Origin of the sequence: Pseudomonas sp. A1230, from assembly GCF_044218825.1 — a bacterium.
GTDB lineage: Bacteria > Pseudomonadota > Gammaproteobacteria > Pseudomonadales > Pseudomonadaceae > Aquipseudomonas > Aquipseudomonas iridis.
Genome location: NZ_CP162582.1, coordinates 2,100,987 through 3,017,111, shown reverse-complemented (window position 1 = coordinate 3,017,111; position 916,125 = coordinate 2,100,987). Strand labels below are relative to the sequence as shown.

Below are 916,125 nucleotides of genomic sequence, written 5' to 3'. Positions count from 1 at the left end.
TGCTGCTCGACGAGCCAACCAACCACCTGGACATCGGTGCGATTGCCTGGCTTGAAGAAGCGCTGAAAGATTTCCAGGGCGCCGTGTTGTTCATCACGCACGACCGTTCCTTCTTGCAAAACCTCGCCACGCGCATCCTGGAACTGGATCGCGGCGGCCTGATCGACTGGAACGGCGACTACGCCAGCTTCCTCGTGCACAAAGAAGCCGAGCTCGCTGCCGAAGCCACTGCCAACGCGCTGTTCGACAAGCGTCTGGCCCAGGAAGAAGTGTGGATCCGTCAGGGCATCAAGGCCCGTCGCACCCGTAACGAAGGCCGCGTGCGCGCCCTGAAAGCACTGCGCGTTGAGCGCAGCGAGCGTCGTGAGCGTACCGGCAAGGCCAACATTCAGCTGGACACCGCCGACAAGTCCGGCAAACAGGTGATGGTGCTCGAGAACGTGAGCTTTGCTCATCCGGGCGGCCCGTTCCTGATCAAGGATTTCTCGATGGTTCTGCAGCGCGGCGACCGTATCGGTCTGCTTGGCGCCAACGGTACCGGCAAGACGACCCTGTTGAAGCTGATGCTCAACGGCTTGCAGCCAACCAGCGGTAAAGTGGAAGAGGGTACGCGGATCGACGTGGCGTACTTCGACCAGTTGCGCCATCAGCTGGATCTGGAAAAAACCGTAATCGACAACGTCGCCGAAGGTCGTGACTTTATCGATATCGACGGTCAGAGCCGTCACGTACTGAGCTACCTCGGTGACTTCCTGTTCAGCCCGCAGCGTGCTCGCACGCCGGTCAAGGCGCTGTCGGGTGGTGAGCGTGCGCGTCTGTTGCTGGCCAAGCTGTTCAGCAAGCCAGCGAACCTGCTGGTACTCGACGAACCGACCAACGACCTGGACGTGGAAACCCTCGAGCTGCTTGAAGAAGTGCTGCTGACGTTCAACGGCACTGTGCTGATGGTCAGCCACGACCGGGCATTCCTCGACAACGTGGTCACCAGCACCCTGGTCTTCGAAGGTGAAGGCAAGGTGCGTGAATACGTCGGCGGTTATCAGGACTGGATCCGTCAGGGCGGCTCGCCGCGTCTGTTGGGCGTGACCGAGAGCAAATCGGGCAAAGCTGACCTGAACTCGGCAGTGGTTACTGCTGAGCCGGCCGCTGCTGCGCCAGTTGCTGCTCCGGCTGCTAAGAAAAAGCTGAGCTACAAGCTGCAGCGCGAGCTGGAAGCGTTGCCGGGCGATATTGATGCCAAGGAGCAGCAGATCGCTGCCGTTGAGGCTGAGATGGCCGACAGCGGTTTCTATCAGCGTCCTGCGGCAGAGACTGCCAAGGTCATTGCCTCGCTTGAGCAATTGCAGGCGGAACTGGAAGCGTTGGTAGAGCGTTGGGCCGAGCTGGATGCCTGATTGCTTCAGCCATTAAAAAGCCCGGCCTCATTCGCGTGAGGCCGGGCTTTTTGCAGGAGCTGCCGAAGGCTGTGATCTTTTGATCTGCAAGACCGCAGCCTTCGGCCGCTCCTGCAGGATTTAGCGTTTGACCAGATGCACCGCCAGCACATCGCAAGGCGCGCCGTGCAGCACATCATTGGCTGTCGAGCCCAGCAATAGCGCCAGACCATGACGGCCATGGCTGCCGACCACGATCAGATCGCATTGCTGTTCCTTGGCGAAGTGATGGATTTCCTGGCGCGGCTGGCCGTAGGTCAAGTGGCAATTGGCGCCTTCAAGCTCGGTGTACTTGAGCTTAAGGCGCTCAAGGCGTTCCTTGGCCTGATCGAACTGCTGCTGTTGCAGTTGTGACAGGTCCATCGGTACGTCTCCGCCAAAAGCCATGGCCATCGGTTCGACGATATGCACCAGCGACAGCTTGGCGCCGTTGCTCACCGACAGCTCGCGGGCGCGGTGGATGACGGGGTCGCACTCTTCAGTCAGATCTACGGCGACCAGGATGTGGTGGTAGGGCATGAGGCGCTCCTCGTGAGGGTTCAATATTGGTAAGTATGGCTGGTTTCAAGCGCATTGGTTCCGAAGTGAAGCAATGGGCTCATCAGAAAACGGGAGTACAGATATGACGGTCTGGATAGTGGTGTCAATCCTGTTGGTGGTATTGAGCCCACTGGCATGGTTGCGCCCATCGCGCGCGCAGAGCGGTCGAATCGCTCTGCGCATGGAGGCGCGTCGTATTGGCCTGGCCATGCAACTGGCGCCTCAGGAGTGGCCGCACTGGCTGTCGCAAGAGCCGCCGGATCCGTGCGCGCAATACCATCGGCCGCGTCGCGGTAATCAGCCGGCATGCTGGACCTACTGGCAAAAATCGCCAGGCGTGTGGGTCAATCAGTGGCAGGAAGTCTGCGAAGATCGGGCGCTGCTCAATCATTTCGAAAAGTTGCCAGGCAACGTCTTCAAGATCGAAGCGGATAAGCAGATGATCGCCTTGTACTGGGGCGAGAAGGGCGAAGCCACGGTTTTGCTGGATATCGACGCCACTCTGAAAGCACTGGCGTGACTCGCGGATTTTTCGCACTGCAACGGTGCGAAACGTCCGGCAGACGAGCAATAAAAAGCCCGACATGATTCATCGGGCGGGTTGGCCAGGCAGGCCGGAAACTTTTTTACCACTGGCCCGGCTTCAAACGGGCAGCGCATTTACCTATCGTCCCGTGAGCGTAGACTTTTAAACAGGCCTCGCTGCGAATTAGGGCGACTTTTCTAACTATTGATCCTATGAATGGCTTCACATGCAGACGCGTGTTGTGGATCTGCGTGGTACGGAAATGACCGCAAAGTCGCATTCCAACCCGCATTTTGGGCGATTGACAATTGTTGGAAATTCCGTGAAGGTGACGTACCCAAATCAAACGGGCGTATGAATTGAGCGTTTGTCTTACAGACTGCTCCTACAGAATCCCGACTATCGCGTTGGCGGGTGTGCCGGGTGGATTGGTGTCAGCATCGACGAAAAAGCGTCCTGCCTAGCCATTCGCCTGCGTCCGACGTGTACTGTTCAGCTTCCATATCGTGGAGATCAGTTGATGATTTACGAAGGTAAAGCCATCACGGTTAAAGCTCTTGAAAGTGGCATCGTCGAATTGAAATTCGACCTCAAGGGTGAGTCCGTCAACAAGTTCAACCGTCTAACCCTGAACGAACTGCGTCAGGCCGTAGACACCATCAAGGCAGATGCTTCGATCAAGGGCGTGATCGTCAGCAGTGGCAAGGACGTGTTCATCGTCGGCGCCGACATCACCGAATTTGTCGAGAACTTCAAGCTGCCGGATGCGGAGCTCGTTGCTGGCAATCTCGAAGCCAACAAGATCTTCAGCGATTTCGAAGACCTCAACGTTCCGACTGTCGCCGCGATCAATGGCATCGCCCTGGGCGGCGGTCTGGAAATGTGCCTGGCGGCTGACTACCGAGTCATGTCCACCAATGCCAAGATCGGTCTGCCGGAAGTCAAACTGGGCATCTACCCAGGCTTCGGCGGCACCGTACGTCTGCCGCGCCTGATCGGTGCCGACAACGCCATCGAGTGGATTGCCTCCGGCAAGGAAAACCGTCCGGAAGACGCGCTGAAAGTTAGCGCAGTCGATGCCGTGGTTGCTCCAGAGAAACTGCAGGAAGCAGCCCTTGAGCTGATCAAACGCGCCATTTCCGGCGAGTTTGACTACAAGGCCAAGCGTCAGCCGAAGCTGGAAAAGCTCAAGCTGAACGCTATCGAACAAATGATGGCTTTCGAAACCGCCAAAGGTTTCGTCGCCGGTCAGGCTGGCCCGAACTATCCGGCGCCGGTTGAAGCGATCAAGACCATTCAGAAAGCTGCAAACTTCGGTCGCGACAAGGCGCTGGAAGTTGAAGCCGCCGGTTTCGTCAAACTGGCCAAGACCTCTGCCGCGCAGAGCTTGATCGGTTTGTTCCTGAACGATCAGGAACTGAAGAAAAAGGCCAAGGCCTACGACGAAATCGCCAAAGACGTGAAGCAGGCCGCTGTATTGGGCGCCGGCATCATGGGTGGCGGTATCGCTTATCAGTCGGCCTCCAAAGGCACGCCGATCCTGATGAAGGACATCAACGAGCACGGTATCGAGCAGGGTCTGGCCGAAGCCGCCAAGCTGCTGGTTGGCCGCGTTGATAAAGGTCGCATGACCCCTGCAAAAATGGCTGAAGTGCTCAACGGCATCCGTCCGACCCTGTCCTACGGTGATTTCGGTCACGTCGATCTGGTCGTTGAAGCTGTGGTCGAGAACCCGAAGGTCAAGCAAGCCGTATTGGCCGAAGTTGAAGACAAGGTCAAAGAGGACACCATCCTCGCGTCCAACACTTCGACCATTTCCATCAGCCTGTTGGCCAAGGCCCTCAAGCGTCCGGAAAACTTCGTCGGCATGCACTTCTTCAACCCGGTGCATATGATGCCGCTGGTGGAAGTGATCCGTGGCGAGAAGTCCAGCGAGCTGGCCGTTGCCACCACCGTTGCCTACGCCAAGAAAATGGGTAAGAACCCGATCGTCGTCAACGACTGCCCGGGCTTCCTGGTCAACCGCGTACTGTTCCCGTACTTCGGGGGTTTCGCCAAACTGGTCAGCGCCGGTGTGGACTTCGTCCGTATCGACAAGGTCATGGAAAAATTCGGCTGGCCGATGGGCCCGGCATACCTGATGGACGTGGTCGGCATCGACACCGGTCACCACGGTCGTGACGTCATGGCGGAAGGCTTCCCGGATCGCATGAAAGATGACCGTCGCTCGGCCATTGACGTGCTTTACGAAGCCAAGCGTCTGGGTCAGAAAAACGGCAAGGGCTTCTACGCCTACGAGACCGACAAGAAGGGCAAGCAGAAGAAAGTTGCCGATCCGTCGGTACTGGAAGTGCTCAAGCCGATCGTTTACGAGCAGCGCGAAGTCACTGACGAAGACATCATCAACTGGATGATGATCCCGCTCTGCCTGGAAACCGTGCGTTGCCTTGAAGACGGCATCGTTGAAACCGCCGCTGAAGCCGACATGGGTCTGGTCTACGGTATCGGTTTCCCTCCATTCCGTGGCGGTGCGCTGCGCTACATCGATTCGATCGGTGTTGCCGAGTTCGTTGCCCTGGCTGACCAGTACGCTGATTTGGGCGCGCTGTACCACCCGACCGCGAAACTGCGTGAAATGGCCAAAACCGGCCAACGGTTCTTCGGTTAAGCGTCCCAACTTTTGAGCGAGAGTGAAATTTTATGAGCTTGAATCCAAGAGACGTCGTGATTGTCGACTTCGGTCGTACTCCGATGGGCCGCTCCAAGGGCGGCATGCACCGCAACACCCGCGCCGAAGACATGTCGGCGCACCTGATCAGCAAATTGCTGGAACGCAACGTCAAGGTTGATCCGAACGAAGTCGAAGATGTGATCTGGGGCTGCGTCAACCAGACCCTGGAGCAGGGCTGGAACATCGCGCGCATGGCGTCGCTGATGACCCAGATCCCGCACACGGCTGCCGGTCAGACTGTCAGCCGCCTGTGTGGCTCGTCGATGAGCGCGCTGCACACGGCTGCGCAAGCGATCATGACCGGTAACGGTGACGTGTTCGTCGTTGGCGGCGTCGAGCATATGGGTCACGTGAGCATGATGCACGGTGTCGATCCGAACCCGCACATGTCGCTGTACGCGGCGAAAGCCTCGGGCATGATGGGCCTGACCGCTGAAATGCTCGGAAAAATGCACGGCATCACTCGCGAACAGCAGGACGCCTTTGGCGTGCGCTCCCACCAGCTCGCCCACAAGGCGACTCTGGAAGGCAAGTTCAAAGACGAAATCATCCCGATGCAGGGTTACGACGAGAACGGTTTCCTGAAACTGTTCGACTACGACGAAACCATTCGTCCGGAAACCACCCTGGAAAGTCTGGCGGCTCTCAAGCCGGCGTTCAATCCGAAGGGCGGCACCGTGACGGCCGGTACTTCGTCGCAGATCACTGATGGTGCCTCGTGCATGATCGTGATGTCGGCTCAGCGTGCGCAGGACCTGGGTATCCAGCCGATGGCGGTGATCCGTTCGATGGCAGTGGCGGGTGTGGATCCGGCAATCATGGGCTATGGTCCAGTTCCGGCAACACAAAAAGCCCTGAAGCGTGCGGGCCTTGGCATCAACGATATCGACTTCTTCGAGCTCAACGAAGCTTTCGCCGCACAGGCTCTGCCAGTGCTGAAAGATCTGAAAGTGCTCGACAAGATGAACGAGAAGGTTAACCTGCACGGCGGCGCGATCGCCCTGGGTCACCCGTTCGGTTGCTCCGGTGCTCGGATTTCCGGCACTTTGCTGAACGTGATGAAGCAGAATAGCGGCACCTTCGGGGTGGCCACTATGTGCATTGGTCTCGGCCAAGGCATCTCCACCGTCTTCGAACGCGTTTAAGCGTCTCGTCGATGGAAGCCGGGGCCAAGTGCCCCGGTTTTTGTTTTTGTGGATTTATTTTGTTTTTATTTTGAAAAAAATTGAGGGAGGGCCAAACCATGCCGATACAACCTGGGCTCTACCAGCATTACAAAGGTCCGCAGTACCGCGTTTTCAATGTCGCGCGGCATTCCGAGACGGAAGAAGAAGTGGTGTTTTACCAAGCCCTGTATGGCGATTACGGCTTTTGGGTGCGTCCCCTGAGCATGTTTCTGGAGTCCGTCGAGGTTGACGGCGAGCAGGTCCCACGCTTTGCTTTGGTGCAAGCCGAACCGAGCCTGTTTTCCAAGGCATAAGGGGAGTGCGCGCAATACCCTGCGCTTGACCTCACCTTGTATCAACTATATATAGCGGTGCCGCGTCAGGCGCCAACCGCCTTTCACTTCTAGAATTCAGGAATTTTCTGATCCATGGGCAAATCGCTGGTCATTGTGGAATCCCCGGCTAAGGCCAAGACCATCAACAAGTATCTGGGCAACCAATACGTGGTGAAGTCGAGTATCGGCCATATCCGAGACCTGCCCACCAGCGGTTCGGCTAGCGCCAGCAAAGAGCCAGCCGCCAAGCGCGGCAAGGCTGCCGCAGGCGAAGGTCCGGTGCTCACGCCGAAAGAGAAAGCGCGCAAGCAGCTGGTCTCGCGTATGGGTGTCGATCCCGATCATGGCTGGAAGGCCAAGTACGAGATCCTCCCGGGCAAAGAGAAGGTCATCGAAGAGCTGCGCAGGCTCGCCAAGGATGCTGACACCATCTATCTCGCAACCGACTTGGATCGCGAGGGGGAAGCCATTGCATGGCACCTGCGCGAAGCCATTGGTGGTGACGACAGCCGCTACAAGCGCGTGGTGTTCAACGAAATCACCAAGAAGGCGATCCAGGAAGCCTTCTCCAAGCCAGGCGAGCTGGACATCGATCGTGTCAACGCTCAGCAGGCGCGTCGTTTCCTCGACCGCGTTGTGGGCTACATGGTCTCGCCGCTGCTGTGGGCCAAGATCGCCCGCGGCCTGTCCGCCGGTCGTGTGCAATCGGTCGCCGTGAAACTGGTGGTTGAGCGTGAGCGTGAAATTCGCGCTTTCAACCCGGAAGAGTACTGGGAAGTGCATGCCGATCTCGGCAGCGCCAAAGGCTCGACCGTACGTTTCGAAGTAGCGCGTGAAAAGGGCGAAGCCTTCAAGCCGCTCAACGAAGCCCAGGCCATGGCCGCGCTGGAGAAACTCAAGTCCTCCAGCTACAGCATCGTCAAGCGCGAAGACAAACCGACCAGCAGCAAGCCTTCGGCGCCGTTCATCACGTCCACCCTGCAGCAGGCGGCGAGTAACCGTCTGGGCTTCGGCGTGAAGAAAACCATGATGATGGCCCAGCGTCTGTACGAAGCCGGCTACATCACTTATATGCGTACCGACTCGACCAACCTCTCGGCAGACGCCGTGACGATGGCGCGTGCTTACATCGAAGATGAGTTCGGCAAGAAGTATTTGCCGGAAACGCCGAACGTCTATAGCAGCAAGGAAGGCGCGCAAGAGGCTCACGAAGCCATTCGTCCCTCCGACGCCAACACCATTCCAAGCAAGCTGGCGGGTATGGAGCGCGATGCTGAGCGTCTCTATGAGCTGATCTGGCGTCAGTTCCTGGCTTGCCAGATGCTACCGGCGCAATACCTGTCGACGACTGTCAGCGTCGGTGCTGGTGATTTCGAGCTGCGCGCCAAGGGTCGTATCCTGAAGTTTGACGGTTACACCCGCGTAATGCCGCAGATTGCCAAACCTGGCGATGACGACGTTCTGCCCGATATGGCGCAGGGCGACGTGATGAAGCTGATCAAGCTTGATCCGACCCAGCACTTCACCAAGCCGCCGGCGCGTTATTCGGAAGCCAGCCTGGTTAAAGAAATGGAAAAACGCGGTATCGGTCGTCCTTCGACTTACGCTGCGATCATTTCGACTATCCAGGATCGCGGTTACGTGACCCTGCACAACCGTCGTTTCTATTCGGAAAAGATGGGTGACATCGTTACCGAACGTCTGTCGGAGAGCTTCTCGAACCTCATGGACTACGGCTTCACTGCCGGCATGGAAGAGAACCTCGATGACGTGGCTCAGGGCGAGCGCGACTGGAAGAACGTGCTGGACGAGTTCTACGGCGACTTCAAAAAGAAACTCGAAGTAGCCGAGAACCCGGAAAGCGGCATGCGTGCGAACCAGCCGGTCATGACCGACATTCCGTGCACCACTTGCGGCCGTCCGATGCAGATCCGTACCGCATCGACCGGCGTGTTCCTCGGTTGCTCGGGCTACAGCCTGCCGCCGAAAGAGCGCTGCAAGGCCACCGTCAACCTGGTGCCGGGCGACGAAATCGCTGCGGACGACGAAGGTGAGTCGGAGTCGCTGGTGTTGCGTGGCAAGCATCGCTGCCCGATCTGCAGCACTGCGATGGACGCTTACCTGCTCGACGAGAAGCGCAAGCTGCACATCTGCGGTAACAACCCGGATTGCGCCGGCTACGAAATCGAAGAGGGTAGTTATCGCATCAAGGGCTACGAAGGTCCGAGCCTGGAATGCGACAAGTGCGGCAGCGAGATGCAGCTCAAGACCGGCCGTTTCGGCAAGTTCTTTGGCTGCACCAATCCGACCTGCAAAAACACCCGCAAACTGCTGAAGAGCGGTGACGCGGCGCCGCCGAAGATGGATCCGGTGAAGATGCCTGAGCTGAAATGCGAAAAGGTCAACGACACCTACATCCTGCGCGATGGTGCGTCCGGCCTGTTCCTGGCGGCCAGTCAGTTCCCGAAAAACCGCGAGACCCGTGCTCCGCTGGTGATCGAGATTCTTCCGCACAAGGATGAAATCGACCCGAAGTATCACTTCCTGTGCGAAGCACCGCAGAAGGATCCTGATGGCCTGCCAGCGGTGATCCGCTACAGCCGCAAGACCAAGGAGCAATACGTGCAGACCGAAGTCGACGGCAAGCCAACTGGCTGGAAGGCGTACTTCGACGGTGGCAAGTGGACTGTTGAAGACAAGCGCTCGAAGGCCAAGGCTGAGTAAGCGTTAGTCTGATATTGAAAGGCCGCATGAGAACCCTCGGGTTTTCATGCGGCCTTTTTGTTTTGTGCTTGCGGTGTGATCCGTTGATCCACGACACTGTCCGGTCTGTGTGAAGCAATTATTTCGTTGTGGAGGCTGCCGTCATGGCCCACGAACTCTATACCCGCACCAATCAGAAAATCTATTTCGCCGGCCTGTCGCTGGAAGCCTTGGCTCGAGCTGAAGAAGGGCGGGCGATGAATTCTCTGGCGCTGATTCAGGCTGGACGTGAATCGGCGTTGTTCCACCTCTATGGCGCGTTATTGGGTCTGTGTCATGAAATTGCCGGGTTCTATCGCCTGCCTCAGGCGAGTGCACCACGGGCCGAGATGCTGTTGACACGTGAAGTGCTCGAGTCGATCGCGATTCCGGAACTGGCGGAAATGGTTGAACTGGCAACCAATCCGGAGACCTGGCTGGCAGAATTGCTGGCCGCGTATTCGGCATTGTTCCAGCCGCCTCGCGTGCCACACAAGCCCAAAGGCGATGTGACACAGCCGTTGATTCAGGCTGTTAATCTGGATGAAGAAGAGGCTCCGCAAGAGTTGAGCCGTGAAGAACTTGAGAGTTGGCGGCAGAACCTCAAGAGCCTGGCTATTCGTTTTCGCGAAGGTTTGAACGAATGCTGACGATGATTGACACGGTGGCAATCTGAAACATGCTGCTGGTCAAGATCACGAGCGAAGCCTGAATGATGTCTATATAATGCCTGCCTTTCGTGGAGAACAGACCTATATGCCAACGTCCTTTCTAGAAATTGTCGAGTTACCCGACGGCCGAATCGAACTGCGCAGGGCTGAGGACGAGGGTTCTCTGGTGACTCTGGATTTCTCCGAGGACGCCAAGACATTCCTGCAGGGCCAGCACGTGGAAATCGCAAAAGCGATGTTGAGCGTTGGCGTGCAGATGGCAGGCCGAATGATCGAAGGTGAGTTTGAAAAAGATGAGGGGTCTCGGGTTCTTCATTGATTCCCGACGGTTTTTTGGTTTTGTCACTACCGCTTCAGATCGGCTTCTCTATCCCTGGAGAAGCCCTGCGCTTGACACAGCGCTATAGCTTGTCAATCAACCCAATCGAATGTTCAAACTCTGAGCGTCGCCCGTGCGTGCAGCGCTGATCAACAGTTGCCGTGAACTTGTGTTCAGCGGGTTGAGCCAGGTGACGACTGTGTGGCTGCGGCCCAGACGCAACGCTTCGCAAGCGAGTTGTTGAGCACTTTGAGTGCCTCTCGGTTGCAACAGCAGGATGCGCTCTCGATTCAGGCCAGCATCGCGCAGCCATGTTTGGGTCAGGCTGGCAGGTGGCGCAATCAGCGTCAGCCAGCGTGCGTCCAGATCATCACTGAGCTCACGAAGGATCGGCGCCAGCAGATTCAGGCAGTTCCCGGCGGCACCACGCAGTGACAGCTCACTGAATACTTCGGGTTCAGTATTCCAGGGGCGCTCGACCACGTCTTTCAGGATCGGCGCCATCGGTTGCGCCATGAACGCTTCGAATAACGGCAGTTGTGTTTGCTGAGGTGTGTGTGGGAACTGCATAAAGCCTCCTTTAGCGGCGGATTACGCCGACACTCAAGCCTTCGATCACCAGTTCCTGATCTTTCAGGTCAACTTCGATAGGGGCGAACTCGGGGTTTTCGGCCATCAGCCAGACCTTGCTGCCTTCGCGCTTGAAGCGTTTTACGGTCACTTCATCGCCGATGCGGGCAACGACGACCTGGCCATTACGCGCTTCGCGGGTGGTGTGAACCGCCAGAAGGTCGCCGTCGAAAATACCGATGTCCTTCATGCTCATGCCGTGCACGCGCAGCAGATAGTCCGCACGTGGGTGGAAGAACGCTGGATTGATATTGCAGGACTCTTCGATGTGCTGCTGGGCAAGGATTGGCGCGCCGGCAGCCACCCGGCCGATGATTGGCAGGGTAGAGTCGTCGGCCTTGGCTTCGAAGCCAGGGATGCGAATGCCGCGAGAGGCGCCGGGCGTCATCTCGATGGCACCCTTGCGGGCTAGCGCCTTGAGGTGTTCTTCCGCCGCGTTGGGCGACTTGAACCCTAATTCCTGAGCGATTTCCGCGCGGGTTGGCGGATAGCCATTGTCTTCGAGGCAACGTTTGATAAAGGCCAGAATCTCGGCTTGGCGTGGCGTCAGCTTTAGCATATTGATCGCTCTGTTTTTTTATACAGTGACTGGGATTATATACAGTGAAGCGGTCTTGGCAATGCCCGTTTTTTTGCAAGCCGCCAGACGGTCAGTGGACGTGCTTATTAATGCGTCGTCCTTGTGTGGTTAAATAGCTGACTGACCATTCCCAAAACGAACCGACAGGCTTGACAAGACACAGGCTGAAACGTATGTTTCAAACAAGTGTTTGTCAGGCGGAGTAGCCATGGCCCAGTCGGAAACCGTTGAACGCATTCTTGATGCTGCAGAGCAGTTGTTCGCGGAGAAAGGTTTCGCTGAAACCTCATTGCGTTTGATCACCAGCAAGGCTTGCGTCAACCTGGCTGCGGTCAACTATCATTTCGGCTCCAAGAAAGCGCTGATTCAGGCGGTGTTCTCGCGCTTCCTCGGGCCTTTCTGCGCCAGTCTCGATAAAGAGCTGGAGCGCCGTCAGGCGAAACCTGAAAACAAGCCGACCCTCGAAGAGCTGCTGGAAATTCTCGTCGAACAAGCCCTCGTGGTTCAGCCTCGCAGCGGTAACGACCTGTCGATCTTCATGCGTCTGCTCGGCCTCGCGTTCAGCCAAAGCCAGGGTCACCTGCGCCGTTACCTGGAAGACATGTACGGCAAGGTGTTCCGTCGCTACATGCTGCTGGTCAACGAGGCGGCACCTAACATTCCCCCGATTGAATTGTTCTGGCGCGTGCACTTCATGCTCGGCGCCGCCGCGTTCAGCATGTCCGGCATCAAGGCGTTGCGCGCGATTGCCGAGACGGATTTCGGCGTCAATACCTCTATCGAGCAGGTCATGCGCCTGATGGTGCCGTTCCTCGCTGCGGGTATGCGCGCTGATACCGGCGTCACCGACGCTGCCATGGCCACTGCGCAATTGCGCCCGCGCAGCAAATCAACGCCGGTGGCCGCCAAGGTTTAACCGCGCACGGGTGGGCGCGGCAGCTTGTATCCGCTAAGCTAGCCGCCCATGCCGACTCTCGTTCTGAATCCGTTCTCCATCGATATCGCCGACCTGCCGGGCACTGCCCTCGGTGGCGATTTCATGCGGATCGGGTTTTTCGTTTTCAAGGAATCTCTATGACTGCTGGCCTGCAAGGCTCGTTGATGGTGGACGTCGCCGGTACCTGGCTGACGGCTGAAGATCGCCAATTGTTGCGTCAGCCAGAAGTGGGTGGCCTGATCATTTTTGCCCGCAATATCGAACATCCGCGCCAGGTGCGTGAGCTCAGCGCGGCGATCCGTGCGATTCGTCCGGACTTGCTGCTGGCGGTGGATCAGGAGGGTGGTCGCGTGCAGCGTTTGCGTCAAGGCTTCGTGCGCCTGCCGGCCATGCGCGCCATCGCAGACAATCCGAATGCCGAATACCTGGCTGAGCAATGTGGCTGGATCATGGCGACCGAAGTGCTGGCCGTCGGCCTCGACCTGAGCTTCGCCCCAGTGCTGGATCTCGATTACCAGCGCAGCGCCGTGGTTGGTACTCGTTCGTTTGAGGGTGATCCCGAGCGTGCCGCGTTGCTCGCTGGCGCCTTCATCCGGGGCATGAACAGCGCCGGAATGGCCGCCACGGGCAAGCATTTCCCCGGTCACGGCTGGGCCGAAGCCGACTCCCATGTTGCGATCCCCAACGACGAGCGCAGCCTTGACGAGATCCGCGCCAACGACCTCGTGCCTTTTGCCAAACTGAGCAAACAACTGGCCGCGGTCATGCCGGCACACGTCATCTATCCGCAAGTCGATTCGCAGCCCGCTGGCTTCTCTCGGCGCTGGTTGCAAGACATCCTGCGAGGCGAGTTGCAGTTCGACGGCGTGATTTTCAGCGACGATCTGTCGATGGCCGGCGCCCACGTGGTTGGCGACGCCGCCAGTCGCATCGAAGCCGCACTCTCTGCTGGGTGCGACATGGGCCTGGTCTGCAATGACCGCGCCGCTGCCGAATTGGCCCTGAGTGCCGCGCAACGCATGAAGGTCAAACCGTCTGCGCGTATCGCCCGTATGCGCGGTCAGGCGTTTGCCAGCACTGACTACCGCCAGGATCCACGCTGGCTGCAAGCCATCGGCGCACTCAAAGACGCCCAATTGATCGACTAAGGATTTTTCGTTATGACGGTTTACGCAATCATCGGTGGCACCGGCCTGACCCAGCTCGAGGGCTTGAGTATTCGCCAGTCGCTGGCAGTGGACACGCCATATGGTGCGCCTTCGGCCGACGTGCAGATTGGCGAATATGCCGGCAAGGAAGTGCTGTTCCTCGCGCGTCACGGGCACCCGCATCGCTTTCCACCGCACAAGGTCAACTACCGCGCCAACCTTTGGGCGCTGAAGCAGGCCGGTGCCGAGGCAATCATCGCGGTCAACGCCGTGGGTGGTATTCATCCTGCGATGGGTACGGGGCATTTCTGCGTGCCGCATCAAATCGTCGACTACACCAGCGGGCGCGAACACACCTACTTCGCCGATGACCTGGAACAGGTCACTCACATCGATTTCAGCTTTCCTTACAGCGAGCCGTTGCGTCAGCAATTGATTGCGGCTATGGCTGCCGAAGGTTGCGATTACAGCGATCAGGGTGTTTATGCCTGCACGCAGGGACCGCGTCTGGAAACCGTGGCCGAGATCGTGCGTCTGGAGCGTGATGGATGCGACATCGTCGGTATGACCGGTATGCCGGAAGCGGCGTTGGCACGTGAGCTGGATGTGGATTACGCGTGTCTGGCGCTGGTGGTGAACCCAGCGGCGGGCAAGACCACGCAAGTGATCACCATGGCCGAGATCGAGCAGGCGTTGCATGCCGGCATGGGCAAGGTGAAATCGACGTTGGCGCGGGTGCTCAAGGGCTGATCAGGCCTGTACCGAGTTGACTCCATCGCTGGCAAGCCAGCTCCCACAGGTTTTTGTATTGTTCACAAAATAGTGTTCAATCCCAAATCACTGTGGGAGCTGGCTTGCCAGCGATAGCTATCTAACAGACGACAAAGATCTCAACGTTTGTCGAGCTTGTCCGGCAACGGCGCAAACAACGCTTCGATATCGTCATTCTGCAGCTTCCAGTCCCCAGCCTTGCGCCCATCCAGCACGCCCGCTGCCAGATCAGACTTCTCTTTCTGCAAGTGCTGAATCTTCTCTTCCACCGTGCCTCGGGCAATCATCTTGTAGACGAACACCGGTTTCTCCTGGCCGATCCGATAGGCGCGGTCGGTCGCCTGATTTTCGGTCGCGGGGTTCCACCACGGATCGTAGTGAATCACTGTATCCGCTTCGGTCAGGTTCAGGCCAACGCCACCCGCCTTCAGGCTAATCAGAAAGATCTGACGATTGCCGCTCTGGAATTCCTTCACCGGTGTGCGCCGATCGCGGGTTTGACCGGTCAGAAGTGCATAGGAGATTTTACGTTTCTTCAGTTCGTCCTCGATCAGCGACAGCATCGAGGTGAATTGCGAAAACAGCAGAATCCGCCGACCTTCTTCGAACAGCTCTTCGAGCATTTCCATCAGGCTGTCGAGCTTGCCGGAAGTGCTGCCGCGGGCGGGCAGGGTGGCGCCATTGACCAGGCGCAAATCACAGCAGACCTGACGCAGCTTGAGCAATGCTTCAAGAATGATGATCTGGCTGCGCGCCACGCCTTTGCGGGTGATCTCGTCGCGGACTTTTTTGTCCATGGCCAGGCGCATGGTTTCGTACACGTCGCGCTGCGCCTCGTTGAGATCGACCCAGTGAATGATTTCAGTTTTGGGCGGCAGCTCGGTGGCAACCTGTTCCTTGGTGCGGCGCAACAGAAACGGTTTTATCCGACCATTGAGGTGCTGAAGTCTGACCTCGCTACCGCGTTTTTCGATCGGCACACGGTAGTCGGCGTTGAAGCTTTTGACGTCGCCAAGCCAGCCCGGCAGCAGGAAATGGAACAGCGACCAAAGCTCGCCCAAGTGATTTTCCAGCGGTGTACCGCTCAGGCACAGGCGTTGACGAGCATTCAGCTCGCGCGCCGCTTGCGCCGCTTTGCTGTTGGGGTTCTTGATGTACTGCGCCTCGTCCAGCACCAAGACATGCAAAGGCTGTTGCACCAGACGTTCGATGTCCTTGGGCAGCAACGCGTAGGTAGTGAGGATCAGGTCGAAGTCAGCCAGATTGTCGAAGTGCTTTTTGCGACTGGCGCCATAAAGCGCGAGCACTTTCAGTTGCGGCGTGAAATGCGCCGCCTCATCGAGCCAGTTCGGGATCAGGCTGGTAGGCATCACCACCATGCACGGACGATCCAGGCGTCCGGCGATTTTCTCGCTGAGAATATGCGCCAGCGTCTGTAGGGTTTTACCCAAACCCATGTCATCCGCGAGTATCCCGCCGACTTCCAGCTGGCGCAGCGACTGCATCCAGCTCAAGCCTTCGAGTTGGTACGGACGCAATGTTGCGTTCAGGCCTTCGGGGGCCTCGATGCTGAAATCACGAATGTCGCGCAGGCGTTGAGCAAACGTGCGGATCTGCTCGCCGCCCTCCCACAGCAGCGGCAGCCCCTCCAGCGAATTAAGGCGCGTGGCGTCAGCCTTGCTCAGGCGCAGGGTGGTTTCGCCAGGTTCCTGCAAATAAAACTCGCCGAGCGTGGCCAGCACCGGTTTCAACCGGCCGAGCGGCAACGCCACCTGCAACGGCCCATGCTCGAGGTTGCGCTGTGGAATGTTGACCAGAATCAGCTCGTCGTCACGGCGCCGCGCGAGGCGCTCCGGATTGAGGATTTCCGCGTGCGAGCGCATCAGGTTGAGCAGGATTGGCAGCAAACTGAGGCGCTCGCCATTGACGATGATCCCCAGCTCCAGATCAAACCAGTCGCGCTCCGGCGCCTGTTCAACCGTGGCGTACCAGTCATCCACCGCCGTCAGGTCGAAGCCGAACTCTTCGTCGATCTGCAATTCCCAGCCTTGGGTGCGCAGCTTTGGCAGTTCGTTGAGGGTGAAGGTCAGCCAGGCGCTGTCATTGACCATTTCATACAGTTCGCCAGCGCTTTCCGGCAAGGCTTTGCTCTGCCGGGTGGCGATACGAAAGCCGAGGATTCTTAACTGTTCGCGGTAGGACTGTTCCACTTCCGGCTGGCGTTTTATCCGCAACGTCTGGTTTTCCTGGCGGATCAGGATGTCGCTGTTTTTCTGCCCGCTGACGTATTCGTCCAGATAGCTGAACGACAACGCCGCGCGATGCTGAATGTAGCGCTGCATCTTGCCGTTACGCGGTTCAAATGCACTGAACTCGACGCTGGCCAGCCACAGGCGAGGCATTGGTTGAACGTTGTCGACCAGCACTTGCGGTGGTGCCTTCGGGCCACGATTTTCCAGCACGGCCTGGAGTTTTTCCAGCAGCTCGGCGTCTTTTGCGGCAGCGGGGTACTCGAGGGTTTCCTGGATTTTCAGCAGCACCGCTGCGCAATGCTTGCAGTTTGTGCGAACCGGGCAGGTGCACGTGGCGTCGACCAACAGCAAAGTGCCTTTGGCTGACTCGCGCAGGTGAATGGTCTGACGGTAGACGTTACCGCCAGAGCCTTCGCAACTGGCGGTAATGGTCGCATCGCCGACCTGGGCGATGCGTACCCGGTTTTCCAGGGCGTAGCGGCGACCACGCTCCAGGCTCTGTTCCTTGAATCGGCTGACCCAGGAGGGTGCCAACGGTTTACTCAGGGGCGGGGACATAAGGACTTCGATCAGTCCGGAACGACTTCAGGCGCTTCCCGTGGCGCAGGCGCGGTCAGGGAAGTGATCTTGATCAGCAGGGCCAGATGGCCGTTATCGAGATAATTGAGCTGGCCGTTTTTGGTGTGGCTGTCCTGTTTCAGGCGCTCACTGGCAGTGACCAGGCCATTGGCGTCGATCTGATTGACCCAGAAATCCGCAGCCACGTCGGTGAAGCGCCCGAGTTTCATCTCAAGCGTACCCTCGATCGGGAACTGACCGAATTGCTCGTTGCCTTCGCTGACCGCGACTTTTGCCGGCGTTTCACCGAGGGTTTGCTGCCAGGCCTTGTGCATCAACACGCTGTACTCGCCGCTGGCGGTGAGTTTGGTGACGACGTCATTCAGCGCCGGCGTACGTTTGCTTTCGTCGCCCAAACGCTGGGCGCCCGCGGCCCAGTCTTCCGGCGCGGCGCGGCTCACAATCGCCGGCACAGCGTTCTGGCGCAACAGAATCATTTCGACCTGATACAGGTCATCGGCAAACGCCGAAGGTGCTACCAAGGTGAGTAGCAAAGTCAGTGAGCGAAACAGGCGCATGCGGCGTCCTTCAAGCAGTTTTCGGGATGAGGCGCTCAAACAGCGCCTCTACAGTATTAAAGCGCTCTTCCGGGCGCTCCATCGGCACCTGGAACTTGAACATCGTGGCGCCTTCGAATTTGTAGCGTTTTGGCTGGCTCTGAATCAGTTTGATCAGGGTCATCGGGTCGACTGGAGTCTGCGCTTCAAACTCAATGCGTCCACCCTGCGGGCCACCGTCGACTTTCTTGATGCCCAGCTTTTCGGCCTGCAACTTCAACGCCGTGATGCGCACCAGATTCTTGGTCGGCTCCGGCAGCAGGCCGAAACGATCGATCATCTCGACTTGCAGATCCTTCAGACCTTCCTCGTCGGTGGCCGACGCGATGCGCTTATACAGGATCAGGCGGGCGTGGACGTCCGGCAAATAGTCTTCCGGAATCAGCGCCGGTACCCGCAGATTGACTTCCGGGCCACCGCCAAGCGGTTGATCGAGATTCGGTTGCTCGCCCTTGCGGATCGATTTCACCGCGCGCTCAAGCATTTCCATATACAGCGTGAAACCCACGGCTTGAATCTGGCCACTCTGGCCATCGCCGAGCAGTTCGCCGGCGCCACGGATTTCCAGGTCGTTGGTGGCCAGCACGAAACCGGCACCGAGGTCCTGGGTGTTGGCAATCGCCTCCAGACGCTTTTCTGCGTCTGAAGTGATCTGCTGGCGCGGCGGCGTCAGCAGATAAGCATAAGCCTGGTGGTGACTGCGACCGACGCGGCCACGCAGCTGGTGCAGTTGCGCCAGACCGAACTTGTCGGCGCGCTCGATGATGATGGTGTTGGCGCTCGGTACGTCGATACCGGTCTCGATGATGGTCGAGGCAATCAGCACGTTGAAACGCTTGTGATAGAAGTCGCTCATCACCTGTTCAAGTTCGCGCTCGCGCATCTGCCCGTGGCCGATGGCGATTCGTGCTTCCGGAACCAGTTCGGCCAGATCGGCGGCGCACTTCTCGATGGTTTTCACATCGTTGTGCAGGTAATAAACCTGACCGCCACGCAGCAGCTCGCGGAGCAGGGCCTCTTTGACCGTGCTCTTGTTCTGCTCCATGACGAAGGTGCGCACCGACAGGCGTCGCGCCGGCGGCGTGGCAATGATCGACAGGTCGCGCATGCCCGACACCGCCATGTTCAGCGTGCGCGGAATCGGTGTGGCCGTCAGGGTCAGAATGTCGACTTCGCTGCGCAAGGCCTTGAGCTGTTCTTTCTGACGCACACCAAAACGGTGCTCTTCGTCGATGATTACCAGCCCGAGGTTTTTGATTTTCACGTCGTCGGACAGCAATTTGTGCGTGCCGATGACGATGTCGATCTTGCCTTCCGCCAGATCGGCAATCGCCGCGTTCACTTCCTTGGCGGACTTGAAGCGGCTCATCACTTCCACGCTCACTGGCCAGTCGGCGAAGCGGTCGCGGAAGCTGTTGTAATGCTGCTGGGCGAGCAGGGTGGTCGGTACCAGAATCGCAACCTGGCGGCCGCCGTGTACAGCGATGAAAGCTGCGCGCATGGCCACTTCGGTCTTGCCGAAACCCACGTCGCCGCAGACCAGACGATCCATCGGTTTCGGCGCGAGCATGTCGGCGCGCACTGCTTCGATGGTGGTTTGCTGGTCGGGCGTTTCTTCGAACGGGAAACCGGCGCTGAATGTTGCGTAATCGGCTTTCGGATCGGCGAATGCATAACCTTCGCGAGCGGCGCGACGGGCATAGATGTCGAGCAATTCGGCGGCAACGTCGCGCACCTGTTCGGCCGCTTTGCGTTTGGCTTTCTGCCAGGTCTCGGAGCCGAGGCGGTGCAGCGGGGCCAGTGCATCGTCGCTGCCGGTGTAGCGGGCGATCAAGTGCAGGTTGGCCACCGGAACATAGAGCTTGGCGTTCTCGGCGTATTCGAGGGTGAGAAATTCTGCAGCCTGATCGTCGATTTCCAGAATCGTCAGGCCCAGGTAGCGGCCGACACCGTGATCGATGTGCACCACCGGCGCGCCTTCGCGCAGTTCGGTGAGGTTCTTGATCACCGCGTCGTGGTTGCCGTCGGCGCGCTTCTCGCGACGGCGACGCTGCATGACTCGCTGACCGAACAGCGGGCTTTCGGCGACCAATGCCAGCGCCGGGTCGTCGAGCAAAAGGCCTTCGTCGAGCGGCGCAATGGTGATCGCCAGGCGATCCTTGCTCGCGACGAAATCCGGCCAGCTGTCGACCGTTTTTGGTCGCAGTTTCAGGCGTTCGAGCAACTCCAGCAGGACTTCGCGACGGCCCGCCGATTCGGCCGTGAACAGCACGCGTCCGGGGAATTCATCGAGGAAACCTGCCAGTGCTGCCAGCGGTTGCGTGGCCTTGGCTTCGATCGCCAGATTCGGCAGTGCTTGCGCCGGGAAGCGCTCGCGACCTGCACCGACTTCCACGTCCTGTTGACTGGCGACCACGCGCGGCCAGCTCTTGAGCCTGGCAAAGCAATCTTCCACCGGCAGGAACAATTCCGCCGGTGGCAATAAAGGACGAGCAGGATCGACGCGGCGTTCTTCATAACGATTGCGTACGTCGTTCCAGAAATTCTCCGCCGCTTGCTCGATGCCCGGCAGCGAGAACACTTGCGTGTCCTGGGGCAGGTAATCGAACAGGGTCGAGGTTTCGTCAAAGAACAGCGGCAAGTAGTACTCGATGCCGGCCGGTGTGATACCGCTGCTCAAATCCTGAAAGATCGGGCAGCGCCGGAAATCGACATCAAAGCGTTCGCGGAAACGCGCCTTGAAGCGGGTGACCGCATCTTTCTGCAGCGGGAACTCACGGGCCGGCAGCAGCTTGACCGAATCGACCTTGTCGATGGAGCGCTGGTTTTCCGGATCGAAGGTGCGCAGGGTTTCGATTTCGTCGTCGAACAGGTCGATGCGATAGGGCAGCTTGCTGCCCATCGGGAACAAATCGATCAATGCGCCGCGCACGGTGAATTCGCCGTGCTCGTAGACGGTGTCTACATAGCGATAGCCGCTGGCTTCGAGTCGCGAGCGCATTTGCTCGACGTCGAGCTTCTGGCCGACATCCAGCACCAGGCTGCTGCCGAGCAGGAACTTGGTCGGCGCCAGACGATGCAGTGCTGTCGTGATCGGCACCACCAGCACGCCATGCGCCAGCTCCGGCAACCTATATAAGGCGGCAATGCGCTGGGAAATGATGTCCTGATGCGGCGAGAACAGGTCGTAGGGCAGGGTTTCCCAGTCGGGGAAATGCAGAACGGGCAAATCCGGGGCGAAGAAACTCAGCTCCTGTTCCAGCCGTTCGGCACTTTGGCTGTCGGCAGTCAGGAGCAGGGTGAAGCGCTTGGCAGCGCTGGCAGCCTCGGCAATCGCCAGGCTGAGGGCGGCACCGGGCAAATTGCCCCAATGCTGTTTACCTGCCGCAGCAGGGAGAAGCGGTAGACGCAGAACAGGCACGGAAGGTTGAGCTCCAGGCGTTGCGACAAAGTCGGTAATTGTAGCGGCGTCCGATGCTGCCTGTCAGTTGCAGACTGTGTCTATCTTCGATGTTTGGGTGAAATGTAGTGGTAACCATAAAAACCAGCACTTTTTTAGCGGTTATGTAGTGCCGAAACCGCGTGGTGTTTCGGAGGGTTACAGACATCGTCTAACAGTCGTCGAAAAATTGACTGTGCTGGAGGCCGCGTATTTACAGGGCTGGAGAAGGGCGTAATTTTTTTGAACGGAAATTTGTTAGCGTTTGCGCGACAAGCGCGCATTGCTACGAGAGGTTCTGAGCGGCATAATGTAGCCCCTTTTTTCTGCCCCTACATGTGGAAGGTTACCGTGACTCAGAAGCCCGACCAGTGTCTTGGTGAATGGATCGACCGTGAAGCACTCGCAGAAGCGATGATCCCGCTTATCGGTCAGCTCTACCGCAATAACAACGTGGTGAGCTCGATCTATGGCCGCAGCCTGATCAACCAGTCTGTCATCGCGATTCTCAAAGCTCACCGCTTTGCGCGCCACCGTTCTTCCGACGACAGCGAACTCTCCGTCCACGAAACATTCCCCCTGCTCAAAGCCATGAGCGAGCTCAAGCTCGGCGCGGCTTCGGTAGACCTGGGCAAGTTGGCGTTCAAATTCCGCAACGAAGGCAACGGCCGCAGCGCCGAGCAGTTCGTTCGTGAAGAAATGGCTGATGTGGTTGGCCAGCAAAACGCCTCGGCCCGCAAAGGCACTGACGTTGTGCTGTACGGCTTCGGTCGAATCGGCCGTCTGCTGGCGCGCATCCTGATCGAAAAAACCGGTGGTGGCGACGGTCTGCGTCTGCGTGCCATCGTCGTGCGTAAAGGCGCCGACAACGACCTGACCAAACGCGCCAGCCTGCTGCGTCGCGATTCGGTCCATGGTTCGTTCAACGGCACCATCACCATCGACGAAGAAAACAACACCATCACCGCCAACGGTAACCTGATCCAGGTGATCTACGCGAAGAACCCGACTGAAGTGGATTACACCCAGTACGGCATCAAAGACGCACTGCTGGTGGACAACACCGGTGTATGGCGTGACGCTGATGGCCTGGGTCAACACCTGGCGTGCCCGGGTATCGACCGCGTTGTTCTGACCGCGCCTGGCAAAGGCAAGCTGAAGAACATCGTTCACGGCATCAACCACGGTGAAATTACCGCTGACGACAAGATCGTGTCTGCCGCTTCCTGCACCACCAACGCCATTGTGCCGGTGCTCAAAGCTGTTAATGACAAGTTCGGCATCATCAACGGTCACGTCGAAACCGTTCACTCGTACACCAACGACCAGAACCTGATCGACAACTTCCACAAGGGCGATCGCCGTGGCCGTAGCGCCGCGCTGAACATGGTTATCACCGAGACCGGTGCTGCCACCGCTGCTGCCAAGGCCCTGCCTGAGCTGGCCGGCAAGCTGACCGGTAACGCGATCCGTGTTCCAACGCCGAACGTGTCGATGGCCATTCTCAACCTCAACCTTGAGAAAGCCGCCACCCGTGAAGAGATGAACGAGTACCTGCGCTACATGGCGCTGCACTCCGATCTGCATAAGCAAATCGACTTCGTCAACTCGCAGGAAGTGGTTTCGACCGACTTCGTTGGCTCGCGCCACGCCGGTGTGGTCGACGCTGAAGCGACCATCACTCAGGATAACCGCGTTGTTCTGTACGTCTGGTACGACAACGAGTTCGGTTACAGCTGCCAGGTGGTTCGCGTGATGGAAGACATGGCCGGTGTAAACCCGCCTGCGTTCCCGCGCTAAGCCTTGGCTGCACATGAAAACGCCCCGACTTAGGTCGGGGCGTTTTTTTATGCCTTGTAAATCTCTGTTGCCTGAACCGGCCGCATCGCTGGCAAGCCAGCTCCCACAGGTTTCTTGAGAGCTTGCACAATCGCTTTCACACCCGAAACTCTTGTGGGGGCTGGCCTGCCAGCGATGGCGTCCTGTCAGGCGCGACCAACCACAGCCGCTTGCGCAGTTCGCAGTTCATGCCTGTTGCCACGAAACAGCGCCAGCGTCGCAATCAACCCAAGCACAGCCGCGCCCGTGAGCCAGATCCCCGGCGCAGCCTTGTTACCCAGCACATGAATCAGATAAGTGCACGCTGCCGGTGTAAAACCACCAAATGTCGCCGTTGCCAGGCTGTAGGCCAACGAGAACCCGGTCGTACGAACTTCCACCGGCATGATCTCCGTGAGCGCCACCACCATCGCGCCGTTATAAGAGCCGTACAGGAACGACAGCCACAGCTCGACGATCAGCAGATGGCTGAAACTCGGGTTCGCCACCAGCCACGACAGTGCCGGATAAGCCGTCAGAATCGCCAGAATTGTCGCCGCCAGCAGTAGGGGTTTACGTCCGACCTTGTCGGACACCGCACCCATCACCGGCAACCAGAAGAAGTTCGACAGACCAATGCAGACCGTCACCAGCAAGGCGTCCAGGTCCGACAGATGCAGTTCGGATTTGCCGAAAGTCGGGGTGTAGGCGGTGATCAGGTAGAACGACACTGTGGTCATCACAACCAGCGCCATGCCGGCGATGACAATGCCAAAGTTCTGGCCGATCGAACGGACGATTTCGCGCAGGGTAGGGCGATGTTTACGCGCCTGGAATTCCGGGGTTTCTTCCAGCGAACGACGGATGACGAATATCACCGGTACGATCATGCAGCCAATCAGAAACGGCACGCGCCAGCCCCATTCGCCCATTTCCTCCGGGCTTAGCCAGTGATTGAGACCGACACCGAGCAGGCCGGCGAATACCACGGCCGCCTGTTGGCTGGCGGACTGCCAACTGACGAAGAAGCCCTTGCGGCCGGGGGTGGAGATTTCCGCCAGATACACAGACACGCCGCCCAGTTCCACGCCGGCCGAGAAGCCTTGCAGCAGGCGTCCGAACAGCACCAGCAACGGTGCTGCCACGCCAAGCGTTGCATAGCCGGGGACGCAGGCGATCAGCACGGTGCCGGCGGCCATCATTGCCAAGGTAATGATCAGGCCTTTGCGCCGGCCATGACGGTCGATGTAAGCGCCGAGGAAAATCGCCCCCAATGGACGCATCAGGAAGCCGGCGCCGAACGTGGCCAGCGACAGCATCAGGGATGCAAAGGCGCTGTCGGCGGGGAAGAAAGTTTTCGCGATGGCCGTGGCGTAGAAGCCGTAGACCATGAAGTCGAACATTTCGAGGAAATTGCCGCTGACAACGCGAAAAATCGCTTTGCCGTTGCCCGTGGTCGAGGACATTTGCAGATTCTCACTATTGAATTTGTATGAAGGCGTTGCATCCGTTTCGGAGCGAGCGCGCTCTGTAGTCCATAATGGCCGCCGCGGTTTTGCAGGGAGATGAAGATTTGTTAACTGGACGGTGCAGAGGGCTTGTGGTCCTGGCCGCTGTTTTGTCGGGCTGCGGCAACGGCGACAGCCTGGAAAACTTTGGCGGCGCGACCATGGGCAGCACGTATTCGATCAAGTACGTGCGTCATGCAGGTCAGGTGGATGCTGCGCGCGTGCGCAGCGAAGTGGAGGGCATCCTCGCCGAAATCGAGCGGCAAATGTCCACGTATCGCAGTGACTCTGATATCGAGCGCTTCAACGCATTGCCCGCCAATACTTGTCAGAGAATGCCCGCGCCTGTCCTCGAGTTGGTCCGCGTAGGCGAGCAGCTGTCAAAGCAAAGCGAAGGTTCCTACGACCTGACCGTGGAGCCGCTGCTGAATCTGTGGGGTTTCGGCCCGCAAGGTCGCGAAGAAAAGGTCCCGAGCGCCGCTGCGTTGGCGGAGGTGTTGCAGAGGGTCGGTCACAAGCATTTGCGCATTGATGGCGAGCAGTTGTGCAAGGACGCCGCCGTCGAAGTCGACTTCAACAGTATCGCCGCCGGTTACGCCGTTGACACGATTGCCGCCAGGCTCGACGCCATGGGCATCCACGATTACCTCGCCGAGGCCACTGGCGAGCTCAAGGCCAAGGGCAAAAAACCTGACGGTTCGCCATGGCGCATTGCGTTGGAAGCGCCTCGCGACGATCAGCAGGTCGCCGAGCGCATCATCAACGTCGACGGCTACGGCGTTTCCACCTCGGGTGACTACCGCAACTATTTCCTGCAGGACGGTCGGCGTTATTCCCACACCTTCGATGCCCGCAGTGGCGCGCCCGTCCTACACGATCTGGCGTCGGTCACGGTAATTCATCCTTCAGCACTGATGGCCGATGGACTATCGACGCTGTTGCTGATTCTCGGGCCTGAAAGGGCGTGGGCCTATGCCGAAAAACATGACATTGGTGCATTCTTTGTCATTCGTGCCGATACAGGTTTTGTCATACGCACCAGCAAGGCTTTCGATCGGCTCTCGGGCGCAAAGAATTGACTGGGAACAATACGAAAGCTGGCGTTGTAGTGCAGGCAAAAGTAGCCTACGACGCGACCAAGGGTTAATGTGCGCGGCGTTGACGCTTCTATAGACTGTGTCCGGGTTCTTTACTGACCCCCAATTGTTCCTTCACGCCGCCGTTCGGCGTGATTTAGCCGCCGGTGCTGCTGGCACCGCGGCCTGTTCTGAGGAGTACGCATGGCTGTCTACAACTACGACGTGGTGGTGCTGGGTTCCGGCCCGGCGGGAGAAGGCGCGGCAATGAACGCCGCCAAAGCAGGGCGCAAGGTCGCGATGGTCGACAGCCGTCGCCAGGTCGGCGGCAACTGCACCCACCTCGGCACCATCCCGTCCAAGGCACTGCGTCACTCGGTGCGGCAGATCATGCAGTTCAACACCAATCCTATGTTCCGGGCCATCGGCGAGCCGCGCTGGTTCTCCTTCCCGGACGTGTTGAAAAGCGCCGAGAAAGTCATTTCCAAACAAGTCGCCTCGCGCACTGGCTACTACGCCCGTAACCGTGTCGACGTGTTTTTCGGCACCGGCAGCTTTGCCGACGAGCAAACCATCGAAGTGGTCTGCGCCAATGGCGTGGTCGAAAAACTGGTAGCCAAGCACATCATCATCGCCACCGGTTCGCGCCCGTATCGCCCGGCGGACATCGATTTTCATCACCCGCGTATCTACGATAGCGACACCATCCTCAGCCTCGGCCACACCCCGCGCAAACTGATCGTTTACGGCGCCGGCGTGATCGGCTGCGAATACGCGTCGATCTTCAGTGGTCTGGGCGTGCTGGTAGAGCTGGTGGACAACCGCGGTCAGTTGCTGAGCTTCCTCGACTCGGAAATCTCCCAGGCGTTGAGCTACCACTTCAGCAACAACAACATCACCGTGCGCCACAACGAAGATTACGATCGCGTTGAAGGCGTCGACAACGGCGTGATCCTGCACCTGAAGTCCGGCAAGAAGATCAAGGCCGACGCCTTGCTCTGGTGCAACGGGCGTACCGGCAACACCGATCAGTTGGGTCTGGAAAACATCGGCGTCAAGGTCAACAGCCGTGGCCAGATCGAAGTCGACGAGGCTTATCGCACCTGCGTGCCGAACATCTACGGCGCGGGCGACGTGATCGGCTGGCCGAGCCTGGCCAGCGCTGCTCACGACCAAGGCCGTTCGGCCGCTGGCAGCATCGTGGATAACGCTAGCTGGCGCTTCGTCAATGACGTGCCGACCGGCATCTACACCATTCCGGAGATCAGCTCGATCGGCAAGAACGAGCAGGAACTGACCCAGGCCAAAGTGCCGTACGAAGTTGGCAAGGCGTTCTTCAAGAGCATGGCGCGGGCCCAGATTGCCGGCGAGCCGCAAGGCATGCTGAAGATCCTGTTCCACCGTGAAACCCTGGAAGTGCTGGGCGTTCACTGCTTCGGTTATCAGGCGTCGGAGATCGTTCACATCGGTCAGGCGATCATGAACCAGCCGGGCGAGCTGAACACGCTGAAGTACTTCGTCAACACCACGTTCAACTACCCGACCATGGCTGAAGCCTATCGGGTAGCGGCGTACGACGGCCTCAACCGGCTTTTTTGACGGGCTCCGGCCGGTGGCCTGAGCCGGCCGGGGAGACCGATTTCAGCAATTCTCGAGCGTGGCAGTGGCCAAACCGGGAAAGTCTGTAATCAGGCTGTCAACGCCGAAGTCGGCGAGTCTGCGCATCAGCGCAGGCTCGTTGACGGTCCACACCGACACATGCAGGCCCTGACGCTGCGCTTTTTGCAGGCGCTCAGGCGTACACAGCGTCCAGTTCAAAGCCAGAATCTCGCAGCCGTAGCTTTGCGCGACCTTCAACGGGTCGAGCCAGGCGTACTCGGCGACCAGACCGCGCGACACATCCGGCACCAGATCCAGTGCAGCCTTCAACACTTCCCGCGAGCTCGAGGTGATGGTCACCTTGTCGAGCAAGCCGTGGCGTTGCGCCATTTCTCGAATCGCCAACACGGTGGTGGCAGCGCGGGTGCGTGAAGCGCTTTTGACTTCAAGCTGCCAGTGCTCGAAATCGCACTTCTCGAACAACTCTTCCAGCGTCGGAATCGGGCACGGCTTGATCCAGCCAGGGCCGCCCTTACGCGCATCAAATGTCACCAGATCGGCGGCAGTCTGCTCGACGACCTTGCCGCGACGGTCGGTGGTGCGCTTGAGCGTCGGGTCGTGGATGACCATCAGCTCGCCGTCTTTTGACAGGTGCAGATCCAGTTCGCAGCGGCGCACGCCGTGCTTGAGACATTCCTGAAAACTGGTCAGGGTGTTTTCCGGTGCTTCGCCCTTGGCGCCGCGGTGGCCGTAGATGAGGGTCACGGTTCTTCCTTAATTTAAATGCCTGATTCGTTCTGTTCGCGGGCCAGACGCCGTTCCTGAGCCTGCTTCTGCAAGATATAGCGGGCAAGTAGCTGGCGCTGGGCATCGGTCAGGTGTTCGAACTCGGTCCCGACGTCATAACCCTCACCCTTGCGCTCGCAATGGGTGACACGGGCGCGCAGCAACAGGCCGAGCGCCTGGGGCATCAGCACCAGTTTGATCGACAGGTGTGCACCGGCTGCGATGGGCGTCGGGTGCTGGAAGTCGATCCCGCCCTCGGAGATGATCACCGGTTGCGGCTCGCCGATGTGGCCGAGCACGGTGAGGGCGACCACCTGGCTGAGCAGGTCGATGCGTTTGTTCTGGGATTTCAGGAACGCGGCGATGGCCCGATCGCGCTCGCTGATCTGGCGCAACAGGTGCTGCGACTCGAATTCGCTCAGGTGCAGCTCGCTGAGCAGGTTGAATAGAGGGGAAGCATCCTGCAACACTTCCTGGCCTGCGGCTTCGGGAGCGGACAGGGGCCGAATTTCCAGTGCGATCGTGTCCTCGATACGGTAGTATTCGCGGCGATCTTCTTCATCTAATGTCGACATGGCGAACCCATGGTAGCGGCGGTGGTCTGAGTGTAAAGCTGGTTATCGACCCCCGCCACAAGGACGTTCCTTTTCCCTCCGAACAAGCCCCGACATGTTCAGACCTCTCTTCGTATTTATCGGCACGCGTTATACCCGTGCAAAACGTCGCAATCATTTTGTGTCATTCATTTCCCTGACTTCGATGATCGGGCTCGCCCTTGGCGTGGTCGTGATGATCGTGGTGCTCTCGGTGATGAATGGCTTCGATCATGAGATGCGCACCCGCGTGCTGGGCATGGTGCCCCACGCGACCATTGAATCCACTGATCCGATCAACGATTGGCAAAGCCTGGCCACCAAGGTCAAGCAGAACCCGCAGGTGGCGGCCGTCGCGCCGTTCACCCAGATGCAGGGCCTGCTGACCAATAACGGCCAGGTCTCCAAGGTGTTGCTCAACGCCATCGACCCTGCGCTCGAGCGCAATGTGTCGATCATCGACAACTTCATGAAGCAGGGCAAACTCGACGACCTGACGCCGGGCAGCTTCGGCATCGTCATCGGCGACAAGGCCGCGACCAAGCTCGGCGTGGGGCTCGGTGACAAGGTCACCTTCGTCGCTCCGGAGGTCAGCGTGACCCCGGCCGGGATGTTCCCGCGCATGAAGCGCTTCACCGTGGTCGGCATTTTCCATGTCGGCGCCGGCGAGCTCGACGGTTATCTGGGCGTCACCAACCTGCAGGATCTGGCGAAAATGCATCGCTGGAAGCCTGATCAGGTGCAGGGCCTGCGTCTGAAGTTCGACGACCTGTTTCAGGCACCGCGTGCGGCATGGAACATAGCCCAGCAACTTGGCGATGACCGTTTCTACGCCCGTGACTGGACCCGCACCCACGGCAATCTGTATCAGGCGATCCGCATGGAAAAAGCCATGATCGGTCTGCTGTTGCTGCTGATCGTTGCGGTGGCGGCGTTCAACATCATTTCCACGCTGGTGATGGTGGTGAACGACAAGAAGGGCGACATCGCCATTCTGCGCACCCTCGGCGCTACACCGGGGACGATCATGCGCACGTTCATGGTGCAAGGCACGGTCATTGGTGTGGTCGGCACAGCCATTGGCGCGGTGCTCGGGATTCTCGCCGCGCTCAACGTCAGCGCTGCGATCTCGGCCCTCGAAGGGCTGCTCGGGCACAAGTTCCTTAATGCTGACGTGTATTTCATTGATTATCTTCCGTCGCAGGTGCAGAGCCAGGATGTGATCATGGTCTGCGCCGCTGCGTTGGTTTTGAGTTTCCTCGCCACCCTGTATCCCGCCTGGCGTGCCGCGCGCACCCAGCCGGCGGAGGCGTTACGTTATGAGTGAGTCGGGCATGAGTGAAAAAGCAATCTTGAGCTGCCGCAACCTGGGCAAATCCTACGAGGAAGGTCCGGAGTCGGTAGAAGTGCTCGCCGGTCTGCAACTGGAGTTGAACCCGGGCGAGCGTGTGGCGATTGTCGGCACCTCGGGCTCGGGCAAAAGTACTTTGCTCAACCTGCTGGGCGGCCTCGACACGCCGACCCAGGGCAGTGTCTGGCTCGATGGTGAAGAATTGTCGGCGCTGAGCGAGAAGAAGCGCGGTCTGCTGCGTAACCGTTCGCTGGGCTTCGTCTACCAGTTCCACCACTTGCTGCCGGAATTCACCGCGCTGGAAAACGTCTGCATGCCGCTGCTGATCGGCAAGACATCGATCCCGGAAGCGCGTCAGCGCGCCACCGCGCTGCTGGAGCGAGTGGGGCTGGGCCATCGCCTGGAACACAAACCCTCCGAGCTGTCCGGCGGTGAACGCCAGCGTGTAGCGATTGCCCGCGCACTGGTGAATAAGCCGGGGCTGGTAATGCTCGATGAGCCGACCGGCAACCTCGACTCCCACACCGCCCAGGGCATTCAGGATTTGATGCTGGAACTCAGCACCTCGATGCGCACGGCGTTCCTGGTGGTGACCCACGACATGAACCTGGCTCGCCAGATGGATCGCGTCCTGCACCTGCAAAACGGTTGCCTGACGCCCATCTGATGAGTTGAAACCCGGCGTCTGAAAAGGCGTCGGGTCTTTTATTTTTATACGGTGCCCCAGCGAATGTTCAGACCGTTATCGATCTTTATCGGCACGCGCTATACCCGCGCCAAGCGCCGCAATCGCTTTGTTTCGTTCATTTCGATGACCTCGATGATCGGCCTCGCCCTCGGCGTGCTGGCGATGATCGTGGTGTTGTCGGTGATGAACGGCTTCCAGCGCGAAATGAGCTCGCGCATCCTCGGCATGGTGCCGCACGCAACCATCGTTGGTGTCAAACCGATTGACGATTGGCAGCCGGTAGCCGCCGCGGCCATGAAAAATCCCGAAGTGACTGCCGCCGTGCCGTTCACCGAAATGGAAGGCATGCTCTCCTACAAGGGTTTGATGCAGCCGATCCAGATCAGCGGCGTCGATCCGGCGCAGGAAGGCAAGGTGTCGATCGTCGCCCAGCACATTGTGCAGGGCCGTCTCGACGCGCTGAAACCAGGTGAGTTCGGTGTGGTCATTGGTGAAATCACCGCTCGCCGTTTCCGCCTGAATGTCGGCGACAAGATCACCCTGATCGTGCCGGAAGTCAGCACCGCGCCAGGCGGGATTACCCCGCGAATGCAGCGGCTCAACGTGGTCGGCGTGTTCAAGGTGGGGGCCGAGCTGGACGGTTCGATGGGGCTGATTCACGTAGCCGATGCCGCGACCATGCAGCGCTGGGAGCCGAACCAGGTGCAGAGCGTGCGTCTGGCAGTCAAAGACTTGTACGCCGCGCCGAAAGTGTCTTCAGACATCGCCGCCGGTCTTGGCGCCGAGTTCAAGGCGGACGACTGGACCCACACTCAGGGCAGTCTGTTCAGTGCGATGAAGATGGAAAAAACCATGATCGGCCTGTTGCTGCTGATGATTGTCGCGGTGGCGGCGTTCAACATCATCGCCACATTGATCATGGTGGTGAACGACAAGGGCGCGGACATTGCGATCCTGCGCACCATCGGCGCCACGCCCCGGCAGATCATGGCGATCTTCATGGTGCAGGGCACGGTGATCGGCATTGTCGGCACGCTGATTGGTGGTGTGCTGGGCGTGATCGCGGCGCTGAATGTCAGTGAACTGGTCGGCTGGTTCGAGCGAGTGAGCGGGCAGCACATCTTCAGCTCCGATGTGTATTTCGTCAGCAATCTGCCGTCTGAGTTGCAGGGTGGTGATGTGTTGCTGATCTGCTCCGCCGGGTTTGTCTTGAGCTTCCTCGCGACGCTGTATCCGGCGTGGCGGGCGGCGAAGATCGAGCCGGCTCACGCCCTGAGATATTCGTAAGCACTGACGCGAAATACTGTAGGAGCTGCGGCACGCTGCGATCTTTTGATCTTGATCTTTAAGATCAAAAGATCGCAGCGTGCCGCAGCTCCTACAGTTTCAATCTTCTTTGGGCAACTCAATCACAAACCGCGTCCAGCCCCGATCCGATTCGCAATGAATCTGCCCACCATGGGCCCGAACGATCGATTGAGTAATCGCCAATCCCAATCCCGCATGTTCGCTGCTACCTTCCTGTCGCGCCGGATCGGCCCGATAGAAACGGTCAAACAATCGCGGTAACAGCTGCGCTGAAATCTCACCGCCGGTGTTCTCGACCGATACACGCACAGCATTCGGCAGATCCTGGATCGCCAAGCGGACCTCCCCCGAGGCGGGCGTAAATCGCAGCGCGTTATCCAGCAGATTCGACAACGCTCGGCGCAACATGCTGCGGTCACCTTCGATTCGCGCAGTGCCTTCACGGCTCAACGTCACTGCGGCGTCCTCAGCCAACGGCGCAAAAAACTCCAACAGCGCATCCGCCTCATCCGCCAACGTTAGTGGTTCACGCTTGGGTATCAGCAAACCGTGATCAGCCTTGGCCAGATACAACATGTCATTGACCAGTTGCGCCATCCATTGCAGTTCTTCAAGGTTGCTGTGCAGCGCTTCGCGGTAATCCTCGATCGGCCGCGGGCGGGTGAGGGTGACCTGGGTGTGGGTCAGCAGGTTCGACAGTGGCGTGCGCAGCTCATGGGCGATGTCGGCCGAAAATGCCGAGAGCCGCTGAAACGAGTCGTCGAGGCGTGCGAGCATGGCGTTGAAGCTGTGGGCCATTTCCGCAAGCTCTGGAGGCATTTGCGCTTCCGACAGTCGGGCATTGAGCGATTGCGCCGAAATCCCACGCGCCACCGCACTCATGCGCCGCAATGGGCGCAAGCCGCTGCGCGCGGCCCAGGCACCGAGCAACGCGGTAGCCAGCGCCGAAAGCCCGACGGTCAGCCAGATCAGATGCTGCATGCGTTGCAGAAAGTGCTGGTGATGGGTGATGTCCAGCAACAGCGTCAATTTTGGCGAGTCGGGTTTATCCGGGTAGAGCGGGGCATTCAGCACGCGGTACTCGGTGTCGTTATTGCTCACGGTCGACAGGCCGGATTGTTGCGGCAAGACATCTGGCACCTTGATCGAGCTGTCATACCAGCGTTGCCCGTCACCGCCAGTGATGCGTAACGACAGATCGGCTTGTCGGCTCAGTTCGTCCGCCAGCCGTGCCTCAGCCTCACTGGCCTGAACATCCTGCAAGGCGCGGCGCAGGCCGATCAGTTTGCCGTCGAGCAATTGCTGGTCGAGCTCAATGAAATGCGCCTCACTGGCACGGTTGAACAGCACCCCGGCGAACAGTGAAACCACAGCGGTGCAGGCAGCAAACAACAAGGCCAGGCGTGAACTCAACGACAACCGGCGCATCAGGCTGGGCGCTCTTCAAGCACATAACCCATGCCGCGCACGGTGTGGATCAGCTTGTTGGGGAATTCGTCGTCGACCTTCAGGCGCAGGCGCCGGATCGCCACTTCGATGACGTTGGTGTCGCTGTCGAAATTCATGTCCCAGACCTGCGAGGCGATCAGCGATTTGGGCAGCACTTCCCCCTGACGGCGCAGAAGCATTTCCAGCAGGGCGAATTCCTTGGCGGTCAGGTCGATGCGCTGGCCCTGGCGTTCGACTCGGCGACGGATCAGGTCCAGACGCAGGTCGGCCAATTGCAGACTGGTTTCCTGCGGTGTGGCACTGCCCCGACGCAACAGGCTACGCACCCTGGCCAGCAGTTCGGAGAAGGCGAACGGTTTGACCAGGTAATCGTCGGCGCCGAGCTCCAGCCCGTGAACCCTGTCCTCCACCGCGTCTTTTGCTGTCAGAAAAAGCACCGGCGTATCCAGGCCTGCATTACGGACTGTTTGCAGAATCTGCCAGCCATTGCGCCCGGGCAGCATCACGTCGAGGATCAGCAATGCGTAATCACCGCTCAAGGCCAGTTGCTGGCCGCTGTCGCCGTCGGCCACCAGCTCGGTGTTGAAGCCGGCCTCGGTCAGGCCCTGACGCAGGTATTGGCCGGTTTTCGCTTGGTCTTCGACGATCAACAGTTTCATGGGCGACTCGGGTTGATTCAATGTGATTCGGGGTGTAGCAACGAAAGCTTTATACCGCGAGAGCAGGCAGCAACCGTCAACCTGACAAAGTTGTAATCTGCCTGTCAGGTAGATGCCAGCGCCGGCCAGCTAGAGTTTCCCACAGGCTGAACCTTATCTTGTTGGAGTACGACCATGTTTTCGCGCAAATCCCTGATGTTGACCGCTTGTTTGTTGGTATTGAGCGCGTCAGTGTCGGCCGGAGCAGGGCACACCTACGAATTCGGTCAACCGGCCACGGCAAGCAAAGCCACGCGAAGTATTGAAGTGGTGATGGGTGATATGTCGTTCGAGCCAAAGGCTATCAAGGTCGAGGCCGGTGAGACCGTTCGCTTTGTGCTGGTGAATAAAGGCCAGTTACTGCATGAATTCAACCTCGGTGACGCGGCGATGCATGCCAGTCATCAGAAGGAAATGTTGCAGATGCAGCAGAGCGGCATGCTCACGCCTACCACCATGAAGGAAATGTCCCACGACATGGCGGGCATGGATCACGCTGCGATGGGCCATGGCATGAAGCATGACGATCCGAACAGTGTGTTGGTCGAACCGGGTAAAACCGCTGAGTTGACCTGGACCTTCAGCAAGGCTACGGGTCTGGAGTTTGCCTGCAACATCCCCGGCCATTATCAGGCCGGTATGGTCGGCAAACTGACTGTCAGTCAGTAAGCACTCAAAGGTGCGGGCAAAGACTGGTAGAATCCGCTGATTCTTCAGTCAGGTTTCCGCCATGCATCCCGCAGCCGAACACTCGCCGCTGGGCAAATCCAGCGAATACATCGCCACCTACACACCGTCCTTGCTGTTCCCCATTCCGCGCACCGCGAAATGGGCGGAGCTGGGCCTGACCGCCGAAACCCTGCCGTATAAAGGCGTGGATTTCTGGAACTGCTTCGAACTGTCGTGGCTACTGCCGTCGGGCAAACCGGTGGTGGCCATCGGCGAATTCAGCATTCCGGCGGATTCGCCGAATATCATCGAATCCAAGTCCTTCAAGCTGTATTTGAACTCGCTGAACCAGACGCCCTTTGCCGATAGCGCCACGCTGGAAGCGACGTTGGTCAAGGATCTGTCGGCAGCAGCCGGCAAACCGGTCGGCGTGCGGGTTCGCAGCCTGAAAGAAGTCGAAGCCGAAGGCGTTGTAGCGTTGCCGGGTGTGTGCATTGATGACCTGGAAATCAGCGTCAGCAACTATGAGCACCCGCGTCCGGAACTGCTGCGTTGCGATGATTCGCGCGTCGTCGAGGAGAGCGTGCACAGCCACCTGCTCAAGTCCAATTGCCCGGTGACCAGTCAGCCGGACTGGGGCAGTGTAGTGGTGGAATATCGCGGCGCGGCGCTGGATCACGCCAGTCTGCTGGAATACATCGTCAGCTTCCGTCAGCACTCGGACTTCCATGAGCAATGTGTGGAGCGGATTTTCCTGGATCTGCAGCGTTTGTTGAAACCAGAAAAACTGACGGTATTTGCACGTTACGTGCGTCGCGGTGGGCTGGATATCAACCCGTATCGCAGCACCGAAAGCGCACAACTGCCGAACCACCGGCTCGTGCGTCAATAAGTTCCCGGGATGTGGCACATCCAATGTGGGAGCGAGCCTGCTCGCGAATGCGGTGTGTCATTCAAGGATGATGTCGATTGACACGACGCCTTCGCGAGCAGGCTCGCTCTCTCAGGCGCTTTGTTTCAAGTCCGGAAATGAAAAAGCCCTGCCAGTGATGGCAGGGCTTTTTGCGTTTCGGAGGGAATTAGATCCCCATGCTGCCCAGTGTATTGATGATGTTGCGCAGGGTACCGGCAATGGCTGGGTGTTCGACCTCAAAACGTTCGACAGCCAGGTTCACGCCATCAGCGAGGCTGGCATCCTGGGTCTTGGTTTCGAGTTCAAGCTCCAGCTGAATCTGCTGCATCAGCGTACGCAGATCTTCCCGTTCGGCTTCAGTCAGCGGCGGATTCTGATCCAGCTGCTCGCGCAGGGTATCGAGCTGTTTTTGAAGTTCTTGAGCGGGCATGGTGTTTTCCTTTTTATCGAGAGGCACTGGCATTGACCGCAGCCACGCGCCAAAGGTCTATTGCTGACCTTTAGATTAATCCACTCTAGAGCACCCTGCATGATCCCGATCAGGGCTTTTCGCCTTTGAGGCGGCGCAGGCTGATGTCCGCCAGGCAGGTTTCCAGCTCGCCCAAATGATCAATCACCGAGTGCACGCCGAGGCCGAACAGCTGCATCGTCGCTTTGCCGCGCAACTGCTCCCGTTCCTTTTGGCTCAAGGCTTGCCATTCGCCCGGCGCCAGACCGCAGAGTGAACCGCAGGATGCCAGGCCGATTGTCCATAAGCCGGCATTGAGACCCGATTGCAGCAGTCGAGGCTCGCCGCTGACCAGTACGCAACCGTCCAGGCTGCCAACGTTCAAGTCCATCAGCGCTTGCCAGCAGGCGTTGGGAGCGGGCCAAGGATTGATTGTTGCCGAATGTTGCGCAGGCTTGATCCACGCCGGTAAGGCAGCCGATAGCGGTCCCGCAATGGCTGCGGGCAGGTCGTCGATCCACGCGCAAGGAATGTGCTGGCGCTGCAGGCTCTGCAGACTTTCGAGCGCGCCCGGTGTGGTCTCGGCATGTTCGGGCAGGGCGGCACTGTGTTGTCGGGCGCGGGCACCGAAATCCACCAGGCAACCACTGAGTCCGAACAGTATGGCGTTCAGGCCGGGCGCGGCGACGGGCAAGGTTTCGGCGTGTGACATGGCAACGTCCCTGAAATATCCATGAGGCTAGAACGTCTCGATGACAGTTGCATGACGGCGGTGTGAATGGAGGGCTCGAGAAACGTCCTGCAAGTCACTGCATTCCCGGACTGCTCAAAAGGACTTTTGCGCTTATACTAGCGGCCTTACCGCCCAGGTCGAGATGCCTGTGCCAGTACAATTCCAAGGAGTTTCTCTATGCGCTTGAGCCCTTCGCTCGCTCAGCTTTGTGTATATGCCGGCCTGGTGCTGGCGCCGTTCGCCACTCAAGCGGCAACGGAAGAAGACCCTTGGGAAAGCGTCAACCGTCCGATCTTCCAGTTCAACGACTTCGTCGACACCTACGCGCTTAAGCCTTTGGCGCAGGGCTATGAGTTCGTGACGCCGCAATTTGTCGAAGACGGCATCCACAACATGTTCCGCAACGTCGGTGACGTCACCAACCTGGCGAACAACATTCTGCAGGCCAAACCCGCTGCGGCTGGCGTCGACACCGCACGCCTGATCTTCAACACCACATTCGGCCTGCTCGGCTTCTTCGACGTCGGCACCCACATGGGCCTGACCCGCAGCGACGAAGACTTCGGTCAGACCCTCGGTTACTGGGGCGTGGGCAGCGGCCCGTACGTGATGCTGCCGCTGATGGGGCCGAGCACCCTGCGTGACGCGCCGTCCAAGTATGTCGACGGCTTCACCGGCATGTACCGCTACATCAACGATGTGCCCGTGCGTAACTCGATATTCGGCCTGAACATCGTCGACACCCGCGCCAGCCTGCTGTCCAGCGAGAAGCTGATCAGCGGCGACAAGTACACCTTCATTCGTAACGCCTACTTGCAAAACCGCGAGTTCAAGGTGAAGGACGGCCAGGTCGAAGACGATTTTTGATCTCGACCGGTGAAAAAAGAAGGCGACCCTCGGGTCGCCTTTTTTGTGTGCGCTTATTTCATCTTCAGGATGCTCAGGCCAAGCTTTTGGCTGTCGCCCTCCTGAGCCTTGACCCAAACCACTTCGGTCTCGGCTTCAAGACCGCTGAGTGCCGAGTGCTCGGAGTCAATGCTCACGTACAAACGATCACCCACCTTGAAGCTGCGCGGTGCTTCAACCTGCATGCCGCTGCTGGAGAGGTCGATGCACACGGCCGAGACCTGATCCCCTTCATGAATCAACACGACATCGGCATCGACACGCATGCGGATGAAATCGCGCTTTTCGCTGTAGTCCCGACCGGTTTGACTCATGGTTCTGACCTTCCATTGGGTTACGGTTTGAGCAGTTCTTATAACTCTCGGTGATTTGACAAGTAAAGTCGTCAAGCGACCATCGGCGCATGCTTGAAACGCCCAGCGGATGGGAGTACCGTCTGCGCCTTAGAAGGGCACCTCTGGTGCAACCGTGTACGCAGCTAACGCGCGAAAGCGGTGCAGCAGAGAGGCTAGAAAGCGAATCCAGTAGTCTGCGCAGGGCCGTTGCCCCGCCAACTACGCCAACCTAATTCTGGCGCCGTTTGCCCACATGCCAAAAACCAGTGCCACGCTGCTGATAATCGATGATGACGAAGTAGTGCGCGCGAGCCTCGCGGCCTATTTGGAAGACAGTGGTTTCAGCGTCCTGCAGGCCAGCAACGGCCAACAGGGTCTTCAGGTATTCGAGCAAGACAAGCCCGACTTGGTCATCTGCGATCTGCGCATGCCGCAGATGGGCGGTCTCGAACTCATCCGTCAGGTCACCGAGCTGTCACCGCAAACGCCGGTGATCGTGGTTTCGGGTGCCGGCGTGATGAATGACGCGGTCGAGGCGCTGCGCCTGGGCGCGGCGGATTACCTGATCAAGCCTCTCGAAGATCTGGCTGTGCTCGAGCACTCTGTGCGCCGGGCCCTGGATCGTGCGCGCCTGCTGCTGGAAAACCAGCGCTACCGCGAGAAGCTCGAAAAGGCCAACCGCGAGCTCGAAGCCAGCCTGAACCTGCTCCAGGAAGACCAGAACGCCGGTCGCCAGGTGCAGATGAACATGCTGCCGGAAAGCCCGTGGAGCATCGACGAGTTCAAGTTTGCCCACCAGATCATCCCGTCGTTGTACCTGTCGGGTGATTTTGTCGACTATTTCCGTGTCGACGAGCGCCGGGTTGCGTTTTATCTGGCGGACGTATCGGGTCATGGCGCCTCTTCAGCCTTCGTCACCGTGCTGCTGAAGTTCATGACCACGCGCTTGCTGTTCGAATCCAAGCGCAACGGCACTTTGCCTGAATTCAAGCCTTCGGAAGTCCTTGGTCATATCAACCGGGGGCTGATCAGTTGTAAGCTGGGTAAACACGTCACAATGGTCGGTGGAGTCATCGACGAGGAGACCGGTTTGTTGACCTATAGCATCGGCGGCCATCTGCCGTTGCCTGTGTTGTACACGCCTGACAGTGTTCGATATCTCGAAGGGCGCGGTCTGCCGGTGGGCCTCTTCAATGAAGCCACCTACGAAGATCACGTGCTTGAGCTGCCGCCGACGTTCAGCCTGACGCTGATGTCTGACGGCATTCTGGATCTATTGCCAGAACCTACGCTCAAAGAAAAAGAAGCCGCTTTGCCTCAACGGGTGAAGTCGGCGGGCGGCAGCCTGGATGGTCTGCGGCAAGTTTTTGGATTGGCCACGCTGGGGGAGATGCCGGATGATATCGCCCTGTTGGTGTTGAGCAGGAATCTTTAATGAGTACCGGTAGAATCCAGTTCGCCGAGCAGGATGGCACCTTCGTCCTGAAGTTCGTTGGTGAAGTTCGCCTGACCCTGTGTTCGGCGTTGGATGCGACTATTGAGAAAATCTTCACCGCGCTGAATTTCAACGCGATCGTGATTGATTTGACCGAAACCCGCAGCATCGACAGCACGACATTGGGCCTGTTGGCCAAACTGTCGATCCTGTCGCGGCAGAAGGTTGGTTTGCTGCCGACCGTGGTCACCACCCACGATGACATCACCCGTCTGCTGCAATCGATGGGCTTCGAGCAGGTGTTCAACATCGTCAATCATCCCGTGCCGTGCCCGGAGTGCCTCGATGACCTGCCGGATCAGGATCAGTCGGAAGAAGTGGTGCGGATCAAGGTGCTGGAAGCGCACAAGATCCTCATGGGCCTGAATGATTCCAATCGTGAAGCGTTTCACGATCTGGTGAATGCGCTCGAACGGCACTGATTACCTGAAGTGATGTTTGCCGGGCTGGCCTCTTCGCGAGCAGGCTCGCTCCCACAGGGTTACGGGGAGACCACAGCATTTCCATACACCCGCATATCCTGTGGGCGCGAGCTCGTTCGCGAAGGCGTCAGCTCAGACGCTACATTTCCAAGTATCTAGCCAATAAAAAAGGGCGAACCCATCAGGGTTCGCCCTTTTTGCATTTGCCGAACTAGATCACAGCTTGGCCTGCAGCAACGCCTCGAGCTTTTCCTGGTCACGGGCGAACTGACGAATGCCTTCAGCCAGTTTCTCGGTGGCCATCGCGTCTTCGTTGGACAACCAGCGGAACTGCGCTTCATTGAGGCTCAGGCGCGCTTCACCCGCGTGCCCTGGCGCCAGTTTGCGCTCCAGCTTGCCAGTGTCGGCCGCCAGTTTGTCGATCAGGTCCGGGCTGATGGTCAGGCGGTCGCAGCCGGCCAGTTGCTCGATCTGGTTGAGGTTGCGGAAGCTCGCACCCATGACCACGGTCTTGTAGTCATTGGCCTTGTAGTAGTTGTAGATGCGCGTTACGGACTGCACACCGGGATCGTCGGCGCCGGTGTAGTCGTTGCCGTTGGCCTTCTTGTACCAGTCGTAGATCCGGCCTACGAACGGCGAGATCAGGAACACACCGGCATCGGCGCAAGCTGCCGCTTGGGCGAAGGAGAACAGCAAGGTCAGGTTGGTCTGAATGCCTTCCTTCTCCAGTACTTCGGCGGCACGGATGCCTTCCCAGGTCGAAGCAATCTTGATCAGCACGCGGTCACGGCCAATGCCGGCCTTGTCGTAAAGCTCGATCAGGCGATGCGCGCGTTTCAGCACGGCGTCCTTGTCGAACGACAGGCGCGCGTCCACTTCGGTGGAGATACGGCCCGGGATTACTTTGAGGATTTCCTGACCCACCGCAACGCCGAAACGGTCGCTGGCCAGGCCAACATCGCCCTTGCAGTCGCTGACGCAAGCATTCAGCAGTTCGGCATAACCAGGAATAGCCGAAGCTTTAAGCAGCAGGGAAGGGTTGGTGGTGGCGTCGACCGGTTTGACTCGGGAGATCGCTTCGAGGTCGCCGGTGTCGGCCACAACGGTGGTGAATTGTTTAAGTTGTTCCAGCTTGGAAGTCATGGGTGTGCTCTGTCCTGTGGGTCTGACGACATTACCCGAGCGCTGACAGCCACTCAAGGGCGCGTGCGTGGATCGATGGCCCCTGAGGCAACAACCTGAAAACGATTGTTTGAAAGGCGGGGCGCGGTATCGATGAATACGACGTCAAAACCCCTGACAGGTTCAAAGCAACTGACCTGCGTACAGATCAGTCGCACTGGGGCTACTGCATGTTCAGCTGAGTGGCGGCGGCCATTTTCGCCGGTTTCGGTTGCCCGTCTGTGGTCAGCAGGCCGAAGTTCTTCTCGCGTTCGTTACTGCCCGATGCGCTGTTGCGCCATTCGTAGATCGATGTCAGCACAATGTTGAGCTTTTTCACATCGGCGATAAACGCGCTGACCTTGCTGGCCTGCCCGTCGATGCCGCCATTGGAGCTGAGCGCCGATACGCCCCATTCACTGATGACCCCGGGCAGATGAAAGTTTTGCTGGATAAACGACTGTGCGTTGCTGATTTGCGTGGCCGACATGCCGTACGGGTGATAGGAAATCGCGTCGAGGCATTTCGGGTACTCACTGACGATCCTGTTAAGCGCCACCGTTGACGCAGAGCCTGCGGTCGGTGCCCGGGCAAAACCGAAGCCGACCACTGGCGTGGTTTGCGCTGTGTCCTGCAACGACTTGCACACGGCGCTCATGAACGGCACGAACGTCGTAGCGAAATTGCGCGTTGGCCAGTAGGTTTCAAGGTCGGGCTCGTTCCAGATCTCGATCGCCACCAACTGTGAACTGTAGGTTTTCTCCAGGCCTGTCAGTGCGGTGGCGAACGATTCGCCAGCCTTTGTCAGTTCACCGACGTTGTCGGGTGTCGGGGTCAACGGCTTGATCGCGCGCACGGTCAGCAACACCGGCAGGCCAGCGGATTGCGCGGCTGCAAAGGCATCGCTGACCTGCTTCTGATAAGCCTTGGCGGTGAGACTGTCGCTCCATACGCCGAAGCGCACAAAACTGAAGCCTGAGGCTTTGATATGGGCAGCATCCTCGGCGGAGAAGTTCTGGATCTTGACCTGGATTCCGATGGTCTTGGCGGGGAGGTTGGGAAACAGTTCACTGGCATGAACTTGAGTTGCGGCACTGAGCGCCAACACCAGCGAGGCACTGAGGCGTTTGAGATGGGCTGATTGCATGTCTGCTCTCCAATGAGAATGACAACGGCGAATAGTTCTCTGGGCGTCTGTTGTTTGAAACTAACAATCGCGCGAAGTGCGCGAATGTTATTTTTTGTCGGAAATCATTCGCGTGAAAATCACAGTTATTTTTAGTCCGCTAATTCTGGTTGGGGAGCTTTTAAGCGCTGTGGTACTTAGTGTTCCGGTACTAACAGGGTGAATCTATTTTCTGAGTGCAGGAAGATCTAGTGGGTTCATTAAAGTTCGCTCTAGATGTTGGCAGTTTGATATTACACAGGAAAGTAAACCTTGTTCAAAAAGATCCTTGTCGTCTGCGTTGGCAATATATGCCGAAGTCCTACCGCAGAACTGTTGCTGCGTAACGCGCTGGCCCCCGGAGCAATCTCGGTGACCTCCGCCGGCCTCGCGGCACGTGTCGGAGAAGGCGTTGAAGCTTCGGCGCGGCAGGTTCTGGAAGACCACGGGCATAGCGCCGAAGGCTTCAGGGCGCGGCAACTGACCTCAGACATCGTCAATGAATCAGATCTAATTCTGGTCATGGAAAAACAACACGTTAACCAAGTATTGAATATTGCCTCCCATGCGCGGGGCAAAGTTTTTCTGCTCGGCAAATGGCAGAGCGAACGAGAGATACAAGATCCATACCGTCAAGGCAAGGCCGCTTTTATTCATGCCCATGCATTGATTGAAGATGCTGTCAGCGCATGGGCACAACGTCTTGTACGTTGATCAATATTCTTCAGATCAGTGAATGGTAAGAACAGACTTATGCAGTTACCGTCAGTAATCGCCAACCGTGACAACGATCAAGACAGTATTGATCTACTCGGCATATTCGGCAGTTTGATAGACCAGAAATGGTTGATCGGCGCACTCACCGGTGCCTTTATGGCTGCCGGCGTTGCCTATGCGGTGTTGGCCACGCCTGTGTACCTGGCGAACGCGCTGGTGCAGGTCGAACCGAAAAAGAACGACATGCTCGGTTTTTCCGACCTCAACAGCATGCTCGGTGGGCAATCGCCGTCGGTGACCGAAATTGGCATCATCAAGTCGCGCGCGGTGATCGGCAAAACCGTCGATGACCTGCGGTTGGATATCGATGTCACGCCTAATACCTTTCCGCTGATTGGCGGTTTTCTCGCTCGCCGTTATCGCGGCGAAACCGAGTTCAGCGTCGCGCCGCCAAAGTTCGGCATGAACAGCTATGCGTGGGGTGGCGAGCGTGTCGAGATCGCCCGGCTGGACCTGCCAAAAGAACTGCTGGGCAAAAAGCTCACGCTGATTGCCGGTGAACAACATCACTTCAAGCTGTTCGATGAAAACGACAACGTGCTGGTAGACGGTGTTGTCGGTGAAGCCTTCGCACAAGATGACGTAAAGGGGCTGATCGCCCAGCTGTCGGCCAATCCTGGCACGCAGTTCCAGGTGGTGCGCAATCCACGGATCGTGACCATCCAGAGCTATCAGGATGCGCTGGATATTTCCGAGCAGGGCAAAGAGTCGGGCATCATCCGCCTCGCGCTGGCCAGCGCCGACGCGCCTGAGGCGGTGAAGATCCTCAACAAGATCGCGGCGCTGTACGTCGAGCAGAATGTGCGCCGCACGTCTGCCGAAGCGGCGCAGAGCCTGGCTTTCCTGCAGAGCCAGCTACCGCAGGTCAAACGTGATCTGGCCAAGGCCAGTGATGCGCTCAACGCCTACCAGACCCACGGCAAGACCGTGAACATCTCCCTGGAAACCCAGTCGGTACTCGGTCAGTCCGTGGCGCTCGAAACGCGGATTTCCGAGCTGAAAATGCAGCAGGCGGAGATGGATCGCAAGTTCACCAAACAGCATCCGGCCTATCGCGCGTTGATGAGCCAGATCGGCGAATTGACGCAACAGCAGAGGTCGCTTGAAGGCAAGGTTCAGGATTTGCCGGCCACGCAACAGGAGCTGTTGAACCTGACCCGCGATGTTGAAGTGGCCTCGCAGATCTACACGCAATTGCTGAACAAATCCCAGGAACTGGACATCGTCCGTGCCGGCGCAGTCGGCAACGTGCGCTTGATCGACACGGCGGATGTCGACCTGACCAGCCCGGTCAAACCGAAAAAAGCCCTGATCGTGCTTATCGCAACCTTCCTCGGCGCCTTTGTCGGCGTCGCCCTGGTGTTGCTGCGCAAATCCCTCAGTCGTGGCCTGGAAGGGCCGGAGGCGATCGAGCAACTTGGCTTGCCGGTGTACGCGTCGATTCCTTATAGCGCGCTGCAACAGGAAGAGGACGGCAAAAAGGGTCGCGCCCGCGATGGCGTGGACAAACCGGCGTACCTGTTGGCGTTGCGCAACCCGACGGATCTGTCCATCGAGTCTATCCGCAGCCTGCGTACCTGCCTGCACTTCGCCGGACTGGACTCGACCAACAACCGCATCATGATTTCCGGGCCGAGTCCGCAGGTCGGCAAGACGTTCGTCTCTTCCAACCTTGCCGCCGTCATGGCGCAAAGCGGTCAGCGTGTGGTGCTGATCGACGCCGACATGCGCAAAGGGCATCTGCACAAAACCCTCAATGTACCGATCGCCAATGGTTTGTCGGATCTGCTGGTCAAGCGCTGCAGCCTCGAGCAGTCGATCAAAAAAATCGAAGGCGCCGACTTGCATTTCATCAGTCGCGGGCAGGTGCCGCCCAATCCTTCCGAGCTGTTGATGCACGCCAATTTCCGCGAGCTGCTGGCAGAGCTCAGCGAGCTGTACGACGTGGTGATCATCGATACGCCGCCGCTGCTGGCGGTGACCGATGCGGCCATTGTTGGCCGTGAGGCGGGCATCAGCCTGATCGTCACGCGCTTCGGGGTGAACCCGGCCAAGGAAATCGAATTGACCATTCGCCGCTTCGCCCAGAACGGCATCGAGTTGAAAGGAGCGGTGTTCAATGGCGTCGAGAAGCGCGCGGCCAGTTACTACGGCAACGGCGGCTACGGCTATTACAACTACGAATACGCCTCCGACAAATCCTGATTTGCCGCGATTTTTCTAAATTTGGAGTGGGTGGTTGTGAAAAAAATACTGCACGTGGCTGAGACGATAAAAGGTGGCGTTGCGACGGTCATTCGCACGATTTCGACGTCGCCCGAAGACGATGCTGCCAATTACGAGCTGGTTTATCTGGTCCCGCAGGATCAGGAAAAAGAGCTGCACGGCATTGCTGCGCAGCAGATCCGCACCTTCGCCCGAACCGGGCGCAACGTGCCGTCGCTGCTGCGTTTCGCCTGGCGCCTGGCGCAGGTGATGATCAAGGAAAAACCCGATGTGGTGCATCTGCACAGCACCTTTTCCGGGGTGATCGGCCGTTGCGTTTGCGTGCTGTTGCGACCTTGGCGCAAGCCGAAAATCGTCTACTGCCCGCATGCGTTTTCGTTTCTGATGGAAAGCTCGCCGATAAAGCAGAAAGTTTATGCGTGGATCGAGCGTGTCTTGCAGAAGGTCACCGACGTGATCATCTGCGTCAGCCAGTACGAACTCGATAAAGCCGCGAGTTTCGGCATCGAGCGCAAGCGCATGCGCCTGATCTACAACGGCATTCATCGCCGGGACGAGGCGGCAAAAATCGCCAACCCCGAGCCGATTCATCTGTTGTTTGTCGGCCGCCTCGACTACCAGAAAGGTTTTGACGTGTTGCTCAAGGCCTACGCCAAGGTGCAGCGCAACGATCTGAAACTGACGGTGGTCGGCAGTGCGGTCAACGAGGACGTGGTCGAGTGCCCGCCCATGGATGGCGTTGAATACCTGCCGTGGGTCACACCGAGTGAAGTGCACGCGCTGTATCAACAAGCCGATGCGTTGATCGTCCCGAGTCGCTGGGAAGGTTTTGCCATGGTGCCGCTGGAAGGCATGGCCATGGGGCTGCCGGTGATCGCCAGTGACTGCACGTCGCTGCCCGAGCTGGTCAGCGACGAGGTGTCCGGTTACGTCTTCCCGACCGGTGATCACCAGGCGCTGGCGGACGTGCTGGCGAAAATCCAGAAGCCGCGGTTGCTCGACCTCGGCAACGAGGGCCGCAGCATTGTCCGCGAGCGTTTCAGCGCCGCGTTGATGATCCGCCAGACCTACGACCTGTATCGCGCTCCCACTTATTAAGTAGAACTCAAGCTTATGAACGTAACGATTTTGCATGGCTACAGTGCGTCCAACTCCGGTGACGGTCTTCTTGTCGATCTGGCCATTGCCCTGGTGCAGCGCAACTTTGGTGACGACACCGCGATCAGCGTTGTGGCGTCCGATCCGCAATCCTTCAGCTACCTGCCGCACCCACGTTTTGACGCGCCGGTGATGGCGGCCAAAGGACTGGGGCGGGTCAAGCAAGCGGTGTTTCTCAATCAGTCCTACGCAGGGCTCGCCGATCTGTTGCGCAAGACTGACCTGATCGTCGGCGTCGGCGGCGGTTACATGCGCTCGAAAAGTGCGTTCGAGCACATCAAGTTGAAACTCGGCCACGCCAAGCAACTGGAAACCGCGATCCTCAGCAAAGTGCCGTCGGTGTACCTGCCGCAAAGCATCGGCCCGTTCCATGGCGAGAGCAGCAAAATCGTCGAGCATTACGCCAGCGCCGACGCGGTGTTTGTGCGCGACAATCGTTCGTCGGCGATCTTCGATGCCTGTGACAACGTCTATCGTGCGCCGGATCTGGCCGTGCAATCGTTGGCCAGCAAAATCCTGCAGCAACCCAAGTTCACCCGTTGCGCCGCGTCCCCGGCCACGGTGTGCGTCGTGCTGCGCAAGCCTCCTGAGTGGAGCAAGGAAAAGAAGGTCGCCTACGTCGCCAATCTGAAGCTGCTGCTGCAACGCCTGAAGAACAAAAGCAAAGTGGTCTGCGCCGTGCAAAGCGCTGTGCGTGGCAACGATGACGGCGCGTTCTATCGCGAACTGGGCATCAGCGAAGACTTGCTGTCGCTGAAGGCGACAATTGCCAAGTATCAGCCGGATCTGGTGATTTCCGTGCGCTTGCACGGCGCGATCGAATCGCTGCTCTCGGGCGTTCCGGCGTACCACATCAGCTACGAACGCAAAGGCTTCGGCGCCTATCAGGACATGGGTGTCGAGGACTGGGTGATCAACGGCGGCGATATCAATGTCGACACCATCATCAACACGGTTTACGCGCCGAACGCGCTGTCGAATTTCGGTAAACGCCTGACCGACACCTGCCGCGAGATCGAGGCAAAAACCGTGGCCATGGACGAGATCATCAAAGGGATCGTTCGATGATATTTCGGCTACTGCTTCGCGGCGGAGCCTTGGGCGCGAAGTTTTTGCTGGTGCTGGCGATCACTCATTACCTCGGTTACGAGGCATTGGGCTTTTACGGCGTGGTGGTCGCGGCATCGTTGATTGCCTCGAAGTTCTACAGCGTCGGCTTCAGTTCGGAAGTCAATCGGCTGATCAGTGTCGGCGGCAGTTCGCGCCGGGTCGTCGATAAGGTTTTGCTGCTGTATCTGGCGGTGGGGCTGGTGTTATCGGTGGTGACAGTGCTGATTTACTCACTGTTCCAGGCTGTCGAGGCGCCGATGGCGCTGATCCTCTGCGTGACCCTGGTGTTGCTCACCGAACACCTGTCGTTCGAAATCAACTCGTTCGTGTTTTCCGCGCAGAAAGCCACGGCGGGCGCGCTGCTGTTTTTCATCAAGACCGGCCTGTGGGCGTTGTTGGCGGTGGGCGGGATGATGCTCGGCTGGGTCTCGGGCATTACCAGTGTGTTGTGGTTGTGGCTTGTCGCCAACGTGCTGGTGATCATCGCCGGCTACCTGATCGTGGTGAACGTGCATCGGGGGCGAGAAGCCGGAACGCTGGCCACCGCGACTGTGTGGAAGGCCGGGTTGCCGTTCTACCTCGGCACCGGTCTGATCGCGTTGAGTCAGTACGCCGAGCGCTTTCTGATCATCGACCTCGAACCCTACGCCAGCCTCGGTAAATACGTGTACGCGTGGTCGGCGGCCAACACCTTGCAAGCGTTGTCCTACGCGGTGGTGGCGGTGGTCGGCATTCCGGTGTTGGCCAAACGTTTTCAGGCCGATCAGCAAGCGTTCACGGTCAGGCAATTGTTCGTCAACAAATGGGTCATGCGCTCACTGGCGGTGTCCGCTGTGGTAGCGGTGGCGATTTATCTGTTCTTCAACGTGGTGCTCGATTACGTCGCGACCAGCGTGCCGCGTCCGGACAATGCGATCCTCGCTGTGCTGATCTTCTCTTTCGCCTTGCGCGCGATTGGCGACATCGTCTGGGGCGGTTTGATTGCCTCGAAAAACAGTCGCGTGTCACTCGCCAGCGCGGCGATCTGCCTGTTGGTTTCGGTGCCGGTCAGCTACCTGCTGATCAAGCACTATTCGATCTATGGCGCGGCGTGGGGCAACGTCTTTGCGGTCATCGTGCAGCTTGGTGTAATTGCCGTGTTGACCCGTGTGACTGGCGTGAAGAAGGCCGCTGTGTCATGGGCCTGAAGCTGCCGTGCATCGAGTTTCGTGGCAAGAAACTCGATTCGTACGTGTCGTTCCTGATCCTCTTCACCGGCCTGTTTCTGTCGGTGGCCATGCCGCTGCTGGTCCCTCGCGCGCCCGGGCCGGATGCCATGACGTTATGGTCGTCCTATGCACGCGCCGACAACTGCAATTTCTGGAATCCGTTCTCGCCGGATCGCTCCTCCTACGAGTGTTCGGCGTTCCTGCTGCGGCCCACCGGGATCAACCTGACCAATGCCTGGGCCTACGGCATGTTCTGCAACTTCTTCCTCACGGCGATTCCGGTGGTGGTGTTTCGGCGCATGCCCCTGGCGATCTTCGGCACCCTGTGTCTGTGGGGCATCGTCCGCTCGTTTTTTCTGGAAAACCTGACCAAGGAAATCATCGTCTCGGTGGCGGTGCTGAGCATTTTGCTCAGCTCGTTGACGCGTAAATATCGCGGCGGGTTTTTCCTGTCGGCGGTGATCTACGGCGTATTGATCCGGCCTTACTGGATTCTGTTTTCGCTGTCCTGGGTCGGCGTCTGTGTGATGAAGAAGTATGTGTCGCGCATGACCTTTTTCCTGATGCTGTTCATGTTCTATCTGGCGGTTGCCATGGCGATTCAGTTGGCGCTCGGGTTTCCGGTGTCGTCGATTCGCGCGAGTAACAACGAATTGCGCACGGCGGGGGAGGAGGGCTCGAAATCGTTGATCGTGTCGTGGCTCAGCGGCAGTGACTTCGTCTCGCAAGCGCTGGACTCGATGATCATCTTCTTCCGGTTGTCGTTCCCCGTGGAGCTGATTCTGCTGTCCGGGCCGGGTCAGGCGATCTTCGTTGCCTTGATGATCATGACCGCGCTGCTGCTGTTCAAAGTCATCACCTCCACCGATTACAAGGGCACACCGATCCAGACCAAACCCAAGGAACTGATCGCGATTCCGCTGGCGTTTTTGCTGGTGCAGGGTTTGTTCGAACCGGACTTCGGCTCCTTCGCCCGGCACTTCTCGATGGTCGTGCCAGTGCTGTTTGTGGGCCTGGGATTGATGCTGCGCGCGAACAAACCGGTGCAGGTTGAATCAAGAATTCTGAATTGAGGCAGGTGCTTTATGTCGAGCAAAAAAAAGTCCCTGGAGATCGAAACCCTGCGCGGCCTGGCGTGCCTGCTGCTGGTGCTTTATCACGTCATCGGCCCGTTGGGCGGCGGCTTGAAGATCGACCTGGGCTCACCGTTTCGAGTGCTCGCCGACTCGATGGTGTACGTGCGCATGCCGCTGTTCACTTTCATTTCCGGCTACATCTACTCGATTTACAAAATCCGCGGGAATGACTTTTCCACGTTCTTCACCGGCAAGGTTCGGCGGCTGATCGTGCCGCTGTTTTGCGTGGGCGTGCCGTTCTCGGTGCTGCAAGCGGTCGGCCCTGGGGTGAACAAGGATGTCGGTGTGATCGACGCGTTGTTGTCGTTCTGGGTGCCGATCAACCACTTCTGGTTCTTGCAGGCGGTGTTCATCATTTTCATGTTCGTCGGCTTGCTGGAGTGGCGTGGTCTGCTGCGTTCGCCCACGCGCCTGTATCTGCTGTTTGCCTTTGCCGCAGCGATATTTCTGCTGCCACCGTTCACGTTCGACGCGTTCGGCATCAACGGCGCAATCTACCTGCTGCCGTTTTTCGTGGCGGGGATGATCGGCCAAGAGAACGTCGACGCGTTGAGGCAGCGGTTCAAGATGATCGGGCCGTTGGTGTTTGTGCTGATCTCGCTGACGCTGTTGTATGTCGCGGCGGTGGATCGCGAGCTGATTGTTGATCGCCGCAGTGTGATTGGTCTGACGGTGGGTTGTGTGTCCTGTTTCGCGCTGCTGTCGAGCGATATGCGCTCGAAGTGGCTGACCTGGCTGGGCGGTTATTCCTATGCGATTTTCCTCTTCCATGTTCTGTTTGCCGCCACTTCGCGGTTTGTCCTGGGACGTTTGGGCGTGAAGGATGAGAGCTTGCTGGTGTTCGGCGGCGTGGCGTGCGGGTTGCTTGGACCTGTGGTGTTGTCGATGGTTTTCAGTCGGTTCAACGTGACCTCGGTGCTGTTTCTGGGGGAGCGGGCGGCAAGCAAAAAACCACTTGTACCCATCACCCCGGTGGTGCCAACCCGATCATCCCTGTAAGTCACACCATTCCTGTGGGAGCTGGCTTGCCAGCGATGGCGGTGGATCAGGTAATGAATCTGTGCCTGACTCGGCCCCATCGCTGGCAAGCCAGCTCCCACAGGTTTATTGGTATGCACAGATTTAATGGATGACCACAAACCCTGTGTGAGCGAGCTTGCTCGCGAAGGGGCCGTCACTGAATGAAGGAATTTATGCATGTTGGCAGTTGATGACGCTCAGCCGGTTGCGGCCGCGGTGGTTGAGGTGGGGGATGCGCGCGAGCGCTTTGCCCAGTGGCGTGAAGGCAAGGCCGGCAAGGTGCTGGCCGTTTCGGTGATCGGCGACAGCTACAGCGCCGGGCAGGATTTCTATCTGAACAAACTGGTGCAGCGGGTGGCCGGGGAGGTGGGTTTCGCCGGGCCTGGCTACGTCGGTTTCAACCACGGCGCGGCGCTGGGCGGCACACACTTCAAATACACCCGTAGCAGTGAGAAGTATTTTGGCGGCGACTGGAAGGTCTCCGGGCTTGGCCAGGCCAGCCCCGATAGCCGAACGGTGACAGGGCGGCCCGGCGCATGGTTGCAGGTCGATGCCAGCCCGACACCGGCGATCAATACCGTCGTCACTCAAGCGAAACTACTTTATCTGGGCAACGGTGAGTCCAGTGAGATCCGCTATCGCTGGACGCCATCGCAAGACTGGAAACCCTTGAAGCTCGCCGGTTCCGGCGTACAAAAGGTGCCATTGCCTGACACGCCGACAACAGCGGATTGGGCGTTCCGGCTCGAAGTGGTGAACGGCGCGCCAACCCTGTTCGGCTTGTGGATGAGCAACGATCAGGGCGGCGTGCGGGTGTCCAAACTGGCGGCCTCCGGTGCGGCATCGGCTGACTTCTACCACAGCGATCCGAAGTGGCAGACGCAGTGGAAAGCGGCCGTGTCGAAGATTCCTGCCGACGTTTATCTGATCATGCTCGGTGGCAACGATCAGGGATTTGGCGTGAAGCCGCAGACGTATTTGCACAATGTGCAGGGGCTGGTGGCAATGATCCGCGAGATTCAGCCAGCGGCGAGCATCAACCTGATCATGCGTCAGGACACCACGCGCTCCAGTGCCTATCCGATGTCGGCTTATGCGCAGGTTTTGCAGCCTTGGGCTCAGTCCCAGCATCTGGGGTACGCCAATCTGCAATGCGCGTTCGGCAGCGACGTCAAACGCTACGCGGCGGCGATGATCGGCCCGGACAAGATTCATCCGGTGCCGGCCACGGGCGGCAAGGTGATTGCCGATTATTTCTATGGCTGGATCACTGGTGCCAAGGACGGTTGCGCCGCTTCCCCACTGTGATCGTTACCCTGTCCTGCGTGTGAAGGCATGAAAACGCATACCCCTGTAGGAGCTGCCGAAGGCTGCGATCTTTTGACTTTGTTTTCCAAGATCAAAAGATCGCAGCCTTCGGCAGCTCCTACAGAGATAACCGGGATTTACGATCCACAGGTCAACGTTGGGGCTTACGCTTTTTCGAAGGCGTCCAGTTGACTCAACAACTCCGCAAGCTTCTGCGGCATCAACCGCGTATCACAACGCGTCTCCACGTTGATGATGATCGCCGGGTCGTTGCAGCAGATGCGCACCCGGAAGCGCCAGTCGCTGAAAATCACTTTCAGGCCGTCGTGGTCATCGATTTCCAGCGCCTGCTCGCCATAGAGCTTTTTCAGGTGAGCGAGCAGGGGATAGGGATCGGCCAGCGGCCGGCGAATGTCGCCGGAGGACGGAAACATGCCGATGCGCTCCACCAGCAAAATGGTGCCCAGCCAGGACTCGTTGGCGCTGGGCAACGGCTGCTGACGCGACAACCAACCGACCACCCCGAGGTTGCCCACCTCACGTTCAATGTCTGCCGAATGTTGTGCAATGTTCATAGAGGCCTGCCTGAAATGAAGAGTGGGCGGTGGGTGCGTGGGCCGTCTCAGCGGCCCTTGAGGTAGACGTTTTCGTAGCAGAAGTTGGTCGCTTGCAGGTAACCCTCGGCGTCGCCGCAGTCGAAGCGCAGGCCTTTGAACTTGTAGGCCAGTACGCAACCGTTTTGCGCCTGTTTCATCAGGGCATCGGTGATCTGGATCTCGCCGCCCTTGCCCGGCTGGGTGTCGGCGATCAGGTCGAAAATGTCTGGCGTCAGGATGTAGCGACCGATGATCGCCAGGTTCGAAGGTGCGTCCTGCGGCGCCGGTTTTTCGACCATGTTGTTGACCCGATAAATGCCATCGGAAATCAGCTCGCCGGCAATCACGCCGTACTTGTGCGTCTGATCGGCCGGGACTTCCTGGATCGCTACGATCGAGCAGCGGAATTTCTTGTAGAGCTGGATCATCTGCGTGAGCACGCCATCACCTTCCAGGTTCAGGCACAGGTCATCGGCCAGGACCACGGCGAATGGCTCGTCGCCGATCAACGGACGACCGCTGAGAATCGCGTGGCCCAGGCCTTTCATTTCTACCTGGCGCGTGTAGGAGAAGGTGCAGGTGTCGATCAGCTCGCGGGTGCCGGCAAGGAACTTCTCTTTCTCGGTGCCGCGGATCTGGTGTTCAAGTTCGTAGCTGATATCGAAATGATCTTCCAGCGCACGCTTGCCCCGGCCGGTGACGATGGCCATGTGTTGCAAGCCAGCGTCTCGCGCTTCTTCAACGGCGTACTCGATCAACGGCTTGTTGACGATCGGCAGCATCTCTTTCGGCATGGCTTTGGTGGCTGGCAAGAAACGCGTGCCATATCCGGCAGCGGGAAACAAACATTTACGAATCATAAAAGTATCCTGGACAGTCATGGAACACAGCCAACGGGTGTGCGCACTAACGAAGGAGTGCAAGTTTCAATAGTTATTGAACGACTGCTTTAATACCTGAGTCAGGTTATTAATTGCAATTGAATGCGCCGGTAAATCACGACAATGTTATGAGATGTCGGATGGTGTGTTATTAGTTATTTTTAGTCGGTATCTGTTGATAGTGATGAGTGCACTTGCAGTGCTAATAAGTACCGGGCAATACAGTGTGACCTGCAAAAATATTTATTGCCAGTCATTGAACTAGTTTTGTTTTTGGTTGTTGTCGCCTGGTTTGTGTGGATTGCGACACATCTCCACAACAACAGGCTTGACACGCTACTTGTTAATTATCCAATCACGGACCGCGCTATGAAGATTCTGGTAACCGGTGGCGCCGGCTATATCGGCTCGCACACCACACTTGCGCTGCTTGAAGCAGGTTATGAAGTTGTCGTGCTGGATAATCTTTGCAACAGCAGCGATGCGGCACTGCATGCGGTGGAAGCCATCTGCGGCAAAAGTGCGCAGATGATTCGCGGTGATGTCTGCGATCGGGCGCTGCTTGATCGGATATTCAACGAGCATGCCATCGACGGTGTGCTGCATTTCGCCGGTCTCAAAGCGGTCGGCGAGAGTGTGCGCAAGCCGCTTGAGTATTACGAGACCAACGTCAGCGGCAGCATCACGTTGTGTCAGGCGATGGCGGCGGCTGGGGTATTTCGCCTGGTGTTCAGCTCATCGGCCACGGTCTACGGCGAGCCGGCGCAGATGCCGATCCGCGAAGACTTTCCGACCGGTACTCCGACCAATCCCTACGGGCAATCCAAGCTGATCGTCGAAAACGTCCTGCGTGATCTGTGCCAGTCCGAGCCGCGCTGGAGCATCGCCTTGCTGCGTTACTTCAACCCGATCGGCGCGCACCACAGCGGCCATATGGGTGAAGACCCGAACGGCATTCCCAACAACCTGCTGCCTTATATCAGCCAGGTCGCGGTGGGCAGCCTGCAAGAGTTGTCGATTTTTGGCGACGATTACCCCACGGTCGATGGCACCGGAGTGCGTGACTACATCCATGTGGTCGACCTGGCCGATGGGCATTTGAAAGCCTTGCAGTCGATTTCCGGACGCAGCGGCATTCATACCTGGAACCTCGGCACCGGCGATGGCTACAGCGTGCTGCAAGTGTTACGTGCTTTTGAGCAGGCCTGCGGACAACCCGTGCCTTATCGGGTGATGCCGCGACGTTCGGGGGATATCGCCGAGAGTTGGGCCGACGCGTCCAAAGCTGCGCAAGAGCTGGGCTGGAAAGCCAGGCGTAACTTGCAGGACATGGTCACCGACACGTGGCGCTGGCAATCGAACCATCCGAAGGGCTATCTCCGATAATGTCGTTTTGATGCCCAATGTTAGTTTCGGTCAGGTGTTAGATATCGTCGGGAAAATACGCTGGAAATGCCTTTTGCAAGTCCGTAGATATAAACCTGCCGTTCGACTTTTATCAGTTGCGTAAGACTGTGAAAGAACAACGGATCTTGTTCGCATTTTTCGCGGACTTGAACTCTACCACCTCTAGCACCGGCCGGTTTTTAACAGGTCGAATGTTAGAAAGGAGTTGATATGAAGAAAGTGATGGCAGTTGCCCTGTTGACGATGTTGAGCAACTGGGCTGCCGCAGCTGAAGCGCCGCTTACTGCGGTGACCAATGTGGGCGGTAGTGTAGCGGCTTCGCAAGCCCCTGCAGCCAGTACTGCAATGGTCGCCAGTGCAGTAGCGGCGTCCAACAGCGGTGGCAGTGCCAACGGCGGTACCACCGGTACGACGGGTACCACCGGTACAACCGGCACGCATAACTAACAGCGGTTTTTGTTAGTGCAGTACAGGGTCGCCCGACGCAAGTCGGGTGACTTCTTTTTTTAGATCCGCCCTTGAATAGCGTAGTGCCATTATGACTCGTAGTTTTTCTCTTTTAATGTTGGCAAGTCTCGCTTTACAAGGTTGCATGTTTTCCCCCGGCCAGTACCTGAGCACCAGCGACATCACCCGCCAGGGTGCCAGTGAGAGCAGTCGGGTCGAGCTGATTCCGATCACGCCCAAGCTGATCTCCACCACCCGCGCCACGCAAAAGCGCACGTCGCTGCCGCCGGAGTTATTGACGACCCCGGCCGAGTACCGCATCGGCAATAACGATGTCTTGTACATCACGGTCTGGGATCACCCCGAGCTGACAGCGCCGTCCGGTGCGCAGCAACAGATCGATGCCAACGGCCGTCTGGTGCGTTCCGATGGCACGCTGTATTACCCGTTTATCAAGGAAGTCCAGGCCACCGGCCGGACCATCCAGCAACTGCGCGCAGACATCGAACAACGGCTGTCGGCGTTCATCGCCGAGCCGCAGGTGGACGTCGCCGTGTTGCGTTTCGCCAGTCAGAAAGTGGTGGTCACCGGCGCGGTTACGAAGGCCGGCCCGCAGGCGATTTCGACCAATCCGCTGAGCGTGGTCGAAGCGCTGGGTTCGGCCGGCATCGATACCAGCAACGCGGACTTGTCCGGCCTGCTGCTGACGCGTAACGGGCGGGTGTATCCGCTTAATCTCGACTCGCTCAACCAACATGATTCCGAGTTGCAAGGCGTGTACCTCAAGGGCGGCGATCAGTTGTACCTGCCATACAACGACAACAAGCGAATTTACGTCATGGGTGAGGTCAACCAGCCACGCGCATTGAGCTTCAAGACGGCGACGATGAACCTCTCCGATGTGCTCGGTTCGGTCGGCGGCTTGAGCCAGACCACCTCCAACGGCAACGCGGTTTACGTCATTCGCGGTGTAGAGAACCTCGACGTCGAGCCGGCGAAAATCTACCAGTTGAATGCCCAGTCGCCGACCGCCATGGCGCTCGCCACGCATTTCGAAGTGCGTCCGCAGGATGTCGTTTATGTCGGCCCTGCGAACGTGACGCGCTGGAACCGCTTCATCAGCCAATTGGTGCCGTCGGCGTCGATTGTCGGATCCGGGGCTTCCGCTGCGAAGAACTGGAGCGAATTCAGTAACAACAGCAAATAAGGCCGCCGACTGTGAACACGTTGAAAGTGGGTGTCTGCCTGATGGCGGCCCTGTTGTTGTGCGGCTGTAACCCACTGATGAGCGCGTCGCTGAACAACCTCAAATCGGCGGTGATCGGCCCTGACGAAGTGGACGTGACGCCGGCCCAGGTGGCCGAGGTCAGCTATCCGCAACTCAAGTTGACCACGCCGTCCGGCTCCGGGGTGCTGGCGTTGGTGCGTGAGCGTGAAGACCTGCAGTTCTGGGTCGCCTCCGGCAAGCAAGTGCTGCTGCTGCGCGATGGCCTGGCCGTGCGCAGCATTGGTCTGGGCCTTGAGGGCGATCTCGACGGCATGCGTCTGGCGGATGACTCGCCGTTCAAATCAGGCCTGCATCAAGTCGCCGATGGCTTTACCACGCGGCGCTGGATCGACCTCTACAAGGGCCAGGAAGTGGGGGTGATCGTCAACAGTCGCTTCACCCGCCGCTCGACGGAAACCCTCGACATTCTTGACAAGGAATACACCGTGCTACGTGTCGATGAGCAGATTGACGCTCCGGCCATCGGCCTGAGTGCGACCAATCGTTATTGGGTTGATCCGCGTGACGGTTTCATCTTCAAGAGTGAGCAGCAACTGACCTCGCAACTGCGCGTCAGAATCGTGCAACTGACACCTGATCGCAGGCATCTGCCGTGAAGCGTCTTGGCTTTTTTTCAGCGTGTCTGATGGTGATTGCCGGTGTGAGCCAGGCCGCTGTCACGGTGACGGGCGATGTCGCCAATCCCGGGCCGGTCGAACTTCCGGCGGGCGGGCGCTTGCTCGATGTGATCAACGAAGCGGTGCCCAATGCCGAAGGTTATTGGTTGGCGGGGGTGTTGCTGCGCCAGTCATTGCTGGAGGAGCAGACGCGACTCAAGGCTGGCGTGCTGTTTGATCTGGATGTCTTGCAGCGCATGGCGTTGCTCTTTGACATGCCGAGCCGTGTGGCGCTGGCGCAACGGTTGACCGAGCAAGTCCGGCAGATGCCGGTGACTGGCCGGCAGATCGCCGATCTCGATCCGGTCGCGGTGGAAGTCGGCTTCGCGCGCAACATCCGTCTGGACGATGGCGATCGTCTGATCTACCCCAAGCGCATCGACGAAGTGGAAGTGCTCGGTGCTGTCGCCGAGCCTTGCCACTTGCCGTATCAACCGTTGCAGGAGGCTCGCGAATACCTGCAAGGGTGCTCGATCCTGAGCGATGCCGAGGCCGATTACCTGTGGTTGATCCAGCCCAACGGCGTTTCGCGGCGCGTCGGTATTGCGCATTGGAATCGCGAGAGCGGGCACATTCCCGTCGCCGGCAGCAAGATTCTGGTGCCGGTCAAAAATGATGATCTTGATCCGCCTCTTCCTGAACTGAATCAGCAGTTGGCCGAATTGATTGCCACGCAATTGGCTGAGGTGGTTCGTTGAATTTTCGTTTTGCAGCTGTTTTTTTATTGCCCGTTGGTCTGGCCCATGCCGAGCCGCGTATTACTCAAAGTGACTTCGGTGGCACGGGCCTGTTGCAGACGCCGACGGCGCGCATGGCCCCTGCCGGCGAGTTGAGCGTCAACGCCAACCGCACCGAGCCTTACAGCCGTTACAGCGTTTCGTTGCAGCCTCTGGATTGGCTCGAAGGCTCGTTTCGCTACACCGCGATCACCAACCGGGCGTACGGCTCCGAGGCCCTCAGCGGCAGCCAAAGCTATAAGGATAAGGCGGTCGACGCCAAAGTCCGGCTGTGGCAGGAAAGCCATTGGCTGCCCGATGTGGCACTGGGCTTCCGAGATATCGGCGGTACGGGTTTGTTCTCCAGTGAATATTTCGTCGCCAATAAGCGCTACGACAATTTCGATTTCAGCGCCGGCATTGCCTGGGGTTACCTGGGCAATCGCGGCGACATCGACAACCCGCTGGGCTATGTCAGTGATCGCTTCGATACCCGGCCCGCGCTCGAAGGCACCGGTGACGTCAACTCAGGTTCGTACTTTCGCGGTAAACCTTCGTTTTTCGGCGGCGTGAGTTATCAGACGCCATGGGATCGCCTGAGCCTGAAACTCGAATACGAAGGCAACGACTACAAGCACGAGCCGAAGGACAACGTGATCAAACAGGACTCGCCGATCAACTTCGGCGCGGTGTTCAAGGTCGCGGATTCGGTCGACATCAGTGCGGCGTGGGAGCGCGGCAACACGGCGATGTTCGGCGTGACATTTCACACCAATTTCGTCAGCCGCAAGGCGCCGGCCAAGACCTACGACCCAACCCCCGAACCGCTGCCGGCGAAGATGCCGACCACCTCGATGGAGCAGGTCGACTGGGCTAACGTCTCGCAGCGGTTGCAGCAAAATGCCGGGTACAAAGTCGAGCGCATCACTCAGCGCGATTCCGAGCTGATCGTGTATGGCGAGCAGCAGCGTTATTTTCATTCGTCCAAAGCGGTCGGTCGTGCGAGCCGGGTTCTCGACAACAGCGTCAACGACGACATCAACTGGTTCACCGTGGTCAACAAGCGTTACGACCTGCCGCTGGAAGAAACCAGCGTGCCGCGCGATACCTTTCGTGAAGTGATCAACAACGAGGAGCCGCTGCTGTCGTTGCACCGCACCACCGAAATCAATCCGGCGATGCCGCGCAACGAGAAAACTCTCTACAGCGAAGCGCCGCAGCACTTCAGTTATGGCGTGGGTCTGGGCTTCAAGCAAAACGTCGGCGGCCCTGACGGTTTGCTCTATCAGTTCAGTGCCGACGCGGACGCCGAGTACCGCTTCAACCGCAGCACGTGGTGGAGCGGTTTGCTCAGTGCCAACCTGATCAACAACTTCGACAAATTCACCTACGACGCACCCAGCGGGTTGCCGCGCGTGCGCACGGATTTGCGTCGGTACCTGACCGAGTCCGAAGTGACCATGCCGATGTTCCAGCTGAGCCACACCGAACAGTTGGATAAAGACTTGTACGGCATGGTGTACGGCGGTTATCTGGAGTCGATGTTTGCCGGGGTAGGGGGCGAAGTGCTGTTCCGCCCGACCGGCGAGCGCTGGTCGGTGGGCGCGGACCTCAACTACGTGCGCCAGCGTGAATTCGACCAAGGTTTCGGCCTGCGTGATTACTCGGTGGTGACCGGTCATGTCACCGGTTATACCGACTTGCCTTACGACATGCTGGCGGCTGTCAGCGTCGGCCGTTACCTGGCCGGCGACTGGGGCGGCACGATGGACATTTCCCGAGAGTTTTCCAACGGCGTGCGGGTCGGCGCCTGGGCAACGATAACCACGGCCAGTAGCGCCGAGTACGGTGAAGGTAGCTTCGACAAGGGTCTCTATCTGTCGATCCCGTTCGACGAAATGATGAGCATGTCGACCATGCGCCGGGCCAACCTGGTCTGGGCACCGCTGACCCGAGACGGCGGCGCGCGGCTTAATCGTGGTTATCAACTGCACTCGATGACCGATAGCCGCGATGACGATATGTTCTATCGCAACTTTGAGAAAATCACTGAGTAATGACTGGTCTTGCGAGGACTCAATTGTGTGGCTGGCCTGCCAGCCGACGATTTTTTGTCTGAATACACTGAGTCCAAATTTGTAGCCGCCAGCCTGCTGGCGATAGCCATATATCAGGCACAGTTGATATTGCCGATGTATCCGAATCCCTGTGGGAGCTGGCTTGCCAGCGATGATGGCGGCACATTCAGCACTGATGTTGACTGACCTACCGCAATCGCTGGCAAGCCATCCCCACAGGGTCATTCGCCGCAGCCCCAAACTCGGATCCACCAAAAATCCCCTGTAGGAGCTGCGGAACGCTGCGATCTTTTGATCCTGATCTTTACGATCAAAAGATCACAGCCTCGTTTTACTCGACAGCTCCTACAGGGTCAGATGTCGAAACCAAAGATCCGATTCATACCCATTCCCCCATGGGCTCTTAGTGAGCCCCGAGTCAGGGTCCATATCCGACTTCGGTCAACCCCAAATCCCGGGCACAAAAAAGGGGACTTTCGTCCCCCTGCGGTCATGCATTGCGTAACGCCAACCCTCAGTAGATATCCTTCGACAACAACGTAAACGGTGTCTTCACCAGGATCTTCAGGTCCAGCCACAGCGACCAGCTGTTGATGTACTGCAGGTCAATCTCGACACGTCGCTGCATCTTGTCGATGGTATCGGTCTCACCCCGGCAGCCGCTGATTTGGGCGAGGCCGGTAATGCCTGGCTTAATCCGATGACGCGCCATGTAAGCGAGGATTTTCCCCGAGTAGAAATTGTTGTGCGCGACGGCATGAGGGCGTGGGCCAACAAGCGCCATGTGCCCTTGCAGCACGTTGAACAATTGCGGCAGTTCATCCAGCGAAGTGCGGCGGATGAAGCGTCCGACCGGGGTGATGCGCGAATCGTTGCGGCTGGCCTGCTTGACCTCTTTGTCATCGTGCACGCGCATCGAGCGGAATTTCCAGACCTGAATCACCTTGCCATTCCAGCCGTGGCGATCCTGCTTGAAAAACACCGGGCCCGGCGAGTTGATCTTCACGGCCAAGGCAATGATCGCCAGCACCGGACTCAACAGGATGATCGCCAGCAGCGCGACGCTTTTCTCCATCAGGCTTTTGCTCAGTGCAGCGGTCGGACGGCTGGTCAGCGGGCTCTCGTTCAGGTAGATCGCCGGCAGGCCGTCCACGACTTTCACCGAATGATTGAGCAGCGTCAGGCTGTTCAAGTCCGGCACCCAGACCACATCCACGTTGGCGCCGAGCAAGTCGACATACATGGCTTCGATTTTCGCCGCTTCCGACAGCGGCAGAGTGATGTACAAACGGCGGATATCGTGGGCTTCGATCAACGCCAGCAGATCTTCCTGAGCGCCGACCACGCGAGGTGCATCCGAGGTAAGCGAAGGCACCTTGCCGTTGCTGATCAACCCCACCAGCGGCAGGTTTTCAATTTGGCTCAGCTTCTTCGCCAGCCCCAGCGCCAACTCACCGGTGCCGACGATCAAGGTCTTGTGCTCGCTTTTACGCGAACGCTGGTAGAACTTCGAAAACGCATGCAGCGGCGCGTACAACAGTGCCTGGCCAAGGAAGCCGTACACCGCCCAACTGAGGATGACCTGTCGGGAAAACAACTCATCGGCTTTGCACACAAACGCGATGAAAGCCAACGCCGCCATGGTCATGGACCAGCCCATGAACAGGCGTCCAAGCCCCGTCAGATAGTTATCCCGTTTACGATAAACGCCACTGAACGTGTAAGCCGGCACTGATGCAAGTACCGCCAGCGTTGCGCACATCCGGTAGTAGAACGCGACGGTTCCCGTGTGTTGCTCCGCCAATACAAACAGCAGGGCTACGATAAAGCCCTGTGCCAGCGCCCATTGTCCCCAGAAGGTAAGTCCCTTGAGGCCCGTGCTTCGATTGATACTAAGAGAAAGATCCATACGATATCCCCAAAAGACGTCCATTCAGGTTTCAACAGTTGAAAGCCGAGTTGTTAGTCAGATGTATTGTTTTTGTTCTGGTTAGTGTTCTGAGGTAACAACGTCGATATGCCGAACTGTCGTCAGTCAATAGACTAATTTATTGTCGGGAATGGTGTCTGACGAGTTCTAACAAGGTGGCACAATGCCAACTTTTTAATAATTAAATAGTTGGTTGTTAGAAAAGGTCGCAGAGGAGGGGGTGAATAGTTGTTGTTGTATTTGTTACTGTTAGAGGGTGGAGGCAGGGATTTCTATTCTAATCAGGGAGATGGAACCAAACAGAGTGCTCTTGTTGTTTTTGTAATCGCACTGTTATCTGTTTGTGTGTTCGCAGATATTGCCTGTGTTTACGCGACGATGTCCTGGATGAGGCAATAACCGCGATTTCTCACGGCACGGAACAGTCGCTCACCTTGGCTGGCACTTTTGAATTTGTCTTGCAGACGGCTCAGACACATTTCCAGTCCGCGATACTGCTCCGGCTCTCGGCCGATGCTCAGGATCAAGTCATCTCGACTGACCACACGGTCTTCGTGATGCAGCATTTTTCTCACCAGTGCCGTTTCCAGGCCGGTAAGACTGATCTCGACATCGTCTTTGATCAATGCGCCTTGATCATTATCCAGATGCCAGGTTTCGGTACACGGCGTAACGCCTTCATTACCAACAGGCAGTTTGCCGGATTCGCCGGTTATGGCCGGGGCGCTGCGAAAGGGATTGCTTGATTGTGCTGCCCGCCACTCGGATTCGAGTGTGGCCAATATACGCTGGGTGTCATGTTCAATCGTGCGGGCAACGTGCTTTCGGGTGCCGCTTGGGTAAGTGAACTCCATCAGCATGGGGGCGGAAGAGGGCGAAGTAGCACCTTCAATAAACATTTGTGCCTGAGACGTGCCCAGTGAATTGAAGCGCTCGCTCGACAGGATGTTCTCGAGTTCACGTTGCGACGCTGTGCTGTTGGTCACGACAACAAAATATTTTCTGGGGAGGGTTGTACTAGTTTCCATGTCTCTCTCCTTAACTGCGTACCAAAATTGGCTAAAAGGTGAATCGGCAGGCGAGCAATGACTTCCTTGGAAGTAATCCACAGGCAGGGTCTGGGCCCGAAAATGGCCCTCGATAAGTTCCACTCGTTCTGCTGCTATGTTGTTGAGTTTATTGTTATGTTATTGCGCTCATTTGATCGCTTTTTTATAGGTAGGCGTGAAATAAAACCATAGATATATCGTTGCATCAGACGATCCTTCGTGAGCATGCAAAAGGGATGGCTGCCCGAGACTCAGGCAGTCGATATCAGGCCCCGCATCAAACGATAGCCATAGCCGCGGATGCTCTGAATCGCGTTTGTACCATACACGTCCTTGATTTTTCCACGCAAGCGACTGATGGACTTCTCCAGCGCACGAGGATCGTAGAAATTGGGATTGAGCCCCATGATGTTGGCGATTTCATCATGGCTCAGAATGTGATTATTACTTTGCGCAAACGCTTCAAGGATTTTCATCTCGGCAAACGAGATATCCAGGCGTTTATTTGTGCTCAGCAGACAGATCCGAGTTGGATCAAGTGTCAGTTTGATGTCTCTTTGCCATTCTTCACTGCTGAAGAATTCTCCTAACGACTCGGCGCCATCTTCGGAAAGGGTGTTGATTTTGATACAGAAGTCGGCACCGGCAAGGTAGTACTTGATCTTGTTGAAAGCACCGCGGCCAGTGATAACTGCACAAATGAGTGGCTTAAAGTTGTCTTTGCGCAGGTTTTCGACCAGCGCAAGATTGTCTTCGAGTGCTTGTGGGCTGTCGATGACAATGAAGATTGCTCGATACAATGCAGAATCTTCATTCTGCATATAGGCATCAGTGTACGAGTTGGCTTCAAGCGCCACATCGGTTCGCACAAGCTTTGCGAGTAGCGCACTAAAATGCTCCGCCACGCCACGGGTTCGACCCAAAGTGAGTACACCTGGTTCGTCGATTGTCGGGCGCGGACTTCTAGTCGCCAAGTTCCCTGAGAGCATCATGCATTGACTCGAAATTAGGTGCTGACATCAGGATGTTAAAGCACAGGTTCTCATCTGTGACTGACAATTGGTAACATTTACGCCGTTTTTAGACGTAGCTCCCGAGTTTTCTAACAATAAATAAGATTTTCAAGCTTTTAGTTGATTTTCTCGGCTTCGTGAACTAGTGAGTATATGGTGGCAATATGAAATTGTGCCACTATTTTGAACTCATGACGACATCTTTGTTTATGTCCATTGGCCACTGTATAGCCAGCCTTCAATATGTGAGGCAGGTCACACTTTATTGGCGCAATGAAATTTTTCCTACTAAGTGCCTAAATAATTTCACATTAGTTCGTACGCGGACGTTTATTAACATGGCTTGAGTGTGTCTTTTGATAAGACGTAATCTCCTCGGCCAACAAGAGCAAAAGATCGCAGCCTTCGGCAGCGCCTACATTTGGAAAGCATTCACCTGTAGGCGCTGCCGAAGGCTGCGATCTTTTGATCTTTGTATTATTTAAGATACTCAATCCCTGAGTGTTATCGACCAGTCGCTCAGCAAGAGCGCTCTGACGGAGGATTAATGGATTTCTGGACCTTTTTCCAGGTGTTGATTTTGGGTGCAGTAGAAGGCCTCACCGAATTCTTGCCGATCTCCAGTACTGGCCACCAGATTATCGTTGCCGACTTGCTGGAGTTCGGCGGTGAACGCGCCATGGCGTTCAACATCATTATTCAACTGGGTGCCATTCTTGCCGTGGTCTGGGAATTCCGGCCGAAGATCATCGAAATCGTCAAAGGCTTGCCGACCGAGCGCAATGCGCAACGATTCACCCTCAACCTGTTGATCGCCTTTCTGCCGGCCGTGGTTCTGGGTGTTCTCTTCGCTGACGCCATTCATCACTACTTGTTTAACCCGATCACAGTCGCCGTCGCTTTGGTTGTCGGCGGTATCGTGATGTTGTGGGCCGAACAGCGCAGCCATGTGATTCGCGTCGAGCATGTCGATGACATGCGCTGGTCTGACGCGCTTAAGGTCGGTTTCGTACAGTGTCTGGCGATGATTCCCGGCACCTCGCGTTCCGGATCTACCATCATCGGCGGCCTGCTGTTCGGTCTGTCGCGCAAAGCCGCCACCGAGTTCTCGTTTTTCCTGGCCATGCCGACCATGGTCGGTGCCGCCGTGTACTCAGGCTACAAATACCGCGACCTGTTCCAGCAAAGCGACCTGCCGGTCTTCGCCTTGGGCTTCGTCACCGCATTCATCTTCGCCATGATCGCCGTGCGCGGCTTGCTCAAGTTCATCGCCAACCACAGCTATGCGGCGTTCGCCTGGTATCGGATCGCGTTTGGCTTGTTGATTCTGGCCACGTGGATGTTTGGCTGGGTGAACTGGACGGCGGCTGCGGCGGGCTGATTACTGGCTGCTGATCAGCGCGGCGACGGCGAGGTCGTTTAATTCGCTGTCGGGGGATTCCCGACGAAAACGCTGCAAGGCCGAGGTGAAATACGCGGCTTGCAGCATGCCGTCGCTGGCGAGGAAATAGCGCGCGTCTTCCTGCTCCTCGGCGGAGTAAACACGTTTGAAGTTTTCGGTCGTATTATTCGTCGCAGAAAAAGGTGTGAGAAACAGCACAAGGATGGAGAAACCGGAAAATTGCGTGGCCTGCCACGGCGTATCGGTGCTCCCCATGCAGAACCCGTCGCAATGTGCATAAACATTCGAGGTGAAGCTAAACAAGGCGAGCAGGCAGTAACGCTTCAAGCGAGAAAAAATAAACGCGGGCATAAACAAAAGACATCCTGTCAGTACAACAACAATCCGGGCAACGCTCATTCGTTGCCCGCACATACAACGCGTCGATCAACGACCCGCCAACAACTCCGCCGCCTGATCCAGCAACGCCAACGGATCCTTGGCCTTGTGAATATCCACCGACAACAGTTGCCGAAACTTGCGCGCCCCCGGAAACCCGGTGCCCAGGCCCAGCACATGCCGCGTGATGTGATGCATCGACCCACCGGCCAGCAAATGCTCGGCTATATAAGGTCGCAACTGCGCCAATGCTTCCGCACGGCTGATCACCGGCGCCGAACTGCCGAACAACTGCTGATCCACCTCCGCCAGCAGATATGGATTGTGATAAGCCTCACGCCCCAGCATCACACCGTCAAAAGTCTGCAAATGCTCATGGCAGGCCTCCATCGTCTTGATCCCGCCGTTCAGCACAATCTCCAACTCCGGAAAATCTGACTTCAGCTGCGCGGCAACGTTATAGCGCAATGGCGGAATGTCGCGATTCTCCTTCGGCGACAACCCCTCCAGAATCGCAATCCGCGCATGCACCGTAAAACTCGTACACCCGGCATCCCGCACCGTCCCGACGAAATCACACAGCTCCTCGTAACTGTCCCGTCCATTAATCCCGATCCGATGCTTCACCGTCACCGGAATCGACACCGCATCTCGCATCGCCTTCACACAATCCGCCACCAACTGCGGATGACCCATCAGGCACGCGCCGATCATGTTGTTCTGCACGCGATCGCTCGGGCAACCGACGTTGAGATTCACCTCGTCGTAACCGTGCTCCTGCGCCATGCGAGCGCAAGCGGCCAGATCGAGTGGCACGCTACCGCCCAACTGCAAGGCCAACGGGTGTTCGGCTTCGTTGTGACGGAGGAAACGTTCGTGATCTCCGTTTAGCAGCGCGCCGGTGGTGACCATCTCGGTGTAGAGCAGAGCGTTCTTCGACAGGAGGCGTAGGAAGAAACGGCAATGGCGGTCGGTCCAATCCATCATGGGTGCAACACTAAACCGCCGAGACAGCGTAGGCATTGGTTTTACTGGGCTAAGGCTATGATTCTGTACCATTTTACTCAACGTGTTTTCGGCGTGTTTTTGGGCGTTTTCAGGCGTTTTTCAGGTCTCGGTGGTACGATGTACCACTTCAAAACCGACGCGTACCACTTTTCGATATGGCAGCTATCAGGGCAAGAAAACTGGCGGATGGGTCTGTGAGCTACACCGCTCAGATCCGCATCAAGCGTGCTGGAGTGCAAGTCTACCAAGAGAGCCAGACCTTCGCCCGGAAACAGGCAGCGCAGGCGTGGGCGCGTAAGCGTGAATCGGAACTTGATGAGCCTGGTGCGATCGAGCGGGCGAGCCGCAAGGGCGCCACTGCTAAGGAGATGATTGATCAGTACCTGCGCGAAGTCGAAAAGGCGCGGCCGCTTGGTAAAACCAAAAAGGCCACGCTCACGGCTATCAGTGCCAGCTACTTCGGCAAGCTCAACGATACCGACATCAATACGCAGTGCCTGGTGGACTTCGCCCTGTGGCGGATGAGTAGCGAAGGGGGAGGCGTCCAGGCGCAGACCGCCGGCAATGATCTTGCGCATCTCGGCGCCGTGCTTTCCATCGCCAGGGACGCATGGGGTTATCAGGTCGATCCGCTGGCCATGGCCGGTGCCCGGCGAGTGCTGCGCAAACTTGGCTACAACCTCAAGAGCCGCGAGCGGGACCGGCGTCCGACACTGGATGAGTTGGGCAAAATCATGACGCACTATGAGGACATGCAGGCGCGGCGTCGAAGCGTCACCAACATGTTGAAGGTCGTCGGCTTCGCGTTGTTCTCAACTCGCCGTCTCGATGAAATCACCCGCATTCGCTGGGCGGACGTAGACGAGGCTGGCCAGCGAGTCCTGGTCCGGGACATGAAGAGCCCCGGGCAGAAGATCGGCAACGACGTCTGGTGTTACTTGCCAGATGAGGCGTGGCAGATACTCCAGACAATGCCAAAGGCCGGCGACGATATTTTCCCGTACAGCCCCGAGTCTATTTCCACTTCCTGGGCGAAGGCTTGCAAGTTTTTGGGTATCGCTGACCTGCACTTTCACGACCTTCGCCACGAGGGTGTCAGCCGCCTGTTTGAAATGGACTGGGACATCCCACGCGTAGCGAGTGTGTCGGGGCACAGGGACTGGAATTCGCTGCGACGCTACACCCACCTGCGCGGTAAAGGTGATCGGTATGTGCGGTGGGAATGGCACGAAAAGATATTGAGGGCACCCGTCCAACTGGGCGCCGCATCAATGAAGTGGCTCAATAGGCGGGTTTTAAGCCGTTGAGCTGGTTGTTTTCTTTTACCGCGGCGGCGCGCTGGAGATCGAGGTAAGCCGCCAGGTCGCCGATGTGAACGCCTTTGGCGGACTTCTGGCTCGGCTCAAGCCGGGTGATGGGGATCTTGATCTGACCATTCAACACCTTGCGTTGGAACATATCGGGCGTCAGGTGTGTGAAGTAGTCACGGCACACCCGATCAAGCGGGATAATCGCCTGGCCGTCGTACTGGGCCATCAGAATAAAAGCTGTGTTCATGATGCTCCCCTCACATCCGAAACGATTGATGAATGAACCTCGGCCGGGCTATTTCTTCCGCCGGCTTTGCGTCGGCTGTCTGTATCTCGCAGACAAATCTGTGTCGCTCTCGGTTGGTAGCGGTTAGGGCTTTGGTCAGGCCGGGAACAGCATCGAGGCATTGCTCGTAAGCCGTATCTCCAATCCATTGTTGAGTCGGAAACACTTGGCAATCCGTCCGAGACGCATCCGCGCACAGGTACAGCAGCAGGAAAACAGTCATAGCGCGGTGTCCTGTTGCGAAACAATCGGTTCTATTTGTTTTGGCATTTGCATGGTGCTTTTCCTTCGCGGGGCGATGGGGAGTTGCAGCTCCCCGTGGCTCGCTCTTTGAACCAGTCAGCGCGCGTAGCGCCGAGGTTTGTTGTTCTTTGCTTCAGCTCGCACCGCCATCAGCTCGGCCCATTCGCCAGCCTTGCGCTGTTGCCGGATCCGGCTACAGGCTTGATGCTTTCGAGTAGATCGAGCTTTACCGCAAATATCGCAGCGGCTTGGCAGGTCCAGCCGATGGCTCGCCATGAGCGGGCGCGTGCGTTTCGTTGTTGAGGCGTCCACGCTCAAACCTCCCCAAGTAATGCGCGGGTGAGAGCATTCCGCTGGCCTTGGTGCGTGAGCTTGTTCAGTGGGTGAGTAGAGCGCCGCCCGTTGCGGGATTTCACGATGGCAACACCGGCCGATATTTCAGCGATTTTTCCTTCCCGCACGCTGAAGCTGACACTGTGGCCGGTGCTGCGCCCGACGACATAACTCACGTCATCGCCGACCTTGAAGCTGTTCGTGATAGCCTCTGTGCCGCTGCCACTTGGGTTTTGTGCTTGCATGGTGCTTCTCCCTTGGGGTGGTCGGTGTCGAGGGATTGCAGTCCTCTCGACACCACTTTTTTCCGACATTAATTCGCTGGTCAGCCCGCTTGGCGTACCAGGTGAATCACCAAGCCTTTAAGCTGCTCGTTTCCAGCAGCCTCCTCCTGCCATTGCAAAACCTCCTCGATCTGTTTGCTCGAGCAGTCATCGACAAGCAGCGTTCGCTCACCGCGCTCTAACCTCACTTCCATGATTCCGAGCAGCCCTTGATGCGAATACGCATCCGCATGAATGATCCCGGCCTGTTTGCCTTCAGCCAGTTGCTGAGCCTCGATCAATCTCAGCTTTGTCGTCTTGCCCGTGCCGGCGTCGCCGGTGATGACTTGTATTTGCATGGTGCTTCTCCATTGGAACGTGCCCAGCGTTGCAGCGCTGGTTGCTGTTTACGCGCTCTGAAAAATCCAGCAGCGCACAGTGGTGGGTTTGTTGAACATCGCGTTGCCGGCGGCTTGTGAAGCGCGCACGGCGCTGTACACGGCCTTGTTGGATTCCAGCCATTTGTGGCTGCGGCTGTTGACCAGCAGCCCGCGCAATGTCTTGAGGTCGGCGAGGTTCTGCCGATGCTCGCTGGCCTTCTCGGCGAACTCGTTAAGGTTGATCGCGATGAGTTTCGGGTCGGTGCTGTGGTTGACCTGCGGGCCTTCGCCCAGGCTTTCGAGGTATTCGTAGACTTCCCAAAATTCGGCAACCAGCGGGTGGTCGGCACTGATCGCGGCTTGCCGCTCCAGCGCCATGACCATCAATGCCTGATGTGTTGTGGCGACGTGGTTGTCATCGAGCGGGCACACCAGGCGCAGGCAATCGACCAGGGCCATTAACTGGCTGTGGTTCTTGATGATCCGTTCCACGCGGATTTCTTTAAGCCGGCGCAGTTGCTGTTCATGAACCAGCACGCGTTCGGCGAACTTGGCCATCACCTGGGCTTCGGCGCGCACAGCCAGCAGCAGGAAGTGGCTCAACTGTTCAACCGGGATCAGGTTCAGGTTATCTGCCGCTGCACGGCTCTCGGTGGTGACTTCCGGGCGTGCAAAGTGCGATTTGATAATCCGGGTCAGGATCGCTTCGGACGCACTGACGTCGGCGTTCTGGCTGATCGCAATCGCGCCCCGAAACGGTGGTTCGTACGTCTCGTTGCCGCTGGTCTTCATGCCTTTGGTGCCGAGCGTGCCGCCGCCGTAGAAGTCCTTCAGTTCGTCCCAGTCGAAGCCCTTGGCGTGCGCCTTGTCCGGCTCGTTGCGGTCGCCTTCGATCAGTACGACCGGCATGTTGGAGACTTGGCCCATGGCACGCTGTCGGCCTGCGCGGGTCGATTTCGACGGGTCAAAACCTTCATGCTCACGGCCGAGCAGTTTCCACAGGAAGGTCAGCAGCGTGGTCTTGCCGGCACCGGCCTCGCCGGTGACCTCAAGGAACGGAAAGGATTTGTACTGCGCCCGGATCTGCTCGGCGAACAGTGAGCCAAACCAAAAGGCCAGGGCGACAATGCCTTTGGCGCCAAAGCACAGCCACAGCATCGGCAGCCAGTCAGTGCGGTACTGCTTGCTGTCGCGCTGAATGTGCATGGCGATCGACTTCTGCAGTGTCTTGAGCCGCAGCTTGCCGAACTCGAAAAAGTCCTCCTTGTTCACCACGCTGACAATGCCGCCGCGTACCGCGAGATCGCCAAACACGTAGCAGCCGTGTAGTTTGCTGTAGCCGATGAAGTCGATGGTCTCGACCGTTTTCAGGCCGAACAGCTGATCCTTCATGATCTTGTCGAGCTGCTGCCCGCTGCCGGTGAACACGGCGCCGGCGGCCATGCTGAGCAGGCGTTTCTTGAACTCGCTGGCGGCGGCGACCTGGCCACCGGTGAAGGTGTTCTTGACGCTGCCGCTGTCGTGCGGGAAATCGACGCGGAAGTAGTACCAGGATTCGTCGGTGACTTCGTTGCGCTGGAAGTACAGCGCCTGTGGGTAGCAGTTGGCGATTTCCACCACGCCACCACATTGGCGCAGGGCCTTTTCGCGACGCTGCTTTTCGTTCAGCAGCTGGTCTTCGTGGCGATCGGAGGATTCCAGCGCCTGCATGGCCTTGTTGAATTTCTCCAGGTCCATTTTGAACCAGTAGAGCCGGCTGTCGAAGCCAAAGTGAAACTCGTGGCGCTCACGCCATTCGTACATCAGCACGCCTTTCTCAGAGGCGCTTTCGGCGATCAGCAAGGAGCCGTGATAGCGAGCCGTGGCCAGATCCTTATCGATCTGCTCGGCACGCTCGCTCTCACCGTCAATGAATGCCCAGCGCTGATGCAGATCGTTCCAATCGACTTTGCGGCTGTCCGATTGCGGGATCTGCGCCGCTTCGCACTCGTAGCCCAGGGCGCGCGCCTGACGCACCCAACGCTTGGTGTATTTGTGCGCGCCGGGTTCGTTGTCCAGTGCCCAAATGAGCTTGGGCAATTTACCGCCACGCAGGCGTGCCAGCTCTTTCAGTGACTCTTCAGGGAAGAAGGCCGACGACATCGCCGACACCGCCGCAATGCCGTTATGCACCAGGGCGATGGCGTCGAAGATGCCCTCGACAATCCACAGCTCTTTGACGTCCAGTAGCTCGACACACGGCGGGCACCACCAAAAACCACGCGGGCTGTCACCGGGCTTGAACCGCGCCTTCATCTTGCCGAACCGTTGCGGCCGGTCGATCAGGCGTTCCCAGTAGCCACCTTTCTCCAACGCAAAGCGCACCGTCGCGCTGCCGGCATTCAGCTCGCCGGAGAAATACGTTTCCTGCGTAAACCAGCCTTGAATCAGATCGAGCCGAAAGCCCCGGGCAAATTCCAGATAGGCACGGGCGGTGGCGCTGGGGTGTTGCTCGCTGGCCGGGGCGCGCTTGCTCCAGTCTTCGAACAGGTCTTCGTAGATTTCTTTGACGTGCCAGGTCTGGCCACACTTGCCCCGGCCGCAACGGATCATCCATGGGTCATCGTGGAAGGCGTACAGCTCCTTTTTCTTGCACGCCGGGCATTCGCCCTGGCGCATGTATTTGCCGGCTTTGTGCTTGAGTCCGTAGTCGGATTCAAGGCGTTTCAGGATGTCGGCGCGCAGATCGTGCTTCATGTTCATCGGGGCTTACTTCACTTCGCCGAGACTGTGTTTAAGGGCGCCAATCAGGCGTTTTTGCGCGGCCATCACCGGGAAGGCCGACAGCAGCGAGCCGTGCCGTAAACCCTCGGGGATCATGCGAAAGCGATCGTCATACCAGTACTCGTTGAACTGCATCGAGTACTGGGCGCGCAGTGCCTGGAGCAAGGCTTCGGCCTGTGCGCGGGGCAGTTTTGCGGTGAGGGCGATGTCGATTTCCATAATCCACCTCGGATTTCAGGCAAAGCTCACCCAAACCCACGGGGAGCGGGGCAGGGCGGGGTGTTTAAAAAGGGGTTACAGAGGGTGGTGCTTGTACGCGCAATCGCGCTGGGCGAGCAGGGTCTGCGGCAGCAGCCTCGCCGGTACCGGGTAGCGCAGGTCGGCACGGGTGTCGATCAAGTGCACGACCGTGCAGCCGGGGCTGTTGCCCCAGTCCACACCGATCCACTTGCGCTGATTGATCACCTGCAATTCAGTCCAGGCGTTGTGCACCAGTCGCTCCGCCATGAAGACAGGCACCTCCAGCGACGTGGCCAAGTGGCGAACGCAGTTTTCATAGAGTAGGTCCGAGTCCACTAGGTACTGCGCTTCGTGCCGTTGCAGGTAAGCGAACGCGGCACGTTGCATGCTGCTGCGGTAGTCGTGGGTCAACTGATCGTGGTTCATTGCGCACACTCCATTTCCATTTGGTCGAGCAGGTCGGGTTGATCGTTGGCGGTTTTCATCGCGGCGCGGCGCAGGGCGATGTCGGCGATGGGCAAGCGCACTGATGGGTTGGCCATGCCGCTGGGACTCATTTCGTGAGTCATTTCGAACTCGGCACGTACCGACCAGCCGCAAGCCTCGTTGGTGCATTGCAGGTAGGCCACGCGCAGGAAAATGTGTGTGCCTTCGCTGGTGCGGATACGCATGCGGCCGAGGCAGTGCGGGCAAACCAGTTTGTATGTACTCACCCAGCGATCCCCCGACCGTGCAGTTGAATGGTGGCCAGCACTTCGGCGTAGCGGGCGGACATGTAGTGCACCAGAGCGTTGATGATTGCTTGGGCTTCGCAGGACTCAATGACACCGTCGTCGAGTGCTTTGGCAATGATCTGATCAACCATCCCGCGCTTGGCGGCGGCTTTGACTGAGCGGTTGTACAACTCGACGTTGTCCAGGTCCGCCGACGCGGTCAGCGGGACAAACATGCCGCCGTATTTGGCTGCGATGTAGTCCGGCAGGAAGGTTGTTCCTGCTACCTGTTCGAGGCGATGAATGTGGTCGTCACTCAGCGGTCGGCTGCCGGCGTTTTCATAGGCCTGGTTGTCGAACTTTTTGAGTGGCATTCCCAAGTCGGCAGCGGCGTAAATGCGACCTCCCTGGTAAGCACCGATCACTGCGCTGACTACGTCTTTCCTGTTGGCTAGAACTGGGCGTTTCATCTTCTGGTTTCCTCCCTGAGCCAACAGGCTTAGTTTTCAATCACGCGGTCTTTGATACCGAGAAGTACTGCGGCGCGATGGGCTTCTCCCCGCAGGCACTTCTTCTGGCCGTTCAACACCGCGTAAACGGTTGAGGGGTGCAGATCGTTCTGAAGGGCAAAGTCCTTTACGGACATGCCTTTGCGTTCCAGCCGCGTTCTAGCGGCCTGGCAGGCTTGCTCGGGTGCGTAGGTGGCGTGCATAGTTCAAATTCGTGTGATTTCGCGTAATGGTTTGATGATATTGGTTCAGTAAATTGAACCTGTCAACGCTAGAGGTTCAAAAAATATGACCATCGGTGAACGGCTGAAGGAAGAAAGGTCGCGTCTAGGCCTCAGCCAGACTGATTTAGGTGCTGCTGGCGGTGTCGGTAAAACCACCCAAATAAATTATGAGAAAGGTACCGGTACGCCGGATGCGAAGTACTTAGCTGCTGTCGAAGAGCTTGGTGTCGATGTGCTTTACGTGGTGACAGGCCGGCGCGTACCGGTCTCGGATCAGCTTATTGCGATTGATGAGCTGGAAATGGTGCTGAACGTGCGCGGTCTTCTGAGCGAAGACAAAGAGGCCGTGAAGCGATTGATGCTCGCGTTCAGTAATAAAAAATAGGGGCAATAAATGCTTAAAGGGATGTTGGCACTAATCGGAATATGCACGTTTGTAGCTTTGGCCGGCTGCGGGGCGGATAGCAAAACTGAAACGGTCAGCAGCAAGGACTTTGGTGATAACTGGCCGTTCACTGTTGAGAGCGCAGAGCTGTCGTGTGAGCCAAACCCACCCAAGGCATTGATGAGGACATCGGACGGTACTCTCTATGCGCTCAATGCCAGCGCGCTCAAAATCGCCAGCGAGCGAGGATGGTCTGATGCCAGGGATCTGGCCAAACCGAGTCGCTGGGTGCCGTCTGTGAAAATGGATCACGTCAGCATCTCGCAACGGGCAATAGATCTATGTCCGACGTCTTAAACTTTTTACAAGATTTCTTTTCGTAGGCTGGTGACACACCGAAACATGCTGAGAATCGCTCACTCCCCGGGTGCTTTGGTCGGCACCGATGCAGGTGCCGGGTACCTGAATGTGTTAAATGGAGTGATACATGTCGGTGAAGAGCGAACAGCATTGGAATCAGTCAGCGGTAATTGAACTGACGGACCTAAGCGAACGTGAACGGATGATAGTGCAGCTATTCAGGCGGCTCGACGAAGTGAGTAAAAATGACATACTCCTTTTTCTAGATGTCTTGTTGAAAAAGTAATTAAATTAGAACCCGGCTCTCGCCGGGTTTTTATTTGAGATGAAATTCTCGAAGTGCTAGTGTGGACATGAGCGCTTCTTCGCTGCCATAAAGTGAGTGAAGGTTTAAGTTGAATTGGTCAAGTTTTGAAAGTACTTTGTATTTTTCATTTTTTGGTAGTGTTATTTTGTATAGTTTTTTGGGGTAACGCTTTCTATATTCTTCGTGTGATTGCAGTTCGTAGTCCGGTCCTAGCAGGGTTTTTATTCTGTTAAAACATAAAGTGTACTGTGCCTGCTGTACTGAGTGTCTTCTGTGAGTATCCATGTAGGGGCCAATGGTAAAGATCTGAGTAGCTGGAGTAGGAAGGTAATCCTCCAGATTTCCGTTAAAAAGCTGTTGTACAAAAATTGCTACCTTATCTCCATTATTCTCATCTGCTCCTGAGTATGCAAAGAGAGCGGCGATATATGGAGATCTTGTCCAGTCGAGAAGGGGGGATGGAAAGCCGTGATGACGTAGGTATACAAGATATTCCAGTGATGGTATTCCAGCATTCAAGTACGGATTCGTATCGTCTTCTATCAACCTTCCGCTCTTGTCAACAATAGGGGGCCAGCTTTTCCCTGAGTAAAGTTCCACCTGATGCTTTATCCTAGCAGCGGCGCCAAGGTATTCATTCATGGTTGTAACTTTGGGGCACTCTCTTTCAAGTGTGGTTTGAAGAGGCCAGCTGTCATCCGCATGTCCACGAAATAGAAGTGGCGTAAAGTACGAATCAGTTTCCATGCTTGCTTGCTTCTGTTTTAGTTGAAGCTCTTCAATCCATGATTCGAAATGCTTAAAGCTTTCAAAATCCAGCTTTTCCATGTTTCTGACTCTTTGGTTTATATTTTTGCTAGCTGTCACTTTTTCTGAAGCATCGCTTCAATAATTCTAATATATTCTGGGGAGGTTGAATCGTCAGTTAGGCTGTTGCTGGAGGGTCTGAACAAGGTTGTATAAAATAGCATTCGGATTTCTGCGGCTTGTTCAGCTTTTGTGCTGTCCATTGCTATATATGTTTTAATCATGGTGGAGCGCTCTAGAGCTTCTATTTCTAGTGCGAGATTGGTCATCATTAGTTTGACAAGTATTCTAATAAGCCAAATTGCCGCTGTTGTGCATATGATCAAAAGAGCAATGCTGAATTTTTCTACGGGTAATGTAAGTGGTATTCCGTATATGTTGTAGGTTTCTCCGTTTTTATAAACGGAAAAGGTTAGGAATACTAATATGGAAACGAAAAATAGAGATGCTGTTATGACTCCTTTACGATAGGAGCGAGCTTTTGTTCTGTGTTTTTTCTCTCGCTCTTCCCAGTATTTAACTGGTTCGGCTGAAAGGATTGCATTGGTAGCAGCGGTTACGGTGTTGGATATTTCGGTGGTAGCGAGTTCCAGTTGTTCTTTGAGGTTGTCTTGAACATCTTTTTTTGTGGTCTCAGCAAAAATATTGAATGATTTTCTATTCTCGGTGAGTGATGATGTGTACGTTTCATGTTCTGACGTTATGGTGTTTTTAAGCTGTTCTTCGAGGTGCTTTAGTTCGGACTTGTACTTGTTTATGTATAGGGTTGATTGCTGTAGGATTAGTGACTGAAATAGGTATCGAGCAGTCTGAAATTGATTGTTTTTGGCGAACTCGATCATGTGTTCGGCATGTGGGTGTTCGTCATGGAATGGTAGTGGTTGTGTATCTTGAAATAGTTGGAGTGAGGTGATGTCGTTGGCGTTTACAAGCATTCCGTTGATTGTTCTAAGGTAGCTTTCTACTACGCTGCGCTCATTATTTAAAACTCCATTGCTTCGTAGTATATTTAAGATGTCATCCCAGAATATTTTTTCCTTCTGTAGCCAAAATTTTTGGCTTTTATCGTCCATCTCTTTCACATGATCAAACCGGTCTAAATGTTCTAGGCTGATGTTCTCAAATTGCATTTCCACTATGCTCGTCAGATTGGGGTGGCCTCATGATATCAAACAAAAGGGCTTCGAATCATCGCAAGCATTGTCAGCCTTTCTGTAACCGCTTCAACTCTCGCTCAACCGCCCGTTTTGCTGTTTTTTCGGTGGCGTATAACCAACGCAAACGTCGCGGCTTGCTCTGATCTCCAGCAGTCACCTTCTTCTCCTTCCCAATCTTCTCGTCGCGGTAGTATGCGATGATCCCTGTGAAATCCCCCTTGTTCTCTTCCACCTGGCCCTCAACGGTATCCTCCGGTAGCTTGCTCTCCAGCTCTAGGCTGACGGTGTAGCCATTGTCCGCACTTAGCGTGTGATGCACGTTCCCCCCATACCAGATGATTTCGTCAATCTCCGGTTTAACCCCTTCGAGCGTATAGGTCAGCTCTGGAATCAAGTCCGGTCGGCCCATGGCCAAGGTGTAGCTGAGTGTCGAGCTCCCTCGCTGTAGCCTGTTGAACTCGGCCCGCGCAGCGCGCAGGGCAGACTGGCGGTCGCTGTAGGTGTGGCGCAGATCCTTGAGGTTTTCGCCGCCACCGGCGATGGCTTCTTGTTTCTTGGCGCTGTTCACATCGTAGAAGTAAGCGCGCACGCCGTCGTAGCTATCACGGTCTGCTTGCAGATAGCGGTGCTGGTCGCCGTCGGCGCGGGTAAGCGTGATGTGGGGCAGCTCGGCGCCGCTGGCGGTCTTGCCTCCGCCGGCCGGAAGACACAGCAGGCAACCGGCTTTGACTGTGACCACGGCGTCGAACTCTTCGCCGACACGGCTGATCAGGTTGGCGTCGGACTCGTTGGCCTGGTCCAGTTGCAGGATAGGCAAACCGTCGAGCGCGCCGGCGATGGTGGCGGTCAGACCGTTGCCTAGGGCGATATCGCCCAACACGTCACCGAGCGTGGTGTTGCTCCAGCTGCGCTCGCGTTTGGTTTTCAGGCCTTTGCGCAGATCTGCGGATCGGGCGCGGATACTCAGCACGTCCGGAGCGCCGGAATGCTCGGTTTCATCAACGGTGTAAGTGCCCTTGTCGACCAGTCCGGTATCACTCCAGCCGAGCCACAACCGAACCACCGAGCCCTTGAGCGGGATCGCGAGCAGTCCGTCGTGGTCGCTGAGGGTGATGCTCAGTTGATCGGCCTCGATGCCGCGATTGTCGGTCAGGTCGAGGCTCATCAGGCGCGGGCTGATCAGTTGGGCGATGTCGTTGCCGTCCACGGTGATGCGAAACGCCGGTACCGGGTAGGCTGCTTCGCGCTTGTAGCGCTCGATGGTCTTGTCCAGAAAACCGGTGACGCGGGAGAGGGCTGCGTCGATCACAGCAGCGCCCTCATGATGCTGACGCCGGCGCTGGTACCGGCGCCGATCAGGTCGATACGGTCGTCATCGATGCGCTTGAGGCTGAGGGTGAATTCGATGCGGCGCGGCGTGCCGTCGCGGAAGAAAATCGTCTTGGTTTCGCTCAGGCTTTCGATGATCCACAGGCCGTAAATCCGACCGCTCCCTTCGACCATTGGCCACGCCTTGCCGGTGTTGGCCATCAAGCGCAAGGCGTCGAGGCTGAGGGCGCTGCCGGCGAGTTCCGGCAGGATGATGCCGGGCAGGGTGATGGAGTCATCACCACGGCCGACGAACTGGCGGGCCGGCGCGGCGCCGACGCGGTTGCTGCTGGCGTGGCGCCATTCGGTTTGGCGTTGCAGTTCTTGGTAGGCGGCGGTGGAGAGACTGAAAACGAACATGCCCAGGGCAAGCATCATGGCGGGTTACTCCAGGTCGGACAGTTTGCTGCGCTGGCGGGCGCTCTTTTCGCTGGAGACACGGGCCAGCTCGGCGCGCACGGCGCGGGCGATGGCGCGCTCATCCATGCCGGGCGTGGTGTGGATGTTGATTTCGTAGGTGTCGTGACTGTCGTAGGCTGCGGCCGGTGCCGGACTGATAGGCGCGCGGTTGTCGATCGACACTGAAGAGGATGCGGCGGCGCCGGTCGGCAACTGCGGCAGCCCGATGGCGCCGAGCGGGCCAGCCACGGCGCCGAGCGCCCGTTGCCCGGCCGACACGACTTGTTTGCCCATGTCAGTGATGGCGCCCAGCGGGCCATCCTGGCCACCTTGCAGACCTTGGGTCAGCCCGGCCATGGTGAAGCCGCCGAGTGCGGTGAACACGCGGGACGGGCTGTGGATGCCGAGCTTTTCCTTGAACATGTTGATGGCCGAATCAGCGATAGAGCTGACGGCGTTCGTGATTTGCCCCAACCCCGCGAGCAGTCCGTTGACCAGGCCGTTGACCAGCATGTTGCCGAACTCGGTAAAGCGGCTCGGCAGATCTACGCCGAGGTAGCTCAGTACGCCAGCGAAGGCCTGGTAGATCAGGCCGATGGGGCTGAAGTTGGCGAGCGTGTTGAGGATTCCGCCGATACCGCCACTGAAGCCGGCTTTGATCTCAGTCCAGGCGTTGCTGAAGTAGAGTTTCACCGCGTCCCAGTTGCTGTAGATCAGGTAAGCCGCACCGGCGAGCACGGCAACGACGGCACCGATGGCCAGCGCCACCGGGTTGGTGGCGAGGCCCCAAAGTGCAATGCTGACGGTTCGCAGGGCGGTTACCAGCGCGCCGCTGAGTGTGCTGGCCAGCGTGCGAAGGCCTTGGCCCAGCATGGGGAGTGCATTGCGGGCCAGACCGGTGATGGTGGGGGCGAGCTTTTGCATGATTCTCAGCGTGCCACCACCCTGCATGCCAAACATCGCCATGCCGTAACGAATCACGGCAAACGGGCCGAGCAGGCTGGCCATGCCGATGGCCAAACCACCGAACACGAACGACAGACCGGCAACCAGCGCCACGACTTTGACCAGGCCGCCGGCGAGTTTGGGGTTTTCCCGCGCCCAGGCGCCGACGTTGTTGGCGACTTCACCGAGAGTGTTGATCAGCTCTTTCAGCTCCGGCGCGACGGCGGCACCGAACTCGGCCATGGCGTTGGTGAAGCTGCCTTCGGCGGCTTCCATGACGTTGGTCAAGGTGCTGAGTTGCTCATTGACCCGTGTGCGCAGGTCGGCTTGATTCTGGAGCTTCTGCTGCACCTCTTTGTAACCCGCCAGCCCTTTGTTCATCATGGTGTTCAGGGTGGTCATGGTTTCCGAGTCATCACCGAATAGGTCCTTGATGGTCTCGGTACGGTCTTCGTCGTTCAGCCCCTTGAGCTTTTCGACCTGGGCGAACAGGTTCTCCAACCCGGCGAAGTTGCCTTCCTTGTTCGTGAAGCTGAATTGAATCTTCTGGCCCTTGAGCTGGCGGATCTTGTTGACGTCGTCGACCTTGTCCTTGTTCAAGCCCGCCTGAAAGATTTTGCGGAAGGCGTTACCAGCGGCGCCGCCTTCCATGCCGGCCTGATCCATCATGATTAGCAGCGGGGCCAGTTCGTTGGCGGCCTCGATCCCTGACTTCTTGATGGTGTCCATCACCGGGGCAATTTTGCTGAAGCCCTGCAGCATGTTGGTCGAATCGACACCGGAGTAGAACCCGCGCTGAATGGTGTCCATCAGAGCCATCATGTCCTTCTCGGACGTGCGCGTGGCGTCCTGCATCTTGGCCGCGAACTCGGCGGCTTCGGCCACCGGCATTTTCAATTGCACGCCCAGGTACGCGGCGGCTTCGCCGGTACCGCCGAGAATGCTTTGCGCGCTGAGGCCTTGGCGCCGCAGCATGGTCATCATTTCTTGAAAGTCGGCGGTGGTGCCGGGCAAGCGGTCGCCGAGTTTGGTGGCGAGGTCGGTGATTTTCTGGAAGTCCTCGGCCACTTTGCCGGTGTTGTCCATCATCGATACTTTCAGCTGCGTGGCTGAGTCTTCGTTCGGCGCGAATGCGCCAACGGCTTTGGCCAGCGGGCGGCTCGCCGCATAACCCACGCCCAGCCCGGCGGCACCGTTGACCGCCATGTCACTGGCAAGGCTTTGCGTCTTCGCCAGTTTGGCGCGCTCAGCGGCCATGCGTTTTTGCTGGGCATTCAGCGCGACCAGCCGTTTGCCCTGTTCGCTGATCGTGGCGTTAGTGGCGCCGATCTGCTCGCGCAACTGGCGTTCGTGGGTGCCGAGGTCTTTGGTGCTGATCCCTGCGCTGTACAGCTTCGAACGCAAGGTCTGCAACTGTTCGGACTGCTGCTGGTGCTGTTCTTTGAGCCGCTGAGCCTCATGCACGGCGGTGCGAAAATCCTTGGCGAGAGCCTTGGTCGGAACGCCCGTGGCGGCAAACTGCTGGCTGAGTGCGCGCACTTTGTCGCGGGCTGAGGTGAGGGCGGTTTCGGTCTGCTCAGCGGCGGCGCGCTGGGTGCGCCAGGCGCTGACGTCTTTCTGTTGGGCGTTGAGTTCCTTGAGCCGGTCGCGCGCGTCCTTGAGTGCGCGGGCAGCACCGATGCTGCCCTTGTCGATGGCTTTCAGGGGACCGCTCGCCCGGTCAATCGCGTTGAGCAGTACCTGAAGTTTTAAGTCATTCGCCATCGGTGGAACTCCGCACCCTGGCGCGCTCGCGCCAGTCCATCAGCTCTTGCAGGCCCAGCTGGTCCATGTCAGCCGGTGCCCAGTGAAAAACCACGGCCAGATCGGCCATGGCGTCCTCTACGCAACGAGGGAGGCGTCCGTCCTCACCGACTTCTGCAACAAAAAATGCGCGACCTTGTTACCGCAGGCGAGCAGGTCGGCCGGGTCCATGCCGGCGGCTTCGGTGGCGGTGATGCTCGGCGAGGTGATGCGTGGCAGCACCTTGAGCAGGGCGGCAACGTCGAGGTTCAGCAGGTCCACCAGGTGCACGCCGCGCAGTTCGCCGGAACAGGGTTTGCGCAGGGTGAGACTGGTCAGATAGGACTTGCCGCGAGTGATGGGCGTGTCGAGGGTAACAGTGTTGTCATCGGCTGCCGGCAGTGCTTCGTTATTGGTTTCTTCGGTATTCATGTGTTGCTCCAGGTAATGGTTTTAGGGAGTGGTTCAAAGGCCGATGGCGGATCGCTGTTTCTCCAGCATGTCCACGCCGTTGACCTTCTCGATGAAGTTGAGCAAGTCGACCTCGATGATTTCCTCGTTATCGACGATCAGCTTGTAGTAAGTGCAGGTGGTGGTGATGCTGTGCTCAGTGTCTTCACCAGGCTGCGCGTCGCCCATTTCGATGGTTTCGTGACGACCACGCAGCACGACTTCCACCGCACTGACTTCGCCGGTGTCGTCCTGTTGGAAAGAGCCGGCGAAACGCAGGGCGACGCCTGACGCATTGACCGCGCCAAACTGTTTGAGGGAAATCAGATCCAGTCCGCCGGTCTTCCATTCGAACTGGATGCCGTCGTCTGAAAAGCCAAGGTCAGCCTTTACCGGGCCATTCATGCCGCCGCCCCGGTAGGCTTCCATCTTGCGGCCGAGCGGGGGCAGGGTGACCGACTTGACCACACCCACGTAGTTGTTGGCGTCGTTGAAGAGATTCAGGTTTTTGAGCTTGCGTGGCATGGCCATGGCGGTGTTCTCCAGTACTTAGGCACGGGGTTGACTCCCCCTCGGGGGAGTCCCGGCTCAGCTGTTTACTTTGGCGGCGAAGTTGATGAGATAGCGGTCAGTGATGCGCTGTCGCAGGGTGAGGTCCTCCAGCGGTGGCACGGGGGTGTAGTCGTAGTCGATGTATAGCTTGCCGGCCTTGAGGGTGTCTTTGTCGTTGACATCTTCCGGGTACCAACAACTACCGCCGATCAGGTAACCGTTGGCGATCAACTCGCGGAACTTGGCGTTGTTGCTCTCGATGATGTCGCGCACCAGGGACGGGTTCATGGGTTTGTCGATGGCCCACATCTGCGCCTCAGCCATGGTGTCGGCGAGGATCTGCGCGGTGCGGGTGTAGTTCTCGAAAGCAAACAGCGGGTCGTCGCTGCAAGTACGACTGCCCCAGAAGCGGAAACCGCTCTCGTTGATCAGAGTGGTGACCTCGTTACCGTTGAGGTAGTTGGCATCGGTGGCCGGGTTTTGCAAATCCCAGAACACGTCAGCGCTGATGCCGGTGACACCGTTGACGGCGACGTTGGACAGGGTTTTGTGCCAGCCCACTTCCTGATCGATTTTGGCGCGCAATCCGAGGGCACGGGCGACGGCCGAGGCCTTCACGGTTTTGTCGGTCGTGGTGTCCCAATTCTGGAAGTCCGGCCAGATCACCATGACTTCGCGGGCGCCAAAGTTCTCGCGATAGGCGACGGCTTCTTCCTTGGTTTTGCAGTCCCAGGCACTGACGTAATTGAAGGCGCGCAGTTGTTGGCCGATGCTGACCAGTGCGGTGGCCACGGGTTGGCTGTCGAGGCCAGGCACACCGAGAATACGCGGCACCATGCCAACCTTGGCTTTTGCGGCGAGCAGGGCCTTCATGCCGGTGTACTTGCCGTCGGGAGTAGTGGTACCGATCAGGGCCGAGGTTGTTTCCGCTTCGGTGGCACCTTCCTTGACGCGAACCACGATGGTGTAGGGTTTGGTTTGGTCGGCAATGGCTTGCAGGCTGACCGCGAGGGTGCCCTTCACGCCTGCCTTGGCAATGGCGATTTGCACATTGGTCAGCAGTACCGGGGTGTCCAACGGAAAGAACGTCGCATCAGCATCGTCGGCCGTGCAGACCATGCCGATGACGGCGGTGGGGATGGTGCGAATGGGGCGGGTGCCGTCGTTGAGTTCGAGCACCCGCACGCCGTGAAGATAATCGGCCATGGATTTGCCTGCGCAGTAAATGAGATGACAGTGCACAGGCTGCCGCGCGCGCGCCGGATGGGCGAGCGCGCGGAGTTGTAGAGGGCGGTACTACAGGGATTAAGGTAATCGGGATGGCGTTACTGGATTACTTGGCTCAACCAGCTGGGTGCTTCCGGGCGATGGTCTGCCAAAGGAAACTCGCCAGATTCTGGCCAGTTGCGCAGCGCTCGGCGGTACACCTGAAGTTCTGCATATTGCTCAGTCGTTAGTGTGATGTCGGTACTTTCTTCCAGTTCGTCGCGGTGGCGGCTTACTACGCCGTCGGTCACGGTCAGTTGTACGTCCCGCCAAGCCCGCTCAGTATTTTCGAAAAATTCTGGCGGCGGTGCGGGTGGATCAACTAGCACCGGACAACCATCGAAGCCCCAATCAATCACCTTGCCCTTACCTTGGCCATCCATTAGCGCGGCATAAGCCTCAGCAGATATTTCCACGACGTCATCGGGCATTGAGTCGTGAATACTGCTATCGAAAAAAGTGCGTTCAGATTTTGAAGCAAACATAGATTCCCCTTACCAGCCGATAGCCAGCCATTCGAAAGAAAGCTGTTGTGCAGTACCGGCCTGTCCCGATGCCGCTAACGTCGTGTAGAACGTGGCACTTTGATTGGTGTATCCCCCAACGCTCGCCGTTGAGTTGTAAGCCGCCATATTTCTTGGAGTTGTAAACACCCGTAAGCATGCATTCGGAAATTTGATAGGGAACGTAACGGCCGCAGTACCTGCCGCATTCGCCGTCCCCATGCCCCACTGCATGACTATGCCGCTCGATGACTTCTTCCAGCCAAAATCCGACGTCAAGGCAGTGAACAGCGGCGAGTATTTCAGCGCCGCGTCACCACCTTCCATGATCCAGCCACTGCCATCGTTCAACCTCCTGAACACACCCATTGATGTTGCCGGCAATGAGAACGGACCGGCGACACTGTTGAGGCTGACGACAGACTGACCTGCTTTAGCCTGAACCGTCAGGGATACGGGCGTACTCACCAGCACGGTGATGACGGAACCAATCGGCACGGCCACAGCATCCGGCAAGGTCACCGTCGCGGTGGTCAATCCACCAATGGCCACCATCCGCCCGACATCAGCAGCGGTGAGAATTGTGTTGCCGGTGTAGCTGACCGCATCCGAATAACTGCCTTGGCAGCGTTGCACGAACTCAGTCGTGGCCAGCTTCTTGCTGCTGTCGAATTGCGGTGGAGTCGGGGCGGTTGGGTTATCTAAAAACTCCGGAGACTTGATCGGCGCGAAACCATAAGTGACGTTCTGGAATGCCAGCGGCGTGGTGCCCAGGACGATTTGCCCGTCTGTAATCAACTGCCAACGGGTGTCCGCCAACGTGTTGCCTTGCTCGACCGACACCAGCAACGCCGACGTCACCTCAGCGCTGGAATCGGCGTCTGCCGAACGCAGCCAGTTACCTGCGGCCGCAACCCAAATGCCGTTGTCTTTGGCGGCAATCTGATTTTTCACCAAGATCCGATCGCCGGCCAGTAATTGCACACCATCGATAGTCGGAAGTCCTGACAGCGCGATGTTTGCGGTGGTGGCGACCCGGACCGACTGCTTGTTATCCAGTTTGTAAAGCTCTTCCAGAATGCGTGTATCCACGTATTCCCGGGTTGCCAGCACCACCGATGGGTCAATCTTCAGCTGAATGTTCGACGTGCCGCTGGTGATGACGTGCATCCTCACCACCTGGTTGCGGCCAGAGCCTTGGGCGAGCAGGGGCTTATAGCTTGGCGCTACGTTGGCCACTGCCGAGAAAACCCCGTCCTTGTCCTCAAGTGCCAATTCACGAATCCACCATCCGCCAACGTCCGGGGGCAACACCAGCTCGGCGATGAGGATGTTGGCGTCGGTGGGTGATACGCGCAGTTGATTGAGCTGGGCGCGATATCGCTGATTGATCAACTTGGTTTGTGTGGGACTAGGAACCGGGTCGGTGCCGTTGGCATCACCGATCAGCATGTAACGCGGCTCCCACGGAATGCCGAGGGCGTCGCAGTTGGTTTTCTTGGCGGCGCCCAGCGTCGTCAGCATGCCGCCGAAAATAGAGTTCTGATCAACCATGGGGATACACGTCCAGTTCGTCGAGGGTGTAGAGGCTCACGCCGCTGTAACCCCGGACGGAGACGTCGATGTCCGGGTTGTTCCAGGGATACACGTCGATTTCATCGCCGTCGTAAACGGCGAAGCCAACGAAGGCGTCGAGTCGGGTTTCAAGAATGATGTCGAGGCCGGTGAGGTGACGGGTGAGGGGCTTGGCGTCGTCGATCAGCCAGACCAGTTCCTGATACATCGCTTCGGTGATGCCGGAGTCGAGGACGCCAATACGCAAGGCAAACGTACCGGACGTCCCGGGCGGAACGGTTTGCCACCACTCGGCGACTTCGATCAGATAGCCCAGCGGTTCCACCACTCGACGCAGTGAACCGATGGTGCCCTTGTGCGAGTGCACGTAATACGCGGCCCGGCAGGCGGCACGCTTGGCGGCTTCAGACCATTTGCTGTCCCATCGATCCACCGAAAACGCCCAGGCCAGATACGGCAGTAAGGACAGGGGGCACTGGTCAGGGTTGTAGAGCGTGCGCAACGGAATCGGCACGCGCTGGATTTCTGCCAAGGCCTGCGCGGCTTGGCGTTCCAGTGGTGTCGAGTTGCCGGGTAGCAATGGCTGGTAGGTCATCACTCAACCCCCAGTGTCAGTTCCACGCTCGTGCAATACGGCGCCTGGTATTTGGTTGCGACGATGTCTTCCCAGTCTTCCAGCACGACTTTGCGCACGCCCTCGACGTGCAGCGCGGCATGCACGATGGACTCGGAAATCTCCAATGCGAGGCGCCGACGCTGATGCACGAACTGGAGCAACTGGGCTTCGGCCGCTGCGAGTACTAATTCAGTTTCGGGGCCGTTGCTCAGCGGGTAGATCCTGGCCTTGATCTGGTAGTTGATGATTTCCGCGCCCTGGACCGTGAGACGATCCGCGACGGGGCGGCGGTCGTCGTCGCTGAGGTACGTTTTGACTTTGTCGAGCAGTGCCGGCGAGGCGGTGCCGTCTCCCAGCACCGATTGCACGGTGACCACGGCTTCAGCCGGCGCCGGGCTTTCGGCGGTGGCGTCAGCGACTTGTCCGTCAGCGGACCGGGCGTGAAAAATGTAGCTGTTGCGCGGGCCGGCGGTGCTGAGGCCTTCCCATGCCATTTGCGCTCGTTCGCGTAGGCTGTCGTCGCTTTCCATCAGCTTTGGGAGGGGCGGTACGGCTGTCGGGTTTGCAGCTTGAATGACCAAGCGCTTCACGTTGAAGTTGGCGGCGAGCTGTTCGAGGTCGGTGCCTTTGGCCAAGGCGAGCATATTGGCAACGGATGCTTCGTTGACCCGCTGACGCCAGACAGTTTCGCGGTAGGCGTTTTCCTCGAGTAATTTGGTCAGCGGCTCCGACTCCATGTTGAGCCGGGCGGCGATCTCGGGTTGTTCCTCGATCGGCCAGAGGCTGACGGCGTAGACCTTACGCTCGGCGAGGATCTGTTCGTAGTCGATCTGTTCGACGATCTGCGGCGCTGGCAGTTGGCCAAGGTCGATAGCGACGAAAGTATTCATACGCTGCCCCCCAGTTGCAGAGGCACGCTCAGGCTCAGCGGCTGATTGTTATCGACGATGGTGCCTTCGAACTCCAGCGACGCCTGGCCCTGAAGGTTTGCGCCGATGAACTGGATACGGCTGAGGCTGATGCGGGTTTCCCAGCGCATCAGGGCCATAACGGTGGCGGCGTAGACCTGCAACCGGGTGAAGTCGTTAAACGGCTGATCCACCAACTCGGGGAGCAGGCTGCCGTATTCGCGGCGCATGACGCGGGTGCCGATGCGCGTGGTCAGGATATCGGTGATGGACTGGGCGATGTGTTCGACCAGGCCGAGGGCGGCGCCGGTTTCTCGGTTCATTCCGGCTTCCCCGTTTTCGCGCTGCCGGGCATGACATTGCCGTGCAGGTGCTTCACCAGACTGATGCTGGCTGCGATGACATCTTCGGACACGGTGACCATGCCGGTGATGTTCTGGTTGCCGGTCTGGGTGTAGTCGCCTTCATGGGTGATCGGGCCGACGATGTGGATGCCGCCTGTGCTGACCAAGTTGGTAGTGCCGCCTTCGGCCAACGTCGCGTTGAGGTGGTGCGCAACGCTGTCGTACTCGATGACGGTGCCGTCGCGGTAGGTGCAGCGGTGCAGGCCTTCCCGGTCGCCGTTGGCCGGGATGTTGTCGCTGAACAGGCCGGTCAGGACGATGCCGTTGCTGAGTTGGCCGGATGGGCTGAAGAGGATGACCTGCTCGCCTTCGGTGGGCGGGTTCCATTCGCGGTCGGCGCCGGCGCGCGCGGCGATCCATGGGAGCCAGCCGGTGGTGAGCGATCCGGTTTTGACTTGCACACGTGGGGGCTTCATCTGGACGTCGGCGATGGTACCGAGACGGATGAGGTTTTCGATCAGGCGGGCGAGGGTGGCTAAGTCGTTCATGGCGCAGATAGTGAGGTCATGCGCGCGAAGGTGCAGCTACGGCTGGTTGTAAAACGGTGTCATACAGCTTGAAGTATAATGCTGTCTTGAGCTGCTTTAGCTGGAGGGTGCATGCGGTTATTCAAGTACTTTAGTGCCGATCGTCTAGGGGTTTTAGTTAATCGGATGATCCGATTTTCGCCACCTGCCGTATTTAATGACCCTTTCGAATTTCTTCCTAGTATTAAAACCATCGCAACTTCATCCGAGCTTCTGGAAAAGTTACGTGAAGCAGCTAGCAAGGATCATACGGAACTTTATGAGCAAACCGGATTGGCAAGAATTGGTTTTACAAAAGAATATTTCAATAGGTACATGAGTAGGTTTTTGCTGAGTGCTGAACCCTTTGCGATGCAAGTGGTTGGGGCAATGATTCCGCAAACGCAAAAAATGATTTTTGATTCTATGAATTCAAGGATTGGTGTGCTGTGCCTCTCTGAAAAAAATGATGACCTTCTCATGTGGGCGCACTATGCGGATTGCCATAAGGGATTTGTGATCGAATTTGACTCGGAGTGTGATTTCTTCAATAGGACACTCGGGCCGAAAGACAGTTTTCGTCATTTGCGAAAAGTCGATTACAGTCAGAAACGCCCAGCGGTGATGTTGACGCAGACTAACGATCAAGAAATTTTTTTAACCAAGAGTGACCATTGGGCATATGAAGCTGAGTGGCGGATGATGTTGCCGTTAGAGGATGCAGATAAAATTTTAGGGGACGGGGACGGCGCAGTTCACCTTTTTGAACTTCCGTTGGATGCGATAAAATCAGTTACTTTTGGCGCGAAGTTTTCCGAGGAAGTGGCGAAATATACGATGAGTGAGGTATCGAAGCTGGAGGGGTATGAAGCGCTTGAATTCTATAAAGCAAGAATCCACCCTACAGACTATGAACTGATCGTGGAGTCAGTTTTTCCGTAAGGTTATAGGTTGCTCGTTATACTCAGTAGCAGCCTATCTCGAATCAAATCAATATCAGCCTCTGTGAACCCAAGCAGCTCGCGTCGATCATAGTTAACATCCGGCGCACCTCTTGCTGGACGATCTTTCAACCCGAATTGATGCACCCGAGCAATTCGCGCTATCCGCCCGGTAAAGCCAACACTGATAGCGTTTCCATCGCCTTGCACTTTCAGAAAACTGACCATACGCAGCTTCTGAAACATCTTCACTTTCCGCTTCACTCGACCCTGTTTACCGCGCAGATTGCGTTGCTTGCGCGGCGCGTACTTGCTGCCGTCCGGATTCTGCTGGGCAATTATTCGTTGCTGCTGGCTGCGACGTAATGCCTGGCCAACGCTGCGGGCCAGCCTGTTGCGCGACGCCGGTTCAAGCTGCCCGAGCAATCCCGCCGCCCAGTCTTCCAGCGCTTCTAGTCGGTTGGTCATTTCGGCAGCACCCATTCGCTACCGGTACCCTGCGCGCCAGGTATCCAGTTTGGATCAAGAAAGTCAGCAGCCCGTTGCGGCTCGCCGGGATGTCTAACGGTGGTGTTGCCCTGGTCATCCTTGCCCACCACCACACGCTCGGTCAGCGGCAGCGTCAGGCTCATATCCACTTTGCTGTTGTCGAGAATGTCAGCCTCGAATTGGATGCCGTCAGCGGCCTTGCTCAGGTTCTCCAACAACTCGGACTGATGGACGCTCAACCAGCCGAGCAGTGGCAGCATGACGCTGTCGGGGTGGCCGGCGAAGTCTGTGAGGATCACCTGCAGGTCGAAGCTGTACTCGAACGACAGCGTCTGCGCGGCGGTACAGCGGATCTTGCCGTTGTCGATGAAGATCAAAAGCCGGTCGGGGTTGTGCTTGAGTTCGGCCACGGTGGCGAGCAGGTGCGCTTTCAGACTGTCGGGCTTGTTCATGGTCGGGCCTGCTGGTGTTGGTAAACCATGTCCACCTGGCTCGCACAGTCTGCCCACGCAGCCTCAACGCGATCTAGGTCGGTGAGCTGATCACCGTTACTGCGCGGGCTGGTCGCCGGCAGCGTGCACGGCACCACGGCCGGACACCCACTGACGATAAGCGTCGGCACCGGTGAGGGCGGGGCGTTCGCGCAGCCGGCGAGCAGTATCAGGCAAAAGCTGGGCAGCCCAATTGCGTAGGTCAGCGTTTTCACGTTTCAGAGCCTCAATGGTGAGTTCGCGCTTTGCCAGGCCTTGGCTGAGCTGATCCTGTTGCGCGCGCAGGGTGGTCTGGGCGTTGCGTTCCTGTTGCAGGGTGTCGCGCAACGCGTTGGCATTCGCGAGGTTGCGCTCGGCTTGTTCTTGAGCGCGGCTGGCGTCTTGCTCTGCCAGTCGGGTGCCCTTGTTCGACCCGCTGATGCGCAGCTCCTGGTTCCAGATCAGCAGCCCCAGCGCTGCAAGTAATGCAATGCCGAGCAAGGCCTGCCGCAGGATGCTCACGCCCGGTACCAGCCGAGCTGATTCATGTCGCCGATCTCCATGTGCTGGATAGGGCCACGAATGATGATGACTTTGCGCTGAGGGTTCTGGATGCGGAGCGCGTCGCGCAGTTGCACCATGTCCTGCTGATCGCTGTCCTCTGGCACTACCAGCAGATCACCGTCCTGGACATTCAGCCGCTGTACCGCGTCGAAGTCGATCATGCTGCCACCGCCTGCCCACAACCGCAGCCGTCGTGCCGTTCGTAGGCGCGCTGGAGTTTGATGTCGTACAGGTTTCGCTGGTAATCCGGTCCGTTGTAGAGCTTGGCGAACTCAGCCCATTTGCGTCCCTTCAGCGCCTTGTGCAGCACCGGGTCGGTTTCGATGAAACGGACGAACGCGTCGAACTGCTGCGACTCCCCTGCGCTCATGGCGGCGACGAAGTCCTGCACGCAGCTGTAGCCCAATCGCTGCCAGTGAAAGCCCATGATCTGGAACGCACCCCACGATGCGGATTCCAGTGCGGCGGTGTCGTCGATCAGGCGAGCAGTGGCCAAGCGCTGGTGTTCGGCGCTGCCGCCGGCATAGCCGCCGGATCTCGGATTGACGATGGCCGGGTTGGTTGCGGCCAACTGATCAGCGTGGCGTTTGAGCGCGGTTGGGTCGTCGCCTTCGTGGCGGACCTTCGTCAGTTGGCGATACATGATGTGTCGTTCGAATAGGATCACCGGTTTGCCGTTATCGAGAAAGCCACTGCCTTTCGATTCAACTTCATTGACCGCGTAGACGCTGGCCAGCGGCACGCCGAGGCGTTCGGCAGCGTTGACCAGGTCGGTGTTCTTCAGCAACTGCTGGCAGTCGGTGCCAGCAAGCGCGCCAAGTGTCTTGTTGCCGGCGACGCCATCGGCTACCAAACCGACCTTGAGTTGATAGGCACGCACTGCGTTCTCCGTGGCGTCGCCGTAATCACCATCGACGGTCAGTTTGGCGCCGTGTTGGTTGAGGCTCTTTTGCAGATTGCGTACCGCTTGCGAGCGGTCACCGTGGCGAAGTGTGGTCATAGCTGCTCTACCTTACGGTTGAAAATCTTCTTGGCGGCAGCGCGAGTGCCCTCGACGCCGAGCAGCCCGATGACGCCTCCGAAGAACGGCGCTGTCGAGGCTGGAATCCCCAGCAGTGACAACCCGTGACTGGCGGACAGAGCGAGTGCGCCGCAAAGGGGAGCCTCGATCACCATCCGGCGCACGGTGCCGCCGCCATAGATCACGCGAAGGCTCGCAATGATCACAGCCAGCAGGCCGGAGTAAATGGCGGGCCAGTTCTGTTCGAGCCAGGCGGCGAGCCAGGCCCAGGTGTCGGGACGGTCAGGCATGCGTTTCATTCCATGATCCAGAGTGGTTGGGTTCAAGGGCGCGGTGCGGGCGGTTCAGTCCCATAGGTTCACCATCTGCCGTTGCGGGGCGGCGGCTTGGGCTTCTGGCATTTGCACCAGGAGGCCTTGCGGCAAGGTCGGGCCATGGTCGGCAAGGCCGGGGTTGGCTTCGAGTACTGCTTCGGTGACACCGGCGGTGCGGCCGTAGTGACGCCAGCACAGGGCATCGACGGTGTCGTTTTGTTGGGCGCGGATGCTGACGGCCATCAGATCAACTCCACGGTGGTGCGGCCGAGGCCGAGGAAGTCGCGCACGGCCCAACGCTGGTCGCGGCGCAGTTCGTCGATGCTCGGTGTCAGCTCTTCGGCGTTCTGGTTGCCGCTGTTGGTGCTGTCGTAGGAGCGGTAGCGCTCGCAGATCTCCGCGCCGGTCGCGGCGTAGATCGCCCGTTGGTAGAGGTGAACGAGTTCAGATTTGTCCTCGATTTGCTCGGCCGGTACGTCCGCGAGAGTGGCGTAGCCGTCGGCCTGTTTGGCGCGGCGCCATGTGGCGAACTCGCGGTTCACGCTGATGGCGGCGGCGATGGTCGCGGTTTCCAGACGGATCGGCGTGACGCTGGAGTCGATGCGCAAAGTGCCGCGCACGTCCTCGAGGTCGATCGATGGCCAGAAGGGGTCGGTGTTGATGTGGCCGCTCGGGGCCGGGGCACCGGTGCCACCCGCTACGAATCCGCTCATGAGTCTGCGCTCTGTTGTAGGTCGCCGGTGGTCGGGGCTTCACGTTCAGGAGGAGCGGCCTGGCCGATCCGCCCCGAGCCGGCGGGGTGCGTGGGGACGCTCGGTTAGCTGCCAGCGGCAGCAAGTTTGTTGAGCAGGCGTTCGGCCCGCTCCAGATCCTTTTTGCCACCGCAGGCGTCGTGCAGGTCGATGGCTTTTTTCAGCAAGTCGATGCCGGCTTGCACTTGGCCAGGTTGGCCGGGCTTTTCGTCGGTGATGCCTTCGAGCGTTGCGCGGCCCATGGCGAGGAACAGCTTGGCGCGTGCCTGGTCGGGCATGTCTTCGGCGTCGGTCAGCTCAGCGGTCCGATGCAGGATGACCAGGTCGAACGGCTCGCCCACCTTCTGCGCCTTGAACGCGGCGGTCGCGACTTCTTCGGCGACCAGACAGCCCAGCGTGCGGGCGAAGCGGTCCGGCATGACCATCTTGTGTTGCAGGACGTACTGCGCGATGTCGAGGCCACCGATGAAGTCGCCGGCGTCGAAGCGCCAGACCATGATGGTGGTCAGCACTTCGTCTTGAGCGCCTTGGCCAGCGTCCAACACGCCTTGCACGTAGGGGATGTATTCGGGCAGCAGCTGACGCTTGAGTTCGGCCTTGCCTTGGTTCGATTGCACCTGTTTCAGGCGCAGACGGTCTTGCAGCAGCTGGTTGAGCTGATGTTCGTAGGCCGTGGCGCCGGCCATGGTTTGAGTAGGTTCAACGGCTGCCGCCTCCTTGGCGGCAGTGACGCGTTGAAAATGACGACGGCAAGGGTTGGTCATGGTCGTCACCCTCAAGCCAGAGTGATGTTTTCGGCCATGGCCGCGCAGCCAAGGTCTTCGATCACGTAGCTTTCGTTGACCGATTCGAAGTTCTCGATGCGGTCGCGTTTGGCGTTGTCGACGACGGTGCGGCGTCGGGTGCCTTCCTGCCAGTAGATCGACAGGTTATCGAGGCGAGTCACCAGTAGGCCGTTGGGCGGGAAGTGCGGCACGCGAACGGCCGGGAGATTGCCCAAACGCTTTTGGCTGGTGACGATGTCGGCAGCCAGCATTTCAGTCGGTGCCTGAGTCTTGTTGATGATCGGGAAGTATTTGTCGGCCAACAGTTGACGGCCGCAGATGACCACTAGATCGGTGTCTTCCTGATACCACGGGTCGATGAATTCGTTGACCATGCTGACAACCAGCGCGTCGATGTTTTCGAAGTCCTTTCCAGCTCCGATCTCGATCTTGCCGCTGCCAGCGGCTACCTCGGCCATGACGCGGGCTTCGTTTTCGGTGCGCATTTTTTGCAACCAACCGATGTTGACGTCCTGCAACAGCGGGTTGGTGGCCGGGTTCGACGTGGCGGCACGGCTGGTGCCGTTCCAGCCGATCATGATCCGGTTGAGTGCTTGGGCTTTGATGATCGCGTCGCGGATACGGGCCTGGAAGTCTTTGAACTTCGCCCACTGATCCAGCTTCTGGTAACGCAGGCCGGTGTCGAAGTTGGTTTGCGTGCAGGTGTACCCACGATTGTCCAGGCTGCTCGGGTCACGGGGTTCGCGATCCTTCACAGTGGTGTCGGTGGTGCTGGCAATAGTACCGTCGATACCGATGCCGATCTTCTCGCCGGACTGCTCGGACACGCCGTAGATGTTGATCGAGCTGAGGAACGAACTGGATTCCTGAATACGCGTTTCCAGCGTCTGGGCAACGCTCGGTGCGGCGGTGAATTTGGTGGTGACGTCGCTCACGCCGTGCAGCTGAGCAAGCTGCTGCAGGTAAGCGTTGAACAGAACTCGTGTGTCGTTACGCATGGTGATCGTCCTTCGTTTTTCGGGGCTTTGGTGGGGCTGACTGTCAGCAGTCGGTCACGACCGAGTTATCGCCGCCGGTAATCGGAGGGCGCGTCTTTTGGTTGTGGTCTTGGGTGGTGGAGAGCTTGGTCTTCAACTCGGTGAAGTCCTTGCTCAATTGATCCAGTCGGGTACTCAGGCCTGCGGAGAATTTCTTCTCGGCGGTCAGTTGGTCCGGTAGGTCCTTGACGTGTTCGGCGACGGCTTCGACGGCATCACTGATCTGGGAAAACTCGCTGTCGTCTTTGGTCTGTTTACCTTTGAGCAGGTTTTGCACCTTGCTGAAAAGCTGGGCGCCGATGCTCGGCTTTTCCTCGATCTCTTCGAATGTGAGTTCAGTTTCGACCGCCTCGGTGAACATCGAGGTCGCGGAGTAATGGCGATCCTTGAACGGATTGGCTTCGGGTTTTTGAGCGGAGAACGCGAGGACGTCGGTACCCAAGCTGGCAGGCGAGTCGGTCACCGCCAGACCGACGATGTACGCCTCACCCGTATCGGAGAAGCTGTCGTCAATTTCGATGGAGGTGTAAATCTTCTGCTTCGCCTTGTTCATGGCGATCAGTTCAGGCGTCGGCTCGACCTGGGCGAACAGCGCCAGTTTCTTCTGGCCGTTCATGTCCACTTCTTCGGTCTTCACTGCCAACACGTCGCCGTAGGCCTTGAACGGACTGTCGGGCAGCACGCTGCGGTAATGCTCCAGCCAAATGCGGGCGCCATAGGTGGACGGGTTGAAGTTCTTCGCCGCCTGTTCCAGCCAGCTGCGTTTGATGGTGCGCTTGTCTGAGGTAGCGCCCTCGACGGCGACGCGGAACCAGTTGCTGCGAAATTTCTTCATGCCGGGAATCCTCATTGCGTAGGGCGCCTGCTGTTGGCTGAGCAGTGCGTTGCGATGAGGGGCATGGTCGTGACGCGCGCGAGTTGCGGCAACGAGGCGGGACTGTAAGGCCGGGAGCTACAAGGGGCGGTGCTATTGAGCCGCGGTTGCGGGCGGCAGCATCGCGGCCATGACTACGACCGCACTGCTGCCCATCGATCCTCGCCGCCAATCCAAGTTCCTCTACTGGATGGGTTGGCGCATCTGCGAGATTGCCGAGGCTACGGGCGAAAAGGAAAAAACGCTACACAGCTGGAAGGCCCGCGACGAGTGGGACCGGGCCGACAACGTCGAGCGTATCGGCGGGGCACTGGAAGCGCGGTTGGTGCAGTTGATCCTCAAGGACAATAAGAGCGGCGGCGACTTCAAAGAGATCGACCTGCTGCACCGGCAGTTGGAGCGCCAAGCGCGGATCCAGCGCTTTCAGGGAGGCGGTACCGAAACCGACCTCAACCCGAACTTGGCAAAGCGCAACGCTGAGCCAAAGAAGAAGGCGGTCAAAAACGAGATTGATGAAGACCAGATCGAGCTGCTGCGCGAGGCCTTCATCGATGGCTGTTTCGACTATCAGAAAGACTGGTACCGGGCTGGCAATCAGCGCACCCGTGTCATCCTCAAAAGCCGGCAGATCGGCGCGACTTACTACTTCGCCCGTGAGGCGTTCATTGATGCGCTGGACACCGGCCGCAATCAGATTTTCCTGTCGGCCTCGAAGAACCAGGCCTATCTGTTCCGGGGCTACATTCAGGCGTTCTGCCGCGAGGTGATCGGTGTCGAACTGACTGGCGATCCCATCGTTCTGCCCAACGGCGCAGAGCTGTTTTTCCTCGGTACCAACGCCCGCACTGCCCAGGGCTATCACGGCAATTTCTACTTCGACGAGTTCTTCTGGACGTTCAAGTTTGAAGAGCTGAACAAGGTCGCCTCGGGCATGGCGATGCACAAGAAGTGGCGCAAGACCTATTTTTCCACGCCGTCGAGCATGGCCCATGAGGCCTACACATTCTGGACGGGCGAGCGCTTCAACAAAGGGAAGCCGGCCGCGCAGCACACAAAGGTGGAGGTGTCCCACGGCGCGCTCCAGCAGGGGCGGTTCTGTGAGGATCGTTTGTGGCGGCAGATCGTCACGATCCTCGACGCGGAGCGGGGCGGTTGCGACCTGTTCGACATTGAAGAACTGCGACGTGAGTACAGCCCCGAGGCGTTCGCCAACCTGCTGATGTGCGAGTTCGTTGACGACGGCGCGAGCATCTTTCCGCTGACCCTGTTGCAGTCGTGCATGGTGGACAGTTGGGTGGAATGGGCCGAGGACTACAAGCCCTTTGCCATGCGACCGTTCGGCGACCGGCAAGTGTGGATTGGCTACGACCCGGCTGAGACTGGCGACTGCTCCGGCATGGTCGTGGTCGCGCCGCCGCTGGTGCCGGGGGGCAAGTTCCGCATCCTCGAACGCCACCAGTTCCGAGGCATGGACTTCGCCGCGCAGGCCGCATTCATCAAGAGCGTCTGCGATCGCTACTGGGTGACCTACATCGGGATCGACGTGACAGGTCTGGGCAGCGGCGTGGCCCAGCTGGTGCGCCAGTTCTTCCCGGCAGTGACCACCTTCAGCTACTCGCCCGAAGTCAAAACCCGCCTGGTACTCAAGGCCTACGACGTGATCCACAAGGGCCGGCTCGAATTCGACGCCGGCTGGACCGACATGGCCCAGTCGCTGATGGCGATCCGCAAAACCGTCACCGCCGGCGGACGCCAGTACACCTACACCGCCGGCCGCAACGACAACACCGGCCACGCCGACCTGGCCTGGGCGCTCTTTCACGCATTGCACCACGAACCGCTTGAGGGGCAGACCACTGCCAACACCGGGCGCATGGAGATTTACTGATGACCGAACAAATGGCCAACCAGACGTTGCCCACTACCACATCCGCCGCCGGCACCAAGACGCAGGTGTTTTCCTTCGGCGAGCCGACGCCGGTGCTGGGGGGGCGGGAGGTTTTCGACTATTTGGAGTGCTGGTTCAATGGGCGGTGGTATGAACCGCCTCTGTCGCTGGATGGGCTGGCCCGGTCGGTGGGGGCGAGCGTGCATTTGCATTCGGGGTTGATGTTCAAGCGCAATCTGTTGAGCAAGACGTTTATTCCGCATCCGCTATTGTCGCGGGCCTCGTTTGAGCAGTTCGCGCTGGATTTTCTGTGCCTGGGCAATGGGTATTTTGAGGGGCGGCGTTCGCGGTTGGGCGGGGTTCGGAAGCTGGAGACACCATTGGCGAAGTACATGCGCGCTGGGCCGGATGGGCAGTTCTACCAGGTGCGGGGGTGGAAGGATGAGCATGCGTTTGAGCCGGATAGCATTTTTCATTTGCGTGAGGCGGATCTGCATCAGGAGATCTATGGGTTGCCGGAGTGGATCAGTGCGTTGCAGTCGGCGCTGTTGAACGAGTCGGCGACGTTGTTTCGGCGGAAGTATTACGAGAACGGAAGCCATGCCGGTTTCATCCTGTACATGACAGACGCGGCGCAGACCGAGGCGGATATTGATGCGTTGCGCAAGGCACTGAAGGAATCGAAGGGGCCAGGCAATTTCCGCAATTTGTTCGTCTACTCGCCGACAGGCAAGAAGGACGGGATCCAGCTGATCCCCGTTAGCGAGGTGGCGGCGAAGGATGAATTCAATTCGATCAAGAATCAGACGCGGGATGACGTGCTGGCGAGTCTGCGGATTCCGCCGCAGTTGATGGGGATTGTTCCGCAGAATGCTGGGGGGTTTGGGTCCATTAGAGAGGCAACTGAGGTGTGGATGGAAAATGAGTTGCTGCCAATACAGACCCGCATGATGGAGCTTAATATTTGGTTGGGAGATGATGTTATAAGTTTTAAATGATCCCCCATACATTGTGATTTTAAGGGCGCGAGTTATCTTTCGGCCTGCTTTTTATCCAAGCATGTGGCAGGGAATTGTAATAAATTCTCCACTCTTTCTATTTCACCTTCGATAGATGTAATTCTATCTTTATATTGTTTTACAATTTCTGTTGGGGCGCGTTGGATGAATGAAGGGTTGTCAGTTTTAGTGACTAATCTTGCCCGCCGGGCGATGAGTTCATCGCGCTCCATGTTGAGAGTATCAATCATTTCTTCGGGGAAAAGCTGTATTTCGACCAGTTTTAGCGCTTCGAAAATTGCACTGACTTCCGTGCTTGTTTTTGAATGAACAAAATTATAGTTGCTTTCGTCAAATGCATGGTGTACTTGGTTTTGGCCGGACCAGTTTATTAAGTCTCGTTTTAGTATGTTTATATAAGTGGAGTCCCACGATAAGTCCTTTTCGATTAGCTTGTAAGTGGCTTCCAAACTGATTGTGAGAAAGTTTCCTGGGATGTTGTTGCTCCTGTCGGAAAAGGAAGCTGTTACAGTTAGTTTGTTTTTTCGGCAGTATTGAGTTGCAAATGATTCAAACCAAATTCTACAGTAAATCAGCGCTTGCCGAACATCGTAAACGTGTAGAGCTTTTTGGATTTTGTCTCGAAATCCAGAATTGTACTCGAAGGAGATTAATCCTTTATTTGTGTGGTTTAATACTTGGCTTTGGAATGTGGTTTCATCAGAACCATTCGCGGCTTTGTTGCAGTAGCGCTCCCAGAAAAGCCTGTCGTGGGTGGTGATTATTTGCTGGATTTTCGAAAGATATACATCACTAAATAGTAAGCTGATGATGTTTGCTCTATGGTCAGAGTCAATTGCGTTTACTACGTCGTCAAATACTATTAGCTTGTATTTATGTTTCTCTGCGACTGCAAGCAGTAACGATAGTCCGAGTGATCGTAAGTGCCCCTCGCTTAATGAAAGTATTGCGTCAATATTTTGCTGTGATTTTGTATCTATCTTAATTCTATATCCTGATTTGTTGCGTTCAAAGTAAAGGTTGGATATCTCATCTTCGGTTGAATCATGTTGATTGATGGCGCAGTAATATTCAGTGGATTTTTTTTCAATTCCACCTATTTGAGATGTTTCAACGTTTAGTTTGTAATTTAACAGATCTTTGTGGAGTGTTGGATATGCATCGTTTATTTCCTTGATTAGGAGGTTGTAAATATTTTCCTTAAGTACCTCTTTTTTGGTGTGTGTGATTTTTAACGATAATGCTTTTAATGGTGCAGAGTAGCGCTTACTTTCCGCTATGTAATCATTTCGTTGTTTTTCGTGTTCTGCTACGGATCTTATTTTGTCGCGTAATTTGTCAATTGCTGTCTGTCTTGTAATGTATGACTGTCGAGACGCAATGCTGTTGTTGTAGATTTGTGTGCATTTTGTGATGTGCGAATCAATTTTATTTTTTGAGATGCTAAACCAAAATATAAAATTATAAATATATTTAATTAGGTTTGAAATGTCTTGGGTGTATGGTTTTTTTGGGAGGGTTGTCAAGTTTTCTGGTATCGTTAAAGTGTTGGTTGCGTCTTGTATTTTATTGTTATTATTTAAAGCTGTATCAATTAATGTTTCAATGGTCTGAAGGTTTTCTATTAGTTTGAGCGCATGAAGCTCGATAAGTTTTTTTATTCTAGGGATGTCTGCAAGTTTTTCTGACTCACTTACAGCTCTTTCGTATGGGTTTTCTTTAACGTCTGATAGTTCTGTTAGGCAGGCTGGGCAGTTGTTCGGAGACTGGTTGTTGTTGTAGATTGTCGTAAGTGTTTCGTAAAGAGTTTCAAAGCTTACTTCTGATGCCTTATCCAAAAGTAGACGTTGCGCGTTCTGCAATTTTTTTGTGTCGGATTCTATTTTTTTTGTGATGGTTTCTAATTTCCTCATTGTTGTAACTTCAGGCAGCTCATACTTTAAGGAGTTAGCTAGTGAGGCTTTTTTATATTCCAGTAATCGGTTGTTGAATTTTAACCGCAAGTCCACTCCGCTTGCAGAGTAGTAGTCTAAACTGAGGTTAGCTGCAATCAAACTTTCCTGAAGACTCAACCTCTGTCTCATAGAGGACGCATCATGTTTTTTGATAGTGTGCTCGCGAGACATTTGATCAAGGTCGTCACGGGACTTTGATAGCTGATATCTGTCTAAGTTAAAACTTGCTGGAAGAACAAAGCGTTCTACGAGTCTATCAATATCGTGGAGGCCGAAGAGGGCTGATAAAACATCGCTTTCTCCAAATTTTGTATCTTTTGAACCGAGAAGTGAAAATTCCTGAAGCCTGTTTCGATCTATGAAAATTGTTGACCATTCGGTATTTTTTGTGGCTGTGTTACCTTCCTCGTCGGTTAACTCGACATACGCTTTTAGATCGTGTCTCTTAATATAATCAGTTACAGATGATTTTCGTCGCTCGGCTTCTTTTATTGAGCCGGTTAAAGAGTATTCAATGGCCTCGCATACAGAGGTTTTGCCCCCACCGTTAGGTGCGTAAAAGATATTTTTTCGTGGACCAAAAAATAGAGTGGTTCCTTTGTCATCCCCATCGAGAGCGCCAAACCCTCGGAAATTTTTTGCGTTTAGGGTTTTTATTTTTTTTAGCTGGGAGTCTTTAATTTCTTCTGATATCACATTTGAATCTAGTATTTTTTTGTACTTTCGTAACCTGTTAGGTATGTTGATTCTTAGGAGATTGATTCCTTGGCTTAAGATCTCAGCCTTTACTCGGTCGCTTAGCTTTCCTGACTCATCCTGCGATCTATAAACAAGCCATAGAAGTAGTAAGTAGCCCTGCGATTTGTTGTTTGTATGTGCTTTGGCGAATTTGATTAAGTGATCTGTCATGAGCGTTCCTTGCGATGTAAAAAAGTCGCTTATTGCTCATCCTCCCTCTGTTCTAGCCTCTCCTCAACCTTTTTTACTCACTAGGTCCAGTCTTGCTAGGGACCAGGAGCGAATTTTTGCAGACACGGTTGGGTTTGGCGTGGACGCTCGTCTCAACTGTAATTCGGCGCGCGCCGTCGTCCCCCCACCTCGCCTGCGCGCTAAATGGGTCTTTTTTTCCGCAGTCCTGCACCTGGCCAAGCGCCCCCACAGCCGGGCGCTGTAGTAGTGGCGTCGAAGGTCAAAAAACCTGCGGATCCCTGCGAAGGGTTGGTGTCTGGCAGGGCGGACCTGGCGAAGCAGAAGGCAGGTAGACGAAACCTTTCGATGCGGGTTTTTCAGGAACACCATCGGAAAAAAGTAATGTGGTAATTCGAATATCGGAACACCGGCGAAAGCCCCGTATTCATTGGCTTTGCTGGCTTACTTCAAAAAGTAATTTTGAGTAATGAAAAAAGTAATGTGGTTGTAAGTGTTTGATTTATAAGGGATGCACAAAACCAAATATTACTTCCTTAAAAGGTAATTACCTTACTTCTACATTACTCAAAAATTACTTCATGCCGATCCTTTGCAGCCCAGTAAAATCAAGGCTCTCAGCAAGATTGACCGTTCGGCTTACCAAAATTACCTTTTTCCGATGCCTTTCCCGAAAAACGGCATCTCCTATAAGGCGTAGCAGCCGATGGCCGCTGGGCTTACTCACGCAGATGACAAAGGGACACTCTCGCGCAGGTCCTTTTGCCCGTGCGGAAACGCTTGTAGGAAGTGCTTGGGATTGGAGCGACTGGCGTGTGTGTCGGCGATGCGAGAGGAATGTCGCTGTCCCGCTAGGGGGAGAAAAAGAAATGGGGTGGTACGAAAATGGTACGCGCGTTTCTTGATGATGCTGGAGGCCGCGACTTTAGAGGCCTGTAGAATTAGCCGTGCCAATCCATCATCGGGGCGACGGTGGGGGAGTTTATCAGGAATGGGGTGGGCAGAGCCTTACGCACTTTGATCGATGTGGCCTTGCTTGGTGATGACACGCCGACGCTGGTCGGCTGAGCATAGCGATCTGCACCAGATCGCGCCTAAACCAATTCACTTTCGATAGTGAGCGGAGATCTCTCTCCAAATGTATTTGTATCGGAACTCAAGCCAACGGATTAACAGTTTGTCTTTCTGACGTCGAAAGCGACTACTTGCTCGGGCTTCCAACATTTGCGCGATGTCAGAATTTAATTGTTCTGGGTCAAACAAAGACCAGATGATTGGAATCACGCAGTCAAAATTCGTGTAGCAGACAGGTGCGACTTCCTCGTAGAGCATCCGTTTTATTTCTAGCGGGTCGTAATCTTCGGTCTGTCGGGCGATAGATTCGTAGTCCACCTCATTGTCGACGAACGCATCGGACAATGCCCAGTAGATGTCATATCGATCTTTTGCAGTCATTGTGCGATTGAAATTAGCGTTGATCGTTTTCATCGCGAAAACGTCCTCAACGACTTTGAATTCTGGTCGTACATGAGGGGCCGGGGTTTCAATGTGATACGCGCGGCTGGCTTTGCCATGTTTGACTCCCTGTCATCGAATTAACCGCTGCCGACTGTATCAGACTTGCTTTCGTCAGTGACGGGCGACAATGCGCTCGTCATTTTTCGTCAATTTAAACAGCAATGCTTGCGCTTGTTTAAATGAATCACGCTGGCACAACCCGAGCCCTACACCACCTTGCGCCACCCCCTACACGTAAGACAGAATCCGCCGGCTTGTACGTCTAGCACGCAGGTTCTATCGTCCCAATGTCACTGAAAACCAGTGATCGGGTTTGGTAGCCCGCTTCGTGTCTAGATGCATGCGTCACCTTGTTCAGTCGCTTTCCCAGGACTCGGATTTCATGGTGGTCATGCGTGGGGCCCATTCGTGGGCGCCGGGTTCTAGTGCGACCGGTCTACCAACCCGCGTATGGCCGCCACCCATCGTTTGGTAGCGTGGGTGATGGCTTCTTTTAGTAATCGCGCTAGAGGTTCCATCTATGTTCAAACCAACACCCAACCCACCAGAAACCGATCCCGCATCCCCCTACGAATCCCCCAATTCCAAAAAACTCCACGAAGCCGCCGAGCGCGCGCTCGATCACTATCTCCTTCCCGCCAGCCAGATCATGGCCAGCACCGACGAGCCCGAACGCATGTACCTCGCCAATCCGAAGTACGATATGGAATCCCTGTTGGCCAATGCCTGCGAAACTCTGGGTTCTGCCTCCGAGATGCTCAACAACTTTGCCGCGACGCTGGATAACTCGCGCCGCAAATCTGCGCTAGGCATTGCGCAGGTGGTTATGTTGGCCGAGTTGGCGGTGAATCAGGCGTTGGATAAGGTTGAAATCAAGCCGTAAACCCGTGTCCCTCTGTGGCATGCGGCACGCCGTTGCTGCAGAGGGGCGGGGTTCTGAATTGGCATTTTCGGCGTCTTTTTGCGCCAGTAGCGATGTGCCACAATTCGTGATGGCAATGCGTCATCATGCCGACCTAAAAGTTCACTTCCTGTACAAAAATAAAAAGTTGTACAAGTTTTCCTAAAGTTTATAGCATCCCTTCCAGATACTTTGCTGAATCGATAAATCTTGCGTGCAGACGCTCTGTTTGCGACGTGATGGTTTGTCTGCCGATGCTCGCGTCGGGTTTCTCTTTGACACATCAACAGCATCGCATTTTGCATTTCCGGGACAGCTGGAGCGTCCCGTATTACGCCTTGGATGACGACCCCCCGAATGTCTGGACGGTGACCGCGGTTGCCAAAGATCTATTTTTTGTGCCCGGCGTTTCGCGTCAGGGCGTTTGAGGCTGAATATGGCAGTAGCATCGAATTTCCTGGGTGACATCAAAGTTTCCCGCAAGCTGGGAACCGGTTTTGGCATTCTGTTGCTGGCTGTTTTGGCGGTTGCCTTCATTGGCTATAACAGCAACAGCGTGCTGGTTGATCGCTTGAGTACGACGCGTCTGATTGGAACGTTGAATGACGCTACGCAAGATATGCGTCTGTCCGAGAAACAGTACGAAGCCGCCGCTGACGCAGCTTTCGCCGACTCTTATCACGCGCAGCTGAATGTCTTGCAGGGCCTTGTGAGCAAGGCGCTGGAAACGTTGACGCGGGCTGAAAACCAGCAAGCCTTGAAGGCGTTGCAAGCCACGATTGTTACCTATGATCAGAAGGTAAAGCACCTGATCGATGCCGATAAGTCGACGACGGATGCCCTGAAACCGTTGGGTGCGCTGTCGGACAAGTACGCGCAGACCTTTGGCGACATGCTTGAAAGCACTACGAACGGTGCCTTGGCGTCCGCCGATGGCGAACGCGTTCGAGAGCTGCGCACGGTGGCCGATTTGCGCTACGGCATGACCACGTTTCGCCTGATGTTGCGTCGTTACATTGCGGTGCCCAACGACGTGAACAAAAAAGTGCTGATGGACACCATCGACACGTTCCTGAGCGATATCACCAAAGCGCGTTCCAGCCTGCCGGCGACCCTGTCGAGTCAACTGGAAGAAGCGCACGCGGGCATCCGTCGTTATCGCGAAGTATTGGTGGAAGTGGCCGGGCTGTTTGAGCAGAAGCAGAACATGCGTGAGCAGGTCGACCAGGAAAGCAAGGCGATGGACAAGATCATGACTGGCCTGATGGACACCCAGCAGCGCCTGGCGCGGGAAGATCAGCGCTCGGCCTTTGTTCAGATGGCGGTGTTGACCGTGTTGGCGCTGGTGATCGGACTGTTTGCTTCGGTGGTCATCTCGCGGCAGATCACTTCGCCGCTGGCGCTGACGGTTGATCTGGCTCGGCGTATTGCCAAAGGCGATCTGACGGTACAGGCCAAATCAAACCGCAAAGATGAGTTGGGCGATCTGCAAAATGCGATGCAGGACATGGCGCAGAACCTGAACACGCTGGTTCAAGGTATCGGCAATGGCGTCACGCATATTTCCACTTCTGCGGAAAAACTCTCGGCCATGAGCGAGCAGACCAGCGCGGGTGTGCGTCAGCAGAAAAGTGAAGTGGATCAAGTCGCCACGGCGATGCATGAAATGGCCTCGACCGTGCAGGAAGTTGCACGTAACACGACCGATGCGTCCGCTGCTGCGACTTTGGCCGATCAGCAGGCGCGTCACGGCAGCACGGTAGTGAAGCAGGCGACGGCGCAGATCAGTGAGCTCGCGGTGGCCATTGAAGAGTTGGGCGGTGCGATGAACGTGCTGTCTCAGGACAGTGAGCAGATCGGCAAAGTGATCGATGTGATCAAAGCCGTTGCGGAGCAGACCAATTTGCTCGCGTTGAACGCCGCTATCGAAGCGGCGCGAGCGGGGGAGCAGGGTCGTGGTTTCGCCGTGGTGGCAGACGAAGTGCGTTCGTTGGCCCAGCGGACACAGGACTCGACCAAGGAAATCGAAGCGCTGATCGTCACCCTGCAACAGGGCACGCAAGCGGCTTCTGCGCTGATGGCTTCCAGCCGCGAGCGCACTCTCGATACGGTGGAGTTGGCGCAGAAAGCCGAGTTGGCGATTACCGAGATCAATCAGTCCATCGGCACGATCCAGGAAATGAGCTTGCAGATCTCGGCCGCGGCCGAGCAGCAAAGTGCAGTGGCCGACGAGATCAATCGCAGCATCGTCAGCGTGCGTGATGTGGCCGACCAGTCGGCGGTTGCCAGCGAAGAGAGTGCGGCCGCAACGATTGAGCTGGCGTCGCTGGGACAGGACCTGCAGCGAATGACCGCGCATTTCCGCACCTGATTCGGTGAACGATGAGCCCACGGCACCTTCACAATATTCAGGCGCCGTTGGGCTGCAGTTATGGCTGGTCAGCACATAACCTGAGCAGCTGTTTATTTATCACCATGGAGGGTTACAACCCGTTATCAGAGGGTGTCATGACCGACTTTTCAAAATCATCCGCCTCGCCCGGAGGCTGCCAGGGCTGTAAAAACAAAGGCGCGCCGGATATGAATTTCGCCTTCGCGTTCCAGCCCATTGTGGATCTGCGCGATCAAACGACTTTTGCCCATGAAGCCTTGGTTCGCGGCGTGAATGGTGAGGGCGCCTTGTCGGTCCTGCAGCAGGTGGACGATCAAAACCGTTATCGATTCGATCAACTGTGTCGAGTTCGGGCGATTTCCACGGCGGCTCAGTTAGGGATGACCGAGTACCTGTCGATCAACTTTTTGCCGAATGCCGTTTACCGTCCGGAACTGTGCATTCGCAGCACACTTGAAGCAGCACGCGCTCACGGGTTTCCGCTGGATCGCTTGATCTTCGAAGCGGTTGAGGGCGAGTACGTTGAAAAGAACAGCCACCTGACGAATATCTTGCGTGAGTACCGCGAGTTTGGTTTCAAGACAGCGATCGATGACTTTGGCGCAGGCTATTCCGGTCTTAACCTGTTGGCAGATTTTCAGCCGGATTTGATCAAGCTGGATATGGCGCTGGTCCGCGATATTCACCTTGACCGTGTACGCCAGACCATTGTGCGTAACGTCGTGAACATGTGCAGAGAGTTGGGCGTGGAGGTGATCGCCGAGGGCATAGAAGATGCCCAGGAAAGAGACTTTCTCGCCGATTGCGGCATTTATCTGATGCAGGGTTATTGGTTCGCCAAACCTGCTTTCAAATCGCTGGCGCAGATACCCACGGGTGCGTGGCTGAAGAGATGACCTCTCTCAGCTCGCACTGAGCCGCTCGATTACGGGGGCCAGTGCCGGACGTTTGCTGAGCCATTCTTCCTTGGTAATCCCCAACAGCACGACGTCAATCCGAACCCCATCCTTCACCACGTTCTGCCGCCTCACACCTTCAATCTCAAACCCAAACTTCTGATGCATCTTCACCACTGCCGAATTCATCGCCAGCACTTCGCAATTCAGCTTCTCCAACCCCGCCACATCAAATGCGTAATCAAGCATCCAGAACTCGACCACGCTGCCCAAGCCTTTACCCTGCAACCCGACGTCCAGATAAAACGCCCAATCCGCCGTCTTGTGCAGTTGGTTAATCGCATTCAGCGAAACAACCCCGACCGCCTGATCATCCTTGATCACCACAAACACTTGCTGCCGTGGATTGCCCTGCAAAGAGGCGAGCCAGTTGGCATGTTCCTGTTCGGTGATTTCATGGGAGGTGTACATGAATTTGCGCACGTCTTCCTGGTTGCGCAGGGTGCGGACGTGGGCCTGGATGGCGGCGCTGGCGTCGGTGAGGGGGAGGAATTGCATGGGGATGTCCTTGTCTGGCGGGTGAGCGATTCTGAACCGGCGCTGTCGATCAGGGAAGTTGCATGTCGCCGCATGCGGTGCAGTATCGGCAGCAGTCTCAATCAGTACAGCTTCGGCATGTTGCACGACAACTGGCTGTGCGATTGATCGAGAGTCAGGCGTTGCGTCGGGCTTCCAGTACGCTAAACAGCAACATGCCCGCCAACATCGCCAGGACGAACACGATCACTTGCCAATGGCCTGTCAGCAGGATGGTCACTGCCGGTCCGGGGCAGATACCTGCAACTCCCCAGCCAACGCCGAACAGCAGACTGCCGCCAATCAATCGTCGGTCGAGTTCACGTTTGACGGGTAACTGCATGGGGTTTCCCAGCAGGGATCGGGATTGCCGACGGGCCCAGGTCAAGGGGCCGATGGCGACGGCAATTGCCCCCACCATGACCAATGCCAGAGAGGGATCCCAAGCACCGGCCAAATCCAGAAATGCCAGTACTTTTTCCGGGTTGGCCATGCCCGCCAGAAGCAGACCCAGGCCGAAGAGAAGGCCGACAATGAAAGCGTTCAGCTTGATCATGTTCATGCTCCCAGCAGATGGCGCAGGACAAACACCGTCATGAACCCACTGAACATGAAACAAGCAGTGGCAGCCATTGATCGCGGTGAAAGGCGCGATATGCCGCAAACCCCATGACCACTCGTGCAACCTGAACCGTATCGTGTGCCAATGCCGACCAGCAGCCCGGCGACGATCAGCCCCAACCAGCCACTTTGGAATTCGATGCGCGGCAACGTGGTGAACAATCCCCAAAGCACTGGCGCGACGAGCAGACCAAGGAGAAACAGTGCTTTCTCACTTGTTCCTTCACGGCTGCGTTGCAGCAGACTGCCGATCAGGCCGCTTATACCCGCGATTCGACCATTGCCGACAACCAACAGGCTGGCGGCCAGGCCAATCAGTGCGCCACCGGCAAGGGATGACCACGGAGTGAAGTTGAGCCAGTCGACATGCATGGGGCACCTCGGGTACTGAAAGTTTGAATTTTGGGCAGATGGAGAGGTGATTAATCCACTCTCTCCACTGTTAGTGCCAATCCCGCATGCTTACTGCGGAACCGCCAGCCACTCGCCAATGACCTTCTGATATTTGCCGGTTACTTTGCTCAAGTGCAACCACTGATCAACGTACAGCTTCCAGCTGATGTCATCACGCGGCAACAGGTAGGCCTTTTCCCCGTACTGCATGAACTGCTGCGGATTGACCGCGCACAACCCCGGTTTCAACTTCTGCTGATACAGCGCTTCCGAGGCGTCGGTGATCATCACGTCGGCCTTGTTGTCGAGCAGTTGCTGGAAGATCGTCACATTGTCGTGCAGGGCCAGTTGCGCTTTTGGCAGGAAGGCGTGGACGAAGGCTTCGTTGGTGCCGCCGGCAGGTTCAACCAGGCGCACGTTGGGCTGGTTGATCTGCTCGACAGTCTGGTACCTGGATTGATCGGCGCAGCGCACCAGCGGGATCTTGCCGTCGACATCGAGGGTGTTGCTGAAGAAGGCCTTTTTCTGCCGCTCCAGCGTCACCGAAATGCCGCCCATGCCGATGTCGCATTTGCCGGCCTGCATGTCTGGCATCAGGGTTTTCCAGGTGGTCTGCACCCATTCGACCTTGACCCCGAGGCTGTCGGCCAGCGAGCGCGCCATGCTGATGTCTATGCCCTCGAAATCACCGTCGGTGCGTCTGAAGGTGTAGGGCTTGTAGTCACCGGTGGTGCAGACGCGCAGTTGGCCTTGTTGCTGAACAATACTCAGTGTTAGAGGCTCCTGGGCGTTAGCGCTGCAGGTTAATGCGTACAGGCTCGTGATCAATACTTTCGCTGGCGTCATTTGGGATCAAGCGCTCTGCCTTTGTTGATATGACACTATAGGGAAATATCTGAGGGGCGGCATCCACAGGGCAAGATTACGAGCTCAGTATTTGGGTGATATCATTTTGATGGCGTTTTGGCGCGGTGTTCATTAGAATCTTTCGTTTAACAGTCTAGGAAGACATTCATGAAATTTAAGGTTGCTGCACTCGTTACGTTGTTCCTGCCCGCGTTCGCTATGGCGCAATCGGCTATTGGAGTAGTCGGGACATTAAAAGACGCACAAGATGCATATGATTTTGTGCAGAACGCTTACAACAAGCCAGTCGAACTTACAAAGCTTGCTTTCCAGGTACGGGATCTATTCAGTCAGGAAGCCGGTAATTACGCAGACCTTAATACGCCTGCAGTGCAGAATATGATTTTTAAATCAGGAACTTTGGACAAGAATTTTCTTGTTCTTTCCTCTGAGAGTTTGGAAGGCGGAAGTGATGACGGCGCATTCTCAATCACGTTAAAGAAAATCGACAAAAAAGCGTGCCAGACACTGGCCGCAAGCAATATTCTGGTTCAAGGTTTTGACCGTTTGGAATTGAATGGAAAGGTGGTCGCCAAGAATCACTCCGCTGTCAGCATTCCTGAATGCAATGGGCAGTTTTTCTTCCAAGATGGAAAAAATGTACTGAAAATGTATGCTAGTTAATAACTAAGAGACTTCGATTTTTTTACGAAGGGTAGTTGTTGAACGATTGGCATCGTCCGCTGAGCAATGTTTTTAGCATGGCGGACGATGTGTTGCTGCAGATGAAATATCAATGTGGGATTTTCTTATTTATTGCTGCTGGTGTATTAGTGAATTCCTCCTGAGAGTTTTTAATTGAATCACACGTATTAATGAAGTAATGCATTGCCTTTACCTTCACAGCCCCAATCCTTCCTGAACCACCGACAACAAATTGTTTTCCGTCAGCGCGATGGCATCCAGTTCCTGCCCGGTTTCAACGGTCTGCATCCACCAGTGGCTTTCGTGATGTTCATCGACGGTGCGCAGCAGATAGGTGTTTCTGTCCGGCAGAGTGATTTGCAGGCGCCCGGCGCCGTCTTCGGTAAATCGTGCGATGGGATCAAAGGTCAGGCTTTGGTTATTCGCTTCGATCACCAACTGATCGATAGCGTAATCGTGGGATTCGCCGTCCGGAGATGTTTCGCAGATGTGCGTAGGATTGCGCCGAATTTTCAGGCCGACTTCGGTCACCGGTTGCAGCCAGGTTTCGATGCGGTGGTACAGGGCATACACCTGCGCGGGCCAGCAATCGATCTCCAGTTCGGCGCAGGTGATGTCGTCCGCGTGGCTATGCCGGGTTTGCTTGAGCTTCGCGGCGAGTTCGTCTGCTTTACTCATTTCGGTTCCCTGTTTGTGGTGTCTGCTTATTAATCGTAGACCTTTCAACGGGGTACAACGTTGCCGTGCGTCATGCGCTTGCAACACAAGCGTGTCCAAATCTGCGCTGACCAGTCTGGTCAGGTTAGAAACCACGGACGCAGGCGTCCCAAGGAGCGGGTACATGAAAAAGCTGTTTACAATTTTGGCAGTGATTGCGCTGACGGCCGGTAGCATCGGCCTGAGTTCGGCGCGCCAATCGCAGTCGAGCAAGGCGCAAGCGGAGTCGGTGGCGGGGGTGTTCGATTATTACCTGCTGACGCTGTCCTGGTCGCCGACCTTCTGTTTGACACACAAGGACGACGTGCAGTGTTCCGGCAAGGGTTATGGCTTTGTCCTGCACGGCTTGTGGCCGCAATACGCCAAGGGCGGCTGGCCGCAATCCTGTCCGCCGCTGACCACACTGTCGGCCGCGGAAAGCAACAAAGGCATGACGTTGTTCCCGACCAAAAAACTCCTCGATCACGAATGGTCCAAGCACGGCACTTGCAGCGGCCTCGGTGCAATGGGGTACCTGGATGCGGCGGATAAAGCGGTTGGCACGGTGAAAATTCCCCAGGAGTTGCAACCGTTCAGTACGTCGTATTACTTCGAGGCGCAGGAAATTTCCGACTTGTTTCGCAAGGCCAATCCGGGGATTCCCGCTGATGGCATCGCGGTGATTTGCAGTGGCCCGGAGTTGTCGGAAGTGCGCGTGTGCATGGGCAAGGATCTGCAGTTTGGCGCGTGCGGCAAGGGTGTGAAGACTCAGTGCCGCGCGGGGGATATTCGGGTGCCTCCGGCGCGGTGATGTGATCGCCATTTGCTCATCAAATGCAGGCGCCAAAATGGGCGCCTGCAGACGTAGACGCTAATCACGCAAATGCATTGGGGCTGTTTACCGCCCATATAGCCGGGGCCAAATCGGCAAGTGACTTGCTGTTTGACTCAGTCATGAAGGAGTTTTCGTGATGTATAAGTTGTTCCTTTGTGTGGTTATAGCTATTTGCTCCGGGTGTGCAAAAGACCATTTACAGCCTCCAGCAAATTTGATTTTTGTATCTGTAGAAAGAGAACGATCTCTTTTATACGTCATCAGGTATCAGTCGGATGTTGATGTTCGGGATCTTTTTGGCCGAGGAGAAAGGCAGGGAATGATCTCAGGCACGCTTAGGTGTGCTTTGGCAGATGACCACGATTTTTCGGTTGGTAAAGCCATACGATTTTCTGCAATCGGTTTGATCAGGTCTGAAAAAAATCAAGCTAACGAGACAAAATTCTCGTATCTCACCCCTGCGTTTATCACTGAAACCTCTGACAACCGTAGCTCTGAAAGAGACTTGTCAGTAGCAGAAATGAACCAACTTCTTTCCAACAAACAACAAATCCCCTGCAAAGTCGTCGTCACCGCCTACGGCTATAAACCCTATTATTCAAACACCATGCATATTCCCGTCGCGGACTTGCTCCGGGAAATCAACAAACCTCGCTCATAAAACCGGGGGGCTGGCAAATCCCCCTGTACCCCTCGGCTCATTCGCCTGAGCAAAAATAATTCGACCCACGGCAGTCATCCAATCGCGCATTGCGCCGATACAACTGGGCGGGAGCGGGGCGTTTGCCCCTTGCACCCCGGTGGACTAAGCTCACAATTCATAAGGGTTTCGGGCTCGCGCCCCTGTCGTACCTGCCCAGGACATGCTTTTGCCAATCCCCATTCACGATCCACATCAGGCTCCCGGCACGCTAAAGCGTCTGCCGCTGCGCAAAGCGGCGGTGCTGTTTATCGTTGCGGTGAGTTTGTGCCTGTTTGGTTTGCTGTACCTGCAACTTGAGCAGTCGCGGCGCCAGGATCTGGCGGTTGCGCAAATGGCCTCGAGCAACCTGACTCGGGCGATGGCACAGCAGGCAGAGGATACGTTTCTGGCGGCGGACCTGGTGCTGACCAGTCTGGTCGACTGGGTTCAGGACGATGGTTACGGTACGGCGCTAAAACCGCGCTTGCAGAAAACGTTCTCCCGACGGGTGCAGCAGCTGGAGCAGTTGCACGGCATGTTTCTGTTCGACGACCAAGGGCACTGGGTCGTTACCTCATTCCCTGATCTGCCCCATGGCAACAGCGTGGCTGATCGCGAATATTTCAAGTTTCATCAGCAGAACGTCTCGGCGGTAGCGCATATCGGCCCGGCGATTCGCAGCCGCGAGAACGGCGAATGGATCATCCCGATCTCCAAACGCGTCAACGATCGTGCCGGCAACTTTCAGGGTGTGTTGCTGGCCGGGATCAAAATGTCGTATTTCGAGCAGTTCTTTAAAAGCTTCAGCCTCGATGAAAACGGGATCATGTTTATCGGCCTGACTGACGGCACTTTGCTCGCCCGCCGGCCGTACGATGAATCCCTGATTGGCACTTCACTGGCCAAAGGCGAAATTTATCAGTCGCTGTTGCCCAATGCCTCTGCCGGAACGGCGATGTTCAAATCGGTCGTCGATGGTGTCACCCGTTTGTACGGCTACCGGCAACTGTCGGCGTATCCGCTGGTGGTGTCGGCCGCGACTTCGCGAGACACGATTCTCAAGGGTTGGTATGAACGCGCGTTTCAGTCCAGCGTGATTGTGGCGTTGGTGATGCTGGGTATCGGTTTGTTCGGCTGGGTGTTTATCCATCAGGTGCGCGACGGCGAGCGGATCGAGAAAAACCTGCGCAAGGCGCAACGGGCGCTGGAGCAGATCGCCACTCACGACAGCCTCACCGGGCTGGCCAATCGGCGCCTGTTCGAGCGATCGCTGGAGATCGAGTTTGCCCGTGGTGCGCGGCAGGTCAGTCCGGTCAGCCTGATCATGCTCGATATCGATTTCTTCAAGCGTTACAACGATGCTTATGGGCATGTGGCGGGCGATCATTGCCTGACGCAGGTGGCCCAGGTGCTGAAGAACTGCTGCCAGCGCAAGTCCGATCTGGTCGTGCGTTACGGGGGCGAGGAGTTCGCGGTTTTATTGCCCGACACAGACATCAATGGCGCATTGGCGATTGCCGGGCAGATTCGCCGCAGCGTGATCGACAAACGCATCACCCACAGTGGTTCGCCCACTGGTTATCTGACGGTCAGTTTGGGCTGCTACTCGTTTGTCCCCAGCGGCAATGACAGCATTGAAGTGTTTATCAAGCGCGCGGATGCGGCGTTGTATCAGGCCAAAAATGCCGGGCGCAATCGGGCGGCGGTGCTGTCTACGGATGACGGCACCGGTGAGCTGATGCGCTACGACCGCTGACACAAAATAACTGTGGGAGCGAGCCTGCTCGCGAAAGCGCTGTGTCAGTAAAAATGATTTGGCTGACTCACCGCATTCGCGAGCAGGCTCGCTCCCACATTGGTTTTGCATTGATCCTGTGAAATTGGTTTACCACTGATGGCTCTTGTTCGTTCAGCCACCCGTGCCACCGCCCGCACCGCCGGTGCCGCCGCCTGCCGAACCGGTGCCACCACCAGCACCGGAGCCCGATCCGCTGGCGCCGCCGTTGGTGCCGGTGCCGTCGGCGCCGTTACCGCCCGATGGCGCGCCCGGCGTGTTGTCCGGTGGCATGGTCGAGCCGCTGGTGGAACCCGATTTGGTGCCCGTTGCATCGGCGCCGTCGTTGGCAGCGAAGCTGGCAGCCGATGCCGTGGCCAGCAGGCCAGCGAGCAGTAACGAGGTAAGTTTGCGCGTCATCATGGTACGTCTCCAAAGAGGGGATTTACCTGATATTGGTCTGAGGCCGCCAACGCTTGGTGCCGCCCGAGTGACGAGCGGTCGATGGAGTGGCCTACTGTTCTTCAGGAATATTGGCTATTTGCCGAGCGCTGCACCGGGGCTAACGTAGCCACACATTCACTTGCCCCGGAAAACCACCATGCAACCTCGTATCGATTTCTACACTGCTTCCCCGGACGCCCTGAAAGCGATGATCGCCCTGGAAACCGCCGTCTCAAAGCTGCCGCTGGAAAAAACCCTGATCGAACTGGTCAAGCTGCGCGCCTCGCAAATCAACGGCTGCGCTTTCTGTATCGACATGCACACCGCCGATGCAATCAAGGGGGGCGAAACTCCACGGCGCCTGTTCGCGGTGACCGCATGGCGTGAAGCGCCATTCTTCAGTGACCGTGAGCGCGCCGCGCTGCTGTGGACCGAATCGCTGACCCAACTGAGCCTGACCCACGCGCCGGACGAAGACTACGACGTCGTTGCCGCGCAGTTTTCGCCCAAGGAAATGGTCGACCTGAGCGTCGCGATCAGCACCATCAATAGCTGGAACCGCTTGGCGGTAGGCTTCCGCAAAACGCCTCAGGCCTGAGGCCACATCACAATTTGCGTGGAGGCGTGCGCCGGTCTTCAAATGTTTATTTGAGCCACTGGCCGGGTGTGCTGCCGGTCATGGCTTTGAAGAACGCGATGAACGCGCTGTCACTGGCGAAGCCCAGTTCGAAGCTGCAATAACTGAGGCTGCGTCCGGTGGCGAGCAACTCCATGGCGCGCATCAACCGCCATTGCTGGCGCCACTGCTGATAACTCATGCCGGTCTCGCGCTGGAAGATTCGGCCAATGGTGCGGCTGCTGGCGCCGATCTGGCGTTCCAGCACCTGCAGTTCCGGCGGCAATTGTTCCGGTGTTGCGAGCAGTGGCCGCAAACGCTTGTCTCGTGGCAACGGCAACAACATCGGTTGTTGTGCCGCTTCAACAATTTCGCTCAGGCACAAGCCAAGTAGATGGGCGAATTTGCCCTGTTGCCAATCAGTGTCGAAATCCGCCGTGGCCATGGGCTCCAGCACGGCGCGCAGCAGAGGGCTGACTTCGATAACGCAGACCTGTTGCGGCAGCTCGCGGCACAGTTCCGGGATCAGGTAAATAGAGCGGTAATCGACGCTTTGCTGCATCACCGCGCGATGGCTCACCCCCGCCGGAATCCACGCCGCACGCGACGGGGGCAGCAGACACAATTGTTGCGCGAGGGTGATGCGCGTGCAGCCCTGGCGGGTGTACAGCAGTTGCCCGTGCAGATGCTGATGTTGTCCGGAATCGTGATCACCCAGTATCGCTGCGATGCCGATCACCGGCGCCGAGTAATGGTTTGCATCAAAGAGAGTGTGGGCGTCGATCCAGGCCATGGGTTGTCCGATTTGCGCGATAAATTGGCAGGATTCGGATAATACGCCAGCCAGCAGTTCTTAAACTCCCCGACGGTTTACTCGAGGAGTCATAAATAATGAACAACAGAAATCTGTTACCGCTGGCGATAGCGTTGCTGATGTTTCCGCAGATTGCGCAGACCCTGTACAGCCCGGCGCTGGGGGATATCGGTCGGGTGTTTGAAGTCAGTCCTGAGGCGGCAGCGCAGACTTTGTCGGTTTACTTTCTCGCCTTTGCCGTGGGCGTGGTGGTGTGGGGGCGATTGTGTGATCGCATCGGCCGGCGTCCGGTCATGCTTGTGGGGTTGGCGATCTACGCGGTCGCCACGGTTATCGCGCTGCGGGTCAGCAGTTTCAACGGTCTGCTGCTGGCGCAGGGTTTGGCGGCATTCGGCGTGGCGGTGGGCTCAGTGGTCACGCAAACTTTGCTGCGTGACCGTTTCAAAGGCGCAGAACTGGCGCAGGTGTTTTCCCTGGTGGGCATCGCGTTGGCGGCCAGTCCGGCGATCGGTTTGTTCAGCGGTGCCAGTCTGGTCGAAGCATTCGGCTATCGCGGCGTGCTGATTGCGCTGGTTTTAATCGCTGCGACGCTGTGGCTCTGGAGTTGCTACGCCTTGCCGGAAACCCGCCCTCAGCAAACGCCCCACGTTTGTGTGTGGGAAACCCTCGCACGGATGTTGCGCGACTTGGGCATCTGGCGCTCGGCGTTATGGATTGCTGCGTTCAATGTGGCGCTGTTCAGTTATTACAGCCTTGGCCCGTTCATTTTTCAGCGTCTGAATCTGGACGCAACATGGTTCGGCTACAGCGGCGTGATCCTCGCGCTGGGCTCAGGTTTTGGCGCATGGGCCAACAGGCGTTTGTTGCAGGCAGGGTGTGCCGCGATGCAGTTGATCCGGCTCGCCGCCGTCACCGGTTTGCTCGGTGGCATTGGCGTCTGGTGGCTGCAGGACAGCGGCGCGTTTGTGCTGCCGATGTTGCTGATCGTGCTGGCGTTCGGCATGGCAATCCCCAATATTCTTGGCCTGGCGCTGGTCAATTACTCGGATCGTCTCGGCACTGCCGGAGCTTTGTTGGGACTGATTTATTACCTGCTGATCGGCGCGGGCATGATGCTCGCCGGGTGGTCTCAGGCCCTCGGGGAAACCCTGATAGCCTGCAGTGCCGTGGCGTTGCTGCTAACAATAAGAGCAACAAAAGCAATTGTTTAAGAAATGTAAGCGCTGTAGGAAGCGTCTTGCATTTGTGTAGGAGGGCTCCGACTATCACGATCATTGATGATGTGGCATTACGCCATTCAATGATCGCAAGGATGTTGCGTGCCGTATTCGATTCGCGCTGTTTTTCCTCGTTATGTCACGCGTTGGCCGCTGTGGTCGGTCGTTGTGTTGAGCGTGGTTGCGTCCTCGCTTGAAGCGGCCGAACCTGTCGCACCGGGCCAGGAAGTGCTGCGCCAGCAGCAACAGCAACAGCGCGATTTGCAACAGCTGCAACTTGAGCAAAGAAAACGTCAGTTGGAGCGCGGCGCGTTCGGCCCGGCGCCGGTCACTCCAGCGATTCCCCAAACCGTTACTCCCGATGAGCGCTGCTGGCCGTTAAGCGGCACGCGCATCGGCGGTGTCACGTTGATCGACAGCGACAAACTCAATGCCCGCATCAAGCCGCTGCTCGCGCCGTGCATGGGCGTCGGCCAGATCAATCATCTGCTGGCGACCATCACCGCGATTTACGTCGAGAAGGGCTACATCGCCAGCCGTCCCTACCTGGTGAGCGCACCGGCGGCGGGGCAGTCGCTGGATATCCGGATTGACGAAGGCTACATCGAGTCCATCGAACTGGCCGATCAAAACCTGCCGGTGTCCCTCGGTGGTGCGTTCCCGGGCATGCTCGGTGGGCCGTTGAACCTGCGCGATCTGGAGCAGGGGCTGGATCAGTTGAACCGCTTGCGCTCGGTTGACCTCACCGCCGACATCGCCCCCGGCAGTCAGCCCGGCGCCTCACGGATCATCCTGCGTTCGCGCACCACCGGGCACTCGCGCTGGGCCTTGAATGCAGGGATCGACAACCTCGGCAGCGCCAGCACCGGGCGCGACCGCGATACCCTCAGTCTGAGCCTCGACAGCCCGCTGGAACTCAACGACCTGTTGAGCCTCAGCGCCAGTGACACGTTGAATCAGGGCGACCGCTATAGCCGCAACGCCAGCCTGTATTACGCGATCCCCTACGGCTACTGGACCTACAGCGTGTTCGCCAGCCACGCCGAATACCGCGCGCCGTTCAAATTGCCGAGCACGACTTTTCACAGCACCGGCATCACTGACCAGGTCAGCCTGCGCGCCGACCGCGTGTTGTGGCGCGACCAGAGCCGCCAGCTCAGCGCCAATCTGCAACTGGCGCACAAGGACGTCGACAGTTATCTGCAACACGTCCGTCTGGGCATCCAGAGCCCGACCCTGACCGTGGCCGAAGCCGGGCTCAATCTGTTCTGGCTCGACCGCGCGGTGTGGAATCTCGACGTCAATTACGCACAAGGCCTGCGCTGGTTCGGTGCCGATGACGATTCCCGACAGGCGATCAACAACCTGCCGAAGGCACAGTTTCGCAAGTACCGCGCCGGCCTCAGTCAATGGCGCAATGGCCAGTTCGGCGCGCAAGTCTGGCAATGGCAGAGCCAACTCAATTTGCAGTACAGCCCTGATCCGCTGCCAGCCATCGAGCAACTGCTGGGTACCGACGATTCGGCGGTGCGCGGTTATCGCGTCAGCAGTGCCTCCGGTGCCAGCGGTGCGATCTGGCGCAACACCTTGCGCCTGCCGCTGCGCAGCGAATGGCCGGTGCAGATGACCCCGCGTGTCGGCCTCGACCACGGCTGGATCAAGGCCGATCACGGCGCTCAGGGTCAACGCCTGAGCGGCGCCAGTGTCGGCCTGAATCTGGGCTGGAAGAACCTGCAAGTGGACGTAGATTACCAACGCGCCCTCAACACCCCAAACGGACTGCAACACGAGCCCGAAACCTGGCTGATGCGGGTCGGGGTGCAGATATGACTGATACGAACAATGCAGTGAACAAACAGCCGTCGGATCTGAGCGCGACAGCCACGGCCAACACCAAAACGCGCGACGTGATGCCGTACTTACATGGAGACGTTCTTATGCCAGCACCTACCTTTGCATTTCATCTTTCCCCACGGGGCAAATTGCGTTGGGCGATCGCCAGTCTGTTCTTCGCCGTGCACCTGCCGAGCGCTTTGGCCGGTGGCGTAGTCGTCGCTCCCGGACCGGGCGGCACCGCGCAATTGCAGACTCAGGGCGGTGTGCCCATCGTCAATATCGTCGCGCCTAACGGCTCGGGCCTGTCGCACAATCAGTTCCTCGACTACAACGTCGACCGCCAGGGTCTGGTGCTGAACAACGCCTTGCAGGCCGGGCAATCGCAACTCGCCGGCCAACTGGCGGCCAACCCGCAACTGCAAGGGCAAGCGGCGAGCGTGATCCTCAACGAAGTGATCAGCCGCAACCCGTCGGCCATCAACGGCGCACAGGAAATCTTCGGTCGCTCCGCCGATTACGTGCTGGCCAACCCCAATGGCATTTCGGTGAATGGCGGCAGTTTCATCAACACGCCGAACGCCAATCTGGTGGTCGGTCGCCCGGAGTTGAACGACGGCAAACTGCAAGCCCTGAACACCCGTGACGCCAGCGGCCAGTTGCAGATTCAGAACGGCGGCCTGCGTAACGGCGAGGGCTCGATCAACCTGATTGCCCCGCGTATCGACAGCCAGGGCGCGCTCAATGCCCGCGACCAACTCAACCTCACCGTTGGCCGCAATCAGGTCGATTACGCCAGCGGCCAGGTGAAGACTGTGGACCCGGCAGGCAACACCGCCGATCAACGCATCGACGCCAGCCTGTTCGGGGCGATGCAAGCCGGACGCATCAACATCGTCAGCACCGCTGAAGGCGCTGGCGTGCGAGTTGGCGCGGTACAAGTGGCCGGGCGCGATGGCGTGCAGATTCGTTCTGCCGGCGACCTCAGTGTCAGCGGCGATGCAGTGACGAACAGTCTCGACGTGACGCGCGCGGGTATCCGCAGCAGCCAGGGCGATGTCGGTCTGCACAGCGGCAAGGACCTGACATTGGCCGCCACCGATGTCAGTGGTCGTGACGTTAGCGTCGATGCCAAGCGCAATCTGACCCTGAGTACCGTCGAAAGCCGCAAGCTCCAGGAAAAGCGCGAAAACTGGAGTAACAGCACCATCGGCATCACGTGGGAAACCTACGACCGTACCCAAACCGACAGCGAGTCGCGACAGCACGGCAGCCAGATTATCGCCAGTCGCGACGCGACATTGTCCTCCGGCAAAGACACTCGGTTGCAGGCTGCAAAAGTCGAAGCGGCGAAGAATCTCAGCGTGCAAAGTGGCGGTGATCTGCGTCTGACTGCCGCCACCGAAAGCCACACCCAGACCGATCAGGGCAATCACCGCAAACACTTGTGGAAAGCCAACTGGAACACCAGCAGCGAAGAGCAGCGCAGTGTCACCAGCCAGTTGAAGGCTGGCAATATCGCCCTGCAAACCGCAGCGCTGTTGCGTTCCGAAGGTGCCGAGTTGAACAGTGCGGGCGACCTGCAACTGGCCGGCAAACAGGTGGAAATCACCACGGCCACACGCACCGATCGCAGCAACGACAATCGCTATTCTGGCGATCTGGTTGGCGGTGGTTTCTTTGGCAAAACCGGTGATGCCGACAAGGGTCAGACCCAGCATCAGGGCAGCAAGGTCAATGCGGCGGGCAAACTGATCGTCAAGGCTGACGACGTACGCATCAGCGGCAGCCAGGTCCGTGGCGGCACCGACGCAAGCGTGATCAGCGACAAGGGTTCGCTGATCGTCGACGGCGTGCAAGACACCTCGCACAGCAACAATCATGACAAGGACAGCAAGTTCTTCGGCATCAGCAAGGACGAGTCGCGCCAGAACGCCAAGGACAGCACCACGGTGCGCAGCGAACTGGTGTCCGACAGCAACCTCAAGCTCAAAAGCGCCAAAGATATCGAAGTGGCCGGCTCGACCGTCAAGGCGGGCGGCGCGTTGACGGCGGATGCGGCGGGGGATGTGAACGTGCACTCCGCGCAGAACAGCCACGACAGCAGCGCCACGACTGAAACCCGTGGCTTCGATGCCTACGCCAAAGAGCAGACGCCAGAGCAATATCGCGCCGGGATTCATTACGAAGACAAGCAACAAACCGTGACCCGTAACGACGTGACCCAGCAAGGTTCCAGCCTCAGCGGCGGTAGCGTGCAAGTGAAGGCGGGCGGCGACGTGACCCTCAAGGGCGCGGACGTTAAATCCACCGCGGGCGACACGACGTTGAGCGGTAAAAACGTGTCGTTGCTGGCCGAGCAGGACAGTCACAAAACCTCCACCGACCAGTCCAGCACCGGCGGCGGTTTCTATTACACCGGCGGCCTCGATCGCGCCGGCAGTGGCATCGACTTCGCCCACAGCACCTCGCAGGACACCAGCAGCAAAACCACTGCGCAAACCACCAGCGTGCAGAGCAACGGTAGCCTGACGATCAACGCCGGCAAGCTCGCCACCGAAGGCGCGCAAGTGAAGGCTGGCAACGGTTTGAACATCGCGGCCAACGAAGTCGATAACCGCGCGGCCAGCAACACCGAAAGCAGCACCCATAACCAGAGCAACTGGTCGGCGGACATCGGCGCCAACGTCGAGTACAAAGACATCGCCCGGCCTATCGCTGGTGCGGTTAAAGATGTGCTGAACGCCAAGGTGCCGGACAAGGATGCACTGGCCAATCTCGGTCAGCCGAACGTCGGTATCGACGTCGCGGTCGGTCACGGCAGCGCCGAGAAAACCGAGCAAGGCAGCAACGCTGTGGTCAGTCGTTTTGACGGCGGCACTGTCGACGTGAACGTCGCCGGAACGCTGCACGACCAAGGCACGCAGTACAACGCCAGCGCCGGTAAAGTGAACATCAGCGCCGACAAACTGGTTGCCGATGCCGCGAGCAATACCCACGCCAGTACCGACAGCTCGGTGGATGCCAAAGTCGACGTGCGGGTCTACACCAAAACCGGCGAAGACGTGAATGTCGCCGGTAGCGGCGCGGGTGGCAGCAGGCAGTCGAGCAAGGACAGTTCCACGGCGGTGGTCGGCGCTTATGCCGGCAGCCAGGGTGTGAACATCAAGGTCGGTGGCGACGCGCAGTTCGAAGGCAGCCGTTTCGACGGCGGGCAGGGCGGCGTGAACATCAAGACCGACGGCGATCTTGCGCTCAATCAGGCCAACGATCGCCAGAACAGCAGTGATGCCAGTCTGCGCGGCAATGGCTCGCTGACGGTCGGCACCTTGCCGGGCAGCGATGGCACCAACGTCGATCTCGGCGCCGGGTTCCAGCTCGACCACACCGGCAAGCAGACCTCTGACACTCAGGCCCATGTCGCAAGCATCACCGGCAACGGCCCGGTGCAACTGAGCAGCGGCGGCAATCAGGTCCAGCAAGGCACCACAACCGACAGCGCTGGCGCCATCGATCTGCATGCTGATGGCAAGCTTGATCTGCAAGCAGCCACCGACACTCACACTGCCACCGGCAGCAATCTCGGCGGCGGCTTGAAGGGCGGCGGCAGCAAATCCAGCAGCGAGAAGAGCCGCGATCAGGGCGGCAATCTCAGTGGCAACTTCAACATCGGTCGGGTCAATGAGCACTCACAAACACTGACCGGTGGCCAACTCAACAGTCAGAGCGGGATCACCCTAAGCGGTGACGCTGTTCGTCTGCAAGGCACGCAAGTCAGTGCACCAAACGTCAACGTCGATGCACAGAAGGGCGGCTACGTTCAGGAGTCGGCACAGTCCACTGAAAGCCGTAATAACTGGAATGTCGCACTGAATGCCGGCGGCAACCTGAGCAGCAAGAAACCGACAGCCGCCGATGAGAAGGCCAGCAGCGATCACGGCTTCAATGCCGGGGCCAAGGTTGGCGTGGATTACCTGCAGAGCACCACGCAGCAGAACAGCCAGATCAAGGCTGACAGTGTGGTGTTGAACAGCGCAGGAGATGCAGAGTTGGCTGGCGCGCGAATCGATGCGAAGACTGTCAGCGGGAATGTCGCAGGTGATCTGGCAGTCGCCAGCCGTCAGGACTCGAAGACAAGCGCCAAGGTTGACGTGGATCTGGGCCTGACCGCCAAGAAGAACCCACCGAACGACAAGGAAAAACTCGCCGGCACTGACTACAAACCGACGCTGAAAGCGCAGGGCGAATACGCGCACAAGAACAGCGTCGCGCAGGCGTCCGGCATCAGCGCCAGTCAAGGTGTAAAGCTGAATGTAGGCGGCGCGACACAACTGACCGGCGCGCGCATTTCGGCGAGTGACGGCAAGGTTGATCTGGGTGGTTCGAAGGTCAGCAGCACCGACCTGAACAATCGCGATTACGGCATCAAGGCTGGCCTGGATCTGCCACAAAAAACCGAGGAAAACGCGCCGAAGGTGTCGTTTGAGAACGGTGATCTGAAAGTCGGCCCGGTCACCTTGAGCGGGCATCTCGATACCCAAACCCTGCAGGCCGGAATCGACGAAAAAGGCTGATCCCGATACTCCCGTGTAGGAGCTGCGCCAGGCTGTGACCTTTTGATCTTGCAAAACCAGGATCAAAAGATCGCAGCGTGCCGCAGCTCCTACAGGGGGGGATTTGCTTATGATCGGAATGATTTGCCGGTCTTAATAGTAACCATTACTATTCGCGCTCATTTCCTCAGCACAACACCCATACCCCCATGCGTCCCCGCAGACCCGGCTTTTTCGAGCATTACGAAGAGTTGATCGGCACCTGGACTCGTCGCCTGCGCAATCGCGCGCAGGCCGAGGATCTGGCGCACGACACCTTTGTGCGTGTGCTTGAATCCGATTCGGCAGAGGTGCAGCAACCCCGGGCGTATTTGCACCAGACCGCGCGCAATATTGCGGTCGATGGCTATCGGCGGGAGGATCGGCGCGGCGCCATGGAGTCAGAGGCGATCGATCACAGTGCGTCGTCATCCGGCGACCCGGAGCATTACATGCATGCGATCCAGTTGGCTGACTCCATCGAACGGGCGCTCGCGGAGCTGCCGGTCAATTGCCGGAAGATTTTTGTCTGGCAGAAGATCGAAGGCCTGACCCAGGCGGAAATCGCAGAACGCCTGGGGCTGTCCAAGAACATGGTCGAAAAGTATATGATCCGCACCCTGCGGCATCTGCGTGATCGACTGGACGGGCTGCAGTCGTGAATCTGCGTTGTGACGAAAAGATCGCAGCCTTCGGCAGCTCCTGCACGGGGCTGTGTGTAATTGAATCCCCGGCCAAACAGGACATTCCATGATGGATACTCGTGATTGCGCGTGCGGGCAAACGACGGTGCGCGATGACGCGGCTCGCTGGTTTGTGCGTTTGCAGGAGCCGGCCGTGAGTGCCGACGAGCAGCAGCGCTTTGACGCCTGGCTGAATCAACATCCGCAACACCGCGATGAATTCCAGTTGCTGCAAGGGCTGTGGACGGCGGCTGACCTGCTGCCGGCGCCACGCCTCAAAGCCCTCGCTGAAACCCGACCGGCGCGCCGCGAACGGCGTCCGCTGCTGCGTTATGCGGTGGCCGCCAGTGTGCTGGCGGTGGCGCTTGGACTGGGGCTGTTCAGCGGCCTTAATCACCCGGGCGGTTACAGCGCAGAATTCTCCACCGCGCTCGGTGAGCGCAAGCATGTGGCATTGCCGGACGGCTCGGTGATCGACCTCAACAGCCGCAGTCGCTTGCAGGTGCGTTATGAAACGGATCGCCGGCTCATCGAATTGAGTGAAGGCGAGGCGATGTTCAGCGTCGAGCACGACAGCTCGCGACCGTTTGTGGTCGAGGCGGGGAGCGGCAAGATTACGGTCACCGGAACGCGCTTCGATGTGCGCCGCGATGTGACGCAGACACGGGTGGCGGTGGAGCAGGGCACAGTGAAAGTGCAGGGACACGATGCGCCGGACAACGAATTTATCAACCTGACCGCCGGCCTCGGCACCCACGTCGATGCGCAAGGCAAAGTCGCGGCAGCCTACGCAGTCAACCCGGCGGAGCTGACGGCGTGGCGCGGCGGCAAACTGGTGTTCAACAACGCCCGCCTCAGTGAAGTAGCCGCTGAAGTGTCGCGTTATCGCGAGCAACCGCTGACCGTCGGCAACCCCGGCGTGGCCAATCTGCGCCTCACCAGTGTGTTCAAATCCGACAACACCGACGCCTTGCTCAAGGCCTTGCCGAACATTCTGCCGGTGGCCATTCGCACTCTCGCGGATGGCAGCCAGGAAATAATTTCAAAATAACATTCAGGTTTTTTTCGAGTTCATCGTCTTCCTGTTCAACTGCAACTGGTTTGCATTAACAGCCGCACACTCTTGCGATCCACAGGACTACGTTCGACGTGAAAACCATCACTGCCAACAACAAAAAATCTCCTTGGTTGCCGCTGGCCCTCGCGCTGGCGGTCAACGCCGCCGTGCCTTTGGCGTTCGCTGCTGAAGCTATTCATATTCGCGCGCAGCCGCTGGGTCAGGCCTTGAGTGAACTGGGCCAGCAAACCTCGCTGCAAGTGTTTTTCAGTCCGGACCTGGTCGCCGGCAAACAAGCCCCGGCAGTCGACGGTGATATCTCGCCAGAGCAGGCGCTGCGCCAATTGCTGCAAGGCAGCGGTCTGGATTATCAGATCAACGAAGGCTCGGTGACGCTGTCGCCCGCCGCGAGTTCTGCCGCCACCAACGGCCCGCTGGAACTGGGCGTGACCGATATTAAAGTGGTCGGCGACTGGCTCGGCGACGCGAATGCGGCCGTGGTGCAAAACCACCCCGGCGCGCGGACGGTGATTCGCCGCGAAGCGATGGTCGAGCAGGGCGCAATGAACGTCAGCGACGTGCTCAAACGCGTGCCCGGCGTACAGGTGCAGGACTCCAACGGCACCGGCGGCAGCGACATTGCTCTGAACGTTGGCGTGCGCGGTCTGACGTCGCGTCTGTCGCCACGCTCCACCGTGCTGATCGACGGCGTACCGGCAGCGTTCGCGCCGTACGGTCAGCCACAACTGTCGATGGCGCCGATCTCGTCGGGCAACCTCGACAGCATCGACGTGGTTCGTGGTGCCGGCTCCGTGCGTTATGGGCCGCAAAACGTCGGTGGCGTGATCAACTTCGTCACCCGCGCGATCCCGGAAAAAACCACTGGCGAGATCGGCACCACGCTGGAAACCACCCAGTATGGTGGCTGGAAGCACATCGACACGGCGTTCCTCGGCGGCACCGCCGACAACGGCATGGGCGTGGCGCTGTTGTACTCGGGCGTCAACGGCCACGGCTACCGCGAGCGCAACAACGGCAACGACATTGACGACGTGCTCCTCAAGACGCACTGGGCGCCGACCGATCAGGATGATTTCAGTCTCAGTTTACATTACTACGACGCCAGCGCCGACATGCCGGGCGGCCTTACGCAGAAGCAGTACGACGACAATCCGTATGAGTCGGTGCGCGACTACGACAGCTTTACGGGCCGACGCAAGGACGTGTCGTTCAAGTGGATTCGCCAGATCGACGAGCGCACTCAGGCTGAAGTGCTGACCTACTACACCGACAGTTTCCGTGGCAGCACCATCGCCGCACGCGACCAGAAAACCCTCAGTTCGTATCCGCGCTCTTACTACACATTGGGCATCGAGCCGCGTGTATCGCGCGTGTTCGACGTCGGCCCGACCACCCAGGAAGTCAGCGTCGGTTATCGCTATCTGAAAGAGGCGATGCACGAACAGTCGAGCCGACTGGCGCTGGTCAACAACCAGCCTGTCGCCACGCCGACTTCCGACGGCCACGTGTTCCAGGATCGTACCGGCGGCACCGAGGCCAACTCGGTTTACATCGACAACAAAATCGACGTCGGCAACTGGACCATCACGCCGGGCATTCGCTTCGAGCACATCAGCACGGATTGGCACGATCGCGCGGTGCTCGACACGGCCGGCAGACCGGTGCCAGAGAAAAACCGCAGCATCGAAAGCAATGAACCGCTGCCAGCGTTGAGCGTGATGTATCACTTGTCAGACGCGTGGAAGCTGTTTGCCAACTACGAAACCTCGTTCGGCAGCCTGCAATATTTCCAGCTGGGGCAGGGCGGCTCGGGCGATAACACCGCCAACGGTCTGCAACCGGAAAAGGCCAAGACCTACGAGATCGGCACGCGTTACAACGATGACGTGTGGGGCGGGGAAGTGACGCTGTTCTACATCGACTTCGACGACGAACTGCAATACATCAGCAATGACGTGGGCTGGACCAACCTCGGTGCGACCAAGCATCAGGGCATTGAAGCCTCGATGCACTACGATATGGCGGCGCTGGATCCGCGCCTTGAGGGTCTGACGGCCAACGCTGGATTGACTTACACCCGTGCGACCTATGAAGGCGAGATTCCAGGCTTCAAGGGCCGTGACCTGCCGTTCTACTCACGTCAGGTGGCGACCGTTGGTTTGCGCTATGACGTCAATCGCTGGACCTACAACATCGACGGTTTCGCCCAGTCGAAACAGCGTTCGCCGGGCACTGGTGTGAACGCCGATGGTAGTTTTAACGGTAACTACATCACTGACGGCACGGCGGATGGGCAGTACGGTGATATTCCGGGTTATGTGACCTGGAACGTGCGCGGCGGTTATGACTTCGGGCCGCAGGTGTCGAACCTGAAGCTGGGCGCCGGGGTGAAGAATGTCTTCGACAAGCAGTATTTCACCCGCTCCAGTGATAACAATTCGGGGATGTATGTGGGGGCGCCTCGTACGTTCTTTGTGCAGGCCAGCGTGGGGTTTTGATTGATTGGTTGATTGGGTGAATATCCGTTGCTGCGGTGATGGCTACTTAGGGTTCCGCCCTTACGGCGGGTCACTTTTTCCAGACGCCGAAAAAGTAACCAAAAAGGCTTTGCCCTGACGTTCGGCCCTCGCTGTGGCTCGGGTTCCTTCGCTCCGGGATTGATCCGGGCGCATCGTCTCCGGTTTGCTTCGCTGCACCTCCTCTCGATGTGTTTGGCTGCGCCAAACGGTCGCTGCGCTCCCACCCCCGGATCAATCCCTCCGCTCAGCCTGCCGACGGGCCTGAAGATCAAAAGCTGCAGCCGAGCTAACGCTCATTGTGTTGAGTGGGGCGGACTTCGCCGTATTGGGTGTTCGCAAATCAAAATTGTGGGAGCTGGCTTGCCAGCGATAGTGGCCTGCCAGCCGACCAGGCTCTGGCGGGTGTACTCGATCCCATTGTGGGAGCGAGCTTGCTCGCGACGGCGGTCTGACAGCTGACCAATCTCAGGCAGATGTAATCAACTCACCTGTAGGAGCTGCCGAAGGCTGCGATCTTTTGATCTGCTTGGCTTTGGCTTTGGCTTGGGTTTTTGATCTTCTGCCCCATCGGCAGGCCGAGCGAAGGTGTTCATCCGGGGGGTAGGCGCGTAGCGCCGTGCGGCGAAGCCGCATTCATCGAGAGCAGGTGCAGCGAAGCAAACCGGAGGCGATGCCCCCGGATGGACACCGTAGCGAGGGAACACTGAGCCTCAGCGAAGTGCCGTACGCCGGGGCAATGCCTTTTGGTTCCTTTTTGGCGTTTGAAAAAGGGACTCGCTGTAAGAGCGAAACCGCCAGCGGCAGCACCCGCACCAACGGATATGCCTCCAAACCCCAAACCCAACCCCCAAAAAACCAAATCAAAAGACCGCAGCCTTCAGCAACTCCCACACAGTTCGCGATCTGGCAGCTGCACTCGGTTCAGACTTTCAACACCTTCCCGCCAATCGCCACCGCCACCAACAACACCGCCATCAGCCCAAACGCAAAACTCAAGCTGCTGGCATGCGCGACGAAACCGATCACCGCCGGCCCCGCCAGAATCCCCGCATAACCCAGCGTAGTGATCGCCGGCACGGCAATGCTTTCCGGCATCACCGTCTGCTTGCCCACCGCCGTGTACAGCACCGGCACGATGTTCGAACAACCGGCACCGACCACCGCATAACCGACCAGAGCGAGTTGCCAGCTTGGCGCGAACGTCGCCAGGAACAAGCCTGCCGCCGCCAACAGGCCACCAAACAGAATGATCCGCGTCGCCCCGACACTGCGCACAATCCGGTCGCCCATCAAGCGGCCGGCGGTCATGGTCAGGGCAAATGCCGCGTAACCCAAACCCGCATAGGCCGTGTCGATCCCGCGTTCCTGAGCGAGGAACACCGCGCTCCAGTCCAGCGCCGCGCCTTCGGTGAGGAATACGATGAAGCACATCCCGCCGATAAACAGCACGATGCCGTGCGGCACCGCGAAGGCCGGACCCGAGCTTTCGCTGCCATACGGCAGCATGTGCGGGACGCATTTGAACAGCGCGCCGATCAGCACCGCGACCACCACCAGCATCGCACCCAGCGGCGACATACCAAGGCCGAGCAGGGCGCTGACGCCCGCCGCGCCGACAATCCCGCCGAGGCTGAACAAGCCGTGAAAACCCGACATCATGTTTTTGCCGCTGGCGCGCTCGACGATCACCGCTTGCAGGTTCACCGTCGAATCCACTGTACCCAGCCCGGCGCCGAACATGAACAGCGTGGCAATCAACGCCGGAACCGACGACACCGTCGCCAGCAACGGCAACGCCGCGCAGATCAGTAACGTGCCGCCAGTTGCCACGCGTCGGCAACCGAACCGCGTGGCGAGAATCCCCGCCAATGGCATCGCCAGAATCGAACCGACGCCGAGGCACAACAACAGCAATCCCAAGGTGCCCTCATTGAGCCCGGCGCGGGCCTTGGCGTACGGCACCAGTGGCGCCCACGCGGCAATACCGAGGCCGGCGATGAAAAAAGCGATGCGGGTGGACATCTGTTGCATGCGTCCGGGGACGAACGTGTCTTGGGGGGTGAGGCTGGTCATATCGATCCTTGGCAAAAATACATCGCGTCCTCGAGGGACAGTGATTGAGCGTCGAGGTTCGATCACAGGACTTGGTGGAACGCAGGAGGATATCGTTGCACAGTCCAACCCGTGGGAGCGAGCCCGCTCGCGAAAGCGGTGTGTCGGTGGATATGTTTTTCGATTGAGCAACGCATTCGCGAGCAGGCTCGCTCCCACAGGGGATTGCGTTTTACAGTGCCATTTTCGAAACGATGAAGGGCATGTGATGACGCAGTTCTACGATGCTCGGGGCAACATCTATGGGGTGGTTTCTCCGGCGACGTTGCGTGAAGCGGGGATTGATTTGCCAGCGAATGCAACCGAATGTGCGTCATCGCGCAAGGCATGGAGTAAAGCGGCCATCGCGCTGTGCTGCGACTGGCCGGAAGGTCAGCGCCCGCCGAACAGCAAATCTCACCGCAGCGATGGCCTGCTGATTGGCCCTTTCCAGAACTCGCCGCCGTTTGACGTGCTGATCGTCAACACCGACGGCACCCTCGCCGAGCGCAGTGGCAACGGCCTGACGATATTTTCTCAAGCGTTGACCGAACAGGGATTGATGCCGGAGCAGGGGGCGCGATTAAGCGTCCACCACGACAAGGGTGATGCGCTGCAAACTTCGGTGAATCCGGCCGAAGTCGAAAGTGTGAAAGGTTTCTGGCTGGATCTCGGCCAACCCGAATTCGGCGCGGATGCGGTCGGAGCGCAGAACATAGAAAGCGGCGAGTTCAATGGGCGTGCCGTGAGCCATGTGCGGCTCTTGGCGCAACTCGATCCGACTTGGAGCCGCAGCCAGTTTGTACGCGTCGGCAATCCGCATTGTGTGACGTTACTGACAGAGGTTGGCGCATTGCCGAGTAACGAGCAAATGCGCGAATCACCGCTGAGTGAAGGCTTGACCCGGATTGCTTACGCGATGCCGACGGGTGAAGGTGATCCTTGCCCGGCGGGCGTCAATCTGCAGTGGGCCGTGCGCGAGTCCGAGCAGCGAATTGTCGCGCGGGTGTTCGAACGCGGCGAAGGGCCGACCGCTTCCTCCGGTACCAGCGCCAGTGCGGTGGCGTGCGCGGCGTGGCGAGTCGGTTGGGTCGACGCGGGCGAGGTGCACGTCGTGATGCCCGGCGGCACCGCTCCGATTTTGCTTGAAGAAGAGCACGGTGAATTGATCGGGGTCAGATTGTTCGGTACGGCGCAGTTGATGGGTTGAATTTGAAATCGCCATCGCTGGCAAGCCAGACTCCCACAGGTTTTGTGCTGAGCACTGCGTCTGTGTACACAGCAGTCCTAGGCCAGACACACACACACACTGTGCTCACCGAAAACCCTGTGGGAGCTGGCTTGCCAGCGATGGGGCCCTCAGCCTCAGCTCAAACTGCTGCTGAACTCCACCACCGGCATCTGCCGCTTCATCAACACCTTGCCGCCGCGAATCGAATACAGCGGCAAGCCCTGGCTGCGAATGACCTCGTAATCGCTGTCCGCCGAGAGGATCAGCAGGTTTGCCGGTCGCCCCTGTTCCAGGCCATAGCGCTCGCCCAGATTCATCGCTTTGGCGCTGTTATCGGTGACCAGATCCAGCGCACTTTGCAGGTTGCGGTAACCGAGCATGTGGCAGATGTGCAGGCCGGCTTCAAGCACGCGCAGAATGTTGCCGTTGCCCAGCGGATACCACGGGTCGACGATCGAATCCTGGCCGAAACACACGTTCATTCCGGCTTCGAGCAGCTCATTCACGCGGGTCACGCCACGGCGTTTCGGGAAGTTGTCGAAGCGCCCTTGCAGGTGAATGCTCTCGGTCGGGCACGAGACGAAACTGATCCCGGAATGGCCGAGCAGGCGGAACAGTTTTGCGCAGTAGGCGTTGTCGTAGGAGCCCATCGCCGTGGTGTGGCTGGCGGTGACGAGGGCGCCCATGTCGCGGCTGCGTGCTTCTTCGGCAAGCACTTCGAGGAAGCGTGAGTGCGGGTCGTCGGTCTCGTCGCAATGCACGTCGACCAGGCATCCGGTGCGTTCGGCCAGGTCCATCAGAAACTTCACCGAACTCACACCCTGATCGCGGGTGTACTCGAAATGCGGGATCCCGCCGACCACGTCGGCGCCCATGCGGATGGCTTCTTCCATCAACTCGCGACCGTTGCGGAACGACTCGATGCCTTCCTGCGGAAAGGCGACGATTTGCAGGTCGATCAGGTGTCGACTTTCCTCGCGCACTTCGAGCATGGCTTTGAGTGCGGTGAGTTGCGGGTCGGTGACGTCGACGTGGGTGCGCACATGCTGGATGCCGTGAGCCGCCAAGGTCTGAATGGTTTTCTTGGCGCGGGTCTTGGTGTCTTCTTCGGTGATGGTGACCTTGCGCTCGCCCCAGCATTCGATGCCTTCGAACAGCGTGCCGCTCATGTTCCAGCGCGGCTCGCCGGCAGTGAGGGTCGCGTCGAGGTGAATGTGTGGCTCGACGAAGGGCGGCACCACCAGATTGCCGCCGGCGTCGAGGTCGTCGGGGCCCAGGGTCGGGGCTTCGGTCTGGCGGGCGATGCTGCGGATCAGCCCGTCTTCAAGGTGCAATTCGTGCAAACCTTCCTGGTTGCGCAGTCGGGCGTTGATGATGTGCATCAGGCAAATCCTTCTTATAAGTCTTGAAGTGGCGCGCTGGCGCTGCGGGCGCCGAGTATGGCGGTGAAGATGACATACGTTAGCGCGGCAGCAGCGATCCCTACCAGCGGCGCGACCCACGGCGAGCTGAACGCCGCGACGGTGCCGATCCCGTAGGCCCCGAGGCCCGGCCAGTTGAAGGCCGGCAGCCGTGCGTCGGCCAGACGCGGATAGCGCCCGCGCCAGCGGTAGAAGAAGTCGGCCATGATCACGCCGCCAATCGGTGGGATCACCGTGCCAAGCAGAATCAGATAAGGCACCAGCATGTCGTACATGCCCAGCAGGGCGAGCAGGGTGCCGATCACCGCACCCGCCAACGTCACGGTCTTGCGCCGCCCGGTGCGCAGCAGGTTGCAACCGGCGACGGCGAAGTTGTAGATGGTGTTGTCCTGAGTGCTCCAGATGTTCAGCAACAGCATCGCCATTGCGGCCATGGCGAAACCTTGCAACAGCAACACTTCGACCACGTCCGGTTGCTGATAGACGATGGCGCCGTAGGCGCCGATCAGCACCATCAGGCCGTTGCCGATGAAGAACCCGATCAGGCTCGCCAATACCGCAACTTTTGCCGAACGCGAAAAGCGCGTCCAGTTGGTCGCCTGAGTCGCGCCACTGACGAATGTGCCGAACACCAGGGTGATGGCGGTCGACCAGTCCAGCGAACCACTGGGCACAACGCTCAGCAGTCCCTCGAAACCGCCGACTTTCACCGTTGCGGCCCACATCGACAGCATCAGCAGCAACATCATTGCCGGCACCGCGATGTACGACAGAATCTCCAGCCCGCGATAACCGACATACGCCGTGGCGCAGAACATCAGGCCGAACAACACCATCAACACGAGAACCGTGGCCTCATCGAGGTTGAAATACTTGCCGATCACCACCGCCGCCGTCGCCGTGCCCCAGGCATACCAGCCGATCTGGGTGAAACCGAGGATCAGGTCGCTGAGCTTGCTGCCGACTTCGCCAAAGCAGAAACGCCCCATCAGTACCGAATTGAGACCGCTCTTGAAGGCGATATAACCCAAGCCCGCTGCGTACACCCCGAGCAGCAGATTGCCGACGATGATCACCGCCATCAATTCGGCAAAACCGAACGCCACGCCGAGCTTGCCGCCGGCAAACATGGTCGCGGTAAAGAAGGTAAAACCCAGCAACACCATCGCCGTGGAGGCCAGGCCTTTGCGCGCATGCAGGGGGACTTCGCTGAGGGGGTAATCGTTGCCGGAATCGTTTTGCGTCATGGGGCGGTCCTTGCTGAAAGGGAAGACGCGGGGAGGGTTGCAGTGCTCGTGCCAAACCGGGCGCTGTGGCTATGTATAGACGAGACGGTGCTTTTCGGCGCGAAAGCGGTGCACCTGAACACAACCGGGCCCCATGTGAGGGCCAGCAGTCCAGCGCTCGCACAGTCTTGTGCTGACCCCATCCCGGAGCTGCCGCAGGCTGCGATCTTTTGATCCTGTTTTTGCGGATCAAGAGCAAAAGATCGCAGCCTGCGGCAGCTCCTACAGAGGATGTTTGTGATCGTTTTGTGGGGTCAGAGGAAGCGCAGGAGCGCGGCGACAATGGCTTCAGGGGCGTCTTCCTGGACGAGGTGGCCGGCGTTGGGGATTGGGTGGAATTGTGATCCCGGGATCATGTTGTGTAACGCTCGACCCCGTTCGATGGGAATCCACTGATCTTCTTCACCCCAGAGAATCTGTACCGGGCAGCGGATGTTCGGGTACTGATTTTCAGCGTCACGGGTATAGCGCTCATCCATCTGCGCAATCTGCCGATAGAACGCCGCTTGGCCCGGATCGCCGAGCCAGGGCTGCACGTAGGGCGCCAATTCATCATCAGGAATCTCGCGGTGAATCGCTCCGCGAATATAGGTCGGCACGATGGCGCGCTGAATGTAATCGGGCAATCCGCTGAAGGCTGCTTCGTACAGACGCACATGCTGCACAAACGGCGAACCCCAAGGCGTCAGCGCCACCGGATCGATCAGCGTCAGGCTGCGGTAGTCCTTGCCATCGAGCAGATGCGTGCGCAACGCGGTGGCGCCGCCGAAGTCATGGGCGACCACGTCGGGACGTTGGATATTCCAGTGATCAAGCAATTGCGCGAGGAGTTGGTTTTGTATGCCGAGGGACACATCCGCATCAGGTTGCTCGGAACGCCCGTAGCCGAGCAGGTCGAAATAATGCACCCGGTGCGTCGCGAAAAAATGCGGCGCAATGCGGTGCCACACGTAGGAAGAGAAGGGCGTGCCATGCACAAACACCAGCGGCGGGCCGTCGCCGCGCACGGCATGACGTACCTGTCGGCCATGGAAATCAAAGACCTGATCGAGCAGCCAGTCCGTCATGGGCCTGTCCTCTTGGCGGGTTTGAGCCAAGAAGCATAGGCGTAAAAAAACAGCCATGGCGGCTGTTCATTTTTCTGCGAGCAGACACTGAACCCTGTGGGAGCGGGCTTGCCCGCGATAGCGCTGGGTCAGTCACATTGATGTTGCGTGTGCCGACGTCATCGCTGGCAAGCCAGCTCCCACAGGATAAGCGGTGTTGTTCAGTACGAGTTACTCACCGCGATAAATGCAACCGCTGGTGCAAGTTTCATGAATGCGGATCGCGCTGAGCTCCGGCAGCAGTGGCTTCATTTCATTCCAGATGAATTTTGCCAATACTTCGCTGGTCGGGTTTTCCAGACCGGGAATATCATTCAGATAGTTGTGATCCAGACGCTCGTACAAAGGCTTGAAGATCGCCTTGATCTCGGAGAAGTCGCGGATCCAGCCGGTGTGCGGATCGAGGTCACCGCTGAGGTGAATTGCCACTTTGAACGAGTGACCGTGCAAACGCCCGCACTTGTGGCCGTCCGGGACGTGCGGCAGGCGGTGGGCGGATTCGAATGTAAATTCCTTGAAGATTTCCACAGTGTTTTCAGCTCTGTTCAGATGGCGTTCGCCGCAGCGATTCGGGCAGGCGGCGAGTTTACCAGCTTGTGTTTGGCCGTGCTGACTAAAGGGTCAGCAAGCGCTCGGCGAGGCGACCATTGGCAGCCAGTTCGAGAAACTCGTCGCCCAGTCGGCGGCTCTCGTCCATCGCCGCGTGCCAGTATTTCTGTCGGCTCGGTGCATCGCCCATGAAGCGCTTGAAGTCGTTGCGGTCGGGCAGTTTGCCGTAGGGCAGGCGCGCCAGGTATTCCTTCGAAGGCGCGAGCAACAGCACGTCCTGCAAGCGCTGCACCGAAGCACGGCGCCACGGCAACGTCTTGTCGAACCAGCCCGGAATCACCCGGTCGGTGAAGTGCGGATAGAGCACGATACCGTCGCCGCTGTAGGGCAGGTCGAGGTGATAGTCGAGCAGGCCACCGTCGCGAAACGTCCCGGCACCGGCGCCCGGCAAATCACGCACGCCTTCCATGACCATCGGGATCGAACCCGACGCCAGCAGCGCCTGACGCAGATTGCCGGCATTTAGCGCGACGAAGCGTGACGGAAAGTCATTCAACGCATTGACCGGCGGCGCCAGGCGCGGATCGTGGATGATCAACCGTTCGAAGTGCCGCGACAGCCGTGCGCGGCCTCGCAAGTTATCAGCAATCACGGAGCCCAGCGCCAGACCGAGACGACCACGATGATCATCGGCCAGACGCCCCTGGCTCTTCACCACCATGATGTTCAAGCGGTAGTCGGCGTTGGTGAGGATGCTCGCATCGCGGCCGTCGAGCAGGTCGTTGAGCATGCGCTGCGAGCTCTGGCTGATCTCGGCCATGGTCACGCCTTTATTGAAATTCTGCTCGGCGTAGAGCTGGCCGAGGCGACGGATGCCTTCGGCGGCGTCCGGCAGGCAGGCGCTGGCGAAGCGCCAGGAACCGACCGATGCCCCGATCAGCGAACGCTCGCGCGGCGCACTTGGCAGCCACTCACCGAACAACGCCAGATCCAGCCCCTGAATCCCCAGCGCCTTCGGCCCACCGGCCGCGCCGGGCAGGGTGCCGACGTCGGCAGCGTTCAGGCCTTGCGCACGAATACGCGCCATGGCCCGTGGGCCAGCCTTGAGGGTGAGGGCGGGAAACTTGATGTGGATGGCAGTCATACCGGTCTCGATCGTTAGCAAGCTTGGAATTATAAGCACATGTTGCCAATCCCTGTAGGAGCTGCCGCAGGGGGAATGGGTTCTGCGGGCACAATGATGGCCATTCAGTTTCAGTTAAGTTCATCCCGTTAAGGTGCCCTCCGTAGGCAACACATAAAAAATACGGAGATACCCATGAAAACCCTGACTGCCCTGTCCCTCGTCTCGATCATCGGCCTGACCGCCAGCCTCGCCCATGCCCGCGATTTGGGACCTGATGAGGCCCTGCGGCTGCGCGACGCTGGTACTATCGTCTCCTTCGAGAAGCTCAATGCCACGGCACTGGCCAAACACCCGGGTTCGACCATCACCGAAACCGAGCTGGAAGAGGAGTACGGCAAGTACATCTACCAGGTCGAACTGCGTGATCCTCAAGGGCTGAACTGGGATCTGGAATTAGACGCGGTCAGTGGGCAGGTTCTCAAGGATCATCAGGATACGTAATGAAGGTTAATGTTCGCGCCACCAGCCTTGGTGCGTTGGCGCTTGTGATGTTCTGCTCGTCGGCGATGGCTCGCGACCTCGATCAGGACGAGGCACTGAAGCTGCGTCAGCGCGGGGTGATCCTGCCGCTGGAGCAAGTGTTGCAGCAGGCCATGGATCGTTATCCCGGGGCAAAACTGCTGGAAGTCGAGCTGGAAGAAAAACACGACGTCTACATTTATGAAGTCGAGTTGCTGACGGCCGAGGGGGTGGCGCGCGAGCTGCACCTGAAGGCCGATACCGGTGAACTCGTGAAAGACAAGGAAGATTGATCGATGCGCTTGCTTCTGGTGGAAGACCACGTACCGCTGGCTGACGAGTTGATCGCCGGCCTGCAACGCCAAGGCTACGCGGTGGATTGGCTGGCGGACGGACGCGATGCGGTGTATCAGGGCAGCAGCGAGCCCTATGACCTGATCATCCTCGACCTCGGCCTGCCCGGTGTGCCGGGGCTTGAGGTGCTGGCGCAGTGGCGCGCGGGCGGGTTGGCGATCCCGGTGTTGATCCTCACGGCGCGCGACTCCTGGGCTGAACGCATCGAGGGCCTCAAGGCCGGCGCTGACGATTACCTGACCAAACCGTTCCACCCGGAAGAGCTGCACCTGCGGGTGCAGTCGCTGTTGCGTCGTTCCAAGGGGCAGGCCAATCAAACCACGCTCAAGGCTGCCGGCCTGCATCTGGACGAGGGCCGTCAGTGCGTGACGCGCGATGGTGCCGATATCCAGCTGACCGCCGCAGAATTCCGTCTGCTGCGCTATTTCATGCTGCACCCGGAGCAGATCCTTTCCAAAAGCCACCTCGCCGAACACCTCTACGACGGCGAGACCGAGCGTGACTCCAACGTCCTCGAAGTCCACGTCAATCACCTGCGCCGCAAACTTGGCAAAAGCGTCATCGAAACCCGTCGCGGTCAGGGTTACCTGTTCGGCGGGCAAGCTTCATGAGGTCGATCCAGCGCCGCTTGAGCCTGGGTTTGATCAGCGTGATGGTGGTGGTGGGGCTGGTGTTGGCACAAACCAGTCTGTGGTTGTTCGAAATGGGCTTGCAGCGCTACCTCGAAGCTGGATTGCGCAACGACAGCGAAAGCCTTTTGGTGGCGCTGGTGCGCGGCCCGCAGGGTTTGCAGCTGGATGAGCGCCACCTGTCGCCAGCCTATCAGCGGCCGTTTTCCGGACATTATTTCCGCATTGATTTTGCCGACAGCCACTGGCGCTCGCGCTCACTGTGGGATCAGGATCTGCCGCTGCTCGAGCATCCGGGGCTGCACAGTAATCTGCAATTGGGCCCGGACGGCCAGAAACTGCTGGTGCTGCGTTCGGACTATCGCCGGTTGGGCCAGTCGATCTCCATCAGCGTCGCGCAGGATTACACGCCGGTGAGCGACAGCTTCGAGCGCATGCGCCAGATCGGCCTCGGTCTCGGTCTGGCCGGTTTGCTGCTGATTCTGTTGTTGCAACGCCTCACCGTGCGTCGCGCGCTGCGGCCGTTGGAAAAGGCGCGTGAGCAAATCGCTCAGTTGCAGCAGGGCCAGCGCTCGCAACTGGACGATCAGGTGCCGGTGGAGCTGGAGCCACTGGTGGCGCAGATCAACCATTTGCTCGCGCACACCGAAGACAGCCTCAAGCGTTCGCGCAATGCGCTGGGCAATCTCGGCCACGCGCTGAAAACGCCGCTGGCGGTGTTGCTGAGCCTGGCGTCGAGCGAAAAACTCGACAGCCATCCCGAGTTGCGCAAGATCCTCAAGGAACAACTGGAACAGGTGCAGCAACGGCTCAATCGTGAACTCAATCGCGCGCGACTGTCCGGTGATGCGTTGCCCGGGGCGCTGTTTGATTGCGATGCCGAACTGCCGGGATTGCTGGCGACGCTGAACATGATCCACGGCGAGCATCTGGCGCTCAGTTACGTTGCGCCCAAAGGACTGCAACTGCCGTGGGACCGTGAGGACTTGCTGGAGCTGCTCGGCAACCTGCTGGATAACGCCTGCAAGTGGGCGGATGCCGAGGTGCGTTTGAGCGTGGTCGAGAGCGCTGACGAGTTTGCCTTGAGCGTCGAGGATGATGGCCCGGGGATTCCTGCCGAACAACGCGCTCAGGTGTTCAGTCGCGGGACACGGCTTGATGAGCAGACTGACGGGCATGGCCTGGGGCTGGGGATTGTGCGAGATATCGTCGATACGTGGGGCGGGACGTTGGTGTTGGGCGAGAGTGAGTGGGGCGGGTTGAAGGTAGAGATTCAGCTGCCTCGTCGATAACCTGAACCCTTGCACAAACCCTGTAGGAGCAGCCTTCGGCAGCTCCTACAGGGGGAGTGCGTTTCTGGGTGAACCGCTGTAGCTCGAACAAGCAAGCCGCAACAGGTTCTTCGAATCAGACGCGAAACTGATCCATCAAACTCTGCTGCTGATTCGCCAGGCTGTTCAGCGACTGGCTCACCCGCGCCGATTCGTTCGCTTGCCCGGACAGCGATTCAGTCACATCGCGAATCGTCGCCACGTTGTTGTTGATCTCTTCCGCCACCGCGCTCTGCTCTTCAGCGGCACTGGCAATCTGCAGGTTCATGTCGCTGATCACCGTCACCGCATCACCAATCTGACGCAGCGCCGTCACCGCTTGGCCCACCTGCTCGACACTGCCCTGCGCCTGACGATGGCTGTTGCTCATCGAGCCGACCACATCCTGCGTGCCGCTCTGCAACTGTTCGATGACCTGACGGGTTTCCTCCACCGACTCCTGCGTGCGGCGGGCGAGGTTGCGGACTTCGTCGGCGACGACGGCAAAACCGCGTCCGGCTTCACCGGCACGAGCCGCTTCGATCGCGGCGTTGAGGGCCAGCAGGTTGGTTTGTTCGGCAATGGCGCGGATGGTTTCCAGCACCGCGCCGATTTTCTCACTGTTAGCGGCGAGGCCTTCGACTTGCACCATTGCCGCGCTCATGTCGGCGGCGAGGGTGTCGATGCTGGCGGTGGTGCGGTCGATCACGGTCAGGCCCTGACGCGTGGCACGATCAGCATCCTTGGCCGCTTCGGCCGCCTGAGCGGCACTGCGAGCCACGTCCTGCGCGGTGGCGCTCATTTCGTGGGACGCGGTCGCGACCTGATCGACCTGACGGTATTGCTGTTCCATGCCGGCGCTGGTCTGCGTAGCGATGGCCGAGGACTGGTCGGCGGTGTTGCGCGCGTCCTGCACCGAGCGTTTCACTTCGGCGATGATCGGCTGCAACTTGTCGAGGAACTTGTTGAACCAACCGGCCAGTTGACCGAGTTCATCCTGCTTGTCATACGCCAGACGGCGGGTCAGATCGCCTTCGCCGCTGGCGATGTCTTCGAGCATGTGCGCCACGCCAAGGATCGGTCGGGTCACGCTGCGCGCCATCAGCCAGACCAGCACCAGGCCAATCAACGCCGCCAGAACGCCGAGGCCCAACTCGATCAACGTGCCGGTGTTGTTGCTCGCATCGAGGTGCTGCTTGAGCGCTTCGGCGCGTTCCACCAGCACTTTTTCAGGGACATCCAGCAACACTGCCCACGACGGTCCGCCGGGAATCGGCTGGAACGGCGACAGCACTTTCAACTGGCCGTTGCTGTGCAGGCTGCTGACACTGGTATTTGAAGCAAGTTGGCGCAGCAGTTCGGCGCCGCTGGTTTTATCCACGGCGTCAAGACGCTGGCTGAGTTTGCCGGCATCCGGGCTGTAGCCGGCGAGCAGGCCGACCGGGCTGATGATGCTCACGGCGGTCTGGCCGTCGTAGAGTTTTTTGCTGGCGCTCTGGCTGATCGCTTGCAGGCTGTTGAGGTTGATGTCGACCGACAGCGAAGCGATGACTTTGCCGTTCACCATCAGCGGGAAAACGATGCTGGTCATCAGCACGTTCTGGCCGTCGATCACATAGAAGTACGGTTCGATCACACAGGGTTTGAGCGTGGCGCGCGGGCAGGTAAACCAGGCGTTGGCAGCCTGACCGCTGGGGCCGGTGCTGGTGTCGGCCATGTCGCTTTCCGGCAGGGCCATCGAGGTGATTTTGCCCGGTGTCGGCTGCGACCAGTACAGGGCGAAACGGCCCTTGTCGTTACTGCCCAGCTCGGCTTGGCCGGCAAACAGTTCATCCTTGCCGTCCAGCGCGTTGGCTTCGAACACCAGCGACAGACCGAGCAAATCCGGGTTGGCTTGCAGCGCGGACTTGACCTGACGGGTCATGTCTTCGCGCAGGTCGAAGGCATCAAGGAAGCGCTTTTCGGCCTGCTCGCGCAGGAACAGCACCTGACGCGAGAAACCATGGCCGTATTGATAGGCGTCCATGAACTGCTGGCGAATGCCCGCCGCTTGCACTTCGCCCTGGGATTCGATGCGCGCCTGGGCCGATTCGGTGAGCATCTCCATGCTGGAGGCTTTCACCATTTCGGAGCTGTGCTCCATGCGATACAGCGAAAGACCCACCAACAGGGTCACGATACCGGCCAGGCAAAGCCCGGCGAGCAGGGTGATTTTCCATTGGATGGAAAGTTGTCTCAGCGACATGGACACGTCCTTATTCGATAAATATCTTAGACTTTGCACTGTAGCGGCCTGACAGCAGCTTTCTTGAGCTTCCAGCCGCAAGCTGCAAGCGAAAAAACGCAAAAGCTTGCCGCTTGTTACTTGCAGCCTGTCGCGGCTTCATTCACAGTGCGCGCCCTTCTAATAAGACCCTCTTTGCAATCCGCCGGTTAACCTTTGGCGGGCTCATCCTGTCTGGCGGTCGGTTTTCCACCGCAGTGTTTTTTGAGGTAGTGAAATGAATGCAGTCATAGCGGCGGTTGGCATCATGCTGATTCTCAGCCTGTCCCGGGTGCACGTGGTGATCGCTTTGATCGTCGGCGCGCTGGTCGGCGGCCTGACCGGTGGTCTGGGCATCGATGCCACGCTAAAGGCGTTCAACAGCGGCTTGGGCGGCGGGGCGACGGTGGCGTTGTCCTACGCATTGCTCGGCGCTTTCGCCGTGGCGATTGCCAAGTCGGGCCTGGCCCATGCGCTGGCCGACAAGGCGCTGGCGATGGTCGACCGCCAGCACAGTACCGGTGGCGGCAACGTCAAATGGCTGCTGATCGGCCTGTTGTGGGTGGTGGCGATTGCCTCGCAGAACATCCTGCCGATCCACATTGCGTTCATTCCGTTGCTGGTGCCGCCGCTTCTTTATGTATTGACCAAGCTGCAACTCGACCGCCGCTTGATCGCCTGCGTCATGACGTTCGGTCTGATCACGCCGTACATGTTCCTGCCGGTGGGTTTCGGCAATATCTTTCTCAATGAAATCCTGCTGGCCAACGTTGCACGCAGCGGTGTCGACATCAGTGGCATTAACGTCACCCATGCCATGGGCATTCCGGCGTTGGGCATGGTGTTCGGTCTGGCGATGGCCTTCATCAGTTACCGCAAGCGGCGCGTGTACGATCTGGCGAAGATCGAGCAGGTCGAGCAAGCGGCGGTGCAGTACAACCCACTGAGCCTGATGATCGCCGGCGTGGCGATTGCCGCAGCGTTCATCGTGCAGTTGCTGCTCGACTCTATGATTATCGGCGCGCTAGTGGGCTTCCTGATCTTCTCGGTATCGGGCATCGTCAAATGGCGCGACACCGATGATCTGTTCACCGAAGGCATGAAGATGATGGCGATGATCGGCTTCATCATGATCGCCGCCTCGGGGTTCGCCGAAGTGATGAAGGCCACCGGGCAGATACAGACACTGGTCGAGTCGTCGGCTTCGTTGATCAATCACAGCAAGGGCGTGGGCGTGCTGTTGATGCTGCTGGTCGGGTTGCTGGTGACCATGGGCATCGGATCGTCGTTTTCCACGGTGCCGATTCTGGCGGCGATTTTCGTCCCGCTGTGCGTGCAACTGGGCTTCAGCCCGCTGGCCATCGTCTGCATTGTCGGCACTGCCGGTGCGCTGGGCGATGCCGGTTCGCCTGCCTCGGACTCGACCCTGGGCCCGACCTCCGGTCTGAACATCGACGGCCAGCATCACCATATCTGGGACACCGTGGTGCCGACGTTCCTGCACTACAACCTGCCTTTGCTGGCGTTCGGCTGGGTGGCCGCGATGGTGTTGTAACCGCTGAACCCTGTGGGAGCGGGCTTGCCCGCGATGGCTTCGACACATTCAACAATTATGTGGCAGACACACCGCTATCGCGGGCAAGCCCGCTCCCACAGGGTGATGAGGTGTCTGCTGACTCAACTTTTGCTATGGCGTGCCGTTAAAGCCTTTAACCACGCCAATAAAACCAAAAGAGTGAGTACCCCAATGCGTCTGAGCCTCAAGGCTAAAGTCCTCTCCCTTGCCGTCCTCCCGGTATTGCTCTTTGCGCTGGTCATCAGCCTGACCACGCTGTTCATTCTTCAGAAGCAGGCGCGCGAAGAGGTCGAACAGACGCGCGAGCGCCTGCTCGGCGACGCCAAAGCCACTCTGCAAAGTTACGTCGCCGTGGCCATGACCACGATCAAACCGTTGTACGACGCTGCCGCCCCCGGCGATGAAGCGGCGCGCGCGCAGGCGATCAAACTGCTGTCGGGGATTCGCTACGGCAAGGACGGCTACTTCTTCGGTTACGACTCCGAGACCGTGCGCCTGTTCAAAGCCAACGATCCCGAAGGCGTGGGCAAAAGCTTCAAGGACAACCGCGACCCGAACGGCGTTTACGTCAACCTCGGTCTGGTGAAAGTGGCGAAGGACGGCACGCATTACCTGCAATACAGCTCGCCGCTGCCGGGCAACGCAAAGGTGCTGGTACCGAAACTCGGCTACACCGAATACCTGGCGAAGTGGGACATGGCGGTCGGTACCTCGGTTAACCTCGACGGCATTGAAGCGCAAGTGGCGCTGGTCGAAACGCAGGTGCAGGAACGCATGCAAGGCGTGGTGCTGAGCATCGTCGGCGTGGCGGTGGTGGTGCTGCTGGTGATTGCCGCGGTGGGAATGCTGCTGGCCAATACCATTTTGCGTCCGCTGACCCAGATGAAAGCCAACCTTGACGATATCGCCGCGGGCGAGGGCGACCTGACCCGCCGCCTGAACATCACCAGCCAGGACGAACTGGGTGAACTGGCCGGCTCGTTCAATCGCTTCGTCGACAAGATTCACGGCCTGGTGCGGCAGATCACCGAGATGACCACACAACTGACCGGGCTGGTGACGCAGGTGTCGGATCAGGCCCAGCGTTCGGATCAGGCGATGGAGCGTCAACGCCACGAGACCGATCAGGTCGCCACGGCGATCAACGAAATGTCCGCCGCCGCCCAGGAAGTCGCCAAGAGCGCACAGAACGCCGCCGTCGCCGCCCAGCAAACCGATGAAGAAGGCCAGAGCGCCAAACGCGTGGTGGCGGGCAGCATCAAACAGATTCATGCGCTGGTCGATGACATCCGCAGCAGCGGCGTGTCGCTCGATAGCCTGCAACAGGACGTCAGTTCGATTGTCGGTGTGCTTGGGGTGATCCGTTCGATTGCCGAGCAAACCAACCTGCTGGCACTGAACGCGGCAATTGAAGCGGCGCGGGCCGGTGAGGCCGGGCGTGGCTTTGCAGTGGTGGCGGATGAGGTGCGTGCGCTGGCCAGTCGTACGCAGATCAGCACTCAGGAAATTCAGGCGATGATCGATCGCTTGCAGGCCGGCACGCAAGCGGCGGTCGAAGCGATGCGCCGCTCCAGCGAGGCGGGTGACGGTACATCGGCGCAGGCCAATCAGGCTGGGGCTTCGCTGGACGCGATGGCAGAATTGATCGCGACCATCAACTCGATGAACGCACAAATTGCCAGCGCTGCCGAGGAGCAGACGGCGGTGGCCGAAGAGATCAACCGCAGCGTGCATCAGATTGCAGTGGCGGTAGATAGCGTGGCGGATGAAACGCAACTGGGGGCGCAGACGTCGCGCAGTCTGGCGGATCTTGGCCAGCGGTTGGGCAAACTGGTTGGGCAGTTCCGAATCTAGGAGCCGTACGCAAACCCCTGTAGGAGCTGCCGCAGGCTGCGATATTTTGATCTTCTGAAAAGCAAAATCAAAAGATCGCAGCCTGCGGCAGCTCCTACAGGGATGGTGCAGTCCTCAAGGTCTGTCCCAATAAGGCACTTCGCCAAAACACTCGACAAAGAAATCAATCACCGTCCGTACCTTCACCGACAACCGCCGGCTCCCCGGCCACAGCACCGCGATCTGCTGCGGTTCCAGACTGTTCGACACCTGATACTCCCCAAGCACCGGCACCAGCGTGCCTTCGCGCACCGCTTCACCAATCAGCCATGACGGAAACATCACCAACCCCAGCCCTTGTTCGGCCGCCTGGGTGAGGGTGTCGGCGTGGTTGCCGGTGATCGGACCCCTCACCGAATAGGGCGTCCAGTCGCCTTGATCCTGACGGAAAAACCAACGCTGCTGGCCAGTCGCACCTTTGTAGGCCAGACACTGATGGTGCGCAAGATCGTCGGGATGTTGCGGCGTGCCGTGACGTTTCAGGTAGGCCGGGCTGGCAGCGACCTGAAAGCGGTGCGGCGCAATTATCCGCGCCTGCATGCTCGAATCGTGCAGCGGGCCGATGCGAAACAACAGGTCTGCCCCTTCCTGCAACGGGTCGACGTAATGGTCGGTTTGCTGGATGTCCAGTTGCAGCTTGGGATAACGCGCGCACAACTGACCGAGCCACGGCGTCAGATGCCGTTGACCAAACACCACCGGGGCGTTGATCCGCACAAGGCCGGTGGGTTCGCTTTGCTGTTCTTGCAAGGCTTGTTCGGCTTCTTCCAGTTGCACCAGCACCAGCCGCGCGTGGTGGCCGAGCATGCGTCCGGCTTCGGTCGGCATCACCGCGCGCGTATGGCGATAGAGCAATTGCTGGTTCAGCGCTTGCTCCATCAACTGGATTTGCCGGGAGATGGAGGAGGGCGCCACGCCCTCGCGGCGGGCGACTTCGGAGAAGCTGCCGTGGTCGAGCACTGCGACAAACAGTCTGAGTGCCTTGAAACCGAGTTCATTGAGCCCGTGCATGAATCGTCCTGCTGTGCGAGTTACGCAAAAGTGTTGTCCGGATGCTCCCATTTATCGCACAGCGAAGCCAGCCGATAATCCGCGCCATCGTTTACTTGCACAGGTTTTGTTATGCAGACGTTGGATGAGGTGAGTGTTAGCGCGCCAGTGGCCAAGCCGTTGTTGCGATTGTTGTTGCTGCCGCTGGTGATTCTGGCGGGCATGGGTTTGTCAGTGGAGGCGGGCTTGCTCGGGCCGTTGGGGGTGCAGGTCGGGCATCTGTGGGCGACCTTGAGCATCTTTGGCGTCGGCTCGGCGATTCTGTTTTTGCTGTTGTTGTTCGCTGGCCCGCAAAAGGGCCCTGCGCTCACCGATCTGCCACGCTGGCAGTTGATCGGTGGGTTCCTGGGGCCGATGTATGTGGTGGTCTTGACGTTGGCGACGCCGCATATCGGTATTGCGATGACGATGATCGCAATTCTGTCCGGACAGGTCGGCAAAAGTGTCTTGATCGATCATTTTGGTTGGTTCGGGGCGACGCGCAAGAAGGTTAACGCTGAGCGCTGGCTGGCGTTGGGGTTGATTGTGGTGGCATTGGTTTTGATTGCGCGGGGGTGAGTGATGAGTCTGATTATTTTGTTGGTAGTGGTGGTATTGGCCGGCGCGGTGTTGAGTGTGCAGGCGGCGATCAACGGGCGTTTGGGTGAAACCGTTGGTGTATTGCGCAGCAGTTTGCTGACGTTTGTGGTGGGCGCGGTGGTGACCGGGTTGTTGATTCTGTTTTTTGAGCCGGCGCAGGCGGTGAGTCTGCTGGATGTGCCCAAGTGGCAGTTGATGGGGGCGCTGTTTGGGGTGGTTTATATGATGGTGATGGTGGGCGCGGTGCCTGTAGTGGGGACGGCTGTGGCGACGGTAGCTGTCATTGTCGGACAGCTTGGGATGGGGATGTTGATTGATAATTTTGGCTGGTTGGGAAATCCGGCGATTGAGCTTTCCTCCAGTCGGGTTTTAGCGATGGTTTGTTTGGGGTTGGCTTTGGTTTTTATGTATCGCAGTAGTGTTCGTGGGGTTGATTGATTTACTGACTGAGTACATATCCGTTGCTGCGGCAACGGTTTCCTGGGGGGGGCGCCCTTCATCGAGCGCTGCCCGCCCAGCGCTCTCCCGAGGGTGAAAGGGCCGACTTTTGTGCTTTTTCAAACGTGGGTTTGACCCGGTATTTCACATCGGCGTAACCCTTCAGCTCACCTCGGTCAGTCCCCTCTCCCTCGGGGCGGTCCGACGTTTCGGGAGGGCTACAGTGAGGGCTTTTGATCTATTGCCCCCTTCTGCAGCTCCTACACTGTTGTTTACGGCTCGCATTCGAGCCTCAGACAACCACAACCCAAGGAGTCTGTCCCATGCCTGATAGAAAATGCGATTGCCCCGGATGTAAATGCACCATCAAAGACGGCGAGCATGCGTACGCTGTGCACGGTAAGCACTATTGCTGTGAGGCCTGCGCTCACCACCACAAGGGTGGCGAGGAATGTTCCAGCAAGGGCTGCCAGTGCGCGCATCCCAAGTAAACGTACCCACAGAAAAGTGGAGCCTAATCAGGCTCCACTTCCAGTTTCAGGCTGTCGTCATCCAGCCGCTCTATATGCCGCACCGTGCCTTGCAAGCGTCGGCCTTCGACCGTGACCACGACGGTTTTCGCCTGATCAAGATCTTCAGGTAACGGCGCCGGCACCCTCAGCGCGAAGCGAAACGGATCATCCTCGACGGCTTCAAGCCCTACCGCACAATCAACACATTTGGTGATACGCCCGAACAAGGTGTCCAGGCCGTAATCCAGATGTGCCGGGCTCATGAGGTGGGTCATTGTGCATTCCCCCGAATGATGTCGATCACTGTGCGCAGCTTAGCTGGTCGGTCGCCAGACAACGTTTTCCACGCCGAATTTTTCCGCCATCGGTTTACTGGTCTTCTGCACCTTTTCCCGGCCGAAACGCGGGATCCGACCTACGCCTGCGTCGCAACTCGCCCAATGCCAAGCTTCGGCGTTGTCCATCTTGTCCGAGCGGATAATGAAGGACTTGGGCGTGCCGTGAAGGGTGTAGTCGATGACATAAAGTTTTGCGTTGTTCATAAAGCCCGTATTCCTCCCTGTGGTAATAGAAGGATCGCGGCGCACCGGGAAAATTCACTCGGATTGTCCGACGGTATCTACCCTGATCTGATGGGCGCTACCGATGACTGCGATCCAGTGATCATTTACAGGTCAGAACTGATACCCGATCCCCGCGTAATACCCCCAACCATTCGAACGCGCGCGGAAATTACCGTCGCCGAAATTCAGCTCGCTGCCATCCTCCCAGTTGCCGCCGTTATGGAAATAACGCCCGACCAGGGTGAAGCGCAAATGGGTGAACGCGTAGAGCAACACGTTGGTCGCCACCGTCGCGTTGGCGGTGCGTGCCGGGTTGTCCTTGTGGATGTCGGAGCCGAAATCGAAGTTGGTGAAGCCGATGTAGGTGAGCGAGGCACCGTTGCTGAATTTGTCGATGGGGATGATGTACTTGAGCTGTGCACGGTAACCGTCCCAGGAATACTCGTTGCTCGCACCGTAGTTTTCCCACTGGTAGCGCCCGTACAGGTTGGCTGACAGATTGACCCGCGAATGGGTGTCGATGTCGGTGCCGAAACCGCTGTAGAGGGTGTTGGCGCGGTTTTCTTTGCGGCTGCCGTGGTCGTAGATCCAGTCGAAGGCCACATACCATTCCTTGAACGGGCCGATAGCCAGGCTGCGGCCGGCGAGGTAGTCGATGGAGATCCGCGGTTCGTGCTCCATGAACACGGGCGAACCGTGGTCCCATACGCCTTTGTCGTGGCTGTTGCCGATGTTGAAGATTTTCGGCACGTCGATGTAGCCGTATAGCTCGAACGGGCCCTTGCGCCCGAAGTATTCATATTCCAGGTAGATGTCGTCAGCCGGTTGCGGGCCGAAGCTGATGTCTTTGCTGCCGATCAGGGTCAGGTCCTGGTTGTACCAGTCCGACAGGTACGCGCCTTTTTTCGGCGGGCTGGCTTCGGGGCTGAGGGTTTCGCCCTGGGCGGACTCGGGCAGGGCCGGTTGTGCAAATGCGCTTTGGCTGAGAACTCCGGTAACGCCAGTCAGTAGCAAGGAAACAGCAAACGTGCGCGCGAGGGGGGCGCGAAGAAGGGAAGCGACGTGCATGCAAAGTCCTTTTTTTGCGGATCAAGGCCCGGAATCTGCGGGCCTGGCGGATGTGTGGCGAAAATGCCGTGATTGACGGCTCGCAAACGTTTGCATAAGCCGTACCAGTTTTCTTCCAGCGGCCCTGCAGGAGCTGAAGCACGCTGCGATCCTTTGATCTTGGTGCTTAAAAGCAACATCAAAAGATCGCAGCGAGCCGCATCCCCTAGAGAGGGATGTGTTACAGCAAATCCCCTGTATTCACAGGCTCAAACCCCCGGTTTAGAGCGCCTAGTATTAAAGTATTAACACCATTTAATCCGCACCCATCTCCACGGCTCTACTAGCTTTGTCAGCATTCAACGGTTTTGTGATGACCGTCGCAGTCTTGATTGGCGTGCGAAACAGGCACGACTTTGCACGCCTCAAGGAAGAATTGGCCACGACAAGGAGTAGCCTGTGCAAGTAAGGTCCGGTGTCGCCCTCGTTTCGCGTTTTTCCCCTCTTTCCCTTGCTGTGCACTTGAGCGTCGCCGGACTGTTGTTCGGTGCGGTGAGCACTCCGGCGCTGGCCACTTGCTCCACCGCCGGTTCCACAGTGACCTGTACCGGCGTGCCGAGCCTGCCGCTGTTTCTTAACAACTTCAGCAGCGCTACCAACGGCCTTACGGTCAACGTCAACAGCGGGGCGCAGATGAACGCGACCCTCGGCGGCCACGTGATGGACCTGACCGGGGTGAACATCAGCCTGAACAACTCTGGCACCCTCGACCCGGCACTGTTGGGGCTGGTGTCGGTGCTGAGCGGCGGCGCCTTCATCGGCACTGGCGCCACCAGCACGGTCAGCGTGCTCAACAATGCCAGCGGGATCATTCGCGGCACCGGCATGCTCCTTGGCCTCAACCTGACCAGCATCGATGGCTTGGGTATCGCGGTGAACAACGCGGCGGCCGGTACCACTACCATCACCAACAACGGCACCATCACCTCGACCGGGCTTTCGGTGGGTGGCATCACCCTGGCCGATACCCCGGTAGTCGGCGTCTACGGCGGCTCGCAAGTCAACATGACCAACAGCAGCACCGGTGTCATCAACGGCCGGATCGCCTTCGAGACATCGGCTGCGGGCAATACATTTACCAACGCCGGCGCAATTACCGGCGGCGTGTCGATGGGCGCAAGCAGCACCAACACGTTCACGGCGATTACCGGTTCTACGGTGCAGGTCGGTGACGGTGTTCAGGTCAGCGTCGGTCTCGGTGGCCTGATCGGCATCAACCTGACCTTCGCCCCGACCGGTACAGTCGATGGCGGCGCGGGTGGCACCAACAGCCTGATCCTGCAAAACCCGATCGGCGTCGGCGGCGGTACGACCGGGACTGGAACGGCGTTCAGCGCGACCTACGTCAACTTCAACAACCTGACTATCAACAGCGGCACCTGGACCTTGCAGGGGCCGTTGGTCAGCGGCGCGACCACGCTCAACGGCGGTGTCGCCCAGTTCAACAACAACGCCACATTTGGCAGCGGTGTCCTCACCTCCAACGGCGGGATCCTGCAGGCGAGCAACGTCGGGTTGAACGTCAGCAATCTGATCTCCCTCGGTGCCGGTGGCGTGACGGTGCAAGGCACCAACGCCACCACCCTCAGCGGGGTGATTTCCGGCAGCGGCGGCCTGACCAAAGTCGGTTCCGGGCAACTGAGCCTCAGCGCCGCCAACACGTACTTGGGCAACACCACACTCAACGGCGGCACCGTGCAGTTGGGCAACAACCTGGCGCTGAGCACTGGCACCCTCAACGTCACCGGCGCGACAACCCTGAGTGCCCCCGGCACGATCAGCCTGAACAACGCCATCAGCCTCGGCGGCACATTGACGGCCGGCGGCACCGGCGCACTGACTCTCGGCGGCTTGATCACCGGCAGCAGCGGCCTGAGCAAAACCGGCACCGGCAGCCTGACCCTCAGCGGCGCCAACAGCGGTTACACCGGCACCACCACCCTCAGCGCCGGCAGTTTGCTGGTGACCAACAACAATTCGCTGGGCAGCGGCGCACTGAACACGGCTGCCGGTACCAGCCTCGACAGCACCGCCAACGTCTCGCTGGCCAACAACATCGCCATGACTGGCGTGCTGAACGTGCTCGGCAGCAATGCCTTGACCCTGGACGGCATTTTGTCCGGCACCGGCGCCATCACCAAAAGCGGCAGCGCCAGCCTGACGCTGACCGGCAACAACACCAACGCCGGCAACACCGCGCTCAACGCCGGCAGCCTGTTTGTCGGCAGCAACACCGCGCTCGGCACTGGCGCATTGAACGCGGCGGCCAACACCACGCTGGACGCGACCACGGCCGTGACGCTCGCCAATGCTGTAGCGCTGGCGGGAGGGCTGACCATCGGTGGCACGCAGGCATTGGGTCTGAGTGGCGTCGTCAGCGGCGCCGGCAACCTGATCAAGAACGGCACGGCGGACCTTACCCTCAGCGGCAACAACACCTTCGCCGGCGGTACCGCGCTCAATGCCGGCACGCTGATTGTCGGCTCCAACACCGCGCTGGGTACGGGTGCCTTGACGACTGCGGCAGGCACCGCGCTTGATGCCAGCACCACGGTCGCATTAAACAACGCCGTTTCCCTGGGTGGCGATCTGGAATTCAGTGGCAGCGCTGACCTGACCCTCGGCGGTGTAGTCAGCGGCAGTGGCGGTCTGACCAAACGCGGGTTCACCAATCTGGTGCTCAACGGCGCCAACACCTATACCGGCGGTACCACGCTGGCGGCGGGCACCCTCACCGTTGGTAATGCTGCTGCATTGGGCACTGGCGCCTTGTCGGTCACCGATACGGCAACACTGGACAGCAACACCGCCGTCAACCTGACCAACAACGTCAACCTCAACAGCAGTGCCCTGACCCTCGGCGGCAGCAGTGGCCTGACCCTCTCCGGTGTGATCAACGGCGCCGGTCAGTTGCTCAAGAATGGCGCGGCCAACCTGACCCTCAGTGGCGCCAACACGTTCACTGGCGGTACGACGCTGAACGCCGGCAGTCTGACTGTCGGCAATGGCGCAGCACTCGGCACCGGCGCACTGACCGTGGCCGGGGCGGGCACCCTTAACAGCAGCTCGGCGGTGACGTTGAGCAACGCGATCACCCTCAACGCCAACCTCACCGCTGGCGGCGCCAACGCGCTGACCCTTGGCGGCTTGATCAGCGGCGGTAATGGCCTGATCAAGACCGGCGCCTCAAGCCTGACCCTCAACGGCAATAACACCTATACCGGCACCACCGCGCTGAACGCCGGATCGCTGATCGTCGGCTCCAACACGGCGCTCGGCACTGGTGCGCTGAACGCATCGAACGGCACCACGCTTGATGCCGGCACCGCAGCAACCCTGGCCAACAACGTCAACCTCGGCGGCACGTTGACTCTGGGCGGAACCAATGCGCTGACCCTCGGCGGCGTGGTCGCCGGTATCGGAGGGCTGGTCAAGAACGGCGCCGCCGACCTGACCCTCAACGGCGCCAACACCTATTTTGGCAACACCGCCCTGAACACCGGCAAACTGATCCTCGGCAGTAACACCGCGCTGGGCTCCGGCACATTGAACGCGGCGGCAGGCACTACGCTCGACGCCAATACCGCCGTGAGCCTGAACAACGCGGTGGCATTGGCCGGTGCCTTGAACATCGGCGGCACGGCGGATCTGACCCTGACCGGTCTGGTCAGCGGCGCTGGCAGTCTGGTGAAAGACGGCGCGGCCAATCTGATTCTCAACGCGGCCAATAATTTCCTCGGTGGCACGACCCTGAACGCCGGCACGCTGACCGTTGGCAACAGTTCGGCATTGGGCTCCGGCGCACTGACCGTCGCTGGCGCGGCAACACTGGACAGCAACTCGCCGCTGGTCAGCCTCAGCAACGGCGTCGCGCTCAACGCTGCGCTGACCGTGGGGGGGACGCAAAACCTTACCCTCGGCGGCATCGCTAGCGGCACCGGCCAATTGATCAAGAACGGCGCGGCCAACCTGACCCTCAACGGCAACAACACCTTCAGCGGCGGTACGACTCTGAACGGCGGCACCCTGACCCTGGGCAATGCCAACGGCTTGGGCAGCGGCGCGTTGATTGTTGGCGGCGCGGCGACCCTGGATAACAGCGCATCCTTCGGGATCGGCAATGCGATCACGTTGAACGCCGGTCTGACCGTCGCGGGCAACAACGACCTGAGCCTCAACGGCGTTATCGACGGCGCCGGCAGCCTGACCAAAAATGGCCTGTCAGACCTGACCCTGGCCGGCAACAACACGTTCACCGGGGCGCTGAACATCGTCTCCGGCAGCGTCACCACGTTGAACAGCAATGCGCTGGGCAACACCGCAGGCGTGAATATCAGCGCTGGCGCCGGTTTGAATCTGGGCAGCGACGCCAGCCTCGGCGGGCTGACCGGCAGCGGCGACGTGCAGCTCACCGGCAGCAACACGCTGACCGTCGGCAGTGGCAACGTCACCAGCACGTTCGACGGTGGCCTCAGCGGCAGCGGCGGCCTGATCAAAGTCGGCACCGGCACCTTGAACCTCACCGGGATCAACGGCATCACCGGCGACACCGCGATCAACAGCGGCATCGTGAATCTCAGCGGTTCACTGGCCAGCGCGCAGATCAACGTCAATACCGGCGGCACCCTGAGCGGTACCGGTTCGGCGCTCGGGACCGTCAACGTCAACAGCGGCGGCCATCTGGCGCTGTCCTCGGGCAATCAACTGTCCGCCGGTGCCCTGACCCTCGCGGCCGGCAGCAATGTTGATGTGGCACTGGGGACACCGTCGACCGCGTCGTTGATGAATGTCGGCGGCAACCTCACCCTCGACGGTAATCTCAACGTCACTGACGCCGGCGGTTTCGGGGTCGGTGTGTATCGCTTGTTCAACTACACCGGTGCGTTGACCAATCTCGGTCTCGACGTTGCCGGCGTACCGGTCGGCTACGGCCTCGGCGACTTGATCGTGCAAACCGGTGTGGCCAACCAGATCAACATTCAAGTGTCGGCACCGAACGTGAACATCCGTTATTGGGATGGCAGCCAGAACATTGCCAACGGCGTCGTCGACGGCGGCACCGGTACCTGGAATGCGGTCGGCACCAACTGGACCGATGCCAACGGTCTGGTCAATCAACCGTGGGCGGGCGACTTCGCGGTATTCCAGGGCACGGCGGGTACGGTGACGGTCAACGGCACGCAGGCGTTCACCGGCATGCAGTTCCTCACCGATGGCTACAACGTAGTGAATGGCACGGCGGGGCAACTGACTGCTGTCAACGGCACCGGGGGGACCACCGCGTTGCGCGTTGATCCGGGTGTGACCGCGACCATCGGCGTCAATATCGATGGCAGCGGCATCCTCAACAAACTCGATGCCGGCACCCTGGTGCTCAACGGTGCCAACACTTACAGCGGCGGCACGCAACTGGACGGCGGCAAGATCATTGTTGGCAGCAACACCGCGCTGGGCAGCGGCACACTGACCGCCAACGCCGGCACGCAACTGGACAGCAATGCTGCGGTGACTCTCGGCAACGCAGCGACCCTTAATGGCAACCTCACCGTAGTCGGCAGCAATGCGCTGACGCTCAACGGCGTGATCGGCGGCACTGGCGGCCTGATCAAAACCGGTGCGGCCAACCTGACGCTCGGCGGCAACAATGCCTTCCTCGGGCCGGTGGCGCTGAATGCCGGCGGACTGATTCTGGCGTCGAACTCGGCGCTGGGCTCCGGCACCCTGAACGCGGCGGGCGGCACCACGCTCGATGCCGCCACCGGGGTTTCGGTGAATAACGCGGTCAATCTGGCGGGTAACCTCGGCATTGGCGGCACGGCAGATCTGACGCTTGCCGGCACGATCAATGGTGCGGGCAGCCTGAGCAAAACCGGCGCTGCCAACCTGACCCTGAGCGGCAACAACAACTTCCTTGGCGGCATCAACCTGGGCGCCGGTACCCTGACTGCCGGCAGCAACTCGGCGCTGGGTCTGGGCAACCTCACCGTGGCCGGCGCTTCGGCGCTGGACAGCACCAGTGCGCTGAGCCTGGGCAACAACATCGTGCTCAACGCCAACCTGAGCAACACCGGCAACAACAACCTGACGCTCGCCGGTGTAGTCAGCGGCGCGGGCGGACTGATCAAGGACGGCGCGTCGAACCTGACCCTCAACGGCGTCAATACCTTCACCGGCGGCACTACCTTAAATGCCGGCACCTTGACTCTTGGCACCGCTGCAGCATTGGGCTCCGGCGCACTGAACGTGGCTGGCGCGTCGACCCTCGACAACAGCTCGCCGCTGGTGCTGGCGAACGACGTCAACGTCAATGCGAATCTGGCCTTGGCCGGTAACAACAACCTGACCCTGGGTGGCGTGGTTGCCGGGGCCGGAACCTTGAGTAAAAACGGCCTGGCAGACCTGACGTTGAGCGGCAACAACACGTTCAGCGGGACCTTCGATGTGCTGTCCGGCAGCCTCACCGCCCTGAGCGGTGCAGCGCTGGGCAATGATGCGACGGTCAATCTCGGTGCTGGCGCAGCCCTCAACCTCGGCGCATCGGGCAGTCTCGCCAGCCTGACTGGTAGCGGCACCGCGTTGATCGGCACCGGCAACACGCTGAGCCTGGGCGGCAATAACGTCAGCAGCACATTCGCCGGCATCCTCAGCGGTGACGGCGGGCTGACCAAACTCGGCACTGGTAGCCTGACCCTGAGCGGCATCAGCGACCTCACGGGCGACACCAACGTCAACGCGGGCACCTTGCAGGTCAACGGTTCGCTGGCCAGCGCCAATGTGTTGGTCAACAACGGCGGCACACTCGGCGGCAGCGGCACGTTGACCAGTGCGGTGACCGTGGCCGATGGCGGACATATGGCGGGTGTCACCGGCAGCACCTTGTCGGTGGATTCCCTGGTGTTTGGCGGCAACTCCAGCTTCGACGTCGGCCTCGGTACGCCGGTGTCGGGTGGCGGTAACGCGCTGGTCAACGTCGGCGGCAACCTGACCCTCGATGGCACACTCAATGTCAGCGACATCGGCGGTTTTGGCAGCGGCGTGTATCGCCTGATCAACTACACCGGTGGCCTGACCGACAACGGCATGCTCATCGGCAGCGTGCCGGGCAGCGTCTCAGTGGGCGATCTGCAACTGCAGACCGCGCAGGCCAATCAGCTCAACCTGCTGGTCACCGCGCCAACCGCCACCGTGCAGTTCTGGGACGGTAGCCAACTGGTCGCCAACGGCACGGTCGACGGTGGCAACGGTACCTGGGGCACCGGGACCACGAACTGGACCGACGTCAACGACACCACCCATCAAGGCTGGACCAGCAACTTCGCGGTGTTCCAGGGTGCGGCGGGCACAGTTACGGTCAACGGCGCGCAAACCATCACCGGCATGCAGTTCGTCACCGATGGCTACAGCCTGCAGAACGGCACGGCGGGATCGCTCAATCTGGTCAACGGTTCGCTGGGCAACGCCTCGGTGCGCGTCGATCCGAATGCCACGGCAACCGTCGGTGTAGCGCTCAACGGCGCAGGTACTCTCGGCAAATATGACACCGGCACCCTGGTGCTCAACGCTGCCAATGGCTACACCGGCGGCACCGCGCTCAATGGCGGTACGATTGTCGTCGGCAACAATGCGGCGCTCGGCACTGGTGTGTTAACTGCAGCGAACGGCACTGCGCTTGGCAGCAACACCGCTGTCAGCCTCGGCAATGATGTGGTGCTCAACGGAGGATTGAGCGTCGCCGGCTCCAACGCCTTGACCCTCGGTGGCGTCGTCAGCGGCAGCGGCAGTTTGATCAAAAACGGTGCTTCGAGCCTGACTCTCAATGGCAGCAATACTTACTCCGGTGGCACCCAACTGAGTGGCGGCACGCTGGTTCTGGGCAACAACAGCGCAATCAGCAGCGGTGCATTGAGTGTGCTCGGCAACGGCACGCTGGACAGCACCTCGGCGCTGCAACTGGCCAACGCCATCAACCTGGGCGCCGAGCTGACACTGGCCGGCAACCAGAACACTACGCTGATCGGCGCTGTTACCGGCACCGGCAGTCTGGTGAAAAACGGCAGCGGCGACCTGCTGCTCAGCGGCGCCAACACCTACAGCGGTGGCACCGCGCTGAACGGCGGTAGCACTCGAGGCGACACCAGCAGCCTGCAAGGTGCAATCGCCAACAACGCGGCGCTGACCTTCGAGCAAAACGCCGACGGCAGCTACACCGGCAACCTCTCCGGTACCGGCTCGCTGAACAAAACCGGCAGTGGTCGGTTGCTGCTGACCGGCAACAACAGCTTCACCGGCAACACTTCTGTGCAGGCCGGCACCTTGACCGTCAACGGTGTGCTCAACAGTGCCAACGTCAACGTCGCCAGCGGTGCGCAGATTGGCGGTGGCGGTCAATTGGGCGGTTCGCTGCAACTGGCCGACGGCGCGACCCTGGCCGGTGGCGGCACGGCGACACCGCTGTCGGTCGGTGCGTTGGCGTTGTCTTCGGGGACTGATCTGGACTTCAGCCTCGGGTCTGCCGCCAGCTCGACCACGGTGGTCAATGTCGCCGGCAACCTGACCCTCGATGGTACGCTGAACATCAGCAACGCCGGTGGCTTCGGCACTGGCGTCTATCAACTGTTCAGCTACGGCGGCAGCCTGACCGACAACGGTCTGGTCTACGGCAGCCTGCCGGTTGCGCAGGCCAACCTGACCCTGCAAACCGCCATTGCCAATCAGATCAATCTGCTGGTGCAAGGCTCGCCGGGTGAAGTGCAGTTCTGGAACGGCGGCACCACCAATCCTGATGGCAGCATCGGTGGCGGCAGTGGTGTGTGGGGGCCGGGGACCAACTGGACTGATCCAAGCGGCACTCAGGCGTTGGCCTCCAACGGGCAGTTCGCTGTGTTTGGTGGTCAGGCCGGTACTGTCACCGTGTTGGGTAATCGGAACTTCACTGGTTTGCAGTTCCTCAGCAATGGCTACAGCCTGGCGCCTGGCGCTGGCGGTACGCTGACTCCGGTCAACGGCGCAGACGGCAGTCTCGCACCGGTGCGGGTGAATGCTGGCGGCAGCGCGGAAATCTCCACACCGCTGGTGGGCACGGGCGGCATCGAGAAGCTCGATTCCGGGACTCTGGTGTTGAGCGGCGCCAACACTTACAGCGGTGGTACGACTGTCAGCGGCGGTACGTTGGTGGGTAACACCACCAGTTTGCAAGGCAACATCCTCAACAACGCTTCGCTGTTGTTCGTGCAGAACTTCAACGGGCAATTTAGCGGGTCGTTGCGCGGGCTCGGCGCCATGCTCAAACGCGGCACGGGCACCTTGTTGTTGACCGGTGATAATCCGTTCAGCGGCACTGTGGCGGTCGATCAAGGCGTGCTGCAAGTCGGCAGCCGCGCTGCTCAGGCCTCGTTGGGAGGGCAGGTCACTGTCGCCAGCGGCGCTGCGCTCAGCGGTAACGGCAGCGTCGGTTCGGTGGTCAACAATGGTCTGGTGCAATCCGGGGCCGAGGCGGGCACGTTGAGTGTCGCCGGCAACCTGACCAATGCTTCCAGCGGTGTGCTGGCGCTGACAGTCAGCTCGCCGACCGCTACACCGCTGGCGGTCGGCGGTACGGCTGCGCTGGGTGGCGGTCTGCAAGTCAACTCGCTTGCGCCATTCACTGGCAACACCACGTATTCGCTGATCACGGCGGGCGGCGGTGTCACTGGTACCTTCAGCGCAGCGGATCTGCCGCAATACGCGTTCCTCGACTCGGCGCTGGCGTACGACGCCAACGCGGTAAACCTGGTGGTGAGCCGCAACGACAACTCGTTCGCCGACGTCGCCGCCACGGGCAACCAGCGCAACAGCGCTTCGGCGTTGTCGCGCAATGGTGCGGCCGGCGCGGCGTTGCAGGACCAAATCGTCAACCTCAGTGCGGCGGGTGCACGCAATGCCTTCGACAGCCTGTCCGGGGAGATTCATGCGAGTACCGCCAGTGCGATCCTCGAGGATTCGCGTTACGTGCGCGAAGCCGTCAACGATCGCATGCGCCAGCCTTCGTGCAGTGCGCCGGATGATCCACGCCGTGCCTTGGCGCCAAGCGACAACCAGTTGAGCAGCAACGGTTGCCACGGCGAGATGGTCGGCTGGGCGCGCGCACTTGGCGCCTGGGGTGAGTCGGATGGCGACAGCAACAGCGCCAAACTCGACCGCAACCTCAGCGGCTTCATGCTCGGCACTGACAAGCAACTCGATGATCAGTGGCGCCTGGGCATGGCCGCCGGTTACACCCGCAGCGACCTCGATGCGCATGATCGTCGCTCGGATGCCACGGTCGAAAGCTACCACCTGGCGGCATACCTCAACTCGCAGTTCGATGCTTTGGCGGTGCGCCTCGGCGCGGCTTACAGCTGGCACGACATCGAGACCAAGCGTGATGTCAGCGTCGGCACCTACAACGATCGTCTGGAGGCCAATTACGACGCTCGTAGCGCTCAGGTGTTCGGTGAAGTCGGTTACACAATGCAAGCTGCCGGCATTGCTCTGGAGCCGTTCGCCGGTCTGGCCTACGTCAACTACGACACCGACAAGGCCAAGGAAAAAGGCGGCGTGGGGCGCTTGAAGGCCGATGCCGAGCAGGACATCACCTTCTCCACCCTCGGCCTGCGCGCCGGCAAAGTCATCACCCTGGCCAACGGCGGGCAATTCACTCCGCGCGCGGCAGTGGGCTGGCGGCATGCCTTCGGTGACACCAAACCTGATGCCGACCTGACCTTCATCGACGGCGGCGCCTCGTTCAGCACCCAAGGCGTACCAATTGCCAAGGACAGCGCGATAGTCGAAGCGGGCGTGGACTTCCAGATCAGCCCGACCGGCAAACTGGGTATCGGCTACTCGGGGCAACTGTCGGATGACAACAACGATCATGCGATGACGATCAGCTTCAGCCTTGGCTTCTGATTTAGGGTCGAAGCACTTTTAACCGCCCGAAAGGGCGGTTTTTTTTGCAGGGGCAAAAGATCGCAGCCTGCGGCAGCTCTTACACGGGAATTCGCGTTTTCCTGTAGGCGCTGCCGCAGGCTGCGATCTTTCGTTCTTTACTGTTGCGGGTCGATATTGTCCAAGGCCCGGTTCACTGCAAGTTCACCGAGCATGACGATCTGGGCAATGCCCAGCACGATGCTGCGGTTAGGGCCATTCAGCACGGCGGCAAACTCGGTCAGCATCACTTTGGCAGACGCCAATGTTTCACAGGTATTGGCGAGGAGAGATTCGGTGTCGATGTCGGGGGCGACCATGAACATGGTGCTGGGGGGATCCGGAGTAACTTTGACCATTGTGAAATCACCTTTCAGATCGATGGACTTACCCCATCTGCCGCCAAGCAGAGTGGGTGGCAGGTTGCACAAGGTTGGCGGACCGAGAAAGGTGAATCGGCATCCCCGAAGGAATCCATGTGCAACCTGCCATAAAGTGAGTCCGGCACTCATAAGCGCCTGAAACTTTCATGACAGAACCTTGCAACACCTTTCCGGGCCGCCAAGCCCGACCGCTGTATTTCAGCGACCGAGAAACAATAGGGACAGCGCGCAAGGCACACAAGCCGGCCGATTCTGGCGTTGTTGTAGGCAAAGACGCAACCCGCCGTAGCCCAAACATGTAACCAGTGAAATCGGTGTAGGAACTGTCGAGCAGTGGCGGATGATTTTTCATCAGGACACGTTCTGCGCTTTACAATGAAGTGCTCATTGACTGCTCAATAGCCTTCGCGAGCAGGCTCGCTCCCACAGTGGGTCTGAGCGATCTGAGGTGGGAACGAGCTTGCTCGCGAAGGCGCCCTGACAGTCAGCAGAAAAATTGTCAGCCGCGCTCTGCTAGAATCCGCCCCATTCCCTGCCAGAGACTCTTTCCCATGAGCGAGCCGATTCGCCTCACCCAATACAGTCACGGTGCCGGTTGCGGCTGCAAGATTTCCCCGCAGGTGCTGGAGGTGATTCTGGCCGGCAGCGGCGCGCAGAACCTTGACCCGAAACTGTGGGTCGGCAACGCCTCGCGCGATGACGCGGCGGTCTATGAGATTGATGCCGAGCGCGGTGTCGTTTCGACCACGGACTTCTTCATGCCGATCGTCGATGATCCGTTCGACTTCGGCCGTATCGCCGCGACCAACGCGATCAGCGATATCTATGCGATGGGCGGTGATCCGTTGATGGCGATTGCGATCCTCGGCTGGCCGGTGAATGTGCTGGCGCCGGAAGTGGCACGGGAAGTGATCCGTGGCGGCCGTGCGGTGTGCGACGCTGCAGGCATTCCGTTGGCGGGCGGCCATTCGATTGATGCGCCAGAGCCGATTTTCGGCCTCGCGGTGACCGGTCTGGTGGAAAAACGCCACATGAAGCGCAACGACACCGCCACCGCCGGTTGCCTGCTGTACCTGACCAAACCGCTGGGCATCGGCATCCTCACCACGGCCGAAAAGAAAGGCAAGTTGCGTCCTGCCGACGTCGGTGTCGCTCGCGACTGGATGTGCACGCTGAACAAACCCGGCAGCCGCTTCGGCAAACTCGCTGGCGTTACGGCGATGACCGACGTCACCGGTTTCGGCCTGCTCGGGCATCTGGTGGAAATGGCAGACGGCAGCCAGCTCACGGCGCGCATCGCCTACGACCGAGTGCCGCGTCTGGACAGCGTCGAGTATTACCTCGAACAGGGCTGTGTGCCCGGCGGTACGTTGCGCAACTTCGACAGTTATTCGAGCAAGGTTGGCCGCGTGCAGGAGCTGCACAAACGTGTGCTCTGCGACCCGCAAACCAGCGGCGGTCTGTTGATCGCGGTTACGCCTGAAGGCAATGACGAGTTCCTCGCCGTCGCCGCCGAACTGGGCTTGAACCTGGCGCCAATTGGCGAACTGGTCGAGCGACAGACGAACGCAGTCGAGGTGGTTTGATGCTCCGCGACTGCACCGATTACCGCGATATTTTCCTCAACGATCGTCCGCTGTTGGACGCTCGCGCGCCGGTCGAGTTTCACAAAGGCGCGTTCCCTGGTGTGATCAATCTGCCGCTGATGAATGACATCGAGCGGCAGAAAATCGGCACCTGCTACAAGCAGCACGGCCAGCAGGCCGCCATCGAGTTGGGCCATCAAATGGTGTCCGGTGCGGTGAAGGCCGAGCGTATTCAGACCTGGGCAGATTTCGCCCGGGCCCATCCCGACGGTTACCTCTATTGCTTCCGCGGCGGGTTGCGTTCGCAGATCACCCAACAATGGCTGCGTGACGAAGCCGGCATTGACTATCCGCGCGTAGGCGGCGGTTACAAGGCGATGCGCAGCTTCCTTATCGACACCACTGAACAAGCCATCGCGCAGTGTGATTTCGTCTTGCTGGGCGGCATGACTGGCACCGGCAAGACTGAAGTGCTGGTGCAATTGCGTAATGGCCTGGATCTGGAAGGGCACGCCAATCACCGCGGCTCCAGTTTCGGTAAACGCGCCACCGCGCAGCCGTCGAACATCGATTTCGAGAACCGCTTGGCCATCGACATCCTCAAGAAGCGTGATGCCGGTATCGAGCAGTTTGTGCTGGAGGACGAGAGTCGGGTGGTCGGCAGTTGCGCCTTGCCGCTGGCGATGTATCAGGGCATGCAGCAGTACCCGATGGTCTGGCTGGAAGACAGTTTCGAGGATCGCGTGGAGCGGATTCTGCGTGATTACGTGGTCGATCTGTCTGCCGAGTTTGCATCGGTGCATGGCGAGGAAGGTTTTGCGCTGTTCGCAGAGCGGCTGCTGGAGAGCCTGAACAACGTGCAGAAACGCCTGGGTGGCGAGCGCCATCGGCGGCTATTCGATTTGATGGAAGCGGCGCTGTCAGAGCAGGCCCGCAGTGGTGCGGTGGATCTGCATCGCGGCTGGATCGAGGGGTTGCTGCGTGAGTATTACGATCCGATGTATGTGTTTCAGCGCGAGAAGAAGGGCGGGCGTATCGAGTTTGCCGGGGAGCGTGAGGCGGTTATCGAGTATCTGCGCGAGCGGGTGAATCAGAATGTCTGATGGCGTGTTTGCCGGCCTCATCGCTGGCAAGCCAGCTCCCACAGTGTCGTGGGTGCACCGCAAATATGCGCATCACTCCAAACCTGCGGGAGTCCGGCTCGCCAGCGATGAGGCCACCACTGACAGTAGAAGACTCAAGTCAGGCAAGTGTCCCTGCCATCATCCAGCCTTTCACAGCATTCGTTGTGCATTCAAAACCTGTGGGAGCTGGTTCGCCAGCGATGAGGCCATCACTGACAGTAGAAGACTCAAGTCAGGCAAGTGTCCCAGCCATCATCCAGCCTTCCACAGCCTTCGTTGTGCATTCAAAACCTGTGGGAGCTGGCTTGCCAGCGATGAGGCCCGAATAGACACCCGAAGACTTAAGTCGGGCAGGTGGCCTTGCCGTTATCCAGCCCTTGCTTGTAGCTGTGGCTCTGCAAACTGGCCTTGCCGTTGTGCCACGTCAGGGTCAGCACGTACAGCGAATCGAAGTCGCTGCCCGCCCAGTCCTCGGTGATGGACTGTTTTTCGCCGACGGCATTCCCGGCCACCTTGTTGATCAGTTCCGGCAAATAGCCGTGGGACCACGCGGTGTAGATGGTGGAGTTGTGATACTTGTCCTCCAGCAGTTCGCGCGCCAGATCGCTGGTGTCATTGGCCGAAAATTCGATGTTCACTGGCAGGCCGAGCTTGATGGCGGCGGGGCTGATGGTCATCAGCGGGCGAATATAGCTATAGGAATTGTCCAACTCGCCTTCCTCGACATTGCGCGTCGGATTGGCGGCGAACACGTAGTCGGCAGCGCCGAATTTCTCCGGCAGCAACGTCGACAGGTCAATGGCTCGGTTCAAGCCCTGGCAATTGAGCTGGCCGAGGCCACCTTCAGGCTTTTCGGCGTGGCGCAGGAACACCAGGGTCTGGGTGCCGTCCACCGGTTGTGCACGGCTTTCGCTGGATTCAAGCGACAGAAACAACGCGCTGACCGCCAACAGGGAGGGCAGGGCAACGTAGGCGCGATGTTTGAAGCGTTTGGCGAAACTCATCAAATTCGACATGAAATAAAAAGGTCTTCAGCGTGTTCGGTTAAGGCTGACAAACCTTTACACCGCAGGCTCCCAGCACCGGGTGTTTTCCATGTCATGAAGCGCTTCCTCTGCAACAAGGGCATAGCTCAGAGTCCTCTGAGGCCCTTTGGTTCGATTCGCAAGCGTGCGCGGCACTCTAATGGCAAGCACTCACGGCATTGGCAGAGAATAATCACTGAATGTTACGGTTCCTGTAGGCGTTGCCGAAGGCTGCGATCTTTTGATCCTGGTGAAACGCTCAAGATCAAAAGATCGCAGCCTGCGGCAGCTCCTACATTATGATCGGGCTTTAATTTGTGACTGGATGCTTCCCATGACCGATCTGTCCGCGTTCCCGATCACCCAGAAATGGCCGGCGCAGTACCCTGACTGGATTCAGCTCTATTCCTTGCCGACACCCAACGGCGTCAAGGTGTCGATCATGCTTGAAGAGATCGGCCTGCCTTACGAGCCGCACCGCGTGGGTTTCGATACCAATGATCAGTTGTCCCCGGAGTTCCTCTCGCTGAACCCGAACAACAAGATCCCGGCGATTCTTGATCCTCACGGCCCCGAAGATCAGCCGCTGCCGTTGTTCGAGTCTGGCGCGATCCTGATTTACCTCGCCGACAAGAGCGGCCAGTTGCTCGCGCAGGAGGGCACCTTGCGCTATGAAACCCTGCAGTGGCTGATGTTCCAGATGGGCGGCATCGGCCCGATGTTTGGCCAGCTCGGTTTTTTCAACAAATTCGCCGGCAAGGATTACGAGGACAAGCGCCCGCGTGATCGTTACGTCGAAGAGAGCAAACGTCTGCTCAAGGTGCTCGACGGTCGGCTGGAAGGTCGCGACTGGATCATGGGCGAGCGTTACACCATTGCCGATATCGCGACGTTTCCGTGGGTGCGTAATTTGATCGGGTTTTATGAGGCCGGTGACTTGGTGGGCATCAGCAACTTCCCGAATGTCACCCGGGTGCTGGAGCGTTTTCTGGCACGGCCTGCGGTAATCCGTGGTTTAACGATCCCTTCCTGATTGACACACAACCCTGTGGGAGCTGGCTTGCCAGCGATAGCGGTGGAAATGGCAACATTCATGTCGACCCTGCCGCCGTCATCGCTGGCAAGCCAGCTCCCACAGGGTTTCAGGGTGTGCCTGAAAGATTATTACGCACTCAGTAATGCTGTCTTGATTGATCCAGGTTTGTACGCCAACGCCTGCAAGGCATAAGCTTCGCCCCCTACGACTTTCGTCTCATCTTCCGTTTTCAGGAAAGCCCCATGTCCAGTCAGTTCCCCGAAGCACGTCCCCGCCGTCTGCGCCGCAATGCGAGCCTGCGCAGTCTGTTCCAGGAAACCGAGTTCAGCCTGAATGATCTGGTGCTGCCGATTTTCGTCGAGGAAGAGATCGATGACTTCGTGCCGATCAAGAGCATGCCCGGTGTGATGCGTATTCCCGAGCGCAAACTGGCCAGCGAAATCGAGCGCTATGCACGCGCCGGCATCAAGTCGGTAATGACCTTTGGCGTGTCCCATCATCTGGACAGCAACGGCAGCGACACCTGGCGCGAAGAGGGCCTGGTGTCGCGCATGTCGCGCATCGCCAAGGACGCCGTGCCGGAAATGATCGTGATGTCCGACACCTGTTTCTGCGAATACACCGATCACGGCCACTGCGGCGTGATGCACAACCATGAAGTCGACAACGATCAGACGCTGATCAACCTCGGCAAGCAGGCCGTTGCCGCTGCCCATGCCGGTGCTGATGTGATTGCGCCGTCGGCGGCGATGGACGGTCAGGTGCGGGCGATTCGCCAGGCACTGGACGCGGCCGGGTTCACCCAGATTCCGATCATGGCCTATTCGACCAAATTCGCCTCGGCGCTGTACGGCCCGTTCCGCGAGGCCGGCGGCAGCGCGTTGAAAGGCGACCGCAAAAGCTATCAGATGAACCCGATGAACCGCCGCGAGGCTCTGCGCGAATCGTTGCTCGACGAGCAGGAAGGCGCCGATGCGCTGATGGTCAAACCAGCCGGTGCGTACCTGGACATCATCCGCGACATCCGCGAGGCCTCGAACCTGCCGCTGGCGGCGTATCAGGTCAGCGGCGAGTACGCGATGATCAAGTTTGGCGCGCAGGCCGGAGCGATTGATGAGGATCGCGTGGTGCGCGAGAGCCTGGGCGCGATCAAGCGTGCGGGGGCGGATCTGATCTTCACGTATTTCGCGATGGATCTGGCGCTGGCCGGGATCTAAGCCACACGGCAACAAAAGGTGGGAGCTGGCTTGCCAGCGATAGTGGTGGTTCAGTCGAGACTGGTTTTGGCTGTGCTGACCTAATCGCTGGCAAGCCAGCTCCCACAGGTTTCTGTGGTGTTCGTGCGTCTCAGGAACAAGCAAAAAATGGCCGGATTCCTTGGTCGCGGAAGTAGCGTTCGATCACTTTCGGATCGGCGCTGCTATCGGCAATCGCCACGCAGGTGTCCGGGCGCAGCAGGTAAAAGCCGTTGCGCGCCAATCCTGCCGTTTCAAACGCCTGTCGCCAGTCGAACACGTGCAGCGGCAAATGATGTTCAAGGCACCAGGCGAGCATTTCGTCGCTGGTGTCGCCATACACATGCACCTGCCAGCACGGCTGGCGCAGTGGTTCGTAATTATCTCCCTCACCGTCATGTGCCCACGGCAAGCGATCGCCACCGTGGACGTGGCCAGCCGTGCCTTGACTCAGCGGCATGCCACGATAGTTGAGGGTGACTTGTGAGACCGTGCGAAAAAGGAATTCGCGACTCGCCTCGAACGACGCCATCCTGGGAATCAGAAACGGTGCCAACCGCGTGCGCAACAGATCGGCCATGCGCCCCTCGGCCGTGACGAAACTGAACACTTTGTCGGTGGTGGAGACCAGTCGCCGGGCGAAGGCGATGCGTTCAATTTCGTAACTGTCGAGCAGTTTCGCCTCGGCACCGCCACTGAGGACTGCAGCGAGTTTCCACGCCAGATTGATCGCATCGCCGATTCCGGTGTTCATGCCCTGACCGCCCGCCGGGCTGTGCACATGGGCCGCGTCGCCGAGCAGAAACGCCCGCCCGCCGCGAAAATGCTCGGCCACGCGGTGGTGCACGCGGTAGGTGGAAAACCAGTGGACGTCCTCGATGTGCACTTTCAGGTGTTCGATGGCGCGGCTGCTGACATCAGAAAACTCCAGCGTTTCGGCACGCTCCGCACGCTCGTCACGCACGGTGCCGATCAATCGCGCGCGGCCTTTGCCGGCCAGTGGAAACACCGCGAGAAAGTCGGCTTCGTCCAGATCCAGATGCAACTCGCCGTTGAGCGCCGGGCCGCTGGCCTGGACATCCGCCACATAGAAAATCTGCTGATAAGTGCCACCGGGAAAACCGGCGTCGAGGTTTTTGCGCACCACCGACCGCGCCCCGTCTGCACCTGCCAGATAGCAGGCCTGGCAGATTTCCTGCTCGCCATCGGGCAGGCGCAAATGGGCGGTGACGCCGTCGCTGGTTTCCTCGAAATTTTCCAGCGTGGTTTCGCGCTCGACGCGCACGCCATAGTCTTCGAGACGCTCGATCAACAGCTGTTCATGTTGGTCCTGCGGGAATATTTCGACGAACGAGTAGGGCGTCAGGCCTTCGCCGATACGGTTTAGCGGCAACTGCGCGACCGGTTTGCCATTGACCCAGAAGTTTGCCGCCGCCACCTGATGACCGTTGCGCACGATGGTCTCGGCCAGGTCCAGTTGTCGATACAGCTCCAGTGTTCGCGCCTGCACCGCCAGCGCCCGGGAAGTGGTGCCGGGTGCGGCAGTCTTGTCGATGATGCGCACCTGCACGCCGAATTTGCTCAGCCACAGGGCCAGCACCAGCCCGGTGGGGCCGGCGCCGATGATCAGGACGTCGCTGCGGTTCATGGGGGTGTGCTCCTTTTGCTGTGGAGCAAGTATGGATCAGAAGGAGAGGGTGGCCAGGCCCGGCCGTCTTTGCGAACAGGCTCGCTCCCACTTTGGAATGCAGTCCCCCGTGGGAGCGAGCCTGCTCGCGAAGTGGCCTTATCAAGCGCCACAAACCCCAAAAAGGCCCCGCAACCGTGAAGCTGCGAGGCCTTTCTCGTGCCGTGGCGTTACTTAGAAGTCGATAGTGCCCGACAACTTCGCCACGCGCGGCTCACCTTGCGTCAGATAACCACCCTGCGCCGATTCCCAGTACTTCTTGTTGGCCAGGTTCTCTACACCCAGACGCACCGTCACGTCTTTCTCCGACACCTTGAAGGCATAACGCGCACCCGCGTCAAAGCGGTTCCAGGTCGGCAGGCTGAGGTTGTTGGCCGCGTCGGCGTATTGCCCGCCGGTGCGCAGCATCCGCGCGTTCAGCGCTACGCCTTGCAGGCCGGGAACGTCCCAATCAGCGCCGGCGTTGAACTGGAAGGTCGGCACGCCAATGGCACGGTTGCCGTCATTGGCGCCGTTGAGGGTGTTTTTCAGTTCGGTGTCCATCAGGGTCAGGCCGCTGATCAGGCGCAGGCCTTGGATCGGCTCGCCAAACACGTTCATTTCTACGCCTTTGTTGACCTGCTCGCCTTCACGCACGTAGGTGCACGTGGTGGCGCTGTCGATTTCACAGTAGCCGTCGCTCGGCTGCTCGATGCGGTACACACCCAGGCTCGCGCCGTAAGTGCCCATGTCGACTTTCACCCCGGCCTCGGTCTGCTTGGAGCGGGCGGGTGCATAGACTTCGTTGCCGTTGGTCACGCGAAAGCCACCGGAGCTGGTCGGCGAAGTCGGGCCTTGAGCGAGGCCTTCGATGTGGTTGGCGTAGAACGAAACGTACTCCCACGGCTTGAATACGATGCCGTACACCGGCGTGGTGATCGACTCGTCGTAGCTCGAAGAGCGCGGGCCGCTACCGTAGCTGGCGTAACCGTAACCTTGCACGACCAATTGCTGACGACGCAGGCCGGCGGTGATCAGCAGTCGATCATCGAAGAAACCGAGGGTGTCGGAGATCGCGAGGCTGCGGTTGAAGGTTTTGCCGACGATGCCCGGGTCATTCAGATCGCCACCGGAAAAGTTGCCGACCGGCGATGGGGTCTGTACCGGGTGATAGATGTTGTTGGCGTATTGGGTCAGGTCAAAATCATAGGCGCTGCGCTGTTCGGCCCAGATGCCGGTCAGGCCGAAATTGAGCTTGTGGCTGACCGGGCCGGTGTTGAATTTACCGTTAAGACCGGCCATCACACTGGTGTTGTCTTCATCGTGGGGAATGAACGAGCCAGTGGTGAATGATGCACCGTTGTTGCCGACCAGCGTGGTCGAGTTATAGCGCCCGACTTCACGGGTGTGCTTGGCGCCGCCAGCGGCGTAGGCGGTCCAGTTGTCGTTCAGGTCGTACTCGGCGCGGAGCATGCCGAAGGTGTCTTCGATGTCGGTGTAGCCCCATTTCGGCGCATAGTTGGTGTCGGCTGATGGCGCATCCGGAATGTGCGTGGCGGTGCCGAGGTTGACCGAGTTGCGGCCACCGTTGACGCGCTCTTTCTGATAGGCGAAGTCGCCGGAAATTCGTAGCGCATCGCCGCGATAGTCGAGGCCGATGGCAAACAGTTTCGAACGCTGGTTCTCGTGATCAATGCCGGTATCGCCCTCGCGCTGGGACAGGTTGATCCGTGCGCCAAAGCGGTTGTCTTCACCGAAACGCTGGCCGATGTCGAAGTGATGACCGATGCGGCCTTCGCTGTTGATGTCGGTGGTGTAGCGGCGCAGCGGCACGTCGCCGGCGCGTTTTGGCTGCAGGTTGACGCCGCCGCCGATGCCGGAGCCGGTCGGGGTCACGCCGTTGATAAAGGCGTTGGGGCCTTTGAACACTTCCACGCGCTCCAGGGCGTCGGTGGAAATGATCTGCCGCGGCAACACGCCATACAGGCCGTTATAGGAAATGTCGTCGCCGTTGAGCGGCAGGCCACGGATCATGAACACCTGCGACTGGTTGGAAAACCCCGAAGCCTGACGCACTGACGAATCGTTGAGCAGCACGTCGGCGACGTTTTCGGCTTGCTGATCCTGAATCAGTTGTTCGGTGTAGGACGCGGCGCTGAACGGCACGTCCATCATGTCCTGATTGCCCAACACGCCGAGCTGGCCTCCGCGTGCGACCTGACCACCGGAATATACCGGGGGCAGGGCGTTTGGTGTGGGCGCTTGAGCGTTGATATTGACGTTATCGAGCACCAGCGCTTTGTTGTCTTCTTCAGCAGCGTGGGCGGTAACGGTCAGGGAGCAGAGCAGGGCAAGAAGCGTCGGACGAAAAGGAACGCGGAGTCGGGCAGGAGCGGACATGTTTCATACCTGGAGGCGCACGGCCGTTGAGAAAGTGGGGCGGCGCGGGAACTCCTTGCGCAAATGCGACTCCAGGCGCGAATGATAGGTTTTCTCAGTAACGTTTTGCAATCAGTTTGTCATCACGCCTTTCTGACTTCCTTCGGCAACTCCCACGGGGGGAAGTGTTCAGATTGGGCTATTGAACGTATGGTGAACCCGCCTCAACGGACTGGATGAAGCAACATGCACACCCCTCGATTACTGATCACCCTCGCGGCAATGCTGGTGCTGGCCGGTTGCGCCAGCCAGCGCAATGGCGAGCCCGCCCCGCGTCCTGCGGCCGAAGTGAAGGCTGAGATCGTGCGCCTGATGCCGGCGAAAATCGCTGACCGCCAGGGCTGGGCGACTGATATTTACGTGGCATTCGCTGCACAGGACATCAGCCCGACCACGCAGAACCTGTGTTCGGTGCTGGCCGTTACCGAGCAGGAATCAACCTTTCAAGCCGATCCCACAGTGCCGGGCCTGGGCAAGATCGCCCGCGATGAAATCGACCGTCGTGCCGGCAAAGTCCACATCCCTAGCTTGCTGGTCAGCGGCGCTTTGCAGGTCCGCTCCTCCAATGGCAAAACCTACAGCGAACGCTTGCAGGCGGCGCGCAGTGAAAAGGAATTGAGTGCCATTTTTGACGAGTTCATCGGCATGGTGCCGATGGGCCGCACGCTGTTCGGCGGCTTCAACCCGGTGCACACCGGCGGGCCGATGCAGGTCAGCATCGAATTTGCCGAGCAGCACGCCAAGGACTATCCGTACCCCGTCGACGGCACGATCCGCCGCGAAGTGTTCAGCCGTCGCGGCGGTATGTATTTCGGCATCGCGCATTTGCTCGGCTACCCCGTGAGCTACCGCGAGCCGCTCTATCGCTTCGCCGACTTCAATGCCGGTTGGTACGCCAGCCGCAATGCGGCGTTTCAGAATGCGGTCAGCCGCGCATCGGGTATCCCGCTGGCACTGGATGGCGACCTGATCCGCTACGACTCGATCATGCCCGGCGGCACGGAACTGGCGGTGCGTACCCTTGGCAAGTCATTGGGCATGCGCAATCCGACCATTCGCGATCAACTGGAGAAGGGCCAAACCCTGGAATTCGAAGAGACCAAGCTGTACCGAGAGGTTTTTGCACTGGCCGAAAAGGCCGAAGGCAAATCACTGCCACGGGCGGTGCTGCCGGGGATCGTCCTGCAGAGCCCGAAAATCACCCGCAAACTGACCACCGCGTGGTTCGCCAAACGTGTGGACGAGCGCTACAAACGCTGCATGGCCAAGGCCGGGTAACTTTCCCAGACATATAAAAACCAGACATAAAAAACCCGGCTACGGGAGCCGGGTTTCTCTGGGTTGTCGCGATTAACGCCATTCATTCAAGCGTTACGAAGTTCGTTCAGACGATCTGCACCACCTTCAGCGACACGGTTGCCATTCAGGCGATCCGAACCATCAGCGGCAATGGTGTTGCCTTTGACACGATCAGCACCGTCAGCAGCGATGGTGTTGCCTTTGACACGATCAGCACCGTCAGCGGCAATGGTGTTGCCTTTGACACGATCAGCACCGTCAGCAGCAATGGTGTTGCCTTTGACGCGATCGGCGCCGTCAGCGGCAATGGTGTTGCCTTTGACACGATCAGCACCGTCAGCGGCGATGGTGTTGCCTTTGACACGATCAGCACCGTCAGCAGCGATGGTGTTGCCTTTGACACGATCAGCACCGTCAGCAGCGATGGTGTTGCCTTTGACGCGATCGGCACCGTCAGCGGCGATGGTGCTTTGGTGCACACGATCTGCGCCATCAGCAGCGATCATCGTGTGAGCCGGGGTAGCGGCAAAAGCGTTAACTGCGAAAACCGAGAAAGCGATGCTGAGAAGAGTTTGGCGTTTCATGATGGTGTGCTCCGGGGTGTTATTGGGTTGGTATGGAGCAGATGTTACGCCGGAGATTTTTTAAGAGAACTTCATTGCCGTGATGGTGAACATCGACGGCAATGATGATTGATTCAGAGGACTTTGACTGCCCGGCCAATCGCCTGAATCGGCCCGGTCGGCTTGCCGATTGGCGAACCGTTCGCCCCTTCAAGCGTCAACTCGAACAGCTGATTCGCTTCCAGCGGCGGCAACTTGTCCAGAGGCACCGAGAGCGCCTGCCCCGGTTTGACCAACCCCAGCGATACCGGGCCTTGCCAGCCGTCAGCCTTGGTCCAGAACTCCAGCGCCTTGTCCGCGGGCACTTCCATCACTCCCAAGGGAATCAGCTGGATTTCCCGCGAATTGCTCGCCTGGATCACCCAGCCCGGAGCCTTGTCCTGCGGCGCGACCAGCACAACCAGATAACTCGGTTTCGGTGTGGTCTGGGTCAGCAGCATCGCGCCCAACACCAATGTGGCGGCGAGGCCGGCAGCGCTCAAACCGCGCCACAGCGGCAGCAGGTTCCACCATGAGGTTGAAGGTGTTGGCTGCGTGAGTCGATCAATGCTGCGATTGATCCGCGGCCACAGCAGCGCTGACGGTTGTTGCGGCGAGGCGAAATCCGTCAGTTCCAGCAAGCGCCGTTCCCAGGCATCCACCGCGGCACGCAGATCAGGCTCATGTGGCAGACGTTTCTGCACCTCGATTCGCTGTTCGGCAGAGAGCGTGCCGAGCACGTATTCTCCCGCCAGTTCATCGCGTTCCTGCGCCGATTCAGTGGTCATCCCATGCACTCCCGCAAGGCGTTGAGGCTGCGTTTGATCCAGGCCTTGACCGTGCCGAGCGGCGTGCCGAGGCGCGTGGAAATTTGCGCGTGGGTATAGCCGTCGACGTAGGCGTGGAGGATGCAGCGCCGGCGCTGTGGGTCGAGTTGTTCCAGGCAGCGATGGATGCGCGCCGAATGATCCTGCGCGTTGAAGGTCTCGTAGAGCACTTCGTGGTCTTCGTCGAATGGCGTTTCCCGACGGTGATCACGCAGTTGATTCAACGCCAGATGCCGTGTCACGCTGTACATCCAGCCACGCGCTGAACCCCGTGAAGCGTCAAACCCCGCAGCACCGTTCCAGATCTTGATAAATGCGTCATGGACAATGTCCTCCGCCAGCGCCGCGTCGCGCACCAGCCGTTTGGCCACACCGAGCAGGCGCGGGCCTTCCTGCACGTACAAATCGCGCAGGGCAGAACGCTCGCCGCGGGCACAGGCAGCGATACGGGCTTCATAATCGAATTCGGTTTCAGGCAAGGTCATGTGGTGCAATCTAGCTGACATTTAACTTCTGCACACAGAACCTTGTGGGAGCGGGCTTGCCCGCGATGGCGTCGTGTCAGCCAATTTCTACTTCACTGATCCACCGCTATCGCGGGCACGCCCGCTTCCACAGGTTTTGTGTCAGGCCTGTAATGTCAGTTCGCTGCCCAGAAAATGTAATCCGCCTGATACTTCACCACTTCCTGCTTGCCCTTGTTATCCGTCGTGCAGGCACTGCCTGGCGCCACGCCACCCTTGAGCGCGACGCGCTGGATGTAGCTGACGCCCGTCATTGCGCCTTTGCCTTCGGCAGGGTTGGCCTTGACCAGTTGATAGGGCAGGTTGCCCGGAGTCGACGGCGCCACGGCCAATTGCGTACCGGTGACTTTCGAACCGTCCTTGGCCTGCCAGGTGGCTGGCGGACCGAAATAGGTGCCGACCTGCTTGCCGCTGCGATCATTGAGCACCGCTTTCGGGCCGACGAAGGTCCACTCGGTCTGTCCGGCAGCGTTGGGCTTGTCGCGGCATTCGTAAGTGATCTCGCCCACCCCGGTGGTTTCCAACGTGATCTTGTGGCCTTCCGGAACTTTGATGGCGTCCGGATAGTTGCTTTGGGCGAAGGTCGTCGAGGTGACGGCGAGCAAACCGGTGAAGCAGATCAGCTGTGTGGTGTTCATCAGTGTCTTTCTCCAAAAAGGGTAAACCGCTGACAGCCGAGGAGGGCTGTTACAGGGACTACCCGTGACGGAGGGGTTTGGATGCAGTGACTGAAAAATATTTTTTAATCACCGCCAGCGCTTTCTTGCGAGGTTTGATTTGCAGGTACGAGTGCATGGGAAAATCGGGCCAAATCGGATACAACAGCTATAAATAGTGCTACATCAGAGGCCTGTCGGGGATTGAGGAGGGGATATGTATCAGCTTTACGGACATCGCAACTCAGGCGCAGCCGCCATCGAAGCGGCGCTGGAGTTGTGTCAGATCGCTTTTCGCTTCATTGATATCGAAGCCAGTACCGAAGCCGCCGAGGATCTGGCGAAGCTCAATCCCCTGAAGCAGATCCCGACCCTGCAATTGCCCGATGGCAGCGTGCTCACCGAGAGCGCGGCGATTCTGATTCATCTGGGCCTGACATTTCCCAAATCGGGTTTGCTGCCGGCCAAGGCGGACGAACGCGATCAGGCCATTCGCGGTCTGGTCTACATCGTCAGCAACTGCTACGCGGCCATCGGCGTCGTCGACTACCCCGAGCGCTGGCTGGTGATGCCCGACGAAGCGTCGCAACAGAACCTGATCGCCGGCGCTCGCCAGCGATTGCACTGGAGCTGGGAAGTGTTTGCCGACCAGTTTTCCGCCGAGCTGTACCTGGACGACGAAACACCGGGTGCCCTGGACGTGCTGGCCGCGGTGGTGACGCGCTGGGCGGGCAGCCGCGAGCATCTGCGTCAGACCCGGCCGGGGTTTTATGCGTGGTTGCAGCGCATTGATCGACATCCGGTGCTGGCGCCGGTGTTTGCACGGCATTGGCCCGTGTGAACACACGGTAAATCCAGTAGTAGGAGTGAGCAGGCTCACTCCTACAGGGGATCGTGGTGTTTCGGGAGATCACTCCCCGCGAATGTACTGCTCCAGTTGCTTGATCAGCTCGGCTTGTTCGGCAATCGCTTCCTTGACCAGGTCACCAATCGACAACAAGCCAATCAACTTGCCGTTCTCCACCACGGGCAAGTGGCGCAGGCGCTTGTCCGACATGATGCTCAGGCAGGTGTCGACGGTCTGGTGGGTATCAACGGTAATGACGTTCGCCACCATGATGTCGCGAACCGGCGTGCCCACCGATGAGCGGCCATGCAGCACCAGTTTGCGCGCGTAATCGCGCTCGCTGATGATGCCGACCACGTTGTCGTCTTCCACCACCAGCAGGGCACCGACGTTTTTCTCGGCCATCTTCATCAGCGCTTCAAGCACCATGTGATCTGGCTTGATCTGGTGCACTTCCTGGTTTTTCTGATCTTTGAGCTTGAGCAGTTGGGCGACGGTCTTCATGGCGGTTACTCAGGTGTTGTCGTTGTTATCCAAGCATCGTAGACGCTGGCGCGCAGGGCAAGGTGGCAAAGCGGCAGATAGCACGCAAAAAACGTCATTTGGCCGTTTTTTTCCAAACGTGGCCGCTTCATTGCGTGTGCACGTCTTGATACAGAAGGGCGCGATGGCGTTTCTGCGTCTTGGATAGACTCGGGCATCTGAATTTCATGGATGAAAATTTCGATGCCTGGCTTGAATTTGAGCAACAAAAATATCGTGCCATCGCTGCCGGATTCTCTGGCTGGCAATGCCACGTTCAGCTTCATTGCCGGGAATGTTCCAGACTGGCTATTGAACAGCACCGCACTGCACAGGGACGCGTTAAAGCAGGCCACAGTGCCAGACCAGCCTTGGTTTCACTTTGCTTCGTCAAAGCAACGCGACCAGATGAAAAGCGCCCTTGCAGCGAGTTGGACTGCCCGGCAGGCAGTGGACAAGGTCTTCGCGCGGCTGACCGAAGTCGAAGCGGTTGCCCATGGGTTACTGACCGCTGCGCTGAAAGACCGTTATGACATCACCGTAGACGTCAGCTCGACGTGTCTAAGGCTTTACCGTTCGACCGGGATGACGGGGGGCTTCGAGGTGCGCACCCTGACCCTGCTCGAGTGCTGTCTGCACAATTTCGAATTGAAAGAGACTCGACCAGAATATTACGACCAGGCGAGCGACTTTATTACCCGGCCTTCGGCCTCCGGAGAATTCGACGTTGTGCCGATCAAGGCCAGAATGTCCGTCGCGGCTTTCACCGCGTTGTGCCGGGAGCTGGACGCAGGTGCTGCTTATCAGAAATATCTCGAAGACTTTTTCGATCCGGCTAATCCCGTTGCCAGCGCCGTCCTGAAAATAAAGGTCGAGGCTAACGAGAAGAGCACCCTGCGCCTGTGCAATGGGCTGGCATTGCTCAAAGGCGATATTGATCACGACGCTCATCGCCTGGTAGAGAGGTGGGCTGCGGGAGATCGACGGTTATTCTGGAACGGGCGGGCAGTCCACTGCCATGCATTGACGATGATGGGCGTCGAGTTGCCAGGGATTGTGCTGGTCTGCGCCGATCTTGAGCACAGTTCAACGACTGTTCCGGTCATTGCCTATGTCCCCCACGATCCCGAGCATCCGCTGAAGCAGTATGCGTCTTCGACCCAGTTCGTCGCCGAGCTGACACGACAGCTGCGCTCATCTGAATACCAGCGATTCTTCAGCCGGTTCGTGCCGCATCAGCACCGAGGCCAGTTCTTTTTTCAGCTCAACAATCGGCTATCAAAACTGCAATGGCATGCACCGGTTCCTTTTCAGCAACTGCCGGCCTGGCGCCCAGCGCCTGTTCTGAAACCTGCTCTGCAGATCGGGTATGCGCGAATCAAGGGTGAGTTCTGGTTTCACCAGTTTCAGCAGAAGTTGAACACCTTGTTCGCCGACGCTCGAACGCGGGCAGTCCCCACTGGCGATGAGGACGCCAAAACACGCTGGGCTCGCTGGGACAGCTTCCTCAACGTCGCGCTGACCGTGCTGGAGGTGGGGGCATTTGTCGCCGCGCCGTTTGTACCTGGTCTGGGTGAATTGATGCTTGCGTATACCGCCTACCAGTTACTGGATGAAACGTTCGAAGGGATTGTCGAGTGGGCTCAAGGACTGCGTACTGAGGCGTTCGAACATGTGCTCGGCGTGGTGGAAAGCCTGATTCAGCTCGGTGCGTTCCTGGTGGGTGGTCAACTGGTGGGGGCGGTGGTCTCGCCCAAGGCGTCGCCCTTGATCGGCCGCATGAAAATTGTCGATATGGCGGATGGTCGCTCGCGGTTATGGGATTCGGATCTGCGGCGCTATTCACAGTCGGTGGACTTGAGTGAATCGGCCCGGCCTGACGCCATGGGCATTTATCGTCAGGCCGATCGGCAGGTGTTACCGCTGGAGGGCGAAACGTTTGTTATTCGCCCGGAGCCCGGATCGGATGACTACCGCATCCAGCATCCGCAGCGCAGCGATGCCTATGCCCCCCGACTCAGCCATAACGGTGCTGGCGCCTGGGTGCATGAAGCCGAACAACCTCAGGCCTGGCAGGGGAGTCAGTTGATGCGGCGTCTCGGTCATCAGGTCGACGGTTTTTCCGAACAGTCGCTGGAACAGATCCGCATCGTCAGCGGCGTGGATGAGTCGACATTGCGCAAACTGCACGTTGAACGTGAACAGCCGCCCGCGATGCTGGCGGCGACGATCAAGCGTTTTACTGCCGATCAGTCCATTGAAACGTTCATTGCACAGCTTGGCAGTGACGACTTGCAGATCCATGGCAAGGCCGATGTGCGGATGCAACTGCAGTTGCTGACGGGGCACAAACAATGGCCTGAAAAGCTCTCGCTGCGATGGCTCGATGAGCAAGGCAACGTGCTGTGGCAATCGTCATCACTGGCAGGTAAAACGCCGATCAATTTGCAGCTCGACCACGGCATCGTCGCAGACCTGTCCGCCACGCTATTGTCCCTGTTGAGCGAGCAGGACATCAAAGTGTTGCTGGAAGAAGAGTTTGGTCGTGGCGTCATCGCTGCGAACGTGCGTGCTGCGAGGCTGCGCGCCTTGATCGTCGAGGCGGCAAGGGCGCAAAGAACAGCGTTGGTGGATAGCCACGTCAAATGGCAGGAGGTGCCGACTGCCGTGCCTTCTGCCGAAAGCGTGTTGCTGCGCAACGAGTTTCCCCAGCTGCCGAACGAGCTTGTGAGCAATGTACTGACGGATGTCTTGCCAGCAGAAAAGCAGTTGGCCAGCGAGCAGGGACAATTGTCCTTGCGCTTGAAGCAGGCTGCCCGTGAAGCGATGCGTGAATGGCGCACGACCCGGGCCTGGGAGGGGCTGTACCTGCCGGCCAATGCCAATCTCGACAGCTACCGATTGGCATTGCACAGTCTGGAAAAGTTACCGGGCTGGTCGCCGCAGCTATTGATCGAAATTCGCAACCAATCGTTCGACGGACTGCTGATCGACAGCGTCGGACCGACCTCGGCACCCGTTCGCAAAGTACTGTTGCGCACGGTGCAGAACCAGTTCCAGCCCTACGACGCGCAGGGCAATAGCCTGCAAGGCGCGGGTGATTTTTATGACGCGGTGTTGCAGGCATTGCCGGATGCCGAACGCGACAGTCTGGGGCTTGGCATCGGTGAAGGTCAGCGCCTGCGCAGCAACCTTCAGCAATCGTCCATAACCCGTGCAGAGCTGCGCGATCTGCTCGACGACTCACCGCTTCGAATCGCCGTCGAAAAACCCCAAAATCCAGGCTACACGTTGATCACTGAACGGCTATTGGGCACGGGCGGTGAGTCGAGTCCGGAGGATCGGTTCAAAAGCCTCTATCCGCGGGCCACCACGGCTAACTTCAATGAGTTTGTGCGAGCATCCGGAACACCTGCCGACGCTTTACGGCTCATCCGGGAGCGGGAATTGGCGTTCAAACATCTGCAGAAAACCCTTGATGACTGGGTGGCAATCGAGCGCGGCGAGTTGCTGCCGATGGATCAGCGTTTTCACAAACGGCGTTTCGCCAAGGCTCTCAGCCAATGCTGGCAGGCCGCTGAAACGGCGGGAGAGGGCGGCTACACGCTGGATCTGGATTTTCACTGGACCAGTGATTTTCTTGAGTACCTGCCGACGCTTGACGTTGAGTTTGCGCACGTCAGCGAGCTGCAATTTCGTCATGCGCAGTTACGCATTGATATCAGCCAGTTCCTCGGCTACTTCCCCAAATTGAAGGTCCTGAACCTGAGCGAAAACTCCCTCACCGCGTTGCCTCGTCGGGTAGGCCATCTGCACGCTTTGGAAACACTGGATCTGGGCAACAATCAACTGACGCTGACGGCCGGAGATATCACTGAACTCAGCCGTCTGACCCGCTTGCAGACATTGAGGCTGGGCGCGAATCCGATGCTGGCGCGGGCACCGGATGTCAGTGCGATGGCAGACCTGCAAATCCTCGATCTGCATGACACCGGGATTACCGAATGGCCGTCAGGCCTGTTCACGGCACCGCGTTCAAGGGCGTTTGATCTGGATCTGCAAGGCAATCCAATCGAACAGGTTCCTCAGGTAGTACCCGGTTCGGAGCAGGCGCGATTGATAGCGCGCACCCGTTTGAGTCGTGAACGTCTGTCCGATCAGGGCCGCGAACAATTTCATGCCTATATGCGCTCAGTGGGCTACGACCCCGCTCGTAGCTACCCGCCGAAAGGCGAGCAGACCAGTGCGCATTGGCTGGAGGGCGTCACGGGCGAGCCGCGTCAGCGCAAGCAAACAGTGTGGGATGAGTTGGAGCACGAACCTGATTCCCAGGGTTTTTTTGAAGTGCTGGAGAAAGTCGCGGAGTCAGCAGACTACATCGCCGAGGAGGCGCGTCCGGCGCTGACCGAGCGGGTGTGGCGAATGCTGGATGCCGCGACACAGAACACGCAACTGCGTGAAGAGTTGTTCCGCATGGCCAGTAATCCTGACTCTTGCGCGGACGCCGGGGCACAGATTTTCAATGAGATGGGGATCAAGGTTCTGATCCATGAAGCCTGGCTGGCTGGCAGCCCCGAGCAGGTCGAGTTCAATCTGGTGCAATTGGCGAAGGGCAGGTCTCGCCTGGACATGGTTAACGACGTTGCCCGCGCCAACATCCAGACCCGCCTGGAGGCTGGTGAAGCTTTTATTGCACTTGATGAGGACGGTGAATTCACGGGCAGCATTGATGAAGTGGAAGTCTATCTGGCATTTCAGACCGGTCTGGCTGATCGGCTCGAGTTGCCGTGGCAGTCACGGGGAATGTTGTTTCGCAGCATCGCTGAAGTCAGTGAGACGCAGATCGACGAGGCTTATCAAACGGTGTTGTCGCTTGAGGCGGGGGATGGATTGGTCAACCGAATGATCGAACAGCGGTTCTGGCGGAAGTATTTGAAGGGCAAGCACGCAACGGTATTTGCTCAGAATGCGACGGTGTACAACTTGAGGGGCGAAAGTTTGCTCGGTCGACATTTGGCAGGCAATCTTTCGGGTCAAGACTATAAGCGTGAACTCGTCAATCTGTCTGAAGAGCGCAATCAACTACTGAAGACGCTCACGCTGCGGGCTCTCAATATTCCAAATAAATGATTTGCGGTAAGGATATTTCGCCTGGGTGCAGCCACCTGTCATCGCATAAAAGACTACGTTGACAGGTGGGGCGTCGCTTTCTCGAAAGCAGGTTGAGGTGCTAATTAGGGTATTCGTTAACTGCTTTTTTCCAATTCTCTGGCGTTAAGGATGTTTTCCCTGATGGAACGTTTATGCCTGGCTTATCTTTGTAATTTTCGACCAGTATGTTTGCGCAATTGAAACATGCGGGGAAAGCAACGGCCCCTGTCTGACCCTGTAGTTTCTGAGTAATGATTGTCAGTTTGTCCAGATTGGATTCAAGATCGGGGGTTAATAGCGCGACGGTGTTGAATACCCTGACCTCCGCATGAAACGCTGGGAGCCCCGCATGTTGGGGAATATAACCATCGGTGGCAGTGAGCAAATTCGTTGTGAATGTTTTTGTCAGTTTATGCAGCGCAGAACCCTCATATTGAACTCCGCTCATGGATATAGGTGTGTCACTGCCAGCTCTGTAAATCTTGACCGGGTACTTTGTATCCTCGTAGGCAGTTGTATAGGATTTGGACAGGTCATCCATGAACTTGTCTGCATCGATTTTCAGCACTCCAAGGTGAGCGGGATGGTCCCCCAGATCAGCATTGCGCTGTTTATAAATTTTCACCGATGTGAATTCTTCGATCCCTTCTGGGGGAAGAGAAATATTGTGCATATCGGTAATCAACAGATCGTTCTCGGGGGACCCGTCCGAGTATTCCCCACCTGCATGGGCAGCCAACCTGGTTAGTTCTCTCCTGGTGTACTTTGCGTCTGGATACATTGCTAAATGCTGATCTTCCACCTGTTTATAGACTTCTGGTTTGCCTTTTCTTGGTGGTAAAGGATTTTTACTTGATGCTGATAACATGGACATGGTTCGATTAGCGATTTTGTCGTTCAGATCGCCATTCAACCCGAGCACATCAACAAAACTCGTCGGGTTATTCCCCACCATCGCATACAGATTCCACCCATCCACCGCCCCCGCCGGATCGGCGCTTATCCAGCGCTGCAACCACGGTGCGTAATAGCGTCGCCCGTAATAATAAAGTCCGCTGTCATCCAGTTCCTTAGCCGAATAACGAACCGTCTTGTAGCTGACTTCCAGCTCCGAATTGGCGGTCAGTGAGGCCGTCCCCCCGAACGGGTAATAGTGTTCATGACTGATCAGGCGTGCGTTCTGGTCGAGTTCGATCAGGCTGGAGCTCTGGCTGTCTTCAAGGCAATAACGCAGTTGATCGTTGACGATTTCGCCGGGGCGGCCACTGAGCCAATGCAGGCAGCGGACGTTGCCGATCACGCTCGGCAACGTGATGACGTGCAACTCTTCACCCGTTTCGCGAGTGCGGATTTCGATGCCCGGCAGGTAACGTACCTGATGAAAGTGCGTCCTGTTTGAGCCCTGAGTCTCTTGGTGTTTGAAGACTCGGGCGCCACCGCTGTAGCGATAGGTTTCCTTGTCGGGCAGCGCGGATTCGCGTTCGATCAACGTGACCGATGCCAGTTCATCCAGGACATTCCATTGCAAACCCTGGCCGGGTTGCAAGGCTTGCAGGTTGCCATGAGCGTCGAACTGCGTCGAGAAGTCGGGCGGTGAGTCACCTTCTTTCCAGCGCACGCCACGATTGCTGTTCGGGTCAATGAACATGCGCTGGGTGTAGCCACCGATTGCTCGTGCGTGAACCAGTTTGACCAGGTTATCACCGGTGTCGTATTCGTAGGTCTGGGTGTAATTGAGGCGGTTTTTGGGATCGCTCGGTAATGGACGGCCAGGCATGCCGGTCGGGGGGAGGGCGTCATGTCCGGTGGCGCGGATCAGGCGATAGAGCGAGTCATAGCTAAAGTCGCGCTGGCCGTCGATCAGCTGGTTGGCAAAGAACACTGGGTCAACAGTGCGATCCAGAAGACTGATGACATTGCCGACCTTGTCGTATTTGTATTCGAGATTTTGCCGCAACGCCTCGCCGGGCAGACCTGCCTTGATGCCATTCAAGCGACCGTTGGCGCCATCGTATTCCCAATTGCACACCACGCCGTTGCCCAGGGTTTGTTCGATTTTCTCGCCTTCGGCGTTGTATCGGGCGTGTTTGAGGATGTCTTTTACAGCATCGTCGCCGCTGATCTTGAGGGTCACCTGCTGGAGTTGTCCGCCGACGTCATAGCGTGAGCATTGCTGATGGCCGCTTGCATCCGTCTGGCTCAGTGCTGCGCCGTTGGCCCCGTAGCGCCAACGCGTGGTGTAGACACCGGCATCACGCAGCGTGCGGGTTTCCTCCAGAGGCAGGGCATTGAGGCTGAACGAGCTGTAATCCAGAGAGCCTGAGGCATCGACTTTGTGTAGCAATTGGCCGCGCAGGTTTTTCTCGGCATCTGCATCGGCGGCGCCATAGCGCATGGTCTCCATCTCAGGCCCGTCGTTCACTTTGATGCCCTGCAAGCGCAAACGATTGTCGTAGCGGTTGCTCCACCGATTCCCTCGGGCATCCCAACGCCGGACAACTTCCCCAGCCAAACCATGCAAACTCAGGCTCCAGCCAGAATCGACGCTGTTGAGCAGCAGCGATTGGCCTGCGATGTCGTGAATGGTCGTCAAATTGGCTTTTGGCGCTGTTGCGAACAGTCGTGGATCCCAATGCTCTATCGCCCTGCCTGCGGCGTCGTGACGTTGCCGGGTGATCAACGACTGTGCGGCCGCCCCTGGCACCTTTCGCAAATAGGCGATCTGACGAACAGGAAGACCCCGGCCGTCGTTCACGCTGACTGACGGGGTCCGGCGATGAACGGAGAGATCCATTTCTCATTTCCTTCGACGCAAGGCATCGCATGGAGGCAAAGGCCAATCTAGCAACTCTGGCACGGTGTGTAACCTGTCAACTCTGACAGGTGTCGCACCGTTGCCAGCCATGCTTTGCGCGCCACCCAATGGTCGAATGCCGCGTAGAATGCCCCTCTGTTTCAATTTCTGAGGTCGCAGTGGTGGATTTACAGCAGGGCTTCGTCCTGACCCGGCATTGGCGCGATACCCCCGCCGGCACCGAAGTCGAGTTCTGGCTGGCGACCGACGCCGGGCCGCGCCGTGTGCGTTTGCCGCATCAGCCGTCGGTGGCGTTTATACCTGCCGAGCAGCGTGAAGCGGCCGAACGTCTGCTGCACGACGAAAAAAACGTCGAACTGCGACCTTTGGCCCTGCTGGATTTCGAACATCGTCCGGTGCTGGGCCTGTATTGCCAGCAACACGGCCAGTTGATGCGCCTGGAAACCGCGCTCACCCGCGCCGGCGTCGATGTCTTCGAGGCTGATGTCCGCCCGCCCGAGCGTTACCTGATGGAGCGTTTCATCACCGCCCCGGTGTTGTTCAGTGGCACACCCGATGCCAACGGCATATTGCTCAACGCCCAACTGAAGCCCGACCCCAACTACCGGCCGAAGCTGCGTCTGGTCTCGCTGGACATTGAAACCACCGAAAACGGCGAGTTGTACTCCATCGCGCTGGAAGGCTGCGGCGAGCGTCAGGTCTATATGCTCGGCACGGCGAATGGCGATGACAGCATCGTCGACTTCGACCTTGAATATTGCGATTCACGCACGGTCATCCTGAAGAAGCTCAACGACTGGTTCGCGCTGCACGACCCTGACGCAATCATCGGCTGGAACGTTGTGCAGTTCGATCTGCGCATCCTCCACGAACACGCGCGACGCCTCGGCGTGCCGCTGAAAATCGGTCGTGGCGGTGAGGAGATGCAGTGGCGAGAACACGGCAGCCGCAATCATTACTTCGCCTCGGCGGCGGGGCGGTTGATCATCGACGGCATCGAATCCCTGCGTTCGGCGACGTGGAGCTTTCCCTCGTTCAGCCTGGAAAACGTCGCCCAGACCCTGCTCGGTGAAGGCAAGGCCATCGACAATCCGTACCAGCGCATGGACGAGATCAACCGCATGTTCGCCGAGGACAAACCGGCGCTGGCCAAGTACAACCTCAAGGACTGTGAGCTGGTCACGCGGATCTTTGCCAAGACTGAACTGCTGACATTTTTGCTTGAGCGCGCCAGCGTCACCGGCCTGCCGGCGGATCGCAGCGGTGGTTCGGTGGCGGCGTTCACGCACCTGTATATGCCGCTGATGCACCGCCAAGGGTTTGTCGCGCCGAACCTCGGGACCAATCCGCCGCAGGCCAGCCCCGGCGGGTTTGTCATGGATTCGCAACCGGGCCTCTACGAATCGGTGCTGGTGCTCGACTACAAGAGCCTTTATCCGTCGATCATCCGCACTTTCCTGATTGATCCGGTAGGGCTGATCGAAGGCTTGCAGCACCCGGACGACGTTGATTCAGTCGCGGGTTTTCGGGGCGCACGGTTTTCGCGCACCCGGCATTGCCTGCCGTCGATTGTGTCGCGGGTCGCCGAGGGGCGCGAGACCGCCAAACGCGAGCACAACGCGCCGCTGTCGCAAGCCTTGAAAATCATCATGAATGCCTTCTACGGCGTGCTCGGCTCCAGCGGTTGCCGCTTCTTCGATACGCGGCTGGCCTCATCGATCACGCTGCGCGGACACGAAATCATGCTGCGCACACGCAAGCTGATCGAAGAGCAGGGGCATGCGGTGATCTACGGCGACACCGATTCGACCTTTGTCTGGCTGCGTCGCGCCCATGGTCAGGAGGAGGCGGCGACGATCGGCCATACGCTGGTCAAGCACGTCAACGACTGGTGGCGCGAGCATGTGCGCGAAGAGTACGGGCTGGAAAGTGCGCTCGAATTGCAGTTTGAAATTCACTACAAACGCTTCCTGATGCCGACCATTCGCGGCGCAGAGGAGGGCAGCAAGAAGCGCTATGCCGGTCTGGTAACGCGCGCTGATGGCACAGATGAGATGGTCTATAAAGGCCTGGAAACCGTGCGCACCGATTGGTCGCTCCTGGCCCGGCAGTTCCAGCAGGAACTGTATGAGCGAATCTTCCAGCGCAAGCCGTATCAGGATTACGTGCGTGATTACGTGCGCAAAACCCTCGCCGGGGAATTCGATGATCGGCTGGTCTACCGCAAGCGTCTGCGTCGCACCCTCGATGATTACGAGCGCAACGTGCCGCCCCATGTGCGCGCCGCGCGGCTGGCCGACGAATACAACTCGCAGCACGGCCGTCCACGGCAATACCAGAATGGCGGCTGGATCAGCTACGTCATCACCCTGGCCGGGCCGGAACCGCTGGAAGTGCGACGTTCAACCATCGATTACGACCACTACATCACCCGGCAGCTGCAACCGGTGGCGGACGCGATCCTGCCCTTCGTCGACGATGATTTCTCAACACTGATCGGGGGGCAGTTGGGCCTCTTTTGAGTCCAGCAGTTGCAGCGTCCATTCGTCGGGGATGCCGTGGAAGTAGCGCTCGAGGGCCTGATTGAACAGGCTTTCGCCAGCGGTAAACTGGCTGAACAGTGTCATCGAGGAGTGAAATTTCAAGTCATCGGGATGCCCGAAAATCTCTGCAATCGAACGCTGCTCGATATTCAGCACGAGCTGCGTGCAGGTGCGCAGTCGTGCGCCGAGCAATGGGTGATCGAGGTAGGCCTGGGTTTCTGCGGCTGACCCGATGGCAAAGCGTCGGGACATTTCACTGCCGCCAAGCCCTGCGAACTGCGGGAAGACAAACCACATCCAGTGGCTGCGTTTGCGACCCGCTTCGAGTTCACGCAGGACCCGGTCAAATACCGGGTCCTGCGCCTGGACGAATCGTTGCAGGTCAAACGGGTCGTGATGATCAGTGCTTCTCATACGGAACCTCGGCCAGTCGTCAGCTCAGACCATGGCCAACCGCTGCTTGCGTTGTGGCGCTTGAAACACCTGGTCCAGCGCCGCCAGATCCCCGGCCTCCAGTTGCAGCTGCGCTGCTTGTGCATTGAGTTGCACGTGTTCCGGCCGCACAGCCTTGGGAATCGCAATGACGCCATCCTGACGCAGAATCCACGCCAGCGACACCTGCGCCGGAGTGACGCCGTGACGAGCGGCAATCTGTTTCAGCACCGGGTTGGCCAGCATCGCGCCGCCCTGACCGATCGGACAGTAAGCCATCAGCGGCAGGCGCTGTTGCTGGCACCACGGCAGCAGGTCGAATTCGACGCCACGCTCTTCAAGGTTGTAGAGCACCTGATTGGTCGCGCAGGCAGGAGACGCCAATTCTTCGAGGTCATCGACGTCGAAATTCGACACACCCCAGCGACCAATCTTGCCCTCTTCGCGCAGGCGTTCGAAAGCCTCGACGGTTTCATCCAGCGGGTACTGGCCGCGCCAATGCAGCAGATAGAGGTCGATGTAATCGGTATCCAGCCGACGCAGACTGCGTTCGCAAGCTTGCGGTATGCCTTTGCGGCTGGCGTTGTGCGGGTAGACCTTGCTGACCAGAAACACCTGATCACGCAGGCCGGCGATAGCTTCGCCGACAACACTTTCGGCGCCGCCCTCGGCGTACATTTCGGCGCTGTCGATCAGGGTCATGCCCAGTTCGATGCCGCTGCGCAAGGCGGCAACTTCGCGCTTGTGGGCCGAACGATCTTCGCCCATACGCCAGGTGCCCTGGCCAATCACCGGAACCTGCACGCCAGCCAATTCGAGGGTACGCATTCAAACCTCCTGCCTGAAAGGGTCGATACCTTAGTGGGCAGCAGGATAGCGCAGGGGTTCCATGCGCTTCATAAAGCAACAGATCGCAGCCTGCGGCCGCTCCTACAGGTGGGGTTGGATTCACCGCCATTCAAACGGTGTATCCAAACAACTGGAGCTGCCGCAGGCTGCGATCTGTTGATCTTCAGCTTCTACTTCGCAGAAAACTTCAACACCACGCTATGCGCGTAAGCCTGGCCCGGATCCAGCCGTGTGCTGGGGAAGTTCGGCTGATTCGGTGAGTCAGGATAGTGCTGGGTCTCGAGGGTAAACGCGCCCCAGTGCGGGTAGACCTTGCCACCCTTGCCCTTGACCGTGCCATCGAGGAAGTTGCTGGTGTAGAACTGCACGCCCGGTTCGCTGGTGAACAGCTGTAGATGCCGGCCGGACTGCGGGTCACTGACTTCGACGGCCAGTTTGCTCGCATCACCTTTGGTATCCAGCGCCCAGTTGAAATCGAAGCCACCCTGTTTCGGTTCGGCAAACTTCAGTTGCGGATGATCCGCCTTGATGTGCGTGCCGATGGCGGTCGGTTTGCTGAAGTCCATCGGTGTGCCGGCCACTGGCGCCAGCTCTCCGGTGGGGATCAGTTTGCCGGTGACCGGCGTGTAATGGCTGGCATGCAAGGTCGCGACTTGCTTGAGGATGTCGCCATTACCGGCGCCGGCGAGGTTGAAGTAGCTGTGATTGGTCAGGTTCAGCACCGTCGGTTTATCGGTGCTGGCCTTGTAGTCGATGCGCAATTCGTTGTTGTCGGTGAGGCGATAAGTCACCTCGGTGGTGAGGTTGCCGGGGAAACCCATTTCACCGTCCACCGACAGATAGGTCAGGGTTACGCCGACTGAATCCTTGTCTTTGGTTTCCTGAGCTTTCCAGACCTTTTTATCGAAGCCCTGAGTACCGCCATGCAAGGCGTTGGACTTGTCATTCTGCGGCACTTGATAGCGTTTGCCGTCGAGTTCGAAAGCACCTTCTGCCAGACGATTGCCGAAGCGGCCAATGGTCGCGCCGAAGTACGCGGTGCCTTTCTGGTAGCCCTGCACATCGTCGAAGCCGAGCACGACGTCGTCGAACTTGCCGTTCTTGTCCGCCACTTGCAGCGATTGCAGGGTTGCGCCGTACGTGATGACCGTGGCTTGCATGCCATGGCTGTTGCGCAGGATGTATTGCTCGACGGGCGTGCCGTCATTGGTTTTGCCGAAGGCCTTGTGTTCGGCGCTCAGGCCGGCGGCGTTGGCAGAGAGGGTGGCGATCATCAGGGACAGTCCAAGGCCGGAGAGCAGGTGACGGGATTGAATCATGGTTGACCTTCCTTTTTGTTGTTGTTGTTTTCAGTAACCCCCCTGTAGGAGCTGCCGAAGGCTGCGATCTTTTGATCTTAAAAAAACAAGGTTAAAAGATCGCAGCCTGCGGCAGCTCCTACAGAGGCTGGGCAATAGTCATGCTATTTGGTATTCAGGTGAGAATTTATAGCGGATTAAACGTTTGTTGCAAAAATAAAGTCGGACTAAATGGATCGCTGTATCACGCCGAAGGTCGGGAAATACCGCCAGCACTGCACTTTTGCGCAATCAGCGGCTCTATCCATGGCCAGGATGCGGTGACTCCCGCCGCACAGGAATGTGCCTGTTCGAGAATTCATGCCGAGAGTGTTTAAGCTGATCAGCCGATTTGTCCGTCGCCCGTGCCTGTTGCTGGTGTGTTTGTCGTCGCTGTTGTTCAGCGGTTGTAGCCATCAGGACGGTAACGGTTTCATCAACCAGATCCGGGAAGGGCAGCCGCAGGAATTTCTGCAGACCAGCGTCGACCGGATGGCCACGCTGGCGATGCGTGACAACCTTGGCAGTCTTTATCGGTTGATGGGCAAGCTGTACCTGCGCAACCCGGACGAGTTGCGCAAGTCGGGTTTCCTCAACATTCACGCCGCCGTCAAACAGGTGCGACTGGCCATCGAGCAGCAACAACCATTGCCGGTGCTCGGCGGCAAAAAGGACCTCGCGGCGCTCAGCTATGCGATGAGCCCGGAGTTTCGTGGTGACCGCGTCGGCGCGTTCATTTATGCCATCGGCAGCATGCTGGTGACGGCCCATGGCAATCGAACCCAGTTCTACATGACGGACGCGATCAACCCGACGTTCGTGCATAACGCGGCGCGCAACATCGAAAAAGCCACGTGGATTCTGTCGCAGCGTCAGAACAAGGAAGGCCAGCCGCTGTTGTTTTCCAATGAGATCTCGGAGGAGGGCAGCAACCTGAGTTTTGCCGTGGAGTTCGGCAAAATCGTTGCGCGCCTGGATCTGCTGACGCAAATGCTTGATGAGCGCTACCGGCGGATCGGGCTCAATTACGCGCAGAGTTTGCTGTTCCTCAACTTCCTCCCGGTTCAATAAATCTGTGGATACGCTGCTGGCGCAATAAAGGAGCTGCCGCAGGCTGCGATCTTTTGATCTTGATCTTGAAAAACCAAAGTCAAAAGATCGCAGCCTTCGGTAGCTCCTACAGGGGGGGGATAGTGGTGTCAGCGGGATTGGGTTGATTGGTGGCTGGATAACTTGTATACAATCACTCGCTAATTTTGATCCAAATGGAGCTGCATCCGTCATGACCGACCCCGCAAGCGCCGATTTCAGCCGTGTCGACCGCGCGACCCGCGCCGACAAACTGCCCTATGCCGCGTTGCTGGCCTTCGCCATGACCGGGTTCATCGCCATCCTCACTGAAACCCTGCCGGCCGGATTGCTGCCGCAAATCAGTGCCGGGCTGAACGTCAGCGAAGTGCTCGCCGGGCAACTGGTGACGCTGTATGCGCTGGGTTCGATTGTTGCCGCGATTCCGCTGACCGTGGCCACCCGTGGCTGGCCACGGCGCCGGGTGCTGTTGATGACGGTTGGCGGGTTTGTGCTGTTCAACACCATCACCACGTTTTCCAGTCATTACGGCCTGACGCTGGCCTCGCGCTTTCTCGCCGGGATGGCGGCTGGGCTGTCGTGGGGAATCATGGCCGGTTACGCCCGCGGGATCGTGCCGGTGCATCAGCAGGGGCGAGCGCTGGCGATTGCCATGCTCGGCACACCGGTGGCGCTTTCCCTGGGAACACCGGCGGGGACGTGGCTGGGCCATCTGATCGGTTGGCGCGCCTCGTTCGGAATAATGTCGGCACTGGCGCTGGTGCTGGCGGCGTGGATTGTTGTGGCGGTGCCGGATCGCCCGGGGCAGGCCAGTGCCGAGCGTCTGCCGTTGATGCAGTCCCTGCACCTGCCGGGTGTGCGCCCGGTGTTGTTGGTGGTGCTGGCGTGGATGCTCGGGCACAACATTCTCTACACCTACATTTCACCGTTTTTGATGCAGGCCGGACTCGCCGGACGTGTCGATCTGGTGCTGCTGGTGTTTGGCGTGTGTTCGCTGGTGGGAATCTGGATCATCGGCATGCTGGTGGATCGCTGGTTGCGCTGGCTGACCCTGATCAGCCTCACGGTGTTTGCCGTGACAGCGCTGGTGCTGGCCCTGGCGAATCCGTCGCCATGGGTGATCTACGGCTGCATGGCGGTGTGGGGGTTGTCCTTCGGTGGTTCGGCGACGTTGTTGCTGACGGCAGCGGCGGATTCTGCCGGTGATCATGTCGATGTGGTGCAGGCAATGCTGACGACTTCCTGGAACGTGGCAATCGCCGGAGGCGGGCTGTTCGGTGGGTTGCTGCTGGATCGAGCGGGGGCGATGTCGTTTCCGTGGGCGCTGCTGATTCTGTCCCTGATCGCGCTGGCCACAGTGTGGATCAACAGCACACACAGCTTCAAACCGGGACGACGCCAACACTGATCTCCCCTGTAGGCGCTGCCGAAGGCTGCGATCTTTTGATCTTTCTTGTTGCGTTCGTCGTGGAGCACCTGAACGCCGGATTGGGATTGGGATTGGGATTGGGATTGGGATCGGGGGTATATCCGTTGCTGCGGGTGTTGCCGCTGGCGGTTTCGCTCTTACAGCGAGTCCCTTTTTCAAACGCCAAAAAGGAACCAAAAGGCTTTGCCCCGGCGTACGGCACTTCGCTGAGGCTCAGTGTTCCCTCGCTACGGTGTCCATCCGGGGGCATCGTCTACGGTTTGCTGCGCTGCACCTCCTCTCGATGAATGCGGCTTCGCCGCACGGCGCTGCGCGCCTGCCCCCCGGATGAACACCTACGCTCGGCCTGCCGAATGGGCAGAAGATCAAAAGCCAGATCAAGAGCCAAGGCCAGATCAAGAGCCCCTCACCCTAGCCCTCTCCCGGAGGGAGAGGGAACTGATCGAGGTGTTTGGCAGAGCTACGCCGACCTGAGATACCGAGTCGAACTCAGATTCTGAAAGCCTCACAAATCGGCTCCCTCTCCTCGGGGAGAGGGCTGGGGTGAGGGGTGAATCCAACATCGAACAAAAGCCGACCGCATCGCTCTTCCACCACTCAACACAATGAGCGTTAGCTCGAGTGCAACTCTTGATCTCAGAGCCCGTCGGCAGGCTGAGTGGAGGGATTCATCCGGGGAGGACATCGAAAGGAGGTGCAGCGAAGCAAACCGGAATCGATGCCCCGGATGGATCCCGGAGCGAAGGAACCCCGAGCCCCAGCGAGCGGGCCGAACGTCAGGGCAAAGCCTTTTGGGTTACTTTTTCGGCGTCTGGAAAAAGTGACCCGCCGTAAGGGCGGAACCCTACTCAGCCATCACCCAAAAAATGGATATACCCCAAACCCTCGGGCCTGAAAGTGGGATTGGGCATAACGATAGACCGCATCGATATATGTGGTTATAAGAAAAATCGCTATGCTGCGGACCAGATTTTTCTCGTCGTTTTTCTGGACGTCTTAATGGAATTGGCAAATTTCGGCCTGGTGATTGCCGGGCTGGTGGTGGGTTTTATTGTCGGCATGACCGGTGTCGGCGGTGGTTCGTTGATGACGCCGATCCTGCTGTGGTTCGGCATCAACCCGGCAACGGCGGTCGGCACCGACCTGCTGTACGCGGCCATTACCAAATCCAGTGGCGTCATCGTTCACAAGAAGAACAAGAATATCGATTGGGCCATCACCGGTTGGTTGACCCTCGGCAGCGTGCCGGCGGTGGTCATGACCTTGTGGTTTCTCAGCACGCTGCACACCGCGCCGGACGCGATGAACGCCATCATCAAACAAGCCTTGGGCTTTGTGTTGTTTGCCACGGCGTTGGCGATCTTCTTCAAGAAACGCTTGCTGGAATTCGCCCACAAACGCGCTGGCGGCAACTACAACCCGAGCGGTTCGCGGCTGAACGTGATGACGGTGATCACCGGCCTGATCCTTGGCACCATGGTCGCTCTGACCTCGATCGGCGCCGGCGCCCTCGGCACCGTGGCCTTGTTCATCCTCTATCCGCTGCTGCCGACCCGCCGCCTGGTCGGCACTGAAATCGCTCACGCCGTACCGCTGACCCTCGTCGCCGGCCTCGGCCATGCGAGCATGGGCAACATGGACTGGAGCGTGCTGGGCTTTTTGCTGATCGGTTCGTTGCCAGGCATCTGGCTTGGCAGCCACCTGACCGGCCGCATCTCCGACGAAGTGCTACGACCCTGCCTGGCGACGATGCTGGTATTGATCGGCTATAAACTGGCGTTTTGATCGACAACCATGAGCGAAACCACTGTGCACTGCGATGGCCGTATCGCCATCACTGTCGAACCTCGCGAGATGCGCATGAGCCATTGGCTGTATGCGCCGCTGGTGGTTGATCAGCAGCGTCAGCAGGTTTTGCTGGATCTGAGCGACAGCGTATGGGATTTGATCGGCACAGCGCAGGAGACGGTCAGTGGCATCGACTTGCTGCTGCGCAAATACCCTGGCGATCGCTCGTCGGTGACGGTGAGCATTGATCTGGACGGAGGGGTAATCAGAGTCGGCGAGCGCCTGATCGAATCCGCACATCTACTGGCGGCACTCGATTCGGCGCTGGACTGACGTCGCGCTAGATCCCCTCGCCACAGATATCTTCTTATGTTGGTTGCCGCGTGGTGTATTTCATGACGGTCACCGGTAAATTTTCGTAAACCATCTCCTCGACCACCTCCCAACCCAGCCGCGCATACAGCGACTGCGCTGCGTCGGTGTACAGGTAAAGTTCCGGCACATCCAACGCCTCAGCCTCTTCAACAATGCGCTTGACCAGTTGCGAAGCAATCCCGCGGCCACGTTCTTCAGCCTTCACATAAACCCCGGCCAGCCAAGGCGTGAGTTCGGGGCGGACCTTCATGTCGCTGTCGATCAACAGTGCGCCGCCCAGCAACCGGCCGTCTTCAATCGCAACCACGACACTGGGGATCGCACCTTTGCCGCACGCCGCACGCATGCGTTCGGTGCGGGCAGCAAGGGTGTCGTCGGGACGAAAGCTACCCCACTCCTTGAAGTTGAGTTCAGCCAGTTCTTCGATCAATTCAGGGTGATCGCACAGGTAATCAATGTGCACGGGGTGACCTCCATTTCGTGAGCAGAACAGCCACCCTAATGCGCTCTTGAACGGTAATCAAATTGGCGTGGCAATCGCGTTTGTGCAGTTGCGCAATGTCGGGCCTGACCTAAGCTTCTGGCAGGGCGACAGATATTTGCCGGATATGCCGGAACAATCGCCGCGATGCGCAATCATTAGAGCGTGGATATCAAAAGGAGATGCGCATGCTCATCAGGTCACTGACCCTGACACTCTTGCTGGCAGTTGCCGGCCCCCTGTTCGCCGCTGACAACGATTCGCCGATTGCCGCAGACATGGGCCGCGCCCGACCACTGATCGTGATCGCGCAAAGCACCGCCGACCCCGTGTGGCTGAACCTGAAAAAGTCGCTGGACGACCCGGCCAACAAAAAGGGCGTCGCCGATCGCAATATCAAGGTTTACACCATCCTCAGTATGTCGGGTCAGCTCGACGGCAAGGACATGGGCCAGCAAGACACCATGGCCCTGCTGCGCTCACTGAAGCTGGGCGCCGGGGCTTATCCGAAAGTGTTCCTGGTGGGCAAGGACGGCGAGACCAAACTCTCCGCCTCGGGGGATGACGCGAAGGCCATCGACCTGAAGAAAATCTTCGACACCATCGACGCCATGCCCATGGCCGAGAAAGAAGCGGCCGCCGCCGCAGCAGCCCAGGCCCCGGCCGCTGCCGAACCTGAACCGGCCAAAGGTGCGAAAGGCGCCAAGCCGAGCAAACCCGCCAAACCGACCAAGCCGCCAGAAATGCCGAATGATTGATGGCGGGATCTGAATCAAAAAAATGGGCGACCTCTATAGGTCGCCCATTTTTATTGCCTGCAAGAAGGGCGCTGCCGAAGGCTGCGATCTCTTGATCTTTAGTTGGTCAGCGCACTGAAAATCTCATGCGCAATCTTCACCCGTTCCGCATTCGGGTAGTTCTTGTTGGCCAGAATCACGATGCCAATATCCTTCGATGGCACGAACGCCACGTACGCGCCGAAACCGCCGGTTGCGCCGGTTTTGTTGTAAAGCACATTGGCCGGCTCAGGCTGTGGCGGGGTCAGCCATTTGACCTTGTGCGGCTCCATTGCCATCGGCGTCGAGTTGCCGGCCTGCAGCTTCTCCAGGCTGATCGGGTAGTGATAACGCTCCCAGCCCAGACCCTGCGTCATATCGCCGACGGTGTAGTGACCGGTGTGGGTCGCGGCGATGGCTTTTTGTAGCGGCTGTTCAAGGTTCGCAGGCTTGAGGTTGGCCTCGACGTAGCGCAGCAGATCCGCCGCACTGGTCTTGATGCCATAGGCTTCGGCATCCAGTGCGCCGGGGCTGACACGAACCGGTTTGTCGTTCTTGTCGTAACCCTGCGCGTAGAGCTTCGCTTCGGAGGCGGGCACTTCAATGAAGGTGTGCTTGAGGCCCAGCTTCGGCAGCAAGGTTTCAGTCATGGCCTGAGCAAAGGGTTGATCAAGGCTTTTTGCCGTCAGATAGCCGAACAGCCCGAGGCTGGGGTTCGAATACAGGCGATGGCTGCCCGGCGAATAGGCCGGTTTCCACTGCCGGTAATAGCCGAGCATCTTGTCCGTTGAGTCCGCATCAGCAGGAAACTGCAGCGGCAAACCGCCCGCGCTGTAGGTGCCTAGTTGCAGCACGCTGATGTTGTCGAAGGCGCTGCCTTTTAGCTCCGGCCACAGCGTGCTGGCCTTGGTCGACAGGTCCAGTTTGCCCGTGGCCTGCGCATAACCGCCCAATGTCGCGGTGAAGGTTTTGCTCACCGAGCCGACTTCGAACAGGGTGTTTTCGCTGACCTTCTGCCCGGTGTCCTTGGCGGCAACGCCGTAGTTAAAGTAATGCGGCTGGCCGTTGATGGTCAGTGCAACGGCCAGGCCGGCAATGTTCTGTTGCTGCATCACCGGTGTGACGGCGGCTTTGACCAGAGCTTGCAGTTGCTCATCGGTTTGCGGGGCGCCGAGGCAGGTTGCAGCGCCGAATAGTAGTCCGAACGCGCTACAGGAAAAGGCTTTGGTCAGGTTGATGGATGACATAAGTGAACCACTCTCCATGAGTGTTGATGGTGGTATCGCGCTACACTGCGGACGATTTTTGTAATGGGCGGCTGATCAGCGCCGACAATTTAGGCAGTCCGACGTGAATCGACAAACGACGAAATCTTGGATTAGCCATTAGAAAAATTAGGGGCTGGGCATGATTCGACCGCAATTGCCGCTCAATGCACTGCGCGCTTTCGAAGCATCGGCGCGTCACTTGAGTTTCACTCGAGCTGCCGTGGAGCTGTGCGTGACTCAGGCTGCCGTCAGTCATCAGGTCAAAAGCCTCGAAGCGCAGCTCAACGTAACACTGTTCAAACGCCTGCCCCGCGGGCTGATGCTGACCAGTGAAGGCGAAACGTTGCTGCCGGTGTTAAGCACCTCGTTTGATCACATCGCGCAGATCCTCGAACGCCTTGCCGGTGGACAGTATCGCGAGATGTTGACCGTCGGGGCGGTCGGCACTTTCGCCGTGGGTTGGCTGTTGCCAAGGCTTGCGGACTTCCGGGCGAAACATCCGCTCATAGATTTACGGCTGTCGACGCACAACAATCGCGTGGATGTTGCCGCCGAAGGGCTGGATTATGCGATCCGCTTTGGCGCTGGCGCCTGGCACGGTATCGAGGCGATGCGCTTGCTCGATGCGCCACTATCAGTGCTGTGCGTGCCGGAGATCGCCCGGCAATTGCACACGCCTGGGGATTTGTTGCAGCAGACGTTGCTGCGTTCCTATCGCACTGATGAATGGCCAGCGTGGTTTCAGGCGGCGGGTCTGGCGACACAGGCCGCGCCGCCGCAAAGCATCATGTTCGACTCGTCGCTGGCGATGATGGAGGCGGCGTTGCAGGGCAGTGGCGTGGCGTTGGCCCCGCCGCTGATGTTTGCCCGGCAACTGGCGGCGGATGCGATCCGCCAGCCGTTCGCGATCGAGATCACGACCGGGAGTTACTGGCTGACGCGATTGCAGTCGCGGCCGGAGACGGCTGCGATGAATGCGTTTAAAAACTGGTTGCTACAAATCGCTGTCTAGCACACGACCCTGTGGGAGCTGGCTTGCCAGCGATAGCGTTGGGTCAGCACCTTGAATGTTGCCCGTGTTGACGTCATCGCTGGCAAGCCAGCTCCCACAGGTTTATGTGTCGGACTGGCCATTACATACCTCCTGCAAATTGAGAGTGCAGGGGATCCGTGATGTTAGTGAAGCGTTAGCGCACCAGACACGGCCGCTTGTTATCAAACTTCCAGCCCGGAATCAGAAACTGCATCGCCACGCTGTCATCCCGTGCGCCAAGGCCCATGCCTTTGTACAGTTCGTGAGCCTTGGCCACTTGATCCATATCCACTTCCACGCCCAGTCCCGACGTCTTCGGCACCTGCACGCAACCGTCGACGATTTGCAACGGCGCCTTGGTCAGGCGCTGGCCGTCCTGCCAGATCCAGTGGGTGTCGATGGCGGTGATTTCACCCGGTGCCGCCGCCGCAACGTGGGTGAACATGGCCAGCGAAATATCGAAATGGTTGTTGGAGTGCGAGCCCCAGGTCAGTCCCCACTCATGGCACATTTGCGCCACGCGCACGGAACCCTGCATGGTCCAGAAGTGCGGGTCGGCCAGCGGGATATCCACCGATTGCAGCTGGATCGCATGCCCCATTTCACGCCAGTCGGTGGCGATCATGTTGGTGGCGGTTTTCAGGCCGGTGGCGCGGCGAAACTCTGCCATCACTTCGCGGCCGGAATACCCGTTTTCCGCACCGCACGGATCTTCCGCATACGCCAGAACCTGATGCTGGTCGCGGCACAAGCGGATCGCTTCCTTGAGTGACCAGGCGCCGTTCGGATCGAGGGTGATGCGCGCCTGCGGAAAGCGTTCGGCCAGCGCCGTGACCGCTTCGATTTCCGCGTCGCCACTGAGCACGCCGCCCTTGAGCTTGAAATCCTTGAAGCCGTATTTCGCGTGGGCCGCTTCGGCGAGGCGCACCACGGCTTCGGCGGTCATGGCCTTCTCGTGACGCACGCGGAACCAGTCGTTTTCGGCGTCCGGTTCGCTGCGGTAGGCGAGGTCGGTTTCGTGCTGATCGCCGACGTAAAACAGGTAGCCAAGCATCTTCACTTCATCGCGTTGCTGGCCTTCACCGAGCAGCGCCGCGACTGGCACGTCGAGGTGCTGACCGAGCAAGTCGAGCAGTGCGGCTTCGAGGCCGGTGACCGCGTGAATAGTGATGCGCAGGTCGAAGGTTTGCAGGCCGCGGCCGCCGGCATCGCGGTCGGCAAAGGTCTGACGGACTTGATTGAGCATCTTTTGATACGTGCCGATCGGGCTGCCGATGACCAGGCTGCGTGCGTCTTCCAGCGTCTGGCGAATGCGCTCGCCACCGGGTACTTCACCGACACCGGTATGGCCGGCGTTGTCTTTGAGAATGACGATATTGCGGGTGAAAAATGGCCCGTGGGCGCCGCTCAGATTAAGAAGCATGCCGTCGTGGCCGGCCACCGGAATGACCTGCATGTCAGTGATGATCGGGGCTTTGGCGGTGTCGTGTGCGTTCATTGTTTTTATCCTTTCGTATCTTTCAGAATCAGGCGTGTTTCGGCGCAGTTTCAGCTATAGCAATATCCGCAGCCGGCTTAGGCTTGGTGCGGGCGAAGAAGACGATGATCGCGGCAATGATCGAGGTAGCGGCCAAGCCGTAGAGGCCACCCTGAATCGAGCCGGTGTGTTCTTCGAGCAGTCCGAAAGTGGTCGGCGCAACGAAACCGCCAAGGTTGCCCACCGAGTTGATCAGCGCGATCACGGCGGCGGCAATTCGCGCATCCAGATACGCCTGCGGTATCGGCCAGAACAGCGACGAAGCCGACTTGAAACCCAGCGCCGCAAAGCAGATCGCGACAAAGGCGAAGATCGGCCCACCCGTGGTGGACATGAACATTCCCGCTGCAGCGATCAACAGCGCAGCGGCGACCCATGCCTGCTGGTGTTTCCATTTGGTGGAGAGGGAGGCGAAGGTATACATGCCGACAATCGACAGCAGCCACGGAATCGAGTTGAACAAGCCGACCTGCACATCGCTGAGTTCGCCCATCTTCTTGATGATGCTCGGCAGCCAGAAGGTCGCGGCGTAGATCGTCAACTGAATGAAGAAGTAGATCAGGCAGAACAGGATGATCTGCCGGTCCTTGAGCAGTTTGCCCATCGATGGCCGGATCGGTGTGGCAGCTTCGCGGGCCTTCTGTTCGTCGTCGATGGCCGTGACGAGCGCGTCCTGTTCGGCGCGGCTCAGCCATTTTGCATCGTGAGGTTTGGCGTCGAGCCAGAACCAGACGAACACGCACAGGCACACCGAAAACATCCCTTCAATGAAGTACATCCATTGCCAGCCGTGCATGCCCAGCCCGTTGATTTGCAGGAGCAGGCCGGACAGCGGGCCGGAGATCAGGGAGGCAATGGCCGAGCCACTGAGGAAGATCGCAATGGCTTTACCGCGTTCCGCGCCGGGCAACCAGCGGGTGAAGTAGTAGATCACCCCGGGAAAGAACCCGGCCTCGGCGACACCGAGCAGGAAACGCAGAATGTAGAAGTGGGTTTCGTTCTGGATGAACGCCATGCAGGTAGCGACCACGCCCCAGGTGAACATGATTCGGGTCAGCCAGATGCGTGCGCCGACCTTCTGCAACAGCATGTTGGAGGGGACTTCGAACAGCGCATAACCGATGAAGAACAGACCGGCGCCAAAGCCGTAAGCGGCGGCGCCGATGCCCAGGTCATGTTCCATGTGGGTACGGACGAAACCGATGTTCACCCGGTCAATGTAATTGACGATGAACATGATCACGAAGAGCGGCAAGACGTGGCGTTTCACTTTCGAGATGGCGGACGCCAGCGTTGAATCAACGCCCTCGTTCATCCCGGAGACGGAGGTTTTCACTAGGTTTTCTCCCACTGATTATTTTTATGCGGGGTAGGGCTGGGTGCTGCGTTGTTGATAGACATCATACAACTAGGTTTTTTTGTCCTACAAGTGGCAAGGACCGACTAAATTCTTTGGAGAGGCAGATTTTTTATGCTTTTTTTGGTGTTAAGTCCGTATTTACTGGTTTTATCTTGTGTTGGGCGGTCGTGTCATTTGAGCGGCTCCGCATTTTATTTCAGCGGGACGCTTAATTCATGAACGAGTTTTTTCGCGGAAAATGAGTGTTGTCATACAAGTTGTTCGAGCCCGGAGGGGTAAAGTCGACCTTGTCAGCCATCCCCGCAGTGCTACGATCCGCAAGCACCGTTCACCGGAACCGACCATGCAAGAAGACCTCGACGCCCCCGCGCGCAAACGTGCGCACAACCTGGCCCATGACCTGGTGGAGAAGCTCACCCAGAGCATCCTGCTCGGGCAAATGTCCCCCGGCGACAAATTGCCGTCGGAGAATTCCATCGTTCAGGAATACGGGGTCAGCCGCACAGTGGTGCGCGAGGCGATTTCCAAATTGCAGGCGTCGGGGCTGGTCGAGACCCGGCATGGCATCGGCACGTTCGTGATCGAGCGGGCGCCGGAGCAGGGGTTGCGGCTGAACGTCGACACCGCGCTCGGGGTGCGCAGCATTCTTGAATTGCGCATGGGGCTGGAGACGCAAGCCGTGGCGCTGGCGGCGCAGCGCCGCAGCGAGCAGCAAGTGCTGCAGATGCGCCAGGCGCTGGATGACTATCAACGTCTGTTGGCCAACAACGACAGCTGCGTCGAGGCCGATCGGCGTTTTCATCTGTTGATCGCCGAGGCCACCGGCAATGTGTGCTTCAGCGAGATCATGCAGCACTTGGGCAACGCGATGATTCCGCGGGCGCGGGTCAATGCAGTCGAGCGTGGGGCGGCGGATTTGAGCAAGCTGGGGCAACTGGCCAATCTGGAGCATGAGGCGATTTTGAATGCAATCAAGCGCCAGGATCCGGATGCAGCGCGGGCAGCCATGTGGCTGCATCTGACCAACAGTCGCGACCGGTTCCTGGCACAGGATTGAGCGCCGTTGGTCTGTTCGATGGCACGCCGTTCCCGGGGCCGCTTCCAAACTGTACGGCCCGGGTTTTCCGGACCTCTTTGGTGAGGTGCGTCATGGCTAACGACTTGCTGTTTCAGGGGGGAGTGCTTCCCACCGACCCGACCCTCCCGGTGCCCGGCACCGATGAGCCGTCACTGGGCGATCACGATGCACCGCCAGGGATGACCCCGGGGCGCGATCCGTTGAGTGACGCCGATCGGCCGGAGGACTGGAAGGACCCACCGGCGGATGAAGAAATGCCGCCGGCGGATGAACCGACGCCGTTGTCGGATGATCGGCGCTGATGGGCAGCTGGCTCTGATTGATGTGATGGCTCCCACAGGTTATGCGGGTGTGCAGCAGAACCTTTGTACAACCCCGAACCCTGTGGGAGCTGGCTTGCCAGCGATGGCGGCATCCGTCTCACTCGATATCAATGATTAGCGCACGCAGTCCGCCCCAGCCAAAACCGCCGCTCCAGATTCAATGCCAGCACACTGACCAATACCACCGCCGAGCCCGCCAGCATCAACAGGGTCGGCCGCTCGCCCAGCCCCACCGACGCAATCCCCATCGCCGTCGGCGGAATCAGGTACAGGGTCATGGTCGCCCGACTCAAATCCACATGCCTGAGCACAAACCCCCACGCCAGATAGGCCAGGGCACTTGGAAACACACCCAGCGCCAACACTGCCCATTGCACCCGCAGCGGCGCTTTCATCACCGCGTCGCTCAACCCGGGCAGGTAAATCAGCAACAGCAATGTCCCCGACCACACCGCGTAGCACGTCAGACTCAAACCGTCATAGCGCCGGGCGTGATGCTTTTGCAGGGCGAAATAAATGCTCCAGGAAACCGCCGCCAGCAAGATCAGCGCGCCATGCGCGTCGATCTCGCGCACACCACGATCACCGCTGACCACAATCGCCACGCCGACCAAACCCAGCAACACACAGCCCCAACGCCAGACACTGATCTGATCCTTGAACACAAAACGCGCCAGTAAAGTGCTGAACAGTGGACTCGATTGCGCCAGCACGCTCGACGCCCCGGCGCTGACGCTTTGCTGGCCGATGTTCAGCGCGACGTGATGCAGGCTGACCGCGAAGAAACCCAGTGCGAACAGCAGTGGTACGTCCCTCAAGCGAGGGAGTTGCAGACCTTTGAACGCGGCGATGAACGCCATGAACACCGACGCCAACAGAAACCGCAGCAACGCCAGATGCCCGGGATCGTAGGCTTGCAGGCCGATGTGGATGCCGGTTGGCGAATACGCCCAGCAGCCGACGACAAACGCCATGGCCAGTAACATTTTCAGCGAAGCAGGGGACGGCATGATCGAGCACCAGTAGGCATGATGCGCCGAGTATCCGGGCGGGCAATCATTCGCCACAACTGACTTATACTGCGCTGAATGTTCACTCAGAGTGATGAGTATGGAGCTGGCACAAATCCGTATGTTCAAGACCGTGGCCGAGGAAGGCAGCATCGCCCGGGCGGCGGAAAAACTGTTCTGCGTGCCGTCGAACATCACCGCGCGGATCAAGGCGCTGGAGGCGGAGTTGGGCGTTGCACTGTTTCTGCGTGAGGGACGTGGGCTGCGGATCAGTCCGGCAGGGCAGACGTTTCTTGCCTATGCGCACAAAATTCTGGCGCTGACCGCGGAGGCCAAACGCGCAGTTGATCCCTCGGCCGAGCCATCCGGGCCGCTGCGCATCGGCGCCATCGAATCGTCGGCCACCGGGCGTTTGCCACGGCTGCTTGCGAAGTTTCACAAGCGTTATCCGCAGGTCGCACTGGAACTCACCACCGGCACCTGGGGCCAGTTGCTCGACGACACGCTGAACCATCGCCTCGACGGCGCGATTGTCGCGGTGGACGTTGAGCGCTCGCAGCTCAAGCGCACACCGATGTATCGCGAAGAGTTGCTGCTGATTGCCTCGACGTCGTTCGGGCCGGTGCGCGGCATCGATGATCTGCAGGACAAAACCGTGTTCATGTGGCCGCAAGGCTGTCCGTATCGGGCGGCGCTGGAGCACTGGTTGTTGCGTCAGGGGCAGGCGTTGCCGATTGTCAGTCTGGCCAGTTACGGGGCAATTGTCGGGTGCGTCAGTGCGGGGGCGGGCGTGGCGTTGGTGCCCAAAGGGGTGTTCGAGCAATACGCCAAAGGCGCGGGGTGTGTGGGCTATGAGTTCGCCGAACTGACGGCCATCGACAATCTGTTTTACTGGCATGAAAACGCCGGGGTGCACCCGGCGCGCGAGGCGTTTGTGGCGATGTTGCGCGAAGAATTCACCTGACCCAGCCGCCCTTTATGCTCCGAACACATCACCCCTGCAGGAGTTGCCGAAGACTGCGATCTTTTGATTTTGCTTTTTTTAAATCCAAGTCAAAAGATCGCAGCCTTCGGCAGCTCCTACACGGGTTCGTGTGGATGATGGAGCTGGTTAGTTTGGCTTGAGGTCGCGCATCAACAACCCGAAGCGCAAATCCACCCCGTCCGGAATCGGCACATACACCGTATGCCCATCCCCCGGCGCCACTTCAATAGCTTCGCCCTTGAGGTTGCGCAGTTCCTGCAGATCAAAATGAAAGTTGCCCCCAGGCGTCATCAATTCCAGATGATCGCCCAGCGCAAAACGGTTCTTCACCTTGACCTCGGCCAATCCGTCACGCCGCTCGCCGGTCAACTCCCCGACAAACTGCTGTCGCTCCGACACCGAGCTGCCATGCAGATAATTCTGGTACTCGTCATGCACATGGCGACGCAGGAAACCCTCGGTGTAGCCGCGCTGGGCCAGTGATTCCAGATCGTTCATCAGGCTGCGATCGAACTCGCGCCCGGCCACCGCATCATCAATTGCCCGGCGATACACCTGCGTGGTGCGCGCGCAGTAAAAGTGCGATTTGGTCCGGCCCTCGATTTTCAGTGAATGCACGCCCATGCGGGTCAGGCGCTCGACATGCTGGACCGCGCGCAGATCCTTGGCGTTCATGATGTAGGTGCCGTGCTCGTCCTCGAAGGCGGGCATCAATTCGTCAGGGCGATTGGCTTCCTGCAGCAGAAACACCTGATCGGTCGGCGCGCCAAGACCCAGGGTTGGCTCGGGCTGAAAGGTCTGGACGATCTCGCCCAGCTGATTCTCCGTGGCCTCCTGCGCCGAGTATTTCCAGCGGCAGGCGTTGGTGCAGGTGCCCTGATTGGCGTCACGTTTGTTCATGTAACCCGAGAGCAGGCAACGTCCGGAATAGGCCATGCACAGGGCACCGTGAACGAACACCTCCAGCTCCATGCCCGGCACTTGCTCGCGGATTTCGGCGATTTCTTCCAGCGACAGTTCGCGGGACAGGATAATCCGGCTCAGGCCCTGTTGCTGCCAGAACTCGACGCTCGCCCAGTTCACCGTGTTGGCCTGCACCGAAAGGTGGATCGGCATCTGCGGGAAATGCCGGCGCACCAGCATGATCAGCCCCGGATCGGACATGATCAGCGCGTCCGGCGCCATCTCGATGACTGGTGCCAGGTCCTTGAGAAAGGTCTTGAGCTTGGCATTGTGCGGCGCGATGTTGACCACCACGTAGAAGCGCTTGCCCTGCGCCTGCGCTTCACGAATACCCAGTGCCAGATTGGCGTGATCGAATTCATTGTTGCGCACCCGCAGGCTGTAGCGCGGCTGGCCGGCGTAAACCGCATCGGCACCGTAGGCAAAGGCGTAACGCATGTTTTTCAGGGTGCCGGCGGGGGCGAGCAATTCGGGGGCGGCGAGAGTGAGGGTGGGAGTCATGGCGGCAGCGCTCGCAAAAGCGCGGCAGGGTAGTGCGGTTGTCTGCGGGGTTTATTGATCTGGATCTATGCTCCTTGAATAAAGATGGCACTCGCGCGGTTGGCGGCTGACTAAGTTGGGCTGGCGTGCATGGCGCCTGACTGACATGGACTGGACATGAACCAAAAAAGTATTCAATTCAAATCGCTGACGGTGTTGCTGTTACTGGTGACGGTGGCCTTCATCTGGATTCTGTTGCCGTTCTATGGCGCGGTGTTCTGGGCGGTGATCCTCGGCATTCTGTTTGCGCCGATGCAGCGCCGGTTGCAGGCCCGATTCGGCTGGCAGCGCAACCTGACGTCGCTGTGTACGTTGAGCGTCTGCCTGGTGATTGCGATTTTGCCCGTGATCATCATCAGCGTGTTGCTGGTCCAGGAAGGGGCGATGGTCTACAAGAACATCGAGAGTGGCGAGCTGGATGTCGCGGCTTATCTGGCGCAGTTCAAGCAGAGTCTGCCGCCGTACTTCCAGCATTTGCTGGACCGTTTCGGCATGGGCGAGCTGAATGGCTTGCGCGACAAAATCGTCAAGTCGGCGATGCAGGGCAGCCAGGTGCTGGCCACTCAGGCATTCAGTTTTGGCCAGGGTACATTTGAGTTTGTGGTGAGTTTCTTCATCATGCTCTATCTGCTGTTCTTCTTTCTGCGAGACGGCCCGGAACTGGCGCGCAAGATACGCACCGCCGTACCGCTGGAAGAGAGTCACAAGCGACGCCTGCAGCTGAAGTTCAACCGCGTGGTGCGGGCAACGGTGAAGGGCAACCTGGTGGTCGCGGTCACGCAAGGTGCGCTGGGCGGCGCGATTTTCTGGTTTCTCGACATCCCCAGCGCGCTGCTGTGGGCGGTATTGATGGCGTTTCTGTCGCTGTTGCCCGCTGTCGGAGCCGGGATCGTCTGGGCACCGGTGGCGGTCTATTTCCTGCTCAGCAACATGATCTGGCAGGGTGTCGTGCTCGGCTTGTTCGGCATTTTCGTGATCGGGCTGGTCGATAACGTGCTGCGCCCGATTCTGGTCGGCAAGGACACACGCATGCCCGACTACCTGATCCTGATCTCGACCCTGGGCGGTCTGGCGGTATTCGGCTTGAACGGGTTCGTGATCGGGCCTTTGATTGCCGCGCTGTTCATGTCCAGCTGGGCGCTGTTTATCGAGACCAAGCCCAAGGTGCAGTTGCCTTAAACCTGGAACCGCGCGCCGGCGACCTGTTGCGACAGTGCCTGCGCTGCCGGCAAGGACGTGAGCGGGCCGCTGATCGGCTCGCCGTCACGCACCAGATACCAACAGGCGAGCAACCCCAGCTCTCTGAGTGAGGCGGGAACGGCGCTGCCAATAACGGACATGATTTGAACCTGAGCCATGACAAGGACCTCCATCAATCGATGGCGCTACCTTAGGGACTCGGCGTTCTCAGGGACAATCAACGCTTTCGATAGTGGTCATTGATAACAGTGAGGGCTGTTTCAATCGACCACTTGATCAAGCATGTGCATCACTTCACGCTCATTGAGCAGCCCTTTGTGCACGAGGTTCTCGGCCAGCAGCGAAAGAAACTTGGCGCAGCGGTGGCCTTCCAGGTGCTTGAGCTCGGTCAGCGCGCTGTACACCTTGCTGGAGGTGCACAAGCCGACGATGCGGTGCGGATTTTGTGTTGGCATGGAGTCGTCCTTGTTGTTATCAACCTGTTGTTTACGGACGGATTCAGCTTGCGGTTCCGTCATGACAAATAAATGACCGTTCGATGTTTCCCCAGCGGTCAAATCCATCATGCCGACTTTAGCTGTTGAAACTGTCCTCACAGCGACCTTGGCGAGATTTTTTCAGACGCTGGCCGACAGACGGTCACAAAAAAGCCCCGCTATCAAGGCGGGGCTTTGTGTTTCGGTTACCAGCGTGGGCCACCGTAGTAACCGTGTGGCCGACCGTAATAACCGCGAGGCGGGCCGTAATAGACGGGTGCCTGTTGGATATATACCGGTTGCTGCACATACACCGGTGCCGGTTGGTAATAAACCGGTGGGGGCGGCTGTTGCACGTAAACCGGTTGTGGCTGAACGTAAACCGGTTGTTGCTGGACATACACCGGTCGATCCTGATTGATCAGCGCCGAGCCGATGATGGCCGAGCCGACGATCGCGCCAAACACCGCAGGGCCTTGCCAGCCATGGTCACCACCGGCTTCTGCCTGTCCTGTGACAGCGAGTGCGCCAATCAACATTGCCATGATGGAGAGTTTACGAATCATGATAATTCCTCGGTTCTTCGACCCGGCGGCAGGGCCTGCACCAGGCCCGCAGTCGTCGCGGGGATACTTCTAAGACAGCGTTTTTTTGAAATTCAGCACAGCCGCCAGGTAAATTTTGTGTAAGGTCTGTACCGTTTTCTTTACCGGACGCTCAACGCTAACGTCATCGCGTACAGACACGCCGATATGATCGAACAGAACCCGATGGGCTGGCTAATCCCGCCCATCCGAAAGTGCGTTTGAAGGAGAAGTTTCATGCAGATGAACCCGAACAAAGACACCCAGCTGTGCATGTCCCTGTCCGGCCGCCCGGGTAATTTCGGTCTGCGTTTTCATAACCATTTGTATGAGCAGTTGGGCCTGAATTTCTACTACAAGGCCTTCGCCAGTAAGGATCTGACCGGCGCAGTCAGTGGGATTCGCGCGCTGGGCATCCGTGGTTGCGGAGTGTCGATGCCGTTCAAGGAGGCCAGTATTGCGCTGGTCGATGAGCTGGACGCGTCGGCGGCGGCGATTCAGTCGATCAATACCATCGTCAACACCCATGGCCATCTCAAGGCTTACAACACTGACTACATTGCCATCGCACAACTGCTGGAAACCCACGCGGTGCCCAAGGAATCGACCTTCGCTCTGCGCGGCAGCGGTGGCATGGCCAAGGCTGTGGCCAGTGCCCTGCGTGATGGTGGCTACAAAAACGGCTTGATCGTCGCCCGTAACGAGCGCGCCGGGCGTGCACTCGCAGACTCGCTGGGTTATCGCTGGCTGGCAGCATTGGGCGATGAGCGCCCGCAGATGCTGATCAACGTCACTCCGGTCGGTATGGACGGTGGCCCGGAAGCAGGGCAACTGGCGTTTGAGCCTGAGGTGATCAACGCGGCGCAGACTGTGTTTGATGTGGTGGCGATTCCTTCGGAAACGCCGCTGATCGTGCGCGGACGGGCTGAAGGCAAGCGAGTGATCACCGGGCTGGAGGTGATTGCGATCCAGGCGCTGGAGCAGTTTGTGCTTTATACCGGGGTGCGGCCGACCGAAGAGCAGTTTCAGGCAGCGGTGGAGTTTGCGCGTAGCTGAAAGTCATGCGGTGAATGAGCTGGCCCCATCGCTGGCCGGCTCCCAAATTGAGTCTTGGTGGTGCACAGGATTGGTGGTCACAGGAGATGCCTGTGGGAGCTGGCTTGCCAGCGATGAGGTCACGGCGGTGTTTCGGGTTGCCTATACTGCTTCGCCAGCAAGCCCAGACTTGCCCACCCACAAAAACCGAGGTCAGCATGCCCCCGCGTATTCTCAATCTGCATCAGGTCAAACTCGAACCGCTGCCCGAAGCCCTTTCCCCCGAAGGCGAAACCGCCGCACGTTACCAGCAACGCTCAGCGCGGATTGGCCAGCAACTCGGTGCACAGAAGCTCGGGTATCGCCTGTATGCACTGCCGCCGGGTATGCGCGGCAGCCCGTTTCACAGCCATCGGGTCAATGAGGAAATGTTCTACGTGGTGGCCGGGAAGGGCGAGGTCCGTCTTGGCGCCGAGCGATTCCCGATCCGGGAAGGTGATGTCATTGCCTGTCCGCCGGGCGGCCCGGAGATGGCGCATCAGATCATCAATACCAGCGCGGGCGAACTGCGCTATCTGGCAGTCAGCACTCAGCAGCAGCCGGATATTTGCGAATACCCGGATTCGAATAAATATGCGGTGATGGACAATTTCACGGTCGATGCCGAAGGCAATGCGTCAGGCTTTGTCGCTGTGGCGCGACAGGCGGATGGGGTGGATTACTGGGATGGCGAATAACACGCACGTCTTAAGGTCGGATATTTTCTGTGGGAGCTAGCCTGCTGGCTCCCACACTGATTTCAGGTGTTTATTCCAGCCGCGCCAGACGTTCTTCCAGCGCCGCAATCCGCGCCTCAAGTTCTTCGATACGCTCCACCGAAACACCGCTACCCGCGCCGCGCTCCTGAGGATTGTGCCGCGCCGCCAGAATGACCTCGATATCCGCCGGATCACCCAGCGCATGGGTGTAACGATCTTCGCGCTGCCCGGCCTGACGTGGAATCAACACCGCCAGCCCGCGAGCAATCAGGCGCTCAAGCTGATGCGACACCTGCTCGGCATCTTCGAAATCATGCATGCGCCCGCTGCGGGTCAGCAGTTCGTTTACGGTTTGCGGGCCGCGCAGAAACAGCAGCCCCGTCAGGATCACCTGCGCCGGCACCAGCTCCAGCGCCTTGTCGACCTTGTGCTCCCAGCGGTCGGCACGACTGCCCATGACAAGCTTGGCAAAACCGCGACCTTCCAGAGCGCGCAGGCTCTGGCCAACCTGGCCCTGGGTCAGGTTCATCACCGGTTCACGGCTGGTTTTCTGATTGCAGGCGGTGACCAGTGCGTTGAGGGTCAACGGGTAGGTTTCCGGGCTGGTGGCCTGTTTCTCGATCAACGAACCGAGGATACGGATTTCCGTGGCGTTAAGCCGTGGCTCGTCAAAGGTGGATTCTGGTTCGGTGGTCATCGCGCGTTCCCTCAGCAGTCGAAGGCGCCTAGCGTAATCCTTGCCAAACAAAAGGCAAGCCGTGTGGTCATCAAGCATGGCTATAATCGCCCCCATGTTCCACCCAGCCACTACACGAGACTGCCATGACCATTTCCCTGTACGCCGCATCCGTCCCGGTTTTTCAACAAATGCTCAACGCCCTGAGCGATGTCCTGAAAAAGGCTGAAGCCCACGCCACCGAGAAAAACATCGACCCGAACGCCTTCCTGCAAGCGCGCCTGTACCCGGACATGTTCCCGCTGACCCGTCAGGTGCAGATTGCCGTGGACTTCGCCAAAGGTGTTTCCGCGCGTCTGGCTGAAGTCGAACTGCCGAAGTACGACGACAGCGAAACCACCTTCGCCGAACTGCAAGCCCTGATCGCCAAGGTCCTGGCCTTCATCGGCGAGATCAAGCCAGAGCAGATCGATGGCAAGGAAGGCATCGAAATCGTTACCCGTCCAGGCACGCCGAAAGAGAAGCGCTTCAGTGGCCAGTCCTACCTGCTGACCTACGGTCTGCCGCAGTTCTTCTTCCACGTCACCACCACCTACGCCTTGCTGCGTCACAACGGTGTTGAAGTGGGTAAACGCGATTACATGGGCGCGTTCTAAATCGCCAAGAGCCCCTCACCCTAACCCTCCCGAAACGTCGGACCGCCCGGGGGGAGAGGGTTGGGGTGAGGGGGACCGCGATTTCAGCCACAAAAAAGCCCGCCAAGGTTCACACCTTGGCGGGCTTTTTATTGCAGCGAAAATTACGCGGTGCGTTGGGCTTTCTCTTCCTCACCCAGGCACGCCGCTGCGGTAAACAGCACGTCGGTGGAGGAGTTCAACGCGGTTTCGGCGGAATCCTGCAGCACGCCAATAATGAAACCTACCGCAACCACCTGCATGGCGATCTCGCTTGGAATGCCAAACAGGCTGCACGCCAGCGGGATCAGCAACAGCGAGCCACCGGCCACACCCGAAGCGCCGCAGGCGCAGATCGCGGCGACGACACTCAGCAGGATCGCCGTCGGAATATCCACGGCAATGCCCAGCGTGTGCACTGCGGCCAGGGTCAGCACGGTAATGGTGATTGCCGCGCCGGCCATGTTGATCGTCGCGCCCAGCGGGATCGATACCGAGTACGTGTCTTCGTGCAGGCCCAGACGCTTGCTCAATTCCAGGTTGACCGGAATGTTCGCCGCCGAACTGCGGGTGAAGAATGCAGTGATGCCGCTTTCGCGCAGGCACTTGAGGGTCAGCGGATACGGGTTACGACGCAGCTTCCAGAACACGATCAGCGGATTCATCACCAGCGCCACGAACAGCATGCAGCCCAGCAGCACCGCCAGCAGGTGCGCATACCCCATCAGCGCGCCGAAACCGGACGTGGCCAGCGTCGAAGCGACCAGGCCGAAGATCCCCAGTGGAGCGAAGCGAATCACCACGCGCACGATTACCGTGACACCGTTGGACAAATCACCCAGCACTTCGCGGGTAGTGTCGCCGGCATGACGAATCGCGATGCCCATGCCGATCGCCCAGGCCAGAATGCCGATGAAGTTGGCGTTCATCAGCGCACTCACCGGGTTATCCACCACGCTGAGCAGCAGGCTTTGCAGCACTTCACCGATACCGCCCGGCGCGGATACCGCAACGTTCTCGGTGGCCAGTACCAGATTCGACGGGAACAACATGCTCGCGACCACAGCCACCGCTGCTGCGGAGAAGGTGCCCAGCAGGTAAAGGAACAGAATCGGACGGATGTGAGTTTCCTGGCCGTGCTTGTGGTTGGCGATCGACGCCATGACCAGCACGAACACCAGAATCGGCGCCACGGCTTTCAATGCCGAAACGAACACCTTGCCGATAAACGCCGTCGATTTCGCCGCTTCCGGCGCGAACATCGCCAAGACGATACCGGCAATCAGGCCGATCACGATCTGCGTGACCAGGCTCAGGTTTTTCAAGCGTTGCAATAGAGAAGGGGATGAAGCGGTCATGACGGCATCTCTGTTTTTTTATTGGGTACAAGGTTGCGTGAGGCGGTGGCAAAACCAGGGCAGACCACCACCACGCAGCGAAAGTGTTGACGCAATTTCAACGTCCTTAAACAGGCCGCTGAACGGGTGTACGTTTTTCAGGGCGCGGACTTTATCACAGCGTAGGCCTTATCCTTCAGGCATGTGACGATCTGCCACCCGATCTGTCAGCAAGATAGACAGGTTTGTGCAAGTCAGTCCGGACATACTCTGTTAAGATCGCGCATCCTCATTTTCAAGTTCTGCCAGCGGGCCTTCCGGTCATCGCTGGTGTCGTCGTTTCGTTGGAGTTTCCCATGCTGTTTCCCATCCTTCTGTTGTCCGCCGCCGGTTTCACGGTGCTGACCACGGAATTCGTTATCGTCGGCCTGCTACCGGCGATAGCCCGAGACCTTGAGGTCACCATCCCGCAGGCCGGTCTGCTGGTGACTCTATTCGCTTTTACCGTGGCGATGTTCGGCCCATTCTTGACCGCGTATTTCGCTCGCTTCGAGCGGCGCAAGCTGTTTATCAGCATCCTGATCATGTTCGGTCTGGCCAATACCGTGGCCGCACTGGCGCCCAATATCTGGGTGATGGCGATTGCCCGGTTGATCCCGGCGCTGGGGCTGCCGGTGTTCTGGGCGCTGGCCAGTGAAACGGCGGTGGACATCGTCGGCCCGGACTTTGCCGGTCGAGCCATCGCCAAAATCGGCTTCGGCATTGTCTGCGCCACGGTGTTCGGCATTCCGGTCGGCACCTTGATATCCGACGCGTTCGGCTGGCGCAGCGCGTTTGGCATTCTGGCGGTGATCGCCTTTGCCAAGGCATTGCTGCTGTTTGTGTATCTGCCGAAAACCGATTTGCACCAGCATCAGGTCAGCTTCAGCTCGCAGTTCAAGATCTTGCGCAGCCCGCTGATGATCGGCCACGTCGTGTTGTCGATTCTGGTGTTCAGCGGCATGTTCACCGTTTACACCTATCTGGCCGACATCCTTGAGCGCCTCGCCGGTTTCAACGGCACAGTGGTTGGCTGGTGCCTGATGGGCTTCGGCGCGGTCGGCTTGATCGGCAACTCGTTGGGTGGTCGTGCAGTGGACCGCCATCCGCTGGGAGCGTCGGTGTTGTTCTGTGCGTTCATGATTGCCGGCATGGTGTCGCTGGTGCCGAACATTCATTCGCCGCTGGGTTTGACGGTTGCGATGGGGATCTGGGGCGTGACTCAGGCGGCGTTGTTCCTGGTCAGCCATGTGCGTCTGATGAAAGCCGCGCCTGAAGCGCCGGCCTTCGCCGCATCGCTGAACATCGCCGGGGCCAACCTGGGGATCGGTCTGGGCGCGATGGTCGGCGGCCGGGTCATCGACAGCGCAGGTCTGGGCTTCCTCGGGTTTGCCGCCGCAGGGTTCATTCTGCTGTCGGTGTTCCTCGCCATGGTGCTGATGACGCTCAAGCCGCGCGACGTCTGCGCCGAGGCTTCATAACGCGGTAAACAGCTCGCGTCGGGCACCTTCGGTAATCGCAACGATGCCGGGGTGCTTGACCTTGCGCTCCACGGATATGGCATAGAACGACTCGGTCACCGCGTCGGTCTGGCCGATCAGCTGAACGCCGTACTGGCGCTTCACTTCCTCGGCAATCACGCTGGGGCCGATAAAAATCCCGCTGCCCGATTGGCCGAAGGCCTGCATCAAGGCACTGTCATCGAACTCGCCGACGATTTGCGGCTGGATCTGCTGCTCGGCAAACCAGCGCTGCAACCGACTGCGCACCACGGTTTCCGGTCCGGGAATCAACAGCGGTGCGCCGTGCAGACTGCGCGGAAAATCCTGACCGAAGCGCGCAGCCAGTTCGGCGGTCGCGAAGAAACTGATCCCGCACTCACCGAGTTTCTGGCTGTAGCCCTTGATGTCGAGGTGTGATGGCATCGGGCTGTCGGAAATCACCAGATCCAGGCGCTGGATCGCCAGATCCGCCAGCAAGCGTTCGAGTTTGTCTTCGCGGCAGGTGATGCGCAGTGGTTCGTTCAGCTCCATGGTTGGCGCGATCAGGCGATAGACGATGGATTTCGGCACCACGTCTGCAACACCAACGCGGAACAGGATCTGCTGTTCGTTGGGCTGGGCGCGCAGCATCAGTTCCAGTTCGCCGCCCAGTTGAAACATCTGCTCGGCGTAGGGCAGGGCCTGACGCCCGGCCTCGGTGAGCTCCAACTGCCGACCAACCCGTCTGAACAATTCAATACCGTAAGTTTGCTCGAGCAGGGAAATCTGCCCGCTGATAGTCTGTGGCGTCAGGTTCAACTGCTCGCAGGCACGCACGATGCTGCCGGTTTTGGCGACCACCCAGAAATAATGCAGTTGTCGGTAATTGAGCATTAGCGGCTCCGTCAGTTCGTAAAAACCGAAGTATAGCCGCTAAAAATACGAATTTTCCTGAAGTGTTTCGCTCCCTAGAATGCCCAGCCATCGAGGGTCGGTCTGTGACCCTGACTGTTTATTCCAAGGAAGCCTCATGAAATACACATTCCCTGTGTTGATGTTTACGTCTTTACTGGTTCTGACCGGTTGCGATCAGGCCGAGAAAAGCGCTCAGCAGTTGATGGGCAAAGCGGCCGAAAGCGCCAAGCAAGCCATCGATGACACCCACAAGGCTGCCGAGCAAGCAATCAGCGATGCCACTGGCGGGCTGATCGAGAAAAAAGAACCATCGGAAAAAGACTCGGAAACTTCCGAATCTTCCTCCAAGACCATCTAAATCGTCTTACACAGAGTCAGGACTGACCCATGGAATATCTGTTAGAACTCGCCGCCAGCCCCACCGCCTGGGTTGCCTTGGCCACACTGGTCGTGATGGAGATCGTGCTCGGCATCGATAACCTGATCTTCATTTCGATCCTGACCAACAAGTTGCCTGAGCAGCATCGCCAGAAGGCGCGGCGCATTGGTATCGGCATGGCGTTGATTCTGCGTCTGGCGCTGTTGAGCACCATCGCGTTCATCGTGCAGTTGACCGAGCCGGTGATTGACATCCTCGGCCAGTCTTTCTCCTGGAAGGACATGATCCTGATTGCCGGTGGTCTGTTCCTGGTCTGGAAAGCCACTACCGAAATCCATCACAGCATGGACCCGGCACCGGAAGACCCGAAGTCGGCCACCTCGACGGTCACGCTGGGCTTTGCTGCGGCTATCGGCCAGATCCTGGTGCTCGACATGGTGTTCTCGATCGACAGCATCATCACTGCGGTCGGCATGACCGAACACTTGCCGATCATGATCATCGCGGTCGTGGCCTCGGTACTGGTGATGTTGTTGGCTGCTGATCCGCTGGCCAAGTTCATCAACGACAACCCGACGGTGGTGATGCTGGCCCTGGGCTTCCTGATCATGATCGGCATGACGCTGATCGCCGAAGGCTTCGGCGCCCACGTACCGAAAGGTTATGTGTATGCCGCCATGGCGTTCTCGGCCGGGATTGAAGTGCTGAACATGCTGTCGCGTCGTGCCAAGCAGAAGAAGCTGGCCGCGCAGGCGTAATAGCTGAAAGACAAAAGGCCGCTTGAACTCCTGGAGTTCAGGCGGTTTTTTTTCGACTGAAGATTTGTGGTGTCTATTCGAACCCGCCCGTCATCGCGCCGCCCGCCCAGACCTCTCGCGAGGGAGAGGGCCAGGGTGAGGGGCTTTCAGCATTTTTTAATGCGCTGTGGCGTGACGTACGCGATGCTTGTCAACCTTATCTACCGGCGTGCTCTGAACCGGATGATGATGGCGCCGCGCAATCCGCAGCACTCCCCAAAGCATGGCGGTGGCCACAGCCAGCCAGCCGGCAATCAACATTACGATGGTCATGGTCAGGCTCATCAGTGCCTCCTCTTTGCCCTGCATCGGGCGCCCACTTTTCAGTTCGCTCTGTCTCAGTGACAGTCTAGTCACTGGGGTGTTTCAAGCTATTGACCAAAGGTCGGTGATGACCAATCAGTTTGCTCTATGCAATCGATGTGTCTGCGGTTTAAGGCTATACCGCAGCCTTGCGGCGTCCTATGATCCTTGACCTTGCCGGAACACGACGACCGGCGTCTGAACAGAGAGTGACAAAGGTGCAGGTATTTTCTCGAATTCGTGCGGCGCTGGTGGTGGCCGGATGCGCAGCCGTGATGGTTGGGTGTGCGAGCACTGTCGCGCCGCAGGTCAAGCGACTGCCGGAACGGGTCGAGCTGAGCGGCACGTTCTATCGGGGCGAAGCCAATCAAAGCGGCCCGCAGGTGTTGGCCAGTCTGTTGTCGCAGCAAGGCATCGTGATCACGCCGGGCTTGCTGGAAAAACCGCTGCACCTGCCGGGTGCCGAGGACAAGCTGCAACAGAACATCCAGAACGTGGCCCGAGAATACGGCATGGTTGTGTATCCGCTGGACAAGAGCTTGCCGGCCTTGTTGACCCAGGTTGCGGCAGGGTTCCCGGTGATGGTGCGGTTCAGCGAAGGTTCGGCATTCTGGGCTGAGCCGCGCTACGCGATTCTTTCCGGTTACGACCGCAATAAACAGAAAGTGCTGCTGCGCGCGGGCATGAACCGTCGCGAGCTGATGAGCTTCAGCGCTTTTGAATCGGCCTTCGAAAAGTCTGGCGGCTGGGCCATCCTGATCCAGAAACCTGCGCAGATTCCTGCGGACGTGGATCGTCAGCGCTGGCTCAAGGCTGCCGACGAGTTGTCCCAGGCAGGTCAGGAATCGGAAGCGGCGCAAGCGCGTAAAGCACTGGCCGCGCACTGAGTCTCCGTTCGTCATCTGCCGGGCACGACTGCGCTCGGCAGGCCTCTGAAGATGACAACCCGTTGTTCACGGGTGAACAAGGAGGCGACATGACAGATTCTCGATCCCCGCAAGGCCCGCATTCTTCCGAGCATTCTTCAGGCGATGACCTGGGGTTTGATCCGGATTCGCCGGATGTCGCCGATCCACAAGTTGATCCTGTAGGTCCCGCCAAGGCACCGCTGGATGTGGAACCCGGTGAAGAAGAAAAGAAACCGGCCAAACCCTACGATCCTTTAGCCAATCTGAAACCTTGATGTGAGGTGCGTATGAGTACCGATTCAAGCTTCGATGACCAAAAGCCCGACAGCGTGCCAACGACGCCTGAGGAAGGCGTTGATCCAGTGCTCGATCCGGACAGCCCGATGCGCGACCCAATGGCCCGGCCCTTGGTAGCCCCTGGGCTTACGCTGGATGTCAGCAAGGGAGATGGCATTCCTGACGATGACAAGATGCCATTGCCTAACGACTGAGGCGTGTAGATGAAAAAAAGCCCCGAAGATTCGGGGCTTTTTGTTTGGCTACCTTTTACTTGGAGGCTTCAACCACGCCACTTTGGCGGCTCTTGAGGTTTTTATCGGCCTTGTACTGTTGCGCCACCGCTGGAACGTTGGCGCTCTTGCCCGTCTCAACCCAGCTGCGGATACGGCTGGCATCGGCAAAATGTGTGTATTTGCCGAATGCGTCAAGAATCACCAGCGCTACCTGGCGATTGCCCATGCTCGTCACCAGCACCAGGCAATGCCCGGCCTGATTGGTGAAGCCGGTCTTGGTAATCTTGATGTTCCAGTTGTCCTTGCTCACCAAATGGTTGGTGTTACGAAAACCCAGGGTGTAGTTGGGTTTACGGAACGCTACGGTTTTTTCCTTGGTGGTGCTCAACTGAACAAGCAACGGTTGCTTTTGCGCCGCTATCAGCAATTTGCTCAAGTCACGCGCGGTGGATACGTTGCGCGGCGACAGGCCGGTCGGCTCGACAAAGTGAGTGCTGGTCATGCCCAGTGCTTTTGCCTTGGCATTCATCGCCGCGATAAACGCTGCGTAGCCACCCGGGTAGTGATGCGCCAGGCTTGCAGCTGCGCGGTTTTCCGAAGACATCAGGGCAATCAGCAGCATCTCGCGGCGCGGCAGTTCACTCTTCAGTTTGACTCGGGAGAACACGCCTCTCATTTCCGGCGTGCTGCTGATATCGACATTGATCCATTCGTCCATGTTCTGTCGGGCTTCAACCACTACCAGTCCAGTCATCAGCTTGCTGACGGAAGCGATCGGAACGATCACGTCAGGATTGCTGGAGTAGATGACTTTGTTGGTCTGCATATCCATGAGCAGGGCGCTGCCGGAAGCGATCTTCAGTGTCGAAGCGTCACGTGGGGCGGCGGTGGTTTCCGCAGCGTTGATCGTTGGCGTGATGAATGCGCCTGTAAATGCAAAAAACAGGCTCAGAATCGAATGACGAATTTTCACGCGGGCGAACTCATAAAAGTTGGATATTCCGTTAGTTTGTAACGGGTTATTTCTTAAAAGCGTCGCATTCTAGAAGTATGACTGAACATCTGTCGATGGTTGTTTGAATGACCTGAAAATCTCGTGAAAAGACCTGTAAAAAGAGGGGTTTCCGGCGAACGGTTAGTTTTTTTTTCACGCATGAAAAACCCCGCACGAGGCGGGGTTCCAATGCTGCGAAAAAACCGACTTAAGCGTGCAGGGTTTCTGCCGCGTAGAGGGTGTTTTCCAGCAGGCAGGCGCGAGTCATCGGGCCAACGCCGCCCGGCACTGGAGTGATCCAGCCAGCGCGGGGCAGGGCGGTTTCGTAGACAACGTCACCGACCAGTTTGCCGTCTTCCTGACGGTTGATGCCGACGTCGATCACGATCGCGCCTTCCTTGATCCACTCGCCCTTGACCAGGCCCGGCTTGCCGGCGGCCACGACCACCAGATCGGCACGGCCGACGTGGCCGGCCAGATCCTTGGTGAAGCGGTGTGTCACGGTCACGGTGCAACCGGCCAGCAGCAGTTCCATCGCCATCGGACGACCCACAATGTTGGAGGCGCCGACAACCACCGCATCCATGCCATAAAGATCAGCACCGGTGCTTTCCAGCAGGGTGATGATGCCTTTTGGCGTGCATGGGCGCAGCAGTGGGATGCGCTGGGCCAGACGGCCGACGTTATAAGGATGGAAACCGTCTACGTCTTTGTCCGGGCGGATGCGCTCCAGTAATTTGGAGGCGTCCAGATGCTCGGGCAGCGGTAGCTGCAACAGAATGCCGTCGATGGCCGGATCGTCGTTAAGACGGTCGACCAGATCGGTCAGCGCTTGCTGAGTGGTGTCAGAGGGCAGGTCGTAGGCTTGCGAGAGGAAGCCGACCTCTTCACAGTCTTTACGCTTGTGCGAGACATAAACCTGAGAGGCAGGATCGCTGCCGACCAGGATCACCGCGAGGCCGGGAGTGCGCAGGCCTTGCTGGCGACGCTCGGCAACTCGTTTGGCGATCTGCTGGCGCAGGCTGGCGGCGATCGATTTGCCGTCGATTAGTTGTGCAGTCATTGCGCGTGATTAACCATCGAGAGGGGAAAAAAAGAGAACGCATTCTCGCATGTCGGGCGGTGAGGGCAAAGGCGCTTGGTCAGCAAATTCCCCTAACTCCTTTAATTAAATGAATTTTTTTCAAAAAGGATTTGACGACCTTTGGAGCGCTCTATACTATTCGTCGCACTTGTCGGGCACAGCCTAGCACTGGTTAAGAAAGTAAAGCGGAATCAACGTTCCGCGGCACTGGAAAGCACTTAGTTTGTAGTCCTTTAAGAGTACAGATTAATAAGGCGCCCGTAGCTCAGCTGGATAGAGCATCCGCCTTCTAAGCGGATGGTCGCAGGTTCGAGTCCTGCCGGGTGCGCCATTAGGCAGCTTTGGCACAAGTAGCGCGATATGGTGGGCGTAGCTCAGTTGGTAGAGCACGGGATTGTGACTCCCGTTGTCGTGGGTTCGATCCCCATCGTCCACCCCATATTTCGAAAAGCGCCAGATTTAACGGTCTGGCGTTTTTGTTTTAAAAGCTTCATCCGCGGATGTGGTGGAATTGGTAGACACACTGGATTTAGGTTCCAGCGCCGCGAGGCGTAAGAGTTCGAGTCTCTTCATCCGCACCAATTAAAGCTTCATTTATGCCTTTGGGCTGGTGAGGTTCAACAAAGAAGTTGTTTGGCTTTTTTGTTACGCAATATGGTGGGCGTAGCTCAGTTGGTAGAGCACGGGATTGTGACTCCCGTTGTCGTGGGTTCGATCCCCATCGTCCACCCCATATTTCGAAAGGCGCCAGATTTAACAGTCTGGCGCCTTTTTTGTTTTAGCGATTTGAAAAGTCGGCGATTGCCGCTTTCGAGTCGCAAGAGCAGGGCGCTTCGTCGAATTTATGTTGCTCGATGATGCTGTGCTGCTCGTCGAGCTTGCTTGCAAGGTCGGCCGTCAGGGAATGATTGGTCGCCGCTTCTATATATAGAAGAGGTCGGCGCAGAGCCCTGGCGTGATTGGTTGTATTCGCCTCGGGGGCGCGACGCATCCGTGCATCGGCTCCTATAAATTGCCTGCTGTTTTTTTACCCGTTTTCAGTAGGGTGACTTCTTGAGTTTGACCCACTAGAATGCATGCCCTTGATTCTGGGGTCGGAAACGGCCGGCTAACGTCTGTGCAACGAGGAATATCCATGCAAGTTTCTGTTGAAAATACTACTGCTCTTGAGCGCCGCATGAGCGTCACCGTGCCGGCTGAGCGTATTGAGAGCCAGGTCAACAAGCGTCTGCAGCAGACTGCCCAAAAGGCCAAGATTGCTGGCTTCCGTCCAGGCAAAGTGCCAATGAGCGAAATCAAGCGCCGTTTCGGTGCTGATGCTCGTCAGGAAGCTGTTGGTGATGTCATCCAGTCCTCCTTCTACGAAGCTGTGGTCGAGCAGAAGCTGAACCCGGCTGGTTCGCCTGCAATCGAGCCAAAGTCGCTCGAAGCTGGCAAGGATCTGGAATACGTTGCCGTATTCGAAGTGTTCCCTGAGTTCACCGTTGCTGGTTTCGAAGGTATCACCGTTGAGCGCCTGAGCGCTGACGTGGCTGACGCTGACCTGGACAAAATGCTCGACATCCTGCGCAAGCAGAACACCCGTTTTGAAGTGGCCGATCGCGCTGCCCAGAACGAAGACCAGCTGAACATCGATTTCGTTGGCAAGGTCGACGGCGAAGTGTTCGCTGGCGGCTCCGCCAAGGGCACTCAGCTTGTGCTGGGTTCCGGCCGCATGATCCCGGGCTTCGAAGATGGCCTGGTTGGCGCTAAGGCGGGCGAAGAGCGCGTTCTGAACCTGACCTTCCCAGAGGACTATCAGAACCTGGACCTGGCTGGCAAAACCGCCGAGTTCACCGTGACTGTAAACACCGTTTCCGAGCCAAAGCTGCCTGAGCTGAACGAAGAGTTCTTCGCTCAATTCGGCATCAAGGAAAGCGGTATCGACGGTTTCCGCACTGAAGTTCGCAAGAACATGGAGCGTGAACTGCGTCAGGCGATCAAATCCAAGGTCAAGAATCAGGTAATGGACGGTCTGCTGGCCACCAACCCGATTGAAGTGCCAAAGGCTCTGCTGTCCAACGAAGTCGACCGTCTGCGCGTGCAGGCTGTTCAGCAGTTCGGTGGCAACATCAAACCTGACCAACTGCCGGCCGAGCTGTTCGAAGAGCAAGCCAAGCGCCGCGTCGTGCTGGGCCTGATCGTGGCTGAAGTGGTCAAGCAGTTCGACCTCAAGCCTGACGAAGCCCGCGTACGCGAAATGATTCAGGAAATGGCTTCTGCTTACCAGGAACCTGAGCAGGTTGTGTCCTGGTACTACAAGAACGACCAGCAACTGAACGAAGTTCGTTCGGTTGTGCTGGAAGAGCAAGTTGTGGATACTGTTCTGCAGAAAGCTAGGGTGACCGACAAATCGGTCTCTTACGAAGAAGCGGTCAAGCCGGTAGAAGCTCCAACAGCCGACTGATTGTTTTTGCGTTAAGAAGTGCTCACATAAGCCAGCTCTCGAGCTGGCTTATGCGTATTCAAGACATAACTATTTGGGAGTGACTGCAGAGCATGTTCCGTAATTCGTATATTCAGCAGAACTCTGATATCCAGGCCGCAGGCGGCCTGGTTCCGATGGTTGTCGAGCAATCTGCTCGTGGCGAACGCGCCTATGACATCTACTCGCGCCTGCTCAAGGAGCGAGTGATCTTTCTGGTTGGTCCGGTAGAGGACTACATGGCCAACCTGATTTGCGCGCAACTGCTGTTCCTTGAAGCGGAAAACCCGGACAAGGACATCCATCTCTATATCAACTCCCCGGGCGGTTCGGTGACAGCGGGCATGTCGATCTACGACACCATGCAGTTCATCAAACCCAACGTATCGACCACTTGCATCGGCCAGGCCTGCAGCATGGGCGCATTCCTGCTGACCGCAGGTGCTCCAGGCAAGCGTTTCTGCCTGCCGAACTCGCGTGTGATGATTCACCAGCCACTGGGCGGTTTCCAGGGCCAGGCATCGGATATCGAAATCCATGCCAAGGAAATCCTCTTCATCCGCGAACGTCTGAACACGTTGATGGCCAAGCACAGCGGTCACACTCTGGAAGAAATCGAGCGCGATACCAACCGCGATAACTTCATGAGTGCAGAAGCTGCGAAGGCATATGGCTTGATCGACGAAGTGATCAACCAGCGCCCAGCGTAAAAATAAGCAGCTCAAAATAGGCTTGGTCGGCTGGTCTGATCAGCGGCGGGCTTGAAAAAGCCCGCAATAGCCTTCATCTTGTGTTGCAAGCCTATCGGATTTGGATCGAACGAATGACTGACACCCGCAACGGCGAGGACAACGGCAAGCTGCTCTATTGCTCCTTCTGTGGCAAAAGCCAGCATGAAGTGCGCAAATTGATTGCCGGCCCCTCGGTCTTTATCTGCGACGAGTGCGTCGACCTGTGCAATGACATCATCCGCGAGGAGGTGCAGGAAGCCCAGGCCGAAAGCAGCGCGCATAAATTGCCTTCGCCTAAAGAAATCAGCGGCATCCTTGACCAGTACGTCATTGGTCAGGAGCGTGCAAAAAAGGTTCTGGCCGTAGCGGTGTACAACCACTACAAGCGCCTTAACCAGCGTGACAAAAAGGCTGACGACGTCGAACTCGGCAAGAGCAACATCCTGCTGATCGGCCCGACAGGCTCCGGTAAAACCCTGCTGGCCGAAACACTGGCCCGCTTGCTGAACGTTCCGTTCACGATCGCCGACGCCACCACCCTCACCGAGGCCGGTTACGTGGGTGAAGATGTCGAGAACATCATTCAGAAACTGCTGCAGAAGTGCGATTACGACGTAGAGAAAGCCCAGATGGGTATTGTCTATATCGACGAAATCGACAAGATTTCCCGCAAGTCCGACAACCCGTCGATCACCCGGGACGTTTCCGGTGAAGGCGTGCAGCAGGCCTTGCTCAAGTTGATCGAAGGCACGGTCGCTTCCGTACCGCCGCAAGGTGGCCGCAAGCATCCGCAGCAGGAATTCCTGCAGGTCGACACCCGTAATATCCTGTTCATCTGCGGTGGCGCTTTCTCGGGTCTCGAGAAGGTCATCCAGAACCGTTCCACCAAGGGTGGCATCGGTTTCAACGCAGAAGTGCGCAGCAAGGAAGAAGGCAAGAAAGTCGGTGAATCCCTGCGTGAAGTCGAGCCTGACGATCTGGTCAAGTTCGGTCTGATCCCGGAGTTCGTCGGTCGTCTGCCGGTCCTCGCGACGCTGGACGAACTGGATGAGGCTGCGCTGATGCAGATCCTCACCGAGCCGAAAAATGCTCTGACCAAACAGTATGCCAAGCTGTTCGAGATGGAAGGCGTCGATCTGGAATTCCGTGCCGATGCACTGAAATCAGTCGCTAAACGTGCCCTGGAACGTAAAACCGGTGCTCGTGGCCTGCGTTCGATTCTCGAAGGTGTGCTGCTCGACACGATGTATGAAATCCCCTCGCAGTCTGAGGTGAGCAAAGTCGTGATCGATGAAAGTGTGATCGAAGGCAAGTCCAAGCCACTGTATATCTACGAAAACAGTGAGCCGACTGCCAAGGCAGCGCCGGACGCATAAGCGTCCACTCTGCCGGAATAAAGAAGGGGCCTTCGGGCCTCTTTTTTTTATGTCGTTTTTTACATCCGCTTTGCGCTTGTTTTTTTTCAAGACAGCCCCCATCTTGGTTTCAAGCTTAATTCCATCTGATTACGGCCATATGGCCGCCGTAGAGGCGAAATCATGAAGACAACCATCGAATTGCCTCTCTTGCCATTGCGTGATGTCGTGGTTTATCCGCACATGGTTATCCCGCTGTTCGTGGGGCGCGAGAAATCCATCGAAGCCCTCGAAGCTGCGATGACGGGCGACAAGCAGATTCTGTTGCTGGCCCAGAGAAACCCGGCTGATGATGATCCCGGTGAAGACGCTCTCTATCGCGTAGGTACCATCGCTACCGTTCTGCAGCTGCTCAAGCTGCCTGACGGCACCGTCAAGGTGCTGGTCGAGGGTGAGCAGCGCGGTACCGTTGAACGCTTCAGTGAGGTCGACGGGCACTGCCGTGCCGAAGTCTCGCTGATCGAAGAAGTCGAGGCTGTCGAGCGCGAATCCGAAGTGTTCGTGCGCACGCTGCTTTCGCAGTTCGAACAATATGTACAGCTGGGCAAAAAAGTCCCGGCTGAAGTCCTGTCTTCGCTCAACAGCATCGATGAGCCGGGCCGCCTGGTCGACACCATGGCTGCCCACATGGCGCTGAAGATCGAGCAGAAGCAGGAAATTCTCGAAATTATCGATTTGTCGGCACGGGTCGAGCACGTCCTGGCATTGCTGGACGCCGAGATCGATCTGCTGCAAGTCGAAAAACGCATTCGTGGTCGCGTCAAAAAGCAGATGGAGCGCAGTCAGCGCGAGTACTACCTGAATGAGCAGATGAAGGCCATTCAGAAAGAACTGGGTGACAGCGATGAAGGCCACAACGAAATCGAAGACCTGAAAAAGCGTATCGACGCTGCGGGTCTGCCGAAGGACGCCTTGACCAAAGCCACTGCCGAGCTGAACAAGCTCAAGCAAATGTCGCCGATGTCCGCCGAGGCCACCGTGGTGCGCTCGTACATCGACTGGCTGGTGCAGGTGCCGTGGAAGGCGCAGAGCAAGGTGCGTCTGGACCTGGCTCGCGCAGAAGACATTCTCGATGCCGATCACTACGGCCTCGAAGAGGTCAAGGAGCGTATCCTTGAATACCTCGCCGTGCAAAAACGCGTGAAAAAAATCCGTGGCCCGGTGTTGTGCCTGGTTGGTCCTCCTGGTGTGGGTAAAACCTCGTTGGCAGAGTCGATTGCTCATGCCACCAACCGCAAATTCGTGCGCATGGCCTTGGGTGGCGTGCGTGATGAAGCGGAAATTCGCGGTCACCGCCGGACTTACATCGGTTCGATGCCGGGAAGATTGATTCAAAAAATGACAAAGGTGGGCGTCCGTAACCCGCTGTTCCTGCTCGATGAAATCGACAAAATGGGCAGCGACATGCGTGGCGATCCGGCATCTGCTTTGCTGGAAGTGCTCGATCCGGAGCAGAACCACAACTTCAACGACCACTATCTGGAAGTCGATTACGACCTTTCGGATGTGATGTTCCTGTGCACCTCGAACTCGATGAACATCCCGCCGGCGCTGCTCGACCGGATGGAAGTCATCCGTCTGCCGGGCTACACCGAAGACGAGAAGATCAACATCGCGGTCAAATACCTGTCGCCTAAGCAGATCACCGCCAACGGTCTGAAGAAAGGCGAACTGGAATTCGACGCCGAAGCAATCCGCGACATTATTCGTTACTACACCCGTGAAGCCGGTGTTCGTGGCCTCGAACGTCAGATCGCCAAGGTCTGCCGCAAGGCGGTGAAAGAGCATGCGATGGAAAAACGCTTCTCGGTGAAAGTGACAGCTGAGCTGCTGGAGCACTTCCTCGGTGTGCGCAAATTCCGCTATGGCCTGGCCGAGCAGCAGGATCAGATCGGTCAGGTCACCGGCCTTGCCTGGACGCAGGTTGGCGGCGAACTGTTGACTATCGAAGCCGCTGTCGTACCGGGCAAAGGTCAGTTGATCAAGACGGGCTCGCTGGGCGATGTAATGGTCGAATCGATCACTGCTGCCCTGACCGTTGTGCGCAGCCGTGCCAAGAGCCTGGGCATTCCTCTGGACTTCCACGAGAAGCGCGACACGCACATTCACATGCCGGAAGGGGCGACCCCGAAGGATGGTCCTAGCGCCGGTGTAGGCATGTGCACGGCATTGGTGTCTGCGCTGACCGGTATTCCGGTGCGCGCTGATGTCGCCATGACGGGCGAAATCACACTGCGTGGTCAGGTACTGGCAATCGGCGGTCTGAAGGAAAAACTGCTGGCGGCACACCGCGGCGGAATCAAGATTGTGATTATTCCGGAAGAGAACGTGCGCGATTTGAAGGAGATTCCTGACAATATCAAGCAGGATCTGCAGATTAAACCGGTTAAATGGATTGACGAGGTCCTGCAAATTGCGCTGCAATACGCGCCGGAGCCCTTGCCGGATGTGGCTCCGGAGATAGTTGCCAAGGATGAAAAACGTGAGTCTGACTCTAAGGAAAGAATTAGCACGCATTAATCGTTTTTGACTGGGTGGCTTCCTTGACAGCTTTTTAGAGCCCTTGTTATAAAGCGGCTCTTAAGTGTTTGTAGGCCATCCAGCACTCGTTTTTGCTTTCACCAAAAAACTTAGAATCATCTCAAAATAGATATAAGGGGACTTAGAGTGAACAAGTCGGAACTGATTGATGCTATCGCTGCATCCGCTGATATCCCGAAAGCTGCTGCTGGCCGTGCGCTGGACGCTGTAATCGAATCCGTCACTGGCGCTCTCAAGGCTGGCGACTCCGTAGTTCTGGTTGGTTTCGGTACTTTCTCCGTAACTGATCGTCCAGCTCGCGTTGGTCGTAACCCACAGACCGGCAAGACGCTGCAAATCGCTGCTGCTAAAAAACCAGGTTTCAAAGCCGGTAAAGCACTGAAAGAAGCGGTTAACTAAGTTTTCAGGTTTTTACCCATCCGGGTCGGGGTTATGCCTGACTTGGCAGCGGAGCGGTAGAGCAGGTCGCTGAAACAGCTGCCTGTAACGCCGGGATCGAGGGTTCGAGCCCTGTCCGCTCCGCCAGTTACGAGAAGGCGCATCCTCGGATGCGCCTTTCTTCTATCCGGATTTTACCCACGCTCCACGGTTGCCTAAATATTGAAATTCAACCGTTTCTGGGGGACGCATGCTGCAGAATATCAGGGACAATTCACAAGGCTGGATTGCCAAGACTATTATCGGGATCATCGTTGTATTGATGGCGTTCACGGGTGTCGAGGCCATTTTCCAGGCTACGACCAACAGCCAGAATGCGGCCACGGTCAACGGTGAAGACATCAGCCAGAATGAGCTCAGCCAGGCCGTTGATATGCAACGCCGTCAACTGATGCAACAGCTGGGCAAGGATTTCGACGCTTCGTTGCTCGATGAAAAAATGCTCCGCGAATCAGCCCTCAAGGGTTTGATTGATCGCAAGCTGCTGCTGCAAGGTGCGGACGAAGCGAAATTTGCTTTCTCCGAAGGTGCCCTTGATCAGGTGATTCTGCTGACGCCTGAATTTCAGGTTGACGGCAAGTTCAGCTCCGAGCGTTTCGACCAGGTGATCCGTCAACTGGGTTACAGCCGTATGCAGTTCCGCCAGATGCTGGCTCAGGAAATGCTGATCGGCCAACTGCGCGCCGGCGTTGCAGGCAGCGGCTTTGTGACCGACGCCGAAGTACTGGCTTTCGCCCGTCTGGAAAAACAGACCCGTGACTTCGCGACCCTGAACGTCAAGGCCGATCCGGCTGCAGTCAAAGTAACCGACGATGAGGTCAAGGCTTACTACGACGAACACGCCAAGGAGTTCATGACTCCGGATCAAGTCGTCATCGATTACCTGGAGCTGAAGAAGGCCTCGTTCTTCGACCAGGTTACTGTCAAGGATGAAGACCTGCAGGCGGCGTATCAGAAAGAGATTGCCAACCTGTCGGAGCAGCGTCGCGCGGCTCACATCCTGATCGAAGTGAACGACAAGACCACCGAAGCTCAAGCCAAAGCGAAGATCGAAGAAGTCCAGGCGCGTCTGGCCAAAGGCGAGAAATTCGAAGCGCTGGCCAAGGAGTTCTCGCAGGATCCGGGTTCGGCCAACAATGGCGGTGACCTCGGTTACGCAGGTCCTGGTGTCTACGACCCAGCCTTCGAAAAATCGCTGTACTCGCTGGCCAAAGATCAGGTTTCCGAGCCGGTTCGCACCGATTTCGGTTTCCACCTGATCAAGCTGCTGGGTGTTGAAGCACCTGAAGTGCCGTCCCTGGCCAGCCTGAAAGACAAGCTGACCCGCGATTTGAAAGCGGCGCAGGTCGAGCAGCGTTTCGTCGAGGCGACCAAGCAACTGGAAGACTCCGCGTTTGAAGCGTCTGACCTCGCTCAGCCAGCAGCAGATTTGAAGCTGACCGTTCACACTTCCAAGCCATTCGGCCGTGAAGGTGGCGAAGGGGTTACGGCCAACCGTGCCGTAGTCACTGCTGCATTCAGCACCGAAGTGCTCGATGAGAGTGCCAATAGCACCGCCATTGAGCTGGATCCGGACACTGTGATCGTGCTGCGTGCCAAGGAGCACTTGAAGCCTGCTCAACTGCCTCTGGAAAGCGTGAGTGCGGCCATCCGCACTCAGTTGACCAAAGAGCATGCCAGCGCTGCAGCCAAGACCAAGGCCGAGAAGCTGATTGCTGATCTGCGTGATGGCAAGGCTCCTCTGGACAAAGCAGTTGACGGTCAGGACTGGAAAACCACCGGAGCGGCCACACGTGGTCAGGAAGGTGTTGAACCGGCGGTGCTGCAAGCACTGTTCCGCATGCCGAAACCGGCTGCCAAGGACAAGCCGACGTTCACCAGTGTGACGTTGCCGGATGGCAGTTTGGTGATCGTTCGCCTCAATGGCGTGAACGAAGCGGCTGCTCCGACGGATGAAGAGAAGGTTCAGTACCGTCGCTTCCTTGCGTCGCGTGAAGGTCAGCAGGACTTTGCGGCGTATCGCAAGCAGTTGGAAAGCAAGGCTGACATCAAGAAGTTCTGATGGTGGTTTGAGCTGTAGTACAAGAAGCCCCGGCCTGTGTGCCGGGGCTTTTTTCTGGGTGTTGCTTTTTCGCCTCGGCGGTCTGTTGGCCGACCACGCTCTTGGGGGGAGTGGGGCGCACATTAAAACAGTGGGAGCCAGCCTGACCGCCGACCAATATCGTCGGAGTGCACGCAGTCTGTGTGGGACCTGGCTTGCCAGCGATGGCAGGTCGATAGGCGACGCATTGGTTGCTGATGCTCTCTTCTGTAACTAACCATTCGGTTTGGGGTGTTGTTGTCGTCGCTTTTAGCCGAGAACTGATTCTGGATTTTGCTGGATTTCCTTCATTGAGTTATCAGCGCGACCTTTTTCCGCAATCTGGGGTCGATAGGCTTGTAACCGTTTCAAGACACTAATCCTTACGCCGCGAGGGCGCGTTCTGTTGCACAATACGCCCCGGACTGTTTTCCCTCAGGATGTTTAATGTTGATTTCCACTTCCCTGCGTGTTGTCGGGTTGGCGCTGTTGTTGGCCGGTGTTGCCGGTTGTGCGAAAGACAAGCCGATGTATGAGCACGAGAGCTTCGATGACTCCGGTACGTTTTCGCGTAATTACCCCGTGACCGACGTTGTCAGTTGCGAAGCGGCGCGTCGTGCGTTGCTGAGTCAGGGCTACATCATTACCAGCAGCGACTCGAAACTGATCAGTGGCCACAAGAGTTTTCAGCAAACCGGCGATACGCACATGGAGATCAGCTTCAATGTGGTCTGTGCCGACGACGGCAGTGCTGGGCACCACGCGACGATGTTCGCCAATGCCTTGCAGGATCGTTATGCGCTGAAGAAGACCAACAACTCGGCCAGCCTCGGTGTCGGCGTGTTGGGCTCGGTATCGATGCCGATCGGCTCGTCGGACGATTCGATGGTCAAGGTCGCCAGCGAGACGGTGACGGCGCAGAAGTTCTATGAGCGCTTCTTCACCTTGGTCGAACAATTTCTGCCGGCAGAAACCAAGAAAGCTGCACATATCGAGGAAAAGCCGAAGACGGATCTGGGCGTGCCTGAGGCAAAAGTGGCCCCCGCGAGCCTGACGCCGGCCGCAGAGCCCGCTCCAGCGCCTGTTACAGCGCCTTTACCAGCATCGGAGCCAGCCGTGACCGCGCCTGCGCCCGCTGAACCGGCACCGGTCAGTTCCGAGCCGGTAGCGCCTCCTGCGGAGTCGACCCCGATTGCTCCGGCACCCAGTGCAGAGCCTGCGCCGGCTACCGAAACCATCACGCCACCGGCCAATCCCACGGACATTCCGCCGCCGTCCGAGCCGATTCCGGCAATGCCAGCCTCCGGCCAATAATCCCACGACTCGACTCGTCCCCTGTAGGAGCTGCCGAAGGCTGCGATCTTTTGATCTTGAAATCATCAAGGATCGAGCCTTCGGCAGCTCCACAGAGGAATATCTCGTTACATTCCCCTGACAAAAATCCCGCGATAAATTCCTGACCGCCTGCTACGTTTTATTCATGAAGGCCAAGCTTCACTTTTCCTTCACACGGGCACGTTATGCTCGAGGCACTGGGCATTAGCTCAGGCCCATTCAACAGAGCGGCAGGGGGATTACGCGATGGATGACTATCAGGAAGAACTGCTCGAATACCAGGCCTACGAACTGGATTCGCCAGAGCCGGCGGAAGACGCTACCGAGCTTTAAGGTGTCAGGCTGTTTTACGATGACTGCGGCGGAATTCGCCCGGCGTCTGGCCGCTCCAGCGTTTGAACGCTCGCTGGAATGCTTCGGCTGAAGCAAAGCCGAGCAGGTAAGCGATTTCGCCGAACGCCAGTTCCGTATCGCGGATGTAGGTCATCGCCAGATCACGGCGAGTGTCGTTGAGGATCGCGCGAAATTGCGTGCCTTCCTCAGTCAGTTTGCGTCGCAAGGTCCATGTCGGCAGCTTCAGGCGTGCCGCCACTTCTTCCAGGTCGGGTTCTCGGCCACCATTCAATAACGGCCCAAGCAGTTGCGTGATGCGTTCGCGCAGGCTGCGAGTACGGGTCAGTTGCTCCAGCTCTCTTTCACACAGCTGCAGCAGATGCCGCCAAGTGCTCGGGCAGTGCTCGGGGTTGCGCAGGGCGAGGCTGGCCAGGTTCAGGCGCAACTGGTTGCGCTCGGCGCCGAACTGGATCGGGCAATCACCCAGGGCAGCGTAAGCGTCGCGATAATCGGGCGCATCGAATTCGATTTCAACGCGTTCAGCCCGCAGCGGTTCGCGGCTGACACTGGACAGTTGATGCAGCCAGCCGGCGATGATCGAATCCACCACGAAACGGTTATAGGCGTTGTACGGGCTGATCGAATAGAAACGCAGCCATGCGCCAGTGGCGTCCTCGTGAAAGCTCGACTGGCCGCGGTAATTGGAACCGTACAACGGTTCGAAGCGGATCAGGCAGCGAGCGGCCTCACGTACGGTAGGCGCCTGTGATGCGGTGACACCGGCCAGTCCCGCCTGGCTCAAGCGACTGAGCTGGCCCATGCGCAGGCCGAGGGCCGGATCCCCGGTCAATTGAATCGCGCCATGCCCCAATCGCATGTAACGCGGAATCGACAGTCGTGCCCCGGCCTCGGCCAATCTTGCCGCATCCAGTGCGTATTGCTCGAGCAGCGGCTGTGGGTCGGCGCCGTGACTGCGAACCGCATCGGCGAGGCTATGAACGAAACCCACCGACAGATCCCCAAGGCGCATCGGCAGCGGCTTCATCGCTTACAACCAGATATTCAGCATACGTGCGCCACGGGCTTCACCGTCGGCGAACTGCTGGCCGTTGCTGTTGAGGAAGCTTTGGCCTGCGCCTGATTTATCCCAGAACTGCCCACGCAGAAACACACTTATACCGGCCACTGCATGGCTGCTGGGCGGTTGCGCGGTCAAGGTCAGGCGATGCCAGGCCTGGCCTTCGCTGACTTCGCCGGGCTTGAGACTGACGGAACTTGGTGTACTCGAACTCTTGTAGCCACGCCATGGCTGATTCCATGCACCCTGACCGAAGACCTGCGCCGGCACGGCAATTAATTGCGCGCCTTGTTCGTCGAGTTTGCGGTAGTTGTCCGGATACCAGCTGTCGCTGCCGATGAGTACGCCAAGACGCCCGGCCGGGGTATCGACAACGTTGATCGTCTTTTCATTGGCCTGAATGACATCACGCTGGCTGAACACCGGGTGCAGTTGCCGCTGCGGCTGGCCGAGCGGTGCACCGTCGCGACCGAAGACCACGCTGCTGTTGTACAGCGCACCGCTGCCAGGTTTGAGCTGACCGTCACGGATGCTCGGCTCGGGCAGAACGATTGAGCCGGCCACCAGCGTCACGTGAAATTCCTTGGCCAGGCCGCCGAACAGCGCCTGGTAGTCCTTGGCCATGGTGCGCGATTTCATGCGCAGGTGAGCATCGTCGAGACGGTCTTTGCCCTTGGCGCTCAGCCAGGCACGGGCGAATAACAATGGGTTGCTCGCCGCCAGCCAATTCATCGCCTCGGCGAGGGTGGGGGCTTGATAGAGCTCGTCTTTTTCGCCGCTGATCATTAACCAGGTGCCGACATGTTCCGGCAACACCACCACGGTCTTGTCATTCAACAAGCCTTGATCCTGCGCTTGCTGCAAGTACGCCGCGAGTTTTCGACGCAGGCGCGCGGGGCTTTGGTAGTCGGTGGGGAACAGTTCCGGCTGGATGCCCAGCAGATTACCTCGGTCGGCGGGCGTGCCCTGATCGACCGCCAGTTTGATGCGCAGGTCCGACAGGTAATGCCCCGCAGGCCGGTCTGCCGCCCACATGGCGTAGGTGGTGAGGACGGCAACGAGGGCCATGGAAAAAAACAGGTACAAAAGTTTGCGCATGAAAACCAACAACGACCGGGTACAGGGTATGGCGACTAGGGTAGGGCCCAAGGTCTGGCTTGCCAAGGGGCGCTGCGCATTTAGATCATTAACTTGTCAGTTACGGTCATTGAGTGACAGCGATGCGACTTTTAGTCTGTCGAACATGACTGACGGGGGACGCAGAGCTCCCGCAATTTTTCCGTGATCGCTCGTTGTGGAGTTACCGATGACCGCCGCTCATTACCCGCACCTGTTGGCCCCGCTGGACCTGGGATTCACCACGCTGCGCAACCGCACCCTGATGGGCTCGATGCACACCGGTCTTGAAGAAAAGCCGGGTGGCTTCGAGCGCATGGCAGCGTACTTCGCTGAACGTGCCCGTGGCGGCGTCGGCCTGATGGTGACTGGCGGGATCGGCCCGAACGACGAGGGCGGTGTGTATTCCGGTGCAGCCAAATTGACCACCGAGGAGGAAGCGCTCAAGCACCGTATCGTCACCCGCGCGGTGCACGAGGCGGGCGGCAAGATCTGCATGCAGATCCTCCATGCCGGCCGTTATGCCTACAGCCCGAAACAAGTCGCGCCGAGTGCGATTCAGGCGCCGATCAACCCGTTCAAGCCAAAAGAGCTCGACGAGGAGGGCATCGAGAAGCAGATCAGGGATTTCGTCACCTGTTCGGTGCTGGCGCAAACCGCCGAGTACGACGGCGTGGAAATCATGGGTTCGGAAGGTTATTTCATTAACCAGTTCCTCGCCGCGCACACCAACCATCGCACCGACCGTTGGGGCGGTAGCTACGAAAACCGTATGCGTCTGCCAGTGGAAATCGTGCGCCGCGTCCGTGAGGCGGTCGGCCCCAATTTCATCATCATCTTCCGTCTGTCGATGCTTGATCTGGTCGAAGGTGGCAGCACCTGGGACGAGATCGTCATCCTCGCCAAAGCCATCGAGCAGGCCGGGGCGACCATCATCAACACCGGCATCGGCTGGCACGAAGCGCGTATTCCGACCATCGCCACCAAGGTGCCGCGTGCGGCATTCAGCAAGGTCACGGCCAAGCTGCGTGGCTCGGTGAGCATTCCGCTGATCACCACCAACCGCATCAACACGCCGGAAATCGCCGAGCAGATACTCGCCGAAGGCGATGCCGACATGGTCTCGATGGCGCGGCCGTTTCTTGCCGATCCGGACTTCGTCAACAAGGCTGCCGAAGGTCGCGCTGACGAGATCAACACCTGCATCGGCTGCAACCAGGCCTGCCTCGACCACACCTTCGGCGGCAAGCTCACCAGTTGTCTGGTCAACCCGCGTGCCTGCCATGAAACCGAGCTTAACTATCTGCCGGTGCAGCAAATCAGGAAAATCGCCGTGGTTGGCGCCGGCCCTGCCGGGTTGTCCGCCGCGACCGTGGCTGCCGAGCGTGGCCATCAGGTGACGTTGTTCGATTCTGCCAGCGAAATTGGTGGCCAGTTCAACATCGCCAAACGCGTGCCGGGCAAAGAAGAGTTTTTCGAAACCCTGCGCTACTTCAACCGCAAGCTGCAAACGACTAACGTCGAGGTGTGCCTGAACACCCGCGTCGACGTAGCGAAACTGGTTGACGGCGGTTACGACGAAATCATCCTCGCCACGGGTATTGCACCGCGCACTCCGGCGATTCCGGGCGTGGAAAATGCCAAGGTGCTGAGCTATCTCGACGTGATCCTCGAGCGCAAACCGGTTGGCAAACGCGTGGCGGTAATTGGTGCGGGCGGCATCGGTTTCGACGTCTCGGAATTCCTCGTTCACGAAGGCATTGCCACCAGTCAGGATCGCGCCGCGTTCTGGAAGGAGTGGGGCATCGACGCCAAACTCGAAGCCCGTGGTGGCGTGGCCGGGATCAAACCTGCGCCGCACGCGCCGGCTCGCGAAGTGTTCCTTTTGCAGCGCAAGAAAACCAAGGTCGGCGACGGTCTGGGCAAAACCACTGGCTGGATTCACCGTACCGGGCTGAAGAACAAGCAGGTGCAGATGCTCAACAGTGTTGAATACCTGAGCATCGACGACGAAGGCCTGCACATCCGCATCGGCGAAACCGGCGAGCCACAGTTGCTGGCGGTGGACAACATCGTGATCTGCGCGGGGCAGGACCCTTTGCGTGAACTGCACGATGGCCTGGTAGCGGCCGGGCAAAACGTGCACCTGATCGGCGGTGCTGATGTGGCGGCGGAGCTGGATGCCAAGCGTGCGATCAATCAAGGGTCGCGTCTGGCTGCAGAGCTCTGATCAACCGCTATCGGTAACGGACCAACCCCTGTAGGAGCTGCCGCAGGCTGCGATCTTTTGACTTTGTTTTTCAAGAACAAGATCAAAAGATCGCAGCCTGCGGCAGCTCCTACAAGGGTTTTTTTGGCTGGTAGACTGTGATCTTTTTCAGGTCATGCGGTGCTTATGTTTTTGCCTGCGCAAGCTCCTCTTGAACTCGTGCAACTCGACTGGCTCACCGCCGCCAATGTTGAAGTCGCCATCCTGCGCCTCGATCAAATCGACCCACTGATCAGCGGTAACAAGTGGTTCAAGCTCGTTGAACATCTGAAAGCCGCCGATCGCAACGGTGCCAAAGGCATCATCAGTCTCGGCGGCGCGCACTCCAATCATTTGCACGCGCTGGCGGCGGCGGGTAAACGGCTAGGGTTCAAAACGGCGGGGCTGCTGCGCGGTCATCCACAACAAACGCCAACTGTCGCCGATCTGCAGGCGTACGGCATGCACCTGCATTGGCTGGGTTATGGCGGTTATCGGGCGCGACATGATCCGGGGTTCTGGGAGCCGTGGCAGGCGCGTTATCCAACTCTGCATGCGGTGCCAGAGGGCGGTGGCGGATTAGCCGGGGCGCTGGGTTGTGCCGCGATCAAGGCGCAGGCCGATGCGCAATTGAGCCATTTGGGTTGGAACGATTATCACGGTTGGTGGCTGGCCTGCGGCACCGGGACGACGTTGGCCGGGCTGGCACTCGCCGAGGCGGGGGCGCATCCGGTTTACGGCGCGTTGGCGGTGCCTGAGGATCACGGCGTGGCGGCGCAAGTCGAGTCGATCCTGCAGGAGTCCGGCCGGCGCAAGGCTGACTATGAGCTGATCGATGCCAGTCGCGGCGGTTTTGCCAAGGTTGATTCGGCGTTGCTGGCGTTCATTGCACAGACCGAGCTGGACAGCGGCGTACCGTTGGAACCGCTGTACACCGGCAAGGCGTTGCTGGCGCTCAAGCAGCAGGTCGAGGCGGGTAAATTCGCCAGCGGCACACGCTTGGTCTTCGTGCATACAGGTGGATTGCAGGGACGGCGGGGGTTCTCCCACAACCTTCTTGTAAGTTGAGCTTTTGTGGGCAGGGGATCTATCGATGGCCAAAGAGCGCCGCTGCTGTGTCTCGGCCGGGACCACCCCCGCCTAGGCTCAACCCGATGGCGCGTTTTTGCGCTGAGTGGTCTGAGTTTTGTTCAATGTACTGGTGCGATCTGGATGTGTTCTATGGCGATGCGTGAAGTGGCTGAATTTAATGGCTGTTCATTGTTTTTGTAGTTTGGATTTGAAGGTTGAGTGTTGGTGTTACGGCTTGTTGTTTATATTCTGTATTTGACTTCGGATTGCCTGGTTATGTCGTGCTGTTTATTGTGTGGGCAAGTCCTCGGGTAAAAGTAATTGCTTGGGGTGTTAATGTTGTTTGATTTTTCAAGTGGATTATTTATGTTCTCTGATAAAAATAAAAACGCTCATGTTATTAAAAAGGCCATGGCCAAACGACCTGTCTCCAAACCGAAACCAGTGGGCAAGCCAGTGCCGGTCAAACCTGTAGTGCCGGTCAAGCCTCTCATCAAGCCTGTTAAACCACTCAAACCAATCGTCAAGCCGGTCAAGCCGATTGGGCCAGTCAAGCCCGTTAAGCCCGGCTCGCTCACCAAACCTGTAATTACCGGCGGCACTGTCGGGCCTGTTGTAACGAAAAGGCCACCCATGCCTTGGCCGACCATCAACTTCAATATTGATCCGGTTGCTCTGGCGACACTTATTATCAGTTTGGGCGGAATCCTCAATACTGATGGCTCTGCGTCCCTTCCCGATGGCAGTCTGGTTGATACGAGTAAGAACCTACTCGAGGGGCCCGATGGCGTTATCCATCACCAGGACGGCCGTGTCGAGTTTCCTGATGGCCGCATTATCTGGCCGGATAATACGATCGAACATCCGGATGGCCGCATTGTTTGGGAAGATGGAACAGAACAACTTCCTGATGGCAGTATCAAGTATCCGGACGGCCTGACCTACGATGCGCAAGGTAACCTTGTCTCGTAATAAGTTGTGGGTTGGCCATGTTGTAAAGTTTCGTGATGCTCTGCGTCTCGATCAGTAAAACAGAAACACCGCCGACTGGCTCTCAAGTCGGCGGTGTTTTTTTATTGCAAGTTAGCAGGATTGCGGCATTTCACCGTTGGCCAGACGTTTGTTGATGTCGGCAATCACTTCCGGCAGATCGCTAATAGTGTCGATCATGTAATGCGGACGCGAGCTTTCGAACAGCGCATGGATACGCGCGCGTTCGCTGGCCAGTTCATCGCTGCCCAAGGCACGGAAGCCCTCGTAATCCAGGCCCAGCGCGTTGCCCGAGCAGATCAGCGCCACGGTCCACATTCCGGCGCGGCGACCCTCGAGGATGCCCGGGACGGTGTCGTCGATCTTCACGCAGGCGCCGACGTCGTCGATGCCCAGCGCAATGACGTTGGCCAACGCCTGTGCTGGCCAAGGGCGGCCGTTCGGCACTTCGTCGGTGGCGACCACATGGTCGGCGATGTAGCCGTTGGTGGCGGCCAGTTCGACGACTTTATCCATCACCTGTTTCGGGTAGCCGGAGCAGGAGCCGATCTTGATGCCTTGCTGGCGCAGGTTGGCGATGGTGTCCAGGGCACCGGGAATCAGCGCCGAGTGTTCAGCGATTTTCTCGATTTGTAGCGGCATGAAGCGCTCGTAAATGGCGGTCACGTCATCGTCGGTCGGCGTGCGGCCGAACGCTTTGCGGTAACGTTCGGCCACCTGCGGCTGATCGCACAGGGTGCGGATGTGATCCCACTTGCCCATGCCCATCGGGCCGCGGGCCTCTTCAATGGAAACCTGAACGTCGAATTCGGCGAAGGCTTCGACAAAGATCTGCGTCGGGGCGAAGGAACCGAAATCGACCACGGTGCCGGCCCAGTCGAGGATGGCGGCTTGCAGCTTGGTTGGGTTGGTGTAGTTCATGATGTTGAAAATCCTGTGTTGGCAATGCAATTCAAATGTGGGAGCGAGCCCGCTCGCGAAGGCGTCAGATCAGTCGATATCAAGGTTGAATGTTCAACCGCATTCGCGAGCAGGCTCGCTCCTATAGGTATTAGGGGGGGTTAGATTTCTAACACTTCCATCTCGCGCAATACTTCGCCCACCGCCGCCACGGCCTGGCGCATTTGGTCCGGGCTGACATGACCGATGCAGCCGACGCGGAAGGTTTCGACCTGAGTCAGTTTGCCGGGATAGAGGATGTAGCCCTTGGCCTTGACCCGTTCGTAGAAATCCTTGAACTGATAACGCGGGTCATTGGGCGCGTGGAACGTTGCGATGATCGGCGCCTGAATCGCTGCTGGCAGAAAGCTGCGCAAACCGAGTTTGCCCATCTCTTCCATCAGCGCCTGGCAGTTGGCGGCGTAGCGCGCATGCCGCGCCGGCAGGCCACCTTCTTCGTTGTATTGCAGCAGGGCTTCGTGCAGCGCCGCGACCACGTGGGTCGGTGGGGTGAAGCGCCATTGCCCGGTCTTCATCATGTAGGCGTGCTGGTCGAACAGGTCCATCGCCAGTGAGTGCGAATTGCCGGCGGCTGCGGCCAACGACTCTTTGCGTGCGAAGACAAAACCCATCCCCGGCACGCCTTCCAGGCACTTGCCTGACGCGGCGATCAGCGCATCGAATGGCACTTGCTGCGCATCCACCGGCAGCGCGCCGAAGGAGCTCATGGCGTCGATGATCAGGCGCTTGCCGTGTTGCTCGACGACGTGAGCGATTTCCGCCAGCGGATTAAGAATGCCGGTGCTGGTTTCGCAGTGGATCAGCGCGACGTGAGTGATAGTGCTGTCGGCGCGCAACAGACGGTCGACGTCGGCGGCGGTGGTCGGTTCGTCTTCAGCGGTTTCGAAAGTGCTGAACGAGCGGCCCAGCACTTCGCAGATTTTCGCCAGTCGCTTGCCGTAGGCGCCGTTTATCAGCACCAGTATTTTGCCGTCGCGTGGCACCAGCGTGCCGATCGCTGCCTCGACCGCGAAAGTGCCGCTGCCTTGCAATGGCACGCAGTGGTGGGTCGCGGCGCCGTTGAGAATCGCCAGTAATTGCTCGCAGAGGCTGGCGGTCAGTTGATTGAAGCGGTCATCCCATGACCCCCAGTCGACCATCATCGCCTGGCGGGTGCGGGCCGAAGTGGTCAACGGGCCGGGAGTGAGCAGGATGGGTTCGGCGGTACTCATTCGTGTGTCCTCGGATAGCGCTGTGGGATGAAGCTACGGGGCCTAAGTTGCAATTTGCCGTTGCATCAATCAAATTGTTTGTTGTTATGCCAGCCATCAACGAGAGTTATTCATGAACCTGTTTCAGCTGCGCGCCTTCGATGCCGTGGCGCGCGAGGGCAGCTTTACCCGCGCCGCCGCACGGTTGTTCATCAGCCAGCCGGCAGTGACCGGGCACATCAAGGCACTGGAGGAGCATTACCAGATCACGTTGTTGCGACGCACCGCGCGACGGGTCGAGTTGACTGAGGAAGGCACCAAACTGGCGGCGATCACTCGCGCAATGTTCGGTTTGGCGGAAGAAGCGCAAACCATGCTGGAGGCCAACCGCCAGTTGTTGACCGGGCGGCTGGAAGTGGCGGCGGACGGCCCGCACATGGTCATGCCGATGCTGGCCAGTCTGCGTGCGCGCTATCCGGGGATCACGGTGAATCTGCGTTTGGGCAATGCCCAGGAAACGCTGGCGGCGTTATTGTCGGAACACGCCGACGTCGCGGTGCTGACCGAAGTCGAGCCGCGCAAGGGACTGCATCTGCAAGCGTTGAGCGAATCGCGGATTTGCGCACTGGTGCCGGCGGGGCATCCGTGGGCAGCGCGCGCCACAGAGGTGAAACTCAAGGAACTGGATCAGGTGATCATGGTGCTGCGTGAGCCGAGTTCGATTACCCGGCGCACATTTGATCTGGCCTGCACGCAGGCGTCGATTCATCCGCGCGTGTTGCTGGAGCTGGACAGTCGCGAGGCGGTGACCGAGGCGGTCGCGGCCCAGCTGGGCGTTGGCGTGGTGTCATCGGTGGAAGTCAGCCACGACCCACGGGTGGTGGCGATTCCGATTGTCGGGGAGGGCTTGGTCAATCGGCACATGATCGGTTGCATGGAGCGGCGGCGGGAGTTGCGCTTGATTCAGGCGTTTTTTGGATTGGCGCCAGCCTGATAAACCTTGGCGCCCTCATCGCTGGCAAGCCAGCTCCCACAGGTTTCTCTGGTGTACGCACAATTTGTTAAAGGCTGAAACCCTGTGGGAGCTGGCTTGCCAGCGATTGGGTCAGCGCCGTTCACACAAGGCTTTCGCGAACCATATCCAGAAACGTCGCCACCACCCGCCGCGAACTCTGTTCGCGCAAGCACACCAAAGTTTCGGTCAAGCGTCGGGTGCAGTCGGTGATCGGCAACGCGCAAACCCTTGAGTCGGCGCCAAACTCGGCCGCTGAAACCACGCCCACACCAATCCCCACCACCACCGCCTCGCGCGCCGCTTCCCGGCCTTCGACCTGAATCGCCGGACGAATGCGAAACCCCGCCCGAGCCATTTCCTCCTCAAGCGTTTGCCGGGTCACCGAACCGTGTTCGCGCAATACCAGCGGCGTGTCATCCAGGTCCGCCAGGCAGATCGACTCGCGCTCGGCCCACGGGTGATTGCGCGAAACAAACGCCACCATCGGATCGTTGCGCAGCGGTACGCACAACAAGCGTTCATCGCTGACATCACGCCCCAGCAACGCCAGATCGGCCTGATAGTTAAACAGGCGAAACAATGATTCATCGGTGTTACCGGTCTCGATTTTCACGTTGATGCCAGGGAAACGCTCGCAGAACCGCGCGATCTGCGGCAGCACATGCACCGGCGCATCCACCGCCAGAATCAGGCTGCCAGTCTGCAACGCCTGGGATTCCTGCAATAACTCCTGTGCTTCCGCTTCAATCACAAACAGGCGCTGAGTGATCGCGAGCAAGCGTTCGCCCAGATCGGTCAGGCGTACCGAACGTTTGTTGCGATGAAACAGCAAAACCCCAAAGCGTTCTTCGAGTTTGCGCACCTGGTCGGAAATCGCCGGTTGCGTGAGAAAAAGACGCTGAGCGGCTTTGGTGAAGCTTCCATGCACGGCCACGGCGTGGAACGCTTTGAGTTGGGCGTGGGAAATTGACATGGTCGCTCCAGTTAAAAGCTGAGCTTATGTGTGAAATACGATAAATCGATTTTATTTATTAAACAGTAATTGCTTTGATCGGCTCACGCCACCGCCGACTGCTCGATCGAACAGCGGCGCTGGCCATGAGCCTGTGCGTGCAACAGCAGGACTCATCTGACCGGTATCGCCATAGGGATGGGGTGATATCGCAGTGCTCAACAATAAAAAACACAGGCGTTTACTTAACGATTCTGCCGGCACACTCACACCCTGAGGTCAGAACCACAATGAACAAGCACATCGGCACCATTGCGCGTTGGCGCATGCAGATTTTTGCTATCACATGGCTCGCGTACGCCGCTTTCTATTTCACTCGCAAAGCATTCTCGGTGGCCAAACTGGGCATCGGCGAAGATCCAGATTTCATGCTCGACAAAATGACCATGGCCAACCTCGATGCCATCTATCTGGCGGCATACGCCATCGGGCAATTCACCTGGGGCATGCTTGCTGACCGCTTCGGCCCAAGGGTTGTTGTGTTCGGAGGCTTGCTGATTTCTGCGGCGGCGGCACTGGTGATGGGCAGTTTCGCCACGCTGCCGATCTTCGCCACCTGTATGTTGATTCAAGGGTTGGCGCAGTCCACGGGATGGTCGGGGTTGTGTAAAAACCTCGGCAGTTTCTTCCCGGCCAAGCAGCGCGGGCGAGTGCTCGGCTTGTGGAGTTCTTGCTACGCATTTGGTGGGCTGGTGGCGTCGCCGTTCGCCGGTTGGTGGGCTTACACGCTCGTCGGCAGCTGGCACGCCGCGTTTTTCTCCAGCGCGGCAGTGGTGGCGGTGGTGGCGGTGTTGTTCTTTATCTTCCAGCGCGACAAACCGGAAGATGTCGGCCTGCCGGCGGTGGAACCGGAGCCTGTGTTAAGCGCCGAAGAGACCGAAGCCAACAGCAAGCTCAGCGTTTGGGAGCCGTTGAAGGAAATCCTGCGTAATCGCACGGTGCTGGTGCTGGGCCTGGCGTATTTCATGTTGAAACCGGCGCGTTACGCGATCCTGCTGTGGGGCCCGGTGATCGTGTTTGAACAGATGCCCAGCGTCGGCAAGGTGGGTGCGGCGATCATCCCCACTTCGTTCGAGCTGGCCGGGCTGCTTGGGCCGATCATGATCGGTCTGGCGTCGGACAAATTGTTCGGCGCTCGGCGCATGCCAGCCTGTGTGATCAGTCTGCTGGCGCTGACGGTGACGCTGGCGCTGTTCATGGCTGCCTTGCAGAGCGGCAGTGTTTTGCTGGTTGTGGCATTGCTGTTTGTCATGGGCCTGACCCTGTACGGACCCGACTCGATGATCAGCGGTGCGGCCGCCATCGATTTCGGCAAAGCCAAGGCCGGGGCCACCGCCGCCGGATTCGTCAACGGCTGCGGCTCGGTCGGCGCCGTGCTTGGCGGCTTGCTGCCGGGCTACTTCGACACGGTGACGGTGTTCATCGTCTTCGCCGGTTGCGCACTGTTCTCGGCGCTGGTGTTGATTCCGCACTGGAACAGCCGTCCGGTCGGTTTCATGGAGCCGCGCGCGTCCATCCCCAACTGCCCCTTGACGATCAAACCTCTGCGTAACTGAAACCCCTTTGCCTCGCGGCCTGCTGCGGTGTTCGCGGCAGGCTGTGTCGTGGCCAACTGACTGGAGAAAACCCATGAGACCGTTTTGGCTGGAGCAGGCCCTGCAGGCCGACACCTCCGAAACCTGCCCGCCGCTGCAGGGCGAAGTGCGCACCGACGTGTGCATCGTCGGCGGTGGTTACACCGGGTTGTGGACGGCGATCATGCTCAAGCAACAAAACCCCGAACTCGATGTGCTGCTGATCGAAGCCGACATCTGCGGCGCCGGCGCCAGTGGGCGTAACGGCGGGTGTGCGCTGTCGTGGTCGGCCAAATATTTTACGCTTGAGCGCTTGTTCGGCGTTGAGGAAGCGGTGCGTCTGGTCAAGGAATCCGAACGCAGCATTCATGCGATCGGCGAGTTCTGCGAGCAGTACGGCGTCGATGCCGACTACCGGCTCGATGGCACGCTTTATACCGCGACCAACCGTGCGCAGGTCGGTTCGACTGATGCGGTAATCGCTGCGCTTGAGCGCAACGGGATCAACTCGTTCACTCAACGTCCGGTGGCTGATGTGCAGCGCATGGCCGGTTCCAGCAAGCATCTGGAAGGCTGGTTTTCGCCGGCAGCAGCCAGTGTGCAACCCGGCAAACTGGTGCGCGGGTTGCGCCGTGTAGCACTGGAGTTGGGCGTGAAGATTCATGAAAACACGGCAATGACCGGTTTGGAGGAGGGCCGACCAGCCCGCATTCGCACGGCCAACGGCAATGTGCAGGCAGACCGCGTGGTGTTGGCGATGAACGCGTGGATGGCCCGCGCCTTCCCGCAATTCGAACGCAGTGTGGCGATTGTTTCCAGCGACATGCTGATCACCGAACCGCGTCCGGATCTGTTGCAGGAAATCGGCTTGACCAGTGGGGTCACCGTGCTCGATTCACGAATTTTCGTGCACTACTACCACAACACCCCGGATGGCCGGATCATGCTCGGCAAGGGCGGTAACACCTTCGCTTTTGGCGGGCGGATGTTGCCGGTGTTCGATCAGCCATCGCCTTACGCGGACCTGCTCAAAACGAGCCTTGGCGATTTTTTCCCGGCGTTTGCCGATGTCAAAGTCGACGCGACCTGGAACGGCCCGTCAGATCGCTCGGTCACCGGTTTGCCGTTCTTCGGTCAGATGAGCAGCAGTGGCAATGTGTTTTACGGTTTCGGCTATTCCGGCAGCGGCGTCGGCCCGTGTCACATGGGCGGGCAGATTCTGGCGTCACTGGTGCAGGGGCTGGACAATCCGTGGACGCGCTCGCCGTTGGTCAACGGGCCGATGGGTTATTTCCCGCCGGAGCCAATCCGCTACCTGGGATCGTTGATGGTGCGTAACGCCATCCGCCGCAAGGAGCGCGCCGAAGACCATGGCCACCGGCCCCGGCATCTGGACGTGCGCCTGGCTAAATTTGCCGCGGCGGCAGGCAAGGCTGACAAGGGCTGACAACCGCATGACCGCAAAACACCCCTATCTTGTAGGCGCTGCCTTCGCCAGCTCCTACAGAGTTTCAGGTCACAGGTGGGTACCGTTGAGCAGCCAGTCGAGCAACAGACTGCTGTTAGTCGCGGACGGTGTTTCGCGGGGTGTGGGATTGCGTGTGTTGCCCAGGCACAGGATCGGCCGGTCCGGATCGCTGTCGAGAAAACTCACCCACACTTCACTGCCCACGCTGGGCAATTCATCTGGCGCAATTCGACCGTTGGCCCGGGTCATGGCGATGGGTAGCCAGATGGCTTCGGTGTCGGTGTCGGCGACGGGGGGCGATTGCGGTTGCGATGGCCACAACCTGACGGCGATCCGCCCTTGCGCATCAAGCCGCGCAGGTTGTCCCGGAGTTCCCAGCACTTGCGCCAGGTGATAGCCCGCAATGCTCGGGCGCGGTTGCTGAAGTGGCGGGCGATAGTCGGTTGACCACGGTTGGGCAGTGAAATCGTTGTAGTAACGGTGCACCGTCGCCGCCGGGTCCAGAATCGATGGATGTTGCCCGTGATGGCGCAGGCGGGTGATGCGCCATTGTTCGTTGAATTGGCTGATCGGATGTTCCGTCACCTGCAACAAGTGCCCGCTGAACAAACCGATGCAGTCACTGCGGCCATTGATTGACCGGTGTTGGCAACGTTGTCGTTCCAGATGGCGACGACTGCGTTGTTCACTGTGTCGTTGCTGCGGCGAAGGCATCGGCAGTGACGGTTTTGACGGGGGCTGATTGGCCGCATCCCCGTCGGCAGTCTGTAGCCCTCGATTGCGCACGGCATGCAGCGTCGGGATGGGCGCGGCGTGGTGGTGCTGGTACAACGAGCTGACACAGGGCGAGGACGCTTGTTCATCCTCCATGAACGGCACCAGTGACGGTTCTTGCGGCAGACTCAGGCTGTCATCGGCGAACACGACAACGTGCCCGTCGGTGCTGTGCTCGAAGTGATAGTGGATGCCTTCTTCTTCGCAAAGCCTGTGTAGCAGCGCCAGATCGCTTTCCTCGAACTGCACGCAAAATGGACGCATCGGATACTGACCCACGGTCATTTCAATTCGGTAGCTGTCGGCCGGCAGGGCGTTTTCAGCGAGCAACCGTTCAAGAATCTGCGGCACGCTCAGTTGCACGAACACCCGCCGTTTGCTCGGCTGCGCCATCCGTTGCAGCGCCGGGACCACGATCAGTCGATAACCGATGCGGTGCGCTCCGCGATGTTCGCAACTGGCACTGTCGATCATGCCGTGAATGCCGTGATGGTCGTCCAGACGCAGAAATATCGGCTGCTGCACCAGCGTGCCCGGCGTCACGGCGGGGGCGAGGCCGATCAGTTCGATGTCGAAGCGGTAGGGTTGGTTGAGCGCTTCCTCGCCATTGAAACGCACCACCGGCAGGCATAATCCACTGTCGGTCAGGGTGAGGGTAAACGGACTTTCCTTGTCATTGAGCATTCGCACAGGCTCTGTCAGGCGATACGGGCCTCAGAGGGTACGAAACCGCAGCGCTGAATGGTCATGTCAAAGGTGGTTTTCAGAATCGCCCTACAAGGTCCGGCGAAGATGTCGATTCAACATTGGATTTTTTTGGTCGATTGCCGACTTTAGGCCGTATAAACTTGGCGCCACGCGTCGGCCAATAGATGTCTCGGCGCCACAGATCAAGAGAGTGAGTAATGGGCGCACAGTGGAAGGTTAAACACAAAGAAGCGGCATCCAATGCCAAGGGCAAGATCTTCGGCAAACTGGTGAAAGAAATCACCATTGCTGCGCGTAACGGTGCCGATACCGCGACCAACGCGCACCTGCGTCTGGTAGTCGAACAGGCCAAGAAAGCCTCGATGCCGAAAGAAACCCTCGACCGCGCAATCAAGAAAGGCGCGGGCCTGCTGGGCGAAACCGTGCAATACCACCGCGTGACCTACGAAGGTTTCGCCCCGCACCAGGTGCCGTTGATCGTCGAGTGCGTCACCGACAACATCAACCGCACCGTGGCGGAAATCCGCGTGGCGTTCCGCAAGGGCCAATTGGGCGCTTCCGGCTCGGTTGCCTGGGACTTCAACCACGTCGGCATGATCGAAGCCTCGGCAGACACTCCGGACGCCGATCCGGAAATGGCGGCGATCGAAGCCGGTGCCCAGGATTTTGAGCCGGGTGAAGAGGGCGCGACCCTGTTTATCACCGATCCGACCGACCTCGACGCGGTGCAGAAAGCCCTGCCGGAACAAGGCTTCACCGTGCTGTCGGCCAAGCTCGGCTACCAGCCGAAAAACCCGGTCAGCGGCTTGAGCGATGAGCAGATGGCTGAGGTTGAAGCGTTCCTCGAAGGCCTCGACAACCATGATGACGTGCAGGATATGTTTGTGGGTCTGGCTGGCTGATTTGTTTACTCAGTAGAGCCGCCACACAGGCAAGCCCGCTCCCACAGGTATGGCGTCGTGCACACACTATGTGATCGCCATAAACCCTGTGGGAGCTAGCCTGCCAGCGATTGACCGTACAGCGGTCACAGCTGTTGCAATACCTCAATCACCTCACTGAACCCCGGCCGCCCCAGCACATCGGCCTGAGAGCAACGCCGCGCCAGCTCTTCAAGCACCTCACGTCGCTCATTACTCAGTCCCGAGTCGATCCGCACCAGCAATTCTCCCAGCAAGACCCCGAACGCCCGTACTTCGATGCGTTGCAGGGCCCGCGTTTCCATGCTGTCGGTGGTGGAATGAAACGACGCTGCGCCGAAATCCCCCAGTAAACAGTCACCCTGATCGTTCAACAGAATGTTGTGTCCGTAGAGATCACCATGGGTGATGCCTTGTTGGTGCAGATGCTCCGCCGCCGATGCAATGCCCATGGCAATGCGCAGTGCAACCTGTGCGCTGAAGCGGCGATCGTCGGCATAGACATCCCGTGAGCAGGACGCCAGGCTCGGCAGTCCTGCCAGGTTGGCAAAGCTTGGATCGATCAGTTGCATGACCAAACCTTGCTGGCCGTCGGGAAGGCCGTGGATACGACCTTCAATTCGAATCAGATTCGGGTGCAACCCGGCCGTGATGCAGGCGTTCATTTCATGCAGTGGTGAGCCATCGCTGGTCATTTCGCCTTTGTACAGCTTCACCGCAACCGGCGTCACCGCACCATCGGCACGTTGCCAGGTCGCACGGGAAATGACCCCGGAGGCGCCTTCGCCCAGTTGTTGCTCCAGACGCAGCGCCGACCAGTCGATCTGCGGCGTGGCTTCAAGCGCCGCGGCGTCGGCTTCGGTTTCCAGCGGATTGCCGGCGTAGGCCAGCCACGTCAGGCTCGGCAACGTCAGCAGCCAGTGTGGCAACTCGGTCAACTGGTTGGCGGCGATGCGCAGCAGTTCCAGTCGGTGGCAATTACTCAGCGACGACGGCAGCGATTGCAGGCGATTGCCGGCCAGCATGAGTTTTTGCAGGTGCGCACGTTCACCCAGTTCGCTTGGCAAGGTGTCGATGCAGTTGTCCGTCAGGATCAGCCAGCGCAGCAGCGGTGGCAGGGCGGCGCCAGGGACGTCGGCGATGCGGTTGGCCTTGAAGCCAATCATCGTCAGCGCCGTGCATTGGCCAAGGCAGGCGGGCAGCGCGGTGAACTGGTTGTCGGAGCAGAACAGCACGCGCAATCGAGTCAGACGATGCAGGTCATCCGGCAGGCAACTCAAGGCGTTGCCGCTCAGATTGAGGATTTCCAGGGTGTCGGCCAGATCGAAGATTTCTGCCGGGAACTCGGTCAGGCCGCAGGACAGGTCCAGCCGCGTGATGCCCGACAATTCGCCGGCGCGCAATTGAGCAAGGGTATGCATGAAGGAATTCGCAAATAGAGGGGTCGCTGGGAATGGGCGACATGATAGCGGCAAAGCTGTGGTTTGAAATTTTATCGGATCTTGACGCGGCTTTAACTGTGGGAGTCCCACAGGGAATTGATGCCGGTCAGCCCGTGCTGTGTTCTTCCTGCAACTGCCCCAGCCGGCTGCGGGTGCGGGCCAGATCGATAACCTGACCTGCCAGGCTTTCGCTCAGTGGCAACCGACCGAGCAACGTCAGGTGTTTGTCCTGGTCGTAGAGCACGTCGATCAAATTGATGAACCGCTGCTGTGCGGCGATCGAGCATCCGCCCAGCTCCGGCAGCCCGTCGATGATCCAGTGGTCGAAGCGTCGGCACAATTGCAGATAGTCCATGACCGCCGTCGGCTGTTCACACAGATCAGCGAAGGTGAAGCCGACGCGTCGATCCTCGCAAAAACGTGCGCGAATCGGCCGGGTGCCAACGGTTAACGAAATGGCTGGTGCATCTCCCGTCGGCAGGTTCAGCGCCTCACGCTGAGCGGGCGTGGCTGGCCACACGTAGCGTCCCTGAGTGAAAACCTGATGCGCATGGTTGCGCATCTGACTGCGGTAGTCGTGAGGGCCACCGACCTCCATGACCTGCATGCGCGAGTTGATCAGCTCGATCACCGGTTTGAATCGCGCATGGTAAAGCGGATTGGGCAGCAGGCCTTCGGGCGGATAGTTAGAGGTCACCAACAGCAGAATCCGCCGCTGGAACAGTGCTTTGAACAGGCGGGTGATAAGCATTGCGTCGCCAATGTCATGCACATGAAACTCGTCGAAACACAGTACCCGACAGTCCAGCAGTAGTTCATCCAGCGTTATGGCCAACGCATCGTCCTGTTCGCGATGGCTGAACATGCCTTGATGCAACTGCGCGAAAAACTCATGGAAATGCAGGCGGCGTTTCTGCGTGATCGGCAGCGCCTGAAAGAAGCCATCCAGCAGCCAACTCTTGCCGCGCCCCACGCTGCCGTGCAGATACAGGCTCGGTGGGGTTGGCGCTGTTGCGTCGAACAACAGACTGGCCTGCTGCGCCATGCAGTCGATCACTCGCAGCTGGCTGTGGCTGAGGGTGTAACCCTGGCCGTTGGCCTTGTGGCGGAAGTAATCGCGGATCAACTGGGCGCTGGCGTCATGGCCTGCTTTGGCAGGCGTGCCTTTACCGAACAAACGGCGCAGCACCGGCCAGCGCTGGGTCAGTCGCGATCGTTTCGGCGGATGGGCGGGCACTTTGGTTTACTCCGTGTTCAGCGAGCCGGCGCCCAGGAGCGCCGCGGCGTAGTTTAACCGGGCGCGCCGCTGGCCTGCTACCGTGCGCGTCGATGGCATTTTGCACGGCGGCGTTGGTGAGGTTCGCTACACGGCTGGCAACGTGGAGCTGCCGCAGTGCGCGCGGATCGAAAGTCTGGCCGAAGTGCCACGGGTCAGTCGCTATTCGGATTTGCTGGACGTCATGGTCACGTGGTGCTGGATGTGGGCTTTTGAACCGACCACTCCTGCGTTGGCTTTCAGAATTGCAGCGATTGCTTGAGCAGTGGCGCGGCCGGCGTATCAACCGGGCTGACCATCGCATAGTTGTAACCACCGCCTGACCAGTAGTCAGCCTGCAAATCCCCATCACTGCGACTGCCCCTCGGCAAGAAAGTGTTTTTCGGCCCAGGCGGTCGCACATAAAAACTGACCTTGTGCCCACTCGCAGCTTCATACATCACCATCGCCGCCGGCCCTTCATCGGTACTCAGCAAGCGCCCGCTGACGGGCTCAAACCCCGCCGCCGTCAAATCTGGCAAGCGACTGACCTGAGTGAAATAACGATCAAGCCAGCGCTGCATGTCGCCAGCACCATCGACCTTGTAATCCGCGGGCAGCATGCCTTGCTGGGCAATCAACCGATAGGCCTGCAGGGCGTCGGTCATGGGTAACGCGGAGGCTCGCACGAGGGTCATTTCCCGTGCCTGCCAACCGCTGAAACCACCGACGCTCACCGCGATCAGTAGCACCGCCGCGCTGGCCAGATGGCGGCGCGACTGACGCTGGCGGCGCAGACGAATCATCGCCGGATCAAGCGCCGGATTGGCCGGTTGCTGCAATGCACCGCTCATTGCCGCACGCAGTTGCTGGGCGTCCTGTTGCCAGCCACGAACCTGCGCGGCTTCGTCTGGATGGCTGGCCAGCCAGGTTTCCAGCACGCGCCGGTCGGTGTCGCTGAGTTGGTGGTCGACGTAGGCGTGCAGGTCACGCTCGCTGGGAGGCATGCTGATCATTTGAGTATCCGCAAAGAAGGACTGATGATTTCGCCGTCGCTGAGTTGGCGCAAAGCCTGGCGGGCGCGGGACAGGCGCGACATCACGGTGCCGATCGGGGTGTCGAGAATCTCGGCGACCTCTTTATAGGAAAGGCCTTCAACCGAGACCATCAGCAGCAGCGCGCGCTGTTCGCTGGGCAGTCGGTCGAACGCTTGCAGGGTCGATTGGGCGATCACGGTGCGCTCGGTCGACGGTTCGGCATCGTCGCGACCGGTGAAAAACTCGAGCATCCGCGCGTGACGGCGCGAGCGGCGATGGGCATCGAGAAACTGCCGGTAGAGGATCGAAAACAGCCAGGCCCGCAGATCACCGTCAGCGCGCTTGCCGCCCCAACTCGACAGGGCCCGCTCAAGGCACGCCTGCACCAGATCGTCGGCGCTGCTGCTATTGCGCGTCAACGAAACGGCAAAGCGCCGTAGCCTGGGGATCAGTTCACGCAGTTGTTCGTCTAGCTCGTTCATGGCGAGGGGCTGCTCTTTGCCGAAAGGCGATGTTGATAAGAAAGACGTCCCTCAAGGATGGTTATTCCATCCGCCGATTTGAAAATTTTTTCTCCCTTCTTCGTAGGATAGTTCGCTGCGATTTGTAAGCCGTGTAATGGATTCAACTTTCCCTGCTCAACCCATTCGTCAATCACGTTGGCTATCGGCGCAACCCAAGGATGCGGAGCCGAACGTGAAAAAAGAAATCGTTGAAAAAAGGAAAGGGAAATCTCATGCAAGCATTTGCGATGAATAACCGGTCGACATCGAACGCGGAGCCGAATCCGTTCGTTGAGTCCAACCCATGGCAACGCTTCGGCTGCGGTCCGAGCGTCCAGCCTGACGCTACGTTGATCCATCGCGCAATCGAACTGCAAGCAGCTGGCCGGCCTGAAGCAATCGCGGCCGAATATCAGGGCCAGTCCATCACTTACGGCGAGTTGAACCGCCAGGCCAATCGACTCGCCACGACGTTGCTCAAGCAAGGTGTGGGCCCGGGCGATCATGTGGCGCTGTTTGTCGAGCGTTCGATCCCGATGCTGGTGGGCATGCTGGCCGTGCTGAAAACCGGGGCGGCCTATATTCCTCAACACGTCGGCATCACCCCCGCTGCGCAGCTGAGTCATATCATGGCGGTCGCTCAGGTTCGGGTCGTACTGACACTGTCCGAACTGGCGCGGGCGATTCCTCTGACCACGGATCAACAGTGCATCCACCTGGATGAATTCATTCAGGTGCCGAGTGTCGCCAGCGACGACTTGAACAGGTGTGGCACGACGTCATCGCCGGACTCACTGTGCTTTGTCCTGTTCACCTCGGGTACAACCGGACTGCCCAATGGCGTTCGCGTGACGCAGCGTAATGTGTGCAATATTTTGCTGACCGAGCCCGGCAATCTTGGTATGCAGCCGGGCCTGAAGGTCGGCCAGATCCTGAACATCGCTTTTGATATGGCGGCCTGGGAAGTGCTGGGTTGTCTGGCCAACGGAGCAACGCTGTTGATCCGCGGCAAAGACATCGCGCAAACCGCCGAGCGTTGTGACGTGCTGATTGCGACACCGTCGATTCTCGCTACGCTCGATCCTGCCCGTTGCAGTCAGGTAAAAGTGGTTGCTCTGGCTGGCGAGCCCTGCCCACAACCGCTGGCGGATCGTTGGGCGGCGTTTTGCACTTTTTATAATGCCTGTGGGCCGACCGAGACCACCATCGTCAATACCATGCAGCACTATCGCGGCGCGGGTGCGTTGACGATCGGCAAGCCAACGCCCAACAACACGGTTTATGTACTCGACGACGCCGGCCAGCTTTGCGCTCCGGGCGAGCAGGGAGAAATGTGGGCGGGCGGTGACTGCGTGACCGCCGGTTATCTGGGAAATCCGCAACTGACCAACGAACGCTATCGGCCCGATCCGTTTCTGGGGCAGGGACGTTTGATGTTCCGTACCCGGGATCTGGGACGCTGGACGGCGGACGGTGAGCTGGAACACCTGGGGCGTGTCGATGATCAGGTCAAGGTCAGGGGGTTTCGGGTGGAACTTGACTCGGTGTCAGCGGCACTGGAGTCTGCGCCGGACTGTGAGCGCGCGGTCACCCTCAAGCTCGACAGTCGCCATCTGGTGGCCTTCGTCTATCCCGCCATCACAGACGTTGAAGTCGCGCGAAAACGTTGCGAAGAGCGCCTGGCTTATTATTGCGTGCCATCGTTGATTCTCGCTGTGGATCATATTCCGCTGACATCCCGAGGCAAGGTCGACAAGCGCTTGTTGCTCCAGTGGGCTGTGGCACATCAGGTAAAACACGCTCGCGACGAGCAGCAGGTGCAGGCATGAACGGCACCGATTCGACGATCGTGTTACCGGCCCGGCGCGCATTGTGGCGACGTTTGGGAACGCTGCCGATGTTCTCGCATTACAACCGTCTGGTGTTGCTGGTGTTCGCCGGCAACATTGCAGCCCTGGTTTACGGTTTGAACATCGGGCGGTGGTGGTCGACTTCAGGCGTTGCTTTGCAAACCCTGTCCGGGTTGGTCGTCGCGAACTTGTCGATGGCGATACTGATTCGGCAGCAGTACGTCATCAATGGCTTGTTCTGGCTGGCGACCCGGGCGCCGACGTCCTGGCCGCTGGCGATTCGCCGGTCGTTGGCCAAGGTCTACCATTTCGGTGGTCTGCACAGCGGTGGCGCGATGGCAGCCATTGTTTGGTTTGCGCTGTTGTTCGGCTCGATGGTCTGGCTGAAATTTGAAGGCCCGGGCGGCGTTTCGTTGACCCTGATCGGGCTGAGCGGTGGTTTGCTCGTGCTGCTTTTACTGGTGGCGATCATGGCGCTGCCGATCATTCGCGCGCGTTTTCATAATGCTTTCGAGCGCACCCACCGCTTCGCCGGTTGGGCCGCGCTCGCGATGTTCTGGGCGATGACACTGGTGTTTGTCAGGGAGCAACATCCCACGGCTGCGCTGACGGATGTCCTCTTGCGATCTGCCTCTTTCTGGATGCTGTTGCTCGTGACATTCAGCATTACTTTGCCGTGGCTGCGGTTGCGCCAAGTCCCTGTCAGTGTGGTGCCGCTTTCCTCCCACGCGGTGATAGTCCGGTTCGATCACCACACACCGTTTGCCGGTTCAGCCACTGCGATCAGTCGCAACCCACTGTGGGAATGGCATTCGTTCGCCAATATTCCTGCGCCGGGGGAGGAAGGTTTCCGACTGATCATTTCCCGGGCGGGCGACTGGACGGGCGATTTCATCGAGCAGGCGCCGACCCACGTCTGGGTCAAAGGCATTACGACCGCAGGGGTGGCGCACATTGATACGTTGTTCAAAGCAGTGGTGTATATCGCCACCGGCAGCGGGGTTGGCCCGGTGCTGCCGCACTTGTTGGCCAAACAGATACCCATCCGCCTGATCTGGTCGACCCGAAGTCCCAGAGCCACTTATGGCGACGCATTGGTGGACGAAATTCTCGCGGCGCAGCCCGATGCACTGATCTGGGACACCGATGTGTCAGGCAAACCGGACCTGGTGAAGCTGGCGTATTGCGCGGTGCAGTCGTTCGGCGCGGAGGCAGTGATTTGCATATCCAATCAGACATTGACGGAACGCGTGGTCGAGGAAATGGAATCCAGGGGTATTCCTGCTTACGGCGCTATTTGGGATTCCTGACACCGCGTCGATATTTTTCTTAGTGTTACTTAATCCAAGGAAGGCAATGAACATGAACATATCGATCGAAAAACTGGGACGCGTTGTGCTGATCCGGCTCAATCGCCCACGAGCCCGCAATGCCCTGAGCCAGCAAATGATGGGTGAATTGCTCGATTCCCTGAGAGGTCTGGACAATGATCCGGGTGTCGGTTGTTTCGTTATTACCGGTACGAATGAGTACTTTGCTGCCGGCGCTGATATCAAGGAAATGTACGCAAAGACCTGTCTGGAAATGATTGAGCAGGACTACTTCGCCGGTTGGGATGCCTTCGCCGGGTTCAAGACTCCGAAAGTGGCTGCAGTGGCGGGGTATGCCTATGGCGGCGGCTGTGAGTTGGCCATGATGTGCGATGTGCTCATCGCCGCCGAGTCAGCGCAATTTGCGTTGCCTGAGATCACGCTCGGCGTCATGCCGGGCATGGGCGGAACCCAGCGTCTGACACGCGCTATCGGTCGGGCAAAAGCCATGGACATGATCCTGACCGGACGCTCGATCAGTGCTCGGGAGGCCGAGCAGGCGGGGTTGGTGTCGCGCGTGACAGCCGCCGATGACTTGCTTGAACAGGCGCTGGCGGTTGCGCAGCAGATTGCCGGGTTTCCACGAACGGCGACATTGGCCGCGCGTGAAGCGGTGGATCGCGCTCAGGAAGTCGGGCTGCGCGAAGGCATCCTGTTCGAGCGTCGAGTGTTTCACGGCTTGTTCGCCACACAGGGGCAAAAAGAAGGCATGCAGGCATTTTTGGAGAAGCGCACGCCACGTTTTGAGCAGATTTAACCTGCTCAACGCATCAGTAAACGCAGTGACCTGAAAGAAACTACAGTTCAAAGGGAATAATCCTACGAGGCGTGCGTCTCATAGCACCTTTCCCTATGGCCGATGGCCCTGGAGTCTTTCATGGTTGATCGCAGCTCACCCAACGCGGCACCACCCGGCGGGCCGCAGCGCCCGCCATTAAGTGCCGCGAGCCTGGTATTGCGTCTTGGCGCCATTGCTGTGGTAGTCGCCGCCGTGGCCGGGGCTTTTGCCTACGTTAATGGCACCTTTGACCCACAACGTCTGACGCCCAAAGCGCTGGTCGATGTGTTGGAGAAGAACAACGGCGTGCATCCCGGGTTTCGCCGTAATCACGCCAAAGGCGTGTGCGTGATCGGGCATTTTGAGAGCAGTGGCGAGGCGCGAGTGTTCTCCACCGCGCAGGTGTTCAATGATCCGCGCACGCCAGTGGTCGGGCGTTTCGCGCTGCCGGCGGGCAATCCTTATGCACCGGACAGCAGCGTGCCGATCCGCAGCCTGGCGCTGCGATTCACTCAGGCCAATGGTCAGCAATGGCGCACCGGGATGAACAGCATGCCGGTGTTTCCGGTTGGCACGCCTGAGGCGTTCTATCAGTTGCAACAGGCACAGTCGCCGGATCCGGCCACCGGCAAACCGGATCCGACCAAGGTGCCAGCCTTTTTTGCAGCGCACCCGGAAGCCGTGCCGTTTCTGACGTGGGTGAAGACCGCCAAGCCGTCTGCCAGTTACGCCACTGAAACGTATAACAGCGTCAACGCGTTCTATCTGGTGGACGCCAGTGGCAAAAAACAGGCCGTGCGCTGGAGCATGAAACCCTTGGCGCAGGACGCTGCGGGTGCCACTGCGCCTGAGGGGGGCGATTTTCTGGAGAAAGACCTGGTGCAACGATTGGCCTCCGCACCGTTGCGTTTTCAGTTGAACATTACCTTGGCCAATGCCGATGACCCGGTGAACGACGCCAGCAAAGCCTGGCCAGAGGGGCGCAGGGTTCTGAACGCCGGCACTTTGGTGCTGGAGCGAACCCAACCGCAACTGAGCGGCGAGTGCCGCGACATCAACTACGATCCGCTGGTGCTGCCGGCCGGGATTCAAGGTTCCGACGATCCGTTGCTTGCGGCTCGCTCCGCCGGTTACGCCGATTCCTACCTGCGACGCACCAGCGAAGTCAGCCAGTTGCCCGCCGCCAAACAGGAGGCTCGTCCATGAGCGCTCAACCGACTCATTTCGCGCTGCTGGCGCGGCTGCTGCATTGGCTGATGGCGCTGATGATCATCGCCATGCTGTTTATTGGCGCCGGCATGGTCACTTCGGTTTCCGAGCGGCATGAATGGCTGATCCATCTGCACAAGCCATTGGGTATTGCGATTCTGGCGCTGGTGATCGTGCGTCTTCTGGTGCGGTTTTCCACTCGGCAACCGCCGCTGCCCGCCGATTTGCCGAACTGGCAAGTGATGGCGGCCAAGGCTTCGCATGTATTGCTGTATGCGCTGATGCTGGTGTTGCCGTTGCTCGGGTGGGCGATGATCAGTGCGTCGGGCGAACCGGTGATGCTCAGCAGCTCGCTGCTGTTACCGTCAATTGTGCCGGCCGATGCGCAGTTGTTTGCGTTGCTGCGCAAGGCCCATGGGTATCTGGCATATCTGTTGTTCCTGACAGTGCTGCTGCACCTGGCGGCGGCGCTGTTCCATGGCTGGGTGCGCCGCGACGAGGTGCTCGACAGCATGTTGCGCGGGCGTGATCGCCGTTAGCCTGCCTGAGTGGCGCATTGTGAAGATGCGCCACTTCTCAGCGTCAGGTACCAGTACGCCAACGCCAGGGCATTGATGCCCGCGCCCAGCCAGCACACGCCGATCCATCCGGCCCACGCATACATGGCGGTAGAGCCGATCGAACCCAGCGCGCTGCCGATCGAATAGAACAACATGTAACCGGCGGTGAGGCGGCTTTGTGCTTCCGGGCGCACGCTATAGATCATGCTTTGGCTGGTGACGTGCACGGCTTGCAAGCCCAGATCGAGGGTGATTACGCCAAGTAGCAACGCCCACAGCGAAGATTGGGTGAGGGCGATCGGCAGCCACGAGCCGAGCATCAACAACAGCGATAACCCACTGACCCACTGGCCGAGACCTCGATCAGCCAAATGCCCGGCGCGGGCGGCGGCCAGCGCGCCTGCGGCACCGGCAAGTCCGAACAAGCCAATTTCGCTGTGGGAAAGTGACAGCGGCGGGGCGGCTAGCGGTAGGACCATCGGCGTCCACAGCACCATGGCGCTGGCGAAAGTCAGCAGGGCGAGCATTGCGCGCTGACGCAGAACGGGTTCTTCCCTGAACAAACCAAAAACCGAGATGATCAATGCACGATAGGTTGTCGTCGGCTGTGGACGTTCTTTTTTTGGCAGCACGTGAAACAGCAGTAAAGCGATCAACAACGTCAGCCCCGCCGACAGCAGATAAATTGCCCGCCATCCAGCCAGATCGGCCATGGCGCCTGCGACCGTGCGCGCCAGCAAGATGCCGACCACGATGCCGCTGGTGACCACGCCAACCACGCGCCCGCGTTGTGCCGGGATCGCCAGCGTCGCTGCATAAGCCACTAATACTTGCGTTACCACGGCGAGCAGACCGGTCAAGGTCATGCCGATCAATAGCCACAGGCTGCTGGGTGCCAGCGCGATCATCAGCAACGCCGCGGCCGATAGCAGCGTCTGTGCGACGATCAATCGTCGTCGGTTGAGCAAATCGCCAAGTGGCACGAGCAATACCAGGCCGACGCCGTAACCGACCTGAGTCAGGGTAATCACGATGCCAATGGTTGCCGGCGACATGGCAAACGCTTCGGCCATCGCGTCGAGCAGCGGTTGCGCGTAATACACATTGCCCACGGCCAGACCACAGGCAACGGCAAAGAGCAGTATCACGCTGTTGTTGAGTGAATGAGGTTTCATACCCGGCTTCCTTTTAGGTTTCAAATTAAAACCAGAATCACGATATGTAATCTGGTTTCGTTTTGCAACCTGATCGAGCAAGGCTGTGCATTGCACAAAACAAAAGATCGCAGGCAAGCTGCGATCTTTTGCGGATTACCGAGAGCGGGGGATCAACGCAGTGTGTCGACCATGTCGGCAATGGTGGTCAGCACATCTTTGCCCAATTGCTTGGAGCGTTTGCCCGACCAGCCGGTGTGTTGATCTGGATGGTCGTCGTGATCCTTGAACGGCATTTCCAGCGTCAGCGACAGGCAATCGTACTTCTGACCGACGCTGTTGCACGCCAGGGTCATGTTGGCCTGGCCCGGTTCGTCGCGGGTGTAGCCGTACTTGGTCTGGAAGTCTTTGGTGGTGTGTTTCAAGTGATTGCGGAAATGTTCTTCGAGCTTCTCGATCCGTGGTGTGTAGCCCGGATTGCCTTCACAACCGGCGGTAAACACGTGCGGGATGGTTTCATCGCCATGGGCGTCGAGAAACAGATCGACACCGTATTTTTCCATCTGCTGCTGCACGAAAAGCACTTCAGGGCTGACGTCCTGAGTGGCGTTCTGCCAGGCGCGGTTCAAGTCCTGGCCCATGGCATTGGTGCGCAGGTGACCATGGAACGCGCCGTCCGGGTTCATGTTCGGCACCAGGTAAAGATCGGCGCTGGCGAGCAATTTGTTCATGACCGGATCATCGTGTCTTTCCAGGCGCTCGATCACGCCTTCCATGAACCATTCGGCCATGTGTTCACCCGGGTGTTGCTGGGCGATGATCCAGATTTTGCGCTGGCCTTCGGCGCCTGTGCCTTTGCGCAGCAATTGGATATCGCGGCCTTCGACGCTCTTGCCGGTGGCCAGCAGTTCGGTGCCGGCTTTGGTCAGGGCCTGCTCGATCAGCCAGTCGTGACGGCCACGGCTGTAAGGTTCGAAGTAGGCGAACCAGGCGTGGGTCTGGGTGGCTTCAAGGGAGAAACGCAGGCAGTCGCCTTCGAAGATCGTCGGCACACGGAACCAGTTGACGTGATCATAGGAGGCCACTGCCTGATAGCCTGGCCAGCCTTTGCTGTAAGTCGATTGGCTGGCGTTGTTCAGGCGAAACCAGTGCTCCTGGCCGACATGCAAACCGCTGGCCTTGAAGTGAAACCACTGGAAATGCGCGCTGCGGGTGTCCGGGCGGATGGCCAGAACCGGGTTGAGCGGATTACTGATATCGATGACTTGGATATTGCCGCTGTCGAAATTGGCGCTGATGTCGAACGAAGATTTGGCCACGGTCATAATCGGTTCCTGAATATGATTTTTATGGCCGTTACTTTACACACAAGATGGACGTGAAACCGAGTGCAATTGTGGTGTGGAGGCGGGGGCGTCCTCCATGACGCGGATGCAGCTTAGAGTGTATGCGATTGATTCTCAAGTGCTATCTGTTGTTAGTTTTACCCAATGCAGCCGGGCTTGCCTTGCCAATCGATATTCTTTTGATATTATCCGCGCCATCGAATTTGCAGCATCTAAAGACTTCATTAGCCTGAAGCTATAAGCCCAAAAAATGGGCAAAAAAAGACCCGGCAAAAAGCCGGGTCAAAAACCGTGATTAGCCTGATGAGGAGATAGTCCAGAAGACCGACCTAAGGTCTCTGGTCCATCGACTGATCTCGCGACCAGCTGCATGCAATAATAATCATTATCATTTGCAAGTCAAATGTTTTCATCTGCACGATTGGAAAATTCTTTCCTCTCGCGCCTTCAGGTTTCCTCGCCATCAAGCGAGTGGTCGACCATCGCCCGCGCCATATCCACCATATGCACCACCGAAAATGCCAGGTCACGGCTCGCGCCCTGCAGGTTTTCTGCTGCCTTGAACGCGGTGGCTGCTGCGCATCGCAGTAGATCCGAGGCGTGCACCAGCGCTTCCTCGCCGCTGAGATGGCGCCTCACATCGAAGAAGCGCTCATCGACTTCGGGCTCTGACACAGCCGGTTTCAAGTAATAGTCCAGTGCTCGTTGTGCCGCGGCGTTGCCTTGTGGCGAGGTGAACGTGGTGTCCATTTGCAGATCGGGCAAGTCTTTGCTGCTGATATTCATGATGACGGCCACTCCTTGTTCGATTGAAAATCCGTGCTTTCAGAATAGTACGAAGTGTAGTTGTGACTAAAAATTAAATACTACAATTTGTGTTTTGTTGTGCGGAAGGCCTCCGCGTAAGGTGCTGCACATGGATAAATGGATTGAGTTGGTCAAGGCCAAGATGAGTGAACTCAAAATCACTCAAACAGTGCTCGGAGAGCGCGTCGGTATGTCCCAGGGAGGGATCGGTCATTGGCTGAACAAACGTAGGGAACCGGGCATCACTGAAATGAATCGCGTGCTGCATGCGCTGGGCATGGAATATCTGGAAGTGGTGGTACTGATCCGCGAGCAGCAGGAGACGCCGGAGGATGAGATGCCGCTGGCGCAGAAGTACAACCCGTACTTCCGTTACCCTGTCAGTGACTGGCGAGCGCCGTGCGAGGTGCGCGAAAGCGGACAGCCAGCCTATGCGCCCGCGCCCGATAAACAACGCTTCGAATTGACGGATTACCACGCCCGAGGTGCTGCGTTCTGGCTGACGGTGACGGGGGATTCGATGACCGCGCCCAGTGGCATAAGCATTGCTGAAGGCATGCTGATTCTGGTGGATCCAGAGGTGGAGGCGGTGCCCGGCAAGCTGGTGATCGCGCAGTGGCCGGGAAGCGACGAAGCGATTTTTCGAAAACTCGACGAAGAGGGCGGCCAGCGCTACCTGGTGCCGCTCAATCCGACCTGGCCGAAAGCCCTGTTTACCGATGAGTGTCGAATTATCGGCGTAGTGGTTCAGGCAACGGCGCGTTTTTAGTCAGATCGATCCTCGCCAGGCGTAGGATCGATCTTCATTTCACACAGCTTCCAGCTCAACCAAAGCGCTGCCTTCGCCAACCATTTCGCCTTCCTGGCAATACAGCGCCTTGATCACGCCGGCGTGTGGTGCGCGGATGCTGTGTTCCATTTTCATGGCTTCCAGCACCACCAGTTGCGCCCCGGCCTCAACCGATTGACCCGCTTCAACCAGAACCCGCACGATGCTGCCGTTCATTGGCGCAGTCAGTCCGCCTTGATGACTGTGGCTGGCTTCGACAGCGCTGATCGGGTCGTACGACTCGATACGCCGCAACTCACCTTCCCATTGCAGATACAGCGAATCGCCCTGACGGATAGCGCGCAAGTCACGACGCACCCCATCGTGCTCGACAATCAGTGCTTCACCCAACAGTCTGGCGGTGCTACCTGCACCCAACGTCAACGCGCGATCCTGGCCCTCGCAACTCAAGTGCAGGGTGATTTCCGGCGGCAGACCCGCGCGCAAACCGCTATTGCGAGCCCATGGCGAACTCGGGTCATCAGCCCGCGCAATGCTCGGCAGGCTTTGCGCAAACGCCTGCGCCGCCACATTCCAGAACGCATCACTCAGCTCGCCCGGAGCCGGCAACAGTTGCTCCTGATAACGCGGAATAAAACCGGTATCCAGTTCCGCCGCCGCGAACGCGGGGTGAGCGATGATCCGCCGGAGAAAATTGATATTGGTTTTCAAGCCGCCAATCGCGAACTCATCGAGCATGCTCAGCAGCCTCAGACGCGCCTGCTCACGATCTTCGCCCCAGGCAATCAGCTTGCCGAGCATCGGGTCGTAGAACGGCGAAATCTCGTCACCTTCTGCGACGCCGCTATCCACCCGGCGTCCCGGGCTATCGGCTGATTCGCGATACAGGGCCAGACGTCCGGCGGCGGGCAGGAAGTCATTCGACGGATCTTCGGCATATAACCGAACTTCAATGGCATGGCCATTGAGCGGCACTTGCTCCTGAGTGATCGGCAACGCTTCACCACGCGCAACGCGGATCTGCCACGCCACCAGATCCAGACCGGTAATGGCCTCGGTCACGGGATGCTCAACCTGCAGTCGTGTGTTCATCTCCATAAAGAAGAATTCGCCGCGAGCATCGAGCAGGAATTCCACGGTGCCCGCGCCAACGTAGCCGATCGCCTGCGCCGAACGTACAGCCGCTTCACCCATCGCGCGGCGCAGCTGCGCGGTCAGCCCCGGTGCCGGCGCCTCTTCGACAACTTTCTGATGGCGGCGCTGAATCGAGCAATCACGCTCATTGAGATAAAGGCAGTTGCCGTGCTGGTCGGCAAACACCTGAATTTCCACATGGCGTGGCTTGAGCAGGTATTTCTCCACCAGCATTCGCGAGTCGCCGAACGATGACTGTGCTTCACGTTGAGCGGAGGCGAGGGCTTCGGCCAGTTGGCTGACGTCCTCGACGACTTTCATGCCTTTGCCGCCACCACCGGCAGTGGCTTTGAGCAGCACCGGATAACCGATGCGTTCACAGGCGTCGCGGAAGGTGTCGAGGTCTTGCGCTTCGCCGTGATAACCCGGCACCAGCGGCACGCCAGCTGTTTCCATCAGCGCTTTGGCGGCGGATTTGCTGCCCATGGCGTCGATGGCCGAGGCGGGCGGGCCGAGGAAGATCAGACCCGCGGCTTCGATGGCGCGAGCGAATCCGGCGTTCTCGGAAAGAAAGCCATAACCCGGATGAATCGCCTGTGCGCCGCTGGCCTTGGCCGCTGCGATCAGTTTGTCGATTTGCAGATAACTGTCGGCCGCTTTGCTGCCGCCCAGATCAACGCGGATATCTGCTTCACGGCTGTGTCGCGCATCACGGTCTGTAGCGCTGTGCACCGCGACGGTGGTCAGGCCCAGGGCCTTGGCGGTGCGCATGACCCGGCAAGCGATTTCGCCACGATTGGCCACCAGCAGGGTGGTGAGAACAGGTGCGCTCATCAACGCGGCTCCTTGGTGGTGGTTGCGGCTTGCCAGCTCGGCGGACGTTTTTGCAAAAAGGCGCGCAAGCCTTCCTGACCTTCAGGGCTGACGCGGATGCGGGCGATGGCGTTTTCGGTATAGCGGCGCAGGGCAGGTGTCAGCGCGCCATTGCCGACCTCACGCAACAGATCCTTGCTGGCGCGCATAGCGGCCGGGCTGTTGAGCAGCAGATTGTCGATCCATTGCTCGACCTGTGGCTCAAGCTCTGCGCTGGGATAGCTCTCGGACAACAAGCCGATTTCCCGCGCACGCTGGCCACCAAAACGCTCGGCGGTCAGGGCATAGCGACGTGCGGCGCGCTCGCCGATGGCCTGCACCACAAACGGACTTATCACTGCTGGCGCCAGGCCAATACGCACTTCCGACAGGCAGAACTGCGCATCATCGGCACCAATCGCCATGTCGCAGCAACTGATCAGACCCAACGCGCCGCCGAATGCTGCGCCTTGCACCACGGCCAGGGTGGGAATCTTCAGTTTGGCCAGGTTGTACATCAACTCCGCCAATTCCCGAGCGTCGTCGAGGTTGGTGTGATAATCGAGTTCGGCCGATTGCTGCATCCAGGCCAGATCGGCGCCGGCGCTGAAATGCTTGCCGCGCCCGCGCACCAGCAGGAAACGCAGGCTGGCGTCGCTGGCAACCTTGTCGAGGGCGAGGATCAGTTCGCGGATCATTTCGGCGTTGAAGGCGTTGTTCTTCTCTGCACGGTTGAGCCACAGAGTCGCAAAACCGCGTGGGTCGCTGTGCAGTTCGAGGGTGTTGAAATCGCTCATATTCATCCGTCTCCACGGTTCTTGTGGGCGCGAGCCTGCTCGCGAAAGCGGTTTATCAATCGACATCTCTGATTACTGAAAGACCGTATTCGCGAGCAGGTTCGCTCCCACAAAAAGCATCACATCCGGAACACGCCGAAGCGGCTCGGTTCGATAGGCGCGTTCAACGACGCGGACAAGGCCAGGGCCAATACATCGCGGGTCTGCGCCGGGTCGATGACACCGTCGTCCCACAGCCGTGCGCTTGAATAATAGGGGTGACCCTGTTCTTCGTACTGGTCGAGAATCGGTTGCTTGATCTCGGCTTCCTGCTCCGCACTGAACGCCTGGCCGCTGCGTTCAGCCTGTTCGCGTTTGACCTGTACCAGCACGCCAGCCGCTTGTTCGGCGCCCATCACGCCAATGCGCGCGTTCGGCCACATCCACAGGAAACGCGGATCGTAGGCGCGACCGCACATGCCATAGTTACCGGCGCCAAAGCTGCCGCCGATGATCACGGTAAATTTCGGCACCTTGGCGCACGCCACGGCGGTCACCAGTTTTGCACCGTGCTTGGCGATGCCGCCGGCCTCGTATTTCTGGCCGACCATGAAGCCGGTGATGTTTTGCAGAAACAGCAGTGGAATGCCGCGTTGGCAGGCCAGTTCGATGAAGTGCGCGCCTTTCTGCGCGGCTTCGGCGAAGAGGATGCCGTTGTTGGCGAGGATGGCGATCGGGTAGCCGTGCAGATGGGCGAAACCGCAGACCAGCGTAGTGCCGAACAGTGCTTTAAATTCGTCGAACACCGAGCCATCGACCAGCCGCGCGATCACTTCACGGACATCGAACGGCTGCTTGGCGTCGGCCGAGACCACACCGTACAACTCTTCGCTGCTGTACAGCGGAGCGATCGGTGTGCGCTGCTGCACTTCGCCGAACTTGCGCCAGTTGAGATTGGCGACGCTGCGGCGGGCGAGGGCCAGGGCGTGCTCGTCGCTTTCGGCGTAATGGTCGGCCACCCCGGAAATCTTGCAGTGCACATCGGCTCCGCCCAGATCCTCGGCGCTGACCACTTCCCCGGTCGCGGCTTTCACCAGCGGCGGGCCGGCAAGGAAAATCGTTGCCTGGTTGCGCACCATGATCGCTTCGTCGGCCATCGCCGGCACGTAAGCGCCACCGGCGGTGCACGAGCCCATGACCACAGCGATCTGTGGAATGCCCATCGCGCTCATGTTGGCTTGATTGAAGAAGATCCGCCCGAAGTGTTCGCGGTCCGGGAACACTTCGTCCTGACGCGGCAGATTGGCACCGCCCGAATCCACCAGATAAATGCACGGCAAGCGGTTTTGCTGGGCGATGGTCTGCGCGCGCAGGTGTTTTTTTACGGTCAATGGATAGTACGAACCACCTTTCACCGTCGCATCGTTGGCGACGATCATGCATTCGACGCCTTCAACCCGGCCGATACCGGCGATCACGCCTGCGGCCGGAACGTCTTCGCCATAGACACCGTGGGCGGCCAACTGGCTGATTTCCAGAAACGGCGAGCCCGGATCGAGCAGACGGTTGATGCGTTCACGCGGCAGCAGTTTGCCCCGCGAGGTGTGGCGTTCCTGTGCTTTCGCGCCGCCACCTTGCGCGACCTGGGCGAGCAGGGTGTGCAGGGCGTCGACCTGTTTGAGCATCGCGGCGCTGTTGGCGGCGAATTCCGCTGAACGAGGATTGAGCTGAGTGTGCAGAATCATGGGCTACTCCGTAGCAGCTTCAAGTTTCAAGCAACGAGCTGCAAGTTGAGGCGAGAGCGCATGTCTCTTGCCGCTTGACGCTCGCAGCTTGCCGCTGACGAAATTCATTTCGTTTCGTTGAACAGTTCGCGACCGATCAGCATGCGACGAATCTCACTGGTGCCGGCGCCGATTTCGTACAGCTTGGCGTCGCGCAGCAGACGACCGGCGGGGAATTCGTTGATGTAACCGTTACCGCCGAGAATCTGGATCGCGTCGAGGGCCATCTGTGTGGCACGTTCGGCGGTGTAAAGGATTACGCCGGCAGCGTCCTTGCGTGTCGTTTCACCGCGCTCGCAGGCCTGGGCCACCGCGTAAAGGTAGGCGCGGCTGGCGTTGAGTTGGGTGTACATGTCGGCCACTTTGCCCTGGATCAGCTGGAATTCGCCGATGCTCTGGCCAAACTGCTTGCGGTCATGGATGTACGGGACGATCAGATCCATGCACGACTGCATGATCCCGGTCGGGCCGCCCGACAGCACGACGCGTTCGTAATCGAGGCCGCTCATCAGCACTTTCACGCCGCCGTTGAGCACGCCGAGGATGTTCTCTTCCGGCACTTCGACGTCATCGAAGAACAGCTCGCAGGTGTTGGAACCGCGCATGCCGAGCTTGTCGAACTTGTTGCTGCGGCTGAAGCCTTTCCAGTCGCGCTCGACGATGAATGCAGTGATGCCGTGCGCGCCTTTTTCCAGATCGGTCTTGGCGTAGATCACGTAGGTGCTGGCGTCGGGGCCGTTGGTGATCCAGGTTTTGCTGCCGTTGAGGACGTAGCGGTCGCCACGCTTGTCGGCGCGCAGTTTCATTGAAACCACGTCAGAACCGGCGTTCGGTTCGCTCATTGCCAGCGCGCCGACGTGCTCGCCGCTGATCAGCTTCGGCAGGTATTTGGTTTTCTGTTCGTGGTTGCCGTTACGGTTGATCTGGTTGACGCAGAGATTGGAGTGCGCGCCGTAGGACAACGCCACCGAGGCCGAGCCGCGACTTATTTCTTCCATCGCCACTACGTGCGCCAGATACCCCAGGCCTGCGCCGCCGTACTCTTCCGGCACGGTTATACCGAGCAGGCCCATGTCACCGAATTTGCCCCACATGTCGGCAGGGAACAGGTTGTCGCTGTCGATTTGCGCCGCGCGTGGGGCGATCTCTTTAGCGACGAAGGACTGAACCTGATCGCGCAGCATGTCGATGGTTTCACCGAGGGCGAAATTCAGGGATGGGTAGCTCATGGGTCACCTTTTGGCTTTTTTGTAGGGTGGGGAGGGCGGCGGTTCAGCTCTCACCTTGACGTTAACGTAAGCCTGCGATGAGTGACTGTCAATCACACTTTACGTTAACGTCAACTTAGGCGAGAGTAAGGGCCGTTCAAGATTGAAAACGGACTGTCCCATGTAGGAGCGAGCTTGCTCGCGAAGGCGCCAGACCAGTCGACACGGATGTCGAATCAGATGGCCGCTTCGCGGGCAAGCTCGCTCCCACAGGGATTTAATCCGGCAAACCCGCTAATAAAGACAATAGGGGTCGTCATGGATCAACCCAGTGCAAATCCGCAGCGCAGTTACACCCGAGGTTCCCAGGACAAAGCCTTGCTGGCGATGACCATCGGGCAGATGTTCGACCAGACCGTCGCGCAATACCCGGACGGCGAGGCGTTGGTGGTGCGCCATCAGCAGCTGCGCTACTCCTGGCGACAGCTCGCTGACGCAGTGGATCTGCATGCCAGGGCTTTGCTGGCGTTGGGGTTGCAGGCGGGCGATCGACTCGGTATCTGGGCCCCGAATTGCGCGCAGTGGTGCATCACCCAATTCGCCACTGCGAAAATCGGGGTGATCCTGGTTAACATCAACCCGGCCTACCGCACCTCCGAACTCGAATATGTCCTCAAGCAGTCGGGCTGCAACTGGCTGGTCTGTGCCGGAGCATTCAAGACCTCCAACTATCACGGCATGTTGCAGGGACTGGTGCCGGAACTGGCGGAGCAATCCATCGGCCAATTGCGCAGCGAGCGTCTGCCGGACCTGCGTGGCGTGATCAGCCTCGACGCACAACCGCCGTCGGGTTTCCTGCCGTGGTCGCAACTGGCCGATATGGCCGCCAGCATCGCCCCGCAACAACTGCATGAACGCAGCGACAGCCTGCACTTCGATCAACCGGTGAACATCCAGTACACCTCCGGCACCACCGGTTTCCCCAAGGGCGCGACCCTCAGTCACTACAACATTCTCAACAACGGTTACATGGTCGGCGAAAGTATCGGCCTGACGCCGCTTGATCGACTGGTTATCCCGGTGCCTTTGTATCACTGCTTCGGCATGGTCATGGGCAACCTCGGTTGCATTACCCACGGCAGCACGATGATTTATCCCAACGATGCCTTCGATCCGTTGTTGACCCTGCAAACCGTCGCCGAGGAAAAGGCCACCGGCCTGTACGGTGTGCCAACCATGTTCATCGCCATGCTCGACCAGCCACAACGCGGCGAATTCGATCTGTCGAGCCTGCGCACCGGCATCATGGCCGGCGCCACTTGCCCGATCGAAGTCATGCGCCGGGTCATCAGCGAGATGCATATGAGCGAAGTGCAGATCGCCTACGGCATGACCGAAACCAGCCCCGTTTCGCTACAGACCGGTCCAGCGGATGAGCTGGAACTGCGTGTAACCACTGTCGGCCGCACCCAACCGCAACTTGAAAGCAAGATCATCGACGAGGCCGGCAACCTGGTGCCGCGGGGCACCATCGGTGAACTCTGCACCCGTGGTTACAGTGTGATGCTCGGCTACTGGAGCAATCCGCATGCCACCGCCGAAGCCATCGATGAGGCCGGCTGGATGCACACCGGCGATCTGGCGAGCATGAATGACGATGGCTACGTGAACATCGCCGGACGTAACAAGGACATGATCATTCGCGGTGGCGAGAATGTTTATCCGCGTGAACTGGAGGAGTTCTTCTTTACCCATCCGGCTGTGGCGGACGTGCAGGTGATCGGCATTCCGTGTTCGCGTTACGGTGAGGAAATTGTCGCCTGGATCAAATTCCATCCAGGCCACAACGCTTCAGAACTGGAGCTGCAAACCTGGTGCAAAGAGCGCATCGCGCACTTCAAGACACCACGGCATTTCAAGTTTGTCGAAGAGTTTCCGATGACGGTGACTGGCAAGATCCAGAAGTTCAGGATGCGGGAAATCAGTATCGAGGAGCTGAAAACAATTGAGCCCTAACCACAATCACTGTGGGAGCTGGCTTGCCAGCGATGGCGTCAGGTCAGCCAGCATCAACGTTGAATGATCTACCGCAATCGCTGGCAAGCCAGCTCCCACAGGGATTGGGGGGTATTCGGGAATCACAGAAAGCATAAAGGGGAGCCGAGGCTCCCCTTTAATTTTGTCGTCGCGTGCTCTTTTTTTATTATTGAGGGTCGGTCTATTGTTGTTTTTGGCAACCGTGGCCCTTTACCGCTGTTTTTGGCGACCCCCATCCGGGGTCAAGAGCAAACGTATTTTTTTGAGCGCTGATCTGCTTTCTCGTTAAACGATCCAACCGATTCGGGAGCTACCTGAAGGTAGTTTTATTATTCTCTGCCCGGTTGCGGGTCACTCCTGAGAGCACCCTGAAAAACACACCTTCTCCAAAAAAATCTGTTAGCTGCGTCTCTGCCGTGTTGTTTTTGTTATGTCAGAGTCGTTACGTCTTATTTTTATTGGTTTGCCGCTTTTTATTCTTGTTATGCCATAGAGATAGCAGGACGCGTGCCAACTTTAAAAAGTCCTTATAAATCAATGGTTTGATATTTTCGCGGATTTTATCGACCGGTCAAAGCCAGACAATTTGTTTCCGTGTTACTCGCTCGTGCCCACTTTGCGGACGCAGCGGTAACACCCTTGGCCTCACTGTGCGTTACGGGCCTTGGCCACGCGCGAGCCGCTCGGGCGACCGAGCACCGCGCTGATTTGCTGACCCGCGGCAATCAAGGCGTCCAGGTCAATTCCGGTGTCGATCCCCAGGCCGTTGAGCAGGTAAACAACGTCTTCGGTGGCGACGTTACCGCTCGCACCTTTGGCGTACGGGCAACCGCCGAGGCCGGCGATAGAGCTGTCGAACACCGCGATGCCTTCGAGCAGACTGGCGTAGATGTTGGCCATGGCCTGGCCATAGGTGTCGTGAAAGTGCCCGGCGAGTTTTTCTCTTGGCACCTGCGCCGAAACCACTTCAAACAGGCGACGAGTCGCGCCTGCGGTGCCGGTGCCGATGGTGTCGCCGAGCGACACTTCATAACAGCCCATCGCGTACAACTCGCGCGCAACCATTGCCACTTGCTCCGGCGCGACGGTGCCCTCGTAAGGACAGCCGAGCACACAGGAAACGTAACCGCGCACGGTAACGCCGTGCTGTTTCGCCGCGTCCATGATCGGCGCAAACCGTGCCAGGCTTTCACTGATCGAACAGTTGATGTTGCGCTGCGAGAACGCTTCGGATGCCGCGGCGAACACCGCGACCTCCTTGACCCCGGCCGCGACAGCATCTTCGAAACCACGCAGGTTCGGCGCCAGTGCACCGTAGGTCACGCCGGGCTTACGTTGGATCTGCGCGAACACCTCGGCGGACCCGGCCATCTGCGGCACCCATTTCGGTGAGACGAAACTGCCGACTTCTATATAGCCAAGACCTGCGGCGCTCAGGGCGTCGACCAGTTGCACCTTGTCAGCCACGCTGATCGGTTGGGCTTCGTTCTGCAGGCCATCGCGCGGGCCGACTTCGATCAGGCGTACTTGGGAGGGGAGGGACATGGCGTTGACCTGCTTGAATTTTGATTCGTTGAGAGTCCTGTGGGGGGCGGGCTTGCCCGCGATGAAGTCGGCTCAGTCAACATGAATGCTGGATGCTCCGGCCTAATCGCGGGCAAGCCCGCTTCCACAGGGGAAAAAGTTGACCTTTAAATGGCTTGCTGGCTCTTGAGCGTCTGCTCCAGCGCCTGCACGCAGCGTTCTTCGGCGGTATCGAGTTCCAGCTTCATCTGCTCGATGTCGAGCAATTGCTGCTCCAGTTGTTCCCGACGCTCGCTGATTTTCGCCAGCATGCTGTTGAGTTGTTTGGTGTTACCGCTGGACGGGTCGTAGAGTTCGATCAGTTCGCGGCATTCGGCCAGCGAGAAACCGATGCGCTTGCCCCGCAGTATCAGCTTCAGGCTGACCTTGTCGCGGGGCGAATAGATGCGTTCCTGGCCGCGACGCTCAGGGCTGAGCAGGCCTTGCTCTTCATAAAAGCGAATTGCCCGGGTGGTGATGTCCAGCTCGCGGGCAAGGTCGGAAATGCTATAGGTCTGGCTGCTCATGAAAGCGCTCGATAAAAGGTCTTGGCGCTAAGCTAATGGCAGGTTGACGTTTACGTCAAGCGGGATGATTTTTGGTGTATTTGATGGCCCCTTCGCGAGCAGGCTCACTCCCACATTCGACCGCATTAATTCAGTCAGAGAGCAATCCCCTGTGGGAGCGAGCCTGCTCGCGAAGAACGATAACGCGGTGTAATTCTTACACCTTATCCAGCTTCTTCTCATGCGCCGTCACCTGCTGGCACAACTCGATCATCTGCTCGCGCATCCAGCGATTCGCCGGGTCCTGATCGGTGCTCTCATGCCAATACAGATGCGTCTCCACTGGCGGCACATCGTTGACCGGCAGATTAAACGCATGCAGTTCATGGCGACGGGCGAAACGCTCCGGCACGGTCATGACCATGTCGGTCTGCTGCATCACCTGGGACGCCATCAAATAATGCTGCGAGCGCAATGCGATCTTGCGCTGAATGCCCATCTTTCCAAGTGCCAGGTCCACATAGCCGAGGCCGCTGCGACGGCTGGAAATATGGATGTGCGTCAACGACAGATAGTCATCGAGGGAGAATTTTTCCTTGCCCGCCATCGGATGGCCCTTACGCATCGCGCAAACGTAGCGGTCTTCCATCAGCTTGACGTGACGCACCTGCGGGTCGGTGTTGAGCGGCGCATCCACGGCAAAATCCAGACGTCCGGCCGCCAGTTCCTTGGTGGTCTCGCGACGTTTGGACAGGAAGCTTTCAATGATTACCGTCGGCGCCAAACGGCGCAAGCGCTGGAACAGCGGCGGCAGAATCACTGCCTCGGTGAGGTCGGTCATGCTGATGCGGTAGGTCTTGACCGCTTGCGCCGGGTTGAAAATGCGACTTTCCTGAACCGATACGCGCAATAGCGACAGCGCGTTGCGCACCGGGCCGATGATGTTCTGGGCCATTGGCGTCGGCACCATGCCCTGAGCCGTGCGTACGAAGAGCGGGTCGTTAAACGTTTCGCGCAACCGCGCCAGCGCGTTGGACACCGCAGGCTGCGTGATGCCGACAATCTGCCCGGCACGGGTCAGGTTGGCTTCGGTGTAGATCGCGTCGAAGACGATGAAAAGGTTGAGGTCGACCTTGCTCAGATTCATAACGCGGCTTCTCTTGTTTTAAGGGCAAGTGTTTTAGGGGCTGACAATCAGCCGATCATATATCGGTGATGAATGTTAATACACGCCGAGAATAGGCTAGGTAAATTATCAACGCTGTTCTAGCATCGATTGCATGACTTAAACAACCTCTGCCCAAGAAGGTAATTGCTCATGGATTTCGCTTATTCGCCCAAGGTGCAAGAACTGCGTGAGCGCGTGACCGCGTTCATGGACACTTACGTTTACCCGGCCGAAGCCGTGTTCGAACGCCAGGTTGCCGAAGGCGATCGCTGGCAGCCGACGGCGATCATGGAGGAGCTCAAAGCCAAGGCCAAGGCACAGGGGTTGTGGAATCTGTTTCTGCCGGAATCGGAGCTTGGCGCCGGTCTGACCAACCTCGAATACGCACCCCTGGCAGAAATCATGGGGCGCTCGTTGCTCGGGCCAGAGCCGTTCAACTGCTCGGCTCCGGACACCGGCAACATGGAAGTGCTGGTGCGTTACGCCAACGAAGAACAGAAACAGCGCTGGCTTGAACCGCTGCTGCGCGGCGAGATCCGCTCGGCGTTTGCCATGACCGAACCGGACGTCGCTTCGTCCGACGCCACCAACATGGCCGCCCGCGCCGTGCGTGATGGCGACGAGTGGGTGATCAATGGCAAGAAGTGGTGGACTTCCGGCGCCTGCGATCCACGCTGCAAAATCCTCATCTTCATGGGCCTGAGCAATCCTGATGCGCCGCGCCACGCGCAGCACTCGATGATCCTCGTGCCGGTTGACACCCCCGGCGTGAAAATCGTCCGTCCGCTGCCGGTATTCGGTTATGACGACGCGCCGCATGGTCACGCTGAAGTGCTGTTCGACAACGTACGCGTGCCGTACGAAAACGTCCTGCTGGGTGAAGGACGCGGCTTCGAAATCGCTCAGGGTCGCCTTGGCCCGGGCCGAATTCACCACTGCATGCGATCGGTCGGCATGGCTGAACGTGCCTTGGAATTGATGTGCAAACGCTCGGTGAGCCGCACGGCATTCGGCAAGCCCCTGGCGCGTCTGGGCGGTAACGTCGACAAGATCGCCGACTCGCGGATGGAAATCGACATGGCGCGCCTGCTGACGTTGAAAGCGGCCTACATGATGGACACTGTCGGTAACAAAGTGGCGAAGAGCGAGATCGCACAGATCAAGGTTGTCGCGCCGAACGTGGCACTTCGCGTGATTGATCGGGCGATCCAGATGCATGGCGGGGCAGGGGTGTCTAACGATTTCCCGCTGGCCTACATGTACGCCATGCAGCGCACCCTGCGCCTGGCTGACGGCCCGGACGAAGTGCACCGCGCGGCGATCGGCAAGTTCGAGATCGGCAAATATGTGCCGAAGGAAATGCTCCGTAGCGAGCGCTGATTCGACACCGTGTCATCGTTCATCGCTGGCAAGCCAGCTCCCACAGAGACCTCCAGTGAGCACAAATTTTGTGAACACCCGAGAAACCTGTGGGAGCTGGCTTGCCAGCGATGGCATCAGCAGGTTCACCCAATCACATCAGGTTCAGTAGAGCCAAACCTCAACCCGCCGATTCTTGATCCGACCTTCATCCGCGCTATTGGCTGCCACCGGCATCTGCGCGCCAAACCCGCGTACCTCGCGCAGCACCACGCCGTTTTTCACCAGCTCACGCCGCACGGCCATCGCCCGCAATTTGGACAACAAGTCCGCCCGCGCCGGGTCGTCCTTGATGTCGCCAAACCCCACCAGCGTTACCGCACGATCGGTTTTGTCGTGGCGCTTTATATAGTCGAATACCCGAGCCAGATCCTGCCGAGCCTTGTTGTCGAGGCTGGCACTGCCTTCCTCGAAACGGAAATTGACTGTCAGACGTTGGGCGTGACGGCTGAGGGATTGATACCCCTCAGGCATCAGCGCATTCGGTGCAACCGTCATCGCATGCACGGTCTGACTGATGAAGCCGTTGGCCGCGACTATTGCTTGGCCCTGACGACTTTGCGCGAACGCCACCAATGCCTTGGCCCAGGGGTTTTGACTGTCGGGCGGCAGATAGAAGAACAATCGTCGCGACAGCGGATAGTCTTCGGTGGCGATCAAGCTGTTGAGTGGCAGCATCGATTGCGACGCGCCATCGGCTATCGCCACCGCTTTGGCCTGCCGCACGTACGGCAAACCGATGAAGCCGATACCCTGTGGATCGCTGCTGACGGCGTCGGATAACTGCTCGCTGGATTCAAACCGTTTCGCCGCGTTGCTCAGACTTTTCCCACGACGACTCAAGACCAATTCCTTAAACGTGTCGTACGTCCCGGACTGATCATCCCGCGCATATAAATGAATGGCGCCACCACGCCCGCCGAGGTCTTCCCAGGTTTTTAGCTCGCCATTGAAGATCCGCGCCAGTTGTTCGGTATCCAGTTGCTGCAATGGATTATCGGGGTGGAGGATGATCGCCAGGCCATCAATGGCAATGACTTGCTCGGCGCTGGGGCTTTTCAGATCGCCGAGTGATTGCAGTGTCTGTAACTCACCATCCTTGATCTCGCGGGAAGACGCGGCCAGATCGGCGCTGGCGTTTTTCAATGCGACGAATCCGGTACTCGAACCGTGGGCCGCAACTTCCACGACAACGCGTTGACCTTGCGCGGTCTGGCCAACGATCCGCAGTTCATTGGCGGTGTCCGCGGTTTCGCGGTGAATCTTCAGCAGACCTTGCTCTCGCAGCAATCCTTCAACCAGTGCCGGGCCGAGTTCGGCGCCAATGGTGTTGGACCCCTGGATGCGCAGTGCCGGGCCGTTTTGCGCGATGGGCAGGGCAGCGGCGGAGACCTTCAGCCATGCGCCCAACAGAAAAACCAGTACAACACGCAGGGTCATGCCGGCACCAATTGAAGCCAAGGGGATTGCCGGGGAGATTAAGTCAGGCGCATGACCAAAACATGACAGCGATTCAGTATGGAAGCGAGCCTGCTCGCGAAAGCGGTGTATCAGAAACATTTTCGCAACTGACACACCGCTTTCGCGAGCAGGCTCGCTCCCACAGGGGGATTTCAGGTGATTTGAGGATCAGCTCAGTTCAAGCCAGATTGGCGCATGGTCCGAAGGCTTTTCCATGCCGCGCAATTCATAGTCGACACCCGCCGCTTTTACCCGGGGCAGCAAACCGTGGGATGCCAGGATCACGTCGATGCGCAACCCGCGTTTCGGTTCATCTTCAAAGCCACGGCTGCGGTAGTCGAACCAGCTGAACATGTCGGTCACATCCGGGTTCAGGTGGCGGAAGCTGTCGGTCAGGCCCCAGTTTTTCAGGCGGGCCATCCACTCGCGTTCTTCCGGCAGGAAGCTGCATTTGCCGGTTTTCAGCCAGCGCTTCATGTTGTCCGGGCCGATGCCGATGTCGCAGTCTTCCGGGGAAATGTTCACATCGCCCATCACCACCACTGGCTGTTCGTTGCTGAACCGGCTTTCCAGCAGGGTTTGCAGATCGCTGTAAAAACGCTGCTTGGCGGGGAATTTGGTTGGATGGTCGCGGCTCTCACCCTGTGGGAAATAACCGTTCATGATCGTCACCGGCACGCCATTGTCGTCAGCGAAAGTGCCCCAGATGAAGCGGCGCTGGGCGTCTTCTTCGTCAGTCGCGAAACCTTTGTGGATAGCAATCGGCTCCTGACGCGAGAGTATTGCCACGCCGTAATGGCCTTTCTGGCCGTGGAAATATACGTGGTAGCCAAGGGCACGTACTTCTTCCAGCGGAAACTGGTCGTCGTGGACCTTGGTTTCCTGCAGGCCGATTACGTCCGGCTGGTGTTTTTCGATCAGCGCTGCCAGCTGATGCGGACGGGCGCGCAGTCCGTTGATGTTGAAGGAAACAATCTTCATGGTCGGCAGTCCTGGCAAAAGGGCGATGCTAGCTGACATGTGGGATGGGGGCCAGTGTTGGGGTAGGCAGATTCGGTTTGGTCTGTGGGGTTTGCGCTGTCTGCAATGGCGCCATCGCTGGCAAGCCAGCTCCCACAGGGATCTCCAGCGAACACAAATTCTGTGAACACCCGAGAAACCTGTGGGAGCTGGCTTGCCAGCGATGGCGTCCGTTCAGTCGATGAAGATCCCGCTTTGGTCTATACCTGTGGGGGAACTGCGCCACCCGCAAAAGGTTCGTACCAACAAGAGCCCCGCCATTCAAGCGGTGCCAGGGGAGAATCACTGACATGCCTGAAACCCAGACCGCCATCGCCGACATTCATATGCTCGACCGCGGTTATTCCCGCGAAGCCAGATCCCTGCTCTATCAGGCCTATCGCCACGAGCCGACCTTCGGTTATCTGTTCGAAGCCGAACGCCCCGGATACGAACAGCGGGTGCGCGCGACGGTGCGCGAACTGGTCAAGCAGCACTTTCTTCAGGACTTGCCCGCCATTGGCTTGCTGGTCAACGACCGCCTGATCGGCATTGCTCTGATCGCGCCGCCGCAGCGCCGTTTGGGCATCACCGAAAGTTGGGCCTGGCGTCTGCGCATGGTGCTCAGCACCGGTTTTCGCTGTACCCGGCGCTATCTGGAATATCACGATGCCGTCGCCGCGTGCGTGCCGAGTGATTCGGTACACATGTTGCCGCTGCTCGGCATTCATCCACAGTTCCAGGGCAAGCACTTCGGTGAGCAACTGCTGACGGCCGTACACAACTGGTGCGCGGTGGACGAAACGTCGCAAGGTGTGGTCCTCGACACCGGCAATCCGCGATATCTGGAATTTTACAAACGACAGGGTTACGAGGAGATCGGCGAAGTTGCCGTCGGCCCAGTGCGCGAGCATGTGTTTTTCCATGCCAATCCGCAGGTGTTACAAACTGCGACCGCATAATCATCGAACTTTTCGAGACAAGTCAGGTTCTATCAGGCTCTCAAGCTCGTGATAGCATCCGCGCCTATGAATTTTCCAGGAAGATTTACCAGTGGCGTGCTCATGCTGTTATCCAGCTGCGCGGCGCTGGCGCAAAGTGAATTGGATGTGCGGATCAAACCGTCCAACGATGAACTCAAGGCCAATATAGAAGGCTATATCGGCAGCCTCGGTGACCGCGACGAAGAAGCCTTGCTGCGCTTCAGTCGTGGCGCCGAAGAGCAGGCGCGCAAGGCGGCCCAGGCGTTGGGCTACTACCAGCCGCAGATCGACAGCGACGTGAAGGGCGGTGACAAGCCGCGCCTGGTGCTGAACATCGATCCCGGCGAGCCGATTCGCCTGCGCAACGTCACCATCCGTGTCGACGGCCCGGCTGCCTCCTTTAAATCCTTTCGCGTACCGAAAGCCGACGTGCTCAAGCCCGGCGCGGTGCTCAACCATGGTCGCTACGAAGACGCCAAGCGACTGATCCAGAATCAGGCCTCGCGCTTCGGTTATTTCAGTGGCCATTTCACCAGTCAAAAACTCTTGGTCGACCCGCGCGCAGGCGTCGCCGATGTCGAACTTATTTATGAAAGCGGCCCGCGTTATGCGCTGGGCAAAGTCAGTTTCGAAGGCGATACGCCGTTCGACGAAGATCTGCTGCAACGCATGGTGCCATTCAAACCGGGCGAGCCTTACGACTCCGAACTGATCGCCGAACTCAACCGCGATCTGCAATCGAGTGGCTATTTCGAAGGCGTGCGCGTCGACGCCGCGCCGACTGCCGCAAAAAATGACGTGATCCCGGTGGACGTCAAACTCGACACGCGCAAGCCGCGCACCATGGGCCTGGGTCTCGGCTATTCGACCGACGTCGGCCCACGGATCAAAGCCAACTGGACGCGCCACTGGGTCAATCCGCAGGGCGACAGCTATGGCTGGGAAGCCGAACTCTCGGCGCCGCGGCAGAACGTCGGGCTGTTCTACGACATCCCGCTCGACCCGCCGCTGACCGACAAATTGCGTTGGGCCGGCGGTTATCAATTCGAAGACATCGAAGGTTCCGACACGCTCAGCAAACTGCTGACCTTCGGCCCGGAATGGCACAGCAAGTTGCCCAGCGGCTGGCAACGGGTGATCTCGCTGAAATGGCAGCGCGAGGAATACGAGCTTGGCGACGACTCGGGCCTGAGTACCTTGCTGATGCCCGGCATCAGTTACTCGTACCTGAAAAGTGACAACCGCATCGACCCGCACAACGGCTATCGCCTGACCTTTGAGAGCAAAGTTGCAAAGGAAGGCGTCGGCTCCGACACCAACCTTTTATATGGCACCGCGCTGGTCAAGGGCTTGACCACGGTGTTCGACAAACACCGTCTGCTCGGTCGTGTGCAGGTCGGCGGCAGCGCCACCAACGGTTACAAATCGGTCCCGCCGTCGCTGCGCTTCTTTGCCGGTGGCGATCAGAGCGTGCGCGGTTACGACTACCAGAGCCTGTCCCCGGAAAACTCCGATGGCGATCGCATCGGTGGCCGCTACATGGTTGCCGGCAGTGTTGAATATCAATACTCCGTCGCCGAGAAATGGCGGATCGCGACCTTCGTCGATCAGGGCAACTCTTTCAACAAACTCGAACTGCCGAACCTCAAGACCGGGGTCGGTATCGGTGTGCGCTGGGTCTCGCCGGTGGGGCCGATACGCCTCGACCTGGCCCATGCGCTGGACGACGATGGCGGCATCCGGCTGCACTTTTCCATGGGGCCTGAGCTGTGAAGCGTGGTTTGAAAATTACCGCACTGACGTTGTTGGCGTTGGTGTTCTTGATCGTATTGAGTGTGGCCGTCGTACTCGGAACCAACTCCGGTAGCCGCTGGGCGCTGGGTTTGGTGCCGGGCTTGAGCACGGAGAATTTCCAGGGTCGCCTCGGCGGGCAATGGAGCGCCGATCATCTTGTCTGGCAGCAAGACAGCAGCCGGGTCGAACTGGACCAGGCAATCTTCGCCTGGTCGCCGCTGTGCCTGACGCGTATGACGTTGTGCATCGATCAACTCAAGGCTGATCGGGTTGTTTTGCAATTCCCGCCGAGTGAAGAAACCACCGAAAGCGGCCCGATCAAATTGCCGGATCTGCAATTGCCGCTGGGTCTCGAACTGGGTGATGTGCAGGTCGGCAGTTTGCTGTTCAACGGCAGCGAACAACTCAAAGGCCTGCAACTGGCGGCCCACTGGACCGCTAAAGGCTTGCAGATCGACAGCGTTAAATTGCAACGCGATGAGTTGAGCCTGAATCTGTCCGGATTGCTTCAGCCCACCGGTAACTGGCCGCTGAACATTGCAGGGGATTTGACCCTGCCGTCTCCGGGCACCGATCCCTGGACGCTGGCGTTGAAAATCGACGGCGATCTGTTGAAGACCCTGAACCTGCACGCCGACAGTCGTGGCTACCTGGACGGTCAGTTGAGCGGCGAACTGCAACCGCTGGCGGAAAACCTGCCGGCCAAGGTGCGTATCACTTCTGAGGCGTTCAAACCGAGCGCTGATTTGCCGGATACCCTGCAACTCAATCAACTGGTATTGACCGGCGAGGGCGACCTGAAGAACGGTTACCAGTTGCTTGGCAACGCCACGCTGCCGGCCGATAAAGGCCCGGTGGCGTTGTTGCTCAAAGGCAAGGTCGACGCCAGCGGCGCGCAAATCGCCGGCCTCGATCTGACCGCCAACGACCAGCAGAACCTCAAACTGACCGGCAGCGTCGACTGGAGCAAAGGCATCACGGCTCAAGCCAACATCAATTGGCAGGACTTCCCGTGGCATCGGCTCTATAACGAAATCGACGAGCCGCAAGTCGCCTTGCGTACCTTCAATGGCGAAGTGTCTTACACCGACGGTCAGTACATCGGTAATTTCGCCGCTGCGCTGGATGGCCCGGCGGGCGCATTCAGCCTGAGCAGTCCGTTCAGCGGCAGCCTTGAACAGATCGCTTTGCCGCAATTGAAAATGGAGGCCGGGCAGGGCAAGGCCGAAGGGCACGTTAACGTGCAGTTTGCTGACGGCATTGCCTGGGACGCGGCGCTGGATCTGTCGGCGCTCAACCCGGCGTATTGGGTTGCAGAACTGCCGGGCACCCTGGCGGGGCCGTTGAAAAGCCAAGGCGAAATGAAGAACGAGCGCTTGAGCCTGACTGCCGATCTCGACCTCAAAGGCAAACTGCGCGGCCAACCGGCGATCCTCCAGGCCAAGGCCGACGGCGCTGGCGAACTATGGAATCTGAATGCCCTGCAAATCCGCCTCGGCGACAACAGCATCAGCGGCAAGGGCAGCCTGCAACAGAAACTCACCGGGCAGATCGACATCAAGTTGTCGCGTCTGGCCCAGCTGTGGCCAGAACTGCGTGGGCAGATCAACGGTCAGGTCAACGTCGCCGGCACATTGAAAGCACCGCAAGGCAAGCTCGGTCTGCAAGGTTCGCAACTGGCCTTTCAGGATAATCGCCTGCAATGCCTCAATCTCGACGCCACCCTCGACAGCGCACAGCGAGCGAAGATCGATCTGAAAGGCAGCGGCATTCAGGCCGGCGAAACGAATTTGGGCACCCTGACCGCCAGCGCCCAAGGCGACATCAAGAGCCAGAAACTCAATCTCGACCTGCTTGGGCCGAAACTGAAACTGGCCCTTGGCCTGGACGGCAATCTGGACAAGGGCAACTGGCGCGGGCGCCTGGCCAGCGGCGATATTCAGGCCGGCGGCCAGGATTGGAAACTGCAAAACCCGGCCAGGCTCGAGCGCCTGGCGGACGGCAAAATCAATTTCGGCGCCCATTGCTGGGTGTCCGGCAGCGCCAGCTTCTGCGGTGAAGATCAACGGCTGATGCCCGAGCCAAAACTGCGATACCACCTCAAGCAATTCCCGATTGAAAGCCTCGCGCAGTGGTTGCCGAAAGACTTCGCCTGGCAAGGCAAGCTCAATGCCGATCTGCAACTGGACCTGCCGGCCAGCGGCCCCAATGGCGTGGTCAGCATGGACGCCAGCGGCGGCACCTTGCGTATGCGTGAGAAGGATCAGTGGCTCGACTTTCCGTACCAGACACTGAAACTCACCAGTAAATTGACCCCGAAACGCATCGACACGGACCTCAACTTCGTCGGCGGCAAACTTGGTGAACTGATGGTGCAGGCGCAGCTCAATCCGCTGCCGAAAAACAAACCGCTGAGCGGCTCGTTCCGCCTGACCGGGCTGGACCTGTCCGTGGCGCGTCCGTTTGTGCCAATGATCGAGAAACTCACCGGGCGCCTCAACGGCAGCGGCACGATCTCCGGTGGTCTGCTCGCACCTCTGGTCAACGGCACCGTGCAACTCAGCGATGGCGAAGTGTCCGGCGCCGAGTTGCCGATGGAAGTGCAGGATCTGCAAGTCAAAGCGATGATTGCCGGTGAGTCGGTGCGTCTGGACGGTGGCTGGAAAAGCGGCAAGAGCGGGCAGGGCAGCCTGAACGGCAACATCACCTGGGGCCAGGCGCTGGTAGTGGATTTGGCGCTCAAAGGCACACAATTGCCGGTCAGCGTCGAACCCTACGCCAAGCTCGAAGTGGCGCCGGACCTGAAGATTTCCATGGCCGGCGATGAGCTGAAAATTGCCGGCAAAGTGCTGGTGCCCAAAGGCGAAATCACCGTGCGTGAATTACCGCCATCGACGGTGAAGGTCTCCGATGACACGATCATCGTCGGCGCGCAGACCGAACAGGGCAAACCACCCATAGCGATGAAAATGGACATCGACGTGGTGGTTGGGCAAGACAGGTTGAGCTTCGCCGGTTTTGGCCTGACCGCCAATCTGCAAGGTCAGGTTCACATCGGTGACAACATGGACACTCGCGGCGAACTCTGGCTCAACGACGGGCGTTACCGCGCCTACGGTCAGCGCCTGACGGTGCGGCGTGCGCGTCTGCTGTTCGCCGGTCCCATCGATCAGCCGTATCTGGATATCGAAGCGATTCGCCAGACTGACGACGTGATCGCCGGTATTCGCCTGAGCGGCAGCGCGGAACAACCGACCACGCAGATCTTCTCGGAGCCGGCGATGAGCCAGGAACAGGCGTTGTCCTATCTGGTGCTCGGCCGCCCGTTGAGCACCAGCGGTGAAGACAACAACATGCTCGCGCAAGCGGCGTTGGGCCTGGGTTTGATGGGCAGTTCCGGAGTGACCAGCGGTCTGGCCAAGGATCTCGGCATTCAAGACTTCCAGCTCGATACCCAAGGCAGTGGCGACGCCACCAGTGTGGTGGCCAGCGGCAATATCTCCGAGAAGCTCAGCCTGCGTTATGGCGTCGGCGTATTTGAACCGGCCAGCACCATCGCCCTGCGGTACAAGCTGAGCAAGAAGGTTTACGTCGAAGTCGCCAGTGGCGTGGCCAGTTCGCTGGATATCTTCTACAAGCGCGATTTCTAGGTCGCACTTCCTACTTAAATCGAGTCGCTGCCATCGCTGGCAAGCCAGCTCCCACAAGTCTCTCTGGCACACCTGAATGGTGTGCCCGGCAAGGACCCTGTGGGAGCTGGCTTGCCAGCGATGGCGTCCGAGTGCGCAACGCAAAACCCCCGCCCATTTGTCAGCTAATTACCTAGCCTGCTAACGATTTCGTTGACATTCGCTGCCTAGGCAGTAACATCTCGACATACATTCACTGCCTAGGCAGTTATTAGGTGAGCAAATGAAGCATTTCACCCCGGACGAATTCAAACACTGCCATCTCGGCCTGTTGCTTGGCCGTGCTGCGCTGCTCAAGGACCGGATCATCGACACCCACATGGAACCCCACGGCATTACTGCCGCGCAGTTCAAGGTGTTGATCATCATGGCCCAGTACGGCGTCGATACGCCGGCCGAGCTGTGCCGGCACTTGTCGCTCGACAGCGGTTCGATGACGCGCATGCTCGATCGTCTGGAGCAGAAAGGCTTTCTGGTTCGCCAACGCAGCGAAGGCGATCGCCGTCAGGTGCAACTGAAACTGACCGAACAAGGCCAGCAACTGGCCGATCGCCTGCCGCACATCGGCGCCGACGCAATGAATGAACTAGCCGGCGCCGTCACTCCGGACGAGTTGAAAACCCTGGAATACATCCTCAAGAAAATTCTGCTGGCAGCCGGTGACCCGATCACTATCCAGCGGTTAGGTGAACACAATGAGCGGTAAAACCTTGCGCAGCAGCCTCACTTTGGTGCTGTCGGCGATGATTCTCGCCGGTTGCGCCAACTACAGCGGCCTCGACACTCAAGGTCAGAGCCTCGATGCGAAAAGCCTCAAAGTCGGTCAGTCGCTCAATGGCGTCACGCTGTCGCCGGCGGCCTGGCCGAAAAGCGATTGGTGGACCAGCCTCGGCGATCCGCAACTCGACGGCTTGATCCGCGAAGCCCTGCACGACAGCCCCGACATGCAGATCGCTGAAGCCCGCGCCCATCAGGCCAGCGCCGCCGCGTATGCCGCCGATGCCGAACGTTATCCCACGCTGGACGCCAGCGCCGGCATCAGCCGCTCGCGCCTGGCCAAGGATCAGGACCCGCGGGGGCAGGGCGATGCCTACGCCACCGTGCGTAACGTCAGCGCCGGTTTCAATTACAACTTCGACCTGTGGGGCGGCCAACGTGATGCGTGGGAAGCTGCACTCGGTGAGGCCCGTGCCGCCGAAGTCGACCGTCAGGCTGCGCAGTTGACCCTCGCCGCCGACGTGGCCCGGGCCTACAGCGATCTGGGGCAGGCGCACATCGTTTATGACCTGGCTAACGAAGACCTCAAACGCACCAAGCAGATGCTCGAACTGAGCCAGCGCCGCTTGAGTGCCGGCATCGACAGCCAGTACCAGTTCCAGCAGACCCAAAGCCTTGAGGCCAGCTCCGAAGCCAGTCTGATCGATGCCGAAAAACGTCTGAACAGCGCGAAAATCGCTTTGGCGGTGCTACTCGGCAAAGGCCCGGATCGCGGCAACGAAATCGCCCGACCGAAAATCCTGCAGGCCAGCGCTGTGGCCCTACCGTCGGTGTTGCCGGCGGAGCTGCTCGGTCGTCGCCCGGATCTGGTCGCGGCCCGCTGGCGCGTGGAAGCCGCGAGCAAAGACATCGACTCGGCGAAAACCCGGTTTTATCCCAACCTGAACCTCACGGCCTCGGCCGGTGCGGAATCGTTGTTGGGTGATGCGATGTTCGGTTCGGCCAGTCGCTTCTTCAACATAGCCCCGACCATTTCGGTGCCGGTCTTCGACGGTGGACGCCTGCGCGCCAACCTCGATGCGCGCGACGCCGATTACGATCTGGCGGTGGCGCAGTACAACAAAAGTCTGGTGAAAGCACTCGGCGATGTCAGCGACACGATCAACCAGTTGCGTGACATCGGCCGGCAGATCGGTGCGCAGCAACACGCCACCGCCATTGCGCAGGACTCTTACAACACTGTCGTCCAGCGTTACGGTTCCGGCATCGGCAACTACCTGGACGTGCTCAGCATCGAGCAGCAATTGCTCCAGGCCCAACGTCAGTTGGCCAACCTCAATGCCGAGCAGATCGACCTGTCGATTCAACTGATGCAAGCGCTGGGCGGCGGCTTCCAGGGGCAAACCCTGACCGCAGCCAACGCCCGCCCAGCCACGCCGCACAACTAATTCAAGGTATTTGTCATGGCCACTGCCGAAAACACTCAAGCTCAAGACAACACCCCGGACACCGGCAACCCGCGCAAACGTAAAGTGATGCTGCTGACGCTGGCCGTCGTGGTGATCCTCGCCATCGCCGGCGTCTGGGCGTATCACGAATTCATCGGGCGCTGGAGTGAAAGCACCGACGACGCCTACGTCAACGGCAACGTCGTTGAAATCACCCCGCTGGTGACCGGCACTGTGGTCAGCATTGGTGCTGACGATGGCGATCTGGTTCACGAAGGTCAGGTGTTGATCAACTTCGACCCCAACGACGCTGAAGTCGGCCTGCAAAGTGCTCAGGCGAAACTGGCGCGCACTGTGCGTCAGGTGCGCGGCTTGTACAGCAACGTCGATGGCATGAAAGCCCAGGTCAACGCCCAGCAAGCTGAAGTGCAGAAAGCCCAGGACAACTACAACCGCCGCAAGAGTCTTGCTTCGGGCGGGGCGATTTCCCAGGAAGAACTGTCCCACGCTCGCGATGACCTGACCTCGGCACAAAACGCCCTGGCCAACGCTAAACAGCAACTGAAAACCACCAGCGCACTGGTCGACGACACCGTGGTTTCGTCGCATCCGGACGTGATGTCGGCCGCCGCCGATCTGCGTCAGGCCTATCTGACCAATGCCCGCAGCACCTTGATTGCACCGGTCACCGGTTACGTCGCCAAACGCACCGTGCAGCTCGGTCAGCGTGTGCAACCGGGCACGGCGTTGATGGCGGTGATCCCGCTGGATCAGCTGTGGATCGATGCCAACTTCAAGGAAACCCAGTTGCGTGACATGCGCATCGGCCAGCCAGTGGACATCGAATCCGACATCTACGGCAGCGACGTGAAATACAGCGGCACCATCGACAGCCTTGGCGCCGGCACTGGCAGCGCGTTTGCGCTGTTGCCTGCGCAGAACGCCACCGGTAACTGGATCAAGATCGTCCAGCGTGTACCGGTACGTATTCACATCAACGCTGAAGAACTGGCCAAGCATCCGCTACGTGTCGGTCTGTCGACCAACGTCGAGGTCAATCTGCACGACCAGAGCGGCCCGGTACTGGCCCAGCAGCCGCCGCAAAAGGCCTCGTTCAGCACCAATGTCTACGACCGCCAACTGGCCGAAGCTGACGCGATGATTGCGCGGCTGATCCACGACAACAGCGCCGCGGCCAGCAAAACCGCGCAACGCTGAATCTTTCCCCTGTGGGAGCGAGCCTGCTCGCGAATGCTGACTGACATTCAACTTGGAAGTTGTCTGACGCACCGCTTTCGCGAGCAGGCTCGCTCCCACAAAGGGCACGGCGTCAACCTGGTTTCAAAGGATTCACGATGAGCAATAACGCCTCTTTTACGCCGCCCAGCCTGTTGCTCAGCACCATCGGCCTGTCGCTGGCGACGTTCATGCAAGTGCTCGACACCACCATCGCCAACGTGGCGCTGCCGACGATTTCCGGCAACCTCGGCGTGAGTTCGGAGCAGGGCACCTGGGTGATCACCTCGTTCGCCGTCAGCAACGCGATTGCACTGCCGCTGACCGGTTGGCTCAGTCGCCGGTTCGGCGAGGTGAAGCTGTTTCTCTGGGCGACCATTCTGTTTGTACTGGCGTCGTTCCTTTGCGGTATCTCGACGTCGATGCCGGAACTGATCGGTTTTCGTGTGCTGCAAGGTCTGGTCGCCGGGCCGCTGTACCCGATGACACAAACATTGTTGATCGCTGTTTATCCCCCCGCTAAACGGGGGATGGCGCTCGCGTTACTGGCGATGGTCACGGTGGTCGCGCCGATTGCCGGGCCGATCCTCGGTGGCTGGATCACCGACAGTTATAGCTGGCCGTGGATCTTCTTCATCAACGTGCCGATCGGCATCTTCGCGGTGATGGTGGTGCGTTCGCAACTGGCCAAGCGTCCGGTGGTGACCAGTCGCCAGCCGATGGATTACGTCGGGCTGATCTCGCTGATCATCGGTGTCGGCGCGTTGCAGGTCATCCTCGACAAGGGCAATGACCTGGACTGGTTCGAGTCGAACTTCATCATCATCGGCGCGGCGATTTCGGTGGTTGCGCTAGCGGTGTTCGTGATCTGGGAAATGACCGATCAGCACCCGGTGGTCAATCTGCGCCTGTTCGCCCATCGCAACTTCCGCATCGGCACGATTGTGCTGGTGTTGGGTTACGCCGGGTTCTTCGGTATCAACCTGATCCTGCCGCAATGGCTGCAAACCCAGATGGGCTACACCGCGACCTGGGCCGGGTTGGCTGTGGCACCGATCGGCATTCTGCCGGTGCTGCTTTCGCCCTTTGTCGGCAAGTACGCGAACAAGTTCGACCTGCGCCTGCTGGCCGGGCTGGCGTTTCTGGCGATTGGCCTGAGCTGCTTCATGCGCGCCGGGTTTACCAACGAGGTGGACTTCCAGCACATTGCGCTGGTGCAACTGTTCATGGGCATTGGCGTGGCGCTCTTCTTCATGCCGACGTTGAGTATCTTGATGTCGGACCTGCCGCCAAGCCAGATCGCTGACGGCGCAGGCCTTGCGACGTTCCTGCGCACCTTGGGCGGCAGCTTCGCGGCGTCGCTGACCACATGGATCTGGATTCGCCGCGCGGATCAGCATCATGCGTACATGAGCGAAAGTATCAGCACATATGAGCCTACAACGCGTGAGATGCTGAACTCATTGGGCGGCGCCAGTCAGCCGGCTTTTGCGCATATGGATCAGATTCTGACCAGTCAGGCGTACATGCTCTCCACCGTGGATTACTTCACGCTGTTGGGTTGGGGCTTTATGGGGTTGATATTGATTGTGTGGCTGGCGAAGCCGCCGTTTGCGGCGAAGGCGGGGCCGGCTGCTTCCGGCCACTGATTTTGTGGTGATCGCTAAAAGATCGCAGCCTTCGGCAGCTCCTACATTGGAATGCGTTCCCCTGTAGGAGCTGCCGAAGGCTGCGATCTTTTGATCTGGCTTTAGATTGCGGGGGCGGGCAGGGCAGGAGGCGGGGCAAAGTCGAACGGTGCCAATGCATACCCGTTCTCGTCCACCTGCAACGCCCAGCCCTGACGATCCCAATCACCCAACACAATCCGCTTCGCCGCCTGCTCACCAAGTTGCAGCTTGTGGATCGCCGGACGATGGGTGTGGCCGTGAATCAGGGTCTTTACGCCAAATGCCTGCATGATCCGCGGAATCTCCTCGGGCGTGACATCGACGATGTCATTGGCCTTCATCTGCGTCTGCGCCCGGCTCTCGCTGCGCAGTTTGCGCGCCAGTTTATGGCGGGTGCGCAGTGGCAGATGCCGCAGGACAAACAGGGTGACCGGATTGCGCAGATAACGACGCAGCTTCATATAGCCGACGTCGCGGGTGCAGAGGCTGTCGCCGTGCATCAACAGCACTGGCTCGCCGTAAAACTGCACGACACTCGGGTCCTTCAATAATGTGCAGCCGGCCTGTTTGCAAAAGGCCTTGCCGAGCATGAAGTCGCGATTGCCGTGCATCAGAAATATCGCCGTGCCGCTGTCACTTAATTCGCGCAGGGCCTGGCAGATGGAACGCTGGAAAGGTGTCATGGCGTCGTCGCCAATCCACGCTTCGAAGAAGTCGCCCAGAATGTACAACGCACTCGCCGAGCGGGCGCGTCCGGCGAGCAAATCCAGAAACGCCCGGGTTATGTCCGGGCGCTCCTCTTCCAGATGCAAGTCTGAAATCAGCAATATCACGCTTCGATGATCTCGGCTTTCTCGATGATCACGTCGTCTGCTGGTACGTCCTGGTGACCTGCCTTGGACGTGGTGGAAACGCCTTCGATCTTGTCGACAACGTCGAAGCCCGCAACCACTTTACCGAATACCGCGTAACCCCAACCCTGAGCGGTCTTGGCGGTGTGGTTGAGGAAGCCGTTGTCGGTAGCGTTGATGAAGAACTGTGCCGATGCCGAATGCGGGTCCATGGTGCGAGCCATGGCCAGGGTGTACTTCTCGTTCTTCAGACCGTTGTCAGCTTCGTTCTGAATGCTTGGGCTCTTGTCTTTCTTTTCCTTCATGCCAGGCTCGAAACCGCCGCCCTGGATCATGAAACCTTTGATCACACGGTGGAACACGACGTTCTCGTAGTGACCTTTTTTAACGTATTCGATGAAGTTGGCCGCGGTGATCGGGGCTTTTTCTTCGTTCAGCTCGATGACGATGTCACCGAAGTTAGTGGTCAGTTTTACTTGAGTCATGATCGCTACTCTTTATAAGGAATTCGTGGGTATGGGCCATTTGCACCCTTTACCGGTTCAGCCCTTGAAGGCCGAGGTGCGCAGTTTAGCGTGACAGGCGTGAATTTCGAGGCAGTTTTTCATTTCCGTGCGATTAAATGCACGCCTTTATAGGGCCTGCTCTGTCAGCCCCTTGACAGCATCGGCTATGATAGCGGCTTTGTTTTGTCTGGCCCCTCTTCTGCGGCCGCGCACATGTAAGTCAAGGATCCTATGAGCAAGCCCACTGTCGACCCTACCTCGAATGCCAAGTCCGGCCCCGCCGTGCCGGTCAACTTCCTGCGGCCGATCATCCAGGCAGACCTGGACTCGGGCAAGCACACCAAGATCATCACCCGTTTCCCGCCTGAGCCCAACGGCTACCTGCACATCGGCCACGCCAAGTCGATCTGCGTGAACTTCGGCCTGGCCCAGGAGTTCGGCGGCGTCACGCACCTGCGTTTCGACGACACCAACCCGGCCAAGGAAGATCAGGAATACATCGACGCGATCGAAAGCGACGTCAAATGGCTGGGCTTTGAATGGTCCGGCGAAGTGCGCTACGCCTCGCAGTATTTCGACCAGTTGCACGACTGGGCCGTCGAGCTGATCAAGGCCGGCAAGGCCTACGTCGACGACCTGACGCCCGAGCAAGCCAAGGAATACCGCGGCAGCCTGACCGAGCCGGGCAAGAACAGCCCGTTCCGTGACCGTTCGGTTGAAGAGAACCTCGACTGGTTCGCCCGCATGCGCGCCGGTGAGTTCCCGGACGGCGCCCGAGTGCTGCGTGCCAAGATCGACATGGCCTCGCCGAACATGAACCTGCGCGACCCGATCATGTACCGCATCCGCCACGCCCATCACCATCAGACCGGTGACAAGTGGTGCATCTACCCGAACTACGACTTCACCCACGGTCAGTCGGACGCCATCGAAGGCATCACCCACTCGATCTGCACCCTGGAATTCGAAAGCCATCGTCCGCTGTACGAGTGGTTCCTCGATGCGCTGCCAGTGCCGGCGCACCCGCGTCAGTACGAGTTCAGCCGCCTGAACCTCAACTACACCATCACCAGCAAGCGCAAGCTCAAGCAACTGGTCGATGAAAAGCACGTCAATGGCTGGGACGATCCGCGCATGTCCACGCTGTCGGGCTTCCGTCGTCGTGGCTACACACCGAAATCGATCCGCAACTTCTGCGAAATGATCGGCACCAACCGTTCCGACGGCGTGGTCGACTTCGGCATGCTCGAATTCAGCATCCGTGACGACCTCGACCACAGCGCCCCGCGTGCCATGTGCGTGCTGCGTCCGCTGAAAGTCGTGATCACCAACTACCCGGAAGGCCAGGTCGAGAACCTCGAACTGCCGCGCCATCCGAAAGAAGACATGGGCGTGCGCGCTCTGCCGTTCGCCCGGGAAATCTACATCGACCGTGAAGATTTCATGGAAGAGCCGCCGAAGGGCTACAAGCGTCTGGAATCGGGTGGCGAAGTGCGTCTGCGCGGCAGCTATGTGATCCGCGCCGACGAAGCAATCAAGGACGCCGACGGCAACATCGTCGAGCTGCGTTGCTCCTACGACCCCGAAACCCTGGGCAAGAACCCGGAAGGCCGCAAGGTCAAAGGCGTGATCCACTGGGTGCCGGCCGCCGCCAGCATCGAGTGCGAAGTGCGTCTGTACGATCGTCTGTTCCGTTCGGCCAACCCGGAGAAGGCCGAAGACAGCGCCAGTTTCCTCGACAACATCAACCCTGATTCGCTGCAAGTGCTGACCGGTTGTCGTGCTGAGCCATCGCTTGGCAATGCACAGCCGGAAGACCGTTTCCAGTTCGAGCGCGAAGGCTACTTCGTTGCCGATATCAAGGACTCGAAACCAGGTCAGCCGGTATTCAACCGTACCGTGACCCTGCGTGATTCGTGGGGCCAGTGATTTAGCGTCAAGGAAACCAACGTGCTTACGATTTACAACACGCTCACCAAGAGCAAAGAAGTCTTCAAGCCGCTCGATGGCAACAAGGTGCGCATGTACGTCTGCGGGATGACCGTGTACGACTACTGCCACCTGGGCCACGGTCGCAGCATGGTCGCGTTCGACCTGGTGACCCGCTGGTTGCGGTTCAGCGGTTACGACCTGACTTACGTGCGCAATATCACCGACATTGACGACAAGATCATCAATCGTGCCAACGAGAATGGCGAGTCGTTCGAAGCGTTGACCGAGCGCATGATCGCCGCGATGCATGAAGACGAAGCGCGCCTGAACATCAAGAAGCCGGACATGGAACCGCGCGCCACGGATCACATTCCGGGCATGCACGCCATGATCCAGACCCTGATCGACAAGGGCTATGCCTACGCCCCGGGCAATGGCGACGTGTACTACCGCGTCGGCAAGTTCATGGGCTACGGCAAGCTGTCGCGCAAGAAGATCGAAGACCTGCGCATCGGTGCGCGGATCGAAGTTGACGAAGCGAAGGAAGATCCGCTGGACTTCGTGCTGTGGAAAGGCGTCAAGCCGGGCGAGCCGAGCTGGGCATCGCCGTGGGGCGACGGGCGTCCGGGCTGGCACATCGAATGCTCGGTGATGTCGACGTGCTGCCTCGGTGAGACTTTCGATATTCATGGCGGCGGCAGCGACCTCGAGTTCCCACATCACGAAAACGAAATCGCCCAGAGCGAAGCGGCCACCGGCAAGACCTACGCCAACGCGTGGATGCATTGCGGCATGATTCGCATCAATGGCGAGAAGATGTCCAAGTCCTTGAACAACTTCTTCACCATTCGCGACGTGCTGGAAAAGTACCACCCGGAAGTCGTGCGTTACCTGCTGGTATCGAGCCACTACCGCAGCGCGATCAACTATTCGGAAGACAACCTCAAGGACGCCAAAAGCGCACTCGAGCGTTTCTACCACGCGTTGAAAGGCCTGCCGAACGTGGCGCCTGCCGGCGGCGAAGCGTTTGTTGAACGTTTCACCACGGTGATGAACGACGACTTCGGCACGCCGGAAGCCTGCGCGGTGCTGTTCGAGATGGTGCGTGAGATCAACCGTCTGCGCGAGAGCGATCTTGACGCAGCGGCCGGTCTGGCTGCCCGTTTGAAAGAACTGGCCAGCGTGCTGGGTGTGTTGCAACTCGAAGCCGACGACTTCCTGCAGGCTGGCGCCGAAGGGCGCGTTGACGCGGCTGAAGTCGACGCGCTGATTGCTGCGCGTCTGGCGGCACGGGCGGGTAAGGATTGGGCTGAGTCAGACCGTATTCGTGACCAGCTCACCGCGATGGGTGTGGTGTTGGAAGACGGTAAGGGTGGGACTACCTGGCGTCTGGCTGACTGATTGCCATACCTGTTGCAAACAAAACCCGCCTTGTGCGGGTTTTTGTTTTTTAGAATCAAAAGATCGCAGCCCTCGGCAGCTCCTGCATCGAGCGCGATCCTGTAGGAGCTGCCGAAGGCTGCGATCTTTTGATCTGTGCCTCCAACCCTCGACCTGTCACGAAGAAGAGCCCCTCACCCAACCCTCTCCCGGAGGGAGAGGGGACTGATTGGGGGATGTTTAAAAGATGCGCCGACTTGAACGTGCTGCTTTGAATCCATAATCGACTGGTTTTTTCAGGTCGATGTAAAACGTCAGACACCTCGGTCGGCTCCCTCTCCCTCCGGGAGAGGGCTGGGGTGAGGGGGTTGCTTTTGCTCTACGCGTAGGTCTTGATGTCTGACTCCGCCAACATGGGCGGCAGCGCGTTCCGCAGGATGCAGCTCAGCGACGAATAAATGGAGGAACCATGGCCAATCACTATCGCGAACTGTTCACGACACCCGGCGCCACCGGGTTAGTGCTCGCGAGTTCTATTGCCCGACTGCCACAAGCAATGATCGGCATCGGCATCATCACCATGCTGGTCCAGCAAACCGGTGTCTACTGGCTGGCCGGCGCCGTCGCCGGGACGTTCACCCTGGCCAATGCGCTGCTCGGCCCGGTCATTTCGAGATTCGTTGATCAGCGTGGCCAGAGTCGAGTGCTGCCCATCGTCACGGCATTCAGTGTGGTCATGCTGCTGGCGCTGATCTTCGCCGTCTACATGAGGGCTCCTGCCGCCTTGTTTTTTGTTCTGGCGGCACTGGCGGGGACGATGCCCAGCATGCCGTCCATGATCAGGGCACGCTGGACGCAGTTGTTCCGCGGCAAGCCGCAGTTGCACACGGCGTTCTCACTGGACACGGTCCTGACCGAACTCGCGTATATCATCGGCCCGCCACTGGCGATCGGTTTGAGCGTGACCTTCTTCGCCGAAGCCGGGCCACTGGTTGCGGTCGGGCTGCTGGCCATCGGGGTGACGGCGTTTCTCATGCAGCGTCAGACCGAACCGAAAGTGGTCGTCGGCAACCGCAGCAACACCGGTTCCACTTTGCTGATTCCCGGCGTTCGCACCATTGTCCTTGCGTTGTTGGCGATGGGGGCCATTGGCGGAGCCATCGATGTCGCCGTCGTGGCTTTTGCCAATGATCAAGGCTGGCCCGCGTCTGCCACCTTCATCCTCGCCGCCTATGCGTTGGGCTCGCTGGTGGCGGGTCTGACGTTCGGTGCATTGCGGCTAACCTTGCCGATAGAAAAACAGTTCTTTATCGGCATATTGGTCACGGCAATCACGGGCGTATTGCCGGTTTTCGCAACAGATGTTTATGTCCTGTCAGCGATGCTGTTTATCGCGGGCATATCGTTTGCGCCCACCATGGTCGTGGTCATGAAATTGGGGACGATCATCATCCCTGCGTCCAGGATGACAGAAGGGCTGACGTGGATGACCACTGGCATCAGCATTGGCGTAGCGCTTGGGGGCATGCTCGCGGGGCCGGTGATTGATGCTTATGGCGCGCGTGCGGGGTTCGGGGTGGCGATTGGTGCGGGGGTGATGATGATGGTGGTTGTGTTGATTGGGTTGCGTACGTTGGCTGCTGCTTCAACGACAAATATTGAGTCGGCGTATTCGTAATGCGCACTGCTTTTATAGAGCTTTCAAAGTCAAAAGATCGCAGCCTTCGGCAGCTCCTACAGTGGCATTGCGTACACCGTGTAGGAGCTGCCGCAGGCTGCGATCTTTTGATCTTCGCTGTTAACCACCCAACTGCCGCAACCGCTTATAAAGCGTATTGCGACTAACCCCCAGCCGCCGCGCCAGATGCGAAATATTCCCCCCGGCTGCCTTCAACTCCCGATTCAACGCTTCAACATCATTCAAATCCAACCCCAACGGCTGCGCGCTCTCAACCGGCTCCATCTCCAGATCGACAAAAAAATCATCCGGCAAATGTTCCGCCCGTACCGGTTGCTCTTCAGCCATGGCCAGCGCCACTTGCATCACGCTACTGACCTGGCGCAGATTCCCCGGCCACGGATGCTTGTCGAACAATTCCAGCACCTCTGGGCTCAAACCCGCCCACTGCGTCGGCTCTCGATGTTGCTCCCAAAGCCGTTTAAATAGCGCTTGTTTATCACTGCGCTCGCGCAGCGGCGGCAGTTCCAGCGTCAGGCCACCAATCCGGTAATACAAGTCCTCGCGAAACCGTCCCAGTTGCACCTGCTCGCGCAACGAGCGGTTAGTTGCCGAGATAATCCGCAGATCCACCGGGAACAACTCACTGCTGCCCACCGGTTGCACGCAGCGCTCCTGCAACACCCGCAACAACCGCGCCTGAGTGGGCAGCGGCATGTCGCCGATTTCATCGAGGAACAACGTGCCTTTGTCAGCCTTGCGGATCAGGCCGATGCTGCCTTTCTGGTTGGCGCCCGTGAACGCGCCTTTCTCGTAGCCAAACAGCTCGGATTCGACCAGTTCGGCGGGGATCGCTGCGCAGTTGACGGCGATAAACGCTTGTTTGCTGCGCGTGCTGGCCTGATGCAGGGCTTTGACGAACACCTCTTTGCCGACGCCGGTTTCGCCGTGGATCAGCAAGGGGATGTCTTTTTCCAACAGCCGCTCTGCTTGCCGCACGGCTTTTTCCACGCGGCTGTCGCCGAAGTGCAGGGTGTTGAGGCTGATCGCCGTTGAAACGACGGGTTTAGCTTCTGCAGTGAAAACCCGTGCCTGAACCGGTGCCTGTTTCGGCCGCTTCAACAAGCACTGAAAACGGTTGCGCCCCGAGGTCTGCAACGCGAACGGCAAACCGTCTGGCTGATTGATCAACTCCAGCAACGACACCTTGAACAGGCTTTCGACGCCCACCCGCGACAAACGCACGCCGAGCAGATTGTCCGCCCGGCGATTGGCCGACAACACCTGGCCGCTCTCATCAAAGATCAACAACCCGGCCCACTGACTGTCGAGGTTGTTCAACCCGGTGTTGAAGGTCAGTTGAAAGTGCTGACCGTGGAACAGGTTGAGGATCAGCCGGTTCTCCACGGTCTGGCTCATCATCTTGACCATGCCCAGTGTGTGGGAGGGCGGCAGATAGCTGTCGCTGGAGACGTCGAGCACCGCAATCACCTTGCGCTCGGCGTCGAAAATCGGCGCAGCGGAACCGGTCATGAAGCGGTTGGCTTTAAGAAAATGTTCGTCGTGTTCGATATGCACGGCCTGCTCACAGGCCAGCGCCGTGCCGATGGCATTGGTGCCGCTGCAGCGCTCCATCCAGCTCGCCCCGGCCTGAAAACCCCGCGCCAGATTCGGCTCGATAAAGCGCTGCGTACCCCACGAGGTCAGCACCTGGCCCTGGTTATCGGCGAGCATGATCAGGCAATTGGAATTGCTGAGGATGTTCTCGTAATAGGGCAGCACTTCCTGGTGGGTGGTCTGCACCAACGAATGTTGACTGTCGAGTAGCCGCGCAATGCTGGCGGCGGGCAGTTGATCGAAAGCCGGGGTGCTCTGGTGGTCAAGACCGAACGCGCGACAGCGTTGCCAGGAACTCTGGACGATCGCGTCGTGGGACAACGGCGGGGCAGGTGCGGCCATGGCGGTCAGCCTCTGATGCAGCGATTTTTATTATTGTTATGAATCCAAATCCTGAGGACTACAGGCATCCCTTGTGGGAGCGAGCCTGCTCGCGAAAGCGCCGGGTCAGTCAATAAATTCGTTGAATGACACACCGCCTTCGCGAGTAGGCTCGCTCCCACAGGGATCTATATCGTATTCAGGATCGGGCAAAAAGCATCCATAGAGTGTTGTTCACTATTGTTCATTGTCAATCGTCCAACTGTTCAAATGTGTTCACCATTGAAGGCCGCTTCTCGACGTTTTCGGCGATTTTCACGACAAATCAACAGCTTGCCATTTTTGGCACGAAAGTCGCTCCAGTGCACAGGTCGCTTGACTCCAAAAATAAAAAAGGCCGAGCCATGTCACTCACCCTGGAGCACGTCAGCCGCACCGTCGAGGGCCAGATCTGGATCGATGATGCCTGCCTGAAATTCGAACCCGGTTCGTTCAACGTATTGCTCGGCCGCACTCTGTCCGGCAAAACCAGCCTGATGCGCCTGATGGCCGGCCTCGACAAGCCAGACAGCGGCCGCGTGCTGATGAACGGCGTCGACGTCACGCAACGCCCGGTGCGCTTGCGCAACGTGTCGATGGTCTATCAGCAGTTCATCAATTACCCGACCATGACCGTGTTCGAGAACATCGCCTCGCCACTGCGCCAGGCCGGTATCTCGAAAGAGATCATCCACAGCCGGGTGCAGGAAACCGCGCGAATGTTGCGCATCGAGAAGTTCTTGCAGCGTTATCCGCTGGAGCTCTCGGGCGGTCAGCAACAACGCACTGCCATGGCGCGGGCGCTGGTCAAGGATGCCGAACTGATTCTGTTCGATGAGCCGCTGGTCAATCTCGACTACAAACTGCGCGAGGAACTGCGTCAGGAAATGCGCGAGCTGTTCAAGTTGCGCCACACCATCGCCATCTATGCCACCACCGAACCCAACGAAGCCCTGGCGCTGGGCGGCACCACGACGATTCTTCACGAAGGCCGGGTGATTCAGAGCGGGCCGTCGACCGAGGTGTACCACCAGCCGCAAACGGTACTCGCCGCCGAATTGTTCTCCGAGCCACCGATCAACCTGATGCCCGGGCGGATTGCCGGCAACGAAGTCAGCTTCGCCAATTTCGTGCACTTCCCGTTGAACGTCGATCTGCGTCCGGTGGGCGAGGGCGAGTTCCGCTTTGGCGTGCGCCCCAGCCATATCTCGCTGGTGCCGAGCAACGATGACGACCTTGAGTTGGCGGTCACCGTCGAAGTCGCCGAGATCAGTGGTTCGGAAACCTTTCTGCACGTGCGCAACGAACATTTCCTGCTGGTGCTGCACTTGCCGGGTGTTCACGAATACGACGTCGATGCGCCGATCCGCATCTATATCCCGACCCATAAACTGTTTGTTTTCGATGCGCAGGGCCGTCTGGTGCAAGCACCGGGCCGGCGTGTCGCGAGGGTTGCCTGATGGCCGAAATCCGCTTGCAACACCTCGCCCACAGCTACAGCAAAACCCCGAGCGGCGCGGAGGATTATGCGATCCGCGAGATGGATCACGTCTGGGAACAGGGCGGTGCCTATGCGCTGCTCGGGCCGTCGGGTTGCGGTAAATCGACGTTGCTCAACATCATTTCCGGTCTGCTCAGTCCCTCGCAAGGACATGTGCTGTTTGACGGCAAAGCGGTCAACGACCTCACGCCGGAGAAGCGCAACATTGCTCAGGTTTTCCAGTTTCCGGTGGTCTACGACACCATGACCGTGTTCGACAACCTCGCGTTCCCCCTGCGCAATCAGGGCATGGCCGAGGCGAAAGTGCACAGCAAGGTGCAGGAAATCGCCGAAGTGCTCGACCTGCAAAACCTGCTGAACAAGAAGGCGCGCAACCTTACTGCTGACGAAAAACAGAAAGTCTCCATGGGCCGTGGTCTGGTGCGCGATGACGTCTCGGCGATCCTCTTCGATGAGCCGCTGACGGTGATCGACCCGCACCTGAAATGGAAGCTGCGGCGCAAGCTCAAGCAGATTCACGAGCAGTTCAACATCACCATGGTCTACGTCACCCACGATCAACTGGAGGCCTCGACCTTCGCCGACAAGATCGCGGTGATGTACGGCGGCCAGATCGTCCAGTTCGGCACGCCGCGGGAATTGTTCGAGCGGCCCAGCCACACCTTCGTCGGCTACTTCATCGGCAGCCCGGGGATGAACCTGATCGAAGTGCAACCGCAGCCCGGCGGCGTCGGTTTCGCCTCGACGCACCTGCCGTTGTCCGACGGCTTGCAGCGCCATATCGAACACGGTCAATGGAAAAATCTGAAGGTCGGCATCCGTCCCGAGTTCATTCATGTGTGGGACGAGCCGTTTGATGACGCGATGCAGGCCAGGGTCGTACACGTCGAAGACCTCGGCACCTACAAGATCATGACCCTCGACCTCGACGGCGCACCGTTGAAAGTTCGTCTGGCCGAAGACAAGCCGGTGCCGCAGGGCACGGCTTACATCAGTTTTCCGGCGCAGTGGCTGATGGTCTATGCCGACGAATTCCTCCTCGAAGCCAGCGAAAACAGCGAGGTGCAGCCATGAACAAGGTGCAGAACAACAAGGCCTGGTGGCTGGTGTTGCCGGTGTTTCTGCTGGTGGCGTTCAGTGCGGTGATCCCGATGATGACCGTGGTCAACTATTCGGTGCAGGACATCTTCGACCAGTCCAGCCGCTACTTTGTCGGCGCAGACTGGTACAAGCAGGTGCTGCTCGACCCGCGCCTGCATGACTCGCTACTGCGCCAGTTCATCTACTCGGCCTGCGTGCTGTTGATCGAAATTCCGCTGGGCATCGCTGTCGCCCTGACCATGCCGACCAAGGGCCGCTGGTCGTCGGTGGTGCTGATCATTCTGGCGATTCCGCTGCTGATCCCGTGGAACGTGGTCGGCACCATTTGGCAGATTTTCGGTCGTGCCGACATCGGTTTGCTCGGTTCCAGCCTCAACGCCATGGGCATCAGCTACAACTACGCGGCCAACACCATGGACGCCTGGGTGACCGTGCTGGTGATGGATGTCTGGCACTGGACCTCATTGGTGGCGCTGCTGTGTTTCTCCGGATTACGGGCGATTCCAGACGTTTACTACCAGGCCGCGCGCATCGACCGCGCTTCGGGATGGGCGGTGTTCCGGCACATTCAGTTGCCCAAGCTGAAGAGCGTGCTGTTGATCGCAGTGATGCTGCGTTTCATGGACAGTTTCATGATCTACACCGAGCCGTTCGTGCTCACTGGCGGCGGGCCGGGTAACGCTACGACCTTCCTGAGTCAGACGTTGACGCAGATGGCTGTAGGCCAATTCGACCTGGGTCCGGCAGCGGCTTTCTCGCTGGTGTACTTCCTGATCATCCTGTTGGTGTCCTGGCTGTTCTATACCGCCATGACGCACTCCGACGCCAACCGCTGAGGCCCGGCCATGAGCAAGAGAAAGCTGATTCCGCTGCTGATCTACATCCTGTTCCTGCTGGTGCCGATCTACTGGCTGCTGAACATGTCCTTCAAGAGCAACACCGAAATCCTCGGTGGCCTGACGCTTTTCCCACAGGACTTCACGCTGGCGAACTACAAAGTGATCTTCACCGATCCGAGCTGGTACACCGGTTATCTCAATTCGTTGTACTACGTCAGCCTGAACACTGTGATTTCCCTGAGCGTGGCGTTGCCCGCCGCGTACGCGTTTTCACGCTATCGGTTTCTCGGCGACAAGCACCTGTTTTTCTGGCTTCTGACCAACCGCATGGCGCCGCCGGCGGTGTTCCTGTTGCCGTTCTTTCAGCTCTATTCGTCGATTGGTCTGTTCGACACGCACATCGCTGTGGCGCTGGCGCATTGCTTGTTCAACGTACCGTTGGCGGTGTGGATTCTCGAAGGATTCATGTCCGGCGTGCCGAAAGAAATCGACGAAACCGCCTACATTGATGGCTACAGTTTCCCGAAATTCTTCGTGAAGATTTTCATCCCGCTGATCGGCTCCGGCATCGGCGTCACGGCGTTTTTCTGCTTCATGTTTTCCTGGGTCGAACTGCTGCTCGCGCGCACGTTGACCTCGGTAAACGCCAAGCCGATTGCGGCGGTGATGACCCGTACCGTTTCGGCTTCGGGTATCGATTGGGGCGTGCTGGCGGCGGCGGGGGTGTTGACCATTCTGCCCGGCATGCTGGTGATCTGGTTTGTTCGCAACCACGTGGCCAAGGGCTTTGCCCTCGGTCGAGTTTGAGGAGCTGATGATGGAATGGATGAGTTGGACCACCCCCACAGCGACATTCTTCATCGTCATCGGCCTGATTCTGGTGGGCATGACCACTTGGGAATTGCGTTCGCCGAGCATTCTGCGGCGAGGGTTTCTGCCGATTGCCACCACCCGTGGCGATCGCTTGTTTATCGGTCTTCTCGGCAGCGCCTACCTGCATTTGCTGGTAATCGGCGCCACCGACTGGAGCATCTGGGTCGCGTCCGCGTTGTCCCTGGTGTGGCTGTTGGCTGTGATGCGTTGGGGCTAGTCGAATTGATCGGCAATCGTGCTCCGAAATCCTAAACAGGAGGTCTCTATGTTCGACAAAAACAATAAGCTGCGACATAGCATTTCATTGGCAGCCATGCTGGCACTCAGCGGTTTGAGCGCATCTGCCTGGGCCGATGCCTACGAAGATGCTGCGAAAAAGTGGATCGGCAGCGAATTCAAACCGTCGACCCTGACGGCCGAACAGCAGCTTGAAGAATTGAAGTGGTTCATCAAGGCGGCCGAGCCGTTTCGTGGCATGAACATCAAGGTCGTTTCCGAGACCCTGACCACCCACGAATATGAGTCGAAAGTGCTGGCCAAGGCCTTCACTGAAATCACCGGGATCAAGCTCACCCACGACCTGCTGCAAGAAGGCGACGTGGTGGAAAAGATGCAGACGGTGATGCAGTCCGACAAGAATATCTATGACGGCTGGGTCAACGACTCGGACCTGATCGGTACGCACTTTCGCTACGGCAAGACCGAATCGATCACCGACCTGATGGCCAACGAAGGCAAGAATTTCACCTCGCCGACCCTCGACCTCAAGGACTTCATCGGCATCTCGTTCACCACCGCGCCGGATGGCAAGATCTATCAACTGCCCGACCAGCAATTCGCCAACCTGTACTGGTTCCGCGCCGACTGGTTCGAGCGTGCCGACCTGAAAGCCAAGTTCAAGGAAAAGTACGGCTACGAGCTGGGTGTGCCAGTGAACTGGTCCGCCTATGAAGACATCGCCAAATTCTTCAGCGAAGACGTCAAGGAAATCGACGGCAAGCGCGTTTACGGGCACATGGACTACGGCAAGAAAGACCCGTCCCTGGGCTGGCGCTTCACCGATGCCTGGTTCTCCATGGCCGGTGGCGGCGACAAGGGCCTGCCCAACGGTTTGCCGGTGGACGAGTGGGGGATTCGCGTCGAGGATTGCCATCCGGTCGGCTCCAGCGTGACCCGTGGTGGCGACACCAACGGCCCGGCGGCGGTGTTTGCCACCACCAAATACGTCGACTGGCTCAAGGCCTACGCGCCACCGGAAGCCGCGGGCATGACCTTCTCCGAGTCCGGCCCGGTGCCATCGCAGGGCAACATCGCCCAGCAGATCTTCTGGTACACCGCGTTCACCGCCGACATGACCAAACCCGGCCTGCCGGTGGTCAACGCCGACGGCACGCCGAAGTGGCGCATGGCGCCTTCGCCTAAAGGCCCGTATTGGGAAGAGGGCATGAAGCTCGGCTATCAGGATGTGGGGTCGTGGACGTTCATGAAATCCACGCCTGAGAAACAGAAACTCGCGGCGTGGTTGTACGCGCAGTTCGTGACCTCGAAAACTGTTTCGCTGAAGAAAACCATTGTCGGTCTGACACCGATTCGCGAGTCGGACATCAACTCGCAGGCCATGACCGATCTGGCGCCGAAACTCGGTGGTCTGGTCGAGTTCTATCGCAGCCCGGCCCGCGTGCAATGGTCGCCGACCGGCACCAACGTGCCCGACTATCCACGTCTGGCACAACTGTGGTGGAGCCACATCGCCGAAGCGGCGAGCGGCGAGAAGACTCCGCAGCAGGCGCTTGATGGCTTGGCCAAGGATCAGGACGCGATCATGACGCGTCTGGAACGCTCCAAGGCCCAGGCCACCTGCGCACCGAAAATGAACCCGGAACGCGACGCGCAATACTGGTTCGACCAGCCGGGCGCACCGAAACCGAAACTGGCCAACGAGAAGCCGAAGGGCGAGACCGTGAGCTACAACGAACTGCTCAAATCGTGGGCGGATGCGCGCAAGTAAAAGCTGAAATGTGAAAAGCGAACGGCACCGAAAGGTGCCGTTTTTTTTCCTGCCTGACCCACAGCTTTCGCGAGCAGGCTCGCTCCCACAGGTTTCAGTGGTGTTTCCCTGTCTTTTTTGTGCCCGAACTAAACCAGAACAGCCAGATCTGTGTACCGGGCAACCAATGGGTCAGCAGTGAGGAGTTTCATCGGTTCGGTCATTGCGGTTGCAACGATAAGGCGGTCGAACGGATCACGATGATGGTGCTCAAGATCTTTCACGGCGATTGCGTGTTCAAACGTTACCGGTAGTTCTATAAAGCCACTCTCGATGCAGTACTGCCGAATTTCCTCGAGATCAACGTTCAGCTTTCCGAGTCCGACCTTGAGTGCCATTTCCCAGAAGGTGGCAGCACTGATGTAGATATCGGCAGCGTTTTCAATCAGCTTTCTGGCTTTGCCGGAGAGTCTGGCGTCATCACTGAGCGTCCAGAGCAGAATGTGCGTGTCCAGCAGAATCCTCATGACTGCGTGCCTTCGAAATAATCGAGCATGTCGTCAGGTAATGGGGCGTCGAAATCTTCGGGTAGCACCAGTTTTCCTTTCATTGCCCCTATACGTTGGCCATTGGATTTTCCCATAGGGACGAGGCGTGCCAGCGCACGACCATGTTTGGCAATCGTGATGACCTGTCCCGCTGCCGCGTCATCGACGAGTTTGGATAGATTGTTTTTGGCTTCCGCCAGCGGAACGATGATCATTATTTCTCCCCCGTATTCTGGACAAATATAGCCAGAATATTCCAGGGCCGCAAAATCGCGCCAATGTTCCGCGCAGACAAGTGAGAGGGCAGCACGACCATAGGTGTAGGGCATTTGCCTGGTTTTGCTCTGCCGGCTGGCAGCCATGGTGTCGGCGCCCTCAACCAACTCCCAAAAAGTATCTCGTTTCATGATCCTTACTCGCTCCGATATTCCCTCCCGAAGGCATCCACGATAGAGCTATTCACTGTTACTGGCTGTAGGACGAAACGGAGGTTGCGGCGAGAGCTTTCAGCGTTTGTGGGAGGATGGGTGCCTATACGGATGACTCAGCAGTCGGGAAACCGAGGCGGAACACGGTCATCGCTCCCGGCAAACTCCTCACATCGGCCACGCCCTGATGCAGGCTCATGATCGAGCGCACGATTGCCAGTCCCAACCCTGTGCTGCCTTGTGAGCGTGAGCGGCTGCTGTCGACGCGGTAGAAGCGATCAAATAGATGGGGCAAATGCTGCGCCTCGATCCCCGCGCCTGGATTGCTGACCAGCAGTGAGGTCTGTGTCGCGCCTTGTTCAATCAGCAACGTCACGGTTTTGCCGGACGGACAATGGCGCAGTGCGTTGGACAGCAGATTCGAGATCGCTCGCTGAATCATCAACCGATCCCCCATCACCGCTGCGCTGCCGAGCACATTCAGATGAATCTGCTTGTCCTGTGCCGACAGCGAAAACATCTCCGCCACCTTCAGCGCTTCCTCCTCCAGCGCCACCGACTCAAAAGGTGCCAGTGCCGACGGATGACTGACCTGCGCCAAAAACAGCATGTCCGAGACAATTCGTGCCACGCGCTCCAGCTCTTCAGTGCACGACACCAGCACATCCTTGTACTCATCCACGCTGCGCTCGCGCGAAAGCGTCACCTGCGCTTTGCCCATCAGGTTATTGATCGGCGTGCGCAGCTCATGGGCCAGATCATCGGAGAATTGCGACAACTGCTGCACCCCGGCATCCAGCCGATGCAGCATGAAGTTGATGCCCTGCGCCAGTTCGCTCAACTCCTGGGGCATGTTCACGACTGACAGCCGATGATCCAGATCCTGGGTCGAGACCATCGCGGCCACTTTACGAAACTCGCGCATCGGCGCCAGCCCACGCTGTACCGCGCCCCAGGCACTCAGGCCGATGAACACCAGCAATAACGGCAAGGCAATCAGCGTGGAACGCAGATAGGCGCTGAGCAACGCCTGATCATGGGCGTTGTCCATCGACAGCAACACCGGCACGCTGCTGCCATCCTTGAGGCGGATCAACTTGGAGGCAGTGAGAAACTTTGCGTCTTGCGCGTCGGTACTGTCGCTGTAGCTCAACTGATCGGTGGTCGCCCGAACCGCTTTCAATTCGACCCGCGGATCGGCCAGACCCGAGCCGGATTTGAGCCGTGGCGAACGCAGGTTTGAGCGGTCGTAAATGGTCAGTGTGAGGTTGTCGTGCCCCATCACCTGATCGAGCAGGATGTGCGGTTTTCCGCTGATTTCGCCAACATCGGCGTACAGCGACAGGCTGTGCTCAACCTGCGCCATTTTCTTTACCAGGCTGTCTCTGGCCAGTGCATTCAGTTCATGGGTCAGGGCGAAATACGCCAGGATCGCCAGAAACACCACCAACAGCGCGCCGAGAATACTCACCGTCAAACCCAGGCGCATCGACAGGCTGGCTGGCTTCATTCCCGTGCCTCCAGCACGTAGCCGACACCGCGCAGGGTGTGGATCAACTTGTGCTCGAACGGATCATCGATCTTCGCCCGCAAGCGCCGGATCGACACTTCGACCACATTGGTGTCGCAGTCGAAATTCATGTCCCACACCAGTGAAATGATCTGCGTGCGGGTCAGCACTTCGCCGGACTGGCGCATCAGCAGATGCAGGAGGGCGAATTCCTTGGTGGTCAGGTCGATGCGTTGCTCGCCGCGAAACGCGCGATGACGCCCGGGGTCGAGCTCCAGATCAGAGACTTTCAGCACCTGCGGCACCGGGATGTTTTCGCTGCGGCGCATCAGTGTGCGCACCCGCGCCAGCAACTCGGGGAATTCGAATGGCTTGACCAGATAGTCGTCGGCGCCCAGATCGAGCCCGCGAATCTTGTCTGCCAGACGCCCGCGCGCGGTGAGCATCATCACCCGCGTGGAATGAGTGCGGCGCAGTTGTTCCAGCACGCCCCAGCCGTCCAGTTCCGGCAGATTGACGTCGAGAATGATCAAGTCATAAACCTGTTGTTGCGCCAGATGCAGTCCATCGGCGCCAGTGCTTGCGTGGTCGACGATATAACCACTTTCGGTCAAACCCTGATGCAAGTATTCGGCAGCTTTAAGCTCGTCCTCGATCACAAGGATTCGCATGATCTATCACCACTTTTATTTAATGGATATTTAATTAAGGGTGGCCGGGAAAGTTGTTGTTTTTGTAAGGGCTTCCGGACGGGTTTTATTAGCGACTAAAAATATTCCTACAGAGATTTCTCTGCGTGCAGACGTGCAAGGTAAAGGCTGTAGTAGCTACAGAGTCAACGAAAAACGTTTCGGTGAGGCCTTGAATAGAGCCACTGCGGCAGCCTGCCGCAGGGCGATAGGGCACCTTCATGAGAACTCGTTTCAGGCAAGTGCTGTTCGGCAGATAACTTCGGTGTATTTGTTTCCGTGTATTACATAATTGAATGTCGCACTTCGCATGCTAGTGCAAAACAACTTCCCGCAACCGTGGATAACGGATTTGTAATATTCCAGTCACCTTGTCGATAAGTTCAAAACCCTACCGTGGCGGCATCAAAGATTCTTGATTAAAGGAAGTCTTCCATTGCCCGGTTTAACAGAACTGATGGCGCGATCACGCCTGAAAAAAATAGCCGGCGGCATGCTGTTGCTGGCCACTGCAAACCTTGCGGTCGCATCGACCCTGACCCTGGAGCAGGCCCTGCAAACCGCGTTCGCCGGCAACCCCGATCTGGCCGCTGCCCAATGGGAAATCGGCATCGCCGAGGGTGACCGCAAACAGGCTGGCCTGATCCCCAACCCCGAAGTCTCGTGGGAGGCCGAGGACACCCGCCGCGAGTCCCGCACCACCACGGTGATGCTCAGCCAGCCGATTGAACTGGGCGGCAAACGCGGCGCGCGCATCGATGTTGCCAGCCGTGCGCAGGACGCTGCCGGCATTGAACTTGAGCGCAAGCGCAATGCCTTGCGCGCCGATGTGATTCAGGCGTTCAACAGCACCCAGACTGCGCAGCAACGCTTGCAGTTGTCGCGACAGTCGCTGCAACTGGCCGAGCACGGTTTGCGCGTGGCGCAGGGCCGCATCGAGGCGGGCAAATCCTCGCCGGTCGAGGGCACGCGGGCGCAGGTGCAGCTCTCCGAAGTGCGCCTGGAACTGAGCCGCGCCGAACGCGATCAGGCCAACGCCTACCAACAACTGGCACAGGTCATGGGCGCACCGTTGCCGACCTCGATCAACGTACAAGCTGCTACGCAAAACCTCGCCACGGTGCCGCCACCCAGCCGTTTATTGGAGCGTCTGAACGAAACCGCCGAGCTGCGCCTGGCCAACCTGCAGATCGATCAGCGTGAGGCTGCGTTGGGGCTGGAAAAGTCCCAGCGCATTCCCGATCTCACCGTCAGCCTCGGCAGCCAGTACAGCGAAACCGAGCGCGAGCGGGTCAACGTGGTCGGGCTGTCGATGCCGATTCCGCTGTTCAATCGCAATCAGGGCAACGTCCTGGCAGCGGCGCGCCGAACCGATCAGGCGCGGGATCTGCGTAACGCCACCGAGCTGCGTTTGCGCACGGAGATCCAGACCAGCCTTGAGCAATGGCAGACCGCCAATGGCGAAGTCCAGGCCTTCAACCAGACCATCCTGCCCGCCGCGCAAAGTGCGGTGGACAGCGCCACACGCGGCTTTGAAATGGGCAAGTTCGGCTTCCTCGACGTGCTCGACGCCCAGCGCACCTTGATCAGCGCTCGCAGCCAATACATCCAGGCCGTCAGCGAAGCGACAGATGCGCGCGTGCGCATCGAACGGATCTTCGGCGACCTCGCTGTCAGCCCTTGAATTTCACTTTTCAAATCACTGCGCGAAGGCACGGCGCAGAGGAGTTTCCATGGATAAAAAACTGATGGTGGTCGCGGTGGCGACCTTGGCTTTGGGCATCGGCATCGGCTCGATGTGGCCCGGCAATGCTTCTATCGACGCGCATGCCGATGAAGCGGCGGAACATGCCGATCACGCTGAAGAAGGCGCCGCCGCCGCCGCCGACGGCGACCACGGCGAAGAAGGGCACATTGAATTGAGCGCCGAACAGATCACCGCTGCGGGCATTCAACTGGCCGAAGCACGGGCGCAAACCATCAGCCTGGGGTTACCGTTCCCCGGCGAAGTGCGATTCGACGAAGACCGCACCGCCCACGTCGTACCACGCGTGCCCGGCGTGGTCGAGTCGGTGTCGGTCAACCTCGGCCAGTCGGTGAAGAAAGGGCAATTGCTGGCGGTAATCTCCAGTCAGCAGATCTCCGATCAGCGCAGCGAGCAGGCGGCGGCGCAACGCCGTTTGGCCTTGGCGCGCACGACTTATGAGCGCGAAAAGAAGCTGTGGCAGGACAGGATTTCTGCCGAGCAGGATTTTCTCCAGGCGCGGCAAGCCATGGAAGAAGCCGAAATCGCAGTGAACAACGCCCGGCAAAAAATCAGCGTGCTCAGCGGCAGCGTGGTCGCCACCGGCGGCAATCGCTATGAACTGCGTGCGCCGTTCGACGGTGTCGTGGTGGAAAAACACCTGACGCCGGGGGAGGTGGTTGATGAAACCACAGCGGCTTTCACGCTCTCGGATTTGTCGCGAGTGTGGGTGACGTTCGGCGTTTCGCCCAAGGACCTGACCAAGGTGCAAGTGGGCAAAGCCGTGACCGTCAGCGCGCCGGAATTGAATGCGCAAGTCACCGGCAGCGTGGCCTATGTCGGCAGTCTGCTTGGCGAACAAACCCGCACGGCGACTGTGCGCGTCACCCTGGAAAACCCGCAAGGTTCGTGGCGTCCGGGGCTGTTCGTCACCGCACTGGTGGCCACTGACAGCCGTCAGGCGCAAGTCGCGGTGCCGGAAACCGCGATCCAGACCGTCGAGGACAAACCCACGGTGTTCGTGCGCACCGACGACGGCTTCAAGGCGCAAGCGGTGGAGCTGGGCAGTCGCGCGGCGGGGCAGGTGGAAATCACCCAAGGCCTGGAGGCCGGCGTGCAAGTCGCCAGCGCCGGCAGCTTCGTCCTCAAATCGGAACTGGGCAAGGCTTCGGCCGAGCACAGTCATTAATTCTGGAAGGTCCCCATGTTCGAACGCCTGATCCAGTTTGCCATCGAGCAGCGCATCATCGTGCTGCTCGCCGTTCTGCTCATGGCCGGCCTCGGCATCGCCAGTTATCAAAAACTGCCGATCGACGCCGTGCCCGATATCACCAATGTTCAGGTGCAGATCAACACCGGCGCCGCCGGATTCTCGCCGCTGGAAACCGAGCAGCGCATCACCTTCCCGATTGAAACCGCCATGGCCGGTTTGCCGGCATTGGAGCAGACCCGTTCGCTGTCACGTTCGGGGCTGTCACAGGTCACCGTCATCTTCAAGGACGGCACCGACCTGTTCTTCGCCCGGCAATTGGTCAACGAGCGTTTGCAGATCGCCAAGGAGCAATTGCCCGAAGGCGCGGAGGCCGTCATGGGGCCGATTTCCACCGGTCTCGGCGAGATTTTCCTGTGGACGGTCGAAGCGCGGGAGGGCGCGTTGAAGGACGACGGCACGCCTTACACACCGACCGATCTGCGGGTGATTCAGGACTGGATCATCAAGCCGCAATTGCGCAACGTGCCGGGTGTGGCCGAGATCAACACCATCGGCGGTTTTGCCAAGGAATACCAGATCGCCCCGGACCCGAAACGCCTCGCCGCGTACAAGCTGACCCTCACCGATCTGGTCACGGCGCTGGAGCGTAACAACGCCAACGTCGGCGCCGGTTATATCGAGCGCAGCGGCGAGCAGTTGCTGATTCGCGCGCCGGGGCAAGTGGCGAGCACCGAGGACATCGCCAACATCGTCATGGCCAATGTCGACGGCACACCGATCCGCATCAAAAACGTCGCCACCGTGGAAATCGGCCGCGAACTGCGCAGCGGCGCGGCCACCGAAAACGGCCGTGAAGTGGTGCTCGGCACGGTGTTCATGCTCATCGGCGAGAACAGCCGCACCGTCTCACAAGCGGTCGCCGGCAAGCTTGAGCAGATCAACAAATCGTTGCCCAACGGCGTGATCGCCGTGCCGGTGTACGACCGCACGCACCTGGTCGACAAGGCCATCGCCACGGTGAAAAAGAACCTCATCGAAGGCGCGATTCTGGTGATCGCGATCCTGTTTCTGTTCCTCGGCAACATTCGCGCGGCGTTGATCACGGCGATGGTGATTCCGCTGTCGATGCTGTTCACCTTCACCGGCATGTTCAGCAACAAGGTCAGCGCCAACCTGATGAGCCTCGGCGCGCTCGACTTCGGCATCATCGTCGACGGCGCGGTGGTGATCGTCGAAAACACCCTGCGCCGACTCGCTCATGCGCAGCAGCACCATGGGCGATTGTTGACGCGTGCCGAGCGTTTCAAGGAAGTGTTTGCGGCGGCCAAAGAGGCGCGGCGACCGCTGATTTTCGGCCAGTTGATCATCATGGTCGTGTACCTGCCGATCTTCGCCCTGAGCGGCGTTGAAGGGAAAATGTTCCACCCGATGGCGTTCACCGTGGTCATCGCTTTGCTCGGCGCGATGCTGTTGTCGGTGACTTTTGTGCCGGCGGCGATTGCGCTGTTCGTGACTGGCAAGGTCAAGGAAGAAGAGGGCGCGGTGATGCGCGGCGCGCGTCGCGTGTATGCGCCGGCATTGGCTTGGGTGATGAGTCATCGTGCCGTTGCGGTGGGCGCGGCGGTGGGCGTCATTGTGCTCAGCGGCGTGCTGACCAGCCGCATGGGCAGCGAGTTTGTGCCGAGCCTCAGTGAGGGCGATTTCGCCCTGCAAGCCTTGCGCGTGCCGGGCACCAGCCTGACGCAATCCGTCGATATGCAGCAGCGACTGGAGACGCTGATTCTGGCCAGGGTGCCGGAAGTCGAGCGCGTATTTGCCCGCACCGGCACTGCGGAAATCGCCTCCGACCCGATGCCACCGAACATCTCCGACAGCTACGTGATGCTCAAGCCCAAAGAGCAATGGCCGGATCCGGGCAAGTCCCGCGAAACTCTGATGGCCGAACTGCAAGCGGTGGCCGCCACATTGCCGGGCAGCAACTACGAGCTGTCGCAGCCGATTCAGTTGCGCTTTAACGAACTGATTTCCGGCGTGCGCAGTGACGTGGCGGTGAAGGTGTTTGGCGATGACATGGACGTGCTCAACGCCACGGCGGCGAAGATTGCGGCGGCGATGCAGAAGGTCAGCGGCGCCTCCGAAGTCAAAGTCGAGCAAACCACCGGGTTGCCGGTGCTGACCATCAACATCGATCGCGACAAGGCCGCGCGTTACGGGCTCAACGTCGGTGATGTGCAGGACACCATTGCTGTGGCGGTGGGTGGGCGTCAGGCCGGCACGTTGTATGAAGGGGATCGGCGTTTCGACATGGTCGTGCGTTTGTCCGATGCCATGCGCAAGGACATCGACGGCTTGTCGGCGCTGCTGATTCCGGTGCCGGCGGTGAATGGCGCGGCGAATCAGATCGGTTTTATCGCCCTGCAAGACGTCGCCAGCCTCGACCTGGTGCTGGGGCCGAATCAGGTCAGCCGTGAAAACGGCAAGCGGCTGGTGATCGTCAGCGCCAACGTGCGTGGGCGCGATATCGGTTCATTCGTTGCCGAGGCAGGCGAAGTGATCGAGCGTGACGTGCAGGTGCCAGCCGGTTACTGGACCAGTTGGGGCGGGCAGTTCGAACAACTGCAATCAGCGGCCAAACGCTTGCAGATCGTGGTGCCGGTGGCGTTGCTGCTGGTGTTCGGGTTGTTGTTCATGATGTTCAACAATCTGAAGGATGGCTTGCTGGTGTTTACCGGGATTCCGTTTGCGTTGACCGGAGGCGTCATGGCGCTGTGGTTGCGCGATATTCCGCTGTCGATTTCGGCGGGCGTCGGGTTTATTGCGTTGTCCGGAGTGGCGGTGTTGAACGGCTTGGTGATGATTGCGTTCATTCGCAATCTGCGGGAGGAGGGGCGGTCGCTCACTGAGGCGATCAACATCGGTGCGCTGACGCGATTGCGGCCAGTGTTGATGACGGCACTGGTGGCGTCGCTGGGCTTCATTCCGATGGCGCTGGCGACCGGCACGGGGGCTGAGGTGCAGCGGCCATTGGCGACAGTGGTGATCGGCGGGATCCTGTCTTCGACGATTCTCACGTTGCTGATCTTGCCGGCGCTGTACCAACTCGCCCATCGCCGGGATGAGGAGGCTGTTCCAACTAAATAGGTAATCCCCCTGTGGGAGCGAGCCTGCTCGCGAAGGCGATCTGTCAGTCAACAATGATGTGACTGAACCACCGCTTTCGCGAGCAGGCTCGCTCCCACAGGATTTCCGTGCGCTGATCCGGGAGATAACGGATATGTAATTTCCCCGCCACCGTCCCGATAGGTTCGGATTGTTACCTTGAACCCGTCAGCTACTTAAACGAGGAATCAAAATGAAATTTGCCCAAATCAGTGCCTTCACCGCAGCCCTGGCGCTGTCTTCCCTGGCCATGGCCGAAGGTGGCGGCGACCGCACTTTCAAAAAAATGATGACCGCCAACGACCGCTCCGTAGAGCTGTACGTTGCCCGCGAACAGGCCCGCGATCCGGTCGTCGTCAATGACAAGAAAGACGACAAGACTCAAGACCTGTAAACGCAGCCGTGCTGGAACAAGCCTGTCATCGCGCATCGATGCCGGGCTTTTTTATGGAGGTTATAAACATGAAGTTGATCAAGTGGATGGTGTTCACCGGGGTGATGGCGATGTCCTTGAATGTGCTGGCCGAGGGCGGTGGTGACCGCACGTTTGAGCGCGCATTCAGTGCCAACGCCAAAGCCATGGAGCAATACGCCGCCAACCAGGGCAAAGCGCCGCCAGTGGTGAAGGAATACGAGTACGGGATGAAGCTGGATGTGGTCAAAGTCGTAAGTGTCGTCAAGCCGCCGGCGACTTGCGCCGTCGTCCCCACTGCCATGACTTACGAAGACTCTAAAGGCCAACTCAACACCGTCAAATACACCGTGGCCGGCGAATGCCGCCAGCGCGGCTGATCTGCCCCAATCAAAACGCGACCGCTCCGTAATGATAAAAACGCGGTCCCCTGTAGGAGCTGCCGCAGGCTGCGATCTTTTGATCTTGGTCTTTAAAATCAAAATCAAAAGATCGCAGCCTGCGGCAGCTCCTACAGGGGGGGATTCGATATGACGATGTGTATTTCGATTCTGGATGTTTAAAGGTTGTGTGGGAAATGCAGAACCTTCCCACAATGTTTTCAGGTTGTCCGTCGGACGTCGGCTCTCTAGGCTGTGAACGTCGCTGCCCAATCAGCGATCGGGATTGGAACCCCGGACCACCCGAAAGCGCAAAATTGGCTTTCATAACGTATGCTTGCGCACCTTGATGGTGTGCACTCCGTTATGGCGGCTGTGCGCGGGAGACTTCGAGTCTGTCGGGTTTTGTCTGGTGGCCCGGGTTCCAACCTGCGTACAGCTGCCACCCTTCGATTGGAACCGAATGGGCCAGCTCCATTGCCACACCGGAGTTTCATCATGAAAAAGCCAACACCCAATCCGCCCGAAACAACCGTCCCTGCGGACGCCAATACAACGTCCCCCTACGTTTGCGAAGACACCCGAAAACTCCACGAAGCCGCCGACCGCGCCCTCGACTTCTACCTCAAACCCACGGCCGCCATCATGGCCACGCCCTACGTCCAGAACCAGATGTTCCAGGTCAATCCGAAGGCCGACACCGAATCCCTGCTGGCCAACGCCAGCGAATCCCTGGGCTCGGCCAGCGTCATGCTCGGCGACTTCGCGGCGCTGCTGCAAGGCACGCATCGCAAGACCCTGCTCGGTATCGCACAAGTGGTGATGCTTGGCGAACTCGCGGTGAACAGGGCGCTGGATAACGTTGAGCCCACCGCATAATCGTGTGGGAGCGAGCCTGCTCGCGAAAGCGGTGAGTCAACCGACGATGGCGTTGGCTGTGCCGACGTCTTCGCGAGCAGGCTCGCTCCCACAGGTTTTGGCGTTGCGTTGAAGTCCGGACATAAAAAAGGCGCCCCAAAGGACGCCAAAAAATTCACCTCTTTCCAAAGGAGCAAGGAGCTTCTAAAGGTGAATGTGCATTGCTCGTGAACTCAGAGAATCGCCAACGGATATTCGACAATCACCCGCACTTCATCCAGGTCCGACTCGAACGCGGTGGCGCGAGTGGTGGCCTGGCGCAAGCGCAGCGATATGTCCTTCAACGAACCGCTCTGCACCACGTATTTGACTTCGATATCCCGCTCCCAGCGCTTCTGATCGGTCAGCGGATTACCCTCTGCATCGCGGCGCATGTACACGGCGTTGGCGTTGGAATAGTCGGCGTCGGTGCCGCGCGCGTAGCGGGTCATGAACGACAAGCCCGGTACGCCGTAAGTGCTCATGTCGAGGTCGTAGCGCACCATCCATGAACGTTCCTTGGGCGAGTTGAAGTCGCTGTACTGGATGGAGTTGTCGAGGAAGATCGAATCGGACTGGCGCAGGTAATCGAAATCGTCGTTGCCGTTGTTGCGCTGGTGGGAGAGGGCGACGGAATGCGCGCCGAGTTTCACCCCGACACGGCCGCTCCAGATGTCGTTGTCGAACTCGCCGAGCAGTTGTTTGCCCTCGTCGACAGCCTTGTAGTAATTCAAACCACCAAACAGCGACAAGTCATCCGATAGCGGATACGTCCACGCGGTGCCGGCGTAGTACTGATTCCAGGCATCCTTGAGGCGACTGGAGTACAGGCTGAAACTGAGGTTTTTGTTCAGCACGTAATCGCCGCCGCCATAAGCGATCCACGGCGAATTGACCGGGCCGGCATAGAAGGTTGCGAAGTTCTCGCGCATGTCGCTGGACACCGGTTGGCTCATCGCGTGCAGTCGACCACCCTGAACCGACAGACCTTCAATACTGGTGTTGGTCGCCGTCACGCCGCGAAAGCTTTCTGGCAGCAAACGAGAGTCTCCTGCCGCTACTACCGGGTTGGCCGGGAACACATCACCAACCCTGACCACCGTATCGAATGCCCGCACTTTCGCGGCGCCCCCGACCTTGGTGTATTCGTCCCGCGCCTCGCCGTCACTGTTGACCGGCAGTACATCAAACGAACTGCGGCCACCGTTGCGCCCGTCACCGGTGTCGAGTTTCAAACCGATCATCGCAAACGCATCAACACCGACCCCGACGGTGCCTTGGGTAAAGCCGGACTCGAACTTGCTGATCACCGCGTGCGACCAGGCCTCGGAATAACCGTTGCCGGTCGGGCTGGGCTGGCCGTTGCGGTGCTCACGATTGAAATAGAAATTACGGTTGAGCACCGTCAGGCTGCTGCCTTCGATAAAGCCCTCGGCTTTTTCTTCTGCAAACACCATGGACGGCCCGGAGCCAACCACCACCGCTAAAGCGGCCATCGACATTTTTGTATTGTTAACCATCAAACACTCCTTGGGTTCGGCAGAACGGGAACGTGCTTCGGCGTGGATTTTATTGTTCGACGGGCAAAGGCCCGCCGGCATGGTCGCCGGGTAACATCGTTACAAGCTGCGGATAACGCCGAGGTGATGGCGCAATTACAATTTCGTCATGTGGGCGTACCTGGAGTTTGTGAATTCCACACAAACCTGTGGGAGCGCGCCTGTTCGCGGTAGCGGAGTGTCAGGCACTGAGGATGGTGGAAGTGCCGAGGCCTTCGCGAGCAGGCTCGCTCCCATCAAGAGACTTCGCGATTGACGTATCGGAACAATTCACAGCACTATCGCCCCATGAACACCCAATATCGAATGACCATGATGTGCTCCTGCATGACCGCTTCCGGCGGGCCATAAGGTCATACGTGTTTGTCATTTGACGTGTACCCGAAGCCCCGCCAGAAATGGACGGGGCTTTTTTTTTCCTGTCAGCACATGGCTCATGGAGAGAGAAATGTTAGAAATCAGAAAAGCTGGCGCGAATGACGCCCAAACCGCATTCGACATACGACGCTTGGCGATCAGGCATCAATGCATCGGTGCTTACACCGAGCAGCAAATGCATCACTGGACCCAGGGCTCGGCTGAGGACGGTTACGACACGCTCATGGAAAAGCATTTCTATCTGGGCTGGGTTGAGGGCGAGCCAGTGGCAACTGGAATGCTTGATGTGGAGCACCGTGAAATCGGTGCAATCTTCATTCATCCGGATTTCATGCAACGGGGATTGGGCAAACACGTTTTGCACTTTCTCGAAGATCTGGCGAGGGTGCTGGGGCTGACAGAGGTCTGTCTGGACGCGACGTTGAACGCTGCCGATTTTTACCGGCGCTGCGGTTACATCGGGGAGGGGAGTGCGATTTACCAATCGTCTTCGGGTCTGCAACTGGCGTGCGTGCCAATGGTGAAGAAACTGTGATGCGATTGTGGCGAGGGAGCTTGCTCCCGCTGGACTGCGCAGCAGGGCCCGCTTCCGAGTCCAAGGCGCTGGCCAAGATCTTCACTGAAATCACCGGGATCAAGCTCAGCGATATTGGCTGACCTGACACCATCGCGAGCAGGCTCACTCCACTTCTTTTCAAAGGCGCAAGGAGCTTCTACAAGTAAATTCGTATCAACCGCGCTGGTTGACCGGGGACACGGCGCCCCAGCCTTGGTTTAGTTAATGCGCGTGAGGGTGATTGGGAATTGCAATTTCGTCATCTGGGCGGCTTTGCCAGATCGGTTCGGTTCAAGGTTGCAAGGGGGACTACGGTTGGGGGAAAAGCGTCTGACGCGCATTCACGTTTCAACGACTCGCGTACGGTTTTCAATATAGGCCATTCGAAAGCGTTGTGCCCGGCGCGCAGCAGGCGGCTTTGCACGGGCTGGCGCTGCCGTAACCAACGCAGGCTGGACATGCCGAATGTGTCTTTGACGCCCTGGATTATCAGGGTGTCGGAATTGAGCGAAACGTCTTCGCTATCGGCACTGAAGAAGTAGCGATTGACGTGGTAATGCAATTCCAGGCGGATGGCGAGAATGGCTTCTTCATCGGCAAACCTGCCGAGAGCGTCCATTGGCATTGTCTGCCCGTTGAGTCGTAACGAAGCCTGCAACCAGTTGATGGCGGCCTGGTGCTGTTGCTCATGACAGCCATCATTCAATATTTGGTGGATGTCGCGCGTGGTACCGCCACCGGCATGGCGCAAGGCTGCGTTGATTGCTTCTTCATAGGCGTAAGTGTTCGCTGCAAACGGAACGAACACAGACACCAATGTGGTTTTCAGCAAAGTGGCGGGGTACCGTTGCTGGTATTGAATGGCCAGCCAGGTGCCCCAGGAGACACCCAGCAGACTGATGCGCTGCAAACCAAGGTGCAGGCGCAAGGCGTTGATGTCTTCGACGTTCAGGGTCGTGTTGTTGTCTCGCGTCTGCCCGTAAGGGCGCGATCGACCACATCCGCGCTGGTCAATCAAAATCACGTCGAAGCAACGCAGGTCGAAGAATTCCAGATGATGACGGCTGCAGCGCCCACCCGGGCCCCCGTGCAAGAAGAACACGGGCTCACCACCGCGTGTTCCGTGGCGCTCCCAGTACAGTTGGTGGCCGTCAGCGGTGAGAAGGTATCCGTTGAGGCGGGTCATGCGGTGGGAAGCGTCAGGCGGTAGAACTGGAACAACTCTTGCCGCCCGCTACGCGCCGCCACACTGGAAATAATCGCCAGACCAAAGGTGTGAGCCAGCCAGCGCATGGCAAGCAACACCGGGGTATGACCAAACACGAGGATTGTGCCGCCGGGGTTCACGCAGCGCACCAGGCTATCAAACGCGCCGTGTGCTTCGCGGCGGGTCATGACTTCGGCATTGAGGAAACGAACAATCAGCACGTCGCAGCGAATAGAGGCGTCGACGCAGGCTGTCGCCTCCATCACGCGAAACTGCGCAGTGGACGTAGCGTGACGTTGTTGCGCATATTCAATCATCGAGACCGAACGGTCTGTGCCCAGATAGCGGCCGTCGGTGAGTTCGGCAGCCAGATGGGCGATGAAGTCACCCGTCGAGCAGGCCGGGTCGTAAATCAGGTCGTCCGGTTTGAGCAATGGCCGCAGTACGCTCACGCAGTGTTCGCGAAAGTGGAACTCGTCGGCGTTCAGTTGCGCAGCCAGCGATGGGTTACCTTGCCAGTAATCGGAGGGGCAAACAGCCTCGTCACCGCGTTCATCGATGACCGCGTAGGGAAAATGAATCTCGCTATCTGGACAGTTCAGCGCGGCGTCAAAGGCTTCAGTTCTTTCTTTCAACGTTGAGGTTTGAAAGTAGATCGACACGCCGTCGTTGCCCCATTGCGACTGCCTGTGGGGGCCGAGCAGCATGGTGGGGTTCAACAGGCTGCTCAGGCCCCAGCGATTGCAAGGGTCTCGCTGCAAGACTTTGCGGCCGACCCAGTCCTGGTCGCGGACTCGCAGAATAAATACCTGATGCAGGCCGTTGCGAGTCGATTCGACGAAACAACTGATCGGGCCTGCGCTTGTGATGTGGTCGGACAGGTTTTCTGCCAGTTCCAGTTCCAGTTCACGTTCCTTTGAGCAGACAATGGCTGGGTTATTCATGGGCTCACTCCGTGATGCTGTTTGCCCAGCCTTCGACCTCGTGAGTGGGGAATCACCACGTTGCCGCTGGACACGACAAAAAACCGTTCCAGCCCGGGTATCACCACATTGACCAGGCTGGTGCCAAGGCTGGTTTGATGCACCGTGGATACGCCGAGGCGGCGCCCGTGTCGTTGAAGGTTCGTGGTCAACTGTTCAATCTGCAGTGGCAACGGTCTTTGCGCGCTGGCCTGGGGCAGGGTCACCGTGGACTGAGCGCAGCGATGCAGCAGATCCTCAGGATTGAATAGCAGGCAGCGCAATAGTCGGGGGAAGGGACTTAAGTGACGCTTCGCGTTTAGCAAATGCTGCGTGTATTCAGGCCCCTCTGCGACGTGATGCAACTGCGCCAGTTCCGTCAGCGCGCGCCAGGCACCATGGCGTGGGTCCAGGGAGCAACCTGAACCGAAAACATGAATCCGGTCACCGGATGCGGCGCAAAACGCCAGGAAAGTGTGCGCAGCGAATTCGGTACTGATATCCACCAGCACGACCTCCGCGCCGATTTCCCTTTCGACATCCGTCCACAGTTGGCCCAGGGTATCGCCATTGCCGGGGCGGGCGATCCGGCGCAGTGGCGGTTGATTCCGATAATAAAAATGATCCAGCAAAAACAACGAAACTGCGTCCCGTTCGATGCATTCATTGATGGCATGCAGCAGGGCCTCGTCGTAACTGGCGCCGATGGCGGTGCCGCTATTGCTCGAGTATCGGCGCAAGGCGCGGCAGTCCGCGGTCTGCTGATCAAAAAACTGCTGTGTGTTGGGCGACGTCAGCGCGAGCGGGTAATAAAAAGGGTCGTGTCCTTGAGGACAGGTGTAGCGTCGGCAGGCGATTCGGCGGTTCTGCTGGCTGGAAAGGAGTCGCACCGGGTCTTGGTTGAAGATCGCGTTGTCTGCGAAGTAGTCCACGGGAATAGCGTGGGCATTCTGCACCGAGAGCGAGTCTGTCCAATAGTGTTCAAGCGTTTCGTAGAGCGCACCGATGGCTGCCTGAACTGCATAACCTTTGCCGGCGCCGCGCGCGACAGGCAGACCATTGCTGTCAGTAAAGGTCGCCTGTACCGCAACAACGTCCTGACCCAAGGTGAGCGTAGCGGGCGTCATTCCCAGCCGACTCAATTCAGTTTGAATGCGCTGGCAGGCCTGGTCCGCTGTCAGTTCTCGCTCGATCATCCAGTTACTGTCCATGATTTCCATCCTCCAAAAGAACGGGGGCTTTCACCCCCGTCCGTTCACTCACTGCGCATCGAGTTCGGCCAGCTCTTCCTCACTCAGTTGCAGTGCTTCGATGTGCTCCGGATCGCGAGCTTGCTCCTCGTCCAGTTCAACGATTTTGTTGGCGTTCCAGCTGCTCATGTAGCCCATGGATCAATTCCTTTTTTTTGTGGATGAAGGTGCTTTTGATTGCACGGATCGAATCTATTAGGCGGGCTGTGAACGGTCAAAAATGTCCGGAAGTTTCAGTTCCGGGAGTGATGGGAGGTTGAAATACGTACACATCATCTTGTGATTGAACCGCGGGACGTCAGGAGCCAGCCGCTTTTGTCCGGGGGAGTTCTTGTGATGTGTCTGAGGGATGTGGTGTGCTTGCCAGGGTTTCTTGCGCGGAGGGTGTGGGATATTTCAGCGAGTCTTGTGAGAGACACAAATCTGGCAATCATCTCCTGGGAATTTTCCATCGCATGAGATGAGTTTTCCCTGCGTTGATTGAATGCGTTCCTACAACCACAGCAAGGGCAGGTATCCGGCGGAGAGGGGACAGGCGGGCGCTGCACATATATCCAAAAAAAACGGCACCCGAAGGTGCCGTTTTCATTTGTAGCTTAAATCCAACCGGGCAATCAGCCCGCCAGACCCGCCTGCTGAACCAGAGTCAGCAACGGCTGCGGGTAAACGCCGAGGAAGAACGCAACCAGGGCGATGGCCAGCAGCATGACGCCGCCCGCCTTTTGTTCCCAGTGCAACTCGGCATCGTGGCGACGCAGGTTTGGCTCGATCAGGTACAGGGTGACCATCACGCGCAGGTAGTAGAAGACGCCGATGGCGCTGCCCAGTACCAACGAACCGACCAGCCACCATTGGTGCGACTCGACACCGGTAGCGATGATGTAGAACTTGCCAATGAAGCCTGCGGTCAGCGGGATACCGGCCAGGGACAGCATCATCACGGTCAGTACGGCGGTCAGGTACGGACGGCGCCAGAACAGGCCGCGGTATTCGTACAGGGCATCCGCGTCACGGCCGTTGTACGGCGAGGACATCAGGGTGATCACGCCGAAGGCACCGAGGCTGGTGATCACGTAGGTGACCAGGTAGACGCCGATGGCTTCCACCGCCAGACCCTTGCTCGCCACCAGTGCAATCAGCAGGTAGCCGAAGTGCGCGATGGACGAGTAACCGAGCAGACGCTTGAGGTTGCTCTGGGTCAGGGCCAGCAGGTTACCGAACAGGATCGAGGCGACAGCAATTACGCTCAGCACGTCGCTCAGTACGCCACTGCTGGCAGCAGGGGAGATCTGGAACAGACGCACCATCACCGCGAACACGGCGACTTTGGAAGCGGTCGCGAGGAACGCGGCGACCGGTGCCGGAGCACCTTCGTACACGTCCGGCGTCCACAGGTGGAACGGTACCAGCGACAACTTGAACGCCAGACCGATCAGCATCATGCCCAGGCCCAGTTGTGCCAGCGGGCTAGGCAGGCCAGTGGCAGCCAGTGCCTGACCAATACCGGTGAAGCTCAGCGAGCCGGCGTCTGCGTAGAGCAGCGCCATACCGAACAGCAGGAACGCGGAACCGGCGGCCGACAGCACCATGTATTTGATGCCGGCTTCCAGTGAACGCTTGTTGAAGAAGGCGTAAGCCACCAGACCGTAGACCGGCACCGACAGCAGTTCCAGACCGATGAACAACCCGGCCAGGTGCTGCGCGCTGACCAGAACCAGACCACCGGCGGCGGCCATCAGGATCAGCAGGTACAGTTCTTCACGGTTGCCCGGGTAACCCGAACCGCCGTCGCCCAGATAGGCGTGGGCGAGGGTGACGCAGGCGAGGGTGGCGACCAGGATCAGCGCCATGTACAGGCATGCGAACGCATCGATCTGCAGCAATGGGGTGACGGCCAGAGGCGCGACTTTCAAGGCAGGCAGGATCGATAGCAAGGCCAGGTTCAGACCCGCCACCGAAATCAGGAAGGTCTGCGAGTGGTTGCGGCGCCAGGCGATTGCCAGCATCACCACGATAATGGTGAGGCTGGTGATCAACAGTGGCGCAAGCGCAATAAAGTGTTGAATCGTGAATTCCATAGCGCTCTTACCGGGCCGAAGCGAGTTGAGTGAAGGCGGTGCCGAGCCACTGCTGTACGCCATGCATCGTGGCGGCAGAAGTGTCGAGGAACGGTTGCGGGTAGACGCCGAGGTAAATCAGCAGCACCGCAAGGCCTAGCACCATGATCAGTTCGCGAGCGTCCATACCGTGCAAGACCGCATCCGATTTGGACGGGCCGAAGTACGCACGGTGGATCATGATCAGCGAGTAGACCGAACCGAACACCAGACCGGACGTGGCAATCGCAGTGATCCAGGGCCAGCTTGCAAAAGAACCGATCAGGATCAGGAACTCGCCGACAAAGTTACCCGTGCCCGGCAAGCCCAGCGACGCGGCTGCAAAGAACAGGCTGATCGCCGGCAGGTAAGCAATACGCGACCACAGACCGCCCATCTCACGCATGTCACGAGTGTGCAGACGCTCGTACAACTGACCGCTGAGGATAAAGAGTGCGGCTGCCGATACACCGTGCGCCAGCATCTGGATCACTGCACCTTGCAGGGCCAGTTGGCTGCCGGAGTAAATGCCGATCAACACGAAGCCCATGTGGGAAACGGAAGAGAAGGCGATCAGACGCTTGATGTCGGTTTGCGCGAACGCCAGGAACGCACCGTAGAAGATCCCGATCAGACCGAGGGTCATGGCGATCGGCGCGAACTCGGCCGAAGCATTCGGGAACAGCGGCAGGGCGAAACGCAGCAGGCCGTAAGCAGCGGTTTTCAGCAGGATACCGGCGAGGTCGACGGAACCTGCGGTCGGTGCCTGGGCGTGCGCATCAGGCAACCAGGAGTGGAACGGTACAACCGGCAGCTTGACCGCGAAGGCGATGAAGAAGCCGAGCATCAGGATGTACTCGGTGGTCATCGACATCTTGGTTTTCAACAGGTCGGCGTAGTTGAAGGTAATCACGCCAGTGTTGTTGAAGTTGACCAGTACCAGACCGAGGATCGCCACCAGCATGATCAGGCCGGAAGCCTGAGTGAAGATGAAGAACTTGGTTGCTGCGTAGATCCGGGTTTTCTTGCCGTCCGAAGAACTGTGACCCCAGAGCGCGATGAGGAAGTACATCGGCACCAGCATCATTTCCCAGAAGAAGAAGAACATGAACAGGTCGAGGGCGAGGAACACCCCGACAACACCGCCCAGGATCCACATCAGGTTCAGGTGGAAGAAGCCAACGTGACGTTGAATCTCTTTCCACGAGCAGAGTACCGAGAGGATACCCAGCAGACCGGTCAGCAGGATCATCAACAGCGACAGGCCGTCGAGGGCCAGGTGCACGCTGATGCCGAAACGCGCGATCCAGATGTGCTTGAACTCAAGCGCCCAGGTCGGATCGGCGCCAGGCGCCGGGGCAAATGAATAGTTGCCGGTTGCCCACAGCCAGAGGCCGATCGCGAGCAACAGGGACATGGTGATCAGCGCAATCCAGCGGGGCAGGGTAGCGCCGAAGCGCTCACCCATCCAGCACAGCAGGCCGCCGATGAAGGGGATCAGGATTAGCCAAGGCAGAATCATGACGGGCTCGTTTCCTTTCGCAAATTCGCAAGGTTCATATCAGACCGCTACCAGCACGATGGCGCCGATTACCAGCACGGCACCAGCAGCCATCGAAGCAGCGTACCAACGCAGTTGACCGGTCTCGGTGCGGCTCAGGGCAGTGTGACCACCCTTGGCCATACGCGGGATCAGACCGATGGTCTGGTCGAGCGGGTCTTTGCGCAGGATGTGGCTGATCGCAAGGTACGGCTTGACGAACAGTTTGTCGTAGATCCAGTCAAAGCCCCAGGCAGCGAACCACCAGGCCGACAGGAAACGCCCGACGCCGCTGTTGGCAATCGCCGTCACGAAGCGACGCTTGCCGAGGAAAAGCAGGGCCGCCAGCAGGATACCGGCCAGAGCGATGGCGCCCGAGGCGATTTCCAGACTGTGCTTGGCTTCGCCACCGGCATGGCCAACGCTTTGCGGCAGTACGCCATGCAGCGGCGGCACGATCATGGCGCCGACGAACGTCGACAGCACGATCAGCACCGACAATGGCAGCCAGTGAGCGATGCCGTGACCGGCGTGGGCTTCAGTCTTGGCTTCACCGTGGAACGCGATGAAGATCAGGCGGAAGGTGTACAGCGAAGTCATGAACGCGCCGACCAGACCTGCGTAAAGCAGACCTTGGTTGCCGCTGGCGAACGCTTCCCAGAGGATTTCGTCCTTGGAGTAGAAGCCCGCGGTCACCAGTGGCAGGGCAGACAGAGCCGCGCCGCCGACGATGAAGCTGGCGTAGGCCAGTGGCAGTTTCTTCCACAGGCCGCCCATCTTGAAGATGTTCTGCTCGTGGTGGCAGGCAACGATCACCGCACCGGAGGCAAGGAACAGCAGCGCCTTGAAGAAGGCGTGGGTCATCAGGTGGAAGATCGCGCCATCCCAGGCACCCACACCCAGCGCCAGGAACATGTAGCCGATCTGGCTCATGGTCGAGTAGGCGAGGATACGTTTGATGTCGGTTTGAACCAGAGCGGCGAAACCGGCGAGTACCAGCGTCACACCACCAACGATGCCGACCAGGTGCAGGATGTCCGGCGCCAGGGTGAACAGACCGTGGGTACGCGCAATCAGGTAAACACCAGCGGTAACCATGGTTGCGGCGTGGATCAGTGCCGAAACCGGGGTCGGGCCGGCCATCGCGTCCGCGAGCCAGGTTTGCAATGGCAGTTGTGCCGATTTACCGACAGCGCCGCCCAGCAGCATCAGGGTCGCCAGGGTGATCCAGAAGTCGCCGACCTGGAATTTCTGCGGTGCCAGCACCAGCAGTTCCTGGATGTTCAGCGTGCCCACTTGCTGGAACAGGATGAACAGGCCGATGGCCATGAACACGTCGCCGATCCGGGTCACGATGAAGGCCTTGAGTGCGGCGTTACCGTTGTTGCGGTTGCTGTAGTAGAAACCGATCAACAGGTACGAGCACAGGCCCACGCCTTCCCAGCCGAAGTACAGGAACAACAGGTTATCGCCCAGGACCAGGAACAGCATGCTGGCGATAAACAGGTTGGTGTACGAGAAGAAGCGCGAGTAACCCGCTTCACCGCGCATGTACCAGGAGGCGAACAGGTGGATCAGGAAACCCACGCCCACCACCACGCCGAGCATGGTGATCGACAGGCCGTCGATGTAGAGGGCGAAGTCAGGCTTGAAGCCTTCCACTGCCATCCACTGCCACAGCACCAGGGTGTAGTGACCGCCTTCGGGAGGCGCGACGTTGAATTGCCAGATGACGTAGGCGGTGACAATCGCCGACAAGCCAATGGAACCCACGCCGATCAGCGCCGAGAGGTTTTCCGACCAGCGTCCACGAGAGAACGACAGCAGCAGGAACCCGATCAGGGGGAATACGAAAGTCAGAAAGATTAGGTTCATCCGCGCATCTCACTGGCAGCGTCGATATCGAGCGTGTGGAAGCGGCGATACAGTTGCAGCAGGATCGCCAGGCCAATACTGGCCTCGGCAGCTGCAAGGCTGATCACCAGGATGAACATGATCTGTCCATCCGGCTGGCCCCAACGGGCGCCTGCAACGATGAAGGCCAGTGCAGAGGCGTTCATCATCACTTCCAGACTCATCAACACGAACAAAATGTTGCGACGAACCATCAGGCCGACGAGGCCGAGGCAGAACAGGATGCCGGCAACCGCCAGACCATGCTCAAGAGGGATAGCAGGCATAAGTTACTCCGTCGCCTCGTTGCGGCCCAAATGGAACGCCGTGACGGCTGCGGCAAGCAGCAGCATCGAGGCGAGTTCGACCACCAGCAGATACGGGCCGAACAGGCTGATGCCCACGGCTTTTGCATCGACGGTGGTGTGGCCGATGGCCTGGCCGCTCTGGTGAGCGAACAGCACATACAGCAATTCGGCCAGCAGCAGGCCGGCGAGAATCACCGGCCCGGCCCAGATGCCGGGCTTGAGCCAGACGCGTTCCTGCTGAACCGCGGCGGGGCCGAGGTTGAGCATCATCACCACGAACACGAACAGCACCATGATGGCGCCAGCGTAGGCGATCACTTCCAGCACACCGGCGAACGGTGCGCCGAGAGCGAAGAAGGTCATGGCCACGGCGATCAACGAGATGATCAGGTAGAGCAGGGCGTGCACAGGGTTGGTGTTGGTGACCACACGTAGCGTGGCCACGACAGCGATACCCGATGCGAAATAGAAAGCGAATTCCATCGTTCTTCCTTAAGGCAGCAAGCTCTTCACGTTGATCGGTTCGGCTTCGTTCTGTGCGGAGCCTTTCGGCTTGCCAGCGATTGCCATACCTGCAACACGATAGAAGTTGTAATCAGGGTTTTTGCCGGGGCCGGAGATCAGCAGATCTTCTTTCTCGTACACCAGGTCCTGACGTTTGAACTCGGCCATCTCGAAATCCGGAGTCAACTGGATTGCGGTGGTCGGACAGGCTTCCTCGCAGAGGCCGCAGAAAATGCAGCGCGAGAAGTTGATACGGAAGAAGTCCGGGTACCAGCGACCGTCTTCGGTTTCAGCTTTCTGCAGCGAGATGCAACCCACCGGGCACGCCACGGCGCACAGGTTGCAGGCTACGCAGCGTTCTTCGCCATCGGGGTCGCGGGTCAGGACGATGCGACCACGGTAGCGTGGTGGCAGGTAGACCGCTTCTTCCGGGTATTGCAGGGTGTCGCGCTTGCGAAAGCCATGGCCGAAGACCATGACCAGGCTGCGCAACTGGGTACCGGTACCCTTAACGATGTCGCCAATATATTTGAACATGGGTCAAATCCTCACTGAACCGCAACCGCGGGCGTGTTCAACAACACAACCGCAGCGGTCACCAGCAAATTGATCAGGGTCAGTGGCAGGCAGAACTTCCAGCTGAAGTCCATCACCTGGTCATAACGCGGACGCGGGATAGAGGCGCGCAGCAGGATGAACAGCATGATGAAGAACGCGGTCTTCAGGGCGAACCACAGGAACGACAGTTGCGGCAGGATGCCGAACGGACCGTGCCAGCCACCGAAGAACAGGGTGACCAGCAGCGCCGAGATCAAGATGATGCCGATGTATTCGCCAACGAAGAACATGCCCCATTTCATGCCGGCGTATTCAATGTGGTAACCGTCAGCCAGTTCCTGTTCCGCTTCCGGCTGGTCGAACGGGTGACGGTGAGTCACGGCGACGCCAGCGATGAAGAAGGTACAGAAGCCGAAGAACTGCGGAATGATGAACCACAGGTTCTGCGCCTGGTACTCGACGATGTCGCGCATGTTGAACGAACCGACCTGCACCACGATGCCCATCAGGGCCAGGCCCATGAACACTTCGTAGGACACGGTCTGCGCCGAGGCACGCAAGGCACCCAGCAGGGCGAACTTGTTGTTACTCGACCAGCCGGCGAACAGCACCGCGTAGACCGACAGACCGGCCATGGCGAAGAAGAACAGCAGGCCGATGTTCAGGTCCGCGACACCCCAGGTCGGGGTGATCGGGATGATCGCGAACGCAATCAGCAAGGCCGACATGGCCACAACCGGTGCCAGGGTGAAAATCACCTTGTCGGCAAACGGTGGCGTCCAGTCTTCCTTGAAGAACATCTTCAGCATGTCGGCGGCGATCTGGAACATACCAAACGGACCAACGCGGTTCGGACCGTAACGGTCCTGCCACCAGCCCAGCAGGCGACGTTCGACAAAGCTGAGCAACGCGCCTGCGACCACAACGGCCAGCAGAATCACGATGGCTTTGACGACCGTCAGGATCACATCGATCACTTCAGGGGTGAACCAGGTCATTGCGCTGCCTCCTGCAGACCGTCGACGGATACGCCGGCGAATGCCGGTGGAATGCCGGCGATGCCCGCAGGCAATGCCACCAGACCTGCGCCCAGTTCTTCATTGATGCGCAGCGGCAGACGCAGGGTCTGACCGGCCACGTTCAGGCTCAGCAGCGCACCTTCGTTGACGCCCAGGCGATCCGCTTCGGACTTGGCCAGTGCAACGTAAGCCGCTGGAATACGTTCCTGAACCGGAGCGGCTTTCGAAGAGGTTTCTTCGCTGCCGAACAGGTGGAAGAACGGCACGGCTTGCCAGGTACCCGGCATCGGGTTGAACGCACGCGGCGCGGCAGCGAACCAGTTCAGCGAATCGCCAGTGCTTTCGATCAGGCGGGTGCCCGGATCGCCAGCGCGCAGGTGACCACCGACTTCGTCCTGGAACTTGTTCCAGGCTTGCGGCGAGTTCCAGCCCGGCGACCAGGCAAACGGCACTTGCTGACGCGGTTCGGCAGAGCCCGAGTAACCTTCCATGGAGAAGGCGAACGCGGTGTCTTTGTCTTGCGGGGTGCGAGGTTCGTGAACGCTGATGTCGGCGCGCATCGCGGTGCGACCGGAATAACGCAGCGGCTCACGCGCCAGTTTCAGACCTTTGATACGGAACGCCGCGGACGGTGCAGCGTCGACAATACGCGCCAGTTGCGCGGTGCTCGAAGCAACGGCAGCGGTCACGTGGTCGAGTTGCGTCCAGTCGATTGGCTGATTCAGCAGGGTGGCGCGCAGGGCGTGCAGCCAGCGCCAGCCTTCGTGCACCAGAATGCTCGCGTCCAGGTATTGCGGATCGAAAACCTGGAAGAAACGCTGGGCGCGACCTTCCTGGCTGACCAGCGTACCGTCGCCTTCAGCAAAGCTCGCGGCTGGCAGAACCAGATGCGCGCGATCACTGGTAGCGGTTTTCTGATGGTCAGCGACGATCACCACTTTCGCGGCGTTCAGGGCTGCATCGACCTTGTCTTTGGCGGTGCGGGTGTAGAGATCGTTTTCCAGCACGACGATAGCGTCGGCCTTGCCATCAATCACTGCTTGCAGCGCAGCATCAACCGATTCGCCACCGAGCATCGCCAAGCCGAGGCTGTTGGCTTCCGGCACGATCAGGCTGATGGAACCGTTCTTCTCACGCAGCTTCAGAGCCTTCGCGATATTGGCAGCAGCCTCGATCAGCGCTTTGGAACCCAGCGAAGTACCGGCGATGATCAGCGGACGCTTGGCGGCGAGCAGGGCATCAGCGATGCGCTTGGCCAGTTCCAGTGCTTCAGCGTCCAGGCCTTCAACAGCCGGTGCGCTGGCATCCAGTGCGTGAGCCACAGCAAAACCGATGCGCGCCAGATCGTCCGGAGCTGCGTGAACGCATTCTTCGGCGATGTCGTCGAGCTTGGTTTCAGCCAGGCTGGCAATGAACAGCGGGTTCAGCGCGTGCTGACCGATGTTCTTCACCGCGGCATCGAGCCATGGTTGTACGCGCATGGCGTCGGCCATTTCTTCGGCTTTGCCCTTGACCGACTGACGCAGCGACAACGCCATACGGGCGGCGGTCTGGGTCAGGTCTTCACCGAGCACGAAGATGGCGTCGTGATCTTCGATGTCACGCATGTTCGGTACTGGCAGCGGGCTGTCATTCAGCACTTGCAGGACCAGACGGATGCGCTCCAGTTCGGACGCTTCGATACCCGAGTAGAAGTGTTCGGCGCCTACCAGTTCACGCAACGCGTAGTTGCTTTCGAGGCTGGCACGCGGCGAACCGATACCGACGATGTTGCGACCGCGCAGCAGATCGGCGGCTTTATCCAGCGCAGCGTCGAGGCTCAGCTTGGTGCCGTCGGCCAGCAGCGGCTGACGTGGACGGTCGGTGCGGTTGACGTAGCCATAACCGAAACGGCCACGGTCGCACAGGAAGTATTGGTTCACCGAACCGTTGAAACGGTTTTCGATGCGACGCAGTTCGCCGTAACGCTCGCCCGGAGAGATGTTGCAACCGCTCGAGCAGCCATGGCAGATGCTCGGCGAGAACTGCATGTCCCACTTGCGGTTGTAGCGCTCGGAGTGAGTCTTGTCGGTGAACACCCCGGTCGGGCAGACCTCGGTGAGGTTGCCGGAGAACTCGCTTTCGAGGGTGCCGTCTTCGACGCGACCGAAGTACACGTTGTCGTGGGCGCCGAACACACCGAGGTCGGTGCCGCCAGCGTAGTCTTTATAGAAACGCACGCAGCGGTAGCAAGCGATGCAGCGGTTCATTTCGTGGGAAATGAACGGGCCCAGTTGCTGATTCTGGTGAGTACGTTTGGTGAAGCGATAACGGCGCTCGTTGTGGCCGGTCATCACTGTCATGTCTTGCAGGTGGCAGTGACCGCCTTCCTCACAGACTGGGCAGTCGTGCGGGTGGTTGGTCATCAGCCATTCGACAACACTGGCGCGGAATGCCTTGGACTCATCATCGTCGATGGAGATCCAGGTGTTGTCGGTGGCGGGCGTCATGCAGGACATGACGATGCGACCACGGGTGTCGTTCTCGTCGGTGTACTGCTTGACCGCGCACTGGCGGCAGGCCCCGACGCTACCTAGCGCGGGGTGCCAGCAGAAATATGGAATGTCGAGGCCCAGCGACAGACATGCCTGTAACAGGTTGTCTGCCCCGTCGACTTCGAGCGCTTTGCCGTCTACGTGGATAGTGGCCATGGTTCAAAGGTCTTCGTTGGCCCGGTGTCAGCGGGCGTGGCTAATGGAATCTTGTTATCCGTCCGAATCCAGTCAGCCCCGAAAGGCGTCATCGGACGAAAGGCGAAGGGCACGGACCCTTCGCCTTTTAAGCGTTTACGCGCCGATTACGATCGGCCTTGCCAGAGGCGGGACGGCGCTTGCAGGCGCGATACCGGCTTCGAACTCTGGACGGAAGTATTTGATGGCACTGCCCAACGGCTCCACGGCACCCGGTGCGTGAGCACAGAAGGTTTTGCCCGGGCCGAGGAAACCGACCAGACCCAGCAGGGTCTCGATGTCGCCTGGCTGACCCTTGCCCTGTTCGATGGCCATCAAGAGCTTGACGCTCCATGGCAAACCATCGCGGCACGGGGTGCAGAAACCGCAGGATTCGCGGGCGAAGAACTGCTCCATGTTGCGCAGCAGCGAGACCATGTTGACGCTGTCATCCACCGCCATGGCCAGACCGGTACCCATACGGGTGCCTACTTTGGCAATGCCGCCGGCGTACATTTGTGCGTCGAGGTGTTCTGGCAGGAGGAAACCGGTACCGGCCCCGCCTGGCTGCCAGGCCTTGAGTTTGAAACCGTCGCGCATGCCGCCGGCGTAGTCTTCGAACAACTCGCGACCGGTGACGCCGAATGGCAATTCCCACAGCCCCGGATTCTTGACCTTGCCGGAGAAGCCCATGAGCTTGGTGCCCATGTCTTCAGAGCCTTCGCGGGCCAACGATTTGTACCAGTCAACGCCGTCGGCAATGATCGCCGGCACGTTGCACAGGGTTTCCACGTTGTTCACGCAAGTCGGCTTGCCCCACACGCCGACGGCGGCAGGGAAGGGCGGCTTGGAGCGCGGGTTGGCGCGGCGGCCTTCGAGGGAGTTGATCAGTGCGGTTTCTTCACCACAGATGTAACGCCCGGCGCCAGTGTGGACGAACAGCTCGAAATCGAAGCCTGAGCCCAGAATGTTCTTGCCCAGCAGGCCAGCAGCCTTGGCTTCTTCCACGGCACGGTTGAGGTGCTTGGCGGCGGTGGTGTACTCGCCACGCAGGAAGATATAGCCACGGTAGGTTTTCAGCGCGCGCGCGCTGATCAGCATGCCTTCGATCAGCAGATGGGGCAGTTGCTCCATCAGCATGCGGTCTTTCCAGGTGTTCGGCTCCATTTCATCCGCGTTGCACAGCAGGTAGCGGATGTTGATGGATTCGTCCTTGGGCATCAGGCCCCACTTGACGCCCGTGGGGAAGCCTGCACCGCCGCGACCTTTGAGGCCTGCGTCTTTCACGGTCTGGACGATGTCGTCCTGGCTCATGTCGGCGAAGGCTTTGCGCGCTGCGGCGTAACCGTTCTTGGCCTGGTACTCGTCGAGCCACACGGCCTCGCCGTCGTCACGCAGACGCCAGGTCAGGGGGTGAGTTTCGGCCGACCGCTGAATGCGGTTGGCAGGACCGAAAGATGTCAGGGTCATACGTAGCCCTCGAGCAGTTTGGCGACGCCGGCAGGCTGCACATCACCAAAGGTGTCGTCGTCGATCATCAGCGCCGGTGCCTTGTCGCAGTTGCCGAGGCAGCAGACAGGCAGCAGGGTGAAACGACCGTCGGTGGTGGTCTGACCCAGGCCGATGCCCAGATTGTTCTGGATTTCGCTGACCACCGACTCGTGGCCGCCGATGTAGCAGACCATGCTGTCGCAGACGCGAATGATGTGACGGCCGACTGGCTGACGGAAGATCTGGCTATAGAACGTCGCCACACCTTCAACGTCGCTGGCCGGGATGCCGAGCATCTCGCCGATGGCATACAGGGCGCCATCCGGCACCCAGCCACGTTCTTTCTGAACGATCTTCAGGGCTTCGATCGACGCCGCGCGCGGGTCTTCGTAGTGATGCAGCTCGTGCTCGATGGCCGAGCGCTCGGTTTCACTCAAGGTGAAACGGTCTGTCTGGATAAGCGTGCTGTTCATGCTTAGCGGTCCACGTCGGCCATAACGAAGTCGATACTACCCAGGTACGCAATCAAGTCCGCGACCATGCTGCCTTTGATCACCGAAGGGATCTGTTGCAGATGCGGGAAGCTTGGAGTGCGGATCCGGGTACGGTAGCTCATGGTGCCGCCGTCGCTCGTCAGGTAATAACTGTTGATGCCCTTGGTCGCTTCGATCATCTGGAAGGATTCGTTAGCCGGCATGACCGGGCCCCACGAAACTTGCAGGAAGTGCGTGATCAAGGTTTCGATGTGCTGCAGCGTGCGCTCTTTGGGCGGCGGCGTGGTCAGCGGGTGATCCGCCTTGTACGGGCCTTCCGGCATGTTGCGCATGCACTGGTCGATGATCTTGATGCTCTGGCGCATTTCTTCAACGCGCACCATGCAGCGGTCGTAGGCATCGCCGTTGGCGGCCAGCGGCACTTCGAACTCGAAGTTCTCGTAGCCCGAGTACGGACGCGCTTTACGCAGGTCGAAATCGCAACCGGTCGAACGCAGGCCGGCACCGGTGACGCCCCATTCCAGGGCCTCTTTGGTGTTGTAGGCGGCAACGCCGATGGTACGACCCTTGAGGATGCTGTTCTGCAGGGCAGCCTTGGTGTATTCGTCGAGGCGTTTTGGCAGCCATTCAACGAAGTCTTTCACCAGTTTTTCCCAACCGCGCGGCAGGTCGTGGGCAACGCCACCGATGCGGTACCAGGCCGGGTGCAGACGGAAACCGGTAATGGCTTCGATCACCGTGTACGCCTTCTGGCGGTCGGTGAAGGTGAAGAACACCGGCGTCATTGCGCCAACGTCCTGGATGTAAGTACCCAGGAACAGCAGGTGGCTGGTGATCCGGAAGAACTCGGCCATCATGATGCGGATGACGTCGACCTTCTCGGGCACCTTGATGCCGGCCAGCTTCTCGACCGAGAGCACGTACGGCAGGTTGTTCATCACGCCGCCGAGGTAGTCGATACGGTCGGTATACGGGATGAAGCTGTGCCAGGACTGACGCTCGGCCATCTTCTCGGCGCCACGGTGGTGGTAGCCGATGTCCGGAACGCAGTCGACGATTTCTTCACCGTCCAGTTGCAGAATGATACGGAAGGCACCGTGAGCCGAAGGGTGGTTCGGGCCAAGGTTGAGGAACATGTAGTCCTCGTTCACGCCGGAACGCTTCATGCCCCAGTCTTCAGGACGGAAGCGCGCGGCTTCTTCCTCAAGCTGTTGCTTGGCGAGGTTGAGGCTGTACGGATCGAATTCGGTGGCGCGCGCCGGGAAGTCCTTGCGCAGCGGGTGACCTTCCCAGGTCGGCGGCATCATGATGCGCGACAGGTGCGGGTGGCCTTTAAAGTCGATGCCGTACATGTCCCAGACTTCACGCTCGTACCAGTTGGCGTTCGGCCATATGCTGGTGACGGTCGGCAAGCTCAGGTCGCTCTCGGACAAGGCGACCTTGATCATCACGTCACTATTACGCTCAAGCGACATGAGGTGATAGAACACGGTGAACTCGGCGTCCGATGGCAGCCCTTGACGCTTGGTGCGCAGACGCTCGTCCACGCCGTGCAGGTCATAGAGCATGACGTACGGCTTGGGCAGGTTGCGCAGGAAAGTCAGGACTTCGACGAGTCTGGCACGCGCCACCCACAGCACCGGCATGCCGGTGCGGGTTGGCTGGGCGGTGAACGCCTCTGGGCCAAAACGGTTGTTCAATTCAACGACCACATCCTGGTCGTCTGCCTTATAAGGCGGGATGTACAGAGCGCTGCCTGTAGTCATGGTTATTTTTTCGCTTTCGGTCAACGTAAAGAATGAAGCCAGCTTCTCGTTTCTTGTTAAGAACAGATCTGGATCAGACTTCGTCAGGGCTGCGCAGGTTGGTCACTGCGATTCGCTGTTCGCGGCGCTGTTCCTTCTGCGAAGGCATGTCGGCGCGATAAACGCCTTGATCACCAACGACCCAGGAAAGCGGGCGACGCTCCTTGCCAATCGATTCCTGCAACAGCATCAAGCCTTGCAGAAATGCTTCTGGACGGGGCGGGCAGCCAGGTACGTAGACGTCCACCGGCAGGAACTTGTCCACCCCTTGAACCACAGAGTAGATGTCGTACATGCCGCCGGAGTTGGCGCACGAACCCATGGAGATAACCCATTTCGGTTCGAGCATTTGCTCATAGAGACGCTGAATGATCGGCGCCATCTTGATGAAGCAGGTACCGGCGATAACCATGAAGTCGGCCTGACGCGGCGATGCCCGGATAACTTCGGCGCCAAAGCGCGCGATGTCGTGGGGTGCCGTGAAGGCGGTGGTCATTTCCACGTAGCAGCACGACAGGCCGAAGTTGTACGGCCACAGGGAGTTTTTACGTCCCCAGTTGACCGCGCCACTCAGCACGTCTTCGAGCTTGCCCATGAAAATGTTTTTGTGAACTTGATCCTCTAACGGATCGGAAACGGTTTCCCGTTCGCCGATCGGGTACTGATCGTTAGGAGCATCGGGGTCGATCCTGGTGAGATTGTATTGCATTGCCAAAGCCTCATTGTTTCAGCTTCGCCTGCCGCTTGCGACGAGCTTCCGGAGCCCAGTCAAGGGCGCCCACTCGGAACAGGTAGACAAGACCTGCCAACAGAATTGCTATGAAAACGAGAGCTTCGACGAATCCGGTCCAGCCGCTTTCGCGGACGGACACAGACCATGCAAAGAGAAAGAGGGCTTCGATATCGAAGATCACGAAGAGCATCGCGACCAGATAGAATTTGGCTGAGAGCCGCAAGCGGGCGCCACCGGTAGGTAGCATGCCCGACTCGAACGGCTCGTTTTTGCTGCGGCCCCAGGCTTTTGACCCGAGGAGGCTGGAGACACCAAGCATGAAGGCACACAGGCCGACGACACCCAAAAGGAAAATGGCAAAGCCCCAGTTGTGGGCCATGAGTCCTGTCGCTTCGGGCATGCTGGTAATCCTTAACAGAGAGCAAAGGTCTCTGAGCTTGATAAAGAAATAGGCAGTGACGATATGTCGCAGCAATCAATCGCGCTGATTTTATGGCTAAACACCCAGCAAGTAAAATTCCTATAGCGAAATTATTTATTGGAATAAGGACATAGCGCACCTCGAATGCCCTGAGGCCCATGCGTTGCGGGCATTAGCCGGGTTTCAATGAATAATGTTTTGTCGTGGATGTAACGAACATAGTTGTGACTGAATGATAATTAATATCGTTTGGGGTGGTTTTGTAACTATTTAGCGGCGCAGTCGTTGGGAAGTTGTCTTATATACCCATTACTGCAAGTAGCGGCGGCGTCCGTTTTAGCTGATTTTCCTGGCGCGAATGCCGATCTGGATCAATGTTTTGTCTTGCAGGCTGAAGACGACACCTGTGGGAGCGAGCAGGCTCGCTCCCACAAGAGGTCTGTGGCGTTTGAGGAACCGCAGGCGAAAAAAAACGCCCCGAACCAGTCGGGGCGTCAGATGTGCAGCGCTGCGGTTAGCTTTTAATCGTTGCGCAACGGCCGTTTACTCAGTGAAGTCGATCAGTGGAACTGTTCTTCTTCGGTCGAACCGGTCAGCGCGGTTACCGAAGACGTGCCACCTTGAATCACGGTGGTCATGTCGTCGAAGTAGCCGGTGCCCACTTCCTGCTGGTGCGCCACGAAGGTGTAACCCTTGGAGGCGTCAGCGAATTCCTGCTCTTGCAGCTTCACGTAGGCAGTCATGTCGTTGCGGGCGTAGTCGTGCGCCAGGTTGAACATGCTGTGCCACATGTTGTGAATGCCGGCCAGGGTGATGAACTGGTGCTTGTAGCCCATGGCGGACAGTTCGCGCTGGAACTTGGCGATGGTCGCGTCGTCCAGGTTTTTCTTCCAGTTGAAGGAAGGCGAGCAGTTGTACGACAGCAGTTGGTCCGGGTATTCCTTTTTGATCGCTTCAGCAAAGCGACGGGCTTCGTCCAGATCCGGCTTGGCGGTTTCGCACCAGATCAGGTCGGCGTACGGTGCGTAAGCCAGGCCACGGGCGATTGCCTGGTCCAGACCGGCACGAACCTTGTAGAAACCTTCCTGAGTACGCTCGCCAGTCACGAACGGCTGGTCGTACGGGTCGCAATCGGAAGTCAGCAGGTCAGCAGCGTTCGCATCGGTACGCGCCAGAATGATGGTCGGTGTACCGGCAACGTCAGCAGCCAGACGTGCAGCGGTCAGCTTCTGTACGGCTTCCTGAGTAGGAACCAGTACTTTGCCGCCCATGTGGCCGCATTTTTTCACGGAAGCCAGTTGGTCTTCGAAGTGAACGCCGGCGGCGCCTGCTTCGATCATGCTCTTCATCAGCTCGTAAGCGTTCAGCACGCCGCCGAAACCGGCTTCGGCGTCAGCCACGATCGGAGCGAAGTAGTCGATGTAGCCTTCGTCGCCCGGGCCTTTGCCGGCTTTCCACTGGATCTGGTCAGCACGACGGAACGAGTTGTTGATGCGCTTGACCACGGTTGGAACCGAGTCCACCGGGTACAGCGACTGGTCCGGGTACATCGATTCTGCGGAGTTGTTGTCCGCAGCGACTTGCCAGCCGGACAGGTAAATGGCCTGGATACCGGCCTTGACCTGCTGAACAGCCTGGCCGCCGGTCAGGGCGCCCATGCAGTTGACGAAATCTTTGTCTGGACGGAAGGACGGCTTGGCACCCTGGGTGACCAGGTTCCACAGCTTCTCGGCGCCGAGTTTTGCAAAAGTGTGCTCAGGTTGAACCGAGCCACGCAGGCGGACGACGTCAGCAGCGGAGTAAGCGCGGGTCACGCCTTTCCAGCGCGGGTTTTCAGCCCAGTCTTTTTCGAGGGCTGCAATTTGCTGTTCGCGTGTCAGTGCCATGGAGATAAACCTCGTCGCGTCTTTTATGAAAAGTTGTTCTGCGGTGGAAAATTCCTGCGCTCGCTGACCAGAAGCTTAGGCGGTCAAGTCGGATTCGGCGGGGTAGGCGACGGGATGAACGATGGGCTCGAGGGGAAGTGAGCAGGTAAGGGCGGACTGCGGGCGCATTCGGGCGTCGTGGGCCTTTGTACGAACTACAGCGTGAAGCCGGGTTACCTAATTACGCTTCCGTCCCTCGGGACAACTTCGTTCCAGTCGGCAACCTCGTCAAACACACCTTGTGGGCGGTACAGACACGAAGCGGTTCGCGGGGTAGATGCGAACATCGCTTCGAAGACCCTTGCCAGGGCCTCTGATTAGCGGGAGCGAGGCCATCATGCCTTCGCTTTTTTGCCTCGTCAAACGTTTTGTAGTGCTTTTTTTCAAGCACTACATCTTTCGTCTAATACGACTAATCAGTCAGTTTTCGGTGGTTTAGTCCAAGGCTTCGACTTTTACCTTCAAGGTCATGTCATCCCGGCCTTGAGTCGAGTAGCTGCGGGCCAGGCCCTGTTTGTCGGCCTGAGTCTGGCGATTCACGCCGGCCAGAGTGATCCACTCGCCGAGACGTCCGCTGACGGTTGTGTCGGTACTTTGCACGTTCACTACATCGGGACGTTCCTGGCTCATGCGGTCGCGATTGGTCGTGATTGCCAGGTGAACGATGTCGCCGGTGACGCTGGCGGTGACGTAGAAACCCTGGGTGACGTTGCGGTACTCGGTCTGGCTGCTGTAATCGCCGTAGGAGTTGCTCTGGCTGCTGGTGATCGGCACGCTCTGGCCGACCTGGATCAGCGCCGGCATGCCGTCGGTGGCCTGGACTTGCTGGACGCCGCCGTCACGGCTGGAGGTGCTGCGGCTGATGATGCGGGTCTGCGCACCATTGACCGAATAACCTTCATCGCCACGGCCGTTGTTTTCATTGGTGTCGACGGTGATCAGCAGGCGTTTTGGCGCCGTGTCGAGCTGAGTGATCAGCGCCTTTAGTTCCTCGATCTTGTCCTGCTCGGCTTTGACGATCAACTGGTTGCCATAGGCGTTGACCTGGCCGTCCTTGCCGATGAAGTCTTGCGCCATCGGCAGCATGTCGGCGCTGGTGCGGTACTTGAGGGGGACGACTTCTGTGGCTGCCATCACCGAAAAACTGCAGCCGAGCAGCAGGGTGGTGAGCAGGGTGCGTAGGGACATGTCCGTTATCTCCGCTTTCGAAAGGCTTGATATTGCCAGTTTGTCGGCCTGGGGTGGGGCAAGTTGAATCGTAGACAGCAAAACGCCCCGGCATCGTGGGATGTCGGGGCGTTTTACAGTGTGCTTCAGGGCCTCTTCGCGAGCTAATGCTCGCTCCCACAGTGGTTTTCTGTTTGACACAAATCTGTGTCCACTGAGGTTCCCTGTGGGAGCGAGCCTGCTCGCGAAGGCCACGCCTCGGTTTTAAGCCGAATGGCGAACCATATCGACGTGTGGAATCCCTGCTTCCAGGAACTCTTCACTGACCAGGCTGAAACCCAGGCGCTCATAAAACGCCGTAGCCTGCACCTGAGCGCTGAGCATCTGCTGCTTCAGACCGCGCGCTTCAGCTTCAGCGATGACCGCTTGCATCAGCGCATCACCGACCTTCATGCCGCGCCAGTCTTTGAGCACCGACACCCGGCCGATGTGCCCGTCGGGCAGCAGGCGCGCAGTGCCGATCGGAAAGTCGCCTTCAAAAGCCAGAAAATGCACCGCGCTTGCGTCATCCGCGTCCCATTCCAGCTCAGGTGGCACCGATTGCTCAGCGATAAATACCGTCTCACGAATGCGGCGGATCTCGGCGATGTCCTTTTGCCAATCTGCGACACGTACGCGAATCTTATTCATCGGCGAACCCCAGGCTCCCTTGCTTGACCAGCTCGCACAACAGGCCACGACCGTCTTCGTCGTTCAGCCACTCGCCAAGGTTGTCGACATGCAAGGCATCGGCGGCGCAGATCAGTTTCAGCAGCTCACGCAGTTTGCCCGGCAGGTAACGGCTCTGGCCGCTGGCGAACAGCAGCAGATCGTCATCTACTTCCGACCACGCCAAACGTGCGCTTGGGTTGCGGATCAGCACGGCGCCATCCTGCAGGGCGCTGAGGAAGTCTTCTTCTTCGACTTCTTCCGGGCCGACGACCAGTTCCGGGTAGCGCGGCTCGGTCATGTACTGGCCGAACCAGGTCAGCAACAGGCGCTCGTCGCTCATGTGCTCGGCGAGCAGGCTCTTCAGGCGATCCAGTGCGTCGTGTTGAATCTGATGCGGATCGACCGCTGGCTGCGCGTCGGCATCGGTATAGCGCTCTTCGTCAGTCAGGAACTGGCTGAGGAAATCGGTGAAGTGGGTCAGCACTTCGGACGCGCTTGGTGCGCGGAAGCCGACCGAGTAGGTCATGCAGCTATCCACGGCGACGCCGCAGTGGGCCAGGCGCGGCGGCAGGTAAAGCATGTCGCCCGGTTCCAGAACCCACTCTTCAGTCTGTTCGAATTCAGCGAGGATGCGCAGGTCCGCGTGTTGCAGCAGCGGGCTCTCGGAATCGCACATCTGGCCGATTTTCCAGTTGCGCTTGCCGTGGCCTTGCAGCAGGAACACGTCGTAGTTGTCGAAGTGCGGACCAACGCTGCCACCTGGTGCGGCGTAACTGATCATCACGTCGTCGACGCGCCAGCTCGGCAGAAAGCGGAAGCTTTCCAGCAACTCGTTGACTTCCGGCACGAACTGGTCGACTGCCTGAACGAGCAGGGTCCACTCTTTTTCCGGCAATTTGCTGAATTCGTCTTCAGCGAACGGACCGCGACGCAGCTCCCATGGGCGCTCGCCGTGCTCGATCACCAGGCGCGATTCAACTTCTTCTTCCAGGGCCAGGCCGGCCAGTTCGTCGGCGTCGATCGGGCTTTCGAAGTCAGGAATCGCCTGACGGATCAGCAGTGGCTTTTTCTGCCAGTAGTCGCGCAGGAATTCGCGCGCCGTGAGGCCGCCCAGAAGTTGAAGAGGAATATCGGAATTCATATGTAACCTATTGAAAAAAAGCACTTTTCAGACGGGAATAAAAACGCCCGGCGCGGCCGGGCGTCTCAAACGGGTCAAGCGGTCAATCAGATGCGTTTGGCTTGCGCTACAGCGTTACCGATGTAGTTGGCCGGGGTCAGCAGTTTCAGCTCGGCTTTCGCTTCGGCTGGCATGTCCAGACCGTCGATGAAAGTCTGCAACGCTTCAGGGCTGATGCCCTTGCCGCGGGTCAATTCTTTCAGCTTCTCGTACGGGTTTTCGATGTTGTAGCGACGCATCACGGTCTGGATTGGCTCAGCCAGAACTTCCCAGCAAGCGTCCAGATCAGCGGCGATCTTCTGCGCATTCAGCTCAAGCTTGCTGATGCCTTTGAGGCTGGCTTCGTACGCGATCACGCTGTGGGCGAAGCCGACACCGAGGTTACGCAGTACGGTGGAGTCGGTCAGGTCGCGCTGCCAGCGGGAGATCGGCAGTTTGCTCGCCAGGTGCTGGAACAGCGCGTTGGCGATGCCCAGGTTGCCTTCGGAGTTTTCGAAGTCGATCGGGTTGACCTTGTGCGGCATGGTCGACGAACCGATTTCGCCAGCGATGGTGCGCTGCTTGAAATAACCCAGGGAGATGTAGCCCCAGATGTCACGGTCGAAGTCGATCAGAATAGTGTTGAAGCGCGCAATGGCGTCGAACAGCTCGGCGATGTAGTCGTGCGGTTCGATCTGCGTGGTGTACGGGTTGAAACCCAGACCCAGCTCGTCTTCGATGAAGGCGCGGGCGTTGGCTTCCCAGTCGATCTGCGGGTAAGCCGACAGGTGAGCGTTGTAGTTGCCGACAGCGCCGTTGATCTTGCCCAGCAGCGGAACGGCAGCGACTTGAGCGATTTGACGCTCGAGGCGGTAAACCACGTTCGCCAGCTCTTTACCCAGAGTGGTCGGGGAGGCTGGTTGGCCGTGGGTGCGCGACAGCATCGGCACGTCGGCGAAACGGATTGCCAGCTCGCGGATGGCGTCGCAGGTCTGACGCATCAGCGGCAGCATTACATCGTCACGGCCTTCGCGCAGCATCAGGGCGTGGGACAGGTTGTTGATGTCCTCGCTGGTGCAGGCAAAGTGGATGAATTCGCTGACGGCGGCCAACTCAGGCAGTTTGGCGGCTTGCTCTTTGAGCAGGTATTCGATCGCCTTGACGTCGTGGTTGGTGGTGCGCTCGATCTCTTTGACGCGCTCGGCGTGCTCCAGCGAGAAGTTTTCAGCCAGTTCATTGAGAACGGCGTTGGCCTCGGCGGAGAAGGCTGGCACTTCAGGAATACCGGCGTGGGCGGCCAGGCGCTGGAGCCAGCGCACTTCAACCAGAACACGGGCACGGATCAGACCGTACTCGCTGAAAATCGGGCGCAGGGCCTGGGTTTTGCCGGCGTAGCGGCCGTCAACAGGGGAAACCGCAGTGAGCGAAGAAAGCTGCATGGGGTGTTCTCGGACAGTCGGGCAACGAAATGGGGCGCGTATCATACATGAAAAAATCCGCCGGTCCGTTGCCAACTGACCGGCGTATTACGCGTTACAGACTTCAAAGCGTTTGTTGCGGGCGATTTACTCGCTGCGCATCAGCGGATACAGCTCTTTGAGCAGCTTGCGTCGGCTGATCACCAGCTGCCAGCGATGGCCGCCGAGCTGACGCCACAGGCGCGCCGAGCGAATCCCGGCGAGCAGCAGGGCACGAATCTTCGAGGCATTGCTTGGCTGTTGCAGGTTGCGCATGTCGCCGTGCACCTGAATGCGTTGGCGCAGCGTGCTCAGGGTGTCCTGATACAGCGCGCCGCATGCGGCAATGACGTTTTCGTGCGCCGGGCCGAAATGTTCGACCTGGGACTGGATCTGCGGCAGACGCTTGCCGATCGCATCGAGCATGTCGTCGCGCTTGGCCAGTTGCCGCTCGAGACCGAGCATCGACAGGGCATAGCGCAACGGTTCGCGCTGCAACGTGCTCGGATCGCGTTCAAGGGCGCCGATCAGTGCGCGATAGCCTTCGCGCAGATTGAGGTCGTCGCCGCCGTATACGTCCAGGGTGTCTTTCGGGTCGCGTACCAACAGACTGCCGAGCATGCAGGTCAGGCCGGCTTCGCTGGTCTGCCCGCTTTTGGCGATCCGGTCGACCAGCACGGCCGCGAGAAATACACCGCCCAGCGCCGTCAGTTGCTCCTGAGTCGGGCTCATGCCTGACCACTCCATGGCTCGGCGACTTCGATCACGCCGCCGCCGAGGCAGATTTCACCGTCATAGAACACCACGGATTGGCCCGGTGTTACCGCGCGTTGCGGCTCATCGAACACGGCGCGGTAGCCGGTTGCAGTCTGCTCCAGCGTGCAGGCCTGATCGCTCTGGCGATAACGCACTTTGGCAGTCAGGCGACGAGGCTGGCTCAGGTCGACCGGGTTGACCCAGTAGATTTCCGAGGCGAGCAGGGCGCTGGAGAACAACCACGGATGGTTGTTGCCCTGGCCGACGATCAGTTCGTTGTTGTCCAGATCTTTGCGCAGCACGTACCACGGCTCATCGCCGGCATCTTTCAGACCGCCGATGCCCAGGCCCTGACGCTGACCGATGGTGTGGTACATCAAGCCGTGGTGACGGCCGATGACTTCGCCTTCGGTAGTCTTGATCTCGCCCGGCTGTGCCGGCAGGTACTGCTTGAGGAAGTCGCTGAAGCGCCGTTCGCCGATGAAGCAGATCCCGGTGGAATCCTTCTTCTTGGCGGTCGCCAGTTCGTACTTCTCGGCAATTGCGCGGACTTCAGGTTTTTCCAGTTCGCCGACCGGGAACAGGGTCTTGGCGATCTGTTCGCCGCCGACGGCGTGCAGGAAGTAGCTTTGATCCTTGTTGGCATCGAGGCCTTTGAGCAGCTCGGTGCGGCCATCAATGTCGCGGCGGCGCACGTAGTGGCCGGTGGCGATCAGGTCGGCACCGAGCATCATGGCGTAGTCGAGGAACGCCTTGAACTTGATCTCGCGGTTGCACAGGATGTCCGGGTTCGGCGTGCGCCCGGCCTTGTATTCGGCCAGGAAGTGCTCGAACACGTTGTCCCAGTACTCGGCAGCGAAGTTGGCGGTGTGCAGCTTGATGCCGATCTTGTCGCAGACAGCCTGGGCATCCGCCAGGTCGTCCATGGCGGTGCAGTATTCCGTTCCGTCGTCTTCTTCCCAGTTCTTCATGAACAGGCCTTCCACCGCGTAACCCTGCTCGATCAGCAGGAGAGCGGAAACGGAAGAGTCCACGCCGCCGGACATGCCGACAATGACGCGCTTCTTGGATGTGTCAGAAGGGGCTGGATCACGCATAGGGATTCAATGAGTGTCTTTAAAAAGGACGCGATTCTATCAGGCTCGCGGCCTCAAGGCTAAAGAGAAGGGCGGATCAATTCGAGGCCGAAGTGATGGCCGGCCAGATAATCATCGATGCAACGGATGATCAGCTCGCTGCGCCAATGCTCGCGCTGCTCGATTAATTCGTCGCGGGTCAGCCACTTGGCGCCGACAATGCCGTCGTCGAGCTGATAATCCGGGTGATGTTTCAGTGCTTTGGCGACGAAGCAGATGCGTTGGTAGGTCACGCCGTTGCTGGGTGCGGTGTACAGATAAATGCCGACCACGCCGGTGGGTTCGACGTCCCAGCCGGTTTCTTCGAGGGTTTCACGAATGGCGGCATCGATCAGGGTTTCGTCAGGGTCGAGATGACCGGCGGGCTGGTTGAGCACGTTGCGGCCGGCCTTGTGCTCTTCAACCATCAGAAAGCGACCGTTGTCCTCGACGATGGTGGCGACGGTGATGTGGGGGAGCCATTCCATAAATCTTCCTCAATCTAGTGGTTGAAACCCAGTCCCTGAGGGAGCTGGCTTGCTGGCGATAGCGGTGGGTCAGTCACCCTTCATGTTGGATGATAAGCCGTCACCGCTGGCAAGCCAGCTCCCACAGGGTTTTATGGTGATCATATAACCCGGAAACACAAACCCCGGCACAAGGCCGGGGTTTGTTTACAGCGCTACAACCTTAAACCAGCGCAGCAATCGCCGCGTTGAGGGTTGCGCTTGGGCGCATGGCCTTGCTGATCAGCTCGGCATTGGCGTGGTAGTAACCGCCGATGTCGACTGGCTTGCCCTGAACGGCGTTGAGCTCGGCAACGATGGTTGCTTCGTTCTCGGTCAGAGTCTTGGCCAGAGTCGCGAACTGCGCTTGCAGTGCAGCGTCTTCGGTCTGGGCTGCCAGAGCCTGAGCCCAGTACATCGCCAGATAGAAGTGGCTGCCGCGGTTGTCGATGTTGCCGACTTTGCGCGATGGCGACTTGTTGTTGTCGAGGAACTGGCCAGTGGCCTGATCCAGGGTCTTGGACAGCACCAGTGCTTTCGGGTTGTTGTAGTTCACACCCAGATGCTCAAGCGAGGCTGCCAGGGCAAGGAACTCACCCAGCGAATCCCAGCGCAGGAAGTTTTCTTCAACCAGTTGCTGCACGTGCTTTGGAGCCGAGCCGCCGGCGCCGGTTTCGAACAGGCCACCGCCGTTCATCAGCGGCACGATCGACAGCATCTTGGCGCTGGTGCCCAGTTCCATGATCGGGAACAAGTCGGTCAGGTAGTCGCGCAGTACGTTGCCGGTCACCGAAATGGTGTCCTTGCCTTCGCGGGTGCGCTGCAGGGTGTACTTCATGGCATCAACCGGCGCCATGATCTGGATGTCCAGACCTGCGGTGTCGTGATCCTTCAGGTAAGCCTGAACTTTCTCGATCACTACGCCATCGTGAGCGCGCATTGGGTCCAGCCAGAAAATAGCCGGAGTGCTGCTGGCGCGAGCACGGTTGACGGCCAGTTTGACCCAGTCCTGGATCGGCGCGTCTTTGGTCTGGCACATGCGGAAGATGTCGCCGGCTTCAACAGCCTGTTCCATCAGCAGGGTGCCTTTGCTGTCGGTCACGCGAACCACGCCGTCAGCCTTGATCTGGAAGGTCTTGTCGTGGGAGCCGTATTCTTCGGCTTTTTTAGCCATCAGGCCAACGTTTGGCACGCTGCCCATGGTGGTCGGATCGAAAGCACCATTGGCTTTGCAATCTTCGATCACGGCCTGGTAGATGGTCGCGTAGCAGCGATCCGGGATCACAGCCTTGGTGTCGTGCAACTGACCGTCAGTGCCCCACATCTTGCCGGAGTCACGGATCATCGCTGGCATCGAGGCGTCGACGATAACGTCGCTCGGCACGTGCAGGTTGGTGATGCCTTTGTCGGAGTTGACCATCGCCAGCGACGGACGAGCAGCGTAGACCGCCGCCATGTCGGCTTCGATCTGCGCTTGTTGCTCGGCCGGCAGGGCTTTGATGCGAGCGTACAGATCACCGATGCCGTTGTTCAGGTTGAAGCCGATCTGGGCCAGCACGTCAGCGTGCTTGGTCAGTGCGTCTTTATAGAACTCGGCAACGATCTGGCCGAACATGATCGGGTCAGAGACCTTCATCATGGTCGCTTTCAGGTGAACCGACAGCAGCACGCCTTGAGCCTTGGCGCTTTCGATTTCAGCAGCGATGAACGCACGCAGGGCGTTTTTGCTCATCACGGCGCAGTCGAGAATCTCGCCAGCCTGAACGGTGGTTTTTTCTTTCAGGACGGTAGCGGTACCGTCTTTGGCGATCAGCTCGATTTTCACAGCGTCAGCGGCGTCGATCAGGGCAGCTTTTTCGCTGCCGTAGAAATCGCCGGTGCTCATGTGAGCGACGTGGGATTTGGAGTCTTTGGCCCAGGCGCCCATTTTGTGCGGGTGCTTGCGCGCATAGTTCTTGACCGACAGCGGTGCACGACGATCGGAGTTGCCTTCGCGCAGAACCGGGTTCACGGCGCTGCCCTTGATCTTGTCGTAACGCGCCTTGGCGTCTTTGTCGGCGTCGCTGGTCACGGTTTCCGGGTAGTCCGGCAGGTTGTAACCCTGAGCTTGCAGCTCTTTGATCGCGGCTTGCAGCTGTGGAACCGAAGCACTGATGTTCGGCAGCTTGATGATGTTGGCTTCAGGCGTAACGGCCAGGTCGCCCAGTTCGGCGAGGTGGTCGGCTACGGCTTTGTCACCCAGTTGCTCGGGGAAGCTGGCCAGGATGCGCGCTGCAAGAGAGATATCGCGGGTTTCCACGGCGATATCGGCCGAGGCAGTGTAAGCCTCGATGATCGGCAGCAGGGAATAGGTGGCGAGGGCTGGGGCTTCGTCGGTGAAGGTATAGATGATCTTCGAGCGGGTGGGCATATTCGGATTAACTCTCTCTTCTTTGCTAAAGCGTGCGCAGAAACTCGAGGGGCGCCGGGTAAGCGCGTTCGTTCAAAGTCATCCATGAACCGAATGTCGAGATTCTTCGCGGTGATGTTGGGTGCATCAGTAGAGCGTCAAGCAGTCGGGCCGCGGTAACAACCCGACCAATCAGGCGGAAAGTCTCGTTCTAGAGAGGCCAGCCGTCGTGACCCTTTGGTCAGCGGGCGGCATTATACATAGGTAGCTGGCAATCTGCCGATGGTTCATATGCAACGATTCTCGTCCATTGGTCTAAAGGTCGCAGGGCAGGGTGGGGCGTAGAGTCGTCGCGAATGCTTGAGTTTGGCGCTTTTCCCTTTGCTTTCAGGCTTGTACGAAACCAGATGTGCCTGTGCCGCGAACAGAGGGTTTGCGTGTTGATTTAACTGGGTTACGCTCGAACCAAGCCAGATGTTCAATCCAAACAATGGAGTTCAGCATGGGTTACAAGAAGATTCAGGTTCCAGCCGTCGGCGACAAAATCTCCGTCAATGCAGACCATTCTCTCAATGTTCCTGATAACCCGATCATCCCCTTCATCGAAGGTGACGGCATTGGTGTAGACATCAGTCCGGTGATGATCAAGGTTGTCGATGCTGCAGTTCAAAAGGCATACGGCGGCAAGCGCAAGATTTCCTGGATGGAAGTCTACGCCGGGGAAAAAGCCACTCAGGTTTACGATCAGGACACCTGGCTGCCTCAGGAAACTCTGGACGCAGTCAAGGATTACGTGGTTTCCATCAAGGGTCCGCTGACCACCCCGGTCGGTGGCGGCATCCGCTCGCTGAACGTGGCCCTGCGTCAGCAACTCGACCTCTACGTCTGCCTGCGCCCGGTGCGCTGGTTCGAAGGCGTGCCAAGCCCGGTGAAAAAGCCTGGCGACGTCGACATGACGATTTTCCGCGAGAACTCCGAAGACATCTACGCCGGTATCGAGTGGAAGGCCGGTTCGCCGGAAGCGACCAAGGTCATCAAATTCCTTAAAGAAGAAATGGGCGTCACCAAGATCCGTTTCGACGAAAACTGCGGCATCGGCGTCAAGCCGGTTTCCCTGGAGGGTACCAAGCGTCTGGCGCGCAAGGCTTTGCAATACGTGGTCGACAACGACCGCGATTCGCTGACCATCGTGCACAAAGGCAACATCATGAAGTTCACCGAAGGTGCCTTCAAAGAGTGGGCCTATGAGGTGGCGGCTGAAGAGTTCGGTGCGACGCTGCTCGACGGCGGCCCGTGGATGCAGTTCAAAAACCCGAAAACCGGCAAAAACGTTGTGGTCAAAGACGCCATCGCCGACGCCATGCTCCAGCAGATCCTGCTGCGCCCGGCCGAATACGATGTGATCGCGACCCTGAACCTCAACGGTGATTACCTCTCCGACGCCCTCGCGGCGGAAGTGGGCGGTATCGGTATTGCGCCGGGCGCCAACCTGTCCGACACCGTGGCGATGTTCGAAGCCACCCACGGTACAGCACCGAAGTATGCCGGCAAGGATCAGGTCAACCCGGGTTCGTTGATTCTTTCGGCAGAAATGATGCTGCGGCACATGGGCTGGACCGAGGCGGCGGATCTGATCATCAAGGGCACCAACGGCGCCATCAGCGCCAAGACTGTGACCTATGACTTCGAGCGTCTGATGGACGGCGCCAAGCTGGTTTCGTCTTCGGGCTTCGGTGATGCGCTGATCTCGCACATGTAACAGCAACACCCTGCAACAAAAACCGCCCCGCTCGAGATGATCGAGCCGGGCGGTTTTTTTATGGCTGAAGGTGTTAGTGCGTCAACTGGTAACCTTTTGTTCTCTGTCGACGACGGGGGTCGTTTCTTTTTTGGCGTCAACGGCTTCAATCTTCAAGGCATGCAAGCCTTTCGGGCCCTGCACGATGTCGAATTTCACCACCTGCCCTGCCTTGAGGGTTTTGTAACCCTCCATCTCGATAGCGGAATAATGCGCAAAGAAATCAATTTCTTCGCCATCGTCATCGCGACCTTCGCGGGAGTCAGTATTAATGAAGCCGAACCCCTTGACATTGTTGAACCATTTCACCTTGCCGACAGCCATGCTCAAATCCCTCTGCAACAGACTCCATCGCTGGAGTATCATCCAAGTCATCCGCAATCTAATTCGTTAAAAGAATTGACTCCGCGGATCTTTTTTACCCACTGTGGGCTCTATTGGTTGTAACACCGTTTTCCCGATAGTCAAGGTGACCGGGCAGTCGGAGTTGAAAACGTGGACAACCGCCCCCACCACTGTATTTGCACAACTGACGAACCTTTCTTTCCATGCATGCAATCAGCCAGATTCGACTAACATTCAATCAGGATCGCCCGACTCTCCAAAAGGATCACCCGGAGGAGCGCGACGACGATTCGGCGGGCGTTGCTGTTCAGGAGGCAAAGCCTGCGTTACAGGCGCCGCCGATGTACAAGGTGGTTTTGTTCAATGATGACTACACACCGATGGATTTCGTCGTCGAAGTGCTCGAGGTGTTTTTTAACCTGAATCGCGAGCTGGCGACCAAGGTCATGCTGGCCGTCCATACAGAAGGGCGGGCAGTATGTGGAGTGTTTACCCGCGACATCGCCGAGACAAAGGCCATGCAGGTCAACCAGTACGCCAGGGAAAGCCAGCATCCGCTACTCTGTGAAATCGAGAAGGACGGTTAATCGCCGACCACTTGGGTATGAGGTGAAGCTATGTTAAACCGCGAGCTCGAAGTCACCCTCAATCTTGCCTTCAAGGAGGCTCGTTCGAAACGTCATGAATTCATGACCGTCGAACACCTGCTGCTGGCCCTATTGGACAATGAGGCTGCCGCCACCGTTTTGCGTGCCTGCGGCGCGAACCTCGACAAACTCAAGCACGATCTGCAGGAGTTCATCGACTCCACCACGCCATTGATCCCCGTCCATGACGAGGATCGCGAAACCCAGCCAACCCTGGGCTTTCAGCGTGTGCTGCAACGTGCTGTTTTCCACGTGCAGAGCTCGGGCAAACGCGAAGTGACTGGCGCCAACGTGCTGGTTGCAATCTTCAGTGAGCAAGAGAGTCAGGCAGTGTTTCTGCTGAAACAGCAGAGCGTTGCGCGCATCGATGTCGTCAATTACATCGCGCACGGCATTTCCAAAGTGCCGGGGCATGGCGATCACTCTGAAGGTGAACAAGATATGCAGGACGACGAGGGCGGTGAGTCTTCTTCTTCAGGCAATCCTCTGGATGCTTATGCCAGCAACCTCAACGAACTGGCGCGTCAGGGTCGTATCGACCCGTTGGTCGGACGCGAACTGGAAGTCGAGCGCGTCGCACAGATTCTCGCGCGTCGGCGCAAGAACAATCCGCTGCTGGTAGGCGAGGCTGGCGTCGGTAAAACCGCGATTGCCGAAGGCCTGGCCAAGCGTATTGTCGATAACCAGGTGCCAGACCTGTTGGCTGGCAGCGTTGTTTATTCCCTTGATCTCGGTGCTCTGCTCGCGGGCACCAAGTATCGCGGTGATTTCGAGAAGCGCTTCAAGGCGCTGCTCAATGAGCTGAAGAAACGTCCGCAAGCCATTCTGTTCATCGACGAAATCCACACTATTATTGGTGCCGGTGCGGCGTCGGGTGGCGTGATGGATGCCTCGAACCTGCTCAAGCCTTTGCTATCGTCTGGCGACATTCGTTGCATCGGTTCGACTACGTTCCAGGAATTTCGCGGTATCTTCGAGAAGGATCGTGCGCTCGCACGACGCTTCCAGAAGGTCGATGTCGTCGAGCCGTCGGTGGAAGACACCATCGGCATCCTGCGCGGCCTGAAAGGGCGTTTCGAAGCGCATCACAACATCGAGTACAGCGATGAGGCGTTGCGCGCCGCTGCCGAACTGGCTTCGCGCTACATCAACGACCGGCACATGCCGGACAAAGCCATCGACGTCATTGACGAAGCCGGCGCTTACCAGCGCCTGCAGCCGGTCGAGAAGCGCGCCAAGCGTATCGAAGTGCCGCACGTCGAAGACATCGTGGCGAAGATTGCGCGGATTCCGCCGAAGCACGTCACTAGTTCCGACAAGGAACTGCTGCGTAACCTCGAGCGCGATTTGAAGCTGACGGTATTTGGTCAGGATGCGGCGATCGATTCGCTGTCGACTGCGATCAAACTCTCCCGTGCAGGCCTCAAGTCGCCAGACAAGCCAGTCGGTTCGTTCCTGTTCGCAGGGCCAACCGGTGTTGGTAAAACCGAGGCCGCACGGCAATTGGCCAAGGCGCTGGGTATTGAACTGGTTCGCTTCGACATGTCCGAGTATATGGAGCGTCACACCGTATCGCGTTTGATCGGTGCACCTCCAGGCTATGTCGGCTTTGATCAGGGCGGTCTGTTGACCGAAGCGATTACCAAGCAGCCGCATTGCGTATTGCTGCTCGATGAAATCGAGAAGGCGCACCCGGAAGTCTTCAACCTGCTGCTGCAGGTGATGGATCACGGCACGCTGACCGATAACAACGGGCGCAAGGCGGATTTCCGCAACGTGATCGTGATCATGACCACCAACGCCGGTGCCGAAACGGCCGCGCGTGCTTCGATTGGTTTCACTCATCAGGATCACTCGTCTGATGCGATGGAAGTGATCAAGAAGAGCTTCACGCCGGAATTCCGTAACCGTCTGGACACCATTATCCAGTTTGGTCGCCTCAGTCATGAGGTCATCAAGAGTGTGGTGGACAAGTTCCTTACCGAGCTTCAGGCGCAGCTGGAAGACAAGCGGGTGCTGTTGGAAGTTACCGACGCGGCGCGCAGTTGGCTGGCGGCCGGTGGTTACGACTCGGCAATGGGCGCACGTCCGATGGCGCGTCTGATCCAGGACAAGATCAAGCGTCCGCTTGCGGAGGAGATTCTGTTTGGCGAGTTGGCCGAGCATGGTGGCGTGGTTCACATCGACGTCAAGGATGGGGAGATGACCTTTGACTTCGAAACCACGGCGGAGATGGCCTGACGGCCTGTTGTAAGCGAAAGGCGCCTTCGGGCGCCTTTTTGTTGTCAGGCGTTTTTGGGTGTATATCCGTTGCTGCTGTGATGGCTTATTACGGTTTCGCCCTTACGGCGACTCACTTTTTTTCAAGCGCCAAAAAAAGTAAGCAAAAAACGCTTGCTCCTACGTGCGGCCCGCTCGCTGGGGCTCTGGGTCCCTTCGCTCCGGGATCGATCCGGGCGCAGCGTCTCCGGTTTGCTGCGCTGCACCTCCTCTCGCTGTGTTTGGCTTCGCCAAACGGTCGCTGCGCTCCCACCCCCGGATCAATCCCGGAACGAAGCCTGCCGACGTCGCCTGTGGATCAAGATCAAGAGCTGCAGCCGAGCTAACGCTCATCCTGTTGAGTGGTGAGGAGCACAGGGTGGTCTGCTTTGAATTTGTGGTGGATTTACCCCTCATCGGAACCCCGCCCGCCCAGCCCTCTCCCGAGGGAGAGGGGGCCGATTTGTGTGCTTTTCAAAGCCTGAGTTCGACTCGGTATCGCACGTCGGCGTAGTTCGCCCAGGCACCCCCGGTCATTCCCCTCTCCCTCCGGGAGAGGGCTAGGGAGGGGCTCTTGATCTTGCTTCGGCTTTTGATCTTTTGCCCCATCGGCAGGCCGAGCGAAGGTGTTCATCCGGGGGTTAGGCGCGCAGCGCCGTGCGGCGTAGCCGCATACATCGAGAGGAGGTGCAGCGCAGCAAACCGTAGTCGATGCCCCCGGATGGACGCCGTAGCGAGGGAACGCTGAGCCTCAGCGAAGTGCCGTACGCCGGGGCAAAGCCTTTTGGTTCCTTTTTGGCGTTTGAAAAAGGGACTCGCTGTAAGAGCGAAACCGCCAGCGGCAACACCCACAGCAACGGATATACACCTAAAATCCAAAACCCCAAAGAACCCAAATCCCAAACCCCAGACACAAAAACGCCCGGCATAAAGCCGGGCGTCTTGTATTGACTTGATTAACGAGCGCGGTAAGTGATGCGCCCTTTGCTCAAGTCATAGGGCGTCAGCTCGACGCGCACTTTGTCACCGGTAAGAATACGAATGTAGTTCTTGCGCATCTTGCCGGAAATATGCGCGGTTACGACGTGCCCATTTTCCAACTCCACACGAAACATGGTGTTGGGCAGGGTGTCGACGACAGTGCCTTCCATTTCGAAGCTGTCTTCTTTCGACATGCAGTAAAGCCCTCGGTATCCAATGAATGGCCCGGTGCAACTGCGCCAGGCAAAAGCGGCGTGCATTGTGCCCGAAAAATGGTGTTTACGCCAAGGGGTTTACGGCTTGTCGTTAGTTCAGGATCACCCAGCGCTGATTAATCAGCAGTTCGATGGGGCGATATTGGGTCTTGTAGTTCATCTTTTTGCAATTCTTGATCCAGTAACCAAGGTAGACCGCTTCAAGTCCGCGGCGCTGACTCTCGGCGATTTGCCACAGAATCGCGAAACGTCCAAGGCTGCGCCGTTCTTCGGCCGGTTCGTAAAAGGTGTAGACCGCCGACAAGCCGTTCGGCAGCAAATCGGTCACGGCTACCGCCAGCAACCGTCCGTCGAGTCGGAACTCGTAAAAGCGTGAGAAGGGCAGATCGCGCACCAGAAAAGTCGAGAATTGATCACGGCTTGGCGGGTACATGTCGCCGTCGGCGTGGCGCTGTTCGATGTAGCGCTGGTACAGCTCGAAGTATTCTTCACTGAACCCCGGTTTCGCCGGCTGTACCTGCAAGTCGGCGTTGCGCTTGAAAATCCGCTTCTGCTGACGATTGGGGGTGAACTGCGCCACCGGAATGCGCGCAGGCACACACGCATTGCAATTCTGGCAATGGGGGCGGTACAGATGATCGCCGCTGCGACGAAAGCCCATTTCCGACAGATCTGCGTAGACGTGCACATCCATGGGCTGGCTAGGGTCGAGAAACAGGGTTGTGGCCTGTTCCTCGGGCAGATAGCTGCAAGAGTGGGGCTGAGTGGCATAGAACTTCAAACGCGCCAACTCGGTCATGATCAACCCTCGGGATAAGCTGGTGAATTAAGTGTAAGCCACGCGCGCAAAAGTCGCTCAGCAAACCCAGGTGGCGTGATTGGGCTGATCCAGATGCCTTGCCAGATAGCCTGCGAATTCGTGGCGGGGAATCGCCCGGGCGCCGAGGCTGTGCAGGTGGTCGGTGGGCATCTGGCAGTCGATCAGCACGAATCCTGATGCTTGCAGGTGCCGGACCAGCGTGGCAAAGCCGTACTTGGAAGCATTGTCGGCGCGGCTGAACATCGATTCGCCAAAAAACAGCTGCCCCATCGCCAGTCCGTAAAGGCCACCGACCAGTTCTCCCTGATCCCACACTTCCACCGAATGAGCGAAGCCGCGCCGGTGCAGTTCGACGTAGGCGTCTTGCATGGCCTCAGTGATCCAGGTGCCGTCGGCGTAATCCCTTGGCGCGGCGCAGGCACGGATCACGGCTTCGAAGTCCTGATCGAAAGTCACCTCATAGCGCTCCTTGCGCAGCAATTTGCCCAGACTGCGCGAAACATGCAGTTCGTCGGGAAACAGCACGGTGCGAGGGTCAGGCGACCACCAGAGAATCGGCTGACCTTCGGAAAACCACGGAAAGCAGCCATGGCGATACGCCTGAATCAGGCGGTCGGCGGAGAGGTCGCCGCCGGCGGCGAGCAATCCGTTGGGTTCGCGCATGGCCTTTTCCAGCGGTGGAAAAGTCAGGGAATTACGTTGTAACCAAGTCAGCATGGCATCCAGGCTTGCAGAAGGGGAGGGCGGTGCGGGCTACTCGGCCCGCGATAAATTGTGCCGCGAAATGCAGCGAATGTCGTGCCGATCCTGCTCGACGTTCGCGGTGTTGCAACTTGGCGCGCTGGATGCGGTCGTAAGCGAGCACTGCGCGCCGGCCCGCGACATGTCTGCATTGGGCCTTGCAGGCAGTCTGCGACCGTTCGCAGGGGGCAGGTGTCAATGTTTCGCTACGTTCATCAAATACACCTCATAAGCCTTTGTCACAAAAGACAATGCATGCTCAAATTGGATCGCGGGTTTTGCGCGCTTGGCTATGCTCAATGCTGCGGGTCTGAACCATGGCATCGGACGTACAAACCCGTACAATGCCGGGCTGTTACAAAATATTTGCCGGTTAGCGTGTTTATAGCTGTGTATGTAAAAGCTGCCGCTCAGTGTTAAAAGTAGTCCCAGTTGTGCCCGTCAACTTTTTTACCTGCCTGGATTGGGCAGTTTTTTATCGTCATTCAATAGATGGACGCGCCTCGGGCGCAGGAAAAGTAGCGTTTTGAAGAAATCCACCGAAGCACCAAAAACAGTCGTTCCGCTCTGGCGCCAACAGTTGCACTACCGGCTCAAGGAAGGTGCATTGATCGCCATCGGCGCGCTGTGCCTGTTCCTGATGATGGCTTTGCTGACCTACGGCAAGGACGATCCGGGCTGGAGCCACAACAGCAAGATCGACGACGTGCAGAACTTCGGCGGCCCGGCGGGCTCCTACAGCGCCGACATCCTGTTCATGGTGCTCGGTTACTTCGCCTACATCTTCCCGTTGCTGCTGGCGATCAAGGCCTATCAGATCTTCCGTCAGCGCCACGAGCCATGGCAGTGGAGCGGCTGGCTGTTCTCCTGGCGCCTGATCGGCCTGGTATTTCTTATTCTTTCCGGTGCGGCGCTGGCGCATATCCATTTTCACGCTGCAACCGGTCTGCCGGCCGGTGCCGGTGGTGCGCTGGGCGAGAGCCTCGGCGACCTGGCGAAAAACGCATTCAATATTCAGGGCAGCACGTTGCTGTTCATCGCGCTGTTTCTGTTCGGTCTGACGGTGTTCACTGACCTGTCGTGGTTCAAGGTGATGGACATCACCGGCAAGATCACCCTGGACCTGTTCGAACTTTTCCAGGGCGCGCTAAACCGCTGGTGGTCAGCCCGCACCGAGCGCAAGCAACTGGTTGCGCAACTGCGTGAAGTCGATGACCGCGTACATGATGTGGTCGCACCGACCGTCACCGACAAACGTGAACAGGCCAAGGTCAAGGAACGCCTGATAGAGCGTGAGCAGGCGTTGAGCAAGCACATGTCCGATCGCGAAAAACAGGTGCCACCGGTCATCGCCCCGGCGCCGACCAAAGCGCCCGAGCCGAGCAAGCGCGTGCAGAAAGAGAAACAGGCACCGTTGTTTGTCGACAGCGCAGTGGAAGGCACCTTGCCGCCAATCTCGATCCTCGATCCTGCGGAAAAGAAACAACTCAATTACTCCCCGGAGTCGCTGGCTGCGGTCGGCCACTTGCTGGAGATCAAGCTCAAGGAATTCGGCGTCGAAGTCACCGTAGACTCGATCCATCCGGGTCCGGTGATCACCCGGTACGAAATCCAGCCGGCTGCGGGCGTCAAGGTCAGCCGTATCTCCAACCTGGCAAAAGACCTGGCGCGCTCCCTGGCAGTGACCAGTGTGCGGGTGGTCGAGGTCATTCCGGGCAAGACTACCGTCGGTATCGAGATTCCCAACGAAGACCGGCAGATCGTGCGCTTCTCCGAAGTGTTGTCGACGCCCGAGTACGACAACTTCAAATCGCCGGTCACGCTGGCGCTGGGTCACGACATTGGTGGCAAACCGGTCATCACTGACCTGGCGAAGATGCCGCACTTGCTGGTGGCCGGTACGACCGGTTCCGGTAAGTCCGTGGGTGTGAACGCGATGATCCTGTCGATCCTGTTCAAGTCCGGCCCGGAAGACGCCAAGCTGATCATGATCGACCCGAAGATGCTCGAGCTGTCGATCTACGAAGGCATTCCGCACCTGCTGTGCCCGGTAGTGACCGACATGAAGGACGCCGCCAACGCCCTGCGCTGGAGCGTCGCCGAGATGGAGCGTCGCTACAAGCTGATGGCGAAGATGGGGGTGCGAAACCTGTCCGGCTTCAACGCCAAGGTCAAGGAAGCCCAGGACGCTGGCGAGCCACTGAGCGATCCGCTGTACAAGCGCGAAAGCATTCACGACGAAGCACCGTTGCTGCAGAAGCTGCCGACCATCGTCGTGGTTGTCGACGAATTCGCCGACATGATGATGATCGTCGGCAAGAAGGTTGAAGAGCTGATCGCCCGTATCGCCCAGAAGGCGCGTGCGGCGGGTATTCACTTGATTCTCGCAACACAGCGGCCGTCGGTGGACGTGATCACCGGTCTGATCAAGGCCAACATTCCGACCCGTATGGCGTTCCAGGTGTCGAGCAAGATCGACTCCCGGACCATCATCGATCAGGGCGGTGCCGAACAACTGCTCGGTCACGGTGACATGCTCTACATGCCACCGGGTACCAGTCTGCCGATCCGGGTTCACGGTGCGTTCGTGTCCGACGAAGAAGTCCATCGTGTGGTCGAGGCGTGGAAACTGCGCGGCGCCCCGGAATACAACGACGACATCCTCAACGGTGTCGAAGAGGCGGGCAGCGGCTTTGAAGGCAGCAGCGGTGGTGGCGACGGCGACGATCCTGAAGCAGACGCACTGTATGACGAAGCCGTACAGTTCGTGCTGGAAAGCCGTCGCGCATCGATCTCCGCTGTACAGCGCAAGCTGAAAATCGGCTACAACCGCGCGGCACGGATGATCGAAGCCATGGAAATGGCCGGCGTCGTCACATCAATGAACACCAACGGTTCGCGTGAAGTCCTGGCGCCTGGCCCGGTACGCGACTGATTGCAAAAGCAAGAGGCGGGACAATGATGTGCCGCCGCTCTCCCAACGAGTATTCAAGAGGACTCCCATGCGTCTTATCCGCATGCTGCTGCCAGTACTGGCTCTGACAACACTCACGGCCCACGCCGATGACAAGGACGTGGCGCGTCTGACCCAATTGCTGGAAACATCCAAGACCCTGAGCGCAAACTTCTCGCAGCTGACCCTTGATGGCGGCGGCACGCAGTTGCAGGAAACCACTGGCAACATGACCTTGCAGCGTCCGGGCCTGTTCTACTGGCACACCAATGCGCCGGCCGAGCAGACCATGGTTTCTGACGGCAAGAAAGTCACCCTGTGGGACCCGGATCTTGAGCAGGCGACCATCAAGAAACTCGATGAGCGTCTGACCCAGACCCCGGCGCTGCTACTGTCTGGTGACGTGTCGAAGATCAGCCAGAGCTTCGACATCAGCGCGAAAGAGGCGGGCGGCGTGATCGACTTCACCCTCAAGCCGAAAACCAAGGACACGCTGTTCGACAACCTGCGCCTGTCGTTCCGCAACGGTCTGCTCAACGACATGCAACTGATCGACAGCGTTGGTCAGCGCACCAACATCCTGTTCACCGGGGTGAAGGCCAACGAGCCGGTACCAGCGTCGAAGTTCAAGTTCGATATCCCGAAGGGCGCTGACGTTATCCAGGAATAAACGCTCCCACGGGAGTTGCTGTTCACGCTGAGGTTTCATAGGTAGTGATGGATCTGTTTCGCAGTGCACCGATTGCCCAGCCACTGGCCGCGCGTTTGCGTGCGACCAATCTGGATGAGTACGTCGGTCAGGAGCACTTGCTGGCTCGCGGCAAGCCTCTGCGTGAGGCGCTGGAGCAGGGAGCTCTGCATTCGATGATTTTCTGGGGCCCGCCGGGCGTGGGTAAAACCACGCTGGCGCGTTTGCTCGCGGAAGTCTCGGATGCACACTTCGAAACGGTGTCGGCGGTGCTCGCCGGGGTCAAGGAGATCCGTCAAGCCGTTGAAATCGCCAAGCAGCAGGCCGGCCAGTACGGCAAGCGCACGATTCTGTTCGTCGATGAAGTGCACCGCTTCAACAAGTCCCAGCAGGACGCGTTCCTGCCGTACGTTGAAGACGGCACGCTGATCTTCATCGGCGCCACCACTGAAAACCCTTCGTTTGAACTGAACAACGCGCTGTTGTCGCGGGCCCGCGTTTACGTCCTGAAAAGTCTCGACGAAGCGGCGCTGCGCAAGCTCGTGCATCGCGCGCTGACTGAAGAACGCGGCTTGGGCAAACGTAACCTGACGTTGAACGACGAAGGCTTCCAGATGTTGTTGTCCGCCGCCGATGGCGATGGCCGACGCTTGCTCAACCTTCTGGAAAACGCCTCCGACCTTGCCGAAGACGACAGCGAGATCGGTACCGAGTTGCTGCAAAGCCTGCTCGGCGACACCCGTCGGCGTTTCGACAAGGGGGGCGAGGCGTTCTACGACCAGATTTCCGCGCTGCACAAATCGGTGCGCGGCTCCAATCCCGACGGTGCGCTGTACTGGTTCGCGCGGATGATCGACGGCGGTTGCGATCCGCTGTACCTGGCCCGGCGCGTGGTGCGTATGGCCAGCGAAGACATCGGTAACGCCGACCCACGCGCTCTCAGCCTGTGTCTGGCTGCATGGGAAGTGCAGGAGCGCCTCGGCAGCCCGGAAGGCGAGTTGGCGGTGGCCCAGGCCATCACGTATCTGGCTTGTGCGCCAAAAAGCAACGCGGTGTACATGGGCTTCAAGACCGCGTTGCGTGCTGCCGCCGAAAACGGCTCGCTTGAGGTGCCGCTGCACCTGCGCAACGCGCCGACCAAACTGATGAAGCAACTGGGCTACGGTGACGAATACCGTTATGCCCACGACGAGCCGGACGCTTACGCTGCGGGCGAAGACTATTTTCCGGAAGAGCTTGAGCCGATCCCGTTTTATCAGCCGGTGCCCCGAGGCCTTGAGTTGAAGATCGGCGAAAAGCTCAATCACCTCGCGCAACTCGATCGTTTAAGCCCAAGACAGCGGAGAAAATAGTGATTCCATTGATTATTGCGGTGTCCGCTGGCGGGGTCGCCGGCACGTTGTTGCGCTTCGCTACCGGCAATTGGGTCACCGCCAATTGGCCGCGGCACTTCTATACCGCGACGCTGGCCGTTAATATCGTGGGCTGTCTGCTGATTGGCGTGTTGTACGGCCTGTTTTTGATACGCCCGGAAGTGCCGATCGAGGTACGCGCCGGGTTGATGGTTGGCTTCCTCGGGGGGCTGACGACTTTTTCATCCTTTTCACTGGATACGGTGCGCCTGCTGGAAAGCGGGCAAGTACCGCTGGCCCTGGGCTATGCGGCACTCAGCGTATTCGGCGGGCTGCTCGCAACGTGGGCTGGCCTGTCTTTGACCAAACTTTGATAACGAGAAACCGACATGCTCGATTCCAAACTGTTACGTAGCAACCTTCAGGACGTAGCGGACCGCCTGGCTTCCCGTGGCTATGCCCTGGATACCGCGCGCATCGAAGCGCTGGAAGAACAGCGCAAGACCGTCCAGACCCGCACCGAAGCACTGCAGGCTGAGCGTAACGCGCGTTCCAAATCCATCGGTCAGGCCAAGCAGCGCGGCGAAGACATCGCGCCGTTGATGGCGGACGTCGAGCGCATGGCAGGCGAATTGAGCGCCGGTAAAGTGGAACTGGACGCGATCCAGACCGAACTGGACTCGATCCTGCTCGGCATCCCGAACCTGCCGCACGAATCCGTTCCAGTCGGCAAAGACGAAGACGACAACGTTGAAGTGCGCCGCTGGGGCACGCCGACGGCGTTTGATTTTGAAGTCAAAGACCACGTAGCCCTGGGCGAGAAGTTCGGCTGGCTGGATTTCGAAACCGCCGCCAAGCTGTCCGGCGCACGTTTCGCCCTGTTGCGTGGCCCGATCGCCCGTCTGCACCGCGCACTGGCGCAGTTCATGATCAACCTGCACGTCAACGAGCACGGCTATGAAGAGGCCTACACGCCTTATCTGGTCCAGGCTCCGGCGCTGCAAGGCACTGGTCAACTGCCGAAGTTCGAAGAAGATCTGTTCAAGATCGCCCGCGAAGGCGAAGCCGATCTGTACCTGATCCCGACCGCCGAAGTGTCGCTGACCAACATCGTTGCTGGCGAAATCGTCGATTCGAAACTGCTGCCGATCAAGTTCGTTGCGCACACGCCGTGCTTCCGTAGCGAAGCCGGCGCGTCGGGTCGTGATACCCGCGGCATGATCCGTCAGCACCAGTTCGACAAGGTTGAAATGGTCCAGATCGTTGAGCCGTCCACGTCGATGGATGCGCTGGAAAGCCTGACTGCCAACGCCGAGAAAGTGCTGCAGTTGCTGGGTCTGCCTTACCGCACCCTGGCGCTGTGCACTGGCGACATGGGCTTCAGCGCGGTCAAGACTTACGATCTCGAAGTGTGGATTCCGAGCCAGGACAAGTACCGCGAAATTTCGTCGTGCTCCAACTGCGGCGACTTCCAGGCCCGCCGCATGCAGGCGCGTTTCCGTAACCCGGAAACCGGCAAGCCTGAGCTGGTACACACCCTGAACGGCTCCGGCCTGGCGGTTGGTCGTACTCTCGTTGCCGTGCTGGAAAACTACCAGCAAGCCGACGGTTCGATCCGCGTGCCGGACGTACTGAAGCCGTACATGGGTGGCCTTGAGGTCATCGGTTAAATGAAATATCTGCCGCTGTTTCACAACCTGCGCGGCAGTCGTGTGTTGGTCGTCGGTGGGGGGGAAATTGCCTTGCGCAAATCCCGCCTGCTGGCCGACGCCGGTGCGCTGCTGCGGGTGGTCGCACCTGAAATCGAAACGCAACTGCGTGAACTGGTCGTTGCCAGCGGCGGCGAGTGCCTGTTGCGCGGTTACGCCGAGGCGGATCTGGATGGCTGCGTGCTGATCATCGCCGCCACCGACGACGAAACGCTGAACGCACAGGTCTCCACCGATGCTCATCGGCGTTGCGTGCCGGTCAACGTGGTCGATGCGCCTGCCTTGTGCAGCGTGATCTTCCCGGCCATCGTTGATCGTTCGCCGCTGATCGTCGCGATCTCCAGCGGCGGCGATGCGCCTGTGCTGGCCCGTTTGATCCGCGCCAAGATCGAAACCTGGATTCCGTCCACCTACGGCCAATTGGCCGGTCTGGCGGCGCGTTTCCGCAATCAGGTGAAAAACCTGTTTCCGGATGTGCAGCAGCGTCGCGGGTTCTGGGAAGACGTCTTTCAAGGCCCGATTGCCGATCGGCAACTGGCCGGCCAAGGCACTGAAGCCGAACGTCTGCTGCAAGCCAAGATCGACGGCGAAGCGACCATCACTACCGGTGAGGTGTATCTGGTGGGCGCAGGGCCGGGTGATCCGGATTTGCTGACCTTCAAGGCTTTGCGCCTGATGCAGCAAGCCGATGTGGTGCTGTACGACCGTTTGGTCGCCCCCGCGATTCTTGATCTGTGCCGTCGCGACGCCGAGCGGGTATATGTCGGCAAGCGTCGCGCCGATCATGCTGTGCCGCAAGATCAGATCAATCAGCAACTGGTCGATCTGGCCAAGGCCGGCAAGCGTGTGGTGCGGTTGAAGGGCGGTGATCCGTTTATCTTCGGCCGAGGTGGCGAAGAGATCGAAGAGCTGGCGGCCCATGGCATTCCATTTCAGGTGGTGCCGGGGATTACCGCGGCCAGCGGTTGTGCGGCGTATGCCGGGATTCCGCTGACTCACCGCGATCACGCGCAGTCGGTGCGATTTGTCACCGGCCATTTGAAGGACGGTTCCACCGATCTGCCTTGGGTCGACCTTGTCGCGCCAGCGCAGACGCTCGTGTTCTACATGGGCCTGGTGGGGTTGCCGGTGATCTGCGAGCAACTGATCAAGCATGGTCGCTCGGCGGATACCCCGGCGGCGTTGATTCAGCAGGGCACCACGGTCAATCAGCGGGTCTTTACTGGCACGCTGGCCGATTTGCCGCGTTTGGTGGCGGAGCATGAAGTGCATGCGCCGACATTGGTGATCGTCGGCGAAGTGGTGCAGCTGCGCGAGAAACTGGCGTGGTTTGAGGGGGCTCAGGCGCAGGTCTGAACACCGAGTCGCCCCAATCGCTGGCAAGCCAGCTCCCACAGGTCTTGTGTTGAAGCTGCATTCTCCAGCATCACCCCTGACCTCAGGTTTTGGAGTGATGCTCAGTCTCCTGCATCACGAAAATCCCTGTGGGAGCTGGCTTGCCAGCGATGGGGCCCTCCAAGCCTCTACAAATGTCAGCCCCGGCGCCAAACCTCTTTCCCACCCAACCGCGCCCGGTCATGGGCCACAGTGAAATCCTGCTCCGGCCCCTTCGGCACAACCCCTGTCGGGTTAATCGTCTTGTGGCTGCCGTAGTAGTGATTCTTGATGTGCTGAAAATCCACCGTCTCGGCGATCCCCGGCCATTGATACAGCTCACGCAGCCAGTTCGACAGATTCGGGTAATCGGCGATCCGTCGCAGGTTGCACTTGAAGTGGCCGTGATACACCGCATCGAAGCGGATCATCGTGGTAAACAGACGAACATCAGCTTCAGTCAGGTATTCACCCGACAGATAACGATTGGCATCCAGTACCTGTTCCAGGTGATCCAGTTCGGCAAACACCTCATCGAACGCCTCTTCATAAGCCTGTTGCGAGGTGGCGAACCCGGCGCGATACACGCCGTTGTTGACTGCCGGATAAATCCGCTCGTTCAAGGCATCGATCTCGCTACGCAGCGGGGCCGGGTAGAAGTCCAGATCATTGCCGGTCAGATCATCGAACGCGCTGTTGAACATGCGGATGATCTCTGCCGATTCATTGCTGACGATGCGTTTGAGTTTTTTGTCCCACAGTACCGGCACGGTGACGCGCCCGGTGTAGTCCGGCGTATCGGCGGTGTAGCGTTGGTGCATGAAGTCGAAGTGATCGAGCTTGTCGCCGGTCGAGCCGAGCGCGGTGTCGAAGGTCCAGCCGTTTTCCAGCATCAGCCAACTGACCACGGAAACGTCGATCAGGTTTTCTAGGCCTTTGAGTTTGCGCAGGATCAGCGTGCGATGTGCCCACGGACAGGCGAGCGAAACGTAGAGATGATAGCGCCCGGCCTCGGCCGCAAAGCCGCCTTCACCGCTCGGGCCTGGCTGGCCGTCAGCAGTGACCCAGTTGCGCCGTTGCGCTTGTTCGCGCTGGAACGCGCCGTCCTTGCTGCTTTCGTACCACTTGTCCTGCCAGCGGCCATCAACGAGTAAACCCATGATCAAGACTCCGTAAACCAATAAACGTTGGAGTCGAGTCTATTCCGATGAGTTCGAACAAAAAGCGCAAAGATCGGGCGCGAATGATCGGTTAAATCGATTTGTCCCGCGCCGCCCAGAATTGCTCGGCCGTTTCGAATGCCTGCTCACGGGGCTGGCCGAGACCGCGTAACGCCAACGCCATGGTCGAAATCAGGGCCATTTGCGGATAGCTGTCCACCACATCGCCGCGCCATACGGCTTTCAGGTGCTCAACGTCCAGCGAGGCCGGTTTGACGTGGCGTTGCGCCGACAATTGCGGCCATTCCTCGTCCCAGCTCTCGCCACCCGTGGTGCCGTAGAGATGGCTGTCGGCATCCGGGTTGATTTCTATCTCACCGCCATCACCCTTGACCACAATCGCCGTGTCGCCGAGCAGGCCGCTGGCGTCGCGGTGCACGGCTTGATAACCGGGGTGGAAGATACTTTGCAGACCGCAGCGCGCGCCCAGAGGATTGAGAATCCGCGCCAGCGAGTGGATCGGCGAGCGCAGGCCCAGGGTATTACGCAAATCGATCATCTTCTGCAATTGCGGCGCCCAGTCCACCAGCGGCATGAACGCCAGACCGCCGTTGTCCAGCGCCGTACCGACTTGCTGCCAGTTGCGGCACAACGCAATACCCAGTTCGCCCAGCAGTTGCTCGCTGTACAGACGCCCGGCAGTGTGCGCGCCACCACCATGCATGAAGATGCGCACGCCGTTCTGCGCCAGGCACTTGGCCGCCAGCAGATACCACGGCAGATGCCGCTTCTTGCCCGCGTAGGTTGGCCAGTCCAGATCGACATTCAAGGCTGGTGCCTGCAGACGCTCACGCAGCGCTTCGGTAAAACCGGCCATTTCCTCGGCGCTTTCTTCCTTGTGCCGCAGCAACATCAGAAAAGCGCCGAGTTGGGTGTCTTCGACCTTGTCGTCGAGCACCATGCCCATTGCTTCCCGGGCCTCGACGCGAGTCAGGTCGCGAGCGCCGCGCTTGCCCTTGCCAAGGATTCGCACGAACTGGGCGAATGGATGCTCGGCGGGCGTTTCGAGGGTCAGCGCTGGATAATCGGTCATAGGCAATTCGTCGGTTTGGGCAGGCCCGCCAGTTTTGCGGCGAGTTTGGCAGGGGTGCCTTTGAACAGTCGGTTCAGGTGCAGGCTGTTGCCTTTGTCCACGCCGAGCTTCAGCGCGGTGTACTTGATCAGCGGCCGCGTGGCCGGGGACAGCTGGAATTCTTCATAGAAGCTGCGCAGCAGCTCGAGGACTTCCCAGTGTTCGGGGGTCAACTCGATGTCTTCGGCGGCGGCGAGGGCACTGGCGACGTCGTGTGACCAGTCGCTGAGGTCAACGAGGAAGCCGTCCTTGTCCAGTTCGATGGCGCGGGCGCCGACGGTCATGGAATTCATAGCCAACTGTTGACCTTGTCGTGGTGGATCGACAGCTCGACGAAGGCCGGATAATCGATGGCTTTGGCCCAGTCCGGGGCTTCGATGGCGCGAGCCTCCATATCTTCGGCCAGAACGAATAATTTGATTTGGCGGCTTTGCAGTTCGGTAAACGGCGCGGTACCCGGTTGCAACGCATAGACCGCATCACCGGACAACAGCAAAGCGTCGGCACTGCCGATGACACGCAGGCAACTCGTCAGACGATCATCGCCGAACGGAGAATGAGACAACACATGCAAAGTCGACATCAGAGGGTGATCACTTGGTCGTAACGGTCAATAAGGGCGGTGATTTGCTCGGCGGCGAGCGGTGCTGCTTCGTCCAGCGAGAATTCGCCAAGGCCGCGAGCGCTGGCACTGTCGGCGCAATAGAACAGTTCTTCGACGCCAAACATCGGCAACGCTTGCAGGTTGGCACTCAGGTCTTTCTGTTGCACAGCCCTGGCGTTTTGCCCCGCGGCCAGTTGCAGCACGCCGTCATCGAGAAACAACAGGCCGATCGGCAGATCGAAAGCGCCGCCGGCCAGCACGATGTCCAGCGCTTCGCGGGCAGCAGGGCCGGACCACGGCGACTGGCGGCTGATGATCAACAAGGATTTGGCCATCTCACGCACCTCCGAAGCAGATCAAGCGGTCGGCGTCTTGCACCGCGTCATGCAACTGACCGAGGCCGGACAATTCCCAAGGTGTGCTGACGGATACGGCATCTCGCTGATAGCGTTGGGCCTCTTCGGCATTCAGCACCCCGCGGCGCAAGGCTGCGGCGATGCACACCACGCCATCGAGTTGTCGCTCGCTGATGAATGCACGCCATTGTTTGGGCAGGTCGAGTTCGTCCTGCGGCGTGACCACCGCGTCGGAGGCGTTGTAGACGCCGTCCTGGTAGAAAAACAGCCGGACAATCTCATGCCCGCCGGCCAATGCAGCCTGCGCAAACAGCAGGGCTCGGCGCGAGGAGGGCGCATGGGCGGCGGAAAACAGCGCAATGGCGAACTTCATGACGGACTCGATCAGCAAAACTGCGGGCATGATAAAGCTTTATCGGGGTATCCGCGAAATCCAGGTTATGCATATAACCCTGTGGGAGCGAGCTTGCTCGCGAAAGCGTCTTGTCGGGCGCCGAGATGTTGAATGTGAAGGACCCTTCGCGAGCAAGCTCGCTCCCACAGGGATAGGTGTCAGGCATCAGTCAACGGGGCATGTAGCCTAATTGCCAGCGTCGGGGAATTGTCAGGGATAGCAACCCCACCACTGCCGCCAGCAAACCGCTGACGAACATCGCCCTGAGTCCCAAATGGTGTTCCAGTACCGCCCCAAGAATCGCGCCGATAAACATCCCGCTCCACGGCACCAACTGCACCCGCCAACCACCACGGCGTTCGCCGAGCATCCAGCGACCCAGTCCTCGTCCGAATCGCGACAGCGCGCCGGTCACGTAGGTCAGCCCGACTGGAAGGCCGTTCACTTCCTCGACCGCGGCGTTAAGCATGCCCATCGCGACGATTGCCGCCAGCAGCGCCGGCAGTTGTGCATCAATTGGTAACGCTGCCGCCATGCAGAGCAGGGTGGCGATGCACAGCAGCAAGGGTAGCGTGCGCCGCCCGCCAAGCCGTGCAACCACCACGCCCAGGGCATTACCGATGACAAACGTGGCTACCAGGATGACCAGGCGTAACGTCAGCCCCATGTCGCCATCACTGATCGCCACGGCCAGGCGTGTGGTATTGCCGCTCATGAACGAGACGAAATCGCCGCTGGCCATAAAGCCGATTGCATCCGTCATCCCGGCCAGCACCGACAGGCTGGCGACCAGCGCGAGACCCACACGACCGCGCCATTTCTGCTTGTGCAGATGGCCGGGACTGGCACGGTGGGTCGAGGTTGAGGGCAGCATCGGTGCGGATATCCTTGAGCAATGATTACGGTTCTATGCCATACAGATCGCAGTATTCCAGCCACTCCATCCCGGCCATTTCCGCGACTTCGCGATGCACTTCCAGACGTTGCGCCTGATACTCTTCAGGCGTTTCGGCCGTCAGTTGCAAGGTCAGTTCCCAGGCAAACAAGCCTCGACTTTCCGCCTCGGCCTCAAACGCCTCATGCAGGCGTTCCTCGCGATACTGCGCCTGGGTTTCACCTTTGGCCCGGGCCAGCAATGGATTGAGATGGTCGAGGGTTTCGCGCAAGTCGGGGTGCGCGTCGAGAAACAGTTTCAGAGCATGTTCATGTCGCTGGTCGGTAGGCGCCATGTGTTTTCCTTGTGAGGCTGATGACCTTAGGTTGCCGCAGCTGCCCGCGCGTGTCGCGCTATAAATGCAGTAAAGCAGAACGATTCCTGCTGCTGCGGTGATACAGTCCGCTTTTTTGTGAATGAGCGAATGCAATGCGAATTCTGATGGTGGCGTTGGCCGCGACGGTGCTGGCCGGTTGCGCGGGTTCGGTGATGGACAATGCCCGCACCCAAACCCCAAACAAGGTTCTGACCTCGAACAAACCCGAAAAAATCGTGGCCCAGTGCGTGCAATTCGCCTGGCAGGACGAAGCCGTGTTCGGCGTCGATGCCGGGGCTTATCTGCAGCCGGGCAAGAAGGGCGGTTCGACGGTGTACACGCGTTCGGCGGAGTCGTTTGTCGATGTGAGTACGGATGCCTCCGGTACGGTGTTGAATTACTTCGCGCAGAAGGATGATTTTGTCGCCAAGCGACGGTTGGCGGCGTTGGCGACTTGTCTTTAAGGTCAGTCAGTTGCCCTATGCGGTGACATCAATGGCTCCATCGCGGGCAGGCCCGCTCCCACAGGCTTTATGAGCGACACATTCACTGTGGCAGCGAGCTTGCCCGCGATGGGGCCAGTCGACTCAACCCATCAAGCGCTTCTGGAAATAATGCCGTCTATGCCCCGGCGGATAGTCAACGATCTCCCCGAACTGGCTGAACCCAAGTTTCTTGTAGAACTCTGGCGCCTGAAAACTGAAAGTGTCCAGCCAGATGCCCAGGCAGTTCTTTTCCTTCGCCATCGATTCGGCCATGGTCATCAGCTCCGAGCCGACTCCCTGCCCCCGACCCTGCTCCGGGACTGACAGCAATTCAATGTACATCCACTGAAAAATCACCCGACCATACAATCCGCCGAGAATCGCGTCGTGCTCATCGCGCACCATCAGGGCGAAGGGCTCCGATTTCGAGCCACCTGTCTGGGCGTCGTTGTAGGCGATCAAGGGCTGGAGAATGGCCTGACGTTGCTCCTCCGTAGGGTTTTGCGACAACTCGATGCGCAAGTTCATGCAGGACTTCCTTGTGGTGTGAGCCCCCAGCCTATCCTGCGCGAGGGGTGTCTTCCAAGTCCCTGTTCAACCCCGTGGAACCGTCGCTCCCGCGTTGCGGTCTAGCTTTGACAGCGTCATTTCAGAACGCGGTTGATGAGGACCCCCCATGAATATTTTCGAAGCCCTTCGTGAAAGCCATGATCGCCAGCGCAGCTACGCCGAAAACCTGATCAAAACCAGTGGCGATACCCCTGAAAGAGCAGAGGCCTACAAGCAGCTCAAGGCCGAGTTGCAAGCCCACGAAACTGCCGAGGAACGCCACTTCTATATCCCGCTGATGGCGTTCGACAACGGTGTTGACCTTAGCCGGCACGCCATCGCCGAACACCATGAAATGGACGAAATGATGGAAGAGCTGGACGAGACCGAGATGTCCAGCCCGGCATGGCTGGCGACCGCTAAAAAGCTGTCGGACAAGGTCCATCACCACCTCAAGGAAGAGGAGCAGAAGTTCTTCCAGATGGCCGGCAAGTTACTCAGCGAAAAGCAGAAAGAACAGTTGGCCGGGGAATACGAAAAGGAGTTCAACGCTCAGTTAGGCTGAGTTGAGCATGGCGACTTTTGCAGCGTCGGCGTGTAGTCCTTTTGCCATAAGCGAGGTGGGCTTTTTCTTAGGGTGCTGTATATCCATACAGTATTTACTGGTGTTTTGAGCGCGGCTGACGATGAGTGCGACAAAACCGCCGATGGACAAAAAAATCACCTCCGTTAGCTTGAAGGCCTCTCCTCGGGAAGGAGAGTTCTTTAATCAACGGAGTGAAAAACATGAATCAAGCAAACCCTGAAACCCCACTGCGACATGGTCGTGTCACCTCCCCAGCAAGCCGTGGCTCGGTCGTGATTGATCTAGGGCTGCTGGGCGACTGGCAGGTCAATGAAATGGAAGGCGGCAAGAACTTTCCGGCGCTGGTTGCCGGACCGTTTCCGCCACCCTACGAAACCGACACCGCCAGTGTCGCCCCGCCCGCAGACGGCTACATTCTCAGCGGCGGCAAGACTGATGCGCGCGATTGCGTGAACTTCACCCAGGAGGAAATGAGCAAGAAACTCAATCGTCCATTCACGTGGCCGCTGCTCAATGTCACCCCGGGTCAGATCCTCGAGATCAAATGGGCATACACCGCGCCGCACACCACTCGTGGCTATCGCTGGCTGATCACCAAGGACGGCTGGGACCCGAAGCAACGCATCACCCGCGCGCAACTCGAAGCACAACCGTTCTTTGAGGACTTCTACACTCAGGTGCCTTACTACAGTCATTCGGCAGAGCTCAAAGCCAAGGTCAACCACACGGTGAAACTGCCGGCGAGCAAGAAAGGCCATCACGTCATCGTACTGATGTGGATCGTTGCCAACACCGGTAACGCCTTCTATCAGGCGTTCGACGTCGACTTCAAATAACGGCGCAGTGTCGTCAAATTCACAGGTTCTGAAGGATTAGAACATGTCAGATATCGATTTCTCATTGATGCAAAACGCAGCGAGTGATGCGGCTTCGCTGATGCCGGGCATTGCCGGCAAAAAAATCCTCATGGGCTTTTGGCACAACTGGCCAGCGGGCCTGAGCGACGGTTATCGGCAAGGCCGGTTTGCCAGCATCGCTCTGGAGGATGTACCCAGGGAATACAACGTGGTCGCGGTGGCCTTCATGAAGGGCAGCGGTATTCCGACCTTCAAGCCGTTCAACGTCTCCGATGCCGAGTTCCGCCGTCAGGTCGGCGTGCTTAACAGTGAGGGGCGGGCGGTGCTGATTTCTCTCGGTGGCGCCGATGCACACATCGAACTGCATAGCGGTCAGGAGCAACCGCTGGCCAATGAAATTATCCGCTTGGTGGAAACTTATGGCTTTGACGGGCTGGACATCGATCTTGAACAGAGCGCGATTGATTTCGCCGCCAACAAGACCGTCCTGCCGGCCGCGCTCAAACTGGTCAAGGATCACTACGCAGGCCAGGGCAAGCATTTCATCATCAGCATGGCCCCGGAGTTTCCGTACCTGACCACCAACGGCAAGTACGTCGGCTATTTGCAGGCACTGGAAGGCTACTACGACTTCATCGCACCGCAGTTTTACAACCAGGGCGGCGACGGGGTCTGGGTGCCGGAGGCCAATAACGGTGCCGGCGCGTGGATCGCGCAGAACAACGATGTGCTGAAAGAGGACTTCCTCTATTACCTGACTGAAAGTCTGGTGACGGGCACTCGAGGTTTTACCAGGATTGCCGCGGATAAATTCGTCATCGGTCTACCGGCCAACGTCGATGCCGCCGCCACCGGTTATGTCATCGACAAGACTGTGGTGGGCAATGTGCTCAAGCGGCTGGCAATCAAGGGGCATCCTATCAAGGGATTGATGACCTGGTCGGTGAACTGGGACAACGGCACCAATAAGGATCGCGTGCCGTATGACTGGGAGTTCAGTCAGCGTTACGGGCCGTTGATTCACGGCGCCCGATTGACCGGGCAGGAGATCGAAGAGACGGTTGCGTATTCCGCTCTTTAGCTGCAAATAAACAAGCCCGGTAGCGCTGCCGGGCTTTTTTTGTTGGCGCGATTATTCGACCATGGCAGCCTTACGATGGAAAAAGGATCAGACGTCATGACCGACACAGCCGAGCGGGTCAACATTGTCGACACTCAGGTGTTGTCCCACGATTGGTATCTGCTGAAGAAAATCACCTTCGACTACCAACGCAATAATGGTGAGTGGCAGCGTCAGACGCGCGAGGTGTATGACCGCGGTAATGGCGCTGCCATTTTGCTGTTCAACCGACAGAAGCGCTCTGTGGTGCTGACCCGGCAGTTCCGCTTGCCGGTGTTCGTCAACGGCCATGACGGTCTGCTGATCGAAGTGGCGGCAGGCTTGCTGGAGGGGGCCGCCCCGGAACAGCGGATTCGCGATGAGGCCGAGGAAGAAACCGGCTATCGCGTACATGACGTGAAGAAGGTATTCGAGGCCTACATGAGCCCCGGTTCGGTGACCGAGAAACTGCACTTCTTTATTGCCGAGTACGACTCGGCTTTAAAGGTCAGTGACGGTGGCGGTCTGGAAGAAGAAACCGAAGAGCTGGAAGTGCTGGAGTGGTCATTCGATGAAGCGCTGGCAGCCTTCCATCGGGGTGAGATCTGCGATGCCAAGACCATCATGCTGCTGCAATACGCGGCGATGAATAACCTGTTCAACCTGTAAAGCAACGGCCGCAGCCTTCGGTGTTCCCTTTAGGAGCTGCCGCAGGCTGCGATCTTTTGATCTTTCTGCGCGTACTAAAATAAATCTCCCGTTTGACCCGCTCCCGACCAATCACCACCCTCGAGCCTCAACAACCGCTCCTTCGCCTCAAGCCCCCCGGCAAACCCGGTCAATTTCCCGGACGCGCCAATCACTCGGTGACACGGCGCAACAATCGAAATCGGGTTACGCCCATTCGCTGCGCCCACTGCCCGTACGGCGGTGGGTTTGCCGATCTGTTGGGCAATCTGGCTATAGGTGCGGGTCTCTCCGAACGGAATGGTCAGCAACGCCGCCCAGACCTGTTTCTGAAAATCCGTGCCGACAAAATCCAGCTCCAGCTCGAAGCAATTGCGTGTCCCGGCAAAATACTCTTCCAGTTGCCGAGCGGTTTTCAGCAGGACCGGATTGTCCGGTGCTTCAGTCATCGGTCCAAGACGCACGCGGTTCGGTCGGTCGTTTTCCCAGAGGATGGCCGCCAGTCGCGAGCCTTTCGCGACCAGCTTCAGCTCGCCAACCAGCGAGGGCAGGGTGATGAAGGTAAACGACATGCGAGCAAACTCCGATTCGGTGCGGCGACGGCGCCCAGCATACTGGTTGAACAGGGAGGCGCAAAACGCAAACCCGACCATACTGCTTCTTGCTCTTGACGCGTTCCCCTCTGTTTTGCACAGACCCTGAAAACAAAAAAGAGATCGACTCATGAAGTACGAACCTTTGGCCAAATCGCTGATAGCGACCACGCTGGCACTCAGCTGTCTCATGGCTCACGCCGCCTCGGTGGCACCGGTTGCCGCGGAAAACGGCATGGTGGTCACCGCGCAACATCTGGCCACGCATGTCGGTGTCGACGTGTTGAAAAGCGGTGGTAACGCCGTGGATGCGGCGGTCGCGGTAGGTTATGCGCTGGCGGTGGTCTATCCCGCTGCGGGCAACCTCGGTGGCGGCGGTTTCATGACCATTCAGTTGGCAGACGGACGCAAAACCTTCCTCGACTTCCGCGAAAAAGCGCCGCTGGCGGCGACCGCCGATATGTACCTCGACAAGGAAGGCAACGTCATCCCTGAACTGAGTACACGCGGCCATTTGGCCGTCGGCGTGCCGGGCACTGTGTCTGGTATGGAGCTGGCGCTGAGCAAGTACGGTACCAAGCAGCGCAAGGAAATGATTGCCCCCGCAATCAAACTGGCTGAAGACGGTTTTGAGCTGGAGCAAGGCGACGTCGAGTTGCTGGAGTACGCCACCGACGTGTTCAAGAAGGACATGCGCGATTCCGGCTCGATCTTCCTCAGCAACGGCGAGCCGATGCAGGTCGGCCAGAAACTGGTGCAGAAAGACCTCGGCAAAACCCTGCGAACCATTTCCGAAAAGGGCGCTGACGGTTTCTATAAAGGCTGGGTGGCCGACGCCATCGTGACCTCCAGCCAAGCGAACAAGGGCATCATCACCCAGGCCGACCTCGACAAATACAAGACCCGCGAACTGGCCCCGGTGGAGTGCGATTACCGTGGCTATCACGTGGTCTCGGCGCCGCCGCCAAGCTCTGGTGGCGTGGTGATCTGCCAGATCATGAATATTCTCGAAGGTTATCCGATGAAGGACCTGGGCTTCCATTCGGCCCAGGGGATGCACTATCAGATCGAAGCGATGCGTCACGCGTATGTTGATCGCAACAGCTATCTGGGCGATCCGGATTTCGTCAAGAACCCGATCGAGCACCTGCTGGACAAGAACTACGCAACCAAACTGCGTGACGCCATCCAGCCGCAAAAGGCCGGTGTCTCCGCCGAACTGAAACCCGGCACAGCACCCCATGAGGGCAGCAACACCACTCACTATTCGATCGTCGACAAGTGGGGCAACGCGGTCTCGGTCACCTACACGCTCAACGACTGGTTCGGTGCCGGTGTGATGGCGAGCAAGACTGGCGTGATCCTCAATGACGAGATGGACGACTTCACCTCGAAAGTCGGCGTGCCGAACATGTACGGCCTGGTGCAGGGCGAAGCCAATGCCATCGCTCCGGGCAAGGCGCCGCTGTCATCGATGAGTCCGACCATCGTCACCAAGGATGGCAAAGTGGTCATGGTGGTCGGGACGCCGGGCGGCAGCCGCATCATCACCGCGACTTTGCTGACCATGCTCAACGTCATCGACTACGGCATGGGCTTGCAGGAGGCGGTCGATGCGCCGCGTTTCCATCAGCAATGGATGCCGGCAGAAACCAACCTCGAAGACTTCGCCGCCAGCCCCGACACGAAGAAGATTCTCGAGAGCTGGGGCCACAAGTTCGCCGGGCCGCAGGACGCCAACCATATCGCCGCGATTCTGGTTGGCGCACCGTCGCTGGGCGGTAAACCGGTCGGCAAAAACCGCTTCTACGGCGCCAATGATCCACGGCGCAATACAGGGTTGTCATTGGGTTACTGAGAGGCGTAAAAAGGGGGCGGACTCACGTCCGTCCCTGTCTCAAGGACTGATCAAGGAAGGCTCATCATGACCACCGCATTACTGATCATCGACGTCCAGCGCGCTCTGTGCTCGGGCGAATACCAATGCCACGACATCCACCGCGTGATCGACACCATCAACAACCTCAGCAACCGCGCGCGCAAGGCTGGGGTGCCGGTTGTGTTGATTCAGCATGAAGAAAAGGACAGTCCACTGGCCCACGGTGCCGAAGGCTGGCAATTGGCGGAAGGGCTTGAGACGGCCCCGAAAGATCTGCGCGTTCGCAAAACCACCAGGGATTCGTTTTACCAGACCGATCTGCGCAAACTGCTGCCGAGCGAAGATTTCGAGCGTTTGGTGATCTGCGGTCTGCAAACCGATTACTGCGTCAATGCCACCGTGCGCCAGGCCCATCAATTGGGTTACGACGTGGTGCTGGCGGCCGACGCCCATTCCACCGTCGACAACGGCAACATGAGCGCCGAAGACATTATTGGCGAGCACAACAAGGATCTGGCGCACCTGACCGGCTCGGTGGCGCGGATCGATGTAAAACCCGCCGCACAAATCCATTTCCAGCCGTAATCAATGTGGGAGCTGGCTTGCCAGCGATGACAGAGTGTCAGCAAATAAATCAGTGTGCTGACACCGCTCAGCCCTTCAGTTGGGACGCGACCTGGCCCCAGCTTCACGCCCATCAACGGCGTGCTGGAGATCTCGCAAGTCGGGGCCGGTGTCTATTGCAGGCCTGGAATGAACGCATGAAAAACCCCCATGATTGCCCCGTGGATTTTATGCCCTGACCCCAACGGCCTGAGCGGCAGCATCCAGCCTCTTCGATTTGCGGCACTGCTGAGCGGAATATTTTTCACGAATTGCCCATTTCAGTCTTTCCTCCGACGAGCACTCTCTCTAGAATCCGCCCGGCTTCCGTGATGGAGGCGCATTGCCATCATCTGGCACTGTTCACAAAGGGACGGACATCATGCAATTCGGGAAAATTCTGGCGCTGGGCCTGGTGCTTACGCTGGGCGGTTGTGCCAGTTTCACCAAAGACGAAGTGGCGCCGGTGACAATGCCGTCGATGGCCAACTACGCCAACAAGCCAAACGTTTATGTCGATTTCGACTTCTACATGGGCGAGCCAAAAAGCGCTTCTGCCGTAGAAGTGCCGCAGGGGCGCGATCAACTCAAGCCGCAACTGCAGAAAATCCTCACTGATTCAGGCTTGTTTGGCCGTGTCACCCTGGACGAATTCCAGAAGCAGCCGGGCGACTACAATCTGCGCCTGAAGGTCTACAACCATCCGCCTAATGCAGGCTCGATGGTGCTGGCGTTCATCAGCGGTTTCAGCATGATGGTGATCCCGGCTTACGGCACCGATCAGTACACCATGAGCCTGGAGGCCGTGGATGGACAAGGTCAGGCACTGACGACCGCGAGCAATCACGATGCGGTCGGCACCTGGATTGGCATCTGGTTTATCCCGCTGATGGGCAACACGACGAATAAGGCGGTGACCGATACGTTCACTCGTCAGGTCAACGCGCTGCTCAAACAAGTGGTCGAGAGCAACAGCCTGAAGTACTCGGCACTTGAAACCCGCATCCCGCGGGCCTGAAGCCAAAAAAAGAGCCGCAATTGCGGCTCTTTTTTTAACGGTTACTTCAGCGCCTGGATGAACTGCGGATCGCTGTACAGTTCCTTCAGCAAGTCACGCAACATTGGGTTGTAAGCATTAACCGCGTTCGGGATCGCAATGAAACCGAAGAAGCTGCTGGCCCACTGGCTGCTGACAGTCTTGGTCGCGTCGTACACCACGTCGTTGCCGTTGAGCAGGGTGAAGCGCGCAGCAAGATCACCATCGCCAGTACCCATGCCGGCGGTCATCTGGTTTTTCACCACCAGCACTTTCAACTGACGCTGGGCCTGCGGGTCGAGCAGGCCGGCCTTGCGCAGTTCTTCGGTGATCGCGTCCTGGATGTGCGCCGGGATGCTGCCGGACGGCGAGCGGATCGGGTTGGCGCGAACCATCAGCGAGCCTTCACCGGTTTCGGCAGTGACTTGAGGGTTGCTGATCGCGTGCAACGGCGGGGTTTGCTTGAGCTTCTGGACGTTTTCATAGCTCGGCTCGTAACGCAGCATGGTCATGCCACAGCCTTGCAGTAACAGCGCCAACATCGGGATCAACAACAGCGACTTCTTCACGGCAGTTCCTTGCGTGGAAATATGAGGGCGCGAATTATGGGCAGAGTGCCATCATTGAGCAACCGGTTCGTGAGAGCGGCTGAAACACTGTTCGTGGCTTCGTATCAGCCTCGCGCCATAAGCAATTTCTCGATCTGCGCCAATTCCCAGGTACTGAGCAGACTCACCGGATCGGTGCCGAAGCGCTGCCAGCTATCGAGCGCACCTTCATCGCCATCGCAGTTGCGGGCGTATTCACAGTGATGCAACCGTTCGCCTTCAAAATCCAGCACAAGGCGCCAGCCGTCGATATCCACCGTGACCAGTCCGGCCTCGGTGCGTGCCTCGCAGCTGAACGTCAGTACGCCCAGCGCGGCCTCGCGCAGTCGCTGGCAAACCTCACGGGCGCTCAGAAATGCAGACATGTTTGGACTCGATGCGTACAGGAGCGCGCCAGCATAAGGCGTGAGTTGCAATGTGTCAGCGTATTGCTGGATCGATGTCGGACAATTCCGTAACATCCGCAACCCTCTTTATTCGCTGCACTCTTTTCAGCAACTCCGCGGCCGTGCACGGCGGCCGCTCAGTCAGGTATGCCATGAAACCGATACGTCTGCGCGCCGATGTCCTGGCCGGACTCACCACCTCGTTTGCCCTGTTGCCCGAATGTATTGCGTTCGCGCTGGTGGCCCACCTCAATCCGCTGATGGGCCTTTATGGCGCTTTCATCATTTGTACGCTGACGGCATTGTTCGGCGGTCGCCCGGGGATGGTCTCCGGTGCGGCGGGGTCGATGGCGGTGGTGATTGTGGCGCTGGTGGTGCAGCACGGCGTGCAATATCTACTGGCGACCGTGTTGCTGGGCGGGTTGATCATGATGGTGTTCGGGCTGCTACGCCTGGGCAAACTGGTGCGCATGGTGCCGCATCCGGTGATGCTCGGCTTCGTCAACGGCCTGGCGATCATCATTGCGATGGCGCAACTGGAGCATTTCAAAAACGGTGAAGACTGGCTCAGCGGTACGCCGCTGTACCTGATGACCGGGCTGGTGGCGCTGACCATGGCCATCGTCTACATCCTGCCGCGCCTGACCCGCGCAGTGCCGCCGGCGCTGGTGGCGATTCTCGGCGTGGGCCTGCTGGTTTATCTGTTCGGCCTGCCGACCCGCACTCTCGGCGACATGGCGCACATTGCCGGTGGCTTGCCGACCTTCGCCTTGCCGGACATTCCGTGGAATATGCAAACCCTGGGCATCATCGCGCCGTACGCGATCCTGATGGCGCTGGTCGGTTTGCTGGAAACCCTGCTGACGCTGAACCTTACCGACGAAATCACCGAAACCCGTGGCTACCCGGATCGCGAGTGCGTGGCGCTCGGCGCGGCGAACATGGTCTCGGGCGCGTTTGGCGGCATGGGTGGTTGCGCGATGATTGGCCAGACCGTGATCAACCTCAGTTCCGGTGGTCGCGGGCGTTTGTCGGGCATCGTCGCGGGCGTGTTGATTCTGCTGTTTATCCTGTTTCTGTCGCCCCTGATCGAGCGTATTCCGCTGGCGGCACTGGTCGGCGTGATGTTTGTGGTGTCGCAGCAGACCTTTGCCTGGGCGTCGTTACGGGTGGTGAACAAAGTGCCGCTCAACGATGTGTTGGTGATCATCGCCGTGACCACTATCACCGTGTTCACCGATCTGGCCACGGCCGTGCTGTGCGGCATCATCATCGCTGCGCTGAATTTTGCCTGGCAGCAGGCTCGTGAGTTGTATGCCGATGAGCATCTGGAAGCTGACGGCAGCAAACTTTATCGACTGCACGGCACACTGTTCTTCGCCTCGACCACGCCGTTCCTCAACCGCTTTGATCCGGCCAATGACCCGGCGCGGGTTACGCTCGATTGTCAGCATTTGAGTTTTGTCGATTACTCGGCCATCGCCGCGCTGAAAACCCTGCGCGAGCGTTACGCCAAGGCGGGTAAGCATTTGCAGGTGTTTCATTTGTCGGAGCGCTGCAAGAAATTGCTCAAGCGCGCTGGTGTTGATCACGATTGAGGGGGCATATCCGTTGCTGCTGTGATGGCTTGTTGCGGTTCCGCCCTTACGGCGGGTCACTTTGGCAAACGCCGGAGTGCCGGCCCAGCCCAAAGTAACCAAAGGTCTTTGCCCTGACGTCCGGCCCGACGGGCCTTCGAGATCAAGAGCTGCACTCGAGCTAACGCTCATTGTGTTGAGTGGTGAAGAGCGACTCGGGTCGGTGTGTTGCTTTGATTTGCTTTTCTTTGGGAATGATCGACTCAAACTCGCGGCCCAGCCGCGATACCTTGTGGGAGCTGGCTTGCCAGCGATGAGGCCGGCACAGTCAATATTGATGTTGACTGACCCACCGCCATCGCTGGCAAGCCAGCTCCCACAGGGTTTTGTGTGTGGCCAGGTTTAGATCGCCGGGAAATCGATATCGGTCAGCGCCACGTTGTTCAGGTAGTTGGTCAGCGTTTGCACGGCGACCAGTGCGATCACTTCAATGATTTTCACGTCGTCGATACCGGCAGCGCGGGCGGCGGCGATTTGTTCGTCGCTCAAGTGGCCGCGGCTTTGCGTGAGTTGCTGGGCGAGGGCTGCGTAGGCGTTGAGTTCGCCTTCACGTGCCGCGACGATGTCCTGCGCCGACAGTCCGGCCTTGCCGGCAAACAGGGTGTGCGCCGCCAGGCAATAATCGCAACCGTTGACCTGTGACGTGGCGAGGTAGACGGCTTCTTTCTCCTTGGCGCTCAATGAGGTTTTACCGAGGATGGCCGAGGCTTGTACGTAGGTCTCAAGCGCTACGGGCGCCTTGGCCAGGGTGGTGAAAAGATTGGGCAGGAAGCCGATTTTCTTTTTCACGCCTTCCAGTACCGGGCGGGTGGTGTCGGTGGCGGATTCGAGGCTGATGGCGTTGATGCGGCTCATGGTGATTCTCCGAAGATCCTGTGCGAAGTGCACCGGCGATGGAGGTGATGTTAATCAGCGCTATTGGTGCTTTGGCGTCAAATCGTCGAGGATATGCGGCAGATCGTCCAGATATTCGCTCGGGAGTTGCCCATGGATCGCCTTTCCACGTTGCTCAGCCATTTCGCTGTGCATGCCGGTACGTTTCACAGCGGCGACTTTTGCGGCGTCAGTGTTCATGAGGGTGAGCCGAGTGGGCACGTGCATCTGTTGCAGGCGGGTGAATTGCTGCTCAAGCCTGGCAATGAACGCGAGATCCGCCTCGATCAGCCGTCGCTGATTTTCTTCCCTCGACCCTTCGCCCATCGCATGATTGCCGACGCGTCCATGGAGACCAGACTGGTCTGCGCAACGCTGACGTTTGACGGCGGTTCGGGTAATGCATTGGCGGCGGCGCTGCCGGATTATCTGGTGCTCGAACTCACCGATATTCCAGAGTTGAGCAGCACCCTGGAGTGGCTGTTCAAGGAAGCCTTCGAAGGTCATTGCGGACGTGTGGCGGTGATGGATCGGTTGTTCGAGTTGTTGGTGATCCTGCTGTTGCGCCACCTCATCAGTAATCGTGATCAAGCCCCCGGAATGATGGCCGGCCTGGCCGATCCGCGCCTGTCCCGCGCCTTGAACCTGATGCATGAACAGCCCGAAAAGCCCTGGAGCGTGGCCGATCTGGCGACGGCTGCCAACCTGTCTCGCGCTGGATTTGCCGAGCAGTTTCACCGTGTTGTCGGGCAGACACCGGGCGATTACCTGCTGAGCTGGCGGGTCAGTCTGGCGCAGAAACGTCTGCGCGAAGGCCGGCCGATTGCGTTGATCGCCGAAGAGGTCGGCTACGAAAGTCCTTCGGCGCTGGCCCGCGCTTTTCGCCGCAAGACGGGGCTCAGTCCTCGGGAGTGGAAGGCTGGGATTTGAGGGTTATTTGGCGAACTTCTTCGCCCCGGCGACACACAAAATAACTCCCAATGTCACCGCAAGCATGCCGATGCTGACCTGTTCATGCAGCAACGTCGCCGCCAGCGCCAGCCCGAAAAACGGTTGCAGCAGCTGCAACTGCCCAACCGCCGCGATGCCGCCCTGCGCCAGTCCGCGATACCAGAACACGAATCCGATCAACATGCTGAACAGCGACACATAGGCCAGACACAGCCACGCCGACAGGCTGATGTTGCTGAACGAGGCGGGCGCCAGCCACAGACTCAGCAACGCCATCGGCGGCAGGGACAAAACCAGCGCCCAGCAGATCACCTGCCAGCCGCCGAGGGTGCGCGACAGCTTGGCGCCTTCAGCGTAACCGAGGCCGCAGACCAGAATCGCTGCGAGCATCAACAAATCACCCGTGGGCGAAGCAGTCAGTCCCTGGGACAGCGCGAATCCAACCACCAGAGCGCTGCCCAGAATCGAGAAGACCCAAAACACCGGTCGCGGACGCTCACCACCGCGCAGCACGCCGAAAATCGCCGTGGCCAGTGGCAGCAATCCTACGAAAACAATCGAATGCGCTGACGTCACGTGCTGCAACGCCAACGCGGTCAGCAGCGGAAAACCCAGCACCACGCCCATCGCGACAATGAACAGCGAGAGCCACTGACTGCGCGCCGGACGCCGCTCGCGAAATAGCCACAACAATCCCAACGCCAATACCCCGGCGATGGCCGCACGCACCACGGTAAGAAACACCGGGTCGAACTCCAGCACCGCCAGGCGCGTGGCCGGCAGCGAGCCGCTGAAGATCACCACGCCGATAAAACCGTTGATCCAGCCGCTGGTTTTTTCCAGTGCCGGGTTACCCAGGTTCGAAGTCCGTTCCATACGAGGTCGCGCTCAAAGGTGGGGTTGCGTGGGTTTAATCCTAGGGGCGAGAATCAGGACAATCAAAAAATTGTCATGGATACATCCTCACATGCCACGCTCCCGCTACAAGACCCTCGTTGATACCTATGCGGCAGACATCCGCTCGGGCCGTCTCGCGCCGGGCACGCGACTGCCGACCCACCGGCAACTGGCCGTGAGCGAAGGGTTGGCGCTGGTCACGGCCTCGCGGGTGTACGCCGAGCTGGAGGCGATGGGCCTGGTCAGTGGCGAAACCGGCCGCGGCACCTTTGTGCGGGAAACCTCGTTGTCGGCGGGGCAGGGCATTGATCAAAAGGATGTCGCGGTCGGCATGATCGACCTCAATTTCAACTACCCGTCATTGCCCGGTCAGGCTGAGCTGTTACGCACGGCGTTACGCCAATTGGCACTGTCCGGTGACCTCGAAGCGCTGCTGCGTTATCAACCACACGCCGGCCGCCAGCACGAGCGCGCCTCGGTTGCGCGGCATCTGCTGAGTCGCGGGGTGAGCGTTGAGGCCGGGCAAGTGCTGATCGTCAACGGCGCCCAGCAAGGGCTGGCGGTGACGCTGATGGCACTGCTCAAACCGGGCGATGTGATTGCGGCAGATGCGCTGACCTATTCCGGGTTCAAGGTGCTGGCCGAAGCGCTGCATCTGGAAGTGGTGGCGATTCCGATCGGTGACCACGGGCCGGATCTGGCGGCGCTGGATAAACTCTGTCGCAGCCGCTCGGTGCGCGCCGTGTACAGCATGCCGACCCTGCACAATCCGCTGGGCTGGGTGATGCCGACTGAGCAACGCGAGCAGCTGATATCGATTGCCCGTCAGCATGATCTGACGATCATTGAAGACGCGGCCTACGCCTTTCTGGTGGAAAACCCACCGCCAGCGCTGGTCGACATGGCGCCCGAGCGCACGGTTTATGTGTCGGGACTTTCCAAGAATATCGCCACCGGTTTGCGCGTCGGTTTCATCGCTGCGCCGGAGGCCAAGGTGCCGGCGCTGGAGCGAATCATCCGCGCCACCACCTGGAACACTCCCGGCGTGATGACCGCCATTGCTTGCGCCTGGCTCGACGACGGCACTGTCACCTCGCTTGAAGAACAAAAGCGCAGCGACGCCAAGGCTCGTCAGGCACTGGCCGCCGAGTTGCTCAAAGGGTTGCCCTATTTCGCACATCCATCCTCGTATTTCTTGTGGTTGCCGCTGCCGGAAGATGTGCGCGCCGATCGGATTGTCATGGAGTTGATGCACGAACAGATTTCGGTCACCAGCGCCGAGCCGTTTTCGGTGGCGACTCATACACCGCATGCGATTCGGTTGGCATTGGGTTCAGTGGATATGAGCGTGTTGCGCCAAGCGTTGATCACCGTCAGAAACGTCATCGGCGCTTATCTGTAGAACCGTTGGCAAGGGAACAAGCTCCCTGGCCACAAAATGTTAGCCTTGGCGCATTCGCATCAAATCGCTTTGGATCGCCTGATGAAAAACACCGCTTCACTGTCCCTCGCCCTGATACTCACCGCTGGCCTGCTCGGCACAACCGCCCACGCAGCAGGCGATCCCGAGGCCGGCGCAAAAATCTTCCCGCGCCTGTGCGGCGGCTGCCATCAAGTCGGCGAATCCGCCCGCTCGGGTTTCGGTCCGGAACTCAACGGCATCATCGGCCGCCCGGCCGGGACGTCGGCGAACTATGTGTATTCCGATGCGATGAAAAACTCAGGCGTGACCTGGGACCACGAAACGCTTAAGGCTTACCTGAAAGATCCGAAAGGCGTGGTGCCGGGTACGCGGATGATTTTCTGGGGGCTGAGTGATGAGGAGAAGCTTGAGAATTTGCTGGCGTACCTGCAAACATTTCCGCGATAACGCCAGCTTCTAAAGTGGTATCGAGGCAGTGGCCTGCCAGGCGAATCATTGCATGATCAATTGTTCGCCTGAGCAATACGCCATAGATCCCGAGACATTGCGCAAGGCATTTACCCATGTGTCTGACGGGGTCATGAACAAACTGGTCGATGATCTGAAACAGTCGCCAGCGCCGACTTTCAAGGGTTGCCTGGGCTGCTGAAGGCTTGTCGCAATGTGCATCAACGCCTACATGGATTCAGTCGTCAGGTATTGTGTCAGCAAGGGCAGCAGTTGTTCGCAAGCGCCCTCAATCTTCAAATCCAGCAAATCATCCGCCCGTGTCTTGCCCATATTGATCGCAATCAACGGCTTGCCGCGATCTGCGATCACCCGGCACAGGCGAAACGCTGAATAGGCCATTAACGAAGACCCCACCACCAGCATTCCCGCCGCCGTCTGCGCTGCATCCATGGCCCGAGCGGCGGTAGGTTGCGCGACGTTTTCGCCGAAAAAAACCACGTCCGGCTTCATCCGCTCGCCCGCGCAAAACGGGCAGTGTGGCACCTGAAAGCGTGCTTCGAATGCCGGGTCAAGCAGGGTGTCACCGTCTGGCGCCTGCACTGCATCGACGCCGGCCAGATACGGATTCTGCCGTTCCATCAGTTGCTGAATCGAATCGCGATCGCTGCGCTGGCCACAATCCAGACACAGCACGCGGTGCAGGCTGCCGTGCAGTTCGATCACGTCATGACTGCCGGCCTGATCGTGCAAAGTGTCGACGTTCTGTGTGATCAAGCCGCTGATCCTGCCATGCCGCTGCAAACTGGCCAGCGCCTCATGCGCTGCATTCGGTTGCGCTTGACGCACCCGAGGCCAGCCCAACATCGCCCGCGACCAGTAGCGGCGGCGTGACTCGGGGGCGGCGAGGAACTCCTGATACATCATCGGTTGCCGGCCACGTCGCACGCCGTCGCTGTCGCGGTAGTCGGGGATGCCCGAGGGGGTGCTGATGCCGGCGCCGGTGAGCACCAGGAAGTCACCGTCGATCATCGCCTGTTGCAGCGTGTCGAGGTGTTCGCGGATCGGGCTGTCGAGCATGGCTGGCATTCCATTAGCGATGAGTGCCATGCAGGTTAGCACTGACCTCCGTGGAGAGGGAGAGAGCTCCCTCGCCACAGATTCGCGGTTATTTGCGAGCCTCCAGAATCAGGTTGAACGGCGTCTGCGTCGCTCGCCGGAACTGCTTGAATCCGGCCTCGGTAAACACTTTGCGCAGGCGCTTTTCACCGGCCTGCGCACCGAGGCCCAGGCCGACTTCCTGGGACAGCGAGTTCGGCGTGCAAATGAACGTCGATGCTGCGTAGAAAAGCCGTCCCACCGGGTTGATGTTGTCGTCCAGCGCATCGTTGGCGAAGGGCTCGACCAGCAACACCGTGCCGTCGTCCTTGAGCGAGTCGTAGGCATGACGCGCGGCGCCCACCGGGTCGCCCATGTCGTGCAGGCAATCGAAATAGCAGATCAGGTCATAGTCATTGCCGGGGTAGTTTTTCGCTGAGCCCTGGAGGAAAGTCGCCCGACTGCTGACCCCGCCTTCTTCCGCGCGCTGGTTAGCGACGGTGATCGACGGTGCGTGAAAGTCGTAGCCGACGAAACGCGAGTTGGGATACGCCTGGGCCATCAACACGGTCGAGGCGCCGTGGCCGCAGCCGATGTCGGCGACTTTCGCGCCTTTCTCGAGTTTGGCCACGACGCCTTCCAGCGCCGGCAACCATTCGGCGATCAGGTGGCCTTTATAGCCAGGGCGGAAAAACCGTTCGGTACCGCTGAACATGCACGGATGGTGATCGCCCCAGGGCAGGGCGCCGTTGCCGCGCATGGCTTTGACCAGTTTGTCCTTGTCGTGGAAAAACGACGCTACCACCCCCAGACCGCCGGCGACGTAAACCGGCGAGTCCTCGACGGCCAGCGCCATGGCCTGTTCTTCTGGCAGGCGAAACTGCCCGTCGCGGTGCTCCATGTAGCCGGAGGCGGCGTGAGCGCTGAGCCATTCGCGCACCAGGCGCGGGTTACAGGTGGTTTTTGCTGCGAGGGCTTCGGGGCTGATCGGCTGACTGTCGGCCATCGCCCGGTACAGCCCGAGTTCTTCGCCGACGATGACATTGGCCAGCATTGCCGCGCCGCCCATGTCGTTGACCAGTTTGCCCATGAATTCGTTGAGTCGAGCCTCGTCCATCATGTGTGCTCCTGAAACAGGATCACCGTCCGGCGCCGTTGAGCGTCGAGGCATGCGCCACCGGGCGGTGGTCATGGAAACAGGCAGGGCACGGCAAAAGTCCTGCGGCCCCCTCGACTGGGTCATGAATGAGTCTAGCCCGGATTCTTTGATCGACGCGGAGCAAATGTGGGAGCGAGCCTGCTCGCGAAGGCATTGTGTCAGCCGCTGCATTCATTAACGGACACACCGCTATCGCAAGCAGGCTCACGCTTACAGGAAAGCTGTATGGATTGAGGAGCGGTGATCACCGCTAATCCTTGTGGGAGCTGGCTTGCCAGCGATGAGGTCGGCACAGTCGATCATGATGTTGGCTGTGCTGACGCCATCGCTGGCAAGTCAGCTCCCACAGGTTTTTTCAGTGAGTTCAAAGGGTGTGTATCGCTGTGTATCGCTGTCGCGGAGGGATACATGGGGTGGCAAATATCGGGTGGGTTGAACACAGCGTCGATACAGCCAACGGTTGAACTGCGTGGGTCAACCACCGAGGTGAGCCACCATGCAAACCCCTCATGTATCAAGGCAACCCAGCGTAGGGCTGGGCCTGCGCCGTGGGCTGTTGAAAGATCTGCAAGCCGCCCCCGCCGGCGATTTCGACTTTCTGGAAGTCGCCCCGGAAAACTGGATCGGCGTCGGCGGTGCCCACGGCGCGGCGTTACGCGAACTGGCCGAGCGTTATCCGTTGTCCTGTCACGGTTTGTCGTTGTCGCTCGGCGGCCCGGCGCCGCTCGACTGCGGTTTTCTGCAGGAAGTGCGGGGTTTTCTCGATCATCACCGCGTTGAACATTACAGCGAACATCTGAGTTACTGCAGCGACGACGGCCATCTCTACGATCTGTTGCCCTTGCCGTTCACTGAGGAAGCGGTGCACCACGTCGCCGCGCGTATCCGCCAATCCCAGGACATTCTCGGTCGCCGCCTTGCCGTGGAAAACGTCTCCTACTATGCCGCCCCGCGTCAGGACATGGACGAAGTGACCTTCACCAACGCGGTATTGCGCGAGGCTGATTGCGACTTGCTGCTGGACGTCAACAATGTCTACGTCAATGCCATCAACCACGGTTTTGATCCGCGGGATTTTCTGGCCCGGATCGAGCCGGGCAGGGTGGTCGGGATGCACGTGGCCGGGCATTTCGATGAGTCCGACAGTCTCAAGATCGACACCCATGGCGCCTCGGTGAAACCGCAGGTGTGGTCGTTGCTGGCCGAAGCCTACGCACGGTTCGGCGCGCAGCCGACGCTGCTGGAGCGTGATTTCAATTTCCCGGCATTTGCCGAACTGGTCGCCGAGCTACAGACCATTCGCCGTCTGCAAGGCGAAGGAGTTCAGCGTGGATAACCTTGAACAGCAACAACGGGCGCTGACGCGTTATCTGCGTGATCCCGACAGCCACGTACCTCCTGCTGAAATGGATACTGCGCGGGTCAATGTGTACCGCGATCTGCTGTTCAACAATCTTTCGCAATTGTTGAGTGGCACCTTTCCTGTACTGATCCGGATCGTCGGCGATCAACGCTGGCAAATGCTGATTCGCGGTTTTTTGCGCGATTACCGTGCGCAAACGCCGAAGTTTTCCGAGATTGCCGAGACGTTCCTCGACTATCTCGCCACGCAGCCTGCGGTGTTGAGCGAGGGGGCGTGGCCCGCGTTTTTGCTGGAGCTGGCGCATTACGAATGGGTAGAGATGGTCTTGCAGCAATCCGACGCCGATCCCTTGCCTGCTACGGATAAAGGCTTGTTGCTGGAGCGGCCATTGCGGATCTCGGCGCTGGCCTGGCCTTTGGCTTACACGTGGCCGGTGCAGCGCCTTGGCCCGGATTATCAGCCTTCAACCGCCCCGGCGCATCCGACGCTGTTACTGGTACGGCGGGAGGCGGATTTCAGCGTGAAGTTTTCGCAGTTGAGCCCGTTGGCCTGGCGGTTGCTGCAGCGGATCGGCGAGTTGCCGTCATTGACCGGACGGGAGCAGTTACAGGGCTTGGCACAGGAGGCTGGGCAATTCGCAGACGAGTCGTTCATGGCCAGTGGATTGGCGTTGTTGCAGCAAATGCACGAAGACCGGGTAATCGGTATTACTTGAATCACCGCAAAACCCCCTGTAGGAGCTGTCGAGTGAAACGAGGCTGCGATCTTTTGATTTTGATCTTTAAAAACCACATCAAAAGATCGCAGCGTGCCGCAGTTCCTACAGGGGATTTGTGGTGGGCAGGTTTAGAGTGGCAGCTTCAGTTCAGCACACAACCCGCCGCCCTCGCGGTTGCTTAAGGTCAACGAGCCGCCGAGGGCTATTGCCAATTGCTGGGCGATGGCAAGACCCAGACCCGTGCCGCCAGTGCTGCGATTGCGCGAGTTTTCCACGCGGTAGAACGGCTCCATCACTTGCGCCAGATCGGCTTCGGCGATGCCCGGGCCGCGATCCATGACGGTGATCGACAGCTTTCCCTTGTTCGCTGCGACCCACACCTCGGCACCACCAGCGAATTTCAAGGCATTGTCGGTCAAGTTCACCAGCACCCGGCGCAACGCGTGCGGACGGGTCTCGACGACTACATCACTTTTTCCGATCAGTTGTACTTTTTTGCCCATGTCCTGATAGTCGAACACCAGGCTCTCGAGGAACGAATCCATGTCGGTGCGCCGACTTTCTTCGGTCGAGCCATGGATGCTGCGGGCGTAGGCCACACCTTCGCGCACCAGGTGTTCCATTTCGCCGAGGTCGTTGCACAGTTTTTCCTTCTCTGCTGAATCGTCCATGAACTCGGCCCGCAGTTTCATCCGCGTGATCGGGGTTTGCAGGTCATGGGAGATCGCGGCCAGCAGTTGCATGCGTTCCTTGAGATAGGTGGCAATCCGCGCCTGCATCGTGTTGAAGGCACGGGCGGCGTAGACCACTTCGTTCGGACCTTTCTCGTCCAGTTGAATCGGGTGCGCGTTGGGATCAAGGGTTTCCACGGCGTTGGCCAGCCGCGTCAAGGGCCGGATGGCGATGCGCACGGCCAGCCAGGTGCAGGCGATCATCAGCGCCAGTTGCCCGAGCAGCACCACTGGCAGCCACGGCGACAGTGGCGTCATCGCGGGGCGCACGTCGATGGTCACCGGGCTGCCGTCGCTCAGGCGCAGGTGGCCTTGAAAATGCTTTTTCGGGCCGGGAATATCGGTGAAGGTCAGGGGGTATTTATCGCCCAGGACCTCAGTGATTGAGGTGACCGCAATGGGCACGTCAGCGGACTTGATCGGCGTACCGCCGTCGCCTTCGCTCAGCAGATAGCCGTAATTGTTGCGCGCCAGGCGCTCGAGCCAGGCCGGACGCTCCTCGGCCGGCAGGCGATCAAGAATCGCAATTGAGGTCGAGACGTCGGTTTGCAGATTGCCGAGCATGGTGCTTTTTGCACTCTGATAACGCTCGTAATACTGCGCACCGAACGACAGCGCCTGGGCGAGAATCAACCCGACCAGAAAAATCAGCGACAAGCGCGAGGCCAGTGTGCGCGGCCAGTGCAGGTTAAGTGTCATGCCGGGGCACCGAGTAACTCGACCGGCAGTGAGAACACGTAACCTTCGCTGCGCACGGTCTTGATGTAGGCCGGCTCACGGGCGTCATCGAGCAGGCGCTGGCGCAAACGGCTGACCAGCAAATCGATGGAACGGTCGAACAGATCCGCGTCGCGGCCTTGGGTCAGGTTGAGCAATTGATCGCGGCTGAGTACCCGTTGCGGATGATCGAGAAACACCCGCAGCAAACGATATTCGGCGCCACTGAGCGCCACCATGGTGCCGTCCTTGTCCAGCAGGTGTCGGGCCGAGGTGTCCAGTTGCCAGCGACCGAACGCCAGCAAACGACCGGCTTCGGTGACCACCAGATTCGGCGGCAGCATTCGCGTGCGGCGCAGTACGGCGTTGATCCGCGCCAGCAGTTCGCGGGCGGCGAAGGGTTTGGTCAGGTAGTCGTCCGCGCCCATTTCCAGACCGATGATGCGGTCGGTTTCGTCATTGCGTGCGGTGAGCATCAACACCGGCGTCGCCTTGTGCTTGCCTACGCGCAATTCGCGGCACAGCTGCAGGCCATCGTCGCCGGGCATCATGATGTCGAGCACGATCAGGTCAACCGTGTTGGTTTCGAGAAAGCTGCGCATCTGCCGGCCATCGGCGACGACGGTGGTGCGCAGACCGTTCTTTTTCAGGTAATTGCCGACCAGCTCGCGGATCTCGCGGTCGTCGTCGACGATGAGAATGTGATCGACATGTTCCATGGGGCCCGGCCTCTGGCAAAGGGGAATGTCACGCAGTCTATCGAGCCTTCGGGTGCTCGCCTGCCTGCCTTTGTATTGCAGTGTATCTGGCGTTACAAGCGATACACGCAGACGTAAAAAAGCGATTTGTTCAGGGTTTTGTATCGCTGTGTATCCCCGGGCGGCGCAGATACACAGCGAGGGTTAGCCGCCATTTCCCGACACATGCGCGATACCTCGTGAGCCTCAAATAGGCTCCATCGAGGCACTCCATGACGCCTCGGCTCAAACCCTTTGCAGCCATGAGGAACACGCCATGAAAAACTCGTCCGTTATCGCCGCCTGCCTGTTTGCCGCCCTGAACATCTGCACCCTGTCGGCCCGCGCCGAAGCCGAAGTCACCGCGCAAACTTACAACTACGGCACCCACCTGGATATCCAGAAAGTCATTTCGCTGACCCAGGACAACTCGGTGACCTGCGGGATTGTCGATGCGCGCATGACTTATCTGGATTCGGCCGGCAAAACCCGCGTACTCGATTACAGCAAATTCGCTGACGGTTGCAACGACGGCAACTGAGTATCACTTGTTTACAGGCAGAACCTTATGAACGACGTCTCTCGGTTCCCTCCCGCCAATCCAAGGTGATTTTATGTACTTGATCGCGTTTCTCGGCGGCCTGTTGACCGTCCTCAGTCCCTGCATCTTGCCGGTGGTGCCGTTCCTGTTTGCCAACGCCGACCGTAAACGCTCCTCGATCCTGCTGACCCTCGGCGGCATGACCCTGACCTTCGCCCTGATCTCAAGCCTGGCCGTGGTCAGCAGTGAGTGGGTGATTCAGGCCAGCAACACCGGCCGCCACATCGCCTTGATCGTCATGGCGGTGTTTGCGCTGTCGCTGATCTCGGCGCGCGTGGGTGACTGGCTGGCGCGACCGTTTGTGTTGCTCGGCAACCATCTCGACCCGGACGCCAGCAAGAAGGCCGGGCCCATGGGGTCGGTGATGATCGGCGTGGCCACCGGGTTGCTCTGGGCACCCTGCGCCGGGCCGATCCTCGGCGTGATCCTCACGGGCGCCATGCTGCAAGGCGCCAACGCCCAGACCAGCCTGTTGCTGCTGGCCTACGGCGCGGGAAGTGCGCTGTCGCTGGGGGCGTTGATTTTCGCCGGCCGTGGCGTGGTCAATCGCTTGAAACCTTCGATTCCGTTCACCGGGTGGTTTCGTCGCGGCGCCGGTGTTGCAGTGCTTGCCGGCGTGGCAGTGATTTCCACCGGCGCCGATAAAACCTTGCTGGCGGGCACGTCGTCCGAAGGCGTCACCAGCGTCGAGAGAAACGTGCTGGAGAACGTGCCGAAAGTGGTCGACTTCCTCGTCAGCAAAGTCAGCGCAGATTCGAGGATGGACGAGAGTAAAGGCGCCATGCCGTCGCTGTCCGGTGCCGTGCAATGGCTCAATTCACCGCAACTGAGCGCCGAATCCCTGCGTGGCAAAGTCGTGCTGGTGGATTTCTGGACCTACGACTGCATCAACTGCCAGCGCACCCTGCCGTACGTCAAAGACTGGGCGAAGAAGTACGAGAAGGATGGCCTGGTGGTGATTGGCGTACACACCCCGGAATACGGCTACGAGCGGATCATCGACAATGTTCGGGACCAGGTGCAGAAACTCGGCATCACCTACCCGGTGGCCATAGACAACAACTATGCGATCTGGCGCGCCTTCGACAATCAGTACTGGCCGGCGCACTACCTGATCGACGCCAAGGGGCAGATGCGTTACAGCCACTTCGGTGAAGGTCGCTACGAAGCGCAGGAGCAAATGATCAAGCAGTTGCTGGAAGAGGCCAAGGCCCCGGCTGCCTGATCAAACAACTCAATGGCTCAGAGGTCACGCACCATGAGCCATTGTTCGTTGTCCCAGGCGCGAAAGCGTTCCAGTACTGCCCAGCCGCGTTTGGCGTAGTAGTCCTGTTTGTTCTGCGTGTGCAGATACAGGCGGGGGAGGCCGCGGTTTTTTGCTTCCCGACAAACCCCGTCGATCAACTGCTGTGCCAGACCTTGCCCGCGAACCTCTGGGTCGACGAACACGCAGGCCAGCCACGGGCCGAGATCCTGCCGATGTTCGAGATCATCGCGGGCCAGCGCCGCACCACCGACCAAGCGGTCGCCGTCCAGTGCGATCAGGCAGGACCAGTCGCCATTGCTTTGGCCCTCGGCAAATTCACGTTGCCATTGAGCCAAAGGTTGATGGGCGTATTCGTATTCAAATTGCTGGTGGATCCATGCGGCATAGGTGTCGCTGTGCTGCATGTGGCTGGCGAGCCATTCGAATTGCACGGGCATGACTGAAGTCCGTTCAGAGGGCGAGCGGGCATCAGAAACCAATCGCCGGATTCTGGCAATGCCGTGAGTGTTGCGCCCGCTTGACAAATGTTCACCACTTATCGGCAAAGCGGCGGTTTTATGGGGTTGCCGGACGATCGGCGGAGACGCCAAACAGGCTCGGCGCGATAGTGGGCAAGCCGCCTAACAGCAAACGGAGCTCGAATTCATGAGTACCCCGATTGATCTCACTGCCCTGAAGGAACGCCAGAAAGTCGCCTGGGCCAGTGGCGACTACGCCGTGATCGGCACCACACTGCAAATTGTCGGCGAAAACCTCGCCGAAGCCTGCGATCTGCGCTGCGATGAAGAGGTGCTTGATGTGGCTGCCGGCAACGGCAATGCGACCTTGGCAGCGGCGCGGCGCGGTTGTCTGGTGACCTCGACCGATTACGTTGCGATGCTGCTGGAGCGCGGCCAGGATCGCGCCCGCGCCGAACATCTGGAAGTGACTTTTCAAGTCGCCGACGCGGAAGCCTTGCCGTTCGCCGATGGCAGTTTTGCCGCGGTGCTGTCGACGTTCGGGGTGATGTTTGCCCCCGATCAGGACAAGGCCGCTGCCGAATTGGCGCGGGTCTGCCGGCGTGGTGGGCGGATCGGTCTGGCCAACTGGACGCCGGAAGGATTTGTCGGGCAGATGTTCAAGACCCTCGGCCGGTATCTGCCACCGCCGGCCGGCGCACAGCCGCCGTCGAACTGGGGTACGGAGGCGTGGCTGCACAAACATTTCGATGATCACGATTTTGTCGTGCAGGTCGCGCGGCGCGAATTCAATTTCCGCTATCGTTCGGCAGCGCATTTCATCGACATCTTTCGGCACTGGTACGGCCCGGTGCACAAGGCTTTCGCCGCGCTGCCACCGGAAAGCGGTCAGGCACTGGAAAGTGATCTGGCGGATTTGCTCAACCGGTCGAACCGCGCGGGGGAGGACTCGCTGGTGGTGCCGAGTGAGTATCTGGAGGTGGTGATCAACAAGCGCTGAGTTAAACCTGATCCTTCAGCTCGGCGCAGATCCTTGTGGGAGCTGGCTTGCCAGCGATAGCGGTCAACCGGTAAACAACTCTGTTGACTGACACTGCGCCATCGCTGGCAAGCCAGCTCCCACAGGGTTTCGTATTGGGATTGTCGGAGTTTATTTCACCTGCGACCGATCAAACCATTCCAGCGCCGTACGCCAGATGCAGATCCCCAGAAAGTAAGCCGACATCAGCAACCACAAACCCATCACCAATGGGTTGATCACCGGATGGTTGAGCACCAGCGACAGACTGCACAGCAGCCAGATCGCCGTCACGGCAATGTTGATCGGCATGAACCGACGCACACGGAACGGATGCAGGAACTTCATCCGTGTCACGGTCAGCAGCGCCAGGCCGATGACGGTCAGAAAGGTGATCCATGGCCCAGGGCCGATGATGTAGAGGCACAGTGCGACCACGTTCCACGCAGCAGGGAAGCCGACGAAGTAGTTGTCCTTGCTCTTCATGTTGACGTTGCAGAAACAGAACAGTGACGACACCAGAATCAGCGACACCGTCAGCAACAGCGTGTAATCCGGCAGCGGAATGTAGCGATAGATGAACAGTGCCGGGATAAACACGTAAGTCAGGTAATCGATCACCAGATCAAGGACCGAGCCGTCGAAACTCGGCAGCACCGACTGCACATTGACCTTGCGCGCCAGTGCGCCGTCAAGGCCATCGACGATCAGCGCCACCCCCAGCCACATCAGGCAGTGGGTGGGTTGGTTTTCCAGCAGGGCGAGGGTGGCCAGAAATGCAGTGACCACGCCGGTCGCGGTAAAACCATGGGCGCCCCAGGCTTTGAGCCTGGCTATGTGGACGGTGGATATCACGGGGGCGTTCTCCAGAAATTAATGCCAGCCGGGTATTACCCTTGGACAGCAAGGGCGCCGGCAAACCGGTTCGGGTTGCAGCTATCGACCGGTCGGGCCGGGATAAGGTTCACCCACCCTGAATCTTAGCTGGCCATCGAAAAAACAGGCGAGCGAAATACATTAGCAGTTTCGGCATCGGCCAAACGGTGCTGGCGCAACGCCCGCAGCGGTCTATCGTTGCCAGACGCAATAAATTTCAATGCTTGAGGATGACGTCATGAACACCAGCGATTTGCTTGAACAACTGCTGCGGGGCCAGGGCTCGGCGGGTCAGCAAAGTGGTGCGGCGGCCGGTGGCGGTTTGGGCGGCCTCGGTGGATTGCTGGGTGGCTTGCTCGGTGGCGCGGATTCTACAGGCACACGTGGTGGCGCTGCGGCTGGCGGGCTTGGCGGACTTGGCGGTTTGGGTGGCTTGCTCGGCGGGCTACTCGGCGGCGGCGGTGGGTTGGGCGGCGCACTGGGTGGCGGCACGCAAACTCGTTCCGGCGGCACTAATTATGCGGCGCTGGCATCACTGGGGATGATGGCCTATCAGGCGTATCAAGCCTGGCAACGCAACCAGGCCAGCACGGCGGCGCAGCAAACGCCGCAGACGGCCAATCTGCTCGCCGGCCCGGAAATCGAAGAGCACAGCCACGCGGTGTTGCGCGCCTTGATCGCAGCGGCCAAGGCGGACGGGCGCATCGACGAAACGGAAAAACATCTTATAAGCAGCGAAATCGGCAAACACACCGATGACCCGCAACTACAGCAATGGCTGGACGCCGAAGTCGCCAAACCACTCAATGCCGCCGAAGTCGCACAAGCCGCAAACGACGACCCGGCTGTGGCCGCCGAAATGTACCTGGCCAGCATCATGCTGGTGGACGACCAGCAAGATGCCGAACGCACTTATCTGGACGAGTTGGCGGCGGCGCTGGGGATTGATCCTGAGTTGCAGGTGCATCTGGAGCAACAGGCCAACGGCACAGCCTGAAATCAGAGGTTAAACACCGTCCGTCAGGGCTTTTTTGAGGTCGATTGAATTTTTGGCACGCGCAGCCCCTCTGCTGCTGTAGAGGCGCGAAACAGCGCCGTACCAATCGACCGAGAATATTGCCATGACTGTCCTGACACGTTTTCAATCTGTGCCGGCCCAAGCACAAGCGATCACTCCCGCCGGCAACCTGCGTGGCATTTACGAAACGCTATTGCGCGAGGAGAACTCGCAAGGCCTCGCGCAAACGTTCTTGAACGAACAGCTGCAACGCGCCGCCGCGTTGCCCGAGGAACTTCCGCACGATCCATCGACCTGGCACGACTGGGTCGCCGAGCACTGCGCCGATGTTGCCCGCCAATACGCCGATTACCTGCAACAACGCAAGGCAGGTGGGCCGCGGCAATTCTTTACCAGCAAGGCTCATGCGCTGTACTTTCTGCAAGCAGTTGCACCTACCAAACTGGTCGATGGTGCGTGGCTGTATGGCTTGTTGCAGCATTGGCGCGATCCACGCTTTGGCGGCTTGCTGTGCACCTATCTGGAAGAACTGGGGGAGGGTAATCCGGCGCAAAACCATGTGGTGATCTACCGCAAACTGCTGGCCGAGCACGACCTCGATCATGCCAGTTCCCTGGAAGACGGCCGCTATCTGCAAGGCGCGCTGCAACTCGCGCTCGGTGCCTGCGGCGATGATTTCCTGCCTGAGGTGATCGGCTACAACCTCGGCTATGAACAACTGCCGCTGCATTTGCTGATCAGCAGTTACGAACTCAGCGAGTTGGGCATTGATCCGTACTACTTCACCCTCCACGTGACCATCGACAACGCCAGCACCGGCCATGCGCAAAAAGCCGTGCAGGCCGTTCTGGATCTGTTGCCACTTGAGGCTGATCGCGCCGACTTTATGCGTCGGGTTTCGCTGGGTTATCGGCTCAATGATCTTGGGCAGGGCAGCCGCGCAATCATCGAAGGGTTCGACCTTGAGCGCGAATTGCTGTCGATGCTGGAGCGCAAGTGCCCATTCGCTCAGCACATGCACTCGGACTATTGCCGCTTTGAAGGGAAAACCGTCAACCAGTGGCTGGCCGAACCCGAGCATCTGCCCGGCTTCCTGCAAGCCTTGCAGAACAAAGGCTGGATCAAACGCCACGAAGACCCGCAGGCCAGCCGCTTCTGGCAGTTGATCGACGGCGATGGCGCGGCCATGTTCGGTGTGTTCAGCGCCTACGAAAAACAACTGGTGCGTGACTGGATTGCCGGCGACTGGAAACCCGCGAACAAACCCACCCCGTTACGTCGGCACGCCCCCGCCAACTCACCGATCGAGGTGCCTGAACAGGACCCCGATGTGCAGCAGCTCAACGACATGCTGCAAGGGCAGGATGGCCACGCCCAAATGGCGACGCTCATCCCATGGCTCGCGCCGGCCCGGCATGCACACCCGGCCGGTTTGCTCGCCACTCGCCGCTTCATCGAACTCAAATCCCGTTTGCCTTAAGGAAATCGTCAATGACTCAGGAAGATCAACTGTCCACCCATGACCTCGCGCTGCTGCAATTGGGCCGGCGCTTGCAAGCCGACGGCTACCGCTTCACCACACCGACGCCGCTGACCCACCAGCGGGTCAACCAGCGCGATGAAGGTCAATTCGCCGACTCTTTGCGCGATGTCTTTGGCTGGTCACGGCCCTTTGAACCGGGCTTGTTGTCCGCCGACGAACAGCAGCAACTGCTGGAAGCTCAGGTCATCGACAAGTACGAAGGGCACCTGAAGAGTCGGGTGCGCTGGTCGAGTCTGGACGATATGTTGTTTGTGCATTCGGCGTTTCCCACGGATGCCGCCGACTCGGTGTTTTTCGGCCCGGACACCTACCGTTTCGCGCAGTTGATTCACGCACATTTGCAGCAGAACTTCGCGCCGATCCACCGCGCAGTCGACATCGGATGTGGCGCCGGCGTCGGCGCGATCCTGATCGCCCGTGCCCGCCGCGAAGCGCAAGTGCTGGCGCTGGATATCAACCCCGCTGCACTGCGCCTGACTACGGTCAACGCGGCGCTGGCGGAAGTGGCCAACGTCGAAGCGTGTAACAGCGACATTCTGCAAGGCGTCGACGGCGATTTCGATTTGATCGTTGCCAACCCGCCGTACATGGCTGATCCGGCCGCACGCGCCTATCGGCATGGCGGCGGCACACTGGGCGCCGGGCTGTCGTTGCGTATCGTCGAGCAGGCACTCAATCGGCTGACACCGGGCGGTTCCCTGGTGCTGTACACCGGCGTGGCGATGGTCGATGGTCGCGACCCGTTTCTCGATACCGTGCTGCCACGACTCGATGAATCGCGCTTTGGCTGGACGTACCGCGAGCTCGACCCGGATGTGTTCGGAGAAGAACTGATGAACCCCGGTTATCAGCGAGTCGACCGGATTGCCGTGGTCGCCCTGACCGTGACCCGTATTGGCTGAAACAAGGCAGGTGCGCCATGAGCAGGAACCTCGATGACTACAACAGCATGCGCGATTTCTCGGCAACCTCTGAACCGGCGGCAGTAAAGCGTTCGGGCAAGAAAACGGCCGGCGATCACGCCTTGCAGTTCTGCATCCAGAAGCACGACGCCTCGCACCTGCATTACGATTTTCGCCTCGAACTCGATGGCGCGCTGAAGAGCTGGGCGGTGCCGAAGGGGCCGTCGCTCGACCCCAAGGTCAAACGCCTGGCAGTGCATGTCGAAGACCATCCGCTGGATTATGCGACGTTCGAAGGCAGTATTCCTGAAGGGCATTACGGCGCCGGGGATGTGATTGTCTGGGATCGCGGCGTATGGATTCCGCTGGAAGATCCGCAAAAGGCCTACGCCAAGGGCAAGCTCAAATTTGAACTGCAAGGCGAGAAATTGGCCGGCGTCTGGAATCTGGTGCGCACGCACATGCCGGGCAAAAAGGAAAACTGGTTTCTGATCAAACATCAGGACAGCGCCGCCCGCCCGCAGGACGACTATGACGTGCTGGTGGCGGAGCCGGACAGCGTGCTCAGCGAGCGAACGTTGGTCGACAAACCGAAGCTTGCGGCCAAGCAGGTCAAACCGCTGGAGAAGGCAGCCCCCAAAACCCGCAAAAAGGCTTCGGGTACGTTGACCGGCGCACACAAAGCGAAGATCCCCGTGCAGCTCAAACCGGAGTTGGCGACCTTGGTCGACAGCGCACCGGCAGGCGAGTGGAGTTACGAGATCAAGTTTGACGGCTACCGGATCATGGCGCGGATCGATCATGATCAGGTGCAGTTGTTCACGCGCAACGGTCATGACTGGACGCACAAGTTACCGAAACAGGCCGAAGCCCTTGCCGCGCTGGGACTGGAGTCGGCCTGGCTCGACGGTGAAATGGTGGTTGCCAACGAGCAGGGGGTGCCGGATTTTCAGGCGCTGCAAAATGCCTTCGATTCCGGCAGCAGCACCGACATTGTGTATTACCTGTTCGACTTGCCCTATCTCAACGGCGTCGACCTGCGTGAAGTCGCGGTGGAGGAGCGTCGCGCGGCACTGTCCACGGTTCTCGGCGCCCATGAGCAGCCCTTGTTGCGGTTCTCTGAAGCCTTTGATGAGACCCCGGATGCGCTGCTCAACAGCGCGTGTCAGATGCAAATGGAAGGCCTGATCGGCAAGCGCCTCGGCTCGCCCTACGTGTCGCGGCGCAGTGGAGACTGGATCAAGCTCAAGTGCAAACATCGCCAGGAATTCGTCATCGTCGGCTACACCGACCCAAAAGGTGCGCGCAGTGCGTTTGGCGCATTGTTGCTGGGGCTGCATGACCGCGACAGTGGTGAGTTGCGCTATGCCGGCAAGGTCGGCACCGGTTTCAATGAAACGACGCTGAAAAGCATCCTCGCTCAACTCAAACCGTTGCAGGTCAAGACCGCTGCAGTGGTCAATCCACCCAGCGGTTTCGAGGCCAAAGGCGTGCACTGGCTTAAGCCGAAGTTGCTGGCAGAAGTCGCGTTTGCGCAAATGACCAAGGATGGCTCGGTGCGCCACGCAGTGTTTCATGGTTTGCGCGATGACAAACCGGCGAAGGACATCACTGAGGAGCGAGCCAAGCCCGTGAAGAAGCCAGACAGCAAAACCACTGCGAAGAAACCTGCGAAAAAAGCCGTTGCGAGTAAACCTGCACCGGCCGAAACCGCACCCTCACAGCTCGGTCTGGCCAATGGAAAAGTGCGCATTACCCACCCCGATCGAGTGATCGACGCCGTCAGTGGCACCACCAAAATGCAGTTGGCCGAGTATTACGCCAGCGTCGCCGAATGGATTCTGCCGCAACTCAAGGATCGCCCGGTTGCCTTGGTGCGCGCGCCGGATGGCATCGCCGGCGAACTGTTCTTCCAGAAAAACGCCGAGCACTTGGCTATACCCGGCCTCACCACGCTGGACAAGGAGGTTACCGGTCAACCGGTGATGCTGATCAACAATGCCGAAGCGTTGATTGGCGCGGTGCAGATGAGCACTGTCGAACTGCACACCTGGAACGCCACCACGGTTGACCTGGAAAAGCCCGATCGCTTCGTTCTCGACCTTGACCCGGACCCGGCGCTGCCGTGGAAAAGCATGGTCGAAGCCACTGCGTTGACCCTCACGGTGCTGGATGAGCTGGGGCTCAAGGCGTTCCTCAAGACCAGCGGCGGCAAGGGCATTCACCTGGTGGTGCCGCTGACGCGCAAACTGGGTTGGGACGAGGTCAAGGATTTCAGCCACGCGATCGTCAGTCATATGGCCAAGCTGTTGCCGGATCGTTTTTCCGCGGTGTCCGGGCCGAAAAATCGCGTCGGGAAGATCTTCATTGATTACCTGCGAAATGGCCTCGGGGCCACGACCATATGCACTTATGCGGCGCGTACTCGCGAAGGTCTGCCGGTTTCGGTGCCGCTGTTTCGGGAGGAAGTGGCCGAGATCAAGGGCGGTAATCAGTGGAACATCCGCAACGTCCATGAGCGGCTGGCCGAGGTCGGCGACGAGCCTTGGGCGGACATGAAGAAAACCCGTCAGAGCATCACTGCCGAGATGCGTAAACGGGTGGGTATGAAGAAGTGATCAGGTACCGCGCAGCAAGTCGTGAGCGTTGAGCAGTTCGAAGGCGATCTGCGGGTTATTGCTGAGCCCCCGGCGAATGGCTGCCGGTATCGACTTGCGCGTCTTGCGGCACAGCCCCGGAATTTTCTCGATCTGAATGTCGATGCCCAGCATGGTGCGGACTTCGTGAAAGCCTGGCGATATGTCGACACGAATCCCCAACTGCTCATACATGCGGTTTTGCAGATGCCGGAGATCGGCGAGGTCCTTGAGCGTTTCCAGTCGTGCGAGCAAGACTTTTTCTTGCTCGCGGGTCAACAGCAGGATGCGCAAATCCGCATCTGACATTTCCACCAACAGGTCGCGCCCGCAATCGCAGGCGCCGGGTGGGCAGGGTGAGCGCATTGGCGCAGGAGTCGTCATGGCCTCCATCATAGAGGCCGTCGGACAATTTTGCCTATGCGCCTTCAGCTGCCGTCCATCGGCGGCTTCGTCCGTGACAGCTACTGATTCAACCCTTCGTAATGCACCAGAATCGCGTTGGCCAGGTCTTCATCGCTGGCATTGATGCCGGGATTGTCCTGACGAACCTGTTGCAGCACCGATTCAAGATAAACCCCACGAATGGCCCCGCCACTGGCGACAAATGCAGACAGGTCGTCACGAGCCGGAATCACCATTTTGTGATCCTTGAAGGTCGAATACAGCGACGCGGAGACACCTGCAGAGGTCGCGACATCTTTGGCATCAACTCTGGCCAGAGCAGTACCCACGGGCAGGCATAAGAGTAAAGAAGAAACGAGCACTAACTTGCGCATGACGGTATTCCTCCACAAGCGCGAAGCAAAAGGGAAGTACTACATAGGTGAGAGGGGCGCGAGGGGCGGGAGTTCCCTAAGGCGGCGCGGGTGACGCGGTCGCGAGTCACCCGGCCTGATGAAGGGTGGTCAGATGACGCCGCACGCCATGCGATCGCCGCCACCACCCAGAGGTTTGGGCATGTCGGCATGGTTATCGCCGCCGGCGTGAACCATCAGCGCGTGGCCTTTGATCTCGGAGATTTTCTTCAGGCGCGGCGCCAGCACCGGATAATTGGCGATACCGTCAGCGGTCACGTAAACCGCCGGCAGGTCGCCCAGATGACCGTCTGCATAGGGCCCGAGGTGTTTGCCGGTTTTCTGTGGATCGAAGTGGCCACCAGCAGCCAGTGCAGCACCTTTGACGCCGTCCTTCATGCCGGCCTCGCAGCTGCCGTTTTCATGCACATGAAAGCCATGAACGCCGGCCGGCAAGGATTTCAGATCCGGTGTGAACAGCAGGCCATAAGGCGTCTCACTGATCGTCACCGCACCGATTGCCTGGGGGGCACCGTCAGCGCTAACCAGATTGATGGTGACTTTTTCAGTTGCCGCCTGAGCGGAACCGATGGCCAAGGTGCCGAGCAAACCCAACCAGATTGCGCGTTTCATAAGCGTTTCCTTTTGCTGCACGATTTTCAGAAGACCGAATCAATGACCTTTGCCCATTAACGGGCGATGAACGCTGGATTCGGCTACGTTGCAAAATGAGACTCGTCGCACATTCCGAAAGTTTTGCCGGGGTTGCGTCTTCACGCAGACAACTGCTGACACGTTCTGGCGTAGCAGAACGGCGCAAACAGGCTTAACTGAAGGGCTAACGGGCTTTTTCAGCGTACCCAGAGAGGATTTCACCGTGTCGATCAAACTGCGTTTAGTGTTGCTGATTGTTACCAGTCTACTGACGGCATTGATCGTCAGCCTGGTCAGCTACGTCGGCAACCTTCGGATGGCTACGGCCGTCAGCGACAACGCGGTCAGCATGAGCGCGCTGCGCAACCACATGGAAGCCGACATGATGCACGACGCCCTGCGTGCCGATGTCTACTCGGCGATGTTGGTGGGCCTGGGCAAAAGCACCAGCACGGCGGCCGAGGTACGCGCTTCGATCGATGAACACGCGGGGCATTTTCGCGAAGTGCTTGACGAGAACATCAAGCTGCCGATCAACCCGGCATTACGCACGGCGCTGGAGCAGATCAAGCCCAGCCTCGACACGTATATCGACGCCGGTGAGCGCATTGTCGGGCTGGCGCTGGACAATCCAGAGGCGGCGCAACAGCAACTCGGCAGTTTCAACAACGTGTTCGGTCAGCTCGAAGAGCAAATGGCTGCGCTGAGTGAATTGATTGAAACCAATACGGCGCAAACCAGCCAAGGCACTGAAGCGGCGATTCGCAATGCCAATATCGCACTCGGCGTTGTGTTGGTCGCCAGTTTGCTATTGCTGCTGGCGCAGGGCCGCTCGGTGATCCTGAGCATCATGGGGCCGTTGAAGGCCGCTAGCCGTATCGCCGAAAGCATTGCTCACGGCAACCTCAGCGAGCCGATCGTCGAGCCTTCAGGCAAGGACGAGGCCAGCGTCTTGATTCGCACGTTGGCAACCATGCAGCGGGATTTGCGGAACATGATCGATGTGGTGCGGCGCAATGCCCAAGGCGTCAGCGGCATGAGCCAACAACTGAGCCACGGCTGTCATCAGGTTGCCGACAGCAGCCAGCAGCAAAGCGCCGCTGCCGGGACCATGGCCGCGGCCGCCAGCCAGATGACCGCGAGTATCGAGGACATTACCCGCCACGCCGAACGCGCTTTGGGCATGGCCAATCAGGCGCAGTCCCTGGCGAAGAATGGTGGCCAGGTGATCCACCAGGTGGTGAGCGACATGGACGATATCGCTCGTTCGGCGCAACAGTCGGCGCAGGTGATTCGCACGCTGGATCAGGAGTCCGAAGGTATTTTCAACATCATCCAGGTGATCAAGGGCATTGCCGACCAGACCAACCTGCTGGCGCTCAATGCCGCCATCGAAGCGGCCCGGGCGGGCGAGCAGGGCAGGGGCTTTGCGGTGGTGGCTGATGAAGTGCGCAGTCTGGCCGCGCGAACCAGTGCATCGACCCAGGAAATCGCCGCCATGGTTGCACGCATCCAGCACAGCACGCGCGAGGCCGTCAGCAGCATGGAGGCGGGCGTGGCGCAGGTCGACAAGGGCATGGCGGTGACAGCTGACGTCGAGCGGGCGATTCGCGAAATCCTTGAGGCGACGTTGAGCACCACGCAACTGGTCAACGACATCACCCGCACGATCGGAGAGCAGAGCCTGGCCAGTAACGAAATCGCCCATCAGGTGGAAATGATTGCGGGGATGTCCGAGGGCAATAGCCGAGTGATTGGTCAAACGGCGAATACCACGGATGAGTTGTCGAGCCTCGCGGGGCAGTTGGCGCAGTCGGTGGATCGGTTTCGGTTGTGAGAGGGTTGACCGTGGATTTGTGGAGCCTGGTCGGCCGTCATCGCGGTCAGGCTCACTCCCACAGTTCTGATCCGCGCCAGACATCCTGTCCGCATCCAGCACCAATCCCTGTGGGAGCTGGCTTGCCAGCGATAGCGGTGGACCAGTCGACATCGATGCTGATTGTGCCGGCAGGGTCATGTTCGGCGCCCGGCTGCCGATAAGTCCCTGAGCGGAAAAAGACTCTCAGGTCGGGAACAGACGCGCGGGTTTGCCATGACGTGATATTCTGCGCGCCAACTTGGTTTGACCTCATTCAGTTTGCTTGCCTTACGGGCGGGCTGACGGAATCCCTGTCGCTCAAGTAGCTGAGCCAATAATGATAAGAAGTCAGTTCAGAAGGGACATTAACTGAGGTCGATGCGGCATGTCGGCCTTGTGTGCCCACCCGTCAAAATTGAAGTGTGCCGCAATCCCAGACGCCAGCCTGAGCGTCATCAAAGCGGATCGCATGCAGATAACAGAGGCGGGCGGAAGGCGTTTTATCATAGGTGCAACAGATGTTTAAGAAAGTGAACACGGCCTTGCTAGGGCTGGCTTTGTCGATGGGGCTGACTTCCGTTCATGCGGCAGAGGCCAAGAAAGTCGACGTACTGCTGATCGGCGGCGGCATCATGAGCACCACCCTGGGTGTGTGGATCAATGAGCTGGAACCGACCTGGTCGATGGAAATGGTCGAGCGCCTTGATGGCGTCGCCCTGGAAAGCTCCAACGGCTGGAACAACGCCGGTACCGGTCACTCGGCCCTGGCCGAGCTGAACTACACCCCGGAAGACGACAAAGGCAACGTCACGATCCCGAAAGCCGTCGAGATCAACGAAGCGTTCCAGGTTTCCCGTCAGTTCTGGGCCTGGCAGGTTCAGCAAGGCGTTCTGAAGAACCCTCGCTCATTCATCAACACCACTCCGCACATGAGCTTTGTGTGGGGCGATGACAACATCAAGTTCCTGAAAAAGCGTTACGAAGCCCTGCAAGCGAGCCCGCTGTTCGCCGGCATGCAGTACTCCGAAGACCCGGCTGTGATCAAGAAGTGGGTCCCGCTGATGATGGAAGGGCGTGACCCGAACCAGAAAATCGCGGCCACCTGGAGCCCGCTGGGTACCGACATGAACTTCGGCGAAATCACCCGCCAGTTCGCCGGTTACCTGCAGACCAAGCCTAATTTCGACTTGAAACTGTCCAGCGAAGTGCAGGACATCACCAAGAACGAAGACGGCACCTGGCGCGTCAGCTACAAAAACCTGAAAGACGGCACCAAAACCGAAACCGACGCCAAGTTCGTGTTCATCGGCGCGGGCGGCGGTGCACTGCACCTGCTGCAGAAGTCGGGCATTCCAGAAGCCAAGGAATATGCTGGCTTCCCGGTTGGCGGCTCGTTCCTGGTGACCGAAAACGCGACCATCGCCCAGCAGCACCTGGCCAAGGCCTACGGTAAAGCCTCGGTTGGCGCACCGCCGATGTCCGTTCCGCACCTGGACACCCGTGTCCTGGACGGCAAGCGCGTCATTCTGTTTGGCCCATTCGCGACCTTCAGCACCAAGTTCCTGAAGGAAGGCTCGTATCTGGACCTGCTGACCAGCACCACCACCCACAACATCTGGCCTATGACCAAGGTCGGCATCAAGGAATACCCGCTGGTCGAGTACCTTGCCGGTCAACTGATGCTGTCGGATGAAGACCGTCTGGACGCGCTGAAGGAATACTTCCCGAACGCCAAAGCCGAAGACTGGCGCCTGTGGCAGGCCGGCCAACGCGTGCAAATCATCAAACGTGATGAAGCGGCTGGCGGCGTGCTGAAACTGGGCACCGAAATCGTTGCTTCGCAAGACGGCTCCATCGCCGGCCTGCTGGGCGCATCGCCAGGCGCGTCGACCGCTGCACCGATCATGCTGAGCGTGCTGCAGAAAGTCTTCAAAGACAAAGTCGCGACCCCAGAGTGGCAATCCAAGCTGCACCAGATCGTTCCAAGCTACGGCACTCAGCTGAACAGCGATCCAGCCAAAGTGGCTGCAGAGTGGGCTTACACCGCTAAAATCCTCGAGCTGCCGACGCCTCCAGTGATCGGTCAGGTTGCTGCTCCCGCGGCGCCTGCAGCTGAAAAAGCTGAAGCACCAAAGGAAAACGCTGCACGTGACATGGCTCTGTAACTAGACCCCTGACACACAAAGCCCACTGAACCGGCGACGGTCAGTGGGCTTTTTTGTGCCTGCAGGCAATTGTGGTTGGTATCAGGCTTTGGCGGCAGCCAAGTAGGAACCGAGGCGTCGGCCCATTTCTTCGCCCAGCGCTTGCAGGCCGCTAAGTGGTCGCACCATCACCTCAAACTCGACAATCTTGCCGCGCTCATCGAAGCGAATCATGTCGATACCTTTGAGTTCCTTCGCGCCCACCTTGGCACTGAACTCCAGAATCACATTCAAACCGTCAGCCGTCGCCAGTTCGCGGTGATATTCAAAATCCTCGAATACCTCAAACACCGTGTTGAGAATCATCGCCACGACCTGCGCGCCAGGGTAAGGCGTGTGCGCCATCGGCGAGCGGAATACGGCGTTGGCATCAAGTAGCGCGGGCAGGGCGCTCAGGTCGCCGGTACGGATCATCTCGTGCCAGCGGTTCAGGGATTCGGCGGCACCGGGTTGCAGGTTCAGATCAGTCATTTGCACCTCTGGATTTTTGTTGTTCTTCGACTCTAGAACAAAGGGCCGGCAGGGCAAGTTTAATGTCGCTGCCTGATATCGCTCTATGACATTCCCTGTAGGAGCTCTCGAGCGAAGCGAGGCAGCGATCTTTTGACCCTGTTTTCAAGATCAAAAGATCGCAGCGTGCCGCAGCTCCTACAGATCAGATCTCATCTGATACGCTTTTTTCGTTTCAATCTGCCTCTGTATTCGGTTCAGATGCAGGATCAAACTGCCCCCGCAGTGCGGTCACTCGCGACAGTCCTTCATCCCGAAGCGTCCAGTGCACCGCAAGCTCAGCATTAAGGAGAGCAACATGAACAAGATGGCGTATTTTCTGGGTGGGTTTTTGATTCTTACCGTTCTGATTGGCATGCTTGCGACGATTTCTCCTGTCTGAAGTGATGTGCTTCATATGACGGCCACAGGTGTGCCGCGCGAATCGTGTTTAAATGCCGCGCCTCACACCTGTAAATGGATTTACCCCCCATGGCCGAACCGCGTATCCGCGCCCTCGCACTCTGCGTTTTTCAGCACAACGGCAGAATTCTGGTTAACGAGTTTCGTGACCCAGTCAGTCAGCAAACCTGCTTTCGGCCCATCGGCGGCGGGATCGATTTCGGCGAGACCAGCGCCGAAGCGATCGTGCGCGAAGTGCAGGAAGAGTTGGGCCAGTCGATAACGGACCTGCGCCTGCTCGGCACGCTTGAAAGCCTGTTCATCTATAACGGCAAACCGGGACACGAGATCGTTCAGGTCTACGACGCGTCGTTTACCGACCCAAGCGTGTACACGCATGCGCAGATCAAAGGTCACGAAAGTGACGGCGCGCCCTTTACCGTGCGCTGGCATGACAGCTCAAGCTTCAGCGAGCAGGCGCCATTGGTGCCGAAGGGGTTGGGCGATTTGCTGAAAAACGCCGGTTTGCTGGATTGACCTAAGCCCTCAGCGCTGGCGACGTTCGGTGCCTTCAGGGTTGCCAGTGTCGAGCAATCTTCTTTCCACCAATACGTTCTCCAGCGCCTGACGCTCGACGGGCTTCATTTGGTGTTCGCGCTTTTTCAGCTCCAGCAGGATGGGACTGGACCAGGTGCGATAGGTCTGTTCGATGTTGCGGCGGGACATCATCAGTCTCTCCTTGATTAAGAGCCCGGTATTACTGGCAGGGGCTCTGTCCGATGAGGTAACAACCCTAGACGACAAACCCGTATCGTGCGAATGCGTACACCGTGCAGGAGCTGCCGGAGGCTGCGATCTTTTGATCTTGATGTTGAAAAACAAGATCAAAAGATCGCAGCCTCCGGCAGCTCATACAGGGTATTTCGATCAGTCGTCAACCATCATCATCGCCTGCACCCCCTCCCATGCCTCGGCGCGCATGCGTTCAATATCCAGCCCCGGAATCACGCCGTTATCGACGACGATCCGCCCTCCCACCAGGCTGTATTTCACCGTAATCGGTTCACCCGCCACCACCGGTGCGACGGCGCTGTCGTGGAAGCCGTAGAAGCGTGGGTGGTCGAGGCCGTAGACCACCAGATCCGCCGCTTGGCCGACTTCCAGCGTACCGACGGCGCCAAGGCCCAGCACCTGCGCGCCACCCGCCGTACCCCAGTGGATGACATCTTCTACAGTCGTCGCCGAGGCGCCTTGTTCGGCGCGGTGGATCAGCCATGCGGTGTTGGCTTCGCCGACCATGCTCCCGGATTCGTTCGAGGCGACGCCGTCGACGCCAAGGGAGACCGGCACGCCCGCCTCGTACATCTGCGGCACCGGGGCGACGCCACTGCCCAGTCGTGCATTGCTCACCGGGCAGTGGGAAATGCCGGTGCCGGTTTGCGCGAGCATGCGGATTTCGCCGGGTTGCAGGTGCACGGCGTGGGCGAACCAGACGTCAGGGCCGAGCCATTCGTGTTCGGCGACGAACTCCACGGGCAGGCAGTTGTATTTTTCCCGGCAGAAGTTCACGTAATTCTGCGTCTCCGACAGGTGCGTGTGCAGGCGCAGACCGAGACCGCGCGCGGTGTGGGCCAGTTCGCGCAGCAGGGTGGGCGGCAGCGAGAAGGTCGGCGTGGTGAGCGCAACTACGACGCGGCGCAATGCGTCTGGCGTGTCCTGGTGATACAGCGACTTCAACCGCTCGATGTCGCCGACCATCTGGTCGAGGCTTTCCGGTTGCAACGCGGTTTTCGAGAAACCCGGATGGGCGCTGGCCGACTTCAGCGCTCGACACCGCTGAGTGTGGGGTAAACGGCCATGGATCTGCGTCTGCTGCGGTATTTCATGGCCCTGGCCGATGAACTGCATTTCGGCCGTGCCGCCGAGCGGCTGCACATCTGTCAGCCGCCGTTGAGCCAACAGATTCGTCTGCTGGAAGAGGAACTCGGCACGCCGCTGTTCGAGCGCAGTCATCATCGCGTCGAGCTGACCGCAGCGGGGCAGATGCTCAAGGAGCAGGCGCCGCTGGTATTCGAACAGCTTGAGCGCGCCCTGGACCTGACCCAGCAAACCGGTCGCGGGCAGCTCGGTGAGCTGGAAATCGGCATGATCAGTTCGGTGATGGTCGGCGTGCTGCCCAAAGCGCTGCATCTGTTTCGCGAGCGCTATCCGCAGGTCACCTGGCGTTTGCATGAAATGACCCCGGCGGCGCAGGTCAAGGCATTGAAGGAGAAACGCATCGACGCCTGCGTGTTCCGCGTGGGCTATGACGACCCGCAATTGCGCAATGAATTGCTGATTTACGAGCCGATCCATGTGGTGATGCCAGCGGATCATCCGTTGGCGGGTCGCGACGTGTTGGCCCCGGCGGATCTGGCGCTGGAGCCGTTTGTGGCGCTGGAGTTGAAGCAGTCACGGTTTGCCAATTTCCTCTATCAGTGCTGCATTCAGGCCGGCTTCACGCCGCAGATCCGCCAGCAGGTGATCGAGGTGCAGACCCTGCTCAGCCTGGTACGTGCGGGTTTTGGCGTGGCGCTGTTGCCAGCGTCCATCGAACAGCTGGCGCCGGCGGGCCTGGTGTTCCGCAACCTGACCCCGGCGTTGCCGGAGGTGCCGCTGTACGTCACGTATCGCGCGGACGATGCTTCGCCGGTGCTCAAGCTGTTTCTCGATACCCTGCGTGAATTGCGCGAAAACCCCTAAACTCCTACAGGGGTGTCTGTCGTGCGAATACGGAGGATGTGCGTAGCGCAACGTCGCGGCGCACGATCTCGGTGCCGCGCGGTCGTAACCTTCACATGGGCGTATCACTTGTGGAGATCCAATGAGCCAGGAAGTCCTGACCCGCGAAACCAATCGTCGTCAGTTGCAGCAGATCATCGCCGGGCTGTCCGACGGTGTGATTTTGCTTGAGCTCGATCAGAGCATCCTCTGGGCCAACGAAGCGGCGCTGGCCATGCACGGCGTCAGCCGGATCGGCGAGTTGGGCGCGAATGCCGACGAGTACGCCAAGCGCTTCAGCCTGCGCTATCGCAACAATCATATGGTGCCGCCCGAAAACTATCCGATCAGCCGCGTTGCGCGTTGCGAAGTCTTCAGTGACGTATTGATCGAGGTGTTCACGGTAGATGATCCGGAGCGCGTCTGGGTTCATAGCGTGCGCAGCATGGTGCTGACCGACCGCGAAGGGCAGCCAGAGTCGCTGGTGCTGATCATGAGCGACGTCACCGATTGGGCCAACGCAGAGCTGCGTTTCGAAAAAACCTTCAACGCCAACCCGGCGCCGGCGGTGATCTGCCGTCTCAGCGACTTGCGTTACATCAAGGTCAATCCGGGGTTTCTGGAGATGACTGGCTATACCCGCGACCAAGTGATCGGCACTTCGGCCTATGAAATAGACATTTTCGAGCAGGCCGAGAAAAGAGATCTGGCCATCCAGCGCCTGCGCGACGTGGCGACCATTCCGCAGATGCAGGCCGAGTTGCGCCTGCCCGATGGCAGCAGCAAGCAAGTGATTGTCGCCGGGCAACCCCTGTTGCTCAACGATGAGCAATGCATGCTGTTTTCCTTCGTTGACGTGGAACTGCGCCGCCGGGCTGAGGTGGCGCTGCGCCAGAGCGAGGAACGCTTCGCCACGGCTTTTCGACTGACCCCGGTGCCGATTCTGATTTGCACGGCCGACGATCAGCAGATCATGGACGTCAATCAGGCTTTCCTCGATTCCCTGGCCTATACCAGCGATGACGTGTTGGGCAAAACCGTGACGCAACTGGACTTCATCGACGACGATGGCGCCCGGAACCGCCTGCTGACGGCGTTGGCAAAAAGCGGTCGGGTTGACCGGGTGGATTTGCGCGTGCGCAAAAGGGATGCCGATCTGCTGGAATGCGCGGTGTCTGCCGATACCGTCAACATTCACGACGTGCCTTGCTACTTGCTGGTGCTGATGGACATCACCGAGCGCAAACGTACCGAGCTTGAACTGGTGTCTGCGATTGAGGAGGTGATGAAAGACGCCTCCTGGTTCAGTCGTACGCTGATCGAAAAACTGGCGAATGTGAAGAAGATCAATTCACCGCAACTGCCGAGCGTGTCGTTCACCGATCTGACGGCACGGGAACGTGATGTGCTTGGCCTGATCTGCGAAGGCCTGGCGGACAAGGAGATTGCGGCGCGCTTGAAACTGGCGCCGAACACTGTGCGCAATCATGTGGCGACGGTGTATTCCAAGCTCGATGTGCATAGCCGCAGCGAGGCGATTGTGTGGGCGCGGGAGCGCGGGCTGTTTTCCGGTGAGTGGCGCACCAAGGGGCAACGTTAGGTGCAAATGCACTAGTGGGCAGGGTGCAAATTGATGTGTTGGGGCGAGGACTCTTTTTTTAGTCTGTTGGAGTGCGGTACAAGCCTTTTCGGCTTGGGATCGCGTCCCTTCGATACAGATTAAGGAACGGCCTCAATGATCAATCTTGCGCAGTTGCGCGCCCAGCTTGAGCACAGTTTTGCGCCGCTGGCGTGTGAGTGTTCGGTGGATGGCGATCATTCGCTGACGGTAAAGCTTTATCACCCGGTGTCGGGGCAGGTCGATCTGGTGATCAGTGGCTTGAAGCTCAATGCCTTGCGTACGCCTGAGTCGGTGGCGGCTTTGATCGATGAATTGCGGTATGAGTTGGAGAGTAATTCTTTGCGCTCTTCTCGGGATACTGATTTGGCCTAGGCATTTGCTTGGGTGTGGAGCTGGCTTGCCAGCGATGGCGGCCTGACGGCCGGCCTGTGTCTGGCTGGGCGCATGCAATTCAAAACTGTGGCAGTCAGCTTGCCAACCGAGCCATTTCTTTCAGGTGTATGCCGACCGTGTGGGAGCTGGCTTGCCAGCGATGGCGGCCTGACTGGCGACCGGAGATTTAAGTCTTGCGCTCTCGAATCCCAACGCAAAATCGACAGCCAATGGCCCCGCACACCTGCGGTTTACTGGCGCTCGCTAAGGTCTCGTCTATAAAGAATGAGTGGTCAGGTTTTCCGTGGGCGTTTTGCTCGCGGAAGTTTGTCTCCCCTTTATCGCGGGTCGTCCTATGAACAGTCTTGGGAAACGCGTGTGTTTGCCGTCGTCACTGGCTTTTTGCGTGGCGTTGTTGGCCGGTTGTGCCAGTCCGCCGCCGCCTCCACCTGTAGCGCCACCTCCACCGCCGGAACGTACTTGTCAGGTCATCGAGACCACTGAGGTGGCGGGGGATGCTTATGTCGACGAGCAGGTGACTCGACATATCACTACTACCCGTTGCGTCACTCAATAACACCGGCGGGGCGCAAGTCTCGGGTTGTGCCGGCAATTGCCCAAAGTGCTTGATGAATGAAATACATACCTTGTGGGAGTGAGCCTGCTCGCGAAAGCGGTATCTCAGTTAACCAATAGGTTGACTGACACGGCCTCTTCGCGAGCAGGCTCGCTCCCACAGGGTCAGCTGTTTGCCTCGAGTATCAGGATAGGAAACCACCATCGACGTTCAGCGAAACCCCTGTGGTGTAGCTCGACGCATCGCTCGCCAGATACAACACCGCCCCCGCCATTTCACTCGGATCCGCCACGCGCTTGAGCGGGATCTGCGTCAATGCTTGCTTGAGAATCGCATCGTTTTTCACCAGTGCCGAGGCGAATTTGGTGTCGGTCAGACCCGGCAGCAGGGCGTTGCAGCGGATGCCGAATTGCGCGCATTCCTTGGCGAAGACCTTGGTCATGTTGATCACCGCCGCTTTGGTCACCGAATAGATGCCCTGGAACACGCCCGGCGAAATACCGTTGATCGACGCGACGTTGATGATGCTGCCACCGCCGTTTTCGCGCATCAGCTTGCCCGCTTCCACAGACATGAAGAAGTAGCCGCGAATGTTCACATCGACGGTCTTCTGGAAAGCGCCGAGGTCAGTGTCCAATACGTTGCAGAACTGCGGGTTGGTCGCGGCGTTGTTGACCAGAATATCCAGGCGGCCGAACTGTTCCTTGATCCCGGCGAACACCTGGCTGATCTGCTCCATTTCCCCGATGTGGCAGGCAACCGCAGTGGCTTTGCCGCCAGCGGCGATGATCGCGTCGGCGACATGTTGGCAGCCGTCGAGTTTGCGGCTCGAGACAATTACGTGGGCGCCTTGCTGGGCCAGCAGTTTGGCGATGGCTTCACCAATGCCACGGCTGGCGCCGGAGACGAAAGCGATCTTGCCGTCGAGGTCGAACAACTGAGTCTTGGACATGGGATTCCCTTGTGAAAATTCTTGTTGGAGGGCCTGGATCAGAGGCTTGATTTCTGGATGACCTGCAAGCTCATCTGCTCCAGCAGTTTGTTCATGTGAATGAACTGCGCGAAGCGTTTGTCCTGGGTCTGGCCATGGTAGAAGCGGTAGTAAATCTGCTGCACGATGCCGGCCAGGCGGAACAGGCCGTAGGTGTAGTAGAAGTCGAAGTTGTCGATCTGAATGCCCGAACGCTCGGCGTAGTAGTCGACGAATTCGCGGCGGGTCAGCATGCCCGGTGCGTGGCTCGGCTGGCGGCGCATCAGTTGCACTGGCGCCGGGTCGCCGGCTTCGATCCAGTAGGCGAGGGTGTTGCCCAGATCCATCAGCGGATCGCCCAGGGTGGTCAGTTCCCAGTCGAGTACACCGATGATCTGCATCGGGTTATGCGGGTCGAGGATGACGTTGTCGAAGCGATAGTCGTTATGGACGATGCTTGAGGTCGGGTGATCGGCTGGCATCTTCTCGTTGAGCCAGGCTTTGACCGCTTCCCAGTGAGGCGCGTCCGGGGTCAGGGCTTTTTCGTAGCGTTCGCTCCAGCCTTTGATCTGGCGGGCCACGTAGCCTTCGGGTTTGCCCAGATCGCCCAGGCCGCAAGCGTTGTAGTCGACCTGGTGCAGTTCGACGAAGCGGTCGATAAAGCCCTTGCACAGCGCTTCGGTTTTCGCCGAATCGAGGCCCAGCTCCGGCGGCAGTTCCGAGCGCAGGATAATTCCGTTGACCCGCTCCATCACGTAGAACTCTGCGCCGATCACCGATTCATCGGTGCAGTGCACATAGGCTTTGGGGCAATACGGGAAGCCGTCGCGCAACTGATTGAGAATGCGGAATTCGCGGCCCATGTCGTGGGCGGATTTGGCCTTGTGGCCGAACGGCGGCCGGCGCAGGACGAACTCCTGCTGCGGGTATTCCAGGAGATAAGTCAGGTTCGACGCACCACCGGGAAACTGGCTGATCGCCGGGGAGCCGCTCAGGCCCGGAATGTGTGCCTTGAGGTACGGATCAATCAGGCTGGCATCGAGTTCTTCGCCAGAGCGGATACGGGTGGACTGGTCAGTAAGCGCCATGCTTATCCCTTCTGCTTATTTTGGAGGCCAGACATCATTGGCTAATCTAATGGCGCGCCGGGACGGCCACAAGCGCGCTGCGGTCTTATAGGTTAGCGTGTTGCCCGATAATCACCTGTGGGAATGTGCAGGGCGGGGTGGGTAAATGGCGGCGCGTGATCCTCTAGTGCACGCGTTGATTGCTGATTTTCGGCGGCAACTGAATCGGCGTCAGCACCGGTTGCCCGGAGAAGAATGCCACAAGGTTTTTCCCCACCAGCTCCACGGTGCCTTGGGTGGCTTCCGGTGACAGACCGGCGACGTGCGGGGTTAGTAGCACGTTGCTCAGGGCTTTCAACGCATCCGGTACTTGCGGTTCATGGTCGAACACATCCAGCGCGGCGCCGGCAATGCGCCGTTGTTCAAGGGCGGTGATCAGATCCGCCGTGGCGATCACACTGGCCCGGGCGATATTGACGATAAAACCTTTAGGGCCCAGCGCGTCGAGCACGGGACGGGTTACCAGATGCTGCGTGCCGATACCGCCCGGCGTGGCGACGATGAGGAAATCGGACGCCCGCGCCAGTTCGTTCGGGGTTGAGCAAAACGCATAAGGCACCTCGCTGCGCACCTGACGGCTGTGATAGCTGATCTGCATGTCGAACCCAAGGCTGGCACGTTTGGCAATCGCCAGCCCCACCGCACCGAGGCCAAGAATGCCCAGCCGTTTGCCAGACAGGGATGGACGCATGATCTTCGGCCATTCACCCCGACGCAGAGCGGCATCGCAGCGCGGAATATCGCGCACCAACGCCAGCAGCATCGCCATCGCATGATCAGCCACCGACGACGCGTTGACCCCGGCGCCGTTGGTCACGGTAATCCCGCGATCACTGGCGGCTTGCAGGTCGACCTGTTCGTAACCGGCACCGATCACCGTGATGATTTTCAACGCCGGCAGCGCGGCAATTTCATCGGCTGTCAGACCTAACGGACCACGGGTCAGCACTGCATCGATCCGCGTGCCGTGGGTGGCAATGGCTTGCGCACGTTCGGCCGGCGTGGGAGCGAGGATCAGGTGAAAGCCCTGGTGCTCGAGAATCGGCAGGTAGTCATTGATGGTTTCAACCAGTACCAGAACGGTGGCGGGCATTGCGCGGCTCCTTTGAACAATGGCGGTTCAGTCGCGAAGTCGTAGCAGAGTGCTGATTCCTGAGCGGATTGGCAATGACTGAGCGCTGCCCTGTTTCAGCCAGTGTAGGAGCTGAAACGGGGAGCGCGCGGGCACTTCGTCAGAAGGCCGGTGCGGGGCAATAACTCAGCGAAAAGCGGGATCGGGGTTTTGTCTGATGTCGAGGCGAACGAGGGGCGTGGGCAGGCCCATGGGGCAGGGGACTCATTCACGCTAGACCCTGTGGGCTGGATTGAAAGGATCCGGTGTTTGGAGCGACGCGTTCGCGACCAGGCTTTGGCTGAGCCGGCGGCCAATCAATTGCTCGATAACTGGGTGCCGCCGCGGTTTCCACTGCGACTCTGTATGAGCCAGCCTACCCAACTCGCGGATTTTGCCTACGAAATCGCCGGATTCATCTGCTATCTGGGAAGGGATAAACAGGAAATCATAGGGCACAAAGTAGCTCGGGCAGTCAGTGCCAATAGCCAAGGACGGCGCATGCTTCAGGACGATCGCGAAAATCTGGAACTTGAAAAGCTTCAAAATGAAACGCGGAAACTGGTTGTTGAGAGGCTCAAAATCATGGCGGAGGAAGGCAAGTTAAAGCGAGAAAAATTCTGGTACCCAGTCGCGGTAGGAACCGGGGTTTTAACCGCTTTTGCTGCTGTATTAAGTCTTTTGGTGAAGTTTTAAGTTAACCCGCAAAGGAGAATAATCATGACCCTGGAAGAACGCGTTGCCAGAATTGAACGTCTGTATCGAGAGGACGCCGAGCTTGCCGAAAAGGTGCCAGACCTGTCCCCGGCGGAAATTCGCTCAGAGTTGTTCAGGTTCAGCATGGGGGCACTATTTGCATTGGTGATGCTGACCCTCGGCACGATAGTTCTCCGTTGGCTCTGAAGCGACTCGGTGAACGACTTCGGCGCGAAAGTATATTCAAAAACGACACTGCACATACCCAGCGCCGACAGCTAATTTCCCAAAAACGACACCCCTCTCATCTGCTCCGCACAACCATTCCTCAGCTAAGTCTTTGCTTCTGCTCATTTATCACGGAGAATCGCGCCCCTGTTTCGGCCGGAGCATGTCTGTCGGTTTTTTCCGACGCGTCCTGACCGAGTGGCAAGTGACCGGAATGCGGAGATCCGACCGGATGAATGATCAGGCCAAAAGCGTTGATCAACGCTTTGATGCAGCAGCACCCGCTGAACTTTCGAGCTGGAATCGCCAGGACACCACCTGGATGTTGGGACTGTTCGGGACGGCCATCGGCGCCGGCACCCTGTACTTGCCGATCAACGCAGGGATCGGTGGCTTCTGGCCGCTGGTGATCCTCTCGCTGTTGGCCTTCCCCATGACGTTCTACGCACACCGCGGTCTGACCCGGTTTGTGCTGTCCGGTCGCGAAGGCGCCGACATCACTGACGTGGTCGAAGAGCATTTCGGCATCAAGGCCGGCGCGCTGATCACACTGCTGTATTTCCTTGCCATCTTCCCGATCCTGCTGATCTACAGCGTCGGCCTGACCAACACGGTCGCCAGTTTCCTCGAACATCAACTGCACATCACGCCGCCGCCGCGCGCGCTGCTGTCGTTCGTGCTGATCCTTGGTTTGCTGGCTGTGGTGCGTTGTGGCGAACAGGCGATCGTCAAGGCAATGAGCTTGCTGGTCTATCCGTTCATCGTGGCGCTGCTGTTCCTCGCGGTGTACCTGATTCCGCACTGGAACGGCGGCATCCTCACCACCGTGTCGCAAGTCCCCGCGCCGTCGGAGCTGCTGCACACGCTGTGGCTGGCGATTCCGGTGATCGTGTTTTCGTTCAACCACTCGCCGATCATCTCGGCGTTCGCGGTCGATCAAAAGCGCCGTTACGGCACCCACGCCGATGAGCGCAGCTCGCAAATTCTCTGCCGTGCGCACCTGCTGATGGTGGTGATGGTGCTGTTCTTCGTGTTCAGCTGCGTGCTGACACTGTCGCCAGCTCAACTGGCTGAAGCGAAGGACCAGAACCTGTCGATCCTGTCGTACCTGGCCAACCACTTCAGCAACCCGACCATTGAGTTCGTGGCACCGCTGATTGCGTTCGTGGCGATTTCCAAGTCGTTCCTCGGTCACTACATCGGTGCCAGTGAAGGCCTGAAAGGTCTGATCATCAAGAGCGGCAAGCGTCCCGGCGCCAAGGCGCTGGATCGCATCGTGGCGGCTTTCATGCTGGTGGTGTGCTGGATCGTGGCGACGTTGAATCCGAGCATCCTCGGCATGATCGAGACCATCGGTGGCCCGGTCATCGCGGCGATCCTGTTCCTGATGCCGATGTATGCAATCCGCAAAGTGCCGGCGATGGCACGCTTTCGTGGTCAAGCGTCCAACGTGTTTGTCACCGTGGTAGGTCTTGTGGCAATTTCGGCGGTGGTTTACAAACTGACGATGTAAAGCAAGATCAACAGAAAAGCCGCTGCACACGATGTGTGTAGCGGCTTTTTTTCGTCTGGAAAGACGATGGTACCTGACACACCGCTATCGCTGGCAAGCCAGCTCCCACAGGGATTTCAGTGTTTGCACGATGGTGGGTGTCACGCAAAACATTGTAGGAGTGAGCCTGCTCGCGATAGCGGTGGCTCATTCAAAAATGATGGTGGCTGACACGCCGTCATCGCTGGCAAGCCAGCTCCCACAGGGATTGCGGGTGTTTGCGCATGGGTGGGCATCACACAGAACACTGTGGGAGCTGGCTTGCCAGCGATGAGGCCGGAGCATGCGGCAACTCTTCTGCAGGCATAAAAAAACGCCGCTCATCTCGCGATGGGCGGCGTTTTTTCATGGCGTTGTAACGTTAGGCTTGAACGACCGGGATGTTGGCGTTCGCAGCAGCTTCACGGAACTCGGCGATCTGGTCGAAGGACAGGTAACGGTAGATATCGGCCGCCATGCTGTCGATCTTGCCAGCGTATTCCATGTACTCCTCGACGGTCGGCAGGCGACCCAGGATCGAAGCAACCGACGCCAGCTCGGCCGAGGCCAGGTAGACGTTAGCGCCGTCGCCCAGACGGTTCGGGAAGTTACGGGTCGACGTGGAGACCACGGTGCTGTTCGGCTCAACGCGTGCCTGGTTACCCATGCACAGCGAGCAGCCTGGCATTTCCATGCGCGCGCCAGCCTTGCCGTAGATGCCGTAGTAGCCTTCCTCGGTCAGTTGGTGAGCGTCCATCTTGGTCGGCGGCGACAGCCACAGACGGGTTGGCAGCTGACCCTTGACCTGATCCAGCAGTTTACCGGCAGCGCGGAAGTGACCAATGTTGGTCATGCACGAACCGATGAACACTTCGTCGATCTTCTCGCCAGCAACGCTGGACAGCAGACGGGCGTCGTCCGGATCGTTTGGTGCGCAGAGCACAGGCTCGCTGATGTCGGCCAGGTCGATTTCGATGATTTCGGCGTATTCGGCGTCAGCATCGGCTTCCATCAGCTCAGGGTTGGCAACCCAGGCTTCCATCGCTTGTGCGCGACGTTCCAGAGTACGTGCATCGCCGTAGCCTTCGCCGATCATCCAGCGCAGCAGGGTGATGTTGGAGTTCAGGTACTCGGTGATCGACTCTTTCGACAGCTTGATGGTGCAACCGGCAGCCGAACGTTCGGCCGAGGCGTCGGACAGCTCGAAAGCCTGTTCCAGCGTCAGACCTTCCAGGCCTTCGATTTCCAGGATGCGGCCGGAGAAGGCGTTTTTCTTGCCTTTCTTCTCGACAGTCAGCAGACCGTTCTGGATAGCGAAGTAAGGAATGGCATGAACCAGGTCACGCAGGGTGATGCCAGGTTTCATTTTGCCTTTGAAGCGCACCAGGATCGATTCAGGCATGTCCAGCGGCATGACGCCGGTGGCAGCGGCGAACGCGACCAGACCGGAACCGGCCGGGAACGAGATGCCCATCGGGAAACGGGTGTGCGAGTCACCACCGGTACCCACGGTGTCCGGCAGCAGCATGCGGTTCAGCCACGAGTGGATGATGCCGTCGCCCGGACGCAGGGAAACGCCGCCGCGGGTCATGATGAAGTCAGGCAGGGTGTGGTGGGTGGTTACGTCGATCGGCTTTGGATAAGCGGCGGTGTGGCAGAAAGACTGCATCACCAGATCAGCGGAGAAGCCCAGGCACGCCAGGTCTTTCAGTTCGTCACGGGTCATTGGACCGGTGGTGTCCTGAGAACCTACGGTGGTCATCTTCGGTTCGCAGTAGGTGCCAGGACGAACGCCTTTGCCTTCTGCCAGACCGCAAGCCTTGCCGACCATTTTCTGCGCCAGGGTGAAACCCTTGGTGCTTTCAATTGGAGCATCCGGCTTCTTGAACAGATCGAACGGTGGCAGACCCAGTTCGGCGCGAGCCTTCTCGGTCAGGCCGCGGCCGATGATCAGCGGGATACGGCCGCCAGCGCGAACTTCGTCCAACAGCACCGGAGTCTTCATTTCGAAGGTGGTCAGGACTTCGTCGGTACCGTGTTTGCAGACTTTGCCAGCATGCGGGTACAGGTCGATCACGTCGCCCATGTGCATGTTGGAAACGTCGAATTCGATTGGCAGTGCGCCGGCATCTTCCATGGTGTTGTAGAAGATCGGAGCGATTTTGCTGCCGAAGCAGAAACCGCCAGCGCGCTTGTTCGGCACGTAAGGAACGTCGTCGCCGAAGAACCACAGTACCGAGTTGGTTGCCGATTTACGCGACGAACCGGTACCGACCACGTCACCGACGTAGGCGATCGGGAAGCCTTGACCGCGCATTTCTTCGATCTGCTTCATCGGGCCGATGGCGCCCTGCTGATCAGGAACGATGCCGTCGCGAGCCATTTTCAGCATGGCCAGGGCGTGCAGCGGGATGTCTGGACGCGACCAGGCATCTGGAGCCGGGGACAGGTCGTCGGTGTTGGTTTCGCCGGTTACCTTGAACACGCGCAGGCTGATCTTGTCGGCCAGGGTCGGGCGGTTCTTGAACCACTCGCCGTCAGCCCAGGATTGCAGCACGGCTTTGGCGTGAACGTTGCCGTTCTTGGCTTTTTCGGCCACGTCGTGGAACGCGTCGAACATCAGCAGGGTGTGCTTGAGTTGTGCGGCAGCGACTGGCGCCAGCTCGGCGTCGTCCAGCAGGTCAACCAGGGTCACGATGTTGTAGCCGCCCTGCATGGTGCCGAGCAGTTCTACAGCGCGCTTCTTGTCCAGCAGAGGGGAGGAGACTTCGCCCTTGGCCAGAGCAGACAGGAAGCCGGCCTTTACATAGGCAGCTTCGTCCACACCTGGTGGAATGCGATTGGTGATCAGGTCAACGAGAAAAGCTTCTTCGCCAGCCGGAGGATTCTTCAACAGCTCGACCAGGCCGGCTGTTTGTTCGGCGTTAAGCGGCTGGGGAACGATACCCAGTGCTGCGCGCTCTTCGATATGTTTGCGGTAGGCTTCAAGCACAGTTATTACCCTCATCAGTGGTCCCAAATGGGTGTCCGGGACGCTCGTCGCGAAATGCTCGTACTCATGCGCTGCGTGGCGTTGTGGGCCACTTAGCCAGAATTACCGACCATTCCTTACAGAAGCTGCTTTCAAAGTTTTACGCCTGCAGAGGGGGAGCTGATGAGGGTTGGCGTTGGGCTTTTCCCCGCTGGAAAAACCCGTCGCCAACACCGCTCTGAAGGAACGACTGTGCTCGTGACGCTTTGAAAACAGCTTCTAACGGACATTTGCGCCTTAAAAGGCTGGCTGATTCTACGGCAAAAAAAATTTAAAGGTAAGTCGGGCTCTATTGGACTTTGGTGGCGTTGTGCGCGGCCGGGCCAAATACCGGGCCGGTGCTTGCCCCTGACGTTTGAGGGGTGATCAATGCCTGACAAAGGGCTAACATGCCGACCTGTTCCGCGTTTCAGTGCCTTTGCCTACCTTATATGCCCAATCAGACCATCAAGACCCCCTGCGTCGGCCTCTGCTCCACTGTTTACGGTGATCTGGTGTGCCGTGGCTGCAAGCGTTTCCATCACGAAGTGATCAATTGGAATGGTTACGGCGAGGAGGAAAAGCGTGCGGTGTGGCTGCGTCTGGAGCAGTTGCTGTCACAAGTGATGGCGAGCAAGGTCGAGATTTTCGACCCGGCGCGGCTGCGTCAGCAGCTCGAGCAGCGCAAGATCCGCTTCGTGCCGCATCAGTCGGAATATTGCTGGGCGTATCAACTGATTGCTCGTGGCGCGCGGGTGATCATTAATCTGGAAGCCTACGGCATGGTGTTGCTTCCGGAGTTTCGCGACTGGGGGCTGCCGGAGTTGCGCGATGCCATTGATCGGGAATTCTTCCTGCTTTCGGAAGCGCACTATGAGCGCTACATCGCCCCGGGATTTCTCAAAGACGCCTTTGGCGCCTGAAAGTCAAAAGATCGCAGCCTTCGGCCGCTCCTACAGGTAGAACGCATTCCCTTGTAGGAGCTGCCGAAGGCTGCGATCTTTTGATCTTTATTGTTTTACCGCCAACTCCACCAGATGATCCTCAACCTCTTGCGGCTTGAGCACCAGCACATCACTCTCCAGCGTATCCAGCACCACCTCGGCCGTATTACCGATCAATGCCCCTGATAGCCCGGTCCGTGCCACGGTGCCAATCACCGTGACCGCCGCTTGCAGCTTGTGGGCCATAAACGGAATCAACACATCCGCCGGACCTTCCTCGATATGCAAGTGCGCGTCATCAATGTCGAACTCGGCTTGAAATGCCCGGCATTGCTCGCGATATCGCGCTGCGATGGTTTCGCTGAGCTGCAACGTCGGGTCGGCCGCCGACAGCATCGGTGACGGGTGGGCGCTGATCACGTGCAGATGCGCCTTGGCCAGGCTGGCAATGTCATAGCCGTGATCGATGATCGTCGTGTGCAGATGCCGATGCTCCCCATCGGTATTTCCTACATCGATCGCTGCCAGAATCACCTTGTCCTTCCATGAAGTTGAGGTTTTCACCAGCAGCACCGGTGTAGGGCAGTGACGCAGCAGTTTCCAGTCGGCGGGTGTCAGCAGCGCTTTTTTCAACGAGCTGTCGGGGAAATGCTGTTTGATCACCAGCCCGCAACCTTCGGCTTGCTGCACATCGATGATGGTTTCGTGCAGGCTCTCGTTCCATGCCTGTTCGGTGGTCACGCTGTAACCGTCCGCCAGCAGCGCGGTTTTGAGCACGCTGAGCATGCCGGCGTGATCATGCTTCCTGTCGCACACCAGCAGGTGCAAATGGGCCTGGGTCACGCCAGCGATCAGTTTGGCGCGCTTGAGCGCCAGGCTTTCCGAATGTTCGGGTTCGATGACCACCAGAATGCTGCGAATGGCTTGCATGAGCGGAGTCTCCAACAAAGAAAAGGCACGGCGTTGCACAACTATAGTTGCTGCTTGAACACCTGCGACTTGATGCATATCAACGCCAGCCGCTGGTGGTCTGTCCGCAGGCCGGTATAATCGGCGCCCTTCGCTCGAACACCTTTTGCCGTGAGCCCCATGATCCTTCCCGAAATCCACGAATTCCTTGGCTGCCGCACCCCTGACGCCTGGGTCCAGGCCGCACTGGCCGATCAGGAAACCCTGCTGATTGACCACAAGAACTGCGAGTTCAAGGCTGCCAGCACCGCGCTTAGCCTGATAGCCAAGTACCATTCCCACGTCGACCTCATCAACATGATGTCGCGTCTGGCCCGGGAAGAACTGGTGCACCACGAACAAGTCATGCGCCTGATGAAACGCCGCAAGATCGAACTGCGCCAGCTCCACGCCGGCCGCTACGCTTCGAGCCTGCGCAAAGTGGTGCGCAGCCACGAGCCGGTGAAGCTGGTGGATACCCTGGTGGTCGGCGCGTTTATCGAAGCGCGCAGTTGCGAGCGTTTCGAAGCACTGGTGCCGCATTTGGACGAAGAACTCGGCAAGTTCTACTTTGGTCTGTTGAAAAGCGAGGCACGGCATTTTCAGGGTTATCTGAAACTGGCTTATCAATATGGTGAGGCGAAGGATGTTGCGCAGGTGGTCGAAAGAGTTCGCGCCGCCGAGCAGGAGTTGATCGAATCGCCGGATACGGAATTCCGCTTCCACAGCGGCGTGCCTGCCGCTGTGTGAACCCGTCTATGTAGGAGCTGCCGAAGGCTGCGATCTTTTGATCTTGCTTCCAAAATCAAAATCAAAAGATCGCAGCCTGCGGCAGCTCTTACAGGGAAACTGTTAAAAACTCTTAAGAGTATGAAACATCACCGAAAACCGGCCCCCGCGGCCGGTTTTTGCTGCCCGCGATAAACGTCTTGCCCCTGAATGCCGCCATAATGCCGCCCACTTCACAGACGGTTGGCAGATGGTCGTTATGGATAACCTGGGTTTTGGCAAAGTCCTGCTGGTGGAAGACGATGAGCGCCTCGCCACGCTGATCGCCCACTTCCTCGAACAACATGGCTACGAGGTGCGCACGGTGCATCGCGGTGATCTGGCCGTGGCGGCTTTTCTGGAGTTCAGACCCAAAGTCGTGGTGCTCGACCTGATGCTGCCGGGGCAGAGCGGCCTGCATGTGTGCCGGGAAATACGCAGTGTGTCGGACACGCCGATTGTCATCCTGACGGCCAAGGAAGACGACCTCGATCATATTCTCGGCCTGGAGTCCGGTGCTGATGACTACGTGATCAAACCGATCAAGCCGCCGGTGCTGCTGGCCCGATTGCGCGCCTTGCAGCGCCGGCAGGTACCGGACAGCAGTGTGGTGCATTTCCTCGAATTCGGTCAGTTGAGCATCGATCGCAGTTGCCGCGAAGTGCGATTGGCAGGCGAGATCATCGAACTGACCACCATGGAGTTCGAGCTGCTGTGGCTGCTGGCCAGTGCCGCCGGCAATACGCTGTCACGCGATGACATCCTCAATCGCATGCGCGGTATTGCCTTTGATGGGCTTAACCGCAGCGTCGACGTGTACATCAGCAAGCTGCGCAACAAGCTCAAGGACAACCCCCGCGAACCGGTGTGCATCAAGACCGTGTGGGGCAAAGGTTATCTGTTCAATCCGTTTGCGTGGGAGTTGTAGATGCTGCGGTTATTCCTCGGGCTGTTTCTGGTGATGACGGTCGGTCTGGTGCTGGCGTTGCAGACTGTCGAACACACTTTCAACGCGTTGCTCGACAACCAGATGCAGGCCTACAACCGCGAGGCGGTGCGCGGTCAGGCGTGGTCATTGGTGGACCATTTGCGCGGACGCCAGGGCGCCGATCGTGAGCAGCAACTGGAGAGCTTGCGGCCACATTACGGCCTGTCACTGAAACTGGTCGAGGCCGATCAACTGGCCCTGACGCCAGAGGAAAAAGCCCAGTTGGCGCAGAATGTGTTGGTGATCCGCGACAACTACACCCAGTTCATCAGCAACATTGACGGCGGTTCGCAGGTGCTCAGCATCAAACTCCCGCCAGAACCGAGCCTGATGCCGTTCTACATCGCCGCGGCTTACGGGATGCTGGCGGTGTTGATCGGCATCGTCCTGTTTTTCTGGGTGCGCCCGCACTGGCGTGACCTGGAGAAACTGCGTCTGGCGGCAGAGCGTTTTGGCGACAACGATCTGTCGGCACGCATTCAGTTGTCCAAACGCTCGAACATCCGCGATCTGGCCGAGCACTTCAACTTGATGGCGGCGCGCATCGAAGGCCTGATCGCCAATCAGCGTGAACTGACCAACGCCGTCTCCCACGAGCTGCGCACGCCGATTGCACGGCTGTCGTTCGAACTCGACCAGCTCAAGCAGTTGCCGGACGCCAGTCAGAACCGCGAACTGATTGCCGACATGTACGCCGACCTTGGCGAGTTGGAGGAAATGGTTTCGGAACTGCTCACCTACGCCAGCCTTGAGCGGGGTGCGACGGTGATCAAGCGCGAGAACATCCAGGCGGCCAATTGGCTCGATAGTGTCGTCGGCAGCGTGGCGCTGGAGGCGGAAGCAGCGGGGGTGCAGTTGTTGATCGGTGAGTGCCGGCTCGACACGGTGCGCATCGAACCGCGCTTCATGGCGCGGGCAGTGATCAACCTGCTGCGCAATGCCATTCGCTATGCCGAGCAGCGCGTCGAAGTGACGCTGGTGCGCACCGGGGACTGTTACGAAGTGCGGGTCAACGACGACGGGCCCGGCGTGCCGGTGCATGGCCGGGAGAAGATTTTCGAACCGTTCTCGCGGCTAGATGCCAGCCGCGATCGGCGTACCGGTGGTTTTGGATTGGGGCTGGCGCTGGTGCGGCGGGTGTCGCAGTCCCATGGCGGACAGGTTGAAGTCGGCGATTCGCCGTGGGGCGGAGCGTCGTTTCGGATGACGTGGGCGCATCTGGATTAATGCTGTTGGCTGTAACGGCCTTATCGCTGGCAAGCCAGCTCCCACAGGGTTTGTAGGTGTATCGGGATGGCTTGGGTGCCTGTGCTGACCCCGTCGCGAGCGGGCTCACTCCTACAGTTGAAACGCGGTCCCCTGTGGGAGCTGGCTTGCCAGCGATGAGGCCGGGATCTGCAACATTGATGTCGACTGGTTCACCGCTATTGCTGGCAAGCCAGCTCCAACAGGGGATAAAGGCGACTTCCGGAAATATTTATTGGGTCAGCCCGAGGCGTTCATGCCAGTGGGCGATGGACTCTTGAGGGTAACGCTCGAATTGAATCTTGCGGCAGATCGAGCAATAGCAGCGTTGATAAGGGTAGGGGAGGGCACTGGTGAGGCTGAATGAAACCTCGCCGCAATGGCAGGAGCCTTCGAGGTGCATGGGTGCTCTCCGATAGCAGGGTTGAGCGCTTGAGCCTGGATCATTCTGCCGGGGGCCTGCCGGTGTGATTCGACGCGTGCCCGCAGCGTCTAGCCCCTGTGTCCCCGCAATCCCATGGGGCGAGACTTCGGAACCCGGCATGCAAGCGCTGTTGAACGAGATCCTTGACGCTGTCCGGCCGCTGATCGGGCAGGGCAAGGTGGCTGACTATATTCCCGCCCTCGGCACCGTGCCTGCCGATCAATTGGGCATCGCCGTGTACGGCAATGATGGCGAGATGTATTGCGCTGGCGACGCCGAAACGCCGTTTTCGGTGCAGAGTATTTCCAAGGTGTTCAGCCTGGTGCAGGCCATCGATCATTCTGGCGAAGCGATCTGGGAACGCCTTGGCCATGAGCCGTCCGGTCAGCCGTTCAACTCGCTGGTGCAGCTGGAATTCGAGCGCGGGCGCCCACGCAACCCGTTCATCAACGCTGGAGCGCTGGTGATTTGCGATATCAACCAGTCGCGTTTCGCCGCACCGACCCTGTCGATGCGTGACTTCGTCCGGCGTCTGTCGGGCAACCCGCAGATCATGATCGACGGCAAAGTCGCCGACTCCGAATATCAGCATCGCGCGCGCAATGCGGCGATGGCTTACCTGATGCAGTCCTTCGGCAATTTCCACAACGACGTCGAAGCGGTGCTGCGCAGTTACTTCAGCCACTGCGCGCTGCGTATGAACTGCATCGATCTGGCCCGGGCGTTCTGCTTTCTGGCCAATGACGGTTATTGCAAACACAGCGGTGAACAGATTCTGACTCGGCGTCAGACTCAGCAGGTCAACTCGATCATGGCCACCAGTGGTCTGTACGACGAGGCGGGCAACTTCGCCTATCGCGTCGGTCTGCCGGGGAAAAGCGGCGTCGGCGGCGGGATCGTCGCGGTAGTGCCGGGGCAATTCACGGTGTGCGTGTGGTCGCCTGAGCTGAATGCCGCGGGCAATTCGCTGGCGGGGATGGCGGCGCTGGAGATGCTCAGTTCGCGGATTGGCTGGTCGGTGTTTTAACCCTATGGCACGAACGCTGAAAAACCTGTGGGAGCTGGCTTGCCAGCGATGGCGGCGGATCAGGCAACATCAATTTTGAATGTGCCGGCCTCATTGCTCGCAAGCCAACTCCCACAGGGTTAGTCATGTTTGCAGAAGGTGTATTTCAGCGAAGAATCCTATACATTTTCCGACCGCCCTCTGCATGGTGAATCCGCTTCATGTCTCTTGCGCTCGAACGTTTAGTCGCTGGCACGCCGATCCCTTTCGCTGGTAACCGCGTCACTGTGGTCAGCCCCGAACTGGCTGCGCGTTTTCAGCCCGGTGACCACCTTTTGGTGGAGCAGGTGAGTGGCGAGTTATTGCTGATTCCGGTGGTGGATCAACAAGCGGCTTCTGTTGCGATCGAGCGCGCGGCTGCGGCGTTTAGCGCATTGTCGGCGGTGTCGGACGAGGCGATCAGCCAATTCTTCGATCTGTTCGCGCAACGTCTGGAAACCGCCGAATGCTGGGCGCAGATCGAAGCCGCCAACCTCACCGATATCGAGCGTGCCAAGGCTCGCGGGCGCTCCACTACACGGCTGCTCGCCGATGAGCGCATGCGCCGCGACATGATTGCCGGTCTGCAGGCCTGGCGTGATGCGCCGCCGACGCGCGGCAAAGTCATCAGCAGCGTCGAGCACGACGGCTGGAAGGTCGAGCAAGTGGTTTCGCCGCTGGGCATTGTCGCGTTTGTCTTCGAAGGTCGCCCGAATGTATTTGCCGATGCTGCCGGGGTTCTGCGCACCGGCAACACTGCGGTGCTGCGCATTGGCAGTGATGCGTTGGGCACGGCGCAAGCCATCGTCACTCACGCTTTGAATCCGGCGCTGACGGCGGCGGGTCTTCCGGCCGGGGCTGTGTCGTTGGTGGAGAGCGTCAATCACGCAGCCGGTTGGGCGATGTTTGCCGATCGGCGCCTGTCGCTGGCGGTGGCTCGCGGATCGGGACGTGCGGTCAGTCAGTTGGGCAGTATTGCGCAGCAGGCGGGCACTGCGGTCAGCCTGCATGGCACCGGCGGTGCGTGGTTGATTGCCGATCGAGACGCTGACGCTCAGCGCTTCGCGGCAGTGGTGCGCAACTCGCTGGATCGCAAGGTCTGCAACACCCTGAATGTCTGCCTGATTCAGCGCGAACGTGCTGCTGAACTAGTGCCGCTGTTCCTTGATGCGTTGCAACAGGCCGGCAACGCACGCGGGCAGGGCTGCAAGTTGCACATCGTCGAAGGCAGTGAAAACTGCCTGCCGACCGAATGGCAGAGCGCGACGGTGCAGGTTTATCGCGCCGAGGGTTATCAGACTGAAGCGCTGGCCGAACCACTGGCGGAATCTGCGTTGGGTCGCGAGTGGGAATGGGAGGAAACGCCGGAAGTCAGCCTGATGATCGTTGAAGATCTGGATCAGGCGATTGCGCTGTTCAACCGTTATAGCCCGCAATTCACCGTGTCGCTGATCAGTGAAAGTGCCCAGGTTCAGGAGCGTTTTTACAACGCAGTCAACGCACCGTTCGTGGGCAACGGCATCACCCGTTGGGTCGATGGTCAATACGCCCTGAACAAGCCGGAACTGGGGCTTTCGAACTGGGAGAGCGGGCGGTTGTTTGCGCGCAGTGCGATCCTTTCGGGGGATGGCGTATTTACTGTTCGCAGTCGCATGACTCAAACGGATCTCACCGTAAAACGCTGAACGACATACCTTGTGTAGGAGCTGCCGCAGGCTGCGATCTTTAAAGGCCAGATCAAACGATCGCAGCCTTCTGCAGCTCCTACAGGCGTCTATTCAGGCAGCGGCTTTTGCTTGAACTGCGCAAACTGCCGGTTGCTCGGCCAGCGGTACAAAGGTGCGGCGGTCCGAGGACAACGCATCAATCGAGCCGGTCTCGATGTCGTACACCCAGCCATGCAAATTCAGCAGGCCTTTCTCCTGCGCCAGGCGCACACTCGGATGGGTCTGGATATTCGCCAGTTGCGCGATCACGTTTTCGCGCACCATCGAACTCAATTTCGCCGCGTCACTGGCATGCGGCCGCGCCTCATTCACCACTTTCGCCGACTCGGCATGCTGCAGCCAACCGCTGACGGCGGGCAGGTGATCCATGCATTTGCACTGGGCAATCGCCGTCATCGCACCGCAGTCAGAATGGCCGCAGATCACAATGTCGGTGACGCCGAGCACCGCCACGGCGTATTCCACCGTCGCCGAAACCCCACCCGGATGCGGGCTGTAGGACGGCACGATATTGCCGGCATTGCGGATCACAAACAGTTCGCCGGGTTCTTGCTGGGTCAGCAGTTCCGGCACGACACGGCTGTCGGAACAGGTGATGAATAATGTGCCGGGCTGTTGGGTGGTCGCCAGGTGTTTGAACAGTTCGGTGCGTTGCGGGAAGGCTTCGTTCTGGAACTTCAGGAAACCGTCGATCAGGGCTTTCATGTGCATGTCCTCTTCAATGGAGATCGGTGGGCCCGCACGCGAGGTGCGGGCCGGGGCGCATCAGAACGGGCGCAGGGGCAGGAACTTGCCGTCGAGGGTGACCACGGCGCGGGAACCGCCTTCCGGGTCTTCGACTTTCTTGATATCCAGTTTGAAGTTGATCGCGCTGATGATGCCGTCGCCGAATTGCTCATGAACCAGGGCTTTGAGGGTGGTGCCGTAGATCTGGATCATCTCGTGGAAACGGTAGATGGTCGGATCGGTCGGCACACCGCTGAGGCTGCCGCGCAACGGGATGATCTGCATCGCCGATACATCGGCTGCATCCAGCTCAAGTTTGTCGCCGACGACTTGGGCAGCGTTTTCCGGCAGTGGGTGCTGGCCGAGCAGGGCGGCGGTGACGAACGCCAGGCTCAGGCCGGTGCCGTCGGTGAGATCCTGCCACGACAGATCTTTGCGTGCCTTGGCGTCGAGAATGCGGGTGGTCAGGGCCAGGCTGGTGTCGTTGTAGGCGTGGGACTGTTGCATGGTGTCACTCCTTTCAGGGGTTGGCTTGCTGTGTGGGATTGATCTTCTGCCGATTGGCCCATAGCGTCCAAGATCCATATACAATGCTTTGCATAAGTCCTGCCTATAGATGGTCTGCCCGATGCTGTTAAGACATTTGCGTTATCTGCTCGCCGTTGCCGATCACGGCGGCTTCACCCGCGCTGCTGAAGCGCTGCATGTCTCGCAGCCGACGCTGTCGCAACAGATTCGCCAGCTCGAGGAAACCCTGGGGGTGAACCTGTTTGATCGCACCTCACGATCGGTCAAGCCGACCGATGCCGGCGAGGCCTATATCGAATGCGCGCGGCGGGTGCTGGTGGAGTTGGAGGCGGGCAAGCGGGCGCTGCATGACGTGAAGGATCTGTCGCGTGGCACCTTGCGTCTGGCCATGACGCCGACGTTCATGGCGTATCTGGTCGGGCCGCTGGTGCGCGACTACATGGCGCGATTTCCGGGGATTCATCTGGAAATTTTCGAGTTGTCGATGGATGACATTGAGGCGGGTCTGGCGGATGACTCGCTGGATATCGCCATTGCCTTCACCCCGGTGCGCAATGCGGATATTGAGTGTATTCCGGCGTTCACCGAAGCTTTGGGAATCATGGTCGGGCGCGAGCACCCGTTGTACGACAGCACGTTGAGGCTGACACCGGATGACATCGCACAGCTGGATTTTGCCTTGCTGGCGCCGGACTACATCACGCGCTTATCGGTGGATGAGTATTTCCGTCAGCACGGCATCGCGCCCAAGGTGCGTATTGAAGTGAATTCGGTCAGTACGCTGCTGGAGGTGGTGCGCCATTCGCCGATTGCGACGATGTTGCCGGAGGCGATTGCGACTGAGGATCGCGCTTTGCGCAGGCTGCGGGTAGAAAGCGAAGCGCCGCAGCGGGGGGCGGCGTTGTTGCGTCGCAGGAATAATTATCACAGTGCGGCGGCGGTGGCGTTTGTGGAACTGGTGTTGAGCATGGGAAGCCCCTCCCCCTAAACCTCTCCCGGAGGGAGAGGGGACTGACCGAGGTGTTGGTGGCTAATGCAGCGATCTGAAATATTGAAGTTTGTATATCGCAAGCACGCTCGAGATCGGCACCCTCTCCCTTCGGGAGAGGGCTGGGGAGAGGGGATAGATTTAACTAACACCACAAAGCTTACGCCATACACAAAAAAGGGCCTGCTCCATCGCTGGAAGCAGGCCCTCTTGTTATTTAAGTTGTAAATCAGCAGAACCGATCAATCACCCGAACTTCATTCTTGTTCTGCATCGAGTCCCACGCTTGTTTCAGCGTCTGCAGAACATTACCGATGAAGTCCTTGTCGGCCGCGGCTTTTTTGCCGACATAACCTTGGCCGCGGCGGTACATCTTCAGGCGGGCCAGCAGGTTCTGATTGTTGCGGTCGAACTCTTCTTCGCCAGCGTGTGGCGCCAGGCAGTCGATATGCACTTGGCCCGATTTGCTGATCCACAGAATATGGCTGTCGAGGCTGTCTTTTTGCGCAGCGAACATACGAGCCAGTTCTTCGATAGTAGGTTGATTGTTCAGATTCATGATTTTGCCCCTTGACCAGTTTGGTGATCTTTCTAAGTTGATTCGCTAATACAGGTAGCCCATCGGTTAGTTGATCCCTGGCACCGAAACCAGGACGTCAGCGGTCGCCCGTTTGAAATACGGGGTCGTGCATCTGTTGCATGTAGTCGTGTTGAATAACTGCTACGCGATAGCGTCACAACGAGGAGAAGCAGCGAAAACCGGGAGGCCCTTGTCGACGTTTTCAGGGTCGACCACAAGCGTCTTGAGAATTTTCGCCAGCGCTTCTCGTCCTTGTACTGGACGTTCAGGCCAGGTCAGCTTCTTCAATCTGCCTTGTGGGCAGCGTGTATCCGGAAAAAACAACTCGGCGGTCAGACGAGTTTGCTCAAGCGTGTTACCCGTGTTCCCGATCGGGGAACGTCTTCATCATGCAAAAGCAAAACGACGCCGTCAACGGTTTTGTAGTGATTATTTTTGAGCACTACATATTGTCGGACAAAGCTGTTTTGGAATGAGAACGGATCCGTTCAGGCAACGGAAACGGGGCTGCGCAGGGTGTAGAAGGTGCACGGGTAACCGTCTACATCGCGGTGGCTCAAGGTGAATTCGACGCCGTCCAATTCCGGCATCAGCCTGGCCCAGAAGCGTTGTGCAGGCAGGTTGGCGTCGATATGGAAAATCTGCCACCGACCGGGGATTTGGCTCAAGAGGGCAGAGACGACAAACTGCGCGACGCCTTGGCCACGCATGCGCCGGGTGACGAAGAAGTAGCCGATATTGAATTCGGCGCCGTCGATGTGGGTTTCTTCATCCACCGTGATGAAGCCGGCGAGTTCGCCATCGACGCGGATCAGAAAGGGTCGGGTGGCCGGATGGCGCCAGTAAGCGTCTTTTGGCTGGAGGGCGAAGAAGCCATGCCCGGCGAGCTTCAGCGGTAGCCATTCGCTGAAGTCGTACATGTAGAACTGCATCAGGTTTTCGATGATTTGCAGTTCGTCACGCTGGGCGGGGTGGAGTTCGATGTCAGGCATGCTTTGGGTTCCTGAGGGTGATGAACCTTTCAGGAACAGTAGCGCGTTTTACTTTTTGGCTGCCGGTTTCGCCGTGCGTTTGGTTGTGCCGGTTGATTTGCTTCGCGTCGATTTGCGGTTGTTCTTCCACGGCGTAGCAGCCTTGCCGGCAGGCGGTGGGCCGCTGATGGTCAGGCTCAGGCCGGAACAGCGAGTCACCTGCTTGCTCATCCACGCCGCTTGCTTGGTGACGAATTCTTCCAGACTCATCTCACCGCTCTGCACCATGTCCAGCGCCTGCTCCCAGATCGCCGTGGTGCCGGGGTCGGCAATCGCTCGGGGTACGGCGTCGATCAGACTGAACGCCGCCGGTGTTGCCGCAAGTGCCTTGCCGTTTTTCACCAGATAACCGCGATCGAGCAAACCCTGAATGATCGATGCACGGGTGGCTTCGGTGCCGATGCCGGTCGTGTCCTTGAGCTTTTGTTTGAGCAGCGGATCTTCCACCAGTTTGGCAACGTTTTTCATCGCCTTGATCAGATCGCCTTCGGTGTAGGGCTTGGGTGGCTGCGTCCACAAATCCTTGAGCTTCACATCAGCAACGGCGCAATCGATACCCTGGCCAAGCGTCGGCAAGGTCTGCGGTGCCGGCGCTTCACGGCCCTTGGTCGGTGCCAGTGCCTCGGGCAGTGCGCGCTTCCAGCCCGGTTCGATGATCTGTTTGCCGACGGCACGCAACGCTTCACCGGCGCAATCGAAATCAGCCTGGGTGCGGTCGTATTCATGGTTGGGTAGAAACTGCGCCAGGTACCGCGCGCGGATGAGTGTGTAAACCGCGCGGTGCTTGCCCGTCAGGCGTTCAAGGTTCTTCGCCGCAGCGGTCGGGATGATGCCGTGGTGCGCGGTGACTTTGCTGTCGTTCCACGCCCGGGAGCGACGTTGCGGCTCTAGAAAGCCTTGCAGCGCTTCGAGACTCGGGTCGGCCTGACGCAGTGCCGCGAGAATCCCCGGTGCCTCACCGTGCTGGCTCAGCGGCAGAAAACCGCAATCGCTGCGCGGATAAGTGACGACTTTGTAGGTTTCGTAGAGTGCTTGGGCGATGTCGAGGGTTTCCTGCGCACCGAGGCCGAGTTTTTTCGAGCAGACTTCCTGCAACGTACCGAGGTCGAAAGGCAGGGGCGCCACTTCACGCATGCGCTCGGTGCGTAGCTTGACGACCCGAGCAGTGGCGGCGCTGGCGATCGCGGCGGCTGCTTGTTGCGCGAGTGCCTGATTCAAACAACGATCCTGATCGTCACAGACGTCCGACGGCGCGCGCCATTGCGCGGTGAACGGCGTGCCGTTGTGCAGCAGTTGCACGTCGATCGCCCAAAACGGCACCGGCACGAAGTCGGCGATGCTGCGATCGCGATCCACCACCAGGCGCAATGTCGGTGTCTGTACTCGACCGACCGGCAACACACCTTGATAGCCCGACTGCCGACCGAGCAGGGTGAACAGGCGGCTCATGTTCATGCCGATCAGCCAATCCGCCCGGGAGCGACCCAGTGCCGAGTGATACAGGCTGAACGTCTCGGCACCTGGCTTCAACGCGGCCAAGGCCTTGCGAATCGACGCCTCGTCCAGTGCCGACAGCCACAAGCGGCGGATCGGCCCGCGATAGCGGCAATGCTCGACCAGTTCCCGGGCAATCATCTCGCCCTCACGGTCGGCATCGGTGGCGATGATCAGTTCGCTGGCCTCGCCGAGCAGGCGTTTGACGGCTTTGTACTGACTGGCGGTTCGCGGCTTGACGGTCATTTTCCATTTGTCCGGAATGATCGGCAGATCCGCCAGTACCCAGCGCTTGTAGCGTGCGTCGTAGGCGTCTGGCGGAGCGGTTTCCAGCAAATGGCCGATGCACCAGGTCACCGTGACGTCTGTTCCCAGCCAGCAGCCGTCGCCCCGGCGCTTGGCACCGAGTACGGCCGCAATGTCTTTGGCCTGGGAAGGTTTTTCACAGAGGTACAGCCGCATAACTACCACGTCGATCAATGTCCGAAGAGGTGCACAGAATGGCCGCACTTACGCCCAGGGGCAACTTTTATCTGTATGGATATACAGATAAAAAGGATTGCCGGAAATGACGGGCATTCCGGGGACGGGGCAAGCACTATCGAAAAATCGATTAGCGCCCTGTCTGTGCCTGTGTCAGGTTTTTTGGCGATTCAACCACGCGAGTGACAGGACGATCTCGCCAGAAGATCGCCGCGGTCTGTCGGAAACTGACTACTCTGAAACAAGGAAGTCCATCCATGGCTCAAGCCAAATCCAAAACCAGCAGCGCCTACGACCAAATCGACACCTTCAGTCATCTGTACGACCGTGGCGTCGGGCTGATCAATGGCAAACCCTCGTTCACTGCTGATCAAGCTGCTGACGAAATCCTGCGCAAAGGCATGTCGTGGGGCGATAAAAACGCTGACGGCAAGATCGACCTCAGCTACACCTTTCTGACCGAAAAACCTGCGAACTACAATCCGAAGCTTGGCAATTTCGGCGAATTCAGTGCCCAGCAGAAAGCTCAGGCCGTGCTGGCCATGCAGTCCTGGGCCGACGTCGCCAATGTCACGTTCACCGAAGGCAAGGGCGGCGAGGGCCACATGACGTTCGGCAATTATGACGTCAGCACCGGTGGTGCCGCGTTCGCTTACCTGCCGAGTGGCGGCAGCTATGACGGCCAATCGTGGTATCTGATCAACAATCAGTACCAGGTCAACAAGACGCCGGATAACGGCAACTATGGTCGCCAGACCTTGACCCACGAAATCGGTCACACCCTCGGCCTGTCGCACCCCGGCGGCTACAACGCCGGTAATGGCAACCCGACCTACGGCGACGCTAAATACGCCGAAGACACCCGCGGCTACAGCCTGATGAGCTACTGGAGTGAAACCAACACCGAGCAGGACTTCAGCAAGGATGGCAGCGGTGCCTACGCTTCTGCGCCGTTAATGGACGACATTGTTGCCGTGCAGAAACTGTATGGCGCCAACTATGAGACCCGCGCCGATAACACCACGTACGGTTTCTACTCCAACACCGGGCGTGATTTTTACAGCGCGACATCGGCGTCGTCGAAGCTGGTGTTTTCGGTGTGGGACGGTGGCGGCGACGACACGCTGAACTTCTCCGGTTTCACCCAGAACCAGAAAATCAATCTCAATGAGGGCTCGTTCTCCGATGTCGGAGGATTGGTGGGCAACGTTTCGATCGCTTACGGCGTGACGGTGGAAAACGCCGTCGGCGGTTCGGGCAATGACCTGTTGATCGGCAACGCAAAGGCGAACTCTCTGTTTGGCGGTGCCGGCGACGACATCCTATACGGTGGCGGTGGTGGCGATACGCTGTTAGGCGGAGAGGGTGCAGACACTTTCGTGTTCGGGGCTGCCAGTGATTCGACCAATAACCAGCCGGACTGGATCATGGATTTCAAAAGCGGCCTGGACAAGATCGACCTCTCGGGGATCGCCGAGTTTGCAAGTGGCGCCGCCACGTTGAATTTTGTCAGCAGTTTCACCGGCCATGCGGGCGATGCAATCCTGACTTACCAAGCGCAGCACGGTCAGACCGGACTTCTGGTTGACTTGACCGGGCAGGGGCAGGTCGATTTTGCTGTGGGCATGGTGGGGCAGGCGGTGATGACGGATATTGTTGCTTGATCTGAAATAAAACGGGCCAGTCCCGAACTTGTGGCGAGGGCGCTTGCTCCCGCTCGGCGGCGAAGCCGTCGCAAACTCAGAAATCGCGTTATACCTGACACACTGCGATTACTGATTTTGGGGCCGCTACGCTGCCCAGCGTGAGTGAGCTCCCTCGCCACAGTTCATTTGTCCTTGGAGAAACCTATGAAAAGCTCCGGCCCCAGCCCCGTCATCTCCCTCGAACAACTTACAGGTTGCCTGCTGGTGAAGTTCCACGGCATCCAGGTCGCCGCGTCCTCCCACGTGCTGGTACTGAACGAAGCCAACTATCCGCCCGTGTACTACGTTCCCCGCGAAGACATCGACGAAAAGTACTTCGCCCGCACCGACCACACCAGTTACTGCCCGTACAAGGGTGACGCCAATTACTTCAGCCTGCAGGTGCCGGGGCATGAGGGGGCGAATGCGGTGTGGACTTACGAGAATCCAAAAGTCTCGGTGGCGCCGATCCGCGACTATGTGGCGTTTTATCCGGATCAGGTGAAGTTTGAGGTGATCAAGGCTGATGCCTGAAAAGAGGGTGGCGAGAGAGCAAGCGCTCTCGCCACCGATGGTGCTGGCGTTAACTTCAGTTCTTGTCCAGATCGATATTCTTCGTCTCCCGCAAAAAGATCAGCCCCACCACCAGGCTCACCCCGGTAATCAACACCGGGTACCACAGGCCATAAAAAATATCCCCGGTGTACACCACCAGCGCGAACGATACCGTTGGCAGAAATCCGCCAAACCAGCCGTTGCCAATGTGGTACGGCAGCGACATCGAGGTGTAGCGGATGCGGGTCGGGAACAGTTCGACCATCAGCGCCGCGAGCGGGCCGTAGCACATGGCGGAGATGATGATCAGCGCTACGATCAGGGCGACGATCATCGGTTTGTTGGTCTGCTGCACATCGGCTTGTTGCGGGTAGCCGGCGAGGGTGATTGCGCCGCGCAAGGCAGATTCATCGAAGCCGTCGATTCTCACGTCGCCAACACTGACCTGTACGGCGCTGCCGGCCGGTGCGGCGGCGCTGGAGTAGGGCAGGCCTTGTTTGACCAGGAAGGTTTTGACTTTGTCGCACGGGCTGTCAAATTTCGCCTTGCCCACCGGGTCGAACTGGAAGGTGCATGTTGCAGGGTCGGCCAGCACCGTAATCGGCGCCTGACGGCTGGCCTGATCGATCGCCGGGTTGGCGTAATGCGCGAGGGATTTGAAAATCGGGAAGTACAGCACCGTCGCCAGCAGCAGGCCGAGCATCAGTACCGGCTTGCGTCCGACCTTGTCCGACAGCCAGCCAAAGAAAATGAAGAACGGCGCGCCGATCACCACGCTGATAATCAGCAGGGTGTTGGCCAGCGCCGGATCCATTTTCAGAAACTGGGTGAGGAAGAACAGCACATAGAACTGCGCCGCGTAGAAGGTCACCGCTTGCCCGGCGTTGATGCTGAACAGCGCGATCAGCACGACTTTGAGGTTTTCCCATTTGCCGAAGGATTCGCGGATCGGCGCCTTCGAGGTTTTGCCTTCCTCTTTCATCTTCAGATAGGCCGGCGACTCGTGCAGGCTCAGGCGAATCCAGGTGGAAATGGCCAGCAGCACAATCGACAGCAGGAACGGAATCCGCCAGCCCCACACTTCAAACTGATCGCCAGTGAAATAACGGCAACCGAGCACCACTAGCAGCGACAGCAGCAGGCCGAGGGTCGCGGTGGACTGAATCCAGCTGGTATGGAATCCGCGTTTGCCCATCGGCGCGTGTTCGGCCACGTAGGTTGCGGCGCCGCCGTACTCGCCACCGAGTGCCAGGCCCTGAAGCATGCGCAGCACCACCAGAATGATCGGCGCGGCGATGCCGATGCTGGCGTAGGTCGGCAACAGCCCGACACAGAACGTCGCCACGCCCATCAAAATGATGGTCGCGAGGAAGGTGTATTTACGCCCGATCATGTCCCCCAATCGACCGAACACCAGTGCCCCGAACGGCCGCACGATGAATCCGGCGGCAAACGCCATCAGCGCAAAGATGAACGCCGTGGTGTCGTTGACTCCGGCGAAAAACTGCTTGCTGATCACCGCCGCGAGGGCGCCATAGAGGAAAAAGTCATACCACTCGAACACCGTTCCCAGTGATGAAGCGAAGATGACTTTGCGTGTATCCGGGCTGGTTTGCGCGCTGTAGGCGGCGTCCAGCGGCTGAGCGTGTTCTGACATATCGGTATCCCTCACAGTGATTGTTTTTGTTGTTCCACTGGTGTTGCCTGTCCGGGTGATGCTTGATGCCTTGAATTAACGCGGCTCCCTGTAGGAGCTGCCGAAGGCTGCGATCTTTTGAACTTGCTTTTGACCTTGAAAAAATAAAGTCAAAAGATCGCAGCCTGCGGCAGCTCCTACAGGGTTTGGGCCAGTTCCGAAGTTGGTGTGTAGATCCTGGTCGGTGGGTTGAGGATCAGCTGCGCGGCCTTCTCGGCAATCATCAGCGTAGGCGAGCAGGTGTTGCCCGAGATGATCCTCGGCATGATCGAGGCGTCGGCAATGCGCAAACCGGGCACGCCGTGGACGCGCAACTGCGCATCGACCACCGCCTCGCCGTCATTGCCCATGCGGCAGGTGCCGACCGGATGGAAAATCGTCGTGCCGATCCGCGCCGCCGCTTCGTGCAGTTGCTCTTCGCTTTGCAGGCTGTCGCCCGGCAAATACTCGACCGGTTTGAACGCTTGCAGGGCACGGGCGCTGACGATACGTCGGGTCAGGCGGATGGCGTCGGCGGCCACGCGCAGGTCTTCGGGGTGGCTCAGATAATTGGGTTGAATCAGCGGCGCCTCTTGCGGATTCGCCGAGCGAATGTCGATGCGGCCACGGCTCTGCGGACGCAAATCGCACACCGACGCGGTGAAGGCCGGGAAGCTGTGCAACGGCTCGCCAAAGCGCTCCAGCGACAGCGGCTGCACGTGGTATTCAAGATTTGCCGACGTCTGCTCCGGCCCCGAGCGGGCAAATGCGCCCAACTGACTCGGCGCCATCGACAACGGCCCGCTGCGGTCGTACAGATAACGCAGGCCCATGCCCATCTTGCCCCACACACTGCCGGCGATCTGGTTGAGGGTGCGGGCGTTTTCCAGTTTGTAGATCAGGCGCAGTTGCAGGTGATCCTGCAGATTGCCGCCAACCCCCGGCAACTCATGAATCACGCCAATGCCGAGGCGTTTCAGTAATGGTCGCGGGCCAATCCCGGAGCGCTGCAGAATGCTCGGCGAGCCGACCGAACCGGCGCACAACACGATCTCCTTGCGCGCCTTGAAGCGTTTCACCTGACCTTCATGACGCGCACTGACAGAAGAGGCGCGACCGTCCTTGAGCAAAACACGATCAACCTCAACCCCGGTCAGCACCGTCAGATTCGCCCGGTCACGTATCGGTTTGAGAAAGGCTTTGGCCGCGTTCCAGCGCACGCCGGCCTTCTGATTGACCTGAAAGTAGCCGCAACCCTCGTTTTCGCCCTGATTGAAGTCCTCAACAGAGGCAATCCCACTTTGTTCAGCGGCGCTGCGAAAGGCATCCAGAATCGGCCACGACAAGCGCTGTTGTTCGACCCGCCATTCGCCCTTGGCACCGTGAAATTCAGCGCTGCCGGCAAAGTGGTTTTCGCTCTGCTTGAACAGCGGCAGCACGTCGTTCCAGGCCCAGCCCGGATTGCCTTCCGCCGCCCAGCCGTCGTAGTCGTTGGCCTGGCCGCGCATGTAGATCATGCCGTTGATGGAAGAACAGCCGCCAAGCACTTTTCCGCGCGGATAGCTCAGGCTGCGACCTTGCAGACCGGGTTGCACTTCAGTCTTGAAGCACCAATCGGTGCGCGGGTTGCCGATGCAGAACAGGTAGCCAACGGGGATGTGAATCCAGGCATAGTTGTCGCGTCCGCCGGCTTCGAGCAGCAACACGCGCTGCTGTGGATCAGCAGACAGCCGATTGGCCAGCAAACACCCGGCGGGACCTGCGCCGACCACGATGTAATCGTATTCATCGAGGGAAGTCTGCATTCCCTGACCTCGCTTTTTGTTTTTATTGTCGGACACTCTAGTTGTTAGCTTTCGTTAAAAGAATGTTAGTTTTTGCGCAGCTGCTGTGCGTTTTCGAACAGCCTTGATGACCCTCGCTGACAAGGACACGCCATGTTCGACTGGAACGACCTGCGGTTTTTTCTCGAACTGCAACGCAGCGGACGCTTGCTCACCGCGGCCCGCCGTCTGAACACCACCCACGCTACGGTCGCCCGTCACATCGAGGCCATCGAAAAAAGCCTTGGCACTGCGCTGTTCGTTCAGCACGCCCAAGGCTATGAAATGACCCCGGCCGGGGAGGCGCTGCTAAAGCACGCCGAAGCCATGGAAAACGTCGCGTTGCTGGCCCAGGAAGAAATCACCCAGTCCACTGCGCCACTGGGCAAGATTCGCGTCGGTGTCACCGAAGGTCTCGGCGTCAAGTTCCTCGCCAGTCGCATGATCGGTCTGTTCGAGCGTTACCCGGGCCTGGAAGTGGAGCTGGTCGCGGTGCCGCGCTTCGTCAGCATCCTCAATCGCGAGGCGGAAATCAGCATTCATCTGGAGCGCCCGGCGGCGGACATGCTGGTCACCCGCAAACTCACCGACTACCGCCTCGCGCTTTATGCCAGCCAAAGCTATCTCGACAACGCGCCGCCATTGCACAGCCGCGAAGACCTCGGGCGGCATGCGTGGATTGGCTATGTGGATGATTTGCTGTTCAGTCAGGAGCTGATGTTCCTCAACAGCTTCTGCCGCAGCCCTCGCGTGGTTTTCCATAGCACCAGCGTCATCGCTCAGCAGGAAGCGGCGCGTTCGGGGTTGGGCATCGCCGTGTTGCCGTGCTACATGGCGGCCCCCGACCCGGACCTGGTGCCATTGCTGCCGGATGAGAGCATCGAGCGCAGTTACTGGATCAGCACGCGAAGGGAATTGCACAAGTCGGTGCGGTTGCGGGTGGTTTGGGATTATGTGGTGGGGTTGTGTGAGGCGGAGCAGGGGTTGTTGCTCGGATAGTTTTGCCAGCATCAAACCCTGTGGGAGCGGGCTTGCCCGCGATGGCGGACTGACATTCGACATCGGCTTTGCCTGACTCACCGCTATCGCTGGCAAGCCAGCTCCCACAGGGGGCATCGGTGTTTGTGGGTCAGGTGGGATCATTCCAGGGTTGATTAATATATGGATATCCGTATATTCGAATTTCCATATGTACGAAGCCTATCCCATGATCACGCCCACCGATGTCTTCAAAAGCCTGGCTGACGAGACCCGCGTCCGCGCCACCCTGTTGATTGCTGATCAGGGTGAGTTGTGTGTTTGCGAGCTGATGTGCGCCCTCGACGACAGTCAGCCAAAGATCAGCCGTCACCTGGCGCAACTGCGTAGCAACGGTCTTCTGCTCGATCGCCGTCAGGGGCAATGGGTTTATTACCGCCTCAATCCGGACCTGCCGGATTGGGTGCACGAGATCCTGCAAGTGACGTGCAAAGCCAATGCCGATTGGCTCAAGGACAACGCCTCGCGTTTGCATAAGATGGATGGACGTCCTGTCCGCGAAGCGGCGTGCTGCTAAATCATTAATATCTGCTGGAGCGACCCATGCGAATCCTGTTCATGTGCACGGCCAATAGCTGTCGCAGCATCCTCAGTGAAGCGATGTTCAACCAACTGGCGCCCTCGGGATTCGAGGCGCTGAGTTCCGGAAGTTTCCCCAAAGGCCAGGTCTTGCCGCGCAGTCTCTTGACTTTGCAGCAGGCCGGCATTGCCACCGATGGCTTGTACAGCAAGGGTAACGACGCCTTCGAAAGCAACCCGCCGGACATCGTCATCACCGTCTGCGACAAGGCTGCCGGTGAAACCTGCCCGGTGTACTTCGGCCCGGCACTGAAGGCCCATTGGGGGCTGGAAGATCCGTCCGAAGTAACGGGCGACGAAGCGGCGATCGACGCTGCTTTCCGCGCCACGTTGGCGCGCATCGAGCAACGCTGCAAAGCCTTCCTCGAACTGCCCTTCAACCGCCTCAGCCGCGACGAACTCAAACTCGAACTCGACCGAGTCGGTACGCTTTAAGGAGGCATGACAATGTCAGACCACTTGCCCAATCTTGATCCAACTCTGTTCGAAGGCTTGCCAGCCTCCGCCTCGGGCGAGCACAAACCACGCATCCTGTTGCTCTACGGATCGACCCGTGAGCGCTCGTTCAGTCGCTTGCTGGTAGAGGAGGCCGCGCGCCTGCTCGAGCACTTTGGCGCCGAGACGCGCATCTTCAATCCGTCCGGTTTGCCACTGCCCGACGACGTCCCGGTCGACCATCCGAAAGTGCAGGAATTGCGTGAACTGGTGTTGTGGTCGGAAGGCCAGGTCTGGTGCTCGCCGGAACGCCATGGCGCGATGTCGGCGGTGTTCAAGGCGCAGATCGACTGGGTTCCGCTGGAGCTTGGCGCGGTTCGCCCGACTCAGGGCAAAACCCTGGCAGTGATGCAGGTTTGCGGCGGCTCGCAGTCGTTCAACGTGGTCAATCAACTGCGCGTGCTGGGTCGCTGGATGCGCATGTTCACCATCCCCAACCAATCTTCGGTGCCGAAGGCCTGGATGGAGTTCGACGAAGCGGGGCGGATGAAACCGTCGCCGTATTACGACCGGGTCGTCGATGTGATGGAGGAACTGGTGAAGTTCACCGTGTTGCTGCGCGACCGCCAGGACTTTCTGGTTGATCGCTATTCGGAGCGCAAGGAAAGCGCCGAGCAACTGATGGCGCGGGTCAATCAGCGCTCGATTTGACCGCGAACCTGGCCCGCCCGGTATTTGCCGGGCGGGTTTTTTCATGTCCGTCGGGCGGTGAAACTAAAACATCTGGCCAGGGGTCACTCAATCTGCGGAGGTCAATTCAACCCGAACGACCTCGACCCTCGAAGACGCTGCCGTGGCCACACACCTGGATCGCCGAAACAACCTGTCGTTGGACAGCCTGAATTTCTTCCTTGCCGACGTACGCGACGGCCTCGGTCCCTATCTGGCGATTTACCTGCTGGCGGTTCACCACTGGGACCCGGCCAGCATCGGCCTGGTAATGACCATCGCCGGGATCGCCGCGCTGATCACCCAGACACCGGCGGGCGCCCTGGTCGACAACACACGCTACAAGCGGGCATTGATCGCGATTGCCGCGCTGCTGGTCACCGGCAGTTGCCTGCTGCTGCCGTTCGTTGCGTCATTCAGTCTGGTGACCTTGACTCAAGCCCTCAGCGCCGTCGCTGCGTCGATCTTCGCGCCGGCCATCTCGGCGATCACCTTAGGCATTACCGGGCCACGCGCCTTCACCCGACGCACCGGCCGCAACGAAACGTTCAACCACGCGGGCAACGCCTGCGCCGCCTTGTTGGCCGGATTGTTTGCCTACCTGTTCGGCCCGGTGGCGGTGTTTTACCTGATGGCGGTGATGGCGTTGGCCAGCATTATCGCGGTCGCCTTTGTCTCGCCGGCGGCCATTGACCATGACCTGGCACGGGGCCTGGATCCCGGCGGTGCCGGGCATGGCGCGCAGCCCTCGGGGTTCTCGGTGTTGCTCAAGAACAGACCGCTGCTGATGTTCGCCGTGTGCTGCGCGTTGTTCCACCTGGCGAACGCGGCCATGCTGCCGCTGGTGAGTCAGAAACTGGCACAGGCCAATCTGCAGATGGCCACGCCGCTGACCTCGGCGTGCATCGTCGCCGCGCAACTGGTGATGGTGCCGGTCGCCTTGCTGGTCGGGGCCAAGGCCGATGTCTGGGGGCGCAAGCCGTTGCTGCTTGCCGGGTTCCTGATTCTGCCGTTGCGCGGCGTACTTTACGTGCTGTCCAACGACCCTTGGTGGCTGGTTTCAGTGCAATTGCTCGATGGCATCGGCGCCGGGGTTTTTGGCGCGCTGTTTCCGGTGGTGGTGAAAGACCTGACCCTCGGCACCGGCCACTTCAATATCAGCCTGGGTGCGTTGTCGACGGTCTTCGGCCTGGGCGCAGCCTTGAGCAATGGTCTGGCCGGATTCGTGGTGCAGGCCGCCGGCTACAGCGCTGCATTCCTGACCCTGGCGGCTGTGGCTGCAGCGGCGCTGATGCTGTTGTGGCTGACTGTGCCGGAAACGTTGCCGCGCTCGACTGTGCAGGATGATCTGCAGGAAATGCCCCCGCCGCTAATCGTGCCGTGAACCTGGCAACCGGGTCATTGGCCGTCAGGAATCGACAGCGTCGCGTGTAACCCACCTTCTTGCCGATTGACCAGGGTAATGCGTCCGCCCAAGCGGGTAGCAATGGTGTTGACGATGGTCAGCCCCAATCCCGCGCCCTGTGCATTGCCCCGGCTGTAGAAGCGTTCGAACAGCCGGGCGCGATCCGCCTCATCGATTCCCGGCCCCTGATCGTCGACGCTCAAATGACAGAAGCCGTCGGCTCGGGTCAGCGTCACGGTGATGATGCCGTGCTCCGGGGAGAAGTTGGCGGCGTTGGTGATCAGGTTGTTCAACGCGATGTCGAGGGCGGCGGCGCTGGCCATGACGTGGAACGGTTCGGCGCTGTCCTCGAAGGTCAGTTCCAGCTGTTTGCTTAACAGCCACGGCGTCAGTTGCACCAGGCTGTTGCGCACGGTTTCGCTGAGGTCGATGCGTTGCAGCGGCGGCGGGTCGGATTTCGGTTCGAGGCGTGCCATGGTCAGCAACTGGTTGACCAGACGGCTGGTGCGGTCGACGCCGGAGATCAGAAATTCCAGGGATTCGCGGCGCTCCTGCTCGGTGCCGGCCTCCAGCAGGTTTTGCGCATGCACGCGCAGCACCGCCAGCGGAGTGCGCATTTCGTGGGCGGCGTCAGCGATGAAACGGCGTTCGCGGCCGAGCACTTCCTGAATCTGCGCGAGCATGCGGTTGAGGGCTGCTTGCATCGGCTCCAGTTCGCTGGGTAGCGGCGTGAGTTGCAGTGGCTCCAGCGAACCACTGTGGCGGGCGCGCAGGGTGGCGGCCATGTTCGCCAGTGGCTTGAGTCCCCAGCCGATAGCGAGCCAGATCATCGCCGCCAGAATCAGGCTGCCGAGCATGTTCGGCCACAGCGTATGCCGCACGATGCGGTCGACCAGATCGGCGCGCACATCATCGCGCTCGCCAACCCAGATGCGCAGGCCGTTCTGCTTGTCTTCCAGCATGAACGCCCGCCATTGCCTGCCTCTCAAATCCACCACGTCGCTGAAGCCCGGTCGGGTCGGCGGTGCGGTGAAGGAGGGTGCGCTGGCGGTGTGTACCAGCACTTCACCTTTGGGGTTCCATACCTGAAAGGCGATCTTGCTTTCGTAAGGATGGCCATCGACCCGTGGCTTGGCTTCGCCCAGGGCCTGATTGAACGCTTGATACAACTGCGCGTGTTCGGTACTCGCCATCGGCATGCGCATCACGCCTTGCAACAGACGCGCGTTCTGCGCCAGTTGAGCATCGTAGACTTCAGCGATTTCGTGGTTGCTGTCATGCACATTGAACGTGCTGAGCACTGCCAGGCCGGCCAGCAGCAGGCCGATGATCAGCGTCAGCGTGCGGCGCCGGATTGAAGTCATCGACGCTCCTCCACCAGATAACCCACGCCACGGATGGTGCGGATCAGGTCGGTGGAGAACTTTTTGCGCAGGTGATGGATGTGCACTTCCAGAGTGTTGCTTTCGGCTTCCTCGTTCCAGCCGTAGAGCAACTGAATCAGTTGATCGCGGGTCATCACCCGACCTGGCGGCGAGAGCAATTCGTGCAGCAACTGATATTCCTTGGGGGTAAGCGCCACAGGTTGGCCCTGATAACTGACCTGCTGGGTACCGGGGTTGAGGCTGATGCCGGCGTGTTCGATCAGTGCCTGAGCGCGCCCGGCACTGCGCCGCAACAGAGCGCGCAATCGCGCCTTGAGTTCAGCCAGATCGAACGGTTTGACCAGATAATCGTCGGCCCCGGCATCGAGCCCGGCGATGCGGTCTTCGGTGGCATCGCGGGCCGTAAGAATCAGTACCGGCAGATTCGAACCGCTGTCTCGCAAACGGCGCAGCACTTCGAGGCCGTCCATGCGCGGCAGACCGAGATCGAGTACCGCCAGGTCGAAGGTTTCACTGAGCAGTGCATGCAACGCACTGCTGCCGTCCTTGAGCCAGTCGACGGTGTAACCCTCACGCCCCAGCGCCTGATGAATGCCTTCACCGAGCGCGACGTCATCCTCAATCAGTAATAAACGCACGCGCACTCCTTTCAGTCGAGTTTCTTGTTGACGTCCACCAGCAGGGCGGCGATCTCTTTGCGGCGCCCGGCGTCAGCGCTTTCGCGGCCTGGGCGCGGTGCGGCTTGCAGGGCTTTTTGCAGCGCTGCCTTGGCTTCAGCGTAGCGTTTTTCACGGTAGAGGTGATCACCCCAGAAGTACAGGCTGTCGATGCCGTTGGGGTTCAGTTGCAACGCCTGCTTGAGCAATTGCTCGGCCTTGTCGCTGTCACCAAAACCGATCGGCCAGCCCGGCACCCGGTCGTACAGCGCGGCGAGGCTGGTGTAGGCCGAGCCATTCAAGGCTTTGGGATCCAGGGTCAGGGATTTCTCCAGGTCAGCCTTGGCGTCCTTGGCTTTGCCCAAGGCGCCGAGCCCACCTTCGGCGCCGGCCCAACTGCTGGTGACGATGCCCTTCCAGATCCACGCTTCGGCCACGGCGGGGCGTTGCGTGGTAAAGGCAGTGGCCTCGGTTGAGAGCTGTTCGAAGGCGGCGGCGCGCTGTTTTTCCGCGACTTCATATTGGATGTGCGCCCAGCTCTGCTGGATCCCGGCAAGGCGTTGTTGATCGGCGGCGTCCAGCGCCCAGACGGATTGGCTGAGGGCACCGAGCAGCAGGCAGGCGAAGACTTTTTTCATGGTTTGAGGGTCTCGTTGTCGGTTTTTTCGCTGAAGCGTCGGATCAGCGGCAACTGCTTGCGCAGGCCACGATCCACCAGATGCGGCAGTAAATTGTTCAGGCGTACGAAGAACCGCTCCGGCCACCCCAGATACAAATCGCGGCGATCGCCGGCGATTGCGTGGATCACCGCCGACGCCACGGTTTGCGGGTCATCGACGTTGGCCTTGAGCGCATCGTTCAAGGCTTGCGCGGCCGAGCTGTTCATCGACGTGCGGGTGGCGCGCGGCGCGACGTAAAGAACGCTGACCCGCGTATCAGCCAGCTCCCGGCGCAGCGCTTCGGAGAAACCGCGCAAGGCAAACTTGCTCGCGCAGTAACTGGCATAACCGGCATAACCGATCGAGCCATAGGTGGAGCCAACATTGACCACCATGGCGCTGTCCGCCTGCTTGAGCAGCGGTAACAGCAGTTTCGTCAGGCAGATCGGCGCACTGACATTCACCGCCAGCATGGTGTTGATGTCGCTGTCGTCCAGCTGTTCGAGCATGGCGAAGTGGTTGACCCCGGCCGCGTTGATCAGCAGGTTGATACCGCCGATGCCCTCGGCGGCGGCCAGCACTTTGCGCCGGTCGCTGAGGAAGGTCAGGTCGGCGCCGACCCAATACAGATTTTGCGGATACCGCTCAAGCAACGGCAGCAGCGCTTCCTGATGCCGGGCCACGGCCAGTACCCGCGCACCGGCAGCGCACAAGGCACCTGCGATGGCCATGCCGATACCGCCACTGGCGCCGGTCAGGACAACACGCGCTTCATGCAGCTGCATGTTGAGCCTGCACTTCACGCGGCAAGCCACGGAACATATCGGTGTACAGGCGATACACGACTTTCGAGGCGTGGATCACGGCGGCCTGGTCTTGCGGGTCCTCGAGCTGGTTCATCAAGCGGCGATAGGTCTGCATGTGCTCGATGTCCAGCGAACCGTGGGAACTGAGGTAGCTGAACGCCGTTTCCGGCAACGCCAGCCGCTCGCGAATGCTGCCCGCCGCGTGGGTGGCCAGGGCAATGCTGGTGCCTTCAAGCACATTGACCATGCCGAACAACCCCACCGGATTGCCCCGGGCGATCAGGTCGTACAGAAAACTGACCATCAACTCGATCGACAACGACGGCTGACCATCGCGCACCGCATCACGGTCACCGCCACACGCGGCAATATCGTTGAGCACCCACTGTTCGTGGCCGTATTCTTCTTCGATGTACTCGCACACGGCTTTGCGCAGCCACTCAAGGCGTGTCGGCAAACGCGCGCCGCAAGCCATCATTAACGGCACCGTGTGGCGCACGTGGTAATAGGCCTGGGCGAGAAATTCCCGATAGCTCTCAAGGCTGACCTTGCCTTGCAGCGCATCAACGATGATCGGCAGGTTGAACAGCTCGTGGCGTTCCCGTTGTGTGGCTTCTTGCAGGGTGTCGAAAAAACTCATGATTCGGATGCCTCGCAGATAACGGATTCGGTTAATTGGGTGTGGTAATGCGCGACGATGGCTTCGCGGCGCGGGCGGCCATTGGCGGTGAGCAGGCCATTGGCGGCGGTGAAGGGGTGCGGTAGACGTGTCCAGCGATGTACCTGGGCGTAATCGGGCAAGGCTTCGTTGGCTTCGGCGACGGCCGCAGCCAGGTCAGCGTCGCTGCAATCGGCGCGATGCGGCCAGAGCAGGGCGTGGTTGTGCGGCATCGCTTCGCCGTAGACGAAGGCCTGGGCGATGTGGCGGCGCTGGGTCAGCTCCGACTCGACCCATTCCGGGTTGACGTTGCGCCCGAAACTGGTAACGAACTGATGCTTCTTGCGCCCCTTGAGAAAGAGGAAACCTTCCGGGTCGAACTCACCCAGGTCGCCGCTCGCCCACCATTCTTCGGCGTACGGCGCATCCCCCAGGTAACCCAGCAGCGGCGAACCCTTGATCAGCACTTCGCCGTCCTCGGCCAACCGCACTTCGACATGCGGCAGGGGCCTGCCGACGCTGCCTGGGCGCCGGGCACCGGGGCGATTGAGGCACACCACCGACGCACATTCGGACAAGCCATAACCTTCATAAACCGGCAGGCCGACACGTTGTGCCCGGTGCAGCAGATCCTCGGAAACCCGCGCGCCGCCGACGGCGGCAAAACGCAGTTTTTGTGGATCGAAGGCTTTTTGCTCGGCGGCGCTGACCAGCATCAGCAACAGCTGCGGCACCAGAATCAGGCTCTCCGGTGCACGGCTGGCCAGATAGCCCAGCAGGCGCGGCACATCGACGCCGCTGGCGCCCTGAATGCCGAGGGTCTTCTGACTCGGCAGACTCAACATCGCACCGGCATACAGCGCCGCATAACAACCGAGGTTTTCCAGCAGAATCGCCAGCGGTAACAGCGCCAGATGATGCGCCGGACCGGTCGGCTCGCTCGCCTGATCCAGCTCGCGTACAACCCGCAGTAAGCTGTCGGCGCTCAGGCATACCCCTTTGGGCGTGCCGGTGGTACCGGAAGTGAAGGTCAGTTTGGCGGTGCCGGCGGGCATGCGGCTCGGTCCACTGAATGTGCGGCACCAGAACTCGCCGTTCTTCACGTAACCGGCGCCGAGCAACTCGGCTTCCAGTTCTGGTTCGGCAATCACCCGTTCAGCCTGACTCAGCTCCAGACAATGGGCGCGTTGCGCCGGGCTGAAAAACGGCGGCAGCGTCACACACGTCAGGCCTTCGAACAGCACTGCCAAATCCCAAAGCATCGCGTCGACGCCGTTATCCAGCACCAGTGCGACCACTTGCACGTGTTCATCGCGCAAACGCTCCTGGCGATACAGCACCTCGGCGTAGAGGGTCGTGTAATCGATTTTCAGCGTATCGCCCCACAGCGCGACCGCGTTGTCATTGCGCCCGGCATGGCTGCGCAGGGTTTCCTGAAAGCGTTGCAGCTCAAGCGACATGGAAAGCTCCTTCAATCGAAGTCGGCAGTCCCAGCCGGTTGAACAGTCCGATATTGCGCAAATGGATAAACCCGGCGCGGATATTGCCGACGTGAACCCAGGGTTTGCTCTCGTAATAACTGCCCCAATATTGACGCTCGTCACCCAGTCGCTCCGGGTCTGCGGCGCATAATGTCACTGGCTTCAGGCCGAGACGATGGAAGCTGTTGACCAACCCGATGTTGCCGGTGAACGTCACCCATTCCAGACCGCCCATGGCCAGTAAGTAAGTGATGGCGATGATGCTCAGACGCGCACTGCCAGTGTCGCTGGCGGCAAGGTTGCCGACTTCGACGATGCCTTTGCGCGTCACCGGGCGATCCGCCGCCGCGCTGATCAGCGGCTCGATCGGTTCATCCAGGTAGCGCTCAAGAAACAGCGGCTCCAAATGGGCACGGCGGACACCGGCCACCGCGCACAGCTCACCTGCGACGTTGTGCATGCCGAACAGCTCGGGCATGAAATGGCGGATGTCAGCGCCGTGCGCTTTGCGAAAGCGCTGCTGAATAAACGTCTCGAATGCCGACCGTTGCCCGTCATCCGGCAAGGCATTGGTCAGCGTCATCTGCGGCGTATCGGCTTGGCCGAAGTGCAGGGGCAGGGGGATGTTCCAGTCGAAATCGGGCATGGGCAGAACGCCTCCCTCAATAGGTTTGAGAGGAGTATCCAAGCCATTTCTTAACGAAGTCTGAAGGTAAAAAAAGGTTAACCTGTGAGCCGATCTTCAGACTGTCTTAAGACTGGCCGGGCAGGCTCACACCGTCGGTTCGCCCGGCCCAAGGAACGTGACCGTCGAGCGCATCGACCGTCACTCACGACAATCACGAGGCGCTACTTATGACCCGCGACAACGCCGTAAACCGTTATGGAAAACTTTCAATCACGATGCACTGGCTGATGCTGGCGCTTTTCGTCGGCGTCTACGCGTGCGTCGAAATCAAGGGCTACATGCCCAAGGGCAGCGAAGCGCGCGGCCTGCTGATGGGCTTTCACGGCCTGTTCGGCGCCAGCATCTTCGCCCTGGTATGGATCCGCCTGCTCGGTCGCCTGACCCCGCGCCCACCAATCACCCCCAAACCCCCAGCGTGGCAAACCGGCATCTCGCACCTGATGCACCTGGCCCTCTACGGCCTGATGATCGCCACCCCGATCCTCGCTTGGCTGATGCTCGCCGCCGGCGACAAACCGTTCCCGTACTTCGGCTTCCACGTACCGGCCCCGGTCGCCATCGACCCGGACTTCGCCAAACGCCTGAAGTACTGGCACGAACTGATCGGCAGCACCGGCTACTGGCTGATCGGCCTGCATGCGTTGGCGGGGTTGTTTCACCATTACTGGGTGCGCGACAACACGCTGGTGCGGATGCTGCCAGGGCGCACAGGTTCACGCTGATCATCTTCCACCCCAATCCCTGTGGGAGCGAGCCTGCTCGCGAAAGCGGTGTATCAGCCACTGATGATGTTGGCTGACACGACGCCTTCGCGAGCAGGCTCGCTCCCACAGTGTTTTGCAGTGTCCGGTAGCGCGGGGCAGTTGCCGGATCCGCACTTCGCGTCCACGCTTAGGCTTTGCCGACAAGGAGCGTCCGCCGACCCTCCGTCGCGAGCCCAACGGAGCGTGCAGCATGAGCGAAGACAGCAAGGTAAAAGGCCCGGCGTCCTACTTCCCCTCCATCGAAAAGAAGTACGGCCAACCCATCGACTACTGGCTGAACCTGCTCGCCAGCATCACCGACAAAAAACACATGGAACTGGTGGCGTGGCTCAAGGAAGAACACGGCATGGGCCACGGGCATGCCAATGCGTTGGTTGCGCATCATCTGGCCAGCGGCAAAAAGTGAGGGCAGGGCAGTGATGAACTTTACCCATCGGCCGGTTCAGGCCACCGACGTCAAAACGATTTGCGGCTTTCCCCAAGGCGAGCAAGAACTGTTTTTCATGTTCCCGAAAGCGCACTTCCCGCTGACGGAAGAACAACTGCACACCGCCATCAGCCAGCGCTTCGACTCCACGGTTTTCGAAGATGATGGTGTAGTTGTCGGCTTCGCCAATTTCTACCGCGCCGAACACAACGGCATCTGCTGCATCGGCAACGTCATCGTCGCGCCCAGTGCACGCGGCCAAGGCGTGGCCGGCTTCATCGTCACGACCATGACCGCACTGGCGTTCGAAAAGTATCAAGCCGACGAGGTGCAGATTTCCTGCTTCAACCAAAACACCGCCGGCCTGCTGCTCTACCCGAAACTCGGCTTCGTCCCGTTCGGCATCGAAGAACGCCCGGCGCCAAATGGTGGACGATCAGCCCTGATCCAAATGACCCGCCACCGAACCTGAACAGCCCGCAAACCTGTGGGAGCTGGCTTGCCAGCGATGACGCCAGCCCAATCACCACCTGAATCCCAGACCAGCCACAAATCCTGTGGGAGCGAGCCTGCTCGCGAAGACGCCAGCCCAATCACCAAATATCTAAAACCAGCCTAAACCCCTGTGGGAGCTGGCTTGCCAGCGATGACGCCATCCCAATCACCACCTGAATCCCAAACCAACCACAAATCCTGTGGGAGCGAGCCTGCTCGCGAAGATACCAGCCCAATCACCAAAAATCCAAAACCAGCCGAAACCCCTGTGGGAGCTGGCTTGCCAGCGATGACGCCATCCCAATCACCACCTGAATCCCAAACCAACCACAAATCCTGTGGGAGCGAGCCTGCTCGCGAAGACACCAGCCCAATCACCAAAAATCCAAAACCAGCCGAAACCCCTGTGGGAGCTGGCTTGCCAGCGATGGCGCCGGCCCAGTCACCACCTGAATCCCAGACCAAAATAAACAGACAATCCCGATGCTGTTTAAACGAAGCCTCCAGTAACGACCCAAGCCCTACAACGTCTTGCGCCATCGCCTACGACTACGCCAGAATCCGCCGGCTTGTGCGTCTAGGTCGCGGGTTTTATCGTTTGTCGGTCACTGAAAAACAGTGATCGGGTTTGGTAGCCCGCCATAACTAGTCGCATCGTGCACCGTTCGCAGACCCCGTCGGGTCTCTGCTCAATGGTGGCCATGCGCAGGACACCTTCGGGTGTGCCGGGTCCTAGTTACCGGTCTACCAACCCGCGTACGGCCGCCACCCTTCGTTTGGTAGCGAAGGTGAAGGCTCCTTTTATTAACTAGGAGTTTCACCATGTTCAAACCAACACCCAACCCGCCAGAAACCGACCCCACATCCCCCTACGAATCCCCCGATTCCAGGAAATTTCACGAAGCCGCCGAACGCGCCCTCGACCACTACCTCAAGCCTGCCGACCAAATCATGGCCAGCACCAACGAGCCTGACCGCATGTACTTCGCCAACCCGAAGTACGACACCGAATCCCTGCTAGCCAACGCCAGCGAAACCCTCGGTTCGGCCAGCGAAATGCTCAACAACTTCGCCGCCATGCTGGACATCTCCCACCGCAAAACTGCGCTGGGAATCGCGCAGGTCGTAATGCTCGGCGAACTGGCCGTAAACCAAGCGCTGGACAACGTCGTAATCACGAAATAGCCCTCCGCCAAGACGAGGGGAAACCCTCGTCATATCACACTGTCTCAACCGCGCTGGCACACGGCCACGCCTTGCGCCCCCAGGCCTCGGCTGTCACCCTTCGGGCCGTTCTCAAGGATCAGAGCAAGGAATCAAGGATTGAGCGGCTACGTCCCCAACCCCCCGAAAAACTATCGCTACGAAGAAGCCAAATCCGTCGATATCCACGCCCAGCGTTGGGCTGAATACGAAAAACACGGGAAAGAACCCGCACCCGAGCCTGAGAAAATCGGCATCGCGCTGCGGATTGGTGTGTTCTTTGATGGCACTGGAAATAATGCGAACAACACGGCAGCTGGGTTGCTGTGTGGTGCGCAGCATCCGATTGCGCCTGAGGATATTCCTGCTAGTTGCATGCCGTACATGAGTGATCCGGACAGCAGTTACGGTAACGACATTAGCAATGTGAAAAGACTGAGCGACTTATATGACGCTACACCAGAGGCGGTAGGCGAGGGCTCGCAAAAGAGCACCTCGCGCGTCGTCTATGTCGAGGGTATCGGCACACGATCCGGAGAAGAGGATAGTACGTTCGGAGCGGGCACTGGGCGCGGAGAAACGGGTGTTGCTGGAAGAGTCGAATCCTCTTTTCCAATCATTCAACAAGCTATCAGTCGGGTGTTAATCGATAACCCTGGAAGTGAAATTACGTCCCTGACCTTCGATACTTTCGGATTCAGTCGTGGCGCGGCGGCGGCTCGCCATTTTGCCAACGAGATAGTCCGCACCAGTCGCGGACCACTTGGCACCGTTCTGCGCAACTTGCCGAGAGCCTTCAGTTCCAAATTCAACGACCAATATAAAAGCGACATCAATATGGGCTTTATCGGCTTGTTCGATACTGTCCCATCGATTGCCGGCTGGTCTAATTTTGGGAACATCAAGAGCTCCGTGGCGACGGGCGTCAAGCTTTACCTCGACCGGCGATTTTTTTCAGACGTAGTTCAATTGTCCGCCCGTGATGAGTGTCGAGCCAACTTCGCACTCAGTCGCGTCAAAGCCGATCATCTGGAAATAACCCTTCCGGGCGTGCACTCTGACATCGGAGGCGGATACCTCGAAGAGGCGCAAGAATGTGTTCTGGTCACTCCCATGCAAACACTGACCGTGGCTCTGAATACTGATGTCACTACCACCTCGATCTACCGCGATGCTGTTAGCGCCAAGAGCCAATGGTTGGCCAAAGGCTGGCCTGCGGACATGCTCGAAGTTGTGACCCCAGACGCGCATCCGATGCCAAATAGCCCGCAAGACAGGCTCAGCCCAAGTCAAAAGCGCGTGTACGCCGCACTTCAACTCAAACGCCCGGTGAGCGGCCTGTTGACCAGGGTGTATTTGCGCGTGATGCACCGTTTGGCGAAAGAAAAGGGTGCTCGTCTCAACGACATACCAGACACTCCGGATCTGGCAATACCCTCAGAGCTTCAAGCCTTATGCGATAAATTCCTGGCCGGTGACTACACCGTCACAGAGCAAGAAGACCAACTTCTGAAACTGAAGTACATTCACACGTCCGCCAACTGGAACCATCCCCTCGGTCGAAGAGATGGCAGCGGCATCAGGGCTGTTTACATCAACGCCCCGACGGAAGACTCGATCCGCGTGCAACACCCACACGTTGCTGACTGGAAGCTTTGGTAATGAAAGTTCTTTTAACACTGCTGTGCTTATTGATCATGGGCGGCTGCCAAGCTGCTGCAACCCTTTCAGCCAAAACCGATCCCAAATCCGAATCGTGGGAACTCGCGTTTACCGAGCCCTATTACATGAAGGTGTGGGTTGAGGACAGTGCCGTTGAAGACATAAACGGCAAACTGTTCAAGCGCACAGGAGGAGGTACGGCCGCCGGCGGGGAACCAGAAAACGGTAAAGAATCCGCGCGAGGTTGGCACGCTGTAGGAGCTGCAGCAAAAGCAGTGATTGGCGCTGATCTACCCAAACGCATTTACGTGCGCTGGCAATCCATTGTCGAGCCACAGACCTATCAGGTTTGGGTGGATGTGCCCGAAGAAGCGAGACAACTGATGGCGGCTTCCGTTAATCAGCGATGCCCTGAGACTCCAGATGAACAGGCCAGCTATAGCGCGTCTATTTACTTGGGCCTGGCTCCCGGAGGCGTCGTGCAAATATTTGTTCGAGATTCCTGCCACCGTCCGGTCAAAGTGGGCAAAGCCAAAGCCGAGATCGAACCGTTAGGCCCTAGTCAGGGCAAGAACCAAGGGCGTTACGCATACCCGGTCAGTGAAAAGTCCAAGCGCTATATCGAGAAGTACGGCATTCCTTACGGAAGTTGGTAAGCGGTGGACCAATAAAGCTACGCACATTGTTCTTGGCCGGATGCCAATCTTCAGACCCGCTATCAGGCAAAACCGATCCCGAATCCGAGTCGTGGTAGCTCGAGTCTACCGAGCCCGTATACATGAGGGCGTGGGGGAGGACAGCGCCGTCAATGATCCAGGGCGATCAGTTTATGAGCGTGCACACTCTCTGGCCTCGATGCGGCCGCTCGAAAGCCGCCTGAGAATATCAAGTCAGAGTTTGGATCACGTGTTTCTGCTTTGATCGTGAGCCAACACATACCCTTTCGCTGTCAACTTGGCAGTCAGGAACCGTAATGCTCGACGAAAGACCGGATGGCAGTCGGCATAAGGTAAATTATCGAATGGAGCCCAAAAAAAGCTGAAGCTATGGCCATGGTCATCGAGCGTGAGATGGTTCCACTGCTGCGGCAAATATTCCTGCGTGAAACACAGTTGGAATGACCATATCTGGTCGAGATGCTCTGCATCCCAGCAGCCCATATCGCTGACCAGCGAGGCAGCCCCTATGCCCGATTCTTCGCTCAATTCACGTAGCGCGGTCTGAGCTGGAGTTTCACCTGACTCAATTGTCCCTTTTACCAGTTGGACACCTGCTGTTGGATGGCGGAACAGAAGAATATGGGTGCCAGGAAAACTGGAGAGGATCACGGGACAGGCCTTGTTCGGTGACATGGCGATTTCCTTATCGGCAACGATGCTCACATTTTTCGGCCTCATCCTCTGCGTGGGTGGGCCAGATATTCTGATGTTGGCTAATGGCGATGGCTGCCACCCAGGACAGGAGACTGATCTATTTTCAAGATCCGTTTTTTAAGAAGTATGAAAATAAATCCGTCCCTGAAAACATCTGCTCAAGTCTGGCTGATATCCAGCAATCGAGGCATGGCAATCGCCAGATAATCCTTCGTATCGAGCACCATCGACGCATCCAGCTGCCCCGCGTTGAAAGCTATTTCAGCGTAGCGTGTGGTCAAGGCCGGATCGACGATCAATTGAATCCGCTCATCGAAAACAAAGGGAGGGATGGCGCCGATCCTGCACCCGGTCAGTTCCATGGCGGTTTCGGCCTTTACCAGCTCGGCTTTTTTCCCGCCCAGGGCCGCTCCGACTTTCTTCATGTCCAGCTTCTGGTCGCCCGGCAGGATCACCAGTGCATAGGGGCCGGCCTGACCCTTGAGTGAGCAAAGCATGGCCTTCGCGCCTTGGCCGGGCTCGGTGCCACGGATTTCGGCGACGCGCGCCGACTGGCCCTCGGCATCGTGCATCAACACCCGGTAGGAGGCTGAGCGGGCATCGAGTAGTGCCACGAGGCGATCGAACATGGGGTGCATGTAGTTTTCCTCTGGTTTACAGGAACAGGTCGTAGGACAGTTTGCTGATCAGAATCACCAGCAACACCAAAAAGAGAGCCCGGACAAAGGGCACGCCTTTATGAACCGCCAGCCAGGTGCCGGTGAGCGCACCCAGGATGTTGAATGCCGCCATGGGGATTGCGATCAGATAGAGCACGTTACCCGTCGGAATGAAGAACATCAGTGCCGCTATGTTGGTCGCGATGTTCACTAGCTTGGCCGATGCCGAAGCATGAAGAAAGTCGAAGGCGAAGCAGCGGATAAACAGGAAGATCAGGAAGCTGCCAGTGCCGGGACCGAACAGACCATCGTAGAAACCGATAGCACCGCCGATGACGATCGCCAGCAGTTTTTCCTTGGTACCGATGTGCATGGGTTTGTGCAGGGCGCCGAAGTCTTTTTTCCAGAAGGTGTAGATCGCCATCAGTACGATCAACACCAGCACCGCCGGCCGGATCATCGACTGGGGTACGAACGACACCGTGGCGGCTCCGAAGAAGGCCATGACAAAAGCCGCACAGGCGGCGGGGATCACAAGACCCCAGTCGATTACCACCTTGCGCACGAAGGACCGGGCCGCGAATGCGGTGCCGCAGGCGGCCGCGACCTTATTGGTACCCAGCAGCGCCGCCGGTTGAGCGGTGGGCAGCACGTTGAACAGCGCGGGAATCTGGATCAGTCCGCCGCCGCCCACCGCCGCATCGATCAGGCCGGCGGCGAAGGCGAACACGCAAAGGATGACAATATCGACCATGAATCAGGCTCTGACTATATAGGGTTGATGAGGGGCCAGCGGGATCACGCGTGCCGGATCATTGACCCCGAAGACGCGCAACATCCAGCGATCACGGCCGTCGTAGCGGGGTGTAAACCCATCCCGGGCATGCAGGGTTTGCTGGTTCTTGAAGATCAGCATGTCGCCTGGTTGCAGCAATATGTGGTGCACGACATCGGCATGATTGGCGGCGGCGCCGAACAGTTGGAGGGCGAACTGCGCATTGGCGCAGGTCGTTTCGACACTTGCTTTGTTGTAGCGGCAATACAGGCCATCGGTTGCGCTTCTGTACAGCAAGGGGACGTTTTCCAGCACATTCCCCTGTTTGCCGAAGGAGGCCGGTCGGCGAACGGTGAATTTCGGTCGTGATAACTCTTCTTCGACCCAGGTCGGCAGAATGGCCAGCACCTCGTCAATGGCGATGATGCGCGTCGGCACGTCGAGCTCGCAGCGCAGGCCGGTCAGGGACAGGTACTCCGGACAGGCCGACAACTGCGAGACGGGTTCGCAGGTCAAAGGCAGGTGAGGGTTGTCGACATGCATGTCCAGATCCGCGCGCGAGCCATAGGAGCTCTTTTCGGTTTCTCGCTTGTGCTTGGGCGATACGTGACGGAACACGGTGTCGCTGCTCTCACCCTCGTACGCCAGCGGACGGGTTTGCAGCGTTTGCAGCACGGACAAAATAGCTCCGGCCAGAGTCGACAAGTTCTCGATACCTGGCTCCAGGTCATAGGGCGTGGCGGGCAGTTGCGGGTCCAGCGGCAGCCCCCTGACGATCATCGCCACTTCACGGGACTTTGGAAAATTGCGTAGCTGCTGAATTTTCTTGATGCACAGGACACTTTCCAGCAACTGCCCCAGTACCGGCATGTGGCGGATACCCGAGGCGCTATCGGTCACGTCCAGCGATGCCAGACCGGCCTGAAGTGTGCGTTGTTCTTCGAGCGACAGATGAATTTGCGGTATCTCCCGTCGGATCGACGTCACTGATTTTTTTTCCAGCCATTCATGAATGACTTCATCAACACAAGCTGCGGCTTTCCCGATTTCTTTATCCAGCTTCGACACGTCCTTGCGCTCCTGTTTGCCCAATCCTTGTGGGTTGAGCGGGAAGGTTAACGGAAGGGACTTTTTTGTGTTGCAATGCCGCGTTGTGAAAAATGCAATGAGGTGGAGAGTGGCGTTGAATATGTTGGGGGACCTTGAAGCCTTCGCGACCGTGGCTCGCAAGCGCAGCTTCGTCGCCGCGGCACGGACTCTGGGGCGCTCTCCCAGCGCACTGACCCGCGCCGTTCAAGCCCTGGAGGAAAGTGTCGGGCTCAAGTTGTTCAATCGCTCGTCCAATGCCGTGAGCTTGACCGAAGCGGGTGAATGCTTATTGCCCCACGCGTACAAAATGCTCGATCTGCAACGTGAGGTGGATGAAGACCTGGCCGGTCTCGGCGGCCTGGCCTCCGGCTGGATCCGTTTTTCCGCCCCCGAGTTTCTCGGAAACGGGGTATTGCCCCGGTTGATCGCGCAATACTGCGAGCGTTATCCAGACGTAAACATCGATGTGATTTTCACCGATGAGATCATCGATCCGGCCAAGAGCAAACTGGACTTCTCGATTCGCGGCGCGTTTCCACAATCCAGCGAATTGATCGGCTTTGCGCTCTGGAGTTACTCACGTTATCTGTATGCCAGCCCCAACTACCTGGAGCGCAACGGCATGCCCGACTCCATCGAAGCACTGGAGTCGCATTCGCTGATCCTGCATACGGCGCCACGGATTCTCAAGGAGTGGAATTTCCGCAGTGAGGAGCAGGCCATCAGCTTTCGGGTTCACCCCAAATTTCGTTTCAGCTCCGGCCTGGCGGTATTCCAGGCAGCCCTGGCGGGCGTCGGAATCGCCCGCTTGGCGGATTGGATGGCGGAGCCCGAAGTGGAAGCGGGGCGCCTGTGCCGGGTTTGTCCGGAGTACAAACTCACCTCCAGCAGCGGCGAGAGCCCACAGATGCACGCGGTTTACCCGGCCGGAAATTTGCCACTGCGGGTGAAGGCATTGATGGAGATGATCCGTGGCTTGGGTGAAAGCCTCGAATGTAAACGCGGGTGAGCACTGATATGAGGTTAGGGGGCGTTTAGCTCTGTCCGCTCACTGTGTAGTTGATCAGGCGCTAATACGCTGAAACCGACCCTCGGCTACCGCAGATGAGCATCGACAGGATGCTACGCCGAGGTTTGGTATTAGAACCTCATTGGCGCGCTGGGGGCTATCGACGCCAGCAATGGGTGAAACGCAGGGAAATGCCGCCCCCGTGTCGGCGGAGCGCAATTCCCCAAACACCAATCCCCCCTGTGGGAGCGAGCCTGCTCGCGATGGCGTAGTGTCAGCCAACATCAATGGAAGCGCTGACCTCATCGTGAGCACACTGGATTTTTGATGTTTACCGCACGGCATCGTGAGTGCTTGGCCGATTGTTGCGTGTCACGAATGGCTGTAATCGGCCAAAAGAGGACAGCGAATTTTCTAAAACAATCGAGCGGGTCTAAGGGAGGAGAGGTATTTCATATCAGCGCAGCATGTTGTAAACAAGTTTGGATGGATTAGTCGAAGTTCCATTGGAAAACTTTGGAAGCTGCGCACCTTCGTAACATCTAAATTCGTCAATAAAGTGTTCGAGAAGTATTGAGAATGATCGAACTTCAGGGGTGAGGTTTGTCTCACTTATCTTTAGTTGGTCAGAGAAGTGAAGTATATGTTCCCCGGTTTTTGGGTGCTTCGGACAATTCAGTTCTCCGTACCAATTGCGAAGGGTAGTCGTGAGTATGCCCTTATGGATTTTTCCATGCTTATAAAAACATTTCTCAATGATCTCCGAGTGCAGGCCCGCTAGCTGGCTGCAAGCGCGAATCAGCTGAATTAGCTTTTCATCTGGCTTTATAGTGTCATCTGAGTTATATAAAAAGTCATTGGTTGGCATGTAGTAAGAATAATATTCTCGCATATACTTTAGCATATAAAAAACATCATCAATGTCGGGTGAGATGATGTGTGGCTTTTGATCGCAAAAGTTCGATTTGAATACCTTTATGATTTTGCTATGCGTGATTTTTGATAGAGATTCAATCGACTCGCTTGGCAGTAAAACCACGCAAGACATTAGCGCATGGAATAGCGAGTAGTAGCTCAGAAAATAAAATGATGCCCATGATCCTGATTCCTTTGAAATCAGGGATTCTTCGTAGAAACAAGCGGATGTAAATACTTCTTTAAGAGATTTGTGTATCCTGAAATCCCATTTGTACACGTCATTGTTATCGCCAGCTTTGAAGGTGTCTATGTAGATCCTGCTCCATCGATCAGTGTATTTTTTTTGCTCCTTATGTTCGTGAACCCTATCTACTAGGCTGCTAAGGTTTGCAAATTGATCATCCAGAAAAGCATACTTGCTCAAATTGAACTCCATTTAAATTGCGTCGATAAAGAGCTTTCGTTTAACTATTTTTGGTAGATGAATTTCAGTCATTATCAAAGAGCATTCATTCAGTTGATATAGTCGTAAAAATTTCCAAGGTGTTGTGATAAAAATACTTGGGAGGTACCCTCGATACCTATGACTGCCCTGTAATGACTGACTGATGCACCCATATCCATTTTCAGATAACACCTATATTTTCTATATCCGGTGTTGGAAATAACCGGTAAATTTCGCCATAAAAGTACTTTGTCTAGGGGTAGGCAGTTCTGCAGGTGGGTTGAATAACCCCTCGAGAGACATGGTGCTGCTCCAAACAATCAAATAGATATCTGCATGTAGCGCTGATCGCTTCGTATCGTATTAACAGGTCGGGGGATCGCCTGGCTGAGCCAACACCTAATGCGCTGGTCCGTCCATGGGCTATGCCATTTCTGTGCAAGACCAATTCATCTATATATGGTTTGTATGAAGGATTGGGCACAATTGCTTGAGTTATCCCAAAGCATGCGAACAAAGCTTCTAGTTTTTCTGCCCAAATATTTTGAAGGTAAAGCCCAAAAATATCGGCATTGATTTTATTTGGAGTAGTCGAAGATTGCGCACCCAAAAACTCCATTCTTTTTGTCCAGCGCTTATCCTCTCCGACATTTCTTAAAGCTGAAAAATTAGGCTCCAAAGCAACGCTAAAAAAGCATGGATTTAAATGCTCTGGTGGAACTTTTAATGCTTCAACCGCTTGAAGGAAGCGCTGAGTTCCAGCGTTCACGGCATATTCTAGTGCTGCATATAAGTGCACCCAAAATAGACCGCGCAATATTTTCGCTTCTGCAGGGTCAGGTTGAGGCGGAGAAGCTTCAAGTTGGCGGATTAATTCGACCAGTTGAAAAACTTCTGTAAGTCGTGCCGTAGTTTCTGCTCTGACTGCAGTAAGCATTTTATTGATTAATCCATTAATTTACTAAAGCATCACGAACATATTCGATTCGACCTACTACTGATTTTTTAGTGTTCGTCGCACCGGTAGTAAATACGCGCAAGTCTTGATCATCCAAGAGTTCTTGGAGTTTGCCCTCGGCAATAGGCTTCCCTGTTTTTATTGCCAGTGCTGTACCAACGGCAATGCCCTCAAATAAGTTGACGGGTGTGACACCTCGATTACCTCTAACCACGCCTTTGGGAAGATTTTTGTTAAGAAGGGCAAAGGTCTGTTTGAATATTCTTTCAAGGCTAGGAGTGATTTTCCTCAAAGCACAGTGCTGCATATAATTATTTAAAAAGTCTTTCACGCTGTGGTCGAATTGCTTGTATTGGTCAAAGAAAGCGAGAAATCGGAGAGCGTGCTCTTCCGCGGTTCCGTTTTTAGAATCTCCTGATTTAAGGTTTATCATTGCCATAAAATTTTTATCAAGCGCAAGTCTTTTGATGTCCTCGTTAAAAGGACCTCGAAACACGCAATTTCGTATTTCTTGGTTTGTTAAAGATATGCCGCCGGTATTCAGTCGCTCGAATAAATCAAAGCGTACATTCTGATCGCTCTTGTCATTTAGAACTGTTACACGCATTGGCCTGGTTGAAAACATGAGCTGTACTGATTTTGGCAGGTCATTGTAAACAGTGTTATTCAGCGCAGAGAGTTTCTCCAGTTCTTCAATCTTTAATGCCGATGAGCGGTTTATTTTCTTTAACAGCTTTGAGCTTCCAAGGAAATGTGCGAGCGTGCCTAGCCGTTGAACTCCGTCAACAATTTCCCAAGTTGAGTCGCTGTTCGTCGCCATGAACAAACTTGGAACGGGAATGCCCAGTAGGACAGACTCAATGAGCTGAGACTCTCTACTTTCATCCCAAATAAATTGTCTCTGGTATTCGGGTGGTACATCAATTTCGCCTGATTCGAACATGTCGAGTAGTTGACGGACACTCAAATCGTAGCTATCAAAGGAAACTAGACGTCTTTCTCCGTCGAGTTGCTGTTGAAGCGTTTGGGTTGCAGGTAACATTTTTTTTTGAGCCATACATCCTCCTTGTGTTTGGAGCATACCATTAGCCATAGCTTTCGGTCGCCTAACGGTGTGCCCGGAGCCTATTCTCATTTCGTACTAGCAATTCAGGCATTTTAGATTGCTATGGCTGCCCTTAGGGCGAAGCTCTCTAGATTCGAAACCAGTCAGTATAGGCCGTGTGCGTTGCGTGTGTCGCGCACTTACCTGCTGGATTTTAGCGAGCAGACCTCCTATTTCTGTAAATGCATCAGACGATAGCTCTATGTTCGATTTTGACCGAGAGCTGCCCTCAGTTCGAGTGTCCGTTTTTGGCCGGTGGCGGTCGCTTGCCAACGTCCGCTACTGGCCGGTTAGCGACGGTCTGACTTCGACCGTCGCTATGCATGGTCAAACCTCAGTCTGTTCCGCCATCTCCAGGGCGTCATCGACCTCAATCCCCAGGTATCGAACAGTGCTCTCCAGCTTCGTATGGCCGAGCAGCAACTGAACCGCCCGCAGGTTCTTCGTCCTGCGATATATCAGTGATGCCTTCGTACGTCTCATTGTGTGTGTGCCATACATGGCTGGATCAAGGCCCACGGCTTTCACCCAGCCTTTGACGATACGAGCGTATTGACGAGTAGATAGATGGTCTGAAGTATGCAGCCGGCTAGGAAAAAGGTAGTCCTCGCTGCGTAGCCGGGCCCGATGTATCCAGGCCCCGAGAGCAGATCGTGTTTGCTCAGTGATCTCAAACTGCACAGGCCGCTGCGTTTTCTGCTGCATCACCATGGCTCGTAATGATAAGTGCTCGCCATGAGCAACATCGCGCACGCGGAGCTTGGTTAAGTCGCAGGCTCAAAGCTTGCTGTCGATGGTCAGACCGAAGAGAGCCAGATCTCGGGTTCTTTCCGCAATTTGAAGCCTTACTCGGATGGCCCAGATATCTCTCAGCCGGAGTGGGGTTTTCTGCCCGACCAGGTTTCCTTTGTTCCAGGGCTGACGTCTGCAGGTAGCAATGATGTTCATGACAAGTCCTCCACGTGTGGAAGGACAAGGATGGCTAATCGGAGCAACGGTCGCTAACCGACCCACAGCTGCCCTTCGTGGAAACTACCTAACGAATCGAAGTTGTCATTGATTTGGCAGTTAAGCAAGCTCCACTATTGAGCTGGTATAATTAATTCTACCTCGAACCACATATCGCGACTCAACCGTAAGTTTTGCCCCGGTATTGAATATGGCATTAGTAACTATAAATAGGCGTGGCGGTGCTGATCCCATGAACAATCTTGCGACAACAGACTCGCCACTCTCAAACAATTGTTTTTCAATTTCGGCATTGAAAACCAAGCGCTCGAAAATATTGCTATGCCTTTGATACGCGGCGGCGGTGGCTTTCAGCTCAACTTTTTTCGGGGCGTGGCCTCTTTCGTCTAACCATAAGTCAAACCCCTTATCTCCTACCCCTTTTCCCCGGAACTCATAATTGGGGTGCCTAAATTCGGTCAGCAAGTAAAGTTTTGCTCTATCTTCAATTGCACGAGTCATCTTTGCTCTCCTTCTCTTGATCACCTTCTTCGCAGGATGGCGGTTGTTTTGTGTTTATCACAGCCTCTCCAAAATAACAAATCTTGGACTGCTCAAGTTTTCGAGATTCCCAAGGCGCAGTGCTGCATATGCTTGGATTGTCGCGCCGATACTCCGAATCACATGATGTGAAGAAAGGGCACCGCATCCTGACTGGCTGTTTTATCTTGTCATTCTCAACTTTAAAAAATTCAAGAACATAACTAAAGGCGGCTTGAGCTACTCTTCGGCCATAGGTAATATCTGCGTCAAGTTTATGAGGTAGAGATATATCAAACATAAGGTCTCGCATGAATTTATCATCTGGGCCCTCCCGCTCCTGAATAAGGAACCCAACACCATGTTTGTCCATCGCAGCATTTATGGCAGCCCCACCCAATCTGGAAAATTCGTTTACCAAATCAATTTCAAAAAACGGATTATCTATCCGGTAAAGGTAGTTTTTCTTCATTAGATTCGCAGCATGCTTGACGGCTCGCGCAAATGGGGAATCTAAAGGCAGCATGTTTTCTATCATGTCAATTTGATCATTCATGACATGCGTATTTGTCTTGAAATGATCGGATGCTTTTTTTGTTATTTCGATATCTGGATCTTTTTGCTCGCACTTATTTCTTTCCGACCAATCTAGTAGCCCTGCAAGGTAAGAAGGAGGGTCGGGAAGCTGAAGTGAAAATATTGCACAACGCAATATTGTTTCTCTTTCAAGGGTTGGCGATATAAGTGTTGCCAGACCATTAATCAATAGGTATGGATCAATAGGAGCAGATAGGGGCAGCTCTTTCAAATTTCTCAGAAATCTCGACTCTAGCGCAAATGCAATATATTCGACAATTTCATGACAGCCGATTTTTATCTTGAAAACTTTGTCATCAACCTTGCTCACAACATCACAAAGCAGCTTTGTGGACGGATAGTTCTCGTCTCCCTCAATATATGCCGTGTCCTTTTTGCAGGAAATAAAATCCAGATCATCCAAACGAAGGCTTGCTTCTATTTTATTATTCTGTGCTGCCCTAGAATCTAAACGATGTTTATATTGCTTTCGGATGTCGGCAAAATCCTGAATCGGCAAGTGGTCATCTCCGATGCATAAGCCATTATGGTCAATGATGGCCCGAACATTTGACCACAGTATCACGGCGTGTGAGTATGCAGTTACTCCATGAATTGTTGAATTATTGTGTAGATAATGAAGCCACTCGTGGATAAAAAAACCAGTTTGATGTGGAGTTTGAAAGCCTTGAGGTTCTTCCGGATCCGCAAAAGCGGGAAATACAGACTTTAGTCTGATGCATTGGTAATCTGGTGAGTACGTTGCTGCCACCTGAGTAGCCATTCGGTATGCCTCCATTCATTTTATCGCTCTTGGCTTCTGCTTGAGCCAAAGCCGTGAGGTCAAAGATATCAGCTTCATTATGTGAGCGGCTGCCTTTGGCCGATTGCTGCCTGTCATGACTGACCGAAATCGAGTCCTCACGGCAGACAGCCCGGCCACTGGTCTCAAGTGTCATCTTGTTGAGCAGCCCAGTGCTTCATCTCTTCTGCAATGAAGTGATTCACCAGGTCGCTGTACATTTTCTCGATTGCATCCGGATTTAGGCGCTCCGCCTCTGCCCACTCGCGTCGAGTTAATAGCATGGCCTTGAACCGCTCTGGTGCACGAACTGAAGTCGCCGAGGTCTTGAACTTCGAGGCCGCGAGTACGTAGTGAAAGCGCTTGCCCAACAGCTGAATGACAGCCTGATCAAGGGCATCGATCTCGCGCCGGATTTCCTCCATGCCTGCACACGCTTCTGGCTGCAAATGATTGATGACTTCCATGTAGGGGGACTCCGTTTATTGAAAAAATCTTGGGACTTCATCGTCCTGTTCGGACAGTTAGCAGTCCTTCATGAATAGCTGCCCAATATGGGCTAAAACTGGCCCACCCTTGATCTCTCACCTGTTCAACCATCTCCAGCCCCACTAAATCTATTTACGGCGTCATCCCGCAATGATGTTAAACGCGGTATCTGCCAAAACTTCCCCATTAACCATCACTTTCACCCCATGCCCCCCAGCAAAATGCTTGCGCGTCGTAAAATCCTTAATCACCTGGCGCCGTCCAACCACCACACTCCCAAACCCCGGCAACACCACCGTCTTCAACTTGAAAACCTTCCCCGAAACCCCGCCATTCGCCTTCACATAGTCAATCGCGTAATCAATCACCAACCGTTGTTCTTCCGCCACCGTCGACTTCACCACGAATGACAGCGTAATCGCTTCTCCCAGCCTCACCACTGCCGGCTCAATCTTCACATCCAGCAACTCGACCTCAGGTTTCCCCCCGGCCCCAATCACCGTCAACGCCCGCAAATCCCCCTGTTTGATCAAACTGCGCAACGCATGCTTTGCAATCCACGCCGTGTGTTTGTTTTCCAGTGACCAGCCTTCAATCGTGTCGAGCACCCACTCGGGATGCACCTTCGTTACGTCATTCAAGTGGTTCGCCACGGACTTGCGCACGTACAGACTCTCATCCGCTTTCAACCGATCCAGTATTCCGGCCGCCAACTGCGGATCAGCCTGCACCGCTTCCAGCCGGAACGACCACGGCAGGCGAGGGCGGCTGCCTTCGCTGGCGAGTCGGCGGATGTGGTGGTTTTCGTCTTGGGTCCAGTCGTGCATCCGTTCCAGCGAACGTTCCAGGTCGCTGCGCAGGAAGTGGCGGATGGCGAATTCGGAGGAGCCGAAGGTGGTGAAGTACTTCAGGGCTTCCATGGAGGTATCGAACGCATGGCCGCCGTAGCTGGCGACGTAGTTCGGCAGGCACATGCTGACGAATCCACTGTTCAGTCGTGGTGCGAGTTCGCGCAGCACATCCAGGGAATCCTCGTAGTTCAGCGGCAGCACCGCATGCAGGCTTTCACTCACCCGCGCCATCCGCTGCATCACCGACAACTCAACCAGCCCATCATTGGCATGCTTCAAAAACGCCTTGGCCTTAAACGCCGGGTACACAGCGCTCATTTCTGTAGCGATGTGTTGCAAGCGCTCAGTGTTAAAGATCTCTTTCAGTGCCGGTGCAGCGGTTTCAGGTGCGCTCATGATCAGGACATCGGCGTGCTGACGAACGCTTCAAGCGTTTCAGCGTAGGCAGTGTATTGGGCGATACGCGGATAGCGCGCGACATCGATCTGGTCGGGGACGACGAGGTCGGTGAAGCTCCAGGCGACTGCGAGGCTGATGCCGGCCTGGGTGAGCGTGCCGTCGGTGGGTAAGCCGGTTTTTTCGAGTTCGTGTTCGAGGGCGCTGAAGGCGGCGGCGAGTTGGCCTTCGACGCGTTCGATCCACGGTTGGTACTGGATGTCGGCCGGGCGCAGGTTGCGTTCGTAGTAGAGCTGCACGGCTTTTTCGCAGGCGGCGAGGCTGAGGCCGATCAGGCGCAGGGCATGGGCGCGCTGGTTCAAGTCTTTCGGCAGCAGGCTTTTGCCGGAGGCGGTTTCGAGGTAGTCGAGGATGAGGGTCGAGTCCATGAGGACGACGCCGTCGTCGAGGATCAGGGTGGGCGCCTTGACCACCGGGTTGATCTGCTGGAATTGCTCGAAGTGGCGGAACACCGAGACTGACTCGTGTTCGAGGTCGATCCCTAAGCGTTTGGCGGAGATCGCCACGCGGCGCACGTAAGGGGAGTCCAGCATGCCGATCAGTTTCATGACGCGTTCCTTCAAGCCAAACCGGTGGGGTAGGCATAACCTAGCCGAGGTTGAAGCAATTGTCAGTCGTCGAATCCGGCTTGTTCGTGGATCTCATCGACATTCAATTCCAGTCGATAGGCCACAGCCACAAACAATGCCTGGCACAAACACAACGTCGCACTCAACGAACGAAAAGCCAGCGCACTTCCTTCATTGACCAACAACACGCTGTTGGCGCGTTTGGCCAGTGGCGAGAGGAGGCTGTCGGTGAGGATCAGGGTGCTGGCCTGTTGTTCGCGGGCGTGGCGCAGGCAGTGTTGGGTTTCCCTGGCGTAGGGGGTGAAGCTGATGGCGATGACCAGGTCGCCTTCGCGGATGCTGCGCATTTGTTCGCGATAGCTGCCGCCGAGGCCGGAGACGAGGTGGATGCGTTTCTGAGTGTGTTGCAAGTTGTAAACGAGATAGTCGGCGACGGCGAAGGAGCGTCGCACGCCGACGACATAGATGTTGTCGGCGTTGACGATCAGGTCGACGGCTTTTTCGAAAGCCGTGTCGTCGAGTTCGCGCCCCAGACGTTCGATGCCGGAAAGGGTGGCGTCGATGCACTCGCGGGCGAGGTCGCCGTCGCTGGCTTTCTGCGACTGGTTGGCGATCATGTTGCGGATGCGTTGCTGGTAGTTCTGCACCGGCGAGGCTTTGTGGGTGTAGGCGGTGCGGAACAGGGCCTGCATTTCGCTGAAGCCGCTGAAGCCGAAACGCTGGGAAAAGCGCACGATGGCGGACGGATGGACTTCGCATTCGCGGGCGATGTCGCTGATGCGGTCGACCATGATCCGGTCACTCTGCTGGCTCATGTAGCTGGCAATGCGTTTAAGCTGGCGCGGCAGGGTTTCGTATTCTTCGGTGATCAGTTGCAGCAGACGCTCGGCAGTGATCGGGGGGCTGGCGAGGGTAGGCTCGTCGGTGGCCGGCAGATCGGGGCGGGGCATAAGTCATCCTTCTGGCTGATCGATATCGCTGTGGCGAGGTGTGGCTGATGTTAGTGGTGGTTTACCGGGTCTGCCTGGCTGAAACGATGCACTGGCAGGCGAAAAAATTGCGATCAAATGGCGCTTGGTTAGCCGTTTGTCTTCTATATACAGCCGCTCGACTGAATTTCTTGCTATAAACGCACTCCGATAACCGCAATGAAGCCTGTGTCAGAGCCATTTCCGGGCCTTGTCGGACAAATTCCCAGTATTTAGAGTTGCTGATGCCTGAAACGGGCCTTAGACTGCCGCCCCTCGTAAATTGAGTGCCGGGTGGCATTTGCAATAAACGATGCCTTTTCGTCGACCGGACACGGTTCGCCGGAACGCTCCCTATTTCGCCTTAATGCACGTTTTTTTATAGAGATATCAATGACAAAGGACAAGTTGCTGGCCATGCCGGCAGATGACTACATGAATGCTGAGCAACACGCTTTCTTCGCAGAGCTGTTGCAGAACATGAAAGTCGAAACCCACGAGCGCATTGAGCAAAACCGTATCGCCATCGAGAGCCTGGATACCCCGGCTGATCCGGCGGACGCGGCTTCGGTTGAAGAAGAGCGCACCTGGCTGGTCAACGCGATCGATCGCGACCAGCGCATGCTGCCGCAACTGGAACAAGCCCTTGAGCGCATCAAGGAAGACAGTTTTGGCTGGTGCGACGACAGCGGCGAGGCCATTGGCCTGAAGCGCCTGCTGATCAGCCCGACCACCAAGTACTGCATCGAAGCTCAAGAGCGTCACGAGCAGATCGATAAGCACCAGCGTCAGGCCTGATTCCTGAGGCGACCCGCCGATTGCGGGTCGTTCTGAAAAGATCGCAGCCTTCGGCAGCTCCTTTTAGAGCGGCTGAAGTCTGCGATCTTGTTTTTTTTCGTCTGCGATATTCCGGGCCGTTCCATTGACCTGCTGCAAGACATCACGACTAACGGACCATAGATAATGGCGTTGTAGTGGCGTTTAATGCAGTCACAATAATGAGAACAAGCGTGGGGTGTTGATATGACGAGAGATGGATCTCTGGTTGAGGCTTTGCCTGCACCAGTGCTTTTGCCGAAAAACCGCTGGATCGCACCGACCCTGCAAAGCATCGCCCTGATGCTGTTGTTGGCCGGCATGACGCTGGGTGAATGGTCGCTTTACATTGGCATGCCCTTGGCGGTGCTGATTGTCTGGCTGCCGCGCCTGCGCACCCGAGCCGTCCCCGATGCACCGCCTGCCGACACCGGCAGCGCCATGTCCGAACTGACCCGCGACCTTTCCTACACCACCAGCCATAACGCGTTGTCGGCGGCCGGCGTGGCGTTTTCGGTCAAGGAGCTGGCGAGCAAGCTCGAATCGCAACTCGATGCCGCAGCACGGATTGTCAGCAACGCCGAAGTGATGATCGCCACCGAGCACGCGACTTCACAGCTCAGCCGCGATGCATTTGCAGCCGCCAGCGAGGCACATCACAGCAGTGCGGCGGGGCGCACCGAACTGGTCGATTCGATTTCGCGCATGCGTCAGCTCAGCCAGCGCGCCAATGCCAGTCGTGAATTGATCGAAGCCTTGAGCCTGCGCAGCGATGACATTCAACGTGTGACGTTGGTGATCCAGTCGATTGCCAGCCAGACCAATCTTTTGGCGTTGAACGCGGCGATTGAAGCGGCGCGGGCTGGCGAGCATGGCCGCGGGTTTGCGGTGGTGGCTGATGAGGTGCGTGGGTTGGCGGCGCGGACGGCGTCGGCGACTGGCGAAGTGGGCGAGATGGTCGCCGATATTCAGCAACGCACCGCGCAAGTGGTGGAGCAGATCCGCGAGCTGTCCAGTGACTTGCACACTGGCGTCGAACAGGTCGAGCACACCGGCCAGCACCTGGAGAACATTGCTCGGCTGGCGGCCGGTGTGGAAAGTCAGGTCGGCGAAATCGCCCGTGGTGCCGAGACCAATCGTGAGCAACTCGACAGTCTGTTCAAGGCCATCGAGCAGATGCGCAGCGATCTGGCGATCAGCGATCAACAGACCCGGCGCCTCGCCGATGCGGCGGTGCAGATGGAGGGGCAGGCAGAAACCATCAGCGAACGTCTCGCCGAAGTTGGTCTGGATGACTATCACCAGCGCATCTATGATCTGGCGCGCGAAGGGGCGAGTCAGATTGCGGCGCGTTTCGAAGCAGACGTCGAGCAAGGGCGGATCAGTCTCGAAGATCTGTTTGATCGCCAGTATCAGGCGATCGTGAATACTCAACCGACCAAGTATCAAACCCGATTCGACCGTTATACCGATCAGGTTCTGCCGGCGATTCAGGAACCGTTGTTGCCGCGCCACGAGGGTCTGGTGTTCGCCATTGCCTGCACGCAGCAGGGGTATGTGCCGACGCACAATCAGGTGTTCAGCCAGGCACTGACTGGCGATGCGCAGGTCGATGCGGTCAACAACCGGACTAAGCGCAAGTTCGCCGACCGCACCGGGATTCGCTGTGGCAGCCATCAGCAACCGGTGTTGTTGCAGACCTACACCCGTGACACCGGCGAGTTGATGCACGACCTGTCGGTGCCGATCACGATAAAGGGCCGACACTGGGGCGGCTTGCGGTTGGGCTATAAACCGGAAAGTCCGCGCTGATCGATTGTTACGCTAGATGCAATGAATATGTGCACGCGCGTTGCTGTTTGCGCTGCGGCGAAGTCATTAACATGCCTGCTTAGTTAGGTAGCTAATGAATTTCGGAGGTCCGCATGCAGTGCAGGGTTGATGTTGCCGTGATGATCGGCAGTGGCGTGCCCGCCGGTTTACGCGCAATGGGGCAAAGCGTTTGCTGGGTCGTTTTGCTCAACGGTGAGCGACGTGGCACCGCGTTTGCCAGTCGCGATGAGGCCGAGGAGTGCAGGGCTGCGTGGCTCGCGCAGTTGAAGGCGGAGGTTGGCGACAGCCTGCACTGATCGGGTCACTTGCCGTCGTGCAGGCGTACGTTCAGTTCATCGAAGACAATTGCCCTGTCGTCGTCTTTGCCGATCCACTCTTCAAGTGTCTGTTTTTGAGCTTCCGTCCAGAAATGCGCATCAACCAGTTTGGTGTTGGCGTCCAGCGGATGCTTTTCGATGAAATCATCGATTTGCGTGTCCTCTGAAGGTAGACCCAACTGATCGAACAGGGTTTTCAGGTTGTATGTTTCCAGATCCATCGTGTGCTCCTTTTGCGCGCGCCGGGATGGCGTAGTCGACACTCTCTCTATCTGAGGCAGCCACTGGCCAGGAGTTCGATTTGTAATTCGAGTGAGCGGGCGAGCGCGCAAGCCTCGTTATGATCCTCGCGGAAACCTCTTACACGGCCGGTCGACTTTTCTTTAATGTGAAAGAAAGCGTTACCTGCAGGTACCACCTGAAAGCGTGGCGTCTGGTCGTTGGTTACGGATTCCGGCAGATCTTCCATACCGGTGATATGCAGGATCACAGGCGATTTGAGTCGGGCGTCAGCGGGCATGGCGAAATGAGTCAGAGTGCACATATGAAGTCCTTTTCATCAGTTGGCCGATATTTACAGGCCGTTGTGGGTAGTCTTAATGAGCATCGCTGCTCTAGAATCGCCAGTACCTGTTGACGACAGCGCTTATCTAAAGCAATTTTTCGCAAGCGATATGTCGGAAAAGAGCTTTTCTTCGTGAGAATTTTCCCTAAAGTTCGTAGTCAACTTTCTCTCATGGCGAGTGAGGATTTTTCCTTCAGGCTTTGGCGACGTTGGAGTGAGTTTCGCGAGTGACAATCCAGTAGTCTTACGAACCTCGCGTTGAACGAGCGCTCTGCTCAGTTCAGGTTTTTATTTGAGTCAATTGGCAGTGCCATCGGCCTGGCCGTTTTTTGCCGTGCGCGTTTCCCGTGTGCGGTTTTTCAGATGTGGGGATGTTTCTTTGGCAGTCAGTAATCTCGATATGCATGCTTTGTTCGTGCTGGGTGATTTGCGTGCAAAGCTGGTCAAGCAGTTCCAATCGCGTTTTGTTTACATCACCGAGCAAAGCGCGGAAGGCATTTACGTTGCCGAGATCGACACGCAAAGTGCGTTGGTAGTCGATGACAAACCTGGGCTGAAGCTCAAGGTCGGCGACCACTTCAGTGCATCGGTCTTGCCCAGCCGTGAAGGTGGCAAGATGGATATCCGTTTTCGTGAAATAAAACTCACGGTTTATGGGCTTGGCGATTACGCCTTCGTTGATAGCGCTGATGGCCATGCGATCCTGTTCAAGGAAGGTCACAGCGTGGTGACCGTGTTCGCCGCCAATGAGCAATTGCAGGAAGGCCTGACCAAGACCCTGAAAGCCGTCACTGGCAAAGCCGCGAAGTGGCGCAAGGGCGAACTGGTGACCTTCAAGGCCAGCGAGTGATCGGTGGTTTGAGTCGCGCCGATTTTCATTCTCAGAACATCGACAAGGCGCGTGATGAGGCCGGGCGATTGTTTGCCATGAAGGCCGAGTTGCAAGGCGCGTGGCTGGGATGGGTGGCCTCGCAGATCTACGCGTTGCGTCCAGCGGAATACGCCAGCATGGTCAGACGCGAGCTTCAAAGCTTGCAGGAAAAGTCTGAAAGCTAACCTCGTCTGGGGCCATGCCCTGAAAAAGCAGGAACCTCGTCTACAGTCAGTTGACTGAGTATTCAGAGGCTTGCGGTCTTCTGTAAGGCCATCCTGTCATTGCTGTGAACAGCACGAGGTGTAATGCATGAACGGATTTCGACGGTTATTGGCCGCCAGCGTGGCGACATTCGGCCTGCTGGCGTCAGCGCAATCGACGATGGCAGCACAGGCGCCGATCCATTTCGCCGACCTGAATTGGGAAAGCGGCAGCCTGATCACCGATGTCTTGCGGATCATCGTCGAGAAGGGCTACGGGTTGCCAACCGACACCTTGCCCGGCACCACCATTACCCTGGAAACCGCGCTGGCCAACAATGACATTCAGGTCATTGGCGAGGAGTGGGCCGGGCGCAGTCCGGTGTGGGTCAAGGCCGAGGCTGAAGGCAAGGTGGTGAGCCTGGGCGATACGGTCAAGGGCGCCACCGAAGGCTGGTGGGTGCCGGAATACGTGATCAAGGGTGACCCGGCCAAGGGCATCAAGCCGCTGGCGCCGGACTTGCGCAGTGTCAGTGATCTGAAGAAATACAAGGACGTGTTCAAGGACCCTGAAAACCCGAGCAAGGGGCGTTTCCTCAACAGTCCGATTGGCTGGACTTCAGAAGTGGTCAACAAGCAGAAACTCACGGCTTACGGGTTGCAGGACGACTTCACCAATTTCCGCAGTGGCTCGGGTGCCGCGCTCGACGCCGAGATCAGTTCTTCTATTCGTCGCGGTAAACCGGTGCTGTTTTATTACTGGTCGCCGACGCCGTTGCTGGGCAAGTTCAAACTGGTGCAGCTGGAAGAGCCGCAGTTTGATGCCGAGGCATGGAAAACGCTGACTGACGCCGATAATCCCAACCCGAAACCCACCCGCTCGCTGGCGTCGAAACTGTCGATTGGCGTGTCTACACCATTCCAGAAACAGTATCCGCAGATTGCCGAGTTCTTCAGCAAAGTCGATTTCCCGATTGCTGAGCTGAACAAGGCGTTGGCCGACATGAGCGAGAAGCACACCGCACCGCGTCAGGCGGCTGAAGCATTCATGAAGGCGCATCCGGATGTGTGGCAGGCGTGGTTGCCGAAGGATGTGGGGGATAAGGTTTCGGCCAGCCTGCAATAAATCCTGATGCAGATGCTGATGCTGTAGGAGCTGCCGCAGGCTGCGATCTTTTGATCTGGCCTTTGAAAGGACAAAGTCAAAAGATCGCAGCCTGCGGCAGCTCCTACAGTGAGTAGCGTTTTCGGTTAGAACCTGGTCTGCACCGCCAATTCAAAGGTGCGTGGTGTACCCAGGTAATACGCCGGCGATACATGCGCAAACTCGGCATACACCTCATTCGTCAAATTACGCACCCGACCGGTCACGGTGGTGTGCGAATCGACCTTGTAACTGAGGAAGCTCCCAAACAGCGTGTACGACGGCACGGCGAGGGTGTTGGCGCTGTCGGCAAATACCGATGCGACGTATCGCGCATCGACGCCACCTTGCCATTGCGGCGAAAAATCATAAGTCAGCCAGAGATTGCCAACCCGGTCCGGGACATTGGTGGGCGTGTTGCCCTTGCGCGAAACCACGGCGCCCGTGGCGTTTTTTTCGGTGAAATCATCGTACTGCGCGTCAACCCAGGCGAAATTGCCCTCGGCCAGCAGTCTGTCGGTAATGCGCAAGGAGCTGGCAATCTCGATCCCTTTTGACGTCTGCTGGCCCACTGCAATGCTGCGGGTCGGGTCCAGTGGATCGGTGACGGCGAAGTCCTTTCGCTCAATGGTGTAAGCCGCCACAGTCGCCGAGCCTCGCCCGTTCAGGTAGTCGAATTTGCTGCCGATTTCCCATTGCTTGCCGGTCGATACGTCGAAGTCCTGTGTGCCATTGGGTTGCTCGGCCGCGGTGCTGTATTGCACGTAGACGTTGGCCGAAGGGATGAACTGGTAAGTCAGGCCTGCACGCCCCGTGACAGGCTCCCAACTGCGCTTGAGGTGTCTTGGATTGGCGGCGGTCACTGCGCGGTGGTTGGTCACGTCGAGGTCGATGTCGTCATAACGCAGGCCGGTGAGCAGCGACAGTTTGTCGGTCAACGCCAGACGGTTTTCCACGAACAGCGCTTTGGTGGTGACCTCGTTGGTCTTGTCACTGATCAGTGCGGGGTTGGTGCCGGGAATGTCGTAGAAATATCCGGGACGATAGTGGCTCGGGTTTACCGCGCTCGCGTCTTTTATGCTGAGCGGCGAGTTGGTGGTTTGGTTGACCTTGTATTCGAAACCGCCGGACCACGTCGTATCAAGTCCCAACAAAGTGTTGTCGTGGCGCAGTTCGAACTGGTTGCCGTTCTGTTCGCCTTGGTGCCGCACCTGGTACGCCGTCGAACGATTCACTGCCGAGTTGTCGGCGTTGTATTTGTAGGTCTCGAGATTGCGGTAATCGCGTTGGCTGTCGAGGTGGTACAGCGTGTTGCGCAGGGTGGTGCTGTCGTTGATCCGGTAGTCGATGATCGACCGCACCCAGATTGTCCGCTGTTCGTAGCGGCCGTCCTCGACGTTGTAGTTGTTGAAGCGGTTGTGTTTATCAATCTTCAATTCGCCGGCCTTGGGGTTGAGTACCGGCGTGCCCCAGTACGGGCTGTCTTCGTGTTCGTCCTGATACTCCAGGGCCAGGGTATGCGACAGGTTTGGTGTGAAATCGCTGAGTATCGAAAACGCCACGCTCCAGGCATCGCGCTCCTGTCGATCGATGTAGCCATTGCTGGTGTTGTGGCTGACGTCCAGGCGCGCGTAGTGCTGCACCTCACTGCCTGGATCGGTCAGCGCATGGTTGAGGCCGAACGCGGTTTCGGTGTTGTCGTAGGTGCCGTAACTGACCCTGCCTTCAACGGCCTGTTCATCGCGGGTCGCCAGTTTGGTCACGTAGTTCAACGAACCACCGACTGAACCTGCGCCATTGATCAGCGACGACGGACCGCCCACCAACTCCACTCGGTCATAGATCCACGCATCGACAGGACGGGCGAGGCCTCCGGAAACGTTGATGCCGTTGAACATCTGCGTGATCTGGCTGCTGGTGAAGCCGCGATAGGAGATGAATCCGCCGAAGCCTGGCGGTGCGCTGGCATTGACGCCGGGCAGGGTGTTGGCGGCGTCCTGGAAGTTCAGTGCGCCGTGGCGCTCGATGTCGTTGCGATTGGCGATGGCCACCGAAGCGGGTGTGTCGCGGACGCTCAAGCCGAGTCGCGAAGCCATGCCGCTGGACTGGTCGAGGCTCAGGCCCGGTTCGCTGCCGGATTCGCCATCAATGTTGATCGGCGCCAGTTCCATGGTGGATTGCGCCCAGACGTTAACGGACAGGCAGCCGCACAGGCTCGCCAGCAAAGTGAGTTGTTTCATCATTGAATCCTGAATGCATGTCTAGGAGTCAGCGCACAGGCAAACGCCGCGCGTTGGCGCAGTGGGCCGACAAATCAAAAAGGCAGGAACACTCAGGCGAGCGGTGGGGCGCGTGGGTTGGCCGAGGGCCAGGTGAAGCGTGCGGGGAGGTCGGCACTGGCGATGGGCGCCAGGGGTGGGCTGTGTTGTTCCGGGAGGATCGCCAGGGTCAGGCTGGAGTTGAACGCCGGACCCATGCCGCCGCCGACAGAACACAGCGGACAGCCGAAGGCTTTGGACAGCGTCGGCAGTTGTTCTTCGCTGGGATTGGAGGCCAGCGGCGCTTGAGTCGCCGGGTCGACTGTACAGAACTGGCCGCCGATGCCGTTGAGCTGCATGCCGACCATTTGCCCGTGACCGATGCTGCAAGCGAACACGTTGAACAGGACGCAGCAATAGAGCATCCAGGCCAGCAGTGATCGGTCGGAACGGGAGAATTTCATGGGGCGGCACTTTACCTTACCGCTGATCGGTCGTGCACTTGAAAAAAATGCGACTAGGATGATTTGTTCAAATCCCTTTCAAGGATTTCAACCATGACCTTTGTGTTGGCTCAATGGCTGGTGACAGTGTTTGCGGTGATCAGCCTGGTGCATGTGTATTGGGCGTTGGGTGGGCAATGGGCGGCGGTGGCGGCAGTTCCGCAGGTTCCGGTGGAAGGTTTGGTGGCCACGCTACGACCGGCGTTCAAGCCATCGGGATGGCTAACGTTGTTGGTGGCGGCTGTGTTATTGGCGATTGCCGCGCTGGTGTGTCTGCGGGTCGGGTGGGGCGTGGCGCCGGTACATCACAAGGCGTTGCAGTGGGTGATCAGTGTAATTGCGCTGCTGATGTTTGCCCGGGCGATTGGTGATTCGCATCTGGTGGGGTTTTTCAAGGAGGTGAAGGGCTCACGTTTTGCGCGGCTGGATACGTGGGTTTATTCGCCGTTGTGTGCGGTGTTGGGGGCGGGGTTGTTGGCGGTGGCTTGGGTTTGAGGCTGAGCAGATTTATGTGATGACCGGGCCTGCCCGCGAAGAGGCCAGTCCCGGCACCACAAAGTCTGAATTCAGCTACCGCTTTCACTGGAGCGACTACTCACTTCCGCCGGCACATCATCTCCGGCCATGCGTTTGCGGAACAACGCCGCCCGCGCCAGTAGCAACGTGGTCACCGGGACCGTGATTGCCAGTAAAATCGGAATCAACCAGGCATGCAGCACCGGCCCGGACTTCAGCGCTGAAAAGCAAATGATCGAGGCCAGCGCCACACACCACGCTCCCAGCGTCGACGCCAGTGCCGGCGGGTGCATGCGCTGGAAGTAGTCCTTCATCCGCAGCAATCCGATTGCGCCGATCAAGGCAAACACGCCGCTGAGCACCAGCAGGATCGCCACAGGAATCTCAACCCAAAGAGACAGTTCCGCGTTCATTCGATGACCTCGCCACGCAGCAGGAATTTCGCCAGGGCAAACGAACCGACGAAGCCGAACAGCGCGATCAGCAGCGCCGCCTCAAAGTAAGTGTCACTGGAATAGCGAATGCCCAGAGTCAGCATCATCAGCATTGCAACGATGTACAGATAGTCCAGCGCCAGTACCCGATCCTGCGCCGATGGCCCTTTGAACAGACGCAACAGCGTCAGCAGCATGGCCAGACAGAATAGAAACAGCGTCAGCAGAATCGCATTCGAGAGTAATGGGCTCATTCGAAAATCTCCATCAGCGGCCGCTCGTAAGTGCTCTTGAAGTGCTCGATGAATTGCGCTTCGTCATCCAGATCCCATACGTGTACCAGCAGAATGCTGCGATCCAGCGCCAGTTCTGACCACACCGTACCGGGCACTACCGTGCAGATCATCGACAATGTCGCCAGACCATGGGCGTCTCGCAGGTCCAGCGGCACTTTGATGAAGCTCGAGCGCGGCGGGCGACGACCTGCATTCAGTACACCCCAAGCGACGATCAAGTTGGACATCACCACATCACGACCAACCAGAAGGAGCAGCCGCACGATTGTCCATGGACGGCGGATACGCACTTGCTTGGGACGCAATTTGCGCATCATCAACGGCGCAGCGAAACCAAGTATTGCGCCGAGCAGCAGGTTGCCGGGGCTGATTGACAGGTTCAGCGTCAGCCACAAGATACACAGCGCCAATGAAAGCAAAGGTGCTGGAAATACACGCTTCATGGCTGCACCTCCAACAGGGCGGCCTTGCTTTCCGGGCTCGGTACGGCGCGAGTGCCGAGCACGGCATTGACGTATTGCTGGGGATTATTCAATGCGTCAGCAGCGGCCTGGGTGTAACGCATCAGCGGCTCGGCCTTGAAGGTCAGGACGATGCTCAGCCCCAGCAGCAGGAAAATCGGCGCGCATTCGAGTTTGCGCAGCAGCGGTGACGGGCGCTCTTCTGGCGTCCAGAAGCGCTGGATGCCGAGACGCGAGAACGCCATCAACGCTGCCAGGCCAGACAGGATCAACAGCGCCAGCAGCGCCCATGCCGCGTTGGAAATCGGCGCGGCGGTGCCCAATCCCAGCGGATTGAGTAACGCGCTGATCAGGTTGAGTTTGCCGATGAAACCGGACAGCGGCGGCATGCCGATGATGAGCAGGGCGCAGGCGATAAAGCTCAAGCCGAGAAACGCCATGGTCCATGGGATGACCTGGCCGACCACGGCTTTCTGCTCGTCGTCGAGGTTGATGCCTTTGGGCGGTTGCAGGGATTCCTGTGGTCGCGGCAGCAATTCGCTTTCGTCTTCCAGTGGGATTTCGTTGGCTGAGCGCGAACGCTCGATCAACTCGGCCAGCAGGAACAGCGCACTCAACGCCAGCGTCGAACTGACCAGATAGAACAACGCCGCACCGATCAGGTTCGGCTGCGCAAAGCCGACGGCCGACAGCAGGATCCCCGCTGACACCAGAATGCTCAGGCTGGCCATGCGCTCAAGGCGTTGCGCGGCAAGAATCGCCAGCGCTGCGCAGGCCATGGTCACCATGCCGCCGTAGATCAGCCAGTCACCACCGAAGAACGCCGAGGCTCCGGCTTGGGCGGAGAACAGCAGCGTCCACAGGCGCAGCAGGGTGTACACGCCGACCTTGGTCATGATCGCGAACATCGCCGCTACCGGTGCGCTGGCCGAAGAGTAGGCCGGCACCAGCCAGAAGTTCAGCGGCCACATGCCGGCCTTGGCCAGGAACGCTACCGCGAGAATGCCTGCGCCGGCGTGCAGCAGACCTTGGTCGGCTTCCGGAACCAGCGGAATTTTCACCGCCAGATCGGCCATGTTCAGGGTGCCAGTGACGCCGTAGATCAACGCCGCGCCGATCAGAAACAGCGACGAGGCGAGCAGGTTGATCGAAATGTAATGCAGCCCGGACGAAACCCGTGCCCGGCCCGAGCCATGGAGCAAGAGGCCATAAGAGGCGGCCAGCAGCACTTCAAAGAACACGAACAGGTTGAACAGGTCAGCGGTCAGGAACGCGCCATACAAACCCATCAACTGGATCTGGAACAACGCGTGGAAGCTCGATCCCGCGCCGTCCCAACGTGCCATCGCAAACAGTAGGGCGCTGACGCCAATGACCCCGGTGAGCACCAGCATCAGCGCCGAGAGGCGATCAACCACCAGCACGATGCCGAACGGCGCCTGCCAGTTGCCCGGCAGGTATACGCCGATTGAGCCGGGCACGCCGGTGGTTTGCGTCCATTGCAGCAGCATCACTGAAATGAACAGGCCGAGGAGGCTGGAGAACAGGTTGATTTTCGCCTTCAGCGGGCGGTGCCGCTCGCCGAGCATCAGCATGATCGCGGCAGTCAGCAGCGGCAGCAGAATCGGTGCGGCGATCAGGTGAGTCATCGCCATCATTCTTTAGGCTCCCGGCCGTCGACGTGGTCGGTGCCGGTCAGGCCGCGCGAGGCGAGCAGAACGACGAGGAACAATGCGGTCATGGCGAAGCTGATGACGATTGCGGTCAATACCAGCGCCTGCGGCAGCGGATCGGTGTAGTGCAGCAAGTCCTGGGTCACGCCGTCCTTGATCACCGGCTCCTTGCCGATGAACAGGCTGCCCATGCTGAAGATGAACAGGTTGACCGCGTAGGACAGCAGGCACAGGCCCATGACCACTTGGAACGTACGTGGGCGCAGGATCAGCCAGACGCCGGAGGCGGCGAGAATGCCAATGGCGATTGCGATGACTTCTTCCATCAGACGGCTCCTTTGCTGGCAACGGCCTTGGGCAGGGACGCGTTCTTGTGACCACGTACCGATTGGTGGGCGAGAGCGGTGAGGATCAATAGCGTCGAGCCGACCACCACGCCGTACACGCCAATGTCAAAGAACAGCGCGCTGGCGATATGGATGTCACCCAGCAGCGGCAGGGTGAAATGCCAGGTGTGGGTGGTGAGGAACGGATATCCGGCCACCATCGCACCAAGCCCGGTGGCGGTGGCGAAGAGCAGCCCCGTGCCCATCCAGCGCAGTGGCCGCAGGCTCATTTGTGCCTCGACCCACTGCGTACCGGCGACCATGTATTGCAGGATGAACGCCACCGACATCACCAGCCCGGCGACAAATCCGCCGCCCGGCTGATTGTGTCCGCGCATGAACAGGTAGAACGACACCACCAGCGCAATCGGCAATAGCAGACGCACCAGCACCGCCGGCACCATCATGAAACCGAGCGCGGTGTCGCTGGCCGAACGCGGGTTGACCAGGTCGGTGACCACGTCCGGTGCCAGCAAGCGCTGCTGGGCCGGCAGTTGCAGGCTTTCTTTCGGAGGACGGAAGCGGCGCAGCAGGGCGAACACCGTCAATGCAACAGCGACCAGCACGGTAATTTCACCCAGGGTGTCGAAACCTCGGAAGTCCACCAGCATCACGTTAACCACATTGCTGCCGCCGCCCTCAGGCAGGGCGCGACTGAGGTAGAACGAGGAAATGTCATTCGGCGTCTGCCGCGTGAGCATTGCGTAGGACAGCAGCGCCATGCCGGCGCCGACCGCAATCGACAGCATCAAGTCGCGAAGACGGCGAATGCGTGCCTTGCGCAGCGTGCTCGGCAGTGGCGAAACCTCTTCGATCCGTCGTGGCAACCAGCGCAGCCCCAGCAGGATCAGCACGGTGGTCACCACTTCGACGGCCAATTGCGTCAGCGCCAGATCCGGAGCGGAGAACCAGACGAAGGTCACGCAGGTCATCAAGCCGCAGACGCTGACCATGGTCAGGGCAGCGAGACGGTGATACTTGGCCTGCCACGCGGCGCCGAGGGCGCAAGCAATCGCCAGCAGCCACAGGGTCACGAAAACGATCGAGCCCGGAATCTTCGGCCGGTCACCCCAGCTCAGGCTGCTGTGCAGCATCGGAATCAGGCCCGCGAGCACAGCCGCCAAGACCATCAGGAACAATTGCATTTGCAGGCGTCTGGTGCCGAGTCGGCGTTCAACGCGCCGGGCCATGCGCATCATCACCACAAGGCTGCGCTCGAACAGGCGCTTGCCGTTGAAGCGTCCCACCAGTGGCGGGTATTTGAAGCGGCCGTGTCTGAACTGATTACGCAGTAACAGGTAAAGCGCGATGCCACCGGACATCGCGATCAGGCTCATGATCATCGGTGCGTTCAGGCCGTGCCAGATTGCCAGGCTGTACTCCGGCAAGGTGCCGCCCACTACGGGCTGCGCGGCGGCGGCGAGCAGCGGGCCAACCACTTGTGCCGGGAAGATCCCCACGATCAGGCAGGTAAACACCAGCAACTCGACCGGTGCACGCATCCAGCGCGGCGGCTCGTGCGGGGTGTGGGGCAGGTCGGTTGCCGGTGGGCCGAAGAACACATCGACGGTGAAACGCAGGGAATAGGCGACGCTGAATGTACCGGCAATGGTTGCGACAATCGGCAGCGCGGCTTCGACCCACGCCGTGGCATTGATGAACACGGTTTCGGCGAAGAACATCTCTTTCGACAGGAAGCCGTTGAGAAGTGGCACGCCGGCCATCGAGGCGCTGGCAACCATCGCCAGCGTTGCGGTAAACGGAATCAGCTTGATCAGACCGCTGAGCTTGCGGATGTCGCGGGTGCCGCTCTCGTGGTCGATGATGCCCGCGGCCATGAACAGCGAGGCCTTGAACGTGGCGTGGTTGAGGATATGGAATACCGCGGCAACGGCGGCCAGCGGACTGTTCAGGCCCAGCAGCAACGTGATCAGGCCCAGGTGGCTGATGGTTGAGTAGGCGAGCAAGCCTTTGAGGTCGTTCTGGAACATTGCGCAATACGCGCCGAGCAACAGCGTACACGCGCCAGCGCCGCTGACGATGTAGAACCATTCTTCACTGCCGGACAGCGATGGCCATAGGCGTGCGAGCAGGAAAACCCCGGCCTTGACCATGGTCGCCGAGTGCAGATACGCCGAGACTGGCGTGGGCGCCGCCATAGCGTGGGGCAGCCAGAAGTGGAAGGGAAACTGGGCACTTTTGCTTAAGGCGCCGATGAGAATGAGGGGTAGCAGGATTGGGTAGAGGGCATGTGCGCGAATCAGATCGCCGGCGGCCAGGACCTTGTCAAGGTCATAGCTGCCGACGACATGGCCGAGGATCATGACCCCCGCCAGCAGGCATAGTCCGCCGGCGCCTGTGACCATCAGCGCCATGTAGGCGCCACGACGGGCATCGGAGCGGTGGTGCCAGTATCCGATCAGCAGGAAAGAGAAGAGGCTGGTCAGTTCCCAGAAAAACACGATCTGGATGAGGTTGCCGGAGATCACCAGGCCAAGCATGGCGCCCATGAACGCCAGGAAAAATGCGAAGAATCGCGGCACCGGATCGTCCGGTGACATGTAGTAGCGGGCATATAAAGAGACGAGTGAGCCGATCCCGAGTACCAGTATCGAGAACAGCCAGGCGAAACCGTCCATGCGCAGAACGAAGTTCAGCCCGAGACTGGGTAACCACATGAATTCTTCGCGAATGACGCCGCCATTGGCGATCTGCGGGTACAACAAAGCCACCTGGACGACGCCGATCAGAGCGACCAGACCTGCCAACAGGGATTCGGTGTTACGCGCATTGTGTGGCAGCACCGCTGCCAGACAGCTGCCAATGAATGGCAGAAGCAGTAGAACTATCAGGGACATAGGCTTCTAATCTGCGGAAGTTTGTGAAGCATCATACGTGCCAGCTCCCCGATCACCAAACGCCAGGATGTCTCAGAATCCTACAAAGTAGTCTGGATATTTGTGTTTGGCCTTGTTTCATGGGCGAAAAAAGATCGCAGCCTGCGGCAGCTCCTACAGGAAAACGCATTCCAATGTAGGGGCTGGCGAAGGCTGCGATCTTTTGATCTTCAAGATCCTCAGCGCTCAGTCTCGCGGTCAAAATCCTCCAGCACTTCCTCCGAATGCTTACCCTTGGTCTTCAACTCACTGACGATCACCGCCGCCACAATCAACCCGGCGCCCAACAGAGCAATCGCCGGCAAGCGCTCGCCAGCAAGCCGCCCTACAATCCCTGCCCATACCGGCTCACCGGCGTAGATCAGCGTCGCTCGGGTCGGCGAAACACTCTTCTGCGCCCAGTTCATCGCGACCTGAATAGCCGCACTTGCCGCGCCCAGGCCCAAAGCCGTTGCGAGCAGCAGCCAGGAAAAATCCGGAAGCGCTTCGCCAGTCGGCACCACCATCAAAAATGACAACACTGAGGTCGTTGCCAGTTGCACCACGGTCACCCGGCGTACATCCACCTGGCCGGCGTAGGTGCTGATCAAAATGATTTCAGCAGCAATGGCTACGGCGCTTATCAGTGTGGCGATTTCACCGGGGCTGAAATTCAGCGAGGCTCCGGACGGCCCCGATAACAGCATCAATCCGGTAAACGCCAGCATGATGCCAATGCTCGGCATCAAACCCGGTCGCCGCCCCAGCACCAGCCATTGCAGCAACGGCACGAACGGGACGTACAACGCAGTAATGAACGCCGACTGACTGCTTGGAATTGTCTGCAACCCGACCGTCTGCAGGCCGTAACCGAGCATGATTGCTACGCCAATGAAGGCGCCGGCCTTGAGTTCGAACAAGGTCAGCTCACGCAGGTGCCGCCACGAAAAAAGCGCGACGATGGCCGCTGCGGCGGCAAAGCGCAGGCCGACGAAGAACATCGGGCCGCTGACGGTCATCGCATGCTGCACCAGCAAAAAGGTGCCGCCCCAGATCATGGTGATCACCACCAGCACGCACTCGGCCTTGCTGAAGCGGGAGAAACGAGAGGAGGTGTCGGAGCGATTCACTGACGTCATGTCCTTGCGCACGAGAGAAAGAGCGACGCACAATGCGCCAAATGTTGCGCAGTATACTGCCCAACCCCACCGAGTGAGCAATATAGTGCACAAAGATTCCAGCCAACGCGCCTCCGTCCTGCAACACGTCAGCCAGAACGTCCGGCGCTTGCGGCACGCTGCCGACATGAGCCAGACCGCGCTGGCGGAAAAGTCCGGAGTGAGTCGGAGGATGCTGGTGGCGATCGAGGCGGGCGAAAAGAACGTCAGCCTGACCACCCTCGATCGCGTCGCCGAAGCACTCGATGTTGCCTTCAGCGATTTGATCCAGGCCCCTGACGCGCGCGATCCGAGCCGCATCAACGAAGTGGCGTGGGCCGGGAGCATCCCCGGCAGCAAAGCCGTGTTGCTGTCCAAAGCCACCGCAACCCGCGAAGTCGAGCAATGGGAATGGTGCCTGCAACCGGGCGAGGTCTATCCGTCGCAACCGGACGCCGATGGCTGGAGTGAACAGATTTATGTATTTGAGGGTTGCCTGACGTTGATGCTTGGCGATCATGCGCAGCAGATCGGCACGGGGGAGTTCTTCATGTTTGCCAGTAATCAGCCGCATGCCTATCGCAATGACGGGCCGGTGGCGGCGCGGTTTGTGCGTAATGTGGTGATTTGAATGAACCAGCACGCAGACATTCTGATCATCGGCGGTGGCCTCAGCGGCACGATGCTGGCGGTGCAGTTGTTGCGTCGGCCAGGCCAGCGCCGGATTCTGGTCATTGAGCCGCGCGCGGAACTCGGCCGTGGTGAGGCCTATAGTGCGGTGGAGTTGGGCCACACGCTCAATGGCAACGCGGCGCGGATGAGCGTCGATCCGGATAACCCGGATGACCTGACGCAATGGCTGGCCGAGCACATCGCTTCGGGCGGCTGGCCCGAGTCTGCCGAGCAACAGGTGCCGGTCAGTGAACTGTTCCCGCCGCGCGGACTGTTCGGTGTTTACGTGCAGCAGCGTTTAGCCGAAGCACGAGAGGACGGCGCGCAGCAGGGTTCGACCGTCGAGCACATCCGCGCAGAGGCCGTCGATCTGCAAATCGATACGGATTCATTGCAGCTCACCCTGGACAATGGCCAACAATTGCACGGCGCGTACGCAGTACTCGCCACCGGCATGTTCCCGGCCGCGCGCACACCGCAGACGCAATCCAGTGGTCTCAACGCCGCCGCTCTGGACCCGTGGAATGTAGCGGCCATGCGTCAGCTCGATGCGCAATCGAGCGTGCTGATCATCGGTTCCGGCCTGACCATGGTCGATGCCGTGGTATCGCTGGAGCAGGCTGGGCATCGTGGGCCGATCGAGGTGTTTTCCCGTCATGGCTTGCTGCCCCATGTTCGTCGACAACCGCCGGGCTGGGTAGATTTTCTTGCTGAAGACCACGGCATTCGTTCCCCCCGACAGTTACTGCGCGAGTTGCGACGGCATTGCCGCGACGCCATCGCACAAGGCATCGATTGGCAAGCGCCACTGGACACGGTGCGTGCACACATCGGCCGACTTTGGAGCCAGGCGACTGACGTGCAGCGTCGACAATTCGTACGTCATGTGCGGCCTTGGTGGGAAAGCCATCACCATCGTTCGCCACCGTTGAGTGCGCAGTTGGTCGAGCGTCTGCATAGCGAAGGGCGGTTGCGCATTCACGCAGCTTCGTTCAAAGGGCTTGAGCCTTGCGCGGAGGGTGGTGTGAGTATTCGCATCCGTCCGCGGGGTGAAGCGCAAACCTGCGTGGTACATGGCGCAGCGCTGATCAACTCCAGCGGTATCGAATATGACTGGCGTCGTGTGGCGCGACCGTTGCCACAGCAATTGTTGGCGCGGGGTCTGGTGCAGCCTGGGCCTTTGGCGTTAGGGATTACGGCAGCGCCTGACGGAGCTGTTGTGGACGAACACGGGCAAGCAGCGAGTCGCTTGTTCGCAATGGGCCCGCCGTTGCGCGGGATGTGGTGGGAGAGTACGGCGGTGACGGATGTGGCGTTGCAGGCGAAGGCGTTGGCGGCGCGGTTGACGGATTGAGAGAGGCTGCGGGGTTGAGGGTGAACGTTCGGCCGTCATCGCTGGCAAGCCAGCTCCCACAGGGTTTTGCGTTGAGCACAAGATCTTTGCCTGACACAAATTCCTGTAGGAGCTGCGGCACGCTGCGATCTTTTGATTTTGACCTTTAAAAACAAGATCAAAAGATCGCAGCGTGCCGCAGCTCCTACAAGGGTGTCTTGTGGCCGAACCTTACGCCACCACTCGATAGCACGGCACATACGCCGCGCCGCCCGGCAGTTTCATCCGGTGCTGGGCGACGAAGGCTTTGAGCAGTGCGTCGAGCGGTTGCATGATCGCGGCGTCACCACGGATCTGGTACGGGCCGTGTTCCTCGATCAGACGAATGCCCTTGTCCTTGACGTTACCGGCCACGATCCCTGAGAACGCCCGGCGCAGGTTGGCCGCGAGTTCATGCGGTGGCTGGTCGCGGTGCAGTTTCAGGTTGGCCATGTTTTCGTGGGTCGGATCGAACGGACGCTGGAAGCCCTCGTCAATCTTCAGCAGCCAGTTGAAGTGGAACGCGTCGTTACGCTCGCGGCGGAACTGCTTCACGGCTTTAAGGCCCTGGGTCATCTGGCGCGCGACTTCAGTCGGGTCGTCGATGATGATTTCGTAGTGCTGCTTGGCCGCTTCACCGAGGGTCGCGATGACGAACGCGTCGAGCTGCTCCAGATACGGTGCAGCATGTTTCGGCCCGGTCAGGATGACCGGGAACGGCAGGCCCTCGTTGTCCGGATGCATGAGGATGCCCAGCAGGTAGAGGAACTCTTCCGCCGTACCGGCACCGCCCGGGAAGATGATGATGCCGTGGCCGACACGCACGAACGCTTCCAGACGTTTCTCGATGTCCGGCAGGATCACCAGCTCATTGACGATCGGGTTTGGCGCTTCGGCAGCGATGATGCCCGGCTCGGTCAGACCGAGGTAGCGACCGCCGTGAATACGCTGTTTGGCGTGGGCGATGGTCGCGCCTTTCATCGGGCCCTTCATCACGCCGGGGCCGCAGCCGGTGCAGATGTCGAGGCTGCGCAGGCCCAGTTCGTGGCCGACTTTCTTGGTGTATTTGTATTCTTCGGTGTTGATCGAGTGACCGCCCCAGCACACGACGATTTTCGGCTCGACACCCGGGCGCAGGGTGCGGGCGTTGCGCAGCAGGTGAAAGACGTAGTCGCTGATGCCTTGCGAGGTGCTGAGATCGATGCGTTGGCTGTCGAGTTCGTTTTCGGTGTAGACGATGTCTCGCAGGGCGCTGAACAGCATTTCCCGGGTGCTGGCGATCATTTCGCCGTCGACGAAGGCATCGGCCGGAGCGTTCAGCAGCTCAAGGCGCACACCGCGATCCTGCTGGTGAATGCGGATTTCGAAGTCCTTGTAGGCTTCAAGAATGGTCTTGGCGTTATCGACATGAGCGCCGGTGTTGAGGATGGCCAGGGCGCACTGGCGGAACAGGGTGTAGGTGCTGCCGGATCCGGCTTCGCTCAGTTGCTGCACTTCACGTTGAGAAAGGGTTTCCAGGCTGCCTTTGGGGCTGACCGAAGCATTGATTACGTGTCGTTGGGTCATGCAATGATCCTTAAAACGATGTCATCCCAGAACCAGGCGAATGGCATCCGAATAGTGTGTATCCATGAATGAAGATGGCACGATCTGCGCTATACCGCCATGTCCCCGTTGGACGATGAAAAGATGAAAAGGGGCCCCAGCATAGCTAAATCCATCGCAGAGGCGATAATGCGCGGGCCCGTTTTTCTGTTGTGCCTCTTTTTCTTGCTCAAGGAAGTCATTAGTGATGTTCGAGATTCAGCCGATGGACGCCGCCACTTTTCGCCAGCAGACCCGCCGCAGCACGCTGATCATCGCCGTGCTGTTCCTGGTGCTGGCGATGTTGTTTTCAACGGTGGCGGTGCAACTGTTCGGAGAACCGGGCGGCGATAACCTGCGGTTTAATGTCGGCGGGGTTTTTCTGGCATTTCTGCTGACGGCGGCATTGCTGCGCGGGCGCTTCTGGAATCAGAGCTGGATGGCGCCGGCGGTTTATAGCTGGCGGCTCAAGCGCAATTTGATGAGCGTCACCAATGTGATGCATCAGGTGACGGCGGCAGTGGAAAAGAACGACCCGATCGCGATGAAAGTGTTGCGCTTCTATCATCAGGGGCTGACGCAGATGCATGAACTGGATGGTAACTCCAGCGATCATGCGCAGTTGCATCGTGAAGTCGAACAGCACAAAGAGCGGATGCAAGCGCTGGGTCTCGATGTCGACCAGCCACGCCTTGATCCGGCGTGGCTGGAGGCCTTGAAGCCTGCGTCGCGTTAAATCGAAATACGGCTGGCTCGGCGCAGTTTCCACGAGCGGATCAATCGCCCGTAAACCAGCAGGTTGATCATCAGCACCACGCTGCCTAGCACCAGTTGAATCTGCGGTGTAAGCCCGGCCGGGTAGATGATCGGCCAGATGTAATGTTCGATGAAACCGCCGGCGTACTCGGTTTGCCCGGCGGCGTGGCGCATCAGGTTTTCCCAATAGGTCAGGGGGCAAGTCAGGTGGAACACCTCGACCGCGAAGCCCCACGCGGCGGCCGGCAAGTGCAGCCACATCAGTCGCGGCCACATGAGCACCAGCAGTCCGCCGAACAGCACGAATAGAATGAACAGCAAATGAAACAGCACCAGCCCGTCGGCTGCGATTCGGTACAGCATGTCGTCTCCCTGACGCATTTGTGATGGGTGCCATGTTACGCCAGCCGCGGCTCACGGGCGGTGCGATTTAGCGCATTTGTTAGCCGGACATGGTGTTTGCTGTCAGCGTCGAGTGGTTACAAGTTGCGCGATGAAAACTGTTCTACGCTTTATCGACGATGAATGACTTCTGAAAGCGAGGCGGATATGGCAACTGAGAAAACGCATCTGGATGATGAGGATGAGCCATCAGAAGAAGAGGTCGAGCAACAGAAGAGGAGAGAGGAGCAGACCTGGAAGCATGACGACAGCCGAGAGCTGTCGGATCGCGATCAGGAACGCCCGCTAAAACCTTGAATGATGAATTGCCAAAGCCCCGAATCAACGGGGCTTTGGCGTTTCAAAGGTCTTCCAGCTGCGAGAAATCGGGGTGTGCCGCCCGGTAACCCAGTGTTCGGTCGATCCAGGCATTGAGCTCGTTGACCATCACCGGCGCCTGGCCGGGATACTCATCCAGAGTGATGCGCAGGATACGTTCGATGTCAGGGACTGAACTCAGGTTTCGGGTCTTGATGTAATGGCCGATAAAACAGTCGAGTTGAAGGCGTTCTGTCGTGGACAGATGAATACACTCCAGGCCTCCGACCTGTTTGATTGCAAAATCGTCGCGCAACTTATTTCTCTGCAAGGCTTGTAGACGTTATGGGGGAATTCTGGCTTGTTGACTTTGCAGTCAACTGGTATACCAATTGGAAATGCGGCGCGCATGCTATCCGTAGCGAATGTAAATGTATGTATGACGATTGAAATGTCAGACAGGCGGTTAGTTCGCTCAAACGACTGTTTTATATACGCTTGTCTCAAGATTGAAACACTGTTTGTAAACGCTACGCGTCACCCTGGAGCTGCCGAAGGCTGCGATCTTTGCTTGTGGTTTTCAAGATCAAAAGATCGCAGCCTTCGGCAACTCCTACATAAGAGAACGTGTAGCGCTGGCAGATTTTCAGGCCACTTCAGCGATCAACTCGGGGCCTTGATTGCGTGAGTTGCCGACGGCTTTGGCGACCTTGTGCCACTCAAACGCCGTTGCGTCTTCACCCTCGAACAACAGCATCTGCTCGGCTCGTTCCACCGGGGTCGCCGGGTCGAGCCATTCGCGCGCCAGTTCGGCGTTGAGCACCACCGGTCGACGGTCGTGGATATCGAGCATGCCGCCCATGCTGTCGGCAGTGATGATGACGAAGCCATCGTCGTCACGAGCATCGGCACCCGGTGTCGGAAATTGCCCAATGGCGGCGCAGAAAACTGGCTCATGATCCACCCGACGAATCAGCCATGGTTGTCGGGTTTTGTCCTCGGCATCGACCCATTCGAACCAGTTATCGACTGGCACGATCAAGCGGTGACGCCAGATTGCGCGGAAAAACGGCCCGTGCGCGACTTTCTCCACCCGCGCATTGATCGGTGCGGCGCGGTCCTTTGCCCAGTGCGGACTCCAGCCCCAGCGCAGATTGTCCGCATACACACGTTGTTCGTGTTGATGCAGGACCGCCAGCGCGGTGGTCGGCGCTGCGTTGTATCGAGCCAGCGGCGCTTCGCCGACATGATTGATCAGCGCATCGGGAATGCTCAGCACTGCGACGAAATCGTGAATGCCCCGGTATTGCGAGAGTCTTCCGCACATCGGCTGAATCTCCTGTAGGAAATATCAGCTTAGTTGGCTCTTTGCTTCACTCCTTGGCGAGGTGACCGATGAACGTGTCGCCTCGTTTCAGCAGCCACTGGTGCACAGAGCGAGCGCTGGAACCAAACCCTGTGTACCTTATCCAACCTCGGCCCGCGAAGCCGAGCGCAGGGCTGGATCAGGGCGAGGGAGTTTTGCCAATCGGTACATGAACGCAGTGGTCGGACTGAAGGCAAAACATGACATCCGGATTCAAACTTTTTTGTGCAGCGGTCATCGCCCTGGTGCTGGCCGGCTGCATTGCCGCGCCCATTGAACTGACCGCGCAAACCGAATCCCGGCTGAAGGCTCAAGCGCCGGTGCGTTTTCTGCTGACGTTCGATGACGGCCCCAGCGCCTCGAGTTTCTGGAATCCATCAGCGAAGGTGCTCGACAGCCTGAAAGACAACCCGGTGCAGGCGGGCATCAAAGCGGTATTTTTCGTCCAGACGCGTGCCCCCCGGGCTGGCAACAGCGAAATCGGTCGCGACATCATGCGGCGCGAGTTCGAAGAGGGGCATGTCCTCGGTTTTCATACGGCGACCCATTGGCACACCAACCATCGCTCGCTCACCCCGCAGGAACTCAACGAATCGCTGGGCAACGGCTCCGCTGACATTGCCGCCCTCACCGGAGCGCCACCGAAGTTGCTGCGCCCGCCATTCTGGAATTACGACAAACGCACGTTCGCCGCCTATCAACAGCATGGCTTGCAGGTGTTGCTTACGGATCTGAGTGCCAATGACGGCAAGATCTGGGGCTTCAACGCCAGCCCGCGCCGACGGGCGAACATGTTGCAGCAGCTATCGCAAGTGCGTGAGCGCATCGCCCTGGGAGAGTTTCCGACAGTGGACGGTGTGATTCCTGTGGTGGTGACCTTTCATGATCTCAACCGCTATACCGCGCGGCATATGCGCGAATACCTGCAAATCCTGCTCGATAGCGCCGCGACCACCGGCGTGAGATTGGCGCAAAAGCCTTTTTATGACGATCACGCTGAACTGGAGAAGGCTGCGCTGGCGCGTACGGTTCGGCAAAGTTCCGAATCGGTGCAGTTGCCGGGCATGTGGAACTGGATCTGGGATCACGATTCTCACTGACGGGACGCATGAAAAGTGTGATCGGGTTGACGTTTTTCGGGGGGCGGGGCAGTCATTGCCCATCTATGCTCTACGGATCGATCGATTCAACGCCTGCGAGGCGCCCCGCCATGCTTGCCATTGCCGACATCTGTCGCATTGTCGAATCCGGCTTTCCCAAGTTTAAATGCGAGTGCATTTCAACGCCTCAGGGGCTGCTTCAAATCAAAGTCTATGAGCCCGGCAGCGGACGTGTCGAGTTGCTGCTCAACGGCGTTTCCCCGGAACATCTCGTCACGATCCGCGACATTTCCAACTTTATTGGCGAATTGCGTACAGAAATGAGTGCCGGCCGCAGGGCCTTCGCCGGTTGATGTTTATAAACGCCGTTGAAATGCCCGGACGATGCGAAGCGTTGCTTCGCTGGTATCCAGATTCTGTACCGCGCCTAACGGAAACCAGATGCAATCAGTGATTTCGTTCTGCGGGCGCAACTCTTCTATGTTTAGCACCGAAGCCTCATAGACATGATGTCGGGTTCCGCCGTATTGCAGTTCCATCAGGTAGAGCACTTCATCGGCATTCAGCCCGGTTTCTTCCTGCAATTCGCGCACGGCAGCGTCCGCCCGGGTTTCTCCAGGTTCGACTTTGCCGCCCGGCAAACTCCAGCGGCAGCGGGGCTTGCGCACCAGGAGGATATGTCGATTCTGTTCGCAGATGACGGTTGCACGTACTTTCATCGGTTGCCTGTTACCGCTGTCACAAAAAAGAAATAAAACTGCAATATTCGAGCCGGACCTTTGGTTAAAGGTTCCTTTGACGTTGGAGCGTCGAGTATTGAGAGAAGTGCCAAATGCTGAAACAGGCTTGCGCGGTACGAGCGGATACTGAAAACCCTAAACGCGTGTTCAGGGTTACGAGGCGAGATAAAGGGTTTTACAAAAGCAGCCCCGGCTAACGCCAGGGCTTTAGTTTGCAGCGGTAATAAGTGTGTGTCAGTGGACTTTGGTGCGACTGATTGCCCGTGCCTTCACTTCCCTGGCGTACAATTGCAGCCGCTCTTCATCGCTTTGCAAGACCTCACAGGATCTCAGTACTGACTGCGCGTCAGCCTCGTTACCAGATTTGCGCAGCTGCTCGGCGATGCGTTTCAGATCGACTGCCGACCAGCGCAGATCCGACGCGACGCTTTGCAAGTCGCGTTGCAGTTCGTGTTCGTATTCGTTGAGACGCATGATCACCTCCGGAACATTCTCGGTAAAAAAGAGTAGTCGCATTTTTCACCCGTCGTGGGTGGTTTTTCTGTGATACCGCTGAATGGGGGTGTAAAAAATTGTCCAATCTCCACAGCGGGCGCGATGCCACGATGGATGTGTTGTCTGTTAGGCGGTACATTCACTTTTTTTGCAAAAGGAAACATCATGCGGATATGGATCGGGAGTCTGGCGTTGGTCATGTTGGCAGGGTGCTCGTTGCCGACATCGTTGGTGCCGGGTGAGCCCAATGTCAGAAAGACCACTAGCAAGGCGCCCAAAGACTATGCCGCGTGCGTATTGCCGTTGTGGCAGAAGGATGTTGCGAAAACCTCGCAGACATCGATCTCCAACGGTTACCGCATCACCGCGCCGAGCATCATCACGGCTGACGAGATTCTCGAAATCGTCAAATACAAGGACGGCAGCAGCGTTTCCTTGTACCAAGGCCCGCCGTGGGCCAAGTCCGGGTCGCTACGCCAGTCTGTGCGTGATTGCCTGTAGCAATTGTCGGGTGCAAAAAAGCAGAAACCGGATTCCGGTTTCTGCTTTTTTTTGGCTGTCGATACCAGCGCAGGGCGATCAGTCTGAAATGTCGGTTGTCGCTATGGCGTACTGACTGGCGCAGGAATACTGGCGGTCAGAAGTAATACCCGATGTTCACATACATCTGGTTTTCCCACTGATCCAGGCCCCCAGCACCCAAACTCTGGGTGTAGCTGCTGCCACCGATATACGGATCGTTCTTGCCGATCAGCCATTCAGCCGCCACCCACAATTTACTCACCGAAAACGAGCTGCCGAGGATCATCCGTTCCGACGTCCTGAAGCCGCTGGCGGATTTGTCGAAGGCACTGTAGTTGGCGTAGAGCTTGATGCCGCTGACTTGATCGAACAGGTATTTGCCGCTCACGTCATAACTCAGGTCTGCCACGTACAGATTGCCGCGACTGGCGACGTTGAAAGTGCCGTCGTAACCACCAAGGGTTACCAGTTCATCAGTGCCCGGATTGCGCGGTGACATCTGCTGCCGCGCGGCCTGCAACTGCACGCCCCATGGACCGTTCTTGCCCAGGTAATGCACGGCAACGGCATTGCGACGGCCGTCGTTGTCGGTGTCCCTGTTCTGAAGGCTCGACGTCAGGCCGGAGACGCCGACCTCGGACTTCCACGGGCCGAGGTCCAGCGCCTTGGCCACGCGCAGCACGATGGTGTTGCGCTCCTGGTTGTCGCTGCCGTCAGCCACATAGTCGTCGGCCTCGGATACAACGCTTGAGTAGCTCACTCCGTTGCTGGTGCCTTTGCCTTGCCACGCGGGGCGCACGTAGTACCCGGCCTGAATGTTCCATGCGCCGGTTTGCTGGATGTACTTGGCGCCGACCTGTTGCACATCTTCCAGGCCGATAACGTTGCCCAGCGTCTCGTAGAACGTGCTGCCGAAGTATGGCTGCAAACCGAACGGTACGGTGTTCAGGCCCACTTGCACCTGCTGGTCGGGGTTGAATTTGTAGCCCACCCACGCGAACTTGGCGAATTGGATGTCGCCATAGTTTTTCGTGTACTGGTACGGGTAGGAGCGGCCATAGAAACGGTACTGAGCCTCACCGATCCAGCTGTCCGAATTGTATTTTGCGCTGAGGAATACCGTGTCGAGGCCGAACTTCTGAATGTCGCGATCCGGGTCGACATCCCAGCGCGCGCGGATGGCACCGCCCAGATCAAGATTGTCGGTGACCTGCACCGCCATTGCCGGGGCGGCAAAGCTGCAGAACAGAGCGATGGAAGTCGTGCGCAGGCGAAACGAAGAGGGGATGGGCATGGAGCGGCTCTCGATTGTTTTTATTAGAGATGCCGCGCAGTTTTGCCATGTGCCGATTGTTGAACAAACGATAAAAACGCTGGAGAAACCTGCGTCGAATGCAAGTTACTCGAAAAATCCTGTAGGACAGTCCCACACACTCATGGGATGCTCTGCGCCTTGTCAGCGGTTTTCGAGTGCTTTGATATGAAACGCAAAATGCCTGGCCTGAACGCGCTCAAGGCGTTCGAAGTCGCCGGCAGCACCGGCAGCTTCACCCGCGCCGCCGAGTTGCTCAATGTCACGCAAAGTGCGGTCAGCCGCCAGGTGCGGCAACTGGAGGAACAGCTTGGCGAAAGCCTGCTCGAGCGCCGCCATCATCATTTGGAGCTGACGGGGGCTGGCAAGATTCTGTTGCGGGCGCTGCATCAGTCGTTCGACAAGATCGAGCTGACGGTGCGCAGCATCCAACAGAAAACCCATTCCAATCGCTTGCACATCAACGCGCCGCCGACCTTCACCAGTCGCTGGTTGATGCCGCGGCTGGGGCGTCTGCGCGAGCGGCACCCCGAACTGGAATTGAGCATTACGACGCGCTTGCAGGACAGCCTCGCGGAAACGAGTACCCTCGATTGCGCCATCCGTTTTGGTGATGGGGAGTGGGATGGTCTCGACAGTTCGCTGTTGATCCAGGAGCGGCACATCGCGGTGTGCGCGCCGTCGCTGTATGCCCGCGAGAGTGGCGAGCAGGGCGTCGACCTCAATCGCCTTACGTTACTGCATGTGTTGGCCAAGGAAGATCAGCGCTACCTGACCTGGAAACACTGGCTCGATGCGGCACGGATCACTGGTGTGGATACCCAGGGCGGTTATGAGTTCGACCTGCTGGACCTGGCGATTCAGGCCGCGACCGATGGGCTGGGAATCACCATTGCCGACTGGCACATGGTCGCGACGGAGCTGGCCAGCGGGCAGCTGACCCAAGTGCTGAATGTGCATGTCGAAGGGCATCAATCCTATTGGCTGGTGACCCGGCCGGAGCAGACGGAAATGCCGCAGTTGCAGGTGTTCAGTCAGTGGCTGCAAGAAGAAATCTGGCTGGCGCAACGTCAGTTGGAGCCTTCGACGGCTGCTTCCTGACACACCCCAAATCCCCTTGTGGGAGCGAGCCTGCTCGCGAAAGCGTTGGATCAGCCGCCATCATCTGTGAATGACCCACCTCTTCGCGAGCAGGCTCGCTCCCACAGGTGTTTGCGGTGGAGCCAGGAGTAACCTGCATTTTTTGCATGTTTAAACGCCCGATAAATCGTTTGTTCAACCCGCCATCGATGACAAGACTGGCGGCATTGATAAAAACAAACGATGGGCGATGCACATGCGAATCGAGCGAAATTTTGTTAACGGCCAATTCATCGAGCCTGCCAGCGCAGCGCTGATTGCGGTCTACAATCCGGCCACCGAAGCGTTGCTGGGCCATGTGTCGGGCGCCACTGCCGAGGAGGCCACTGCCGCGGTCGACGCTGCGACCATCGCGCAAAAGCTTTGGGGCAAACTCACCAGCATCGAGCGCGCCGAACACCTGCGAGCCTTGGCCGCAGCCCTTGAGGATCGTGCTGAAGCCATTGGCGCCGCACTGGCCGCCGAGTCCGGCAAAAGCGTTAGCGACGCCAGTAATGAAGCGCGCTATGCGGCGCAGATCACTCGTTATCATTCTGAATGGGCACGCCGTATCGAAGGCGAAATCATTCCCAGCGACAGCCCTGATGAAAACCTGTTTTTGCATCGCGAACCGATCGGCGTTGTCGCCTGCCTGATTCCGTTCAACTACCCGGTCTACACCCTGTTGCGCAAAATCGCCCCGGCGCTGATTACCGGCAACACCGTGGTGGTGCGTCCGAGCAACAACACACCGACCTCGGCGTTCGAAATTGCCAAAGCGGTGCAGCAGTCGGGCATGCCGGCAGGTGTCATCAATATTCTGACCATGGACCACGCCACGGCGGCGGCGGTCTGCACGCATAAATCGGTAGGCCTGATTACCCTGACCGGCAGCGTCAACGCCGGGCGCATCGTCCTCGATTACTGCAAGGCCAATATCGCCAAGCCGTCGCTGGAACTGGGCGGCAAGACTCCGGCGATCATCGAGGCGGATGCCGATCTGGAAGCGGCTGCGACGGCGGTCATTGCCTCGAAGACCACGCACTGCGGGCAACTGTGCACTGCGGTCGAGCGTGTCTATGTGCAGGAAAGTATCTACGACCGGTTCCTCGACTTGCTCAAAAGCAAAATCGCCGAGGTCAAATTCGGCGACCGCGCCACCGACGCCAGCCTGATGGGCCCGCTGGCCAACGCCAGCTCACAGAAAAACATTCACGCGATGGTCGAACGTGCCGTGGCCGACGGGGCGACCCTGGAGTGCGGCGGTGTCCTGCCGCAAGGTCGGGGGCATTTTTATCCGCCAACGCTGCTCAGCGGCTGCCGTCAGGACATGGAAATCGTCCAGGAGGAAATCTTCGGCCCGGTGCTGCCGGTGCTCAAGTACCGCGACATCGACGAGGCGCTGGCAATGGCCAACGACCACCAGTTCGGCCTGGCGTCGGTGCTCTACACCGAGAATTACCGCACCGCGCAGAAAGTCGCCAACGCCATCGAGGCTGGCGAGTTGTACGTCAATCGCACCCCGGCCGACCCATATCAGGGCTACCACGCCGGCTGGAAACGCTCCGGCCTGGGCGGTGATGACGGCAAGCACGGCATGCTCGAATTTACCCAGACCCGACTTGTGGTCATGAAGTACTGATCCACCGCGACACGCCTCACGCTTCATCTATAAAAACAATTATCAGGGGCGCCCGGAGCACGGGTCGCCCGAGGTCACTTCAATGTCCAAGCATGCATCCTCTGCTGCCGCTGTTCAGGGTTCCAACGCGGCTGTGAAAAGCCAAAGTGACAAGGGAAGTCGCTACGTCCAATTGATGTTGCTGGTGCTGGCCGCCGGCGCGATCTATCCGATTCTGTACCTGCGCCAGGTCTATCAAACGACCATGCTCGAGGTGTTCCAGATCAGCCACAGTGAACTGGGCTATCTGTACTCGATCCTCGGCACGATTTTTCTGCTCTGCTACTTGCCGAGCGGTTGGCTGGCCGACCGCATTGCGCCGCGTTTCCTGATTTTCTTCTCGCTGGTGGCCACGGGCGTTTTGGGCCTCTGGTACTCGACCGCGCCGTCGATGACCGAGTTGATGATCATCTTCGGTTGCTGGGGACTGACCACCGGTTTGACCTTCTGGGCCTCGGTGCTCAAGCGCGTGAAAATGATCGCGCATCACACCGAACAGGGGCGTTTCTTCGGCATCCTCGACGGTGGTCGTGGCCTGATTGAAGCCTTGTTGGCGACCGTTGCTCTGGGGCTGTTTGCCTTTGCCACCGAAACCCGTGGCGAGTCCACCGCCGAAGGCTTCCGGCACGTGGTCTATCTCTACGCCTTTACCTGTATCGCCATCGGCTGTGTGCTGGTGCTGATCAAGGATCCGAAGTCGATGCAGGACACGCCGGCGGTGGAGAAGGGCAAATTCAATCTGCTCACCGACCTGGCGACACTGGTGAAGATTCCCGAGCTATGGCTGGTCACCGCGATTGTGTTCTGCGGTTATCACATCTTCTGGGCCACCTACAGCTTCTCCGATTACCTTCAGGGCAGCGGCATGACGGCCGTCATGGCCGGCACCATCACCACGATCAAACTGTGGATGCGCCCGGTTGGCGGCATCGGTGGCGGCTGGCTGGGGGACAGGTTCTCGAATATTTCGGTGCTGATCGTTGCGCTGTTACTGGCGAGTCTGGCGATTGTCGGCCTGATCGTGTTCCCGTCGCTCAACAGCATCGGCCTGCTGATCAGCACGGTGATTTTCATCGGCCTGATGACCTATGCGATTCGCGGGCTGTACTGGGCGATCCTCGATACCTGCAACATTCCGCTGCGCATCACCGGCCTGGCCATCGGCATTGTTTCGGTGGTCGGTTACCTGCCGGACGCCTTCATTCCGCTGATCAACGGCTACCTCACCGAGCAGTATCCCGGTGCCCTCGGTTACAAGCTCTACTTCGGCTACATCGCCTTCGTCGGCTTCCTCGGCACCCTGGCTGCCGTGACCCTGCGCGCCCGAATCAATCGCCAATCCTTGAACAAGACAGGTGCCTGAGATGAAAATCGTCGCCCTTGAAACCCATATCGTTGCTGTACCGCCACCGCACGTCGGCGGTATGTACTGGCTGTTCGTCAAGCTCAAGACCGACTGCGGCATTGAAGGTGTTGGCGAGATCTACGCCGCGACCTTCGGCCCCAAAGCCATGTTGCCAATCATCGAGGACGTGTTCGAACGCTACCTGCTCGATCAGGACCCGCACCACATCGAGCGCTTCTTTCGTCAGGCCTATTCCAGTGGTTTCACCCAGCGTCCGGACCTGACCATGATGGGCGTGGTCAGCGGTCTGGAGATGGCGTGCTGGGACATCATCGGCAAAGCGGCGAACAAGCCGGTTTACGAGTTGCTCGGCGGCAAGGTTAACGAGCGCCTACGTTCCTACACCTATCTGTATCCGGTCAACAGCCGTGGCGAGTACGACTACGACGACCCGGACCTGGCCGCCGAGTGCGCCATCGACAACATGAACAAAGGCTTCACGGCGGTGAAATTCGACCCGGCCGGGCCTTACACCGCGTACTCCGGGCACCAGATCTCGCTGGAAGTGCTGGAACGCTGCGAAACCTTCTGCCGCAAGATCCGCGAGGCGGTGGGCAACAAATGCGACCTGCTGTTCGGCACCCATGGGCAGATGGTGCCGTCCTCGGCGATACGTCTGGCCAAGCGCCTGGAAAAATACGATCCGCTGTGGTTCGAAGAGCCGGTGCCGCCCGGGCAGGAAGAGGCCATGGCCCAGGTTGCGGCCAAGACCAGTATCCCGATTGCTACAGGCGAACGCCTGACCACCAAGTACGAATTCTTCAAACTGTTGCAGGCCGGCGGTGCATCGATTCTGCAGATGAACGTCGCGCGTTGCGGCGGCCTGCTCGAAGCCAAGAAGATCGCCAGCATGGCCGAGGCCTATTACGCGCAAATTGCCCCGCATCTGTACAACGGGCCGATTGGTGCGGCGGCGAGTTTCCAGTTGGCGACGTGTACACCGAATTTTCTCATTCAGGAAAGCATCGGCACTTGGGGCGGTTTCCATGCCGAGGTGTTGACCAAGCCGTTGCAGTGGGAGGACGGCTACATCATTCCGTCCACCGAGCCGGGCCTGGGCGTCGAGCTGAACATGGACGTGGTGCGCAAGCATTCACCGTACACCGGCGAGCGCTTGCACCTGCAAATGGCCCCGACGCCTGTGGACGTCAAAGACATATCGCCGGCCAGAGGCTGACATCGCTTCTGATTGCCACGCCAACCCCAACAGGTTCGGCGAATTTTGGACAACGACTTACGCGGTAACCGTGCATGACATACGACTACATCATCGCTGGCGCAGGCGCCGCAGGCTGCGTGCTCGCCAACCGGCTCTCGGCCTCGGGCAAACACAGCGTGCTGCTGCTGGAGGCGGGTGGCAAGGACAGCTCTCTGTGGTTCAAGATCCCGGTCGGCTTCGCCAAAATGTATTACAACCCGACCTTCAACTGGATGTATTACAGCCAGCCACAGAAGCAATTGGGCAATCGCGAAATCTACGCGCCACGCGGCAAGGTGCAGGGTGGCTCGGGCTCGATCAACGCGATGATTTACGTGCGCGGGCAGGCCCATGATTTTGACGATTGGGCTGCCAATGGTAACGACGGCTGGGGCTTCAAGGACGTGCTGCCGTACTTCCGCAAACTGGAAAACCATCCGCTGGGCGACAGCGAATACCACGGCAGCAGCGGCCCGATCAGCATCACGCCGATGAAGGGCCAGACTCATCCGATTTGCGACGTGTTTCTGGAGGGCTGCGCCGAGCTCGGCTATCCGCGCAGCGATGATTTCAATGGCGCGAATTTCGAGGGTGCGGGCCTCTACGACGTCAACACTAAAAATGGCCAGCGCTGCTCCAGCAGCTTTGCGCATCTGCATCCGGCGCTGAAACGCCCGAACCTGACGGTTGAGCATTACGCGCTGGTGGACCGAGTCCTGTTCGACGAAACGAAGCGACGTGCGACGGGCATTTCGATTACCCAGCATGGCGTGGCGCGAACCTTCACCGCACGCAAGGAAGTCATCCTCAGCGCAGGTGCTGTCGATACGCCGAAAATCCTCCAGTTGTCCGGTGTTGCCGATCGCGATCTGCTGGCCAGGCATCAGATTCCTCTGGTCAAACACCTGCCGGCGGTGGGCCGGAATCTGCAGGATCACCTGTGCGCCAGTTATTACTACAAGGCCAATATCCCGACGCTCAACGATGAACTGAGCTCGCTGTTCGGCCAGTTCAAACTCGGCGTGAAATACCTGCTGACGCGCAAGGGGGCGCTGGCCATGAGCGTTAATCAGGCGGGCGGTTTTTTCCGTGGCGAGGCGCATCAGCAGCACCCCAATCTGCAACTGTACTTCAACCCGTTGTCGTATCAGATTCCAAAAAACAACAAGGCCAGTCTCAAGCCGGAGCCTTACTCAGGCTTCCTGTTGTGCTTCAACCCGTGCCGGCCGACCAGCCGCGGGAACATCGAGATCGCCTCGAAAAATCCGCGCGACGCAGCGCTGATCGATCCCAACTACCTGAGCACGCAAAAGGACATCGACGAGGTGATTCAGGGCAGTCGCCTGATGCGCAAAATCATGAACGCCCCGGCGCTCAAGAGCATCACAGTTGACGAAGTGTTGCCAGGGCCGGCAGTGGAGACAGACGAGCAGATGTTGCAATACTTCCGCGACAACTGCGGCTCGATCTACCACTTGTGCGGTTCTTGCGCGATGGGCGCGGACGAACAGACTTCGGTGGTCGACAAGCGTCTGAAGGTGCATGGTTTTGAGGGCTTGCGGATTGTCGATGCATCGATCTTTCCGAACGTGACGTCGGGCAATACCCATGCGGCGGTGCTGATGGTGGCGGAGAAGGGTGCGGATCTGATTTTGCAGGATGCGTAGGTTTCAGGTTTGGCGAAATTTGCTGTGACAGTTGCTCAGGAGGGAGTTTTCAGCGTGCGCTAGGCTTTGGAGTGCCGGCCGGTAATCGGGCCGGCATGTCGTTCAAGGAGCCACGGATCATGGATGATCTGGTCAAAGAAGTTATTCCTCTGTTGCAGTACCTGATTCCAGGATTTCTATCGACCTGGATTTTCTATTCCCTCACAGCGTTCAGGCGGCCAGATACGTTTGGTCAGATTGTACAAGCGTTGATTTTTACTTTTGTAATTCATGGAGCGGTTACAGGAATTGGTGTGGCCTGTTTGTGGGTGGGCGCGAAGGGGTTTTCTGTAGGAAAGTGGAATGGAGAGGCTGAGGCCGTGTGGGCATTCTTTTCTTCGCTGCTGCTTGGGCTGATGGCTTGTCGTTTGGCCACCAATGACAGATTGCATGGATGGTTGCGCAACAGAAACGTAACGAAACAATCTTCTTACCCCAGTGAATGGTTCAGCGCATTTGTTCAGTATGACCGCTTCATCACTCTGCATTTGATCGACGAAAGGCGCGTACTTGGCTGGCCGGTTGAGTGGCCACCGGAGTCAGCCAATGGGCAGTTTGTGATGCAGGACCCGCATTGGCTCGACGAGGATGGCAAGTCGGTGCCTTCTGGAGCCGAATATTTACTGATAGATTCGGCGAAAGTTAAATGGGTTGAGTTCAACCCCACATTAGAGGGTTCATCATGACCGCCAGAGCACCGCAACCCATGCCAAAGGAGTACGAACGCCTTTTCAGGGGGGCAGATGGAAAACGGCTAGCGGAACCATTGATCAAAGGGCCGAGCGCGCCACCACCGCTGAAGCGCCAGCCATCCTTGGAAGCGTGATGACTGCCCGGCTGTCATCGCGAGCCTTCAAAGCGTCTCCACCAACCAGTCCCGAAACGCCTTCAACGACGGCAGCGCTTCATTGCGCGGCGGATACACCAGGTAATAGCTGCGTCGACTGGTAATCGGTTCGCCCAGTTGCAGCAACTCCCCATTCAGCAGTTCATCCTCGACCAGAATCCGCGGCACCAAACCCACGCCAATATTCGCCCGCACCGCCTGAATCAGATGCGCAGTCATTTCGAAGCTCGGGCCGATGCGCATGCTGCGATGCGGCAAGTCGTGCTGGCTGAACCATTCTGTCCACGCTTGAGCATTGCTGCTGACGTTGAGTAGCAATTGCCCGGCGATGTGTTGCCCGGCGTCGTTGCGTTCGTCTTCGGACAGTTGCGTACTGGCGATGACCACCAGTTCCTCGGTGTGCAAGGGCAGGGCGGTCAGCCCCGGCCACTCGCCACCACCCACACAGATCGCGGCGTCGATTTCACTGGTATCAAAATCGATGGCTTCGATGCGTGAGTGCAAATGCACGGTCATGCCCGGGTGGGCGGTGTAGAAGTCCTTGAGTCGCGGCAACAACCATTTCGAGCCGAAGGTCGGCAGCGTTGCCAGCCGCAGGCTATGGATGCCCGAACCGAATGCCATGGCCTGCAAAGTGGCGCTGCGGATCTGCCCGAGTGCCTCGGCGAGTTCGCGTTGATACATGCGCCCGACGTCGGTCAGGACTACTTGCCTGCCTTCGCGGCTGAACAGGCGCATGCCGAGCATTTTCTCGAGGATTTGCACCTGACGGCTGACCGCACTTTGCGTCAGCGACAGTTCATGGGCGGCGCGGGTGTAGCTTTCGTGGCGCGCGGCAGCCTCGAAGGCCAGCAGTAATGACATGGAAGGCGTGAGCGTGCGCGGATTCATTCGTAAAAGTCATCAATAGCGGGTCGAATTTACGGTTGTCCCAGCGTTCGTCAGCAATGAATATGGGCAACATGAGATGGCGGAGCCTGACGCAATCATTCGTTGCGTACAACTGTTCACCGCCACACGGCCCGATTTTTACCGAGATGTCCTGACCGATGATTGCCCAGCTGTCGCCCGCAACCGCGCAAACCTCCAATTACCAGCAGTTCCTCAATGCGCTGAAGGCCAGCGGTTTTCGTGGTGAAATCAGCGCTGACTACGCCAGTCGCGTGGTGCTGGCCACTGACAACTCGATCTATCAGCGACTGCCGCAAGCTGCGGTGTTTCCCATGGATGCTGAGGACGTGGCCAAGGTCGCACGGCTGATTGCCGACCCGACCTACCAACACGTGGTCATCACCCCGCGCGGCGGTGGCACCGGCACCAATGGCCAGTCGTTGACCGACGGTATCGTCGTCGACTTGTCGCGGCACATGAACCGTATTCTGGAGATCAACGTCGAGCAGCGTTGGGTGCGCGTGCAGGCCGGGGTGGTCAAGGATCAGCTCAACGCCGCGCTGAAATCAGCCGGGCTGTTTTTCGCCCCGGAGCTCTCCACCTCCAACCGCGCCACCGTCGGCGGCATGATCAACACCGACGCCAGCGGCCAAGGCAGTTGCACCTATGGCAAGACCCGCGATCACGTGCTGGAGCTGGATATGATCCTGCGCGGCGGCGATCGTCTGCACGGTCAGCCGCTTGCGGAGAGCGAACTTCATGCGCAGTGCGCCCGCGAAGATCGGATCGGCGAAGTCTATCGTTGTGCGCGGCAGATCATCGATGAGCAGGGTGCGCTGATCAAGGCGCGCTTTCCCGATCTCAACCGTTGCCTGACCGGTTACGACCTGGCGCACCTGCGCGAGGCGGACAATCGCTTCAACCTCAACAGCGTGCTGTGTGGCGCCGAAGGTTCGCTCGGCTTTGTGGTTGAGGCGAAGTTGAACGTTCTGCCCATCCCCAAGCATACGATGCTGGTGAACATTCGCTACGCCGGGTTCATGGACGCGCTCCGTGATGCCCGGGCGCTGATGGCGCTTAAGCCGCTGTCGATTGAAACCGTCGACTCGAAAGTGCTGTTGCTGGCGATGCAGGACATTGTCTGGCACGGCGTTGCCGAGTATTTCCCACAAAGCCCCGAACGGCCGACGCTGGGGATCAACCTGGTGGAATTTTGCGGTGACGATGCCGAAGATCTGCAGCGCCGTGTCGAAGCGTTCGTTGAGCACTTGAGCAAAGACCTTACCGTTGAGCGTCTGGGCCATACGCTGGCGGTAGGTCACGCGGCGGTGAACAAGGTTTACGGCATGCGCAAACGCGCCGTGGGCTTGCTCGGCAACGTTGCCGGTGAAGCGCGGCCGCAGCCGTTTGTCGAAGACACGGCCGTGCCACCGCAGCATCTTGCCGAGTACATCGCCGAGTTGCGCGATCTGCTCGACAGCCACGGTTTGCAGTACGGCATGTTCGGTCATGTCGATGCCGGGGTGCTGCACGTGCGGCCGATTCTCGACATGAAAGATCCGCAACAAGCGGCGCTGGTGCGGCCGGTATCCGATGGCGTCGCCGCATTGACTCAACGCTACGGCGGCCTGCTGTGGGGCGAGCACGGCAAGGGCCTGCGCTCGGAATATGCGCCCGCGTTTTTCGGTGAGCTGTACCCGGCGCTGCAAGCGCTGAAGGCCGCGTTTGACCCGTTCAACCAATTCAACCCGGGCAAAATCGCGACGGCGGCCAGCACTGGCGCAGCACTGCTGAAGATTGATGAAGTGACCTTGCGTGGCGAACTGGATCGACAGATCGACGAGAAAGTCTGGCAGGACTACGGTGCAGCGATGCACTGCAATGGTAACGGCGCTTGCTACAACTTCGATCCTGATGACGCGATGTGCCCGTCGTGGAAGGCCACTCGTGAGCGCGCGCAGTCGCCCAAGGGCCGGGCGTCGTTGATCCGCGAATGGCTGCGATTGCAGGGTGAGGCGGGGGTTGATGTGCTGTCTGAGGCTATTCGTCGACCCGCGTTTTTCAGCACTTTTTGGCAGCGCTGGCGCAACAGCCGCGCGCAAACGCCGGACTTCTCCCACGAGGTCTACGACGCCATGGCCGGTTGTCTGGCGTGCAAATCCTGCGCGGGCCAATGCCCGGTGAAGGTCAACGTGCCGGAGTTTCGTTCACGATTCCTCGAGCTGTATCACAGCCGCTACCTGCGTCCGGCGCGGGATTATCTGATCGCGTCGCTTGAATACAGCATCCCCTACATGGCGCGGATTCCGGCGCTGTACAACGGTTTGATGGGCGCGTCGGTGGTTCGACAACTGCTGGAACGCCTGGGCGGCATGGTTGATGTACCGTTGCTCAGCCGTTTCGATTTTCACGCAGCGATGCGCCGTTGGCAGGTGCAGCCGGCGACGGTGCCGACCTTGTCTGCGCTGACCCAGGCGCAACGCGAGCGCAGCGTGGTGCTGGTGCAGGATGCGTTTACCCGCTACTTCGAAGCGCCGCTGTTGGCGGATCTGGTCGAGCTGATTTCGAGACTTGGCTATCAGGTCTATCTGGCGCCGTTCAGTGCCAACGGCAAGCCGCTGCATGTGCAGGGTTTTCTGTCGGCGTTCAACCGCGCGGCTCTACGCAATGCGCGGCAGTTGCGCGAACTGGCGGATGTCGGCGTGCCGCTGGTGGGGCTGGACCCGGCCATGACCCTGGTTTATCGCCAGGAGTATCAGAAAGTCCCCGGTATGCAGGCATGTCCGGAGGTCGCGCTGCTGCAGGAGTGGCTGCTCGACGTGATACCGGAACAGGCACTAGAAGGCACCGCAGAGACCTTCCGTTTACTGGCGCATTGCACGGAAAAAACCAATGCACCGGCCGCGACCCGGCAGTGGGAGCAAGTGTTCGAGCGCGTGGGATTGAAACTGACCACGCAGGCCACCGGCTGCTGCGGCATGTCCGGCACCTATGGCCACGAAGCGCGCAACCGCGACACTTCGGCAGTGATCTACGAACAGTCGTGGGCGCGCCAGATCGACGCGCCAGCGCAGAAAGGCGAGGCGCTGGCCACCGGATATTCGTGCCGCAGCCAGGTCAAGCGCCAGTCGGATCGGGCAGTGCGCCATCCCTTGCAGGTGCTGCTTGAGAGGGTGCGTCGCTGAGCGTTTCGTCGTCCGGCGCGTTGTCCCAGATCAGTCGCGGGTCGAAGCTCATTGCCGAGAGCATGGTGAGCACCACCACCATGCCGAAAAACAGGATGCCCGAACGCGGTTCGATATCGCCCAGCGTCTGGAATTTCACCAGCGCCGCGACGAGGGCAACCACCAGTACGTCGAGCATCGACCAATAGCCGATCAACTCGACGAATCGAAACAGCTTCGAGCGCTCCCGCCGCGCCCAGCCACTGTCGCGCTGCACACTGATCAGCAGCAGCGTCAGGGCTCCGAACTTGACGCCCGGCACGGCAATACTGGCGATGAAGATGATCAGCGCGATATCCCACGCGCCGTGCTGCCAGAACTCCAGCACGCCGCTCATGATCGTGCTGTCGGCGCCGCTGCCCAGCATCGTGGTGTTCATCACCGGCAGCAAATTGGCCGGCACGTAAAATACCAGGGCGGCAAGCAGATAGGCCCAGGTGCGGGTGAGCGAATTGGTCTTGCGCCGATGCAGCGGGGCGTCGCAGCGCGGGCACTCATGCGGTTCGTCGGTCATGTCGCAGGCCAGGCCGCAACTGTGGCACAGGCACAGGTTCAGCTCGCTGGCGGTCGCTGGTCGCTTCATAAGATGTCCCAGAGTTCACGGATGTCGCGGCCGGCAATACGGATCATCATCAGGCTCAGCACGGCCAGGGCGAACAGGCCGATACCGGGCAGCACATCAAGCATCCCGGCCAGTTTGAACACGGCGACCATCGCCCCCAGTAAACACACTTCCAGCATGCTCCACGGGCGCAACGTTTCCAGCCAGCGCATACAGACCTTGAAGCCTGGCGCGCGTCGGGAGGAGAGGGCGAAACTCAGCACCCAGATCAGCAACACCAACTGAAATGCCGGGGCAATAATGATCGAGATTGCGGCCACCATCGCCATGAACGTGATCGGACCCTGGCTCAGGGCGACCACTGAATCCCACAGCGTCGCACTGTTTTTCAAGCCTTTGAGGCTGATGCTCATCACCGGATAGAAATTGGCGAACAGCCACAGCACCGCCGCCGTGAACGACAGGGCCAGACGCTGCTCAACGGTCAGTCCGTTGAAGCGTTCGAGCACCCCGCCGCAGCGTACGCACAGGGTTTTCTGGTGTTTGCCGAGCACGGCTTTTTCATACACACAATCGCAGTGCTCGCAGATGATCAGGCGTTCGGGGGCGATCATGAAAAGCGCTCGATTCGGGCCCCAAAAGCAGGGGGACCTGATCACTATAGAAGGCCCACGGCAATGGGCAACTTGCAGGGCATCGAGCGGCAGCATTTTCTGCTAATGATCAGCGGCGATCCAGCCACACAGTCTGCGCATTGCAGAACTCGCGAACGCCGAAGTGCGACAGCTCACGGCCAAACCCACTCTTCTTCACGCCACCGAAGGTCACGCGCGGGTCGCTGGCGGAATAACCGTTGATGAATACGCCGCCGGTTTCCAGCTCGCTGGTCAGTTGCTGTGCCAGTTGCACATTGGCGGTGTAGATCGTCGCGGTCAGACCGAATTCGCTGTCGTTGGCCAACGCGACGGCATGCGCGCAATCGCGGGCGGTGATGATTGAGGCAACCGGGCCGAACAGTTCCTGTTTGAACGAGGTCATGCGGTCGGTAACGTCAGCCAGCACGGTCGGTTCGTAGTAGTTGCCAGCCCCAGCGGTTTTGCCGCCGCCGAGCAACAGGGTCGCTCCTTCTTCGAGGGTGTCGCGCACTTGCTGATCCAGTTCATCACGCAGATCAAAACGCGCCATCGGCCCGATGTAAGTGTCGGCAGACAGCGGATCGCCCACCTTCAGCTTGCGCGTTGCCTCAACGAATTTGCGGGTGAACGCTTCAACGACGCCTTCTTCGATGATCAGTCGCTTGGCCGCCGCGCAGACCTGACCGGAGTTCTGGTAGCGACCGATCACCGCGGCCTGAACGGCTTCGTCGAGATTGGCGTCATTGAGCACGATAAACGGATCAGATCCGCCCAACTCCAGCACGCATTTCTTCAGCGCGGCACCTGCCTGAGCGCCGATGGCCATGCCAGCGCGGACGCTGCCGGTCAGCGTAACGGCAGCAATGCGCGGGTCGGCGATGGCGCTGGAGACGCCTTCCGGAGTGACGTTGATCACTTCAAACACGCCGGGGGCAAAACCTGCGCGGGTAAACGCATCGCGCAGCGAATAAGCGCTGCCCATCACGTTAGGCGCATGCTTGAGGACGTAGGTATTGCCGGCGATAAGCGCTGGAACGGCACCGCGCAGCACTTGCCAGATCGGGAAGTTCCACGGCATCACGGCGAGAATCGGGCCGAGCGGACGGTATTCGATGCGCGCCTTGCCGCCTTCAACCTGAGTCGGTTCAGCATCGAGCATGGCCGGGCCATGTTCGGCGTACCACTCGCAGAGCTTGGCGCATTTTTCGATTTCACCGCGGGCCTGGGCAATGGGCTTGCCCATCTCCAGGGTGATCATGGTGGCCATGGCCTCAGCGGTTTCACGCAGCGCGCCGGCGAGAGCGGTCAGAGCGCGAGAGCGGTCTTGCAACGGCTTGCGTTTCCACTTGCCGAAGCCGAAGGCTGCGCGGGTCAGCGCGGCATCGAGGGCTTCTGCGGATTCAAACGCGTAGTGGCCGATCTGCTCGCCAGTGGCAGGGTTGATCGAAATGGCGTGGGTCTGGCTGGAAATCTGGCTCATGGCTTTCGTCCTGCGTATTCATGGGATGGGCCTAGAGTAGGGTGGCGTTTGTGTTCTGGAAACTGAATAATAAAGATCGTTTCTTTCACGATTAGAGAATGACTATGGATCTGGTGCAGCTGGAAATCTTCAAAGCCGTGGCCGAACAAGGCAGCATCAGCGCCGCCGCCGCGCAGATCCATCGCGTGCCGTCGAACCTGACCACGCGAATCAAACAGCTTGAGCAGGATTTGGGCGTCGATCTGTTTATTCGTGAAAAAAGCCGTTTGCGCCTGTCACCGGCCGGTTGGAGCTTTCTTGAATACGCACGGCGCATTCTCGATCTGGTGCAAGAGGCCCGGGCCACGGTTGCCGGTGAAGAACCCCAGGGCGCATTTCCTCTGGGTTCGCTGGAAAGTACCGCCGCGGTGCGCATCCCTGAACTGCTGGCGGCGTATAACCAGTTGCACCCGAAAGTCGATCTGGACCTGTCTACCGGTCCGTCCGGGACAATGATCGACGGCGTGCTATCCGGGCGTCTGGCCGCTGCATTTGTCGACGGCCCGGTGTTGCATCCGGCGCTGGAGGGCGTGCCGGCGTTTGAAGAGGAAATGGTCATCATCGCACCGCTTAACCACCCGCCAGTTCAGCGTGCGGCGGATGTGAACGGCGAGAGCATCTATGCGTTTCGCTCCAACTGCTCCTACCGTCACCACTTCGAAAAATGGTTCAGCACCGACGCCGCCGTGCCCGGCAAGATCTTCGAAATGGAGTCCTATCACGGCATGCTCGCTTGCGTCAGCGCCGGCGCAGGCCTGGCGCTGATGCCACGCAAAATGCTGCAAAGCATGCCCGGCAGCGCGACGGTGAGTGTCTGGCCGCTGGCAGCAGATTTCCGCTACCTGACCACTTGGCTGGTGTGGCGGCGGGGCACGGTGTCGCGCAGTTTGAGCATGTTCGTGCGCTTGCTTGAGGAGCGCGGTGTGGTGCGTGCAGAAGAGTAATTGACACGGTGTGTGATTGTGATTTTTGGCACAGGGTGTCGGCGATGGCCACGAAAGTTTCCACGCATACGACCCGTGTCAAACGCCGGATCGGCTCACTGCGCTGCACCGTGTGGGTTGAGGCTGGCGATCAGTCCGTCGGTGCTGGCGATGACATGGGCGAAGGTCGGGCCGTTGAGTTCGTGAGCGGCGTGCATCATTTCCGCTTTGAGCGCGGCGGTGGCATCGCGCACCAAAGTGACGTGATAGCCAAGTTCAGCAGCATAGCGGGCGGTGGCTTCGATGCAGGTGTTGGCCAGCAGACCGGCGATGATCACGTGGGTGATGCCTTTCTGTTTCAGGCGAAAATCCAGATCGGTGTTGGCGAAACCACTGGAGCCCCAATGTTCTTGAACCACGATGTCGCCGTCCTGCGGCGCGAAGTCCGGATGCCATTCACCGCCCCATTCGCCACGGGCAAAATGGTGCATGTGCATGATCTTGCATTGGGTCGGGGTGGGGTGATCCCAGTTTTCGTAATCGCCTTTTTCCCAGCGATGATGGGGGACGATGACTACCGGAATCTGCAGGCCGCGCACGGCGCGGTCGAGTTTGCGCAGGTTGTCGAGTAAACCGTTCTGGTCGGCCATCGGTTTGATCAGTGGGAAGACCTTGCCGCCCTCCGAGAGAAAATCGTTATACGGATCGACCAGCAAGTAAGCGGTTCTGTCCAGTGGATAGCGAGGTGGCAACATGGCTGTTTGCTCCGGCAAAGAGTTTGAACAGTGCGCAGGGCTCGTCCCGGCGCCATGTTAGTATGATAATCATAGTAATCAAGAAAGAGGCAAGCGCTGATGGCAATAAATGATAGTCCGTCTGCTGACACGCTGTGCCCGGTGGCGCGGGCGGAGGCAATCGTAGGTGACCGCTGGACCGTACTGGTTTTGCGCGAGTTGTTTATGGGCAGCCATCGCTATGACGAGATCCTGGCGCAAACCGCTGGCACCCCGCAGATGGTCGCCGCCCGCCTGAAAAACCTCGAGGCGCACGGACTAGTCGAGCGTCGTTTGTACAACGAGCGGCCGAAACGCTACGAGTACCACCTCACCGCGAAAGGCGAGGCGTTTTATCCGGTGGTGATTGCGTTGCGGGCGTGGGGAGAAACCTGGTGCAAGGCACCGGAAGAGGGAGTGGCAGTGAACATGACCCACAAAACCTGTCATCACGACGCAGGTTTGGGTCCGCTATGCGACCACTGCGGCGAACCTTTGCGGCGCGCAGACCTGATCAGCCAGCCGCGAGAAGCCTACGCCGCCGAACGGCAGGCGCGGCGTGAGGCGTTCAAGGCGAAATAGCCTTGATCACGGCGTGCCGTTGCGGCCGTAAAGCAGATAACCGGGACGTTGGCTCAAGCGCTCGTAGTAGGCATTGACCGCGGGCAGGTGCGGATGAGCGAGCGGCGTCTCGAACCAGCGATTGACTGACAAGCCAATCGGGATATCGGCCAGGGAAAACTGCTCGCCGCTGACATAGGCGCCGGTTTTTTCCAGCTGCCGGTCGAGTATTTCCATGTTGCGCGACCACGCCCGGCATCCAGCAGCCAATGCCTCCGGGTCTTGGTAGTCCGGTGATTTGCGCACCAGCGACATGAGCGGATACGACCACGAGCGGTTCAGCTCCGATGGCTGCCAGTCCAGCCACTGATCGATCCGCGCCCGCTCGCGCGCATCAGCCGGGTAAAGGTGCGAGCCGTCATACCGCGCCACCAGATAACGAATGATCGAATTGGATTCCCACAGTGTGAAATCACCATCCTGAATCACCGGAACCATGGCGCAGGGGTTGAGCGCCAGGAACTCCAAGGAGTCGGTGGATTTGAAGCCCGAGCCCCAATCTTCACGCTCGAACGGGACCTGCAGTTCGGCGCACGTCCACAGCACTTTGCGCACATTGATTGATGAAGCCTTGCCCAGAATTCGCAGCATCGGGTTTCCCTCCTTGGTGGTCGTCGGTCGTGACAAATACCATAGTGCAATGCACAAGGCCCACATGACGTGATGCTGTTTCACTTGAGAATGACGCTTGAATTGTGGCGAGGGAGTCTGCTCCCTCGCCACAGGTTAGTGTCAGGTTTGATTGACCAGGGTTATCGGCTGAGAAACGCCAACAAATCCTCATTCAGCGCCTGCGCATGCGTCACCGCAAAACCATGTGGTGCACCGGCATAAACCTTGAGTTCAGCCCCTTTGATCTGCGCGGCAGCCTGTTTGCCGGTGGTTTCGAACGGCACGATCTGGTCGCCGTCGCCATGAATCACCAACGTCGGCACATCGATCTTCGCCATGTCCGGACGGAAGTCGGTTTCCGAGAAGGCAGTCACGCAGTCCACGGTGCCTTTGAGCGACGCCAGCAGCGCGACGTTCAGGGTTTGCGTCAGCACGCCATCGGAGACGGTCTGGCCCTGATTGGTGCCATAGAACGGCGCGGCAAAGTCCGCAATGAACTGCGCGCGATCTTTCAGCAGACCGGCCTTGATGCCATCGAACACCGACGTATCTACGCCCTGCGGGAAGTCGTCTTTCTTGCCAAACAGCGGCGTCACTGCGCCCAGTAAAACCAACCCGGCAACGCGCTCGCTGCCGTGCCGGGCGATGTAGCGACTGACATCGCCGCCGCCCATGGAGAAACCTACCAGCGTCACTTCACGCAGGTCCAGATGATTGATCAGTTGCGCGATGTCATCGGCAAAGGTGTCGTAGTCGTAACCGGTCCACGGTTGATCGGAACGGCCGAAACCCCGACGGTCGAAAGCGATGGTGCGATAGCCACGACTGCTCAGGTATTCCATCTGGTATTCCCACATGTCGGCATCCAGCGGCCAGCCGTGGCTGAACAGCACGGGCTTACCGCTGCCCCAGTCCTTGTAATAGATTTCGGTGCCATCTTGCGTGGTGAGCGTGCTCATGGAAACTCCTTGCGTCAGGGTTCTTCGAAGGGCGTGCATGGATTGCCGAAAAGGCAGCCTTCACTATCCCCGCAATCGCAACCGGTCACTTGTATGCAGGTGCTGGGTTGGATCTCGGCATCAGGGTTGTATGATGCAACCCTGAGCCACAAGGCCGATCACTGGTTTGAGGGAGTACGTTGACGTGAAGCGCAAAAGCCTGCAGGGCAATGCCTGCCCGGTTGCCCGGACACTGGACCTGATCGGTGACTGGTGGTCGTTGCTGATCATCCGCGATGCGCTGGAGGGCATACGCCGGTTCAGCGATTTTCAAAAGAACCTGGATATCGCCAAAAACATGCTTAGCGCCCGCCTCAAGGCGCTGGTGGAGCAGGGCATCCTGCAAACAGTGCCGGCAGCCGATGGCGGCGCCTATAAGGAATATGTGCTGACCGAACGCGGCAAGGCCCTGCAGACCGTGATTGTCGCGCTGTCGCAATGGGGCGGCGAGTTTATGTACGAGCCGGGTGAGGCGGGATCAGTGATGGTCGATGCGAAGAATCGGCAGCCGATCCGCAAGATTGAACTGAAGGCAGCGGACGGTCGCGTGTTGGCGGCGAATGAGGTGGCGACCCGATTCGGCGTCGAGCACTGAAAAATCGTTTTTAACAGCGTCCTCGACGGAAACGAAGGGGAGCGTTCATCCTGATGAATGCTCCCCCGTTTTCAGTTATGGAGTGCGCAACGGCTTTCAGCGAAACGCCGGCACCACATGCTTGATAAACAACGCCAACGACTTCTTCTTCTCCTCATGCGGCAAGCTGTTATCACACCAAAAACTAAACTCATCCACCCCCAGTTCCTGGTAGTACTTGATCCGCGGAATGATCTCTTCCGGCGTCCCGATCATCGCCGTCTTGTGCAAACTCTCGAGTTCAAACTCCGGACGCCCTGCGAACTTCTCCTCCGGACTCGGCGCGAGAAAGCCGTTCACCGGCGTTTCTTTGTTGCCAAACCACGCATCAAACGTGCGGTAGAACCGCGAAATCGCTTTCGCCCCGACTTTCCAGCCTTCCGGGTCATCTGCGGTGTGCACGTGGGTATGGCGCAGGACCATCAATTGCGGGCGCGGTACATTTGGGTTGTTGTCCAGTGCGGTCTGGAATTTATTCTTCAGGTCGAGGACTTCTTCATCGCCCTTCATCAAAGGCGTGACCATCACGTTGCAGCCGTTGGCGACGGCGAAGTTGTGTGAGTCCGGGTCGCGGGCGGCGATCCACATCGGTGGATTGGGCTTCTGGATGGGTTTCGGCACGCTGGTGGAGGTGGGGAATTTCCAGATGTCGCCGTCGTGGGCGTAGTCGCCTTGCCAGAGGGCGCGAACCACCGGGACCATTTCTCTAAGGGCCTGGCCGCCGCTTGATGCGGGCATGCCGCCGGCCATGCGATCGAATTCAACCTGATAAGCGCCACGGGCGAGGCCGACTTCCATGCGGCCGTTGCTGATGACGTCGAGCAACGCGCATTCACCGGCGACCCGCAGCGGGTGCCAGAACGGCGCGATGATGGTGCCGGCGCCGAGGTGGATGTTGGTGGTTTTGGCTGCGAGGTAGGCCAGCAGCGGCATCGGGCTCGGCGAGATGGTGTATTCCATGGCGTGGTGTTCGCCGATCCACACGGTGCTGAAACCGCCGGCCTCGGCCATCAGGGTCAGTTCGGTGAGGTCTTCGAACAGTTGGCGGTGGCTGACGCTTTCGTCCCAGCGTTCCATGTGTACGAACAGGGAAAATTTCATGACGCTTCCTCGGATTTTTTGTTGTTGTGGCCGCAAAACTGCAGGAGCGAGTCTGCTCGCGTTGGCGTCGTGTCAGTCGCCATCTGCTTGCCTGTAACACCGCTTTCGCGAGCAGGCTCGCTCCCACATTTGATCTGCATGAGTCTGGAGGTTTTGATCAGGCCAGGACGGGCAGGGCGCCCATTTTGCCGTGGCAATACACCAGCGGTCCGGCGCACTGTTCGGGCACGATCAGGTTCTTCACCGCACCGACCATGATCGCGTGGTCGCCACCTTCGTATTCGCGCCACAACTCGCACTCGATCACCGCTGTCGCGTTGGCCAGAATCGGATTGCCCAGCTCGCTCAATGTCCACTCGATGCCCTGTGCCTTGTCCTTGCCTTTACGGGCGAAGGCGTAGGCCTCGCTTTGCTGACCGCCAGACAAAACGTGGATCGCAAAACGTTTGTTCTTGATCAGCACCGGGTAGGAGTCGGAGCTGTAGTTGGGGCAGAACAGCACCAGAGCCGGATCGATCGACAGCGAACTGAAGGCGCTGGCGGTCAGACCGACGATCTGACCGTCGTCGTCCAGGGTAGTGATGACGGTTACGCCGGACGGGAACGAGCCCATGACTTGTTTGTAGATGGCGGCATCGATCATTGGGCAGTCCTCGGTTGTTGTGACACGATTATTATGTATTTGTTGGTCTGATGGTATACCAGTATTTGTTCTTTGCAAGGGCTTTTAAGCGGAGCCGATAAGCGTGGCTTTTGCGTCGAAAAGCCGATGTCCAACGGGGTTTGAATAGTCGCGAAGTGGGTGAATCGAGTACGAACAATGCCCAGCCATTCACCGGCTACTTTTGTTTGCGCATAACAGTGGTCATTCAAATTGGCCATATCGATCCCCTTTTGGCCCATCGCCCACTGTGATCCATCTACGCGGTCAGCAAGAATCAAAGCCACAACGAAACGCCAGACCTTTTTACCCTTGGCTATCTTTAGCCACTGCCGTGTACAGAACATAAAAACCATCGAACTCACGTCGCTTTTTGGGAAAACAACCATGGTCACGATGAAACGTATTCTGGGTGCCACCGTTTGTGGACTGACGCTGCTGGCCAGCGCGGTCCAGGCCGAGCAGCGCGAACTGCGGGTGTATAACTGGGCGGATTACATCCTGCCGGCGGTGCCCAAGGATTTCGCAGCGCAAAGCGGCATCAAAGTGACCTGGGACACCTTCGACACTAACGAATCCCTGGAAGCCAAACTGCTGACCGGTAACTCCGGTTACGACCTCGTGGTGCCGTCGAACCAGTTTCTCGAGACCCAGATCAAGGCCGGTGTGTTTCAGAAACTCGACAAGTCGAAGTTGCCCAACTGGAAGCACCAGGATCCGGAGTTGTTGAAGCTGCTGGGCAAGAACGATCCCGGCAACCAGTACGGCGTTCCCTACATGGTCGGTACTGTGCTGATCGGCTTCAACCCGGCCAAGGTCAAGGCGGCGCTGGGCGAGAATGCGCCGGTGGACAGCTGGGATCTGGTGTTCAAGCCCGAGAACATGGAAAAGCTGAAATCCTGCGGTGTGGCGATGCTTGATTCGCCGACGGAAATTCTGCCGCTGGCCTTGCATTATCTGGGCCTCGACCCGAACAGCCAAAACCCCGCCGACTACGAAAAAGCCAAAGAGCTCATGCTCAAGGTTCGCCCCTACGTAACCTACTTCAACTCCGCCAAATACATGACCGACATCGCCAACGGCGACATCTGCGTAGCCATCGGTTACTCCGGCAGCTTCTATCAGTTCGGCAATCGCGCGAAAGAGTCGGGCAATGGTGTCGTGGTCGACTGGCGCTTGCCGAAGGAAGGCGCGCCGATCTGGTTCGATACGTTCGCGATTCCGAAGAGCGCGAAGAACGTCGCCGAGGCTCATGAGTTTCTCAACAACCTGCTTGACCCGAAGGTCATCGCGCCGATCAGTGATTTCCTCGGTTACCCGAATGCGAACAAGGATTCGATGGTGTTGATCAACAAGGAAATCACTGGCAACCCGAACCTGACGCCGACCCCCGAGGCGCTGAAAACCCTTTACGTCGTTCAGCCGTTACCGCAAAAAGTCGAGCGTGTACGCACCCGGGTCTGGACCAGCATCAAATCCGGTAATTGACAGCACACAATCCTGTGGAAGCGAGCCTGCTCGCGAATGCGGTGGATCAGCCAACATAATCGTTGAATGACACGACGCCTTCGCGAGCAGGCTCGCTCCCACGGGGTTTCAGGGGGACTGGTTTTCCGGCGCTTTGCCCTTCGTCGTGATCAGGCTCAGCAGCACCGACCCGAAAATCACCCCACCCACCACCGCCAACGACCATTCCACCGGCATGTGGAACCACGGCATCAATGTCATCTTGCCGCCGATAAACACCAGCACGATCGCCAAACCGTACTTGAGCAGGTGGAAGCGGTCGGCCATGTCCGCCAGCAGAAAGTACAGCGCCCGCAGGCCCATGATCGCGAAGATGTTCGAGGTGAAGACGATGAACGGGTCAGTGGTGACGGCGAAGATCGCCGGGATGCTGTCGACCGCGAACATCAAGTCGCTGGCCTCGATCAGCACCAGCACCAGAAACATCGGCGTGGCCCAGCGCACACCGTTTTGCAGGACAAAAAACCGTTCGCCATGAAAGCCGCTGGTTATGCGCATATGCCCGCGCACCCAGCGCAATAAAGGGTTTTTCTCCAGATCCGGTTGCTGATCGGCAAAGATCAGCATCTTGATACCGGTGATTATCAGGAACACCCCGAACACGTACAGCAGCCACTCGAACTGCGACACCAGCCACACCCCGGCAAAAATCATCACCGCGCGCATCACGATCGCCCCGAGTACGCCGTACAGCAGCACCCGACGCTGCAACTCCGGCGGCACGGCGAAGTAGGTGAAGATCATCACGAAGATAAACATGTTGTCGATCGACAGCGACTGCTCGATCAGATAACCGGTGAGGAATTCCAGGGTTTTCTGTCGGGCGATTTCGCCGCCGAATTCGCCGTTCAGATACCACCACAGCAGCCCGGCGAAGCTCAGCGCCAGCAAGCACCAGGCAATGACCCATGCCGAGGCTTCCCGCACTGAAACCCGATGCGCCTTGCGCCCGCCGAACACAAAAAGGTCCAGTGCTAACATCGCAAGTACGAAGACGATGAAGGCGCCCCACATCCACGGTTCGCCGATATTGATGTTCGTTTCTGGCATGTCACGCTCCCTTTTTCTGGTTGTATCAGGGTCAGACGAGGCCATGCTAGCGACGTGTTTGGGTGAAAGAAAAATCGTTTATTTCTGGCTTAGAGTTCGGTTTTATCGAAGTGTTGACCCCGTGGATGATCGCGAATCAGCGAAAAAACTCCCCCGGCGTCTCCCCAAACTGCTGGCGGAACGCTGCAATAAACGCTGACGTCGAGTCGTAGCCGCAGGCCAGCGCGACGTCGGTGACGCGTTCGCCTTTTTCCAGTGGCGTCAGCGCTCCGAGCAAGCGCAAGCGTTGGCGCCAGGCGCGGAAGGTCAGGCCGGTGTCGCGCAGGAACAGGCGCGTGAGGGTTTTTTCGGTGACACCGAACTTCTCGCTCCAATGGCTCAGCGTGGTCTGCTGTTCGGGATGTTGCTCCAGGCTCTGGTAGATCTGCCGTAAACGCGCGTCTTGCGGTAGCGGCAACATCAGGTCGATCTGTGGCGCTTCGGCGAGTTGATCAAGGATCACCTGGGCCAGCCGTCCGTGTGGGCCGGACTGATCGTATTCCACGGGAACCTGGCTGAATGCGCGGATCAGTTCACGCAGCAAGTCGCTGACACCGAGCACATGACAGTGCTCAACAGCCCAACCGGCAACGCTGCAATCGATATACAGACTGCGCATTTCGGTGTGTGGCGAACTGAATACCCGATGCGGCACGCCGGCCGGAATCCATACAGCGCGCTCAGGCGGCGCAACGAAGCGTCCGGCACTGGTCTGGACCTCAAGCACCCCTTGAATGGCGTACGACAATTGCACCCATGGATGGCTGTGGCGGCGGGTCAGTGCGCGATTGGGCAGGGATTCAGTGCGTCCGTACAGCGGACGCGGAAGGCTGGGCAGCCCGGGAATGCTGCGCCGAATACTTTTGATATGTCCTTTAGGCGGCATCTGCAGGCTCTTCGGCGTTAGTCGGTAATTGCCGCTCACGTTAGAGTCGTCGGCACGCACTGGCAACCCCCGGATGAACACACCATGACGCGCCCAAGATTCCTGCCCGACAACTTCACCCTGACGCTGGTCGGCGTCGTGCTACTGGCGAGTTTTCTACCTGCCAGCGGTCAGGTCGCGGTCGGTTTCGGCTGGCTGACCAACATCGCCATCGCGCTGCTGTTTTTCCTCCACGGCGCCAAACTCTCCCGTGAATCGATCATCGCCGGTGCGGGTCACTGGCGCCTGCATTTGTTGGTGTTCGGTCTGACCTTCGTGCTGTTCCCGCTGCTGGGGTTTGCCTTGAAACCGCTGCTGTCGCCGCTGATCGGCGACACGTTGTACATGGGCATGCTTTACCTGTGCGCGTTACCCGCAACGGTGCAATCGGCGATTGCCTTCACTTCGCTGGCGCGAGGCAACATTCCTGCGGCGATTTGCAGTGCGGCGGCATCCAGCCTGTTCGGGATTTTCCTCACGCCGTTGCTGGTGACGCTGCTGCTGGACGTCCATGGTGACGGCGGTTCGACCCTCGATGCGATCCTGAAAATCAGCATGCAGTTGCTACTGCCATTCATCGTGGGTCAGATTGCCCGTCGCTGGATCGGCGCGTGGGTAGGGCGCAACAAGAACTGGCTGAAGTTTGTCGATCAGGGTTCGATTCTGCTGGTGGTTTACGGCGCGTTCAGCGAGGCAGTCAACGAAGGCATCTGGCATCAGATCCCGCTGATCGAGTTGCTCGGGCTGGTAGTGGTCTGCTGTATTTTGCTGGCACTGGTGCTAGTGGCGGCGACCTTGCTGGGCAAGGCCTTTGGTTTCAATCAGGAAGACCGCATCACCATTCTGTTCTGCGGCTCTAAAAAGAGCCTGGCCACCGGCGTGCCGATGGCTCAGGTGTTGTTTGCCGGCAGCACCATTGGCGTGCTCATCCTGCCGCTGATGCTGTTCCATCAGATTCAATTGATGGTTTGCGCGGTGTTGGCGCAGCGCTATGCGAAACGGCCGGAGTCGGTGCCGGAGTTGATGGCGCAGGTCGATCCATAACCCCACACCGTCACCTGTAGGAGCTACCGAAGGCTGCGATCTTTTGATGTTGGTTTTTAAAGACAAGCTCAAAAAATCGCAGCGTGGCGGCAGCGCCTACAGAGTTCCTGCATATTTCACCGCAGCGGCCGCCCGTGAGGGCACGTTGAGCGTGCGTAGTAAAGAAGACACATGAATGCGCACCGTGAACGGAGAAATATCCAGTTCGCGAGCGATTTCCTTGTTGGTCTTGCCCTGGGCGATCAAGCGCAGGACGTCTTGCTGAGGGGGTGTGAGCGGGGTGCCGGTCTCCAGCGGCAACAGCCCTGACGGCGCAAACTTCACCAGCACCTCGCCTTCACGAATCGCCAGAATCGCCTGACCGATATCGGCCGGCGCAATGTTCTTGCCGATAAAGCCGTCAATGCCGACGGCCATGACGTCACGGATCAACGCTTCATCATCGACCATCGACACCACAATCAGCGTGCTGCGCGGCAAGCGCTGGCGTAGTTCGGCGAGCTGGCTGACGCCGGTCAGTCCGGGAAAGCGCAGATCCAGTATCAGTGTGTCCGGCTCTTCACCCAGTGCCAGCAGCGCCCGCACCGCGTCCAGATCGCCGGCTTCGTCGATGACGGCTTCGGGCAGCAATCGCTGAACCGTGCGCAGCATCGCCTCACGAAACAGCGGATGATCGTCGGCTATGATAATTCGGCATGTCATGGCATGTCCCTCCCTGGGTCAGGCATTGCTCAAGGCTTGCACCTTAGCACCGGGCGCGATCGTTGCCTGTAGGCTGCTTCCGAATCTGACGATTGCTGCACAAGGACGTTTACCATGAAGTTCGAGAAAAATACCGAACTCGACCAGGCCAATCTGCGCATCATCATTGCCAGTATTGCCGTGGTTTACATGCTCGTATTGGGTTTTTTGCCGGGCGAGCGCTTCGATACGTATCTACCGGTGATCACCTACATCATCGTGTTTCTGCTGGCTTCTATCGGGTTACGCCAGGCAATTGTGCGCTGGCCGGGGCATTACCCGGCACGGCGGATTTTCGCCATGGTCCACGATTACACCGGCACCTGCTTTGGTCTGGTGGTGGGAGGCGAGGCGGCGTTGCCGCTGTATGCGGTCATCATTTGGGTCAACCTCGGCAACGGCATGCGTTATGGCTCGCGCTATCTGGCGATTGCCACGGCCCTGGCGTTGCTGGCGCTGCTGTGTGTCTATCGCCTGACCCCGGTGTGGCAGGCGCAACCGTTCATGGTGTTGATGCTGATGATCACCAGCACGGTGATCCCGTTTTACGCCCATCTGTTGCTGGAGCGCACGCGCAAGGCGTCGGAAGAAGCGGTCGCGGCCAATCTGGAGAAGTCGCGGTTTCTCGCGCAGGCCAGTCATGACTTGCGTCAGCCGATTCACTCCATTGGACTGTTTACCGCGTGTCTGCGCGAGTCGCGGCTGGGTGACGAGGAGCGTCGGCTGGTGGACAACATCGACCGTTCGCTGCTCAACGTGTCGCAGCTGTTTCGGTCCATTCTCGACCTGTACACCCTTGATAACGGACGGGTGTTGCCGAAGCTGCAAACCATCAACTTGCACGAATGGCTGACTGAACTGATTCACCAGAACGCCGAAGCTGCGCGCTGGGCTGGCGTCGACCTGCGCTTGCGCCCCTGTAAATACTGGGTGCGCACCGATCCGGTACTCCTGGCGACCATGGTGCAGAACGTGCTTTCCAATTGCTTCAAATATGGCGCGCATCGGCCGGTCCTGATCGGCGTGCGTCGGCGCGGGGCAGGGCTGGCCATCGTGATTTATGACCGCGGCAATGGTATCGCCGAGGAGCATTTGCCAAAGGTGTTCGAGGAGTTCTATCGGGTGCGGCAAGTGCGCGACAAGGATGTCGAGGGTGTGGGGTTGGGCCTGTCGATCGTCAAGCGACTGGGGCAATTGATCGGTGTGAGTGTTGCTTTGCGTTCGCGGCTTGGGCGGGGCACGGCGGTGACCTTGTACGGATTGCCGATCGCCGCGCCGCCGCCATCAACGGTCAATCGTGATGAGGTGCGCCAGGTCGGTTTGCTGACCGGGTTGAAGGTGTGTCTGGTTGAGGATGATCGCAACGTGCTGCTGGCGACGTCAGCATTGCTGGAGCGCTGGGGCTGTGTGGTTCAGGCCGAGTTGGCGGCAGCGGATCTGGTCACCGACTGCGACATCATCGTCGCCGACTATGACCTCGGCACCCATGCCACCGGCATCGAATGTATCGATGAAGTGCGCCGGCAGCGCGGCTGGGCGGTGCCGGCGATGATCATCACCGGGCATGACATCGAAAAAATACAGGCGGCCTTGCACGACCGCCAAATTGCCATCCTGTCCAAACCCGTGCGCCCGGCCGAGCTGCGCGCGACCTTGCGCACCCTGCGCGACCGCCAGCCGGAACTCGCTGAAAATGTGCCGTAAATGATCATCGCGGCCGCACCACAAATCCCTGTGGCAGCTAGCCTGCTGCAATTTGCAAAGGCAATCCTTTACCGGACGGAGAAATTATTGCAGCGGAATCGGTGAAGCGCCTTTGGGCAGGCACGACAGCGGCGGCTTCATGATGCCCATGCCTGCCACGGCGACGATGACGCCGCTGGGCAATTCACAGTTGTATTCCCCGGCCGGGGTGTAGGCGGTGTAGTAGGTGAGGGTGCTGTCGTTGCGGATGTTGTCGATTTTCGATACCGGTTTACCGATCACCGTTTGCGCGCGTTCTTTCATGCTGGCTTCGGTGGGTTTGATGGTCTGGCAGCCGGCAACGCCGAGCAGCACAGCACTGATCAGAGAGATCTTGCAGAGGTTGGCATGCAGTTTCATGGTGTTTCTTCCTTGGTGTTGTTCTGATTTCCACGCGCAATGATCCTGCACACCGCCAAGTGGCAGTGTTGAGAAGCATCGGGGGGTGCGAGGAATATAGCGCCGGGTGGCGGAGCGGTCGATTAGCACAAATGTGCTAGTGCGCAGCGTGGATATACAGGGGTTAGGCGTTTCCCTTCCTGCACGTTCTGCGCAAAGCTCAGATTAGTCTAAAAATCCTGCGCCGCCTCCGTAAGCCTTTGCTAGTCTCAAAGATGTAGGTGAAGACGCAGACTGATGCGCAAACGGATAGCAAGGGGACGTGGGGCGCGTTCCGAAGGGTGCACGGTTAGAAAGATCTCCGCGCTGAGATCCAGCCCTTATGCCGTGTGAAGCAGCCGAGGCACTACCTTTTTCAATTTGGCCCGGTACTGTGAGAAGCCTGATAAACCTTGTAAGCCAGAGACCAGCACTGGCCGCCTACTCGAACACCAAAGCCCGCCTCGTGCGGGCTTTGTCGTTCTTGCAGCGCTAGATTTTCGTCAGGGCATACGCCAGATCGGCGCGCAGGTCTTCGACGTCTTCGACGCCCACCGACAAGCGTACCAAGCCATCGCCAATTCCCAGTTTCGCGCGGGTTTCGGGTGGAATGGTGGCGTGCGTCATGATCGCCGGGTGCTCGATCAGGCTTTCAACGCCGCCCAGACTTTCCGCCAGGGCGAAGATTTTCACGTTCTCCAGAAAGCGCCGTGCGCCGGCCAGATCACTGTTCAGGTCCACGGAAATCATCCCGCCGAAACCGCGCATCTGCCGCTTGGCCAATTCATGCTGCGGGTGCGATTCAAGGCCGGGGTAGTAGACGCGTTTGACCTGCGGTTGCTGTTCCAGCCACTGCGCCAGATCCTGCGCGTTGCTGCAATGACGCTCCATGCGCAGCGCCAGGGTTTTCACGCCTCGCAAGGTAAGAAACGCATCGAACGGCCCGGATATCGCACCGACCGCGTTTTGCAAAAAGCCCAGACGCTCTGCCAGTTCGGCGTTCTGCCCGACCACGGCGATTCCGCCGATCACGTCGGAGTGACCGTTCAGGTATTTGGTGGTCGAGTGCAGCACGATGTCGAAACCCAGCTCCAGCGGGCGCTGGATGTAGGGGCTGGCAAAGGTGTTGTCGGCCACGCTGATGATCCCGCGTGCGCGGCAGATGCGGGCGATGGCGGCCAGGTCCGACAGGCTCAGCAGCGGATTGGTCGGTGTCTCGACCATGACCATGCGCGTGTCGTCCTGTAACGACGCTTCGAATGCCGACAGATCGGTCAGGTCGACGTAGCTGAAGCGGTGCCCGGCGCTGCGTTGGCGCACCTTGTCGAACAAGCGAAAGGTGCCGCCGTACAAGTCGTTGCCGGAAATCACGTGAGAGCCCGCGTCAATCAACTCGAGAACGGTGGAAATCGTCGCCAGACCGGAGGCGAACGCAAACCCGCGGGTGCCCCCCTCCAGATCCGCCACGCAGCGCTCGAGGGCAAAACGCGTCGGGTTGTGCGAGCGCCCGTAGTCGAAACCCTTGTGCACGCCGGGGCTGTCTTGCAGGTAAGTGGAGTTGGCGTAAATCGGCGGCATCAACGCGCCGGTGGTCGGATCAGGCTCTTGCCCGGCATGGATTACCCGGGTCGCGAAACCTTGGGAATTGTTGTCCTGCTGACTCATGCGAGGGATCTCCGTAATTGGTTGAGCATGTCGACGCGGGTGATCAAGCCATGGAAGCCCGATGCGTCGGCGATGATGGCGACGAGGCCACGGCTGAGCACCGATTCCAGCTCGGCGAGGGGGGCGTCGGGCGCGAGGGTTTGCAGTTTGTCGGTCATCACGCTGGAGACCGATTGGCTGAAGCGTGCGGCGTCCTCGTGCACCCCCAGCAAAATGTCCGATTCGTCGATCACGCCGACCAGTTGTTTGCCTTCAACCAGCACGGGCAACTGCGAGACATCCGCCAGGCGCATGCGCTGGAAGGCAGTTAGCAGCGTGTCATCGGGGCCGACGCTGATGACACGGCCGTCTTCAAAACGTCGGGCGATCAAGTCCCGCAGGTCGCCATAGCCTTTGCGCTGCAACAGGCCCTGATCGGTCATCCACTGATCGTTGTAGACCTTCGACAAATAGCGCGTGCCGGTGTCGCAGACGAAACTCACCACGCGTTTGGGCTCGGTCTGTTCGCGGCAATAACGCAACGCGGCAGCGAGCAGGGTGCCGGTCGATGACCCACCGAGAATGCCCTCGGCACGCAGCAACTGACGGGCATGGTCGAAGCTTTCTTCGTCGCTGATCGAATAGGCGTGGCGTACGCTGGAGAGGTCGGTGATCGACGGAATAAAGTCCTCGCCAATGCCTTCAACCGCCCATGAACCGGGGGTTGGCAGCGAGCCGTCGCGGCTGTATTGCGCCATCACCGAGCCAACCGGGTCGGCCAGAACCATTTCCAGATCCGGTTGCACCCGTTTGAAAAAACGGGTCAGCCCGGTCAGGGTGCCGGCCGAGCCGACGCCGACCACAATTGCATCCAGATCATGTTCGGTTTGCGCCCAGATTTCCGGCGCGGTGCTGCATTCATGGGCCAATGGGTTGGCCGGGTTGTTGAACTGATCGGCAAAAAATGCGCCGGGAATGTCTTTCGCCAACCGCGCGGCGACGTCCTGGTAATACTCGGGATGACCCTTGCCGACGTCGGAGCGGGTGATGTGCACCTCGGCGCCCATGGCCTTCAAGTGCAGGACTTTTTCCGTGGACATTTTGTCCGGGACCACCAGCACCACGCGATAACCTTTGGCGCGCCCGACCAGTGCCAGGCCCAGGCCAGTGTTGCCGGCAGTCGCCTCGACGATGGTGCCACCGGGGGTGAGGCGACCGTCACGTTCGGCGGCGTCAATCATCGCCAGACCGATTCGGTCCTTGATCGAGCCGCCAGGGTTTTGTGATTCGAGTTTGAGAAAGAGTGTGCACGGGCCGGTATCGAAGCGGGTCACTTGCACCAGCGGCGTATTTCCTATCAGCCCGAGTACGGCAGGGCGGGATTCCTTTGACATTCTTCACCTCTTGTTGGTGATTGATCGCGTTCCATTCGCGGGGAAAAGCTCGCCTGCAACATAGGCCGTGAAGGGATCTCCCGCAACCATTCGGTGGGCTGAAAAGCTCAACGATTTTGATCTAACTATAGAACTGAATTTGCCAAGAGGCCGGGCGTTATGAGGGAGGAGGGTTATGCGGATTTGAACGCTGGGCAGAAAAAACTGTAGGCGTGAGGGGATACAAAAAGGCCCCGACACCACCGTTGATCCCTGTGGGAGGTGGCTTGCCAGCGATGGCGGTGGGTCAGTTTGCTTCAGTGCCTCATGTGCGCAACTCATCGCTGGCAAGCCAGCTCCCACAGGGATCAGCGGTGTTCACACATTTTCAACCCATGCAGATCCTGCTGAGGGAATGCAGGCAAATTGTGGCAAGGTCAGTGCTTGCTCATCAATCCGTGCAGCACACCCAGGCGCAATCCTGGTTCAGATGGCACCATCTGTGAGATGCCGAACGCCTTGAACGCGGCGAGCATCAGCACCAGGCCGCCGGGCAGGATGCTTTGACGGTGTGGTTGCAGGCCCTGGAGCCTGAGCTGCCGGACGTTCGTCACCTCCAGCAGAAGCAGCGACAGGCGCAACAGCCCCGCGTAGGTGATGCCGTCCTCGCCGAAGTCGTTCAAACGGTTGGCCTTGAGCACTTTGGCGAGCATCCGTGCGGTGCCCGAGGAGCCGATGGTCTGCTGCCAACCCTGAGCACGATAGCGTCGAGCGACTGTTTCAAACTGGAGGATGGCGACGCGTTCGGCTTCTTGCAGCGCACCGGGGGAGATCTCGCCGCCGCGAAAGAATCGCGCACTCAATGTCCCGCTGCCGATGGCAATGCTTTCGGTGAGCAGCGGTTGTGAACCCTGGCCGAGGATCAATTCGGTAGAACCGCCACCGATATCAACCACCAGGCGCATGTCTTCGACGCCCGGTAACGCGTGGGCCACGCCTGCGTACACCAATCGCGCTTCTTCATGCCCTGAGATGACGTCGATGCGAAAGCCCAGATGCCGCTCCGCACTGGCCAGAAACAGCTGCGCGTTATCGGCCTCACGCACGGCACTGGTTGCCACTGCCCGCACGCGGCCCGGCTCGAATCCGCGCAGTTTCTTGCCGAACCGCGCCAATGCCTGCCAGCCTCGATCAAGGGCGAGGGTGTCAAGCGCACCACCGTCGAGCCCCTCGGCCAGACGCACCGGTTCGCGCAAGGTTTTCACTTCCTGAATCATCAGGCCTTTGCGACTGCGGACCGACTGGCCGATCATCAAGCGAAACGCATTCGAACCCAGGTCGATGGCGGCAAACAGCGAGGCGTCGTCTTTCATGGCAGTCCTTGCAAAGCATCCGTCGCGAGGCTCAAGACGGTTTGCGAGGATTCTGCCGTTATCTTGATGACATCCTGATGACGGGTCAGGGGCCGTTCAGTGAATTGTTGTTTGTCATGACACTGTCATTATTCGATACCCATACTGAGCTCAACACATCGCGTGTTCTTAAAGTTTTTGCTGCCATTTCTGGCAGCTTTTTTTTGCCCGAAATTCAACAGATACAACCCTGTAGGGGCTGCCTTGTGCAGCTCCTACGGGGGATTGGCTTAGCAGCCTTGAGGGGTTTCGCCTCGGGCCAGCCGCGCGTTGATGTCGTCGATCACCTCGGGTAACTCTGCAATGGTGTCGATCAGGTAATGCGGGCGCGAAGGGGCAAACATCGTGCTGATGCGCGCGCGCTCCTCGGCGAGTTTGTCCGACGGCAACGCCTTGTATTGCTCGTAGGTCAGGCCCAGCGCGTTACCGGAACAGGTCAGCGCCACCGTCCACATCCCCGCACTGCGACCCTCGAGAATTCCCGGCCAGGTGTCGTCAACCTTCACGCACGCAGCCACGTCATTGATGCCCAGCGCTATCACGTTAGCCAGTGCCTGTGCCGGATAAGGGCGACCATTGGGCACTTCATCGGTAGCGACGACGTGGTCAGCGACATAACCGTTTTTCCGTGCCAGCTCGATGACCCTGGCCATGACCACCGCCGGATAACCTGAGCACGAGCCGATCTTCAAACCCTTGTCACGCAACGCCGCAATGGCTTCAAGCGCGCCGGGGATCAACGCAGAGTGGAGGGCGATTTTCTCGATCTGCAGCGGCATGAAACGCTCGTAGATCGCCGTCACGTCGTCATCGCTCGGCAAGCGACCAAACGCGGCGCGGTAGCGTTCGCCAATCTGATCAAGGTTGCACAAAGTGCGGATATGGTCCCATTTGCCCATGCCCATCGGGCCACGAGCCTCTTCCAGCGACACGGCGACACCGAACTCGGCGAAGGCTTCGACGAAAATCTGCGTCGGCGCGAACGAGCCGAAATCAACAACGGTGCCGGCCCAGTCGAGAATCGCGGCTTGCACGTAAGTAGGTTGCTTGTACTGCATGATCAATCTCCGTTTTCAGGTGAGCGTGTGCCGTCCCTCGATATGGAGGTAGGCCGGTTGGAATAAGTGTTGAATCAGAGCATCGGTGAATTCGAGTCGAACAGCTCCGCGATCACCGGTCGGTTCCTGCGGATGCCGAGGCAGCACAAGTGGTATTCGATGAAGAACGGATGGTCGACAAAGGTGATCGGCTTGGTGCCCGGGGTCTGCGCATACTCGACGGCGGACACCAGGCCGATGCCGATGCCTTTGGCGATCGCATGGACGATCGCCTCGCGGCTGTTCAACTGCATTACGCAATCGAGTCTGACGTTAAGCCGCGTGCAGCTTTCTTCCACCAGTTGCCGGGTGCGTGAACTCTGCTCGCGCAGCACCCATTTCTCATGGCTGATCTGGCTGACGTGAACCTGCTCCTGGCTGGCCCAGGGATGGTCATCACGCACCACGGCAATGATCGGATAGCGGTGATACAACCGCGTGTGGAAGCGCTGATCGAATTCCGACAGCGCCAGAATCGCCACATCGATATCAAAATTGAACAGTCGCGCCAGGGTTTCCTTTTCCGAGGAGAACGAGGTCTCCAGTTCGATATCAGGGTGGCGCTGCATCAGTTCGTAAGTCAGGTTCATCGCGATCGGCGGCGACACGGCGCCGAGGCGCAGCATGCCGGATTTGCGTTGCTTGAAGCTTTGCAGCAGTTGCACCGCCTCATCCTCCTGACCAAATAGGCCCTGGGTAATTGCGTACAGCTTGTGCCCGGCCGCGCTCATCTCGATGTAGCGCCCGCGACGATGGAACAGTTCCACCGAGAAGGTTTTCTCCAGCGCGTTGACCTGCTCGCTGACGGTCGGCTGACCGATGCACAGAAACTCGGCGGCGAGGGTGAAACTGCCGGTCTTGGCCACGGCATGAAATGAACGCAACCACTTGTGGTACTGGTACATGCAGGCCCCGTCAGCGTCGGATGAACATTGCCACCGCCGCGCTGCAAAGGCAGGCGCTGGTGACCACGATGAAGATAAGAGACGTATTTGCCGTGGAGTCAAGCAAACGGCCGATCAGCGGTTCGGCCAGTCCGGCGAACAGATAGGACGAGAAGTTCATCACCCCGGTCGCCGTGCCCGCACGCTTGGCGCCGACCAGGTCAGGACACAGTGCCCAGAAACTCGACGCCGGGCCATAGACGAAGAAGCCGCAAAGGAACAACGCCACCAGACCGACCAGACTGTGCGGCGGCAGGCTCCACATCCACAGACTGGTCGCAGCGCCGAGGACCATATAAAGCATGATCGCCAGATAGCGCCTGGAGCCGAACAGCTTGTCCGACACCCAGCCGTTGCTCAGGGCGCCGACCGCCATGCCGACGGGGAGGGCGACGGTGATCCACTTCGGATCGACCATGCTGTCGCCGCTTTTCCAGTTGGCGCCGAGGAAGTGCACCGGCACCCAGACGATCAATCCGTAGCGCGCGGCGTTCTGGAAACCCAATGCCAGCGCGGCGATAAGCAAGCGTGGATTCTTCAGTACTGCCTTGTAGCGCTGCGCCGAGGACTCGACCTCGCCGTGGGCGGCTTCCTGATGTTTGTCGTCGGTGTTGGCGACCCCGGTATCAGTCAGCGGCTCGAAGCCAAGATCCTGAGGCCGTTCGCGAGCGACCAGATAGAAAATGATCCCGCCGGCCAGCATCAACAACACCGGCAAACGGAAGATCCAGCGCCATTCCAGTTGCAACACTTCCAGAATGACGATGGAGGTGACGTACGACAGAATCGACGCGCAACCCGCGGCGAAGGTGTAGAAGCCATAAACCTTGCCGCGCTCGCCGGCCGCCCACCAATTGGAAAGCAGACGGCTTCCCGGCGCCCAGCCGAGCGCCTGAAAGTAACCGTTAACGCCCCACGGCAGGATCAGGCTGGTGAGTCCACCGGCAAAACTGGTCACCCAATTCGCCCCGCACGACAGCACTGCGCCGAGGGTCATGATGCGCCGACCACCGAATTTGTCGGCGAGGTTGCCGTTGATTGCCTGGCCGATGGCATAGGCCCAGAGCATCGCGGCGGATGCCCAGCCGAGGGTTTCCTTGGTCAAGCCGAATTCGGCCTGGATACCCGGGATAGCGAAACCGAAGGTTTGTCGACCGGTGTAGAAGAACAGGTAACAGAACATCGCCGCCAGCAACATGCGCCATTGGGCGACCCGGAACGAGGCAGAACGTACGGCGAGACCAGGCAGGGTTTGGGCACGATTCATGATCTTTTCCTTATTGTTGTGGGTTCCCGCCGAATGTCGGCAGCGGGTGCACTCTTTTGTGGTGCGACAGGAAATCACCGCAGCTTTTGGCTGCTGGCTGTGCTTGGGTTATTTAGGGGGCGCGACGCGTCAGGCGGCCTGTGAACCGATGAAGTTCTTGCCGCGCGCGCCCTGCATCGCGAGATGGATGATGTCTTCGGCGTCCTTGGCCGAGACGCCATAATCGGCGAACTCGGTCTTCACGCCGAGGCTGTGCAGGAACTCGCGCAACTGCTGTTGGGCTTTGGCCAGGTCTTCGCCGAAGATGCGTTGCAAGGTGCGGTCGCGGGTAGCGTCATGGCCCCAGGCCAAACCCAGCACCAGCGGCAGAGTGAAGGAGCAGGCGATGCCGTGGGGCAGGCCGTGGCGCAGGGTCATTTCGTAGGAGATCGAATGCGCCAGCGCGGTTTTGGTGTTGGAAAATGCCAGGCCAGCCTTGAGTGCCGCCAGCGCCATGCGCGTGCGCAGCTCCTGGCTGGACAAGTCCTTATGCAGGCGCGGCAGGCATTCGAGAATGTCTTCAATGGCCGAGATTGCGAAGGTGTCGGACACCGGGTTGGCGTTGACATTCCAGATTGATTCCAGCGCATGCGACAGTGCGTCGAGCCCGGTGGAAACGGTGACGCCGGCCGGCACGGTGAGCATCAGTTGCGGGTCGATGATTGCCACGCGCGGCCAGGTGCATTCCAGGTGCAACGAATATTTTTTCTGGCTGGCGCTGTCCCAAATCGTCGCCCATGGCGTGACTTCACTGCCGGTACCGGCTGTGGTTGGTGCGGCGATCAACTGTTTGCAGCGTGGCGGGGTGAATGGTTTGCCGGTCGCCAGCAGCGCCAGTAATTCATCAAAACGTCCCGAGGCGGTACCGACAATCAACGCCTTGGCCGTGTCGATCGCACTGCCGCCGCCAACCGCCAGCACTACGTCGCACGTGTCTGCACGCTGCCAAAAATCTTCGTAAGTGCTGCGCAGGTGCGCGACATCCGGGTTGGGCTGCACGTCTTCAAAGACATAGACCAGACGATCACCGAGCAACTCTTGCAGACGATCGACCAGTCCCAGTCCACGCGCTTCGGGGAAGGTGACGAGGGCGACGGTCTGTTGTTCGGTGAGGGCGTCAAGTTCTTGCAGGCTGCCCCAGCCGAAACGGGTATCAACTGGGTTCTGGAAGCGGGCAGTCATGGTGAATCCTTCTTGTTGTTGTCGGTAGTGGCGCCATACTCAGCGCCCGTCGGCAACGGCTCAAATCGATAATTCGCAGGTTTGAATCGGCTGAGGCGATAACAGCGTCCGCAACCGTTCATGGTTGCCAGGCTCTAGTGATTAGAACCGCCCTGGATTGCGGCGCGCAGCCGACTGGATACCGCATCGGCGACGATCACCATGAAGGTGATGACGATGATGCAGGTGGCGGTTTCCTGATATTTGAACAGCTTGAGGCTGCTCACCAGTTCGAATCCGAGGCCGCCGGCGCCGACCATGCCGAGCACCGTGGCCGAGCGCAGGTTGACTTCGAAACGGTAGAGAATCACCGCGATCCATGCGGTAATGACTTGCGGCAAGACGCCAAACACGATCACTTGCAAGGGTCGGGCGCCGGTTGCCTGCAACGCTTCAATCGGGCCTTGATCGATCTCTTCGATGCTCTCGGCAAAGAACTTGCCGAGCATGCCCACACCGTGCAACGCCAGCGCCAGCACACCCGGGAACGGGCCAAGGCCAACTGCCGAGACGAAGATCAGGGCGAGGATCAACTCGTTGATGCTGCGGGTAAAATTGAGTGCCTGGCGGGTGGCGTGAAACACCAGCCGATTACGGCTCAGGTTGCGCGCTGCGAGAAACGACAGCGGAATCGCCAGCAGCACACCGAGCAACGTGCCCCAGATGGCGATCTGCAGGGTTTCCACAGCGGGTGCCAACAAGCGCGGCAGGATACTCAGGTCTGGCGGGAAGGTTCGCGAGAGGAAGTCGCCTATCTGCGGCAGTCCCGCAGCCAGTTCGCCCAGGCTGAGTTGGGCGCCTTGGGCGCTCCAGTTCAGCGTCCACAGCACGATCAGGACGACGGCGCCGACGGTCAGCCAACTGCGTGTACTGCGGGGCCGGTCGCCCACCCACTGATAGTTGTTCGATTGCATGTTCAGGCCCTCGATGCGGCGCAGTAGGTCAGGTTCGGGGTCGCAGTGTCTGCGGACAATTGCGTGGATGGCTGCGGATAGATCCGCGCCAGATCGGCATCGGTCATGCTCGAAGCCTTGCCATCGAACACCAGATTGCCGTGAGCGAGGCCGACCACGCGGTCGCCGAATTCGCGGGCATATTCGATCTGATGCAGATTGCACAGCACGGTGATGCCCAGCTCGCGAGTGGCATCGCGCAGGTACTGCAGCACCAGTCGCGCAGTTTTCGGGTCGAGGCTGGCAATCGGTTCATCGGCCAGGATCACTTGCGGTCGTTGCGCCAGGGCACGAGCAATCCCCACTCGTTGCTTCTGCCCGCCGGACAGCGAATCGGTGCGCTCGCCAGCCTTGTGCGCCAGTTCGACGCGCTCCAGGCATTGCATGGCCAACGCCACGTCGTCACGCCGAAACAGCTGAAAAATCGAGGCGAGGGTACCGACCGATCCGAGGCGACCGGTCAGCACGTTCTTCAAGACACTCAGGCGCGGCACGACATTGTGGTGCTGGAAAATCATTGCCACTTCTCGGCGCAAAACGCTGGTGTCGGGGCAGCCGAGGGCGTCGATACCGGCCACGCTCAGCGTCCCGCTATCGGCCTGCGCCAAGCGGTTGATGCATCGCAGCAAGGTCGATTTCCCAGCACCGGACTGGCCGAGTACCACGACGAATTCACCAGCAGCGACCTCAAGATCAATTCCGCGCAAAACCGGGTTGCTGCCGTAGTGTTTGGTCAGTTGGCGGATGCTGATCATTTCATGCTCCGCAAATCGAGATCGAGCACCTTGGCGGTGTCGCGCACCACGTCGTAAGCCGCGTCAGTGGTGGGCTGAAAGCCATTAAGTACGCCCTGATCACCCCACGGTACGTCTTTGATCGATGCCAATGCGTCGGCGATTTTCTTCTTCAATTGCGGATCGAGCGCCTTACGCCAGACCATCGGCGATTCCGGGATCGGCTTGGAACTCCAGACCACTTCGAAGTCATCCTGCTTCACCACACCCTTGGCCACAGCGCTGGCAAAGATGCGGTCGGCGACGGCGGCGGCATCCACCTTTTTGTTCTCGACGGCGAGGATGCTGGCATCGTGGGAGCCGGAGAAAATTACCCGCTTGAACAAGGTGTCCGGGACAAAACCGGCTTGCTCAAGTCCGGCCTTGGGGAACAGATGCCCAGAGGCGGAGCTTGGATCTACGAAAGCGAAGGTATGGCCTTGCAGATCAGCCAGCGAGTGAATGCCGCTGTCCTTGCGCGCCAGAATCACGCTTTTGTAAGCGCTCTGACCGGTCTTCTTGGTGACCGCCACGGAGAACGCTTCGACATCCGCCACCGAGGTCGCCAGCACATACGAGAACGGGCCGAGATAGGCAACGTCGAGTTTGCCCGAGCGCAGCGCTTCGATGATGCCGTTGTAGTCGGTGGCTACGAACGGCACCACCGGCATGCCGATTTTGCTTTGCAGATCGTCGAGCACTTGTTTGCTCGCCTCGATCATCGCCTGGGAATCTTCAGACGGGATCAGGCCAATGGTCAGTTTGTCCTTGGCCCAGACCTGGCTGGCGCTCAGGGCGAGTACGGTAAGGCTGACGACACGCAGAAACTGGTTAATTGTTTTCATGGCATTCCACGGTGTGGTTGGGAGTTGCCACAGGCTAGGTCTGTCACGTGACAGTCATTCAATCAATTCAATATGGGAAACAGCAGCTAACTATTGATGGAGTCTATGGATGTCGAGCGCCAAACTGCGGGCTTTTCTGGCCGTCGCCCGTCACGGCAGTTTTAGTGCCGGGGCGCGGGCTTGCGGGCTGACTCAGCCGACCTTGACCACTCAGGTGCAAAGCCTGGAGCGTCAGCACAATGTCGAGCTTTTTCATCGACGCGGACGGCGGATCGAGCTGTCGGATGTCGGCCGGCAATTGCTGCCGATTACCCAACGCATCGCCTTGCTGGAACTGGAGGCGCACAACCTGATGCGCGACTCGGGGCGGCTCGACAGCGGCCAGCTCAAGCTGGGGGCAGTAGGGCCGTTTCATGTGATCGAGATGGTCGACACCTACCTGCAACAGCACCCGAACATCGACGTGTCGATCCGCGTGGGCAACTCGGCGCAGGTGTTATCCGATCTGGAAAACTACGTGACCGACATCGCGGTGTTGGCCGGGCGTCAGGATGACCCGGGGTTGTGTGCGGTGCACTACGCGCGGCACGCGATCATTCTGTTCGCGCACCACGAACATCCGTTGGCCAACCGTGGCAGCGTGCGCCTGGAGGAGCTCGAAGGTCAGCGCTTGCTGCAACGCGAACCGGGCTCGACCACCCGTTTGGTGCTGGAGCAGGCATTGCACGCGGCGCAGGTCAAACCGCGTATCGCCATGGAAATCGGCAGCCGTGAAGCACTGCGTGAAGCGGTGGTACGCGGGCTGGGCCTGGGGGTGGTGTCGGAGGCGGAGTTCATTGCCGACCCGAACATCCGTGTGATTCGCATCGAAGGCGCGACGCTCTACACCGAGACCTATCTGTATTGCCTGGCCGAGCGGCGTTCGAGTCGGCTGATCTCTTCGTTTTTCGACGCGGCGCTGGCTTGATTTGCAATTCTTGCTGATGCTTAGCTAATATACGAACCATATACACTTCGTATCGGATTTCGCTATGGGCATCGTAAAGATTTCAGAGGACATGCACGAGAACCTGCGCATTTCCAGCAACGCACTCAGCCGCTCGATCAACGCGCAAGCCGAGCACTGGATGCGCATCGGCATGCTCGCCGAACTGCATCCCAACCTCGATCACAGCGCGATCTGCCGTTTGCTGATTCGTGCTGAACAAAACGGCGGGCTGGACCTGCAACAACTGACTCAGGAAGACGTCACGGCATGAGAAACCAGATCAAGATCAACACCCCGACCGACATCGCTCAATCGCGCGCCGCCGGCAAACTCGCCGCGCAAGTGCTGGCGATGCTGGTGCCGCACGTCAAGGCAGGCGTCACCACCGATGAACTGGACCGGTTGTGCAACGACTACATCGTCAATGTGCAAAAAGCCATTCCCGCCAATGTCGGCTATCACGGTTTCCCGAAAACCGTGTGCGCCTCGGTCAACGATGTGGTGTGCCACGGGATCCCGTCGGGCACGCCGCTCAAGGATGGCGACATCGTCAACCTCGACATCGCCGTGATCAAGGATGGCTGGTTTGGCGATACCAGCCGCATGTATGTGGTCGGGGAGGCGACGCCTGAGGCGCAGCACCTGATCAAAACGACGTACGACGCCATGTGCGCAGGCATTCGCGTTGTAAAACCGGGCGCGACTTTGGGCGATATCGGCCATGCGATCCAGAGCCTGGCGGAGAAAGAAGGCTTCAGTGTGGTGCGTGAGTATTGCGGCCACGGCATTGGCAAGGTTTATCACGATGAGCCGCAGATCCTGCATTACGGCTTCCCGAATCAGGGCATGAAGCTCAAGGCCGGGATGATTTTTACGGTTGAGCCGATGCTCAATGCCGGTAAACGACATGTGAAGAACATGCCCGATGGCTGGACCGTGCTGACCAAGGATGGCTCGTTGTCGGCGCAGTGGGAGCATATGGTGGCGGTGACGGAGACTGGGTTTGAAGTGCTGACGGCGTGGCCGGATCAGATTGAAGGTTTTACCCCGATCATCTGAGCACCGCAAAATCACTGTGGGAGCGAGCCTGCTCGCGAAGAGGCCGTATCAGTCAACATCAACATTGAATGACACACCGCATTCGCGAGCAGGCTCGCTCCCACATTCGCAATACATTCTCGTAGGAGCTGTCGAGTGAAACGAGGCTGCGATCTTTTGATCTTGTTTTTTCACAGCAAGATCAAAAGATCGCAGCCTGCGGCAGCTCCTACAGGGGGGGCTCAGTGGGCCCCGGCGGCTTTGTTGAGGTCGCCTTCGGTCCACTCGGTGTAGACGCAGGCGTCGGCGGTGGCCCAACGCACCCGCACCGCATCGCCGGCCTTGAGCGGCATACCCGCCGCCGACAACGCCTTCACCGTCATCGATGTGCCACCCGAAGTGACCACGCTGCAAGTCTGGCTCTCGCCCAGGAACAGCACTTCCACCACCTTCGCTGAAACTTCATTCCATCCCGCCGCCAACGGTTCATCGCTCGCCTGCTGCACGCTCAGCGCCAGCGCCTTTTCCGGGCGCACCATCAGCAACACATCCTGATCGGTGTGCAAACCGGCCGTCAGCCGAATCGACAACGATTGCCCCTCAAAACTAGCCGCCGCATTGCCCTGCGCCTTGAGCTTGAGGAAGTTGGAGTTGCCAAGAAACGACGCGACAAACGCATTCGGCGGATTCTGGTAGAGGTCATACCCGCTGCCCAAACCGACAATCTTGCCGTGACTGAAAATCGCGATGCGCTGCGACAAACGCATCGCCTCTTCCTGATCGTGGGTCACGTAGACGATGGTGATGCCCAGACGCCGATGCAACTGGCGCAGTTCATCCTGCAAGTCTTCACGCAGTTTTTTGTCCAGCGCACCCAGCGGTTCGTCCATCAGCAGAATGCGCGGCTCGTAAACCAGTGCACGAGCAATCGCGACCCTTTGCTGCTGGCCACCGGACAGTTGCGAAGGGCGGCGATGGGCGAACTGTTCGAGTTGCACCAGTTTCAACATCGCATCGACACGCCGTTCGCGTTCGGCAGTCGCGAGTTTGCGAATCGCCAACGGGAACGCAATGTTGTCGCGCACCGACAGATGCGGGAACAGCGAATAACGCTGGAACACCATGCCGATGTCGCGCTTGTGCGGCGGCACGTTGACCAGCGACTGACCGTTGACGAGGATCTCGCCGCTGCTCGGCGTTTCGAAGCCCGCGAGCATCGACAGCGTGGTGCTTTTGCCAGAGCCGCTGGAGCCGAGGAAGGTGAGGAATTCACCGTCCTTGATGTCCAGCGAGATGTTGTCCACGGCAGCAAAGTCGCCGTAGTGCTTGTTCAGGTTGCGCAGGCTGACCAGGGGTTTGTCGTTCTGCTGGGATGCGTCTTTGATCACGGCACTCATGTCGTACTCCTGGGCGCTCAGGCGCTGATTTGATTGCGCCGGCGCAGGGCGGCGGCGATCACCATGACCAATACCGACAGGCCGATCAGCAGCGTCGAAGCGACGGCGATCACCGGTGTCAGGTCTTGACGCAGGGTGGTCCACATTTTTACGGGAAGGGTTTGCAGCGTCGGGCTGGCCATCATCACGCTGAGCACCACTTCGTCCCACGAAACCAGGAAGGCGAAGAGGGCGCCGGCGACCATGCCCGGACGAATCGCCGGGAACGTCACCTTGAACACCGCTTGCAGGCGCGAGGCCCCGCAGATCACCGCTGCTTCTTCAATCGACTGATCGAACAGCTTCAACGAGTTGATGATCGAGATGATGGTGAACGGCAGCGCGACGATCACATGGCTGACGACGAAGGCGAACATCGTCCCGGTGTAACCGAGCTTGAGAAACAGCGCGTACACCGCCACCGCGATAATCACCAACGGTACGATCATCGGCAGGGTGAACAGGCCATAGAGCATCTCGCGGCCGGGGAAGCGCCCGCGCACCAAGGCAAACGCCGTTGGCAAACCTAGGGCCACGGCGCAGATCGTCGTCAGTACCGCGACCTTGAGGCTGGCCGCTGCGGCGTTCATCCAGTCGGGGTTGGAAAAGAACTGGTCGTACCATTTCAGCGTCCAGCCCGGTGGCGGGAACACCAGCCACTGCGATGAACCGAACGACAGCAGCACGATAAAGACGATCGGCAACAGCAGAAACAATCCGATCAGCCCGGTGGTGGCGTAGAGGCCGAAACGCATGCGCCGGCTCATTGCGTTGGGAGTCAGGAGCATGTCGGCTTACCTCGCGTTACTGGCGCCAACCGGGGATTCCGGCTGAAGCTTCAGGTAGAAGTAGAACAGCACCAGCGTGATCGCGATCAGCAACGCGGCGCCGGCACTGGCCAGGCCCCAATTGAGGAACGATTGCACCTGCTGAATGATGAACTCCGGCAGCATCATGTTTTGCGCCCCGCCGAGCAGCGCCGGGGTGACGTAGTAACCGAGCGACATCACAAACACCATCAAGCCGCCGGACGCCAGACCTGGCCGGCACAGGGGCAGGAATACCCGGAAGAAGTTGGTCCAGGGACTGGCGCCGCAGATCGAGCCGGCCTGCAGGATCATCGGATCAATGGCCTGCATGGTCGCCTGCAACGGCAGCACGATGAACGGGATCATGATGTAGCTCATGCCGATCACTACGCCGGTGAGGTTATGCACCATTTCCAGCGGCTGATCGATGATGCCCATCGCCATCAAGGCTTTGTTGATTACCCCCGAAGCTTGCAGCAGCACCAGCCATGAGTAGGTGCGAGCGAGGAGGCTGGTCCACATCGAGAGCAGCACGATGTTGAGAATCCAGCGCCCCCAGCCGCGCGGCACCAACGTGATCGCCCAGGCCAGAGGGAAGCCCAGCAGCAGACTGAACACCGTTACCAGCCCGGCCACCGAAAAGGTGTTGAGCAGCACGCGGGCGTACGCCGAGTTGGCGAACAGTTGTTCATAGTTGCCCAGGCCAGGCACAGGTTCCAGAACGCCGCGCAACAGCAGGCCAATCAGCGGCGCAAGAAAGAACAGGCCGAGGAACAGCAGCGCCGGGAGGAGGTTGCCGGCACCGCGCCAGCGTTGTTTGAGGGACTCGGCTTGCGGCATCGCAATCGCCTTTTTGCCTTCGGCCGAGCCGGCAGCGCGGGCGGCGCTCCCGGTGGCAGTGGAGGGACGGGACGCAGTGGCCGCCATTTTCATTTGACCAGCCATTCGTTCCACCGTGTCGCGATGGCCGGACCGTTCTTGGCCCAGTACGCGAAATCAAGAGTGATCTGATCCTTAGCGTAGGCAGTCGGCAGGTTGGGGGCCAGCGTCGAATCCAGACGCTCCACACTGTCGAGGTTGACCGGGGCGTAGGCAGTCAGGTTGGAGAAGTCGGCCTGGCCCTTGGCGCTGCTGGCGTTGGCCAGAAACTTCATCGCCGCGTCCTTGTTTTTCGAGCCTTTGGGAATGACCAGAATGTCGGCCATGACCAGGTTTTGTTTCCAGCTCACGCCAACCGGGGCGCCGTCCTCTTGTAGAGCATGAACGCGGCCGTTCCAGAACTGGCCCATGCTCGCTTCACCGGACGCCAGCAGTTGCTGCGACTGCGCGCCGCCGCCCCACCAGACGATGTTTTTCTTGATGGTGTCGAGTTTTTTGAAGGCGCGATCCAGATCCAGCGGATAGAGCTTGTCGGCAGCTACGCCATCGGCCAGCAGCGCCAGTTCGAGTACGCCGGGGCTTGGCCATTTGTACAGGGCGCGTTTGCCGGGGTAGGTCTTGGTGTCGAACAGGGCGCTCCAGTCCTGCGGCTTGTTGGCGCCGAGTTTGCTCTCGTTGTAGCCGAGAACGAAGGAGAAGAAGAACGAGCCCACGCCGTGATCGCTGACGAAACGCGGGTCGATTTTGTCGCGCTGGATAACGTTGAAATCGAGGGGTTCGAGCAGGCCTTCAGCTGCGGCGCGCAGGGCGAAATCGGCTTCAACATCGACCACGTCCCATTGCACGTTGCCGCTTTCAACCATGGCTTTGAGTTTGCCGTAGTCGGTCGGGCCATCCTGTACGACGGTGATGCCGCTGGCTTTGCTGAACGGATCAGCCCAGGCCTGTTTTTGCGCATCCTGGGTGCTTCCGCCCCAACTGACAAAATTCACGCTCTCGGCGGCCATCGCGGCCTGGCCGGTAACGCTGAGCAGTCCCGCAAAAAAGATCGCGGTTGCAGCTTTGTTCAACACCATTTTCACGCCCTCATTGTTGTGTTTTTGAGCGGGCTTGCGTTGTTGCCCGCCTGTCGGGAGCAGTAGATGGACGTCCGTGGAAGTGTCCGGTCTATGGAATATCATATTATGGTATTCCAAGTTTTGTGCAAGCACTTTGCCTGACCGGTTATCTGGCGAACCTGCTTTTTGTGGCTTGAAATGCGAAACACTGTGGGAGCGAGCCTGCTCGCGAAAGCGGTGGATCAGCCAACATCTCCAGCGACTGAACCCCTGCTTTCGCGAGCAGGCTCGCTCCCACATTGGGTTTGTAGTGGTTTCAGGTTATTCGGTGAAGGGGATGCTCTCTACCACTTCGAGGTCATAGCCGGTCAGGCCGGCGTATTTCAGTGGCGGGCCGAGATGCCGCAGTTTGCCAACCCCAAGGTTCTGCAAAATCTGCGCTCCGGTTCCCACTTCAGAATAGATCCGCGATTGCGAGCGGCTGAACTGTCGTGGCGGTTGAGTGAGTTGTGGAACCCGCTCCAGCAACGCCTGCGAAGACTCATGATTGGCCAGCACCACCACAACACCATGCCCTTCTGCCGCGACCCGTTGCAGCGCCGTCCACAGCGTCCAGTTGCTTGGCCCGCTGTAGTCGGCGCCGACCAGATCGCGAAGCGGATCGATCACATGCACGCGCACCAGCGTCGGTTCTTCCCGGCGCAAATCCCCCATGACCATCGCCATGTGCACGCCGCCCTCGATGCGGTCCTCAAACGTGATCAGGCGGAACGTGCCATGCACTGTCGGCAAATCGCGTTCACCAATGCGTTCGATGGTGTGCTCGGTGCTCAAACGATGGTGGATCAGGTCGGCAATGGTGCCGATCTTGATCCCGTGCTGGCGCGCAAACACTTCCAGATCCGGGCGACGTGCCATGGTGCCGTCGTCGTTCATCACTTCGACAATGACCGAGGCCGGAGTAAAACCGGCCAGTCTGGCCAGATCGCACCCCGCCTCTGTATGGCCTGCACGGGTCAGCACGCCACCTTCCTTGGCGCGCAGTGGAAAGATGTGGCCGGGCTGCACCAGGTCTTCGGCGCGGGCGTCCTTGGCTACGGCAGCGGCAACCGTGCAGGCGCGGTCAGCGGCGGAAATACCGGTGGTCACGCCAACCGCCGCTTCAATCGACACGGTAAACGCGGTGCTGAACACGCTGCCATTGCTCGGCACCATTTGTTCAAGCCCTAGCCGCTGGCAATGTTCGTCGGTCAACGTCAGGCAGATCAGACCGCGTGCTTCACGGGCCATGAAGCTGATCGCCTCGGGCGTGCAACAGTCGGCGGCCAGCAACAGGTCGCCTTCGTTTTCCCGATCTTCGTCATCGACCAGCAAGACCATTTTGCCGAGGCGATAATCTGCGATGATTTCTTCGATGCTGTTGAAGGCCATGCTGGACTCTCAGTGTTTGTTGGAAATATTATTGGTATACCATAATACATAATCGAAACAGAGGTCACTATGAAGGCGTACTGGATTGCTCACGTAGACATTGCCGATCCCGACCACTACAGCCAATACACCCAGCGCGCGCCGAAGGCATTCGCCGATTTTGGCGGGCGGTTTCTGGCCAGAGGTGGTCGCAGCGAGGCGATGGAAGGACGCAAGGCACCGCAGCGCAGCGTGGTGATCGAGTTCGATAGCTTTGAGAAGGCTGTGGCGTGCTACCACTCGGCGGCGTACCAAGAGGCGAAAAGTTACCGCGAGGAATGGGCGAGGGCGGAAATCATCATTGTCGAAGGCGTTGGCCCAATCTAAATCACACCACACAACTATGTAGGAGCTGCCGAAGGCTGCGATCTTTTGATGTTGTTTTTCAAAAAAAGATCAAAAGATCGCAGCCTTCGGCAGCTCCTACAGGGACTACGTTGTCTGGGGATTAGCGGATGAAATGGATCTTGCCGCTGTCGTCATTGCCCACATAGATCCCGTAAACCCCGGCCTGGCGTTCCTCGATATAGCGTTCGAGGATCTGCCGGATCGCCGGGTAATAGATCTGCTCCCACGGGATGTCCTCGGGGGCGAAGAATTTACATTCGAGGGTTTCCGGCCCGAACTGGCCGGTGATCTCCAGCGCGATGGCGCGGAAAATGATGTACACCTCGCTGATCTTCGGCACGCTGAAAATCGAGTAGGGCGAGAGGATTTCCGCGCGCACGCCGCTTTCTTCCCAGACTTCACGCAGCGCGGCCTGCTCGGTGGTTTCGCCGCTTTCCATGAAGCCTGCGGGCAGCGTCCAGGTGCCCGGGCGCGGGGGAATTGCGCGTTGGCACAAGAGGTACTTGCCGTCCTGCTCAATGATGCAGCCGGCAATGATCTTCGGATTGACGTAGTGGATGAAGCCGCAACCGCGGCACATCAGGCGCTCGTGCGTATCGCCCGGCGGTACCTGCTGACCGAGATCAGGTCCACCGCACTTTGGGCAAAAGCTCGGGCTGAACATGTCAGTGACCTATACGGGGTTCTTTGAGCGGGATGGGCAGGGTGATCGGTGGCGTGCCTTTGACAGCGATGCCGGTTTCTTCCTGCTTGCGCTTGAGGTAGTCGAGCGCAACGGCAGCGGCAGCGCGAACGTGGTCCACGCAAGCCTGATGCGCCAGCAGCGGATCGCCGCTCTTGATCGCCTCGACCATTTTTTCCATTTCCTGGTTACTCGCGCCGCGACGGTTTTCCTGAGACACCGAGGTCGCGCGCAGGTAGCTGATGCGTGCCTGCAACTGACGCAATTGTGTGGCCGCGACGTGGTTGCCTGAACCTTCCAGCAGCACATCGTAGAAACCTTGTACCGAGTCGATCACTTGCTGCAATTCGCCGTCCTTGAGCGCCTTGCGGTTCTCATCGAGGGCTTTCTCCAGCGCTTTGATGTCCTTGGCTTTGGCGCGCAGGGTGAACAGCTGCGCGATCAGGCCTTCCAGCACGCAACGCAGTTCGTAGATATCGACGGCATCGGCGAGGGTGATGATGGCGACGCGTGGGCCCTTGGCATCGGCGAACTCCACCAGGCCTTCGGATTCGAGGTGACGCAAGGCTTCGCGTACCGACGTGCGGCTCACGCCCAGACGATCGCACAGATCGCGTTCGACCAGGCGGTCGCCCGGCAGAAGCTGGAAGTTCATGATGGCGCTTCGCAGTTTATCCAGCACGATTTCGCGCAGGGTAACGGGGTTGCGATTGACCTTGAAGCTGTCGTCGAGTGGCAGGCGTTTCATGGGGTCCGCTCTTTACTATGGCTGTCCATGCCAGACGGGCATCAAAACAGCCGAGGGGTTAACTGGAGGCCTCGGCGTCGGCGTCGGCAAAGGCTTCGCGGGCCAGCCGGAAACTGTCCACGGCCGCCGGGACGCCGCAATAAATGCCGACTTGAAGCAGAATTTCGCGTATTTGCTCACGACTCAGGCCGTTACGCAAGGCGCCACGCACATGCAGCTTGAGTTCGTGCGGGCGGTTGAGCGCCGAGATCATCGCCAGGTTGATCATGCTGCGTTCCTTGAGCGACAAACCCTCGCGACCCCAGACATGGCCCCAGCAGTATTCGGTGACCATTTCCTGCAACGGGCGGGTGAAGTCGTCGGCGTTCTCTATTGAGCGTTGCACATAGGCTTCGCCCAATACCTGAGTGCGGATCTTCAGGCCTTTTTCGTATTTCTCATTGTTCATGATGTTCGCCTCAACTCGATCCCTGTGGGAGCTGGCTTGCCAGCGATAGCGGTAGATCACTCAACATTGATATCGAATGTGATGCCGTCATCGCTGGCAAGCCAGCTCCCACAGGGTTTATGTGAATCGGTCAGGTCAGGGCAGGCAACGCGCCCAGCTTGCCCTTGTGATAAATCATCGGCGTCACCGGTTGTGCCGGCAGAATCAGATTCTTCACCGCGCCAACGATGATCGCGTGATCGCCACCATCGTATTCGCGCCACAACTCGCACTCGATGATCGCCGTAGCATTGGCCAGAATCGGGTTGCCCAGTTCGCTCAAATGCCACTCGATGTCTTTGGCCTTGTCCTTGCCTTTACCGGCAAAGGCGTAGGCCTCGGCAGTCTGCTCGGCTGAGAGCAAGTGAATGGCGAAGCGCTTGCTGTCGCGCAAGATCGGGTAGGTGTCGGAGGCGTAGTTGGGGCAGAACAGCACCAATGCCGGATCAATCGACAGGGCGCTGAAGGCGCTCGCGGTGATGCCGACGATGCCGCCATCCGGGTCGAGGGCGGTGACCACCGTGACGCCGGACGGAAACGAGCTCATCACGTCTTTATATATGCCGGGTTCGATCATGTCGCAGGTCTCCTAGCGCATCACAAACGGATCAGGCATTGGCGCCTGAGAAAGGTTGATCCACACCGTTTTCAGTTCGGTGTAGGCCAGCACCGAATCGATGCCGCTTTCGCGTCCATAGCCACTGTTCTTGAAGCCGCCGATCGGTGCCATCGCCGACACCGCGCGGTAGGTGTTGACCCAGATGATCCCCGATCGCACATCCCGGGCCAGACGATGGGCACGGCCCAGGTCACGGGTCCAGATGCCGGCGGCGAGACCGAACTGTGAGTCGTTGGCAATCGCCAGCGCTTGGGCTTCATCTTTAAAGCGAATAACTGATGCGACAGGGCCGAAGACTTCTTCCTGCATGATCTTCATCGAATTGCTGTCGCACTCGAACAGTGTCGGCTCATAGAACCAGCCGTCACCGAGCCCCGTCGGGCGCTTGCCACCGGTACGCAAAATCGCACCTTCGGCGATGGCATCGGCAACCAGACCTTCAACCACCGCGAGCTGCTGCGCGGTGGCCATCGGGCCCATTTCACTGCTGTCTTCCTGCGGATTGCCAATGCGAATGCGCTGGGCGCGCTCCACCAGTCGACTGACGAACTCGTCGTAGATTTCGTCCTGCACCAACAGTCGCGAGCCGGACACACAACTCTGACCGGATGCCGCGTAAATCCCGGCAATCGCCCCGTTGATCGCGCTGTCGAGGTCGGCGTCGGCGAAGATGATGTTCGGCGATTTGCCGCCCAGTTCCAGCGACAGCTTGGCGAAGTTCTCGGCACTGCTGCGCACCACATGTCGTGCCGTGGCCGCGCCGCCGGTGAAGGCGATCTTGCGGATCAGCGGATGACGGGTGAGGGCGGCGCCGGTGCTCGGGCCGTAACCGGTGACGACGTTGACCACGCCCGGCGGGATCCCGGCTTCGAGGGCCAGGCGCGCCAACTCAAGGATGGTCGCCGAAGCATGTTCGGACGGCTTGATCACAATCGTGTTGCCGGCGGCGAGGGCCGGGGCGAGTTTGATCGCAGTCAGATAAAGCGGGCTGTTCCAGGGAATGATCGCGGCGACCACACCCATGGCTTCGTGAACCGTGTAGGCGAACAGATCCGGCTTATCCAGCGGCAAGGTGCCGCCTTCGAGCTTGTCGGCAAGCCCTGCGGTGTAATGGAAAAATTCTGGCAGATAGCTGACCTGACCACGGGTTTCGCGGATCAGTTTGCCGTTGTCGCGGCTTTCCAGTTGCGCCAGGTGCTCCTTGTTCTCAGCGATCAAGTCACCGAGACGACGCAGCAATTTGCCGCGCGCCGTGGCGGTCAGGCCACGCCATGCCGGGCTGTCGAAAGCGGTTTGCGCCGATTGCACGGCGCGCTCGACATCCGCTTCATCGGCGTCGGGCAGCTCGGCCCAGGCTTGGGCCGTGGCCGGGTTGAGGCTTTCGAAAGTCTTGCCGGAGAGGGCATCGACCCATTCTCCGCCGATGCACATCTGGAAGCGTGCGAGCGTCATGCAACGATCCCCTTTATTTGATTTTGTCGGGAGTGCGCGAATTCGAGAAATTCCAGCAATGTCTGGTTGACCAGACGCGGCGACTCTACGGGCATCATATGCCGTTGCTCGGGCAGCACGGCAACCTTGGCACCGGGGATGCGCAGGGCCAGTTGTTCGGCCATCTCCGGGGTCGAGCCCGGATCGAGCTCACCGGTGGCAATCAGCGTCGGCGCCTGAATGCTGCCCAGGTCGTCGGCGCGATACATGTCTTGCGTGGCGAACAGCTCGTAAGTGGTCAGGTAACCCTGCGGATCGTTGTTGGCCAGGGTTTGCCGCAACGCGGCGATCTGCGCCGGATTCGCTGCCTGATATTCACGGCTGAACCAACGTGAAAGCGCCGCTTCGGCATTCGCGTCGGGCCCGTGTTCAGCGGCTTGCGCAGTGCGGGCGATGACGCCGGCGCGCTGCTCTTCGCTGCGGTTGAACACGCTGTTGAGCACCACCAGGCTTTGCAGGCGCTGTGGGTAATGCAGGGCAAATGCCCGCGCCACCAGTCCGCCCATGGAAAAACCGATCACCGCCGCCTCAGGCAAGTTCAGGTGATCGAGCAGCTCCAGCAACTGGTCGGCGTAACCGAGCAGGTTGGTGCCGCTGGCCGGTCGCGGACTCGCGCCATGGCCGAGCATGTCGTAGGCGATCACCTGATATTGGCTGGCGAGGCCGACAATCTGGCCGCCCCACATTTCTTTGTTCAGGCCCACGCCGTGGATCAAAACCACGGGCTGGCCTTGGCCGGTCGCCAGGTAACTGGTGCCAGCCGGGGTGAGTTCAGCTGTGAGCCGAATCATGGAGCGCTCCTGCTTGCCTTTTTTATTGTGATTACTGGGCTTTTTCGGCGGCCAGTTCTTCCAGATCGATGTAACGGTTACCGATGCGCGGGTGCAGACGACCACCGTCGGCGCAACCCAGCACAACGACGATTTCATCGGCACGCGGCGCGTCTTCGATCTGCATTTCCAGGGTGATGTAGTGCGAACGCAGGCCTTCGTCGTCCTTGTGCATCATCGGGATCTGAATCGAGGTACCCGGGCCGCCGCGCTTGTTGGTGAAGCTCAGATAGCTCTTGGCCTTGACCGCCTCGCGGTAGTGGTTGCCGAAGCGCAGGGTGTGGATCACGGCGGAAGCGTGTTCGATCTCGCCATCAGCGCCGACCACAGCGGCTTTGCCGTAGGCCTCGATTTTTTCTGCGCCGCCAATGATCCCGACCAGACGCTCGACCATCAAAGCGCCGAGATCCGAGCAGTTGGCGCGTATCTGCGGCTTGAGGTCTTCCACAAAGCCGTTGCCCACCCAAGGGTTTTTCATCACCACGGCGAGGCCAACCATGGTCACTGGCTTGTCGGTGGCTTTGCCGCCTTCGATGAAGGTTTCTTCGACATAGCTGACGATCTTGCGAATTTCGAAACTCATGAGCTGCTCCGGTGGGGGATTGAGAGTGTCTTCCCGTCTGATGGTATACCATAATATCTGTCGTGCAAGTCCTCCTTGCGAGTTTTGAATCATCTATCCGGCGAATGGAGGTGCATTCAGCCGCCACCCCACATCCCCAATTCGCCTCAGGCCCTGTGGGGGCGAGCCTGCTCGCGAAAGCGGTGGGTCAGCCAATAAAGAGGGTGCCTGTCACCCCGCATTCGCGAGCAGGCTCGCTCCCACAATGGAAATCACTGGCAGCAGAAGCCTGTGTGCGGTTAACAAAAGATAACGTGGCGCCGATTGTCAGACGTTTCCAAAGCCCGATAGGATGAGCCAGCTTCCGAAGGGGCTCTGGATTGCGGGTTTCAGGACTATGCTTCTGACCAGCGATCGCTCGAACACCCTTGCGGCGCCCTTTAAGGCCAAATGGCCTAACAATAATAAATAGGGGAAGGTCTATGAGTCGTTGCCGCCCGCCGGCGTTACGCAACACCGCGTTGCTGGCCACAGCACTCTCGATGCTGGGCTTTGCCATATTGTCGGCACCTGTGATTGCCGCCCAGGCTCCAGCCGATGTGGTTTATGCCACCGAATCAGCCAAAGCCGCGAAAAGCCTCATTCTTGACGTCGTTCACGCTGGCGCCCGTTTGGTCGCCGTCGGGGATCGCGGGCACATTCTGTATTCCGATGACCAGGGCAAGACCTGGACGCAGGCCAAGGTGCCGAGCCGGCAGTTGCTGACGGCCGTGTATTTTGTCGACGACAAGCACGGCTGGGCGGTCGGCCATGACGCGCAGATTCTCGCCAGCGAGGACGGCGGCCTGACCTGGACCAAACAATTCGAAGACCTCAAACGCGAATCGCCGCTGCTCGACGTCTGGTTCAAGGACGCCAACAGCGGCTTTGCCGTGGGCGCTTACGGCGCGCTGCTGGAAACCACCGATGGCGGCAAAAACTGGGAAGACGTCAGTGACCGCCTCGACAACGAAGACCAGTTCCACCTCAACGCCATCGCTGCAGTGAAAGACGCCGGGCTGTTTATCGTCGGCGAGTCGGGCAGCATGTTCCGCTCCGCCGACGAGGGCCAGACCTGGGAAAAACTCGAAGGCCCATACGAAGGCTCGCTCTTCGGCGTGATCGGCACTGCTCAACCGCAGACGCTGCTGGCTTACGGCTTACGCGGCAACCTCTACCGCTCGAGCGATTTCGGCAGCAACTGGGAACAGATCGAGCTCAAAGCCGCGCGCGGAACACTGGAATTCGGCCTTTCCGGCGCTGCCTTGCTCGACGACGGCTCCATCGTCATCGTCGGCAACGGCGGTTCGGTGATCAGCAGCAGCGACAACGGCGAAACCTTCAGCGTGTTCAACCGCCCGGATCGCATATCCCTGTCGTCGGTCACCGCCGCCGGCAATGGCAACCTGATTCTGACCGGGCAGGGTGGCGTCCACACCACGCTGCCGAACGGCGCCGAGATCAATAATAAGAAGGCGGGGCTATGACTTCCTTGAACACACAAAACCAGGAAAAGGCGACGGTCCTCGAACGCCTGATTTTCAACAACCGCCCGGCTGTGATCCTGATCTGCCTGGTGGTGAGCATTTTCCTGTTCTGGCAGGCCACGTTGATCCGGCCGTCCACCAGTTTCGAAAAAATGATCCCGCTGCAGCATCCGTTCATCGAGAAGATGATGGAGCATCGCAACGATCTGGCGAACCTGGGCAACACCGTGCGGATTTCGGTGGAAGCCACCGATGGCGACATCTTCTCCAAGGAGTACATGGAGACTCTGCGCCAGATCAACGATGAGGTGTTCTACATCTCGGGCGTTGACCGCTCCGGGCTGAAGTCGCTGTGGAGCCCGAGCGTGCGCTGGACCGAAGTGACCGAGGAGGGTTTCGCCGGCGGTGAGGTGATTCCGCAGAGCTACAACGGCTCGCAGGACAGCCTCGATCTGCTGCGCAACAACGTGCTCAAGTCCGGTCAGGTCGGCCGTCTGGTGGCCAACGACTTCAAGTCGAGCATCGTCGACATCCCGCTGCTGGAGTCCTACCCGGACCCGCAGGATCAGGGCAAGTTGCTGGCGCTGGATTACCGCAAGTTCTCCCATGAGCTCGAAGACAAGATCCGCAACAAGTTCGAAGCACAGAACCCGAACATCAAAATCCACATCGTCGGTTTCGCCAAGAAGGTCGGCGACCTGATTGACGGTCTGGTCATGGTGGTGCTGTTCTTCGGCATCGCCTTCGTGATCACCCTGATTCTGCTGCTGTGGTTCACCAACTGCGTGCGCAGCACCATCGCCGTATTGAGCACGACGCTGGTGGCGGTGGTCTGGCAACTCGGCTTGATGCACTTCTTCGGCTTCGGACTCGATCCGTATTCGATGCTGGTGCCGTTCCTGATTTTCGCCATCGGCATCTCTCATGGCGTGCAGAAGATCAACGGTATCGCTCTGCAATCCAGTGAGGCGGACAACGCACTTACGGCTGCACGACGCACGTTCCGGCAACTGTTCCTGCCGGGGATGATCGCGATTCTCGCGGATGCGGTGGGCTTCATCACGCTGCTGATCATCGACATCGGTGTTATCCGTGAACTGGCCATCGGTGCGTCCATCGGTGTGGCGGTGATCGTGTTTACCAACCTGATCCTGTTGCCGGTCGCCATCTCCTATGTCGGCATCAGCAAACGTGCCATCGCCAAGAGCAAAAAGGACGCGAACCGCGAACATCCGTTCTGGCGCCTGCTGTCGAACTTTGCCAGCCCGAAAGTTGCACCGATCTCCGTAGCCCTGGCGCTGGTCGCCTTCGGTGGTGGCCTCTGGTACAGCCAGAACCTGAAAATCGGCGACCTCGACCAAGGCGCGCCGGAGTTGCGTCCTGATTCGCGCTACAACAAGGACAACAACTTCATCATCAGCAACTATTCGACCAGTTCCGACGTGCTGGTGGTGATGGTCAAGACCAAGGCTGAAGGCTGCTCACGCATTGAAGCCATGGCGCCGATCGATGAGCTGATGTGGAAGATGCAGAACACCGAGGGCGTGCAGTCGGCGATCTCGTTGGTGACTGTGTCCAAGCAGATGATCAAAGGCATGAACGAGGGCAACCTGAAATGGGAAACCCTGTCGCGCAACCCGGACGTGCTGAACAACTCGATTGCCCGTGCTGATGGTTTGTACAACAACAGTTGCTCGCTGGCGCCGGTGCTGGTGTTCCTCAACGACCACAAGGCGGAAACCCTTGATCGTGCGGTACATGCGGTGCAGGAATTCGCCAAGGACAACAACAAGGACGGCCTGGAATTCATCCTTGCTGCGGGTAACGCCGGCATCGAAGCGGCCACCAACGAAGTGATCAAACAGGCCGAGTTGACCATCCTGATCCTGGTGTACATCTGTGTGGCGGTGATGTGCATGATCACCTTCCGTTCATGGGCGGCAACGTTGTGCATCGTGCTGCCGCTGGTGCTGACTTCGGTACTCGGCAACGCGCTGATGGCGTTCATGGGCATCGGTGTGAAAGTGGCGACGTTGCCGGTGGTGGCGCTGGGCGTGGGTATCGGCGTCGACTACGGGATCTACATCTACAGCCGTCTGGAAAGTTTCCTGCGTGCCGGTCTGCCGTTGCAGGAAGCCTATTACCAGACCCTGAAATCCACCGGTAAAGCGGTGCTGTTCACCGGTCTGTGTCTGGCCATTGGCGTGTGCACCTGGATCTTCTCGGCGATCAAGTTCCAGGCCGACATGGGCCTGATGCTGACCTTCATGCTGCTGTGGAACATGTTCGGTGCGCTGTGGCTGCTGCCGGCACTGGCGAAGTTCCTGATCAAGCCAGAGAAACTGGCAGGGCAGAAGGGCAACTCGCTGTTCGCGCATTGATCTGAAGGGCTGAAATGAAAAAGCCGCAACCTTAGGGTTGCGGCTTTTTTTGTGGATCAGGATCAAGAGCCCCTCACTAGCCCTCTCCCGGAGGGAGAGGGGACTGACCGAGGGGTGCGTCTTGATACATCGACCTGAGTTACCGAGTCGATTATGGATTCAAAGCAAATCGTTCAAGTCGGCGTAAATCTCAAATATCCCCCCAATCGGTCCCCTCTACCTCTGGGAGAGGGCTAGGGTGAGGGCAAGCGATCTAAAGCCTTAAGAAAGCTCAGCCCCCAACACAACACTCAACGCACTGCGCGCATCATCCAGCTGCACCAACGTTGCATGCCGAGCACCCAGCGCATCGCGATTTTCAATGGCCGTCAAAATCGCCTTGTGCCGCGGCAACGCGAATTCATGCAGGTTCGGCCGCTGATTCGAATGCTTCAGCGCCTCGGCAATCGCCACCGACAACATGTTGCACAGGTTCGCCAACAAATCATTGTGCGTCGCATCGGCAATCCGGCTGTGAAAGTCCAGGTCCGGTTGCAGCAGTGCTTCCGGCGTCGGCGCCGCTTCCATGCGTTGGTAGGCTTCGCCGATGGCGGCAATGTCGGCATCGGTCGCATGCTGGGCGGCGAGGGCGGCGGCGGCAGGTTCGATGATGCTGCGCACGCTGGTCAGCACGTTGAAAAACTCGTTCTGCGGGCTGCTTTGCATCAGCCAGTGCAGCACGTCCGGGTCGAGCATGTGCCATTCGCGGCGCGCCTTGACCACCGTGCCGACGCGCGGCTTCGAATACACCAGACCCTTGGCCACCAACACCCGCGTGGCTTCGCGCAACACCGGCCGGCTGACCGCGTACTCCTCGCACAACAAGGCTTCGGCGGGCAGTTTGTCATCGGGCAAAAAGCGTCCGGAGACGATCTGCTTGCCCAATTCCTGGACAATGCGCGAGTGCATGCTTTTGCGGTCGGAAGGTTTACGGTAATCCATGGGGGGCGGCGCGATCCTGAGCGATGGAGATGCCGCGCATCATAGCAGGCACGGCACAATCTTGAGGCAGACACAGAAACCAAATGTGGGAGCGAGCCTGCTCGCGAAGGCGGCATATCAGTCAAATAGATGTCGACTGACACTCCCTCTTCGCGAGCAGGCTGGCTCCCACAGGGACTGCGGTGTTAGTGAGAGTGGCGGGGTACTTCCGCCCCACGGCAGCCCACCAGGAAGTCAAAGTCACAGCCCTGATCCGCCTGCAACACATGGTCGATGTACAGCTGACGATAACCGCCCACCAACAATTGTTGCGGTGGTTGCAGATCGGCCATGCGCGCCGCCAGTTCGGCATCCGGAATGTCCAGGTGCAAACGGCCAGTGGCGCAATCGAGCTCGATCCAGTCGCCTTCCTTCACCGTGGCCAACGGCCCACCAGCTGCCGCTTCCGGCGCCACGTGCAAAACAACCGTGCCGTACGCCGTGCCGCTCATCCGCGCATCGGAAATACGCACCATGTCGGTCACGCCTTGTGCCAACAGCTTGGCCGGTAGGCCCATGTTGCCGACTTCGGCCATGCCCGGATAACCCTTCGGCCCGCAGTTCTTCATCACCAGAATCGAGTTGGCATCAACATCCAGTTGCGGATCATTGATTCGTGCTTTGTACATGTCGAAGTTCTCGAACACCACTGCACGTCCACGATGCTGCATCAGTTCGGCGCTGGCGGCGGACGGCTTGAGCACCGCGCCCAGTGGCGCGAGATTACCGCGCAGCACGCAGATACCGCCGTCAGCACGAATCGGGTTGTCGAGCGTGCGGATCACTTCGTCTTCGCCATAGATCGGCGCGTCCTTGGTGTTCTCGCCGATGGACTTGCCGTTGACGGTCAGGGCATTCGGATGCGGAATCAGGTTGGCTTCACCCAGGCGACGCAGCACGGCTGGCAAGCCACCGGCGTAGTAAAACTCTTCCATCAGGAAACGCCCGGACGGTTGCAGATCGACGATGGTCGGCATGCCGCGGCCGATGCGCGTCCAGTCGTCCAGATCCAGCTCGACGCCAATGCGCCCGGCGATGGCTTTCAAGTGAATCACAGCGTTGGTCGAACCACCGATGGCAGCGTTGACGCGAATCGCGTTTTCGAAGGCTTCCTTGGTCAGGATCTTCGACAGTTTCAAATCCTCGCGAACCATCTCCACCACCCGCATGCCGGACATGTGCGCCAGCACATAACGCCGCGCATCCACCGCTGGAATTGCCGCGTTGTGCGGCAGCGAAGTGCCCAGTGCTTCGGCCATGCACGCCATGGTCGACGCCGTGCCCATGGTGTTGCAGGTGCCCGCTGAGCGCGACATTCCGCCCTCGGCCGCGAGGAAGTCGTCAATGGTGATGGTACCGGCCTTGACCTGTTCGCTGAGCTGCCAGACCACAGTGCCGGAGCCAATGTCCTTGCCCTTGTGCTTGCCGTTGAGCATCGGCCCGCCAGTGACGACGATGGCCGGCACGTCGCAACTCGCTGCGCCCATGAGCAGCGCCGGAGTGGTTTTGTCGCAACCGGTCAGCAGCACCACACCGTCAATCGGGTTACCGCGGATCGCTTCCTCAACGTCCATGCTCGCCAGGTTGCGGGTGAGCATGGCGGTCGGGCGCAGGTTGGATTCGCCGTTGGAGAACACCGGGAATTCCACCGGGAAGCCACCGGCCTCGATCACCCCGCGTTTGACGTGCTCCGCGATCTGGCGGAAATGCGCGTTGCACGGGGTCAGTTCCGACCAGGTGTTGCAGATGCCGATGATCGGCTTGCCATGAAACTGGTGGTCGGCGATGCCCTGATTCTTCATCCAGCTGCGGTACATGAAGCCGTTCTTGTCGGCCGTGCCAAACCATTGGGCGGAGCGCAGGGTGGGTTTCTTATCAGACATGATCGATTCTCTTATTGTATGACTATAGTGTTCCAGTGATGGCCTAATATAAGCTCAAATTCGGCGGTTTGGAAGTGTTGTTGGGTAATTAGTAATACTATATAGTCGTTTTCGACGGAGGGATGGCCCTGGCGGTTTTCCGCGAGAGGCGTCCCCCGAGGTTCTATAAAAACAACAATCGGAGACCGATCTCATGAGCCAGGAATTGCGCCTGATACGGCGCATCACACTGAAACTGATTCCCTTCCTGATCCTGCTGTACCTGATCGCCTATGTGGATCGCTCCGCCGTCGGCTTCGCCAAGCTGCACATGGGCGCCGACATCGGCATCGGCGATGCGGCCTATGGCCTCGGTGCCGGGCTGTTCTTCATTGGTTATTTCCTTTTTGAAATTCCCAGCAACCTGATGCTCGAACGCTTCGGCGCGCGGCGTTGGTTCGCGCGGATCATGATCACCTGGGGCGCGATCACCATCGGCATGGCTTTCGTCCAGGGCCCGCACAGCTTCTATGTCATGCGCTTTTTGCTCGGCGCGGCAGAGGCAGGGTTCTTCCCCGGGGTTCTCTACTACATCACCCAATGGTTCCCGGTGCGCCATCGCGGCAAGATCCTCGGGCTGTTCATTCTTTCGCAACCGATCGCCATGATGATCACCGGTCCCGTGTCCGGCGGTTTACTGGGCATGGACGGCATTCTCGGCCTGCACGGCTGGCAGTGGCTGTTCATCGTCATCGGCACCCCGGCGATCCTGTTGACCTGGCCGGTGCTGCGCTGGTTGCCTGACGGTCCGCAACAGGTGAAGTGGATGGATCAGGACGAGAAAGACTGGCTGACCGGTGAGCTGAAAAAGGATCTGCAAGCGTATGGCCAGACCCGTCACGGCAATCCTTTAAATGCGCTAAAAGACAAACGCGTGTTGCTGCTGGCGCTGTTCTATCTGCCGGTGACCCTGAGCATCTACGGCCTCGGTTTGTGGCTGCCGACGTTGATCAAACAGTTCGGTGGCAGTGATCTGGTGACCGGATTCGTATCGTCGGTGCCGTACATCTTCGGGATCATCGGCCTGCTTATCATCCCGCGCAGTTCCGATCGCATGAACGATCGCTACGGGCATTTGGCGGTGTTGTATGTGCTGGGCGCGATTGGCTTGTTCCTCAGTGCCTGGCTCTCGTTGCCGGTGGCGCAACTGGCGGCGCTGTGTCTGGTGGCGTTTGCACTGTTTTCCTGCACGGCGGTGTTCTGGACCTTGCCGGGGCGGTTCTTTGCTGGCGCAAGTGCGGCGGCGGGGATCGCGCTGATCAACTCGGTGGGCAACCTCGGCGGCTACATCGGGCCATTCGTGATCGGGGCGCTGAAGGAACACACGGGCAATCTGGCTTCGGGGTTGTACTTCCTGTCGGGGGTGATGGTGTTTGGTTTGATTTTGACTGGCGTGGTGTATCGCGTGCTGGAGCGTAAGCACGTGTTGCCGCCTGACCAGTTTGCCGCGAGTGCCCGCGGTGCCACACGCACCTGACACGCCCCTGTGGGAGCTGGCAAGCCAGCTCCCACAGGGATCTGCGGTGTTTTTGAAGGAATAGGAGAAAAACATGCATCTGGTTCAATTCGAATTGAGTAACGGCGAGCGCCGCGTCGGCGTGGTCGAAGGCGCTGTGGTGCGCGAAGTGCAGGCCGCCCGCAACGTGCGTGATCTGGCCCTGGCCGCCATCGAAGCCGGCGGCACTCTGGAGCAGCAAGTCAAAACCCTCGGCCTAGGCAGCAGCCACGACTATGCGCAATTGCTCAAAGACCTGCGCATTCTGCCGCCACTCGATCACCCGGACCCGGCGCACATGCTGGTCAGCGGCACCGGTCTGACGCATCTGGGCAGCGCCTCGGCCCGCGACAAGATGCACCAGCAGGCCGGTGACGAAACCGCGATGACCGACACCATGAAAATCTTCAAATGGGGCGTCGAGGGCGGTAAGCCGGCGGCGGGGCAGGCCGGTGTTCAGCCGGAATGGTTCTACAAGGGCGACGGCAGCATCGTCGTGCGTCCCGGCGAAGCCTTCCCGTTGCCGCCGTTTGCCGAAGACGCTGGTGAAGAGCCGGAAATGGCCGGCCTTTACATCATCGGCCACGACGGCAAGCCGTATCGCCTAGGGTTCGCCGTCGGTAACGAGTTCTCCGATCACGTCATGGAGCGCAAGAACTACCTGTACCTGGCCCACTCGAAATTGCGCAGTTGCAGTTATGGTCCGGAACTTCGCGTCGGTGAGCTACCCCAACACCTTGCGGGCACCAGCCGCATCCTGCGTGACGGTGAAGTGCTGTGGCAGAACGAGTTCCTCAGTGGCGAGGCCAACATGTGCCACAGCCTGGCGAACCTCGAATACCACCACTTCAAGTACACCCAGTTCCTGCGCCCGGGCGACGTGCATATTCACTTTTTCGGCACCGCGACCTTGTCGTTCGCCGATGGCATTCGCACCCAACCGGGCGACGTTTTCGAAATCAGCCAGGCCGAATTCGGCGCACCGCTGATCAATGGCATCGCCCCGGTTCAGGCCGTTTTCGAACCGGACAGCATCGGCACCCTTTAAGGAGATCCCATGACTCAGATTCTCGGTCACAACTACATCGGCGGTCAGCGTAGCGCTGCCGGCAACGTCAAACTGCAAAGCGTTGACGCGACGACGGGCGAACAACTGCCTCACGATTTCATCCAGGCCACGGCCGAAGAAGTTGACGCCGCCGCCAAAGCCGCCGCTGCCGCCTACCCGGCCTATCGCAGCCTCAGCGCTGAGCGTCGTGCGCAGTTTCTCGACGCGATTGCCGATGAACTGGATGCGCTCGGTGATGATTTCGTCGCCGTGGTCTGCCGCGAAACCGCGTTGCCGGCTGGGCGCATTCAGGGCGAACGCGGTCGCACCAGCGGCCAGATGCGTTTGTTCGCCAAAGTGCTGCGCCGTGGCGATTTCTATGGCGCGCGGATCGACCTGCCGTTGCCGGATCGCCAGCCTTTGCCGCGCCCGGATCTGCGTCAGTACCGCATCGGCCTCGGTCCAGTCGCTGTGTTCGGCGCGAGCAATTTTCCGCTGGCGTTTTCGACTGCCGGTGGCGACACCGCATCGGCACTTGCTGCCGGTTGCCCGGTGGTGTTCAAGGCGCACAGCGGTCACATGGCCACGGCCGAGCTGGTGGCTGATGCACTGATTCGAGCGGCGGAAAAAACCGAGATGCCAGCGGGTGTTTTCAACATGATCTATGGCGGTGGCGTCGGCGAGTGGCTGGTCAAGCATCCGGCGATTCAGGCTGTCGGTTTCACCGGTTCGCTCAAGGGCGGACGTGCGTTGTGCGACATGGCTGCGGCACGCCCGCAACCCATCCCGGTGTTTGCCGAGATGTCGAGCATCAACCCGGTCATCGTCTTGCCGCAGGCGCTGGCCGCTCGCTCGGAAAGCGTCGCTCGCGACCTCACCGCGTCGGTCGTGCAGGGCTGCGGTCAGTTCTGCACCAATCCGGGTTTGGTCATCGGTATTCGCTCGCCTGAGTTCAGCGCATTCGTGCAGCAGGTTGCAGGCTTGATCGGCGACCAAACGGCGCAAACCATGCTCAATGCCGGCACCCTTGGCAGTTACGGCAACGGCTTGCAGAAGCTGCTCGCGCACCAGGGCATCGAACATCTGGCCGGCAATCCGCAGCAGGGTAATCAAGCGCAGCCGCAGCTGTTCAAAGCGGATGTCAGCCTGTTGATCAACGGCGATGAAGTGCTGCAGGAAGAAGTCTTTGGCCCAACCACGGTGATTGTCGAGGTGGCCGATCAGGCGCAACTCAGTGCCGCATTAAACGGTTTGCACGGGCAGCTCACGGCGACGATCATCGGCGAGCCGGCGGACTTCCAAGCGTTCGCGGAGTTGACGCCGCTGCTGGAACAGAAGGTCGGGCGCATCCTGCTCAACGGCTATCCCACCGGTGTCGAGGTGTGTGATTCGATGGTCCATGGCGGCCCGTACCCTGCGACGTCCGATGCTCGTGGCACTTCGGTCGGCACACTGGCCATTGATCGGTTCCTGCGTCCGGTGTGTTTCCAGAACTACCCCGACAGCTTGCTGCCGGAACCGCTGAAAAACGCCAACCCGTTGCGTATCCAGCGCCTGGTGGATGGCAAGCCTTCGCGCGAAGCGTTGTAAGGCAACACGCATAACCTGTGGGGGCTGGCTTGCCAGCGATGACTGCGGCACATCCAACATTGATGTGTCAGACAGATTGCTATCGCTGGCAAGCCAGCTCCCACAGGGATCTGCATCGACAATAAGCTATCATTCGCTCTTTCCCCCCTAGAAAGACTGTTCACCATGACTGCCCAAACCCTTCTCAACGCCCTCGAACACTGCGGTATGGTCGAAATCGACGGCCTGCACGCTTTCGAATTCGCCCTCGATGAAGACGACAATCTGCACATCGAATGCATTGATGGCCGAGCGGCCAAGCATTGGGAATTCACGCCGGCGCAGGTCGCTGCAGCCACCTTCGATGATTCTCTGCAGAGCTGGTTGATCGTCGGTTATTTCAATGAGACCAAAGCTATCGGCGAACACCGCCTGGTCTGCCACGGCGACGTCGTCAGCAGCAGCGACGACGAGGATGAAACTGATGAAAATGCGTAAATTCTGGCCGTTGCTGATGGCCGGCAGCGTCGGTGCGATGGGCCTTTCCAGTGCATCCGCTGAAAGCTTCCAGCTGCTGGTCGGCTCTTACACTGCCGGCGCCAGCCAAGGCATCTATCGGATGAGCTTCGATAGCGCCACCGGTCAGATCGAAGCCAAACCACTGCAAGTGGTGAAAAGCGAAAACCCGTCGTGGCTCACTCTGTCCAAAGACCAGAAACGCTTGTTCGTGGTCAACGAAAACGGTCCAGGCCAGACCGATCCGGTCGGTCGCGTCAGCAGTTATGCGATTGATCCGAAAACCCATGCGCTTAGCCTGATCAATCAAGTCCAAAGCCTGGGCAACGAGCCGACCCATTCAAGCCTCAGCCATGACGCCAGCCATTTGTTCGTCAGCAACTATTCGGTGATGGAAGATCCGGGCGGCACCCTGGCGGTGTTGCCGGTAGGCGCAGACGGAAAACTCAAACCGGTGGTGCAGATGAGCGCGCACCCGGCGAGCCGGGTCAATCCCGAGCGTCAGGCGTCGAACCATGTGCACTCGACGGTCTCTTCGCCGGACGGCCGTTACGTGTTCTCCAATGATCTGGGCGCGGACAAGGTCTTCATCTACCAGTTCGACCCGAAGGCCAACCCGGAGCTGCCACTGACACCGGCGAAAACCGCTGCCGTGCCTATGCCAGCGGGCAGTGGTCCGCGTCATCTGCTGTTCAGTGCTGATGGCAAACACGCCTGGCTGACCATGGAAATGAGCGCTCAAGTCGCCGTATTCGATTACAACGATGGCGTGCTGACCCAGACGCAATTGGTTGATCTTGCGGCTGGCCAGCCGACCTCGGATAAGGCAGCCGCTGCTTTGCATGCCAGCGCTGACGGTAAATTCCTCTACGTCAGCAACCGTGGCACTGCCAATCAGTTGGTCGTGTTCAGCATTGATCCGGCCACCGGCCAGCTCAAGGAACTGCAAAAACGTTCGGTGGACGGTGATCACCCGCGCGAATTCAGTCTCGACCCGAGTGGCAAATTCCTGCTGATTGCCAACCAGAAGAGCAATGAGATCGTCGTCGTTGAACGCGATGGCAAGACCGGCCTGCTCGGTAAAACCGTGCAGAAACTGCCGATGGATGCGCCCAGCGATCTCAAGTTTGTAGTGCGACAATAAGCCACAGGCCCCGATTCACGGGGCCTGTCTCTATGTATTAATCGCGCTGATAACTGCTACTGTTACAAAGCATTTCAAGCGATCAACCCTCGAGCGTTAAGTTGGCTCCACAGCCCAACCGGGCAAGCAAGCCAACCGAACACGAGGGTTACCGCCATGAACTTCAATCTCTTCTCCGTCATCGCCGCTTCCGCCATCTCCGCCACCGTGGTTTTGCCAGCCAGTGCCAACGTCGAGATCAACGGCAAAAAATCCCACGCCCAGAGCTACACCCAGAAATATCTGCAACAGAGCGCCAACTTCTACGCCGCGCTGGATCACAAAGCCCAACATTGAGCACACAGACACAACTCCCCTGTAGGAGCTGCCGAAGGCTGCGATCTTTTGATCCTCAACGTCAAAAGATCGCAGCCTTCGGCAGCTCCTACACGTTTGTGGGTGCGAAAAATCCTCGTGTAATAGGTTTTATTCAACACCGAAATAGACTGGCTTAATGATCAACGAAGCTGATGTTCACTATGGGAAACCCTGAGTGGTTGCCACAGCTTTTTTGATCGATTCTGTGGGCATCGAAACATGCCCACGGGAGAACACCATGGCCAGCACAATCATCTCTTCTGCCAAATTCGGCGCCTACCTGGCCATCGGCCTTTACCTGGCGCTGGTGCTGATCGTCAGCATCTCATCGCAGATGGAACACAGTTTCGACGCACCGATTCAGGTCGCAAGTCCCGGTATTCAGTTCGAACACCGCTCGCAAAGCGTGATGGTCGACCCGGCGGAACTCGCAGGAGTCGGCGGCGCATGAAAGGCTACAGGCTTTGGGTTATCGCCAGTCTCACATTGATGACTAACGGCGCATCGTTGCTGGGTATTGGTCAAGGCTCGGTGGGAGCGCTGGCGCGGGCCATCGAGGCCAATCACAACATCGCCCACGACATTGAGCGGGCGAATACGCTGGGGCTGCTGGCCGGCAATCCGCCGAGCAAGGCCGCAGCGAACTTCCTCGGGCCGTTCGAAGTGGATTGCTCGGCCCTCGGCATGTGCCAGGTTTTGGCCTGACCCCGTGGTTATTTCTTCATGATCGAGGTAAAGAGCTCGGATTCGAGGAATCGCTGAAGCCACGCCTGCAAACGAACGTATGGCGTCTGCGCGAACCACTCGCGATCGACATGAGCGAACTGGCGTACGAACGGCATTAACGCCACATCCGCCAGGCTCGGATGATCCGTCAGCAAGTAATCGCGCCCTTCAAGCAACTCTTCGAGCCTGCGCAAAAACATCTCACCCTCGGCCCGATAAACTTCCATCGGCTGCTCGGGATAGCGCTCGGCATATTTGTAGCGATTCAAATGGACCTTGAACACCTGATCATTGGCTTCGATCAACTCGGCAACCCGAGCATCACCGCTGAGCAACCAATCCTGCGGATCATTCTGTGCCAGCGCCCAGCGCATGATTTCCAGGCTTTCGTCGATCACCTGACCGTCCGCATCCAGCACCGGCACCGTGCCTTTTGGCGAGATCGCGAGCATCTCGGCGGGTTTGGCCTTGAGGCTGACCTCGACAATCTCCACCGGTACGCCGCAATAACGCAGGGCCATTCGCGCGCGCATGGCGTAGGGGCAGCGGCGGAATGAATACAGCGTATTCATTTCACCTCCAGCGTGCTCAGTCCGTTGCCCTGGCGCAGCACTTGAATCTGCACCGGGATCCGCTCGTGCATCTCCTGCACGTGGGAAATCACCGCGACCTTGCGGCCCTGCGCCTGCAAGCCGTCGAGGGCATCCATCGCCAGTTGCAGGGATTCCGGATCAAGACTGCCAAAGCCTTCGTCGATAAACAGCGATTCGATTTTCAGCGTACTCGACGCCATTGATGCCAGGCCCAGCGCAAGGGCCAGCGATACCAGGAACGTCTCGCCGCCGGACAACGAATGCACCGAGCGCAATTCGTCGCCCATCTCCGTATCCATCACCAGAAGGCCGAGCATGCTGCCGCCGCGTTTCAGGCGATAGCGTTTGACCAGTTGGCGCAACTGCACGTTGGCGTGGTGCACGAGCAAATCGAGGTTGTAGGCCTGGGCGATCTTGCGGAAAGTGTCGCCCGTCGCCGAACCGATCAGCGCACTCAGACGTGCCCAGCGCTGGTACTCGGCGTAGGCGTCGGCGATTTGCTGCGCCAGTGCCTGATTGGCGTTCTGCCGGCGCTGGTCTTCAGCCTGTTCGGCGCGCAATTCGGCGCATTGCTGCTCGCTGACGTTGAACTGGTTCTGCAGGTCAACGAGGGCGCTGGCGAGTTGTTCGGCATCGAGATTGCCGTTGTGCTGCGCCTGATGATCGAGCAAACGCTGATCGCGTTCCTGCAACAGCACTTTGGCCTGTTCGATGGCTTTTTCGTTGCGCTGCAAGTGTTGGCGCAATTCAGCCAGTTGCGTGTCATCGACCCGCAGTAGATCTTCGAGACCGCCATCGTCCAGCTCGGGATGGCGGGCGCGCCAGTCGGCAATCTTGCCGGCGAGATCCTTGTCTTCACTTTCCAGCGCTTGCAAACGTTCACGCTGGGCCTTGAGTTCAGCGGCGATCTGCACGAGTTGCGTGCTGATATTTTGCAGTTCTTGAGCCGTGCCGGTTTCGGCGTTGCGCGCCTGTTCAACGGCGTGTTCGAGTTGCTGCTGCCAGTGGTCGGCGCTGCTGTGCTCACCGAGCAGTTGCGTGAGTTTTTGCTGGCAAGCCTGTTGTTGCTCGGCCAGCGCATTGAATTGCTGTTCGGCGGCTTGCGATTGCTGCTCGCGGGTCTGCTGGCGATCCTGTTCTTTCTCCAGCGTTTGCTGACGTTGTTGCTGCTCGGCCAGTTCTTCCTTCTGCTGCTCGACTTGCGCCAGGCGCTCGGCAATCTGCTGGTCGAGCTGCATGAACGTCGCAGCCGGTTCCAGGCGCAAGGCTTCGAGAGTGTCCGCCGGCAGCAGGCTGCCAAACGCGGTGAGTTCTTCATCAAGGCGCTGGCGATCGCTGCTCAACTCGCGCTGCTGGTTACTCAAGTGCTGCGCCGCTTGCTGATGCGCAGTTTCGGCCTGACGCAGTTGCTGGATCAGGCGCGCGGCGTCCTGTTGCAGGGTGAGCAGGGCGCCTTGGCGTTGTTCGTCCTGAGCGATGCTCTGATTCAATTGCTCGTTTTGGCGGGTGAGCCAGGCGTCGCGTTTCTCGGCGTCCTGATTATGCAACTGCGCGGACAGCGGATGAGCGTCGAGGCTCGGCGCCAGCGCCTGTTGCTGAGCGGCCAATTGTTCCTGTTGTTGCAGCAGCTCTTTTTGCTGAGCAATGACACCACCGACTTCGGCGCGCAGTTCAACCAGCTTTTCCTTGAGCTGATCGACCACTTGCTGGGCGTTGGCCTGTTCGCTTTCATCGTGGCGACCAAGGCTTTGCAGCAGCGCTTCGGGCTGATGATACGGGTGCTCGTTGCTGCCGCAGACCGGGCAGGGCTGATCGTCCTGCAACTGCGCGCGCAGCTCTTCGACACTGGCACTGCGGGCCAGACGCTGACGCTCCAGCAGTTCGCGGGTGACGTTGAGGGTTTGTTCGGCGACGGTCAGTTCAGTCTTGGTTTTTACGCCGTCCTGGGTCAGCCGCTCACGTTCCTGCTGGGCGCTGAGCTGGCGTTGTTGCAGCTCGCCGCTGCGCTTGTGCAGCTCCTGTTGGCTGGCCCACAGGCGCGACAGGTCTTCGAAGGCGCGCAGTTGCTTGCGATTGTCCTGCAACAGATTGCCGAGAATGCCGATCTGCTCGGCGACGGCATCGGGTTCGGCGCCGGCCTCCTTGAACAGCACTTCAAGTTGCTGCTTTTGTGCGGCAAATGCTTCAGCGTTGCGCGTGGCGCTCTCTTCGAGCGAGGCCAGTTCGGCCTGACCTTTGTTCAAGCGGTTGCCGATCAGCATCAGTTGTTGCAGGCGATCGCGGTAGGCATTCCACGCATCGCTCAATGGCGCCAGATGCGCGCTTTTCTCAAGCCCGGCGGCGATGTGTTGCAGGCGTTCAGTGACCTGGCCCTGCTTTTCCAACAAGGCTTGTATGTCACTCTGGCCTTGTGTGCAGGCGTGCTGTGCACGCTGTTTGGCATCGGCGCTGCTGGCTGCGTCCTTGGCGAGGCGAGCGAGGGTGCTTTGTTCTTCAAAGGCCTGACGCAACAGCGGGGCATTCTCGCTTTGACGCTGTTGTGCCTCGCTCAGGGTGACTTTCGCCGCCGCCAGATTTTGCTCCAGCAGCGTCTGCTGGTTGCTCAGTTCTGCATGTTGCTGGGTGTGCGCGGCAATCTGTGCAGCCAGCGGTGTCAGCAGCGCATCCAGTTCGGTTTTTCGCGCGAACTGGTGACGTTGCGGGCCGAGCTGCTCCAGGCGCGTCAGTTTCACGCGCTCGCCGGCCAGACTTTCCCATTGTTGTTGCGCGCTGTGCAGTTGCTCGGTGGCGGCCTGCTGCGATTCCTGCAACAGGCGCAACTCCTTGAGCCAGCCGTGCTGCTGTTCAAGCTGCTTGAGCTGCGTCTGCTGCAACTTCAGTTGTTGTTGCGCGGCATTTAAACGCTCATCCAGTTCCGCCCGGGCTTCGGGCGCAAGCGGGGTGACGCCGGTGGCCTGATCCTGCAACAGCTTGTGCGCTTCGCGGGCCTCCTTGGTCTTGTCGAAGGCGCGGCGCCCGAGCTGGGTGTACAGCGCGGTGTCGGTGAGTTTTTCCAGCAGTTCGCTGCGATCGTTGTCGTCAGCCTTGAGGAAGGCACTGAACTCACTCTGGGCCAGCAGCACGGCGCGGGTGAACTGTTCGAAATTCAGGCCCAGCGCGGCTTCCAGTTGAGTCTTGTATTCGCCTTTCTGGCTGGCGAGCAGTTGATCCTGATCGATGTCGCGCAGGCTCTGGCGGCTGGCCTGTAACTTGCCGCCAGCCTTTTCCCTTGCACGATTGGCTTCCCAGCGCGCACGGTAGCGACGGCCATCAATACCGACAAAATCCACCTCGGCGTAGCCTTCACCGGTGCCGCGACGCAGCAACGTGCGCGGGTCGCCGGTGGCGATTTCGCCGTCGGCATCCGGGACTTTGGCGTCACGGCCGGTATTGTTCAAACGCGGCACGGCGCCGAACAGCGCCAGGCACAAGGCGTCGAGCAGGGTACTTTTACCGGCGCCGGTCGGGCCGGTGATCGCAAACAGACCGGCGCTGGCCAGCGGCTCAGCGGTGAAGTCGATTTCAAACGGCCCAGCGAGCGAGGCCAGGTTCTTCAAACGAATGGCGAGAATTTTCATGGCTGCTCGCCCTCCATTTGCACGTCTTGCAACAGTTCGGCGAAGTCCTTGAGCGTTTGCTCATCGACCTCGTTGCCATAGTTGTCGAGCCACGCGCGGCTGAACAATTCCTGGGGTGTGAGTTGGTCAAGTTCGATCAACGCGGTGCCGTCCTCCACGCCATCGGCACCCCGGTTGCCGGCGTATTCGGCGGCGATGCGCACCAGACGCACGGCTTTGCCTTGCAGGGCGGTTTCTACCTGATGACGCAGATCCGGTTGCGGCTCGTCGAGGCGCACGCGCACCTCCAGCCATGGTTGGCGCTGGGTTTCGGCCAGCAGATCGACGTTCGGCAAGTCCGCCAGTTGCACGAGGATTTCCGCCAACGGCGCCGGGCCGATGCGCTGCAAGTTGACAGCGCGGGGGATCAGTTTCGGTTCGACGCTGACCAGTGTTTCGCCATCCAGCGTGATCTCGAGAATCTGGTGCTGATAACCGATCTCCGAGAACGACAACGGGATCGGCGAGCCGCTGTAGCGAATGCGCTCTTCACCGTTGACCTTCTGCGGTTTGTGCAAGTGACCGAGCGCGACGTAGCTGATGCTCGGACCAAACAGGCTGGCGGGCAGGGCTTCGGCGTTACCGATGATCAGGCTGCGCTCCGAGTCCTCAGAAACCGAACCACCGGCCATGTGCGCATGGCTGATAGCGATCAGCGCCTGGCCCGGCTTGCGCTTGGCATTCGCCGCTTCGATCAGCCATTCATGCACCTGACCAATGCCACGCAAATAGTTGTCACCCAGATGCGCGCCGGTCACCTCCGCCGGGCGCAGGAACGGCAGCGCCAGGCACCACGCGGCGACTTCGCCGGTTTTATCCGGCAACGGCAGCAGCAGGCGTTCGGCATCCAGTTGCCCATCATCCAGCCACAACACCCGGCCCAGTGCGTGTGTGCGCAAACGGCGCATCAACGGCGCAGGCAGTTCGATTCGTGATCCGGAATCGTGGTTGCCGGCGATCATCACGATGGTCAGCAACGGTTGCTGCTCGTGGGCGCTGACGATGAAATCGTAGAGGCGTTCCTGGGCTTTGACCGGTGGATTGACCGTGTCAAAGATGTCACCGGCAATCAACAGCACATCCGGCTGCGCCAGTTTCAACTGGCGCAGCAGCCATTCGAGGAAGCACGCATGCTCGAAATCGCGCTCCTGGCCGTGCAGGTTTTGCCCAAGGTGCCAGTCGGAGGTGTGAAACAGACGCAAGGTGGACTCCGCAACAATTAAAGAGGTGATGGCCGCGGGGAAATGAGGGGCGGCGAAAGAGGGGAGAGTTTACAGATTATTGCGGTGTGAAGGCTGGTTGTGGCATCGAGCGCTTACTGATGGAGAGCTGGATTTTACCTTGACCATTCGTCCGCGACAGACAGCGGACGCATCTATTAATTGACGCCAAAATAGTGGCCATCTAACATCGCGCCATCAATTTGATATCAAAGCGCTGGCAATCGAGCTTTACCCTTGTTTGCTCTCATGGGCGCCAAGGTCCGGGCCTGTTGGATCAACTGCGCTTGTCGTCAATCCCGTATTCCTGCCTGCTGGAATGAGATTTTAAACATGGACGTCCGCCACTTCGCCTTGCTCGCTCGTCAGCCTGCTGCTGCCGTGAAACCCCGTGAATCGTTTCTGGGCATGCCCAAGCGCGGTTTGGCGTTTCTGCTGGCGAACGTCATGTTCTGGCAACCGATGTGGGCTCAGGCCGACGGCATCGTGGTGGCGAACCCGAACACCTCGCTGGACCGGGCGGGCAACGGCGTGCCGATCATCAACATCGCCACACCGCAAGTGTTTTACACGATTGACGGTAAAACCAAGTCTGTAGTGTTCGAAAACGAAGCCCGAAAAATACCGGAGATAATCGAGTGATCACAGAAGATCTAGAAATCGTCAAAAAAATTTTTCACATGGTCGAAGGGGGTATTGTTCACGGGTACGACGCCTTTCGATACGAAATAGAGGTAAGTCAGGGGTTTATGGAAGCCGAATTGCCGTTGAAAAAAACGGTGTTGAGGTAACTGATGCCGAAATCGATTTTGATATCTCCGACGTGTATTTTTTGGCAAAAGAATTAAAGGCTAATGCCGTGCAGCGCGGTGAACCATGGAAATCGTTTGTCATGTCCTACCGAGAGGGTGGGGAAGTGAAGATGAAGTTCAGCTATTGATTATGGAGTTATTGGCGCATCACTTAATGTCTGGAGCAACGGACGGCTACCGCCCTCCGTTTCCATAACAAGCACGATTGGTAGCGTTATGAAAGAACAGCTGGATATTCTAAACACGTTGGCTTCGCTGATTTACGAGCAAGCCCCGGGTTCTTGTGACGAGATAGTCTATAAAGCCAAAACTGATCCCGATGAAGGCTGGGTTGAATCAAGCTTTTTCTACCATAAAGATGGTGAGCGGCATTCCGTTTTTTTGACTGACGCTTGTGAATCAGAAGCGTCGGAGCTGGTATCGAAATTAAATGAAGTCATGTTTGCGTATACGGGAGGCAGATGGCGATCTTTTGTTTTGAAGTTCGACAGCAACCTCAAGGTTTCTACAGATTTTAACTATTGAAAATGTAGCGGGCACCCTCGAGGCGCCCCGTTTCATTGTAGAGCGGAGAACGAAATCAAGCCTACTTCGGATAAAGCGGCGGCAACCCACTATCACCCACCGGATCCTGCACCCGTTCCGCCGCAGGAATAGTACGAATCGCCCGCCACAAATCCTCACCCTGCCAGTGCTGCCCAGTCTCGCTGTACAGCGCACCGTTGAGTCCATCTAGCGCATCCGACAGCGGCACAAACCGCGCCGCCATGTCCGCCAGCGTCTCCGGTTGCTGACGGGCCCAAGCATCCAGTGCCTGGCGGGTTGCGTGGGGGTCGTTTGCCTGGCTCGCACGCTTGATGTCGTCCATCAATGTACGCGGGCTCGGGCCGGTTTGGGCGGCGCGATGCACTGCCGGTTGCCAGCGCGCACGCCACCAAAGACCGAAGCCGAGCAGGGTGGTGCAGGCCAGGATCAGCGTGCTGAGTTTCCACCACCACAACACATCATTGTCGACCGCGCTCGGTTGCAGGCCGCCGGTCGGGGTGTCGACTTGCAGGCTCGGGTTGTTGGCCACTTGCAGGGTGCGCGCCGGCAGGCTTGTGTGTTCCAGGTGATCCTCGAAGGTGTTCCACCACACCACGTCCACCGTTGGCAGGTCGATTAAACCGCTGCGGCTCGGGACCAGCGCTTCGCGTTCTTCACGGCTACCGATCAGGCCACGGTCGCTGCTCTGGTTGCTCAGCACCGGTTGATCCGGGTAGCGCCGCAGGCCGTTGACTTCGGTGGCAGGCATGGCGGGCAATTGAGAGCTGGCCAGGCCTTCGACCTTCAGGGTCAGGCTGCGTGTCAGCGAGTCGCCGACCTGAGTGTGTTCTGGCTCAGGGTTCCAGCTTTCGCTCAGGCTCAAGCTGCGGGCCGGTAGCCATGGCGCATCGATCGGGTAGGTCAGCGGCTTGGGTTTGACCGTGAGGGGGATTTGCGCGGAGCTGACTCGCATCAGTTTGCCGGGTTTCGGCCCTTGTGCGGTCGAGTCCTGGGCGGGCTGAGTCTCGACCAGCGTTGCACTAAACGTCTGCGGCGCAATGGTCAACAAGCCGCTGTGCTGCGGGTAGATCGCATAGCGCATTTCGATCACGCCATGGCGCACGCCGTTGATGTCTTTCTCGTAGGTGCGCGTGTCACCCAGTTGCTCGACGCGCGCGTCGGCGATTTGCAGCGGGGTCAGGCTGCTGTCGTCGTACAGCGACACCGAATGGTAGATGCGCAGGGTCAGGATCGCCTGGGCCTGCACGTAGACGCTGGACTGATCGAGACTGGCCTCGATGAACACCGGATCAAGGCTGTTCTTGTCCTCGCGAACATCGCTTTCGACCACTTGCACGGTGATCGGCTGGCTCTGGACATCGCCCACTTGCAGCGGCGGAATCAGCACGCTGCCGTTTTCCTTTGGCAACAGGGTGATGATCCAGCGCGTGGTGGCGCGGTTGTCGCCGTTGAGGGTGTTCAACTGGTTGACCTGCCGCGTGCCGCGTACTTCGAACAGCGGTTCCAGCGGTGTCAGGTCGGGTTTGCCGAACTGGGTGACGTCGTTGGTTTCGAGGGTGAGTTCGACCGTCTCGCCGGAATTCAGGCGACTGCGATCCACGCTGGCGATCAACTCGGCCGCGTGCGCGGTGGCCGTGCAGATCAGCAGGGGCAGCAAGAGAACGGTGAAGCGGGTCATCGAATGTTCTCCTGATCCTGATGTTGTTGCTGTTCGTACCAGAATTTGCGTCGCAGCAATTCGCCGGGGTCATCCGGGATCTTGCCCAGCCATTGTTCCAGTGCCTGACGTTGCTCGCCTTCGAGGTTGTCTTCGCTGGGACGCAGCGTCGGCACGGTGTTCGTTTCTTCTTCCTCGTCACTGCCGGGCAATTCGTCAGGGCCTGGCAGCGGCGGGGCGGTCGGTGGTGGTTCGCTGGCCGACTCGGCGGGCTGAGCCTCGCTGCGAGTTTCACTTTGCACCGCAGGTGGCGGCGCGGTCGCTGGCGGCGGTTCATCGCCGGGCAGGTTTTGCTCCGTCGGTTTGGGCTCCGGTTCAGCGGGCGGTGGTGTTTTTTGCAGCTTCAGCAGATTTTCCACCAGCGCCTTGTTGGTCTGCGCCGGACGCAAGTCCGGTTGCAACTCCAGGGCCTGTTCATAGGCATCGATGGCGGCGTCCAGCTCACCGCTTTTCGCCAGCGCGTTGCCTCGATTGTAGTGGGCGCGGGCATCGCTGCCTTCGGCGAAACGCTGGGCGGCGCCACTGTAGTCGCCGGCCTCGTACAACGCCACCCCTTGCCACTGATGATCGGCAAAATGTTGCGCCGCTTCGGCGGGGCGTTTCTGCTTGAGCAAGTGCAGTCCGCGCTGGTCGGGGCGCAGCCACAGGTCTTCGAAGTCAAAAGCGTAGCTGGGCTGCGGCAGGCAGAACAGCAGCGGCAGACAGAACAACCAGCCGCGACGCCCGGCACACGCCGCCAGCAATAACAGCGGCAACAGCAACCAGTAACCCTGATCAGCCCAGGTGTCGAGGCGCACGGTCTGGCCGTCGTCGCGCAAACTGCGCGGGCCATTGAGCAAACCGAGGGCGCCCAGATCGCCTTCGTCCAGCCGTGCGACGTGATAGTCGCCGCCGACGCTGTTGAGGAAAGCGCTGAGGCCCGGACTGTCGAGTTGCGGCACGCGGATCGCGCCTTGTTCGTCCTTGAGGAAACTGCCGTCCTCTTGGGCAATCGGTGCGCCTTCAGCGGTGCCGACGCCGAGCATCAACAGTTGCGCCGACTCACCGCTCAGGGCACGGCGAATGCCTTGGCGCTCTTCTTCATTCAGGGATGAGCCGATCAACAGAATCCGGCCTTGGCCGAGCGCGCCTTGTTTGAGCAATGCCAGCGCTTTGCTCACCGCAAGGTCAGCGCGATGACCGCTTTGCGGCATCAGCGAAGGCTTGAGGGCGTCGAGCAGGTTGCGACTGGTGGCCAAATCATCCGACAGCGGCACCAGCGTGTGGGCACTGCCGGCGTAGACGACGATGGCGGTCTGCGCATCGCTGCGTGCCTGCAACAGATCGAAGAGTTTGCGTCGCGCCTGTTCCAGTCGCGTCGGCGGCGAATCGGTGGCGAGCATTTCCGGGGTCAGTTCCAGCACCACCACCAATGGATCGGCAGGTTTCTGACTGGTCTGTTCGACGCGCTCCCAACTCGGCCCGAGCAGCGCCAGAATCGTCAGCAGCCATGCCACGCCCAGGGCGACCCACGGCAGTTTGCTGTCGCGACCACTACCGCCGCTGAGCAGGGTGGCGTGGAATGCCGGCGGCAAAATCATCTGCCAGCGACCAGCGCGTTTTTGCCGATGCCAGAGTTGCCAGATCAGCCAGCCCAACAGCGGCAGCAACAGCAACCACCACGGACGGAACCAGTGCGGCCAGAGGGCGATCATCGGCGCCTCCGCAAACGCAGGCGCTTGAGCCGTTCGCGCCAGTCAGGCAGGGGGCTTTGCAGATACAGTTCCTTGTTGAACAGGCGTTGCAGCGGGTTGTCCGGCCACAATTCACGCGCGACTAACAGCAGGCTCAGCCACAAGGTCAATGCCAGAGGCCAGTGATACAAGGCTTGCGCCGGTCGTGCCTGGGTCGGTTGCTGGGTCACCGGCTCGAGTTGGTCGAGGGTGTCCTTGATTGCTTGCAGTTCTTTGCCGTCGTGGGCGCGGAAATACTGGCCGCCGGTGACTTCAGCGATGGCTTTGAGCGCCGGCTCATCAAGGTCCAGGCTCGGATTGACCCCGAGCAACGCGGTGGATCCGCTGTCTTCCGGATTGGCGCCGATGCCGATCGGGTAGATCTTCACGCCTTCGCTGGCCGCCAGTCTCGCCGCGGTCAGCGGGTCGATTTCGCCGCCATTGTTGGCGCCGTCCGTGACCAGAATCAGCACGCGACTTTGCGCCGGACGCAGGCGCAGGCGTTTCAAGGCCAGACCGATGGCGTCGCCGATGGCGGTGTTCTTGCCAGCGATGCCGATCCGCGCTTCGTCGAGCCAGACACGCACGGTGTGGCGATCGAAGGTCAGCGGTGCTTGCAGATAGGCCTGGCTGCCGAACAGGATCAGGCCAACGCGATCGCCGTCGCGGCTTTCGAGGAAGTCACCCAGCAAGTGTTGCACCAGAGTCAGGCGGCTGACGTCCTCGTCCTGCCATTGCATGTCGGGGAAGTCCATTGATCCGGACACGTCCACCGCGACCAGCAGATCACGACCGCTGGCAGCAATCGGGAGTGGTTCGCCAAGCCATTGCGGGCGTGCAGCGGCGCTCAACAGCAGCAGCCACAGCAAAATGAACGGTGCCTGTTGGCGCCACGCCGGCAGATTGGCCCGAGCACGACGACGCGCAAGGCCTTCAAGGTCGGAGAGGAAACTGACTTTCAACGCCGGCTCGCCGCTGTCGGCCACCGGCAGCACAAGGCGCATCAGCCACGGCAGCGGCAACAGGACGAAGATCCACGGCCAGGCGAATTCAAACATGCTTGCGAATCCAGGTGTCGACCGCTTGGGTCAGGCCGGCGATGGCTTTGTCGTCGAGTTTGCATTCCGGTTTGTAGGCGCCTTCAACCAGCACCATCCAGCGCGTCAGCCCGGCGGCCGGGCAACGGTTGTCGAGAAAGGCCAGCCATTTGCGGCCATTGAGCGTGTGGCTCTGGCTATAAGGGTAATGGTTGCGACACAGGCGTTTGAGCAGGCCGTTGAGCTGTTGCAGCCAGGCCCCGGCCGGGGCGCCGTCGTAGGGTTTGGGCATTTGTGCCAGTTCGGCGAGGGCGGCGATGCGCACCGGGTCGAGCGGCTGTTCGGCGCGCACGACCGGACGTTTTTTCATCGGGATGAAACGGCGCAGACGCCACACGGCAAAACCGAGCAACGGCAACAACAAAAGCAGCAACCACCAGCCCGGCGCCGGCGGCCAGAAGGCAATCGGGGGCGGGGAGATCAGCGGTTGCAGTTGTTCGAGGCCGTTCATCGACCTTTCCCCGGTCGCTGCGGATTGAGGAACTCGCGCATCTGCTCGACCATCTCGCTTTGGGTGCTCAGCGGCATCAGCAACACCCGCAGCTTTTGCGCGAGCAATTCCCAACGGGCGATACGTGCTTCGGCCTGGGCGCGATAGGTCTGGCGCAAGTCAAAATTGAGCGTGTCGAGTTCCAGTTGCGCGCCTCTTTCAGCGAATCGCAAAAGGCCGGCGGCGGGCAGGGCGTGATCAAGCGGATCGGACAGCGGCAGCATCAGCAAGTCGCAATGCCGAGAAAGCAGGCTCAGTTGCTGCTCTGCGCTATCAGACAATGCGCGCTCATCGCAAATCACGATCACCAGACTGCCCGGACGCAGCACTTCACGGGCGCGGCGCAAGGCCACGCCGAGCGTGTCGCGATCCGGTTCGCGCTCGGTGTGCAGCGACTGGTTGACCTTCACCAGACGGTTGAGCAGTTGCAGCAGGCTCTGTTTGCTGCGCCGTGGCTTGATTTCGTAGTGCTCGTTGTCGCCGAACACCAGGCCGCCGACCCGGTCGTTATGGCCCAGCGCGGCCCAGCCGATCAACGCCGCCACTTGCGCCGCCAGCACCGACTTGAACATCAGCCCCGAGCCGAAAAACAGCCGCGTGCTTTGCTCGACCATGATGAAGATCGGCCGTTCGCGTTCTTCATGGAACAGCTTGGTGTGCGGCTCCTGGGTGCGAGCTGTAACGCGCCAGTCGATGGTGCGCACGTCGTCGCCGGCCTGATAAACCCGCACTTGATCGAAGTCGACGCCACGCCCGCGGAATTTCGAGTGATGCAAGCCGATCAGCGGGCTGCGCTGGCTCGGCGTGGAAAACAGCTGCACTTCGCGCACACGGTGGCGCATCTCGATCAGCTCGGCGAGGCTGACGCGGATGCCCGGTTCGGACGGCAGAGGGGCGTTCATGGGGGTCAAGCGACGGCTACGACGTCGAGAATCCGCTGCACCACCCGATCCTGATCGATGCCGGCGGCTTCGGCTTCAAACGACAGAATGATGCGGTGACGCAGCACGTCGAACAGTACGGCTTGAATGTCTTCGGGGCTGACGAAATCGCGTCCGGCCAGCCAAGCGTGGGCCCGGGCGCAGCGGTCGAGGGCGATCGAACCCCGCGGGCTGGCGCCATAGGCGATCCATTCGGCCATTTCCGGGTCGAACTTGGCCGGGGTGCGCGTGGCCATGACCAGTTGCACGAGGTATTCCTCCACGGCGTCAGCCATGTACAGGCCAAGGATTTCCTTGCGGGCGGCGAAGATCGCCTGCTGGCTGACCCGGCGCTCGGGTTTGGTCTCGCCGTTCAGCGCTTCGCCACGGACTTGCTGGAGGATGCGCCGTTCGACGGCGGCATCGGGGAAACCGATTTTGACGTGCATCAGGAAGCGGTCGAGTTGCGCTTCCGGCAACGGATAGGTGCCTTCCTGCTCGATCGGGTTCTGCGTCGCCATCACCAGAAACAGCGGCGATAGCTCATAGGTGCTGCGCCCGACGCTGACCTGGCGCTCGGCCATCGCTTCAAGCAGCGCCGATTGCACCTTGGCCGGGGCCCGGTTGATTTCGTCCGCCAGCACCAGATTGTGGAAGATCGGCCCCTGCTGAAACACGAAACTGCCGGTTTCCGGGCGATAGATCTCGGTGCCAGTGATGTCGGCAGGCAGCAGGTCGGGGGTGAACTGGATGCGATGGAACTGGGCTTCGATGCCCTCGGCGAGTTCTTTGATCGCTTTGGTCTTGGCCAGACCCGGAGCGCCCTCGACCAGCATGTGGCCGTCAGCGAGCAGGGCGATGAGCAAACGCTCGATGAGTTTTTCCTGGCCGAGAATCTGCGTTGAAAGAAAGGTTCGCAGCGCCAGCAGCGCTTCACGATGTTCCATCGGTGACTGTTCCTGGAAAGGGGTGGCCACAGGCGCAAGGATAACGCCGGGGCTGGGGGCGTTACTTTAATCCATCGCGGGGGGTGGCGACTAACGGCATTTCGCGCAAAGTGCGGGAAATGATCGTGGGAATTGTTGGATTTTTGTAGTACCGGGGAAGGGCGGTGTTGTTTAGGGTCTCTTCGCGAGCAGGCTCGCTCCCACATTTGAGCGGCGTAAATCCGTCAATGTGGGAGCGAGCCTGCTCGCGAAGGGGCCAGTTCAGACAACATCAAATCTGGTTAATAAAGGTCCCGGTGCCATCAAGGATGTTTTTCAGGGTTTCCACAACCTCATCCATATCCACCATGTCCGGGTTGAAGCTGATCTCCAGCACATCATCCCCGTTCAACGCATCGGCATCCGCCGCCGCAATCTCGATCTTCAGCAGGGTCGAGGTCAGGGTGACTTTGACGCCATCGAGCGTCGAAGGCTCGCCATCCAGCGTAATCTCCAGCTCATCCTCGTCCGGATAGCGGCTCATCAGGAACATGTCGCCCTTGTCGCTGTGGCAGCAGAGCATGGCCATGTTGTCTTCTTCGTCGTCGCACGGGTTGACGATGAGTAGGGCGGTGGTCATTTGCATGGGGGGATTCCTGCCTCAAAGGGCGTGTTGGTCGCAATTGGGCGCGATTCTGCCAGCCCTCGGGAATTTCTGCATGTGAGAGTGTCAGAGGATGTGTCGTGAACGCGACATGGGTCAATGGTCATTTCTGGCACGGATGTACCGTAAAACCGGGCATTCAGACCGACGTTCTGCACCATGAATGCTAGTGTTTAACCCAGCCGGAGCCTTGGTTTACGTGCCAATGACCGAATATGTCGCAGCACCGCAAGCAGACACATTGTCGCACCCATTAAGCTGCGCAACGGATGAGCACCCGTAAAGGCATTGCCGGCAGCCCCGGACAGTCGCTTTTGCAGATGCTCATTCATGGAAGGTGAATGTGACCTGAGTGTCCCGTCCAGCTTCACCCACCTGTTCCCCTGTTTCCTCTGCCCGAGAATCAGGAACAGGGCGACACAAGCCCCGAAAGGGGTGTTGCACGCGACGCTTTCCATCAATAACAAGCTTAAGCGGAGTACCACAGATGGCGTTCTTCACCGCAGCCAGCAAAGCCGACTTCCAGCACCAACTGCAAGCGGCACTGGCGCAGCACATCAGTGAACAGGCACTGCCACAAGTGGCGCTGTTCGCTGAACAATTCTTCGGCATCATTTCCCTGGACGAGCTGACCCAGCGTCGCCTCTCCGACCTCGCTGGCTGTACTCTCTCTGCGTGGCGCCTGCTTGAGCGCTTCGATCACGCGCAACCGCAAGTGCGCGTCTACAACCCCGATTACGAGCGTCATGGCTGGCAGTCGACCCACACTGCGGTCGAAGTTCTGCACCATGACCTGCCATTTCTGGTCGACTCGGTCCGTACCGAGCTGAACCGCCGCGGCTACAGCATCCACACCCTGCAAACCACCGTGCTCAGCGTGCGTCGTGGCAACAAGGGCGAGTTGCTGGAAATCCTGCCAAAAGGCAGCACCGGCGAAGGCGTACTGCACGAATCGCTGATGTACCTGGAAATCGATCGCTGCGCCAACGCGGCCGAATTGAATGTGCTGAGCAAAGAGCTGGAGCAGGTTCTCGGTGAAGTCCGCGTTGCGGTCGCCGATTTTGAACCGATGAAAGCCAAGGTGCAGGAACTCCTCACCAAGCTCGACACCAGCGCATTCGTCGTCGATGCCGACGAGAAGAACGAAATCAAGAGCTTTCTGGAATGGCTGGTGGGTAACCACTTCACCTTCCTGGGCTACGAAGAGTTCGTGGTCACCAATCAGGCCGACGGCGGCCACATCGAGTACGACCAGAACTCCTTCCTCGGCCTGACCAAGCTGCTGCGCACCGGCCTGACCTACGATGACCTGCGCATCGAAGACTACGCCGTGAGCTACCTGCGCGAACCGACCCTGCTGTCGTTCGCCAAAGCTGCGCACCCAAGCCGTGTGCACCGTCCGGCCTACCCGGACTACGTGTCGATCCGTGAAATCGACGCCGACGGCAAAGTCATCAAAGAACACCGTTTCATGGGCCTTTACACCTCTTCGGTGTATGGCGAGAGCGTGCGGGTCATCCCGTTCATCCGCCGCAAGGTCGAAGAAATCGAACACCGCTCCGGCTTCCAGTCCAAGGCTCACCTGGGCAAGGAACTGGCGCAGGTGCTCGAAGTGCTGCCGCGTGATGATCTGTTCCAGACACCGGTCGACGAACTGTTCACTACCGTGATGTCGATCGTGCAGATCCAGGAACGCAACAAGATCCGCGTGTTCCTGCGCAAAGACCCGTATGGTCGTTTCTGCTACTGCCTGGCCTACGTGCCGCGTGACATCTATTCCACCGAAGTTCGCCAGAAGATCCAGCAAGTACTGATGGAACGTCTGAAGGCGTCCGACTGCGAATTCTGGACGTTCTTCTCCGAGTCGGTTCTGGCGCGCGTGCAGTTGATCCTGCGTGTCGATCCGAAAAACCGTCTCGACATCGACACGGTGCTGCTGGAAAAAGAAGTGGTTCAGGCCTGCCGCAGCTGGCAGGACGACTACGCCGCACTGACCGTCGAAAGCTTCGGCGAAGCCCACGGCACCAACGTGCTGGCTGACTTCCCGAAAGGTTTTCCGGCCGGCTACCGCGAGCGTTTCGCTGCGCATTCGGCCGTGGTCGACATGCAGCACCTGCTGAGCCTGAACGAAAAAAATCCGCTGGTGATGAGTTTCTATCAGCCGCTGGGTCAGGTTTCCGGCCAGCGCGAGCTGCATTGCAAGCTGTATCACGCCGACACGCCGCTGGCACTGTCCGACGTGCTGCCGATTCTGGAAAACCTTGGCCTGCGCGTTCTGGGTGAGTTCCCGTATCGCCTGCGTCACACCAATGGCCGCGAGTTCTGGATTCACGATTTCGCGTTCACGGCCGCTGAAGGCCTGGACCTCGACATCCAGCAACTCAACGACACCCTGCAGGACGCCTTCGTCCACATCGTGCGTGGCGAAGCCGAGAACGATGCGTTCAACCGTCTGGTACTGACCGCCGGCCTGCCGTGGCGCGACGTGGCGCTGCTGCGTGCCTACGCCCGTTACCTGAAGCAGATTCGTCTGGGCTTCGATCTGGGTTACATCGCCAGCACCCTGAACAACCACACCGACATCGCTCGCGAACTGACCCGGTTGTTCAAGACCCGCTTCTATCTGGCGCGCAAGCTCAGCGAAGACGACCTGGAAGACAAGCAACAGCGTCTGGAACAAGCGATTCTGACGGCACTGGACGACGTTCAGGTGCTCAACGAAGACCGCATCCTGCGTCGTTACCTCGACCTGATCAAAGCCACGCTGCGTACCAACTTCTACCAGACTGATGCCAACGGCCAGAACAAGTCGTACTTCAGCTTCAAGTTCAACCCGCACGCAATTCCAGAGCTGCCGAAGCCAGTACCGAAGTTCGAAATATTCGTTTACTCGCCACGCGTTGAAGGCGTGCACCTGCGCTTCGGCAACGTTGCTCGCGGTGGTCTGCGCTGGTCCGACCGTGAAGAAGACTTCCGCACTGAAGTCCTCGGCCTGGTAAAAGCCCAGCAAGTGAAGAACTCGGTCATCGTACCGGTGGGTGCGAAGGGCGGTTTCCTGCCGCGTCGTCTGCCACTGGGCGGCAGCCGTGACGAGATCGCGGCCGAAGGCATCGCCTGCTACCGCATCTTCATTTCCGGTCTGTTGGACATCACCGACAACCTGAAAGACGGCACGCTGGTTCCGCCATTGAACGTGGTTCGCCACGACGATGACGACCCGTACCTGGTCGTCGCAGCGGACAAGGGCACTGCAACCTTCTCCGACATCGCCAACGGCATCGCCATCGACTACGGCTTCTGGCTGGGTGACGCGTTTGCCTCCGGTGGTTCGGCCGGTTACGACCACAAGAAAATGGGCATCACCGCTAAAGGCGCGTGGGTTGGCGTACAGCGCCACTTCCGCGAGCGCGGCATCAATGTTCAGGAAGACAGCATCACTGTGGTTGGCGTCGGCGACATGGCCGGTGACGTGTTCGGTAACGGTCTGTTGATGTCGGACAAGCTGCAACTGGTTGCTGCGTTTAACCACCTGCACATCTTCATCGACCCGAATCCGAATCCGGCGACCAGCTTCGTCGAGCGTCAGCGCATGTTCGACCTGCCGCGTTCGGCCTGGACCGATTACGACACCAGCATCATGTCCGAAGGTGGCGGTATCTTCTCGCGTAGCGCGAAGAGCATCGCTATTTCCCCGCAGATGCAGGAACGCTTCGACATCAAGGCTGACAAGCTGACCCCGACCGAGCTGCTGAACGCCTTGCTCAAGGCGCCGGTGGACCTGCTGTGGAACGGCGGCATCGGTACTTACGTCAAGGCCAGCACCGAAAGCCACGCCGATGTCGGCGACAAGGCCAACGATGCGCTGCGCGTGAATGGCAACGAACTGCGCTGCAAAGTCGTGGGCGAGGGCGGTAACCTCGGCATGACCCAGCTGGGTCGTGTGGAATTCGGCCTCAATGGCGGCGGCTCCAACACCGACTTCATCGACAACGCCGGTGGTGTGGACTGCTCCGACCACGAAGTGAACATCAAGATCCTGCTGAACGAAGTGGTTCAGGCCGGTGACATGACCGACAAGCAACGCAACCAGTTGCTGGCGAGCATGACCGACGAAGTCGGCAATCTGGTGCTGGGCAACAACTACAAACAGACTCAGGCCTTGTCCCTGGCAGCGCGTCGTGCGTATGAGCGCATCGCTGAGTACAAGCGTCTGATGGGCGATCTGGAAGGTCGTGGCAAGCTGGACCGTGCCATCGAGTTCCTGCCGACCGAAGAGCAACTGGCTGAGCGTATCGCTGAAGGCCACGGCCTGACGCGTCCTGAGCTGTCGGTGCTGATCTCCTACAGCAAGATCGACCTCAAGGAGCAGTTGCTGGGCTCCCAGGTGCCGGACGATGATTACCTGACCCGCGACATGGAAACGGCGTTCCCGCCGACCCTGGTCAGCAAGTTCTCCGAAGCCATGCGTCGTCACCGCCTGAAGCGCGAGATCGTCAGCACCCAGATCGCCAACGATCTGGTCAACCACATGGGCATCACCTTCGTTCAACGACTCAAAGAGTCGACCGGCATGAGCCCGGCGAACGTGGCCGGTGCTTATGTGATCGTGCGCGACATCTTCCACCTCCCGCACTGGTTCCGTCAGATCGAAGCGCTGGACTATCAGGTTTCCGCTGACGTACAGCTGGAGCTGATGGACGAGCTGATGCGTCTGGGTCGCCGTGCCACTCGCTGGTTCCTGCGTGCCCGTCGTAACGAGCAGAACGCTGCCCGTGACGTCGCGCATTTCGGTCCGCACCTCAAAGAGCTGGGTCTGAAACTCGACGAACTGCTGAGCGGCGAAATCCGTGAAAACTGGCAGGCGCGTTATCAGGCTTACGTCGCAGCCGGTGTACCGGAGTTGCTGGCGCGTATGGTTGCGGGCACCTCGCACCTGTACACCCTGCTGCCGATCATCGAAGCGTCCGACGTGACTGGCCAGAACCCTGCCGAAGTGGCGAAAGCCTACTTCGCCGTGGGCAGTGCGCTGGATATCACCTGGTACCTGCAACAGATCAGTGCTCTGCCGGTTGAAAACAACTGGCAGGCGCTGGCCCGTGAAGCGTTCCGTGATGATGTGGACTGGCAGCAACGTGCGATCACCATCTCTGTCCTGCAACAGGGCGACGGCACTCAGGACGTGGAAACACGTCTGGCGCTGTGGATGGCGCAGCACGAAAGCATGATCTCGCGCTGGCGCGCCATGCTGGTGGAAATCCGTGCCGCGAGCGGCACTGACTACGCCATGTATGCAGTCGCCAACCGTGAACTGCTGGATCTGGCGTTGAGCGGCCAGGCAGTCGTTCCTGCACCGACAACGACCCCGGCCAACGCCGAGCTCGAGCCGGCTGTCTGATCGGCAACTGAATGAAAAAGCCCCGCATCGTGAGATGCGGGGCTTTTTTGTTTATGCGGACTCAACAAGTGCAGCCGCGGAAATCTCTCGGATACAGTCGATGCTATTACGCGTCGACTGCTCCTTCATTCGAAAAACCCGAACTTTAATTCGAATCCAGTCTCAGGAATTGTTGCGCCGAGCGCGAGAATCCGTAGTTCGCCAGGTCATCAAAACCGCGTTCGACGATTTCAATGTTGAGTTTGACCAGAGTCCCCTGTTGCCCGCTAAAAGTGTAGACCTTATCGTCGAGCACTTGCCTTTTAATGAAATCGCCCTGATTCAATTTCAAATAAACGCTGGCATTGTTTGTTGTAATGTCATCCAGGGTGACGACATTCAAATTGGCATCGAACAGTGCGAAAGAACCTGTGGTGTTCGATTCCGTGAAGGCTCCGAGAGGATGGCCGATTTTGACACCGGCACCGAGATACAACGCATGGTTTGTGCCGCTGCGGAATTGTATCTTGTACGTGTAATCGTCGTGGCCAATAAAGTAAGCGTAGTCCGGGCCATCCCACCTCGCTGGAGAGTAGCTGGCCAGGGCGTCACCGGATTTTTCGGGGCCGTGGGATGTAGTGATGTGGCTCTTGCGGAACTCGTAGTTTTTGCCGAAAGGATGTTTGTCGAAGAATACGATGTCAGCATCATCGAATTTGATTTTTGCCAGAAAAGATCGGCTATTGGAAATACCCATGGGTTCGTCCTTGTTTGGTTGGGTTTAAGTTCTGTATTGCATCGACAGTATGCAATTCATTGAGTTTTTTAAAAGCCTGGAACGGTTACTTGTTATTGCGCGAGTGAAGATTACGTTAACGGCTTGGCATAACTTGTAAAGAAGTTACCTGGTGTAATCGGCTTGCGAATTCTTTTGTGATGTTGCGCGCGTTAAAAAGCATCGCCTCTGCTTATCATCCAGGCAGAGGCGTTGCCTGTTAACGGTGGCGTTAGTTGTTTTGCAGCATTGATACGGTATTTACAGCGGGTTTCAACACGTTGTTTAGCGATTGGTCGAATTTTTTCAGAGCGCTTGTTTGCACATCCTGCTGCTGATTAATATCCGCAACAATTTCTTCCGAACGTTTGAAGTCCGCCCAGAGTGGTGTCAGTTCTCTTGCCGCGGAGCCCTTTGCCGTTGCGATATAGCTTAACTGGGCGTCATAAAAATCGGCGCTGACGTCGGCCTTGATGTCGGAACTGCGTGACGTGATCAATTGACTATGGGTATCGACGATGGCTACCACATCAGGCTTGGCCGCACGCAGGCTCTGCATGTCCGGATACACCGTCACCGACCCGAACTGACGCTGCAGGGATGCGTTGACCCAGTCAACCGCCATGTCCGGTTTCGAACTGGCGACGTAGGCGTCATGGATCGATTGCACCAGCAGGCTTTGGCCGAACCCGGTGCCGGCGTTGGCCTGATAGCCGCGCAGGTATTCGCGGTTGGTCTGGGTGCTTGGGCTGTAGACCACGCCGAGCGAAACGCCGGGGCCACTTTTTACCAGGGTGGCGCTGCTGCGGCCGGTTGGGTGAGGAAGCAGAGTGTCCAGTGATGAAACCGCTCTGGGGGCGGTGGGAATCGAACAGGCTGACAGGGCTAAAACCGATATCGCTAATACACTGGTGAGCGCAAGTTTCATGGTGTTTCTCCCGTGAAACAACATCAGTCGGAAAGTTTTCAATGTCGTTCATGGCGACAGTTGATCCAGACTAAACCCACCGGGCTGACCCTTTGCCGGGTTAAAACGCCTTGAATAGTTTCATTTGCTGTAACCCGTTGCGGGTAATTACTGCGGGAAATAAAAAGGCGCCGATTGTCGATTTGCGCCTTTTTATTTATGGCTGACTAAACAGCCATCAGTTTTTCAGCGGGATCAACACCTGTTCATCCGGGGCCAGCACCATGAACACCAGCAACTTCGCCGGTTTGCTTTGGCTGGCATTTTTCGACAGCAGATGTTCGGAGCCGGCCGGTTCGTACCAGAACTGACCCTTCTTGTAAGTGACTGCTTCTTCGCCCTTGACCTGGGAAATCACTTCGCCCTCCAGCACATAGGCCATGGCAGTGCCCTCGTGTTTGTGGGCGATGGACGACTGGCCCGGTTTGTAATCGACTTCGATCATCATGGCTTTTTTGCCGGGGACATTTTTTAGCATCTGGTCTTGCAGGACGGTGATTTTCTCGGATGGGTCATGAGCGAAAGCGGCAGAAGCGCAAAGGCTCAGGGCGAGGGCAGCGGTGAACAGGGGCAGGGCTTTCATGGCGGGTTACCTGTGATGATTGGGGGGTGCAATCACAGTAGTCCGCGCAAAGGGGCATGCAAACGGCCAATATTCGGGAAGATCGGGTGACCAATCTGTGGATTTTCAGCGCTTCCAGATAAGCCATCGCTGGCAAGCCAGGCTCCCACAGGTTTTTGTGTCGTTCATATGATTAATGAACGGCACGAAACCCTGTGGGAGCTGGCTTGCCAGCGATGGCGTCAGATCAGACGATGGGGAAACTATTGAAATCCACACTGTTGGCCAATCGACTGTCGATCAGGTCGATAAACCCCTGCGCCTCGGGCCGGTTGAAATGCGCCTGCATTGCCGCCTCCGACTGCCATCGCGCACTGACCGTCCAGCGGTGGTTGTCTTCGGGGCAGCGGTCGACCAGATAGGAATCGCAGCCCGGCGTTTCGCGCAGGGTGTCGACGATTTTCTGCAGTTGCCTGCCCAGCTCATCCGAGCGGCCGGCGGCAGCCTGCAGTTGCACCGTGTTGATCACTTCGTTGGACATTACTCACACTCCTGAATCAGGCCGGACGAATCCTGCTCATTGAGGGATAACGCCTGTGCAGAATAGGCCTGCCCCTGTCGATCACCAATAACCAATCGGCGGTTAATCGCCGAGACCAATCATTCAGGCAACTTGTTGCAGAATGTCGCGCAGGCGATCCAGGGCGATATCGATGTCGAGGGTCTCGATGGCGCCGAAGCCGAAATACAAACCGCTGCGCACGGGCTGCTGGTAATAGAAACCGTCAATGGAATACAGCCCGACCTCGACTTTTTTCGCCAGTTCGATCACCAGCGGCAGGTCGATCGGCACCTTGCACAACGCCGCCATATGGAACCCGGCACTGGGCGGCACGGCCTCGAGCCACGGCGACAGATCGCTGGCCATGCGCGCCAGAATCCGTTCGCGCCGCTGGGCGTAAATGGTGTGGCAGCGGCGGATGTGTTTGAGCAGGCAGCCCTCGGCGATGAACTTGGCCAGCGCCCATTGCGGCAGGGTCGAGGCGTGCAGATCGGTAAGTTGCTTGGCGCGGATCACCGCTTCGAGGATCGATGGCGGCAGGATCGCGTAACCCAGGCGCAGCTCCGGCAGCAGGGTCTTGGAGAAGGTGCCGACGTAGGCAACGATGCCGCGCTGGTCGAGGCTATGCAGTGAATCGGTCGGACGCCCTTCATAGCGAAATTCGCTGTCGTAGTCGTCCTCGATGATGATCGCCCCCAGTTCATGCGCGCGAGCCAGCAAGGCTTCGCGGCGCGCCGGGCTCATTGGCATGCTCAGCGGAAACTGATGCGACGGCGTGACATAAATCAGCCGCGTGCCATCAGGGATGTGTTCGACCTGTATCCCCTCGGCATCTACGGGAATACCGACCACCTCGGCGCCATGGGTGCCGAACAACAGGCGTGCCGGCGGATAACCGGGATCTTCCATCGCCACCAGGCTGCCGGGGCTGATCAACACGCGAGTGATCAGGTCCAGCGCCTGTTGCGCGCCGTTGCACACCACGATGTCTTCGTCCTGACAGTTGACCCCGCGAGAAAACGCGATGTGCCGGGCAATCGCATTGCGCAGCGCCGGCAGGCCTTCGGGCACGCTGTAGAAACCTTTGGACGCGGCCATCTGGCGCATCGCGTGGGAGACGCAGCGGCGCCAGTCGTCATGGGGGAACTGGCCCTTGCTGGTGGCGCCACCGATGAAGTCGTAGCGCAGCGAACCTTGCAGCGTCGGATGGCGCAGGAACACCGGCAAGTTGCGCCAACTCTCGATCACCTCTGCACCGGCCAGCTCGGTGTGGCTTTGCTTGTGCTGGACTTGCGCCGGGCGCGCATTGACGTAGGTGCCTTTGCCGATCACGCCGGTGAGGAAGTTTTCGTACGTCAGCTGCGCGTACGTGTCGGAAATGGTCTTGCGCGAAATACCCAGTTGTTCGGCCAGCAGACGGCTGGGCGGTAGCTGCGTGCCGGCGGCAAGGCGTCCGGATTCGATGGCCTCGCGCAGTTGCTGATACAACTGACCGGCAAGATCCTTGCGGCCGTTGATCACGACGTGAAGTTCCATACCGACGAGGCTCCGGGGGCTATTTGGTGTGCCGGGCAGATTACCGCTGTTGCGTGGTCGGCAATAGTTGCGCACCACAAAAACCCGAAATTGGTCACTTAACCCTGTGGGAGCGAGCCTGCTCGCGAATGCGGTGTGTCATACAACAATGGGCTGACTGATCTGACGCTTTCGCGAGCAGGCTCGCTCCCACTGGGGATCTGTGTAGAGGCAGAGGGTAGTGGTGTAGCCAATTTTCGTGGAATTGGGGCTGTAACGCCGCTGTGGCAGCGCATACCTTGAGGCAACTATTGCGCTTACCGAGATCACCCCATGTCCCCGCGCCTGGATTACTACAACGCTTCGCCCAAGGCCATGAAAGCCATGATTACCATGGAGGCACTGACCGGTAACTTGAGCATCGAGCAGCCGTTGCTGCAACTTATCCGGATCCGCGCATCGCAGCTCAACGGCTGCGCGTTCTGTACCGACATGCATTCGGTCGATGCGCGGCGGGCGGGGGAGAGTGATCGGCGGTTGTATGCGATTGCGGTCTGGCGCGACAGCGACTTCTTCAACCCCCGCGAACGCGCGGCGCTGGCGTGGGCCGAGGCGGTGACGCTGCTCTCGGAAAGCCATGTGCCGGACGACGTCTATCAACTGGCACGCGAGCAATTCAACGAAGGCGAACTGGTCGACCTGACGGTGGCCGTGACCACCATCAACAGCTGGAATCGGCTGGCGGTGAGCTTTCGTCAAACCCCCAGCGATTAGCACCATCCGGAGCATGAGCACAATCAATGTAGGAGCTGCCGAAGGCTGCGATCTTTTGATCTTGTTTTTAAAGGCAAAGTCAAAAGATCGCAGCCTTCGGCAGCTCCTACATTGGTGTCATTGGTGTCATTGGTGTCATCGGTTCATCAATGTCACTGAGGGGGGCGCTGCGGTTTCACCGACGTTCCAAACGTATTGCCCATCCGCGTGCTGGTCGCCGCCGGTGTTGCCAGGCCAACCTGATTCGGCGGCCGTTTGTTCACTGGCACATTCAGCGCTTCTTGATTCTTCTGCGCCGCCACAGCGCCTTCCGGGTTGTTGCCCATCTGCTGACTCAGGCAATCGTAATTCGGTGCCTTGTAGCCACCGACGGTCACATCCACGCAACCCAGCCGCTGCTCGGCGTGGGCACTGCCGAACAGGCTCAGCAACAGTCCGCCGAAGGTGATTTTCCACAATGATTTCATGCAGGCCTCCTGGCCGACCCGAAGGGGCCGCGCTATGGAATGAGTCTAGTGCACGCCGCGCGCAATTCCCGTGATGGTTTTTTTGCACCGCCCGTCACACCAGATTCATAAACAGCCCTCAGGATGACGATTTTCAGGGATACGTCGGCCGTGCAGCGAGGCAGTTCCAGGGACGGTCTTCAGCGTTCAACGACACTTGTGCGCCAGATCACGCTGGGGCTGCTGCTTGGCTTGCTGGCAGGCAATGCGACAGCTGCGCCCGTGCCGGCGGACCTGCGCATGACGCTGCATATTCCCGCGCAGGATCTGGCCGCGGCGCTGGATCAGTACAGCCGCGCCACGGGGGTTGCGGTGCTGGTCGACAGCCAATTGAGTCGCGGCAGACGTTCCTTGGCGGTTGATGGCGAATACACCGCCGCTGACGCTTTGCGCCGTTTACTCGGTGGCAGTGGCTTGATGGCGCGCTATGCCCGTGACGATGCATTCACCTTGCAAGTGGCGCAGGTCGAGGATGTGCCGGCGACGCTGGAAAAACCGACCCCCGCCAGCATCGCGGTCAACCGCAGTTACGCCACGGCAGTGCAAACCGCCATCGAGCGCAACCTGTGTCGTTCACCGCTGACCCGCCCGGGCAATTACCGCGCGGTGTTGCAGGTGTGGGTGGGGCGCGACGGCGTGGTGCAACACAACCGGTTGCTCACCTCGACCGGAGATGCACGGCGCGATACCGCGCTGGTGGAAAGCTTTCGCAATCTCAGGATCGACCGGCCGACGCCCAGTGCCTTGCGTCAGCCGGTCACGTTGCTGTTGTTACCGGAGTCGTCAGGAAAACGCATGGAATGCACTAAATGGGAAGGAGTTTCCGGGGGATGAAAGACACCGGACAAGGTTCGATGGTCCAACTGTTCCTGACGTCCTACGAGGAGTTTCGGGTGCGCCTGCGCAGGCGTCTCGGTTCGGAGGATCTGGCCAACGACGTGCTGCACGAAACCTACCTGCGGGTCGACCGCATGGAGACGCCGCCGAACCTGCTGCGGCCGAACGCCTACCTCTATCGCATGGCCCTGAACATCGCCGCAGACCGGCGTCAGGCCGACGCGCGGCTGCTCACCGGCGAAGAAGTCGAGGAGCTGCTGCAAATCGGCGACGAAGCGCTGGACCCTGCGCGGGTGGTGGGCGGGCAGAAGGAAATCCAGTCGCTGCTCAGTGCGTTGTACGAACTGCCGGCACGGCGGCGGAAGATCTTCATCGCGGCGCGTCTGGAAGAGGCGCCGCACCTGGAAATCTCCCAGCGCTTCGGCATTTCCACGCGCATGGTCGAGAAGGAAATCAAGGCCGCGTTGGGCTTCTGCGCAGCGAAACTGGAAAGAAAAGTGTTTCAGCGGTTCGGTCGCGGGGCCGGAAAACCGTCTTCTGAATAGTGCCCGATCAATTCGTTGAGAATCTGCGCGTTTGAACATCTTTCGACTGACACCTGCCGAGCCATCGGCGGCCGACAATCTGCACAGCGAAGCCCGCGACTGGCTGGTCCTGCTGACCTCCGGCCGCGCCACCGTGGCCGATGCCCGTGCACTGCGCGAATGGTGCGCGCAGAGCGCCGAGCATGCCCGCGCCTTTGAGGACGCCAAAGCGCTGTGGCATTTGTTGCAACCGGCGGCGCAAGGTTTGCAGGCACCACGTGGGTTTGGGCGACGCGCCTTTCTCGGCGGCGCCATTGCTGCGTCGGCGGCATTTTTGCTGGTACGCGGGACCATCCCCGGTGGCTTCGAAGGGCTCGGTGCCGACTACATCACCGAAGTCGGCCAGCAGCGCCGCGTCGAACCGGCGCAGGGTGTGAGCCTGGAGCTGAACACCCAGACGCGGATCAATCAGCGTGCAGTGTCTGACGGTGTGCAGGGTTTTGAGCTGGTCAGCGGCGAAGTCGAGGTGCAGACCGCACGTCTGCCCTTGGCGATGCAGGCTGGAGGAGGGTGGTTGCGCGCCAGTCAGGCACGTTTCAACCTGCGCAACACTGATCAGCAAGTTTGCGTGACCTGCCTTGATGGCGCGGTGGAAGTCGACGTGGAAGGCCGAAGCCTGCGCCTCGAACCGGGGCAGCAAGTGACTTATGACGCGCGGCGGGTTGGCAGTGTGCAGAGCGTTGATACGGCGGCTGTGATGAATTGGCGGCAGCAGGTGTTGGTGTTCAACGGTGCGACGCTGAGCGAGATGATTGATGAGATTAATCGGTATCGGCCGGGGATGTTGCTACTGCTCAACCGCGAGCTTGGCCAACGCCGGGTTCAGGCGCGGTTCAGTCTTGATCAACTCGCTGGCGTCGCGATGCTGATTCGCGATGCTTATGGCGTTAAATGCACCGAGCTGCCGGGCGGTGTTGTTGTTTTGAGCTAGTGGGGTTGATTGGGTACATATCCGTTGCTGCGGTAACGGCGGCCCAGGGTTCCGCCCTTACGGCGGGTCACTTTTTCCAGACGCCCGGAATGCCGGCCCAGAAAAAAGTAACCAAAAAGGCTTGCTCCAACGTCCGGCCCGCTCGCTAAAGCTCGGGGTTCCTTCGCTCCGGAATCCATCCACTCAGCCTCCCGACGTCGTCCGTGAATCAAGATCAACAGCGGCAGCCGAGCTTGCGCTCATCCTGTTGAGTGGTGAGGAGCGGAGGCGGTGTGCGCTGCTCTTGCTTTTGCTTTTCTGTGGGAGCTGGCTTGCCAGCGATGGCGGCCTCACAGCCAACCAATTTCAAACAGGCCACACCCAATCCTGATGTAGGAGCTGCCGAAGGCTGCGATCTTTTGATTCTGGTTTTTATTTGGGCTTTGGGAGTACATATCCGTTGCTGCGGTAACGGCTGCTTAGGGTTCCGCCCTTACGGCGGGTCACTTTTTCCAGACGCCCGGAATGCCGGCCCAGAAAAAAGTAACCAAAAAAGCTTGCTCCAACGTCCGGCCCGCTCGCTAAAGCTCGGGGTTCCTTCGCTCCGGAATCCATCCGGGGCATCGATTCCGGTTTGCTTCGCTGCACCTCCTTTCGATGTCCTCCCCGGATGAATCCCTCCACTCAGCCTCCCGACGTCGCCCGTGAATCAAGATCAAGAGCGGCAGCCGAGCTTGCGCTCATCCTGTTGAGTGGTGAGGAGCGAAGCGGGTCGGTGTGTTGCTTGCTTTTCTCTGGGAGCGAGCCTGCTCGCGAAGACGGCCTGCCAGCCAACCCATCTTCAGCACATGCACCCAATCCCTGTGGGAGTTGGCTTGCCAACGATAGCGGCCTCACAGCCAACCAATCCCCAACTGGCCTCACCCAACCCCACTGTGGGAGCGAGCCTGCTCGCGAAGACGGCCTGCAAGCCACCAGTTTTTTGGCAGGTGCACCCGATCCCAATGTAGGAGCTGCCGAAGGCTGCGATCTTTTGATCTTGCTTCTGAAAAACAAAATCAAAAGATTGCAGCCTTCGGCAGCTCCAGGGATCTCCGGCGGTAACGGGGATAATCTGCAGAGCAGGCGCGTGTCAGTCCAACGGCCCAATCACCTGCCGATATTTCTCCACCCCCTGCGGCGTCTGCCGAGTCAACCGAATCTCCAACCCCGCCGGATCCTCCCGCCGATTACCACTCAACTGCCGCCAACCCTTATCCACCTCCCAAACCCGCACCTGCGCATCGCTAACGTCGTTCAACACCGCAACCCCATTCCCAGGCGCCGGCAACGGATACCGACTCCGCGCCTCAGCCACCGCCCGATACAACGTGCCGCCCTTAACCCACCAGCGAATCCGCTGCAAAGCCCCCGGCTGATCAGCCGCCGTACGAATGATGTCGAGCCGAAACCCCGTACTGTCACTGCTACGCACGGTGAGGGCAGGGGGCGCGCTTGGCGGCTCATCATCCACGCCGACCTTCTTCGGCTCGGTCAACTCAATCCCCGCGCGCATCTCCACATCCCGCTGCAACTGATTCAGCGCCCGCAACAGGCTGTCACTCTGCTCACTGCTGGCCTGCAAATGACTGTCCGCCCGCGTCACACTGTCCAGCCCCCGCCAGGCAATCAGACTCACCACCGCCATCAGCAAAATCGCGACCATCACCTCAATCAGGGTAAAACCTTGTTGGTTTCTCATTGCACACTGATCCGGCCGGCGCCGTCGCGCAGCACGCTGAGGCGATTGAAACCGTCGGACAAAGTCAGTTGCAGCGGCGGATTGATCCACTCGGCGTTGAGCACGACTTTCTGTCTGGGCTCCACGCGCACTTCCAGTTTCGGGCTCTGCCACTGCCGTGGGCGCAATTGCGGGTCCTGCGCGAAATGATCAAACCCCTTGCCACTGTCACTGCGCCGACTAAACCGAAACCCCTTGGCATCACTCACCCACACAATCGGCCGACCATCCGCGCGGGCCTCGGCCTGTGCCACTTGCAGCAACTGCGCCACACGCTCGGCATCCTTGCGCAGCAACTGCAACGGATCGGGCTTGATACTCAGGCTGATCGCCGCACTGGCGATACCGATGATCACCAGCACCACCATCAACTCGATCAGCGTAAAACCCTGTTGCTTGACCACGTTCATCGATTGCGCGCTCCTTTGCGTCGGAAGTCATCGTGCACGGCCAACATGTAAGGCGTGTGAAATAAAACGGAGAGAATTGCCGCGTAGGCTGGCAGCAGGGATAAAAAGGAGATTCAACCCATGACCTTCACCGCACGCTTTTCCCCGCCCCAAATGGTCCAGGCACTCGCGCTGCTCGCCGCGCTGGTCGGCGTGGCGATATGGTCGTCGCTGCTGCTGACCTCCGCCGAATCCCACACCCCGGCAGCGGCCCCGCAATTGCTGGCGGCGCGCAGTGATAGCCCGGCGTTGCAGTGGTTTTCCAGTCAAACCGCGCCGGTGGATATCAAGGTGAGCGGGGTGATGGCGGGGAGTCGGGGGGCGGTGGCGATACTGAGTTTGAATGATGGGCCGCCGCGTAGTTTTTTGCAGGGGGAAAAGGTTGGGCCTGGGGTGAAGTTGGTGGCGGTGGAAGGGGATGGAGTGGTGATTGAGCAGGGTGGGGAGAGGGTAAGGTTGGGGGTGGAGAGGTTGGTGGAGGGGGTGGAGATGCCGAGGTTGGTGAGGCCTTGAATTGAAGAGGAAGTCTTCATTTTTTTGCGTCTCAGTCGGGTCGTGCCTGCTGGGGTGTCGGTTCTGGTGCTTTCGCACAAAAAGAGAGCGGAAAAGGAATTTTGTAGTTCAGCCCAATTAATGAGATTACGCCCATCTCAAACTATCCGGAACCGCTGAAACCTATATATGTGTTGGTAGGTTCCTCTTGAAGACGATGCCGCCAAGGAGCGGCTCCTCTTAAAATCTCAGCAATCTATTACCCTTTTTGCGTCACTGAAAAAGTGACTGAAACTCTGTCGTGCGAGCTTTTGGCTCGATAGCAGCGTAAGCCAATGCACGGCAGATAGTCATATAATTGGCGCCATATTTTAATTTAGACATTTTTTTGACTTGTCCTCTTGAAAGGCCATTTGCCATCCCCATATATATTTTGTGGTGATGCAGTGCTAACTTTTATAAGGATAAAAAGATGACAGCTCCTCAAATGATTGACCGCTTCAAGGGGGCGGATGGTCGCGCCCTGCTGGTAGAAGTGCTTCAGGAACAACGATTAATTTTGGGTAAAGAGGATCTAGCCGCCCGTCTCGCGGAGGTCGGTGAATTGGTCGAGCTTCAAAGCGGTTGTCAGTTCATCACGCAAGGTGATAGCGATACAGAGGTCTACTTCATCCTTACTGGCTCAGTGGAGGTGAGAGTTCATGATCGTGCGATTGCGGTACGTGGGCCGCAGGATCATGTGGGGGAGATGTCCGCACTAGTTCCTACAGCGACACGTTCGGCAACGGTAATCGCTACTGAACCCACACTAGTATTGAAAGTGGCAGCTACTGATTTCAAAAGTGTTGCAGATAATCACCCTTCGGTGTGGCGCCATGTGACCAAACAGCTCGTTGAACGGCTGACTCAGCGTAACCAACATGTGCGCCCCTCTCATGAAGCAGCTCTTGTATTCATCATTTGCTCGACTGAAGCCCTTCCGGTAGCGCGCGAGATTGAAAACCACTTTGCCCACGACAAGTTCTTCGTGAAGATCTGGACAGAGGGTACGTTCAGGGCCTCTCAGTATGCTCTCGAGAGTCTTGAGGATCAGCTTGATGAAAGCGATTTCGCAATCGCGATCGTCACACCTGATGACCTGGTTGTAAGCCGCGACGAGAATCAGTTTGCACCGCGTGACAATGTCATTTTCGAGCTGGGCATGTTCGTAGGCAGGCTCGGTCGCAGTCGTTCCTTCCTTGTCGAGCCTAGGGGCGATGAGGTCCGACTTCCATCGGATCTCAAAGGTATCACCACTATTGGCTACTCAACACGAAAGGTACAGGATCTGAGTTCTCGCCTTGGCCCGGCTTGCAATCAGATGCGTGAAATTTTCAATGAGCTGGGCCCGAAGTGATTTCCAAGGACCTTACTTACACCGCTTGCATTGAGGGGCGCCCGATGCGTCCCCGTTCGGGAGAGGATTATGAGCAAAAACTGGAATCATGATCGGGCGCTTCAGCACATCAACAAGAAGCTGAACGACGTAGAGAGTGTCACCATCAAGAACTACACCCGCGACATGTCGTTGGAGTCTATCCCAACGAACGTTGCATATCGGGTTGATGGTGTTCACCTTTATGCAGATATCCAAAATTTAACTGACATGCTGAACATTACGGCAGTTGAAGGTACAGACTGCCATAAGCGCACGCTGCGTTTCCTAGATCAGCACTACCGTGCGGTGAAACGTATATTGGACCGTGTTGATGGTCGGCGTGTGGACTTTCACAGTCAGCGGCTGCACGCACTATTCACAAAACCCTATAACAGTGAGGCGAGTGCCGAGCAAAAGCGGGTGCAGCGTGCGGTGGCCACCGCACAACTTATCGTCGATGTATTAGCTGAGACTGGGGACGATGACCAGCAAATTCCGGCAGCGAAGGTGCGCATTGGTATCGATAGCGGCTTGGCTCTGGCTGTCAATAACGGCCGTAATGGTTACCGTGAGCCATTGTTCTTGGGGGATCCAGCGAATCATGCGGCTAAGCTAGCGAGTAACAATTCCACTCGCGGTATCTATCTCACCAATGCTGCTCGAATAGCTATCGACCTTGATGAGAAGGATTTCCCCGAAAAGTCGCCCCTCACCAAAGAGGAAGTGAAAGTTTGCCAAGACGCGGCGAAGCTCGATGTGACTGCGGAGGAAATCATCGAAGAGTGGCGTGAAGATCTGAGTAACAATCCCATCGGTAACTTTCAGTTCTCTCGCCAGACACCGCCGCTTAGTGACATGGATATCTTAGCCCTGACGCCAGGCAACTCTAAGCGTCAGGAGATGATTAGCTTGTACGCTGATATCGACGGCTTCACGTCTTACGTCGCCGATAATATCGACGAAAATGCTGAAGATGTGGTTCGAACGCTGCATGTGCTTCGTGCGGAAATGGAGCGGGTAGTCACCTCTGATTTCAAAGGGCGTCGAGTGCGATTCATTGGCGACTGTATCCAAGCCCTCACCTGCGATGGGACGGCGCAAAATACTGACGAAGAAAAGTCGGTTTCGGATGCGACTCGCCTCGCAGGCGCACTGCGCAGCAGCTTCAATCTTTCCATTGAAAGGCTGAAGGAATCGGATTACGAAACAGGCAGTCTCGGCTTGGCAATTGGTTTTGATTTGGGTCCTATTGCTGTGACTCGCCTGGGCCGCAAGGGTGATCGTGTTCGTTGTGCGATCGGACGAAAAGTTGTGGAATCTGAGAGCCGCCAGTGCGCCTGTAAGGGGGATGAAAGTGCCATCGGCCAAGCCGCATATGACGCGGCTTCTGCGGCGGTGCAGAAGTTGTTCGGTTCTCGAAAAAAGGTAGCCAATCTCAATTATGTGGAGGCTACTGAGGCTTTGGCTGACGACGGAGATGATTCGGCGAAGCAGGCACGCGCTGCTGCATATACTGGAACTCCATCAATCATCAAGTCAGATGAGCGAGTGGTCGAACCATATATGGCCCTTGTTATTGGCGAAAGGGAATCGCGTTGAGTGAGGCTTTAATCTTACTGACACAAATCGCTCCCGATTTCGGGGGCATTTGTGTTCAGTCTCGGGATCAAGTAGGCGACTTGAGCCTGCCTATTCAACTTGTTGATGGGAGGACAATTCCTTACAGCTTAGAACTCCGGGATTATGATGGCGTAGTTTCTGTCCGCGAGAAAATTGCCGAACATCTACCAGCATTTTGTCCCGAGCGGCACATCAATTCTGACGGTACCTTCTGCCTAAGCTATTCACCGGTCCAATCATTGAAGATTGAGGACGTGGATACCGCTCGCGTATGGATGGAGACCGTCTACAAGTTTCTGAAGCTTCAGGAGCGTGCTAGGTTGCAGCGCAAATGGCCTAACGACAAGGCATGGGCACATGGTGGCGCAGCTCGCCATCAGTTACGAGCTCAGGCTGCGGCCAGCGTACTGGGGGATAAAATTGTAAGCGCGCTTTCATCTCATCAGCTTTCGGTCAAACGACGTCATTCAAATGGCCGTGCGGTCTTGGAGTTGATCTATCAGGGGGCTTGTTTATACCGTGTGTGGGAGGCAACAAAAAAGGTCGCCAATCAGAGAAGGCGGTGCTTTTGCAGCAGTTCTGGCAAGCAACGTCTCAAGTCGCTTCGAAAATGTGCTAATCACGGTGCGCAAGCAGCCGAGTTGGTGTTTGCGTTACAAGATTGGGAGCGAGAAGAAAAACACTACTGGGAAATCATGCTTGGAAAGGATTGCTGTCAGACTTGCGATGCCTGTCCGCTTGCTAAGACTGGTTAAAAAATCAAACGGGGGCTTTTATAAAATCTGAATAATACATCTGCATTCTTTGAATACTGTCCCGGAGTAGGAATGGAGTTATTTAAAGATCATCAGATCTATTGCCCAATCGTTTCTACCTCCGATGCCGTGAGAATGAAAAAGCTTTTTATCGCAGTGATCCTCGCTGTTGTCTCGCAACCTCGGCCATTTTCTTTCGTCTGTTGAGGCGGGGACGGATATGTCGTGGGGTCCGAGCCGGAATGAGGTCCAGATAAACGCCAACGTTTAAAAAGACATCTCCAGTCACTCTCTCAGGCTACATATCCTTGCGCCTTTGCCTACAGCTACGCCAGAATCCGCCGGCTTGTGCGCCTTGGGGGCGGGTTCTATTGTGGTTCGGTCGCTGACGAATCAGCGATCGGGTTTCGCAGCCCGGATCAATCAAGGCGCACAGCGCTCCGAAACGTTGCCACTTTTGGCAACGGTGCTTTATGGCGGCTGTGCGCGGGATACCTTAGGGTATGCCGGGTTCCTTGATTCCCGGTCTGCGAACCTGCGTACAGCTGCCACCTCTCTTCGTTTCGCAGCGAAATGTGGCGGCTCCAACAATCAAGGAGCTTCACCATGATCAAACCAACACCCAACCCCCCCGAAACCGATCCGGTTTCCCCCTACGAATCCCTCGACTCAAAAAAACTCCACGAAGCCGCCGACCGCGCCCTCGACCATTACCTCTGCCCACCCGGTTCCACGCCGCCTCCACGTAAAACCCGTGGAATGTATGCCGTCACCGCAGACAACAAAAACGAAGAACTGCTGATTGATGCCAGTGAAACACTCGCTTCGGCGCAAACCATCGCGCAGAACGTCGCCAGTCTGTTGCCGGCGTCGCAGCGTCGGGCGTTGTTGGGGATTGCGCAGTTGATCATGCTCGGGGAGTTGGCGGTGAATCGGGCGCTGGATAATTTGCAGTTGCCGGAGTGATGGGGGTGTCGGGATCACCCGGTGATTGATTGGGTGTTCATTCTGGCGCTTTCGCGAGCAGGCTCGCTCCCACCTTTGGGCGTGTTTCAAGGTGGGAGTGCGCTGGCTCTTCAGCCGCGATGAATACCGAGACGATGTACGCGTTTCTGTACCTGCGAGCGGCGGGCTTTCTTTGCGTCAGTCGACTGCCAGGTTGTCCCGAGCCCACTGTTCCGCCGTAGTGACCTGAATCGACTGCTGTTCGTTGAACGTCCCCGCTTTAGGCCACGACACGCCTCTGCCTTGGGCAAATACGGCGCGGTATTTTTTGATGTGGTGAGTGGGGTCTTTTTCCAGTTCCTGCATCAGGTACGGCACCGTCCAGACGTTACGCGTGAACGGACGTCCCAGCACACGTTCAAGCAGGCTCGCCACCTGCCCATACGTCACCGTGTCGCCAGACAGGTACACGATCTCATTGCGAAAGCGCGGTTCGAAGAAAACGATTTCTGCTGTCAGCTTGCCGATGTCCTCCGGTGTCGTGAGCGTCACGCTGGTTTCGAGGCTGCCCAAGGCGTTGACGGTGTCGTTCTCAAAATCGACGACTTCAAATACCGGCTCGAACAGAAAACTGGTGAACATGCCGGTCGAGATGATCACCCATTCGGTTTTGTCCTGGGCGCGGAGCAACTCGCGCACGTCGAGTTGCGCATCGAACAAATCCTGCGGGCTGCCCCGGCCAATCACTTCGAAATCGACGCCAAACTGCCAGGGGAAGTAGCGCTTCACGCCGGACCTGAGCGCGGCTGTCGCCAGTTTCATCGGCGTTTCCCGACCTGCGACCATGCCTGCGCAGCCTATGACGGTGTCGAATGCTGCGAACACTTCGGCCAGTTGATCGATGGAATCGTTAACCAGGTCTGCGGCGACCAGCTGAATGCCCAGGCTGCGCAGTTCATCGATTTCGCGCTTTTTCTCAGGGATTTGCGTGTTGATGGTCGAATCCCTGAGCAGGACGCTGATGGTGCTGCCGGGCGAGTGCTTTGCTACCCGCGCAAGATTGCGCAAAACCGGCAGGCCGAGTTCGCCGGCGCCAAGTACGAGAATGGATTGTGGGGAAGGGTGGGTCGATTCGGTCATGGTGTCTCCTGAATCCGTCGTCTGTATGATTTGGTGATGCTGGCACGATTGGGCAGCGCTCAGAAGAAGGCACACGCGTGATACCAGGGGGACAAATGACCGATGAAGAAACCCTTAGCCAGGCAGAAGCGATCTGCCAGACGCTAAGACGAGACGATGATGGCGTGCGGCGCGAAGTCCTGGCTCACGCCGGTAGCCGCTGGTCACTGGGGATTCTGCATGCTCTCGGTGTGTACGGCACGATGCGTCATGCCGAGATCAAACGGCAGATGACGGGCGTGACTCAGCGCATGTTGACCAAAACGCTCCGTGCGCTGGAACGCGATGGTCTGCTGATACGGCGGGAGTTGGATCAAGTGCCGCCCCATGTCGAGTACGAGTTGACGCCTTTGGGTATGGAGCTATTGGTCCGTATGTCGCCCATTTGGACGTGGGTGGTGGAGCACGTCGAGGATTTTCGCGAGGCGCGTCGTGCGTTTGATAACCAGAGTGGGAAAAAGCCTTCGTGGCAGGTTCCGGTGGTGGGGCTGGGCGATTCAGAAGGGATCGATTGAATAGTTGGTTCGGTTTGGACCATCGCGCAGGACTTCGCGAGTAGGGTGTCGGTGTTGCGGTGTCGGGCGTTGTTGGGGATTGCGCAGTTGATCATGCTCGGGGAGCTGGCGGTGAATCGGGCGTTGGATAATTTGCAATTGCCGGGGGGATGCGCGTATCGGTATCACCTGGTGATTGATTGGGTGTCCGTCCTGGCGCCTTCGCGGGCAAGCCCGCTCCCACAGGGTTTTGGGTTGGTCAGGGATGTTGTGTCTGGCTGTGAAATCTTTGGGAGCTGGGCTGGCAGTGATGGTGATGGCATATGTGCTGCTTCTGCTGCCTGAGATATCTGTGTAGGAGCTGCCGAAGGCTGCGATCTTTTGATTTTGATCCTGAAAAACAAGATCAAAAGATCGCAGCCTGCGGCAGTTCCTACAGGGGGTGGGCGAGTAGGGTTTCGAGTTTTGCCAGTGGTGGCGCGTCCTGGTTGCGGTCGAATACTTGAATCCCGACCTTGAGCAACCGCCCATTCTGCGCCGCACCAATCACCTGCTCACACCGCAGCAACAGCCGCCCCTGATCACATTCAACAGCCTTCATCCCAACCGGTAACCGACCTTCCAGCCGCAACTCAGCCATCCGACTCTGCCCCGCAATCAGCGCAATCGATCGATCCCGCAACACCCCATTGCTCTGCGTCATCAACCCCGCCACGCGCACAGCCGCCGACATCGCCACGGCAATAATCGCCAGCGCCACCAGCACTTCAATCAGGGTAAATCCGCTTTCTCGGGAAGGCGCACGCATGGAGGGCTCAAAGCGAAAACACAGCCCTCGACGCTAACCCCCGTCCTTGACGGCTTGACGACGAAAACTCCCGAGGATTTTCAACATCCCTGACATATCTTCTTGCAACACTGCGCGTCGAATCGAATCAAGCCAAGGAATGTCGAGATGGATATCGCACAGTTCAAACCGCTTAAGCAGTCGCCGCGTATGCCCCGTGGCCAGCAGGGTTTCACCCTGATCGAGATCATGGTGGTTGTGGTGATTCTCGGGATTCTCGCGGCGATGGTGGTGCCTAAAGTGCTTGATCGTCCGGATCAGGCGCGGGCGACGGCGGCGAAGCAGGATATTGGCGGTTTGATGCAGGCCTTGAAGTTGTATCGCCTCGATCACGGCACTTACCCGAGCATGAATCAGGGTTTGAAAGTGCTGGTGGAGCGTCCTGCGGATGCGAAGAACAGTAACTGGCGTTCGTACCTTGAGCGCTTGCCCAACGATCCGTGGGGCCGTCCGTATCAGTACCTCAATCCCGGCGCCAACGGTGAAATCGACATCTTCTCGCTTGGTGCCGACGGGCAGCCTGACGGCGACGGCGTGAATGCCGACATTGGTTCCTGGCAGCTGTAAGGCCGGCCATGAACAGACATTCGCCGGATCTGGCGAAGCAACAAGGCATGGCGATTATCAGTGCGTTGCTGATTGCTGCCGTGGTGGCGGTGATTGCTGCCGGCATGTTGACCCGCCAAAGCGTTGCGACCCGTGCGCTGGAGGCCGATCAGCATCGCGTGCAGGGGCGCTGGGTGGTGCAGGGTGGTTTGGAGATCAGCCGCCAGTTGTTGTGGGACGCTCGCCAGCGCGATCCGTTGACCCGGCTCGATCAGCCGTGGGCGCAACGGCTTGTCGCGCAGGGTTTTGAGGGGCGGCTGGAGGACGAGCAGGGCAAGTTCAACCTGCGCAATCTGGTGGCCAACGAGCGTGTTGATGAGGCGCAGATTCAGGCGTTTGAGCGCTTGTGCGAATTGATCGGGATCAGCGCCGGTTTGAGTCAGCGCATCAGTCAGCGCGTGATCGCGTCCTACCCGCAACTGTTGAATCCGCAGATCGCCAACAACACGAACAACTTCGACAGTGGTCGCGCCACATCACCCAACGCTTCGCGAAAGCCTGAGAATCCGAAACTGCCGATGCTGCGCAACCTCGAAGACTTGCGCAGCGTCGAGGGAGTTAACGACGCCGTCATCAGCAAGCTTGCACCATACGTTACGGTGATTCCCGCGACGACCTGGATCAACGGCAACACCGCCACCGCGCCGGTGTTGGCCGCGTATGTGCCGGGCTTGTCGCTGGAGCGGGCGCAGGCGTTGATCAATGAGCGAGACGCCGGGCGCTGGTTCATCAACCGGGGCGATTTCGTCAACCGTTTGCGCATGCCGAGTCTGGAACTCACCAGCGTCAAGGTCGGCATCACCAGCGACTGGTTTCGACTGCGCGGTGAAGCGCGTCGCGAGCAGCGGCGGGTCAGTCTGGATGCGTTGCTGCATCGCAGCCAGGATCGTCTGCCGCAGGTGATTTGGTCGCGGGTGGGTGCATGAATCAGCTGAGAATTGCCCTGCCGCCCTTGGCGGATCTTGACCTCGACAGTGAATTGAACTGCGCCTGGCTGGATCGTCAGGGCCTGGTCAGCCGCGAAGAGCGCCATAGCCTGAAGCAGTTGAGTCAGATGCCGAAACAGCCACCACTGATGGGTTTTCTGCACCCGGCGGACAGCCTGTTGGCGAGTATCGATTTACCGCCGTTGCCGGCCAACAAGACCGCCGCAGCGGTGCAATGTGCGGCGCAAGCCTTGATGCTCGGCGCCAGCAGCGAGATGCACATTGCCCACAGTCCGCGTGACGCAGCGGGGCGGGTGCAGATCGCGTGGGTGCCGCGGCAGTCCTTGCAGCGACTCGGCCAGATGCTCAAGCAAACCGGTTTGAACCTGCGCGGCCTGTACCCGGCGGCCTACAGCTTACCGGTGCTGCCGGGCACGGTCGCTTGCGTGCAGGACGGTCACTTGCTGCTGCGCGAAAGTCTGCAGACGGCGCAGGTACAACCGCTGTTCGATGAAGGCGTCGACCACACGTTGTGGCAACCGGGCGCGCAGTTGCACTGGATCGGCGACGCCGCGCCGCCCGGTGCTGACTTGCCGATGGCCGAGGCGCAGCGCTGGACCGGGCCGTTGCCAGGCTGGGGTCTGCACGGTGCGCTGCAACAACAAGGCACTGAACATCGCGGCTGGGGCCGGGCGATCGGGTTTTCGGCGTTGGCCGTGGCGGTGTGGGTGGTTGGGCTCAACCTCTATGCGGCGCGCGAAGCCAGTCAGGGGCAGCAGCTCAAAAGCCAAATGAATCAGCGCGTGAAGCAGGCGTTTCCCGAGTTGCCGGTGATCCTCAATCCGCTGCAACAGGCCCGCCAGCAATTGGCGGCGCGGCACAAAGGCGCAGCGGACGATCCCTCGCAAAATTTCAATCGACTGGTGCTGCAGGCCGCGACGGGCATCCCGTTCATGGCTGGCAGCGTCGAGCGTCTGACGTTTGTCGACGGGACGCTGCAACTCGGTCTGATCGCAGACGCGCGTCGAACCGGCAACGACAAGGACTGGCAAACCACACTGGCGCAGGCCGGCATCAGCGTGACTGCCGATGACGACGGCTGGACATTGCGCCCGGCCAGCGAAGCGACCACTGACGAAAGCGCAGACAACAGCAGCGAGGCAGAAGATGAATAAGGCATCGCTGGCGATTTACCGCGCACGCTGGCAGCGCTTCAACAGTCAGTTGCAGGCACGTTGGCAGCCGTTGGCGTTGCGCGAAAAACGCATGGTCGGCGGTATGGCAATTGCGGTGATCGGTCTGCTGGTCTGGGTCGCGCTGATCCAGCCACCGCTGAAGAAAATCACTTATTGGCAAAGCGAAACGCCGAAGTTGCGCGCTCAGACGCAAGCGCTGGAGCTGGTGCTGCGCGACGTCAGCGTGCGCCCGGACGGTCAAAGTCTCGGCCAGTCGCTGGAGCAATCCCTGCAAGCGAGCGGTCTGGCCGGACATTATCAATTACAGGTGGCGGATGCCGGTTCATGGCAGTTGACCTTCGACGTCGCGCCGGCCGACGCGGTGCTCGACTGGCTGCTGAGCCATCCGGCACAACTTTCTCTGCAAGTGGTCGAGGCCCGTTTGCAACGCGCAGACGCGGCCACGACTGAAGTCACTGCCGGCACTTTGTCAGGCACCGTTCGCATGGATCAGGCGCTTGGCGCTAAGGAAGCTTCATGATGGGGTCAGGATCCAAACCGACGCGCATGGCGTTGCCGCTGCTGCTGATGGCATTGAGCGCGTGCAGCAACACGTCCACGCTGAAAGATCAGCCACCGTTGCTGGTCGACAGCGAACTCGGCCGGCCGCTGGCCAACACTCAGCGCAGTGGCGATGCGGTGCTCGACCGCGAACGCATGCAGGCGCAAGCCAGGCCTGCGCCGAAGCAGTTGCATAACATTACCGAGCGCAGCCGTGGCGGCGGTGCTGCACGCGGCACTGCGTTGCCGAGCAATCCACTGGGCGATCAACCGGTGACGCTGAATTTCGTCGAGGCGGATATTCAAGCGGTGGTGCGCGCATTGTCGCGTTCGACTGGGCAGCAATTTCTGGTCGATCCGCGGGTCAAGGGCAACTTGACGCTGGTCTCGGAAGGTCAGGTGCCGGCGCGTCAGGCGTACGACATGTTGCTGTCGGCGTTGCGCATGCAGGGCTTTGCCGTGGTCGATGTGGGCGGTGTTGCGCAAGTGGTTCCGGAGGCCGATGCGAAGCTGCTTGGCGGGCCGATCTACAGCGCCGACAAACCCGTGGGCAACGGCATGCTCACCCGCACCTTTCGCCTGCAATACGAGAACGCGGTGAACCTGATTCCGGTGCTGCGCCCGATTGTGTCGCCGAACAATCCGATCAACGCTTACCCCGGCAACAACACCATCGTCGTCACCGATTACGCCGAGAACCTGACCCGTGTCGCACAGTTGATCGCCGGCATCGATACGCCGAGCGCCATCGACACCGATGTGGTGCAGATCGAGAACGGCATCGCCGCCGACATCGCGCCGATGGTTGCGGACCTGCTCGACGCGCCGGGCAATGACCCAACGCAGAAAATCGCGGTGATTGGCGATCCGCGTTCCAACACCATCATCATCCGCGCCGGCAGCCCGGAGCGCACCGAGCTGGCGCGTAACCTGATCTACAAACTCGACAACGCGCAGAGCAATCCGAGCAACCTGCACGTGGTGTATCTGCGCAACGCCCAAGCGGCAAAACTGGCCCAGGCACTGCGCGGTTTGCTCACCGGAGAAAGCGACAGCGGCACCAGCGACAGTGCGCGTTCGGTGCTCAGTGCCATGGGCAGCAATAGCGGCAGTTCCGGCGGGCAAAACGGCCAGAGCAGCACGCAAACCAGCGGCACCACGTCGACCACTTCAACGGGCAGCACTGGCGGCAGTTACGCGCAGGGCAGTGGCGGTACCAGTGGCAATGGCGGTGCGCAGGTCAGCGAGCAGAACGTCGCTTTCAGCGCTGGCGGCGTGACGATCCAGGCGGATGCGACTACCAACACCTTGCTGATTTCCGCGCCGGAGCCGTTGTATCGCAGCCTGCGTGAAGTCATCGACCTGCTCGACCAGCGCCGTGCGCAAGTGGTGATCGAAAGCCTGATCGTCGAAGTCGGCGAGGACGACGCCAGCGAATTCGGCGTGCAATGGCAGACCGGCGATCTGGGCGGTAAAGGCGTGATTGGCGGGGCGAACCTGGGCGGCTCGGGGATCAACCTCAGCGGCAAGACCAGTCTCGACGTGCTTCCGCAAGGTTTGAACCTCGGCTACGTCAACGGCACCGTGGACATCCCCGGCATCGGCAAGATTCTTGATCTGAAAGTGTTGGCCCGCGCCTTGAAGAGCAAGGGCGGCACCAACGTGCTATCGACGCCGAATCTACTGACCCTGGACAACGAAGCCGCGAGCATCTTTGTCGGCCAGACCATTCCGTTTGTCAGCGGCAGTTACGTTACCGGGGGCGGGGGTACCAGCAACAACCCGTTCCAGACCGTAACCCGTGAAGAGGTGGGGCTGAAGCTCAACGTGCGCCCGCAAATTTCCGAGGGCGGCACGGTCAAGCTCGACATTTATCAGGAAGTCAGCAGCATCGACGAACGCGCCTCCAACAGCCCGACATCGACGGGCATCGTCACCAACAAGCGTGCAATCGACACCAGTATTTTGCTCGACGACGGCCAGATCATGGTGCTTGGCGGCTTGCTGCAGGACGGCTACAGCCAGAGCAATGAAGCCGTGCCTTGGCTGTCGACCATCCCCGGACTCGGCGCGTTGTTTCGCAACGAGCGCCGGGCGATCACCAAGACCAACCTGATGGTGTTCCTGCGCCCGTACATCATCCGCGACAGCGAAGCGGGGCGCAGCATCACCCTCAATCGTTACGATTTCATGCGCCGCGCGCAGGGCGGTTTGCAGCCGGAGCGCAGTTGGGCAATGCCGGACATGCAGGCGCCGCAATTGCCCGCAACTGCGCAAGGCGTGCCGGCCCCAGGTCCGAGGGCAACCATTAAAGCGGTGCCCCTGCAATGAAAACACTATCCCCTGTAGGAGCTGCCGAAGGCTGCGATCTTTTGATCCTGCTCTTTGGCAGCATTGAAAAAATCAAGATCAAAAGATCGCAGCCTGCGGCAGCTCCTACAGGGGATCGTATTGCCACGGGGGAGATCATTCGCGTTGGGGAGGGTGGGCGATGAGTGCTTTGCCCTACGCCTGGGCCAAGGCTCAGCGCATTTTGTTGCGCGACGGGGTGCTGACGGTGTGTCCATCGACGCCGGGCTGGTCGATCAGTGAAGCGCGGCGGCAGTTTGGCGCGACCACGATACAGCGCGTGCGCGATGACGAACTCGATGGCTTGCTCGCCGCTGCCTACGCCGATACCGGCAGCGCGGCGGCGGTGGTGGGTGCCGCAGAGAACGAGGTCGATCTCGATCGCCTCATGCAGGACATGCCGGAAATCACTGATCTGCTCGACACCCAGGACGGCGCGCCGGTGATCCGCATGATCAACGCCTTGCTCACACAAGCGGCGCGCGATGAGGCCAGCGACATTCACATCGAGCCGTTCGAAACCCATTCGGTGGTGCGCTATCGCGTCGACGGCACCCTGCGCGACGTGGTCTCGCCGCGCAAGGCGTTGCACGGTGCGCTGGTGTCGCGGATCAAGATCATGGCTCAGCTCGACATCGCCGAAAAACGTCTGCCGCAGGACGGCCGCATCGCTTTGCGCGTTGCGGGACGGCCGATCGATATTCGGGTTTCCACGGTGCCCACCGGCCACGGCGAGCGGGTGGTGATGCGTCTGCTCGACAAGCAGGCCGGGCGTCTGCACCTCGAAACCCTTGGCATGGACGCGCAGGTATTGGCCAGGCTCGATCACCTGATCCGTCAGCCCCACGGCATCGTGCTGGTCACCGGGCCTACCGGCAGCGGCAAAACCACCAGTCTTTATGCGGCGCTGGCGCGGCTGGATGCGAGCACCAGCAACATCCTCACTGTGGAGGACCCGGTGGAATACGATCTGCCGGGCATCAGCCAGATTCAGGTCAATGCCAAGATCGACATGACCTTTGCCCTGGCACTGCGGGCGATTTTGCGGCAAGACCCGGACATCATCATGATTGGCGAAATCCGTGATCTGGAAACCGCACAAATCGCCGTGCAGGCGTCGCTCACCGGTCACCTGGTGCTGGCGACATTGCACACCAACGACGCGGTGTCGGCGGTAAACCGCTTGATCGACATGGGCGTCGAGCCATTTCTGCTGGCGTCTTCAATGCTCGGGGTTTTGGCGCAGCGACTGGTACGACGGCTGTGCAATCAATGCAAGGAAGAAGACCCTACCGCGCCCGGCACTTGGCGCCCGGTCGGTTGCGCGAACTGCAATCAGACCGGTTACAGCGGCCGCACCGGCATCCACGAGTTGTTCTGTATCGACGACGACATCCGCACGCTGATTCACCAAGGGGCAGGGGAGCAGGCCTTGCGTGCGGCGGCCAACAAGGCCGGCATGTTCAGCCTGCGTGAGGACGGTGAACGCTGGATTCGCAGCGGCGCCACCGCGCCTGAAGAAATCTTGCGCGTGACACGGGACGCCTGATGAATCGTTATCGTTTTGAAGCCGCCGATGCCACTGGCAAGATCGAATCGGGGCACCTGGAGGCCGACAGCCAGACTGCCGCGTTCAGCGCATTACGCGCGCGCGGTTTGACTGCGTTGGCAGTGCACAAGGAGAGCAATGTCGCCCAGCATGGCGGCGGTGGATTGTTCAGTGCACGGCTGTCGGATAACGACCTGGCGTGGGCCACGCGGCAACTGTCGAGCCTGCTCGGCGCCAGCCTGCCGCTGGAGGCCGCGTTGAGTGCCACGGTCGAGCAGGCCGAGAAAAAACACATCGCCCACACGCTGAGCGCGGTGCGTGCCGATGTGCGCAGCGGCATGCGTCTGGCCGAATCGTTGGCGTCGCGGCCGCGGGACTTTCCCGAGATCTACCGCGCATTGATCGCGGCGGGCGAGGAGTCCGGGGATCTGGCGCAAGTGATGGAGCGGCTCGCCGATTACATCGAGGAGCGCAACAACCTGCGCGGCAAGATACTCACCGCGTTTATCTACCCCGGCGTGGTCGGGTTGGTGTCGATCGGCATTGTGATTTTCCTGCTCAGTTACGTGGTGCCGCAGGTGGTGAGCGCGTTTTCCCAGGCGCGGCAGGATCTGCCGGGCCTGACGCTGGCGATGCTGACGGCCAGTGATTTCATTCGTGCGTGGGGCTGGTTGTGTGCGGCAGTCATGGCCGGGGCGTTCTGGAGTTGGCGTTTGTATTTGCGCAACCCGGCGGCGCGTTTGAGTTGGCATCATCGGGTGCTGAAGTTGCCGTTGATTGGCCGTTTTATTCTGGGCCTGAATACCGCGCGTTTTGCCTCGACCCTGGCGATTCTCGGCGGCGCGGGCGTGCCGTTATTAAGAGCCTTGGAAGCGGCGCGCCAGACCTTGTCCAACGACCGTTTGAGCCTGAGCGTCAGCGACGCCACGGCCAAGGTGCGCGAGGGCGTCAACCTCGCCGCGGCGCTGCGGGTCGAAAATGTGTTCCCGCCGGTGCTGATTCATTTGATCGCCAGCGGCGAGAAAACCGGCTCGCTGCCACCGATGCTGGAGCGCGCGGCGCAAACCCTGTCCCGAGATATTGAACGCCGGGCGATGGGCATGACGGCGTTGCTTGAGCCGCTGATGATTGTGGTGATGGGTGGGGTGGTGTTGGTGATCGTGATGGCGGTGTTGCTGCCGATCATCGAGATCAATCAGTTGGTTCAGTAGTGGTGTATCTGATGTTTTGATGGTGTCTGGGTTGGCCCCATCGCTGGCAAGCCAGCTCCCACAGGGATTTGTGTTGTTAATGCAATCTGCCCCACAACACTCAAACCTGTGGGAGCGAGCCTGCTCGCGAAAGGGCCAATCCAGCCGACAAATTTCTCAAATAACGTTCACCGGTCTGCCTACCACCCGAGCCCCAACCCCGCCATCCTCGGGTTCTCCTTTCTGTCATCTGCAACGGCCCTTCAACGGCTCCAGCCCGATTGCGCGAAACACTTGATCCAGACACACCTTCGACTTGCGCAAACACCCGAGAAACCTTGACGAAAATCACCGCGCAGCTCCCGAGGTTTTTTCCTTTATCTGTCACCGGAAACTGCGAATTTCTCAGTGCGACTTAACCACGGGCCAGGCTTGCAAAGGTCAGCGGTGAGTCTTTCCAGTGTCATGCAAGCAATCTGAAACCCTGTGTTCACAACCCCCGTTGAAAAGGAGATTCTTCATGTTCAAGCGCACTCTGATCGCAGCCTCACTGACTGTCGCCGCTCTGGCATCCGCCCAGGCCATGGCCGCTAACGTAACCGGTGGTGGCGCGACTCTGCCTGCCGCTCTGTACAAAGGTTCTGCCAATAGCATCCTGCCAGCCAATTTCAGCTACCTGGGCACTGGCAGCGGCACTGGCAAAACCGCTTTCCTGAGCAACAACTCGGCACTGTTCAACACCACCGGTTCGGTACACTTCGCCGGTAGCGACTCGGTGCTCAGCGCTTCGGAAATCAGCACCTACAACGGCGCCTTCGGCGCTTCCTACGGCCCGCTGATCCAACTGCCTTCGGTGGCCACTTCGGTTGCCATCCCTTACAAGAAATCCGGCCAGACCGCTCTGAACCTGACCAGCGCTCAGCTGTGCGACGTGTTCTCGGGCACTAAAACCACGTGGGGCCAATTGCTGGGTTCTGCTGACGCCACGCCGATCCGCGTCGTGTATCGCACCACTTCCAGCGGCACTTCGGAAATCCTCACGCGTCACTTGAATGCGGTTTGCCCAACCAAATTTACCGTCACCACCACATTCGCCAACACCCTGAAGCCAGCCGGTACCCCGCTGCCATTGTCTTTCGTGGGCGTGGCCAACACGGCTGACGTCGCCATTGCCGTGAACGCTGTTGACGGCTCCATCGGTTATGTCGGCCCGGACGGCGTGAATGCCGGCAGCAACGCCGTGGTTTCCCGCGTCAACGGTGTGCAACCGACGCCTGCCAACGTGACTGCCGCGTTGTCTTCGGTTGCTCTGCCACTCGCGCCATCCAACCCTGCCCAGTGGGCTCCGGTGGTCGCCAACCCAGTCAGCGGTTATCCAATCGCTGCCTACACCAACCTTGTCTTCGGCCAGTGCTACAAGGATGCAACCGTGGCCGCTGATATCAAGACCTTCCTGACCAAACACTACAGCGTGCCGGGTAACGCCGTAGCGACCGTGGCTCACGGCTTCAGCGTGGTTCCGACCAACTGGAAAAACGCTGTGACCGCCAACTTCATCACCAACACCGCCGGCAACAACCTGGACATCAACAACGCCAGCATCTGCAACGGTATTGGTCGTCCGCTGTAAGACTTCGCATCTAGTCCGCTGTACGAATGGCAGTCCCTTTTGGGGCTGCCATTTTTTTTGCCGTTTCCAGCGCAGTTACTCCCCCAACATGAAGTTTGTGTGACATCCGTTCGGTCGCGCCTCTCGCCAACCGCCTATGTCCTAACAGCAGGTTGTTGCCGACCCGCGGCTACCAAAAAGGATCTCGTAGTGATGCTCGCTCGCCCATCCCGTCGACGTACCCATGTCCAGACTCTCAAGCGTGATGCCGACCCGGCACTGTGGCTGCTCAAGCCGCTGGCGCAGGCCGTGGCGTTGTGTCTGGTGGCGGGCAGTGCGCACGCGCAAACTGCGTTCAGCTCAGGCTGGTTCGCCGCCAAGGGCGCTGCGCAGCAAGCCGGCGCTGCTAGGCCGAGCACTGGCGGCCTGCCGGGCATGACGCCGCCATTGGCGCAGCAACAGAAAGCCAATCAGCAGTTGCAGCGCTCGATTCAGACGTTGAACAACACCGTGGCAGCCATTGCTGCGCAACAGGCCGCTCAGGCAGCCGGGCGTGCGACGGCGTTGGGCTCGGTGCAGTTTGTGCCGGACGGTCTGGGCGAGGGCGGTTTGAAGGTCGATAACAGCCTTGCGCAGGGTTGGCAGAACGCCAAAGGCCCGCAGCAGACCCAGGCCGACGGCAAGACCAACGTGCGCATCGAGCAGACCGCCGACAAGGCGATCCTCAATTGGGAAACCTTCAACGTCGGCCGCAACACCACGGTCGAATTCGCCCAGCAATCCAACTGGGCAGTGCTCAACCGGGTCAATGATCCGAGTGCACGGGCCAGCCAGATTCAGGGCCAGATCAAGGGCGACGGCACGGTGATGCTGATCAACCGCAACGGCATCGTCTTCAGCGGCACCAGCCAGGTCAATGTGCGCAACCTGGTGGCGGCCGCGGCGAACATCACCGATATCCAGTTTCGTGACCGTGGCCTGTACTTCGACAGCAGCGGCAGCCAGCCGACCTTCACCGATGCGGCCGGCAAGGTGCTGGTCGAGCGCGGCGCGTCGATTGCAACCCACAAACCGGCGACGTCCACCGACGCCGGTGGCTATGCCTTGCTGCTCGGCAACGAGGTGCAGAACGACGGCAGCATCAACACCGCCAAGGGCCAGACCGTACTGGGCGCCGGTGACAGGTTCTATATCCGCAAAGGTTCGGGCACCGAAGGCAACAGCTTCTCCACGACCTTTGGCAACGAAGTCACTCCGGGCTTCAAGGCCGGCAGCAGTGCCGGCAAGGTCGGCAACAGTGGTTTGATTCAGGCGGCCACGGGCGACATCACCCTGACGGGCCATGAGGTGCAGCAAAACGGTGTGCTGCTGACCAGCACGTCGGTGGCGACGCGCGGCACCATTCACTTGCTCAACCCGGCGACCGACACCGCCGGCAGCGTAACGTTGGGCCAGGGCAGCGCCACGGCGATCATGCTCGACAGCAGTGATTTGACGGCGCTCGACAGTCAGCACAAAGCCGCGCTGACCGGCGTCAACGCCAACAATAAAGTGCGCGGCGACCAGTCGCGTGTCGAGATCCAGAGTGGCGGCAGTGTCGAATTCCAGAATGGCTCGATCACCCTCGCCACCGGCGGCCAGGTGGCTGTGACGGCGGGGCGACGCAGCCTGGTGCGCGACGGCGCGATGATCGATGTATCGGGTGCCATCGGCGTAAAAGTCGCGATGGAATCCAACAACATCAAGATCAACGTGCAAGGTAACGAACAGCGTGATGCGTCGGTCAATCGCGAGAAAGGCGCGCTCAACAGCAATGATGTGTGGGTTGATGTGCGTGAGCTGGTGTATGTGCCGGCGGGCACTAACGGCTACGCGACGGATCGCTGGTACACCGCCGGTGGCTTGCTTGAAGTCGGAGGTTATCTCGGCACGCAGGGCCACCGCGTCGGTGAATGGATGGCCCAGGGCGGCATGGTCAGTTTCGCCGGCAACGATGTGGTCACCGAGAACGGTTCGCTGATCAACCTGTCCGGCGGCACGCTGGATGTGCAGAGCGGCGAGATTCGTCAAAGCTGGCTGCGTGGCGCCGATGGCCGCCTGCATGAAGTTTCGCAAGCGCCCGGCGACATGCTCTACGACGGTTTTTACAAGGGGTATGAAGACAGCAGCGAGCGCTGGGGACAGACCGATTATTACTACACCCCGCTGATCGCCCCGAGCACGCGTGTCGAGTCGGGCTACACCGTGGGCCGCGATGCCGGGCAACTGGTGATTGCGACCGGCAACGCAGTGCTCAACGGGCAGATGCTTGGCGAGGCTTATCAGGGTGAACGCCAGACCCAGACCCCACGCGCTGCGCTGGACGGCTATGAACAGAGCCAGACGGCCGTGGCCAAGCGCGGGCAACTGATCGTCGGCAGTTATGATCCGGCCTATGTCGCCTCGGCGGGCAGCTTGCTTTACGGCCTCAACCCGACGTTCGACCAGGTACAGATTGGCGGCGAGAAGCCTGTCGATGGCAATGATCAAAACCTGCTCGCGGCAGTGTCCGAAGTGCGCAAGGGCAAGCTGTTTCTCGACGCCGGGCAGCTCAACGGGTTCACGTTGGGAGCGCTCAAAGTCGCGGCCAGGGATGTGATCGACGTTAACGATGCAATCAAGGTCGATGCCGGTGGCGACATCACCCTGTACGGGCCGGATGTGCAGGTCAATGCTGACCTGACGGCCCGTGGCGGCCGTGTTCATTTGGGCAACGTGCTCAATCAGTTGCAGCTCAATCAGGTCACCGACACGCGAATTCCTGCGTTAACAGGACACGCCACCCGCATCACGGTGGCTGAAGGCGTGCGACTGGATACCCGTGGTCTGTGGAGCAATCTGGGCACCAACCCGGATGACGGCAACGCGCTTGCTCATTTGAGCGGAGGCCTGATCTCGATCCGCAGCAGTGGCGATGTCGACGTCCAGGTCGGCAGTCTGCTGGATGTTTCTTCTGGTGCGGCGCTGTTGGCGAACGGCAAGATCCGCGGGGGCAAGGGCGGCAGCGTGACGCTGGAGTCCAGCGCCATGACCGCGGCAGGCAACTCGCAGCTCATCCTCGACGGCGATGTGCGCGGTTACGGTGTCACGGGCGGCGGCACGCTGTCGGTACAGGCCAACAAGGTCCTGATCGGCCAAACCGATGAGGTACTGGCCGAGCACACTGTGCAACTGGCACCGAGCCTGTTCAGCAGGGGTTTTTCGGCGTACAGCATGATTGGCCTTAACGGGCTGGAGGTGGCCGACAACAGCGTGCTCGATGTCACGATGCCGGTTTATCGTCTCGCTGCATCGGCGTCGGGGCAGGCCAGCGGCGTCGATCCGCAGGCGGCGCTGGAGGTGTGGACGCCGACGCTGTTTCAGGAAAACCCGACCAAGGCTGTGTTGACTCAACGTGGCGGCGCCAGCCTGTCGTTGCAGGCCGGGTCGACTGAGGCCGGTCTGCTCGATCCGCTCAACACCGCGCTGACACTGGGCACGGGATCTCGCATCAGTGTCGATCCGGGGCAGCGCATCGGCCTGCGCGGGCCGGGGCAAATCACGCTCAATGGTGAACTGAATGCCTGGGGCGGCACTATCGATGTTCGTCAGCAACAGTTCGGTTTGACTGACCCCGCTGTGAATCCTCTGGAAGCTGCCAATCAGGCGCACAACCGTTCCATCTGGATCGGCGAGCGTGCCGTGCTCGATGTTGCCGGTCGCGCGACGACGGCGGTGGATGCACTAGGCCGTGTCTACGGCCAGGTCGGCAAGGGCGGCAGCATCGTCATCGGCGGTGAACTCGACGCGAAGAAAGCCACTGCCACCTCCGCCGATGCTTATGTGATTGTGCGCAACGGCGCGCGTCTCGATGCGTCCGGTGCTCACGCCGTACTGGACATCGCCGGGCAGGGGCCGACCACGGTTGCCACGGATGGCGGGAAGATTTCCCTGAGCGCCTACAACGGCCTGTTTATTGACGGTGATCTGCGGGCGGCGGCAGGCGGTGCCGGGGCTGCCGGTGGTCGATTGGACATCGCCCTGGAAACGCCGATTTACAATCCCAACCTGGCCAGCAATGACGTGCGCCTGCCAAGAGAACTGATCATTGGCCAGGAGCAAGGCGAGTCTCTGTTGCCGGCGGATCTTGAGCCGGGTAAGGCGGATCAGCAGTTGGTCTACGGCCGCGCACGGCTGAGTGCCGATGCGTTGACGGCCGGCGGTTTCGACCATCTCGGCCTGTTGAGCAATGGCCTGATTTCTTTTGACGGCGATGTCGACCTGCATCTGAATCAGAGTTTGAGCCTGTACGCCGGTGCCGTGTCGCTGGCCAACGATTCGAAAGACACTGCACGAATCAATCTGTCTGCGCCTTACCTGCGTCTGCTCGGCACGGGCCGCTATTACGACTCCAATGGCGTGATTCGCCCAAGGGTCATGAACGCGCCAACGCCGGACCTGTCAGCGGCGCAGTTCAGCGCCACGTCGAGTCTGCTGGACATTGGCAACAGTCTGTCGTTCGGCACCCTCGGGTCGATTGTGCAACGCAACGCACCGGCGCTGCAGGTCGGTCGCCGTGGCTTCGCTCAGGTCTCTCTGGCCAGTTCGGGGGACATGCGTTTTCTGGCGTCCAGCACCGGCACACTCACCGAACTCTGGGCGCCGGGCGACCTGAACCTCAGTTCGGCGCAGATCTACCCGGTGACCGGGGCGAGAGCCAGGGTTCGCGCCGGTTTCCAGCAGGAAACGGCACCCTCCGACGGTACGTTGCGCATTCTCGGTAACGGCGCGGTGCCCTCGGCGTTGCCGTACTCAGTGTTCGGCGAATTGACGCTGGCCGCCAGCCACATCGAGCAGGGCGGGGTGCTGCGGGCACCGCTCGGTTTGATCCAGTTGGGCGAGAACAGCAAGTCGGTGCTGACCCGAGAGGTTCAGCTATTGCCGGGCAGTCTCACGTCGGTCAGCGCCGCCGGGCTGGTCATGCCTTACGGCGGCACGACGGATGGCATCGACTATCGCTATAACGGCAGCGCTGTAGCGCTCAAAGGCATTGTTGGCGCTTCGACGGGCGTGACCTTGCTGTCGCAGCACATCGACGTGGCGCAAGGTGCAGTGATCGATCTCTCGGGCGGTGGCGACTTGCGTGGCGCCGGCTTCGTCTCCGGCCGTGGCGGTTCTACCGATGCGCGCTACAACCCGTTGGTGCGCAATGCCAGTGACGGCTCTTTCAGCCTGCCGGGTCTGGCCAGCAATCCGGTTTACGCCATCGTGCCGGGCAATCAGAGTGTGTATGCGCCGGTGCTTGCCGAGGCGGGCGCGGTCGATCCGCGCATCGGCCAGCAAATCACTGTCGGTGCCGGTGTGCCGGGTCTGGCGGCTGGCACCTACACGTTGCTGCCATCGACCTTCGCCTTGTTGCCCGGTGCATTTCGGGTCGAGGTCAACGGTCAGGCCACGGCGGCGGGGACGAGCCCTGCCTTGCAGATGCGCAACGGTTCATGGACCAGCAGCGGGCAGATGTCGATCGCCAATACCGGTGTGCGCGACAGCCTTTCCAGCGCGCTGATTCTGACCTCGGCCGACGTCTTGCGGCGTTACTCGCAATACAACGAAACCGGCTACAGCCAGTTCATCAAAAGCGATGCCGCGCGCCTGGGGGTATCGCGCGCGCTGGCACCGATGGATGGGAAGTTGCTGGAGCTGCGTTTCAATAGCGGCGGGGAGCGTGACATTGCCCTGGATTTCAACGGGCAGGTGCTGTTCAAACCGATCGAGGGCGGTGTGGCGGGTACAGCCGTTGTGCGCGCAGTTGACGGCGACATCGAGGTGCTGGGGGCGGGTCGTTCGCGCACGCAGGATTTCAGCGGCATTGCGCTTTACGCCGACAGCCTCAATCGAATGAATGGCGGACGGCTGGCCATTGGCGCCATGCCGACGGTGAATTACGGCTCCGGGGGCAATATTGTCACCTTCGCCGACAACATCAGTTCAAACAACATCATCCTGCGTGAAGGCGCCGTGCTTTCTGCGCCGGAGGTGGTACTGCGCACCCGCAGACCCGACGGCGGCATCACCCTTGAGGCGGGTGCGGGTATCAATACGCTGGGACGCGGCGACGCCCCGTTCGACTCGGCCGACGGATTTGTTTACGACCCCGGCAAGGCCAGTCTGCTGTTAGTGTCCAACGGCCAAACCAGCGTGCTGGCGCCGGCGAAGTCAGTCGGTCTTGATGGCGCGGGCAGCATCCGTATCGGCACCTGTTCGCTGGAACCGTGCACTAACCCGGCGACCCTCTACTCCAACGGCAGCATTACCGCAGCCACCGACAATCAGTTTGAACTGAGCGATGCGGTGCGTTTCGGCACAAAGCACCTGACCCTGGCGGTTGGCGCGATCAATGTGGGCAATGCCCAGGTGTTGACCGACGCAGAGGGCCGCGTGCCGGTCGGCCTCACGCTGAGCCAGAGCGTGCTCGACCGCCTGTTGCAGGGCGATACACAATTCGGCGCGCCGGCGCTGGAATCCTTGAACCTGACGGCCCGTGACTCGTTCAACTTCTTCGGCAATGTTTCGCTCGATACGCTGGACCCGCAAACCGGGCGCAGCAAACTGCAGAACCTGATTCTGACCACTCCGGCGATCTACGGTCAGGGTGACGCTCAGGATGTGGCGACTATCCGCACCGCCAACCTGATCTGGAACGGCGCCACACAGGCACCCGGCGCAGTGGTCAGCGACGGCGCCGGGACCGGTCGCGGCACGCTGGACATTCAGGCGCAGCGCATCGAATTGGGTTACGGCCCCAATCCGCAACCCAACGGCCTGGATCAAAACGATCGTCTGGCCTTGGGGTTCGCCAACGTCAATCTGACGGCCAGCGAGCGCATTACGGCCAATCACAAAGGCAGCCTCGCGGTGTACCAGGAGCAGGGCGCTTATGACCCGGTCAAGGGTTACGCCTACAGTGGCGGCAACCTGAATTTGCGCACGCCGTTGCTGACGGGTGAAGCGGCCTCGGTCAACACGATGAAGGCCGGTAACCGTCTGATCCTGTCTGGCGCTGGCGGTTCTGCAACGGCTGATGCACTGGGTGGGGAACTGAATCTTGAGGCGCGCGATGTCGTGCTTGATGGTCGTATCGCGCTGGCCAGCGGCAAACTGGTGGTCAAGTCTGACGATGATTTGACCCTGACCGGCAATGCGCAGCTGGATCTCGCGGGGCGCACCTTGCCGTTCAATGACGTGAAAAAGTACAGCTGGGGCGGTGACGTTTCGCTCTACAGCCACAACGGCAATATCCGTCAGGCGGCCGGCTCGCGAATCGACCTGTCGGCGCAGAACAATCAGGCCGGCAACCTCAGTGCTGTGGCGCTGGCGGCGGATGCGGGCGTGGTCGATCTGCAAGGCGAGATCCTCGGCGCCAGCAGCGGTTATTACGATGCCGGTGGCACGCGGGTGCCGTACAAGGCCGGCGGCGTGGATATTCGTGCGCAACGGTTGGGTGGGAACTTGAATGAACAGTTCGCCGCACTTAACCAACGTTTGAACGCCGGGCAAGTGTTTGGCAGCCGTAGCTTGCAGCTCAAACAGGGCGATCTGCTGATCGGTGACGGGCTCAAGGCCGGCGAAGTCAACGTGTCGGTGGACAATGGCAGCCTCACCGTTGGCGGGCTGGTCGATGCCAGCGGCGAGCGGGTCGGCAGTATTCGCCTGTCTGGCAAAAACGGTCTGACGATCAGTGGCAATGCCGTGCTCGATGCCCATGGTCGGGTGTTGCGGGTCGACAGTTACGGCAAGATCATCGACGCGCCGAACCGTGCCATGGTCGAGCTCAATTCCGGTGAAGGCGCGCTCGTGCTGACCTCCGGTGCACGGATCGATTTGCGTCACGGCACCGCTGCCGTTAACGGCCCATTGCCTGGGCAAAACGACGGGATGCTGCGCGGAACCCTGGAGTTGAACGCACCACGGCTGGGCGTCGACGATATCGCCATCGATGCCAGCGGTCCGCTGACCGTCCAAGGCGCACGCTCCATCGGTCTCAACGGCATGCGCCGCTACACTGACGCCCGAGATGGCGTCGATCCTGCCGCCAGTGGCCGACCCTATCAGGTGCTCGATCAGGCGATGTTCGATCGCATCGATGGTGATAGCAGCGCATTCATCGACGCGGCGCTGGTCAACAACGACCTGTTGCAACGCAAACTCGCAGGTCTCAATAACGCGACTTACGCCGATTCGTTCCATCTGCGCCCTGGCGTTGAGATCGCCAGTAAAACCGCAGACGGCGACTTGGTGGTGGAGGGCGATATCGACCTGTCCCGCTACCGTTATGCCAGCCTCAACCCGCATACGCAGAAGACCACGGTCTATGGTTCAGGCGAGTCTGGCAATCTGGTGATTCGTGCCGGTGGCAACCTGGATATCTACGGCAGCATCAACGACGGTTTCGCACCGCCTGCGGAAACTGTCGACGATGCCGGCTGGAAACTGTTGCCGGGTGTGCAGCCGTTTGGCGGCGATCTGATCGTGCCGGGTGCCGGCGTGAACCTGGCCGAGGGCACGCTGTTCCCGGCGGGCACCACGCTTAATTATGACTTGCCGATTCAAGCAACCACGTTGGCCAGCGGCACGTTGTTGCCAACCGAAGGCGTGCTGGTCAACGACTACGCGGTGAGCGCTGGCACCGTGTTGTCCGGCGCCATTCATGACGCCTCGGGCAACCTGATGTACGCCGCCGGCACGTTGCTCAAGGACAGCGTGACGTTGCCGGCAGGCAGTCGCCTGGGGGCTGGCATCCGGTTGAACAGTGCTACCGTTGTGCAAGCGATGCTCTGGCCCAAAGACGTACCGCTGCCACGTGCGATAAGCGCGGACAATAAAGTGGTGGGGGTGAAGTTGAGCGGTACGCTGGCGTTGCTGCGCGGCGCGCTGATCCCGTCCATGACCGACGTTGTACTGGCCGATGGCACGCAATTCATTGAACTGCGCGGTTACACCAGCACCACGCAACAGGGCAGCAACTGGGCGGTCGCGAGCATGCTGGCGCCGGGCAGTTCTTCATGGTCGATGCGCGTGGCGGCCGGTGCTGACCTTGACGCGGCCGACAGCCGTGCGCTGAAGCCGCTGACCGCAGACGGTAATCTGCGCCTGGCCGATACCCATTACGGCTTGAAAGTGGTCGAGAAGCAGCTCGACACCACATGGGCCGACGGCAATCCGCTGGGCTACCCGGCGGGTGAGGTGGTGAAAGAGGAAGATCTGTTTTATTGCGATGCGATTCCTGGCGCCTGTGTCGCTCCGTCGAAATTCCTGTGGGCGGAGGGCAACATCATGGGCATGGAGCCAGGCACGCCGATCATCGATGATGACCTGTTCTGGTGTGACATCGACCCCGGTTCCTGTGTGGCCAACAAGGGCGGCATCTCCGTCACCACGCACTCGCAAATGTTCAGTGTGTTGCGTACCGGTACCGGCGATCTGGACGTGTTGGCGGCCGGTAATCTGAGCATGAATTCGCCTTTCGGCGTGTACACCGCCGGCACTCAGTCCAGCGATATTGATCCGCGATACAACCAGCCGCGTGGACGTCTGACGGACGATGGCTCGGTGCTGGGCAGCAAGGGAATGGACTACGAAAAATGGGTCAATGGCGGTACCGACAACCTGTATCAGGCCTGGTATCCGACGTTGGGGGGCAACCTGACAATCAATGCCGGCGGCTCGGTGTCGGGTGATGCAGTCGGGCGACGGGGGATAAACCCTGATGCGGACTATCGAGAACAGGTGTCCAGTGTGTCGGTGGGCAACTGGCTCTGGCGCCAGGGCACGGGCAACACCGATGTGCCGACGGCGTGGTGGATCAACTTCGGCAGTTATGCCACCCAGCCTTTGCCTGATGCGGGTGCAGATACCGCCCCTTACCTGGTGGGCTTTACCGGTTTCGGCGCGCTGGGCGGTGGCAACGTCAGCCTGCGCGCCGGTGGCGATGCCGGCATGCTCAATCCGTTGGGCGACAGCAAGAGTAATCCGCGCAGCCAGGGCCTGATCGTGGCGGTGGGCAGCACCGGCCGGGTAGGCAGCGACGGCAGCTTGCAACTCACCGGTGGCGGCGACATGGACATCCGCGTCGCAGGTGCGCTCAATCCGTCATTGCTGGCACGCGCCGGGGAAAGCGGCGTTGCAGCGCCGCGTCACGACTTGCAAGGCGCATTGATCAACCTGCGCGGTGCTGCGCAATTTTCGGGCGGGGCGTTAGGGGCAATCAATTTGCAGTATGGCGCGGCGGCCGAATTCCAGGACCCTCGCGAAACCCGTGCCTTCGATCCGTTTACGTCGACGCTGGGCAGTGCCTCCGGAGGTCTGGTGTTGATTCCCGGCGACTCGGGCATGCGCTTGAGCACCCGCGGCGATCTGGTGTTGGGCGGCGCGGCCGATCCAGGCCGGGTAGGGTTGCAGAACTCCACGGCGTTTACCGGTGCGGATGGCGTTTTTCACGCCGGAGGCGGCTTGACAGGCTTCTCCTTGTGGAGCGATCACACCGCCATTGATCTGTTCTCGGCGGGCGGCAACTTGACGCCAAGCACCCAGTTGAACGAGACCTACTCGCAGGGTCCCGTGCCGGGCCTCAATTCCTCGCCAACGGACGGGCGATTCGTCTATCCATCTGTGTTGCGCGCAGTCGCCGCTCAGGGTTCGATCTATGCCGGTCTGTCGGCGGCATACAAAGACCGCGGCGATGCGGCAGCACCGGCTTATTCGCTGTTGCTGGCGCCTTCAAACGGCGGACAACTGGAAATGCTCGCCGGCGATTCGATCTATGCCGGCGGTTACGCGATCAACCAGTCCGGCGCCAGTCTGTCGAGCATCGCCACACCGTTCGCGCCCGCGTTCACCGGCTATGCGCAATACAGCGCGAGCAGACCGGTGATGAGCAATTACAGCAACGATGGCGTGGCCCCGTCTCTGAACTCGCGTTATCCATTGTTCGCTTTTGGTGCTGACACGTATTCCGGGTCAAACAACGTTCAGGCACCGGCACGCTTTTATGCGCTGACCGGTGATCTGGTCGGCGTTCGCAGCGGCGAAACCTTGTATTTCACCAACTCAATGCGCACCTGGTATGAAGGCGCAGCGCCGGTCTGGATGCTGGCGGGGCGCGATATCGTCGCCTCCGGTGCCAACCTCGGACAGCCGACCACGGCACCGTCGGAAATGGGCTGGAATAACGAACAGATCAGTTCTTCAGGCAATCTGCTGATCCACAATGCCCCTCGGGATGTGTCCCGGGTTTCGGCTGGCCGCGACATCCTTTACAGCAGCTTCGACATCGCCGGCCCGGGCCTTCTCGACATCAATGCCGGGCGTAACATTCTGCTGGAGGATCGCGCCAGTATCACCAGTCTCGGGCCACTGGTGGCCGGGGACAATCGACCCGGCGCCAGTGTCGTGTTGCAGGCAGGAGCGGGCGCGCAGGGGCCGGATTATTCGCGGTTCATTGCCCATTACCTGAGCGCGCAGAACCTCGCCAATCCGGATGCGTCGTTGAGTGCGCAACCGGGCAAAGTGGTCAAAACCTACCTCGACGAATTGCAGAGCTGGCTGACCCTCGGTTATGGCTTCAGCGGCAGCGCAGATCAGGCGCAAGCCTTCTTCGCCGCGTTGCCGAGCACGGAGCAGGCGATCTTCGCACGGCAGGTTTACTTCGCCGAACTGCGTGCCGGCGGCCTGGAATATAACGACGTCGATGGCCCGCGCACTGGCAGCTATTTGCGCGGTCGCAATGCCATTGCAGCGCTGTTCCCGACCACCGATGTGGCCGGTAACCCAATCCGTTATGACGGCGACATCACGATGTACGGAGGCGCGGGGGTCAAGACCCTGTTCGGCGGCGACATCCAGATGCTCACGCCGGGCGGCGGTCAGGTGTTCGGCATCGAAGGCGCGGCGCCGCCGTCCACAGCGGGGATCATCACCCAGGGCTCGGGCAACATTCAGCTCTATTCGCAGGGCAGCATTTTGCTCGGCCAGAGCCGGATCATGACCACGTTCGGCGGCTCGATCCTCGGCTGGTCGGCAGAGGGCGATATCAACGCCGGTCGCGGCTCGAAAACCACCGTGGTTTACACACCGCCCAAACGGGTTTACGACACCTGGGGCAACGTCACCTTGTCGCCATCGGTGCCGAGCACCGGCGCCGGTATTGCCACGCTCAACCCGATTGCCGAAGTGGCGCCGGGCGACATCGATCTGATCGCGCCGCTGGGCACCATTGATGCGGGCGAGGCGGGGATCCGCGTGTCGGGCAACGTCAACATCGCCGCATTGACGGTGGTCAACGCGGCGAACATTTCGGTGCAGGGCAAAGCGACCGGCGTGCCGGTGATTTCGGCGGTCAACACCGGGGCGATCACCTCAGCCAGCTCCGCCGCCTCATCCGCGACGCAAGCGGCTGAAGATGTCGCGCGCCAGCAACAGGCGGCAGCGCGGCAGAACCAGGCGTCGGTGTTTACCGTGCAAGTGTTGAGCTTCGGCAGCGAACAACTCACCCCATCCCGCGATGGCGCCAGCCGTGCAGCGGCGCCGGGCTACAACCCGAACAGTCCGGTGCAAGTGCTGGGCGCCGGGGCGCTGGATGAACAGGCGAAACAGCAGTTGACCGAGGAGGAGCGTGGGCAACTGACGCTGTAAAAGACTCTCGTGTAGTACGTTTGGGCGGCCGTTTGGCCGCCCTTTTTTTTCAGCCAGTTAACGTAAAGCCTGCGGGACGGTGGTGGTTGTCAGAACGCGTAGGGAATACTGATTTTGGCCCAGAGCATCTCGCCCTCGGGGCGGTTCTCGACATCAAATTCCTTGGCCCAGCGGATCTCCGCGCTGGCGTATTTGAGGAAGGTGAAGTGCAGCGCCGGGCCGATCGCAAACACCTCGCCGCGCACCCCGTCGTCCACGTCTTGCCCGGCGAATTGCACGGTGCGGCCAAACTGTTTGTCGTCGGTGGTCTGTTTGAGGTAGTAGCCGTTGAGGCCGAACACCAGGTCATTGGTGAGCTTGTAGCTGGCCGAGTAGTCGAAGTGGAAAATCTGCCCGGATTTGTAGTCGGTGTCCTTGTTCTTCTCGTTGAAGCTGTAGGTGGTCTTCATCGAGACTTCGCTGCGCTCGGTCGGCAACCACGTGAAGGAGAACAGCGGCTTGTAGGTGTAGAAATTGTTGCTGGTGTTGGCCAGCCGATCGACGCTGTATTCGCCGGTGGGTACGGTGATTTCCAGTGCGGCGCCGAGGGTCAGGTCCTTGCCCATGTCCCACAGGATGATCGGCGCGATGGTGGTGTCGCCCATGCCTTCGCGGGTGTCGCTCAAGCCGAACACTGACACTTCCTGCTTCAGCCACGGTTGCGCGATGTACCCGGCCAGGCGTCCGCCAAAGATCCGCACCGGACTCAAGTAATCGATGCGCGGAATCACCGCCGTCGACTCGATTTCGACATTCGGCACCTTGCCGCCCAGCGAGCTGATATTGAGCTTCCTGGCCTTGTAATGGTTGTAGTAGACGTTGAACGCGACCATGTTTTCCGGAAGGCTGTCGACCTCCATCGGCAGCATGAAGAAGCCGTCGGTGCCGGTACCGATGTTATCGACGCCGGCCTCGGTGGCCAGGGCCGGAAGGGTCGCGGTGCAGCCCAGCAAAATCAGGGCCAGACGCAGGGGCAATGCCGCGTGGTTGGGGTGCATATCCGTCCTCATTATTATTGTTTTGGAGCGCAACGCGGGCACGCAGGTCGCCCGGCACGATAGAAATAAGCGCTCTGGGCCCGACGGGGCAGGGTATTGGCGGACAGTTAGGGGGACTTCTGCGGACACTCGACAAACCCTGTGCTAACTTCCTTCGACATAACCGGTAACAAAAATAACAATCAAGCGTGATCCGGAATGTCAGCCCACATGAACGTAAAAGTCCAAGACCCGACCTTTGAACTGGCGCTGGTGTCGCCATTTCTCCTGCAAACCCTCGCCGAAGTCGCGCAGAACAAAGGCGTCGATCCCGAAAGCCTGTGCCGTGGCCTGGGTTTTACCCTTGAAGATCTGCAGGACCCGGCGCAGCGGATTTCCTATCGTCAGGCCGTGGCGATGATCCAGCGCGCGCTCAAAGCCCTGCCAAACCAAGGGTTGGGCCTGTGGGTCGGCGCGCAGAACGTACTTGGCACGCTGGGGCTGCTCGGGCACGTGCTTTCACTGAGTAAAACCTTGCGCGATGCGTTTGCCGTGGGGATTCGCCATCAACACACCTCGGGCGGGATCGTGGTTTCCAGCGTCGATGTGGTCGGTGATCAGGTGCATCTCGATGCCGAATGTCGTCTGCCGTTCGCTGATGTGCAGGTGTTCGCGGTCGAGGAGTTTTTCGCCAGTTTGCTGGTGTACGGCCGCGCGTTGGCGGGTGCCGACTTCAAGCCGATCGCTGTGGAATTCGTGCATGCGGCGCCGGATTACCTGAATGAATATCAGCGTCTGCTTGGGCCGCAAGTGCGCTTTGGTTGCTTGCACAATCGCATGTTGATTGATGTGCAATGGCTGGACGTCAACCTGCCCAATCATCATTCACTGGCGTTGCGTCAGGCAGTCGCGTTGCTGGAACTGGAAGCGGCGCAGGTGCACCAGAAAATCGACCTGATTCAAGCCGTGGAGCGTGCGATCGCCCGCGACCTGAGCCGGGGCAGTCATATCGAAAAGATAGCCGGCGACCTGAACATGAGCAGCCGCACTTTACGGCGGCGGCTGACCGAGCATGCGCTGACCTTTGAAGCGTTGCTGGAACAAGTCCGGCAGGCGCGGACGATGAGTCTGCTGGCAAATCCGGACATGCCGATCGAGCGGATCACCGAAGAGGTCGGCTACAGCGATGTGCGCAGCTTTCGCCGGGCGTTCAAGCGCTGGACGGGGCTGAGCCCGAGTGCGTGGCGCGTCGAGACCAGCATGACGCTTTAGAAGATCAAAAGATCGTCCTATCGCGGCCCGAGCCTTCGGCAGCTCCTACAGGGGTTCGTGTAGGAGCTGCCGAAGGCTGCGATCTTTTGATCTTGCTTCAACCACACAAACTGTCTGGCTACAGGTAAACTCCGCGCACTTTTTCAAGGAGTTCACATGAGTCACTACCAGCCGGGCATTCTCGCCACCCCCGTTCCATTGCAAGCACGTCATTTGTTTTTCGCCTTGGCGTCGGTTGAAGCCTTGCCGCAGGCGATCGACAACCTGCTGAGCCTGGTGGACGGCAAGTCTGCGGTGGTCGGTTTCGGTGAATCCCTGGCCAAGGCCCTCAACGTGGAAATCGCCGGTCTGCGCAGTTTCCCGGCCATGAGTGGCGTGGGCGTGAACAACCCGTCCACCCAGCATGCGCTGTGGGTCTGGTTGCACGGCGTCGACCGTGGCGACCTGCTCAATCGCTGCAGCGCCATTGAAGCTGCACTGGCTCCGGCCTTGCGTCTGGTAGAGATGCAGGAAGCCTTCCGCCACAAGGACGGTCACGACCTGACCGGCTACGAAGACGGCACTGAAAACCCTCATGACGAAGCCGCTATTGCTGCCGCGTTGCAGAGCGAAGGCGCTGAAGGCCTGGTCGGTGGCAGCTTCGCCGCGATTCAGCAGTGGCAGCACGACCTCAAGGGTTTCCACAAACTGTCCGCCGGCGACAAAGACAACATCATGGGCCGTCGCCTGAGCGATAACGAAGAGATCGACGACGCGCCGGTCTCCGCTCACGTCAAACGCACCGCGCAGGAAAGCTTTGCGCCTGAAGCGTTCGTCGTGCGTCGCTCGATGCCGTGGATTGAAGGTGACCGCGCGGGGCTGATGTTCCTCGCGTTCGGTTTCTCGCTGGATGCCTTCGAAGCCCAGTTGCGGCGCATGAGCGGTCTGGAAGACGGCATTGCCGATGGCCTGTACCGCATCAGCCGGCCGATCACCGGCGGCTATTACTGGTGCCCGCCGCTCAAGGACGGTCATCTTGATCTGCGCGCCTTGCGCATCGGCTGATTCTGCATAAGGACTAAAGATGAACGTGGTGCGCTGGGGCATGATCGGTTGCGGCAGTGTCGCGGAACGCAAGAGCGGGCCAGCCTTTTACAAGGCGCCAGGGTCCGCACTGGTGGCGGTGATGGGCCGACGCCTTGAAGCCGTCAGTGATTACACCGCGCGCCACGGTATCGCTCGGGTTTACACCGACGTCGATGCACTCATCAACGATCCCGAGGTGGACGCGGTGTACATCGCCACGCCGCCCGACAGCCACCGCGATTACAGTCTGAGAGTCGCCGCCGCCGGCAAACATTGCTGCGTGGAAAAACCCATGTCACTCAACGCCGGCCAAAGCCGCGAGATGCAGCAGGCGTTTGCTGACGCCGGTTTGCACCTGTTCGTTTCGTATTATCGTCGCTCGTTGCCGCGCTTTGCGCAGGTGCGGCAATGGCTGGAACAGGGACGGATCGGCGAAGTGCGGCATTTGAGCTGGACGCTGACCAAGGCACCGTCGCCGGCAGATGTGGATGGCCGCGACAACTGGCGCACCGACCCGGCGGTAGCGGGCGGCGGTTACTTCGCGGATTTGGCCAGCCACGGTTTCGACCTGTTCCAGTATTTGCTCGGCGACATCGTCGAGGTCGCCGGTTTCACCGCGCGGCAGGCCGGGTTGTACGCGGCGGAAGATGCGGTCAGCGCCAGTTGGCGCTTTGCCTCTGGGGCGCTGGGCATGGGCTGCTGGAGTTTTGTTGCCGATCGGCGCGAGGATCGGGTCGAGATCATCGGCAGCCTCGGCCGGATCAGCTTTTCAGTGTTTGATGAGCATCCGGTCGAGCTGCATGCCGATGAGCAGATCAGCCTGGACATTGCCCATCACGAACACATTCAGTGGCATCACGTGCTGGGCATGAATGCGCATATTCGTGGTGAATCGGAGCATCCGGCGATGGCCGAACAAGCGCTGAAGACCGATTGGGTCATGGACCAGATCCTCAAGCGCTAAGGGCAAAAGATCGCAGCCTTGAACCCGAATCTAAGGTTATGCCCATTCGGTATTTCTCAACCTTGTCATAACGTCTCTAAGATCACGTCATAACTCGTTATAACAAGTGATCCCGTGATGACCGATAACGTTCTCTCTCTATCAAGTGTCCCGCTGCACACCCAACTGCGCGACGTCTTGCGCGCCCGCATCCTCGATGGCGAATACCCGCAAGACAGCCAGATGCCCTCCGAAAGCGAACTCGGTGCGCTGTTCAAAGTCAGCCGCATCACCGTGCGCCAGGCGCTGGGTGATCTGCAAAAGGAAGGGCTGATCTTCAAGATCCACGGCAAAGGCACTTTCGTCGCCAAGCCGAAAACCTTCCAGAACGTCAGCAGCCTGCAAGGCCTCGCCGAGTCCATGACCGGTCGTGGCTACGAGGTGATCAACCGCCTGCGCAGCTTCAAATTCATCCCGGCGGACAAGCGTGTCGCCGAGCGTTTGCAGGTCGCCGAGGGCGAAACCGTGGCGCAGATCAAACGCGTACGACTGATTAATCGAGAGCCGATCTCGCTGGAAATCACCTACCTGCCCAAAGCGATCGGCGAACGGCTGGAGAAGGCTGATCTGGTCACCCGCGACATCTTCCTGATTCTCGAAAACGACTGCGGCATCGCCCTCGGTCATGCGGATCTGGCCATCGACGCCGTGCTGGCTGACAGCGATTTAACCCAGGCACTCAACGTCGAGGCCGGCTCGCCGATCATGCGCATCGAGCGCCTGACCCACGACGCGCAGGGCCAGCCGCTGGACTTCGAACACCTTTACTACCGTGGCGATGCGTTCCAGTACCGCCTGCGGATCGACCGGCAAAAAGGGGAGCAGGCATGACACGCAACACGCTTGAGCAGGAATACGACATCGTCGTGATCGGCGGTGGCACGGCCGGGCCGATGGCGGCGATCAAGGCCAAAGAGAAAAACCGCGACTTGCGCGTGTTGCTGGTCGACAAGGCCAACGTCAAACGCAGCGGCGCAATCAGCATGGGCATGGATGGCCTGAACAACGCGATCATTCCCGGCCACTCCACCCCTGAGCAATACACCAAGGAAATCACCATCGCCAATGACGGCATCGTCAATCAGGCAGCGGTGTACGCCTACGCGAAGCACAGCTTCGCAACCATCGAACAGCTTGACCGCTGGGGCGTGAAGTTCGAGAAGGACGAAACCGGTGATTACGCGGTGAAAAAAGTCCACCACATGGGCGCCTATGTGTTGCCGATGCCGGAAGGGCACGACATCAAAAAGGTTCTGTATCGCCAGTTGAAGCGCGCGCGAGTAAGCATCACCAATCGGCTGGTCTGCACGCGGTTGCTGACCGACGAGGAGGGCGCGGTGAACGGCGTGATGGGCTTCGATTGCCGCACCGCCGACTTCCATGTGATCAAGGCCAAGGCTGTAATCCTTGCCTGTGGTGCCGCCGGACGCCTCGGTCTGCCGTCCTCTGGCTACCTGATGGGCACCTACGAAAACCCGACCAATGCGGGCGACGGTTACGCGATGGCGTATCACGCCGGGGCTGAACTGGCGAATCTGGAATGCTTCCAGATCAACCCGCTGATCAAGGATTACAACGGCCCGGCTTGCGCCTACGTGACTGGCCCGTTGGGCGGCTACACCGCGAACAACAAGGGCGAACGCTTCATCGAATGTGACTACTGGAGCGGACAGATGATGTGGGAGTTCCACCAGGAACTGGAGAGCGGCAACGGCCCGGTGTTTCTCAAACTCGATCACCTGGCCGAAGAAACCATCCAGAACATCGAAGAGATTTTGCACAGCAACGAACGCCCGAGTCGCGGCCAGTTCCACGCCAACCGTGGCACCGACTACCGCACGCAAATGGTCGAGATGCACATCTCCGAGATCGGTTTCTGCAGCGGCCATTCGGCGTCTGGCGTGTGGGTCAACGAGCGTGCCGAAACCTCGGTGAAAGGCTTGTACTGCGCCGGTGACATGGCCGCCGTGCCGCACAACTACATGCTTGGCGCGTTTACCTACGGCTGGTTCGCCGGACACAACGCGGCGGATTTTGTCGCCGGGCGCCAGTTTTCGGCGTTGGATACCGCGCAGATCGAGAAAGAAAAAGCACGGGTCTACGCCCCGCTGGATCGCGAGCACGGTCTGCCGCCGGCCCAGGTCGAATACAAGCTGAGGCGCTTCGTCAACGACTACCTGCAACCGCCGAAAGTGACCAAAAAAATGCAGATCGGCTTGCAGCGCTTCAGCGACATCGAGCGTGATCTCGATCAGATGAAGGCCAACAACGCCCATGAGCTGATGCGCGCGATGGAAACCAGCGTGATCCGTGACTGCGCCGAAATGGCTGCCCGCGCCTCGTTGTTCCGCGCCGAAAGTCGCTGGGGTCTGTACCACTACCGGGTCGATCACCCGCAACGTAACGACAGCGAGTGGTTCTGCCATTGCCACCTGAAGAAGGGCGATGACGGTCAGATGACCAGTTTCAAGAAAGCCGTAGAGCCCTACATCATCCCGCTCGATGCCGAGGAAATACAGGCTTACGACCGCTTGCGGGTTGGCGCCTTCGCCGCGTGATGCATCACTAAAAGAGAGCCCGAACCATGGCCTATCAAGCTCAGGAAATCTTCTTCCGCTCCAACGCGCCCGTCACAGTGGACGAGGACAAATGTATCGCCGACAAGGGCTGCACCGTGTGTGTCGATGTCTGTCCGATGGACTTGCTGGCGATCAACCCCGCCACGCAGAAGGCTTACATGGCGTTCGATGAATGCTGGTATTGCATGCCGTGTGAAAAGGATTGCCCGACGGGAGCCGTGAAGGTCGATATCCCTTATTTACTGCGTTGACTGACAGGGCCTCATCGCTGGCAAGCCAGCTCCCACAGGTTTCTCTGGTGTTGCGAAATCTGTGTCCCATTGCAAATCCCTGTGGGAGCTGGCTTGCCAGCGATGAGGTCGGCCCAGTCAACCAAAGCCATCCGGAAAACCCGGACGCTGGATTCAAAAACACCCCTCGTTTCCCACCGCGCCCTGATCGTGGCGGAGACGAACATCCTATAAATGATTCGAGGGGAAACACTTATGTTACGTGCAGTAATCGCCGGTCTGGTACTGGCTTCGTTCACCCTGTCCGCCTCGGCCGAGACCATCCGCATCGCCATCGGCACCCAGGACACCACCATCAACTGCGCCGCCGGTGGGTTGTTGATCCGTGAACTCGGTTTGCTCGAAAAATACCTGCCCCACGACGGCGTATACAAAAACGCCAGCTACGACGTTCAGTGGAAAAACTTCACCAGCGGCGCGCCGCTGACCAACGAGATGGTCGCCGGCAAACTCGACTTCGGCGCCATGGCCGATTTCCCCGGCGCGTTCAACGGTGTGGCGTTTGAAACGGCCGGCAAACACAGCCTGTTCATCAGCGTGCTGTCGGGCAGCATCAAGGGCAGCGGCAACGGTATCGTCGTGCCGAGCGCGTCCGGCGTGCAGTCGCTGAGCGAACTCAAGGGCAAGACCATTTCGGTACCGTTCGCTTCGACGGCCCACGGCATGTTGTTGCGTGCGGTGGCGGAGCAGGGCTGGGATCCGCTCAAGGACGTCAACATCATCGCCCAGCCGCCGGAAGTCGCCGGCTCCGCGTTGCAGGCCGGCAAGATCGACGCCCACGCCGATTTCGTGCCGTTTGCCGAGTTGTTCCCGAGTCGTGGTTTCGCTCGCAAGATCTACGACGGCGCCCAGGCCAATGCGCCGACCTTCCACGGTGCGCTGGTGGATCAGGCCTACGCGAAAAAACACCCGGAGATCGTCGTCGCCTACCTGCGCGCGAGCATCGAGGCCAATCAACTGCTGGCCGCCGAACCGGAGAAGTACAGCGAACTGATCGCCAAAGTCACCGGCGTTGATGCCGAGGTCAATTACCTGTTCCACGGCCCGCTCGGCGTGCAGACCCGCGACCTGAGCTGGAAGCCTGAGTACCGTCAGGCGGTGGGTACGGCCATTGATACCTTGAAGCTCCTGAAGAAGGCCGATCGTGGTCTCGATTTGGACACCTTCATCGACGATCAATACATCCGTGCGGCGTTCAAGGCTTCCCATCTTGATTACGCCGCGCAGTTGGCCAACTACGCGCAGACGCCGCTCAAGCATGTGGATGCGGTCAGCGGCAAGGCCATCACTGACTTCAGCCATGTCGCCGAAATCTGGGTGCGTGGCGAAGACAAGGTGCGCCAGTACGCCTCCGCCGAATCGGCCTTCACCGCTTTGGCCGGTTTGAAGCAGGACGGCAAAACCATTCGTGCGGTGTATGCGCAGGCGAGCGACAGCGGGATCAAGTTGCTGGCCGATCAGGCGTGGTTTGCCAGTGATGCCAAGGGCCGTTTGAGCGCATTTCTGCTCAAGGGGCAGGCGCAGCAATTTGCAGCGGCGCAGGGCGGCAAGGTTTTCGATTTCACCGACGCCACGACCCAGGTTGTAGCCACCCGTTAACAGCAGATCAAGAGCCCCTCGCCCTAGCCCTCTCCCGAAGGGAGAGGGGACTGATCGAGGTGTTTGGGCAAGGTACGCCGACCTGAAATACCGAGCCGAACTCAGGTTTTGAAAAGCATGAAGCTCGTCTCTATGCCGAGCCGAATTCAGGTTTTGAAAAGCATGAAGATCGGCTCCCTTTCCCCCTCGCCCCCCTGGGGGAGAGGGTTGGGGTGAGGGGGTAAATCTCAGCCATCACACAGATCCAGAACTGGAAACCTGCTCCGTGAAATCATTCAAGAACCGCTGGGCCGTCAGATCCGCATCATTGCTGCTGTGCCTCCTATTCTGGCAACTCGCCGCGAGCCATCACTGGAACCTCGGCCTGGTCACTTTCGCCAACGTCCCCACGCCATTGGCCGTGATTGAAGCCGCGCTGGGCCTGGGCGACTCCGGCAAGCTGCTGCAACACCTGACTGCCAGCCTCGGCCGCGTGTTTGCCGGCTACCTCGCCGCGCTGGTGGTCGGCATTGCCCTGGGCCTGGCCATCGGCCGCTCGACATGGGCCGAAGACTTGCTGTTGCCTCCACTGGAAGTGCTGCGCCCGATCCCGGCCGTGGCGTGGATTCCGTTGGCGATCCTGATGTTCCCGTCGTCCGAGTTGTCGATGGTCTTCATCACCTTCACCGGGGCACTGTTCCCGATCCTGCTCAACACCGTGCACGGCGTTGAAGGCGTCGATCCACGCTTGATCGCCTCAGCGAAAAGCCTTGGGGCAGGGCGCCGGGCGATCCTGCTCGAAGTCATCCTGCCGGGCGCCGCACCGAGCATCATCACCGGCCTTGCGATCGGCATGGGCACTTCATGGTTCTGCCTGGTGACGGCGGAAATGATCTCCGGCCAGTTCGGCATCGGTTACTACACCTGGGAGTCCTACACCATTCAGAACTACGCCGACATCGTCGTCGGCATGTTGCTGATCGGTGTGTTGGGCATGGGCAGCAGTCTGTTGATCAAACGTCTGGGCGGCTTGTTCACGCCTTGGCATCGACCGCGAGGAAAAGCCTGATGAGCGTGATGCAAACCCCCGAAGGGCGGATCGATATTCGCCAGTTGTCGATCGTCCTCGGCGAAGGTCGTGAAGCATTCGAGGCGGTGCAGGGCCTCGATTGCCAGATCGAAACCGGCCAGTTCGTGTGCATTCTCGGCCCGTCCGGTTGCGGTAAGTCGACCCTGCTTGGCGCCTTGGCCGGGCACTTGAAGGCGCACGCCGGCAGCCTGAAAGTCGATGGCGGCGCGGTGTCCGGCCCTTCGCCGCAGCGTGGAATGGTGTTCCAGCATCACACACTGTTCCCGTGGCGAACGGTGCGCGACAACGTCGCCTTCGGCCTGAAGATGCGTGGCATCGGCAAGGCTGAGCGGTATCGCGCCGCGGACGATATTCTCCACCTGGTCGGCCTCGATGGCTTCGCGGAGCGCTGGCCCGATCAACTCTCCGGCGGCATGCAGCAACGGGTGGAAATCGCCCGGGTACTGGTCAATCGCCCGCGGCTGTTGCTGATGGACGAGCCGTTTGGCGCGCTCGATGCGCTGACCCGATTGAACATGCAAGCGCTGCTGCTGGACATCTGGACACGGATTCGTACCACCGTGGTGTTCGTCACCCATGACATCGATGAGGCGCTATTTCTCGCCGATCGCTTGCTGGTCATGAGCGCGCGGCCGGGACGAATCATCGAAGATCTTCGCCTCGACTTCGCTCGACCACGTACCAGCGATCTGGTCACCAGCGCTGAATTCTCCCGACTCAAGCGCCACTGTCTCGACCTGCTGCACCATGACGACGACCGACCGCTGCCGCGCCTCAATCCGCTCGGCCTGCCTCCCGAAAACCCTCTGCCGCGATTTGCCCTATGACCTCTATTTTTGCTGTGACCGATAACCCTGAAATCCTTGCCCTGCAACCACGCCTGACCGCTGAAGACGCTGGCGTGCGGCGCATTGCGCTGATTGAACTGGCGGATCTTGAAGAACCGGATGGTTTGCTCTGGCTGGTCGAGCGACTTTCCGACGATCCCGCCGAAGAGGTGCGTGCTGAGGCGGCGCGTCTGCTGGAAGCCTGGGAGGACGAACCGGTGGTTGAAGCCTTGTGTCAGGCGCTGACCGATCCATCGCCCGCCGTGCAATCTGCCGCAGCGCAAAGTCTGAGTTTGCTCAAGACCGAAGCGGCCGGGCGGGTGATTCTGCCATGGACCGATCATGCTGAAGTCAGCGTACGCAATGCCGCGTTTCGGGCCCTGCGCGAACTGCGCTTTGCCGATGCTGCGCCCGCTGCCATCGCGGCGCTGAATGATGCCGATGCCAACGTGCGCCGCGAGGCCGTGGGCGTGCTCGGCTGGCTCAAGCAACTCGACGCGCTACCGGCATTGGCCCGATTGGCCAGCGCTGACCCGGACACTGAAGTGCGCCGCGCTGCCACCGGTGCGCTCGGCCTGGCGTCCAGCGCTGAAGTCCTGCCAGCGCTGCGCCAGGCCTTGCAGGACAACGCCTGGCAAGTGCGTGAAGAAGCCGCAACCACCTTGGGCAAAGTCGGCCACACCGACGCCGGCCCGGCATTGATCGAAGCCTTGAGCGACGACTATTGGCAAGTGCGTTTGCGCGCCACCCGCAGCCTCGGCCGCTTGCGTTTTGGCCCAGCGCTGGACGCCTTGATCGACACGCTCGGGCATCGCATCAGCAACCTGCGCAAGGAAGCCGCATTGGCCTTGGGTGAGTTGAATGATCGTGGCGCAGTGGCTGCGTTGCAGGCGGCGCAGGATGACGGCGATCCGGAAGTGCGCAAAGCGGTGCGGATTGCCTTGAGTCAGCTGCATTGAATCCGCTGGCGATCGGCAACTCGCAGGGCGAGCAAACCCTGCGCCTGAGTTGGCCGGACGGTCGTGAATCGGTGCTCGATCACGCCGAACTGCGCCGCCAGTGCCCATGCTCGCAATGCCGTGCGTTTCGCCTGCGTGGTTCGACACCATGGGTGGACGAGCGAGTCCGCATCATCGAACTCAACCCGCAGGGTTACGGCGTGCAATTGGTGTTCAGCGATGGCCATCAACGCGGCATCTACCCGTGGACCTACCTGGCACAACTCACCCCTTGAGCCCGATACTGCATGGGCTTACATGGCAAAAACTCACCCCCTGCAAAGGGATTGTCGTGTCAGAAAGATTTGCTCACGCTGGCAACCACGGTCGCCGTGCACACATCCTTGAAGCCCCAGTTGCTCAGGCACTGGGTTTGCGACAGATCGGTATCGATATAGCTCAGCCCCAGCAGCACCCCGGCCAGATTATGGGTGAGCTTGACCTCCCACTCGCGGTACGACTCTTCGCCATCACCGGAGGCCGAGTACAAGTGAGGGTCCTTGAAATCCATGTTGCCGTAACGCAACTTCAGCCCTGAGTCGAACGGCAATTGGGTTTCATAACTGACATAGCTGTAAAGCGAACTCTGCTGGCTGTCGAGCCCCGGCGCATCGCTTGAGTAATACGCCGCGAGCTTCACCCCGTAAGCGCCAATAATCCCGTAAACCTCACTCTGGTTGAACTGACTTTCCTTGGGGTAGGCGTACTTGATGTAACCCAGATCTAGGCTGACATCCTCGGTGGCCTGCCACAGCCAGCCGCCGTAGTAATCGACTTCCTGACGGGTTTTCAGGCCACCACCGTAATCGACGTTGGAACTCCAGGCCCCGAGGTACAGGCCGCTGCTGTGAGCGAGGGTCAGCCCGGCCTGTAGCGCCGGTTCGTTCTGGGTTTGCGAGATGCCGCGGGTGCGGTAATCAGTGGCCAGAGTCAGATCGACCAGCACGGCAAAATTGTCGTTCAAGGGGATCGCGTGGCTGCTCAAGGGCAGCGAGCTCAAGGAAACGAGGGCGAACAAAGGCAAGGCTTTCATGTGAAGTCCCGATGTTGTGATTGTTTTGGGGGCAGGAGGTAAACCTGTAGGAGCTGCCGCAGGCTGCGATCTTTTGATGTTGATTGTAAAAAACAAGATCAAAAGATCGCAGCCTGCGGCAGCTCCTACAGGGGGATCAATGTTGTTATTTTGCGGCGGTGTAGACCTCACGTCCGCCGAACCAGGTTTGCAGCACTTGAGTGTCGTGCAGGGCCTTGTCGTCGACGCTGAACACATCGCGATCCAGCACGATGAAGTCAGCCTGTTTGCCCGGCGTCAGCGAGCCGATCTGCTTGTCCAGACCGAGAGTGCGCGCCGCGTTGGCGGTGTAGGCGTAGAACATGGTTTCGCGGTCCAGACGCTCATCGGCGTTGAGCACACCCAGCGGACCGGTGCGGGTGATGGCCTGGGCCATGGCGTTGAACGGGCTTGGCGATGACACCGGCCAGTCGCTGGCGCCGGCAATCGTCGCGCCCTGTTTGAGCAGCGAATGCGCCGGGTACTGATAGCGGAAGGCGAGGGCGCTGACGTAGGGCTTGATCATCTCGGTGGTGTAGTCGTCGGCGCTGGCCCACAACAGTTGCATCGAGGCGATCACGTTGAGCGGTTTGAAACGTGCAAACTCTTGCGGATTGACCATTTGCAGGTGAGTGATCGAGTGTGTCACGCCGCTCTGCCGGTCCTTGCGCGCCTGGGCGATGCCATTCAGCGATTCGCGCACCGCGCGGTCACCGATGGCGTGGATATGCACCAGCCAGCCTCGCTGGTCGATGGCACTGACCAGTTCACCAAAGTGCTGCGGGTCGATCAGCAGTTCACCCTGTTTGTGCGAGTTGCTGTAGGGGTCGATCATTGCCGCACTTTGCGCCGGGAATTCGATTACGCCGTCAGCGAAAATCTTCACGCCGGGCAGGGTGAGGTTGGGGATGCCCTGAAATTGCTGGCGTACTTTGTCGAGGGTGTCGAGATCGGCGGGCACGCTTTTCGAGTTGGCTACCAGCAGCGCAGCGACGTGGACGCTCATCTCGCCGCTCTCCGACAGCGCCTTGTAGGCCGGCAGCACACCGACGGTTTTCTCGGTGGGTTTGAGGGCGAATACCGGCTCGCCCGGCGCAGCGTTGGCGGCGGGGTCCATCCACGCCGTGATGCCAAGGCTGTTGTTGTAGCGCACCGCGGATTTCGCCGCGTTGAGCATGGCGGCGGGACTCGGCACCGGCATTTTCGAGGCCACCCGATCCCAACCGGCGTCGACGACAAAGCCGTTCGGCTCGCCGTTTGCCAGTTTGCCAATCGTGTCTTTTTCCGCGTCCGGCAAGTTTTTCAGCAGCGCGGCGTCGATGCCCGCGCGTTTGAGCATGACGTTGTTCGCCCACGCGGTGTGGTGGTCGCTACCGATGAATACCACTGGCACGCTGGCCCATTCGCCTTGATTGAAGGTTTTGCCCAAGGCCTCGGCCTGCGCCCAATACACCGAACTCATGCCAGCGATGCTCAGCACATCGCCGTGCCGGGCCTTGCCGTCGTCACGCCAGGCGCGCAGGTTTTTTTCCAGCTCATCGAGGGCGACGACTTCGTCTTCCATGTTCGCCGAGACCATTTCCAGGCCGCCGAAAATCGCGTGGGAGTGGCTGTCGATCAGGCCGGGCATCAACGCTTTACCTTGCAGGTCGATGACTTTGGTGCCGGGTTCGATCAACATTTTGATCTGTGCGTCGCTGCCGACCTTCAATACTTTGCCGTTCTCCACGGCCAGCGCCTGCACCTTGGGTTGGGCGCGATCGGCGGTGAAAATCTTGCCATTGACCAGCACCAGATCGGCAGCGGCCATGGCTTCCATCGAGGCAAAACTTACGGCAACCACTAACAGATTCGGGATGAATCTTTTCATTGAAGATTTCCTTGTTATTGCGTCTGATGGCCAGATTAGTGGCTGAAGCCGGCCGACAGAACGCCTTACTCACGAAAAACGTTTTTGCCTGAATGGAAAAAGCATGGACAAGTTGGGTGCATTGAAAATGTTTGTGGTCACTGCGCAACTCGGCAGTTTCAGTCGCGCCGCCGAACAGTTGGGCAAAACCCCGTCGGCGCTGACTAAAGCGGTCAATCATCTGGAGGCCGAACTCGGCGCGCGGCTGTTCGAACGCAGCACTCGGCGGATTCTGTTGACCGAGATCGGCCGGGTTTATCTGGAAACTGCACGGCTGGTGTTGCAGCGACTGGACGAGGCCAGCGAGGAAATCGAGCAGTTGCAGCACGGCTTGCGCGGCAGCCTGAAAATCACCGCGCCACTGGCGTACGGGCGGGCGTTTCTCGATCAGGTGTGTGACGGCTTTTTGCAGCAATACCCGCAGATCAGCCTGCAAGTGGATTTGTGCGACGAGTTCGTCAATCTGCTCGAAAGCGGTTATGACCTGGCGTTGCGCGAAGGCCATGACGACTTGCCGGGACTGATCGCCCGCGTCGTCGGCAGCAATCGTCTGGCCCTGTGCGGCAGCCCTGAATACTTGGCGCGCAAGGGCTTGGCAGTCAGTCCGCAAACCCTCGATCAGCACGAGTGGCTGCTTTATAAGCATCCGTTGCTCAGCCGCGAATTCTGGTGGGCCGAGCGCGACGGCCAGCGCCTGAGCCTGGCACAACCCACAACCCCTCGATTGCGCAGTGACAATTACGACTTGTTGCTGGCCAGTGCCCTGGCCGGGCGTGGTTTGCTGCACACGCCGCTGTGGAGCGCCGCGCCCTACATTGCAGACGGCCGACTGGTGCGGGTCATGGCTGATTATGAAATAGACCCCGACAGCTTTGGCCCGCACATTCTTGCGGTGTACCCGAGCCATCGCCGCGCCACGGCGAAAGTGGTGGCGTTCATCGATTACATCGCCGCTTTCCTCGCTGTACGCGGCTTGAGCTCACTGCACTCATTTGATGGTTGAACGCGGCTTTGGCTGACTGCACTTATTTTGATGGTTGAAGGCGTCCCCTGGAGGCGCTGCCGAAGGCTGCGATCTTTGGATCTGGTTTTTTAAAGGCGAGATCAAAAGATCGCAGCCTTCGGCAGCTCCTACATAGTTTTGCGTATCGGCAGGCCGTCGGCTTAGGCCGACTGGCGGTGCTTGTCAGGAAAATCCCACAGGAGTACAAATGTACTCCATGACGAATCTGACTCCCCGCCGTACCGCCATTCTGACTTTTATCCGCGAACGCATCGCCGAACACGGTCAGCCCCCAAGCCTCGCTGAAATCAGCGAGGCTTTTGGTTTTGCCTCGCGCAGCGTGGCGCGCAAGCATGTGCTGGCGCTCACCGAAGCCGGGTTTATCGAGGTCAACCCGCATCAGGCGCGGGGCATTCGCTTGCTCGGGCAACCGGCGCGACCGGAGTTGCTCGATATTCCCGTGCTCGGCCGGGTGGCCGCCGGTGCGCCGATTGGTGCCGATGCCGATCTCCATAGCCGTTTGCTGCTCGACCCGGCGCTGTTCTCCCGTACGCCCGACTACATGCTGCGGGTGCAGGGCGATTCGATGATCGAGGACGGCATTCTTGACGGCGATCTGGTCGGCGTGCGGCGCAATCCCGAGGCGCTCAACGGCCAGATCGTCGTGGCGCGGCTCGACGGTGAAGTCACCATCAAACGCTTTGAGCGCACGGGCGACGAGGTTCGCCTGCTGCCGCGCAACCCGGCCTACCAGCCGATTGTGGTGCGTGATGATCAGGATCTGGCTATTGAGGGAGTGTTCTGCGGTCTGGTGAGGCAAGGCTGATGGGCGCCGTCGTTGCGTTGGATACGCTGTTCAATGGCGGCCAGGTCTGGAAGGGCCGGCCTGCGCCACCGGCCGCGAGCCCGCAACCGACCGGGCATGCCGCACTGGACGCAGCGTTGCCCAGTGGCGGCTGGCCGGAAGCGGCGCTGAGTGAAATTCTCCTGGCCGGCCCCGGGGTCGGCGAACTGCAACTGGTCTGGCCGACGCTGGCGCGGCTGTCGGCGGCGGGCGAGCGCATCGTGCTGGTGGCGCCGCCGTTCGTGCCCTACCCGCAAGCGTGGGAAAACGCCGGGGTCGATCTGCGACAGTTGTCGGTGATTCAGGCCAGTGAGCGCGATGCCTTGTGGGCGGCGGAACAATGCCTGCGCTCCGGCAGTTGCGGCGCGGTGCTGTGCTGGCCGCACAAGGCTGATGACCGCGCGTTAAGGCGTTTGCAGGTGGCGGCGGAAACCGGCCAGACCCTGGCCTTTGCCTGGCGCTCGCTGAGCGAGGCGATCAACCCGTCACCGGCGGCGTTGCGCATTGCCATTGATGCCAAACCTGCCCAGTTGCGCGTGCTCAAATGCCGTGGCGGCCTGGCTCGCGCTACGCCCATTGCCTTTGCCGTAGGTCACTGAGGTCGTCATGCGCTGGGTGTGTATTCTGTTCCCGCAATTGGCCCTCGACGCCGTGCTGCGTCAGCGCCCCGACCCCGATGAACCGTTGGTGCTGCTCAGCGGCCCGGCCCAGCGCCGGGTGTTGCAAGCCGTAAATGGCGCGGCGCGCAAACTTGGCTTGCGCCCCGGCCAGTCCATGACCGCTGCGCAAGCCTTGAGCAAAGGCTTTGCCACCGCCGATTACGACGTCGCCGAGGTCGAGCATTGGCAGCAGTTTCTCGCCGCATGGGCCTATCGTTTCAGCTCACAGGTCAGCGTGCATTATCCGCGTACCGTGGTGTTCGAGATCGAATCGAGCCTGGGCCTGTTCGGTTCCTGGGCGCAGTTCGAAGTGCGGTTGCGCAAAGAGCTGACCGAGCTGGGTTTTCGTCATCGCATCGTCGCCGCGCCCAACCCGGTGGCGGCACGAGTACTGGCCAATGCTTATGACGGTTTGGTGGTGCCGGACGGTGAAGCCTTGCAGCATCACCTGGGGCAATTGCCCATCGACCGCGTCGGCCTGGAGCCACACGTGGCCACGGCATTGTCGCGCATGGGGCTGCGCAGTCTCAGTCAGGTGCAGAGCCTGCCGCGTCAGGCCTTGGCGCGGCGCTTCGAGGCGCAGATGCTCAAGCATCTCGACACCCTGTTTGGCGCACGTCCGCTGGCGCTGGCGTTTTATCTGCCACCGGATCGTTTCGATGTGCGCATCGAACTCAATTTCGACGTGCAGTCCCATCAGGCGCTGCTGTTTCCACTGCGCCGCCTGACCGGCGATCTATCGGCGTTCCTGTGTGGGCGCGACAGCGGCGTGCAGCGTTTCGATCTGCATCTGGAACATGCCGGGTTGCCGGATACGCTGATCAAGGTCGGCCTGCTCAGCGCCGAGCGCGACCCGGCGATGCTCTTCGAACTGGCCCGTGGCCGACTGGAACAAGTGCAGGTCGAGGCCCCGGTGCGCGGCTTCCGGCTGCGCGCCGAAGATCTGCCGAGTTTCGTGCCGCAGTTTCAGGAATTGTTCGACGACCGTCCGCAGCAGACCTTGCCTTGGGAGCAATTACGCGAACGCCTGCGCGCAAGGCTGGGCGACGACGCGGTGCAAGGCCTGCGTTTTCAGGCCGACCATCGTCCGGAGTGCGCGTGGCAAAACGCCGTCGACAAACAGCGCTGCGCCGGTTTGCCGAGTGTCCAGCGTCCGGGCTGGTTGCTGGGCGAACCGCAGAGCGTACCGGAGGGTGCGGCACGGATCCTCATGGGGCCTGAGCGCATCGAATCCGGCTGGTGGGACGGTGACGATGTGCGCCGCGATTACTACCTGATCCAGAACCGCGCCGGGCAGCAGGGCTGGGCCTATCGGGCGGTGGGCGAGGGCGGCCCGTTGTGGCTGCAGGGCTGGTTCGCATGAACGATGGCTACGCCGAATTGCACTGCCTGTCGAACTTCAGTTTCCAGCGCGGTGCTTCCAGTGCGCTGGAGCTGTTCCAGCGGGCGAAAAAGCACGGCTATCAGGCGCTGGCGATCACCGATGAATGCACGCTGGCCGGGATCGTGCGTGCCTGGCAAGCGGCGAAATCCGTTGAACTGCCGTTGATTATCGGCAGCGAAATTCGCATCGAAAACGGCCCGAAACTGGTGCTGTTGGTGGAGAACCTTGCCGGTTATCAGGCACTGTGCGGCCTGATAACCCGCGCCCGGCGGCGTACGCAAAAAGGCCAGTATCAGGTGCTGCGCGAGGACTTCAGCGAGCCGTTGCCGGGGTTGCTGACGCTTTGGGTGCCGGACAGCGTCGATGACGTGGAAGAGGGGCGTTGGCTCCGGCAAACCTTCGGCGAACGGCTGTGGCTGGCGGTGCAATTGCATCGCGGGCAGGACGATCAGCGGCGATTGGCGGCGTTGTTGAGCCTGGCCGCTGAGTTGGGGATTGCCGCGGTGGCCAGTGGCGATGTGCACATGCACGCCCGTGGCCGGCGTGCCTTGCAGGACACCATGACGGCAATTCGGCACCACGTGCCCGTGGCCGAAGCCGGATTGCGCCTGCACCCCAATGGCGAACGGCATCTGCGCAGCGTCGAGGTGCAGCGGGAACTGTATCCGCCGGCGTTGCTGGATGAGTCAGTCGCGCTGGCTCGGCGTTGTACATTCGAGCTGAGTCAGTTGCGTTATCAATATCCCAAAGAGCTGGTACCGGACGGACACACCGGCAGTTCCTGGTTACGGCACCTTACTAAAGCGGGCATCGCCTGGCGCTGGAAACAAGGCGCGCCCTTCAAGGTGCTGCGGCAGATCAACAAGGAATTAAAGCTGATCGCCGAACTCGGTTACGAAAGCTACTTCCTCACGGTGCATGATGTGGTGAACTTCGCCCGCGAACAGCACATCCTCTGTCAGGGCCGCGGTTCGGCGGCCAACTCGGCGGTGTGTTTTGCCTTGGGCATTACCGAGATCGATCCGGATCGCACCACGCTGTTGTTCGAACGCTTCATGTCGAAAGAGCGCAACGAGCCGCCGGACATCGACGTCGATTTCGAACACGAACGTCGCGAAGAAGTCCTGCAATATGTGTTTCGTCGTTATGGTCGCAACCGTGCGGCGTTGACGGCGGTGGTCAGCACTTATCACGCGGCCGGCGCGGTGCGCGATGTGGCCAAGGCCCTGGGCCTGCCGCCCGATCAAATCAACGCGCTGGCCGATTGCTGCGGCCATTGGAGCGATGAAACGCCGCCGCTTGCGCGCTTGCTCGAAGGCGGCTTCGACCCCGACAGCCCGGTGCTGCGCCGGGTGCTGAGCCTGACCGGGCAACTGATCGGTTTTCCCCGGCACCTGTCGCAACATCCCGGCGGTTTCGTGATTTCCGAACAGCCGCTCGACAGTCTGGTGCCGGTGGAGAATGCGGCGATGGCTGACCGCACGATCATCCAGTGGGACAAGGACGATCTCGACGCGGTCGGGCTGCTCAAGGTGGATATTCTTGCGCTGGGCATGCTCAGTGCGATCCGCCGCTGTTTCGATCTGCTGCGCCGTCATCGCCATCAAGACCTGACACTGGCGACGATTCCTGCCGAAGACAAACCGACCTACGAGATGATCAGCCGTGCCGACACCATCGGCGTGTTCCAGATCGAGTCCCGTGCGCAGATGTCGATGTTGCCGCGCCTGAAACCGGCGAAGTTTTACGATCTGGTGATCGAGGTGGCCATCGTCCGGCCGGGGCCGATTCAGGGCGGTATGGTCCATCCGTACCTGCGCCGCAGAAACAAGGAAGAGGCGGAAACCTATCCTTCGCCGGAACTGGAAGTGGTGCTTAAACGCACCCTCGGCGTGCCGCTGTTTCAGGAACAGGTGATGCAGATCGCCATCGTCGCCGCCGACTACAGCCCCGGCGAGGCCGATCAGTTGCGCCGCTCCATGGCTGCCTGGAAACGCCACGGCGGGCTGGAGCCGCATAAGGAACGACTCGCTGCCGGCATGAAGAAAAACGGCTACACACCGGAGTTCGCCGCGCAGATTTTCGAGCAGATCAAAGGCTTCGGCAGTTACGGTTTTCCCGAATCCCACGCCGCCAGCTTCGCCTTGCTGACGTATGCCAGTTGCTGGCTCAAGTGCCATGAACCTGCGGCATTCGCCTGTGCGCTGATCAACAGCTGGCCGATGGGGTTCTACAGTCCTGACCAGATTCTGCAGGACGCGCGCCGGCATCAGTTGCAGATCCGTGCGGTGGATGTGCGCGCCAGTGACTGGGATTGCAGCCTGGAACCGATCAGCGGCGCGCAACCGGCGATCCGCATGGGCCTGCGGATGATCAAGGGTTTTCGTGAGGACGACGCCCGGCGTATTGAGGCGGCGCGGGCACGCGGAGCATTTGCCGATGTCGCCGATCTGGGGGAGCGCGCCGGGCTCGACAGTCGGGCGCAGGCGTTGCTGGCAGATTCCGGGGCGTTACGCGGTCTGGCCGGACATCGGCATCGGGCGCGCTGGGAAGTGGCCGGGGTGCAGAAACAGCTTGGGTTGTTTGCCGGGTTGTCGAGTCAGGAAGAGCCTGACGTGGTGCTGCCCAAACCCAGTGTTGGCGAGGACCTGCACGCGGATTACACAACGGTCGGCACCACGCTGGGGCCGCATCCGCTGGCGCTGCTGCGCAATGAGTTGAAGGCGCGGCGCTGCCGCAGTTCGCAAGAGTTGCTCGATATCGAGCACGGACGCCCGGTCAGCATTGCCGGATTGGTCACGGGCCGGCAACGTCCGGGCACTGCCAGCGGCGTGACGTTTGTCACGCTCGAAGACGAGTTCGGCAACGTCAACGTGGTGGTCTGGCGCGACCTCGCCGAGCGTCAGCGCCAGGTGCTGGTCGGCTCGCAACTGCTCAGGGTCGATGGCCGCTGGGAACGCGAAGGCGAAGTGCGCCACCTGATCGCCGGACGCCTGAGTGATCTGAGCCCGCTGCTCAACGGCATCCGCGTGCAGAGCCGCGATTTTCACTGATCCGCTTTATATCTGCCGACACGAATCATTCGGGTGCGCGAGGACGAACCAGTCACGGTCATTTTGAGCCGATTAATTGGCGTCAAAAAAATCTGTCGCGAATGATGGCACTTTGTCATAATGCCGCCCCTTTTCCGCTCCCCACCGCTTTGCCGTGCCGGGACACACCGTTTTTCAAGAAGGAATACACAGTGAGAATGATCTCCCGGATGTTGGTCTCAGGCGTTGCAATTGCGGTACTCGGCACGCTGGCTACCTCGCTCACCGGTTGCGCTACCGAAAGCTCCCGCGCGTTGCCGGTGGCCAAGGTTGAAAGTGCTTCTCAAGTCTGGACCGGCGTTCGCGTGCCGATGGCGGTGGGCAAGTTCGACAACCGTTCCAGCTATATGCGCGGGATCTTTTCCGACGGCGTTGACCGTCTCGGCGGTCAGGCCAAGACCATCCTGATCACGCACTTGCAGCAGACCAACCGTTTCTCCGTGCTGGATCGCGACAACATGGGCGAAATCCAGCAGGAAGCGGCGATCAAGGGCCAGGCCCAGCGTCTGAAAGGCGCCGATTACGTGGTCACCGGTGACGTCACCGAGTTCGGCCGTAAAGAGACTGGCGATCACCAATTGTTCGGCATTCTCGGCCGTGGCAAGACCCAGGTCGCTTACGCCAAGGTCAACCTGAATATCGTCAACATCAGCACTTCGGAAGTGGTGTATTCGACCCAGGGCGCAGGCGAGTACGCCTTGTCCAACCGCGAAATCATCGGCTTCGGCGGTACCGCTGCCTACGACTCCACCCTCAACGGCAAAGTCCTGGATCTGGCCATGCGCGAGGCGATCAATCGTCTGGTCGATGGCATGAACGCCGGTGCCTGGAAACCGGGCAACTGATCGACGCCCATTGCAAGGAGCAACAACACATGAATTTGACTCTGTCGCGGTCGCTGCTGGCCTTGACCCTGGCCGCCAGCACCTTGCTGGCCGGTTGTGCCGGCCCGAAAACCCTTTACCAGTGGGAAGGCTACGAACCGCAGGTCTACGAATACTTCAAAGGCGAAGAGCCGAAAGAAGCCCAGGCCGAAGCGCTTGAGCGTGACCTGCAAAAAATTCGCTCCACCGGTAAGGCCGTACCACCGGGTTACCACGCGCACCTGGGCCTGCTCTATCTGAGCATGGGCAAGGATGATCAGATGGTGCAGCAGTTCCGCACCGAAAAGACGCTGTTTCCCGAGTCCGGCACGTACATGGATTTTCTGCTTAAAAACGCCAAGACCGGAGACGCCAAATGATTCCGCGTGCAGTGAAACTGCTGGTCGGCGTGCTGGCGCTGAGCGTGCTCGGTGGCTGCGTCAAGCCCAAGACCGTGGACTATTCGGCGTACAAGCAGGCACGGCCCAAGACCATTCTGGTATTGCCGCCGCTGAACACTTCGCCTGACGTCAAAGCATCTTACAGCCTGCTGTCGCAGGTAACGTTTCCACTGGCTGAGGCCGGTTACTACGTGTTGCCGATCACACTGGTTGACGAGACCTTTCGCCAGAATGGTTTGACCACGCCGGATGATATTCACCAGGCTCCGGCGAACAAGCTGCAGGAAATCTTCGGCGCCGATGCGGCGTTGTATATCACCGTGACCGAATACGGCACGCGTTACATGGTGATCAGCAGCGAAACCGCAGTTACTGCAACGGCGAAACTGGTTGACCTGAAAAGCGGCACCACGCTGTGGACCGGCTCGGCCCGTGCCTCGAGCGAAGAGGGCGGTAACAACGGTGGCGGCGGCCTGATCGGCATGCTGATCACGGCGGCGGTGAAGCAGATCATCAACAGTTCCACCGATGCCGGTTTCCCGATTGCCGGCGTGGCGAGTAACCGCCTGCTGTCGGCCGGACATCCGGCAGGTCTGTTGTACGGTCCGCGTTCGCCGAAGTACGGCACGGACTAAAAACGCAGATCAAAAGATCGCAGCCTTCGGCAGCTCCTACATTCGGAATGTATTTCCCTGTAGGAGCTGCCGAAGGCTGCGATCTTTTGTTTTCAGGGTTGGCTCAGCACTCCCAGTGCCTCCGTCCGCGCTTGCTACGAGCGCATCAGCGGCAACGCTACCTCGCCCCATCGACTTGCAATCAAGACCCTGCATCTTCCGGCCGAAGGCGATATTCTGCGCGACAGTTCATGCGCCACTGCTGCGTTGCCAGCACTGAAGGAGCTTTCGAATGACCGAGAAAAAACCGGAAACCACGGTCGACCGCGTCTACCAAGGGGTTTACGAGGCGATCAGCAAGCGATCGCTGCGTCCGGGGATGAAACTGGGCGAAGCCTCGCTGGCGGAGTTATTTAATGTCAGCCGCACGTCGGTTCGCGCCGCGCTCAAGCAGTTGGAGGCCGACGGACTGGTGACGACCGAGCCCAATAAAGGTGCGTCGGTGTCGTTGCCGAGCAATGAAGAGATCCGTTCGCTGTTCGAAACCCGGCGCTTGATCGAGATCGGCATCGTCACTGAACTGTGCCGCCGCAAGGACACTGCGGCGATGCAAGAGCTGCGTGAACACCTGCTGCTGGAAGATGAGGCTCACGCGGCCGGGGACCATCAGCGGCTGATTTACCTGCTCGGTGAATTCCACATCAAACTCGCGCGCAGTCTCAATAACCCGGTGCTGCTCGACTGGTTCCAGAAGCTGATTTCCCGTGCCTCGCTGTATGCCGCTGCACTGGACGACGACAGCCATGAAGTCTGCCGCGACGACGAACACCTGCGCCTGATCGAGTACATCGAGGCCGGTAATCAGAGTGCTGCCATCGAGTTGACCTGCACGCACCTCAACGGTATCGAGAAGGCGATTCTCGACGTCGCCGCGAAGATGAAAACTGGCTACCATCCGCTCAAACACCTGATCGGCGTTTAATCCTGAGCCGGCCTTGAAATCGGCTATACCTCTAATGAAACCAATGAGTCAGACGATGCTCGAAACAGACGTGCGATCGCAGAGATCTGGTTTCGCGATCATTCGGGCAAACACACAGGACACCGAGTCACTCGATGCAGTTTTTATCCGATAGCCACGGTTGTGAAGGCTGGAAAGGCGAAATGGCCGCACGCATCTGCGCGTTCGACTGGAGCCATACCGAGTTGGGCCCGCTCGATCGTTGGCCCGCCAGTCTGTGCTGCGCCGTGCAGATGATGCTCGCCTCGCCGTTGCCGATGGTCATGCTGTGGGGCCGCGCCGGTTACATGATCTATAACGACGCCTACTCGGAGTTTGCCGGTGGCCGCCATCCTTACTTGCTTGGCGTGCCGGTGGAGTTGGGTTGGCCGGAAGTTGCCGAGTTCAATCGGCATGTGGTCGACACTTGCCTGGCGGGTGGCACTTTGTCGTTTCGCAACAAAGAGCTGGTGTTGTTGCGCGACGGGGTTCCGGAAGACGTCTGGATGGATCTTTATTACAGCCCTGTGGCTAATGACGAAGGTCGCCCGTCCGGGGTCATGGCAATGGTGGTGGAAACCACCGAACTCGTGCGCTCCGAACAATTGCGTCAAGCCGCGGAAGAAGCCTTCCGCGCCGACAACGAACGTGTGCGCCTGGCGCTCAACGCCGGGGCTTTGCTCGGCTCGTTTGTCTGGGATGTGAAGCACAATGTGTTGTCGGCGGATGAGCGTTTTGCCCGCACGTTTTCTTACCCACCGGACCATGATCTGAGCAATCTGGCACAACACTTTGTGCAATCGCGAATTCACCCCGATGACCGTGCCTGGGTTCAGGAAAATATCGACCATTGTGTAAAGACCGGCGCGCCGTACAACGTCGAATACCGCGTACTGCGCAGCGATGGCAGTTACCTTTGGGTGCTGGCCAGCGGCGGTTGCGAATTCGACGAACGCGGTGAAGCACTGCGTTTCCCCGGGGTGTTGATCGACATTCATGAGCGCAAGAGCGCCGAAGAGTCCCTGCTCAAGTTCACCCGTAACCTCGAACAGCGCGTGGCCGATGAAGTCGAAGCGCGGCTCACTGCCGAAGAACAACTGCGCCAATCGCAAAAGCTCGAGTCCATTGGCGGACTTACCGGTGGCGTGGCCCATGACTTCAATAACCTGTTGCAGGTAATTGCCGGCAACCTGCACCTGCTGGCGCGGCATGAGCCGGATAACGCCAACGTGCAGCGGCGCGTCAGCGCTTCGCTGGCGGCGGTCGAGCGCGGGGCCAAGCTGTCTTCGCAACTGCTCGCGTTTGCCCGGCGTCAACCGCTGTCGCCGGCCGTGTGCAATCCGCAGCAGATCTTCGAAGGCGTCGGCGAGTTGCTGCAACGGGCGCTGGGCGAAACCATTCACATCGATGTGCAATTGCCGCAAGAACCGTGGCACATCAACGTCGACCGCAATCAACTTGAAAACGCCATTCTCAACCTGGCGATCAACGCTCGCGATGCCATGAAAGGCGAGGGCACGATTGTGCTGAGCGCCTTCAATACGTTTCTGGACAGCACGTTTTGCGCCGGCAAAGGCATCGTCCCCGGCGAATTCGTGCGGGTGACGGTCTGCGATTCCGGCGTCGGCATTCCCGCGCAGATACTGGAGCAGGTGTTCGAACCGTTCTTCACCACCAAGGCCGATGGCCAGGGCACCGGGCTCGGCTTGAGCATGGTGTTCGGTTTCGTCAAACAGAGCGGCGGGCATGTCGAGATCGACAGCAAGCTGGGCGAAGGTACGCGGGTCGAGCTGTACTTTCCGCGCAGTTTGCGGCCGATTCGCGAAGAGTGCTCCACCGCTGATGAAGTGTTGGGCGGGGGCAACGAGACCATTCTGGTGGTCGAGGACAACGACGCGGTGCGGGCCTCGGCAGTGGAATTGCTGCGCGATGAGGGCTATCAGGTACTGATTGCCGGCAACGGCGATGCCGCGATGCAGATGCTGCTGGAAGGCGTTGAAGTGGATCTGATTTTCACCGACGTGGTCATGCCTGGACTGATCAAGAGTTCCGACCTGTTCGCCTGGGCCAAGGTGCAGAAGCCTCCGGTGGCGGTGCTGTTCACCTCCGGGCATACCCGCGACATCATCTCGCGCAATCACCAGTTGAGCCCCGACACACATTTGCTCGGCAAGCCATATGGCCCGGAATCGTTGTTGCAGATGATTCGTTCGGTGCTAAGCGGCTGAGCTTGAAAACTTCCCACCAAGGCAGGCTGATGACTTCAAAACGCACCTCCAAAGCACCCGCCGGCATGGTTCGCGTGCGCGGCGCCCGTGAGCACAACTTGAAAAACGTTGACATCGACATCCCCCGCGATGCGTTGGTGGTGTTCACCGGCGTGTCCGGGTCGGGCAAGTCGTCCCTGGCGTTTTCCACTTTGTATGCCGAAGCCCAGCGCCGCTACTTCGAATCGGTCGCGCCATACGCGCGGCGGCTGATCGATCAGGTCGGAGTGCCGGATGTCGACTCCATCGAAGGCCTGCCTCCCGCCGTGGCCCTGCAACAGCAGCGGGGCACGCCGAGCACGCGCTCCTCGGTGGGCAGTGTCACTACGTTGTCGAGCCTGATCCGCATGCTCTATTCCCGCGCCGGCAGTTACCCGCCGGGGCAGGCGATGCTGTACGCCGAAGACTTTTCGCCGAACACGCCGCAGGGCGCCTGCCCTGATTGTCATGGTCTGGGGCGGGTCTATGAAGTCACCGAAGCGTTGATGGTGCCGGACCCGAACCTGACCATTCGCGAGCGTGCCGTGGCGTCCTGGCCGCTGGCATGGCAGGGACAGAACCTGCGTGACATCCTCGTGACGATGGGCATCGACGTCGACATCCCATGGCGAAAGTTACCGAAAAAGCAGCGCGACTGGATTCTCTTCACCGAAGAAACCCCGACCGTGCCGGTGTACGCCGGGCTGACCCCGGAAGAGACCCGTGTCGCCCTCAAGCGCAAGATGGAGCCGAGTTATCAAGGCACCTTCACCGGCGCCCGCCGCTACATCCTGCACACCTTCACCCACTCGCAAAGTGCGCTGATGAAAAAGCGCGTGGCGCGGTTCATGCTCGGCAGCCCTTGCCCGTTGTGCGATGGCAAACGGCTGAAGCGCGAGGCGTTGGCGGTGACATTTGCCGGGTACGACATCGGTGAGTTGTCACAGATGCCGCTGCTGCAAGTCGCTGAAGTTCTAAAACCGGTGGCGGCTGCCAGTTACCTCGAACATGCCGAGGAAACCGGCGAAACCCTCAGTCACGCGCAAACCCGCGACGCCCGTCAACAACGCGTCGCAAAGGGGGCCAGTGGTCACGCCAGCGCGCCAGATGTGCGCCACACACCGAACCTGTCACTGGAAAAACGCCTGGCGGCGCAGCGCATTGCCGAGGATCTGCTGGAACGGGTCACCACGTTGACCGAACTGGGTCTGGGCTATCTGGCTCTGGAACGTAGCACGCCGACTTTGTCGTCCGGTGAGCTGCAGCGCCTGCGATTGGCGACGCAATTGGGCTCGCAGTTGTTTGGCGTGATTTACGTGCTCGACGAACCCTCCGCCGGTTTGCACCCGGCCGACGGAGAGGCGTTGTTCGAAGCCTTGCAGCGCTTGAAGGCCGATGGCAACACGCTGTTTGTGGTTGAGCATGATCTGGAAACCATGCGCCGCGCTGACTGGTTGATCGACGTCGGGCCGGCGGCGGGTGAGAAGGGCGGTGAGGTGTTGTACAGCGGCCCACCTGAGGGGCTGGCCGACATCGAACAATCGCAGACCCGCGCTTATCTGTTCGCCGAAATGCCACGCCAGACGCGTGCCGCGCGCAAGCCGACGGCGTGGCTGAAGCTGGAAGGCATCACCCGCAATAACCTCAACAACCTCAGTGCCGAGTTTCCCTTGGGCTGTTTCACTTCGGTGACCGGTGTGTCCGGTTCCGGCAAGTCGAGTCTGGTCAGTCAGGCGTTGCTGGAACTGGTCGGTGCACAACTGGGACGGCCGAGCGTTGAGGCTGAGGCTGAAGAGCTGAGCCTTGAAGACGACGCGCCGCAAGTCAGCAGCGGCCAGATCACGGCCGGGCTGGAGTCGATCAAGCGCCTGGTGCAGGTCGATCAGAAACCCATCGGTCGTACGCCGCGCTCCAATCTGGCGACCTATACCGGGCTGTTCGACAACGTGCGCAAGCTGTTCGCCGCCACTCCCCAGGCGCGGGCGGCGGGCTATGACGCCGGGCAGTTTTCCTTCAACGTTGCCAAGGGTCGTTGCGCAACGTGCGAGGGTGAGGGGTTTGTCAGTGTCGAGTTGCTGTTCATGCCCAGCGTGTATGCGCCGTGCCCGACGTGTCATGGCGCGCGGTACAACCCGCAGACGCTGGCGGTTTTGTGGGAGGGTTTGAGCATCGCGCAGGTGCTGCAATTGACGGTCGATGAGGCGGTGGAAGTTTTTGTCGGGCAGCCGGGGATTCGCCGTTCGCTGGAGGTGTTGCGCGATATCGGCCTTGGTTATCTACGACTTGGTCAACCGGCCACGGAGCTGTCGGGCGGTGAGGCGCAGCGGATCAAACTGGCCACCGAGTTGCAGCGCAATCAGCGCGGCGCGACGTTGTATGTGCTGGATGAACCGACCACCGGCCTGCATCCGCGGGATGTCGACCGACTGTTGGAACAACTGGATTCGCTAGTGACAGCCGGGCACACGGTCATCGTGGTCGAGCATGAAATGCGCGTGGTTGCGCAGAGCGACTGGGTGATCGACATCGGCCCGGGAGCGGGAGATGAGGGCGGCAAAATTGTCGTGGCGGGCACGCCGCAGAAAGTGGCTGCCAGCAAAAAAAGCCGGACTGCGCCATTCCTCGCCCGCGCCCTGAGCCGATAATGGCGTCGATCCGTCTGGCCTAATCGCTGGCAAGCCAGCTCCCACAGGTTTTTGTGGTCGTGCTCGGGTTTTGAGTTCCCTTCATTCCATGTGGGAGCTGGCTTGCCAGCGATAGCGGTGGAGCAGGCAACATTGATGTTGAGCGAGCAGGCCTAATCGCTGGCAAGCCAGCTCCCACAGGTTTTTGGGATGTGCTCGGGTTTTGAGTTCCCTTCACTCCATTGTGGGAGCTGGCTTGCCAGCGATAGCGGTGGAGCAGGCAGCATTGATGTTGAGCGAGTGGCCTAATCGCTGGCAAGCCAGCTCCCACAGGTTATTGGGTTGTGCTGGGGTTTTGAGTTCCCTTCACTCCATTGTGGGAGCTGGCTTGCCAGCGATAGCGGTGGAGCAGGCCGCATTGATGTTGAGCGAGCAGGCCTGATCGCTGGCAAGCCAGCTCCCACAGGTTATTGGGTTGTGCTCGGGTTTCGAGTTCCCTTGACTCCATTGTGGGAGCTGACTTGCCAGCGATAGCGGTGGAGCAGGCAGCATTGATGTTGAGCGAGCAGGCCTAATCGCTGGCAAGCCAGCTCCCACAGGTTATTGGGTTGTGCTCGGGTTTTGAGTTCCCTTCACTCCATTGCGGGAGCTGGCCTGCCAGCGATAGCGGTGGAGCAGACAGCATTGATGTTGAGCGTGCGGGCCTAATCGCTGGCAAGCCAGCTCCCACAGGTTATTGAGTTGTGCTCGGTTTTTGAGTTCCCTTCAATCCATGTGGGAGCTGGCTTGCCAGCGATAGCGGTGGAACAGGCAGCATTGATGTTGAGCGAGCGGGCCTGATCGCTGGCAGGCCCGCTCCCACAGGTTATTGGGTTGTGCTCGGGTTTCGAGTTCCCTTCAATTCGTGTGGGAGCTGGCTTGCCAGCGATAGCGGTGGAACAGGCAGCATTGATGTTGAGCGAGTGGCCTAATCGCTGGCAAGCCAGCTCCCACAGGTTTTTGGGATGTGCTCCGGTTTCGAGTTCCCTTCAATTCGTGTGGGAGCTGGCTTGCTAGCGATAGCGGTGGTTCAGGCGCCGTCGAGTGTGCGGCGAACCTTGTCCAGCAATTCGCTGATCTGAAACGGTTTGACCAGCATGTCCATCCCTTCGCCGAGAAACACCTGACGGTTGAGCGCGGTTTCGGCGTAGCCGGTCATGAACAGAATCGGTAATTCTTCGCGCCAGCCTCGCGCAACATCTGCCAGTTTTCGCCCGCTCATGCGCGGCAAGCCGACGTCGCTCAGCAACAGGTTGATCGATGGATCGTTCTGCAAGCGGTCCAGCGCCGTCTCGATGTCGCCGGCCTGAGTGCAGCGGTAACCGGCATCTTCCAGCACTTCGGTGACGAACATCCGCACCGCAGCCATGTCTTCGACGATCAGCACATGCTCGCCAGTACCCCGCGCATTGACTACCTCTGGTGAAGCTTCAACGCCGACCGGATGGCTGGTGGCCGGTAACATGATGGTCACTTCCGTGCCCCGTCGGGCGACACTGCGAATGTGCGCATCACCACCCGATTGCCGGGCAAAACCATAAATCGTCGACAAGCCCAGCCCGGTGCCCTGGCCCAAGGGTTTGGTGGTGAAGAATGGGTCGAAAACCTTGTCGATCACGTTGTGCTCGATACCGGTGCCGTCATCGCGCACCGACAACGCCACATAGGCGCCATCGGCCAGATTCGGATCACCGTGGGAATACGCCGCGTAGGTGTTGACCCAGATGTTGCCGCCATGGGGCAGCGCATCTCGGGCGTTGATCACCAGGTTGAGCATCGCGCTTTCCAGCTGGCTCGGATCGACCAACGCAATTGCCGGTTTGTTGGTCAGCTCAAGCTTGAGCGCAATCCGCTCACCGATGGTGCGCACCAGCAGTTCTTCCAGCGACCGCATGTGCTCGTTGATATCTACGGGCCGGGTGTCCAGCGGTTGCTGACGGGCGAACGCCAGCAAACGATGGGTGAGCGAGGCTGCGCTCATCGCGGAATTCAGCGCCGCTTCGGCATACAACTTGACCTTTTCCGGACGATTGTCGTCGATGCGTTTCTGGATCAGCTCAAGACTGGTGATGATGCCGGTCAGCAGGTTGTTGAAGTCGTGGGCAATGCCGCCGGTGAGCTTGCCCAGGGCATCCATTTTCTGCACTTGGAGCAACTGCGATTCGGCGCGTTCCAGTTGTGAGGTCGTGTCATCCAGGCGTGCCAGATGCGTGCGTTCGCGATGGCGGTGTTCGGTGACGTCTTCTACAAATACCAGGCTCAGCTCGGGCGTGCGGTACGGCGAAATCTGCCATTCGGTCTCGCGAATCTCGCCTTGTACGCGCATGTTCAGCGTGCCTTTCCAGCGTTCGCCATCGATCAGGCGCAGGCGCAGTTCATTGAGAATCGCGTTTTGGTCGTCGGCGAAGCATTCGCTCAGGGCCTGCGGGTCGCGGTTATCCAGAATCAGCTGGGTAAACGCGTGGTTGCACTCATGCACCTTGAGGTTGGCGTCCAGCACCGCAATGGGCGCGGACACATTGACGAAAATCTCGCGGAACCGCGCCTCGCTTTCGCGCAATGCATTTTCTGTGTCGCGCACCCGCAGCAGGGTGCGCAGGGTGGCGAGCAGCACGTCCGGGTCGACCGGGTGAATCAGGTAGGCATCGGCACCGGCATTGAGGCCGGTGATGATGTCGCCGGTCTGGATCGATGCCGCCGAGACGTGGATCACCGGCAGCAGTGCGGTACGGGCATCGGCACGCAGGATGCGCACAATATCGAAGCCGCTCATGTCCGGCAGGTTGACGTCGAGTATCAGGGCGTCGAACGCTTCGCTTTCGATCAACGCCAGACCGTCAGTGCCAGTGCCGGCCTCGAGGACTTCATAGTCGTGGCGTTCAAGACGTTTGCGCAAGGCATAGCGGGTGGCAACGTTGTCATCGACGATCAACAGGCGGATGTCACGTTTCATCGACGTTCTCCAAAGCGATCGCCAACGGAATAGTCACGTAGAAGGTCGAGCCGACGCCCGGTGCGCTGTCCATTCCGACCTCTCCACCCAACAGGGTCGCGAAGCGTTTACACAAGGAAAGTCCCAGGCCGGTGCCGCGCAAGCGTTTCTGCAGCGGCGAGTCGACCTGGGAAAAGTCCTCGAACAATGCACCATGCAGCTCCGCCGCGATACCAATACCTGTGTCGCTGACGGCAAAACGTACTTTGTCCGTGCCTTCAAGTCGCGCCGAAACCCGCACTTCGCCACGCGTGGTGAACTTCAGCGAGTTGGAAATGAAGTTGCGCAGGATTTGCGCGAGTTTCTTGTCGTCGGTGTACAGGCGCGGCAGGCCTTTGGGTTCCTCGAAGATCAGGTCCACTGCCGACGCATCGACGATGGGCCGAAACATCCCGCGCAGGGCGGAAAACAGATCGAACATGTCGAACCACGCCGGGGAAATGGTGATGCGTCCGGCCTCGATTTTCGCCAGATCGAGCAAGTCGTCCACCATGTCGCTAAGCTCGCGGGCGGCAGTGCTGACGAAGGCGACCTGTTTGTGTTGCTCGGGGCTCAGCGGCCCGTCCAGCTCGTCGGCGAGCAGGCTGTTGATGCTCAGGATCGAACCCAGCGGGGTGCGGAACTCATGGCTCATGTACGACAGGAAACGGCTTTTGAGGTCCGAAGCCTGGCGCAATTCCTCTGCCTGAATGTCGAGCTCGGCGTACAGCGCCAGCACGCCCTGATTGGTTTCATCGAGCTCTGCGCGCAAGGCTTCAGTTTCGCTCTGCAACTGGGCGATCAGCGCAGCCTGTTCGGCATTGCTCGCAAGGGGCGACTCAGCCATGGGCGGCCTCCAGAGCAACGACCAGTACCGTTACATCATCCCGACCGCGGCAGAAGTCGCGATGCAAAATGGCGGCTATCACGGCAGGATGGCGGTGCACCAGGCCGGGGTAGTCTTGAAGATTCCAACGGGACTGCAAACCGTCGCTGTACATGATCAAAAGATGTCCGTTCACATGAGCATAGTCAAAGGGCTGGGCTTTCCGGTACTGGACGCCAACGATGCCAGGGTGCGAAGCCAGTCCGCGGGATTTGTCGGCAGCAATCAGACTGGCGCCGATATTGCCCACCCCGGTGAAACGGAGGCTGGCGCTATCGGCATGAAACTGCGCAAACGCCACCGCGCCGCCACGGGTGCCGATCATGTCCCGGTGCAGGTCTTCCATCAGCATCGTCGGTGTGCTGAAAGGCGCACGGGCGAACGCTCCCTCGCCGGCGCGGCCGGCAATTTCGGCGTCTTCACCATGGCCGAGGCCGTCAACGATCAGCGCGCTGATATCTGCGCCGTGATACGCCAGATGCCAGACATCGCCGCAGGCCGGGTCGTCATGCAGCGAGTGCTGACTAACGCCGTAAAGCTGGTCAGGCTGACGGGTGTTGCGCGGGTACAAACGCGCGAGCAACACGGCTCCGCGGTGGTCGGCATACACGTCAAACACATCGGCCTGGCGTGACACCGCGCCAAGGCCGATGCCTTGGGTGCCGCCGGTAGAAAACCCGTCAGTGAGGCATGCCTCCAGATCAAAACCCTTGGCACGATCCACCGCCAGCAGTTCGATCCCCGCATCGCCCTGACGTGGCAGCACTCGCAAGTGCAGCTCGCCACGGCCGGCATGTTTGAGCAGATTGCTCGCCAGTTCGGTGACCACCAGTGCCACGCGTCCGGCATCGCTTTCACTGAAACCGTGCTGTTCGGCAAGCCGTTGAGCCGTGCGCCTTGCATAGCCGATCTGGCTGCTGTCTTCGATCAGTAAGACTTGGGTCAGTGACCCGTTAATGTTCATGTCCATCGCGTAATCGTTATGCGGGTGCCCTTGCCGGGCTCCGTGTCCAGTTCGAACTCCTGGACCAGCCGTTTCGCACCGGTCAGACCCAGGCCCATGCCGCTGCCGGACGTCCAGCCGTCGGTCATTGCCAGTTTGATGTCGGCAATGCCCGGCCCCTCGTCGCGAAAGGTCAGGCGCAGACCGACCTTGTGATCCTCATCGAGGATCTGCCAGTCCATGTCGCCGCCGCCCCCGTAAACCATGGTGTTGCGCGCCAGTTCGCTGACAGCCGTGACCATTTTGGTCAGGTCGATCAGGCGCATGCCGCACTCGGTGGCCAGTTTGCGTGCGGTCTGGCGGGCCAGCACCACATCCTGCTCAATGTGAATGGGTTGAGTACCGCTACTGCGCACGGTCATTGCTGACTTACTCGTTCCCGCAGCACTTTCATCCCACGCTCGACATTGAGCGCCGTGCTGACACCGGGCAGAGTCAGGCCGAGTTCGACCAAGGTAATTGCCACCGCCGGCTGCATACCAACCAGCATGGTTTCGGCGTCCATGATTTTCGACAGGCCGGAGATCGTGCTGATCATCCGGCCGATGAACGAGTCGACCATGTCCAGCGCCGAGATGTCGATCAACACGCCACGCGCCGAGGTTCTGCTGATGCGTTCGGACAGATCGTCCTGCAGGGTCAAGGCGAGTTGGTCATGCATGTCGACCTGAATGGTCACCAGCAGGAACTCGCCCATCTGAAGAATCGGAATTCTTTCCATGACGTCAGACCGCTTTGCTGAGGGTGATGCCCAGGCGTGTCAGGGCCAGTTTCAAAGCATCGGCAAGATTGGCCTTGGTGACCACGCCTTGCAGGTCAAGCCCCAGGTGCACGATGGTCTGCGCGATCTGCGGACGCACGCCACTGATGATGCAATCTGCGCCCATCAGGCGGATCGCGGTAACGGTTTTCAGCAGGTGCTGGGCGACCAGGGTATCGACGGTAGGCACACCAGTAATGTCGATGATGGCGATTTCCGAACCGGTATCGACGATGCGTTGCAGCAACGATTCCATCACGACCTGTGTGCGCTGCGAATCGAGGGTGCCGATCATTGGCAACGCCAGCACGCCGTCCCAAAGCTTGACCACGGGTGTGGAGAGTTCCAGCAGTTCTTCCTGCTGACGCTTGATCACCGCTTCGCGGGATTTCTGGAAGGTCCGAATGGTGTGCAGGCCAAAGGCGTCGAGCAATTCGGAAACTTCCCAGAGCTGCTCGGCGAGCAGCGCCGGTTGTTCTTTGTAGTGCGCTTGCAGCAGCCTGAATAGCGGGCCTTTCAAGGCGAAGATGAAACTCGCGGTTTGTTGCGAGTCCTGGCCGAGCAGGGCGCGGCTATGGGAAAGCTTTTCAAGGAACAGGCGGGTCGTTTCCCAACCTTGCGCATTGACGTTGGTGCCGTTGTCACTCTCAAGGCCCGTGACCACCAGTTGCAGGAATTCGCTGGTTTGCTGCTGCAGGTCGTGTTCTTTCAGATTGCGCGTGGCGCCGCTCGCTTCCAGGCCGTTGATCCATTCGCCCAGCAGTTGTGCCTGCTTGTTTTTCATCGCATCGAGTGTGCTGTTCTGCAGTGCTGCCATGTGCCTGTTGCTCCGTAACGAATGAGGGGCCGATTTCATCAAATTGATCGGCGCGAAATCAGTGACCGTAGCCGTTTCAAATAGTTGTGCAGTCTTGCGAGGATATTTTTGATTTGCCTCAAGAAAGGCCCGAGTAACTCTAGTCGGCATGGCTACAAGGCGCGAAGTTTTGAACGTTGGCGTGCAGGCGGCTTCGAATCTGCAAGGCCCGACTGGTTTCAGTCGCGCTGGCGATGACTAAAGAGGTGCTTATGAACAAGCAATCGACACAGCAGAACAATCAATCCGGGGAACCGATCGATCGCAATGACCCGGCGATTGACCCGCAAGTGCCGGGGCAATCGGCGCCGACGCAGCCTGCGCAGCAACAGGGCGATACAGACCAGGCGCAAAGTGCTGATCCGGCAGTGGATCAGAAGAACCAGAACACCGATAACGACAACGAGTTCAGCCCCGGTTTCGAACCTGAGCCGGATCGGGCGAAGCCGGGTGAGGAGACCGACGCGGATATTGATACTGACGGGGGTTAATCAAGGCTGAAACGAGGAGGCCGCATCCATTGGATGCGGCCTCTTTATTTGCCTGCCCGATACTTACTTGCTCGGATATTTGGCTTGCAGCTCTTTCGCCGCCGACAGATGTTTTTCCAGCCCTGGCAGCATTTTCTGGGCGAAGGCTTTCAGCTCGGTCGCGCCTTTGACCTTGTCATCCGTGACGGTATTGGCTTGCTTCTTGAACAACTCGATGGTGTCTTCGTGGGCCTTGACCTGATTATTGGCGTAGGCCGCATCGAAGGATTCATCGCGCATTTCGAGGATTTTCTCTTTGGCCTGTTTGACCAGCGTGGTGGTGTCCGGCACCTCGATATCGTGAGCCTTGGCAATCGTCGCCAGTTCGTCATTGGCCTTGCCGTGATCGGTGATCATCATTTCGGCAAACTGCTTGATGTCGGCCGATTGGCTTTTTTCCAGCGCCAGGCGACTGGTTTCGATCTCGGCGATGCCACCGGCAGCGGCATTGTCGACGAAGTCATTGTCGGTAGCGGCAAATGCGCTGCCCATGCTCGCACTCAGGGCAACGGCGAGAGCCAGGTGACGCAGGTTGAATCCGTCCATTTGGTGTATCTCCACGCAGGTTTTTGTGAGCGTTAAAGAGTGGAGAGGCGAGGGCGATCAAAGGTTTTATCGCATTTGCGACAGGGCGACGAACGGCCACCGCTGGTCTGACAGGGAGTCGACAGAACGCCCCGACCGAGGCCATTCTGATGGCTGGCCAGCGCAATCGGTCGCGTTGGTCACCGATCAACTCACGGAGGTGTTCCATGCCGGTTCCCCATGACCTGTTTCAGGACTTGAGCTGCACGAAGGAAGAGATCCAGCAAAAACGCACCCAGGATCCGCGACTGGATTCATTGATCAACAAGTATTCTCAGGCTGATGCCGACGTGGTCAAGGCAGAGACAGCCACCTCGGACGCCCCCAGCGACGACGCATTGAAAAAACTCAAAGAGAAGCGTCTGAAGGTCAAGGACGAGATCGTCAGCCACTTGCAGGCGCCGTCCTGATCTTCTGGTTGTCCGCCGACCTACGGTTGCAAATGGACGGGAACGACAACCCCTGCCGGCACCTCGAATGTACAGAGTCCGAATTCATCGACTTCTTGCGAGGTGCCTCATGAGCGATCCCAAATTCCCGAGTGAAGAGCAGGGCGCATTCGACCCGGTGCCGACGCATCCCGAGCCGAACAGCCCGGCGCATACCACGGCCAATCCAGATGAGCCTGTCGAGGATCTTCCTGAAGACGAAGACCCCGACAAGTTCGACAAGTCTTCCAACTGACAGACCGCTATCGCTGGCAAGCCAGCTCCCACAGGTATTGGGTCGTGCACATACTCTGTGAACCCCTGTGGGAGCTGGCCTGCCAGCGATGGTGTCAGTCAACTCACCACAAAACCGACAGACTCACTTCAGCGCATCAGCCAACGGCATCCGCGCCATATGCATCGCCTTCAACGACCCGAAATACAACCAGTCCCCATACTCCCTCACCGTGGTGATCGGCGAATAATTGCCGTCGCTCGCATCCTGCAGATTGGTAATCACCTTGCCCTGCAAATCCAGCCCCAATACAAAACCGCGCTTCTCCACGGGTTTGGGCAACACGCTCAACGCCCGCACAATCATCTTGCGCACGAATGGATGCCCGGCCGTGCCATCGAGCAAGGCATTACGCGGTGCGTACAACGCAACCCAGAAACGGTCGTGGCCATTGAATGACAGGTTGTCCGGCAGCCCCGGCAAGTTGTCGATAAACAGGTCATGGGTGCCCGCCTGGGGGCCTTTCAGCCAGAAGCGACTGATGCGGTAGGCGCCGGTTTCATTGACCAGCACATAGGCATCATCCGGGCCGAGGGTCACGCCGTTGGCGAACTGCAGTTTATCGAGCAGGATGCTGGTCTTGCCGGTCTGGAAGTCATAGCGCAGCAAACGTCCGTCACCGCCGTGCTCAATGATCGCCTCGCCGTCATGACCGTAGCCCCATCGGCTGGAGGCATCGCTGAAGTAGGCATAGTGCCCGGACTTGTCGATCGCCACATCATCGGTGAAACCGAAGGGCACGCCATTGGCCTCTTTGGTCAAGGCCGTCACCTGGCCCTGTGCATCGAGAGACAGCAATCCCTTGACCCCGTCGGCGATCACCAGCAGCCCGTTGGGATGCCGCGCAAGCCCCAGCGGCCGGCCACCGGTGTCGGCCAGCACTTTGCGTTCCTTGCCATCAAGACTGCTGCGGATCAGCCGACCGTCATGCAGACCGGTGATCAGGAATTCCCCTTCCAGCAGCAGCGCTTCCGGCCCTTCGATGTCACTGGGGCCGACCTGCACCGCACCTTTGAGGCGCTGGTTATCGGCGTAGATCCCTTCGCTCAACGAGGGCGCCGCCTGCGGTGTCCAGGCGACCGGCTCGACCTTGGTGGGCATCAGCAGCAGAAACGCGATGACGACGACAATCAGCAACAATAGAAACTGCCCCCACCTCATGCGCTGGCCCTCGCTGAAGCCAGATACTGCGTAGCCATGTCACGCAGCGCGAGCATGGATGCGGCGGACTCACGGTCGATCCGGCGCTTGAGCAGCAATCGATTGGCGATACGCATGCCCAAGCCGTCGAAACGATAATCCAGCGTGCGCACAAACCGCGTGCCGTCACCTTCGGCGTAGCACTCGTAAGTCAACGCCAGCGACAACCCGTGATCACCCTGGGCCCGCGCGCACCAGCGTCGCCCGGGCAGGTATTCGGTGACTGCCCAGCTCAGGTGACCTGCGCGGCCGCCGGCATGAATGTCTTCTTCAAAGCATGCGCCGGCATGCAGCGGGCCGGATGGGCCGTCGATCTTCAGCGATGACGGATGCCACTCGGGCCAGCGGCCGACACTGGCCGCGTAGGCGAGTACGGCAATCGGGTCGCCAGCGATATCGATCTGGTGCTGCATGCGGGTCATGGGCATTCTTGAATAGCTCAAAGGGTCGGCTTGCGGCTCCCAGTAAAGGGTGCCGAACAGGTAGTCCATCAGCGGTAGAACAATGTTGAAATTACGCTCTTGCATGCGCTCGCGACGGTGATGCAGCTCATGCAAATGGCGCATCTGACGGATCCACGGCAGGCGCGTCAGCGGGTTGTGCGGCGGCAAGTGTTCGGCGGCATGAAACACCTCGTAGGTCAGATAACCCAGCACCATGCTGCCAGCGAACAGCCCGGCGACGTTGGCGTTGAACTGCGCGAACAGCCACCACAGCGGCAGGGTAATCACCAGCGTATGGATCACGATCAGCCACGCCGGAAACAGAATCACCCGCCAGTCGCGAGCGCTGTCGTAGGTCATGTGGCCGGGCGTGAAGAAGCTGTGATGGTCGCCCGCATGCCGGGCGTAGAACATTTTGGCAAAGGTTTTTTTGTGGTGGCCAAGATGGCGATGGACCATGTACACGCCAAAGTTGAAAAACAGCAGGGTCAGCGGCACGCTCAGCCATTCCAGCCAGCTCGCCTGGTGCACGCTGCTCCAGAACGCGCCGATGGCCAGCACCCCGAACAGCAGCACGAAGGCGCCGTGCAGCCACGGGTTGTAGCACGGATGAATGGCCGCACGATAGCGGCTGCGGAATGCCTCGGTGGTCTGCCTCACTGCGTTCACCTGCGGGTATTTTGTTGTACCCGGCAGATTAGCCGATCCGGCCATCGATGCAGGCCGGACCTTGAGGCCACATGCGCCATGATCCGGTGTAAAGCGCACACTCGGGCTTCTCGATCAGCTCAGCGGGTTCCAGCGTTGTGACCAATCGTCATCGGTGCGGATCACTTCACGCAGCAGATTGAAGGCTTGCTGCAATGTCGCCGAGTCGCGATCACGCGAATACACCAGATAGGTTGGATAGCCGAATTCCGGGGCTTTGGTCACCGTTTCCAGTGCGCCGCTTTCAAGATAGGTGCGCACCACACGGGTACGGAAGTAGCCGCTGCCGCCGTTTTCCAGGATGTATTGCAGGGCGAGTGGGCCCAGGTTGAAACTCAGCGCGGCTTTGGCTTTTTCCGGCAGGGCGGCGTCGTGCTGGCGGCGGAAGTCCGGGCCCCAGTCGATATAAACGTAGGGATCCGGGCGATCAGGCGCGCGCACCAGAATCAGTTTTTCTTCCAGCACCTGCTCGACCTGCAACCCCGGCCAATATTCCGGTTGATAGACCAGCGCCGCGTCGAGCACGCCGAGTTCGAGTTGGCGCAGCAGGTTTTCACCGTCGCGGATTTCCATGCGCAGGGCATGCCCGGGGATTTTCTCGCGCAACTCGGCGGCCCAACTGAGCATCAGCGGGTTGCACAGGCTGACTTCGCCGCCGATGTGCAGCACGTTGTGATAACCCTCAGGCAGCGGCAGGTCGCGTCGCGCCGCCTCCCAGGTCTGCACCAGTTGATTGGCATAGACCACGAAGGCCTCGCCATTGGCTGTCAATTTCGCCCCGGCGCGATTGCGCACGAACAGCGTACTGCCCAACTGGCTTTCGAGTTTCTGCACCCGGGCGGTGATCGCCGTTTGGGTGACGAACAGCTTCTGCGCCGCCGCCGCGAGACTGCCGTGACGGACGATTTCCAGAAAGGTGCGAGCGAGGTCGATGTCCATGGGCGGGCCGGTGTTTGAGGTGCGGGCATTGTAAATGCAAAGAGCCCGTCACCCTAACCCTCCCGAAACGTCGGACAGCCCCGAGGGAGAGGGGACCGACCGAGGTGTCTTTCGTCATGCATCGACCTGACCCGCCGTGTCGACTATGGATTCAGCGCGAAACTTTCAGGTCTGTCGACTCTGGATTCAGAACAAGTCTTTCAAGTCGGTGTACATCTCCAATATTCCCGAATCGGTTCCCTCTCCATTGGGAGAGGGCCAGGGTGAGGGGAAAAACAGTTGCCACAGAATCAACCCGCCAACTCAATCCCACCAGCCGCGCCGACGATTGCGGGGGTGGTTTGTTCGCACACCGCCAGGTTTCTTTGCTCCAGAACGCAAAAATCCCGCCACAGGGGCGGGATTTTTTTGTCACTGAACAGCGGTATTACGAAGGGAACAGCTCGGACAGTTTCATCGCCAGCATCATGTCGCCTTCAGCGCGCAGTTTGCCGCCCATGAACGCCTGCATGCCGTCGGTCGAACCGTCAACGATGCCTTGCAGGGTTTCACCGTCCATGACCAGAGTGACCTGGGCGTCCGGGTTCTCGCCTTCTTGCAGCTCGCAGGTGCTGTCTTTGACGATCAGCGAGAAGTTCTTGGTGTCGTCGATGCGGAAACCGAAGACCAGGTCCAGGCCGGCAGCAGCGGCTGGGTTGAACTTGGCTTTCATTGCTTGTACGGCATCAGCTACGGAGGTCATGGTTCGATCCTTTCTTGGGTAATAGGAGCTGGGTGATTACAGCAAGGGTCACAGTAATCCGGACTCAGCGGAAAGTGATGAGTTCCGGGGCCTTCAACAGTTGCAGATGGGCATGACTGTTGAAGGAAGCCAGGGCCACCTCGCGGCCGCGAAACTTCAGCTGGTTGAGCGAGGTGTTGACGATTTGCCAATTCAGTTCAAAAGCCTGTTTGGCAGGCATTTGTGTAATGAGGTGGAGCAGGGCGGTGATCGTGCCGCCAGAGGTGAACACCGCGATTTTCTGGTTTTGTTCGGCCTGTTCAATAATTCGGTGCAGCCCGGCCTGAACCCGTTCAACGAAACCCAGCCAGCTCTCCAGCCCCGGTGTGTCATAGGTGCCGGCCAGCCAGCGCTCGATGATCAGGGCAAAAATGCGCTGGAACTCGCCACGGTTTTGCGCAGCGTTGCGCAAGATGTCGAGGGCTTCAGGCTCGTCTGGCAACATCGCCGGGAGCAGGGCGCGGATTACCGCGTCAGCATCAAATTCGTTAAACGCGGAATCGGTTTCCAGCGTCGGCACCGACAGGCCTTTGGCAGTGAATTGCTCCAGCGCACTGGTGGCCGTGTGTTGTTGGCGGCGCAGATCACCTGCCAGGCAGCGATCGAAGCGGATCCCCAGTTCAGCGAGGTGCTGACCGAGGATTTCTGCCTGACGCACACCGGTCGGCGACAGGACGTCATAGTCGTCTGCACCAAAGGAGGCCTGGCCATGTCGAATCAAATAGATGCTGCCCACGTCCGCGTCGTCCCGGTACGTTGAAGGTTTGGCGAGATTATGAGGATGCCGGGGAGCTGTCAATGAAAAAACATACGCTTGTTTGAAATGCCCGTTACAGGCGTGTTGCCAGAGGTTTCACGACTGGCCGACGAGCCGGCGCATGGGTATGCTGGGGCCATTACGCGTGGAAATCACATCCACGCTTCGTTTTGAGGAGTCTCTGTGGAGTTTTTCACCGAATACGCCAGTTTCCTGGCCAAGACCGTCACCCTGGTAATCGCCATTCTGGTTGTGCTCGCCAGTTTTGCCGCGTTGCGCAGCAAGGGCCGGCGTAAGTCGGCGGGGCAGTTGCAGGTCAGCAAGCTCAATGATTTCTATAAAGGCCTGCGTGAGCGCCTGGAGCAGACCCTGCTCGACAAGGATCAGCTCAAGGCCTTGCGCAAGGGCGAGGCCAAGTCCGAAAAGAGCGAGAAGAAGCAGAAGAAAAAACCCGAGGCCAAACCACGGGTGTTCGTGCTGGATTTCGACGGCGACATCAAAGCCTCGGCCACCGAGAGCCTGCGTCATGAAATCACTGCGCTGCTGACCCTCGCTACGCCGAAAGACGAAGTTGTCCTGCGTCTGGAAAGCGGCGGCGGCATGGTCCACAGCTACGGTCTGGCGTCTTCGCAACTGGCGCGTATCCGCGAAGCCGGCGTGCCCTTGACCGTGTGCATCGACAAAGTCGCGGCCAGCGGCGGCTACATGATGGCGTGCATCGGCGAGAAGATCATCAGTGCGCCGTTCGCCATTCTCGGCTCGATCGGTGTGGTTGCGCAGTTGCCCAACGTCAACCGCCTGCTGAAGAAGCACGACATCGACTTCGAAGTGCTGACAGCCGGTGAGTACAAACGCACCCTGACCGTGTTTGGTGAGAACACCGAGAAAGGCCGCGAGAAGTTTCAGGAAGACCTGGACATCACCCATCAACTGTTCAAGAACTTCGTTGCCCGCTACCGTCCGCAACTGGCCATCGATGACGTGGCGACCGGCGAAGTCTGGCTTGGCGTCGCGGCACTGGACAAGCAACTGGTCGACGAACTCAAGACCAGCGATGAATACCTTTCGCAGAAGGCCAGGCAGGCTGAGGTTTACCACCTGCATTACGCCGAACGCAAAAGTCTGCAGGAACGCATCGGCATGGCAGCCAGCGGTTCGGTAGATCGCGTGCTGCTGAGCTGGTGGAGCCGTCTGACCCAACAGCGCTTCTGGTAAGTCAGTCAGGCATAAAAAAACGCCGGTCAATGACCGGCGTTTTTTTGTCCGCAGCTTTTGTGGCGAAGACTCAACGGCGACGGAACAGCGGCAGCGGTTCGTCAGTGGCGGCCTGATAGGTCACCGAGAAATCCTTGAGACCTTCCAGCGCTTCGTGCGGATCTTTATCTGCACGCACGGCAAAGGCGTCGAAACCGCAGCGGCGCATGTAAAACAGCTGATCGCGCAGCACATCGCCAATCGCTCGCAGCTCGCCTTTGAAGCCATAGCGATCACGCAACAGGCGCGCGTTGGAGTAGTTGCGCCCGTCAGTGAATGCCGGGAAGTTCAGCGCGATCACCTGGAACTTATCAACGTCCTCACCGATTTCCTCTGCTTCCTCGTCTGCGTCGAGCCACACGCCCAGACCGCCGTCGCGAGCCATGAGCATGCGGCTGTGTTCACGCCACAGTTGCAGCGGAACGATCAGATCGTCGCAGTTGCTGATCTCGTCGATGTTGAAATCCTTGGGCAGCAAGTGCCAGGTTTCGTCGACGACTTCGTTGTTCTTAATGATTCGCTGCATAGACGCGTTCCTTGAAGAGGTCGATGCCAATACGCTGATAGGTGTCGATGAAGCGCTCGTCTTCGGTACGTTGTTCCACGTACACGTCAATCAGCTTCGAGATCACGTCAGGCATGACTTCCTGTGCGAAGGACGGGCCGAGAATCTTGCCCAGGCTCGCATCACGGCTGGCGCTGCCGCCGAGGGAGACCTGATAGAACTCCTGACCTTTCTTGTCCACCCCCAGGATACCGATGTGGCCGACGTGGTGGTGACCGCAAGCGTTCATGCAACCGGAGATGTTCAGGTCCAGTTCACCGATGTCGAACAGATAGTCCAGGTCATCGAAACGGCGCTGGATCGATTCGGCAATCGGGATTGACTTGGCGTTGGCCAGCGAGCAGAAATCACCGCCAGGGCAGCAGATGATGTCGGTCAGCAGGCCGATGTTCGGCGTGGCGAAACCACCTTCACGCAATTCGCCCCACAGGGCGAACAGTTGGCTTTGCTCGACATCGGCCAGAATGATGTTTTGCTCGTGGGAGGTGCGCAGTTGACCGAAGCTGTAGCGGTCGGCCAGATCGGCGACGGCGTCAAGCTGCTTGTCGGTGATGTCGCCCGGCGCTACGCCAGTCGGTTTCAGCGACAGGGTCACGGCCACATAACCCGGCTTCTTGTGCGCCAGGGTATTGCGGGTGCGCCAGCGGGCGAAGCCTGGGTGTTCTTTGTCCAGATCGGCCAATTGCGCGGTCTGGTTTTCCAGCGCTTTGTAGTCCGGATCGACGAAGTGCCTGGCGACGCGCTGCAGTTCGGCTTCGGTCAACGTGGTCTGGCCACCGCGCAGGTGTTCCATTTCCGCATCGACTTTCTGCGCGAACACTTCTGGGGTGAGCGCCTTGACGAGGATCTTGATCCGCGCCTTGTACTTGTTGTCGCGACGACCATAGCGGTTGTAGACCCGCAGGATGGCGTCGAGGTAGCTCAACAGATCCTGCCACGGCAGGAACTCGTTGATGAACGCGCCCACCACTGGCGTACGACCGAGGCCACCGCCAACCAGGACGCGGAAACCGAGTTCGCCAGCTTCGTTGTGCACCGGCTCAAGACCGATGTCGTGTACTTCGATGGCCGCACGGTCAGCGGTCGAACCGTTGACGGCGATCTTGAATTTGCGCGGCAGGTAGGCGAATTCCGGATGGAAGGTCGTCCACTGACGAACGATCTCGCACCATGGGCGCGGGTCGATCAGTTCGTCGGCAGCGACACCGGCGAACTGGTCGGTGGTGACGTTGCGCAGGCAGTTGCCGCTGGTCTGGATCGCGTGCATCTGCACGGTAGCCAGTTCGGCGAGGATGTCCGGGATGTCTTCCACCGCCGGCCAGTTGAACTGGACGTTCTGCCGGGTACTGATGTGGGCGTAGCCCTTGTCGTAGTCACGGGCAATCTTGGCCATCATGCGCATCTGACGCGAAGTCAGTTGGCCGTAAGGCACCGCCACGCGCAGCATCGGCGCGAAGCGCTGAATGTAGAGGCCATTTTGCAGGCGTAGCGGGCGGAATTCTTCTTCGCTCAGCTCACCTGCCAGATAGCGTCGGGTCTGATCACGGAACTGCTTGACGCGGTCCTCGATGATCCGCTGATCGTACTCGTCGTATACGTACATATAAGTCCTGTTCTCAGGCTTTGGGCTACTCGGAAAACGCTGCGTTTTCGCTTGCTGGAGTCCGATGTTGCCTCTGCAATTCTGCGCGCACGGCCGCGCGCTCCCTAAGGGAGCCGGGGCAATATACCCGTTTGCAGTTATGCGCAAAAGTGATGTTTGAGTATATGTAAAGAACCAAATCGCCTAACGATAACAGTTATTAACTAATCCACATTTGTCGTGCGGACAATCATCGTCTTAACTGTGGTCGAGTCTTTCTGCAATCACCGATAAAACCGATAAGAGGCGATGCAATGAGCAACCCGACCAAGGCAAGAAAAAACGATAGCAGCGTAGATGCGTGGGCCATTTTGTTCCTGATCATTCTCGTCGTAGGAACAGCGGTGTTCTGGGTCAGCCACCAGTAAACGACCCGTCCGGGCCCGCTTCCGACGATTGTCGGACAAAAAGCGGGATCAGGCGTCAATAGCCGGGGTTTCAATGGCTATAATGCGCGGCCATTTTTCCTCGGGCCCGGATGCTTCATGTTCAAGTTTCTCTACATCAGCCTTGCCCTGTTCGGCGCATTTTTCGCGAATGCTGTGCGAGCCGAGTCCGTGCTGTTTCTGAATCCCGGTTACACCGACGAAACGTTCTGGGTCAGTTACTCGCAATTCATGCAGGCAGCCGCCCGGGATCTGGGCGTCGATCTGCAAATCCTCTATTCCCAGCGTCAACCTGAATTGACTCTCGCTCAGGCACGTCTTGCATTGCTGGGCCCCAATCGTCCTGATTACCTGATGTTCGTCAACGAGCAATACGTGGCACCGCAGATCCTGCGCCTGGCGCAGAACAGTGGCGTGAAGCTGTTCATGGTCAATGCGGCGCTGACCCCTGATCAGCAGGCGCTGGTGGGCAAACGCAGCGACCGGATCGGCAGTCTGGTGCCCAACGATGAGGAGGGCGGCTACCTGATGATGAAGGAGTTGATACGGTTGCACCCGCCCGTGAGCAAGGGTGAGCAGATTGAAGTGCTGGCTTTCTCCGGTCTGAAAATCACTCCGTCGGCGCAATTGCGTGAGAAGGGCATGCAGCGCGCACTGGCCGAGCATCCGCGAGTGCGTTTGCGTCAACTTGTCTACAGCGGCTGGACGGAGCAGCGCGCCTATGAACAGGCCAAACAGTTGTTCGCCCGGTATCCGCAGGTGTCACTGGTGTGGTCGGCCAACGATGAAATGGCATTCGGAGCGATGCGTGCCTACGCCGAGAGCGGCAAGGTTGCGGGCAAAGATGCGTTGTTCAGTGCAGTCAACACGTCTCGCACTGCATTGCAGGCGGTGGTTGACGGGCGCCTGAGCGCGTTGGTCGGCGGGCACTTTACCCTTGGCGGCTGGGCGCTGGTCGAATTGCATGACTATGAGCAAGGCGTTGATCTGGAGCAGTACGGCGGCCGCGACCGCCAGTTGCCATTATTGCAACTGATCAACAAAACCCAGGCTCGGCAATTACTCGCCATGGGCGACTCGCCGGGCTACAACGTGAATTTTCGCAAGCTCTCGGCCAAGGGACGGCCGATTTCCTACCGCTATCCGTTTACGCTGCAGACCCTGATGCGCTGAAGCCCGTCAAACCCCGGCGAAATGCAGCACCAGTTTGACGATGGCAAACAGCGTCAAAGCAAATACCGCCGTGAACAGAATGCCCAGCAGCACGAAATGGCTGGGCTTGCCATGTGTGAAGTCCCTTGCCCGGTTTTTGCCACTCTGCACCCCGAACGCCGCCGCCATCACGCTGTGCAGCATCTGCCAGAAGCTCGGCGGTTTGTTGTCGACTGGATCGTCCATAAATCCCTCGTCTGCCGTGTGTGTCAGACAAGCATAGCCAACCCACTGAAGAACACCGCAAAACCCCTGAAGAGGTCAGTTCAATCACAATCCCTGTGGGAGCTGGCAAGCCCGCTCCCACACGGTAATGCGCTGAAACTGGATCAGTTGTCGTAACCCAGATTCGGCGCCAGCCAGCGTTCGGTCACGCTGAGCTCCTGAGCTTTACGCGAGGTGTAGCTCTGCACCTGATCCTTGTCGATCTTGCCGACAGCAAAGTACTGCGCCTGCGGGTGAGCGAAGTACCAGCCGCTGACCGCCGCAGCCGGGAACATGGCGTAGTGTTCGGTGAGAAAAACACCGCTGCGACCGGCACGCATTTCTTCTGCTTCAGGATCGAGCAACGCAAACAACGCGGCTTTCTCGGTGTGATCCGGGCAGGCCGGGTAGCCCGGAGCAGGACGGATGCCCGAATATTGCTCTTTGATCAGTGCGTCGTTGTCGAGCACTTCGTCCTTGGCATAACCCCAGTGTTCTTTACGCACCTGCTGGTGCAACCATTCTGCGCAAGCCTCGGCCAAACGGTCGGCGAGGGCCTTGACCATGATCGAGTTGTAATCGTCGCCAGCATCCTGATAAGCCTTGGCCACTTCTTCGGCACCGATGCCGGCAGTGGTGATGAAGCCACCGACGTAGTCAGTGACTTCGCTGTCTTTCGGCGCGACGAAGTCGGCCAGCGAGAAGTTCGGCTTGCCGTCGGTCTTGATGATCTGCTGGCGCAAGTGGTGCAGCCTGGCCAGTGGTTTGCCGTCATCGCCGTACAGTTCGATGTCGTCGTCATGCACCTGATTGGCCGGCCAGAAGCCGAATACCGCGCGGGCGCTGATCAGTTTCTCGTCGATCAGCTTGGCGAGCATCTCCTGCGCGTCCTTGTAAAGCGCAGTGGCGGCTTCACCGACCACTTCGTCTTCGAGGATGCGCGGGAATTTGCCGGCCAGGTCCCAGGAGATGAAGAACGGCGTCCAGTCGATGTACTCGGCCAGCACCTTGAGGTCGATGTTGTCCAGAACGCGGGCACCGGTAAAGGTCGGTTTGACGGGGGCGTAGGTGCTCCAGTCAAATTGCGGCTTCTTGGCGATGGCGGCGGCATAGCTCAAACGCTCGGTACGGGCGCTGCGGTTGGCCGTGCGCTCACGCACTTCAACGTATTCGGCGCGGGTTCTTTCGACGAAACCGGCCTTCAGTTCTTTGGACAGCAACTGCGTCGCCACGCCGACGGCGCGGGAGGCGTCGGTCACGTAGACCACCGCGTCGTTGCTGTATTTGGGCTCGATCTTCACCGCCGTGTGGGCTTTGGAGGTGGTTGCGCCACCAATCATCAACGGCAAGTGGAAGTCCTGACGCTGCATCTCACGTGCCACGTGGACCATTTCATCCAGCGACGGCGTAATCAGGCCGGACAGGCCGATGATGTCGCACTTCTGTTCTTTGGCGACCTGGAGGATCTTCTCCGCCGGCACCATCACGCCGAGGTCGACGATGTCATAACCGTTGCAACCGAGCACCACGCCGACGATGTTCTTGCCGATGTCGTGCACATCGCCTTTGACCGTGGCCATGAGGATCTTGCCCTTGGCTTCCGGTTTGTCGCCTTTTTCCAGTTCGATGAACGGGATCAGGTGGGCCACGGCCTGTTTCATCACGCGGGCGGATTTCACCACCTGCGGCAGGAACATTTTGCCGGCACCGAACAGGTCGCCAACGATGTTCATGCCGGACATCAGTGGGCCTTCGATCACCTCGATCGGGCGGGCGAACGACAGGCGCGACTCTTCGGTGTCTTCAACAATGTGCGTGGTGATGCCTTTGACCAGCGCGTGTTCCAGACGCTTGTTGACCGGCCAGCCGCGCCATTCTTCGGTCTCGGCTTCCTTGACGCTGCCGTCGCCCTTGTACTTGTCGGCGATCGCGAGGAGGGCGTCGGTGCCGTTCGGCGTGCGGTTGAGCACCACGTCTTCGACAGCATCGCGCAGCTCGACAGGGATCTGGTCGTAAATTTCCAGCTGACCGGCGTTGACGATGCCCATGGTCAGGCCGTTGCGGATCGCGTACAGCAGGAATACCGAGTGAATCGCCTCACGCACCGGGTTGTTGCCACGGAACGAGAACGACACGTTGGACACGCCGCCGGAGGTCAGCGCATATGGCAGTTCGTCGCGGATGTAGGCGCAGGCATTGATGAAGTCGACAGCGTAGTTGTTGTGTTCTTCGATGCCGGTGGCCACGGCGAAGATGTTCGGGTCGAAGATGATGTCTTCCGGCGGGAAGCCGACTTCGTTGACCAAGATGTCGTAGGAGCGTTTGCAGATTTCTTTTTTGCGCGCTTCGGTGTCGGCCTGACCGGCTTCATCAAACGCCATAACCACTACCGCCGCGCCGTAGCGCTTGCACAGTTTGGCGTGGTGGATGAACTGCTCGACGCCTTCTTTCATGCTGATCGAGTTGACGATGCCCTTGCCTTGAATGCACTTCAGGCCGGCTTCGATCACTTCCCATTTCGAGGAGTCGATCATGATCGGTACGCGGGAGATGTCCGGTTCACCGGCGATCAGATTGAGGAAGGTGACCATCGCCTTCTTCGAATCGAGCATCCCTTCGTCCATGTTGATGTCGATCACCTGGGCGCCGGCTTCGACCTGTTGCAGGGCGACTTCGAGCGCTTCGGTGTAGTTGTCTTCACGAATCAGACGGGCGAACTTGGCCGAGCCGGTGATGTTGGTACGCTCGCCAACGTTGACGAACAGCGAGCTGCGATCAATGGTGAACGGCTCAAGACCAGACAGGCGGCAAGCCTTGGGGATGTCCGGAATCTGGCGCGGTGCGTAACCGGCCACGGCTTTGGCGATGGCTTCAATGTGGCCGGGCGTGGTGCCGCAGCAGCCGCCGACGATGTTAAGGAAGCCGCTCTGGGCGAACTCTTCGATGACTTTGGCGGTTTCGATCGGCAGTTCGTCGTACTCGCCGAACTCGTTCGGCAGGCCGGCGTTCGGGTGCGCGGAAACGTGGGTGCTGGCCTTGTTCGACAGCTCTTCCAGGTACGGACGCAATTCACTGGCGCCGAGTGCGCAGTTCAGGCCGACCGAAATCGGCTTGGCGTGGGCCACGGAGTTCCAGAACGCTTCGGTGGTCTGGCCCGACAAGGTGCGGCCGGACGCATCGGTGATGGTGCCGGAGATCATGATCGGCAGTTCGATGTGCAGCTCTTCGAACACGCCTTGCACGGCGAAGATCGCCGCTTTGGCGTTGAGGGTGTCGAAGATGGTTTCGATCAGGATCAGGTCGGCGCCGCCCTCGATCAGGCCTTTGGTGGCTTCGGTGTAGTTCTCCACCAGCTCATCGAAGGTGACGTTGCGGTAGCCGGGGTTGTTGACGTCAGGCGAGAGCGAGCAGGTGCGACTCGTAGGACCGAGCACGCCGGCGACGAAGCGTGGCTTGTCGGGGTTTTCTGCGGTCTTGGCATCGGCAACCTTGCGCGCCAGGCGTGCGCCTTCTACGTTTAGCTCGTAGGCCAGCTCTTCCATGCCGTAGTCGGCCATGGAAATGCGTGTGGCGTTGAAGGTGTTGGTTTCCAGAATGTCGGCGCCAGCATCCAGATAGGCTTTTTCGATGCCGCCGATCACGTCAGGACGGGTGAGTACCAAGAGGTCGTTGTTGCCCTTGACGTCACTCGGCCAGTCCGCGAAGCGTTTGCCGCGATAATCCTGTTCTTCGAGCTTGTAGCTCTGGATCATCGTGCCCATGCCGCCGTCGAGTATCAGGATGCGCTCTTTGAGAGCTTGCTTGAGAGCTTGAAGGCGGACGCTGCGATCGGACATTTGGACTACTCGGAAAGACCATTACGAAGGAGCGGGATCATAACAAACCTGTGCGGTTTTGGAGCATGTGCAGGTTTTGCATGAATATCGCTCATGTTGGTACGAGCGTCAGAACTGTAGAATCGCAGCGTTTTTCTTCAGGATCAGGATTCCGGGCATGTCATACCGCGTCATCAGCATTTTCTTGCTGTTCATAAGCTGGGGCGCCGCTGCGCAAGATCCTTCGATCTCATCCTCGATTTCATACAGCCGCGACATTCAGCCGATCTTCACCGAGAAGTGCGTGGCCTGCCATGCGTGCTACGACTCTGCCTGCCAGCTCAATCTGGGCAGTGGCGAGGGCGCCGGGCGTGGCGCGAGCAAGATGCCGGTCTACGACGGCGAGCGCAGTCAGGCGGCGCCGACCACGCGATTGTTCTACGACGCTTTCGGCCAACGCGCCTGGCAGCAGAAAGGCTTTTACTCGGTGCTCGACGCCCAGGGCAGTCAGGCTGCGCTGATGGCGCGCATGCTGGAGCTGGGGCACAAGACCCCGCTTGAGCCCAACGCCAAACTGCCGGAAAACATAGTCCTGGGTCTCAACCGCCCGAACATGTGCGCGATGCCCGCGGAATTTGACGGCTATGCAGGCGCTCACCCGAAAGAAGGCATGCCGCTGGCCGTCACTGGCCTGACCGATCAGCAATACCAGACCTTGCAGCGCTGGCTGGCCTCCGGTGCGCCAATCGACGAACAAGGCCTGGCGCCGAGTGCCCAGGAAGCGATGCAGATTGCGCAGTGGGAGAATCTGCTCAACCAGCCCGGTGCACGGGAAAGTCTGGTCGGGCGCTGGTTGTTCGAGCACTTGTATCTGGCACACATCTACTTCCAGGGCGGCGAGCCAGGACACTTTTTTCAGTGGGTACGCTCACGTACGCCGCCCGGTCAGCCGATCGACCTGATCACCACTCGCCGTCCCAATGACGATCCGGGCACACGGGTGTATTACCGCTTGTGGCCGATACAGGGTGTGATCGTACACAAGACCCACATCACCTATCCGCTGAGCGCGGCGAAGATGGCGCGGGTAAAAAGCCTGTTCTATAGCGGCGACTGGCAGGTCAACGCGCTGCCGGGTTACGGTCCGCAGAGCCGGGCCAATCCGTTTGTCACGTTCGAGGCGATTCCGGCGCAGGCGCGCTATCAGTTCATGCTCGACAACGCTGAATACTTCGTCCGCACGTTTATTCGCGGCCCGGTGTGTCGGGGGCAGATCGCGACGGACGTGATTCGCGACAACTTCTGGGCACTGTTCCAGGCGCCGGAACATGACCTGTACATCACCGATCCCAACTATCGCGGTCAGGCCACGCCGTTGCTGGCCATGCCCGGGCAGAACGACGATGTCGGCAGCGTGTTGAGCCTGTGGCGCAACTACCGCGACAAGCGTAATGAATACGAGGCCTTGCGCCGTGACAGTTACGCCGACTTGCCGGCGCCGAGCTGGTCGACCCTGTGGGCGGGCAACGACAACGCGTTGCTGAGCATCTTCCGCCACTTCGACAGTGCCTCGGTGACCAAAGGCCTGATTGGTGAAGTCCCGCAAACGATGTGGCTGTTCGACTACCCGCTGCTGGAGCGCACCTATTACCAGTTGGCGGTCAACTTCGATGTCTTCGGCAATGTCTCGCATCAGGCGCAAACCCGCCTGTATTTCGACCTGATCCGCAACGGTGCCGAGCAAAACTTCCTGCGTCTGATGCCGGCCGATTCCCGTGAGGACTACCTCAACGATTGGTACCAGAGCGGTGGCCAGTTCAAGATGTGGCTCGATTACGAAGCCATCGACGACGACAAGCCGACCGCGCTGAAACTCGATGAGAAGGACCCGAAACACGACTTCGCCATGCAGTTGCTCGCGCGCTACGGCGATCTCAATGCGCGGCCAGACCCGATCAATCGTTGCGCCGGCGCTTATTGCTCGCGGCCGAATATCGATCCGGCATTGCAAAATGCCGAGCAGGCGCTGAGCCGTCTGACTTCACGCCCGGCGGCCGGTTTGAAGGTCATCGATCAATTGCCGGAAGCGACCATGCTGCGTGTCGAAACGGCCAGCGGTAAACGCGAGGCTTACAGCCTGTTGCGCAACCGCGCGCACAGTAACGTGGCGTTTCTGCTGGGTGAGTCCCTGCGCTATCAGCCGGGGCTGGATACGCTGACCATCTATCCGGGTGTACTCAGCAGTTATCCGAACTTCATCTTCAACATTCCCGCTGATCAGGTGCCGGCATTCGTCGATGCGATGGAGAATGCCAAGGATGCCAACCGTTTCGAAAAAATCGTCGAACGCTGGGGTATTCGTCGCAGTCACCCGCAATTCTGGTTCTATTTCCACGATTTGAGTCAGTACATCCACGAAACCGAACCGGTGGAAGAGGGCGTACTGGACATGAACCGCTACGAGAATCTTTGATCATTTGAGCAATGCCTGCTGTCCGAGTTTTCAAGCAGCATCGCAAAACCCCCTGTGGAACTGAGCCTGCTCGCGATTGCCCCGGCCCCAGTATTTCTGGTGCCTGACCTTTCGTTATCGCGAGCTAGTCCACTCCACAAGGGTTTTGCGGTGGTTTGAGGGGGTGGACAGGAGTGATCGATGTTGATTTCAGTGCAGGCCTTGCGGGCGCTTGCCGCGTGGACGGTGGTCTGCCATCACTTCATGCAGATTTTTTTCGGCTTCCAGGCGCGCGGGCCGATTGGCCAGTTGTTCATCGACAAGGGCGCGGTGGGGGTCGACATCTTCTTTGTCATCAGCGGTCTGGTAATTTTCCTGTCCACCGAAGACAAGGATCTGCGACCCGGAAAATTCCTCCTGTATCGGCTGTTTCGCATCGTCCCGGCGGACTGGCTGTATACGCTGTTGATGGCGCTGCTGGTGGTGTTCGCCCATCCGGTGTTGCCCGATCAGACGCTGGAATGGCGTCATCTACTGTCATCGTCACTGTTTATCCCGACGCAAAACCCTGGTGGTTACGGCATCTACCCGACGCTAAATGTCGGCTGGACACTCAATTACGAAATGCTGTTCTACGTGCTGTTTGCCTGCGCGCTGGTGTTCCGCTGGCAGGTGCGCCTGCTGGTGGTCGCGACGCTGTTGTTTGCCGTTTGCCAGGCGTTCGGCTTGCTCAACGAGTTTTACCGGGCAGACATCGTCTATGAATTTTTGCTGGGGATCGGCATCGGCGTGCTCTACCGCCGAGGGCTGATCGGGGCGGGGTTATGGCTGCCGCTGTTGGGCATCGTTGGTGCATTAGCAGCGATTTATCATCTGGCTCCGGGACCGAGACTACTGAACTGGGGCGTGCCGAGCGCGGTGCTGGTCATGGCGTGCATCGCGCTGGAGCGCTATGTCGAGCGTAGCAAAGTGCTCAAACTTCTCGGGGATTGTTCATATTCGGTGTATTTGATGCACGTGCTGGTGCTGTCTGCAGGTGGATTTATCGCTCAACGATATGCCATCAACCCGTATCTGATGTTTATCGTATGTGTGCTGGCAATTGGTGCGGGCTCGTGGCTGAGCTACGAATGGGTGGAAAAACGCAGCTATCGTTGGCTCAAGGCGCAAATAGATGACCGTTCCGTCGAGAATCATTCCCGACAAAAATACTAGGACTTTGTCCGGCGCAACGATTGGCGTAAACTCCGCCACAAGCCTGCGAGGAGTTTCCATGACCGCTATTACCATTACTGACGCCGCCCACGATTACCTGGCCGATCTGCTTTCCAAGCAGAACACCCCGGGCATCGGCATCCGCGTCTTCATCACCCAGCCTGGCACCCAATACGCCGAAACCTGCATTGCCTACTGCAAGCCGGGCGAAGAAAAACCTGAAGATACCGCGCTGGGGCTGAAAAGCTTCACCGCTTATATCGATTCGTTCAGCGAAGCGTTTCTCGATGACGCCGTTGTCGATTACGCCACCGACCGCATGGGCGGCCAACTGACCATCAAGGCGCCAAACGCCAAAGTACCGATGGTCAACGCCGAAAGCCCGGTCAACGAGCGCATCAACTATTACCTGCAAACCGAAATCAACCCGGGGCTGGCCAGCCACGGCGGTCAGGTCAGCCTGATTGATGTGGTTGAAGACGGCATCGCTGTTTTGCAGTTCGGTGGTGGTTGCCAAGGCTGCGGCCAGGCAGACGTGACCCTGAAGGAAGGCATCGAGCGCACCTTGCTTGAGCGTATTCCGGAGCTCAAAGGCGTTCGCGACGTGACTGACCATACGCAGAAAGAAAACGCCTACTACTAAGTCAGGCGTTCACTGCGAGCATAAAAAAACGGCACCCGTGAGTGCCGTTTTTTTTGTATGAAATTCCAGGACGCCTTCGCGAGCAGGCTCGCTCCCACATTGGAGCCATGTCGTTCACCAACCCTGTGAGAGCGAGCCTGCTCGCGAAGGGGCCGTCATGGGCGATACAGATGCGCATGCCCGGCGCGATACAGCGATGACTCGCTGAACACCTCACTCCCCAGCACCCGCCCTACCAGAATCAACGCTGTGCGGCGAAAGCCTTTGGCGGCAACCTTCTCGGCGATATCCGCCAGCGTCCCCACCACCCAGTCCTGATCCGGCCAGGTCGCTCGGTGAATCACCGCGATCGGGCAGTCGGCGCCGTAATGCGGCAGCAGTTCAGTCAGGATCTTTTCCAGATGATTGACCCCCAGATGAATCGCCATCGTCGCGCCATGCTGCGCCAGACTGCCCAACTCTTCGCCGGCGGGCATTGCCGTCTTGTCGGCATAGCGGGTCAGGATCACGCTTTGCGACACGTCAGGCAGCGTGAGTTCTGCGCCCAGCAACGCCGCGCATGCCGCGGTCGCTGTCACTCCGGGGATGATTTCAAACGGGATATTCAGTTCACGCAGATAGCGGATCTGCTCGCCAATCGCGCCATAGAGACTCGGATCTCCGGAGTGCACCCGCGCCACATCCTGACCTTGGGCATGGGCGGTTTTGATCAGATCGATGATCTGCTCCAGATGCAATTCAGCGCTATTGACCAGTGTCTGTGCCTGATGACCGTCGAGCACCGCCGCCGGTACCAGCGAGCCTGCGTAGATGATCACGGGGCAATTGCGAATAAGCCGCTGGCCTTTGACGGTGATCAATTCCGGGTCGCCTGGGCCGGCGCCGATGAAGTAAACGGTCATCGTTGAATCCTTGGGAAATAGGCGCGGCAACGCTTCAGATGAAGATTGCTCATGATTGATGGCGGGGATTATCGGGAATTTACGCGGCGCCGGCCAATGCCAGCGTTGCCTGTGCGTATTTTTGTCGGGAAATCAGTAGCTTTGCCGGTGCCTGAATCAGCTGTTCGGCGAGCGCCAGTGCGGCGCTTTCCGCTACGCCATAACAACCGGTGCGTTCGAAGGCAATCTGCGAATGGTGGCTGAGTTGCGGTTCATAACTGGCCAATTCCTCACTGCTGAAGTACAGCAGCGGCAGGGCCAGTTGATTCGCGAGTTCCTGCAGGCCGGGTTCATCGCGCTTCAAGTCGATGCTGGCCAAGGCTTTCACTGCATGCAGTTCGATGTGATTGGCTTGCAAGGCTTGATCGAGTAACGCGCGCAGCGTGCTCGCAGGGCAGCCGCGCTGGCAGCCCAGACCGACCACGAAAGTCGGCGCTGCGCTGTCAGTCGTCATGCGTGGTATTGACCGTCGTTCTTGCGGCGGAACAACCAGGCGCTGATCAGGCCCAAGGCCAGCCAAAACGCTACGTTGGTCAATTGCGAGGCGATTTTGAACTGCGCTTCCAGTGCTTCTGGAGCGAGCATCGAATGCACTTCCGGTTGCGGTGCGCCGATCACGTGCGGTACAGCGAGGATGGCCACACCGAGGATTTTCATCAGCCAATGACGGCTGAACGCAATCAACGCCAAACCGGCAGCGGTTGAAGCGGCGGTGCTGATCCACCACAACTGCCGCGAAGCCAGATCCGCCGCGGCAGTGCCCGGCAGTTCAGGCGGCAAGCCCAGGGTCGGTGCGAGGACGAACGTCGCGTAACCGGCCAGACCCCACAGCAGACCTTGCGAAGTTTTGGTCGGCGCGCGCAGGGTGTAGAGGCCGGCCAGCATCAGGGCAAAACCCACGGCCACCACCAGATTGCCACCCGTGGTCGAGACCACCCGCTGCCAGCCGTCTTCCGGCTCCCAGGCTTCGGCATCATGGGTGTGCGCGGCAGTGCCGGCGGCGTGTTCGTGAACGGCGGCAACAGGTTCGGATTTTTCATAGGTTTCGGCTTGAAGAATCAGCGGCGACACCCAGAAACTTTGCAGCAGCGTAAGCAGCAAGGCGGCCAGCAGACCGGTGAAACCAGCGGTTTGAGCAATTCGCTTGATCATGTCGGCAGGTCTCAGTGGCACGGGAACGCGGCGCTGTGGCGGGTATCGTGAGCCGCGTTGTGCACGGCTTCGATGTGCGAGAAACCCGCGAAATAGACGAGGCCTGCACCCAGGATCGACGCGAAAATGGCGGCGGTCAGGCGCTGGCTCAGGGTGGCGGTGCTGGAGATTTTGTCCGTGTTGCTGCCGGTGCTGGTGATGATTGACATGGCGCTTCCCTCTGGAATGTCAGCAGGTGAATAGAGCGCATGAAAACCCCTGCGGCGCGGGCACGCAGAGGTTCAAACAGCGCCCGCCCACCGCGGGTTTGTTATGTTCAGCGACGCAGGTGCGCGCTGTGTGTTGCGGGCCGGTCTCCGGGCTCACGAGGGGTTGGCGTCAGGCCGACCTGCAAGCGTCACCTTCCCATGCCGCAATGGCACAGTGGATCTGACGCTTCGCTCGCTTACCGTTGCGGGGGCAGCACCGGACTGACATGGCTCTGAGTAAAGCACATGATTCACCGGTTTCCCGTTTCACCCTGTGAAGGGCACCCGTAACAAGTTGTGTAGGAGAGCATGGTGTGGGGTTTTTAGTCAATTTGCTTTGGGGGCTTATCCGTTGCTGCGGGTGTGGCTTCTTATGGTTCCGCCCTTACGGCGGGTCACTTTTTCCAGACGCCCGGAATGCCGGCCCAGAAAAAAGTAACCAAAAAGGCTTGCTCCAACGTCCGGCCCGCTCGCTAAAGCTCGGGGTTCCTTCGCTCCGGAATCCATCCGGGGCATCGATTCCGGTTTGCTTCGCTGCACCTCCTTTCGATGTCCTCCCCGGATGAATCCCTCCACTCAGCCTCCCGACGTCGCCCGCGGATCAAGATCAAAAGCTGCACTCGAGCTAACGCTCATTGTGTTGAGTGGGGGAAGAGCGTGCGGTTGGCTTTGGATTTGTGGTGGATTTGCCCCTCATCGGAACGCCGCCCGCCCAGCCCTCTCCCGAGGGCGAGGGAGCCGATTTGTGTGCTTTTCAAAGCCTGAGTTCGACTAGGTATCGCACGTCGGCGTAGTTCGCCCAAGCACCCCGGTCAGTCCCCTCTCCCTCCGGGAGAGGGTTAGGGTGAGGGGCTTTTGATCTGGTTTGGCTTTTGATCTAGCTTTTGATGTTGCTCTTGCTCTTAGCCCCCTTCGGCAGGCCGAGCGAAGGTGTTCATCCGGGGGTTAGGCGCGCAGCGCCGTGCGGCGAAGCCGCATTCATCGAGAGGAGGTGCAGCGTAGCAAACCGTAGGCGATGCCCCCGGATGGACGCCGTAGCGAGGGAACACTGAGCCTCAGCGAAGTGCCGTACGCCGGGGGCAAAGCCTTTTGGTTCCTTTTTGGCGTTTGAAAAAGGGACTCGCTGTAAGAGCGAAACCGCCAGCGGCAGCACCCACAGCAACGGATATGCCCCGTATCCAAACATTGACCCACCACTGCACCATGCGTAGCCTTGCGCCTTCGAGGTTCTTCGGCATTGCCGAAGCTAAGAAGGGAACGCGGTCAATGCCGCGGCTGCCCCCGCAACTGTGAACGGTGATATTCGCTGCCACGCCACTGCAAGCTCAAACCACAGAGCCCGCGGGAAGGCGCAGCGAATGCCAGGCCCAGCGCCTGAACAACGTCAGCCAGGAGACCTGCCTCGTCACAGATTCTCAATTCAACCGGGCGGGGTGATCCGGTGGCGAACTCTCCAGGCACGCACGCGCGGTGCCGGTTCTCGTCCCGTATGCCCGCCACTTTGCCAAAGGGCATACCGATGAAAACACTGGCCAAACTCCCTGTCACCATCGTCACCGGCTTCCTCGGCTCGGGCAAAACCACGCTGCTGCGGCACATGCTCGACAACGCGCAGGGCCGCCGTATTGCGGTGATCGTCAACGAGTTTGGCGAGTTGGGCATCGACGGTGAAATCCTCAAGCAATGCACCATCGGTTGCACCGAAGAAGAAGCCACCGGCCGCGTCTATGAACTGGCCAACGGCTGCCTGTGCTGCACCGTTCAGGAAGAGTTCTTTCCGGTAATGCGCGAGCTGGTTGCCCGTCGCGGTGACCTCGACCATATCCTCATCGAAACCTCTGGCCTGGCCCTGCCAAAACCGTTGGTGCAAGCCTTCCAGTGGCCGGAAATCCGCAGCGCCTGCACGGTTGATGCGGTGATCACCGTGGTCGACAGCCCGGCCGTGGCCGCTGGCACCTTCGCCGCGTTCCCGGATCAAGTCGATGCCCAGCGCAAACTCGACCCGAACCTGGATCACGAATCGCCGCTGCACGAATTGTTCGCCGACCAACTGGCCAGCGCCGACCTCGTCATCCTCAACAAATCCGATTTGATCAGCCCTGAAGACCTGGCGCGCGTACGCCTGGAAGTCGCTGAAGAGCTGCCGCCAGCGGTGAAGATCATCGAAGCCAGCAGTGGTCGCGTGCCGCTGGACGTACTGATCGGCCTCGGCGCCGGTTCCGAAGAACACATCGACAGCCGTCACAGCCATCACGATCATCACCACGACGGTGATGACGACCACGATGACCACGATCACGACGCCTTCGATTCGATCTCCATCGAACTGCCGCAAGCCGACGAAAGCCTGTTGCTCGACGCGCTGACGCAACTGGTGGTCAAGCACGGCATCCTGCGTGTGAAGGGCTTTGCGGCGATCCCGAACAAGCCGATGCGCTTGCTGATTCAAGGCGTGGGCACGCGTTTCGACAAGCATTTCGACCGTCAGTGGGGCGACGATGAAGCGCGCGTCACGCGTCTGGTGTTGATCGGTCAGGAACTCGACGCCGCGCAACTCGAAGCGCAACTGCGCGCTGCGCTCAGCGTTTAACCCATGCACCTGCTCAGGACCCAGCCCGGCGGTTTCGTCTCGGATGACAACATCGCCGACCTGGGGCAAACCCCCGCCGAGTTGGTGATCCTGTGCAGCGGCGATTCCAGCCTGGCGCTGCTCGCCGAAGCTGCGCAGCAATTGCCCGAGGATTATCCGAGCCTGCGCCTGGCCAATCCCATGCAGGTGCAGAATCACGCTTCGGTCGACCTCTATGTCGATGAGGTGCTGCGTCACGCCAAAGTCATTCTGATCTCGCTGCACGGCGGTATCGCCTATTGGCGTTACGGCGTCGAGCGTTTGATCGAGTTGTCAGAGCGCGGCGTGCACGTGATTCTGGTGCCGGGTGATGATCGTCCCGATCCGGAGCTCAGTGACCTGAGCACCGTCAACGCCGAGGATCGTGACCGGCTCTGGCAGTTTCTGCGACAGGGCGGCATGGGCAACGCAGTGGATTTCTTTCATTGCCTGGCCAGCCGTTGGCTCGCCCGCGATTACCCGTGGGGCGAACCACAATCCCTGCCACGCACGGCGATTTATCATCCACAAAAAATCAGCGCCGCACTGAGTGACTGGCAGGCCGATTGGCGGCCCGATCAACCGGTCGCGGCGGTGCTGTTTTACCGCTCGCACTTGCAGGCGGCGAACACCGCGTTCATCGATGTTTTCTGCCAGCGCTTGCAAGCGGCAGGGCTGAACCCTTTGCCGATTGCGGTGGCGAGTCTGAAAGAACCCGGCTGTCTGTCGGTGGTCGAGGACTGGCTGGATGAAGTCGAGGCGGGGGTGATTCTCAACACCACCGGTTTTGCTCAGTCCAGTCCCGAGGCGCCGCACTTGCGGCCGTTTCGCCGCAACATCCCGGTGATTCAGGCGATCTGCGCTCAGGACAACGAACCCGGTTGGCGCGAGAGCGAGCAGGGCCTCGGCCCTCGGGACCTGGCGATGCACATCGCCTTGCCGGAACTCGACGGACGCATCATCAGCCGCCCGATCAGCTTCAAGGATCTGGCCTGGCGCAGCGAGCGCAGTCAGTCCGACGTGGTCTGCTATCGGGCGCAACCCGAGCGCATGGATTTTGTCGCAGAACTGGCACGACGCTGGATCGCGTTGGCGCGGGTGCCGAATGCCGAGAAACGCATTGCGCTGATTCTCGCCAACTACCCGACTCGCGACGGGCGCATCGGCAACGGCGTCGGCCTCGACACACCGGCGGCAGCGCTGAATATCTTGCGGGCGTTGCAGGCCGAGGGTTATCCGGTAGCGGCCGAGTTGCCGGACAGTGGCACCGCGCTGATCCAGCAATTGCTCGGTGGCGTCAGCAATGATCTCGACACCATCGATTTACGCCCGTGCCAGCAAAGTCTGGCGATGGACGATTACCTGACGATGTTCAACGCACTGCCCGAGGCCAATCGCGCGGCAGTGATCGAGCGCTGGGGCCCGCCACAAAACGATCCGATGTGCCGCGACGGGCGCTTGATGATCGCCGGGTTGCGCTTTGGCCTGACGTTCGTCGGCATCCAACCGGCGCGCGGTTATCAGGTCGATCCGAGCGCGGTGTACCACGACCCGGATCTGGTGCCGCCGCACGGTTATCTGGCGTTTTATTTCTGGCTGCGCAACACCTATGGCGCCCACGGCGTGATCCACGTTGGCAAACACGGCAACCTTGAATGGCTGCCGGGCAAGGGCGTCGGCCTCTCGGAACACTGTTGGCCGGATGCGCTGCTTGGGCCGTTGCCGAATATCTATCCGTTTATAGTCAACGATCCGGGCGAGGGCGCCCAGGCCAAACGGCGCACGCAAGCGGTGATCATCGATCACCTGATGCCGCCGCTGACCCGCGCCGAAACCTATGGCCCGCTGCGTAATCTGGAACTGTTGGCCGACGAATATTACGAAGCGCAGCTGCTCGATCCACGCCGCGCCCGCGAATTGCAGCGCGATATTTTGCAACTGGTGCGCGATACGCAGATCGACCGCGAACTGCAACTGGATGCCGCGATGGACAGCGATGCCGATGCCGCGATCTGGCTGCCGCGTCTGGACACGTATCTGTGTGATCTGAAGGAATCGCAGATCCGCGATGGCTTGCACATTTTTGGCGAATCACCCTCCGGGCGTTTGCGTATCGATACCTTGTTGGCGTTGCTGCGCATTCCGCGCGGCGATGGCAAAGGGGCGCAGTCGAGCCTGTTGCGGGCGCTGGCCAAGGCGTTTGAACTGGGTTTTGATCCGCTGGATTGTGCGCTGGCTGAGCCGTGGGTTGGTCCGCGTCCCATCGAACTGCAAACCGTGACCGATGAAGTCTGGCGCACCGCCGGCGACACCCGCGAACGCCTCGAACTGTTCGCCGCCGAACTGATCTCTGAAACCCTGCACCGTACCTGTTGGAGCGAGCCTGCTCGCTTAGGAGCCGTGTCAGGTGTCATGAAATTAACTGACCCAACGCTCTCGCGAACCGGCTCGCTGCCACAGGGGCCGGGGTGGTCTGATGTGCATCTGATCATTCAGGGCCTGCGCGAAGTCGTCGCCCCGCGCCTCGACGCCTGCGGTCCGGCAGAAATGCGCGGCCTGCTCGATGCCCTCAGCGGCCGTTTCGTCCCGGCTGGTCCGAGCGGTGCGCCGAGTCGCGGCCGTCTCGACGTACTGCCTACAGGGCGCAACTTTTACTCGGTGGACGTGCGCAACCTGCCGACCACCACCGCGTGGCGCATCGGGTTCCAGTCGGCCACGCTGATTCTTGAGCGACACTTGCAGGACCACGGCGACCATCTGCGCCAACTTGGCCTGTCGGTATGGGGCACGGCGACGATGCGCACTGGCGGTGATGACATTGCCCAGGCCATGGCGCTGATGGGCGTGCGCCCGGTGTGGGCCACGGGCAGCCAGCGAGTCGACGATTTCGAGATTCTGCCGCTGAGCCTACTGGACCGACCGCGGGTCGATGTGACGCTGCGGGTCTCCGGATTCTTCCGCGATGCGTTTGCCAACCTGATCCGTTTGTTCGACGCCGCCGTGCAAGCGGTGGCAGCGCTGGACGAACCCGACGATCTGAACCCTCTGGCCGCCAAAGTGCGTGCCGAACGCGAGGCCTTGCTGCAAACGGGTCTGGATGAAGAGGCCGCACGACGCCAGGCCGGTTGGCGAATCTTTGGTGCCAAACCCGGTGCTTATGGCGCCGGTGTGCAAGGCGCCATCGACGGTCGTCTATGGCAGACCCGCGAGGATCTGGCCGAGGTTTACTTGAACTGGGGCGCTTACGCCTATGGCGGTGCCGATGAAGGCACCGCTGCCCGGGAACAATTCGTCCAGCGCCTGAGTCAGGTGCAAGCGGTGCTGCAGAATCAGGACAACCGCGAGCACGACTTGCTTGATTCCAACGACTATTACCAGTTCCAGGGCGGCATGCTCGCAGCCGTGGAAACCCTGCGCGGTGAAGCCGCGGCCAGTTATCACGGCGATCATAGCCAGCCGGACTTGCCGAAGATCCGCACTTTGAAAGAAGAGTTGAATCGGGTCATCCGCTCGCGTGCGGCCAATCCGAAATGGATCGACGGGGTCAAACGTCACGGCTACAAAGGTGCGTTTGAACTGGCGGCAACGGTCGACAACCTGTTTGCATTCGATGCCACCACGCAGTTGATCGATGATCATCAATACGCATTGCTGGCTGACGCTTATCTGCTTGATCCGGCCACTCGCGATTTTGTCCGCGAGCATAATCCACATGCACTGCGGGACATGACCGAACGCATGCTGGAAGCGCAGCAACGCGGGATGTGGCAGGATCCGGGGGCGTATAAAGAGGCGCTGGAGAGTTTGTTGCTGGATATAGAAGAGGATGTTTAGCGCGATCAAAAGCAACCCTCACCCCAGCCCTCCCGAAACGTCGGACCGCCCGGAGGGAGAGGTGCATTCACCTGACACCCCACAAACCTCAAGAACACCAACGACCACGAAAGAGAAACCCCAAAGATGACCGACACCCCCCATTTCCCACTCTCCGCCGTGGTCGGCGCCGATGACCTCAAACTCGCCCTGTGCCTCACCGCCATCGACCCGAAAATCGGTGGCGTGCTGATCGAAGGCCCACGCGGCATGGCAAAGTCGACCCTGGCCCGGGGCTTGGCGGACCTGCTCGCCAGCGGTCAGTTCGTCACTTTGCCGCTGGGAGCCACCGAAGAACGTCTGGTCGGCACCCTCGATCTCGACGCCGCCCTCAGCGAGGGTCGCGCGCAGTTTTCCCCCGGCGTGCTGGCCAAGGCTGACGGCGGCGTGCTCTACGTCGATGAAGTCAATCTGCTGCCCGATCACTTGGTGGATCTGCTGCTCGACGTCGCGGCCAGCGGTACCAACGTGGTCGAGCGTGATGGCATCTCCCATCGCCACTCGGCGAAATTCGTCCTGATCGGCACGATGAACCCGGAAGAGGGCGAGTTGCGCCCACAGTTGCTCGATCGCTTTGGCCTGAACGTCGCGCTCAGTGGCCACACAGCGCCGGCCGAGCGCGGGCAGATCATTCGTCGACGCCTCGACTTCGACAGCGACCCGCAAGCGTTCTGCACGCAGTGGGAAACCGCCCAACAAGGTTTGCGCGAGCGCTGTGAAAACGCTCGTAGCGCGTTGGCCGGCATTCCTCTGGATGATGCTGCACTGGCGCAAATCACCGAGCGCTGTTTTGCCGCCGGTGTCGATGGCTTGCGCGCCGATCTGGTGTGGCTGCGTGCGGCGCGTGCGCACGCGGCATGGCGCGCAGCTGAGGCGATTGGCGAAGAGGACATCGACGCAGTGGCCGAATTTGCCTTGCGTCATCGTCGTCGTGAACAGCCATCCTCAAGCCCTCAACAACCGGCGCAATCCCCGGAAAACGCTGCAACCAACCCGAGCGAAGGGCAGGGCCAGTGGGGCGACATGCCGGCCTCGGCACTTGCCACGGGCAGCCGCCGCGAAATCCCGAGCTGGCCAAAAAAGCCCTAGGCATTCGCCCCCGATCCGACGTGGGGGCGAATGCCAGACCTCGTGCCGGTCGGCTCGACAACGGACGCCAGGGCAAACGTCACGCGGCTCGCAGTGGTTCAGTGAACTGGCCGGGAACGCTGCTCAAGGGGCGTCCGCAACGTCGTGAAGACCTGCTGTTCCAACTGCGCACGCGCACGCCCCATGAGTTGTGGCTGGTGATCGTCGATGCCTCGGCGTCGACGCGCCGTCATCAGGCATTGAGCGATGCCAAAGGCCTGCTCGCGCAGCTGTTCGATGACGCCTATCGACAACGTGCGCGGTTGGCATTGCTGACCGCCAGTGGTGCAACACCGAAGTGGCAGGTGCAGGGTTTGAAAGCATCCCGCGATTTGCGCACCTGGCTTGATGGCTTGGGTGCGGGCGGCGGCACGCCGTTAGTCGCGGCATTATCGCAGGCGCAGCAATGGCTGACGGTCCGGCGCAAGCGCTTTCCGGCCGAGCAACAGCGTTTGCTGGTGGTCACGGATGGACGTTTGAAAGCGTGGACAGGTTTGCCGGCGCTGGAATGCCCGGGGCTGTTGATCGACATCGAGCGTGGGCCCATCCGGTTGGGGCGGGCGAAAGATCTGGCCGGGGCGCTGGATGCGGATTACCGGCATATTGATGATCTTATTCCGGCCTGAAGTCCTCTTCGCCAGCAGGTCGCTCCGAATTCACGGATTCAAACCTGTAGGAGCTGCCGCAGGCTGCGATCTTTTGATCTTGTTTTTAAAAATCAAAAGATCGTCCGATCGCGGCCCGAGCCTGCGGCAGCCCCTACAGGGGGATTTGGGCGCTGTTACAGATTTTGAAATGATTTCGAGCTGTAGGAAAAGTCACTTCAGGCTGTACGCTTCAAGGCCTTTTTTCATTCAGGATTTACATGAACACCCGCTCGGAGCCTCCCAGTCTTCAGATACGAAGAACGTTCCCCTCGCGCCATGGCGCGGTCTTGACGCACTCGCAACATCCGGTTTTCCGATACACGACTATCGTTGATAACGCGGCCCCAGAGCCTTCGCGTTGCGCTTTGCCGTGCCCGGCAGCCTGAATTTACTGAATAGAGATCGAGACGTTTTATGGAATGGTTAGCGGATCCCACGGCCTGGTTAGGCTTGTTGACATTGATCGTGCTGGAACTGGTGCTGGGTATCGACAACCTGGTGTTCATCGCAATTCTTGCGGACAAACTGCCGCCGCACCAGCGTGACCGTGCGCGGATCATCGGTCTGTCGCTGGCACTGATCATGCGCCTGGGCCTGTTGGCGAGTATTTCCTGGCTGGTCACCCTCACGCAGCCGCTGTTCGAGGTGTTCGACAAGAGCTTCTCCGGTCGAGACCTGATCATGCTGTTTGGCGGTGTGTTCCTGTTGTTCAAAGCCACCATGGAGTTGCACGAACGGCTCGAAGGTCATGTCGGCGAGCGCACGAGCAACACGGCGTACGCACTGTTCTGGCCGATCGTTGCGCAGATCGTCGTGCTCGACGCCGTGTTCTCCCTCGACGCGGTGATTACTGCAGTGGGCATGGTCGATGAGCTGGCGGTGATGATGATCGCAGTGATCATCTCCATTGGCCTGATGATCGTTGCGAGCAAGCCGCTGACGCGCTTCGTCAACGCGCACCCGACGGTAATCATGCTGTGTCTGGGCTTCTTGATGATGATCGGTTTTGCCCTGACCGCTGAAGGCTTGGGCTTCCACATCCCGAAAGGCTACTTGTACGCGGCCATCGGTTTCTCGATCCTGATCGAAGTGTTCAACCAGATTGCCCGCGCTCGACGCAAACGCTCGATGCAGGGCCTGCGCCCGATTCGTGAGCGCACCGCCCACGCAGTCATGCGTCTGCTGGGCGGTCGCACACTGGCGGCGGAGGAAGTCGGCGAGGAGATTTCCGATTTGCTGGACAACGGTGATGCGCCAAGCGCCGAGCTGTTCGACCGTCGCGAGCGAGTGATGATCAGCGGTGTGCTGCAACTGGCCGAGCGACCGATCCGCCAACTGATGACCGTGCGGGCCGACGTCGACAGTATCGACCTGGCAGACGATGCCGAGGCGATTCGTACCAAGTTGATGCACTCGTCCTACTCGCGCCTGCCGCTCATCCGTGATGGCGCCGTGGATGAACCGCTGGGCTTCGTGCACAAGAAGGAATTGCTCAAGGAATACCTGGCGGGTACCGAGCCGAATCTGGAACACCTGGCGCGCAAGACGATCAATCTGCTCGACAGCTATTCGATCCTCAACGCACTGGAACAGATGCGCGCGGCATCGACCCACATTGCATTCGTGGTCAATGAGTTCGGCGATTTTGTCGGCGTGCTGACCATGACCGACATTCTCGAATCGATTGCCGGTGAGTTGCCCGATGCCAGCGAAATCGAAGGCCCGGACGTGGTCGAGGAGCAGGGCGGGTTCGTTGTCAGCGGCGCATTGAACCTGACGCGTGTGCGTCAGCGCACCGGGTTCGGCGCCGAACCCACCGAGGATTATCAGACCATGGCCGGGCTGGTAATGAGTTTGCTTGATCGGTTGCCGATGAAGGGCGATCGCCTGGAATATGCCGGGTGGCAGATGACGGTCAAAGCGGTCGAGGAGCGGCGGGTGACGCGGGTGTTGTTGGTGCGTGAAACTGCGTAAATCTGACTGTCTGCGCTGACTCTATCGCCAGCAGGCTCCCACAGGTCCCCTGAACGACGCAAAACCCTGTAGGAGCTCCGGCACACTGCAATCTTTTGATCTGTTTTTTTAAAACCAGCGTCAAAAGATTGCAGCGTGCCGCAGCTCCTACATGGGTACCGCGCAGCCTCGAAGTGACCGCCCACGGGGAATGGTACAAAGCTGTCGCAGGGACTGACGCAACCACACAACGTCATGTCGCTGCTTGCGCGGCACCGCCGGTGCCTTGGTCTTGCCGATGTGCCGGGCAAAGTCCGCTGCCAGCGTTTCCTCTGTACCAATCCCCTTGAGCGTCTTGACCAGCCTGCCGTGCTTGTAGAACAGCACGGTCGGCGTGCCCGTAACCAGCGGATGGCGCGGCGATTCACGGGTGTTCAGCATGTAGATATTCGCCCGCAGCCGATACGGCGCGGCAATCTTGCGAAACACCGGCCCGGCCGATTCACAGGCGGGGCAGTGCTCGCTGGCGAAATACAGGATCACCGGGCGCCAGGTTTTCAGGGCTTTGCGGTAGACCGGAGCCAGATCTGAACTCGGGATGACGGCGTTCATTGAAATCTCCTTTTCCAACGACCTCGAAGGTTTATGACGTTAAAGGAGGTCGAAAGGACCGTCTACTGTCAGAAATTACAGGTGTATCTCTCCCTCCCAAGTGTTTTCCCACGGATAGGCAAGACCAACCCGACGCGAAACGCAGAAATGCGGAATGTTGCGACGTGATACCTTTTTTACTCAGCAGAAAATATGCGGGGGGCAAATCGATAGGCATCGAACATGCATTGGAGTGCTATTTTAAACACCACTAAAAGCACTCCAAGGAGCACTTCATGACACATATCGTTCTTTCTAACGTTGTAGCGAGTATTTCCGAATTGAAAAGAAATCCCATGGGTACCGTGGCCGCTGGCGGTGGCCAATCCGTCGCGATTCTCAACCGAAATGAGCCGGCGTTCTACTGCGTCCCCGCCAAGGAGTACGAGGCGCTGATGAATCGTCTGGAGGATCTGGAGTTGATCGCACTGTGCAAGGAGCGAGAAAACGACCCAACCATCAAGGTTTCGATTGATGACCTATGAGCTGGAGTTTTCCGAGAAGGCCTGGAAAGAATGGACAAGACTTGAAGCTGGACTCAAAGAACAATTCAAAAAAAAGCTGAAGGATCGACTGATTAATCCGCATGTTCCCGCAGACCGGCTCAGAGGGCTGGGGGCGGCTTACAAAATCAAACTCAGAAGCGCTGGCTATCGAATGGTTTACCGCGTCAAAGATGAAGTTTTGATCGTGACTGTTATTGCGATTGGCAAAAGAGAGCGGGGTGACGTTTACGAAAACGCGGCCAAACGCTAAACACCCTCTCGAAATATATCCAAGCCTTTCGACAATGCATGTTCTTCGCCCGCCGACGCACCAAACGGGAACCCACTACCCGCACCTTGTGGCCTACGGTAGCGCGCCAAAGCGCAACCTTGCGTAACGCCCCCTTTTTGCACTTTGTGCATGTGCTTGATTCCAAAAACATTTAAACCCAGTGCAGATTCTTCCCAAGTCCTGTGGCACACTTTCTGCTGTCTATTCCGTAGTAACAAACAGTCTTCCGGTATAGCGGAATAAACATCATCTTGGAGTGCTTGCCATGCATCGCCGACCTTCTTTGTTCAAAGCATGTATTTTTGTTCTCGCGGCTTCGTCCTCTGCCATGGGCCTGGCCCAGGCCGCCGATGGCAAGCTCGACAGTGTCCTGGCCCGTGGGAAATTGATTGTGGGCACCGGCAGCACCAATGCGCCGTGGCATTTCCAGGGGGCGGACGGCAAGTTGCAGGGCTTTGATATCGACATCGCCCGGATTGTGGCCAAGGGTTTGTTCAACGACCCGAGCAAGGTCGAGTTCGTTGTGCAGTCGTCCGATGCGCGAATTCCCAACCTGCTGACTGACAAGGTCGACATGAGCTGTCAGTTCATCACTGTCACTGCCAGCCGTGCCCAGCAAGTGGCGTTCACCCTGCCGTATTACCGCGAAGGCGTCGGCCTGCTGCTGCCGAACAACAGCAAGTACAAGGAAATCGAAGACCTGCAGGCCGGCGGGGACGGCGTCACCGTTGCCGTTCTGCAAAACGTCTACGCCGAAGAGTTGGTGCACCAGGCACTGCCCAAAGCCAAGGTTGATCAGTACGACAGCGTCGATCTGATGTATCAGGCAGTCAACTCCGGTCGCGCCGATGCCGCCGCCACCGACCAGTCTTCGGTCAAATACCTGATGGTGCAGAACCCTGGCCGTTATCGCAGCCCGACCTATGCGTGGAGCCCACAGACCTACGCCTGCGCGGTCAAACGCGGCGATCAGGACTGGCTGAACTTCGTCAACACCGCGCTGCATGAAGCCATGACCGGCGTTGAATTCCCGACTTACGCCGCTTCATTCAAGCAATGGTTCGGCGTTGACCTGCCATCGCCCGCGATCGGTTTCCCAGTCGAATTCAAATGATCCCGTGAGAGCGGGGCGATTCAAATCGCCCCGCTCAAGGTACTGCTGACCATGAACTATCAGTTGAACTTTGCCGCCGTGTGGCGCGATTTCGACACCTTGCTGGCGGGGCTCGGTCTGGGCTTGCAGTTGGCACTGGTGTCGATCGCCATCGGCTGCGTGATCGGCCTGCTGATGGCGTTTGCCTTGCTGTCGAAGCATCGCGCCTTGCGGGTGCTGGCATCGGTGTACGTCACGGTGGTCCGTAACACGCCGATTCTGGTGTTGATTCTGTTGATCTACTTTGCGTTGCCAAGTCTTGGGATTCGGCTGGACAAGATTCCCTCGTTCATCATCACGCTGTCGTTGTATGCCGGCGCCTACCTGACCGAAGTGTTCCGGGGCGGTTTGCTGAGCATCCCCAAGGGGCAGCGCGAAGCCGGGTTGGCGATCGGCCTCGGCGAATGGCAGGTCAAGGCTTACGTCACCGTGCCGGTGATGCTGCGTAACGTGCTGCCGGCGCTGTCGAACAACTTTATTTCGCTGTTCAAGGACACCTCGCTGGCCGCCGCGATAGCGGTGCCGGAGCTGACTTATTACGCGCGCAAGATCAACGTCGAAAGCTACCGGGTGATCGAAACCTGGCTGGTGACCACGGCGTTGTATGTCGCGGCCTGTTACCTAATCGCCATGCTGCTGCGTTATCTCGAGCAGCGTCTGGCGATCCGCCGATAGGAGGCTGTGATGTACGAATCCCCCAGTTGGTTGAATGAATTGTGGATTGCCCGCGAAACCTTGTGGCAGGGCTTTCTGACCAGCGTGCAGGTGTCGGCGCTGGCGATATTGTTCGGCACGTTGCTCGGCGTCGTCACCGGCCTGGTGCTGACTTACGGCAGATTCTGGATGCGTGCGCCGTTCCGGTTTTACGTCGACATCATTCGCGGTACGCCGGTGTTTGTGCTGGTGCTGGCCTGCTTCTATATGGCGCCAGCGGCCGGCTGGCAGATCAGCGCGTTTCAGGCCGGTGCGTTAGGGTTGACGCTGTTCTGCGGCTCGCACGTTGCGGAAATCGTGCGCGGTGCATTGCAAGCGTTGCCGCGCGGGCAGATGGAGGCGGGCAAGGCGATTGGCCTGACGTTTTACCAGTCGCTCGGTTACGTGCTGCTGCCACAAGCGCTGCGGCAGATCCTGCCGACGTGGGTCAACTCGTCCACCGAAATCGTCAAGGCCTCGACCTTGCTCTCGGTCATCGGCGTGGCCGAATTGCTCCTCAGCACCCAACAGATCATCGCCCGGACCTTCATGACGCTGGAGTTCTATCTGTTCGCCGGTTTTCTGTTCTTCGTCATCAACTACGGCATCGAATTACTCGGCCGGCACATTGAAAAGCGGGTGGCCTTGCCATGACTGAAGCTCAACTTTCCAACGCTGCAAACGGCCAGCCGTTGCTGGATATTCGCGGTCTGCACAAGCAATACGGCGCAGTCGAAGTGCTCAAGGGTGTCGACCTCAGCATGCAACGAGGCAACGTCGTGACGCTGATCGGTTCCAGCGGTTCGGGCAAAACCACCTTGCTGCGCTGCGTGAACATGCTCGAAGAGTTTCAGGGCGGGCAGATCCTACTCGACGGTGAGTCCATCGGTTACGACGAGATCAATGGCAAGCGCGTGCGGCATGGCGAGAAAGTCATCGCTCGTCATCGGGCGATGACGGGTATGGCATTCCAGCAATTCAACCTGTTCCCGCATTTGACTGCGTTGCAGAACGTCACCCTGGGCCTGCTCAAGGTGAAGAAAATGCACAAGGACGAAGCCGTGGTGCTGGCCGAGAAATGGCTGGAGCGGGTCGGCCTGCTGGAGCGCCGCAATCACTTTCCCGGCCAGTTGTCTGGCGGCCAGCAACAGCGCGTGGCGATTGCCCGGGCGATTGCGATGAACCCGAGCCTGATGCTGTTCGACGAAGTCACTTCAGCCCTCGACCCCGAGTTGGTTGGCGAAGTGCTCAGCGTGATCAAGGGGCTGGCCGAAGACGGCATGACCATGCTGCTGGTGACCCACGAGATGCGCTTCGCTTTCGAGGTCTCGGACAAAATCGTATTCATGAATCAGGGGCGGATCGAAGAGCAGGGGCCTCCCAAGGAACTGTTCGAACGCCCGCAATCGCCGCGTCTGGCTGAGTTCCTCAAAAACACGCGGTTTTAATTTTTATCAGGAGAAATACCCATGAGCATTACTCGTTACGGCACCGGCAGCACCGCCGCAGGCGGCCAGCCTCGTCCATTCGCGCGCGCCGTTGAAGCTGATGGCTGGCTGCACGTTTCCGGTCAGGTGCCAGCGGTGGATGGCGAGATCATTGTTGGCGGCATCGTCGAGCAGACCCACCAGACCATGAAGAACCTGATCGCGATCCTCGAAGAGGCCGGGTATGGCCTGGAAGACGTGGTGCGTGCCGGGGTGTGGCTGGATGATCCCCGGGATTTCAGCAGTTTCAACAAGGTATTTGGCGAGTACTTCAAACCGGAACATGCGCCGGCGCGGGCCTGTGTGCAGGCGAGCATGATGGTTGATTGCAAGGTCGAGATCGACTGCATCGCGTACAAGAAGAAGGTTTGAGTGAAGGCTGCCCCTCACCCTGGCCCTCTCCCGGGGGAGAGGGGACTGATTTGTGTCGATGCAGGATTTGTTGTCAGGCGAAGGCATCTGCATCGATATGGTCAGGCTCCCTCTACCTCCGGGAGAGGGCGGGGGGGGAGGGCTGCGATCCGACTGACACAACAACGCGGGCCAGTTACCATCCCGGCAACTTTTATGGGAACCCAATGACATGACCGAAGACACCATCAAGCGCCGGGCACGCGGTCTGGACCGGGCGTTCGATATTCTCGATTTCCTCAAGGAGATCGGCCAACCGCTGCGTCCGAACGACATCGCCAACGGTATCGGCAGCCCGAAATCCACGGTCTACGAACTCGTCGCGTCCCTGCTGGAGCGACGGATTCTGGAACCGGTGGGCAAGGACGGTCACGTCTATCTGGGCCGGCAGTTGTACTTTCTCGGGCAGGCGCATTTGCGTCATTTCGACCTCAGTCGCGAGGCCGATCATGCCTTGCAGGAGATCGTCAGCCAGACCCGCGAAACCGCCCAGATGTGCCTGCTCAACGGGCGCAAATACACGGTGGCGTTGATGAAGGAGGGCGAGCGGCATTTCCGTATCTCTTCCGATATCGGCGAAAACGCGCCGATCCCCTGGACCGCGTCCGGGCGTCTGTTGCTCGCGCATCTGAGTGACCAGCAAATCATCGACCTGATCGACGAAGGCGACTACATCCTGCCCGACGGCGAGCGGTTGCCGCTGGAGCGCTTTCTGGCGGAAATTCGTCAGGCCGGCATCGATGGGTTCTTCTCCTTCGACAGCGTCGCCGACACCTTCACCCACTGCTTCGCGGCACCGGTCAAAGACCCTGCCGGCGTAGCCATTTGCACCTTGTGCATCGTCGCCCCGCGGGCCGACGCCAAGACCCATTACAACGACTATCGCCGGGTATTGATCGAGAGCGCCAACAGCCTCGCCCGGCGCATCAACGAATAACCGCGGCTGCCTGCGGCCGCGAATGAATCCGAGGAGTTTGACCATGACGACTGCCATCAATACTGCTGTGGAAAAGGGCGACGCTGCCATCGGCGCGCATCTGGTGCGAGACGTCAGCCTGCCGGCGCTGGTGCTGCACCGCGAAGCGCTGGAGCACAACATTCGCTGGATGCAGGCATTCGTCAGCGACAGCGGCGCCGAACTCGCGCCCCACGGCAAAACCAGCATGACCCCGGCCCTGTTCAAGCGTCAGCTCGACGCCGGTGCGTGGGGCATCACTCTTGCCAGCGCCACTCAGACCCGCGCGGCCTACGCCAACGGTGTGCGTCGTGTGCTGATGGCCAACCAATTGGTCGGCACGCCGAACATGGCGCTGATCGCCGATCTGCTGGCGGATCCGTCGTTCGACTTCTATTGCATGGTTGATCACCCAGACAACGTTGCCGATCTCGGCGCTTACTTCGCCTCGCGCGGTGTGAAGCTCAACGTGATGATCGAGTACGGCGTGGTCGGTGGTCGATGCGGTTGCCGCAGCGAACAGGAAGTCATTGAGCTGGCCAAGGCAATCAGCGCGCAACCGGCGCTGGCGCTGACCGGCATCGAAGGATATGAGGGCGTGATCCACGGTGATCACGCGGTCAGCGGCATCCGCGAATTTGCCGCGTCGTTGGTGCGCCTGGCCGTGCAGTTGCAGGACAGCGGTGGGTTCGCCATCGCCAAACCGATCATCACGGCGTCGGGCTCGGCTTGGTACGACCTGATTGCCGAATCGTTCGAGGCGCAGAACGCTGCTGGCCGCTTCCTCAGCGTGTTGCGCCCCGGTAGTTATGTGGCGCACGACCATGGCATCTACAAAGAGGCGCAGTGCTGCGTGCTCGATCGTCGCAGTGATCTGCACGAAGGTCTGCGTCCGGCACTGGAAGTGTGGGCGCACGTGCAGTCGCTGCCGGAGCCGGGTTTTGCGGTGATTGCACTGGGCAAGCGTGACGTGGCGTACGACGCCGGGCTGCCGGTGCCTCTGCTGCGTTACCCGGCCGGTGTGGTGCCGGCGGTGGGCAAGGACGTTGGCGCGTGCAAGGTCACGGCAGTGATGGATCAGCATGCATTCATGACGGTGGCGCCGGGAGTTGAGCTGCGCGTTGGTGACATCATTTCCTTTGGTACATCCCACCCCTGCCTGACCTTTGACAAATGGCGCGTGGGCTTGCTGGTGGATGAGCAGTTGTCGGTGATCGAAACCATGGAGACGTGTTTCTAGGGCTTCAGACCGAGGCGCTGCCATTCGCGAGCAGGCTCGCTCCCACAAGGATCGCATTCCAACTGTGGGAGCGAGCCTGCTCGCGAAAGTGTTTGTCCAGACACCATCGATCATCCAGAGACACCACAAAAAATGACCACTCTCAGCCCCTTGGGCCCCAACACCCCACGCATCGCTCTGATCGGCGAATGCATGATCGAACTTCAGCAGCGCGCCGACGGCAGCCTGCAGCAAAGCTTCGGCGGCGATACCCTCAACACCGCCGTCTACCTGTCGCGCGCCATGGGCGATAAAGCGCAAGTCGATTACGTTACCGCGCTGGGCGATGACAGCTTCAGCGACGCCATGTGTCAGAGTTGGTCGAGCGAAGGCATCGGCCTCGATCTCGTACAGCGCTTGCCCGGACGCTTGCCGGGTCTGTATTGCATCCAGACCGACGCCAACGGCGAGCGACGCTTTCTCTACTGGCGCAACGAGGCGGCCGTCCGCGATTGCTTTACCACTGCCGCAGCCGAGCCGATTCTGGCGGCGTTGCCGGATTACGACGTGCTGTATTTCAGCGGCATCACCCTGGCCGTGCTCGGTGCGCAGGGCAGGGAAAGATTGATCCAGACCCTGATCGATGCTCGCCAGCGTGATGCGCGGATCGTCTTCGACAACAACTACCGGCCACGTTTATGGGCGTCAGTGGCAGAGGCGCGTGCGGCTTATCGCAGCGTGTTGCCGCACATCGATCTGGCGTTGCTGACCGTGGATGACGAGCAGGCGCTGTTTGGCTTCAGTGACTGCGATGCGGTGTTCGAAGCTTACGCGCAGATTGGCACGCCGGAAGTGGTGCTCAAGCGCGGCGCTGAGGCGTGCCTGATTCGGTGTGACGGTGAGGCGTTTGCAGTGCCGGCACAGAAAGTCGAGAAAGTCGTGGACACCACGGCGGCGGGGGATTCGTTCAGTGCGGCTTATCTGGCGAGTCGTTTGCTGGGTGGAAGTCCAGAGGATGCGGCCGAGGCCGGCCATCGATTGGCGAGCCAGGTGATTCAGGTGCCGGGGGCATTGATTCCGAGGTAAAAGGTGGATGGCCGCTTGCTGCGCAATCGGTTCGCGGGCAAGCCCGCTCCCACAGGGATCACCGCTGTGCATACGATCCATGTCACCCAGCAGGTCCCTGTGGGAGCTGGCTTGCCAGCGATGAGGCCCGAAAGCCGACCACTCAATCCCGGTAAAACACCTGCACCAGGTGATAGCCGAATTTGCTCTTGATCGGCCCATGCACCGTGCGCAGCGGCTTCTTGAAGATCACCGCATCAATCGCACCGACCATCTGCCCTGGCCGAACTTCACCCAGATCGCCGCCGCGCTTGCCGGACGGGCACGTCGAGTATTTCTTCGCCAATACATCAAACGCTTCACCCTTGGCGATGCGTTGTTTGAGCTGTTCGGCCTCTTCGGCGGTTTTCACCAGAATGTGGCGGGCTTGGGCTTTCATCGTGCGGTACCTGATAACGGGGTGACGGCGGGGCGCGGATTATGCCTCAACTCAAGGCGTCTCGCTGATCATCGTGCGGATCTTGCTGGCCAGCAGCTCAATCGAAAACGGCTTGGCCACCATGTCCATGCCGTCCTCAAGAAAGCCCTGACGTTCGGCAGCCTTCTGCGCATACCCGGTCATGAACAGCACCTTGAGCTTCGGATGATGCTGGCGTGCGATTTCCGCCAGTTGCCGCCCGTTCATGCCCGGCAGCCCGACGTCGGTGATCAGCAGATCGACGCGCACATTCGACTCCAGCAAAGGCAGGGCGGTCCTGGCGTCCTCGGCCTCGTAGCCGTTGTAGCCCAGCTCCCTGAGCAGATCGAGCACCAGCATGCGCACCGCCGGGTCGTCTTCGACCACCATCACGGTTTCACCGGCGGCGATCGGCGCAGGTTGCTCAACGAGTTCAGCCTGCGGGCTTTCCGGCTCGCTGCCATGCAAGCGCGGCAAGTACAGACGCACGCAAGTACCCTGGTCCGGCAGGCTGTCGAGGCTGACATGGCCGCCCGACTGCTGCGCAAAACCATAGATCATCGACAATCCCAGACCGGTGCCCTGGCCGATGGGCTTGGTGGTGAAAAACGGATCGAATGCCTTGGAAAGTACCGAAGGCGTCATGCCGCTGCCGTTGTCGCTGACCGCCAGCATCAGGTAATCGCCGGCCTTGACCGGTTCCAGCGTGGTGATGTCATTGCCATCGAGATAAACGTTGGCCGTTTCGATCAGCAATTCACCGCCATCGGGCATGGCGTCGCGGGCGTTGATTACCAGGTTGAGCAGGGCGTTTTCCAGTTGGCTGACGTCGGTGCTGACAGGCCAGAGGTTTTCTGCGAGGCGTAACGTGAGCGCGATCGGATCGCCCTTGGTGCGACGGATCAGATCTTCCAGCGAATGGATCAGCGCGTTGACGTCGAGGGTTTTGCGATCCAGTGACTGGCGCCGCGAAAACGCCAGGAGGCGGTGCGTCAGCGCAGCGGCACGGTTGGCGGACGACACGGCGGCTTCGGTAAAACGCCCGATTTCGTCGGCCCGACCATTGGCAATATAGCGTTGCATCAGGTCGAGGCTGCCGATAATCCCGGTGAGCATGTTGTTGAAATCATGGGCGATGCCGCCGGTGAGCTGACCGACCGCTTCCATCTTCTGTGCATGGCGCAACGCATCTTCGGCGCGCTCGCGTTCGAACATCTCGTTCTGCAAGCGCTCATTGGCCTGGGCCAATTGTTCGGTGCGGGCGCTGACGCGTTCTTCAAGTGTCTCGTTGAGATTGCGCAGCGCCTCTTCGGTTTTCTTGCGCTCGGACTCGTCGATCACAAAGATGTAGAAGCCGTTGACCGCGCCATCCGCTCCGTGGCGGGGCAAGTAGTTCATCAGCGCATGCCGGGTGCTGCCGTCGCGATGGGGCGTGTACAGGCTGAACGAGCAGGGCCGTCCGGCCAGCGCCTCGCCGATGTACGGCGAACGCAGGAAATAGGCCTCTTCTCCGATCACCTCGCGAATGGTGCGGCCATACAGCTCTTGCGGCGTCAGACCGTACCAGTCGAGATACGCCGCGTTATTCAGGCGAAAGCGTTCTTCGTGGTCGACGTAGCTGATCAGGATCGGCATGGCGTTGATGACCAGTTGTAATTCGTTCTGACTCTGGCGCAACGCATGTTCGTTCTGTTTTCGCTCGGTCAGATCCAGGGCTGCACCGAGAAAACGCACCGGCCGGCCATGGTGATCCTTGTAGCAGCGGCCGCGAGCGAATACCCAGCGCTGCTCGCCGCCGGGCAACAGCAAGCGGTATTCCTCGGCGTATTCCGTGCCGTGGGTGATGCAATGTTTGATGCTGCGGGCCAGCAGCGCACGGTCTTCGGGGTGAACGCCATTCAGATAATCGCTGATGGGCAATTGCCCGGCGCGGGCCGGATCAATGCCGTGCAACTGGGCAAAGTGCGCGTCGGCAATAAAGCGATCTTCACCGATGTCCCAGTCCCAGGTGCCGACCGCATCGGTGGCGGCGAGCGCCAGTTGCAGTCGCTCTTCGGTGTTGCGCTGAACCCTGAGGCTTTCATCAGAACGCTGCTGCAACTCCAGAGCGATGCGCCGCCGTTCGTTGGTTTCAATTGCGGTGACGAGGATCCCGGCTACCTGTGCGTTTTCATCACGGATCGGGCTATACGTCAGATCAAGCCAGAACTCTGAATCCTTGCCATCGTGTTGCAGGGTGAAGCGCTGTTCACTGTAGGTGCGTACCTGACCTTGTAGGACGGCGCTGTAAATCGGGTCGGTAAAGTCTCGAAGTTCGGGCCATATCTGGTGCGCCGGCTGTCCGAAAGCGTGCGGGTGCTTGCTCCCGGCGAGCAGGGCAAAGCCGTTGTTGTAGATCTGCGTCAACTCCGGCCCCCACATCAGCAACATCGGCATCGGCGAGTGAATCACGATGTCCACGGCGGTGCGCAGGCTCTGCGGCCAGGTGCCTGCAGCGCCCAGAGGGCTGCGGCTCCAATCGGTACGGGCTATCAGTGCCTGGGCGTCGTTGCTGGTTGGTACAGCGTTCATCGTTGCATCCTGAGCGTCAGTCGGTAGGGCGGCGTCTACTATCCTAATCTGGTAGACGCGCATTGGCTCGCGGCGTCACGGCGCGGGTCCTCTCTATTCATTGCAAGCTTCGCAGGTGCTTTTAGCCATGGAAATCGATGCACTGCTCAAACAACTGGCGAGTCGTCATGGTTCGGACCTGTTCCTCTCCACGGGCGCACCGCCCAGTGCACGTTTTGAAGGCGTGCTTACCCCGTTGAGCGAGCAATCATTCAAACCTGGCGAGGTGGCAACGGTAGCCACCTCCCTCATGGACGCCGAGCAGCGCAGGGAGTTCGACCGGGATCTGGAAATGAACCTGGCAATCTCGCGCCCCGGCATCGGTCGCTTCCGGGTCAACATCTTTAAACAGCGCAACGATGTATCCATTGTGATCCGCAACGTCAAACTCGATATTCCGCGTTTCGAGGATCTCAAACTGCCGCCAGTATTGCTCGAAACCGTGATGCTCAAGCAGGGGCTGGTACTGTTTGTCGGCGCCACCGATTCGGGAAAATCAACCTCGCTGGCAGCGCTCATCGATCACCGCAACCGCCACAGCAGCGGACATATCGTCACCATCGAAGACCCGATCGAGTACATCCATCGCCATCAGCGGTCGATCATCAACCAGCGTGAAGTCGGGGTCGACACTCGAAGTTTTCACTCCGCGCTTAAAAATACCCTGCGCCAGGCGCCGGACGTGGTGCTGATCGGTGAAATTCGTGACCGTGAAACCATGGAGCACGCGTTGTCATTTGCCGAGACAGGGCATCTGGTTTTGTCGACGTTGCACGCTAATAACGCCAATCAGGCGTTGGATCGAATTATCAATATGTTCGCTGAAGAGCGCCGGCCGCAGTTGCTACAGGCGCTTGGTAACAACTTGAAAGCATGTATTTCGCAGCGTCTTGTGCGCACGGTTGATGGAAACCGCAGAGCTGCCGTAGAGGTGTTGCTGGGTACGCCGACCGTAGCCGATCTGGTCCGACGTTGTGAGTTCGGGGAGCTCAAAGCCATGATGGAAAAATCCGCGGCTATGGGCATGCAGACATTTGACTCAGCCCTGTTTGCGTTGGTGTCGACGGGTGTAATTACTGAGGAAGAGGCGTTAAGGAATGCCGATTCGGTCAACAATCTGAAGTTGCGCTTGAAATTGATCGGAGAGAGCAAAATTGATCGAAACTCAACGGCGGGAGAGTGGGGTTTAATGGATTGATATGCTGATCAGTAGGCTCGATATTGATTGTTGGTAATATCGCTTAATATCTTCGAAGTGGACCCGTCCAGTCTGGAAGTTGAGTATTGTCAAGTTTGACGATAAACAATTAACTTGATGGGATTCCATAATGGATTTTAAGAAAAAAAATAAGATTTTTCAGTCATCAACTAAAGCTCTGGCTGAATTGAATGGCAAGTTGGCTGCGGATGCTGCTGAGTATCTTCAGGTAATTGATGAGCTGGAGTTGGCGCTGGAAGAGAGTAAAGAAGATCAGGTTATCAAATGGTACGCTCGCGAAGTAGCGTTGCAGGCGGGATCCTCAATGTATGAAATTTATAATCCCGGCAGACTTTTGCTTAACGACTTTCTGCAAACGAATCTTGTCATTGGTATGATTAATCGGGTGGGGGCGCGTGAGCATGATGGTCTTGTTCGGGTCGGGCCTGATGAGAAAATCGAAGTCTATGGTCCGGATGGTTGGATTGACCTGCGTGCGCGCACCATCCTTGGTTGGTATGAGGAGTATACGAGGCCTTTGAAGTTGATTGCGGATATATCCCGCGCAGCAGGAGGGTATGTATGGCCGGACCTGGATATGACCCTGGACCAGTGGTTTCGCTTTCATGAGATTGATCCGCCGAAAAATAACGCAGAAGTCAGGAACTTGATTGCCTTGTTGAAGTTTGATCCGGTCGTTGATAATCCCGTCAACTATTGGGAGCACTTTCAGGAGGGTGGGCAGGGGTTGTTGAAACTCACGCAGGACGAATTTTCAGAGATCAGGCGGGCGACGACAAAAATCACTTTAGGTAGGAAACTTCTCACAATATTGCACAGCATTAGCGGGCGGCCACGTATAACGCATAAGAACGCCGCTCAGCAAATAAAAAACCTGGTTACACACGCTGGCTCGCTAGTGATCGCCAGAAGATATCTCGAAGAGCTTGAATGGTTTGGCGCAAATGCACAGGAAGAGGTATCTGAGAGCGTGCTGGCCCAGCTATTGATAACGGCTATATTGCTCGACCTTCATACATCGATTGACCAGAGTATCCGACGCGGACGTGTTGCCGAGTTTGATTTATATGCAGCGACAAACGTTGAACGACATGCCTCGTCAGTACTTCATGACCTGTCGAGCTTTTTGCAGACCAAACAATGGGTAGACGCTGCTCTGGCGCCGCTTGCGGCGCATATGTTACTGACTCGCATTGCACCAGAGTTTCTCGTATCTGGAGTACCGTCGTCAGTTACACTTGGCTCGATTGCGTGGATCAATTTCAGTCGTGGCGTGACGCTGGTTAACGCGGTTAAAACCGGCGCCGCTCAAGTGATGACCTATACCCAGATCATGGCTTACGCTGACTTGTATCCGGTAAGTGACGCGCAGAGACATCTACGGGATCTGACCATGATCGACCCGATTGTCGATTGGGCGCTGCTTAATCAAGTAGTGACGCGTGCAGAGCTTGATGAGGCGGAGGAAGCTACTACAAAACGAGCAATTGCGGCATTCGAGCAGCATGCCGAGAAGTTTAGCCAAATAGCCCAAGCCTTCTCGACAGTGCTACCTGACAGGGCGAAAATTGCCCGTGCGGCATTGAGTGTCGCGGCGCCGGGCTGCGACACTCTGGACGAAAAAGCACTTTCCGAACAAGGCGGCCAGCAGATCATGTCCATGGTTGATTTGCATCAGTCTGGCGATCTGGTTACCGGCAAGTGGGACCGGCGCACCGTCCGCTTGATCACGAACGGGGTGCCGCGACCGGCCATCAATTACAACCCTTCGGGCGTTAGTCTTTATAAGCATTACCCACAATTACTCGCGCTCAAATCCTGTGATGAGGAGATGGATCGTCAGTTGGCGGTGTATCGCAGTGATTTGGATGAGGCCATGTTGACGACCGTAAAAATGGCGTTGGCGCTGATGCCCGATACTGATCTGCACGCGTTCATGAATGCAAAGATCCACTTTCTCACCGTGCGTGGATCCGCGATCTATACGGTCACCAAGCGCATCGGCGGGCCATTGGACAAGGATTTTCAAAACGAAACACTGCAAAGCCGAGACGCTGCAACCGGTCGTTTTGGCGTTGTGATGTTTGCGACTTACAACAATGCCGTCATCTGTTATGAGCTGTTCACCTCGCGCGGAGAGTTTCGAAAAAATGACGCATTGGGTGAGTTGATTGTTCGCCAGCGAACACTGCAGCAGCGCTCAAGGATGAGTCGCCCGGCTGACCTGACATCTCAACTGCCTTTTACCTCCCTTCAGTTATTGCCGCTCAATGTGAAGTGTTACACCCATGGTGTTGCGCCAGACGCTTCGATCAGCAGTAGCATGGCCTTTATCGATAACTTTGGTGCGCTGCCCGAGCCGCAAACAACTGCGAACCCCAAGATGGGATTTTATCAGCGTATCAACGATCCCGACGTTGCACGTATCGCGGAGTTTATTGTTGCTCATCGACCGTTCCTGAATGCTCGGGAACTCAGAGAGCTAGTTCGTGTACCCACGCCTTTGGAACTCTCCCGAGAAGAGGGCGAACGGCTGATTACTTATTTCATCAACCTGGTGGTGCCGTTCAAGAAATGTATCGAGGACATTACATCCGGTGAACACGACAAAGTGGTAGATGGGATCTATGGTTGCTTGATGGACGGCATCGGGCTGGTGGGAACGGTCGCGGGAGCCAGTTCCAAAGTGTTGAGTATTTCAGCGAAGGCCATTTCTACAACGGCAAAAGCTGCGCGTTTTACCAAGTTGGCGTTTACCTCGGCGATTTCGCTATTCAACCCACTGGACGGCGTGCCGTCTGGCATACAGTTAGGTGGAAAACTGGTACACAAGGGTTTTTTGCGTTTCAACAAAAACTCGCATGCTCTTATCGCGAAGGCGAACAAACAGCTGCGCTCACTCAGGCCGCGACAACACCCACATGTTTTGTTTGACAATAATGGTAGCGCACAATTCGCGCTCGGCACCTGGCGCCCCCGCAGCGTAGCGAGCGATGCCGTGGCGATCCTGGCCGTGCGCCGGAACAATAAATGGTACGCCTTGAATCGTCGCGGCGACGTCTGGGGCAAACCTCTGGACGGTTTCAGGCAGAACGCGCCATTGCCATTGCCTTACCCGACAAAGACCTTGCCGGAGAGCTATTCGCGAAGCTTCATCGACAAAAGTCTGCCGCGCGCGCGAGCGAAGATCGATAATGCCCTTGAAGCCATAAGCCGTCATGACTTCAAACGCGATTGCAGTCGAGTGATGAAAATATTATTCGGCGACTCGTCATCGGTAGCCATAGATCGTTTGATTATCTACCTGCGCTTGATCCGTTTCGATTTTGCCGGGTTTTCGCTAAGCAATATTGTGCTTGACGCCATCAAGGAGAATGAAACTATCGCAGCATTCGATGTTAACGCTTATAAACGCTGGAAAAATGAAGGCGCAACCGATGGGGCTGATCAGGCTTTTGTTGAAATATATACAAAAAACCTCAACAAACATTTCATCAGCCTGGGCTTTAATCATGACGTCGTAGCCGATGATCTGATTCACGAGTTATTCCATGCGAGCGCGCAGACGGACGATGTGGGCTACGCGACTGACGCGCAGGCAGAAAAGACCGAAGGACAGCAACTGAATGTGGCAACACTGCTCAATATTGCATCGGGCTGTCTGCCGGTGTCAGAAGGCAGCACGGTTTGTCATGCGCCATCCAAAGCCTTTGAAAATGCAGATTCGCTGGCGATGGCCACTTCACTTCTGAGCCAGCTTTGCACAGACAAAGTGACGTTCGACCGCAATATGGCGGACATCACCAGTGCTCTTGAAGCCAGTGGCGCAAACGCCATTACCGAGCCGGTTATTATCACTCTGAACAAGCCGGCGTGATTATGTAGGCCGCGATCTGACTTCCCTACCTGGCCGAATCAATCCGCCAGTTCAGGCCGATCCCGAAACTGGTCCAGCGCTTCGGGATTGGCCAATGCATCGGTGTTTTTCACCGGCTGGCCGTGCACTACGTTCCTGACGGCCAGTTCCACCACCTTGCCACTGATCGTGCGTGGAATGTCCGTGACGGCAACAATCTTCGCCGGCACATGCCGCGGTGTAGTGCTGGCGCGGATCACCTGGCGAATCTGCGCTTGCAGGCTATCATCGAGTACCGCGCCGTCCTGCAACCGCACAAACAACACCACCCGCACATCGTCCTGCCATTGCTGCCCGATAGCCACGCTATCGAGCACTTGCGAGACTTTTTCCACCTGTCGATAAATCTCCGCTGTACCGATGCGCACGCCGCCGGGATTGAGCACGGCGTCGGAGCGGCCGTGAATCATCATTGCGCCGTGGGGCAACTCTTCGGCGTAATCGCCTTGCGCCCAGACTCCGGGGAACAGGCTGAAATAGGATTTGCGCAGCTTTTCGCCATCCGGGTCATTCCACAGGCCGATCGGCATCGCCGGGAAGTGCCAGGTGCACACCAACTCGCCTTTTTCACCGATCACCGGCTGACCCGCTTCGTTCCACACTTCAACCGCCATGCCCAGACTCTTGCCCATGATCTCGCCGCGCCGCACGGGGGATAGCGGATTGCCGTTAACGAAGCAGGAAACGATATCGGTGCCACCGGACATCGAGGCCAGGCAGACGTCCGGTTTGAAGTCGCGGTAGACGAAATCGTAGCTCTGCGGCGACAAGGCTGAGCCGGTGCAGAGCAGGGTTTTCAGGGCGCTCAGATCATGGCTTTCGCGGGGCTTGAGGCCGCTGCTTTCCAGGGTTGCGAGGAATTTTGGGCTGGTGCCGAATACGCTGACGCGCTCATCTTCCAGCAGATCCAGCAAACGCTCGGGACCTGGGTGAAAGGGCGAGCCGTCATACAGCACCACGACGCTGCCGACCGCGAGGGCCGACACCAGCCAGTTCCACATCATCCAGCCACACGTTGTGTAGTAGAACAAGCGGTCGCCGGTACCGAGGTCGACGTGTAATCCATGTTCCTTCACGTGTTGCAGCAGCACGCCGCCGGTGCTGTGCACGATGCATTTCGGCACGCCGGTGGTGCCGCTGGAATACAGCACGTACAGCGGATGGGCGAACGGCACCGGGACGAAGAACGGATCGCCGCCCGGCGTGTAGAAATTATCCCAGAGCATGACATCGGCGTGCGTTCGATAATCTTCCACGCGAGCCTGCGAGCGCGCGTAAGGCACGATGATCAGCTGTTGCAGCGACGGCAGTTGCGCAAGGATTTCATTGAGCTTGGTCGTCTGGTCGATCTCTTTGCCCGCATAGCGATAGCCGGCGCAGGTGATCAGCATTTTCGGCTCGATCTGGCCGAAGCGGTCGATCACGCCATGGGTGCCGAAGTCCGGTGATGAGCATGACCAGATCGCGCCGAGGCTGGTGGTCGCGAGCATCGCCACCAGGGTCTGCCAGGTGTTTGGCATGCACGCCGCGACCCGGTCGCCGAGACCAACGCCAGCCGCTTGCAGGCTGGCCTGAAACCCCGCGACCTGGCGGGCCAGCTCGGTCCAGGTCAATTGCTCGCGCTGACCATTTTCCGCCACGCTCACGACCGCCACCGCATCATCGCGCCGGCGCAACAGGTGCTCGGCAAAATTCAGCGTTGCTCCGGGAAACCACTCGGCGCTGGGCATTTTCGCGCCTTCGCGCAGCACGGCGTCGGGCTGGGTATGGAAGCTGATGTCGAAGAAATCAACGATGGCCTGCCAGAACACTTCGCGCTGACCGATGCTCCACTGATGCAGGGCAGGGTAGTCGCCAAGGTTCAGCGAATGGCGCTGATTGATGGAGCGTCGGAACGCGTCCATGCGCGATTGTGCGATGCGGCTGGCGTCGGGTTGCCAGAGGATGTCGGACATTGGTTTGCCTCTTTTTTTGTTGTTCATGCACATCACCTGTGGGAGCGAACCTGCTCGCGAAAGCATTCTGTCAGTGAATGCATACGGGACTGACACACCGCCTTCGCGAGCAGGCTCGCTCCCACAAGGAGAATGGCTGCGCGAAAACTTACTGCGCCAACCACCCACCATCAATATTCCACGCCGCGCCACGGACCTGGCTGCCAGCCTCGCTGCACAGAAACAACACCAGTTCACCCAGATGCTGCGGGGTGACGAATTCCAGTGACGGCTGTTTCTCTGCCAGCAAATCATGTTGCGCCTGCTGCGGGTCGATGCCCTTGGCGGCGCGATCATCGATCTGCTTCTGCACCAGTGGCGTCAACACCCAACCCGGACAGATAGCGTTGCAGGTGACGTTACTGGTCGCCGTTTCCAGACCGACCACTTTGGTCAGTCCGATCACGCCATGTTTGGCCGCGACATAAGCCGCTTTGCCCGTCGAGCCTACCTGGCCGTGGACGGAAGCAATGTTGATGATTCGCCCCCAGCCCTTGGCGCGCATGCCCGGCAAGCTCAGGCGAGTGCTGTGGAACACCGAAGATAGATTGATGGCGATGATCGAATCCCAGCGCTCGATCGGAAATTCTTCCACCGACGCGACGTGCTGGATACCGGCGTTATTGACCAGAATGTCGACGCCGCCGAACTCGTGCTCGGCGTACGCGATCATCTCGGCGATCTGCGCCGGGTCGCTGACGTCGGCCGGATGATGGCCGACCTTGCCGCCGTACTGCGCCACTTCGGCAATCACTTTGGCGGCATCGCCAAAACCATTGAGAATCACATTGGCCCCAGCCTTGGCCAGTGCAAGGGCAATGCCCAGGCCGATGCCGCTGGTGGAGCCGGTAACCAGTGCGGTTTTGCCCGTAAGAGTCGTCATCAATACCTCACACAATGCCAGTGGCGTAGAAAGTGCCGATCACCACGAAAACCGCCAGGGTCTTGATCAGCGTAATACAGAAAATGTCTTTATAGGCTTCGCGGTGGGTCAGACCGGTAACCGCCAGCAGCGTGATCACCGCGCCGTTATGCGGCAGGGTGTCCATGCCGCCGCTGGCCATCGCGGCCACGCGGTGCAGCACTTCCAGCGGAATGTTCGCCGCGTTCGCCGCGCTGATGAATTGCTCCGACATCGCCGCCAAGGCAATGCTCATGCCGCCCGACGCCGAACCGGTGATACCGGCGAGCAAGGTCACGGTGATCGCTTCGTTAACCAGCGGATTGGGGATTTGCTTGAGCCAGTCGGCCAGCACCAGAAACCCCGGCAGCGAGGCGATCACCGCGCCAAAACCGTATTCGGAGGCGGTGTTCATGGCGGCCAGCAACGCGCCGCTGACCGCGCTCTTACTGCCCTCGGCCAGTTTGCTGCGAATCGCTTTAAAGCCGAACACCAGCACCATGAGGATGCCAATCAGCAACGCTGCTTGTACCGCCCAGATCGCCGTCAGTTTGGCGATTTCAGTGGTGACCGGCGTGGCCATGCCCGGCAGCGCGAGGCTGTGGGTCTTGCCGTACCACTGCGGAATCCACTGGGTGAACAGCAGGTTCATGATGCCCACTGCCAGCAGAGGCGACAGCGCAAGCCACGGGTTCGGCAGCTTCAGGTCTTCGGCCGTTTCCGGTTCGTTGCGCAGCTCGGTGCCATAACCTTCACCGGCGCGCTGAGCCTTGTTGCGCTGACGCTGGAGGAACAGCATGCCGGCGCAGAACACGAAAATCGTGCCGATCACACCCAGCCACGGCGCTGCCCACGCGGTGGTATTGAAGAAGGTGCTGGGAATAATGTTCTGGATCTGCGGCGTGCCGGGCAGGGCATCCATGGTGAACGAAAACGCGCCGAGGGCGATGGTCGCCGGGATCAGACGCTTGGGGATATTGCTCTGGCGAAACATCTCCGCGGCAAACGGATAAACCGCAAACACCACGACGAACAGCGAAACGCCACCGTAGGTGAGCACGGCGCAAACCAGCACGATGACCAGCATGGCCTGCTTGGTGCCCAGCAGGCGAATCGCCGCAGCGACGATAGAGCGCGAGAATCCGGACAGCTCAATCAACTTGCCGAACACGGCGCCGAGCAGGAACACGGGAAAGTACAGTTTGATGAAACCGACCATTTTTTCCATGAACACCCCGGTGAAGGCAGGGGCGACGGCGGAAGGGTCGGTCAACAGCACCGCGCCGAGGGCGGCAATCGGGGCAAAAAGGATAACGCTGTAGCCACGGTAGGCCGCGAGCATCAACAGCGCGAGGGCTGCCAAGGCAATGATCACACTCATGGTGTGTCTCTCCAGAATTGTTATTTTTGTGGTTGAAACAGGTGTGGGAGAGGCTTTAGCGAGTTTTGTGCCCTATATCTAACTTGTTGAAATATATGGAAATTATTTTGAGTCGTGGGCATTAAATGAATGCTTTGTCTCTATTTTGAGATGTTTTTTGAATCAGCCGACGTCATCGCTGGCAAGCCAGCTCCCACAGGACTGCGATAAACCTGTGGGAGCTGGCTTGCCAGCAATACTTTTGTCCTTGTCTTTATTTCGAGATAAATATCTCTCTATTGAGACTCGGCGATCCCCAACGCCACCATCTTCTTGTACAACGTCGACCGCCCAAGCCCCAGCCGAGCCGCTGTCTCCGGCACCTTGCCCCCACATTGCACAAGCGCAGACTGGATCAATTGCCGGTCAAACCGTTCGCGAGCCTGGGCGAAAGTTTCCACGGCCAACGGTTCAACAATCGGCGCGCAAGTCCGCTCCACTGGCGTAAACGTGCCGATGGCCGCACGAATGTCGACCTCTGAAAGCATCAAGTCATCGCTGAGCAGCGCCGCCCGTTCCAGCACGTTGCGCAGCTCGCGAATGTTGCCCGGCCAGGCATGCTGCGCGAGCAACGCCAATGCTTCGCGGTGCAGTTCGTGCTGGCTGCGCAGCTCTTCGAGAATGGCTTCGCTGAGCGCGGGCAGGTCATCGAGCCTGTCCCGTAACGGCGGCACATTGATGGGCAATACGTTGAGTCGGTAATACAAGTCAGCGCGGAACTCACCGCGTTTGATTGCCGCTTGCAAGTCTGTCGATGTCGCGGCGATCACCCGCACATCGCTCTGTATCACTTCATTGGAGCCCACCGGCTCGAACTCTTTCTCTTGCAGCACGCGCAGCAGTTTGCTCTGCAGTGGCAACGGCATGTCGCCAATTTCATCGAGGAACAACGTGCCACCCTGAGCAATCTGCAGTTTGCCGGTGCGGCCCTTGCGGTCAGCTCCGGTGAAGGCGCCTGGTGCCGTACCGAAAAACTCCGCTTCGAGCAGCGCCTCGGGGATCGCCGCACTGTTGATGCTGACAAACGCCTTGTGCGCCCGTGGCGAAGCACTGTGGATTGCCTGGGCCAACAGCTCTTTGCCGGTGCCCGTTTCGCCGAGCAACAGAACCGGCGAGTCGGCACTGGCGCTGCGGCGAGCGCGACGTTTGACTTCGAGGCTGGCGGCGCTGGTGCCGATGAAGTGCGCAAAGTTGTACTTGGTCTGCCGCGCACGCAGCAATGAGCGGGTCGAGGCCAGTTCCTCCTGCATGCTCAGGTAGCGCTTGAGCATCGGCGACAGGGTGCGCAACTCATCAAACAGGGCGAAACCGATTGCGCCGATCACCGTGCCGGCATCGTCGTGAATCGGCAGGCGCATCACCACCAACGGCTCTTTCGGCGTGTCCTGCATGTCCAGCAGAATCGGCCGCCCGCTGCGCACCACTTCACGCAACAGGCTGCCGGGGATCACGCTTTCGCAAGGCTTGCCGATCGCACCTGCAGCGGACTCCAGGCCGAAACGTCGGGCGTAGCGTTCGTTCATCCAGACGATGTTGGCGTCGCGATCGACAATCACCGTGCCTTCGCTCGATTGCTCGATGATCTCGAACAGTGAGCGGATCGCCAGGGTGCGAACCCGTTGGTAGTCCTTGAGGCTTTCAGTGGTGTTCATGAAGGCTGATCCTGAATGTGTGTTGCGAGTGCTGGCCTCATCGCTGGCAATCCAGCTCCCACAGTTTCATTGGTGGACACAACATTTGTGAACGACCGAAAGCCCTGTGGGAACTGGCTTGCCAGCGATGGGCGCGACGCGGTTCAAGCTGGAAACCGATTATGCCTAGCCCGGATGCGCCGCCGCCAACAGCTCTTTGGTATACGGGTGCTGCGGCGAATCGAACACCTCATGACTCGCGCCACGTTCGACGACTTTACCGTCCTTGATCACGATCATGTCGTGGGCCAGAGCGCGGACGACGGCCAGGTCATGGCTGATAAACAGATAAGTCAGACCATGTTTTTCCTGCAGGTCACGGAGCAGGGCGACCACTTGTTTCTGCACCGTGCGATCCAGTGCCGAGGTCGGTTCGTCGAGCAGAATCAGCGCGGGTTTCAGCACCAGTGCCCGCGCGATGGCGATACGTTGCCGCTGGCCACCGGAAAACTCGTGGGGATAGCGATGACGGCTGTCCGGGTCGAGTCCGACTTCCTTGAGTACGCGGATCACTTGTGCATCGCATTCGTCGGCGGTGGATTCGCAATGCACTTCCAGGCCTTCGCTGATGATCTGCGCTACCGACATCCGAGGGCTGAGGCTGCCGAACGGATCCTGAAACACCACCTGCATCTGCCGGCGCCACGGTCGCAGTTGTTTCTGATTAAGGCCATCGAGCGCTGTGCCTTGAAAACGAATGCTGCCTTGCGAATCGAGCAAACGCAGAATTGCCTGACCCAGCGTCGACTTGCCCGAACCGGATTCGCCAACAATGCCCAAGGTCTTGCCGCGCTGAATGTTCAGGCTGATGCCGTCTACTGCGCGCAGGTACTGTTTGCGCTGAAACAGCCCGCCACCGACGACGAATTCCACTTGCAGATCATCGACCTCCAGGACGTTTTCGCGCTCATCCCGGGGCAATGCTTCGCCATCTGGCTCGGCGTTGAGCAGCACGCAGCTGTAAGGATGCTTCGGCTCGGTGAACAGCGTTTCGCAGGGCGCCTGCTCGACTATCTCGCCGGCCTTCATCACGCAGACGCGCTGGGCGATGCTGCGCACCAGATTGAGGTCGTGGCTGATCAGCAGCAGCGACATGCCCAACCGCTGTTGCAGGGATTTGAGCAGCAGCAGGATCTTGCGCTGCACGGTGACATCAAGGGCAGTGGTTGGCTCATCGGCGATCAGCAACTCTGGTTCGCAGGCCAGCGCCATGGCAATCATCACCCGTTGACGTTGGCCGCCGGACAACTGATGCGGATAGGCCTTGAGCCGCTCTTTGGGTTTCTGGATGCCCACCAGTTCGAGCAGCTCGAGGATGCGTTTTTGCGCCTCTTTGCCACCGAGGCCACGGTGCAGCAACAGCGTCTCGCCGATCTGCTTTTCGATGGTGTGCAGCGGATTGAGCGAGGTCATTGGCTCCTGAAAGATCATCGCGATGCGATTGCCACGCAGTTCACGCAGGACCTTCGGATCGGCGCCGACCAGTTCCTGCCCGCGATAGCGAATGCTGCCGCTGGTGTGCGCGTCGCTTTCGGGGAGCAATTGCAGGATCGAATGCGCTGTGACCGATTTGCCCGAGCCGGACTCGCCGACCAGTGCCAGGCACTCACCGGGGCGAATATCCAGGCACAAGTCGCGCACCACGGTCTGACCATGGAAGGCGACGTTTAGATTACGGATTTCAATCAGGTTGTCAGTCATGGTCACGCTTCAGGATCGAGGGTCGAACGCGTCACGTAACGCTTCGCCGATGAACACTAATAAGGAAAGGATCAGCGCCAGCGTGAAAAACGCCGTCAGTCCGAGCCACGGTGCCTGCAAGTTCTGCTTGCCCTGGCCAATCAACTCGCCCAGCGAGGCACTGCCGGCCGGCATGCCGAAACCCAGGAAGTCCAGCGCGGTGAGGGTGGAAATCGCTCCGGTCAGAATGAACGGCAGGTAGCTCAACGTCGCATTCATGGCGTTGGGCAGGATGTGCCGGACAATCACTTTGCGGTCAGTCAAACCCAGGGCGCGCGCGGCTTTGACGTATTCCAGATTGCGTCCGCGCAGGAACTCGGCACGCACCACGTCGACCAATGCCAGCCATGAAAACAGCGCCATGATCCCCAGCAGCCACCAGAAATTCGGTTCGACGAAACCGGAGAGGATGATCAGCAGATACAGCACCGGCAACCCGGACCATACCTCAAGCAAACGTTGCCCGAGCAGATCGACCCAGCCGCCGTAATAGCCTTGTAGCGCGCCCGCCGCGATGCCGATCAGCGCGCTGACAAACGTCAGCATCAGCGCAAACAGAATCGAAACCCGCGCGCCGAAGATCACCCGCGCCAACACATCCCGCGACTGGTCATCGGTGCCGAGCCAGTTGACTGCCGTGGGTGGGCTGGGCGCCGGTTTGTTGAGGTCGTAATTGGGTGTGTCGTCACTGAACGGGATGGGCGGAAACAGCAGCCAGCCACCGTCCTTGCGGATCAGGTTCTGCACGTATTCGCTGCGGTAATCGGCCTGGAAGGGTAACTGCCCGCCGAACTCCTGTTCGGTGTGCCGTTTGAATACCGGGAAGTACCACTGGCCCTGGTAGCTGACCATCAACGGTTTGTCATTGGCGATCAGTTCACCGCCTAACGTCACGACGAACAGTGCGATAAACAACCACAACGACCACCAGCCCCGGCGATTTTTCTTGAAACGCTCGAAGCGGCGACGCCCCAGTGGCGAGAGCTTGAACATCAGGCGTTCCTCGCGGCGAAGTCGATGCGCGGATCGACGAGGGTGTAACACAGATCGCCAATCAGTTTTATCAGCAAACCGAACAGGGTGAAGATGAACAGCGAGCCGAACACGACCGGATAGTCTCGGGAAACCGCCGCTTCGTAGCTCATGCGGCCGAGGCCGTCGAGGGAGAAGATCACTTCGATCAGCAGGGAGCCGGCGAAGAACACACTGATAAAGGCTTGAGGAATGCCCGACACCACCAGCAACATCGCGTTGCGGAACACGTGGCCATACAGCACTCGACGCTCACTCAGGCCTTTGGCACGCGCCGTGACCACGTATTGGCGGGTGATTTCGTTGAGGAACGAGTTCTTGGTAAGAATCGTCAATGTCGCGAATCCACCGATCACCAGCGCAGTGACCGGCAACACCAGATGCCAGAAGTAGTCGGCGATCTTGCCAATGGTCGACAACGATTCGAAGTTGTCCGAGACCAGACCTCGCACCGGAAACCAGTTCAGCGAGGTGCCGCCGGCAAACACCACGATCAGGAACATCGCGAACAGGAACGCCGGCATCGCGTAGCCAATAATGATTGCCGTGCTGCTCCAGATATCGAAATGGCTGCCATGATGCACGGCCTTGCGGATGCCCAGTGGAATCGACACCAGATAAGTGATCAGCGTGGCCCACAGCCCGAGCGAGATGGTCACCGGCATTTTTTCCAGGATCAGGTCAGTGACCGTCGCGCCACGAAAGAAGCTTTTACCGAAGTCCAGTTGCGCGTAGTTCTTGAGCATCAGCCACAGGCGTTCATGGGCCGGTTTGTCGAAACCGTACTGTTTTTCGATGTCCTTGATCAGTTGCGGGTCGAGACCACGGCTGGCGCGTGATGTACCGCTCATGGTCTCGCCCGAACCACCGCCGACATTCGTCCCGCCAATGCCCTGCAAGTGCGCGATCGCCTGCTCGACCGGGCCGCCCGGCGCGGCTTGAATGATGACGAAATTGACCAGCAGAATGATCACCAGTGTCGGAATGATCAGCAGCAGACGCCGCAGTATGTAACCCCACATCAGCGAGGTCCTCCGGGTCTGCCGCGCGTGATTTTCTCGGCGGTCATCTGTTGATTGGTCAGCGGCGTACGGCTGATTTCCCACCAGCTCTCGATGGCTTCGTCATTGCTCGCCTGAACCGACGGAATGCCGAAACGGTTCCACCAGACTGTCGAACTGCCCGGCGGGTAGTAGTTGGGAATCCAGTAGTAATTCCATTGCAGCACGCTGTCCAGTGCATGGGCGTAGTGCAGCATGTCGGGTTTGGTCGAGGCGCGGATCAGGCCGTTGATCAACGTGTCCACTGCCGGGTTTTTCAACACCATGTAATTGTTGGCGCCAGGGTCGTTGGCGGCCGACGAGCCGAAATAGTTGAGCAGTTCGCCACCCGGCGACGTAGTGACCGGATAGCCAGTGACGATCATGTCGTAGTCGCGGCTCATCAAGCGGTTGACGTACTGCGAGGCGTCGATGCGGCGGATGTTAAGGTCGATGCCGATCTGTTTCAGCGTGCGCTTGTAGGGCAGTAACAGGCGATCGATGCCGTTCTGGCTGACCAGAAAGGTAAAACTCAGCGGCTCGCCTTCGGCATTCACCAGTTGATCGCCGTCAGGCTTCCAGCCGGCCTGCTCAAGCAAAGCGAGGGCTTGCAATTGCTTGTCGCGGATCAGGCCGCTGCCATCGGTTTTCGGCGCCTCGAAGACTTTTGTGAAAACCTCGTCGGGAATCTGTCCACGCAAGGGTTCAAGGATTTTCAGCTCTTGTGCATCGGGTAACTCCCGCGCCGCCAGATCTGAGTTGGAAAAGTAGCTTTGCTGGCGGATGTACAGGTTGCGCATCATCTGCCGGTTGCTCCACTCGAAATCCCACAACATGGCCAGTGCCTGACGCACGCGTCGATCCTGGAACGTCGGTTTCTGCAGGTTGAACACAAATCCCTGGGCCGATTGCGGCGCCTCGGTGGCCAGATGGGCTTTTTGCAGACGCCCGTCGCTCAGGGCAGGGCTGTCATAACCAATCGAGTAGCCAGTGGCTGAAAACTCGCGGTTGTAGTCATAGGCGCCACCGCGCAGCACCTGGCGTGCGACGTCGGTGTCGCCGAAATACTCGATGCTGAAATGGTCAAAGTTGTACAAGCCGCGGCTGACCGGCAGATCCTTGCCCCACCAATCGGGATTGCGCTCGAACGTGATACTCCGTCCCGAGTCAACCTTGCCGACCCGATAAGGGCCGCTGCCCAGTGGCGGTTCATAACCACCACCGCCGGCAAAATCGCGACGCTTCCACCAATGTTCGGGAAACACCGGCAGGGTCGCGATATCCAGTGGCAAGGTACGGTTTTCATCGCTTTTGAAATCGAAGCGCACGGTCAGCGGTGCTTCGACTTCAACGCCTTTGACGTCGGCGAACTGCGTGCGATAGCGCAAGCTGCCTTGGGTCATCAACAAATCGTAGGTGTAACGCACGTCTTCGGCGGTGATCGGCTTGCCGTCGGCGAAGCGGGCCTTGGGGTTGATGAAAAATCGTAGCGACAGGCCGTCGTCCGAGCGCTCCATTTTTTGCGCGACCAGGCCGTAGACGGTGTAGGGCTCGTCCATCGAACGCTGTGCCAGCGGTGAGTACAGCATGCCGTCGATCTGGCTGACGCCTATGCCTTTGTCTATATAAGGAAGGATATGGTCGAAGTGACCGATTTCGAGCGCCGAGCGGCGCATCGTTCCGCCCTTTGGGGCCTGCGGGTTGGCGTAGTCGAAGTGACTGAAGCCTGCGGGGTACTTGGCGGGTTCGCCATACACGGTCAACGCATGTTGCGGTGCAGCGTTCACACCAGCGGCGCCCGACAGCAGGGCGAGGGCGGTAAGCATCAATGTTGGGAAAACCAGTCGCATTGTCAGCCTTGGAACCGGGTAATCGATAAGCGCAAGTTGTACGCGAGAGGCGCGTCAGTCGCCAGCCGTATGTGTAACTGAAACACAACGGCCCACCAAAAGGCGGGCCGTTGTATAGCAATCAGACGAAGGATCAGTCCTGACGGCTGGTGACTTCCAGCAGGTGATAACCGAACTGGGTTTTCACCGGGCCTTGCACGACGTTGATCGGCGCGCTGAAGACCACGGTATCGAATTCCTTGACCATCTGGCCAGGACCGAACGAACCCAGATCACCGCCCTGACGGCTGGATGGGCAGGTGGAATTGGCCTTCGCGACTTCGGCGAAATCAGCGCCGCCTTCGATCTGGGCCTTGAGTTCGTTGCACTTGTCTTCGCTGGCAACAAGGATGTGGCGGGCAGTGGCTTTAGCCATGGGGAAACTCTCCAATCTATTTCAGTAAAGTGTGGAGCCTACCGGAATCAGTGGCCGAATTCTCGGCAAAGTTCCGTGGGATTGTCGACTATCTGATCACAGATTCGCTGCTTTCAGGCGCGCGGCATGTTCTACGTAGAGACTAATCGGGTCGGGCTGACTGGGTAACGCGGTGGCAGGACGGCGCAAGGTGCTCAGGTGGTCCAGCGGATAGTCAGACCGGATCACTTGCCCCAAGTGGGAACTGAAGCGTCCTACGAAACCGTCATTCTGTTGTCCCTCTGTCATGAAGTATTGCGACAGCGCCCGATGAACGCCTTGAATCGGATCGAGACTGGGCAGACCGTTTGCAGGCAGCACTCCGCTCCAGGAGTAATAGTGCACGCCATTGACTTTCCCGGGGCCGTCGCCGCCCCAAGTACTGGGCAAGCCCTGTGAAAATTTGTCGTTGAAAGCGCCAACCCCCTCGGTGGTCAGCGCATTGAGCGCCGCCAGCGCATTCTGCGGCAGGTTGACGCTACCGCTGAGCAATGAAAGGAAGTCGCCAAACAGCGTTGCAATGTTGTGCGCGACCAGTTCCGGCAATTGCCCTGGAACCAAAGCTTTGCGCAGAAAGTCAGCCAGTTCCGAACCGTGGTTTGGACCACTGACCGACGTCACCGAAGCGACGGCGTGCGGAGCAAGCGCCGCCGCGTATCTTGCAGTCAGTGCGCCCTGACTGTGGCCGATGAGGTTGACTTTGCTGGCACCTGTGCCTCGCAGGACACGATCAATCTGCGCCAGCAACTGCTCGCCCCTCATTTCATTATTGTGGGTAGCGGAGAGGTGGGGAACAAAGACCCTGTTTTCAGCGGTTTTCAGCGCCTCCTTGACGTCATGAAACAGCTCGAAATGGCCAATACGCTCGAATCCGAACAGGCCGTGTACCAGAAGGATGGGATAACGAGTTACAGCATTCCGTTGCATGTTCTTACCTTTCTTCGCAGAAGTTCATTGGGGAATCTGTGGGCCACTCTAAAACACACAACTCGTTGAAGAGGTACGAAGAGGCTTCAATTGACCGGTGAATCTGGACTAGTAGTCGTGGGAGTTTTCGGCAGCAGTTGAAGCCTAAATCGGAAGCTCTGGCCGTCTCCCGCAGGAAGCAGCTCGATTTTGTGTAAGTTGCCTACCGGTCCCATAGCTTTTGCGCCATGGATGCGGCGAATTCGGCTGATAGCGAGAGCGCCTGCAAACGCGTTCAATGTTGACTGTCGACGCCGTCAATGAAGACAGCGTTTTGTCCAAGGAATGGAATTGCGAATGAACACGCATGAGATCGAGTTTTGCTACCGGATGCGCCACCCAGCCAGCGCCAGCAAGACAGTTGAATTGTTGCCAGCAGTAACGCTCGATGCGCTGGAGGGCACCGTCCTCGACCCCTCGCAAAGCAAGGTCGTCGTCCGTATCGCCCCGTATTCGGGCATGGCCAGTGGTGATCAACTGCTGTTGAGCTGGGACGGCCTGGATATCGAGGGTTATGCCTATCAGCATGAGATGGTGCGCTTCGTCAGCGACGCTCAGGTTGGCAAAGACGTCATTTTCGTTATCAAGGGCATGCACGTCGCGGCTTTGGATGGCGGCTCGCTGGAGGTCCGCTGGACACTCTTCAGCGCAGCATTGTCCGAGCCCGCATTGTCTGCGCGCCTGCAATTGTCCGTGGGGGATACGCGGGCGCAATTGCTTGCACCGCATGTCGAGGGTGCAAGTGGCGGGACGCTGGACCCGGCGCGTGTCGCTGAAGGCGTACTCATCACGCTTCAGCCATACGCTCGCATGGCTGCAGGTGACCAGGTTTTGTTGTTGTGGTCTGGCGACGCATCCCCGCTGTCGTTCAGCGATCGATTGAAGGTCGAAACCTTCGCAGTCTCCGATGTCCTGTCATTTTGGGTCGCGCCTGAATACATCGCGGCGCATCTTGGTGGCGAGGTCTCGGTGCGCTACCGAATCGAGCAGGCGGGTGGGGTGGTGCGCGAATCCGAGCCCGCGCGAATACTCATCACGCCGTTGCTGCTCGGTGAGCTGGATGCGCCTGATGTACTGGAAGCTGAGGACGGTGTGCTACTGACGGAGGATTCGATCGATGGCGTCACTGTGGTGATCGGCAATGCCCAAACGCAAGAAGGTGAGCTGGTCTACCTCAAGTGCGACGGTGCATATTTCAATCATCGGGATGACCGTGAAATCACCCGGGAAACCGCAGGCAAACCGCTGATTTTCATCGTTCCACAGCGTTTCTGGCGTGAGCATCTTGGGTCGACTGTTTCTGTTGCCTACACCGTCGAGCGTCTGGACGACGTCAGTCAGGCGTCTGCGGTAACGCTGGTGCGGGTCGAGGCGTAGTTGCGACTCGCTTCGCCCTCCGGTTTTTTTTAAAAACCGGAGGGCAGGTCTAGATATCAGCCTCTGGCTTGCGTGCCAAGGCGCTGAGCCGCATCGAGCAGCAGTTGCTCGGTTGCGCTGAAACCCAGGCAGCCATCGGTGATCGAGACACCGTATTGCAGCGATGCGCTCAGTGGCTGACAGCCTTCGAACAGATGCGACTCCAGCATCATGCCAATCAACGAGCGATCGCCCTGCAAGCGCTGTTCAAGCACTTCGTTGAACACGCCTGGTTGGCGCAATGGATCCTTGCCACTGTTGGCGTGACTGCAGTCGACCATAATCCGGCTCGGGATCTTCAGGCGGATCAGTTCGGCGTGAATCCGTGCCACGCTCTCGCGATCATGATTCGGCCCCTGATGGCCTCCGCGCAACACCAGATGGGTGTCAACGTTGCCGGGTGTCTGAATGATGGCCGGGTGTCCCTGACTGTCGACGCCGAAATGCCGATGGGGATGGGCTGCCGAACGCATGGCGTCGACGGCAACGGTCGCACCACCGTCGGTGCCGTTCTTGAAGCCCACCGGCATGCTCAAGCCGCTGGCCATTTCGCGATGGATTTGCGATTCAGTGGTGCGTGCACCGATGGCAACCCAGCTCAGCAGATCGTCGAAGTAGCCGGCGGCCATCGGTTGCAACAGTTCGGTCGCCACCGGCAAACCAAGTCGGATCATTTCCAGCATCAGCTCGCGCGACAGTGCCAGGCCACCGGCCATGTCGTCACTGCCATCCAGATGCGGGTCGTAGGCCAGACCTTTCCAGCCGACAGTGGTGCGCGGTTTTTCGACGTAGGCACGCATCACCAGAAGCATTTCGTCGCTGACTTGTTCAGCCAGTCGAGCGAGCTTGCCTGCGTATTCAAGGGCGGACTGAGGGTCGTGGATTGAGCAGGGTCCGACAATTACCAGCAGGCGCTGGTCTTCGCCGTTGAGGATCGCGCGAACCGCCTGGCGGTGGGCGGCGACCTGGCGGCTCAAGGCATGGCTCAATGGCAATTGCTGCTTGAGTTGCAACGAGCTCGGCAGACGCAGGGTCAGGGCTTCGTTGGCGCAAGTATGGGTGGACAATGGCAATGCAGAAATGGACGAGTTCATATTCGGTCTTCCTGGGCAGGCGGCGGGTGCTTCCCGCTCGCTCGGCCCTACTGGGGTGTTCGACAATTGGCCGTATTGGCTACGTGTTCGGGTTTGCCACCTGTAGGTGACCGATCGGAGGCGGCAGGCTGTCCCGAGCGGAGGCTGGTAAATCGCCAGGCGCTAAAGCTGTCGTAACGGTAATAAGTGGCGTAGTTCATTTGATGAATCCTCAAAGTGTCTGGTGTGTGGCTGAAAAGTTTGTGGCCTGAAAAAACAAAACCCCCGGTCGGGAAGCCGACCGGGGGTTGAGAAATCTCTGGTAGGCGACCCGTTTACTTGGGCGCCGTGTGGGTATCAGGCGCGCCAGTGGCTAAACCAATACCCAAAATAAAAGCTGACCGGAGCGCAAACGTCATTCGCCCGGGCAGCCGCAACCGAGCGCAGGGCGCTGGCGGTGTGAAGCTGTGAGAGGGCGTTGAACATGGTCTGTCTCCAATGAATGCGCCGAGCTTACTAGAGGCCAATACACCTCAGCAATCAGAAAATGCTATCGAGCCGCCAATGAAACACCTATTGCTTGAGTGCAGCATGCGTTGTGACACACTCCACTTTTACCCGTAGATGGCAGGGGCGGGTGAGTCCGCTGATGGAGGCAAAATGAGATTTCGTATGTGTCGGGCGAAACCTGAAGACTTGGTTTTTGCCCGCGATCTCACCTGTCAGAACATGCTGCATTACTACATTCATCATGAGCTGTTGTGGCAGGACGAGGCGTTCGACGTGGCATGGTCGGGGCGTGAAAACTGGTTGATAGTGCTTGATGATGTGCCGGCAGGTTTTTTCAGTCTGAGTCGGGATGCGCGGGCGCTGTATATTCGTGAACTGCAAATGGCTGAAGCCTTTCAGGGGCAGGGCGCAGGATCCTGGGCAATCGACCAGATTATCGGCATGGCCCGGCATGAAAGGCGCCCGGCGTTACGCCTGACGGTGTTCGAAAATAATCCGGCAAAAAAATTGTATGAGAGAAAAGGACTACACGTACAAGGCGAGGACGAGTGTTTCCTGCGAATGCAGCTCGATATCAGTACACCTGTGCTCTGAAACCCACGGCCGGCAAGCCCTGAATGATCGTTTGAAACTTTTTAAATGACGCTTGCCGCTAGGTCTGCCGGGCACTTTTTGCTAAGGTGTCCCGCATCCCAATATGACCATATCGCGAGGTGTCTGCTTGATTAGGGTGCTGGTGGTCGATGACCATGATCTCGTTCGTACGGGCATTACACGGATGCTGGCCGATATTGATGGCTTGCAGGTGGTTGGCCAGGCCGAGTCCGGGGAAGAATCCCTGATCAAGGCCCGAGAGTTGAAACCCGATGTGGTTCTGATGGACGTCAAGATGCCCGGCATCGGCGGACTGGAGGCCACGCGCAAACTGCTGCGCAGTCATCCGGACATCAAGGTGGTCGCGGTTACGGTGTGTGAAGAGGATCCTTTTCCTACACGGTTGCTGCAGGCTGGTGCTGCGGGATATCTCACCAAGGGCGCCGGGCTGCCGGAAATGGTACAGGCCATTCGCCTGGTCTTCGCCGGGCAGCGCTATATCAGCCCGCAGATTGCCCAGCAATTGGCGATCAAGTCCTTCCAGCCGTCCAATGACTCACCTTTCGATGCCTTGTCCGAGCGCGAAATCCAGATCGCATTGATGATTGTCGGCTGTCAGAAGGTTCAGATCATTTCCGACAAGTTGTGCCTCTCACCGAAAACCGTGAACACCTATCGCTACCGTATTTTCGAGAAGCTTTCGATCAGCAGCGACGTCGAGCTGACACTTTTGGCGGTTCGTCACGGAATGGTTGATGCCAGCCTCTGACATGACTGAAACATTCGATTCCAGTGCCTTTCTGTCGACTGTCAGCGGGCGCCCCGGTGTGTACCGGATGTTCGACAGCGATGCGCGCCTGTTGTATGTAGGCAAGGCCAAGAACCTCAAGAAGCGACTGGCCAGCTACTTTCGCAAAACCGGCCTGGCGCCGAAGACGGCTGCACTGGTTGGACGCATTGCTCAGGTCGAAACGACCATCACCGCCAATGAAACCGAGGCGCTGCTACTAGAGCAGACGCTGATCAAGGAATGGCGGCCGCCGTACAACATTCTGTTGCGCGACGACAAATCCTATCCATATGTATTCTTGTCCGACGGCCAATTCCCGCGTTTGAGCATTCATCGTGGGGCAAAGAAAGCCAAGGGCAAATATTTCGGGCCCTATCCAAGTGCTGGCGCCATCCGTGAAAGTCTGAGCCTGCTGCAGAAGACGTTCTTCGTCCGCCAGTGTGAAGACAGTTACTACAAGAACCGGACCCGCCCGTGCCTGCAATACCAGATCAAGCGTTGCAAGGCGCCTTGCGTCGGGCTGGTCGAGCCTGATGTTTATGCTGACGACGTCCGTCATTCGGTGATGTTCCTCGAAGGGCGCAGTCATGCGCTGACCAACGAGCTGTCCAGCGCGATGGAAGAGGCGGCGATCAACCTCGAATTCGAGCGCGCCGCCGAGTTGCGCGATCAGATCGCTCTGCTGCGCCGTGTGCAGGATCAACAAAGCATGGAGGGTGGCACGGGCGATATCGATGTCATCGCAGCCTTCGTCAACCCGGGCGGCGCCTGCGTGCATTTGATCAGCGTCCGTGGCGGACGCGTGCTGGGCAGCAAGAACTTCTTCCCGCAGGTCGGGATTGATGAAGACGTTTCTGAAGTCATGGCGGCGTTTCTCGGTCATTACTTCATCAGCAGCCCGGAGCGCGACCTGCCCAGCGAGCTCATCGTCAATGTGATGCACGAAGACTTTCCGACGGTGATCGAGGCGATCCATGAATTGCGCGGTCGTGAACTGGCCATTAGTCATCGGGTACGAGGCACGCGCGCGCGTTGGCAGCAATTGGCTGTGACTAACGCCGAGCAGGCTTTGGGTGCGCGTCTGGCCAATCGTCAGCACACTGCGGCGCGATTTGAAGCCTTGGCCGAAGTGCTGAACCTGGATGAGCCACCGCAACGTCTGGAGTGTTACGACATCAGTCATTCAAGTGGGGAGGCGACGGTCGCATCCTGTGTTGTCTTTGGCCCGGAAGGCGCGATCAAATCGGATTACCGCCGTTACAACATTGAAGGTGTCACGGCTGGCGATGATTACGCCGCCATGCACCAGGCCCTGACGCGACGTTTCAGCAAGCTCAAGGACGGCGAGGGCAAGTTGCCGGACATTCTGCTGGTCGACGGTGGCAAGGGGCAGCTATCGATGGCCCGCGACGTGCTCAATGAATTGGCCGTGCCGGATTTGATCCTGCTCGGTGTCGCCAAGGGGGCAACGCGCAAGGCGGGTTTCGAAACGTTGTATCTGAATGATGCGGCGCATGAATTCACCTTGCGCGGTGACTCGCCGGCACTGCACCTGATTCAGCAGATTCGCGATGAAGCGCACCGTTTTGCAATTACAGGGCACCGAGCACGTCGCGGCAAAACTCGCCGTACGTCAACGCTGGAAGGCGTTGCCGGAGTAGGGCCGACTCGACGTCGCGACTTGTTGAAACATTTTGGTGGATTGCAAGAGCTGACTCGTGCAAGCATCGAAGAGATAGCGAAAGCCCCGGGGATCAGTAAAAAGCTCGCAGAGTCGATTTATGCGAACCTGCATAGCGAGTAGAATGCCCCTTCACCTCGTAGCCAGTTGTGCCGATGAATATCCCTAATCTGATTACCGTTCTACGCGTCCTGCTCATCCCGATCTTCATTTTGCTGTTCTATCTGCCATATCAGTGGAGCTACATGGCCTCTGCCTCGGTGTTTGCCTTTGCGGCAGCAACGGACTGGCTGGATGGTTATCTGGCGCGCCGCCTGGAGCAAAGCACTCCGTTCGGAGCGTTTCTTGATCCGGTCGCTGACAAACTCATGGTCGCCGTTGCGCTGGTGCTGCTGGTTCAAGAGCACGGCAACCTCTGGCTCACGCTGCCAGCGGCGGTGATTATCGGTCGCGAGATCGTTGTTTCGGCGCTGCGTGAATGGATGGCTGAACTCGGTGCGCGTGCGCACGTGGCTGTATCGAATCTCGGCAAATGGAAAACCGCAGCGCAAATGCTCGCGCTGGTGATTCTGTTGGCTCACCCGAAGGATTTCAATTTCTGGGTTATCTTGGGTTACACCTTGCTGCTGGTGTCGGCAGGCCTGACTTTGTGGTCGATGGTTCAATACCTGCGCGCCGCCTGGCCACATCTGAAGACCGATGTAGAAAAGAAATAAAACTTTTTTGAATCAAGGGGTTGACGGAGCTTCTTAATTCTATAGAATGCGCATCACCAAGCGGGAATAGCTCAGTTGGTAGAGCACGACCTTGCCAAGGTCGGGGTCGCGAGTTCGAGTCTCGTTTCCCGCTCCAATTTGTACGTGTTTGTTGTTGTGCTACTGACAGCAGATGCTTTGAGGCCGAGTAGCAAAATGGTTATGCAGTGGATTGCAAATCCACCTACGCCGGTTCGATTCCGACCTCGGCCTCCACTATAAACAAGCTCCGTAGATCCATGATTTACGGAGCTTTTTTATTTGCAGTGCGTTGCAAGATTTAGTCTTTAAAACGTTCATTGCAAACTTGCTTCACCGGGAAGTGATGTATATATTTCCCGCTCGGCTGCTGAAGCCTGCATGCTGTCAGGATTGAGAGCATGCCGCTGGAAACAGCAACACAGCGCTACCGCCCGAATGGCGAAACTGGTAGACGCATGGGACTTAAAATCCCCCGCTCGTAAGGGCGTGCCGGTTCGATTCCGGCTTCGGGCACCATGAATATCAAGGGCTTGCATGACATACCTCATGCAAGCCCTTAATTCTTTTTTCCGCAATCAAAAAATCTTTTCCGCAATTCGTGACCGTTAGTCACCTCGTAGGGGTGACCTTCATGCCCTTTCGCATACGGATGTACTGTTCTGTCATCCCTACGGTGGTGTGCCCAAGTTGGTCCCGAGCTTCTCTGATGCTCCCTGTTGACTCCTCTTTATCCGTGGCCGCTTTTGCTCGTAGGTCGCGCATCTGAAATTCTGCTTTTGGAATCCCGGCTGCTTCCCTGGCGTCATCGAACCTTTTTCTGAGCATGCTGGTCGTCATCGGCTGCCCAGAGTCGATTACTACCAGGCGTGTTGATCTGATTTTCTGTCCGGCCTTTCGCGCCATGATTCGATCGATTACGACTTTGAGCTCACCAATGATCTCGATCCTTCGTTTAGCCCCAGTCTTGCCTTGCTGAACGGAGAGCTTCCCGTCTTTTATGTCTCGCTCATCCATCTTCAATGTGTCTGCGACCCTCTGACCTGTTAAATAGAACAGGTCCAAAGCGTCTCTCAATGGCTGATCGGCATGCTGGTAGGCTCTGGCAAGTACGTCGTCTTCGACATATATGTCGCGACCGGTTTCTTTATTGCCTTTCACGCCTGAGCAAGGATTTGCCAAGGATGTATAACCATTCTCGCGAGCAAAGTTCCAGATGGAGCTGAGTAACGCTTTCTCCCGATTCGCACGAATAGGTGCTGCCTTACCGCAATGACGAAGGTACTGGCTAACATGTTTCGGTTCGATTGCTTCTAGAGGAGCGGGCGGGTCGTTGAAGAACAGGAGAAGGTTTTTCAGTTCGCGCGCGTTGTCCTTTTGGGTGGCGTGGGCTTTGAGCAAGAGCGGCCAGCGGCCTTGGGCGTACAAGAAACCTGAGGGTTGGGGCAGGGCGCCGGCCCTGGAACAACCTGAGTTCGAGGAGCCGTGCTTCGATGATTAAGGCAATCGATATGGCCCTCAAGCAATGGGCGCAGGAGCTGCACAGCGATGAGGTGGCCGCCGGTTACTCGGGCGGCAACATGGTCGCCATGATGATGGAGAGCGGTGGTCAGCTTGTGCGCGGAAGGCGCGGGAGCAGGGTGCCGCTGGAAGCCTCGCTGGACATCGAGCGCATCGTCAAGAAACGCCTCGATCCTGAGCTGATGACAGTGGTGCAGGTGCATTACTTCCAGCCTGATGCGCCCTTGACTGCGCGTCTGGCTGAGAGTGGCTGTACACGCAACCTCTACTACCAGCGCCTGCATGACGCCCACATCGTGGTCGAGCACTTCCTCCTGGGGGAAGCGGCTTGATCGTGGGCATTACTCTGGCTCACGCCGTCCCACTGGCCTGCCTCCGTCCCACTGCTTTTTGCGGTGGTGGGACGGGCGCAGGCCCCGTCGTTGTTGGGCTGTCCCACCGTCCCACCTTCTCCATGCCACCCGCCCGTGTATGCGTAGCGGGCATCAATGCGCGTGTTCACGCGCACGCGTGTTTTTAAATATTCTCTCTATACACGAGAAAAGAGAGATAAAAGTAGGACGGTGGGGCAAAGCCCCAATCTGCGGGGCTTTCAGACGTCCCACCTTGTTTTAGAGAGGTGGGACGCATGGGACGCCAGAAAAGCAAAAGACAGCCGGGATAGATATTCACCGACATTCGCCAGCCGTTCACCGGGCGTAAGCCACACATTCACCGGATGGCATTAAAACGGGTTGCTGCCACCAGAATCGACCTGTAAAAAGGGGCCATCTTCGATGGGTGCGACCGCAAAGCGCGGCAGGCCATCCACCACCTGACCCGGCCATTGCGCCGGGTCTTTTTGTTTAAGGGGCAGGGCAATGACGAACGAGCAACAGGCACTGGCAGAGATGCCGATCTGGTTGGTGATTGCCCTGTCTCTGGTTGGCGGCGTGTCCGGAGAGATGTGGCGCGCCGACAAGGACGGGGCGAGAGGCTGGGCATTGTTGCGCCGCCTCGCACTTCGGTCCGGTGCCTGCATCGTGTGCGGCGTGTCAGCGATGATGTTGTTGTTCGGCGCGGGCCTGTCGATTTGGACGGCGGGCGCCCTGGGTTGCCTGACCGCAATGGCCGGCGCGGATGTAGCCATCGGCTTGTACGAGCGCTGGGTCGCCAAGCGGCTGGACCTGAGCGAGGCCGAGCCGAAGGCATGATCTGGGCAGGCCGGGTGGGGCGCCGATTTTTACGGGTCCTCCCCGAGGGCCGCCCCCTACACGGGTTATCGAACTCGCGGATTCTCTCTAGCTGAAACCTTCGCAGAGATGTCCGTCTTTCCAAATGAAAGACGGCCTCAGCACTGATAACGATCACGGATGTGTTGGTTGTAGTAGGCGCCTTTGGAGGCAGCGGCTATCAATCCGTTGTAAATGTCCAAGGGGACATTGCAGAAGTCGTAGGAGTGGCCCTGTTCAAAAAGGATCCTCATTCGTCTCGTTGCTGGATCGTAGCCAACGGCGGTCATCGCACTGGAACGCACGGCAATCATTTCCATAGCATGTCTCCAATCAGCACATAGTTAAAAAATACTAGTCGAGCGAGACGGAAATGCCGTCCGGTCGTGGAAAAGGCGCCGGGGACCCTGAGGACTTTCGAAGGACACGGGGTCGGAAAAGCGCGTGCACATCGCGAGCACTACTTGGCGCGGATGGCTGAGATGGAGTTTCGCAAGGCTCATGGGGAACTGGTGGAAATCAGCTTTGTGCAGAAAGCCGCTTTTGAAACGGCGCGATCGCTTAATCATTCACTGATGAGCCTGTCGTCGCAATTGGCGCCACAACTCGCCGCCCTGTCGGACCCGTGGGAAGTGGAGAGGCAATTGACCGCTGCGCTACGTCAACGGCTAAACGAAGCGGCTCAAGTATCCAGTGACGACTTCGGATTTTAATATCTGCTTTTTAGACTTTATTCGGCTGACAGTTAGATGGCGTGCCGAGTGCTTTCGGCCAGAAGCAGCCTGCCACAAGCGAAATGTTTCGGCCCCGGAGCGGTCATTTGCTTTTGCCTATCCAACGTTTTGTATAACCTCGGGAAATTCGTTTCGTACCCCGCATTGCAATATCCAGGTTCCCGATATGCAGACTGACCAGAACAGACTACTCGCCCTCGCATTGCTAGAGATCAAGACTTTACTTGTTGATTATCTGGGTAGCGTTGTAGACGCTCCGACGAATGTCCGCGTGGCGGCGCATATTGCCTATGCACTTCATAACGAGGCGGAGGCTGTTTACACCAATGCTGACTTTGCGCTCGATGGCGCATCCCAAAAAATCGCTGCCATCGATCAAATTTTAGGTGTCACTGACGGCGCCGCGCTATTGGGCAGATTTGATATCGAAACCTAAATCATTCCAGATAATGCTAAGCCAAGATGACTGCTATTGGCCGGTTTCAGCCTGTCGCGACAGATCAAAATCGAACCAAAAGCGGACATTTTTAAGGTGACTTTTGATTCCTCATCGTCTTTCTCATTGCTGCCCTTCAATCAGGATTCATATCCGTTGTAGCGCTCAAATTGGAAGCTCCTAGGAAGTAAAACATTCCACCTGCAACAATGAAGAGCGCAAGCATGTAGAAGATGTAGTGGGGAGGCTGAGTCGCCAATACGATTCCGCAAAGCACCGGCCCCAGCGCCGCGCCGAGGTTGGACAGGTTTTGTGCTCCGTAATACATGCCGCGCAGGTTGTCCGGAGCGATTTTGTCGATGAACATGTACTCGGCGGGGAATACGATGATCTCGCCGACCGTAAAAATGGCTATCGAAATGACCCAGAGCAGGATAGAGGTCGACAGGGCAAAACCCGCCAACCCCATCATGAACATACTCAGTCCCGCGACCAGCCACAGATTCAGATGCCTGCGAGAGATCTTCCTGCCTATGGAGTATTGCAAACTGATCACCATCAGCGCATTGGTCGCCACAACGGTACTGATGATCTGGTAGGTGGATTCTGGTGTAGTAGTGACCACCAGATACTGGGAGAGATAAGCGGTGAACTGGCCAAAAACCACCGCACTAAGCAGCCCACCAAGGGTGAAGCACACCAACCGATAATCCTGGAGTAACAGTTTTCCCACGGCCAGAAACGGTACTGGTCTCTGAGCTGAATCGGTGGCGTTCAGGTCTCTATTGCCCCAAACGAAATAGATGAAAAAGAATCCTGCTCCAAGCCCGGCTGATAACAGGAATGGCAAGCTGAGATCCAGTTTGGCCATGCCAGCGCCAAGAAACGGGCCGACGGCATACCCGATGTTGGTCAGCGTATATTTGATCGAGAAAACTTCGCTGCGATCAGTGACGGGAAGCAGGCTGCCAAATCCTGATTTAATCGCGATATCAATGACCGCATAAGCCAGGTTGATCAGTACCAGGCAGCTGCAGAACAGCCAAAGTTCGCGAGCCAGAAACGTCCCTAGAAATCCCAGCGTGAACACGCCACTAAAGGCCAGGATCAGCCGGTAACTGGACATCTTGTCGACCAGAAAACCACCGTAAAGACTCAATAACGACCCAATGATCAGTGTGCTGCCTATAACCAGGCCGATATCGGCGACGCTTAAGCTGAAACTGCCGGAAAGGTAAATGACCAGATAGGGCAGGGTAATTGCTCGCGCCAAGGTCAATATCAGGGACGCCGACAGCAGCAAATTTATTGTTGTCGGATAGTTTTTTAGCGTGGTCAGCATCCTTGCCTCATCGTTCAGCAGGTTGTTTTGATAGTGTTTGTCAGTCGCAAAGTGTTGATTGATGCGCGAATCAAGCTTACTGGGGAATTTTGTTCTGATTTATGATGTTTTTTATCATATCGACAGAACTCAATTCATGAATGCGGGGCGTACATGTTTTCCTCCGAACGTTTAAAGGGCATTGATGTATTTGTCTGCGTTGCCGACTCCGGCAGCTTTAAAGGCGCTGCCGAGCGGATGAGTCTGACGGCTTCGGCAATCAGCAAAGGAATAGCTCGATTGGAGAGCAGGCTTGGGACTCGGTTGTTCCACCGAACAACTCGAAGCTTGTCACTGACGGATGCGGGGATTGCGTTCTATCGCACATGCACAGGCGTGCTGGCTGAGCTCGAAGAGGCTGAGCTATCCCTACTTGCCGAAAACACTGAACCTCGCGGCAGGATTCGCATTGACCTTCCAGGTGCATTCGGCCGCCTGCAGGCACTTCCGATTATCCTGCGATTCGCGCAGGCGCATGCGCTGTTGCTCCCGCATATTTCGTTTTCCGACCGTGTCATCGACCCTATCGAGGAAGATGTCGATATCGTCGTGCGCATTGGTGGTTCGGACGTTTGGCCCGCCACATTGGGGCACCGCTATCTGGGCAGTGAGTGGCATATCTTCTGTGCGTCTCCCGCATATTTGAGTAAGCACGGCACACCCTTGACGGATCGCGACCTGGAACATCATCAGTGCATCGCTTACGGCTGGGCGGATGGGACGGTTAGCCCTTGGAGTTTTTCAGGACAGCATCCGGGTGAAATTGAACGCAGGGCGATAGCCGCAAAATTCGTTGTGGGAGATGGCGAAGGTCTGGCGATCGCGGTATCGGCGGGATGCGGGATCGCGCAGTTACCGTCATGGTTGATCGAACGTCAGCTTGAAGAGGGGACATTGGTTGAAGTGCTTCCCCAGTTGGCAACCGAAGGCCAGGCGATCAATCTGATTTGGCTAAAGAGCCGTCAGGCGCTTCCCAAGGTCAGTGCATTATTGGAGGCGCTTGCCGCTGGTTTGGTACCGTCTGCTAGCAAAATTCAATGACCGCTTATGGCTGTGGATTCAACCGGTGGACGCAACAGATTGGCTAAATCGTTCAGCAGCATTGACGAGTTGCACGCCGGGTTGATCTCCGAGGACAAAGTGCGTGCCGTACAGCAAGATTGCCTGCGCACCAGCACGCTGATGGTCGGCGATGGCATCAACGACGCCTCCGCGTTGGCGGCGGCCAGTGTCGGCGTGGCCATGGGGGGCGGCGGCGCCACTGCTTCCGCACAAGCCGCGGGTATTGTGCTGCTGGTGGATCGTCTGGTCGAATTAGGTTAGTGAGGCGGTCAGGCCGATGTCGCGGTAGCGGCTCAGAACGACAACTTCGGCCCCAGATATTCATTGGCGCTGGCGATGTCGTCATCCCCCAGCGCGCCGACATCTGCCGCTAGGCGCAGCTTCGCCATCAGATAGCGCAGCTTCGCTTCAAACAGGTTACGGCGGGCGTTGTAGATCTGTTCCTGGGCGTTGAGGATGTCAACATTGGTGCTGGTACCGGCGAGGAAGCCTTTTTTCGATGACTCCAGTGATCTCTCGCTGGATTTGACCGCTTTTTCCAACGCATGAACGCGGGCTTCGCCGCTCTGCACACCGCGAAATTCTCGGGTGGTGCTGGAGATGATTTCTTCGCGAGTGGCATTCAGGTCCTCTTCGGCCTGATCCCGGGTGGCGACACTTTGACGGGCGCGCGCACTGACATAGCCGCCGCTGTACAACGGAATGTTAAGTTCCACCCCGGCGGAGCTGTAGCGGTTGCGCTGGTTTTGAGTGGACAGGGTTTCGCTGTCGGCAGCGGTGTAGCCCAGCACTAGATCCAGGGTCGGCCAGTGACCGGCCTTGGCCTTGGCCACTTCTTCGCCGGCGGTGCTGACGCTCAAGCGGCGGGCACGGATCGACGGGCTGTCGGTACCCGCGCGAATAATCCATTCCTGCAGATTGTCCGGTTGCAGCGACGGCGTGGGGAAGGTGTCTTGCAGGGTGGCGATTTCATCGGGTGTCTGGCCGAGGTATTCCTGCAACAGGCGTCGGGCCACGGTCATGCTGTCCTCGGACTCGATCAGCTCGGCCTGAGCGAGGTCACGGCGGGCCACGGCTTCATCGACGTCTGTGATGGTGCCGTCGCCCAGGTCTTTGCGTCGTTGAGTCGAGGCCACTTGTTCATTGAACGACTTGAGTTTGACCGTCGCCAGCGCCACGGTTTCATGGGCGAGCAGTACGTCGAAGTAACGTCCAGCGAGCTTCAGCGCCGCGTCCTGCGCCTTGCCGTCGAACACCGCCACACCGTACTCCGCCTGGTATTCACCCTGACGATACTCGGCCATTTTCTGCTTGTTGAAGAGCGGTTGGCGCAACTGCAGGGTAGCGCCTCGCGAGTTGTAGTTCAGGTCGTTGGTATGGCTGTTGCCGAAAACGTCCGGCTGCCTTTGCGTGCCATTGATGCGGTTGTCGAAGGCGGTGATGCCGATTTTCGGCAGCAGCCCGGATTGACCAATAGCGCGGTTTTCCAGTGCTGCATCTCTTTCGTGCTCGACAGACAGGTAGGTCGGGCCCTGGAACTGCATCAAGTTCCACGACTCGCGCAGGTCCAGCGCCGCCACCGACTGAGCCAGGCAAAGCAATGTGGCGAATCCCACCAGACGACGGCCATGGCTCATGTCACTGCTCCTTGAACGCGCTGTCGACGCGATCCAGTAGTGGCTTCAACAGGTAGCTGAGCATGTTGCGTTCACCGGTCTTGATGGTGACCGACGCGGGCATTCCCGCACGTATATGGTTGCTGCCCAGCATGACCATGCCGGCTGGCGCCACTTCGATCTGCGCGAGGTAATAGGGCTGTTTGTTGTCGTCGCTGACGAGGCGGTCGGCGGAAATGGTCAGCACCTGGCCTGGAATGTTCGGTGTTTGCACATGATTGAACGCGGGAAACGAGATGGTCACCGGCAGGCCAGGCGCCATGCGGTCAATGGCTTGCACCGGAATCATCGCGTCGATCTGCAACGGTTCGTGGGCTGGCACGATGTCCATGATCTTGAACCCGGGAGCAATCACTCCGCCAATAGTCGACACGTTCAGGCCCTGGACCATGCCGTCGATGGGCGAGCGGATCACTGTGTGCCGAACCTGGTAATCCAGGGCCTGCAAACGGTCGGTGAGGGCGCTGTTTTCTTTCTGCACATCGGCCAGCAGCGACTGCACTTCCTTGCGGTAGTCGAACTCGCGCTGAAGGATGCGCAGCTTGATATCGGCAACCTGGCCCCGCGCTCGGGCAATGTTGTTGAGGTTGTCGGCCTGCGAGGCGTTCAAATCCGAACCGGTGCGTTCCAGTTCCAGCATGCGGTTGCGGGGTACATAGCCTTCGGCGGCGAGTTGGCGGACCCCGACCAGTTCCTGATTGAGAAACCCTATCTGCGCGGAACGGGCGTTGTAGATGTGCTGCAAACCCTTGATCTGCGCTTGGGCGGAGTTTAGCGATTCGCGCAGGATGCCGAGTTCGCCCTCAAGGCTGGTGCGGCGCGTGGCGAATAGATGACGTTGTAGGTTGATGGCGTCGTCAAGGTGGTCGTTGCTGGCGTAGCGCTGCATCATGGCGGGGTCGAAGAACACGTCGGCGGCACCATCGCGTTCGGCCTCCAGCCGGTTTTCCATTGTTTTGGTAGCGATGTACTGCGCGTTTACTACCCCTTGCTCCGAGCGTGCCTGGGTGGCGTCCAGCCGCACCAGTTCCTGATCCTTGCTGACGCTGTCACCTTCGCGGACCAGAATCGCTTCGACACTGCCGCCCGTTAGGTGCTGAATGGTTTTGCGGTTGCTGGTGACCTTGACCGTTGCGGTGGCGACAATCCCGGCGTCTAGCGGGGCTAGCCATGACCAGAGCAGAAATCCGCCAAAGCCGAGGATCACCAGCATCACGCCCCAGCGCGCCGGACTATGGTCATCGACATCGATATTGGCCGCCGCGCGCACCACATCCTGGCCACGTGGATCGAGACTCAAGGCGCTCATTTATTCTCTCCCGCGAACGGCTGACAGGGTCGGAGCGCCCACCGTCGGCAGCACGCTGGTCTGGCGCAACGCCGCGAACACTTCGTCCCGGGGGCCGAACAATTGCGTGCTGCCTTCACGCAGCATCAGGACTTTATCGACGGTGCCGAGGATGCTCGGGCGGTGGCTGATCAGCACTGTGGTGCAGCCCCGGGATTTGAGGTCTTCGAGCACTTCGATCAGGGCTTTTTCCCCGGCGTCGTCGAGGTTGGCGTTCGGCTCATCTAGCACGATGATTGACGGCTCGCCGTACAAAGCACGGGCCAGGCCGATGCGCTGGCGTTGGCCACCGGACAGCGGGTTACCGTCCACATCTAGGGCCGTGTCATAACCGTGGGCAAAGCGCAAAATCATGTCGTGCACACCGGCCCGTTTGGCCGCCACGATCACCGCGTCACTGTCGACCTCACCGAAGCGGGCAATGTTGTCGGCGATGGTGCCTTCGAACAATTCCACGTCCTGGGGCAAGTAACCGACCCAGGGGCCGAGCTCTTCCTTGTTCCACAGGTAGACGTCCACACCGTCGAGCCGCACTTTGCCGCTTTGCGCCGGCCAGATGCCCACCAGTAGCCGTGCGAGGGTTGATTTGCCCGACGCGGACGGGCCGATGATGCCCAGGGATTCACCCGGTGACAGGTTGAAGTGCGGCCCGCGAAGGATCGATTGGCTCATGCCCGGCGCCCCGGCGTGCAGGTGTTCAACCGAGAGCATGCCCAAGGGCCGTTGCAGCTTCATCGCATCGGCACGGGGCGGAAAATCTTGTAGCAGTTGCTTGAGCCGTGACCAGGCGCGGCGGCTGGTCAGCAGTTGTTTCCAGGCACCGATCAGTTGTTCGACGGGGGCCAGGGCGCGGCCGCTGAGGATCGAGCTGGCGATCATCATGCCGGGGGTGATCGAGCCTTCGATCGCCAGCAGGGCACCGGTGCCGAGGATCAGCGATTGCAGGGTGATCCGCACGAAACGCGCGAGGCCGCTGATGTAGGCAGCCCGGTCGGAAGCCAGGGTTTGCATTTCGAGAATCCGCAGGTGGCTGCTGAACCAGCGTTGAGTGATTGCGGGCAGCATGCCCATTGCCTCGATGACTTCGGCGTTGCGCAGATTGTTGTTGGCGAAAGTGCCCGAGATTTGTGACGCCAGATTCGCTTCATTCAACGGCTTTTTGGTGGCGATTTCGGTGAGCCAGGTCAGGGACACCAGAATCAGCGAACCGCACAGGGTGACGATTCCGAGCAAGGGGTGGATCAGGTAGGCGACGAATAGGTAAATGGGCGTCCACGGCGCATCGAAGAACGCAAACAGGCCGTTGCCGGTAAGAAACTGGCGTACTTGCGCGAGGTCTTGCAGGGCTTGCGCCGGGTTGCCGCCAGCACGCTGCAGGTTGCGCTCGAAAGCGGCGGTAAAGACGCGCCGGTTCAGGGCCATGTCCAGTCGGTTGCCGACCCGGATCATTACGCGAGTGCGCACCACTTCCAGCATCGCCAGCAAGGTGTACAGACCGATCATCAGCAGGGTGAGCATCAGCAGAGTGGTGAGGTTGCTGCTGACCAACGCCCGGTCATACACCTGCAGCATATAAATGGCCGGCGCCAGCATCAGCACGTTGATCACGCCACTGAATCCCGCCAGCGAATAGAACGTATGACGCAGCCGAAAAAGCAACTCGGTAAACTCGGATCGCTGCTGGTTTTTCTTGTTCATCGGAAGGGTCCAATGCCGTGGTTTTATGTACCTCAGCGTAGGAGAACGACTGTTGGTCGGATGAGGTCTCGATCCAGTTTTTACGCGTCAATATTTTATTGACGCTTTTGACAGTGTTTAAAAACAATGGGTTGGGTGCTGTACTTTCAAGCGCTTGTGATGAAGTTGGCTTGTTGGCGATCAAATTTCGTGCGACTTAAGTCTAATTATCGTCCTCGAATCCGGCGGCGCTTGTGACCAGTGCCCTGCATCCGGCCGGGTTAGCTGCTATTAATCAATGGTGTTCGAGTAATTGACCCTTTCAGGAGCGCGTTATGAACCCTTTCATCCGGATTGGCATTGTCGACGACCACCCTATGTTGCGTGAAGGCGTGGCCAATACGCTGAGGAAAAGGACGGACTTACAAGTCGTGGAGCAGGGGGGCAGCGCGGATGAAGCCCGGGACATCGCTCTGCGATTGAGTCCGGACGTGATGCTGATGGACGTAAATATGCCGGGCGATGTATTTGCTGCCGTGCGGTACATTTCCACTCAACTGTCGGACGTGAAGGTGCTGATGCTGACAGTTTCCGAATCCGAAGATGATGCCTATTCAGCGCTCGAAGCGGGGGCACGTGGCTATGTGTTGAAAGGGATCAGTGGACCGGATCTGGTGCTGGCAATTCGCTCTATCTCTAGGGGCGAAACGTACATCACCCCTGAATTTGCCAAAAAGCTGCTGAGCAACTTCAGAAAGCATGAAGCCGAAGTCCGCAAGATCGACCTCACCCATCGGGAGGAACAGATCATTCGTGAAGTCTCAATGGGCTTGACCAATAAGGAGGTGGCTTCAAAACTCTTGATCAGCGAAAAAACCGTCAAGTACTACATGACTTGCGTGATGCAAAAGCTCAATGCCCGCAACCGTGTCGAGGCTGTCACCGCCCTGCGCCGCTATTGGGAGCGCGAGGCGATGGATCGCCTGCACATCGGGACAGTAAATACTCATATAGATGTATAGGGTGGCCCCTGACTAAAGCTTGAACTGTGCATTCACCGAAGTGCCTGCAGCGGATGAGTCGATGCTGAACAGTCCGCCCAGAGATTCAACGCGATAGCGCAAACCGGCGAGCCCCAGCCGGGTCCTGCCCGCTGTGTCGACCACTATGGCGTCAGCCGCCATGCCCGGTCCATTGTCCTTGACGCTGATGTGTAGCAGCCCGTCTCTGTAATCCGCGCTGATGGCCTGGCCGTGGCCGTGGGCATGGCGGTAGGCGTTGTTGAGGGTTTCCTGCACAAACCGGTAGAGACACAGTTTGAGTGGCAGTGAAGCCTCCTCGGGCAGCGTCCCCAGCGATAATTTGACCTTGGTGCCGGTGCGTTGCTCGTGTCGTTGAGCCACCAGTTGCAACTCCTCCTGCAGGCTAAGGTCGTTGATCTCCGGAAGCGCCAGACCCCGCGATAATTCCCGTACCTCACGCAATGCATCGTTGGCTGCGCCTCGGATGGTTTCCAAGGATTCCTGATCGACTACCGTGCAGTTCTCGGCCAGGTCATCGAGCCGGATCAGTATCAAGGTCAACAGCTGTGCCGGCCCATCATGCAGGTCTGCACCGATGCGGCGCAGGGTCAGTTCGTTGACCCGCGAGAACTCCTCAGTCGCCGTGGTCATCTTGCGCTGGAGCACGGCATTACTGATGCGCAACCTTGTTTGCTCCAGTAGCCGTAACCTCAAGGCCACTTGCTGGCGCTGGATGATCGTGTCACCGCGCCTCACAAGGAAGAACAGCAGCGTCAGCATCGCCAGTGTCGCGGCGCCCACGACCATCCACACCTGCTGGCGGATGCGCCTGATCTCTTGTTCCAGGCTGTCGGCCTTTTCATAGAACTCGCCCACCGCAATGATTTTTCCGGTATTGAACTCGCGCAGCGGTGCATAAATTTCATAGAGCGGCACATTCATACTGCGCTCGAACTTGTTTTCTTCCTGTTTAAGGTCTTCAAGGTCGGTCACAACGTTTCCGTTAAGGGCATCGGCAATCTCTTCCATCGGGAACTTGTGATTAGTAATGGATTTATCTGTGCTGTAAACCACCGTGCCGTCGGGTTGCCAGATCTTGATCGAGACGATGTGCCGTTTCAGTGAGTGGGTCTCCATCAAGCGGTCCAGGGATTTGACGCTTTCGGCCGAGAGGATATTTTCGCGACTCATCTCCTGCACATAGGGCTCCAGAAACGCTTCCATGTAGTGGGCGCCGGCCTCTGCGGCGCTTTGTACGGCGGCCCGTTCTATTCGCTCACTGACCAATTCTCCGACGAAAAACATCGTCAGCCCCAGGATCAGTGCGGCGGCAATCACGAACTGCGTAGAGCGACTTAGCTTGCGAGCCTGAACCATCAGTCGGCTGCGCATCGTATTCCGGCGACGATCAGGTCCAGGTGTTGGCCCGTCCGGGATCTCACTCGGTTCAGCGACAAACGTCTCGGTTTGCGAGTGGGCTTTTGAGTTATTTGCCATCGCTTCAATTTCCTGACCATTGCTCGACGTTGATTGGAAAACCTACGCCTCATCGGATATACGCAGCGTGTCATGTTCAAGCTGCCTGAACGAACAGGCTCACTATAGATGGACAATCAGTGCAGCACGCGACGGCTTGTTGTATGGCTCGGAACGGACTGCCAAACCGGGGGGATTCGTACTTCAGTGGTCGACCAAGGTCTGGTTTGCACCTGCGACTTAGGTCTCGTTTTTTGATTGGACCTTCGCATCTATCGCTGTTTGTTCACCTCCCTAATGCTTTAGATGACGAATTAACGATTTGGAATCTAGCTGACAGGCTGCCCGAAAGGTTGGGATCAAGGCCAGGTCAGTCATGACGGATCTGAAGTTTGAAACCCAATTTGACAGGTGAAATATCATGGCCACGCGCTATATTTTGAAACCTTTTCGATTCAATCTTTCTGATCTGGACTTCATGCGGGATCAGATTGTCTTTCGTCCGCTCTACGATGCGGATGGCAACGCGATTATCGATTGGAGCGGGTCGAGTGCGATATACGATGCGCAACACCGGTTAATCTACGATCCAGGCAGCACGACCCTGAGCCAGGCCCAGATTGACAGTAACCTTGCGATGTATGGGCACTCCTACGCGTCGGTCACGGCCTCTCAAGGCCTGCGCGATCCGTCGGGGCTGAACAACAACTTGTACCTGGTTAATGCCACTTGGGGATCAGCCGATCAACCCTTCCTGCAACGCATGGCGGTGTCGTTCGATCATTACGTCAAGCCCATGGCGGGACTTGGCAGCGACCCCAACGCGTTCTACGCCAATACGTTTACAACCAGCCCCGACCCTGCGGCGGCGGACTACATCAAGCGAGGCGACAACCTCGCGACGCCGATCAACGAGGCGTCTCCCGCTCACGACGTTGTGGATTACACGCCGCGCATGATTAGCCGGTTAGTCACCACCGCAGACGTTACCTTCCAGACGGAGCCCGGTAGTACTCACCTCGTCAAGGACGTCAACGGCTTCACCCAGGTGACTGACTACGGCATGCTGGAAGCCCTCGGCCAGCAAGACGCCCAACGTGGTTATGACTTGCAGTTCGATGCCAGCGGCAATCCGGTCTGGCAGCTGGATGGCAATGGGAGTCCGGTTATTGACCCGCTGACCGGCGCCAACGTGCAAGCGCATTCGTCGGTGCAAAATGATGAGTACTTCATCGGCGCACAGAACCCTGGTGTGTCACCGGTCAATGGCTGGTTTGTCCTGTTCGGCCAGTTTTTCGATCACGGCCTCGATTTCATCGGCAAGGGCGCGGACGGCACCAAGATCACGATCAACTTGTCTCCGGACGATCCGCTCTATGGCGTGATCAACCCCACCACCGGCCAGCCTGCCACCAAGATAGTGATTTCCCGCGCTGATGTGAGCGGCTTCACCGCCGACGGAACGCCGCAATGGAACAACCACACATCGCCCTATATTGATCAGAGCCAGACCTATGGCTCCGACCAGGAAGTCACCGACCTGTTGCGAGCGTGGGTTTCCACCGATGGCGGTGTCACTTACCACGCCGGCGCCCAGATGCTGGACGGCAACACTTCAGTCGCCTGGAAGAATGCGTTTGGCGAAACGACTCACGCCACACTGCCTACGCTGAACGAACTGCGTGCGCACCTGATGCTCACCCAACGTGCTGACCTGACTTGGGAAGACGTACTCGATCTGCGCAATCGCGACGCGGCTGGCAACGTGGAAACCGGGGCCGAGGCCGGTAACTCTGGCCAGGCGCTGATTCTTGATATGAACCCGCGCTTTGACGAGGCGCACTTCAAGAACCCGTTGAACCCTGAGGCTGCGACTGATTTCCAGGCCAATATTGCGACCCTCCAGGCTGCGGCGCTGGCGTTGGGCTTCGGTTACGAGTTCGCCTATGTCGACGGTGCTGGCCCCAATGATGGTTACCTGGAACTGAAACTGCCGGCCGGCGCCATGGGCCCGGGATCACCGCCGGTGACGCTGACGGGAGCCAGCGCGTTGGCACTGTGGGTGAACTTCAGCGACTTCAGTATCAAGACATCGATGCAGGCGGGCCCGACTGTAATCGCACTCACCCCAGAAGTGCACGCCGCCGTCGGCGAGCTGCTGATGGCGGCGGTGGGGGATCACTATATTGCCGGTGACGGCCGAGTGAACGAGAACATCGGTCTGACCGCGGTACACCATGTGTGGCACGAAGAGCACAACTTTCAGGTGCGCAACATTCAGGAAGCCGTTGCGGTCGAGGACTTGCGTCAGGAGCGGCTCGATCAGGCGGGTACTTACAACCATGACCTGCTGCATGAGTGGCAGGTGTCGGTGGTCATCCAGGCGACAGATGTCGTGGCGGCCGGCGTCAGCGTGGTCGGCAATCACTACGAAGACGCGCAAGGCAATTACGTTTACTCCGGTGGTGCCATCGCCTGGGACGATAACAAACTGTTCAATGCAGCTAAAATCACGGTCGAGATGGAGTATCAGCATACGGCGGTGGACCAGTTTGCCCGAACCATCACACCCAACATCGCCGAATTCGTGGGCTACAACAGCGGCGAACAAGCCGATGTGAGCCTGGACTTCTCGCAAGTGGCTTATCGCTTTGGCCACAGCACCCTGCGCGAGTCGATCGACTTGATCGACCCGTCGGGAGGCATCACCAGCAGTGTGATGCGCGTTGCACTCGAACGAGCTTTCCTCACGCCTGAGTTGTTTGCGCAAAAGGGCGCGGCGGCTATCGCCCTGGGCATGACCCACCAACAGGCCAACGAGGTTGACGAATTCGTCACGCCAGCGCTGAACCAGGGCCTGCTCGGTCAGCCGCTGGACCTGGCCGCGATCAACATCGCCCGTGGCCGCGACGTTGGCATCCCCACACTCAATGAGTTCCGCGCCGCCATTGGCCTGAGTGAGTACAGCAGTTGGGCCGACTTTGGCGCCAACATGATCCACCCGGACAACCTGGTGAATTTCATTGCGGCTTATTCGTTCGACGGCAACGTCGCACGCGCCGCCGCGGTGATCGGTCTGGAGAACGGCACGATCTCCGAAGGCAGCATCGAAGCCCAAGGGTATACGTATAACCAGGCACTGGATTTCCTCAACAACACTTTCAACAGCCCCGCTGACGCGGGCAGCTATGGCGTCGATGGCTTTCAACACATCGACACCTGGTTGGGCGGCCTGGCGGAGGTGCACGTCACCGGGGGCATTCTGGGTGAAACCTTCGACACGGTGTTTGTCGACCAGATCAGCCGACTGATGAACGGCGACCGCTTTTACTACCTCTATCGCCTGGACCAGTTGCAGATGGGCGAGGGCATCGTCAATGAACAGTTCAAGGACATCGTCGAGCGCAACACCGGCGCCGAGCACCTCAATGGCAGCGTTTTTGCCTATGCCGACAAGTACTACGATTTGGCGCAGAACGAGGTCGCCAATTCCAAGACCGAGCACAAGTACGCCGATGCGATCAAGGCTTACGAGGATGCTCATCCCCTCTACGCCGCCGATGGCATCACGGTGATTGGTCATCAGTCGCTGGGCGTTTATTCAACTCGGGGCAATGCCACCACCAACAACGGCGACATCGTGACCGTCAATGGCGTGCAGTACATCCGTGACTTCCGTGTCGAAGACAGCGCCGCGACCTCTGGCACCACGGCGATCAACGGAGGGGGAAATCTCGACGGCACGCTGAACAGCGGTGCCGAGGCCCACGAGGTGATAGTGGCCAGCGACAGTAACGACCTGATTTACGCCTGGGGCGGTGACGATACGGTCTATGGCGAAGGCGGCAACGACATAATCTACGGGGGCAACGGTATCGACCGCCTGTACGGCGGAGATGGCAACGACCGCATCTACGGCGGCGATGGCGGCGATCTGCTGGATGGCGGCGCCGGTGACGACTACGTGAGCGGCGAACAATCCGCCACGGCAGCGGCAGGCATCGACCAGATCATTGGCGGCGAAGGCAACGACATCCTGCACAGCGGTGTGGGCATCGACAAGCTGTCGGGCGAATCGGGTGACGACTTCCTGTTCGGCGAAGGCGATACCGATGCCTTCACCCACGGTGGCGATGGCAACGACATCCTTGACGGCGGTGCCGGTGGTGATCTGCTGTGGGGGGACGGCGGTGACGACCTGATCATCGCCGGCGACGACCAGGATATTTCGGGCGGCCTCGATGGCGACGATATCTTGCGCCCGGGGGCCTTCTCCCAAGCCATGGGCGGTGGGCCGGACGAAGTACTGGGTGGCGACGGCAAGACCGACCTGGGCAACGATGGCAAGGGCATTGGATTCGACTTGATCGACTTCAGCGACCATGCCAAGGCCCCCCAAGGTCTCACGATCGATTTCTCGACCCAACAAAACCCGGCGGTGGCCATCGACTTGACCACTCCGTTCCCTGCGTGGGTCGGCATTGAAGGGGTCATTGCCAGCCAGAACAACGACACCATCCTGGGTGATGCGAGCGGCAACTGGCTGATCGGCGGCAGCGGCAATGACAAGCTGGTTGGCGGCATTGGCAACGACGTGATCGTCGGTGACGGCATCCGTCTGGACAGCCTGATCGGCACCTACGCCGGTGGTTACGACAATTATCAGGACGGCGCCAATTACCGTGCTGCCGGATTTATCGGCACCAACGGCCTGCTGGATGCGGTGGGGCCTGGCTACGACAAGCACTTCACCGAGATGCTGAAGTCGGCCACTTTCGAGAATCTGGAGTTAGGCGGTAGCCAAGTCACCCGTTTGTGGCGCAATGGGGTTGCGAGTACCAATCCTGCCGATCTCGCCGATAGCGTCACGGTCGGTGACGGTGGCACGGCAGGCGTGTCGGACATGGCAATGTTTACGGGCAACCGGTCGGAATACACGATTCAGAGGATCAACTTTCTGACCCAGCATCAGGGGCTCATCACCGCCTTCAAGATCACCGACAGCGTGGCGGGCCGCGATGGCAGCGACATTGTGGTTGGTGTGGAGAAACTGGGCTTCGCCGACCGCACGGTCAACCTGAGCATCACCAATCATCTGCCGACCGGTAATGTGGTGCTGTCGGGCTATGCCACTTCGCCGACCACGCCAAGTCGTCCGGTGCCGGCCCAATACCGGCTGACCGCGAACACCTCGGCCATCCAGGACGCCGACGGCTTGCCTGGGCCAAGCGGGTTCTCCTATCAGTGGCAAGCGCTGGTGGGAGCGACCTGGTTGAGTATCACCGGGGCGAATGCGTCAACCTTTGCGCCCACCTCGGCGCAGTTCGGCCAGCAACTGCGGGTGATCACCACGTACACCGATGACAGCGGCTCGGTGGAACAGCTGACGTCGGCCCCGTCGGAGACAGTCGGGCGCTTGATCGAGGGCACCAACTTCTTCAACAACACGCTCAATGGCACCAACTTTCAGGACATCCTGATGGGCTACTCGGGCAATGACATCCTCAACGGTGGCTTGGGCTCCGACGTGCTGGACGGCGGCACGGGCAGCGACACAATGCGCGGCAATACCGGCAACGATGTCTATATGGTCGATGCCAATGGTGATGTGGTTCAGGAGAATCTGAACGAGGGCACCGATACGGTCATGTCGTCGGTCAGCTACACCCTGGGCGCCAACGTTGAAAACCTGACCTTGCTGGGGACGAACAATATCAACGGCACCGGTAACGCGCTGGACAACGTTATCAATGGCAACAGCGGCAACAACCAGCTCACTGGCTTGACGGGTAATGACACGGTGTTCGGGGACGCGGGCAACGATACGCTTCTGGCCTCCTTGAACGATGGCAACGACCACTATGACGGTGGTGCGGATGTCGACACCTATGATTTGTCGGCCACATCGGCGGCAGCCACGGTGGACTTGCAGGCCGGCACGTCAACCAGCACCCAGACCGGAAACGACTCACTGACTGGCATCGAAAACGTCACCGGCGGATCGGGCAACGATCACATCCAGGGCGATGGCGTCAGCAACCTGTTGCAAGGCCAGGGCGGCAATGACTGGATGGACGGTGGCAGCGGTGACGACACCCTGGTGGGTGGACAAGGCCTAGACAGCTTGTTCGGTGGCCTAGGCAATGACACCTTCCAGGCATCGGTCAATGATGGCAATGACAGCTACGACGGCGGTGGCGACACCGATACCTATGACTTGTCAGGCACATCGGCCAACGCCACGGTCAACCTGTCCACCAACTCGGCCAGCAGCTCGCAAACCGGTAGTGACACCTTGATCAGCGTCGAAAATGTCATCGGCAGCAGCGGCACTAACACCCTGACCGGTGACAACGCCAATAACGCACTGACCGGGCAGGGCGGTATCGACACCTTGAGTGGCGGCGGTGGTGCCGACACGCTGGCGGGTAATGGCAACCGCGATACGTTGACCGGCGGTGCAGGGGCGGACATGTTTGTGTTCAGCTCGATCAATGACTCGGGAACGTCGGCCGCAAGCCGTGACGTGATTACGGACTTCTCGCACGGAACCGACCATATCGATCTCACCCTGATCGATGCCCGGACCTCCGGCGCAGGTTCCGCCGGTAATCAGGACTTCACCTTCCTCGGCGAGTGGAACGGCGCCGGCAACGAGTTCAACAACCAGGCGCAATTGAAGTACCACTTCGTCAACGTCGGCGGGGTCGATCACACGTATGTGGAGGGCAATGTAAACAACGGTAATGGCGCCGATTTCCAAATTGACCTGGTCGGGCATGTGGCCCTCACGGCGAGCGATTTCGTCGGCGTGGTATAGGTTGGCAGCGTAAAAAGGGCGCCCCCTTTCATTAAGGGGCGCCCTGTGTTTTTTTGCAGAAACGGACGCGCGCTAGACCACAGCGCCAAACAAGTGCCCCACCAGTGCCGTAACCGCCATGGCCAACGCGCCCCAAAAGGTCACCCGCCAGGCGCCGGTGATGATCTTGGCGCCGCCGGCCCTGGCGGCGATGGCACCCAGTGTCCCGAGAAACACCAATGACATGCCCGATATCCAGGGCACCACGCTGTGCTCCGGCGCGACAAACGTCACCGCCAGGGGCAGGGCGGCACCCACCACAAAGCTGGCGGCGGAGGCCAGGGCCGCCTGCAAGGGTTTGGCGGTAAGGGTGGCGCTGATACCCAGTTCGTCCCGGGCGTGCGAACCCAACGCATCATGGGCCATCAATTGATCGGCCACCTGATGCGCCAGTTCGGATGATACGCCACGGTGCATGTAGATGTTGGCGAGCTCGATGTGTTCGGCTTTCGGGTCACTGGCCAGCTCGGCCCGTTCGCGGGACAAGTCGGCGCGCTCGGTATCGGCCTGGGAGTGCACGGAGATGTACTCGCCTGCGGCCATGGACATGGCGCCGGCCATCAGCCCCGCCATGCCCGTGACCAGCAACGTAGCGTGGCTGGCGTTGGCGGCGGCGACGCCAATCAGCAGGCTGGCGGTGGAGACAATTCCGTCGTTGGCCCCAAGGACGGCGGCGCGCAGCCAGCCGATACGATCACTGCGGTGGGATTCGGTGTGCCTGTGCATGAATTTCATGGTTGTGTGCGACTCACTGTCATTAGGCGGTTCACATCGGACGGGTTTCAATCTGCGCCTGCAACTGGCCGCCGACAATGGATATTTCCTTGAATTGTTGGCCGTCGCGCAGCACGAAAAGCGCGTCCATCCCGCGTTCCTGTGCCAGAAGTGGCCCTTCGGTTTCACCCAGCACCATCAGCGCCGTGGCCCAGGCATCGGCGAGCATGCACGAAGCAGCCACCACGGTGACGGCGGCGAGCCGGTTGCACAGCGGCGCGCCGGTGGCCGGGTTCATGGTATGAGCATAGGCTTGACCGGCCACGTCGACCCACTGTCGGTAGTCCCCGGAGGTCGCGATCGCGGCATCGCCAAGTTCCATGACGCCCATGACTGCACGCACACCGCGGTCAGGCTTTTCCACCGCTACGGTCCAGCACTGGCCATCGGGTTTGACGCCCCGGGCGCGCATCTCGCCATCGATGCCGACCAGGTAGCGGGTGATGCCAAAACCTTCCAGGCAACGGGCCAACTCATCGACGCCAAACCCCTTGGCGATGCCATTCAAATCAAGGTGCAGCGGCGCGCGTTTGCGCACCTGATAGCGTAACGGGTCGACCACCAACGCGGCGCTAGCTGACAGCCGGATGCGCGGCGGCATCGTCGCGAGCGCCTGTTCTCTAACGGTCGGTTCTTCGGGGCCGAACCCCCAGGCATTCACCAGATCACCGACGGCAATCTCGAAGGCGCCGCCGGATTGCTGACTGACACGCAGTGCCGCTGACAGCACCGTTGCCAGTTCCTGGGGCACCAAAATCCATTGCTGCTCGGGGGCGGCATTGAGGCGGTTGAGGTCCGAGTCGGGTTTCCAGGCGGACATTTGCTGGTCCACCCGGTCCACCGCGCACGCCAAGTGACGACCCACTTCGTCGGTATCGATTCCGGTCCCGGCATAGAACAGGGCGGTGTAGCGGCTGCCCATGGTTTCGCCGTTCAGGCTGTAGCGCTGCAACTCAGTAGACGTCTTCACGGTAGCGTCCTTGTGCCTTGAGGGTCAGCACCGTCAGGTTGAGAGGTGCCAACACCTCATCGAGGGCGTGCATCACGCCTTTGGCCATTTCGCGACTGCCACACACCAGCACCTGGGCGCCTTTTTCAATCAGTCGACGCAGGGCCTGGGCATCTCCGATCAGCCGGTCTTGCACATAGCAGCGGTCTTGAACCTGAGAAAAGGCGGCGCGCAATGCCGTCAGGCGCCGGTCGGCCAGGTACTGCTTGAGTTGCGGCTCGTAGAGGAAGTCCGAGGCCGGGTTGCGCCCGCCCCAATACAAGTGCATCGGGTGGTGGGCCGTGTTGTTGCGGATAAAACCGGCTAATGGACCGATGCCGGTACCGGCACCGATCAAGATCACCGGGTGCGTGCCCGACGCCGGGCGAAAGTGCGGGTTAGGCTGGATAAACGCTTCGATCGATGCTCCGACGTCCAGGCCATGAAGAAATTCCGAGCACACGCCGCCGTTGTGTTTGCGCACGCAGATTTCTAGCACGCCGTCCTGCGAACCGCTGGCCAGCGAGTAGAAACGAGGGATTGGATTGCCCGGAGGCACAATCCCGACCAGGTCACCGGCCAGGAAGTCCGGCAGCGCATCGGGTGCCTTGAAGCGCAATACGTGGGTCGGTGCGTTCACCTGTTCGCCATAGACGATGCGCTCTGTCAGCAGCAATGGATGGGTCTGTGGCCGCTGCGGGGTATGGACCAGTGTCAGGTCATGCTTTAGCACGTCGCCCAGCGCGTGGCCCCAACGTGCAAATTCCTGAGAGGATTGGCGGTTGACGGTTTCCAGCCCCAATAACGGCGAGCCACCGGCCTGCAACATCGCGTCCTGCACTTGATAGGCGAACTGACAGAACTGCGCAAATTGGCGGTCACCAAAGCCCAGCACGGCAAAGGGCAGGCCGGGCTTGAGGCCGGTTTTGGCCAGCCGCGACATAAACTGCGAAGCCGAGGCTGGCGCGTCGCCGTCACCATGGGTCGCGGTGAGGATGATCACGCGTTGGGCGCTGCGGTAATCGTTGGCGTATTGATTCATCGCCGCGCTATGCACTCGGTGTCCGGCCAGGTGCAAGGCGTCATGCAAGGTCTTGGCAAAGTCCCAGGTGCTGTTGTTTTCACTGCCCACCAGAATCACGCTGTCGGCAGAGTGGGCAGGGCTGTTGTGGAGGATGTTCGGGCTCGCCTTGCGCCGGCGCCACCACAACAGGAGGCCGGTGACGCTCATCAACGGCACACAGAGGGCGCAGAGCCCAAGCGGCAGGCCCAGCCACCATAGGCCTTCACCGGTGTGCAGCTGATAGATCAATTCGTAGAGGTTGTGCATCGAGTCGTGGGCCTGGTAGGACAACAAGGCGCCGCTGGCCTGATCCACGTAGCCGTCGCCCTGGGCGGTGCGCAGGGAAAACACGTCCTTCGGGTTGCCGGGACTGGGGTAGACCAGCTCGCGCAGGTCATTCAGGTCGGTGGCCTGCAAGGCTTGCAGGCTCGCCACTGGCAAGGCCGGCCCGACACTGACGTGAACGGGGAAGTCGGGTTCATTCTGACTGCCGTCGGCGATAAATCCGAAGGTGGTGGCAGACATATACAGCCCGCTCAAGGCCGACAGCAGCAGCCCGAGTAAGGCCATTCGCCCGACTTCAGAATGCAAGCGCTGGTTGAACGTGCCGCGCAGTGGCCGCAGCAGGTTGCGCCAGCCACCCAGGCGTCGGGCCAGCAACAGCGCGCCGGACACTGACAGCATCAGCATGAACAACGCGCCGACACCCGACACCCCATGGCCCGGTGTGCCAAGGAGCATCGAGCGGTGCAGCTCTTTCACCCAACGCGTGAACGCGGAGGGCGCATAAGGCGCGAGGCCTTCGCCAGTCAGTGGGTCGACCGTTTCAGCCCCGGCCTGACCGTTCTGGTTGTAGTAGACGATGACCGTCCCGGACGCTGTGCGCTGGATCTGCTCCACGCCCGGAAAGTGATTGGCCACACGCCCGGCCAATTGGCCGACGTTGAGTTGCCCGGCCGCGGTGGGGGTGCTGTGCAAACGTTCCAGGGCCGGGTCGACCGACAGGATCGCGCCGCTGATGGCCAACAGCATGACCAACAGGGCGGCGATCAGGCCGGACAGGGAATGGGACTGGCGAAGCATGTTCAGCCTCCAGAAAGGGCAGGTGCTACAAATCGTAAGTAAAGGACTCGACATAGGTGCTGCCGGTCGCCGGCTGGCCTGCGCCCTTGGACGTCAGGGGCACGCTGACATCGGCGCGGGCGTCACGTTTGTCCTCGACGGCACTGTCGATGCGGATCTGATACCCGGCATCGATCAGGGTGTCTGCCAGTTCGACGCTGACTTTGAGCATGCGCCCACTGCCGACACTGGCGCCGCTGACGCCGTCAAACTCGCTCGGGTTCATCCCGCTGCCACGGGCCCAGTCGCCCAGGTGCTTGTAGTACTTGGCCTTCTTGCCGGCCACCCACAGGGTTTTCTGGTATTGGCCGTTGGCGTCGGTCACGTAGATCGCCAGGTAGGCATCATTGCCGCTGTAGTCCTTGAGCTGGGTGGTCAGGGTTACTTCCCGGGCCTGGGCCAACCCCGGCAGGGCAATGGCGCCGGCGAGACAGGTGGCTGCGATGATCTTTTTCATGAGGGTGTCCTTTTGATCGTTAGGTCGAGAGCCTGGACCTGCTTGCTGACAGCAACCTGAATCGCAGGAAAAACTCATCGACGGGTGAGGCGTCATTCGGTGAGCGGGCTGCCGAGATAATCCCTGGCATCGCCGTCGTCGCGGAAATGGATCTCGAGCGTGCGCAGGCGCAGCGAGGCCGGTGAGTAGCTGGCTTCGATGGCGTTGCCCTTGCGGTCCAACCCCTTGAGTTCGTAACAACCGTCGTCGACCTTGATGCGTTGCACGCTCCAGCCGTATTGCCGCTCGACCTGCTGTCGCAAAGTCTCGCGGGGTTGCCAGTCGCTCACCGGGTCGCTGCAGTCGTCGTCGGCCATGACGAAACCGCTAAGCAGCAGGCTCAACAGCGCGGCATGGGCAATAAAACCTGATTTCATGATCTGTCTCCTGCCGAGGTCGGCGTCTGTGGCATACCCTAAGGTGCATTCCTGACAACCAGCTGAATCTTCAGATTCACGTCAGGTAAGGCGATTAAGGTGCGGCACGACAACCACTACAGGAGGTCTCAGATGCGGGTTTTATTGGTCGAGGACTCCCCAGGGCTGGGGGAAGCGGTGCGCGAACAGATCGCCGATGACGGTCACGCCGTCGATTGGGTGCAGCGCCTGGACCATGCGCGCAACAGCGTGCGCACCACGCCTTACGACCTGATCCTGCTGGACTTGATGTTGCCGGACGGTCGCGGGCTGGATTTCTTGCGTCAGCAGCGCTCTGCGGGGGACGTGACCCCGGTGATTATCCTGACGGCCCAGGATCAGATTTCCGATCGCATCGCCGGCCTCAATGCCGGGGCCGACGATTACCTGGTCAAGCCGTTCGACCTGTTTGAACTCTCGGCCCGTGTGGCGGCGGTGGCCCGACGTTACAGCGGCAACCCCAATCCGCAGATCAGACTCGGTGATTTGCAGGTCGACATGAGCGCCCGCACTGTGCAGCGTGCCGGCACCACCGTGGACCTGACGGCTCGCGAATGGGCGCTGTTCGAAGCGTTCGTGCAGCGCCCCAGCGCGTTGTTGTCCAAGTCGCAGCTCGAAGAGCGGCTGTATGCCTTCGGTGCCGAAATCGAGAGCAATACCATCGAGGTGTACATCAGCCGTCTGCGTAAAAAACTGGGGCGCGATCTGATTGAAACCGTGCGCGGTATGGGCTACCGGTTGGCGGCCGCATGAAGTCTTCTTCGAGCCTGCAAAAACGCCTCGGCCTAGGGCTGACCCTAGGTATGACCTTACTGTGGCTGGGCGCGACCGTCGGCGCCTGGCTGGTGGTGCAACATGAATTGAACGAGGCGTTCGACAGTGCGCTGGAAGAGACCGCGCAACGGATCTTGCCGCTGGCCGTGCTGGAAATCAGCAACCGGGAGGAACCCCGTGAAGCGCAGCACGTTGCGACGTTGAAAATGCACAAGGAATACCTGACGTACCTGGTGCGCGATGCCAGCGGCAAGATCCTGATGCAGTCCCACGACGCCAACCCGAAGATCTTCAGTAAGCAGCCGACCGAGGGATTTTCCACCTCTGAAAAGTACCGCTTGTATGGCGCCAGTGCGTTACGCGAGAAGCTGTTCATTGAGATCGCCGAGCCGCTGGGTCATCGCCGTGAAGCCGCGCGGGAGGCTTTGTTTGCCTTGTTGTTGCCGCTGTTGGCGCTGATTCCCGTCAGTCTGTTGGGCACCTGGTTGTTCGTGCGGATCAGCCTGCGCAGTGTGTTGGCGTATCGTCGGGCGGTCGAGGCGCGTGGGGTGGGGGATCTGTCGCCGATCAAGGTGGCTCGCCTGCCGGCAGAAATCGATCCATTGGCCGAGGCAGTCAACCACTTGCTGGAGCGCTTACGCAAGGCCCTGGAAGCGGAGCGCAGCTTTACCGCCAACAGCGCCCATGAACTGCGCACGCCACTGGCCGCGACCCTGGCGCAGATCCAGCGGTTACACCACGAGGTGCCCGAAGGCCCGTTGCGGTTACGCGCGGCTAAAATCGAAAACTCGTTGCGCGAACTGGCGCGGCTCTCGGAAAAACTCATGCAATTGGCCAAGGCCGAGGGGGGCGGGCTGCTGTCCGAAACGCCCCAGGACCTTATTCCGTTGCTAGCCCATGTGGTCGATGAGTGGAACCAGAGTAGCGGGCACCGGATCGAGTTGCATCTGCCAACCCGGACGAGCCTGTACTCGACGATTGACCCGGACGCCTTCGCCATCCTATTGCGCAACCTGATCGAGAACGCTCTCAAATATGGCGCCGCGGATCAACCGGTCGAAGTCAGCCTCAGTGACCAGGCGCTGCTGCGGGTGGTCAATGGTGGCCCGCCGGTACCCGATGCGGTGTTGCAGCAGCTAACCGAGCGCTTTGTGCGGGGGCACAGCGAAACCAGCGGTTCAGGGTTGGGATTGGCGATTGCACAAACCATAGCGCAGGGCGTCAATGGGAAAATGCGGCTGATATCGCCGGCGACTGGGCGAACGCAAGGATTCGAAGTCTGCGTCTGGTTTGCGCTTGCCTCAACTGCCGACGATTGAGGGTGGTGCCGGACAGTAGCTATCCGTTGTGTGATATGCCGCAGGTGTGAGCCGAACCAAATCCACATTTGCTGACGTGCCGATAAATTTCAGATTTAACGTAGGTGCGCACATTTCAATTTTGGCGAAGCGTTTTTGCACACTCTGGGCCGAAAGCTGTCCGTTGAAGACATCCACATCCCCAGGTGTGTCGAGGTCGAACTTCAATGAGTCATGAGCCGCAGTGTTCCGCTTTGATTGCCTGCAATGTTCCTCAGAACGGCCGCTAACGGGCAAAAGCGGTCGTTCACGGGAGGCAGCTATCGACCCACAGCAGTAATCTGAACCGCATTGATCTAAAGCAATGCCTCCTGCCCATCCTAAAATCGTGATGGCAGTTCATTTCCGGCCTGGGCATCCGAAAAGACCTCATCTGGATCTGCCTGACACCAATATCTGAAAAGTAGGCGAGGCTCGATATTTCCGAAATATTGATCCACGATGCTCTCGGGGCGCACGACCCATCTAGGTTCTGGCCATTGCTGGGCTAAAACACCTAATGGTTTGCCAGATGAATAAACAACCCAAGTGGCCTTGCCTCCACTGATACGAGGTAGGTAGTCCATATCTTGTATCACTTCGATCAAGGTACGCAGTGTTGCTGATTGATCGAGTGTGACCGATATTGCATGACTTTCCAGATCATCTCCCGCATGAACGCTATCTCGATCAATGGCAACTACCAACATGACTGCTCCTTTTAGTGGTGTGCTTTCACCAGATCGATCAGCGTAGAGACATCAGCGGCTAACTGTCGAGTGCGCTTCTAGCCGAAACCTGCCGTACCAGGCTACCGTATTCGGCCAGTAGCAGACACTCAGAAAGCGTCCTGAACGATCAGGTTCTCATGTAATGAAATCATCCAGCTGTCGTACCATCCGCACATCAACAAAACGGAGGTTGATATGGGAGATGGTCAGGGCAAACGAGTCGTTGTCATTGGTGCAGGCATCGTTGGCGCGTCATTGGCGTATCACTTGGCAGGTAAAGGCGCGAATGTCACTTTGGTAGAAGCTGAAGATATAGCTTCGGGAGTGACTGGCAGCTCATTCGCTTGGCTCAATGCCTCACACCCCGAACCCGACCCAATCGCGCAACTGCGCGGTTCTGCCATCAAGGAGTACCGCCGACTCGAAACCCAGCTGCCAGGTCTGGAGATAAGATGGACAGGCGCCTTGTCTTACAGCGTGATGGCGATTGAAGCGCTGCCAACCTCAGGTCACCAAGCTTCGGCAAACCTGGTGTCTCGATCGCAGATTCTCGACTTGGAACCAAATCTCAAGAACCCTCCCCAGTCTGCTCTTTATGCGGCTGAAGAAGGAGCGCTGGACGCAGTAGCAGCTACGCATGCGTTGATCGCAGGTGCCCAGGCGCATGGGGCGAAGATTCTCACTCGGACGCGAGTGCTCGGTTTTGTAAGCCAGAGTGCAAGGATGACTGGAGTCGAAACTACAATAGGCATCCTCGATGCCGATATTGTCGTACTGGCAGCCGGGACAGGCATCACGAAGCTGGCAGACATGCTTGGAGTGTCCCTGCCAATAGAGGCATCTCCCGCCATTTTCATCCGTTACAAGTCACAACCCAACCTCGTGCACACCCTCATCTCCAGCCCTGAAATGGAAGTGAGGCAAAGTTCGGATGGTGCGTTGCTGGCAGCAGAGGATTACCTGGACGACGCCGTGGAAAATCAGCCGGCAGCGATAGCGCTTCGAACTGCCAAGACGATCCAGAACGAACTCCATGGTGTTATTTCTATAGATCCGGAGCGGGCTTGTGTCGGACTCAGGCCCATGCCTGCCGATGGCATCCCCATCATTGGTTATCTACCCAAAGTGGGTGGCGTCTACGTTTGTGCAATGCATCCTGGAATTACTTTGGCGGCGACCGTGGGACGTCTGGCCAGCGAGGAGATCATCGATGACAAGGTGTCCAGTGTCCTTTGCGCATGCCGGCCCGATCGATTTTTGCAAGCGGAGGGAATTCTCTTGTGAGGCAGAAATCGGCCAATGAGCAAACGCTCGTAAACGACTCCTATCGGCCATTAGCAGCCAGTCACCACCGCCAGAGAACAATAAAAAGCGGCACATAAATAGCTTGGGCTGATCCTTCCTAGCTACTAAAAAACACCCGACGAGTAGGCCCTTCATACCTATTCACCGATTGCATGGCAATGTGATATACCTCGAAGTAGGAAATCAAGAACAAGGGGGAGCTATGACTGCAGCAAAGTTGCGAATTGATCTTTCGATGGGCCTGATAGAGGTGGAAGGCTCCGAGGCTTTTATTCTAGAGTTGTATGGAGATTTCAAGGATCGGATCTCTCAACCCGCTCTCGGCGTTACTCAACCTCCTCAGCCTTTGCTGCCGCCAACACAAGCGGTCGACTCTGGGGCCGTGGAAATACCACACGTGCCAGCTGCTAAGGCCAGTTCAGCGCTAAAGCCAGTAGCCGCCGCTGCTTCTCGCAAGCCAAAACGCTCAAAGAAAGAAGAGCCTAAGCTGCTTACGGATCTAGATCTAAATCAGGGTACTCTAGGCAGGCTGAAGGACTTTCATGCCAAATATGTCCTAAAAACAAATATGGAACACAACCTAGTGTTTGCTTATTTCCTGAAAGATGGCATGGGCTTGGAAGAAATTGGTGAAGATCATCTCTTTACCTGCTACCGCACAGTGGGCATCAAGATTCCCAGGGCTCTACGCCAAAGTGTACTGGATACCGCCCAAACAAAAGGCTGGATAGACACAGATGCCACGGGACTGATCCGGCTTACTACCGTTGGCCGAAATCATATAGAACATGATCTCGCGAAGGTTACCGATGCCGTATGAGTAGGCTTGAGACCTTTGCACTCAGCATTCCAGACTTAGCCACCCGCTCGGCAGCTGAGTTGATAGACTTCTTTGTCTATTACTTAACTGTAATGGAAAATTCCCCTGCGGCGCGGGCGACCGAAGTCACAAGGTGTTTCAGCGAATTGCGAATTGCTCCTTACAGTAATGTAAGCGCCTACCTAAATAATAACTCAAATGCGAAGAAAGGAAAGAAGTTCATCAAGAGCGCAGCAGGGTACGTTCTGAATAGGAATTCCCAGCTGGACATACAAAAAAGTATCCATACTGGTCCAGCTCGAATAGAAACGAGTTTGCTGTTGCGCAAATTGCTGCCTAATATTAAAAGTTTTCAAGAGCAGAGTTTTTTACAGGAGGCCATTGATTGCTACGAGATTGGTGCGCGCCGCTCGGCAATAGTTATGACGTGGCTTCTAACGATTGATCATCTATGCAAGTACGTATTTGAAAAAAAGCTTTCTGAATTTAACTCCGTTCTTGCTTCCAATAATGACAAAAGAGTAAGGGTCGCTGCAATTAGAGCGGAAGATGATTTTTCGGAAATTCCTGAAGGCAAGCTTATTGAGTTTCTGAGGCAGGCCGGAATAATTTCTAATGATGTTCGTAAAATCTTGGAGACGAAGCTCGGAATACGGAATAGTGCAGCACACCCCGCTGCGATAACTATATCAGAAGTTAAGTCTACGGAGTTCATCATCGATCTTGTTGAAAATATCATAACCAAGTACCCCAGGAACTGATTCGAAAGCCTCGCGCGCGATATTAATCGTGCAGCGACCGATAGATAAATTCAATTCTCATATGTACGGAGACGGATGTTAAGGAATGTCCGGCCACCAACTGACGGGGTCACGTACGTTTCTGAGAGAATTGAATAAACAGCAGGAATACCAAATGGCGACTGAGAGCGAAGTTCGCATCGGCGGTACGTATCTCGGGGGTACTGCCAAGCGTGTTGGAGACCACCAGGCAATGCTGTTCAACGCATCCGATCTGGTCGCGGTTGGTGGTATTGCAGATGACTCATTTTTTCGCGCCTACCAAATCACTGTTCGAGAACTACGCCGCAGGCTAGAAGCATTGGGGTACTCACTCACTCACGTTCGTGAGCAGATTGTCAGCACCCTACAAAAAGGATATGAGGAGTTAAGTGATGACGACATACCCCAGTGCAAGTTGTTTCTTGACTATGGCTGTAAAGTTACAGTCGAGCAGCTTGTTGAGCTGGTCAGCCAATGGAGAAGCGAAGACAATAAAAGTTATAACTACATGGCACAGTTCGACCTGAACAACTATTCAAGCACCCTGCTGGACTTCATACAGGGTTGTAGTTCCGAGTTTTTGCTGCCCTCTCAAAATATTTGGATTCATGGATACCAATTCGAACGACTGCTCTGCGAAATTTACTCAGATGAGGACGTGTTTCAAATAGACTTCACTAGACTTGTCAAAGCTGGATACTACAAGCCCGACGACCAACCCATAACCAATGAATTTGACAGATTGATGTCACAATTCAACCCTCTCTCGTACAGGCTTATGGAGAAAATCAAAGATGAAGAGTCTGAAACGCTTGAGTTCAAGACCTTGGTGTCAAGTAATCCCACAAAATCAATCGGCCAACAACTTCCAAAGTACCTTATTGGCTTTTTGAATGGAAAAGGTGGGCGAATTCTCTTCGGTGTTAGTGATGCAGGCATAGTCGAAGGCGTCACGTTAAGTCGGGAGGGACGAGACCAATTACAGAGAAATATTGGTGCCGCAGTATCGTCTATCACCCCTAACTTCCCACAAGCTGCGGTTGAAATAATCCTTCGACCATTGATCAGTGTTGGAGCGGAGATTGAAGATAAGTTTGTTATAGATATCAGAGTGCCAAGCGGCAGGCCTAATGAAATGTATTTTACCCACAGTGGTGACACTTGGGTTCGTCACGGGACATCAACGTTCGCCCTGAAGGGCCATCAATTATTTGTTCATATTTGCACTCGTTATAGTTCTGCTGACGATCTATTAAGAGTAATAAGCCAACGAGCACAAACTGCTATTGAAGAAGTTCGAAGATTAGAGAAGAACGGTGAGCGCTCCGAGGTGGAACTCGCTAAGAAGCAAGGCGAATTAATGGCCTTGCGGGAAAGCGTGTCGTCTGCGTGGCAGCTTCTCAAAGAAACCGACCTAATTTGCCCAATGTGCGAGTCACCGCTCGCGATCAGACATTCTTTCACGGAAAGTATGTCTATTGGCGGTAAGGATATTGATGCAGACCTAGAGTATATACAGTACGAATGCGGGTATGCCACCCGAGATGACCGTGATGAACCAGTATCGCTGTGCTCTAGACGATCCTAGGCGCCAACCAAATGACCAGAAGTACGCCAAGGTGCTGCCAGCAGCCCTCGGTCAATGTCCGCTTTTTGGCCGGAAGCAGACGTCAGTGAGCAGATGCTTCCAGCCAGATGCAGTCATTTATTTTTGGTGTCTTTGCTAGTTACCTTAAGCAGCTTAAGATTAGATAGGTGGATATCTAGGTCGTCTAGATCAATTTGTTTTAAGCAGAGTAGAAGAAGTGAAAGGTAGAAATACCCAAATAAGAAATTCCATGTTGCAGCGGTAACGGTGTCAGCGTTGGAGAATATACTGTTCACACGCGATGCTACGTTCCCATGGATATTGTTGTTTCTTGAGGCATACAGCAAGCTAAACACTAAAAACTCTATCCTCTGAATCTCAGATGCAAATGAAATTTCCTGAGGTAGCGGATTTCCATTTGTATCGAATTGATCTAGCGTTGGATTGTTTACTAAAATCCTTTGGAGCTCTTTCCTCATTGCTCGGGTTATTTTTCGAGAAGTTTCTGCATTTGCTTCGCTGATACCATAATTTACGCTAGTTTTATCTACAGCTTCCTTAATGGAGCAAATTTTTGAGTAGTTTCGTCCGTAATTCCAATATAGATGATTGTGAATTACTTTAAATCTATTTGCGAATGTTTGATACGAAGACGAGATATGGATTTCTCTTATTTTAGTTTGGTTCTGGTTGTCGTTATGCCTCGTAACAGCCATGCCCTTCAAAATGTATGAGGCCAAAAAGTTAAGGGTTTTATCCGGCAAGCGCTTTGCGAACTCAATGACAATTTCATTTATCGTCTTGTTTTCATAATCGTCGGGGATTGCCGCTTTGTTTTCAATATTTGATTGAAGGATATTAGAAATCAAGTCCAATGACTTTTCAATCGCCTTGGTGTCGCCAAGTCTTTTGCTAGTTGTGTTGTGTATAAGGAATAAATCGTTATAGCTGTTATTGATGGCTGTCCAAAGGTATGTAAATGCCATGTCGGGGCGACGAGGAAGACATGAGTACGAGTCAATAAGTGCAGTGACGGCAATGTACGGAATCTTTTTTGGGTTTGCAGCCCAAGACGCTGGATTAAGAAACTTAAAACCTTCAAACCATCGGAGCATTTCGTTTTCTGGCGCTGGTAGTATCTTTTCATGTCCTTTGGAAGTGTAACTAGTTACAAGCCTGTACAGATCCGTTAGGCGTTGGTCTTGCTGACTCATAATGCTCCCTGCTAATCGAGAATGAATTTTTGACGAAATCTACCATGCCGTCTTATCGTTCGCATCTAGCTAGCTGTAATCGTAATGCGATCATGGTAGCTAGAGATCGTGACGGTGCTTAGTGAATCGACCACAGGATCGTAGACTCCTTCGAGTAGCCGCTTTTGGCCGATAGCGGCCTTAATGACCTGTTCATTGAATTCCGCCCTATGTTCAATCGGCCCCCACACCTGGCCCTGGTATGGGAGCCTTTTTTTGTGGCCGTGGAAGCCGGTCCGCCCAGGGCTGGTCTACCATTCCTTGGCTGTCTGGCTACTGACGTGCATCTGAGTTGTCTTAAAATGCGTGATCCTACAGCCCGATTTCTTTCCGCAATTTATTTTCAGGTGCTGGTTTTGCTGTCTTGGAACGGAGGGGAAATTTCGGTGATGCGGAAAAATGCTGGCCGTAAGCTTCTGAATTAGAAGTAAAAAGTTATGGACTTAAAATCCCCCGCTGGTAAGGGCGTGCCGGTTCGATTCCGGCTTCGGGCACCATCTTAAATCAAGGGTTTGCGGGCGAAAGCTGATGCAAGCCCTTGTTTGTTTCTGGTCCGCTATTTTGATGTCGGTCCGCAATTCACTTGGTGGGAGTAACTTTCTTGCCCATGCGATTGCGTATGTATTGCTCAGTCATCACAGCGGTCGTATGCCCAAGCTGATCTCTCGCCTGCATGATGTCACCGCTGGACTCGGCTTTGTCTGTGCCTGCCTTGGCGCGCAAATCCCGCATCTGAAATTCAGATTTTTCCACCCCGGCCGCCTGCCTGGCCAAGTCAAACCTCCTACGCAACATCGCCACCGTCATTGGTGTGCCTTCCTCTGTAACGATCAGCCGCGTCGAGCGGACCTTGTGTTCTGACTTTCGGGACATGATTCGATCAATCAAAACCTTCAGCTCGCCTGTTATCTCGATCCGACGCTTTGCCTTAGTCTTTCCCTGCAACACCCAAATCTGCCCGTCGCGCACGTCGCGTTCATCCATCAACCGGGTATCGGTCACTCGTTGACCGGTCAAATAGGCGAGGTCCATCGCGTCTTGTAGCCCCGCGTCCGCCTTGTCGTGTACGCGCTAGAACAGCGCATCTTCGACATATGTGTCCCGGCCGGTTTCTTTGTTGCCCTTGATGCCCGCGCATGGGTTGGCAACCGATGTGTAGCCCTTATCCCGGGCGTAATTCCAGATCGCGCTGAGCAGAGCCTTCTCGCGATTTGCCCGCACCGGCGCGGCCTTGCGCCAAGTGAGGTACTGGCGAACGTGCAATGGCTCGATCGTTTCCAGCGGTGCGGGTGGATCGTCAAAGAAAGCGATCAGGTTTTTCAGCTCACGCTTGTTGTCAGCCTGAGTGGCTGTGCCTTTGGTTGGGACGATGTCGACCATGTATTTTTCGGCGACGTAGCGGAATGTGATGACCTTTGCGACCAGATCGGTTGCGGTGCGATCACGCTCAAGCTTCGCGTATTCCATGATCGCCAAGCCGTAATCGCTGTCCAGCGGAATTTCTTTGCGGTCCTTGCCGCCCGTGTCGTAGTAGTAAAACACCCGGTCACTGGCTTTTTTTCGTTCTCTCAGCCTGGCGATCGATCCGGGTTTGCTTGGTCGTCCTCCCATGTCAGCTGGCCTTACGTGAATTACATACGGGATTTTCAGATTCAAACGTGCTGACGGCGGTGACGGCCATCGTGGTGACACTTGGCCAGCCGTTCATTTTCTCGTAGCTATATCGGCAGCAAACCAAATGAGGGACTGAACATGAGAGATGGCGATTACCCGGAAGAAGCTCTTCGACCGTTCAGGGCCGTCGCAAGCAAGTACCTTGCAGGTATATGGATTGCGCTCTCAGGAACTGTAATCATTTCAATTCTTTCCTTGGAGCCTTCATTCATTCCGGAGGGGCAGGAAGCTTCTTTGTGGTTCCAGCGAAGCGGGTCGATAAAGACTATCGGCGCACTGTTTATTGGCATATTTGCGGAAAACCTCAGGTCCAGGCTGCGCGGACAGTTCATGGGGGACATCTATGTGATGCGTGTTTTTAGTGAGGTCAAGGTTCACTTCGTCATTGCGACCTTTGGATCCTTTGCACTCACGATTATTGGAACGCTTATCTGGGGTTACGGAGACCTCATCTATTCTTGGTACTTCCGAAACTAATCACCGCAGAAGCAGGAAATTGTTTCCTCATGGTCTGCGAACATGTCGAACTGCGTATCTGAATAGTCGAGCATTTGCTGGTAGCTGGTCCGGTCACTGCGGAATCGGGCGCCGTCGCCGGTGAACTTGCCGCCGGACACAACTGAGCTTTCCGTGCGTGCGCACCATTCGGCCTTTGGCCGGTCACTGGCGATGATTGAATAGACCTGCTTGGCACCCTTCAGGAAACAAAGGTCGCAGTTGCCTTCCAGTGTCCTACCGTTGATCGTCGGCAGCATCAGGTCGAACGGTTGGCCTGCCCAGAAGTCCGTCACGTCCTGCACGCCGACACCGGCGTCAGCCAGCGGCATCAACATCGTGACCCACTTGCTTTCGCTGGTGCTTTTGCGGTGCCGGATCTTCACGACTCGGCGTGGATGCCGTTCATCTTGTCCACCGTAACCTCCTCGGTAGATAGGCCCAAGCTGCGCAGGTACTTGTGAATGATGCGGATCTTCAGGTCGATGGTGCAGAACCGGGTGACTGGATTGGGCAGGTACTTGCGTTTGCGAATCAGGGCTTCGAACGGTTCGCCCTGGCGGCTGGCGGTGGCGTAATCCACCACCGCAACGCCCTGGTCATCGTCGCGAAACTCCAGCCAAACAATTGGCACCACCCAGCGCTCTGCGCATTCCCGGACAAATTCCAATGTGGCCTGGTGTATCCGATGACGATTGAGTGGCCTGCCTCGCCGGAAGCCAAGCCAAACACCCATCCAGATTAACCGGCATTGTAATTCCAATAACCAACGGTGTATTGGGCGTCCGGCTTAGAGTACCCAATACAGCTTTTTTGATTATTTGAGGAGTAAGAGTTTCTTGATGGAATCAGTCAGGCTAAGGCCTTGGTATATATAAAATGTGTTTGTTGTTGGTCCATTCATCGGCAATAACTTGTTTTCATCGTGATCATAACGTCGTGCAACATATCCCAATGATTTCATGATTGTGGATACGTTGTGCCAATCTGAGTTTTCTACCATTATTATTGGCTTCGATCGCTCGATGGTTCTTTTTAATCCGCGAAGAACCATCGACTCGGCGCCTTCGACGTCAACCTTAATTAGGTCGGGAGATAATTTTAATTCATCACCAACCCTCAAGTCGCATTTGACCTTCTCCAGCCTTGTAAGCCCGCCGCGCTCCAAGAACTTTTGCTTGACCCAAGGAAGTTCGTAGTATGAATCTGTTATAGAAGCCTCTTCTATGAAGGCCTCTCCGTTTGAATATGGTATGTTTAAATAAAAGCTGCCCCCTTTATCGGCTAGGCCGTAGGGGTTTATTTCTATGTTTCCGGGTACTTCGCTCGCTAGGCTATTTAGTTCGCCTATAAGTATCGGGTTTGCTTCATACGAGTGAATGGTTGCTTCTGGAAAAAGTATTCGGAAGGATATGATGCTTTGGCCAAGATTTGCACCTATATCGAGTATTGTGTTGATGCGTCTTGAGCCTAGCGTGAAACCATAAAAATCAGTGTCATGAACTTCTTTGGTTTTCCATCGTTGCATCACTGCTTCTGATAAGTGCTTTAGTTCCATGAGCGACTCAATCCTATTTTTATTTAACAGAACAAACCTCGGAGCGCCACTGTACGTCTAATCCTTTCTGGAGAAAAGAATGTCTATCACATCGCAGCAGCTGCTGCAGATCCTCCCGAACGCCGGCCAACGAGCCGGCGTTTTTGCACCTGTCCTGAATACGGCGATGCAGCGGTACCAAATCGTTGGCAACAAACTCACCACCGCGTTCATTGCTCAGATTGGTCATGAGTCGGGCCAGCTTCGTTACGTCCGCGAGATTTGGGGGCCAACCGCCGTCCAGCATGGGTATGAGGGGCGCGAAGACTTGGGTAACACCGTGGCCGGCGATGGCAGGAGGTATTGCGGGCGCGGCCTAATCCAGATCACCCATCCCGAACTGCTCGAGTTTCCTCAGCACGCCGCGGTGGCGGTGGCATGGTTCTGGAAACAGAACGGATTAAACGACTTGGTAGATCGGGATCAGTTCAACATCATCACTCGACGTATCAACGGTGGGTTGAACGGGTTGGCTGATCGGTTAGAACTTTGGGATCGGGCCCGTGAGGTGTTGGCGTGACCGTGCCGTGACGGTTGATTGGCGTGCTGGGGCTGGTGGTCGGCAGCTTCGGTAGCGGCTGTCGACTAGCGAGCAAACTCGCTTCAGGAAAATTACTGATGCCCAACGTGACCAAGATCGCCTGCGCGATCGCCTTGCCACTGCTGATGTCCGGCTGTCTGTCCTCCTTGACGCAACCGACGCTGCCAAAGGCAGCGGTTTGCCAGCCACCTCCGGCGCCGGCGGCGTGGATCATGCAGGCGTACGAGTCCAGCTTGACCCAGCGCATGCTCAACGAATTATCGCCATCACCGATGAAGGCGACCGTGGACTGATAGCTTTGCAGGCGTGCCGAGCGTATGTAAGGGGTGAGCGTCTCGAACTGGTTCTCGTACATTCTCAGCTGGTGACGGCAGGTTTCGCGAGGCCCGGCGTTGTCCGATTCATAATGGCGTGGTGAGCGAAAACGGAAGGCGCAGTTCTTCGACAGGCCCTGTATCCCGGCCGCACATTTCGTCGTGCACGCATTGCTGCACCAGCACGCAAGGAAATGCAGGGACGGTCTGCAGCAAGTCACGCAGGTGGGTGATCGAACGCAGGTGCATCGGCTTGGTCGCATCATCAAGCAAGGTGAACTGGCCGTGGTCCAGGCGGATCCGCGCCAGATAAAAACCACCTTCGAGTGACAGCAGTTCCAGCTCGCGTATTTCGCTGTTGGCCGCATGTTCAGTGAGGGTCTTCAGGTTCATGCTTCACTCCTTGCCTACCAGGGCAGGCGTTCTCCATCGTAAGCAAAGAAATGGCCGCTATCGGCCGGCGTCAACTGGTCTATCAAGGTCAGTAATTGGGCCGCGGCAACGTCTGCCGGCCGGGCACTGGAGGCTCCGCGGAAAGGTTGCGACAACCCCGAGACAACCGTGCCTGGGTGCAGACTGAGCAAGCGGCTCTGCGGGCGAGTGCGTGCCAGTTCGATGGCGGCGGTCTTGATCAGCATGTTCAGTGCAGCCTTGGAGGCACGATAGGCGTACCAGCCGCCCAAACGGTTGTCGCCAATGCTCCCGACCTTTGCCGAAAGCATCGCCATCGCTCCCATAGGATCGAGCAGCGGCAGAAAGTGGCGCAGCACCATTGCCGGCCCCAGCGCGTTCACTTGAAACACGGTCTGAAGCGCCTCCGGCTCGATTGCACTGAGGCTTTTTTCCGGCTTGATCCCGTCGCGATGGAGTAGGCCGGCCGCGTGTACGATCAGTTGATACGGTGCTTCGGTTGCCAGCTCGGTGGCGGCGCTGGCAATCGTTTCGGGTCGTTCAAGGTCCAGCTCGGGAACGGTATGGCGCCCCAGCGCGCGAACCCCGGCACAGCGCGGATCCTGTTCGAGCTGTTCGCAAAAAGCCGTGCCGAGGGTTCCACCGGCGCCGATCACCAGCGCGCGATAACCGTCGCCGAGCGAGTCCATGGTCAATACGCGATTCATTGGCTCGCACCGGCGCCCTGGCGACGGAAGAATAGCGTCACCTGGCCGACCTCTACCCCGAACTTGGACATAGTGGTGCGGTTGATCAACGTGTCCTCGTCCATCAGGTACATCCAGTCGTCCATGCTCATTTCGTAGGTCGAGTCGTCGACCGGCAGGTTCAGGCGATAACGCCAGTGCAACGTGTTTCCAGCGATTTGGCCCTTGGCGACACCCACCACATCATCTGCGCGACCGCTCCAGCGCCCCTGGCCCTCGGGCGTGAGGGTCCAGACGCGGCGCTGGCGTGTGCCGTCGCTGTATTGGAAGCGCTCGTCGAGAATCAGGTTGTTGCCCTCGCGGCGGCTGACGATGTCGACCTCGAAGCGCTTGACAACCTCACCGCTGCGCTTCTGAAACATCCCCCAGGCTTTGACGGGCTGGCTGAAAAAATGCTCCAGATTCAATGCCGGTTGCTGATCCGCATAACGGGCGACATCCACACTGCTGCAACTCCCGACGCTGAGGGCCATTGCCAGTATCAGTAGAAATCGGGTCATTGCCTTACTCCCTGAAGTACAAAGGTGATGAGTGTGAAGTTTCGAACTATGGGCTTGTACAGTGGGCAGGCCCTGTATAGGTTTATCGCCGTCCGATCAGCTGTAGAAACTCCTGCCGCGTCGTCGAACTATCACGGAAGGCGCCCAGCATTACGGAGGAAGTCATGACCGAATTCTGCTTCTCTACGCCGCGCATCATCATGCACATGTGCCTGGCTTCAATGACCACCGCCACACCGGCGGCATCGGTGATCTGCTGGATGGCTTCAGCAATCTGCCGAGTGAGGTTTTCCTGGATCTGCAGGCGACGCGCGAACATATCAACCACTCGCGCGACCTTTGATAGCCCCAGCACCCTGCCGGTGGGGATGTAGGCCACATGCGCCTTACCGATAAAGGGCAGCATGTGGTGCTCACACAAGGAATAAAGCTCAATGTCGCTGACGATCACCATTTCATCGCTCTGCGACTCGAACAAGGCACCGTTGGTGACGTCCTCCAGGCTCAACGTGTAGCCATTGCACAGATACTGCATCGCTTTGGCGGCACGCTTGGGCGTGTCTAACAGCCCCTCGCGCTCGGGGTTTTCACCGACGCCGACGAGAATTTCACGGTAATGGCTGGCTAGTAGTGGGTTCATTGAAGTTTCTCGCGGCGTTGGTATGCGTGAGGGCCAATCCGTAGCTAAAGAGTTGTACGCGGCCAAGTGCTTTGTATAGGTTTTATTCAAGATAGGCTGAAAAAAATCATCTGACAATGAATCGGCAATCTTTTTATGCAGATGCGAAACCCTCACATCGCAGATGTGTGAGGTTGCTCGGATAGCTTCTCGGAAGCCAATGCCACGACGTGCACTTACAACCTGGTATGGGAAACACTTACATGGCAGCGCCGCCAACCATCGCGGTATCGGCGGCGAACCTGAGTCCAGTGTTAATTTCCAGAAGGGTTGGTCAGACGATAGCAACGCGTTTGACGAACGCGTGGATGATGCATCTCTTTGATTCTTCTCCCCGTCGAATGAGCGGCGATGGATCTACGCAGAAGAGACACGAAAAAAGGGCCGAGAGAATCGGCCCTTTTTATGCTGTCCTAAACAAAGGCTTGTCCGCTAAAGCCGCGGGGCAAGCGCTGAAGTCCGGCCATCGTCGTCAGCCGTTCAATCCATTCGGCGCGCCAGTTGGTTGGGCCGTGTGGGGTTTTTGCTCTTCGCGCGGTGCGGCGGGCCGCATTGCGCTGGTCTTTTCTTGCTTGTTTGAAGGCATCGGTATTGCGGCAACTGCGGCACTTCACGCGATTGAGTTCTTTGCTCGCGCTCAGTTGTTCACCTTTGTGACCACAGGCCAGATGCCCGTCGACGTTGAAATGGATGACCATGAAATGTCTCCTTCGTGACGTGTACAAATTTTGACCATTTGAATACAACGACGTTCGGGGAGCTTTTCGACAGGAAAAAAAACACCCGCATGCGGGCGGGTGAGAGGGGTGTTTCTAAAGGAGTAACTCTACTGTAGGCCAGCAGATGTGATGGTTGTGTGAAAAGACCCACGCCAATTCAAAATCCAGATAAAAAGCGCCCAGGCAGGATTTCGGTGACACTTTTGCCACCGCTGGTGAGGCTCAGATGATTACCGCGCAAACCCACGGTCATCTGAATCGAGGCAGTGGCCGATCAATAGGCTTGAGCGCCGACAGTGAGTTGCGAATCAGCGGAGCATCTTTTTCGATGTCATTCAGGCGATCGCGGATGCGCAGGGCTGTCGGGTGCCCGCCCTGGTGATCGACCCAGTCGGCTATCTCTTTGCAAGCGGCCGCGAGCCGGGCCTGCCGGGCGTCGAGCAGGGTGAGGAGGGTGGTGATGGACTCTTTTTCGGACATGAAACACCTCCGTACGTTGAAACCGCTGAACAGCAGCAAAAAGCCCGCGAGTTGCGAGCTTTCTGCCGATGGGGCGCTGCTCCTTCAGCTGGTTTCAGTATAGGCCCGCTGCTGATCGGCATCAGCTTGATAACTGTCGGGCCGGTGTGGTTGAACTGGCTGCGTTGAGGCGCTTGCATTCGTCTCGAGCGTCCTCTTCCACGTCGTAGCCATCGCCAATGAAACCGCCAGTGCGGCTATCGCAGATGCGAAACCAGCTTTTGGCTTCTGCAGGATCATGCTGGCTATCAGTGGCGCGTCGCCCGTGAATGATGATCTTGTTGCAACGCTTCACGATGAAAATGTCTTCCATGGCGTCACCGCAGTTGATTCGTGTCACATCAACTATAGAAGTCTTCAGCAATTGTGCAAAAAACAGCCAGGTCAGCTCGTCGGTTGCAGACGCCATCCTTCGGCGTGCCACTGCAGTTCATGGGTTGGGTTTAACGCCCGTAGAAACGCCTGATCGTGGGAAACCGCCACAATCGCACCAGGAAAGGTCTGCAAGGCTTGCTCGAAAGCTTCTACCGAAGTCAGATCAAGGTGATTGGTCGGTTCATCAAGCAGCAGTAGTTGGGCGGGTGTCTGACGCCATAACGCCAGAGCAAGCGCGGCTTTCAGGCGTTCACCGCCACTGAGTGAAGCGCAGGGCAGGGTGACGCGCTGCGCGTTGAGTTGCAGGTGTGCCAGGTAACTGCGCAACGTGCCTTCGCTCAGCGGTGTTTGTTGCTCCTTCAGCTGTTCAACGATAGACATACGATCATCCAGCGACGTCAGTTGCTGATCGAGGAAAGCCAATGGCACATGGGTGCTGCAAGCGCCGGACAGTGGCTTCAGTTCACCGCTTAGCAGGTTCAACAACGTCGATTTGCCACAGCCATTCGGACCACTGACCGCAATACGCATCGGCCCGTGGATGCCGAGGTTCAGCCGCGACGATGGTGCATCAGCCGCTAGCCAAGGCAAACGAGCGTCGATCAACGTGCAGATCCGACGTGTACTCGGTACAAGGCTGCCCGGCAGATTGATCAAGACACCCTCGTCAGGCAGGACCTTCGCGAAGGCGTCACGTACCCCGGTATCCAGATCGGTTTTGCGTGACTGCTGGCCGAGGCGCACGTTGCCCATGATTTCCCGCGCAGCCGCTTTCATCGCCGCCCGTTTGAAGCCCGCCACGTTGGCGGTCTGTGCGTTGCGCCGACTGCTGGCAGCGTGGCGCTGGATTGTGTCGTGCTCGCGTTGCAGTCGCGCACGCTGGCGCTGGCGTTCGACTCGGGCCTGATCAAGCTGTGCCTGCGCCGCGGCTTGATGGATCTGCCGCTGTTCAGTGAATTCTGAATAACGCCCCCTGAAGACAGTCGCCCCCAATGGCGTGAGTTCGACAATTCGACGCATCTGTTCCAGTAACTGGCGGTCGTGACTGACGACAATCAGGCCACCGCGCCATGCTTCCAATGCGTTCATCAGCCATTGCCGACCCGCGTTGTCGAGGTGGTTGGTCGGCTCATCCAGCACAAGTAATTGATCGGGATTCAGCAGCGCGCCGATCAGGGCGATTCTGGCTTGTTGGCCACCGCTGAGCGTTTGAGTGAGGTCGCTGGCAACGATGTCGGGCAGTCCGGCTTCATCCAGTCGCTGACGCAAGCGCTCCGATAAATCCCAACGTTCGCCGATGAGGTCGAAATCCTCGCTACTGGCGCAGCCCATCGCCAGCCGCTCGAGCGCCGCGAGCCCCGGCGCCGTGCCTGTTGCTTCGGCCACTGTCTGCCCGCAAGTTGCGACAAAGTTTTGCGCGACGTAGCTCACCGAAACCGGACGCACCACACTGCCGGTGACAGGCTGCAATTGTCCTGCTATCAGCCGCGCGAGCACGCTTTTGCCGATGCCATTGCGACCCACGATAGCAGTCGGCAGATGATCGAATTTGAGAGTGAGGTCGTTGAAAATCGTCTCGCCATTGGCGAATTGAAAGCCCATTTGATTCAGGGAGACGAGTGCAGGCGTACGCGAGACGTGAGTCATCGGCACCTCCAGAAAATGTCGTGAAAACTGACAAGCGCTAATAAGCGGCAAGTCGCGATTACATTTTTAGAAGGCCGGATTGTTCACGTTTGCGATCATCCTGAGGACGGAAAGGTGGCTAGCCTAAAGGAGGGTGCGCAGTCGATCAAGGGGCGACGGTCATCTCGCTCATGCGTTCGAGAAACATCGCCAGCGCCACTTCCTCGGTGCGCAGCCCTTTGCGTACGCGTGGGCGCGGCAATTCGGCAAGCGCGCCTAGCATGAAATTTTCCACCACGGCCGGGTGGATGTAGCACTTGCGGCACACTGCAGGCGTGTTCCCCAGCTGTTTGGCGACGCCTTTGACCATGTCCACCACATGCCGTTTAGCTTCGGTTTCTGATTCATGTTTAAGCTCGCGCAACACAGATAAGGCCAAGGCGCTGCCGGCCCAGGTGCGGTAGTCCTTGGCGGTGAAGTCTGCGCCGGTCAGGGTTTTCAGGTAGTTGTTGACGTCGGAAGAGCTGACGGTATGCCGTTCGCCGTGTTCATCCAGATACTGAAACAGGTTCTGCCCGGGGATTTCCAGGCAGCGTTTGATGACCCGCGCCAGGCGTCGATCCTTCACGGTGATCTGGTGCTCGATGCCGCTCTTGCCCCGAAACTGGAACAGGATCGCACTGCCGTTGACCTCGACATGTCGGCTGCGCAGGGTGGTCAGACCGTAGGAGCGATTATCCCGCGCGTATTGTGTATTGCCGACTCGAATCAGCGTTGCGTCAAGCAAGGTGATCACCGTGGCCATGACCTTGTCGCGACTGAAGCCCGGTGCAGCCAACAGTGCTTCCAGTTGTTTGCGTAACTTCGGCAATGCCTGGCCGAACTCGCGCAGCCGCGAATACTTGTCGGCATCACGCACCTCACGCCAGCGCGCGTGATATCGGTATTGCTTGCGGCCACGGGCGTCGCGGCCGGTGGCTTGAAGATGACCGCTCGGGTCGGGGCAGATCCACACGTCGGTGTAGGCCGGTGGCACGGCAAGGGCGTTGATGCGTTTGATCTCATCCGCATCGGTAATGCGTTGCCCCGACGGTTCGAAATAACTGAACTTGCCGCGCAGTTTTTTGCGGGTGATGCCGGGCTGTGTGTCATCGACGTAATGCAGGTCGGATGGCAGTGCATCGATCAGCTCGGTGTCGGGCATGGCGGCTTCCTTTGGTGGCGCAGTGGTCGTTAAAGCCATTGACCGCACGCCGAAGCCGTCGTGCCGAATGATTTACGCGAGCACCGCGACTGCCTTTATTTGCGCCCACAACTGCAGGCCAGGACGCACGCCCAATTGATCGCGGGAGAACCTTGTAATGCGCGCCAGCAAAGGCGTGCCGCCCGCGTCTAGACGAATCAGCACATGCGCGGCATTGTCCGCGGCCTGCTCACTGATGACGGTGACCGGAAGGCGATTGAGAATGCTGCTGGATTCGCTGTTTTGCAGGGTCAGGCTGATGTCGCGCGCATGTACCTTGCAACGCAAGGTCTGGCCCACCGCCATTGGCGCATGCGTTACGCGGATGCTCATTTCGGTGGCCGGCAATTGCAGGCTCAGCAGCTGATAATCCGCGTCGTAGGCACAGACCTGGCCTTCGATGATCACGCCGGCGTCATCGCCCATGGCCATCGGCAAGTCCAGACGCGCGAGGGTTTCACCAATCGGCCCGCTGGCCAGGGCCTTGCCGTCGCTGAGCAGCACCAGATGATCGGCCAGGCGCGCGACTTCGTCCTGCGCATGGCTGACGTACAGCAGTGGAATATCCAGCTCATCATGCAAGCGCTGCAGGTAGGGCAGGATTTCGTTTTTGCGCTGGCTGTCGAGTGCTGCCAGCGGCTCGTCCATCAGCAGCAGTTTTGGGCTGGTCAGCAGCGCACGGGCGATGCCGACACGCTGACGCTCGCCACCCGAGAGATGCTGCGGATGACGCTCAAGCAAATGCCCGATGCCAAGCAATTCAGTGGCGTGCGTCATGTCGACCCGGCGCTGCGACTTGGCAATACGTTTGAGACCGAACTCAAGGTTGGCCAACACTGACAGATGCGCAAACAGGCTAGCCTCTTGAAACACATAACCCAGCGCGCGTTTGTGCGGCGGGACGAAAACACCGTTGTCGCTGTCCTGCCACACCTCGTCGTTGACCCGAATAAAGCCTTGCTCTGCGCGTTCAAGCCCGGCGATACAGCGCAGGCACGTGGTTTTTCCCGACCCGGAGTGGCCGAACAGCGCGCTGACGCCGCGGCCCGGCAAGTGCAGATCGACATCCAGGCTGAAGCCTGAAAAGGCCATTTTCAAACGTGCATCAATCATCGATCAGCTCCAGCCCGCGCGGGTCTTGCGGCTTGAGTACAGCGCGAGCAACACCACAAACGAAAACACCAGCATCGCGCCTGCCAGCCAGTGGGCCTGTGCGTATTCCATCGCCTCAACGTGATCGTAGATTTGCACCGAGACCACGCGGGTTTTGTCGGGGATATTGCCGCCAATCATCAGCACGACGCCGAACTCACCGACGGTATGGGCAAACCCGAGGATGGCCGCCGTGATGAAACCCGGGCGGGCCAGCGGCAGGATCACGCTGAAAAAGGTGTCCCACGGATTGGCGCGCAACGTTGCGGCCACTTCCAGCGGGCGGGTACCGATTGCCGAAAACGCGTTTTGCAACGGTTGCACCACGAACGGCATGGAATAGATTACGGAGCCAATCACCAGCCCGGTGAAACTGAACGTCAGAGTGCCCAGGCCCAGCCATTGGGTGAACTGGCCGAGAAAACCGTGTGGCCCCATCATCAGCAACAGATAGAAACCGATGACGGTCGGCGGCAGCACGAGGGGCAGGGCGACGATCGCCCCGACCGGGCCGCGCAACCATGAGCGGGTGCGCGACAACCACAGGGCAATCGGCGTGCCGATAACCAACAGGATCGCGGTGGTCAGGGACGCCAGTTTCAGGGTCAGCCAGATCGCCGCAAAATCGGCACTCGTCAGCGACATTTAGAGTTGGTAGCCGTAAGACTTGATCACCGCAGCGGCTTTCGGGCCCTTGAGGTATTCAACCAGTGCCTTGGCGGCGGCGTTGTCCTTGCCTTTGCTGAGGATCACCGCGTCCTGTTTGATCGGATCATGCAGGCTGGCCGGTACGATCCACGCCGAACCGCTGGTGACTTTGCCTTCCTTATAGATCTGCGACAGCGCGACGAAGCCGAGTTCGGCGTTGCCAGTCGAAACGAACTGGTAGGCCTGGGTGATGTTCTGGCCTTCGACAATCTTGGTTTTGGTCGCTTCGGTCAGTTTCAGTTTTTCCAGCACTTGCGTGGCTGCCAGGCCGTATGGTGCGGTTTTCGGATTGGCGATGGACAGGTGCTGGTATTCGTTTTTCTTCAGCACCTCACCTTTGGTATCGACATAACCGTCCTTCGCCGACCACAGCGCCAGGGTGCCAACGGCGTAAGTGAAGCGCGAGCCCTTGACGGTATCGCCTTCTCTTTCCAGTTTTTCCGGTGTGGTGTCGTCCGCCGAGAGGAACACTTCGAACGGCGCGCCATTCTTGATCTGCGTGTAGAACTGGCCGGTGGCGCCATAGGCTGCGACCAGTTTGTGCCCGGTGTCTTTTTCGAAATCGGCAGCGATGGCCTGGATCGGTGCCGTGAAATTCGCAGCAACAGCAACCTGCACTTCATCAGCCTGAGCAGCACCGGTGGCAAAAACTGCAAGCAGTGAAGTGAGACAGACAGGGGCAAAACGTGAGGCGCGAATGGTCATGTAGCAGCTCCGTTGAGGGCGGTGCACAGGGCAGCTTTACTCGAGGTGGGCTGCGCCGTTGCGAAGGGGGAAATCGCTATGTAGCGAAATATATAGCGATCCCCACTTCGTGGCGAGAGGATTTATCCTGACGGGCCGCTTGACCTGAAACGCACACCGCGCGCGGTATCAACGCGCATTCAGCTTCGCCAATGCACCCTCGGCCAATTGGCGAGTCAGTTCAGCACTGCTGAGGTCTTGGCCCAGCGTGAATGCCTGGCCTGCCCACAGGTTGGCGAACTGCGCGTCATCTTTTGCACGTAGAGGCATCAGGGCGCCACCGGCCAACGGGAATGCCGGCGCTTTGGCCGACATTGGCCCCATTTCACGCATCACACGATTAAGAATGCCCCGTGCCGGGCGTCCGGTGAAAATGTTGGTGATCGCGGTTTCGCTCTCTTTGGCGGTGCGCAGTGCCTTGTGATGAGAGGCGCTTACTTTCGCTTCCGGGGTGAACAGGTACGCGGTGCCAACCTGAGCCGCTGACGCGCCGAGCATGAAAGCTGCCGCGACGCCTCGCGCATCGGCGATTGCACCGGCGGCAATCACCGGCACTGTCACCGCATCGACTATCTGCGGCACCAGTGCGAACGTGCCGACTTGACTGCTCAAGTCCTCGCTGAGAAACATCCCGCGATGACCCCCGGCCTCGTAGCCCATGGCGATGATCGCGTCACAGCCATTGTGTTCCAGCCAGATCGCTTCATCGACGGTGGTTGCCGAAGAGAGGATTTTTGCGCCGGTGGCCTTTACTCGATCGAGCAGGGATTTCTCTGGCAAACCGAAGTGAAAACTCACCACCTCCGGCCGGAATTCTTCCAGCACTTCGCACGCTGCCGTGTCGAACGGCGCCCGGTTGGATACCGGTGTTGGCGCCTCGAAGTCGACACCCAGTTCGCGGTAGTACGGTTCCAGCAGGTTCTTCCAATCGCGTGCGCGTTGCTCATCAGCGGCGGGTGGCTGGTGGCAGAAAAAATTCACATTGAAGGGCTTGTCGGTCTGTTCGCGAATCGTTTTCAGCTCTTCTCGCAACTGCTCGATGCTCAGCATCGCCGCCGGCATCGAACCCAGGCCGCCAGCGTTGCACACGGCGATCACCATCGATGAATTTGTCGCACCGGCCATCGGGCCCTGAATGATCGGCGATTGAATGCCGAGCAGGTCGAGAATGCGTGTATCTGGCCATTGGCTCATGGAAGCGGACTCCGAACGATGAAACGGGGCAGGGACGGCAAAGCCGGTTTTACCAGCAAAACCAGACTCCGGGCCACTTTGAAATTGTGAACATCACCTGACGCAGGTTCTCAGCGTCGATGAAATACGCCATCTCCATCACCGCCGCCATGAAAATACCCGGGCGATTCGTGGATTGGCTGAAAGTCGAGTGTGGCAACGTGTTGCGATGTGATATTTGAAAGCCATGACCACCTGAAATCCATCCATGAGAGGCCATCATGTTCAACGGTATTTTGATCAATAAAGACGACAGCGGTTATCGCGCCAACCTTCAACAGATCAACGAAGACCAGTTGCCCGAGGGCAACGTGACCGTGGCCGTCGCCTACAGCACGTTGAATTTCAAGGATGGCCTGGCGATTACCGGCAGCAGTCCGGTAGTGCGCAAGTTTCCCTTGGTTCCGGGGATCGATCTGGCAGGCACCGTCGAGGTCAGCTCACATCCCGACTATAAAGTGGGCGATCAGGTGCTGCTCAATGGCTGGGGCGTGGGCGAAAGCCATTGGGGCGGCCTGGCGCAAAAGGCCCGGCTGAATGGCGACTGGCTGATTCCGTTGCCAAACGCTTTTACCGCTGCTCAGGCGATGGCGATCGGCACGGCGGGTTACACCGCAATGTTGTGCATTTTGGCGCTTGAGCGTAATGGCGTGACGCCTGCGCAGGGCGAGGTGCTTGTGACGGGGGCCAATGGCGGTGTGGGCAGTTTTGCCATCGCGCTGCTGAGCAGGCTCGGCTATAAGGTCGTGGCGTCCACGGGCCGGGTGTCCGAGCATGACTATCTCAAGCAATTGGGCGCGACTGAAATCATCGACCGCGCGACCTTGTCCGAGCCGGGCAAGCCGCTGGCCAAGGAACGTTGGGCAGCGGTAATCGATTCGGTCGGCAGCCACACGCTGGCGAATGCCTGCGCCAGTACGCGTGCAGAGGGCACCGTCGCCGCGTGCGGTCTGGCCCAGGGTATGGATTTCCCTGCCTCGGTGGCGCCGTTTATTTTGCGCGGCGTCACTCTGGCCGGGATCAACAGCGTGACTCAGCCAAAAGCGCGCCGCGTGGAGGCATGGGGTCGACTGGCGAAGGATCTGGACTTCGCCTTACTGCCATTGATCAGCCATGAAATCGCCCTCGGCGACGTTATTGATGCCGCGCCGAAACTGCTTGCAGGACAGCTTCGCGGGCGCGTTGTGGTGGACGTCAATCGCTGAAGTGGTACGCAGCTTCAGGGTTGCGTTTCACGCTCCAGCAGTTGCCGTTTACGTTCGACACCCCAGCGATAACCGGAAAGATTGCCATCGCTGCGCACCACGCGATGGCAGGGAATCGCGACGGCCAATCGATTGGCACCGCATGCCTGAGCCACGGCGCGCATGGATGTCGGCGCGCCGATTCGTTGGGCAACGTCGGCGTAGCTGGCGGTGCTGCCAACCGGGATTTCCCGCAGCGCCTGCCAAACGCGTTCCTGAAATGCCGTGCCGCGCACGTCCAGCGGTAGATCGAGGCCGATGGCCGGGGTTTCGATAAAGCCGACGACTTTGGCGATCAACTGTTCAAACCCTGCATCGGCGCCAATAAGATTGGCTTTGCGAAACTGGTCCTGCAGATCACACACCAGTTGGTGAGGATCGACGCCCAACAAAATCGCGCAAACCCCGCGCTCGCTTTGTGCCACCAGAATCGCGCCGAGCGAGCATTGTCCGACGGCAAAACGAATGTCGTTGTTTTGCCCGGCGGCGCGGTAGTCACCGGGTTTCATCCCCAGCAAGTGATCGGCGCTTTCATAGAAACGACTGTTGGAATTGAAACCTGCGTCATACAACGCATCGGTCACTGAGCCGCCGTCTGCCAGGCGCTCACGCACGCGGCGCGAGCGGTGGGCGCTGGCGTAACCCTTGGGCGTCAGTCCGGTCGCGGCTTTAAACACACGGTGAAAATGAAACGGGCTCAGACCGGCCGTTTCGGCGAGTTCATTGAGCGCGGGCAAAGTGTCGGCGGACTCGATCTGCCTGCATGCCAGCGCCACGGTGGCAGCATGTTGCGCGAGCACATCGCTCTGATCCTTGCTGGCCCTTTTGCTCGGGCGGTAGCCGGCGGCTTCGGCCTCAAGCGCCGTATCAAAAAACTCCACATTCTGCGGTTTCGGCAAGCGCGCAAGACTGCTCGGGCGACAGTAGATGCCTGTGGTCTTCACCGCATAGACAAACGTCCCGTCCGCCCGAGCATCCCGCGCAACAACAGCGGCCCAGCGTGGATCGTCTTCAATGTTGGGCGTGTTCGAAAGCGTTTTCATGATGGCTAATCCGTTGACCTGTTTGATTCAGGTTAACCAGCGTTGGTGAACACAACACTCCGGGCCTTGCGGTCAAATTTTCAAGGTTCATCCGGCAACACGAAAAGTCAGATTGATGCGTTGTTCGCCAAGTTGCGGGTGTCGCCCCTGCTTGATTGGTAAAACGCCATGGAAACGCAAACGATCGACACCACCCCAAACCACCATGTCGCCATGCAACAGAGGGATCCGCTGGCTCTTGTCACCACGAGCGAAACCGCCAAACAAAAACATTGCCGGCAAGCCCAGCGACAGCGAAACGATTGGTGCAGCGTAGGCATTTTCGTCTTTGTCCTGATGCAAGGACATCTTGGCGCCGGGGATATAGCGGTTGATCAAGCAGGAATCTGCCTTGAAGTCAGAAAAACCGGCCTCCTGCGCCGCAGTCTCTGCCAGATCGGCAAACACCGGCGGCAGCTCGGGCCAGGGCAATCCGCTGAGTGGATCGACCCTTGAGTAACGATAGCCGATGCGGTCAGTAATCCAGCCCAGTTGCCCGCAACTGCTGGTGCCCACCGACATGCTGAAGCCGCCCGGCGTGACCATGTGGCGGAGTGGGGCGGCGACCAGGACGGCGTCCAGCGCCGGTAGCAATCGATCGGTCAGCGGCAGGGCGAATCCGCGCAGTACCCAAGATTGTTCACCGATCTGTTCCGCGCGGGGCTGCTGTGCGGGTTGGTGATCAGCGAACAGGTCGAAAGTGTGCGGCTGCATAGCGATCACCAAAACCTTGGGGCAGTCATTCTGTTGGTCCGTTACAGCGCTTTGCTGACGGCGATATCGCTGATCACATCTTCAGTCTGCCCGTGGATTGCGTCGAGAGCAGCCTTTGCTTCTTCCGCGGTGCCGTTTTCCAGTTGCGCGAACTCGAAACGGCGCTCGCCGTTGAGCTTGTACTTGATGACGTATTTAGTCGTTTGGGCCACGGTCATGAATACCTGTCTGTGTGGGCGGGGCGGCTCAGCTGAGTTTGGAGCTGGAGCGGCGGATGATCTTGATCGAGTGCGTCAGCGTCGGTTTGCGTGTAACGCTGATTGCCCGGGTGGTGACGGTGTCGATGGTAATGTTCCAGAATCCGGTGCTCGGCGCGGTGATGCGGGCCGGGAACGTGTCGAAAGCGCCGCCGTGGTAAGAGTGACGACCGCCATTTTTGAAGCTGCGGAAGTTGGCGTCGCTCATCAAACGGATGTTGCAGGTTTGCGAGCACTGGATGACGACGATGTCGTCTTCGTTGAGGTGTTCGCGCTGGTGAATGAATTTCATGGGCGCCTCCAGAAGGGCTTTTTCTACAAAATCAAAACGATAGCTTGTAATTGGGCGCAGTTTATCAGCCTGCACAGGTTATTATCTGGCCGTCGGGCGTTGGTTTGACAATTTTGAACAGATATTCGCGATTGGATGCGGGTTAAATGCAGAAGGCCCCGGAGAAAAACGGCATTTGTGCTGTCGGACGGTCTTTAACGGAGGTTTTGTATGAAGTGGGGTGTGGTGTGTCTGCCGTTGGTTTTGGCTATGGGTGGTTGTGCGAACGTTTCCGAAATCAATGAAACGCTACCGACCGTAAGCGTAATCTCTGGCAAGAAGCCTCATGAGTATGCGCAATGCCTGACCGAAAAACTGGCGAACAGCCGCGGCGCGCTGCAGGTACAGCCGCAAAAGGAGGGGGTTCGCGTGATTGTTCCGGGCAAACTGTCTTCTGGTCCCGCCGCCGTGTTTGATATCGAAAACCGCTCCGGCGGTAGCAGCATCAAGCTGCATGAGCGCATGTCCAACGTGCCGGTGCGCCCGCGTGATGTGCGTAACGCTGCCAACGCCTGTATTTCCGGCTGATAGACTATTGGTCATCAGCATCAATGCCGTCACAGTCATGCTGTGACGGCATTTTCATTTCTGGAGTTGCAATGAAGCGAGAGCAAGTGCGGGAACGCCATGCAGAGGGTTTGATCTCTGCCACACATGTCATTCAGAACCCGGCAAATTCCGGAGAATGGATCGTGTTTTTCAAGAAGAGCGCCGGGCGCAGCTATTTCCTGGTGGACGAAAACGACGAAGTCGAGTCTTTCAATCGGCTCGACGACCTGATCGAAGTCGTACGCGGACTCGGGATCAAGTTCGCGGAAATTCACATGTAGCGTCTATTTGCAGACGACTACCACGCTGCGGTTTTTGTAGTTACCGACATCGACGCCCAGTGTCTTTTCGCTTTCCTTCGGCGCCGGTGTGCCGTCAGTGCCGACGATACGGTAGCCCGTCCCTGCGCATGAGGCGTCAGCCTTTTCATAGCAGGTGGCCCAGGAATTGGCTTCGCCGGAGCAGTCGATGGTCAGCCCCTGTTCGCCGTTGTTCAGGGTGGTCGGTTGGGACGTGGCGCAGCCGCTCAATACCAGTACCGCGATCAGTGGCAAAAATCTGTTCATGTTCATAGTTGTGTCGTCTTCAGCGGTGGGGGACTAGACGCTCTGACAGCGCCGGTATGAAAAGGTTATAGCGATTGGCCACTTGTTTTCGACGGTCGTGTGTCAGGCACAAAAAAGCCCTGCTCGACGGCAGGGCTTGCGGCGCTTGGCAGCAGATCAGTCCTGATCTTTGCCGCGGCGCTTTGCCGATGCAGGGGTGTCAGTGAATACCGACGCAACATCAGTCGCCATCTGCTCGCTGTCGAAAGGCCCGGCAACGTGTTCGCCATTGGTAGTGGTGAGAGTCCACTTTCCGTCTTTCTTGTCGATCACATACCCGTTGATGATTTTTACGGCGGCCATCTAATCTGTCTCGTTCGCTGGTTCAAAGTCGCCATGATACCGGCAAAATGTTCACAACGGGGGCGATGAGCGTATGGTAATCCTGCTCGTCGGTCACTTTGCGCTACGCTGGGTGATGGTCTGCAGATGTCGATGGAACTATCGGCGAGAATATTTCTCTATTTTGGCATCGGTCAGCCAGTGCGGGGCATTGTAAGGTGCACGCCGCCTGATTAGACTGCGCCGAAACTCGTACACACAGCCTTTTCAAGGACTTATATGATCAAGAAATGCTTGTTCCCAGCAGCCGGTTACGGTACTCGCTTCCTGCCAGCGACTAAAGCCATGCCTAAAGAAATGCTGCCGGTGGTAAACAAGCCACTGATCCAGTACGGCGTTGAAGAAGCTCTGGACGCTGGCCTGACTGAAATCTCGATCGTTACCGGTCGTGGCAAGCGTGCACTGGAAGACCACTTCGACATCAGCTACGAGTTGGAAAACCAGATCAAAGGCACCGACAAGGAAAAATACCTGGTCGGCATCCGCAAACTGCTGGACGAGTGCTCGTTCTCCTACACTCGCCAGACCGAAATGAAAGGCCTGGGCCACGCCATCCTGACCGGGCGCCCACTGATCGGTGACGAGCCGTTCGCCGTGGTGCTGGCGGATGACTTGTGCGTCAACCTCGAAGGCGACGGCGTACTGACCCAGATGGTCAAGCTGTACAAGCAGTTCCGCTGCTCGATCGTGGCCATTCAGGAAGTTGATCCGCAAGAAACTCACAAATACGGCGTGATTGCCGGTGAGATGATTCGCGACGACATCTACCGCGTTCACAGCATGGTCGAGAAGCCAAAGCCGGAAGATGCGCCGTCGAACCTGGCCATCATCGGTCGCTACATTCTGACTCCGGACATTTTCGACCTGCTTGAGCAGACCGAGCCAGGCAAGGGCGGCGAAATCCAGATCACCGACGCCCTGATGAAGCAAGCCCAGAACGGCTGCGTAATGGCCTACAAGTTCAAAGGCACGCGTTTCGACTGCGGTGGCGCTGAAGGCTACATCGACGCGACCAACTTCTGCTTCGAAAACTTCTACAAGACTGGCAAGGCTTACTAAGAGCGCTTGATCCATCTGTAAGAGAAAGCCACCTTCGGGTGGCTTTTTCATTATCAGCCCTTATATGGATGGCAGTGCTTGCCCAATGGGTGTCTACAGGTATGCTGATCGCCTGCCGAGGAGATAGAAATGGCCTACGATTTTGACCTTTATGTAATTGGTGCTGGTTCCGGTGGAGTTCGCGCTGCGCGGTTTGCGGCCGGTTTTGGTGCGAAAGTGGCGGTGGCTGAGAGCCGTTATCTGGGCGGGACCTGCGTCAACGTGGGTTGCGTGCCGAAGAAGCTGCTGGTTTACGGCGCGCATTTCGCCGAAGAATTCGAGCAGGCGTCCGGTTTCGGCTGGAGTCTGGGTGAGGCGAATTTTGATTGGGCGACGCTGATCGCCAACAAGGATCGCGAGATCAATCGCCTCAATGGCATTTATCGCAATCTGCTGGTGAACAGCGGTGTGACCCTGCACGAAGCTCACGCGAAGATCGTTGGTCCGCATGAAGTCGAAGTCAATGGTGAGCGCTTCACTGCAAAAAATATCCTTATCGCTACGGGTGGCTGGCCGCAGATTCCAGAGGTTCCGGGGCGTGAGCACGCGATCGGTTCCAATGAGGCTTTCTTCCTCAAAGAACTGCCCAAGCGCGTATTGGTCGTGGGTGGTGGTTACATCGCGGTCGAGTTTGCCGGGATCTTCCACGGCCTCGGCGCCAACACCACATTGCTGTACCGCGGCGATCTGTTCCTGCGCGGCTTTGATGGTTCGGTACGCAAGCACCTGCAAGAAGAGCTGACCAAGCGCGGCATGGATCTGCAATTCAATGCCGACATCGCGCGCATCGACAAGCAGGCGGACGGCAGTTTGAAAGCCACGCTCAAGGATGGCCGAGTGCTGGAGGCCGATTGCATTTTCTACGCGACCGGTCGCCGTCCGATGCTGGACAACCTGGGGCTGGAAAACACTGATGTTCAGCTCACCGATAAAGGTTTCATCAAGGTCGATGAGCAATACCAGACCACTGAGCCGTCGATTCTGGCGCTGGGTGACGTCATTGGTCGCGTGCAGCTGACGCCTGTGGCATTGGCCGAGGGCATGGCGGTGGCGCGGCGTCTGTTCAAGCCGGAGCAATACCGTCCGGTGGATTACAAGATGATCGCGACGGCTGTGTTCAGCCTGCCGAACATCGGTACTGTCGGTTTGACCGAAGAAGAGGCGCGTGAAGCGGGTCACGATGTGGTGATCTTCGAAAGCCGCTTCCGGCCGATGAAGCTGACCCTGACTGAATGTCAGGAGAAAACGCTGATGAAGCTGGTCGTCGACGGCAAGACTGACAAGGTTCTTGGTTGTCACATGGTCGGTCCCGACGCGGGCGAAATCGTCCAGGGCCTGGCGATTGCGCTGAAGGCTGGCGCGACCAAGCGTGACTTCGACGACACGATCGGGGTGCACCCGACGGCCGCCGAAGAGTTTGTCACCATGCGTACACCGGTCGGCGCTTAAGCGTCTTTCGGTTTGGCCGAGTCTGGCGCTGCCGCAACGGTAGCTGCCAGGCGAAGGCTGTCTTCCAGGCTCGCTTGAGCCTTGGTCAATTCCTTTTCCAGTGACTGATTGAGTAGCGTCTGCTCCTCGACGCTCTGTTTGAGTGTCTGGCTTTCCAGTGTTGCTACGCGCAGACGTTCCTGGAGGAGGGTGCGCTCACTGTCAACGCGGGTGGCTTGCTCCAGCAATTGATCCTGGCGCTGGTTGCTTTGCTTGAGCTGGTCTTGCATCAGGCTGAGTTCGCGTTGAGTGCCGCGGTTCTCGGTGAGCAAGCGCTCGTTGTCGCGATGCAGTTGGGTAATTTCATCCTGGCGCACCATCGCGCTTTGCTGCGCCTGACGCAGCTCTGCCTGAATTTGCTGCACCTGGCCTTCGTGGCGGCTCTGTTCCTGCTCGCGCTGCTCCTTGGTGGCGTTGCGGTAGTGCTCCAGCGCATCGCGGGCGTGCAGGTGCTTTTCTTCCAGTGAGCGGATCTGCTCGTCCTTGTCCTGCAAGCGCAATTCAAAGTCGGCCAATGCCTGATTCAGACCGGCATTGCGGGTTTGCTCGGTTTGCAGCATCGAGCGGGTGTTGCTTAGCGCCTCGGATTCACGCTCCAGTGCGGCGCCTTGAATGTCGTGCTGGTGCTCCAGTTGTTCCAGTGCCTGGCGCACCTGCTTGAGCTCTGATTCGAGCGCGTCGCGCTGTTCCTCAAACTGCTCGCGAGCCTGCTCGATGGGCTCTTGGGCCTGCTCCTTCAAGCGCTGGGCGAGACGCGAAACCAGCGCTGTCAGCTCGTCGTCGATGGGTTCGGCTGAAGCTTCGATCGGCTGAGCGCCGTCATCCAGCTCTTTGAGATAGCGATGGATCGTGGTTTTCGAACCGGTATTGCCCATTTCAATGCGTACTGCATCGATGCTTGGGTGTTCGCCGCGGGCCAGGATTGCTGTGCGCGCAATCTGGACCAGCGCTTTGGTAATGCCGCCACGGGCCATGTGAACTCCTACGATTACGTACTGTGGTACATGCCACTAAAGTGCGCAGTGTACCACGATGATAATAAAGTTAAATCTTTGACATTTAAGAGGCGGGATATACTGGTATTACCCAGTGTCAGGCGGCAAAATGCGTTTCGGACACCCTTGAATCAGTACGCCAGCGAGAAAACAGCCCATGAGCGATCTGGATCGCTACCTGCAAGCCGCCACCCGTGACAACACCCGCCGCAGCTATCGCGCCGCCATCGAGCATTTCGAAATAACGTGGGGTGGGTTTCTGCCGGCCACAGCCGACAGCGTTGCGCGGTATCTGGTCGAGCATGCGGGTGTGCTGGCGATCAATACATTGAAGCTGCGGCTGTCGGCACTGGCGCAGTGGCACAACAGCCAGGGTTTTGCCGACCCGACGAAAGCGCCCGTGGTGCGCAAAGTGTTCAAAGGCATTCGGGCGCTGCACCCGGCGCAGGAAAAACAAGCCGAGCCTTTGCAGCTGCAGGATTTGGAGAGAGTCATCGATTGGCTGGAACAGGAAGCTCAAACTGCGAAGGCGCAGCAGGATCGTCCGTCATTGCTCAAGGCTTATCGCGATCGCGCGCTGATTCTGCTGGGCTTCTGGCGTGGCTTTCGCAGCGATGAGTTGTGCCGCCTGCAGATCGAGCATGTGCAGGCGCATGCCGGCAATGGCATCACCTTGTATCTGCCGCGCAGCAAAGGCGATCGGGAAAACCTCGGCCAGACGTATCAGACTCCGGCACTGCTCAAGCTATGCCCGGTGCAGGCGTACATCGACTGGATCAACGAAGCGGCACTGGTGCGCGGCCCGGTTTTCCGTAGCATCGATCGCTGGGGCAATCTGAGCGAAGAGGGCTTGCACGCCAACAGCATCATCCCGTTATTGCGCCAGGCGCTGGAACGCGCCGGGATTGCCGCCGAACGATACACCAGTCACTCGTTACGCCGCGGCTTTGCAACCTGGGCCCATCAAAGTGGTTGGGACCTGAAATCGTTGATGAATTACGTTGGCTGGAAGGATATGAAGTCAGCCATGCGCTATGTTGAAGCCAGCCCATTCCAGGGGATGGCTCGGATTACGGATAAACCGGTTTCGCCCTAGATATCGTTTTCTTCTATTAATACAGTCTGCTAATAGCGAAAACAAATCAGCAGCATCAGGTTTGCCAATGAGCCATCCGTCGAGTGAGTGGGTAGGATTCACCCCATCAACTTCATAACCACTGACGGAGAGTCATCAATGCCTATCATCAACAGCCAAGTAAAACCGTTCAAAGCTACCGCGTTCAAAAACGGCGACTTCGTTCAAGTCTCGGACGCTGACCTGAAAGGCAAGTGGTCGGTCGTATTTTTCTACCCAGCCGACTTCACCTTCGTTTGCCCAACCGAGCTGGAAGACCTGGCTGACAACTACGCTGCTTTCCAGAAGCTGGGCGTAGAGATCTACAGCGTTTCCACCGACACCCACTTTGCTCACGCTGCCTGGCACAACACTTCGCCAGCCATCGGCAAAATCCAGTACACCATGATCGGCGACCCGACTCAGGTTATCTCCCGCAACTTCGACGTGCTGATTGAAGAAGCTGGCCTGGCTGACCGTGGCACCTTCGTGATCAACCCTGAAGGCCAGATCAAAATCGTTGAACTGAACGATGGCGGCGTTGGCCGTGACGCTTCCGAGCTGCTGCGCAAGATCAAGGCTGCTCAGTACGTTGCTGCTCACCCAGGCGAAGTTTGCCCAGCCAAGTGGAAAGAAGGCGAGGCCACTTTGGCTCCGTCCCTGGACCTGGTCGGCAAGATCTAAGTCTGTGACACGCAACTCAGGGCGGAACTCCGCACCTACTTAAGTTAGCTGCACCGCCCAATAAAACGCCCGGGCGAGATTCGCTCGGGCGTTTTTTTATGTCTGAAACAAACCAAAGGAAATCGCCCGTATGTTGGACGCCAATCTTAAAGCCCAGTTGAAATCGTACCTGGAACGGGTCACCCAGCCGATCGAGATCGTTGCTTCCCTCGACGACGGTGCGAAATCCCGTGAAATGCTGGACCTGCTGAAAGACGTTGCCAGTCTTTCGAGCCAAATTACTTTGATCGACAGCGGTGACGATGCTCGCAAACCATCGTTTTCGATCAACCGGCCGGGCGCCGATATCAGTCTGCGTTTCGCCGGCATCCCGATGGGCCACGAATTCACCTCGCTGGTGCTGGCCCTGCTGCAAGTCGGCGGCCACCCATCGAAAGCCAGTGTCGAAGTCATCGAGCAGATTCGCTCGCTCAAAGGCGAGTTCAGTTTTGAGACGTATTTCTCACTGTCCTGCCAGAACTGCCCGGACGTCGTTCAGGCGCTGAACCTGATGGCGGTGCTGAACCCGAACATCCGCCACGTCGCCATCGACGGCGCGCTGTTCCAGGACGAAGTCAACGATCGCAAGATCATGGCCGTGCCGAGCATTTACTTGAATGGCGAAAACTTCGGCCAGGGCCGCATGGGTCTGGAAGAGATCCTCGCCAAACTCGACACCGGCGCCATCGAGCGTCAGGCTGAGAAAATCAGCGCCAAGGAAGCCTTTGACGTGCTGGTGGTCGGCGGTGGGCCGGCCGGTGCTTCGGCGGCCATTTATGCCGCACGTAAAGGCATCCGCACTGGTGTTGCGGCTGAGCGTTTCGGCGGTCAGGTGCTGGACACCATGGCCATCGAGAACTTCATTTCCGTGCAGGAAACCGAAGGGCCGAAACTGGCCACGGCGCTGGAGGAACACGTCAAGCAGTACGACGTCGACATCATGAACCTGCAACGCGCCGACAAGCTGATCCCGGGTAAAAATGGCGAGCTGCATGAAATCCGTTTCGCCAGTGGCGCGACCCTCAAAGCCAAGAGCGTGATTCTGGCAACCGGTGCGCGGTGGCGTGAAATGAACGTGCCGGGCGAGCAGGACTATCGAAACAAAGGCGTGGCGTACTGCCCGCACTGTGATGGCCCGCTGTTCAAAGGCAAGCGAGTCGCGGTGATTGGCGGTGGTAACTCTGGCGTTGAAGCGGCCATCGACCTGGCCGGTATCGTGGCGCACGTGACGCTGCTGGAGTTCGATGTGCAGTTGCGGGCCGACGCCGTGTTGCAACGCAAGCTGCACAGCCTGCCGAACGTTACCGTGATCACCAGTGCGCAAACCACTGAAGTCACCGGCGACGGCCAGAAGGTCAACGGCCTGCGCTACAAGGATCGCAATACTGACGAACTGCGCACTATCGAGCTGGAAGGGATTTTTGTGCAGATCGGTCTGCTGCCCAATACTGACTGGCTCAAAGGCACCATCGAGCTGTCGCCGCGTGGCGAGATCATTGTCGATAACCGTGGCGAGACGTCGATCCCGGGCATCTTCGCTGCCGGTGACGTGACCACTGTGCCGTACAAGCAGATCGTGATTGCAGTGGGCGAGGGCGCGAAGGCTTCGCTGAGCGCGTTCGATCACTTGATCCGAACTTCGGCTCCGGCGTAAACGCCAGGCCTGAAAAGACAAAACCCCATGAGTGATCATGGGGTTTTTTATTGTGCTTGAAAATGCAGCCCCTCACCCCAGCCCTCTCCCGAGGGAGAGGGTTAGGGTTAGGGTGAGGGTGAGGGGCTTTTCGCCTTTCACATCGGCGCAGGCTGAATGATCTCGACCCAGTAACCATCCGGATCCTTGATAAACGCCAGGCTTTTCATGCGGCCATCGGTCAGGCGCTTCTGGAAGTCACAGCCCAGCGCTTCAAAACGCTCACACGCTGCCACGATGTCCGGCACCGAGATGCAGATGTGGCCGAAACCACGCGGGTCGGTGTTGCCATTGTGATAGGCAAAATCAGCATCGTTTTCGGTGCCGTGATTGTGGGTCAGTTCCAGAATGCCCGGGATCGACTTCATCCATTCGGTGCGAGCAGCGGCGTCGGCCGGGATCTGCGCTTTGTCGACCAGCGCCAGGAAATACAGGCTGAATTCCGCTTCCGGAAAGTCGCGCTTCTCAACCAGCGAGAAACCCAGCACGCGGGTGTAGAAATCCAGGGACTTGGTGATGTCCTTGACGCGCAGCATGGTGTGGTTGAAAACGAAATTGTGGGTTGCGCTGTCTGGCGTGGCGGTAACGCCGGGGAAAGTGTTCAGTTCGTGCAGGCTCATGGGCCCTCCAATAACTATGGGCGAGTGATTGGCGCAATGATACGCATGCCTGCCGGCATCGCCAAATGAAAGGGCAGGCTTGCCGTGCGCGCGGCCGGGGCTCAGACTTTGCGGCTCAATCTTCGAGTGCGTCCGGTAATGATCCGACTGTTTAAAACCCCGTTAGTTTTCTTTGGCTTTTTTCTGTGCACCGCTACTGTGTTTGCCGAAGAACCGAGCATCACCTGGCCCGCAGGCTGGCAGGTGGAGGCGCTTGCCGACACCGCGCCGCAGGTTTCTCGCCAGCGGGGGGTCAAGAACGATGCCGATGGCAATCAGGTAATGGTGATGGAGTTGACCATGACTCAGGTTGAAACGGGTCATCAAGTCAATTTACTGGGTGTTTTGCTGGAAATGCGCAAGTCGATACAAAAGGACTTTTTCAAGGGGGGCTATCAAAGTGTCTGCAACAAGGTGCATCCGACGACGCTCGGTTCTTTGTCTGCGTTGGAGACGACTTGCACGGTGACCGAAAACGGTCGGCATGTGTTATCGCAAACGCTGGTAGCGGCGGTCGCGGCGGATAAGGCTTATGTTCTTTCCTATGCCGGTCAGGCCGAGGCTTATAAGGCGAGCGCAGAAGAGATAGTCGCGGTGAGAAACAGCCTGAAACTTTAACCCACTGTACTCATCTCGCCGGGTTAGATACCCGAAGGGATTAAGCACAAAGTTTAACGTTGGTGCCGCTCGCAACATGATGCAGCAGAATGTTTAGGTTTTTGGCTCGGTAGCGTTACACAAAAATCGCAACTTGCTCGATGAAATTCATTTCATTTGTTAGATATTGTCAATAAAAAAAGCCCTGCATCATGCAGGGCTTTGGTGGGAGCCGGATTAACCGCGCAACCAGGAATCAACGGTGCCTGCACCATACTCTTCCTTCCAGGCTTTCAGGCCACGGTGGTTGCCGCCCTTGGTCTCGATCAGTTCGCCGGTGTGCGGATTCTGATAAACCTTGACCACGCGAGCGCGGCGGGTTTTAGGCGCTGCAGAGCTTTGCAGTGCGGATTTTGTCGGATTCGGATCGAGAATGGCGATGATGTCTTTAAGGCCCTTGCCGTAGCTTTTCATCAGCCCCTGGAGCTTTTCTTCGAATTCGATTTCTTTCTTGAGCCCGGCATCGTTCTTCAGCGATTCCAACTGCTTGAGCTGTTCCTGAAGGGCCTTTTCAGCTGCACGAAATTCAGCGAGTCTGGACAATATCTTTACTCCAATAGTGTATTTGGCTGATACCAACCGCAAACAAAGCTTAAAACTGGAGCCTTGTAGCGACTCGGTGATAAGTGGCTCGCCTGCCAGTCTTTGCACAGGCAAGAAAAATTGTAGTTGTTAATGCGTCAGGAGTAAATCCTGATGTTGTCCTCATGTAACCGCAGTGGTTTTTTGTATCATTTTCGTGCGCCTTGTCGGCGTATCTCGCTTAAGTCCATTTAGTTAATGGTGACTTAATGCACTAATGAAGTCTGCCGCCGGCATGGGTTTGCCGTACAGATAGCCTTGCAGGAAGTTAACGTTATGCGCGGTCAGATAATCCGCTTGTGCGTGTGTTTCGACACCTTCGGCAACAATGCCCAGATCAAGCTTGGCCGAGAGTTCGATGATGGTGTCCAGAATGTGCCGCGAAAGCGCGTCAACGCCGATCATGGCCACAAAACTCTGGTCGATCTTGAGGAAATCCACGTTGAATCTTCGCAAGTAACCGAGGCTTGAGTGCCCGGTGCCAAAGTCGTCGATGGCGATCTTCACGCCCAGTCCATGCAATTGCTCAAACAGCTGCTGCGTGATCTCGGTGGGCTCGATCAGCTCGCGCTCGGTCAACTCCAGCACCAGACTGACGCTGTCGGGCGCGAAGGATGCGAGAAACTCACGGCAATCTTTGACCAGTGCCAGATCCCGGCAATGACTCGCGGTAATGTTGATACCGATGTGAAACGGCGCGGCAAAGGTCGATGACCGGGGCCCAAGTAACGCCGCTGTTTGTCGCATCAAGGCGCGGGTCATCGGCACGATCAGCCCTGAGTGCTCGGCGAACGGGATAAACAAGTCCGGGCGCACAAGGCCTTCCTTGGGGTGATTCCAGCGCATCAACACTTCAGCGCCTGACCATTTCTTGCTGTCGCCGTGCACCACGGGCTGGAAGTACGGAACGAACTCGCCGGCTTCCAGGGCACGAAGCATTTCGTGGCTCGGCGAAGTCGAGCGCTTCTGCACGACGTGGCCGATGGCGCCCGACACCACACCAAAGAACATCAGCAGGCTGAACAATGGTGGGTACTGTTCGGCCATGTAGCGCCAGGTTTCACCCTTTGGAAAACCGGCCGAGACGCTGAACGCATACCGCGAAGAGTCCAGCATGGTGTGCGCCACCGGCAGCGCGGGCAGCACGCCCTGGCGAACCTGGCCATTGGCTGACATCCAGTTATCACCCACCTGCAATAACAGCAGTGTGTGCCGGCCGATCAGTCGCAGCATGTTGCTCAGGTGATAGCCATCCAGTGTCGTCAATGCACCACCGCGACCATCGCTGAGCCGGTACACCAGCAGCGCGGTGTTGGGTGTGACCGGATTGCCGTTCATCAACCACAACTTGCCCTGAACATAGTCGCCTGCTTTAACGGCTTCCTTGAAGTCGCCGAACAACGAACTGCAATAAAGATTGTTGTCCCACACCAGATTGGTCGAGCGCACAAAAGGGCGGCGGGTTACCTGCTCGCGCAGGGCCAGTTTGGCGTTTTCACACGGTTGACCGGCCAGCGGCAGTAAATCCCGGGCCGCCTGGGCTGTGCTGTCAAGCATCAACTCGAACTGAAGCAACGCCTCTTCGGCCGTCTTCTTTGAACTCTGCGCAAGGGTGCGCTCGGCCTGCATGTACAGAATCACGCCACCCAGCAAGACTGGCAGCAGCGCGCAGAGCAGGGTGATAGCGATGCGCACGCTATGTTTACGGCGAGGTCTGACGGTCAACGGCATGGGCGCATCCTGTCGCGAATAAGTGAGGCGCCCGACATCAGACCCGGCACCGGTGCACCGCTGAAAAACACTTCAGCCAGTGGGCAGGATAGATGGCAGATGACACTTGCGCCGCTCATTGCGGGTTAAGTCGTGATGCCAGCTCGATAAAGGCCAGCGCCGCCGGTGATGCCTGACGCTGGTCGAGGACGGCGAGACCGACCTGGCGTTTAACTGCCGGCGACAGCGGTATTTTTACGTAACCGGGATGTGGCGAGTCCGGCAGCGAACCTTCGGCAATCACCGTGATCGCGTCGCCGCGGCTGACCGTCTCGAGCGTACTGAGTAATTGCGAGCAACGATAACGAATGTTCGGTTGCAGGCGTGCGGCGTTGAACAATCGCGACACCAGTTCCGACGACCCTGCCTCGGTCAAAATGAACGGATCAGCGCAAAGCGCTTTCAGGCTCAGCTCGGATCGTGTTGCCAAGGGATGCGCCGCGGGGAGCAGGGCGACCATCTGATCTTCGATCAAGGCAAACGTGTCGAAACGTTCTTCGGGCAGCACCACAAAACCGATGTCGATCCGCCGCTCTTCCAGCCACTGAACGACTTGCCGATCCGGTCCCTCATCAACATGCACTTCGATGCCCGGGTGGGCCTGGCGATAGTGCTGCAGAATATTGGGCAACAACTTGATCGATGAGGTTGGGCCGAATGATCCAATGCGCAGCGTGCCGCGTTTCATGCCGCGGGCATCGGCGGCTTCCTGGCGCATCGTATTGGCCAGGCCGAGCATGGCGCGGGCGCGCAGCAGCAATTGCTCGCCGATATCGCTGAGTTCCACTTGCGACTGATGCCGGCGCAGCAGTTCGACGCCAAGTTCCTGCTCCAGCAACTTCATTGCGTGAGACACCGCCGACTGTGAAATCCCTAACTGATGGGCGGCGAGAGTGAAACCGCGCAGTTCGGCCACCTGGGAGAAAATCTCCAGTTGAGTGAGGGTCATGAGTGTTTGCTCATTTTACGATGATCGGGAATGAGGCGAATGATACGTCATCTTTCCTTTCTCCCGTTTGGAGTGTCATGCGAAACGTTGAGCAAACCCACACAACCCACTGCGCAATGCGGGTCTATCTGACATTGGCGGCAGTCACCATGATATGGGGTGGAACATTTGTTGCCGGGCGTTTTCTGGCCGGTAGCCTCAGCCCGATGTTCGCGTCCAGCCTGCGATTTTTGCTGGCCAGCGTCGCGTTACTGGGTTTTTTATGGCTGGCGCGGATCCCGTTGGCGCGACCTTCGGTGCGGGAGTGGCTGCAACTGGCAGTGCTGGGGTGCTTCGGCATCTTCTTCTACAACCTGTGCTTCTTTTATGGTTTGCAGTACATCAATGCTTCGCGAGCCTCGTTGATTGTCGCGTTGAATCCCGCGGTGATCGGCCTCGCTTCCTGGCTGCTGTTCAAGGAGCGCCTTGGGAGCATGAAAGTCGCTGGCATCGTAATCTGCATTGTCGGCGCCGGGCTGGTGATCGTCAGTCGTAATCCGCAATTGCTGGCTGCGACGCCGGACGCGTGGATCGGCGATTTGCTGATTCTGGGGTGCGTGCTCGGCTGGGGTGTTTATTCGCTGTTTTCCCGTCGCCTCAACCAGACGATCGGCCCAGTGCAGACGGTGACTTATTCGATCCTCATCGGCACGGCAATGCTCTGGACGCTGGCAGCGGTGCGCGGGGAATTGAGTTGGGCTGGGCTGATTGAACTCGGCACACCACAGTGGCTGAGCCTGTTCTACCTTGGTGTCCTCGGCTCGGCACTGGCCTATATCGGTTACTACGATGGCATCCGCAAAATAGGTGCAACCCGCTCCGGCGTGTTCATTGCCCTGAATCCATTGACTGCAGTGATTCTCGGTGCCTTGTTGCTCGGCGAACAACTGACGCTGGCCATGGGGCTGGGGGGCGTACTGATCCTGGCGGGCATTTACCTGTGCAACAAACCCCTTGCACCGGCGCCAGAAAAGCGGATTTTATAGAGAGGGCAGACAACCCTATTTACGCTGTGTAGAATCGGGTTACGCATACAATAATAATTCGTCTTCTGGCAGCAGAAGCCTCGCCCGCAAGAGCCTTGGGTCGACAATGAAGATATTCGGGTTTCAACTGATCTACGGTGACTTTCTCGCCCGCAGTGTGCGTGGCATCTCCTGTGCGCCACCCAGCTACCTCAGCATGACTGACAAATAACCCTGGTTAATTGATAAGAAATGATGAGGCGTCACCATGGCAGATTTATACGAAAACCCAATGGGCCTGATGGGCTTTGAGTTCATCGAGCTTGCATCGCCGGTCCCTGGCACTCTGGAGCCGATCTTCGAGATCATGGGCTTCACCAAAGTCGCCACCCACCGTTCCAAGAATGTGCACCTGTATCGTCAGGGCGCGATAAACCTGATCCTCAACAACGAACCGAACAGCGTGGCTTCCTACTTCGCGGCCGAGCACGGCCCGTCGGTGTGCGGCATGGCGTTCCGCGTCAAGGATTCGCAGCAGGCCTACAAGCGCGCGCTGGAAATCGGCGCCCAGCCGATCCACATCGAAACCGGGCCGATGGAGCTGAACCTGCCGGCGATCAAAGGCATTGGCGGCGCGCCGCTGTACCTGATCGACCGTTTCGGCGAAGGCAGCTCGATCTATGACATCGACTTCGTGTTTATCGAAGGTGTTGATCGCAATCCGGTCGGTGCCGGCCTGAAGATCATCGACCATCTGACTCACAACGTGTATCGCGGTCGCATGGCTTATTGGGCGAACTTCTACGAGAAGCTGTTCAACTTCCGCGAAATCCGCTACTTCGATATCAAGGGCGAATACACCGGCCTGACCTCCAAAGCGATGACCGCGCCGGACGGCATGATCCGCATCCCGCTGAACGAAGAGTCGTCCAAGGGCGCCGGGCAGATCGAAGAGTTCCTGATGCAGTTCAATGGCGAGGGCATCCAGCACGTCGCGTTCCTCTCCGATGACCTGATCAAGACCTGGGATCACCTGAAAAAGATCGGCATGCGCTTCATGACCGCGCCACCGGAAACCTATTACGAAATGCTCGAAGGGCGTCTGCCGAACCACGGCGAGCCGGTTGATCAACTGCAGTCGCGTGGCATTCTGCTCGACGGCTCATCGGAGCAGGGCGACAAGCGTCTGCTGCTGCAGATCTTTTCGGAAACCCTGATGGGCCCGGTGTTCTTCGAATTCATCCAGCGTAAAGGCGATGATGGTTTCGGTGAGGGCAATTTCAAGGCACTGTTCGAATCGATCGAGCGTGACCAGGTTCGCCGCGGTGTACTGGCGACCGAGTAAGCGATAAAAAAGCCTGGCTTCGGCCAGGCTTTTTCAGGTCAAAAGATCGCAGCCTTCGGCAGCTCCTACAGGGGATTTACCTTCCAAATGTAGGAGCTGCCGAAGGCTGCGATCTTTTGCTTTTCAAGGTCTGCGCTGTCGCATCAGATGTTTAAACCCTTCAAACACCAGCACCACAACCGCCAGCCAGATCGGAATGTAGGTCAGCCATTCGCCTGACTTGATGCTTTCGCCCAGGATCAGCGCGACACCCAGCAGTAACACCGGCTCAACATAACTCAACAACCCAAACAGACTGAACGGCAACAACCTGCTGGCAATGATGTAAACCACCAGCGCCGAAGCACTGATCAAGCCGAGCAGTGGAATCAGCCACATCAACCCCGGATATTGATTGAACACGTCCAGGCCTTGCTCACCACTCTGCACAAACCAGTAAGCGACCGGCAGCATCAGGGTCATGTCGACCCACAGCCCGCCGAGGTGGTCGGTTTTCAGGTATTTGCGCAGCACGAAGTACAGCGGATAGCCGACCACCACCACCAGCGTCGCCCAGGAAAATCCGCCGACCTGATACAACTCGTTCAACACGCCCAGGCTTGCAAAGAACACCGCGACCTTTTGCAGGTACGACAGGCTCTCGCCGTAGGCAATCCGCCCGGTCAGTACCATGGCCAGCGGCAGCAGGAAGTAGCCCAGCGACACGTCGAGGCTGTAACCGTTGAGCGGTGCCCACATGAACAGCCACAACTGCACGCCGAGCAGCGCTGACGAGACGACCAGCCCCCCGATGAGTTTTGGCTTGCCCGCCATCAGGCGAATCAACTCCAGCACCCGCCGCCATTCGCTGGAGACCAGCATGAACACCGTCATGCACGGCACCGTCAGGAGCATCCGCCAGCCGAAAATCTCCACGCCGCTCAACGGGGTGAGCAACGAAGTGAAGTAATACATGACGGCAAACAGCACCGAGGCTGTAACCGATAAAGCGATACCTTTAGACAAACTGTCCTCGCGGGTGGGTGATCAAACGGGGCGCGAAGGATACGTGGTTTTTGTGCTGAATATTGCTCGAGTGCTCGATATTCCACACATCCGTCATGACGCCGGGTCGAATCCATTGTAGGAGCTGTCGCAGGCTGCGATCTTTTTGATCCTGTTTTACCAAAGCAGAATCAAATGATCGCAGCCTGCACTCGCTCTTGCAGATGGCTTACCGAGTAGCCTTCAACGGGTTACTGAAGCGCTTGAGGTACATTTGACCGAGCTTGTAAGAGGCATAGTCAGTCACGTGGCCAATGTCACGATAGACCGGAAAACCGTCGATGACCGTCGCGCAAGTCCCGTCTTGGCATTGAACACCTTTCGGATCAATAACAATCAGACTCGGGTACTCATCCTGCAGTTCGCTGAACAGTGTCGCCAATACCGGGTCTTCGCCACCCGACCATGGTGAGGTGGCGCACAGACTGCTCTGCTCGGTGCTTCCCATCCAGCCCCGCAACTTGACTCGTTTTAACAGGCATTCGTTGATACCCGCCGGCATGGGCATCGTGTTCATCAGGAAGATGGGCGTGGCGCCCGACTTGACGATGATGTCCAGGGCTTCGCGGATCGCCACGCCCAGACGTTGTTGTGATAGCTCAGTGCTGCGAGGATCATCCTGTTTCGTGACGATGTCAGCATTCAGGTAGGCCTCCCAGAATTGGCCAACGATCACGTACTCAAAATGGCTTTTGCTGATCAGGTCGTAATATTGCTGAGCGGCGGTATGGCACTTTTGATACAGCCCTCCCTTGTATTTTTTCTCGTCGTAGAGGTAGACCTTGGGCAGTGCCAGGCACGCCGGGTAACCCTGTGAGAGTGCTGACAGGTTGGCGTCTTTAGCCAGCGTTTCAACAAATCCCCAGTAATGGTTCGAAAACGAATCACCCAGCAGAAATACCTGCGGGTCTGCCTGGGCGGCACCCATGATGCAGCCGAGGTCGGTGCCATCACTGACACCCAGGCATTTTTCCCGCTGGGCGGGGACATAGGCCTTCAGACCACTGAAGACCTGACTCGAATCTTCGCCAAAACGCTCGGGCCATCCATCGTGCTTCTTGCCGGCAGTGTGCAGCAACGAAAGTCCGATCGCGGGCACCAGCATCAGCAGTATCAGGGTTTTGGCAAAGCCAGCCCTTGGCTTGCGAAATTTGTTTTCGATGAGCACGAACGAAAGCCAGGCAATCACAAACGTGGCGACGAAATAGATGACCGTCACCATCGGCGTAAGCGTGATGCCGACATAGGCCACGAACGCCAGGATCGGCCAGTGCCAGAGATACAACGAGTAGGAGAGAGTGCCGATAAACACCAGCGGTTTGAAGGCCAGTATTCTGGAAGTGATGCTCGCATCGCCAATGCCCCGAAAGAGCAAGGCTGCGGTCGCGATGCAAACCGCTATGGCATGGTAGCCCGGGAACCCCGCGAGGATATCTTCCCGCGTCGCGCAGTAGAGAATCGTCGCCAGTGAAAGCGCACAGACCAACGATGCACTCAATCGATTGAGCCTGAATTTGTCCGTGCTGAAAATCACGGCACAGGAGCCGATCATCAATTCGAAAATTCGAGCGCTAAAGAGGTAGTAGTTTTTATCCGCCAGTGTGTGAGACCAGTACAAGGCCAGCGCCATGGCCGCCACAGTTAAACCGAGGACGGTCACCATGAAGGCTTTTTTCGCCACATAGCGGTTGAGCAGCCAAATGCCCAAGGGCAAGACCAGATACCACTGCCATTCGATGGCCAGAGACCAGGTGTGCAGCAGGGGCAAGGTCGCTGCATCGGGTGTCGCATAGCCGGTTGTCGCGTTGGAAAAATACTGGTTCGAGAGGAGTAACGAGGTGTACTTGCCGCTTTTCAGAAAATCGACATAGTCATCGGGCAAGTAAAGCAAAGTGGTGATGATCAGTGTGGCGATCAGCAACGCAATGATGGCCGGCTGTAGTCGCCAGATACGGCGGGTGTAGAACCCCGAGAAGCTGAACGTCCCATTGTCCAGCGACTTCATGATGATCGAGGTCGTCAGATACCCCGAGATCACGAAGAAGATATCTACGCCGATATAGCCCGACGGAAACAACGTCAATCCGCCGTGAAAGATCAACACCAGCAGAACGGCAATCGCCCGCAGCCCGTCGATGTCTGCTCGGTATTCAATAGTGGGTTTGCGATGCGGGGTAGCAGAGACCTGCGCCGAGGGTGACGGGGCTTCTGCGGTCTTATCATTGGCGCCGAGTGCTTTATGCCATGTCGCGCGCAGAGGCTTCCATGCAAACTCAAAAGGGCGATTGAGCATTTACTTATCCTGAAACAGTCTCGAACGATCTGATTTGTTTTTGTGATTGCGCTCAATTCATTGGGAAAAGGCGCGATGCGCAGGGTATCAGAAATGTTACAGAGATTTTTTCAATCGCCTGGGTTCAGCTCAGATCTTGTAATCAAACGACCCACCGCCGTCGCGCCTGCCTGTTGAGAGCGCCAAGGCGGGGAGGAAAACGTCAAACCGAATGGGGTTTACGCCCTGACACAAAATGACTGACATCGTTGAACCCTGGTGTCGATGCATGCCCAGGCACCACCAGCGAATCGATAAACGCTTCATCTTCAGCCGTGATGCTGATTGTCTGCGCCTTGGTGTACGCATCCCACTGCGCTTCCGTGCGCGGCCCGACAATCGCCGATGTCACTGCACTGTTGTTCAACACCCAGGCGATCGCAAATTCAACCATGCCCACCCCTCGGCCTTCGGTGTACTGCTGAATCTGCTGGGCAATGCGCAACGACTCGACCCGCCATTCGGTTTCCAGAATGCGCTTGTCCTGACGCCCGGCGCGGCTGTTGGCGTCGGGTGTCACATCCGGCGCGTACTTACCGCTTAGCACGCCACGGGCCAGCGGACTGTAAGGCACCACGCCGAGGCCATAGGTCTGCGCCGCGGTAATTTGTTCGGTTTCGGCCTGACGGTTGACGATGTTGTACAGCGGCTGGCTGATCACTGGCCGATCAACGCCGAGTTTATCGGCGATGCGAATCACCTCGGCAATCCGCCAGCCGCGATAGTTCGACAAACCCCAGTAACGAATCTTGCCCTGACGAATCAGATCGCCAATCGCCGCCACCGAGACCTCCAGCGGCGTGTTGTGGTCTTCGCGGTGCAGGTAATAGATGTCGAGGTAATCGGTGCCGAGCCGTGTCAGGCTGGCATCAATGCCGTTGAATATGTGTTTGCGGCTCAGGCCGCTACGGTTCGGCACACCGTCCACCGGGCCAAAACCGACCTTGGTCGCCAGCACCCATTCATGGCGATTACCGGCAATCGCTTCACCGACGATCTCTTCGGAGCGGCCGTTGGTATACACGTCGGCGGTGTCGATGAAGTTGATGCCCTGATCCCACGCCTTGTCGATGATGCGCAGCGATTCCTCAGTGCTGGTCTGCTCACCGAACATCATCGTGCCGAGGGTGAGGGTGGAAACCTGCAGTCCTGAGTGACCCAGTGTGCGATAGCTCATGCCGAAATCCTTTTGTCGGTGGGAAACTCTAATCAAATATCAGATGCGCTGCGTGAGACAAAGCAAAAAATCGCAGCAGCGACAGCGCCTGCACGGTGTACATCTATCCCGTGTTGGCGCTGCCGCAGACTGCGATCTTTTGATACGGCTTGAATCAGGCGCGCAATGTCCGCGTCATGCGCAACGCCAACACACTTCCGGCAACAATCACACCTGCCAGTAGATACAACGCCGCATCCGTCGAGCCGGTGCTGTCCTTGACCCAACCCACCAGGTACGGGCTGAGGAATCCGGCCATCTGTCCCATCGAGTTGATCAACGCCAACCCTCCGGCAGCAGCGCCAGCACTCAACATGGCAGTTGGCACCGGCCAGAACATCGGCAGGCCCGTCAACGCCCCCATGGTCGCGATGGTCAGACCCAGGATAGCGATGGCCGGATTGCCGGCGAAATTCACCGCAATCACCAGACCGATCGCACCCATCAACATAGGCACCACCAGATGCCAGCGGCGTTCTTTGCGCAGGTCCGCAGAACGCCCGACCACCAGCATGAACACGGCCGCCAGCAGATACGGAATCGCACTCAACCAGCCGATCACCAGGTTATCGCTGAAACCGAGGTTCTTGATGATCGACGGCAGCCAGAAGTTGATCGCGTACACGCCGCTCTGGATGCAGAAATAGATCAGGCCGAACGCCCAGATCGCCGGATTCCTGAACACCGCCAACAGCGAATCGGTGGTGGTTTTCGGTTTGTTCGCCAGGTCTTCGGCTTGATCCGCTTCCAGTACCGCACGCTCATGTGCGGTCAGCCATTTGGCCTTGGCAAAACTGTCGCTCAGCAGGAAGTAAGCCAGCAAGCCCAGCACCACGGTCGGAATGCCTTGCAGCAAAAACATCCACTGCCAGCCGGCCAAACCGCCCTGGCCCGCCGCGAAGTGATTGAGAATCCAGCCCGAAAACGGGCTGCCGAGCAGACCGGACACCGGGATCGCCGACATGAATAGCGCCATGATCCGGCCACGGCGGAAGGTCGGGAACCACTGCGAGAGATACAGCACAACGCCCGGGAAGAACCCGGCCTCGGCCGCACCGGTAAACAGGCGCAGGGTATAGAACTCGGTTGGTGTGGTGACGAACAACAGGCAGGTCGACAGCGTGCCCCACGTGATCATCATCACCGCAATCCAGCGTCGCGGACCGAATTTGGTCAAGGCCAGATTGCTCGGTACGCCGCACAGCACGTAGCCGATAAAGAAGATGCCGGCACCGAGGCCGTACACGGTTTCGCTGAATTTCAACGCGTCGAGCATCTGCAGTTTGGCAAATCCAACGTTAACCCGGTCGAGGTAGTTGAACAGGTAGCAGATAAAAATGAAGGGGATCAAGCGCAGGGTAATGCGTTTGTAAACGGCGTTTTTATCGTCGTCGATGGTCTGGGTAGCTGCGGCGCTCTGCGACATAGCGGCTCTCTCTTTATTATGATTTTTTGCGATGCAAAGGGTAACGTTGATCGCCCTGAGAGTCTCGGCCACCTTTGGCTGGATTGTCTTTGTGCCTGAGCACAGGGTTTGCCACCAGACCCTGTGCGGGTGACCAACCGTCCGCGCCTGTTTAGAAGGATTGCAGCCGTTATGTTCGAACTCGATCACGACCTCGCGCAGGACATCGTCGACCGGGCCATGGCCATTTTGCCGTACAACGTCAACGTCATGGACAGCCAGGGCTTGATCCTCGGCAGCGGCGAGCCGGAGCGCATCAACACCCGCCACGAAGGTGCGCAACTGGTGTTGGCCAACGGTCGCGTGGTGGAGATAGACGCGCCGACAGCCCTGCATCTGAAGGGTGTGCAGCCGGGGATCAATCTGCCGCTGTGGCTCGATCAGCGCTTGATTGGCGTGCTGGGCATTACCGGCGAACCAGAGCATCTGCGCACTTACGCCGAACTGGTGCGCATGACCGCCGAAATGCTGGTGGGCCAACGCAATCAGCAGGCCGAACAGCAATGGCGGCGCCAGCGCTGCGATGATCTGCTGGCATTGCTGCTGAGCGAAGCGGGGGATTCACCGCGTCTGGTCGACGAGGCGCAGCAACTCGGGCTCAAGCCGCAATTGACGCGCGTGCCGTATCTTTTCGAGTTGGGTCTTGAGCACGGGCCGGGGCAAACGGTCGAAGCGCTGAGTGCCTGGCTGACCTCGCGATACCCGGACAGTTGGTGCGTGAGCTCGGCCAAGTCGTCGCTGCTGTGGTGTCGGCCGGCCAGTCAAAACATCGAGCACGATCGTTTGCTGGAAAAACTCGACGGCCTGGGCTGGAAAATCCTGCGCATTGCGGTGGGCGGGCAGGCGGACGGGCTGGTCGGGTTGCGCCGTTGTTATCGCCGGGTCGGCGATCTGCTGGCCTACGGCCGCGAGGTGTTGCCCCATTCGCGCTTGTTGACCCTCAATCGCTATCGCCTACCGGTCATGCTCTGGCGCCATCGCAACGACGATGCGCTGGATGAACTGCTCAAACCACTGCGCAAGGTGATCGCCAAGGACGGCAACGGCCAATTGCTGGCGACGCTGCGCAGTTGGTGTGATCACGATGGCCAGAGTCAGGCCTGTGCCGATGCGCTGGGTATTCATCGCAACAGCTTGCGCTATCGGATGGAGCGGATTGCCGAGATCAGCGGGGTGGATCCGCTAAGGCTGGAGGGGATGCTGGCGTTGTATCTGGGTGTGCAGTTGTTGCCGCAGATTGAACCGGGTTGATTGCTGCTCTCACTGACGCCATCGCTGGCAAGCCAGCTCCCACAGGTTTTAGGGGTGTTCACAATATCTGTAGTCACCGAAGCCCCTGTGGGAGCTGGCTTGCCAGCGATGGCGCCGGAACATCCAGCATTAACACCAAGACCTTTTGTAGAAATGAACAATAAACGCCTGCGCCACTTGTGCAGCAGACAGGCGTCAATGCGCATGCCGACTGGCAGCATGAGGGGCATTGGAACTGGAGAATTCACATGAAGATCGTCATCGCCCCCGATTCGTTCAAGGACAGCCTGAGTGCCCAAGGCGTTGCCGAGGCCATTGCGCTGGGCCTGGCGCAAGTCTGGCCGTACGCCACGCTGGTCAAATGCCCGATGGCTGACGGTGGCGAAGGCACGGTCGAGTCGATTCTGGCGGCGTGCGAAGGCGAGTTGCGCCGCACTACTGTGCGCGGCCCGTTGGGCACGGCGGTTGATGCCGCGTGGGGCTGGTTGCCGCACAACCACACGGCAATCATTGAAATGGCCGAGGCCAGCGGTTTGCAATTGGTGCCGCCGGGCAAGCGTGATGCATGTATCAGCAGCACGTTCGGCACCGGCGAACTGATTCGCGCCGCACTCGATGCCGGTGCGCAACGGGTGATCCTGGCGATTGGCGGCAGCGCCACCAACGATGGCGGGGCAGGGGCGATGCAGGCGTTGGGTGTGAAGTTGCTCGACGCCCAAGGCCAAATGCTGGTGCCGGGCGGATTGGCGTTGGCGCAATTGGCGCGTGTAGATTTGACTGAACTTGATCCTCGTCTGGCGCAGGTGCGGTTTGATATCGCAGCGGACGTCAACAATCCACTGTGCGGCCCGCACGGTGCCTCGGCGATCTTCGGCCCGCAGAAAGGGGCATCGCCAGCGCAGGTGCAACAACTGGATCAGGCCCTCGGTCATTTCGCGCAATTGTGCGCCGAGGTGCTGGGCAAGGACGTGCGCGATGAACCGGGCAGTGGCGCGGCGGGGGGCTTGGGTTTTGCCGCCAAAGCGTTCCTTGGCGCGCAGTTTCAGGCCGGTGTGGAGGTGGTGGCCGAACTGGTCGGGCTGGCTGAAGCCGTCAAGGGCGCGGACCTGGTGATTACCGGCGAGGGGCGTTTCGATGCACAGACGCTTCGCGGCAAAACCCCGTTCGGCGTGGCGCGGATTGCCAGGCACTATGCAGTGCCGGTGATCGTAATCGCCGGAACCCTGGGTGACGGTTATCAAGAACTTTATGGACACGGCATCGATGCCGCTTTCGCCGTGACCAGTGGTCCGATGACGCTCGAACAGGCCTGCGCCGAAGCACCACGACTGCTGCGCGAACGGGCTACCGACATCGCCCGTGTGTGGCAACTGGCCGCAAAACCCTGAGACATTCGCACTGCAAGAGCTGCCGAAGGCTGCGATCTTTTGATCTTGAGGTTAGAAACCAAGAGCAAAAGATCGCAGCCTTCGGCAGCTCCTACATAATGCGCCGTCGACATGGGCGGTCGGGTGTTTCACTGCCGTTACACCCTGAAAAATATTTCATCTCTACCCACATCCTTCCTCAAGCCTGGCCGATACAGCCAACAGGCGCGCACAACAAATCCCAAAACAGTGACGCCGCACTGAAGCCCGTCCCGCGGGCAGGTGATCACGGCATGGATGCTCGTAGTTTCTATCCTCCGAGAGTCCAACTATGTCTTTGCGTAACCTCAATATCGCGCCCCGTGCCTTCCTCGGTTTTGCCTTCATCGCCTTGCTGGTGATTGTGCTCGGCGTGTTCGCCGTCAATCGCATGTCGATCATTCGCCAGGCGTCAATCGACATGGACTCAACGCAGTTGCCCAGCGTGACGCAACTCAGCGTGGTGACGGAAAACGTGCTGCGCCTGCGGATTCTGTCGTTCCGCGTGCTGGTCAATCGCGAGCCCACCGGTTTGCAGGAGGCGCAGACTCGCATCAATGTGTTGGTGGACAAGGTGCGCAATGCTCAAGCCAGCTATGCCGCGCTGCCCGCAGGCACAGAAGAACGCGCGCTTTACCAGACATTCGTCACGACGCTGGACAACTACCTGCAAGCGCAGAGCCAGATGATGGAGCTGTCGCGTCAGGACAAACTCGACGAAATGCGCACCTTGATCAACACGCGCATCAAGGACGGCACCGACCAGATGGGCGAGCAGCTCAACAAGCTGATCGCAATGAATGCTGCCGGCGCCAAAGCCGCTTCGATCCAGGCGGGTAAGTATTACGACAGCGCCATCACCGGCATCATCATTGTCTCCGTCGTTGCTGCGCTGGCGACCGTGCTGCTGGCCTGGCTGCTGACCCGCAGCATTGTCACCCCACTGAACCGCGCCGTCGAAGCCGCGCGAACCATTGCTGGCGGCAACTTGAGCAAACGCATCGAAGTCGATGGCAAGGACGAACCGGCTCGGCTGCTCGAAGCCCTCGCAGCGATGCAAACCAACCTGCGCAAAACCATCGAACAGATCGCCGGGTCCGCGACGCAACTGGGTGCCGCTGCCGAAGAACTCAGCGCCGTGACCGAAGAAGCCTCACGTGGCCTGCAACAGCAGAACAATGAAATCGAACAAGCGGCCACCGCCGTCAACGAGATGACCGCCGCTGTCGAGGAAGTCGCGCGCAATGCCGTGTCGACCTCCGAAGCGTCGAACCAGTCGACTCACGCCGCCCGCGAAGGTCGCGATCAAGTGGTGAAAACTGTCGACGCGATCCAGACCATGACCCACGACGTGCAAAACACCTCGCACATGATCGAAGGCCTCGCCGCACAGGGTCGCGACATTGGCAAGGTGCTCGACGTGATCCGCGCCATCGCCGAACAGACCAACCTGCTGGCGCTCAACGCCGCCATCGAAGCAGCGCGTGCCGGTGAAGCCGGACGCGGTTTTGCGGTAGTGGCGGACGAAGTGCGCGCGCTGGCTCATCGCACCGCGCAGTCGACGCAAGAGATCGAAAAAATGGTAGCCGGCATCCAGAACGGCACCGGCGAAGCGGTTTCGTCGATGCAACAAAGCAACCAGCGCACCCAGTCCACTCTGGAAATGGCTCGCGCCGCCGGCGTTGCGCTGGAGCAGATCACCCAGTCGATCCACCAGATCAACGAACGCAACCTGGTCATCGCCAGCGCTTCGGAAGAACAGGCGCAGGTGTCGCGCGAAGTTGACCGCAATCTGGTCAACATCCGCGACCTGGCCACGCAATCGGCCGCCGGCGCCAACCAGACCAGCGCCGCGACTCACGAACTGTCGCGCCTGGCAGTGGATTTGAACGCCATGGTGGCGCGTTTTGTGATTTGAGATAGGGTGAAGGCTGGACACTGCGCAATCAGGAGACGTGCATGCGCTATTCAGCCTTGACCCAACGAATCGCCGGCGAGGGCGCAGCGGCCTGGCAGATTCACGACCGAGCGCTGGAGTTGCGCGCCGAAGGTGTCGACATTCTGCTGCTGAGTGTGGGGGATCCGGATTTCGATACGCCGCTGCCGATCATCCACGGCGCGATCGACAGTCTGCTGGCGGGCGACACGCATTATTCCGATGTGCGTGGCCGCCTGGCGCTGCGCAAGCTGATTGCCGAACGTCATCGGCGAAGCAGTGGCCAAGTGGTCGATGCCGACCATGTGATCGTCATGCCCGGGGCGCAATGCGCCGTGTATTCGGTGGCGCAATGCCTGCTTGATCCGGGTGACGAGGTGATCATTGCCGAACCGATGTACGTCACCTATGAAGCTGTTTTCGGTGCGTGCGGCGCGACGGTCGTGCCGGTGCCGGTTCGCCCGGAGAACGGCTTCCGCGTCGATCCCGCCGATGTCGCGGCGCGCATCACGGCGAAAACCCGCGCCATGCTGCTCAACAGTCCCAACAACCCATCCGGTGCGAGCCTGTCGTTACTGATCTGGCAGGAATTGGCCGCGCTGTGCGTGCGTCATGACTTGTGGCTGATCAGCGACGAGGTCTATAGCGAACTTCTCTACGAAGGCCAGCACATCAGTCCGGCGAGTCTGCCGGGCATGGCCGAACGCACGGCGACAATCAACAGTCTGTCGAAATCCCATGCCATGACCGGTTGGCGCGTCGGCTGGTCGATCGGGCCGAAATCGTTGGCTGGGCATCTGGTCAATCTGTCGTTGAGCATGCTTTTTGGTCTGCCGGATTTCGTGCAGAAAGCCGCGCAAGTCGCGCTGGAGACCGACCTGCCGGAAGTGACGCAGATGCGTGAGGAATATCGCCTGCGCCGCGACCTGGTCTGCGAGCGCTTGCACGGTTGCCCGGGGCTGCATCCGGTCCGCCCTGATGGCGGCATGTTCGTGATGGTCGATGTGCGCCAGACCGGACTCGGCGCGCAGGCATTTGCCGAGCGGTTGCTGGAAGGGTATGGCGTCTCGGTGCTGGCCGGTGAGGCATTCGGGCCCAGTGCCGCGGGGCATATTCGCATCGGGCTGGTGGTGGATCGGGTGCGGCTGGCGGATGCCTGTTCGCGGATTTCGCTGTGTGCGGCGCAGCTGTTACAGGCGCGCAGTGCCTGAACGTTTTGCATCAGATGTACTGGCCTCATCGCTGGCAAGCCAGCTCCCACAGCGGTTAGTGTCGCTCACAAATGTGATGAACACCGAATAACCTGTGGGATCTGGATTGCCAGCTCCCACAGTGGTTAGTGTCGTTCACAAATGTGATGAACACCGAATAACCTGTGGGATCTGGATTGCCAGCTCCCACAGTGGTTAGTGTCGTTCACAAATGTGATGAACACTGCATAACCTGTGGGAGCTGGCTTGCCAGCGATGGGGTCCATTCAGGCACTGAAAATCTCAGCCCTGCCAAGCCACTGGATTCACCAGATTCAAAGGCTTTTCACCACCCAAAGCCGCCAACAAATTCTCCACCGCACACCGCGCCATTGCCTCGCGTGTCTCGTGCGTCGCCGAGCCCATATGCGGGGTTGCCACCACGTTATCCAGTTGCATCAACGGCGAATCCTGATTCAACGGTTCACGCTCGAACACGTCCAGACCTGCCGCACGAATCCGTTGATGGCGCAGTGCATCAACCATCGCTGCTTCGTCAACAACCTTGCCTCGCGAGATGTTGATGAAGATGCTTTCCGGACGCATCAACGCAAATTGCCCGGCGCCGATCAACCCCTCGGTCTGCGCCGTCAGCGGCAAGGTCAGGCAGATGAAATCGGCCTGCTTGAGCAAGTCTTCCAGGCTGCGGTACTGCGCATCAAAACGCGCCTCGACAGCCGGTTTACGCGACTGGCTGTGATAAATCACCGGCATGCCAAAACCGAAATGACCACGCTGCGCCAGCGCCTCGCCAATGCGGCCCATGCCGATGATCCCCAGGGTCTTGCCATGCACATCGGTGCCAAAATGCGCCGGGCCGAGGTTGCGCTGCCACTGACCGCTGCGCACCATGTTCGCCAGCTCGACCACGCGTCGGGCGGCGGCAAGGATCAGGGCGAAACCGGTGTCAGCGGTGGTTTCGGTCAGCACGTCCGGGGTGTTGGTCAGCAGAATCTTGCGGCGGGTCAGGTAATCGATGTCGTAGTTGTCGACGCCCACCGACACACTGGCAATGGCCTCCAGCTGTGGCGCCAGATCGAGCAATGTGGCGTCGAGTTTCAGGCTGGCGCCCAGCAAGCCATGGGCGCGGGGCAGGGCATCACGCAGTTGCATGAGGCCGTCGGCATCGAGGCTTTCGATCAGCGTCACATCAAACTGATCTTGCAGTCGCGCCATGAGCGCGGGTGAAAGTTTCTTGTACAGGACGACCTGTTTTTTCATGGCAAAGATCTCTTCAGGAGTGAGCCGGCACGGCAGGCGTGGCGACGGCTTTGGCCACGACGCGATCACTGGCGCCGGGCTTGAGGAAAATCGTCAGCACCACCGACAGCAGCAATGCACCGCTCATCAGCAGATACGAAGAACCGGGCGAACCGGTCGAGCTGTTCAGGTAACCCACCAGGTACGACCCGCCGAACGAACCGAGCGCGCCCATGCTGTTGATCAGCGCCATCGCGCCACCGGCGACGTTGGCCGGAAGAATCTCGGGCACGATCGCGAAGAACGGCCCGTAAGGCGCGTACATGCAGGCGCCAGCGATCACCAGCAGCGTGTACGACCACCAGAAATGTTCCGCACCGAGCGCGTAGGAACCGTAGAACGCAATGGAAGCAATCAACAGCGGCGGCCAGACGAAGCGTTTGCGTTTTTGCAGTTTGTCCGAGCCCCACGACACCACCAGCATGCCGATCACGGCCGCCAGATACGGCAGCGACGACAGCCAGCCGGCCTCGATCATGTCCATTTGCGCGCCAGCCTTGAGGATCGACGGCAGCCACAGCACAAAGCCGTAGACGCCGATGCTCCAGCAGAAAAACTGCAAGGCCAGAATGATCACCTTCGGTGAACGGAACGCCTCGGCGTAGTTCTTCACCGCTTTGATGCCGACCTGTTCGGCGGCCAAGGCGCTTTCCAGATCGTGTTTTTCCTGGTCGCTGAGCCACTTGGCCTGGGCCGGACGATCATCGGCCAGTTTCCACCAGATAAACGCCCAGAGCACCGCCGGCAGACCTTCAATGATGAACATCCAGCGCCAGCTGAAATGCTGCACCAGATAACCCGACACCACCGACATCCACAGCATGGTCACCGGGTTGCCGAGGATCAGAAAGGTGTTGGCCCGCGAGCGTTCGGCGCGGGTGAACCAGTGGCACAGATAAACCAGCATCGCCGGCATCACCGCCGCTTCGACCACGCCGAGCATGAAGCGGATGACGATCAGCCAATAGGCGTTGCTGACCACGCCGGTCAACGTCGCGAGCCCGCCCCAAAGGATCAGACTGACGAAAATCAGTTTCTTAACGCTGTGTTTTTGCGCGTAGATCGCGCCGGGTACCTGGAAGAAAAAGTAGCCCAGGAAAAACAGTGCACCGAGCAATGAGGACAGGCCCGGTGTGATCATCAAGTCTTCGGCCATGCCGGACGCCGCAGCGAAACCGTAGTTGGCGCGGTCGAGATACGCCAGGCTGTAAGTGATGAACACGATGGGCATGATGTACCACCAGCGGCGGGCGGCGAGGGTTGCAGTTTTCATGGGTGTTACTCCTGAGCTTGTTGTTTTTGTCGCAGCAGGTTTGGTTAATCGGTTGACTGTCAGGTCCTCATCGCTGGCAAGCCAGCTCCCACAATGGTTTGTGGTGTTTCAAAAACAGTGGCAACACCACAGGACCCTGTGGGAGCTGGCTTGCCAGCGATGGGGTCCATGAATTCAACAGTGAGTTCAGCCCGGGTCGGCAACCCCTCCATATCCCCGCGACTCTGTACCGCCCGACTGCCAATCCAGTTCGCGCGCCGCACGGCCTCGGCAAAACTCTGGTGCTCCAGCAGGGCGCTGATCATGCCCACCGCAAACCCGTCACCCGCGCCAACCGTATCGACGACATGGGTCACCGGCACCCCGGCAACAAAGCCCTGATCCAGTTGCGTGCGGTAATAGGCACCCTGCGGCCCGAGCTTGATCGCCACCGCTTCGGCGCCCTGATCGAGATAAAACGCAGCGATATCTGCCGGGTCTTCAAACCCGGTGAGCAAACGCCCTTCGCTCAAACCCGGCAGCACCCAATGGGCAAGGGCGGCGAGGCGGTTGATCTCGCCGATCATCTCGCGCTCGCTGGCCCAAAGACTCGGGCGCAGGTTGGGGTCGAAAGACACGCTGCGCCCGGCATTGCGCATGCGCGTCATCAGCTCGAATGACATTTCCCGCGCCGTACCGGACAGCGCGGGAGGAATACCGGTGGCGTGCAGATGCCGAGCGTTCAGCAGTTCGGGCGTGATCGATTGCGGCGACAGATGACTGGCCGCCGAGCCACGACGGAAGTACTCGACTTGCGGGTCGCTGCCATCGTCGCAACGGGACTTGAACTGAAACCCGGTTGGATGCGTTTTGCAGACTTCAACCTGGCTGCAATCCAGACCCTCGCGCGCCAAGGTGTCGACGACAAAACGGCCGAGCGAATCATTGCCCACCCGACTCAGCCACGCGACGTTGAAACCCAGCCGCGAGAGGCCAATCGCCACGTTGCTGTCGGCGCCGGCAATGCGCTTGTGGAAGTGCTCGACCTTTGCCAGGTCCCCGCTTTGCTCGGCCACCAGCATCGCCATGGTTTCGCCGAACGACAGAATATCGATCTCAGACATGAGCTGGCTCCAGGCGGGATTGGCCGAGGCGGGCGAGGGTGGCGACGTGTTCGGTGGTCAACTCCACCAGGTCATCGCCCTGCAACGGATATTCGGCGGCGCGCATAACGCCTTGGTCCATGTGCCGCAGCAGTTGCTCCCACAGATGCAGGTCGCTGACGGCGGGCGGCACTGCTACCAACTTGCCGTCGGCGCGCCGGGCCAAGGCTTTGCAATGCACATAGCCGACGTGCCGACCGAGCAGGCGAGCGGCGTTGGCAGCGGATTGGTCCTGCCACTGCCAATTGCCGATATCGAAGGTCATCTTGATCGGCAAGTTGTGCTGCTCAACAGCATTAAAGAAGCGTTGGAACGCCTCGATCCGCCCGCCGTGCAGCGTCTGGTCGTTTTCCACCAGCAGGTGCACCCGGCTGTTGCCGAGCAGTTGCTGCAAAACCGTCAGATCACAATTGTCGGTGAAGTAGCCGAGGGAGACTTTCAGCCATTTCGAACCGAACGCCTCGGCGTGTTGCAGGGCCGTGATCAGTTCAGGATTGGGGCGCGCCTGGCCGGCCAGCCACAACTCGGTCGGCGAGGAATAGATGCTTTGCAGGCCCAGTGCCTGAGCGGCTGCGCTCAACTGTGCGGGGTTCTCGCGAGTCAGCAACTCTTCGCGCCACTCGATACGATCGGCCCCGGCAGCGGCCAGCACGTCGATAAAAAAGTCCTGCCCGCGTTGGCGCACTAGCTCGGCGCCGTAGCTGGACAGGCTGATGGAAACGGCAGGTTTATTCATTGTTGTTGACCTCTGAAACCGGTTTCATTTTTGTTCAAAAAAATATCAGTCAGTGCTGTGTTGCTTTCGAGCGCCTCATCGCTGGCAAGCCAGGACCCACAGGTTTAGTGAGCGACACGGACATAGTGGGAGCTGGCTTGCCAGCGATGAGGCCCGATCAATCACTGCAAAACCCCCAGGGTGGAACCTCGTACGACCAACACCGGCGCAAAATCCACCACCCGCGCCGCCTCATCATCCCCACGCAAACGCTTGAGCAAACACTCGAATGCTCGCGCACCAATCGCTTCCGTTGGCTGCGCAAGCGCAGTAATTCCGCTGCCCACCAGCGGATACCAATCCAGATCATCCAGGGCAATCAAGCCGATATCCTCGAACAGCCGCGAACCGATCTTGCGCAACGCATGAGTGGCGGCCAGCGCCGCCACGCCATTGGCACAAAACAGCGCTTTCGGGCCGAGATCAGGTTTGTGTAAAAAGGTTTGAAGATGCGTCGCGAGATCGTCGCCGGTTTCCACCACCGCCCCATTCAATGCAGAGCGCTGCTTTAGCTGCGTCTGAAAACTGCTGACTCGTTCGATCCGCGAACTGGTGCCGTCATAGGGTTCAGTCACCAACAACACGTCGCTATAACCACGTTGTTCCAGGTGGGCCAGGGCCATTTCCACTGCCTGCGGGTTGTTCAGCCCGATCATGTCGCTGTCGAGACCGTCGACCTTGCGATCCACCAGCACCAGCGGCATCTCGCGGCGCAACTCGTGCAACTCGTTACGGTGATGGCCGAGGGTGTTCACGATCAGCCCTTCGATGTTGTACGAGCGCAATAGCGCCAGATGCTGGCGCTCCTGCTCGTCATCGCGGTCGGTGTTGCACACCACCAGGCTGTAGCCGTGCGCACGGCAGGCAGTTTCCACCCCGTGCATCACGGCAATTGAATAAGGGTTGCCGATATCTGCCACCAGCATGCCGATCAGGCGTGTGCGCCCGCGCTTGAGGCCACGGGCCATCTGGTTTGGGCGATAGCCGAGTTCATCGATAGCCTGTTCGATGCGCAAAGCGATTGCATCGGAAAGCAGGGCGCGGTCGTCGCCAATGAAACGCGAGACGCTGGCCTTGGATACGCCTGCGCGCTCGGCGACATCAAGCATGGTGACGCGGCTGCGCTGGGCGGCGGAGAAGTCGTTCATTAGCGAACCTGTTTATTGTTGGAATAGCGCTGAAACCGGTTTCAGGGAATCCGATATTACGTAATGCCGTCAAGCGATTTTCTTAAAAGTTTCGAGGCTTTTCCGATAGGCGGTCGTTTCACCTGTCAGATCTGACAGTAGTCAACTCGCTCGGCAGATCGTTTAATCCAACTGCGGATATTGCTCAATTCCAAGATATAAAAGAGGAAGACTTTATGTCGAACCAAGGGCCTCTGGACTTCAAGCCACCGAGCGTGAATGGAGTGGAAGATCCAGATTTAGATCCAGATGGTTACATCCCTCTTGATTTGTTGCTGGCAGGCATTGAAGTCGTTGTTCCCCTCTGGCCGAGTCATGCGACAGGCCCCGATGATCGGGATTTATTGACTGTATATTTTGACCAGCCTGGGCAACCGCTCATCAAGATCGAGAATATTTACAAAGCCGCGGATATAAAACCCCAGTTTGTTATTCCTATCAATGCCAGCCATTTACAAGTCAACGGGCAAGGCAAACTTTGGTATGAATTACTGGATACCGCCGACCATCGTAGCAAATCAGAACCGCGCACTCTTACAATTGATCACGCCCCTGTTCCGATGACCCTGACACCGCCAGGCTTTCTTTACCTGAATTTAAATGGATATTTAAATTGCTTTACCCAACCACCGATCTGGGATGGCATTTTTGTCACTGTCCCACCCTTGACGGGGTTCAATCCTGGAGATCGCCTTGAATTGCAGTGGAGAGGCTATTCCAGTTTAAATGGAAGTGGTGTGGAATATGTGCGCGCGCGAAAGAAGATTGTAAATCCAGCCTTGAGTGATGAAGATATCAGGCAAGGCTTTAAGGTAATTGTCGCGCCATACGATGTTCATATAAAGCCAATGGCTAAAAATTCATCTGCTGTTGTTCGGTATCGAATATTGCGAGGCCGACGACTCGTTGGAGTTTCAAAAATTGGGGTCGCGAAAATTGACAGAAAATTACCCGGACATGATCTTCTATGCGGGCCGTAGAAGAGCGTGGTGTAACAGTTGAGTTGTATCAATAGCTAAATGTTTTTTAGTGGGTTCACCAAAACTGCAAACACATGGAGAGAATCATGAACGCTATAGTTGAACGGGCCAGACTATCCAGAATGGCTGTACTCAAAGCCAGATCTACCTTGGAAAACAACATTGCCATGGATCCGAGACCTGCTACATTTCCGGCGCAGACGATTCCTTCTGATCTGCGCATTCCAAAAGCGGCGCTTGCTGCAGACTTGGATTATCTCGTTCCAAGGCCGTCGCTTGAAGATGATGACGATGCTTTTCAGCCGCAGATCCGTAGGAAAGGCACTACCGTGTGGTTAGATATCCTTACTGGTCAGTTCGAATTTCTGGGACCTGTAGCTGATCGAGACTGGAGTGTGCCGTTCAAGATTCCACAGCGTTTTCTGATAGAGGAACGAACTCCAGAAACACCTACAGAATGGGAGTTTCGTTATATATATTATGCCGCCGGCACCAATGATGTTGCGTCTGCCATATCGACCTTCGCTGTTGATCTTACGAAACCTGGCGAAGTAAAAACCCCGCCGTCGGATCGTACACCTGCCGCAGCCTCATGGCCTGCGGATCTTGGGCCGACTGTTCCCATCAATGACGAGTACCTCGAAGGTAAAACCGGCATCATCGTCAAACCGGCGATTCCTGCAAACTTTGAACCGACTGACGTGTACAAGTTTTATTTCGGGCCTGCGCCCGATCCTGGCCGTGACATCCCGGTTTTTGACGGGGTGTTGTCGGCCAATCAGGACGCGGAAATTCCAAAAAGCGTCTTTGTGAATGCTGGAGAGGGTCTCAATCGACTGATTTATACCTCCTCGGATGTCGTGGGTAATATCGGGCGCCGATCGAACTTCAGTCAGCGTGAGGTTCAGCATGCCATGGACCCGGATCCTGCTACAGTCAAGCCTCCAGTCGTAACGCTGGCCAATGGTGTAGATGGCGATAACCTGATCGATCTGAAAGACACCCAGGTGGACAGCCAGGGCGTGGAGTTTAAAGTCACGGTGCCTACACCCAATGCTGGAAGCGACACAATTGTCGGCTTTTGGGGGGGGCAGCAGGTGGGTGCTGAGCAACGAGTTGGTAGTGACGCGGAGTTAACGTTTTATGCTCCTTACGACATTGTAAAACAGATATATGGCGATACTGACGGGATCGTCATGACCAACGTCAGCTACACAATGTTTCGAGGCACCAGAGATCTGGCTAAATCAGACGTTGATATTGACGTTGATATTTCATTCATTGGCCCGGATCCCATTACGATAGGGCTCGATCCGCCAACATTGACGACATCAGCGGGCAATAACGACGAAATCAGAGAAGGCGATTACGGAGATGACGCAATCACTGCACATATCCTGCTGTTCTCCGCTCCACCCACAGAAGAGGGGTGGTTGATCGACCTGTTTTATGATGATGTCAAGATCGGCGAATCTATCGCTCTGACGATTGGGCAGGAGGGCAACAGGATTGATCGAGTTATCCCTTGGAAAACTATTGCTGATCAAAACAGTGGAACTAAAGTTCTTCGTTATACCTTGAGCTCTCCCAACACGCACAATCCAACGGACTCTCGGCCGAAAGTTATTCCAGTGGATCCGTTCCCGATTGAAATGGCGGCTCCGGAAATATTGGGCCTTGCGGGGCCGGCAAGACGGATCGGATGCTCCACATTGAATTTCCCTACAGCCACTGTACCGAATGATGGTACAGAAAGGAGAAACCTGCGTGTACGGGTGATACCAAACACATACACAGTGGATGGTGAGACCATTACACTGAAGTTTCAGGGGATGACTATAGAAGATGTTCCTGTGCCTATTCCTGGTACTGACGCTGAAGCCACGTTTCCCATTGTCGGAACATTCCCTGCGGAGGGCGTCGTGATTGAAATCGGCGATTATATGGAGGACTTCAAACCCACGCACCTGGCAAACGGCAGGGTGACTTATTCAATTTCGCGTGGAGGTGCAGGTAATAATCCGACACCCGATTCCCTGCCTGCGATACGCGCGCTGGATCTGGATGATAGTGAGGGACGGTTCTGTGAAGATTTTTTTTCTCCTACACCATAAGTAAGTTATCGGGGGGGCAGTGCGGCCAGGAAGCCGTTCGCTGCCCCTCCTTAATTAATCCCGCTCCTGAATAAATTCTGAATAACTCTCGTCGGCCTTGAACGACCATTCGCGCTCTAAATAAAGAAAAGTCCTACAGAAAAGAGTGAGTCTTCTCTATAGCCTTGCGATCCTCAAAGGCTGGCTAAAACGCCTTCATTCCAAGTCAGAAGCAGGTATTCACTATGTGGGGTAAGTCGTTACCGGGCGGGAATCGCTCGCGGTGCTGCGTCATTTTAAGTCCTTCATTGTTGGCACTTTTTAGCGCTTTTGCCAGCGCTGCGCCGGTCGTGGAACGCGAGGAAACCGTCAACGGCGGCACTCCGCAAACATGGGATCTTGCGCAAGATGCGAAACTGACTGTCAATGGCGCACAAACGCTCGCCATCACCGCTGACAGTTCAGCGCTGATCGTCAATCCAGGTAGCTCGACGCAGCAGATATCAGCGCGCAATGGGTCAACTGTCAATTTGAGTGGCACAACTGTCACAGGTGTTGGTGGCTTGGCGGCGGTTTTTTTGAGCAACAGCAACGCCACCATCGACAACAGCACTATTACGGGTAATCGGGTAGGACTACAGGTCGTTCGCGATGCGAATACGCAGATCGGTTCTCAGGTCACCGTCACCGGCGGAACCACGATCAGTGGTGGAACAGGGGGCGCGCTGGTCAGCGCCTACAGCGTCCTGAACCTCATCGATTCCAGTCTTCTCGGAACCGGCGCCAACAGTTATGGACTTCGCTTGAGCAGTGGCCAAGCGATTGGGCGAAACAGCACGATTGTTGGTGGCCGTGAAGGTGTGGTCATCGGCTTTGACCCCAATGAAGTACAGCCAGCGGTGTTGAGCCTCGAAAACACTACGGTACAAGGTAGAACCGGCGCGGCGATCCTGGTGGATTTTGCCAACCGTGCGGACTCGACAGCCTCCATAACATTGACCAACTCTAGTTTACTGGCTGGCAATGGCACGTTGCTGGATGTCAAAGGAGGTGCGAATACATCGCTGGTGGTCAACGGCAGTACGCTGACGGGCGATATCGTTACGGAGCAGGGCAGCACCACAAAATTGATTTTGCAAGAAAACTCAACGCTGACAGGGCAGCTGCATAATGTTGCCAGCGCCACGATCAACGACAGTGCCAAATGGGTGCTTACAGGTAACAGCAACATCGATCAGCTTTCCTTGAACAACGGAGGTTCGGTGGTTTTTGGGGCCAGCGATGCCTTCTATCAACTAAACGTAAACTCACTGTCCGGCGATGGTCGCTTCGTAATGGGCACCGACTTTAGTACGGGTCAGACGGATCTGCTGAATGTCACCGGAGTCGCCCATGGGACCCATGAACTGTTGATCGCCAGTAGTGGCGTTGACCCTGCCAGCGGGCAACCTATTCGCGTTGTGCAAACGGCAGGGGGGGATGCACAGTTTTTCATCGAACGCGACGTCGACCTGGGCGCCTTTTCCTATGCCTTGGCTAAAAGCGGTAACGATTGGATACTCGATCCCAGTACGCGTACGGTCAGTCCTGGGGCGCGCTCCGTGCTGGCGCTGTTCAATACGGCTTCGACTGTTTGGCTGGGTGAACTGACTTCTCTGCGCACCCGGATGGGTGAACTGCGATTCAATGGCGGACAGTCTGGCGCATGGGCACGTACATATACCAATAAATACAACGTCAGCGATGGTTCAGGTGTTGGCTATCAACAGCGTCAGCACGGCTTTACGTTGGGAGCGGATGCTCCGTTGCCCTTGGGTGATGGTCAATGGGTGATCGGCGTAATGGCGGGTCAAAGTCAGTCTGACCTTGACCTCGGTGCCGGCACATCGGGTAGCGTTGATAGTTACTATCTGGGTAGCTATCTAACCTGGCTGGATGCGCAGACAGGCTACTACGCTGATTTTTTAGTGAAGGCCAACCATTTCCGTAATGACGCCAAGGTGGGGTTGAGCGATGGTTCTCGAGCCAAAGGTGATTATGATAATTCCGGGGTTGGCGGTTCGGTAGAGTTCGGCAAACACATCACTTTGGCTGATGGGAATTTTTTGGAGCCCTACACCCAATGGTCTGCTGTGGTCATCGAGGGCAAGGATTATTCTCTGAGCAACGATCTTCGAGCTGACGGGGATCGTACTCGCTCGTTTATCGGCAAGATAGGCGTTACCGCGGGACGGAACATTGAGTTGGGGCAAGGCCGGGTGGTGCAACCCTACATGCGTGTCGCATGGGCTCACGAGTTTGCGAAAAATAATGAAGTACAGGTTAATAACAACGTTTTCAATAATGATCTTTCAGGTTCTCGCGCAGAGGTGGGGGCGGGTGTCGCAATGGTTGTCGCGAAAAATTTCAGTGTTCATGCTGATTTTGAATACAGCAACGGGCAAAATATAGAACAGCCGTTTGGTGCCAATATCGGTTTGCGCTATACGTGGTAATAAAACAGTTATAAGAAAAGGAAGCGAAAGCTTCCTTTTCTTGTTTTGTTGATTATTTATGCAACGAGGCGAGGCTTGCTCGAAACCGAAATAGCTCCCTTCGCGTTAAACCTGATTTGAAGAGTGATTTCTTTTTGCTTGTCATCGTCCCGATTCTCAAGGATGACGTTTTCCAGGTTTCCGAAAAGAACTCGAGCAGGGGCTTCGTATACAAGAATCGCTGTTCCGGAGCGTTGAGTATAAATAACGGGGTTCTCAGGATCGCTGTTGTCGGCGAATGTGATGCGAACCTCATGCGAATCAGGTGCCAGAGAGTAAGTGCTGCTTGGTAATCCTTTAGTGAACGAAAGTGTAAGCTCCTTCGTTGCGAACGTCGGCGCAGGGCCGCGTTCACGAGCAAACATGACGTGTGCAGTCCCATGCGGCGGTGGGAAAACCTGTTCCGAAAGCTCCACAAGTCTGGCGTTAAAGGGCTCTGTACCATTTATAGTTCCTTCACAATTACCCGTACCGACTTCATTTCTTCGCTTTGTAATTTTGCTGGTCATTATTGCGGTCTCCATGTCATGACGAGATATCCCGCTATTAAACGAAACTTCCGGGATGAGGCTATAAAACCGTTTATATTCGTTGCTTGTAAACTGTAAAGCTTGACAGTTTACAATTGGGGGAAAGTGTGATTTTTGCTGTTTCGGGGCCAGTTGTTTATTGTTCGATTTTCTGATGGCGTTAATCCTATGATTTTATTGAGGATTACAGCCTTCAGCCAAACAGTCCCGCCGCAATATTGATCGAAAACCCAAGAATCGCCGTGTTGAACACGAAACCGATCAACGACTGTGCGAGGACGATTTTGCGAATGTCCCGCGTCGCCACGCCGACGTCGGCGGTTTGCACCGCCACGCCGATGGTGAAAGAGAAGTAGAGGAAGTCCCAGTAGTTGGGCGTGGTCAGCCCTTCGGCGAAACGCAGTGCGGGTTCCTTGCCGTCCCAGGTGTAAAACAGGCGTGCATAGTGCACAGAGAAAATCACCCCGATCAGCAGCCACGAACCAATCACCGTCAGGGCGGTGAAGCCGTAGTGCATCAGTTTGTGAGTGGTGTCCAGATCTTTGCTGCCGGCCAGTTCGAAGGTAATGGTGGCGAGGCTTGCCAGCGCGGCGATGCACACCACGAACAACACCAGGCCGGCATTTTCATCTTCGACTTCAGCGATGCGCCTCACGTCCGGGGCCTTGGAGCGCGCGGTCAGCCAGAGCATCAGGATCAGGTAAGTCCATACGCCGGCGTTCCAGCCGTAGAGGATTTTGCTGACGATGGAGTCGACGGGGGAAATCAGGCCCACGGCGAGGCCGAGCAGGGCAGCTGCGGAAAGGCGAGGGTGGGTGCGGGCGAGCAAGCGCATGGGGACTCACTTTGGTGGTCGATCCCTGCACCATAGCGCACGCCATGTGGCTTTTGTAGGAGCTGCCGAAGGCTGCGATCTTTTGATCTTGTGTTTTAAGAAAAAAATCAAAAGATCGCGGCCTTCGGCAGCTCCTACATGTTTACACGTGGGGTTTGGTGAATCGTTTTACGAGCTTCATGACGACGACGAAGAATACCGGAACGAAGATCACTGCCAACGTTGCGGTGATCATCCCGCCGATAACCCCTGTACCGATCGCTTGCTGGCTCGCCGAACTGGCGCCGGTGGCAATCGCCAGCGGGACCACGCCGAGGATGAAGGCCAGCGACGTCATCACGATCGGACGCAGGCGCAGGCGGGCGGCTTGCAACGTTGCATCGATCAGGTCGTGACCTTCGTCGTACAGGCTCTTGGCAAACTCGATGATCAGGATCGCATTCTTCGCCGACAGACCGATGATGGTGATCAACCCGACCTTGAAGAACACGTCGTTGGGCATTCCGCGCAGCGTCACTGCCAGCACCGCACCGAGTACCCCCAACGGCACCACCAGCAACACCGAGGTCGGAATCGACCAGCTCTCATACAGCGCCGCCAGACACAGGAACACGATCAGCAGCGACAGGCCGAGCAGAATCGGTGCCTGACTGCCGGACAAGCGCTCTTGCAACGACAGGCCGGTCCATTCTTGCCCCAGACCCTTCGGCCCCTGTGCGACAAGACGTTCAATCTCGGCCATGGCCTCGCCGGTGCTGTGACCGGGTGACGGTTCGCCGGAAATCGCAATCGCCGGATAACCGTTATAGCGGGTCAGTTGCGCCGGCCCTTGAATCCAGTTGGCCTGGACGAATGCCGACAGTGGAACCATTTTTCCGGCATTGTTGCGCACGTGCATTTTCAGCAGATCATCGACCTGACTGCGTTGATCGCCTTCAGCCTGCACCACCACGCGCTGCATACGTCCCTGATTGGGGAAATCATTGATATAGGCCGAGCCCACGGCAGTAGACAGCACGTTGCCGATGTCGGCGAACGACACCCCCAAGGCATTGGCTTGCTTGCGATCCACTTCGAGTTGCACTTGCGGCGCCTCGGCCAGTGCGCTTTCACGCACATTCATCAGGACCGGACTTTCCTCCGCGGCTGCCAGCAGTTCCCTGCGTGCTTGCATTAACGTTGCATGACCGAGGCCACCGCGATCCTGCAAACGGAACTCGAAACCGCTGGACGTGCCGAGACCGTCCACGGGCGGCGGCAGAACCGAGAACGCCATGGCGTCTTTGATCTGGCTCAGGGCGATGTTGGCGCGGTCGGCAATCGAGCTGGCCGAATCTTCGCTGTCGCGCTGCGACCAATCCTTGAGTGTCGAGAACGCCAGTGCCGCGTTCTGTCCGCTGCCGGAGAAGCTGAAACCGAGAATCACCACGCTGTCGCTGATACCGGGCTCACCGGCGTTATGCGCTTCAAGCTGTTCGGCCACTTGCACCGTGCGGTTCTTGGTTGCGCCGGGCGGCAGCTGGATATCGGTGATGGTGTAACCCTGATCCTCGACCGGCAGGAACGAGGAGGGCAGACGCATGAAGCAAATCCCCAGGCCCACCAGCAACACGCCATAAATCAGCAGGTATCGCCCGGTGCGTTTCAGCGCATAACCGACCCAGCCCTGATAACGCACGGTCAGTTGCTCGAAACGGCGGTTGAACCAACCGAAGAATCCGGACTTCTCGTGATGCTCGCCCTTGGCGATTGGCTTGAGCAGTGTCGCGCACAGCGCTGGCGTCAGCGTCAGGGCGAGGAATGCGGAGAAAAGAATGGACGTCGCCATCGACAGCGAAAACTGCTGATAGATCACCCCGACCGAACCCTGCATGAACGCCATCGGGATGAATACCGCCACCAGCACCAGAGTGATGCCGATGATGGCGCCGGTGATCTGCGTCATCGCTTTGCGCGTGGCCTCCTTGGGCGACAGGCCCTCGGTGGCCATGATCCGCTCGACGTTTTCCACCACGACAATGGCGTCGTCCACCAGAATGCCAATGGCCAATACCATACCGAACATGGTCAGCACGTTGATCGAGAAACCCAACGCCAGCATGGTTGCAAACGTGCCCATCAGCGCCACCGGCACCACCAGCGTCGGAATCAGCGTGTAGCGCACGTTCTGCAGAAACAGGAACATCACCGCAAACACCAGCAGCATCGCCTCGCCGAGGGTGTAGATCACTTTGGTGATCGAGACTTTGACGAAGGGCGAAGTGTCGTACGGGATCTTGTATTCCACGCCGGCCGGGAAGTAGCGCGCCAGTTCATCCATCTTCGCGCGCACCAGCGTTGCGGTGCTCAGCGCGTTGGCTCCCGGCGACAATTGCACGCCGACAGCGGTGGACGGCTTGCCGTTGAGGCGTGTGCCGAACTGATAGTCCTGACTGCCGATCTCGACCCGCGCCACATCACCGATACGCACAGTGGACCCGTCCGGGTTGGCCTTGAGCACGATGTCGGCGAACTCTTGCGGCGTCGACAACTGGCCTTTGACCAAAATTGTTGCAGTGATTTCCTGCGTTGACGGGCCGGGCAAGTCACCGATGCTGCCCGCCGAAACCTGGGCGTTCTGCGCCACAATGGCGGCGTTGACGTCAGCCGGGGTCAGGTTGAAACCGATGAGTTTCTGCGGGTCGATCCAGATACGCATGGCACGCTCGGCACCGTACAACTGAGCCTTGCCGACGCCGTCCAGACGCTTGATTTCGTTCATCACGTTGCGTGCCAGATAATCACTGAGCGCAACGTCATCGAGCTTGCCGTCATTGGACGTCAAGCTGATCAGCAAGAGGAAACCCGAGGAGACTTTCTCCACCTGCAAACCCTGCTGGTTCACGGCTTGCGGCAAGCGCGACTCGACCACTTTCAGACGGTTTTGCACGTCGACCTGCGCCAGTTCCGGGTTGGTGCCCGGCTGGAAAGTCGCTTTGATCGTGGCGCTGCCCAAACTGCTCTGCGATTCGAAATAAAGCAGGTGATCCGCGCCGTTAAGCTCTTCCTCGATCAGGCTGACCACGCTTTCATCGACGGTTTGCGCCGAGGCGCCGGGGTACACGGCATAGATTTCGATCTGAGGCGGCGCGACGTCGGGGTATTGCGCCACCGGCAATTGCGGGATGGCCAGCGCACCGGCCAACAGGATGAACAAGGCGACCACCCAGGCAAATACGGGGCGATCAATAAAGAACTGCGGCATATAAAAGCGTCCTGCTTACTGACCAGAGGTCTGGGCAAGTGGAAGAGGGGTGTCGTCAATCTGCACCTTGTCACCGGGGCGGGCGTGTTGCAGGCCTTCAATAACGATGCGGTCGCCGGGCTTGAGTCCACCGGTGACGATCCAGCGATTGTTTTGCACGGCGCCCAGTTGCACCGTTTGCTCGGCTACACGCATTTGCTCATCGACGGTCAACACTTGCGCGATGCCTGCGCTGTCACGTTGCACGGCGCGTTGCGGCACGGTGATGCCGTTCTGGATAGTCGCCTGTTGCAGGCGCACGCGAATGAAGCTTCCGGGCAGCAGGTCGAGATCGGGATTGGGGAACTCGCTGCGCAAAATGATCTGGCCGGTGCCCGGGTCGACGGTGATGTCGCTGAACAGTAGTTTGCCCGGCAACGGATACAGGCTGCCGTCATCCTGAATCAGGGTCGCTTTGACCTGATCCTGACCGACTTCCTGCAATTGTCCGGAGCGGAACGCCCGGCGCAGTTCGTTGAGCTCGCGGGTCGACTGGGTGAGGTCGGCGTAGATCGGATTGAGTTGCTGAATCAGCGCCAGTGGCGTGGTTTCGTTCTGCCCGACCAGCGCGCCTTCGGTGACCAGCGCGCGACCGATACGACCGGAAATCGGCGCGATGACAGTGGCGTAACCCAGGTTCAATCTGGCCCGCTCCACCGCAGCCTTGTTGCCGGCGACGTCAGCGGCCGTTTGCCGGGTATTGGCGCGGGCGTTGTCATAATCCTGAGCGCTGATGGCTTTGTCGTCGATCAACTGGGCGTAGCGTTGCTCTTGCAGCTTCGCCTGAAACGCATTGGCCTCGGCCTTGCGCAACGCCGCTTCGGCGCTGTCCAGGTCAGCCTTGAACGGCGCCGGGTCGATGCGGAACAGCACATCGCCTTTCTTCACGTCGCTGCCTTCGCGAAAGTTACGTTGCAGTACGACGCCGGGCACACGGGCACGGACTTCGGCAATCCGCGGTGCAGCGATCCGGCCGCTGAGTTCGCTGCTGATCGACAGTGGGCGCGCTTCGATGGTTTCGATGCGCACGGTTGCTGGCGGTGCCTGGTCTTCGGCCTTCGAAGAAGAGTCACAGGCGCTCAGCGTCAGCGCCACAGCGATCAGGCCGAGCCCGGCCAGCAGTTTGTTCGACATTTACCACCCCCAATATTGATGCCCGCATCCTACGGGCAGTTGGCGAGAGTAGCGGTGAAGCTTTGTAGTCGCTGTGTGAAATTGTGTAAGGGTTTTACTCAGGGACGGGTGAGGGCGTATATCCTTAAGCCATTGAAATTTATTGCGACATTTAAAGCATTCGCGAGCAGGCTCGCTCCCACACTTGGAATGCATTCACTTGTGGGAGCAAGCCTGCTTGCGAATACGGTTGCTCGGTCGCCACAGCACTTTCTGGATCACCCATGCCCAATATCCTCCTGGTCGAAGACGACACCGCCCTCGCCGAACTGATTTCCAGCTACCTGGAACGCAACGGTTATTCCGTCAGCGTCATTGGTCGGGGCGACCATGTGCGTGAACGGGCGCGGGTCAATCCGCCGGATCTGGTTATCCTCGATCTGATGCTGCCGGGGCTCGACGGGCTGCAAGTCTGCCGTCTGCTGCGCGCCGATTCAGCGACGCTGCCGATCCTGATGCTCACCGCCCGTGATGACAGCCACGACCAAGTACTCGGCCTGGAAATGGGCGCCGACGACTACGTCACCAAACCCTGCGAGCCGCGGGTGTTGCTGGCGCGGGTGCGGACCCTGTTACGGCGCAGCAGTCTCGGAGAGCCGTTGACGGCCAACGACCGCATCATCATGGGCAATCTGTGTATCGACTTGTCCGAACGCACCGTGACCTGGCGCGATCAGCCGGTGGAACTGTCCAGCGGTGAATACAACTTGCTGGTGGTGCTGGCCCGACACGCCGGCGAAGTGCTCAGCCGCGACCAGATTCTGCAACGCCTGCGCGGCATAGAGTTCAACGGCACCGACCGCTCGGTGGATGTGGCGATTTCCAAGTTGCGGCGCAAGTTCGATGACCACGCCGGTGAGGCGCGCAAGATCAAGACAGTGTGGGGCAAGGGTTATCTGTTCAGCCGTTCCGAGTGGGAATGCTGATCTGATGTTCCGCATCCTGTTCCGTCTGTATCTGGTGACGATTGTGTCGTACAGCGCCGCCATCTATCTGGTGCCAGACCTGGTGGTCATGGCCTTTCGGGATCGCTTCGTCACCTACAACCTGGATTATTCCCGTGGTCTGCAATCGCTGATCGCCAAGCAGTTCCGAGCGGTGCCGCAAGATCAATGGCCTGCGCTGGCGGCGTCGATGGACAAGGACTTCCAGCCGTTGAATATCGTACTGGCGCCTATCGATGACGCTGAATTTACCGACATTGAGCGTGAACGGCTGCGGCGCGGCGAGAACGTGGTGCGCATCGGTGACTGGGGCTGGCGCACCCTCGCGGTAGCGCCGCTAAACGACAGCATGGCGGTGCAAATGATCGTGCCGCCGGATCCGATGGACGTCGATCTGCTGTACTGGAGCATCAACGTATTGATCGGCGCGACGCTCCTTGCCTGCCTGTTGATATGGTTGCGCCCGCACTGGCGCGATCTGGAGCGTCTCAAAAGCACCGCCGAACGCTTCGGTAAAGGCCATTTGAGCGAACGCACGAAAATCGCTCCAAGCTCCAACATCGGCGGCCTGGCGGTAGTGTTCGACACCATGGCCGGCGATATCGAAAAACTGCTTAATCAGCAGCGCGACCTCCTCAATGCGGTTTCCCACGAATTGCGTACGCCGTTGACGCGCCTGGATTTCGGCCTGGCACTGGCACTGTCCGACGACCTGCCGGCGGCAAGCCGCGAACGCTTGCAGGGATTGGTGGCACACATTCGTGAGCTGGATGAGTTGGTGCTGGAATTGTTGTCCTACAGCCGCTTGCAAAATCCGGCGCACTCACCGGAACAGGTCGAAGTGTCGCTCGATGAGTTCATCGACAGCATCCTGGGCAGCGTCGACGAAGAGCTGGAGTCGCCGGAAATCGTCATCGACGTGCTGTTGCACGGCCAGCTCGAACGTTTTTCGCTCGACCCGCGGTTGACCGCCCGAGCGATTCAGAACCTGGTGCGCAACGCCATGCGCTACTGCGAGAAACGCATTCAGATTGGCGTACAGGTTAACGCTGAGGGTTGCGAGATCTGGGTGGATGACGACGGCATCGGTATTCCTGACGATGAGCGAGAGCGGATTTTCGAGCCGTTTTATCGACTGGATCGCAGCCGGGATCGGGCCACGGGCGGGTTTGGGTTGGGATTGGCAATCAGCCGCAGGGCCCTGGAAGCTCAAGGCGGGACCTTGACGGTCGAGTCTTCGCCTTTGGGTGGGGCGCGATTCCGTTTGTGGTTGCCGACAGCTGCCTGAAACTCAAGTCCCTGTAGGAGCTGTCGAGTAAAACGAGGCTGCGATCTTTTGATCTTGTTTTTTAAGGATCAAGATCAAAAGATCGCAGCGTGCCGCAGCTCCTACAGGGGGCGCGTTGTTCAGGTCAGCTCGGTCGATTGAATCAGTCCAACGCCAGCACCCTGCATCCGGTCCATCGCGGCCGCCAGCGATCCATTCATGTCGATCGCCCGGCAAGCATCCAGCACTACAAACGCGTTGAACCCCGCCGCCCGAGCGTCCAGCGCCGAGTACATTACGCAGAAATCCAGCGCCAGACCGACCATGTAAACCGTGTCTATGCCGCGCTCTTTCAGATAGCCGGACAGTCCCGTGGTCGTGCGACGGTCTGCCTCCAGAAACGCCGAATAACTATCAATGTCAGGATTGCAGCCCTTGCGAATGATCAATTGGGCGTGCGGCAGGTCGAGTTCCGGGTGGAGTTCGGCGCCGGGTGTGGCTTGCACACAATGCTCGGGCCACAGGGTCTGCTCGCCGTAAGGCAACTCGATGACATCATAAGGCTGGTGGCCGGGGTGACTGGAAGCGAACGACGCATGGCCGGCTGGATGCCAGTCCTGGGCAATAACGACCTTTTTGAACTGGCGCGCGAGGCGGTTGATCAACGGCACAATATGATCGCCTTCAGGCACCGGCAATTGGCCGCCGGGAATGAAGTCGTTCTGAACGTCGATCACCAGTAAAGCAGCACGAGACGAAATGGGCATCGGTGAATCATCCTCGGAAAATCACTCGCTCAGCATAGAGCAGTCTGGGTCATGCACTTATGCGGCTTTTCAACAATTTTGCCTTGTCTGCCAGTGCCGCCGGGGCGTCATGGCCGATCAGCATCCAGGCATGCTCGCGCTCGGTCCAATACACCACATTCATACCATGCCGACTTTCATGCTCCAGCGGCCGGCTGCCGCTGTTCGAGCGGGTGACGCACAGCGCTAATGGCCGGTGCCTGGCATCCAGATAAACGATCTGCGCAATCGGCACACCGTCATATTCAAGCATCTGTGCGCGTTTGAATTCGGCGCCCGGCAGTTTCAACACGGCAGGCGAAAGACTCAGGCCCATTCGCGCATCGACCGTGCGCAACTGCGCGCGTTGTGTGGCTTCGTCGGCAGGCAAGTGGTCGAGCGTCTGCGGTCCATACAGCGCCATATAGTCGCCGACCAAGCCTCGCCACTCATGCGTTTGTTGCACCTGCCAGCCGAGAAACAAGCGGTCGGCGAGTACGCCACCGGCTATCAATGTTGCGGCGGCAGCACCGACAAACCAGCGCCGACTCAGTCCCGGGTTTTCTGGCGAAGGGATGGCATCCAGTCGTGCTTGCAGGCGATCGAGCGGTGCCTGTTGCGCCAGTTCATCGTAAGCGGCCCTGTACGGCAGGCTGCTGCGATTCAGCCACTGCACGCGCAGGTTCAGCAGCGGATCATCGGCGATGGCCGCGTCGAGTTGGCGGCGATAATCCTCGGCGACTTCGCCGTCCAGATACGCCACCAGTTGCTCATCCGAAGGTGCATTCATCAGCGATCCCCTTCGGTGGTTTTCGAGACCGCTTGCAGCGGCGGATACTCGGCGAGTTTGAGGCGGGCGGTGGCAAGACGACTCATCACCGTAGCGATCGGTACTTGCAGGATCTCGGCGACGTCGCGATACGACAGGCCCTCGACATAGGCCAGATACACCGTTTCGCGCTGGGTTTCGGGCAGCGCATCGACGCGGCGGATCACCTGCGCCGCCATGACGTGTGTTTGCGCCACGTATTCGCCGTCGAGCGTCATATGTCCATCAGTGTGTCCACCACCCTGACGCACACGACGGGCGCGTACTTCATTGAGCCAGGTCGAATGCAGAATGCTCAGCAACCAGAGATCCATGCGCGTCCCCGCGACGTATTGCGCAGCACGCTCCAGTGCACGCACACACGTTGTCTGCACGAGATCCTCGGCCACATGCCGATTGCGCGACAGCAGCAGACCGTAGCGCCACAGTCGTGCGAGGTGCTGTGCCAGTTCTGCTCTGAATGCCTGATCGCTGATGATGGACTCCGTTTATGGGTGTTCAGGTGCTTGATGAATCGATGTCAGTACGTTGGCACTCGGCAAAACGCCGCTGGTGAGCAGAACGCATTTCTGGGTCTTGCTGTCCCAGACCTGGCCTTTTGGACACTCGGGTTTCTGCACGGGATTCTTTTCATCGCCACTGGCCATGACCATTGGGCTGGACAGGGCGGCGGCCAGTAGCCACGGGGCGGCGAACATAACGGATCGGATAGTCATGGGCAAGGCTCCACGAAGGGACATGTCTGTGTTTGAAAAGCACAGAGCGAAATTTTCTTCATTGCATAGACAGTGACTGTTCAGGGCGCAGGTAAATTCAAGGAATATGGCGTCTGGCAAAATCCACGGTGGGAACGAGCCTGCTCGCGAAGGCTCATTCAGCAGCAACAAGTCATCCGGATCAGCTCGGTTGACGTGTATTGATCATGTTCTTCCGATCCCTCACACCACGAACCACCAGATACAACAATGGCCCGATCGACACAAAAACCGCCGTCAGCAACAAATAAGGCACCACCGACCAAACCGTCTGCCCACGCGAGCGGGCATCCCTGACCATCCAGACCCCGGCCAGCGTCGCCAGCAAATACAGATCAATCACCACTTGCGCGGTATCTGGCCGCGACATCAGGCTGATGCCGAAATCGATCAACGACTGCTCGGCCTGGAGCATCACCGAAACGGTGTAGCCGGTAAATGCGAGCAAAGCCGTGAGGGGCAGGGTGATAGACATCATGCGTTCATTCCTTGAAGTGATGAGGAGAATCGCCAGCCTATCGTTTGTGCCAGAAATTGGCCATTGACTTGCCATTAGCGCTCGGGCTAATTTTCAGCTCATGACTTCCACTGTGTTGTGTTGCCAGCCAAGCATTATTACCGCCATTCCTTATTTGGCGGGCTAGCTCACGACTGCAGCACCCAACCCGCCCTAGAGGCGGGTTTTCATTTTCTGTCTCCCGGGTTTTAACCACGAACACCGACCCCTGCAGGAGCTGCGGCACGCTGCGAACTTTTGACTTTGGTTTATAGAATCAAAGACAAGACCAAAAAATCGCAGCCTTCGGCAGCACCTACAGGACGGGGTTAGTCAGGAGACGATGATGAACGACCAGCAAGCCCTGCTTGAGCACTATGTAAAAAAGATCCTTGCCGCGCCGGTGTATGACATTGCTGTGCGCACGCCATTGCAGGCCGCGCCGGCATTGTCCGAAGCGCTCGGCAATCACATCCTGCTCAAGCGCGAAGACCTGCAACCCACGTTCTCCTTCAAGATCCGCGGTGCCTACAACAAGTTGGTGCAATTGAGCGACGAGCAGAAGGCACGTGGCGTGATCACCGCGTCGGCCGGCAATCACGCGCAAGGCGTGGCACTGGCAGCGCGTGAACTGGGCATCGCGGCGACCATCGTCATGCCGTCGACCACGCCTGAACTCAAAGTACTGGGTGTGCGAAGTCGCGGTGCCGAAGCACTGCTGCACGGCGAGAGCTTCCCCTTTGCCCTGGCACATGCGTTGAAAATGTCCGAGCAGTCAGGCCGCATCTTCGTTTCACCCTTCGATGACCCGGACGTCATCGCCGGACAAGGCACGGTTGCGATGGAAATCCTTCGTCAGCATCAAGGCGCACTGGACGCAATCTTCATCCCGGTGGGCGGTGGCGGTTTGATCGCCGGCATCGCGGCTTACGTCAAATACCTTCGCCCGGAAGTGCGCATCATCGGCGTCGAATCAGAGCATTCGGCGTGCCTGAAAGCTGCGCTGCACGCGGGGCAACGGGTAGTTTTACCCAGCGTAGGCACCTTCGCCGACGGCGTGGCCGTGGCGCAGATCGGAGAGTACGGGTTTGAAGTGTGTCGCTTTTGCGTAAATGAAGTCATCACCGTCAGCAATGACGAACTCTGCGCGGCGATCAAGAATATCTACGACGATACCCGCTCGATCACCGAGCCTTCCGGCGCGTTGGCGGTGGCGGGGATCAAGCAATACGTGAGGCGAAGTGGTGTGCGGGATCAGACCTTCGTGGCGATCGACTCAGGCGCCAACATCAATTTCGACAGCCTGCGCCACGTCGCCGAGCGCGCCGCTGCATGCGGCTTGCCGGCGTAATGGTGGTCAGGACAGCAGTGGGCGCAGGAAGCTGCGCTCGTAACTGATAATGAATTTCTTCTCGACCAGTGATTCCACCAGCGCGGTGCTCTCTGGGTCGGTCATCGCGATATGCCGGTAGCTTTCGTAATCCGCCAGCGACGGAAAACTGAATAGGCAGTAGGCGATATTGCTCGCACCCTCGGACGGCAAGAAGTAGCCGTGATGGGTGCCGCCCAGTCGCTCGACAATGCCGAGCCAGGCCTTGGCATACGCCTCAAACTCGGTCAATTGATAAGGGTCGATCACGTATCTGACGTGGCAGGTAATCACCGATGACGCTCCTTGCTCAGGTCATTCCTGAAGGGCAGTGCCGACTTTGTCCGAGGCGGACCAGATGCGATAACGCACTTCCACGTCCGACGGAGCGTAGACCACCACCGGCAGCTTGCTGTTGTAGCGCAGCATGAAGCCGTCGCCGACGACAGGTACGAACGCGCGTTTTTTCTGCGAGCCGGATGGGCAGGCCATCATCGTGCTCATCGGCCCGATCACTGTTTCCAGTCGGTAGAACGGGTAACCCCAGCCTTCGAGGTTCTTCTCGTCCAGCATCCCGCCGAGGCGTTGAAGATTGCAGTCCACTTCAAGGGTTTTGCCCGCGAGAATTTCGACCTGGAAATTCTCTTCCTTGTCCTGCTTGGGAAGATGAATGACCTGTCGGGTGAAGCCGGTCTCTGCCTTGGGATATGGCGCGACATCTTCCAGTTTGGCCGCTTGGGCGAGGCTGGACAGGCTGGCGATCATCAGGCCGACGGTCGCGTAAGCTTGGAAAGAACCCATAAAAGCCTCCTTGCAGGTGTAGTGTGGTTGAGCGCCATTCTTACTGTCACCGACGCTGAATGCAAACTGCGACCGACATGCAATTTGCAGTGCCTCGAGAGGCGATTCATGCAATTTGCAACTGGCTCAATGCTGGCCCTGTTGGCAAGTGCTTGATTTCACTAGGGTCAAAACGATCTGATGAGAGGCATGCTTTATGCGTCTATTTGGTGCAGCGTACCGGGTTCGGACGCCTACACTCCAAGAGGCATTTCGCCGTATCACCGTTTGCTACACCCAAGGAGTAAGCGGGGACACACCCGCGCAGGGGCAGCAAAAACGGTCAACGTGAAGAGTTGATTGGCAGTCTCATCAATAAGGAGAGGTTCACCATGTTTCTTTCTGCCTTGGAACTACGCAACATCATTGAAAGCAGCTTTCTGCCTAAACGTTGCCAATGCACGCTGTCGCCGGACTTGTCGATGACCGTCAAGGTTTTTGGCGATCACAAGACCGATCAGGTCGATCTGCTCGTTAGTGACATCGATGCCAGCCACCTCAATGGCTGTCGTGAAATCAACGACCTGATCGCCGGGCTGCGTTCGGAACTTGCGCAAAAAGCATTGCCGCAGCAGTACAGTCCACGATCCAGAGCCATTTAACGCACCGTTTCACCCAGTTCTACCGTCACGCGCCGGGCCTGCAAAAATCCAAGGCCCAGCGCGAACTCGACCAGCACCGCGAGCAGAATCCCGGGGCCGGCGTGGCCGTTCAGCCATTCAGCAAAACCCAGCACTGCCAAACCAAAACAACCTACGATAAACCCGTTGCTCAGCGCATTACGCCCAAGCGACGGCGGTGCCTTGCGCGCCAGATAAAACATCACTCCCAACGCCGCGAACAACACCGCACTGCGCCGCGCAACAAAACCCGCGACCCCGGAAGACTCGATGCTCCAGATGGCCAACAACATATCCGGCAAAAATCCCCAGACGATCGCCAGTAGAAAACACAACAAAGACGTGAAGCTCGACAACGTGCGAAACGACAACTGCATGGCGAATCCTTGCGGCAGTGAGGCGGGCCCCGAGCATAACCCCGGGAACCCTCCAAGCCTACTGCAACGCCGCAAATCAGACTTTTCTGTCAGTTCTGATAACTGCACGCGTCAGACAATTTCCGGTAGCTGATTTCCTGAGGCTGCCCGTTGCTATTGATGTACTTCATGTTGGCAGTGATCACCTTGCAATCCATCGTTGGCGGCTCGGTGAGCGACACCACTTTCGCCACATGCAGCGGCATACCGTAATGATAGGGAACGGCGCTGGACGAAGTGGACGTGTCATTGGCCTGGGCCAGCCCGGCGAACGCGGTAGAGGCGAGGGCGGTGGTGAGCATTAACGTGCGAATGTTCATGGTGCGACTCCCGTACGACGGATGAGAGTTCGGCGCGATGCAGCCGAACCTGCCGCACTGGGCGCCAGCGAGAGGCTGAGGGCGTGCGGTTCAGTAGAGTTTTTGACCACGACGTTAAGCGATGGTTAACCGAGTTGAATGCCGGCTGTCAGGGAGCGGGGCGATTTCCGCGGGAGGGAGTGCGGATTCCTACAAGGACAGATGCCTTGTCTGCTTTCGGCAGCTGGAGTGGGGCGGGTATGGTTCGGTGTCGCTGCAAAATCAGCGATTCGGGTTTGGTCACCTGATAACTTCCCCCATTGCAGATGTGCCGTCATTTGCGCTGCGGACATCTATGTCCTTGCGGTGCATTGCTGTGGCGGCTGTGTGCAGGACGCCTTCGGGCGAGCTGAGTTTGGGGTTGTTCTCGGTTGACCAAGCCTGCATACAGTCCGCCTCCCACTGTTTGGTCACAGTGTTGGCGGTTACTATCGCCCCAGTCTGAGTAACCACCTATGCCAATAATTAAACCGCTGCAAAACCGCTATCTCGCCCTCAACAGCAACGTTACCGAAAGTCCAACGCTGCTCATCGACACCGAAGCCAATCCCAAAGACATCCTCGAAGCCGCCGTCCAGCGCGTCCGCGCCTCGGCCGATCTACTCGAAACCCTGCATTGCCTCTGCTTCAAACACGCCGATGTCGAGGACATTCCGCACATTACGCATGCGTTGTACCTGCTGGTTCAGGACGGCAATGATTTACTGCAGGTTGCGCAGCAGCAGATGTTGAACTGGAAGGCGCCGGCCTGATACTCAACAGCAATTTTTAACAGGGAGTCAGGCGGGGCTCCCCATCAAATCGCTTGAGCAAAGCAGAATAGCCAGCGTCAGGTCCTCAGGGTGAGAACTCGCTTCTAATTAGCGCCTTGTTTGGCGCTGGTTTCTTGCATATTCCATCAGACAGTTTGGGTACACCATGTGATCTATTTTGCTGTAGTGGTAATGGGCTTTAGTAAAACCCGTTGATGTTTGTTTATTGCCAATCTTTCCCTGTTAACGCAAGAACGATACCCGTGTTTCGCAGCATTCATGTGTGCTATTCAAGCGCGGAGACAGGCACCAGGCTCAAAAACAACCCCAATCCTTGCTGATACGTGTCTGAGTCCATCAAACCGCTGTGTCGAGGGATGTGATAGGCCTTGCCCTTACTATCCAGTTTGGCGCAGGCAACGGAGTAGAAGTCGGGTGTTACCTTGAAGCGCACAATTTGCTCCCAGGCAAGCCCGCTTTTGGCGCCTTTGCCCTTTATTTTGATCAAGGTGAAACCACGGTCGTCGAACTCCAGGCGATAAGCGCCTTCAGCAGCCTTGAGCTTGGTTCGTAACGTTGATTCGATCAGGCGTCGATTTACGTTGTGAAAAGGCTTGCGAGGTTTCGCACGTTTATCGGCGATACGTTTGCGCAAACGACTAAGCAGTCGACCGGAATAGATCCACCAACACACAACGAAAATCACTGTGAAGAGCACCATGGAGATGAGTTTCTCCGGGCTCAACTCTCGCGAGGGGAAATAGATGGCCGCCATGCCGCCGATCAGCCCCAGCAAAAAAAATAGTGGTGCGAGCATGCGATCCTGTAAGCGAGCCACATAGCCTGACAACCGGGCCTGCAGTTGATCATCCTTGAGCATCTCCTGCTCAAGCAGTTTGGCGATTCTGCCCTGCGTATGTTCGGGGGTGATGGTGAATTGCAATTCCATGGGTGTTGAATCCGAAGTCCGTTTTCGATGAGTGTGAAGTTTACCGGTTTACATTGCGCCTGGCGTATTCAACCAAGTATTTTGGATACACCATGTGATCAATTTTGATGTCATCTATGTCGTACAAAAAGGCAATAGCGCCTGCCTCAATGGCCCAATAACCTACATAACTTCCATCTTCTCCCTGCAGATGAGTATCATGCCAAGGAGCTTGTTTAAAGGCTGGATACCATTGGCTGCAATATTTTTTTAAAAAGCTTGTGGCCTCTTCTTTTGTTTTTGCATATATGGCTTGCACAAGCGGAGAATAAACATCGTGGTACCATTGGTCTACATCAGTTCTGCCAGGTAATATTTTGCGGAGTAGATCTTCGTACAATGTATCGTCGCCCGCATACCCAGCATTATCTATCAACTTAACAAAGCGCTTAAGCAGGTCTGTTCGATGTAATGGAATGCAAAGGCCTATAATTTGAACGCATTCCTCATACTCGTGTGGCCAATCGTCTATTGCAAGTGGTGAAATTTCAGGAGATTGCTCAGATAAGGCTAGTGCCGCCTGCCGGATTTCATATTTTCCAACTAGATATTCAAGCTGAGGAGTCAGCGAGGATATTTCTTCGCCTGCTGTATACATGGCCATTAGCTTTCGAAGTGCTAAGCGCTGAGCAAATCTTGAGCGCAGTGTCGCTTCACCTTCGGGGGTGTCGGACTTGAATTTGGTGGTTTTTAAAATTTCATTAGCTTCGCCGTCATCTCTCAAGAAATTCTCGTAATGGGCGTAATTGAAGAGTTTTTGTCTTTTTCGCATATTTTTTATTCTTCGCCTGACCAATACCAAATAGTATCTCCCCAAGTGGATTCTTCATACTTCGGCATGATTTCACCTTGTAGGAAATGGCGACGAGAATCCGCTTCAGCCGGAGTAAACCAGTAGCCTTTTTTGCTGCATGGCTGACCGGAATCAATGCGTCCAGTCTGAGCCTTATCGGAAGGTTTATGGTTTCTTGCGTATTCAACCAAGTCCTTCGGGTAAACCATGTGGTCTACGTCTCGGTCATCAATGCCATACAGAAACGCCGCAGCTCCAGCTTCCAGAGCCCAATAACCACAGTAACTTCCTTCGTCACCTTGTTTGTGCGAATCATGCCATGGGGCTTGTTTGAATGCCGGATACCAATTTTCGCAGTATTTTTTCAATAGATTTGAAGCTTCATCTTTGTCTTCTTCGTAGATGGCAAGGACGAGGGGGGTGTAGACGTCGTGGTACCAACGGTCAACATCGTATCGATCGGGTAGAAGCTTGCAAAGAAGGTCTTCGTAAAGCGTATCGTCGCCGGCGTACCCTGCAGAATCAATAAGTGCAACAAAGCGTTTTAGTAAATCGGTACGATGGAGAAGTATGCATAAACTAAACACCTGGACGCATTCTTCATACTGATCTAACCAATCATCAATGATTAACGGTGTTATATTCGGGATGCCTTCATAGGTAGCCAGTTTTTCTTGAAGTGTTTCGTAGCTGTCGACAAGACTTTCCACCAATGGGATTAGAGTGTTTATTTCATTTCCGGCTGTGTAGCGGATAAGTATTTCTTTGAGTATCAATTTTTGGAAGTGACGAGCTCTCAGAGATTTTTCTTGGTTCTCTGAGTTCGCCTGAAAAGTATTTTCTTCGAAGAAAAAATTGGTCTTTTCCTTGTTTCTGAAAAAATTAGAATAGCGTGCCTCGCTCAAGAACTTCTGCCGTGTACTCATATCGATTCTCTTCCTGAAAGCCCCGGCGCCTTTATTCTTCAGTCGCCCAATACCAAATGGTTTCGCTCCATTTATAATCACTAAAACTAGGCGTCGTTTCACCCAGCAGGAAGTAACATCTCCAGTTCGCTTGTGCGGATGTATACCAATAACCAGTCATACTGCATGGTTGACCTCATCTATACGAGCAATTTGATATTCATTAAGCGGTTGATGGTTTCTGGCGTATTCGACTAAACCTTTTGGATAAACCATTTGATCGATTTTGCTGTCGTCAATGCCATACAGAAAGGCAACAGCGCCTGCTTCAAATGCCCAATACCCTACGTAGGTTCCTTCCTCTCCTTGAAGATGGGAGTCGTGCCAAGGTGCTTGCTTGAAGGCTCGATACCATTGCCGGCAGTATTTTTTAAGAAGTTTAGGCCGTTCGGCTTTGGTGCCGTTGTTCGCCCAGAACTCTTTGGTTTCGTCGCTGTAATCGCGAAAATCGAAATATCTGGCCTCGGTTAAAAATTCTTGTCTTCCGTTCCTAGTAGAGTTTTCACTCAAGGGTAAAAATTAGTATTGCCGATATTTTTCAGTGAAATGCTTTCAACTTGCTTTGACTTGGTTTTTATTTTAGTAATGTGCAGAATGATTCTGACACTATATCCAAGTGTGTTTTTCGCTCTCTTGCATTCTTCGCTCAGCGCCGGAAAATTAGCGCCGAGCGAACGGTAGAGCAGCTTATTCTTCGCCAGACCAATACCAGATCGTGTCGCCCCAAGCAGAATTATCAAACTTTGGCATGATTTCTCCTTGGTTGAAGTAACGGCGAGAATCGTTTTGAGCGGGAGTGAACCAAAAGCCTGACTTTATGCACGGTTTTCCCGCGTCCACTCGAGATGTTTGCGAGGAGCTTGATGATTGATAGTTTCTAGCATATTCGACTAAATCTTTAGGGTAGACCATATGACTGATCTTACGATCATCTATTCCGTACAGAAAAGCGACAGCAGCGGCTTCGAAAGCCCAATACCCAACATAGTTTCCATCATCATCTTCTATGTCTAAGTGGCTATCATGCCAGTTGGTTTGTAGTTTTCCGAACGCGGGGTACCATTCTTTGCAGTATTCAAGTAGCAGGTCGCTCGCTTCTTTTTCGTCATCAGAGTAAATTGCTTTCACTAGCGGCGAATAAAGTTCGTGATACCATTCATCAAGATCTGACCGTCCAGGAAGAATTTTGCGCAGAAGATCTTCGTATAAAGTATCTTCGTGTGCATATCCTGCGCGATCAATCAAGTTGACAAAGCGGATAAGTAAATCTTTTTGATGCAGTAATATGCATAGGCTGATAACTTGGACACACTCTTCATATTGCTCAGGCCAATCATCTATTGCTAATGGTGAAATGTCAGGTTCGCCGTCTTCCAAAGCTAGAGCATTCTGATAGATTTCATAGCAAGTTATAAGCTTTTCTAGCCTTGGGAGTAGCGTTTCTATTGGTTCCCCTGCGGTATAGCTTATCAGTAGTGCATTGAATGCAGATTCTTTAAAGTAGCCTGTGCGAAGAGCCTTTTCCTGTGCAGGGTTATCTGCCTGCATGGTTTCATTTTCCCAGCGGGATTCTGTTTCGTCATAAAGTTTTATGGATTTTTGATAGTAAGAGTCGAAAATGAATTTTTGGCGTCTGTTCATGCTGGTATTCTAGCCTCTTCTTTTAATACGTCCAAATTCCCATATTTTTTTCGTAATGAGGCTAATCGTTTATTAACGGCCTCTCTTACTTCCTCCTCGCCATAATGAAACCCGTCGTGATCGCGGTGAGTTTCTTCATGTGAACTTGCCAGCTGAGCGTCAGCATGCGCTTTGGGGCTGAGGCTCTTATGATAAAGAGGAGTGAAAAATAAGTGGCGAGTATAGGACTTCATGATGCTTTCTCGTAGTTCAATATTTTTTATCGCCAATGGTAGCTTTGATGTTATCCAAACGCGACTCATCTGAACTATGTGTTTCTTTGACTTTTCATCTGTTTTTTTATTGTTTTTGCCACTCGGAATGTTCTTGTCGTTAGTAGCTTTTGCATTGTCACTTGAGGTTTTTCCGCCTGATTTGCCACCGTATTTTCCGCCAGCTTTTCCACCTGCCTTTTGTTTGGCGGGTTTATTCTGATCTGCGTCATCCGTAATCGGTTCGAGAAGTTCAGAAGGATCCAGAACCCCGGAAAGTCCTAGCTTGGAAGCAATCTTTGGTTTTGAACCTTCAATTTTTTGCAGAAACTTAGGCGCGTCTTCCCGCTTGCTAGCTTTCGCTTCAACTATAGCGAATTTTTTATTATTGTTTGTACTTGGGTTCGCTCGCCAGATGGAGTCGATTCCGGTTCCATTTGCCCCATCTGTAAGTTTGTATAGAACATGTCTAGCCTTGGGGTTGCCACCTTTTGACAACTTTCCAAGCGTATCGCCGTTCGGTTTCCCGTCCAGCCATTTGCCTTCTGAACCTTTATCATGACCGTCCCACTTTTTTCCCCAGCCAAATTTCTCTGCGCATATATAGTCTGCGATATGCTCTCCGCACACACCTAAGCCCTCGTTGAGGATGTCTGCGGTGGCAACGGCTAGCTTCGTGTTAGCAGGCTGGTTGGAGTGAGCGGAACTTGGACCGTCTTTGCCATTTTTTGCTACGGTCGCGTCCTTGCCAGCAGGTTTTTCTACCCTCTTGGGGTGGGTAGATCCTGAAGATAATGCGGAACTATTACGTTGCATCCCTTTCCATTTTGTTAAGCGCCTTTCCACAATGCCGATCATTTCTGGCATGTTGTCGCGAGCGGTCGCGAGTACGGTGACAACTGCGGATTGAGCCCAGTTGGGCAGGCTTTGGAAAGCTGAAGAACCTTTTACCGCGCTAATGATGTCGTCAAGTTCACCTCGGAGCTTCGACGCGTTGAATACTTCTTTTAGCAACTCCTCCGGACTTGTCTTGATACCACACTCTTGCAATACAAAACGCAACAAATCAAATAGAACCGGGGCATAACGCTGAGGATCTTTATTGACTATGCGCATGCTTTTTTTCAGACCATCACCTGGTCCAGGAATCCAGCCGATAACTGCAAGGAGTAAATCAAATTTTGCTTCATCTTTACCGTCTGCAGTTTCCGCATTGTAGAGGACGATAGAGGACTCTACTGTGTCGTACGCGTCGATCGCTTGACCTAGAAAGGGTACGGCTCCTAAGGCAATACCCTTCGCAAGTTCGACTGCTGCCTCTTTATAAGCTGCTGTACGGTCTTCAGTTTGCGCTTCTTCACTCATGTCAGCCTCCCTGCGGCTTTCTCCACTAGTGCTTGTAAATCAACGTTGTCTGGATCGAGTCCAAGTTTTCGAATGTCCTCATTGACCTTTGCATCGCTACTTTGGACGATTTTCACTGGTTCGCGATCAAAAGGCCGCGGATCCTCGCCGTAATAGACTTTGGCCGGACCTTTCGGCACGTCTTCCAAACGGGCGAAGCCGTCATCGTCCAGCACGCCTTCACGGGTCGAGCCATCGGCAAAATCCACGCGATAAGACGCGCCCGGCACCGGTTCCAGATTGTCGTAGTGCAAATTCAACTCCAGCCACGTCGGATTGGCTTTGGCCGTTTCCATCAACTTGCCGGCAATGTCCGTTGCCGCCAACCCCGGAATCAACGGAATCAAAATCCCGATCCCGCTCCCCACCCCAGGCGCCCCCCCGGTATTAACCTTCACCTCAGCGCCACTAATCGTAACGCCACCCGCATCAACCTTCACAAAACTCCCGCCAGCCTTGGCGGTCAGCTCCATACCGCCCTCAACCACAACCTTGTCGCCGGCGTGGTAGTGGATTTCGGTGCCGGCTTCGACGAATTGAGCAGTCCCCACCTTCACATGCTGCGTCACGCCCACGGTCAAATGATCATCCGCGCGCATTTCGCTTTTGCGATCCAGATGCGTAATCCGGTGTTCTTCAACCTTGAACTCGCTCAGGGTGTTGGCTTCAACGGTGTCGTGTCGTTCGTTGCCCACACGAATCTTCTGGTCGTGCTCGATGTTTTCGTCCCAATCGCGTTGGGCGTGGATGTAGATCTGTTCGACGCCCTTTTTGTCTTCGATGCGAAATTCGTTGTAGCCCTTGCCGCCCGGCGAGCTGAGGGTTTTGAAGGTGCTGCGGGTTTTGTTTGCCGGCAGGTCGTAGGGGACGACGTTTTCCTTGTGGTACAGGCAACCGGTGACGAGTGGCTGGTCGGGATCGCCTTCGAGGAAGGTGACGAGTACTTCCATGCCGATGCGCGGGATGGCGATGCCGCCGTAGGCTGCGCCGGCCCAGCCGCTGGCGACGCGCATCCAGCAGGTGGTTTTATCGTCGGCCTGGCCGTCGCGGTCCCAGTGGAACTGGACTTTGATGCGGCCGTATTGATCGCAGTGGATTTCTTCGCCGGCCGGGCCGGTGACGACGGCAGTCTGGCTGCCGAGGACTTTCGGTTTCGGGTGTTCAAGGGCAGGGCGGTAGTGCGCGTCCCACGGGGTCGCGATGAAGCTGTTGCGGTAGCCCTGGTGAAAATCGCTTTTGTTGTCGGTGACGTCGCTGGTGACGTTTTCGCCGAGCACTTGCGGTTGTTTGCCTTCGTGGAAGACTTCCAGCAGCAGCCACATATCGTTCCACTCGGCGCGCGGGTGTTCGGCGAGGGTGAGGAAATGGCCGCTGGTGAGCGTTGGCTCGTCACCTTTGCCTTCGGCGAGTTTGTAGTCGCTGCGATGGCGTTCCAGCGCTCGGGTCGAGAGGAACTTGCCGCGCTCGCGGGTGGTGAAGCGGCCGGGGTAGTCGTAGTCCTCAAGGTCCGGAGCGAACTCGGACTTGACCGCGCCTTCGGGCAGGATCTTCGGTTTTTCGAAGTCATAGTCGCGGCGGCTGACGCGGGTGGTGCGGGTTTCCAGGCGCAGGTTGAAGCGCTTGATCACCGGTTTGTCGGCGCTCATGCCGGAGTCTTGCTGGTAGCTCACGGCCTTGAGTTTGCGGAAAACGGTCTGGTCGTCGCCGAACACCAGTTTGTGGCCGCTGCTGCTGTGCTGGAAGTGGAAGTGAATGCCTTCCTCTTCGCACAAACGCTGGATGAAATGCAGGTCGGATTCGTCGTACTGCACGCAGTAATCGCGTTCCGGATACTCGGCACTGAGCTGGAAGCTGTAGGCGTCGGCGAGGATGCCGCGATCTTCCAGCACCTGCGCGATGATCTTCGGCACGGTCAGTTGCTGGAAAATCTGCTGATCGTGGTTGTGCCGCAAATAGGCGAGTTGTGGCACCAGGCTGATGCTGTAGCGCGTCAGGGTTTTGCCGGAATCGCCTTGCTCGATGCGGTACACCAAACCGTGGATCGTGCCTTCGCCGGTGGCGCCGAAGGTCAGGACGCCGCGCTTGTGCAGCAGCTCTTCGAGCTTGAGGTCGGGGCGAGCGCTGACCAGTTCGAGGTCAAAACGGAACGGTTCGTTGAGGGCTTCGCGACCGGTGAAGCTCAGGACTTGCAGGTCAGCGGAAACGCCTTCGAGGGTGAGGGTGATGTGGGTTGCGTTGGCGTCCAGCATGCCTTGAATTCCGTCCGTTGAATAAGCAGGAGGTGGATGTTGCAGGATTAGACCGTCTCGTTCAAGGCGCAAATGCCGTACGTCCAGCCTGTGCGGGTTATAGGGAAAACCCTTAGGACGAACGTTCGGCCCAATAAAATCGGGTATTCCCCAAAAGCATGGCTCGCCAATCTGGAGGGTTCAAACGGCAGAGCGCCGAAGAATAGCCAGTCAGTTTCAGACTAAAGTCGCCTGTAGCACGTCAAAGCCATCTGCCATCATTGCGGCTCACCCCTGCGTGTTCACTTTCTCTCGGCGCTTCATTGATCCGGGACGGGAGCTATTTTTCTGGCTTATTGCGCGTTTGCGCAAACGCTTCAATGTTGGAGTTTTTCATGCGTCCCCCATTTTTTCTCATCACCCCGCGCCAGTCGTTTGGCTTCGGAGCCTTTGTGCTGTGCGCCGGTTTCACCGCGCAAGTGCAGGCCAGCGGATTTCTTGAAGACACAACGGCGAAAATCGAGTCGCGCACGGTGTACTTCAACCGCGATTTCCGTGATGGGCGCACGTCCAACGATCAGGGCGCTTCCAAACGTGAAGAGTCGGCGCAGGGTTTCATTCTCAATCTGCAATCGGGTTACACCGAGGGCACGGTGGGTTTCGGTATCGATGCGCTGGGCATGCTCGGCTTTCAACTCGATTCCAGCCCTGACCGCAGCAATAGCGGCTTGCTGCCATCGAGCGGCAACGACCCGCGCGGTTCGAAAGGCCAGTACGCCAAGATGGGCCTGACGGCGAAGGTGAAAGTCTCGGACACCGTGCTGAAGTACGGCGCGCTGCTGCCGGATCTGCCGCTGCTGAAGTACAACGACGGCCGTCTGCTGCCAACGATGTTCAACGGCGCGATGCTCACTTCAAAGGAAGTGAAGGATCTGACCTTTATGGCGGCGCGTCTGGACAAGTACACCGCGCGTGACTCCACCGATTCGCAAGACATCCGCGTGCACTGCAAGAACAAGCGCTACGCATGTAACACCACCGCCGACCATTTCGACATGTACGGCTTCGACTACAAGATCAACGAACGTCTGACTGCGCAGTATCACTACGCCGAACTTGAAGACATCTATCGTCAGCACTTTGTGGGGTTGTTGGGCAATCAGCCGTTGGGCAACGGTGTATTGAAAGCTGACTTGCGCTTGCTGAAAAGTGCCGACAGCGGCGATGCAAAAGCCGGCTCAATCGACAACCGTGCACTGAGCGGCATGCTGTCTTACGCCATCAGCGGCCACACTTTCAGTACTGGCTGGCAACGCATGAGCGGTGACAACTCGATGCCGTACCTCGATGGCAGCAACCCGTATCTGGTCAACTATGTGCAAGTCAACGACTTCGCCGCTGCGCAGGAACGCTCCTGGCAACTGCGTTATGACTACGACTTCAAGGCGATCGGCATCAACGGTCTGAGTTTCCTGACGCGTTATGTGAACGGTGATCACATCAAGGTCGTGGGCAGTGATCAGGAAGGCAAAGAGTGGGAGCGTGACAGCGAGTTGAAGTACGTGATTCAGACGGGGACATTCAAGGACGTGAGTTTACGCTTGCGTAACGCGACTTACCGGACGAATTACCAGCAGTTTGCCCGGGATGTGGATGAAACACGGTTGATTGTGAGTTACAACTTTTCCGTGTTGTAACCGTTGGATTTTCGGAATTTGACCCATCGCCATCGCGGGCAAGCCCGCTCCCACAGGGATCTCCAGTGAACACGGATTCTGTGTTCGATAGACGTCCAATGTAGGAGCGAGCATTTTCAAGCAACGCGTCGCTTCAAAGTCCGGGAAGTGAAACCTGGAAAGCCTGCGCGCTGCCGGAAGGAGTCACGCCATACCCACCGCCAAGGGTGCCACTGATGGAAATTGTCCTCGCCAGGTTGTCTTCTGTCCCGGCCATTCCCAGTACTTCAGTCAACCCTTCGGCAGGGCTCCAAGTGTAGACGCCCAGCGGCGCATTCGAATCTGTGGGCACGCAGGTCATGATGGTCTTGTCGACGGCCTGGGCAAGTGCGTCGACCTGGATGAGATTACAGCCCGAAGGTACGGGTACATACGGAGCTTGATTGGACACTTGGCGCCACAACCGCGGCCGTACGATTTTCCCAGGCGTCGTATCCGTCTCCTTCACGACGATGAGGTCGTTTTCGTTGAAAAACTGGGTCTCGGTTGCGTAGCCATTCGCAGACGCCAGTGTTGTCGGCACTGCGTCGAAACTCGACCAGAAGGTCGCTTTGGACGGACCATTCGTGTAATGACAGGTTCCCGCGGCCTTATCGCTATTATTGATCGCGGTAACTTTGCAGTTGGTTGCATCTGCAGGCGTCTTGAGCGTGTTTACAAGATATTTAACGCCATCGTAGGTCGCGACCCTCGGGCTGTTGCCACAATTGAGCGCAACATTCGGAAGGCCGTTGTGGGCCTCATCGTTAATGTCGGCAACTTTGCAATTATCATAGCGGTTGGAAACCATGATTGGCTTTCCTTCACCGAACAGCGGCCATAGAACTGCCGTCTGTCGTGTTCCGATACTTTGTCCTGCTACTTGCCCGTGCAGGTTGGCGGCTCCAAACGAAGTTCTGAGATCCAGAATCAGAGGAAGGAGTTCGGTCGGCGGACCTGAGGGCGTATTAATAGACCATGTCACAACACCACTTATCCCTAGCAGCTTTTTACAAGTCCCCACCATCACATTGACTCCCATTTGATGAGGGTCGCAGGCCGAGCCCAAGGCCGGTGGCTTCAAGTTGATGAAGGTTGAAGGTGGACGGAAAAACCAGGCCAGCGTTGGGGTCTGATTTATGCAGGCGCCCAGTACGTTACCGTTGTCGGTAACCGCAGCGGTCAAACACGTCTTGCCAGTCGGTCCGACCAGCACGGCTTGCGGTGGCGCCGCTTGAGCGGGGCTGAGCATCGACATCAACAGCGGTAAAAGTACAGCGGTAGAAATGGCGGTTTGTCGCGCAAGGGATAAGTTCATGACGGATCTTCCATGTTCGTCGTTCAGGTTTTGCAAACAGGCGTCGATGCAGAATTCGATGTCCTGGCCTGACGGCACCGTGGATGTTAGTGGCGCTGTCGAACTTAGTAGAGAGGAGAGACAAGCCGCAGACAACTGGCATATCTGACAGGTGACAACCTCCTCTTTGCCATGTTAGAGCTCGCGGGTGACTACACGGGTGTTACAACCAATGCCAGAACCGACTCCAAAACCCGCGATTCAAGTCTTCCTTGCACCCGGCATATTGCCTTGCATACATGTCGGAACGATTCTGCACCTTGCGCGCCGTCGGCATCAGCCACGCCTTGCTGGCGTAGGTCTTGTTGCGATAACCGCCCCAGCCTTCGTGATAGTTGAGGTACTGGCCATAGGCGTCGTATTTGTAGACGCCGTTGATCGAGGTGGTCTTGTCCATGTACCAGCCGACGAAGTCGATGGCGTCGTCGAAGTCTTCGCGGTCGGCCCAGTTTCTGCCGGTGCTTTTCTGGTAGTCGGACCAGACTTCATCCTTGGCCTGCGCATAGCCAGAGGCGGTCGAGACGCGGCCCCACGGAATTATCCAGAGCAGGTATTTGCGTGGAGTCTTGGCGTCGTAGCGGTAGCCGGACTCCTGATACATGATCGCGAACGGCACCTGGATCGGTACGCCCCAGCGCTTTTGCGTGACTTGCGCGGCGTCGTACCAATCGCTTTTTTCCCGGAAGATCTCGCAAATGTTTTCAGGCGAGCGGGGCGGCGAGGTGCCGCAGCCCGTCAACAGCGCCGCGAGTACCAATAGTCCAATTGTCTGCCGAGAATTCAAAAGCCGTCGTCCTGTGATGCGCATAAAAGGGCGACAGTTTACGCGTTCAGGCCAATTGATGACGATAGGGCAGATCCGGGCCGGTCTTGCTGCACGTCAGCGCCGCCGCTTGCACAGCGAACTTGAGCATCGCGTCGATCTGCTCGCGAGCCAATTGCTGCACGCCTTCGACCGAGTCCAGACCCTGTTCGGTCAGCCAGGTAATCAATGCAGCCTGGAAGGTGTCTCCGGCGCCAACGGTATCGGCGATCTTCACGGAACAGGCTGGCACTGACCAGGAGCCGTGGGCGCGACTGAACACGCTTGCGCCTTCACCGCCACGGGTGAGGAATACCATGTGGCAGCGATGCTCCAGCCAGCCTTCGATGACCCGCTGCGGATCCTGCTCGGGATAGAGCAGGCTCAAGTCTTCATCACTGACTTTGATCAGATCGGCCAGTTGCACCAGCGTGGCGATTCGCTCGCGCCACAGATCGATGTTCGGCTCGGGATTGAGGCGTACGTTGGGGTCGAGGCTGATCAGGCGTCTGCCGCTTTCACGCTGCACCAGCGCCAGCAGTGTGTCGGCAATCGGCTGCACCACCAGGGAAAACGAGCCAATGTGCAAGCCGCGTACTTCGGGGCCTAGCGTAGGCAGATGCGCCAGGCTCAGTTGCCGGTCAGCGCAGCCTTCACCGCGAAAGCTGTAATGCGGCGAGCCATTGGCACCCACGGCTACCATCGCCAGCGTGGTTGGTGAAGCGAAGTCCACCAGATAATCCGGGCACACACCTTCGTCCTGCAGCACTTGTTGCAAGCGGCGGCCGAGGTAGTCGGTGGACAGCCCACCGAACAAGGCCGAGTCCACACCCAGACGGCGCAAACCCACCGCGACGTTGAACGGCGAGCCGCCAGCAATCGCCTTGAAATTCACTTTCGAGGCCAGACCACTGGCATCGTCTTCGCTGAAGAAATCAAACAGCGCTTCGCCACACACCAAATACATAATTGTTTGCTCTTTATAGGGTTGCGACATGCTGTTGATAGCGTTCATAAGCCTGCTGGAACGCCGCGACATTGGCGGCGTTCGGCAGGGTTTCACTGCTCAGGTCAAGCTTCACGCAGCGCTGGCAAAGATCGGCCAGCGTGTCTTCGTGGCCATTGGACCATGACTTGCACCACGCGGCCTGAATCGCCGCGCCAAGGGCGGCCGCTTCGCTCTGTTCGGTGCAGATGACGGGGGTGTCCATGATGTCGGCGACGATTTGTCGCCACACGGCGCTTTTCGAACCGCCGCCGATCAGGCAAATGCTGCGGCTTTGTAAACCATTGTGCCGGAGTAAATCCAGTCCATAGCGCAAGCCGAAGGTCGTGCCTTCGATGGCGGCGCGGCACAGATTGGCCTGCGTCAGGTTGTCCAGCGTCAAGCCGTGCAGGCTTCCGGTGGCGTGGGGCAGGGCGGGGACGCGCTCGCCGTTGAGGAATGGCAGCATACACACGCCTTCAGCCCCGATAGGGGCTTGGGCGACGAGGGTGTTGAACTGATCGAGATCGAGTTCGAACAGTTCGCGAATCGCGCCGGTGGCGTTGGTCAGGTTCATGGTGCAGATCAGCGGCAGCCATCCGCCGCTGGAGGAGCAAAAAGTCGCGACCGAAGCATCCGCACTGACCTTCGGCGCATCGGCGTAGGCGTACACAGTGCCGGACGACCCAAGGCTCATGGTGATCGCACCGGGCTGGATATTGCCGGTGCCGATGGCGCCCATCATGTTGTCACCGCCACCGCTGGACACCAATGCGTTGCGGTTGATGCCCAGGTGTTCGGCAATCGCGGGCAGGATCGTGCCTACCGCTTCGTGCGAATCGATCAGCTCCGGCAACGCCGCTTGCAGGCGTCCGCTGGGGTCGATGTCGCGCAACAGCTGCAAATCCCACTGGCGGCTGCGGACGTTGAAATAACCGGTGCCGGAAGCGTCGCCGTACTCGCTGCAGGCTCGCCCCGTGAGCCAATAGTTGAGGTAATCGTGGGGCAGAAGGACGCGAGCGATGCGCGCGAATACGTCTGGGTGCTGTTCTTTGGTCCAGAGCAGTTTTGACACGGTATAACCCGGGGCGATGACCACGCCGAGGCGTTCCAGAGAGCCTTTTTCACCGCCCAGATGGGTGAGCAATCGGTCGTTTTCAGCGCTGGTTTCGGTGTCGCACCAGAGTTTGGCCGGGCGCAGGACTTCGCCTTCATCATCGAGCAGCACCAGACCGTGCTGCTGGCCGGAAACACCGATGCCGAGGATTGATTGGCCGTCGACATCCGCCGCCAGCAGCGCCTGGCGGGTGGCGAGGGCGAAAGCTTCAAGCCATTGGTGAGTGTCTTGCTCGCGACGGCCATTGGCGCCGCTGATCATCGTGTGCGCCGCGGCGCCCTGGCCGAGCACCTGACCGCTGGCGGCATCGAGGATGATCGCTTTGGTGCCTTGAGTGCCGCAGTCTATGCCGAGGAAGAGTCGTCGGGTTGTCACAAGAATATCCTCAAGGAGTCAGGTCAATCCGGGTGTGGCCAATCGCTGGCAAGCCAGCTCCCACAGGGTTCTCAGTCGTTCACAAGTATTGAGTGCCATCGAGAAAGTGTGGGAGCTGGCTTGCCAGCGATGACGTCGGTAGCTTCACCGCATAACTCAGGCCAGCACACGCTCCAAAGTCCGCGTAACACCCACCTCGCGCAAACTATCGCAGCACCATTCAAACGCTGCGACAAACTCCGCCGACCTCGGTATCGCCGTGCCGAAAATCTCCTCGACCGCCAACAAACGCTCCGTCATCGAAGCATCCTCCGCCACCAACGCCTGACAAAAAACAGCCCGCGGATCAGGAATGGAATAGGTATCGCCATTCTCATCCACGCCTTTCAAATACAACGCCCAGGCCGCCACCACCAACGCCGCGCGGCGGGTCTCGCGCCCATCGGCGATCAACCGGTTGATCGTCGGAACAGTGAACTTGGGAAACTTCGACGAACCATCCGAACACACCCGCTCAAGCTGATCGGCAATCGCTTGGTTAGAGAACCGCGCTACCAGCGTGTCTTTGTAATCGTCCAGGTTGATACCCGGCACCGGCGCCAGTTGCGGCGTGACATCCAGGTCCATGTAAGCGCGCATGTAACGCACGAACAGCGGGTCGTTCATGGTTTCGTGAACAAAACGATAGCCCTTCAAAAACCCCAGATAGGTCAGCGCCAGATGGCTGCCGTTGAGCAATTTGATCTTCATCTCTTCGTACGGCGACACGTCGTCGGTGAACTGCACGCCAACCTTCTCCCAGGCCGGGCGACCGTTGACGAATTTGTCTTCCAGCACCCATTGCACAAACGGTTCGCAGACCACCGGCCAGGCGTCGTCCACCGCGTGTTTGTCGGCGAGCTGCAGACGGTGCGCGATGCTGGTCATTGGGGTGATGCGGTCGACCATTGCGTTGGGGAAACTGACGTTCTGCTCGATCCAGTCGCGCAGCCCCGTGTTGCGCAGGGTGGCGAAGGCCAGCAGCGCCTTGCGGGTCACCGCGCCGTTGTGCGGCAGGTTATCGCAGGACATGATCGTGAACGCTGGCGTGCCTGCGCCACGGCGTTTCTCCAGGGCCGCGCAGAGGAAGCCGAACACGGTTGTCGGTGCGCCCGGGTGCGCCAGATCGTGCTGGATCTGCGGCAGATGCGCCATGAATTCGCCGTTGCTGTCGTCGATGCAGTACCCGCCCTCGGTGATGGTCAGCGAGACGATGCGGATCTGCGGATCGGCGAGTTTGTCGATCAACGCCTGCGCGCCGTCTTCGGCCAGGAGCATGTCGCGAATCGCGCCGATGACGCGTACTTCGGTGTCATCGCTGTCGCCGAGTTCGAACAGGGTAAACAAGTAATCCTGCTCTTTGAGATCGTCGCGGGCGCGGCGGTCTTCGGCGCGCAGGCCGACACCGCAAATCGCCCAGTCCAGAGCTTCGCCGGTGTTCATCAGCGCGTCGGTGTAATACGCCTGATGCGCCCGGTGAAAGCCACCGACGCCAATGTGCGCGATGCCCTGGCGAGTGTCGCTGAGGCTGTAGGCCGGCAGTTGCACTTCGGCGGCGAGGCGGTTGAGATTCTGTTTGTTCAGTTTCATGGGAAAACTCTCGAAAAAATCAGGCAGCCGCACGCAGCGGACGGGCCAGCGCCACGCCTTCGGCATCGAATAAATGGCAGTGGGCGGCGTCCAGATAAAGATTCAGTTGCTCGCCATATCGGCTCGCCAGATCACCGCGCACACGCATGGTCAGAGCTTCGCCTGCGCTGGTTTTGACGTGGCAAAAGGTGTCGCTGCCCAGACGTTCGCTGACATCGGCGGTGACTTGCAGGGTGCAGTCGCCCGGTTGTGCCAGCTCCAGATGTTCCGGGCGAATACCCAAGGTCACAGCGCTGCCGACGCTCAGGTGAGCGGCGTTGAAAGGCAAGGTAATGCGGGTACCAGCGTCCAGCGCGACTTCGCAGCTTGGGCCTCCGACGCGGGTAATCTTGCCCTTGAGGAAACCCATTTTCGGTGTGCCGAGGAAACCGGCGACGAACAGGTTGGCCGGGCTGTGATAGAGGTCCAGCGGCGAGCCGACCTGTTCGATCCTGCCGCTATTGAGCACCACGACTTTATCGGCCATGGTCATCGCTTCGACCTGGTCGTGGGTCACGTAGATCATGGTCGCTTGCAGGTCCTTGTGAAGGCGCAGCAATTCCAGACGCATCTGCACGCGCAGCGCCGCGTCGAGGTTGGACAGCGGCTCGTCGAACAGGAAGATTTTCGGATTGCGCACGATGGCGCGGCCGATCGCGACACGTTGACGCTGACCGCCGGAGAGCTGTTTAGGTTTGCGCTCAAGCATCGGCCCGAGCTCAAGAATGCGCGCCGCCTCACCAACTTTCTGCTCGACTTCGGCTTTCGGCACACCGGCCAGATCGAGGGCGAAGGACATGTTCTTTTTCACGGTCATGTGCGGGTACAGCGCGTAGGTCTGAAACACCATCGCCAGGTCGCGTTTGGCCGGGCTGACTTCGGTGATGTCGCGGCCATCCAGTTCGATGGTGCCGCCGCTGACTTCTTCCAGGCCTGCGATCAGGCGCAGCAGCGTGGACTTGCCGCAGCCGGACGGGCCGACGAAGACCACGAATTCCTTGTCGTTCACTTCCAGGTCGATGCCCTTGATGATGGAGAAACCTTCGAAGCCTTTTTGCAGATTCTTGATTTTCAGGTTGGCCATGGTGATGGGCCTCCGCATTGTTGTTTTTTTAAGATCAAAAGATCGCAGCCTGCGGCAGCTCCTACAGGGGGACGGTGTGCTCTGTGTAGGAGCTGCCGAAGGCTGCGATCTTTTGCTTCTGAAATATCTACTTCACAGCGCCAAACGACAGCCCGCGCACCAGTTGTTTCTGGCTGATCCAGCCGAAGATCAGAATCGGCGCACAGGCCAGAGTCGACACCGCCGACAACTTGGCCCAGAACAATCCTTCGGGGCTTGAGTACGAGGCGATCAACGCGGTCAGTGGTGCGGCTTTCGAGGAAGTCAGGTTCAGCGACCAGAAAGCTTCGTTCCAGCACAGGATCAGCGACAGCAGCACGGTCGAGGCGAGGCCGCCCTTGGCGATTGGCAGCAGCACGCGGACCATTTCCTGCCACAGCGTGGCGCCGTCGAGGCGGGCGGCTTCGAGGATGTCTTTGGGGATGTCCTTGAAGTAGGTGTAAACCATCCAGACCACAATCGGCAGGTTGATCAGCGTGTAGATCACGATCAGCGCGATGCGCGTATCGAGCAGGCCGAAACTCTTGGCCAGCAGGTAGATCGGCATCAGCACGCCGACTGGCGGCAGCATTTTTGTGGAGAGCATCCAAAGCAGCGTGCCTTTGGTGCGCTGGGTTTCGTAGAACGCCATCGAGTAGGCGGCCGGCACTGCAATCAGCAGGCTCAGCGCGGTGGCGCTGAAGGAAATCACCACCGAATTCCAGGCAAAACTGAAGTAGTCGCTGCGCTCGTTGATGTGCAGGTAATTCTCCAGCGTGGGCGTGAAGATGAACTGCGGCGGCGTGGCGAAGGCGTCGATTTCGGTCTTGAAACTGGTCATCACCATCCAGAAGATCGGGAAGAAAACCACGATCGCGATGGCCCAGGCCAGGGTGCCGAGCAGCAGGCTTTGCAGCCGGCGGGATTGTTGAAGAGTCATGGCAGGCCTCAGGCTTTGTCAGTCAGGTTTTTGCCGATCATCCGCACCAGAATGATCGCGGCGATGTTGGCGATGACCACGGCAATCAAGCCGCCCGCCGAGGCCATGCCGACGTCGAACTGCACCAGCGCCTGGTTGTAGATCAGGTAGGCGAGATTGGTCGAGGCGTAGCCGGGGCCGCCGTTGGTGGTGGTGAAAATCTCGGCGAACACCGACAGCAGGAAGATCGTTTCGATCATCACCACCACCGCAATCGGCCGAGCCAGGTGCGGTAGCGTCAGATGCCAGAAGATGGCGATGGGACCTGCACCGTCGAGGCGCGCGGCTTCTTTCTGCTCCTGGTCGAGGGACTGCATGGCCGTCATCAGGATCAGGATTGCGAAGGGCAGCCATTGCCACGAAACAATGATGATGATCGACAGCAGCGGGTAGTGCGCCAGCCAGTCCACCGGTTGTGCGCCGAACAGTTTCCAGATGTAGGCGAGGATTCCCGACACCGGATGGAAAATCAGGTTCTTCCAGATCAGCGCGCCGACCGTGGGCATGATGAAGAACGGCGAAATCAGCATGACCCGCACGATGCCACGGCCGAGAAACTCGCTGGCCTCCAGCAACGCGCTGATCAATACGCCGAACACCACACTGATCAGCAACACGCTGCCGACCAATAACAAGGTGTTGGTGGCGCCGGGCATGAAGCCCGAATCGGTCAGGAAATAAGTGAAGTTCTCAAGCCCCACGAACTGGTTTTCACCGGGGTAGAGCAGGTTGTAGCGGATCATCGAGAAGTAAATGGTCATGCCCAGCGGCACGATCATCCACAGCAGCAACAAGGCCACGGAAGGGCTGACCAGAAACCAGCCGGGATTGGCCACGCGACTTTTGCGCTGCGGCCGGGACAGGTCGATTTGGGCTTTGGCAGTTGAAGTATTCATGGTGATCACAACCGGTTGGGTGCAGATACATGTTCAGGAAAGACGCATTCCTGACATCGACGCGAACCCTGTGGGAGCGGGCTTGCCCGCGATGGCGATTTAACAGCCGACATCAATGTTGAATGTGCCGGCCTAATCGCGGGCAAGCCCGCTCCCACAGGTTTAGTGGCGGTTACTTCGGATAACCCGCGCGCTTCATCTCGCGTTCAGTGGTCTGCTGCGCTGATGCCAGCGCCTGATCCACCGTGGTCTGGCCGATCAGCGCCGCCGAGAACAGCTTGCCGACCTGCGTACCCACCGCCTGGAACTCAGGGATGGTCACCAATTGAATACCGATGTACGGCACCGGTTTCAGCGTCGGTTTGCTCGGGTCGGCGGCTTTCAGCGATTCCAGCGTGACCTTGGCAAACGGCGCGGCCTTCATGTAGGCATCGCTGTAGGTCGTGGCGCGCGTGCCTGGCGGTACGTTGGCGATCCCGTCCTTCTCGGCAACCAGTGCGCCGTATTCTTTCGATGTGGCCCAGGCGCTGAAGGTTTTCGCGGCATCCTTGGCCTTGGAGCTGGTCGGAATCGCCAGCGCCCACGAATACAGCCATGCCGAACCTTTGTCGGTGACTTGATGCGGTGCGAAGGTGAAGCCGACGTGGTCGCTAACCTTGCTCTGGGTCTTGTCGGTGACGAACGAGCCGGCGACGCTGGCATCGACCCAGATGGCGCATTTGCCGCTGTTGAACAGCGCAAGGTTTTCGTTGAAACCGTTGCTGGAGGCGCCCGGCGGGCCGGATTTCTTCATGGTGTCGACATAGAAGTTCAGCGCGTTTTTCCACTCGGGCCCCGTGAATTCCGGCTTCCACTGTTCATCGAACCAGCGCGCGCCATAGGCATTGGCCACGGTGGTGATCAACGCCATGTTTTCGCCCCAACCGGCCTTGCCGCGCAGGCAGATGCCGTATTGCTCTTTATCTTTGTGGGTGAGTTTTTCCGCGAAACCAGCGATCTGCTCCCAGGTCGGACGCTCTGGCATGGTCAGGCCGGCCTCCTTGAACAGGTCGGTGCGGTAATAGGTGATCGAGCTTTCGGCGTAGAACGGCAGGGCATACAGCGAACCCTTGACCGACAGACCTTCGCGCACCGACGGGAACACATCGTCCAGGGCGTAACTGGCCGGCAGGTCTTTCATCGGTTCAAGCCAACCCTTGGCGCCCCACAGTGCAGCTTCGTACATGCCGATGGTCAACACGTCGAACTGCCCGCCTTGAGTGGCGATGTCGGTGGTCAGGCGCTGGCGCAGGACGTTTTCTTCCAGCACGACCCAATTGAGCTTGATGTCCGGGTGCTCGGCCTCGAAGGTTTTCGAGAGCTTCTGCATGCGGATCATGTCGCTGTTGTTGACGGTGGCGATGGTCAGGGTCTGGGCGCCAAGGCTGACGCTGCTGAGGGTCATGCAGGTGAGGGCAAGCAGAGCTTTTGCAGTGGGTTGCATCGTGCACTCCTTTTTCTGCACCCCGGGGGAGGCAGAAGGACGGTTATTGTTTTTGTGTCTTCCGAATGCAGGAAGAATGTGTGCTGATTACAGCGTTCAATCGCAGGACTGACAAATCATCCATCGCACTTCGACTGATACTTTTTTGTACTGCACTTTGACGGGGTAAACGCAGGAAAGGGGATTGCAGCGTGGGGAGGACATCGGATATGTACAGGTTTACAGAGATTAATAGCCAAGTTCAAAAGATCGCAGCCTTCGGCAGCTCCTACAGAAGACCGGTGTAGGAGCTGCCGAAGGCTGCGATCTTTTGATCCTGCTTTCAGCTGTGGTTTTGCTCAGTCAGGCGCTGCACCGCCAGGCGTCGATAATGCGAAGGCGTCATGCCCTTGAGCTGCTGAAAGCGCCGATTGAAGTTGGAAATATTGTTGAATCCCGACTCGAAGCACACATCTGTCACCGGTTTATCCCCATCGGCCAACAGCTCGCAGGATTTGCTGATGCGCAAGCGATTGACGAACTCGATGAAGGTGCGCCCGGTCGCCTGTTTGAATACGCGGCTGAAGTAGGTCGGTGTCATGCCCAGATGCTCGGCGACTTCTTCCAGGGAAATGTCCCGGGCGTAGTGGCTGAAGATGTAATCGACCGCGCGGTTGGTGCGATCGATATTGTGCTCGTCCGCCAGTTGCGGCGTGGTGGCGCCGGACAATAACTGGAAATCATCGCTGGCCGCGAGCAATTCCATGAGGATGAAAAAGTGCCCAAGCCGAGTGATGCCGCTACTGTCGGCGATTCGTTGCATCAACGTCATGGCCTGGCGAATCGTGCGTTTGCAGCGGAACTCAATGCCGTACTGAGCACGCTCCAACAATGGCGCAAGCGTCTTCAATTCGGCGAACACCTGGTGGCCGCTCTCGAACAACTCATCAGTGAAATTGACCAGCATGTCGCGCTTTTCGACGATTTCGTCTTCGGCCACCTGGCTGATCCAGTTGTGCGGCAGATTGGGCCCGGTGAGAAATAGCGATTCCGGATAGAAGTTGCCGATGTAGTCGCCGATGAACACCTTGCCCGAACTGGCAACGATCAGGTGCAGCTCGTATTCCTTGTGAAAATGCCAACGCACCAACGGGCAGGGAAAACCATGCTGGCGGTAGATGATGGACAGCCCGTTGTGGTCATCCATCAACTCGTAAGAGGGGTCGGTCACGCGTGCGGTGCGGGTCATGGCTGGGCGCTTTTTTTGTTATCGCCTGGCGATCATGCCTCTTTCAGGGCGCAGGGTGCCAGTCCGATACCTCAATAGGCTGGCTGATCAACCCTGAAGAGCCTTTTTGCTCGCCTTCTTGAGATTTGCCAGATAACAGAAATAGACGATCTTGGAGCTTTTAATAAAGTCGAAGTTGATGATGCTGCATTTTTCCGCCCAATCACTTTTTGCCGGGTCGAACCATTCGTCGAGGTCTTTCAGCATTCTGACTGGGCCACCCGCGTCATAGACGGCAGCCGACAGCGACCACGGCGCCCGTTGCCCGGGAGGATTGGCCAGAACTTCAGTGATATAAAGTTTTAAACGCGAGTGAGAGAAAGTATCTTCAAAAATTTTTGAAGCGTCGCTGCCGGCCCATCGATGCGGGGTTTCAGATGCGAAGATTTTTCTATCAAGACTGCTGTTATAAGGCGCGGTGACCAGGACTCGCTGAGGCCGGCTGGTTGCCTTTAATTGTCCCAGCGTCAGGTTCATGTTTTCTGTCGGTATGATGTGTTCTCCAAGGTGCTCCTTCATCATGTCGCTGAAGTAGCCGAAGTCGAACCTTTCGTCACCATGTTCGAGTTTGTGAAAGTCCAGAATGATGAACTCGTTAAAGCTTCGTTCGAGAAAAGCTTTAATGTCGCGAATAAGATCAGCCAGTGTGCGCGAAGACCGGGCTCCGTTATGTACGAAACGAAATTTCTCAAGTCCGCTCGCTTTGGCGTTATAGATCAGGCGTACATCAAGCGCCCGGGCGCCGCGATTTAGCTGGCTGTAGAAGGGCACGTCCTGACAAGCGAACCAATTACGCGTGAATACATTGGAGTAAGAGGCCTCCAGGTCGCAGCCCGCATTGTGCGTACCGGGCAATGTCATTTCTTTAAGCGATAGATTGTCGCATTCAGGGGTCGCTCTCATCCACTCGTGAGCGGGGAAATATTTAAAACTAATCGGTGTCATGGTTACATCCTGCTGGCTTGGTAAGTTGTTTAAGTTAGCTGCGCAGGATGTATATAACGAATGACAGAGATTTGACTAATGATGATGTTGTTCGAGTTGTGTGTTATCGGATCTTAAGTGTCGCTGTCTGGCGCAATGTTACGATTCTTTGCCTCAATCCACTGTGCCATGTACTGAGTGCTTTTGTGGGAGTGGTGGCGCAGCATGTTTCCGATAAAGTTACTGGATCTGAGTTGTTTCAGGTTTAGTTGGTAATTGATCAGTTTTTTTATCAATGCCGGGCCATGAATTGAAATAGGGTAACGCTCATTGAGCAATACTGTTCCTGCAAGTTGGCTCGATTGCCAGCGTACCTCATCGGTATAAAGTTGAACGGCATTGTTCGCGAAGTCGCTTGCCGTTTGTGTGACCGCGCCGGGCCAAGGGAGATCCCCGTGCATGCCTTCGGCGCCGATTGGCGTGGTTACGCTAGGTGTTCCGCAGAGCATGGCGTCAACCAGTTTGCCCTTGATGCCGGCACCGAAACGCAGGGGGGCCAGACAGACCCGCGCTGCCGACATAACCTGCAAAGCATCTTCAGCCCAGTTCATGATGTGAAACCCTTGCGCCGCATTATGCAGCGCCGTGGCTTTGGGCGGGGTGTACGCACCATAGATATGCAGTTGCGCCTGCGGCAGTTGCTGGCGGATCAGCGGCCAGATCGTGGTCTTCATCCAAAGCACGGCATCCCAGTTGGGCGCGTGGCGAAAATTACCGATGCTCAGAAAATGCGCGCGTTCCTCGAACGGGCGAAATGCTGCTGTCGGCGACTCGATCATCAACGGGCACCAGTGCAATAGTTGTCGCGGCAGCCCGAACTGTGACACCAGCAGATCTATCTCGACCTCGGAAATCATCAAGTTCAAGTCACAGCGATACAGCGCAGCGATTTCACGCTTGGCCAGGTCGGTATCGGCCATCAACTCAAACTCTTCGCGCAATGCCGGGGCGAACAAATCGCTGAAGTCATCCTGATCGTCGTTGATTTTCAAACGATCCTTCTGACGTTGATGGCGGGCATGTCGCAAACTTTGCAGGTCGGATGTTTCCAGAACACGCAGGGCGTCTGGACAATGCTTTTCCACCCGCCAGCCGAACTGTTCTTCCATCATGAACTGGTCGAACAACACAATGTCGGGTGCCAGGTCTCTGATGAAGGTATCGAAGCTGCTGTTATTGAGTTCGATCGGTACTTCGCGGATCCCCAGTGCAGACAAATCGGCCTTGTGCTCACCGGGCCCCGCCGGGCTGCTGAAAGTGATGTCCCAGCCTTGGGCCAGGAACGTCTCGAGAATCTGCATTACGTGCCCGCTGGCAGCGGAGGAACGGGGTTCGGGCCAGACATAACCAATGACGAGAACTTTGGTTGCAGGCTGACTCATAACGCGAATTCCTAAACATACGGTGGGGAAAAAACAGCGCGAATTAAAACACAAACCGGACAGTGTCCGGTTTGTCGATATCCGTTGGGAGGGGCGTCGAGGCGTAGAGTGTACGGCGCTTCCGGGAATCCGGTCGTACCAGGGACTACATGATCAAGTGCCTTGAGTTTCCAGAATTCCCTTCACCTTGTCGCGTAGTTCGTCAATCGAAAATGGTTTGCCGATAACGTGCATGCCATCTGGCACATCGATACTTTCGGCGTAACCACTGGCAAACAGGATTGGCAATTCGGGACGCATTTTACGCGCTTCCAGGGCCAGTTCGCGGCCATCCATACCGGGCAAACCGACATCCGTCATCATCAGATCAATGTGCCTGGTTGTATCCACGAGAATTTCCAGCGCCTGTTCGCTACCGTCAGCCTCCAACACTTTGTAGTCCAGTTCCTCGAGGACATCGACGATCAGCATGCGCACGATGGCATCGTCTTCGACTACAAGGATGGTGGAAAGGGTGGCGGACATAATTAAGCTCTCAAGGGTAGGGTTGGGGCGCGCCGGCCGATCAAAAATACCGGGCTCCTGCATGAGTAAGTGGCGCATAGCCACAAGTTCCCGTTTTGATACAAAAAAGATTAGCAGCTGCGAGGCGTGCAAGGATAACTGTTGGCACGCACCCAAGCGCAGGCAAATGTAGGAATTTACTGCCAAAGTCGTCAGAAAAATGGATCCACGCCGGTGTTTTGGGGCAAACTCTCGGGTTTTCAACAGTTCGACAAGGCTGCCCCATGTCCTCTCCGTCTTCGGTTGATGAACAACGCTTTCGCAAACTCCTGAGTCGCAACGTCGGTCTGCCGTTGGGCGTCGGTCTGCTCAGTGCGGTGTTCTTCGTGTCGCTGATCACTTATCTGCTGTCGGTCATCCAGTGGGTTGAACACACTGACCGCGTGATCAATAACGCCAACGAAGCGGTGAAACTGACCGTGGATCTGGAAACCGGCATGCGCGGTTACCTGTTAAGCGGTGATGAGCACTTCCTCGACCCGTACGAAACAGCCCGGCCGCGAATCGCCGTGGCGCTCAATACGTTGCTTGAGCTGACAGCCGACAATCCAGTGCAAACCGATCGTTTGCGCCGTCTGCAAGCGTTGCAGACCGAATGGGCGACCTACGCGCAATCGATGATCGATTTGCAGCGCAGCAGCGGTGATTACCGTGGTGCGGTAAAGGCCGGACGCGGCAAGCGCCTGACGGACGAGATTCGCAAGCAGTTCGAAGATGTGATCGACATGGAGCAGCAGTTGCGCGCCTCGCGCAATGAAGAGGTGCGCCGCACTACGATCTGGAGCATCACCCTTTATCTGCTGTTTGTCGCGGGTATCAGCGGGTTGCTGGCCTACATTGGTCGGCGCGATCTGGTCAATCTGTCGCAAAATTACGGCGCCACATTGGCCGCGCAGCAAGCCAGCGCCGAACGTCTGGAGCGCCAGGCCTGGCTGCGCAACGGCCAGACCGAGCTGGCCGAGCAAGTGCTGGGGCAGCTGACACTGAATCTGTTGGGACGCAACATTCTGCAGTTCTGCGCCCAATATCTCGGCAGCGCGGTGGCTGCTCTTTATGTACGCGAAGAACACGGTGACCTGAAGCGGGTTGCCACCTATGGCTTCTCGCGGGAACAGGAAGAACACGGGCAGGCGATTCACAGTGCTGAAGGCATTGTCGGCCAAGTGGTGCAGCAGGCGCGTCTGGTTCGGCTGGATTCGGTGCCATTCGATTACTTCAAGGTCAGTTCCGGTCTTGGCGAAGGTCTGCCGCACAGTGTGCTGGTGGTGCCGACCAGCGACGACGATCGGGTCAACGGCGTGATCGAGCTGGGTTTCCTGCGTCCGCTCAATGACCGCGACATCGAGTTGCTGGAGCTGATCGCCAGCAATATCGGCACCTCTATCGAGGCGGCCCGTTATCGCCAGCGCCTGCAGGAAGTGTTGGCCGAAACCCAGCAACTCAACGAAGAGTTGCAGGTGCAGCAAGAAGAGCTGAAAACCGCCAACGAAGAGCTGGAAGAGCAGTCGCGGATTCTCAAGGAGTCCCAGGCGCATCTGGAAACCCAGCAAGTGGAGCTTGAGCAGACCAACGAGCAACTGGCTGAACAGGCCCAGACACTTGCAGAACAACGCGACGCCATGGACTTGAAAAACACCGAGCTGAATCAAGCTCAGGTGCAACTCGAAGAGCGTGCCGAAGAGTTGCAGCGTTCGAGCAAGTACAAGTCCGAGTTCCTCGCCAACATGTCTCACGAACTGCGCACGCCGCTGAACAGTTCGCTGATCCTCGCCAAGTTGCTCGCGGAAAACCCGCAGGACAACCTCAGTCCCGAGCAGGTCAAGTTTGCCGAGTCGATCTATTCCGCCGGCAACGATCTGCTCAACTTGATCAACGATATCCTCGACATCTCCAAGGTCGAGGCGGGCAAGCTGGAAGTCCTGCCGGAAAACACCCACGTCGCGCGGCTGGCGGACGGTTTGCGGGGTGTCTTTGAACCGATCGCGGCGGATAAGAAGCTGGCGTTCCGTGTCGAAGTGCAACCCGGCGCCCCGACAATGATGTTCACTGACCGTCAGCGTCTGGAACAAGTGATCAAAAATCTGCTGTCCAACGCCATCAAGTTCACCGAGCAAGGCTCGGTCAGCCTGACGATTGCCAGTCAGCCCGATGAGCGCATTGCCTTCATCGTTCAGGATTCGGGGATCGGCATTGCCACGGATCAGCAGGAAAGCATCTTCGAAGCCTTCCGTCAGGCCGATGGCACCACCAATCGCAAGTACGGCGGCACCGGGCTGGGGTTGTCGATTTCCCGGGACCTGGCAATGTTGCTCGGCGGTTCTATCAGTGTCAGCAGCACGCCGGGGCAGGGCAGTGTGTTCACCCTGGTATTGCCGTTGCAGTACAGCGAGCCGGGCGATACGCCGTTCGCGCCGCTGAGCTTTACTCCGCCCGCGGCAGTGACGCACGTTGCCGCACCAGCGGTGCCTGTTAAATCGCTGGCACCGGTCAACATCCCGCGCTTTGCCGATGATCGTGACAAGGGGCCGTTTGCCACCCGCTGCATTCTGGTGGTCGAAGACGAGCCGAATTTCGCGCACATCCTTTACGACCTGGCGCATGAGCTGGGTTATCAGTGCCTGGTCGCCCATGGGGCGGACGAAGGCTACGATCTGGCGCGGGATTTCTTGCCGGATGCGATCCTGCTCGATATGCGCCTGCCAGACCACTCCGGTCTGACCGTGCTGCAGCGTTTGAAAGAGCGCGCCGAAACCCGTCACATCCCGGTCCACGTGATCTCGGTCGAGGATCGTGTCGAAGCGGCCATGCACATGGGCGCCATCGGTTACGCGGTCAAGCCGACCACCCGCGAAGAGCTCAAGGACGTGTTTGCCCGTCTCGAAGCCAAACTGACGCAAAAGGTAAAACGTGTGCTGCTGGTCGAGGACGATGATCTGCAGCGCGAAAGTATTGCGCGGCTGATTGGCGATGAAGACATCGAAATCACCGCCGTGGGCCTTGCTCAAGAGGCTCTGGATCTGCTGCGCACGACGATCTTTGATTGCATGGTTATCGACCTGAAGCTGCCGGACATGCTCGGCAACGAGCTGCTCAAGCGCATGTCCACCGAAGACATCTGTTCGTTCCCTCCGGTGATTGTCTACACCGGGCGCAACCTGACCCGCGACGAAGAGGCCGAGCTGCGCAAGTATTCGCGCTCGATCATCATCAAGGGCGCGCGTTCACCGGAACGCTTGCTCGATGAGGTCACACTCTTTTTGCACAAAGTCGAATCACAGTTGTCCCATGAACGGCAGAAGATGCTCAAGACCGCGCGCAGCCGCGACAAGGTCTTCGAGGGTCGCAAAGTGCTGCTGGTGGACGACGATGTACGCAACATCTTCGCCCTGACCAGCGCGCTGGAGACCAAAGGCGCAGTCGTGGTGATCGGCCGGAACGGTCGTGAGGCGATTGAAAAACTCAATGAAGTCGAGGACATCGATCTGGTGCTGATGGACGTGATGATGCCGGAAATGGATGGTTTCGAAGCCACCATTGAGATCCGCAAGGATCCACGCTGGCGCAAACTGCCCATTATTGCGGTGACGGCCAAGGCCATGAAGGACGATCAGGAGCGCTGCCTGCAAGCGGGCGCCAACGATTATCTGGCCAAGCCTATCGACCTGGATCGTCTGTTCTCGCTGATTCGTGTGTGGTTACCGAAGATGGAACGCATTTAGTGGACGGCAATCACTCATTAGAGCGAAACAGTGAAATCGAATTGCGGCTGTTGATTGAGGCTATTTACCTCAAGTACAGCTACGATTTTCGCGATTACTCCGGCGCTTCGATCAAGCGTCGGGTGCAGCACGCATTGAGCCAGTTCGAGTGCGCGACCATCTCTGCGTTACAGGAGAAAGTCCTGCATGACCCGACAGCGTTCATGCAGTTGCTGCAATTGCTGACGATTCCGGTCAGCGAGATGTTTCGTGATCCGTCGCACTTCCTCGCCATTCGCAATGAGGTGGTGCCGCTGCTGCGCACCTATCCGTCGATCAAGATCTGGATTGCCGGGTGCAGCACCGGGGAGGAGGTCTATTCGATGGCGATTCTGCTGCGCGAAGAGGGCCTGCTCGATCGCACGATCATTTACGCGACCGACATCAACCCGCGTTCGCTGGACAAGGCCAAGCAGGGTATTTTCTCGATGGAAAATGTCCGGGCCTACACCGCCAATTATCAGCAGGCCGGTGGCCAGTGTTCATTTGCCGACTACTACACGGCGGCTTATGGTTACGCGATTTTCGACAAGAGCCTGTGCGAAAACGTGACGTTCGCCGATCACAGCCTGGCCACTGACAGTGTGTTCTCCGAAACTCAATTGATTTCTTGCCGCAATGTGCTGATCTACTTCAACAAGAAGCTTCAGGACAGAGCGTTCGGGCTGTTCCATGAATCGCTTTGTCATCGCGGTTTTCTTGTACTGGGCAGCAAGGAGACGCTGGATTTTTCCAGCTATGCTAACCAGTTCGAGCCGCTGGTAAAGCAAGAACGGATCTACCGCAAAAAATGAACGACACTGCGGATTTGCCTCGAATCGAGGCTATTGTGGTCGGTGCTTCTGCTGGCGGCGTCGAGGCATTGATGAAACTGCTTGGCCCGTTGCGCCAGGGTTTTGTGCTGCCGATCATCATCGTGCTGCACTTGCCGGAAGAGCGTCGCAGCCACTTGGCTGAAGTGTTCGCCCGACGTCTGCTGCTGCCGGTCGAAGAGGCCACGGACAAGCAGGATATTCAGGCCGGCACGGTGTATTTCGCCACGCCCGGTTATCACGTGTCGGTGGAGCAGGATCGCAGTTTGTCCTTGAGCCTTGAGGACCGCCTTCATCATTCGCGGCCATCAATTGACTATCTGTTCGAGTCTGCTGCCGATGTCTACGGACCCAAATTGGCCGCGGTGTTGCTGACCGGCGCCAATCAGGATGGCGCGCGCGGGCTGGCGCAGGTCAAACGCTGCGGCGGGCTGACCATTGTGCAGGAGCCCAGCGACGCTCAGGTCGCCACCATGCCTCTGGCAGCGCTGAAGATTCAGCAGCCGGATCATGTCTTACCCATTCACGGCATCGGCCGTCTGCTAGTCGAGCTGGAACAAATCGCATGCTGAGTAATATTCAGGCAAAACTGCTGATCGTCGACGATCTGCCCGAGAACCTGTTGGCTCTCGAAGCGCTGATCAAACGCGAAGACCGCACCGTCTATAAGGCGTTGTCGGCTGACGAAGCGTTGTCGCTGCTGCTGCAACACGAGTTTGCCATGGCCATTCTCGACGTGCAGATGCCCGGCATGAACGGCTTCGAACTGGCCGAGCTGATGCGCGGCACCGAGAAAACCAAGAACATTCCGATCGTTTTCGTCAGCGCCGCCGGCCGCGAACTGAACTATGCGTTCAAGGGCTACGAGAGCGGTGCGGTGGACTTCCTGCACAAGCCGCTGGACATCCACGCGGTGAAAAGCAAGGTCAACGTATTCGTCGATCTATATCGCCAGAGCAAGGCCATGAAGCAACAGGTCGAAGCGCTGGAACAGGCCCGGCGGGAGCAGGAAGCGCTGCTGCAGCAATTACAGAGCACCCAGTCGGAGCTTGAGCAAGCAGTGCGGATGCGCGATGACTTCATGTCAATCGTCGCCCACGAAGTGCGTACACCACTCAATGGCCTGATACTTGAAACCCAATTGCGCAAGATGCACCTGGCGCGGGACAACGCTGCGGCGTTCACCCTCGACAAGATGCACGCCATGGTCGATCGCGATGAGCGGCAGATCAAAAGCCTGATCCGTTTGATCGAGGACATGCTCGACGTTTCGCGGATCCGTACCGGCAAGCTGTCGATCCGGCCGAATTCCTTTGACCTTGTGCAGTTGGTGAGCAATCTGCTGCAAAATTTTGCTGCGCAAATCGAAGCGGCGGAAACCACCGTCACCTTCGAGGCTGACGTGCCGGTAAAAGGTTGCTGGGATGAGTTCCGCATCGAGCAGGTGATTTCCAATCTGCTGACCAACGCCTTGCGTTACGGTGGCAGGAGCCCGATTCAGGTGCGCGTCTATCGCCAGGGCAACGAAGCTCGGGTTGAGGTTCAGGACCACGGGATCGGCATCAGCTCCGAGAATCAGAAACGTATTTTTCAACAGTTCGAACGGGTTTCCGCCAAGACGGTAGTGGCCGGTCTCGGGTTGGGTCTGTTCATTTCCGAGCAGATCGTCGCCGCCCATGGCGGTTCCATCGTCGTCGAGAGTCAAATCAACGAGGGCGCCCTGTTTCGCGTTTGTCTGCCGATCGAGGAAAACGGCAAATCCGACGCAACCTCTGAGTGACCGCACGGTCGTATCAGCAGCTATTGACCGAACATAGGCTTCCCATGAGCGTAGATGCACAAGATGTAGTACTCGTCGTCGAGGACGAACCGGTTATCTTGATGGTTTTGACGGATTATCTGTCGGGGCAGGGCTATCGTGTCTTGCAGGCCGAAAACGGCGAGCAGGCGTTCGAAATCCTCGCGAGCAAGCCACATCTGGACATGTTGATCACCGACTTCCGTTTACCCGGCGGCATCTCCGGCGTGCAGATCGCCGAGCCCGCCGTGAAACTGCGACCCGATCTCAAGGTGATTTTCATCAGCGGTTATCCGCAGGAAATCCGCGAGACCGGTAGCCCGATCACGCTCAAGGCGCCGATTCTGGAAAAGCCGTTTGATCTGGACGTGTTGCAGGAAAAGATTCAGGAAATGCTGGCCTGATCGCGATCGCCCTCATGTAGGAGCTGCCGAAGGCTGCGATCTTTTGACTTTGTTTCAAGATCAAAAGATCGCGGCCTTCGGCAGCTCCTACCGCTTTTTTGAGGCTTCAGCTTTTGATCATCTCACGCACCTTGGCGGTCAACAGATCAAAGGTGAACGGCTTGGTGATCATCTGCATTCCCGAATCCAGGAAGCCGCCGCGCACCGCCGCATGCTCGGCGTATCCGGTGATGAACAGAATCTTGAGCTCCGGCCGGTATTGCCGGCCAATCTCAGCCAACTGACGACCATTCATCCCCGGCAAACCGACGTCGCTGATCAACAGATCGATGCGCTGCGTCGAGTTGAGAATCGGCATTGCGCCGTCGGCATCTCCAGCTTCCAGAAACGCATACCCCAACTCACTGAGCACCGCGCTGACCAGCACGCGTACGGCCGGGTCGTCTTCGACGATCAGCACGGTTTCGCCATCTATTGCATTCGGCGATTGCTGGATGTCGGACGCGGGTTGCTCAAGTTCTTCGCCACGGTAGCGCGGCAGGTAAAGTCTGACGGTCGTGCCCTGATCGACTTCGCTGTCAATCGACACATGCCCGCGCGACTGCTTGCTGAAGCCGTAAATCATCGACAGACCCAGGCCTGTGCCCTGGCCGATCGGCTTGGTGGTGAAAAATGGATCGAACGCGCGACTGATCACACTTTGTGGCATGCCGCTGCCGTTGTCGGTGACGCTTAACATCACATAATCGCCGGGCTCAAGATTGGGGTAAGCCACGGTGAACTCACGATGCAGGACCTGATTGCTGGTCTCGACCACCAGTTTGCCGCCCTCGGGCATGGCGTCGCGGGCATTGATGACCAGGTTGAGCAGGGCGCTTTCCAGTTGATTGGGGTCCGCCTCGGCTATCCAGAGTTTTTCGTCCAGCCGCATTTCCAGTTGAATGCTTTCGTTGAGACTGCGCTGCAGCAACTCGCCCATCGACAGCACCAGACTGTTCATCTGCACGGCTTTGGAGTCGAGCGATTGCCGACGGGAAAAGGCCAGCAGGCGATGAGTCAGGCTGGCAGCCCGATTGGCCGAGGTCACGCCCAGGTCGATCAAGCTGTCGAGGTCTTCTGTGCGCCCACGGGCCAGACGCCGACGAATCAATTCAAGGCTGCCGATAACGCCGGTGAGCATGTTGTTGAAGTCGTGAGCGATACCACCGGTGAGCTGACCAACTGCTTCCATTTTTTGCGACTGACGCAATGCTTCTTCGTTGTGCCGCAGTTGCGCGGTGCGTTCTTCGACTTGTTGTTCGAGGGTTTCCAGTGTCGATTGCAGGCGTCGTTCGCTTTCACTCAGATCGATCAGACGGTCGCGGGCTTCGTACTGTCGTCGCCGGCCGCGAAGGGCGGCAGACACCAGGCTGATCAGAGTGGCTGGATGGAACGGCCGCTCAAGGAACGTTACGTTGCCTAACTGATCGCTGAGTCGAGAGGAGGGGCCCTGTTCCTGTCCGCCGTGATGAGTGAGCAAAATGGTCGGTAAATCCGACCATGCTGGCTGCTCTTCCAGGTACACAAACAGCGTTTCCAGTTCCGGGCCGCGCAACGCTTCGGCAGCGATCAGCACCAGTCCGGCACCGATTTCCAGTTGCGCACACAGTTCGGCGAGATTCGGTGTGATCAGGCCGTGATACCCGGCCTCGTTGAGGATCATCAGCGCAATTTGGCTGTCGCGACCCATGGGCGCCAGAATCAGCGCCCGTTCGGCGAGCGGCACTGAGACAGTCATATGCGTTCCTGCAACAGCGGTTTTCTCTCACCGAGGTAAGTCGGGACGCCACGCAGTACACCCTGAAAGGCCTCCAGCGGTTCGCCAATGGTCATGCCATTCGACGAAATAAGGTATTCGCGAATCGTCGATTCGTGGCTGCCGGTGCGCTTTTTGATGATGGAAATGGCGCGGCGCACCTTGCCGATGGCTTCGAAGTAGCGCAACAGAATCACCGTGTCAGCCAGATAGGTAATGTCGACGGGTGCCTGCATGTCGCCGACCAGACCATGCTGGGCGACTGTCATAAATGTCGCCGCCCCTTTGCGGTTCAGATACAGCAGCAATTCGTGCATGTGCAGCACCAAGGCCTTTTCTTCAGGCATCGCTGCCTGATAGCCGTTGATGCTGTCGATCACCACGGTTTTGATCTGGCCTTCGTCAACGCAGCGACGTACGCGATGGGAGAACTCACCCGGAGACAGCTCGGCGGCATCCACTTGTTCGATCAGCAGGTTGCCGGTGGCGCGCAGGGCCTTGAGATCGATACCGATGTTCTTCATCCGCTCGAAAAGCAGTTCCAGCTCTTCGTCAAAAATGAACAATGCCGCTTTTTCCCCGCGTGCCACAGCAGCGGCGGCGAAGATCATCGAGATCAGCGATTTGCCCGTACCCGCCGGGCCCAAGATCAACGTGCTTGATCCCGTCTCGATGCCGCCACCGAGCAACGCGTCCAGCTCTTTGATACCGCTGGTCAATTGCAGGCGCGGGTAGTCGCCGCGATGTTCGGCTGCGACCAGTCGAGGGAACACATGCACGCCATCGCCCATGATGGTGAAGTCGTGATAACCGCCGCGGTACTTTTGGCCACGGTACTTCACTATCCGCACTCGGCGACGCTCGGCGCCATAGTTGGGGGTGATTTCTTCCAGGCGAATCACACCGTGGGCCACGCTGTGCACGGTTTTGTCGAGAGACTCGGTGGTCAAGTCGTCGAGCAGCAGAACCGTCGCGTTGTAACGCACGAAGTAGTGCTTGATTGCCAGAATCTGTCGGCGGTAGCGCAAGGAGCTTTGTGCGAGCAGACGGATCTCAGACAGGCTGTCGAGTACCACCCGGGTCGGTTTGAAGCGTTCGACCGCTTCGAATATCTGCTTGGTGGCTTCGCCCAATTCCAGATCGGAGGAGTACAGCAAACTCTGCTGGTGCTCTGCATTAAGCAGGCTTTCCGGGGGCGTCAGCTCGAAGATGTTGATGTTTTCATCCAGGTCCCAGCCGTGGGACAGCGCACCTTGGCGCAATTCACGCTCGGTTTCCGAGAGCGTGATGTACAACGAGCGTTCACCGGCTTTCGCGCCGGCCATCAGAAAATGCAAAGCGACCGTGGTTTTGCCTGTGCCGGGCTCACCCTCCAGCAAAAATACATGACCGCGAGACAAGCCACCGGCGAGGATGTCATCCAGGCCTTCGACTCCGGTGGCGGCTTTTTCACTGATCAACTCGTTAGATGTAGACAAAAAATGCCCTCTCATGACTAGGGGAAGCGAGGCAGCCGTCTAGGGTGGACTGCCTGTTTACTTGACCTGTAGCCGTGATGGCAGTTCCGCTTTTTCTTTCAGGAAGGCTGGAAATTTGCTGTGGCGAGCGGATTTGTCCCCTCACCACAGGACAATCTCAGAGGCCTTGCTGTATTGCCGGATCGTCGGGGTTCAACTGTTCAAGCTGGGCGAGCAGTATCTGCACATTCTGCAATTGCCCGCTTTCTTTCCAGTAATTGATCAGCAGCACCCGCGCCTTGCGATCGGCCGGATGGCGCTGGACGATTTCCTGCAGTTGCTTTTGCGCCGCTTCCAGTTCTTCTGCGCTGTGAAGAGTGGTGGCGAGGTCGTAGCGGTAATCTTTGTTGTCCGGCTCCAGCTCAACCGCTTTGGACAGACCGAGCAGGGCGTATTCGCGCTGACCATGGTGCAGCAACCACAGCCCCAGGGCATGTTGCAGATAGGCGGAGTCAGGCTGGGCTTGAAGCTTTTGCGCGAGCAACTGTCGCGCGGCGTCGGCCTGCCCCTGGCGGTCGAGCACATCGATCTGCATCACCAGCGCCGGCAGGTTGCCGGGATCCAGGCGCAGCGCATTCTCCAATGCATGCTGTGCCTCTTTGAGCTCTGCGTTATGCAGATGCAGGCGCGCCAGTTGCGCATAAGAAGCGGCGCTCGGCGGTTGATCCTTGAGTGCTTGCTCCCAGCCGTCGATAGCCTGCTGTAACGGCGCAAAATACAGCCCGAGTTCATCCGGGGTCAGGCCGAGCAGGGCGTTGATCGCGGCAAACCGAACAGTCGGTTCCTCATCATCAAGCATCGGCCCGAGCAACAGACTGCGTTGCCCACCTGGCACGAGTCCAACCACACTTTTGATCGCTGCCACCCGCACCTCGGGTGCTTCGTGCTGCAGGTCCGCGTCGGCCAGTTTCAGCGCCTGTGGGCTCGGGTAATTGGGCAGTTCGCCGTGCAGCCAGACGCGGCGCTTGACCGACAGATCCGGCCGGCCCAATTGCTGATACAGCCGACGCGCCGCCCCCGGTTCACCGGTTCGGGCAGCGCCCAGCGCTTCGCTGTAGCCGTGCTTGATCGCGTCCGGAATGACCGGCGTGGTGCTGCGCAGGGCTAGCCACGCCACGACGACAATAAGCACGAGCCCAAGGCAGATAAGCAGATAGCGGCGAGACGGAGGCATGCGGGTTTCCGAAAACAGACGTACTTGAGCAGAGCGGCAAGCTTCGGTCAGCTCGGGCCGTGAGTCAAACCCGAGCATGCGAATCGTGACGCAATCCCCTCTAGGAGCTGCGGAACGCATTTCAAATGGCGGAGCAACTTTGGCCTCTCCTGCAATTGCGGGCATAAAAAAGCCCCGCGACCGAATGATACGCGGGGCAAAAAATTGGTTGGTTGCGGCCAACCAAAGGAGCTCTTTAACAATCAATGGTTACTTGCTGGCGACCGTCTCCGGCTGCCAGCCACCGCCGAGGGCTTTGTAGATCGCGACAATCCCGCGATACAGATCCACTTCGGCCTGGGCCTGGCTGTCTTCGGCATTCAGCCGTTCACGCTGGGCGTCGAGTAGCACCAGGAAATCTGTGGTGCCTTCGCGATAGCGAATCTCTGCCAAGTCGGCTGCGTTGCGGCTCGATTCACTCTGGCGGATCAGCGAGATCAGGCGTTGCTGGCGTTTGCCGTAGTCGCTGAAGGCGTTTTCCGACTCTTCCAGTGCCAGCAGCACTTGTTGCTCGTAGGTCGCCAGCGCGCCCTCGGCATCCGCATCGGCACCGCGCAAACGCGCTCGCACGCTACCGAGATCGAATGCTGCCCAGGTGATGCTCGGGCCGAGTGCCCAGGCATTGGCCGCCGAGGAACCGATCTGCGAACCACGCCCGGCCGTCCAGCCGAGGAAGCCGCTGAGGCTGACCCGTGGGAACAGGTCCGCTTTCGCCACGCCAATTCGCGCCGTGGCTGAAGCGAGTTGGCGTTCAGCACTGAGAATGTCCGGACGACGTTGCAGCAGCTCGCCCGGGTTGCCGATTGGCAAGGCCTTGGCAATTGCCGGCAAGTCTTTCGGACTCAGGTCGACGGTCAGTTTGTCCGGACGCTCACCCAGCAGGGTGGCGATGCGGTTTTTCTGCCGAACCTGCTCGGCTTGCAGTTGCGGCACGCTGGCTTCGACCGAGGCCAGACGCGCATCGGCACGTTCGACATCGAGCTGATCGCCAACGCCGGCATCACGCAGGCTGATGGTGATCTTGCGTGACTCCTGCTGGTTGTTCAGGTTGGCCACCGCGATTTTTTCGCGCAGTTGTGCGCCACGCAGTTGACCGTAGGCGTCCACCAGTTCGGCAATCATGGTGACTTGCAGTTGGTACAGATCGGCTTCGGCGGCCTGCTGATCGGCATCGCTGGCTTCCAGATTGCGCTGGATGCGCCCGAACAGGTCCAGCTCCCAGGCCATGTCCAGGCCCAGGTCATAGCGTTCACTGCTGACCCGATTGGTGGTCTGGCCGGGGATTTGCCCCTTGGCCAGATCACTGCTGGCGCGGCTGGTGATGGTCGGCATGATGTCATTGCTGGCGTCATCGCGGATCGCCCGTGCGGCTTTCCAGCGGGCAAACGCCACGCGCAATTCACGGTTGCCTTGCAGCGATTGCGTCACCAACTGGTTGAGGGTCGGATCGTCGAACTGCTGCCACCAGATGCCTTCGAACTTCGAACGGTCAAAGTTCTTCTGACCGTTGGCGCCGTCGGTGGCGGTCGTGATGTTGGCCGCCTCCGTCGCCGGGGTCTTGTAGTCGGGGCCGACGGCGCAGGCGCTCAGGGCCAGCACCAGCAGACTCGGCAGGAAGACTTTCAGACTCATTGTTGCGCCTCCAGTGGCTTTTGAAGAGAGTGCGCCTTGGCCGCTTTGCGGGCTTCGCCGCGTTCGACAAAGTTACGAATCAATACGTAGAACACTGGCGTCAGCAACAGACCGAAGAAGGTCACCCCGAGCATCCCGGAGAACACCGCCACACCCATCGCGTGACGCATCTCGGCACCGGCGCCGCTGGAGAACACCAGTGGCACCACACCCATGATGAACGCGAAGGAGGTCATCAGGATCGGCCGCAGACGCAGACGGCAGGCTTCCAGTACCGCTGCGAGCGGATCGAGGCCTTCTTCCTGTTTATCCTTGGCGAACTCGACGATCAGAATCGCGTTCTTACACGCAAGTCCCACCAGTACGATCAGTCCGATCTGGGTGAAGATGTTGTTGTCGCCGCCAGAGATGATCACGCCGGTAATGGCGGACAACAGGGTCATCGGTACGATCAGGATCACCGCCAGTGGCAGGCTCCAGCTTTCGTATTGAGCCGCGAGCACCAGGAACGCCAGCAGTACGCAGAGCGGGAACACGAACAGTGCGGTGTTGCCAGACAGAATCTGCTGGTAGGTCAGGTCGGTCCATTCGTAGGTCATGCCGTTCGGAAGTTCTTCCTTGAGCAGTTTCTCGATGGCTTTTTCGGCCTGGCCAGAGCTGTAGCCGGGGGCTGCCGCACCGTTGATTTCTGCGGTAATGAAGCCGTTGTAGTGCATCACGCGATCCGGGCCCGAGGTGTCGCTGACCTTGATGAAGGTCGCCAGCGGGATCATTTCGCCTTTGTTGTTACGCACTTTCAGCTGACCGATCTGATCGGATTCGAGGCGGAACTGTTGCTCGGCCTGAACGTTGACCTGATAAGTGCGTCCGAAACGGTTGAAGTCGTTGGCATACAGCGAACCCAGGTAGATCTGCAGGGTGTCGAAGATGTCGCTGACCGCCACGCCATGAGTCTTGGCTTTCTCGCGGTCGATCGCTGCATCGACCTGCGGCACGTTCACGGTGTAACTGGTGAACAGGCCAGCCAGCTCCGGCACGTTGTGGCTCTTGTTGATGATGTTCATGGTTTCTTTGTACAGCTCGTCGTAGCCCAGGTTGCCCCGGTCTTCGATTTGCAGGCGGAAACCACCAATGGTGCCCAGACCTTGTACCGGCGGCGGCGGGAAGATCGCCATGTACGCCTCTTGAATGTTCGCGAACTGGCCGTTCAGGGCGCCGGCGATTGCTCCGGCGGACATGCTCGGGTCTTTACGTTCGTCGAACGGTTTCAGGGTCACGAACACGATGCCGGCGTTCGGGCTGTTGGTGAAACCGTTGATCGACAGGCCCGGGAACGCTACAGCACTTTCCACGCCCGGCTGTTTCAGCGCCATATCGGACATGCGCTTGATCACGTCTTCAGTGCGATCCAGGCTCGAGGCGTCCGGCAATTGCGCGAAAGCCACCAGGTATTGCTTGTCCTGGCCGGGTACGAAACCGGTCGGGGTGTGCGAGAAGCCGAAGAAGGTCAGCACCATCAGGCCTGCGTACAAGATCAGGGCGATACCACTGCTGCGGATAACCCGAGCCACCGTGCCGACGTAGCCATGGCTGGCACGTTCGAAGAAGCGGTTGAACGGGCGGAACAGCCAGCCACCGAAGATCTTGTCGAGCACTCTGGAGAAGCGGTCTTTCGGTGCGTCATGACTTTTCAGCAATACAGCGGCCAGTGCCGGCGACAGGGTCAGCGAGTTGAACGCCGAGATCACGGTCGAGATTGCGATGGTCAGTGCGAACTGCTTATAGAACTGACCGGTGAGGCCGGAGATGAACGCCGCCGGAATAAATACCGCACACAGCACCAGTGCCGTGGCAACGATCGGGCCGGTCACCTCACGCATGGCGCGCTTGGTCGCCTCGACCGGTGTGAGTCCGAGCCCGATGTTTCGCTCGACGTTCTCCACCACCACGATGGCGTCATCCACCACGATACCGATGGCCAACACCAGGCCGAAAAGCGACAGGGCATTGAGTGAGAAGCCGAACAGGTGCATCACCGCAAACGTACCGATCAACGATACCGGCACCGCCACCAAGGGAATGATCGAGGCGCGCCAGGTTTGCAGGAACAGGATCACCACCAGGACCACGAGGATCAGCGCTTCGAAAAGGGTGTGAACCACTGCTTCGATCGAGCCGCGCACGAAGATCGTCGGGTCATAGACGATGCTGTAATCCATGCCTTGCGGGAAGCCTTTCTTCAGCTCGTCCATTTTCGCCCGAACGTCATTCGAGATGTCGATGGCGTTGGAACCTGGACGCTGGAAGATCGGAATCGCCACCGCCGGCTGGTTGTTCAGCAGCGAACGCAATGCGTACTGGCTGGAACCCAGTTCAATGCGAGCGATGTCTTTAAGTCGAGTGATCTCACCGTCGTCACCTGCACGAATGACGATGTTTTCGAACTCTTCCTCGGTGACCAGTCGGCCCTGAGTGTTGACCGACAGCTGGAAACTCTGTGCAGTCGGGGCAGGGGGCGCACCCAGTTGGCCGGCAGCTACCTGGCGGTTCTGTTCACGAATGGCGGTAACCACATCGGTAGCAGTCAGATTGCGCGAAGCGGTTTTGTTCGGATCAAGCCAGACACGCAGCGAGTAATCGCCCATGCCGAACAGTTGCACATCACCGACACCGCTCAGACGAGCGAGCTCATCCTTGATGTTGAGGATCGCGTAGTTGGACAGGTAGAGCATGTCGTAACGCTTGTCCGGGGAGGTCAAGTGCACAACCATGGTCAGGTCAGGTGAAGCTTTGTCGACGGTGATACCGATGCGTGTCACTTCCTCGGGAAGTTTCGGCTCGGTCCGGGTGACCCGGTTTTGTACCTGCACCTGCGCGTTGTCCAGGTCAGTGCCCAGGGCGAAGGTGATGGTCAGGGTAATCTTGCCGTCAGCGGTCGATTGCGAGGACATGTACAGCATGTTCTCGACGCCGGTGATGGCTTGCTCCAGAGGAGCCGCCACGGTTTCACCGATGACTTTTGGGTTGGCGCCCGGGAAGTTTGCACGCACCACCACGGTCGGTGGCACGACTTCCGGGTATTCGCTGATCGGTAGCTGGAACAGCGAAATCGCACCGGCGATCAGGATCAGCAGCGACAGCACCGCTGCGAAGATCGGCCGTGAAATGAAGAATTGGGAAAAATTCATCGGAGTTGTCGTCCCTTAACCGCGTGGGGTCGTAGCGGCCAGCTTCACAACCGAGCCGGACGCGCCTTTGGCAGGCGTGACTTTAGGCAGGTTGCTGGCTTCCAGCGCTTGACGTTGTTGAGCGAGTGCCGCGATGGTTTGCTCGCTGGCCATCGGGACGACTTCAGGCGTCACCGGTGAGCCAGGGCGTACGCGTTGCAGGCCCTTGACGATGATGGTGTCGTCTTTGTTCAGGCCGCTACGCACGATCCGCAGGCCTTCGATTTTCGGGCCGAGTTCAACGGCGCGGTAAACGGTTTTGTTGTCCGCATCCATCACCAGCACGAACTTCTTGCCCAGATCGGTACCGACGGCTTCGTCGTTGATCAACATGGCGTCGTAGGTGCCACTGCCTACCAGTTTCAGGCGTGCATACAGGCCCGGGGTATAAGTGCCATCGCTGTTGTCGAACACCGCGCGACCACGGATGGTGCCGGTTTTCGGATTGACCTGGTTGTCGATGAAGTTCATCTGACCCAGGTGCGGATTGCCATCCTCATTGGACAGACCCATGTACACCGGGGTGGTGGCTCCGCGCTGACCCTGACGGGCGAGTTGGGTGTATTTGAGGAATACACGCTCATCAGCGTCGAAGTAGGCGTAGACCTTATCGGTAGAAACCACGCTGGTGAGTGGCGTGGTGTCGGCGGTTACCAGGTTGCCGGCGGTGATTTCGGCACGGCTGACGCGGCCGCTGATGGGGGCGGTCACGCGGGTGAAACTCAGGTTCAGCCTGGCCAGATCCAGTTGCGCTTGCAGTGCGCCAACGGCGGCGCGGGCTTCTTGTGCGGCGCTGGTACGCGAGTCGGCGAGTTCGGCGGAGATTGCGTTGCTGGCACGCAGACGTTCACCTCGGGCGGCTTCGTTTTGGCTGCGAGTGGCGTTGGCGCGTGATTGAGCAACCAGGGCTTCGAGGCGGCGAACCTCAGCCTGGAATGGACGCGGATCGATCTGGAACAGCAGGTCGCCTTTCTTCACCAGTGCGCCTTCAGTGAAAGCAACCTGATCGATCTGGCCAGAAACCCGTGGGCGGATATCAACGGTTTCCGGCGCTTCGAGGCGCCCGGTGAATTCGTCCCACTCGTTGACCGGTTGTTCCAGCACCTTGGCCACGCTGACTTTGGCAGCAGGGGGGGCGGCTGCGGTTTCCGGATTTTTGCCGCAAGCGCTTATCACCAGTACGGCCAGCAAGGCCATCGGGAAGCGCAAATGTTTAAGTGACTGTTCCATGGAATGCATCCGCCAAGTATTGAAGATGGGCGGATGATGCTCGGCGGCTAGTTAGCAAACGAATCGAATGAGGCAAAGGTAACTATCATTCGGAATGATATAAGCCCCGAGCGAGCCCTCTAGCATGCACCTTTCGTTAGGGGGCTATCAATCTGATTGATGGCAATTCTGTTTTGCGCGACCAGTAAAGGTGCAGCTACTTGTAGGGGTAGGGATTTCAGAAACAAAGAGACGGCCATGAAGGCCGTCTCGATCAGCGATATGCCGATGTGTATCAGTTGTTGCCTTTACGGTTCTCGCCGAAACGATTCGGGCCCGGCTGGCTGTCTTGCGCAAGGAACACCAGGTTGACGATAGGCAGCAGCAACCACCAGCCGCTGCGATCGGTGTCGTGCATGCGACGGACACCTACTGCGATCGATGGCAGGAGGATCGCGAGGCTGTAGAGGTTGTACAGCATGCCTTTGGTGTTCAGCATGGCATCAATGGCGATGATGCCAAAAGAGATTGCCAGGTTGATCAGAAAGAACATCCAGTACTCGCGGCGAGTGGCGCGGCCGCGGAATACGACGTAGTTTCTCCACGCCTCGACGTACGGGTTACCGGTTGTAATGGCTGGGCCACTTGGGTAGGACTGTTGGGTGGCTTGAGGCGCCCCGCACTGTGGGCAAGCCACGGCCAAAGTGCTTATTTCCTTGGCGCAACCGCGGCAGAAAACCATGCTCATATTTTTTCCCTAAAATTATTCAATCGATAGACAGAGCAAAACGAACGCAGTAAGGCCTGACAAAACAATGCCGGCGATCGCGAGGTTTCTTCCTGAGTGTTTTTGGTTGATGCAGGTGATGCCGCAAGCGAGACCTGCGATGGAGAAAACCCCCACGCCGAGGATCGTCTCACTGTCCCATTCGGAGTCATCAAACAGGGTGAGTGCGCAGATAATCCCGAAGATCAGTGAAACGATGGCCAGCCAGGGTGTTTCGGCTTGCGTTTGCGGCACATGGGCCTGCTGGACAGCCCCGCATTGGGGGCAGTTGAGCGCCGTTTCGTGAAGCTCCTTGGCGCAAGCACGACAATAGACCATTGCCATCGTTTTCCTTAACTGAGTGCTGAAACCCGACCTTCCATCTGGCGGGGCGCGCTAAGTTAAACTTTATTACCAAATTTGTCACCCGGCACTTTGCCATTACCCGTCATGGCTGTTGAAAACAGTGCTTTGGAACTGCGTTGCGGGGGATTGTGAGCGGTGGCGAGGGAGTTCGATCCCTCGCCACGCGTGCATCAGAGGTTCGGCAACTGACCGATCCGGCCAATCATTTCCGTCACGATCTGCAGATCAAGCTGGAATTGCTCCACGGTCTTGAATTCACCGTCGGTGTGACCGGTGTATTTGACCTCTGGCCGGGCCAGACCGAACTGCACGCCGTTGGGTAGTTCATGCACCGAGGTTGCCCCGGCGGACGTGCCGAACTCGTGTTTCATGCCCAGATTTTCAGTGGCCACCGCGAGCAGCGCTTTGACCCACTCGCCCTCTGGATTGCGGTACATCGGTTCGGCGATCGAATAGTCGAAGGCAACGGCAACGTGGGTTTTCTTGCTCCACGCCGCCAGTTTCTCAGCGATTTCGGCCTTGAGTTTTTCCGGCGACTTGCCTTTCGGCACGCGCAGGTTGACTGCCAGTTTAAAGGCCTTGTCATCCATTGCGACGTAGGTCAGCGACGTGGTCAGCGGCCCCATGAAGGCGTCGGAGAAACCGACATTCAGCTTGTTGCCCAGGTAATCCAGCCCCCAGTTTTCGGCGGCGTAGCGTGCGGCGTCAGTAATGTGGTTGTGCTTGAGCGCGACCTTGCCATCAAGGCTATTGATGAAGTCGAGCATACGCGCCACCGGATTGACCCCGGATTCGGGCTCGGAGGAGTGCGCGGACACCCCGGTGACCGTCAGCTTCACGTCTTTGCCATCGGCTTTGGCGCTGATCTCGAAGTTGCCGCCATTGCGTTTGGCATAGTCGGCGCCGGCCTTTTGCAGGCTCGCGACGAGTTCGGCAGGTTTGTCCGTAATCAACGTCGCGACAGATGCCGACGGAATCTGATTGGTCGCCAGACCACCGGTCATCGAGATGATTTCTGCGCCTTTGCCCTCAGCCTTGCGCTTGGCAAAGTTAGCCATGACGGTGCCGTAACCTTTCTCGGCAATCACCACCGGGTAACCGCCATCCAGCGCCAGGTTGTAGTTGGGCGTCGGGTTACGCTCGAAATAGTAGGGGATCGCGTCGCCAGTGGTTTCCTCGGTGGTGTCCACCAACAGCTTGAAATTACGTGCCAGCGGCAGCTTTTCTTCTTTGATTACCTTCATGGCATACATCGTCACTACGATGCCGTTCTTGTCATCCTCGGTCCCGCGGCCATACATGCGATCGCCGATCAGAGTGATCTTGAACGGGTCGAGACGAGTACCGTCCTTCAATACCCAGTTCTCCGGCGTCACCGGAACCACATCGGCATGCGCATGAATGCCGACGACTTCATCGCCGGAGCCTTCGAGGGAAATCTCGTAAACGCGGTTGTCGATGTTGCGGAAATTCAGATTGAAAGACTTGGCCAGGTCCTTGATCTTCTCTGCGATCTTGATGAATTCCGGATTGTCGTGCTGGGCAACGCCGTCCTTGCGAAAGGTCGGGATTTCCACCAACTCGCGCAGAGTCTCAGTGGCTGCCGCGCTGTACTTCACGCGTGCGTAGATGCCGAGCAGGCGATAGATCTCGTTTTGCTGCTCAGCCGTCAGAGTCTTGTTGTCGAGGAAGGCGCCAATGGCCGGACCGATACTGGCTGTTTTCGCCAGATCGCTCTTGGCCACGCTGCCGAGGAACTGTCGGAAATCCGTAGTCGTGTCGGCACTGAAGCTCTTAAGGATTTCAGCGCTTTGCTGCGGGGTGATGTTGGCTTGCGCGGGCGCAATGAAGGCAGATAGACCGGCCAGCATCAGCGTGGTGGCGGCCAGTTTCTTGAAAGGGAAATTCATTACGAAGGGCATTCCTTGGCAGTGCAGTTAATAAAAGAGTGTCTCAGTGCTGAGACACATGCCCTTACAAACTACCACTGCAATGCTGCATTGCGGCACCCCTGAAACGGGATCTGTCGCACAGAAATGCAAAAGCGACGCAAAGTTTGCAGGTCGCGCGCGGGGGCGTTCTTAGAGACTATCCGGATCCCCAAAAAACATTTTGACTTGGTTCTAGAACGGTAGTTTCAGATCATAAAAAACTAATGATGCCCCCAGTTTTGCCCCCAGTTACACAGGGTGCGAGAGCGCTCGCGAGCGGCGATTTCTCACGGACTCCAGTATGGCAGTGACTGGCTTTCGGTGTAACTCCTCATTGGATCTGGAGGTAGGTTGCAGGGCTCATCAAGGACACGCTAATCCGCTCTCGCTCGAGAGCAGCAACTCCGATCGGCCGTGTTCGACCCAATATTTGCATCCGCGTAATTGGTTTGCTGGTCTTGGAGGTTTCTACGAAACCAGGGGCGATTCAGAGCCTAGAATGCACTTTTAGTTAGAGTGCTATCAATTTGATAGATGACAAAGCTGTGTTGCGTTGCCAGCAAGGATCGAACACCTGCGTTGAAAGCGTATGGACGGTCTGCCGGGTAAGCTTTGATCAGACGAGGCGCTTCTCGAAACCAGCCAGATATTCGCGAACCATCGTCGAGTAGGGTGCTTGAGGCTTGGCCATCTCTTTCATATGTCGCACCGTACGGTCTATCAATGCTTCCATTCGTTTTATGATGCGCTTGTTTTCATCCGCGCACGGAGCATTCCTGCACACTTCGAGTTTCAGAATCATCGCGCAAAGATCCTTTACTGACTCCTCCATAAAGGCGAGTTGGCGCAGTACTCGCGTGCGATCCTGGACCAATCCCAAACGGTTCAGCCCGTAGGTATGGATCGATACCGCGCCACGAAGACTGAGCTTGTCTTCAAGCGCCTTATCAATTTCACCTTTGAATTCCGGGAGTAGATATTGGGTTGGAATAACTTCAGGTAGCCCCGCGCCATCGTGTGGTTTTGGTAACACCAACCCAATGAGCTTTTCGCAGTCGACATGGAAGGCTAAATGCTCTTGTGGATCATCCCGGCAGGGATTGAGTAACAACGCGTATTCCGTTGAACAGTCCCTCGAGTCCTGTGTCGCGCGCGGCCCCAGGATTGGAAAATGGTTGCCTTTACCTGTAGTGACCCTGCGTTGCTTGCTGAAGCCTAAGTGGTCACTGCGCAGTTCAACCAATTGGGTTGAGAGCACCGGTGTGATGTGTTCGTTCAGTCGGTTGCAATGGATGCAGCTGGGAAGCAGGTTTTCCCAATCCATCGCCAGCCACCAATACCCCGTATGGTCAGTATCATTTACGCCCCCCTTCGGCCTGTAATGCTCTACGTCAACCGGGGCCACGGCAGGGTAGAACGTTTCGCAATACGCGCACTTGCCATGAAACAGCGCTAACAACTGGGTTTTGACCGAGTTTTTGCGATAGGTCTTGAAAAGGGGTTTTTTCAAGGAGTCCACTGCCTTTGCGGCTTCAATCACAACCGGATCATCGGCCGCCAGCGTGGCTCTGGCGCGCGCCAAGGTCTCAAGTGCAGCCGTTTTTTCTTTGAAATAGGCGGTTAAATCAGTGAGTTCCTGATCCGCGGCACTGACTGTGGTCTTTCTCGGCAACATCGCCAGGGGCTTTTTCACGAGGGATCGGTCAACGAAGCGCACGGTTCAAAAGTCCTTGAGGATATTCAGTATTTTGGTCTTGGTTTCCACACGTATCGTTTCCCACTCACTGGAAGGCTCCTTCTTTCGCCGCTGAAGAAATTCGGCGACAGCCTCCTGAACGACACGCTGGGCCTCACTGGTGCCAACGGGAAGCGCGTCGTTGACCTCATCTTCGAAATAGGCCATGACCCGCTGTTCTTGGGCGGTCAACACTTCTCTGTTTTTGCGCTTGCTCAATAGATCGGCCACGCTGGCCAATTGCTTCTCCATTTCCGGCTGGTCAGTTGACATCAAATTGAAAAAATCGGACGTTAGCAACTGCTCGATCGTCAACCGGGAGGAGTCCGGTAGATCACTCAATTGCTCAATGCACGTGGCGTACTGAGTCTTTGCCCCGCCAGCCTTGGACCGACGTTGAACGACCACGACTTCTCCTTTCTGCATGCCGCGCAGACATAGGGGGTCATGGCTGGTGGCGATGAACGTGACCTTGGGCAAGGCCTTGCGCAACACATGCATGATCTGAATTTTCCAGCGCGGGTGCAGGTGCGCTTCGACTTCGTCGATTAACACCACAGCCTGGGCATGCTCAAGTCCTTGAAAACGGGGATGGACGCGACGGTCCATGAGCCGTTGCATGATGTCGCATACCATTGCCAGGATGGTTCTGTAGCCTGAGGACACATCATTGAGCGGTGTCCTAGTCACTACACCGGCGGGGACCGTCACGATCAGGCAAGATTTACCGTCGGGCGCTTTTTCGATGACTTTTATGTCGCCGTCCACAGACATGATGATTTTCAATGCACGGGCTACGTCATTGAAGTCTTCGCCTTCCAGCCCGAGCAGCCAGTGCTCCGGATTGGCCAGTAGGCGATCCGTTTCGAACAGGTTGATGATCGCATGATCGGCTTCATGAGCCGGAGGAGATCTTTTCTGGTATTGGCGAAAGGCGCCATAAGCGAACACTGGCGGTACATCATCCGGTCCATCTGGTCGAAAGACGTTGTCATCAATCCTCAAGACTTTGGCTTGCCCCTCGTCGAAACTCAAACGTACCTGTGCCGGGGTTTTAGAGGCCACGTCATCCGAGCCCAGTTGGGCTGGAGAAAGTACAAAGGAGGCAGGTGTCAGGTTCAAGGTGGCAGGTGTATCTGGATGGCTCAGAGCAAGCGCAATCGCTTCGAGAATCGAACTTTTTCCGGTGGCGTTTTCACCCAGTATCAGCAGTGCTGGCTGTAGAGTTTCATTGCTCAACTGCGATTCGGCGCTGAGTGTGCCGAGATTCAATTCGAGGTGCTCGATTGCCTTGAAATGCTGAAGTTCGATGGAACGCAAGGACGGGTAAACCAGCGGCACAGGTGTCTTCTGCTGGTCTGGCTCAGTGCCCAGAACGCCATAGTCCGTTGGCGGTATGTTCAAGGTTTTACGGCCGAAGTCAGTTTCTTTAATCCACCCCTGCAATTGTTCACGCGTCTGCTGATAGTCCCCGACTGAAAGCAGGGTTTTCAGTGTCTTTGCCACCCCGGAGCGGCCGGTAGGCATTGTCAGGCCAGCTCTTTGTGACAAGTACAGCGCAATTCGCCGGCATTGCAGGTACCACAGGCCACCGAACTCAAGTTCGGCAAAGTCAAAATAGGTCTGAAAGGTAGCCTGGCGTAATCGCGGCAGGTGTTCACCAGACGCCAATAGTTCTTCACGGTACTGCCGAAGTCTGGCTTCCCGCAGTTCATTCAATTCTGGACGGTCCAGGCGAAAATTGGCGATTGTGATATCGCCCTCTTCAGACAGTGGCAGCAGCTCGCCATTAACGGAGGGGAAAAAGTGCTTTTCAAAACGCTGATCAACGCACGGATCAAGCAAAACGGCTGTCTCGCGGTATGTGGAGAAGCGCCATGAACCGAGATTGTCATCGGCATACTGGCGCAATTGCTCAAGGTTCGGAATCGGAGCACGTTTGCCCTTGACCGGAAAGAACGAAGGCTGACGCGGAATACACTTCAGACAGATGGGATAGATATTTTCCCAGGCATTGGCGAGCCAGACATAGTAGAGATGCGAGTCAATCCCTCCCATCGTAGAGGTTGCAGACGACGTTGGTCGGAATCGGTAGGGAAGTGGATGATCCTTGCTTTCGCAAAATGCGCATTTCCATCGAAACATTTGTCCCAGCGCATCATATACAGGGCTGACCTGGTTCAGATTCAGTTCCAGGTCTTCCATGGGCACACGGGTTTGAGAGCGCTCCTGAGTGTCCAGACTGAAGAAATCCAGCAGTTGCTCTCTGGACTTCCTGAATTGCTCTTCGCGGAAAATGGAGGGAGGTACTTTGTTGCGTAAAAATCTTTGCATTGCTCATCTTCCCTGACACGGCGAAAAAAACCGCCACAGATCATCGCCAAACACAGGGTGCACGATATAGCATGGGGCCACTATCGAAAAGTCTGTGATGGTCCGCGAAGGCTGTCACGCGTCATTGGGGCATACCTAATGTCCACGGCTTCAGGAATGGCTTGTTTCAAGCAATAACCTGGCACCCGCCCGTGTCGAGCCCTCTGGCTTTTGGAGAATCTGTACTTCAATGGACTGTGACCTTGATTCAAATCGACAAACCCGTAACCTTTCTGCTGCCATTTGATCGGTACAGCCTGACGCTCTCACACCGGCTGCTGGACAGCATGGGCGGTGTATCGCGTTTTTTGCTCAGAGCCATCGAACAGGAGCTGTCGCTCGCCGCACTGATAGAGGTAACGGCGCTTAGCGAGAGCGTGCTGCTTAATCAGCTGGCATACCTGCAGGCCCACCGGTATGTGCAAATAGAAGAGGGTGAAAATGGCCCGTTGCTGTGGCTGACGGCGCGGGGCACCTCTATCGTGCAAGTGGAGCACTTGCTTGAGGATTTCAGCCTCACGGTCTGGCTGGACGCTTTCACCCTTTCGCGTCACGCGGCGCACTTTGTGATGTTCGACGACGGTACGACAAACCCACAGACATTACCTGCGAATGACGCCCCATCGACCGTTGTCACTAATGTGCCTCGTCGGACAGGTCGGGCAGGGCGCTCAAGGCTTTTTGATGATGCCAATCGCCTCAGAGGGCTGTTGGAGCAAGACGGTCTGAAGCAGTTGCTCGAGTATTGCTGGGGAGCCGATTGCGAGTTGATAACGAGCGAGCTTGAACACTGGGCGTTCGAGCTGGGCATGGATGAGGGTGAGCAAGCCGGGCTGCAGGTGCCGATCGAGTACGCGGCCGGGGAACTGCAATTGCGCCTGAAGACGTCCAATCATCATGGCAAGTCGGATGCACTGCCGTCGCTGACCTTGCCCGTGGTCGAAATTGCTCATGTGTTCAAGCCAATAGCGAATTTCCCGTGGACGGTCGAGCTACCGTCCACGCGTGTTCAGCGGCTTGAATTGGTCAGTTCGGGCACCTTGAGCCATTTCACCACGGCTGCCGTTGTGGAGAGCGAGGACGCCAGACATGCCAGGCTGCCCATGTGTCTTGGTGACGGCCTGCCAAGTGAACTTGATTCGTTGACCGTTGCGCCTGGCCTCTGCGTAGAAACCGACGCCAGAATCCTGCAACTCTTGTGCTCAATGGATGAGGTGCAGTTGGCCCGTCATCTACAGCGCACCCCTGACGCGTTCACCCTGTCCCACAACCTCATGACCGAAGAAGCGGCGGAATTAGCGTGATTACTGTCGATGTGTTCGCGACCTTGTTTGACTGGGACGACAAAACCACGGAACGGGTCAAACGTACCAGTGGCGTCAGCCGCACCCTGTATACGATGGCGCGTACGGGTAAAGCCGCCAGTCCGTTGATTTTCGTCGAGGCGGGGCTGGCATTTCTGGATGCTTTGGGGGCTTACGCTGATTATCGTCAAGCCAAATGCAAAACACAGGCACTGGAGGCCGAAGGTGAAGCTCTTCGCCGTGAGTTCAAGGAACTTGAGAAGCAATTTCGCTTACAGGCCAAGGAGCGTGACCTGAAGTTCAGTGCGCAAATGAACGCGTTGCGCAACCATTTGGAGGCTCGTGACGTAACGCTGCACATCGGAGTGACGAACCTGGAGAACCTGGGACGGCATATCAAGCGTCTGGGTGATCACGTGTCTCGGGAGCGTTTGGCGGTGACACCCAATTGCGTGCCATTGTTGAAGCTGGAGCGCACCTATTATCTGTTGGTTGATGCGCAGCTCAGTGCAGCGCTTTCGCTGTTGGACGAGTGAGGACCCATCATGAAAAAGGCAAAACCGCAAAAGACGAACACTGCCGAAAAGGCAGGCGATAGCGAGAAGGTCACAATGAAAAAACTCGACCAAGTGGCCGATATCGCCAAAGCCGCCATTTCTGTGACCGGCAAGCTCGCCGATTGGGGCAAGCAGACCTCGGTAACCAAAGCTTCCATTGAAGCTAGCAAGGCGCGCGTCAGCGCTGCCGAAGAGAAGACCAAGCAGGTGGCCTGGAACGCCGTACAAAAGATGTCTGAAACTGACCGCCTGCGGCAGAAAGACGCCAACGAGCACGATCAGGCAATGGCCAGGCTCCAGATGGAGCATGAACAGATGATGACGCTCGACCGTGAACGGGAGCGTGTTCTCGACAAAATTCTTGAAGAGCCAGCCTCCCTGGACCAACTGGCGCACAGCTACCGGGCGCTCATTCCGCTCAAGCCTTGAGATCTACGACCTATGTACCAATTTGTTGCTGCGGGGTTGTTCGTTCTGGGTGCGAGTGCCGTTGCCTGGTTTCTGGATCGTGAAACCGATGAAGAACGTGAGCTCCATGAAGAACTGAAGCAGCGCAATGCCCGGACGCGAAGTGATTTTCAGGCTACCAGCTGGGCAAACGCCATGGAGCAAGCTCGGGCCCACGAAAGTGCTGCGCTGCGGTACAAGGCCGAGAACCAGGATTATTGCAAAAAGTTTCGGGCGCGCCTGCAAGGCACGGCCCAGGAGTTCGACATTCTGGCGCAACGGCTGGCCAACGATCTGTCGGACGTATCAATCAGTCCCTACAGACGCAACGCACTGCGCCTGCTCAATGGGCGCCTGCAAGATACGCAGAACCGCCTGGCAGGTTTTTTCGCATACTGCGAATGGTATCTGCAGACATTAGACAAACTCGCTCAAAAGCAACAGTTCACTGAACTGATGAACATGGCACAGCCACAATCCCGGTTACCTGACGACTGGTTTTACGGCGGCAAGGTCGTTCTGGCATCGGTCTCAGAGATTGATAATGCATTCAACGCCTACGGGCAAAAGCTCGAACTGCGTGCGGAGAAGCAGGCCGACGTTTGGACCGATACGCAACAGCGCGCACTGATGATGCAGTACCCCGATCAGGATGCGGTGCCGGTGCAGATGTCAGGTAACGTCAAGCGGCCGAATTTCTTCAAAGCCTGCGTTTTTCGGGGGGCATTGCACGCGGAACACATACTGGAAAGTGTGCCATGCACGGCTTTCATTGAAAGAGCGCAGACATCGCCACAATATGGCGACGGCTACCTCGTGCGTTGTTATCCAGGTTTCTGTTCTGTCGACAAGCAGCAGTCCGCAAACGGCGGTGTCGTCGCATTCTTGCCACGCAGCGAGTCGAGCTTCCCCGGAAAGAATTACCCGCGTGGTGATCGTATTGAAGTGTACGTTCATTACTACGACTTACTGCTGAGCAAAGGCCAAGTGACGGTCACTCAGCACCCGGAGTCGCTTCGCTACGGCGAACAGAGTGCAGCACCGGTGTTTATCCACGCGGACCGCGCTGTGTATGATCTTGAGGGGCTGGAACGCGAAAGTGGCAGTGCACAGTGGCAGTTGCGGGGCTCGGTCGAGATTGATGGCGAACTCATCGTCTCCCTGCAACTTGGGGCATGGCTGATCGAGGCCAAAGCCAGCTTCAAGGACTCTCAGTTGCACATTGTGAATGTGACGCGCACCGGTTTCGATAGCGTTGAGCTGGACGCTTTGCCTTGCCCGGTGCGGTTGATTGACGTGAGATTCAAGGACAGCGTCTTCTGCGACGTCCTGCAGTTCGAAGCCTTCGTAACCTTTTGTCGTCAGCAGTCATTTTTCGCCGGCGACAGTCAGGCACGCAAGCAGGCTGGACAGTTCTTCGAGCGTTGGAATGCAGTTACAGATTATCTGTTGGCTGAAACAGGGCATGCTGTATTTAACTTGAGTGATGTCACTGAAGTGGAAGAGCGAACGCTGGAGTGTTCCAGCAGTTCGAATCTGGTCGATGGCCTGCAGAAATTGATTGAAAAGGCTCGTAGTACGCCGCGGTTGTTCGTGGAGCAGCTGTGCCTGAGTGCCGATGGTGAAGAGCGCTGGTTGCAGGTCGCCGAGTTGCATGGGGTGCCAGAGGCCCGAGCTGCGAAACGTTACGAAATCTTCCATAAAGGGATGAAGCGCCCAGGCTCCGATAGCGGTTACGTCGATGTGCAGCCGTCGCAACACAGAATACGCTTTCCCAACCGGGGCGAGCTGGCAAATCTGGGGCGGCAGAAGATCGCGCTTCAGGGGTTCCTGGGTGGGCGCCTGATTAATCGAAACCTGCAGCAAATTCTGCTGATGCCTGCCCGCTATGTTCCACAACCCGACCCATTCTGGAATGAACGGGTCAATAGTGGCCTGAACTGGCGGGACCCCAATTGGCAGGGGGCTGACAAAGCGAAGGCCGCAAAAAAGGTGATCGAGGCGGCGCTCGTCGAATCCAATTTGTATCTGATACAAGGGCCTCCGGGTACAGGCAAGACCACCTGCATCGTCGAGTTGTTGCACCAGTTGTTCTGCGCCAGACCAGACTCCAGGATTCTGGTAGTTTCGCAACAGAACACTGCGGTGGATAACGCTCTCGATCGCTTCCTTGAACAGTTCCCGGGTTTCAGCTCCAACGTATTGCGCATTGGCAACGATGTAGAAAAGGTGCAAGTGGAAGTTCGGCCGCGCATGACCGAAAACGTTTTGATGGAGTACCTGCGCGAGCGTCAGCAGGACTACAGTCTGGCGAGCCTCGAGAACCCCGAAAAAGCCGATTGGATCGAAACCTGGATGGACCGTATCTATCATCCTTCAGACCGGGGACGTTCACAGTTCGATGATGAACTGGCTGAGCTCGTTGTCCAGGATCACGGCCTGATCGGTGCTACCTGCGTAGGATTGTCATCGCGACGTTACGGTATGGATCGACTTGCATTCGACATCTGCATCGTCGACGAAGGAGGCAGGGCAACGGTTCCCGAACTCTTGATTCCACTTATGCGCAGCCGTAAAGCAATCATTATCGGGGATCATTTCCAGCTCCCCCCGAGCATCGGCCGCGCCTTGCAAGAGGCCGAGGCAAAGACGGTCTTGCCGTTTCTTGAGGAAACATTTCTCAAGACCAGCTTTTTCGAGCAGCTTTATGAAAACCTGCCAGCGGCCTGTTCCGGCAGACTTGTGGAACAGTTTCGCATGGTCGAACCCATCGGCGATCTGGTAGCGGACCTGTTCTACACCGCCAATGACGTGAGGGGGCTGCACAACGGCAAGGTGCACGAACGTAAGGATTTTCTCGACGCAGAACACTGCATGCGCTGGGTGGACGTCCCTCATGGCAAGGAAGAAAACGAAGGCACCAGCCTGTTCAATGAGGCGGAGTCCAAAGCGATAGTCGATTTCCTGAAAGCGTCGGCGCATAAACTGGCATCGCGCCGAGCGGAAGGCACCCATAGCGTAACGACTAAATCCGTGGCAATCATCACACCCTATGGAGCCCAGAAACGCGTAATCAATAAAGATTTCGCAGCGCTTAGAAAAAGCTTGCCGCTTATCGACGACGTGTTTGAGGTAAAGATCGATACGGTGGACAGTTTCCAGGGAAGCGAAGCGGATATCGTGTTGTATTCAACTGTTCGTACTCAGGGGGGCATCCGCTTCCTGCTCGACCGTCAACGTTTGAATGTGGCGTGCTCACGAGCGCGGGAAAACCTCACATTCTTTGGCCACGCCCAGTTTCTGCTCAAGCAGGAGCGCGGCAAGAATGCACTGTTTAGCCTGATCATCAAACGCAGCGCTCGAGCCACGGCTTCGAATCCTTTTCAGGCGAATACTCACAAGAGCAAGGTGCCATTGAGTAGTTAGTGTTTCCTGATGCAGTAGCTGGACTGGACGGACCTGCTTTCGGATTGCTCCGGTCGCTTGGCAAAAGCGGCCCCTGCGTCGGTCGGCGACACCGTCCTGTTTGTCCGACTCAACAGCCGAACCCTGAGCCGACTTTCCAGATTGCGGACGGCATGAATAGCGGCGCCTAGCGACTATCCGGGCCCCCAAAAACATTTTGACTGGGCTCTAGCGCTGTGTTTTCAGGCAGATAAGTTTCAGATATGCCCCCAGGTTGCCCCTAGGTGTATCAGGTTCTTGGTGGAGATTTCCGACAGAAACCAGATGGATTCAGATGGCCTTCAGTAGTTCATAGGTTGAGGGTAAGCGACACGTTCCCCCTGGAAACGGTGAAGTCATCGAAACGAAAGGTGGCAATCACTCCGGCCTGAAGGCTTGGAAAGCTCAGTACGGTCCGCTGTCGTGAAAAGCTGAGGTCCTCGAGCCGTACGGTATTGGATAGGGTAATTAGGGTTGCTCGCGAACCTGCATCCATTCGAAAAAATCTTCGGATGCAAAGCCGACGCTGCAGTTCGCGTCGAACCGCTCGTTGATTCTGATTAGAGTCATCCGCTGAGCTTCTTGTGGTGAGGTTGGGAAGAAAGCTCCACCAGGTTCGCTGTGCATGAAAAAATCGCCGAGCTTGGCTCCGCAGTTTTCGCAGTGATTCATCAGGTAACGGCTGCCTACCGTTTTGCTGTAGGCCTGCTTGAACTTGTTAGTGAAGTGATGGATCTGCTTCGCGACCCCGGGAGAGAGGCTGGCGATATTGGAGATCGTTCCGCGATACCCATGGCACTTCCATTCGCCGAGGTTGCTTGTGAGCGCGAAATCTTCGTCCTCATCCTCGTAGTAATCGAACTCTTCGTGTTGCTCGGGCAGCTTGAACGAAAACACGCGGGTCAAATTAGAACAGTCCCAGCAGTCGGACACTGACTCTATGATGTAGTAATACGGTGCTCTGACACTAAATTCAGGTCCGTGCTCGAGGTCTGCGTGCTCTGTTACGGGTAGCCATTGAGCCAAGGGGCCGATGTCGACACCCTCGGGGATGTACCAAGTCTTCAGGCCCGGGTCCCACTTGGCACCGAGTGATTTCGCTTCATCTTTTTCTGAGAAGGGGACTTTCAGATCAATCCTTGCCATTTCTGTATCCGTACGTATTGCTCATCAGTAGGCGTCAGATCCCATGCTGGAGCCTTCTAGCCTTGTTGGGGACCTTCGAGTTCTAAAAAAAGAGCGACAAAGCCAGGCTGATGGCGGGATGTGCTGCAATAGCCCGCTGGTCTGTCTTGGTCAGAGGTTAATTCATAACTGCGCTCAATGGTTGGGTCTTCAATCAGTCTGTATATATTGCCTGCTAACCGACTATGGCTGTTATCTGAGGTCGACCAAGTTTAGGCCTTAAAAGGAGGCCTATAACTCGGTTCAGGGCAGCAGCCAAGTGCTGTTTGGGGTGGTTGACCGGATGCCGACTGCTTGGCACAGCTCCAGAATCGGTAGAATGTAGGTGATGTTGGTGCGGCCCGGCTTGCCTTCTGCTCTGTAACGAGCCGCCTGGCAAAGTGGGCCGGCTTTTTCGTACGTATGGTTGGAGCTGATTTCCACAGCTTGTGCTTGGCCGAAATGATTGTTACCGGCGAGGTAGTCCAACGTTTGCTGGAAAGCTGCTCGAGTCAGCGCCAACTGCGAGTCTTCCGATCCGGTCTCAATCACAACGCGATTTGCATCAACGGTCGTGATACGGAAACGGGCGCTACGCGACGGTGTTTGCAGTTCCTTGCCTTGCAGGCGGCTGATCAATGCCCAGAGAGTGTTGTCGACTTGAATGATGTGCTGCATGGGATAATTCCTTCGTTGCTGAATGGACGCTAGCTTTAACCTGAAGCGACTTATGGAATCTTGATACCCAACGCATTCAACGATGGCGTATCCATCCGGCCATTCACGGTCAGCCCACTGTCCATCTGAAAGGCCATCAACGCACCACGTGTCGCCTTGCCCATCACCCCATCAATGGTGCCTTGGTAATACTGGCGCACCATCAGCGCGGTCTGCACACGGGTGACCAGGTTGCTTTTCTGCTCATTGGTCGCGCGGCTCCTCGAAGTGCTCGAACTTGTCCCGCTGGTAGTGCCAGACGACTGATAAAGGCTGTTGCTGCTTGAGGTGCTGCTCGAAGCACTCGGCGCGCTGTAGCTTCGGGTACTGGTAGCGGGAGGGCTGTAGTAGCGAGGTGCGCTATAGCCACCCGAGCCGCTGTAGTGAGAACTGTGCGAACTGTGGGACCGGTGTGAACTGTGCGAGCGATGTGCCGCATATATGTTGACGGTGTCTGGCGCATTGAGCGTATCGGCAAATACCGGGGGCTGTAGCTTGTCGTTGGGTTGCCAGTTCGCATCGGCGAGCGACAGATGGCCCGCCTGTGCCAGGGTGGTACCTGCCATTGGCAGCAAGCTGATCCCACTGATCAGGACTTTCCAGCGGTCGAGCAATTTCACTGTGCACTCCTTGCATAGGCGCTAAAGGCCTCGGTCGATAGTAGTTGTACGCCGCGGCTCTCCCAGCGGTCGGTGTGGGATTTGAAGAAGCCAGAGCAATGTTTGACGGCAGCGCATTGCTGGCAGGTATCGATGAACAGGTTCTTCCAGTCCGAGATGCTCTGGCGGGCGAAACGCGAGAGGTGGGCCGGGATCAGGCACAGGGGCAAGTTGTAGATCGAAACCGGCACTCCGCGGTTGAACAGGAAATACACGGCCTGGCTCAACGACTCTTGATAGTCCAGCGGGTCAATCCACAGTTCTTCGTAGTTCTTCCTGGCCAGGCCGGTACTTTCGATACCCATCAGCGCAACATGCCGCACGAAGGGCAGGTTCCTGAACACGTAGTGGGCGAGCTCGGGCAAGCGTGGCGTGGTCAGGCGATTGAGCACCACGCGTATCTCGATGATCTGGTTGGCGCGCGCCAGGTTGTAAAGACCTTGCAGGGTTTCGCTGAACGCGCCTGGAGCCTGCACCACATGGTCATGGTCTTCGGCATTGTCGGCATACAGCGGGATGCCCCAGCTCAACTGAGGGTGGCCGATGGCAGAGAGCGCTGCGATCCAGCTCGGGTCTTGGAACAGACGCCCGTTGCTGAGCACATGAATGGATTTCTGCGGCAAAACGGCTTTGCACTTGGCCAGGATTTCGAGCAGGCCGTCGCGATAAAGCGTTGGTTCTCCGCCGCTGATTCCCAGATTTTCCTCGCCCGGGTCCATCAGGTCGATCAGCCGTAGGTTCTCCTCGATGTGCCAACGGTCATCGATATCTTTGGGCGGCTGCGAGCACATCAGACAGAGGCTGTTGCAACGATCGGTCATGAACAGCAGGTTGCTGTCTGAGCCTCGTCGATAGAGCACTCGCACCAACGCGTTGCCTGGTGTGATGGCAATGACATCGCCGGACTGCACGACATCCGCATCTTTGGGGGTGTGCAGGTGTAGCCGCGCGCTGTCGAAGTCGCCGATCAATGGTTCCGGGATCAGGAATCCACCCACTGGCAATGAGAGCAGATGCGGGCTCCGTAGCCGTTGTTCGTTTGGCAGCAAAAGCACCAGGTCACCGAACTCAGCGCTTCCGGCACAAACAGCCAGGCCTTGTTCGATGAACTCATCCAGAGTGATGACCTTGAGCAGTTTCGGCTCATTCAGGTGATGGATTTCGAAGTGGGTATCTTTGCGCAGCATCGCCATCAGCCCCTGTAACCCGGGAGCCGGACATCGTTGTAAGAGCGCCTGTTCAACCAAGACAGCAGCACCCTCTGCACGTTGTCGTCGCCATCGCAAAGTAGGCCGAAAAGATGCTTCAGCAGCCCCATGTTCTTCTTGCAGAAGCTGCTGAACACTCGGTGTCCGATCGGGTCAGCTTGGCGGGCATAGTGTTCGACGGGGTCAGCACCACAGTACGGGACAAGTGCGCAGTCGGAGCAGCCCGGCAGCGCCTCTGCTACACCACTGGCGAGCAACGCATTCATAACGGGCGATGCGAGTAATTCAGACAAGGGTTGCTGCACGGTGCCGAGCCTCAAGCCGTCTTCACCCATCTCCAGCAACATTCGGGCTTCGTCCGAGGGATAGACGTAACCGTCATAGTTGTAAACCAGCGCCGCAGTGCCTGCGCCAGCAGGAGAGCGCAGGTCTACATAGCCGGAGGAGAAGGGTGTCAGGATATTCTTCAGCAACAGGCTCGTATAACTCTCTGAGAGGTATACGCCCTGTTGGTTGATATGCAGCAAATAGGCCAGTGCCTTCTTGTAGAAGGCCAGGTATCGCTCAATAGGGTAATCAAGTCGATGGGCACTCTTGGTGGCAAACCCATAAGGGCTCAGAGGCCGAAGCGAGATGCTGGAGAAGCCCTGGCTTACATACTCATCGATGATCGCTTCAGGTTGTTCGAGGCTTCTTGAAGTCAGCGTGGTCAGCGCGGAAACTGCATCATGGCCAAGGCGCTCACGGACCCACTGGATGCCTTTTACAGTGCGCTCGTAAGAGTCTCTTGACGGGGTAGGGCGGTTGGCATTGTGTAAGGGCGCCGGCCCATCTAGCGAAGTCGAAAACTGGATGCGATTTTGTTCTGCGAAGTCGAGTATTTCCTCCGTCAGGTGGTGCAGTGTGGTGGTGACGACGAACTGGATATCCCGTTGTTCGACCACGTTCCGTTCAACGATCCATTCGACAATCTGGCGGACGCGCTCGAAGGCCAGAAGCGGCTCGCCACCCTGAAACTCCACAGTCAGGGCGGGAGCGTTCGATTCGAACAGGCGATCGACCGCCGCCCGTGCATCCGCTTCCGACAGGTCGTGGCCGGATCCACCCACAGGGGCCCGCGACACCTGGCAGTACTGGCAGGTGTGGTTGCAGCGCAATGTAACCACGAACAAGTGAAGTGCAGGGCCCTGGAAGAGGAAGTCCTTGCGGCTGCGATACTGCGCGGCCATTTCCGGGAGCGGGTCGTGGCGGCCTGGTTCGTAGATGAAGTGACGGGCCAGCAGGTCCTTGTAAAAAGGCGTGCTTGCTTGAACGTCGAAGTAACTGAGGGCTCGTAATTGCGCGTCGTTCACGTGCATGTACTCACCGGTATCGGAGGTGAGCAGGATGTCACGGTCATGCCCCGTGTTCATGCGCATGAATCGAAAAGGCAGCAAGCGGTAGTGCTTGGCGTCTGTCGCTATCAGTGTCACTGCGAAACCCCACATCCAGCGAGCGCAGCTCGTGCCAGGATTTCACGCAACCCTGCTGTTTCGCGGTTGATATGGTCGCGTAGGGCGAAGTCGTTCAGATACTGAAAGATCAGCGAGTGAGCCTGCGTCGGGGAAAGCGTGAGCTTTGCTTCAGCGGGGTGGGCCGTGAGGCTTATGTGATTGGCTTCAATACCGACCTGGATCGTGACAGTGTCGGCCAGGGAATAAGCGGCGCGTTGCACCACGCTGAGCGGGTAGGCTGCGCTGTCGAGCTTCAGCGTGACTGGCCATGTCATCGGAACCGCTCCTTCAAATCCGTTGAGAACGTGTGGATATTGATGGTTTCCGAGGCATTGTGCCATCATAATTTTTTATATTTGCACGCATCTATCCAGCTGATGGCGGAGAATCAGTCAAATGTTCATCGGGTACATGTTCACCGTTCCGCTGCGGTATAGCGACTCGCAGAGAGTCCGGTCGGAGCTACCCTCATCAATAGCCTGCTTGGCCTTAGGCTGGGGGCATCCTTTTCAAACCATACAAAGCATGCCCTCAGATGTGCCCCCAATGTAGAAATCCACTGGAAGTGGATGGAGTTCCATGGTTTGTGGAAAGTCAAAAATGATCAGATAAACAGCCTGTCCGAGAACGACTAAAGACTATCCGGATCCCCGAAGAACATCTGAATACGCGACCGCAACCAACGCTCGCCCGGATCATTATCCTGCGAGCCACGCCACGCCATGTGCAGCTCAAACGTGCGCGTCGGCAACGGCGGATCTTCTGCGCGAACGCCACCCGCAGATGTCAGTGCTTCGGCGGCATAGTCCGGCACGGTCGCGACAATGTCAGTTCCGGCCAGCAGCGTGCTCAAACCATTGAACTGCGGCACGGCCAGTACCACATGGCGTTTGCGGCCGAGTTTCTCCAGTTCTTCATCTATAAAGCCGCTGAGGTCGCCGGCAAACGACACCAGGGCGTGGGGGCGGGCGCAGTAATCGTCGAGGCTCAACGGCCCCGGCACGGTGTCGGCGCGCAACAGCTTGGGCGCGCTGCGGCGCAGCACTTTGCGCTTGGCGTTGGCTGGCAGGTCGGTGGTGTAGCTGACACCGATCGAGATTTCGCCGGACGCCAGCAAGCCCGGCATCAGGATGTAGTTGACCCGGCGCACCACCAACACAATTCCCGGCGATTCGGCGCGCAGGCGTTTTAGCAGCATCGGCAGCAGGGCGAATTCGACGTCATCCGACAACCCGATCCGAAATACCGAAGTACTGGTGGCCGGGTCGAATTCTGCCGCACGGCTGACGGCGGTCGAAATCGAGTCGAGGGCAGGCGAGAGCAGGGCGAAGATTTCCACCGCGCGGGCGGACGGTTCCATGCTCCGGCCGGTGCGTACGAACAAGGGATCATCGAACAGGCTGCGCAGGCGCGACAGCGCCGCACTGATCGCCGGCTGGCCGAGGAACAACTTCTCGGCGGCGCGGGTCACACTGCGCTCATGCATCAACGTTTCGAATACGATCAACAGGTTCAGGTCGACACGACGCAGGTCATTACGATTCATCTGGAGTCCTGGCAGAGTCATCAAGCTTGACGAGGGCGGCCATATGAGAACAATGGCCGGCATGAATCTTACGGGGAAAGGCTGGTACTCTGCACCGGAAAATTCAGCTTTACTCAGACGGTGGCAGCAGTTTTTCAAGGATTTTGCCAATACCGCGCATACTGCGGAATCAATGACAGGCATGTCGACTATTAATAGCCACTGATAGTCTTGGGTTAAAAGCCCAGATAGAGTTCATGGCATTAGAGGTTACTTTGACGAGGTTTGCGATGTCCCGCACGATCCGTTTTCACAAGTTTGGTCCGGCCGAGGTGCTCAAATGCGAAGAGCATGCGGCCGCTCAGCCAGGTCCTGGCGAAGTGCAGGTGCGTGTCGAGGCAATCGGCATCAGTTGGTACGACACGCTGTGGCGCCAGAACCTGGCATCGTCCCAGGCACGTCTGCCATCAGGCCTTGGCCATGAAATGGCCGGTGTGGTCACGGCGATTGGCGCTGGTGTCGAAGACCTGTCCGTCGGTGACAAGGTCGCCAGTTTCCCGGCCGAAAGTCCGAACGACTATCCCGTCTACGGCGAGTCGATCGTGTTGCCGCGCACTGCGCTGACCCGTTATCCGGATGTGCTCAGCCCGATCGAAGCCAGTGTGCATTACACACCGCTGTTGATCGCCTATTTCGCCTACGCCGATCTGGCACGGGTCAAGCCCGGGCAATTTGCCCTGGTCACTGACGCCAGCCATTGCGCCGGCCCTTCGTTTGTACAGCTGGGCAAGGCCATGGGCGTGCGCGTCATTGCCGCCACCAAAGAGGCGCAGGAGCGCGAGTACCTGCTGTCTCTGGGCGCGGAAAAGGTGATTGTCACCGAAGAGGAAGATCTGTTGTTGCGAATCAACAAGATCACCGACAACCGTGGCGTCGATGTGGTGTTCGACGGCCTTGGCGGTCCGCAGATGTCGCTGCTTGGCGATGTACTGGCGCCCCGTGGCAGCCTTGTGCTGTACGGCCTTCAGGGTGGGAACCAGACACCGTTTCCGGCCTGCGCAGCGTTCCAGAAGAACATCCAGTTCTTTGTGCACTGCATCGGCAACTTCACCGGCAAGCCGGAGCTGGGTATCGCCCAGGACCACGTCGCCGTGCAACGTGCCCTGCGTGACATCAACCAGTTGACCGCAGACCGCGTGTTGCTCCCGCTCAAGACCCGGGTGTTCCCGTTCAGCGAGTTCGTCGAAGCGCATCGCTACATGGACGAATGCCCATGCCGCGAACGGGTTGCCCTTCAAATCGAGTCGGCGTAACCCTGGCAATCAGAGTCCGTGGCCCCACGGACTCTTTCGTGTTTATCCCTCCTTCAAAGCAAGCCTCTCTGGTGCCCTGTCCGGGACCTGTTCAGCAACTGAACTGGTTTTTGGCCCGGATCTGTATCTTCTAATCGCAATGTAAGCCCTGATAATTGAATGATTACTTTCATCTCAAGGAATGAGCCATGCCTGTGCATTCAATTTGTCGACCTCAACATATAACCTCCGGTTTTGTTAAACACGGCATTCTTTGTTTAATTACTGTAGGGTTATTCCGAAATGCCTTCTCTTTTTCTTGTAATCACTTGTCGTGGGACGTTGTGGGAAGTTTCATAGGATTAATTAATAATAAAAAATACCTATATAAAACAATGGCTTGACGTCTTGTTGTGGCAAAAACAGAGTTTTTGTCAGGTCAAGTGTTTCAAATAACTACGAATTTGTAAGTGTTAGCATCTGAGCGTCTATTACTTATTGATTAATTGTCGTGCGGACGGTTGGTTTTCTGTCTGCGCGCCATGAAACCTTTTATACCGGGTAAATACCGATGAGCACGATCCACGATCAGGCAATGAATTATGTCTACCAGCAAGTATTGCAGCGGTTGCTGAGTTTTTTCTCACGAGCGGAGCGCACGGCGTTGCAGTTGCTGATCCAGCGACTGGCCGTGGCTGCTGGCGGCATGGAGAACATCGGTCAATTCAAAGTGCTGGTTAACCAGACCGGGTCGCGCGACAGCTGTTACACATTGGCGCTGCTACGGGCAGCGCAATTGAGTATCGCCGGGCGTGCGCCCGGGACGTTTCAGCTACGGGTGGCGACTTTACGCTGGAACGGCAACAGTGACATGGCGCTGCAGAACATGCACCGCAGCTACGGCGCGCTGTTCCTCCATGACGATCCTCGGGTCGAGCTGTTGATGGTGGATCATCGCCAGGTCCTGCCATTCGACCATCAGGCACCGATCTGCGAAGAGGGGCGCGAAACCCATCGTCTAAACCTGCTGCTGCTGGGGCATCGAAGAACCTACAGCGAAGCGCTTGAGTTGTGGGACGACGCTTATTTGGCCACTGCCGAGTACTACGGTCAGATCGCCCGATGGAACAATGGTGTCGATGCCATGATCGGCAGTGAGTCGTTACACCGCCAGAAGCACTTTCTCGACGGCTTGAGTCGCGCCGTTCAAAAAGCCGCCATTGCCGGTCCGCTGGTGACCTCTGCTGGCTTTGAAGCGCTGTTCCCGCTGCTCGACCGGCTGGGTGGTGATTACTATCGCGAGTTCTACACCGAAGAGGAACGCGTAGCGTGGCGCCCGGAAGGTGAGTTCGAAGCGTGTCGGCGCACCGGTTTCATCAACATCAATGACATGATCGTTGGCAAGCTCGAGGAGCGCTGGCCGTTGCTCAGTGACTTTCTTGGGTTCCAGGCGGACGACCTGAGCCTTTATCAAAGTGACGATGAATATGCAGATCCTCTGGTCGCTGCGCATCTGCGAGGAATGCAGGCGCGATTCATCGAGGGGAGAACCTACGAGGCCGGGGTCGGCGAATACCTGCAAAGCAACCTGGTGACGATGCGTCGCAGACAGGTACCCGAGCCGGTTTGCGAACAGATGCTCGCCCATTTCGGCAATCTGCAGGATTCGCGACAGTTGCGCGTGCAGGCGGAAGGCTGGCTCTCGGCCGGTTTCGATTTGAACGAGATCCAGCTGATGTGCCTGCTGTTTGCGCCGTTTGTTGATAGCGGGGCGGGACTGGAACGGTTTCTGCGCAATTGTCATCCCGGCATGTTGGTGGCATTGCCGGATCTACACCGGGCAATGCAGGGCCTGCATGCGCCTGAGCAAGTGCTGAAGTGGATGACGGACGTCAGCGGGTTGCCGGTCAAATTGATTGTGCGTCTTTACTCCATGGGACCCGTTCGGTTACTTGCGTGCGGCGACAGCGCCAGTGCGGAGGAGGCGGGTACCGAGCCGACAAACGATCGATCGGCGGAAGGCTGACCGTGAGCCAATCGCCTAACCCTGAATCACAGCCCATGGATGCCGGCTCGTGAAAGCGTCGCGGGAAAACGACTTTGTTTATCAGGCTGTTTATCGCTACCTGACGCTGCTGATCGAGGAAGCAGGGAGCAGCTCGGCAGTGCGCCTGCCTTCCTTGCGGCAACTGGCTGATCGACTGAATGTGTCGATCTCGACCGTCCAGTACGCCTATTCGTTGCTGGAAAAGGAAGGTCGGGTTTATTCAATCGCCAAATCCGGTTATTACGCGAAAGCACTGCCCGCACTGGACGTGCCTGGTTGTGGCAGGGACCTGCTCGAAACCGTCTACGTCAATACCCAGCGACCGGGCATGTGTGTATTGAGCGCCGATGACCCGGCTTCGCTGCAACCGCTGGACCGTCCTTTGCTGATGCTTGAGCGGGAACTGCTGCGCCAGTACCCGCGCCAGCCGCAAGTACTGGTGCAGCCTTGCGGTGAGCTGGAGTTACGCACCGTACTGGCTGCGCGTTACACCTCATCGACGGTGAATTGCTGGCATGCCGATGACGTCTACATCGGTGCCGATTTGCGCGGGGTGCTGGAAATTCTGATTTCGGTGCTCGAGTTGCGTGGGGCCACCGTAGTGGTCGAGTCGCCGTGTGACTGGGTGATCCTGCGTTTGCTGGATTGCGCCCAAGTGCGCGTGATCGAGTTGCCGCTGCTCGCCGGCGGGGTGATTGATCCGCAACGCCTGGAGTCTTTGCTCAAGAACGAGCCGGTGCGACTGATCCTGTTGTCCTCAGCGTTGAGCATGCCCCACGGCAGCCTGCTATCTGCGACCAATCGACAAGCCATCGCCCATCTGCTCGGGTGTCATGGCACCTGGGTTCTGGAAAACGACTGCTACAGCGAACTCGATGAAGGGTTCGACTCCCAACGCCTGCGCGACTGGCTGGACCCGGATCGCCTGCTGGTGTTTTCCACGTTCGAGAAGTTCATCGGTGCAGAGGCGCCTTTTGGTTTTGTCCTGTCGCGCCATTGGCGCAGTGAGTTGCAACGCCATTTCCTGTTGCGCGCGTTTAGCTTGTCGCTGATCCGCCAGAAAGCGATTGCGAGATTGTTGGGCGGCGGACGGCTGGACCAGCATTTGTCAGTACTGCGACGGATGCTAAAGGAGCGACGAACGCAGTTGATCCAGTTATTGCGCGAGCGCCTGGGCGACGCGTTGCAGTTTGTCGAGCCGCAGGGCGGGGCGACGGTCTGGGTAAGCTCGTTGCGTCCGGTAGACATGGAGAATGTCTTTCAGCGCCTGCTCAAGCAGCAGATCATTATTGCGCCAGGGGAGTTGTTCAGCCTGCAGGGGTTGCATGCGCACCATCTGCGCTTGAGCTCGTTGAGCCATGGTGACCACGATCTGGGGAATGTCGTCGCGCTGCTGGGCGACGCATTGCGGATGGCACCCGAAAGTTAACGTTAAAAAACATCGGGAGTGTCCCGGATAGATCCCGTCGCACTACGGTCAAACTGCCAGTAAACTGCGTTCTATTCCTGAATCACTCTATTTCAGAGGTTTTTGCATGACACTCAGTCCTTTTGCGGGCAAACCGGCACCGGCAGAATTGTTGGTCGATATCCCGCGACTGGTAACGGCCTATTACACCGGCCAGCCTGACGCTTCCATTTCCACGCAGCGTGTGGCGTTTGGCACGTCGGGGCATCGGGGCAGTTCTTTCGACCTGAGTTTCAACGAATGGCACGTGCTGGCGATCAGTCAGGCGATCTGCCTGTATCGCGAGGCCCAAGGGATCACCGGGCCGCTGTTTGTCGGCATCGACACTCACGCGTTGTCGACTCCCGCGGGTGCCAGCGCTCTGGAAGTGCTGGCGGCGAACGGTGTGACCGTGATGATCGCCGAAGGCGACGAGTACACGCCGACTCCGGCCATTTCCCATGCCATTCTTTGCTACAACCGCGGCCGTACTTCGGGCCTGGCCGACGGCATCGTCATCACGCCGTCGCACAACCCGCCACAAAGCGGTGGCTACAAATACAACCCAACCAACGGCGGCCCGGCAGACACCCACATCACCAAGTGGATCGAAGCCAAGGCCAACGAGCTGCTGGCCAATAAACTGGCTGGCGTGAAGCGCATCAGTTACGAGCAGGCGCTCAAGGCCAGCACCACCCATCGTCACGACTACGTGAATACCTACGTTGCCGATCTGATCAACGTGATCGACTTCGATGCCATCCGTGATGCCAAGCTGCATTTGGGTGTCGATCCGCTGGGTGGCGCGGGGGTGCGCTACTGGTCGGCGATTGCCGAGCACTACCGTCTGGATTTGGAAGTGGTGAACAAGCAAGTCGATCCAACCTTCCGTTTCATGACCGTCGATTGGGACGGCCAGATTCGCATGGACCCATCATCGAGCCATGCGATGAAAGGCCTGATTGGTCTGAAGGAGCGTTTCGACGTGGCGTTTGCCTGCGACCCGGATCACGATCGCCACGGCATCGTGACTCCTTCCGGTGGCTTGCTCGCGCCAAACAACTATCTGGCAGTGTCTATCGATTATCTGTTCCAGAACCGTCCGCAGTGGCGTGCCGATGCTGGCGTGGGTAAAACCGTGGTCAGCAGCGGTCTGATTGATCGTGTCGCCAAGCGTCTGGGGCGTCGTCTCTACGAAGTGCCGGTTGGTTTCAAATGGTTTGCGGACGGCCTGTTCGACGGTTCGCTGGGTTTTGGTGGCGAGGAGAGCGCCGGTGCATCGTTCCTGCGCAAGGACGGCGGTGTCTGGAGCACCGACAAGGATGGTCTGATCCCGGCACTGCTCGCGGCAGAAATGACCGCTCGCACCGGCCGCGACCCAAGCCAGGCCTATAAAGCGCTGACCGATGAACTTGGAGAGCCGTTCTCGGTACGCGTCGACGCCAAGGCCAACCCGGAACAGAAAGCCCTGCTGAGCAAGCTGTCGCCGGAGCAAGTCACTTCGACCGAATTGGCAGGCGAGAAGATTCAAAGCATTCTCAGCCACGCACCGGGTAATGATCAGGCGATTGGCGGCTTGAAGGTAATGACCGAGAACGGCTGGTTCGCGGCGCGTCCGTCAGGCACCGAAGACATTTACAAGATCTACGCAGAGAGCTTCATCGGCGACGAGCACCTCAAGCAATTGGTGGTTGAAGCGCAAACTCTGGTGGATGGCGCAATTTCCAGCAAATAAGCTGAAGTCCACCGAGCCAAAAAAAGGGGCAACCATTATGGTTGCCCCTTTTTTTGCCTGCGATCAGGCGATCAAGCCAGGTCCACCAACACAATCTCACTGTCTTCAATCGCGGTAACGGTCAGTACTTGCTCATGCGCAACCGCCACACCGTCTCGAGCTTGTGCACGCAAGCCATTGACTTCAATCACACCCGTAGCCGGCACCAGATAAGCGCGGCGTCCTTCGTCGAGACGATATTCCGCCGTCTCACCAGCCTTGATATTCGCCGCCACCAAACGTGCATCGGCGCGGATACGCAGGCTCTGATCATCGCCATCCTTACCGCTGGCAAGGGTCACAAACCCTTCACGCTGACCTTTGGGAAAGGGTTTCGCACCCCAGGACGGCGGGGCGCCGGTTTCGGTGGGCAGGATCCAGATCTGGAAGATCTTGGAGTCCTGGGCTTCCAGGTTGTATTCACTGTGCGCGATACCCGTGCCGGCACTCATGACTTGCACGTCGCCAGCCTCGGTGCGGCCCTTGTTGCCGAGGTTGTCCTGATGAGTAATCGCACCTTCGCGCACGTAGGTGATGATCTCCATGTCGCGGTGCGGGTGCTGCGGGAAACCGCTGCCTGCGGCGATTACGTCATCGTTCCACACCCGCAGATTGCCCCAGCTCATGCGCTGAGGATCGTAGTACTCGGCGAACGAAAAATGGTGATGGGCATCCAACCAGCCATGATGGGCGGCGCCCAGTGTGTTGAAAGGTCTGAGTTCAAGCATGATCGTCTCCTCAAAAGGTTAATGACGGGGCGCAGTTATCGCGCCCGGCCCAAGACCGGTGGTTTATGACGGCGATCATCTATCAGCCAAGTATCGATAAAAAGCGTAAAAAGTGCGGTATTAAGATCGAATAAGCCGATCAAAAAAAGCTCGAAGATTTCTCATCCCACCTTCAGTTCATCGCCTAAACCAATGAAGCGTAAGCATTTCGCTAGAACCCGGCGTTAAATAAAGACACCATAGCCTTCAACAGCCTTACTTACTGGAGCCCGTCAGCGTGGCGCAACAAACCCCCGATCTTCCTCCCGAACTTCGCCCATTGGCCGAGATGCCGTGGTTCAAACGTATGGCCGCACGTTTCTTCGGCCACGGTTTGACGCGTTTGCGCGCGCAACACCGTGCGTCGTGGCTGCATGGTCAGGCGGATGGCTTTCGTAGCGGTCACACCGCGGGTGTCGAGTACGGTTACAAAGAGGGCAAGCTCGAGGGGTTTGAAGAAGGTCGGCAAGTGTTGCTGATCCGCGACAGCCGCAACACCGAACATCGTCCGCCAAGCGTGGACAACCTCCTGTTCGACGACTGGCGCCTACCGCTCACCGCTGAGCTGAAGAAGCGCATCAAGGCTGATGTCGCGCGTTTACTCCCCGCACACGCTCAGCCGAGCACTGCGCAATGGAAGATGATTTTCAGCGATACGCCTTCAACTTCCGTGGTAGCCGGCGCCGGAGCGGGCAAGTCGACCACGCTGGTCCTGCGCATTCTACTGTTGACGCACTATCTGGGCTTTGAACTCGATTCGATGACCGTAGTGACCTTCACCCGCGAATCGCGCAAGGACTTCATCAACAAGCTGATCGAGCTGTTTGCGTTGTGGGGGCGGGCGCTAAGCCTGAAACAGGCGCGGGAGCTGGTGCGAACCTTCCACTCGCGAATCCTGCCGATGGTGCGCAGCCTGGCGGGTTTCGAGCGGTTGCAGGCTTTCGAGAACCTCAGCCATCGAGCGCCCGGTGCTGACGAGGAGGTCGACAGTAATCCGTTCGACCTGCGTATCAACGACGCGCAGCGCCAGCAACTCAATGCCTGCTATCACCGATTGTTCACGCAGGACGAGCGTTTCCGCCAACTGATCCATCCGATGGCAAAGGCCGGGTTGCAGCTCAAGGAGCTGGAGCGTGACCACCCCGATGTACAGAAGCGCATGGCCGTCACCGAGCTGGCGGCCAAGCGCGATGAAGAACTGTGCGATGCGATCGAAGATCTTTGGTTCGGCGCCGGTGCCTGGCCTATCAAAGGCATTGAGCCCAACCGGCAGACCTTCGAAATCAATGGTTCGACATTTCACTGTCACGGCTACATTCCAAGCCTTGATGCTTGGGTCGTACTCGGTTTCGACCCTAGGGAAAACGCCCAGCTCTGCCGACCGAATGCGAAACTTTCGATACGTGCAGAATGGGCAGTAAAGCGCACCCTGTTTCAAGCATTCTGTCGTAAGCCATTGATATGGCTGGATAGTTACGAGTCGTCAAAACGCGTTTTGGCGACATTGGCAGGCGATGCCAGTGCAGGCCCGGGCTTCGATTACAAGGTCAAAGGTGAACTCGCTTCCGCGCCGTTGCTCGACTGTTTCGTGGCTGCGGCCGGGTTTATCGAGAACCTGGGGCTGGACGTGCCGGATGCTGTTGGCCGCATGAGTTTCGCCAAAGATGACCCCGACCGGTTTTTCTTCGAGGCGTTGAGCCTGTTCTGGCGCGCCCTGGAAGATCACTTGCTCGACCAAAAGCCGCCGATCATGACCTACAACCGCATGTTCGCGCTGTTCAGCGAGCACTCGCCGGAAAACCTCAAATTGCTCAGCGATGAACTGCTGCGACCCATGTCGCACCTGATGATCGATGAGTTTCAGGACGTTTCGCCACAGATCGTTTCGTGGATTCGCGCGAGCCTCTCGGAGATTCGCAGCCGTGGGCCGGCCATGCATGTCGGACGAGGCGCGCAGCGCTCATCGCTGCTATGTGTGGGGGATGACTGGCAATCGATTTACGGCTGGCGCGGCAGTTCACCGAGTTACTTCATGGAGTTCAACAAGGAATTCCCGTCGCCGAGCACCACGCGAGTGATGCTCAGTGACAACTATCGCAGTCATCAACACATCATCGATGCGGCGGAACACATCGTCCGTGCCGCGCCCGCGATCCCAGGTAAGAAGGCCAAGGCGAGCGGCGAGCCCAAGCCATTGCTGCCAGTCAACGTACTGGAACGCGACGATCAGGCACTGGGCGAACGCCTGGCAGAGCATTATCGGCAGGGCCATTCGATCTTGATGCTTTATCGAAAAAGCAGCGATAAGTTATTGATAGAAAAGCATATTCAGTCTGTAGTTAATGTTGATTCGAGCTTGCCGTACGAAGCTCGTCGGTTGAAACAACTGACGTATCACAGCGCCAAGGGCCTGCAGGCAGACGCGGTGTTTTTGCTCGGTGACTGTCAGCATCTGACCAGTTCTCCTTACAAGAACCAGGTGTATCGCATGGCCGGATTGGGCAAAACCGGCGACAGCGAGCCGTATGACAGCGCGCAAAAAGACGAGATCTTGCGCTTGGCGTACGTCGGGATTACCCGTGCGGTCAGCCATTGTTATTGGTATGTCGAGCCGCAGGAGCCGCAAGCGGTGAACATGCCCAAGGCGTCCGACCGAGTGGCGAAGGGCAAGCCATTCTTCGCTGATCATCGAGCAGAAAAGCAAACCGCGTGACCCACAAAAAAGCCCGCATCAATGCGGGCTTTTTGTTGTAAATCAGAACGTTATGCATAGTTCCTGAGAGACTCTGGAGGTATGAAAGCGTCCAGCTCATCCTCCACGGCCTCGATAATTCGCTCGACGTCTGCCGCATTCATTACCGTTGCGCACGGGATGCCTGCGATAGCGATCATGGTTTCACCACTGGCTCGATCAAACAATCGGGCAATCATGCTGCCCGGTGCATCCATCGTTGCTTCGAAACCCATGGGATGAAAATGCCAGCGCATCAACTGGCAGGCGTTGGGGAACGTGACTTTGCTTGACCCGTTATTCATGTGTTGCCCGCCTTCTTCATCGAGCGCTTCCTTTAGCTCATGTTAGGTGGGAAGAGCCTTCATTGGCTCAACCAGTGACTGACGTTAAAAGTAGCATCTCAATGTGAAATTCCTGTGGGAATTTTCAGTTCATTTAGCGATTGATTCGTATTTTTTGATGTAGGTCACGGCCTACGCATTCATCGCCAAAATGCCATCATGGATTAGTCATTGATGCCCGCGCCGAACTTCGGCAAGCTCGATTCTTTTTCGCCGAGCTCCTTATGCACGCCGACGACGACGGCCCCGCACAGACCCAGGCCACGACCGCCACGGTCATGCGCTATCACCTGAGCTGGAAACACCGCGACCTGGACAGCGTGATGGCGCTGTATCACCCGGACATTCAGTACAGCGATTTTTTCCAGAACCGCGTGCTCGGCCTCGACGAGTTGCGCGAGTACGTGCGTGTGAGCATGCCGCGCGAATCCGACGAAGCGCTTGAGCATTGCGACCGCATTCGCGTTGATGGCAACACTGCGTTCATTCAGTACGAAGTGACCCTGCGCGGCGGCGAGGGACTTGTGTCGTTCCGCTCCAGCGAGGCGATCACGGTCAAGGACGGGCTGATCTGGCGCGTAAATGAATACGCCTCGTTGGTGCGTGCACAGGTTGGCAATACCACTGCGCCGAGCCAGCGCCCGGCCGTCAGTCGCCTGGGCCTGTCGCCGCGTCAATTGAGTTTTATGGCCGACGATCTGCAGCAATACTTCGAACGCCAGCAACCGTACCTGGATCCAGAGCTTGACCTGCAACGGGTCGCGAAGGAGTGCGGGTACAGCCGCAATCAGATTTCCTACCTGCTTAACCAGGTGCTTGGGCAAAGTTTCTACCGCTACGTCAACCACGCGCGACTGCAACATCTGCTCAAGTCACTGGACGATGCCGCGCCGCCAGTGCGCATCGATGAGTTGGCGTTCGCCGCGGGTTTCAATTCGTTGTCGGCGTTTTACAGCTGTTTCCGCCAACACACCGGCCTGTCGCCCAAGGCCTACGTTAAACAAATTTCTTTGCGGACACGCGCGCAAGACATCCCCTGAGGTCGCGCACTAGGATCGACGCCATCGAAGGTTTTCAGTGGCGGAGTCTTGCATGCCGGCGTGGCGCACTATCAGTTTGTGGATGGATCAACTCGATGAGCCGCTGATCGCGCGGCCCGAGCTTGAGCGGGATCTGGACGTCGACGTGGCGATTATCGGCGCCGGTTACACGGGGCTGTGGACGGCGTACTACCTGAAGAAGCACGCGCCGGGCCTGGACATCGCCATTATCGAGGCGCAAACCGCCGGGTTTGGCGCATCCGGGCGCAACGGCGGCTGGCTGATGGGCAATCTGCTTGGCGAGAAGCGTTTGCTCGCCGGACTGTCTCCCGAGCAGCGTCGCGCGTCGTTTGATCTGCTGCACAGCATCCCCGATGAAGTGGAAGTCGTCCTCGAACGTGAAGGTATCGACTGCGATTACCGCAAGGGCGGCGTGCTGTACTGCGCGGCGCGCTATCCGGAACAGGAAGCGACTCTGCGCGACTACCTGGCCAAACTCCACGCCCAGGGTCTGACCGACGACGATTACCGCTGGCTCAGCCCTGAGCAACTGGCGCAGCAGATTCGTGTCGCCAAACCTTACGGTGGCATCTACGCCCCGCATGTGGCGACCATTCACCCGGCCAAACTGGTGCGCAGCCTGGCGCGCACCGTGCAAGGCATGGGCGTGAAGATTTACGAAAACAGCCCCGTTACGCATTGGCAGTCGGGCAGTTTGCGCACGGCCAAAGCCAATGTGCGCAGTCGCTGGATCGTGCCAGCAGTGGAAGGGTATTCGGTGACATTGCCACCTCTGGGTCGCTACCAATTGCCGGTGCAAAGCCTGATCGTCGCCACTGAACCGCTGTCCGCCGCTACGTGGGACGAGATCGGCCTCAGTCGCGGCCAGGCTTTCAGCGAATTCAGCCGCCAGGTCACTTATGGCCAGCGCAGTGCTGACAACCGTCTGATTTTCGGCGCCCGCGGTGGTTACCAATTCGCCGGCAAGCTGCGCCACAACTTTGACCTGACCCGCGATGAAGTCGAGCTGCGTCGTTATCTGTTCGGTGAACTGTTCCCGCAACTGAAAAATGTGCAGATCACTCACGCTTGGGGCGGCAACCTCGGCATGTCCCGCCACTTCAAGCCGCACATGCTGTGCGATCGGGCCAACGGCATTGCGTTGGCCGGCGGTTATGGCGGGGAGGGCGTCGGTGCCAGCAACCTCGGCGGCCGTACCCTGGCCGACCTGATCCTTGAGCGCGACAGCGAACTGGTTAACCAGCCGTGGGTGCTGCCGGACGGCGGGATTCATGCGCTACGTGCCTGGGAGCCGGAGCCGTGCCGCTGGCTCGGTTACAACGCGATCATCAAAAGCTTTGTTCACGAAGACCAGACCCTCGCCAATCCGGCGACTGCGCCATGGCGGCGCAAACTCGCCAGCCAGGTGGCCGGGTTCATGGAAGGTTTCATGCACTGACAGTTGTTCATTCACAAGACAGGTAACGCCATGAGCATCACCCAGTTCAAAAACACCGCCACGTTACAACTCGATGAATCCAACCCGGTCGCCGTGCCGCTTGGCGAGCCGATAGCCATCGCCTCAACTACCAGCGTCGAGCGCGACGATGGTGTCGAAACCGGCGTCTGGGAATGCACCCCCGGCCGTTGGCGCCGGCAGATCACCGCGCAGGAGTTCTGCCATTTCATTTCCGGGCGTTGCACATTCACCCCGGACGACGGTGGCGAAACCCTGCACATACAAGGTGGCGACGCATTGATGTTGCCGACCAACACGCTCGGTATCTGGGATATCCAGGAAACCGTGCGCAAGACTTACGTGCTGATTTTCTGATTGCTTGAGATTGCCTGCCAAACAACAATAGCCTCTACAGGAATCGACCCATGATCCGGAAAACCCTCACTCTGGCACCGCTGTTGCTGGTCGCCTCCATCAGTCACGCCGCCGAGACGGTCAAGGTTTACAACTGGTCCAGCTACATCGCGCCGGACACCACGAAAAATTTCCAGAAAGAAACCGGCATTGGCGTCATTTATGACGTCTACGACAGCAACGAAACCCTCGATGGCAAGTTGATGACCGGCAACTCCGGTTACGACGTGGTGTTTCCGTCCAACCACTTCATGGCCCGGCAGATTCAGGGCGGCGCGTTGAAGAAGCTCGACAAGAGCCAGTTGCCGAACTGGAAAAACCTCAACCCGGTGTTGCTCAAGGCCCTGCAAACCAACGATCCGGGCAACGAGCACGGCTTCCCGTATCTGTGGGGCAGCACCGGCATCGGTTACAACGTTGCCAAGATCAAAGCGGTATTGGGCGACGACGCGCCGGTCGATTCCTGGGATCTGATTTTCAAACCCGAGTACATGGAAAAACTGCAGAAGTGCGGCGTCGCGATTCTCGACAACGGCCCGGAATTGCTTCCTGCGGCCCTCAATTATCTGGGCTTGCCGCACCACAGCAAGAACCCCGAGGACTACAAGAAAGCCGAAGCGCTGCTGATGAAAGTGCGGCCATACGTCAGCTATTTCCATTCCTCGAAGTACACCAGCGATCTGGCCAACGGTGATATTTGCGTGGCGGTCGGTTTCTCCGGCGACATCCTGCAAGCCGAGAGCCGCGCCAAAGAGGCGAAGAACGGCATCGAGATCGGCTATTCGGTTCCCAAGGAAGGTTCGCCCATCTGGTTCGACATGGTTTCGATGCCCAACGACGCTCCGGACGAGAAGGCCGGCTACGCCTTCATGAACTACCTGTTGCGCCCGGACGTGATGGCTGACATCAGCAACTCGGTGCACTACGCCAACGGCAATGAGCAGGCCGACAGCCTGATCGATCCGGCGATCAAGAACGACACCAAGGTTTATCCGACCCCGGAGATGTTGGGCAGGTTGTTCGCCCTGGAGGCAATGCCGATGAACATCGACCGGATTCGTACTCGGATCTGGAACAAGATTCGTACCGGTAGCTGAGATATATCGGTAAATGCAAAACCTTTGGGAGCGAGCCTGCTCGCGAAAGTGATGTTTCATTCAGCATTGATGTTGGATGAGCTTTCGCATTCGCGAGCAGGCTCGCTCCCACATGGGTTATCAGCGACTGTTATCGGGTGATGTCAATGCGCTGGCACTTGCACTAATACAAGGCAAAAGTGAGACGCCTTCGACAAAAAACAACTTAGCCTTATTTAATAATTAAATAGAAAATCGTCAGACAATTAGGCAAAAACAAGACATCTGAAACATTCTTTCGACCGCACATGCTTTGTTTACGGGAGCTTCCCGGAATAGCTCGATTTGAATTCAAAAAAATGCTTTACGTCAGATTTCAAATTGTGTCAGTTTTCTTTCGCCTTCATTGGGCGAGTGATAGGACGATCTCGCCAGAGATTGTCGCTATCGGACAAAAACTGTTCCATTGCTTAACAAGGAAGTGTGTTTATGTCGAAAGTTAAAAAGAATGCTATTGATACCGCCGAACAGGCTTTCCAGCCTGTAGGGGCTGCGCAGTCACTGGCAGCATCCAGCTCCGCCTGGAACCAGATCAATAGTTTCAGCCATCAATACGATCGCGGCGGCAATCTCACGGTCAACGGCAAACCCTCCTTCTCCGTCGACCAGGCCGCAACCCAGTTGCTGCGCGACGGCGCTGCCTATCAAGACAAAGACGGCAGCGGCAAGATCGAACTCACTTACACGTTCCTGACTTCTGCTTCATCGAGCACGATGAACAAGCACGGGATCTCCGGGTTCAGTCAGTTCAGTGCACAACAACAAAACCAGGCCAAGCTCGCCATGCAGTCCTGGGCCGATGTGGCCAATGTCACCTTCACCGAAAAAGCTACGGGTGGTGACGGTCACATGACCTTCGGCAACTACAGCGGTGGCCAGGATGGCGCTGCAGCGTTCGCTTATCTGCCAGGCACCGGCGCCGGTTATGACGGCACCTCGTGGTACCTGATCAACAGTGGCTACACGGCGAACAAGAATCCGGATCTGAACAACTATGGCCGTCAGACCCTGACTCACGAGATCGGTCATAGCCTCGGTCTGGCTCACCCTGGCGACTACAACGCCGGTAATGGCAACCCGACCTATAACGATGCTTCCTACGGGCAAGACACCCGCGGCTACAGCATCATGAGTTACTGGAGCGAGAACAACACCAGCCAGAACTTCAGCAAGGGTGGCGTGGAAGCCTATGCCTCCGGCCCGCTGATGGATGACATCGCAGCGATCCAGAAACTCTACGGCGCCAACACCACCACTCGTACCGGTGACACCACCTACGGTTTCAACTCCAACACCGGTCGCGACTTCCTCAGCGCTTCGTCGTCGAGTGACAAAGTAGTGTTCTCGGTCTGGGATGCGGGCGGCAAGGATACTCTGGACTTCTCGGGCTTCACCCAAAACCAGAAGATCAACCTCAATAGCGCCTCGTTCTCCGACGTTGGCGGTATGGTTGGTAACGTGTCCATCGCCAAGGGCGCGATCATCGAAAACGCCATCGGTGGTTCGGGCAGCGACCTGCTGATCGGCAACAGTGTGGCCAACGAGCTCAAGGGCGGTGCCGGAAACGACATCCTCTACGGGGCTGGCGGTGCCGACAAGCTGTGGGGTGGCGCGGGTTCGGACACGTTTGTGTTCGCGGCCAGTTCGGATTCCAAACCGGGTGCGATCGATCAGATCCTCGATTTCGTCAGCGGTCTGGACAAAATCGACCTGACCGGCATCACCAAGGGTGCCGGCCTGCACTTCGTTAGCGCCTTCACCGGTGCGGCGGGCGATGCGGTATTGACCTCGTCGGGCGGCAACAGCCTGCTCTCGGTGGACTTCTCCGGATTCGGCGCGGCCGACTTCCAGGTCAGCACCGTTGGCCAGGCGGCAATCAGCGACATCGTGGCTTGATGTGAAACAAGAGGGCGGCGCGTGATGCGCCGCTTTCTTCGCTTGCATCGTCTTGCCCTGTAGGCAAGGCTACGCATTGGGGTGAAATTTCCTATGAGTCGAAACGTTTTTACCTACATGACGGTGGCGTGGCTGATGGCGACGCTGATGATGATTTCAGGAGAAACAAGCATGGCAAGCAGCCTCAGGCTCGAAGAACCCTCGGTATTTGCCGGGCAGTGGCAGGCGACGCTGAGCGCCCGCGATGACAGCGCTGAAGCGCAAAAACTGCAGGACAAACCGTCGAATACCTGCACTGTCGATCTGCAATCCAACCAGACGATTGGTAAAGGCGCTGACTGCTTGGGGGCATGGCTCGAAGAGGCGCCGATTGGCTGGTTTCCCGACCCGGACGGTATTTCGATCACTGGCAAGGAGGGTTCAAGAATCCAGTTTTTTAGTCGTCAACGTGATGGGTTCTATCTGGCGACTTTGAAGTCAGGTCTGAAAATTACCCTGGAGCGCGTTGCGCAATAGTCGTAATGATCAATCAGACGACAAGATTTTAATATAAGGCGTCACTGTCAGGTTATAAGCGACATGTTCAATCACAACTGCACTGTATTAATCAGAGCTAGTTGTTATGAATTTGTAAGCGAACAGCTTGGAAATATGTTCCCGCGTTGCGCGGATAATCAATTTGAAGTCTCGCCAAAGATTGGCGAGAGTTAGACCTCAGGAATAATCAATGAAGATGGCGAAGGCCCCAGCCACCGCGCCCTTGTTCAAGGCATTGGGTGACTATAAAAGCATCCTGATCAGCGTTGGATGCTTTACGGCATTGATTAACGTGCTGATGCTGGTGCCCTCCATTTATATGCTTCAGGTCTATGACCGGGTGCTGTCTTCGCAGAACGAAACCACCCTGGCGATGCTGTCGCTGATGGTTGTCGGCTTCTTTGTCTTTATCGGCCTGCTGGAAGTGGTGCGCAGTTTCATCGTGATCCGCATCGGCAGCCAACTGGAGCGCCGCTTCAACCTGCGGGTGTACCAGGCGGCGTTCGAACGCAATCTGTTCAAGGGCGAGGGCAATGCCGGGCAGTCGCTGGGGGACTTGACCCACATTCGTCAATTCGTCACCGGCCCGGCGCTGTTCGCTTTTTTCGATGCGCCGTGGTTTCCGGTGTATCTGTTCGTTATTTACCTGTTCAACGTCTGGCTCGGCGTACTGGCCACCGCCGGTGCGCTGTTGCTGATCGCCTTGGCGTGCCTCAACGAATACATGACCAAAAAGCCGCTGGGCGAAGCCGCCGGTTTCTCGCAGCAATCCAGCCAGTTGGCCACCAGCCACCTGCACAACGCCGAAACCATTCAGGCGATGGGCATGCTCGGTTCCTTGCGTAAACGCTGGTTCCAGGTGCATTCGCGCTTTCTAGGTTTGCAGAATCAGGCCAGCGATACCGGCGCGGTGATCAGCTCTCTGAGCAAAACCCTGCGTCTGTGCCTGCAATCGCTGGTGCTGGGCCTCGGCGCGTTACTGGTGATCAAAGGTGACATGACCGCCGGCATGATGATCGCCGGCTCCATCCTGATGGGCCGCGTACTCAGCCCGATCGACCAGTTGATCGCCGTCTGGAAGCAATGGAGCGGGGCGAAGCTGGCTTACCGTCGTCTCGATGCGTTGCTGCAAGCCTTCCCGCCGAGTGATGAAGCGATGGCCCTGCCAGCGCCCAAAGGCCAGATCACCTTCGAGCAAGTCAGTGCCGGCCCACCGGGGCAACGCGCTGCGACCTTGCACATGGTCAATTTCAATCTGGGCGCAGGTGAAGTGCTGGGTGTGCTCGGCGCGTCCGGTTCCGGCAAATCGACCCTGGCCCGAGTGCTGGTCGGTGTCTGGCCGACCCTGGGTGGCACGGTGCGACTGGACGGCGCGGACATCCATCGCTGGAATCGCGATCAACTCGGCCCTTACATCGGCTACCTGCCGCAAGACATCGAACTGTTCAGCGGCAGCATCGCCGAAAACATTGCGCGTTTTAGCGAGGCCGATGCGCAGAAAGTCGTGGCGGCTGCCCAGCAGGCTGGCGTTCACGAAATGATCCTGCGCCTGCCGCAAGGTTACGACACGCAGTTGGGCGAGGACGGCAGCGGTTTGTC

The 916,125-nt window shown here is 58.5% G+C and carries 815 protein-coding genes, 7 tRNA genes, 20 pseudogenes and 2 riboswitches (2 of these 844 running past the window's edge); of the genes and pseudogenes, 393 read left to right on the top strand and 449 right to left on the bottom strand.

Annotated elements, in window-relative coordinates; all coding sequences use genetic code 11:
* Window positions 1-1,394, top strand: partial view of an ATP-binding cassette domain-containing protein gene (locus tag AB4P97_RS14190; RefSeq protein WP_115147209.1) — the 3' portion only. Its footprint begins 523 nt before the window's first position; 1,394 of the gene's 1,917 nt are visible here — the last part of the coding sequence; the start codon falls outside the window, past its left edge; the stop codon is at window positions 1,392-1,394.
* Window positions 1,395-1,514: 120 nt separating this feature from the next.
* On the opposite strand, the gene AB4P97_RS14185 is transcribed toward AB4P97_RS14190, so the two are convergent.
* A complete protein-coding gene (locus tag AB4P97_RS14185; protein WP_042560173.1) occupies window positions 1,515-1,952 on the bottom strand; it encodes a universal stress protein in 438 nt (145 codons plus the stop codon).
* A 103-nt stretch (window positions 1,953-2,055) separates the two neighbouring features.
* Here AB4P97_RS14185 and AB4P97_RS14180 point away from each other — a divergent pair, with 103 nt between their 5' ends.
* The 7 genes from AB4P97_RS14180 to AB4P97_RS14150 all read left to right on the top strand — a co-directional run bounded on the left by AB4P97_RS14180 (window position 2,056) and on the right by AB4P97_RS14150 (window position 10,463).
* Window positions 2,056-2,493: a hypothetical protein gene (locus tag AB4P97_RS14180; RefSeq protein ID WP_042560172.1), complete on the top strand. Its 438-nt coding sequence runs from the start codon at window positions 2,056-2,058 to the stop codon at window positions 2,491-2,493.
* A gap of 526 nt (window positions 2,494-3,019) precedes the next feature.
* The gene (gene fadB, locus AB4P97_RS14175) at window positions 3,020-5,167 is read left to right on the top strand and encodes a fatty acid oxidation complex subunit alpha FadB (RefSeq protein ID WP_042560171.1); all 2,148 of its coding nucleotides are present in this window, start codon (window positions 3,020-3,022) and stop codon (window positions 5,165-5,167) included.
* 32 nt (window positions 5,168-5,199) lie between these two features.
* On the top strand, window positions 5,200-6,375 hold the full coding sequence (fadA, locus tag AB4P97_RS14170) for an acetyl-CoA C-acyltransferase FadA (RefSeq protein ID WP_042560170.1): 1,176 nt from the start codon (window positions 5,200-5,202) through the stop codon (window positions 6,373-6,375).
* 98 nt (window positions 6,376-6,473) lie between these two features.
* Window positions 6,474-6,710, top strand: coding sequence for a DUF1653 domain-containing protein (locus AB4P97_RS14165; protein WP_042560169.1), 237 nt, complete (start codon window positions 6,474-6,476; stop codon window positions 6,708-6,710).
* A 114-nt stretch (window positions 6,711-6,824) separates the two neighbouring features.
* Entirely contained in the window at window positions 6,825-9,455 is a 2,631-nt protein-coding gene (gene topA, locus AB4P97_RS14160; RefSeq protein WP_042560168.1) for a type I DNA topoisomerase, read from the top strand.
* A 143-nt stretch (window positions 9,456-9,598) separates the two neighbouring features.
* On the top strand, window positions 9,599-10,123 hold the full coding sequence (locus AB4P97_RS14155) for a DUF6586 family protein (RefSeq protein ID WP_395602892.1): 525 nt from the start codon (window positions 9,599-9,601) through the stop codon (window positions 10,121-10,123).
* Window positions 10,124-10,229: 106 nt separating this feature from the next.
* The gene (locus AB4P97_RS14150) at window positions 10,230-10,463 is read left to right on the top strand and encodes a hypothetical protein (protein WP_042562149.1); all 234 of its coding nucleotides are present in this window, start codon (window positions 10,230-10,232) and stop codon (window positions 10,461-10,463) included.
* A gap of 96 nt (window positions 10,464-10,559) precedes the next feature.
* Here AB4P97_RS14150 and sulA read toward each other — a convergent pair whose 3' ends face one another.
* On the bottom strand, window positions 10,560-11,033 hold the full coding sequence (sulA, locus tag AB4P97_RS14145; RefSeq protein ID WP_042560166.1) for an SOS-induced cell division inhibitor SulA: 474 nt from the start codon (window positions 11,031-11,033) through the stop codon (window positions 10,560-10,562).
* 10 nt (window positions 11,034-11,043) lie between these two features.
* Window positions 11,044-11,652: a transcriptional repressor LexA gene (gene lexA, locus AB4P97_RS14140; protein ID WP_042560165.1), complete on the bottom strand. Its 609-nt coding sequence runs from the start codon at window positions 11,650-11,652 to the stop codon at window positions 11,044-11,046.
* A gap of 229 nt (window positions 11,653-11,881) precedes the next feature.
* On the opposite strand from lexA (AB4P97_RS14140), the gene AB4P97_RS14135 reads away from it, so the two are divergent.
* The 3 genes from AB4P97_RS14135 (at window position 11,882) to AB4P97_RS14125 (ending at window position 14,508) form a co-directional block, all read left to right on the top strand.
* Window positions 11,882-12,589, top strand: a complete 708-nt coding sequence (locus AB4P97_RS14135; RefSeq protein ID WP_042560164.1) for a TetR/AcrR family transcriptional regulator — start codon at window positions 11,882-11,884, stop codon at window positions 12,587-12,589.
* Between the two features lie 158 nt (window positions 12,590-12,747).
* Window positions 12,748-13,758 carry a beta-N-acetylhexosaminidase gene (gene nagZ / locus AB4P97_RS14130; RefSeq protein WP_042560163.1) on the top strand — a complete coding sequence of 337 codons (1,011 nt, stop codon included), beginning with the start codon at window positions 12,748-12,750 and terminating at the stop codon, window positions 13,756-13,758.
* Between the two features lie 12 nt (window positions 13,759-13,770).
* Window positions 13,771-14,508, top strand: coding sequence for an S-methyl-5'-thioinosine phosphorylase (locus tag AB4P97_RS14125; RefSeq protein ID WP_395602891.1), 738 nt, complete (start codon window positions 13,771-13,773; stop codon window positions 14,506-14,508).
* A gap of 140 nt (window positions 14,509-14,648) precedes the next feature.
* Here the strand turns inward: AB4P97_RS14125 and AB4P97_RS14120 are convergent, their stop codons facing one another.
* From AB4P97_RS14120 to mfd, 3 genes are read right to left on the bottom strand one after another with little or no spacing between them, the layout of a single operon-like run.
* The gene (locus tag AB4P97_RS14120; protein WP_395602890.1) at window positions 14,649-17,339 is read right to left on the bottom strand and encodes a DEAD/DEAH box helicase; all 2,691 of its coding nucleotides are present in this window, start codon (window positions 17,337-17,339) and stop codon (window positions 14,649-14,651) included.
* 11 nt (window positions 17,340-17,350) lie between these two features.
* Window positions 17,351-17,917: a CsiV family protein gene (locus AB4P97_RS14115; protein ID WP_395602889.1), complete on the bottom strand. Its 567-nt coding sequence runs from the start codon at window positions 17,915-17,917 to the stop codon at window positions 17,351-17,353.
* Window positions 17,918-17,927: 10 nt separating this feature from the next.
* A complete protein-coding gene (gene mfd, locus AB4P97_RS14110; protein WP_042560159.1) occupies window positions 17,928-21,377 on the bottom strand; it encodes a transcription-repair coupling factor in 3,450 nt (1,149 codons plus the stop codon).
* Between the two features lie 354 nt (window positions 21,378-21,731).
* On the opposite strand from mfd, the gene AB4P97_RS14105 reads away from it, so the two are divergent.
* Entirely contained in the window at window positions 21,732-23,195 is a 1,464-nt protein-coding gene (locus tag AB4P97_RS14105; RefSeq protein WP_042560158.1) for a glyceraldehyde-3-phosphate dehydrogenase, read from the top strand.
* A gap of 185 nt (window positions 23,196-23,380) precedes the next feature.
* Here AB4P97_RS14105 and AB4P97_RS14100 read toward each other — a convergent pair whose 3' ends face one another.
* The gene (locus AB4P97_RS14100; protein ID WP_395602888.1) at window positions 23,381-24,679 is read right to left on the bottom strand and encodes an MFS transporter; all 1,299 of its coding nucleotides are present in this window, start codon (window positions 24,677-24,679) and stop codon (window positions 23,381-23,383) included.
* Between the two features lie 74 nt (window positions 24,680-24,753).
* Between AB4P97_RS14100 and AB4P97_RS14095 the strand changes: the two genes are divergently transcribed.
* Both AB4P97_RS14095 and sthA read left to right on the top strand, forming a co-directional pair.
* Window positions 24,754-25,800 carry an FAD:protein FMN transferase gene (locus AB4P97_RS14095; RefSeq protein WP_395602887.1) on the top strand — a complete coding sequence of 349 codons (1,047 nt, stop codon included), beginning with the start codon at window positions 24,754-24,756 and terminating at the stop codon, window positions 25,798-25,800.
* A 201-nt stretch (window positions 25,801-26,001) separates the two neighbouring features.
* The gene (gene sthA, locus AB4P97_RS14090; protein ID WP_042560156.1) at window positions 26,002-27,396 is read left to right on the top strand and encodes a Si-specific NAD(P)(+) transhydrogenase; all 1,395 of its coding nucleotides are present in this window, start codon (window positions 26,002-26,004) and stop codon (window positions 27,394-27,396) included.
* Window positions 27,397-27,438: 42 nt separating this feature from the next.
* Here the strand turns inward: sthA and AB4P97_RS14085 are convergent, their stop codons facing one another.
* Together AB4P97_RS14085 and AB4P97_RS14080 are read right to left on the bottom strand one after the other, a co-directional pair.
* Entirely contained in the window at window positions 27,439-28,161 is a 723-nt protein-coding gene (locus AB4P97_RS14085) for a glycerophosphodiester phosphodiesterase (RefSeq protein WP_042560155.1), read from the bottom strand.
* 14 nt (window positions 28,162-28,175) lie between these two features.
* Window positions 28,176-28,757, bottom strand: a complete 582-nt coding sequence (locus AB4P97_RS14080; RefSeq protein WP_047302229.1) for a PilZ domain-containing protein — start codon at window positions 28,755-28,757, stop codon at window positions 28,176-28,178.
* Window positions 28,758-28,851: 94 nt separating this feature from the next.
* On the opposite strand from AB4P97_RS14080, the gene AB4P97_RS14075 reads away from it, so the two are divergent.
* From AB4P97_RS14075 to AB4P97_RS14065, 3 genes are all read left to right on the top strand, one after another.
* Window positions 28,852-30,102: a lipoprotein-releasing ABC transporter permease subunit gene (locus AB4P97_RS14075; protein WP_042560153.1), complete on the top strand. Its 1,251-nt coding sequence runs from the start codon at window positions 28,852-28,854 to the stop codon at window positions 30,100-30,102.
* A 7-nt stretch (window positions 30,103-30,109) separates the two neighbouring features.
* Window positions 30,110-30,793 (top strand): lipoprotein-releasing ABC transporter ATP-binding protein LolD, encoded by a 684-nt coding sequence (gene lolD, locus AB4P97_RS14070; protein ID WP_164488114.1) that lies wholly within the window; start codon window positions 30,110-30,112, stop codon window positions 30,791-30,793.
* A gap of 63 nt (window positions 30,794-30,856) precedes the next feature.
* A complete protein-coding gene (locus tag AB4P97_RS14065) occupies window positions 30,857-32,101 on the top strand; it encodes a lipoprotein-releasing ABC transporter permease subunit (protein WP_042560151.1) in 1,245 nt (414 codons plus the stop codon).
* A gap of 99 nt (window positions 32,102-32,200) precedes the next feature.
* Here the strand turns inward: AB4P97_RS14065 and AB4P97_RS14060 are convergent, their stop codons facing one another.
* Both AB4P97_RS14060 and AB4P97_RS14055 read right to left on the bottom strand, forming a co-directional pair.
* Window positions 32,201-33,550: a heavy metal sensor histidine kinase gene (locus AB4P97_RS14060; RefSeq protein WP_395602886.1), complete on the bottom strand. Its 1,350-nt coding sequence runs from the start codon at window positions 33,548-33,550 to the stop codon at window positions 32,201-32,203.
* A complete protein-coding gene (locus tag AB4P97_RS14055) occupies window positions 33,550-34,230 on the bottom strand; it encodes a heavy metal response regulator transcription factor (RefSeq protein WP_200616762.1) in 681 nt (226 codons plus the stop codon). Before AB4P97_RS14055 ends, AB4P97_RS14060 begins: the two co-directional genes overlap by 1 nt.
* A gap of 174 nt (window positions 34,231-34,404) precedes the next feature.
* On the opposite strand from AB4P97_RS14055, the gene AB4P97_RS14050 reads away from it, so the two are divergent.
* Window positions 34,405-34,938 carry a plastocyanin/azurin family copper-binding protein gene (locus AB4P97_RS14050; protein WP_395602885.1) on the top strand — a complete coding sequence of 178 codons (534 nt, stop codon included), beginning with the start codon at window positions 34,405-34,407 and terminating at the stop codon, window positions 34,936-34,938.
* Window positions 34,939-34,999: 61 nt separating this feature from the next.
* Window positions 35,000-35,830, top strand: a complete 831-nt coding sequence (queF, locus tag AB4P97_RS14045) for an NADPH-dependent 7-cyano-7-deazaguanine reductase QueF (RefSeq protein WP_042560146.1) — start codon at window positions 35,000-35,002, stop codon at window positions 35,828-35,830.
* A gap of 187 nt (window positions 35,831-36,017) precedes the next feature.
* Here the strand turns inward: queF and AB4P97_RS14040 are convergent, their stop codons facing one another.
* Window positions 36,018-36,281: a DUF4404 family protein gene (locus AB4P97_RS14040; protein WP_042560145.1), complete on the bottom strand. Its 264-nt coding sequence runs from the start codon at window positions 36,279-36,281 to the stop codon at window positions 36,018-36,020.
* 109 nt (window positions 36,282-36,390) lie between these two features.
* Window positions 36,391-37,011, bottom strand: a complete 621-nt coding sequence (locus tag AB4P97_RS14035) for an HAD family phosphatase (protein ID WP_395602884.1) — start codon at window positions 37,009-37,011, stop codon at window positions 36,391-36,393.
* Window positions 37,012-37,209: 198 nt separating this feature from the next.
* On the opposite strand from AB4P97_RS14035, the gene AB4P97_RS14030 reads away from it, so the two are divergent.
* Window positions 37,210-37,899, top strand: a complete 690-nt coding sequence (locus AB4P97_RS14030; protein ID WP_042560143.1) for a VacJ family lipoprotein — start codon at window positions 37,210-37,212, stop codon at window positions 37,897-37,899.
* A gap of 53 nt (window positions 37,900-37,952) precedes the next feature.
* On the opposite strand, the gene AB4P97_RS14025 is transcribed toward AB4P97_RS14030, so the two are convergent.
* Entirely contained in the window at window positions 37,953-38,252 is a 300-nt protein-coding gene (locus tag AB4P97_RS14025; RefSeq protein ID WP_042560142.1) for a PilZ domain-containing protein, read from the bottom strand.
* Window positions 38,253-38,526: 274 nt separating this feature from the next.
* Here AB4P97_RS14025 and rssB point away from each other — a divergent pair, with 274 nt between their 5' ends.
* Both rssB and rssC read left to right on the top strand, forming a co-directional pair.
* The gene (gene rssB / locus AB4P97_RS14020) at window positions 38,527-39,708 is read left to right on the top strand and encodes a two-component system response regulator RssB (protein ID WP_047302218.1); all 1,182 of its coding nucleotides are present in this window, start codon (window positions 38,527-38,529) and stop codon (window positions 39,706-39,708) included.
* The gene (gene rssC, locus AB4P97_RS14015) at window positions 39,708-40,190 is read left to right on the top strand and encodes an anti-sigma factor antagonist RssC (RefSeq protein ID WP_042560140.1); all 483 of its coding nucleotides are present in this window, start codon (window positions 39,708-39,710) and stop codon (window positions 40,188-40,190) included. Before rssB ends, rssC begins: the two co-directional genes overlap by 1 nt.
* A 216-nt stretch (window positions 40,191-40,406) precedes the next feature.
* Here the strand turns inward: rssC and tal are convergent, their stop codons facing one another.
* Window positions 40,407-41,333, bottom strand: a complete 927-nt coding sequence (tal, locus tag AB4P97_RS14010; RefSeq protein WP_200616759.1) for a transaldolase — start codon at window positions 41,331-41,333, stop codon at window positions 40,407-40,409.
* Window positions 41,334-41,535: 202 nt separating this feature from the next.
* Window positions 41,536-42,498, bottom strand: a complete 963-nt coding sequence (locus AB4P97_RS14005) for a cellulase family glycosylhydrolase (protein ID WP_395602883.1) — start codon at window positions 42,496-42,498, stop codon at window positions 41,536-41,538.
* A 291-nt stretch (window positions 42,499-42,789) separates the two neighbouring features.
* Here AB4P97_RS14005 and AB4P97_RS14000 point away from each other — a divergent pair, with 291 nt between their 5' ends.
* The 8 genes from AB4P97_RS14000 (at window position 42,790) to AB4P97_RS13965 (ending at window position 52,459) form a co-directional block, all read left to right on the top strand.
* Window positions 42,790-43,230: a low molecular weight protein-tyrosine-phosphatase gene (locus tag AB4P97_RS14000; RefSeq protein WP_042560138.1), complete on the top strand. Its 441-nt coding sequence runs from the start codon at window positions 42,790-42,792 to the stop codon at window positions 43,228-43,230.
* Between the two features lie 39 nt (window positions 43,231-43,269).
* Complete coding sequence (locus AB4P97_RS13995; protein WP_395598352.1) at window positions 43,270-45,498, top strand: polysaccharide biosynthesis tyrosine autokinase; 2,229 nt, start codon at window positions 43,270-43,272, stop codon at window positions 45,496-45,498.
* Between the two features lie 36 nt (window positions 45,499-45,534).
* A complete protein-coding gene (locus AB4P97_RS13990) occupies window positions 45,535-46,617 on the top strand; it encodes a glycosyltransferase (protein ID WP_395602882.1) in 1,083 nt (360 codons plus the stop codon).
* A 15-nt stretch (window positions 46,618-46,632) separates the two neighbouring features.
* Window positions 46,633-47,745, top strand: coding sequence for a polysaccharide pyruvyl transferase family protein (locus tag AB4P97_RS13985; protein WP_047302206.1), 1,113 nt, complete (start codon window positions 46,633-46,635; stop codon window positions 47,743-47,745).
* Window positions 47,742-48,974, top strand: a complete 1,233-nt coding sequence (locus AB4P97_RS13980; protein ID WP_395602881.1) for a polysaccharide biosynthesis C-terminal domain-containing protein — start codon at window positions 47,742-47,744, stop codon at window positions 48,972-48,974. Before AB4P97_RS13985 ends, AB4P97_RS13980 begins: the two co-directional genes overlap by 4 nt.
* Window positions 48,965-50,068 (top strand): hypothetical protein, encoded by a 1,104-nt coding sequence (locus tag AB4P97_RS13975; RefSeq protein WP_042560133.1) that lies wholly within the window; start codon window positions 48,965-48,967, stop codon window positions 50,066-50,068. Before AB4P97_RS13980 ends, AB4P97_RS13975 begins: the two co-directional genes overlap by 10 nt.
* Before the next feature lie 12 nt (window positions 50,069-50,080).
* Window positions 50,081-51,130, top strand: coding sequence for an acyltransferase family protein (locus AB4P97_RS13970; RefSeq protein WP_395602880.1), 1,050 nt, complete (start codon window positions 50,081-50,083; stop codon window positions 51,128-51,130).
* A gap of 198 nt (window positions 51,131-51,328) precedes the next feature.
* Entirely contained in the window at window positions 51,329-52,459 is a 1,131-nt protein-coding gene (locus tag AB4P97_RS13965) for an SGNH/GDSL hydrolase family protein (RefSeq protein WP_395602879.1), read from the top strand.
* A gap of 164 nt (window positions 52,460-52,623) precedes the next feature.
* Here the strand turns inward: AB4P97_RS13965 and AB4P97_RS13960 are convergent, their stop codons facing one another.
* Window positions 52,624-53,034 carry a mannose-1-phosphate guanylyltransferase gene (locus tag AB4P97_RS13960; protein ID WP_200616755.1) on the bottom strand — a complete coding sequence of 137 codons (411 nt, stop codon included), beginning with the start codon at window positions 53,032-53,034 and terminating at the stop codon, window positions 52,624-52,626.
* Between the two features lie 47 nt (window positions 53,035-53,081).
* Window positions 53,082-53,915 (bottom strand): UTP--glucose-1-phosphate uridylyltransferase GalU, encoded by an 834-nt coding sequence (gene galU, locus AB4P97_RS13955; RefSeq protein ID WP_042560129.1) that lies wholly within the window; start codon window positions 53,913-53,915, stop codon window positions 53,082-53,084.
* A gap of 390 nt (window positions 53,916-54,305) precedes the next feature.
* Here galU (AB4P97_RS13955) and galE point away from each other — a divergent pair, with 390 nt between their 5' ends.
* The 7 genes from galE to AB4P97_RS13920 all read left to right on the top strand — a co-directional run bounded on the left by galE (window position 54,306) and on the right by AB4P97_RS13920 (window position 60,714).
* Window positions 54,306-55,322, top strand: a complete 1,017-nt coding sequence (galE, locus tag AB4P97_RS13950; protein ID WP_210703275.1) for a UDP-glucose 4-epimerase GalE — start codon at window positions 54,306-54,308, stop codon at window positions 55,320-55,322.
* A 231-nt stretch (window positions 55,323-55,553) separates the two neighbouring features.
* Window positions 55,554-55,790, top strand: a complete 237-nt coding sequence (locus AB4P97_RS13945) for a hypothetical protein (protein WP_016775457.1) — start codon at window positions 55,554-55,556, stop codon at window positions 55,788-55,790.
* A gap of 145 nt (window positions 55,791-55,935) precedes the next feature.
* Window positions 55,936-56,997, top strand: coding sequence for a polysaccharide biosynthesis/export family protein (locus AB4P97_RS13940; RefSeq protein ID WP_047302187.1), 1,062 nt, complete (start codon window positions 55,936-55,938; stop codon window positions 56,995-56,997).
* 11 nt (window positions 56,998-57,008) lie between these two features.
* A complete protein-coding gene (locus AB4P97_RS13935; protein WP_395602878.1) occupies window positions 57,009-57,674 on the top strand; it encodes a YjbF family lipoprotein in 666 nt (221 codons plus the stop codon).
* Between the two features lie 29 nt (window positions 57,675-57,703).
* Window positions 57,704-58,432, top strand: coding sequence for a capsule biosynthesis GfcC family protein (locus AB4P97_RS13930; RefSeq protein WP_261736197.1), 729 nt, complete (start codon window positions 57,704-57,706; stop codon window positions 58,430-58,432).
* The gene (locus AB4P97_RS13925) at window positions 58,429-60,507 is read left to right on the top strand and encodes a YjbH domain-containing protein (protein WP_395602877.1); all 2,079 of its coding nucleotides are present in this window, start codon (window positions 58,429-58,431) and stop codon (window positions 60,505-60,507) included. Before AB4P97_RS13930 ends, AB4P97_RS13925 begins: the two co-directional genes overlap by 4 nt.
* A 27-nt stretch (window positions 60,508-60,534) precedes the next feature.
* Window positions 60,535-60,714, top strand: coding sequence for a hypothetical protein (locus AB4P97_RS13920; protein ID WP_395602876.1), 180 nt, complete (start codon window positions 60,535-60,537; stop codon window positions 60,712-60,714).
* A gap of 328 nt (window positions 60,715-61,042) precedes the next feature.
* Here AB4P97_RS13920 and AB4P97_RS13915 read toward each other — a convergent pair whose 3' ends face one another.
* The 3 genes from AB4P97_RS13915 to AB4P97_RS13905 all read right to left on the bottom strand — a co-directional run bounded on the left by AB4P97_RS13915 (window position 61,043) and on the right by AB4P97_RS13905 (window position 64,499).
* Window positions 61,043-62,437 (bottom strand): undecaprenyl-phosphate glucose phosphotransferase, encoded by a 1,395-nt coding sequence (locus AB4P97_RS13915; RefSeq protein ID WP_042560124.1) that lies wholly within the window; start codon window positions 62,435-62,437, stop codon window positions 61,043-61,045.
* Between the two features lie 389 nt (window positions 62,438-62,826).
* Window positions 62,827-63,486, bottom strand: coding sequence for a helix-turn-helix domain-containing protein (locus AB4P97_RS13910; RefSeq protein ID WP_273878033.1), 660 nt, complete (start codon window positions 63,484-63,486; stop codon window positions 62,827-62,829).
* 272 nt (window positions 63,487-63,758) lie between these two features.
* Window positions 63,759-64,499 carry a winged helix-turn-helix domain-containing protein gene (locus tag AB4P97_RS13905; protein WP_395602875.1) on the bottom strand — a complete coding sequence of 247 codons (741 nt, stop codon included), beginning with the start codon at window positions 64,497-64,499 and terminating at the stop codon, window positions 63,759-63,761.
* 568 nt (window positions 64,500-65,067) lie between these two features.
* Here AB4P97_RS13905 and AB4P97_RS13900 point away from each other — a divergent pair.
* Window positions 65,068-65,901 (top strand): undecaprenyl-diphosphate phosphatase, encoded by an 834-nt coding sequence (locus AB4P97_RS13900; RefSeq protein WP_395602874.1) that lies wholly within the window; start codon window positions 65,068-65,070, stop codon window positions 65,899-65,901.
* Here the strand turns inward: AB4P97_RS13900 and AB4P97_RS13895 are convergent, their stop codons facing one another.
* Both AB4P97_RS13895 and dusA read right to left on the bottom strand, forming a co-directional pair.
* Window positions 65,902-66,321, bottom strand: coding sequence for a DUF2388 domain-containing protein (locus AB4P97_RS13895; protein ID WP_395602873.1), 420 nt, complete (start codon window positions 66,319-66,321; stop codon window positions 65,902-65,904).
* A gap of 27 nt (window positions 66,322-66,348) precedes the next feature.
* Complete coding sequence (dusA, locus tag AB4P97_RS13890; protein ID WP_395602872.1) at window positions 66,349-67,323, bottom strand: tRNA dihydrouridine(20/20a) synthase DusA; 975 nt, start codon at window positions 67,321-67,323, stop codon at window positions 66,349-66,351.
* 140 nt (window positions 67,324-67,463) lie between these two features.
* Here dusA and AB4P97_RS13885 point away from each other — a divergent pair, with 140 nt between their 5' ends.
* Window positions 67,464-68,615: a tyrosine-type recombinase/integrase gene (locus AB4P97_RS13885; protein ID WP_395602871.1), complete on the top strand. Its 1,152-nt coding sequence runs from the start codon at window positions 67,464-67,466 to the stop codon at window positions 68,613-68,615.
* Here AB4P97_RS13885 and AB4P97_RS13880 read toward each other — a convergent pair.
* The 10 genes from AB4P97_RS13880 to AB4P97_RS13835 all read right to left on the bottom strand — a co-directional run bounded on the left by AB4P97_RS13880 (window position 68,590) and on the right by AB4P97_RS13835 (window position 74,551).
* The gene (locus AB4P97_RS13880; RefSeq protein ID WP_395602870.1) at window positions 68,590-68,865 is read right to left on the bottom strand and encodes a pyocin activator PrtN family protein; all 276 of its coding nucleotides are present in this window, start codon (window positions 68,863-68,865) and stop codon (window positions 68,590-68,592) included. The two genes, AB4P97_RS13885 and AB4P97_RS13880, sit on opposite strands and share 26 nt — an antisense overlap.
* Window positions 68,866-69,243: 378 nt before the next feature.
* Window positions 69,244-69,423: a hypothetical protein gene (locus tag AB4P97_RS13875; RefSeq protein ID WP_395602945.1), complete on the bottom strand. Its 180-nt coding sequence runs from the start codon at window positions 69,421-69,423 to the stop codon at window positions 69,244-69,246.
* A gap of 38 nt (window positions 69,424-69,461) precedes the next feature.
* Window positions 69,462-69,725: a hypothetical protein gene (locus tag AB4P97_RS13870; protein ID WP_395602869.1), complete on the bottom strand. Its 264-nt coding sequence runs from the start codon at window positions 69,723-69,725 to the stop codon at window positions 69,462-69,464.
* Window positions 69,726-69,805: 80 nt separating this feature from the next.
* The gene (locus tag AB4P97_RS13865) at window positions 69,806-70,102 is read right to left on the bottom strand and encodes a hypothetical protein (RefSeq protein ID WP_395602868.1); all 297 of its coding nucleotides are present in this window, start codon (window positions 70,100-70,102) and stop codon (window positions 69,806-69,808) included.
* A gap of 48 nt (window positions 70,103-70,150) precedes the next feature.
* Window positions 70,151-72,865 carry a bifunctional DNA primase/helicase gene (locus AB4P97_RS13860; RefSeq protein WP_395602867.1) on the bottom strand — a complete coding sequence of 905 codons (2,715 nt, stop codon included), beginning with the start codon at window positions 72,863-72,865 and terminating at the stop codon, window positions 70,151-70,153.
* Window positions 72,866-72,871: 6 nt separating this feature from the next.
* Window positions 72,872-73,105, bottom strand: coding sequence for a hypothetical protein (locus AB4P97_RS13855; protein ID WP_395602866.1), 234 nt, complete (start codon window positions 73,103-73,105; stop codon window positions 72,872-72,874).
* 75 nt (window positions 73,106-73,180) lie between these two features.
* Window positions 73,181-73,552, bottom strand: a complete 372-nt coding sequence (locus AB4P97_RS13850; protein WP_395602865.1) for a hypothetical protein — start codon at window positions 73,550-73,552, stop codon at window positions 73,181-73,183.
* Window positions 73,549-73,839 carry an ogr/Delta-like zinc finger family protein gene (locus AB4P97_RS13845; protein WP_038979812.1) on the bottom strand — a complete coding sequence of 97 codons (291 nt, stop codon included), beginning with the start codon at window positions 73,837-73,839 and terminating at the stop codon, window positions 73,549-73,551. Before AB4P97_RS13845 ends, AB4P97_RS13850 begins: the two co-directional genes overlap by 4 nt.
* On the bottom strand, window positions 73,836-74,309 hold the full coding sequence (locus AB4P97_RS13840; protein WP_150694801.1) for a YmfL family putative regulatory protein: 474 nt from the start codon (window positions 74,307-74,309) through the stop codon (window positions 73,836-73,838). Before AB4P97_RS13840 ends, AB4P97_RS13845 begins: the two co-directional genes overlap by 4 nt.
* Window positions 74,310-74,338: 29 nt before the next feature.
* Window positions 74,339-74,551, bottom strand: a complete 213-nt coding sequence (locus tag AB4P97_RS13835) for a DNA-binding protein (RefSeq protein WP_227972709.1) — start codon at window positions 74,549-74,551, stop codon at window positions 74,339-74,341.
* An 85-nt stretch (window positions 74,552-74,636) separates the two neighbouring features.
* Here AB4P97_RS13835 and AB4P97_RS13830 point away from each other — a divergent pair, with 85 nt between their 5' ends.
* Together AB4P97_RS13830 and AB4P97_RS13825 are read left to right on the top strand one after the other, a co-directional pair.
* Window positions 74,637-74,957 (top strand): helix-turn-helix domain-containing protein, encoded by a 321-nt coding sequence (locus AB4P97_RS13830; protein ID WP_395602864.1) that lies wholly within the window; start codon window positions 74,637-74,639, stop codon window positions 74,955-74,957.
* A 9-nt stretch (window positions 74,958-74,966) separates the two neighbouring features.
* Window positions 74,967-75,314 carry a DUF2511 domain-containing protein gene (locus AB4P97_RS13825; protein ID WP_395602863.1) on the top strand — a complete coding sequence of 116 codons (348 nt, stop codon included), beginning with the start codon at window positions 74,967-74,969 and terminating at the stop codon, window positions 75,312-75,314.
* Window positions 75,315-75,633: 319 nt separating this feature from the next.
* On the opposite strand, the gene AB4P97_RS13820 is transcribed toward AB4P97_RS13825, so the two are convergent.
* From AB4P97_RS13820 to AB4P97_RS13750, 15 genes are all read right to left on the bottom strand, one after another.
* Entirely contained in the window at window positions 75,634-76,452 is an 819-nt protein-coding gene (locus tag AB4P97_RS13820) for an FRG domain-containing protein (RefSeq protein WP_395602862.1), read from the bottom strand.
* 35 nt (window positions 76,453-76,487) lie between these two features.
* On the bottom strand, window positions 76,488-77,561 hold the full coding sequence (locus AB4P97_RS13815) for a DUF6161 domain-containing protein (RefSeq protein WP_395602861.1): 1,074 nt from the start codon (window positions 77,559-77,561) through the stop codon (window positions 76,488-76,490).
* Between the two features lie 73 nt (window positions 77,562-77,634).
* The gene (locus AB4P97_RS13810; RefSeq protein ID WP_395602860.1) at window positions 77,635-78,897 is read right to left on the bottom strand and encodes a phage late control D family protein; all 1,263 of its coding nucleotides are present in this window, start codon (window positions 78,895-78,897) and stop codon (window positions 77,635-77,637) included.
* On the bottom strand, window positions 78,894-79,334 hold the full coding sequence (locus tag AB4P97_RS13805; protein ID WP_150694807.1) for a phage tail protein: 441 nt from the start codon (window positions 79,332-79,334) through the stop codon (window positions 78,894-78,896). Before AB4P97_RS13805 ends, AB4P97_RS13810 begins: the two co-directional genes overlap by 4 nt.
* Window positions 79,335-79,340: 6 nt before the next feature.
* On the bottom strand, window positions 79,341-82,064 hold the full coding sequence (locus AB4P97_RS13800; protein WP_395602859.1) for a phage tail tape measure protein: 2,724 nt from the start codon (window positions 82,062-82,064) through the stop codon (window positions 79,341-79,343).
* Window positions 82,054-82,173: a GpE family phage tail protein gene (locus AB4P97_RS13795; protein WP_041752072.1), complete on the bottom strand. Its 120-nt coding sequence runs from the start codon at window positions 82,171-82,173 to the stop codon at window positions 82,054-82,056. The genes AB4P97_RS13800 and AB4P97_RS13795 overlap by 11 nt, the downstream gene beginning before the upstream one ends.
* Window positions 82,174-82,181: 8 nt before the next feature.
* The gene (locus tag AB4P97_RS13790) at window positions 82,182-82,514 is read right to left on the bottom strand and encodes a phage tail assembly protein (protein ID WP_395602858.1); all 333 of its coding nucleotides are present in this window, start codon (window positions 82,512-82,514) and stop codon (window positions 82,182-82,184) included.
* A 33-nt stretch (window positions 82,515-82,547) separates the two neighbouring features.
* Window positions 82,548-83,063, bottom strand: a complete 516-nt coding sequence (locus AB4P97_RS13785) for a phage major tail tube protein (protein ID WP_395602857.1) — start codon at window positions 83,061-83,063, stop codon at window positions 82,548-82,550.
* Between the two features lie 57 nt (window positions 83,064-83,120).
* The gene (locus AB4P97_RS13780; protein ID WP_395602856.1) at window positions 83,121-84,290 is read right to left on the bottom strand and encodes a phage tail sheath protein; all 1,170 of its coding nucleotides are present in this window, start codon (window positions 84,288-84,290) and stop codon (window positions 83,121-83,123) included.
* Window positions 84,291-84,409: 119 nt separating this feature from the next.
* A complete protein-coding gene (locus AB4P97_RS13775; protein WP_395602855.1) occupies window positions 84,410-84,835 on the bottom strand; it encodes a phage tail assembly chaperone in 426 nt (141 codons plus the stop codon).
* A 9-nt stretch (window positions 84,836-84,844) separates the two neighbouring features.
* Complete coding sequence (locus AB4P97_RS13770) at window positions 84,845-86,407, bottom strand: phage tail protein (RefSeq protein ID WP_395602854.1); 1,563 nt, start codon at window positions 86,405-86,407, stop codon at window positions 84,845-84,847.
* Window positions 86,400-87,023 carry a phage tail protein I gene (locus AB4P97_RS13765; RefSeq protein WP_395602853.1) on the bottom strand — a complete coding sequence of 208 codons (624 nt, stop codon included), beginning with the start codon at window positions 87,021-87,023 and terminating at the stop codon, window positions 86,400-86,402. The genes AB4P97_RS13770 and AB4P97_RS13765 overlap by 8 nt, the downstream gene beginning before the upstream one ends.
* The gene (locus AB4P97_RS13760) at window positions 87,023-87,934 is read right to left on the bottom strand and encodes a baseplate J/gp47 family protein (protein WP_395602852.1); all 912 of its coding nucleotides are present in this window, start codon (window positions 87,932-87,934) and stop codon (window positions 87,023-87,025) included. Before AB4P97_RS13760 ends, AB4P97_RS13765 begins: the two co-directional genes overlap by 1 nt.
* On the bottom strand, window positions 87,931-88,275 hold the full coding sequence (locus AB4P97_RS13755; protein ID WP_115989328.1) for a GPW/gp25 family protein: 345 nt from the start codon (window positions 88,273-88,275) through the stop codon (window positions 87,931-87,933). The genes AB4P97_RS13760 and AB4P97_RS13755 overlap by 4 nt, the downstream gene beginning before the upstream one ends.
* Window positions 88,272-88,844, bottom strand: coding sequence for a phage baseplate assembly protein V (locus AB4P97_RS13750; protein WP_395602851.1), 573 nt, complete (start codon window positions 88,842-88,844; stop codon window positions 88,272-88,274). The genes AB4P97_RS13755 and AB4P97_RS13750 overlap by 4 nt, the downstream gene beginning before the upstream one ends.
* Window positions 88,845-88,955: 111 nt before the next feature.
* On the opposite strand from AB4P97_RS13750, the gene AB4P97_RS13745 reads away from it, so the two are divergent.
* A complete protein-coding gene (locus tag AB4P97_RS13745) occupies window positions 88,956-89,804 on the top strand; it encodes a DUF2971 domain-containing protein (RefSeq protein WP_395602850.1) in 849 nt (282 codons plus the stop codon).
* 2 nt (window positions 89,805-89,806) lie between these two features.
* Here AB4P97_RS13745 and AB4P97_RS13740 read toward each other — a convergent pair whose 3' ends face one another.
* The 12 genes and pseudogenes from AB4P97_RS13740 to AB4P97_RS13685 all read right to left on the bottom strand — a co-directional run bounded on the left by AB4P97_RS13740 (window position 89,807) and on the right by AB4P97_RS13685 (window position 96,070).
* Window positions 89,807-90,271, bottom strand: coding sequence for a phage virion morphogenesis protein (locus AB4P97_RS13740; RefSeq protein WP_395602849.1), 465 nt, complete (start codon window positions 90,269-90,271; stop codon window positions 89,807-89,809).
* On the bottom strand, window positions 90,268-90,744 hold the full coding sequence (locus AB4P97_RS13735) for a phage tail protein (RefSeq protein ID WP_258448579.1): 477 nt from the start codon (window positions 90,742-90,744) through the stop codon (window positions 90,268-90,270). The genes AB4P97_RS13740 and AB4P97_RS13735 overlap by 4 nt, the downstream gene beginning before the upstream one ends.
* Window positions 90,741-90,923 (bottom strand): annotated as a pseudogene (gene lysC, locus AB4P97_RS13730) (Rz1-like lysis system protein LysC); the annotation flags it as partial. The gene AB4P97_RS13735 and the pseudogene lysC, both read right to left, overlap by 4 nt.
* On the bottom strand, window positions 90,841-91,284 hold the full coding sequence (lysB, locus tag AB4P97_RS13725; protein ID WP_395602848.1) for an Rz-like lysis system protein LysB: 444 nt from the start codon (window positions 91,282-91,284) through the stop codon (window positions 90,841-90,843). The pseudogene lysC and the gene lysB, both read right to left, overlap by 83 nt.
* A complete protein-coding gene (locus AB4P97_RS13720; RefSeq protein WP_395602847.1) occupies window positions 91,281-91,487 on the bottom strand; it encodes a hypothetical protein in 207 nt (68 codons plus the stop codon). The genes lysB and AB4P97_RS13720 overlap by 4 nt, the downstream gene beginning before the upstream one ends.
* Window positions 91,484-92,326 carry an N-acetylmuramidase domain-containing protein gene (locus tag AB4P97_RS13715; RefSeq protein ID WP_395602846.1) on the bottom strand — a complete coding sequence of 281 codons (843 nt, stop codon included), beginning with the start codon at window positions 92,324-92,326 and terminating at the stop codon, window positions 91,484-91,486. Before AB4P97_RS13715 ends, AB4P97_RS13720 begins: the two co-directional genes overlap by 4 nt.
* Window positions 92,323-92,646 carry a phage holin, lambda family gene (locus tag AB4P97_RS13710; protein WP_197047888.1) on the bottom strand — a complete coding sequence of 108 codons (324 nt, stop codon included), beginning with the start codon at window positions 92,644-92,646 and terminating at the stop codon, window positions 92,323-92,325. Before AB4P97_RS13710 ends, AB4P97_RS13715 begins: the two co-directional genes overlap by 4 nt.
* 45 nt (window positions 92,647-92,691) lie before the next feature.
* Window positions 92,692-92,904: a tail protein X gene (locus AB4P97_RS13705; RefSeq protein WP_160769727.1), complete on the bottom strand. Its 213-nt coding sequence runs from the start codon at window positions 92,902-92,904 to the stop codon at window positions 92,692-92,694.
* Window positions 92,904-93,374, bottom strand: coding sequence for a head completion/stabilization protein (locus AB4P97_RS13700; RefSeq protein ID WP_395602845.1), 471 nt, complete (start codon window positions 93,372-93,374; stop codon window positions 92,904-92,906). Before AB4P97_RS13700 ends, AB4P97_RS13705 begins: the two co-directional genes overlap by 1 nt.
* Window positions 93,375-93,478: 104 nt before the next feature.
* On the bottom strand, window positions 93,479-94,177 hold the full coding sequence (locus AB4P97_RS13695) for a terminase endonuclease subunit (protein ID WP_395602844.1): 699 nt from the start codon (window positions 94,175-94,177) through the stop codon (window positions 93,479-93,481).
* Window positions 94,178-94,188: 11 nt separating this feature from the next.
* A complete protein-coding gene (locus AB4P97_RS13690) occupies window positions 94,189-95,196 on the bottom strand; it encodes a phage major capsid protein, P2 family (protein ID WP_086793274.1) in 1,008 nt (335 codons plus the stop codon).
* A gap of 43 nt (window positions 95,197-95,239) precedes the next feature.
* Entirely contained in the window at window positions 95,240-96,070 is an 831-nt protein-coding gene (locus tag AB4P97_RS13685; RefSeq protein ID WP_395602843.1) for a GPO family capsid scaffolding protein, read from the bottom strand.
* 169 nt (window positions 96,071-96,239) lie between these two features.
* Between AB4P97_RS13685 and AB4P97_RS13680 the strand changes: the two genes are divergently transcribed.
* Both AB4P97_RS13680 and AB4P97_RS13675 read left to right on the top strand, forming a co-directional pair.
* Window positions 96,240-97,997 carry a terminase ATPase subunit family protein gene (locus AB4P97_RS13680; RefSeq protein WP_395602842.1) on the top strand — a complete coding sequence of 586 codons (1,758 nt, stop codon included), beginning with the start codon at window positions 96,240-96,242 and terminating at the stop codon, window positions 97,995-97,997.
* Window positions 97,997-98,995, top strand: a complete 999-nt coding sequence (locus tag AB4P97_RS13675) for a phage portal protein (protein ID WP_395602841.1) — start codon at window positions 97,997-97,999, stop codon at window positions 98,993-98,995. Before AB4P97_RS13680 ends, AB4P97_RS13675 begins: the two co-directional genes overlap by 1 nt.
* A gap of 32 nt (window positions 98,996-99,027) precedes the next feature.
* Here AB4P97_RS13675 and AB4P97_RS13670 read toward each other — a convergent pair whose 3' ends face one another.
* The gene (locus AB4P97_RS13670; protein ID WP_395602840.1) at window positions 99,028-101,880 is read right to left on the bottom strand and encodes an AAA family ATPase; all 2,853 of its coding nucleotides are present in this window, start codon (window positions 101,878-101,880) and stop codon (window positions 99,028-99,030) included.
* Window positions 101,881-103,002: 1,122 nt separating this feature from the next.
* Window positions 103,003-103,386: a hypothetical protein gene (locus AB4P97_RS13665; RefSeq protein ID WP_395602839.1), complete on the bottom strand. Its 384-nt coding sequence runs from the start codon at window positions 103,384-103,386 to the stop codon at window positions 103,003-103,005.
* A 550-nt stretch (window positions 103,387-103,936) separates the two neighbouring features.
* Here AB4P97_RS13665 and AB4P97_RS13660 point away from each other — a divergent pair.
* The 4 genes and pseudogenes from AB4P97_RS13660 to AB4P97_RS13645 all read left to right on the top strand — a co-directional run bounded on the left by AB4P97_RS13660 (window position 103,937) and on the right by AB4P97_RS13645 (window position 107,605).
* Entirely contained in the window at window positions 103,937-104,299 is a 363-nt protein-coding gene (locus AB4P97_RS13660; RefSeq protein ID WP_047300644.1) for a DUF6124 family protein, read from the top strand.
* Window positions 104,300-104,753: 454 nt separating this feature from the next.
* A pseudogene (locus AB4P97_RS13655) lies at window positions 104,754-105,782 on the top strand (methyl-accepting chemotaxis protein); the annotation flags it as partial.
* A 33-nt stretch (window positions 105,783-105,815) separates the two neighbouring features.
* Window positions 105,816-106,688, top strand: coding sequence for a methyl-accepting chemotaxis protein (locus AB4P97_RS13650; RefSeq protein WP_395602944.1), 873 nt, complete (start codon window positions 105,816-105,818; stop codon window positions 106,686-106,688).
* 137 nt (window positions 106,689-106,825) lie between these two features.
* Entirely contained in the window at window positions 106,826-107,605 is a 780-nt protein-coding gene (locus AB4P97_RS13645; RefSeq protein WP_395602838.1) for an EAL domain-containing protein, read from the top strand.
* Window positions 107,606-107,611: 6 nt separating this feature from the next.
* Here AB4P97_RS13645 and pseH read toward each other — a convergent pair whose 3' ends face one another.
* From pseH to AB4P97_RS13625, 4 genes are all read right to left on the bottom strand, one after another.
* Window positions 107,612-108,163 (bottom strand): UDP-4-amino-4,6-dideoxy-N-acetyl-beta-L-altrosamine N-acetyltransferase, encoded by a 552-nt coding sequence (gene pseH / locus AB4P97_RS13640; protein ID WP_395602837.1) that lies wholly within the window; start codon window positions 108,161-108,163, stop codon window positions 107,612-107,614.
* A gap of 154 nt (window positions 108,164-108,317) precedes the next feature.
* On the bottom strand, window positions 108,318-108,737 hold the full coding sequence (locus tag AB4P97_RS13635) for a DUF6691 family protein (RefSeq protein WP_395602836.1): 420 nt from the start codon (window positions 108,735-108,737) through the stop codon (window positions 108,318-108,320).
* A gap of 2 nt (window positions 108,738-108,739) precedes the next feature.
* Window positions 108,740-109,174, bottom strand: coding sequence for a YeeE/YedE family protein (locus AB4P97_RS13630; protein WP_042560112.1), 435 nt, complete (start codon window positions 109,172-109,174; stop codon window positions 108,740-108,742).
* 90 nt (window positions 109,175-109,264) lie between these two features.
* On the bottom strand, window positions 109,265-110,041 hold the full coding sequence (locus tag AB4P97_RS13625; protein WP_395602835.1) for a transporter substrate-binding domain-containing protein: 777 nt from the start codon (window positions 110,039-110,041) through the stop codon (window positions 109,265-109,267).
* Window positions 110,042-110,209: 168 nt separating this feature from the next.
* Here AB4P97_RS13625 and AB4P97_RS13620 point away from each other — a divergent pair, with 168 nt between their 5' ends.
* On the top strand, window positions 110,210-110,725 hold the full coding sequence (locus AB4P97_RS13620) for a hypothetical protein (protein WP_395602834.1): 516 nt from the start codon (window positions 110,210-110,212) through the stop codon (window positions 110,723-110,725).
* A gap of 216 nt (window positions 110,726-110,941) precedes the next feature.
* Here AB4P97_RS13620 and AB4P97_RS13615 read toward each other — a convergent pair whose 3' ends face one another.
* Window positions 110,942-111,424 carry a hypothetical protein gene (locus AB4P97_RS13615; RefSeq protein ID WP_395602833.1) on the bottom strand — a complete coding sequence of 161 codons (483 nt, stop codon included), beginning with the start codon at window positions 111,422-111,424 and terminating at the stop codon, window positions 110,942-110,944.
* 163 nt (window positions 111,425-111,587) lie between these two features.
* On the opposite strand from AB4P97_RS13615, the gene AB4P97_RS13610 reads away from it, so the two are divergent.
* The 3 genes from AB4P97_RS13610 to AB4P97_RS13600 all read left to right on the top strand — a co-directional run bounded on the left by AB4P97_RS13610 (window position 111,588) and on the right by AB4P97_RS13600 (window position 114,715).
* Window positions 111,588-112,253: a ribonuclease T2 gene (locus AB4P97_RS13610; protein WP_115147248.1), complete on the top strand. Its 666-nt coding sequence runs from the start codon at window positions 111,588-111,590 to the stop codon at window positions 112,251-112,253.
* A 160-nt stretch (window positions 112,254-112,413) separates the two neighbouring features.
* On the top strand, window positions 112,414-112,938 hold the full coding sequence (locus tag AB4P97_RS13605; protein ID WP_395602832.1) for a hypothetical protein: 525 nt from the start codon (window positions 112,414-112,416) through the stop codon (window positions 112,936-112,938).
* Between the two features lie 208 nt (window positions 112,939-113,146).
* Window positions 113,147-114,715 (top strand): diguanylate cyclase, encoded by a 1,569-nt coding sequence (locus tag AB4P97_RS13600; protein ID WP_395602831.1) that lies wholly within the window; start codon window positions 113,147-113,149, stop codon window positions 114,713-114,715.
* Between the two features lie 153 nt (window positions 114,716-114,868).
* Here the strand turns inward: AB4P97_RS13600 and AB4P97_RS13595 are convergent, their stop codons facing one another.
* Entirely contained in the window at window positions 114,869-115,156 is a 288-nt protein-coding gene (locus AB4P97_RS13595) for a hypothetical protein (protein ID WP_042560105.1), read from the bottom strand.
* A gap of 178 nt (window positions 115,157-115,334) precedes the next feature.
* On the opposite strand from AB4P97_RS13595, the gene AB4P97_RS13590 reads away from it, so the two are divergent.
* Window positions 115,335-115,775: a carboxymuconolactone decarboxylase family protein gene (locus tag AB4P97_RS13590; protein WP_042560104.1), complete on the top strand. Its 441-nt coding sequence runs from the start codon at window positions 115,335-115,337 to the stop codon at window positions 115,773-115,775.
* A 46-nt stretch (window positions 115,776-115,821) separates the two neighbouring features.
* Here the strand turns inward: AB4P97_RS13590 and AB4P97_RS13585 are convergent, their stop codons facing one another.
* On the bottom strand, window positions 115,822-116,586 hold the full coding sequence (locus AB4P97_RS13585; RefSeq protein ID WP_200612048.1) for a helix-turn-helix transcriptional regulator: 765 nt from the start codon (window positions 116,584-116,586) through the stop codon (window positions 115,822-115,824).
* Between the two features lie 98 nt (window positions 116,587-116,684).
* Between AB4P97_RS13585 and AB4P97_RS13580 the strand changes: the two genes are divergently transcribed.
* The 6 genes from AB4P97_RS13580 to AB4P97_RS13555 all read left to right on the top strand — a co-directional run bounded on the left by AB4P97_RS13580 (window position 116,685) and on the right by AB4P97_RS13555 (window position 128,508).
* Entirely contained in the window at window positions 116,685-117,818 is a 1,134-nt protein-coding gene (locus AB4P97_RS13580; RefSeq protein ID WP_395602830.1) for a multidrug effflux MFS transporter, read from the top strand.
* Between the two features lie 108 nt (window positions 117,819-117,926).
* On the top strand, window positions 117,927-119,654 hold the full coding sequence (locus AB4P97_RS13575) for a ShlB/FhaC/HecB family hemolysin secretion/activation protein (RefSeq protein ID WP_395602829.1): 1,728 nt from the start codon (window positions 117,927-117,929) through the stop codon (window positions 119,652-119,654).
* 107 nt (window positions 119,655-119,761) lie between these two features.
* Window positions 119,762-124,231, top strand: coding sequence for a hemagglutinin repeat-containing protein (locus AB4P97_RS13570; protein WP_395602828.1), 4,470 nt, complete (start codon window positions 119,762-119,764; stop codon window positions 124,229-124,231).
* A 188-nt stretch (window positions 124,232-124,419) separates the two neighbouring features.
* On the top strand, window positions 124,420-124,911 hold the full coding sequence (locus tag AB4P97_RS13565) for a sigma-70 family RNA polymerase sigma factor (protein ID WP_047300659.1): 492 nt from the start codon (window positions 124,420-124,422) through the stop codon (window positions 124,909-124,911).
* An 88-nt stretch (window positions 124,912-124,999) separates the two neighbouring features.
* Window positions 125,000-125,983: a FecR family protein gene (locus AB4P97_RS13560; RefSeq protein ID WP_395602827.1), complete on the top strand. Its 984-nt coding sequence runs from the start codon at window positions 125,000-125,002 to the stop codon at window positions 125,981-125,983.
* Window positions 125,984-126,081: 98 nt separating this feature from the next.
* Window positions 126,082-128,508, top strand: a complete 2,427-nt coding sequence (locus tag AB4P97_RS13555) for a TonB-dependent siderophore receptor (RefSeq protein ID WP_395602826.1) — start codon at window positions 126,082-126,084, stop codon at window positions 128,506-128,508.
* Between the two features lie 942 nt (window positions 128,509-129,450).
* Here the strand turns inward: AB4P97_RS13555 and AB4P97_RS13550 are convergent.
* Entirely contained in the window at window positions 129,451-130,602 is a 1,152-nt protein-coding gene (locus AB4P97_RS13550; protein WP_395602825.1) for an MFS transporter, read from the bottom strand.
* A 247-nt stretch (window positions 130,603-130,849) separates the two neighbouring features.
* Between AB4P97_RS13550 and AB4P97_RS13545 the strand changes: the two genes are divergently transcribed.
* A complete protein-coding gene (locus tag AB4P97_RS13545) occupies window positions 130,850-131,830 on the top strand; it encodes a diaminopimelate epimerase (protein ID WP_395602824.1) in 981 nt (326 codons plus the stop codon).
* Between the two features lie 155 nt (window positions 131,831-131,985).
* On the opposite strand, the gene codA is transcribed toward AB4P97_RS13545, so the two are convergent.
* The 5 genes from codA to AB4P97_RS13520 all read right to left on the bottom strand — a co-directional run bounded on the left by codA (window position 131,986) and on the right by AB4P97_RS13520 (window position 137,357).
* Window positions 131,986-133,233: a cytosine deaminase gene (gene codA, locus AB4P97_RS13540; RefSeq protein WP_042560094.1), complete on the bottom strand. Its 1,248-nt coding sequence runs from the start codon at window positions 133,231-133,233 to the stop codon at window positions 131,986-131,988.
* A 14-nt stretch (window positions 133,234-133,247) separates the two neighbouring features.
* Window positions 133,248-134,519, bottom strand: coding sequence for a cytosine permease (codB, locus tag AB4P97_RS13535; protein ID WP_395602823.1), 1,272 nt, complete (start codon window positions 134,517-134,519; stop codon window positions 133,248-133,250).
* A gap of 293 nt (window positions 134,520-134,812) precedes the next feature.
* Window positions 134,813-135,625, bottom strand: a complete 813-nt coding sequence (locus AB4P97_RS13530) for an alpha/beta fold hydrolase (RefSeq protein ID WP_395602822.1) — start codon at window positions 135,623-135,625, stop codon at window positions 134,813-134,815.
* Window positions 135,626-135,835: 210 nt separating this feature from the next.
* A complete protein-coding gene (gene queD / locus AB4P97_RS13525; RefSeq protein ID WP_003223505.1) occupies window positions 135,836-136,192 on the bottom strand; it encodes a 6-carboxytetrahydropterin synthase QueD in 357 nt (118 codons plus the stop codon).
* 85 nt (window positions 136,193-136,277) lie between these two features.
* Window positions 136,278-137,357 carry a patatin-like phospholipase family protein gene (locus AB4P97_RS13520; RefSeq protein WP_047300665.1) on the bottom strand — a complete coding sequence of 360 codons (1,080 nt, stop codon included), beginning with the start codon at window positions 137,355-137,357 and terminating at the stop codon, window positions 136,278-136,280.
* Between the two features lie 174 nt (window positions 137,358-137,531).
* Between AB4P97_RS13520 and AB4P97_RS13515 the strand changes: the two genes are divergently transcribed.
* Genes AB4P97_RS13515 through AB4P97_RS13500 form a run of 4 tightly spaced genes read left to right on the top strand, consistent with a single transcriptional unit; the run spans window position 137,532 to window position 140,133 of the window.
* Window positions 137,532-137,840 carry a PepSY domain-containing protein gene (locus AB4P97_RS13515; protein WP_042560090.1) on the top strand — a complete coding sequence of 103 codons (309 nt, stop codon included), beginning with the start codon at window positions 137,532-137,534 and terminating at the stop codon, window positions 137,838-137,840.
* Window positions 137,840-138,151: a PepSY domain-containing protein gene (locus AB4P97_RS13510; protein ID WP_042560089.1), complete on the top strand. Its 312-nt coding sequence runs from the start codon at window positions 137,840-137,842 to the stop codon at window positions 138,149-138,151. Before AB4P97_RS13515 ends, AB4P97_RS13510 begins: the two co-directional genes overlap by 1 nt.
* A 3-nt stretch (window positions 138,152-138,154) precedes the next feature.
* On the top strand, window positions 138,155-138,823 hold the full coding sequence (locus AB4P97_RS13505; RefSeq protein WP_042560088.1) for a response regulator transcription factor: 669 nt from the start codon (window positions 138,155-138,157) through the stop codon (window positions 138,821-138,823).
* Window positions 138,820-140,133, top strand: a complete 1,314-nt coding sequence (locus AB4P97_RS13500; RefSeq protein ID WP_395602821.1) for a sensor histidine kinase — start codon at window positions 138,820-138,822, stop codon at window positions 140,131-140,133. Before AB4P97_RS13505 ends, AB4P97_RS13500 begins: the two co-directional genes overlap by 4 nt.
* Before the next feature lie 115 nt (window positions 140,134-140,248).
* Here AB4P97_RS13500 and AB4P97_RS13495 read toward each other — a convergent pair.
* Both AB4P97_RS13495 and AB4P97_RS13490 read right to left on the bottom strand, forming a co-directional pair.
* A pseudogene (locus tag AB4P97_RS13495) lies at window positions 140,249-140,842 on the bottom strand (methyl-accepting chemotaxis protein); the annotation flags it as partial.
* Window positions 140,843-141,154: 312 nt separating this feature from the next.
* Window positions 141,155-142,075: pseudogene (locus AB4P97_RS13490) on the bottom strand (chemotaxis protein); the annotation flags it as partial.
* A gap of 577 nt (window positions 142,076-142,652) precedes the next feature.
* Here AB4P97_RS13490 and AB4P97_RS13485 point away from each other — a divergent pair.
* The 3 genes and pseudogenes from AB4P97_RS13485 to AB4P97_RS13475 all read left to right on the top strand — a co-directional run bounded on the left by AB4P97_RS13485 (window position 142,653) and on the right by AB4P97_RS13475 (window position 145,844).
* A complete protein-coding gene (locus AB4P97_RS13485) occupies window positions 142,653-143,969 on the top strand; it encodes a Na+/H+ antiporter family protein (RefSeq protein ID WP_042560084.1) in 1,317 nt (438 codons plus the stop codon).
* Between the two features lie 33 nt (window positions 143,970-144,002).
* Window positions 144,003-144,938, top strand: a pseudogene (locus tag AB4P97_RS13480) (cache domain-containing protein); the annotation flags it as partial.
* An 84-nt stretch (window positions 144,939-145,022) separates the two neighbouring features.
* Entirely contained in the window at window positions 145,023-145,844 is an 822-nt protein-coding gene (locus AB4P97_RS13475) for a methyl-accepting chemotaxis protein (protein WP_395593806.1), read from the top strand.
* 114 nt (window positions 145,845-145,958) lie between these two features.
* Here the strand turns inward: AB4P97_RS13475 and AB4P97_RS13470 are convergent, their stop codons facing one another.
* A complete protein-coding gene (locus AB4P97_RS13470; RefSeq protein WP_395602820.1) occupies window positions 145,959-146,894 on the bottom strand; it encodes a LysR family transcriptional regulator in 936 nt (311 codons plus the stop codon).
* Window positions 146,895-147,005: 111 nt separating this feature from the next.
* Here AB4P97_RS13470 and AB4P97_RS13465 point away from each other — a divergent pair, with 111 nt between their 5' ends.
* From AB4P97_RS13465 to AB4P97_RS13455, 3 genes are all read left to right on the top strand, one after another.
* Window positions 147,006-147,491, top strand: a complete 486-nt coding sequence (locus tag AB4P97_RS13465) for a DMT family transporter (protein WP_042560081.1) — start codon at window positions 147,006-147,008, stop codon at window positions 147,489-147,491.
* A gap of 3 nt (window positions 147,492-147,494) precedes the next feature.
* A complete protein-coding gene (locus AB4P97_RS13460; RefSeq protein ID WP_395602819.1) occupies window positions 147,495-147,950 on the top strand; it encodes a DMT family transporter in 456 nt (151 codons plus the stop codon).
* Between the two features lie 323 nt (window positions 147,951-148,273).
* Window positions 148,274-148,441, top strand: a complete 168-nt coding sequence (locus AB4P97_RS13455; protein ID WP_080896040.1) for a metallothionein — start codon at window positions 148,274-148,276, stop codon at window positions 148,439-148,441.
* A gap of 23 nt (window positions 148,442-148,464) precedes the next feature.
* Here the strand turns inward: AB4P97_RS13455 and AB4P97_RS13450 are convergent, their stop codons facing one another.
* The 3 genes from AB4P97_RS13450 to AB4P97_RS13440 all read right to left on the bottom strand — a co-directional run bounded on the left by AB4P97_RS13450 (window position 148,465) and on the right by AB4P97_RS13440 (window position 150,093).
* Complete coding sequence (locus AB4P97_RS13450) at window positions 148,465-148,737, bottom strand: hypothetical protein (protein WP_042560079.1); 273 nt, start codon at window positions 148,735-148,737, stop codon at window positions 148,465-148,467.
* Window positions 148,738-148,776: 39 nt separating this feature from the next.
* The gene (locus AB4P97_RS13445; RefSeq protein WP_034154602.1) at window positions 148,777-149,004 is read right to left on the bottom strand and encodes a DUF6555 family protein; all 228 of its coding nucleotides are present in this window, start codon (window positions 149,002-149,004) and stop codon (window positions 148,777-148,779) included.
* Window positions 149,005-149,136: 132 nt separating this feature from the next.
* Window positions 149,137-150,093: a nucleoside-specific channel-forming protein Tsx gene (locus tag AB4P97_RS13440; protein WP_042560077.1), complete on the bottom strand. Its 957-nt coding sequence runs from the start codon at window positions 150,091-150,093 to the stop codon at window positions 149,137-149,139.
* A 438-nt stretch (window positions 150,094-150,531) separates the two neighbouring features.
* Here AB4P97_RS13440 and AB4P97_RS13435 point away from each other — a divergent pair, with 438 nt between their 5' ends.
* Complete coding sequence (locus AB4P97_RS13435; RefSeq protein ID WP_395602818.1) at window positions 150,532-161,058, top strand: autotransporter-associated beta strand repeat-containing protein; 10,527 nt, start codon at window positions 150,532-150,534, stop codon at window positions 161,056-161,058.
* A 137-nt stretch (window positions 161,059-161,195) separates the two neighbouring features.
* Here AB4P97_RS13435 and AB4P97_RS13430 read toward each other — a convergent pair whose 3' ends face one another.
* Window positions 161,196-161,435, bottom strand: a complete 240-nt coding sequence (locus AB4P97_RS13430) for a DUF6124 family protein (RefSeq protein ID WP_395602817.1) — start codon at window positions 161,433-161,435, stop codon at window positions 161,196-161,198.
* Between the two features lie 575 nt (window positions 161,436-162,010).
* Between AB4P97_RS13430 and selD the strand changes: the two genes are divergently transcribed.
* Window positions 162,011-163,045 (top strand): selenide, water dikinase SelD, encoded by a 1,035-nt coding sequence (gene selD / locus AB4P97_RS13425; protein ID WP_395602816.1) that lies wholly within the window; start codon window positions 162,011-162,013, stop codon window positions 163,043-163,045.
* Complete coding sequence (mnmH, locus tag AB4P97_RS13420) at window positions 163,045-164,148, top strand: tRNA 2-selenouridine(34) synthase MnmH (protein ID WP_395602815.1); 1,104 nt, start codon at window positions 163,045-163,047, stop codon at window positions 164,146-164,148. The genes selD and mnmH overlap by 1 nt, the downstream gene beginning before the upstream one ends.
* Before the next feature lie 362 nt (window positions 164,149-164,510).
* On the opposite strand, the gene AB4P97_RS13415 is transcribed toward mnmH, so the two are convergent.
* On the bottom strand, window positions 164,511-165,185 hold the full coding sequence (locus AB4P97_RS13415; protein ID WP_042560072.1) for a hypothetical protein: 675 nt from the start codon (window positions 165,183-165,185) through the stop codon (window positions 164,511-164,513).
* Window positions 165,186-165,528: 343 nt separating this feature from the next.
* Between AB4P97_RS13415 and AB4P97_RS13410 the strand changes: the two genes are divergently transcribed.
* Entirely contained in the window at window positions 165,529-166,227 is a 699-nt protein-coding gene (locus AB4P97_RS13410) for a glutathione S-transferase family protein (RefSeq protein WP_042560071.1), read from the top strand.
* A gap of 245 nt (window positions 166,228-166,472) precedes the next feature.
* Window positions 166,473-167,447 (top strand): porphobilinogen synthase, encoded by a 975-nt coding sequence (gene hemB, locus AB4P97_RS13405; RefSeq protein WP_395602814.1) that lies wholly within the window; start codon window positions 166,473-166,475, stop codon window positions 167,445-167,447.
* A 130-nt stretch (window positions 167,448-167,577) separates the two neighbouring features.
* Here hemB and AB4P97_RS13400 read toward each other — a convergent pair whose 3' ends face one another.
* The gene (locus tag AB4P97_RS13400; protein ID WP_395602813.1) at window positions 167,578-169,113 is read right to left on the bottom strand and encodes an FAD-dependent oxidoreductase; all 1,536 of its coding nucleotides are present in this window, start codon (window positions 169,111-169,113) and stop codon (window positions 167,578-167,580) included.
* A 213-nt stretch (window positions 169,114-169,326) separates the two neighbouring features.
* On the bottom strand, window positions 169,327-171,531 hold the full coding sequence (locus AB4P97_RS13395; protein ID WP_042560068.1) for a TonB-dependent siderophore receptor: 2,205 nt from the start codon (window positions 171,529-171,531) through the stop codon (window positions 169,327-169,329).
* Window positions 171,532-171,756: 225 nt separating this feature from the next.
* On the opposite strand from AB4P97_RS13395, the gene AB4P97_RS13390 reads away from it, so the two are divergent.
* On the top strand, window positions 171,757-172,848 hold the full coding sequence (locus AB4P97_RS13390) for a DUF1615 domain-containing protein (RefSeq protein ID WP_395602812.1): 1,092 nt from the start codon (window positions 171,757-171,759) through the stop codon (window positions 172,846-172,848).
* Window positions 172,849-172,934: 86 nt separating this feature from the next.
* Here AB4P97_RS13390 and AB4P97_RS13385 read toward each other — a convergent pair whose 3' ends face one another.
* From AB4P97_RS13385 to AB4P97_RS13370, 4 genes are all read right to left on the bottom strand, one after another.
* The gene (locus AB4P97_RS13385; RefSeq protein WP_395602811.1) at window positions 172,935-173,453 is read right to left on the bottom strand and encodes a hypothetical protein; all 519 of its coding nucleotides are present in this window, start codon (window positions 173,451-173,453) and stop codon (window positions 172,935-172,937) included.
* Between the two features lie 113 nt (window positions 173,454-173,566).
* Complete coding sequence (locus AB4P97_RS13380) at window positions 173,567-174,259, bottom strand: anti-sigma factor domain-containing protein (RefSeq protein WP_042560065.1); 693 nt, start codon at window positions 174,257-174,259, stop codon at window positions 173,567-173,569.
* Window positions 174,256-174,783, bottom strand: a complete 528-nt coding sequence (locus tag AB4P97_RS13375) for a sigma-70 family RNA polymerase sigma factor (RefSeq protein ID WP_395602810.1) — start codon at window positions 174,781-174,783, stop codon at window positions 174,256-174,258. Before AB4P97_RS13375 ends, AB4P97_RS13380 begins: the two co-directional genes overlap by 4 nt.
* A gap of 155 nt (window positions 174,784-174,938) precedes the next feature.
* Window positions 174,939-175,460, bottom strand: coding sequence for a DUF3455 domain-containing protein (locus AB4P97_RS13370; protein WP_395602809.1), 522 nt, complete (start codon window positions 175,458-175,460; stop codon window positions 174,939-174,941).
* 235 nt (window positions 175,461-175,695) lie between these two features.
* Here AB4P97_RS13370 and AB4P97_RS13365 point away from each other — a divergent pair, with 235 nt between their 5' ends.
* The gene (locus tag AB4P97_RS13365) at window positions 175,696-176,319 is read left to right on the top strand and encodes a glutathione S-transferase (protein WP_047300678.1); all 624 of its coding nucleotides are present in this window, start codon (window positions 175,696-175,698) and stop codon (window positions 176,317-176,319) included.
* 69 nt (window positions 176,320-176,388) lie between these two features.
* Here the strand turns inward: AB4P97_RS13365 and AB4P97_RS13360 are convergent, their stop codons facing one another.
* Together AB4P97_RS13360 and AB4P97_RS13355 are read right to left on the bottom strand one after the other, a co-directional pair.
* Entirely contained in the window at window positions 176,389-176,829 is a 441-nt protein-coding gene (locus AB4P97_RS13360) for a CBS domain-containing protein (protein WP_042560061.1), read from the bottom strand.
* A 5-nt stretch (window positions 176,830-176,834) separates the two neighbouring features.
* Window positions 176,835-177,134: a hypothetical protein gene (locus tag AB4P97_RS13355; protein ID WP_200611922.1), complete on the bottom strand. Its 300-nt coding sequence runs from the start codon at window positions 177,132-177,134 to the stop codon at window positions 176,835-176,837.
* Window positions 177,135-177,255: 121 nt separating this feature from the next.
* Here AB4P97_RS13355 and AB4P97_RS13350 point away from each other — a divergent pair, with 121 nt between their 5' ends.
* Window positions 177,256-181,977: an NEL-type E3 ubiquitin ligase domain-containing protein gene (locus AB4P97_RS13350; RefSeq protein WP_395602808.1), complete on the top strand. Its 4,722-nt coding sequence runs from the start codon at window positions 177,256-177,258 to the stop codon at window positions 181,975-181,977.
* Window positions 181,978-182,077: 100 nt separating this feature from the next.
* Here the strand turns inward: AB4P97_RS13350 and AB4P97_RS13345 are convergent, their stop codons facing one another.
* The gene (locus tag AB4P97_RS13345; protein WP_395602807.1) at window positions 182,078-184,792 is read right to left on the bottom strand and encodes an RHS repeat domain-containing protein; all 2,715 of its coding nucleotides are present in this window, start codon (window positions 184,790-184,792) and stop codon (window positions 182,078-182,080) included.
* A gap of 182 nt (window positions 184,793-184,974) precedes the next feature.
* On the opposite strand from AB4P97_RS13345, the gene AB4P97_RS13340 reads away from it, so the two are divergent.
* Window positions 184,975-187,335, top strand: coding sequence for a DNA polymerase II (locus tag AB4P97_RS13340; RefSeq protein WP_200611913.1), 2,361 nt, complete (start codon window positions 184,975-184,977; stop codon window positions 187,333-187,335).
* Here AB4P97_RS13340 and AB4P97_RS13335 read toward each other — a convergent pair.
* The 3 genes from AB4P97_RS13335 to AB4P97_RS13325 form a co-directional block, all read right to left on the bottom strand.
* Window positions 187,300-187,770 (bottom strand): DUF1810 domain-containing protein, encoded by a 471-nt coding sequence (locus AB4P97_RS13335; protein WP_395602806.1) that lies wholly within the window; start codon window positions 187,768-187,770, stop codon window positions 187,300-187,302. The genes AB4P97_RS13340 and AB4P97_RS13335 overlap by 36 nt on opposite strands.
* Window positions 187,771-187,794: 24 nt before the next feature.
* Entirely contained in the window at window positions 187,795-188,616 is an 822-nt protein-coding gene (locus AB4P97_RS13330) for an aldo/keto reductase (protein ID WP_047300682.1), read from the bottom strand.
* A 191-nt stretch (window positions 188,617-188,807) separates the two neighbouring features.
* The gene (locus AB4P97_RS13325) at window positions 188,808-189,956 is read right to left on the bottom strand and encodes an aldose epimerase family protein (RefSeq protein WP_210703217.1); all 1,149 of its coding nucleotides are present in this window, start codon (window positions 189,954-189,956) and stop codon (window positions 188,808-188,810) included.
* 339 nt (window positions 189,957-190,295) lie between these two features.
* Here AB4P97_RS13325 and AB4P97_RS13320 point away from each other — a divergent pair, with 339 nt between their 5' ends.
* The 4 genes from AB4P97_RS13320 to AB4P97_RS13305 all read left to right on the top strand — a co-directional run bounded on the left by AB4P97_RS13320 (window position 190,296) and on the right by AB4P97_RS13305 (window position 194,613).
* A complete protein-coding gene (locus AB4P97_RS13320) occupies window positions 190,296-191,045 on the top strand; it encodes a hypothetical protein (RefSeq protein WP_047300684.1) in 750 nt (249 codons plus the stop codon).
* 211 nt (window positions 191,046-191,256) lie between these two features.
* Window positions 191,257-192,471, top strand: coding sequence for an MFS transporter (locus AB4P97_RS13315; RefSeq protein WP_395602805.1), 1,215 nt, complete (start codon window positions 191,257-191,259; stop codon window positions 192,469-192,471).
* Window positions 192,472-193,491: 1,020 nt separating this feature from the next.
* Complete coding sequence (locus tag AB4P97_RS13310) at window positions 193,492-194,277, top strand: sulfite exporter TauE/SafE family protein (protein WP_042560052.1); 786 nt, start codon at window positions 193,492-193,494, stop codon at window positions 194,275-194,277.
* 9 nt (window positions 194,278-194,286) lie between these two features.
* Window positions 194,287-194,613 (top strand): hypothetical protein, encoded by a 327-nt coding sequence (locus AB4P97_RS13305; RefSeq protein WP_395598390.1) that lies wholly within the window; start codon window positions 194,287-194,289, stop codon window positions 194,611-194,613.
* Window positions 194,614-194,647: 34 nt separating this feature from the next.
* Here the strand turns inward: AB4P97_RS13305 and AB4P97_RS13300 are convergent, their stop codons facing one another.
* Window positions 194,648-195,118, bottom strand: a complete 471-nt coding sequence (locus AB4P97_RS13300; protein WP_042560050.1) for a GNAT family N-acetyltransferase — start codon at window positions 195,116-195,118, stop codon at window positions 194,648-194,650.
* A gap of 206 nt (window positions 195,119-195,324) precedes the next feature.
* On the opposite strand from AB4P97_RS13300, the gene AB4P97_RS13295 reads away from it, so the two are divergent.
* Window positions 195,325-195,894 (top strand): DUF4174 domain-containing protein, encoded by a 570-nt coding sequence (locus AB4P97_RS13295; protein ID WP_047300688.1) that lies wholly within the window; start codon window positions 195,325-195,327, stop codon window positions 195,892-195,894.
* A gap of 98 nt (window positions 195,895-195,992) precedes the next feature.
* Here AB4P97_RS13295 and ampC read toward each other — a convergent pair whose 3' ends face one another.
* The gene (gene ampC / locus AB4P97_RS13290) at window positions 195,993-197,159 is read right to left on the bottom strand and encodes a class C beta-lactamase (protein WP_395602804.1); all 1,167 of its coding nucleotides are present in this window, start codon (window positions 197,157-197,159) and stop codon (window positions 195,993-195,995) included.
* 160 nt (window positions 197,160-197,319) lie between these two features.
* Here ampC and AB4P97_RS13285 point away from each other — a divergent pair, with 160 nt between their 5' ends.
* Window positions 197,320-198,192 carry a LysR family transcriptional regulator gene (locus AB4P97_RS13285; RefSeq protein WP_395598392.1) on the top strand — a complete coding sequence of 291 codons (873 nt, stop codon included), beginning with the start codon at window positions 197,320-197,322 and terminating at the stop codon, window positions 198,190-198,192.
* Window positions 198,193-198,367: 175 nt separating this feature from the next.
* Here AB4P97_RS13285 and gudD read toward each other — a convergent pair whose 3' ends face one another.
* Window positions 198,368-199,711 (bottom strand): glucarate dehydratase, encoded by a 1,344-nt coding sequence (gene gudD / locus AB4P97_RS13280; protein ID WP_115147281.1) that lies wholly within the window; start codon window positions 199,709-199,711, stop codon window positions 198,368-198,370.
* Between the two features lie 28 nt (window positions 199,712-199,739).
* Window positions 199,740-201,086, bottom strand: a complete 1,347-nt coding sequence (locus AB4P97_RS13275; RefSeq protein ID WP_395602803.1) for an MFS transporter — start codon at window positions 201,084-201,086, stop codon at window positions 199,740-199,742.
* Window positions 201,087-201,453: 367 nt separating this feature from the next.
* Here AB4P97_RS13275 and AB4P97_RS13270 point away from each other — a divergent pair, with 367 nt between their 5' ends.
* Together AB4P97_RS13270 and AB4P97_RS13265 are read left to right on the top strand one after the other, a co-directional pair.
* Window positions 201,454-202,167 carry a FadR/GntR family transcriptional regulator gene (locus AB4P97_RS13270; RefSeq protein ID WP_042560044.1) on the top strand — a complete coding sequence of 238 codons (714 nt, stop codon included), beginning with the start codon at window positions 201,454-201,456 and terminating at the stop codon, window positions 202,165-202,167.
* A 92-nt stretch (window positions 202,168-202,259) separates the two neighbouring features.
* Window positions 202,260-202,490, top strand: a complete 231-nt coding sequence (locus AB4P97_RS13265) for a hypothetical protein (protein ID WP_042560043.1) — start codon at window positions 202,260-202,262, stop codon at window positions 202,488-202,490.
* Between the two features lie 128 nt (window positions 202,491-202,618).
* Here the strand turns inward: AB4P97_RS13265 and AB4P97_RS13260 are convergent, their stop codons facing one another.
* On the bottom strand, window positions 202,619-203,521 hold the full coding sequence (locus AB4P97_RS13260) for a DMT family transporter (protein WP_395602802.1): 903 nt from the start codon (window positions 203,519-203,521) through the stop codon (window positions 202,619-202,621).
* 100 nt (window positions 203,522-203,621) lie between these two features.
* Between AB4P97_RS13260 and AB4P97_RS13255 the strand changes: the two genes are divergently transcribed.
* On the top strand, window positions 203,622-204,485 hold the full coding sequence (locus AB4P97_RS13255; RefSeq protein WP_395602801.1) for a LysR family transcriptional regulator: 864 nt from the start codon (window positions 203,622-203,624) through the stop codon (window positions 204,483-204,485).
* Window positions 204,486-204,632: 147 nt separating this feature from the next.
* Here the strand turns inward: AB4P97_RS13255 and yegQ are convergent, their stop codons facing one another.
* A complete protein-coding gene (gene yegQ, locus AB4P97_RS13250; RefSeq protein ID WP_395598395.1) occupies window positions 204,633-205,970 on the bottom strand; it encodes a tRNA 5-hydroxyuridine modification protein YegQ in 1,338 nt (445 codons plus the stop codon).
* A gap of 156 nt (window positions 205,971-206,126) precedes the next feature.
* On the opposite strand from yegQ, the gene AB4P97_RS13245 reads away from it, so the two are divergent.
* Complete coding sequence (locus tag AB4P97_RS13245) at window positions 206,127-207,188, top strand: AI-2E family transporter (RefSeq protein ID WP_042560039.1); 1,062 nt, start codon at window positions 206,127-206,129, stop codon at window positions 207,186-207,188.
* On the opposite strand, the gene AB4P97_RS13240 is transcribed toward AB4P97_RS13245, so the two are convergent.
* The 3 genes from AB4P97_RS13240 to AB4P97_RS13230 all read right to left on the bottom strand — a co-directional run bounded on the left by AB4P97_RS13240 (window position 207,185) and on the right by AB4P97_RS13230 (window position 208,251).
* Complete coding sequence (locus AB4P97_RS13240) at window positions 207,185-207,367, bottom strand: hypothetical protein (protein ID WP_042560038.1); 183 nt, start codon at window positions 207,365-207,367, stop codon at window positions 207,185-207,187. The two genes, AB4P97_RS13245 and AB4P97_RS13240, sit on opposite strands and share 4 nt — an antisense overlap.
* Window positions 207,368-207,469: 102 nt before the next feature.
* Window positions 207,470-207,664, bottom strand: a complete 195-nt coding sequence (locus AB4P97_RS13235; RefSeq protein WP_016984641.1) for a hypothetical protein — start codon at window positions 207,662-207,664, stop codon at window positions 207,470-207,472.
* A gap of 227 nt (window positions 207,665-207,891) precedes the next feature.
* Window positions 207,892-208,251 (bottom strand): hypothetical protein, encoded by a 360-nt coding sequence (locus AB4P97_RS13230; RefSeq protein WP_395602800.1) that lies wholly within the window; start codon window positions 208,249-208,251, stop codon window positions 207,892-207,894.
* Between the two features lie 255 nt (window positions 208,252-208,506).
* Here AB4P97_RS13230 and AB4P97_RS13225 point away from each other — a divergent pair, with 255 nt between their 5' ends.
* Together AB4P97_RS13225 and AB4P97_RS13220 are read left to right on the top strand one after the other, a co-directional pair.
* Entirely contained in the window at window positions 208,507-209,325 is an 819-nt protein-coding gene (locus AB4P97_RS13225; protein WP_042560036.1) for a shikimate 5-dehydrogenase, read from the top strand.
* Window positions 209,326-209,522: 197 nt separating this feature from the next.
* Window positions 209,523-210,041 carry a cupin domain-containing protein gene (locus AB4P97_RS13220; protein WP_042560035.1) on the top strand — a complete coding sequence of 173 codons (519 nt, stop codon included), beginning with the start codon at window positions 209,523-209,525 and terminating at the stop codon, window positions 210,039-210,041.
* A 70-nt stretch (window positions 210,042-210,111) separates the two neighbouring features.
* On the opposite strand, the gene AB4P97_RS13215 is transcribed toward AB4P97_RS13220, so the two are convergent.
* Window positions 210,112-210,759 carry a YceH family protein gene (locus AB4P97_RS13215; protein WP_042560034.1) on the bottom strand — a complete coding sequence of 216 codons (648 nt, stop codon included), beginning with the start codon at window positions 210,757-210,759 and terminating at the stop codon, window positions 210,112-210,114.
* A 125-nt stretch (window positions 210,760-210,884) separates the two neighbouring features.
* Here AB4P97_RS13215 and AB4P97_RS13210 point away from each other — a divergent pair, with 125 nt between their 5' ends.
* A complete protein-coding gene (locus AB4P97_RS13210; protein ID WP_042560033.1) occupies window positions 210,885-211,394 on the top strand; it encodes a DUF1993 family protein in 510 nt (169 codons plus the stop codon).
* 143 nt (window positions 211,395-211,537) lie between these two features.
* Here the strand turns inward: AB4P97_RS13210 and sstT are convergent, their stop codons facing one another.
* The gene (sstT, locus tag AB4P97_RS13205; protein WP_042560032.1) at window positions 211,538-212,770 is read right to left on the bottom strand and encodes a serine/threonine transporter SstT; all 1,233 of its coding nucleotides are present in this window, start codon (window positions 212,768-212,770) and stop codon (window positions 211,538-211,540) included.
* Window positions 212,771-213,105: 335 nt separating this feature from the next.
* On the opposite strand from sstT, the gene AB4P97_RS13200 reads away from it, so the two are divergent.
* Window positions 213,106-214,269, top strand: a complete 1,164-nt coding sequence (locus tag AB4P97_RS13200) for an MFS transporter (protein WP_042560031.1) — start codon at window positions 213,106-213,108, stop codon at window positions 214,267-214,269.
* Here AB4P97_RS13200 and nhaR read toward each other — a convergent pair.
* Window positions 214,264-215,163 (bottom strand): transcriptional activator NhaR, encoded by a 900-nt coding sequence (nhaR, locus tag AB4P97_RS13195; RefSeq protein WP_042560030.1) that lies wholly within the window; start codon window positions 215,161-215,163, stop codon window positions 214,264-214,266. The two genes, AB4P97_RS13200 and nhaR, sit on opposite strands and share 6 nt — an antisense overlap.
* Before the next feature lie 136 nt (window positions 215,164-215,299).
* Here nhaR and AB4P97_RS13190 point away from each other — a divergent pair, with 136 nt between their 5' ends.
* Entirely contained in the window at window positions 215,300-215,542 is a 243-nt protein-coding gene (locus tag AB4P97_RS13190; RefSeq protein WP_042560029.1) for a hypothetical protein, read from the top strand.
* 29 nt (window positions 215,543-215,571) lie between these two features.
* Window positions 215,572-216,321 carry a TerC family protein gene (locus AB4P97_RS13185; protein ID WP_042560028.1) on the top strand — a complete coding sequence of 250 codons (750 nt, stop codon included), beginning with the start codon at window positions 215,572-215,574 and terminating at the stop codon, window positions 216,319-216,321.
* A 156-nt stretch (window positions 216,322-216,477) separates the two neighbouring features.
* Here AB4P97_RS13185 and AB4P97_RS13180 read toward each other — a convergent pair whose 3' ends face one another.
* The gene (locus AB4P97_RS13180; protein ID WP_164488113.1) at window positions 216,478-216,645 is read right to left on the bottom strand and encodes a hypothetical protein; all 168 of its coding nucleotides are present in this window, start codon (window positions 216,643-216,645) and stop codon (window positions 216,478-216,480) included.
* Between the two features lie 179 nt (window positions 216,646-216,824).
* Between AB4P97_RS13180 and AB4P97_RS13175 the strand changes: the two genes are divergently transcribed.
* From AB4P97_RS13175 to AB4P97_RS13165, 3 genes are all read left to right on the top strand, one after another.
* Complete coding sequence (locus AB4P97_RS13175; protein WP_047300700.1) at window positions 216,825-217,550, top strand: peptidase C39 family protein; 726 nt, start codon at window positions 216,825-216,827, stop codon at window positions 217,548-217,550.
* 89 nt (window positions 217,551-217,639) lie between these two features.
* Entirely contained in the window at window positions 217,640-217,846 is a 207-nt protein-coding gene (locus tag AB4P97_RS13170; protein WP_042560025.1) for a DUF6021 family protein, read from the top strand.
* Window positions 217,847-217,858: 12 nt separating this feature from the next.
* Complete coding sequence (locus tag AB4P97_RS13165; protein WP_395602799.1) at window positions 217,859-218,062, top strand: hypothetical protein; 204 nt, start codon at window positions 217,859-217,861, stop codon at window positions 218,060-218,062.
* 55 nt (window positions 218,063-218,117) lie between these two features.
* On the opposite strand, the gene pbpG is transcribed toward AB4P97_RS13165, so the two are convergent.
* Both pbpG and folD read right to left on the bottom strand, forming a co-directional pair.
* Complete coding sequence (gene pbpG / locus AB4P97_RS13160) at window positions 218,118-219,056, bottom strand: D-alanyl-D-alanine endopeptidase (protein ID WP_395602798.1); 939 nt, start codon at window positions 219,054-219,056, stop codon at window positions 218,118-218,120.
* 229 nt (window positions 219,057-219,285) lie between these two features.
* The gene (folD, locus tag AB4P97_RS13155) at window positions 219,286-220,140 is read right to left on the bottom strand and encodes a bifunctional methylenetetrahydrofolate dehydrogenase/methenyltetrahydrofolate cyclohydrolase FolD (protein WP_042559951.1); all 855 of its coding nucleotides are present in this window, start codon (window positions 220,138-220,140) and stop codon (window positions 219,286-219,288) included.
* 275 nt (window positions 220,141-220,415) lie between these two features.
* Here folD and AB4P97_RS13150 point away from each other — a divergent pair.
* The 4 genes from AB4P97_RS13150 (at window position 220,416) to AB4P97_RS13135 (ending at window position 220,894) form a co-directional block, all read left to right on the top strand.
* Window positions 220,416-220,492, top strand: a tRNA-Arg gene (locus AB4P97_RS13150).
* A gap of 32 nt (window positions 220,493-220,524) precedes the next feature.
* Window positions 220,525-220,600: transfer RNA gene (locus AB4P97_RS13145), tRNA-His, on the top strand.
* 57 nt (window positions 220,601-220,657) lie between these two features.
* A tRNA-Leu gene (locus AB4P97_RS13140) sits at window positions 220,658-220,742 on the top strand.
* A 76-nt stretch (window positions 220,743-220,818) separates the two neighbouring features.
* A tRNA-His gene (locus tag AB4P97_RS13135) sits at window positions 220,819-220,894 on the top strand.
* 45 nt (window positions 220,895-220,939) lie between these two features.
* Here AB4P97_RS13135 and AB4P97_RS13130 read toward each other — a convergent pair.
* Entirely contained in the window at window positions 220,940-221,152 is a 213-nt protein-coding gene (locus tag AB4P97_RS13130) for a hypothetical protein (RefSeq protein WP_042559950.1), read from the bottom strand.
* 144 nt (window positions 221,153-221,296) lie between these two features.
* On the opposite strand from AB4P97_RS13130, the gene tig reads away from it, so the two are divergent.
* The 7 genes from tig (at window position 221,297) to AB4P97_RS13095 (ending at window position 231,144) form a co-directional block, all read left to right on the top strand.
* Entirely contained in the window at window positions 221,297-222,607 is a 1,311-nt protein-coding gene (gene tig / locus AB4P97_RS13125) for a trigger factor (protein ID WP_395602797.1), read from the top strand.
* A gap of 92 nt (window positions 222,608-222,699) precedes the next feature.
* A complete protein-coding gene (gene clpP / locus AB4P97_RS13120; protein ID WP_042559948.1) occupies window positions 222,700-223,335 on the top strand; it encodes an ATP-dependent Clp endopeptidase proteolytic subunit ClpP in 636 nt (211 codons plus the stop codon).
* 113 nt (window positions 223,336-223,448) lie between these two features.
* Window positions 223,449-224,732, top strand: a complete 1,284-nt coding sequence (gene clpX / locus AB4P97_RS13115) for an ATP-dependent Clp protease ATP-binding subunit ClpX (protein ID WP_042559947.1) — start codon at window positions 223,449-223,451, stop codon at window positions 224,730-224,732.
* 162 nt (window positions 224,733-224,894) lie between these two features.
* On the top strand, window positions 224,895-227,291 hold the full coding sequence (gene lon, locus AB4P97_RS13110) for an endopeptidase La (RefSeq protein WP_042559946.1): 2,397 nt from the start codon (window positions 224,895-224,897) through the stop codon (window positions 227,289-227,291).
* Window positions 227,292-227,438: 147 nt separating this feature from the next.
* Complete coding sequence (locus AB4P97_RS13105; RefSeq protein WP_008077714.1) at window positions 227,439-227,711, top strand: HU family DNA-binding protein; 273 nt, start codon at window positions 227,439-227,441, stop codon at window positions 227,709-227,711.
* 229 nt (window positions 227,712-227,940) lie between these two features.
* On the top strand, window positions 227,941-229,812 hold the full coding sequence (locus tag AB4P97_RS13100; protein WP_042559945.1) for a SurA N-terminal domain-containing protein: 1,872 nt from the start codon (window positions 227,941-227,943) through the stop codon (window positions 229,810-229,812).
* Between the two features lie 465 nt (window positions 229,813-230,277).
* Window positions 230,278-231,144 (top strand): DUF2242 domain-containing protein, encoded by an 867-nt coding sequence (locus AB4P97_RS13095; RefSeq protein WP_395602796.1) that lies wholly within the window; start codon window positions 230,278-230,280, stop codon window positions 231,142-231,144.
* A 358-nt stretch (window positions 231,145-231,502) separates the two neighbouring features.
* Here AB4P97_RS13095 and AB4P97_RS13090 read toward each other — a convergent pair whose 3' ends face one another.
* Both AB4P97_RS13090 and AB4P97_RS13085 read right to left on the bottom strand, forming a co-directional pair.
* Window positions 231,503-232,543, bottom strand: a complete 1,041-nt coding sequence (locus AB4P97_RS13090) for an AraC family transcriptional regulator (protein ID WP_042559942.1) — start codon at window positions 232,541-232,543, stop codon at window positions 231,503-231,505.
* 3 nt (window positions 232,544-232,546) lie between these two features.
* A complete protein-coding gene (locus tag AB4P97_RS13085; RefSeq protein ID WP_115147294.1) occupies window positions 232,547-233,674 on the bottom strand; it encodes a carbon-nitrogen hydrolase family protein in 1,128 nt (375 codons plus the stop codon).
* Between the two features lie 208 nt (window positions 233,675-233,882).
* Between AB4P97_RS13085 and AB4P97_RS13080 the strand changes: the two genes are divergently transcribed.
* From AB4P97_RS13080 to AB4P97_RS13070, 3 genes are all read left to right on the top strand, one after another.
* Entirely contained in the window at window positions 233,883-235,922 is a 2,040-nt protein-coding gene (locus tag AB4P97_RS13080) for an FAD-dependent oxidoreductase (RefSeq protein ID WP_395602795.1), read from the top strand.
* A 165-nt stretch (window positions 235,923-236,087) separates the two neighbouring features.
* Window positions 236,088-237,008 (top strand): 1-aminocyclopropane-1-carboxylate deaminase/D-cysteine desulfhydrase, encoded by a 921-nt coding sequence (locus tag AB4P97_RS13075; protein WP_395602943.1) that lies wholly within the window; start codon window positions 236,088-236,090, stop codon window positions 237,006-237,008.
* Between the two features lie 339 nt (window positions 237,009-237,347).
* The gene (locus AB4P97_RS13070) at window positions 237,348-237,983 is read left to right on the top strand and encodes a hypothetical protein (protein ID WP_395602794.1); all 636 of its coding nucleotides are present in this window, start codon (window positions 237,348-237,350) and stop codon (window positions 237,981-237,983) included.
* Window positions 237,984-238,094: 111 nt separating this feature from the next.
* Here the strand turns inward: AB4P97_RS13070 and phnX (AB4P97_RS13065) are convergent, their stop codons facing one another.
* Both phnX (AB4P97_RS13065) and AB4P97_RS13060 read right to left on the bottom strand, forming a co-directional pair.
* Window positions 238,095-238,922: a phosphonoacetaldehyde hydrolase gene (phnX, locus tag AB4P97_RS13065; protein WP_047302014.1), complete on the bottom strand. Its 828-nt coding sequence runs from the start codon at window positions 238,920-238,922 to the stop codon at window positions 238,095-238,097.
* A 140-nt stretch (window positions 238,923-239,062) separates the two neighbouring features.
* Complete coding sequence (locus AB4P97_RS13060; RefSeq protein ID WP_042559937.1) at window positions 239,063-240,172, bottom strand: 2-aminoethylphosphonate--pyruvate transaminase; 1,110 nt, start codon at window positions 240,170-240,172, stop codon at window positions 239,063-239,065.
* Between the two features lie 112 nt (window positions 240,173-240,284).
* Here AB4P97_RS13060 and AB4P97_RS13055 point away from each other — a divergent pair, with 112 nt between their 5' ends.
* Complete coding sequence (locus AB4P97_RS13055; RefSeq protein ID WP_042559936.1) at window positions 240,285-241,145, top strand: LysR substrate-binding domain-containing protein; 861 nt, start codon at window positions 240,285-240,287, stop codon at window positions 241,143-241,145.
* A 121-nt stretch (window positions 241,146-241,266) separates the two neighbouring features.
* On the opposite strand, the gene AB4P97_RS13050 is transcribed toward AB4P97_RS13055, so the two are convergent.
* Window positions 241,267-242,139: a LysR family transcriptional regulator gene (locus AB4P97_RS13050; RefSeq protein WP_115147298.1), complete on the bottom strand. Its 873-nt coding sequence runs from the start codon at window positions 242,137-242,139 to the stop codon at window positions 241,267-241,269.
* Between the two features lie 269 nt (window positions 242,140-242,408).
* On the opposite strand from AB4P97_RS13050, the gene AB4P97_RS13045 reads away from it, so the two are divergent.
* Together AB4P97_RS13045 and AB4P97_RS13040 are read left to right on the top strand one after the other, a co-directional pair.
* Window positions 242,409-243,734: an MFS transporter gene (locus tag AB4P97_RS13045; protein ID WP_395602793.1), complete on the top strand. Its 1,326-nt coding sequence runs from the start codon at window positions 242,409-242,411 to the stop codon at window positions 243,732-243,734.
* 73 nt (window positions 243,735-243,807) lie between these two features.
* Window positions 243,808-245,199, top strand: a complete 1,392-nt coding sequence (locus AB4P97_RS13040; RefSeq protein WP_047302008.1) for an FAD-dependent oxidoreductase — start codon at window positions 243,808-243,810, stop codon at window positions 245,197-245,199.
* Window positions 245,200-245,268: 69 nt separating this feature from the next.
* Here the strand turns inward: AB4P97_RS13040 and AB4P97_RS13035 are convergent, their stop codons facing one another.
* Window positions 245,269-246,678, bottom strand: coding sequence for a type VI secretion system Vgr family protein (locus tag AB4P97_RS13035; RefSeq protein ID WP_395602792.1), 1,410 nt, complete (start codon window positions 246,676-246,678; stop codon window positions 245,269-245,271).
* A gap of 221 nt (window positions 246,679-246,899) precedes the next feature.
* Between AB4P97_RS13035 and AB4P97_RS13030 the strand changes: the two genes are divergently transcribed.
* The gene (locus AB4P97_RS13030) at window positions 246,900-247,604 is read left to right on the top strand and encodes a YebC/PmpR family DNA-binding transcriptional regulator (protein WP_042559931.1); all 705 of its coding nucleotides are present in this window, start codon (window positions 246,900-246,902) and stop codon (window positions 247,602-247,604) included.
* Window positions 247,605-247,729: 125 nt separating this feature from the next.
* Here AB4P97_RS13030 and AB4P97_RS13025 read toward each other — a convergent pair whose 3' ends face one another.
* A complete protein-coding gene (locus AB4P97_RS13025) occupies window positions 247,730-249,043 on the bottom strand; it encodes a leucine-rich repeat-containing protein kinase family protein (RefSeq protein ID WP_395602791.1) in 1,314 nt (437 codons plus the stop codon).
* Between the two features lie 127 nt (window positions 249,044-249,170).
* Window positions 249,171-250,301, bottom strand: coding sequence for a cell division protein ZapE (gene zapE / locus AB4P97_RS13020; protein ID WP_395602790.1), 1,131 nt, complete (start codon window positions 250,299-250,301; stop codon window positions 249,171-249,173).
* A 73-nt stretch (window positions 250,302-250,374) separates the two neighbouring features.
* Here zapE and AB4P97_RS13015 point away from each other — a divergent pair.
* Window positions 250,375-250,536, top strand: a pseudogene (locus AB4P97_RS13015) (SCPU domain-containing protein); the annotation flags it as partial.
* 43 nt (window positions 250,537-250,579) lie between these two features.
* Here the strand turns inward: AB4P97_RS13015 and AB4P97_RS13010 are convergent.
* Together AB4P97_RS13010 and AB4P97_RS13005 are read right to left on the bottom strand one after the other, a co-directional pair.
* Window positions 250,580-251,335: an anti-sigma factor family protein gene (locus AB4P97_RS13010; RefSeq protein WP_395602789.1), complete on the bottom strand. Its 756-nt coding sequence runs from the start codon at window positions 251,333-251,335 to the stop codon at window positions 250,580-250,582.
* Window positions 251,332-251,838 carry a sigma-70 family RNA polymerase sigma factor gene (locus AB4P97_RS13005; protein ID WP_042559927.1) on the bottom strand — a complete coding sequence of 169 codons (507 nt, stop codon included), beginning with the start codon at window positions 251,836-251,838 and terminating at the stop codon, window positions 251,332-251,334. Before AB4P97_RS13005 ends, AB4P97_RS13010 begins: the two co-directional genes overlap by 4 nt.
* Before the next feature lie 269 nt (window positions 251,839-252,107).
* Here AB4P97_RS13005 and AB4P97_RS13000 point away from each other — a divergent pair, with 269 nt between their 5' ends.
* The 5 genes from AB4P97_RS13000 to AB4P97_RS12980 all read left to right on the top strand — a co-directional run bounded on the left by AB4P97_RS13000 (window position 252,108) and on the right by AB4P97_RS12980 (window position 257,605).
* Complete coding sequence (locus AB4P97_RS13000; RefSeq protein WP_395602942.1) at window positions 252,108-253,688, top strand: amino acid adenylation domain-containing protein; 1,581 nt, start codon at window positions 252,108-252,110, stop codon at window positions 253,686-253,688.
* Window positions 253,685-255,019 carry a hypothetical protein gene (locus AB4P97_RS12995; protein ID WP_395602788.1) on the top strand — a complete coding sequence of 445 codons (1,335 nt, stop codon included), beginning with the start codon at window positions 253,685-253,687 and terminating at the stop codon, window positions 255,017-255,019. Before AB4P97_RS13000 ends, AB4P97_RS12995 begins: the two co-directional genes overlap by 4 nt.
* Before the next feature lie 52 nt (window positions 255,020-255,071).
* Window positions 255,072-255,836 carry an enoyl-CoA hydratase-related protein gene (locus AB4P97_RS12990; RefSeq protein WP_395602787.1) on the top strand — a complete coding sequence of 255 codons (765 nt, stop codon included), beginning with the start codon at window positions 255,072-255,074 and terminating at the stop codon, window positions 255,834-255,836.
* Between the two features lie 120 nt (window positions 255,837-255,956).
* Window positions 255,957-257,063 (top strand): catalase family peroxidase, encoded by a 1,107-nt coding sequence (locus tag AB4P97_RS12985; RefSeq protein ID WP_047301989.1) that lies wholly within the window; start codon window positions 255,957-255,959, stop codon window positions 257,061-257,063.
* A complete protein-coding gene (locus AB4P97_RS12980; RefSeq protein ID WP_047301987.1) occupies window positions 257,060-257,605 on the top strand; it encodes a cytochrome b in 546 nt (181 codons plus the stop codon). The genes AB4P97_RS12985 and AB4P97_RS12980 overlap by 4 nt, the downstream gene beginning before the upstream one ends.
* Here the strand turns inward: AB4P97_RS12980 and AB4P97_RS12975 are convergent.
* From AB4P97_RS12975 to AB4P97_RS12965, 3 genes are all read right to left on the bottom strand, one after another.
* Entirely contained in the window at window positions 257,602-258,801 is a 1,200-nt protein-coding gene (locus tag AB4P97_RS12975; RefSeq protein WP_115147305.1) for an MFS transporter, read from the bottom strand. The genes AB4P97_RS12980 and AB4P97_RS12975 overlap by 4 nt on opposite strands.
* A gap of 152 nt (window positions 258,802-258,953) precedes the next feature.
* Window positions 258,954-260,105, bottom strand: coding sequence for a M14-type cytosolic carboxypeptidase (locus AB4P97_RS12970; RefSeq protein ID WP_395602786.1), 1,152 nt, complete (start codon window positions 260,103-260,105; stop codon window positions 258,954-258,956).
* A gap of 468 nt (window positions 260,106-260,573) precedes the next feature.
* Complete coding sequence (locus AB4P97_RS12965) at window positions 260,574-260,912, bottom strand: DUF6124 family protein (protein ID WP_042559920.1); 339 nt, start codon at window positions 260,910-260,912, stop codon at window positions 260,574-260,576.
* Window positions 260,913-261,042: 130 nt separating this feature from the next.
* Here AB4P97_RS12965 and AB4P97_RS12960 point away from each other — a divergent pair, with 130 nt between their 5' ends.
* Complete coding sequence (locus tag AB4P97_RS12960) at window positions 261,043-261,702, top strand: LexA family transcriptional regulator (protein WP_042559919.1); 660 nt, start codon at window positions 261,043-261,045, stop codon at window positions 261,700-261,702.
* A 39-nt stretch (window positions 261,703-261,741) separates the two neighbouring features.
* Here the strand turns inward: AB4P97_RS12960 and AB4P97_RS12955 are convergent, their stop codons facing one another.
* From AB4P97_RS12955 to AB4P97_RS12940, 4 genes are all read right to left on the bottom strand, one after another.
* Window positions 261,742-263,691 carry an acetyl/propionyl/methylcrotonyl-CoA carboxylase subunit alpha gene (locus AB4P97_RS12955; protein ID WP_395602785.1) on the bottom strand — a complete coding sequence of 650 codons (1,950 nt, stop codon included), beginning with the start codon at window positions 263,689-263,691 and terminating at the stop codon, window positions 261,742-261,744.
* A complete protein-coding gene (locus tag AB4P97_RS12950; RefSeq protein WP_395602784.1) occupies window positions 263,691-264,506 on the bottom strand; it encodes a gamma-carboxygeranoyl-CoA hydratase in 816 nt (271 codons plus the stop codon). Before AB4P97_RS12950 ends, AB4P97_RS12955 begins: the two co-directional genes overlap by 1 nt.
* Before the next feature lie 119 nt (window positions 264,507-264,625).
* Window positions 264,626-266,230, bottom strand: coding sequence for a carboxyl transferase domain-containing protein (locus AB4P97_RS12945; RefSeq protein ID WP_395602783.1), 1,605 nt, complete (start codon window positions 266,228-266,230; stop codon window positions 264,626-264,628).
* A gap of 104 nt (window positions 266,231-266,334) precedes the next feature.
* The gene (locus AB4P97_RS12940; protein WP_395598414.1) at window positions 266,335-267,498 is read right to left on the bottom strand and encodes an isovaleryl-CoA dehydrogenase; all 1,164 of its coding nucleotides are present in this window, start codon (window positions 267,496-267,498) and stop codon (window positions 266,335-266,337) included.
* 297 nt (window positions 267,499-267,795) lie between these two features.
* Here AB4P97_RS12940 and AB4P97_RS12935 point away from each other — a divergent pair, with 297 nt between their 5' ends.
* A complete protein-coding gene (locus AB4P97_RS12935; protein WP_395602782.1) occupies window positions 267,796-269,493 on the top strand; it encodes an AMP-binding protein in 1,698 nt (565 codons plus the stop codon).
* Between the two features lie 666 nt (window positions 269,494-270,159).
* On the opposite strand, the gene AB4P97_RS12930 is transcribed toward AB4P97_RS12935, so the two are convergent.
* The 3 genes from AB4P97_RS12930 to AB4P97_RS12920 form a co-directional block, all read right to left on the bottom strand.
* Window positions 270,160-271,059 (bottom strand): hydroxymethylglutaryl-CoA lyase, encoded by a 900-nt coding sequence (locus AB4P97_RS12930; RefSeq protein WP_042559913.1) that lies wholly within the window; start codon window positions 271,057-271,059, stop codon window positions 270,160-270,162.
* Window positions 271,060-271,205: 146 nt separating this feature from the next.
* A complete protein-coding gene (locus tag AB4P97_RS12925; RefSeq protein WP_042559912.1) occupies window positions 271,206-271,604 on the bottom strand; it encodes a MerR family DNA-binding transcriptional regulator in 399 nt (132 codons plus the stop codon).
* A 196-nt stretch (window positions 271,605-271,800) separates the two neighbouring features.
* The gene (locus AB4P97_RS12920) at window positions 271,801-272,730 is read right to left on the bottom strand and encodes a LysR family transcriptional regulator (RefSeq protein WP_042559911.1); all 930 of its coding nucleotides are present in this window, start codon (window positions 272,728-272,730) and stop codon (window positions 271,801-271,803) included.
* A 171-nt stretch (window positions 272,731-272,901) separates the two neighbouring features.
* On the opposite strand from AB4P97_RS12920, the gene AB4P97_RS12915 reads away from it, so the two are divergent.
* A complete protein-coding gene (locus AB4P97_RS12915; RefSeq protein WP_115147313.1) occupies window positions 272,902-274,131 on the top strand; it encodes an acyl-CoA dehydrogenase in 1,230 nt (409 codons plus the stop codon).
* Between the two features lie 144 nt (window positions 274,132-274,275).
* Here the strand turns inward: AB4P97_RS12915 and AB4P97_RS12910 are convergent, their stop codons facing one another.
* Together AB4P97_RS12910 and xthA are read right to left on the bottom strand one after the other, a co-directional pair.
* Window positions 274,276-275,610: a substrate-binding domain-containing protein gene (locus AB4P97_RS12910; RefSeq protein ID WP_395602781.1), complete on the bottom strand. Its 1,335-nt coding sequence runs from the start codon at window positions 275,608-275,610 to the stop codon at window positions 274,276-274,278.
* A gap of 189 nt (window positions 275,611-275,799) precedes the next feature.
* Complete coding sequence (gene xthA / locus AB4P97_RS12905; RefSeq protein ID WP_395602780.1) at window positions 275,800-276,612, bottom strand: exodeoxyribonuclease III; 813 nt, start codon at window positions 276,610-276,612, stop codon at window positions 275,800-275,802.
* A 329-nt stretch (window positions 276,613-276,941) separates the two neighbouring features.
* Here xthA and AB4P97_RS12900 point away from each other — a divergent pair, with 329 nt between their 5' ends.
* From AB4P97_RS12900 to AB4P97_RS12870, 7 genes are all read left to right on the top strand, one after another.
* Complete coding sequence (locus AB4P97_RS12900) at window positions 276,942-277,592, top strand: N-acetyltransferase (RefSeq protein WP_007912451.1); 651 nt, start codon at window positions 276,942-276,944, stop codon at window positions 277,590-277,592.
* 66 nt (window positions 277,593-277,658) lie between these two features.
* Window positions 277,659-279,386 (top strand): autotransporter assembly complex family protein, encoded by a 1,728-nt coding sequence (locus tag AB4P97_RS12895; RefSeq protein WP_395602779.1) that lies wholly within the window; start codon window positions 277,659-277,661, stop codon window positions 279,384-279,386.
* Window positions 279,383-283,057, top strand: coding sequence for a translocation/assembly module TamB domain-containing protein (locus tag AB4P97_RS12890; RefSeq protein WP_395602778.1), 3,675 nt, complete (start codon window positions 279,383-279,385; stop codon window positions 283,055-283,057). The genes AB4P97_RS12895 and AB4P97_RS12890 overlap by 4 nt, the downstream gene beginning before the upstream one ends.
* A 262-nt stretch (window positions 283,058-283,319) precedes the next feature.
* Complete coding sequence (locus tag AB4P97_RS12885; RefSeq protein WP_047301963.1) at window positions 283,320-283,802, top strand: MarR family winged helix-turn-helix transcriptional regulator; 483 nt, start codon at window positions 283,320-283,322, stop codon at window positions 283,800-283,802.
* Entirely contained in the window at window positions 283,792-285,261 is a 1,470-nt protein-coding gene (locus AB4P97_RS12880) for an efflux transporter outer membrane subunit (protein WP_395602777.1), read from the top strand. The genes AB4P97_RS12885 and AB4P97_RS12880 overlap by 11 nt, the downstream gene beginning before the upstream one ends.
* Window positions 285,262-285,276: 15 nt before the next feature.
* On the top strand, window positions 285,277-286,479 hold the full coding sequence (locus AB4P97_RS12875) for an efflux RND transporter periplasmic adaptor subunit (protein ID WP_042559902.1): 1,203 nt from the start codon (window positions 285,277-285,279) through the stop codon (window positions 286,477-286,479).
* A 137-nt stretch (window positions 286,480-286,616) separates the two neighbouring features.
* Complete coding sequence (locus AB4P97_RS12870; protein ID WP_395602776.1) at window positions 286,617-288,146, top strand: DHA2 family efflux MFS transporter permease subunit; 1,530 nt, start codon at window positions 286,617-286,619, stop codon at window positions 288,144-288,146.
* A gap of 101 nt (window positions 288,147-288,247) precedes the next feature.
* On the opposite strand, the gene lpxH is transcribed toward AB4P97_RS12870, so the two are convergent.
* Complete coding sequence (gene lpxH, locus AB4P97_RS12865; RefSeq protein WP_395602775.1) at window positions 288,248-289,000, bottom strand: UDP-2,3-diacylglucosamine diphosphatase; 753 nt, start codon at window positions 288,998-289,000, stop codon at window positions 288,248-288,250.
* Window positions 288,997-289,503: a peptidylprolyl isomerase gene (locus AB4P97_RS12860; RefSeq protein WP_042559899.1), complete on the bottom strand. Its 507-nt coding sequence runs from the start codon at window positions 289,501-289,503 to the stop codon at window positions 288,997-288,999. Before AB4P97_RS12860 ends, lpxH begins: the two co-directional genes overlap by 4 nt.
* A 252-nt stretch (window positions 289,504-289,755) precedes the next feature.
* Between AB4P97_RS12860 and AB4P97_RS12855 the strand changes: the two genes are divergently transcribed.
* The 3 genes from AB4P97_RS12855 (at window position 289,756) to AB4P97_RS12845 (ending at window position 294,514) form a co-directional block, all read left to right on the top strand.
* Complete coding sequence (locus AB4P97_RS12855; RefSeq protein ID WP_042559898.1) at window positions 289,756-291,453, top strand: glutamine--tRNA ligase/YqeY domain fusion protein; 1,698 nt, start codon at window positions 289,756-289,758, stop codon at window positions 291,451-291,453.
* A gap of 21 nt (window positions 291,454-291,474) precedes the next feature.
* Window positions 291,475-292,857 carry a cysteine--tRNA ligase gene (gene cysS, locus AB4P97_RS12850; protein WP_042559897.1) on the top strand — a complete coding sequence of 461 codons (1,383 nt, stop codon included), beginning with the start codon at window positions 291,475-291,477 and terminating at the stop codon, window positions 292,855-292,857.
* A gap of 448 nt (window positions 292,858-293,305) precedes the next feature.
* Window positions 293,306-294,514, top strand: a complete 1,209-nt coding sequence (locus AB4P97_RS12845) for an MFS transporter (RefSeq protein ID WP_115147419.1) — start codon at window positions 293,306-293,308, stop codon at window positions 294,512-294,514.
* Between the two features lie 120 nt (window positions 294,515-294,634).
* Here AB4P97_RS12845 and AB4P97_RS12840 read toward each other — a convergent pair whose 3' ends face one another.
* Window positions 294,635-296,473 (bottom strand): sigma-54-dependent Fis family transcriptional regulator, encoded by a 1,839-nt coding sequence (locus AB4P97_RS12840; RefSeq protein ID WP_395602774.1) that lies wholly within the window; start codon window positions 296,471-296,473, stop codon window positions 294,635-294,637.
* 383 nt (window positions 296,474-296,856) lie between these two features.
* Between AB4P97_RS12840 and AB4P97_RS12835 the strand changes: the two genes are divergently transcribed.
* The 6 genes from AB4P97_RS12835 to AB4P97_RS12810 are packed head-to-tail and all read left to right on the top strand — an operon-like array spanning window position 296,857 to window position 302,813.
* On the top strand, window positions 296,857-297,951 hold the full coding sequence (locus AB4P97_RS12835) for an ABC transporter ATP-binding protein (protein WP_261736148.1): 1,095 nt from the start codon (window positions 296,857-296,859) through the stop codon (window positions 297,949-297,951).
* A complete protein-coding gene (locus AB4P97_RS12830) occupies window positions 297,951-299,066 on the top strand; it encodes an ABC transporter ATP-binding protein (RefSeq protein ID WP_042559893.1) in 1,116 nt (371 codons plus the stop codon). Before AB4P97_RS12835 ends, AB4P97_RS12830 begins: the two co-directional genes overlap by 1 nt.
* Window positions 299,063-299,929, top strand: coding sequence for a carbohydrate ABC transporter permease (locus AB4P97_RS12825; protein ID WP_042559892.1), 867 nt, complete (start codon window positions 299,063-299,065; stop codon window positions 299,927-299,929). Before AB4P97_RS12830 ends, AB4P97_RS12825 begins: the two co-directional genes overlap by 4 nt.
* 9 nt (window positions 299,930-299,938) lie before the next feature.
* A complete protein-coding gene (locus AB4P97_RS12820; protein ID WP_003232361.1) occupies window positions 299,939-300,739 on the top strand; it encodes a carbohydrate ABC transporter permease in 801 nt (266 codons plus the stop codon).
* A 10-nt stretch (window positions 300,740-300,749) separates the two neighbouring features.
* Complete coding sequence (locus AB4P97_RS12815) at window positions 300,750-301,022, top strand: DUF2160 domain-containing protein (RefSeq protein ID WP_042559891.1); 273 nt, start codon at window positions 300,750-300,752, stop codon at window positions 301,020-301,022.
* A 48-nt stretch (window positions 301,023-301,070) separates the two neighbouring features.
* Window positions 301,071-302,813: an ABC transporter substrate-binding protein gene (locus tag AB4P97_RS12810; RefSeq protein ID WP_042559890.1), complete on the top strand. Its 1,743-nt coding sequence runs from the start codon at window positions 301,071-301,073 to the stop codon at window positions 302,811-302,813.
* Window positions 302,814-302,941: 128 nt separating this feature from the next.
* Here AB4P97_RS12810 and AB4P97_RS12805 read toward each other — a convergent pair whose 3' ends face one another.
* The 4 genes from AB4P97_RS12805 to AB4P97_RS12790 all read right to left on the bottom strand — a co-directional run bounded on the left by AB4P97_RS12805 (window position 302,942) and on the right by AB4P97_RS12790 (window position 305,949).
* Complete coding sequence (locus tag AB4P97_RS12805) at window positions 302,942-303,319, bottom strand: type II toxin-antitoxin system VapC family toxin (RefSeq protein WP_395602773.1); 378 nt, start codon at window positions 303,317-303,319, stop codon at window positions 302,942-302,944.
* The gene (locus tag AB4P97_RS12800; protein ID WP_395602941.1) at window positions 303,316-303,669 is read right to left on the bottom strand and encodes a type II toxin-antitoxin system Phd/YefM family antitoxin; all 354 of its coding nucleotides are present in this window, start codon (window positions 303,667-303,669) and stop codon (window positions 303,316-303,318) included. The genes AB4P97_RS12805 and AB4P97_RS12800 overlap by 4 nt, the downstream gene beginning before the upstream one ends.
* A gap of 202 nt (window positions 303,670-303,871) precedes the next feature.
* Window positions 303,872-305,278 carry a heavy metal sensor histidine kinase gene (locus AB4P97_RS12795; protein ID WP_395602772.1) on the bottom strand — a complete coding sequence of 469 codons (1,407 nt, stop codon included), beginning with the start codon at window positions 305,276-305,278 and terminating at the stop codon, window positions 303,872-303,874.
* Window positions 305,275-305,949, bottom strand: coding sequence for a heavy metal response regulator transcription factor (locus AB4P97_RS12790; protein WP_042559886.1), 675 nt, complete (start codon window positions 305,947-305,949; stop codon window positions 305,275-305,277). Before AB4P97_RS12790 ends, AB4P97_RS12795 begins: the two co-directional genes overlap by 4 nt.
* A 454-nt stretch (window positions 305,950-306,403) precedes the next feature.
* On the opposite strand from AB4P97_RS12790, the gene AB4P97_RS12785 reads away from it, so the two are divergent.
* From AB4P97_RS12785 to AB4P97_RS12760, 6 genes are all read left to right on the top strand, one after another.
* A complete protein-coding gene (locus tag AB4P97_RS12785) occupies window positions 306,404-307,651 on the top strand; it encodes a TolC family protein (RefSeq protein WP_395602771.1) in 1,248 nt (415 codons plus the stop codon).
* A 49-nt stretch (window positions 307,652-307,700) separates the two neighbouring features.
* A complete protein-coding gene (locus tag AB4P97_RS12780; protein WP_395602770.1) occupies window positions 307,701-308,900 on the top strand; it encodes an efflux RND transporter periplasmic adaptor subunit in 1,200 nt (399 codons plus the stop codon).
* Window positions 308,901-308,915: 15 nt separating this feature from the next.
* The gene (locus AB4P97_RS12775; protein ID WP_395602769.1) at window positions 308,916-312,065 is read left to right on the top strand and encodes a CusA/CzcA family heavy metal efflux RND transporter; all 3,150 of its coding nucleotides are present in this window, start codon (window positions 308,916-308,918) and stop codon (window positions 312,063-312,065) included.
* Window positions 312,066-312,276: 211 nt separating this feature from the next.
* Entirely contained in the window at window positions 312,277-312,477 is a 201-nt protein-coding gene (locus AB4P97_RS12770) for a co-regulatory protein PtrA N-terminal domain-containing protein (RefSeq protein WP_042559882.1), read from the top strand.
* Between the two features lie 68 nt (window positions 312,478-312,545).
* Window positions 312,546-312,875, top strand: coding sequence for a DUF2790 domain-containing protein (locus tag AB4P97_RS12765; RefSeq protein WP_395602768.1), 330 nt, complete (start codon window positions 312,546-312,548; stop codon window positions 312,873-312,875).
* Window positions 312,876-313,373: 498 nt separating this feature from the next.
* Entirely contained in the window at window positions 313,374-313,754 is a 381-nt protein-coding gene (locus AB4P97_RS12760) for a DUF6124 family protein (protein WP_042559880.1), read from the top strand.
* Window positions 313,755-313,966: 212 nt separating this feature from the next.
* Here AB4P97_RS12760 and AB4P97_RS12755 read toward each other — a convergent pair whose 3' ends face one another.
* Window positions 313,967-315,292, bottom strand: a complete 1,326-nt coding sequence (locus tag AB4P97_RS12755; protein ID WP_395602767.1) for an OprD family porin — start codon at window positions 315,290-315,292, stop codon at window positions 313,967-313,969.
* A 487-nt stretch (window positions 315,293-315,779) separates the two neighbouring features.
* On the opposite strand from AB4P97_RS12755, the gene AB4P97_RS12750 reads away from it, so the two are divergent.
* Window positions 315,780-316,244, top strand: a complete 465-nt coding sequence (locus AB4P97_RS12750) for a GNAT family N-acetyltransferase (RefSeq protein WP_042559878.1) — start codon at window positions 315,780-315,782, stop codon at window positions 316,242-316,244.
* Between the two features lie 280 nt (window positions 316,245-316,524).
* Here the strand turns inward: AB4P97_RS12750 and AB4P97_RS12745 are convergent, their stop codons facing one another.
* The 26 genes from AB4P97_RS12745 to AB4P97_RS12620 form a co-directional block, all read right to left on the bottom strand.
* Window positions 316,525-317,367: an alpha/beta fold hydrolase gene (locus AB4P97_RS12745; protein ID WP_395602766.1), complete on the bottom strand. Its 843-nt coding sequence runs from the start codon at window positions 317,365-317,367 to the stop codon at window positions 316,525-316,527.
* A gap of 80 nt (window positions 317,368-317,447) precedes the next feature.
* Entirely contained in the window at window positions 317,448-318,416 is a 969-nt protein-coding gene (locus AB4P97_RS12740; RefSeq protein WP_042559877.1) for a trans-aconitate 2-methyltransferase, read from the bottom strand.
* On the bottom strand, window positions 318,413-319,645 hold the full coding sequence (locus AB4P97_RS12735; protein WP_042559876.1) for a YcaO-like family protein: 1,233 nt from the start codon (window positions 319,643-319,645) through the stop codon (window positions 318,413-318,415). The genes AB4P97_RS12740 and AB4P97_RS12735 overlap by 4 nt, the downstream gene beginning before the upstream one ends.
* Window positions 319,646-319,693: 48 nt before the next feature.
* Window positions 319,694-319,822, bottom strand: a complete 129-nt coding sequence (locus AB4P97_RS12730) for a hypothetical protein (RefSeq protein WP_261736161.1) — start codon at window positions 319,820-319,822, stop codon at window positions 319,694-319,696.
* Window positions 319,823-320,298: 476 nt separating this feature from the next.
* Complete coding sequence (nuoN, locus tag AB4P97_RS12725) at window positions 320,299-321,762, bottom strand: NADH-quinone oxidoreductase subunit NuoN (protein ID WP_042559875.1); 1,464 nt, start codon at window positions 321,760-321,762, stop codon at window positions 320,299-320,301.
* A 7-nt stretch (window positions 321,763-321,769) separates the two neighbouring features.
* Window positions 321,770-323,302, bottom strand: coding sequence for an NADH-quinone oxidoreductase subunit M (gene nuoM / locus AB4P97_RS12720; RefSeq protein ID WP_042559874.1), 1,533 nt, complete (start codon window positions 323,300-323,302; stop codon window positions 321,770-321,772).
* A gap of 39 nt (window positions 323,303-323,341) precedes the next feature.
* A complete protein-coding gene (gene nuoL, locus AB4P97_RS12715; RefSeq protein WP_047301931.1) occupies window positions 323,342-325,195 on the bottom strand; it encodes an NADH-quinone oxidoreductase subunit L in 1,854 nt (617 codons plus the stop codon).
* Window positions 325,192-325,500, bottom strand: coding sequence for an NADH-quinone oxidoreductase subunit NuoK (gene nuoK, locus AB4P97_RS12710; RefSeq protein ID WP_003223790.1), 309 nt, complete (start codon window positions 325,498-325,500; stop codon window positions 325,192-325,194). Before nuoK ends, nuoL begins: the two co-directional genes overlap by 4 nt.
* 3 nt (window positions 325,501-325,503) lie before the next feature.
* Window positions 325,504-326,004, bottom strand: coding sequence for an NADH-quinone oxidoreductase subunit J (gene nuoJ, locus AB4P97_RS12705; protein ID WP_042559872.1), 501 nt, complete (start codon window positions 326,002-326,004; stop codon window positions 325,504-325,506).
* Window positions 326,005-326,013: 9 nt separating this feature from the next.
* Window positions 326,014-326,562, bottom strand: a complete 549-nt coding sequence (nuoI, locus tag AB4P97_RS12700) for an NADH-quinone oxidoreductase subunit NuoI (protein WP_007920177.1) — start codon at window positions 326,560-326,562, stop codon at window positions 326,014-326,016.
* An 11-nt stretch (window positions 326,563-326,573) separates the two neighbouring features.
* On the bottom strand, window positions 326,574-327,581 hold the full coding sequence (nuoH, locus tag AB4P97_RS12695; RefSeq protein ID WP_042559870.1) for an NADH-quinone oxidoreductase subunit NuoH: 1,008 nt from the start codon (window positions 327,579-327,581) through the stop codon (window positions 326,574-326,576).
* Window positions 327,578-330,292, bottom strand: coding sequence for an NADH-quinone oxidoreductase subunit NuoG (nuoG, locus tag AB4P97_RS12690; RefSeq protein WP_042559869.1), 2,715 nt, complete (start codon window positions 330,290-330,292; stop codon window positions 327,578-327,580). Before nuoG ends, nuoH begins: the two co-directional genes overlap by 4 nt.
* Before the next feature lie 135 nt (window positions 330,293-330,427).
* The gene (gene nuoF, locus AB4P97_RS12685) at window positions 330,428-331,780 is read right to left on the bottom strand and encodes an NADH-quinone oxidoreductase subunit NuoF (RefSeq protein ID WP_210623728.1); all 1,353 of its coding nucleotides are present in this window, start codon (window positions 331,778-331,780) and stop codon (window positions 330,428-330,430) included.
* Window positions 331,777-332,274, bottom strand: a complete 498-nt coding sequence (nuoE, locus tag AB4P97_RS12680; protein WP_042559867.1) for an NADH-quinone oxidoreductase subunit NuoE — start codon at window positions 332,272-332,274, stop codon at window positions 331,777-331,779. The genes nuoF and nuoE overlap by 4 nt, the downstream gene beginning before the upstream one ends.
* Before the next feature lie 2 nt (window positions 332,275-332,276).
* Window positions 332,277-334,061 (bottom strand): NADH-quinone oxidoreductase subunit C/D, encoded by a 1,785-nt coding sequence (gene nuoC / locus AB4P97_RS12675; protein WP_047302093.1) that lies wholly within the window; start codon window positions 334,059-334,061, stop codon window positions 332,277-332,279.
* Between the two features lie 73 nt (window positions 334,062-334,134).
* Complete coding sequence (locus AB4P97_RS12670; protein ID WP_042559865.1) at window positions 334,135-334,809, bottom strand: NADH-quinone oxidoreductase subunit B family protein; 675 nt, start codon at window positions 334,807-334,809, stop codon at window positions 334,135-334,137.
* A 10-nt stretch (window positions 334,810-334,819) separates the two neighbouring features.
* Window positions 334,820-335,233 carry an NADH-quinone oxidoreductase subunit A gene (locus AB4P97_RS12665; RefSeq protein ID WP_003223812.1) on the bottom strand — a complete coding sequence of 138 codons (414 nt, stop codon included), beginning with the start codon at window positions 335,231-335,233 and terminating at the stop codon, window positions 334,820-334,822.
* 581 nt (window positions 335,234-335,814) lie between these two features.
* Entirely contained in the window at window positions 335,815-337,140 is a 1,326-nt protein-coding gene (gene aceA, locus AB4P97_RS12660) for an isocitrate lyase (protein ID WP_010458877.1), read from the bottom strand.
* Between the two features lie 474 nt (window positions 337,141-337,614).
* A complete protein-coding gene (locus tag AB4P97_RS12655; protein ID WP_395602765.1) occupies window positions 337,615-338,367 on the bottom strand; it encodes a secretin N-terminal domain-containing protein in 753 nt (250 codons plus the stop codon).
* A gap of 243 nt (window positions 338,368-338,610) precedes the next feature.
* Window positions 338,611-339,036 carry a GNAT family N-acetyltransferase gene (locus AB4P97_RS12650; protein WP_042559863.1) on the bottom strand — a complete coding sequence of 142 codons (426 nt, stop codon included), beginning with the start codon at window positions 339,034-339,036 and terminating at the stop codon, window positions 338,611-338,613.
* The gene (locus tag AB4P97_RS12645) at window positions 339,029-340,198 is read right to left on the bottom strand and encodes a JmjC domain-containing protein (RefSeq protein WP_395602764.1); all 1,170 of its coding nucleotides are present in this window, start codon (window positions 340,196-340,198) and stop codon (window positions 339,029-339,031) included. The genes AB4P97_RS12650 and AB4P97_RS12645 overlap by 8 nt, the downstream gene beginning before the upstream one ends.
* An 86-nt stretch (window positions 340,199-340,284) precedes the next feature.
* A complete protein-coding gene (gene purB / locus AB4P97_RS12640) occupies window positions 340,285-341,655 on the bottom strand; it encodes an adenylosuccinate lyase (RefSeq protein ID WP_042559861.1) in 1,371 nt (456 codons plus the stop codon).
* Between the two features lie 126 nt (window positions 341,656-341,781).
* Complete coding sequence (hflD, locus tag AB4P97_RS12635; protein ID WP_042559860.1) at window positions 341,782-342,405, bottom strand: high frequency lysogenization protein HflD; 624 nt, start codon at window positions 342,403-342,405, stop codon at window positions 341,782-341,784.
* Window positions 342,402-343,526: a tRNA 2-thiouridine(34) synthase MnmA gene (mnmA, locus tag AB4P97_RS12630; RefSeq protein WP_150592307.1), complete on the bottom strand. Its 1,125-nt coding sequence runs from the start codon at window positions 343,524-343,526 to the stop codon at window positions 342,402-342,404. Before mnmA ends, hflD begins: the two co-directional genes overlap by 4 nt.
* Window positions 343,527-343,585: 59 nt before the next feature.
* Entirely contained in the window at window positions 343,586-344,032 is a 447-nt protein-coding gene (locus tag AB4P97_RS12625; protein WP_042559858.1) for an NUDIX hydrolase, read from the bottom strand.
* A gap of 202 nt (window positions 344,033-344,234) precedes the next feature.
* A complete protein-coding gene (locus AB4P97_RS12620; RefSeq protein WP_042559857.1) occupies window positions 344,235-346,460 on the bottom strand; it encodes an NADP-dependent isocitrate dehydrogenase in 2,226 nt (741 codons plus the stop codon).
* A 481-nt stretch (window positions 346,461-346,941) separates the two neighbouring features.
* On the opposite strand from AB4P97_RS12620, the gene icd reads away from it, so the two are divergent.
* Entirely contained in the window at window positions 346,942-348,198 is a 1,257-nt protein-coding gene (gene icd, locus AB4P97_RS12615; protein WP_042559856.1) for an NADP-dependent isocitrate dehydrogenase, read from the top strand.
* 81 nt (window positions 348,199-348,279) lie between these two features.
* On the opposite strand, the gene AB4P97_RS12610 is transcribed toward icd, so the two are convergent.
* Window positions 348,280-348,561, bottom strand: coding sequence for a cold shock domain-containing protein (locus tag AB4P97_RS12610; protein WP_047301917.1), 282 nt, complete (start codon window positions 348,559-348,561; stop codon window positions 348,280-348,282).
* A 224-nt stretch (window positions 348,562-348,785) separates the two neighbouring features.
* Here AB4P97_RS12610 and clpS point away from each other — a divergent pair, with 224 nt between their 5' ends.
* Together clpS and clpA are read left to right on the top strand one after the other, a co-directional pair.
* On the top strand, window positions 348,786-349,169 hold the full coding sequence (clpS, locus tag AB4P97_RS12605; protein WP_042559854.1) for an ATP-dependent Clp protease adapter ClpS: 384 nt from the start codon (window positions 348,786-348,788) through the stop codon (window positions 349,167-349,169).
* 30 nt (window positions 349,170-349,199) lie between these two features.
* Entirely contained in the window at window positions 349,200-351,470 is a 2,271-nt protein-coding gene (gene clpA, locus AB4P97_RS12600; protein WP_042559853.1) for an ATP-dependent Clp protease ATP-binding subunit ClpA, read from the top strand.
* 974 nt (window positions 351,471-352,444) lie between these two features.
* Here clpA and infA read toward each other — a convergent pair.
* The 3 genes from infA to aat all read right to left on the bottom strand — a co-directional run bounded on the left by infA (window position 352,445) and on the right by aat (window position 354,221).
* Window positions 352,445-352,663, bottom strand: coding sequence for a translation initiation factor IF-1 (gene infA, locus AB4P97_RS12595; protein WP_002553999.1), 219 nt, complete (start codon window positions 352,661-352,663; stop codon window positions 352,445-352,447).
* A 112-nt stretch (window positions 352,664-352,775) separates the two neighbouring features.
* Entirely contained in the window at window positions 352,776-353,483 is a 708-nt protein-coding gene (locus AB4P97_RS12590; protein WP_042559852.1) for an arginyltransferase, read from the bottom strand.
* Window positions 353,484-353,540: 57 nt separating this feature from the next.
* Complete coding sequence (aat, locus tag AB4P97_RS12585) at window positions 353,541-354,221, bottom strand: leucyl/phenylalanyl-tRNA--protein transferase (protein WP_042559851.1); 681 nt, start codon at window positions 354,219-354,221, stop codon at window positions 353,541-353,543.
* A 550-nt stretch (window positions 354,222-354,771) separates the two neighbouring features.
* On the opposite strand from aat, the gene AB4P97_RS12580 reads away from it, so the two are divergent.
* From AB4P97_RS12580 to cysG, 6 genes are all read left to right on the top strand, one after another.
* Entirely contained in the window at window positions 354,772-357,180 is a 2,409-nt protein-coding gene (locus AB4P97_RS12580; RefSeq protein WP_395602763.1) for a DNA translocase FtsK, read from the top strand.
* Window positions 357,181-357,247: 67 nt separating this feature from the next.
* Window positions 357,248-357,868 (top strand): outer membrane lipoprotein chaperone LolA, encoded by a 621-nt coding sequence (lolA, locus tag AB4P97_RS12575; RefSeq protein ID WP_042559849.1) that lies wholly within the window; start codon window positions 357,248-357,250, stop codon window positions 357,866-357,868.
* Between the two features lie 47 nt (window positions 357,869-357,915).
* Window positions 357,916-359,238, top strand: a complete 1,323-nt coding sequence (locus tag AB4P97_RS12570; protein ID WP_042559848.1) for a replication-associated recombination protein A — start codon at window positions 357,916-357,918, stop codon at window positions 359,236-359,238.
* Window positions 359,238-359,612 (top strand): fluoride efflux transporter CrcB, encoded by a 375-nt coding sequence (gene crcB, locus AB4P97_RS12565; protein WP_042559847.1) that lies wholly within the window; start codon window positions 359,238-359,240, stop codon window positions 359,610-359,612. The genes AB4P97_RS12570 and crcB overlap by 1 nt, the downstream gene beginning before the upstream one ends.
* A 15-nt stretch (window positions 359,613-359,627) precedes the next feature.
* Window positions 359,628-360,908 (top strand): serine--tRNA ligase, encoded by a 1,281-nt coding sequence (gene serS / locus AB4P97_RS12560; protein WP_395602762.1) that lies wholly within the window; start codon window positions 359,628-359,630, stop codon window positions 360,906-360,908.
* On the top strand, window positions 360,909-362,303 hold the full coding sequence (gene cysG, locus AB4P97_RS12555) for a siroheme synthase CysG (RefSeq protein WP_042559845.1): 1,395 nt from the start codon (window positions 360,909-360,911) through the stop codon (window positions 362,301-362,303).
* Window positions 362,304-362,479: 176 nt separating this feature from the next.
* Here cysG and AB4P97_RS12550 read toward each other — a convergent pair whose 3' ends face one another.
* The 8 genes from AB4P97_RS12550 to AB4P97_RS12515 form a co-directional block, all read right to left on the bottom strand.
* Window positions 362,480-363,481: a glutathione S-transferase family protein gene (locus tag AB4P97_RS12550; protein ID WP_115147408.1), complete on the bottom strand. Its 1,002-nt coding sequence runs from the start codon at window positions 363,479-363,481 to the stop codon at window positions 362,480-362,482.
* Window positions 363,482-363,572: 91 nt separating this feature from the next.
* Window positions 363,573-364,574, bottom strand: a complete 1,002-nt coding sequence (locus AB4P97_RS12545) for a glycosyl transferase family protein (RefSeq protein WP_042559843.1) — start codon at window positions 364,572-364,574, stop codon at window positions 363,573-363,575.
* Window positions 364,571-364,906, bottom strand: a complete 336-nt coding sequence (locus AB4P97_RS12540) for a TusE/DsrC/DsvC family sulfur relay protein (protein ID WP_042559842.1) — start codon at window positions 364,904-364,906, stop codon at window positions 364,571-364,573. Before AB4P97_RS12540 ends, AB4P97_RS12545 begins: the two co-directional genes overlap by 4 nt.
* Window positions 364,903-365,196: a sulfurtransferase complex subunit TusB gene (tusB, locus tag AB4P97_RS12535; RefSeq protein WP_115147405.1), complete on the bottom strand. Its 294-nt coding sequence runs from the start codon at window positions 365,194-365,196 to the stop codon at window positions 364,903-364,905. Before tusB ends, AB4P97_RS12540 begins: the two co-directional genes overlap by 4 nt.
* A complete protein-coding gene (gene tusC, locus AB4P97_RS12530) occupies window positions 365,196-365,552 on the bottom strand; it encodes a sulfurtransferase complex subunit TusC (protein ID WP_042559840.1) in 357 nt (118 codons plus the stop codon). Before tusC ends, tusB begins: the two co-directional genes overlap by 1 nt.
* A 1-nt stretch (window position 365,553) precedes the next feature.
* Entirely contained in the window at window positions 365,554-365,946 is a 393-nt protein-coding gene (gene tusD / locus AB4P97_RS12525; RefSeq protein WP_047302092.1) for a sulfurtransferase complex subunit TusD, read from the bottom strand.
* A 190-nt stretch (window positions 365,947-366,136) separates the two neighbouring features.
* Complete coding sequence (locus tag AB4P97_RS12520; RefSeq protein WP_210703131.1) at window positions 366,137-366,841, bottom strand: YoaK family protein; 705 nt, start codon at window positions 366,839-366,841, stop codon at window positions 366,137-366,139.
* 25 nt (window positions 366,842-366,866) lie between these two features.
* Window positions 366,867-367,196, bottom strand: a complete 330-nt coding sequence (locus tag AB4P97_RS12515; protein WP_395602761.1) for a DUF6388 family protein — start codon at window positions 367,194-367,196, stop codon at window positions 366,867-366,869.
* A 134-nt stretch (window positions 367,197-367,330) separates the two neighbouring features.
* Between AB4P97_RS12515 and AB4P97_RS12510 the strand changes: the two genes are divergently transcribed.
* On the top strand, window positions 367,331-367,681 hold the full coding sequence (locus AB4P97_RS12510; protein ID WP_115147404.1) for a hypothetical protein: 351 nt from the start codon (window positions 367,331-367,333) through the stop codon (window positions 367,679-367,681).
* Window positions 367,682-367,804: 123 nt separating this feature from the next.
* On the opposite strand, the gene AB4P97_RS12505 is transcribed toward AB4P97_RS12510, so the two are convergent.
* On the bottom strand, window positions 367,805-368,230 hold the full coding sequence (locus tag AB4P97_RS12505) for an N-acetyltransferase (protein WP_042559836.1): 426 nt from the start codon (window positions 368,228-368,230) through the stop codon (window positions 367,805-367,807).
* Window positions 368,231-368,378: 148 nt separating this feature from the next.
* Here AB4P97_RS12505 and AB4P97_RS12500 point away from each other — a divergent pair, with 148 nt between their 5' ends.
* The 4 genes and pseudogenes from AB4P97_RS12500 (at window position 368,379) to AB4P97_RS12485 (ending at window position 371,462) form a co-directional block, all read left to right on the top strand.
* A complete protein-coding gene (locus tag AB4P97_RS12500) occupies window positions 368,379-368,816 on the top strand; it encodes a hemerythrin domain-containing protein (protein ID WP_042559835.1) in 438 nt (145 codons plus the stop codon).
* A 221-nt stretch (window positions 368,817-369,037) separates the two neighbouring features.
* The gene (locus AB4P97_RS12495) at window positions 369,038-369,673 is read left to right on the top strand and encodes a lytic polysaccharide monooxygenase auxiliary activity family 9 protein (protein WP_395602760.1); all 636 of its coding nucleotides are present in this window, start codon (window positions 369,038-369,040) and stop codon (window positions 369,671-369,673) included.
* A gap of 43 nt (window positions 369,674-369,716) precedes the next feature.
* Window positions 369,717-370,718 (top strand): annotated as a pseudogene (locus AB4P97_RS12490) (chitinase); the annotation flags it as partial.
* 153 nt (window positions 370,719-370,871) lie between these two features.
* Window positions 370,872-371,462, top strand: coding sequence for an NUDIX domain-containing protein (locus AB4P97_RS12485; protein ID WP_395602759.1), 591 nt, complete (start codon window positions 370,872-370,874; stop codon window positions 371,460-371,462).
* Window positions 371,463-371,536: 74 nt separating this feature from the next.
* Here the strand turns inward: AB4P97_RS12485 and AB4P97_RS12480 are convergent, their stop codons facing one another.
* Window positions 371,537-372,052: a methylated-DNA--[protein]-cysteine S-methyltransferase gene (locus AB4P97_RS12480; RefSeq protein ID WP_395602940.1), complete on the bottom strand. Its 516-nt coding sequence runs from the start codon at window positions 372,050-372,052 to the stop codon at window positions 371,537-371,539.
* A 151-nt stretch (window positions 372,053-372,203) separates the two neighbouring features.
* Here AB4P97_RS12480 and ggt point away from each other — a divergent pair, with 151 nt between their 5' ends.
* The 3 genes from ggt to AB4P97_RS12465 all read left to right on the top strand — a co-directional run bounded on the left by ggt (window position 372,204) and on the right by AB4P97_RS12465 (window position 375,573).
* Window positions 372,204-373,931, top strand: a complete 1,728-nt coding sequence (ggt, locus tag AB4P97_RS12475; RefSeq protein ID WP_395602758.1) for a gamma-glutamyltransferase — start codon at window positions 372,204-372,206, stop codon at window positions 373,929-373,931.
* Window positions 373,932-373,997: 66 nt separating this feature from the next.
* Window positions 373,998-374,537 carry a cysteine hydrolase family protein gene (locus tag AB4P97_RS12470; protein ID WP_042559830.1) on the top strand — a complete coding sequence of 180 codons (540 nt, stop codon included), beginning with the start codon at window positions 373,998-374,000 and terminating at the stop codon, window positions 374,535-374,537.
* A 400-nt stretch (window positions 374,538-374,937) separates the two neighbouring features.
* Window positions 374,938-375,573, top strand: a complete 636-nt coding sequence (locus tag AB4P97_RS12465; protein WP_042559829.1) for a hypothetical protein — start codon at window positions 374,938-374,940, stop codon at window positions 375,571-375,573.
* Between the two features lie 41 nt (window positions 375,574-375,614).
* Here the strand turns inward: AB4P97_RS12465 and AB4P97_RS12460 are convergent, their stop codons facing one another.
* A complete protein-coding gene (locus tag AB4P97_RS12460; protein WP_042559828.1) occupies window positions 375,615-376,160 on the bottom strand; it encodes a hypothetical protein in 546 nt (181 codons plus the stop codon).
* A gap of 104 nt (window positions 376,161-376,264) precedes the next feature.
* Window positions 376,265-376,564, bottom strand: a complete 300-nt coding sequence (locus AB4P97_RS12455) for a hypothetical protein (protein ID WP_200611694.1) — start codon at window positions 376,562-376,564, stop codon at window positions 376,265-376,267.
* A gap of 173 nt (window positions 376,565-376,737) precedes the next feature.
* Here AB4P97_RS12455 and AB4P97_RS12450 point away from each other — a divergent pair, with 173 nt between their 5' ends.
* The gene (locus tag AB4P97_RS12450) at window positions 376,738-378,183 is read left to right on the top strand and encodes a SulP family inorganic anion transporter (protein WP_115147401.1); all 1,446 of its coding nucleotides are present in this window, start codon (window positions 376,738-376,740) and stop codon (window positions 378,181-378,183) included.
* Window positions 378,184-378,564: 381 nt separating this feature from the next.
* On the opposite strand, the gene AB4P97_RS12445 is transcribed toward AB4P97_RS12450, so the two are convergent.
* A complete protein-coding gene (locus AB4P97_RS12445) occupies window positions 378,565-379,077 on the bottom strand; it encodes a carboxymuconolactone decarboxylase family protein (protein WP_150592279.1) in 513 nt (170 codons plus the stop codon).
* Window positions 379,078-379,209: 132 nt separating this feature from the next.
* Between AB4P97_RS12445 and AB4P97_RS12440 the strand changes: the two genes are divergently transcribed.
* Complete coding sequence (locus AB4P97_RS12440; protein ID WP_042559824.1) at window positions 379,210-380,025, top strand: AraC family transcriptional regulator; 816 nt, start codon at window positions 379,210-379,212, stop codon at window positions 380,023-380,025.
* 3 nt (window positions 380,026-380,028) lie between these two features.
* Here AB4P97_RS12440 and AB4P97_RS12435 read toward each other — a convergent pair whose 3' ends face one another.
* Entirely contained in the window at window positions 380,029-380,922 is an 894-nt protein-coding gene (locus AB4P97_RS12435; protein WP_395602757.1) for a DMT family transporter, read from the bottom strand.
* 91 nt (window positions 380,923-381,013) lie between these two features.
* On the opposite strand from AB4P97_RS12435, the gene AB4P97_RS12430 reads away from it, so the two are divergent.
* The 3 genes from AB4P97_RS12430 to AB4P97_RS12420 all read left to right on the top strand — a co-directional run bounded on the left by AB4P97_RS12430 (window position 381,014) and on the right by AB4P97_RS12420 (window position 383,015).
* Complete coding sequence (locus AB4P97_RS12430) at window positions 381,014-382,345, top strand: PLP-dependent aminotransferase family protein (protein WP_395602756.1); 1,332 nt, start codon at window positions 381,014-381,016, stop codon at window positions 382,343-382,345.
* Between the two features lie 81 nt (window positions 382,346-382,426).
* On the top strand, window positions 382,427-382,813 hold the full coding sequence (locus AB4P97_RS12425) for a cytochrome c family protein (protein WP_042562127.1): 387 nt from the start codon (window positions 382,427-382,429) through the stop codon (window positions 382,811-382,813).
* 52 nt (window positions 382,814-382,865) lie between these two features.
* Window positions 382,866-383,015 carry a hypothetical protein gene (locus AB4P97_RS12420; RefSeq protein ID WP_273875365.1) on the top strand — a complete coding sequence of 50 codons (150 nt, stop codon included), beginning with the start codon at window positions 382,866-382,868 and terminating at the stop codon, window positions 383,013-383,015.
* 26 nt (window positions 383,016-383,041) lie between these two features.
* On the opposite strand, the gene AB4P97_RS12415 is transcribed toward AB4P97_RS12420, so the two are convergent.
* A complete protein-coding gene (locus AB4P97_RS12415) occupies window positions 383,042-383,893 on the bottom strand; it encodes an NAD-dependent protein deacetylase (RefSeq protein ID WP_395602755.1) in 852 nt (283 codons plus the stop codon).
* A gap of 88 nt (window positions 383,894-383,981) precedes the next feature.
* A complete protein-coding gene (locus AB4P97_RS12410; protein WP_042562126.1) occupies window positions 383,982-385,028 on the bottom strand; it encodes a class I SAM-dependent methyltransferase in 1,047 nt (348 codons plus the stop codon).
* 538 nt (window positions 385,029-385,566) lie between these two features.
* Here AB4P97_RS12410 and AB4P97_RS12405 point away from each other — a divergent pair.
* Together AB4P97_RS12405 and AB4P97_RS12400 are read left to right on the top strand one after the other, a co-directional pair.
* Window positions 385,567-386,406 (top strand): DUF692 domain-containing protein, encoded by an 840-nt coding sequence (locus AB4P97_RS12405; protein WP_395602754.1) that lies wholly within the window; start codon window positions 385,567-385,569, stop codon window positions 386,404-386,406.
* Window positions 386,399-387,148: a DUF2063 domain-containing protein gene (locus AB4P97_RS12400; RefSeq protein WP_395602753.1), complete on the top strand. Its 750-nt coding sequence runs from the start codon at window positions 386,399-386,401 to the stop codon at window positions 387,146-387,148. Before AB4P97_RS12405 ends, AB4P97_RS12400 begins: the two co-directional genes overlap by 8 nt.
* A gap of 131 nt (window positions 387,149-387,279) precedes the next feature.
* Here the strand turns inward: AB4P97_RS12400 and AB4P97_RS12395 are convergent, their stop codons facing one another.
* Both AB4P97_RS12395 and AB4P97_RS12390 read right to left on the bottom strand, forming a co-directional pair.
* Window positions 387,280-388,581 carry an ATP-binding protein gene (locus AB4P97_RS12395; protein WP_395602752.1) on the bottom strand — a complete coding sequence of 434 codons (1,302 nt, stop codon included), beginning with the start codon at window positions 388,579-388,581 and terminating at the stop codon, window positions 387,280-387,282.
* Window positions 388,578-389,318, bottom strand: coding sequence for a response regulator (locus tag AB4P97_RS12390; RefSeq protein ID WP_047301869.1), 741 nt, complete (start codon window positions 389,316-389,318; stop codon window positions 388,578-388,580). The genes AB4P97_RS12395 and AB4P97_RS12390 overlap by 4 nt, the downstream gene beginning before the upstream one ends.
* A 295-nt stretch (window positions 389,319-389,613) precedes the next feature.
* Here AB4P97_RS12390 and AB4P97_RS12385 point away from each other — a divergent pair, with 295 nt between their 5' ends.
* Window positions 389,614-389,877, top strand: a complete 264-nt coding sequence (locus AB4P97_RS12385; protein ID WP_042559815.1) for a DUF2790 domain-containing protein — start codon at window positions 389,614-389,616, stop codon at window positions 389,875-389,877.
* Window positions 389,878-389,950: 73 nt separating this feature from the next.
* Window positions 389,951-391,162 (top strand): cytochrome c biogenesis protein DipZ, encoded by a 1,212-nt coding sequence (locus tag AB4P97_RS12380; protein WP_395602751.1) that lies wholly within the window; start codon window positions 389,951-389,953, stop codon window positions 391,160-391,162.
* 17 nt (window positions 391,163-391,179) lie between these two features.
* Here AB4P97_RS12380 and AB4P97_RS12375 read toward each other — a convergent pair whose 3' ends face one another.
* A complete protein-coding gene (locus tag AB4P97_RS12375; RefSeq protein WP_047301865.1) occupies window positions 391,180-391,641 on the bottom strand; it encodes a GNAT family N-acetyltransferase in 462 nt (153 codons plus the stop codon).
* A gap of 208 nt (window positions 391,642-391,849) precedes the next feature.
* Between AB4P97_RS12375 and AB4P97_RS12370 the strand changes: the two genes are divergently transcribed.
* On the top strand, window positions 391,850-392,662 hold the full coding sequence (locus tag AB4P97_RS12370) for a class I SAM-dependent methyltransferase (protein ID WP_042559812.1): 813 nt from the start codon (window positions 391,850-391,852) through the stop codon (window positions 392,660-392,662).
* 150 nt (window positions 392,663-392,812) lie between these two features.
* Here AB4P97_RS12370 and pcsA read toward each other — a convergent pair whose 3' ends face one another.
* The gene (pcsA, locus tag AB4P97_RS12365) at window positions 392,813-393,535 is read right to left on the bottom strand and encodes a phosphatidylcholine synthase (RefSeq protein WP_042559811.1); all 723 of its coding nucleotides are present in this window, start codon (window positions 393,533-393,535) and stop codon (window positions 392,813-392,815) included.
* A gap of 259 nt (window positions 393,536-393,794) precedes the next feature.
* On the opposite strand from pcsA, the gene AB4P97_RS12360 reads away from it, so the two are divergent.
* The 4 genes from AB4P97_RS12360 to ligD all read left to right on the top strand — a co-directional run bounded on the left by AB4P97_RS12360 (window position 393,795) and on the right by ligD (window position 399,637).
* On the top strand, window positions 393,795-394,553 hold the full coding sequence (locus AB4P97_RS12360; protein ID WP_395602750.1) for a tellurite resistance TerB family protein: 759 nt from the start codon (window positions 393,795-393,797) through the stop codon (window positions 394,551-394,553).
* A gap of 124 nt (window positions 394,554-394,677) precedes the next feature.
* Window positions 394,678-396,054: an iron-containing redox enzyme family protein gene (locus AB4P97_RS12355; protein WP_395602749.1), complete on the top strand. Its 1,377-nt coding sequence runs from the start codon at window positions 394,678-394,680 to the stop codon at window positions 396,052-396,054.
* A gap of 11 nt (window positions 396,055-396,065) precedes the next feature.
* A complete protein-coding gene (locus tag AB4P97_RS12350) occupies window positions 396,066-397,019 on the top strand; it encodes a methyltransferase (protein ID WP_395602748.1) in 954 nt (317 codons plus the stop codon).
* Between the two features lie 17 nt (window positions 397,020-397,036).
* Window positions 397,037-399,637 (top strand): DNA ligase D, encoded by a 2,601-nt coding sequence (ligD, locus tag AB4P97_RS12345; protein WP_395602747.1) that lies wholly within the window; start codon window positions 397,037-397,039, stop codon window positions 399,635-399,637.
* On the opposite strand, the gene AB4P97_RS12340 is transcribed toward ligD, so the two are convergent.
* The 3 genes from AB4P97_RS12340 to sodC form a co-directional block, all read right to left on the bottom strand.
* Window positions 399,638-400,039 (bottom strand): hypothetical protein, encoded by a 402-nt coding sequence (locus AB4P97_RS12340; RefSeq protein WP_196304164.1) that lies wholly within the window; start codon window positions 400,037-400,039, stop codon window positions 399,638-399,640.
* Window positions 400,040-400,119: 80 nt separating this feature from the next.
* The gene (locus tag AB4P97_RS12335; RefSeq protein WP_042559656.1) at window positions 400,120-400,434 is read right to left on the bottom strand and encodes a DUF2388 domain-containing protein; all 315 of its coding nucleotides are present in this window, start codon (window positions 400,432-400,434) and stop codon (window positions 400,120-400,122) included.
* Window positions 400,435-400,563: 129 nt separating this feature from the next.
* Entirely contained in the window at window positions 400,564-401,085 is a 522-nt protein-coding gene (gene sodC, locus AB4P97_RS12330) for a superoxide dismutase family protein (protein WP_210703104.1), read from the bottom strand.
* A gap of 244 nt (window positions 401,086-401,329) precedes the next feature.
* On the opposite strand from sodC, the pseudogene AB4P97_RS12325 reads away from it, so the two are divergent.
* The 3 genes and pseudogenes from AB4P97_RS12325 to mqo all read left to right on the top strand — a co-directional run.
* Window positions 401,330-402,037: pseudogene (locus AB4P97_RS12325) on the top strand (MCP four helix bundle domain-containing protein); the annotation flags it as partial.
* 42 nt (window positions 402,038-402,079) lie between these two features.
* Window positions 402,080-402,943: a methyl-accepting chemotaxis protein gene (locus AB4P97_RS12320; protein WP_395602939.1), complete on the top strand. Its 864-nt coding sequence runs from the start codon at window positions 402,080-402,082 to the stop codon at window positions 402,941-402,943.
* Window positions 402,944-403,482: 539 nt separating this feature from the next.
* A complete protein-coding gene (gene mqo / locus AB4P97_RS12315; RefSeq protein WP_395602746.1) occupies window positions 403,483-405,129 on the top strand; it encodes a malate dehydrogenase (quinone) in 1,647 nt (548 codons plus the stop codon).
* Between the two features lie 81 nt (window positions 405,130-405,210).
* On the opposite strand, the gene AB4P97_RS12310 is transcribed toward mqo, so the two are convergent.
* Window positions 405,211-405,639 (bottom strand): nuclear transport factor 2 family protein, encoded by a 429-nt coding sequence (locus AB4P97_RS12310; protein ID WP_042559652.1) that lies wholly within the window; start codon window positions 405,637-405,639, stop codon window positions 405,211-405,213.
* 214 nt (window positions 405,640-405,853) lie between these two features.
* Window positions 405,854-406,075: a hypothetical protein gene (locus AB4P97_RS12305; RefSeq protein WP_395602745.1), complete on the bottom strand. Its 222-nt coding sequence runs from the start codon at window positions 406,073-406,075 to the stop codon at window positions 405,854-405,856.
* Between the two features lie 74 nt (window positions 406,076-406,149).
* Here AB4P97_RS12305 and AB4P97_RS12300 point away from each other — a divergent pair, with 74 nt between their 5' ends.
* A complete protein-coding gene (locus tag AB4P97_RS12300; protein WP_080963932.1) occupies window positions 406,150-406,596 on the top strand; it encodes an NUDIX hydrolase in 447 nt (148 codons plus the stop codon).
* A gap of 9 nt (window positions 406,597-406,605) precedes the next feature.
* Here AB4P97_RS12300 and AB4P97_RS12295 read toward each other — a convergent pair whose 3' ends face one another.
* Together AB4P97_RS12295 and AB4P97_RS12290 are read right to left on the bottom strand one after the other, a co-directional pair.
* Entirely contained in the window at window positions 406,606-406,788 is a 183-nt protein-coding gene (locus AB4P97_RS12295; RefSeq protein ID WP_042559650.1) for a hypothetical protein, read from the bottom strand.
* Window positions 406,789-406,986: 198 nt separating this feature from the next.
* A pseudogene (locus AB4P97_RS12290) lies at window positions 406,987-407,892 on the bottom strand (amidohydrolase family protein); the annotation flags it as partial.
* Window positions 407,893-407,916: 24 nt separating this feature from the next.
* Here AB4P97_RS12290 and AB4P97_RS12285 point away from each other — a divergent pair.
* The 3 genes from AB4P97_RS12285 to AB4P97_RS12275 all read left to right on the top strand — a co-directional run bounded on the left by AB4P97_RS12285 (window position 407,917) and on the right by AB4P97_RS12275 (window position 410,812).
* Complete coding sequence (locus AB4P97_RS12285; RefSeq protein WP_395602744.1) at window positions 407,917-408,801, top strand: LysR substrate-binding domain-containing protein; 885 nt, start codon at window positions 407,917-407,919, stop codon at window positions 408,799-408,801.
* A 121-nt stretch (window positions 408,802-408,922) separates the two neighbouring features.
* Window positions 408,923-410,419 (top strand): helix-turn-helix transcriptional regulator, encoded by a 1,497-nt coding sequence (locus AB4P97_RS12280; protein ID WP_047301841.1) that lies wholly within the window; start codon window positions 408,923-408,925, stop codon window positions 410,417-410,419.
* Between the two features lie 135 nt (window positions 410,420-410,554).
* Window positions 410,555-410,812: a DUF1652 domain-containing protein gene (locus AB4P97_RS12275; RefSeq protein WP_047301839.1), complete on the top strand. Its 258-nt coding sequence runs from the start codon at window positions 410,555-410,557 to the stop codon at window positions 410,810-410,812.
* A 761-nt stretch (window positions 410,813-411,573) separates the two neighbouring features.
* On the opposite strand, the gene AB4P97_RS12270 is transcribed toward AB4P97_RS12275, so the two are convergent.
* The 3 genes from AB4P97_RS12270 to AB4P97_RS12260 all read right to left on the bottom strand — a co-directional run bounded on the left by AB4P97_RS12270 (window position 411,574) and on the right by AB4P97_RS12260 (window position 414,579).
* Window positions 411,574-412,341: an SDR family oxidoreductase gene (locus AB4P97_RS12270; RefSeq protein WP_042559635.1), complete on the bottom strand. Its 768-nt coding sequence runs from the start codon at window positions 412,339-412,341 to the stop codon at window positions 411,574-411,576.
* Window positions 412,342-412,379: 38 nt separating this feature from the next.
* Window positions 412,380-413,447: a phosphotransferase family protein gene (locus AB4P97_RS12265; RefSeq protein WP_042559634.1), complete on the bottom strand. Its 1,068-nt coding sequence runs from the start codon at window positions 413,445-413,447 to the stop codon at window positions 412,380-412,382.
* A 163-nt stretch (window positions 413,448-413,610) separates the two neighbouring features.
* Window positions 413,611-414,579: a 2-hydroxyacid dehydrogenase gene (locus AB4P97_RS12260; protein ID WP_395602743.1), complete on the bottom strand. Its 969-nt coding sequence runs from the start codon at window positions 414,577-414,579 to the stop codon at window positions 413,611-413,613.
* A 288-nt stretch (window positions 414,580-414,867) separates the two neighbouring features.
* Here AB4P97_RS12260 and AB4P97_RS12255 point away from each other — a divergent pair, with 288 nt between their 5' ends.
* From AB4P97_RS12255 to AB4P97_RS12245, 3 genes are all read left to right on the top strand, one after another.
* Window positions 414,868-415,293 carry a hypothetical protein gene (locus tag AB4P97_RS12255; protein WP_395602742.1) on the top strand — a complete coding sequence of 142 codons (426 nt, stop codon included), beginning with the start codon at window positions 414,868-414,870 and terminating at the stop codon, window positions 415,291-415,293.
* A gap of 24 nt (window positions 415,294-415,317) precedes the next feature.
* A complete protein-coding gene (locus AB4P97_RS12250) occupies window positions 415,318-415,500 on the top strand; it encodes a hypothetical protein (RefSeq protein WP_042559631.1) in 183 nt (60 codons plus the stop codon).
* Between the two features lie 253 nt (window positions 415,501-415,753).
* Window positions 415,754-417,034 (top strand): HAAAP family serine/threonine permease, encoded by a 1,281-nt coding sequence (locus AB4P97_RS12245; RefSeq protein ID WP_047301827.1) that lies wholly within the window; start codon window positions 415,754-415,756, stop codon window positions 417,032-417,034.
* A gap of 400 nt (window positions 417,035-417,434) precedes the next feature.
* On the opposite strand, the gene acnB is transcribed toward AB4P97_RS12245, so the two are convergent.
* Window positions 417,435-420,044 (bottom strand): bifunctional aconitate hydratase 2/2-methylisocitrate dehydratase, encoded by a 2,610-nt coding sequence (acnB, locus tag AB4P97_RS12240; protein ID WP_042559629.1) that lies wholly within the window; start codon window positions 420,042-420,044, stop codon window positions 417,435-417,437.
* A gap of 470 nt (window positions 420,045-420,514) precedes the next feature.
* Here acnB and AB4P97_RS12235 point away from each other — a divergent pair, with 470 nt between their 5' ends.
* Window positions 420,515-420,985, top strand: a complete 471-nt coding sequence (locus AB4P97_RS12235) for a DUF1289 domain-containing protein (RefSeq protein ID WP_042559628.1) — start codon at window positions 420,515-420,517, stop codon at window positions 420,983-420,985.
* 87 nt (window positions 420,986-421,072) lie between these two features.
* Here the strand turns inward: AB4P97_RS12235 and AB4P97_RS12230 are convergent, their stop codons facing one another.
* A complete protein-coding gene (locus AB4P97_RS12230) occupies window positions 421,073-421,936 on the bottom strand; it encodes a universal stress protein (protein ID WP_261737028.1) in 864 nt (287 codons plus the stop codon).
* A 159-nt stretch (window positions 421,937-422,095) separates the two neighbouring features.
* Here AB4P97_RS12230 and AB4P97_RS12225 point away from each other — a divergent pair, with 159 nt between their 5' ends.
* The 3 genes from AB4P97_RS12225 to AB4P97_RS12215 all read left to right on the top strand — a co-directional run bounded on the left by AB4P97_RS12225 (window position 422,096) and on the right by AB4P97_RS12215 (window position 424,937).
* Window positions 422,096-422,704: a tRNA-(ms[2]io[6]A)-hydroxylase gene (locus tag AB4P97_RS12225; protein WP_042559626.1), complete on the top strand. Its 609-nt coding sequence runs from the start codon at window positions 422,096-422,098 to the stop codon at window positions 422,702-422,704.
* A 238-nt stretch (window positions 422,705-422,942) separates the two neighbouring features.
* Window positions 422,943-423,650 (top strand): response regulator, encoded by a 708-nt coding sequence (locus AB4P97_RS12220; protein WP_042559625.1) that lies wholly within the window; start codon window positions 422,943-422,945, stop codon window positions 423,648-423,650.
* Entirely contained in the window at window positions 423,651-424,937 is a 1,287-nt protein-coding gene (locus AB4P97_RS12215) for an ATP-binding protein (RefSeq protein WP_395602741.1), read from the top strand.
* Window positions 424,938-425,250: 313 nt separating this feature from the next.
* On the opposite strand, the pseudogene AB4P97_RS12210 reads toward AB4P97_RS12215, so the two are convergent.
* Window positions 425,251-425,358: pseudogene (locus AB4P97_RS12210) on the bottom strand (GFA family protein); the annotation flags it as partial.
* 139 nt (window positions 425,359-425,497) lie between these two features.
* On the opposite strand from AB4P97_RS12210, the gene glsB reads away from it, so the two are divergent.
* Entirely contained in the window at window positions 425,498-426,406 is a 909-nt protein-coding gene (glsB, locus tag AB4P97_RS12205) for a glutaminase B (protein ID WP_395602740.1), read from the top strand.
* A gap of 200 nt (window positions 426,407-426,606) precedes the next feature.
* The gene (locus tag AB4P97_RS12200; protein ID WP_395602739.1) at window positions 426,607-428,109 is read left to right on the top strand and encodes an aldehyde dehydrogenase family protein; all 1,503 of its coding nucleotides are present in this window, start codon (window positions 426,607-426,609) and stop codon (window positions 428,107-428,109) included.
* A 93-nt stretch (window positions 428,110-428,202) separates the two neighbouring features.
* Here AB4P97_RS12200 and AB4P97_RS12195 read toward each other — a convergent pair whose 3' ends face one another.
* Both AB4P97_RS12195 and cynS read right to left on the bottom strand, forming a co-directional pair.
* Window positions 428,203-428,856 (bottom strand): carbonic anhydrase, encoded by a 654-nt coding sequence (locus AB4P97_RS12195; RefSeq protein WP_115147428.1) that lies wholly within the window; start codon window positions 428,854-428,856, stop codon window positions 428,203-428,205.
* Window positions 428,857-428,916: 60 nt separating this feature from the next.
* Window positions 428,917-429,384 carry a cyanase gene (cynS, locus tag AB4P97_RS12190; protein ID WP_395602738.1) on the bottom strand — a complete coding sequence of 156 codons (468 nt, stop codon included), beginning with the start codon at window positions 429,382-429,384 and terminating at the stop codon, window positions 428,917-428,919.
* Between the two features lie 121 nt (window positions 429,385-429,505).
* Between cynS and cynR the strand changes: the two genes are divergently transcribed.
* A complete protein-coding gene (gene cynR, locus AB4P97_RS12185; RefSeq protein WP_395602737.1) occupies window positions 429,506-430,393 on the top strand; it encodes a transcriptional regulator CynR in 888 nt (295 codons plus the stop codon).
* A gap of 229 nt (window positions 430,394-430,622) precedes the next feature.
* Here the strand turns inward: cynR and AB4P97_RS12180 are convergent, their stop codons facing one another.
* The 3 genes from AB4P97_RS12180 to AB4P97_RS12170 form a co-directional block, all read right to left on the bottom strand.
* Entirely contained in the window at window positions 430,623-430,952 is a 330-nt protein-coding gene (locus AB4P97_RS12180) for a hypothetical protein (protein WP_042559618.1), read from the bottom strand.
* Between the two features lie 509 nt (window positions 430,953-431,461).
* Window positions 431,462-431,965: a GNAT family N-acetyltransferase gene (locus AB4P97_RS12175; protein ID WP_395602736.1), complete on the bottom strand. Its 504-nt coding sequence runs from the start codon at window positions 431,963-431,965 to the stop codon at window positions 431,462-431,464.
* 48 nt (window positions 431,966-432,013) lie between these two features.
* Window positions 432,014-433,960: a DNA topoisomerase III gene (locus AB4P97_RS12170; RefSeq protein ID WP_395602735.1), complete on the bottom strand. Its 1,947-nt coding sequence runs from the start codon at window positions 433,958-433,960 to the stop codon at window positions 432,014-432,016.
* A gap of 278 nt (window positions 433,961-434,238) precedes the next feature.
* Between AB4P97_RS12170 and AB4P97_RS12165 the strand changes: the two genes are divergently transcribed.
* Both AB4P97_RS12165 and AB4P97_RS12160 read left to right on the top strand, forming a co-directional pair.
* Window positions 434,239-435,645, top strand: a complete 1,407-nt coding sequence (locus AB4P97_RS12165; RefSeq protein ID WP_395602734.1) for a serralysin family metalloprotease — start codon at window positions 434,239-434,241, stop codon at window positions 435,643-435,645.
* A gap of 186 nt (window positions 435,646-435,831) precedes the next feature.
* Window positions 435,832-436,200 (top strand): DUF427 domain-containing protein, encoded by a 369-nt coding sequence (locus AB4P97_RS12160; RefSeq protein WP_042559614.1) that lies wholly within the window; start codon window positions 435,832-435,834, stop codon window positions 436,198-436,200.
* Window positions 436,201-436,255: 55 nt separating this feature from the next.
* Here the strand turns inward: AB4P97_RS12160 and AB4P97_RS12155 are convergent, their stop codons facing one another.
* Window positions 436,256-437,878 (bottom strand): MFS transporter, encoded by a 1,623-nt coding sequence (locus tag AB4P97_RS12155; RefSeq protein ID WP_395602733.1) that lies wholly within the window; start codon window positions 437,876-437,878, stop codon window positions 436,256-436,258.
* Window positions 437,879-438,054: 176 nt separating this feature from the next.
* The gene (locus tag AB4P97_RS12150; RefSeq protein WP_395602732.1) at window positions 438,055-439,701 is read right to left on the bottom strand and encodes a GMC family oxidoreductase; all 1,647 of its coding nucleotides are present in this window, start codon (window positions 439,699-439,701) and stop codon (window positions 438,055-438,057) included.
* Between the two features lie 132 nt (window positions 439,702-439,833).
* Here AB4P97_RS12150 and AB4P97_RS12145 point away from each other — a divergent pair, with 132 nt between their 5' ends.
* The 5 genes from AB4P97_RS12145 (at window position 439,834) to AB4P97_RS12125 (ending at window position 443,884) form a co-directional block, all read left to right on the top strand.
* Window positions 439,834-440,718 (top strand): LysR family transcriptional regulator, encoded by an 885-nt coding sequence (locus AB4P97_RS12145; protein WP_042559611.1) that lies wholly within the window; start codon window positions 439,834-439,836, stop codon window positions 440,716-440,718.
* Between the two features lie 208 nt (window positions 440,719-440,926).
* A complete protein-coding gene (locus AB4P97_RS12140) occupies window positions 440,927-441,274 on the top strand; it encodes a metalloregulator ArsR/SmtB family transcription factor (RefSeq protein WP_395602731.1) in 348 nt (115 codons plus the stop codon).
* Between the two features lie 26 nt (window positions 441,275-441,300).
* Window positions 441,301-441,771, top strand: a complete 471-nt coding sequence (locus AB4P97_RS12135) for an arsenate reductase ArsC (RefSeq protein WP_395602730.1) — start codon at window positions 441,301-441,303, stop codon at window positions 441,769-441,771.
* Between the two features lie 12 nt (window positions 441,772-441,783).
* Window positions 441,784-442,482 carry an arsenical resistance protein ArsH gene (arsH, locus tag AB4P97_RS12130; protein WP_210623646.1) on the top strand — a complete coding sequence of 233 codons (699 nt, stop codon included), beginning with the start codon at window positions 441,784-441,786 and terminating at the stop codon, window positions 442,480-442,482.
* A 142-nt stretch (window positions 442,483-442,624) separates the two neighbouring features.
* Window positions 442,625-443,884 carry an MFS transporter gene (locus AB4P97_RS12125; protein ID WP_200611586.1) on the top strand — a complete coding sequence of 420 codons (1,260 nt, stop codon included), beginning with the start codon at window positions 442,625-442,627 and terminating at the stop codon, window positions 443,882-443,884.
* Window positions 443,885-443,898: 14 nt separating this feature from the next.
* Here AB4P97_RS12125 and AB4P97_RS12120 read toward each other — a convergent pair whose 3' ends face one another.
* From AB4P97_RS12120 to AB4P97_RS12090, 7 genes are read right to left on the bottom strand one after another with little or no spacing between them, the layout of a single operon-like run.
* A complete protein-coding gene (locus AB4P97_RS12120; RefSeq protein ID WP_261737017.1) occupies window positions 443,899-445,269 on the bottom strand; it encodes an ATP-binding protein in 1,371 nt (456 codons plus the stop codon).
* Window positions 445,266-445,928 (bottom strand): response regulator, encoded by a 663-nt coding sequence (locus tag AB4P97_RS12115; RefSeq protein ID WP_042559606.1) that lies wholly within the window; start codon window positions 445,926-445,928, stop codon window positions 445,266-445,268. The genes AB4P97_RS12120 and AB4P97_RS12115 overlap by 4 nt, the downstream gene beginning before the upstream one ends.
* An 11-nt stretch (window positions 445,929-445,939) precedes the next feature.
* Complete coding sequence (locus tag AB4P97_RS12110) at window positions 445,940-446,584, bottom strand: tetratricopeptide repeat protein (RefSeq protein WP_042559605.1); 645 nt, start codon at window positions 446,582-446,584, stop codon at window positions 445,940-445,942.
* Complete coding sequence (locus tag AB4P97_RS12105) at window positions 446,581-447,390, bottom strand: SDR family oxidoreductase (protein WP_115147359.1); 810 nt, start codon at window positions 447,388-447,390, stop codon at window positions 446,581-446,583. The genes AB4P97_RS12110 and AB4P97_RS12105 overlap by 4 nt, the downstream gene beginning before the upstream one ends.
* Complete coding sequence (locus AB4P97_RS12100; RefSeq protein WP_042559603.1) at window positions 447,377-448,051, bottom strand: TenA family transcriptional regulator; 675 nt, start codon at window positions 448,049-448,051, stop codon at window positions 447,377-447,379. Before AB4P97_RS12100 ends, AB4P97_RS12105 begins: the two co-directional genes overlap by 14 nt.
* Window positions 448,048-449,529 carry an AMP-binding protein gene (locus tag AB4P97_RS12095; RefSeq protein WP_395602729.1) on the bottom strand — a complete coding sequence of 494 codons (1,482 nt, stop codon included), beginning with the start codon at window positions 449,527-449,529 and terminating at the stop codon, window positions 448,048-448,050. The genes AB4P97_RS12100 and AB4P97_RS12095 overlap by 4 nt, the downstream gene beginning before the upstream one ends.
* Entirely contained in the window at window positions 449,519-450,196 is a 678-nt protein-coding gene (locus tag AB4P97_RS12090; RefSeq protein ID WP_047301790.1) for a thermostable hemolysin, read from the bottom strand. Before AB4P97_RS12090 ends, AB4P97_RS12095 begins: the two co-directional genes overlap by 11 nt.
* 209 nt (window positions 450,197-450,405) lie before the next feature.
* On the opposite strand from AB4P97_RS12090, the gene AB4P97_RS12085 reads away from it, so the two are divergent.
* From AB4P97_RS12085 to AB4P97_RS12060, 6 genes are all read left to right on the top strand, one after another.
* The gene (locus AB4P97_RS12085) at window positions 450,406-450,960 is read left to right on the top strand and encodes a cytochrome b (RefSeq protein WP_047301784.1); all 555 of its coding nucleotides are present in this window, start codon (window positions 450,406-450,408) and stop codon (window positions 450,958-450,960) included.
* A gap of 232 nt (window positions 450,961-451,192) precedes the next feature.
* The gene (locus AB4P97_RS12080) at window positions 451,193-451,408 is read left to right on the top strand and encodes a DUF4287 domain-containing protein (RefSeq protein ID WP_395602728.1); all 216 of its coding nucleotides are present in this window, start codon (window positions 451,193-451,195) and stop codon (window positions 451,406-451,408) included.
* Window positions 451,409-451,421: 13 nt separating this feature from the next.
* The gene (locus tag AB4P97_RS12075) at window positions 451,422-451,901 is read left to right on the top strand and encodes a GNAT family N-acetyltransferase (RefSeq protein ID WP_395598474.1); all 480 of its coding nucleotides are present in this window, start codon (window positions 451,422-451,424) and stop codon (window positions 451,899-451,901) included.
* An 845-nt stretch (window positions 451,902-452,746) separates the two neighbouring features.
* Complete coding sequence (locus tag AB4P97_RS12070; protein ID WP_042559596.1) at window positions 452,747-453,109, top strand: DUF6124 family protein; 363 nt, start codon at window positions 452,747-452,749, stop codon at window positions 453,107-453,109.
* 138 nt (window positions 453,110-453,247) lie between these two features.
* A complete protein-coding gene (locus AB4P97_RS12065) occupies window positions 453,248-454,789 on the top strand; it encodes a phospholipase effector Tle1 domain-containing protein (RefSeq protein ID WP_395602727.1) in 1,542 nt (513 codons plus the stop codon).
* Window positions 454,789-455,445: a DUF2931 family protein gene (locus tag AB4P97_RS12060; RefSeq protein ID WP_042559594.1), complete on the top strand. Its 657-nt coding sequence runs from the start codon at window positions 454,789-454,791 to the stop codon at window positions 455,443-455,445. Before AB4P97_RS12065 ends, AB4P97_RS12060 begins: the two co-directional genes overlap by 1 nt.
* A 246-nt stretch (window positions 455,446-455,691) precedes the next feature.
* Here the strand turns inward: AB4P97_RS12060 and AB4P97_RS12055 are convergent, their stop codons facing one another.
* From AB4P97_RS12055 to AB4P97_RS12040, 4 genes are all read right to left on the bottom strand, one after another.
* Complete coding sequence (locus tag AB4P97_RS12055; RefSeq protein WP_261737064.1) at window positions 455,692-456,141, bottom strand: NUDIX domain-containing protein; 450 nt, start codon at window positions 456,139-456,141, stop codon at window positions 455,692-455,694.
* A 179-nt stretch (window positions 456,142-456,320) separates the two neighbouring features.
* Complete coding sequence (locus tag AB4P97_RS12050; protein WP_395602726.1) at window positions 456,321-456,800, bottom strand: YbaK/prolyl-tRNA synthetase associated domain-containing protein; 480 nt, start codon at window positions 456,798-456,800, stop codon at window positions 456,321-456,323.
* A 16-nt stretch (window positions 456,801-456,816) separates the two neighbouring features.
* Window positions 456,817-457,575, bottom strand: coding sequence for a sulfite exporter TauE/SafE family protein (locus AB4P97_RS12045; RefSeq protein WP_395602725.1), 759 nt, complete (start codon window positions 457,573-457,575; stop codon window positions 456,817-456,819).
* Between the two features lie 3 nt (window positions 457,576-457,578).
* Window positions 457,579-458,826: a TauD/TfdA family dioxygenase gene (locus AB4P97_RS12040; RefSeq protein WP_395602724.1), complete on the bottom strand. Its 1,248-nt coding sequence runs from the start codon at window positions 458,824-458,826 to the stop codon at window positions 457,579-457,581.
* Between AB4P97_RS12040 and AB4P97_RS12035 the strand changes: the two genes are divergently transcribed.
* Window positions 458,774-459,694 (top strand): LysR family transcriptional regulator, encoded by a 921-nt coding sequence (locus tag AB4P97_RS12035; RefSeq protein ID WP_395602723.1) that lies wholly within the window; start codon window positions 458,774-458,776, stop codon window positions 459,692-459,694. The two genes, AB4P97_RS12040 and AB4P97_RS12035, sit on opposite strands and share 53 nt — an antisense overlap.
* Before the next feature lie 457 nt (window positions 459,695-460,151).
* Here AB4P97_RS12035 and AB4P97_RS12030 read toward each other — a convergent pair whose 3' ends face one another.
* The 10 genes and pseudogenes from AB4P97_RS12030 to AB4P97_RS11985 all read right to left on the bottom strand — a co-directional run bounded on the left by AB4P97_RS12030 (window position 460,152) and on the right by AB4P97_RS11985 (window position 469,301).
* On the bottom strand, window positions 460,152-461,036 hold the full coding sequence (locus AB4P97_RS12030; protein ID WP_395602722.1) for a hypothetical protein: 885 nt from the start codon (window positions 461,034-461,036) through the stop codon (window positions 460,152-460,154).
* Window positions 461,037-461,310: 274 nt separating this feature from the next.
* Window positions 461,311-461,994, bottom strand: coding sequence for an MAE_28990/MAE_18760 family HEPN-like nuclease (locus AB4P97_RS12025; RefSeq protein ID WP_395602721.1), 684 nt, complete (start codon window positions 461,992-461,994; stop codon window positions 461,311-461,313).
* A 16-nt stretch (window positions 461,995-462,010) separates the two neighbouring features.
* Window positions 462,011-463,072, bottom strand: coding sequence for a DUF262 domain-containing protein (locus tag AB4P97_RS12020; RefSeq protein ID WP_395602720.1), 1,062 nt, complete (start codon window positions 463,070-463,072; stop codon window positions 462,011-462,013).
* Window positions 463,073-463,447: 375 nt separating this feature from the next.
* Window positions 463,448-464,068 (bottom strand): annotated as a pseudogene (locus AB4P97_RS12015) (tyrosine-type recombinase/integrase).
* Between the two features lie 120 nt (window positions 464,069-464,188).
* Window positions 464,189-464,590 (bottom strand): hypothetical protein, encoded by a 402-nt coding sequence (locus AB4P97_RS12010; RefSeq protein ID WP_395602719.1) that lies wholly within the window; start codon window positions 464,588-464,590, stop codon window positions 464,189-464,191.
* Window positions 464,574-465,968: a hypothetical protein gene (locus tag AB4P97_RS12005; RefSeq protein ID WP_395602718.1), complete on the bottom strand. Its 1,395-nt coding sequence runs from the start codon at window positions 465,966-465,968 to the stop codon at window positions 464,574-464,576. Before AB4P97_RS12005 ends, AB4P97_RS12010 begins: the two co-directional genes overlap by 17 nt.
* Window positions 465,969-466,132: 164 nt before the next feature.
* On the bottom strand, window positions 466,133-466,453 hold the full coding sequence (locus tag AB4P97_RS12000) for an isochorismate lyase (RefSeq protein ID WP_395602717.1): 321 nt from the start codon (window positions 466,451-466,453) through the stop codon (window positions 466,133-466,135).
* Between the two features lie 162 nt (window positions 466,454-466,615).
* Entirely contained in the window at window positions 466,616-467,722 is a 1,107-nt protein-coding gene (locus AB4P97_RS11995) for a DNA alkylation repair protein (RefSeq protein ID WP_395602716.1), read from the bottom strand.
* A gap of 2 nt (window positions 467,723-467,724) precedes the next feature.
* The gene (locus AB4P97_RS11990; RefSeq protein WP_395602715.1) at window positions 467,725-468,330 is read right to left on the bottom strand and encodes a glutathione S-transferase; all 606 of its coding nucleotides are present in this window, start codon (window positions 468,328-468,330) and stop codon (window positions 467,725-467,727) included.
* Between the two features lie 62 nt (window positions 468,331-468,392).
* On the bottom strand, window positions 468,393-469,301 hold the full coding sequence (locus tag AB4P97_RS11985) for a MurR/RpiR family transcriptional regulator (RefSeq protein ID WP_115147347.1): 909 nt from the start codon (window positions 469,299-469,301) through the stop codon (window positions 468,393-468,395).
* A 411-nt stretch (window positions 469,302-469,712) separates the two neighbouring features.
* On the opposite strand from AB4P97_RS11985, the gene AB4P97_RS11980 reads away from it, so the two are divergent.
* From AB4P97_RS11980 to AB4P97_RS11970, 3 genes are all read left to right on the top strand, one after another.
* Window positions 469,713-470,117 carry a TraR/DksA C4-type zinc finger protein gene (locus AB4P97_RS11980; protein WP_047301757.1) on the top strand — a complete coding sequence of 135 codons (405 nt, stop codon included), beginning with the start codon at window positions 469,713-469,715 and terminating at the stop codon, window positions 470,115-470,117.
* 225 nt (window positions 470,118-470,342) lie between these two features.
* Window positions 470,343-471,947, top strand: coding sequence for a methyl-accepting chemotaxis protein (locus tag AB4P97_RS11975; protein WP_395602714.1), 1,605 nt, complete (start codon window positions 470,343-470,345; stop codon window positions 471,945-471,947).
* Between the two features lie 113 nt (window positions 471,948-472,060).
* Window positions 472,061-472,264: a hypothetical protein gene (locus tag AB4P97_RS11970; protein WP_042559582.1), complete on the top strand. Its 204-nt coding sequence runs from the start codon at window positions 472,061-472,063 to the stop codon at window positions 472,262-472,264.
* Window positions 472,265-472,269: 5 nt separating this feature from the next.
* Here the strand turns inward: AB4P97_RS11970 and AB4P97_RS11965 are convergent, their stop codons facing one another.
* On the bottom strand, window positions 472,270-472,506 hold the full coding sequence (locus AB4P97_RS11965; protein WP_042559581.1) for a DUF2789 family protein: 237 nt from the start codon (window positions 472,504-472,506) through the stop codon (window positions 472,270-472,272).
* A 47-nt stretch (window positions 472,507-472,553) separates the two neighbouring features.
* Window positions 472,554-472,829: a hypothetical protein gene (locus tag AB4P97_RS11960; RefSeq protein ID WP_042559580.1), complete on the bottom strand. Its 276-nt coding sequence runs from the start codon at window positions 472,827-472,829 to the stop codon at window positions 472,554-472,556.
* A 400-nt stretch (window positions 472,830-473,229) separates the two neighbouring features.
* Here AB4P97_RS11960 and AB4P97_RS11955 point away from each other — a divergent pair, with 400 nt between their 5' ends.
* The 3 genes from AB4P97_RS11955 (at window position 473,230) to AB4P97_RS11945 (ending at window position 475,050) form a co-directional block, all read left to right on the top strand.
* Entirely contained in the window at window positions 473,230-473,700 is a 471-nt protein-coding gene (locus AB4P97_RS11955; RefSeq protein ID WP_080896030.1) for a hypothetical protein, read from the top strand.
* A gap of 8 nt (window positions 473,701-473,708) precedes the next feature.
* Window positions 473,709-473,906, top strand: coding sequence for a hypothetical protein (locus tag AB4P97_RS11950; protein ID WP_042562111.1), 198 nt, complete (start codon window positions 473,709-473,711; stop codon window positions 473,904-473,906).
* 127 nt (window positions 473,907-474,033) lie between these two features.
* Window positions 474,034-475,050 carry an ABC transporter substrate-binding protein gene (locus AB4P97_RS11945; protein ID WP_395602713.1) on the top strand — a complete coding sequence of 339 codons (1,017 nt, stop codon included), beginning with the start codon at window positions 474,034-474,036 and terminating at the stop codon, window positions 475,048-475,050.
* A 125-nt stretch (window positions 475,051-475,175) separates the two neighbouring features.
* Here AB4P97_RS11945 and AB4P97_RS11940 read toward each other — a convergent pair whose 3' ends face one another.
* A complete protein-coding gene (locus AB4P97_RS11940; protein ID WP_395602712.1) occupies window positions 475,176-477,308 on the bottom strand; it encodes a TonB-dependent receptor in 2,133 nt (710 codons plus the stop codon).
* 92 nt (window positions 477,309-477,400) lie between these two features.
* Window positions 477,401-477,790: a DUF2946 domain-containing protein gene (locus AB4P97_RS11935; protein WP_042559576.1), complete on the bottom strand. Its 390-nt coding sequence runs from the start codon at window positions 477,788-477,790 to the stop codon at window positions 477,401-477,403.
* A gap of 93 nt (window positions 477,791-477,883) precedes the next feature.
* Here AB4P97_RS11935 and AB4P97_RS11930 point away from each other — a divergent pair, with 93 nt between their 5' ends.
* Window positions 477,884-478,324 carry a DUF3995 domain-containing protein gene (locus AB4P97_RS11930; protein WP_042559575.1) on the top strand — a complete coding sequence of 147 codons (441 nt, stop codon included), beginning with the start codon at window positions 477,884-477,886 and terminating at the stop codon, window positions 478,322-478,324.
* Between the two features lie 71 nt (window positions 478,325-478,395).
* Here the strand turns inward: AB4P97_RS11930 and AB4P97_RS11925 are convergent, their stop codons facing one another.
* The 7 genes from AB4P97_RS11925 to AB4P97_RS11895 form a co-directional block, all read right to left on the bottom strand.
* Window positions 478,396-478,758, bottom strand: coding sequence for a Na+/H+ antiporter subunit G (locus AB4P97_RS11925; protein ID WP_042559574.1), 363 nt, complete (start codon window positions 478,756-478,758; stop codon window positions 478,396-478,398).
* The gene (locus AB4P97_RS11920) at window positions 478,755-479,033 is read right to left on the bottom strand and encodes a K+/H+ antiporter subunit F (protein WP_042559573.1); all 279 of its coding nucleotides are present in this window, start codon (window positions 479,031-479,033) and stop codon (window positions 478,755-478,757) included. The genes AB4P97_RS11925 and AB4P97_RS11920 overlap by 4 nt, the downstream gene beginning before the upstream one ends.
* Window positions 479,030-479,518, bottom strand: a complete 489-nt coding sequence (locus tag AB4P97_RS11915; protein WP_042559572.1) for a Na+/H+ antiporter subunit E — start codon at window positions 479,516-479,518, stop codon at window positions 479,030-479,032. The genes AB4P97_RS11920 and AB4P97_RS11915 overlap by 4 nt, the downstream gene beginning before the upstream one ends.
* The gene (locus tag AB4P97_RS11910) at window positions 479,515-481,194 is read right to left on the bottom strand and encodes a monovalent cation/H+ antiporter subunit D (protein ID WP_395602711.1); all 1,680 of its coding nucleotides are present in this window, start codon (window positions 481,192-481,194) and stop codon (window positions 479,515-479,517) included. The genes AB4P97_RS11915 and AB4P97_RS11910 overlap by 4 nt, the downstream gene beginning before the upstream one ends.
* Window positions 481,191-481,535, bottom strand: a complete 345-nt coding sequence (locus AB4P97_RS11905; RefSeq protein ID WP_016775082.1) for a Na+/H+ antiporter subunit C — start codon at window positions 481,533-481,535, stop codon at window positions 481,191-481,193. Before AB4P97_RS11905 ends, AB4P97_RS11910 begins: the two co-directional genes overlap by 4 nt.
* The gene (locus tag AB4P97_RS11900; protein WP_042559570.1) at window positions 481,535-484,453 is read right to left on the bottom strand and encodes a monovalent cation/H+ antiporter subunit A; all 2,919 of its coding nucleotides are present in this window, start codon (window positions 484,451-484,453) and stop codon (window positions 481,535-481,537) included. The genes AB4P97_RS11905 and AB4P97_RS11900 overlap by 1 nt, the downstream gene beginning before the upstream one ends.
* Before the next feature lie 218 nt (window positions 484,454-484,671).
* A complete protein-coding gene (locus AB4P97_RS11895; RefSeq protein WP_115147341.1) occupies window positions 484,672-485,610 on the bottom strand; it encodes a DMT family transporter in 939 nt (312 codons plus the stop codon).
* A gap of 85 nt (window positions 485,611-485,695) precedes the next feature.
* Here AB4P97_RS11895 and AB4P97_RS11890 point away from each other — a divergent pair, with 85 nt between their 5' ends.
* Together AB4P97_RS11890 and AB4P97_RS11885 are read left to right on the top strand one after the other, a co-directional pair.
* On the top strand, window positions 485,696-486,259 hold the full coding sequence (locus AB4P97_RS11890) for a helix-turn-helix domain-containing protein (protein WP_042559568.1): 564 nt from the start codon (window positions 485,696-485,698) through the stop codon (window positions 486,257-486,259).
* A complete protein-coding gene (locus AB4P97_RS11885; protein WP_395602710.1) occupies window positions 486,260-487,654 on the top strand; it encodes an FAD/NAD(P)-binding protein in 1,395 nt (464 codons plus the stop codon). It abuts the gene before it with no gap.
* 210 nt (window positions 487,655-487,864) lie between these two features.
* Here AB4P97_RS11885 and ppnN read toward each other — a convergent pair whose 3' ends face one another.
* Entirely contained in the window at window positions 487,865-489,238 is a 1,374-nt protein-coding gene (ppnN, locus tag AB4P97_RS11880; RefSeq protein WP_042559566.1) for a nucleotide 5'-monophosphate nucleosidase PpnN, read from the bottom strand.
* A gap of 226 nt (window positions 489,239-489,464) precedes the next feature.
* Between ppnN and AB4P97_RS11875 the strand changes: the two genes are divergently transcribed.
* The gene (locus AB4P97_RS11875; protein ID WP_042562110.1) at window positions 489,465-489,992 is read left to right on the top strand and encodes a DUF3087 family protein; all 528 of its coding nucleotides are present in this window, start codon (window positions 489,465-489,467) and stop codon (window positions 489,990-489,992) included.
* Here the strand turns inward: AB4P97_RS11875 and AB4P97_RS11870 are convergent.
* A complete protein-coding gene (locus AB4P97_RS11870; protein WP_395602709.1) occupies window positions 489,989-490,375 on the bottom strand; it encodes a DUF2784 domain-containing protein in 387 nt (128 codons plus the stop codon). The genes AB4P97_RS11875 and AB4P97_RS11870 overlap by 4 nt on opposite strands.
* A gap of 162 nt (window positions 490,376-490,537) precedes the next feature.
* Between AB4P97_RS11870 and AB4P97_RS11865 the strand changes: the two genes are divergently transcribed.
* On the top strand, window positions 490,538-490,711 hold the full coding sequence (locus tag AB4P97_RS11865; protein ID WP_155401132.1) for a hypothetical protein: 174 nt from the start codon (window positions 490,538-490,540) through the stop codon (window positions 490,709-490,711).
* Between the two features lie 43 nt (window positions 490,712-490,754).
* On the opposite strand, the gene AB4P97_RS11860 is transcribed toward AB4P97_RS11865, so the two are convergent.
* Both AB4P97_RS11860 and AB4P97_RS11855 read right to left on the bottom strand, forming a co-directional pair.
* Window positions 490,755-491,027, bottom strand: a complete 273-nt coding sequence (locus AB4P97_RS11860) for a hypothetical protein (protein ID WP_042559564.1) — start codon at window positions 491,025-491,027, stop codon at window positions 490,755-490,757.
* Between the two features lie 330 nt (window positions 491,028-491,357).
* On the bottom strand, window positions 491,358-492,038 hold the full coding sequence (locus AB4P97_RS11855) for an SOS response-associated peptidase (RefSeq protein ID WP_395602708.1): 681 nt from the start codon (window positions 492,036-492,038) through the stop codon (window positions 491,358-491,360).
* Between the two features lie 239 nt (window positions 492,039-492,277).
* Here AB4P97_RS11855 and AB4P97_RS11850 point away from each other — a divergent pair, with 239 nt between their 5' ends.
* Window positions 492,278-493,177 carry a polysaccharide deacetylase family protein gene (locus tag AB4P97_RS11850; RefSeq protein WP_395602707.1) on the top strand — a complete coding sequence of 300 codons (900 nt, stop codon included), beginning with the start codon at window positions 492,278-492,280 and terminating at the stop codon, window positions 493,175-493,177.
* Window positions 493,178-493,287: 110 nt separating this feature from the next.
* Window positions 493,288-493,530 (top strand): DUF1652 domain-containing protein, encoded by a 243-nt coding sequence (locus tag AB4P97_RS11845; protein ID WP_395602706.1) that lies wholly within the window; start codon window positions 493,288-493,290, stop codon window positions 493,528-493,530.
* Window positions 493,531-493,533: 3 nt separating this feature from the next.
* Here the strand turns inward: AB4P97_RS11845 and AB4P97_RS11840 are convergent, their stop codons facing one another.
* Both AB4P97_RS11840 and AB4P97_RS11835 read right to left on the bottom strand, forming a co-directional pair.
* A complete protein-coding gene (locus AB4P97_RS11840) occupies window positions 493,534-493,896 on the bottom strand; it encodes an NUDIX hydrolase (RefSeq protein WP_395602705.1) in 363 nt (120 codons plus the stop codon).
* A gap of 255 nt (window positions 493,897-494,151) precedes the next feature.
* On the bottom strand, window positions 494,152-494,391 hold the full coding sequence (locus AB4P97_RS11835) for a hypothetical protein (protein WP_007910805.1): 240 nt from the start codon (window positions 494,389-494,391) through the stop codon (window positions 494,152-494,154).
* A gap of 186 nt (window positions 494,392-494,577) precedes the next feature.
* Here AB4P97_RS11835 and AB4P97_RS11830 point away from each other — a divergent pair, with 186 nt between their 5' ends.
* Complete coding sequence (locus AB4P97_RS11830; protein ID WP_042559559.1) at window positions 494,578-494,913, top strand: hypothetical protein; 336 nt, start codon at window positions 494,578-494,580, stop codon at window positions 494,911-494,913.
* A gap of 136 nt (window positions 494,914-495,049) precedes the next feature.
* On the opposite strand, the gene AB4P97_RS11825 is transcribed toward AB4P97_RS11830, so the two are convergent.
* The gene (locus AB4P97_RS11825) at window positions 495,050-496,228 is read right to left on the bottom strand and encodes a hypothetical protein (protein WP_395602704.1); all 1,179 of its coding nucleotides are present in this window, start codon (window positions 496,226-496,228) and stop codon (window positions 495,050-495,052) included.
* Window positions 496,229-496,414: 186 nt separating this feature from the next.
* Between AB4P97_RS11825 and AB4P97_RS11820 the strand changes: the two genes are divergently transcribed.
* From AB4P97_RS11820 to AB4P97_RS11795, 6 genes are all read left to right on the top strand, one after another.
* Entirely contained in the window at window positions 496,415-497,347 is a 933-nt protein-coding gene (locus tag AB4P97_RS11820; RefSeq protein WP_042559557.1) for a LysR substrate-binding domain-containing protein, read from the top strand.
* 235 nt (window positions 497,348-497,582) lie between these two features.
* Window positions 497,583-499,007, top strand: a complete 1,425-nt coding sequence (gene aldA / locus AB4P97_RS11815; RefSeq protein ID WP_395602938.1) for an aldehyde dehydrogenase — start codon at window positions 497,583-497,585, stop codon at window positions 499,005-499,007.
* Between the two features lie 82 nt (window positions 499,008-499,089).
* Window positions 499,090-500,409 carry a nitrate/nitrite transporter gene (locus AB4P97_RS11810; RefSeq protein WP_395602703.1) on the top strand — a complete coding sequence of 440 codons (1,320 nt, stop codon included), beginning with the start codon at window positions 499,090-499,092 and terminating at the stop codon, window positions 500,407-500,409.
* 1 nt (window position 500,410) lies between these two features.
* Entirely contained in the window at window positions 500,411-501,628 is a 1,218-nt protein-coding gene (locus AB4P97_RS11805) for a mandelate racemase/muconate lactonizing enzyme family protein (protein WP_395602702.1), read from the top strand.
* 74 nt (window positions 501,629-501,702) lie between these two features.
* The gene (locus tag AB4P97_RS11800) at window positions 501,703-503,316 is read left to right on the top strand and encodes a GMC family oxidoreductase (RefSeq protein WP_395602701.1); all 1,614 of its coding nucleotides are present in this window, start codon (window positions 501,703-501,705) and stop codon (window positions 503,314-503,316) included.
* Between the two features lie 119 nt (window positions 503,317-503,435).
* On the top strand, window positions 503,436-504,041 hold the full coding sequence (locus tag AB4P97_RS11795) for a DUF6338 family protein (protein ID WP_042559553.1): 606 nt from the start codon (window positions 503,436-503,438) through the stop codon (window positions 504,039-504,041).
* Between the two features lie 167 nt (window positions 504,042-504,208).
* Here the strand turns inward: AB4P97_RS11795 and AB4P97_RS11790 are convergent, their stop codons facing one another.
* Complete coding sequence (locus AB4P97_RS11790; RefSeq protein ID WP_042559552.1) at window positions 504,209-505,093, bottom strand: LysR substrate-binding domain-containing protein; 885 nt, start codon at window positions 505,091-505,093, stop codon at window positions 504,209-504,211.
* A gap of 158 nt (window positions 505,094-505,251) precedes the next feature.
* On the opposite strand from AB4P97_RS11790, the gene AB4P97_RS11785 reads away from it, so the two are divergent.
* Complete coding sequence (locus tag AB4P97_RS11785; RefSeq protein WP_395602700.1) at window positions 505,252-508,278, top strand: FAD-binding and (Fe-S)-binding domain-containing protein; 3,027 nt, start codon at window positions 505,252-505,254, stop codon at window positions 508,276-508,278.
* Here the strand turns inward: AB4P97_RS11785 and AB4P97_RS11780 are convergent.
* From AB4P97_RS11780 to AB4P97_RS11770, 3 genes are all read right to left on the bottom strand, one after another.
* Complete coding sequence (locus AB4P97_RS11780) at window positions 508,211-508,900, bottom strand: paraquat-inducible protein A (protein ID WP_047301724.1); 690 nt, start codon at window positions 508,898-508,900, stop codon at window positions 508,211-508,213. The two genes, AB4P97_RS11785 and AB4P97_RS11780, sit on opposite strands and share 68 nt — an antisense overlap.
* Window positions 508,897-509,493: a paraquat-inducible protein A gene (locus AB4P97_RS11775; RefSeq protein ID WP_042559549.1), complete on the bottom strand. Its 597-nt coding sequence runs from the start codon at window positions 509,491-509,493 to the stop codon at window positions 508,897-508,899. Before AB4P97_RS11775 ends, AB4P97_RS11780 begins: the two co-directional genes overlap by 4 nt.
* Window positions 509,494-509,602: 109 nt before the next feature.
* Window positions 509,603-510,994 (bottom strand): aldehyde dehydrogenase family protein, encoded by a 1,392-nt coding sequence (locus tag AB4P97_RS11770; RefSeq protein WP_395602699.1) that lies wholly within the window; start codon window positions 510,992-510,994, stop codon window positions 509,603-509,605.
* 104 nt (window positions 510,995-511,098) lie between these two features.
* Between AB4P97_RS11770 and AB4P97_RS11765 the strand changes: the two genes are divergently transcribed.
* The gene (locus AB4P97_RS11765; RefSeq protein WP_395602937.1) at window positions 511,099-511,977 is read left to right on the top strand and encodes a LysR family transcriptional regulator; all 879 of its coding nucleotides are present in this window, start codon (window positions 511,099-511,101) and stop codon (window positions 511,975-511,977) included.
* 95 nt (window positions 511,978-512,072) lie between these two features.
* Here AB4P97_RS11765 and AB4P97_RS11760 read toward each other — a convergent pair whose 3' ends face one another.
* A complete protein-coding gene (locus tag AB4P97_RS11760; RefSeq protein WP_395602698.1) occupies window positions 512,073-512,711 on the bottom strand; it encodes an isochorismatase family cysteine hydrolase in 639 nt (212 codons plus the stop codon).
* Window positions 512,712-512,810: 99 nt separating this feature from the next.
* On the opposite strand from AB4P97_RS11760, the gene AB4P97_RS11755 reads away from it, so the two are divergent.
* The gene (locus AB4P97_RS11755; protein WP_042559545.1) at window positions 512,811-513,311 is read left to right on the top strand and encodes a helix-turn-helix domain-containing protein; all 501 of its coding nucleotides are present in this window, start codon (window positions 512,811-512,813) and stop codon (window positions 513,309-513,311) included.
* 6 nt (window positions 513,312-513,317) lie between these two features.
* Here AB4P97_RS11755 and AB4P97_RS11750 read toward each other — a convergent pair whose 3' ends face one another.
* A complete protein-coding gene (locus tag AB4P97_RS11750) occupies window positions 513,318-513,941 on the bottom strand; it encodes a glutathione S-transferase family protein (RefSeq protein ID WP_395602697.1) in 624 nt (207 codons plus the stop codon).
* Between the two features lie 161 nt (window positions 513,942-514,102).
* A complete protein-coding gene (locus AB4P97_RS11745) occupies window positions 514,103-514,921 on the bottom strand; it encodes an alpha/beta fold hydrolase (RefSeq protein ID WP_395602696.1) in 819 nt (272 codons plus the stop codon).
* Between the two features lie 184 nt (window positions 514,922-515,105).
* Here AB4P97_RS11745 and AB4P97_RS11740 point away from each other — a divergent pair, with 184 nt between their 5' ends.
* Window positions 515,106-515,555 carry a helix-turn-helix domain-containing protein gene (locus AB4P97_RS11740; protein ID WP_042559542.1) on the top strand — a complete coding sequence of 150 codons (450 nt, stop codon included), beginning with the start codon at window positions 515,106-515,108 and terminating at the stop codon, window positions 515,553-515,555.
* Window positions 515,556-515,651: 96 nt separating this feature from the next.
* Here AB4P97_RS11740 and AB4P97_RS11735 read toward each other — a convergent pair whose 3' ends face one another.
* The 3 genes from AB4P97_RS11735 to AB4P97_RS11725 form a co-directional block, all read right to left on the bottom strand.
* Entirely contained in the window at window positions 515,652-516,695 is a 1,044-nt protein-coding gene (locus AB4P97_RS11735; protein WP_395602695.1) for an LLM class flavin-dependent oxidoreductase, read from the bottom strand.
* Window positions 516,696-516,852: 157 nt separating this feature from the next.
* Complete coding sequence (locus AB4P97_RS11730) at window positions 516,853-517,338, bottom strand: flavin reductase family protein (RefSeq protein ID WP_047301703.1); 486 nt, start codon at window positions 517,336-517,338, stop codon at window positions 516,853-516,855.
* Window positions 517,335-517,751 (bottom strand): hypothetical protein, encoded by a 417-nt coding sequence (locus AB4P97_RS11725; RefSeq protein WP_395602694.1) that lies wholly within the window; start codon window positions 517,749-517,751, stop codon window positions 517,335-517,337. Before AB4P97_RS11725 ends, AB4P97_RS11730 begins: the two co-directional genes overlap by 4 nt.
* Between AB4P97_RS11725 and AB4P97_RS11720 the strand changes: the two genes are divergently transcribed.
* On the top strand, window positions 517,744-518,844 hold the full coding sequence (locus tag AB4P97_RS11720) for a polyamine ABC transporter substrate-binding protein (RefSeq protein ID WP_115147326.1): 1,101 nt from the start codon (window positions 517,744-517,746) through the stop codon (window positions 518,842-518,844). The two genes, AB4P97_RS11725 and AB4P97_RS11720, sit on opposite strands and share 8 nt — an antisense overlap.
* A gap of 108 nt (window positions 518,845-518,952) precedes the next feature.
* On the opposite strand, the gene AB4P97_RS11715 is transcribed toward AB4P97_RS11720, so the two are convergent.
* Together AB4P97_RS11715 and AB4P97_RS11710 are read right to left on the bottom strand one after the other, a co-directional pair.
* Complete coding sequence (locus AB4P97_RS11715; RefSeq protein ID WP_042559537.1) at window positions 518,953-519,933, bottom strand: TerC family protein; 981 nt, start codon at window positions 519,931-519,933, stop codon at window positions 518,953-518,955.
* Window positions 519,934-520,069: 136 nt separating this feature from the next.
* Complete coding sequence (locus AB4P97_RS11710; protein WP_115147325.1) at window positions 520,070-520,858, bottom strand: helix-turn-helix domain-containing protein; 789 nt, start codon at window positions 520,856-520,858, stop codon at window positions 520,070-520,072.
* Between the two features lie 84 nt (window positions 520,859-520,942).
* Here AB4P97_RS11710 and AB4P97_RS11705 point away from each other — a divergent pair, with 84 nt between their 5' ends.
* Window positions 520,943-521,941 carry a bile acid:sodium symporter family protein gene (locus tag AB4P97_RS11705; RefSeq protein ID WP_395602693.1) on the top strand — a complete coding sequence of 333 codons (999 nt, stop codon included), beginning with the start codon at window positions 520,943-520,945 and terminating at the stop codon, window positions 521,939-521,941.
* A gap of 96 nt (window positions 521,942-522,037) precedes the next feature.
* Here the strand turns inward: AB4P97_RS11705 and AB4P97_RS11700 are convergent, their stop codons facing one another.
* Window positions 522,038-522,643, bottom strand: coding sequence for a LuxR C-terminal-related transcriptional regulator (locus AB4P97_RS11700; protein ID WP_395602692.1), 606 nt, complete (start codon window positions 522,641-522,643; stop codon window positions 522,038-522,040).
* A gap of 114 nt (window positions 522,644-522,757) precedes the next feature.
* On the opposite strand from AB4P97_RS11700, the gene AB4P97_RS11695 reads away from it, so the two are divergent.
* Window positions 522,758-524,386 (top strand): hybrid sensor histidine kinase/response regulator, encoded by a 1,629-nt coding sequence (locus AB4P97_RS11695; RefSeq protein WP_395602691.1) that lies wholly within the window; start codon window positions 522,758-522,760, stop codon window positions 524,384-524,386.
* 84 nt (window positions 524,387-524,470) lie between these two features.
* Here the strand turns inward: AB4P97_RS11695 and AB4P97_RS11690 are convergent, their stop codons facing one another.
* The 11 genes from AB4P97_RS11690 to phnD all read right to left on the bottom strand — a co-directional run bounded on the left by AB4P97_RS11690 (window position 524,471) and on the right by phnD (window position 536,371).
* Window positions 524,471-524,785, bottom strand: coding sequence for a hypothetical protein (locus AB4P97_RS11690; protein ID WP_042559532.1), 315 nt, complete (start codon window positions 524,783-524,785; stop codon window positions 524,471-524,473).
* Between the two features lie 510 nt (window positions 524,786-525,295).
* A complete protein-coding gene (locus AB4P97_RS11685; protein WP_047301695.1) occupies window positions 525,296-526,468 on the bottom strand; it encodes a cystathionine gamma-synthase in 1,173 nt (390 codons plus the stop codon).
* On the bottom strand, window positions 526,465-527,841 hold the full coding sequence (locus AB4P97_RS11680; protein ID WP_115147322.1) for a pyridoxal-phosphate dependent enzyme: 1,377 nt from the start codon (window positions 527,839-527,841) through the stop codon (window positions 526,465-526,467). The genes AB4P97_RS11685 and AB4P97_RS11680 overlap by 4 nt, the downstream gene beginning before the upstream one ends.
* Before the next feature lie 416 nt (window positions 527,842-528,257).
* Entirely contained in the window at window positions 528,258-529,193 is a 936-nt protein-coding gene (locus AB4P97_RS11675; protein WP_042559529.1) for a Ppx/GppA family phosphatase, read from the bottom strand.
* Between the two features lie 269 nt (window positions 529,194-529,462).
* A complete protein-coding gene (gene phnX, locus AB4P97_RS11670; RefSeq protein ID WP_395602690.1) occupies window positions 529,463-530,290 on the bottom strand; it encodes a phosphonoacetaldehyde hydrolase in 828 nt (275 codons plus the stop codon).
* Between the two features lie 74 nt (window positions 530,291-530,364).
* On the bottom strand, window positions 530,365-531,234 hold the full coding sequence (locus AB4P97_RS11665; RefSeq protein ID WP_047301690.1) for a LysR substrate-binding domain-containing protein: 870 nt from the start codon (window positions 531,232-531,234) through the stop codon (window positions 530,365-530,367).
* A gap of 10 nt (window positions 531,235-531,244) precedes the next feature.
* Entirely contained in the window at window positions 531,245-532,540 is a 1,296-nt protein-coding gene (locus AB4P97_RS11660) for an MFS transporter (RefSeq protein ID WP_042559526.1), read from the bottom strand.
* Window positions 532,541-532,669: 129 nt separating this feature from the next.
* A complete protein-coding gene (gene psrA / locus AB4P97_RS11655; protein WP_042559525.1) occupies window positions 532,670-533,761 on the bottom strand; it encodes an iron-containing alcohol dehydrogenase PsrA in 1,092 nt (363 codons plus the stop codon).
* 134 nt (window positions 533,762-533,895) lie between these two features.
* Window positions 533,896-534,714, bottom strand: coding sequence for a phosphonate ABC transporter, permease protein PhnE (gene phnE / locus AB4P97_RS11650; protein ID WP_042559524.1), 819 nt, complete (start codon window positions 534,712-534,714; stop codon window positions 533,896-533,898).
* A 2-nt stretch (window positions 534,715-534,716) separates the two neighbouring features.
* Complete coding sequence (gene phnC / locus AB4P97_RS11645; RefSeq protein WP_042559523.1) at window positions 534,717-535,508, bottom strand: phosphonate ABC transporter ATP-binding protein; 792 nt, start codon at window positions 535,506-535,508, stop codon at window positions 534,717-534,719.
* Window positions 535,505-536,371 (bottom strand): phosphonate ABC transporter substrate-binding protein, encoded by an 867-nt coding sequence (gene phnD / locus AB4P97_RS11640; protein WP_080963929.1) that lies wholly within the window; start codon window positions 536,369-536,371, stop codon window positions 535,505-535,507. The genes phnC and phnD overlap by 4 nt, the downstream gene beginning before the upstream one ends.
* A 109-nt stretch (window positions 536,372-536,480) precedes the next feature.
* On the opposite strand from phnD, the gene AB4P97_RS11635 reads away from it, so the two are divergent.
* From AB4P97_RS11635 to map, 3 genes are all read left to right on the top strand, one after another.
* Window positions 536,481-537,338, top strand: coding sequence for a LysR substrate-binding domain-containing protein (locus AB4P97_RS11635; RefSeq protein ID WP_395602689.1), 858 nt, complete (start codon window positions 536,481-536,483; stop codon window positions 537,336-537,338).
* 64 nt (window positions 537,339-537,402) lie between these two features.
* The gene (locus tag AB4P97_RS11630; RefSeq protein ID WP_042559521.1) at window positions 537,403-537,630 is read left to right on the top strand and encodes a ParD-like family protein; all 228 of its coding nucleotides are present in this window, start codon (window positions 537,403-537,405) and stop codon (window positions 537,628-537,630) included.
* Entirely contained in the window at window positions 537,627-538,418 is a 792-nt protein-coding gene (gene map, locus AB4P97_RS11625; protein ID WP_042559520.1) for a type I methionyl aminopeptidase, read from the top strand. Before AB4P97_RS11630 ends, map begins: the two co-directional genes overlap by 4 nt.
* Window positions 538,419-538,639: 221 nt before the next feature.
* On the opposite strand, the gene AB4P97_RS11620 is transcribed toward map, so the two are convergent.
* From AB4P97_RS11620 to ribBA, 5 genes are all read right to left on the bottom strand, one after another.
* Window positions 538,640-539,794 (bottom strand): ABC transporter ATP-binding protein, encoded by a 1,155-nt coding sequence (locus tag AB4P97_RS11620; protein WP_042559519.1) that lies wholly within the window; start codon window positions 539,792-539,794, stop codon window positions 538,640-538,642.
* Between the two features lie 17 nt (window positions 539,795-539,811).
* On the bottom strand, window positions 539,812-540,621 hold the full coding sequence (locus tag AB4P97_RS11615) for an ABC transporter permease (protein ID WP_395602688.1): 810 nt from the start codon (window positions 540,619-540,621) through the stop codon (window positions 539,812-539,814).
* A gap of 6 nt (window positions 540,622-540,627) precedes the next feature.
* Window positions 540,628-541,575, bottom strand: a complete 948-nt coding sequence (locus tag AB4P97_RS11610) for an ABC transporter permease (protein ID WP_042559517.1) — start codon at window positions 541,573-541,575, stop codon at window positions 540,628-540,630.
* Window positions 541,572-542,597, bottom strand: coding sequence for an ABC transporter substrate-binding protein (locus tag AB4P97_RS11605; RefSeq protein ID WP_042559516.1), 1,026 nt, complete (start codon window positions 542,595-542,597; stop codon window positions 541,572-541,574). Before AB4P97_RS11605 ends, AB4P97_RS11610 begins: the two co-directional genes overlap by 4 nt.
* A 303-nt stretch (window positions 542,598-542,900) precedes the next feature.
* Window positions 542,901-544,010, bottom strand: a complete 1,110-nt coding sequence (gene ribBA, locus AB4P97_RS11600) for a bifunctional 3,4-dihydroxy-2-butanone-4-phosphate synthase/GTP cyclohydrolase II (RefSeq protein WP_395602687.1) — start codon at window positions 544,008-544,010, stop codon at window positions 542,901-542,903.
* Between the two features lie 69 nt (window positions 544,011-544,079).
* On the opposite strand from ribBA, the gene AB4P97_RS11595 reads away from it, so the two are divergent.
* Window positions 544,080-544,376 (top strand): DUF1330 domain-containing protein, encoded by a 297-nt coding sequence (locus AB4P97_RS11595; protein WP_042559514.1) that lies wholly within the window; start codon window positions 544,080-544,082, stop codon window positions 544,374-544,376.
* 121 nt (window positions 544,377-544,497) lie between these two features.
* Here the strand turns inward: AB4P97_RS11595 and AB4P97_RS11590 are convergent, their stop codons facing one another.
* The 7 genes from AB4P97_RS11590 to AB4P97_RS11560 form a co-directional block, all read right to left on the bottom strand.
* A complete protein-coding gene (locus AB4P97_RS11590; protein WP_047301674.1) occupies window positions 544,498-545,061 on the bottom strand; it encodes an NUDIX hydrolase in 564 nt (187 codons plus the stop codon).
* Between the two features lies 1 nt (window position 545,062).
* The gene (locus AB4P97_RS11585; RefSeq protein WP_395602686.1) at window positions 545,063-545,827 is read right to left on the bottom strand and encodes a GntR family transcriptional regulator; all 765 of its coding nucleotides are present in this window, start codon (window positions 545,825-545,827) and stop codon (window positions 545,063-545,065) included.
* A 58-nt stretch (window positions 545,828-545,885) separates the two neighbouring features.
* Complete coding sequence (locus AB4P97_RS11580) at window positions 545,886-546,275, bottom strand: carboxymuconolactone decarboxylase family protein (protein ID WP_042559511.1); 390 nt, start codon at window positions 546,273-546,275, stop codon at window positions 545,886-545,888.
* Between the two features lie 130 nt (window positions 546,276-546,405).
* Window positions 546,406-546,891, bottom strand: coding sequence for a flavin reductase family protein (locus tag AB4P97_RS11575; protein WP_395602685.1), 486 nt, complete (start codon window positions 546,889-546,891; stop codon window positions 546,406-546,408).
* A 12-nt stretch (window positions 546,892-546,903) separates the two neighbouring features.
* Complete coding sequence (locus tag AB4P97_RS11570; RefSeq protein WP_395602684.1) at window positions 546,904-548,385, bottom strand: aldehyde dehydrogenase; 1,482 nt, start codon at window positions 548,383-548,385, stop codon at window positions 546,904-546,906.
* Complete coding sequence (locus tag AB4P97_RS11565; protein ID WP_042559508.1) at window positions 548,382-549,215, bottom strand: alpha/beta fold hydrolase; 834 nt, start codon at window positions 549,213-549,215, stop codon at window positions 548,382-548,384. Before AB4P97_RS11565 ends, AB4P97_RS11570 begins: the two co-directional genes overlap by 4 nt.
* 31 nt (window positions 549,216-549,246) lie before the next feature.
* Window positions 549,247-549,837: an amino acid synthesis family protein gene (locus AB4P97_RS11560; protein WP_003225712.1), complete on the bottom strand. Its 591-nt coding sequence runs from the start codon at window positions 549,835-549,837 to the stop codon at window positions 549,247-549,249.
* A gap of 461 nt (window positions 549,838-550,298) precedes the next feature.
* Here AB4P97_RS11560 and AB4P97_RS11555 point away from each other — a divergent pair, with 461 nt between their 5' ends.
* Window positions 550,299-551,342 (top strand): YCF48-related protein, encoded by a 1,044-nt coding sequence (locus AB4P97_RS11555; RefSeq protein ID WP_042559507.1) that lies wholly within the window; start codon window positions 550,299-550,301, stop codon window positions 551,340-551,342.
* Window positions 551,339-553,723 (top strand): RND family transporter, encoded by a 2,385-nt coding sequence (locus AB4P97_RS11550; protein ID WP_042559506.1) that lies wholly within the window; start codon window positions 551,339-551,341, stop codon window positions 553,721-553,723. Before AB4P97_RS11555 ends, AB4P97_RS11550 begins: the two co-directional genes overlap by 4 nt.
* Window positions 553,724-553,984: 261 nt before the next feature.
* Here the strand turns inward: AB4P97_RS11550 and AB4P97_RS11545 are convergent, their stop codons facing one another.
* Window positions 553,985-554,704, bottom strand: a complete 720-nt coding sequence (locus AB4P97_RS11545) for a FadR/GntR family transcriptional regulator (RefSeq protein WP_042559505.1) — start codon at window positions 554,702-554,704, stop codon at window positions 553,985-553,987.
* Window positions 554,705-554,889: 185 nt separating this feature from the next.
* Window positions 554,890-556,626, bottom strand: coding sequence for an IlvD/Edd family dehydratase (locus tag AB4P97_RS11540; protein ID WP_395602683.1), 1,737 nt, complete (start codon window positions 556,624-556,626; stop codon window positions 554,890-554,892).
* A gap of 193 nt (window positions 556,627-556,819) precedes the next feature.
* Between AB4P97_RS11540 and AB4P97_RS11535 the strand changes: the two genes are divergently transcribed.
* The 8 genes from AB4P97_RS11535 to AB4P97_RS11500 all read left to right on the top strand — a co-directional run bounded on the left by AB4P97_RS11535 (window position 556,820) and on the right by AB4P97_RS11500 (window position 563,499).
* On the top strand, window positions 556,820-558,142 hold the full coding sequence (locus AB4P97_RS11535) for an MFS transporter (RefSeq protein ID WP_395602682.1): 1,323 nt from the start codon (window positions 556,820-556,822) through the stop codon (window positions 558,140-558,142).
* Window positions 558,143-558,215: 73 nt separating this feature from the next.
* Entirely contained in the window at window positions 558,216-559,208 is a 993-nt protein-coding gene (gene araD1, locus AB4P97_RS11530; protein WP_395602681.1) for an AraD1 family protein, read from the top strand.
* A 9-nt stretch (window positions 559,209-559,217) separates the two neighbouring features.
* Window positions 559,218-560,798, top strand: a complete 1,581-nt coding sequence (locus AB4P97_RS11525; protein WP_395602680.1) for an aldehyde dehydrogenase (NADP(+)) — start codon at window positions 559,218-559,220, stop codon at window positions 560,796-560,798.
* A gap of 165 nt (window positions 560,799-560,963) precedes the next feature.
* Window positions 560,964-561,275, top strand: coding sequence for a DUF5629 family protein (locus AB4P97_RS11520; RefSeq protein ID WP_038368119.1), 312 nt, complete (start codon window positions 560,964-560,966; stop codon window positions 561,273-561,275).
* Window positions 561,262-562,437, top strand: coding sequence for a lactonase family protein (locus AB4P97_RS11515; RefSeq protein ID WP_210623525.1), 1,176 nt, complete (start codon window positions 561,262-561,264; stop codon window positions 562,435-562,437). Before AB4P97_RS11520 ends, AB4P97_RS11515 begins: the two co-directional genes overlap by 14 nt.
* Window positions 562,438-562,593: 156 nt before the next feature.
* Window positions 562,594-562,773 (top strand): hypothetical protein, encoded by a 180-nt coding sequence (locus tag AB4P97_RS11510; RefSeq protein ID WP_042559499.1) that lies wholly within the window; start codon window positions 562,594-562,596, stop codon window positions 562,771-562,773.
* A gap of 259 nt (window positions 562,774-563,032) precedes the next feature.
* Window positions 563,033-563,245 carry a hypothetical protein gene (locus tag AB4P97_RS11505; RefSeq protein WP_042559498.1) on the top strand — a complete coding sequence of 71 codons (213 nt, stop codon included), beginning with the start codon at window positions 563,033-563,035 and terminating at the stop codon, window positions 563,243-563,245.
* A complete protein-coding gene (locus AB4P97_RS11500; protein ID WP_395602679.1) occupies window positions 563,242-563,499 on the top strand; it encodes a hypothetical protein in 258 nt (85 codons plus the stop codon). Before AB4P97_RS11505 ends, AB4P97_RS11500 begins: the two co-directional genes overlap by 4 nt.
* A gap of 8 nt (window positions 563,500-563,507) precedes the next feature.
* On the opposite strand, the gene AB4P97_RS11495 is transcribed toward AB4P97_RS11500, so the two are convergent.
* Genes AB4P97_RS11495 through AB4P97_RS11485 form a run of 3 tightly spaced genes read right to left on the bottom strand, consistent with a single transcriptional unit; the run spans window position 563,508 to window position 568,971 of the window.
* Complete coding sequence (locus tag AB4P97_RS11495; protein WP_273875475.1) at window positions 563,508-564,092, bottom strand: glutathione S-transferase; 585 nt, start codon at window positions 564,090-564,092, stop codon at window positions 563,508-563,510.
* Window positions 564,089-567,730: an AAA family ATPase gene (locus AB4P97_RS11490; RefSeq protein WP_395602678.1), complete on the bottom strand. Its 3,642-nt coding sequence runs from the start codon at window positions 567,728-567,730 to the stop codon at window positions 564,089-564,091. The genes AB4P97_RS11495 and AB4P97_RS11490 overlap by 4 nt, the downstream gene beginning before the upstream one ends.
* The gene (locus AB4P97_RS11485; protein WP_395598514.1) at window positions 567,727-568,971 is read right to left on the bottom strand and encodes an exonuclease SbcCD subunit D C-terminal domain-containing protein; all 1,245 of its coding nucleotides are present in this window, start codon (window positions 568,969-568,971) and stop codon (window positions 567,727-567,729) included. The genes AB4P97_RS11490 and AB4P97_RS11485 overlap by 4 nt, the downstream gene beginning before the upstream one ends.
* A 351-nt stretch (window positions 568,972-569,322) precedes the next feature.
* On the opposite strand from AB4P97_RS11485, the pseudogene AB4P97_RS11480 reads away from it, so the two are divergent.
* Both AB4P97_RS11480 and AB4P97_RS11475 read left to right on the top strand, forming a co-directional pair.
* Window positions 569,323-569,547: pseudogene (locus AB4P97_RS11480) on the top strand (hypothetical protein); the annotation flags it as partial.
* A gap of 470 nt (window positions 569,548-570,017) precedes the next feature.
* On the top strand, window positions 570,018-570,326 hold the full coding sequence (locus AB4P97_RS11475) for a hypothetical protein (protein ID WP_042559492.1): 309 nt from the start codon (window positions 570,018-570,020) through the stop codon (window positions 570,324-570,326).
* A 61-nt stretch (window positions 570,327-570,387) separates the two neighbouring features.
* On the opposite strand, the gene AB4P97_RS11470 is transcribed toward AB4P97_RS11475, so the two are convergent.
* The 7 genes from AB4P97_RS11470 to AB4P97_RS11440 all read right to left on the bottom strand — a co-directional run bounded on the left by AB4P97_RS11470 (window position 570,388) and on the right by AB4P97_RS11440 (window position 577,855).
* Window positions 570,388-572,025: a BatD family protein gene (locus AB4P97_RS11470; RefSeq protein ID WP_395602677.1), complete on the bottom strand. Its 1,638-nt coding sequence runs from the start codon at window positions 572,023-572,025 to the stop codon at window positions 570,388-570,390.
* Window positions 572,022-573,758: a tetratricopeptide repeat protein gene (locus AB4P97_RS11465; protein WP_395602676.1), complete on the bottom strand. Its 1,737-nt coding sequence runs from the start codon at window positions 573,756-573,758 to the stop codon at window positions 572,022-572,024. The genes AB4P97_RS11470 and AB4P97_RS11465 overlap by 4 nt, the downstream gene beginning before the upstream one ends.
* Window positions 573,755-574,834 (bottom strand): vWA domain-containing protein, encoded by a 1,080-nt coding sequence (locus AB4P97_RS11460; protein ID WP_395602675.1) that lies wholly within the window; start codon window positions 574,832-574,834, stop codon window positions 573,755-573,757. The genes AB4P97_RS11465 and AB4P97_RS11460 overlap by 4 nt, the downstream gene beginning before the upstream one ends.
* Entirely contained in the window at window positions 574,827-575,324 is a 498-nt protein-coding gene (locus tag AB4P97_RS11455) for a DUF4381 domain-containing protein (protein ID WP_042559488.1), read from the bottom strand. The genes AB4P97_RS11460 and AB4P97_RS11455 overlap by 8 nt, the downstream gene beginning before the upstream one ends.
* Complete coding sequence (locus AB4P97_RS11450) at window positions 575,321-576,265, bottom strand: DUF58 domain-containing protein (RefSeq protein WP_042559487.1); 945 nt, start codon at window positions 576,263-576,265, stop codon at window positions 575,321-575,323. The genes AB4P97_RS11455 and AB4P97_RS11450 overlap by 4 nt, the downstream gene beginning before the upstream one ends.
* Before the next feature lie 5 nt (window positions 576,266-576,270).
* Complete coding sequence (locus AB4P97_RS11445) at window positions 576,271-577,230, bottom strand: AAA family ATPase (protein WP_395602674.1); 960 nt, start codon at window positions 577,228-577,230, stop codon at window positions 576,271-576,273.
* Window positions 577,231-577,501: 271 nt separating this feature from the next.
* Window positions 577,502-577,855 (bottom strand): hypothetical protein, encoded by a 354-nt coding sequence (locus tag AB4P97_RS11440; protein ID WP_047301644.1) that lies wholly within the window; start codon window positions 577,853-577,855, stop codon window positions 577,502-577,504.
* A 505-nt stretch (window positions 577,856-578,360) separates the two neighbouring features.
* Between AB4P97_RS11440 and AB4P97_RS11435 the strand changes: the two genes are divergently transcribed.
* The gene (locus AB4P97_RS11435; protein WP_261735704.1) at window positions 578,361-583,268 is read left to right on the top strand and encodes an NAD-glutamate dehydrogenase; all 4,908 of its coding nucleotides are present in this window, start codon (window positions 578,361-578,363) and stop codon (window positions 583,266-583,268) included.
* Between the two features lie 145 nt (window positions 583,269-583,413).
* Here AB4P97_RS11435 and AB4P97_RS11430 read toward each other — a convergent pair whose 3' ends face one another.
* The 5 genes from AB4P97_RS11430 to AB4P97_RS11410 all read right to left on the bottom strand — a co-directional run bounded on the left by AB4P97_RS11430 (window position 583,414) and on the right by AB4P97_RS11410 (window position 587,649).
* Window positions 583,414-584,004: a hypothetical protein gene (locus tag AB4P97_RS11430; protein WP_395602673.1), complete on the bottom strand. Its 591-nt coding sequence runs from the start codon at window positions 584,002-584,004 to the stop codon at window positions 583,414-583,416.
* A gap of 250 nt (window positions 584,005-584,254) precedes the next feature.
* The gene (locus AB4P97_RS11425; protein ID WP_042559482.1) at window positions 584,255-584,950 is read right to left on the bottom strand and encodes an ATPase; all 696 of its coding nucleotides are present in this window, start codon (window positions 584,948-584,950) and stop codon (window positions 584,255-584,257) included.
* Between the two features lie 217 nt (window positions 584,951-585,167).
* Window positions 585,168-585,572 (bottom strand): cupin domain-containing protein, encoded by a 405-nt coding sequence (locus AB4P97_RS11420; protein ID WP_042559481.1) that lies wholly within the window; start codon window positions 585,570-585,572, stop codon window positions 585,168-585,170.
* A 226-nt stretch (window positions 585,573-585,798) separates the two neighbouring features.
* Window positions 585,799-586,092 (bottom strand): putative quinol monooxygenase, encoded by a 294-nt coding sequence (locus AB4P97_RS11415; RefSeq protein ID WP_042559480.1) that lies wholly within the window; start codon window positions 586,090-586,092, stop codon window positions 585,799-585,801.
* Window positions 586,093-586,215: 123 nt separating this feature from the next.
* Complete coding sequence (locus AB4P97_RS11410; protein WP_261735708.1) at window positions 586,216-587,649, bottom strand: PLP-dependent aminotransferase family protein; 1,434 nt, start codon at window positions 587,647-587,649, stop codon at window positions 586,216-586,218.
* Between the two features lie 312 nt (window positions 587,650-587,961).
* On the opposite strand from AB4P97_RS11410, the gene AB4P97_RS11405 reads away from it, so the two are divergent.
* A complete protein-coding gene (locus AB4P97_RS11405) occupies window positions 587,962-588,402 on the top strand; it encodes a carboxymuconolactone decarboxylase family protein (protein ID WP_115147052.1) in 441 nt (146 codons plus the stop codon).
* 152 nt (window positions 588,403-588,554) lie between these two features.
* On the opposite strand, the gene AB4P97_RS11400 is transcribed toward AB4P97_RS11405, so the two are convergent.
* Complete coding sequence (locus AB4P97_RS11400) at window positions 588,555-588,869, bottom strand: hypothetical protein (RefSeq protein WP_395602672.1); 315 nt, start codon at window positions 588,867-588,869, stop codon at window positions 588,555-588,557.
* A 207-nt stretch (window positions 588,870-589,076) separates the two neighbouring features.
* On the opposite strand from AB4P97_RS11400, the gene AB4P97_RS11395 reads away from it, so the two are divergent.
* From AB4P97_RS11395 to AB4P97_RS11385, 3 genes are read left to right on the top strand one after another with little or no spacing between them, the layout of a single operon-like run.
* Window positions 589,077-589,742: a secretin and TonB N-terminal domain-containing protein gene (locus AB4P97_RS11395; protein ID WP_395602936.1), complete on the top strand. Its 666-nt coding sequence runs from the start codon at window positions 589,077-589,079 to the stop codon at window positions 589,740-589,742.
* The gene (locus tag AB4P97_RS11390) at window positions 589,739-590,290 is read left to right on the top strand and encodes an RNA polymerase sigma factor (protein ID WP_395602671.1); all 552 of its coding nucleotides are present in this window, start codon (window positions 589,739-589,741) and stop codon (window positions 590,288-590,290) included. The genes AB4P97_RS11395 and AB4P97_RS11390 overlap by 4 nt, the downstream gene beginning before the upstream one ends.
* 31 nt (window positions 590,291-590,321) lie before the next feature.
* The gene (locus AB4P97_RS11385) at window positions 590,322-591,260 is read left to right on the top strand and encodes a DUF4880 domain-containing protein (protein ID WP_200615479.1); all 939 of its coding nucleotides are present in this window, start codon (window positions 590,322-590,324) and stop codon (window positions 591,258-591,260) included.
* A gap of 1,111 nt (window positions 591,261-592,371) precedes the next feature.
* Here the strand turns inward: AB4P97_RS11385 and AB4P97_RS11380 are convergent.
* Both AB4P97_RS11380 and gspH read right to left on the bottom strand, forming a co-directional pair.
* Window positions 592,372-592,980 (bottom strand): prepilin-type N-terminal cleavage/methylation domain-containing protein, encoded by a 609-nt coding sequence (locus AB4P97_RS11380; protein WP_395602670.1) that lies wholly within the window; start codon window positions 592,978-592,980, stop codon window positions 592,372-592,374.
* Window positions 592,977-593,429, bottom strand: coding sequence for a type II secretion system minor pseudopilin GspH (gene gspH / locus AB4P97_RS11375; RefSeq protein WP_115147046.1), 453 nt, complete (start codon window positions 593,427-593,429; stop codon window positions 592,977-592,979). The genes AB4P97_RS11380 and gspH overlap by 4 nt, the downstream gene beginning before the upstream one ends.
* A 120-nt stretch (window positions 593,430-593,549) precedes the next feature.
* On the opposite strand from gspH, the gene AB4P97_RS11370 reads away from it, so the two are divergent.
* The 5 genes from AB4P97_RS11370 to AB4P97_RS11350 all read left to right on the top strand — a co-directional run bounded on the left by AB4P97_RS11370 (window position 593,550) and on the right by AB4P97_RS11350 (window position 598,718).
* Window positions 593,550-593,981, top strand: a complete 432-nt coding sequence (locus tag AB4P97_RS11370; protein ID WP_395602669.1) for a type II secretion system protein N — start codon at window positions 593,550-593,552, stop codon at window positions 593,979-593,981.
* 451 nt (window positions 593,982-594,432) lie between these two features.
* Entirely contained in the window at window positions 594,433-595,356 is a 924-nt protein-coding gene (locus AB4P97_RS11365; RefSeq protein ID WP_395602668.1) for a TIR domain-containing protein, read from the top strand.
* Between the two features lie 69 nt (window positions 595,357-595,425).
* Window positions 595,426-596,976 (top strand): transcriptional regulator, encoded by a 1,551-nt coding sequence (locus AB4P97_RS11360; RefSeq protein WP_395602667.1) that lies wholly within the window; start codon window positions 595,426-595,428, stop codon window positions 596,974-596,976.
* Entirely contained in the window at window positions 596,973-597,752 is a 780-nt protein-coding gene (locus AB4P97_RS11355; RefSeq protein ID WP_395602666.1) for an E2 domain-associated cysteine-rich protein, read from the top strand. Before AB4P97_RS11360 ends, AB4P97_RS11355 begins: the two co-directional genes overlap by 4 nt.
* Before the next feature lie 606 nt (window positions 597,753-598,358).
* Window positions 598,359-598,718, top strand: a complete 360-nt coding sequence (locus AB4P97_RS11350) for a DUF6124 family protein (protein WP_115147042.1) — start codon at window positions 598,359-598,361, stop codon at window positions 598,716-598,718.
* Between the two features lie 177 nt (window positions 598,719-598,895).
* On the opposite strand, the gene AB4P97_RS11345 is transcribed toward AB4P97_RS11350, so the two are convergent.
* Window positions 598,896-599,837 (bottom strand): aromatic alcohol reductase, encoded by a 942-nt coding sequence (locus AB4P97_RS11345; protein WP_395602665.1) that lies wholly within the window; start codon window positions 599,835-599,837, stop codon window positions 598,896-598,898.
* 95 nt (window positions 599,838-599,932) lie between these two features.
* On the opposite strand from AB4P97_RS11345, the gene AB4P97_RS11340 reads away from it, so the two are divergent.
* Together AB4P97_RS11340 and AB4P97_RS11335 are read left to right on the top strand one after the other, a co-directional pair.
* Window positions 599,933-600,391, top strand: a complete 459-nt coding sequence (locus AB4P97_RS11340) for a winged helix-turn-helix transcriptional regulator (protein ID WP_395602664.1) — start codon at window positions 599,933-599,935, stop codon at window positions 600,389-600,391.
* Between the two features lie 3 nt (window positions 600,392-600,394).
* Window positions 600,395-600,535, top strand: a pseudogene (locus AB4P97_RS11335) (DUF6124 family protein); the annotation flags it as partial.
* Between the two features lie 268 nt (window positions 600,536-600,803).
* Here AB4P97_RS11335 and gspI read toward each other — a convergent pair.
* Entirely contained in the window at window positions 600,804-601,178 is a 375-nt protein-coding gene (gspI, locus tag AB4P97_RS11330) for a type II secretion system minor pseudopilin GspI (protein WP_395602663.1), read from the bottom strand.
* Between the two features lie 147 nt (window positions 601,179-601,325).
* Here gspI and gspG point away from each other — a divergent pair, with 147 nt between their 5' ends.
* The 10 genes from gspG to AB4P97_RS11280 all read left to right on the top strand — a co-directional run bounded on the left by gspG (window position 601,326) and on the right by AB4P97_RS11280 (window position 623,890).
* A complete protein-coding gene (gene gspG, locus AB4P97_RS11325) occupies window positions 601,326-601,784 on the top strand; it encodes a type II secretion system major pseudopilin GspG (RefSeq protein ID WP_042559465.1) in 459 nt (152 codons plus the stop codon).
* An 8-nt stretch (window positions 601,785-601,792) separates the two neighbouring features.
* Window positions 601,793-602,749: a type II secretion system minor pseudopilin GspK gene (gspK, locus tag AB4P97_RS11320; protein ID WP_395602662.1), complete on the top strand. Its 957-nt coding sequence runs from the start codon at window positions 601,793-601,795 to the stop codon at window positions 602,747-602,749.
* On the top strand, window positions 602,746-603,924 hold the full coding sequence (gene gspL, locus AB4P97_RS11315; RefSeq protein ID WP_395602661.1) for a type II secretion system protein GspL: 1,179 nt from the start codon (window positions 602,746-602,748) through the stop codon (window positions 603,922-603,924). The genes gspK and gspL overlap by 4 nt, the downstream gene beginning before the upstream one ends.
* On the top strand, window positions 603,917-604,465 hold the full coding sequence (gspM, locus tag AB4P97_RS11310) for a type II secretion system protein GspM (protein WP_395602660.1): 549 nt from the start codon (window positions 603,917-603,919) through the stop codon (window positions 604,463-604,465). Before gspL ends, gspM begins: the two co-directional genes overlap by 8 nt.
* Window positions 604,462-606,816: a type II secretion system secretin GspD gene (gene gspD / locus AB4P97_RS11305; protein WP_395602659.1), complete on the top strand. Its 2,355-nt coding sequence runs from the start codon at window positions 604,462-604,464 to the stop codon at window positions 606,814-606,816. The genes gspM and gspD overlap by 4 nt, the downstream gene beginning before the upstream one ends.
* Complete coding sequence (locus AB4P97_RS11300; RefSeq protein ID WP_232392237.1) at window positions 606,813-606,980, top strand: hypothetical protein; 168 nt, start codon at window positions 606,813-606,815, stop codon at window positions 606,978-606,980. Before gspD ends, AB4P97_RS11300 begins: the two co-directional genes overlap by 4 nt.
* Window positions 606,977-608,383, top strand: coding sequence for a type II secretion system ATPase GspE (gene gspE / locus AB4P97_RS11295; RefSeq protein WP_273875515.1), 1,407 nt, complete (start codon window positions 606,977-606,979; stop codon window positions 608,381-608,383). Before AB4P97_RS11300 ends, gspE begins: the two co-directional genes overlap by 4 nt.
* Window positions 608,383-609,594: a type II secretion system inner membrane protein GspF gene (gene gspF, locus AB4P97_RS11290; RefSeq protein WP_047301596.1), complete on the top strand. Its 1,212-nt coding sequence runs from the start codon at window positions 608,383-608,385 to the stop codon at window positions 609,592-609,594. Before gspE ends, gspF begins: the two co-directional genes overlap by 1 nt.
* A gap of 499 nt (window positions 609,595-610,093) precedes the next feature.
* Window positions 610,094-611,203 carry a substrate-binding domain-containing protein gene (locus AB4P97_RS11285; protein WP_395602658.1) on the top strand — a complete coding sequence of 370 codons (1,110 nt, stop codon included), beginning with the start codon at window positions 610,094-610,096 and terminating at the stop codon, window positions 611,201-611,203.
* 192 nt (window positions 611,204-611,395) lie between these two features.
* The gene (locus AB4P97_RS11280; RefSeq protein WP_395602657.1) at window positions 611,396-623,890 is read left to right on the top strand and encodes a filamentous haemagglutinin family protein; all 12,495 of its coding nucleotides are present in this window, start codon (window positions 611,396-611,398) and stop codon (window positions 623,888-623,890) included.
* A gap of 89 nt (window positions 623,891-623,979) precedes the next feature.
* Here AB4P97_RS11280 and AB4P97_RS11275 read toward each other — a convergent pair whose 3' ends face one another.
* On the bottom strand, window positions 623,980-624,927 hold the full coding sequence (locus AB4P97_RS11275) for a transporter (protein ID WP_395602656.1): 948 nt from the start codon (window positions 624,925-624,927) through the stop codon (window positions 623,980-623,982).
* Window positions 624,928-625,137: 210 nt separating this feature from the next.
* Here AB4P97_RS11275 and AB4P97_RS11270 point away from each other — a divergent pair, with 210 nt between their 5' ends.
* From AB4P97_RS11270 to AB4P97_RS11220, 11 genes are all read left to right on the top strand, one after another.
* A complete protein-coding gene (locus AB4P97_RS11270) occupies window positions 625,138-626,178 on the top strand; it encodes an AraC family transcriptional regulator (protein ID WP_395602655.1) in 1,041 nt (346 codons plus the stop codon).
* Window positions 626,179-626,334: 156 nt separating this feature from the next.
* A complete protein-coding gene (locus AB4P97_RS11265) occupies window positions 626,335-627,222 on the top strand; it encodes a Dyp-type peroxidase (RefSeq protein ID WP_395602654.1) in 888 nt (295 codons plus the stop codon).
* A gap of 19 nt (window positions 627,223-627,241) precedes the next feature.
* Window positions 627,242-628,207, top strand: a complete 966-nt coding sequence (locus AB4P97_RS11260) for a Gfo/Idh/MocA family protein (RefSeq protein WP_395602653.1) — start codon at window positions 627,242-627,244, stop codon at window positions 628,205-628,207.
* Window positions 628,208-628,324: 117 nt separating this feature from the next.
* Entirely contained in the window at window positions 628,325-629,077 is a 753-nt protein-coding gene (locus AB4P97_RS11255) for a GntR family transcriptional regulator (RefSeq protein ID WP_042559452.1), read from the top strand.
* Window positions 629,074-630,804, top strand: a complete 1,731-nt coding sequence (locus AB4P97_RS11250; RefSeq protein WP_042559451.1) for a fumarate reductase/succinate dehydrogenase flavoprotein subunit — start codon at window positions 629,074-629,076, stop codon at window positions 630,802-630,804. Before AB4P97_RS11255 ends, AB4P97_RS11250 begins: the two co-directional genes overlap by 4 nt.
* 26 nt (window positions 630,805-630,830) lie before the next feature.
* Window positions 630,831-631,076, top strand: a complete 246-nt coding sequence (locus AB4P97_RS11245) for a ferredoxin family protein (protein ID WP_042559450.1) — start codon at window positions 630,831-630,833, stop codon at window positions 631,074-631,076.
* Between the two features lie 213 nt (window positions 631,077-631,289).
* Complete coding sequence (locus AB4P97_RS11240; protein ID WP_181818483.1) at window positions 631,290-632,714, top strand: ABC transporter substrate-binding protein; 1,425 nt, start codon at window positions 631,290-631,292, stop codon at window positions 632,712-632,714.
* Between the two features lie 265 nt (window positions 632,715-632,979).
* Window positions 632,980-633,762 (top strand): ABC transporter permease, encoded by a 783-nt coding sequence (locus AB4P97_RS11235; protein WP_042559448.1) that lies wholly within the window; start codon window positions 632,980-632,982, stop codon window positions 633,760-633,762.
* Complete coding sequence (locus tag AB4P97_RS11230; protein WP_395602652.1) at window positions 633,762-634,610, top strand: ABC transporter ATP-binding protein; 849 nt, start codon at window positions 633,762-633,764, stop codon at window positions 634,608-634,610. Before AB4P97_RS11235 ends, AB4P97_RS11230 begins: the two co-directional genes overlap by 1 nt.
* Entirely contained in the window at window positions 634,607-635,569 is a 963-nt protein-coding gene (locus tag AB4P97_RS11225; protein ID WP_042559446.1) for a HEAT repeat domain-containing protein, read from the top strand. The genes AB4P97_RS11230 and AB4P97_RS11225 overlap by 4 nt, the downstream gene beginning before the upstream one ends.
* Complete coding sequence (locus AB4P97_RS11220; RefSeq protein WP_042559445.1) at window positions 635,566-635,844, top strand: DUF971 domain-containing protein; 279 nt, start codon at window positions 635,566-635,568, stop codon at window positions 635,842-635,844. The genes AB4P97_RS11225 and AB4P97_RS11220 overlap by 4 nt, the downstream gene beginning before the upstream one ends.
* Before the next feature lie 59 nt (window positions 635,845-635,903).
* Here the strand turns inward: AB4P97_RS11220 and AB4P97_RS11215 are convergent, their stop codons facing one another.
* Both AB4P97_RS11215 and AB4P97_RS11210 read right to left on the bottom strand, forming a co-directional pair.
* Window positions 635,904-636,641 carry a TorF family putative porin gene (locus tag AB4P97_RS11215; protein ID WP_042559444.1) on the bottom strand — a complete coding sequence of 246 codons (738 nt, stop codon included), beginning with the start codon at window positions 636,639-636,641 and terminating at the stop codon, window positions 635,904-635,906.
* A gap of 145 nt (window positions 636,642-636,786) precedes the next feature.
* On the bottom strand, window positions 636,787-638,529 hold the full coding sequence (locus AB4P97_RS11210) for an amidohydrolase (RefSeq protein ID WP_042559443.1): 1,743 nt from the start codon (window positions 638,527-638,529) through the stop codon (window positions 636,787-636,789).
* 103 nt (window positions 638,530-638,632) lie between these two features.
* Between AB4P97_RS11210 and AB4P97_RS11205 the strand changes: the two genes are divergently transcribed.
* The 11 genes from AB4P97_RS11205 to AB4P97_RS11155 all read left to right on the top strand — a co-directional run bounded on the left by AB4P97_RS11205 (window position 638,633) and on the right by AB4P97_RS11155 (window position 653,319).
* The gene (locus AB4P97_RS11205) at window positions 638,633-639,571 is read left to right on the top strand and encodes a LysR family transcriptional regulator (RefSeq protein WP_042559442.1); all 939 of its coding nucleotides are present in this window, start codon (window positions 638,633-638,635) and stop codon (window positions 639,569-639,571) included.
* Window positions 639,572-639,779: 208 nt separating this feature from the next.
* Window positions 639,780-640,397 carry a transcriptional repressor LexA gene (gene lexA / locus AB4P97_RS11200; RefSeq protein ID WP_047301573.1) on the top strand — a complete coding sequence of 206 codons (618 nt, stop codon included), beginning with the start codon at window positions 639,780-639,782 and terminating at the stop codon, window positions 640,395-640,397.
* Window positions 640,397-641,014: a translesion DNA synthesis-associated protein ImuA gene (imuA, locus tag AB4P97_RS11195; RefSeq protein ID WP_115147025.1), complete on the top strand. Its 618-nt coding sequence runs from the start codon at window positions 640,397-640,399 to the stop codon at window positions 641,012-641,014. Before lexA (AB4P97_RS11200) ends, imuA begins: the two co-directional genes overlap by 1 nt.
* Before the next feature lie 7 nt (window positions 641,015-641,021).
* On the top strand, window positions 641,022-642,437 hold the full coding sequence (locus tag AB4P97_RS11190) for a Y-family DNA polymerase (protein WP_395598539.1): 1,416 nt from the start codon (window positions 641,022-641,024) through the stop codon (window positions 642,435-642,437).
* Window positions 642,413-645,511 carry an error-prone DNA polymerase gene (locus AB4P97_RS11185; RefSeq protein WP_220182557.1) on the top strand — a complete coding sequence of 1,033 codons (3,099 nt, stop codon included), beginning with the start codon at window positions 642,413-642,415 and terminating at the stop codon, window positions 645,509-645,511. Before AB4P97_RS11190 ends, AB4P97_RS11185 begins: the two co-directional genes overlap by 25 nt.
* Before the next feature lie 197 nt (window positions 645,512-645,708).
* The gene (locus AB4P97_RS11180; RefSeq protein WP_162184601.1) at window positions 645,709-646,395 is read left to right on the top strand and encodes a CsgG/HfaB family protein; all 687 of its coding nucleotides are present in this window, start codon (window positions 645,709-645,711) and stop codon (window positions 646,393-646,395) included.
* Between the two features lie 29 nt (window positions 646,396-646,424).
* Window positions 646,425-646,793 (top strand): DUF4810 domain-containing protein, encoded by a 369-nt coding sequence (locus tag AB4P97_RS11175; RefSeq protein ID WP_047301565.1) that lies wholly within the window; start codon window positions 646,425-646,427, stop codon window positions 646,791-646,793.
* Window positions 646,790-647,449 (top strand): DUF799 domain-containing protein, encoded by a 660-nt coding sequence (locus AB4P97_RS11170; RefSeq protein ID WP_042559434.1) that lies wholly within the window; start codon window positions 646,790-646,792, stop codon window positions 647,447-647,449. The genes AB4P97_RS11175 and AB4P97_RS11170 overlap by 4 nt, the downstream gene beginning before the upstream one ends.
* Before the next feature lie 271 nt (window positions 647,450-647,720).
* On the top strand, window positions 647,721-648,410 hold the full coding sequence (locus AB4P97_RS11165) for a GntR family transcriptional regulator (RefSeq protein WP_395602651.1): 690 nt from the start codon (window positions 647,721-647,723) through the stop codon (window positions 648,408-648,410).
* Between the two features lie 134 nt (window positions 648,411-648,544).
* The gene (locus tag AB4P97_RS11160) at window positions 648,545-650,656 is read left to right on the top strand and encodes a PAS domain-containing sensor histidine kinase (protein WP_042559432.1); all 2,112 of its coding nucleotides are present in this window, start codon (window positions 648,545-648,547) and stop codon (window positions 650,654-650,656) included.
* A gap of 29 nt (window positions 650,657-650,685) precedes the next feature.
* Window positions 650,686-653,319 carry an excinuclease ABC subunit A gene (locus AB4P97_RS11155; protein WP_395602650.1) on the top strand — a complete coding sequence of 878 codons (2,634 nt, stop codon included), beginning with the start codon at window positions 650,686-650,688 and terminating at the stop codon, window positions 653,317-653,319.
* A gap of 1,048 nt (window positions 653,320-654,367) precedes the next feature.
* On the opposite strand, the gene AB4P97_RS11150 is transcribed toward AB4P97_RS11155, so the two are convergent.
* Genes AB4P97_RS11150 through AB4P97_RS11125 form a run of 6 tightly spaced genes read right to left on the bottom strand, consistent with a single transcriptional unit; the run spans window position 654,368 to window position 659,774 of the window.
* Window positions 654,368-656,290 (bottom strand): response regulator, encoded by a 1,923-nt coding sequence (locus AB4P97_RS11150; RefSeq protein ID WP_395602649.1) that lies wholly within the window; start codon window positions 656,288-656,290, stop codon window positions 654,368-654,370.
* Window positions 656,280-657,155: a sensor histidine kinase KdpD gene (locus tag AB4P97_RS11145; RefSeq protein WP_047301556.1), complete on the bottom strand. Its 876-nt coding sequence runs from the start codon at window positions 657,153-657,155 to the stop codon at window positions 656,280-656,282. The genes AB4P97_RS11150 and AB4P97_RS11145 overlap by 11 nt, the downstream gene beginning before the upstream one ends.
* Window positions 657,148-658,158, bottom strand: a complete 1,011-nt coding sequence (locus AB4P97_RS11140; protein WP_395602935.1) for an ATP-binding protein — start codon at window positions 658,156-658,158, stop codon at window positions 657,148-657,150. The genes AB4P97_RS11145 and AB4P97_RS11140 overlap by 8 nt, the downstream gene beginning before the upstream one ends.
* Complete coding sequence (locus AB4P97_RS11135; RefSeq protein ID WP_042559428.1) at window positions 658,155-658,559, bottom strand: anti-sigma regulatory factor; 405 nt, start codon at window positions 658,557-658,559, stop codon at window positions 658,155-658,157. Before AB4P97_RS11135 ends, AB4P97_RS11140 begins: the two co-directional genes overlap by 4 nt.
* A complete protein-coding gene (locus AB4P97_RS11130; protein WP_042559427.1) occupies window positions 658,556-658,918 on the bottom strand; it encodes an STAS domain-containing protein in 363 nt (120 codons plus the stop codon). Before AB4P97_RS11130 ends, AB4P97_RS11135 begins: the two co-directional genes overlap by 4 nt.
* A gap of 4 nt (window positions 658,919-658,922) precedes the next feature.
* Window positions 658,923-659,774 (bottom strand): STAS domain-containing protein, encoded by an 852-nt coding sequence (locus AB4P97_RS11125; protein WP_042559426.1) that lies wholly within the window; start codon window positions 659,772-659,774, stop codon window positions 658,923-658,925.
* Between the two features lie 251 nt (window positions 659,775-660,025).
* Here AB4P97_RS11125 and AB4P97_RS11120 point away from each other — a divergent pair, with 251 nt between their 5' ends.
* Window positions 660,026-660,304 (top strand): hypothetical protein, encoded by a 279-nt coding sequence (locus tag AB4P97_RS11120; RefSeq protein ID WP_395602648.1) that lies wholly within the window; start codon window positions 660,026-660,028, stop codon window positions 660,302-660,304.
* Between the two features lie 63 nt (window positions 660,305-660,367).
* On the opposite strand, the gene AB4P97_RS11115 is transcribed toward AB4P97_RS11120, so the two are convergent.
* Entirely contained in the window at window positions 660,368-660,889 is a 522-nt protein-coding gene (locus AB4P97_RS11115) for a DUF4142 domain-containing protein (protein WP_042559424.1), read from the bottom strand.
* 206 nt (window positions 660,890-661,095) lie between these two features.
* On the opposite strand from AB4P97_RS11115, the gene AB4P97_RS11110 reads away from it, so the two are divergent.
* Both AB4P97_RS11110 and AB4P97_RS11105 read left to right on the top strand, forming a co-directional pair.
* Window positions 661,096-661,338, top strand: coding sequence for a DUF465 domain-containing protein (locus AB4P97_RS11110; RefSeq protein ID WP_042559423.1), 243 nt, complete (start codon window positions 661,096-661,098; stop codon window positions 661,336-661,338).
* 109 nt (window positions 661,339-661,447) lie between these two features.
* Window positions 661,448-661,612, top strand: coding sequence for a hypothetical protein (locus AB4P97_RS11105; RefSeq protein ID WP_181818482.1), 165 nt, complete (start codon window positions 661,448-661,450; stop codon window positions 661,610-661,612).
* A gap of 123 nt (window positions 661,613-661,735) precedes the next feature.
* Here the strand turns inward: AB4P97_RS11105 and AB4P97_RS11100 are convergent, their stop codons facing one another.
* The 5 genes from AB4P97_RS11100 to AB4P97_RS11080 all read right to left on the bottom strand — a co-directional run bounded on the left by AB4P97_RS11100 (window position 661,736) and on the right by AB4P97_RS11080 (window position 666,458).
* Window positions 661,736-662,812, bottom strand: a complete 1,077-nt coding sequence (locus tag AB4P97_RS11100; protein ID WP_210623388.1) for an SMP-30/gluconolactonase/LRE family protein — start codon at window positions 662,810-662,812, stop codon at window positions 661,736-661,738.
* Entirely contained in the window at window positions 662,809-663,954 is a 1,146-nt protein-coding gene (locus tag AB4P97_RS11095; RefSeq protein ID WP_395602647.1) for an SRPBCC family protein, read from the bottom strand. The genes AB4P97_RS11100 and AB4P97_RS11095 overlap by 4 nt, the downstream gene beginning before the upstream one ends.
* Before the next feature lie 123 nt (window positions 663,955-664,077).
* The gene (locus AB4P97_RS11090) at window positions 664,078-664,941 is read right to left on the bottom strand and encodes a LysR family transcriptional regulator (RefSeq protein WP_047301547.1); all 864 of its coding nucleotides are present in this window, start codon (window positions 664,939-664,941) and stop codon (window positions 664,078-664,080) included.
* Between the two features lie 427 nt (window positions 664,942-665,368).
* A complete protein-coding gene (locus AB4P97_RS11085; protein WP_007946492.1) occupies window positions 665,369-665,683 on the bottom strand; it encodes an SCP2 sterol-binding domain-containing protein in 315 nt (104 codons plus the stop codon).
* A gap of 64 nt (window positions 665,684-665,747) precedes the next feature.
* Window positions 665,748-666,458, bottom strand: coding sequence for a histidine phosphatase family protein (locus AB4P97_RS11080; protein ID WP_042559419.1), 711 nt, complete (start codon window positions 666,456-666,458; stop codon window positions 665,748-665,750).
* A 204-nt stretch (window positions 666,459-666,662) separates the two neighbouring features.
* Between AB4P97_RS11080 and sohB the strand changes: the two genes are divergently transcribed.
* Window positions 666,663-667,694 carry a protease SohB gene (gene sohB / locus AB4P97_RS11075; RefSeq protein ID WP_042559418.1) on the top strand — a complete coding sequence of 344 codons (1,032 nt, stop codon included), beginning with the start codon at window positions 666,663-666,665 and terminating at the stop codon, window positions 667,692-667,694.
* Window positions 667,695-667,764: 70 nt separating this feature from the next.
* On the opposite strand, the gene AB4P97_RS11070 is transcribed toward sohB, so the two are convergent.
* Both AB4P97_RS11070 and AB4P97_RS11065 read right to left on the bottom strand, forming a co-directional pair.
* Complete coding sequence (locus tag AB4P97_RS11070) at window positions 667,765-668,259, bottom strand: DUF934 domain-containing protein (protein ID WP_042559417.1); 495 nt, start codon at window positions 668,257-668,259, stop codon at window positions 667,765-667,767.
* A complete protein-coding gene (locus AB4P97_RS11065; protein ID WP_395602646.1) occupies window positions 668,243-669,901 on the bottom strand; it encodes a nitrite/sulfite reductase in 1,659 nt (552 codons plus the stop codon). Before AB4P97_RS11065 ends, AB4P97_RS11070 begins: the two co-directional genes overlap by 17 nt.
* 524 nt (window positions 669,902-670,425) lie before the next feature.
* Between AB4P97_RS11065 and AB4P97_RS11060 the strand changes: the two genes are divergently transcribed.
* Window positions 670,426-671,499, top strand: coding sequence for an ABC transporter substrate-binding protein (locus AB4P97_RS11060; protein WP_115147012.1), 1,074 nt, complete (start codon window positions 670,426-670,428; stop codon window positions 671,497-671,499).
* Window positions 671,500-671,505: 6 nt separating this feature from the next.
* On the opposite strand, the gene AB4P97_RS11055 is transcribed toward AB4P97_RS11060, so the two are convergent.
* Together AB4P97_RS11055 and metH are read right to left on the bottom strand one after the other, a co-directional pair.
* Window positions 671,506-671,724, bottom strand: coding sequence for a DUF2970 domain-containing protein (locus tag AB4P97_RS11055; RefSeq protein WP_042559414.1), 219 nt, complete (start codon window positions 671,722-671,724; stop codon window positions 671,506-671,508).
* A gap of 143 nt (window positions 671,725-671,867) precedes the next feature.
* Window positions 671,868-675,578: a methionine synthase gene (gene metH, locus AB4P97_RS11050; RefSeq protein ID WP_047301535.1), complete on the bottom strand. Its 3,711-nt coding sequence runs from the start codon at window positions 675,576-675,578 to the stop codon at window positions 671,868-671,870.
* A 157-nt stretch (window positions 675,579-675,735) separates the two neighbouring features.
* Here metH and AB4P97_RS11045 point away from each other — a divergent pair, with 157 nt between their 5' ends.
* The 3 genes from AB4P97_RS11045 to nfuA all read left to right on the top strand — a co-directional run bounded on the left by AB4P97_RS11045 (window position 675,736) and on the right by nfuA (window position 679,867).
* Window positions 675,736-678,030, top strand: a complete 2,295-nt coding sequence (locus AB4P97_RS11045; RefSeq protein ID WP_395602645.1) for a fatty acid cis/trans isomerase — start codon at window positions 675,736-675,738, stop codon at window positions 678,028-678,030.
* 180 nt (window positions 678,031-678,210) lie between these two features.
* Window positions 678,211-679,224, top strand: a complete 1,014-nt coding sequence (locus AB4P97_RS11040) for an acyltransferase family protein (RefSeq protein WP_395602644.1) — start codon at window positions 678,211-678,213, stop codon at window positions 679,222-679,224.
* 58 nt (window positions 679,225-679,282) lie between these two features.
* The gene (gene nfuA / locus AB4P97_RS11035; RefSeq protein WP_042559410.1) at window positions 679,283-679,867 is read left to right on the top strand and encodes a Fe-S biogenesis protein NfuA; all 585 of its coding nucleotides are present in this window, start codon (window positions 679,283-679,285) and stop codon (window positions 679,865-679,867) included.
* Between the two features lie 155 nt (window positions 679,868-680,022).
* Here nfuA and cobM read toward each other — a convergent pair whose 3' ends face one another.
* From cobM to AB4P97_RS11015, 4 genes are all read right to left on the bottom strand, one after another.
* Window positions 680,023-680,769 (bottom strand): precorrin-4 C(11)-methyltransferase, encoded by a 747-nt coding sequence (gene cobM / locus AB4P97_RS11030; protein ID WP_042559409.1) that lies wholly within the window; start codon window positions 680,767-680,769, stop codon window positions 680,023-680,025.
* A 79-nt stretch (window positions 680,770-680,848) separates the two neighbouring features.
* Window positions 680,849-681,262, bottom strand: a complete 414-nt coding sequence (locus tag AB4P97_RS11025; protein WP_042559408.1) for a cobalamin biosynthesis protein — start codon at window positions 681,260-681,262, stop codon at window positions 680,849-680,851.
* Window positions 681,259-681,960 carry a CbtA family protein gene (locus tag AB4P97_RS11020; RefSeq protein WP_042559407.1) on the bottom strand — a complete coding sequence of 234 codons (702 nt, stop codon included), beginning with the start codon at window positions 681,958-681,960 and terminating at the stop codon, window positions 681,259-681,261. Before AB4P97_RS11020 ends, AB4P97_RS11025 begins: the two co-directional genes overlap by 4 nt.
* A gap of 11 nt (window positions 681,961-681,971) precedes the next feature.
* Window positions 681,972-682,169 (bottom strand): CbtB domain-containing protein, encoded by a 198-nt coding sequence (locus tag AB4P97_RS11015; RefSeq protein WP_042559406.1) that lies wholly within the window; start codon window positions 682,167-682,169, stop codon window positions 681,972-681,974.
* A 120-nt stretch (window positions 682,170-682,289) separates the two neighbouring features.
* Window positions 682,290-682,512: riboswitch (cobalamin riboswitch) on the bottom strand.
* 903 nt (window positions 682,513-683,415) lie between these two features.
* A riboswitch (cobalamin riboswitch) is annotated at window positions 683,416-683,628 on the top strand.
* Between the two features lie 99 nt (window positions 683,629-683,727).
* On the opposite strand from AB4P97_RS11015, the gene cobW reads away from it, so the two are divergent.
* From cobW to AB4P97_RS10990, 5 genes are all read left to right on the top strand, one after another.
* A complete protein-coding gene (gene cobW, locus AB4P97_RS11010) occupies window positions 683,728-684,798 on the top strand; it encodes a cobalamin biosynthesis protein CobW (protein WP_042559403.1) in 1,071 nt (356 codons plus the stop codon).
* A gap of 3 nt (window positions 684,799-684,801) precedes the next feature.
* Window positions 684,802-688,650 carry a cobaltochelatase subunit CobN gene (gene cobN / locus AB4P97_RS11005; RefSeq protein ID WP_042559402.1) on the top strand — a complete coding sequence of 1,283 codons (3,849 nt, stop codon included), beginning with the start codon at window positions 684,802-684,804 and terminating at the stop codon, window positions 688,648-688,650.
* 126 nt (window positions 688,651-688,776) lie between these two features.
* Window positions 688,777-689,778 (top strand): ATP-binding protein, encoded by a 1,002-nt coding sequence (locus AB4P97_RS11000; RefSeq protein ID WP_042559401.1) that lies wholly within the window; start codon window positions 688,777-688,779, stop codon window positions 689,776-689,778.
* Between the two features lie 20 nt (window positions 689,779-689,798).
* A complete protein-coding gene (locus AB4P97_RS10995) occupies window positions 689,799-690,443 on the top strand; it encodes a VWA domain-containing protein (protein ID WP_042559400.1) in 645 nt (214 codons plus the stop codon).
* A 435-nt stretch (window positions 690,444-690,878) separates the two neighbouring features.
* A complete protein-coding gene (locus AB4P97_RS10990; RefSeq protein ID WP_042559399.1) occupies window positions 690,879-692,438 on the top strand; it encodes a TerC family protein in 1,560 nt (519 codons plus the stop codon).
* A 147-nt stretch (window positions 692,439-692,585) separates the two neighbouring features.
* Here the strand turns inward: AB4P97_RS10990 and AB4P97_RS10985 are convergent, their stop codons facing one another.
* Window positions 692,586-693,029 (bottom strand): co-chaperone YbbN, encoded by a 444-nt coding sequence (locus AB4P97_RS10985; RefSeq protein ID WP_042559398.1) that lies wholly within the window; start codon window positions 693,027-693,029, stop codon window positions 692,586-692,588.
* Between the two features lie 275 nt (window positions 693,030-693,304).
* Between AB4P97_RS10985 and AB4P97_RS10980 the strand changes: the two genes are divergently transcribed.
* The 10 genes from AB4P97_RS10980 to AB4P97_RS10935 all read left to right on the top strand — a co-directional run bounded on the left by AB4P97_RS10980 (window position 693,305) and on the right by AB4P97_RS10935 (window position 700,849).
* Window positions 693,305-693,553, top strand: coding sequence for a type II toxin-antitoxin system Phd/YefM family antitoxin (locus tag AB4P97_RS10980; RefSeq protein ID WP_042559397.1), 249 nt, complete (start codon window positions 693,305-693,307; stop codon window positions 693,551-693,553).
* The gene (locus AB4P97_RS10975; protein WP_042559396.1) at window positions 693,543-693,824 is read left to right on the top strand and encodes a type II toxin-antitoxin system RelE/ParE family toxin; all 282 of its coding nucleotides are present in this window, start codon (window positions 693,543-693,545) and stop codon (window positions 693,822-693,824) included. The genes AB4P97_RS10980 and AB4P97_RS10975 overlap by 11 nt, the downstream gene beginning before the upstream one ends.
* Before the next feature lie 286 nt (window positions 693,825-694,110).
* Window positions 694,111-694,959 (top strand): transporter substrate-binding domain-containing protein, encoded by an 849-nt coding sequence (locus AB4P97_RS10970; RefSeq protein WP_042559395.1) that lies wholly within the window; start codon window positions 694,111-694,113, stop codon window positions 694,957-694,959.
* Window positions 694,960-695,010: 51 nt separating this feature from the next.
* On the top strand, window positions 695,011-695,673 hold the full coding sequence (locus AB4P97_RS10965; protein WP_024012746.1) for an amino acid ABC transporter permease: 663 nt from the start codon (window positions 695,011-695,013) through the stop codon (window positions 695,671-695,673).
* Between the two features lie 9 nt (window positions 695,674-695,682).
* A complete protein-coding gene (locus tag AB4P97_RS10960) occupies window positions 695,683-696,345 on the top strand; it encodes an amino acid ABC transporter permease (protein WP_042559394.1) in 663 nt (220 codons plus the stop codon).
* A complete protein-coding gene (locus tag AB4P97_RS10955; protein ID WP_047301512.1) occupies window positions 696,342-697,139 on the top strand; it encodes an amino acid ABC transporter ATP-binding protein in 798 nt (265 codons plus the stop codon). Before AB4P97_RS10960 ends, AB4P97_RS10955 begins: the two co-directional genes overlap by 4 nt.
* A gap of 21 nt (window positions 697,140-697,160) precedes the next feature.
* Complete coding sequence (locus AB4P97_RS10950) at window positions 697,161-697,550, top strand: RidA family protein (RefSeq protein ID WP_016984340.1); 390 nt, start codon at window positions 697,161-697,163, stop codon at window positions 697,548-697,550.
* 211 nt (window positions 697,551-697,761) lie between these two features.
* Window positions 697,762-698,526, top strand: coding sequence for an IclR family transcriptional regulator (locus tag AB4P97_RS10945; protein ID WP_395602643.1), 765 nt, complete (start codon window positions 697,762-697,764; stop codon window positions 698,524-698,526).
* Between the two features lie 43 nt (window positions 698,527-698,569).
* Window positions 698,570-699,784 (top strand): amino acid deaminase, encoded by a 1,215-nt coding sequence (locus AB4P97_RS10940; protein WP_042559391.1) that lies wholly within the window; start codon window positions 698,570-698,572, stop codon window positions 699,782-699,784.
* Between the two features lie 132 nt (window positions 699,785-699,916).
* Window positions 699,917-700,849 carry a sugar kinase gene (locus tag AB4P97_RS10935; protein ID WP_042559390.1) on the top strand — a complete coding sequence of 311 codons (933 nt, stop codon included), beginning with the start codon at window positions 699,917-699,919 and terminating at the stop codon, window positions 700,847-700,849.
* A 142-nt stretch (window positions 700,850-700,991) separates the two neighbouring features.
* Here AB4P97_RS10935 and AB4P97_RS10930 read toward each other — a convergent pair whose 3' ends face one another.
* Window positions 700,992-701,267 carry a peptidylprolyl isomerase gene (locus tag AB4P97_RS10930; protein WP_025112520.1) on the bottom strand — a complete coding sequence of 92 codons (276 nt, stop codon included), beginning with the start codon at window positions 701,265-701,267 and terminating at the stop codon, window positions 700,992-700,994.
* 51 nt (window positions 701,268-701,318) lie between these two features.
* A complete protein-coding gene (locus AB4P97_RS10925; protein ID WP_042559389.1) occupies window positions 701,319-703,856 on the bottom strand; it encodes a PAS domain-containing protein in 2,538 nt (845 codons plus the stop codon).
* A 127-nt stretch (window positions 703,857-703,983) separates the two neighbouring features.
* Between AB4P97_RS10925 and AB4P97_RS10920 the strand changes: the two genes are divergently transcribed.
* Both AB4P97_RS10920 and AB4P97_RS10915 read left to right on the top strand, forming a co-directional pair.
* Complete coding sequence (locus AB4P97_RS10920) at window positions 703,984-705,093, top strand: PilT/PilU family type 4a pilus ATPase (RefSeq protein ID WP_395602642.1); 1,110 nt, start codon at window positions 703,984-703,986, stop codon at window positions 705,091-705,093.
* Window positions 705,094-705,223: 130 nt separating this feature from the next.
* Window positions 705,224-708,991 (top strand): hypothetical protein, encoded by a 3,768-nt coding sequence (locus tag AB4P97_RS10915; protein WP_395602641.1) that lies wholly within the window; start codon window positions 705,224-705,226, stop codon window positions 708,989-708,991.
* A gap of 38 nt (window positions 708,992-709,029) precedes the next feature.
* Here AB4P97_RS10915 and AB4P97_RS10910 read toward each other — a convergent pair whose 3' ends face one another.
* The 10 genes from AB4P97_RS10910 to AB4P97_RS10865 form a co-directional block, all read right to left on the bottom strand.
* Window positions 709,030-710,985: an acetoacetate--CoA ligase gene (locus AB4P97_RS10910; protein WP_395602934.1), complete on the bottom strand. Its 1,956-nt coding sequence runs from the start codon at window positions 710,983-710,985 to the stop codon at window positions 709,030-709,032.
* Between the two features lie 148 nt (window positions 710,986-711,133).
* Window positions 711,134-711,907 (bottom strand): 3-hydroxybutyrate dehydrogenase, encoded by a 774-nt coding sequence (hbdH, locus tag AB4P97_RS10905; RefSeq protein ID WP_395602640.1) that lies wholly within the window; start codon window positions 711,905-711,907, stop codon window positions 711,134-711,136.
* A 7-nt stretch (window positions 711,908-711,914) separates the two neighbouring features.
* On the bottom strand, window positions 711,915-713,306 hold the full coding sequence (locus AB4P97_RS10900; RefSeq protein ID WP_042559384.1) for a GntP family permease: 1,392 nt from the start codon (window positions 713,304-713,306) through the stop codon (window positions 711,915-711,917).
* Between the two features lie 275 nt (window positions 713,307-713,581).
* Window positions 713,582-714,997 carry a sigma-54-dependent Fis family transcriptional regulator gene (locus tag AB4P97_RS10895; RefSeq protein ID WP_042559383.1) on the bottom strand — a complete coding sequence of 472 codons (1,416 nt, stop codon included), beginning with the start codon at window positions 714,995-714,997 and terminating at the stop codon, window positions 713,582-713,584.
* A 165-nt stretch (window positions 714,998-715,162) separates the two neighbouring features.
* Window positions 715,163-716,737 carry an ABC transporter ATP-binding protein gene (locus AB4P97_RS10890; RefSeq protein WP_042559382.1) on the bottom strand — a complete coding sequence of 525 codons (1,575 nt, stop codon included), beginning with the start codon at window positions 716,735-716,737 and terminating at the stop codon, window positions 715,163-715,165.
* Window positions 716,738-716,746: 9 nt separating this feature from the next.
* A complete protein-coding gene (locus AB4P97_RS10885) occupies window positions 716,747-717,769 on the bottom strand; it encodes an ABC transporter permease (protein ID WP_047301488.1) in 1,023 nt (340 codons plus the stop codon).
* Window positions 717,769-718,830, bottom strand: a complete 1,062-nt coding sequence (locus tag AB4P97_RS10880) for a microcin C ABC transporter permease YejB (RefSeq protein WP_042559380.1) — start codon at window positions 718,828-718,830, stop codon at window positions 717,769-717,771. The genes AB4P97_RS10885 and AB4P97_RS10880 overlap by 1 nt, the downstream gene beginning before the upstream one ends.
* Window positions 718,830-720,698 carry an extracellular solute-binding protein gene (locus AB4P97_RS10875; protein WP_395602639.1) on the bottom strand — a complete coding sequence of 623 codons (1,869 nt, stop codon included), beginning with the start codon at window positions 720,696-720,698 and terminating at the stop codon, window positions 718,830-718,832. Before AB4P97_RS10875 ends, AB4P97_RS10880 begins: the two co-directional genes overlap by 1 nt.
* 133 nt (window positions 720,699-720,831) lie before the next feature.
* Complete coding sequence (locus AB4P97_RS10870; RefSeq protein WP_003445034.1) at window positions 720,832-721,113, bottom strand: peptidylprolyl isomerase; 282 nt, start codon at window positions 721,111-721,113, stop codon at window positions 720,832-720,834.
* A 96-nt stretch (window positions 721,114-721,209) separates the two neighbouring features.
* Entirely contained in the window at window positions 721,210-722,079 is an 870-nt protein-coding gene (locus tag AB4P97_RS10865; protein WP_042559378.1) for a triacylglycerol lipase, read from the bottom strand.
* Window positions 722,080-722,415: 336 nt separating this feature from the next.
* Between AB4P97_RS10865 and AB4P97_RS10860 the strand changes: the two genes are divergently transcribed.
* Complete coding sequence (locus AB4P97_RS10860) at window positions 722,416-723,495, top strand: hypothetical protein (protein WP_042559377.1); 1,080 nt, start codon at window positions 722,416-722,418, stop codon at window positions 723,493-723,495.
* Window positions 723,496-723,551: 56 nt separating this feature from the next.
* Here AB4P97_RS10860 and AB4P97_RS10855 read toward each other — a convergent pair whose 3' ends face one another.
* A complete protein-coding gene (locus AB4P97_RS10855; protein WP_042559376.1) occupies window positions 723,552-724,628 on the bottom strand; it encodes a 3-deoxy-7-phosphoheptulonate synthase in 1,077 nt (358 codons plus the stop codon).
* Between the two features lie 639 nt (window positions 724,629-725,267).
* Between AB4P97_RS10855 and AB4P97_RS10850 the strand changes: the two genes are divergently transcribed.
* From AB4P97_RS10850 to AB4P97_RS10820, 7 genes are all read left to right on the top strand, one after another.
* A complete protein-coding gene (locus tag AB4P97_RS10850) occupies window positions 725,268-725,711 on the top strand; it encodes an N-acetyltransferase (RefSeq protein ID WP_042559375.1) in 444 nt (147 codons plus the stop codon).
* Between the two features lie 127 nt (window positions 725,712-725,838).
* Window positions 725,839-726,480, top strand: a complete 642-nt coding sequence (gene uvrY, locus AB4P97_RS10845; RefSeq protein WP_016984198.1) for a UvrY/SirA/GacA family response regulator transcription factor — start codon at window positions 725,839-725,841, stop codon at window positions 726,478-726,480.
* Between the two features lies 1 nt (window position 726,481).
* Complete coding sequence (gene uvrC / locus AB4P97_RS10840; RefSeq protein ID WP_042562105.1) at window positions 726,482-728,305, top strand: excinuclease ABC subunit UvrC; 1,824 nt, start codon at window positions 726,482-726,484, stop codon at window positions 728,303-728,305.
* A gap of 32 nt (window positions 728,306-728,337) precedes the next feature.
* Window positions 728,338-728,898 (top strand): CDP-diacylglycerol--glycerol-3-phosphate 3-phosphatidyltransferase, encoded by a 561-nt coding sequence (gene pgsA / locus AB4P97_RS10835; RefSeq protein WP_042559374.1) that lies wholly within the window; start codon window positions 728,338-728,340, stop codon window positions 728,896-728,898.
* 60 nt (window positions 728,899-728,958) lie between these two features.
* Window positions 728,959-729,034: transfer RNA gene (locus AB4P97_RS10830), tRNA-Gly, on the top strand.
* A gap of 45 nt (window positions 729,035-729,079) precedes the next feature.
* Window positions 729,080-729,153: transfer RNA gene (locus AB4P97_RS10825), tRNA-Cys, on the top strand.
* Between the two features lie 195 nt (window positions 729,154-729,348).
* A tRNA-Leu gene (locus tag AB4P97_RS10820) sits at window positions 729,349-729,435 on the top strand.
* 93 nt (window positions 729,436-729,528) lie between these two features.
* Here the strand turns inward: AB4P97_RS10820 and xerC are convergent.
* Window positions 729,529-730,311, bottom strand: a pseudogene (xerC, locus tag AB4P97_RS10815) (tyrosine recombinase XerC); the annotation flags it as partial.
* 98 nt (window positions 730,312-730,409) lie between these two features.
* Between xerC and AB4P97_RS10810 the strand changes: the two are divergent.
* Together AB4P97_RS10810 and AB4P97_RS10805 are read left to right on the top strand one after the other, a co-directional pair.
* Window positions 730,410-730,769 carry a hypothetical protein gene (locus AB4P97_RS10810; protein WP_047301475.1) on the top strand — a complete coding sequence of 120 codons (360 nt, stop codon included), beginning with the start codon at window positions 730,410-730,412 and terminating at the stop codon, window positions 730,767-730,769.
* Between the two features lie 528 nt (window positions 730,770-731,297).
* Entirely contained in the window at window positions 731,298-731,630 is a 333-nt protein-coding gene (locus AB4P97_RS10805) for a phage holin family protein (protein ID WP_008080174.1), read from the top strand.
* 137 nt (window positions 731,631-731,767) lie between these two features.
* Here AB4P97_RS10805 and AB4P97_RS10800 read toward each other — a convergent pair whose 3' ends face one another.
* On the bottom strand, window positions 731,768-731,968 hold the full coding sequence (locus tag AB4P97_RS10800) for a KTSC domain-containing protein (protein WP_047301473.1): 201 nt from the start codon (window positions 731,966-731,968) through the stop codon (window positions 731,768-731,770).
* 162 nt (window positions 731,969-732,130) lie between these two features.
* Between AB4P97_RS10800 and AB4P97_RS10795 the strand changes: the two genes are divergently transcribed.
* Window positions 732,131-732,361, top strand: coding sequence for a hypothetical protein (locus tag AB4P97_RS10795; RefSeq protein WP_395602638.1), 231 nt, complete (start codon window positions 732,131-732,133; stop codon window positions 732,359-732,361).
* A gap of 187 nt (window positions 732,362-732,548) precedes the next feature.
* Window positions 732,549-732,818 (top strand): hypothetical protein, encoded by a 270-nt coding sequence (locus AB4P97_RS10790; RefSeq protein WP_047301471.1) that lies wholly within the window; start codon window positions 732,549-732,551, stop codon window positions 732,816-732,818.
* A 136-nt stretch (window positions 732,819-732,954) separates the two neighbouring features.
* Here the strand turns inward: AB4P97_RS10790 and AB4P97_RS10785 are convergent, their stop codons facing one another.
* Window positions 732,955-734,160, bottom strand: a complete 1,206-nt coding sequence (locus AB4P97_RS10785) for an MFS transporter (RefSeq protein WP_395602637.1) — start codon at window positions 734,158-734,160, stop codon at window positions 732,955-732,957.
* A gap of 153 nt (window positions 734,161-734,313) precedes the next feature.
* Between AB4P97_RS10785 and AB4P97_RS10780 the strand changes: the two genes are divergently transcribed.
* Window positions 734,314-735,240 (top strand): LysR family transcriptional regulator, encoded by a 927-nt coding sequence (locus AB4P97_RS10780; RefSeq protein ID WP_395602636.1) that lies wholly within the window; start codon window positions 734,314-734,316, stop codon window positions 735,238-735,240.
* A 57-nt stretch (window positions 735,241-735,297) separates the two neighbouring features.
* Window positions 735,298-735,516 (top strand): annotated as a pseudogene (locus AB4P97_RS10775) (heavy metal translocating P-type ATPase); the annotation flags it as partial.
* Window positions 735,517-735,554: 38 nt separating this feature from the next.
* On the opposite strand, the gene AB4P97_RS10770 reads toward AB4P97_RS10775, so the two are convergent.
* The 3 genes from AB4P97_RS10770 to AB4P97_RS10760 are packed head-to-tail and all read right to left on the bottom strand — an operon-like array spanning window position 735,555 to window position 739,983.
* Window positions 735,555-736,898 carry a TolC family outer membrane protein gene (locus AB4P97_RS10770; RefSeq protein ID WP_395602635.1) on the bottom strand — a complete coding sequence of 448 codons (1,344 nt, stop codon included), beginning with the start codon at window positions 736,896-736,898 and terminating at the stop codon, window positions 735,555-735,557.
* A 1-nt stretch (window position 736,899) separates the two neighbouring features.
* Complete coding sequence (locus tag AB4P97_RS10765; RefSeq protein WP_047301461.1) at window positions 736,900-738,246, bottom strand: HlyD family type I secretion periplasmic adaptor subunit; 1,347 nt, start codon at window positions 738,244-738,246, stop codon at window positions 736,900-736,902.
* On the bottom strand, window positions 738,247-739,983 hold the full coding sequence (locus AB4P97_RS10760; RefSeq protein ID WP_047301459.1) for a type I secretion system permease/ATPase: 1,737 nt from the start codon (window positions 739,981-739,983) through the stop codon (window positions 738,247-738,249).
* Window positions 739,984-740,297: 314 nt separating this feature from the next.
* Between AB4P97_RS10760 and AB4P97_RS10755 the strand changes: the two genes are divergently transcribed.
* Window positions 740,298-740,984 (top strand): response regulator transcription factor, encoded by a 687-nt coding sequence (locus tag AB4P97_RS10755; protein ID WP_047301457.1) that lies wholly within the window; start codon window positions 740,298-740,300, stop codon window positions 740,982-740,984.
* A 12-nt stretch (window positions 740,985-740,996) separates the two neighbouring features.
* On the opposite strand, the gene AB4P97_RS10750 is transcribed toward AB4P97_RS10755, so the two are convergent.
* The gene (locus tag AB4P97_RS10750; RefSeq protein WP_047301455.1) at window positions 740,997-742,481 is read right to left on the bottom strand and encodes a sensor histidine kinase; all 1,485 of its coding nucleotides are present in this window, start codon (window positions 742,479-742,481) and stop codon (window positions 740,997-740,999) included.
* A gap of 400 nt (window positions 742,482-742,881) precedes the next feature.
* Here AB4P97_RS10750 and AB4P97_RS10745 point away from each other — a divergent pair, with 400 nt between their 5' ends.
* Entirely contained in the window at window positions 742,882-749,280 is a 6,399-nt protein-coding gene (locus AB4P97_RS10745) for a peroxidase family protein (RefSeq protein ID WP_395602634.1), read from the top strand.
* A 72-nt stretch (window positions 749,281-749,352) separates the two neighbouring features.
* Here the strand turns inward: AB4P97_RS10745 and AB4P97_RS10740 are convergent, their stop codons facing one another.
* The 5 genes from AB4P97_RS10740 to AB4P97_RS10720 form a co-directional block, all read right to left on the bottom strand.
* A complete protein-coding gene (locus AB4P97_RS10740) occupies window positions 749,353-750,054 on the bottom strand; it encodes a VIT family protein (RefSeq protein ID WP_395602633.1) in 702 nt (233 codons plus the stop codon).
* 31 nt (window positions 750,055-750,085) lie between these two features.
* Window positions 750,086-751,063, bottom strand: a complete 978-nt coding sequence (locus AB4P97_RS10735) for an FAD:protein FMN transferase (RefSeq protein ID WP_395602632.1) — start codon at window positions 751,061-751,063, stop codon at window positions 750,086-750,088.
* On the bottom strand, window positions 751,047-753,227 hold the full coding sequence (locus tag AB4P97_RS10730) for a PepSY domain-containing protein (protein WP_395602631.1): 2,181 nt from the start codon (window positions 753,225-753,227) through the stop codon (window positions 751,047-751,049). The genes AB4P97_RS10735 and AB4P97_RS10730 overlap by 17 nt, the downstream gene beginning before the upstream one ends.
* 25 nt (window positions 753,228-753,252) lie before the next feature.
* A complete protein-coding gene (locus AB4P97_RS10725) occupies window positions 753,253-753,723 on the bottom strand; it encodes a DUF2271 domain-containing protein (RefSeq protein WP_395602630.1) in 471 nt (156 codons plus the stop codon).
* Window positions 753,724-753,815: 92 nt separating this feature from the next.
* Window positions 753,816-754,139 (bottom strand): PepSY domain-containing protein, encoded by a 324-nt coding sequence (locus tag AB4P97_RS10720; RefSeq protein WP_395602629.1) that lies wholly within the window; start codon window positions 754,137-754,139, stop codon window positions 753,816-753,818.
* A 132-nt stretch (window positions 754,140-754,271) separates the two neighbouring features.
* Here AB4P97_RS10720 and AB4P97_RS10715 point away from each other — a divergent pair, with 132 nt between their 5' ends.
* Both AB4P97_RS10715 and AB4P97_RS10710 read left to right on the top strand, forming a co-directional pair.
* Window positions 754,272-754,931, top strand: coding sequence for a response regulator transcription factor (locus AB4P97_RS10715; RefSeq protein ID WP_395602628.1), 660 nt, complete (start codon window positions 754,272-754,274; stop codon window positions 754,929-754,931).
* On the top strand, window positions 754,928-756,271 hold the full coding sequence (locus AB4P97_RS10710) for a sensor histidine kinase (RefSeq protein WP_395602627.1): 1,344 nt from the start codon (window positions 754,928-754,930) through the stop codon (window positions 756,269-756,271). The genes AB4P97_RS10715 and AB4P97_RS10710 overlap by 4 nt, the downstream gene beginning before the upstream one ends.
* A 359-nt stretch (window positions 756,272-756,630) precedes the next feature.
* Here the strand turns inward: AB4P97_RS10710 and AB4P97_RS10705 are convergent, their stop codons facing one another.
* Window positions 756,631-756,999 carry a hypothetical protein gene (locus AB4P97_RS10705; protein ID WP_080963927.1) on the bottom strand — a complete coding sequence of 123 codons (369 nt, stop codon included), beginning with the start codon at window positions 756,997-756,999 and terminating at the stop codon, window positions 756,631-756,633.
* Between the two features lie 216 nt (window positions 757,000-757,215).
* On the opposite strand from AB4P97_RS10705, the gene AB4P97_RS10700 reads away from it, so the two are divergent.
* The 4 genes from AB4P97_RS10700 to AB4P97_RS10685 all read left to right on the top strand — a co-directional run bounded on the left by AB4P97_RS10700 (window position 757,216) and on the right by AB4P97_RS10685 (window position 761,515).
* A complete protein-coding gene (locus tag AB4P97_RS10700) occupies window positions 757,216-758,304 on the top strand; it encodes an FAD-binding oxidoreductase (RefSeq protein WP_261735364.1) in 1,089 nt (362 codons plus the stop codon).
* A gap of 223 nt (window positions 758,305-758,527) precedes the next feature.
* Window positions 758,528-759,145, top strand: coding sequence for a hypothetical protein (locus tag AB4P97_RS10695; RefSeq protein WP_395602626.1), 618 nt, complete (start codon window positions 758,528-758,530; stop codon window positions 759,143-759,145).
* Window positions 759,142-759,906, top strand: coding sequence for a hypothetical protein (locus AB4P97_RS10690; protein WP_395602625.1), 765 nt, complete (start codon window positions 759,142-759,144; stop codon window positions 759,904-759,906). Before AB4P97_RS10695 ends, AB4P97_RS10690 begins: the two co-directional genes overlap by 4 nt.
* 85 nt (window positions 759,907-759,991) lie before the next feature.
* Window positions 759,992-761,515 carry an RNA-binding domain-containing protein gene (locus AB4P97_RS10685; RefSeq protein WP_395602624.1) on the top strand — a complete coding sequence of 508 codons (1,524 nt, stop codon included), beginning with the start codon at window positions 759,992-759,994 and terminating at the stop codon, window positions 761,513-761,515.
* Between the two features lie 113 nt (window positions 761,516-761,628).
* On the opposite strand, the gene AB4P97_RS10680 is transcribed toward AB4P97_RS10685, so the two are convergent.
* Together AB4P97_RS10680 and AB4P97_RS10675 are read right to left on the bottom strand one after the other, a co-directional pair.
* Complete coding sequence (locus AB4P97_RS10680) at window positions 761,629-762,729, bottom strand: hypothetical protein (protein WP_395602623.1); 1,101 nt, start codon at window positions 762,727-762,729, stop codon at window positions 761,629-761,631.
* Between the two features lie 618 nt (window positions 762,730-763,347).
* Window positions 763,348-764,379 (bottom strand): annotated as a pseudogene (locus tag AB4P97_RS10675) (tyrosine-type recombinase/integrase).
* A 141-nt stretch (window positions 764,380-764,520) separates the two neighbouring features.
* Between AB4P97_RS10675 and AB4P97_RS10670 the strand changes: the two are divergent.
* The gene (locus tag AB4P97_RS10670) at window positions 764,521-764,919 is read left to right on the top strand and encodes a hypothetical protein (RefSeq protein ID WP_395602622.1); all 399 of its coding nucleotides are present in this window, start codon (window positions 764,521-764,523) and stop codon (window positions 764,917-764,919) included.
* Here the strand turns inward: AB4P97_RS10670 and AB4P97_RS10665 are convergent.
* Window positions 764,916-765,619: pseudogene (locus tag AB4P97_RS10665) on the bottom strand (Nin-like protein); the annotation flags it as partial. The gene AB4P97_RS10670 and the pseudogene AB4P97_RS10665 overlap by 4 nt on opposite strands.
* A gap of 135 nt (window positions 765,620-765,754) precedes the next feature.
* Complete coding sequence (locus AB4P97_RS10660; RefSeq protein WP_395602621.1) at window positions 765,755-766,495, bottom strand: FkbM family methyltransferase; 741 nt, start codon at window positions 766,493-766,495, stop codon at window positions 765,755-765,757.
* 79 nt (window positions 766,496-766,574) lie between these two features.
* On the opposite strand from AB4P97_RS10660, the gene AB4P97_RS10655 reads away from it, so the two are divergent.
* Together AB4P97_RS10655 and AB4P97_RS10650 are read left to right on the top strand one after the other, a co-directional pair.
* On the top strand, window positions 766,575-767,054 hold the full coding sequence (locus tag AB4P97_RS10655) for a chitinase (protein WP_042559371.1): 480 nt from the start codon (window positions 766,575-766,577) through the stop codon (window positions 767,052-767,054).
* A gap of 55 nt (window positions 767,055-767,109) precedes the next feature.
* Window positions 767,110-767,400: pseudogene (locus tag AB4P97_RS10650) on the top strand (lysis protein); the annotation flags it as partial.
* Between the two features lie 76 nt (window positions 767,401-767,476).
* On the opposite strand, the gene AB4P97_RS10645 reads toward AB4P97_RS10650, so the two are convergent.
* The 13 genes from AB4P97_RS10645 to AB4P97_RS10585 form a co-directional block, all read right to left on the bottom strand.
* The gene (locus AB4P97_RS10645) at window positions 767,477-767,782 is read right to left on the bottom strand and encodes a DUF6482 family protein (RefSeq protein ID WP_042559369.1); all 306 of its coding nucleotides are present in this window, start codon (window positions 767,780-767,782) and stop codon (window positions 767,477-767,479) included.
* A 14-nt stretch (window positions 767,783-767,796) separates the two neighbouring features.
* The gene (locus AB4P97_RS10640) at window positions 767,797-768,507 is read right to left on the bottom strand and encodes an SDR family oxidoreductase (protein WP_395602620.1); all 711 of its coding nucleotides are present in this window, start codon (window positions 768,505-768,507) and stop codon (window positions 767,797-767,799) included.
* Window positions 768,504-769,046, bottom strand: coding sequence for a DUF3833 domain-containing protein (locus AB4P97_RS10635; protein WP_042559367.1), 543 nt, complete (start codon window positions 769,044-769,046; stop codon window positions 768,504-768,506). Before AB4P97_RS10635 ends, AB4P97_RS10640 begins: the two co-directional genes overlap by 4 nt.
* Before the next feature lie 82 nt (window positions 769,047-769,128).
* The gene (gene folE / locus AB4P97_RS10630; protein WP_047301436.1) at window positions 769,129-769,686 is read right to left on the bottom strand and encodes a GTP cyclohydrolase I FolE; all 558 of its coding nucleotides are present in this window, start codon (window positions 769,684-769,686) and stop codon (window positions 769,129-769,131) included.
* 452 nt (window positions 769,687-770,138) lie between these two features.
* The gene (locus AB4P97_RS10625; RefSeq protein ID WP_042559365.1) at window positions 770,139-770,423 is read right to left on the bottom strand and encodes a hypothetical protein; all 285 of its coding nucleotides are present in this window, start codon (window positions 770,421-770,423) and stop codon (window positions 770,139-770,141) included.
* A gap of 270 nt (window positions 770,424-770,693) precedes the next feature.
* The gene (locus AB4P97_RS10620; RefSeq protein ID WP_042559364.1) at window positions 770,694-770,924 is read right to left on the bottom strand and encodes a hypothetical protein; all 231 of its coding nucleotides are present in this window, start codon (window positions 770,922-770,924) and stop codon (window positions 770,694-770,696) included.
* Window positions 770,925-771,045: 121 nt separating this feature from the next.
* On the bottom strand, window positions 771,046-771,276 hold the full coding sequence (locus AB4P97_RS10615; RefSeq protein ID WP_042562104.1) for a hypothetical protein: 231 nt from the start codon (window positions 771,274-771,276) through the stop codon (window positions 771,046-771,048).
* Between the two features lie 71 nt (window positions 771,277-771,347).
* A complete protein-coding gene (locus AB4P97_RS10610) occupies window positions 771,348-772,985 on the bottom strand; it encodes an ATP-binding cassette domain-containing protein (protein WP_115146936.1) in 1,638 nt (545 codons plus the stop codon).
* Between the two features lie 145 nt (window positions 772,986-773,130).
* Window positions 773,131-774,168, bottom strand: a complete 1,038-nt coding sequence (locus AB4P97_RS10605; protein WP_042559362.1) for a DNA topoisomerase IB — start codon at window positions 774,166-774,168, stop codon at window positions 773,131-773,133.
* A 72-nt stretch (window positions 774,169-774,240) separates the two neighbouring features.
* Window positions 774,241-775,320 carry a molybdenum ABC transporter ATP-binding protein gene (gene modC, locus AB4P97_RS10600; protein ID WP_395602619.1) on the bottom strand — a complete coding sequence of 360 codons (1,080 nt, stop codon included), beginning with the start codon at window positions 775,318-775,320 and terminating at the stop codon, window positions 774,241-774,243.
* Window positions 775,321-775,323: 3 nt separating this feature from the next.
* Window positions 775,324-776,004, bottom strand: a complete 681-nt coding sequence (gene modB, locus AB4P97_RS10595) for a molybdate ABC transporter permease subunit (protein ID WP_047301428.1) — start codon at window positions 776,002-776,004, stop codon at window positions 775,324-775,326.
* Entirely contained in the window at window positions 776,005-776,772 is a 768-nt protein-coding gene (gene modA / locus AB4P97_RS10590; protein WP_273875585.1) for a molybdate ABC transporter substrate-binding protein, read from the bottom strand. It lies immediately after the preceding gene.
* A 168-nt stretch (window positions 776,773-776,940) separates the two neighbouring features.
* The gene (locus tag AB4P97_RS10585; protein ID WP_395602618.1) at window positions 776,941-778,005 is read right to left on the bottom strand and encodes an NAD(P)H-dependent flavin oxidoreductase; all 1,065 of its coding nucleotides are present in this window, start codon (window positions 778,003-778,005) and stop codon (window positions 776,941-776,943) included.
* A gap of 260 nt (window positions 778,006-778,265) precedes the next feature.
* Between AB4P97_RS10585 and AB4P97_RS10580 the strand changes: the two genes are divergently transcribed.
* On the top strand, window positions 778,266-779,249 hold the full coding sequence (locus AB4P97_RS10580; RefSeq protein ID WP_395602617.1) for an MDR family oxidoreductase: 984 nt from the start codon (window positions 778,266-778,268) through the stop codon (window positions 779,247-779,249).
* A 14-nt stretch (window positions 779,250-779,263) separates the two neighbouring features.
* On the opposite strand, the gene ada is transcribed toward AB4P97_RS10580, so the two are convergent.
* From ada to AB4P97_RS10560, 4 genes are all read right to left on the bottom strand, one after another.
* Window positions 779,264-780,331 carry a bifunctional DNA-binding transcriptional regulator/O6-methylguanine-DNA methyltransferase Ada gene (gene ada, locus AB4P97_RS10575; protein ID WP_395602616.1) on the bottom strand — a complete coding sequence of 356 codons (1,068 nt, stop codon included), beginning with the start codon at window positions 780,329-780,331 and terminating at the stop codon, window positions 779,264-779,266.
* Window positions 780,332-780,418: 87 nt separating this feature from the next.
* The gene (alkB, locus tag AB4P97_RS10570; protein WP_395602615.1) at window positions 780,419-781,084 is read right to left on the bottom strand and encodes a DNA oxidative demethylase AlkB; all 666 of its coding nucleotides are present in this window, start codon (window positions 781,082-781,084) and stop codon (window positions 780,419-780,421) included.
* Between the two features lie 41 nt (window positions 781,085-781,125).
* Window positions 781,126-781,302 carry a hypothetical protein gene (locus AB4P97_RS10565; RefSeq protein ID WP_155401126.1) on the bottom strand — a complete coding sequence of 59 codons (177 nt, stop codon included), beginning with the start codon at window positions 781,300-781,302 and terminating at the stop codon, window positions 781,126-781,128.
* A 28-nt stretch (window positions 781,303-781,330) separates the two neighbouring features.
* Window positions 781,331-781,633, bottom strand: a complete 303-nt coding sequence (locus tag AB4P97_RS10560) for a DUF1883 domain-containing protein (RefSeq protein ID WP_042559354.1) — start codon at window positions 781,631-781,633, stop codon at window positions 781,331-781,333.
* Window positions 781,634-781,843: 210 nt separating this feature from the next.
* On the opposite strand from AB4P97_RS10560, the gene AB4P97_RS10555 reads away from it, so the two are divergent.
* Together AB4P97_RS10555 and AB4P97_RS10550 are read left to right on the top strand one after the other, a co-directional pair.
* On the top strand, window positions 781,844-782,200 hold the full coding sequence (locus AB4P97_RS10555; protein ID WP_042559353.1) for a hypothetical protein: 357 nt from the start codon (window positions 781,844-781,846) through the stop codon (window positions 782,198-782,200).
* 71 nt (window positions 782,201-782,271) lie between these two features.
* Window positions 782,272-782,502 carry a hypothetical protein gene (locus AB4P97_RS10550; RefSeq protein WP_042559352.1) on the top strand — a complete coding sequence of 77 codons (231 nt, stop codon included), beginning with the start codon at window positions 782,272-782,274 and terminating at the stop codon, window positions 782,500-782,502.
* Window positions 782,503-782,505: 3 nt separating this feature from the next.
* On the opposite strand, the gene AB4P97_RS10545 is transcribed toward AB4P97_RS10550, so the two are convergent.
* Complete coding sequence (locus AB4P97_RS10545) at window positions 782,506-782,793, bottom strand: hypothetical protein (RefSeq protein WP_080896026.1); 288 nt, start codon at window positions 782,791-782,793, stop codon at window positions 782,506-782,508.
* 150 nt (window positions 782,794-782,943) lie between these two features.
* Window positions 782,944-783,129, bottom strand: a complete 186-nt coding sequence (locus tag AB4P97_RS10540) for a hypothetical protein (RefSeq protein ID WP_042559351.1) — start codon at window positions 783,127-783,129, stop codon at window positions 782,944-782,946.
* A gap of 258 nt (window positions 783,130-783,387) precedes the next feature.
* On the opposite strand from AB4P97_RS10540, the gene galU (AB4P97_RS10535) reads away from it, so the two are divergent.
* Together galU (AB4P97_RS10535) and gorA are read left to right on the top strand one after the other, a co-directional pair.
* Window positions 783,388-784,227 (top strand): UTP--glucose-1-phosphate uridylyltransferase GalU, encoded by an 840-nt coding sequence (galU, locus tag AB4P97_RS10535; protein ID WP_042559350.1) that lies wholly within the window; start codon window positions 783,388-783,390, stop codon window positions 784,225-784,227.
* Between the two features lie 129 nt (window positions 784,228-784,356).
* Window positions 784,357-785,715, top strand: a complete 1,359-nt coding sequence (gorA, locus tag AB4P97_RS10530; RefSeq protein ID WP_115146930.1) for a glutathione-disulfide reductase — start codon at window positions 784,357-784,359, stop codon at window positions 785,713-785,715.
* Here the strand turns inward: gorA and AB4P97_RS10525 are convergent.
* Window positions 785,712-786,728: a DNA-binding protein gene (locus tag AB4P97_RS10525; protein WP_042559347.1), complete on the bottom strand. Its 1,017-nt coding sequence runs from the start codon at window positions 786,726-786,728 to the stop codon at window positions 785,712-785,714. The genes gorA and AB4P97_RS10525 overlap by 4 nt on opposite strands.
* Window positions 786,729-786,906: 178 nt before the next feature.
* Here AB4P97_RS10525 and AB4P97_RS10520 point away from each other — a divergent pair, with 178 nt between their 5' ends.
* The 3 genes from AB4P97_RS10520 (at window position 786,907) to ahpF (ending at window position 790,240) form a co-directional block, all read left to right on the top strand.
* Window positions 786,907-787,845, top strand: a complete 939-nt coding sequence (locus tag AB4P97_RS10520) for a site-specific integrase (RefSeq protein ID WP_042559346.1) — start codon at window positions 786,907-786,909, stop codon at window positions 787,843-787,845.
* A gap of 138 nt (window positions 787,846-787,983) precedes the next feature.
* A complete protein-coding gene (gene ahpC, locus AB4P97_RS10515; RefSeq protein ID WP_007958941.1) occupies window positions 787,984-788,547 on the top strand; it encodes an alkyl hydroperoxide reductase subunit C in 564 nt (187 codons plus the stop codon).
* A gap of 130 nt (window positions 788,548-788,677) precedes the next feature.
* Complete coding sequence (gene ahpF, locus AB4P97_RS10510) at window positions 788,678-790,240, top strand: alkyl hydroperoxide reductase subunit F (protein WP_042559345.1); 1,563 nt, start codon at window positions 788,678-788,680, stop codon at window positions 790,238-790,240.
* A 137-nt stretch (window positions 790,241-790,377) separates the two neighbouring features.
* Here ahpF and gloA read toward each other — a convergent pair whose 3' ends face one another.
* Window positions 790,378-790,899, bottom strand: coding sequence for a lactoylglutathione lyase (gene gloA / locus AB4P97_RS10505; RefSeq protein ID WP_042559344.1), 522 nt, complete (start codon window positions 790,897-790,899; stop codon window positions 790,378-790,380).
* A gap of 138 nt (window positions 790,900-791,037) precedes the next feature.
* Between gloA and AB4P97_RS10500 the strand changes: the two genes are divergently transcribed.
* Complete coding sequence (locus tag AB4P97_RS10500) at window positions 791,038-791,556, top strand: DUF4946 domain-containing protein (protein ID WP_395602614.1); 519 nt, start codon at window positions 791,038-791,040, stop codon at window positions 791,554-791,556.
* 216 nt (window positions 791,557-791,772) lie between these two features.
* On the opposite strand, the gene AB4P97_RS10495 is transcribed toward AB4P97_RS10500, so the two are convergent.
* The 3 genes from AB4P97_RS10495 to AB4P97_RS10485 all read right to left on the bottom strand — a co-directional run bounded on the left by AB4P97_RS10495 (window position 791,773) and on the right by AB4P97_RS10485 (window position 794,896).
* Complete coding sequence (locus AB4P97_RS10495) at window positions 791,773-792,138, bottom strand: histone-like nucleoid-structuring protein, MvaT/MvaU family (RefSeq protein ID WP_042559342.1); 366 nt, start codon at window positions 792,136-792,138, stop codon at window positions 791,773-791,775.
* A gap of 234 nt (window positions 792,139-792,372) precedes the next feature.
* Window positions 792,373-793,908 carry an EAL domain-containing protein gene (locus tag AB4P97_RS10490; RefSeq protein ID WP_395602613.1) on the bottom strand — a complete coding sequence of 512 codons (1,536 nt, stop codon included), beginning with the start codon at window positions 793,906-793,908 and terminating at the stop codon, window positions 792,373-792,375.
* Window positions 793,909-794,023: 115 nt separating this feature from the next.
* The gene (locus AB4P97_RS10485; RefSeq protein ID WP_042559340.1) at window positions 794,024-794,896 is read right to left on the bottom strand and encodes a LysR family transcriptional regulator; all 873 of its coding nucleotides are present in this window, start codon (window positions 794,894-794,896) and stop codon (window positions 794,024-794,026) included.
* Between the two features lie 77 nt (window positions 794,897-794,973).
* Here AB4P97_RS10485 and AB4P97_RS10480 point away from each other — a divergent pair, with 77 nt between their 5' ends.
* Window positions 794,974-795,921, top strand: coding sequence for a DMT family transporter (locus AB4P97_RS10480; protein WP_395602612.1), 948 nt, complete (start codon window positions 794,974-794,976; stop codon window positions 795,919-795,921).
* Between the two features lie 247 nt (window positions 795,922-796,168).
* Window positions 796,169-797,245: a 4-hydroxyphenylpyruvate dioxygenase gene (gene hppD, locus AB4P97_RS10475; protein WP_042559338.1), complete on the top strand. Its 1,077-nt coding sequence runs from the start codon at window positions 796,169-796,171 to the stop codon at window positions 797,243-797,245.
* Window positions 797,246-797,368: 123 nt separating this feature from the next.
* Here hppD and rarD read toward each other — a convergent pair whose 3' ends face one another.
* The 4 genes from rarD to AB4P97_RS10455 form a co-directional block, all read right to left on the bottom strand.
* The gene (rarD, locus tag AB4P97_RS10470; RefSeq protein WP_042559337.1) at window positions 797,369-798,250 is read right to left on the bottom strand and encodes an EamA family transporter RarD; all 882 of its coding nucleotides are present in this window, start codon (window positions 798,248-798,250) and stop codon (window positions 797,369-797,371) included.
* Between the two features lie 208 nt (window positions 798,251-798,458).
* On the bottom strand, window positions 798,459-800,582 hold the full coding sequence (locus AB4P97_RS10465; protein ID WP_395602611.1) for an acyltransferase family protein: 2,124 nt from the start codon (window positions 800,580-800,582) through the stop codon (window positions 798,459-798,461).
* Between the two features lie 202 nt (window positions 800,583-800,784).
* Window positions 800,785-801,798, bottom strand: coding sequence for an aldo/keto reductase (locus tag AB4P97_RS10460; protein WP_395602610.1), 1,014 nt, complete (start codon window positions 801,796-801,798; stop codon window positions 800,785-800,787).
* 154 nt (window positions 801,799-801,952) lie between these two features.
* The gene (locus tag AB4P97_RS10455; RefSeq protein WP_042559335.1) at window positions 801,953-803,263 is read right to left on the bottom strand and encodes an MFS transporter; all 1,311 of its coding nucleotides are present in this window, start codon (window positions 803,261-803,263) and stop codon (window positions 801,953-801,955) included.
* 171 nt (window positions 803,264-803,434) lie between these two features.
* Between AB4P97_RS10455 and AB4P97_RS10450 the strand changes: the two genes are divergently transcribed.
* The 4 genes from AB4P97_RS10450 to AB4P97_RS10435 all read left to right on the top strand — a co-directional run bounded on the left by AB4P97_RS10450 (window position 803,435) and on the right by AB4P97_RS10435 (window position 809,106).
* Window positions 803,435-804,553 carry a sugar diacid recognition domain-containing protein gene (locus tag AB4P97_RS10450; protein ID WP_042559334.1) on the top strand — a complete coding sequence of 373 codons (1,119 nt, stop codon included), beginning with the start codon at window positions 803,435-803,437 and terminating at the stop codon, window positions 804,551-804,553.
* A 248-nt stretch (window positions 804,554-804,801) separates the two neighbouring features.
* Complete coding sequence (locus AB4P97_RS10445) at window positions 804,802-805,941, top strand: glycerate kinase (RefSeq protein WP_395602609.1); 1,140 nt, start codon at window positions 804,802-804,804, stop codon at window positions 805,939-805,941.
* A gap of 310 nt (window positions 805,942-806,251) precedes the next feature.
* Complete coding sequence (locus AB4P97_RS10440) at window positions 806,252-807,877, top strand: methyl-accepting chemotaxis protein (protein ID WP_273877784.1); 1,626 nt, start codon at window positions 806,252-806,254, stop codon at window positions 807,875-807,877.
* A 41-nt stretch (window positions 807,878-807,918) separates the two neighbouring features.
* The gene (locus AB4P97_RS10435) at window positions 807,919-809,106 is read left to right on the top strand and encodes a pyridoxal phosphate-dependent aminotransferase (RefSeq protein WP_042559331.1); all 1,188 of its coding nucleotides are present in this window, start codon (window positions 807,919-807,921) and stop codon (window positions 809,104-809,106) included.
* Window positions 809,107-809,388: 282 nt separating this feature from the next.
* Here AB4P97_RS10435 and AB4P97_RS10430 read toward each other — a convergent pair whose 3' ends face one another.
* The 5 genes from AB4P97_RS10430 to AB4P97_RS10410 all read right to left on the bottom strand — a co-directional run bounded on the left by AB4P97_RS10430 (window position 809,389) and on the right by AB4P97_RS10410 (window position 814,743).
* The gene (locus AB4P97_RS10430; RefSeq protein WP_395602608.1) at window positions 809,389-810,366 is read right to left on the bottom strand and encodes a 2-hydroxyacid dehydrogenase; all 978 of its coding nucleotides are present in this window, start codon (window positions 810,364-810,366) and stop codon (window positions 809,389-809,391) included.
* Window positions 810,367-810,379: 13 nt separating this feature from the next.
* Window positions 810,380-811,678, bottom strand: a complete 1,299-nt coding sequence (locus tag AB4P97_RS10425; protein ID WP_042559329.1) for an MFS transporter — start codon at window positions 811,676-811,678, stop codon at window positions 810,380-810,382.
* Window positions 811,679-811,737: 59 nt separating this feature from the next.
* Window positions 811,738-812,781 carry a sugar kinase gene (locus AB4P97_RS10420; RefSeq protein ID WP_395602607.1) on the bottom strand — a complete coding sequence of 348 codons (1,044 nt, stop codon included), beginning with the start codon at window positions 812,779-812,781 and terminating at the stop codon, window positions 811,738-811,740.
* The gene (locus AB4P97_RS10415; RefSeq protein WP_395602606.1) at window positions 812,774-813,556 is read right to left on the bottom strand and encodes an AP endonuclease; all 783 of its coding nucleotides are present in this window, start codon (window positions 813,554-813,556) and stop codon (window positions 812,774-812,776) included. The genes AB4P97_RS10420 and AB4P97_RS10415 overlap by 8 nt, the downstream gene beginning before the upstream one ends.
* Window positions 813,557-813,717: 161 nt before the next feature.
* Window positions 813,718-814,743: a LacI family DNA-binding transcriptional regulator gene (locus AB4P97_RS10410; RefSeq protein ID WP_395602605.1), complete on the bottom strand. Its 1,026-nt coding sequence runs from the start codon at window positions 814,741-814,743 to the stop codon at window positions 813,718-813,720.
* Between the two features lie 215 nt (window positions 814,744-814,958).
* Here AB4P97_RS10410 and AB4P97_RS10405 point away from each other — a divergent pair, with 215 nt between their 5' ends.
* The 3 genes from AB4P97_RS10405 (at window position 814,959) to AB4P97_RS10395 (ending at window position 820,350) form a co-directional block, all read left to right on the top strand.
* Entirely contained in the window at window positions 814,959-815,762 is an 804-nt protein-coding gene (locus AB4P97_RS10405) for a hypothetical protein (protein ID WP_080963926.1), read from the top strand.
* Between the two features lie 86 nt (window positions 815,763-815,848).
* Window positions 815,849-817,876, top strand: coding sequence for a hypothetical protein (locus tag AB4P97_RS10400; RefSeq protein ID WP_395602604.1), 2,028 nt, complete (start codon window positions 815,849-815,851; stop codon window positions 817,874-817,876).
* 224 nt (window positions 817,877-818,100) lie between these two features.
* Window positions 818,101-820,350 (top strand): autotransporter outer membrane beta-barrel domain-containing protein, encoded by a 2,250-nt coding sequence (locus tag AB4P97_RS10395; protein ID WP_052906085.1) that lies wholly within the window; start codon window positions 818,101-818,103, stop codon window positions 820,348-820,350.
* Window positions 820,351-820,406: 56 nt separating this feature from the next.
* Here AB4P97_RS10395 and AB4P97_RS10390 read toward each other — a convergent pair whose 3' ends face one another.
* The 4 genes from AB4P97_RS10390 to AB4P97_RS10375 all read right to left on the bottom strand — a co-directional run bounded on the left by AB4P97_RS10390 (window position 820,407) and on the right by AB4P97_RS10375 (window position 826,171).
* Window positions 820,407-820,898, bottom strand: coding sequence for a hypothetical protein (locus AB4P97_RS10390; protein ID WP_395602603.1), 492 nt, complete (start codon window positions 820,896-820,898; stop codon window positions 820,407-820,409).
* Window positions 820,899-821,112: 214 nt separating this feature from the next.
* Complete coding sequence (locus AB4P97_RS10385) at window positions 821,113-821,754, bottom strand: DUF1345 domain-containing protein (protein ID WP_042559322.1); 642 nt, start codon at window positions 821,752-821,754, stop codon at window positions 821,113-821,115.
* A 142-nt stretch (window positions 821,755-821,896) separates the two neighbouring features.
* On the bottom strand, window positions 821,897-824,998 hold the full coding sequence (locus AB4P97_RS10380; protein WP_042559321.1) for an efflux RND transporter permease subunit: 3,102 nt from the start codon (window positions 824,996-824,998) through the stop codon (window positions 821,897-821,899).
* Between the two features lie 15 nt (window positions 824,999-825,013).
* Window positions 825,014-826,171, bottom strand: coding sequence for an efflux RND transporter periplasmic adaptor subunit (locus AB4P97_RS10375; protein ID WP_042559320.1), 1,158 nt, complete (start codon window positions 826,169-826,171; stop codon window positions 825,014-825,016).
* Window positions 826,172-826,434: 263 nt separating this feature from the next.
* On the opposite strand from AB4P97_RS10375, the gene AB4P97_RS10370 reads away from it, so the two are divergent.
* Window positions 826,435-827,136 carry a response regulator transcription factor gene (locus tag AB4P97_RS10370; RefSeq protein ID WP_042559319.1) on the top strand — a complete coding sequence of 234 codons (702 nt, stop codon included), beginning with the start codon at window positions 826,435-826,437 and terminating at the stop codon, window positions 827,134-827,136.
* Between the two features lie 4 nt (window positions 827,137-827,140).
* Complete coding sequence (locus AB4P97_RS10365) at window positions 827,141-828,442, top strand: ATP-binding protein (RefSeq protein ID WP_047301387.1); 1,302 nt, start codon at window positions 827,141-827,143, stop codon at window positions 828,440-828,442.
* A gap of 119 nt (window positions 828,443-828,561) precedes the next feature.
* Here AB4P97_RS10365 and pncA read toward each other — a convergent pair whose 3' ends face one another.
* The 5 genes from pncA to AB4P97_RS10340 all read right to left on the bottom strand — a co-directional run bounded on the left by pncA (window position 828,562) and on the right by AB4P97_RS10340 (window position 831,268).
* Window positions 828,562-829,188 (bottom strand): bifunctional nicotinamidase/pyrazinamidase, encoded by a 627-nt coding sequence (gene pncA, locus AB4P97_RS10360; RefSeq protein WP_395602602.1) that lies wholly within the window; start codon window positions 829,186-829,188, stop codon window positions 828,562-828,564.
* A gap of 49 nt (window positions 829,189-829,237) precedes the next feature.
* The gene (locus tag AB4P97_RS10355) at window positions 829,238-829,996 is read right to left on the bottom strand and encodes an anti-sigma factor family protein (protein WP_395602601.1); all 759 of its coding nucleotides are present in this window, start codon (window positions 829,994-829,996) and stop codon (window positions 829,238-829,240) included.
* A complete protein-coding gene (locus tag AB4P97_RS10350; RefSeq protein WP_395602933.1) occupies window positions 829,996-830,445 on the bottom strand; it encodes a sigma-70 family RNA polymerase sigma factor in 450 nt (149 codons plus the stop codon). Before AB4P97_RS10350 ends, AB4P97_RS10355 begins: the two co-directional genes overlap by 1 nt.
* A 78-nt stretch (window positions 830,446-830,523) precedes the next feature.
* Window positions 830,524-830,751: a hypothetical protein gene (locus AB4P97_RS10345; RefSeq protein WP_115146907.1), complete on the bottom strand. Its 228-nt coding sequence runs from the start codon at window positions 830,749-830,751 to the stop codon at window positions 830,524-830,526.
* A 181-nt stretch (window positions 830,752-830,932) separates the two neighbouring features.
* On the bottom strand, window positions 830,933-831,268 hold the full coding sequence (locus AB4P97_RS10340) for a DUF2834 domain-containing protein (RefSeq protein WP_395602600.1): 336 nt from the start codon (window positions 831,266-831,268) through the stop codon (window positions 830,933-830,935).
* Window positions 831,269-831,629: 361 nt separating this feature from the next.
* Here AB4P97_RS10340 and ilvA point away from each other — a divergent pair.
* Window positions 831,630-832,613: pseudogene (gene ilvA / locus AB4P97_RS10335) on the top strand (threonine ammonia-lyase, biosynthetic); the annotation flags it as partial.
* Between the two features lie 30 nt (window positions 832,614-832,643).
* On the opposite strand, the gene AB4P97_RS10330 reads toward ilvA, so the two are convergent.
* The gene (locus AB4P97_RS10330; RefSeq protein ID WP_042559313.1) at window positions 832,644-832,949 is read right to left on the bottom strand and encodes an NIPSNAP family protein; all 306 of its coding nucleotides are present in this window, start codon (window positions 832,947-832,949) and stop codon (window positions 832,644-832,646) included.
* Between the two features lie 21 nt (window positions 832,950-832,970).
* Window positions 832,971-833,456 carry a serine protease inhibitor ecotin gene (gene eco, locus AB4P97_RS10325; protein ID WP_042559312.1) on the bottom strand — a complete coding sequence of 162 codons (486 nt, stop codon included), beginning with the start codon at window positions 833,454-833,456 and terminating at the stop codon, window positions 832,971-832,973.
* A 371-nt stretch (window positions 833,457-833,827) separates the two neighbouring features.
* Between eco and AB4P97_RS10320 the strand changes: the two genes are divergently transcribed.
* Window positions 833,828-834,097 (top strand): DUF1652 domain-containing protein, encoded by a 270-nt coding sequence (locus AB4P97_RS10320; protein ID WP_042559311.1) that lies wholly within the window; start codon window positions 833,828-833,830, stop codon window positions 834,095-834,097.
* On the opposite strand, the gene AB4P97_RS10315 is transcribed toward AB4P97_RS10320, so the two are convergent.
* Both AB4P97_RS10315 and AB4P97_RS10310 read right to left on the bottom strand, forming a co-directional pair.
* Window positions 834,094-834,492: a hypothetical protein gene (locus AB4P97_RS10315; RefSeq protein ID WP_042559310.1), complete on the bottom strand. Its 399-nt coding sequence runs from the start codon at window positions 834,490-834,492 to the stop codon at window positions 834,094-834,096. The genes AB4P97_RS10320 and AB4P97_RS10315 overlap by 4 nt on opposite strands.
* A gap of 89 nt (window positions 834,493-834,581) precedes the next feature.
* Window positions 834,582-834,851, bottom strand: a complete 270-nt coding sequence (locus tag AB4P97_RS10310; protein WP_395602599.1) for a DUF2790 domain-containing protein — start codon at window positions 834,849-834,851, stop codon at window positions 834,582-834,584.
* 494 nt (window positions 834,852-835,345) lie between these two features.
* On the opposite strand from AB4P97_RS10310, the gene AB4P97_RS10305 reads away from it, so the two are divergent.
* Window positions 835,346-835,642 (top strand): hypothetical protein, encoded by a 297-nt coding sequence (locus AB4P97_RS10305; protein ID WP_042559308.1) that lies wholly within the window; start codon window positions 835,346-835,348, stop codon window positions 835,640-835,642.
* Between the two features lie 286 nt (window positions 835,643-835,928).
* On the opposite strand, the gene AB4P97_RS10300 is transcribed toward AB4P97_RS10305, so the two are convergent.
* The 7 genes from AB4P97_RS10300 to tssI all read right to left on the bottom strand — a co-directional run bounded on the left by AB4P97_RS10300 (window position 835,929) and on the right by tssI (window position 843,933).
* Window positions 835,929-836,591 (bottom strand): hypothetical protein, encoded by a 663-nt coding sequence (locus AB4P97_RS10300; RefSeq protein ID WP_395602598.1) that lies wholly within the window; start codon window positions 836,589-836,591, stop codon window positions 835,929-835,931.
* A 40-nt stretch (window positions 836,592-836,631) separates the two neighbouring features.
* Entirely contained in the window at window positions 836,632-837,402 is a 771-nt protein-coding gene (locus AB4P97_RS10295; RefSeq protein ID WP_395602597.1) for a PoNe immunity protein domain-containing protein, read from the bottom strand.
* A 5-nt stretch (window positions 837,403-837,407) separates the two neighbouring features.
* On the bottom strand, window positions 837,408-838,349 hold the full coding sequence (locus AB4P97_RS10290) for a PoNe immunity protein domain-containing protein (protein ID WP_395602596.1): 942 nt from the start codon (window positions 838,347-838,349) through the stop codon (window positions 837,408-837,410).
* A gap of 156 nt (window positions 838,350-838,505) precedes the next feature.
* On the bottom strand, window positions 838,506-838,898 hold the full coding sequence (locus AB4P97_RS10285; RefSeq protein WP_080896023.1) for a PoNe immunity protein domain-containing protein: 393 nt from the start codon (window positions 838,896-838,898) through the stop codon (window positions 838,506-838,508).
* A 177-nt stretch (window positions 838,899-839,075) separates the two neighbouring features.
* Window positions 839,076-840,029, bottom strand: a complete 954-nt coding sequence (locus tag AB4P97_RS10280; protein ID WP_042559304.1) for a PoNe immunity protein domain-containing protein — start codon at window positions 840,027-840,029, stop codon at window positions 839,076-839,078.
* Window positions 840,026-841,645 carry a hypothetical protein gene (locus tag AB4P97_RS10275; RefSeq protein WP_047301369.1) on the bottom strand — a complete coding sequence of 540 codons (1,620 nt, stop codon included), beginning with the start codon at window positions 841,643-841,645 and terminating at the stop codon, window positions 840,026-840,028. The genes AB4P97_RS10280 and AB4P97_RS10275 overlap by 4 nt, the downstream gene beginning before the upstream one ends.
* Window positions 841,642-843,933 (bottom strand): type VI secretion system tip protein TssI/VgrG, encoded by a 2,292-nt coding sequence (gene tssI, locus AB4P97_RS10270; protein WP_395602595.1) that lies wholly within the window; start codon window positions 843,931-843,933, stop codon window positions 841,642-841,644. Before tssI ends, AB4P97_RS10275 begins: the two co-directional genes overlap by 4 nt.
* Before the next feature lie 374 nt (window positions 843,934-844,307).
* On the opposite strand from tssI, the gene AB4P97_RS10265 reads away from it, so the two are divergent.
* Complete coding sequence (locus tag AB4P97_RS10265; protein ID WP_042559301.1) at window positions 844,308-845,609, top strand: OprD family porin; 1,302 nt, start codon at window positions 844,308-844,310, stop codon at window positions 845,607-845,609.
* Between the two features lie 133 nt (window positions 845,610-845,742).
* Here the strand turns inward: AB4P97_RS10265 and AB4P97_RS10260 are convergent, their stop codons facing one another.
* The 13 genes from AB4P97_RS10260 to AB4P97_RS10200 form a co-directional block, all read right to left on the bottom strand.
* Window positions 845,743-846,945 carry a hypothetical protein gene (locus AB4P97_RS10260; protein WP_395602594.1) on the bottom strand — a complete coding sequence of 401 codons (1,203 nt, stop codon included), beginning with the start codon at window positions 846,943-846,945 and terminating at the stop codon, window positions 845,743-845,745.
* A gap of 202 nt (window positions 846,946-847,147) precedes the next feature.
* Window positions 847,148-847,792 (bottom strand): hypothetical protein, encoded by a 645-nt coding sequence (locus tag AB4P97_RS10255; RefSeq protein WP_395602593.1) that lies wholly within the window; start codon window positions 847,790-847,792, stop codon window positions 847,148-847,150.
* A gap of 22 nt (window positions 847,793-847,814) precedes the next feature.
* A complete protein-coding gene (locus AB4P97_RS10250) occupies window positions 847,815-848,753 on the bottom strand; it encodes a carbohydrate kinase (protein WP_395602592.1) in 939 nt (312 codons plus the stop codon).
* Between the two features lie 13 nt (window positions 848,754-848,766).
* Window positions 848,767-850,263, bottom strand: a complete 1,497-nt coding sequence (gene xylB / locus AB4P97_RS10245) for a xylulokinase (protein ID WP_395602591.1) — start codon at window positions 850,261-850,263, stop codon at window positions 848,767-848,769.
* Window positions 850,264-850,419: 156 nt separating this feature from the next.
* Window positions 850,420-851,892 carry a mannitol dehydrogenase family protein gene (locus AB4P97_RS10240; RefSeq protein ID WP_395602590.1) on the bottom strand — a complete coding sequence of 491 codons (1,473 nt, stop codon included), beginning with the start codon at window positions 851,890-851,892 and terminating at the stop codon, window positions 850,420-850,422.
* A 19-nt stretch (window positions 851,893-851,911) separates the two neighbouring features.
* Complete coding sequence (locus tag AB4P97_RS10235; protein ID WP_047301356.1) at window positions 851,912-853,015, bottom strand: ABC transporter ATP-binding protein; 1,104 nt, start codon at window positions 853,013-853,015, stop codon at window positions 851,912-851,914.
* A 127-nt stretch (window positions 853,016-853,142) separates the two neighbouring features.
* A complete protein-coding gene (locus tag AB4P97_RS10230; RefSeq protein ID WP_047301354.1) occupies window positions 853,143-853,973 on the bottom strand; it encodes a carbohydrate ABC transporter permease in 831 nt (276 codons plus the stop codon).
* Between the two features lie 8 nt (window positions 853,974-853,981).
* Window positions 853,982-854,908 (bottom strand): carbohydrate ABC transporter permease, encoded by a 927-nt coding sequence (locus AB4P97_RS10225; protein WP_047301353.1) that lies wholly within the window; start codon window positions 854,906-854,908, stop codon window positions 853,982-853,984.
* A 172-nt stretch (window positions 854,909-855,080) separates the two neighbouring features.
* Complete coding sequence (locus tag AB4P97_RS10220) at window positions 855,081-856,391, bottom strand: ABC transporter substrate-binding protein (protein ID WP_395602589.1); 1,311 nt, start codon at window positions 856,389-856,391, stop codon at window positions 855,081-855,083.
* Window positions 856,392-856,713: 322 nt separating this feature from the next.
* A complete protein-coding gene (locus AB4P97_RS10215) occupies window positions 856,714-857,619 on the bottom strand; it encodes an AraC family transcriptional regulator (RefSeq protein ID WP_150591942.1) in 906 nt (301 codons plus the stop codon).
* Between the two features lie 87 nt (window positions 857,620-857,706).
* Window positions 857,707-858,603 carry a phospholipase gene (locus tag AB4P97_RS10210; protein WP_395602588.1) on the bottom strand — a complete coding sequence of 299 codons (897 nt, stop codon included), beginning with the start codon at window positions 858,601-858,603 and terminating at the stop codon, window positions 857,707-857,709.
* A gap of 113 nt (window positions 858,604-858,716) precedes the next feature.
* A complete protein-coding gene (locus AB4P97_RS10205; protein ID WP_047301346.1) occupies window positions 858,717-860,024 on the bottom strand; it encodes a glycosyltransferase in 1,308 nt (435 codons plus the stop codon).
* A 153-nt stretch (window positions 860,025-860,177) separates the two neighbouring features.
* Window positions 860,178-860,549: a response regulator gene (locus tag AB4P97_RS10200; protein ID WP_042559289.1), complete on the bottom strand. Its 372-nt coding sequence runs from the start codon at window positions 860,547-860,549 to the stop codon at window positions 860,178-860,180.
* A 263-nt stretch (window positions 860,550-860,812) separates the two neighbouring features.
* Between AB4P97_RS10200 and AB4P97_RS10195 the strand changes: the two genes are divergently transcribed.
* The 5 genes from AB4P97_RS10195 to AB4P97_RS10175 are packed head-to-tail and all read left to right on the top strand — an operon-like array spanning window position 860,813 to window position 867,360.
* Window positions 860,813-864,307, top strand: coding sequence for a response regulator (locus AB4P97_RS10195; RefSeq protein ID WP_200617196.1), 3,495 nt, complete (start codon window positions 860,813-860,815; stop codon window positions 864,305-864,307).
* Window positions 864,307-865,140 carry a protein-glutamate O-methyltransferase CheR gene (locus AB4P97_RS10190; protein WP_042559287.1) on the top strand — a complete coding sequence of 278 codons (834 nt, stop codon included), beginning with the start codon at window positions 864,307-864,309 and terminating at the stop codon, window positions 865,138-865,140. The genes AB4P97_RS10195 and AB4P97_RS10190 overlap by 1 nt, the downstream gene beginning before the upstream one ends.
* Window positions 865,137-865,730, top strand: coding sequence for a chemotaxis protein CheB (locus AB4P97_RS10185; protein WP_115148122.1), 594 nt, complete (start codon window positions 865,137-865,139; stop codon window positions 865,728-865,730). The genes AB4P97_RS10190 and AB4P97_RS10185 overlap by 4 nt, the downstream gene beginning before the upstream one ends.
* Window positions 865,724-866,938 (top strand): hybrid sensor histidine kinase/response regulator, encoded by a 1,215-nt coding sequence (locus AB4P97_RS10180; RefSeq protein ID WP_042559285.1) that lies wholly within the window; start codon window positions 865,724-865,726, stop codon window positions 866,936-866,938. Before AB4P97_RS10185 ends, AB4P97_RS10180 begins: the two co-directional genes overlap by 7 nt.
* A 44-nt stretch (window positions 866,939-866,982) precedes the next feature.
* Window positions 866,983-867,360: a response regulator gene (locus AB4P97_RS10175; RefSeq protein ID WP_042559284.1), complete on the top strand. Its 378-nt coding sequence runs from the start codon at window positions 866,983-866,985 to the stop codon at window positions 867,358-867,360.
* Between the two features lie 106 nt (window positions 867,361-867,466).
* Here AB4P97_RS10175 and AB4P97_RS10170 read toward each other — a convergent pair whose 3' ends face one another.
* The 11 genes from AB4P97_RS10170 to AB4P97_RS10120 form a co-directional block, all read right to left on the bottom strand.
* Window positions 867,467-869,137 carry an ATP-binding protein gene (locus tag AB4P97_RS10170; RefSeq protein ID WP_047301340.1) on the bottom strand — a complete coding sequence of 557 codons (1,671 nt, stop codon included), beginning with the start codon at window positions 869,135-869,137 and terminating at the stop codon, window positions 867,467-867,469.
* Window positions 869,134-870,633, bottom strand: a complete 1,500-nt coding sequence (locus AB4P97_RS10165) for an ATPase domain-containing protein (RefSeq protein ID WP_042559282.1) — start codon at window positions 870,631-870,633, stop codon at window positions 869,134-869,136. Before AB4P97_RS10165 ends, AB4P97_RS10170 begins: the two co-directional genes overlap by 4 nt.
* 157 nt (window positions 870,634-870,790) lie before the next feature.
* Window positions 870,791-871,846, bottom strand: a complete 1,056-nt coding sequence (locus tag AB4P97_RS10160) for a tetratricopeptide repeat protein (protein ID WP_395602587.1) — start codon at window positions 871,844-871,846, stop codon at window positions 870,791-870,793.
* 249 nt (window positions 871,847-872,095) lie between these two features.
* On the bottom strand, window positions 872,096-873,517 hold the full coding sequence (locus AB4P97_RS10155; RefSeq protein WP_042559281.1) for an efflux transporter outer membrane subunit: 1,422 nt from the start codon (window positions 873,515-873,517) through the stop codon (window positions 872,096-872,098).
* Window positions 873,514-876,705 (bottom strand): efflux RND transporter permease subunit, encoded by a 3,192-nt coding sequence (locus AB4P97_RS10150; protein ID WP_042559280.1) that lies wholly within the window; start codon window positions 876,703-876,705, stop codon window positions 873,514-873,516. Before AB4P97_RS10150 ends, AB4P97_RS10155 begins: the two co-directional genes overlap by 4 nt.
* 15 nt (window positions 876,706-876,720) lie before the next feature.
* Window positions 876,721-877,974, bottom strand: a complete 1,254-nt coding sequence (gene mexE / locus AB4P97_RS10145; RefSeq protein ID WP_395602586.1) for a multidrug efflux RND transporter periplasmic adaptor subunit MexE — start codon at window positions 877,972-877,974, stop codon at window positions 876,721-876,723.
* A 274-nt stretch (window positions 877,975-878,248) separates the two neighbouring features.
* Entirely contained in the window at window positions 878,249-878,701 is a 453-nt protein-coding gene (locus AB4P97_RS10140) for a DUF805 domain-containing protein (RefSeq protein ID WP_115148116.1), read from the bottom strand.
* 15 nt (window positions 878,702-878,716) lie between these two features.
* Window positions 878,717-879,064, bottom strand: coding sequence for a DUF4190 domain-containing protein (locus AB4P97_RS10135; RefSeq protein ID WP_042559277.1), 348 nt, complete (start codon window positions 879,062-879,064; stop codon window positions 878,717-878,719).
* Window positions 879,065-879,255: 191 nt separating this feature from the next.
* Entirely contained in the window at window positions 879,256-880,995 is a 1,740-nt protein-coding gene (locus AB4P97_RS10130; RefSeq protein WP_395602585.1) for a dipeptidase, read from the bottom strand.
* Between the two features lie 637 nt (window positions 880,996-881,632).
* The gene (locus AB4P97_RS10125) at window positions 881,633-882,733 is read right to left on the bottom strand and encodes an endonuclease (RefSeq protein ID WP_235378403.1); all 1,101 of its coding nucleotides are present in this window, start codon (window positions 882,731-882,733) and stop codon (window positions 881,633-881,635) included.
* A gap of 3 nt (window positions 882,734-882,736) precedes the next feature.
* The gene (locus AB4P97_RS10120; RefSeq protein WP_042559275.1) at window positions 882,737-885,085 is read right to left on the bottom strand and encodes an AAA family ATPase; all 2,349 of its coding nucleotides are present in this window, start codon (window positions 885,083-885,085) and stop codon (window positions 882,737-882,739) included.
* 242 nt (window positions 885,086-885,327) lie between these two features.
* Here AB4P97_RS10120 and AB4P97_RS10115 point away from each other — a divergent pair, with 242 nt between their 5' ends.
* Genes AB4P97_RS10115 through AB4P97_RS10100 form a run of 4 tightly spaced genes read left to right on the top strand, consistent with a single transcriptional unit; the run spans window position 885,328 to window position 890,858 of the window.
* A complete protein-coding gene (locus AB4P97_RS10115) occupies window positions 885,328-886,428 on the top strand; it encodes a hypothetical protein (protein WP_034103432.1) in 1,101 nt (366 codons plus the stop codon).
* Complete coding sequence (locus AB4P97_RS10110) at window positions 886,425-886,964, top strand: hypothetical protein (RefSeq protein WP_042559274.1); 540 nt, start codon at window positions 886,425-886,427, stop codon at window positions 886,962-886,964. The genes AB4P97_RS10115 and AB4P97_RS10110 overlap by 4 nt, the downstream gene beginning before the upstream one ends.
* Before the next feature lie 9 nt (window positions 886,965-886,973).
* Window positions 886,974-887,414 carry a hypothetical protein gene (locus tag AB4P97_RS10105; RefSeq protein ID WP_029612456.1) on the top strand — a complete coding sequence of 147 codons (441 nt, stop codon included), beginning with the start codon at window positions 886,974-886,976 and terminating at the stop codon, window positions 887,412-887,414.
* Between the two features lie 12 nt (window positions 887,415-887,426).
* Window positions 887,427-890,858 carry an AAA domain-containing protein gene (locus tag AB4P97_RS10100; RefSeq protein ID WP_153388178.1) on the top strand — a complete coding sequence of 1,144 codons (3,432 nt, stop codon included), beginning with the start codon at window positions 887,427-887,429 and terminating at the stop codon, window positions 890,856-890,858.
* Here AB4P97_RS10100 and AB4P97_RS10095 read toward each other — a convergent pair.
* The gene (locus tag AB4P97_RS10095) at window positions 890,855-890,998 is read right to left on the bottom strand and encodes a hypothetical protein (protein ID WP_395602932.1); all 144 of its coding nucleotides are present in this window, start codon (window positions 890,996-890,998) and stop codon (window positions 890,855-890,857) included. The genes AB4P97_RS10100 and AB4P97_RS10095 overlap by 4 nt on opposite strands.
* A gap of 218 nt (window positions 890,999-891,216) precedes the next feature.
* Between AB4P97_RS10095 and AB4P97_RS10090 the strand changes: the two are divergent.
* A pseudogene (locus AB4P97_RS10090) lies at window positions 891,217-891,303 on the top strand (transcriptional regulator); the annotation flags it as partial.
* 41 nt (window positions 891,304-891,344) lie between these two features.
* On the opposite strand, the gene AB4P97_RS10085 reads toward AB4P97_RS10090, so the two are convergent.
* From AB4P97_RS10085 to AB4P97_RS10055, 7 genes are all read right to left on the bottom strand, one after another.
* Entirely contained in the window at window positions 891,345-892,022 is a 678-nt protein-coding gene (locus tag AB4P97_RS10085) for a DUF5710 domain-containing protein (RefSeq protein WP_034103424.1), read from the bottom strand.
* A 282-nt stretch (window positions 892,023-892,304) separates the two neighbouring features.
* Window positions 892,305-892,718 (bottom strand): hypothetical protein, encoded by a 414-nt coding sequence (locus tag AB4P97_RS10080; RefSeq protein ID WP_042559273.1) that lies wholly within the window; start codon window positions 892,716-892,718, stop codon window positions 892,305-892,307.
* A 50-nt stretch (window positions 892,719-892,768) separates the two neighbouring features.
* The gene (gene hxsA / locus AB4P97_RS10075) at window positions 892,769-893,377 is read right to left on the bottom strand and encodes a His-Xaa-Ser repeat protein HxsA (RefSeq protein WP_034103419.1); all 609 of its coding nucleotides are present in this window, start codon (window positions 893,375-893,377) and stop codon (window positions 892,769-892,771) included.
* Complete coding sequence (hxsC, locus tag AB4P97_RS10070; RefSeq protein WP_034103417.1) at window positions 893,374-894,609, bottom strand: His-Xaa-Ser system radical SAM maturase HxsC; 1,236 nt, start codon at window positions 894,607-894,609, stop codon at window positions 893,374-893,376. Before hxsC ends, hxsA begins: the two co-directional genes overlap by 4 nt.
* Window positions 894,609-896,096, bottom strand: a complete 1,488-nt coding sequence (gene hxsB / locus AB4P97_RS10065; RefSeq protein ID WP_042562094.1) for a His-Xaa-Ser system radical SAM maturase HxsB — start codon at window positions 896,094-896,096, stop codon at window positions 894,609-894,611. Before hxsB ends, hxsC begins: the two co-directional genes overlap by 1 nt.
* The gene (gene hxsD / locus AB4P97_RS10060; protein ID WP_042559272.1) at window positions 896,093-896,392 is read right to left on the bottom strand and encodes a His-Xaa-Ser system protein HxsD; all 300 of its coding nucleotides are present in this window, start codon (window positions 896,390-896,392) and stop codon (window positions 896,093-896,095) included. Before hxsD ends, hxsB begins: the two co-directional genes overlap by 4 nt.
* A 356-nt stretch (window positions 896,393-896,748) precedes the next feature.
* The gene (locus tag AB4P97_RS10055) at window positions 896,749-897,663 is read right to left on the bottom strand and encodes a LysR family transcriptional regulator (protein ID WP_042559271.1); all 915 of its coding nucleotides are present in this window, start codon (window positions 897,661-897,663) and stop codon (window positions 896,749-896,751) included.
* Between the two features lie 269 nt (window positions 897,664-897,932).
* Here AB4P97_RS10055 and AB4P97_RS10050 point away from each other — a divergent pair, with 269 nt between their 5' ends.
* The 4 genes from AB4P97_RS10050 to pgm all read left to right on the top strand — a co-directional run bounded on the left by AB4P97_RS10050 (window position 897,933) and on the right by pgm (window position 904,163).
* Window positions 897,933-898,955 carry a zinc-dependent alcohol dehydrogenase family protein gene (locus AB4P97_RS10050; RefSeq protein WP_047301189.1) on the top strand — a complete coding sequence of 341 codons (1,023 nt, stop codon included), beginning with the start codon at window positions 897,933-897,935 and terminating at the stop codon, window positions 898,953-898,955.
* 550 nt (window positions 898,956-899,505) lie between these two features.
* The gene (locus AB4P97_RS10045) at window positions 899,506-900,960 is read left to right on the top strand and encodes a hypothetical protein (protein ID WP_395602584.1); all 1,455 of its coding nucleotides are present in this window, start codon (window positions 899,506-899,508) and stop codon (window positions 900,958-900,960) included.
* A 49-nt stretch (window positions 900,961-901,009) separates the two neighbouring features.
* Window positions 901,010-902,410, top strand: coding sequence for a PLP-dependent aminotransferase family protein (locus tag AB4P97_RS10040; RefSeq protein WP_395602583.1), 1,401 nt, complete (start codon window positions 901,010-901,012; stop codon window positions 902,408-902,410).
* 106 nt (window positions 902,411-902,516) lie between these two features.
* Window positions 902,517-904,163, top strand: a complete 1,647-nt coding sequence (gene pgm, locus AB4P97_RS10035; RefSeq protein ID WP_395602582.1) for a phosphoglucomutase (alpha-D-glucose-1,6-bisphosphate-dependent) — start codon at window positions 902,517-902,519, stop codon at window positions 904,161-904,163.
* 71 nt (window positions 904,164-904,234) lie between these two features.
* On the opposite strand, the gene AB4P97_RS10030 is transcribed toward pgm, so the two are convergent.
* Entirely contained in the window at window positions 904,235-904,930 is a 696-nt protein-coding gene (locus AB4P97_RS10030; protein ID WP_042559266.1) for a pirin family protein, read from the bottom strand.
* Window positions 904,931-905,207: 277 nt separating this feature from the next.
* Between AB4P97_RS10030 and AB4P97_RS10025 the strand changes: the two genes are divergently transcribed.
* Window positions 905,208-907,682: a UvrD-helicase domain-containing protein gene (locus AB4P97_RS10025; RefSeq protein ID WP_395602581.1), complete on the top strand. Its 2,475-nt coding sequence runs from the start codon at window positions 905,208-905,210 to the stop codon at window positions 907,680-907,682.
* A 50-nt stretch (window positions 907,683-907,732) separates the two neighbouring features.
* Here the strand turns inward: AB4P97_RS10025 and AB4P97_RS10020 are convergent, their stop codons facing one another.
* Window positions 907,733-908,005 carry a DUF1652 domain-containing protein gene (locus AB4P97_RS10020; protein ID WP_042559264.1) on the bottom strand — a complete coding sequence of 91 codons (273 nt, stop codon included), beginning with the start codon at window positions 908,003-908,005 and terminating at the stop codon, window positions 907,733-907,735.
* Window positions 908,006-908,268: 263 nt separating this feature from the next.
* Here AB4P97_RS10020 and AB4P97_RS10015 point away from each other — a divergent pair, with 263 nt between their 5' ends.
* The 7 genes from AB4P97_RS10015 to AB4P97_RS09985 form a co-directional block, all read left to right on the top strand.
* Entirely contained in the window at window positions 908,269-909,084 is an 816-nt protein-coding gene (locus AB4P97_RS10015) for a nuclear transport factor 2 family protein (protein ID WP_047301180.1), read from the top strand.
* 52 nt (window positions 909,085-909,136) lie between these two features.
* Window positions 909,137-910,543 carry an NAD(P)/FAD-dependent oxidoreductase gene (locus AB4P97_RS10010; protein WP_395602580.1) on the top strand — a complete coding sequence of 469 codons (1,407 nt, stop codon included), beginning with the start codon at window positions 909,137-909,139 and terminating at the stop codon, window positions 910,541-910,543.
* 30 nt (window positions 910,544-910,573) lie between these two features.
* Window positions 910,574-910,918: a cupin domain-containing protein gene (locus tag AB4P97_RS10005; RefSeq protein WP_395602579.1), complete on the top strand. Its 345-nt coding sequence runs from the start codon at window positions 910,574-910,576 to the stop codon at window positions 910,916-910,918.
* 50 nt (window positions 910,919-910,968) lie between these two features.
* Window positions 910,969-912,054: a polyamine ABC transporter substrate-binding protein gene (locus AB4P97_RS10000; protein ID WP_042559259.1), complete on the top strand. Its 1,086-nt coding sequence runs from the start codon at window positions 910,969-910,971 to the stop codon at window positions 912,052-912,054.
* 468 nt (window positions 912,055-912,522) lie between these two features.
* Window positions 912,523-913,989, top strand: a complete 1,467-nt coding sequence (locus AB4P97_RS09995; protein ID WP_210624545.1) for a serralysin family metalloprotease — start codon at window positions 912,523-912,525, stop codon at window positions 913,987-913,989.
* 93 nt (window positions 913,990-914,082) lie between these two features.
* Window positions 914,083-914,505, top strand: a complete 423-nt coding sequence (locus tag AB4P97_RS09990; RefSeq protein WP_181818540.1) for an AprI/Inh family metalloprotease inhibitor — start codon at window positions 914,083-914,085, stop codon at window positions 914,503-914,505.
* A 211-nt stretch (window positions 914,506-914,716) separates the two neighbouring features.
* Window positions 914,717-916,125, top strand: partial view of a type I secretion system permease/ATPase gene (locus AB4P97_RS09985; protein ID WP_047301172.1) — the 5' portion only. The gene runs 370 nt beyond the window's last position; 1,409 of the gene's 1,779 nt are visible here — the first part of the coding sequence; its start codon is at window positions 914,717-914,719; its stop codon lies off the right edge, out of view.

Bases quoted from the DNA above. Each gene is read 5' to 3' on its own strand.
- AB4P97_RS10430 (WP_395602608.1), bottom strand. From the start codon at position 810,366: ATGAAAAAACAGGTCGTCCTGTACAAGAAACTTTCACCCGCGCTCATG.
- pgm (WP_395602582.1), top strand. From the start codon at position 902,517: ATGACACTCAGTCCTTTTGCGGGCAAACCGGCACCGGCAGAATTGTTG.
- AB4P97_RS10655 (WP_042559371.1), top strand. From the start codon at position 766,575: ATGTCTATCACATCGCAGCAGCTGCTGCAGATCCTCCCGAACGCCGGC.
- AB4P97_RS12165 (WP_395602734.1), top strand. From the start codon at position 434,239: ATGGCTCAAGCCAAATCCAAAACCAGCAGCGCCTACGACCAAATCGAC.
- AB4P97_RS13795 (WP_041752072.1), bottom strand. From the start codon at position 82,173: ATGGCCGATCTGGCCGTGGTTTTTCACTGGGCACCGGCTGACATGGAC.
- AB4P97_RS12215 (WP_395602741.1), top strand. From the start codon at position 423,651: ATGCTGCGGTTATTCCTCGGGCTGTTTCTGGTGATGACGGTCGGTCTG.
- AB4P97_RS12380 (WP_395602751.1), top strand. From the start codon at position 389,951: ATGTACTTGATCGCGTTTCTCGGCGGCCTGTTGACCGTCCTCAGTCCC.
- AB4P97_RS12590 (WP_042559852.1), bottom strand. From the start codon at position 353,483: ATGACCGAGTTGGCGCGTTTGAAGTTCTATGCCACTCAGCCCCACTCT.
- AB4P97_RS12985 (WP_047301989.1), top strand. From the start codon at position 255,957: ATGGTTGATCGCAGCTCACCCAACGCGGCACCACCCGGCGGGCCGCAG.
- AB4P97_RS12995 (WP_395602788.1), top strand. From the start codon at position 253,685: ATGAACGGCACCGATTCGACGATCGTGTTACCGGCCCGGCGCGCATTG.
- AB4P97_RS11085 (WP_007946492.1), bottom strand. From the start codon at position 665,683: ATGACCTCCGTAGCTGATGCCGTACAAGCAATGAAAGCCAAGTTCAAC.
- clpP (WP_042559948.1), top strand. From the start codon at position 222,700: ATGTTCCGTAATTCGTATATTCAGCAGAACTCTGATATCCAGGCCGCA.
- AB4P97_RS10565 (WP_155401126.1), bottom strand. From the start codon at position 781,302: ATGACCGTGGCCCAAACGACTAAATACGTCATCAAGTACAAGCTCAAC.
- AB4P97_RS13260 (WP_395602802.1), bottom strand. From the start codon at position 203,521: ATGCCGTCCCCTGCTTCGCTGAAAATGTTACTGGCCATGGCGTTTGTC.
- AB4P97_RS11870 (WP_395602709.1), bottom strand. From the start codon at position 490,375: ATGCTGTACCGAATCGCAGCCGACGGGCTGGTGCTGTTTCATTTGCTG.
- AB4P97_RS14080 (WP_047302229.1), bottom strand. From the start codon at position 28,757: ATGTCGACATTAGATGAAGAAGATCGCCGCGAATACTACCGTATCGAG.
- AB4P97_RS13975 (WP_042560133.1), top strand. From the start codon at position 48,965: ATGGGCCTGAAGCTGCCGTGCATCGAGTTTCGTGGCAAGAAACTCGAT.
- mqo (WP_395602746.1), top strand. From the start codon at position 403,483: ATGTTTAAGAAAGTGAACACGGCCTTGCTAGGGCTGGCTTTGTCGATG.
- AB4P97_RS12495 (WP_395602760.1), top strand. From the start codon at position 369,038: ATGAATCAAGCAAACCCTGAAACCCCACTGCGACATGGTCGTGTCACC.
- AB4P97_RS12480 (WP_395602940.1), bottom strand. From the start codon at position 372,052: ATGTCGTTTACCTTCATCACCCTGCCCTCGCTGGTTGGCGAGCTGAAG.
- tusC (WP_042559840.1), bottom strand. From the start codon at position 365,552: ATGGCCAAATCCTTGTTGATCATCAGCCGCCAGTCGCCGTGGTCCGGC.
- AB4P97_RS10990 (WP_042559399.1), top strand. From the start codon at position 690,879: ATGGAATGGTTAGCGGATCCCACGGCCTGGTTAGGCTTGTTGACATTG.
- AB4P97_RS13355 (WP_200611922.1), bottom strand. From the start codon at position 177,134: ATGAAGCTGAACGTGGCATTGCCAGCCAGAGAATCCGGCAGCGATGGC.
- AB4P97_RS13455 (WP_080896040.1), top strand. From the start codon at position 148,274: ATGCCTGATAGAAAATGCGATTGCCCCGGATGTAAATGCACCATCAAA.
- AB4P97_RS11755 (WP_042559545.1), top strand. From the start codon at position 512,811: ATGGCAATAAATGATAGTCCGTCTGCTGACACGCTGTGCCCGGTGGCG.
- AB4P97_RS10685 (WP_395602624.1), top strand. From the start codon at position 759,992: ATGTCCGGCCACCAACTGACGGGGTCACGTACGTTTCTGAGAGAATTG.
- AB4P97_RS12570 (WP_042559848.1), top strand. From the start codon at position 357,916: ATGGATCTGTTTCGCAGTGCACCGATTGCCCAGCCACTGGCCGCGCGT.
- AB4P97_RS11140 (WP_395602935.1), bottom strand. From the start codon at position 658,158: ATGAACATTAACGGGTCACTGACCCAAGTCTTACTGATCGAAGACAGC.
- AB4P97_RS13905 (WP_395602875.1), bottom strand. From the start codon at position 64,499: ATGATGCTCTCAGGGAACTTGGCGACTAGAAGTCCGCGCCCGACAATC.
- AB4P97_RS13830 (WP_395602864.1), top strand. From the start codon at position 74,637: ATGACCATCGGTGAACGGCTGAAGGAAGAAAGGTCGCGTCTAGGCCTC.
- hbdH (WP_395602640.1), bottom strand. From the start codon at position 711,907: ATGACGACTCTTACGGGCAAAACCGCACTGGTTACCGGCTCCACCAGC.
- AB4P97_RS12455 (WP_200611694.1), bottom strand. From the start codon at position 376,564: ATGTCTGCATTTCTGAGCGCCCGTGAGGTTTGCCAGCGACTGCGCGAG.
- AB4P97_RS12930 (WP_042559913.1), bottom strand. From the start codon at position 271,059: ATGTCCCTCCCCTCCCAAGTACGCCTGATCGAAGTCGGCCCGCGCGAT.
- icd (WP_042559856.1), top strand. From the start codon at position 346,942: ATGGGTTACAAGAAGATTCAGGTTCCAGCCGTCGGCGACAAAATCTCC.
- AB4P97_RS13415 (WP_042560072.1), bottom strand. From the start codon at position 165,185: ATGTCGAATTTGATGAGTTTCGCCAAACGCTTCAAACATCGCGCCTAC.
- nuoH (WP_042559870.1), bottom strand. From the start codon at position 327,581: ATGACCTGGTTCACCCCTGAAGTGATCGATGTGATCCTGACGGTCGTC.
- AB4P97_RS11960 (WP_042559580.1), bottom strand. From the start codon at position 472,829: ATGTGCACTCTGACTCATTTCGCCATGCCCGCTGACGCCCGACTCAAA.
- AB4P97_RS13940 (WP_047302187.1), top strand. From the start codon at position 55,936: ATGTTTTCCCCCGGCCAGTACCTGAGCACCAGCGACATCACCCGCCAG.
- AB4P97_RS12420 (WP_273875365.1), top strand. From the start codon at position 382,866: ATGATCAATTGTTCGCCTGAGCAATACGCCATAGATCCCGAGACATTG.
- AB4P97_RS12815 (WP_042559891.1), top strand. From the start codon at position 300,750: ATGGAATGGATGAGTTGGACCACCCCCACAGCGACATTCTTCATCGTC.
- AB4P97_RS12405 (WP_395602754.1), top strand. From the start codon at position 385,567: ATGCAAACCCCTCATGTATCAAGGCAACCCAGCGTAGGGCTGGGCCTG.
- AB4P97_RS11470 (WP_395602677.1), bottom strand. From the start codon at position 572,025: ATGACCCGCTTCACCGTTCTCTTGCTGCCCCTGCTGATCTGCACGGCC.
- AB4P97_RS13880 (WP_395602870.1), bottom strand. From the start codon at position 68,865: ATGAACACAGCTTTTATTCTGATGGCCCAGTACGACGGCCAGGCGATT.
- AB4P97_RS12810 (WP_042559890.1), top strand. From the start codon at position 301,071: ATGTTCGACAAAAACAATAAGCTGCGACATAGCATTTCATTGGCAGCC.
- AB4P97_RS11990 (WP_395602715.1), bottom strand. From the start codon at position 468,330: ATGAAACTGATCGGCATGCTGGACTCCCCTTACGTGCGCCGCGTGGCG.
- AB4P97_RS13530 (WP_395602822.1), bottom strand. From the start codon at position 135,625: ATGACGGACTGGCTGCTCGATCAGGTCTTTGATTTCCATGGCCGACAG.
- AB4P97_RS10250 (WP_395602592.1), bottom strand. From the start codon at position 848,753: ATGTATTTGGTGTGTGGCGAAGCGCTGTTTGATTTCTTCAGCGAAGAC.
- AB4P97_RS10635 (WP_042559367.1), bottom strand. From the start codon at position 769,046: ATGACCCGATTTCTACTGATACTGGCAATGGCCCTCAGCGTCGGGAGT.
- AB4P97_RS10550 (WP_042559352.1), top strand. From the start codon at position 782,272: ATGAAGCGAGAGCAAGTGCGGGAACGCCATGCAGAGGGTTTGATCTCT.
- AB4P97_RS11710 (WP_115147325.1), bottom strand. From the start codon at position 520,858: ATGCCGCCTAAAGGACATATCAAAAGTATTCGGCGCAGCATTCCCGGG.
- AB4P97_RS10975 (WP_042559396.1), top strand. From the start codon at position 693,543: ATGACCTATGAGCTGGAGTTTTCCGAGAAGGCCTGGAAAGAATGGACA.
- AB4P97_RS14050 (WP_395602885.1), top strand. From the start codon at position 34,405: ATGTTTTCGCGCAAATCCCTGATGTTGACCGCTTGTTTGTTGGTATTG.
- AB4P97_RS13200 (WP_042560031.1), top strand. From the start codon at position 213,106: ATGCTGTTTCCCATCCTTCTGTTGTCCGCCGCCGGTTTCACGGTGCTG.
- AB4P97_RS10315 (WP_042559310.1), bottom strand. From the start codon at position 834,492: ATGCAGTTGTCGTTTCGCACGTTGTCGAGCTTCACGTCTTTGTTGTGT.
- AB4P97_RS10690 (WP_395602625.1), top strand. From the start codon at position 759,142: ATGAGTAGGCTTGAGACCTTTGCACTCAGCATTCCAGACTTAGCCACC.
- folD (WP_042559951.1), bottom strand. From the start codon at position 220,140: ATGACTGCACAACTAATCGACGGCAAATCGATCGCCGCCAGCCTGCGC.
- AB4P97_RS11240 (WP_181818483.1), top strand. From the start codon at position 631,290: ATGATTCGAGGGGAAACACTTATGTTACGTGCAGTAATCGCCGGTCTG.
- AB4P97_RS12610 (WP_047301917.1), bottom strand. From the start codon at position 348,561: ATGGCTGTCGGCAAGGTGAAATGGTTCAACAATGTCAAGGGGTTCGGC.
- AB4P97_RS10420 (WP_395602607.1), bottom strand. From the start codon at position 812,781: ATGTCTGAGATCGATATTCTGTCGTTCGGCGAAACCATGGCGATGCTG.
- AB4P97_RS10900 (WP_042559384.1), bottom strand. From the start codon at position 713,306: ATGAGTGTGATCATTGCCTTGGCAGCCCTCGCGCTGTTGATGCTCGCG.
- AB4P97_RS10895 (WP_042559383.1), bottom strand. From the start codon at position 714,997: ATGAACACCACTGAAAGCCTCAAGGACTACCAACGGGTTCGCACCCTG.
- AB4P97_RS11690 (WP_042559532.1), bottom strand. From the start codon at position 524,785: ATGAAACTGCATGCCAACCTCTGCAAGATCTCTCTGATCAGTGCTGTG.
- AB4P97_RS11015 (WP_042559406.1), bottom strand. From the start codon at position 682,169: ATGTCAATCATCACCAGCACCGGCAGCAACACGGACAAAATCTCCAGC.
- AB4P97_RS13735 (WP_258448579.1), bottom strand. From the start codon at position 90,744: ATGAACAAGCCCGACAGTCTGAAAGCGCACCTGCTCGCCACCGTGGCC.
- AB4P97_RS13665 (WP_395602839.1), bottom strand. From the start codon at position 103,386: ATGAAAACGATCAACGCTAATTTCAATCGCACAATGACTGCAAAAGAT.
- AB4P97_RS12835 (WP_261736148.1), top strand. From the start codon at position 296,857: ATGTCACTCACCCTGGAGCACGTCAGCCGCACCGTCGAGGGCCAGATC.
- AB4P97_RS13625 (WP_395602835.1), bottom strand. From the start codon at position 110,041: ATGACGCCAGCGAAAGTATTGATCACGAGCCTGTACGCATTAACCTGC.
- AB4P97_RS14105 (WP_042560158.1), top strand. From the start codon at position 21,732: ATGTGGAAGGTTACCGTGACTCAGAAGCCCGACCAGTGTCTTGGTGAA.
- AB4P97_RS12135 (WP_395602730.1), top strand. From the start codon at position 441,301: ATGCGAATCCTGTTCATGTGCACGGCCAATAGCTGTCGCAGCATCCTC.
- codB (WP_395602823.1), bottom strand. From the start codon at position 134,519: ATGACGCAAAACGATTCCGGCAACGATTACCCCCTCAGCGAAGTCCCC.
- gspM (WP_395602660.1), top strand. From the start codon at position 603,917: ATGAATAAGGCATCGCTGGCGATTTACCGCGCACGCTGGCAGCGCTTC.
- AB4P97_RS11770 (WP_395602699.1), bottom strand. From the start codon at position 510,994: ATGAGCCAGATTTCCAGCCAGACCCACGCCATTTCGATCAACCCTGCC.
- AB4P97_RS10865 (WP_042559378.1), bottom strand. From the start codon at position 722,079: ATGCAACGGAATGCTGTAACTCGTTATCCCATCCTTCTGGTACACGGC.
- AB4P97_RS11745 (WP_395602696.1), bottom strand. From the start codon at position 514,921: ATGAGCACGCTCACCACGCAAGATGGCACCGAAATCTATTACAAGGAC.
- AB4P97_RS13805 (WP_150694807.1), bottom strand. From the start codon at position 79,334: ATGATGCTTGCCCTGGGCATGTTCGTTTTCAGTCTCTCCACCGCCGCC.
- AB4P97_RS12445 (WP_150592279.1), bottom strand. From the start codon at position 379,077: ATGAGCCGCATCAACGCCATCAGCCTCGAATCCGCCACCGACACCACC.
- modC (WP_395602619.1), bottom strand. From the start codon at position 775,320: ATGATTGATGCACGTTTGAAAATGGCCTTTTCAGGCTTCAGCCTGGAT.
- AB4P97_RS11675 (WP_042559529.1), bottom strand. From the start codon at position 529,193: ATGAAAGACGACGCCTCGCTGTTTGCCGCCATCGACCTGGGTTCGAAT.
- AB4P97_RS12270 (WP_042559635.1), bottom strand. From the start codon at position 412,341: ATGTCCAAGACTCAGTTGTTCGACCTCGACGGCAAGATCGCTTTCGTC.
- AB4P97_RS11350 (WP_115147042.1), top strand. From the start codon at position 598,359: ATGATCAAACCAACACCCAACCCCCCCGAAACCGATCCGGTTTCCCCC.
- AB4P97_RS13215 (WP_042560034.1), bottom strand. From the start codon at position 210,759: ATGACCACCGAACCAGAATCCACCTTTGACGAGCCACGGCTTAACGCC.
- gorA (WP_115146930.1), top strand. From the start codon at position 784,357: ATGGCCTACGATTTTGACCTTTATGTAATTGGTGCTGGTTCCGGTGGA.
- AB4P97_RS11165 (WP_395602651.1), top strand. From the start codon at position 647,721: ATGACCGAGAAAAAACCGGAAACCACGGTCGACCGCGTCTACCAAGGG.
- AB4P97_RS12500 (WP_042559835.1), top strand. From the start codon at position 368,379: ATGAATATTTTCGAAGCCCTTCGTGAAAGCCATGATCGCCAGCGCAGC.
- AB4P97_RS12730 (WP_261736161.1), bottom strand. From the start codon at position 319,822: ATGGGCTACATGAGCAGCTGGAACGCCAACAAAATCGTTGAACTGGAC.
- AB4P97_RS13695 (WP_395602844.1), bottom strand. From the start codon at position 94,177: ATGACCAACCCTTGCCGTCGTCATTTTCAACGCGTCACTGCCGCCAAG.
- AB4P97_RS12020 (WP_395602720.1), bottom strand. From the start codon at position 463,072: ATGGCTCAAAAAAAAATGTTACCTGCAACCCAAACGCTTCAACAGCAA.
- gspL (WP_395602661.1), top strand. From the start codon at position 602,746: ATGAATCAGCTGAGAATTGCCCTGCCGCCCTTGGCGGATCTTGACCTC.
- yegQ (WP_395598395.1), bottom strand. From the start codon at position 205,970: ATGACTCCCACCCTCACTCTCGCCGCCCCCGAATTGCTCGCCCCCGCC.
- AB4P97_RS12515 (WP_395602761.1), bottom strand. From the start codon at position 367,196: ATGGCGCCTACCGACCAGCGACATGAACATGCTCTGAAACTGTTTCTC.
- serS (WP_395602762.1), top strand. From the start codon at position 359,628: ATGCTCGATTCCAAACTGTTACGTAGCAACCTTCAGGACGTAGCGGAC.
- AB4P97_RS11255 (WP_042559452.1), top strand. From the start codon at position 628,325: ATGACCGATAACGTTCTCTCTCTATCAAGTGTCCCGCTGCACACCCAA.
- AB4P97_RS11100 (WP_210623388.1), bottom strand. From the start codon at position 662,812: ATGAGGTGGGGGCAGTTTCTATTGTTGCTGATTGTCGTCGTCATCGCG.
- AB4P97_RS12740 (WP_042559877.1), bottom strand. From the start codon at position 318,416: ATGAATAACCCAGCCATTGTCTGCTCAAAGGAACGTGAACTGGAACTG.
- AB4P97_RS10980 (WP_042559397.1), top strand. From the start codon at position 693,305: ATGACACATATCGTTCTTTCTAACGTTGTAGCGAGTATTTCCGAATTG.
- AB4P97_RS13705 (WP_160769727.1), bottom strand. From the start codon at position 92,904: ATGGCCGTCAGCATCCGCGCCCAACAAAACGACACCGTCGATGCCCTG.
- AB4P97_RS11105 (WP_181818482.1), top strand. From the start codon at position 661,448: ATGAGCGATCCCAAATTCCCGAGTGAAGAGCAGGGCGCATTCGACCCG.
- cysG (WP_042559845.1), top strand. From the start codon at position 360,909: ATGAAATATCTGCCGCTGTTTCACAACCTGCGCGGCAGTCGTGTGTTG.
- rssB (WP_047302218.1), top strand. From the start codon at position 38,527: ATGCCAAAAACCAGTGCCACGCTGCTGATAATCGATGATGACGAAGTA.
- AB4P97_RS11935 (WP_042559576.1), bottom strand. From the start codon at position 477,790: ATGAAATTCTCCCGTTCCGACCGATCACTGCTGGCCTGGATGCTCTAT.
- AB4P97_RS14150 (WP_042562149.1), top strand. From the start codon at position 10,230: ATGCCAACGTCCTTTCTAGAAATTGTCGAGTTACCCGACGGCCGAATC.
- AB4P97_RS10805 (WP_008080174.1), top strand. From the start codon at position 731,298: ATGACGAACGAGCAACAGGCACTGGCAGAGATGCCGATCTGGTTGGTG.
- AB4P97_RS09995 (WP_210624545.1), top strand. From the start codon at position 912,523: ATGTCGAAAGTTAAAAAGAATGCTATTGATACCGCCGAACAGGCTTTC.
- ampC (WP_395602804.1), bottom strand. From the start codon at position 197,159: ATGTCATCCATCAACCTGACCAAAGCCTTTTCCTGTAGCGCGTTCGGA.
- AB4P97_RS13645 (WP_395602838.1), top strand. From the start codon at position 106,826: ATGACCGACTTTTCAAAATCATCCGCCTCGCCCGGAGGCTGCCAGGGC.
- AB4P97_RS12100 (WP_042559603.1), bottom strand. From the start codon at position 448,051: ATGAGTTTTTTCGACACCCTGCAAGAAGCCACACAACGGGAACGCCAC.
- tal (WP_200616759.1), bottom strand. From the start codon at position 41,333: ATGACTTCCAAGCTGGAACAACTTAAACAATTCACCACCGTTGTGGCC.
- AB4P97_RS11410 (WP_261735708.1), bottom strand. From the start codon at position 587,649: ATGGAACTTCACGTCGTGATCAACGGCCGCAAGGATCTTGCCGGTCAG.
- AB4P97_RS12300 (WP_080963932.1), top strand. From the start codon at position 406,150: ATGGCCGAACCGCGTATCCGCGCCCTCGCACTCTGCGTTTTTCAGCAC.
- AB4P97_RS11585 (WP_395602686.1), bottom strand. From the start codon at position 545,827: ATGAAACGCCTGCCACTCGACGACAGCTTCAAGGTCAATCGCAACCCC.
- AB4P97_RS11940 (WP_395602712.1), bottom strand. From the start codon at position 477,308: ATGAAACAACTCACTTTGCTGGCGAGCCTGTGCGGCTGCCTGTCCGTT.
- AB4P97_RS11205 (WP_042559442.1), top strand. From the start codon at position 638,633: ATGGACAAGTTGGGTGCATTGAAAATGTTTGTGGTCACTGCGCAACTC.
- AB4P97_RS10620 (WP_042559364.1), bottom strand. From the start codon at position 770,924: ATGTCCGAAAAAGAGTCCATCACCACCCTCCTCACCCTGCTCGACGCC.
- AB4P97_RS11590 (WP_047301674.1), bottom strand. From the start codon at position 545,061: ATGTTCAGCCCGAGCTTTTGCCCAAAGTGCGGTGGACCTGATCTCGGT.
- pgsA (WP_042559374.1), top strand. From the start codon at position 728,338: ATGAATATCCCTAATCTGATTACCGTTCTACGCGTCCTGCTCATCCCG.
- AB4P97_RS13075 (WP_395602943.1), top strand. From the start codon at position 236,088: ATGTTTTTGCCTGCGCAAGCTCCTCTTGAACTCGTGCAACTCGACTGG.
- AB4P97_RS12425 (WP_042562127.1), top strand. From the start codon at position 382,427: ATGAAAAACACCGCTTCACTGTCCCTCGCCCTGATACTCACCGCTGGC.
- AB4P97_RS10715 (WP_395602628.1), top strand. From the start codon at position 754,272: ATGCGGGTTTTATTGGTCGAGGACTCCCCAGGGCTGGGGGAAGCGGTG.
- AB4P97_RS10120 (WP_042559275.1), bottom strand. From the start codon at position 885,085: ATGCAAAGATTTTTACGCAACAAAGTACCTCCCTCCATTTTCCGCGAA.
- AB4P97_RS11555 (WP_042559507.1), top strand. From the start codon at position 550,299: ATGAGTCGTTGCCGCCCGCCGGCGTTACGCAACACCGCGTTGCTGGCC.
- AB4P97_RS11800 (WP_395602701.1), top strand. From the start codon at position 501,703: ATGACATACGACTACATCATCGCTGGCGCAGGCGCCGCAGGCTGCGTG.
- AB4P97_RS13835 (WP_227972709.1), bottom strand. From the start codon at position 74,551: ATGCACGCCACCTACGCACCCGAGCAAGCCTGCCAGGCCGCTAGAACG.
- AB4P97_RS10870 (WP_003445034.1), bottom strand. From the start codon at position 721,113: ATGGCTAAAGCCACTGCCCGCCACATCCTTGTTGCCAGCGAAGACAAG.
- AB4P97_RS12540 (WP_042559842.1), bottom strand. From the start codon at position 364,906: ATGAATTCCATGACCGTCGGCGCCCGCGCCATCGAACTGGACAAGGAC.
- AB4P97_RS11945 (WP_395602713.1), top strand. From the start codon at position 474,034: ATGAACGGATTTCGACGGTTATTGGCCGCCAGCGTGGCGACATTCGGC.
- AB4P97_RS13690 (WP_086793274.1), bottom strand. From the start codon at position 95,196: ATGCGTAACGACACACGAGTTCTGTTCAACGCTTACCTGCAGCAGCTT.
- AB4P97_RS11855 (WP_395602708.1), bottom strand. From the start codon at position 492,038: ATGTGCGGAAGACTCTCGCAATACCGGGGCATTCACGATTTCGTCGCA.
- AB4P97_RS13430 (WP_395602817.1), bottom strand. From the start codon at position 161,435: ATGGTCAAAGTTACTCCGGATCCCCCCAGCACCATGTTCATGGTCGCC.
- ahpF (WP_042559345.1), top strand. From the start codon at position 788,678: ATGTTGGACGCCAATCTTAAAGCCCAGTTGAAATCGTACCTGGAACGG.
- AB4P97_RS11160 (WP_042559432.1), top strand. From the start codon at position 648,545: ATGCAGTTTTTATCCGATAGCCACGGTTGTGAAGGCTGGAAAGGCGAA.
- AB4P97_RS11435 (WP_261735704.1), top strand. From the start codon at position 578,361: ATGGCGTTCTTCACCGCAGCCAGCAAAGCCGACTTCCAGCACCAACTG.
- AB4P97_RS11265 (WP_395602654.1), top strand. From the start codon at position 626,335: ATGAGTCACTACCAGCCGGGCATTCTCGCCACCCCCGTTCCATTGCAA.
- AB4P97_RS11120 (WP_395602648.1), top strand. From the start codon at position 660,026: ATGAACAAGCAATCGACACAGCAGAACAATCAATCCGGGGAACCGATC.
- AB4P97_RS11180 (WP_162184601.1), top strand. From the start codon at position 645,709: ATGATCTCCCGGATGTTGGTCTCAGGCGTTGCAATTGCGGTACTCGGC.
- AB4P97_RS11450 (WP_042559487.1), bottom strand. From the start codon at position 576,265: ATGAACGCCCCTCTGCCGTCCGAACCGGGCATCCGCGTCAGCCTCGCC.
- AB4P97_RS10020 (WP_042559264.1), bottom strand. From the start codon at position 908,005: ATGAATAACGGGTCAAGCAAAGTCACGTTCCCCAACGCCTGCCAGTTG.
- AB4P97_RS10795 (WP_395602638.1), top strand. From the start codon at position 732,131: ATGGAGTTTCGCAAGGCTCATGGGGAACTGGTGGAAATCAGCTTTGTG.
- AB4P97_RS10000 (WP_042559259.1), top strand. From the start codon at position 910,969: ATGATCCGGAAAACCCTCACTCTGGCACCGCTGTTGCTGGTCGCCTCC.
- fadA (WP_042560170.1), top strand. From the start codon at position 5,200: ATGAGCTTGAATCCAAGAGACGTCGTGATTGTCGACTTCGGTCGTACT.
- AB4P97_RS11145 (WP_047301556.1), bottom strand. From the start codon at position 657,155: ATGGCTGAGTCGCCCCTTGCGAGCAATGCCGAACAGGCTGCGCTGATC.
- lolD (WP_164488114.1), top strand. From the start codon at position 30,110: ATGAGTGAAAAAGCAATCTTGAGCTGCCGCAACCTGGGCAAATCCTAC.
- AB4P97_RS12090 (WP_047301790.1), bottom strand. From the start codon at position 450,196: ATGCCCGATTTCGACTGGAACATCCCCCTGCCCCTGCACTTCGGCCAA.
- AB4P97_RS12980 (WP_047301987.1), top strand. From the start codon at position 257,060: ATGAGCGCTCAACCGACTCATTTCGCGCTGCTGGCGCGGCTGCTGCAT.
- nuoI (WP_007920177.1), bottom strand. From the start codon at position 326,562: ATGTTCAAATATATTGGCGACATCGTTAAGGGTACCGGTACCCAGTTG.
- AB4P97_RS13030 (WP_042559931.1), top strand. From the start codon at position 246,900: ATGGGCGCACAGTGGAAGGTTAAACACAAAGAAGCGGCATCCAATGCC.
- AB4P97_RS11865 (WP_155401132.1), top strand. From the start codon at position 490,538: ATGACTTCTGAAAGCGAGGCGGATATGGCAACTGAGAAAACGCATCTG.
- nuoF (WP_210623728.1), bottom strand. From the start codon at position 331,780: ATGACCCTGACATCTTTCGGTCCTGCCAACCGCATTCAGCGGTCGGCC.
- AB4P97_RS10220 (WP_395602589.1), bottom strand. From the start codon at position 856,391: ATGCAACCCACTGCAAAAGCTCTGCTTGCCCTCACCTGCATGACCCTC.
- AB4P97_RS12385 (WP_042559815.1), top strand. From the start codon at position 389,614: ATGAAAAACTCGTCCGTTATCGCCGCCTGCCTGTTTGCCGCCCTGAAC.
- AB4P97_RS10680 (WP_395602623.1), bottom strand. From the start codon at position 762,729: ATGAGTCAGCAAGACCAACGCCTAACGGATCTGTACAGGCTTGTAACT.
- AB4P97_RS11135 (WP_042559428.1), bottom strand. From the start codon at position 658,559: ATGACCGTGCGCAGTAGCGGTACTCAACCCATTCACATTGAGCAGGAT.
- AB4P97_RS10180 (WP_042559285.1), top strand. From the start codon at position 865,724: ATGCTGAGTAATATTCAGGCAAAACTGCTGATCGTCGACGATCTGCCC.
- AB4P97_RS12120 (WP_261737017.1), bottom strand. From the start codon at position 445,269: ATGACTTCAATCCGGCGCCGCACGCTGACGCTGATCATCGGCCTGCTG.
- AB4P97_RS13335 (WP_395602806.1), bottom strand. From the start codon at position 187,770: ATGAGAAGCACTGATCATCACGACCCGTTTGACCTGCAACGATTCGTC.
- AB4P97_RS13765 (WP_395602853.1), bottom strand. From the start codon at position 87,023: ATGACCTACCAGCCATTGCTACCCGGCAACTCGACACCACTGGAACGC.
- AB4P97_RS12650 (WP_042559863.1), bottom strand. From the start codon at position 339,036: ATGAATAAGATTCGCGTACGTGTCGCAGATTGGCAAAAGGACATCGCC.
- AB4P97_RS11445 (WP_395602674.1), bottom strand. From the start codon at position 577,230: ATGGAACATCGTGAAGCGCTGCTGGCGCTGCGAACCTTTCTTTCAACG.
- AB4P97_RS13965 (WP_395602879.1), top strand. From the start codon at position 51,329: ATGTTGGCAGTTGATGACGCTCAGCCGGTTGCGGCCGCGGTGGTTGAG.
- AB4P97_RS13375 (WP_395602810.1), bottom strand. From the start codon at position 174,783: ATGACCTTGCCTGAAACCGAATTCGATTATGAAGCCCGTATCGCTGCC.
- AB4P97_RS11835 (WP_007910805.1), bottom strand. From the start codon at position 494,391: ATGCGTCTCAACGAATACGAACACGAACTGCAACGCGACTTGCAAAGC.
- AB4P97_RS12915 (WP_115147313.1), top strand. From the start codon at position 272,902: ATGGATTTCGCTTATTCGCCCAAGGTGCAAGAACTGCGTGAGCGCGTG.
- AB4P97_RS12845 (WP_115147419.1), top strand. From the start codon at position 293,306: ATGGCCAATCACTATCGCGAACTGTTCACGACACCCGGCGCCACCGGG.
- lexA (WP_047301573.1), top strand. From the start codon at position 639,780: ATGTACTCCATGACGAATCTGACTCCCCGCCGTACCGCCATTCTGACT.
- AB4P97_RS11490 (WP_395602678.1), bottom strand. From the start codon at position 567,730: ATGAAAATTCTCGCCATTCGTTTGAAGAACCTGGCCTCGCTCGCTGGG.
- AB4P97_RS14025 (WP_042560142.1), bottom strand. From the start codon at position 38,252: ATGAGTCAAACCGGTCGGGACTACAGCGAAAAGCGCGATTTCATCCGC.
- AB4P97_RS10610 (WP_115146936.1), bottom strand. From the start codon at position 772,985: ATGACTCACGTCTCGCGTACGCCTGCACTCGTCTCCCTGAATCAAATG.
- AB4P97_RS13080 (WP_395602795.1), top strand. From the start codon at position 233,883: ATGACCGCCGCTCATTACCCGCACCTGTTGGCCCCGCTGGACCTGGGA.
- AB4P97_RS13630 (WP_042560112.1), bottom strand. From the start codon at position 109,174: ATGCATGTCGACTGGCTCAACTTCACTCCGTGGTCATCCCTTGCCGGT.
- AB4P97_RS12055 (WP_261737064.1), bottom strand. From the start codon at position 456,141: ATGTCACCGAACAAGGCCTGTCCCGTGATCCTCTCCAGTTTTCCTGGC.
- AB4P97_RS12895 (WP_395602779.1), top strand. From the start codon at position 277,659: ATGAATTTTCCAGGAAGATTTACCAGTGGCGTGCTCATGCTGTTATCC.
- AB4P97_RS13820 (WP_395602862.1), bottom strand. From the start codon at position 76,452: ATGGAAAAGCTGGATTTTGAAAGCTTTAAGCATTTCGAATCATGGATT.
- AB4P97_RS13985 (WP_047302206.1), top strand. From the start codon at position 46,633: ATGAACGTAACGATTTTGCATGGCTACAGTGCGTCCAACTCCGGTGAC.
- AB4P97_RS13800 (WP_395602859.1), bottom strand. From the start codon at position 82,064: ATGGCGAATGACTTAAAACTTCAGGTACTGCTCAACGCGATTGACCGG.
- AB4P97_RS10085 (WP_034103424.1), bottom strand. From the start codon at position 892,022: ATGGCAAGGATTGATCTGAAAGTCCCCTTCTCAGAAAAAGATGAAGCG.
- AB4P97_RS12955 (WP_395602785.1), bottom strand. From the start codon at position 263,691: ATGAGCGCACCTGTTCTCACCACCCTGCTGGTGGCCAATCGTGGCGAA.
- AB4P97_RS13815 (WP_395602861.1), bottom strand. From the start codon at position 77,561: ATGCAATTTGAGAACATCAGCCTAGAACATTTAGACCGGTTTGATCAT.
- AB4P97_RS11405 (WP_115147052.1), top strand. From the start codon at position 587,962: ATGTCCCCGCGCCTGGATTACTACAACGCTTCGCCCAAGGCCATGAAA.
- AB4P97_RS11620 (WP_042559519.1), bottom strand. From the start codon at position 539,794: ATGAGTGCCGTGATCAAAGACGCATCCCAGCAGAACGACAAACCCCTG.
- AB4P97_RS13615 (WP_395602833.1), bottom strand. From the start codon at position 111,424: ATGAGTAAAGCAGACGAACTCGCCGCGAAGCTCAAGCAAACCCGGCAT.
- AB4P97_RS13870 (WP_395602869.1), bottom strand. From the start codon at position 69,725: ATGCAAGCACAAAACCCAAGTGGCAGCGGCACAGAGGCTATCACGAAC.
- AB4P97_RS13520 (WP_047300665.1), bottom strand. From the start codon at position 137,357: ATGACTGCCATCCACATCAAGTTTCCCGCCCTCACCCTCAAGGCTGGC.
- sulA (WP_042560166.1), bottom strand. From the start codon at position 11,033: ATGCAGTTCCCACACACACCTCAGCAAACACAACTGCCGTTATTCGAA.
- AB4P97_RS12285 (WP_395602744.1), top strand. From the start codon at position 407,917: ATGGATCTGCGTCTGCTGCGGTATTTCATGGCCCTGGCCGATGAACTG.
- AB4P97_RS13255 (WP_395602801.1), top strand. From the start codon at position 203,622: ATGGAGCTGGCACAAATCCGTATGTTCAAGACCGTGGCCGAGGAAGGC.
- AB4P97_RS10365 (WP_047301387.1), top strand. From the start codon at position 827,141: ATGTTCCGCATCCTGTTCCGTCTGTATCTGGTGACGATTGTGTCGTAC.
- AB4P97_RS11360 (WP_395602667.1), top strand. From the start codon at position 595,426: ATGAGCAAAAACTGGAATCATGATCGGGCGCTTCAGCACATCAACAAG.
- AB4P97_RS11400 (WP_395602672.1), bottom strand. From the start codon at position 588,869: ATGAAATCATTGTGGAAAATCACCTTCGGCGGACTGTTGCTGAGCCTG.
- AB4P97_RS10605 (WP_042559362.1), bottom strand. From the start codon at position 774,168: ATGCCCGACACCGAGCTGATCGATGCACTGCCATCCGACCTGCATTAC.
- AB4P97_RS12975 (WP_115147305.1), bottom strand. From the start codon at position 258,801: ATGAAACCTCATTCACTCAACAACAGCGTGATACTGCTCTTTGCCGTT.
- AB4P97_RS10910 (WP_395602934.1), bottom strand. From the start codon at position 710,985: ATGTCCGACATCCTCTGGCAACCCGACGCCAGCCGCATCGCACAATCG.
- AB4P97_RS11595 (WP_042559514.1), top strand. From the start codon at position 544,080: ATGAAGGCGTACTGGATTGCTCACGTAGACATTGCCGATCCCGACCAC.
- AB4P97_RS10485 (WP_042559340.1), bottom strand. From the start codon at position 794,896: ATGACCCTCACTCAACTGGAGATTTTCTCCCAGGTGGCCGAACTGCGC.
- rssC (WP_042560140.1), top strand. From the start codon at position 39,708: ATGAGTACCGGTAGAATCCAGTTCGCCGAGCAGGATGGCACCTTCGTC.
- AB4P97_RS10225 (WP_047301353.1), bottom strand. From the start codon at position 854,908: ATGAATACTTCAACTGCCAAAGCCCAAATCGACCTGTCCCGGCCGCAG.
- AB4P97_RS13190 (WP_042560029.1), top strand. From the start codon at position 215,300: ATGAAATACACATTCCCTGTGTTGATGTTTACGTCTTTACTGGTTCTG.
- AB4P97_RS10265 (WP_042559301.1), top strand. From the start codon at position 844,308: ATGCGTCCCCCATTTTTTCTCATCACCCCGCGCCAGTCGTTTGGCTTC.
- AB4P97_RS12855 (WP_042559898.1), top strand. From the start codon at position 289,756: ATGAGCAAGCCCACTGTCGACCCTACCTCGAATGCCAAGTCCGGCCCC.
- AB4P97_RS11510 (WP_042559499.1), top strand. From the start codon at position 562,594: ATGAACTTCAATCTCTTCTCCGTCATCGCCGCTTCCGCCATCTCCGCC.
- AB4P97_RS12005 (WP_395602718.1), bottom strand. From the start codon at position 465,968: ATGGCTACTCAGGTGGCAGCAACGTACTCACCAGATTACCAATGCATC.
- AB4P97_RS12390 (WP_047301869.1), bottom strand. From the start codon at position 389,318: ATGGAACATGTCGATCACATTCTCATCGTCGACGACGACCGCGAGATC.
- AB4P97_RS13180 (WP_164488113.1), bottom strand. From the start codon at position 216,645: ATGAGCCTGACCATGACCATCGTAATGTTGATTGCCGGCTGGCTGGCT.
- AB4P97_RS10710 (WP_395602627.1), top strand. From the start codon at position 754,928: ATGAAGTCTTCTTCGAGCCTGCAAAAACGCCTCGGCCTAGGGCTGACC.
- AB4P97_RS13225 (WP_042560036.1), top strand. From the start codon at position 208,507: ATGCAGATGAACCCGAACAAAGACACCCAGCTGTGCATGTCCCTGTCC.
- AB4P97_RS13005 (WP_042559927.1), bottom strand. From the start codon at position 251,838: ATGAACGAGCTAGACGAACAACTGCGTGAACTGATCCCCAGGCTACGG.
- ada (WP_395602616.1), bottom strand. From the start codon at position 780,331: ATGAAAACGCTTTCGAACACGCCCAACATTGAAGACGATCCACGCTGG.
- AB4P97_RS13385 (WP_395602811.1), bottom strand. From the start codon at position 173,453: ATGAAACGCCAAACTCTTCTCAGCATCGCTTTCTCGGTTTTCGCAGTT.
- AB4P97_RS11380 (WP_395602670.1), bottom strand. From the start codon at position 592,980: ATGAGAAACCAACAAGGTTTTACCCTGATTGAGGTGATGGTCGCGATT.
- aat (WP_042559851.1), bottom strand. From the start codon at position 354,221: ATGCTGACTTGGTTACAACGTAATTCCCTGACTTTTCCACCGCTGGAA.
- ligD (WP_395602747.1), top strand. From the start codon at position 397,037: ATGAGCAGGAACCTCGATGACTACAACAGCATGCGCGATTTCTCGGCA.
- AB4P97_RS12735 (WP_042559876.1), bottom strand. From the start codon at position 319,645: ATGGACAGTAACTGGATGATCGAGCGAGAACTGACAGCGGACCAGGCC.
- AB4P97_RS13715 (WP_395602846.1), bottom strand. From the start codon at position 92,326: ATGACCACACTTCGCCACGGTGACCGCTCGCAAGCGGTACGCAATCTG.
- AB4P97_RS11420 (WP_042559481.1), bottom strand. From the start codon at position 585,572: ATGAAAGCCCTGCCCCTGTTCACCGCTGCCCTCGCCCTGAGCCTTTGC.
- AB4P97_RS11845 (WP_395602706.1), top strand. From the start codon at position 493,288: ATGCTTGCCATTGCCGACATCTGTCGCATTGTCGAATCCGGCTTTCCC.
- AB4P97_RS13410 (WP_042560071.1), top strand. From the start codon at position 165,529: ATGACCGATCTGTCCGCGTTCCCGATCACCCAGAAATGGCCGGCGCAG.
- AB4P97_RS12750 (WP_042559878.1), top strand. From the start codon at position 315,780: ATGTTAGAAATCAGAAAAGCTGGCGCGAATGACGCCCAAACCGCATTC.
- AB4P97_RS12800 (WP_395602941.1), bottom strand. From the start codon at position 303,669: ATGCCCTACACCTATGGTCGTGCTGCCCTCTCACTTGTCTGCGCGGAA.
- AB4P97_RS13240 (WP_042560038.1), bottom strand. From the start codon at position 207,367: ATGGCTCAGGTTCAAATCATGTCCGTTATTGGCAGCGCCGTTCCCGCC.
- fadB (WP_042560171.1), top strand. From the start codon at position 3,020: ATGATTTACGAAGGTAAAGCCATCACGGTTAAAGCTCTTGAAAGTGGC.
- AB4P97_RS11565 (WP_042559508.1), bottom strand. From the start codon at position 549,215: ATGATTCGGCTCACAGCTGAACTCACCCCGGCTGGCACCAGTTACCTG.
- AB4P97_RS12235 (WP_042559628.1), top strand. From the start codon at position 420,515: ATGCCCAATCAGACCATCAAGACCCCCTGCGTCGGCCTCTGCTCCACT.
- AB4P97_RS13710 (WP_197047888.1), bottom strand. From the start codon at position 92,646: ATGAAACGCATGCCTGACCGTCCCGACACCTGGGCCTGGCTCGCCGCC.
- AB4P97_RS13885 (WP_395602871.1), top strand. From the start codon at position 67,464: ATGGCAGCTATCAGGGCAAGAAAACTGGCGGATGGGTCTGTGAGCTAC.
- AB4P97_RS13515 (WP_042560090.1), top strand. From the start codon at position 137,532: ATGAAAACCCTGACTGCCCTGTCCCTCGTCTCGATCATCGGCCTGACC.
- phnE (WP_042559524.1), bottom strand. From the start codon at position 534,714: ATGCAATCGAACAACTATCAGTGGGTGGGCGACCGGCCCCGCAGTACA.
- AB4P97_RS10800 (WP_047301473.1), bottom strand. From the start codon at position 731,968: ATGGAAATGATTGCCGTGCGTTCCAGTGCGATGACCGCCGTTGGCTAC.
- AB4P97_RS13390 (WP_395602812.1), top strand. From the start codon at position 171,757: ATGCACACCCCTCGATTACTGATCACCCTCGCGGCAATGCTGGTGCTG.
- AB4P97_RS12110 (WP_042559605.1), bottom strand. From the start codon at position 446,584: ATGAAAAAAGTCTTCGCCTGCCTGCTGCTCGGTGCCCTCAGCCAATCC.
- AB4P97_RS14065 (WP_042560151.1), top strand. From the start codon at position 30,857: ATGTTCAGACCGTTATCGATCTTTATCGGCACGCGCTATACCCGCGCC.
- AB4P97_RS14055 (WP_200616762.1), bottom strand. From the start codon at position 34,230: ATGAAACTGTTGATCGTCGAAGACCAAGCGAAAACCGGCCAATACCTG.
- AB4P97_RS10625 (WP_042559365.1), bottom strand. From the start codon at position 770,423: ATGGTCATCCATTTCAACGTCGACGGGCATCTGGCCTGTGGTCACAAA.
- AB4P97_RS12175 (WP_395602736.1), bottom strand. From the start codon at position 431,965: ATGCCTGACATCGAACTCCACCCCGCCCAGCGTGACGAACTGCAAATC.
- AB4P97_RS10200 (WP_042559289.1), bottom strand. From the start codon at position 860,549: ATGTCCGCCACCCTTTCCACCATCCTTGTAGTCGAAGACGATGCCATC.
- AB4P97_RS13060 (WP_042559937.1), bottom strand. From the start codon at position 240,172: ATGAGTACCGCCGAACCCATCCTGCTCACTCCCGGCCCGTTGACCACT.
- AB4P97_RS14060 (WP_395602886.1), bottom strand. From the start codon at position 33,550: ATGCGCCGGTTGTCGTTGAGTTCACGCCTGGCCTTGTTGTTTGCTGCC.
- AB4P97_RS10405 (WP_080963926.1), top strand. From the start codon at position 814,959: ATGTCGAACCAAGGGCCTCTGGACTTCAAGCCACCGAGCGTGAATGGA.
- AB4P97_RS11430 (WP_395602673.1), bottom strand. From the start codon at position 584,004: ATGGGTATTTCCAATAGCCGATCTTTTCTGGCAAAAATCAAATTCGAT.
- AB4P97_RS11700 (WP_395602692.1), bottom strand. From the start codon at position 522,643: ATGACATGCCGAATTATCATAGCCGACGATCATCCGCTGTTTCGTGAG.
- AB4P97_RS10340 (WP_395602600.1), bottom strand. From the start codon at position 831,268: ATGATGTCTATCACCCTGCCCCTCACGGCTTTGCTCGCATTTACCGGC.
- AB4P97_RS10400 (WP_395602604.1), top strand. From the start codon at position 815,849: ATGAACGCTATAGTTGAACGGGCCAGACTATCCAGAATGGCTGTACTC.
- AB4P97_RS12310 (WP_042559652.1), bottom strand. From the start codon at position 405,639: ATGACTGATCTGAACCTGCAACCCGGTGCCGCCGAATCCCTGAACCGC.
- nuoE (WP_042559867.1), bottom strand. From the start codon at position 332,274: ATGAACAGCACGCTTATCCAGACAGACCGTTTCACCTTGAGTGAAACC.
- AB4P97_RS12940 (WP_395598414.1), bottom strand. From the start codon at position 267,498: ATGAGCTACCCATCCCTGAATTTCGCCCTCGGTGAAACCATCGACATG.
- phnX (WP_395602690.1), bottom strand. From the start codon at position 530,290: ATGCAGTACAAGCAACCTACTTACGTGCAAGCCGCGATTCTCGACTGG.
- AB4P97_RS12820 (WP_003232361.1), top strand. From the start codon at position 299,939: ATGAGCAAGAGAAAGCTGATTCCGCTGCTGATCTACATCCTGTTCCTG.
- AB4P97_RS11660 (WP_042559526.1), bottom strand. From the start codon at position 532,540: ATGAATCGTGCCCAAACCCTGCCTGGTCTCGCCGTACGTTCTGCCTCG.
- AB4P97_RS10480 (WP_395602612.1), top strand. From the start codon at position 794,974: ATGCGAAACGTTGAGCAAACCCACACAACCCACTGCGCAATGCGGGTC.
- AB4P97_RS12080 (WP_395602728.1), top strand. From the start codon at position 451,193: ATGAGCGAAGACAGCAAGGTAAAAGGCCCGGCGTCCTACTTCCCCTCC.
- AB4P97_RS12415 (WP_395602755.1), bottom strand. From the start codon at position 383,893: ATGCTCGACAGCCCGATCCGCGAACACCTCGACACGCTGCAACAGGCG.
- AB4P97_RS13475 (WP_395593806.1), top strand. From the start codon at position 145,023: ATGACCACACAACTGACCGGGCTGGTGACGCAGGTGTCGGATCAGGCC.
- AB4P97_RS11720 (WP_115147326.1), top strand. From the start codon at position 517,744: ATGGTCACGATGAAACGTATTCTGGGTGCCACCGTTTGTGGACTGACG.
- AB4P97_RS12180 (WP_042559618.1), bottom strand. From the start codon at position 430,952: ATGAATCTGAACAATCAACCTACTATCGAAGAACTGGCTCGTATGTTC.
- AB4P97_RS11000 (WP_042559401.1), top strand. From the start codon at position 688,777: ATGACCGACACCCCCCATTTCCCACTCTCCGCCGTGGTCGGCGCCGAT.
- topA (WP_042560168.1), top strand. From the start codon at position 6,825: ATGGGCAAATCGCTGGTCATTGTGGAATCCCCGGCTAAGGCCAAGACC.
- AB4P97_RS11910 (WP_395602711.1), bottom strand. From the start codon at position 481,194: ATGATGGCGATGACTCACCTGATCGCCGCACCGATTCTGCTGCCGCTG.
- AB4P97_RS11630 (WP_042559521.1), top strand. From the start codon at position 537,403: ATGGGCATCGTAAAGATTTCAGAGGACATGCACGAGAACCTGCGCATT.
- AB4P97_RS12840 (WP_395602774.1), bottom strand. From the start codon at position 296,473: ATGGCCGCACCTGCCCCGCCGTTGTCCCACGACGCGATCGTCCAGAGT.
- AB4P97_RS11065 (WP_395602646.1), bottom strand. From the start codon at position 669,901: ATGTACGTATACGACGAGTACGATCAGCGGATCATCGAGGACCGCGTC.
- AB4P97_RS13100 (WP_042559945.1), top strand. From the start codon at position 227,941: ATGCTGCAGAATATCAGGGACAATTCACAAGGCTGGATTGCCAAGACT.
- AB4P97_RS11605 (WP_042559516.1), bottom strand. From the start codon at position 542,597: ATGGTGTTGAACAAAGCTGCAACCGCGATCTTTTTTGCGGGACTGCTC.
- AB4P97_RS10985 (WP_042559398.1), bottom strand. From the start codon at position 693,029: ATGAACGCCGTCATCCCGAGTTCAGATCTGGCTCCGGTCTACCGCAAA.
- AB4P97_RS10580 (WP_395602617.1), top strand. From the start codon at position 778,266: ATGTTCAACGGTATTTTGATCAATAAAGACGACAGCGGTTATCGCGCC.
- AB4P97_RS12870 (WP_395602776.1), top strand. From the start codon at position 286,617: ATGAGCAATAACGCCTCTTTTACGCCGCCCAGCCTGTTGCTCAGCACC.
- AB4P97_RS13855 (WP_395602866.1), bottom strand. From the start codon at position 73,105: ATGGAAATCGACATCGCCCTCACCGCAAAACTGCCCCGCGCACAGGCC.
- AB4P97_RS11225 (WP_042559446.1), top strand. From the start codon at position 634,607: ATGACCTCTATTTTTGCTGTGACCGATAACCCTGAAATCCTTGCCCTG.
- AB4P97_RS12105 (WP_115147359.1), bottom strand. From the start codon at position 447,390: ATGCAGCTGCATGAAGCGCGTGTTGTCCTGACCGGCGCCAGTGGCGGT.
- arsH (WP_210623646.1), top strand. From the start codon at position 441,784: ATGTCAGACCACTTGCCCAATCTTGATCCAACTCTGTTCGAAGGCTTG.
- AB4P97_RS13365 (WP_047300678.1), top strand. From the start codon at position 175,696: ATGTATCAGCTTTACGGACATCGCAACTCAGGCGCAGCCGCCATCGAA.
- AB4P97_RS12150 (WP_395602732.1), bottom strand. From the start codon at position 439,701: ATGCAGACTTCCCTCGATGAATACGATTACATCGTGGTCGGCGCAGGT.
- AB4P97_RS11830 (WP_042559559.1), top strand. From the start codon at position 494,578: ATGCGGATATGGATCGGGAGTCTGGCGTTGGTCATGTTGGCAGGGTGC.
- AB4P97_RS10855 (WP_042559376.1), bottom strand. From the start codon at position 724,628: ATGAACTCGTCCATTTCTGCATTGCCATTGTCCACCCATACTTGCGCC.
- AB4P97_RS12965 (WP_042559920.1), bottom strand. From the start codon at position 260,912: ATGAATATCAGCAGCAAAGACTTGCCCGATCTGCAAATGGACACCACG.
- ribBA (WP_395602687.1), bottom strand. From the start codon at position 544,010: ATGGCCTTCAACAGCATCGAAGAAATCATCGCAGATTATCGCCTCGGC.
- AB4P97_RS11985 (WP_115147347.1), bottom strand. From the start codon at position 469,301: ATGCCCCGCCCCGATCTGCCGGCCACCGACGAGCCTACCCTCGCCAGC.
- AB4P97_RS11090 (WP_047301547.1), bottom strand. From the start codon at position 664,941: ATGGACATCGACCTCGCTCGCACCTTTCTGGAAATCGTCCGTCACGGC.
- AB4P97_RS13850 (WP_395602865.1), bottom strand. From the start codon at position 73,552: ATGAACCACGATCAGTTGACCCACGACTACCGCAGCAGCATGCAACGT.
- AB4P97_RS12880 (WP_395602777.1), top strand. From the start codon at position 283,792: ATGAGCGGTAAAACCTTGCGCAGCAGCCTCACTTTGGTGCTGTCGGCG.
- AB4P97_RS10260 (WP_395602594.1), bottom strand. From the start codon at position 846,945: ATGAACTTATCCCTTGCGCGACAAACCGCCATTTCTACCGCTGTACTT.
- phnC (WP_042559523.1), bottom strand. From the start codon at position 535,508: ATGATCAGCATCCGCCAACTGACCAAACACTACGGCAGCAACCCGGTT.
- AB4P97_RS12375 (WP_047301865.1), bottom strand. From the start codon at position 391,641: ATGCCCGTGCAATTCGAATGGCTCGCCAGCCACATGCAGCACAGCGAC.
- AB4P97_RS11680 (WP_115147322.1), bottom strand. From the start codon at position 527,841: ATGTCAAAGGAATCCCGCCCTGCCGTACTCGGGCTGATAGGAAATACG.
- AB4P97_RS13220 (WP_042560035.1), top strand. From the start codon at position 209,523: ATGCCCCCGCGTATTCTCAATCTGCATCAGGTCAAACTCGAACCGCTG.
- AB4P97_RS13595 (WP_042560105.1), bottom strand. From the start codon at position 115,156: ATGATGACGCGCAAACTTACCTCGTTACTGCTCGCTGGCCTGCTGGCC.
- AB4P97_RS13590 (WP_042560104.1), top strand. From the start codon at position 115,335: ATGCAACCTCGTATCGATTTCTACACTGCTTCCCCGGACGCCCTGAAA.
- AB4P97_RS13305 (WP_395598390.1), top strand. From the start codon at position 194,287: ATGAGCGAAACCACTGTGCACTGCGATGGCCGTATCGCCATCACTGTC.
- aceA (WP_010458877.1), bottom strand. From the start codon at position 337,140: ATGGCACTGACACGCGAACAGCAAATTGCAGCCCTCGAAAAAGACTGG.
- AB4P97_RS10965 (WP_024012746.1), top strand. From the start codon at position 695,011: ATGAACTATCAGTTGAACTTTGCCGCCGTGTGGCGCGATTTCGACACC.
- AB4P97_RS13635 (WP_395602836.1), bottom strand. From the start codon at position 108,737: ATGATCAAGCTGAACGCTTTCATTGTCGGCCTTCTCTTCGGCCTGGGT.
- AB4P97_RS12070 (WP_042559596.1), top strand. From the start codon at position 452,747: ATGTTCAAACCAACACCCAACCCGCCAGAAACCGACCCCACATCCCCC.
- AB4P97_RS11750 (WP_395602697.1), bottom strand. From the start codon at position 513,941: ATGCTGCGAATTCTGGGCAAGGCTTCATCAATCAATGTGCGCAAAGTG.
- AB4P97_RS10670 (WP_395602622.1), top strand. From the start codon at position 764,521: ATGAGAGATGGCGATTACCCGGAAGAAGCTCTTCGACCGTTCAGGGCC.
- AB4P97_RS13050 (WP_115147298.1), bottom strand. From the start codon at position 242,139: ATGTCAATTTCCCACGCCCAACTCAAAGCGTTCCACGCCGTGGCCGTG.
- selD (WP_395602816.1), top strand. From the start codon at position 162,011: ATGAGCGAGCCGATTCGCCTCACCCAATACAGTCACGGTGCCGGTTGC.
- tusB (WP_115147405.1), bottom strand. From the start codon at position 365,196: ATGTCGACTTTGCATGTGTTGTCTCATTCTCCGTTCGGCGATGATCGT.
- purB (WP_042559861.1), bottom strand. From the start codon at position 341,655: ATGCAGCTTTCTTCGCTCACTGCGGTTTCCCCTGTTGACGGCCGCTAC.
- AB4P97_RS13970 (WP_395602880.1), top strand. From the start codon at position 50,081: ATGTCGAGCAAAAAAAAGTCCCTGGAGATCGAAACCCTGCGCGGCCTG.
- AB4P97_RS12335 (WP_042559656.1), bottom strand. From the start codon at position 400,434: ATGCGCAAGTTAGTGCTCGTTTCTTCTTTACTCTTATGCCTGCCCGTG.
- AB4P97_RS11925 (WP_042559574.1), bottom strand. From the start codon at position 478,758: ATGAACGCGGAACTGTCTCTTTGGGTTGAGATTCCTGTGGCGATCCTG.
- nuoL (WP_047301931.1), bottom strand. From the start codon at position 325,195: ATGAACCTAATCTTTCTGACTTTCGTATTCCCCCTGATCGGGTTCCTG.
- tssI (WP_395602595.1), bottom strand. From the start codon at position 843,933: ATGCTGGACGCCAACGCAACCCACATCACCCTCACCCTCGAAGGCGTT.
- AB4P97_RS12095 (WP_395602729.1), bottom strand. From the start codon at position 449,529: ATGTCGCTTGAGCTGCAACGCTTTCAGGAAACCCTGCGCAGCCATGCC.
- AB4P97_RS13505 (WP_042560088.1), top strand. From the start codon at position 138,155: ATGCGCTTGCTTCTGGTGGAAGACCACGTACCGCTGGCTGACGAGTTG.
- AB4P97_RS10725 (WP_395602630.1), bottom strand. From the start codon at position 753,723: ATGAAAAAGATCATCGCAGCCACCTGTCTCGCCGGCGCCATTGCCCTG.
- AB4P97_RS09990 (WP_181818540.1), top strand. From the start codon at position 914,083: ATGAGTCGAAACGTTTTTACCTACATGACGGTGGCGTGGCTGATGGCG.
- AB4P97_RS13775 (WP_395602855.1), bottom strand. From the start codon at position 84,835: ATGTTTGCTTCAAAATCTGAACGCACTTTTTTCGATAGCAGTATTCAC.
- queF (WP_042560146.1), top strand. From the start codon at position 35,000: ATGCATCCCGCAGCCGAACACTCGCCGCTGGGCAAATCCAGCGAATAC.
- AB4P97_RS10755 (WP_047301457.1), top strand. From the start codon at position 740,298: ATGAACCCTTTCATCCGGATTGGCATTGTCGACGACCACCCTATGTTG.
- AB4P97_RS10100 (WP_153388178.1), top strand. From the start codon at position 887,427: ATGTACCAATTTGTTGCTGCGGGGTTGTTCGTTCTGGGTGCGAGTGCC.
- AB4P97_RS12050 (WP_395602726.1), bottom strand. From the start codon at position 456,800: ATGCACCCCATGTTCGATCGCCTCGTGGCACTACTCGATGCCCGCTCA.
- AB4P97_RS12220 (WP_042559625.1), top strand. From the start codon at position 422,943: ATGGATAACCTGGGTTTTGGCAAAGTCCTGCTGGTGGAAGACGATGAG.
- AB4P97_RS11805 (WP_395602702.1), top strand. From the start codon at position 500,411: ATGAAAATCGTCGCCCTTGAAACCCATATCGTTGCTGTACCGCCACCG.
- cobM (WP_042559409.1), bottom strand. From the start codon at position 680,769: ATGACCGTTTACTTCATCGGCGCCGGCCCAGGCGACCCGGAATTGATC.
- AB4P97_RS10140 (WP_115148116.1), bottom strand. From the start codon at position 878,701: ATGAGCATGGTTTTCTGCCGCGGTTGCGCCAAGGAAATAAGCACTTTG.
- AB4P97_RS11055 (WP_042559414.1), bottom strand. From the start codon at position 671,724: ATGGACGATCCAGTCGACAACAAACCGCCGAGCTTCTGGCAGATGCTG.
- AB4P97_RS14135 (WP_042560164.1), top strand. From the start codon at position 11,882: ATGGCCCAGTCGGAAACCGTTGAACGCATTCTTGATGCTGCAGAGCAG.
- AB4P97_RS13900 (WP_395602874.1), top strand. From the start codon at position 65,068: ATGGATTTCTGGACCTTTTTCCAGGTGTTGATTTTGGGTGCAGTAGAA.
- AB4P97_RS12045 (WP_395602725.1), bottom strand. From the start codon at position 457,575: ATGGTCGATATTGTCATCCTTTGCGTGTTCGCCTTCGCCGCCGGCCTG.
- AB4P97_RS10920 (WP_395602642.1), top strand. From the start codon at position 703,984: ATGGAAATCGATGCACTGCTCAAACAACTGGCGAGTCGTCATGGTTCG.
- AB4P97_RS10415 (WP_395602606.1), bottom strand. From the start codon at position 813,556: ATGAATAAACCTGCCGTTTCCATCAGCCTGTCCAGCTACGGCGCCGAG.
- AB4P97_RS12765 (WP_395602768.1), top strand. From the start codon at position 312,546: ATGAAGTTGATCAAGTGGATGGTGTTCACCGGGGTGATGGCGATGTCC.
- AB4P97_RS11790 (WP_042559552.1), bottom strand. From the start codon at position 505,093: ATGAATCCGCGCACGCTCACGCCTTCCATGTCATTACTGCTGGCCTTC.
- AB4P97_RS12625 (WP_042559858.1), bottom strand. From the start codon at position 344,032: ATGGAATGGCTCCCCCACATCACCGTCGCCACCATCGTCGAGGACAAC.
- AB4P97_RS10560 (WP_042559354.1), bottom strand. From the start codon at position 781,633: ATGAAATTCATTCACCAGCGCGAACACCTCAACGAAGACGACATCGTC.
- AB4P97_RS14005 (WP_395602883.1), bottom strand. From the start codon at position 42,498: ATGCAATCAGCCCATCTCAAACGCCTCAGTGCCTCGCTGGTGTTGGCG.
- pncA (WP_395602602.1), bottom strand. From the start codon at position 829,188: ATGCCCATTTCGTCTCGTGCTGCTTTACTGGTGATCGACGTTCAGAAC.
- AB4P97_RS13670 (WP_395602840.1), bottom strand. From the start codon at position 101,880: ATGACAGATCACTTAATCAAATTCGCCAAAGCACATACAAACAACAAA.
- AB4P97_RS13680 (WP_395602842.1), top strand. From the start codon at position 96,240: ATGACTACGACCGCACTGCTGCCCATCGATCCTCGCCGCCAATCCAAG.
- AB4P97_RS10925 (WP_042559389.1), bottom strand. From the start codon at position 703,856: ATGAACGCTGTACCAACCAGCAACGACGCCCAGGCACTGATAGCCCGT.
- gspE (WP_273875515.1), top strand. From the start codon at position 606,977: ATGAGTGCTTTGCCCTACGCCTGGGCCAAGGCTCAGCGCATTTTGTTG.
- hxsC (WP_034103417.1), bottom strand. From the start codon at position 894,609: ATGGCGATGCTGCGCAAAGATACCCACTTCGAAATCCATCACCTGAAT.
- AB4P97_RS12550 (WP_115147408.1), bottom strand. From the start codon at position 363,481: ATGGGTTTACTCGTTGATGGCCGCTGGCAGGACAAGTGGTACGAAAGC.
- AB4P97_RS13750 (WP_395602851.1), bottom strand. From the start codon at position 88,844: ATGAACGACTTAGCCACCCTCGCCCGCCTGATCGAAAACCTCATCCGT.
- AB4P97_RS14100 (WP_395602888.1), bottom strand. From the start codon at position 24,679: ATGTCCTCGACCACGGGCAACGGCAAAGCGATTTTTCGCGTTGTCAGC.
- nuoJ (WP_042559872.1), bottom strand. From the start codon at position 326,004: ATGGAATTCGCTTTCTATTTCGCATCGGGTATCGCTGTCGTGGCCACG.
- AB4P97_RS11190 (WP_395598539.1), top strand. From the start codon at position 641,022: ATGCGCTGGGTGTGTATTCTGTTCCCGCAATTGGCCCTCGACGCCGTG.
- AB4P97_RS11695 (WP_395602691.1), top strand. From the start codon at position 522,758: ATGAAGTTCGAGAAAAATACCGAACTCGACCAGGCCAATCTGCGCATC.
- AB4P97_RS11705 (WP_395602693.1), top strand. From the start codon at position 520,943: ATGACGCGCCCAAGATTCCTGCCCGACAACTTCACCCTGACGCTGGTC.
- AB4P97_RS10205 (WP_047301346.1), bottom strand. From the start codon at position 860,024: ATGAGTCAGCCTGCAACCAAAGTTCTCGTCATTGGTTATGTCTGGCCC.
- AB4P97_RS10150 (WP_042559280.1), bottom strand. From the start codon at position 876,705: ATGAATTTTTCCCAATTCTTCATTTCACGGCCGATCTTCGCAGCGGTG.
- AB4P97_RS11760 (WP_395602698.1), bottom strand. From the start codon at position 512,711: ATGTTGCCACCTCGCTATCCACTGGACAGAACCGCTTACTTGCTGGTC.
- AB4P97_RS12510 (WP_115147404.1), top strand. From the start codon at position 367,331: ATGCGAATTCTGATGGTGGCGTTGGCCGCGACGGTGCTGGCCGGTTGC.
- AB4P97_RS11995 (WP_395602716.1), bottom strand. From the start codon at position 467,722: ATGAGCGCACCTGAAACCGCTGCACCGGCACTGAAAGAGATCTTTAAC.
- AB4P97_RS12430 (WP_395602756.1), top strand. From the start codon at position 381,014: ATGCCACGCTCCCGCTACAAGACCCTCGTTGATACCTATGCGGCAGAC.
- AB4P97_RS10695 (WP_395602626.1), top strand. From the start codon at position 758,528: ATGACTGCAGCAAAGTTGCGAATTGATCTTTCGATGGGCCTGATAGAG.
- AB4P97_RS10375 (WP_042559320.1), bottom strand. From the start codon at position 826,171: ATGTCGAACAAACTGCTGGCCGGGCTCGGCCTGATCGCTGTGGCGCTG.
- AB4P97_RS12830 (WP_042559893.1), top strand. From the start codon at position 297,951: ATGGCCGAAATCCGCTTGCAACACCTCGCCCACAGCTACAGCAAAACC.
- AB4P97_RS11150 (WP_395602649.1), bottom strand. From the start codon at position 656,290: ATGAAACGTGACATCCGCCTGTTGATCGTCGATGACAACGTTGCCACC.
- AB4P97_RS10410 (WP_395602605.1), bottom strand. From the start codon at position 814,743: ATGAACGACTTCTCCGCCGCCCAGCGCAGCCGCGTCACCATGCTTGAT.
- AB4P97_RS11280 (WP_395602657.1), top strand. From the start codon at position 611,396: ATGCTCGCTCGCCCATCCCGTCGACGTACCCATGTCCAGACTCTCAAG.
- AB4P97_RS10730 (WP_395602631.1), bottom strand. From the start codon at position 753,227: ATGCTTCGCCAGTCCCATTCCCTGTCCGGCCTGATCGCCGCCCTGTTG.
- AB4P97_RS12665 (WP_003223812.1), bottom strand. From the start codon at position 335,233: ATGCCCGAAGCGACAGGACTCATGGCCCACAACTGGGGCTTTGCCATT.
- AB4P97_RS13610 (WP_115147248.1), top strand. From the start codon at position 111,588: ATGAAAAAGCTGTTTACAATTTTGGCAGTGATTGCGCTGACGGCCGGT.
- gudD (WP_115147281.1), bottom strand. From the start codon at position 199,711: ATGAACGCACACGACACCGCCAAAGCCCCGATCATCACTGACATGCAG.
- clpS (WP_042559854.1), top strand. From the start codon at position 348,786: ATGCATGCAATCAGCCAGATTCGACTAACATTCAATCAGGATCGCCCG.
- AB4P97_RS12970 (WP_395602786.1), bottom strand. From the start codon at position 260,105: ATGACCGTGGCCAAATCTTCGTTCGACATCAGCGCCAATTTCGACAGC.
- cynS (WP_395602738.1), bottom strand. From the start codon at position 429,384: ATGCAACAGTCCCACGCCTACAACGACACCAGCCTGGCCCTGACCACC.
- AB4P97_RS11570 (WP_395602684.1), bottom strand. From the start codon at position 548,385: ATGACGCTCGCACGCTTCCAGATGTGCATCGGCGGAGAATGGGTCGAT.
- AB4P97_RS10175 (WP_042559284.1), top strand. From the start codon at position 866,983: ATGAGCGTAGATGCACAAGATGTAGTACTCGTCGTCGAGGACGAACCG.
- AB4P97_RS11475 (WP_042559492.1), top strand. From the start codon at position 570,018: ATGAAAGAACAGCTGGATATTCTAAACACGTTGGCTTCGCTGATTTAC.
- AB4P97_RS12795 (WP_395602772.1), bottom strand. From the start codon at position 305,278: ATGAAGCCAGCCAGCCTGTCGATGCGCCTGGGTTTGACGGTGAGTATT.
- hemB (WP_395602814.1), top strand. From the start codon at position 166,473: ATGTCCAGTCAGTTCCCCGAAGCACGTCCCCGCCGTCTGCGCCGCAAT.
- AB4P97_RS10455 (WP_042559335.1), bottom strand. From the start codon at position 803,263: ATGTCGCAGAGCGCCGCAGCTACCCAGACCATCGACGACGATAAAAAC.
- nfuA (WP_042559410.1), top strand. From the start codon at position 679,283: ATGACCGCTATTACCATTACTGACGCCGCCCACGATTACCTGGCCGAT.
- ggt (WP_395602758.1), top strand. From the start codon at position 372,204: ATGAAGTACGAACCTTTGGCCAAATCGCTGATAGCGACCACGCTGGCA.
- AB4P97_RS12505 (WP_042559836.1), bottom strand. From the start codon at position 368,230: ATGAACTTGCGCATCGAGTTGTCGCAAAACCCTACGGAGGAGCAACGT.
- AB4P97_RS10645 (WP_042559369.1), bottom strand. From the start codon at position 767,782: ATGAACCTGAAGACCCTCACTGAACATGCGGCCAACAGCGAAATACGC.
- AB4P97_RS11775 (WP_042559549.1), bottom strand. From the start codon at position 509,493: ATGATCGCCCCCGAACGCCTGATCATCTGCGAGCACTGCGATTGTGTG.
- AB4P97_RS12435 (WP_395602757.1), bottom strand. From the start codon at position 380,922: ATGGAACGGACTTCGAACCTGGGTAACCCGGCACTGGAAAAAACCAGC.
- AB4P97_RS11915 (WP_042559572.1), bottom strand. From the start codon at position 479,518: ATGAAGCGTGTATTTCCAGCACCTTTGCTTTCATTGGCGCTGTGTATC.
- AB4P97_RS12060 (WP_042559594.1), top strand. From the start codon at position 454,789: ATGAAAGTTCTTTTAACACTGCTGTGCTTATTGATCATGGGCGGCTGC.
- AB4P97_RS11920 (WP_042559573.1), bottom strand. From the start codon at position 479,033: ATGAGCCCATTACTCTCGAATGCGATTCTGCTGACGCTGTTTCTATTC.
- AB4P97_RS13170 (WP_042560025.1), top strand. From the start codon at position 217,640: ATGACAGATTCTCGATCCCCGCAAGGCCCGCATTCTTCCGAGCATTCT.
- modB (WP_047301428.1), bottom strand. From the start codon at position 776,004: ATGTCGCTGACGAGTGCCGATTTTGCGGCGATCTGGCTGACCCTGAAA.
- AB4P97_RS12670 (WP_042559865.1), bottom strand. From the start codon at position 334,809: ATGCAATACAATCTCACCAGGATCGACCCCGATGCTCCTAACGATCAG.
- nuoN (WP_042559875.1), bottom strand. From the start codon at position 321,762: ATGGAATTCACGATTCAACACTTTATTGCGCTTGCGCCACTGTTGATC.
- AB4P97_RS12780 (WP_395602770.1), top strand. From the start codon at position 307,701: ATGGATAAAAAACTGATGGTGGTCGCGGTGGCGACCTTGGCTTTGGGC.
- sthA (WP_042560156.1), top strand. From the start codon at position 26,002: ATGGCTGTCTACAACTACGACGTGGTGGTGCTGGGTTCCGGCCCGGCG.
- AB4P97_RS10460 (WP_395602610.1), bottom strand. From the start codon at position 801,798: ATGAGCTATCGCACACTGGGTCACTCAGGACTGCAGGTTTCCACCCTC.
- nuoK (WP_003223790.1), bottom strand. From the start codon at position 325,500: ATGCCTGCTATCCCTCTTGAGCATGGTCTGGCGGTTGCCGGCATCCTG.
- AB4P97_RS11525 (WP_395602680.1), top strand. From the start codon at position 559,218: ATGACTCAGATTCTCGGTCACAACTACATCGGCGGTCAGCGTAGCGCT.
- AB4P97_RS10280 (WP_042559304.1), bottom strand. From the start codon at position 840,029: ATGAACAGACGCCAAAAATTCATTTTCGACTCTTACTATCAAAAATCC.
- AB4P97_RS10370 (WP_042559319.1), top strand. From the start codon at position 826,435: ATGCCCAATATCCTCCTGGTCGAAGACGACACCGCCCTCGCCGAACTG.
- AB4P97_RS10545 (WP_080896026.1), bottom strand. From the start codon at position 782,793: ATGAACATGAACAGATTTTTGCCACTGATCGCGGTACTGGTATTGAGC.
- AB4P97_RS11170 (WP_042559434.1), top strand. From the start codon at position 646,790: ATGATTCCGCGTGCAGTGAAACTGCTGGTCGGCGTGCTGGCGCTGAGC.
- AB4P97_RS13035 (WP_395602792.1), bottom strand. From the start codon at position 246,678: ATGCTCAATGACAAGGAAAGTCCGTTTACCCTCACCCTGACCGACAGT.
- mexE (WP_395602586.1), bottom strand. From the start codon at position 877,974: ATGGAACAGTCACTTAAACATTTGCGCTTCCCGATGGCCTTGCTGGCC.
- AB4P97_RS13070 (WP_395602794.1), top strand. From the start codon at position 237,348: ATGTTGTTTGATTTTTCAAGTGGATTATTTATGTTCTCTGATAAAAAT.
- AB4P97_RS10235 (WP_047301356.1), bottom strand. From the start codon at position 853,015: ATGGCCAACCTGAAAATCAAGAATCTGCAAAAAGGCTTCGAAGGTTTC.
- lolA (WP_042559849.1), top strand. From the start codon at position 357,248: ATGCGTCTTATCCGCATGCTGCTGCCAGTACTGGCTCTGACAACACTC.
- AB4P97_RS12075 (WP_395598474.1), top strand. From the start codon at position 451,422: ATGAACTTTACCCATCGGCCGGTTCAGGCCACCGACGTCAAAACGATT.
- AB4P97_RS10155 (WP_042559281.1), bottom strand. From the start codon at position 873,517: ATGAGTCTGAAAGTCTTCCTGCCGAGTCTGCTGGTGCTGGCCCTGAGC.
- AB4P97_RS10440 (WP_273877784.1), top strand. From the start codon at position 806,252: ATGTCTTTGCGTAACCTCAATATCGCGCCCCGTGCCTTCCTCGGTTTT.
- AB4P97_RS13315 (WP_395602805.1), top strand. From the start codon at position 191,257: ATGACCGACCCCGCAAGCGCCGATTTCAGCCGTGTCGACCGCGCGACC.
- AB4P97_RS10435 (WP_042559331.1), top strand. From the start codon at position 807,919: ATGCGCTATTCAGCCTTGACCCAACGAATCGCCGGCGAGGGCGCAGCG.
- AB4P97_RS10445 (WP_395602609.1), top strand. From the start codon at position 804,802: ATGAAGATCGTCATCGCCCCCGATTCGTTCAAGGACAGCCTGAGTGCC.
- AB4P97_RS10355 (WP_395602601.1), bottom strand. From the start codon at position 829,996: ATGAATGCACCTTCGGATGAGCAACTGGTGGCGTATCTGGACGGCGAA.
- AB4P97_RS13045 (WP_395602793.1), top strand. From the start codon at position 242,409: ATGAACAAGCACATCGGCACCATTGCGCGTTGGCGCATGCAGATTTTT.
- AB4P97_RS13785 (WP_395602857.1), bottom strand. From the start codon at position 83,063: ATGGCCATGCCACGCAAGCTCAAAAACCTGAATCTCTTCAACGACGCC.
- AB4P97_RS13210 (WP_042560033.1), top strand. From the start codon at position 210,885: ATGACCATTTCCCTGTACGCCGCATCCGTCCCGGTTTTTCAACAAATG.
- infA (WP_002553999.1), bottom strand. From the start codon at position 352,663: ATGTCGAAAGAAGACAGCTTCGAAATGGAAGGCACTGTCGTCGACACC.
- AB4P97_RS10765 (WP_047301461.1), bottom strand. From the start codon at position 738,246: ATGAGCGCCTTGAGTCTCGATCCACGTGGCCAGGATGTGGTGCGCGCG.
- AB4P97_RS10540 (WP_042559351.1), bottom strand. From the start codon at position 783,129: ATGGCCGCCGTAAAAATCATCAACGGGTATGTGATCGACAAGAAAGAC.
- AB4P97_RS11875 (WP_042562110.1), top strand. From the start codon at position 489,465: ATGTTCGAGATTCAGCCGATGGACGCCGCCACTTTTCGCCAGCAGACC.
- AB4P97_RS11025 (WP_042559408.1), bottom strand. From the start codon at position 681,262: ATGACGACTGACAGCGCAGCGCCGACTTTCGTGGTCGGTCTGGGCTGC.
- map (WP_042559520.1), top strand. From the start codon at position 537,627: ATGAGAAACCAGATCAAGATCAACACCCCGACCGACATCGCTCAATCG.
- AB4P97_RS12440 (WP_042559824.1), top strand. From the start codon at position 379,210: ATGGATCGCCTTTCCACGTTGCTCAGCCATTTCGCTGTGCATGCCGGT.
- lon (WP_042559946.1), top strand. From the start codon at position 224,895: ATGAAGACAACCATCGAATTGCCTCTCTTGCCATTGCGTGATGTCGTG.
- AB4P97_RS14185 (WP_042560173.1), bottom strand. From the start codon at position 1,952: ATGCCCTACCACCACATCCTGGTCGCCGTAGATCTGACTGAAGAGTGC.
- AB4P97_RS11520 (WP_038368119.1), top strand. From the start codon at position 560,964: ATGACTGCCCAAACCCTTCTCAACGCCCTCGAACACTGCGGTATGGTC.
- AB4P97_RS10585 (WP_395602618.1), bottom strand. From the start codon at position 778,005: ATGAGCCAATGGCCAGATACACGCATTCTCGACCTGCTCGGCATTCAA.
- modA (WP_273875585.1), bottom strand. From the start codon at position 776,772: ATGACCATTCGCGCCTCACGTTTTGCCCCTGTCTGTCTCACTTCACTG.
- AB4P97_RS13865 (WP_395602868.1), bottom strand. From the start codon at position 70,102: ATGCAAATACAAGTCATCACCGGCGACGCCGGCACGGGCAAGACGACA.
- AB4P97_RS11260 (WP_395602653.1), top strand. From the start codon at position 627,242: ATGAACGTGGTGCGCTGGGGCATGATCGGTTGCGGCAGTGTCGCGGAA.
- AB4P97_RS10005 (WP_395602579.1), top strand. From the start codon at position 910,574: ATGAGCATCACCCAGTTCAAAAACACCGCCACGTTACAACTCGATGAA.
- tusD (WP_047302092.1), bottom strand. From the start codon at position 365,946: ATGAAGTTCGCCATTGCGCTGTTTTCCGCCGCCCATGCGCCCTCCTCG.
- AB4P97_RS10880 (WP_042559380.1), bottom strand. From the start codon at position 718,830: ATGTGGGGTTACATACTGCGGCGTCTGCTGCTGATCATTCCGACACTG.
- AB4P97_RS12320 (WP_395602939.1), top strand. From the start codon at position 402,080: ATGCAGCGGGATTTGCGGAACATGATCGATGTGGTGCGGCGCAATGCC.
- AB4P97_RS10450 (WP_042559334.1), top strand. From the start codon at position 803,435: ATGTTCGAACTCGATCACGACCTCGCGCAGGACATCGTCGACCGGGCC.
- AB4P97_RS10790 (WP_047301471.1), top strand. From the start codon at position 732,549: ATGCAGACTGACCAGAACAGACTACTCGCCCTCGCATTGCTAGAGATC.
- aldA (WP_395602938.1), top strand. From the start codon at position 497,583: ATGCGAATCGAGCGAAATTTTGTTAACGGCCAATTCATCGAGCCTGCC.
- AB4P97_RS11425 (WP_042559482.1), bottom strand. From the start codon at position 584,950: ATGAAACTTGCGCTCACCAGTGTATTAGCGATATCGGTTTTAGCCCTG.
- AB4P97_RS11980 (WP_047301757.1), top strand. From the start codon at position 469,713: ATGACAAAGGACAAGTTGCTGGCCATGCCGGCAGATGACTACATGAAT.
- AB4P97_RS10915 (WP_395602641.1), top strand. From the start codon at position 705,224: ATGGATTTTAAGAAAAAAAATAAGATTTTTCAGTCATCAACTAAAGCT.
- AB4P97_RS10305 (WP_042559308.1), top strand. From the start codon at position 835,346: ATGCCAATAATTAAACCGCTGCAAAACCGCTATCTCGCCCTCAACAGC.
- AB4P97_RS13350 (WP_395602808.1), top strand. From the start codon at position 177,256: ATGAAAAGCGCCCTTGCAGCGAGTTGGACTGCCCGGCAGGCAGTGGAC.
- AB4P97_RS10215 (WP_150591942.1), bottom strand. From the start codon at position 857,619: ATGACCCGCACCGCACGCGTGACCGACCCCTCTTACGAGTTGATGGAT.
- AB4P97_RS10740 (WP_395602633.1), bottom strand. From the start codon at position 750,054: ATGAAATTCATGCACAGGCACACCGAATCCCACCGCAGTGATCGTATC.
- AB4P97_RS13995 (WP_395598352.1), top strand. From the start codon at position 43,270: ATGCAGTTACCGTCAGTAATCGCCAACCGTGACAACGATCAAGACAGT.
- AB4P97_RS13545 (WP_395602824.1), top strand. From the start codon at position 130,850: ATGACGCAGTTCTACGATGCTCGGGGCAACATCTATGGGGTGGTTTCT.
- AB4P97_RS12885 (WP_047301963.1), top strand. From the start codon at position 283,320: ATGAAGCATTTCACCCCGGACGAATTCAAACACTGCCATCTCGGCCTG.
- AB4P97_RS11810 (WP_395602703.1), top strand. From the start codon at position 499,090: ATGTCCAAGCATGCATCCTCTGCTGCCGCTGTTCAGGGTTCCAACGCG.
- AB4P97_RS10010 (WP_395602580.1), top strand. From the start codon at position 909,137: ATGCCGGCGTGGCGCACTATCAGTTTGTGGATGGATCAACTCGATGAG.
- nuoM (WP_042559874.1), bottom strand. From the start codon at position 323,302: ATGATTCTGCCTTGGCTAATCCTGATCCCCTTCATCGGCGGCCTGCTG.
- AB4P97_RS10465 (WP_395602611.1), bottom strand. From the start codon at position 800,582: ATGCTCAATCGCCCTTTTGAGTTTGCATGGAAGCCTCTGCGCGCGACA.
- AB4P97_RS12200 (WP_395602739.1), top strand. From the start codon at position 426,607: ATGTCTCTTGCGCTCGAACGTTTAGTCGCTGGCACGCCGATCCCTTTC.
- AB4P97_RS11500 (WP_395602679.1), top strand. From the start codon at position 563,242: ATGAAAGGCTACAGGCTTTGGGTTATCGCCAGTCTCACATTGATGACT.
- AB4P97_RS13755 (WP_115989328.1), bottom strand. From the start codon at position 88,275: ATGAACCGAGAAACCGGCGCCGCCCTCGGCCTGGTCGAACACATCGCC.
- AB4P97_RS13550 (WP_395602825.1), bottom strand. From the start codon at position 130,602: ATGACCAGCCTCACCCCCCAAGACACGTTCGTCCCCGGACGCATGCAA.
- AB4P97_RS12925 (WP_042559912.1), bottom strand. From the start codon at position 271,604: ATGAGCAGCCAGACCTATAGCATTTCCGACCTTGCCCGCGAGCTGGAC.
- AB4P97_RS11785 (WP_395602700.1), top strand. From the start codon at position 505,252: ATGATTGCCCAGCTGTCGCCCGCAACCGCGCAAACCTCCAATTACCAG.
- AB4P97_RS10785 (WP_395602637.1), bottom strand. From the start codon at position 734,160: ATGCTGACCACGCTAAAAAACTATCCGACAACAATAAATTTGCTGCTG.
- AB4P97_RS13510 (WP_042560089.1), top strand. From the start codon at position 137,840: ATGAAGGTTAATGTTCGCGCCACCAGCCTTGGTGCGTTGGCGCTTGTG.
- galE (WP_210703275.1), top strand. From the start codon at position 54,306: ATGAAGATTCTGGTAACCGGTGGCGCCGGCTATATCGGCTCGCACACC.
- AB4P97_RS10850 (WP_042559375.1), top strand. From the start codon at position 725,268: ATGAGATTTCGTATGTGTCGGGCGAAACCTGAAGACTTGGTTTTTGCC.
- AB4P97_RS12370 (WP_042559812.1), top strand. From the start codon at position 391,850: ATGAGTACCCCGATTGATCTCACTGCCCTGAAGGAACGCCAGAAAGTC.
- AB4P97_RS10255 (WP_395602593.1), bottom strand. From the start codon at position 847,792: ATGCGCATCACAGGACGACGGCTTTTGAATTCTCGGCAGACAATTGGA.
- AB4P97_RS11685 (WP_047301695.1), bottom strand. From the start codon at position 526,468: ATGAGTCAGCAGGACAACAATTCCCAAGGTTTCGCGACCCGGGTAATC.
- AB4P97_RS13895 (WP_395602873.1), bottom strand. From the start codon at position 66,321: ATGAGCGTTGCCCGGATTGTTGTTGTACTGACAGGATGTCTTTTGTTT.
- AB4P97_RS13760 (WP_395602852.1), bottom strand. From the start codon at position 87,934: ATGAATACTTTCGTCGCTATCGACCTTGGCCAACTGCCAGCGCCGCAG.
- AB4P97_RS11840 (WP_395602705.1), bottom strand. From the start codon at position 493,896: ATGAAAGTACGTGCAACCGTCATCTGCGAACAGAATCGACATATCCTC.
- AB4P97_RS10955 (WP_047301512.1), top strand. From the start codon at position 696,342: ATGACTGAAGCTCAACTTTCCAACGCTGCAAACGGCCAGCCGTTGCTG.
- AB4P97_RS10210 (WP_395602588.1), bottom strand. From the start codon at position 858,603: ATGACACCGATTAGTTTTAAATATTTCCCCGCTCACGAGTGGATGAGA.
- AB4P97_RS10490 (WP_395602613.1), bottom strand. From the start codon at position 793,908: ATGCCGTTGACCGTCAGACCTCGCCGTAAACATAGCGTGCGCATCGCT.
- AB4P97_RS11545 (WP_042559505.1), bottom strand. From the start codon at position 554,704: ATGGATTACCGTAAACCTTCCGACCGCAAAAGCATGCACTCGCGCATT.
- AB4P97_RS11250 (WP_042559451.1), top strand. From the start codon at position 629,074: ATGACACGCAACACGCTTGAGCAGGAATACGACATCGTCGTGATCGGC.
- AB4P97_RS12410 (WP_042562126.1), bottom strand. From the start codon at position 385,028: ATGGACGAGGCTCGACTCAACGAATTCATGGGCAAACTGGTCAACGAC.
- AB4P97_RS13460 (WP_395602819.1), top strand. From the start codon at position 147,495: ATGAGTCTGATTATTTTGTTGGTAGTGGTGGTATTGGCCGGCGCGGTG.
- AB4P97_RS13825 (WP_395602863.1), top strand. From the start codon at position 74,967: ATGCTTAAAGGGATGTTGGCACTAATCGGAATATGCACGTTTGTAGCT.
- AB4P97_RS13720 (WP_395602847.1), bottom strand. From the start codon at position 91,487: ATGATCGACTTCGACGCGGTACAGCGGCTGAATGTCCAGGACGGTGAT.
- AB4P97_RS12620 (WP_042559857.1), bottom strand. From the start codon at position 346,460: ATGCCCACCCGCTCGAAGATCATCTATACCTTCACCGACGAAGCCCCA.
- AB4P97_RS13660 (WP_047300644.1), top strand. From the start codon at position 103,937: ATGTTCAAACCAACACCCAACCCACCAGAAACCGATCCCGCATCCCCC.
- AB4P97_RS12450 (WP_115147401.1), top strand. From the start codon at position 376,738: ATGAAACCGATACGTCTGCGCGCCGATGTCCTGGCCGGACTCACCACC.
- AB4P97_RS11850 (WP_395602707.1), top strand. From the start codon at position 492,278: ATGACATCCGGATTCAAACTTTTTTGTGCAGCGGTCATCGCCCTGGTG.
- AB4P97_RS10290 (WP_395602596.1), bottom strand. From the start codon at position 838,349: ATGAGTACACGGCAGAAGTTCTTGAGCGAGGCACGCTATTCTAATTTT.
- AB4P97_RS12910 (WP_395602781.1), bottom strand. From the start codon at position 275,610: ATGACCCTGCGTGTTGTACTGGTTTTTCTGTTGGGCGCATGGCTGAAG.
- AB4P97_RS11635 (WP_395602689.1), top strand. From the start codon at position 536,481: ATGTCGAGCGCCAAACTGCGGGCTTTTCTGGCCGTCGCCCGTCACGGC.
- AB4P97_RS13175 (WP_047300700.1), top strand. From the start codon at position 216,825: ATGATCCTTGACCTTGCCGGAACACGACGACCGGCGTCTGAACAGAGA.
- AB4P97_RS10520 (WP_042559346.1), top strand. From the start codon at position 786,907: ATGAGCGATCTGGATCGCTACCTGCAAGCCGCCACCCGTGACAACACC.
- AB4P97_RS11045 (WP_395602645.1), top strand. From the start codon at position 675,736: ATGTCATACCGCGTCATCAGCATTTTCTTGCTGTTCATAAGCTGGGGC.
- AB4P97_RS12825 (WP_042559892.1), top strand. From the start codon at position 299,063: ATGAACAAGGTGCAGAACAACAAGGCCTGGTGGCTGGTGTTGCCGGTG.
- hflD (WP_042559860.1), bottom strand. From the start codon at position 342,405: ATGAGCCCGACTCAGGAGCAACTGACGGCGCTGGGCGGTGTATTTCTC.
- AB4P97_RS11825 (WP_395602704.1), bottom strand. From the start codon at position 496,228: ATGCCCATCCCCTCTTCGTTTCGCCTGCGCACGACTTCCATCGCTCTG.
- AB4P97_RS11780 (WP_047301724.1), bottom strand. From the start codon at position 508,900: ATGAAGCGACCAGCGACCGCCAGCGAGCTGAACCTGTGCCTGTGCCAC.
- AB4P97_RS11515 (WP_210623525.1), top strand. From the start codon at position 561,262: ATGAAAATGCGTAAATTCTGGCCGTTGCTGATGGCCGGCAGCGTCGGT.
- AB4P97_RS11900 (WP_042559570.1), bottom strand. From the start codon at position 484,453: ATGTCCCTGATAGTTCTACTGCTTCTGCCATTCATTGGCAGCTGTCTG.
- AB4P97_RS13085 (WP_115147294.1), bottom strand. From the start codon at position 233,674: ATGCGCAAACTTTTGTACCTGTTTTTTTCCATGGCCCTCGTTGCCGTC.
- AB4P97_RS10240 (WP_395602590.1), bottom strand. From the start codon at position 851,892: ATGAAACTGAACAAACAGAATCTCAACCGCCTCGCCGCCGAAGTGCAA.
- AB4P97_RS13360 (WP_042560061.1), bottom strand. From the start codon at position 176,829: ATGAAGACCGTCGCCCAACTGCTCAAGCTCAAAGATCAGAAAAACCAG.
- AB4P97_RS10810 (WP_047301475.1), top strand. From the start codon at position 730,410: ATGATTAAGGCAATCGATATGGCCCTCAAGCAATGGGCGCAGGAGCTG.
- AB4P97_RS13570 (WP_395602828.1), top strand. From the start codon at position 119,762: ATGCCAGCACCTACCTTTGCATTTCATCTTTCCCCACGGGGCAAATTG.
- AB4P97_RS13395 (WP_042560068.1), bottom strand. From the start codon at position 171,531: ATGTCCGCTCCTGCCCGACTCCGCGTTCCTTTTCGTCCGACGCTTCTT.
- AB4P97_RS13270 (WP_042560044.1), top strand. From the start codon at position 201,454: ATGCAAGAAGACCTCGACGCCCCCGCGCGCAAACGTGCGCACAACCTG.
- AB4P97_RS12655 (WP_395602765.1), bottom strand. From the start codon at position 338,367: ATGTCCCTACGCACCCTGCTCACCACCCTGCTGCTCGGCTGCAGTTTT.
- nuoG (WP_042559869.1), bottom strand. From the start codon at position 330,292: ATGGCCACTATCCACGTAGACGGCAAAGCGCTCGAAGTCGACGGGGCA.
- AB4P97_RS12085 (WP_047301784.1), top strand. From the start codon at position 450,406: ATGACCCGCGACAACGCCGTAAACCGTTATGGAAAACTTTCAATCACG.
- AB4P97_RS13000 (WP_395602942.1), top strand. From the start codon at position 252,108: ATGAATAACCGGTCGACATCGAACGCGGAGCCGAATCCGTTCGTTGAG.
- AB4P97_RS12990 (WP_395602787.1), top strand. From the start codon at position 255,072: ATGAACATATCGATCGAAAAACTGGGACGCGTTGTGCTGATCCGGCTC.
- AB4P97_RS13025 (WP_395602791.1), bottom strand. From the start codon at position 249,043: ATGCATACCCTTGCTCAATTGCGCGCCGGCGAATTGTCGGGCATCACG.
- AB4P97_RS10950 (WP_016984340.1), top strand. From the start codon at position 697,161: ATGAGCATTACTCGTTACGGCACCGGCAGCACCGCCGCAGGCGGCCAG.
- AB4P97_RS10720 (WP_395602629.1), bottom strand. From the start codon at position 754,139: ATGAAATCAGGTTTTATTGCCCATGCCGCGCTGTTGAGCCTGCTGCTT.
- AB4P97_RS10130 (WP_395602585.1), bottom strand. From the start codon at position 880,995: ATGAATTTCCCTTTCAAGAAACTGGCCGCCACCACGCTGATGCTGGCC.
- AB4P97_RS12770 (WP_042559882.1), top strand. From the start codon at position 312,277: ATGAAATTTGCCCAAATCAGTGCCTTCACCGCAGCCCTGGCGCTGTCT.
- AB4P97_RS11245 (WP_042559450.1), top strand. From the start codon at position 630,831: ATGGCCTATCAAGCTCAGGAAATCTTCTTCCGCTCCAACGCGCCCGTC.
- AB4P97_RS11370 (WP_395602669.1), top strand. From the start codon at position 593,550: ATGACCTTCACCGCACGCTTTTCCCCGCCCCAAATGGTCCAGGCACTC.
- AB4P97_RS10885 (WP_047301488.1), bottom strand. From the start codon at position 717,769: ATGTTCAAGCTCTCGCCACTGGGGCGTCGCCGCTTCGAGCGTTTCAAG.
- AB4P97_RS12470 (WP_042559830.1), top strand. From the start codon at position 373,998: ATGACCACCGCATTACTGATCATCGACGTCCAGCGCGCTCTGTGCTCG.
- AB4P97_RS10875 (WP_395602639.1), bottom strand. From the start codon at position 720,698: ATGCGACTGGTTTTCCCAACATTGATGCTTACCGCCCTCGCCCTGCTG.
- AB4P97_RS12935 (WP_395602782.1), top strand. From the start codon at position 267,796: ATGGATCAACCCAGTGCAAATCCGCAGCGCAGTTACACCCGAGGTTCC.
- AB4P97_RS10345 (WP_115146907.1), bottom strand. From the start codon at position 830,751: ATGACTATCCGATCCGTTATGTTCGCCGCCCCGTGGCTACTGGCCGCC.
- AB4P97_RS11040 (WP_395602644.1), top strand. From the start codon at position 678,211: ATGTTGATTTCAGTGCAGGCCTTGCGGGCGCTTGCCGCGTGGACGGTG.
- AB4P97_RS11795 (WP_042559553.1), top strand. From the start codon at position 503,436: ATGGATGATCTGGTCAAAGAAGTTATTCCTCTGTTGCAGTACCTGATT.
- AB4P97_RS13265 (WP_042560043.1), top strand. From the start codon at position 202,260: ATGGCTAACGACTTGCTGTTTCAGGGGGGAGTGCTTCCCACCGACCCG.
- AB4P97_RS14120 (WP_395602890.1), bottom strand. From the start codon at position 17,339: ATGTCCCCGCCCCTGAGTAAACCGTTGGCACCCTCCTGGGTCAGCCGA.
- AB4P97_RS10105 (WP_029612456.1), top strand. From the start codon at position 886,974: ATGAAAAAGGCAAAACCGCAAAAGACGAACACTGCCGAAAAGGCAGGC.
- AB4P97_RS14115 (WP_395602889.1), bottom strand. From the start codon at position 17,917: ATGCGCCTGTTTCGCTCACTGACTTTGCTACTCACCTTGGTAGCACCT.
- AB4P97_RS13380 (WP_042560065.1), bottom strand. From the start codon at position 174,259: ATGACCACTGAATCGGCGCAGGAACGCGATGAACTGGCGGGAGAATAC.
- galU (WP_042560129.1), bottom strand. From the start codon at position 53,915: ATGATTCGTAAATGTTTGTTTCCCGCTGCCGGATATGGCACGCGTTTC.
- AB4P97_RS10295 (WP_395602597.1), bottom strand. From the start codon at position 837,402: ATGCGAAAAAGACAAAAACTCTTCAATTACGCCCATTACGAGAATTTC.
- AB4P97_RS10425 (WP_042559329.1), bottom strand. From the start codon at position 811,678: ATGAAAACTGCAACCCTCGCCGCCCGCCGCTGGTGGTACATCATGCCC.
- eco (WP_042559312.1), bottom strand. From the start codon at position 833,456: ATGGGTTCTTTCCAAGCTTACGCGACCGTCGGCCTGATGATCGCCAGC.
- AB4P97_RS12225 (WP_042559626.1), top strand. From the start codon at position 422,096: ATGATCCTTCCCGAAATCCACGAATTCCTTGGCTGCCGCACCCCTGAC.
- AB4P97_RS10300 (WP_395602598.1), bottom strand. From the start codon at position 836,591: ATGGAATTGCAATTCACCATCACCCCCGAACATACGCAGGGCAGAATC.
- AB4P97_RS12355 (WP_395602749.1), top strand. From the start codon at position 394,678: ATGACTGTCCTGACACGTTTTCAATCTGTGCCGGCCCAAGCACAAGCG.
- AB4P97_RS13745 (WP_395602850.1), top strand. From the start codon at position 88,956: ATGCGGTTATTCAAGTACTTTAGTGCCGATCGTCTAGGGGTTTTAGTT.
- AB4P97_RS13370 (WP_395602809.1), bottom strand. From the start codon at position 175,460: ATGAACACCACACAGCTGATCTGCTTCACCGGTTTGCTCGCCGTCACC.
- AB4P97_RS12160 (WP_042559614.1), top strand. From the start codon at position 435,832: ATGAAAAGCTCCGGCCCCAGCCCCGTCATCTCCCTCGAACAACTTACA.
- AB4P97_RS11115 (WP_042559424.1), bottom strand. From the start codon at position 660,889: ATGGACGGATTCAACCTGCGTCACCTGGCTCTCGCCGTTGCCCTGAGT.
- AB4P97_RS12265 (WP_042559634.1), bottom strand. From the start codon at position 413,447: ATGGCGCTTACTGACCAGTCCACCCGTATCCGCTCTGGCGAAGAACTC.
- AB4P97_RS13295 (WP_047300688.1), top strand. From the start codon at position 195,325: ATGCTCATCAGGTCACTGACCCTGACACTCTTGCTGGCAGTTGCCGGC.
- AB4P97_RS11765 (WP_395602937.1), top strand. From the start codon at position 511,099: ATGGATCTGGTGCAGCTGGAAATCTTCAAAGCCGTGGCCGAACAAGGC.
- AB4P97_RS12485 (WP_395602759.1), top strand. From the start codon at position 370,872: ATGACCGACACAGCCGAGCGGGTCAACATTGTCGACACTCAGGTGTTG.
- AB4P97_RS11365 (WP_395602668.1), top strand. From the start codon at position 594,433: ATGACAGCTCCTCAAATGATTGACCGCTTCAAGGGGGCGGATGGTCGC.
- AB4P97_RS13700 (WP_395602845.1), bottom strand. From the start codon at position 93,374: ATGAGCGGATTCGTAGCGGGTGGCACCGGTGCCCCGGCCCCGAGCGGC.
- AB4P97_RS12920 (WP_042559911.1), bottom strand. From the start codon at position 272,730: ATGAATCTGAGCAAGGTCGACCTCAACCTTTTCATCGTCTTCGACGCG.
- clpX (WP_042559947.1), top strand. From the start codon at position 223,449: ATGACTGACACCCGCAACGGCGAGGACAACGGCAAGCTGCTCTATTGC.
- AB4P97_RS13910 (WP_273878033.1), bottom strand. From the start codon at position 63,486: ATGGAAACTAGTACAACCCTCCCCAGAAAATATTTTGTTGTCGTGACC.
- AB4P97_RS13675 (WP_395602841.1), top strand. From the start codon at position 97,997: ATGACCGAACAAATGGCCAACCAGACGTTGCCCACTACCACATCCGCC.
- AB4P97_RS10525 (WP_042559347.1), bottom strand. From the start codon at position 786,728: ATGGCCCGTGGCGGCATTACCAAAGCGCTGGTCCAGATTGCGCGCACA.
- ahpC (WP_007958941.1), top strand. From the start codon at position 787,984: ATGCCTATCATCAACAGCCAAGTAAAACCGTTCAAAGCTACCGCGTTC.
- AB4P97_RS10780 (WP_395602636.1), top strand. From the start codon at position 734,314: ATGTTTTCCTCCGAACGTTTAAAGGGCATTGATGTATTTGTCTGCGTT.
- AB4P97_RS12395 (WP_395602752.1), bottom strand. From the start codon at position 388,581: ATGACACTTAACCTGCACTGGCCGCGCACACTGGCCTCGCGCTTGTCG.
- AB4P97_RS11230 (WP_395602652.1), top strand. From the start codon at position 633,762: ATGAGCGTGATGCAAACCCCCGAAGGGCGGATCGATATTCGCCAGTTG.
- lexA (WP_042560165.1), bottom strand. From the start codon at position 11,652: ATGCTAAAGCTGACGCCACGCCAAGCCGAGATTCTGGCCTTTATCAAA.
- AB4P97_RS10930 (WP_025112520.1), bottom strand. From the start codon at position 701,267: ATGAAAGCCCAAGCCCGCCACATTCTGGTGAAAACCGCCGAAGAGGCC.
- AB4P97_RS11580 (WP_042559511.1), bottom strand. From the start codon at position 546,275: ATGAACAATGAGAAATACGAAAAAGGCCTGAAGATCCGCACTCAGGTA.
- nhaR (WP_042560030.1), bottom strand. From the start codon at position 215,163: ATGCTCAATTACCGACAACTGCATTATTTCTGGGTGGTCGCCAAAACC.
- AB4P97_RS10770 (WP_395602635.1), bottom strand. From the start codon at position 736,898: ATGAGCCATGGCCGTCGTCTGGTGGGATTCGCCACATTGCTTTGCCTG.
- AB4P97_RS10080 (WP_042559273.1), bottom strand. From the start codon at position 892,718: ATGCAGCACATCATTCAAGTCGACAACACTCTCTGGGCATTGATCAGC.
- psrA (WP_042559525.1), bottom strand. From the start codon at position 533,761: ATGACTGCCCGCTTCCAGAACCCAGTTGATACCCGTTTCGGCTGGGGC.
- AB4P97_RS10890 (WP_042559382.1), bottom strand. From the start codon at position 716,737: ATGACTGACAACCTGATTGAAATCCGTAATCTAAACGTCGCCTTCCAT.
- AB4P97_RS11540 (WP_395602683.1), bottom strand. From the start codon at position 556,626: ATGTCTGATAAGAAACCCACCCTGCGCTCCGCCCAATGGTTTGGCACG.
- AB4P97_RS13230 (WP_395602800.1), bottom strand. From the start codon at position 208,251: ATGATTCGTAAACTCTCCATCATGGCAATGTTGATTGGCGCACTCGCT.
- AB4P97_RS13090 (WP_042559942.1), bottom strand. From the start codon at position 232,543: ATGAAGCCGCTGCCGATGCGCCTTGGGGATCTGTCGGTGGGTTTCGTT.
- gspK (WP_395602662.1), top strand. From the start codon at position 601,793: ATGAACAGACATTCGCCGGATCTGGCGAAGCAACAAGGCATGGCGATT.
- AB4P97_RS12230 (WP_261737028.1), bottom strand. From the start codon at position 421,936: ATGCAAGCCATTCGCAGCATTCTGGTGGTCATCGAACCCGAACATTCG.
- AB4P97_RS11440 (WP_047301644.1), bottom strand. From the start codon at position 577,855: ATGCAAATGACCACCGCCCTACTCATCGTCAACCCGTGCGACGACGAA.
- AB4P97_RS10050 (WP_047301189.1), top strand. From the start codon at position 897,933: ATGTCCCGCACGATCCGTTTTCACAAGTTTGGTCCGGCCGAGGTGCTC.
- AB4P97_RS14125 (WP_395602891.1), top strand. From the start codon at position 13,771: ATGACGGTTTACGCAATCATCGGTGGCACCGGCCTGACCCAGCTCGAG.
- AB4P97_RS12275 (WP_047301839.1), top strand. From the start codon at position 410,555: ATGATCAATCTTGCGCAGTTGCGCGCCCAGCTTGAGCACAGTTTTGCG.
- AB4P97_RS11895 (WP_115147341.1), bottom strand. From the start codon at position 485,610: ATGACGTCAGTGAATCGCTCCGACACCTCCTCTCGTTTCTCCCGCTTC.
- AB4P97_RS13320 (WP_047300684.1), top strand. From the start codon at position 190,296: ATGCCGAGAGTGTTTAAGCTGATCAGCCGATTTGTCCGTCGCCCGTGC.
- AB4P97_RS13330 (WP_047300682.1), bottom strand. From the start codon at position 188,616: ATGCGTACCCTCGAATTGGCTGGCGTGCAGGTTCCGGTGATTGGCCAG.
- AB4P97_RS12340 (WP_196304164.1), bottom strand. From the start codon at position 400,039: ATGACGACTCCTGCGCCAATGCGCTCACCCTGCCCACCCGGCGCCTGC.
- AB4P97_RS13875 (WP_395602945.1), bottom strand. From the start codon at position 69,423: ATGGCGAGCCATCGGCTGGACCTGCCAAGCCGCTGCGATATTTGCGGT.
- AB4P97_RS11665 (WP_047301690.1), bottom strand. From the start codon at position 531,234: ATGTACCAGTACCACAAGTGGTTGCGTTCATTTCATGCCGTGGCCAAG.
- AB4P97_RS11610 (WP_042559517.1), bottom strand. From the start codon at position 541,575: ATGAAAATGGCGGCCACTGCGTCCCGTCCCTCCACTGCCACCGGGAGC.
- AB4P97_RS10030 (WP_042559266.1), bottom strand. From the start codon at position 904,930: ATGCTTGAACTCAGACCTTTCAACACACTGGGCGCCGCCCATCATGGC.
- AB4P97_RS12520 (WP_210703131.1), bottom strand. From the start codon at position 366,841: ATGCTGCCCTCAACCTCGACCCACCGTGCCAGTCCCGGCCATCTGCAC.
- AB4P97_RS11110 (WP_042559423.1), top strand. From the start codon at position 661,096: ATGCCGGTTCCCCATGACCTGTTTCAGGACTTGAGCTGCACGAAGGAA.
- AB4P97_RS10135 (WP_042559277.1), bottom strand. From the start codon at position 879,064: ATGGCAATGGTCTATTGTCGTGCTTGCGCCAAGGAGCTTCACGAAACG.
- AB4P97_RS13325 (WP_210703217.1), bottom strand. From the start codon at position 189,956: ATGATTCAATCCCGTCACCTGCTCTCCGGCCTTGGACTGTCCCTGATG.
- AB4P97_RS14040 (WP_042560145.1), bottom strand. From the start codon at position 36,281: ATGCCCGCTCAAGAACTTCAAAAACAGCTCGATACCCTGCGCGAGCAG.
- AB4P97_RS11155 (WP_395602650.1), top strand. From the start codon at position 650,686: ATGACTTCAAAACGCACCTCCAAAGCACCCGCCGGCATGGTTCGCGTG.
- AB4P97_RS12755 (WP_395602767.1), bottom strand. From the start codon at position 315,292: ATGGTTAACAATACAAAAATGTCGATGGCCGCTTTAGCGGTGGTGGTT.
- AB4P97_RS13400 (WP_395602813.1), bottom strand. From the start codon at position 169,113: ATGAACCGCAGCGACGTCCTGATCATCGGCGCCGGCCCCACCGGGCTG.
- AB4P97_RS12295 (WP_042559650.1), bottom strand. From the start codon at position 406,788: ATGATGTCCCGCCGCAACATCGAACAGACCTATCGCACCTGGTCCAGT.
- folE (WP_047301436.1), bottom strand. From the start codon at position 769,686: ATGAACCCACTACTAGCCAGCCATTACCGTGAAATTCTCGTCGGCGTC.
- AB4P97_RS10860 (WP_042559377.1), top strand. From the start codon at position 722,416: ATGAACACGCATGAGATCGAGTTTTGCTACCGGATGCGCCACCCAGCC.
- AB4P97_RS11390 (WP_395602671.1), top strand. From the start codon at position 589,739: ATGAAAGACACCGGACAAGGTTCGATGGTCCAACTGTTCCTGACGTCC.
- dusA (WP_395602872.1), bottom strand. From the start codon at position 67,323: ATGCCTACGCTGTCTCGGCGGTTTAGTGTTGCACCCATGATGGATTGG.
- AB4P97_RS13980 (WP_395602881.1), top strand. From the start codon at position 47,742: ATGATATTTCGGCTACTGCTTCGCGGCGGAGCCTTGGGCGCGAAGTTT.
- AB4P97_RS12945 (WP_395602783.1), bottom strand. From the start codon at position 266,230: ATGATTCTGCACACTCAGCTCAATCCTCGTTCAGCGGAATTCGCCGCC.
- AB4P97_RS13650 (WP_395602944.1), top strand. From the start codon at position 105,816: ATGCAGGACATGGCGCAGAACCTGAACACGCTGGTTCAAGGTATCGGC.
- AB4P97_RS11965 (WP_042559581.1), bottom strand. From the start codon at position 472,506: ATGGATCTGGAAACATACAACCTGAAAACCCTGTTCGATCAGTTGGGT.
- AB4P97_RS13310 (WP_042560052.1), top strand. From the start codon at position 193,492: ATGGAATTGGCAAATTTCGGCCTGGTGATTGCCGGGCTGGTGGTGGGT.
- AB4P97_RS13585 (WP_200612048.1), bottom strand. From the start codon at position 116,586: ATGGCCTGGATCGACGCCCACACTCTCTTTGATGCAAACCATTACTCG.
- gspD (WP_395602659.1), top strand. From the start codon at position 604,462: ATGATGGGGTCAGGATCCAAACCGACGCGCATGGCGTTGCCGCTGCTG.
- AB4P97_RS11215 (WP_042559444.1), bottom strand. From the start codon at position 636,641: ATGAAAGCCTTGCCTTTGTTCGCCCTCGTTTCCTTGAGCTCGCTGCCC.
- xthA (WP_395602780.1), bottom strand. From the start codon at position 276,612: ATGAAGATTGTTTCCTTCAACATCAACGGACTGCGCGCCCGTCCGCAT.
- pseH (WP_395602837.1), bottom strand. From the start codon at position 108,163: ATGCAATTCCTCCCCCTCACCGACGCCAGCGCCGCCATCCAGGCCCAC.
- AB4P97_RS12250 (WP_042559631.1), top strand. From the start codon at position 415,318: ATGACCCTGGAAGAACGCGTTGCCAGAATTGAACGTCTGTATCGAGAG.
- AB4P97_RS10170 (WP_047301340.1), bottom strand. From the start codon at position 869,137: ATGACTGTCTCAGTGCCGCTCGCCGAACGGGCGCTGATTCTGGCGCCC.
- AB4P97_RS12875 (WP_042559902.1), top strand. From the start codon at position 285,277: ATGGCCACTGCCGAAAACACTCAAGCTCAAGACAACACCCCGGACACC.
- AB4P97_RS14165 (WP_042560169.1), top strand. From the start codon at position 6,474: ATGCCGATACAACCTGGGCTCTACCAGCATTACAAAGGTCCGCAGTAC.
- AB4P97_RS12775 (WP_395602769.1), top strand. From the start codon at position 308,916: ATGTTCGAACGCCTGATCCAGTTTGCCATCGAGCAGCGCATCATCGTG.
- AB4P97_RS11615 (WP_395602688.1), bottom strand. From the start codon at position 540,621: ATGCTCCTGACTCCCAACGCAATGAGCCGGCGCATGCGTTTCGGCCTC.
- AB4P97_RS11125 (WP_042559426.1), bottom strand. From the start codon at position 659,774: ATGGCAGCACTGCAGAACAGCACACTCGATGCGATGAAAAACAAGCAG.
- AB4P97_RS11465 (WP_395602676.1), bottom strand. From the start codon at position 573,758: ATGATCGCCCTCTGGCCGCACTGGTTCCGTCCGTGGTGGTTGCTGTTG.
- AB4P97_RS10940 (WP_042559391.1), top strand. From the start codon at position 698,570: ATGACGACTGCCATCAATACTGCTGTGGAAAAGGGCGACGCTGCCATC.
- AB4P97_RS10660 (WP_395602621.1), bottom strand. From the start codon at position 766,495: ATGGAACTAAAGCACTTATCAGAAGCAGTGATGCAACGATGGAAAACC.
- AB4P97_RS13445 (WP_034154602.1), bottom strand. From the start codon at position 149,004: ATGAACAACGCAAAACTTTATGTCATCGACTACACCCTTCACGGCACG.
- AB4P97_RS11175 (WP_047301565.1), top strand. From the start codon at position 646,425: ATGAATTTGACTCTGTCGCGGTCGCTGCTGGCCTTGACCCTGGCCGCC.
- tig (WP_395602797.1), top strand. From the start codon at position 221,297: ATGCAAGTTTCTGTTGAAAATACTACTGCTCTTGAGCGCCGCATGAGC.
- AB4P97_RS12010 (WP_395602719.1), bottom strand. From the start codon at position 464,590: ATGACTCGTGCAATTGAAGATAGAGCAAAACTTTACTTGCTGACCGAA.
- AB4P97_RS12140 (WP_395602731.1), top strand. From the start codon at position 440,927: ATGATCACGCCCACCGATGTCTTCAAAAGCCTGGCTGACGAGACCCGC.
- AB4P97_RS10385 (WP_042559322.1), bottom strand. From the start codon at position 821,754: ATGCGCTTGCTCGCCCGCACCCACCCTCGCCTTTCCGCAGCTGCCCTG.
- AB4P97_RS13010 (WP_395602789.1), bottom strand. From the start codon at position 251,335: ATGATCAGCATGCCTCCCAGCGAGCGTGACCTGCACGCCTACGTCGAC.
- AB4P97_RS10160 (WP_395602587.1), bottom strand. From the start codon at position 871,846: ATGCCTCCGTCTCGCCGCTATCTGCTTATCTGCCTTGGGCTCGTGCTT.
- nagZ (WP_042560163.1), top strand. From the start codon at position 12,748: ATGACTGCTGGCCTGCAAGGCTCGTTGATGGTGGACGTCGCCGGTACC.
- phnX (WP_047302014.1), bottom strand. From the start codon at position 238,922: ATGAACTACACCAACCCAACCAAGCTGCAAGCCGCCATCCTCGACTGG.
- metH (WP_047301535.1), bottom strand. From the start codon at position 675,578: ATGTCCGATCGCAGCGTCCGCCTTCAAGCTCTCAAGCAAGCTCTCAAA.
- AB4P97_RS11300 (WP_232392237.1), top strand. From the start codon at position 606,813: ATGAAAACACTATCCCCTGTAGGAGCTGCCGAAGGCTGCGATCTTTTG.
- AB4P97_RS11730 (WP_047301703.1), bottom strand. From the start codon at position 517,338: ATGATCGATGCCGCCATCTACAAACAAGTCATGGGCTCGTTCCCGTCC.
- AB4P97_RS10395 (WP_052906085.1), top strand. From the start codon at position 818,101: ATGTGGGGTAAGTCGTTACCGGGCGGGAATCGCTCGCGGTGCTGCGTC.
- AB4P97_RS11820 (WP_042559557.1), top strand. From the start codon at position 496,415: ATGAAACGCAAAATGCCTGGCCTGAACGCGCTCAAGGCGTTCGAAGTC.
- AB4P97_RS12305 (WP_395602745.1), bottom strand. From the start codon at position 406,075: ATGAAGCACATCACTTCAGACAGGAGAAATCGTCGCAAGCATGCCAAT.
- AB4P97_RS10745 (WP_395602634.1), top strand. From the start codon at position 742,882: ATGGCCACGCGCTATATTTTGAAACCTTTTCGATTCAATCTTTCTGAT.
- sodC (WP_210703104.1), bottom strand. From the start codon at position 401,085: ATGAAACGCGCAATCTGGTTGGGTTTGCTCGGCACCTTGGCCATCGGT.
- AB4P97_RS12960 (WP_042559919.1), top strand. From the start codon at position 261,043: ATGGATAAATGGATTGAGTTGGTCAAGGCCAAGATGAGTGAACTCAAA.
- AB4P97_RS11345 (WP_395602665.1), bottom strand. From the start codon at position 599,837: ATGACCGAATCGACCCACCCTTCCCCACAATCCATTCTCGTACTTGGC.
- AB4P97_RS13465 (WP_042560081.1), top strand. From the start codon at position 147,006: ATGCAGACGTTGGATGAGGTGAGTGTTAGCGCGCCAGTGGCCAAGCCG.
- AB4P97_RS11275 (WP_395602656.1), bottom strand. From the start codon at position 624,927: ATGCACCCCAACCACGCGGCATTGCCCCTGCGTCTGGCCCTGATTTTG.
- AB4P97_RS11270 (WP_395602655.1), top strand. From the start codon at position 625,138: ATGAACGTAAAAGTCCAAGACCCGACCTTTGAACTGGCGCTGGTGTCG.
- AB4P97_RS12000 (WP_395602717.1), bottom strand. From the start codon at position 466,453: ATGGAAGTCATCAATCATTTGCAGCCAGAAGCGTGTGCAGGCATGGAG.
- cobN (WP_042559402.1), top strand. From the start codon at position 684,802: ATGCACCTGCTCAGGACCCAGCCCGGCGGTTTCGTCTCGGATGACAAC.
- AB4P97_RS10700 (WP_261735364.1), top strand. From the start codon at position 757,216: ATGGGAGATGGTCAGGGCAAACGAGTCGTTGTCATTGGTGCAGGCATC.
- AB4P97_RS12260 (WP_395602743.1), bottom strand. From the start codon at position 414,579: ATGCCCGCCACCGTTCTGGTACTGGTTGAAACCATCAATGACTACCTG.
- AB4P97_RS11715 (WP_042559537.1), bottom strand. From the start codon at position 519,933: ATGCCAGAAACGAACATCAATATCGGCGAACCGTGGATGTGGGGCGCC.
- AB4P97_RS13055 (WP_042559936.1), top strand. From the start codon at position 240,285: ATGAACCTGTTTCAGCTGCGCGCCTTCGATGCCGTGGCGCGCGAGGGC.
- AB4P97_RS14035 (WP_395602884.1), bottom strand. From the start codon at position 37,011: ATGTCACACGCCGAAACCTTGCCCGTCGCCGCGCCCGGCCTGAACGCC.
- AB4P97_RS12465 (WP_042559829.1), top strand. From the start codon at position 374,938: ATGCAATTCGGGAAAATTCTGGCGCTGGGCCTGGTGCTTACGCTGGGC.
- AB4P97_RS12860 (WP_042559899.1), bottom strand. From the start codon at position 289,503: ATGACTCAAGTAAAACTGACCACTAACTTCGGTGACATCGTCATCGAG.
- AB4P97_RS11070 (WP_042559417.1), bottom strand. From the start codon at position 668,259: ATGCAGCGAATCATTAAGAACAACGAAGTCGTCGACGAAACCTGGCAC.
- AB4P97_RS13580 (WP_395602830.1), top strand. From the start codon at position 116,685: ATGAACAACAGAAATCTGTTACCGCTGGCGATAGCGTTGCTGATGTTT.
- AB4P97_RS14030 (WP_042560143.1), top strand. From the start codon at position 37,210: ATGCGCTTGAGCCCTTCGCTCGCTCAGCTTTGTGTATATGCCGGCCTG.
- AB4P97_RS12155 (WP_395602733.1), bottom strand. From the start codon at position 437,878: ATGTCAGAACACGCTCAGCCGCTGGACGCCGCCTACAGCGCGCAAACC.
- clpA (WP_042559853.1), top strand. From the start codon at position 349,200: ATGTTAAACCGCGAGCTCGAAGTCACCCTCAATCTTGCCTTCAAGGAG.
- AB4P97_RS14155 (WP_395602892.1), top strand. From the start codon at position 9,599: ATGGCCCACGAACTCTATACCCGCACCAATCAGAAAATCTATTTCGCC.
- AB4P97_RS13440 (WP_042560077.1), bottom strand. From the start codon at position 150,093: ATGCACGTCGCTTCCCTTCTTCGCGCCCCCCTCGCGCGCACGTTTGCT.
- gloA (WP_042559344.1), bottom strand. From the start codon at position 790,899: ATGAGCCTGCACGAACTGAACACTTTCCCCGGCGTTACCGCCACGCCA.
- AB4P97_RS11130 (WP_042559427.1), bottom strand. From the start codon at position 658,918: ATGGAAAGAATTCCGATTCTTCAGATGGGCGAGTTCCTGCTGGTGACC.
- gspF (WP_047301596.1), top strand. From the start codon at position 608,383: ATGAATCGTTATCGTTTTGAAGCCGCCGATGCCACTGGCAAGATCGAA.
- AB4P97_RS10390 (WP_395602603.1), bottom strand. From the start codon at position 820,898: ATGACCAGCAAAATTACAAAGCGAAGAAATGAAGTCGGTACGGGTAAT.
- codA (WP_042560094.1), bottom strand. From the start codon at position 133,233: ATGCACATCATCAACGCCCGACTGCGCAACCAGGAAGGTTTGCACGAA.
- AB4P97_RS10555 (WP_042559353.1), top strand. From the start codon at position 781,844: ATGAAGTGGGGTGTGGTGTGTCTGCCGTTGGTTTTGGCTATGGGTGGT.
- glsB (WP_395602740.1), top strand. From the start codon at position 425,498: ATGCAAGCGCTGTTGAACGAGATCCTTGACGCTGTCCGGCCGCTGATC.
- AB4P97_RS13565 (WP_047300659.1), top strand. From the start codon at position 124,420: ATGCGTCCCCGCAGACCCGGCTTTTTCGAGCATTACGAAGAGTTGATC.
- AB4P97_RS10015 (WP_047301180.1), top strand. From the start codon at position 908,269: ATGCACGCCGACGACGACGGCCCCGCACAGACCCAGGCCACGACCGCC.
- AB4P97_RS11340 (WP_395602664.1), top strand. From the start codon at position 599,933: ATGACCGATGAAGAAACCCTTAGCCAGGCAGAAGCGATCTGCCAGACG.
- AB4P97_RS13095 (WP_395602796.1), top strand. From the start codon at position 230,278: ATGTTGATTTCCACTTCCCTGCGTGTTGTCGGGTTGGCGCTGTTGTTG.
- AB4P97_RS12950 (WP_395602784.1), bottom strand. From the start codon at position 264,506: ATGAGCGATTTCAACACCCTCGAACTGCACAGCGACCCACGCGGTTTT.
- AB4P97_RS12280 (WP_047301841.1), top strand. From the start codon at position 408,923: ATGAGCCAGGAAGTCCTGACCCGCGAAACCAATCGTCGTCAGTTGCAG.
- mnmA (WP_150592307.1), bottom strand. From the start codon at position 343,526: ATGCGTGATCCAGCCCCTTCTGACACATCCAAGAAGCGCGTCATTGTC.
- alkB (WP_395602615.1), bottom strand. From the start codon at position 781,084: ATGCAGCCGCACACTTTCGACCTGTTCGCTGATCACCAACCCGCACAG.
- AB4P97_RS11415 (WP_042559480.1), bottom strand. From the start codon at position 586,092: ATGTCCAACGAAGTGATCAACACGGTGCAACTGCAGGCTGCCGCCGGC.
- AB4P97_RS11885 (WP_395602710.1), top strand. From the start codon at position 486,260: ATGAACCAGCACGCAGACATTCTGATCATCGGCGGTGGCCTCAGCGGC.
- AB4P97_RS11460 (WP_395602675.1), bottom strand. From the start codon at position 574,834: ATGTTTGAATTCGCCTGGCCGTGGATCTTCGTCCTGTTGCCGCTGCCG.
- AB4P97_RS13620 (WP_395602834.1), top strand. From the start codon at position 110,210: ATGAAATTTAAGGTTGCTGCACTCGTTACGTTGTTCCTGCCCGCGTTC.
- AB4P97_RS10945 (WP_395602643.1), top strand. From the start codon at position 697,762: ATGACCGAAGACACCATCAAGCGCCGGGCACGCGGTCTGGACCGGGCG.
- hxsD (WP_042559272.1), bottom strand. From the start codon at position 896,392: ATGACATGGCCAGTCACGCTGAAGCTCGACAGCGCAGCCTACCCGCTC.
- AB4P97_RS11905 (WP_016775082.1), bottom strand. From the start codon at position 481,535: ATGGAAGAAGTCATCGCAATCGCCATTGGCATTCTCGCCGCCTCCGGC.
- phnD (WP_080963929.1), bottom strand. From the start codon at position 536,371: ATGAAAACAATTAACCAGTTTCTGCGTGTCGTCAGCCTTACCGTACTC.
- AB4P97_RS12760 (WP_042559880.1), top strand. From the start codon at position 313,374: ATGAAAAAGCCAACACCCAATCCGCCCGAAACAACCGTCCCTGCGGAC.
- AB4P97_RS10500 (WP_395602614.1), top strand. From the start codon at position 791,038: ATGATCCGACTGTTTAAAACCCCGTTAGTTTTCTTTGGCTTTTTTCTG.
- AB4P97_RS10970 (WP_042559395.1), top strand. From the start codon at position 694,111: ATGCATCGCCGACCTTCTTTGTTCAAAGCATGTATTTTTGTTCTCGCG.
- AB4P97_RS14095 (WP_395602887.1), top strand. From the start codon at position 24,754: ATGGCCGCCGCGGTTTTGCAGGGAGATGAAGATTTGTTAACTGGACGG.
- AB4P97_RS13560 (WP_395602827.1), top strand. From the start codon at position 125,000: ATGATGGATACTCGTGATTGCGCGTGCGGGCAAACGACGGTGCGCGAT.
- AB4P97_RS11735 (WP_395602695.1), bottom strand. From the start codon at position 516,695: ATGAAATTTTCCCTGTTCGTACACATGGAACGCTGGGACGAAAGCGTC.
- sstT (WP_042560032.1), bottom strand. From the start codon at position 212,770: ATGACCGCTTCATCCCCTTCTCTATTGCAACGCTTGAAAAACCTGAGC.
- AB4P97_RS11970 (WP_042559582.1), top strand. From the start codon at position 472,061: ATGCAGTGCAGGGTTGATGTTGCCGTGATGATCGGCAGTGGCGTGCCC.
- AB4P97_RS13245 (WP_042560039.1), top strand. From the start codon at position 206,127: ATGAACCAAAAAAGTATTCAATTCAAATCGCTGACGGTGTTGCTGTTA.
- AB4P97_RS13040 (WP_047302008.1), top strand. From the start codon at position 243,808: ATGAGACCGTTTTGGCTGGAGCAGGCCCTGCAGGCCGACACCTCCGAA.
- imuA (WP_115147025.1), top strand. From the start codon at position 640,397: ATGGGCGCCGTCGTTGCGTTGGATACGCTGTTCAATGGCGGCCAGGTC.
- AB4P97_RS13960 (WP_200616755.1), bottom strand. From the start codon at position 53,034: ATGAACATTGCACAACATTCGGCAGACATTGAACGTGAGGTGGGCAAC.
- AB4P97_RS13915 (WP_042560124.1), bottom strand. From the start codon at position 62,437: ATGGATCTTTCTCTTAGTATCAATCGAAGCACGGGCCTCAAGGGACTT.
- AB4P97_RS10615 (WP_042562104.1), bottom strand. From the start codon at position 771,276: ATGGAAGACATTTTCATCGTGAAGCGTTGCAACAAGATCATCATTCAC.
- AB4P97_RS13285 (WP_395598392.1), top strand. From the start codon at position 197,320: ATGATTCGACCGCAATTGCCGCTCAATGCACTGCGCGCTTTCGAAGCA.
- AB4P97_RS11210 (WP_042559443.1), bottom strand. From the start codon at position 638,529: ATGAAAAGATTCATCCCGAATCTGTTAGTGGTTGCCGTAAGTTTTGCC.
- AB4P97_RS11535 (WP_395602682.1), top strand. From the start codon at position 556,820: ATGAGCCAGGAATTGCGCCTGATACGGCGCATCACACTGAAACTGATT.
- AB4P97_RS12170 (WP_395602735.1), bottom strand. From the start codon at position 433,960: ATGCGGCTGTACCTCTGTGAAAAACCTTCCCAGGCCAAAGACATTGCG.
- AB4P97_RS12805 (WP_395602773.1), bottom strand. From the start codon at position 303,319: ATGAGGATTCTGCTGGACACGCACATTCTGCTCTGGACGCTCAGTGAT.
- AB4P97_RS13790 (WP_395602858.1), bottom strand. From the start codon at position 82,514: ATGAATACCGAAGAAACCAATAACGAAGCACTGCCGGCAGCCGATGAC.
- gspG (WP_042559465.1), top strand. From the start codon at position 601,326: ATGGATATCGCACAGTTCAAACCGCTTAAGCAGTCGCCGCGTATGCCC.
- AB4P97_RS12145 (WP_042559611.1), top strand. From the start codon at position 439,834: ATGTTCGACTGGAACGACCTGCGGTTTTTTCTCGAACTGCAACGCAGC.
- AB4P97_RS11575 (WP_395602685.1), bottom strand. From the start codon at position 546,891: ATGATCGAACCCGGCATATATAAAGACGTGATGAGCTCGTTTCCGTCC.
- AB4P97_RS12900 (WP_007912451.1), top strand. From the start codon at position 276,942: ATGCCTGAAACCCAGACCGCCATCGCCGACATTCATATGCTCGACCGC.
- AB4P97_RS13685 (WP_395602843.1), bottom strand. From the start codon at position 96,070: ATGAAGAAATTTCGCAGCAACTGGTTCCGCGTCGCCGTCGAGGGCGCT.
- AB4P97_RS10185 (WP_115148122.1), top strand. From the start codon at position 865,137: ATGAACGACACTGCGGATTTGCCTCGAATCGAGGCTATTGTGGTCGGT.
- AB4P97_RS13860 (WP_395602867.1), bottom strand. From the start codon at position 72,865: ATGAACATGAAGCACGATCTGCGCGCCGACATCCTGAAACGCCTTGAA.
- AB4P97_RS12790 (WP_042559886.1), bottom strand. From the start codon at position 305,949: ATGCGAATCCTTGTGATCGAGGACGAGCTTAAAGCTGCCGAATACTTG.
- AB4P97_RS14180 (WP_042560172.1), top strand. From the start codon at position 2,056: ATGACGGTCTGGATAGTGGTGTCAATCCTGTTGGTGGTATTGAGCCCA.
- AB4P97_RS10960 (WP_042559394.1), top strand. From the start codon at position 695,683: ATGTACGAATCCCCCAGTTGGTTGAATGAATTGTGGATTGCCCGCGAA.
- AB4P97_RS13780 (WP_395602856.1), bottom strand. From the start codon at position 84,290: ATGGCCGATTATCTTCACGGCGTGCGGGTGCTCGAACTCAACGACGGC.
- AB4P97_RS10195 (WP_200617196.1), top strand. From the start codon at position 860,813: ATGTCCTCTCCGTCTTCGGTTGATGAACAACGCTTTCGCAAACTCCTG.
- AB4P97_RS11060 (WP_115147012.1), top strand. From the start codon at position 670,426: ATGTTCAAGTTTCTCTACATCAGCCTTGCCCTGTTCGGCGCATTTTTC.
- AB4P97_RS13130 (WP_042559950.1), bottom strand. From the start codon at position 221,152: ATGCGTCGCGCCCCCGAGGCGAATACAACCAATCACGCCAGGGCTCTG.
- AB4P97_RS12350 (WP_395602748.1), top strand. From the start codon at position 396,066: ATGACTCAGGAAGATCAACTGTCCACCCATGACCTCGCGCTGCTGCAA.
- AB4P97_RS10380 (WP_042559321.1), bottom strand. From the start codon at position 824,998: ATGCCGCAGTTCTTTATTGATCGCCCCGTATTTGCCTGGGTGGTCGCC.
- AB4P97_RS13165 (WP_395602799.1), top strand. From the start codon at position 217,859: ATGAGTACCGATTCAAGCTTCGATGACCAAAAGCCCGACAGCGTGCCA.
- mnmH (WP_395602815.1), top strand. From the start codon at position 163,045: ATGCTCCGCGACTGCACCGATTACCGCGATATTTTCCTCAACGATCGT.
- AB4P97_RS11560 (WP_003225712.1), bottom strand. From the start codon at position 549,837: ATGAGTTTCGAAATTCGCAAGATCGTCAGCTATGTCGAAGAAACCTTC.
- cobW (WP_042559403.1), top strand. From the start codon at position 683,728: ATGAAAACACTGGCCAAACTCCCTGTCACCATCGTCACCGGCTTCCTC.
- AB4P97_RS14075 (WP_042560153.1), top strand. From the start codon at position 28,852: ATGTTCAGACCTCTCTTCGTATTTATCGGCACGCGTTATACCCGTGCA.
- AB4P97_RS12360 (WP_395602750.1), top strand. From the start codon at position 393,795: ATGAACACCAGCGATTTGCTTGAACAACTGCTGCGGGGCCAGGGCTCG.
- AB4P97_RS13770 (WP_395602854.1), bottom strand. From the start codon at position 86,407: ATGGTTGATCAGAACTCTATTTTCGGCGGCATGCTGACGACGCTGGGC.
- AB4P97_RS10705 (WP_080963927.1), bottom strand. From the start codon at position 756,999: ATGTTGGTAGTTGCCATTGATCGAGATAGCGTTCATGCGGGAGATGAT.
- AB4P97_RS13235 (WP_016984641.1), bottom strand. From the start codon at position 207,664: ATGCCAACACAAAATCCGCACCGCATCGTCGGCTTGTGCACCTCCAGC.
- AB4P97_RS11285 (WP_395602658.1), top strand. From the start codon at position 610,094: ATGTTCAAGCGCACTCTGATCGCAGCCTCACTGACTGTCGCCGCTCTG.
- cynR (WP_395602737.1), top strand. From the start codon at position 429,506: ATGCTGTTAAGACATTTGCGTTATCTGCTCGCCGTTGCCGATCACGGC.
- gspH (WP_115147046.1), bottom strand. From the start codon at position 593,429: ATGAACGTGGTCAAGCAACAGGGTTTTACGCTGATCGAGTTGATGGTG.
- AB4P97_RS10045 (WP_395602584.1), top strand. From the start codon at position 899,506: ATGAGCACGATCCACGATCAGGCAATGAATTATGTCTACCAGCAAGTA.
- ppnN (WP_042559566.1), bottom strand. From the start codon at position 489,238: ATGACCCAACGACACGTAATCAATGCTTCGGTCAGCCCCAAAGGCAGC.
- AB4P97_RS13930 (WP_261736197.1), top strand. From the start codon at position 57,704: ATGGTGATTGCCGGTGTGAGCCAGGCCGCTGTCACGGTGACGGGCGAT.
- uvrC (WP_042562105.1), top strand. From the start codon at position 726,482: ATGACTGAAACATTCGATTCCAGTGCCTTTCTGTCGACTGTCAGCGGG.
- AB4P97_RS13185 (WP_042560028.1), top strand. From the start codon at position 215,572: ATGGAATATCTGTTAGAACTCGCCGCCAGCCCCACCGCCTGGGTTGCC.
- AB4P97_RS12545 (WP_042559843.1), bottom strand. From the start codon at position 364,574: ATGACCGATTATCCAGCGCTGACCCTCGAAACGCCCGCCGAGCATCCA.
- AB4P97_RS10935 (WP_042559390.1), top strand. From the start codon at position 699,917: ATGACCACTCTCAGCCCCTTGGGCCCCAACACCCCACGCATCGCTCTG.
- AB4P97_RS13605 (WP_395602832.1), top strand. From the start codon at position 112,414: ATGTATAAGTTGTTCCTTTGTGTGGTTATAGCTATTTGCTCCGGGTGT.
- AB4P97_RS11020 (WP_042559407.1), bottom strand. From the start codon at position 681,960: ATGATCAAGCGAATTGCTCAAACCGCTGGTTTCACCGGTCTGCTGGCC.
- AB4P97_RS13840 (WP_150694801.1), bottom strand. From the start codon at position 74,309: ATGAAACGCCCAGTTCTAGCCAACAGGAAAGACGTAGTCAGCGCAGTG.
- AB4P97_RS10275 (WP_047301369.1), bottom strand. From the start codon at position 841,645: ATGAGTGAAGAAGCGCAAACTGAAGACCGTACAGCAGCTTATAAAGAG.
- AB4P97_RS13485 (WP_042560084.1), top strand. From the start codon at position 142,653: ATGAATGCAGTCATAGCGGCGGTTGGCATCATGCTGATTCTCAGCCTG.
- AB4P97_RS12195 (WP_115147428.1), bottom strand. From the start codon at position 428,856: ATGAAAGCCCTGATCGACGGTTTCCTGAAGTTCCAGAACGAAGCCTTC.
- AB4P97_RS11455 (WP_042559488.1), bottom strand. From the start codon at position 575,324: ATGAACGGCCTCGAACAACTGCAACCGCTGATCTCCCCGCCCCCGATT.
- AB4P97_RS12025 (WP_395602721.1), bottom strand. From the start codon at position 461,994: ATGCTTACTGCAGTCAGAGCAGAAACTACGGCACGACTTACAGAAGTT.
- nuoC (WP_047302093.1), bottom strand. From the start codon at position 334,061: ATGACTACAGGCAGCGCTCTGTACATCCCGCCTTATAAGGCAGACGAC.
- AB4P97_RS13470 (WP_395602820.1), bottom strand. From the start codon at position 146,894: ATGCACGGGCTCAATGAACTCGGTTTCAAGGCACTCAGACTGTTTGTC.
- gspI (WP_395602663.1), bottom strand. From the start codon at position 601,178: ATGCGTGCGCCTTCCCGAGAAAGCGGATTTACCCTGATTGAAGTGCTG.
- AB4P97_RS13945 (WP_016775457.1), top strand. From the start codon at position 55,554: ATGAAGAAAGTGATGGCAGTTGCCCTGTTGACGATGTTGAGCAACTGG.
- galU (WP_042559350.1), top strand. From the start codon at position 783,388: ATGATCAAGAAATGCTTGTTCCCAGCAGCCGGTTACGGTACTCGCTTC.
- AB4P97_RS10310 (WP_395602599.1), bottom strand. From the start codon at position 834,851: ATGAACATTCGCACGTTAATGCTCACCACCGCCCTCGCCTCTACCGCG.
- AB4P97_RS13500 (WP_395602821.1), top strand. From the start codon at position 138,820: ATGAGGTCGATCCAGCGCCGCTTGAGCCTGGGTTTGATCAGCGTGATG.
- AB4P97_RS10750 (WP_047301455.1), bottom strand. From the start codon at position 742,481: ATGGCAAATAACTCAAAAGCCCACTCGCAAACCGAGACGTTTGTCGCT.
- araD1 (WP_395602681.1), top strand. From the start codon at position 558,216: ATGCATCTGGTTCAATTCGAATTGAGTAACGGCGAGCGCCGCGTCGGC.
- AB4P97_RS10760 (WP_047301459.1), bottom strand. From the start codon at position 739,983: ATGAACAAGAAAAACCAGCAGCGATCCGAGTTTACCGAGTTGCTTTTT.
- AB4P97_RS12245 (WP_047301827.1), top strand. From the start codon at position 415,754: ATGAATGATCAGGCCAAAAGCGTTGATCAACGCTTTGATGCAGCAGCA.
- AB4P97_RS10230 (WP_047301354.1), bottom strand. From the start codon at position 853,973: ATGACTCTTCAACAATCCCGCCGGCTGCAAAGCCTGCTGCTCGGCACC.
- AB4P97_RS11495 (WP_273875475.1), bottom strand. From the start codon at position 564,092: ATGAATACGCTGTATTCATTCCGCCGCTGCCCCTACGCCATGCGCGCG.
- AB4P97_RS10055 (WP_042559271.1), bottom strand. From the start codon at position 897,663: ATGAATCGTAATGACCTGCGTCGTGTCGACCTGAACCTGTTGATCGTA.
- AB4P97_RS12645 (WP_395602764.1), bottom strand. From the start codon at position 340,198: ATGAATTCCGATATTCCTCTTCAACTTCTGGGCGGCCTCACGGCGCGC.
- AB4P97_RS13345 (WP_395602807.1), bottom strand. From the start codon at position 184,792: ATGGATCTCTCCGTTCATCGCCGGACCCCGTCAGTCAGCGTGAACGAC.
- AB4P97_RS13740 (WP_395602849.1), bottom strand. From the start codon at position 90,271: ATGACCAACCGACTAGAAGCGCTGGAAGACTGGGCGGCGGGATTGCTC.
- AB4P97_RS13450 (WP_042560079.1), bottom strand. From the start codon at position 148,737: ATGACCCACCTCATGAGCCCGGCACATCTGGATTACGGCCTGGACACC.
- AB4P97_RS10320 (WP_042559311.1), top strand. From the start codon at position 833,828: ATGTTTCTTTCTGCCTTGGAACTACGCAACATCATTGAAAGCAGCTTT.
- AB4P97_RS10640 (WP_395602620.1), bottom strand. From the start codon at position 768,507: ATGAATCGCGTATTGACCATGGACTCGCTCGGCGACGGTTATCGCGCG.
- hppD (WP_042559338.1), top strand. From the start codon at position 796,169: ATGGCAGATTTATACGAAAACCCAATGGGCCTGATGGGCTTTGAGTTC.
- AB4P97_RS11505 (WP_042559498.1), top strand. From the start codon at position 563,033: ATGGCCAGCACAATCATCTCTTCTGCCAAATTCGGCGCCTACCTGGCC.
- AB4P97_RS11550 (WP_042559506.1), top strand. From the start codon at position 551,339: ATGACTTCCTTGAACACACAAAACCAGGAAAAGGCGACGGTCCTCGAA.
- AB4P97_RS11930 (WP_042559575.1), top strand. From the start codon at position 477,884: ATGACCTTTGTGTTGGCTCAATGGCTGGTGACAGTGTTTGCGGTGATC.
- AB4P97_RS11975 (WP_395602714.1), top strand. From the start codon at position 470,343: ATGACGAGAGATGGATCTCTGGTTGAGGCTTTGCCTGCACCAGTGCTT.